The 758129-nt window shown below is 66.6% G+C and carries 690 protein-coding genes, 7 tRNA genes and 4 pseudogenes (1 of these 701 only partly in view); 361 read left to right on the top strand and 340 right to left on the bottom strand.

Going from position 1 to position 758129, the window contains the following annotated elements; translation table 11 throughout:
- Window positions 1-469: 469 nt before the first annotated feature.
- Entirely contained in the window at window positions 470-1477 is a 1008-nt protein-coding gene (gene fmt / locus E3C22_RS05120; RefSeq protein ID WP_134760825.1) for a methionyl-tRNA formyltransferase, read from the bottom strand.
- 4 nt (window positions 1478-1481) lie between these two features.
- A complete protein-coding gene (def, locus tag E3C22_RS05115) occupies window positions 1482-1997 on the bottom strand; it encodes a peptide deformylase (RefSeq protein WP_134760823.1) in 516 nt (171 codons plus the stop codon).
- 134 nt (window positions 1998-2131) lie between these two features.
- Between def and E3C22_RS05110 the strand changes: the two genes are divergently transcribed.
- Together E3C22_RS05110 and E3C22_RS05105 are read left to right on the top strand one after the other, a co-directional pair.
- On the top strand, window positions 2132-3301 hold the full coding sequence (locus E3C22_RS05110) for a DNA recombination protein RmuC (protein ID WP_134760821.1): 1170 nt from the start codon (window positions 2132-2134) through the stop codon (window positions 3299-3301).
- 336 nt (window positions 3302-3637) lie between these two features.
- Window positions 3638-5218: a serine protease gene (locus E3C22_RS05105; protein WP_134760819.1), complete on the top strand. Its 1581-nt coding sequence runs from the start codon at window positions 3638-3640 to the stop codon at window positions 5216-5218.
- Window positions 5219-5518: 300 nt separating this feature from the next.
- On the opposite strand, the gene E3C22_RS05100 is transcribed toward E3C22_RS05105, so the two are convergent.
- Entirely contained in the window at window positions 5519-6112 is a 594-nt protein-coding gene (locus tag E3C22_RS05100; protein ID WP_134760817.1) for a fused DSP-PTPase phosphatase/NAD kinase-like protein, read from the bottom strand.
- Window positions 6113-6296: 184 nt separating this feature from the next.
- On the opposite strand from E3C22_RS05100, the gene E3C22_RS24400 reads away from it, so the two are divergent.
- The gene (locus tag E3C22_RS24400) at window positions 6297-6809 is read left to right on the top strand and encodes a hypothetical protein (protein ID WP_167591637.1); all 513 of its coding nucleotides are present in this window, start codon (window positions 6297-6299) and stop codon (window positions 6807-6809) included.
- A gap of 174 nt (window positions 6810-6983) precedes the next feature.
- Here E3C22_RS24400 and E3C22_RS05090 read toward each other — a convergent pair whose 3' ends face one another.
- The gene (locus E3C22_RS05090) at window positions 6984-7697 is read right to left on the bottom strand and encodes a pyrimidine 5'-nucleotidase (RefSeq protein ID WP_134760813.1); all 714 of its coding nucleotides are present in this window, start codon (window positions 7695-7697) and stop codon (window positions 6984-6986) included.
- Window positions 7698-7790: 93 nt separating this feature from the next.
- On the opposite strand from E3C22_RS05090, the gene E3C22_RS05085 reads away from it, so the two are divergent.
- On the top strand, window positions 7791-8690 hold the full coding sequence (locus tag E3C22_RS05085) for a DMT family transporter (protein ID WP_134760811.1): 900 nt from the start codon (window positions 7791-7793) through the stop codon (window positions 8688-8690).
- 6 nt (window positions 8691-8696) lie between these two features.
- Here E3C22_RS05085 and E3C22_RS05080 read toward each other — a convergent pair whose 3' ends face one another.
- Window positions 8697-9179 carry a Pycsar system effector family protein gene (locus E3C22_RS05080; protein WP_134760809.1) on the bottom strand — a complete coding sequence of 161 codons (483 nt, stop codon included), beginning with the start codon at window positions 9177-9179 and terminating at the stop codon, window positions 8697-8699.
- Between the two features lie 201 nt (window positions 9180-9380).
- Here E3C22_RS05080 and E3C22_RS05075 point away from each other — a divergent pair, with 201 nt between their 5' ends.
- Both E3C22_RS05075 and E3C22_RS05070 read left to right on the top strand, forming a co-directional pair.
- Window positions 9381-12974 (top strand): tetratricopeptide repeat protein, encoded by a 3594-nt coding sequence (locus tag E3C22_RS05075; protein WP_134760807.1) that lies wholly within the window; start codon window positions 9381-9383, stop codon window positions 12972-12974.
- Window positions 12974-14962, top strand: a complete 1989-nt coding sequence (locus E3C22_RS05070) for a CHASE2 domain-containing protein (RefSeq protein WP_167591635.1) — start codon at window positions 12974-12976, stop codon at window positions 14960-14962. The genes E3C22_RS05075 and E3C22_RS05070 overlap by 1 nt, the downstream gene beginning before the upstream one ends.
- A 37-nt stretch (window positions 14963-14999) precedes the next feature.
- Here the strand turns inward: E3C22_RS05070 and E3C22_RS05065 are convergent, their stop codons facing one another.
- The 4 genes from E3C22_RS05065 to E3C22_RS05050 all read right to left on the bottom strand — a co-directional run bounded on the left by E3C22_RS05065 (window position 15000) and on the right by E3C22_RS05050 (window position 21037).
- A complete protein-coding gene (locus E3C22_RS05065; protein ID WP_134760803.1) occupies window positions 15000-17516 on the bottom strand; it encodes a cation:proton antiporter in 2517 nt (838 codons plus the stop codon).
- A 247-nt stretch (window positions 17517-17763) separates the two neighbouring features.
- Window positions 17764-18786, bottom strand: a complete 1023-nt coding sequence (locus E3C22_RS05060; protein WP_134760801.1) for a P1 family peptidase — start codon at window positions 18784-18786, stop codon at window positions 17764-17766.
- Window positions 18787-18937: 151 nt separating this feature from the next.
- Window positions 18938-19504: a PAN domain-containing protein gene (locus E3C22_RS05055; RefSeq protein ID WP_134760799.1), complete on the bottom strand. Its 567-nt coding sequence runs from the start codon at window positions 19502-19504 to the stop codon at window positions 18938-18940.
- Window positions 19505-19906: 402 nt separating this feature from the next.
- Window positions 19907-21037: a branched-chain amino acid ABC transporter substrate-binding protein gene (locus E3C22_RS05050; protein ID WP_134760797.1), complete on the bottom strand. Its 1131-nt coding sequence runs from the start codon at window positions 21035-21037 to the stop codon at window positions 19907-19909.
- A 206-nt stretch (window positions 21038-21243) separates the two neighbouring features.
- On the opposite strand from E3C22_RS05050, the gene E3C22_RS05045 reads away from it, so the two are divergent.
- The 9 genes from E3C22_RS05045 (at window position 21244) to E3C22_RS04995 (ending at window position 29697) form a co-directional block, all read left to right on the top strand.
- Window positions 21244-21705: a flavin reductase family protein gene (locus E3C22_RS05045; protein WP_134760950.1), complete on the top strand. Its 462-nt coding sequence runs from the start codon at window positions 21244-21246 to the stop codon at window positions 21703-21705.
- Between the two features lie 25 nt (window positions 21706-21730).
- The gene (locus E3C22_RS05040; protein WP_134760795.1) at window positions 21731-22645 is read left to right on the top strand and encodes an AAA family ATPase; all 915 of its coding nucleotides are present in this window, start codon (window positions 21731-21733) and stop codon (window positions 22643-22645) included.
- Window positions 22623-23912: a vWA domain-containing protein gene (locus tag E3C22_RS05035; RefSeq protein WP_134760793.1), complete on the top strand. Its 1290-nt coding sequence runs from the start codon at window positions 22623-22625 to the stop codon at window positions 23910-23912. The genes E3C22_RS05040 and E3C22_RS05035 overlap by 23 nt, the downstream gene beginning before the upstream one ends.
- Before the next feature lie 303 nt (window positions 23913-24215).
- Complete coding sequence (locus tag E3C22_RS05025; RefSeq protein WP_134760791.1) at window positions 24216-24545, top strand: XdhC family protein; 330 nt, start codon at window positions 24216-24218, stop codon at window positions 24543-24545.
- Window positions 24545-25261: an XdhC family protein gene (locus tag E3C22_RS05020; protein ID WP_134760789.1), complete on the top strand. Its 717-nt coding sequence runs from the start codon at window positions 24545-24547 to the stop codon at window positions 25259-25261. The genes E3C22_RS05025 and E3C22_RS05020 overlap by 1 nt, the downstream gene beginning before the upstream one ends.
- A complete protein-coding gene (locus tag E3C22_RS05015; RefSeq protein ID WP_134760787.1) occupies window positions 25258-26877 on the top strand; it encodes an NTP transferase domain-containing protein in 1620 nt (539 codons plus the stop codon). The genes E3C22_RS05020 and E3C22_RS05015 overlap by 4 nt, the downstream gene beginning before the upstream one ends.
- Window positions 26878-27305: 428 nt before the next feature.
- A complete protein-coding gene (locus tag E3C22_RS05005; protein ID WP_134760785.1) occupies window positions 27306-27944 on the top strand; it encodes a DedA family protein in 639 nt (212 codons plus the stop codon).
- Window positions 27945-28019: 75 nt separating this feature from the next.
- On the top strand, window positions 28020-28631 hold the full coding sequence (locus tag E3C22_RS05000; RefSeq protein ID WP_134760783.1) for an MOSC domain-containing protein: 612 nt from the start codon (window positions 28020-28022) through the stop codon (window positions 28629-28631).
- Window positions 28632-28758: 127 nt separating this feature from the next.
- Window positions 28759-29697, top strand: a complete 939-nt coding sequence (locus E3C22_RS04995; protein WP_134760781.1) for an FUSC family protein — start codon at window positions 28759-28761, stop codon at window positions 29695-29697.
- A gap of 373 nt (window positions 29698-30070) precedes the next feature.
- On the opposite strand, the gene E3C22_RS04990 is transcribed toward E3C22_RS04995, so the two are convergent.
- From E3C22_RS04990 to E3C22_RS04970, 5 genes are all read right to left on the bottom strand, one after another.
- Complete coding sequence (locus tag E3C22_RS04990) at window positions 30071-31600, bottom strand: malonate--CoA ligase (RefSeq protein WP_134760779.1); 1530 nt, start codon at window positions 31598-31600, stop codon at window positions 30071-30073.
- Window positions 31597-32952, bottom strand: coding sequence for a malonyl-CoA decarboxylase (locus E3C22_RS04985; RefSeq protein ID WP_134760777.1), 1356 nt, complete (start codon window positions 32950-32952; stop codon window positions 31597-31599). The genes E3C22_RS04990 and E3C22_RS04985 overlap by 4 nt, the downstream gene beginning before the upstream one ends.
- A complete protein-coding gene (locus E3C22_RS04980) occupies window positions 32949-34277 on the bottom strand; it encodes a TRAP transporter large permease (protein WP_134760775.1) in 1329 nt (442 codons plus the stop codon). Before E3C22_RS04980 ends, E3C22_RS04985 begins: the two co-directional genes overlap by 4 nt.
- Entirely contained in the window at window positions 34274-34816 is a 543-nt protein-coding gene (locus E3C22_RS04975) for a TRAP transporter small permease subunit (protein ID WP_134760773.1), read from the bottom strand. The genes E3C22_RS04980 and E3C22_RS04975 overlap by 4 nt, the downstream gene beginning before the upstream one ends.
- Window positions 34817-34931: 115 nt before the next feature.
- Window positions 34932-35921, bottom strand: coding sequence for a TRAP transporter substrate-binding protein (locus E3C22_RS04970; RefSeq protein WP_134760771.1), 990 nt, complete (start codon window positions 35919-35921; stop codon window positions 34932-34934).
- Between the two features lie 133 nt (window positions 35922-36054).
- Between E3C22_RS04970 and E3C22_RS04965 the strand changes: the two genes are divergently transcribed.
- Both E3C22_RS04965 and E3C22_RS04960 read left to right on the top strand, forming a co-directional pair.
- Window positions 36055-36795 carry a GntR family transcriptional regulator gene (locus tag E3C22_RS04965; RefSeq protein ID WP_134760768.1) on the top strand — a complete coding sequence of 247 codons (741 nt, stop codon included), beginning with the start codon at window positions 36055-36057 and terminating at the stop codon, window positions 36793-36795.
- Window positions 36796-36912: 117 nt separating this feature from the next.
- Window positions 36913-37443: a superoxide dismutase family protein gene (locus tag E3C22_RS04960; RefSeq protein WP_134760766.1), complete on the top strand. Its 531-nt coding sequence runs from the start codon at window positions 36913-36915 to the stop codon at window positions 37441-37443.
- 42 nt (window positions 37444-37485) lie between these two features.
- On the opposite strand, the gene E3C22_RS04955 is transcribed toward E3C22_RS04960, so the two are convergent.
- Together E3C22_RS04955 and E3C22_RS04950 are read right to left on the bottom strand one after the other, a co-directional pair.
- Window positions 37486-38097 carry a glutathione S-transferase family protein gene (locus E3C22_RS04955; protein WP_134760764.1) on the bottom strand — a complete coding sequence of 204 codons (612 nt, stop codon included), beginning with the start codon at window positions 38095-38097 and terminating at the stop codon, window positions 37486-37488.
- 85 nt (window positions 38098-38182) lie between these two features.
- Window positions 38183-38788, bottom strand: a complete 606-nt coding sequence (locus E3C22_RS04950) for a PilZ domain-containing protein (RefSeq protein ID WP_425364951.1) — start codon at window positions 38786-38788, stop codon at window positions 38183-38185.
- Between the two features lie 743 nt (window positions 38789-39531).
- On the opposite strand from E3C22_RS04950, the gene E3C22_RS04945 reads away from it, so the two are divergent.
- A complete protein-coding gene (locus E3C22_RS04945; protein ID WP_245514766.1) occupies window positions 39532-40275 on the top strand; it encodes a rhomboid family intramembrane serine protease in 744 nt (247 codons plus the stop codon).
- A gap of 123 nt (window positions 40276-40398) precedes the next feature.
- Window positions 40399-40830, top strand: coding sequence for a CBS domain-containing protein (locus E3C22_RS04940; protein WP_134760762.1), 432 nt, complete (start codon window positions 40399-40401; stop codon window positions 40828-40830).
- A 43-nt stretch (window positions 40831-40873) separates the two neighbouring features.
- Here the strand turns inward: E3C22_RS04940 and E3C22_RS04935 are convergent, their stop codons facing one another.
- The 3 genes from E3C22_RS04935 to folE form a co-directional block, all read right to left on the bottom strand.
- A complete protein-coding gene (locus tag E3C22_RS04935) occupies window positions 40874-41815 on the bottom strand; it encodes a patatin-like phospholipase family protein (RefSeq protein ID WP_245514793.1) in 942 nt (313 codons plus the stop codon).
- A 159-nt stretch (window positions 41816-41974) separates the two neighbouring features.
- Window positions 41975-42400 carry a phosphoribosyl-AMP cyclohydrolase gene (gene hisI, locus E3C22_RS04930; protein WP_134760758.1) on the bottom strand — a complete coding sequence of 142 codons (426 nt, stop codon included), beginning with the start codon at window positions 42398-42400 and terminating at the stop codon, window positions 41975-41977.
- Between the two features lie 18 nt (window positions 42401-42418).
- Window positions 42419-43036 carry a GTP cyclohydrolase I FolE gene (gene folE / locus E3C22_RS04925; protein WP_134760756.1) on the bottom strand — a complete coding sequence of 206 codons (618 nt, stop codon included), beginning with the start codon at window positions 43034-43036 and terminating at the stop codon, window positions 42419-42421.
- Window positions 43037-43311: 275 nt separating this feature from the next.
- Between folE and E3C22_RS04920 the strand changes: the two genes are divergently transcribed.
- The 5 genes from E3C22_RS04920 to E3C22_RS04900 all read left to right on the top strand — a co-directional run bounded on the left by E3C22_RS04920 (window position 43312) and on the right by E3C22_RS04900 (window position 45018).
- Window positions 43312-43758 carry an iron-sulfur cluster assembly scaffold protein gene (locus tag E3C22_RS04920; protein ID WP_134760754.1) on the top strand — a complete coding sequence of 149 codons (447 nt, stop codon included), beginning with the start codon at window positions 43312-43314 and terminating at the stop codon, window positions 43756-43758.
- A 91-nt stretch (window positions 43759-43849) separates the two neighbouring features.
- Window positions 43850-44140, top strand: coding sequence for a nucleotidyltransferase family protein (locus E3C22_RS04915; RefSeq protein WP_134760752.1), 291 nt, complete (start codon window positions 43850-43852; stop codon window positions 44138-44140).
- On the top strand, window positions 44137-44511 hold the full coding sequence (locus E3C22_RS04910; protein WP_134760750.1) for a HepT-like ribonuclease domain-containing protein: 375 nt from the start codon (window positions 44137-44139) through the stop codon (window positions 44509-44511). The genes E3C22_RS04915 and E3C22_RS04910 overlap by 4 nt, the downstream gene beginning before the upstream one ends.
- Window positions 44489-44755: a membrane protein insertion efficiency factor YidD gene (gene yidD, locus E3C22_RS04905; RefSeq protein ID WP_134760748.1), complete on the top strand. Its 267-nt coding sequence runs from the start codon at window positions 44489-44491 to the stop codon at window positions 44753-44755. The genes E3C22_RS04910 and yidD overlap by 23 nt, the downstream gene beginning before the upstream one ends.
- Window positions 44756-44841: 86 nt before the next feature.
- Window positions 44842-45018: a YegP family protein gene (locus tag E3C22_RS04900; RefSeq protein ID WP_134760746.1), complete on the top strand. Its 177-nt coding sequence runs from the start codon at window positions 44842-44844 to the stop codon at window positions 45016-45018.
- A gap of 157 nt (window positions 45019-45175) precedes the next feature.
- On the opposite strand, the gene E3C22_RS04895 is transcribed toward E3C22_RS04900, so the two are convergent.
- A complete protein-coding gene (locus E3C22_RS04895) occupies window positions 45176-45664 on the bottom strand; it encodes a LysM peptidoglycan-binding domain-containing protein (RefSeq protein ID WP_134760744.1) in 489 nt (162 codons plus the stop codon).
- Between the two features lie 143 nt (window positions 45665-45807).
- On the opposite strand from E3C22_RS04895, the gene thrS reads away from it, so the two are divergent.
- The 3 genes from thrS (at window position 45808) to E3C22_RS04880 (ending at window position 48595) form a co-directional block, all read left to right on the top strand.
- Window positions 45808-47826, top strand: coding sequence for a threonine--tRNA ligase (gene thrS, locus E3C22_RS04890; RefSeq protein ID WP_134760742.1), 2019 nt, complete (start codon window positions 45808-45810; stop codon window positions 47824-47826).
- 123 nt (window positions 47827-47949) lie between these two features.
- The gene (locus tag E3C22_RS04885; protein ID WP_134760740.1) at window positions 47950-48318 is read left to right on the top strand and encodes a type II toxin-antitoxin system RelE/ParE family toxin; all 369 of its coding nucleotides are present in this window, start codon (window positions 47950-47952) and stop codon (window positions 48316-48318) included.
- Window positions 48305-48595 carry a helix-turn-helix domain-containing protein gene (locus E3C22_RS04880; RefSeq protein ID WP_134760738.1) on the top strand — a complete coding sequence of 97 codons (291 nt, stop codon included), beginning with the start codon at window positions 48305-48307 and terminating at the stop codon, window positions 48593-48595. Before E3C22_RS04885 ends, E3C22_RS04880 begins: the two co-directional genes overlap by 14 nt.
- Before the next feature lie 68 nt (window positions 48596-48663).
- Here E3C22_RS04880 and E3C22_RS04875 read toward each other — a convergent pair whose 3' ends face one another.
- Window positions 48664-49935: a hypothetical protein gene (locus E3C22_RS04875; protein ID WP_206026899.1), complete on the bottom strand. Its 1272-nt coding sequence runs from the start codon at window positions 49933-49935 to the stop codon at window positions 48664-48666.
- Between the two features lie 257 nt (window positions 49936-50192).
- Between E3C22_RS04875 and E3C22_RS04870 the strand changes: the two genes are divergently transcribed.
- The 3 genes from E3C22_RS04870 (at window position 50193) to E3C22_RS04860 (ending at window position 52650) form a co-directional block, all read left to right on the top strand.
- On the top strand, window positions 50193-50777 hold the full coding sequence (locus E3C22_RS04870) for a nitroreductase family protein (RefSeq protein WP_134760736.1): 585 nt from the start codon (window positions 50193-50195) through the stop codon (window positions 50775-50777).
- 2 nt (window positions 50778-50779) lie between these two features.
- A complete protein-coding gene (locus tag E3C22_RS04865; RefSeq protein ID WP_134760946.1) occupies window positions 50780-51400 on the top strand; it encodes a flavin reductase family protein in 621 nt (206 codons plus the stop codon).
- 122 nt (window positions 51401-51522) lie between these two features.
- Window positions 51523-52650 (top strand): DUF2336 domain-containing protein, encoded by a 1128-nt coding sequence (locus tag E3C22_RS04860; RefSeq protein WP_167591634.1) that lies wholly within the window; start codon window positions 51523-51525, stop codon window positions 52648-52650.
- A gap of 18 nt (window positions 52651-52668) precedes the next feature.
- Here the strand turns inward: E3C22_RS04860 and E3C22_RS04855 are convergent, their stop codons facing one another.
- The 8 genes from E3C22_RS04855 to E3C22_RS04820 form a co-directional block, all read right to left on the bottom strand.
- Window positions 52669-53442, bottom strand: coding sequence for an NAD kinase (locus E3C22_RS04855; protein ID WP_134760733.1), 774 nt, complete (start codon window positions 53440-53442; stop codon window positions 52669-52671).
- A gap of 257 nt (window positions 53443-53699) precedes the next feature.
- Window positions 53700-54209 (bottom strand): formaldehyde-activating enzyme, encoded by a 510-nt coding sequence (gene fae, locus E3C22_RS04850; RefSeq protein ID WP_134760731.1) that lies wholly within the window; start codon window positions 54207-54209, stop codon window positions 53700-53702.
- 237 nt (window positions 54210-54446) lie between these two features.
- Window positions 54447-55328 (bottom strand): triphosphoribosyl-dephospho-CoA synthase, encoded by an 882-nt coding sequence (locus tag E3C22_RS04845; protein WP_134760729.1) that lies wholly within the window; start codon window positions 55326-55328, stop codon window positions 54447-54449.
- A complete protein-coding gene (locus E3C22_RS04840) occupies window positions 55325-56296 on the bottom strand; it encodes a RimK family alpha-L-glutamate ligase (RefSeq protein WP_134760727.1) in 972 nt (323 codons plus the stop codon). The genes E3C22_RS04845 and E3C22_RS04840 overlap by 4 nt, the downstream gene beginning before the upstream one ends.
- Window positions 56280-57254 carry a methenyltetrahydromethanopterin cyclohydrolase gene (gene mch / locus E3C22_RS04835; RefSeq protein ID WP_134760725.1) on the bottom strand — a complete coding sequence of 325 codons (975 nt, stop codon included), beginning with the start codon at window positions 57252-57254 and terminating at the stop codon, window positions 56280-56282. The genes E3C22_RS04840 and mch overlap by 17 nt, the downstream gene beginning before the upstream one ends.
- The gene (locus E3C22_RS04830; protein WP_134760723.1) at window positions 57251-58378 is read right to left on the bottom strand and encodes an ATP-grasp domain-containing protein; all 1128 of its coding nucleotides are present in this window, start codon (window positions 58376-58378) and stop codon (window positions 57251-57253) included. The genes mch and E3C22_RS04830 overlap by 4 nt, the downstream gene beginning before the upstream one ends.
- Window positions 58375-59271, bottom strand: a complete 897-nt coding sequence (locus E3C22_RS04825) for an NAD(P)-dependent methylenetetrahydromethanopterin dehydrogenase (protein ID WP_134760721.1) — start codon at window positions 59269-59271, stop codon at window positions 58375-58377. Before E3C22_RS04825 ends, E3C22_RS04830 begins: the two co-directional genes overlap by 4 nt.
- 130 nt (window positions 59272-59401) lie before the next feature.
- Window positions 59402-60385, bottom strand: coding sequence for a beta-ribofuranosylaminobenzene 5'-phosphate synthase family protein (locus tag E3C22_RS04820; protein ID WP_342635615.1), 984 nt, complete (start codon window positions 60383-60385; stop codon window positions 59402-59404).
- A 72-nt stretch (window positions 60386-60457) separates the two neighbouring features.
- Here E3C22_RS04820 and E3C22_RS04815 point away from each other — a divergent pair, with 72 nt between their 5' ends.
- The 9 genes from E3C22_RS04815 (at window position 60458) to E3C22_RS04775 (ending at window position 68059) form a co-directional block, all read left to right on the top strand.
- A complete protein-coding gene (locus E3C22_RS04815) occupies window positions 60458-60829 on the top strand; it encodes a 4a-hydroxytetrahydrobiopterin dehydratase (RefSeq protein WP_134760719.1) in 372 nt (123 codons plus the stop codon).
- A gap of 73 nt (window positions 60830-60902) precedes the next feature.
- Window positions 60903-62015 carry a molybdopterin-binding domain-containing protein gene (locus E3C22_RS04810; protein ID WP_134760717.1) on the top strand — a complete coding sequence of 371 codons (1113 nt, stop codon included), beginning with the start codon at window positions 60903-60905 and terminating at the stop codon, window positions 62013-62015.
- A 31-nt stretch (window positions 62016-62046) separates the two neighbouring features.
- On the top strand, window positions 62047-63687 hold the full coding sequence (locus E3C22_RS04805) for a formylmethanofuran dehydrogenase subunit A (RefSeq protein WP_134760715.1): 1641 nt from the start codon (window positions 62047-62049) through the stop codon (window positions 63685-63687).
- An 8-nt stretch (window positions 63688-63695) separates the two neighbouring features.
- Entirely contained in the window at window positions 63696-64595 is a 900-nt protein-coding gene (gene fhcD / locus E3C22_RS04800) for a formylmethanofuran--tetrahydromethanopterin N-formyltransferase (RefSeq protein WP_134760944.1), read from the top strand.
- Window positions 64592-65401 (top strand): formylmethanofuran dehydrogenase subunit C, encoded by an 810-nt coding sequence (locus E3C22_RS04795; RefSeq protein ID WP_134760713.1) that lies wholly within the window; start codon window positions 64592-64594, stop codon window positions 65399-65401. Before fhcD ends, E3C22_RS04795 begins: the two co-directional genes overlap by 4 nt.
- Before the next feature lie 165 nt (window positions 65402-65566).
- Window positions 65567-65773 (top strand): hypothetical protein, encoded by a 207-nt coding sequence (locus E3C22_RS04790; RefSeq protein ID WP_134760711.1) that lies wholly within the window; start codon window positions 65567-65569, stop codon window positions 65771-65773.
- 97 nt (window positions 65774-65870) lie between these two features.
- On the top strand, window positions 65871-66428 hold the full coding sequence (locus tag E3C22_RS04785) for a thioredoxin family protein (protein WP_134760709.1): 558 nt from the start codon (window positions 65871-65873) through the stop codon (window positions 66426-66428).
- Window positions 66428-67105 (top strand): phosphoglycolate phosphatase, encoded by a 678-nt coding sequence (gph, locus tag E3C22_RS04780; RefSeq protein WP_134760707.1) that lies wholly within the window; start codon window positions 66428-66430, stop codon window positions 67103-67105. Before E3C22_RS04785 ends, gph begins: the two co-directional genes overlap by 1 nt.
- 573 nt (window positions 67106-67678) lie before the next feature.
- Window positions 67679-68059 (top strand): DUF2934 domain-containing protein, encoded by a 381-nt coding sequence (locus E3C22_RS04775; RefSeq protein ID WP_167591633.1) that lies wholly within the window; start codon window positions 67679-67681, stop codon window positions 68057-68059.
- Between the two features lie 53 nt (window positions 68060-68112).
- Here E3C22_RS04775 and E3C22_RS04770 read toward each other — a convergent pair whose 3' ends face one another.
- Window positions 68113-68925, bottom strand: a complete 813-nt coding sequence (locus E3C22_RS04770; RefSeq protein ID WP_134760703.1) for a tetratricopeptide repeat protein — start codon at window positions 68923-68925, stop codon at window positions 68113-68115.
- A 254-nt stretch (window positions 68926-69179) separates the two neighbouring features.
- On the opposite strand from E3C22_RS04770, the gene E3C22_RS04765 reads away from it, so the two are divergent.
- The 3 genes from E3C22_RS04765 (at window position 69180) to E3C22_RS04755 (ending at window position 72378) form a co-directional block, all read left to right on the top strand.
- Complete coding sequence (locus tag E3C22_RS04765; RefSeq protein ID WP_134760943.1) at window positions 69180-70592, top strand: leucyl aminopeptidase family protein; 1413 nt, start codon at window positions 69180-69182, stop codon at window positions 70590-70592.
- A gap of 36 nt (window positions 70593-70628) precedes the next feature.
- Window positions 70629-71498, top strand: coding sequence for a C40 family peptidase (locus E3C22_RS04760; protein WP_134760701.1), 870 nt, complete (start codon window positions 70629-70631; stop codon window positions 71496-71498).
- A gap of 133 nt (window positions 71499-71631) precedes the next feature.
- Entirely contained in the window at window positions 71632-72378 is a 747-nt protein-coding gene (locus E3C22_RS04755) for an SDR family oxidoreductase (RefSeq protein ID WP_134760699.1), read from the top strand.
- 64 nt (window positions 72379-72442) lie between these two features.
- Here the strand turns inward: E3C22_RS04755 and E3C22_RS04750 are convergent, their stop codons facing one another.
- Both E3C22_RS04750 and E3C22_RS24875 read right to left on the bottom strand, forming a co-directional pair.
- Complete coding sequence (locus E3C22_RS04750; protein ID WP_134760698.1) at window positions 72443-72931, bottom strand: chemotaxis protein CheW; 489 nt, start codon at window positions 72929-72931, stop codon at window positions 72443-72445.
- A gap of 38 nt (window positions 72932-72969) precedes the next feature.
- Window positions 72970-74778: a methyl-accepting chemotaxis protein gene (locus E3C22_RS24875; protein WP_134760696.1), complete on the bottom strand. Its 1809-nt coding sequence runs from the start codon at window positions 74776-74778 to the stop codon at window positions 72970-72972.
- Between the two features lie 361 nt (window positions 74779-75139).
- Here E3C22_RS24875 and E3C22_RS04740 point away from each other — a divergent pair, with 361 nt between their 5' ends.
- On the top strand, window positions 75140-76291 hold the full coding sequence (locus E3C22_RS04740) for a GNAT family N-acetyltransferase/peptidase C39 family protein (protein WP_134760694.1): 1152 nt from the start codon (window positions 75140-75142) through the stop codon (window positions 76289-76291).
- Window positions 76292-76300: 9 nt separating this feature from the next.
- Entirely contained in the window at window positions 76301-77755 is a 1455-nt protein-coding gene (locus E3C22_RS04735; protein ID WP_134760693.1) for a RimK family protein, read from the top strand.
- A gap of 34 nt (window positions 77756-77789) precedes the next feature.
- Here the strand turns inward: E3C22_RS04735 and E3C22_RS04730 are convergent, their stop codons facing one another.
- From E3C22_RS04730 to E3C22_RS04670, 13 genes are all read right to left on the bottom strand, one after another.
- Entirely contained in the window at window positions 77790-79475 is a 1686-nt protein-coding gene (locus tag E3C22_RS04730; RefSeq protein ID WP_134760691.1) for a phage major tropism determinant, read from the bottom strand.
- Between the two features lie 182 nt (window positions 79476-79657).
- Window positions 79658-80377 carry an LrgB family protein gene (locus E3C22_RS04725; RefSeq protein WP_134760689.1) on the bottom strand — a complete coding sequence of 240 codons (720 nt, stop codon included), beginning with the start codon at window positions 80375-80377 and terminating at the stop codon, window positions 79658-79660.
- 4 nt (window positions 80378-80381) lie between these two features.
- The gene (locus E3C22_RS04720) at window positions 80382-80747 is read right to left on the bottom strand and encodes a CidA/LrgA family protein (protein ID WP_134760687.1); all 366 of its coding nucleotides are present in this window, start codon (window positions 80745-80747) and stop codon (window positions 80382-80384) included.
- A gap of 223 nt (window positions 80748-80970) precedes the next feature.
- Window positions 80971-81789 carry an XdhC family protein gene (locus tag E3C22_RS04715; protein ID WP_134760685.1) on the bottom strand — a complete coding sequence of 273 codons (819 nt, stop codon included), beginning with the start codon at window positions 81787-81789 and terminating at the stop codon, window positions 80971-80973.
- Window positions 81790-81800: 11 nt separating this feature from the next.
- Window positions 81801-82985 (bottom strand): vWA domain-containing protein, encoded by a 1185-nt coding sequence (locus E3C22_RS04710; protein ID WP_134760683.1) that lies wholly within the window; start codon window positions 82983-82985, stop codon window positions 81801-81803.
- Window positions 82982-83860, bottom strand: coding sequence for an AAA family ATPase (locus E3C22_RS04705; protein WP_134760681.1), 879 nt, complete (start codon window positions 83858-83860; stop codon window positions 82982-82984). The genes E3C22_RS04710 and E3C22_RS04705 overlap by 4 nt, the downstream gene beginning before the upstream one ends.
- 411 nt (window positions 83861-84271) lie before the next feature.
- On the bottom strand, window positions 84272-86695 hold the full coding sequence (locus E3C22_RS04700; RefSeq protein ID WP_134760679.1) for an aerobic carbon-monoxide dehydrogenase large subunit: 2424 nt from the start codon (window positions 86693-86695) through the stop codon (window positions 84272-84274).
- Window positions 86692-87183, bottom strand: a complete 492-nt coding sequence (locus E3C22_RS04695; RefSeq protein WP_134760677.1) for a (2Fe-2S)-binding protein — start codon at window positions 87181-87183, stop codon at window positions 86692-86694. Before E3C22_RS04695 ends, E3C22_RS04700 begins: the two co-directional genes overlap by 4 nt.
- 42 nt (window positions 87184-87225) lie before the next feature.
- On the bottom strand, window positions 87226-88080 hold the full coding sequence (locus E3C22_RS04690; RefSeq protein WP_134760675.1) for an FAD binding domain-containing protein: 855 nt from the start codon (window positions 88078-88080) through the stop codon (window positions 87226-87228).
- Between the two features lie 206 nt (window positions 88081-88286).
- Entirely contained in the window at window positions 88287-89573 is a 1287-nt protein-coding gene (locus E3C22_RS04685; RefSeq protein WP_167591632.1) for an MHYT domain-containing protein, read from the bottom strand.
- Between the two features lie 331 nt (window positions 89574-89904).
- On the bottom strand, window positions 89905-90900 hold the full coding sequence (locus tag E3C22_RS04680; RefSeq protein ID WP_134760673.1) for a BMP family lipoprotein: 996 nt from the start codon (window positions 90898-90900) through the stop codon (window positions 89905-89907).
- 224 nt (window positions 90901-91124) lie between these two features.
- On the bottom strand, window positions 91125-91796 hold the full coding sequence (gene msrA / locus E3C22_RS04675) for a peptide-methionine (S)-S-oxide reductase MsrA (RefSeq protein ID WP_134760671.1): 672 nt from the start codon (window positions 91794-91796) through the stop codon (window positions 91125-91127).
- A gap of 153 nt (window positions 91797-91949) precedes the next feature.
- Window positions 91950-92240 (bottom strand): hypothetical protein, encoded by a 291-nt coding sequence (locus tag E3C22_RS04670; protein WP_134760669.1) that lies wholly within the window; start codon window positions 92238-92240, stop codon window positions 91950-91952.
- Window positions 92241-92478: 238 nt separating this feature from the next.
- Here E3C22_RS04670 and E3C22_RS04665 point away from each other — a divergent pair, with 238 nt between their 5' ends.
- The 4 genes from E3C22_RS04665 to E3C22_RS04650 all read left to right on the top strand — a co-directional run bounded on the left by E3C22_RS04665 (window position 92479) and on the right by E3C22_RS04650 (window position 98138).
- Window positions 92479-93369, top strand: coding sequence for a universal stress protein (locus E3C22_RS04665; RefSeq protein ID WP_134760667.1), 891 nt, complete (start codon window positions 92479-92481; stop codon window positions 93367-93369).
- A 221-nt stretch (window positions 93370-93590) separates the two neighbouring features.
- Window positions 93591-96287: a bifunctional acetate--CoA ligase family protein/GNAT family N-acetyltransferase gene (locus tag E3C22_RS04660; RefSeq protein ID WP_134760665.1), complete on the top strand. Its 2697-nt coding sequence runs from the start codon at window positions 93591-93593 to the stop codon at window positions 96285-96287.
- Window positions 96288-96584: 297 nt separating this feature from the next.
- Window positions 96585-97346: a Crp/Fnr family transcriptional regulator gene (locus E3C22_RS04655; RefSeq protein ID WP_245514761.1), complete on the top strand. Its 762-nt coding sequence runs from the start codon at window positions 96585-96587 to the stop codon at window positions 97344-97346.
- Between the two features lie 132 nt (window positions 97347-97478).
- Entirely contained in the window at window positions 97479-98138 is a 660-nt protein-coding gene (locus E3C22_RS04650; RefSeq protein ID WP_134760661.1) for a response regulator transcription factor, read from the top strand.
- Between the two features lie 55 nt (window positions 98139-98193).
- On the opposite strand, the gene E3C22_RS04645 is transcribed toward E3C22_RS04650, so the two are convergent.
- Complete coding sequence (locus tag E3C22_RS04645) at window positions 98194-101652, bottom strand: hybrid sensor histidine kinase/response regulator (RefSeq protein ID WP_134760659.1); 3459 nt, start codon at window positions 101650-101652, stop codon at window positions 98194-98196.
- 181 nt (window positions 101653-101833) lie between these two features.
- On the opposite strand from E3C22_RS04645, the gene E3C22_RS04640 reads away from it, so the two are divergent.
- The 4 genes from E3C22_RS04640 (at window position 101834) to E3C22_RS04625 (ending at window position 107922) form a co-directional block, all read left to right on the top strand.
- Window positions 101834-104005, top strand: coding sequence for a malate synthase G (locus E3C22_RS04640; RefSeq protein ID WP_134760657.1), 2172 nt, complete (start codon window positions 101834-101836; stop codon window positions 104003-104005).
- Between the two features lie 787 nt (window positions 104006-104792).
- A complete protein-coding gene (locus E3C22_RS04635) occupies window positions 104793-105311 on the top strand; it encodes a MarR family winged helix-turn-helix transcriptional regulator (protein WP_134760655.1) in 519 nt (172 codons plus the stop codon).
- A gap of 180 nt (window positions 105312-105491) precedes the next feature.
- The gene (locus E3C22_RS04630) at window positions 105492-106751 is read left to right on the top strand and encodes a multidrug effflux MFS transporter (RefSeq protein WP_134760653.1); all 1260 of its coding nucleotides are present in this window, start codon (window positions 105492-105494) and stop codon (window positions 106749-106751) included.
- 76 nt (window positions 106752-106827) lie between these two features.
- The gene (locus tag E3C22_RS04625) at window positions 106828-107922 is read left to right on the top strand and encodes a D-alanine--D-alanine ligase family protein (RefSeq protein WP_134760651.1); all 1095 of its coding nucleotides are present in this window, start codon (window positions 106828-106830) and stop codon (window positions 107920-107922) included.
- A 76-nt stretch (window positions 107923-107998) separates the two neighbouring features.
- On the opposite strand, the gene speB (E3C22_RS04620) is transcribed toward E3C22_RS04625, so the two are convergent.
- The 11 genes from speB (E3C22_RS04620) to E3C22_RS04570 all read right to left on the bottom strand — a co-directional run bounded on the left by speB (E3C22_RS04620) (window position 107999) and on the right by E3C22_RS04570 (window position 120080).
- Complete coding sequence (gene speB, locus E3C22_RS04620; protein WP_134760649.1) at window positions 107999-109036, bottom strand: agmatinase; 1038 nt, start codon at window positions 109034-109036, stop codon at window positions 107999-108001.
- Window positions 109037-109077: 41 nt separating this feature from the next.
- Complete coding sequence (locus tag E3C22_RS04615; protein WP_134760647.1) at window positions 109078-110253, bottom strand: aminotransferase; 1176 nt, start codon at window positions 110251-110253, stop codon at window positions 109078-109080.
- Window positions 110254-110314: 61 nt separating this feature from the next.
- Window positions 110315-112480 (bottom strand): methylmalonyl-CoA mutase, encoded by a 2166-nt coding sequence (gene scpA, locus E3C22_RS04610; RefSeq protein WP_134760645.1) that lies wholly within the window; start codon window positions 112478-112480, stop codon window positions 110315-110317.
- Window positions 112477-114525 (bottom strand): acetyl-CoA carboxylase biotin carboxylase subunit, encoded by a 2049-nt coding sequence (locus E3C22_RS04605; protein ID WP_134760643.1) that lies wholly within the window; start codon window positions 114523-114525, stop codon window positions 112477-112479. Before E3C22_RS04605 ends, scpA begins: the two co-directional genes overlap by 4 nt.
- 394 nt (window positions 114526-114919) lie before the next feature.
- A complete protein-coding gene (locus E3C22_RS04600; RefSeq protein ID WP_167591631.1) occupies window positions 114920-115297 on the bottom strand; it encodes a hypothetical protein in 378 nt (125 codons plus the stop codon).
- Complete coding sequence (locus E3C22_RS04595) at window positions 115297-115581, bottom strand: DUF2442 domain-containing protein (protein ID WP_134760639.1); 285 nt, start codon at window positions 115579-115581, stop codon at window positions 115297-115299. The genes E3C22_RS04600 and E3C22_RS04595 overlap by 1 nt, the downstream gene beginning before the upstream one ends.
- Complete coding sequence (locus E3C22_RS04590) at window positions 115562-115798, bottom strand: DUF4160 domain-containing protein (protein ID WP_134760637.1); 237 nt, start codon at window positions 115796-115798, stop codon at window positions 115562-115564. Before E3C22_RS04590 ends, E3C22_RS04595 begins: the two co-directional genes overlap by 20 nt.
- Before the next feature lie 109 nt (window positions 115799-115907).
- Entirely contained in the window at window positions 115908-116474 is a 567-nt protein-coding gene (locus E3C22_RS04585) for an HXXEE domain-containing protein (protein WP_134760635.1), read from the bottom strand.
- Window positions 116474-117391: a glutathione-dependent disulfide-bond oxidoreductase gene (gene yghU, locus E3C22_RS04580; RefSeq protein ID WP_134760633.1), complete on the bottom strand. Its 918-nt coding sequence runs from the start codon at window positions 117389-117391 to the stop codon at window positions 116474-116476. Before yghU ends, E3C22_RS04585 begins: the two co-directional genes overlap by 1 nt.
- 128 nt (window positions 117392-117519) lie before the next feature.
- Entirely contained in the window at window positions 117520-119052 is a 1533-nt protein-coding gene (locus E3C22_RS04575; RefSeq protein WP_134760631.1) for an acyl-CoA carboxylase subunit beta, read from the bottom strand.
- 221 nt (window positions 119053-119273) lie between these two features.
- Window positions 119274-120080, bottom strand: a complete 807-nt coding sequence (locus tag E3C22_RS04570) for a DUF72 domain-containing protein (protein ID WP_134760629.1) — start codon at window positions 120078-120080, stop codon at window positions 119274-119276.
- A gap of 57 nt (window positions 120081-120137) precedes the next feature.
- Between E3C22_RS04570 and E3C22_RS04565 the strand changes: the two genes are divergently transcribed.
- Together E3C22_RS04565 and E3C22_RS04560 are read left to right on the top strand one after the other, a co-directional pair.
- Complete coding sequence (locus E3C22_RS04565; RefSeq protein ID WP_134760627.1) at window positions 120138-120410, top strand: type II toxin-antitoxin system Phd/YefM family antitoxin; 273 nt, start codon at window positions 120138-120140, stop codon at window positions 120408-120410.
- Window positions 120407-120793 (top strand): type II toxin-antitoxin system VapC family toxin, encoded by a 387-nt coding sequence (locus tag E3C22_RS04560; protein ID WP_206026898.1) that lies wholly within the window; start codon window positions 120407-120409, stop codon window positions 120791-120793. Before E3C22_RS04565 ends, E3C22_RS04560 begins: the two co-directional genes overlap by 4 nt.
- A gap of 45 nt (window positions 120794-120838) precedes the next feature.
- On the opposite strand, the gene uvrA is transcribed toward E3C22_RS04560, so the two are convergent.
- Entirely contained in the window at window positions 120839-123760 is a 2922-nt protein-coding gene (gene uvrA / locus E3C22_RS04555; RefSeq protein ID WP_134760625.1) for an excinuclease ABC subunit UvrA, read from the bottom strand.
- 351 nt (window positions 123761-124111) lie between these two features.
- Here uvrA and ssb point away from each other — a divergent pair, with 351 nt between their 5' ends.
- Entirely contained in the window at window positions 124112-124624 is a 513-nt protein-coding gene (gene ssb, locus E3C22_RS04550; protein ID WP_280987486.1) for a single-stranded DNA-binding protein, read from the top strand.
- 201 nt (window positions 124625-124825) lie between these two features.
- Here ssb and E3C22_RS04545 read toward each other — a convergent pair whose 3' ends face one another.
- Both E3C22_RS04545 and E3C22_RS04540 read right to left on the bottom strand, forming a co-directional pair.
- Window positions 124826-125821 carry a cation diffusion facilitator family transporter gene (locus tag E3C22_RS04545; protein WP_134760621.1) on the bottom strand — a complete coding sequence of 332 codons (996 nt, stop codon included), beginning with the start codon at window positions 125819-125821 and terminating at the stop codon, window positions 124826-124828.
- Window positions 125822-125893: 72 nt separating this feature from the next.
- Complete coding sequence (locus tag E3C22_RS04540; RefSeq protein ID WP_167591630.1) at window positions 125894-126574, bottom strand: MarC family protein; 681 nt, start codon at window positions 126572-126574, stop codon at window positions 125894-125896.
- Window positions 126575-126933: 359 nt separating this feature from the next.
- Between E3C22_RS04540 and gyrA the strand changes: the two genes are divergently transcribed.
- The gene (gene gyrA, locus E3C22_RS04535; protein ID WP_245514791.1) at window positions 126934-129708 is read left to right on the top strand and encodes a DNA gyrase subunit A; all 2775 of its coding nucleotides are present in this window, start codon (window positions 126934-126936) and stop codon (window positions 129706-129708) included.
- A gap of 244 nt (window positions 129709-129952) precedes the next feature.
- Here gyrA and E3C22_RS24395 read toward each other — a convergent pair whose 3' ends face one another.
- Window positions 129953-130099 carry a hypothetical protein gene (locus E3C22_RS24395; RefSeq protein ID WP_167591629.1) on the bottom strand — a complete coding sequence of 49 codons (147 nt, stop codon included), beginning with the start codon at window positions 130097-130099 and terminating at the stop codon, window positions 129953-129955.
- Window positions 130100-130302: 203 nt separating this feature from the next.
- On the opposite strand from E3C22_RS24395, the gene coaD reads away from it, so the two are divergent.
- The 4 genes from coaD to queA all read left to right on the top strand — a co-directional run bounded on the left by coaD (window position 130303) and on the right by queA (window position 133210).
- The gene (gene coaD, locus E3C22_RS04530) at window positions 130303-130797 is read left to right on the top strand and encodes a pantetheine-phosphate adenylyltransferase (protein ID WP_134760615.1); all 495 of its coding nucleotides are present in this window, start codon (window positions 130303-130305) and stop codon (window positions 130795-130797) included.
- Between the two features lie 27 nt (window positions 130798-130824).
- Window positions 130825-131415, top strand: a complete 591-nt coding sequence (locus tag E3C22_RS04525; protein WP_134760613.1) for a peptidylprolyl isomerase — start codon at window positions 130825-130827, stop codon at window positions 131413-131415.
- 117 nt (window positions 131416-131532) lie between these two features.
- The gene (locus tag E3C22_RS04520; RefSeq protein WP_134760611.1) at window positions 131533-132003 is read left to right on the top strand and encodes a peptidylprolyl isomerase; all 471 of its coding nucleotides are present in this window, start codon (window positions 131533-131535) and stop codon (window positions 132001-132003) included.
- Window positions 132004-132115: 112 nt separating this feature from the next.
- Complete coding sequence (gene queA, locus E3C22_RS04515) at window positions 132116-133210, top strand: tRNA preQ1(34) S-adenosylmethionine ribosyltransferase-isomerase QueA (RefSeq protein WP_134760609.1); 1095 nt, start codon at window positions 132116-132118, stop codon at window positions 133208-133210.
- A gap of 73 nt (window positions 133211-133283) precedes the next feature.
- Here the strand turns inward: queA and E3C22_RS04510 are convergent, their stop codons facing one another.
- Entirely contained in the window at window positions 133284-133598 is a 315-nt protein-coding gene (locus E3C22_RS04510; RefSeq protein WP_134760607.1) for a DUF1236 domain-containing protein, read from the bottom strand.
- Window positions 133599-133819: 221 nt separating this feature from the next.
- Between E3C22_RS04510 and tgt the strand changes: the two genes are divergently transcribed.
- Window positions 133820-134956 (top strand): tRNA guanosine(34) transglycosylase Tgt, encoded by a 1137-nt coding sequence (tgt, locus tag E3C22_RS04505; RefSeq protein ID WP_134760605.1) that lies wholly within the window; start codon window positions 133820-133822, stop codon window positions 134954-134956.
- A gap of 45 nt (window positions 134957-135001) precedes the next feature.
- Here the strand turns inward: tgt and E3C22_RS04500 are convergent, their stop codons facing one another.
- Both E3C22_RS04500 and E3C22_RS24390 read right to left on the bottom strand, forming a co-directional pair.
- Window positions 135002-135415 (bottom strand): DUF4864 domain-containing protein, encoded by a 414-nt coding sequence (locus E3C22_RS04500; RefSeq protein WP_134760603.1) that lies wholly within the window; start codon window positions 135413-135415, stop codon window positions 135002-135004.
- A 108-nt stretch (window positions 135416-135523) separates the two neighbouring features.
- Complete coding sequence (locus E3C22_RS24390; RefSeq protein WP_167591628.1) at window positions 135524-135805, bottom strand: hypothetical protein; 282 nt, start codon at window positions 135803-135805, stop codon at window positions 135524-135526.
- 162 nt (window positions 135806-135967) lie between these two features.
- Between E3C22_RS24390 and E3C22_RS04495 the strand changes: the two genes are divergently transcribed.
- Both E3C22_RS04495 and E3C22_RS04490 read left to right on the top strand, forming a co-directional pair.
- On the top strand, window positions 135968-138013 hold the full coding sequence (locus tag E3C22_RS04495) for a DUF4139 domain-containing protein (RefSeq protein ID WP_167591627.1): 2046 nt from the start codon (window positions 135968-135970) through the stop codon (window positions 138011-138013).
- 204 nt (window positions 138014-138217) lie between these two features.
- Window positions 138218-139813, top strand: coding sequence for a serine hydrolase (locus E3C22_RS04490; RefSeq protein WP_134760599.1), 1596 nt, complete (start codon window positions 138218-138220; stop codon window positions 139811-139813).
- 99 nt (window positions 139814-139912) lie between these two features.
- Here the strand turns inward: E3C22_RS04490 and dgcA are convergent, their stop codons facing one another.
- Window positions 139913-140893, bottom strand: coding sequence for an N-acetyl-D-Glu racemase DgcA (gene dgcA, locus E3C22_RS04485; protein WP_134760597.1), 981 nt, complete (start codon window positions 140891-140893; stop codon window positions 139913-139915).
- A 168-nt stretch (window positions 140894-141061) separates the two neighbouring features.
- On the opposite strand from dgcA, the gene E3C22_RS04480 reads away from it, so the two are divergent.
- The 5 genes from E3C22_RS04480 (at window position 141062) to E3C22_RS04460 (ending at window position 146730) form a co-directional block, all read left to right on the top strand.
- The gene (locus E3C22_RS04480) at window positions 141062-142249 is read left to right on the top strand and encodes an ABC transporter permease (protein ID WP_134760595.1); all 1188 of its coding nucleotides are present in this window, start codon (window positions 141062-141064) and stop codon (window positions 142247-142249) included.
- Window positions 142230-143123: an ABC transporter ATP-binding protein gene (locus tag E3C22_RS04475; protein ID WP_134760593.1), complete on the top strand. Its 894-nt coding sequence runs from the start codon at window positions 142230-142232 to the stop codon at window positions 143121-143123. The genes E3C22_RS04480 and E3C22_RS04475 overlap by 20 nt, the downstream gene beginning before the upstream one ends.
- Window positions 143123-145360 carry an MlaD family protein gene (locus E3C22_RS04470; RefSeq protein ID WP_134760591.1) on the top strand — a complete coding sequence of 746 codons (2238 nt, stop codon included), beginning with the start codon at window positions 143123-143125 and terminating at the stop codon, window positions 145358-145360. The genes E3C22_RS04475 and E3C22_RS04470 overlap by 1 nt, the downstream gene beginning before the upstream one ends.
- Window positions 145361-145700: 340 nt before the next feature.
- Window positions 145701-146282 carry an ABC-type transport auxiliary lipoprotein family protein gene (locus tag E3C22_RS04465; RefSeq protein ID WP_134760589.1) on the top strand — a complete coding sequence of 194 codons (582 nt, stop codon included), beginning with the start codon at window positions 145701-145703 and terminating at the stop codon, window positions 146280-146282.
- 253 nt (window positions 146283-146535) lie between these two features.
- Window positions 146536-146730 (top strand): hypothetical protein, encoded by a 195-nt coding sequence (locus E3C22_RS04460; RefSeq protein WP_134760587.1) that lies wholly within the window; start codon window positions 146536-146538, stop codon window positions 146728-146730.
- 90 nt (window positions 146731-146820) lie between these two features.
- Here E3C22_RS04460 and E3C22_RS04455 read toward each other — a convergent pair whose 3' ends face one another.
- The 4 genes from E3C22_RS04455 to ugpB form a co-directional block, all read right to left on the bottom strand.
- The gene (locus E3C22_RS04455) at window positions 146821-147897 is read right to left on the bottom strand and encodes a sn-glycerol-3-phosphate import ATP-binding protein UgpC (protein WP_134760585.1); all 1077 of its coding nucleotides are present in this window, start codon (window positions 147895-147897) and stop codon (window positions 146821-146823) included.
- Window position 147898: 1 nt separating this feature from the next.
- Window positions 147899-148747, bottom strand: a complete 849-nt coding sequence (gene ugpE, locus E3C22_RS04450; RefSeq protein WP_134760583.1) for a sn-glycerol-3-phosphate ABC transporter permease UgpE — start codon at window positions 148745-148747, stop codon at window positions 147899-147901.
- Between the two features lie 7 nt (window positions 148748-148754).
- Window positions 148755-149639, bottom strand: coding sequence for a sn-glycerol-3-phosphate ABC transporter permease UgpA (gene ugpA, locus E3C22_RS04445; protein ID WP_134760581.1), 885 nt, complete (start codon window positions 149637-149639; stop codon window positions 148755-148757).
- A gap of 79 nt (window positions 149640-149718) precedes the next feature.
- The gene (ugpB, locus tag E3C22_RS04440; protein ID WP_134760579.1) at window positions 149719-151035 is read right to left on the bottom strand and encodes a sn-glycerol-3-phosphate ABC transporter substrate-binding protein UgpB; all 1317 of its coding nucleotides are present in this window, start codon (window positions 151033-151035) and stop codon (window positions 149719-149721) included.
- A 342-nt stretch (window positions 151036-151377) separates the two neighbouring features.
- Between ugpB and E3C22_RS04435 the strand changes: the two genes are divergently transcribed.
- The gene (locus tag E3C22_RS04435) at window positions 151378-152049 is read left to right on the top strand and encodes a class II aldolase/adducin family protein (protein WP_134760577.1); all 672 of its coding nucleotides are present in this window, start codon (window positions 151378-151380) and stop codon (window positions 152047-152049) included.
- A 599-nt stretch (window positions 152050-152648) separates the two neighbouring features.
- The gene (locus E3C22_RS04430; protein ID WP_134760575.1) at window positions 152649-154199 is read left to right on the top strand and encodes a sensor histidine kinase; all 1551 of its coding nucleotides are present in this window, start codon (window positions 152649-152651) and stop codon (window positions 154197-154199) included.
- Here the strand turns inward: E3C22_RS04430 and E3C22_RS24385 are convergent.
- On the bottom strand, window positions 154147-155139 hold the full coding sequence (locus E3C22_RS24385; RefSeq protein WP_167591626.1) for a hypothetical protein: 993 nt from the start codon (window positions 155137-155139) through the stop codon (window positions 154147-154149). The genes E3C22_RS04430 and E3C22_RS24385 overlap by 53 nt on opposite strands.
- Window positions 155140-155862: 723 nt before the next feature.
- Between E3C22_RS24385 and E3C22_RS04420 the strand changes: the two genes are divergently transcribed.
- Window positions 155863-156219 (top strand): helix-turn-helix domain-containing protein, encoded by a 357-nt coding sequence (locus tag E3C22_RS04420; RefSeq protein WP_134760571.1) that lies wholly within the window; start codon window positions 155863-155865, stop codon window positions 156217-156219.
- A gap of 57 nt (window positions 156220-156276) precedes the next feature.
- Here the strand turns inward: E3C22_RS04420 and E3C22_RS04415 are convergent, their stop codons facing one another.
- The 10 genes from E3C22_RS04415 to E3C22_RS04370 all read right to left on the bottom strand — a co-directional run bounded on the left by E3C22_RS04415 (window position 156277) and on the right by E3C22_RS04370 (window position 167210).
- Window positions 156277-157671, bottom strand: a complete 1395-nt coding sequence (locus E3C22_RS04415; protein ID WP_134760569.1) for an amidase — start codon at window positions 157669-157671, stop codon at window positions 156277-156279.
- A gap of 41 nt (window positions 157672-157712) precedes the next feature.
- A complete protein-coding gene (locus E3C22_RS04410) occupies window positions 157713-159338 on the bottom strand; it encodes a GMC family oxidoreductase (RefSeq protein ID WP_245514758.1) in 1626 nt (541 codons plus the stop codon).
- Window positions 159335-159637: a putative quinol monooxygenase gene (locus tag E3C22_RS04405; protein ID WP_134760567.1), complete on the bottom strand. Its 303-nt coding sequence runs from the start codon at window positions 159635-159637 to the stop codon at window positions 159335-159337. Before E3C22_RS04405 ends, E3C22_RS04410 begins: the two co-directional genes overlap by 4 nt.
- Window positions 159637-161151, bottom strand: a complete 1515-nt coding sequence (locus E3C22_RS04400) for an amidase (protein ID WP_134760565.1) — start codon at window positions 161149-161151, stop codon at window positions 159637-159639. Before E3C22_RS04400 ends, E3C22_RS04405 begins: the two co-directional genes overlap by 1 nt.
- A gap of 92 nt (window positions 161152-161243) precedes the next feature.
- A complete protein-coding gene (locus E3C22_RS04395) occupies window positions 161244-161945 on the bottom strand; it encodes an ABC transporter ATP-binding protein (protein WP_134760563.1) in 702 nt (233 codons plus the stop codon).
- Window positions 161942-162682 (bottom strand): ATP-binding cassette domain-containing protein, encoded by a 741-nt coding sequence (locus E3C22_RS04390; RefSeq protein WP_134760561.1) that lies wholly within the window; start codon window positions 162680-162682, stop codon window positions 161942-161944. Before E3C22_RS04390 ends, E3C22_RS04395 begins: the two co-directional genes overlap by 4 nt.
- A 4-nt stretch (window positions 162683-162686) precedes the next feature.
- Complete coding sequence (locus tag E3C22_RS04385; protein ID WP_134760559.1) at window positions 162687-163766, bottom strand: ABC transporter permease subunit; 1080 nt, start codon at window positions 163764-163766, stop codon at window positions 162687-162689.
- A gap of 2 nt (window positions 163767-163768) precedes the next feature.
- Window positions 163769-164635, bottom strand: a complete 867-nt coding sequence (locus E3C22_RS04380) for a branched-chain amino acid ABC transporter permease (protein WP_134760557.1) — start codon at window positions 164633-164635, stop codon at window positions 163769-163771.
- A 176-nt stretch (window positions 164636-164811) separates the two neighbouring features.
- Complete coding sequence (locus tag E3C22_RS04375; protein ID WP_134760555.1) at window positions 164812-166053, bottom strand: urea ABC transporter substrate-binding protein; 1242 nt, start codon at window positions 166051-166053, stop codon at window positions 164812-164814.
- Window positions 166054-166172: 119 nt separating this feature from the next.
- Window positions 166173-167210: a substrate-binding domain-containing protein gene (locus E3C22_RS04370; RefSeq protein WP_134760553.1), complete on the bottom strand. Its 1038-nt coding sequence runs from the start codon at window positions 167208-167210 to the stop codon at window positions 166173-166175.
- 342 nt (window positions 167211-167552) lie between these two features.
- Here E3C22_RS04370 and E3C22_RS04365 point away from each other — a divergent pair, with 342 nt between their 5' ends.
- Entirely contained in the window at window positions 167553-167987 is a 435-nt protein-coding gene (locus tag E3C22_RS04365) for a MarR family winged helix-turn-helix transcriptional regulator (RefSeq protein ID WP_134760550.1), read from the top strand.
- A 48-nt stretch (window positions 167988-168035) separates the two neighbouring features.
- Here the strand turns inward: E3C22_RS04365 and E3C22_RS04360 are convergent, their stop codons facing one another.
- Genes E3C22_RS04360 through E3C22_RS04345 form a run of 4 tightly spaced genes read right to left on the bottom strand, consistent with a single transcriptional unit; the run spans window position 168036 to window position 171110 of the window.
- Complete coding sequence (locus E3C22_RS04360; protein ID WP_134760548.1) at window positions 168036-168779, bottom strand: SDR family NAD(P)-dependent oxidoreductase; 744 nt, start codon at window positions 168777-168779, stop codon at window positions 168036-168038.
- Window positions 168776-169426 (bottom strand): isochorismatase family protein, encoded by a 651-nt coding sequence (locus tag E3C22_RS04355; RefSeq protein ID WP_245514757.1) that lies wholly within the window; start codon window positions 169424-169426, stop codon window positions 168776-168778. Before E3C22_RS04355 ends, E3C22_RS04360 begins: the two co-directional genes overlap by 4 nt.
- A gap of 26 nt (window positions 169427-169452) precedes the next feature.
- Complete coding sequence (locus E3C22_RS04350) at window positions 169453-170334, bottom strand: isocitrate lyase/PEP mutase family protein (RefSeq protein WP_134760544.1); 882 nt, start codon at window positions 170332-170334, stop codon at window positions 169453-169455.
- Window positions 170335-170363: 29 nt separating this feature from the next.
- Window positions 170364-171110: a maleate cis-trans isomerase family protein gene (locus E3C22_RS04345; RefSeq protein WP_134760542.1), complete on the bottom strand. Its 747-nt coding sequence runs from the start codon at window positions 171108-171110 to the stop codon at window positions 170364-170366.
- A 115-nt stretch (window positions 171111-171225) separates the two neighbouring features.
- On the opposite strand from E3C22_RS04345, the gene E3C22_RS04340 reads away from it, so the two are divergent.
- Window positions 171226-172014, top strand: a complete 789-nt coding sequence (locus E3C22_RS04340) for a GntR family transcriptional regulator (RefSeq protein ID WP_134760540.1) — start codon at window positions 171226-171228, stop codon at window positions 172012-172014.
- A 6-nt stretch (window positions 172015-172020) separates the two neighbouring features.
- Here E3C22_RS04340 and E3C22_RS04335 read toward each other — a convergent pair whose 3' ends face one another.
- From E3C22_RS04335 to E3C22_RS04310, 6 genes are read right to left on the bottom strand one after another with little or no spacing between them, the layout of a single operon-like run.
- Entirely contained in the window at window positions 172021-172896 is an 876-nt protein-coding gene (locus E3C22_RS04335) for an MBL fold metallo-hydrolase (RefSeq protein WP_206026897.1), read from the bottom strand.
- Window positions 172897-172904: 8 nt separating this feature from the next.
- Entirely contained in the window at window positions 172905-173729 is an 825-nt protein-coding gene (locus E3C22_RS04330) for an SDR family NAD(P)-dependent oxidoreductase (RefSeq protein WP_134760536.1), read from the bottom strand.
- Window positions 173726-174448, bottom strand: coding sequence for a GntR family transcriptional regulator (locus tag E3C22_RS04325; protein WP_134760534.1), 723 nt, complete (start codon window positions 174446-174448; stop codon window positions 173726-173728). Before E3C22_RS04325 ends, E3C22_RS04330 begins: the two co-directional genes overlap by 4 nt.
- Window positions 174442-175389 (bottom strand): polysaccharide deacetylase family protein, encoded by a 948-nt coding sequence (locus E3C22_RS04320; RefSeq protein WP_134760532.1) that lies wholly within the window; start codon window positions 175387-175389, stop codon window positions 174442-174444. Before E3C22_RS04320 ends, E3C22_RS04325 begins: the two co-directional genes overlap by 7 nt.
- Before the next feature lie 16 nt (window positions 175390-175405).
- Window positions 175406-176152, bottom strand: coding sequence for a maleate cis-trans isomerase family protein (locus tag E3C22_RS04315; RefSeq protein ID WP_134760530.1), 747 nt, complete (start codon window positions 176150-176152; stop codon window positions 175406-175408).
- 60 nt (window positions 176153-176212) lie between these two features.
- A complete protein-coding gene (locus tag E3C22_RS04310; RefSeq protein WP_134760528.1) occupies window positions 176213-177415 on the bottom strand; it encodes an FAD-dependent oxidoreductase in 1203 nt (400 codons plus the stop codon).
- 307 nt (window positions 177416-177722) lie between these two features.
- On the opposite strand from E3C22_RS04310, the gene E3C22_RS04305 reads away from it, so the two are divergent.
- From E3C22_RS04305 to E3C22_RS04280, 6 genes are all read left to right on the top strand, one after another.
- The gene (locus tag E3C22_RS04305) at window positions 177723-178640 is read left to right on the top strand and encodes a branched-chain amino acid ABC transporter permease (protein ID WP_134760526.1); all 918 of its coding nucleotides are present in this window, start codon (window positions 177723-177725) and stop codon (window positions 178638-178640) included.
- Window positions 178640-179566: a branched-chain amino acid ABC transporter permease gene (locus E3C22_RS04300; RefSeq protein ID WP_134760524.1), complete on the top strand. Its 927-nt coding sequence runs from the start codon at window positions 178640-178642 to the stop codon at window positions 179564-179566. The genes E3C22_RS04305 and E3C22_RS04300 overlap by 1 nt, the downstream gene beginning before the upstream one ends.
- Complete coding sequence (locus E3C22_RS04295) at window positions 179563-180357, top strand: ABC transporter ATP-binding protein (RefSeq protein WP_134760522.1); 795 nt, start codon at window positions 179563-179565, stop codon at window positions 180355-180357. The genes E3C22_RS04300 and E3C22_RS04295 overlap by 4 nt, the downstream gene beginning before the upstream one ends.
- Window positions 180347-181087 (top strand): ABC transporter ATP-binding protein, encoded by a 741-nt coding sequence (locus E3C22_RS04290; protein ID WP_134760521.1) that lies wholly within the window; start codon window positions 180347-180349, stop codon window positions 181085-181087. The genes E3C22_RS04295 and E3C22_RS04290 overlap by 11 nt, the downstream gene beginning before the upstream one ends.
- A 153-nt stretch (window positions 181088-181240) precedes the next feature.
- A complete protein-coding gene (locus E3C22_RS04285; protein ID WP_134760519.1) occupies window positions 181241-182440 on the top strand; it encodes an ABC transporter substrate-binding protein in 1200 nt (399 codons plus the stop codon).
- A gap of 311 nt (window positions 182441-182751) precedes the next feature.
- Window positions 182752-184698, top strand: a complete 1947-nt coding sequence (locus tag E3C22_RS04280) for a TRAP transporter permease (RefSeq protein WP_134760517.1) — start codon at window positions 182752-182754, stop codon at window positions 184696-184698.
- Between the two features lie 307 nt (window positions 184699-185005).
- On the opposite strand, the gene E3C22_RS04275 is transcribed toward E3C22_RS04280, so the two are convergent.
- Entirely contained in the window at window positions 185006-185971 is a 966-nt protein-coding gene (locus E3C22_RS04275; RefSeq protein WP_167591625.1) for a TAXI family TRAP transporter solute-binding subunit, read from the bottom strand.
- A 270-nt stretch (window positions 185972-186241) separates the two neighbouring features.
- Between E3C22_RS04275 and E3C22_RS04270 the strand changes: the two genes are divergently transcribed.
- Window positions 186242-187951 (top strand): thiamine pyrophosphate-requiring protein, encoded by a 1710-nt coding sequence (locus E3C22_RS04270; protein ID WP_167591624.1) that lies wholly within the window; start codon window positions 186242-186244, stop codon window positions 187949-187951.
- 326 nt (window positions 187952-188277) lie between these two features.
- A tRNA-Asp gene (locus E3C22_RS04265) sits at window positions 188278-188354 on the top strand.
- A 306-nt stretch (window positions 188355-188660) separates the two neighbouring features.
- Here E3C22_RS04265 and E3C22_RS04260 read toward each other — a convergent pair.
- Window positions 188661-188975, bottom strand: a complete 315-nt coding sequence (locus E3C22_RS04260; protein ID WP_134760511.1) for a hypothetical protein — start codon at window positions 188973-188975, stop codon at window positions 188661-188663.
- A 309-nt stretch (window positions 188976-189284) separates the two neighbouring features.
- Here E3C22_RS04260 and E3C22_RS04255 point away from each other — a divergent pair, with 309 nt between their 5' ends.
- The 20 genes from E3C22_RS04255 (at window position 189285) to E3C22_RS04160 (ending at window position 208784) form a co-directional block, all read left to right on the top strand.
- Complete coding sequence (locus E3C22_RS04255; protein ID WP_134760509.1) at window positions 189285-189650, top strand: NADH-quinone oxidoreductase subunit A; 366 nt, start codon at window positions 189285-189287, stop codon at window positions 189648-189650.
- On the top strand, window positions 189641-190231 hold the full coding sequence (locus tag E3C22_RS04250) for a NuoB/complex I 20 kDa subunit family protein (RefSeq protein ID WP_245514756.1): 591 nt from the start codon (window positions 189641-189643) through the stop codon (window positions 190229-190231). The genes E3C22_RS04255 and E3C22_RS04250 overlap by 10 nt, the downstream gene beginning before the upstream one ends.
- A gap of 10 nt (window positions 190232-190241) precedes the next feature.
- On the top strand, window positions 190242-190850 hold the full coding sequence (locus E3C22_RS04245) for an NADH-quinone oxidoreductase subunit C (protein WP_134760505.1): 609 nt from the start codon (window positions 190242-190244) through the stop codon (window positions 190848-190850).
- A 23-nt stretch (window positions 190851-190873) separates the two neighbouring features.
- Complete coding sequence (locus E3C22_RS04240) at window positions 190874-191305, top strand: GFA family protein (RefSeq protein ID WP_245514755.1); 432 nt, start codon at window positions 190874-190876, stop codon at window positions 191303-191305.
- Window positions 191298-192488 carry an NADH-quinone oxidoreductase subunit D gene (locus E3C22_RS04235; RefSeq protein WP_134760501.1) on the top strand — a complete coding sequence of 397 codons (1191 nt, stop codon included), beginning with the start codon at window positions 191298-191300 and terminating at the stop codon, window positions 192486-192488. The genes E3C22_RS04240 and E3C22_RS04235 overlap by 8 nt, the downstream gene beginning before the upstream one ends.
- 37 nt (window positions 192489-192525) lie before the next feature.
- Entirely contained in the window at window positions 192526-193086 is a 561-nt protein-coding gene (locus E3C22_RS04230; RefSeq protein WP_245514754.1) for a Uma2 family endonuclease, read from the top strand.
- Window positions 193087-193210: 124 nt separating this feature from the next.
- A complete protein-coding gene (nuoE, locus tag E3C22_RS04225) occupies window positions 193211-194674 on the top strand; it encodes an NADH-quinone oxidoreductase subunit NuoE (RefSeq protein WP_134760497.1) in 1464 nt (487 codons plus the stop codon).
- Window positions 194674-195978 (top strand): NADH-quinone oxidoreductase subunit NuoF, encoded by a 1305-nt coding sequence (gene nuoF / locus E3C22_RS04220; RefSeq protein ID WP_134760495.1) that lies wholly within the window; start codon window positions 194674-194676, stop codon window positions 195976-195978. Before nuoE ends, nuoF begins: the two co-directional genes overlap by 1 nt.
- A gap of 11 nt (window positions 195979-195989) precedes the next feature.
- Entirely contained in the window at window positions 195990-196241 is a 252-nt protein-coding gene (locus tag E3C22_RS04215) for a hypothetical protein (protein ID WP_134760493.1), read from the top strand.
- Window positions 196242-196243: 2 nt separating this feature from the next.
- On the top strand, window positions 196244-198319 hold the full coding sequence (gene nuoG / locus E3C22_RS04210; protein ID WP_134760491.1) for an NADH-quinone oxidoreductase subunit NuoG: 2076 nt from the start codon (window positions 196244-196246) through the stop codon (window positions 198317-198319).
- 12 nt (window positions 198320-198331) lie between these two features.
- Window positions 198332-199387: an NADH-quinone oxidoreductase subunit NuoH gene (nuoH, locus tag E3C22_RS04205; RefSeq protein WP_134760489.1), complete on the top strand. Its 1056-nt coding sequence runs from the start codon at window positions 198332-198334 to the stop codon at window positions 199385-199387.
- Window positions 199384-199596, top strand: coding sequence for a hypothetical protein (locus tag E3C22_RS04200; RefSeq protein ID WP_134760487.1), 213 nt, complete (start codon window positions 199384-199386; stop codon window positions 199594-199596). The genes nuoH and E3C22_RS04200 overlap by 4 nt, the downstream gene beginning before the upstream one ends.
- A gap of 24 nt (window positions 199597-199620) precedes the next feature.
- The gene (nuoI, locus tag E3C22_RS04195; protein ID WP_134760485.1) at window positions 199621-200112 is read left to right on the top strand and encodes an NADH-quinone oxidoreductase subunit NuoI; all 492 of its coding nucleotides are present in this window, start codon (window positions 199621-199623) and stop codon (window positions 200110-200112) included.
- Between the two features lie 104 nt (window positions 200113-200216).
- Window positions 200217-200834 carry an NADH-quinone oxidoreductase subunit J gene (locus tag E3C22_RS04190; protein ID WP_134760483.1) on the top strand — a complete coding sequence of 206 codons (618 nt, stop codon included), beginning with the start codon at window positions 200217-200219 and terminating at the stop codon, window positions 200832-200834.
- Window positions 200835-200854: 20 nt separating this feature from the next.
- The gene (gene nuoK / locus E3C22_RS04185; protein WP_134760481.1) at window positions 200855-201163 is read left to right on the top strand and encodes an NADH-quinone oxidoreductase subunit NuoK; all 309 of its coding nucleotides are present in this window, start codon (window positions 200855-200857) and stop codon (window positions 201161-201163) included.
- A gap of 5 nt (window positions 201164-201168) precedes the next feature.
- Window positions 201169-203184, top strand: a complete 2016-nt coding sequence (gene nuoL, locus E3C22_RS04180) for an NADH-quinone oxidoreductase subunit L (RefSeq protein WP_134760479.1) — start codon at window positions 201169-201171, stop codon at window positions 203182-203184.
- A complete protein-coding gene (locus tag E3C22_RS04175) occupies window positions 203184-204698 on the top strand; it encodes an NADH-quinone oxidoreductase subunit M (RefSeq protein WP_134760477.1) in 1515 nt (504 codons plus the stop codon). Before nuoL ends, E3C22_RS04175 begins: the two co-directional genes overlap by 1 nt.
- Window positions 204699-204820: 122 nt before the next feature.
- Window positions 204821-206263: an NADH-quinone oxidoreductase subunit NuoN gene (gene nuoN / locus E3C22_RS04170; RefSeq protein ID WP_134760475.1), complete on the top strand. Its 1443-nt coding sequence runs from the start codon at window positions 204821-204823 to the stop codon at window positions 206261-206263.
- A 2-nt stretch (window positions 206264-206265) separates the two neighbouring features.
- Window positions 206266-207111 (top strand): biotin--[acetyl-CoA-carboxylase] ligase, encoded by an 846-nt coding sequence (locus tag E3C22_RS04165; protein WP_134760473.1) that lies wholly within the window; start codon window positions 206266-206268, stop codon window positions 207109-207111.
- A complete protein-coding gene (locus E3C22_RS04160) occupies window positions 207111-208784 on the top strand; it encodes a ribonuclease J (protein ID WP_134760471.1) in 1674 nt (557 codons plus the stop codon). The genes E3C22_RS04165 and E3C22_RS04160 overlap by 1 nt, the downstream gene beginning before the upstream one ends.
- Window positions 208785-208909: 125 nt before the next feature.
- Here E3C22_RS04160 and E3C22_RS04155 read toward each other — a convergent pair whose 3' ends face one another.
- From E3C22_RS04155 to E3C22_RS04125, 7 genes are all read right to left on the bottom strand, one after another.
- Complete coding sequence (locus tag E3C22_RS04155) at window positions 208910-209101, bottom strand: hypothetical protein (RefSeq protein WP_134760469.1); 192 nt, start codon at window positions 209099-209101, stop codon at window positions 208910-208912.
- A gap of 134 nt (window positions 209102-209235) precedes the next feature.
- A complete protein-coding gene (locus tag E3C22_RS04150) occupies window positions 209236-209871 on the bottom strand; it encodes a hypothetical protein (protein WP_134760467.1) in 636 nt (211 codons plus the stop codon).
- Between the two features lie 97 nt (window positions 209872-209968).
- Complete coding sequence (locus E3C22_RS04145) at window positions 209969-210745, bottom strand: hypothetical protein (protein WP_134760466.1); 777 nt, start codon at window positions 210743-210745, stop codon at window positions 209969-209971.
- A gap of 273 nt (window positions 210746-211018) precedes the next feature.
- Entirely contained in the window at window positions 211019-211990 is a 972-nt protein-coding gene (locus E3C22_RS04140) for a sensor domain-containing diguanylate cyclase (protein ID WP_134760465.1), read from the bottom strand.
- A gap of 122 nt (window positions 211991-212112) precedes the next feature.
- Window positions 212113-212895 (bottom strand): molybdopterin-dependent oxidoreductase, encoded by a 783-nt coding sequence (locus tag E3C22_RS04135; protein WP_134760464.1) that lies wholly within the window; start codon window positions 212893-212895, stop codon window positions 212113-212115.
- The gene (locus E3C22_RS04130; protein WP_134760463.1) at window positions 212892-213770 is read right to left on the bottom strand and encodes a cytochrome b/b6 domain-containing protein; all 879 of its coding nucleotides are present in this window, start codon (window positions 213768-213770) and stop codon (window positions 212892-212894) included. The genes E3C22_RS04135 and E3C22_RS04130 overlap by 4 nt, the downstream gene beginning before the upstream one ends.
- 109 nt (window positions 213771-213879) lie before the next feature.
- Entirely contained in the window at window positions 213880-214326 is a 447-nt protein-coding gene (locus E3C22_RS04125) for a YaiI/YqxD family protein (protein WP_134760462.1), read from the bottom strand.
- A 107-nt stretch (window positions 214327-214433) separates the two neighbouring features.
- Here E3C22_RS04125 and E3C22_RS04120 point away from each other — a divergent pair, with 107 nt between their 5' ends.
- Window positions 214434-215384 carry a DMT family transporter gene (locus tag E3C22_RS04120; RefSeq protein ID WP_134760461.1) on the top strand — a complete coding sequence of 317 codons (951 nt, stop codon included), beginning with the start codon at window positions 214434-214436 and terminating at the stop codon, window positions 215382-215384.
- Between the two features lie 102 nt (window positions 215385-215486).
- Window positions 215487-215765 (top strand): acylphosphatase, encoded by a 279-nt coding sequence (locus E3C22_RS04115; protein ID WP_342635614.1) that lies wholly within the window; start codon window positions 215487-215489, stop codon window positions 215763-215765.
- A 44-nt stretch (window positions 215766-215809) separates the two neighbouring features.
- Here the strand turns inward: E3C22_RS04115 and lipB are convergent, their stop codons facing one another.
- Complete coding sequence (gene lipB, locus E3C22_RS04110; RefSeq protein ID WP_134760459.1) at window positions 215810-216544, bottom strand: lipoyl(octanoyl) transferase LipB; 735 nt, start codon at window positions 216542-216544, stop codon at window positions 215810-215812.
- A 258-nt stretch (window positions 216545-216802) separates the two neighbouring features.
- Here lipB and E3C22_RS04105 point away from each other — a divergent pair.
- Window positions 216803-216887 (top strand) — tRNA-Leu (locus tag E3C22_RS04105).
- A 339-nt stretch (window positions 216888-217226) separates the two neighbouring features.
- Complete coding sequence (locus E3C22_RS04100) at window positions 217227-218186, top strand: sulfotransferase (RefSeq protein WP_134760458.1); 960 nt, start codon at window positions 217227-217229, stop codon at window positions 218184-218186.
- Between the two features lie 54 nt (window positions 218187-218240).
- On the opposite strand, the gene E3C22_RS04095 is transcribed toward E3C22_RS04100, so the two are convergent.
- Both E3C22_RS04095 and E3C22_RS04090 read right to left on the bottom strand, forming a co-directional pair.
- The gene (locus E3C22_RS04095; RefSeq protein ID WP_134760457.1) at window positions 218241-218504 is read right to left on the bottom strand and encodes a DUF2312 domain-containing protein; all 264 of its coding nucleotides are present in this window, start codon (window positions 218502-218504) and stop codon (window positions 218241-218243) included.
- 142 nt (window positions 218505-218646) lie between these two features.
- On the bottom strand, window positions 218647-218958 hold the full coding sequence (locus E3C22_RS04090; RefSeq protein WP_134760456.1) for a DUF1244 domain-containing protein: 312 nt from the start codon (window positions 218956-218958) through the stop codon (window positions 218647-218649).
- A 232-nt stretch (window positions 218959-219190) separates the two neighbouring features.
- Between E3C22_RS04090 and E3C22_RS04085 the strand changes: the two genes are divergently transcribed.
- The 4 genes from E3C22_RS04085 to E3C22_RS04070 all read left to right on the top strand — a co-directional run bounded on the left by E3C22_RS04085 (window position 219191) and on the right by E3C22_RS04070 (window position 223620).
- Window positions 219191-220222: a DMT family transporter gene (locus E3C22_RS04085; protein ID WP_134760454.1), complete on the top strand. Its 1032-nt coding sequence runs from the start codon at window positions 219191-219193 to the stop codon at window positions 220220-220222.
- Between the two features lie 89 nt (window positions 220223-220311).
- Window positions 220312-220758 carry a DUF1036 domain-containing protein gene (locus E3C22_RS04080; RefSeq protein WP_425364956.1) on the top strand — a complete coding sequence of 149 codons (447 nt, stop codon included), beginning with the start codon at window positions 220312-220314 and terminating at the stop codon, window positions 220756-220758.
- Window positions 220755-222191 (top strand): pyruvate kinase, encoded by a 1437-nt coding sequence (gene pyk / locus E3C22_RS04075; RefSeq protein ID WP_134760450.1) that lies wholly within the window; start codon window positions 220755-220757, stop codon window positions 222189-222191. Before E3C22_RS04080 ends, pyk begins: the two co-directional genes overlap by 4 nt.
- Before the next feature lie 667 nt (window positions 222192-222858).
- A complete protein-coding gene (locus E3C22_RS04070) occupies window positions 222859-223620 on the top strand; it encodes a helix-turn-helix domain-containing protein (protein ID WP_134760448.1) in 762 nt (253 codons plus the stop codon).
- 208 nt (window positions 223621-223828) lie between these two features.
- Here E3C22_RS04070 and proX read toward each other — a convergent pair whose 3' ends face one another.
- The 8 genes from proX to E3C22_RS04030 all read right to left on the bottom strand — a co-directional run bounded on the left by proX (window position 223829) and on the right by E3C22_RS04030 (window position 230871).
- Entirely contained in the window at window positions 223829-224878 is a 1050-nt protein-coding gene (gene proX / locus E3C22_RS04065) for a glycine betaine/L-proline ABC transporter substrate-binding protein ProX (RefSeq protein ID WP_134760445.1), read from the bottom strand.
- A 103-nt stretch (window positions 224879-224981) separates the two neighbouring features.
- On the bottom strand, window positions 224982-226271 hold the full coding sequence (proW, locus tag E3C22_RS04060) for a glycine betaine/L-proline ABC transporter permease ProW (RefSeq protein WP_245514753.1): 1290 nt from the start codon (window positions 226269-226271) through the stop codon (window positions 224982-224984).
- Complete coding sequence (gene proV / locus E3C22_RS04055; protein ID WP_134760443.1) at window positions 226264-227469, bottom strand: glycine betaine/L-proline ABC transporter ATP-binding protein ProV; 1206 nt, start codon at window positions 227467-227469, stop codon at window positions 226264-226266. Before proV ends, proW begins: the two co-directional genes overlap by 8 nt.
- Window positions 227470-227864: 395 nt before the next feature.
- The gene (locus tag E3C22_RS04050) at window positions 227865-228653 is read right to left on the bottom strand and encodes a tetratricopeptide repeat protein (protein WP_134760441.1); all 789 of its coding nucleotides are present in this window, start codon (window positions 228651-228653) and stop codon (window positions 227865-227867) included.
- A gap of 136 nt (window positions 228654-228789) precedes the next feature.
- Window positions 228790-228915, bottom strand: a complete 126-nt coding sequence (gene ykgO, locus E3C22_RS04045) for a type B 50S ribosomal protein L36 (protein WP_084411784.1) — start codon at window positions 228913-228915, stop codon at window positions 228790-228792.
- Between the two features lie 173 nt (window positions 228916-229088).
- On the bottom strand, window positions 229089-230177 hold the full coding sequence (locus E3C22_RS04040) for a 5-(carboxyamino)imidazole ribonucleotide synthase (RefSeq protein ID WP_280987453.1): 1089 nt from the start codon (window positions 230175-230177) through the stop codon (window positions 229089-229091).
- Window positions 230174-230665: a 5-(carboxyamino)imidazole ribonucleotide mutase gene (gene purE / locus E3C22_RS04035; RefSeq protein ID WP_134760938.1), complete on the bottom strand. Its 492-nt coding sequence runs from the start codon at window positions 230663-230665 to the stop codon at window positions 230174-230176. The genes E3C22_RS04040 and purE overlap by 4 nt, the downstream gene beginning before the upstream one ends.
- Before the next feature lie 2 nt (window positions 230666-230667).
- A complete protein-coding gene (locus E3C22_RS04030; RefSeq protein WP_134760437.1) occupies window positions 230668-230871 on the bottom strand; it encodes a YdcH family protein in 204 nt (67 codons plus the stop codon).
- 213 nt (window positions 230872-231084) lie between these two features.
- Between E3C22_RS04030 and E3C22_RS04025 the strand changes: the two genes are divergently transcribed.
- Window positions 231085-231261, top strand: a complete 177-nt coding sequence (locus tag E3C22_RS04025) for a YdcH family protein (protein WP_134760435.1) — start codon at window positions 231085-231087, stop codon at window positions 231259-231261.
- Between the two features lie 110 nt (window positions 231262-231371).
- Here E3C22_RS04025 and E3C22_RS04020 read toward each other — a convergent pair whose 3' ends face one another.
- From E3C22_RS04020 to E3C22_RS04005, 4 genes are all read right to left on the bottom strand, one after another.
- Entirely contained in the window at window positions 231372-231983 is a 612-nt protein-coding gene (locus tag E3C22_RS04020; protein ID WP_245514751.1) for a histidine phosphatase family protein, read from the bottom strand.
- 116 nt (window positions 231984-232099) lie between these two features.
- Window positions 232100-232921 (bottom strand): enoyl-ACP reductase FabI, encoded by an 822-nt coding sequence (gene fabI, locus E3C22_RS04015; protein ID WP_134760433.1) that lies wholly within the window; start codon window positions 232919-232921, stop codon window positions 232100-232102.
- A gap of 121 nt (window positions 232922-233042) precedes the next feature.
- Complete coding sequence (locus E3C22_RS04010; protein WP_134760431.1) at window positions 233043-234011, bottom strand: DnaJ C-terminal domain-containing protein; 969 nt, start codon at window positions 234009-234011, stop codon at window positions 233043-233045.
- A 158-nt stretch (window positions 234012-234169) separates the two neighbouring features.
- Window positions 234170-234589, bottom strand: coding sequence for an RT0821/Lpp0805 family surface protein (locus E3C22_RS04005; protein ID WP_167591623.1), 420 nt, complete (start codon window positions 234587-234589; stop codon window positions 234170-234172).
- A 66-nt stretch (window positions 234590-234655) separates the two neighbouring features.
- Between E3C22_RS04005 and pdxH the strand changes: the two genes are divergently transcribed.
- From pdxH to E3C22_RS03980, 5 genes are all read left to right on the top strand, one after another.
- Window positions 234656-235276 (top strand): pyridoxamine 5'-phosphate oxidase, encoded by a 621-nt coding sequence (gene pdxH, locus E3C22_RS04000; protein ID WP_134760427.1) that lies wholly within the window; start codon window positions 234656-234658, stop codon window positions 235274-235276.
- Between the two features lie 149 nt (window positions 235277-235425).
- A complete protein-coding gene (locus E3C22_RS03995) occupies window positions 235426-235626 on the top strand; it encodes an aa3-type cytochrome c oxidase subunit IV (protein ID WP_245514750.1) in 201 nt (66 codons plus the stop codon).
- Between the two features lie 73 nt (window positions 235627-235699).
- On the top strand, window positions 235700-236905 hold the full coding sequence (locus tag E3C22_RS03990; protein WP_134760423.1) for a Re/Si-specific NAD(P)(+) transhydrogenase subunit alpha: 1206 nt from the start codon (window positions 235700-235702) through the stop codon (window positions 236903-236905).
- Complete coding sequence (locus E3C22_RS03985; RefSeq protein WP_134760421.1) at window positions 236905-237333, top strand: proton-translocating transhydrogenase family protein; 429 nt, start codon at window positions 236905-236907, stop codon at window positions 237331-237333. The genes E3C22_RS03990 and E3C22_RS03985 overlap by 1 nt, the downstream gene beginning before the upstream one ends.
- Before the next feature lie 12 nt (window positions 237334-237345).
- A complete protein-coding gene (locus E3C22_RS03980; RefSeq protein WP_134760419.1) occupies window positions 237346-238746 on the top strand; it encodes an NAD(P)(+) transhydrogenase (Re/Si-specific) subunit beta in 1401 nt (466 codons plus the stop codon).
- 698 nt (window positions 238747-239444) lie between these two features.
- Here the strand turns inward: E3C22_RS03980 and E3C22_RS03975 are convergent.
- A complete protein-coding gene (locus tag E3C22_RS03975) occupies window positions 239445-242297 on the bottom strand; it encodes an Rne/Rng family ribonuclease (protein ID WP_134760417.1) in 2853 nt (950 codons plus the stop codon).
- An 860-nt stretch (window positions 242298-243157) separates the two neighbouring features.
- On the opposite strand from E3C22_RS03975, the gene E3C22_RS03970 reads away from it, so the two are divergent.
- From E3C22_RS03970 to prfB, 3 genes are all read left to right on the top strand, one after another.
- Entirely contained in the window at window positions 243158-244384 is a 1227-nt protein-coding gene (locus E3C22_RS03970; RefSeq protein WP_167591622.1) for an N-acetylmuramoyl-L-alanine amidase, read from the top strand.
- Window positions 244385-244723: 339 nt separating this feature from the next.
- Entirely contained in the window at window positions 244724-247171 is a 2448-nt protein-coding gene (locus E3C22_RS03965; RefSeq protein ID WP_134760413.1) for a penicillin-binding protein 1A, read from the top strand.
- 152 nt (window positions 247172-247323) lie between these two features.
- Window positions 247324-248452 (top strand): peptide chain release factor 2 gene (prfB, locus tag E3C22_RS03960; RefSeq protein WP_134760411.1). Its coding sequence is split into 2 segments (ribosomal slippage): window positions 247324-247392 and window positions 247394-248452, totalling 1128 coding nucleotides; the frame shifts between segments, so codons are not numbered across the junction.
- 72 nt (window positions 248453-248524) lie between these two features.
- On the opposite strand, the gene E3C22_RS03955 is transcribed toward prfB, so the two are convergent.
- The 3 genes from E3C22_RS03955 to E3C22_RS03945 form a co-directional block, all read right to left on the bottom strand.
- On the bottom strand, window positions 248525-249829 hold the full coding sequence (locus E3C22_RS03955) for a M23 family metallopeptidase (protein WP_167591621.1): 1305 nt from the start codon (window positions 249827-249829) through the stop codon (window positions 248525-248527).
- Window positions 249830-249984: 155 nt separating this feature from the next.
- Window positions 249985-250815 carry a ferritin-like domain-containing protein gene (locus tag E3C22_RS03950; protein WP_134760407.1) on the bottom strand — a complete coding sequence of 277 codons (831 nt, stop codon included), beginning with the start codon at window positions 250813-250815 and terminating at the stop codon, window positions 249985-249987.
- 5 nt (window positions 250816-250820) lie between these two features.
- Window positions 250821-251297 (bottom strand): peroxiredoxin, encoded by a 477-nt coding sequence (locus E3C22_RS03945; protein WP_134760405.1) that lies wholly within the window; start codon window positions 251295-251297, stop codon window positions 250821-250823.
- Window positions 251298-251550: 253 nt separating this feature from the next.
- On the opposite strand from E3C22_RS03945, the gene E3C22_RS03940 reads away from it, so the two are divergent.
- Window positions 251551-254751 (top strand): hypothetical protein, encoded by a 3201-nt coding sequence (locus E3C22_RS03940; RefSeq protein ID WP_134760403.1) that lies wholly within the window; start codon window positions 251551-251553, stop codon window positions 254749-254751.
- 301 nt (window positions 254752-255052) lie between these two features.
- On the opposite strand, the gene tyrS is transcribed toward E3C22_RS03940, so the two are convergent.
- The gene (gene tyrS, locus E3C22_RS03935; RefSeq protein WP_134760401.1) at window positions 255053-256303 is read right to left on the bottom strand and encodes a tyrosine--tRNA ligase; all 1251 of its coding nucleotides are present in this window, start codon (window positions 256301-256303) and stop codon (window positions 255053-255055) included.
- A gap of 93 nt (window positions 256304-256396) precedes the next feature.
- Complete coding sequence (locus tag E3C22_RS03930) at window positions 256397-257071, bottom strand: alpha/beta hydrolase (RefSeq protein ID WP_134760399.1); 675 nt, start codon at window positions 257069-257071, stop codon at window positions 256397-256399.
- Between the two features lie 343 nt (window positions 257072-257414).
- Here E3C22_RS03930 and E3C22_RS03925 point away from each other — a divergent pair, with 343 nt between their 5' ends.
- The 11 genes from E3C22_RS03925 to E3C22_RS03875 all read left to right on the top strand — a co-directional run bounded on the left by E3C22_RS03925 (window position 257415) and on the right by E3C22_RS03875 (window position 266681).
- Window positions 257415-258620: a cysteine desulfurase family protein gene (locus E3C22_RS03925; RefSeq protein ID WP_134760397.1), complete on the top strand. Its 1206-nt coding sequence runs from the start codon at window positions 257415-257417 to the stop codon at window positions 258618-258620.
- A 132-nt stretch (window positions 258621-258752) separates the two neighbouring features.
- Window positions 258753-260279 (top strand): Fe-S cluster assembly protein SufB, encoded by a 1527-nt coding sequence (gene sufB, locus E3C22_RS03920; RefSeq protein ID WP_134760395.1) that lies wholly within the window; start codon window positions 258753-258755, stop codon window positions 260277-260279.
- Window positions 260280-260493: 214 nt separating this feature from the next.
- Window positions 260494-260835: a GIY-YIG nuclease family protein gene (locus E3C22_RS03915; RefSeq protein ID WP_134760393.1), complete on the top strand. Its 342-nt coding sequence runs from the start codon at window positions 260494-260496 to the stop codon at window positions 260833-260835.
- 440 nt (window positions 260836-261275) lie between these two features.
- Window positions 261276-261479 (top strand): hypothetical protein, encoded by a 204-nt coding sequence (locus tag E3C22_RS03910; protein ID WP_134760391.1) that lies wholly within the window; start codon window positions 261276-261278, stop codon window positions 261477-261479.
- A 37-nt stretch (window positions 261480-261516) separates the two neighbouring features.
- On the top strand, window positions 261517-262272 hold the full coding sequence (sufC, locus tag E3C22_RS03905) for a Fe-S cluster assembly ATPase SufC (protein ID WP_134760389.1): 756 nt from the start codon (window positions 261517-261519) through the stop codon (window positions 262270-262272).
- A gap of 2 nt (window positions 262273-262274) precedes the next feature.
- The gene (gene sufD, locus E3C22_RS03900) at window positions 262275-263540 is read left to right on the top strand and encodes a Fe-S cluster assembly protein SufD (protein ID WP_134760387.1); all 1266 of its coding nucleotides are present in this window, start codon (window positions 262275-262277) and stop codon (window positions 263538-263540) included.
- A 10-nt stretch (window positions 263541-263550) separates the two neighbouring features.
- Window positions 263551-263937 (top strand): VOC family protein, encoded by a 387-nt coding sequence (locus E3C22_RS03895; protein WP_134760385.1) that lies wholly within the window; start codon window positions 263551-263553, stop codon window positions 263935-263937.
- On the top strand, window positions 263927-265177 hold the full coding sequence (locus tag E3C22_RS03890; RefSeq protein WP_134760383.1) for a cysteine desulfurase: 1251 nt from the start codon (window positions 263927-263929) through the stop codon (window positions 265175-265177). The genes E3C22_RS03895 and E3C22_RS03890 overlap by 11 nt, the downstream gene beginning before the upstream one ends.
- A gap of 117 nt (window positions 265178-265294) precedes the next feature.
- Window positions 265295-265651, top strand: coding sequence for an SUF system Fe-S cluster assembly protein (locus E3C22_RS03885; protein ID WP_245514785.1), 357 nt, complete (start codon window positions 265295-265297; stop codon window positions 265649-265651).
- Window positions 265652-265900: 249 nt separating this feature from the next.
- On the top strand, window positions 265901-266281 hold the full coding sequence (gene sufA, locus E3C22_RS03880; RefSeq protein ID WP_134760381.1) for a Fe-S cluster assembly scaffold SufA: 381 nt from the start codon (window positions 265901-265903) through the stop codon (window positions 266279-266281).
- A gap of 19 nt (window positions 266282-266300) precedes the next feature.
- Complete coding sequence (locus E3C22_RS03875; RefSeq protein WP_134760379.1) at window positions 266301-266681, top strand: TfoX/Sxy family protein; 381 nt, start codon at window positions 266301-266303, stop codon at window positions 266679-266681.
- Window positions 266682-266794: 113 nt separating this feature from the next.
- On the opposite strand, the gene E3C22_RS03870 is transcribed toward E3C22_RS03875, so the two are convergent.
- Window positions 266795-267070, bottom strand: coding sequence for a DUF1127 domain-containing protein (locus E3C22_RS03870; protein WP_245514748.1), 276 nt, complete (start codon window positions 267068-267070; stop codon window positions 266795-266797).
- A 106-nt stretch (window positions 267071-267176) separates the two neighbouring features.
- Between E3C22_RS03870 and E3C22_RS03865 the strand changes: the two genes are divergently transcribed.
- Window positions 267177-268595 carry an aminotransferase-like domain-containing protein gene (locus E3C22_RS03865; RefSeq protein WP_134760377.1) on the top strand — a complete coding sequence of 473 codons (1419 nt, stop codon included), beginning with the start codon at window positions 267177-267179 and terminating at the stop codon, window positions 268593-268595.
- A 131-nt stretch (window positions 268596-268726) separates the two neighbouring features.
- Window positions 268727-269782 (top strand): hypothetical protein, encoded by a 1056-nt coding sequence (locus E3C22_RS03860; RefSeq protein ID WP_134760375.1) that lies wholly within the window; start codon window positions 268727-268729, stop codon window positions 269780-269782.
- A gap of 33 nt (window positions 269783-269815) precedes the next feature.
- Here E3C22_RS03860 and E3C22_RS03855 read toward each other — a convergent pair whose 3' ends face one another.
- Window positions 269816-270418 carry a Uma2 family endonuclease gene (locus tag E3C22_RS03855; protein WP_167591620.1) on the bottom strand — a complete coding sequence of 201 codons (603 nt, stop codon included), beginning with the start codon at window positions 270416-270418 and terminating at the stop codon, window positions 269816-269818.
- Between the two features lie 160 nt (window positions 270419-270578).
- Here E3C22_RS03855 and gatB point away from each other — a divergent pair, with 160 nt between their 5' ends.
- The 6 genes from gatB to E3C22_RS03825 all read left to right on the top strand — a co-directional run bounded on the left by gatB (window position 270579) and on the right by E3C22_RS03825 (window position 275339).
- Complete coding sequence (gene gatB / locus E3C22_RS03850; RefSeq protein ID WP_134760371.1) at window positions 270579-272090, top strand: Asp-tRNA(Asn)/Glu-tRNA(Gln) amidotransferase subunit GatB; 1512 nt, start codon at window positions 270579-270581, stop codon at window positions 272088-272090.
- A gap of 185 nt (window positions 272091-272275) precedes the next feature.
- The gene (locus tag E3C22_RS03845; protein ID WP_134760369.1) at window positions 272276-273160 is read left to right on the top strand and encodes a hypothetical protein; all 885 of its coding nucleotides are present in this window, start codon (window positions 272276-272278) and stop codon (window positions 273158-273160) included.
- 31 nt (window positions 273161-273191) lie between these two features.
- Window positions 273192-273695 carry a GNAT family N-acetyltransferase gene (locus tag E3C22_RS03840; RefSeq protein ID WP_134760367.1) on the top strand — a complete coding sequence of 168 codons (504 nt, stop codon included), beginning with the start codon at window positions 273192-273194 and terminating at the stop codon, window positions 273693-273695.
- A 193-nt stretch (window positions 273696-273888) separates the two neighbouring features.
- Window positions 273889-274362 carry a phosphate-starvation-inducible PsiE family protein gene (locus E3C22_RS03835; RefSeq protein WP_245514746.1) on the top strand — a complete coding sequence of 158 codons (474 nt, stop codon included), beginning with the start codon at window positions 273889-273891 and terminating at the stop codon, window positions 274360-274362.
- Window positions 274363-274465: 103 nt separating this feature from the next.
- Window positions 274466-274849, top strand: coding sequence for an NADH:ubiquinone oxidoreductase subunit NDUFA12 (locus E3C22_RS03830; protein WP_134760363.1), 384 nt, complete (start codon window positions 274466-274468; stop codon window positions 274847-274849).
- A gap of 28 nt (window positions 274850-274877) precedes the next feature.
- Entirely contained in the window at window positions 274878-275339 is a 462-nt protein-coding gene (locus E3C22_RS03825) for a DUF2155 domain-containing protein (RefSeq protein ID WP_425364950.1), read from the top strand.
- Here E3C22_RS03825 and aat read toward each other — a convergent pair.
- The 5 genes from aat to E3C22_RS03800 form a co-directional block, all read right to left on the bottom strand.
- Entirely contained in the window at window positions 275279-275947 is a 669-nt protein-coding gene (aat, locus tag E3C22_RS03820; RefSeq protein ID WP_134760359.1) for a leucyl/phenylalanyl-tRNA--protein transferase, read from the bottom strand. The genes E3C22_RS03825 and aat overlap by 61 nt on opposite strands.
- A gap of 258 nt (window positions 275948-276205) precedes the next feature.
- Window positions 276206-277555, bottom strand: coding sequence for an acetyl-CoA carboxylase biotin carboxylase subunit (gene accC, locus E3C22_RS03815; protein WP_134760357.1), 1350 nt, complete (start codon window positions 277553-277555; stop codon window positions 276206-276208).
- Window positions 277556-277567: 12 nt separating this feature from the next.
- Window positions 277568-278050 carry an acetyl-CoA carboxylase biotin carboxyl carrier protein gene (gene accB, locus E3C22_RS03810; protein ID WP_134760355.1) on the bottom strand — a complete coding sequence of 161 codons (483 nt, stop codon included), beginning with the start codon at window positions 278048-278050 and terminating at the stop codon, window positions 277568-277570.
- A 266-nt stretch (window positions 278051-278316) separates the two neighbouring features.
- On the bottom strand, window positions 278317-279099 hold the full coding sequence (locus E3C22_RS03805; protein WP_134760353.1) for a DsbA family protein: 783 nt from the start codon (window positions 279097-279099) through the stop codon (window positions 278317-278319).
- 106 nt (window positions 279100-279205) lie between these two features.
- A complete protein-coding gene (locus E3C22_RS03800) occupies window positions 279206-280594 on the bottom strand; it encodes a M48 family metalloprotease (protein WP_245514744.1) in 1389 nt (462 codons plus the stop codon).
- Window positions 280595-280746: 152 nt separating this feature from the next.
- Here E3C22_RS03800 and E3C22_RS03795 point away from each other — a divergent pair, with 152 nt between their 5' ends.
- Window positions 280747-281907 carry a pyridoxal phosphate-dependent aminotransferase gene (locus tag E3C22_RS03795; protein ID WP_134760349.1) on the top strand — a complete coding sequence of 387 codons (1161 nt, stop codon included), beginning with the start codon at window positions 280747-280749 and terminating at the stop codon, window positions 281905-281907.
- Between the two features lie 12 nt (window positions 281908-281919).
- Here the strand turns inward: E3C22_RS03795 and E3C22_RS03790 are convergent, their stop codons facing one another.
- On the bottom strand, window positions 281920-283506 hold the full coding sequence (locus E3C22_RS03790; RefSeq protein WP_134760347.1) for a DHA2 family efflux MFS transporter permease subunit: 1587 nt from the start codon (window positions 283504-283506) through the stop codon (window positions 281920-281922).
- Window position 283507: 1 nt separating this feature from the next.
- The gene (locus E3C22_RS03785) at window positions 283508-284719 is read right to left on the bottom strand and encodes an HlyD family secretion protein (RefSeq protein WP_167591619.1); all 1212 of its coding nucleotides are present in this window, start codon (window positions 284717-284719) and stop codon (window positions 283508-283510) included.
- A gap of 340 nt (window positions 284720-285059) precedes the next feature.
- On the opposite strand from E3C22_RS03785, the gene E3C22_RS03780 reads away from it, so the two are divergent.
- Window positions 285060-286157, top strand: a complete 1098-nt coding sequence (locus E3C22_RS03780) for an AbrB family transcriptional regulator (RefSeq protein ID WP_134760343.1) — start codon at window positions 285060-285062, stop codon at window positions 286155-286157.
- Here E3C22_RS03780 and E3C22_RS03775 read toward each other — a convergent pair.
- Window positions 286154-286870 (bottom strand): GntR family transcriptional regulator, encoded by a 717-nt coding sequence (locus E3C22_RS03775; RefSeq protein WP_167591618.1) that lies wholly within the window; start codon window positions 286868-286870, stop codon window positions 286154-286156. The genes E3C22_RS03780 and E3C22_RS03775 overlap by 4 nt on opposite strands.
- A gap of 75 nt (window positions 286871-286945) precedes the next feature.
- Here E3C22_RS03775 and uxaC point away from each other — a divergent pair, with 75 nt between their 5' ends.
- From uxaC to E3C22_RS03720, 11 genes are all read left to right on the top strand, one after another.
- Complete coding sequence (gene uxaC / locus E3C22_RS03770; protein WP_134760339.1) at window positions 286946-288352, top strand: glucuronate isomerase; 1407 nt, start codon at window positions 286946-286948, stop codon at window positions 288350-288352.
- Between the two features lie 35 nt (window positions 288353-288387).
- On the top strand, window positions 288388-289377 hold the full coding sequence (locus E3C22_RS03765; RefSeq protein ID WP_134760337.1) for a TRAP transporter substrate-binding protein: 990 nt from the start codon (window positions 288388-288390) through the stop codon (window positions 289375-289377).
- Between the two features lie 70 nt (window positions 289378-289447).
- On the top strand, window positions 289448-289963 hold the full coding sequence (locus E3C22_RS03760; RefSeq protein ID WP_245514742.1) for a TRAP transporter small permease: 516 nt from the start codon (window positions 289448-289450) through the stop codon (window positions 289961-289963).
- 1 nt (window position 289964) lies between these two features.
- A complete protein-coding gene (locus tag E3C22_RS03755) occupies window positions 289965-291245 on the top strand; it encodes a TRAP transporter large permease (protein WP_134760335.1) in 1281 nt (426 codons plus the stop codon).
- Window positions 291242-292720, top strand: coding sequence for a mannitol dehydrogenase family protein (locus tag E3C22_RS03750; RefSeq protein ID WP_134760334.1), 1479 nt, complete (start codon window positions 291242-291244; stop codon window positions 292718-292720). The genes E3C22_RS03755 and E3C22_RS03750 overlap by 4 nt, the downstream gene beginning before the upstream one ends.
- 20 nt (window positions 292721-292740) lie before the next feature.
- Window positions 292741-293070: a cupin domain-containing protein gene (locus E3C22_RS03745; protein ID WP_134760332.1), complete on the top strand. Its 330-nt coding sequence runs from the start codon at window positions 292741-292743 to the stop codon at window positions 293068-293070.
- A gap of 77 nt (window positions 293071-293147) precedes the next feature.
- A complete protein-coding gene (gene kduI / locus E3C22_RS03740; RefSeq protein ID WP_134760330.1) occupies window positions 293148-293972 on the top strand; it encodes a 5-dehydro-4-deoxy-D-glucuronate isomerase in 825 nt (274 codons plus the stop codon).
- The gene (gene kduD / locus E3C22_RS03735; RefSeq protein WP_134760328.1) at window positions 293969-294727 is read left to right on the top strand and encodes a 2-dehydro-3-deoxy-D-gluconate 5-dehydrogenase KduD; all 759 of its coding nucleotides are present in this window, start codon (window positions 293969-293971) and stop codon (window positions 294725-294727) included. The genes kduI and kduD overlap by 4 nt, the downstream gene beginning before the upstream one ends.
- 148 nt (window positions 294728-294875) lie before the next feature.
- Window positions 294876-295799 (top strand): alpha/beta hydrolase, encoded by a 924-nt coding sequence (locus tag E3C22_RS03730; RefSeq protein WP_134760326.1) that lies wholly within the window; start codon window positions 294876-294878, stop codon window positions 295797-295799.
- 280 nt (window positions 295800-296079) lie between these two features.
- Window positions 296080-296664, top strand: coding sequence for a PadR family transcriptional regulator (locus tag E3C22_RS03725; protein WP_167591617.1), 585 nt, complete (start codon window positions 296080-296082; stop codon window positions 296662-296664).
- A gap of 44 nt (window positions 296665-296708) precedes the next feature.
- Window positions 296709-297479: a siderophore-interacting protein gene (locus E3C22_RS03720; protein ID WP_134760933.1), complete on the top strand. Its 771-nt coding sequence runs from the start codon at window positions 296709-296711 to the stop codon at window positions 297477-297479.
- Here the strand turns inward: E3C22_RS03720 and E3C22_RS03715 are convergent.
- Window positions 297431-298021 (bottom strand): class II aldolase/adducin family protein, encoded by a 591-nt coding sequence (locus E3C22_RS03715; protein WP_134760322.1) that lies wholly within the window; start codon window positions 298019-298021, stop codon window positions 297431-297433. The genes E3C22_RS03720 and E3C22_RS03715 overlap by 49 nt on opposite strands.
- Window positions 298022-298093: 72 nt before the next feature.
- On the opposite strand from E3C22_RS03715, the gene E3C22_RS03710 reads away from it, so the two are divergent.
- Together E3C22_RS03710 and E3C22_RS03705 are read left to right on the top strand one after the other, a co-directional pair.
- Window positions 298094-299353: a four-carbon acid sugar kinase family protein gene (locus tag E3C22_RS03710; protein ID WP_134760320.1), complete on the top strand. Its 1260-nt coding sequence runs from the start codon at window positions 298094-298096 to the stop codon at window positions 299351-299353.
- Window positions 299354-299399: 46 nt separating this feature from the next.
- Window positions 299400-300092 (top strand): TetR/AcrR family transcriptional regulator, encoded by a 693-nt coding sequence (locus E3C22_RS03705; protein ID WP_134760318.1) that lies wholly within the window; start codon window positions 299400-299402, stop codon window positions 300090-300092.
- 106 nt (window positions 300093-300198) lie between these two features.
- Here E3C22_RS03705 and E3C22_RS03700 read toward each other — a convergent pair whose 3' ends face one another.
- The 6 genes from E3C22_RS03700 to E3C22_RS03675 form a co-directional block, all read right to left on the bottom strand.
- Window positions 300199-300624, bottom strand: a complete 426-nt coding sequence (locus E3C22_RS03700) for a DUF6691 family protein (protein ID WP_134760316.1) — start codon at window positions 300622-300624, stop codon at window positions 300199-300201.
- 17 nt (window positions 300625-300641) lie between these two features.
- A complete protein-coding gene (locus tag E3C22_RS03695) occupies window positions 300642-301076 on the bottom strand; it encodes a YeeE/YedE family protein (RefSeq protein WP_206026896.1) in 435 nt (144 codons plus the stop codon).
- 27 nt (window positions 301077-301103) lie between these two features.
- A complete protein-coding gene (locus E3C22_RS03690) occupies window positions 301104-301889 on the bottom strand; it encodes a sulfite exporter TauE/SafE family protein (protein WP_134760314.1) in 786 nt (261 codons plus the stop codon).
- A gap of 56 nt (window positions 301890-301945) precedes the next feature.
- Window positions 301946-303625 (bottom strand): bifunctional protein tyrosine phosphatase family protein/NAD(P)/FAD-dependent oxidoreductase, encoded by a 1680-nt coding sequence (locus E3C22_RS03685; protein WP_134760312.1) that lies wholly within the window; start codon window positions 303623-303625, stop codon window positions 301946-301948.
- Window positions 303626-303903: 278 nt separating this feature from the next.
- Window positions 303904-304359: an ArsR/SmtB family transcription factor gene (locus E3C22_RS03680; RefSeq protein WP_134760310.1), complete on the bottom strand. Its 456-nt coding sequence runs from the start codon at window positions 304357-304359 to the stop codon at window positions 303904-303906.
- A complete protein-coding gene (locus tag E3C22_RS03675) occupies window positions 304356-304997 on the bottom strand; it encodes a peroxiredoxin (RefSeq protein WP_134760308.1) in 642 nt (213 codons plus the stop codon). Before E3C22_RS03675 ends, E3C22_RS03680 begins: the two co-directional genes overlap by 4 nt.
- A gap of 269 nt (window positions 304998-305266) precedes the next feature.
- Here E3C22_RS03675 and E3C22_RS03670 point away from each other — a divergent pair, with 269 nt between their 5' ends.
- Complete coding sequence (locus E3C22_RS03670; RefSeq protein WP_134760306.1) at window positions 305267-306151, top strand: MBL fold metallo-hydrolase; 885 nt, start codon at window positions 305267-305269, stop codon at window positions 306149-306151.
- A 119-nt stretch (window positions 306152-306270) separates the two neighbouring features.
- Here E3C22_RS03670 and E3C22_RS03665 read toward each other — a convergent pair whose 3' ends face one another.
- Both E3C22_RS03665 and E3C22_RS03660 read right to left on the bottom strand, forming a co-directional pair.
- Window positions 306271-307155, bottom strand: a complete 885-nt coding sequence (locus E3C22_RS03665) for a response regulator transcription factor (RefSeq protein WP_134760304.1) — start codon at window positions 307153-307155, stop codon at window positions 306271-306273.
- Window positions 307145-310495 (bottom strand): hybrid sensor histidine kinase/response regulator, encoded by a 3351-nt coding sequence (locus tag E3C22_RS03660; RefSeq protein ID WP_134760302.1) that lies wholly within the window; start codon window positions 310493-310495, stop codon window positions 307145-307147. Before E3C22_RS03660 ends, E3C22_RS03665 begins: the two co-directional genes overlap by 11 nt.
- Before the next feature lie 406 nt (window positions 310496-310901).
- Here E3C22_RS03660 and urtA point away from each other — a divergent pair, with 406 nt between their 5' ends.
- The 7 genes from urtA to E3C22_RS03625 all read left to right on the top strand — a co-directional run bounded on the left by urtA (window position 310902) and on the right by E3C22_RS03625 (window position 317380).
- Entirely contained in the window at window positions 310902-312089 is a 1188-nt protein-coding gene (gene urtA / locus E3C22_RS03655; protein WP_134760931.1) for an urea ABC transporter substrate-binding protein, read from the top strand.
- A 120-nt stretch (window positions 312090-312209) separates the two neighbouring features.
- A complete protein-coding gene (gene urtB / locus E3C22_RS03650) occupies window positions 312210-313136 on the top strand; it encodes an urea ABC transporter permease subunit UrtB (RefSeq protein WP_134760300.1) in 927 nt (308 codons plus the stop codon).
- Window positions 313137-313146: 10 nt separating this feature from the next.
- On the top strand, window positions 313147-314283 hold the full coding sequence (urtC, locus tag E3C22_RS03645) for an urea ABC transporter permease subunit UrtC (RefSeq protein WP_134760298.1): 1137 nt from the start codon (window positions 313147-313149) through the stop codon (window positions 314281-314283).
- Window positions 314284-314293: 10 nt separating this feature from the next.
- Complete coding sequence (gene urtD / locus E3C22_RS03640; protein ID WP_134760296.1) at window positions 314294-315040, top strand: urea ABC transporter ATP-binding protein UrtD; 747 nt, start codon at window positions 314294-314296, stop codon at window positions 315038-315040.
- A gap of 11 nt (window positions 315041-315051) precedes the next feature.
- Entirely contained in the window at window positions 315052-315741 is a 690-nt protein-coding gene (urtE, locus tag E3C22_RS03635; protein ID WP_134760294.1) for an urea ABC transporter ATP-binding subunit UrtE, read from the top strand.
- Window positions 315742-315798: 57 nt separating this feature from the next.
- On the top strand, window positions 315799-317028 hold the full coding sequence (gene fmdA / locus E3C22_RS03630; protein ID WP_134760292.1) for a formamidase: 1230 nt from the start codon (window positions 315799-315801) through the stop codon (window positions 317026-317028).
- Between the two features lie 4 nt (window positions 317029-317032).
- Window positions 317033-317380 carry a zinc ribbon domain-containing protein gene (locus tag E3C22_RS03625; RefSeq protein WP_134760290.1) on the top strand — a complete coding sequence of 116 codons (348 nt, stop codon included), beginning with the start codon at window positions 317033-317035 and terminating at the stop codon, window positions 317378-317380.
- A 134-nt stretch (window positions 317381-317514) separates the two neighbouring features.
- Here E3C22_RS03625 and E3C22_RS03620 read toward each other — a convergent pair whose 3' ends face one another.
- The 7 genes from E3C22_RS03620 to E3C22_RS03590 all read right to left on the bottom strand — a co-directional run bounded on the left by E3C22_RS03620 (window position 317515) and on the right by E3C22_RS03590 (window position 325568).
- A complete protein-coding gene (locus E3C22_RS03620; RefSeq protein WP_134760288.1) occupies window positions 317515-318363 on the bottom strand; it encodes an ABC transporter permease in 849 nt (282 codons plus the stop codon).
- A 4-nt stretch (window positions 318364-318367) separates the two neighbouring features.
- The gene (locus E3C22_RS03615; RefSeq protein ID WP_134760286.1) at window positions 318368-319234 is read right to left on the bottom strand and encodes an ABC transporter permease; all 867 of its coding nucleotides are present in this window, start codon (window positions 319232-319234) and stop codon (window positions 318368-318370) included.
- Window positions 319234-320304, bottom strand: coding sequence for an ABC transporter ATP-binding protein (locus E3C22_RS03610; protein ID WP_134760284.1), 1071 nt, complete (start codon window positions 320302-320304; stop codon window positions 319234-319236). The genes E3C22_RS03615 and E3C22_RS03610 overlap by 1 nt, the downstream gene beginning before the upstream one ends.
- An 86-nt stretch (window positions 320305-320390) precedes the next feature.
- Window positions 320391-321464, bottom strand: a complete 1074-nt coding sequence (locus E3C22_RS03605) for an extracellular solute-binding protein (protein WP_134760282.1) — start codon at window positions 321462-321464, stop codon at window positions 320391-320393.
- A 226-nt stretch (window positions 321465-321690) separates the two neighbouring features.
- Window positions 321691-322962 carry an NAD(P)/FAD-dependent oxidoreductase gene (locus E3C22_RS03600; protein WP_134760280.1) on the bottom strand — a complete coding sequence of 424 codons (1272 nt, stop codon included), beginning with the start codon at window positions 322960-322962 and terminating at the stop codon, window positions 321691-321693.
- Window positions 322963-324450 carry an aldehyde dehydrogenase family protein gene (locus tag E3C22_RS03595; RefSeq protein ID WP_134760278.1) on the bottom strand — a complete coding sequence of 496 codons (1488 nt, stop codon included), beginning with the start codon at window positions 324448-324450 and terminating at the stop codon, window positions 322963-322965.
- A complete protein-coding gene (locus tag E3C22_RS03590; protein ID WP_134760276.1) occupies window positions 324450-325568 on the bottom strand; it encodes a mandelate racemase/muconate lactonizing enzyme family protein in 1119 nt (372 codons plus the stop codon). The genes E3C22_RS03595 and E3C22_RS03590 overlap by 1 nt, the downstream gene beginning before the upstream one ends.
- A gap of 95 nt (window positions 325569-325663) precedes the next feature.
- Here E3C22_RS03590 and pdxR point away from each other — a divergent pair, with 95 nt between their 5' ends.
- Complete coding sequence (gene pdxR / locus E3C22_RS03585; protein ID WP_134760274.1) at window positions 325664-327151, top strand: MocR-like pyridoxine biosynthesis transcription factor PdxR; 1488 nt, start codon at window positions 325664-325666, stop codon at window positions 327149-327151.
- 6 nt (window positions 327152-327157) lie between these two features.
- Here pdxR and E3C22_RS03580 read toward each other — a convergent pair whose 3' ends face one another.
- Together E3C22_RS03580 and E3C22_RS03575 are read right to left on the bottom strand one after the other, a co-directional pair.
- The gene (locus E3C22_RS03580; RefSeq protein WP_134760272.1) at window positions 327158-328798 is read right to left on the bottom strand and encodes a GMC family oxidoreductase; all 1641 of its coding nucleotides are present in this window, start codon (window positions 328796-328798) and stop codon (window positions 327158-327160) included.
- Between the two features lie 188 nt (window positions 328799-328986).
- Window positions 328987-330009 (bottom strand): ABC transporter ATP-binding protein, encoded by a 1023-nt coding sequence (locus tag E3C22_RS03575; RefSeq protein ID WP_134760270.1) that lies wholly within the window; start codon window positions 330007-330009, stop codon window positions 328987-328989.
- A gap of 177 nt (window positions 330010-330186) precedes the next feature.
- Between E3C22_RS03575 and E3C22_RS03570 the strand changes: the two genes are divergently transcribed.
- Both E3C22_RS03570 and E3C22_RS03565 read left to right on the top strand, forming a co-directional pair.
- Window positions 330187-333000 carry a cation-translocating P-type ATPase gene (locus E3C22_RS03570; protein ID WP_134760268.1) on the top strand — a complete coding sequence of 938 codons (2814 nt, stop codon included), beginning with the start codon at window positions 330187-330189 and terminating at the stop codon, window positions 332998-333000.
- Window positions 333001-333038: 38 nt separating this feature from the next.
- A complete protein-coding gene (locus tag E3C22_RS03565; RefSeq protein ID WP_167591573.1) occupies window positions 333039-334874 on the top strand; it encodes a heavy metal translocating P-type ATPase in 1836 nt (611 codons plus the stop codon).
- Here E3C22_RS03565 and E3C22_RS03560 read toward each other — a convergent pair.
- Window positions 334847-335830: a zinc-dependent alcohol dehydrogenase family protein gene (locus E3C22_RS03560; protein WP_134760264.1), complete on the bottom strand. Its 984-nt coding sequence runs from the start codon at window positions 335828-335830 to the stop codon at window positions 334847-334849. The two genes, E3C22_RS03565 and E3C22_RS03560, sit on opposite strands and share 28 nt — an antisense overlap.
- Window positions 335831-336224: 394 nt before the next feature.
- Between E3C22_RS03560 and E3C22_RS03555 the strand changes: the two genes are divergently transcribed.
- Window positions 336225-336638, top strand: coding sequence for a hypothetical protein (locus tag E3C22_RS03555; protein WP_134760262.1), 414 nt, complete (start codon window positions 336225-336227; stop codon window positions 336636-336638).
- Window positions 336639-336799: 161 nt separating this feature from the next.
- Here E3C22_RS03555 and E3C22_RS03550 read toward each other — a convergent pair whose 3' ends face one another.
- The 3 genes from E3C22_RS03550 to E3C22_RS03540 form a co-directional block, all read right to left on the bottom strand.
- Window positions 336800-337138: a DUF5335 family protein gene (locus E3C22_RS03550; protein ID WP_134760260.1), complete on the bottom strand. Its 339-nt coding sequence runs from the start codon at window positions 337136-337138 to the stop codon at window positions 336800-336802.
- Between the two features lie 179 nt (window positions 337139-337317).
- Entirely contained in the window at window positions 337318-338154 is an 837-nt protein-coding gene (locus E3C22_RS03545) for a universal stress protein (RefSeq protein ID WP_134760258.1), read from the bottom strand.
- 199 nt (window positions 338155-338353) lie between these two features.
- Window positions 338354-338429, bottom strand: a tRNA-Ile gene (locus tag E3C22_RS03540).
- A 138-nt stretch (window positions 338430-338567) separates the two neighbouring features.
- Between E3C22_RS03540 and dusA the strand changes: the two genes are divergently transcribed.
- On the top strand, window positions 338568-339605 hold the full coding sequence (dusA, locus tag E3C22_RS03535; RefSeq protein WP_134760256.1) for a tRNA dihydrouridine(20/20a) synthase DusA: 1038 nt from the start codon (window positions 338568-338570) through the stop codon (window positions 339603-339605).
- 65 nt (window positions 339606-339670) lie between these two features.
- On the opposite strand, the gene E3C22_RS03530 is transcribed toward dusA, so the two are convergent.
- Window positions 339671-339868: a hypothetical protein gene (locus tag E3C22_RS03530; RefSeq protein ID WP_134760254.1), complete on the bottom strand. Its 198-nt coding sequence runs from the start codon at window positions 339866-339868 to the stop codon at window positions 339671-339673.
- Window positions 339869-340030: 162 nt separating this feature from the next.
- Window positions 340031-341566, bottom strand: a complete 1536-nt coding sequence (locus E3C22_RS03525) for an undecaprenyl-phosphate glucose phosphotransferase (RefSeq protein WP_134760252.1) — start codon at window positions 341564-341566, stop codon at window positions 340031-340033.
- A gap of 401 nt (window positions 341567-341967) precedes the next feature.
- Between E3C22_RS03525 and E3C22_RS03520 the strand changes: the two genes are divergently transcribed.
- Window positions 341968-342507 (top strand): FecR domain-containing protein, encoded by a 540-nt coding sequence (locus E3C22_RS03520; protein ID WP_167591615.1) that lies wholly within the window; start codon window positions 341968-341970, stop codon window positions 342505-342507.
- Between the two features lie 59 nt (window positions 342508-342566).
- A complete protein-coding gene (locus E3C22_RS03515; RefSeq protein ID WP_167591614.1) occupies window positions 342567-344438 on the top strand; it encodes a CHASE2 domain-containing protein in 1872 nt (623 codons plus the stop codon).
- A gap of 12 nt (window positions 344439-344450) precedes the next feature.
- Here the strand turns inward: E3C22_RS03515 and E3C22_RS03510 are convergent, their stop codons facing one another.
- The 4 genes from E3C22_RS03510 to E3C22_RS03495 all read right to left on the bottom strand — a co-directional run bounded on the left by E3C22_RS03510 (window position 344451) and on the right by E3C22_RS03495 (window position 351389).
- Window positions 344451-347777, bottom strand: coding sequence for an error-prone DNA polymerase (locus E3C22_RS03510; protein ID WP_134760247.1), 3327 nt, complete (start codon window positions 347775-347777; stop codon window positions 344451-344453).
- Window positions 347774-349324: a DUF6504 family protein gene (locus tag E3C22_RS03505; protein ID WP_134760245.1), complete on the bottom strand. Its 1551-nt coding sequence runs from the start codon at window positions 349322-349324 to the stop codon at window positions 347774-347776. Before E3C22_RS03505 ends, E3C22_RS03510 begins: the two co-directional genes overlap by 4 nt.
- Entirely contained in the window at window positions 349233-349979 is a 747-nt protein-coding gene (locus E3C22_RS03500) for an ImuA family protein (RefSeq protein WP_245514739.1), read from the bottom strand. The genes E3C22_RS03505 and E3C22_RS03500 overlap by 92 nt, the downstream gene beginning before the upstream one ends.
- Before the next feature lie 69 nt (window positions 349980-350048).
- On the bottom strand, window positions 350049-351389 hold the full coding sequence (locus E3C22_RS03495; protein ID WP_134760241.1) for an MFS transporter: 1341 nt from the start codon (window positions 351387-351389) through the stop codon (window positions 350049-350051).
- Between the two features lie 69 nt (window positions 351390-351458).
- On the opposite strand from E3C22_RS03495, the gene E3C22_RS03490 reads away from it, so the two are divergent.
- Complete coding sequence (locus E3C22_RS03490) at window positions 351459-351896, top strand: helix-turn-helix domain-containing protein (RefSeq protein ID WP_134760239.1); 438 nt, start codon at window positions 351459-351461, stop codon at window positions 351894-351896.
- A 156-nt stretch (window positions 351897-352052) separates the two neighbouring features.
- Here E3C22_RS03490 and E3C22_RS03485 read toward each other — a convergent pair.
- The 3 genes from E3C22_RS03485 to E3C22_RS03475 form a co-directional block, all read right to left on the bottom strand.
- Window positions 352053-352142: transfer RNA gene (locus E3C22_RS03485), tRNA-Ser, on the bottom strand.
- Between the two features lie 81 nt (window positions 352143-352223).
- Window positions 352224-353372, bottom strand: coding sequence for a site-specific integrase (locus E3C22_RS03480; protein WP_134760237.1), 1149 nt, complete (start codon window positions 353370-353372; stop codon window positions 352224-352226).
- Complete coding sequence (locus tag E3C22_RS03475; protein WP_134760235.1) at window positions 353369-354151, bottom strand: hypothetical protein; 783 nt, start codon at window positions 354149-354151, stop codon at window positions 353369-353371. The genes E3C22_RS03480 and E3C22_RS03475 overlap by 4 nt, the downstream gene beginning before the upstream one ends.
- Before the next feature lie 136 nt (window positions 354152-354287).
- Between E3C22_RS03475 and E3C22_RS03470 the strand changes: the two genes are divergently transcribed.
- From E3C22_RS03470 to mazG, 34 genes are all read left to right on the top strand, one after another.
- Window positions 354288-354494, top strand: coding sequence for a DNA-binding protein (locus E3C22_RS03470; protein ID WP_134760233.1), 207 nt, complete (start codon window positions 354288-354290; stop codon window positions 354492-354494).
- Window positions 354495-354575: 81 nt separating this feature from the next.
- Window positions 354576-354800, top strand: coding sequence for a hypothetical protein (locus E3C22_RS03465; protein WP_134760231.1), 225 nt, complete (start codon window positions 354576-354578; stop codon window positions 354798-354800).
- Window positions 354797-355063, top strand: coding sequence for a hypothetical protein (locus E3C22_RS03460; RefSeq protein ID WP_134760229.1), 267 nt, complete (start codon window positions 354797-354799; stop codon window positions 355061-355063). The genes E3C22_RS03465 and E3C22_RS03460 overlap by 4 nt, the downstream gene beginning before the upstream one ends.
- Window positions 355064-355073: 10 nt before the next feature.
- Window positions 355074-355535: a hypothetical protein gene (locus E3C22_RS03455; protein ID WP_134760227.1), complete on the top strand. Its 462-nt coding sequence runs from the start codon at window positions 355074-355076 to the stop codon at window positions 355533-355535.
- A gap of 190 nt (window positions 355536-355725) precedes the next feature.
- Window positions 355726-356640 carry a hypothetical protein gene (locus E3C22_RS03445; RefSeq protein ID WP_134760223.1) on the top strand — a complete coding sequence of 305 codons (915 nt, stop codon included), beginning with the start codon at window positions 355726-355728 and terminating at the stop codon, window positions 356638-356640.
- On the top strand, window positions 356637-356876 hold the full coding sequence (locus E3C22_RS03440) for a DNA-binding protein (protein ID WP_134760221.1): 240 nt from the start codon (window positions 356637-356639) through the stop codon (window positions 356874-356876). The genes E3C22_RS03445 and E3C22_RS03440 overlap by 4 nt, the downstream gene beginning before the upstream one ends.
- 4 nt (window positions 356877-356880) lie before the next feature.
- Window positions 356881-357138, top strand: a complete 258-nt coding sequence (locus E3C22_RS03435) for a helix-turn-helix domain-containing protein (RefSeq protein WP_134760219.1) — start codon at window positions 356881-356883, stop codon at window positions 357136-357138.
- Window positions 357139-357351: 213 nt separating this feature from the next.
- Entirely contained in the window at window positions 357352-358497 is a 1146-nt protein-coding gene (locus E3C22_RS03430) for a phage portal protein (RefSeq protein WP_167591613.1), read from the top strand.
- Window positions 358487-358873 (top strand): hypothetical protein, encoded by a 387-nt coding sequence (locus tag E3C22_RS03425; RefSeq protein WP_134760215.1) that lies wholly within the window; start codon window positions 358487-358489, stop codon window positions 358871-358873. Before E3C22_RS03430 ends, E3C22_RS03425 begins: the two co-directional genes overlap by 11 nt.
- Complete coding sequence (locus tag E3C22_RS03420) at window positions 358873-359385, top strand: HK97 family phage prohead protease (protein WP_134760213.1); 513 nt, start codon at window positions 358873-358875, stop codon at window positions 359383-359385. The genes E3C22_RS03425 and E3C22_RS03420 overlap by 1 nt, the downstream gene beginning before the upstream one ends.
- Window positions 359382-360533, top strand: a complete 1152-nt coding sequence (locus tag E3C22_RS03415; RefSeq protein ID WP_134760211.1) for a phage major capsid protein — start codon at window positions 359382-359384, stop codon at window positions 360531-360533. The genes E3C22_RS03420 and E3C22_RS03415 overlap by 4 nt, the downstream gene beginning before the upstream one ends.
- A complete protein-coding gene (locus tag E3C22_RS24380; RefSeq protein WP_167591612.1) occupies window positions 360530-360697 on the top strand; it encodes a hypothetical protein in 168 nt (55 codons plus the stop codon). The genes E3C22_RS03415 and E3C22_RS24380 overlap by 4 nt, the downstream gene beginning before the upstream one ends.
- Window positions 360697-361050 carry an HNH endonuclease signature motif containing protein gene (locus E3C22_RS03410; protein WP_134760209.1) on the top strand — a complete coding sequence of 118 codons (354 nt, stop codon included), beginning with the start codon at window positions 360697-360699 and terminating at the stop codon, window positions 361048-361050. The genes E3C22_RS24380 and E3C22_RS03410 overlap by 1 nt, the downstream gene beginning before the upstream one ends.
- Before the next feature lie 6 nt (window positions 361051-361056).
- A complete protein-coding gene (locus E3C22_RS03405) occupies window positions 361057-361548 on the top strand; it encodes a hypothetical protein (RefSeq protein WP_134760207.1) in 492 nt (163 codons plus the stop codon).
- A 275-nt stretch (window positions 361549-361823) separates the two neighbouring features.
- Window positions 361824-362123 carry a head-tail connector protein gene (locus E3C22_RS03400; RefSeq protein ID WP_134760205.1) on the top strand — a complete coding sequence of 100 codons (300 nt, stop codon included), beginning with the start codon at window positions 361824-361826 and terminating at the stop codon, window positions 362121-362123.
- Window positions 362116-362529, top strand: coding sequence for an HK97-gp10 family putative phage morphogenesis protein (locus E3C22_RS03395; protein ID WP_134760203.1), 414 nt, complete (start codon window positions 362116-362118; stop codon window positions 362527-362529). The genes E3C22_RS03400 and E3C22_RS03395 overlap by 8 nt, the downstream gene beginning before the upstream one ends.
- Window positions 362526-362939 (top strand): DUF3168 domain-containing protein, encoded by a 414-nt coding sequence (locus E3C22_RS03390; RefSeq protein WP_134760201.1) that lies wholly within the window; start codon window positions 362526-362528, stop codon window positions 362937-362939. The genes E3C22_RS03395 and E3C22_RS03390 overlap by 4 nt, the downstream gene beginning before the upstream one ends.
- Window positions 362936-363253 carry a phage head closure protein gene (locus E3C22_RS03385; protein WP_134760199.1) on the top strand — a complete coding sequence of 106 codons (318 nt, stop codon included), beginning with the start codon at window positions 362936-362938 and terminating at the stop codon, window positions 363251-363253. Before E3C22_RS03390 ends, E3C22_RS03385 begins: the two co-directional genes overlap by 4 nt.
- On the top strand, window positions 363250-363630 hold the full coding sequence (locus E3C22_RS03380) for a phage terminase small subunit P27 family (protein ID WP_134760197.1): 381 nt from the start codon (window positions 363250-363252) through the stop codon (window positions 363628-363630). The genes E3C22_RS03385 and E3C22_RS03380 overlap by 4 nt, the downstream gene beginning before the upstream one ends.
- Entirely contained in the window at window positions 363596-365224 is a 1629-nt protein-coding gene (locus E3C22_RS03375) for a terminase large subunit (protein WP_134760195.1), read from the top strand. The genes E3C22_RS03380 and E3C22_RS03375 overlap by 35 nt, the downstream gene beginning before the upstream one ends.
- 9 nt (window positions 365225-365233) lie before the next feature.
- Window positions 365234-367351, top strand: a complete 2118-nt coding sequence (locus tag E3C22_RS03370; protein WP_134760193.1) for a tape measure protein — start codon at window positions 365234-365236, stop codon at window positions 367349-367351.
- On the top strand, window positions 367348-367701 hold the full coding sequence (locus E3C22_RS03365; protein WP_134760191.1) for a phage tail assembly chaperone: 354 nt from the start codon (window positions 367348-367350) through the stop codon (window positions 367699-367701). Before E3C22_RS03370 ends, E3C22_RS03365 begins: the two co-directional genes overlap by 4 nt.
- A 10-nt stretch (window positions 367702-367711) precedes the next feature.
- A complete protein-coding gene (locus E3C22_RS03360) occupies window positions 367712-368362 on the top strand; it encodes a hypothetical protein (RefSeq protein ID WP_134760189.1) in 651 nt (216 codons plus the stop codon).
- A 3-nt stretch (window positions 368363-368365) separates the two neighbouring features.
- Complete coding sequence (locus E3C22_RS03355) at window positions 368366-369337, top strand: hypothetical protein (protein WP_134760187.1); 972 nt, start codon at window positions 368366-368368, stop codon at window positions 369335-369337.
- A gap of 1634 nt (window positions 369338-370971) precedes the next feature.
- Window positions 370972-372099 (top strand): septal ring lytic transglycosylase RlpA family protein, encoded by a 1128-nt coding sequence (locus E3C22_RS24870; protein WP_134760185.1) that lies wholly within the window; start codon window positions 370972-370974, stop codon window positions 372097-372099.
- Window positions 372100-372204: 105 nt separating this feature from the next.
- Window positions 372205-373416 (top strand): D-alanyl-D-alanine carboxypeptidase family protein, encoded by a 1212-nt coding sequence (locus tag E3C22_RS03345; protein ID WP_245514737.1) that lies wholly within the window; start codon window positions 372205-372207, stop codon window positions 373414-373416.
- A gap of 22 nt (window positions 373417-373438) precedes the next feature.
- A complete protein-coding gene (gene tmk, locus E3C22_RS03340; protein ID WP_134760183.1) occupies window positions 373439-374119 on the top strand; it encodes a dTMP kinase in 681 nt (226 codons plus the stop codon).
- A 5-nt stretch (window positions 374120-374124) separates the two neighbouring features.
- Window positions 374125-375186, top strand: coding sequence for a DNA polymerase III subunit delta' (locus E3C22_RS03335; protein WP_134760929.1), 1062 nt, complete (start codon window positions 374125-374127; stop codon window positions 375184-375186).
- A gap of 19 nt (window positions 375187-375205) precedes the next feature.
- On the top strand, window positions 375206-375346 hold the full coding sequence (locus E3C22_RS24375) for a hypothetical protein (protein WP_167591611.1): 141 nt from the start codon (window positions 375206-375208) through the stop codon (window positions 375344-375346).
- A 48-nt stretch (window positions 375347-375394) separates the two neighbouring features.
- Entirely contained in the window at window positions 375395-376963 is a 1569-nt protein-coding gene (metG, locus tag E3C22_RS03330) for a methionine--tRNA ligase (RefSeq protein ID WP_134760181.1), read from the top strand.
- Window positions 376960-377766 (top strand): TatD family hydrolase, encoded by an 807-nt coding sequence (locus E3C22_RS03325; protein ID WP_134760179.1) that lies wholly within the window; start codon window positions 376960-376962, stop codon window positions 377764-377766. Before metG ends, E3C22_RS03325 begins: the two co-directional genes overlap by 4 nt.
- Before the next feature lie 43 nt (window positions 377767-377809).
- Complete coding sequence (locus E3C22_RS03320; RefSeq protein WP_134760178.1) at window positions 377810-378619, top strand: MBL fold metallo-hydrolase; 810 nt, start codon at window positions 377810-377812, stop codon at window positions 378617-378619.
- The gene (locus E3C22_RS03315) at window positions 378616-379038 is read left to right on the top strand and encodes a YkvA family protein (RefSeq protein ID WP_134760176.1); all 423 of its coding nucleotides are present in this window, start codon (window positions 378616-378618) and stop codon (window positions 379036-379038) included. Before E3C22_RS03320 ends, E3C22_RS03315 begins: the two co-directional genes overlap by 4 nt.
- A gap of 561 nt (window positions 379039-379599) precedes the next feature.
- Window positions 379600-380454 (top strand): nucleoside triphosphate pyrophosphohydrolase, encoded by an 855-nt coding sequence (gene mazG, locus E3C22_RS03310; protein WP_134760174.1) that lies wholly within the window; start codon window positions 379600-379602, stop codon window positions 380452-380454.
- A 474-nt stretch (window positions 380455-380928) separates the two neighbouring features.
- Here mazG and gatA read toward each other — a convergent pair whose 3' ends face one another.
- The 4 genes from gatA to E3C22_RS03285 all read right to left on the bottom strand — a co-directional run bounded on the left by gatA (window position 380929) and on the right by E3C22_RS03285 (window position 384006).
- Complete coding sequence (gene gatA, locus E3C22_RS03300; RefSeq protein ID WP_134760170.1) at window positions 380929-382410, bottom strand: Asp-tRNA(Asn)/Glu-tRNA(Gln) amidotransferase subunit GatA; 1482 nt, start codon at window positions 382408-382410, stop codon at window positions 380929-380931.
- A 2-nt stretch (window positions 382411-382412) separates the two neighbouring features.
- Complete coding sequence (locus tag E3C22_RS03295) at window positions 382413-382877, bottom strand: GNAT family N-acetyltransferase (RefSeq protein WP_134760168.1); 465 nt, start codon at window positions 382875-382877, stop codon at window positions 382413-382415.
- Window positions 382878-382880: 3 nt separating this feature from the next.
- Window positions 382881-383168 (bottom strand): Asp-tRNA(Asn)/Glu-tRNA(Gln) amidotransferase subunit GatC, encoded by a 288-nt coding sequence (gatC, locus tag E3C22_RS03290; protein WP_134760166.1) that lies wholly within the window; start codon window positions 383166-383168, stop codon window positions 382881-382883.
- A 136-nt stretch (window positions 383169-383304) separates the two neighbouring features.
- Complete coding sequence (locus E3C22_RS03285) at window positions 383305-384006, bottom strand: metal-dependent hydrolase (protein ID WP_134760164.1); 702 nt, start codon at window positions 384004-384006, stop codon at window positions 383305-383307.
- A gap of 115 nt (window positions 384007-384121) precedes the next feature.
- Between E3C22_RS03285 and ruvX the strand changes: the two genes are divergently transcribed.
- Window positions 384122-384592 carry a Holliday junction resolvase RuvX gene (gene ruvX, locus E3C22_RS03280; protein ID WP_134760162.1) on the top strand — a complete coding sequence of 157 codons (471 nt, stop codon included), beginning with the start codon at window positions 384122-384124 and terminating at the stop codon, window positions 384590-384592.
- On the opposite strand, the gene E3C22_RS03275 is transcribed toward ruvX, so the two are convergent.
- From E3C22_RS03275 to E3C22_RS03265, 3 genes are all read right to left on the bottom strand, one after another.
- Window positions 384546-384881 carry a DUF6105 family protein gene (locus tag E3C22_RS03275; RefSeq protein WP_245514736.1) on the bottom strand — a complete coding sequence of 112 codons (336 nt, stop codon included), beginning with the start codon at window positions 384879-384881 and terminating at the stop codon, window positions 384546-384548. The genes ruvX and E3C22_RS03275 overlap by 47 nt on opposite strands.
- Window positions 384881-385435: a hypothetical protein gene (locus E3C22_RS03270; RefSeq protein WP_134760160.1), complete on the bottom strand. Its 555-nt coding sequence runs from the start codon at window positions 385433-385435 to the stop codon at window positions 384881-384883. Before E3C22_RS03270 ends, E3C22_RS03275 begins: the two co-directional genes overlap by 1 nt.
- Window positions 385436-385567: 132 nt before the next feature.
- Complete coding sequence (locus tag E3C22_RS03265; protein ID WP_134760158.1) at window positions 385568-387217, bottom strand: acyl-CoA dehydrogenase family protein; 1650 nt, start codon at window positions 387215-387217, stop codon at window positions 385568-385570.
- A gap of 97 nt (window positions 387218-387314) precedes the next feature.
- Between E3C22_RS03265 and E3C22_RS03260 the strand changes: the two genes are divergently transcribed.
- The 4 genes from E3C22_RS03260 (at window position 387315) to dprA (ending at window position 391494) form a co-directional block, all read left to right on the top strand.
- Window positions 387315-388268, top strand: a complete 954-nt coding sequence (locus tag E3C22_RS03260) for an aspartate carbamoyltransferase catalytic subunit (protein ID WP_134760156.1) — start codon at window positions 387315-387317, stop codon at window positions 388266-388268.
- Window positions 388265-389572 carry a dihydroorotase gene (locus E3C22_RS03255; RefSeq protein ID WP_134760154.1) on the top strand — a complete coding sequence of 436 codons (1308 nt, stop codon included), beginning with the start codon at window positions 388265-388267 and terminating at the stop codon, window positions 389570-389572. Before E3C22_RS03260 ends, E3C22_RS03255 begins: the two co-directional genes overlap by 4 nt.
- Before the next feature lie 106 nt (window positions 389573-389678).
- Window positions 389679-390290: a glycerol-3-phosphate 1-O-acyltransferase PlsY gene (gene plsY / locus E3C22_RS03250; RefSeq protein ID WP_134760152.1), complete on the top strand. Its 612-nt coding sequence runs from the start codon at window positions 389679-389681 to the stop codon at window positions 390288-390290.
- 70 nt (window positions 390291-390360) lie between these two features.
- Complete coding sequence (gene dprA, locus E3C22_RS03245) at window positions 390361-391494, top strand: DNA-processing protein DprA (RefSeq protein ID WP_134760150.1); 1134 nt, start codon at window positions 390361-390363, stop codon at window positions 391492-391494.
- Between the two features lie 31 nt (window positions 391495-391525).
- On the opposite strand, the gene E3C22_RS24370 is transcribed toward dprA, so the two are convergent.
- Window positions 391526-391702 carry a hypothetical protein gene (locus E3C22_RS24370; RefSeq protein ID WP_167591610.1) on the bottom strand — a complete coding sequence of 59 codons (177 nt, stop codon included), beginning with the start codon at window positions 391700-391702 and terminating at the stop codon, window positions 391526-391528.
- Between the two features lie 247 nt (window positions 391703-391949).
- Here E3C22_RS24370 and topA point away from each other — a divergent pair, with 247 nt between their 5' ends.
- The 6 genes from topA to rpmG all read left to right on the top strand — a co-directional run bounded on the left by topA (window position 391950) and on the right by rpmG (window position 399928).
- The gene (topA, locus tag E3C22_RS03240) at window positions 391950-394715 is read left to right on the top strand and encodes a type I DNA topoisomerase (protein WP_134760148.1); all 2766 of its coding nucleotides are present in this window, start codon (window positions 391950-391952) and stop codon (window positions 394713-394715) included.
- Between the two features lie 5 nt (window positions 394716-394720).
- Window positions 394721-396994, top strand: a complete 2274-nt coding sequence (rnr, locus tag E3C22_RS03235) for a ribonuclease R (protein WP_134760146.1) — start codon at window positions 394721-394723, stop codon at window positions 396992-396994.
- Window positions 396991-397434 carry a DUF983 domain-containing protein gene (locus tag E3C22_RS03230; protein ID WP_134760144.1) on the top strand — a complete coding sequence of 148 codons (444 nt, stop codon included), beginning with the start codon at window positions 396991-396993 and terminating at the stop codon, window positions 397432-397434. The genes rnr and E3C22_RS03230 overlap by 4 nt, the downstream gene beginning before the upstream one ends.
- The gene (locus tag E3C22_RS03225) at window positions 397431-398201 is read left to right on the top strand and encodes an NUDIX hydrolase (RefSeq protein ID WP_134760142.1); all 771 of its coding nucleotides are present in this window, start codon (window positions 397431-397433) and stop codon (window positions 398199-398201) included. Before E3C22_RS03230 ends, E3C22_RS03225 begins: the two co-directional genes overlap by 4 nt.
- Window positions 398202-398342: 141 nt before the next feature.
- Entirely contained in the window at window positions 398343-399542 is a 1200-nt protein-coding gene (locus tag E3C22_RS03220) for an MFS transporter (protein WP_245514734.1), read from the top strand.
- 218 nt (window positions 399543-399760) lie between these two features.
- Complete coding sequence (gene rpmG, locus E3C22_RS03215; protein ID WP_134760137.1) at window positions 399761-399928, top strand: 50S ribosomal protein L33; 168 nt, start codon at window positions 399761-399763, stop codon at window positions 399926-399928.
- Window positions 399929-400613: 685 nt separating this feature from the next.
- Here the strand turns inward: rpmG and E3C22_RS03210 are convergent.
- Window positions 400614-401489 carry an SDR family oxidoreductase gene (locus tag E3C22_RS03210; protein ID WP_134760135.1) on the bottom strand — a complete coding sequence of 292 codons (876 nt, stop codon included), beginning with the start codon at window positions 401487-401489 and terminating at the stop codon, window positions 400614-400616.
- A 153-nt stretch (window positions 401490-401642) separates the two neighbouring features.
- Here E3C22_RS03210 and speB (E3C22_RS03205) point away from each other — a divergent pair, with 153 nt between their 5' ends.
- The 3 genes from speB (E3C22_RS03205) to argC all read left to right on the top strand — a co-directional run bounded on the left by speB (E3C22_RS03205) (window position 401643) and on the right by argC (window position 405206).
- Window positions 401643-402620 (top strand): agmatinase, encoded by a 978-nt coding sequence (gene speB, locus E3C22_RS03205; protein ID WP_134760133.1) that lies wholly within the window; start codon window positions 401643-401645, stop codon window positions 402618-402620.
- Between the two features lie 133 nt (window positions 402621-402753).
- A complete protein-coding gene (locus E3C22_RS03200; protein ID WP_134760131.1) occupies window positions 402754-403893 on the top strand; it encodes a DegT/DnrJ/EryC1/StrS family aminotransferase in 1140 nt (379 codons plus the stop codon).
- A gap of 257 nt (window positions 403894-404150) precedes the next feature.
- Window positions 404151-405206: an N-acetyl-gamma-glutamyl-phosphate reductase gene (argC, locus tag E3C22_RS03195; protein WP_134760129.1), complete on the top strand. Its 1056-nt coding sequence runs from the start codon at window positions 404151-404153 to the stop codon at window positions 405204-405206.
- A gap of 67 nt (window positions 405207-405273) precedes the next feature.
- Here the strand turns inward: argC and E3C22_RS24365 are convergent, their stop codons facing one another.
- A complete protein-coding gene (locus E3C22_RS24365) occupies window positions 405274-405456 on the bottom strand; it encodes a hypothetical protein (protein ID WP_167591609.1) in 183 nt (60 codons plus the stop codon).
- A 6-nt stretch (window positions 405457-405462) separates the two neighbouring features.
- On the opposite strand from E3C22_RS24365, the gene E3C22_RS03190 reads away from it, so the two are divergent.
- Together E3C22_RS03190 and E3C22_RS03185 are read left to right on the top strand one after the other, a co-directional pair.
- Window positions 405463-405711, top strand: coding sequence for a hypothetical protein (locus tag E3C22_RS03190; RefSeq protein WP_167591608.1), 249 nt, complete (start codon window positions 405463-405465; stop codon window positions 405709-405711).
- A gap of 78 nt (window positions 405712-405789) precedes the next feature.
- Entirely contained in the window at window positions 405790-407055 is a 1266-nt protein-coding gene (locus tag E3C22_RS03185) for a hypothetical protein (RefSeq protein ID WP_134760125.1), read from the top strand.
- A 97-nt stretch (window positions 407056-407152) separates the two neighbouring features.
- On the opposite strand, the gene E3C22_RS03180 is transcribed toward E3C22_RS03185, so the two are convergent.
- Together E3C22_RS03180 and E3C22_RS03175 are read right to left on the bottom strand one after the other, a co-directional pair.
- On the bottom strand, window positions 407153-407914 hold the full coding sequence (locus E3C22_RS03180) for a dienelactone hydrolase family protein (protein WP_134760123.1): 762 nt from the start codon (window positions 407912-407914) through the stop codon (window positions 407153-407155).
- Window positions 407915-408097: 183 nt separating this feature from the next.
- Window positions 408098-409198 (bottom strand): COX15/CtaA family protein, encoded by a 1101-nt coding sequence (locus E3C22_RS03175; protein ID WP_134760121.1) that lies wholly within the window; start codon window positions 409196-409198, stop codon window positions 408098-408100.
- A gap of 98 nt (window positions 409199-409296) precedes the next feature.
- On the opposite strand from E3C22_RS03175, the gene E3C22_RS03170 reads away from it, so the two are divergent.
- Window positions 409297-409506, top strand: coding sequence for a DUF2842 domain-containing protein (locus E3C22_RS03170; protein ID WP_134760119.1), 210 nt, complete (start codon window positions 409297-409299; stop codon window positions 409504-409506).
- 27 nt (window positions 409507-409533) lie between these two features.
- On the opposite strand, the gene E3C22_RS03165 is transcribed toward E3C22_RS03170, so the two are convergent.
- A complete protein-coding gene (locus E3C22_RS03165; RefSeq protein WP_134760117.1) occupies window positions 409534-410256 on the bottom strand; it encodes a P-loop NTPase family protein in 723 nt (240 codons plus the stop codon).
- Window positions 410257-410537: 281 nt separating this feature from the next.
- Between E3C22_RS03165 and E3C22_RS03160 the strand changes: the two genes are divergently transcribed.
- Window positions 410538-411101 carry a polysaccharide biosynthesis/export family protein gene (locus E3C22_RS03160; protein WP_134760115.1) on the top strand — a complete coding sequence of 188 codons (564 nt, stop codon included), beginning with the start codon at window positions 410538-410540 and terminating at the stop codon, window positions 411099-411101.
- Between the two features lie 110 nt (window positions 411102-411211).
- Here the strand turns inward: E3C22_RS03160 and E3C22_RS03155 are convergent, their stop codons facing one another.
- The 4 genes from E3C22_RS03155 to E3C22_RS03140 all read right to left on the bottom strand — a co-directional run bounded on the left by E3C22_RS03155 (window position 411212) and on the right by E3C22_RS03140 (window position 414917).
- Complete coding sequence (locus E3C22_RS03155; protein ID WP_134760113.1) at window positions 411212-412576, bottom strand: nucleotide sugar dehydrogenase; 1365 nt, start codon at window positions 412574-412576, stop codon at window positions 411212-411214.
- A gap of 236 nt (window positions 412577-412812) precedes the next feature.
- Window positions 412813-413073, bottom strand: a complete 261-nt coding sequence (locus tag E3C22_RS24950; RefSeq protein WP_134760111.1) for a ribonuclease E inhibitor RraB — start codon at window positions 413071-413073, stop codon at window positions 412813-412815.
- A 60-nt stretch (window positions 413074-413133) separates the two neighbouring features.
- Window positions 413134-413895 carry a hydroxypyruvate isomerase family protein gene (locus tag E3C22_RS03145; RefSeq protein ID WP_134760109.1) on the bottom strand — a complete coding sequence of 254 codons (762 nt, stop codon included), beginning with the start codon at window positions 413893-413895 and terminating at the stop codon, window positions 413134-413136.
- A 257-nt stretch (window positions 413896-414152) separates the two neighbouring features.
- Window positions 414153-414917: an SGNH/GDSL hydrolase family protein gene (locus E3C22_RS03140; protein ID WP_167591606.1), complete on the bottom strand. Its 765-nt coding sequence runs from the start codon at window positions 414915-414917 to the stop codon at window positions 414153-414155.
- Window positions 414918-415195: 278 nt separating this feature from the next.
- On the opposite strand from E3C22_RS03140, the gene E3C22_RS03135 reads away from it, so the two are divergent.
- From E3C22_RS03135 to E3C22_RS03120, 4 genes are all read left to right on the top strand, one after another.
- Window positions 415196-416809, top strand: coding sequence for a GDSL-type esterase/lipase family protein (locus tag E3C22_RS03135; protein WP_134760105.1), 1614 nt, complete (start codon window positions 415196-415198; stop codon window positions 416807-416809).
- 248 nt (window positions 416810-417057) lie between these two features.
- Window positions 417058-418527, top strand: coding sequence for an MBOAT family O-acyltransferase (locus tag E3C22_RS03130; protein ID WP_134760103.1), 1470 nt, complete (start codon window positions 417058-417060; stop codon window positions 418525-418527).
- Window positions 418528-418538: 11 nt separating this feature from the next.
- The gene (locus E3C22_RS03125) at window positions 418539-418928 is read left to right on the top strand and encodes a hypothetical protein (RefSeq protein ID WP_134760101.1); all 390 of its coding nucleotides are present in this window, start codon (window positions 418539-418541) and stop codon (window positions 418926-418928) included.
- 126 nt (window positions 418929-419054) lie between these two features.
- Window positions 419055-419663 carry an LOG family protein gene (locus tag E3C22_RS03120; protein WP_134760099.1) on the top strand — a complete coding sequence of 203 codons (609 nt, stop codon included), beginning with the start codon at window positions 419055-419057 and terminating at the stop codon, window positions 419661-419663.
- A 17-nt stretch (window positions 419664-419680) separates the two neighbouring features.
- Here the strand turns inward: E3C22_RS03120 and E3C22_RS03115 are convergent, their stop codons facing one another.
- A complete protein-coding gene (locus tag E3C22_RS03115) occupies window positions 419681-420313 on the bottom strand; it encodes a YceI family protein (RefSeq protein WP_134760097.1) in 633 nt (210 codons plus the stop codon).
- Between the two features lie 278 nt (window positions 420314-420591).
- On the opposite strand from E3C22_RS03115, the gene E3C22_RS03110 reads away from it, so the two are divergent.
- Window positions 420592-422142, top strand: a complete 1551-nt coding sequence (locus E3C22_RS03110) for a bifunctional GNAT family N-acetyltransferase/carbon-nitrogen hydrolase family protein (protein WP_134760095.1) — start codon at window positions 420592-420594, stop codon at window positions 422140-422142.
- Between the two features lie 9 nt (window positions 422143-422151).
- On the opposite strand, the gene rarD is transcribed toward E3C22_RS03110, so the two are convergent.
- The gene (gene rarD / locus E3C22_RS03105) at window positions 422152-423078 is read right to left on the bottom strand and encodes an EamA family transporter RarD (RefSeq protein ID WP_134760093.1); all 927 of its coding nucleotides are present in this window, start codon (window positions 423076-423078) and stop codon (window positions 422152-422154) included.
- 244 nt (window positions 423079-423322) lie between these two features.
- Here rarD and E3C22_RS03100 point away from each other — a divergent pair, with 244 nt between their 5' ends.
- A complete protein-coding gene (locus E3C22_RS03100; protein WP_134760091.1) occupies window positions 423323-423754 on the top strand; it encodes a hypothetical protein in 432 nt (143 codons plus the stop codon).
- A 30-nt stretch (window positions 423755-423784) separates the two neighbouring features.
- Here E3C22_RS03100 and pip (E3C22_RS03095) read toward each other — a convergent pair whose 3' ends face one another.
- Together pip (E3C22_RS03095) and E3C22_RS03090 are read right to left on the bottom strand one after the other, a co-directional pair.
- Entirely contained in the window at window positions 423785-424738 is a 954-nt protein-coding gene (gene pip, locus E3C22_RS03095) for a prolyl aminopeptidase (RefSeq protein ID WP_134760089.1), read from the bottom strand.
- 96 nt (window positions 424739-424834) lie between these two features.
- On the bottom strand, window positions 424835-425290 hold the full coding sequence (locus tag E3C22_RS03090) for a GFA family protein (RefSeq protein WP_134760087.1): 456 nt from the start codon (window positions 425288-425290) through the stop codon (window positions 424835-424837).
- Window positions 425291-425549: 259 nt separating this feature from the next.
- Here E3C22_RS03090 and E3C22_RS03085 point away from each other — a divergent pair, with 259 nt between their 5' ends.
- The 3 genes from E3C22_RS03085 (at window position 425550) to E3C22_RS03075 (ending at window position 428697) form a co-directional block, all read left to right on the top strand.
- Window positions 425550-427685, top strand: coding sequence for a PatA/PatG family cyanobactin maturation protease (locus E3C22_RS03085; RefSeq protein ID WP_167591605.1), 2136 nt, complete (start codon window positions 425550-425552; stop codon window positions 427683-427685).
- A 401-nt stretch (window positions 427686-428086) separates the two neighbouring features.
- Window positions 428087-428299 (top strand): hypothetical protein, encoded by a 213-nt coding sequence (locus E3C22_RS03080; RefSeq protein ID WP_134760083.1) that lies wholly within the window; start codon window positions 428087-428089, stop codon window positions 428297-428299.
- A gap of 194 nt (window positions 428300-428493) precedes the next feature.
- Entirely contained in the window at window positions 428494-428697 is a 204-nt protein-coding gene (locus E3C22_RS03075) for a hypothetical protein (RefSeq protein WP_134760081.1), read from the top strand.
- A gap of 117 nt (window positions 428698-428814) precedes the next feature.
- On the opposite strand, the gene pip (E3C22_RS03070) is transcribed toward E3C22_RS03075, so the two are convergent.
- Together pip (E3C22_RS03070) and E3C22_RS03065 are read right to left on the bottom strand one after the other, a co-directional pair.
- Window positions 428815-429774 carry a prolyl aminopeptidase gene (gene pip / locus E3C22_RS03070; RefSeq protein WP_134760079.1) on the bottom strand — a complete coding sequence of 320 codons (960 nt, stop codon included), beginning with the start codon at window positions 429772-429774 and terminating at the stop codon, window positions 428815-428817.
- Between the two features lie 294 nt (window positions 429775-430068).
- A complete protein-coding gene (locus E3C22_RS03065) occupies window positions 430069-430281 on the bottom strand; it encodes a hypothetical protein (RefSeq protein WP_134760077.1) in 213 nt (70 codons plus the stop codon).
- 311 nt (window positions 430282-430592) lie between these two features.
- Between E3C22_RS03065 and E3C22_RS03060 the strand changes: the two genes are divergently transcribed.
- The 6 genes and pseudogenes from E3C22_RS03060 to E3C22_RS24990 all read left to right on the top strand — a co-directional run.
- Window positions 430593-431336, top strand: a complete 744-nt coding sequence (locus E3C22_RS03060; RefSeq protein WP_134760075.1) for an endonuclease/exonuclease/phosphatase family protein — start codon at window positions 430593-430595, stop codon at window positions 431334-431336.
- Between the two features lie 203 nt (window positions 431337-431539).
- Window positions 431540-432520 (top strand): sialic acid TRAP transporter substrate-binding protein SiaP, encoded by a 981-nt coding sequence (locus E3C22_RS03055; protein WP_134760074.1) that lies wholly within the window; start codon window positions 431540-431542, stop codon window positions 432518-432520.
- Between the two features lie 148 nt (window positions 432521-432668).
- Entirely contained in the window at window positions 432669-433232 is a 564-nt protein-coding gene (locus E3C22_RS03050) for a TRAP transporter small permease (RefSeq protein ID WP_134760072.1), read from the top strand.
- 16 nt (window positions 433233-433248) lie between these two features.
- Window positions 433249-434529 (top strand): TRAP transporter large permease, encoded by a 1281-nt coding sequence (locus tag E3C22_RS03045; protein WP_134760070.1) that lies wholly within the window; start codon window positions 433249-433251, stop codon window positions 434527-434529.
- A 78-nt stretch (window positions 434530-434607) separates the two neighbouring features.
- Window positions 434608-435519 (top strand): annotated as a pseudogene (locus E3C22_RS24995) (ATP-dependent helicase); the annotation flags it as partial.
- Window positions 435520-435630: 111 nt separating this feature from the next.
- Window positions 435631-437025 (top strand): annotated as a pseudogene (locus tag E3C22_RS24990) (ATP-dependent helicase); the annotation flags it as partial.
- Between the two features lie 987 nt (window positions 437026-438012).
- On the opposite strand, the gene E3C22_RS03030 reads toward E3C22_RS24990, so the two are convergent.
- Window positions 438013-439593, bottom strand: coding sequence for a hypothetical protein (locus tag E3C22_RS03030; protein WP_134760068.1), 1581 nt, complete (start codon window positions 439591-439593; stop codon window positions 438013-438015).
- Complete coding sequence (locus tag E3C22_RS03025) at window positions 439590-440252, bottom strand: hypothetical protein (RefSeq protein WP_134760066.1); 663 nt, start codon at window positions 440250-440252, stop codon at window positions 439590-439592. The genes E3C22_RS03030 and E3C22_RS03025 overlap by 4 nt, the downstream gene beginning before the upstream one ends.
- Before the next feature lie 821 nt (window positions 440253-441073).
- On the opposite strand from E3C22_RS03025, the gene E3C22_RS03020 reads away from it, so the two are divergent.
- Together E3C22_RS03020 and E3C22_RS03015 are read left to right on the top strand one after the other, a co-directional pair.
- The gene (locus E3C22_RS03020) at window positions 441074-441481 is read left to right on the top strand and encodes a hypothetical protein (protein ID WP_134760064.1); all 408 of its coding nucleotides are present in this window, start codon (window positions 441074-441076) and stop codon (window positions 441479-441481) included.
- A gap of 181 nt (window positions 441482-441662) precedes the next feature.
- Entirely contained in the window at window positions 441663-442103 is a 441-nt protein-coding gene (locus E3C22_RS03015) for a DUF805 domain-containing protein (protein ID WP_245514732.1), read from the top strand.
- Window positions 442104-442232: 129 nt separating this feature from the next.
- Here the strand turns inward: E3C22_RS03015 and dksA are convergent, their stop codons facing one another.
- Window positions 442233-442649, bottom strand: coding sequence for an RNA polymerase-binding protein DksA (gene dksA, locus E3C22_RS03010; protein WP_134760060.1), 417 nt, complete (start codon window positions 442647-442649; stop codon window positions 442233-442235).
- Window positions 442650-442939: 290 nt separating this feature from the next.
- Here dksA and E3C22_RS03005 point away from each other — a divergent pair, with 290 nt between their 5' ends.
- The 4 genes from E3C22_RS03005 (at window position 442940) to E3C22_RS02990 (ending at window position 446814) form a co-directional block, all read left to right on the top strand.
- Window positions 442940-443452, top strand: a complete 513-nt coding sequence (locus tag E3C22_RS03005) for a SixA phosphatase family protein (protein ID WP_134760058.1) — start codon at window positions 442940-442942, stop codon at window positions 443450-443452.
- A gap of 189 nt (window positions 443453-443641) precedes the next feature.
- Window positions 443642-445093: a YcjX family GTP-binding protein gene (locus tag E3C22_RS03000; RefSeq protein WP_134760056.1), complete on the top strand. Its 1452-nt coding sequence runs from the start codon at window positions 443642-443644 to the stop codon at window positions 445091-445093.
- Entirely contained in the window at window positions 445090-446181 is a 1092-nt protein-coding gene (locus tag E3C22_RS02995; protein WP_134760054.1) for a YcjF family protein, read from the top strand. Before E3C22_RS03000 ends, E3C22_RS02995 begins: the two co-directional genes overlap by 4 nt.
- An 81-nt stretch (window positions 446182-446262) precedes the next feature.
- The gene (locus E3C22_RS02990) at window positions 446263-446814 is read left to right on the top strand and encodes a hypothetical protein (RefSeq protein ID WP_425364955.1); all 552 of its coding nucleotides are present in this window, start codon (window positions 446263-446265) and stop codon (window positions 446812-446814) included.
- A gap of 59 nt (window positions 446815-446873) precedes the next feature.
- Here the strand turns inward: E3C22_RS02990 and folK are convergent, their stop codons facing one another.
- Both folK and folP read right to left on the bottom strand, forming a co-directional pair.
- Window positions 446874-447377 carry a 2-amino-4-hydroxy-6-hydroxymethyldihydropteridine diphosphokinase gene (gene folK, locus E3C22_RS02985; RefSeq protein ID WP_134760050.1) on the bottom strand — a complete coding sequence of 168 codons (504 nt, stop codon included), beginning with the start codon at window positions 447375-447377 and terminating at the stop codon, window positions 446874-446876.
- Window positions 447374-448234 carry a dihydropteroate synthase gene (gene folP / locus E3C22_RS02980; protein WP_134760048.1) on the bottom strand — a complete coding sequence of 287 codons (861 nt, stop codon included), beginning with the start codon at window positions 448232-448234 and terminating at the stop codon, window positions 447374-447376. Before folP ends, folK begins: the two co-directional genes overlap by 4 nt.
- 185 nt (window positions 448235-448419) lie before the next feature.
- Between folP and E3C22_RS02975 the strand changes: the two genes are divergently transcribed.
- The gene (locus tag E3C22_RS02975; protein WP_134760046.1) at window positions 448420-449028 is read left to right on the top strand and encodes a DUF922 domain-containing Zn-dependent protease; all 609 of its coding nucleotides are present in this window, start codon (window positions 448420-448422) and stop codon (window positions 449026-449028) included.
- 155 nt (window positions 449029-449183) lie between these two features.
- Here E3C22_RS02975 and E3C22_RS02970 read toward each other — a convergent pair whose 3' ends face one another.
- Entirely contained in the window at window positions 449184-449504 is a 321-nt protein-coding gene (locus E3C22_RS02970; protein WP_134760044.1) for a 2Fe-2S iron-sulfur cluster-binding protein, read from the bottom strand.
- A gap of 217 nt (window positions 449505-449721) precedes the next feature.
- Complete coding sequence (locus E3C22_RS02965) at window positions 449722-450090, bottom strand: Hpt domain-containing protein (protein ID WP_134760042.1); 369 nt, start codon at window positions 450088-450090, stop codon at window positions 449722-449724.
- Between the two features lie 437 nt (window positions 450091-450527).
- Here E3C22_RS02965 and E3C22_RS02960 point away from each other — a divergent pair, with 437 nt between their 5' ends.
- Window positions 450528-458456, top strand: coding sequence for an apolipoprotein A-IV repeat region-like domain-containing protein (locus E3C22_RS02960; RefSeq protein ID WP_134760040.1), 7929 nt, complete (start codon window positions 450528-450530; stop codon window positions 458454-458456).
- A gap of 374 nt (window positions 458457-458830) precedes the next feature.
- A complete protein-coding gene (locus E3C22_RS02955) occupies window positions 458831-460669 on the top strand; it encodes an extracellular solute-binding protein (RefSeq protein WP_245514730.1) in 1839 nt (612 codons plus the stop codon).
- A gap of 143 nt (window positions 460670-460812) precedes the next feature.
- Here the strand turns inward: E3C22_RS02955 and E3C22_RS02950 are convergent, their stop codons facing one another.
- A complete protein-coding gene (locus tag E3C22_RS02950; RefSeq protein ID WP_134760038.1) occupies window positions 460813-461907 on the bottom strand; it encodes a ribonuclease T2 in 1095 nt (364 codons plus the stop codon).
- Window positions 461908-462098: 191 nt separating this feature from the next.
- On the opposite strand from E3C22_RS02950, the gene E3C22_RS02945 reads away from it, so the two are divergent.
- Complete coding sequence (locus tag E3C22_RS02945) at window positions 462099-463034, top strand: alpha/beta fold hydrolase (protein ID WP_245514728.1); 936 nt, start codon at window positions 462099-462101, stop codon at window positions 463032-463034.
- 108 nt (window positions 463035-463142) lie between these two features.
- On the opposite strand, the gene E3C22_RS02940 is transcribed toward E3C22_RS02945, so the two are convergent.
- From E3C22_RS02940 to E3C22_RS02900, 9 genes are all read right to left on the bottom strand, one after another.
- Window positions 463143-463889 (bottom strand): ATP12 family chaperone protein, encoded by a 747-nt coding sequence (locus E3C22_RS02940; protein WP_134760034.1) that lies wholly within the window; start codon window positions 463887-463889, stop codon window positions 463143-463145.
- A gap of 60 nt (window positions 463890-463949) precedes the next feature.
- Complete coding sequence (locus E3C22_RS02935; protein ID WP_134760032.1) at window positions 463950-464615, bottom strand: HAD-IA family hydrolase; 666 nt, start codon at window positions 464613-464615, stop codon at window positions 463950-463952.
- Between the two features lie 8 nt (window positions 464616-464623).
- Window positions 464624-465613, bottom strand: a complete 990-nt coding sequence (locus E3C22_RS02930; protein WP_134760030.1) for an RluA family pseudouridine synthase — start codon at window positions 465611-465613, stop codon at window positions 464624-464626.
- 132 nt (window positions 465614-465745) lie between these two features.
- Window positions 465746-466036 carry a type II toxin-antitoxin system RelE/ParE family toxin gene (locus E3C22_RS02925; RefSeq protein ID WP_134760028.1) on the bottom strand — a complete coding sequence of 97 codons (291 nt, stop codon included), beginning with the start codon at window positions 466034-466036 and terminating at the stop codon, window positions 465746-465748.
- Complete coding sequence (locus tag E3C22_RS02920; RefSeq protein WP_134760026.1) at window positions 466026-466214, bottom strand: hypothetical protein; 189 nt, start codon at window positions 466212-466214, stop codon at window positions 466026-466028. Before E3C22_RS02920 ends, E3C22_RS02925 begins: the two co-directional genes overlap by 11 nt.
- A gap of 190 nt (window positions 466215-466404) precedes the next feature.
- Window positions 466405-467349, bottom strand: coding sequence for an NAD-dependent epimerase/dehydratase family protein (locus E3C22_RS02915; protein ID WP_134760024.1), 945 nt, complete (start codon window positions 467347-467349; stop codon window positions 466405-466407).
- A 31-nt stretch (window positions 467350-467380) separates the two neighbouring features.
- Window positions 467381-468214 carry an aspartyl/asparaginyl beta-hydroxylase domain-containing protein gene (locus E3C22_RS02910; protein WP_134760022.1) on the bottom strand — a complete coding sequence of 278 codons (834 nt, stop codon included), beginning with the start codon at window positions 468212-468214 and terminating at the stop codon, window positions 467381-467383.
- A gap of 138 nt (window positions 468215-468352) precedes the next feature.
- Complete coding sequence (gene crcB / locus E3C22_RS02905) at window positions 468353-468730, bottom strand: fluoride efflux transporter CrcB (RefSeq protein WP_134760020.1); 378 nt, start codon at window positions 468728-468730, stop codon at window positions 468353-468355.
- Between the two features lie 94 nt (window positions 468731-468824).
- On the bottom strand, window positions 468825-470441 hold the full coding sequence (locus E3C22_RS02900) for a BCCT family transporter (protein WP_134760018.1): 1617 nt from the start codon (window positions 470439-470441) through the stop codon (window positions 468825-468827).
- Between the two features lie 382 nt (window positions 470442-470823).
- On the opposite strand from E3C22_RS02900, the gene E3C22_RS02895 reads away from it, so the two are divergent.
- Window positions 470824-471576, top strand: a complete 753-nt coding sequence (locus E3C22_RS02895; protein ID WP_134760016.1) for an SDR family NAD(P)-dependent oxidoreductase — start codon at window positions 470824-470826, stop codon at window positions 471574-471576.
- A gap of 3 nt (window positions 471577-471579) precedes the next feature.
- On the opposite strand, the gene E3C22_RS02890 is transcribed toward E3C22_RS02895, so the two are convergent.
- From E3C22_RS02890 to E3C22_RS02855, 9 genes are all read right to left on the bottom strand, one after another.
- A complete protein-coding gene (locus E3C22_RS02890; protein WP_134760015.1) occupies window positions 471580-472947 on the bottom strand; it encodes a replication-associated recombination protein A in 1368 nt (455 codons plus the stop codon).
- Window position 472948: 1 nt separating this feature from the next.
- Window positions 472949-474532: a DegQ family serine endoprotease gene (locus E3C22_RS02885; RefSeq protein WP_134760013.1), complete on the bottom strand. Its 1584-nt coding sequence runs from the start codon at window positions 474530-474532 to the stop codon at window positions 472949-472951.
- A 220-nt stretch (window positions 474533-474752) separates the two neighbouring features.
- Window positions 474753-474881 carry a hypothetical protein gene (locus E3C22_RS24865; protein ID WP_280987443.1) on the bottom strand — a complete coding sequence of 43 codons (129 nt, stop codon included), beginning with the start codon at window positions 474879-474881 and terminating at the stop codon, window positions 474753-474755.
- 402 nt (window positions 474882-475283) lie between these two features.
- Entirely contained in the window at window positions 475284-476300 is a 1017-nt protein-coding gene (locus tag E3C22_RS02880; protein ID WP_134760011.1) for an NAD-dependent epimerase/dehydratase family protein, read from the bottom strand.
- Window positions 476301-476450: 150 nt separating this feature from the next.
- Window positions 476451-476873: a 50S ribosomal protein L17 gene (rplQ, locus tag E3C22_RS02875; protein ID WP_134760009.1), complete on the bottom strand. Its 423-nt coding sequence runs from the start codon at window positions 476871-476873 to the stop codon at window positions 476451-476453.
- A 165-nt stretch (window positions 476874-477038) separates the two neighbouring features.
- On the bottom strand, window positions 477039-478073 hold the full coding sequence (locus E3C22_RS02870) for a DNA-directed RNA polymerase subunit alpha (protein WP_134760007.1): 1035 nt from the start codon (window positions 478071-478073) through the stop codon (window positions 477039-477041).
- Between the two features lie 222 nt (window positions 478074-478295).
- Window positions 478296-478685: a 30S ribosomal protein S11 gene (gene rpsK / locus E3C22_RS02865; RefSeq protein ID WP_134760005.1), complete on the bottom strand. Its 390-nt coding sequence runs from the start codon at window positions 478683-478685 to the stop codon at window positions 478296-478298.
- 170 nt (window positions 478686-478855) lie between these two features.
- Window positions 478856-479224, bottom strand: a complete 369-nt coding sequence (rpsM, locus tag E3C22_RS02860; RefSeq protein ID WP_134760003.1) for a 30S ribosomal protein S13 — start codon at window positions 479222-479224, stop codon at window positions 478856-478858.
- A 286-nt stretch (window positions 479225-479510) separates the two neighbouring features.
- Window positions 479511-479960: a GatB/YqeY domain-containing protein gene (locus E3C22_RS02855; protein WP_134760002.1), complete on the bottom strand. Its 450-nt coding sequence runs from the start codon at window positions 479958-479960 to the stop codon at window positions 479511-479513.
- A 337-nt stretch (window positions 479961-480297) separates the two neighbouring features.
- On the opposite strand from E3C22_RS02855, the gene carA reads away from it, so the two are divergent.
- The 3 genes from carA to E3C22_RS02840 all read left to right on the top strand — a co-directional run bounded on the left by carA (window position 480298) and on the right by E3C22_RS02840 (window position 482619).
- Entirely contained in the window at window positions 480298-481494 is a 1197-nt protein-coding gene (gene carA / locus E3C22_RS02850) for a glutamine-hydrolyzing carbamoyl-phosphate synthase small subunit (RefSeq protein WP_134760001.1), read from the top strand.
- A 20-nt stretch (window positions 481495-481514) separates the two neighbouring features.
- Window positions 481515-481856: a hypothetical protein gene (locus tag E3C22_RS02845; RefSeq protein ID WP_134760000.1), complete on the top strand. Its 342-nt coding sequence runs from the start codon at window positions 481515-481517 to the stop codon at window positions 481854-481856.
- 505 nt (window positions 481857-482361) lie between these two features.
- The gene (locus E3C22_RS02840; protein WP_134759998.1) at window positions 482362-482619 is read left to right on the top strand and encodes a helix-turn-helix domain-containing protein; all 258 of its coding nucleotides are present in this window, start codon (window positions 482362-482364) and stop codon (window positions 482617-482619) included.
- A 367-nt stretch (window positions 482620-482986) separates the two neighbouring features.
- Here the strand turns inward: E3C22_RS02840 and E3C22_RS02835 are convergent, their stop codons facing one another.
- Window positions 482987-485251, bottom strand: a complete 2265-nt coding sequence (locus E3C22_RS02835; protein ID WP_167591603.1) for a pentapeptide repeat-containing protein — start codon at window positions 485249-485251, stop codon at window positions 482987-482989.
- A 285-nt stretch (window positions 485252-485536) separates the two neighbouring features.
- On the opposite strand from E3C22_RS02835, the gene carB reads away from it, so the two are divergent.
- The 5 genes from carB to E3C22_RS02810 all read left to right on the top strand — a co-directional run bounded on the left by carB (window position 485537) and on the right by E3C22_RS02810 (window position 491266).
- Window positions 485537-489031: a carbamoyl-phosphate synthase large subunit gene (gene carB, locus E3C22_RS02830; RefSeq protein WP_134759994.1), complete on the top strand. Its 3495-nt coding sequence runs from the start codon at window positions 485537-485539 to the stop codon at window positions 489029-489031.
- A gap of 215 nt (window positions 489032-489246) precedes the next feature.
- Window positions 489247-489720, top strand: coding sequence for a transcription elongation factor GreA (gene greA / locus E3C22_RS02825; protein ID WP_134759992.1), 474 nt, complete (start codon window positions 489247-489249; stop codon window positions 489718-489720).
- Between the two features lie 23 nt (window positions 489721-489743).
- A complete protein-coding gene (locus E3C22_RS02820; RefSeq protein WP_134759990.1) occupies window positions 489744-490007 on the top strand; it encodes a BrnT family toxin in 264 nt (87 codons plus the stop codon).
- The gene (gene brnA / locus E3C22_RS02815) at window positions 489994-490209 is read left to right on the top strand and encodes a type II toxin-antitoxin system BrnA family antitoxin (protein ID WP_134759988.1); all 216 of its coding nucleotides are present in this window, start codon (window positions 489994-489996) and stop codon (window positions 490207-490209) included. The genes E3C22_RS02820 and brnA overlap by 14 nt, the downstream gene beginning before the upstream one ends.
- Window positions 490210-490219: 10 nt before the next feature.
- Complete coding sequence (locus E3C22_RS02810) at window positions 490220-491266, top strand: glycosyltransferase family 4 protein (protein ID WP_134759986.1); 1047 nt, start codon at window positions 490220-490222, stop codon at window positions 491264-491266.
- On the opposite strand, the gene E3C22_RS02805 is transcribed toward E3C22_RS02810, so the two are convergent.
- Together E3C22_RS02805 and E3C22_RS02800 are read right to left on the bottom strand one after the other, a co-directional pair.
- Complete coding sequence (locus tag E3C22_RS02805) at window positions 491242-492105, bottom strand: glycosyltransferase family 25 protein (protein ID WP_134759984.1); 864 nt, start codon at window positions 492103-492105, stop codon at window positions 491242-491244. The genes E3C22_RS02810 and E3C22_RS02805 overlap by 25 nt on opposite strands.
- A gap of 8 nt (window positions 492106-492113) precedes the next feature.
- On the bottom strand, window positions 492114-493499 hold the full coding sequence (locus E3C22_RS02800; protein WP_134759982.1) for a TrkH family potassium uptake protein: 1386 nt from the start codon (window positions 493497-493499) through the stop codon (window positions 492114-492116).
- 267 nt (window positions 493500-493766) lie between these two features.
- On the opposite strand from E3C22_RS02800, the gene trxB reads away from it, so the two are divergent.
- From trxB to E3C22_RS02785, 3 genes are all read left to right on the top strand, one after another.
- Window positions 493767-494738, top strand: coding sequence for a thioredoxin-disulfide reductase (trxB, locus tag E3C22_RS02795; RefSeq protein ID WP_134759980.1), 972 nt, complete (start codon window positions 493767-493769; stop codon window positions 494736-494738).
- A gap of 63 nt (window positions 494739-494801) precedes the next feature.
- Entirely contained in the window at window positions 494802-495698 is an 897-nt protein-coding gene (locus E3C22_RS02790) for a LysR family transcriptional regulator (RefSeq protein WP_134759978.1), read from the top strand.
- 174 nt (window positions 495699-495872) lie between these two features.
- Window positions 495873-496655 carry a metallophosphoesterase gene (locus tag E3C22_RS02785; protein ID WP_167591602.1) on the top strand — a complete coding sequence of 261 codons (783 nt, stop codon included), beginning with the start codon at window positions 495873-495875 and terminating at the stop codon, window positions 496653-496655.
- A gap of 5 nt (window positions 496656-496660) precedes the next feature.
- Here the strand turns inward: E3C22_RS02785 and E3C22_RS02780 are convergent, their stop codons facing one another.
- From E3C22_RS02780 to E3C22_RS02765, 4 genes are all read right to left on the bottom strand, one after another.
- The gene (locus E3C22_RS02780; protein WP_134759974.1) at window positions 496661-498118 is read right to left on the bottom strand and encodes a B12-binding domain-containing radical SAM protein; all 1458 of its coding nucleotides are present in this window, start codon (window positions 498116-498118) and stop codon (window positions 496661-496663) included.
- A 111-nt stretch (window positions 498119-498229) separates the two neighbouring features.
- The gene (locus tag E3C22_RS02775; protein WP_134759972.1) at window positions 498230-498715 is read right to left on the bottom strand and encodes an SRPBCC family protein; all 486 of its coding nucleotides are present in this window, start codon (window positions 498713-498715) and stop codon (window positions 498230-498232) included.
- A gap of 281 nt (window positions 498716-498996) precedes the next feature.
- Window positions 498997-499278: a hypothetical protein gene (locus E3C22_RS02770; protein ID WP_134759970.1), complete on the bottom strand. Its 282-nt coding sequence runs from the start codon at window positions 499276-499278 to the stop codon at window positions 498997-498999.
- 250 nt (window positions 499279-499528) lie between these two features.
- Window positions 499529-499774, bottom strand: a complete 246-nt coding sequence (locus tag E3C22_RS02765; protein WP_134759968.1) for a hypothetical protein — start codon at window positions 499772-499774, stop codon at window positions 499529-499531.
- Between the two features lie 678 nt (window positions 499775-500452).
- On the opposite strand from E3C22_RS02765, the gene E3C22_RS02760 reads away from it, so the two are divergent.
- Window positions 500453-501472 carry an SOUL family heme-binding protein gene (locus E3C22_RS02760; RefSeq protein ID WP_134759966.1) on the top strand — a complete coding sequence of 340 codons (1020 nt, stop codon included), beginning with the start codon at window positions 500453-500455 and terminating at the stop codon, window positions 501470-501472.
- A gap of 208 nt (window positions 501473-501680) precedes the next feature.
- On the opposite strand, the gene E3C22_RS02755 is transcribed toward E3C22_RS02760, so the two are convergent.
- Both E3C22_RS02755 and rpmB read right to left on the bottom strand, forming a co-directional pair.
- Window positions 501681-502364: a queuosine precursor transporter gene (locus E3C22_RS02755; RefSeq protein WP_134759964.1), complete on the bottom strand. Its 684-nt coding sequence runs from the start codon at window positions 502362-502364 to the stop codon at window positions 501681-501683.
- Between the two features lie 150 nt (window positions 502365-502514).
- Window positions 502515-502820, bottom strand: coding sequence for a 50S ribosomal protein L28 (gene rpmB / locus E3C22_RS02750; RefSeq protein ID WP_134759962.1), 306 nt, complete (start codon window positions 502818-502820; stop codon window positions 502515-502517).
- 280 nt (window positions 502821-503100) lie between these two features.
- Here rpmB and E3C22_RS02745 point away from each other — a divergent pair, with 280 nt between their 5' ends.
- From E3C22_RS02745 to E3C22_RS02735, 3 genes are all read left to right on the top strand, one after another.
- The gene (locus E3C22_RS02745) at window positions 503101-503892 is read left to right on the top strand and encodes a DUF3108 domain-containing protein (protein WP_134759960.1); all 792 of its coding nucleotides are present in this window, start codon (window positions 503101-503103) and stop codon (window positions 503890-503892) included.
- Between the two features lie 169 nt (window positions 503893-504061).
- Window positions 504062-506296: a DUF2610 domain-containing protein gene (locus E3C22_RS02740; RefSeq protein ID WP_134759958.1), complete on the top strand. Its 2235-nt coding sequence runs from the start codon at window positions 504062-504064 to the stop codon at window positions 506294-506296.
- 122 nt (window positions 506297-506418) lie between these two features.
- A complete protein-coding gene (locus E3C22_RS02735) occupies window positions 506419-507369 on the top strand; it encodes a cyclase family protein (protein WP_134759956.1) in 951 nt (316 codons plus the stop codon).
- A 94-nt stretch (window positions 507370-507463) separates the two neighbouring features.
- Here the strand turns inward: E3C22_RS02735 and E3C22_RS02730 are convergent, their stop codons facing one another.
- The 3 genes from E3C22_RS02730 to E3C22_RS02720 form a co-directional block, all read right to left on the bottom strand.
- Window positions 507464-507895, bottom strand: coding sequence for a hypothetical protein (locus E3C22_RS02730; RefSeq protein WP_134759954.1), 432 nt, complete (start codon window positions 507893-507895; stop codon window positions 507464-507466).
- A 4-nt stretch (window positions 507896-507899) separates the two neighbouring features.
- On the bottom strand, window positions 507900-508310 hold the full coding sequence (locus E3C22_RS02725) for a hypothetical protein (protein ID WP_134759952.1): 411 nt from the start codon (window positions 508308-508310) through the stop codon (window positions 507900-507902).
- 70 nt (window positions 508311-508380) lie between these two features.
- Window positions 508381-508827, bottom strand: coding sequence for a hypothetical protein (locus E3C22_RS02720; protein WP_425364954.1), 447 nt, complete (start codon window positions 508825-508827; stop codon window positions 508381-508383).
- Window positions 508828-509623: 796 nt separating this feature from the next.
- On the opposite strand from E3C22_RS02720, the gene E3C22_RS02715 reads away from it, so the two are divergent.
- The 7 genes from E3C22_RS02715 to E3C22_RS02690 all read left to right on the top strand — a co-directional run bounded on the left by E3C22_RS02715 (window position 509624) and on the right by E3C22_RS02690 (window position 516870).
- Window positions 509624-510100 (top strand): hypothetical protein, encoded by a 477-nt coding sequence (locus E3C22_RS02715; RefSeq protein ID WP_206026894.1) that lies wholly within the window; start codon window positions 509624-509626, stop codon window positions 510098-510100.
- A gap of 26 nt (window positions 510101-510126) precedes the next feature.
- Window positions 510127-512412, top strand: a complete 2286-nt coding sequence (locus tag E3C22_RS02710) for a pyrroloquinoline quinone-dependent dehydrogenase (protein WP_134759948.1) — start codon at window positions 510127-510129, stop codon at window positions 512410-512412.
- 406 nt (window positions 512413-512818) lie between these two features.
- Entirely contained in the window at window positions 512819-514060 is a 1242-nt protein-coding gene (locus E3C22_RS02705) for a tetratricopeptide repeat protein (RefSeq protein WP_167591601.1), read from the top strand.
- Window positions 514061-514113: 53 nt separating this feature from the next.
- Window positions 514114-515199, top strand: a complete 1086-nt coding sequence (locus E3C22_RS02700) for a hypothetical protein (RefSeq protein ID WP_134759944.1) — start codon at window positions 514114-514116, stop codon at window positions 515197-515199.
- A 147-nt stretch (window positions 515200-515346) separates the two neighbouring features.
- Entirely contained in the window at window positions 515347-515472 is a 126-nt protein-coding gene (locus tag E3C22_RS24860) for a hypothetical protein (protein ID WP_280987442.1), read from the top strand.
- 112 nt (window positions 515473-515584) lie between these two features.
- Window positions 515585-516274 (top strand): hypothetical protein, encoded by a 690-nt coding sequence (locus tag E3C22_RS02695; RefSeq protein ID WP_134759942.1) that lies wholly within the window; start codon window positions 515585-515587, stop codon window positions 516272-516274.
- Window positions 516271-516870 (top strand): hypothetical protein, encoded by a 600-nt coding sequence (locus tag E3C22_RS02690; RefSeq protein WP_134759940.1) that lies wholly within the window; start codon window positions 516271-516273, stop codon window positions 516868-516870. Before E3C22_RS02695 ends, E3C22_RS02690 begins: the two co-directional genes overlap by 4 nt.
- Before the next feature lie 140 nt (window positions 516871-517010).
- On the opposite strand, the gene E3C22_RS02685 is transcribed toward E3C22_RS02690, so the two are convergent.
- From E3C22_RS02685 to E3C22_RS02675, 3 genes are read right to left on the bottom strand one after another with little or no spacing between them, the layout of a single operon-like run.
- A complete protein-coding gene (locus tag E3C22_RS02685) occupies window positions 517011-517970 on the bottom strand; it encodes an ABC transporter substrate-binding protein (RefSeq protein WP_134759938.1) in 960 nt (319 codons plus the stop codon).
- Between the two features lie 50 nt (window positions 517971-518020).
- On the bottom strand, window positions 518021-518887 hold the full coding sequence (locus E3C22_RS02680; RefSeq protein ID WP_134759936.1) for an ABC transporter permease: 867 nt from the start codon (window positions 518885-518887) through the stop codon (window positions 518021-518023).
- 21 nt (window positions 518888-518908) lie between these two features.
- The gene (locus tag E3C22_RS02675; protein WP_134759934.1) at window positions 518909-519682 is read right to left on the bottom strand and encodes an ABC transporter ATP-binding protein; all 774 of its coding nucleotides are present in this window, start codon (window positions 519680-519682) and stop codon (window positions 518909-518911) included.
- A gap of 747 nt (window positions 519683-520429) precedes the next feature.
- Here E3C22_RS02675 and uvrB point away from each other — a divergent pair.
- The 4 genes from uvrB to E3C22_RS02655 all read left to right on the top strand — a co-directional run bounded on the left by uvrB (window position 520430) and on the right by E3C22_RS02655 (window position 526345).
- Entirely contained in the window at window positions 520430-523693 is a 3264-nt protein-coding gene (gene uvrB, locus E3C22_RS02670; RefSeq protein WP_425364949.1) for an excinuclease ABC subunit UvrB, read from the top strand.
- Window positions 523694-523755: 62 nt separating this feature from the next.
- Complete coding sequence (locus E3C22_RS02665) at window positions 523756-523956, top strand: hypothetical protein (RefSeq protein WP_134759930.1); 201 nt, start codon at window positions 523756-523758, stop codon at window positions 523954-523956.
- Complete coding sequence (locus tag E3C22_RS02660; RefSeq protein WP_134759928.1) at window positions 523953-524213, top strand: hypothetical protein; 261 nt, start codon at window positions 523953-523955, stop codon at window positions 524211-524213. Before E3C22_RS02665 ends, E3C22_RS02660 begins: the two co-directional genes overlap by 4 nt.
- Window positions 524214-525706: 1493 nt before the next feature.
- Window positions 525707-526345, top strand: a complete 639-nt coding sequence (locus tag E3C22_RS02655; RefSeq protein WP_134759926.1) for a hypothetical protein — start codon at window positions 525707-525709, stop codon at window positions 526343-526345.
- A 193-nt stretch (window positions 526346-526538) separates the two neighbouring features.
- Here E3C22_RS02655 and E3C22_RS02650 read toward each other — a convergent pair whose 3' ends face one another.
- Entirely contained in the window at window positions 526539-527891 is a 1353-nt protein-coding gene (locus E3C22_RS02650) for a PleD family two-component system response regulator (protein WP_134759924.1), read from the bottom strand.
- A 9-nt stretch (window positions 527892-527900) separates the two neighbouring features.
- The gene (locus E3C22_RS02645) at window positions 527901-528272 is read right to left on the bottom strand and encodes a response regulator (RefSeq protein WP_134759922.1); all 372 of its coding nucleotides are present in this window, start codon (window positions 528270-528272) and stop codon (window positions 527901-527903) included.
- 113 nt (window positions 528273-528385) lie between these two features.
- Here E3C22_RS02645 and E3C22_RS02640 point away from each other — a divergent pair, with 113 nt between their 5' ends.
- The 3 genes from E3C22_RS02640 to E3C22_RS02630 all read left to right on the top strand — a co-directional run bounded on the left by E3C22_RS02640 (window position 528386) and on the right by E3C22_RS02630 (window position 530791).
- The gene (locus E3C22_RS02640; RefSeq protein WP_134759920.1) at window positions 528386-528685 is read left to right on the top strand and encodes a DUF3572 domain-containing protein; all 300 of its coding nucleotides are present in this window, start codon (window positions 528386-528388) and stop codon (window positions 528683-528685) included.
- Between the two features lie 112 nt (window positions 528686-528797).
- Entirely contained in the window at window positions 528798-529367 is a 570-nt protein-coding gene (locus E3C22_RS02635) for a hypothetical protein (protein ID WP_245514727.1), read from the top strand.
- Between the two features lie 95 nt (window positions 529368-529462).
- Window positions 529463-530791 (top strand): DNA polymerase IV, encoded by a 1329-nt coding sequence (locus E3C22_RS02630; RefSeq protein ID WP_134759916.1) that lies wholly within the window; start codon window positions 529463-529465, stop codon window positions 530789-530791.
- A 142-nt stretch (window positions 530792-530933) separates the two neighbouring features.
- Here E3C22_RS02630 and dnaE read toward each other — a convergent pair whose 3' ends face one another.
- The 9 genes from dnaE to E3C22_RS02585 form a co-directional block, all read right to left on the bottom strand.
- On the bottom strand, window positions 530934-534404 hold the full coding sequence (gene dnaE, locus E3C22_RS02625; RefSeq protein ID WP_134759914.1) for a DNA polymerase III subunit alpha: 3471 nt from the start codon (window positions 534402-534404) through the stop codon (window positions 530934-530936).
- A gap of 554 nt (window positions 534405-534958) precedes the next feature.
- Entirely contained in the window at window positions 534959-535651 is a 693-nt protein-coding gene (locus tag E3C22_RS02620) for an ABC transporter ATP-binding protein (RefSeq protein ID WP_134760927.1), read from the bottom strand.
- On the bottom strand, window positions 535651-536949 hold the full coding sequence (locus E3C22_RS02615; RefSeq protein ID WP_134759912.1) for a lipoprotein-releasing ABC transporter permease subunit: 1299 nt from the start codon (window positions 536947-536949) through the stop codon (window positions 535651-535653). Before E3C22_RS02615 ends, E3C22_RS02620 begins: the two co-directional genes overlap by 1 nt.
- Window positions 536946-538268, bottom strand: coding sequence for a proline--tRNA ligase (gene proS / locus E3C22_RS02610; RefSeq protein ID WP_134759910.1), 1323 nt, complete (start codon window positions 538266-538268; stop codon window positions 536946-536948). Before proS ends, E3C22_RS02615 begins: the two co-directional genes overlap by 4 nt.
- Before the next feature lie 661 nt (window positions 538269-538929).
- Complete coding sequence (locus E3C22_RS02605; RefSeq protein WP_134759908.1) at window positions 538930-539196, bottom strand: DUF1467 family protein; 267 nt, start codon at window positions 539194-539196, stop codon at window positions 538930-538932.
- Between the two features lie 215 nt (window positions 539197-539411).
- Entirely contained in the window at window positions 539412-539816 is a 405-nt protein-coding gene (gene mce / locus E3C22_RS02600; RefSeq protein ID WP_134759906.1) for a methylmalonyl-CoA epimerase, read from the bottom strand.
- A gap of 199 nt (window positions 539817-540015) precedes the next feature.
- Window positions 540016-540972 (bottom strand): COG3904 family protein, encoded by a 957-nt coding sequence (locus E3C22_RS02595; protein ID WP_134759904.1) that lies wholly within the window; start codon window positions 540970-540972, stop codon window positions 540016-540018.
- Between the two features lie 60 nt (window positions 540973-541032).
- Window positions 541033-542355, bottom strand: a complete 1323-nt coding sequence (locus tag E3C22_RS02590) for a hypothetical protein (protein WP_134759902.1) — start codon at window positions 542353-542355, stop codon at window positions 541033-541035.
- Window positions 542356-542937: 582 nt separating this feature from the next.
- Window positions 542938-544140 (bottom strand): pyridoxal phosphate-dependent aminotransferase, encoded by a 1203-nt coding sequence (locus tag E3C22_RS02585; protein ID WP_134759900.1) that lies wholly within the window; start codon window positions 544138-544140, stop codon window positions 542938-542940.
- 224 nt (window positions 544141-544364) lie between these two features.
- Between E3C22_RS02585 and E3C22_RS02580 the strand changes: the two genes are divergently transcribed.
- Window positions 544365-545441: a histone deacetylase family protein gene (locus E3C22_RS02580; RefSeq protein WP_134759898.1), complete on the top strand. Its 1077-nt coding sequence runs from the start codon at window positions 544365-544367 to the stop codon at window positions 545439-545441.
- 63 nt (window positions 545442-545504) lie between these two features.
- Here the strand turns inward: E3C22_RS02580 and E3C22_RS02575 are convergent, their stop codons facing one another.
- From E3C22_RS02575 to E3C22_RS02550, 6 genes are all read right to left on the bottom strand, one after another.
- Entirely contained in the window at window positions 545505-545840 is a 336-nt protein-coding gene (locus E3C22_RS02575) for a hypothetical protein (RefSeq protein WP_134759896.1), read from the bottom strand.
- A 143-nt stretch (window positions 545841-545983) separates the two neighbouring features.
- Entirely contained in the window at window positions 545984-546607 is a 624-nt protein-coding gene (locus E3C22_RS02570) for a GNAT family N-acetyltransferase (RefSeq protein WP_245514725.1), read from the bottom strand.
- Window positions 546604-547017, bottom strand: coding sequence for a ketosteroid isomerase-related protein (locus E3C22_RS02565; protein ID WP_134759893.1), 414 nt, complete (start codon window positions 547015-547017; stop codon window positions 546604-546606). The genes E3C22_RS02570 and E3C22_RS02565 overlap by 4 nt, the downstream gene beginning before the upstream one ends.
- 161 nt (window positions 547018-547178) lie before the next feature.
- Window positions 547179-547670 (bottom strand): hypothetical protein, encoded by a 492-nt coding sequence (locus E3C22_RS02560; RefSeq protein WP_134759891.1) that lies wholly within the window; start codon window positions 547668-547670, stop codon window positions 547179-547181.
- Window positions 547671-547825: 155 nt separating this feature from the next.
- The gene (locus tag E3C22_RS02555) at window positions 547826-549736 is read right to left on the bottom strand and encodes an ABC transporter ATP-binding protein (RefSeq protein WP_134759889.1); all 1911 of its coding nucleotides are present in this window, start codon (window positions 549734-549736) and stop codon (window positions 547826-547828) included.
- Window positions 549733-551610 (bottom strand): ABC transporter ATP-binding protein, encoded by a 1878-nt coding sequence (locus tag E3C22_RS02550; RefSeq protein ID WP_134759887.1) that lies wholly within the window; start codon window positions 551608-551610, stop codon window positions 549733-549735. The genes E3C22_RS02555 and E3C22_RS02550 overlap by 4 nt, the downstream gene beginning before the upstream one ends.
- 434 nt (window positions 551611-552044) lie before the next feature.
- Here E3C22_RS02550 and E3C22_RS02545 point away from each other — a divergent pair, with 434 nt between their 5' ends.
- The 6 genes from E3C22_RS02545 (at window position 552045) to E3C22_RS02520 (ending at window position 558343) form a co-directional block, all read left to right on the top strand.
- Window positions 552045-553631: a peptide ABC transporter substrate-binding protein gene (locus E3C22_RS02545; RefSeq protein WP_134759885.1), complete on the top strand. Its 1587-nt coding sequence runs from the start codon at window positions 552045-552047 to the stop codon at window positions 553629-553631.
- Between the two features lie 105 nt (window positions 553632-553736).
- Window positions 553737-554660, top strand: coding sequence for an ABC transporter permease subunit (locus E3C22_RS02540; RefSeq protein ID WP_134759883.1), 924 nt, complete (start codon window positions 553737-553739; stop codon window positions 554658-554660).
- On the top strand, window positions 554657-555580 hold the full coding sequence (locus tag E3C22_RS02535) for an ABC transporter permease (protein ID WP_134759881.1): 924 nt from the start codon (window positions 554657-554659) through the stop codon (window positions 555578-555580). The genes E3C22_RS02540 and E3C22_RS02535 overlap by 4 nt, the downstream gene beginning before the upstream one ends.
- A 459-nt stretch (window positions 555581-556039) precedes the next feature.
- A complete protein-coding gene (locus E3C22_RS02530; RefSeq protein ID WP_134759879.1) occupies window positions 556040-556330 on the top strand; it encodes a GIY-YIG nuclease family protein in 291 nt (96 codons plus the stop codon).
- The gene (locus E3C22_RS02525) at window positions 556324-557343 is read left to right on the top strand and encodes an ABC transporter ATP-binding protein (protein ID WP_134759877.1); all 1020 of its coding nucleotides are present in this window, start codon (window positions 556324-556326) and stop codon (window positions 557341-557343) included. Before E3C22_RS02530 ends, E3C22_RS02525 begins: the two co-directional genes overlap by 7 nt.
- Window positions 557300-558343: an ABC transporter ATP-binding protein gene (locus tag E3C22_RS02520; RefSeq protein ID WP_134759875.1), complete on the top strand. Its 1044-nt coding sequence runs from the start codon at window positions 557300-557302 to the stop codon at window positions 558341-558343. The genes E3C22_RS02525 and E3C22_RS02520 overlap by 44 nt, the downstream gene beginning before the upstream one ends.
- Window positions 558344-558353: 10 nt before the next feature.
- Here E3C22_RS02520 and E3C22_RS02515 read toward each other — a convergent pair whose 3' ends face one another.
- From E3C22_RS02515 to E3C22_RS02475, 9 genes are all read right to left on the bottom strand, one after another.
- Window positions 558354-559538, bottom strand: a complete 1185-nt coding sequence (locus E3C22_RS02515; protein ID WP_134759873.1) for an acetate/propionate family kinase — start codon at window positions 559536-559538, stop codon at window positions 558354-558356.
- Between the two features lie 33 nt (window positions 559539-559571).
- Complete coding sequence (locus E3C22_RS02510; protein ID WP_134759871.1) at window positions 559572-561887, bottom strand: phosphoketolase family protein; 2316 nt, start codon at window positions 561885-561887, stop codon at window positions 559572-559574.
- A gap of 226 nt (window positions 561888-562113) precedes the next feature.
- Window positions 562114-563673: a bifunctional aminoglycoside phosphotransferase/ATP-binding protein gene (locus E3C22_RS02505; protein WP_245514721.1), complete on the bottom strand. Its 1560-nt coding sequence runs from the start codon at window positions 563671-563673 to the stop codon at window positions 562114-562116.
- 115 nt (window positions 563674-563788) lie between these two features.
- Window positions 563789-563863: transfer RNA gene (locus tag E3C22_RS02500), tRNA-Gly, on the bottom strand.
- A 70-nt stretch (window positions 563864-563933) separates the two neighbouring features.
- Complete coding sequence (eda, locus tag E3C22_RS02495) at window positions 563934-564578, bottom strand: bifunctional 4-hydroxy-2-oxoglutarate aldolase/2-dehydro-3-deoxy-phosphogluconate aldolase (protein ID WP_134759869.1); 645 nt, start codon at window positions 564576-564578, stop codon at window positions 563934-563936.
- A 251-nt stretch (window positions 564579-564829) separates the two neighbouring features.
- A complete protein-coding gene (locus E3C22_RS24630) occupies window positions 564830-565909 on the bottom strand; it encodes a cell wall hydrolase (RefSeq protein ID WP_245514719.1) in 1080 nt (359 codons plus the stop codon).
- 197 nt (window positions 565910-566106) lie between these two features.
- Entirely contained in the window at window positions 566107-567540 is a 1434-nt protein-coding gene (gene der / locus E3C22_RS02485) for a ribosome biogenesis GTPase Der (protein ID WP_134759867.1), read from the bottom strand.
- Window positions 567541-567573: 33 nt separating this feature from the next.
- The gene (locus E3C22_RS02480) at window positions 567574-568734 is read right to left on the bottom strand and encodes a tetratricopeptide repeat protein (protein WP_167591600.1); all 1161 of its coding nucleotides are present in this window, start codon (window positions 568732-568734) and stop codon (window positions 567574-567576) included.
- A 230-nt stretch (window positions 568735-568964) separates the two neighbouring features.
- Window positions 568965-569537: an NnrU family protein gene (locus tag E3C22_RS02475; RefSeq protein ID WP_134759863.1), complete on the bottom strand. Its 573-nt coding sequence runs from the start codon at window positions 569535-569537 to the stop codon at window positions 568965-568967.
- Between the two features lie 167 nt (window positions 569538-569704).
- Between E3C22_RS02475 and E3C22_RS02470 the strand changes: the two genes are divergently transcribed.
- A complete protein-coding gene (locus E3C22_RS02470) occupies window positions 569705-570115 on the top strand; it encodes an MAPEG family protein (RefSeq protein ID WP_134759861.1) in 411 nt (136 codons plus the stop codon).
- 164 nt (window positions 570116-570279) lie between these two features.
- Here the strand turns inward: E3C22_RS02470 and E3C22_RS02465 are convergent, their stop codons facing one another.
- Together E3C22_RS02465 and E3C22_RS02460 are read right to left on the bottom strand one after the other, a co-directional pair.
- The gene (locus E3C22_RS02465; protein ID WP_134759859.1) at window positions 570280-572385 is read right to left on the bottom strand and encodes a molybdopterin oxidoreductase family protein; all 2106 of its coding nucleotides are present in this window, start codon (window positions 572383-572385) and stop codon (window positions 570280-570282) included.
- A gap of 334 nt (window positions 572386-572719) precedes the next feature.
- Window positions 572720-573838 carry an ABC transporter ATP-binding protein gene (locus tag E3C22_RS02460; protein WP_134759856.1) on the bottom strand — a complete coding sequence of 373 codons (1119 nt, stop codon included), beginning with the start codon at window positions 573836-573838 and terminating at the stop codon, window positions 572720-572722.
- A 97-nt stretch (window positions 573839-573935) separates the two neighbouring features.
- On the opposite strand from E3C22_RS02460, the gene E3C22_RS02455 reads away from it, so the two are divergent.
- The 7 genes from E3C22_RS02455 to E3C22_RS02425 all read left to right on the top strand — a co-directional run bounded on the left by E3C22_RS02455 (window position 573936) and on the right by E3C22_RS02425 (window position 580621).
- Window positions 573936-574646, top strand: a complete 711-nt coding sequence (locus E3C22_RS02455) for a GntR family transcriptional regulator (protein ID WP_134759855.1) — start codon at window positions 573936-573938, stop codon at window positions 574644-574646.
- Complete coding sequence (locus tag E3C22_RS02450) at window positions 574643-575620, top strand: alpha/beta hydrolase (protein WP_134759853.1); 978 nt, start codon at window positions 574643-574645, stop codon at window positions 575618-575620. Before E3C22_RS02455 ends, E3C22_RS02450 begins: the two co-directional genes overlap by 4 nt.
- A 25-nt stretch (window positions 575621-575645) precedes the next feature.
- A complete protein-coding gene (locus tag E3C22_RS02445) occupies window positions 575646-576851 on the top strand; it encodes an ABC transporter substrate-binding protein (RefSeq protein ID WP_134759851.1) in 1206 nt (401 codons plus the stop codon).
- A 115-nt stretch (window positions 576852-576966) separates the two neighbouring features.
- Window positions 576967-577881 carry a carbohydrate ABC transporter permease gene (locus tag E3C22_RS02440; protein ID WP_134760923.1) on the top strand — a complete coding sequence of 305 codons (915 nt, stop codon included), beginning with the start codon at window positions 576967-576969 and terminating at the stop codon, window positions 577879-577881.
- Window positions 577878-578711, top strand: a complete 834-nt coding sequence (locus E3C22_RS02435) for a carbohydrate ABC transporter permease (RefSeq protein ID WP_134759849.1) — start codon at window positions 577878-577880, stop codon at window positions 578709-578711. Before E3C22_RS02440 ends, E3C22_RS02435 begins: the two co-directional genes overlap by 4 nt.
- A gap of 36 nt (window positions 578712-578747) precedes the next feature.
- A complete protein-coding gene (locus E3C22_RS02430; RefSeq protein ID WP_134759847.1) occupies window positions 578748-579629 on the top strand; it encodes a sugar phosphate isomerase/epimerase family protein in 882 nt (293 codons plus the stop codon).
- Window positions 579626-580621 carry a Gfo/Idh/MocA family protein gene (locus E3C22_RS02425; RefSeq protein WP_134759845.1) on the top strand — a complete coding sequence of 332 codons (996 nt, stop codon included), beginning with the start codon at window positions 579626-579628 and terminating at the stop codon, window positions 580619-580621. Before E3C22_RS02430 ends, E3C22_RS02425 begins: the two co-directional genes overlap by 4 nt.
- A 125-nt stretch (window positions 580622-580746) precedes the next feature.
- Here E3C22_RS02425 and E3C22_RS02420 read toward each other — a convergent pair whose 3' ends face one another.
- Both E3C22_RS02420 and E3C22_RS02415 read right to left on the bottom strand, forming a co-directional pair.
- Window positions 580747-582912: a hypothetical protein gene (locus E3C22_RS02420; protein WP_134759843.1), complete on the bottom strand. Its 2166-nt coding sequence runs from the start codon at window positions 582910-582912 to the stop codon at window positions 580747-580749.
- A 51-nt stretch (window positions 582913-582963) separates the two neighbouring features.
- Entirely contained in the window at window positions 582964-584256 is a 1293-nt protein-coding gene (locus E3C22_RS02415) for an adenylosuccinate synthase (RefSeq protein WP_134759841.1), read from the bottom strand.
- 466 nt (window positions 584257-584722) lie between these two features.
- Between E3C22_RS02415 and E3C22_RS02410 the strand changes: the two genes are divergently transcribed.
- The gene (locus E3C22_RS02410) at window positions 584723-585631 is read left to right on the top strand and encodes a DMT family transporter (RefSeq protein ID WP_134759839.1); all 909 of its coding nucleotides are present in this window, start codon (window positions 584723-584725) and stop codon (window positions 585629-585631) included.
- A 98-nt stretch (window positions 585632-585729) separates the two neighbouring features.
- Here the strand turns inward: E3C22_RS02410 and rpmE are convergent, their stop codons facing one another.
- Window positions 585730-585951, bottom strand: a complete 222-nt coding sequence (gene rpmE / locus E3C22_RS02405) for a 50S ribosomal protein L31 (RefSeq protein ID WP_134759837.1) — start codon at window positions 585949-585951, stop codon at window positions 585730-585732.
- 135 nt (window positions 585952-586086) lie between these two features.
- Between rpmE and E3C22_RS02400 the strand changes: the two genes are divergently transcribed.
- Window positions 586087-587967 carry an ABC transporter transmembrane domain-containing protein gene (locus E3C22_RS02400; protein ID WP_134759835.1) on the top strand — a complete coding sequence of 627 codons (1881 nt, stop codon included), beginning with the start codon at window positions 586087-586089 and terminating at the stop codon, window positions 587965-587967.
- A gap of 309 nt (window positions 587968-588276) precedes the next feature.
- Here E3C22_RS02400 and E3C22_RS02395 read toward each other — a convergent pair whose 3' ends face one another.
- The 13 genes and pseudogenes from E3C22_RS02395 to E3C22_RS02335 form a co-directional block, all read right to left on the bottom strand.
- Complete coding sequence (locus tag E3C22_RS02395) at window positions 588277-589266, bottom strand: MBL fold metallo-hydrolase (protein WP_134759833.1); 990 nt, start codon at window positions 589264-589266, stop codon at window positions 588277-588279.
- Between the two features lie 178 nt (window positions 589267-589444).
- Window positions 589445-589834 carry a VOC family protein gene (locus E3C22_RS02390; RefSeq protein WP_134759831.1) on the bottom strand — a complete coding sequence of 130 codons (390 nt, stop codon included), beginning with the start codon at window positions 589832-589834 and terminating at the stop codon, window positions 589445-589447.
- Window positions 589835-589921: 87 nt separating this feature from the next.
- Window positions 589922-590602 (bottom strand): helix-turn-helix transcriptional regulator, encoded by a 681-nt coding sequence (locus E3C22_RS02385; RefSeq protein WP_134759829.1) that lies wholly within the window; start codon window positions 590600-590602, stop codon window positions 589922-589924.
- A gap of 73 nt (window positions 590603-590675) precedes the next feature.
- A complete protein-coding gene (locus tag E3C22_RS02380) occupies window positions 590676-591014 on the bottom strand; it encodes a c-type cytochrome (protein ID WP_134759827.1) in 339 nt (112 codons plus the stop codon).
- A 235-nt stretch (window positions 591015-591249) separates the two neighbouring features.
- Window positions 591250-592509, bottom strand: coding sequence for a PQQ-dependent sugar dehydrogenase (locus E3C22_RS02375; RefSeq protein WP_134759825.1), 1260 nt, complete (start codon window positions 592507-592509; stop codon window positions 591250-591252).
- A 244-nt stretch (window positions 592510-592753) separates the two neighbouring features.
- The gene (locus E3C22_RS02370) at window positions 592754-593248 is read right to left on the bottom strand and encodes a DUF427 domain-containing protein (RefSeq protein WP_134759823.1); all 495 of its coding nucleotides are present in this window, start codon (window positions 593246-593248) and stop codon (window positions 592754-592756) included.
- 109 nt (window positions 593249-593357) lie between these two features.
- A pseudogene (locus E3C22_RS24700) lies at window positions 593358-593543 on the bottom strand (DCC1-like thiol-disulfide oxidoreductase family protein); the annotation flags it as partial.
- A gap of 147 nt (window positions 593544-593690) precedes the next feature.
- The gene (locus E3C22_RS02360) at window positions 593691-594722 is read right to left on the bottom strand and encodes a peptidoglycan -binding protein (RefSeq protein WP_134759821.1); all 1032 of its coding nucleotides are present in this window, start codon (window positions 594720-594722) and stop codon (window positions 593691-593693) included.
- 6 nt (window positions 594723-594728) lie between these two features.
- Complete coding sequence (locus E3C22_RS02355; protein ID WP_134759819.1) at window positions 594729-595817, bottom strand: MotA/TolQ/ExbB proton channel family protein; 1089 nt, start codon at window positions 595815-595817, stop codon at window positions 594729-594731.
- Between the two features lie 212 nt (window positions 595818-596029).
- On the bottom strand, window positions 596030-596869 hold the full coding sequence (locus E3C22_RS02350; RefSeq protein ID WP_134759817.1) for an inositol monophosphatase family protein: 840 nt from the start codon (window positions 596867-596869) through the stop codon (window positions 596030-596032).
- A 74-nt stretch (window positions 596870-596943) separates the two neighbouring features.
- The gene (gene efp, locus E3C22_RS02345) at window positions 596944-597507 is read right to left on the bottom strand and encodes an elongation factor P (protein ID WP_134759815.1); all 564 of its coding nucleotides are present in this window, start codon (window positions 597505-597507) and stop codon (window positions 596944-596946) included.
- Between the two features lie 194 nt (window positions 597508-597701).
- On the bottom strand, window positions 597702-598748 hold the full coding sequence (locus tag E3C22_RS02340; protein WP_134759813.1) for a tetratricopeptide repeat protein: 1047 nt from the start codon (window positions 598746-598748) through the stop codon (window positions 597702-597704).
- Window positions 598738-599397 (bottom strand): thiamine phosphate synthase, encoded by a 660-nt coding sequence (locus tag E3C22_RS02335; protein WP_425364948.1) that lies wholly within the window; start codon window positions 599395-599397, stop codon window positions 598738-598740. Before E3C22_RS02335 ends, E3C22_RS02340 begins: the two co-directional genes overlap by 11 nt.
- Window positions 599398-599598: 201 nt before the next feature.
- Between E3C22_RS02335 and E3C22_RS02330 the strand changes: the two genes are divergently transcribed.
- Window positions 599599-600354: a sulfite exporter TauE/SafE family protein gene (locus E3C22_RS02330; RefSeq protein WP_134759811.1), complete on the top strand. Its 756-nt coding sequence runs from the start codon at window positions 599599-599601 to the stop codon at window positions 600352-600354.
- 62 nt (window positions 600355-600416) lie between these two features.
- Window positions 600417-602051 (top strand): acyl-CoA synthetase, encoded by a 1635-nt coding sequence (locus tag E3C22_RS02325; protein ID WP_134759809.1) that lies wholly within the window; start codon window positions 600417-600419, stop codon window positions 602049-602051.
- Between the two features lie 87 nt (window positions 602052-602138).
- Here the strand turns inward: E3C22_RS02325 and E3C22_RS02320 are convergent, their stop codons facing one another.
- The 5 genes from E3C22_RS02320 to E3C22_RS02300 form a co-directional block, all read right to left on the bottom strand.
- Window positions 602139-603371 carry an MFS transporter gene (locus E3C22_RS02320; RefSeq protein WP_134759807.1) on the bottom strand — a complete coding sequence of 411 codons (1233 nt, stop codon included), beginning with the start codon at window positions 603369-603371 and terminating at the stop codon, window positions 602139-602141.
- A gap of 316 nt (window positions 603372-603687) precedes the next feature.
- Window positions 603688-603764, bottom strand: a tRNA-Pro gene (locus tag E3C22_RS02315).
- Window positions 603765-603849: 85 nt separating this feature from the next.
- A complete protein-coding gene (locus tag E3C22_RS02310) occupies window positions 603850-604293 on the bottom strand; it encodes a Fur family transcriptional regulator (protein WP_134759805.1) in 444 nt (147 codons plus the stop codon).
- A complete protein-coding gene (locus E3C22_RS02305) occupies window positions 604290-605120 on the bottom strand; it encodes an iron chelate uptake ABC transporter family permease subunit (protein WP_134759802.1) in 831 nt (276 codons plus the stop codon). Before E3C22_RS02305 ends, E3C22_RS02310 begins: the two co-directional genes overlap by 4 nt.
- A complete protein-coding gene (locus E3C22_RS02300; protein ID WP_134759800.1) occupies window positions 605113-605985 on the bottom strand; it encodes an ATP-binding cassette domain-containing protein in 873 nt (290 codons plus the stop codon). Before E3C22_RS02300 ends, E3C22_RS02305 begins: the two co-directional genes overlap by 8 nt.
- A gap of 247 nt (window positions 605986-606232) precedes the next feature.
- On the opposite strand from E3C22_RS02300, the gene E3C22_RS02295 reads away from it, so the two are divergent.
- From E3C22_RS02295 to E3C22_RS02265, 7 genes are all read left to right on the top strand, one after another.
- Window positions 606233-607189: a zinc ABC transporter substrate-binding protein gene (locus tag E3C22_RS02295; protein WP_134760919.1), complete on the top strand. Its 957-nt coding sequence runs from the start codon at window positions 606233-606235 to the stop codon at window positions 607187-607189.
- 259 nt (window positions 607190-607448) lie between these two features.
- Complete coding sequence (locus E3C22_RS02290) at window positions 607449-608813, top strand: substrate-binding protein (RefSeq protein WP_134759798.1); 1365 nt, start codon at window positions 607449-607451, stop codon at window positions 608811-608813.
- 303 nt (window positions 608814-609116) lie between these two features.
- Complete coding sequence (locus E3C22_RS02285; protein WP_134759796.1) at window positions 609117-610130, top strand: branched-chain amino acid ABC transporter permease; 1014 nt, start codon at window positions 609117-609119, stop codon at window positions 610128-610130.
- A gap of 81 nt (window positions 610131-610211) precedes the next feature.
- Window positions 610212-611354 (top strand): branched-chain amino acid ABC transporter permease, encoded by a 1143-nt coding sequence (locus tag E3C22_RS02280; RefSeq protein ID WP_425364953.1) that lies wholly within the window; start codon window positions 610212-610214, stop codon window positions 611352-611354.
- A gap of 13 nt (window positions 611355-611367) precedes the next feature.
- A complete protein-coding gene (locus tag E3C22_RS02275; RefSeq protein WP_134759794.1) occupies window positions 611368-612129 on the top strand; it encodes an ABC transporter ATP-binding protein in 762 nt (253 codons plus the stop codon).
- Complete coding sequence (locus E3C22_RS02270) at window positions 612126-612884, top strand: ABC transporter ATP-binding protein (RefSeq protein ID WP_134759792.1); 759 nt, start codon at window positions 612126-612128, stop codon at window positions 612882-612884. The genes E3C22_RS02275 and E3C22_RS02270 overlap by 4 nt, the downstream gene beginning before the upstream one ends.
- A gap of 377 nt (window positions 612885-613261) precedes the next feature.
- Window positions 613262-614227, top strand: a complete 966-nt coding sequence (locus E3C22_RS02265) for a sugar-binding transcriptional regulator (RefSeq protein WP_134759791.1) — start codon at window positions 613262-613264, stop codon at window positions 614225-614227.
- Between the two features lie 70 nt (window positions 614228-614297).
- On the opposite strand, the gene mtnA is transcribed toward E3C22_RS02265, so the two are convergent.
- Entirely contained in the window at window positions 614298-615398 is a 1101-nt protein-coding gene (gene mtnA, locus E3C22_RS02260; protein WP_134759789.1) for an S-methyl-5-thioribose-1-phosphate isomerase, read from the bottom strand.
- Window positions 615395-616696: an S-methyl-5-thioribose kinase gene (gene mtnK, locus E3C22_RS02255; protein WP_134759787.1), complete on the bottom strand. Its 1302-nt coding sequence runs from the start codon at window positions 616694-616696 to the stop codon at window positions 615395-615397. Before mtnK ends, mtnA begins: the two co-directional genes overlap by 4 nt.
- Window positions 616697-616854: 158 nt before the next feature.
- On the opposite strand from mtnK, the gene E3C22_RS02250 reads away from it, so the two are divergent.
- The 12 genes from E3C22_RS02250 (at window position 616855) to E3C22_RS02200 (ending at window position 631913) form a co-directional block, all read left to right on the top strand.
- A complete protein-coding gene (locus E3C22_RS02250; RefSeq protein WP_134759785.1) occupies window positions 616855-618402 on the top strand; it encodes a sugar ABC transporter ATP-binding protein in 1548 nt (515 codons plus the stop codon).
- Window positions 618399-619388 (top strand): ABC transporter permease, encoded by a 990-nt coding sequence (locus E3C22_RS02245; RefSeq protein ID WP_134759784.1) that lies wholly within the window; start codon window positions 618399-618401, stop codon window positions 619386-619388. The genes E3C22_RS02250 and E3C22_RS02245 overlap by 4 nt, the downstream gene beginning before the upstream one ends.
- 68 nt (window positions 619389-619456) lie before the next feature.
- Entirely contained in the window at window positions 619457-620509 is a 1053-nt protein-coding gene (locus E3C22_RS02240) for a substrate-binding domain-containing protein (protein ID WP_134760915.1), read from the top strand.
- A gap of 324 nt (window positions 620510-620833) precedes the next feature.
- A complete protein-coding gene (locus E3C22_RS02235; RefSeq protein ID WP_134759783.1) occupies window positions 620834-621640 on the top strand; it encodes a delta-class carbonic anhydrase in 807 nt (268 codons plus the stop codon).
- A 350-nt stretch (window positions 621641-621990) separates the two neighbouring features.
- Window positions 621991-622067 (top strand) — tRNA-Met (locus E3C22_RS02230).
- An 832-nt stretch (window positions 622068-622899) separates the two neighbouring features.
- Window positions 622900-624012, top strand: coding sequence for a TRAP transporter substrate-binding protein DctP (gene dctP / locus E3C22_RS02225; RefSeq protein ID WP_245514717.1), 1113 nt, complete (start codon window positions 622900-622902; stop codon window positions 624010-624012).
- 127 nt (window positions 624013-624139) lie between these two features.
- Window positions 624140-625375 carry a TRAP transporter small permease subunit gene (locus E3C22_RS24625; RefSeq protein WP_206026890.1) on the top strand — a complete coding sequence of 412 codons (1236 nt, stop codon included), beginning with the start codon at window positions 624140-624142 and terminating at the stop codon, window positions 625373-625375.
- 3 nt (window positions 625376-625378) lie between these two features.
- On the top strand, window positions 625379-626734 hold the full coding sequence (locus E3C22_RS02220) for a TRAP transporter large permease (protein WP_206026889.1): 1356 nt from the start codon (window positions 625379-625381) through the stop codon (window positions 626732-626734).
- Window positions 626735-626922: 188 nt separating this feature from the next.
- Window positions 626923-627690: a sulfotransferase gene (locus tag E3C22_RS02215; protein WP_134759781.1), complete on the top strand. Its 768-nt coding sequence runs from the start codon at window positions 626923-626925 to the stop codon at window positions 627688-627690.
- A gap of 261 nt (window positions 627691-627951) precedes the next feature.
- A complete protein-coding gene (locus E3C22_RS02210; RefSeq protein WP_245514716.1) occupies window positions 627952-629760 on the top strand; it encodes a potassium/proton antiporter in 1809 nt (602 codons plus the stop codon).
- A 138-nt stretch (window positions 629761-629898) separates the two neighbouring features.
- Window positions 629899-631092, top strand: a complete 1194-nt coding sequence (locus tag E3C22_RS02205) for a phosphoglycerate kinase (protein ID WP_134759779.1) — start codon at window positions 629899-629901, stop codon at window positions 631090-631092.
- On the top strand, window positions 631089-631913 hold the full coding sequence (locus tag E3C22_RS02200; protein WP_245514715.1) for an SGNH/GDSL hydrolase family protein: 825 nt from the start codon (window positions 631089-631091) through the stop codon (window positions 631911-631913). The genes E3C22_RS02205 and E3C22_RS02200 overlap by 4 nt, the downstream gene beginning before the upstream one ends.
- Before the next feature lie 242 nt (window positions 631914-632155).
- On the opposite strand, the gene E3C22_RS02195 is transcribed toward E3C22_RS02200, so the two are convergent.
- The 9 genes from E3C22_RS02195 to E3C22_RS02155 form a co-directional block, all read right to left on the bottom strand.
- Window positions 632156-632548 (bottom strand): Ros/MucR family transcriptional regulator, encoded by a 393-nt coding sequence (locus tag E3C22_RS02195; RefSeq protein WP_134760909.1) that lies wholly within the window; start codon window positions 632546-632548, stop codon window positions 632156-632158.
- Between the two features lie 1032 nt (window positions 632549-633580).
- On the bottom strand, window positions 633581-635230 hold the full coding sequence (locus tag E3C22_RS02190) for a peptidoglycan L,D-endopeptidase MepK (protein ID WP_206026888.1): 1650 nt from the start codon (window positions 635228-635230) through the stop codon (window positions 633581-633583).
- A gap of 333 nt (window positions 635231-635563) precedes the next feature.
- Window positions 635564-636544, bottom strand: a complete 981-nt coding sequence (locus E3C22_RS02185; RefSeq protein ID WP_134759777.1) for an alpha/beta hydrolase — start codon at window positions 636542-636544, stop codon at window positions 635564-635566.
- A gap of 146 nt (window positions 636545-636690) precedes the next feature.
- Complete coding sequence (locus E3C22_RS02180; RefSeq protein WP_167591598.1) at window positions 636691-639498, bottom strand: SEL1-like repeat protein; 2808 nt, start codon at window positions 639496-639498, stop codon at window positions 636691-636693.
- 385 nt (window positions 639499-639883) lie between these two features.
- On the bottom strand, window positions 639884-641041 hold the full coding sequence (locus E3C22_RS02175) for a glutathionylspermidine synthase family protein (protein ID WP_134759773.1): 1158 nt from the start codon (window positions 641039-641041) through the stop codon (window positions 639884-639886).
- A gap of 69 nt (window positions 641042-641110) precedes the next feature.
- Window positions 641111-641704, bottom strand: coding sequence for a DUF1190 domain-containing protein (locus E3C22_RS02170; protein ID WP_134759771.1), 594 nt, complete (start codon window positions 641702-641704; stop codon window positions 641111-641113).
- An 11-nt stretch (window positions 641705-641715) separates the two neighbouring features.
- Window positions 641716-642117: a DUF350 domain-containing protein gene (locus tag E3C22_RS02165; protein ID WP_134759769.1), complete on the bottom strand. Its 402-nt coding sequence runs from the start codon at window positions 642115-642117 to the stop codon at window positions 641716-641718.
- 87 nt (window positions 642118-642204) lie between these two features.
- Window positions 642205-642867 (bottom strand): DUF2491 family protein, encoded by a 663-nt coding sequence (locus E3C22_RS02160; protein WP_134759767.1) that lies wholly within the window; start codon window positions 642865-642867, stop codon window positions 642205-642207.
- Window positions 642864-643922: a potassium channel family protein gene (locus E3C22_RS02155; protein WP_134759765.1), complete on the bottom strand. Its 1059-nt coding sequence runs from the start codon at window positions 643920-643922 to the stop codon at window positions 642864-642866. The genes E3C22_RS02160 and E3C22_RS02155 overlap by 4 nt, the downstream gene beginning before the upstream one ends.
- Window positions 643923-644071: 149 nt before the next feature.
- Here E3C22_RS02155 and E3C22_RS02150 point away from each other — a divergent pair, with 149 nt between their 5' ends.
- From E3C22_RS02150 to E3C22_RS02130, 5 genes are all read left to right on the top strand, one after another.
- Window positions 644072-644503: a YjfI family protein gene (locus tag E3C22_RS02150; RefSeq protein ID WP_134759764.1), complete on the top strand. Its 432-nt coding sequence runs from the start codon at window positions 644072-644074 to the stop codon at window positions 644501-644503.
- Entirely contained in the window at window positions 644500-645246 is a 747-nt protein-coding gene (locus E3C22_RS02145) for a PspA/IM30 family protein (RefSeq protein WP_134759763.1), read from the top strand. Before E3C22_RS02150 ends, E3C22_RS02145 begins: the two co-directional genes overlap by 4 nt.
- A gap of 260 nt (window positions 645247-645506) precedes the next feature.
- Window positions 645507-646364, top strand: a complete 858-nt coding sequence (locus E3C22_RS02140; protein ID WP_134759762.1) for a DMT family transporter — start codon at window positions 645507-645509, stop codon at window positions 646362-646364.
- A 161-nt stretch (window positions 646365-646525) separates the two neighbouring features.
- Window positions 646526-646804 (top strand): BrnT family toxin, encoded by a 279-nt coding sequence (locus E3C22_RS02135; protein WP_245514714.1) that lies wholly within the window; start codon window positions 646526-646528, stop codon window positions 646802-646804.
- Complete coding sequence (locus tag E3C22_RS02130) at window positions 646728-647009, top strand: BrnA antitoxin family protein (protein ID WP_134759761.1); 282 nt, start codon at window positions 646728-646730, stop codon at window positions 647007-647009. Before E3C22_RS02135 ends, E3C22_RS02130 begins: the two co-directional genes overlap by 77 nt.
- An 82-nt stretch (window positions 647010-647091) precedes the next feature.
- Here E3C22_RS02130 and glgX read toward each other — a convergent pair whose 3' ends face one another.
- The 3 genes from glgX to pcsA all read right to left on the bottom strand — a co-directional run bounded on the left by glgX (window position 647092) and on the right by pcsA (window position 651372).
- Window positions 647092-649347, bottom strand: a complete 2256-nt coding sequence (glgX, locus tag E3C22_RS02125) for a glycogen debranching protein GlgX (protein WP_134759760.1) — start codon at window positions 649345-649347, stop codon at window positions 647092-647094.
- Between the two features lie 147 nt (window positions 649348-649494).
- On the bottom strand, window positions 649495-650469 hold the full coding sequence (locus tag E3C22_RS02120) for a quinone oxidoreductase family protein (RefSeq protein WP_134759759.1): 975 nt from the start codon (window positions 650467-650469) through the stop codon (window positions 649495-649497).
- Window positions 650470-650637: 168 nt separating this feature from the next.
- A complete protein-coding gene (pcsA, locus tag E3C22_RS02115; protein WP_206026887.1) occupies window positions 650638-651372 on the bottom strand; it encodes a phosphatidylcholine synthase in 735 nt (244 codons plus the stop codon).
- A 172-nt stretch (window positions 651373-651544) separates the two neighbouring features.
- Between pcsA and E3C22_RS02110 the strand changes: the two genes are divergently transcribed.
- Window positions 651545-652792 (top strand): UbiH/UbiF family hydroxylase, encoded by a 1248-nt coding sequence (locus E3C22_RS02110; RefSeq protein ID WP_134759757.1) that lies wholly within the window; start codon window positions 651545-651547, stop codon window positions 652790-652792.
- Here the strand turns inward: E3C22_RS02110 and E3C22_RS02105 are convergent.
- Complete coding sequence (locus E3C22_RS02105; RefSeq protein WP_134759755.1) at window positions 652718-653680, bottom strand: AEC family transporter; 963 nt, start codon at window positions 653678-653680, stop codon at window positions 652718-652720. The two genes, E3C22_RS02110 and E3C22_RS02105, sit on opposite strands and share 75 nt — an antisense overlap.
- A gap of 269 nt (window positions 653681-653949) precedes the next feature.
- On the opposite strand from E3C22_RS02105, the gene hspQ reads away from it, so the two are divergent.
- Window positions 653950-654273 carry a heat shock protein HspQ gene (gene hspQ, locus E3C22_RS02100; RefSeq protein WP_134759753.1) on the top strand — a complete coding sequence of 108 codons (324 nt, stop codon included), beginning with the start codon at window positions 653950-653952 and terminating at the stop codon, window positions 654271-654273.
- 225 nt (window positions 654274-654498) lie between these two features.
- Here hspQ and E3C22_RS02095 read toward each other — a convergent pair whose 3' ends face one another.
- The 3 genes from E3C22_RS02095 to E3C22_RS02085 form a co-directional block, all read right to left on the bottom strand.
- Complete coding sequence (locus E3C22_RS02095) at window positions 654499-655146, bottom strand: invasion associated locus B family protein (protein ID WP_167591597.1); 648 nt, start codon at window positions 655144-655146, stop codon at window positions 654499-654501.
- Window positions 655147-655473: 327 nt separating this feature from the next.
- Complete coding sequence (locus E3C22_RS02090; protein ID WP_206026886.1) at window positions 655474-656124, bottom strand: phage tail protein; 651 nt, start codon at window positions 656122-656124, stop codon at window positions 655474-655476.
- A gap of 45 nt (window positions 656125-656169) precedes the next feature.
- Window positions 656170-656805 carry a phage tail protein gene (locus tag E3C22_RS02085; RefSeq protein WP_245514712.1) on the bottom strand — a complete coding sequence of 212 codons (636 nt, stop codon included), beginning with the start codon at window positions 656803-656805 and terminating at the stop codon, window positions 656170-656172.
- 353 nt (window positions 656806-657158) lie between these two features.
- Between E3C22_RS02085 and E3C22_RS02080 the strand changes: the two genes are divergently transcribed.
- Window positions 657159-658286 carry a zinc-dependent alcohol dehydrogenase family protein gene (locus tag E3C22_RS02080; RefSeq protein ID WP_245514711.1) on the top strand — a complete coding sequence of 376 codons (1128 nt, stop codon included), beginning with the start codon at window positions 657159-657161 and terminating at the stop codon, window positions 658284-658286.
- A gap of 50 nt (window positions 658287-658336) precedes the next feature.
- On the opposite strand, the gene E3C22_RS02075 is transcribed toward E3C22_RS02080, so the two are convergent.
- Entirely contained in the window at window positions 658337-659626 is a 1290-nt protein-coding gene (locus E3C22_RS02075) for an Hsp70 family protein (protein WP_134759749.1), read from the bottom strand.
- Between the two features lie 270 nt (window positions 659627-659896).
- On the opposite strand from E3C22_RS02075, the gene E3C22_RS02070 reads away from it, so the two are divergent.
- Window positions 659897-660514, top strand: a complete 618-nt coding sequence (locus tag E3C22_RS02070; RefSeq protein ID WP_134759747.1) for a GNAT family N-acetyltransferase — start codon at window positions 659897-659899, stop codon at window positions 660512-660514.
- A gap of 317 nt (window positions 660515-660831) precedes the next feature.
- Here the strand turns inward: E3C22_RS02070 and E3C22_RS02065 are convergent, their stop codons facing one another.
- The gene (locus E3C22_RS02065) at window positions 660832-662151 is read right to left on the bottom strand and encodes an MFS transporter (RefSeq protein WP_134759745.1); all 1320 of its coding nucleotides are present in this window, start codon (window positions 662149-662151) and stop codon (window positions 660832-660834) included.
- Between the two features lie 170 nt (window positions 662152-662321).
- On the opposite strand from E3C22_RS02065, the gene cyoA reads away from it, so the two are divergent.
- The 5 genes and pseudogenes from cyoA (at window position 662322) to E3C22_RS02040 (ending at window position 667545) form a co-directional block, all read left to right on the top strand.
- Complete coding sequence (gene cyoA, locus E3C22_RS02060) at window positions 662322-663473, top strand: ubiquinol oxidase subunit II (protein ID WP_134759743.1); 1152 nt, start codon at window positions 662322-662324, stop codon at window positions 663471-663473.
- Between the two features lie 55 nt (window positions 663474-663528).
- Window positions 663529-665532: a cytochrome o ubiquinol oxidase subunit I gene (gene cyoB, locus E3C22_RS02055; protein ID WP_134759741.1), complete on the top strand. Its 2004-nt coding sequence runs from the start codon at window positions 663529-663531 to the stop codon at window positions 665530-665532.
- Between the two features lie 4 nt (window positions 665533-665536).
- Entirely contained in the window at window positions 665537-666163 is a 627-nt protein-coding gene (gene cyoC / locus E3C22_RS02050) for a cytochrome o ubiquinol oxidase subunit III (protein ID WP_134759739.1), read from the top strand.
- Window positions 666163-666534 (top strand): annotated as a pseudogene (gene cyoD / locus E3C22_RS02045) (cytochrome o ubiquinol oxidase subunit IV); the annotation flags it as partial. The gene cyoC and the pseudogene cyoD, both read left to right, overlap by 1 nt.
- 204 nt (window positions 666535-666738) lie before the next feature.
- Window positions 666739-667545, top strand: coding sequence for an SURF1 family protein (locus E3C22_RS02040; protein ID WP_245514710.1), 807 nt, complete (start codon window positions 666739-666741; stop codon window positions 667543-667545).
- A gap of 70 nt (window positions 667546-667615) precedes the next feature.
- Here the strand turns inward: E3C22_RS02040 and E3C22_RS02035 are convergent, their stop codons facing one another.
- A complete protein-coding gene (locus tag E3C22_RS02035) occupies window positions 667616-668887 on the bottom strand; it encodes an adenylate/guanylate cyclase domain-containing protein (RefSeq protein ID WP_134759735.1) in 1272 nt (423 codons plus the stop codon).
- Window positions 668888-669271: 384 nt separating this feature from the next.
- Between E3C22_RS02035 and E3C22_RS02030 the strand changes: the two genes are divergently transcribed.
- Together E3C22_RS02030 and speB (E3C22_RS02025) are read left to right on the top strand one after the other, a co-directional pair.
- Window positions 669272-670435 carry an aromatic ring-hydroxylating oxygenase subunit alpha gene (locus E3C22_RS02030; RefSeq protein ID WP_134759733.1) on the top strand — a complete coding sequence of 388 codons (1164 nt, stop codon included), beginning with the start codon at window positions 669272-669274 and terminating at the stop codon, window positions 670433-670435.
- Window positions 670436-670567: 132 nt separating this feature from the next.
- Window positions 670568-671452: an agmatinase gene (gene speB, locus E3C22_RS02025; RefSeq protein WP_134760895.1), complete on the top strand. Its 885-nt coding sequence runs from the start codon at window positions 670568-670570 to the stop codon at window positions 671450-671452.
- 12 nt (window positions 671453-671464) lie between these two features.
- Here the strand turns inward: speB (E3C22_RS02025) and argE are convergent, their stop codons facing one another.
- Window positions 671465-672613 (bottom strand): acetylornithine deacetylase, encoded by a 1149-nt coding sequence (gene argE / locus E3C22_RS02020; protein ID WP_134759731.1) that lies wholly within the window; start codon window positions 672611-672613, stop codon window positions 671465-671467.
- A gap of 146 nt (window positions 672614-672759) precedes the next feature.
- Between argE and E3C22_RS02015 the strand changes: the two genes are divergently transcribed.
- The 5 genes from E3C22_RS02015 (at window position 672760) to E3C22_RS01995 (ending at window position 676761) form a co-directional block, all read left to right on the top strand.
- Window positions 672760-673089, top strand: coding sequence for an ArsR/SmtB family transcription factor (locus E3C22_RS02015; RefSeq protein ID WP_134759729.1), 330 nt, complete (start codon window positions 672760-672762; stop codon window positions 673087-673089).
- The gene (locus tag E3C22_RS02010) at window positions 673086-673547 is read left to right on the top strand and encodes an SRPBCC family protein (RefSeq protein WP_134759727.1); all 462 of its coding nucleotides are present in this window, start codon (window positions 673086-673088) and stop codon (window positions 673545-673547) included. Before E3C22_RS02015 ends, E3C22_RS02010 begins: the two co-directional genes overlap by 4 nt.
- 1 nt (window position 673548) lies before the next feature.
- Window positions 673549-674205, top strand: coding sequence for a glutathione S-transferase family protein (locus E3C22_RS02005; protein ID WP_134759724.1), 657 nt, complete (start codon window positions 673549-673551; stop codon window positions 674203-674205).
- Window positions 674206-674309: 104 nt separating this feature from the next.
- Window positions 674310-675101, top strand: coding sequence for a DUF899 domain-containing protein (locus tag E3C22_RS02000; RefSeq protein ID WP_206026885.1), 792 nt, complete (start codon window positions 674310-674312; stop codon window positions 675099-675101).
- Window positions 675102-675258: 157 nt separating this feature from the next.
- Entirely contained in the window at window positions 675259-676761 is a 1503-nt protein-coding gene (locus E3C22_RS01995; RefSeq protein ID WP_134759721.1) for an MFS transporter, read from the top strand.
- A gap of 59 nt (window positions 676762-676820) precedes the next feature.
- Here the strand turns inward: E3C22_RS01995 and hutU are convergent, their stop codons facing one another.
- Genes hutU through hutI form a run of 3 tightly spaced genes read right to left on the bottom strand, consistent with a single transcriptional unit; the run spans window position 676821 to window position 681280 of the window.
- Window positions 676821-678500: a urocanate hydratase gene (gene hutU, locus E3C22_RS01990; RefSeq protein ID WP_134759719.1), complete on the bottom strand. Its 1680-nt coding sequence runs from the start codon at window positions 678498-678500 to the stop codon at window positions 676821-676823.
- A 12-nt stretch (window positions 678501-678512) separates the two neighbouring features.
- Entirely contained in the window at window positions 678513-680051 is a 1539-nt protein-coding gene (gene hutH / locus E3C22_RS01985) for a histidine ammonia-lyase (RefSeq protein WP_134759717.1), read from the bottom strand.
- Window positions 680048-681280 (bottom strand): imidazolonepropionase, encoded by a 1233-nt coding sequence (gene hutI / locus E3C22_RS01980; RefSeq protein ID WP_134759715.1) that lies wholly within the window; start codon window positions 681278-681280, stop codon window positions 680048-680050. Before hutI ends, hutH begins: the two co-directional genes overlap by 4 nt.
- 88 nt (window positions 681281-681368) lie before the next feature.
- Here hutI and E3C22_RS01975 point away from each other — a divergent pair, with 88 nt between their 5' ends.
- The 6 genes from E3C22_RS01975 to hutC all read left to right on the top strand — a co-directional run bounded on the left by E3C22_RS01975 (window position 681369) and on the right by hutC (window position 686708).
- Window positions 681369-682727: a formimidoylglutamate deiminase gene (locus tag E3C22_RS01975; RefSeq protein WP_134759713.1), complete on the top strand. Its 1359-nt coding sequence runs from the start codon at window positions 681369-681371 to the stop codon at window positions 682725-682727.
- 184 nt (window positions 682728-682911) lie between these two features.
- Entirely contained in the window at window positions 682912-683742 is an 831-nt protein-coding gene (locus E3C22_RS01970) for a transporter substrate-binding domain-containing protein (RefSeq protein ID WP_134759711.1), read from the top strand.
- Window positions 683743-683814: 72 nt separating this feature from the next.
- A complete protein-coding gene (locus tag E3C22_RS01965; RefSeq protein WP_134759709.1) occupies window positions 683815-684456 on the top strand; it encodes an amino acid ABC transporter permease in 642 nt (213 codons plus the stop codon).
- Window positions 684453-685121 (top strand): amino acid ABC transporter permease, encoded by a 669-nt coding sequence (locus E3C22_RS01960; RefSeq protein ID WP_134759707.1) that lies wholly within the window; start codon window positions 684453-684455, stop codon window positions 685119-685121. Before E3C22_RS01965 ends, E3C22_RS01960 begins: the two co-directional genes overlap by 4 nt.
- The gene (locus E3C22_RS01955; protein ID WP_134759705.1) at window positions 685118-685939 is read left to right on the top strand and encodes an amino acid ABC transporter ATP-binding protein; all 822 of its coding nucleotides are present in this window, start codon (window positions 685118-685120) and stop codon (window positions 685937-685939) included. Before E3C22_RS01960 ends, E3C22_RS01955 begins: the two co-directional genes overlap by 4 nt.
- Before the next feature lie 79 nt (window positions 685940-686018).
- Window positions 686019-686708, top strand: a complete 690-nt coding sequence (gene hutC, locus E3C22_RS01950; RefSeq protein WP_134760891.1) for a histidine utilization transcriptional repressor HutC — start codon at window positions 686019-686021, stop codon at window positions 686706-686708.
- 47 nt (window positions 686709-686755) lie between these two features.
- On the opposite strand, the gene doeB is transcribed toward hutC, so the two are convergent.
- The 10 genes from doeB to ehuR all read right to left on the bottom strand — a co-directional run bounded on the left by doeB (window position 686756) and on the right by ehuR (window position 696765).
- A complete protein-coding gene (doeB, locus tag E3C22_RS01945; RefSeq protein WP_134759703.1) occupies window positions 686756-687781 on the bottom strand; it encodes a N(2)-acetyl-L-2,4-diaminobutanoate deacetylase DoeB in 1026 nt (341 codons plus the stop codon).
- 5 nt (window positions 687782-687786) lie between these two features.
- A complete protein-coding gene (gene doeA, locus E3C22_RS01940; RefSeq protein WP_134759701.1) occupies window positions 687787-688968 on the bottom strand; it encodes an ectoine hydrolase DoeA in 1182 nt (393 codons plus the stop codon).
- Window positions 688969-688984: 16 nt separating this feature from the next.
- Complete coding sequence (gene eutC / locus E3C22_RS01935; RefSeq protein ID WP_134759699.1) at window positions 688985-689977, bottom strand: ectoine utilization protein EutC; 993 nt, start codon at window positions 689975-689977, stop codon at window positions 688985-688987.
- Window positions 689977-690963: a hydroxyectoine utilization dehydratase EutB gene (gene eutB / locus E3C22_RS01930; RefSeq protein ID WP_134759697.1), complete on the bottom strand. Its 987-nt coding sequence runs from the start codon at window positions 690961-690963 to the stop codon at window positions 689977-689979. The genes eutC and eutB overlap by 1 nt, the downstream gene beginning before the upstream one ends.
- Before the next feature lie 7 nt (window positions 690964-690970).
- Window positions 690971-691747, bottom strand: a complete 777-nt coding sequence (eutA, locus tag E3C22_RS01925; protein WP_134759695.1) for an ectoine utilization protein EutA — start codon at window positions 691745-691747, stop codon at window positions 690971-690973.
- Window positions 691744-692421, bottom strand: coding sequence for an ectoine/hydroxyectoine ABC transporter permease subunit EhuD (gene ehuD / locus E3C22_RS01920; RefSeq protein WP_134760889.1), 678 nt, complete (start codon window positions 692419-692421; stop codon window positions 691744-691746). Before ehuD ends, eutA begins: the two co-directional genes overlap by 4 nt.
- 10 nt (window positions 692422-692431) lie before the next feature.
- Window positions 692432-693091 (bottom strand): ectoine/hydroxyectoine ABC transporter permease subunit EhuC, encoded by a 660-nt coding sequence (ehuC, locus tag E3C22_RS01915; protein ID WP_134759693.1) that lies wholly within the window; start codon window positions 693089-693091, stop codon window positions 692432-692434.
- Window positions 693092-693522: 431 nt separating this feature from the next.
- On the bottom strand, window positions 693523-694383 hold the full coding sequence (ehuB, locus tag E3C22_RS01910) for an ectoine/hydroxyectoine ABC transporter substrate-binding protein EhuB (protein WP_134759691.1): 861 nt from the start codon (window positions 694381-694383) through the stop codon (window positions 693523-693525).
- 77 nt (window positions 694384-694460) lie between these two features.
- Window positions 694461-695237, bottom strand: a complete 777-nt coding sequence (ehuA, locus tag E3C22_RS01905; protein ID WP_134759689.1) for an ectoine/hydroxyectoine ABC transporter ATP-binding protein EhuA — start codon at window positions 695235-695237, stop codon at window positions 694461-694463.
- A 145-nt stretch (window positions 695238-695382) separates the two neighbouring features.
- Entirely contained in the window at window positions 695383-696765 is a 1383-nt protein-coding gene (gene ehuR / locus E3C22_RS01900; protein ID WP_134759687.1) for a MocR-like ectoine utilization transcription factor EhuR, read from the bottom strand.
- A 36-nt stretch (window positions 696766-696801) separates the two neighbouring features.
- Between ehuR and E3C22_RS01895 the strand changes: the two genes are divergently transcribed.
- Window positions 696802-697317 (top strand): Lrp/AsnC family transcriptional regulator, encoded by a 516-nt coding sequence (locus E3C22_RS01895; RefSeq protein WP_134760887.1) that lies wholly within the window; start codon window positions 696802-696804, stop codon window positions 697315-697317.
- Window positions 697318-697506: 189 nt separating this feature from the next.
- Window positions 697507-698886 (top strand): aspartate aminotransferase family protein, encoded by a 1380-nt coding sequence (locus E3C22_RS01890; RefSeq protein WP_134759685.1) that lies wholly within the window; start codon window positions 697507-697509, stop codon window positions 698884-698886.
- A 151-nt stretch (window positions 698887-699037) separates the two neighbouring features.
- On the opposite strand, the gene E3C22_RS01885 is transcribed toward E3C22_RS01890, so the two are convergent.
- The 7 genes from E3C22_RS01885 to E3C22_RS01855 form a co-directional block, all read right to left on the bottom strand.
- On the bottom strand, window positions 699038-700261 hold the full coding sequence (locus E3C22_RS01885; RefSeq protein ID WP_134759683.1) for a pyridoxal-phosphate-dependent aminotransferase family protein: 1224 nt from the start codon (window positions 700259-700261) through the stop codon (window positions 699038-699040).
- 453 nt (window positions 700262-700714) lie between these two features.
- Window positions 700715-701992 (bottom strand): glycerate kinase type-2 family protein, encoded by a 1278-nt coding sequence (locus E3C22_RS01880; protein WP_206026884.1) that lies wholly within the window; start codon window positions 701990-701992, stop codon window positions 700715-700717.
- Window positions 701982-702950: a 2-hydroxyacid dehydrogenase gene (locus tag E3C22_RS01875; RefSeq protein ID WP_134759681.1), complete on the bottom strand. Its 969-nt coding sequence runs from the start codon at window positions 702948-702950 to the stop codon at window positions 701982-701984. Before E3C22_RS01875 ends, E3C22_RS01880 begins: the two co-directional genes overlap by 11 nt.
- A gap of 6 nt (window positions 702951-702956) precedes the next feature.
- Window positions 702957-703856 carry a succinate--CoA ligase subunit alpha gene (sucD, locus tag E3C22_RS01870; RefSeq protein WP_134759679.1) on the bottom strand — a complete coding sequence of 300 codons (900 nt, stop codon included), beginning with the start codon at window positions 703854-703856 and terminating at the stop codon, window positions 702957-702959.
- A 16-nt stretch (window positions 703857-703872) separates the two neighbouring features.
- Window positions 703873-705054 carry a malate--CoA ligase subunit beta gene (locus E3C22_RS01865; RefSeq protein ID WP_134759677.1) on the bottom strand — a complete coding sequence of 394 codons (1182 nt, stop codon included), beginning with the start codon at window positions 705052-705054 and terminating at the stop codon, window positions 703873-703875.
- Between the two features lie 74 nt (window positions 705055-705128).
- On the bottom strand, window positions 705129-706073 hold the full coding sequence (locus E3C22_RS01860) for an HpcH/HpaI aldolase/citrate lyase family protein (protein ID WP_134759674.1): 945 nt from the start codon (window positions 706071-706073) through the stop codon (window positions 705129-705131).
- Between the two features lie 364 nt (window positions 706074-706437).
- Window positions 706438-707067 (bottom strand): LuxR C-terminal-related transcriptional regulator, encoded by a 630-nt coding sequence (locus E3C22_RS01855; protein WP_134759672.1) that lies wholly within the window; start codon window positions 707065-707067, stop codon window positions 706438-706440.
- A 299-nt stretch (window positions 707068-707366) separates the two neighbouring features.
- On the opposite strand from E3C22_RS01855, the gene E3C22_RS01850 reads away from it, so the two are divergent.
- Window positions 707367-709043 (top strand): formate--tetrahydrofolate ligase, encoded by a 1677-nt coding sequence (locus E3C22_RS01850; protein ID WP_134759670.1) that lies wholly within the window; start codon window positions 707367-707369, stop codon window positions 709041-709043.
- Window positions 709043-709936 carry a bifunctional methylenetetrahydrofolate dehydrogenase/methenyltetrahydrofolate cyclohydrolase FolD gene (gene folD, locus E3C22_RS01845; protein ID WP_134759668.1) on the top strand — a complete coding sequence of 298 codons (894 nt, stop codon included), beginning with the start codon at window positions 709043-709045 and terminating at the stop codon, window positions 709934-709936. Before E3C22_RS01850 ends, folD begins: the two co-directional genes overlap by 1 nt.
- Before the next feature lie 265 nt (window positions 709937-710201).
- Here the strand turns inward: folD and glyA are convergent, their stop codons facing one another.
- From glyA to E3C22_RS01830, 3 genes are all read right to left on the bottom strand, one after another.
- A complete protein-coding gene (gene glyA / locus E3C22_RS01840) occupies window positions 710202-711500 on the bottom strand; it encodes a serine hydroxymethyltransferase (protein WP_134759666.1) in 1299 nt (432 codons plus the stop codon).
- A gap of 14 nt (window positions 711501-711514) precedes the next feature.
- Window positions 711515-714268, bottom strand: coding sequence for a phosphoenolpyruvate carboxylase (locus E3C22_RS01835; protein WP_245514709.1), 2754 nt, complete (start codon window positions 714266-714268; stop codon window positions 711515-711517).
- 228 nt (window positions 714269-714496) lie between these two features.
- On the bottom strand, window positions 714497-715582 hold the full coding sequence (locus E3C22_RS01830; RefSeq protein ID WP_134759664.1) for a tartrate dehydrogenase: 1086 nt from the start codon (window positions 715580-715582) through the stop codon (window positions 714497-714499).
- A gap of 288 nt (window positions 715583-715870) precedes the next feature.
- On the opposite strand from E3C22_RS01830, the gene E3C22_RS01825 reads away from it, so the two are divergent.
- A complete protein-coding gene (locus E3C22_RS01825; protein WP_245514708.1) occupies window positions 715871-717157 on the top strand; it encodes a ribulose-bisphosphate carboxylase large subunit family protein in 1287 nt (428 codons plus the stop codon).
- 15 nt (window positions 717158-717172) lie between these two features.
- On the opposite strand, the gene E3C22_RS01820 is transcribed toward E3C22_RS01825, so the two are convergent.
- From E3C22_RS01820 to E3C22_RS01800, 5 genes are all read right to left on the bottom strand, one after another.
- Window positions 717173-718051: an NAD(P)-dependent oxidoreductase gene (locus tag E3C22_RS01820; protein WP_134759662.1), complete on the bottom strand. Its 879-nt coding sequence runs from the start codon at window positions 718049-718051 to the stop codon at window positions 717173-717175.
- A 29-nt stretch (window positions 718052-718080) separates the two neighbouring features.
- The gene (locus E3C22_RS01815; RefSeq protein WP_134759660.1) at window positions 718081-719187 is read right to left on the bottom strand and encodes an isocitrate/isopropylmalate dehydrogenase family protein; all 1107 of its coding nucleotides are present in this window, start codon (window positions 719185-719187) and stop codon (window positions 718081-718083) included.
- 34 nt (window positions 719188-719221) lie between these two features.
- Window positions 719222-720496 carry a TRAP transporter large permease gene (locus tag E3C22_RS01810; protein WP_134759658.1) on the bottom strand — a complete coding sequence of 425 codons (1275 nt, stop codon included), beginning with the start codon at window positions 720494-720496 and terminating at the stop codon, window positions 719222-719224.
- Window positions 720493-721005: a TRAP transporter small permease gene (locus E3C22_RS01805; RefSeq protein WP_134759656.1), complete on the bottom strand. Its 513-nt coding sequence runs from the start codon at window positions 721003-721005 to the stop codon at window positions 720493-720495. The genes E3C22_RS01810 and E3C22_RS01805 overlap by 4 nt, the downstream gene beginning before the upstream one ends.
- 111 nt (window positions 721006-721116) lie before the next feature.
- Complete coding sequence (locus E3C22_RS01800; RefSeq protein ID WP_134759655.1) at window positions 721117-722109, bottom strand: TRAP transporter substrate-binding protein; 993 nt, start codon at window positions 722107-722109, stop codon at window positions 721117-721119.
- Between the two features lie 161 nt (window positions 722110-722270).
- Between E3C22_RS01800 and E3C22_RS01795 the strand changes: the two genes are divergently transcribed.
- Both E3C22_RS01795 and E3C22_RS01790 read left to right on the top strand, forming a co-directional pair.
- Window positions 722271-722975 (top strand): GntR family transcriptional regulator, encoded by a 705-nt coding sequence (locus tag E3C22_RS01795; protein WP_167591596.1) that lies wholly within the window; start codon window positions 722271-722273, stop codon window positions 722973-722975.
- Window positions 722976-723082: 107 nt separating this feature from the next.
- Window positions 723083-724543 carry an aldehyde dehydrogenase family protein gene (locus E3C22_RS01790; protein WP_206026883.1) on the top strand — a complete coding sequence of 487 codons (1461 nt, stop codon included), beginning with the start codon at window positions 723083-723085 and terminating at the stop codon, window positions 724541-724543.
- Window positions 724544-724619: 76 nt separating this feature from the next.
- Here the strand turns inward: E3C22_RS01790 and E3C22_RS01785 are convergent, their stop codons facing one another.
- Window positions 724620-725447, bottom strand: coding sequence for a phosphogluconate dehydrogenase C-terminal domain-containing protein (locus E3C22_RS01785; protein ID WP_134759651.1), 828 nt, complete (start codon window positions 725445-725447; stop codon window positions 724620-724622).
- Window positions 725448-725546: 99 nt separating this feature from the next.
- Here E3C22_RS01785 and E3C22_RS01780 point away from each other — a divergent pair, with 99 nt between their 5' ends.
- Window positions 725547-726914 (top strand): four-carbon acid sugar kinase family protein, encoded by a 1368-nt coding sequence (locus tag E3C22_RS01780; protein ID WP_167591595.1) that lies wholly within the window; start codon window positions 725547-725549, stop codon window positions 726912-726914.
- A gap of 16 nt (window positions 726915-726930) precedes the next feature.
- On the opposite strand, the gene E3C22_RS01775 is transcribed toward E3C22_RS01780, so the two are convergent.
- A complete protein-coding gene (locus E3C22_RS01775; protein WP_134759647.1) occupies window positions 726931-727821 on the bottom strand; it encodes an AraC family transcriptional regulator in 891 nt (296 codons plus the stop codon).
- Between the two features lie 106 nt (window positions 727822-727927).
- On the opposite strand from E3C22_RS01775, the gene E3C22_RS01770 reads away from it, so the two are divergent.
- A complete protein-coding gene (locus tag E3C22_RS01770) occupies window positions 727928-728662 on the top strand; it encodes an SDR family oxidoreductase (protein ID WP_134759645.1) in 735 nt (244 codons plus the stop codon).
- Window positions 728663-728713: 51 nt separating this feature from the next.
- On the opposite strand, the gene nanR is transcribed toward E3C22_RS01770, so the two are convergent.
- The 12 genes from nanR to E3C22_RS01705 form a co-directional block, all read right to left on the bottom strand.
- Window positions 728714-729460: a transcriptional regulator NanR gene (nanR, locus tag E3C22_RS01765; RefSeq protein WP_134759643.1), complete on the bottom strand. Its 747-nt coding sequence runs from the start codon at window positions 729458-729460 to the stop codon at window positions 728714-728716.
- Window positions 729461-729512: 52 nt separating this feature from the next.
- The gene (locus E3C22_RS01760) at window positions 729513-731267 is read right to left on the bottom strand and encodes a D-apionate lactonase family protein (RefSeq protein ID WP_134759641.1); all 1755 of its coding nucleotides are present in this window, start codon (window positions 731265-731267) and stop codon (window positions 729513-729515) included.
- On the bottom strand, window positions 731264-732283 hold the full coding sequence (locus E3C22_RS01755; RefSeq protein WP_134759639.1) for a Gfo/Idh/MocA family protein: 1020 nt from the start codon (window positions 732281-732283) through the stop codon (window positions 731264-731266). Before E3C22_RS01755 ends, E3C22_RS01760 begins: the two co-directional genes overlap by 4 nt.
- 12 nt (window positions 732284-732295) lie before the next feature.
- On the bottom strand, window positions 732296-733366 hold the full coding sequence (locus E3C22_RS01750; RefSeq protein ID WP_134759637.1) for an ABC transporter permease: 1071 nt from the start codon (window positions 733364-733366) through the stop codon (window positions 732296-732298).
- A complete protein-coding gene (locus tag E3C22_RS01745) occupies window positions 733366-734925 on the bottom strand; it encodes a sugar ABC transporter ATP-binding protein (RefSeq protein WP_134759635.1) in 1560 nt (519 codons plus the stop codon). The genes E3C22_RS01750 and E3C22_RS01745 overlap by 1 nt, the downstream gene beginning before the upstream one ends.
- A gap of 1 nt (window position 734926) precedes the next feature.
- On the bottom strand, window positions 734927-735574 hold the full coding sequence (locus E3C22_RS01740) for a DUF2291 family protein (RefSeq protein WP_134759633.1): 648 nt from the start codon (window positions 735572-735574) through the stop codon (window positions 734927-734929).
- A 73-nt stretch (window positions 735575-735647) separates the two neighbouring features.
- Window positions 735648-736592 (bottom strand): D-ribose ABC transporter substrate-binding protein, encoded by a 945-nt coding sequence (locus tag E3C22_RS01735; protein ID WP_134759631.1) that lies wholly within the window; start codon window positions 736590-736592, stop codon window positions 735648-735650.
- 273 nt (window positions 736593-736865) lie between these two features.
- Complete coding sequence (locus E3C22_RS01730; protein WP_134759629.1) at window positions 736866-737651, bottom strand: SDR family NAD(P)-dependent oxidoreductase; 786 nt, start codon at window positions 737649-737651, stop codon at window positions 736866-736868.
- 308 nt (window positions 737652-737959) lie between these two features.
- Entirely contained in the window at window positions 737960-738823 is an 864-nt protein-coding gene (locus tag E3C22_RS01720) for a PCC domain-containing protein (protein WP_134759627.1), read from the bottom strand.
- A complete protein-coding gene (locus E3C22_RS01715) occupies window positions 738820-740448 on the bottom strand; it encodes an acyl-CoA synthetase (protein WP_134760873.1) in 1629 nt (542 codons plus the stop codon). The genes E3C22_RS01720 and E3C22_RS01715 overlap by 4 nt, the downstream gene beginning before the upstream one ends.
- A gap of 2 nt (window positions 740449-740450) precedes the next feature.
- Window positions 740451-741620: an acetyl-CoA acetyltransferase gene (locus tag E3C22_RS01710; protein WP_134759625.1), complete on the bottom strand. Its 1170-nt coding sequence runs from the start codon at window positions 741618-741620 to the stop codon at window positions 740451-740453.
- Window positions 741617-742489, bottom strand: a complete 873-nt coding sequence (locus tag E3C22_RS01705; RefSeq protein ID WP_245514707.1) for an IclR family transcriptional regulator — start codon at window positions 742487-742489, stop codon at window positions 741617-741619. The genes E3C22_RS01710 and E3C22_RS01705 overlap by 4 nt, the downstream gene beginning before the upstream one ends.
- 188 nt (window positions 742490-742677) lie before the next feature.
- Between E3C22_RS01705 and E3C22_RS01700 the strand changes: the two genes are divergently transcribed.
- From E3C22_RS01700 to E3C22_RS01660, 9 genes are all read left to right on the top strand, one after another.
- Window positions 742678-743700: a DctP family TRAP transporter solute-binding subunit gene (locus E3C22_RS01700; protein ID WP_206026882.1), complete on the top strand. Its 1023-nt coding sequence runs from the start codon at window positions 742678-742680 to the stop codon at window positions 743698-743700.
- Between the two features lie 125 nt (window positions 743701-743825).
- Window positions 743826-744332: a TRAP transporter small permease gene (locus tag E3C22_RS01695; RefSeq protein WP_134759621.1), complete on the top strand. Its 507-nt coding sequence runs from the start codon at window positions 743826-743828 to the stop codon at window positions 744330-744332.
- 2 nt (window positions 744333-744334) lie between these two features.
- Window positions 744335-745669 (top strand): TRAP transporter large permease, encoded by a 1335-nt coding sequence (locus E3C22_RS01690; protein WP_134759619.1) that lies wholly within the window; start codon window positions 744335-744337, stop codon window positions 745667-745669.
- A gap of 361 nt (window positions 745670-746030) precedes the next feature.
- Entirely contained in the window at window positions 746031-747170 is a 1140-nt protein-coding gene (locus E3C22_RS01685; protein WP_134759617.1) for an ABC transporter ATP-binding protein, read from the top strand.
- A 53-nt stretch (window positions 747171-747223) separates the two neighbouring features.
- Entirely contained in the window at window positions 747224-748354 is a 1131-nt protein-coding gene (locus E3C22_RS01680) for an ABC transporter substrate-binding protein (protein WP_134759615.1), read from the top strand.
- A 61-nt stretch (window positions 748355-748415) separates the two neighbouring features.
- The gene (locus tag E3C22_RS01675; RefSeq protein ID WP_134759613.1) at window positions 748416-749240 is read left to right on the top strand and encodes an ABC transporter permease; all 825 of its coding nucleotides are present in this window, start codon (window positions 748416-748418) and stop codon (window positions 749238-749240) included.
- Window positions 749237-750100, top strand: a complete 864-nt coding sequence (locus tag E3C22_RS01670) for an ABC transporter permease (RefSeq protein ID WP_134759611.1) — start codon at window positions 749237-749239, stop codon at window positions 750098-750100. Before E3C22_RS01675 ends, E3C22_RS01670 begins: the two co-directional genes overlap by 4 nt.
- Before the next feature lie 90 nt (window positions 750101-750190).
- Window positions 750191-751207 carry a LacI family DNA-binding transcriptional regulator gene (locus E3C22_RS01665; protein WP_134759610.1) on the top strand — a complete coding sequence of 339 codons (1017 nt, stop codon included), beginning with the start codon at window positions 750191-750193 and terminating at the stop codon, window positions 751205-751207.
- Between the two features lie 29 nt (window positions 751208-751236).
- Entirely contained in the window at window positions 751237-752007 is a 771-nt protein-coding gene (locus E3C22_RS01660; RefSeq protein WP_134759608.1) for a phosphodiesterase, read from the top strand.
- Between the two features lie 207 nt (window positions 752008-752214).
- Here E3C22_RS01660 and ggt read toward each other — a convergent pair whose 3' ends face one another.
- Window positions 752215-753897, bottom strand: coding sequence for a gamma-glutamyltransferase (ggt, locus tag E3C22_RS01655; protein ID WP_134759606.1), 1683 nt, complete (start codon window positions 753895-753897; stop codon window positions 752215-752217).
- Between the two features lie 58 nt (window positions 753898-753955).
- On the bottom strand, window positions 753956-754624 hold the full coding sequence (locus E3C22_RS01650; protein WP_134759604.1) for a GntR family transcriptional regulator: 669 nt from the start codon (window positions 754622-754624) through the stop codon (window positions 753956-753958).
- 155 nt (window positions 754625-754779) lie between these two features.
- On the opposite strand from E3C22_RS01650, the gene E3C22_RS01645 reads away from it, so the two are divergent.
- Together E3C22_RS01645 and E3C22_RS01640 are read left to right on the top strand one after the other, a co-directional pair.
- A complete protein-coding gene (locus tag E3C22_RS01645; RefSeq protein WP_134759602.1) occupies window positions 754780-756855 on the top strand; it encodes a hydantoinase/oxoprolinase family protein in 2076 nt (691 codons plus the stop codon).
- Window positions 756852-758129, top strand: partial view of a hydantoinase B/oxoprolinase family protein gene (locus E3C22_RS01640; protein ID WP_134759600.1) — the 5' portion only. 342 nt of this gene lie beyond the right edge of the window; the window shows 1278 of its 1620 coding nt (coding positions 1-1278); its start codon is at window positions 756852-756854; its stop codon lies beyond the right edge, outside the window. The genes E3C22_RS01645 and E3C22_RS01640 overlap by 4 nt, the downstream gene beginning before the upstream one ends.

The following is a 758129-nucleotide window of genomic DNA, read 5'->3' as shown; positions in this document are numbered from 1 at the left end:
CCCAGACGACTGTTCGAGGTCGATGGATCGACGGAAGGGACACCAAGCTGAGGTCCGGGCTCTCTCGCCCGAGGATGAGACGGTGTCCCCTCCATCTCCGCACCATCAACAATACCAGATGATGCGAGGCTGGAGTTACAAGGATGAGGGGACTTCTGCGGGGCGAGCCCGTCGGCGCCGCTTTTGCATTTCGTTGCTCGCGGTCCGATGGCGCTGAGACACGACAGTGATGGAACGTGGAGCGTTAGCGCTTCGCCCTCATCCTGAGGTGCGACCCCGAGTAAAGCGAGGGGGAGCCTCGAAGGGCCAAGGCGCGGGTTGGCGCGAACCGGAAACCGGCGCGAGCGGCAGGATAGAAGACGTCGCGAGCCGTGAAGTCGGATTGGCAGAAGTCCCTCGCCCTTCGAGGTTCGCTGCGCTCGCACCTCAGGATGAGGGGACTTCTGTGGGGCGTCGGACAGGGCCATGGCTACTCGCCCCCCAGCAGCGTGCCGGCCGGAACCGGCGTGCCGCGAAGCAACTCATCGGCCGCAACGCGCCTGCCGCTGGCGCGCTGCACCTCAAGGAGCCGCACGGCGCCGGCGCCGCAGGCAACCGTCAGAGCGTCGTCCAGCGTGGTGCCCGGACGGGCGGCGTCCGGGCCCGAATCAGACTTGCCGGACAAGCCGGGGCTGTCAGCGAGATCATCGGTCGCGACCGCGCGCAGAACCTTCACCCGCTCGGACTTTCCGCCGAAGGGCATCGTCGTCCAGGCGCCGGGCATCGGCGAGAAACCGTTGATCCGGCCGGCGACGGCCTTGGCATCCGCCGTCCAGTCGATGCGCGTCTCGGCCTTGTCGATCTTCCTCGCATAGATTGGCTCGCGTCCGGTGCGCGCCGCGATCGCCGCCTGGTCCTCGAAGGCGAGGGTGCCGGCTTCGAGTTTTGCCAGCGCCTCGACCATGAGTTCGGCTGACATTGCGGACAGTCGCGCCTGCAACTCGCCGGCCGTCTCGCCGGGGGCGATGGGAGTTTCCGCGGTCAGCGCGACAGGCCCGGTGTCGAGGCCTGCCTCCATCCGCATCACCATCATGCCGGTAGCGGCGTCGCCGGCCTCGATCGCCCTCTGGATCGGCGCGGCGCCCCGCCAGCGCGGCAGCAGCGACCCATGGCCGTTGAGACAGCCGAAGCGGGGCGCGTCGAGCAGCGCCTGGGGGAGAAGCAGGCCATAGGCGACGACCACCGCGACGTCGGCTTCGAGCGCGGTGAAGGCGTCGATCTCGGCCGGATCGCGGAAGTTCAAAGGCGAGCGGACGGCAAGGCCGAGTTTTTCCGCCTCGACCTGCACCGGTGACGGCGTCAGCTGCAGGCCGCGGCGGCCGGCCTTTCGCGGCGGCTGGGTATAGACCGCCGGCACCCTGTGCCCGGCCGCGACGATGGCGGCGAGCGTCGGCACGGAGAATTCCGGCGTGCCCATGAAGACGACGGAGAGCGCCACCCGATCAGGCCGTCTTCAGGCGCGCCTGCTTGGTGAACCGCTTGATCACCATGTCGCGCTTCAGCTTCGAGATGTAGTCGATGAAGAGGACGCCGTTGAGGTGGTCGATCTCGTGCTGCAGACAGGTGGCGTAAAGGCCCTCCACCGCCTCCTCGTGCATCTCGCCGTCGAGGCCGAGAAAGCGCACCGTCACGCCCGCCGGCCGCTCGACCTCGGCGTAGTAATCCGGAATCGACAGGCAGCCTTCCTCATAGGTGCTCCGATCGTCGGCGCTGGCGACAATCTCGGGATTAAGGAAGACCTTCGGCGCCTTCTCCTCGTCCTCCTTGGAGACGTCCAGGACCAGCATGCGAAGCGGCTCGCCGACCTGGATCGCAGCGAGCCCGATGCCGGGCGCGTCATACATCGTCTCGAGCATGTCGTCGGCAAAGCGCCGGAGGGGCTCGTCGACCCGTTCGATGGGCTTCGAGACTTCGCGCAGCTTGGGATCGGGCAGGATGATGAGCGGCTTGATCGTCATTTGCGCGGAAGTAGTCGTTGGCGGGAAACTGGTCAATCCGCTTCCTGCGCAGGTCAGCCCGGCCATGCAACGCCTCTTGGATTTTTGTTCCTGCTTTGGTCCCATCATTAAGGATTGCCTGCTATCGTCATTCCATGATTCGCGATGCCACTGCCTTTCTGAACCGTTCCCTCGCCGTGATTTCCGGTATCGAGGTCAGCGGCCTTGCCCTGGTCTTCGGGGTGCTCGCAATTTTCTTCGTCCTGCTCTGGCTTCGGGCGTCGGGGCGTGCCCGCCTGGCGCAGCGGGCGCTTCAGACGGCCGAAGCGGATGCGGCAAGGCTCGACACCGTCCTCAAGGTGCAGGCGGAAATGTCCGGCCGCATGCAGACCATGGCCGAGATCATCGGCTCGCGGCAGGCGGACCTTACCCGGGCGCTGTCGGACCGTCTCGACGGCCTCACCACCCGCGTCGGCCAGTCGATCCTTTCCACCACCCGCGAGACCAAGGCCTCGCTGTCCGTGCTTGCCGAGCGCCTCGCTGTCATCGACCGGGCACAGGGCGAGATCCGCAGCCTGACCGGCGAGGTGGTAAAGTTGAAGGACGTCCTCGCCAACAAGCAGACCCGCGGCGCCTTCGGCGAGGCGCGGATGCAGGCGATCATCGCCGACGCGCTGCCGTCGTCGGTCTATGCCTTCCAGGCGACGCTTTCCAACGGCCGCCGGCCCGACTGCCTGATCCGCATGCCGAACGGGGCGCCTGGCCTCGTCGTCGATGCGAAATTTCCGCTGGAATCCTTCACGGCGCTCCAGCAGGCGGCAGACGGCGAGACGCAGGCGGCGGCTGCCACGCGGCTGCGCCGGGACATGGACGTCCACATCAAGGCGATCGCCGAGAAATACCTGATCCCCGGCGAGACCCAGGACACTGCCTTCCTCTTCGTCCCTTCCGAGACCGTCTTCGCCGCGCTGCACGAGGATTTCGACGACGTCGTCCAGAAGGCCTACCGCCTCGGCGTGGTGATCGTGTCGCCGTCGCTTCTCAACCTGTCGATCCAGGTGGTCCAGGCGGTGCTGAAGGATGCGCGTCTGCGCGCCTCGGCCGGGCGGATCCAGGCGGAGGTGCGGCTGTTCGGCGAGGACCTCGAACGGCTCGACGCCCGTGTCACCGCGCTGAAGGGCCACTTCGCCCAAGCCTCGCGGGACGTCGACCAGATTTCGGTTTCGAGCGACAAGCTGCAGCGGCGCGGCGAGCGCATCGCCGGGATCGAGATCGGCGAGGAGGCAGGGCCGTCGGAAGGGCTGAAATCCGTCGCGGGAGAGTGACTGTCGCGGCGACGGCATTGGGAGCGTTGCCACGCTAGAACGCCGTGCGTGCGATGGGACGCACGAAGGCCGCACTCACTTATCGAACCACCGCATCGGCCGGAAATCGATACCGATTGCCGGCCGGTGCCGTAGCGCCATCAAGCTGCCATCAACGCTGCGTGAAGCCCTGTACTTTCCCCAGCGTCACGCTTAACTGCGCAGCGTCGCGGGCGAAAGTGTCACGCGTCACACATAAATGAGCATGGAAACCTTAAAAAAAGATTATCCTGGACGGATCGAAAGCCGTCTGGCTGCATTGTAGAGTGGAACGTCGATCACCGTTTGGGGGATGACATGCGACGCGGTTTGGGGGTCTTCATTGCGGCTTGTGTGCTGGCGGCATCGCCGGCAGCGCTGGCCCGTGACCTCGCTTCCGACGCCATTGCTACCACGACTTCGCCGGCGGATCTGTCACTCGCTTACAACACGCAGACGGACCTCTCCTTCCGCCGTGGTCTGCAGATCCGGCTGGCCTGGACCGGCGACTATGCCGGTTCGTTCTCCGGCATGATCGAGGCGGCGACGCTCCGCGCGATCCGCGATTTCCAGGCGCGCCACGGCATGCAGGCCGATGGCGTGATCAGCGAGGCGATGCTGCAGAAGCTGGTCAGCCTGTCGGACGGCGTCCAGCAGGACCTCGGCGTGTCGATGGTCGATGACAGCGCCACCGGCGAGCGGCTGCCGCTGCCGCTGAAGCTCGTCAGCGACCGCGGGCGCACCGAGGTCGGCAATCTCTGGCGCTCCGACGACAACAGCATCGAGATCGAGACCGTGCGCATCGCCGGTACCGGCCAGACCCTGGACGGCCTTTACGGCACCCTCAGCGAGGCGACGGCCAAGCGGTCCGTCCTGTCGGCGGAGAAGGCCGACGGCTGGTTCAGCGTCGGCGGTTCGGAAGCCGGTCGCAAGTATTTCATGCGGTTCTCGGCGTCCGGCGAGGACCTTCGGGGCTTTTCGATCTCCTACCTGCCGAAGCACGAGGCGGCGGTCGAGCCTTTCGTGACGGTCGCCTCGAACCTGTTCGAGCCCTTTGCCGGCGAGCCGAACGCGCCGCTGGTCGCCTCCGCCAGACCAAATCCGTTCTCCTCCATGCTGGCTCGTCGTCGCGGTGCCTCCGAGGGCGAGGCGCGCTACGCGATGGCCGATACCGGCAAGGAGGGCGGCCGCGCCAATCTGTTCGAACTGCCGCGTGAGCGCCGCTACGGCAGCGCCGGCCTCGAGCCGGCCCAGGGCACCGCGCCGCAGCCTGGGACGCCCGCCTTCGACATGGCCGGTTCCGGCTTCGTCGTATCGAAGGGCTGGCTCCTGACCAACGCCCATGTCGTGCGCGGTTGCAAGAAGATCGAGGTCGGCTCCAACGTCCCGGCGACCGAGGTGCGGATCGACAAGGACAACGATCTGGCGCTGGTGCATGTCGCCTCCAGCCTCGGCGAGCCGCTGGCGATCTCCGCCTCCAAGCCGCGTCTCGGCGAGGACATCCTGGCTCTCGGCTTTCCCCTGCGCTCGATCCTCGCGGACTCGCTCAATGTCACCCGCGGCAACGTCTCCTCGCTGCTTGGCCTGATGAACGACCCGCGCTACCTGCAGATCTCGGCGCCTGTCCAGCCGGGCAATTCCGGCGGGCCGCTGGTCGATCTCGCCGGGCGGGTGGTCGGCGTGGTGACCGCCAAGCTCGACGCGGTGGCCGTCGCCGATGCGACGGGGGACATTCCCCAGTCGATCAACTTCGCGATCCGGCCGGATGCCGTTGCCAGGTTCCTGTACGACAACCAGATCTCCTTCCGCACCGCCGATCCGAAGTCGGCCCTGCAGAGCGTGCCGGATGCGACGGCCAGGGTGAAGGACGCGGTCTATCCCGTCGTCTGTACGGACTGATCTCCGAAGCTTGCCGCAAGACGTGTGATGCTCGCGGCGCCAGTCGGAGTGGGGACGGTTTTCGCAACTCGCGCCTTCGCTTCAGGCAGCTTTCTTGGCTCGGTCAACCGGATAAGGGTCGCGGAGGGTTGCTGAGGGTCGACGGTGGGGCAGGGCGTGTTGACCCGCCAGAGCGCCCCAAACACCATTTCCGATATCGCCCGAGCAGGACGGCGAAGTCTCACCGCAATCGGTGTTGGGCTCCGCGCGCGGGGTGGATGGCAACGCGGATATCACCCCGATCCTCGCCCCCGCGAGCCGCTACTCCGCAGCGAGACGGATCGTCTCCGCGTGATCGTTCTCCTGCCTGTAGAAGGCCGTGTAGGCCGAGAACGCCTCGTCCATCGCCACGGTGCGGCTGCCGAGCCAGGGAAAGTGCCCGTAGCGAAGCGACAGCTGCGCGTCGGCCTTCGCGACCGTCGTCCCCGCGACGGCGTAGAGATAGAGCGCTGAAGCAAGGCCGGTGCGGTCGGATCCGGACTTGCAGTGGACGAGGATCGGCCGCGGCGCGTTCTTCAGGACGAAGAGCAGATCTTCCAGCGTCCGGGGCCCGGGGATGTCCTTGGCCGAAAGGTGAAAGCTCAGGAAATCCACACCGTGTTTGGCGGCGACGGCACGTTCCGCTTCGTACCAGTCGCGGCCCTCGCCACCGCGGAGGTTGACGATGGTGCGAATGCCCTTCGTCTCGACGATGCGTTCGAGGTAGCCGGCGGACAATGTCGCCGAACGGTAGAACTGGCCGTCGTCGTCGACGGCGTGGACGTTGCCGGTCGAATGGATGAGGACGAGATTGGCGACCAGAACGCCGGTCGTCACGGCAAGAATGCCGAGGATCGTCGCAGCCAGGCGGCGCATCAGCTCCACGAACTTCCCCCTCGAAGTTGGTGGGAAGGTGATAGCCGGGACGTGTATCAGCCCCTTGGCACTGGCATCTCAGGACGACGAAGCTTCGATGGCGGTTTTTCGCGGCTGAAACGACAGGTTGATGACGTCACAAGCCCGTGATCGGCCTCGGCAATCCGGAAGGGCTGGCGCGGCGATGGCGAGCGACGTCGGCGTTCCGCCGCCGCACCATGGGCTCTATGACGCCAGGCCAGTCTCATCCGCCGTTCGGGAACTCGTGCCGGCAGTCGTCGTTTGCTCGGAAAGCCTGGCCGGATCCCCGGCGATTCGCGGCGTGTCGCTACCCGGCTCCGTCAAGGCGACGGCTGGCTGCCGGCGGCGAATGCGGCGCAGGCAGCATTCCATCCGAGAGAGGAGCGGCAACATGCCCGAGCTCGACACCGATCCGAAGATGATGCGGGCCCAGCAGGACAAGGACGCGCCCGAGGCGGTCGATCAGCCCGGTGCGAAGCGGGACGCCAGCGACAGCGATGCCAGAAGCGCCGAAGAAAGAAAGGCCGCGATCGCCGGCAAGCCGGCCGGCCAGACGACCGGTGCTAGTTTGCACCAGAACCGTCGCGGCGCGGACGAGCCGGATGGTGAGGCTGCAGAGGCGGGCGACAACCGTGGAGGACTCGCCCGGCCTGGCCGTTCGCGGCTCGGCGGCTGACATCGTTTCGTTGGCGCTGCAGTGGAAGCGTGCGGCGGCCGGTCCGACATTTGCCGGCACTGGTGCTGCAAAAGAGGTGGTTTCGGCTGATGTCCGCCGAGACGCTTATGGTCGTGGCGGTTGGCCGCCTGCAGGCCGACCTGCGATGAAGCGGGCATGCGCGCCCCGCCGAACTCAGCCGAGGCTGCGCAGGAACGCCGCCAGGTCGTCGGTGACGTAGTCGATGTGGTCGCCGTCGCGTCCCTCATGCTCCCAGACGTCGCCGAAGGTGTCCTCGAAATTGGTCGGCACGATCAGCACCGTCCTCATCCCGAGGGATTTCGGCACTTCGAGATTGCGCGCCAGATCCTCGAACATCGCGGCATGGGCCGCGTCGATGCGGTGGAGGCCGAGAAACTTGTCGTAGGTGGCGGCCGCCGGTTTCGGCACGAGGTCGGCGGCGACGAGATCGAAGATATCCTCGAAATGGTCGAGAATGCCGAGCTGGCGGGCCGCCCGCTCGGCGTGTTTGCGATCGCCATTCGTGAAGATGAACTTGCGGCCAGGCAGTGCCGCGATCACCTCGCCGAGCGCCGGATCGGGATCGATCCAGGAATAGTCGATGTCATGGACATATTCGAGGAAGGCGTCGGGATCGACGGAATGTTCCAGCATCAGGCCGCGCAGCGTCGTGCCGTGGCGGCGGTAGAAGTCCTTCTGGACAGCCCGCGCCTCGTCCCGCGGTAGCTGCAGGAAGCTCTCGACGAAGGAGGTCATCCGCTGGTCGATCTGCGAGAACAGGTTCGTGTGGCGCGGATAGAGCGTGTTGTCGAGGTCGAACACCCAGTCGCGGACGCCGGCAAAGTCCTGAGGTCTGACCTCCGGGGTCTTGCGGATACTGGATGACATTTCGGTATTTCGCCCTTCCGGCGGATTTGTCGGCTTGCGTAGCATCCGGGGATGATAGACGGCGGAGCTTGCCGAAGACAGGACGATTCGCCCGTGCCCCTCTGGATTGCGATCACGATCGCGGCCGCCTTCCTGCAAAATCTCCGCTCGGCGCTGCAGAAGCGCCTGAAGGGCCGGATGGGAACGACCGGCGCGACCTTCGTCCGCTTCGGCTTCGGGCTGCCTTTCGCGCTGCTCTATCTGACGGTCGTGGCAAAGCTCGGCGGCGAGCCGATCCCGCGGCCGGGCGTCGAAACGCTGGTCGCGGCGTTCTTCGGCGGGCTGGCGCAGATCGGCGCCACCTTCCTGCTCGTCTATCTCTTCGGCTTCCGCAACTTCATCGTCGGTACGGCCTATTCCAAGACCGAGCCCGTCCAGGCGGCGTTCTTTGGCTTCCTCATCCTCGGCGAAACGGTCTCGCCCTTTGGGCTCCTTGCGGTGGTGGCGGGAGCCGTCGGCGTCATCCTGATCTCGATCGGCAATGCCCGCTCCGGCAGCATCGTGCGGGGGCTCGCCTCCCGCGAGGCGTTGATCGGCATTGCCTCCGGCGCGCTGTTCGGCGCCTCGGCGGTGTGCTTTCGCGCCGCTGCCCTCGCTCTGCCTGAGGGATCTGCGGCGCTGCGGGCAGCCATCGTCCTCTGCATGGCGCTGGTTATCCAGACGGCGGCGATGCTCGCCTGGATGGCCGTCGCCGACAGGGACGAGCTGCGGCGCGTCGTCAAAGCCTGGGCGCCGGGGCTCCTCGTCGGGCTGGTGGGCGCCAGCGCCTCCGCCGGCTGGTTCACCGCGATGACGCTGCAGAAGGTCGCCTATGTCCGGGCGCTCGGCCAGATCGAGCTGGTCTTCACCATCGCCTCGTCGATTCTCTGGTTCCGCGAGACGGTGACGCGGCTCGAGCTGCTCGGCGCGGCAGTGATCGTCTTCGCGATTCTTGCGCTGGTGGTCGGGGCCTGAAGCCGCTCAACCGGTCATCAGCACGGCGATATAGGCGGCGAAGACGACGGACATCGCACGGAAGGCGATCGCCACGCAGCGGTATTTCGATTTGCAGATGGCCGCGAGATTTTCCGTGTCGTGCAGATAGTCCTGGTAGATGAATTCGAGATCGCCGCGTTTGCGCGCATCGGCAAGCGCCTTTCCGGCTTCGGGCCAGGCGCCCCAGAAGAAGACGCTGGTGCCGGGACGCGATCGCGGCAGGACGACGCAGACCGCCGCGACGAGGGCGGTGCCGACGGCTCCCATCAAAACGAGGCTGGCGAGGAGGTTGAAGAAGCCGGTGGTGCCGAGATGGTCGAACGAGAAGGATCGCCGGGTCTCGGCGGACCAGACGACAAGTGCGAGAATGAAGGTGAAGATGTAGGCGGCCTTCTGGTCGGCCGACCGGATCTGCTCGGCGAAATTGCGATTGGCCTCGACGAGATGGGAAAGATGTCGCGGGGACATCGGCTGCTCCGGAAGATGCGTCTTTCGAACAATCCGTTAGGCGGACAATTTGTGGCGCAACTTGGTCCGGCCGTCTGTGGCGGGGGCGACACGCGGCAGAGGATTCGATCGGGAGGGCTCGCTCAACCGTAAGTCAGGCGATTGACACCTGGCCGGACCGCATCGATTGATGCCGTTAAGTTACTTTCGAGAACACAGTCGATGGGTTGCCATTGCCGCCGGGTGACGACGCTGCTCGTCCTCCTAGCCTTTACGTCAGCCGTCAGGGCCGAGCCGGTTCCCCGCCAGGCGCCGGCGGCGGGCGCGGTGATCGCGACGCGGCTCGGCGAGGAGATCGAGCTCGTCGAGGCGCCTGCCTGGCGCGGCGTCGAGGTGCTGCAGGAAGTCAAGACCGGCGACGTCCTGCGCACCAACGCCGCCGGCCAGCTCGCCATCCTGTTCTCCGACCAGACGCAGGTGCGCGTCGGCCGCAACTCCACCCTGGTCGTCAAGCAGCGCGTCCCGGGCGGCGACACCCGGCTGCTTCTGGAGAGTGGCCAGATCTTCGGCCGCGCCGCCCGCGGCGGGTCGGGCGTCTTCGTCGAGACGGCGGCGGCGACTGCGGCGATCCGTGGCACCGACTGGACCATGCAGGCGGAGGGCGAGCGCACGACCCTGACCGTCCTCGACGGGGTGGTGGAATTCTCCAACCCACAGGGCTCTCTGACCGTGCGCCAGGGGGAGGCGGCCTCGGCAAGGCTCGGCGAGGCGCCGACGAAGCTGGTCATCGTCGCCGACGACGTGCACGAGCAGATGCTCCTGAACCTGTCGCTGCGCGACGCCTTCGAGGCGTTTCCGGCGACGTCGCTGCCGAACCGCGACATCCTCGCCGCAAGAGAGCGTTTCGCCCGGACAGCTGCCGCGGCGCTTGGTGGCGAAGATCGCGTCCTCGCCGCCGAGATCGCCGCCCAGCGCGACGGGCGCCGCGAGGCGGAGAGAGCGATCGCCGCAGCACGCGCCGGGCCGCTGACGGTCGGGCAGTCCGCCCGGCTGACGCTGCTTGAGGCCAATATTGCCGGCGGGCGGCAGGACTATCGCCGCGCCGTCGCGCTCTATGAACAGGCGCTGCCGCATCTGACCGGAGAGCAGCGGACGACGGCGGTGTATCTTCTCTATTTCGCCCGCTCGCTGGCCGACCCGACGAAGGTCTGGCCGGCGCCCCGGGCCGACCCTGACGACCGCGTCTCGGTGGTCGGCGAGGCCGTCATCGCGGCGATGCTGAAATCGCCGCGAGACTCCCTGAAGATCATGCAGGACGCCGCGCCCCGCTTTCGCGGCGACGCGCAATTCCAGGCGACGCTGTCCAAGATCGCGATGCTGGCGAGCGACTACGAGGCCGCGCGCCTCGCGGCAGAGCAGGCCTACCGGCTCGACCCGGAGGATCCCGAAGTGCTCTCGGCACGGGCGTTCTACCGCGCCAATGCGACGTCGAACCTCAAGGATGCGATCGCCGATCTCGAAAGGGGGCTGGCGGTTGCACCCGGCAATACCGGCCTCCTCAACGACTATGCGCTCGCTTTGTCGGAGCGCGGCGCCGACAAGGAAGCCGAGGCGGCACTGCTCCGCGCCATCGCCATCGACCCGGAAGATCCGGTCACCCGGGTCAATCTGGCAATCATCTACCTGTCGCAGAACCGCGTCGGCGAGGCGCGGGCGATGATCGACGCCGTCTTTGCCAGCGACCCGTCCTTTGCGCCGGGCTATCTGGTGCGGGGCACCGAGAACCTCTTCGAGGGCGACGAGGCCGCGGCGATCGACAATCTTTTGAAGTCCACCACCGCCAATCCGGCCTATGCCGACGGACTGCTCGCCCTCGGCACCGCCTATGCGGCGACCGGCGACATCGAGCACGCCAAGCAGGCCTTCGACGACGCCGATCGTCTCGATCCGAACAGCCCGACGACGGCGCAATATCTGGCGGCGCTCGCCATCGATCAGTATCAGGCCGATGCGGCGATCGAATACGCGCAGGAGGCCGTCAAGCGGATCCGCGCCAAGGGCGGCGACTATCAGTCGATCCATGCGACGCGGGATTCCGGCTCGGTGCTTGCCGGGGCCTACGACTTCCTCTCGCTCGACGCCTGGGGTGCCTATTGGAGCGACGTGGTCTTCGATCCGTTCGATTCCGCCGGCTATTTCGACCGGGCGCTGCGCGGCAGCGCATCGCCCTTCTTCCTCGATCGCGACGACGAGATTCGCGGCCCCGGTCCCACCACGGACGGACGCAGCCTCTCGTTTCTCACCAAGGGCATCCTCTCCGACGCGACGAGCCTCGCCAGCTCCGAGCTGCGCCCCTCTTTCGTCACCACGCCCTTTACCGAATTCTCCTTCACCGGCGGCGTGGTGAACCGGGCCGACCAGTGGGGCGGCGTCTACGGCGCCGGCGTGCAGTCGCTCGGCTACGATCCGCTTCCCTATTCGATGTTCCTGCAGGCGAGCGGCGAGACGGTTTCGCCGGACTATGCGACGCAGGATGACGGCGCCTATTCGCTGACCGGCGGCTTCGGTCTTCAGATCGGACCCTATGACCGCATGGCGGGGCTGTTTTCCGCGAGCCGCGCCGAGGGCAATTCGGCGCTTCGGGACAATCCGCTGACCTTCTTCAACACCGCGCGGGAAGACGGCTTCGTCGGCACGCTCGGCCTCAGCCACACATTCGGCTATCAGAACGTCCTCGACGTCGCGGTGTTCGGCGGCCGCAACGACGGCGACCAGGTGTCCGTGCCGCTCGAACTTCTCGGCCAGGGCATCCTCGGCGCCTATACCGGCCACGCCAGGCGCGATTTCATCAAGGCCAGCGCGTCGCACCGTGTCGGCTTCGAGCCCTTCACCATCGAATATGGCGGCGAATACGGCGACCTGCAGACGCGGTCGGACAGCGCGCTGTACGCGATCGTTTTCGGCACGCCGCGCCTGATCGCCGAGACCGAGGGGGAGGAGCGCACGAATTTCGGCCGCGGCTGGATCGACGCGACTTTCGAGGTGACCGACGATCTCAGCTTCGAGGCGGGCCTCTTCGGCACCACCACCGAGACCGACGGCGAGCGGGACGATCTCCTGCAGCCGCGGGCGGGCATCGCCTATATGCCCTTCGAAGGCCAGTGGCTGCGCGCCGCCTATATGCGCGAGCGCCCGGACGAAGACGCCTACACGCTGGCGCCGATCGGTGTCCTCGGGCTGCGCTCCAACGCCGTCGCCGGCGACGTCGATCATGTCGACAGCGCGATCGTCCGTCTCGACAGCGAGTGGACGCGGCAGGTCTTCACCGCCGTCGAATACCAGCACCAGGATTTTGCCGGGCTTAGCTTCGGCATTCCCGGCTATCTCGATCCGATTGCCGTGGACGACGCCCGGCTGGATCGCGTCGCCGTCACCGCCAATGCCTGGCTCGGTGGCGGCTTCGGCGCCTCGGCGAGCCTCGCCCGCAGCTGGTCGAAGGGCACGCTCGAGGACGTTTCCGGCGATATCCCCTTCGTGCCGGACTGGTCCGGGCGGCTGGCCTTCACCTATGTCGATCCGAGCCGGATCCGGGTGACCGCCCGCGAGACCTGGCTCGGCGAGCGGGCCTCGCAGCTGGCGGACGAGCGGCTGGACGACGCCTTCGTCACCGACGTCTTCGGCGGATGGGAGAGCGAGGACAGGCATCTCGCCTTCGATCTCGGCTTCTACAACGTCTTCGACGAGACGGTGGAGGTCGTGCCGCTGATCCCGACCGCCCAGCGAACCGTCCGGGCGACGCTGCAGGCGCGGTTCTGATGCTTCGCAGGAAACGGCGGCTCGCCGAAACGGTCGCCTGCGTCGCGGCGGCGATCATGCTCTGCCTCGGCCTTGCCGAGTGGCAGCCCTTCCGGACCGCCGAAGCGCGGGTCTACGACTTTCTCGCGACGCTGGCGCCACCGTCGGTGGCAGGCGTCTCCGCCGAAGACGGCGGCATCGTCGTCGTCGCGGTGGACGAGCCGTCCTTCGCCGAGGTCGGGCTGCAATGGCCCTGGCCGCGGGATCTCCATGCGAGGCTCGTCCACGCGCTGCGCGCCGCCGGCGCCAGGGCGATCGGCCTCGACTTCGTCTTCGCCGAGCCATCGAGCGAGGCGGCCGACCGCGCGCTTGCCTCGGCGCTTGGACCGGATGTCGTCCTGGCTGCCGACGAAAGCGTCATCGAGACGCCGCACATGACCCAGCTGATCCGAACCGAGCCGCTGCCGGAATTCGTTGCGGCCGGGGCGCGTGTCGGCCTCGCCTCGGTGTCGCTCGATCCGGACGGCGTGCTGCGCCGCCTGCCGGCGGCCGAGGACGGCTTCGGCCGGGAACTGCTGCTCGCGGCCGGGGCCGAAGCCGCTTCGCCGTCACCTCCGGTCGGCGCCCTGATCCGGCCGATGGGGCCGGCCCGCAGCTATCCGACGATCTCCTACTACCAGGCGCTGGACCCCGAGAACTTCCTGCCGCCGGGCATGCTGAAGGACAAGATCGTCGTCGTCGGCCGCAGCCTGCAGATGGCGATCCCTGCCGAGACCGGCGGTGCCGACAGCTTTGCGACTTCCTTCACCTCGAAGACCGGGACGCTGGTCCCCGGCGTCGAGATCCAGGCGACCATCACCGACAATCTGCGCCACGGCCTCGCCGTCGAACGCGCCGGGCTGCCGCTCGTCGGACTTGCGGTGACCGCGGCTTCGCTCCTGGCGGGCCTTGCGGCCTGGCGGCCAGCGGGTCTGACGACGATCCTTCTCGGTGCCGTTTTCGTCGGTGCCGTCCTGGCGGCGAGCCTTTGCGCCTTCTTCCTCGGCCAGATCTTCCTGCCGCCGCTGGCGCCTTCGCTCGCCGTTGCTTGCGTGCTCGCGCCGCTTGCCGCACGGGACATCACCGAAGAGCGGGCGATGCGACGGGCGGTGACGCGGGCCTTCGGCCACTATCTCGCACCGGCGCAGGTGGAGCGGCTGGCGCGCGACCCCGCCGCGTTGAAGCTCGGCGGCGAAAAGCGCGAACTGACGATCCTCTTCAGCGACATCCGCAACTTCACCAGCCTTGCCGAATCGCTGAAGGACGAGCCGGAGCGGCTCACCCATCTGATCAACCGGCTGCTGACCCCGCTTTCCGAGGCGGTGCTCGACCAGGGCGGAACGATCGACAAGTTCATTGGCGATTGCATCATGGCGTTCTGGAACGCGCCGCTCGACGATGCGGACCATGCCGTCCATGCGGTGCAGGCGGGTCTTGCGATGCTCGCCGCCGTCGAGACGCTGAATGGCGAGCTCGCTGCCGAACTCGGCGCCACGGCGCCGACGCTGTCGGTCGGCGTCGGCATCAACACCGGCACCTGCATCGTCGGCAACATGGGCTCGGCGAGCCGCTTCGACTATTCGGTGCTCGGCGATGCGGTGAACTACGCCGCCCGGCTCGAGGGCGCGTCGAAGGAATGCGGCGTGCCGCTGCTGATCGGCGCCGCGACGGCCGCGGCGGTGAAGGAGCGGCTCGGGCCGCTCCTCGTCGCCAGGATCGCCGTCAAGGGCCGCAGCGGCGTCGCGCCGGTCTATACGGTCCTGTCGGGCGAGCCGGTGGATGCCGGGCGTCGCGACGGATTCGACGCTGCGGTGGAGGCGCTTCTCGCCGGACAGCCAGGCGGGGAGGCAGCATTTGCCGGCGAGGGCGCGCTACAGGGCCTCTACGCGACCATCGCCGCGCGGGAAGCGGCCCAATCCGGCGTTGCGGGTCCCGCTGGAGCGGCGCCTGAGGCCAAGCGCGCCTCCTGATCCCCCGGGATTGCTGGCAGCGCCGCCGGTTCCTCCCTCAGGCGACGGCCTCGCTGTGGCGCTCGCCGGCCGTGGTCTCGCCGAGGTTTTCCGCCATCCGGGCCCTTGCCACCGCCTCGATCTTGGCGCGCATGCCCGGATGGCGCTGCAGGAAGCGGCTGAAGTCCTGGGCCGACAGCCGCAGCAGCGAGGAATAGGCGATGGCCCGAACGTCGGCCGAGCGCCTGACGTCGAAGATCACCGCCATCTCGCCGAAGACTTCGCCGCTGCCGAGCCGGACCTTCACCGGCGCGCGGTCGACCTCGACCGCTCCCGAGGCGATGAAATAGGCCGCGTCGCCGATCTCGCCGGCGCGGATCAGCGGCATGCCGGGCACGGCGAAATGCGGCCGCAGATGCCGGGCGAGTTCGGCCTTGTCCCTTTGCGATAGGTCGGCAAAGAGCCCGCAACGGTCGATCAGCCGCATGGTGTCGAGGCCGAGATCGAGGGGCGGGCGCCGCGTCTCCGCCGTTCGCCGGCGCTCGATCGTGTCGAGGACGCTGCGCTCGACCTCGGCATTGACCACCCCCGACTGGCGCAGCCGGGCGATCTCGATCGCCTTGAAGGCATGAATCGAGCGGGCGATGATCATTTTCTCCAGTTCCGCGACATAGCCCGGATATTGCAGGCGGATCGCCGCGATCTCGCGCTCGACGATGCTCTGGCGTTCCTTCAGCGCCGCGATGGCGTCGCTGGTGGGCGCGGTGCCGAGCACCGGCCGGAGCTCGGCCTCGGCAAAGGGGATCAGCCGGTCGATCAGCAGCGAGACCTCGGCCATCCGCTCGAAGCGGTCGGCAAGCCGCGTCGCCAAGAGACCACTATAGCCGAGCCGCCGCTGCAGCGTGGCGCTCAGCCGGTCGAGCCGGTCGAAATCGGCCTCCGAAAGGTTCGCCGCAGCGTAGCCGTCCTTGCCGGAAAGCCGGATCAGATCGTGCCGGCGGCGGGCTTCGGAGGCGAGTTCGCGGGCGATCGACGGAGCGATCTTGCCTTCGGCGAAATGCCGCAGGACGATCTCCCGCTGCCGGTCGGACAGGGTGATGAGGGCGAGCCGGAGCTTCTCGTCATGGGAAAGCCCCGCCGCCGAGACCACAGGGTCGACGACGAAGCCTTCTTCCGCCTCCTCGTCGTCGTCGTGGCGCGTGTCGGCGTTGGGTCGAAAACGCCCCTCCATGGAGCGGGCGAGCGCCTTGACCTTTTCTGCCGTCGCCGAGAGGGCGAGGTCGCGGATCGCCTTGTCGACGCCGGTCAGGACGTCGAGGCCGAGGCGCTGGATCAAGAAGCGCAGCGTCGTGCCCTGCACGAACAGGGTCATCAGCGTGTAGCCGGTGGCGATGGTCGCGACGAAGGCCGCGACGGGACGGGGAATGGCTGGGTTCTCGGTGACGGCGAGCGCCAGAGCCAGCGTCATCGAGCCGCGCAGCCCGCCCCAGATCATCACCACGGCGTAGGATTTCGACACCCCGTCATAGAGGCCGAAGCGCGACAAGAGCGGAAAGCAGCCGAAGATCACCAGTGCCCGGGCGACGAGCGTCGCGACGAAGACGACGAGAAGGAGGAGAAGGTCGTGGGGCGTCGCATCGCCGATCAGGCGCGGCACCAGGAGCGAGGTCATCACGAAGATGAGGATCGCCGACCATGAGGCGAGCTGCTCCCAGGTGTCGTTGAGATGGCGCCAGGTGTCGCCCTCGATGCGTCCGGGGGCGAAGGTCGCGAGGGTGACCCCGGCCGAGACGACGGCGATGACGCCGGAGACTTCGAGAATTTCCTCGCCGATCCAGTAGGCGAGATAGGGGACCGCCAGGCTGAGCGAGACGAAGGCGATGCGATCGTCGGCGAGCGAACGGGCGAGCAGCATGAAGGCCTGTGCGACCGCCCAGCCGAGGACGGCGCCGCCGAGCGGCATCAGGAGGAGGCTCGCGACGACGCCGAGCGCCGACAGCGAGCTTGGGGCGGCGAGCGCTGTCGTAAAGATCAGGAACAGCGAGATCGCCGCGGCATCGTTGAAGAGGCTCTCGCCCTCGACAAGGCGGGTGAGGCGCTCCGGCGCGCCGACCTCGCGGAAGATCGCGATCACCGCGACGGGGTCGGTGGTGGCGATCAGCGCCGCGACGAGCAGGCAGGCGACCAGCGGCATGCCGGCCAGCGGCCACAGCGCCAGCCCGGCGCCGAAGGTCGTGACGATGACGGCGACGAGGGCGAGGATGACGATCGGCAGGACGTCCTCGCGGATCCGCTGCATGTCGACGCCGAGCGCGCCCTGGAAGATCAGGGTCGGCAGGAAGACGTAGAGAAACAGGTGCGAGCCGACCGGCAGGTCGAGCACCTGCGCCGAAAACGCTGCCGGCAGCAGCGAGCCGGGATTGGCGAGGGAATAGAGGCAGAGGCCGCCGAGCGCCGTGCCGCCGAGCGCCAGGACGATCGAAACCGGCAGGCGCAGCCAGCGCGCGACCGGCCGCGCCAGCGAGCCGAGGGCGACGACGACGGCAACGAGAGCGACGATGGTGGTGATCGACATGGCGGGACACACGCGGCGACTGGGCAGTCTGGTTTGCCGGCAGGCGGGAGAAAAGACAAGCCTTCCTGACCATGAGGTGCCGGCCGCCGCTCCGGGGTGGCGCTGTTTGGCGGGTCGTGATCAATCGGGAAGCCTTGCCGGTCGATGCGGGGATCAGGATTGCCCGCACGGTGAGCGGCATTGTCTGGCGATGGCGTGGGGCACGACAGCTGGTCCGGAGAGGGATGAGTGCTGCCGATGGCGATCGTCAGTCGGCGTGATCGCGCCATGCGGGAAGCCGGTCGCCGGGAGCGGCGTCGGCGGCGTGAACGCCGCGGGCGATCGCCCTTGCCATGACGGCGGAGGCCGCCGCCGCGAGCGCGATCGTCTCGGCGCCGCGCAACTCGAACGTCACCCCGGAGCGTCCGGTGGCGGCGGCAAAGACGAGATCGCCATCGAAATCGGTGTGCGACGGCCAGATCGCCCGCGCGAAGCCGTCATGGGCGGCGATCGCGAGGCGTTTCATCGATGCCTTGTCGAGCACGGCGTCGGTGGCAAGGATGCCGATCGTCGTGTTGGCGCCGGGCCGCGGGTCGAATTTCGTGCGGGGGACGGCGGCGTCGGTGGGCAGCGGCGAGGGGAGCCCGAGGTCGCCGAATTCCCCGCCGATCTCGAAGGGCGCCGCCCAGAAATGCCGGCCCGCGCCGATGGTCGCCGAGCCGACGGCATTGACCGCGACCAGCGCACCCACGCTGACGCCGTTTTCGAGCCGCACCGAGGCCGAGCCGAGGCCGCCCTTGAAGGTCGCCGTCGTGCAGCCGAGGCCGGCGCCGGCACTGCCGAGGGCGAAGTCCTCCGCCGCGGCTTCTGCCGCTGCATAACCGAACTCGCGATAGGGCGGATGGAGCCCCCAGTCCTTGTCGCCACCATTGGCGAGGTCGAAGAGGATCGCCGCCGGCACCAGCGGCACGCTGAAGCCAGCCACCGAGAAGCCGCGGCCCTTCTCACGCAGCAAGGACTGGACGCCCGAGGCCGCGTCGAGGCCGAAGGCGGAGCCGCCGGAAAGCACCAGTGCGTCGATGCCCGGCACCAGGCTGTCGGGGGAAAGAAGGTCGGTCTCGCGGGTGCCCGGCGCTCCGCCGAGGATTGCGACGCCGGCGACGGCGGGACGATCGAACAGCACGGCGGTCGTCCCGCTCTTCAGCGCGCCGTCGCCGGCATTGCCAACCAGGACCCCTCCGACATCGGTGATGAGATTGCGCGGGCCCGGCCGCCAGGAACGCGTCTCCACTAGCGGCCCGATTCCGACATGAGGCACCGTTCCATGGCGATCGCTCCACAGATGCCGGCATCAAAGACCGCCAGCGGAATGCGTTGTTGCCGCGGATCTTTCGGATTTGAGCTTTGATGGGGCCGACGGCCGCGACCCCAGATTCGATCCGCTAATGCAGGATAGGCCCGAGCACGCCGCTGGTGCAACAGCCGTTGACGACGGCCGGCGGCACCGAAGTCTTCAGCCAGCATCGCGGCTGCGGTCCCTGAATGCCGGCACGCACGAAGGTCCAGGCCTTGCAGGTGCGGTTCTCGCTGTTGCAGGCGCGGCTGCAGAGATCGGCGCTGGCCGAGGGCAGATCGAAATTCTTGTAGTCGCCGCCCGGCCTGTCGAGACCCGGCTCGAGCGATCGCGCCGGCACGCCGGAGGTGCAGCAGCCGTTGGCGACCGCCCCCGGGATGGTGTTCTTCAGCCAGCAGCGGGCCTTCGGCCCTTGCACTCCCTTGCGAACGAAGGTCCAGGCACGGCAGGCGCCATCCCGCTCGCACAGCGACCGGCAATTGTCGACCGGGCCACCGAACGTCCCGGGAGCGGGATCGTTCAGCTCGACAAACGGCCTAAAATCGCCGCCCGGCCGATCGACGTTTTCCTCGAACTCCTGCGCCGCCCGTGAGACGCCGGCAGCAGTGAAGATCACAAACATCAGGGAAACAAGCGTTACGAGAATGCGGCGCATCGACCTATCCTCCGCCAAGAAGACGAGGCACGATGCTCGTCGATTGGATCATATGCTGCTATTGGTGGAGTGTCGATTGGTTGCGGTGAGCAATAATAAACTTATTTTTGCAAGGAAAGCGCGAAAACATTTCGTAACGGAAGTCGTTTGGCAACTGCGGCGATCCGAGAGCAAATCCGGTCGCCTGTCGGCTGGCCCGGGACCGCTCGAAGTCGACGCGACACAGCGAAATCGGGTCGACGCCGGAGACGCCGGTGACGCCGGAGACGCCGAAGCGGCCGTGGAGCGCCTTCGGAAATGTGACGTGGGGAGCCGTCGCCGAACCTCCGTGCGAAGACGCTTGTGGGGAAGCCAACCGCCGGATCGCCCTGTGACGGAGGTGATCCGGGGTTCAGGCGAGCCTCAGCCGCCGGTTTCGTCGACGAATTCGTCGCCGCGCCACTCGAAGACGCGAAAGAGATCGAAGTCGCTGTCGCCGTTTTCATCGAAGCGCACCGGCCCGAGGGCGGTGGCAAAGCTCTGCGACGAGAGGGCGTCCGCGACAGGCTTGTCGTTCTCGCGGCTGCCGATCACTGCATCGACACCTATCTCGGCGGCGGCGTAACCGGGTCCGAAATAGCCCTGCGGCGGCAGCGCGCCGGGGTCCTCGCTCGCAGCCGCGTCTGCCTCGCCATCTGCCCCTGCGGTTTCCTGCGGCGTCGCTCTGGTGTCGGGCGAAAGCTCGGGAAACTGCGTCTTCGGGCCGATGGCGATGATCCCCGCCGGCAGCGGCGCGTCGACGCTCGCCTCGTCGAACAGCCCTTCGGCGCCGACGATCGTCAGCTTTAGTCCACTTTCTTTTGCGTCGCGGGCGATGATCGCGATGTCCGGCCGGTCGCCGGCGATGAAGAAGCGGGTGACGCCGGTGCGTTGGAGGCGCCTCGCAAGGCCGAACTGCTTTTCCTCGGCGGGCCGGTAATTGTCGAGGGTCTGGGGCTTCAGGCCCTCGTCGCCGAGCCGGCGGCGGAGCTGATCGACGAGCCCGCGGGCGGCGATCGAGCCGTCCTCGATAAGGCCGAAGGGCTGGTCCGCCCAGCGCGCCGCGATGTAGCGCGAAACGGCCACCGCCTCCGCCTCCGAGCGCGGCGCAAGGCGATAGATCAGATAGCCGGTCTTCGGCTTGTCGTCCGTCAGCCGGTTCTCCCTGACGCCGACGTCGATGGTGGCGATGCCGGCCTCCTTGAGGATCGGCAGTGCCGCCTCGATCGCCTCGACGCAGAGAAAGCCGACGACGATGCTCGCCTTCTTCTCGACGAAACTCCTCGCCGCCGTCTCGCCGCCCTTGGCCGAGCAGGAAGTGTCGGCGACCACCGTCCGCGCCTCGCCGTTCCGGGCAGCGAGCGCCGCCTCGACGCCGGCGGTCAGCTGCCGGCCGAGGATCTCCTGGGCGTCCGACAGCGGCGCCGCGACGCCGACGACGATTGGCGCGTTCTCCTGCGCGGCGGCGGCAGCGGCCAGGGAGGCGAAGAAAGCGAGGGTTGCGAAAGCGCGCATGGGAGCGTCATAGCGGTTTCGCCGGCGCTTGGAAATCGCCGCCCCGCCGTGCCAGTGTCCGGCAGGGCGAATCCCCTGCCGTCGACGGAAGGGTGCGATCCGCCCGCGCTCACCCTATGTAATTGCGGGTGGATCAGCCTGCCGATGAACGAGGACGAAATTTGCTGCAGTCGATGCGGACAGACCCGCGGGCATTTCGCGAGACGATGACGCGCTTTGCCGCGGCGGTCCATGTCGTGACCACCGACGGGGCGTCGGGCCGGCGGGGCGTCACCGTTACCTCCGCCTGTTCGGTATCGGACGATCCGGCGACGCTGCTTGTCTGCCTCAATCTTTCCAGCCCCGACAACAGCTGGTTCGAGGAGAACGGCGCCTTTGCCGTCAACGTCCTGTCGGTCGACGACCAGGCGGTTGCCAGGGCCTTTGCCGGCGAGGGCGGGCTGAGCCAGACCGAGCGTTTCGGCCGTGGTCGATGGTCGGCCGGTGCCACCGGCGCGCCGCTTCTCGACACGGCTCTCGCGAGCTTCGACTGCCGGCTGATCGATGCGAAGGTCATCGCCACCCACAAGGTGCTGATCGGCGAGGTCGCCGATCTCAGGTCCGGCAGGCCGGCGCCCTCGCTGGTCTATCTCGGCCGGGGCTTTCGGAGCGTCGACGCGGCCGGATGAGGGACACAGCACGGAAAGGACGAATGTGAAGAACCTTCCTGCCTCGATCGACGAGACGGCGGCGCTCCTTGATCGCGCCGACTATCTGGCCGACCGGCCGCTCGCCACCGTGCTGTTCCTCGCTCTGAAGATGGGACGGCCGCTGTTCCTCGAAGGCGAGGCGGGCGTCGGCAAGACCGAGATCGCCAAGGTGCTGGCGGCCGCGCTCGACCGGCCGCTGATCCGGTTGCAATGCTACGAGGGCCTCGACGTCTCCTCGGCGCTCTACGAGTGGAACTATGCCGCCCAGATGATCGAGATCCGCCTCGCCGAGGCGAGCGGCGACACCGCGCGCGACGCCATGCGCTCGGAGATCTTCTCGGAACGCTTCTTGATCCGCCGACCGATCCTGCAGGCGCTGGAGGCCGTGCCCGGCCGCGCGCCGGTGCTCCTCATCGACGAACTCGACCGCACCGACGAGGCCTTCGAGGCGTTTCTGCTCGAGATCCTTTCCGACAATCAGGTGACGATCCCGGAACTCGGCACAATCCGGGCAGAGGAGCCGCCGATCGTCGTCATCACCACCAACCGCACCCGCGAAATCCACGACGCTTTGAAGCGCCGCTGCCTCTATCACTGGGTGGACTATCCGCAGGCCGGCCGCGAACTCGAGATCGTCCGCCGCAAGGCGCCGGGCGCCAATGCGGCGCTCGCCGCCGAGCTCGTCGGCTTCGTGCAGAAGCTGCGGCAGATCGATCTTTTCAAGGCGCCGGGCGTCGCCGAGACCATCGACTGGGCCAACGCCCTGACCGAGTTGAACGCCGTCGCCCTCGATCCCGCCCATATCTCCGATACGCTCGGCGTGCTCCTGAAATATCAGGACGACATTCAGCGGCTCGAAACCGGCGAAAGCCGCAAGATCCTCGACGAGGTGAAGCGTGAGCTCCAATCCGCCTCCTGACGGAACGGGCGAAGGCGAGGCGCCCGTCGTCCGAAAGGCCGATCCGGACGGCCGGCTTGCCGACAACATCGCCTATTTCGCCCGGGCGCTGCGACGCGCCGGCCTGAAGCTCGGCCCTGCAGCGACCCTCGACGCGATCGCCGCGGTGAAGGCGGCGGGGCTGTCGTCCCGCGACGACTTCTACTGGACGCTCCATGCGACGCTGGTCTCGCGCCGCGAGGACGAGGCCGTGTTTGCCGAGGCCTTCCGACTGTTCTGGCGCTCGCGCGAGCTGATCGAGAAGATGATCGCGATGTTCTCGCCGACTGCGCCGCCGCGGGAGACCGAGCGCGAGAAGAAGCGCGCCGGCGAGGACCGCGCGGCCGAGGGGCTGTTCGAAGGTGCCGAGGATCGCGTCACCCGGCAGGAGCGGCCGACCGTCGAGATCGACGCGAGCCTCACCGTTTCCGGCGACGAGGTGCTGCGCGCCAAGGATTTCGCCCAGATGTCCGTCTCCGAACTCGCCGAGGCGAAACGCGCCATCGCCTTGCTCCGGCTACCCGACGACGAGGTGCGAACGCGGCGCTTCCGTCCCGATGCGAGGGGCCGCAGGATCGACGCCCGCGCGACGCTGCACGGCTCGATGCGCACCGGCGGCGATCTTCTGCTGCCGAAGTTCTCCTCGCCGCGGACCCGCCATCCACCGGTGGTGGTGATCGCGGACATTTCCGGCTCGATGAGCCAGTACACCCGGATCTTCCTGCATTTCCTCCATGCGCTCACCGACGAGCGGCGGCGGGTCCACACCTTTCTCTTCGGCACGCGGCTCACCAACGTCACCCGGCAGATGCGCCGCAAGGACCCTGACGAGGCGCTGGAGGAATGCGCCGGGACGGTGAAGGACTGGTCCGGAGGGACGCGGATCGCCGAGGCGCTTGGTGCCTTCAATCGCGACTGGTCGCGCCGGGTTCTCGGTCAGGGGGCGATCTGCATCCTGATCACCGACGGGCTCGAACGCGACAGCATCGAGGACCTCGAGACGCAGATGGAGCGGCTGCATAAATCCTGCCGCAGGCTGGTCTGGCTCAACCCGTTGCTGCGCTATGACGGCTTTTCCGCCAAGGCGCGCGGGGTTCGGGCGATGCTGCCGCATGTCGACGAATTCCGCTCGGTGCATTCGCTGGACGCCATGCGCGGGCTCTGCGAGGCGCTGTCGAGCGCCCGGTCCGCGGCCGAGACCGATCCGCGGCTGTGGCTGAAGGACGAACGCATCGTCGCTGCGGCCTGACCCTTGCCGAGAGTGGTTTGGCGATCGACATAAGACGGAAACGGCGGTGACGCCGCCACCCCCCTCTGCCTGCCGGCATCTCCCCCACAAGGGGGGAGATCGATCGTCGCAAGAGCCCGCGTTTGACTTGTCGCCTGATGATTCGACGAAAGGGCGGCGAGGTTGAACGAGATCCGATCTCCCCCCTGGTGGGGGAGATGTCCGGCAGGACAGAGGGGGGCAAACTCGGCACTGCCCTTGCCGACAAATATTCGGCTCGGCGTTGCCGACAGAACCGCCCCGCCAAGATCACGAGGCTCTGACATGTCCGAAACCTTTACAGAACTCGACGTCCTCTCCACCGCCGAGCGCTGGGCCGGCGAGGGCCGTCATCTCGCGCTGGCCACCGTGGTCGAGACCTGGGGCTCGGCGCCGCGCCCGACCGGCAGCCATCTGGTCATCGACGCGGACGGCAATTTCGAAGGCTCGGTCTCCGGCGGCTGCGTCGAGGGCGCGGTCGTCTCCGAGGCGCTCGACGTCATCGATGCGGGCGAGCCGAGGATGCTGGAATTCGGCGTCGCCGACGAGACCGCCTGGCGGGTCGGGCTCTCCTGCGGCGGCCGCATCCGCGTCTATGTCGAGAAGGTGAACTGATGCACCGCGCCATTCTCGCCGCCCTCAACGAGGAACGCGCCGCCCGCCGCGCCGCGGTGGTGGTGACCGAACTTGCCACCGGCCGCCAGCGGCTGGTGCGCGAGGCCGATGCCGGCGCCGACCCGCTGGCCGGCGACATCGAGCGGGCGATCGTTTCCGGCAAGTCCGGGATCGTCGAGACCGCCGAGGGAGAAGTCTTCCTCAACGCCCATCTGCCGCCGGCGCGGATCGTCGCGATCGGCGCCGTCCATATCAGCCAGGCCCTGGCGCCGATGGCGAAGATCGCCGGCTTCGACTTCGAGATCATCGATCCACGCACGGCCTTCGCCAGCCCCGAACGCTTTCCCGGCGTGACGCTCCACGCCGAGTGGCCGGAGGACGTCCTGAAGGCGCGGCCCTTCGATCCCTACACCGCCGTCTGCGTCATCACCCATGATCCGAAGATCGACGATGTCCCGTTGATCTCGGCGCTCAACACCGGCTGTTTCTATATCGGCGCGCTCGGCAGCCGGAAGACCCATGGCCGCCGCGTCGACCGGCTGAAGGAGGCCGGCATCCCGCAATCGTCGATCGAGCGCATCGACGCGCCGATCGGCGCCGACATCGGCGCGGCCAATCCCGGCGAGATCGCCGTCGCCATCCTCGCCTCGGTGATCGAGGCGTTCCGCAAGCGCAAGATGTTTGCCGAGCGGCGCGGCGAGACCGCCGCCGCATGAGGTTCGGTGAAATTCCTGCGAGCACGGCCGAGGGCGCGCTGCTCGCCCATTCCCGCAGCGTCGCGGGCGGCAGGATCGCCAAGGGCACGCGCCTCACCGGCGACCATGTGGCAGCGCTCATCGAGGCAGGCATCGCCAGCCTCGTCGTCGCCAGCCTCGATGCCGGCGACCTGACGGAGGACGAGGCGGCCGCCCGCATCGGGGCAGGGCTTGCCGGTACGGGCCTTGCCGTCGAGGACGCTGCCACCGGCCGTGTCAACGTCTTTGCCGGGGCGGGCGGCCTGTTCGTCCCGGACCGGCAGACCGTCGATCGGGTGAATGCCGTCGATCCGGGTATCACCCTTGCCACCCTCGGTGAATTCGAGCCGGTCGCGTCGGGGCGGATGGTCGCGACGGTGAAGATCATTCCGCTCGCGGTTTCCGGCGCTTCGGTCGAGCGGGTGCTCGCCATCCTGGCCGAAAGCCCGGCCTTCCGGCTGGCACCCTTCCGGCCCCGCAAGGTGGCGCTGATCCAGACCGAACTTGCCGGCACACGCGCAAAGATGCTCGACAAGACCCGCCGCGTCACCGAGGCGAGGCTCGCGCCGTCCGGGTCGAGCGTGATCGGCGAGTGGCGCTGCCCGCATCAGGGCGAAGCGCTCGCCGCAAGCCTTTCTGCAGCCGGCGAGGCCGATCTCGTCCTGGTCTTCGGCGCCTCGGCGGTGATCGATGCCGAGGACGTCATCCCCGCGGCGATCCGCATGGCCGGCGGCACGGTGGACCATCTCGGCATGCCGGTCGATCCCGGCAACCTGTTGCTGCTTGGCCGTCTCGGCGGGCGGCCGGTGCTCGGCGCGCCGGGCTGCGCGCGCAGCCCCAAGGAAAACGGTTTCGACTGGGTGCTCAATCGCTTGCTGGCGGATATTGCGGTTTCGGGCGAGGACATTCGCAGGATGGGGGTCGGCGGTCTCCTGATGGAGATCGCGTCGCGGCCGCAGCCTCGCGAAGGGGGCAGTGCCGAGGATCGCGCCGACGAGCCCGCGGTCGACATCGTCGTCCTCGCCGCAGGCCGGTCGAGCCGCATGGGCGGCCCGAACAAGCTGCTCGCCGATTTCGGCGGCAAGCCGTTGATCCGCCGCTCAGTGGAGGCGGCGCTCGCGGCGAAGAACGCCGAGACCGTGCGCGTCGTCGTCGGCCATATGCGCGCCGAGATCCGTGCGGCGCTCGAAGGGCTCGCCATCGAGATCGTCGACAATCCGCATTTCGCCGACGGGCTTTCGACCTCGCTCAAGGCCGGGTTCCGCGCTTCCATGGACGCCGACGGCGTGATGGTGATGCTCGCCGACCAGCCGCTTCTGAGGGCCCACGACCTCGACCGGCTGATCGCCGCCTTCACCGGCCGCGGGCGAGGCGCCATCGTCGCGGCGAGCGACCGCGGCGCGCGGCGCAACCCGGTCATCCTCTCGCGGGACTTTGCTTCCGACATCGACGGCCTCACCGGCGACGTCGGCGCGGCGCGCATCATCGCCGCTCATCCCGATGCGCTGACCGAGGTCGAGATCGGCGCCGCCGCAAGCCTCGACGTCGACACGCGTGAGGCGTTGGCGGCGGCAGGGGGACGGCTGAGCGAGGGGTGAGGGATCGCCGTCGAATGCAGATGGTTGCCGGGTGGTGTCAGGATGCCTCGCCATCGAACCCCCCTCTGTCCTGCCGGACATCTCCCCCTCAAGGGGGGAGATCGACCTCGTTTTGCCTGATCTTCCATCCAGCTCAACGCCTGGGAATGCTCAAGAGTCGACCCTTATGGCTCAACGCTTGCAGACGCCGAGAGGTCGAGGCAGCGGCGGCCCGGCGGCGAAGCGTCCGATCTCCCCCCTTGAGGGGGAGATGGCTGGCAAGCCAGAGGGGGGTGAGATGCTGGGCGGAGCCGCCCCCTGAAAGAAGAGAGTGCCAGCTCCGCAGGTTCCGATTGACGCAAGGCACGGGAACATTCCGGCGCCATGCCGCCTTCCGGTCGGGCGACCTACGGGCCGTCAGAGGCCAGAAGAGACAGGAAAGCGATCTGATGGACGAATTCGTCCGATCCATCATGGAGAATTTCGGCGTTTTCGGCATCGGCATGCTGATGTTTCTGGAAAACGTCTTCCCGCCGATCCCGTCCGAGCTGATCATGCCGCTCGCCGGCTACCAGTCGGCGAAGGGCGACATGTCGATCTATGCCGTCATCGCCTCGGGCACGATCGGCTCGCTCCTCGGCGTGATCCCCTGGTACTATGCCGGCCATTATCTCGGCGAGCGGCGGATGAAGCGGCTGGCGGCGCGGCACGGCCGCTGGCTGACGCTCTCGCCGGACGACGTCGACCGGGCCAATCTGTGGTTCCGGCAGAAGGGCGCGCGCGCCGTGCTGTTCGGCCGGCTGGTGCCGGCGGTGCGCACGCTGATCTCCGTCCCGGCGGGCATCGCCCACATGCCGATGCCGCGCTTTATCGCCTATTCGGCGATCGGCGGTGCGATCTGGACGGCGTTTCTCACCGTGCTCGGCTTCCTGCTCGGCCAGAACTATGCGGTGGTCGAGGCCTATGTCGGGCCGGTATCGAACGCCATCATCGTCGTCATCCTCGCCTTCTATGTCTACCGGGTCGTCACCTTCGATCCCGGCCGCGGCGCCGGGGACGGTGAGGCGGGCGACGAAGCGCGCCGCTGAGGCCGCGCTCTCTGGACTTGTTCCAAGCGCGGCGATGGGCGACAAGACGTCCCCAGCGATTTGGAGACGACGACCATGAGCCAGGCGACATTGCCGGTGTTCCAGCTTCCCGAGATCACCCGGCCGCGCCGCCTGCCGGGGCGCGTCGCGGGGCTTTACCGGACGATGGAAGACGGCTTCGTGACGACCGCGGTCGATCGGCTGGACCTTGGCTTCGACGGGATCGAGGGCGACCGCCACGGCGGCTTCACCCGCCTCTCTGGCGGCCGCGAGCCCTGGTACGACCGCGGCACCGAGATGCGCAACGAAAGGCAGATCTCGCTCCTCTCGCCGGATGAGCTCGCCGGCGTCGCCGAGGGCCTGAAGATCGCCGAGCTGCGGCCGGAATGGATCGGCGGCAATCTTCTGGTCGAGGGCATCGCGCAGCTCTCGCTGCTGCCGCCGCGCACGCTTGTCTTCTTCGAAAATGGCGTGACGCTGAAGGTCGACGGCGACAACGGGCCGTGCCGCTTCGCCGGCCGGTCCATCGCCGAGCATGCCGGTGGCGGGATCGATGTCGAGCTCGGCTTCGTCAAGCTGGCGAAGAAGCGCCGCGGCCTCGTTGCCTGGGTCGAGAAGCCGGGAACGATCGTCGCCGGCGAAGGCTTCGAGGCGCATCTTCCCGAGCAATGGATCTATCCGGGCTGAGGGTGCGGCGGTCGGCCCGCGCCGAGAGCGCCCCTGTGAGCGGTCATAACCGACGGAGGCCGAGCTGAACCTCGCCGAACGCGCCAGGGCCTACGGCACAGACCTTGTCCGCTTTTCCGGCGAGCCGATGCCATGGACCGCCGTCGGCGCGACGCTGCTGGCCGCCGCGCTGCCGCCGGTGGTCGCCGGCTTCCTGTTCGGCAAGCTCGCCATTGCGGCGCTGGTTGCGGCGATGTCGGCGCATCTCGCCTCGAAGGACGTGCGCACCGGCACGGCCGGGTTGATCGTCTTTGCCACCGGCCTTGCCGGCTTCGTCTGTCTCGGCAAGCCGGACATGACCCTCCTCGTCGCGCCGATGGTCGCCATCGCGGCGGCGACCGCCGGCTATTACGGCTTCGCCAAGCCGGTGGTTCGCGGGCTGATCTTCTGGACGATCTTCACCAGCCCGCTGATCCCGGCCGATCAGGAGCAGGCGCTGTTCGTCGTCTACTGCCTGTCGATGGTCTGGAGCCTCGTCATCACGAGGCTCGCCGGCCTTGCGGCCACGCTGCCGCCGGAAGAGCCGACCTCGGCCCACTATGCCGCGATCTTCGGCGCGGTGTTCGCCGTCGGGCTGGCGATCTCGACCTATTTCGGCCAGCGCCATTTCGGCAATCACGGCTTCTGGTTTCCCTTGAGCTTCATCGCACTCTGCCTGCCGCCGCATGGCCAGCTGTTCTCGCGGACGCTGCAGCGCACCGTCGGCACGGTGGTCGGATCGCTTGTCCTCTTCGGCCTCGGTCTCGTCGCCACCGACCCCTGGTGGATCGCGCCGATCGGCATTGTCTCGCTGCCGCTCGGCTTCCGGATCCTGCCGATGAGCTACACCGGCTTCATCACCTGCCTGACGATCACCGTCCTCGCCTTTCTCAATGTCGCGACCGACATCGACACGCTGGCCTTCGAGCGGCTGGCGACGATGGGGCTTGCGGCGCTGATGACCGGCGCCCTGGCGGCCGTGGGCGCGCTGGTGCTGTGGTTCGTGAAGCCGGAGGCGCTGCGGGCGCTGACGCAGGATGGGGGGTGATGGGGGTGCCTGGTCTCTCGGCGTGAACGTCGACGGGAGTTGATGCGAGGCCCCTGAGTCTTCGTCATCCCGGGCTTGACCCGGGATCCATTCCTCCGCGCCGAAGCGGCTCGACGATGCAGAACGCCGATACTCTGCCGGGGCGGCGGTGTCGATGATTTGGAGTGGATCCCGGGTCAAGCCCGGGATGACGAGGTTGAGGGGATGGCGCCCGTTCCGTGAATGCTGTGGCAGGCGCGTCTTTCAAGTCTTCGGCGACTTCCGGCGACCAGAGCTTCGCCGTGGAATTCGTCACTTGGCATGCCAATGGCGCAAAATCGCGACCGTCAGGTGAACAGGCCGGGAGAGGGGCTCCAATGTGCCGCCCCGTCCCTCACACCCCGCCGAGCAGGTCCTTGTACTGCTCCCGCAGGACGTTCTTCTGAACCTTGCCCATGGTGTTTCTCGGCAGTTCGGCGACGAAGACGATGCGCTTCGGCTGCTTGAAGCGGGCGAGCTTGTCCTTCAGGGCGGCGATCACCGTCTCCTCCTCGAGCGGCTTCGAAGCGACGACGCAGCCGACGACGCCTTCGCCGAAATCGGCATGGGGCACGCCGATCACCGCGCTCTCGACGACGCCTGGAAGCTCGTCGATCGCCAGTTCGACCTCCTTGGGATAGACGTTGTAGCCGCCGGTGATGACGAGGTCCTTGCCGCGGCCGACGATGGTGACATAGCCGTCGGGGTCGACGAAGCCGAGGTCGCCGGTGATGAAGAAGCCGTCGGCGCGGAACTCCGAGGCGGTCTTTTCGGGCATCTGCCAGTAGCCGGCAAAGACGTTCGGCCCCTTCACCTCGATGACGCCGATCTCGCCCTGCGGCAGGACCTTGCCGCTCTCGGGGTCGGCGATACGCAGCTCCGTGCCCTGCAGCGGGAAGCCGACGGTGCCGGCCCGCCGCTCGCCCTCATAGGGGTTGGAGGTGTTCATGTTGGTCTCGGTCATGCCGTAGCGCTCGAGAATGCGCTGGCCGGTCCGCGCCTCGAAGGCGCGGTGCGTCTCGGCGAGCAGCGGTGCCGAGCCGGAGGTGAACAGCCGCATATGGGCGGTCGTCTCGCGGTTCAGCCGCTCGTCGGCGAGAAGCCTCGTGTAGAAGGTCGGCACGCCCATCATCGTGGTCGCCTGCGGCAGATGCTCGAACACTGCATCGGGGTCGAACTTCTGCAGGAAGATCAGCGAGCCGCCGGCGATCATCGCCGTGTTGGAGGCGACGAAAAGGCCGTGGGTGTGGAAGATAGGCAGGACGTGAAGCAGAACGTCGTTGCCGGTGAAGCCCCAGGTCTCCTCCAGCACTTCGGCATTGGAGAGGAGGTTGGCATGGGTCAGCATCGCGCCCTTGGAGCGCCCGGTCGTGCCTGACGTATAGAGGATCGCGGCAAGGTCCTCCGGCCCGCGGGCGACCGTCTCGAAGCGCTCTGGTGCCGCCAGGGCCTTGTCGCTGAGCGAGCCGGCGCTTTCGTCCGGCGAGCGCCAGACGCCGAGGGTCTCGATGGCGGCGCCGGCCTTTTCGGCGACGGGGGCCAGCGCCTCCCGCTTCTTCGGATCGCAGACGAAGACCCGCGGCCGGGCATCGCCGAGGAAATAGTCGATCTCGGCCGGCGTGTAGGCGGTGTTCAGCGGCAGGAAGACGCCGCCGGCCCGCACCGTACCGAGATAGAGCATCAGCGCCTCGATCGACTTCTCGACCTGTACGGCGACCCGGTCGCCGGGCTGCAGGCCGAGACCCGAGAGGACGTTGGCAAACCGCGCCGAGACCTTGTCGACGTCGCCGTAGGAGTAGGTCCGCCCGTCCGGCAGGAGGGCGAAGCGGCGGCTCGGATCGGCGGCTCCGGCCTTGAGCAGCCCGTCGAAAAGCGTGTTGGTCATGCGACGTCCTTCAATGTGTGTCCGCTGCGTCCGGGCAAAAGGCCGGTCACCGCGCGGCTGGCGGCGATCTCGCGCTCGGTCGCATAGGCCTCGTGGCGCTGCTCCACCCGCGGCAAATCGTAGAGATAGTTGACCATCAGCCCGTGCGCTTGGGTGAGGCCCCGCGCCGACGGATCGCCGAGATGCATGATGCGGTTGAGCATCGCGCCGTTGCCGAGATGGAAGCGCGCCACCGCGTCCTGGGGCTGTCCGTCAGATCGCTTGGCGCGCAGGAAATAGCGCGCCGCAAGCGACATGATGCCGGAGCGGATCTCGTCGACGGCCGCAGGATCGGCCTGCCAGTCCTTGCGGCCGACCACCTCGATTGCTCGCTTCTCCGCCGGCTCGAGCCGGTCGCGCAGCTCCTGCGGCAGCGCCTCGATCCAGGCGGCGAAGCCCGGCACCGGCGACAGCGTCACGAAGGTTTTCAGGTTGGCGAAATGCTCCTTCAGATCCTCGGCCACCTGCTTGATCAGGAACGAGCCGAAGGAGACGCTGGCGAGCCCCTTGTGGCAGTTGGAGATCGAATAGAAGACGGCGGTCTGGGCGTCCTCCGGGGCGATCACCGGCCGGGCCGGGTCGAGCACCGAGGCGATCGAGGCCGGGATGTCGTCGGTCAGCGCCACCTCGACGAAGATCAGCGGGTCGTCCGGGATCGACGGGTGGAAGAAGGCAAAGCAGCGCCGGTCGATCGGGGCGAGGCGCTGGCGCAGCTCGTCCCAATTGCCGATGGCGTGGACGGCCTCGTACTGGATGATCTTTTCGAGGATCGAGGCCGGCGTGTTCCAGTCGATCGGCCGCAGCATCAGGAAGCCGCGGTTGAACCAGGACTGGAACAGATGCTTGAGATCAGTGTCGACCGGCCCGAGCCGCTCCGGATCCTTGCGCACCAAAGGCAGCAAGCGTTCGCGCAGCTTGACGAGTTCGGCGGTGCCGCCGGGCGCAAGATTGAGCCGCCGGAACAGCTCCTGGCGCGGCGGCTCGGCGACATGCTGCAGCGCGGCGAGGCTGGTGGGGGTCGGCTCGGCGGCATAGGCGCCGGCCGCCTCGGCGAGTTCGACCGGATCTGGCGAGAACTCCTCGGCCAGCATGTGGAAGAAGCGCTTGATGCCCTTGTCGTCGAGGGCTCTGACGCCGTTGATGATCTCCGCCGCCATCCTGACGCCGGTTGCCTCGCCGCGCGAGGAGACAAGGCGGTGGCAGAGCGCGGCGATCTCCGGAACCTCGACGCTTGCCGGTGCCTCGTCGCCGGCAAACCAGGAGCGGGCGCCGATCGAGGCGAGCAGGTCGGAAAGAAGCGAGACGCGGCTCATTTTGCAGCCCCCATCACGTAGTCCGGTAGGAACAGCGCGATCTGCGGGAACGCGCAGAGCGCGACGATGCCGAGCACCATGCACAGCACATAGGGCAAGGACCCTCGCAATATCTGGGCGAGGGTGATGTCCGGCGCAATGCCGTTGATGACATAGAGATTGAGCCCGACCGGCGGGGTGATCAGCCCGATCTCCATGTTGATCGTCAGGATCACCGCGAACCAGTAGGGGTCGAAGCCGGCATTGGTGATGATCGGCAGAAGGATCGGCGCGGTCATCAGGATCACGCCCACCGGCGGCAGGAAGAAGCCCGCGACCAGCAGGAACAGGTTGATCACCGCCATCAGCACCCAGCGATTGACGTCCATGTCGGCGATCGCCTGGGCGACGGTCTGGGTGATGAACAGCGAGGACAGCGCGAAGGCGAAGAGCTCGGAGGCGCCGATGATCAGCATGATCATCACGCTTTCCTTCAGCGTGTCCCGGAAGATCACCCGCATCTGCGAGAACTTCCAGCTGTGCGAGAAGATGCCGTAGATCACCGCGACGAGGATCAGGCAGAACAGCGCCCCGACGCCGGAGGCCTCGGAGGGCGTCGCGTGGCCGCCGTAAAGGACGTAGAGCACGCCGGCGATGATCAGCAGGAATGGCACGACGCGGGGCAGCGCGGCGAAGCGCTCGCGCATGGTGAAGTTCTGGGTGAGGTCGGAGAGGCCGAGGCCGCGGCGACGGCAGGCGATGATCGTCCAGGCCATGAAGAATACCGTCAGCATCAGGCCCGGCAACAAACCGGCGAGGAACAGCCGGCCGATCGAGGTCTCCGTCGCGATGCCGTAGACGATCATAGTCACCGATGGCGGGATCAGGATGCCGAGGGTGCCGCCGGCGGCGATCGAACCTGCGGCGATCTCGGCCGGGTAGCCGCGCTGGCGCATCTCGGGGATGCCCATCTTGCCGATCGCCGCGCAGGTGGCGGGCGAGGAGCCCGACAGCGCCGCGAAGATCGAGCAGGCGCCGAGATTGGAGAGCACCAGCCCGCCCGGCACGCGGTTCAGCCAGCGGTCGAGCGCGGCGTAGAGATCCTTGCCGGCCGGCGAGGATGCAACCGCTGCGCCCATCAGGATGAACATCGGCACGGCGACGAGAGTGAAGGGCGAGAGATAGCCGAAGAACTGCTCGCCGACCGTCTCGAGGAAGAATCCGCCATAGACGGTGTAGAGCGCGCCCATGGCGACGAGGCCGAGCGAGAAGGCGATGGGCGTGCCGATCGCCAGAAGGGCGAGCAGCACGAGCAGCATGACCAGACCGGAGAGCAGCGGCGTCACGGGCGTGCCTCCTCGGTGCTGGCGGAAAACAGCACCGGCTGGTGCTCGACAGGATCGGCGCCGTCGAGCGCCAGGCGCATGATCTCGGCGATATATTGCAGCGCCAGCATCACGGTGCCGACCGGCATCGGCAGGAGCGGCATCCAGAGCGGCACCGCCCAGACAGTGTCGCTGGTCCAGCCGCCGGACCACGCCTCCTCGAAATAGAACCATCCGGCATAGGCGAGCATCGCCACGAAGAGCAGCGAGACGAGGGCCGAGGCGACCTGCATCGCGGTGCGCAGCGGCCGCGGCGCGGCGAGCTGCAGGATGTCGACATTGACGTGGCCGCGCTCGATCAGCACCCAGGGCGCGCCGAGAAACGTCGCCGCGACGATGGCATAGGCGGTGTATTCGGTCTGCCAGACGGTCGACCAGCCGAGTACCGAGCGCACGAAGACCATGTGGCTGACGGAAAGAACGGCCGAAAACAGCATCGCGCCGGCGAGGACGCCGAGTACGCGCGAGATCGCCGAGATGACCGTGATGTAGAGGCGCATGGGAATGTCCGGATGATACGGCATGCGGCGTCGCCGCGACGGCGGCGAGGCAGCACGGCCGAAACAGGATGACCGGAACCGCGGCAGCCCCGCGGTCCCGGCAGGCTAGCGCCGCCTATTCGACGGCCAGCGCCTCGTCGATCAGCTTCTTGCCGTTCGGAACCTTCTCCTCGAAATTCTTGTAGGAGGTTTCCTTGGCGATCTTCAGCCAGGCGTCGTAGTTTTCCTTCGACATGGTCGTCACCTCGACGCCATTGTCCTTGTAGGTCTTGACCAGCTCCTCATCGAGCTTCTCGGCCTCGCCGGCGAAGTAGTCCTCGGCGACCTTGCCGGCGGCCATCACCGCCTCCTGCTGCTTCTCGTCGAGCCGGTCGAAGGACCGTTTCGACATCAGGATCGGCTCATACATGAACCACAGGGCGTTCTCGCCGGGCGCGGTGAGGCACTTGGTGACCTCGTAGATGCGGTAGGAGACGAGCGAGCCGGACGAGGTGTTGGCGCCGGTCAGGACGTTCTGCTGCAGGCCGGTGTAGATTTCCGAGGACGGCATCGAGGAGATCGACGCGCCGGCGCCGACGAGCATTTCCTCGAACGCCGGGCCGGCGGCACGCAGCGTCTGGCCCTTGGCGCTCTCCGGCGAGGTGATGCATTTCTCCGACGAGACGAAGCCGCCGGCGAGCCAGGCATCGGAAAGGATGATCGCCCCGGCCTTTTCGACCTCGGCCTTGATGTCTTCCATGAAGGGCGAATCGTTCAGCCGCTTGGCGCGCTCGTGGCTGCCGACGAGGCCCGGCATCAGCGTCGCCGAGAAGGCCGGATGGCGGCCGGAGGCGTAGTCGAGCGGGAAGGCGGTGATGTCCACCTGGCCCTTGGTGACGGCGCCCCACTGGTCCTTCGCCTTGAACAGGGACTCGCCCGGGAAGACCTGGACCTTCAGTCCGACATCGGCCTTTTCGAGCTCCTTGCCGATCAGCTGGACCATCTCGTCGCGGACGTCGCCCTTGCCGCCCGGCCATTGATGCGAGGCGCGCAGCGTCATGTCGGCGGCAGCGGCGGTGCCGCAGAGTGCAAGGCCGCATACGGCGGTAAGCAGCAGTCTCTTCATCGGTATTCCTCCCGTGGTGAAAGCAGAAAGGCTCCTCCAAGCCTTGGACCCGAACCAACATCTCCTTGCACACGCTGTCAAGGAGATTGTATACGAGATGGGGGCACCGACACGCAGAACACCGCATTGATCCATGGACAACTCGGCCACCACCCGGATTCCCGACGACACGGCGCCCACCGCTCCTGAGCCGCCGGCAGCACGGCGGCCCGCCCCCGCGAGCCGCGGCAAGTCGGGCGAGATCCGCGACATTCTCGAACAGGAGATCGTCACCGGCGAGCGGCCGGCCGGCGAACGCCTCGACGAGCAGGCGGTGGCCAGCCGCTTCGGCGTGTCGCGTACGCCGGTTCGCGAGGCGATCAACCAGCTCGCCTCGGCGGGGCTCGTCGAGCAGATCCCCAATCGCGGCGCCTTCGTCCGGGAGACCGGCCTTGCCGACCTCGTCGAGATGTTCGAGGTGATGGCCGAACTCGAGGCGATGGCCGGGCGGCTCGCCGCGCGCCGCATCGACGCGAAGGGCCGGGCGCGGCTCCAGGCGGCGCTGGAGGCCTGCGAGAGCGCTGCCGAGCGCAACGCTCCGGACGCCTACTACTACGACAACGAGCGCTTCCACGAGGCGATCTACGATGCCTGCGGCAACGGCTTCCTCGCCAGCGAGGCGCGCCGCCTGCATCAGCGACTGAAGGCCTTCCGCCGCCTGCAGCTCCGCGTTCCCCAGCGCATCCGCCAGTCGCTCGCCGAGCACCGGCGCATCGTCGCGGCGATCGCCGCGGGGGACGGGGAGCGCGCCGAAGCCGAGCTGAAGGTGCACATCATGGTGCAGGGCGAACGCTTTGCCGACCTCGTCGCCAGCCTGAAGCCGCGCGAGGGCTGAGCCCGTCACGGCTTTTTGAGCCGCGGCAACCGGTTGGTGCGGTCCCGGGCGAAACTAGTTCCTCGCCGGACGCGTGGTCGGATCGACCGCCTGTCGCAACCATGGAGAGGACAGTCGATGAAACTGGCAACCGCCGCCGCCGCCTTGACCACCCTGTTGCTTGCAGGCCCCGTCTATGCCGAGGCAAGCGTCGACATGGCAGACGCGAAGACCGTCGACGTGAAGGAAGCCGACGGCTCCTCCATGGGGACGGTGTCCTTCGTTCCGACACCACACGGCGTGCTCATGGAAGCGGATCTGAACAACCTGCCGAACGGCACCCATGGCTTCCACATCCACGAAAAGGGTGTCTGCGAAGGCGACTTCAAGTCGGCCGGCGGGCACTACAATCCGGCAGGCGTCGACCACGGCTACATGAGCGAGAGCGGGCCGCATGCCGGCGACATGCCGAACGTCGTTGCGACCGACGGCGCGGTGAAGGTCGCGGTGTTCAATCCGAACGTCACGATGACCGACGGCGAGGCGGCGCTGAACGACGAGGACGGCTCCGCCTTGATGATCCATTCCGGCGCCGACGACTATGCCTCGCAGCCTGCAGGCGATGCCGGCAGCCGGATCGCCTGCGGGGTGATCTTTCCGGCAAAGTAACGGGCGACCTGTCAAAGGCGGCGGGATCGGGCGGGCTTTGCGTCAGGGCAGCCAGCCCATCGGCCGATAGCCGGGCAGCGCCTCGACGCGCCGCAGCCAGGCCTCGACGGACGGGAAGGCGGCAAGCTCGTAGCCGCCTTCGCCGGCGACATGGGTATAGGCATAGAGCGCGACGTCGGCGAGGCTCGCCGCACTGCCGGCAAACCATTGGCGCTCCGCCAGGTGGCGGTCCATGATCGTCAGCGCCTTGACGCCGCCTTCGAGGGTCGCGGCGAGGCGCTCGGGCGTCGCATGTGCCGCAAGCCGCGGATAGATGGTCAGCGAGCGGCGGACGGCGATCTGCGGCTCGTGACTGTATTGCTCGAAGAACATCCAAGCGAGCATCTCCGCCCGCTCGAAGGCATCGTCCGGAATGTACGGCGTTGCCTCGCCGAGATACCAGAGCATGGCGTTCGATTCCGGCAGATAGCGGCCGTCCTCGGTTTCGAGCAGCGGCACCTTGCCGTTCGGGTTCCTCGCCAGATAGTCCGCGCGCCTCGTGCCGCCGTCATTGGTCGAGACCTCGACATGGCGGAACGACCGGCCGGTCAGCGCCATCATCAGGCGCGGCTTGTAGCAGTTGCCGGAATCCGGCATGCCGTAAAGGGTCATCATAGCGCAAGCTCCCGCGTCGATCGTCGACGGTGATGCTCGCATTGTCGCGCCGGGAAGCGCCAATTCATTTCGGTGAAGTCAGCGATCAGCCGAACAGGCGCTGCAGCGCATCTTCCGTCTGAACGGCGGCGAATTCGATCGCGAAGCCGTCTTCGAGATGACGCACCACGCGGCCCTGCATCGCCCCGAGAGCGACCCGCGAATTGAGGGCAGGGCGGACCGTGCACTGCACCGCGGCGCCGGACAGCGACAGATCGATGATCTTGACGGTGTAGCGGCGACCGTCGTCGAGGACGATCTCGACGCGCGGATCCTTCGGCATCAGGCGCTGGTGGCGGCGATCCTCGGGCAGGTCGAGTTCGCCGCGATTGGCGAACCAGGTGAGCTGCGCGGCGAGCTTCTCGCGCTTGCGCTCGGAATTGACGAGGTCGACCGCAAAACCGCCCGGATAGGCTCTCGCGACGTTGCCTTCGAGGCGGCCGATATGGTCGACGTAGAAGATGATCCTCTCGCCCTCGCGCGGCTGGACCGGCGTCGCCACGGCGATGCCGCCGGGCGACATGTTCTCGACCCGGCAGGGATATTCCTGGAAGTCCTCGCACATGAAGCGGCCGAGGAGGTCGAGGTCGACGCGGCTGAAGCGGCGCCGCTCGTGGGATTCCGGCTGCGAGGGTTGAGCCATCATGTCCATCGTGTCCGCTCCCCTCCGACCGCTGGAGCGCTCCGCGTCCAGCCGGGCGCTCGTTCTACGCCCGAACTCTTTTCAATCGCTGCACGGCACCCGGGAATAGCCGGACGATTCGTCGCTCGGCGATGCCCTCGGCCCGCGGTCCGCTGTCGAAAAGCTTCGAAGGCGGCTGCCGCAACTGCAGCTAGCAGTATGATTCCAGTAGAGTTTACGGATCAGGCATCCGCTCTTCGGCAAACCACGAGGAAAACCTCGACCCGAATTCGCTCCACGGGCATCAATGTGACCAAGGGAAAGATAATCGCGTGACGGTTAAGAAAGCGTGGAAGCTTTCGAAACCATACTGTCTATCGAGCGGTTAATTTTGCCGAGCCCGCGCCGCCCGGGGCGTTAACGACTATGACCGGAAGCGATTGCCGCGGCGCCGCCCGGAGGCTAAGTGGGCGGCGTGACATCTCCGGTCCCGTAGCGCATTTTTCGTCGACGGATCGTCCGTGACGGATCTTCTTCAACCGCCTGGTCCTCTGGCCCAGGCGGTTTTTTCTTCCCGTCCAGCGGGTGGGCGTCGCTTTGCCGCCGGACGTGTCCACCCCAACACCTGCACGAAGGCGCGATCGGGCAGGCCGCCGGCAGGCTCCGGCGTTCCCACCGGGTGCCGGATATGCGAATGGCGTTGTGCCGCGGATGCCGGCGGACGATCGGCCGGCGCAGCGTCGCGCGGCAGAGCCAGTGCAGAGGGGAACGTCTTGTCCGAAGCATACCAAGAGGAAGCGCCGCAGGAGCCGCGTCGCCCGCCGCCGGCCTTCAACGTTCCCGGTGTCATTCTCGGTCTCGTCGCCTTCATGGCGCTGGTCCATGCCTATGACAGCTGGATCCTCGGCGAGATCGCGGCATCCCGCTTCATTCTCGACTTTGCCTTCATTCCCGGCTGCTACGACACGATTGACGAGCTGTGCCAGCTGAGGTCGGCGGGCGCCGATCTCTGGTCGCCGCTGACCTACGCATTCCTCCACGGCAGCTGGACCCATCTCGGCCTCAACACGGTCTGGTTCCTCGCTTTCGGGACACCGGTGGCCCGGCGCCTCGGCAATCTTCGCTTCCTCGCCTTCTGCGCCGTCGGATCTGTGGCGGGCGCGGCGGTGTTCTTTCTCGTCAATACCGGCCTCGTCGTGCCGGTGATCGGCGCCTCCGGCGCAGTTTCGGCGCTGATGGGCGGAGCCTGCCGCTTCGCTTTCGTGCGCGCCGGTCCGCGCCGCATGATGGGCGCCGGCCGGCCGCAGCCGGCGCTGACGGTGGGCGCGGCGCTGTCCGATCGGACGGTGCTCGTCTTCATCATCGCCTTCTTCGCCACCAATTTCCTCGTCGGCGCCGGCGTCGGCGGCGCTCTCACAGGCGGCGGCGAAGTCGCCTGGGAGGCGCATCTCGGCGGTTTCGTCTTCGGCTTCTTCGCCCTGCCGCTATTCGACGGTTTCACGGGGCGGCGCCAGTAGCGCCGGGCGACGTTGCGGACCACGAGACACCTCCACCGTCCGGCGACCTCAGGTCGCAGCCGGGGGCTTGCCCTTGTGCCTCGCGTGTCTCACCTTTGTTGCAGGAGACAAAGGGAGGCGAGAATGAATGTCGGTCACATACTGAAGACAAAGGGAGGAGACGTCTTCACGCTTCGGCCGGAGGTGACGATTGCCGAAGTCGTCGAAGTTCTGGCGGAGCGGCGCATCGGCGCCATCGTGCTGGTGGACGAGGGCGGCGCCGTCGCCGGCATCGTCTCGGAGCGCGACGTCGTGCGGGTGCTGGCAAAATCCGGGGCAGGCGTCCTCGACAAGCCGATCGGCGAGGCGATGACGGTCAAGGTGCAGACCTGTTCCGGCGAGACGGGAATCGACGAGGTTCTGTCGATCATGACCAACGGCCGGTTCCGCCATCTGCCGGTCATCGAGGGCGGCCGGCTCGCGGGCATCGTCTCGATCGGCGACATCGTCAAGATGAAGATCGAGGAGACCGAGCGCGAGGCCGAACAGATGCGCGAATATATCGCCGCCGGCTGATCGGGCCGTTATCGGGACATTACAGGTCGCCGGCGCGATGCGGTCAGAGCCGCATCGTCTCGGGATGGTGGCTTGCGGCAAGACGCTCGATCTCGGAGATGCGGCTCTTGGTCGCGCTGTAACCGATCTCGATCGCCTCCTCGGCGCGGAAGAACTCCCACAGGCCGATGTCGCGCACCCGCGGCTGCAGCGACAGGTCCGGCGGATCGCCGGCGAGCCTCGCCCGCGAGATCCGATCCTGGATGATGTTGAAGGCGTCGACCATGGTGCGGGTGAGGCCGAGCCCCTTGCGTCGATCGGTCGGTCCCTCGCGTTCGCTCTCATGAGGCGAGACGGCCTCGAACGCGTCGTGGGAAGCGGGCTCGGCCTCGTCGGCGCGCATCCTCAGGACGGCGGCACGGCCGAAGAGATCGTAGTGCAGGTTGACCGCCATGACGTTCTGCTCTTCGAAGACGCGGCAGACATTTGCCGGCACCGGGTTGACAAGCGCACCGTCCATCAGCCGGCGGCCGCCGCAGATCACCGGTTCGAAGACGCCGGGGAGGGCGTAGGAGGCGCGCATGGCCAGCACCAGCGAGCCGGAATCCAGCCACACTTCGTGGCCGGTCTGGGCATCCGTCGCAACGCAGATCAGCGGCCGGCTGAGATCCTCGATGCGGGTTTCGTGAAGCGCCTCGGTCAGCCGGCGCGACAGCCTGAGCCCGCCGATCAGGCCGGAGCCGCCGATGCGGAAATCGAGATAGCGGATGAGGCCGCGGCGCGTCAGCGACAGCGCGAATTCCTCGAGTTCGGGCAGCTTGCCGGCGAGATAGCAGCCGCCGACGAGGGCGCCGATCGAGGTGCCGGCGATCATCGAGATCGGGATGTCGAATTCGTCGAGGGCCTTCAGGACGCCGATATGGGCCCATCCCCGGGCAGCGCCGCCGCCGAGCGCCAGCGCGATGCCGGCCGAGGGTTTCGGCCTGGTGGTCACCTCGCGCGGCATAAGCTGCGGCTGGCTGATCGGGTCGTCGCGCCAACCGAATACACGTTCGAGCATGGCTGCCCTCTGGTTTCGGCCTTCGTGATGGAGAAGCCTAGGCCGAACTCTTGACCATCGTGTTAAAGATCGAAGGCCTAAGGAACGCGACCGGTTCATCGTCTGTCAGCTTTCCGGGTGAGGGCGGGCCGCCGGCTCCAAGGCTCGGGTGGCAGGTTCCACCACCCTGTAGAAGCACGATGTCCTGCCCGTGTGGCAGGTGTCTTCCCGCTTGTCGCAGGCGACCTTCAGCCAGACGGCGTCCTGGTCGCAGTCGACGCGGATTTCCTTGACCGTCTGCAGCGCTCCGGAACTTTCGCCCTTCTTCCAAAGCTTGCCGCGCGAGCGCGACCAGTAATGCGCGATGCCGGTCGAAATGGTTTGCTCGAGCGCCTCGGCGTTCATGTGCGCGACCATCAGCAAGTCGCCGGTGAGATGATCGGTCGCGACGGCGGTGATCAGACCGCCGGCATCGAACCGCGGGCGCAGGACGAAGCCTTCCTCCTGCTCGAACGGATCAGTGGAAGGCGCAGAGAACTTGGCGGGAGACACGGGGATCAGGGTCGAAGTTCAGCCGCCGAGGCCGACGAGCCGCAGGACGCGGTCCTGCTCGGCGACGTCGTCGGCGAAGCTGCCGCGATAGGTGCCGGTGAAGGTCGAGGAGCCGTGGCTCCTGATCCCCCGCATCGACATGCACAGATGCTCGGCCTCGAGAATCACCGCCACACCCCGCGGCTTCAGCGTGTCGTTCAGCGCGTCGGCGATCTGCGCGGTCATCGCTTCCTGAGTCTGCAGACGGCGGCCGAACATGTCGACCAGCCTGGCGATCTTCGACAGGCCCAGGACCCGACCGTCGGGAAGATAGGCGACATGGGCCTTGCCGATCACCGGCACCATGTGGTGCTCGCAGTGGGTGTGGAAGGCGATGTCCTTGACGAGGACGATGTCGTTGTAGCCGGCGACCTCCTCGAAGACCCGGCCAAGCACTTCGCCCGGCCCGTGTCCGTAGCCGGCGAAAAGCTCCTCATAGGCTTTCACGACGCGCTTCGGAGTTTCCTTCAGGCCCTCGCGCCCGGGATTTTCGCCGATCCAGCGCAGAAGGGTCTCGACGGCCGCCTCGGCCTCGGCGCGGCTCGGACGCCCGGCCTCATCCGGCTTTTCGGGGAATTTCTTGACCACTGCTTCCATGTTTCCAGGCTCCGAAGCTGTCGGTATCCGAGCTGCCACCCACAGTGAATGGATGTCGGGGGCGCCGGCCGGTCGTTCGGTTCCGGCGGCATTGGCGGGCTTCTTCAAGACGTCTCGTTCCTTGCGGCGTGAAGGCCGTTCGAAGCGACCGGTTCTGGTTCGAGGCGACCGCCGGTCCAGCGGCCTATCGAAGCGGCGACCGGGAACCTATATAATCGGCGCAAAGGCCCATTGACAGGCCACGAGGCAAAAACCTCGGTCGAAGGAAAAATACCGTGATCGACGATCTCTATAATGCGCGAATCCTGGAATTTGCCGGCAATATTCCTCGGATCGGTCGGCTGGACGAGCCGGATGCCAGCGCGACCGCGCATTCGCGGCTCTGTGGCTCGACCGTCACCATCGACGTCAAGCTCGAGGACGGCAAGGTTTCCGACTTCGCCCATGAGGTGAAGGCCTGCGCGCTCGGCCAGGCGTCGTCTTCGGTGATGGCCCGCCACATCGTCGGCACGACGCCTGAGGAGTTGCGGCAGCTGCGCGAGACGATGCGGGCGATGTTGAAGGAGAACGGCGCGCCGCCTGAGGGCCGCTTCGAGGATCTGAAATATCTGGAGCCCGTGCGCGACCACAAGGCGCGGCATGCCTCGACCATGCTGACCTTCGACGCGGTGGTCGAGGCGCTCGACAAGATCGTGGCGGAAAAGCGCGGCGAGGCGGCCTGAGCGACAGCGCGGCGAGCGCACCGGCCGGGCGGCCGAACAATAGGCGAGACAGGAAACAGGGGATTTTCCCGCCAGCGTGGACGCGAAAGCGATGAAGCCGTCTGAAGCCCTCGAAAAGCACCGCGAGACGATCCGCGAGATCCTGTCGCGCTATCCGGTGAGCAATCCTCGGATCTTCGGCTCTGTCGCCCGGGGCGAGGACACCGAGGAGAGCGATCTCGACATCATCGTGGAGCGGCACGAACCGCTGAGCTACTACGACGTTTTCAAGATGGAGGATGAAGTCGAGGCCTCGACGGGAATCCGGCTTGATCTTCGCCTGCAGGGTGAATTCGCGGAACGGCTCTTGAAACGGATTCAGGCCGATTGCAAGTCGCTATGACGTCAGGCTCGGGCGTCACTCCGTTTGACCTGCTTCGATCGATCGAAGCAGCCTGCGCGCGATGTGCTCGTGTGACGCAACGATTTAGCCTTGAGACCTTGCAAGCGGATGAGGTCGAACAACTTGCATTGTCGAAGGCGATCGAGCAGATCGGAGAACACTGCAATCGACTCTTGCAAAAATTCCCTGTTTTCAGCGGATCGTATCCGGAATTAAACCTCAACTATCCGGTGCGCATGCGCCATCGCATCGCTCATGGATATGACGACCTCGATTATCCGACACTTTGGGTGATCGCGACAACTTCGGTGCCGGAGTTGCACGCGGCAATTCGACGGATCCTCACCGATGCCGGCGAAGATCTCACGTAACTACACCGGTCCCTGGCGCAAGACCCCCGGGCGGCTCTTCGGCGTCGGCTTCGTGCGGCTCTACCAGGTGACTTTCTCGCCGCTGGTCGGCGGCCACTGCCGGCACATCCCGACCTGCTCGGAATATGCCTATGAGGCGATCGCCCGGCACGGCCTCATGCGCGGCGGCTGGCTTTCGGCAAGGCGCGTCGTCAAATGCGGTCCGTTCGGCGGCCACGGCATCGACAACGTCCCCGATCTCTGAACGCTGCTTTCCCGTGCAGTCCGATGCCGATTGACATTCGGGAGGCTTCGGCGGAGCCTTTTCCTGCCAATGGGAGGAAAGCGACGATGGCTCACAAGTTCGAGGTGTACAAGGACAAGGCCGGCGAGTTCCGGGTGCGGTTCAAGTACAACAGCGAAATCATCTTCTCGACCGAGGGCTACAGCACCAAGTCCGGGGCGCAGCGGGCGATCGAGTCGATCAAGAAGCACGTGCCCGAGGCGCCGACCGAAGTGGTCGAGTAGCTGCGTCCGCAAGGCCCCGGACAAAGCGGGCCGATCGAAGCCTCCGCGTGACCGGACCGCCGTCGTTGGCGGCGCTCGGGTCAGCTATTGGCCGCGGCTGCCATCCCGTGCGGCCGCCACTGGCGCTGCGCTGCGATATGCGCCCCTCGGTCTCGTCTCAGCCGGTCACCGGTATCCGCAGCTGCTGCCCGGGAAAGATGACGTTCGGGTTGCTGATGATATGGGCATTTGCTTCCACGATGACGGTGAAGCGGCTGGCATCGCCGTAGAACCGCCGGGCGATCGCCGACAGCGTGTCGCCGCTGCGGACCGTATAGGGTTGGAAGCCGGCATAGCCCGGCAGGATCATCGGCCCGTAGAAGACCGGCACGGTGACCATCGGCGGCGGCGCCTCGCCGCCGGCCGTATCGTCGGACACGGTGACGAACAGCCGGCTCAGCTGGAATGCCGTCGAGGCCGGAATGTCGATCGCGGACTGGAACTGCCGGATCGAGGTCGAGCCGACGGTAGTGAAGCCGGTCACCTCGTCATGCCCCTCGGAGACCGAATAGCTGAGGGTTCCCTCGAAGGCGACGGCGTTGCCCGCGATCAGGATGGGATTGCCGACGAGATCGAACGGTTTGGGCTGCAGCAGATCGATGTTCATCGAAACGCTCCTTGAGAGGTCTGCCCCTTGTCAGTATATGCCGGGGCGGCCAGGGACTCAATCGGAGACCTCGGCCTTCACATGCTGAGGTAGCAAATCACCCACCCGCGCTCGTAGGCGGGACTGGACTAGGAGAGATGACGATGGCCGAGGCCGTTTCCCTGATTTTTCCCGACGGATCCGAACGCTCCTTCGACGCCGCGACCAGCGGACTTGAGATCGCGACCGGCATTTCCAAGTCGCTCGCCAAGAAGGCGATCGCCTATGCGATCGACGGCGAAATCCGCGATCTTGCCGATCCGGTCGGCCACTCCGGCAAGCTCGAGATCCTCACCCGCGACGATCCGCGCGCGCTGGAGCTGATCCGGCACGATGCCGCCCATGTCATGGCGGAAGCCGTGCAGGAGCTCTGGCCCGGTACGCAGGTCACCATCGGCCCGGTCATCGAGAACGGCTTCTATTACGATTTTTCCAAGAACGAGCCCTTCACCACCGAGGACCTGCCGGTCATCGAGAAGAAGATGGCCGAGATCATCCGCCGCAATGCCCGCTTCACCAAGGACGTCTGGCCGCGCGAGAGGGCGAGGCAGGTGTTCCGCGACAAGGGCGAAAGCTTCAAGGTGGAGCTCGTCGACGCCATCCCTGAGGATCAGGACGTCAAGATCTACTCGCAGGGCGAGTGGTTCGACCTCTGCCGTGGCCCGCACATGGCCTCGACCGGCCAGATCGGCGACGCCTTCAAGCTGATGAAGGTCGCCGGCGCCTACTGGCGGGGCGACAGCAACAATCCGATGCTGAGCCGCATCTACGGCACCGCATGGGCGACGAAAGAGCAGCTCGCCGAATATCTCCACATGCTGGAGGAGGCGGAAAAGCGCGATCATCGCCGGCTCGGCCGCGAGATGGACCTCTTCCACTTCCAGGAGGAGGGGCCGGGCGTCGTGTTCTGGCACGGCAAGGGCTGGAAGATGTTCCAGACCCTCGTCTCCTACATGCGCCGCCGGCTGGACGGCGTCTATGACGAGGTCAATGCGCCGCAGATCCTCGACAAGTCGCTGTGGGAGACCTCCGGCCACTGGGGCTGGTACCAGGAGAACATGTTCGCGGTGAAGTCGGCCCACGCCTTTACCCATCCGGAAGACGAAGAGGCCGACCACCGGGTCTTCGCGATCAAGCCGATGAACTGCCCGGGCCATGTCCAGATCTTCAAGCATGGCCTGAAGTCCTATCGCGAACTACCTATCCGGCTTGCCGAATTCGGCAATGTGCACCGCTACGAACCATCCGGCGCGCTGCATGGGTTGATGCGGGTGCGCGGCTTTACCCAGGACGACGCGCATGTCTTCTGCACTGAGGAACAGATGGCGGCCGAGTGCCTCAGGATCAACGATCTGATCCTGTCGGTCTACGAGGATTTCGGCTTTGAGGAAGTGGTCGTGAAGCTCTCGACCCGGCCGGAGAAGCGTGTCGGCTCGGATGAGAGCTGGGACCGCGCCGAAGCGATCATGACCGATGTGCTCGAGACGATCGCCGCGCAGTCCGGTGGCAGGATCAAGACCGGCATACTGCCGGGCGAGGGGGCGTTCTACGGGCCGAAGTTCGAATATACGCTGCGGGACGCCATCGGCCGGGAATGGCAGTGCGGCACCACCCAGGTGGACTTCAACCTGCCGGAACGCTTCGGCGCCTTCTATATCGACCAGAATTCGGAGAAGCGGCAGCCGGTGATGATCCACCGGGCGATCTGCGGCTCGATGGAGCGGTTCCTCGGCATCCTGATCGAGAACTTCGCCGGGCACATGCCGCTGTGGTTCGCACCCGAACAGGTGGTGGTCGCGACGATCACCTCGGACGCCGACGACTACGCCCTGGAAGTTGTCGCGGCGCTGAAGGCGGCAGGGCTGCGCGCCAGCGTCGATCTTCGGAACGAGAAGATCAACTACAAGGTCCGCGAGCACTCCCTCGCCAAGGTGCCGGTGATGCTCGTCTGCGGCCGAAAGGAAGCCGAAGAGCGGACGGTCAACATCCGCCGCCTCGGCTCGCGCGACCAGGCTTCGCTCGGCCTCGACGAGGCGATCGCCTCGCTCACCGAGGAGGCCGTGCCGCCGGACCTGAAGCGCAAGGCGGGATTGGCCGGATCCTCCGCTGCTGCTTGGGCGTGATTTGACCTCAAAACGTGACGTCGCGCCCTGACAGGCGCGGCGCTATATTGTCGTGGCTTGAAATGTTCCAGCACATAGCGCATTTGCTCCTATACCTCGTGAGGTGTACCTTGCAAGGTCTAGATGGTCGACACTCGCAAAACCCTTCACGCGGCTTTTTACGCAAGTGCATCAGGCCGGCGACCTGTTCGCGAATGGCTGATGGATCTTCCTCCGGCCGATAGAAAGACGATTGGTGAGGATATTGCGACGCTGGAGTTCAGCTGGCCGATCGGTCGGCCGAAATGTGCGGCGATCGCGGGGCAGAAGAACATGTTTGAGGTTCGCTCGAATATCTCCTCCGGGCGGATCGCTCGGGTACTGTTCGTGATCATCGGCCACGAGATGATCCTGCTGCATGCTTTCGTGAAAAAAACGCAGCGACTGCCGGAAAAGGACCTGAGGCTCGCCATCACTCGAATGAGGGACGTCAACCGCAATGGACAGCAGTAAAAATCCTCACATCGGCGAGAGTTTCGCGAGCTTTCTGCGGGATGAGGGTATATACGAGGCCGTGACCGCCACTGCGATCAAGCGGACATTGGCACTGCAGATTGCGCATGAGATGGCCGTCCAGCATATCAGCAAGGCCGAGATGGCGCGCCGCATGAAGACGAGCGCGACCCAGCTTGGCCGGCTTCTCGACCCCGACAACGACCGCGTCCAACTTGATACCCTAATGAAGGCAGCTTCGGCCGTTGGCAGGACGCTGTCGGTAACCCTGGCGTGATGGCGGCCTGAAGCCGAGAGCATTTCCGCCAAAGTGCCGTCGTATTGCCGGGCCAGGTGCCGCCGCAATCAGTCGCCGGAGCCGCCCGCCCCATCGGCCGTGCCCGGCACAGCGTCTCCAACTCCGGGCCCATCGTCGCCGGAGCCGCCATCGGTCTCGGCCAGATCCGAGGTCATCACCTCGACGTCGGTGTTTTCGCCGGCCTCGACGGTGAAAGGCCGCTGGTAGACCCTGTCGTTGTTCTTGGCGACGATGACGTAGTCGCCCTCTGCCAGCACCATCGTCGGGAATGCCCCGACACTCTGGCGCACGAGATCGCCGGATGCGGTGGTGATCGTCCAGGCGGTATCGGCGATCGCCTCGCCGCCGTGCTCGCGCACCAGCTTCATGGTCAGGAGGGCGGCCCGCTGGGTCAGCGTCGCCTCGGTCAGCTTGCCGGCCTCGACGCGGATGTCGGCGCGCACCACCGCATTGGCCGAGCCGTAATGGGAGACGATCTGGTAGGAGCCGGCATTCAGCCGCACCACCTTTTCCGGCGAGATGTCGCTGGCGACCAGCTTGTGATCGGCATCGTCGTCGCCATCCTTGGCATAGATGTCGAAGCTGAGGCGCGAGGCCGCCGCCTTGCCCTCGTCGCCGACGACGGCGTTGAGCTTCAGCCCGCCGGCATTGAGGACGACCGTCTCCTGGATCTTGATGCCGGCAAAGTCGATGCGCTTGACGATGCCGGCCCGGCCGAAGCCCACATGCAGGATGTAGGAACCCGGTGCAACCTCGAAATCGGGTGTCGGGCTCTCCGAGGAGGCGATCAGCGACGGGCTGCCGTCGAAGGACGGGACCGCCGAAAACAGCCGCCAGATCAGCCCGTTCGGGATCTGCGGCCCGCCTTCGGAAAGCACCGCGCGCAGGGCGAGCGTGTCGCGTCGGCGGAAGATGTTCTGGTTCGGTCCGGCCTGCGGCGGCGCGTAGGCCGGCAGGCCGGGCAGGTCGATCGTCGGCGCCTGCGGCTTGCCGGGAAGATTGGGAAGGGCGATCGGCTCGAATCGGCGCAGCGGCCGCGCCAAGGGCGAGCCAACATCGCCGGCATTCGGCAACAGGTCGTTGGCCGATGGCGAGGCATAGGCGCCCGGCTTTTCGGGCGGTCCGCCGAAGATCTCGCCGAGATTGCCGAGGAAGCCGCCGCCACCACCGCCGCCGCCGCCACGATCCTGGGCAGCGGCAGGCGCGGCGAGGGCGCCGGCGAAGAAGGCCGCCGCGACGGCGCTGGCTAACAGCGGCCGGCCAGATCGCGAAGTCAGGTGCGGGAGCTTCGGAACCGACCCCGCACGGCGGGAACTCACGCCAATGCGCTCGCTGGCGGATCGGTTATCGTCCGCAAGCGTCGCTGGCCAGTCTACGTCGGGATCGCCGGCCGGATGCCGGACGGCGATCTTGGATGCTTCCCCCATGGCGATATTCTTGACCGCAAATCATCGACAAATTCAAGGCGGAGCCGGAGCCAGCCACAGCCGGGGAAAACCGCCCGTTCGTGGCCTTCTGCGATTGCCAAGTATGGCGCGGCTTCCTAGCTCTCACGCGAGATCCCGGAGACCCTGCCTTGACCGAAGCAACGACGCTGCTTTCCACCCGACGTTCGATCCCGATCCCGATGCTGGCCGAACCGGCGCCGACAGGCGATGAGCTGGAGCGCGTCCTCACCATCGCCGCCCGCGTGCCCGACCATGGCAAGCTCGCGCCCTGGCGCTTCATCCTCTATCGCGGCCCGGCAGCCGCGGCGATCGGCGAGGCACTGGCAAAGGTGGTCGCCGGACGGGAAGGGGAGCGGATGACCGAGACCCGCCGCAAGGTCGAGACCGAGCGCTTCACCCGGGCGCCCTTGGTCATCGGCGTCGTCTCGACGGCCCGCGAACACGTCAAGATCCCGATCTGGGAGCAGCAGATGTCGGCTGGCGCCGCGGCGATGAATCTCGTCCACGCCGTCCACGCTTTCGGCTATGCGGCGAACTGGGTGACCGAATGGGTCGCCTACGATGACGAGGCGAAAGCCATCCTCGGCATCTCGCCCGAAGAAAAGGTCGTCGGATTCGTCCATGTCGGAACCCCGAGCGAGCCGCCATCGGAGCGGCCGCGACCGGAACTGTCCGCCATCGTCTCCGAAGCCAGGGCGCCGGAGGCGGGTTGATGCTGTTCTACACGACCGACACCAACGACCATGGCCTGCCGCACGATCCGTTCAAGGCGATCGTCGCGCCGCGGCCGATCGGCTGGATCTCGACCCGCAACAGGGCGGGAGCCGTCAATCTCGCGCCATACAGCTTCTTCAACGCGATCAGCGACCGTCCGAAGCTGGTGATGTTCTCCTCGACCGGCATGAAGGATACGGCGAGCTTCGCCATCGAGAGCGGCGAGTTCGTCGCCAATCTCGCGACCCGAGGTCTCGCCAGGCAGCTGAACAAGAGCTCGGCAGCCGCGCCGAGCGGGGAGAGCGAGTTCGGTTTTTCCGGCCTCACCGAGGCGCCCTGCCGCATCGTCGCGGCACCGCGGGTCGCCGAAAGCCCGGCAGCGCTCGAATGCAAGGTCACCCAGTCGTTCCGCCCCGAGGGACTGAACGGCGCCGTGTCGGAAAATACCATCGTCATCGGCGAGGTGGTGGCGATCCACATCGACGAGAGCATCCTCAAAGACGGGATGATCGACATGGCGCTCGCCGCGCCGCTCGCCCGGCTCGGCTATCTCGACTATTCGGTCGCCGACGAGGTCTTCCAGATGCGTCGGCCGCGCAAGCCGGACGGGTCCGACGTCTGATTGGCACCCGCTTCGGGTCGTCGTCGCAAAGCTTGTCGTTTCGTCAACGGACATGGTGAACGAAAGCTAAACCTTTTGCCTCGATCATGGTGGGACCATGCGAATCGAAGGTGAAGGGTCCCATGATCGTCCAGCGTTTTGCCAAATGGGCCGGAGAGGCGACCACCCGGGAGCGCAGCGACGCGGCGACGATGCTCGCCGAGGCACTCGTCCATAGCGGTGCCGAGGGTGCCGACCGCGAGACCATCATCGCATCGCTGACGCTGCTTCTCGACGATCCGTCGCCTGCCGTCCGCCTCGCCATGGCAAAGGCGCTTTCGAACGGCCGCGACGTGCCGCGGTCACTGATCTTCGCGCTGGCCGCCGATGTCGACCGCGTGGCGACCGAGATCGTCCGCGGCTCGCCGTACCTGTCCGCGGCCGATCTCGTCGATCTGGCGGCGGTCGGCTCGCCGGCGGCACGTCTCGCGATCGCCGAGCGACCGGTGGTGCCGCTGCCGGTCGCTGCCGTCATCGCCGAGGGCGGCGAACCTCAGGCGGCGCTCGCCCTTTGCCGCAACGACGGCGCGGCGCTCGCCGAGCGGACGTTCAAGTGCCTGGCCGACCGCTTCGGCGGCGACGCCCCCATCCGCGAGGCGCTGCTGTCGCGCTCGGACCTGCCGCCGTCGGTGCGCCACCAGCTGATGCTGGCTGTCCGCGACGCTCTCGCCGGCTCTGCCCTCATCACCAATCTTTTCGGAAAAAAGCGCGCCGAGACGCTGGCATTCGGTGCCGCCGAACGCGGTACCAGCCTTCTCGCCGAGACGCTGTCGAGCCGCCAGACGCCGGATTTCGGCGACTATCTGCGCGGCACCGGCGCTGTCACTCCCTCGCTGCTCCTGCGGGTGGCCGCGGCCGGCAACATCGAACTCTTCACGACGCTGCTCGCCAGCCTTTCCGGCCGCTCGGAGCGCCGCGTCGCGGCGATCGTCTCCGGTGCGAGGTCCTCGGCGCTGCGGGCCCTGGTGCTCGAAGCCGGGCTTCCCGAGCCGATGGCATTCCTGTTTTCTGAGGCCGTCTCGCTGTGGCGCAGGATCGCCCGTGGCGAGGAGGCGCTGCGCCCCGCCGCAGTGCCGGCAATCCTGCTCGCCCGCGCCGCCGCCAATAATCAGGAGACCGCCGTCATGGCACAGGCGACGGCGCTCTTGCGCCGGCTCGCCGACGAGGCCCAGCGCGATGCTGCGCGCGAGGCCGCGAGGGCCGCTGCCTGAGGCCGGCAGCGGCAGCCGTCAGTAGCGGAACTGTTCGATCAGGATGCGCTCGTCCCAGGAGTGGTCCTGGTCGAAGAGGATGTAGCAGACGTCGTCGCCGGATTCGCGGATCGTCACCTCGGTGACCGACTTCACCTCGGTCGCGTCAGCAACGGCGTTCACCGGCCGCTTGGCCGCCTCGAGCGCGGTGATCCTGACTTCCTGGTGATTGCGCAACAGGGCGCCGCGCCAGCGCCGCGGCCGGAACGGGCTCACCGGCGTCAGCGCCAGAAGCGGCGCGTCGATCGGCAGGATCGGCCCCTGGGCGGAGAGATTGTAGGCGGTGGAGCCGGTGGGCGTCGCCACCATGACGCCGTCGCAGACCAACTCCTCGAGCCGCACCTTGCCGTCGATCGAGATCGCCAGCCGCGCCGCCTGATAGGATTGGCGGAAGATCGACACCTCGTTGATCGCCAGCGCCCGATGCTCGACGCCATCGGTGTCGATGGCGATCATCTCCAGCGGATGGATGGCGTTTTCCACGGCGGCAGCCAGCCGTTCGCGCAGGCCGTGCTCGCGATAGTGGTTCATCAGGAAGCCGACGGTGCCCTTGTTCATCCCGTAGATCGGCTGCGACGTATCCATGAAGCGGTGCAGCGTCTGCAGCATGAAGCCGTCGCCGCCGAGAGCGACGATGACGTCGGCGGTCTCCGTCGAGGCGTTGCCGTAGAGCGCCGAGAGCCGCCTTGCGGCCTCCTGGGCCGGCTCGGTTTCACTGGCGACGAAGGCGATGGAATGAAACGAACGGGACATCTGCAGCGGCCGTGACCATCGCTTGAGCGTCGGGTCGCCTTTGCTACAGCATCGCGCCGCAAACCGAAACCGCCCGGGGGCGACATCGCCAGACAGAGGCGGTGCGGGCGGCAAGCATGCGAAAGGGGCCTTGCGGCCCCTTCCGATCGTCTTGCGAAAAGACGCGCTCCCTACTGGAAGCCAAGCTTGGCGGCCAATCGCCGGAGAAGGCCGGCGGGCATCGCCGGCTTGTCGTCTTCCCCGGGATGGTTTCTTGTCTAGGCGCCGGCAAACGGATGCGCGGCCGAACCCTTCTTCGACACCACCTCGGCGGCGGTCGGCGTGCCCTTCACGGCGCGCTCGATGGATTCCATCGTCGCCTGGTAGTTGTAGTCGCGGATCTTGGCGTCGTCCTCGGCTTCCCAGTGGATGAAGACGCCGACGCAGATGAACAGGTCGTCGGCCTCGGCGGCCGGGATCACACCCTTCTCGACGCTGTCGGCCACGGCGCGGGCGACGGCGGTCTGGGCCGGGCCGAACATCTGGACGGCCTGCTTGGCGCCCTTGATGGTGACCTTGTTGAACATCACGGTGTTCGGCTTGCACGGCAGGTTCGGCGCAACGACCGCGAGGAGGGTGGTGAAGCCGTCCTTGTTGTTGGTCAGCGAGTTGCAGAACGCCGCCTCGGCGGCGGAGCCGCGCGGGCCGATGATGAGGTCGATATGGGCGACCTCGTTGCCTTCGCCGACGAGCGATTCGCCGACCATCACCTTGTTGATTGTCGCCATGAGCAGTTCCTCCAAACTGGCGTTGCATGCTGCGACCGGCAGGCCCGGCCGCGTGGAATTTCCGATCCGAAGGAAAGACTTGGATTCCGGGCAGGCCTTCGGCGCTGCGTCGGACGGTCCTCCTCCCGTTCGCCGGGAAAATTCCCGGCTACAAGACTATCCTTGTTCGCGGCGTCCGCTGGGGACCGGTTTGCCAGATAGCTTGGGGCGACATGGCCCCCTGCGGCGAACAGTCAATCACTCCGCGAGCGCTTCCGCAAGTTTCTTCGCCATCAGCGTCGCCACGGTGAGGTCGGCGGAGGTGCCGGGATTGAGGCCTTCCGCCTTCAGCTCAGCGTCGAACGCGCGGGCAAGGGCGAGGCGCTCGGTGTCGTCGTCGGTTGCGGCGAGAGCGTCGCTCAGGGCGGCGAATCGCCGGCGGACATCCTCAGCGACTGCGACGCCGAACTTGCGGGCGATATGGCCATCTGGAAAGCGGCTGGCGAAAGCGATGAAGGCGGTGAAGGTTGCAGCGTCGCCGAGGCTGCATTCGTCGGGGTATGCAGCTGAGTCGGCTGCCGGGAGGCCGACCTCAAAGATCTCAGAAAATCCGTTGCCGTATTGCCGCGCCACGAGATCGGCCTCCGGCGCGAGGGCCATCGCCTCGACGAGGCCGATCGTCGGAGCGTCGCGAACGTCGTGTTCGGTCCGGGCCCCCAGCCCGCCTGGGCCGGCGAGGGCGATCGCCGCGAAGGCGTCGGCGGCGTCATCCGCATCGAGATCGGCGAGAACGGCGGCGACGGCCTTTCTCAGCATACTCGCGGCGCTTTGGTGGATCAGGGGCGTCTTGAGCGTCTCCGCCGCCGCCGCCAACGGCGCGCAGAGGAGCACGATGCCGAGATTGGCATTCATGCCGACTGCTTCGAAGCTCGCTCGCGTCGCCGCGAGGATCCGCATCCCGACAGGCGTGCCGCCCCTCGCGATCTCGGGCGCTGCCACGGCGGCGGCCCTGAGGAAGGTTTCGGCCGTCATGCCGTGACCTGGGGCGAAGCGGTGGACATTGCCGGGTTTCAGCGTCTCGATCTCGGCCCGGCAGGCTGCGAGGAATGCCGCCTCGATCTTAGCCGGCCCGAGGCTCACGGCAGGACGGGGGCGAAGGCCGTCGCCATCGTGCGGTTCTCGGCCGCGGCTTGCCGCTTCTCGGCAAGGGCGGCGAGAAGGTCGCGGGCGCGCAGATCGGCGATGTCGAGGCCGCTCGCCCGCTTCAGCCCGGTCCAGGCCGGCATCGAATTGACCTCCAGCACATGCGCCCGGCCGCTCGCGTCCTTCAGGAGGTCGACGCCGCAGAAGTCGCCGCCAACGGCAGCCGTCGCGGCAACGGCAAGCTCCTCGAGCGCGCTGTCCTGCTCGACCGGGTGGGCGGCCGCGCCCTGCTTGATGTTGGTGATCCAGCAGGCCGCCTCCCGCCGCATCGCCGCGACGACGCGGCCGCGAGACACCAGGAGCCGGAAGTCCGACCAGCGCCCTCCCGTCGAATGGCCGATGAAGCGCTGGAGATAGTAGACACCGCCGGCGATCTCGTCCTGCGGCGGCAGGTCGTCGACGCTGCCGATCAGCTTCAGGCCCTTGCCCTGCGCCCCGAACAGCGGCTTCAGGACGAGGGCGTGGCTCTCCGAGGCGACGATCCGCTCGGCCTCACGGCGGGATTCCACCGTCCAGCTTCGCGGCGTCGGCAGGCCGGCCGCGGCGACGAGGAAGCTCGTCATCGCCTTGTCGACGCAGTTCTCGATCGCTCGCGCGTCGTTGGAGACGAGGACGCCGAGCTTTCCGAGCGCGTGGAGCAGCGACAGGCGCCGGGTCACCGCCTCGAAGCTGCCGCCATCCATGGTGCGCACGCAGACGGCGTCCGGCAGGGTCTCGCCGAGGGCCGGGAAGACCAGGCCATGGGCGGCCGCGGTATCGAAGCCGACATCGGCAAGGCCGCTGACGACCACCGCTGCGCCCCGCGCCTTGAAGGCCGCACGAAGCTCGCGGGCGTGGCGATCCATGCTCGCCGTGACGAGCAGGATGCGCGGCGCCGCGCCTGCTGATTCAGCCGAAGGACGCATCGATCAGCGCCGAGTCGACCTGGCCGGCCGAGAAGGTTTCGCCGCTTTCCAGCGACACGACATGCACCTCCGCCGGCGAGAACAGCATGCCGTCGATCTTGTAGAAATCGCCGTCGTAGCGGCTGAAGATCTCCTTGAACGGCTTGCCGAAGTCCGAGGATGTGCTGCTCGGCAGCTTTTCGGCTAGCTCCTTCGCCGCTGCCGCCGGGCCGGTGACGGCGAGCATCACCCGGCCGCCATAGATCACCGCGTCATTGGTGCGGCCCATGGCGGTGAGGAAGTCCGGATGCGGCGGGGCAAGCGGCGCTGTGCCGATGCCCTCGACGATCGCGCCCATGTCGAAATGCAGCTCATGGGCCTTGTGCAGCGCCACCTCGACGACGCGGCCGACGATCTGCACGCTTCCGGCCAGCGACTGGGTCGGCGTGAAGATGATCGTCAGATTTTCCGGCGCGACGTCGCAGTCTTCGGCGATGCGCCGCACCAGCGTCTCCGGCGGCGGGCTGCCGGTCTCGAGGACGAGAACCGCCGCCTCGCTCTGGTCGGCATAGGCGATGTCGCGAAACAGCGTCTCCTTGCCGGCAAGGGCGCGGGCGGGGCCGGAGCCCATGGAGAAATAGCTCTCCTCGCCCTCGGCATTGGTCAGCTGCCATCCGGCATACTGGCTGCCCATGCAGGCGACCACCGGGTTGGAAGTGCGCACCGTCAGCGCGAAGGGCCAGCGCGGCAGCCGCTCGGACGGCGCGATGGCAACGGTGCCGTAGCCGCCGAGGCAGATCTCGGTGATCAGCCGGCCGGCCTCGAGGCTGCCGGGCACGGCGGCACCGGCGTCGATCAGCGTCTCGCCGGCGGCGCCGGTGGAGACCGCCAGTTTCAGCTCCGTCGCGCGAGACCGCAATTCGGCGACGAGGGGCAGGGCGCCCTCGTTCACGGATAGGACCTTCGTGGTCTGGCTCATGCCGCCATACTCCCCAGTACTTCGGTAATCTGCCGCGTTCTAGCACGAAACAGGCTTTCCGCCGCCGCCTCGCTCGCGGCTTCGGCGACGACGGTGCAGATCGGCTCGCCGGCGGCGAAGCCGGCCGGCGGAATGGTGCGGTCGCGCGTCCAGTCCGGCCAGGAAAAGCCGGGCGGAACGGCCAGCGGACGGTCCGCCCAGGCAAGGCCGCTCGCCCGGATCGTGTTCGCTGCGCCCGGGCGGGCTTCGGGCAGTTCGCCGCGCAGCGCCGCGGCGAGGTGGAGCCCGATCAGCGGCCGGGCGGGATCGTCGAAGACGTCAAGCGTCGCGCCGGCCCGGGCATTGATCTCGAGCAGCACCGGCGGCCCGTCGCCGATGACGAAGTCGGCGCTGCAGAGGCCGGTCAGCGGCAGCGCGGCGACGAAGGCGGTCACCGCCGCAAGCATCGTCTTGTCAAGGTCATCCGGCACGTGGACCGGGCCGACGGCGCCGCCATAGCGGAACGGCTCGGCCGGGCTCGGATCGGCCCATTGCCGGGAATGGCCGAGGGGCGCGCAGCGCCCGCCGGCAGCGACGAAGGCGAGGGAAATCCGCTCCCCGGCGACGAAGCGCTGATAGTAGCGGTTTTCGGCTGGTGGTGCGTCGCCGCGACCGACATGGCTGCCGCCGCAGCCGCCGACCTGTTTCGACAGCCAGTTGCCAGGATCGGCCGGCGGCGCCCGCCGGATCTCGGGATGGGCGATGCCGGCCTCCCGGCAGATCGCCTCGAAGTCTTCCGGCTGCTTCAGTCGGCGGGCGGTCGCGGGATCGGTGCCGAGGATCGGCCATCGCACGGCGATCGCCTCGATGAGTTCCGGCCGGTCCTCGAAGCCGGCGCCATAGACGAAGCCGAGCGGCGCCTCGCCCTTTGCGAGCTCTTCCAGCTTCGTGACGAGTTCGTCGCCGGAAAAGCCGTCGGGATAGTGGCCGCGCAGCATGGCGCTTTTCTTCGCCTCGACGCGAAGGTCGAGATCGCCGAAGAAGTCGACGGCCAGGCAGTCGATCCCCGCCAGCCGGGCGCTCGCCGCGATCTGCCGGGCCGAGAAGGCGGCGGCGAGGATCGTCGGCCGTTGGCTGGGGCTCATGACGCGAGGCTGCGCGCGAGCTGGAAAGCGTCGCGGAAATCGAGATATTGCGGCTCGCCCGCCTCGATCATCCGCTTCAGCAGCCCCTGTTCGGTGTTCGACTTGATCGGCCCGACGGCGAGCGCGCCGATGCCGAGCGCATTCGTCCCCTCGATCGGCTCGCCATTCGCCATGACGTCGATGCCTTCGAGGCCGAGCGGCGGCACGGCGTTGACGTCGGCGGCGACAAGCAAGTTGCCGGCGGCCTGCAGTTGCTTGAGGCTCAGCACCTGAACGCCTGCCTTAGCGGCAGAGAAGATCACCTCGACATCGCTGATGATCGCCTGGTTCTTCTCATCGCTGGAGCCGTCGACCGCCTCCACTTCGATGCCGAAGCGCTCCTTCATCTCGTCGGCCCGATCCTGCACGCGCTTGACGCCGCTATAGCCGACGATCTTCACCTTCGCGCCTTCAAGCGCCGCGATCACCGCCGAGCAGTAGCCGACGACGCCGGTGGCGCCGAAGACGGCGATTGAGACGTCGGCGAGCGTTTTGCCCTTCTCGGCCTTCAGGGTCTTCTCGACGAGCGCGACCATCGCCGCCGCCGTGGTGAAGGAGCCTGCCGGATCGGCCATCACGTTGCAGCCGAAGGGCGGCACCATCGCGCCCTTTGCCGCGTCGATCATGTCGAGGGCAAGGACGGCGTCGTCGCCGCCGAAGAACACCGCCGAGTTCACGCCGCGGTCCGGCGGGCGCGAGAAGATCACGTCCTGGACGAGGTCCGGCACCTCGTCGATCGTCACCTCCTCATAGGGCGTGACCGAATCGTAGCCAGCATCGACGGCCATGTTCACGTCGAAGGGGCTGACATGCTTGTGGGGTGTCAGCATGTGAAGGATGTTCTTGGCTGCCATCGGGTGTTTCTCCGTCGATCTTTCGTTGTTCTGGTGCTCCGGCTTCTGGCGCCGGGATGGAAACGGGGCGGGTGGCTCGCTCGCCGGTCCGGCCGGGCGGCAAGCCCTTTGGCTCCAGCTGCGAAAGGCCTCAGCCGGTGCCGAGCCGCCGCGAGAGGCTGGCGGTGCGGCTGATCTCGATGCCGCGATTGCGGCCTTCGACGATGAGGAGGTCGAGGTCTTCGGCAAGGCCCGCTTGCGTCACGCCTTCGACCAGCTGGATCGCCTCTTCGTCGGTCGCGGCGAAGGCAAAGCCGGTCGGGCCCCAGGAACTCTGGCCGATGCCGTGGGCGCCGTTCGCCGCCAGCCATTCGCAGGCTGCCGCGACCTTGCCGCTGGTGAAGACGCCGCCCTGCGCGGAGGCGAAATGCGCGCCGACCATCTGCTGGATCTCGGTGATGGCGCCGCCGAAGGCGGAAAGGTCCTGCTCGGCGAGACCGGGCAGGGCGCGCAGCAGCACCAGCTGGCAGATCCGCGCGGCGTCCTTTTCGGCAAAGGGCGGGAGTGTGGCAAAGGCTTCGAGTTCGGCGGGGCCGTGAAAGCCTTCCTGGCGCGGGTCCATGACCAGGATGACGCGCCAGGTCTCGGGAAAGGCGAGCCGCGCGATCAGCGGCGGCGGCAGGTCGGACGTGCCCTTGCCGCCATCGACGGCGACGCCGCCGCCGGTGACGAAGGCGACGCCGAGGCCGGAGCGGTTGCCGCGGCCGAGCAGTGCGGCGTCTGCCTCGGGATCGAGTTCGAGGCCTTCGAGCCGCCTCAGGCCGCAGGCGAGCGCCAGCGCCAGCTGCGTGCCGGAGCCAAGGCCCGCATGCGCCGGCATCGCCGATTCGACGCTGATCGCATAGGCCGATTTCAAGTCGAGCGCCCCGCGCAGGCGTTCGAGATGGTCGCGAACACGGCGGGTACTGGCACCGTTTATCGTATCGCTGGCGGCGCGCCGGATGCCGACGGTCGTGCGGGGTGCGGCGAGGGCCAGCCCGATCCCGCCGAACCGGCGGCCGAGCGATCCCCCCGGGTCGAGGAAGCCCAGATGCAGGCGGGCGGGTGCCGAGACGGTGACGACGTCGTCGATCAAGAAAATATCCTGCCTTCGCGGTGCCCTGTCCTATTATTGTGGGTCACGACAGCGGGGCAAGGGAGAAATTCGATGGCTGCCAAGACCTATTCCGACGCCGAGGTCGAGGAACGCCTGAAGAGCGAGCTGCCGACATGGCGGCTCGAGGATGGCTGGATCCGCCGGACCTACAAGACCAACAGCTGGAAGGGCACGCTGATGGTGATCAACGCGGTCGGCCATCTCGCCGAGGCGGCCTTCCACCATCCCGACATCACGGCGTCCTACGCCTGGGTCGAGGTGCGGCTGATGAACCATGCGGCGAAAGGCATCACCGATTCGGACTTCGCGCTGGCCAAGAAGATCGAGGAGATGGTGATGTGGCAGCCGGGCAAGGAGGACGGCCCTTTGTCCGGAACGCCGGACGATCCGCGCTTTGCCTATATCAAATACGACAAGTCGTGAGACGCCGTAGGCGATGAATTGACCTTCCCGGCAGGGGCGGTACCTTGTCGCTGGGCACAGAAAGCGAGACGTCTTGGAGATTGCGTGGATTGACGGCAAGCCGGCGACGCGGGACGAGGCCCTGCGCGTTGCGGGTGATCTCTTCGCCAAGGCGCGCCAACCCTTCATCTGCGGGCTGCGCACCGACGTCTCCGGGCTTCGCGCAGCTCTCGCGCTGGCGCGCCAAGCCGGCGCCATCGTCGATCATGGCGCATCCTCGAGCATCTACGGCTTGATTTCCGCGGCGCGGGACGCGGGCGCCTTTCTCGCAGCGCCCGCCGAGATGCGCCGGCGCGCCGACCGGGTGCTGATCGTCGGTGACGATGCCGGGCGCGTCGGCGCCGATGTTCTGAAATTGCTTGCCGAGACGAAGCCGGACCTCGGGGTCGAAACGCGAAAGTCCGGCAGGCGCTTCCTCGCCTTGTCCCGCCAGGCCGTGGCGATCGATCCGGGCTCCGACATCAGCCATCTCGACTGCGCCAGCAAGGATGTCGTCGACGTTCTCGGCATGGTCCGGGCGAAACTCGCCGGCCGCAGGGTGGCAGAAGGTCCCGTCGGCGCCGGCGCGGTGGAGACGCTGGCCGCGTTCCTCGGCGAAGCCGGCTTTGCCGCGATCGTCTTTTCGCCGGCCGAATTCGGCGAGATCGGCACCGAAATGATCCTCGGTCTTGCAGGCGACCTCAACGACATGGCACGGGTGAGCACGCTGCCGGTGGTCGAATGGCCGGACGCGATGGGCGCAGCGCTGGTCGCCACATGGACCAGCGGCTTTCCCTTGCGGGTTTCCTTCGGACGTGGGGCGGCCGAGCACGACGCGCAGCTGTATTCGACCGAACGGCAGCTGTCCGACGAAGGGGAAGCGGATCTCGTCGTCCTCGTCGACGCGCTTGCCGGCGAGACATCTGCGGTTTCCGGTTTCGCGCGGCCGACGATCGTAATCGCTGACGATCCGGCCGGCCCGTCTGCCGCGAAGGTCGTCTTCAAGGTGGCGGCGGCTGGCCGCGACCATGACGGCGTTCTCTACGAGCCGCGGTTCGGCAGTTTCGTCGGCGTCACTGGGAAAAACCAAAGCGGGCTGCCGACGGCGGCCGAGACACTCGATGCGCTGGCAGGAACGCTCGGCGGGACTGCTGCCGAAGCGGCCTGAACCAGCGCGGCCGGGGGGAGGAACATCCGACATGCTGACACGGCTGAAGGACGGCCATGTCGTCGATCCGGCCAATGGCCGGGATGGGGAGGGCGACGTCTTCGTCGAGGACGGCGTCGTCGTCGACCCGCCTGGCGACGGACGAACGGCCGACGAAACCATCGACTGCCGTGGCCTCGTCGTCATGGCCGGGGCGATCGACATCCATTCCCACATCGCCGGCGGCCACGTGAACACCGCCCGGCTACTCTTGCCGGAATGGCACCGGGCCTTCTCCGCAAGACCCGGCGAAACGGCGCTTTCCAAGGTCGGCTGGACGACCGAGGAGACCGGGCTTCGATACGCCGAGATGGGTTTCACGACGGTGGTCGAGCCGGCGATGGCGCCATCGAGCGCGCTGCACGCCCATCTGGAACTCGCCGACACGCCGATCATCGACAAGGCGACGCTCGTCGTTCTCGGCAATGACGACCTGTTGATGTCGATGATCCGCGACGGCGAAAGCGATGCGGCTATCGCCGACTACGTCTCCTGGACCGTCGCCTCCAGCCGGGCGCTCGGCGTCAAGTGCATCAATGCCGGCGGTTCGGCGGCCTTCAAGGAGAATGTCCGGAAGTTCGACTTCGACGACGTCGTGCCGGATTATGGCGTCTCCTCGCGGCAGATCGTCAAGACGCTGCAGAAGGCGGTGAAGGCCCTCGGCATTCCGCACCCGCTGCATGTCCACTGCAACAATCTCGGCGTGCCGGGCGCCTCGTCGGATTCGATCGCCGCGACGATCCGCGCCGCCGAGGGCGACCCGATGCACCTCGCCCACATCCAGTTCTACGGCTACGGCACCGACGGCAAGCGCCGCTTCTCGTCCCAAGGGCGCGATCTTGCCGAACTCGTCAACTCCACCCCCGAAATCACCGTCGACATCGGCCAGGTGATGTTCGGCCAGACGGTGACGATCTCCTCCGACGAGCTTCGCCAGTTCGCCGGGCGCGGGCAGGCGAGCCCGAAGAAGAGCATCATCTTCGACCACGAGGCGAATGGCGGCGGCGTCGTGCCGATGGATTACCGGCAGAAGAGCTACTACAACGCTCTGCAATGGGCGATCGGGCTGGAGCTCTTCCTCCTGATCGAGGATCCTTCGCGGGTGTTCTTCACCACCGACCATCCGAACGGCGCGCCCTTCACAAGCTATCCGGATATCTTTGCGCTGCTGATGGACCGCAATGTCCGGGCGAAGTGGCTCGACGCGCTGCCGAAGGCGGCGGTGCGGATGACCTCGCTTCCCGAGATTGAGCGCGAGTACACGCTCGCCGAGATCGCCACGATGACCAGAGCCGCGCCGGCGCGGCTGCTCGGCACCGTCGATCGCGGCCATCTCGGCGCCGGCGCCGTCGCCGACATTTCGGTCTACCGGCCGGGCGAGGACAAGGCGGCGATGTTCGCCAGGGCCGCCTATGTTCTCAAGGACGGCGATGTCGTCGTGAAGGACGGCACGGTCGTCAAGCGCCGCTTCGGCCGGGCGCTGACCCTGAGGCCGGAGCCGGACAAGGCGATGAAGACGCGGCTCGACCGCTATTTCGACGACAGATACGGGCTGAAATCGCGCTGGTTCGAGGTGCCGGAGGGCGCCATCGGCCGCGAGGATCCGTTTCAGGTGGTGCCATGCCGGGCGTGAACGACACGATGGTGGTGAACGGGGTATCCATCGACGACAGCTTCGCCGAGGCCTTCCCGATGGCCGGGACGGCGATCCAGATCACCGCGATCAACGAGAAATGGGCGCTGGAAGCCGCCCGTTCGATGACGGGCTTTGCGACATCGGTGATTGCCTGCGGCTGCGAGGGCGGCGTCGACCGGTTGCTCGCACCGGACGAGACCCGCGACGGGCGGCCGGGCGTGCGCGTCCTGTTTTTCTCCTTCGACGCCGGCGGACTGGAGAAGCAGGTCACCACCCGCCTCGGCCAGTGCATCCTGACCAGCCCGACCTCGGCCTGCTATGCCGATCTCGACGCCGAGGCGACGATCGATCTCGGCTCGGCGATCCGCTACTTCGCCGATGGCTGGCAGATCTCCAAGAAGTTCGAGGACAAGCACTTCTGGCGCATGCCGGTGATGGAGGGAGAGTTCCTCTGCGAGGCGAAGACCGGGGTCACCACGGATGGCGTCGGTGGCGGCAACCTCCTGCTGATGGCCGGCACCACGGCGCAGGCGCTCGCCGCCTCGGAAGCCGCGATCGAGGCGATGCGGCGGGTGCCGGACGTCATCATGCCGTTTCCGGGCGGCATCGTGCGTTCCGGCTCGAAGGTCGGCGGCAAGTACAAGGGCATGATGGCCTCGACCAACGACGCCTACTGCCCGACGCTGAAGGGCGTCACGAAATCCGAACTCGGCCCGGAGATCGGCTCGGTGCTCGAGATCGTCATCGACGGGCTGTCCTCGGCGGCGGTCGCCGACGCCATGCGCGTCGGCATCAAGGCGGTGACGGATCTCGGGCCGCAGGAAGGCGCGCTGAGGATCGGCGCCGGCAACTATGGCGGCAATCTCGGACCCCATCACTTCCATCTGAAGGATCTCTTGCCATGACCGGGCTGACCTTCCGGAAAAAGGCCGAGCCCGAGGAGAGGCTGGATCTCTCGCCGCTCGTTCCTGCGCAGCTGGCGGGGCTCTCGGCTGCCGACATCGCCGGGCTGAAGGTCGGCACCAGCCGCCTGGGCGTCACGGTGGGCGACATCTTCGAGGTTTCCGGGGATGACCCGGCAACGATCCGCTTCGAAGGTGGATCACCGCGCTTCGACCGAATCGGCGAGGCGATGGAAGCCGGCGAGATTTTTGTCCAGGGCGATGCCGGCATGCGCCTCGGCCGCATGCTGAAGGGCGGCAGGATTGTCGTCTCCGGCTCGGCCGGCGACCATGCCGGTTCGGCGATGGAGGGCGGTGTCGTCAGGATCGCCGGGAACGCCGGCGATCGTCTCGGCGGGCCGCTCGCCGGCGAGATGATGGGGCAGAAGGGCGGCACGCTGATAGTCGGGGGCAACGCCGGGGCGCGGGCCGGGGACCGGATGCGCCGCGGCGTCATCTCGATTGCCGGCGACGCCGGGCCCGACGCCGGCAGCCGGATGATCGCCGGCACTCTCATTATTCAGGGCAGGGCGGCGGGAACCCCCGGGCGGCTGATGAAGCGCGGCACGCTGTTTCTCTGCGGCGGCGTCGAGCACCTCGCTCCGACCTTTCTCGACAATGGCCCGGCCGATATCCTCATCCTTTCCGTGATGTCCCGGACATTTGCTGCGGGCGAGGTCGGCAGCGTGCCCTTCGGGCGCCAGCCGATGCGCCGGTACGGCGGCGACACGGCAGTGCTGGGGCTCGGCGAGATCTTTCTGCCGCTCTGACCGGCCCCGAAAGAGCCGCTGCGTCAGGGCCGATGGTGACGGCGAGGGATGGCTGCGGGCCGATTTGTCGCAGGGGGCCGCCGCAGCCGGCCGGCATCCGGCGCCCTATCCTCGACGAATATCATCCGACCGCGGTGGGCACGCCCGCAGGAGAGATTCCGTCCGATGATCGATCTCGTCATGACCGTCTGCCTGATCGCCAGCCCGGCGAACTGCAAGGAAGAACGCCTGACCTATCAGGCCCGGGCCACCAGCGCGCAATGCATGATGCTGTCCTCGCCCTATGTGGCGCAATGGGCCGGCGATCACCCCAAGTGGAAGGTGACGAAATGGCGCTGTGAATGGCCGCAGCAGCGCAAGAACCCGGTCTGAGCGGAGCTGAACCGGCCAGCTGTCTCGATGCGGCTTCCCCCGCCGTCCCCAGTGCCCCATAATCGCGTCCGGTTTCGGATGAGAATGGGAGGTCACCATGGCCGCGCAACCACCCGTCTGCGCCTTCGGCTGGCCGGCCCTCGACGCCGAACTGCCGGGTGTCGACGGCAAGACCCACCGCCTTTTCGAATGCCGCGGCGACAACGGCCTGCTGATTGCTTTCATCTGCAATCACTGTCCCTATGTGAAGGCGGTGATCGGCAGGCTGGTGCGCGATGCCCGTGACCTTTCCGGAATCGGCATCGGCACGGTGGCGATCTCCTCCAACGATGCGGCGGCCTATCCGGAGGATTCCTTTCAGAACATGCAGCGTTTCGCCGAGGCCCATCGCTTTCCCTTCCCCTATCTCCACGACGAGGAGCAGACGGTCGCGCAGCACTATGGCGCCGTCTGCACGCCGGACTTCTTCGGCTTCGACCGTGATCTGAAGCTGCAATATCGCGGCCGCCTCGACGCCTCGCGCAAGAGGCAGGCATCCGAGGAAACCGAACGCGACCTCTTCGAGGCGATGCGGATGGTGGCCGAAACGGGCGAGGGGCCGCGCGAGCAGATTCCCTCGATCGGCTGTTCGATCAAATGGAAGGACGCCGCCTGATGGCTGCTGACGACTGGCCGAAGGCGGTGCTTTTCGATCTCGACGGGACGCTCGTCGATTCCGCGCCCGACCTCCACGCGGCGCTCAACGAGACCCTCGAGAGCTACGGCGAACCGCCCTTCACCCTCGAAGCGGTCACGCGGATGATCGGCGGGGGAGTGCCGAAGCTGATCGAGCGGGCCTATGCGGCCCTCGACAAGGAACTCGACCCGGCGGTGCGCGACAGGATCGTCGAGCGCTTCCTGAAGATCTACGAGCCGCGCAGCACCGAACTCACCACCCTCTATTCGCGCGCCAGCGAGGTGACCCGAAGCCTCAAGGCGGAGGGGCGGGCGATCGGTGTCGTCACTAACAAGCCCGGGGAGGCGACCGGCCAGATCCTCCGGCATTTCGGCCTCAGCGACTTGATGGACGTTGTCGTCGGCGGCGATGCCGGGCCGGCCAAGAAGCCGGAGCCGGGGCTGCTTTTCCTCGCCTGCGAAACGCTCGGGCTCGAGCCGGCCGACGTGCTCTTCGTCGGCGACAGCGAAAACGACGTGAAGGCGGCGCAGGCTGCCGGCATCAAGGTAGTCGTGGTCATCGGCGGCTACACGACGCTGTCTCCCGAGCAGCTCGGTGCGGACGGCGCTGTCGACAGCCTCTCCGGCGTCCAGGCGATGTTCGAGGCGCTGCGCTGATCGCGCCAAGTCCTGTCGATCGACAAGCATCGCCGCCGCCTCTCGCGGATATCTCCTGCGTCATCCCGCAGCGGATCGGTGCGATGCGGCGCGCAATCTCTTTGATCCGACGCATCGTGCTTTTGAGAAAATCGGTTCTGATTTTCGGGCCGGTGCTGCAGCCGTCGGCGCGGCATTTGACTTTCATTTCAATGATCTAGGTTTGTTCTTGGATGCGGCTCGACTTGTTGCCGGAAACCGGCGGGAGAACAGCCTGGAATGATGACATACCGACGGGCGGAGGACGTGATCCTGCTGGCGACGATCGGCCTGTGGGCGGTGGTCGTCGCCGCGGCCTATGCGCTGGGCGCGTGAGGCGCTGATCGCTGTCAGAGAGGCGTAGGAATGATTCGTGGCTTTCGAGGCGCAGACGCGCGTTTCGAGCAAGCGGCTTTGCCTTAAAAAATCCTTAGGTCCCCACCAAGATAAACTCAGTTCAGCCTCGTTGCGGCGCAACCAAATCGGCGCCGCGGGATTCCCTCAGATAGTCTTGATGCGGTATCCGCCGTCAGGCGGGTGATGAGGAGGAAATCGATGCCGAAGGTCGACGATGCGGCTGAAATCCGGGCTTTGGCTTATCAGATCTGGGAACAGGAAGGCTGCCCGAGCGGCCGGGAACACGAGCACTGGGCGCAGGCGAACAAGATCTATGCCGCGCTGCATCCTGCCGAGCCTCGCAACCGCGGTGTGAATGCCATCGATTCTGAGGCTTATGCGCCGGCGCTTTCGGAGGTCGAGCGGCTTCGCCAAGCGCTCTGGACCCCTGAGCCGTTTTCTGGTGAACTCTTCACCAACGAAGTTCGCGACGACCGCGCGAGGATGATGCCGCGCCGGCGTCGGACGTTCGGCGATGCGTTCAGGCCCCACGAGGCCGTAATTGCCGCCTCGCGGCTCTCCGGCTCAGGCCGGGTCTGACGCTTCTCTGAAGGCGGGGCAGGGCTCCGACGCTCGAACTGGCCGCGCGGCTTTCAGCCGCGCTTGTCCTTGTCCTTCAGCATCGACCAGGTATTTTGCTGGGACAGCATCTGCTGCAGATAGGCGACGTTCGCGCTCGCCTGGTCGGCCGGAAGTTCGGCGCTGGCGATTTGCTTCGCCTCGTCGAACCGGCCCTGCAGACCCACCACCAGCGCGAGGTTCTGACGCACACGGCTGTCGCCGCCCGGCAGCTGCGCCGCCTGCCGCAGATATTGCTCGGCAGATTTCAGGTCGTTGGTGAGAACGTAGGACATGCCGAGATTGGACAGCACGGTCGATTCGTTCGGCCGGATTTCCAGGGCCTTGCGATAGAGCACCCGGGCCTGGTCGGACTGGCCCATCTGGTCGAGGATGGCGCCCTCGGCGGAAAGGAGCCCCCAGTCGGGCTGGTCGGGGGTCTGCGCCCGGCGGACCGTCTCCAGCGCCTTCGGCAGGTTGCCGGCGGCGGCGAGGGCCTTGCCATAGGCGGAAAGGACGTCGCGGTCCTTCGGATGGGCGATGGCCACCTGCTGCATGACCGCCAGCGACTGGTCGTTCCGCCCCGCCATCTGCAGCACCGCCGCATAGGAAAGGCCGGTGGCCTTGTCCTTGGGGCTCTTCTCATAGGCCGCGCCGTAGGTACTGACCGCGCCCTGCAGCTGCGAGGCCGGCATCGCCGCGACGGTGGGGCCGCCGGCCCGCTGCACCGAACCCGTCGTCTCGCCCGAAACCGAGGCGCAGCCCTGAACGGCGAGCAGCGCGAGGATCGCGGCGCCTGCGGCGGCGCGCCTGAAATTTCGTGCCGGGCGGGCGGTGTGGGTGGCCATGGGGGAGATCTCCACCTGAAAAGAGCTGTCGTCGCGACCCCTGGCGCGGGGCGTCGTCGCGGATGAAAGTATTTCGTTAACCCTAACGCGAGGTTAATCGCGGCCTTTGGGTCGCGCGTCGAAGGCCGTCTCGAGGCCCGCGGTCGCGGGTGTCTGCCGAGGTTTTGCGCGGGCCTTTGTGTTGCCGCAGCCGGACGGCTTAAAAGAGGAGACGCCCGAAGGGCGACCGCTTGTCGCGAATCACGGAGTTCACCATGCCGATCACCCTGACGTCTCGCCCCGCTGCCGATGCGCGGCCCGTCCGCGCGGTTCATGCGAACGGCGTCGACGGTCTTGCCGGGGCGGCGCGCAAATGGGCCGAGGCGATGCGCTTTACCGGCGGCGCTGGGTCGGTGCTGGTGGTCCCGGGCCCCGAGGGCGATGCGACGGCGGCCTATCTCGGCCTCGGCTCGCGGGCAAAGAACGCCGCCCATGAGGCTGCGACGGCCCTGCAGTTCGGCGCGCTGGCCGGCAAGCTCCCGGCCGGGGCGTGGAGCATCGAGGCAGACGGCTCGGCCGGCGATGCGACGCTCCGGGCGCTCGCCATGCGCCTCGGCGGCTATCGCTTCTCGCGCTACAAGGCCGGCGGGGAGGAAAGCCCGGACGAGGCGCATGCGGAGGTCTTCGCCGGCGACGGCGCCGATATCGAGGAGGCGAACCGCATCGCTGACGCGGTGTTTCTGACGCGCGATCTCATCAACACGCCGACCAACGATCTCGGCCCCGCCGAGCTCGAGCACGCCGCGCGCGCTCTGGCCAAGGAGTTCGGCGCGGACATTTCCGTCATCACCGCTGACGATCTCCTTGAAATGAATTTTCCGATGATCCACGCCGTCGGCCGGGCCAGCGCCAGCGCGCCGCGGCTGATCGACTTTACCTGGGGCAGGGTGGACGCGCCGAAGGTGACGCTGGTCGGCAAGGGCGTCTGCTTCGACACCGGCGGCCTCGACATCAAGCCGTCCTCGTCGATGCTCCTGATGAAGAAGGACATGGGCGGCGCCGCCAACGTCCTCGGCCTTGCCCGCCTGGTCATGGCGAGCGGCCTCGCCGTCCGCCTCAGGGTACTGATCCCCGCCGTCGAGAACTCGATCTCCGCCTCCGCCTTCCGCCCCGGCGACGTGTTGCCGAGCCGCAAGGGCAAGACCGTCGAGATCGGCAATACCGACGCCGAGGGTCGTCTGGTGCTCGCCGACGCGCTGGCGCTTGCCGACGAGGAGAGCCCGGAGCTGATGGTCGACATGGCGACGCTGACCGGCGCGGCGCGCGTCGCCCTCGGGCCGGACGTGCCGCCCTTCTACACCGCCGACGCCGACTTCGCGGCGCGCCTTGCCGCGGCTTCAATCGCCGTGGCAGATCCGGTCTGGCAGCTGCCGCTCTGGCAGCCCTATGCCGAGAACCTTGCGTCCAAGATTGCCGACATCAACAACGTCACCAGCGACGGTTTCGCCGGCTCGATCACCGCTGCGCTGTTCCTCGAAGGCTTCGTCGAGAAGGCCAAAACCTGGGCGCATTTCGACGTCTATGGCTGGCGGCCGAAGCCCTCGCCGACCGGCCCGGTCGGCGGCGAGGCACAGGCGATCCGCGCGATCTACGACGTGATGAAGCAGCGTTATGGTGGCCGGTCCTGACCAGCGGCGGGTGGAGCTGATCCTGGGAGGGCCAGCATGAGCGACAGCCTTGATCCTCGGCTCAATGCGTTTCGGCCGGACCTTGCCGATGCACGGCTGAAGGGCCGGGTGGAGGCCGAGCGCTTCGTCGAAGGATCTGTCCGCCGGGTCACGACGCCGCTCGCGCCCTTGAGGCGCCGGCCGCAGACGGACGCGCCGCTCGATACGGAACTGCTCCTCGGCGAGCGTGTCCGGGTCTTCGAGGAAGGCTCCGCTGGCTGGTGCTGGGTCCAGGCCGAAGCTGATTCCTATGTCGGCTATCTTCCGGCCGAGGCGCTCGGCCCTTACGACGCTCCACCGCCGACGGCCCGTGTCTCAGCGCCGCGCACGCTGGTCTTCCCCGACCCGGATATCAAGCGGCCGCCGATCGCCGCCCTGCCGATGGGCGCGCTCGTCGCAGTGACCGGCGAGGCGAGCGACCACAACGCCCGCTATGCCGCGATCGCTTCCGGCGGCTTCGTCGTCCGCCAGCATCTGGCGCCGCTGGAGGAGCTGCAGGCGGATTTCGTCGCGGTCGCCGAACGGTTTCTCGGCGTGCCCTACCTGTGGGGCGGCAAGAGCGCGCTCGGCATCGACTGTTCCGGCCTCGTCCAACTGGCGCTCGGGATGGCCGGCATCGCCGCGCCGCGCGACACAGACTGCCAGGAGCGAGACCTCGGCACCCGGCTCGCCGGCATCGAGGGGCTGCAGCGCGGCGACCTCGTCTTCTGGAAGGGCCATGTCGGGATCATGCTCGACGGCCAGCGGCTGCTCCATGCCAACGCCCATCACATGATGACGGCGGTCGAGCCCCTGCAGGCAACGGTCGAACGGCTGTCGGCGAAGGGTGTTCAGGTGACCAGCATCCGCAGGCTGCGCGCCGGATGAGGCCCGCACGCCCGGCATCCGGCCTCTACCGGCTGGCGGGCCGGGCCGGCGTTGGCTTGTATTGGATCATCGTCTAAACCGGCCTGATGGCGCTTTCGCGTTTGTCTTTGGAGCGCCGCAGGGAGGGAAAGACATGTCTGAGAAAATCGCAGTGGTGACCGGCGGTGGAACCGGCGTCGGCAAGGCGATCACCAAGGCGCTGGTCGGCGACGGCTTTCAGGTGGTGATCACCGGCCGGCGCGAGAGCGTGCTTCAGGAATCGGCCAAGGAGATCGACGCGAATGCCGTCCATGCCGTCGCCTGCGACGTATCGGACCGGGCCGCCGTCGCCGCGCTGTTTGCCACCGTCGAGAAGACATTCGGCCGGCTCGACCTCCTCGTCAACAATGCCGGCGTGTTCTCGCCCTCGGTGCCGCTGGAGGAACTCCCCGCCGAGGAGTGGAACAAGGCCGTCGGCGCCAACCTCACCGGCTCGTTCTTCTGCATCCAGGAAGCTTTCCGCATCATGAAGGCGCAGACCCCGCGCGGCGGGCGGATCATCAACAACGGTTCGATCTCTGCGACGACGCCGCGGCCGAATTCGGCGCCCTATACCGCCACCAAGCACGCCATCACCGGGCTCACCAAGTCGGCCTCGCTGGACGGCCGGATGTTCGACATCGCCGTCGGCCAGATCGACATCGGCAATGCGGCGAGCGACATGACCGCCAAGATGTCCGGCGGCGTCACGCAGGCGGACGGATCGAAGAAGCCGGAGCCGACGATCGACGCCGGTCACATTGCCCGGGCGGTGTCCTACATGGCCAGCCTGCCGCTCGACGCCAACGTTCTGACGATGACCGTGATGGCCAACCAGATGCCCTTCGTCGGCCGCGGCTGAGCCGTCGCAACAACGACAAGGAATGCCGCGCGGCGGCACGGCATCCCCGTTCCGTTGCCGTCGATCAGGCGAAGAAGTCGCTCTTCTGCGGCTCCGGGAACATCCGTTCCAGGTTCAGGAAACAGATCATGTCGCCGTTCTGCGGGATGATCCCCTCGACGAAGCTGCGATCGAAGCCGGAGCTCATCTCGGGCACCGGCTGGATCACTTCCGACCCGACGGTGAGTATGTCGGAGACCCGGTCGACCATCAGGCCGAAGATCGTGCCGCCGAGTTCGGCAACGACGATGGCGCTGCGCTCGGTCGGCTCGGAGCGGCCGAGGCCGAGCTTGCGGGCGGTGTTGATCACCGGGATCACCGCGCCGCGCAGGTTCATCATCCCCATCACTTCGGGCGAGGCGTGCGGCAGCGGCGTCGACTTGGCGAAGCCGCGGATCTCGCGGATCGACGTGGTGCGGACGCAGAACTGCTGCTCGCCGAGATAGAAGGCGATGATCTCGATCGGATCGTGCGTCGTCTGGGCCTGGACTGCGGCTGCCTCGGCTGTGCTCATGAAATCTGTCCGTCAGATGATTGAACGATGGCCAGCGCTCAGCTCTTCGACGTGCCGAAGGCGTTGGCGACGTCGTGGATGAGATTGCGGGCAGGCGAAGTCCTAGCGCCTTTCGCTGACCCTTGGCTGGAGGCGAGGACGAGGGCGGGCCTTCCCGCTGCGGTCGGCGTGGCTGCGCTGGCATATCCGGCGGACTCGCCCGCGGCGGAAAGCCGGAACGTGCCGAGAAGCTCGCGCAGCCGGTAGGTCTCGGTGCCGAGATTGTGGCAGGCGGCGGTGGCTTCCTCGACCATCGTCGCATTCTGCTGGGTGCTGCGGTCGATGGAGCCGACCGCCCGGCTGATCTCGGCAAGGCCAGTCGCCTGCTGCCTCGCCGTCCCGACGATGGCACGGATCTTCTCGTCGATAACCTGCACCTCGCCGACGATCTCGGCGAGGGCCTCGCCGGTCTCGCCGACCAGCGCGACGCCGCCCTGCACCTGTTCGGAAGAGGCGGTGATCAGCGTCTTGATCTCCTTGGCGGCGGTGGCGGAGCGCTGGGCGAGTTCGCGCACCTCCTGGGCGACAACCGCAAAGCCCTTGCCGGCTTCCCCAGCGCGGGCTGCCTCGACGCCGGCATTGAGGGCGAGGAGGTTTGTCTGGAAGGCGATCTCGTCGATCACCGCGATGATCGAGGTGATCTGCTGCGAGGACTGCTCGATCGCGCTCATCGAGGCGATCGCCTTGCGGACGATCTCGCCGGAGCGCTCGGCCCCGACCTTGGCCTTGGTGACCACCAGCGCCGCCTCCTCGGCATTTGCCGCGGAGGACTGGACGTTGCCGGCAAGCTCTGCGACGGCTGCGGCAGTCTCTTCCACCGACGCGGCCTGGGATTCCGTGCGCTCGGCGAGTTCGTCGGAGGCCGTGCGCATCTCGTCGACCGCTGTGCCGATCGTCGCGGCACTTTCACCGACCCGCAGCAGAGCCGCTTCGAGGGTGTCGAGCGACTGGTTGAAATCGATCCGGATCGGCTCGAGGCAGGCGCCGAAGTCGTGCTCGATCCGCCGGCTGAGATCCCCCTTCGCAAGCCGGCCCAAGCCCTGGCCGATCTCGCAGACGGCGCCCACACGGTCGGTGACGTCGGTTGCGAACTTGACGATCTTCAGGACACGGCCTTCGGCATCGTGCACGGGATTGTAGGACGCCTGCATATGGACGAGCTTGCCGCCCTTGGCGATGCGTCTGAACTCGCCTGCGACGAACTCGCCCCGGCCGAGCTTCTTCCAGAACTCCTGATACTCCTCGCTGGCGGCGAGCGAGGGTTCGACGAGTTCGCGGTGGTGGCGACCGACCACCTCCGAGCGATCGTAGCCGAGAAGGTTCAGCGCATTGTCGTTGGCGTCGAGGATCATGCCGTCCGGCGAAAATTCGAGGACCGCCTGAAACCGCGAGATCGCCGCGAGCTTGCCGCTCATCTCGGCGATGCGCGACCGATTGCCGCAGCCCTCGTCGAAGATCTCGGTGAACTTGTAGAATCGGCCTCGCGCATTTCGGACCGGGTAGAAATTCGCCTGCAGCCTGACGTCCTCGCCGGACTCGCGGGTGAGGCCGACCTCCGTGCGCTGGACCTCGCCGGATCGAAGGCCTGCGAGAAAGGCCGAGAGCTTCGCTGCGTCGGCGAAGGTCTCGCGATGCAGCTCCGCAAGCGTCAGGCCGACCGTCTGCCCGTGTCCGAAACGGTCGAAGAACAGGTCATTGGCCGAAAGGACCCGGCCATCCGGGTCGAAGTCGATGACGATCGACGTCTGGCCGATGGATTTGAGCAGATCGAGCGCATCCGCCCTGCCGCCGCCGAGGAGAGATTTCATGTGGGGGACCCTGAATACTGGACTGAAAGGCCGGGTTGCTGCAAAAACGCCGCAAGAATGACGATCTGTGTGACTGATCTTCAATCCTGAACTTCGTGACACTCTCTTTCAGCGTCATGTACAATCTGCCGGTGTTTCAGTTAAAGATACGTGTATTGAAAGTAGTTCTTGCAACCGTTTCAACGGCGTGTCGCAGGGGCGAGCCGAAGGCCGCACGCTGTCCCGATCGATCGGTCGTGACGCTCGCTTGAGCGTGGCTGGTGCCGCTTTCTCGCCTTGTCGATTGCCGTCGCTTTTGGCTGCGGGCGGGTGCATAAGGATGCGCCAGTGCCGCCATTCGACATCGCGAGTTCGCGCATCCATGCCCTCAGCCGCCGCCCTGCTCAACACTGCCGAGCCGTCGGGCGGTCCGGCGCTGCGCGCCGCAAATCTCGACGATCTCGACGCGCTCGTCGCGCTCGAGGAGGCGTCCTTCGTCGCCGACCGGATCACCCGCCGCTCGTTCCGCAACTTCATCGGTTCGGCGAGCGCGCTGATCCTCGTTGCCGAAGCGGCCGGGCGGCCGGGGCTGCTCGGCTATGCGGCACTCTTGTTCAGGCGGGGCACCGCGCTGGCGAGGCTCTACTCGATCGCCGTGGCCAGTTCGGCCGCGGGGCAGGGCATCGGCCGTGCGCTTCTGAAGGCGGCCGAGACGGAAGCCTTCGACCGCGACCGGATCCTGCTGCGGCTCGAGGTGCGCGAGGACAACGATCGGGCGATCGGCCTCTACCGGTCGGAGGGCTACCGGCCGATCGGCCGCTATCTCGACTACTATGCGGACCACATGCCGGCGTTGCGTTTCGAAAAGATCCTGCGCGGCGACAAGCCCTTCGACACCGGCGTTCCCTATTACGAGCAGACCACCGATTTCACCTGCGGCTCCTGCTGCCTGATGATGGCGATGGCCCGCGACGTGAAGGGGTTCCAGCTCGATCCGGTGATGGAGATCCGGCTGTGGCGCGAAGCGACGACGATCTTCATGATGTCCGGCCCGGGCGGCTGCGACCCCTACGGCCTTGCGGTGACGGCCCACGAATTCGGCCTTGCCGCGGAGATCCACGTCTCGCAGGTCGGCGACCTGTTTCTCGACAGCGTCAGGAGCGCCGAGAAGCAGAAGGTCATGGTGCTCGCCCAGGAGGATTTTCGCCGCCGGGCGGCCGAATACGCCATCCCGACCATCGTCGAGCCGTTCACCCTCGACCTGCTGCGCGCCCATCTCGCAAAGGGCGGGACGGCGATCGTCCTCGTTTCCGGCTACCACATGTTCGCCAAGAAGGTGCCGCACTGGATCCTCGCCCATGGCGACGACGGCCGGCACATCATCGTCCACGATCCCTGGGTCGCCGACGAGCGGGGTGAATCCATCGCCGACGCGGCCTATCTGCCTCTGCCCTACGCGACCTTCGACAGGATGGCGCGCTTCGGCAAGTCCGTGCTGCGGGCTGCCGTCTTTCTCTCACCCCGACGGAGTTGATCGTCGTCCATGTCCCAATGGGTCGTCCTTTCGGGTCGGCTGTCCGACCTCGACAACAGCGCCACCCCGCACAAGGTCATGACCAGCCGCGACTATCTGGCGCGGCCGGGCCTGTTTCGCGGCCAGCGCCCGAAGATCATCAACCTGTCGCGCTCCTACGCCTATCAGAGCCGCAGCTACTACGCTTCGCTGCTCGCCGAGGCGCGAGGACACCGCGTCATCCCGTCGGTCGAGACGATGATCGACCTGTCGGAGAAGAAGCTCTACGAGAACTCCCTGCCGGAGCTCGAGGCGGCGCTGCGCAAGGCCTGCGACAAGGGCGAGCCGCCGGCCTCGCCGATCCGCATCTATTTCGGCTATGCCGGCGATCAGCGGCTGGAGCGCTTCGCTAAGCTGGTCTTCGACTGGTTCCGCGCGCCCGCCCTCGACATTCACCTCGAGCCGAAGGTCGACGCTCCGACGATCCGGCGCATTGCCTTTTCCGCCCTCGGCAAGCTCGACGACGGCGAGATGGCCCGCCTCTACGCCGCCATGGAGCGCTATACGGCGCGGGAATGGCGGACGGCGAAGACCAAGACGCCGGCGAAATACGCCTTCGCCACGCTCTATGATCCGCGCGAGGAACTGCCGCCGTCCTCCGTCGACACGCTGAAGCACTGGGCGCGGGTCGCCGCCCGGCTCGGTGTCGACGTCGAGCCGATCACCCGCAAGGACCTGCCGCGGCTCGCCAATTTCGACGCGCTGTTCATCCGCGAGACGACCTCGATCTCCAACCATACCTACCGCTTCGCGCGGCGGGCGATGCAGGAGGGCATGCCGGTCATCGACGACCCGATCTCGATGATCCGCTGCACCAACAAGGTCTATCTCAACGAGCTGATGGCGGCGAACGGCGTCGGCTGTCCGCCGAGCCTGATGGTCGCCGGCCGCGAGGATCTCAAGCGCGCCGCCGACGAGCTCGGCTTCCCGATTGTCCTGAAGGTGCCGGACGGCTCCTTCTCGCGCGGCGTCAAGAAGGTCGAGGACTTCGCGGCGCTGGAAAAGCTGGCGATGGCATGGCTGGAGGATTCCGACCTGCTGATCGCCCAGAAGTTCATGCCGACGAAGTTCGACTGGCGGATCGGCGTCCTCGGCGGCGAGGCGCTTTTCGCCGTCCAGTATCTGATGGCCAAGAGCCACTGGCAGATCATCAATCACGAGACCGGCGGCCGGCCGATGGAGGGCGGCTTCAAGACATTCGCGCTGGGAGACGCGCCGCCGCATGTCCTCGATGCTGGGCTGCGGGCGGCGCGCTGCATTGGCGACGGTCTCTATGGCGTCGACCTCAAGGAGACCGATGACGGCGTCTTCGTCATCGAGGTCAACGACAATCCGAACCTCGAACACGGCGTCGAGGACCAGGTCGAGAAGGACGAGGTCTGGACCCGGCTCACCCGCTGGTTCGTCGACCGCATCGAGCGCTGATACGCGCCCGGTCTGCGGCCGACATCGACCACTCTCAGCGCCGGCGAAGATGCTCGGCACGGCCCCGGGCCGCGAAGGGGCTGTTGGAATTCCACGGCGCGCTGTTCCAGGTGGACGCCCGCGAGCCGGCATTGACGCCGCTGCTCCAATGCGCACCGAGCAGCCCGGCATTCGGCTGCTGATAGGTCTGGCCGCGCCCCTTGGCATTGTCCGCCCAGCCGGCGGTGTAGGGGCCGCCGAAGGCATTCGCCCAGACCCACAGGCAGCCCACCGCCTGGACGATGCCCCATTTCGAGGTTAAGGCCTGATCGGCATTCGTCGCACCGGCATTGGTGGTGGCAAAGCCTGTCGTCACCGGGTCGTTGCCGCGGGAGACGCCCTCCTTCGCTCCGAAGCTGGCCACCACGAAATCCGGATAGTCGAGGAGGGTCTTGCCCACCGAGTGGAGGAGTTCGGTGGCTTCGAACCAGGTGAAGGAACCGTAGGTCGTCGTCCCGTCGCCTCCGAACATCGCCGGGACCTTGGGCGGGCTCGATCCATCGGCAATGGTCGCGCCGTAGCGTGACGACCCGTCGGCATCGACATTGACGCCGGTGAGGTAGATGTCGCACCAGAAGCGGCCCGCGACGAGGGCCATTCCCCGCGGATTGGGGCAGGCGGGGCGCCAGGCGAGATCCCACAGCGAGTAGGGGTTGATCTGCGGGGTAGCATCGCCGCCGGTGTTGTAGCCCGTCGCGTTGCCGCCGGCGGCATAATGGAAGCCGCCGATCATCCGGCTGGTCGCAGCGGTGTAGCCGGCAGGGGCGACGGGGCTCGGATCGGCGCGCAGCGCGCCGTCCGCGCAGGCATAGACGGCATAGTCCGTGCCGGCAGCGAGCGCCGGCATGGCGATGCTCGTTGCCGCCTCGAAGTGGCGCACGAGCCCGGCGACTTCGACCAGCGTCCCGGCCTTCAGCTCCAGCGCGCCCGGCGCAGTTCGCGTGAAGGCGACGCTCGCCGGATCGGCTTTGACAAACAGGCCCCGCGCCAGATGATCGACGGCCCCGGTCTGCGGAAAGGCGACCCGACCGCTCCCCCGGTCGACGACCAGCGCCTCGTGGAAGGTGCCTCCGTCGGGTGAGACCTTGATGCGAAAATCGTCGTCGCCGTAAAGGCCCATCAGCGCACGGGTCGACCAGCCGCTCTGGTAGTTGAAGCCGGCGTCCTTGCCGCTCGCCTGCTTGTTGAAGGTGCAAAGGACGCTGCCATTGCCGCTGCCGGAGACGTCGTCGTGGCTGACGAGGACGGCGGAGGACTTGACGGCAAAACGGTTGAAGTCGTCGGCGGCGGTGTTGACGCCGAGCGTCGAGAGGGCGCCGGCGCTCAAATCCTCGGCGCCGAGGGCGGCGGGCAGCCAGGTGCTGCCGTCAAAAACGAGGATCGCCGCGTCCGCGGACGACCAGGCCCGCCAGCCGGGGCGGGGTTCGAGATAGAGCCAGGCGCCGTCCTGCCAGGCGGCGATCGAGCCGGCGCGGCCCACCCAGTCGCCGGCGGGACCCGCCGCGACGATGTGGCGATCGCCCGGTGCGGGATCTGCCGGCGGCTCCGTCCGGTCGCGGTCGAGGACGGCGAGATGGACGAGGGCGTCGAGGCGCACCAGCGCGGCGTTGTGGCTGACATGCTTCTGGGCCTGGTCGGCGAGAATATAGGGAAGGGCGAGGCGGTCGGTTGAGTCGGGCATGGCGAGATCCTTGTCGCGGCGTCGCGGCAAGGATCGCCTAAATCGAATCGCCCGAAGATTTCCGAAGCGCTCATCGCTCGTCACCGGCCTCGCTCGCGGCTGTCGGCAAGGTGCTTTGGGGCATCAGGCCTGCCATCCACGCGTGCGCGATATCCCCGCCCGTACTGCCGATCTCCGGGATCTCAGGAAAACAGCGACCAGAGCAGCGGCAGGAGGATCGCGGTCGCCAGAGCGTTCAGCCCCATGGCAAGGCCGGAAAAGGCGCCGGCGACCTCGCTTTCCTGCAGCGCCCGCGCCGTGCCGATTCCGTGCGAGGCGGTGCCGAGGGCAAAACCCCTGGCGGTCGGATCGCCGATCTTCAGCCGGTCGAGCACCAGCGGCCCGAGCGCGCCGCCGAGAATGCCGGTGACGATGACGAAGACCGCCGTCAGCGAGGGCAGGCCGCCGAGCTTTTCCGCGATGCCCATGGCGACCGGGGCGGTCACCGATTTCGGCGCCAGCGAGACCAGGCTGACATGGTCGAGGCCCATGACGAAACCGATGGCGAGCGCCGTGCCCATGGCCGTCAGCGAGCCGACGAGGAGGCTCGCGAGAAGGGCGAGGGCGCTCCGCCGCACCTTGTCGAACTGCCGGTAGAGCGGGATCGCCAGCGCGACGGTCGCCGGCCCGAGCAGGAAATGGATGAACTGGGCACCCTCGAAATAGGTCTGGTAGGAGGTGCCCGTCGCGACCAGTAGCGCGACGAGGCCTGCCACGGCGACGAGCACCGGATTGAGCAGCGCCGGCCGCCCGGCGCGCTGATAGAGCCACTGCGCCGCCTGGTAGATCACCAGGGTGAGGGTCAGAGCCAGAAGCGGGCTCGCCGCGAGATAGACCCAGATGTCGGTGATTCGCTCGCCCATCGCGTCAGGCCTCCTCCGTCGTGCCGCCGTCCGGCCGGCTGCCGCCGAGCTTCGCCATGACGAAACCGGTGACCGCGATGGTGACGAGGGTCGAGACGACGATGGCGGTGACCACCGGCAGCGCCTCCGCTTCGAGCCTAGCTGCATGCTGCATGATGCCGACGCCGGCGGGAACGAAGAGCAGCGAGAGGTTCGACAGCAGCGTGTCGCCCACCGTCCCGATGTCCTTCGGCACGCCCTTGCGGATGGCAAGGACGGCAAAGAGGATCACCATGCCGATGACCGGGCCGGGAAGCGGCAGCCCGCTCGCAGCGGAGATCGTCTCGCCGGCAAGCTGGCAGAGGAGGATGGCGGTCAGGGCCTTCAGCATGGGCGACCTTCGGGGCGTGTTTTGGCTTTGCGCGGGACGACATCGGCGTAGTGACCGGCAGAGCAGCACCCGCCCAAGCCGAGGTGCCGGGCGCTGCGAACCAGCCGCGAGGTCGCCACTCTGCCCGCAGAGCCGGCGAGGGCTCAATGGCAACGATCAGTTTCCACGACGAAAGTCGGGGGTGCTGCCGGCCGGCAAAGATCGGGGGAGTGGCTGGAATGCGTCAGGCCGGGATCGCCGGGCGCTGGCGGCTCCGGCGCAGGGCGACGATCTCGGCAAGGATCGACAGGGCGATCTCGTCCGGCGTGATCGCCGAGATGTCGAGGCCGGCAGGCGACTTCACCCCATCGAGGGCCTCCGGACCGACGCCGTCGTCGATCAGACGCTGGCGCAGCGCGGCGAATTTCCGGTGGCTGCCGACGAAGGCGACATAGGCGGCCCCCGACGCGATCGCGCCGCGCAGCGCCGCCTCGTCACCCTTGCCCTGGGTCGCCACGACGACATAGCGCTCGGCCCCGAGCATCCCGTCGAAGGCAAAGTCGTCGGCCAGCCGCTCGACGGCGGGGACCTTTTCGGCGGGCAGGCCCGGCGCACGCAATGTCCGGCTGAATCCGAGATGCGCCGAGAGTTCGCACAGGGCTAGCGCCACCGGGCTCTCGCCGCAGACGACGAGTTCCGGCGGCGGCGTCACCGCCTCGACGAAGACGTCCATCGAGCCCTTCGACGGGCAGCGGCTGCGGGCATAGCGCACGCCGTCGCGCTCTTCGCCGTGGCTGGCGCCCTCGGCCTCAAGCAGTTCCTCGGGGCGCAGGCTGACGAAGCGCGGCTGGCCGTCGGACAGCGCCTCGCTCGCAGCCCTGGTGATCGCGCCGCGGGCGCAGCCGCCGCCGACCCAGCCCTCGGCGATGCTGCCGTCCTGAAGAATCAGCGCCTTGGCACCGGGCTTGGCGGAGGTGGCATCGACGGTGCGCACCACGGTGGCGATGGCGAAGGGAACGCCCGCCTGCCGCAGCGCCTCGGCCCGCTCGTCGAAGGTGGTCATTGCCGGCTTCCTCATATCCGCGACAGTTCGGCCTCAAGGCCGGCCAGCGCCGCCAGTGTGCCGGCCGGCGCGAAGAGGTCGAGATGCGGCCGTGCCGCCGCCATCGCACGCGCCACCGGCTCGTAGCCCTTCCAGCCGGCCAGCGGGTTCAGCCAGACGATCCGGCAGCCGCGGGTCTTCAGCCGCGTCAGCGCCGCGGTCATCTTGTCAGGCGGGTCGGTGTCGTAGCCGTCGGACAGGATGACGACGACGCTGCGCCCGTCGACGAACTGCCTCGCATAGGTCCGGGCAAAGCGGTCGAGATTGCCGGCGATCCTCGAGCCGCCGCCGAAACCGTCGGCCAAGAGCGTCAGCCGGTTGAGGGCGCGCAGCGGATCGTCGTCGCGCAGCGCTTCGGTGATGCGCACCAGCCGCGTATGGAAGAGATAGGCGTCGGCGGTCCTGTCGGCCCGGATCAGCCCGGCGAGGAAGGCCAGATACACCCGCGCATAGACGGTCATCGAGCCGGAGACGTCGCAGAGGAGGCTGAGGCGCACCGGCCGGTCCGGACGGCGGCGGCGCGGCAGGGCGAAGGGCTCGCCGCCGGTGGCGATGCTCTGGCGCACGAGCCGCCGGAAGTCGATGCCGGCGCCTTTGCGGGCGGCGCGGCGCCGGCGCGAGCGGCGGTCGCGGATGGCGGCGGCGAGCCGGCGCGCGAGACGCTCGGCCTCGGCAATGTCGGCCGGGTCGACGAGTTCGCGCAGATCCCGCTTCATCAGGTTGCGGGCGGTAGTGGCGACCAGCCGGCCGGTGCCCTCGGCCGAGACGTCTTCCGCCTTGCTGCCATCGTCGGGGCTGTGGATCCGCCCGCCGGACGCGGCGGATTCGCCTTCGCTCGACAGCGAGGAGCGGGAGTGGCGCTCGTTGCGCGTTGCGTCGCGCACCACCTTCTGGCGGACGCGGCCCTCGTTCAGCCAATAGGCGTCGAAGAGGTCGTCGAAGCGGGCGGCGTCGTCGGCCGAGCCGGCGCAGACCGATTTCAGCGCGAGGCGCGCCTGTCGCGGATCGATCGCGTCGATCTCGCAGAGAGCCCGCAGCGCCGTCGCCGTCTCGTGGACGCCGAGCTTGAGGCCGTTCTCCCTCAGATGCGCCATGAAGCCGACCACCCGCGCGGCCGGTCCGGGATCGCGGGCGGCAAAGCGGGTGACCCTCGTCATGATGCGGTTCCCGCCAGGCGCTGCGCCACTTCCGAGGCGATCGCCGCCCGGTCCGCCTCGGTCTTCAAGAGCGTTGCAAGGCTCGCCTGCAGCACCACCGGATCGGCGGTGAGATCGGCAAGGCCGAGGCCGGCAAGCGCCGCGGCGAAATCCAGCATCTCGGCGACGCCCGGCTTCTTTTCGAGGTCTTCCTTGCGCAGCGCCTGGACGAAGCCGACGATCTGGTGGGCAAGCCGTTCCTCGACCTGCGGGCAGCGCGCCGCGAGGATCGCCAGTTCCGCCTCCCGGGTCGGATAATCGACATGGGCGTAGATGCAGCGCCGGCGCAGGGCGTCGGAGAGGTCTCTTGTGCCGTTCGAGGTGAGGATGACATGGGGGATCGAGCGGGCGGTGATCGTGCCGAGTTCGGGTACGGTGATTTGGAAGTCAGACAAGACTTCGAGAAGATAGGCCTCGAACTCCTCGTCGGCGCGGTCGATCTCGTCGATCAGGAGGACCGGCGGCGTTTCCTGGCGGATCGCCTCCAGCAGCGGGCGCTGCAGCAGGAACTCCTCGGAAAAGATCCGGTCCTCGACGGCGCGGCCGGTCTCGCCGCCTTCGGCCGCGGCGCGGATCGACAGGAGCTGGCGCTGATAGTTCCATTCATAGATGGCGTGGGCCGCGTCGAGCCCCTCGTAGCATTGCAGCCGGATCAGGCGGGTGTCCTTGACCGCGGCGAGGGTGCGCGCGACCTCGGTCTTGCCGACGCCGGCCGCGCCTTCGAGGAGCAGCGGCCGCCCCAGGGTGAGCGCGATGTGCAGCGCCATCGTCAGCTCGGGCGAGGCGATGTAGCCTTTGCTTGCAAAGCTCTCGCCGAGGGCGGTCCAGTCGCTCATGGCGTCATGTCCGTGCCGCGTGAATTTTCGACCTTCCGGCGAGGGGATTCCCGAAGGGCCGCGCTTTTGACGCCGCTCCGAGCGCTACCCCGGTGCAGGACTTCCGGCAGCATCGAAAGTTCGTCATCCCGGCCCCCGAGCCGGGATCCATTCCAAATTGGTGCAGTCGTTGGCTCGGCAGACGCTTCCGCAATGGTTCTTCTGAGATCGAGCGGAAGCCGCTCGCTTAGAGGAATGGATCCCGGGTCAAGCCCGGGATGACGACGCTGTGAGGTGGACGCCCATTGTTTCAACGCCTCCAGCTCGACTGCCTGATCGGCTGGCACCATCTCTGCGGGAACGCGTCCTGCAACAAGAAGCGATCGCACCCCTTCCGACCGCAGGGACAAAATGGCCGGGCGAGAGGAGATCTCACCCATGCAGCCCGAGGTCGTGGGCGATCTTCCAGACCCGCCAGTGGTCGTGCGGCATGTGCGACTGCCTGAGGCCGAAGGCCCGGAAGGCGTCGTGGACGGCGTTGGAGAAGGCCGGCACGCCGCCGACATTCGGGCTTTCGCCGACGCCCTTGGCGCCGATCGGGTGATGCGGGCTCGGCGTCTCGGTGAAGTCGGTGGTGTAGTGCGGCGTCTCCCAGGCGGTCGGCAGGAAGAAGTCCATCAGCGTCGCCGTCTTGACGTTGCCGATCTCGTCATAGGCGATCTCCTGGCCCATCGCGATCGCCAGCGCCTCGGTGAGGCCGCCATGCACCTGGCCCTCGATGACCATCGGGTTGATGCGGGTGCCGCAGTCGTCGAGGGCATAGAACTGGCGCACGTCGCAGACGCCGGTGTCGACGTCGACCTCCATCACGCAGATATAGGCCCCGAAGGGATAGGTCATGTTCGGCGGGTCGTAGTAGCTGACCGCCTCGAGCCCCGGCTCGACCCCCGGGATCGCCTGGTTGTAGGAGGCGTAGGCGATGTCCTTCATGGTCTTGAAACGTTCCGGCGCGCCCTTCACGACGAAGCGATCCACGTCCCATTCGAGGTCGCCGTCATGCACCTCGAGGAGATAGGCGGCGATCATCTGCGCCTTCGCCCGGATCTTGCGGCCGGCCATTGCGGTGGCGGCGCCGGCGACCGGCGTCGAGCGCGAGCCGTAGGTGCCGAGGCCGTAGGGGGCGGTGTCGGTGTCGCCCTCCTCGACGGTGATCGAATCGGCGGGAAGGCCGATCTCGCTCGCGAGAATCTGCGCAAACGTCGTCGCGTGGCCCTGGCCCTGGCTGATCGTGCCGAGCCGCGCCACCGCCGAGCCGGTGGGATGGATGCGGATCTCGCATGAGTCGAACATGCCCATACCGAGAATGTCGCAGTTCTTCACCGGGCCGGCGCCGACGATCTCGGTGAAATGGGTGAGGCCGATGCCGAGAAGCTTGCGCGTCTCGCCGCGCCTGAAGGCTTCGACGCGATCGGCCTGCTCGCGCCTGAGGCCCTGATAGTCGATCGCCGTCAGCGCCTTGTCCCAGGCGGTGTGATAGTCGCCGGAATCATATTCCCAGCCGAGCGCCGACTGGTATGGAAACTGCTCCTTGCGGATGAAGTTGATCCGCCGCAGCTCGGCGGCGTCCATGCCGAGCTCGATCGCCAGAACCTCGATCATCCGCTCGATGAAATAGGCCGCTTCGGTGACCCGGAACGAGCAGCGATAGGCGACGCCGCCGGGCGCCTTGTTGGTGTAGACGCCATCGACACCGACATGGGCGACCGGGATGTCGTAGGAGCCGGTCATGATCGAGAAGAAGCCGGCCGGAAACTTGGTCGGGTCGGCGCAGGCGTCGAAGGCGCCGTGATCGGCGGTCACGTGGCAGGACAGGGCGGTGATCCTGCCGTCCTTCGTCGCGGCGATGCGCCCCTTCATCCAGTAGTCGCGGGCAAAGGCGGTGGCCGTCAGGTTCTCCATCCGGTCCTCGATCCACTTCACCGGCTTGCCGGTGACGATCGAGGCGACGATGGCGCAGACATAGCCCGGATAGACGCCGACCTTGTTGCCGAAGCCGCCGCCGATATCCGGCGAGACGACGCGGATCTTGTGCTCCTCGATGCCGGAGAGCAGCGAGGCGACCGTGCGCACCACATGCGGCGCCTGGAAGGTGCCGTGCACCGTCAGCTTACCGTTGACCGCATCCATCGAGGCGACGCAGCCGCAGGTCTCCAGCGGGCAGGGGTGGGTCCGGTGATAATAGACCATCTCCTCGGCGACCACCTCGGCCGAGGAGATCACCTCGTCGGTGGCGGCCTTGTCGCCGGCCTCCCAGAGGAAGATGTGGTTGTGATGACGCCGGTCGCCATGGGCGCCGGTGGTCTGCCCGTCGAGATCCTCGCGCAGCACCGGCGCGCCCGGCTCCAGCGCCTTGAACGGATCGACGACGACCGGCAGTTCCTCATAGTCGATGACGACGAGTTCGGCGGCGTCGGCCGCGACATAGCGGTCGTTGGCGACGACGAAGGCGACCTCCTGACCCTGGAAAAGCACCTTGCCGTCGGCGAGCACCATCTGCTTGTCGCCAGCAAGCGTCGGCATCCAGTGCAGGTTCAGCGGCGCCAGATCCTCGGCGGTCAGCACCGCGACGACGCCGGGCACCGCGAGGGCGGCGCTCTTGTCGACGGACTTCACCCTGGCATGGGCGTAAGGGGAGCGCACGAAGTCGCCATAGAGCATGCCGGGCAGTTTCAGGTCGTCGACATAGTTGCCGCGCCCTTGCGTGAAGCGGACGTCCTCGACGCGCTTGCGCGAACAGCCGAGCCCCTTGAGGTTTTCGACGCGCTGCTCGCGGCTGATCGGAGCCAACTCATTCATTCTGCGGCCTCCTTGACGGTGTTCATCTCGGCCGCGGCGGAAAGGATCGCCTTGACGATGTTCTGATAGCCGGTGCAGCGGCAGAGATTGCCGGCCATGCCCATGCGCACCTCCGCCTCGCTCGGCGACGGGTTTTCCTGAAGGAAGCGGTAGGCGCGAGTGATCATGCCGGGCGTGCAGAAGCCGCATTGCAGGCCGTGGTGCTCGCGAAAGGCCTCCTGCAGCGGGTGCAGCGCGCCGGGTGCGCCGATCCCCTCGATGGTGGTGATCTCGGCGCCGTTGGCCTGTGCGGCAAACACCGTGCAGGACTTCACCGAGCGGCCGTTCATGTCGACCGTGCAGGCGCCGCAATGGGACGTCTCGCAGCCGATATGCGGGCCGGTGAGGTTCAGCCGCTCACGGATGACGTGGATCAGCAGTTCGCGCGGTTCGGCGAGAAGCTCGTGGGCTTCGCCGTTCACCGTCAGCTTCAGATGCATCTTGCTCATCGATCGGATCTCCTCAAATGGGGGCGGGGCGCGGCGTGCCGCTCAGGCGCGCGCCCAGGCCTGCTCGATGGCGCGGCGGATGATGATGCCGGCGACGTGGCGCTTGAACTCGACCGGGCCGCGATTGTCGGCATTCGGCGAAATGTCGCCGAGCGCCGCCGCCACCGCGGCGTCGATGTCCGCCGCGGCGCAGGCCGTGCCGACCAGCGCATCGCCGGCGGCCTTCGACCAGACCGGCATGTCGGAGAGGTTGGTCATGGCGATCGAGGCGGCGCTGCAAGACGTGCCGTCCTTCTTCAGGATCGCGGCGGCCGCCGCCGTCGCGTAGTCGCCGATCTTGCGCTTCTGCTTCTCATAGGCCTGGCCGCCGCCGGTCGCCTCGAAGCGGATGCCGGTGAGAATCTCGTCGTCCTCGCGCAGCGTGACATAGGCCCCTTCGTAGAAGTCGCGGGCGGCCACCTCGCGGCTGCCATTCGGCCCGGCGAGGGTGAATGTGGCGTCGAGGCACTGCATCAGCGCCGGCATGTCGTTGCCGGGATCGCCATTGGCGACGTTGCCGCCGATCGTGCCGACATAGCGCACCTGCGGATCGGCGATCTGCAGCGCCGTCTCGCGCAGGATCGGCGCGGCAGCGGCCAGCCCCTGATGGCCGATCAGCTCGTGCTGGGTGGTCATCGCGCCGATCCAGACGGCCGTGCCGTCGATGCGGATGCCCTTTAGATCGGCAATGTCCTGCAGGTCGACGACGTGGCCGATCTCGGCCATGCGCAGCTTCATCATCGGGATGAGGCTGTGGCCGCCCGCGACCACCCGGGCCTCGTCGCCGAATTCGCCGAGCGTCGCCAGCGCAGCGGCGAGGTCCGTCGGGCGGTGATATTCGAATGCGGCTGGAATCATCGCGGCTCTCCTCCCTCGACAGCCGGCCTTGGGGCCGGCTGTGCCGATGGCCACCAGCCGTCACCCGAAGGCGTCAGCACCGGCAGCCGACGTCTTTGCGTCTTCCACGCAGCATAAAGAGCCGGACGTCCTGCCGCCGCCCGCCGCGAACCACCGGCGCCGAGCTTTTCACCAGCTGCGAAATGCCTGCACGAAATGCGAAGGCGTCACACGCCCAGGGCGTGGCGCACCGCCGTCAGTCGCGACCGGCTGACGGTCACCTTGCCGAGCGACAAGGTCTCCTCGAAGAAGCAGATGCCGTTGTCCTTGTGCCGCTCGAAGCCGGTCACGTGGCTGACATTGATCAGATAGCTGCGATGGGCGCGGATGAAGGTGGCGTCGGCGAGCCGCGCCTCGGCCTCGGAGATCGACCAGGGGCAGAACAGCTGCTTGCCGCCGACATAGAGGATCGAATAGTGGCCCTCGGCGCGAAGGGCGGCGATGGAGGAGCGGTCGACGAAGATGGTGCGACCGTCCTTTTCGTAGGGCACCAGAGTCGCGTGCCGGGGCGGCGGGTTGCTGGGTCCCGGGCCTTGCGGCTGGTCGTTGGCGGACGGGTGCTGAGGCAGCGATCCGGCAGCGCCCTCGTCCGGCGCGGGCGCCATGCCTGTGGATGCGCCGCCGGATGCAGCGCGGGCCTCGGGACGCGGCTCCATCAGCCGGAGCGATGCTGCTCCGATGGATGCCGCCGCGGTGGCGGGCTGCTGCTCCGGCTCGTCACCTTTCGCGCCCGGCGACCCGGCTGCGTCCTCCGGCAGGAAGGTGACCCCGGTGAGCAGGAAGGCGCCACAGATCACGAAGGCGGCGATGGTGACGATCATCGCCAGCGTGGCGTTGTCGAGCAGCGGTCCCTCGCCGACGCCGGTGGCGTCGAGGCGGAAGCCGGTGCCGCCCATGGCGATGAAATGCACGGCGAAGACCGAGAGGCCGAGGCAGAGCGTGCCGAGCACGACGTTGCGGCGGCAGCGGGCGCCGTAGATGACATGGAAGGAAAGGATGCCGAGGCCGACCGAGGCGGTCCAGGCGAGGGTGAGACCGAGGGGCGTATAGACCGCCCGGCAGAGCTGGATGCCGGACATTCCGAGATAGTGCATGGCGGCGATGCCGAGGCCGACGATGGCCCCGGCGACGGTGATGTTTGCCGGCGTGCGGACGCGAAAATGCATCATCAACAGGCCGATGCCGACCACCAGGATCGCCACCAGTGCCGAGATCAGCGTCGTCAGTGCGTCGTAGTAGAAGGAGACGGGCAGTTCGAGCCCGAGCATGGCGACGAAATGCATCGACCAGATGCCGCCGCCGAGCGCGATCGCCGCCATTGCGACGCTCGCCTTGCGTTGCGGGCCGGGCAGCCCGGAGATGCCGTAGGTGAGGGACAGGCCGGTGAAGCTCGCCATCAGCGAGACCGCCAGCGAGGCGATCACCAGAACGAAGACATGGGATTGTTCGAGCACGCCTGGTCGCTGCCTCCCGTCAGCTTCCGACCGGCGCTGCGGAGGCCTTTCAACGGGGCCGTCCTCCACGACACCCCGGCGGTTCCCGCGACCAGTCGAGAACCATTCTACATGATCGGCTGCAGAATCGGAATCGATTTTCCGCGAGTGGGGCACGCAAATTCAATGGGTTAGCGCGATGCTGAACTCAGAGGGGCGTCATCTTTCCGTGCGGCCCGCCGACCCTCTCGGCGCGCAGTCCCTCCTAAGAGGGCTGCCGCGCCTGATAACGATCCGGGCGGGAGCCCCCGTCCGGATCGTCGCTATCCTGTCGCTCGAGATCTCAGCGAACTCAGTAAGGGCAGCTCGAATCGGTGGTGTAGTCGTGCACCTCGATCTTGCCGTCGATGATGTCCTGCTTGGCCTTTTCGGCGGCTTCCTTCATCTCGGCGGTGACGAGGTCGGCATTGTTGTCGTCCATGGCATAGCCGACGCCGTCCTCCTTCAGGCCAAGGGTGACGACGCCCGAGGTCCACTTGCCGTCCTTGGCGTCGGTGAAGGCGTCGAAGATGGCGTTGTCGACGCGCTTGACCATCGAGGTCAGGACATGGCCCGGGAACAGGCCGTTCTGGTTGGAATCGACGCCGATGCCGAACTTGCCGGCATCCGCGGCCGCCTGCAGCACGCCGATGCCGGTGCCGCCGGCGGCGTGGAAGATCACGTCGGCGCCCTTGTCGATCTGCGCCTTGGCGAGCTCGCCGCCGCGCACCGGATCGTTCCAGGCCGCGCCGGTGGTGCCCGTCATGTTCTCGTAGACCGCGTCATCCTTCGAGACCGACTTGACGCCGCCCTTGTAGCCGCAGGCAAATTTCGAGATCAGCGGGATGTCCATGCCGCCAATGAATCCGACCTTGCCGTCCTTGGCCTTCATCGCCGCGAGGATGCCGACGAGGTAGGAGCCTTCCTCTTCCTTGAACAGGATCGAGCGGACATTTGGCAGGTCGACGACGGAATCGATGATTGCGAACTGGGTGTCGGGATATTCCTTGGCAACGGTTTCCAGCGCCGCGGCCTGGCTGAAGCCGACCGAGACGATCGGGCTCGCGCCGTCGCGGGCGAAACGGCGGAGCGCCTGCTCGCGCTGGGCGTCGTTGACGATCTCGAATTCGCGATACTCGGTTCCGGTCTCCTTCTTGAAGCGCTCGGCGCCGTTATAGGCAGCCTCGTTGAAGGATTTGTCGAACTTGCCGCCGAGATCGTAGAGGATCGCCGGCTTGAAGTCGGCAGCGACGGCTGCCGTCGCGGTCATCACGGTGGCGGCGAGAATGGCGGCCAGGAAATGTTTCATCGATGTCAGGATCCCTGTTGGCGAGAAGGCGGTTTTCTCTGCGGGGATCGTCGCGCCGCCCGACATTCAGACAGGGTGAAACGACGAAACCCGCACCAATCGTCAGATTGGCACGGGTCGTCGTGAGATTGAAGTCAATTCAGGCAGATCCGCTCCGCCCGTTGGTCGAAAGCCGCCGCCCGGCACCGGCCCGGCCGTCTCGGCTCGGGCCGCCAGCGTTGCGGTCATTCGGCCGGGACGTTCTCCACGCCGATCGGGCAGGAAATACCGGTGCCGCCGACACCGCAATAGCCCGCCGGGTTCTTGGCGAGATACTGCTGATGGTAGTCCTCGGCGTAGTAGAATTCCGGCGCCGGCAGGATCTCGGTGGTGATCGTGCCCTTGTGGCCCGCCCTGGTCAGCGCCTCCTGGTAACGCTGTTTCGACGCTTCCGCCGCTTCGGCCTGCGCGTCCGAAGAGGTGTAGATGCCGGAGCGGTACTGGGTGCCCATGTCGTTGCCCTGGCGCATGCCCTGCGTCGGGTCGTGGCCCTCCCAGAACAGCTTCAACAGGCCGTCATACGAGATCACCTTCGGATCGTAGACGACCAGCACCGCCTCGTTGTGGCCGGTCTGGCCGGTGCAGACCTCCTGATAGGTCGGGTTCGGGGTGGTGCCCGCGGTATAGCCGACGGCGGTGACGTAGACGCCCTCGGCCTGCCAGAACTTGCGCTCGACGCCCCAGAAGCAGCCCATGCCGAAGATCGCCGTCTCGAGGCCCTCCGGGAAGGGCGGCTTCAGCGGCCGGTGCAGGACGAAATGCTCGTCGGCCGTCGGGATCGGCTCGCTGCGCCCAGGCAGCGCCTCGCCGGCGGCGGGCAGCTTCATCTTCTTGGAAAACATGTCGAGGATGTACATGAAACCTCCTTAAAGGAGCCGTCGGGGGCGCCGTTCCGCCGCCGCTTCAGGCCTTCTGCCGTGGCCGCGCGATGCGCTCGACGGGCTCTTCCATCGCGGCCTAATGTCGGGCGCAAAGCCCTCAGATTCAAGGTGGCGGGGCGCTGCTGCCGATCACGGTATCCGGCGGATGTCGCGTGGGCGGCGCCTGCCGCGATGGCCGAGAAGCAGGAAGAGGAGACCGATCGCGCCGCAGGTGATCGCCATCGACCATGTGCCGACGACGGCGAGGGTGCTCGATCCCGGCGCGGCATCGGAAAGCGCGAATCCCATCGCGGTCAGAGCCTGGTCGATCGTCACCAGTTCGGTCGTCTCGTCGGCGAGCGAGCGGGCGATGTCGCCGACGGCATAGACGATCCCGACGGCAAGAACGACGAGACCGATGGCACGAAACAATAGATACATGAGCTTGCGGCACTCCCTGGCAGTCGTGCGAGTTTAGGAGCTGGCGGCGCCCGGCGAAAGCCGGCAGCGCGGCTTCTGCCGGATCGGCCCGTAACCCGCCCGATGCAGGGCCCGGTCCTTGCGTATCATGGACAACCTTGCGGCCGGCGTCTTGCCTTGGCGTTGACTCCGATCAAATCCGGCCGTCGCATTTCGATGCTATGAAAGGGCCGGTTCCTCGATCGAAGGAGTTCCCATCATGGCCACCGAAAATTCCGAGACGTCCGAGGCCGTCGCCCCCGCCGCGAGCGCCCCGGCCTTCATCGCCGATCTGGCGCTGTTTCTTGCCGGCACCGACGGCGACGAGGCGGCAGTCGCCTATGCCGAAACCCTGGCGACCGGCTTTGCGGCACATCTCGATTGCCATCTGATCAACCACGTGCCGGTTCCGATCCTGACCGCCGCGCCGGGGGCGGCCGCGCTGGCGGCAGAATTCGCTCAGCAGGCGGAGGAGGCGGGCCAAAAGGTCGAAGCAGCGCTCCGCACGCGCCTCGGCCGCCTCGGTGTGCCCTGGGAACTGCGCCGCTCGGACGGTACGCTCGGCGAGCTTCGCGGCGCCATCGCCCGCCAGTGCGGCCTCGTCGATGTCGTCGTCCAGTCGCAGAAGTCGGTGACCGAGGCGACCGACATGTCGCTGTTCGAGGCGATTCTCTTCGATGCGCGCGCGCCGGTCCTTCTGGTGCCGGAGGCGGCGGGCAAGGTCTCCGCCTTGCCGAAGACCGTCTTCGTCTCGTTCCTCGACACGCCGGAATGCGCAAGAGCAATCGCCGGGGCTTTGCCGTTCCTGAAGCGCGCCGATCTGGTTGTGCTTGCCAGCATTGCCGAGGACGGCGCCAGCGAGGAGCGGCGCGTCGAACCGATGAACGACATGGCCCGGCATCTCGCCCGCCATGGCGTCACCGTCGAGATCCGCGAGCTGCCGGCCTGGGACGATCCGGCCAAGGGGCTGCTGGAAGCGGCGAATGTCAGCGGTGCCGAACTCCTCGTCGCGGGCGCCTACGGCCATTCGCGGCTGCGCGAATTCCTGTTCGGCGGCGTCACCCGCTCGCTGATCCGCAACTGCCACCTGCCGATCCTGATGGCGCACTGACGCCGCGATCCCTTCTCTGATCCCCGCCAAGGACGGCGACACGCGCTGCCGTCGTCCTGCTCTCTCTCTCTCTCTCTCTCTCTCTCTCTCTCTCTCTCTCTCTCTTCACGCCCGGCACTCTCGGAAATTCCGGACTCACTTTTCCGGCGGGTGCCCTAAGCTGTGCTCCAAAGGCTTCGGGCGTCGCTCCCGATGAACCCAACAGGACGACGAGGCGGCTCATGAGCATCCGCAATTTCGACGCCTTGTTCCGGCCCCGATCAATCGCGCTGATCGGGGCGAGCAACAAGCCCCGCTCGGTCGGCAACGTCGTTGCCAGGAACCTCGCCGCCGGCGGCTTCGCCGGCCAAGTCATGCTGGTCAATCCCCATGACCGGACGATCGAGGGCCAGCAGGCCTATCGTTCCGTCGGCGCGCTGCCGGAATGCCCCGACCTCGCCGTCGTCGCGACTCCGGCGCGGACCGTGCCGGGAATCGTCGCGGAACTGGCGGAGATGGGCTGCCGCGCCGCCGTGGTCATCAGTGCCGGCCTCGGCGTGCCCGCCGAGGGCGCGGCGCCGGGCGGGCGGACGCTGCGCCAGGCGATGCTCGACGCGGCCCGGCCGCATCTGATGCGGATCGTCGGGCCGAACTGCCTCGGCCTGATCTCGACGCCCGCCGGGATCAATGCCAGCTTCTCCCATCTGATGCCGCCGAAGGGCGACATCGCCCTCGTCAGCCAGTCCGGCGCGATCGCGACGGCGATCCTCGACTGGGCGGCCAGCCGCGGCATCGGCTTCTCCCACGTCGTCTCGCTCGGCGACATGAGCGACGCCGATTTCGGCGACTTCCTCGATTTCCTGTCGACCGACCGCGAGACGCGGGCGATCCTGCTCTATGTCGAGAACGTCACCTTCGCCCAGAAATTCATGTCGGCAGCGCGGGTCGCCTCGCGCGCCAAGCCGGTGCTCGTCATCAAGTCCGGCCGCAGCGCCGAGGGCGCCCGGGCGGCCCAGTCGCACACCGGCGCCATGGCCGGCTCGGACCTCGTCTATGATGCTGCCTTCCGGCGTGCGGGCATCCTCAGGGTCGATGCGCTCGAAGAACTGTTCGAGGCCGCGGCGACGCTCGCGACCGGCATCCGCATCGGCGGCGACCGGCTGGCGATCCTGACCAATGGCGGCGGTGCCGGCGTCCTCGCCGTCGATCGGCTGGAGGCGGTCGGCGGGCGGCTCGCCGACATGACGGAGCCGTGCCTCGCGCGGCTCGACGCCGTCCTGCCGCCGACCTGGTCGCACGGCAATCCGGTCGACATCATCGGCGACGCGACGCCGAAACGCTACCGCGACGCCCTCGACATCCTCATCGACAGCCGGGTGGCCGACGCCGTCCTCGTCATCAACTGCCCGACCGCCGTCGCCGACAACCGCGAGGCGGCGGCCGCGGTCGTCGAGGTCGCCAGGGCGCGGCGGAGCTTCCCGGTCTTTGCCAACTGGCTCGGCGGCATCACCGCCGGGCCGGTCCGCCAGATGCTGGCCGACGAGCGGATCCCGAGCTTCGAGAGCCCGGAGGACGCGATCCGCGCCTTCACCTATCTCGTCGACTATCGCCGCAACCAGGCGCAGCTGATGGAGACGCCGTCTGCCGGGGTGACGATCGTGCCGGAGGACGTCGAGGCGGCGAACGCCGTCATCGCCGCCGCGGTAAGGGAGGGGCGCAGCAATCTCAACGAATGGGAGGCGAAGGAAATCCTCCGCCGCTTCGGCATTCCGACCGTTCCGACCCATTTCGTCGTAACGCCGGAGGCTGCGGCCGAACAGTTCGCAGCGATGGGCGGGCCGGCGGTTTTGAAGATCGTCTCGCCGCAGATCACCCACAAGTCGGATGTCGGCGGCGTGCGCCTCGGCATCGAGAGCCGCGAGGACATGCTCGAGGCCGCAAGGGCGATGGTCGACCGGGTGAAGGCAGACCGTCCCGACGCCGAGATCGCCGGCTTCACCGTCCAGCCGATGATCGCCCGCGGCGACGGCCACGAACTCATCGCCGGCATCGCCCGCGACCCGACCTTCGGCCCGGTCATCCTGTTCGGCCGTGGCGGCAAGGAGGCGGAAGTGGTCGGCGACAGGGCGATCGGCCTGCCACCGCTGAATTCGGTGCTTGCCCGCCAGATGATCGACAGGACCGCGATCGCCAGGCTCCTGCAGGGGTTCCGCGACGTGCCGCCGGTCGACATGGATGGGCTCGAGGGGGCGCTGGTGCGGCTGTCGGAACTCGCCGTTCTGCTGCCGGCGGTGAGCGAACTCGACATCAATCCGCTGACCGCCGACGAGACCGGCGTCATCGCCCTCGACGCCCGCATCGCCATCGCGCAAGGCCCGTCCGCAGCGGGCCTCGCCCGGCCGGCCATCCGGCCCTATCCGCGCGAATGGGAGCGCGACATCGCCATTCGCGACGACAAGGCCTTTCGGCTGCGGCCGATTCGCCCGGAGGACGAGACCGCGCTCGCCGCGATGGTCATGGCCTGCGAGCCGGAGGATCTGCGTCTGCGTTTCATGGCGGCGATGAAGTCCTTCCCGCATCAGACGGCGGCGCGCTTCACCCAGATCGACTACGACCGCGAGATGGCGCTGATCGCCGTCGATCCGGCGGCCGGCTATGGCGAGGGGCCGATCTTCGGCGTCGTGCGCATCGTCGCCGATCCGGAGAACGAAGTGGCGGAATTCGCCGTGCTGGTGCGCTCGGACATGAAGGGGCAGGGGCTCGGCTACACGCTGATGTCGAGCATCCTCGACTATGCCAGGGCGCGCGGCCTCGTCCGCGTCCATGGCGAGATCCTCAGGGAGAATGTCGGCATGCGCAATCTCGCCCGCAGCCTCGGCTTCCAGCCCGAGGCGTCGAGCGACTTTTCCGACGTGCTGCACGTCACGCTCGATCTTTGAGACGGGTGCCGTCGTTCGGCGCCGTCTTTGTCGGTCAGGCGGGGTCTGGTTACCGCGATCTCAACCAAAAGAGGGCGTTAGGCGAGGAAATACGGCGTCAAAGTGGCCGATGCGCTTCCCTTTGGTTGGTCGGTTCGCCTATGCTGGGATCGCTTCCGGCGATGCATTCGATCCTCAGATCGGCCGGCGCACCTGCCCCTTGCGCGCCTGCCTTTGCCCGGAAGAGACGAAGACGAAAAATCGATCCGACAAGGACGAGGGAGAATCCTTGCGGGTCGATCGAGCTGGAGAAAGTGTTTGGACAGGACCGCCCATAAGGTTCTCTTGAAGCGCCTGAACCTCGTCGCATCGATCGACAGCGAAGACGAAGCTGCGATCGGCGCCCTGCCTGTGACGATTCGAGAGATCGAAGCCGGCATCGACATCGTGTCGGAAGGTCAGTACGTCACGCAGTGCTGCATTCTGATCGACGGCTTCACCTACCGCTATCGCCATACGCTGGAAGGTAAGCGGCAGATCATCGCCTTCCATGTCGCCGGCGACATTCCGGATCTCCACAGCCTGCATATGAACTACATGGACCACAGCTTCGCCGCGACGACGCCGGCTCGGGTGGGATTCGTCTCCCATGAAGCGGTGTGGGACCTCTGCATGCGCCGGCCGAACGTCGCTGCGGCGATGTGGCGGGAAACGCTGATCGACGGGGCGATCTTCCGCGAATGGATCGTCGGTCTCGGCAGGCTGTCGGGGCTGAGCCGCACCGCGCATCTCCTCTGCGAACTCGCCATGCGCATGCGCGCCGTCGGGCTTGCGCCCGACTATGTCTACCGGCTGCCGCTGACCCAGCACGAACTCGCCGACGCGCTCGGCCTGACGGTCGTCACCGTCAATCGCGTCTTGAAGGATCTGCGGATCAGCGGCCTCGTCGAGCGCGAGCGCTCCCGGATGGTGATCCGCGACTGGAGCGGGCTTGCGAGGCTCGGCGAGTTCGATCCGCGCTATCTGCATTTCCGCGTGCCGATCGCCATGGCGCCGGAAGCCATGCGCGAGCGCGCCTGAAGCTCATTGCGGGCACCGTCGCCGGGCGGACACTGCGCTCCCGCAGCGCGGCCTTTGCAACAACGGCTTGGCAATGAAACCGTCGATTGGCTAAAGCAGGCGGCGATACTCGAACTATCCTCAGAGGGGGCGATGCGTCCGCTTTTCATCGTCGCAGACGATCATCCGCTATTTCGCGGGGCACTCAAGGAGATCTTGATGTCCCTGCCGAAGGGTGCGGACATCGTCGAGGCGGCCGATTTCGACGAGGCGGCGAGCGCGCTCGAACGCAACGGCGACGCCGACCTTCTGCTGCTCGACCTGTCGATGCCGGGGACCAGCGGCCTTTCCGGCCTTGCGCTTTTGAGGGCCGAGTACCCCTCGGTGCCGATCGCCATCGTCTCTGCCAGCGAGGACAGCCAGATCGTCGCCAGGGCTCTCGAACTCGGCGCTTCGGGCTTCATCCCGAAGTCGGCGGGCTTCGACGAAATCCGCGCGGCGATCGCGACGCTGCTGCAGGGTGATGTCTGGCTGCCGAAGGATATGTCGCTCGACGCGCCCGGCGATCCGGACGTCGCCGATCTGATCACCAGGGTGAAGACGCTGACGCCGCAGCAGACGCGGGTGCTGTCGATGCTCGGCCGCGGCCTTCTCAACAAGCAGATCGCCTATGAGCTCGGTGTCTCGGAGCCGACGATCAAGGCTCATGTCTCGGCGATCCTTCTGAAGCTCGGCGTCGACAGCCGCACCCAGGCGGTCATCCAGCTCGGCAAGCTTGGTATCGATCCCGAGCGCGGCCTGGTCCGGGGCTGAGCGCTCCCGAAAAGCGCTGCAGCGAGATCGTCCGGCCGGCGTGTCCTCTCGCGCCTTATTCGGCGGCTTCGCGCCGCTGCAGGACGCTCGCCATCGCCGCCCTGAGGGAGGCGGGCTTCAGCGGCTTCGTCAGCACCTGCACCCCCATCGCCAGCGCCTCTTCGCGGACCTTTGCCGAGCGGTCGGCGGTGACGAGGATCGCCAGGAGCCCGCCGCCGAACTGGCGCCGCAGCTCGGCGAAAGCGAGCAGCCCGTCGGATCCGTCGTCGAGGTGATAGTCGACGAGCGCGATCTCCGGCCGGAAGTTCGACGTCTCCAGCGCCGCGATCGCTTCCCTGGCCGATGCGAAGGCCTCGACATGGCAGCCCCAGCCGGAGAGGAGCGTGGTCATGCCGTCGCGGATGGCCGGCTCGTTGTCAATACACAGCACCGCAGCCCCTGCGACGGTCACGCCGATCAGCGACCGCGGCGCGGTGCTTGCCAGAGCTTCGCCGGCACCGGGCGCGGCGAGGGCGAGCCCGATCCGGAAGGCGGTGCCCCGACCGTGCATCGAGCGCGCCGACAGCGGGTGATCGAGCACCCTGGCGATGCGGTCGACGATCGACAGGCCGAGGCCGAGGCCGCTCGCCGTCCGCGATCCCTCGTCGAGGCGAACGAACTCGCCATAGATCGTCTGCAGCTTGTCGTCCGGAATGCCGATGCCGCTGTCGGCGACCTCGAGGTCGACGCGGCCGCCGCCTCGGCGGCGGACGCCGACGACGATCTTGCCCTTGCGGGTATATTTCACCGCATTCGAGACGAGGTTCTGGATCAGCCGGCGCAGCAGGTTTCGGTCCGAGCGCACGGCGACGGAGGTCGCGACGAAGCGCAGCGACAGGCCCTTTTCCTCTGCAAGCGGCTTCAGGTCGGTCTCGATCTGGCGCAGCAGCGGCTGCAGTGGGAATTCGCTGAGCTTTGCCTCCATGCCGCCGGCGTCGAGCCGCGAGATGTCGAGGACGGCGCCGATGATCGCCTCGACCGCCTCGAGCGATGAGCCGATATTGCCGGCGAGTTCCGCGCCGGGGGAGCGGCCCTGGCGCTGCTCCAGCGCCGAAACGTAAAGGCGCGCGGCATTGAGCGGCTGCAGAATGTCGTGGCCGGCGGCGGCGAGGAAGCGGGTCTTGCCGAGATTGGCCGCCTCCGCCGCGCGCCTTGCCTCTGCCAGGTCGCGGTTCGCCTCGGTCAGCTCGGCGGTGCGGCGGCGCACCCGCTCCTCCAGCGTCTCGTTGATCTCCCGCAGCGCCGCGGCGCGGCGCACCCGCTCGGTCATGTCGGAGACGGTGGCGACGAGGCCGCCGTCGGGCATGGTGTTGACGCGCATCTCGATGGTGCGGCCGGAGCGGGAAAGCGGGATCTGCCGCTGGGCCGGCGGGCGGGTCAGCTGGTCGAACCCCGCCGCATATTCGCCGGCATCGATCTCGCCGTCGCGCAGGAGCTGGTCGAAGACGGCGGTGAGCGGCGTTCCGACCTGGCCGAATTCGGCCGACAGCCCGACGAGGTCACGGAACTGGCGGTTCCAGAAGGTCAGGCAGAAGTCGCCATCGAAGATGGCGAGGCCCTGGTCGACCTGGTCGAGCGCGATGCGCAGGAGATCGCGATTGTATTGCAGCGCCTCGGTGGCGTCGTCGAGAAGCTGCAGCGCCGTCTGGCTGGAATCGGCATGGCGCTGGAACAGCAGCGACAGGACGAGGCGGGACGAGGCAGAGCCGATCGCCGAGGCGAGGAGCTGTTCGGAAAAGTTGATCGTCGCGCCGTCTGCCGCCGCGTCGTCGTCGAGGACGCCCTGGTGGTCGCGGCCAAAGCCGACGAAGGCCCGCTCGGTGCGCTGGGCGCCGAGATAGCGAGCGATCGTCGCCTTGAGGTCGGCGACCCGCACGGTCACCCGCATGCGCCGGCCGGGCGCCGCGGCGAAGCCCTCGCGGTCGGAGAACACCGCCGCCTGGATGCGCTCGAGCGGCCGCGGCCGCCGGCTGAGCGAGCCGATGGCAAGGCCGAGGAGATTGGCGGTCAGGCTGAGCACCACGCCGGTCAGCAGCGGATCGAAGAGGAGTGTCCCGTCGGCGCGGGCGAGCAGTGCCGGCACCGGCAGGCCGAGCGCCGGCGCCAGCAGGAGAAGGCCCCAGACGGTGATGCCGGCGGCAAGGCCCGCCATCGCGCCGCGGGCATTCGCCCGCTTCCAGTAGAGGCCGGCAAACAGCGCCGGCGCCAGCTGGGCGATCGCCGCGAAGGACAGAAGGCCGATCGAGGCGAGGCCGCCGCCATCGCCGGCAAAGCGATAATAGGCATAGCCGAAGAAGACGATGACAAGGATCGCCGAGCGGCGCACCTTGAGGATCAGCCGGGTTTCGTCGCCGGGATTGCCGGGCCGCCTGCCGCGCCGCTTCAACAGCACCGGCAGGACCAGATCATTGGAGATCATGATCGCCAGCGCGACGCTGGCGACGATGACCATGGCGGTTGCCGCCGACAGGCCGCCGATGAAGGCGACGAGGCCGAGAAGATCCGAGCCGGAGGACAGCGGCAGCGCCAGCACATAGAGATCGGCGTCGAATTGCGGCCCGAGGCGGATCAGCCCGGCAGCGGCGATCGGCGCGACGAAGAGGTTGATCAGCGCCAGATAGCTCGGAAACAGCCAGCGCGCGCGGCGGATCTCGCTGCGGGTGCGGTTCTCGACGACGGTGACGTGAAACTGCCGGGGCAACAGGAGAATCGCCAGTGCGCTGAGGCCGATGCTGGCGAAGAACGAGCCGGCGAGCGGCGTCGTGAAGGCGTTCTGCACCGCCGGGCTTTCCAGCGCCGCCTGCCAGAGCTCATGCGGCTTGAACAGGACGAAGGACGTCCAAATGCCGACGGCGAGAAAGGCGCCGAGCTTGATCAGCGATTCCATCGCCACCGCGAGGACGAGCCCGTCCTGATGCTCGGTGGCGTCGGCATGGCGTGTGCCGAACAGGATGGCGAAGAGGCCGAGCACGGTGGCGATCAGCAGCGCCAGATCGCCGAACAGCGGCGGCACGTCGAGATTCGGCCGGTAGTGGAAGACGAGGGTGGCGACGCTGGTCGAGATCGCCTTCAGCTGCAGCGAGATGTAGGGCACCGTGCCGACCAGCGCGATGATCGTGGCGAGCGCCGAGACCGCCGGGCTCTTGCCGTATCGCGAGCCGATGAAGTCGGCGACGGTGGTGATCTTCTCGGCCTTGGCGTGCCGGACGATCCGCTCGATCAGGGCAGGCGCGAAAAGAAAGACGACGATCGGCCCGAGATAGATGGCGAGGAAGGCGAAGCCGTCCCGCGCGGCGACGCCGACCGAGCCGAGAAACGTCCATGACGTGCAGTAGACGGCCAGGCTGAGCGCATAGACGGCCGGCCGGCTGGCGCCCGGCGGCCGGCGCGCCGCCCTGCGGTCGCCCCAATATGCGACGGCAAATAGCAGAAGGAGATAGACGATCGCCACCAGGGCGACGAGACCGCTGTGCAAGCCGAAGGATCCGTTGTCTGGCGCCGCCCGGAACGGGCCGGCACCGGCAGGTTGACCGAACTTCGCCACAGGCTGGCGCAGGACGCAAGGCCGGCCGCCGCGCGCGGCCGTAAGCCTTGCCCGCGATTGACTTCGGCTCCCCTATGGTCGATTTCCGAGGAAAGCACCGTTGGAGGAATGCATGCCAGAGATGATTGCGGTTGACGGCCTGAAGGTCGCGGACGAGCTGAAGCGTTTCGTCGATACCGAAGCCCTGCCGGGGACAGGCGTCGAACCGGAAGCCTTCTGGTCGGCCTTCTCGGAGATCCTCAATCAGCTGGCGCCGCAGAACCGCGCTTTGCTCGCCGAGCGCGACCGGCTGCAGTCGACCATCGACGAATGGCATCGCGGGCACCGCGGCAAGACCATCGACATGAAGGAATACCAGGCCTTCCTGCGCGAGATCGGCTATCTCACCCCGGAGGGCCCGGACTTCCGCATCGAGACCGAGAATGTCGACCCCGAGATCTCGCTGGTGCCGGGGCCGCAGCTGGTCGTGCCGCTGATGAACGCGCGCTACACGCTGAACGCCGCCAATGCCCGCTGGGGTTCGCTCTACGACGCGCTCTACGGCACCGACGCCATGGGCGACGCACCGGAGGGGTCGGGCTACGACCGAGCGCGCGGCGCGCGGGTGGTCTCCTGGGCGAAGAGCTTCCTCGACGGCGTCGCGCCGCTCGACCGGATCTCCCACATCGACGTCGAGGCCTATTCGGTCGACGGCGGCACGCTGGTCGCCGCCTATGGCGACGGCAAGAAGGCGCGGCTGAAGAACCCGCTCGCCTTTGCCGGCTATCGCGGCGAGGCGGAATCGCCTTCGGCGGTGCTGTTCAAGCACAATGGCCTGCATGTCGAGATGTCGGTCGATGCGGCCCATCGGATCGGCAAGAACGACCGCTCCCACGTCGCCGACGTCCTGATGGAATCGGCGGTGACGACGATCTGCGACTGCGAGGATTCGATCGCCGCGGTCGATGCCGAGGACAAGACCGCCGTCTACCGCAACTGGCTCGGCCTGATGAAGGGCGACCTGTCCGACACCTTCACGAAGGGCGGCGAAACGATCACCCGCCGGCTCAATCCCGACCGCGAATATCAAGGGCCCGACGGCGGCTCCTTCACCCTGCCGGGCCGCTCGCTGCTGTTGGTGCGCAATGTCGGCCACCTGATGACCAATCCGGCGATCCAGCTCTCCGACGGCAGCGATGCCCCGGAAGGCATCATGGACGCGATGATCACCGCGATGATCGCCATCCACGATCTGAAGAAGACCGGCGGCATGCGCAATTCCCGCGCCCGTTCGGTCTACATCGTCAAGCCGAAGATGCACGGGCCGGAGGAGGTCGCCTTCTCGAGCGAGATTTTCAGCCGTGTGGAAGATGCGCTCGGCCTCGACCGCAACACCCTCAAGATGGGCATCATGGACGAGGAGCGCCGCACCACGGTGAACCTCAAGGAATGCATCCGTGCCGCCAGGCAGCGGGTGTTCTTCATCAATACCGGCTTCCTCGACCGCACCGGCGACGAGATCCATACCTCGATGGAAGCCGGCCCGATCGTCCGCAAGACGGTGATGAAGGACCGCACCTGGATCAACGCCTACGAGGACTGGAACGTCGATGTCGGTCTTGCCTGCGGGTTCCGCGGCAAGGCGCAGATCGGCAAGGGCATGTGGGCGGCGCCGGCCAAGATGCACGACATGCTGGCCCAGAAGGTCGGCCATCCGCAGGCGGGCGCCAACACCGCCTGGGTACCGAGCCCGACGGCGGCGACGCTGCATGCCACCCACTACCACCGGGTCGACGTTCTCGCCTGGCAGGAATCGATCGCCGCCAAGGGCCGCCGGGCGCTGCTCGCCGATATCTTGACGATCCCGCTCGCCAACCGGGCCAACTGGCCGGAGGAGCAGATCAAGGCGGAGATCCGCAACAACGCGCAGGGCATCCTCGGCTACGTCGTGCGCTGGATCGACCAGGGCATCGGCTGTTCCACCGTGCCGGACATCAACGATGTCGGGCTGATGGAAGACCGCGCCACCTGCCGCATCTCCTCGCAGCATCTTGCCAACTGGCTGCATCACGGCGTCGTCTCGAAGGACGAGGTGATGGAAGCGATGAAGGAGATGGCCGCCAAGGTTGACGGGCAGAATGCCGGCGATCCGAACTACGAAAAGATGGCCGGCCGATTCGACGAGTCGATCGCCTTCAAGGCGGCCTGCGACCTGGTGTTCCTCGGCCGCGAGCAGCCCTCGGGCTACACCGAGCCGGTCCTGCATCGCCGCCGCCTGGAGAAGAAGGCCGAGCGGGCCGGCTGAGCGCCGATCCGGCATCGCCGCACATCGCGGCGTCCAATCTAGGCGGTGAAGCATCGAAACATCGGCCCGGAAACCGGATCACGGTTTTCGGGCCGATTGCCGTCTGGGGGCAGGGGGCGCGTGACATGCCCGCGCTTCGCTTGAAGTCTGAAGCGACGACCATATCCCGAGCGTCCTTCAGACGTGGGAAGCAGCAGTTCAGCCGCGGCGAAAAGACCGCGCAAGGTCGCCGGGGTCGTCGGCATCCGTGGCCGGACCCCTCAACTGCACGGCGTGTGTCGATCGCCTGAGCTCATTGGCGCCGAACTTAGACCGTTTCCGATTCATAAGCATCTTCAATGACATTCACCCATGTTTATCAAATTTGCGCACCCTTGCGATACTTGGCTTTTTGTATGCCAGTTATCAGTGCTCGTTAGGCGCGATAAGATTTTCATCGTTCATAGCCGGCATTGAAAATAGTGACGCCCGACGATCATCCTTTTTTGCAAGGATTGCTCTGCGGCTTCCAGTACCCTCAAACGGGGTGGCTGCTTTTTGCTTGAGCATCGGCTACGGTACTACGCGTCCACCGGCGCGCCGGACAGTCCTCGATAAAAGCTGCCCAGCAAGATCATCTTTCGTCTCCTTGGATATCGTGTGTCATAACGACGCAATAGGCGTCTGAACCGGCCTAAGAATTATGCAAGGAGAATGCTCCCGGTGTATGACCAATGAGTGTTCTCCCGGATGGGGAACAACACGTAGACGCAACGTCCCAATTCGAGCAAAGACTGAAGGTCACGAAATGCCCCAGCCCATTTCCAGCAACGCGCTCGGCTTCCTTCTCGTGGACATTGCCCGTCTATTCCGTCAGGGATTCGAACGGGCCGTGGTCGAGGCCGGGCTGTCCCTGACGCCGGGTGAAATCCGCGCTCTTGTCTATGTCTGGCGCTTCGAGGGATCCCGGCAGGCCGTTCTCGCCGAACGCATGGGTGTCGAGCCGATGACCATGTCCGCCTATCTCGACAGACTCGAGAGCCGCGGCCTCGTCGAGCGCAAGGTCGACAAGAACGATCGCCGCGCCAAGGTCGTCACCACCACTGACACGGCATCCGCGGTGTTCGAAGAGATCCGGCCGGTCGGCGAGGTGATGTATGACCGGCTCGTCAGCGGCTTCAGCGAGGAAGAGCGCGAGAGCGTTCAGGAAATGCTGATCCGGATCCGCCAGAATCTCACCTCCGATCCGCAGATCGTCGGCGAGGACACGGTCATTCCGGCGTCCCGCGCGGCCCGCAACGGCGAGGGGGTCTACCGGACCGCCTGAGCGGTCGGCAGGCCAACCTCGACTGGTGGCCTCCAGTCGGCGGCTTCTGACCGGACAGGCAAAGCGGAGCGATGCGCCGCGCTATGCGAGGCTCGCGGAAGTTTGTAAGCAAGGGTGATCAAGTCTGCCTCGCGTAACGGATTGTCCTTCTTGACTTCGTCCAATTCGAACGATCGCCGCATGTCCGAGGGGAGGACGAGCGTCATCGGTGGCTGTCTCGTCGCCATCGGTCCAATCTCCTTGGCACTCTACACCCCCGCCATGCCGACCCTCGTTGCCTCTTTCGCGACGTCGGAATCCCTGGTGAAGCTGTCGCTCGCCGTCTATTTCGCGGGTTTCGCCTTCACCCAGCTCGTCTGCGGTCCGCTTTCCGACGCCTTCGGCCGGAAGATCACCACGATCGCCTTTATGGTGATCTATCTTGCCGGCGCCATGCTGGCGGTGCTCGCCCCGACCATCGAGATCCTCATCGCCGCCCGGCTGTTGCAGGGAATCGGCGCCTCGGTCGGCGTCGCGACGGCGCGGGCGATCGTCCGCGACCAGTTCACCGGCGAGACCTCGTCGCGGATCATGAACACGATCGGCATCATCCTCGCCATCGGCCCGGCAGTTTCGCCGACCATCGGCGGCCTGATGCTCGATGTCGCCGGCTGGCACTCGCTGTTCTTCCTGATGGCGGGCTTCGGCCTTGCGGTGATCGGCGTGACCGTCGGCTTCATGCGCGAGACGATCGTCCCTGACCCGACGCGCATCCAGCCGAAGGTGATTCTCGCGGCCTATCGGGAACTTGCGACCAACCTGCACTTCCTGTCGACCAGCCTGACCGTCGCCGGGTCCGTCGGCGCGCTCTACACCCTCGCGACGGTGCTGCCCTTCGTTCTCATCGACGTCGCCCATCTGACGCCGACCCAGTACGGCATCGGCATGCTGGCCCAGTCCGGTAGTTTCTTTTCCGGCTCCGTCGCCGCCCGGTTCCTGATGGTGCGATTCGGCGCCTACCGGCTGGTTCCGATGGGCCTCGTCCTGATCGGCATCGGCGCGGTGGCGATGGTGTTCTCGATCTGGCTGTTGCCGATCAGCTATGTCTCGGTCATGGCGCCGGTCGCCTTCTATGCCTTCGGCATCGCCCTCGTCATGCCGGCAATGACCACCGCCTCGCTCGCGCCGTTCCCGCATATGGCGGGCGCGGCGGCGGCGATGATGGGCTTCATCCAGATGGGGTCGGGCCTCCTCGGCGGCGCCATCTGTGCGCTGATCGGCGAGCCGGTCCTTGCGACCCAGATCGTCATTCCCGGCCTCGGGCTGGTGGCGATCTCGTCCTATCTTGTCTATCGCAGTCACCCCCATCTCGCCGAGCCGGAGCCGCTGCCGGAAATCGCGGCGGCGCCGATGGTGCGCGAGGGCCTCGGCCGGGGGACCAAGGACGACCAGCCGCTGTGAGGCCGCGCTCGCGCTCGAGGGCATGAGCCGATAAGGTCGCGCCATCGCCAACCGGACCCACCCCGAGGAGGCTGCGATGACAGCTGCGACGAAACCCTTGCGAATCGCCGTGCTGTTCGGCGGCCGCTCGGCGGAACACGAGGTGTCGATCCGCTCGGCCGCCAATGTCATGGCGGCGCTCGACCCTCGGACATACGATCCGGTGCCGGTCTTCGTCACCCGTGACGGTCGCTGGCTTCTCAGCTGCTATCAGGACGGCCGGCTCGAAACGCCGGACACCGGCACGACGCTCTGCCTCGTTCCCGGCGGGCGGGGCGCAGCGCTGGGCATGACCGCCGATGGCAGCGCCGCGCCGCTGCCGCCGATCGATATCGTCTTCCCGGTGCTTCACGGCCTGCCGGGCGAGGACGGCGCGGCGCAGGGCCTGTGCGAGGTGGCGATGGTGCCGCTCGCCGGTTGCGGCATCCTCGGCTCGGCGACGGCACTCGACAAGGACATCGCCAAGCGCCTGCTGCGCGATGCCGGCCTTCCGGTTGCCGGCTCGCTCACGCTCCGGCGCGATGCCGCGCCGGCCTTCGACGATCTCGCCGAGCATCTTGGCCTGCCGTTCTTCGTCAAGCCGGCCCGGCAGGGCTCTTCGGTCGGGGTCAGCAAGGTCAACGCGCTCGCCGACTTCGCCGCGGCGATCGAGGAAGGCTTCCGCCATGACGGCAAGCTCCTTGCGGAAGTCTTCGTCAAAGGGCGCGAGATCGAGTTCGCTGTGCTGGAAGCGCCGGACGGCAGCCTGTTCGTCTCGCGGCCGGGCGAGATCGTCCCCGCCGAGAGCCACGGCTTCTACAGCTACGACGCCAAGTATGTCGACGAAAGCGGGGCGGCGCTGGTCGTGCCGGCGGAGCTGCCGGTCGAGGTCGAGGCGACGATGAAGGAGCTCGCCGCGAGAGCCTTCTTCACCCTCGGCTGCGATGCGATGGCGCGGGTCGACTTCTTTCTCACCGCCGAGCTGCAGCCCTTCGTCAACGAACTCAACACGATTCCCGGCTTCACCGACATCAGCATGTACGCCAAGGTGATGGAGGCGAGCGGCATTCCCTATGCGCAGGTGATCGACCGGCTGGTCGATCACGGGCTGAAGCGCGCCGCGGCCGAGTTCGGGGCGCCGCCGCAGTCGTAACCGCGCTCGCCCGCGCGAGCCGCGGCAGGGTACGCTTCCTGCCGGGAGAACTTCCGGCAGTGCTGGCGCCCAGCTCTCAATCCGGTGACAGCCGCGCCAGGCTCAGAAGCTCGAACAGCATCTGCGCCCCGGCATGGGCGGTATTGGTCGTCGCGTCATATTGCGGCGCGACCTCGACGACGTCGCCACCGACCATCGTAATCCCCGCCAGCCCGCGCAGCAGCGCCTGCGCCTCGCGGGTGCTGAGGCCGCCGATCTCCGGCGTGCCCGTGCCGGGCGCGAAGGCAGGGTCGAGGCTGTCGATGTCAAAGGAGACATAGGTCGGTCCGTCGCCGACGATCTCCCTGGCCTTCCGGACGATTGCCGGGATCCCGAGGTCGGCGATCTCCTCGGCGTGGATCACCGTCATGCCGCTCTCATAGGAGAATTCCCAGAGATATTCCGACGAGCCGCGAATACCGATCTGGATGGTGCGTTCGGGGTCGAGCACGCCGTCGAGAACCGCCTGGCGGAACGGCCCGCCGTGATGAAACTTGCAGCCGTCGAAAGGCCCCGACGTGTCGCAATGGGCGTCGACATGGATCATGCCGACCGGCCGTCCGGCGCCGAGGGCCCTCAGGATCGGCAGCGAGATCGAATGGTCGCCGCCGACGAAGAGCGGCATGACGCCGGCCGCGGCGATGGCCGCAGCCGTGCGTTCGATGTCCTCATGCGAGGTGGCAAGGTCGAAGCGCGAGCGAAACGGCACGTCGCCGATGTCTGCGACGGCGATCTCGTGGGTCGGCATGGTCTTGAGGACGTGATTGTAAGGCCCGACCCGTTCGATCGAACGGAGCGCCCGCGGCCCGAAGCGCGAGCCGTTGCGATTGGTGACGCCGAGATCCATCGGCACGCCGATCATCGCCACCTTGAGCGCGCCGAAGTCCGGCGCGTTCCAGTCGATGGCGCGATAGGGCACGTCGAGCAGCGTCGGCAGCCCGGCATAGGGCGCGACGCGGGTGCCTTTCGGATCGAACAGCCGGTCGGCGACGGCGGCAAAGCCGGGATCGTAGATCTTGCGCTCGTTGTCGCCGGCAAAGCGCTGGCGAAGGGCGGCGAGTTTTTGGTCGTCCATTGTCTGAAGAACCCGTCGGAAGAGTTTGGTTCAAAACGCGATCATGGCTCGCGCAGCGACAGGCGCCGGGCGATCTCGCGGATCTCCGCCTCGCCGACATTGGCAAAGGCGACGCGCAGGTGCTGCTCCTGGTCCGGCCCGAAGAAGGAGCCCGGCAGCGCCAGGATACCGCTGTCGCGGGCGAGTCCTTCGGCGACGAGGGCGGCCGGCCTCGTCGGGTCGGGATGTCGCAGATAGGCGAAATAAGCCCCGATCTGCTCCAGCGTCCAGCCGGGAACGCCGGCGATCGCCTCGCGGAACAGGCGGGCGCGCGAGGCGATCGCTGCGGCATTGGCGCTTCGCCACGCGGCGAGCGCCTCGATCGCCCAGGGCATCGCCGCCTGAATTGGCCGCGGCGCGCAGATCTGCATGCAGTCCATCACCTTCTCGACTTCGGCGATCATCGCTGCCCCGGCGATCATTGCGCCGAGCCGGTGGCCGGGGACGGCATAGGCCTTCGAGAACGAGTAGAGGCTGACGAGGTTGGTTTCGGCGCGGGGGTCGGCAAACAGCTGATGCGGCGCGCCGGCTTCGGGCGGCAGATAGTCGCGGTAGGTCTCGTCGAGGATGAAATGGAGGCCGCGCCTGACGCAGATCGAGAAGAGGGCCTTCAGGAGTTCGGGCGGATAGACGGCGCCGGTCGGATTGTTCGGGCTGACGACCACCAGCGCCCGCGTGCGGCTGTCGATCACCGCTTCGAATTCGTCCGGATCGGGCAGGAAGCCGGTTTCGGCCCGGGTCGGCAAGACGCGCTTTTCGATGCCGAGCATGTCGAGGGTCATCTGGTGATTGAAGTACCAGGGCGTCGGGAGGACGACGGCGTCGCCGGCGCCCGCGACCGCGATCATCGCCGCGAAGAAGGCCTGGTTGCACCCGGCGGTGATGGCGATCCGCCCCGGCTCGACGCTTGCGCCGTAGTGGCCCGAGACATGCCCGGCATAGGCCGAACGAAGGGCGGCGTCGCCGAGCACCGGGCCGTAGCGTGCCGCTGCGTCGCTTCCCGCGGCCTCGCTGAGTTTGGCTGCGAAGTCGGCGGGCGGCGGGTGGTTCGGAACCGCCTGGCTGCAGTCGATGGGTGGCCCGTGCCGCCCGTCATAGGCGGCGATCCAGCGGGCGGCAGCGGGAATCGGCGGATTGGCGACCGAGATCAGGCGCGGGTTCGGCCGGGGCGGCGTCATCGATTGTCTGCCTCGCTTCAAAAAAGGTAGCCGTATTGGGTGACTTGCGCGGCGCTGAGCCTCAGGCCGCCGGCAGACGCTCGCCGCTGCGGGTGTTGCGGCGCCGGCCTTCGAGAACGCCAAGAACCGCCAGCGCCGCCTGCAGCACGTTGGTGCCCGGACCGAAGATCTCGGCGACGCCCGCGTCGTAGAGCGCCGGATAGTCTTCCGAGGGGATGACGCCGCCGCAGATGACATGGATGTTCGGACGGTCCTTCGCCCGCAGGACGTCGATCAGCTCCGGGACGAGGGTCAGATGGCCGGCGGTGTGGGTCGAGACGCCGACGAGGTCGACGTCCTTCTCGATCGCCAGCTTCGCCACCTCTTCCGGCGTCTCGAAGAGCGGCCCGAGATGGACGTCGAAGCCGAGGTCGGAGAATGCCGTGGCGATCACCTTGGAGCCGCGGTCGTGGCCGTCCTGGCCGAGCTTGGCGACGAGGATCGCCGGGCTCTTCCCCTTGTCCTTCGCATAGTCTGCGATGCGCTGGCGGATCGTCTGAAATTCCGGGTCGTTCTCATGGGCCGAGGCGAAGACGCCGGAGATCAGCGAGGTCGAAGGCTCGTGCCTGCCGCCGAAGCCTTCCTCCATCGCCGTCGAGATCTCGCCGAGGGTGGCCCTGGCACGGGCGGCTTCGACGGCTGCTTGAAGCAGATTGCCGTCGGCTCCGGCGGCGCAACGGCGAAGATCGGCCAGCGCTTGCTCGCAGGCTTCCCTGCTGCGGGTCCGGCGCACCTCCTCGAGCCGGGCGATCTGCGACTTGCGGACGGCAGCCGTATCGATCCTCAGGATCTCGATCGGCGCTTCCTCCTCCAGCCGGAAGCGGTTGACGCCGACGACGACGTCCTCGCCCTTGTCGATTCGCGCCTGGCGCAGTGCCGCGGCCTCCTCGATCCGCCGCTTCGGCAGGCCGTCGGCGACAGCCTTGGTCATGCCGCCGGCGGCCTCGACTTCCTCGATCAGTTCCCACGCCTTGTCGCAGAGCTCCTTGGTCAGGGCTTCGACATAATAGGAGCCGCCGAGCGGATCGACGACCTTGGTGACGCCAGTCTCGTGGGAGAGGATCAGCTGGGTGTTGCGGGCGATCCGCGCCGACATGTCGGTCGGCAGCGCGATCGCCTCGTCGAAGGAGTTGGTGTGCAGCGACTGGGTGCCGCCGAGGACCGCCGACATCGCCTCATAGGCGGTGCGCACGATGTTGTTCATCGGGTCCTGCTCGGTGAGCGAGACGCCCGAGGTCTGGCAGTGGGTGCGCAGCATCTTCGAGCGGTCGTCGGTGGCGCCGAAATCCTCCATGATCTTCGCCCACATCTGCCGCGCGGCCCGGAGCTTGGCGGCCTCCATGAAGAAGTTCATGCCGATGCAGAAGAAGAAGGACAGCCGGCCGGCGAATCTGTCGACGGACAGGCCGCGCGCCATCGCCGCGCGGACATATTCCATGCCGTCGGCGAGGGTGTAGGCGAGCTCCTGGGCGAGCGTCGCCCCGGCTTCCTGCATGTGGTAGCCGGAGATCGAAATGGAATTGAACCGCGGCATCTCGCTGGCGGTGTAGCCGATGATGTCGGCGACGATCCGCATCGAGGGCTCGGGCGGATAGATATAGGTGTTGCGGACCATGAACTCCTTCAGAATGTCGTTCTGAACGGTTCCGGTCAGCTTCGCCTTGTCGACGCCCTGTTCCTCGGCCGCGACGATGAACATCGCCAGCACGGGGATGATCGCGCCGTTCATCGTCATCGAGACGCTCATCTCGTCGAGCGGGATGCCGTCGAAGAGGATCTTCATGTCCTCGACGCTGTCGATGGCGACGCCCGCCTTGCCGACGTCGCCGGCGACCCGTGGATGGTCGGAGTCATAGCCGCGGTGGGTGGCGAGGTCGAAGGCGACGGAGAGGCCCTTCTGCCCGGCCGCAAGGTTGCGCCGGTAGAAGGCGTTGGACTCTTCCGCCGTGGAGAAGCCCGCATACTGGCGGATGGTCCAGGGCTGGCCGGCATACATCGTCGCCCGCGGCCCGCGGGTAAACGGCGCAATGCCGGGCAGGGCCGTTGCCGCCTCCTCAGGCAGGTCGCCCGCCGTATAGAGCGGCTTGATGGCGATGCCCTCGGCCGTCCGCCAGGTGAGCTCTTCGACCGGGCGGCCCTTCAACTCCTTGCTCGCCAGATCGAGCCAGTCGCGGGGTGTCTCGCTCATGCCTCGAACTCCATGATCACGGCGTCGACGGCGAGGCTGTCGCCGGCCTTCACCGGAATGGCTTTCACCACGGCCTTGTGCTCGGCCTTGAGGACGTTCTCCATCTTCATCGCCTCGATCACCGCTAGGGTCTGGCCAGCCTCCACACTATCGCCTTCCGCGACCGCGAGCGAGACGACGACGCCAGGCATCGGGCAGAGGAGGAGGTTCGAGGTATCCGGCGCTTCCTTCACCGGCATCAGCGCGGCGAGCGCCGCCAGATGCGGCGGATAGACCCTGGCGTCGATCTCGATGCCGGCGAGCCGCAGCCGGAAGCCGTTGACGATCGGATCGACCCGCAGGGCGAGGCGCTCCTCACCGAAGACGACGTCGGCCAGCAGGTCGCCGCGTCGCCAGCCGGTCGAGACATGGCCGAGGCTGGTGCCGTCGACGGTGATTCCGTCCTTGCCGAGTTCCACCGTGAAACTGTCCTCGCCGATGACGACGATGCGCCGGCCGGTGTCACGGCTGAGGGAAAGGCTCTCGCCGAGGGTCGGCGCGGCACCCGACAGCCGCCTTGCCGACGCGCGGTCGAACAGCGTCGCCGCGGCTGCGAGCTTCGGCTGCAACGCCGCGTCGGCATGGGCGCCGGCAAAGCCTTCCGGATATTCCTCGGCGATGAAGCCGGTGGAGATGTCGCCCGAGCGCCAGCGCGGATGGTGCATGATCGCCGCGACGAAGGGCACGTTGTGGCCGATGCCGTCGAGGACGAAGCGGTCGAGCGCCTCAGCCATGGCATCCGTCGCCGCTTCTCGCGTCTCGCCCCATGTGCAGAGCTTGGCGATCATCGGATCGTAGAACATCGAGATTTCCGAGCCTTCCAAAACGCCGGTGTCGTTGCGGATGATTGGCGCCCCGGACGCGATGTCGCGGCCTGCCGGCCCGGTACCCGATGCCGGCGATCCGTCGAGCGGGCCTTCCTCCGGTGTGGCGTAGCGCTTCAGCCGGCCGATCGAGGGCAGGAAGCCGCGATAGGGATCCTCGGCATAGACGCGGCTCTCGATCGCCCAGCCGTCGATGGTCACGTCGTCCTGCGTAAGCGGCAGCTTCTCGCCGTCGGCGACGCGGATCATCTGCTCGACGAGATCGACGCCGGTGATCAGCTCGGTCACCGGGTGCTCGACCTGCAGGCGGGTGTTCATTTCCAGGAAGTAGAAATTCCGGTTCTTGTCGACGATGAACTCGACCGTGCCGGCGCTCTCGTAGTCGACGGCCTTGGCCAGGGCCACAGACTGCTCGCCCATGGCCTTTCGGGTCTCAGCGTCGAGAAAGGCCGAGGGGGCTTCCTCGACGACCTTCTGGTTGCGCCGCTGGATCGAGCATTCGCGCTCGTTCAGATAGACGCAAGTGCCGAAACTGTCCGCCAGCACCTGGATCTCGATGTGGCGCGGCTCCTCGACGAACTTTTCGATGAAGATCCGGTCGTCGCCGAAGGAGCTTTTGGCCTCCGAGCGCGAGCGGTCGAAGCCGTCGCGCGCCTCGGCATCGTTCCAGGCAATGCGCATGCCCTTGCCGCCGCCGCCGGCCGACGCCTTGATCATCACCGGATAGCCGACCTCCGCCGCGATCATGGCGGCATGGGACGCGTCCTCTATCAGCCCCATGAAGCCCGGGACGGTCGAAACGCCGGCTTCGGCCGCGAGCTTCTTCGAGGTGATCTTGTCGCCCATCGCCCGGATCGCCTTCGGCTTCGGGCCGATGAAGACGATGCCGGCATTTTCCAGCATCTCGCAGAAACCGGCGTTTTCGGAGAGGAAGCCGTAGCCGGGATGCACTGCCTCGGCCCCGGTCGACTTGCAGGCCGCAAGGATCTTCTCGCCGAGGAGATAGGACTGGGCGGCCTGGGGCGGGCCGAGATGCACCGCCTCGTCGGCCATGGCGACATGCATCGCGTCCCGGTCGGCATCGGAATAGACCGCCACCGTGGCGATGCCCATCTTCTTGGCGGTCTTGATGACGCGGCAGGCGATCTCGCCACGATTGGCGATGAGGATTTTCTGGAACAAACCCGTTTTCTCTCCCTTGCGGGGGACGGGCCTTGCCCCCCGAATGCGACTTCTAGCGCGTGGTCGTCCGCGCTGTCACCACGCCTGTCTCATGCTTTGCTTCGCACGAGCGACAATCGTCCCGCTGGCTCCCCGTCGGCAGAACGATGCCGTTGGTCGGCCAGCCGATGGTGCCGCGGCGTTGCCCGGAGGCTATGCGTCCATCCGAGGGGCGCCGGCATCTGAAGCATCGTCATTCTCGGGCCCCGTCCCGAGAATGACGACGCTTTCAGGCTTGACGCCTCTTTCCTCAGGATTTCACCATCTCATGGCTGCAAACCGAGGGCTTTGGACGTGCCCCTTGGGCTTGCTCGCTACACGCCGACGCTAGACCACCTGACTCGGGCCGATAGCGTCAGACCTCCAGCACCTCCTGAAACGCCTCCGGATAGCTTTTCCGCGCCACCTCCTCGTCGATCATCAGCATCGCCTCGTAGGAGGCCGGGTCGAAGGGCTTTTCAGCCGGAACGATCTCGCGGTTGAACAGCCACGAAATGCGCCCCGCATCGAGATTGCCGCGCTCGAAGGGCTCCGGGCCGAACATGTGCCAGAGCGCATGCAGGAAGGCGGCGTCGGCAAGCTTTTCCGTCGGCGTACGGTCGTTGTAGCGCTTGCGCTCGATGATCTTCGTCGCGCCCTTCGGGTTGGCCCGGCGCACGGTGAACTGGAAACCGGTGCCGGGCAGCCCGGACGGGATGCCGCGATGCTTGGTCATGTCGGGGAGCTTTGCCACTATTCCGCAGCCTCGGCGGGAGGCACGGCGCCGGGCGCTGCGCCGCCGACAATCAACGCCTTGGCGCTGATATATTCGTCGATGGCTTCCCATCCGACGGCATCGCCGAAAGGCAGGATCTGCCAATCTTGTCGCTGCTTGTCGCTCGCGGCGGCAAGCCGTGGATACCACCAGAGGGGGGCCTCGATGCGCCGTCCGTCGGCCATCACGAAAATGACTCGGTCGGCCGTCACGGACACGTCGGAGACGGTGAGCTGACGATCGTCAATTTCCAAAATGGTCATCCCAGGCCTCCAGAAACCGGTCTTGGTTATCCGCGACGATTTTCATGATCGCATTGATCTCGTGACCGGCGAAACCGGCATTGCGGGCCAGACGCAGATCCCGCAGCCAAACTTTCATTTGCTTTGCGTCCTTGAGAACGTGGATATGCGGCGGTTCGCCGATCTCCTTCGAATAGAACAGGAACCGATGGCCTCGCCATTGCAGAACCGTCGGCACCTCGTGGCCTCCGTCGTCGAACTTTCGTCGCGTATCCACGAAATGATAGCATCGCCACCGCCATTCTGCACCGCAGGCACGCGAACGAGAGTGCCGACACGCTTCGCCATCAGGCCAGCCGCCTGCGCCGCGTGACGACATAGGCGACGATGCCAGCGTGGATGGCGATCGCTACCGCCAGGCCGGCGAGGTGGTGGCCAGCACCGACGCCAGGGACCGCGCCGACAATCAGAGCTCCCGCAATGCCGACCGGCAGGAACAGGACGATGGCCGTCGCGAGGCCGGGATTGTAGGCCCGCAGCCGGATCGCCTGGCCGATGTGAGCGAGCGCATTCACGAGGGTGAGGTAGACGCCGATCAGGCCCCAGCCGATGCCGACGCCGAAGGCGAGCCAGATGGAGACGAGGTTGACGCCCCAGACGCCGGGGACGTTGATGGCGAAGACCGCGGCATCGTCGAGGACGGTCCTGCCCTTGCCGATCATGGCGTTGATGGCCGCAGCGAAGCGGCCATCGTCATGTTCCTCGAACTGGTGGACCATGTAGACGGGCAGCTGCAGGAAGACGAGCGTCAGCGCCGCCGTCCATTCCGACGCGATGATCGGCGTCAGAGCGAGGATCAGGAGCCCTGCCAGGAAGCCGCCATAGACCCAGTGCGCCACCAGACGCGCGAACATCAGCCAGCGCCGCCGATCTTGTCCTGGGTCTGCGTCTCGAAGTCGCTCGCGTCGTGGCGCTCGTGCAGTTGGGTCGACGGATCACCGGTGACCGAATTGACCATCTTGCCGCGCCGGGCGCCCGGGCGCTCGCCGATCTGCCTGCGCCAGCGCTGGAGGTTCTCGTATCCGTCGACGGCGAGGAAGGTCCCGGCGTCCTCATAGGCGTCATGGGCGGCTATGCGCCCGTACCAGGGCCAGATCGCCATGTCGGCGATCGTATACTCGGTGCCGGCGACGTACTCGTTGTCCTTCAGCTGCCTGTCGAGGACGTCGAGCTGGCGCTTCACCTCCATGGCGTAGCGGTCGATGGCATATTGTATCTTCATCGGCGCATAGGCGTAGAAATGCCCGAAGCCACCGCCGAGGAAGGGCGCCGAGCCCATCTGCCAGAACAGCCAGTTCATCGCCTCGGCACGCCCGCGGGCATCTTTCGGCAGGAAGGCGCCGAACTTGTCGGCGAGATAGGTGAGGATCGAGCCGGATTCGAACAGTCTGAGCGGTGCGCCGCCATCCTTCGGCTTGTGGTCCATCATCGCCGGGATCTTCGAGTTCGGATTGACCGACACGAAGCCCGAGCCGAACTGATCGCCTTTGTTGATGCGGATCAGCCAGGCATCGTACTCGGCTTCCGAATGGCCGGCGGCGAGCAGCTCCTCCAGCATGATCGTCACCTTGACGCCGTTCGGCGTGCCCAGCGAATAGAGCTGCAGCGGATGCGTGCCGACCGGCAGCTCCTTGTCGAACTGCGCCCCGGCGGTCGGCTTGTTGATCGAGGCGAAAGCGCCGCCGGACTGCGTGTCCGGGCTCCAGACCTTCGGCGGCACGTAGCCGGCCGGCAGGTTGCTTTCGGGCGGAAACTTGTTGTCGTCGGACATGGGAACTCGGCTTTCTCGTTGCGGAGAATCGGACGCGGCGTCTGGCGCCGGTGAAGGGAAGATATCGAGCCGCCGGACATTGGCGAGCCGTGACGCTGCGTTCGCTGATCCGCGCAGCGGCGGCAGGATCAGAGCGGGATGTTGTCGTGCTTGCGCTTCGGCGCGGCAACGTCCTTGGTCTTCAGCATCTCGAAGGCGCGGATCACCCGCCGCCGCGTCGAATGCGGCATGATCACCTCGTCGACGAAGCCGCGCTGGGCTGCGATGAAGGGGTTGGCGAAGCGGTCCTCGTATTCCCGGGTGTGCTCGGCCAGCTTCTCGGCGTCGCCGGCATCCTTGCGGTGGATGATCTCCGCTGCGCCCTTGGCGCCCATGACCGCGATCTGGGCGCTCGGCCAGGCGTAGTTCACATCGGCGCGGATGTGCTTGGACGCCATCACGTCATAGGCGCCGCCATAGGCCTTGCGGGTGATGACGGTGACCTTCGGCACCGTCGCTTCGGCATAGGCGAAGAGCAGCTTGGCGCCGTGCTTGATGATGCCGCCGAGTTCCTGGGAGACGCCGGGCAGGAAGCCCGGCACGTCGACGAGGGTCAGGATCGGAATGTTGAAGGCGTCGCAGAAGCGCACGAAGCGCGCGGCCTTCCGCGCCGCGTCGATATCGAGGCAGCCGGCGAGCACCATCGGCTGGTTCGCGACAATCCCGACGGTCGAACCGTTGAGCCGGACGAAGGCGGTGACGATGTTCGGAGCGAAGTCCTTCTGGATCTCGTAGACGTCGCCCTCGTCGGCGATCTTCTCGATCAGCTCGCCCATGTCGTAGGGCTTGTTGGCATTATCGGGAACGAGCGTGTCGAGGGATTTTTCCAGCCGGGCCGGGTCGTCATGGGTCTCGTAGACCGGCGGCTTGTCGCGGGAGGACAGCGGCAGGAAAGCGAACAGCCGTCGCATTTCGGCGAGCGCCTCGACATCGTTCTCGAAGGCGCCGTCTGCCACCGAGCTTTTTTTCGAATGGGTGCCCGCGCCGCCGAGTTCTTCCGCCGTCACCACCTCGCCGGTGACGGTCTTCACCACGTCCGGCCCGGTGACGAACATGTAGGACGTGTCGCGGACCATATAGACGAAGTCGGTCATCGCCGGGGAATAGACGGCGCCGCCAGCGCAGGGGCCCATGATGACGGAAATTTGCGGGATGACGCCCGACGCCTGGACATTTCGCCAGAACACTTCGGCATAGCCGCCGAGCGAGGCGACACCCTCCTGGATGCGCGCGCCGCCGGAATCGTTCAGCCCGATCAGCGGCACGCCGTTCTGGACGGCGAGGTCCATGATCTTGCAGATTTTTTCGGCATGGGTCTCAGAGAGCGAGCCACCGAAGACGGTGAAATCCTGGGAGAAGACATAGGTCGGGCGGCCGCTGATGGTGCCCCAGCCGGTGACGACGCCGTCGCCGGGGATTTGCTGGGCCTCCATGCCGAAGTCGGTGGAGCGGTGAGTCTTGAAGGTGTCGTATTCCTCGAAGGAGCCGGGGTCGAGCAGTGCGTCGATGCGCTCTCTGGCCGTGAGTTTGCCCTTGCCGTGCTGGGCGGCGATGCGCTTTTCGCCGCCACCGAGCCGGGCCTCCTGGCGGCGCCCTTCGAGTTGCTGGATGATGTCTAGCATTGGCCCCCCGAATCCTTCCCAATTCCGGCCATCGCCGGTGAGCGTCGCGAGGAGACTCGGATAGGCGAGACCTCGGGTAACATGCAGGCATGGGCTGCGAAGTCCAGCATCGGCGTCGCCGCCAGCGAGTTGGGAGACTGCCGAGATCACGGGTTTTGCCGGCAGCGGCGGCGTTCATTCCCAACGCACCGGCCGCCGCAATGGGGCATCGGCCTGACGTGTCAGCGAGACAGCCTGTCCATCAGCGCCATCGCGCCATGCGGGGCCCGTGGTTTGCCGGAGCGGATGAAATAGGCGAAGACGTCGCGGGGTGTCTTGTCGGGCATCCGGTCCGGATCGGCCTTGCGAAGGTCGGAAGGCTCGCCTCCTTCGGCAAACGTCCGTAGCCGGTTCGCCCAGTCGTCCAGGGCCGCGGGCGGATAGCAGGTCTCGACGGCCTCGTCCCCGCGCTGCAGCCTGAGATAGACGAAATCGGCGGTCACGTCGGCGATCTGCGGATGCTCGCCGCTGTCGGCGCAGACGATCGCGACGCCGGCCTTGCGGCAAAGATCGACGAACTCGGGAGCAACGAAGCTTTCGTGACGCGGCTCGACGACATGGCGCAGCGGCACGCCGCCGACGGATTTCGGCAGGAGGGCGAGAAACCCGTCGAAATCCTCCGGATCGAACTGCTTCGTCGCGGCGAACTGCCAGAGGATCGGGCCGAGATGGTCGCCGAGCTCGGCAATGCCGGATTGGGCGAAGCGCTCGATCGATTCGCCGCCCTCGGCGAGCACCCTGCGGTTCACCGCAAAGCGCGGCGCCTTCAGCGAGAAGACAAAACCCTCCGGCACCTCGCTCGCCCATTTGGCGAAGGTCGCCGGCGTCTGACTGCGATAGAAGGTGCCGTTGACTTCGATCGTCGAAAGCTTCGACCCGGCATATTCCAGCTGCCGCTTCTTCGGCAGGTCAGACGGATAGAAGGACTCGTTCCAGGGATCGAAGGTCCAGCCGCCGATGCCGGTTCGGATTGTGCCGGTCATGATCATCTCTCGATTGTCGGTAATGCCTACTGCAGTTATATTTCACATGCGAAGGAGAACGTCATGGCGGTGGTGAGCGTACAAAAGGCGAAATCCGATCTCGCAAACTTGCTCGAACGGGTCCAGGCCGGCGAGGAGATCGTGATTGCCCGCGGCGATGAACCGGTTGCTCGACTGGTCCGTGTCGAGGCCGATAAACCGAAGGTCCGTGGCTACGGGGCGCTGGCGCATCTTCGTGACAAGATCCCGTCCGATCTTTTTCTCCAGCCGATGTCCGAAGACGAACTCGCCGCATGGGAGGGCAAATATTCGTTCCCAGGCGACAACGGCGAGTGAGTATCCTTCTCGACTCGCACGCGTTTCTCTGGTGGCTCACTGCCGATCCGCGCCTGAGCGTGAATGCCAAGTCCGCGATCGACAACGGCGAAACCGTTCGTCATGTCAGTGCAGTCACGGCTTATGAGATCGCCAATAAGGTCCGGATCGGAAAGCTGGAACTCGCGCGTGAGATCGTCGATACGTTTGACGAGATCATCGCAGCGGGACGTTTCTCTCGCCTCGACATCACGCATGTTCATGCCCTCCTTGCCGGTCAGATGCCTGGCACACACAGAGACCCGTTCGATCGCCTTCTTGCGGCACAGGCGATCACTGGCTCGCTCGCCGTCGTCTCCTGCGACACGGCATTCGATGACTTCGGCGTCGCTCGACTCTGGTAGAGCGTGATCTCCTAGTGTCGTCTCCACGACAATGGGCGAAAAAATCTACTCCGCCGCTTCCTTCTTCACCCGCGGCCGGCGCTCCAGCAGCTCCCGCAGGAACTGCCCCGTGTAAGAACGCTTGGCCTTGACGACGTCCTCGGGCGTGCCGGTGGCGACGATCTCGCCGCCGCCGTCGCCGCCTTCGGGGCCGATGTCGATCAGCCAGTCGGCGGTCTTGATGACTTCGAGATTGTGCTCGATCACCACCACCGTATTGCCGCGGTCGACGAGGTCGTGCAGCACCTCGAGCAGCTTGGCGACGTCGTGGAAATGCAGGCCCGTCGTCGGCTCGTCGAGGATATACAGCGTCTTGCCGGTGGCCTTGCGCGACAGCTCCTTGGCGAGCTTGACGCGCTGCGCCTCGCCGCCGGACAGCGTCGTCGCCTGCTGGCCGATCTTGATGTAGCCGAGGCCGACCTCGTTCAGCGTCACCAGCTTGTCGCGCACCGCCGGCACTGCCGAGAAGAAGCTGACGCCTTCCTCCACCGTCATGTCGAGGACGTCGGCGATCGACTTCTCCTTGAAGGTCACCTCCAGAGTCTCGCGATTGTACCGTTTGCCCTTGCAGACGTCGCAGGTGACGTAGACGTCGGGCAGGAAGTGCATCTCGATCTTGATGACGCCGTCGCCCTGGCAGGCCTCGCAGCGCCCGCCCTTGACGTTGAAGGAGAAGCGGCCCGGCTGATAGCCTCTTGCCTTGGCTTCGGGCAGCGCGGCAAACCAGTCGCGGATCGGTGTGAAGGCGCCGGTATAGGTCGCCGGATTGGACCGCGGGGTGCGGCCGATCGGCGACTGGTCGATGTCGATCACCTTGTCGAGCAGCTCCAGCCCCTCGATGCGGTCGTGCTCGGCCGGAATGTCCCGGCCGTTGGCGATGCGGCGCGAGGCCGCCTTGAACAGCGTCTCGATCAGGAAGGTCGACTTGCCGCCGCCGGAGACGCCGGTGACGCAGGAGAACACGCCGAGCGGCAGCTCGGCTGTGACGTTCTTGAGGTTGTTGCCCCGCGCGCCGACCACCTTCAGCCGCTTGTTCTTCGCCGCCTTGCGTCGCTTTTCCGGAACAGGCACGCCGAGATCGCCGGAGAGATAGCGCCCGGTCAGCGATTTCGGATGCGCCATGATCTCGCCGGGCGTTCCCGAGGCGATCACCTCGCCGCCATGGACGCCGGCGGCCGGGCCGATGTCGACGACGTGGTCGGCGGAGAGGATCGCGTCCTCGTCATGCTCGACGACGATCACCGTGTTGCCGATGTCGCGCAGGTGTTTCAGCGTCTCCAGGAGCCGGGCGTTGTCGCGCTGGTGCAGGCCGATCGATGGCTCGTCGAGCACGTAGAGGACACCGGTCAGGCCGGAGCCGATCTGCGAGGCGAGCCGGATCCGCTGGCTCTCGCCGCCGGACAGGGTTCCGGAGGAGCGGGAGAGGGTCAGGTAGTCGAGACCGACGTCGTTGAGAAACTTCAGCCGCTCGCGGATCTCCTTGAGGATGCGAACGGCAATCTCGTTCTGCTTGTCGCTCATTTCGCCGGGCAGCGTCTCGAACCACTCGGCGGCATGGCGGATCGACAGTTCGGTGACTTCGCCGATATGCCGGCCGGCGATCTTCACCGCCAGCGCCTCCGGCTTCAGCCGGTAGCCGTTGCAGGCCGGGCAGGGCGTCGCCGACATGAAGCGCTCGATCTCCTCGCGCATGAAAGCCGAGTCGGTCTCCTTCCAGCGGCGCGAGAGATTGTTGACGACGCCCTCGAAGGTCTTGGTCGTCGTATAGGAGCGGATGCCGTCACGATAGCGGAACTCGATCTTCTCGCGGCCGGTGCCGTAGAGGATCGCCTCCTTGGCCTTTTCCGAAAGCTCCAACCAGCGGTCCGTCTGCTTGAAGCCATAGGCCCTGCCGAGGCCGTCGAGGGTCTGGCCGTAATAGGGCGAGGTGGATTTCGCCCAGGGCGCAATGGCGCCGGCCTTCAGCGTCAGCGCCTCGTTCGGCACGATCAGCTTGGGGTCCACAGCCTGCTGCGAGCCGAGACCGTCACAGGTCGAGCAGGCGCCGAAGGGATTGTTGAAGGAGAACAGCCGCGGCTCGATCTCGGGGATGGTGAAGCCCGAGACCGGGCAGGCGAACTTTTCCGAAAACAGCAGCCGCTCGTGGGTCTCGTTCTTGTTGCGGTTGGCACCGGCATCGGCGAGGCGGTCCTTCGGCAGCGGCTTGTCGGCGAATTCCGCGACGGCAAGGCCGTCAGCCAGGCCGAGCGCCGTCTCGATCGAATCGGCGAGGCGCGACTTCATGTCCTCGCGCACCACGATGCGGTCGACCACCACGTCGATGTCGTGCTTGTACTTCTTGTCGAGCGCCGGCGCATCGGCGATCTCGTGATACTCGCCGTCGATCTTGACCCGCTGGAAGCCCTTCTTCTGCAGCTCTGCCAGCTCCTTGCGGTACTCGCCCTTGCGGCCGCGGATCATCGGCGCGAGCAGATAAAGCCGCGTGCCTTCCTCGAGGGCCAGAACCCGGTCCACCATCTGGCTGACCGTCTGGCTCTCGATCGGCAGGCCCGTCGCCGGCGAATAGGGAATGCCGACCCGGGCGAAAAGCAGCCGCAGATAGTCGTAGATCTCGGTGACCGTGCCGACGGTCGACCGAGGGTTCTTCGACGTCGTCTTCTGTTCGATCGAGATCGCCGGCGACAGGCCGTCGATCTGATCGACATCCGGCTTCTGCATCATCTCGAGAAACTGCCGGGCATAGGCCGAAAGACTTTCGACGTAGCGGCGCTGCCCCTCCGCATAGATCGTGTCGAAGGCGAGCGACGATTTGCCCGAGCCCGAGAGGCCGGTCATGACGATGAGCTTGTCGCGGGGCAGGTCGAGATCGACGCCCTTCAGATTGTGCTCGCGCGCGCCGCGAATGGAGATCGTCTTCAATTCGGCCATGAAATCCGCCGGTCCGTCTACTGTGTCTGGCTGGGGCAGGGCACTACTTAAGACTCGCTCCGGCGGACTCCAAGCCGCTGCAGCTGCGAAAGGAAATTTGCCGACTCGCCTCTTGCGTGTTCCGCGTTTGTTCTATACGCTCGTCTGACGATTGCGCAAGGGCGTCTTTGCAGGAAGTTTCGAGCGAGCCGTAGGGGGATCCGAGAGTCGTCCGGGGATCCGCGAGCGGCGCGGGGCCGCGGGTGCGAACACTCGGTGGAAGATGGGGACGGGAGCTCCCGTCGGCTTTCGCCCGCCAGGCGGCTCGTCTAGGGTCGAGCCAAGAATTTTCGTGAATTTTGGAGTACGATGATGGCGGGAAGCGTCAACAAGGTCATCCTGGTCGGCAATCTCGGTGCCGATCCCGAAATCCGCCGGCTAAATTCCGGCGATGCCGTCGCCAATCTCAGGATCGCGACGTCCGAGAACTGGCGTGACAAGTCTTCCGGCGAGCGCCGTGAGCGCACCGAATGGCACAACGTCGTCATCTTCAACGAGAACCTCGTGAAGGTCGCCGAGCAATATCTGAAGAAAGGCTCGACGGTCTATATCGAGGGCCAGTTGCAGACCCGTTCCTGGGACGATCAGTCGGGCCAGAAGCGCTATACGACCGAGGTGGTGCTGCAGCGCTTCCGCGGTGAAATGCAGATGCTCGGCGGCCGTGGTGACAGCGGCGGCGGCGAAGGCGGCGGCGGCTACCGGGGCGGCGGCGGCGGTGGCGGTTACGATCGCGGCGCGTCAGACCGTGGTGGTGGCGGCGGCGACCGGGATCGCGACTATGGCGGCGGTCGCTCCAACGATCTCGACGACGAGATTCCGTTCTGAGGCGCCGGTAGCGCAGGGCCGGCCGTGAGGGCTTGCGTCAGTCTCAGTCGACGTCGATGCCGTCAATCCGGTTTCGCCGGGATCGCCGGCGCCCGGTCCGTCGCGGCAGCTCGGGCCTGACCGCCGGCGGCACCGCTGCCCCTCTTCGGCAGCTCTTGCGCCCCTCTGCCGCCGGCGTCGAGGATGGCTGGTCCGGCGGCGTCACTCTACCGGATGGTCGTCGGCGTCCTTCTTGGCAAGCGTCCGGTGGCCGGACTGCGACTGCACCTCGACATAGACCTTGCGCACGATCGAGAACTTTTCGCGGATCCGCCGTTCTGTCTCGCTGACGATCGCCTCGATCCGCTGGGAAACGACGTCGTCCTTGAAGTCGACGCTGAGCGTCAGAAGGACGTCCGACGGGCCGAGGTGAAGCGTCCGCATCTCGTTGATGGCGGAAATCTCGGCGTGGGAGCCAAGGTCGTCACGGACGAAGGCCTCGATCTCCGGACCCGCGGCCTCGCCGATCAAAAGGCTCTTCACCTCGATCGCAAGAAGCACGGCGGTGACGCCGAGCAGCACGCCGATCAGCAGCGACCCGATGGCGTCGAAGATGTGGATGCCCGTCGCCCAGGAGAGGCCGACGCCTGCCGCGGCGATGACGATGCCGATACAGGCGGCGGTGTCCTCGAACAAAACGACGAAGATCGACGGGTCCTTCATGTTGCGGAAATCGCGAAACAGCCCTTCGCCGCGCCGCCGGTTCTGGAATTCCCGGAACGCTACCGACCAGGAATAGCCTTCGAAACAGAAGGCGAGGAAGAGAACGCCGAGGGCGATCAGCGGCGAGGTCAGCTCGCTCTCGCCCCCGGACATCAGGCCGATGACGCCCTCATAGGTCGAGAAGCCGGCGCCCATCGCAAACAGGAAGATAGCGACGAGGAACGACCAGAAATAGACCTCGGCGCCGTAACCGAAGGGGTGCTTCTTGTCGGCGGGCTTCTTCGACCGGGAGAGGCCGATTAGCAGAAAGCCCTGATTGGCGGTGTCGATCACCGAGTGGATCCCCTCGGCGAGCATCGACGACGATCCGGTGAAGGCGGCGGCGACGAACTTGGTCACCGCGATGGCGAGATTTGCGCCGGCCGCTGCAATGACTGCGCCCTTGCTACCCTCGGAGTTGCTGGAGCTGTCAGTTTCTTGCGCGGCTTCCGACATGCAGTCTCTCCTTGTCGTGATCGGGACACAACACGGCAGGCGGCGAAATGTTTCGTCGCGGCAGCTTGCCGATTACCCGACGCTGGTGGCTGGCGCCACAAGGAAGGCGCTGGAATGGAACAGGGCTGCCGCACCGTCTGCCACGAACTGCACGGCGAGGGCGGCGAGCAGGACGCCGAGAAGCCGCGAGATGACCGCCCGGCTGGTCGGGCCGAGAAAGCGGTCGAGTTGGTGGGCGACGGCGAGGAAGGCGAATGTCGCGAGGACCGCCGCAAAGATGACGCTGATATGCGCCGCCATTCCAGCAAATCCTTGCGTGTTGCCGGAAAGGAGGATCGCCGCCGAGATGGCGCCCGGACCGGCCATCAGCGGGATCGCCAGGGGGAAGGCGGCGATGTCGCCGTCGTCCTGGTCGCCGGCGTCATGTTCTTCGGCCGCCTGGCTGGCGCTTTTGCGCTTGCGCTCCGAACGCCGCTCGAAGACGAGTTCGAAGCCGATGAAGAACAGGAAGAGTCCGCCAGCCAGCCGGAAGGCGCCGAGCGTGATGCCGAGCGCGTTGAGCACGGCAAGGCCCGTCACGGCGAAGAGGACGAGGATGGCAAGGGTCAGCAGGGAGGCGCGAAGAGCGATGGCCCGCCGTTGGGCAACGGTGTAGCCGGCCGTCAGGGCAAGGAAGATCGGCACCAGGCCGAGGGGATCGAGGATCACGAAGAGGGTGATGAAGTCGTTGAGCATGACATCGAACATCGGCAAGACCCTTGCACGGAGATGATTGCAGCTGCCTAGCAGCTTCGGGCAAAGCTGCCAGTCAGAGGATCCTCCGACAAAGCGCGCGACTGGACGATTCGGGCCTCGACCATGCCCCGATACGCGATTGCCACAAAGGGCTTTCGAAGTTTCTTTGCCGGTCCGGGTAATCCGTTGTTATCGCTGAGCAAACGGACGCCTCCCGAGGGCGCTCCGATTTGCTCTTTGGGGCCCGGCGCGCTATAGCGGAGCCGACAGAACAGGCCGATCAGGACAACTTTTTCTTGGCAGAAGAAGACGACAACACGCCGCCGCCGCCCACAGGGCCGGGCAGCGGCATCGATTCCATCTCCATCATCGACGAGATGCAGCGCAGCTATCTCGATTACGCCATGAGCGTGATCGTCAGTCGCGCGCTGCCCGACGTGCGCGACGGCCTGAAGCCGGTGCATCGGCGTATCCTCTACGCCATGCACGAGATGGGGCTGAATTCCACCAAGTCCTACCGCAAGTCGGCCGGTGTCGTCGGCGAGGTGATGGGTAAGTTCCATCCCCACGGCGATTCGGCGATCTACGATGCGCTGGTGCGCATGGCGCAGGACTGGTCGCTGCGCGCGCCGCTGATCGACGGCCAGGGCAATTTCGGTTCGATCGACGGCGATCCGCCGGCGGCGATGCGCTACACCGAGTGCCGCCTGCAGAAGATCGCCGATCCGATGCTTGAGGACATCGACAAGGAAACGGTCGATTTCCAGGAGAATTACGACGGCCGCGAGATGGAGCCGGTGGTCCTGCCGGCGCGGTTCCCCAATCTCCTCGTCAACGGCTCCGGCGGTATCGCCGTCGGCATGGCGACCAACATTCCGCCGCACAATCTCGGCGAGGTGATCGACGGCACCATCGCGATGATCGACAATCCGGCGATCACGCTGGAGGAACTGGTCGAGATCATCCCCGGCCCGGATTTCCCGACCGGCGCCCTGGTGCTCGGCCGGGCCGGCATCATGTCGGCCTATTCGACCGGGCGCGGCTCGATCCTGATGCGCGGCAAGGTGCATACGGAAACGGTGCGCGGCGAACGCGAGGCGATCATCGTCACCGAGGTTCCCTATCAGGTGAATAAGGCATCGATGATCGAGAAGATGGCCGATCTGGTGCGCGACAAGCGCATCGAGGGCATCTCCGACATCCGCGACGAGAGTGATCGCGACGGCTACCGGGTCGTCATCGAGCTGAAGCGCGACGCCTCCTCCGACGTCGTCCTCAACCAGCTGTACCGCTTCACCCCGCTGCAGACCTCCTTCGGCGCCAACATGGTGGCGCTGAACGGCGGCAAGCCGGAGCAGCTGACGCTGCCCGACATGCTGTCGGCCTTCGTCGCCTTCCGCGAGGAGGTGGTCAACCGGCGGACCAAATATCTGCTGCGCAAGGCGCGCGAGCGGGCTCACGTACTGGTCGGTCTCGCCATCGCCGTTGCCAATATCGACGCCGTGATCAAGCTGATCCGCGAGGCGCCGGACCCGGCGACGGCGCGCGAGCAGCTGATGACCCGCGAATGGGACGCCAAGGACGTCGCGCCGCTGATCCGGCTGATCGACGATCCGCGCCATCGCATTTCCGAGGAGGGCACCTATCGGCTCTCCGAAACGCAGGCCCGCGCCATCCTCGACCTCCGCCTGCAGAGGCTGACGGCGCTCGGCCGCGACGAGATCGGCGACGAGCTGAACAAGATCGGCGCCGAGATCCGCGAATATCTCGAGATCCTCTCCTCCCGCACCCGGGTCAGGGAGATCATCAAGGACGAGCTCATCGCCATCCGCGAGGAATTCGCGACGCCGCGCCGCACCGAGCTCAGCGAGGGCGCGGCCGACATGGACGACGAGGACCTGATCCCGCGCGAGGACATGGTCGTCACCGTCACCCATACCGGCTACATCAAGCGCGTGCCGCTCGCGACCTACCGGGCGCAGCGCCGCGGCGGCAAGGGCCGATCCGGCATGTCGCTGAAGAACGACGAGGATTCGGTGACGCGGCTGTTCGTCGCCAACACCCATACGCCGGTCCTGTTCTTCTCGTCACGCGGCATTGTCTACAAAGAGAAGGTCTGGCGGCTGCCGCTGGCAACGCCCCAGTCGCGCGGCAAGGCGCTGATCAACCTTTTGCCGCTGGAAAAGGACGAGCGGATCACCTCGATCCTGCCGCTGCCGAGCGATCCGGCCGCCGCCGAGCGGCTGAACGTCATGTTCGCGACTACCCGTGGCACCGTCCGGCGCAACAAGCTGTCGGATTTCGTCCAGGTGAACCGCAACGGCAAGATCGCCATGAAGCTCGACGAGGAGGGCGACGAGATTCTTGCCGTCGCCACCTGCACGGAGGACGACGACGTCCTGCTGACGGCCTCCTCGGGCCAGTGCATCCGCTTCTCGACGACGGATGTGCGCGTCTTTGCCGGGCGCAATTCCGTCGGTGTCCGGGGCATCTCGCTCGGCAAGGGCGAGACCGTCGTCTCGATGGCGATCCTGCGCCATGTCGACGCGACACCGGCCGAGCGCGCCTCTTATCTGAAGACGCGCCGTGCGGTCGAAGGCGAAGCCAACGGTGATGGTGGCGGCGATGCGCCTAGCGTCGAGGAGGAGGGCGTCGAGGACGTCGCGATCGATCCGGAGCGGTACGGCGAACTCGGAGCGAAGGAGGAGTTCATCCTCACCATTTCCGAATATGGCTACGGCAAGCGCTCATCGTCCTACGAATTCCGCACCTCCGGGCGCGGCGGCAAGGGCATCCGCGCCACCGACACCAACCGTCTAGACAAACTCGGCCAACTGGTCGCCGGCTTCCCGGTCGAGAGCGAGGATCAGCTGCTGCTGGTCACCGATCGCGGTCAGGTCATCCGCGTGCCGATCGACGGGATCGGAATGAAGGGCCGCTCTACCGGCGGCGTGACGATCTTCCGCACCGCCGAAGGCGAACGGGTCGTTTCGGTCGAGCGCATTCCAGACCAGGGCGGCGACGAGGCGGGCGAGGCCGAGGGCGATCTTTCCGATCCGTCTGATCCATCAGACCTGCCCGGCCCCGAGGGCGATGCCGGTGAGGCGCCGGACAACCCCACCGGTGACGGATCGGACGATTCCGACGACTGAGGCGACGCGCCGCAGCCGGCGAGGTCTGCCTCGCCGGACCGGGCGCACCGGCTCTCAGCTGACGCCACCGACCTGCAGACATGAAAAAGGCGAGCCCCGTGGCTCGCCTTTGTCGTTTCAATCAGCTGCCGGCCCGAATGTTCACTGCAACCCTCGGGATTCGGCCGATGCCGCGGGTCCTCCACATCGACCGGTGCAGTCGCAGCCGGCGCAAAATCTCCGTTGGAAAGCCGGCGGGCCCGCTTCAGCGGTAGTCGGAGGAAGAGCCGAAGCCGCTCCGCTTCTTCGCCAACACCTTGACCCTGGCGTCCTCGCGTTCCTCGTTGAGCGCGATCGCGGTGGCCGTCGCGAGAGTCAGGACCATGGTCATCGACAAAGCGATCATCAGCATGTGCGCATCTCCATTTTGACCCGACAACGGCATCCGATCCAATTTGTTCCAAATTCGACCGTTGGCGCCTTCGAAACTCTCATTGCATCGCGGCGCCGAATGATCATCCTGCGGGTCGATCGCGAAAAAAGTGTGTATCGGCTCGTCTCAAAGCCAATCAACTTTCGCGTGAGCGCTGAAACCGACGTGAAGAGGCGACATCCATGACCAGGCGGGCGTTCTATCCTGGGTCCTTCGATCCGCTGACCAACGGCCACCTCGCCGTGCTCGATCAGGCCATGCGGATCTTCGACGAGATCGTCGTCGGCATCGGCGTCCATCCCGCCAAGAAGCCGCTGTTCTCCTTCGAGGAGCGGGCCGAACTGATCCGCCGGGCGGTGGACGGGATTAATCAGGCGGCCGTCGTGTCGGTGGTGCCGTTCGACGGACTGGTGGTCGAGGCGGCGGGCGAAGCCGGGGCGGTGGCGCTGGTGCGGGGCGTGCGCGACGGTACCGATCTCGACTACGAAATGCAGATGGCCGGCATGAACGGCGCCATGCGGCCCGAGGTGGCGACTCTGTTTTTCCCCGCGACTCCCGAGACCAGGCCCATTACCGCCACATTGGTTCGCCAGATCGCGGCAATGGGCGGGGACGTTTCGCGTTTCGTTCCGGCTCATGTCGCTGAGGCGATCAGGGGGAAGCGCGATCCGCAATAGCGATCCGGAAAGGATTTGGGGGTCACCATGAAATTCGTTGCAATGCTCGCGTTGGCGGCCGGCATGTCCGTCTCAACACTGCCGGCCTATTCCGCGCCGAAGACCAGTCCCGACAATACGCTGGTCATCATGACAAAGGACGGCGAGATCGACATCCAGCTTCGGCCGGATCTCGCGCCGAACCATGTCGCCCGCATCAAGGAACTCGCCCGCGAGCACGCCTATGACAATGTCGTCTTCCACCGGGTGATCGACGGCTTCATGGCGCAGACCGGCGACGTCGAATTCGGCAAGGAAGGCGGCAAGGCCTTCGATCCGAGCCGCGCCGGCATGGGCGGCTCCAGCAAGCCGGACCTCAAGGCGGAGTTCTCGCAGGAGACCTTCGACCGCGGCACCGTTGGGATGGCCCGGGCGCAGGATCCGAACTCGGCCAATTCGCAGTTCTTCATCATGCTGGCCGACGGCGACTTCCTCGACGGGCAGTACACCATCGTCGGCGATGTCGTCGGCGGCATGGACGTCGTCGACAAGATCAAGAAGGGTGACGCACAGCAGAACGGTGCGGTGACCAATCCGGACAAGATGTTGAAGGTCCGGGTCGCGGCTGACGGAAAATAGCCTCGGGCGATCGGGCGGCGCGCTCTTGCGGTTTGTTTCGAAAGCGCCCAAACAACCGGAATCGATGCCGGACCGGGGCGCGGTCCGGCAAGACGACGGAAGCAAGAGGACGTCAAATTGGCTTACGACAACCCCGAAGACACGCTGGTTCTGGAAACCACCAAGGGCAAGGTGGTGATCAAGCTGCGGCCTGATCTCGCTCCCAACCACGTCGCACGGGTCAAGGAGCTCGCCCGCGAAGGCTTCTATGACGGCGTCGTCTTCCACCGGGTGATCGACGGCTTCATGGCGCAGACCGGCGATCCGACCGGCACCGGGTCGGGCGGTTCGGACAAGCCCGACCTTGCCGCCGAATTCTCCACCGAGCCGCACAAGCGCGGCACGGTCTCGGCGGCACGCACGGCCAATCCCAACTCGGCGAATTCGCAGTTCTTCATCTGCTTCGAAGAGGCCCCCTGGCTGAACAAGCAGTATTCGGTGTGGGGCGAGGTCATCGAGGGCATGGACGTGGTCGATCAGATCAAGCGCGGCGAGCCGGTGCGCGATCCCGACCAGATCACCACCATGCGGGTGGCAGCCGACCTCTGACGCCCAGGCGGGATCGTGGCGATCCCGCCTGGATCTTTCTTTCCAAGACGCATGGTCCGGAACGCCAGTTTCGGCCACCGGGCCATGCGCGAGCGGAAACGCATGCAGGACGATGCGCGTCGATCTCTTCGACTTCGATCTGCCGGAGGAGCGCATCGCCCTTCGGCCCGCCGTGCCGCGGGAAGCGGCACGGTGTCTTCATGTCGGCTCGGGCGGCCGGCTCGCCGACCACACGATCGGCGACCTGCCGGATCTGCTTGCCCCCGGCGACGTCCTCGTCTTCAACGACACCAGGGTCATTCCCGCCCGGCTCTCCGGTACCCGCCGGCGCGAGGGCGTGACCACCGGCGAGGGGATTGCCCGGGTGGAGGCGACGCTGCACATGCGGCTGGCGCAAGACTGCTGGAAGGCGTTCCTGCGACCCGCCAAGCGGGTGAAGGCCGGCGACCGGATCGTCTTCGGATCCGAGAGCGACGCCGCCTGCCTGATGGCCGGTCTCGTGGCGAGCGTCGAAGAGCGGGGCGAGGGCGGCGAGGCGACCTTGCGCTTCGAGCTTTCCGGGCCGGCGCTCGACGAGGCGATCGCCGCGATCGGCCATATCCCGCTGCCGCCTTACATCGCCTCGAAGCGCGCCGAGGACGAGGCCGACCGACGCGACTATCAGACGATTTTCGCCAAAGAGAGCGGCGCGGTGGCCGCCCCGACGGCCGGGCTGCATTTCACCCCGGAGCTGATGGAGCGCTTTGCCGCGCGGGGTGTCGCAACCGAGTTCCTCACCCTGCATGTCGGTGCCGGCACCTTCCTGCCTGTCAAGGCGGACGACACCGCCGACCACCGCATGCATGCCGAGATCGGCCATGTCGACGAGGCGACCGCTACGCGGCTCAACGCCGCGCGTGAAGCGGGCGGACGGCTCGTCGCCGTCGGCACGACATCGCTGCGGCTTCTCGAAAGCGCCGCCGGCGAGGACGGCATCGTCCGACCCTTCGCCGGCCCGACGGAGATCTTCATCACGCCGGGCTACCGATTCCGCGCCGTCGACCGGCTGGTGACCAACTTCCACCTGCCGCGCTCGACCCTGTTCATGCTCGTCTCGGCCTTTTCGGGTCTCGAGACGATGCGGGCCGCGTATGCCCACGCGATCGAGGCGGGCTATCGCTTCTATTCCTACGGCGACGCCTGCCTGCTCGACCCCCAGGATTTCTGACCGCCGATCTTCGGATACGAAAAGGGCGGGGCCTTTCGGCACCGCCCATGCGCATTCCCCTGACCGAGAAGGGTCAGTCGATGATCTTGACGATGTTGCGCTGCTCGTCGACCAGCACCGTGTGGCCGTCGACCACGGCGTACTGATAGGGGCCGACATCGTCGGGCAGGCGGTAGAGCGGCACGGGCTCAGGCAGCGGCGCGCCGGTCGTCACGGTGAAGCCGTCCGGAGCTGCAAACGACTCATGGTGCTCCTTGGTGACATAGGTGCGGATGGTGCCGTAGTCGGGCTCGGTCCGCTCGACGGTCGTCGTCGTGGTGGTCGTGGTCTGGGCAAGCGCCGCGACCGGGGCCGCGGCAATGGCGGCAGCGAGAATGAGACGTTTCATCGTTCCACTTTCTTCTGGATCGTCCTTCGGCCCAAGAACACCGGCCGCGGGCGCGGCGTTCCAAATCAACGATCGCGAATGAAATCGTCTCGAAACATCGCGTGAGCATCCCACTACCCTCAAACGCGCCGGGGTCGATGGCCCGGGTTCCGGGCCAAAGGCACGACGGTCACGCGCTTTCACGTTGCCAGCACCGTCTTGCCGCGCTACCGGAACCGCCCATGACCGAACGCTTCTCCTTCAGCCTCCTTGCGACGGATGGCCGCGCCCGCCGCGGCGAGATCGCCATGCCGCGCGGCATCGTGCGCACGCCCGCCTTCATGCCGGTCGGCACCGCCGGCACGGTGAAGGCGATGTATCTGGACCAGGTGCGCGATCTCGGCGCCGACATCATCCTCGGCAATGTCTACCACCTGATGCTGCGGCCCGGCGCCGAGCGGGTGGCGCGGCTCGGCGGCCTGCACGACTTCGCCCGCTGGCCGCACCCGATCCTGACCGATTCCGGCGGCTTCCAGGTGATGTCGCTCGCCGAGCTGAGAAAGCTCGACGAGACCGGCGTCACCTTCCGCTCGCATGTCGACGGCTCGGTGCATTCGCTGACGCCCGAACGCTCGATCGAGATCCAGGGCCTCCTCGACTCGGACATCCAGATGCAGCTCGACGAATGCATCCGTCTGCCGGCGGAACGCGCTGAGATCGAGCGGGCGATGGAGCTGTCGCTGCGCTGGGCCGAGCGCTGCAGGGTTGCTTTCGGCGATCAGCCCGGCAAGGCAATGTTCGGTATCGTCCAGGGCGGCGACCTCGCCGACCTCCGCCAGCGCTCTGCCGAGCGTCTCGCCGCGATGGACCTCAAGGGCTATGCCGTCGGCGGGCTGGCGGTCGGCGAGCCGCAGGAGGTGATGCTGGCGATCCTCGACGAGACGCTGCCGGTGCTGCCGCAGGAAAAGCCGCGCTACCTGATGGGGGTCGGCACGCCGGACGACATCATCAAGTCCGTCGCCCGGGGCATCGACATGTTCGACTGCGTGATGCCGACGCGGGCAGGGCGCCATGGCCTCGCCTATACGCGCTTCGGCAAGATTAATCTGAAGAACGCCCGCCATGCCGACGATCCCCGACCGCTGGACGAGACCTCCGACTGCCCGGCCGCGCGCGACTATTCGCGGGCCTATCTGCACCACCTCGTTAAGACCAACGAATCCCTCGGCGGCATGCTTTTGACCTGGAACAACCTTGCCTATTACCAGCAGCTGATGGCCGGCATCCGCGCCGCGATCGAAGCGAAGCGCTACGACGCCTTCTGTGCCGAGGTCACCGAGGCGTGGGCGAAGGGCGACATGCCGGCGCTCGCCGGCTGACCAGCCTGCCGAGCTTCAGCCGAGGGAGAGTCGCGGCACCAGCCGTCACACGGCGACATCGTCGCCCTTGCGCAGGGTGCAGCTGGTGATCTTCATCGAACCGTCGGCCTGGCGCTCCAGCGTGTAGCTGGCGACCCAGCTCTTGCCGCTGCGGTCGGTGATGCTGACCTCCTGGCGAAATCCTTCGCCCTCGGCCTTCAGCGGGCCGAAGGTCGGATTGCTCGAATGATAGACGGGGTCGTAGCCGGAGCGGACCATTCCCATGAAGATCTCGGGGCTCGGAAAGATCTTCTGGATGTTCGGCGCCGCGTAGGAATAGGCCCCCGCACCATCGCCGGCATTGAACGCGTCGAGCTGTGCGGTGATCGTCGCGCGGATGTCGCCGGCGTCGTCGGCGCTGGCCACCGATGGAGCAGCGAAGGCGAGCGACGTGGCGAGAAGGAAGGCGGCAGGTCTCATCGATGATCTCCCGGATGGCTGGCATTCGGGAAGAGTTACGTCGCGAGGCCGCGACGGAACCGGCCGCGCAGTCACATGCGCGTGAAGGGGCGGTCCGGGGGGACGGCCTCAGTCGTCATTCGCGGAGTTCAGATCCTCCGGGCGCCGCCCGCCCCGATGGGCCTGATGCGTCACGTCGACGACGGTGACCTCGGGGCCCGGCCGGTCGTGATGCATCGGCTCTGAATGGAGGGCTACCGACAGGGTGACGTTTTCGCGCGCCGCCTCGCGGAGCGCTTCGTTCAGGGCACGCGCGGCGGCCTTGGCCTTTTCGACGGCGGCGGGGGAAGTCTCGATCATGGTGCTCATGGTCTCAAGATTGGGATGATCCCAAGGGAAGGCAAGCCGCAAGTGCCGCCATCGATGCGCAACCGGAAGCCGCAGGCTTCGGTCGCGGCCATTCTTCAACTCGCCATGAATCGCAGGCACAAGTCGCGCGGGGCTCGGAATGTTTCGACCGGCCGGCATCGTGTCGGCCGATCAGCGTCCAGGTTCATGTCCACTGGAGATCACATGCGCAGACTTCCTCTGTTCACCGCCGCCACCCTGTCGGTGCTCATGGCGACGACGGCCCTCTCGGCCGCCCAGACGAGCAACGCAGCCGCAGCGGCGGCGACGTCCGCCGACGCCACGGCGCCCGCCCGCACCGGCGACATCCGCTCGATCGTGCTGTTCTCCGGCGGCGTCGCGGAGATCGTCCGCTCGGCGGCGGTGTCCGGTGCGGCGACGGTCGGCATGGAGGTGCCGCTCGACCAGGTGAACGACGTTCTGAAGAGCCTCGTCGTGCGCAATCCCGGCGGCGGCGTCGGCCAGGTTTCGCTGGAAGGCTCGGTCAATGCCAAGGAACTGTCGCGGGCTGCGCTGTTCCGCCCGTCGGACCTCAATTCCCTGGCGCTGCTTCTCAACAAGCTGAAGGGCGCCAAGGTGCGCATCGAGGGCGAGCGATCGGTCACCGGCACCGTACTCGGAACCTCCCAGGCAAAACCCAACGCCGCCGACGACAAGGCCGAGATGCCGGTCGCCATCGTCACCATCCTTGCCGAGACCGGCGAGGTCCGCTCGCTGCCGGTCTTTGCCGACACTTCTCTTCAAGTGCTCGACGAGGAGACCGCCGAGGAGCTGAAGAAGGCGGCCGCCTCGCTTTCCCAGAGCCTGTCGGACGATACCCGTCTCGTCTCGGTGAAGGTCGACGGCACCGGGTCGCGCGACGTCGAGTTCGACTATGTCGTCGCCGCGCCGGTCTGGAAGTCGTCGCACCGTCTCGTCCTCGGCAAGGACGGCAAGGGCCGGCTGCAGAGCTGGGCGGTGATCGAGAACGCCACCGGCGAGGACTGGGACGGGGTCAAGGTGTCGCTGTCCTCCGGCTCGCCCGTCACGCTGCGCCAGAACCTCTTCGATCCGTTTTTCAAGGAACGCCCGGAAGTCCCTGTCTTCGTTGATCGTCAGTCGATCCCCGAGGCGGACCGCGGCACCGTGCCGAGCCCGGCCCGCATGGCTCAGAAGGCGTCGCGCTCGGTCAGTGGTGCGGCGGCCTTCGCCGACAATCTGATGGCCGCGGCGCCGGTGCCGGAGGCAGCGGAGTTCTCGATCGGCGAGGCGAGCGACGTCGGCGAGGCGGTGGAGGGCGACGTCTCGGTCACCTATCCGCTGCCGAAGCCGGTCACCCTCGATGCCGGCTCGACACTTTCGGTGCCGGTCGTCGATTCCGAGGTTCCGGCCGAGCGGATCGCCGTCTTCGTGCCGGGCCGCGGCGAGATCCATCCGACCGCGGCGGTCCGTCTCGACAACGAGACCGGCTCGGCGCTGCCGGCCGGCATCGTCACCGTCTACGATCCGTCCGGCTATGTCGGTGATTCGACGCTGCTGCCAGTACCATCGGGCGACGAGCGCCAGGTGCAGTTCGCCCTCGACCGCAAGATCACCGTCAACACCACCGAGAAGCCGCAGAGCCGCGTCGCCGAAATCCGCGTCGTCGACGGCGTCCTGCGCTACAAGCAGATCGAGGAGCGCGACACGGTCTATTCCGCCGCCAATGCGGCGAGCGACGAGCGCAAGCTGTCGATTTCCCATCCGAAGCTGTCCGGCTGGGATCTGATCTCCGACGACAGGGTCGGCGAGACCGAGAACGCCTATCGGCTCGAGGCGACGATCCCGGCCGGCGGCACGGTCGATATCAAGGCCACCGCCCGCTTCGTCCGGGACGAGGGTTTTGCGCTGGTCGATGCGGCGCAGTCCGATCTCGTGCGCTTCTCCAACGAAACGACCGATCCAAAGACTGCGGAGGCGCTCCGCGAGATTGCCGAGATCCAGGGTGAGAAGACCGATCTCGACCGGCAGATCGACCGGCTGGACGGTCAGAAGTCGGATATCTACGCCGCGCAGGACCGTATCCGCGAGAACATCAAGGCGGTCGGGGCGGGCGATCTGCGCGACAGCTATCTCGACATGATGAAGAAGCAGGAGGATCAGCTCTCGTCGATCGACGGAAAGTCCGCCTCGCTGAAGGAGCAACGGGACGCGGTCGAGGCGCGTCTGCGTGCGAAGATCGCCGAGATCTGATCCAGGGACCGCACGAGGCCGCGCCCAAACTTGCCCCGCGGCGCATCCTTCTGGTTGTTGAGAAATTCTTTACTCTGTCTCCCCGGCGTCCGGCGCGCCGGGGGATTTTCGTTCGCGGCACTTGCTTCGCTGCGATAGGCTGCGGGGATAGTTTCAGGTTGAAAGCCTGCGGGCTTTCGCCGACGTAACCCGGAGCGCGTACGCATGCCACCTGAACCGGTCCGTTTCGACACCGCCAGGGTTTTGACGGCACTAGGCGTCGTTTCCCTCGCCGCGGGGCTTGCGGTTGCGACACCGGGGCCGACCCTCGCCGACACCGCGTCTGTTCACGCGACCGAGGCATCCCCAGCCGAGCGGATCGACGCCGCGATCTCCGGCCTCGACGAGATGGTCCGACGGATCATGGAGCGCAGCGAGGTTCCGGGACTGGCCATTGCCGTCGTTCGAGACGGCCGCATCGTTCATGCCAAGGGCTTCGGCATTCGGCGGGTCGGCGACGCGGCTCCTGTCACGCCGGGCACGGTGTTCCAGATCGCCTCGCTGTCGAAATCGATTGCCGCGACTGTCGTCGCACACGAGGTGGGGGAAGGGCATGTCGCCTGGGAGACCCCGATCGTGTCGCATCTGCCCTGGTTCGAACTCGTCGATCCCTGGGTCACGCGGCATGTCACCATCGCCGACATGTTCAGCCACCGTTCCGGGCTGCCGGATCATGCCGGCGATGAGCTCGAGGATCTCGGCTACGATCGCCGCACGGTGCTGGAACGGCTCCGCTTTCTGCCTCTCGACCGATTTCGCGATCACTACGCCTACACCAATTTCGGCCTGACGGCCGGGGCGGAGGCGGTCGCCGCAGCCGCCGGGAAGGATTGGGCGACGCTGTCGGAGGAGGTTCTCTACGAACCCCTTGGCATGAAGGCGACGAGCAGTCGCTATGCGGACTTCCTTGCCAGACCCGACCGGGCGACCCTGCATGCCAGGACCGCAGACGGCTACCGGCCTCTCGCCGAGCGGCTTCCCGACGCCCAGTCGCCGGCCGGCGGGGTCAGTTCGTCCGTCGAGGATCTCGCCCGGTGGATGATCATGGTGCTCGACGATGGAATGTTCGAGGGACAGCGCATCATCGCGGCGGAGCCGCTCATTGCGGCGGCACAGGCGGAAGTCGTTTCCGCTCCGGCATCGAGCCTCGACGCCCGTCCGGGCTTTTACGGCTATGGAATCGAGGTGCGGATCGATGACGCCGGCCAGGTGGTGCTGAGCCACTCCGGTGCCTTCGCGATCGGCGCCTCCACCCATTACAGCATGGTTCCGGCTCTCGACCTCGGCATCGTCGTCCTTACCAATGCGGCCCCGTCGGGTGCGGCCGAAGCCATCGCCGCGGAGTTTCTCGACCGGGTCGAGACGGGACGCTCGTCGCGCGACTGGTACGCGTTCATTGCCCCGATGATGGCGAAGCTGTCCGAGCCGATCGGCCGGAAACTGGCGGCGAACTGGCCGGCAGAGCCTCGCCCCGCCGCAGCGCTCGATGCCTATGCCGGCAGCTATGAGAACGTCTATTACGGACCCGCCGACATCGCCGTGGTCGACGGCGGCCTGACCGTCAGTCTCGGGCCGTCCGGGACGCGGCATCCGCTGACTCACCGGGACGCCAACGTCTTCTCCTTCGAGCCGCGGTCGGAAAACGAGCCGGACGGCTCCGTGGCGACACTCGCCTTCACCATGGGCGACGGCGGCCGAGCGGAAGAGATGCGGATCGACTATCTGGACATGGCGGGACTCGGGCGCTTCGTCCGCCACTGAGAGCTTCCGCTTGCCCGACAGCAGGACTTCGGTGGCCGGTCCGTCGACAGGAGCCTCGTCCGGCAGATCGCCCGTGCTGCGAGGCTCTGCGTCGGCCGATCATCCCCACAGGGCCGCGTCCGGCGGCGAGACCATCGAGCCGGAATAGCGCAAGGGATGCGGGCGGTCCTTCGCCAGGAGCAGCGGGCCGTCGAGATCGACGAACTCGGCGTCCTGCGCGATGAGGAGGGCCGGCGCCATGGCGAGCGAGCTGCCGACCATGCAGCCGATCATGATGCCGAAGCCGCGTTCGCGCGCCTGCCGGCAGAGCCGCAATGCCTCGGTGAGGCCGCCGGTCTTGTCGAGCTTGACGTTGACGTAGTCGTAGAGCCCGAGAAGCCTGTCGAGGTCGCCGCCGACATGCAGGGACTCGTCTGCGCAGATCGGGACCGGATGCGGTAGGTCTCGCAGGATCGCGTCCTCGCCGGCCGGCAGCGGCTGCTCGACGAGGACGGCCCCGGCGGCCGCGGCGGCAAGCAGGTGGTCCTTGAGGTTCTCCTCGGTCCAGCCTTCGTTGGCGTCGAGGATCAGCCGCGCGCCGCGCGCCGCCGCCTTGACGGCGCGGATACGCTCGCGGTCGTCGGCGGTGCCGAGCTTGATCTTCAGGAGATTACGGCCCGAGGCCCTGGCGGCGCTCGCCATCGCCTCGGCCGTGTCGAGACTGATCGTGTAGGCGGTCTCCACCGGGCGCGGCACCCGGCCGCAGACGATCGCCGCGACATGGCCGCCGGTGGATTTCGCCTCGAGGTCCCACAGGGCACAGTCGAGGGCATTGCGCGCAGCTCCGGGGGCGAGCTGCGCCTCGAGGCTGTCGCGCGAGCCGCCGCGCTCGATGAGCGCTCGCACGCCCTCGATCTGTTCGATGACGCTCTCGATGCTCTCGCCATAGCGCGGATAGGGGACGCATTCGGCCCAGCCGCGGCCGAACTCGTCGGCGATCTCGCAGGTGACGACGGCCGCCTCGGTCTTGGCGCCGCGGGCGATGCGGAACGGCTGGGTGAGCGGGAAACGCTCGACTGTGACCGAAAGACGACGTGGCATGGTAAATGATCTCCCCCGGGGCGGCGCCGGTTTATTCCCACGAAGGGCTGTGCCAGTGAAGTGGGCGATCGCGATTTGGATGCCGTGAATCGGTCCTGGCCTCGGATCACCGCCGCATGGCGCCGGCCGACGGCGCCAGAATCGCGATGGGTGCGGAATCGAGGGACCATGCTTCAGGCTGAGACGCCCGACAAGGCCGCGCCGGGCGGCCGCCTATCGGCAGTCAAGCCGCTTCTCGAAGGCGAGAAGGGCGATGGCGGCTTGCGTCTGATGGCGAGCGGCGACTGGCTGGCGAGGACCGTCGGCGAGATGGAGCCGGTTCTGTCGGAAACGACGCGGGCCGATCTCGGCACAAGGGTCGTCGTCGACTGCTCGAAGATTGGCCGCATCGACACTGCCGGAGCCTTCGTCCTGGAGCGGCTGTCGCGCGATCTCGGCGCCAAGGGACGCGAGGCAGAGCTTGCCGGCGTGTCGGATCGCGACGCCGCGCTGTTCAAGGCAGTGCGCGAGGCGATGGACCGTGATCCTCCCGCTGCCGGTGCCCAGCCTGACGGCCCGCTGATCGCCGTCCTCACTGCGATCGGGCGGAGCGTCTACGCCGTCCGCAACGAGGCCGTCGGCGCGCTCAACATCATCGGCGGCGCGATCTACGGCGCCGGCTACCGGCTGACGGGGCGCACCCAGCGGCGCCCGGCGGCGGTGTTCAACCAGGTCGACCAGATGGGCGTGAAGGCGATCCCCATCATCGTCCTCATCACCTTCCTGATCGGCGGGATCATCGCCCAGCAGGGCGCCTTCCAGCTCAGGCGTTTCGGCGGCGAGGTCTATGCGGTGAACCTCGTCGGCATCCTGGTGCTGCGCGAGATCGGCGTGCTCCTGACGGCGATCATGATCGCCGGCCGCTCCGGCAGCGCGATCACCGCCGAAATTGGCTCGATGAAGATGCGCGAGGAGATCGACGCGCTGCACGTCATCGGTCTCAACCCGATCGGCGTCCTCGTCTTTCCGCGGCTGGTGGCGCTGACCATCGCGCTGCCGCTCCTGACGGTGCTCGCCAATCTCGCCGCCCTTCTCGGCGGCATGCTGACGCTGAACATCTATTCCGGCATCTCCTTCTCGGCCTATCTGCAGGGCATCCAGAACAGCGTCGATTTGTTCACTGTCTTTTCCGGCCTGATCAAGGCACCCTTCATGGCGATCGTCATCGGTATCGTCGGCGCGCTGGAAGGCATGAAGGTCGGCGGCAGCGCCGAGAGCCTCGGCCTGCGGGTCACCGCCTCGGTGGTCAAGTCGATCTTCCTTGTCATCGTGATGGATGGGCTTTTCGCCATCTTCTATGCCTCGATCGGACTGTGAGACAGTGACACTCGACGCTCCGGACCAGCAATCGGCTCTGCATGCGCCGGCCGCCAAGACGGCGAGGGACAGCGACGTGGTGATCCGCGTGCGCGACGTCACCGTTGCGTTCGACGGCAAGAAGGTTCTCGACGGTCTCTCGCTGGACGTGCGACGGGGCGAAATCCTCGGCTTCGTCGGCCCGTCCGGTGCCGGCAAGTCGGTGCTCCTGCGCACGATCCTCGGCCTCAATCCGAAGCAGAGCGGCACGATCGAGGTGTTCGGCATCGACTATCACGGGGCGAGCGACCGCGAGAAGCTGTCGGTCGAGCGGCGCTGGGGGGTGCTCTTCCAGCACGGCGCGCTGTTTTCCTCGCTGACGGTGCGCGAGAACATCGAGGTTCCGATGAAGGAATATCTCGACCTCTCACCGAAGCTGATGGGCGAACTGGCGCGGCTGAAGATCGATCTCGTCGGCCTCGCGCCGGACGCCGCCGACAAGTACCCGTCCGAACTCTCCGGCGGCATGATCAAGCGCGCCGCGCTCGCCCGGGCGCTCGCCCTCGACCCGGAGATCGTCTTCCTCGACGAGCCGACCTCCGGCCTCGATCCGATCGGCGCCGCCGACTTCGACCAGCTGATCATGACCCTGCGCGATACGCTGGGTCTCAGCGTCTACATGGTGACCCACGATCTCGACAGCCTGTTTCAGGCCTGCGACCGCATCGCCGTTCTCGGCGACAAGAAGGTGCTGGTCGAAGGGCCGCTGTCGAAGATGCTGTCCTACGATCACCCCTGGGTGAAATCCTACTTCCACGGCAAGCGTGCGCGAACGGTCGTCCTGCCCGACCAGGACCCCGCGCCGTCGCCGAAAAAGACCGCTGGAGCCGCCTGATGGAAACCAAGGCCAATTACGTCCGCGTCGGCATCTTCACCCTGGTCGTGCTGGCGCTCGCCGTCGGCTTCACCTACTGGACCGTCTTCGCCTCCAGCGGCGACAGCCGGGTGCCACTGCTGGTGCGCATCGAAGGCTCGGTGACCGGCCTGCAGAGCGGCAGCCAGGTGCTGTTCAACGGCCTGCCGGTCGGCCAGGTGACGGCGCTCAGGATCGACAACAACAATCCCGGTGTCGTCATCGCCTCGACGGCGGTCGATCCGACCATCCCGATCAAGGACAACACCCAGGCCAATATCGGCTTTCAGGGCCTCACCGGTCTCGCCTTCATCGAGCTGAAGGGCGGCGACGCATCGAGCGGTAACCTCATCCAGGAGGCCCGCGACCAGGGCGTCACGCCGGTCATCCGGGCCAACCCGTCCGACGTCACCGACATCCTGGCGACCGCCCGCGACATCGCCGACCGCGCCAACAACATTCTCGGCGAGTTCGAGAGCATCGTGAAGGGCGCCGGGCCGGGCGTCCAGACCACCGTCGCCAACGTCGCCAAGACCTCTGAAAACGTCGAGACCTTCACCGCGGCGCTTGCCAAGAACACCGACAACATCGACGACTTCGTCGACTCGCTGTCGAAGCTCACGGTCAGTGCCCGCCGCGTCGCGGACGCGCTGCCGCCTACGATTGCCCGCGCGCAGGCGATCCTCGGCGCCGTCGACACAGACGAGGTCGCACAGATCGTCGACAACGTTACCCAGGTGACGGCGAATGTCCGCAACCAGTCGGACAAGCTCGGCGAGGTGATGGACTCTGTACAGTCGGCGGCGAATGGCGTCGGCCGGATCGGCGAGGTGATCAACCGCAACTCCGACGGGATCGACAGTTTCGTCAGCGCGCTCGGACCCTTCGCGACCACGGCCACCGATGTCGCCACCAAGCTCGGCACGACGCTCGAGGGCGCCGACCGGGTGATCGCCGCCGTCGATCCGGAGAAGGTCTCGACGACGCTGGACGGCGTCTCGACTACGGCGACCAACGTCGCCGATCTCAGCCAGAAGCTGAAGGACCAAGCCGGAGCCATCGACACCATCGTCCAGGGCGCGTCGAACGCCGTCTCCAACGTCGAGAGTGTGACCCAGACGGTCGCCGACCGGCGCGAGGACATCGACCGGGCGATCGCCAATATCGCGCCGCTGACAGACACCGCCAACCGCGTTGCCAACCGGCTCGACGTAACGCTGCAGAATGCCGACAGGGTGGTCGCCGCGGTCGATCCCGACAAGGTCGCCTCGGCGCTCGATTCCTTCTCCGCCGCCTCGGCCGACGTCGCCTCCATCACCGATACGGTGAACCAACAGAAAGAAGCGATCTCCTCGGCGATCAGCGGCTTTGCCAACACCGTCCAGAATGTCAACAGGATCTCGACGACGGTCGCCCAGCGTACCGACGAGATCGATCAGCTGCTGCAGCGCCTCGGGCCGATCAGTGCCAACGTCACCGACGCGTCGGCCAAGCTGAACGCCACCATCGACAGCGCCCGGGGCGTCGTCGATTCGATCGACACGGCGGCGATCAACAAGTCGATCGCCAATGTCGACGCCATCACCGGCGCGGTGCGCGAGAAGACGCCGGAGATCCAGTCGATCGTCGACCGGGTGAATTCGGCGGTGCTGACCATCGACAATGCCGTGAAGGGCTTCTCCGAGACGAGGGCGCAGATCGACACGCTGGTCGCCAGCTTTGATCCTGGCAAGGTCAACCAGGCGGTCGAGAACATCTCCTCGGCGACCGGCAACGTCGCCAATGCCGCCGATTCGATCGCCAAGGTCGCCAACGACATCGGCGAGAAGCGGCCGGAGATCGACCGCATCATCGCCAATGTCGAGACCACCAGCGAGAGCCTGAAGAGCGCCTCCACCAAGATCGACGGCGTCATCCGCTCGATCGACGAGGTCTTCGCCGGGGCCGGCAGCGGCACCAAGCTCGGCAGCGAGCTTTCCGGCGCGCTCCAGGCGGTGCGCGGCGCGGCGCAGTCGATCCAGGAGCAGGTGACGCCGATCTCGGCCAATCTGCAGCGCTTCTCCGGGCAGGGACTGCAGGAGTTCCAGACGCTGATGCGCTCGGTCAACCGGACGGTGAACCGGATCGACGACGCGGTCACCGACTTCTCCAACAATCCGAGCCGGATCATCTATGGCGGCGACGATGTGAAGCAGTTCGATGGGCGCACCCGCCGCTGAGGATCGGCTTGGCGATGCCCGGCAAGCCGCAAGCGCCCCTGGCGACTGACGGTTTGTGGCAATCCGGACCCGCGCCGAAAGTTTGTGTCGCCACCAGGGGCCGCCGGCGGGCGCTCCGATTGACAGCTTCGGTCTCGAATGCAAGCAACGGGAGAACCGGCCGCTTTGGCCGGGTTCTACTGCATCGGCCGAAAATCGAAATCGATCTTCGGAAGGCACGATGCGGTGAATCAAAGCGATAGCGCGTCCTTTGTGCGTTCCATCGGACGCACGGCGCGCTCAGGCGCAGGCGCGGCGGGGCGATCGCCGCGCGCCGCCGGACGAGGGGACGATCGCGACGATGAATGGCGTGAGGACACCGATACTGGCCATGCTGGTGGCAGGTCTGCTGGCCGGCTGCAGTTCGGTACCGCCGGACACGTTCGAGCTTTCCTCGCCTGCCAGCCTGCCTGTCCGCGGCGCCACCCGCGCGCAGATCCTGATCCCCGAGCCGACCGCCATCAAGACCCTCGACAACGACAAGATCGTCGTGAAGACGACGCCCTATTCGGTCGAGTACCTCGCCCAGAGCCAGTGGAGCGACCGGCTGCCCCGCATGGTGCAGCTGAGGCTGCTGCAGGCCTTCGAGAACACCGGCAGCATCGGCGCCGTCGGCGTGCCGGGGCAGGGGCTGGCGATCGACTACCAGCTGGTGATGGAGATCCGCCGCTTCGAAATCGACACCGAGGGCGGCAGGACGGCGAGGATCGACATTTCGGTCAAGGCGCTCAACGACCGCAACGGCACGGTGAAGCGCACCCGCATCTTCTCCGCCGCGACGCCGGTCACCGGCAGCGGCAACGGCGCCTATGTTGCGGCGCTGAACAAGGCTTTCGATCAGATCACCGGCGAGATCGTCGGCTGGACCCTCGGGCTGATCTGACGACGCGCGGACCCGCGCCGGCGCTGCCGGCCGGGCCTCATATGCCCCCCCAGACGATCAGCCGCCCGGACCTGGCGACTTGCGAGGCGTGGCGTCAGCAAGTCTTAAGTGCTCACTGGCATGATGGCGGTGTTCAGGCGAGCGGGATGCCGGCGATCGCCGCGCCGACCCGTTCGACCGTTTTGGTACGCATGATCGCTTCGAGATGCGCCAATCGACCGATCGTGCCCCGAGAAGAGGGAAGGGTCGGCCGATGCCGTTTTCGGAACAGGAGCGTCAGGAGTGGCTGGCGCAGAAGCGCCGCCGCGACAGGCCGAAGGCCTGCTTCTTCGACCAGGACCCGATCGGCGTCTGCGTCTATTGCAACGCGCCATTCGGCATGGCCGACGGCGTCGTCATCGGCGGCATCCCGATCTGCGACGACTGCGACGAGTGCGAAGGATTCTGATCTCGCCGGGATGACGACGGGGCTGCATTCGCCAGCTTCGGGCTCGGCCGGAGCACGCCCGCTCGTTTTGCCGGCTGGCAACGCGCTGCCTCAGGCTGCCTCCACCCGTCGGCCGGACGCCTGGTCAAAGCGATGAAACGCTGCCGGCGCGGCCGCAGCCCTGACCCTGGTACCCGGCTCGAGATGGCTGTAGCCGGCGACGCGGACCGCGACCTCCGGCCCGTCATCGGCCAGCGCGCCATAGACGAAGCTTTCCGCCCCGACCACTTCAACGCCGGTGACCGTGAGGTCGAAGACCGCCTCGCCATCGGCGACGGGCCGCGTCGCGTCGACCATGTGCATGTGTTCCGGCCGCACGCCGATCGTGCCTGCCGCCGGCATTGCCGCGACCAGTCCGTCCGGCGCGGTCAGGCCCGATATGCCGTTCTCGCCGAAGGGCAGGAGGTTCATCGCCGGCGAGCCGATGAAGGTCGCGACGAACAGGCTTTCCGGTCGCTCGTAGATCTCCATCGGCGAGCCGACCTGCTCGATCCGTCCGCCATTCAGCACCACCAGCTTGTCGGCGAGCGTCATCGCCTCGAGCTGGTCGTGGGTGACATAGAGGCTGGTGGTGCCGAGCCGGCGCTGCAGGCGGCGGATCTCGGCGCGCATCTGGACGCGCAGCTTGGCGTCGAGATTGGACAGAGGTTCGTCGAACAGGAAGGCGGCAGGCTCGCGCACCAGCGCCCGGCCCATGGCGACGCGCTGGCGCTGGCCGCCGGAGAGCTGGCCGGGCTTGCGGTCGAGGAGCGGCGCGATCTCCAGCATCGTCGCCGCCTCGTCCACCCGCCGGGCGATCTCGGCCGAGGCCATCTTGCGGTTCTTCAGCCCGTATTCGAGGTTTTTACGCACGCTCATATGCGGATAGAGCGCGTAGTTCTGGAACACCATGGCGATGTCGCGCTCGGCCGGCTCCAGCTCGTTGACCACCCGGTCGCCGATCTCGACGGTGCCGGAGGAGATCGTCTCGAGGCCGGCGACCATTCTGAGAAGCGTCGACTTGCCGCAACCCGACGGGCCGACGAGGACGACGAAGGCGCCGTCGGGGATCGACAGCGAGACGCCTTTCACCGCCTCGACGCCGCCGTGATAGACCTTGCGGACGTCGCTGAGTTCGATCTTCGCCACGTTACTTTTCCGATTCCACGAGGCCGCGCACGAACAGCTTCTGCATCGCCACGACGACGATGACGGGCGGCAGGATGGCAAGGACGGCCACCGCCATCACCAGGTTCCAAAGCGGTTCCTGATCGGTCGCCTGGGCGACCCGCTGAATGCCCATGACCACGGTGTAGTAGTTCGGGTCGGTGGTCACCAGAAGCGGCCAGAGATACTGGTTCCAGCCATAGATGAAGAGGATCACGAAGAGCGCCGCCGAGGAGGTGCGCGACAAGGGTATGGCGATGTCCTTCAAGAACTTGAACGGCCCGGCGCCGTCGATCCGGGCGGCTTCCGCCAGTTCGTCGGGTACCGTCAGGAAGAACTGCCGATAGAGGAAGGTCGCCGTCGCCGAGGCGATCAGCGGGATGGTGAGCCCGGCATAGGAATTCAACATGTTGAGATCGGCGATGACCTGATAGGTCGGCACGATCCTCACCTCGACCGGCAGCATCAGCGTCAGGAAGATGATCCAGAACGCCACCATCCGGAAGGGGAAGCGGAAATAGACGATGGCGAAGGCGGAGATCAGCGAGATCGCCATCTTGCCCAATGCAATGCCGAGCGCCATCACCAGGCTGTTGATCAGCATCGGCCCGACCGGCGGCAGGCCGTTGCGCACCGCGCCCGCGGAAAGCACCTGGCTGTAGTTTTCGAGGAGATGGCTCCCCGGCAGCAGCGGCACGACGCCGCTGGCAAAGGTGGTCGACGGATAGGTCGACGCGACGAAGGCGATCCACACGGGAAACAGCACGATCACGAGACCGAGAAACAGGGTCACGTGGGTGAGAACGCTCAGCCAGGGGCGATTTTCGACCATCCTTGCCTCAGTAATGGACGCGCCGCTCGACGAAGCGGAACTGGACGACGGTCAGGGCGACGACGATCCCGGTCAGCACCACCGACTGGGCGGCGGACGAGCCGAAATTCTGCGACAGGAAGCCGTCGACATAGGTCTTGTAGACGAGGGTCGTCGTCGACTGGCCGGGACCGCCGCGGGTCGTCGCGTCGATCACGCCGAAGGTCTCGAAGAAGGCGTAGACGATGTCGATGACGATCAGGAAGAACAGGGTCGGCGAGAGCAGCGGCAGGGCGATGGTGAAGAAGCGCTTGATCGGTCCGGCGCCGTCGATCGCGGCCGCCTCGATCACCGAGCGCGGGATCGACTGAAGGCCAGCGAGGAAGAAGATGAAATTGTAGGAGATCTGCCGCCAGGCCGCAGCGACGACGATGAGGATCATCGCATCGTCGCCGTCGAGAAGGTGGTTCCAGGAGACGCCGAGGGCGCGCAGTCCGTAGGCGACGATGCCGATCGAGGGATCGAACATGAACCACCAGAGCACGCCGGCGACCGCTGGTGCGATGGCGTATGGCCAGACGAGCATCGCCGTGTAGAAGCTCGTGCCGCGCAGGATGCGGTCGACGGCGGCGGCAAAGCCGAGCGAGACGACCAATGTCAGGGCGGTGACGCCGAGGGAGAAGACGACGGTCGTCCAGATCGAGGCGAGATAGCTCTGCGAGGTGAAGAGCGCGGTGTAGTTCGACACGCCGACGAAGCGCTCGCCGAAGCCGAATGCGTCGCCGCGGTAGAACGACTGGCGCACCGCCTGCAGCGCCGGCCAGACGAAGAACACGAAGGTGATCGCCAGCTGCGGCAGGAGGAGGAGCGCCGGAAACCACCAGCCGCGAAAGACGACGCGTTTTTCCGCCATCGGAACCGAATGAACTCTTCAGGAGAAAATCAGGCGGCGGCCCCGCTTTGCGGAGCCGCCGGATTGCGATGCGGAAAGCTTACTGCTGCTGGTCCTCGAAGGCGCGGAGCATCTCGTTGCCCTTGTCCTCAGCGTCCTTGACCGCCTGTTCGGCGGTCTTCGAGCCGTTCAGCGCCTGCTCCATCTCTTCCTCGAACATGTTGCGGATCTGAACGAAGTTGCCGAAGCGCAGGCCCTTGGAGTTCTCGGTCGGCTCGTTGAGATTGATTTCCTTGATGGCGACGTCCGAGCCCGGGTTCTTCTCGTAGTAGCCCTGCTTCTGGGAGAGTTCGTAGGCCGCCTTGGTGATGGGCAGATAGCCGGTGAACTGATGCCACTCCGCCTGGATCTCGGGCTTGGAGAGGAAGGTGAAGAACTGCGCCACGCCCTTGTAGTGGTCGTCCGGCTTGCCGCGCATCACCCAGAGCGAGGCACCGCCGATGATCGAGTTCTGCGGCGCGCCCTCGACGTCCTTGTAGTAGGGCATCATGCCGAAGCCGACGTTGAATTCGCTGGTCTTCAGGACGTTGGCGCGGCCGGCCGAGGATTCGAGCAGCATCGCGCAGTCGCCGGAGGTGAAGCTCGGGCCGGCGTCCGAGGCGCGACCGCGATACTGAAAGACGCCGGACTTCTGCCACTCGGCAAGATTCGCCCAGTGCTTGGCGACGAGACCCTCGTCGGCGAAGACGAACTTGGTGTCGGTGCCGGCCATGCCGTTCTGATCGGTGGCGATCGGCTTGTTGTGCCAGGCGCTGAGGTTTTCGAGATTCACCCAGGACGGCCAGGTGGTGGTGAAACCGCATTTGGCGGCGCCGCTGTCGATGATCTTCTTGGCGTCCTCGGCGACCTCGTCCCAGGTCTTCGGGGCTGCGTCGGTGGAAAGTCCGGCTTTCTCGAAGGCGTCCTTGTTGAAGTAGAGGATCGGCGTCGAGGAATTGAACGGGAAGGAGAGCAGCTCGCCCTCACCGGTCTGGTAGTAGCCGGTGACCGCCGGCAGATAGGCGCTTGCATCGAAGGTCTCGCCTTCGTCCTTCATCAGCTCCTGGACCGGATAGATGGCGTTCTTGGCGGCCATGAAGGTGCCGGTGCCGACCTCGAAGACCTGCAGGATGTCCGGCTGCTGGCCGGCGCGGAAGGCGGCGATCGCCGCCGTCATCGACTCGGCGTATTTGCCCTTGTTGACCGGCACGATCTTGTAGTCGCTCTGCGACTGATTGAACTTGTCGGCGATCTCGTTGAGCTTCTCGCCATTGGCGCCGCCCATCGAGTGCCACCACTGGATCTCGGTCTGGGCAAAAGCGGGCAGGGCGGTGGTCGCGGCGAGAACGCCGGACAGGATCAGTGCGCGGATGGACATGGGGGCTCCCTCTGGTGCGAAATCCGGTGTTTCGCTTATTGGTCAGCCTGTGCAACAGCTTGATGACAGGCCTTGCAGTGAAGTCCCGTCACCCGGCCGTTCGCCGACATGACAGTTTTATGACAGCCCGCATCCTCCCGCAAGGCGCGAGCATCGTTGGCCATTCTCACTTTGGATGAGAGATCGCGGGCAAGGGACAAGGTGTGAACGACGAGCGGCTGAAATTGCCGCGGCTCGACATCGGGGTGGCGATTTCGCCGCTGCCGAACCCGTCGCCGGCATTTGCCAGAGCCGAGCGGGCGCCATAAACAGGCAAGGGGCACCGGCAGAAGGGTTGGACGGTTGAACGACATCGAAGCCGGACTGCGCCGGAGGATCATCGAGCTTTGCCGCGAAATGAACCGCTCGGGGCTGAACCAGGGCACCTCTGGCAACATCTCCGCCCGCTTCGGCGACCGCATGCTGCTGACGCCGAGCGCCACACCCTATGATGCGATGACGCCGGAGATGATCGTCTCGATGCCCCTCGACGGCCCGGACGGCGAGTGGTCTGGGCCGCTGAAGCCGTCGACCGAATGGCGCTTCCACCGCGACATTCTGAGAAACAAGCCGGAAGCTGGCGCCGTCGTCCATGCCCATCCGACCTTTGCGACGACGCTGGCGATCACCCGTCGGTCGATTCCGGCCTGCCACTACATGGTCGCGATCTTCGGCGGCAACGACGTCCGGTGTTGCGACTATGCCCGCTACGGGACACCCGAGCTTTCCGAACTCGTCCTTCAGGCCCTGCAGGGCCGCAGCGCCTGCCTGATGGCCAATCACGGCATGGTCGCCCTCGGCGGCGACCTCGATCAGGCGATGTGGCGAGCCGTCGAACTCGAGACTCTCGCCCGGCAATATTACTACAGCCTGCAGCTCGACGGCGGCCCGGTGCTCCTCTCCGAGGCGCAAATTGCCGATGTGCTGCGGAGCTTCGCAGGCTATGGCCATCAGTCAGGAAAGACGGGGGTTTAGAGCCGAGGGCGACTTTCTTGGATGAAGATTTGCATCGCTATGGTCTAAGCGATCAAGCGTCCCATATGAAGCGATCGTCATCGACACGTCATGTCGCCGGCCATGCCGCGCCCAGCCGCTTGCATGTCCCTCTGCGACGAGTGCTGAAAGAGGGGAGCGATGGTTGAGATGACCAGCGCCTTTGTCGTCCGTCTCGGACGTGACTTGCGAGCGACGGTAAGCCATGCACCGCCAACATCACGCGGCGCGAAAAGCGACGCGACGGGATGACGACCGTCCCTCCCTTCGATCCTGACGTAAGAGGCATGGTGAAGTGCGGGGTTGAGATGAGACGTTCCGCCGATTGACGGTGGCCCACCTTCGCTCTTTACCGAAGCTAGAGCAGCCGCGGCTCCGTTTTTCAATCCAGCGGCCACGATGAATTGGGATGCAGACATGGCTTTTTCCGATCGGCGCGTCGTCTCGAATTGCGAGGGATATGCGGACGCGGTCTCGGGGGCAGTCGCCAGCCACGGGCATCCCGGCAGGGTCGCATTCCGACAACCGTGGGGGCAGGGCGTCGCGAGCGTTGCGACACCTGCCCGAGCAGAGCCGACCGAATGAACGAAACGCAAGAGACAACCACCGGTGCGGCGGATTGGGGTGAGACGATTGGCGCCCCGAGCGGCCAGAAGAACGGGGCGCTCGATTTTGCCGGCGTCTTCGATCTCGGCACCGCGCCGCAGATGATTCTCGATCGCGACCTCTGTTTCGTCGCCGTCAACAGGGCCTATGAGGCGGTGACGATGCGGGGCCGGGAGGATCTGGTCGGCAAGAACCTCTTCGAGATGTTTCCGGAAAGCAGCGAGGCGGAACAGCGGCTGAAGCTCTCGATCGAGACTGCCTTTTCGACGGCGCAGCCCGACACGATCGCTCTTATCCCGTATGAGATCAGCCGCCCACTCGATCGCGGCGGTGGTCGCGAGCTGCGCTACTGGAGTGCCAGCCACATCCCGATACTCGATGCCGAGGGAGAGGCGGTCTACGTCATCCAGACCACCAACGATGTCACCGACATCGCCCGGATGAAAACCTCCGGACCTTGGAAGGGACAGGTCGCGACCGCCGAGCTGGCGCTCTGGCGAAATGCCGAGAACGTCGAATCGGCCTATCAGCAGACCCTTGCCGAGAACGACGAGTTCCACCGCCTGTTCAGCCAGGCGCCGGGCATGATCGTGGTGTTCGAGGGCAGCGACCTGATCGCGACCTTCGTCAGCGACAGCTTCGCTCGCTTCGTCGGCGACCGGCCGATGGTGGCGAGGCCGCTCGCCGAGGCGATCCCCGAGCTCGAAGGGCAGGATTTCGCCGCGGTCCTTAGGGAGGCTATCGAGCGCGGCGAGACGACGATCCGCGAAGGCATGCCGATCATGCTGCGGCGCCCGTCCGACAATCTCGAAGTGGTGTCGCTGGTCGACATCTTCTGCAATCCCGTCCGCGACGGCGACGGCGTCGTCTACGGCGTCTTCGTCCAGGGCGTCGACCGGACCGAGGCGATGCGCGCGGCGCATCATCAGCGCATGCTGATGGACGAGCTTAATCACCGGGTGAAGAACACCCTCGCGACGATCCAGTCGATGGCCCGCCAGACCTTCCGCAACCCGGTCGATCTCGACGCCGCGCGCTACGCCTTCGAGGCGCGGATCATGGCGCTCAGCCGGGTCCACAACATCCTCGCCGAACGGCGCTGGGAGGCGGTCCCGCTGACGGCGCTGTTCTGCGGCCGATCGCAAGCGGTCGACCCGTCCCGCATCACCTATCGCGGCGACGAATATCTGCTCTCGCCGCGCACCGGCGTGGCGCTGGCGATCGTCATCCACGAGCTGTTCGCCAATGCCCGCCAGCATGGTGCATTCTCGCGGCCGGACGGCGAGGTCCAAATTTCCTGGGAGTTCGTTCGCCGTGAGGGTGACCGCCTGGCTCTGACCTGGCGGGAAACCGGCCTGTCGCTCAACGAGAGCGCGTCCGGCCTCAGGCCAGGCTTCGGCCTTAGGATCCTGCGCAGCATCATCGAGGGCGAACTCGGCGGCACCGTCGCTCTTGACCTTCCGGCCGACGGGCTCATTTGCCGTTTTGAGGTGGGAATATCCGAGGTTGCGAACGTTGGCCCCTGACGAGGTTATGCCCGAAGGCCGCATGGAGGGCCTCCGTGTTCTGATCGTGGAGGATGAAAGCCTCGTCGCGCTGCAGCTCGAGGACATGCTTCTGGAACTCGGATGCCATGTGGTCGGCCCGGCAATGCGCCTCAGGGCGGCGGGCGAACTGCTCGATGCGGGTGTCGGCATCGACTGCGCGGTGCTCGACGTCAATGTCTGCGGTGAGATGGTCTATCCGATCGCCGACCGCCTTGATCAGATGGGCATCCCCTTCATCTTCGCCACCGGCTACGGCCGCGACGGGGTCGAACCTCGTTGGACCAAGGTGCCGATCCTGCAGAAGCCATATACCTCTGAAGAGATCGGCCAGTCTCTGGCGCTCTGCCTGCCCTAGGTGCCGGATCGGCTCCCAGGGGAGGAGAGTCCGGTGACGCCTCTCGAAACAGGCGTCGCGGCCAGCGATATCGTCCCACATCCCCGCCCATGTGATCTGCGAGTGATCGTCGTCGTCTTCACTGAATGATTGCTCGTCCGTCGTTTCGACGATGGTGAGGACGGGTTCGCGCTCCGTGATCGATCGAGCGGCAACGAAGGCCGGCGGGGCTTGCTCGCGCAGTGGGTCGTGGTGCTCCGGCTTGGCAAGGATCACCACCTGAGCGCGACCCGCTCGGAGCGTCGAGTGAAGCGCTGACGAAAGAAGCCCGCCGCCATCCAGCACCAAGATGGCAAATGAGAAGGGCCGCCTCGACGCCCGGTCGAGTGCGATCGCCTGATCTGTGGCAATCGTCGCCCTTGCGCCGGCGCTTTCGAGGGCATCGGCGAGCTTCAATGCCTCACCATGGTCGGGCGAGCAGACCAGCGCCTCGCGACCATTCAGCAGGCTCGGCCAGGAATAAGCGTCGAGAGTTTCGAGGGCATGGTCGATCCGCCATCCCTTGCTCGGCTGTGTGCTCTTCAATGGGATTGTCACGACGACGGTCCGGCGGAGCCGGCATTAACTCCACACACGATTGCGCGATCACCGGGTGATCAGGCGTCGGCAAATCGGCCCGACTGATGTCCGGCGGCATCACCTCAGGAGAGCCAGGTTGCCTTGGACATGGGAGTTCGAGGCCGTTTTCAGGCGGAACGATCGTCGGCCCTTGTCGCAAGGCCGCCCGGCATCCGGCGCGACGACAGGGCGCAACGTGGCCGCGAAGAATGATCTCGACGGGAATCCGGGCCGTGGGGTAACTTCCACCGGAATAGGACTGGGCTTCGGGAAGATGGCCTGCGACGAAAGCCGGGGGGCAGGTGAGGGACTTGCAGTTTTCGGTGTCATACGTTGCAACCGCGACGATGGAAGATATATGCATGCAAGTTCGCGGGAGCGCGGGGACCGTGATGCTTCGAGTTGATGTCCGCCGCGACGGGTGGCTTGATAGCGGCGACGTTGCCTTAGCGAACGGGCAGCAGGGCGTGGATGGATTGCAGCGCCGCCGGAGGGCATGGTTGCGCCAGCCGACATCGAGGAGGCTGTCGGTCCTGCATGTGAGCCTTGGCCCCGCTCTCACTTCGCGGGAACGGCGCGCCGCGGTTGGCGGAATAGCACTGCCGCGCTCGAAGGTGGCGGCGGAGCGGCAGGTGAGGGCATGGCCGCATCAAGGTGCCGGCCGCTCTCGGATCGGTTAGGATCGTTCAGATGTCGGCCTTCACCAACCACAGAACGGATCTCGTCGTCGGGCAGCGGCTGAAGGAGCTGCGGCTTGCCGCCGGCCTGACCCAGGCGGATATCGCTTTCCTTTTGTCCTCGACCGTCGGCCAGATCGACCTCTACGAGCGCGGCGGCGCGCGCATCGGCATCGGCCGGCTGGCAGAACTGGCGGACTGCTTCGGCGTTGCCGTCTGGACCTTCTTCGAGCGCCTCGGCCAGAATTCCCAAGCCTCGGCCGCGTCGCGGCGCCCCAAAGGTTCCCGGGTCACCCGCCAGCGTGACGAGCGGGTGACGACGCTCGTCCGAAAGATCATGCGGCAGACGACGAACCGCATCGCCGACTGACGGATCTCGCGCCTCAGTTTCCACGCTAATCTGCCGGCGAGGCCGCCGCTGACAGCCTCAGGCTTCGGGGATCGCCGGCCGCCTCGCATGCCAGTCTGTCTGGGTCTGGTAGGCATGGGCGGCGCGCGCCAGCCGTCCTTCCGAGACAGGCGGCCCGGCGAGCTGCATCGACAGGGGCAGGCCGTCCGCATCGAAGCCATTGGGCATGGTGATCGTCGGAAATCCGCTGAAATCGAAGGGCGCCGTGAAGCGCAGCAGCGAGACGAGGACGGCCGGATCCTCGCCGAAGGCCGCGAGCTGTTCGAGCGTCGGAAGAAGCATCGGCATGGTCGGGATCAGCAGCAGGTCGACCTCGGTGAACAGCGCGGCGAGGGCGCCGTTGAACTTCAGCCTCTCATGCAGGATGTCGCAGAGGTCGAGCCCCCCGAGCCGGCGGCCTTCCTCGATCAGTCCGGCAAGCTCCGGGCCGTAGTCGCCGGCCCGCTCGGGATAGGTGGCGCGATGGGCGACGGCGGTCTCGACCGCGCACATCGGGATCCACATCTCGACGAGCTTTTCGTGCGGCGGGAAGCGGACCTCGCGGATCGTCGCGCCGAGCGAGCGGAACACCGCCTCGGCCTGCGACAGCGCCTCGGCGATCTGCGGATCGACATTCTCGAGGGCGTAGCTGCGGTCGATGCCGATGGTCATGCCGCGAATGCCGGCCTGAAGCTCGCCGAGATAGTCTCCGACCGGTGCGGTGAGCGTCGTCGGGTCGTTGGGGTCGAGGCCGGCGATGACGCCGAGGATCGCCGCGGCGTCCCCCGCCGAGCGGGCCATCGGCCCGACGTGATCGAGAGAATCGGCCAACGCAAACACCCCATGGCGACTGACCCGGCCCCAGCTGGGCTTGATGCCGGTGAGCGCGCAGGCGGCGGAGGGAAAGCGGATCGAGCCGCCGGTGTCCGATCCGAGCGATCCATAGGCAAGTCCCGCCGCCGGCGCCGCGCCGGATCCGCTCGACGACGAGCCGGTCCAGTGGCCGGCGCTCCACGGATTGATCGCCGGCTGCACCTCCGGATGGTGGGAGGTATAGGCGCCCTCGGTCATCGTCAGCTTGCCGAGCGTGACCGCGCCAGCGGCCTCCAGCCGGTCGACGACGGTGGCGTTGTGGTCCGGCACGAAATCCCGATAGATCTTCGTGCCGGCGGTCGTCGGCGCGTAGGTAGTGTTGCAGAGGTCCTTCACCGCGATCGGCACGCCATGCAGCGGACCGCGCCAGATCCCCTTGCCGATCTCCCTCTCGGCCTTCTCCGCCTGGGCGACGGCGCGTTCGCCGACCACCGTGACATAGCTGTGATAGTGGCCGTCGAGGCGCTCGATGCGGGCGAGCATCGCCTCGGTCAACGCGACGGGCGAGACCTCCCGGCGCCGTATCGCGTCGGAAACCTGGAGAAGCGTGTCGAATTCCATGGGCTCTGCCTTTCAGGTTGAGCGGCGGCGGCTGGCTGCCGTCAGGCGATCGTCTCCAGCCCGGGTGCGCCGAAGCGCGCCGCGGCGCGTTCGGCGACCATCACGACGGTGGCGTTGAGGTTGGCGGAGATCATTCTCGGGAACACCGAGGCATCGACCACGGCGAGACCATCGACACCGTGGACGCCGAAGGTCTCGGGGTCGGTGACGGCGAGCCCGTCCCGCCCCATGCGGCAGCTGCTCGATGGGTGATAGAGTGTCGAACAGTGGCCGCGAACATGCCGCGCGATCGCCTCGAGCGAGCGGCATTCGGCGCTCGGGCTGAGTTCGTGGGAGATCATCCCGGCCAGCGGCTCCTTGGCGGCGATGGCGCGATTGATTTCGACGCCCTCGACCAGCGTGTCGAGGTCGATCCGCGCTTCCTCGCCGAGGAAATAGCAAGGGTCGATCATCGGCGCCTCGAGCGGATCGGCCGAGCGCAGCCGGATCTCGCCGCGGCTCTTCGGCCGCTGCAGGGTGGAATGCAGGGTGAAGCCGGCGCCGGAATAGAGAAAGCGCGCATAGTCACGATGCGGGCTGACGGCGCCGTAGAGCTGCAGGTCCGGCTCTTCGGCGAAGCGGCTGCAGACATGGCCGCCGGCGGCGACGAAGGGCGAGACGCGCGGGCCCGTCCTCGCCCGCCGCCACTCTTCGAGCGATGCCGCCATGTCGGCGTCGCTCCAGGCGCCGATGCCGATCGGCTCCCGCGCGGCAAAGGAAATCTGGATGTTGATGCGATCCTGCAGGTCCTTGCCGACGCCCGGCAGGTCGGCGACCGGGGCAATGCCGATCGTCGCCAGTTCGTCGGCCGGGCCGATGCCGGAAAGAAGCAGGAGCTGCGGCGAGCCGATCGCGCCGGCCGAGACGATCACCTGCGGCGCGTCGAAGCGGACCTGCCGGCCTTCGACCAGACAGTCGATCCCCTGCGCCCGCCCCTTGTCGATGCGGATGCGCGTGGTGGTGACGCCGGTCTTGACGGTGAGGTTCGGCCGGGCGAGGGCGGGTTCGAGATAGGCGCGGAAGGTGCCCCAGCGCTCGCCGCCGCGGATGGTGAACTGGTAGGTGCCGACGCCCTCCTGCCGGGCGCCGTTGAAGTCCGGGTTGTGGGCATGGCCAGCCGCCTCGGCAGCGGCGACGAAAGCGTCCTCGCCGGGATCGAGCCAGCTGCAATCCTCGACATGCAAGGGGCCGCCGGTCCCGTGCCAGGGGTCGCCGGCAAATTTCGGATTGTCTTCGGAAAAGAGAAACGCCGGCAGGACGTCTTCGAAGGCCCAGCCGAGGCAGCCCATCGCCACCCAGCCGTCATAGTCGGAGGCGAGACCGCGCATGTAGATCATCGCGTTCATCGAGCCCGAACCGCCGAGCATGCGGCCGCGAGGCCAGAAGATCCGCCGGCCGCGGCAGCCGGGCTGCGCCTCGGTGTGAAAGCCCCAGTCGACATGGGTGTCGAACAGCGTCGGCCAGTCCGAGGGAATCGCCGCGGCCTCGGGCGGCTGGCCGCCCGCCTCGACGAGGAGGATGCGGCGGGAAGGATCGACTGAGAGCCGCCCCGCCAGCACGCATCCGGCCGAGCCTGCACCGACGATGATCGTATCGAAGGTCGGAGCGCCGGCCATCAGCCCGCTCACCCGGCCTTCGCCGAGAGTTCCCTCGCTGTGACGAGCACGACGTCGCCGTCGAGGATCGGCTTTGCCGCCGCGAAGAACGCCGCGACGACATCCGAGCCGTTGTGCCGGTCCATCGCGGACTCGTCGGCAAAGCGCTCATAGGTGGTGAAGCGCCGCGGATCGCCAGCATCCTGCGAGACGAAGAAGCCGATCGTCTCGGGCTCGTTCGCCGCGACATGCGCTGCGACCGTCAGGAGGGCGTCGCGCATGACGTCCTCCGACCCGGCCTTTGCCGTGATGACGGCGGTGATGGTGATCATCAGAAGGCCGTCCAGTCGCCCTCTGCCTCGAAGGCCGCTGCCGCCTGGTAGATCACCGCCTCGTCGTAGTCCTTGGCGACCAGCATCATGCCAACCGGCAGGTCGTCCGACAGCCCGCAGGGGATCGACATCGCCGGATGGCCGGTGACGTCGAACTGGCAGGTCGCGGCGACCATCTCGAAGGCCCGGGCGACCACTTCCTCGAGCGACGCGTCGGGTGCCGGGATCCTGGTCGCGACCATCGGCAGGGTCGGCATCAAGAGGAGGTCGTAGTCGGCGAACTGCGCGTCGTAGGCAGCCTTCATCCGGCGGGCGAGATTTTGCGCCTTGGCATAGTAGCGGCCGCGATAGTGGGAGAGGCCCCACTGGCCGACCAGCATGCAGATCTTCAGCGTCTTCGACAGATCGTCCGCCTTGCTGCGCCAGGCCGAATGGGCGTCGAACAGGCCGACATCGTACTGGCCCTTCCAGTTGAAGCCCATGCCGTTGCCGTGCATCATCTGGGCGGTGAAGCCTTCAAGCGTGATCGGATTCCACACCGCGGCCGTCAGGGGATGCTCGGGGATCGAGATCTCGCTGATCTCGGCGCCGAGCCCCGCAAGGCGCTCGGCCGCCGCCTTGACCTTGTCCTTGACGCCTTCTTCAGTGCCGGGGACCTCGAACCCTTCCTTCAGCACGCCGATCTTCAGCCCGCGGACGCCCTTGCCGAGCGCCTCGGTATAGGCGCCGACCTTCGGCGCATATTGCCGCGGATCGAGGCCGTCGGCGCCGGCCAGAACTTCCAGGAGCAGGGCGTTGTCGGCGACGGTGGCGGTCATCGGTCCGGTGTGGTCGATGGTCGTCTCGATCGGCATCACCCCGGTATAGGGGACGAGGCCGTGGGTCGCCTTCATGCCGTAGATGCCGCAATAGGCCGCCGGGATGCGGATCGAGCCGCCCTGATCGCCGCCGATCGCCATGTCGACCTCGCCGGCCGCGACCAGCGCGGCGCTGCCCGAGGACGAGCCGCCGGCCGAATAGCCCATCTTGCGGGGATTGTGGACGGGCCCGGGGTCGGAGGTGTGGCTGCCGCCGGACAGGCAGAACTGCTCGCACACCGCCTTGCCCTTGATCGTCGCCCCGGCGTCGAGCATGCGGGTGACGATGGTCGCGTCATAGGTCGGCACGAAGCCTTCCAGCGTCGAGGCGCCGTTCATCATCGGAACGCCGGCCAGCGCCACATTGTCCTTCAGGGCGACGGTCTTGCCGGCAAGCTTGCCGTCAGGCGCGCCCTTCACCTCGCTCTTGTAGTACCAGGCGCCATACTGGTTTTCCTCGCCGCTCGGCCGGTAGCCGGGCGTGCGGGGATAGGTGACCGGCGGCACCATGTCCGGCATCGCGTCGACGATGTCGTAGGCGGCAAACATGCCGTCCATGAGGGCGCGGTACTGGCCGGCCTCCTCGAGCGACATCGACAGATAGAGGTCACTTGCGAGTTCGGCGACTTCGGCCGCGGTTGGGCGGGTGATGGACATGGCTTTCCCTTTCTCGCGAACGAGCTGTGAGAGGTGTCGGATCTTGTCGTGTCGCCAGCCGGGCCTTCGGCCCCGCCGGCGGTGTTGCAGGGTCAGGCCGGGATCATGGCGACGTCCCCCGCGATCAGCCGCTCCCGGTCGACTTCGCCGGTGATCCGGCCCTTCTGGATCGACAGGACGCTGTCGGAGAGCTGGGTGATGAAGTCGAGGTTCTGCTCGACGATGATCATCGACAACGACCAGCGCCGGCGCAGCGCCTGCAGCGTCTCGATCATCTCCTCGATGATCGAGGGCTGGATGCCTTCGGTCGGCTCGTCGAGAAGGATGAGCTTCGGACGGGCGCAGAGGCAGCGGGCAAGCGCCAGAAGCTGCTGTTCGCCGCCGGAAAGGGCGCCGCCGCGCCGGTCGAGCAGGCGCACCAGCCGCGGAAAATCCTCAAGCACCTCGTCGATGAGCGCCCGGTCCTCGCGCTTCGCCGCGGCAAGGCCCATACGCAGATTCTCTTCGACGCTCAGCGTCGGAAAGATCTCCCGGCCCTGCGGCACCAGCCCGAGGCCGAGCCGCGAGCGGCGATGGGTGGCAAGTCCGGTGACATCCTCGCCGGCAAAGCGGATCGATCCGGCGGTTGCCGGGATCGAACCCATGATCGTCTTCATCAGCGTCGTCTTGCCCATGCCATTGTGGCCGAGGATGCCGAGAAACTCGCCCTCGGCCATGGCCAAGGAGATGCCGGCGAGGATCGGGACGCGGCCATAGCCGGCGCGCAGGCCAGCGACTTCCAGCAGCGGGCTCATGCCGCCACCTTCTTGCCGAGATAGACGTCGCGGACGCGGCTGTCGGCGAGCACCGCCTCGACGGTGTCCTCCATCATGATGCGGCCCTGGTGGAAGACCGTGACCTTCTTGGCGATCATCCGGATGAACTCCATGTCATGCTCGACGACGATCAGCGCCCGCGTCTTGTTGATCTCGGCGATGATCTCGGCGGTCCTGACGGTTTCCTCGTCGGTCATGCCCGCGGCCGGCTCGTCGAGGAGGATGAGTTCGGGCTCGGCGGCGAGCACCGTGCCGATCTCCACCCACTGGCGCTGGCCGTGGGAAAGCTGGCCGACGACCGCGTCGGCAAGATCGGTGAGGACGATGCGCTGGAGCACCTCGTCGACGATTTCCGCCGCGCGCTTGGCCGAGGCGTCGCGGCGGGCGGCGCGCCTTGCCGCCAGCCAGACGTTCTCGCGCACCGACAGGCCGTTGAAGACGTTGGGGATCTGCGTCTTGATGCCGATGCCGAGCCTGGCGATCTGATGGGGCAGGTTGCCGGCGATCGGATTTTCGCGGAAGCGGATGGTGCCCTCGCTCGGCGTCAGCTGGCCGGTCAGCATCTTGAAGAAGGTGCTCTTGCCGGCGCCGTTCGGGCCGATCAGGCAGCGCAGCTCCATTTCCTCGAGGGTGAAGTTGACATCGTCATTGGCGACGACGCCGCCGAAGCGCATGGTCAGATGGCTGGTCTGGAGGAGCGGCAGGATCTCGGCCATGGGGTCACTCCGCTCCTGCCGGCTGAGCACCGGCCGGGCCTTCGTCGACGATCTCGTGCCCTCGCGCAGCATCGCCTCTGCGGCTGCGTCCGGCGCCGAGGCGGCCGAGCGCCAAAAGGCCGTCGCGGATCGTCGGCACCAGACCCTTCGGCAGGAGGACGACGAAGACGACGAGGATCGCGCCGAGCACGAGGTTGGAATTGACCGCCTGCTGGGTGCCGATCTGCGAGACCAGATATTCGATCAGGAAGCAGCCGACGATCGGGCCGACCAGCGTTCCGAGCCCGCCGATGCAGATCCAGATGATGATCTCCGCCGACAGCGACAGCGCGAAGATCGTCGGGCCGACAAAGGCGCCCCAGTTGACGTAGAGCGCCCCGGCAAAGCCTGCGATGGCGCCGCCGATGACGAAGACGAGCAGCTTGACGAGGCGGGGGTCGTAGCCGAGCAGCGCCGCCCGCGTCTCGTTTTCCTTGACGGCGATCGCCACCCGCCCGAAGGGACTGCGAAGCAGGAGCCGCAGCCCGACATAGATGGCGATCAGCGCGCCGCCGGTGACGTACCAGGACTGTTCGGGGAACAGGATGTTCGACGGATCGAAGGGCATGTTGAAGGTCGGCACTGCCGGCATGCCGTTGAAGCCGCCGAGCCGCGCCGAGCCGATCGTGTAGGCGTCGCCGGCCGTCGAGTTGAAGACGTTGAAGAGGATCAGCGTGACGGTGAGGGTGATGACGCCGAGATAGACGTCGCTGATCTGGCCGTAGAAGACGAAATAGCCGAGCGCCAGGGCGAACAGCGCCGGGATCAGGATGGCGAGCCCGATCGCAGGGGTGGAATCGCCGAAATTGATCGCCGCCACCGCGTAGGAATAGGCGCCGAGGCCGAAGAAGGCGGTCTGTCCGAAGGAGAGGATGCCGCCGAAGCCCCAGATGAAGCCGAGGCTGAGCGCCAGCACCGCCATCGAGCAGAACAGCGTGTACTGCATCAGCTCGAAGAGATCGATGTAGAAGGGCAGGAGGCCGACGACGACGCAGGCGAAAAGGACGGCGACGCACTGGAGGGTCAACTTGACGGGTTCGGTCATGCTCAGATCGTCCCCCGGAAGAAGCGGCCGGAAATGCCCTGCGGCATCAGCCGGATCAGCACCGTCGCAGCGATGAAGAGAATGACTTCGCCATAGACGGGCGTCGTGAAATAGGCGCCGAGCTGGTTGACGAGGCCGAACAGCGCCGAGGCCGAGGTGGTGCCGGAGATGATCGCCGCGCCGCCGCCGACGACGGTGATGAAGGCCTTGGCGACATAGGCCCCGCCCATCACCGGAGTGATGCCGGAGACCGGCGCGAGAACGCCGCCGGCAAGCCCGGTGACGGCGGCGCCGAGGGAGAAGGTCGCCATGTAGATGCGGGCGGGATTGACGCCGAGGACGGCCGCCATCTCAGGGTTCTGCATCACCGCCCGGGCGACGAGGCCGAAGCGGGTGTAGCGCAGCACGCCGTAGATCGCGGCGAGCACCACCAGCGCCACGGCGGCGAGGAAGATCGTGTACCAGGAGGTGCGGTAGGCGCCGATCGAGAAGCCGCCGAGCGGCGTCGGCACGCCCTGCATGGTGTTGCCGAAGATCGTCGTGACGATACCGACGATCAGCAGGCTGAGCCCCCAGGTGGCAAGCATGGAATCGACCAGCCGGCCATAGAGGAAGCGGATCAGGCAGCGCTCGACGATCAGGCCGACGAGGCCGACGCAGAGCGGTGCGACGATCAGCATGGCGATATAGATGTTGACCCCGGCATTGGCCGAGATCACCGCAGCATAGGCGCCGAGCATCACGAACTCGCCATGGGCGAGATTGATGATCCGCATCATGCCGAAGATGATCGCCAGTCCGAGGCAGAGCAGGACCAGCGAGGCGGCGCCGTTGACGACGTTGAGCGCCACGAGGGCGGCGAGATCCATGTCGGTCAGCTTCCGGTCGGTGAGAGGAGGATGCGGCGGTCGGCCCGCCGCGTTCCGTCTGATGTCGTGGCCGCGCGACAGACCGGCCCGCGGCCGGGCCATGCTGCCAGCGGTTGGGCGTGACTTCGCCCTTCAGGCCCGTTCACGTCTGCATGCGATGCTTCAGGAACGCGCCGTTATGATTTGATATCGATGACGTATTGCTGATTGTCGTCCGGGTTCTCGGAGAGGTCGCAGACCATCGCCGTATCGGAGGGCGGAACGGCGTCGAAGGTCTCGAGCACGTTCCACTTGCGGTCCTTCACCTGCGCCAGATAGGCGTTGCGCACGGTGTGATGGGTGGCGGGGTCGAGCTTCACCTCGCCGCTCGGTCCCTTGAAGGACACGCCGCCCTCCAGCGCCTCGATCACCTTCATCCGGTCGATCGAGCCGGCCTTCTTGACGCCCTCGGCCCAGAGATAGAGCCCCTCGTAGGTCGCTGCGGTCAGCTCGCTGATATAGGGGATCTGCGGCCAGCGCTTCTTCAGCTTGTCGACGAAGGCGGTGCTTTCCGGCGTCTCCAGCTCCTCGTAATAGCCGTAGCAGCCGTAGATCCCTTCGCTGACCGCGGCGTCGACCGTCGACGGCTCGTTGACGAGGCCGAAGGTCGTCGAGGCGATGGGAATCTGGTCCTTCATGCCGGCGGACTGCCACTGGCGATAGAAGGAGACGTGGTTGCCGCCCACCAGCGCCGACAGGATGAGGTCGGGCTTGGCCTCCTGGATCTTCGAGATGGTTGAGCCGAAATTGGTGACGTCGAGCGGGAAGAAGTCGACGGAGAGCACCTCGCCGCCGTTGTCCTGCATGTATTTCGTCATCCACTTGGCGGTGATCTGGCCGTAGTTGTAGTCGGCGGCGAGGATGTAGGCCTTCTTGCCGCTGTTCTTCATGGCATAGGGCACGAGCTTCTCGACCGTCTGGGCCGGCGTCGTGCCGGTGCAGAAGCAATCGCGGTCGCAGACGCCGCCCTCATAAAGAACGTTGTAGAAATAAAGCACGCGGAAGCGGTCGAAGGTCGGGCGGATCGCCTCGCGCGAAGCCGAGGTGATGCCGCCATGGACGACGTCGACCCGGTCCTTCAGCGCCAACTGCTGGGCATATTGCGAATAGAGCTGGATGTTTGACTGGGTGTCGTACTGGATCAGCTGCAGCGGGCGTCCGAGCAGGCCGCCGGCCTCGTTGATCTCGGCAATGCCCTGTTCCATCGCCGTGACCATGGTGACGCCGGAAGAGGCGATCGCGCCGGACTGGTCGAGCAGGCTGCCGACCTTGATCGGATCCTCGGCGCCGAAGGCGTATCGGGTCGAGATGGCAGGAGCCGCCAGTGCCGCGGAGGCGGACATCGTCGTCTTCAGGAACTTGCGGCGAGTGAACGTCATTGCGGACCCCTTCATGACCGATCGCGGTACGGAGGATATTTGAAAACACAAATTTTGAAATTGCAAACAAAATTTTGCGCCGCAGCAGGATTGCCGCAGCGTGGTCGATAGCTGCTGCCTCAGCGCAGCAGGGTGAGGTCCATGCCGTCGACCGCCGCGACATGGATAGGCTGGCGCTCGCCGGCGACGAAGGGAGCGCTCGATCCGCGCGCGCTGTAACGCTGGCAGGTGCGGCCGAGGCGATCGACGACCGCCGGAACCGCAAGATCGCCGGCCGCCTCGGCAAGCGCCAGCAGACAGTAGATCCCCTCGTAGCAGGATTGGCCGAAGGCGTTGACCGGCGGCGGCGTCTCGCCGAAGCGGGTGTGGTAGCGCTCGAGGAAGGAGCGGTTGTTGCGGGAATCGAGGCAGGCGAAATAGCCCGAGGAGAGATAGAGGTTCTCCGTCGCGTCCGGCCCGATGCCGTAGATCACCGTCTCGTCGATCGCCGACGAGAAGCGCAGGTGCTTCGCCGCGAGGCCGACCTCGGCGAAGCTGCGGTTGAAGGACACGGCCTCGGCGCCGAGGAAATAGGGCACCACCACATCGGCCCGGCTCGCCCGGATCTCGGCGAACAGCCGGTCGTAGTCGTCATAGCCGAAGGGGACGAGCCGCTCGCCGACGATTTCGCCGCCCTTGTCGGCGACGATGCGGCTCGCCGTCGCGAAGGTCTCGCGCGGCCAGACATAGTCGTTGCCGACGAGGAAATAGCGCCGGGCGCCCTTGTTTTCCCACAGCCAGTCGATCCCCGGCTCGAGCAGCTCACGCGAGGTTTCGCCGACGGTGACGATCGCCCGGTCGCGCTCCAGCCCCTCGAATTGCGGGGTGTAGATGAAGGGGATTCGGCCGCCGACCGCCGAGGAGACGGCCGCCCGCTGGTAGCTCGGCATCATCCCAACGAGCGCGTCGATCTCGTCGATGTCGATGGAGAAGTCCACCGCCTCGGCGGCGCTTGCGGCGCTGACGCCGGCGTCCATCACGGTGAGGTCGACGTCGTGACCGAGCAGGCCGCAGACGACGTTGATCTCCTCCACGGCCAGCCGGGCGCAGGCCTGCGCCGAGGGGGCCCAGATGCCAGCCGGTCCGCTTTGTTGAATCAACAGCCCGATACGTCGCATACGCTACTCCCAGCGCCGGCGATCCGTTGGATTCCGGCTCCGTCACGACCCATTCGAACAACGCCTGCATGTCGCGTGCCAGTTGCGGCGCAAGCCGCCGGGCCGGCCGAAAGCCGCCGCCAAGGTGCTTTCACGGCTGCGGCGCCGAAGACATGCGCGAATCATGGGCATCGCTGCCAACAGGATCAGCGTCGGTCAGGACCAGATCTGAGCCGGCGGGTCGCCGACCGTGATCGGCAGCTCTCGCCTGTCATGGGGACGAAGGCCCGAGGCGAACAATTCGAAATTGCCTTTCGGGGGATCGCCGGAATATATGAAAAATCCAGTATCTCGGAGGATTCCATGAAAACCTCGCCCGACCAGGACCCTCACGGCCTCTCGGAGCTCATTGCCGGGGTCAACCGGAGGTTGGACACCGCGGTCGAGGCACGCCTCAAGCCGGCCGGGGCGCGGATCGAGCAATACCGCCTGCTGGCGAGCCTGATGCGCCAGGACGGGCAGGCGATGGGCGAGCTGGCGCCGTCGGTCTTCGTCGATCTGCCGACGCTGACCAAGATCGTCGACCGGATGGTCGCCGCCGGTCTCGTCTACCGCGCGCCGGATGCCCGCGACCGCCGCCGCGTCCTGGTCTTTCTCTCCGACAAGGGGCGGGCGCATTTCGGCGAGCTCTCGCCGCTGGTGGAGAGCGAGCGTCGGGTCGTCACGGAGGGCCTCAGCGACAGCGAGACGGCCCGGCTGAGCGAGCTGCTGCGCGGCATCCTCGCCGACCGGCAGTGAACGTTCGGATGGAAGACGGCGCGCCGCGCAGCGGTGAGGCGTCGCCCCTCACGGCATGTAGCCGCCGCCATTCACCCAGAGCACCTGGCCGGTCATGAAGCGGCTGTCTTCGCCGAGCAGGAAGCGGACCGGCCCGGTGACGTCGTCCGGCAAAGCGATCCGGCCGAGCGGCGTCATCCCGCGATAGGCGTCGAGATCGACCACGCTCGCCCCGTCCTCGTCGGACCGTCCCGTGCCGCCGCGCAGAAAGGCCGTGTCGACGAGGCCCGGCGCCACGGCATTCACCCGGACCGTCGGCGCCCATTCCAGCGCCAGCGTCTTGGTCATCGCGACAATCGCCGCTTTCGCCGCCGAATAGGCCCCGTAGCCGGGCCGCACATGAGCGGCGAGGCCGGAGGAAACCATCACCAGGCTGGCGTTGCGGCCGCGCTCGAGCAGCGGCTTTGCGGCACGTGCGGCGAGGAAGGCGCCGCGCAGATTGCCGGCGATGACGTCGTCGAAATAGCCTGTGTCCATCGCGGCGAGCGGCGTCAGCCTGGCATTGTAGCCGGCGAGATTGACGAAGCCGTCGAGCCCTTCGCCGTCGCCTGCGAGTTCCCCGAAGGCGTTTTCGATCGAGGCTTCGTCAAGAATGTCGATGGCGATGCTGCGGCCTTCCAGCCGATGCCGCTCGAGGGAGGCCGGCAGGTCGAGCGCGATCGTCTCGTGGCCGCGATCCCTGAGCTCGGAGAGAAGCCGGCGGCCGATGCCGCCGGCAGCGCCAAGGATGGCGATCGTCGAAAAGCCGCTCACGCGCGGGCCTCAGCCCGGCTGGCGGAGAGTGTCTTCAGATAAGCGAGGATCTCCGTCTCCGAGACGACGTCGGCATATTTGGCGTTCATGTCGAACAGGTTGGCCTCGTGGGGCGCCGGATGCCTGTCGCCGCAGGCATCGGCGACGACGATGGTGGTGAAGCCGTGGGACATCGCGTCGACGCAGCTCGCCCGGACGCAGCCCGATGTGGTGAGGCCTGTCAGGATGACGCTGTCATGGCCGCCGGCGGTGAGGGTGGAGGCGAGGGAGGTGCCGAAGAAGGCTGACGGATACTGCTTGGAGACGATGATCTCGTCCTCTCGCGGCACCAGCCCGTCGGCAAAGGCGGCGGTCCGCTCGCCCTTGACGAAGGCTTTCAGCGGCATCGCCTTTTCGAAGAAGCGGCCACCGTTCCTGCCGCCTTTTTGATAGGTCACCTCGGTGAGCACGACCGGCACGTGGGCGGCGTGAGCCGCCTCTCGCACCCGCAGCGCCGAGGCGAGCGCCGCGTCGACGCCGGCATAAAGATCGCAGTCCGGGTCGAAATAGGCATGGGCGAAATCGATCAGGATCAGCGCCGGGCGTTTGCCGAAGCCGGCCTTGTGGCCGTAGGCCTTCGCATAGTTCTCGGAAAGGTCGTCTGTCAAAGCGCTGGCTCCTCGTCTCTTTCGCCTCATTCGGCCGCGTTGGCGGCTTCCTGCCGGGCGTAGCGCTTCTCGAACTCCCACACTTCCGGAAAGCCGAGAAGCTCGTTGAAGCGGGAGAAGTCGTGGAGTTCGACGGCGCTCGTCGTCTCGCCATTCTCGGCAAGATCGGCATAGGCATGCTTCAGCGCAGCGCCCATCGCCAGGAAGCCGACGGCAGGGTGGATGCCGATCGCATAGCCGAGCGACTGCAGCCGCTCGGCCGAGAGCAGCGGCGTGCGCCCGCCATTGACCATGTTGGCGAGCAGCGGCGCGTCGATCGCCTCGCAGACCCGCTGCATCTCCTCTTCGCTCTCCGGCGATTCCACGAAGACGATGTCGGCGCCCGCCTTGGCGAAGGCCTTGCCGCGGCGGATCGCCTCGTCGATGCCGAGCGAGGTGCGCGAGTCGGTGCGGGCGATGATCAGGAAGTCGTCGCTCCTCCGGCTGTCGACGGCGACCTCGATCTTCTGCAGCATGTCCTTGAGCGGGATCACCCGGCGGTTCGGCGTATGGCCGCATTTCTTGGGAAATTCCTGGTCCTCCAGCTGGATCGCCGAAACGCCCGCCTGCTCGTAGCCCCGCACCGTGTGGCGGACATTGAGGAGGCCGCCATAGCCGGTGTCGGCATCGGCGATCACCGGTGTCCTCGTCCGCTCGACGATGGTGGCGATCCGCCCGAGCATGTCGGTGTAGGTGGCAAGGCCGGCATCGGGCAGGCCGAGATGCGAGGCGACCGTCCCGTAGCCGGTGACATACAGCGCCTTGAACCCCATCGTGTCGGCGATCATCGCGGAGATCAGTTCGAACACGCCGGGGGCGGTGACGAAGGTGCCGGCGGCAAGGGCTTGTTTCAGGGCTTTGTCGGCCATGGGGCGGGTCTTCTCCCTTTGTTTGAAATTCAATGCTCGGCGAGCAGCCGGCCGAAACGTTCGAAGCGGTCGTCGATCCCGGCAACGCGCAGCATCGACCAGAAGGTCGCCTGGTTGGACGTCACCACCGGAACGCCGAGTTCGGCTTCGAGCCGGGCGACGAGCGGCAGGGTGGGAAAGTCGGTGCAGGCGATCAGAAGGGCGTCGCTCTCCGGCGAGAAGGCGTTTCGCGCATGATCCGCGACGGCGTCGAGCGGCGTTCTGGCGATCCGCGGATATTCCGACGGGCCACCGGCGCCGATGCCGAGGCCGGCGATCGACAGGACGTCGAAGCCGTGAACGGCGAGGAACTCCGCCTCATGGGCATTGAGCGTTTCGGCATAGGGGGTCGCGACCGAGATGCGCCTGGCGCCGAGTGCTGAAAGCGCGGCGACGATCGCCGCCGAAGTGGTGACGCAGGGCGTTCCGGTGCGCTCGGTGAGTTCGTCCTGCAGGCTCGCTGCCGGCGTCACCATCGACCCGGCTGTGCAGGCATAGGCGACGGCATCGGCGCCGGTCTGGGCGACGAGGCCGACGGCTTCGTCGAGATCGCTCAGCAGGGCCGCCTGGCCGGCAGGGCTCGCCGTATCGGCGTGAAGCCGCACCCGATGGCTGTGGATGGTGACGCCCTCGGGCGCCATGCGGACCCATTCCGCCTCGTTGACGGTGTTGGTCGGCGGCACGATCAGCCCGAGCTTGGCGCGGGTGGAATAGGTCGATTGGTGACGCGAGGGCATTGGCTTGGACGCTGACGGTTGTTAAAGACCAGTTGCCACGCCACTTGCGTATTTGTCCAGATAAATCGTGGCGAGGCAGAGCAGGCGACAGGATGAAGGCGCGGAGAGCGAGGCGATGGCCCGGACAGTGAAACCGAGCGAACCGGCGGAAGCGGCGGCGATTTCGCCCGACGAGGCGGCGCCGCGCTATCTGCGTATCCACCGCGAACTCGCCGGCCGGATCGAGGCGGGCACCTATCCGGTCGGGGCACTGATGCCGACGGAGACCGAGCTCGGCCAGGAATTTGCCACCAGCCGCTTCACCGTGCGCGAGGCGCTGCGCTGCCTCACCGAGGACGGGTATGTCGAGCGCCGCCAGGGCATGGGGACACGGGTCGTCTCGGCGCGGCCGCAGGTGCGCTACTACCAGTCCTTCGAGTCGCTGCAGGAGCTCTTCCAGGTCGCCGTCGACACCTACATGGTGGTCCTCGGCCATCAGCCGGTGAGCCTCGACGCCGAACTGGCGGAGCGGGTCGGCGGCAGGGCCGGGGAGCGCTGGATCCGCGTCGACGGCGTCCGCTGGACGGGGCCGGGCGGGCGGCCGATCTGCTATATCGAGAGCTTCGTGCCGGAGCGTTTCGAGGCGCTGATCCCGCAGTTTTCCGACCATCAGGGGCCGTTTTTCGATCTTCTCGAGAGGCATTCGCGCGAGGCGATCGAGGAGACACAGCAGGAGATCCGCGCTTTGGTGATGCCGCAGGCGATCTCCCGCCAGCTTGGCCTCCCGAACGGCGCGTTGTCGCTGCAGCTGCTGCGCCGCTACGTCACCGCCGCCGGCGTGCTGATCGCCTCGTTCAACTGGCACTCGGCCGACCAGATGACCTACAAGATGCGCATCCGCCGCGGCCGCCAGCCGCAGGAGTGAGACCTCTCACACCATCAGCGGGCGGAAGCCATCTCTGTCCGGCACGATCCGCATGCCGCAGGCGCCGCGAAGATGGGCGGGCAGAAGGAGCGTATCGTCCTCTGCCGCGCGTTCGAGAAGGGACTGGCGCAGCCGTCCCGCAGCGGCCTTGTCGAAACAGAAGCGGCTGCTCCAGTGCGGACGGAACACCTGGACCGGCGAGTGGATCGCGTCGCCGCAGAACAGCGCGTGATGGCCGTCGCGAGAGCGAAGGTCGAGGCCGATCTGCCCCGGCGAATGGCCGGCGAGAGGCACGATCTCGGCGCCTGAAAACAGCGAGACACCGTCATCGACCCGCTCGACCAGCCCGGCCTCGATCACCGGCAGCACGCTGTCGGCAAAGGCACCATGATTGTGGCTGCCGGGCGCCTCGCGCTCGGCCGCTTCCCAGTGGTCGAGCTCGCGACGGCCGATGACATAACGGGCATTCGGAAAGGTCGGCACCCAGCGGCCGTCCTCGCGTTTTGTGTTCCAGCCGACGTGATCGGCATGAAGATGGGTGCATAGGACGATGTCGACATCGGCCGGCGTCAGCCCCGCCGCCCCGAGGCGGTCGAGATAACCGGTGCCCTTGCGTTGGTGCCAGTCGGCGCGGCGGGGGCGCGGCTTGTCCTCGCCGACGCAGCTGTCGATCAGGACGATGCGCCCGGCGATCCGAAGGACGAAGCTGTGCAGGCTAAGGAGGATTGCCGGCGCGGCGAAGTCGACATGATCTGGCGCCAGGAGATCCGCGTGGTTGGCGAGTTCTCGGAGGTCGCAGCCGGGCAACAGCAGATCGGCAGGCAGGACGAAGGGATCGATATCGACGATCTTCTCGAGGGTCGCGGCGCCGAGATTGAGCATCGTTCTCCTCACATGATCGCCGGGCGATCGACGCCGGCAATGCGGGCCGCCGCGGCGGCTTCGTCGTCCGGCAGCGCCGGGTCCCAGTTTCGCGCGATGAAGCGTGCGCCGGTGACGGCGCTCGAAGCGTCCGAGGCGAGCCAGCAGATTGCCCGCCGCATGATCGCGGCCGGCAGGAGGTTGCCGTCGGCGCCCTTCTTGCCGGGTCCGGGCGGCAACAGGTCGGTATCTGCCGCGCCGCCCGGCAGATAGACATTGACGGTGACGCCGGTGCCGGCGAGATCGGCGGCCCAGACCCGCGATGCCGCCTCGAGCGCCGCCTTGGATGGGCCGTAGGGCGAGTAGCCGCGGCGCACCATGGTGATGTCCGAGGTCGAGATATTGACGATCCTGCCGAAGCCGCGGGAGATCATCCCCGGCGTTGCGGCCCTCGCCATGTTGAAGGCGCCGTTGACATTGATGTCGACGATCGTCTTCCAGGCCTCGGGCGAGACCTCCCAGAAGTTCGTCGGCTGGCTGTTGAAGGTCTCGCTGACGAGCCGCATGCCGCGCCCGGCATTGTTGACGAGGACGTCGACCCGGCCGAAGCGCGCTTCGGCCGCCGCGACGACAGCTTCGGCGGCGGCGGGGTCGCAGACGTCGGCGGCGAGCGCCAGCGCCCGGTCCGCGCCGATCTCCTCGGCCGTGGCCGCGAGTTCCGGCGTCTCGGCGGCGCCGGTGATGACCAGCAGCGCGCCGTGACCTGCAAGCTCCAGCGCCATTTCGCGGCCGAGGCCGCGCGAGCTGCCGGTGACGACGACGACACGGCCGGCGAGCGACGGATGGCTGCTCATCGCCCGCTGCCGCCCTGCGGCTTCGGCGCCGGGCGCGTCGACAGGATATGGCCGCTCATCGCAGCTTCGGCCCAGTCGGCGTTGCGGGCCCGCAGGGCGGCGACGATGTCGCGGTGCTGGTCGTTGGACCGGGCGATGTTGACCCGCTGCTCCCAGACGAACTGCTTGATGAGTTCGAGCGGCAGGGACAGCGCCTGGGCGCTGAGCGTCTGCATCTGGGTGGAGTGTGTGGCGCCGATGATCGCGGCATGGAAGCGGGTGTTCAGCGCGACGAAGCGCTTCAGACCGGCATCGCCGGCGCCGGGGCCGATCTCGTCGATCGCATCGACGATCCGCTCCAATTGTTCGAGCTCCTCGGCAGTGACGGCGGCGGCGGCGATGCGCGCCGCGTAGCTCTCGAGCCTCGCGCGGATCTCGAAGACGATTGAGACTTCCTCGAAGGAGAAGTCAGCGACGAAGCGATGCCGCTGGTTGGCCCGGGCGAGACCCTCGCCGACCAGCCGGCGCAGCGCCTCGCGCACCGGCGTGCGGCTGGTGCCCGTCATCTTCGCCAGCGCCTCCTCGCCGAGATGCGATCCGGCCGGAAGTTCGCCGCGCAGGATCGCCCGGCGGATCCCCTGATAGGCGCGCTCGGCCGGCCGTTCGATGCCTTCGCCGTCGAGCTCCTCGGCCAGCGACCGCCGGCCGCCGGGGTCGCCCGGCTCGACCAGCCTCAGCATGAGACGCTCCCCCGGCCCGCGGCGGCCGCCTGGCCGCGCGGATCGATGTGCTCGTGATGGTGGTCGAGATACCACGCCGCGATCTCCTCCCGTGTCGCGAACCAGACGTCGTCGAACTGTTTGGCATAGCGGATGAAGTCGCGCAGCGCCCGGATCCGGAAGGGCTGGCCGATGACATGCGGATGCAGGCCGATATTCATGAATCGGCCGCTGGACCGGCTTTCCTCCCGCAGCCAGTCGAAGCCCTCCTTGAACATCTCAAGGCCGGTTTCCGCCGTCAGCCCCTGGCGCAGGAACGAGAAGTCGTTGACCTCGGAGGTATAGGAGACCGACACCATGGGTTTTCCTGAGCGCGTCTCGACCAGATAGGGCTGGTCGTCGTTGAGAAGGTCGGTGATGAACAGAAGGCCTTCCTCGGCGAGGATGTCGATGGTGTTCAGCGTCGAGCGGAGCGAGCTCGACAGCCAGCCTCTGGCCTTCCTGCCGACGCTCTCCGCGTAGATGTCGAGGGTCCGGCGGATGACGTCGCGCTCGGCCGCCTCGTCGAACATGTAGTCGGTGAGAAGCTCGTCCTGGACGTAGTTGTGGGCGACGATCTCCCAGCCCCGGTCGATTGCGGCACGGATCACCTCCGGCCGCTCGACCGCCATCTTGGCGTTCATGGTGCAGCTCGCCGGAACGTTCTCCTGGTCGAAGACGTCGAGCATCCGCCAGACGCCGACCCTTTGGCCGTATTCGCGCCAAGTGAAGTTGGGATTGTCATAGACATTGCCGGGCAGATTGCCGCCGACGATGCCGGGGCCGCCGGGATAGTAGGGCTTTTCGGAATCCTGGACCTTGTCCCAATATTCGAAATTGATCGTCAGGATGACGGCGAGCCGCTTGCCGTTCGGCCAGACGAGCGGCTTGCGGGCGGGGAAGGAGACGTAGTCGTAACGCATGGGATCTGCCCGCCGCTCAGTGATGGGTGAGGAGCGAGCCGAAGCCCTGCACCTTGTCCTCGATGCCGTTCATCCTGAGCGCATGCCAGTAGGTCGCGGTGTTGATGGCGATCACCGGCTTGTCCAGCCAGAACTCGGCGATGGCGCCGACCCGGGCCATGGCGAGATTGGTGCCGGCCTGGACGATCGCCTCCACCGACGGGTCGTTCACCGCGATGATGGCGTCGCGCAGCGTCTGCTCGGTCTCGTGGGCGATCAGCATCGGGCTCTTGCATTTCAGCCCGAGCACCTGGACGACCTCGTAGCCGCAGTCGGTAAAGAACTTGCGGACCTGTTCGTCGCCGATCGGCATGTAGGGGGTGACGACGGCGATGCGCTTGATGTCGCCGAACTTCGACAGCGCCGCCTGGCAGGCATCCGAGCCCATCGCGACGTTCATGCCGGCGCGTTCCTCCACCTGGGCCTTGAGCGTATCGGCGCGCTCCTTGCCGTCCCAGAAGGTCTCGGCCGACATGCCCATGATCATTGCGCCGGGCGAGCAGGTCTTCACCGCGTCGATCGCGTCCATGGTCGCGGCGCGGATGCGCATGACGAGTTCGTTGAAGTCCTCGTCGGAATTCACCGGATCGTCCGGGATGATGATGCGTGAGAAGTGGTTGGTGACGCCGACCGGGCGCATGGCGTCGAATTCCGGCTGCACCGAGGTGTTGGTCGAGGGCGCGATGACGCCGAATTTCATTCGATAGCCGAGGCTGTCCGTCATTGTTCAGGATCCTTCGAGACGAGGGTGGAATGAGGCCGGAGCCGGAAGACGGCCGGGCGGTCAGGCGACCTCTTCGAGCTCCTTCAGCGACTGCAGCATCGACGAGCGCATGACATAGGCCTTGTGGCGCTCAGGATCGGCGGCGATGGCGCGCAGGTCGTCGTGATGGGCCCTGCGGGCTTCCGGGTCGTTCTCGGCCATGATCGCCCGGTTGCGCAGCGACTGCGCCTGCACCGTGTCGATCGCCACCTTGCGGCGCTGGCGCTCGTAGCGGCCGAGCGTCTCCAGCGGCGCGCCGTGCCAGACGGCGGCGAGCTTGTCGGTGAGGTTCACCGCGTCGTGGATGCCGCCATTCATGCCCATGCCGCCGAGCGGATTGTTGAGATGGGCGGAATCGCCGGCAAGGAACACCCGGCCGGCGACATAGGAGGCGGCGACGCGCTGATGCACCCGGTAGGCGGTCGCATGGACGACGTCGTAGGCGCCGGGCTTGGGACAGAGCTTCTGCAGCCGGGCCTCCATCACCTCCGGGGCCTTGATCTCGGCATCGGTGAGGCCGGGATCGGTGGGCAGCAGCACCCGCCAGAGCGAGGGCGTGCGCAAGAGCACCGCCCATTCGCTCGGATCGGTGAGATAGGCGATCGGCGCGAGATCCGGGATCGCCTCGTCGAAGGCGAACTCCGTCGACATCGACAGGAAGATCTCCGGAATGGTCAGGCCATCGAAGGCAATGCCGAGGGATTTGCGGACATTGCTGCGGGCGCCGTCGCAGGCGATCAGGTAGCGCGCCTTCATCTCTCCGGTCGAGCCGTCCGGATGGCGCACGCTCAGCGTCACGCCGTCGTCGGACTGTTCGACCGACAGGCCCTCGACGCCGTAGAGCAGCTCCACCGCATCGCTCGCCTCGAACATCTCGCGCAGATGCTCGGTCAGCTTCCACTGCTCGCATTGCAGCCGGTAGGGGTGGTTGGTCTCACCTTCCAGGCGGCCGAGGTCGAATTCGGCGATGACCCCCTCCTTTCGGTCGCGGAACTGCCATTTCGGGCAGACGAGACCGCGGGCGACGAGCTTTCTCGACAGGCCGAAGCGGTCGAGCATGTCGAGCGTCGGCGGGTGGAAGGTGGAAGCGCGAAGATCCTTCGGCAGGGCGTCGCTGGTCTCGATCACGGTGACCGGGATCCCGGCGCTGCCGAGGCAGGCGGCGGCCACCAGCCCGACCGGGCCGGCGCCCACGACGATCACGCGCTCCGCATTGTCAGACATCGTCCCCGCACCTCCGGCAATCCACTTGACAAGCCACTCGATGACTCGGATTGTGTACAAAACATCCGGTCAAATCAACAAATGATTTCTGATTAGGGCTGGTCAAATAATCAGACATCCGCGCCGGATGTCGGCGATGACCCGTGATGGAGAATGTCGCTATGCCCGCGATGATAGGGGTTTTGCGTTGTCGGCGGCAAGGCCGCCTGGGGTTCGTCCCGCAGGGCTGCCAGCTTGTCCGGACCTATTGCTCAACGGCAAGGCAGTCTGATCAATTTGTGTACAATGGTACGGGCGGAACCCGCTGATGCTGCTGCTTCAGCAACTCGTCAATTCCGTCATGCTCGGCAGCGTCTATGTGACCGTTGCCGTCGCATTCACGCTGACCATCGGCATCCTGAACTTCCTCAACTTCACCATCCCGACGCTGTTCATGCTGGCCGGCATGATCGGTTGGGCGCTCGCCGAGCGCGGTCTGCCATTCGGCCTGTCCGGCCCGCTGCCCTGGCCGCTGGCCCTTCTCGTCGCGGTCGCCGTCGCGATCCTCGCCTCGCTCGTCGTCGAGCGCTTCACCTTCCGATATCTCAAGGCCCGCTACGGCGACGCGACCGAGCATGCGATCCCGCTGGTCTCCTCGCTCGGCTTTCTCCTGATCATCGAGAACCTCGTCCGCATCGCCTATGGCACCGATTCCCAGCGCTTTCCGGGTCCCGAGGCCAATCTCACCGTCGAGATCGGCGGGCTCTTCGTGCGGCTGCCGCAAATCGTCAGTCTCGTCGCGGTGCTGGCGATCGTCGCCGCGCTCAGCCTTCTCCTGAAGCGCAGCCGCATCGGCCGCGGCCTTCGGGCGATCGCGGAAAACCCCGATGCCGCCACCATTCTCGGCGTCGACGTCAACCGCATCGTACCGGTGGTCTTCGTCCTCACCGGCCTCCTCTGCGGGCTGGCCGGGGTGCTCTTCGCCATCAACTACGGCGAGGTCTCGCCGGCGATGGGCGACGATGTCGGCACCAAGGCGATCGCCGGCATGGTGGTCGGCGGCCTCGGCTCGATCTGGGGCGCGGTGGCCGGCGGGCTGATCGTCGGCCTCACCGAGACGATGACGATCAACTATTTCGGCGCCGACACCGTCCAGGTCGCCGTGTGGGGCCTGTTGCTGCTGGTCCTGTTCGTCCGTCCGCAGGGGCTTTTCGGCCATAACGCCATCGGCAAGGGGAAGCTCTGATGGGCGGCTACTGGTCGGGCATCCTGTCGATTCTGGCGATCAACGTCATCTTCGCCTATGGCATCTTCCTGCCGGTCGCGACGGGTCAGCTCAACCTCGGCGGCGCCGGCTTCCAGGCGCTCGGCGCCTATGTCGCCGCCTATCTCTCCTACAATTACGACTGGCCGGTCGGCGCGACCCTGCCGCTGGCGATTCTCGTCGCCGGTGTCGTCGGCTTTCTGGTCGCCTTTCCGATCCTCAGGCTGCGCGGCGTCTATCTCGTCCTCGGCACCTTCGCCTTTGCCGAAGTCGTCGCCGGGCTGATCCTCAATTCCGAAACCCTCGGCGGGGCGATGGGGCTGCCGGTGCCGGCCTTCGTCGACTACGGCGTGCCGATCGTCCTCGCCGCCCTCGTGACGCTCTTCGTCTTCTTTCTGATGTCGACGCGCTTCGGCCTCGTCATGCGCGCCGTCCACGACGACGAGGTGGTCTCCGATCTGATGGGCGTCGATATCCGCGGCGTGAAGGTCGCGGCCTTCGCGATCGGCGCGGGGCTCTGCGGTCTGGCCGGCGGGCTCTATGCCCACACCTTCACCTATGTCGAGATCCAGGCCTTCAACGCGCTCGTATCGATCAACGTCCTGCTCTTTGTCCTGCTCGGCGGCACCCAGACCGCCTTCGGGCCGCTCTTCGGCGCCGCCTTCTTCACGCTGTTGCCGGAGGCGCTGCGGATTCTCCTGCCGGACCTCCAGCAGGCGGTCGCAAGCCTGTTTGGGATAAAGGGCGAAGTGCGCGCGCCGGACGATTCCTGGCGCTTCGTCATCCTCGGCCTCGTCACCGTTCTGATGATGGTGTTCCGTCCGGAAGGTCTCGTCACCCGCCCCCTGACCGAGAAGCTGCGGCCGCGCCGCAGGGCACGGCTTGCGGGCGGGGAGGTGGCCGCATGACCGCGCCCATCCTTTCCCTCGACGGTGTCTCCAAGAGCTTCGGCGGGCTCGACGTCATTTCCAATGTCGGCTTCGATGTCGCCGCCGGCGGTCGCACGGCGCTGATCGGCCCGAACGGTGCCGGCAAGACGACGCTGTTCAACCTGATCTTCGGCGTCTATCGCCAGGACAGCGGCGCCATCCGCCTCGAAGGCCGGGACATTTCGACCGTGCCATCGCGACGGCGCATCGGCCTCGGCATGGCCCGCAGCTTCCAGAACATCCGGCTGATGCCGCATCTCTCGGTCATCGAGAACATCATGCTCGGCCAGCAGGCGCGGGCGAACGGCCTTGGCGCCATGCTGACGCCGCTGTCGCTGTTCGGTCGGACGAAATGGCGCGTCGAGGCCGAAGCGCTCCTCGCCAGCATGGGGCTCGGCACCTATCCCTGCGAGGTGGTGGCAACGCTGCCCTATGGCATCCGCAAGAAGATCGAGGTGGTGCGGGCGCTCGCCGCCTCGCCGAAGCTGTTGCTGCTCGACGAGCCGGCCGCCGGCCTCAACCCGTCGGAGACCGCCAATCTCAGGGATTTCCTCGTCGAGATCGCCGATGGCGGCGTCACACTGCTGGTCGTCGAGCACGATATGGGTTTCGTGCGCAGCCTCTGCGATCACGCCGTCGTCCTCAATTTCGGCCGCAAGATCTATGACGGTCCGACGGCAAGGGTGCAGGACGATCCGGACGTCCTCGAGGCTTATCTCGGTCCGCGTCATGCGCCTGCCGCTGCCGGGGAGGGCGCCCATGCTGCTTGAGGCGGAAGGCCTGTCGGTCACCTATGGGCGCACCCGCGCCGTCGCCTCGGTCGACCTTGCGGTCGGCGAGGGCGAAATCGTCACCGTCCTCGGCGCCAACGGTGCCGGCAAGACCTCGCTCCTACGCGCCTTGCAGGGAGCGGTGAAGCCGTCGCGCGGCCGGATCGTGCTCGGCGGGCGTGACGTCACCGCCCAAAGCTCTGCCGCGAGGGTGCGCGGCGGCATGGTGCTGGTTCCCGAAGGCCGGCAGATCTTCGTCTCGATGAGCGTTCACGAAAACCTTCTGATGGGCGCGTATCTGCGCCGTGACGGCTCCGCCGATGCCGACATCGCGGCGATCTACGAGCGCTTTCCCAATCTCGCCCGCCGCCGCGACATGAAGGCCAGCGTCCTGTCCGGCGGCGAGCAGCAGATGCTGGCGATCGGCCGGGCACTCGTCGCAAGACCCCGCCTGGTCATGCTGGACGAGCCGTCCCTCGGCCTCTCGCCGCTCTTCGTCGAGCAGCTGTTTTCCCTGCTGCGCGATCTCAACCGCGACGGCATCGCCATCCTGCTCGTCGAGCAGAACACCACGATGGCCCTCGAGCTTGCCTCCCGCGGCTACGTCTTCGAGCTCGGCGAAGTCGTGCTGGAGGGCTCGTCCGACAGGCTTCTCGGCGACGAGGCGCTGGTGGCCGCCTATCTCGGCGGCGCCGCGCCTTTGCCGCCGCCGAACCATCCCGGCCCGTGACGACGTCGCCGGTCCGCCACCGCTGCTACGGCATCGGCCCGAAAATCGGGACGGATTTTCGGAACGCTCGATGCGGGAGTTCAATGGGTTAGAGCGTTGTTTGTGCGTCCATTCGGACGCACGGCGCTCCAAAAGAGAGGGAATCTGCGCGCCATGACCATGACAACGCTTCGCTCCCGCCTCGCCGTCGGCCTTGCCGCCGCGACGGCGCTTCTCGTCTCGGCCGCGCCGGGCCTGGCCGAGGGGACGATCAAGATCGGCAACATCGTCGCCGCATCCGGGCCGCTGAAGGGGCCGGGCGAGCCGACGGTTGTCGCCGTCGACATCGCCGTCGACGAGATCAATGCCGAGGGCGGCATCGACGGCAAGAAGATCGAGCTGATCCGCTACGACACCGGCTCCGATCCCAAGCAGGCGTCCGTCGCGGCGCGCAAGCTGATCCAGGATGACGGCGTGCTGGCAATCGTCGGGCCGTTCTCTTCCGGCGAGGCGCGGATCGCTCTCAACGACGCCGAACGGCTGAAGACGCTGATGATGCCGACCTCCTCCTCGGCACCGGGGCTGACCGAAGGCAAGAAATACAGCTACCGCCTCACCGAGGACGAGCAGAAGCAGTTCAGCCGGCTGCTCGACACCATCAAGGCGAAGGGCATCGAGGCCAAGAGCGCCGACATCGTCTACATCTCCGACGACGTCGTCTCGAACGTCACCGGCACCAAGGTCTATCCGGCGCTTCTGGAAAAGGCCGGCATCGAGGTGAAGGATTCGATCGCCGTTCAGCTGAAGAGCTTCGACATGTCGGCCCAGGCCGCGAAGATCCTCCAGAACAAGCCGGATTTCGTCGCCATCGCGGCGCTGCCCGACCAGGCCTCGAAGGTCATCAAGGAACTGCGCCGCCAGGGCTTCGAGGGCCAGGTCATCGGCTCGCAGATCTTCGCCGATCCGAATGTCGTCGAGCTGTTCGGCCCGGCGGGTGAGGGGACGCTGGTGGTCGCGAGCTTCTGGAAGGGCCGCACGCGGCAGTCTGAGGCCTTCAACGACAAATTCGTCGCCGAGGCGAAGAAGCGCGGCATCCATAAGCTGGGCGCCCACCACTCCGACGCCCAGGCCTACGACACCGTCTATCTCATCAAGCAGGCGATGGAGAAGGCGGGCGTCACCGGCGATCCGGACAAGCTCGAGGAAGAGCGCCAGGCGATCGTCGATGGGATGGACGGGATCCGCTTCTCCGGCGTCGTCGGCGACGACGTCTGCTTTGCCGGCCACGACGCCGAGCTCCCCGCCTACATCATCCAGATCAAGAACGGCGAGTGGACGAAGTTCGGCGAGGTTCCGGCCGACAAGTGCGAGTGACCGGTTGGCGACAGACCAGCCGCACCTTGCCGATGCGTCATTTGCATCGGCTTGGCTCGCAAAAATCCGGGCGCGTGAAACGCAGTCGCCGACTACGCCGCTGGAGCCCGGCGACACCCATCGCGGTCGTCATCCCGGGCTTGACCCGGGATCCATTCCTCCGAGGGTGAAGTCCCTCTCCGCTAGAGAGAAACGGTTGCGATGGATGCCGAATTGCCCGTCGATCGGCGGTTTGGAATGGATCCCGGCTCGACGGCCGGGATGACGAGGCTTCGGGGTTTAGCCGACTGCCACATTTGGGATCGCGTCAGATGTCGAAACTCACAACCGCCTTCGCACTTCTTGGCGCCGTTCTCGCCTTCGTCGTGCCGATGACCGCGGTCGTCTGGGTGATGGCGGTTCCCCAGCGGCTCGGCCTCCTGATCTATCCCGAACAGGTCGCGGCCTTCATGCTGGGCGCCTCGCTCGCCGCCGTCTACGGCCGCGACATGGCCGGCAAGGGTCCGCTCGTTGCAACCATCGACGCGGTTTTGAGCCTCGCCTCGCTGGTGCTCGGCATCTACGTCTATCTGCGCTTTCCGGTGCTCTCGGAGGGCGCCTTCTATCATCCGACGGAATCCTCGATCCTCGGCGTCGTCGTCTCGGTCCTCGTCCTCGAAGGTCTGCGACGGGTCGTCGGCTGGACGCTGGTGGTCATCACCCTGGCGATGTTCCTCTATGCGCTCTTCGGCGACCTGGTGCCCGGGCCGCTGAGGGGCAGGGGGCTGCCCTTCGGCGACGTGATGATGTTCGTCGGCACCGATTCCTCCGCCACCTGGGGGGCCGCGCTGCAGATCGCCGCCTTCGTCGTCGTCGTCTTCGTGCTCTTCGGCGGCCTGCTTCTGGCCATCGGCGGCGGCGAGTTCTTCACCCAGCTCGCCATGCGCGTCGCCGGCTCGGGGCCCGGCAACACCGCCAAGATCGCCATCGTCGCCTCCGGCCTGTTCGGCTCGATCTCCGGCAGCGCCGTCTCCAACGTCATGTCGACCGGCGTCCTGACCATCCCGATGATGAAGCGCTCGGGCTTTCGCCCCGAGCAGGCCGGCGCCATCGAGGCCGTCGCCTCCACCGGCGGCCAGCTGGCGCCGCCGGTCATGGGCGCCGCAGCCTTCCTGATGGCCGAGATCCTGCAGATCCCCTATCGCGAGATCCTGCTCGCGGCGCTGTTTCCGGCGCTGATCTATTACCTCTCGCTCTATGCCCAGATCGACTTCATCGCCCGGCGCGAGGGGTTCGGCGCCGCCAACTGGCTGGAACGCGACACGCTTGCGGCTGTGTTCACCAAGGGCTGGCCGACCCTCGTCGCCTTTCTGGTGCTGATCGGCCTGATCTTCTTCCGCAATGCCGAGGCCGAGGTCGCGGCGATCTGGGCCCTGCTCGTCCTCGTGGTAATCGCGCTTGCGGCCTGGGCCTTTGGTCGCGGCGGCCCGCAGCTTTCCCCCCGCGAGATCGTCGCGGCGATCGCCCGGGCCGGCGGCCAGACCTGCGACATCCTGCTGATCACCGCCGCCGCCGGCATGATCATCGGCCTTCTCTCGACCACCGGGCTCGGCTTCCAGCTGTCCTTCTTCCTGATCGGCTTCGGCGGCCAGAACCTCTTCGGCCTGCTGCTGATCACGGCGGTCGTCGGCATCGTGCTCGGTCTCGGCCTGCCGACCACCGGCGTCTATCTGCTGCTCGCCTCGATGGCGGCGCCGGCGCTCGTGCAGCTCGGCATTCCGCCGCTCGCCGCCCACATGTTCGTCTTCTATTACGGCATGCTGTCGATGATCACGCCGCCGATCGCGCTCGCCGCCTTCGCCGCCGCCTCGATCGCCGAGGCGCCGCAGCTGAAGACCGGCATCCAGGCCTTCCGCTTCGGCTGGGTCGCCTATCTCCTGCCGTTCCTGTTCATCTACAAGCCGGGCCTGCTGATGGCCGGGCCGTGGTGGGAAAACCTCTATGTCTTCGCCAGCTCGCTGGTGGCGCTGATCCTGGTTGCCGGCGGCATGATCGGCCACGGGCTGACGCCGCTCGGCCTTGCCCAGCGGCTGCTCTTCGTGCTGATCGGGCTGCTGATCATTGCGCCGCTGCGCCAGTTCGGCCCACCGCTCCTGGAATTCGGCGTCTCGGCGGGGGGCATCGCGCTGCTGGTGCTTCACGGGATCGCGGCCCGCGGGGCAACGGCTCGTCCGTCGTCACAGCCCCAAACGGACGCGCCGGGCGCGACCGGAAGATAGCCATCGCGAAGCAGCGGGCGGGAAAGTCTTCATCCACACAGGACCAGCAACAACGATCGCAGACTCCAACGGCTTGGGCGACCGCTCGCAGGCAGACGCCGTGGCCGACGCCTCGACCTCCCCCCTTGCGGGGGAGATGGGTGGCAACCCAGAGGGGGGGCGACGCCGACATGGCCAAAGAGCGCGCAGCGGCGACATCGTCAGGGGTGGACGCGGCTCGCCACCCTCTGCCTCCTGAGCCTGTCGAAGGGCGGCATCTCCCCCTCAAGGGGGGAGATCACGTTGATCGCAACCCGAAGCCGCGACGTCACTCTGCGATGCCGGCTTCCTTGAAGAAGGCGATGGCGCCGGGATGATAGGGAATGTCGGCCTTCTTGCCGATTTGCTTGGGGTCGAAGTCCTTCCAGAGCGGGCCGGTGCTCTTCAGATAGTCGCCGCCCTCATAGATCGCCTTGGCGACCTTGCCGACGGTCGCATCGTCGACATCGGCATTGGCAAACAGCAGATAGTCATAGGCGAGCACCGTCGTCGGCTTGTCGAGTCCGGGCAGCTTGTCGTTGGCAGGCACGTCTTCCAGATAGGCGCCGGGCAAGGATTCCTGCACCTTGGGCAGCGCCTCCGCCGGCACCTTCAGAAACTGGATGTCGCCGACGGAAGCCTCGAGGTCGAAGGTCGGCTCGGAGCCGACCGTGGCGATCGACACGTCGATGCGGCCGTCCTTGAAGGCCTGATACTGCTGCGGAAAATTGGCGATCGGAACGCTGGTCACGTCGTCATAGGTGAGCCCGCCGGCGGCAAGGCAGGCCCGCACGACGAAGTCGCCGAGCGAGTTTTCCGGATAGCGCGGCACCTTGTGGCCCTTGATCGCGGCATAGCTGTCGATGCCGCTCTTCTCCGAGGAAACCAGGGCCGCGAGAAACGGCATCAGCGTCGCCACCAAACGGAGGTTCTTCGCCGGCCGGGTCGACATACCGGTGCCGGTCATCGCGTAATAGGTCTGCGGATAGTTGGCGATCGCGAGCTCCAGCCGGCCGGTGTCGAGCAGCGGGATATATTGCGAGGTGTTTGCGCTGACCTGGGGGATCACCTGAAGGTCCGACTTCGTCGAGATCACCTGGGCGAGCGCGGTGCCGATCTGGCCGGTCGCGCCGCCCTGGGTGGTGCCGAGACCGAGGGTCTGGGCGGCGGCGGGGCCGCTCAGGGCGAAGATCATGCCGGCGACGGCGGCAGAATTGCGCAGCAAGGCGCGTCTGGAGAAGGCGGTCCGTGTCATCGAGGGTCCTTGGGTTCCCGAAAGGCGGCCGGAGGGTCGGCCCGGATGGCGGCGATAGAGCCCGGCGCAGGAAACCACATCGCTTTTGTCATGACAAATTCTATATCGCACTTTGCGACCAGGTGAGGGACAATCCGTCGCCGTGACAGGCTGGGAGCCGACATCTGCGCTTTTTGTGTCGCAGCCGCTATGGCGACGTGATGGCTTGCCGCGGGATGATCGATCGCTCATTGTATGGACAAATTATACCAGCCCGATCGGACCCCACCCATGACTGCGAATCCCGACGACGACGGCCGCGGCGTGCTCGCTGCCGAGGCCTATCTGACGACGCTTTCGAGGGGCGGGGTCGACGCGCTCTACGCCGTCGCCGGCACCGACTTTCCGTCGATCGTCGAGGCCTACGCCGCAGCGCTCGCCGGCGGGGTGGCTTTGCCGAAGCCCTATACTGTGGCGCACGAGAATCTCGCCGTGTCGATGGCCCATGGCGACGCGCTGCGCACCGGGCGTCCGCAGGCGGCGATGGTGCATGTCAGCGTCGGCACCGCCAACATGATCTGCGGCGCCATGAACGCCTCCCGCGACGGGGTGCCGCTCGTCCTGTCGGCCGGCCGCACGCCGCTCACCGAGGACGGGCCCGAAGGCACCCGCAGCCGCTATATCCACTGGGCGCAGGAAATGTTCGACCAGGGCGGCATGATCCGCGAGGCGGTGAAGTGGGACTATGAGCTCCGCGCCGCCGAACAGGTCGAGGATGTCACGAGGCGCGCCCTCGATATCGCCGCGGCGCCGCCGCCGGGGCCGGTCTATCTGTCGCTGCCGCGCGAACTCCTGGCCAGACGGGTTCCAAAGGCGGGGCCGCCGCGCCAACGCAGCCGCGTCTCCGCACCGGCCCCCGATCCCGCCGCGATCGACCGTCTCGCCGCAGCGATCCGCGCGGCGGACTATCCGCTGATCGTCACCTCCAATGCCGGGCGCGAGCCGCGGGCGCTGGCGATCCTCACCGAGCTCTGCGAGGCATGGGCGCTGCCGGTGGCGCAGTTCAACGCCCGTTCGGTCAGCCTGCCCTTCGACCACGAGATGGCGGTCGGCTTCGACACGAGGAACGCCTTCGGCGCGGCCGACCTCGTCCTCTCGATCGCCTGCGACGTTCCCTATGTGCCGAGTGTCACCAGGCCCCGCCCGCAAGGCGCCCTCTGGGAGATCGACCACGACCCGCTCTTCTCGCGCTATCCGCTGCGCAGCTTCCCCGCCGTCGAATCGATCGTCGCCGGCCCGGCGGCTGGGCTTGCGGCGCTCGCCGAAGCGCTCGGCGCGCCAAGCCGTGACGATGCGCCGAGGATCGCGCGGCGGCGTGCCGCGGTCGCCCGCGAACGCCAGAAGCGCGCGTCCGCCGCAGCGCTCGACATGAGCCGGCTGACCGCCGAGACCGCGAGCGTCGTCATCGCCGACCGGATCCCGTCCGAAGCGGCGCTGGTGAACGAATACTCCTTCCGCACCGACTACGCCCATTTCGACCGGCCGGGGCAGTTCTACGGCATCTCGCCAGCAGGCGGCCTCGGGCTCGGCTTCGGAGCCGCCCTCGGCATCGCCGCGGCAGAGACCCGCGAGGGGAGCAACCGGCCGGTCGTCGTGACCCTCGGCGACGGCGCCTACATGTTCAACAATCCCGTCGCCTGCCATTGGGCCTCGGCGGCCCACGGGCTGCCGGTTCTGGCCATCATCTTCAACAACCGGCGCTGGGGCGCCGTGCGCAATTCGACCCTGGCGATGTATCCGCAGGGCGCTGCGGCTGCCGGCAACGGCATGATGCTCGCCGACCTGTCGCCGAGCCCCGACTATGCGGCGATCTGCCGGGCGCATGGCGGCGAGGGAATCACCGTCGCCGACATCGCCGATCTGCCGGCAGCCATCGACCGCGGCCTCGACGCGATCGGCTCGGGCAGGCAGGCCCTGCTCGACCTTGTCCTCGTCGACTGACCGGACGTCTCAGCCGAATTCGCAAGGGCCGGGTCTTTCAGGCGTTGTGCGGGCAGGGCCGCTCGGGCTGGTCTGGAGCAGGGTGGACCTCGCGCCGTGGTGCAGGGTGATTCCGTCGTCCCGCACCCGACCCATGCCTCCGCTCGCCGATCTCAGACGCCTCAATTTCGCGGCGTGCGCGGGGCGGTTTCGGGTGGCTCGGCGGTGTTTCATGATGGTTTCGTGTCAGCACGTGCTGCGCCGCGACGCGTTCGCAAATCCGGCGCTTGACACGGCCCGACCTTCTCCGTAAACGACCGCCACACAAGCCGCTGCGGCGGCGAAGCGCGGGTGTAGCTCAGTCGGTTAGAGTGCCGGCCTGTCACGCCGGAGGTCGCGGGTTCGAGCCCCGTCACTCGCGCCATTTTTCCGTTCGGTCACCAACTCGAATGTCGATGCCTGCAGCATCGGCCCGAAAATCGTCATCGATTTTCGGAAAGCACGATGCTTTGATTCAGTAAATGAGAGCGTCCCTTGTGCGTCCGTTGGGACGCAGGCGCTCTACGACAAAACTGCTCTGAGTCGGCCTTTGCCGCCAGGCCGTTGTCTCGCGTCGGATACATGCCGCTCGGCGGTGCATCGATCTCGACCGCAGTGCGATTCGCGGCAATCGGGCCCGCTGACCGGCGAACCGGTCTCAGGGACGGTTGCCGGCGCAGATCGCGACTGGTCAGATGCCTGAACCCTGCTCTTCGAAGTCGGCTTCGTCGGCGGGGGCGGGAAGGGGCGATCCTGCGCTCTCGGGCGTCGGCTCGGGCCATGGCATCCAGGCGACGAGTTCGTCCTCGTCATAGGTCACGAGCCCGTCCGGCCCCATGTCCGTCGCCATCCAGGCCTTCTCGCCCGATCCCCGCGGCGCCTGGAAACGCACGGTATCGACCTCCGCCGGCCCCTGTTCGCCGCCGCGCACCGTCACCAGGATTCGCTCGCCGTTCCGCCGGGCGTCCGCCATCGGCAGCCAGCCACCCTTTTCCGATCCCGCCATGACCGTTCCTCCCTGATCTCCGCGGTCGAACTTTTTCGCTCGTCCGGTATCCTTGCGGCGATGTGCCGCCCGTGGCAAGGCGCGCCACAAACGCCTGGCGGATACGGGCCGGTGCGCCATGTCGGCCCGAGGCTGCGAGCCTTGCGCCGAGCCCCGGTGCCTTGCAGCAGAGAACGCCTTGCACAGATTCCAAGAAGCGGATAACCCTCGCCGCATTGCGGCAAGACGGCTTTCTTCAAGCCCGCTTTGCCTTGCGGCGCGGACGCCAACGTCCGCAGCAAAGACCGTCACGCTGGATGAAATGGTCCGATGAGCGAACTCCTCGCATCCTACCTGCCGATCGTGATTTTCGTGGGCGTCGCGCTGATCCTCGGCCTGGCGCTTCTCGTTTCGCCCTTCCTGCTCGCCTTCAAGGCGCCGGACGACGAGAAGCTCTCCGCCTATGAGTGCGGCTTCGACGCCTTCGACGATTCGCGCATGAAGTTCGACGTCCGGTTCTATCTGGTCTCGATCCTCTTCATCATCTTCGACCTCGAGGTCGCCTTCCTGTTTCCCTGGGCGGCGAGCTTCGGAACCCTCGGCTGGTTCGGCTTCTGGTCGATGATGGTGTTTCTCGGCGTCCTGACGGTCGGCTTCATCTACGAATGGAAGAAAGGCGCACTGGAATGGGATTGATCATCGGCGACAAGCCCTTCGCATCGCTGGCTCCGGAAGCGGGGACGGGAGCGGCCGCCACTCCCGGCCAGCCCATCGCCCAGAGGCAGGACCCCTTCGTCACCGAAATCAACGAGGAACTCGCCGACAAGGGTTTCCTCGTCACCTCGACCGACGAGCTGATCCAGTGGGCGCGCACCGGCTCGCTCATGTGGATGACCTTCGGCCTCGCCTGCTGCGCGGTCGAGATGATGCAGGTGTCGATGCCGCGCTACGACGTCGAGCGATTCGGTTTTGCGCCGCGCGCCTCGCCGCGCCAGTCCGACGTGATGATCGTCGCCGGCACCCTGACCAACAAGATGGCTCCGGCGCTTCGCAAGGTCTACGACCAGATGCCGGAGCCGCGCTACGTCATCTCCATGGGCTCCTGCGCCAATGGCGGCGGCTACTACCACTATTCCTATGCGGTGGTGCGCGGCTGCGATCGCGTCGTGCCGGTGGACATCTACGTTCCCGGCTGCCCGCCGACCGCCGAGGCGCTGCTCTACGGCATTCTTCTCCTGCAGAAGAAGATCCGCCGCACCGGTACGATCGAACGATAGAAGGCCTGCCATGCGCGATTTCGCAACCAGGGACATGGCCGACTATCTGGCCGAAACGCTCGGCGAGCGGATCGCCTCGAGCGAGCACCGGTTTGGCGAGCTGACCCTCGTCGTCGGCGCCGAGGATATCGTCAAGGTGATGACGGTGCTGCGCGACGATCCGCAGACTCAGTTCGTCAACCTCACCGATCTTTGCGGCGTCGACTATCCGGCCCGCGAGAAGCGCTTCGAGGTCGTCTATCACCTCCTTTCGCCGCGCCAGAACCAGCGCATCCGCGTCAAGGTGCGGACTGCCGAGGACGATCCGGTGCCGTCGATCTCCGACGTCTTTCCGGCCGCCGACTGGTACGAGCGCGAGGCCTATGACTTCTACGGCATCCTGTTCACCGGCCATCCGGACCTGCGCCGCATCCTGACCGACTACGGTTTCGAGGGGCATCCGATGCGCAAGGACTTCCCGCTGACCGGCTTCGTCGAGGTCCATTACGACGAAGAGAAGAAGCAGGTGGTCTACGAGCCGGTCGAGCTTCGCCAGGAATTCCGCAATTTCGACTTCCTGTCGCCGTGGGAGGGCACCGAATACGTGCTGCCGGGCGACGAGAAGGCCAAGCGTCAGTAAGGTTCGGGGAGAGCGCCATGGCGATGAAGCGACTTCAAGCCAAGTGCCTGTGCGGCGGTGTCCGGATCGATGCCGACATCGCCGAGCAGGAGGTCGGCGTCTGTCACTGCGACATTTGCCGCCGCTGGGCGGGCGGGCCGTTCACCGCGGTCGAGGCCTCGGAAAACGTCGTCGTCGCCGGCACCGATCTCCTCGGCATCTACGGATCGTCCGAATGGGGCGAGCGCGGCTTCTGCAACGCCTGCGGATCGACGCTGTTCTGGCGCTCCAAGGACGCCGCCCACTACGCCATCTCGGCGATGGCCTTCGACGATCTCACCGAGGCCGTCCTGACCAAAGAGATTTTCATCGACTCCAAGCCCGACTGGTATTCCTTCGCCGAGCAGACGACGAAGATGACCGGGGCCGAGTTCCTCGCGCAGTTCGCCTCCGGAGAGGACAAGCCGAATGGCTGAGATCGACGTCCGCAACTTCAACATCAATTTCGGGCCGCAACATCCTGCTGCCCATGGCGTTTTGCGGCTCGTTCTCGAGCTGGACGGCGAGATCGTCGAGCGCGTCGATCCGCATATCGGCCTTCTGCATCGCGGCACCGAGAAGCTGATCGAGCACAAGACCTATCTGCAGGCGATTCCCTATTTCGACCGGCTCGACTATGTCGCGCCGATGAATCAGGAACATGCCTTCTGCATGGCGATCGAGCGCCTCGCAGGGGTCGATGTTCCGAAGCGCGGCCAGCTGATCCGCGTGCTCTATTCCGAGATCGGCCGCATCCTCTCGCATCTCCTCAACGTCACCACCCAGGCGATGGACGTCGGCGCGCTGACGCCGCCGCTCTGGGGTTTCGAGGAGCGCGAGAAGCTGATGGTCTTCTACGAGCGCGCCTCGGGCTCGCGCATGCATGCGGCCTATTTCCGGCCGGGCGGCGTCCATCAGGATCTCACCCAGAAGCTCATCGACGACATCGGCGCCTGGTGCGATCCGTTCCTCGAGGTCTGCGACGACATCGAGGGGTTGCTCACCGAGAACCGCATCTTCAAGCAGCGCAATGTCGACATCGGCGTTGTGACGCTGGAGGATGCGTGGGCGATGGGCTTTTCCGGCGTGATGGTGCGCGGCTCCGGCGCCGCCTGGGACCTGCGCAAGTCGCAGCCCTACGAATGCTACGACGAGATGGAATTCGACATTCCGATCGGCAAGAACGGCGACTGCTACGACCGCTACCTGATCCGCATGGTCGAGATGCGCGAAGCCGCCAAGATTATGAAGCAATGCATCGAGAAGCTGTCGAGCCCGGAAGGGCAGGGTCCGGTCTCGGCGACGGAAGGCAAGGTGGTGCCGCCGAAGCGCGGCCAGATGAAGCGCTCGATGGAAGCGCTCATCCATCACTTCAAGCTCTATACCGAAGGCTTCCACCTGCCCGAGGGCGAGGTCTACGCCGCGGTCGAGGCGCCGAAGGGCGAGTTCGGCGTCTATCTCGTCTCCGACGGCACCAACAAGCCGCACCGCTGCAAGATCAAGGCGCCGGGCTTTGCCCATCTGCAGGCGATGGACGTCATCTGCAAGGGCCACATGCTGGCGGACGTCTCGGCGATCCTCGGCACGCTCGACATCGTTTTCGGCGAGGTCGATCGCTGAGTTGGTCGCCGCAACCCTGAAATGCTAGACTGAGGCCATGAACACCCGAGCCCTGCCAACGGCCCCGATGAGCGTCGACGAGTTTCTGGTCTGGTCGCAAGGCCTGCCGGAAGGGGAGCGGTACGAACTGGTCGACGGCAGGATCGAGCGGATGCAGTCCGAGCGGATCATCCATGCCGAGACGAAGGCGCGGGTCTGGCTGGAACTGCGGACTGCGCTGCAGTCCGCTGGCCGTTCCGAGTGTCAGGCCTTCATCGACGGCGTCAGCGTGCGCATCGACGAGACGACACTGCGCGAGCCGGACGCCCTCATCCACTGCGGGCCCTACGACCCCGATTCCATCGTCGCGGAAAACCCCGTCGTCATCGTCGAGGTCGCCTCGCCGCAGAGCCCCGGCGTCAGGAAGTCGCTCGACTACTTCTCGCTGGAATCGGTCCAGCATTACCTGATCGTCCTGCCCGCCGAGGGCCGGGTGCTGCATCACCATCGCTCGGACTCACCGGACGAGATCACCACGCGGATCGTCGGCAGGGACGCCACGATCGACCTTTCGCCTCCCGGCATAACCCTTGCCGTCGAGGCGTTTTTCGCCGGCTGAGCCCTGCCTGACAAGGCATGTCCGCCATTCCGAAGCTGCGGTCATCGGCCACTGGCCTTTTGTCCGTCTTGTGATAGAACGCGCCGCAACATCGCGTGTTGAACCGCTCTAAGATAGAGGTCCGATGTCTGTCAGACGTCTCGCGGAAGCAACCGTCCAACCGGCCGGTTTCGCGTTTACCGAAGAGAACGCCGCTTGGGCTGAAGCGACGATCAAGAAATATCCCGAGGGCCGTCAGCAGTCCGCCGTGATCCCCCTGCTGATGCGTGCGCAGGAGCAGGACGGCTGGGTGACCAAGGCGGCCATCGAGCGTGTCGCCGACATGCTTGACATGCCGCTGATCCGGGTGCTCGAGGTCGCGACGTTCTACACGCAGTTCCAGCTCAATCCCGTCGGCACCAAGGCGCATGTCCAGGTCTGCGGCACGACGCCATGCATGCTGCGCGGCGCCGAAGACCTGAAGGCGGTCTGCCGCAAGAAGATCAATGCCGAGCAGTTCCACCGCAACGAGTCGGGAACGCTCTCCTGGGAAGAGGTCGAGTGCCTCGGCGCCTGCGTCAACGCGCCGATGGTGATGATCTTCTCCGACACCTACGAGGATCTGACGCCGGAGCGGCTGGAGGAGATCATCGATCTCTTCGATGCCGGCCGCGGCGAAGAGGTGCGGCCCGGTCCGCAGAACGGCCGGCATCAGTCGGTGCCGATCGGCGGCCTGACCTCGCTCACCGGCGACTATGACGACATCGTCACGGAGCAGGATCGCTCGTCCGGCCACGGGCCGGCGAACGGCGCCTCCTATCAGGGCATCGGTGCCGGAAAGACCGCCTCGACGCCGCCCTCGAAGGCCGGCCGTCCCGACACCGAGGCTGCCGAAAGCGATCCGTCGCTGGTTTCTCCGGGCAAGGCGGCCGACGGCAATGCCGATCAGTCGCAGGAAAAGGACGAGAGCGCACAGCTGACCGCCGAGGGCCATCGCCCCGGCTCCGGCCAGGAGGGCGGTTCGCGCCAGGGCTCGACCGACGCCGAGGTCGGCAACGTGCCGGACAAGGTCGATACGAAGACCGGCGGCGATTTCCGCAAGGCCGAAGCGGCGGCCGAGGATGCGGTGATCCCGGACGACCGCCAGCTCGACGACGGCACCGGCGGTCAACCGTCCCGACTGGCGAATGACGAGGCGGTCGGCGAGGTTCTCGCCAACCGCCAGGGCAACGATCCTGTCGAGGGCAATCGCACTGCGACGTCGGACACCCGGCCAGGACCTGCCCATGGCGATCACTTCGAGAGCAGTGCCGAGGAGACGCCCCTCGAGAGCCGGCCCGGTGACAAGCCCTCCGACCTTCTTGCCGCGCCGCAGGGCGACAAGGACGATCTGAAGCGGATCCGCGGCATCGGCCCGGTGATCGAGGGCAAGCTCAACGATCTCGGCGTCTTCCATTTCTGGCAGATCGCCAAGTGGCGCGAGACCGAGCTGATCTGGATCGACGACTTCCTGAATTTCCGCGGCCGTGCGGTGCGCGAGAAGTGGATCGAGCAGGCCGGCGAACTCCAGGCAGGCAGAGCGGTCGGCGAAGGTGAGGGAGAGGCGTGATGCTCCAGGACAAGGACCGGATCTTCACCAACATCTATGGCCTTCGCGACAAGAGTCTGAAAGCGGCGCTGAAGCGTGGCCATTTCGACGGCACCGCCGACATCATCGGCAAGGGCCGCGACTGGATCATCAACGAGATGAAGGCCTCGGGCCTGAGGGGTCGCGGCGGTGCGGGCTTCCCGACCGGTCTCAAATGGTCGTTCATGCCGAAGGAAGTCGGCGAGCGGCCGCATTTCCTCGTCATCAATGCCGACGAATCCGAACCCGGGACCTGCAAGGACCGGGAGATCATGCGCAACGACCCGTTCACGCTGATCGAAGGCTGCATCATCGCCGGTTTCTCGATGCTGGCGCATACCTGCTATATCTATGTCCGCGGCGAGTATGTCCGGGAACGCCAGGCGCTGCAGCGGGCGATCGACGAGTGCTACGAGCAGGGCTATCTCGGCGCGGGCAACAAATGCGGCTGGGACTACGACATCATCGTCCATCACGGTGCCGGCGCCTATATCTGCGGCGAGGAAACGGCACTCCTTGAAAGCCTGGAAGGCAAGAAGGGCCAGCCGCGGCTGAAGCCGCCGTTCCCGGCGAATGTCGGCCTCTATGGCTGCCCAACGACGGTCAACAACGTCGAGTCGATCGCCGTCGCTCCGACGATCCTGCGCCGCGGCGGCTCCTGGTTCGCCGGCATCGGCCGCCAGAACAACACCGGCACCAAGCTTTTCTGCGTCTCCGGCCATGTCGAGCAGCCCTGCACCGTCGAAGAGGCGATGGGCATCTCCTTCCGCGAGCTGATCGAGAAGCATTGCGGCGGCATCCGCGGCGGCTGGGACAATCTTCTCGCCGTCATCCCGGGCGGCTCCTCGGTGCCGCTGGTGCCGGGCGCCGACATCGTCGACGCGCCGATGGACTTCGATGGCCTGCGGGACATCAAGACCTCGCTCGGCACCGCGGCCGTCATCGTCATGGACAAGTCCACCGACATCGTGAAGGCGATCTCCCGCATCTCCTATTTCTACAAGCACGAGAGCTGCGGTCAGTGCACGCCCTGCCGCGAGGGCACCGGCTGGATGTGGCGCGTGATGGAGCGGATGGCCACCGGCCATGCCCAGAAGCGCGAGATCGACATGCTGCTCGACGTGACCAAGCAGGTCGAGGGCCACACGATCTGCGCCCTCGGCGACGCGGCGGCCTGGCCGATCCAGGGTCTGGTGCGGCATTTCCGCGCCGAGATCGAGCGCCGCATCGACGAATATTCGCACAACGCCCACGAGGTGCGGCCGGTGCTCGAGGCGGCGGAGTAAGGACTGTCACGATGGCGGACGAGCCGGACAATCTGGTGCTGCAGCTTTTGCGGGAGATCCGCGCGGACGTCGTCGATGTCAAGGCGACGCTGCAGAAGCACGGTGAACGGCTCGATCACATCGACCAGCGGCTCGAAGAGGTGCACGAGACGCTCTACACGGTTGCCGGTGCCGCCGTGCACGCAAATGTCCGCCACGACACGGTGGCGGAGCGGTTGAAGACGCTGGAAGAGCGCGTCTCCCGCCTGGAAGAGAAGGCTTGACGATGACGAAGCTGAAAGTCGATGGCAACGAGATCGAGGTCCCGGACCACTACACGCTGCTGCAGGCGGCGGAGGAGGCCGGTGCCGAGATTCCACGCTTCTGCTTCCACGAGCGTCTGTCGATCGCCGGCAACTGCCGCATGTGCCTGATCGAGGTGAAGGGCGGACCGCCGAAGCCCGCCGCCTCCTGCGCCATGGGCGTCCGGGATCTGCGTCCGGGGCCGGAAGGCCAGCTGCCGGAGATCTTCACCAACACGCCGATGGTGAAGAAGGCCCGCGAGGGCGTGATGGAGTTCCTGCTGATCAACCATCCGCTCGACTGCCCGATCTGCGATCAGGGCGGCGAGTGCGACCTGCAGGACCAGGCGATGGCCTATGGCGTCGACTCCTCGCGCTACAAGGAGAACAAGCGCGCCGTCGAGGACAAGTATATCGGCCCGCTGGTGAAGACGATCATGACGCGCTGCATCCACTGCACGCGCTGCGTCCGCTTCACCACCGAGGTCGCCGGCATCTCCGAGCTCGGCCTGGTCGGCCGCGGCGAGGACGCCGAGATCACTACCTTCCTCGAGCAGGCGATGACCTCCGAGCTGCAGGGCAACGTCATCGATCTCTGCCCGGTCGGCGCGCTGACGTCGCGGCCCTACGCCTTCCAGGCTCGGCCCTGGGAGCTGACCAAGACCCAGTCGATCGACGTGATGGACGCCGTCGGCTCGGCGATCCGCGTCGACACCCGCGGACGCGAGGTGCTGCGCATCCTGCCGCGGGTCAACGAGGCGGTGAACGAGGAGTGGATCTCCGACAAGACCCGCTTCGTCTGGGATGGTCTGCGCACCCAGCGCCTCGATCGTCCATATGTTCGCCGCGACGGCAAGCTGCAGCCGGCGAGCTGGCAGGAGGCCTTCGGCGCGATCAAGGCCAAGGTCGACGCGACGGCGCCCGAAAGGATCGGCGCGGTTGCCGGCGATCTCGTCGCGGTCGAGGAGATGTGGGCGCTGAAGCAGCTGATGGCCGGGCTCGGCTCGACCTCGCTCGATTGCCGTCAGGACGGCGCCATGCTCGACCCCGCCGCGGGCCGCAGCAGCTACCTCTTCAATACCACCATTGCCGGGATCGAGGAGGCCGATGCGCTGCTCATCATCGGTGCCAATCCGCGCTTCGAGGCGGCGGTGCTCAATGCCCGCATCCGTAAACGCTGGCGGATGGGCGGCTTCCCGATCGGGGTGATCGGCGAAAACGCCAACCTGCGCTACGACTACACCTATCTCGGCGCCGGCACCGACACGCTCACCGACGTCGCAAGGGCGAGCCAGGGCTTCTTCGACGCTCTGAATAACGCGGCCCGGCCGATGATCATCGTCGGCTCCGGTGCGCTCGCCGGCGACAACGGCCCCGGCGTCCTGTCGGCCGCCGCGGCGCTCGCCCGCGAGATCGGCGCCTTCGCCGAGGGCTGGAACGGTTTCAACGTCCTCCACACCGCTGCGTCCCGCGTCGGCGGTCTCGACATCGGCTTCACGCCGGGGACGAGCGGCAAGACCTTCGGCGAAATGGCCGCGGGCGGTGTCGACCTCCTGTTCAATCTCGGTGCCGACGAGGTGGAGATCGCGCCGGGCGCCTTCGTCGTCTATGTCGGCACCCATGGCGATCGCGGCGCTCACCGCGCCGACGTCATCCTGCCGGGTGCGGCCTACACCGAGAAGGACGGCACCTTCGTCAATCTCGAGGGCAGGGCGCAGGTCGCCTCGCGCGCCGCCTTCCCTCCAGGCGACGCCCGCGAGGACTGGGCGATCGTGCGGGCACTGTCGGCGGTTCTCGGCAAGACGCTGCCCTTCGACTCGCTTGCCGCACTGCGGCGCGATCTGTATCAGTCGCACCCGTGGATGCGGACCGACCGCATCGAGCCTGCCGCCCATGACGACATCCTGCGGCTGGCCGAGCGGGCCGGCTCCCTCGGCGATCTGCGTCTCGGCTCGAAGCTCGGCGACTTCTACCTGACCAACCCGATCGCCCGGGCGTCCAAGGTGATGGCGGAGTGCTCGCGCCTCGCCAGTGCCGACAAACTCGAAGCAGCGGAATAGGGACCGGCAACCGTGACGGACTTCTTCTCCACCTATGTCTGGCCGGCGCTGATCATTCTCGGCCAGAGCGTCCTGTTCCTGGTCGTTCTCCTCGTCCTGATCGCCTACATCCTGCTCGCCGACCGCAAGATCTGGGCGGCCGTGCAGCTGCGTCGCGGCCCGAATGTCGTCGGTCCCTGGGGGCTGTTCCAGTCCTTTGCCGATCTTCTGAAGTTCGTCCTGAAGGAGCCGGTCGTTCCGGCGAGTTCCGACAAAATCGTCTTCCTGCTGGCGCCGCTGATCGCCGTGACGCTGGCGCTCGCGACCTTCGCGGTGATCCCGGTCGCCAACGGCTGGGTGATCGCCGACATCAATATCGGCGTCCTCTATGTCTTCGCGATCTCCTCGCTCGAGGTCTACGGCGTCATCATGGGCGGCTGGGCGTCGAATTCGAAATACGCCTTTCTCGGCGCGCTCCGCTCGGCGGCGCAGATGGTGTCCTACGAGGTGTCGATCGGCTTCGTCATCGTCACCGTGCTGCTCTGCGTCGGCTCGCTCAACCTCACCGACATCGTGATCTCGCAGTCGGCGGGGCTCGGCACGATGATCGGCTTGCCGAACAGCTTCCTCGACTGGCACTGGCTGAGCCTCTTCCCGATGTTCATCGTGTTCTTCATCTCGGCGCTCGCCGAGACGAACCGGCCGCCCTTCGACCTGCCGGAAGCCGAGTCCGAACTCGTCGCCGGCTTCATGGTCGAATATGGCTCGACCCCGTACATGATGTTCATGCTCGGCGAATATGCGGCCATCACGCTGATGTGCTGCCTGACGACGATCCTCTTCCTCGGCGGCTGGCTGCCTCCCTTCGACTTCGTGCCCTTCACCTGGGTGCCGGGCGTCATCTGGTTCGTCCTGAAGGCCGGCCTCGTCTTCTTCATGTTCGCGATGGTGAAGGCCTTCGTGCCCCGCTACCGCTACGACCAGCTCATGCGCCTCGGCTGGAAGGTCTTCCTGCCGCTGTCGCTGGCGATGGTCGTGATCGTCGCCTTCGTCCTGCAGATCTCCGGATGGGGCGCGCCGGGCGCATGACGATCGATCCGGGTCTCCTCGGCGGTCTCGTCGGCCTTGCCATCGGCGTCTTGGACTTTTTCCTCATCGGCTACGTCATGGAGCAGATGCGGAAGGAGCGGCCGTCGGAACGGCTCGGCGCGATGGCGGCGCTGAACGTCGCCCGGATCTCGCAACTGATTCTTTTTCCGGTGATGGGCTGGTTCGTCGGCCAGACCATCGCCTCCTGAGACGACAAGGGGAGGGCAGAGCCCATGTCCCAGATTGCCCAGACCGTTCGCTCGCTGTTCCTTGTCGAGTTCGTCAAGGCGCTCGGCCTGTCGATGCGCTACTTCTTCAAGCCGAAGGCGACGGTGAACTATCCCTTCGAAAAGGGTCCGGTGTCGCCGCGCTTCCGCGGCGAGCACGCGCTGCGCCGCTATCCCAACGGCCAGGAGCGCTGCATCGCCTGCAAGCTCTGCGAGGCGATCTGCCCGGCCCAGGCGATCACCATCGAGGCCGGCCCGCGCCGCAACGACGGGACGCGCCGGACGATCCGTTACGACATCGACATGGTGAAGTGCATCTATTGCGGCTTCTGCCAGGAGGCCTGCCCGGTCGATGCCATTGTCGAGGGGCCGAATTTCGAGTTCGCCACGGAAACCCGTGAGGAACTCTACTACGACAAGGCCAAGCTGCTCGCGAACGGCGACCGCTGGGAGCGCGAGCTGGCCCGCAACATTGCGCTCGACGCGCCCTACCGCTAATCGGGCGGGCGTCGCGTCAGCCAAGGCCGCGCCGCGAGTCGGCCGGTAACGAACGAACGATGCGGCCTCGTCGCCGCTGACCGGAACACGAGGGGAGCCCGAGAATGCTCGGCCTTCAGGCACTGTTTTTCTATATCTTTGCGTTCATCGCGGTCGGCGGGGCGCTGATGGTCGTGCTGGCCCGCAACCCGGTCCACTCGGTGCTGTTCCTGATCCTCACCTTCGTGGCGGCGGCGGGCCTGTTCCTCCTCGCGGGAGCCGAGTTCCTGGCGCTGATCCTGATCGTCGTCTATGTCGGCGCCGTCGCGATCCTCTTCCTCTTCGTCGTCATGATGCTCGATCTCGATTTCGGCCAGATGAAGAAGGGAGCGCTGAAATACGCGCCCTTCGGCCTGATCATCGGTCTCGTGCTGCTCGCCGAGCTGATCATCGCCGGCACCGGCAGCGCCTATCATCCCGAGCTCGCCAAGGCGACGGCGCTGCCGATGCAGCCGCTCTACGAGATGTCCAACATCCGGGCGCTCGGCAGCGTGCTCTACACCCGCTACATCCTGTTCTTCCAGCTGGCGGGCCTGATCCTCTTCGTCGCCATGGTCGGCGCCATCGTTCTGACGCTGCGCCACAAGCAGGGGCTGAAGCGCCAGTCCATCCCCGCCCAGGTGGCGAGAAACCCCGCCACCGCCATCGAGATCCGCAAGGTCGAGAGCGGCCGAGGCATCTGAGCGACAAGGAACCGGAAACCATGGAAATCGGTCTCGGCCATTACCTGACTGTCGCCGCGATCCTCTTCGTCACGGGGGTCTTCGGCATCTTTATGAACCGCAAGAACATCATCACCATCCTGATGTCGGTGGAGCTGATCCTCCTTGCGGTGAACATCAACATGGTGGCCTTCTCGGCCTTCCTCGGCGATCTCGTCGGCCAGGTCTTCGCGCTGTTCATCCTGACGGTCGCTGCCGCCGAGGCCGCCATTGGCTTGGCGATCCTGGTCGTCTTCTTCCGCAATCGCGGCTCGATCGCCGTCGACGACGTCAACACGATGAAAGGCTGATCGCGGTGTACACGATCATCGTCCTCCTGCCGCTCGCGGGCTTCCTGATTGCCGGGCTGTTCGGCAAGTCGATCGGCGCCAAGGCCTGCGAATACACGCTGTCCGGCTTCATGGTGGTGGCCGCGATCCTGTCCTGGATCGCCTTCATCTCCTTCGGCTTCGGCGAGGGCGAGACGGTCCGCGTGCCGCTGTTCCAGTGGATGCAGTCGGGCGGGCTCGACGTCGCCTGGTCGCTGCGGATCGACCGGCTGACGCTGGTGATGCTGATCGTCGTCAACACCGTCTCCTGCCTCGTGCATGTCTATTCGATCGGCTACATGCACCACGATCCGCATCGGCCGCGCTTCTTCGCCTATCTGTCGCTGTTCACCTTCGCCATGCTGATGCTGGTGACCTCGAACAACCTCGTGCAGATGTTCTTCGGCTGGGAGGGCGTCGGCCTCGCCTCCTATCTGCTGATCGGTTTCTGGTACAAGAAGCCGTCGGCCAACGCCGCGGCGATGAAGGCCTTCATCGTCAACCGCGTCGGTGACTTCGGCTTCGCCCTCGGCATCTTCGGCGTCTTCGCGCTGTTCGGCTCGGTCAATCTCGACACGATCTTTTCCGGTGCAGCCGACGTCGCCGCGACGCTCGGCGGCGGGGCAGGGCACGACGCGGCCGCCGCCGGCGCCGAAGCCGCGACGCACGCCGCCGGCGACGTCGTCCTCAACTTCGCCGGCTACCCGCTCACCATGGCTGCGGCGCTGACGGTCGTCTGCCTGCTGCTGTTCATGGGCGCGATGGGCAAGTCGGCGCAGATCGGCCTTCACACCTGGCTTCCTGATGCCATGGAAGGACCGACCCCGGTCTCGGCGCTGATCCATGCCGCGACGATGGTGACCGCCGGCGTCTTCATGCTGGCCCGCATGTCGCCGCTGTTCGAGCTGTCGCCCTCGGCGCTGACCTTCGTCACCTTCATCGGCGCGACGACGGCGTTCTTCGCCGCGACGGTCGGCCTCGTCCAGAACGACATCAAGCGCGTCATCGCCTATTCGACCTGCTCGCAGCTCGGCTACATGTTCGTGGCGCTCGGCGTCGGCGCCTATGGCCCGGCGATCTTCCACCTGTTCACCCACGCCTTCTTCAAGGCGCTGCTGTTCCTCGGCGCCGGCTCGGTGATCCATGCGGTCTCCGACGAGCAGGACATGCGCCGCATGGGCGGGCTGAAGAACCACATCCCGAAGACCTACTGGATGATGGTGATCGGCACCCTGGCGCTGACCGGCTTTCCGTTCACCGCCGGCTATTATTCCAAGGACGCGATCATCGAGGCGGCCTTTGTCGGCCACAATTCCTTCGCCCTTTACGGCTGGGGGATGACCGTCCTCGCCGCCTGCCTGACCAGCTTCTATTCCTGGCGGCTGATCTTCATGACCTTCCACGGCAAGCCGCGGGCCTCCGCCGACGTGATGCACCACATCCACGAGTCGCCGCCGGTGATGCTGGTGCCGCTCTTCGTGCTCGCTGCCGGGGCGCTGTTAGCCGGCATCGTCTTCGAGCACTCCTTCATCGGCGAGGGCTATGACGAATTCTGGCACGCCGCGGTGTTCACCGGCGCCGAGAACCACGTCCTGCACGACATGCACGAGATCCCGTTCTGGATCGCCTTCCTGCCGACCATTGCGATGGTCCTCGGCTTTGTCGTCGCCTACATGTTCTACATCTCGCGGCCGAGCCTTCCCAAGGAGACGGCCCAGCGCAATCGCGGCCTCTACCTGTTCCTTTTGAACAAGTGGTACTTCGACGAGCTCTACGAATTCCTGTTCGTGAAGCCCGCCCAGCGGCTCGGCCGCTTCCTGTGGAAGACCGGCGACGGCAAGGTGATCGACGGGTTCGGGCCTGACGGCGTCTCGGCCCGGGTCATCGACGTCACCGGGCGCGTCGTGCGGCTACAGAGCGGATATCTCTATCACTATGCATTCGCGATGCTGATCGGCGTTGCCGCGCTGGTCACCTGGATGATGCTCGGGGGAGCGAACTGATGACCGACTGGCCGATCCTCTCGACCGTCACCTTCCTGCCGCTGGTCGGGGCGCTCCTCATCCTCTTCATCAAGGACGATACCGAGCTCGCCCGCCGCAACGTGCGCAATGTCGCGCTTCTGACGACGGCCTTCACCTTCATCGTGTCGCTGTGGATCTGGATCGACTTCGATTCCTCCAATCCCGGCTTCCAGATGGTCGAGAAGGCGGACTGGATCGGCGGCTCGATCACCTATCACATGGGCGTCGACGGCATCTCGATGCTGTTCGTCATCCTGACGACCTTCCTGATGCCCCTCTGCATCCTGGCGAGCTTCGAATCCGTCAAGATGCGGGTGAAGGACTACATGATCGCGTTCCTGCTCCTGGAAACGCTGGTCATCGGCGTCTTCTGCGCGCTCGATCTCGTCCTTTTCTACATCTTCTTCGAGGGCGGCCTCATCCCGATGTTCCTGATCATCGGCGTGTGGGGCGGCAAGCGCCGCATCTATGCGAGCTACAAGTTTTTCCTCTACACCTTCCTCGGCTCGGTGCTGATGCTGATCGCCATCATGGCGATGTACTGGAACGCCGGCACCACCTCGATCCCGGAGCTCCTGCAGCACAAGTTCCCGGCCGAGATGCAGACCTGGCTGTGGCTCGCCTTCTTCGCCTCCTTCGCGGTGAAGATGCCGATGTGGCCGGTGCATACCTGGCTGCCGGACGCCCACGTCGAAGCGCCGACCGCCGGCTCGGTGATCCTGGCGGGCATCCTCCTGAAGCTCGGCGGCTACGGCTTCCTGCGCTTCTCGCTGCCGATGTTCCCGCTCGCCTCGGCCGACTTCGCGCCCTTCGTCTTCACCCTGTCGGTCGTCGCGATCATCTACACCTCGCTGGTCGCGCTGATGCAGGAGGACATCAAGAAGCTGATCGCCTATTCCTCCGTCGCCCACATGGGCTTCGTGACCATGGGCATCTTCGCCGCCAACCAGCAGGGCGTGCAGGGCGCGATCTTCCAGATGCTCTCCCACGGCCTGGTCTCCGGCGCGCTGTTCCTCTGCGTCGGCGTCGTCTACGACCGCATGCACACCCGCGAGATCGCCGCCTATGGCGGGCTGGTCAACCGCATGCCGCACTACGCCACCGTGATGCTGATCTTCACCATGGCGAATGTCGGCCTGCCGGGCACCTCCGGCTTCGTCGGCGAGTTCCTGACGCTGCTCGCGGTCTACCAGGTCAACACCTGGGTCGCGATCTTCGCCACCACCGGCGTCATCCTCTCCGCCGGCTACGCGCTCTGGCTCTATCGCAAGGTGATCTTCGGCGCGCTGGAGAAGGAGAGCCTTCGCCAGATCCTCGATCTCACCGGCCGCGAGAAGCTGCTGCTCTACCCGCTGGTCGTCCTGGTGATCTTCTTCGGCTTCTATCCGATGCCGGTCTTCGACGTGACGGCGGCTTCGGTGGAGACGCTCGTCAACAGCTATACGGCGGCACTCGAGGCCGCCGGCCACGGTGCGGTCGCCGCGCTCCATTGAGTGTGACCGCGTAACAGGGGGCGGCGCGCGCCGCCCCGTCCGCATGATGACATTTCCAACGTCCGCCGCCGGGGATATCCCGCAAAGGGCGTTAAACTTTCAGGTTTTGAGGCCAGCCGCCCATGATGCCCGATTTGCTCTCCAGCAGCCTCGCGATCGCCGCGCCGGAACTGATCATGTCGGTGGGCGCGATGATCCTCCTGATGGTCGGCGTCTTCATCGGCGAGAAGAGCTCGCAGACGGTGACGGGACTTGCGGTGGCGGTGATCATCATCGCGGCGCTGTGGCTGACCCTGATCACGCCGCTCGGTTCTGCCTTCGGCGGCTCCTTCATCCTCGACCCCTTCGCCCGTTTCATGAAGATCCTCGTCCTCATCGGCTCGGCGGCGGCGGTGGTGATGTCGGTCGGCTTTGCCGAAAGCGAGCGGTTCAACCGCTTCGAATTCCCGGTTCTCGTTCTCCTGTCGACCACCGGCATGATGATGATGGTCTCGGCGGGCGACATGATCGCCCTCTATCTCGGCCTCGAACTGCAGTCGCTGGCGATCTACGTCCTCGCAGCGATCAACCGTGACTCGGTCCGTTCCACCGAGGCCGGCCTGAAATATTTTGTCCTCGGCGCGTTGTCCTCGGGCATGCTGCTCTACGGCGCCTCGATGGTCTACGGCTTCACCGGCCACATCGAGTTCACCGCGATCTCGGCCGTCGTCGCCGAAAGCGGCCGCTCCCTCGGCCTCGTCGTCGGCATCGTCTTCGTCCTCGCCGGTCTCGCTTTCAAGATCTCCGCAGTGCCGTTCCACATGTGGACGCCGGACGTCTACGAGGGCGCGCCGACGCCGATCACCGCCTTCCTCGCGGGGGCGCCGAAGGTCGCCGCGATGGCGCTGCTCACCCGCTTCACCGTCCAGGGCTTCGAGCCTCTGTCCGGCCAGTGGCAGCAGGTCATCGTCTTCATCTCCATCGCCTCGATGGTGTTCGGTGCGTTTGCCGCCATCGGGCAGCGCAACATCAAGCGGCTGATGGCCTATTCTTCGATCGCCCATATGGGCTACGCGCTGGTGGGCCTTGCCCCAGCAAGCGTCGAAGGCGTGCGCGGCGTCCTGATCTACATGGCGGTCTATCTCGCCATGACCCTCGGCACCTTCGCGGTGATCCTGGCGATGCGCCGCCGCGACGGCATGGTTGAGGACATCGACGATCTCGCCGGCCTGTCCCAGACCAATCCGGTGATGGCGCTGTTCCTAACGGCGATGATGCTGTCGCTCGCCGGGCTGCCGCCGCTCGTCGGCTTCATCGGCAAGTACTTCGTCTTCATGGCGGCGGTGCATGCGGGGCTCTGGCCGCTCGCCATCATCGGCGTTCTCGCCTCGGTCGTCGGCCTCTTCTACTATCTGAGGATCGTCAAGACGATGTGGTTCGACGAGCCGGCCGAGGCCTTCGTGCCGATGGCGATCGAACTGCGCGCCGTCCTGTGGATCACCGGCCTCATCGTCTTCCCGGTCTACATCTTCGTTGGAGGCCCGGTTTTCGACGCGGCCGAGGCCGCTGCCAAGACCTTCTTCTGACGGTGGCATCGGGCTTCAACCTTTCACCAACGGCAGTTGCGGACGGCTTCCGGCTCGAATCCTTCGCCGAGATCGGCTCGACCAACCAGCTGGCGCTGGAGCGCGCCAGGGCCGGCGATCCCGGCGGGCTGTGGCTCGTCACCGGCCACCAGACCGGCGGCCGCGGCAGGCGGGGCAGGGCCTGGGAAGGGCCGCCCGGCAATCTCGCGGCGACGCTTCTCCTGCAGCCGAAGGTCGAGCTCTCGGTCGCCGCCACCCTCGGATTCGTCGCCGCTTTGGCGTTGCGTGACGCGCTCCTGGCGGTGCTGCCGGAAGGCGCCATCGCCGTTGCGCCAGATGCCGGCGACCTCGCCAGAGGCGGCCGCTTCGCGCTGAAATGGCCGAACGACGTTCTTGCCGACGGTGCGAAGCTCTCCGGCATCCTGCTCGAGACCGCCGGGGCGGGAAGCGACGATCTCGCCGTTGCCATCGGCATCGGCGTCAACGTCGTCGCCCATCCGGAGGCAACGCCCTATCCCGCCACCGATCTCGGGGCGATGGGCGCCACTGCTACGGCGGCGGATCTGTTCTTCGCCCTCAGCGATGCCTTCGTCGACAATCTGCGGCTCTGGCAGGGTGGGCGCGGTCTTGCGGCGATCCGCCACAAATGGCTTGCCGGCGCGGCGGGAATCGGCTCCGAGATCGCCGTCGACACCGGCGGCACGATCGTTCGCGGCGTATTTGAAACCATCGATGCCGACTGCCATCTGGTGATCCGGGAGGGCAATGGCCAAGTGACCAGGATCGCAGCGGGCGACGTCCATTTCGGCGCTGTCGCGTCGGTCAAGAATTTTGAGGCAAGAGCTTGATGACTCACGATAAAGACGCCGAACTGCTCTTTTGCCCGTTGGGCGGCCTCGGCGAGATCGGCATGAATTTCGCCCTCTATGGCTACGGCCCGGAAGACAGCCGCGAATGGATCGTCGTCGATTGCGGCGTCTCCTTCGCCGGCCCGGAGATGCCGGGGGTCGACCTCGTCCTGCCGGACATCCGCTTCATCGAGGAACAGCGGCTGAGGCTGAAGGGCATCGTCATTACCCATGCCCATGAGGATCACTACGGCGCGTTGCTCGACCTGTGGCCGCGGCTGAAGGCGCCGGTCTATGCCACCGCCTTCACCGCATCGCTGCTCGCCGCCAAGCGCGAGGGCGAGCCGGGGGCGCCGGACATCCCGGTGACGCTGTTCAAGGCGGGCGACCGTTTTAGCGTCGGTCCCTTCGAGATCGAGGCGATCAACGTCACGCATTCGATCCCCGAGCCCGTGGCGCTCGCGATCCGCTCGCCCGCCGGCACGGTCCTCCACACCGGCGACTGGAAGATCGACGCGACGCCGGTTCTCGGCGCGCCGACTGACGAGGCGCGCCTGCGGGCGATCGGAGACGAGGGTGTGTTGGCGATGATCGCCGACTCGACCAATGCGATGCGCGACGGCATCAGCCCGTCCGAGCGCGAGGTTTCGGCGTCGCTGGCGAAGATCATCGCCGAGGCGCCGGGCCGGGTCGCCGTGACGACCTTTTCCTCCAATGTCGGCCGCATCCGCGCGGTGGCGGAGGCCGCCCGGGACGCCGGACGCCAGGTTCTCCTGATGGGCCGGTCGATGCGCCGGGTCGTCGAGGTCGCCGACGAGCTCGAATATCTGGAGGGCCTGCCGCCGTTCCTCAGCGAGCAGGACTTCGGCTACATTCCGCGCGAGAAGGCGGTGATCATCCTGACCGGCAGCCAGGGCGAGCCCCGCGCCGCGCTGGCGCGGCTGTCGCGCGACGAGCATCCGGCGGTCAGCCTGTCGAAGGGCGACATGGTGATCTTCTCCTCCCGCTCGATCCCGGGCAACGAGAAGGGCATCATCGAGATCAAGAACGCCCTCATCGATCGCGGCATCAGGGTGCTGGAAGACGGCGAGGCGCTGGTCCACGTCTCCGGCCATCCGCGCCGCCGCGAGATGAAGGAAATGTACGAGTGGGTGCGCCCCCAGATCGCGGTGCCCGCCCATGGCGAGGCGGCGCATCTCGTCGCCCATGCCGCGCTCGCCCGCGAGGCCGGGGTGAAGACGGTTCTGTCGGTGCGCAACGGTGCGATGGTGCAGCTTGCTCCCGGCCCCGCAATGGTGGTCGACGAGGTGCCGGTCGGGCGGCTGTACAAGGATGGCCGGCTGATCGGCACGCCGGAGGAAACCGGCATCGTCGAGCGCCGTCGGCTCTCCTTCGTCGGCCACATCGCCGTCCATGTCGAGATGACGGCGAAGCTGGCGCTGCGCGACGATCCGGACATGGTGATCCTCGGCCTGCCGCAGGAGGACGAGGAGGGGGACGAGATGGAGGACATCCTCATCGACGCCGCCGTCGACGCCTTCGAGAGCATTCCGCCGAAGCGGCGCGGCGACGTCGAGACCGTCCGCGAGGCGGTGCGCCGGGCCGTGCGTTTTGCCGCCGCCGACGCCTGGGGCAAGAAGCCGATCGTCACCGTCTTCGTCTCGAAGCCCTGAGGCTTCGGGGCTGAGCACGAAATCCGATATCGGGCCGGGCGGCGCTTTCGGTCATTGAATCCAGGCATCGTGCTTTTCGGAGATCGATTGCGATTTTCGGGACTATGCTGCGAGGATGCCGAGGCTCAGCGCATCAGATGGATGGCGTGGCGCGGAACCCGCTGGGTCTTCGCCCAATCGGGCCAGCCGACCGTGTTCTCGATGATGACGATGGTGGCCGAGAGCACGACCACGGCGCCGGCGGCGATCAGCCAGCGACGGCTGGGCGGACGGCGCAGCCAGTAGGCCATGCGGACGAACAGCTGGATCGGAAACATCGCCTGTTTATAGGGACGTGGCCCCGGGCTGCCAATGCGCAGCCATGGGCCGAGCTTGCTGATGGCTCAGACCGCCGTGGCTCTGCTTGCCTCCGTCTGCCACCTCAAGACCCGGCATGGCCATGCGCCGGGCCTCACTGGCGGTACTTGAACTCGTAGGTCTTGCAGTTGTCGAGGCCCGAAGGGGCGGGCTCGTGCCGATTCTCGGCTCCGACCGCGGAGCTATTGGTTCGGCGGGTGACCTGATCGACCAGAGCAAGGGTCCGCGCATACTGCTTCTGCCCCTCGAGTTCCGTCGACACCTCACCGAGGGCCCGTGTGATTTCGGCGAAATTCTCCTGATAGGACCACGGCGCGACCGTGCCGATGACGCCGACCATGTTGAAGCGGCCGTTGTCGCTGGTCTCGTCGTATTTTCCCCGCAGCGAATAGAGCGCGTCGATCGGAACGCAGATCGTCGAATTGTCGACCACTGAAGCGAGGATGATGGTGGCGTTGACGCGTAAGGCCGCGTCGTCACCGATGGCGTCCTGCGACAGGCGGCGGATGATCTCCAGGTCGTCCTGGAGGCGGAAGCTCCGGATTGCCTCGGCGCCACCATCGACGAGCCGCGCCCTGATTGCACCGGTCAGAAGGATCTTCTGCTCGATGTCGTAATCCGGATAGTCCTCCCGCAGGAGCTTGATGAGGCAGTCTATGGCGCCGTCATAAGAGAGCGTCTTGCGGTCGACGGAAGATTTGAGCGTGCCGATGCTCTCCTGGATCAGCACGCAGCGACTATCCTCTGCAGCGGCAGAGATGGCAGCCTTGGTCTGTCCACCGGCGAAAGCCAGAAGGACGAACGGCAGGGCGACGCGGAACGAACCGTCAGCTCGGCTGGAACGAGATCGAAGCTTCTGCGGGGACACTACCCGGCTGCGGCGTGTCCGGCACCACGGGAATCTGCTCATAGTCGTTTTCTCGCAGGATGCTGATGACGCCGATGTCGTCCGACTGCGGCTGATAGACGAGCGTTTCCCCACCATCGGGTGTCGAGATGCTGCTTTCGGCATGGAACGGAACGACGATCTCGTTCGGCACACCGCTCTTGATCTTCTCGGCGGAGAGCGGGTCGGTCGAGAAGAAATAGGCTTCCAGCGTCCGCGTCCCCTCGAAGGCCTGCGGAAACGGGATCAGCACCACGAAACTGTCGCCTCGCCGGAATGTCGGCAGGTCGACGCCGTTCATCCGTACGAAGCCGACGAGGTCGTCATAGGGCACCGGGCGTCCGGCCGGGTCCTTTGGCAGGATGCGGAATTCGAGATATTTCCGCTGCAGGTCGAATGCCTTGTCGATATCCGAGTAAAAGAAGATGAACAGGCCGGAGATGACGATCGACAGGGCGCCGGCGCCTCCGGCGAGATAGACCTTGGCGCTGTAGACCTCGGATTGCGTCCCGGAAAACTCGCCGAAGCTCTGGGTACCCGAGCCGTAGAGTACCAGCGCAACACCTATGACGACGAGGATGAAGGTGAGGCCGGAATGCGTGCCGAACATCGTCCGGTAGGATGCGTAAAGAAACACCGAGCCGACGAGCATGAAGAAGATGCCACTCGAGAAAAACTGCTTGATTTCTCGGTAGAAAAAGCGGCCCGTACTCCCCATCCGAAAGCCTCCGACCCAACATAACGCTATGTCTCGCCGCTGCAGCTTCAGTTTGCAGTGGCGACTGACGGGTGTCAAACGGCTTGGCCAGACAAAAGAACGGGAGCCGGCCTTTACGGAAGGACTGAGGTCGAGAAACCGTGGTGATCGTTGAGCCTCGGCCCTGAGTGCCGGCCGCTGCTACGCGGATGGGTGTTCCCGGCGGTTTCCCCCCAGCCTCTCGAATGGCACCGGCGACGCCGTGGACGACGAGGCGGTGCCGGACAGACGCGTTCAGGCCGCCATGACCTGGCGGGGCGGGTAGACCCTGGCGCGGCCGGAATCCTTGGCGGCGTAGAGCGCCGCATCCGCCGCGGCCAGGAGGTCGGTCGGCGTTTCGGGCCGGTCGACATCGTCGCAGGCGGCAACGCCGATGCTGAGCGTCAGCTTGGCACCGGCACCGAGGCCGGGATTGGGGATCTGCGCCCTTGCGACGGCCCGGGTGATGCGCCTCGCGACGGCGATCGCGCCGGCGAGGCCGGTGCGCGGCAGGATGACGGCGAATTCCTCGCCGCCGAAGCGCGCGCAGACGTCGCATTCGCGCCGCGTCTCGTCGGCGACGAGCCTGGCGATCCGCTGCAGGCACTTGTCGCCAGCCAGATGGCCGAGCGTGTCGTTGTAGGCCTTGAAGTGGTCGATATCGATCATCAGCAGCGCCAGGTCGCGCCCGGTCGCCGTGGCGATCTGCCATTCGCCTTCGAGATATTCGTCGAACAGCCGGCGGTTGGGGATGCCGGTCAAGGAATCCTGCCGGGCGAGGACCTCAAGCTTGTCCTGCGCTTCCTTCTGGACGGTGATGTCGCGCAGCGTCTCGACCACGGCGATCAGATTGCCGTCCTCGTCATGGATCGGCCCGGCGTCGATGGCGAGATAGCGAAGCCCGCCGACGCGGGGAAGATGGCACCAGTTCTCCGCCGAATAGATTCCGCGGTCGGGATCGGACGAGCAGTCGACGGTGTAGAGGCCGGAAATGTCGGCGGCGGCGTTGCGGATCACCAGGTCGGCGAGGCAGGCCCGCTCCTCGGTGTAGAAGCCCTTCCAGTGATGCTTCGTGCCGATGACGTCGTCGGCGCTGATCCCGGTCAGCCGCTCACAGGACCGGTTCCAGATCAGGACATGGCCGGTACCGTCGAGGACGAAGGTCGGCACGACCAGATGCTCCATCAGGCGGACCGCGAAATCTCGGTGTTTTCTCGTCGCTTTCATCCGGAACGGTCTCCCAACCTGTCCCGATCATCGAAGCAGACGTTCTATAAGATATACTTAATTCAAGCATCCGCTTCCGAGAGAATTGCAAGTTTGCAAGATATATCATCGTCGACGCAGGGTCAGATCCCGGCGAACCATTCGTAGCCTCTGTCCTCCCAGTAGCCGCCACTACCGGTGCCATAGCCGGAGAGGCTATCGGTCAATGTAATTGTACGGATGTATTTCGCCATCTTGTAGCCGAGCTGGCGCTCGACACGGACGCGGAGCGGTGCGCCGTTGGAGACGGGCAGGGGCTTGCCGTCGAGCCCGTAGGCGAGGATCGTCTGCGGGTGGCGGGCATCGATGAGGTCGATCGACTCGTAATACTTGACCGGACCGTCGAAGCTGTTCTCCATCGTGTCGAAGCAACCGAAGACGACGAAGCGGGCCGAGGGCTTTACCTTTGCCTCGTCGAGCAGCAGCGCCAGCGGCACGCCGGTCCACTTGGCAATGCAGCTCCACCCCTCGACGCAGTCGTGGCGGGTGATCTGGGTGCGGCTCGGCATCGCCCGGATCTCGTCCAGACTGACCTCCAGCGGCTTTTCGACGAGGCCGTCGAGTTTCAGGCGATAGGACGCAAAGTTTTCGTTCGCCAGCTGCTGGTAGTCGGCATCGCTCGGGCTCGTCGTGCCGTTCGGCCGCTGCGGCTGGCGGATCTCGCTTTCGGAATATTCCCGCGCCAGGTCGTCGCTGCCGAGCAGCATCCGCTGCACCCGGTAGGTGAGGGAATTGGTGCTCTCGAGAACGCCGCGCACCTTCGAATCGCCGTCGCCGAGCGGATCGAAGCAGCCGGCGAGAGCCGATGTCGAGGCGACGGCTGAGCCGGTCAGGAAGGAGCGGCGCGACAGGGTGAAGCGGCTCATCGGCTTTTCTCCGAAGTGCGGTACCAGCCGGTGATCATCGACCGCAGCTCGTTGAGCGGGCCGGCGAGGACGACCATCAGGATATGGACGAGGAAGAACAGGACGAGGGCGAGCATGACGACGAAGTGGATCGTCCGCGCCGTCTGGCGGCCGCCGAAGAGGTCGATCAGGAAGGGGAACTTCGCGACGACGCCCGGCGACATCGTCAGCCCGGTAAGGATCATCACCGGCAGCGCCACGAAGAGCACGCCGGCATAGGAGAGCTTCTGCAGGACGTTGTAGCGCCCGTCATGGGCAAAGCGCAGCCGCAGATGGTCGAGCACGTCGCCGGGCAGGTGCCTTAGGTCGCGGCCGGTCGGCACGAGGTCCCTCAGATGGCCGTTGACCGCGCTGGCGGCGAGCCAGACGAAAAGCGTCGTCACCAGCACCCAGGCGAAAAAGAAATGCACGATGCGACCGGTGGCAAGGTCGCGGTAGCCGGGGATCGTCAGCCAGCCGGGAAAGCTCTTCGCTGCCTGGCCGTCGCCCTGCGGCACGACGCCGAGCCAGCCGGTGGTGTCGAAGCTGTGGCCGAACACCGTGGTGACGCCGGCCATCGCGCCGTCGACCCGGCGGGCGCCGATGGAAAGCACGCTGTTGTCGAAGCCGAAGCCCGACTGCTGGCCGATATAAAGATCCGGCCGGGCCATGAAGATCTGCAGGCCGGAGAGCAGCATGAAGAACAGGCTGATCGCCCAGACCCAGTGGGTGAGCCGCGTCGCCAGCCTCTGGCGATAGACGAGGCCGGCCGTCTCGCCGCTCGCGAGTTCGTGTTCCCCGGCGGTCTCGCTGCGCGCGAGCTCCTGCCCGGGCTCGGCCCTGGTGGTCGTCGCCATGATACTCTCCGTCGAAGCGCCACTTGGCGCTGCCTGCGCCGTCACTCGCCTATTCGTCGCAGTCGCCGCGGAGGTTTCAAGCCGCTCTCCTGAACGTGAAGAAGGCCAACTAACGGCCGGTCCGGTTGAGTATGCGGTCCAGCGCCTGCAGGAAGCGCGAGCGGTCGGCGGCCGAAAAGCTGGCATTGTAGCCCTTCGATTCGCCGGTCTCGCGCAGATGCTGCTTGAAGGCGCGCATCGACAGCGCCGTGCCGATGGTCTCGGCGGTAAATTCCCGCCCTGTCGGCCCGAGCACCGCCGCGCCCTTGTCGAGCGCGCGGGCGGCCAGCGGGATGTCCGCCGTGATGACGACGTCGTCACGGGTGCAGGCCTCGACGATCCAGTCGTCGGCGGCGTCCGCCCCCTCCGGCACGACGACGATCCGCGCTTCGGGAAAGCGCGAGGGCCGCATGCCGCCGTTCGAGACCAGCACCGCCGCTGCGCCCCGCCGCACCGCGACGTCGATCGCCTCGTCCTTCACCGGGCAGGCATCGGCATCGACATAGACGGTGGTCATGGGCTTCCTCGCTTGCTTGCAGTTCGTTCGGCCGCGCTTTCCGGCCGAACGCGTCGGGCCGGGGCCACGGCGATGGCGGTTCGCGGCAAAGCGTGCCATGGAGCGGCATGGCCGAAACGACCCACACCTACGACAATACGCCCGGCGAGACGCTGAAGGGCATGGCGATCATGATCTTCGCCGCGGCCTTCATTCCGCTTCTCGACGTGTTCGGCAAGATGCTGGTCACGACCCACGAGCTGTCGCCGGGGGAGGTGGGCATGGTCCGGCTCTTCGTCCAGGCGCTGGTGACGCTGCCGATCGTCTTTCTCGTCGACGGCCGCGACGGGCTGAAGACGACGCGGCCGGGCCTCAACATCCTTCGCGGCCTGCTGCTCGCCCTTGGCAGCATTTCCTTCTTCGCGGCGCTGCGCTTCATGCCGCTCGCCGACTCCACCGCGGTCTTCCTGGTCGAGCCGCTGATCGTCACGCTGTTTTCGGCGCTGTTTTTGAAGGAGACGATCGGCTGGCGGCGCATCGCCGCGGTGGCGGTCGGCTTCGTCGGGGCGTTGATCATCATCCGTCCGAGCTACGCCGTCTTCGGCCTCGCCTCGCTCCTGCCGCTGATGGCCGCCGTCGCCGTCGCCCTCTACCTGATCCTCAGCCGCATCGTTTCGCGCGGCACCAGTTCGCTGGCGATGATGGTCCATGCCGGCTTCGTCGGTGGCATCGCGCTTGCTGCCGCGATGGCGGTCGGCCACGGCCAGGGGATTGCGGAGCTCAGCTTCGCCTGGCCGCACACCGCGACCGCCTGGGCGCTGCTCGCTCTCGCCGGTGTCGTCGGCACGGCCGGGCATCTGCTGTTCATCCTCGCCTACCGGCTGACGCCGGCCTCGATTCTGGCGCCCTTCGGCTATGTCGAGATCGTCTCGGCGATCGGCTTCGGTTACGTCTTCTTCGGCGACCTGCCGGATTTCGCCAAATGGATCGGCATGGCGATCATCGTCGGATCGGGTCTCTTCGTCTTCCTGCGCGAACGCCAGACTAAAGGCGCCAGCCGCGTCCCGCCGCCTCACTGAGCCGCGCCGGAACGCTCAGTCGCCGATTCGCAACTCCCTTCCCCTACGCTACCATCGAGGGGACAGCGGCGAGGTCTTGCCGCAGCGGAGCAGGGGATGCGCATGGCGAAAAGCGTTCACGTCGAGATCACCGGCCGCGTCCAGGGGGTCGGCTATCGTGCCTGGTGCGAGGAGGAGGCTCGAGGCCTCGGCCTGTCCGGCTGGGTGCGCAACCGGCGATCCGGCGCGGTCGAGGCGGTCTTCAGCGGCGAGCCGGAGGCGGTCGACGCGATGCTGCAAAAGGCTGAAGAAGGCCCGCCCTGCAGCCATGTCGGCAAGGTCGACATACTGGGGGAGGTGGAAAGCTACGACAGTGAGTTCGAGGTCCGGCCGACGGAGTGAAGTGCGCGAGGCAGCCGCGTCACCGCCTCGGCGCGGGCCTTTGCTCAACTGTCCCGCGTTTCGCCGAACACCGCCTCGAAATTGCGGCGAAGCAGGGCATCGACTTCCGGCATGGAAACGACGATGCCGAGATCGGCGAGGCTGGTGACGCCGTGGCCGCGGATGCCGCAGGGCACGATCCCGGAGAAATGGTCGAGATCGGGATCGACGTTGAGCGAGATCCCGTGGAAGGTCACCCAGCGGCGCACCCGAATGCCGATCGCGGCGATCTTATCCTCGGCGATGGAGCCGTCAGGCGTCGGGCTGCGCTCCGGCCGCCGCACCCAGACGCCGACCCTGTCCTCCCGCCGCTCGCCGGTCACCTGGAACTCGGCGAGAGTCGCGATGATCCAGGCCTCCAGCGCCGCGACGAAGGCGCGCACATCCTGCCGCCGGCGCTTGAGATCGAGGAGGACATAGGCCACCCGCTGGCCGGGCCCGTGATAGGTGTACTGGCCGCCGCGCCCGGCCGGAAAGACCGGAAACCGGCTGTCGAGGAGGTCTGCCTCCTTTGACCCGGTGCCTGCCGTATAGAGCGGCGGATGCTCGACGAGGAAAACCGCCTCGCGGGCCGTCCCCTCGGCGATCGCGCCGACGCGGGTCTCCATCGCTTCGAGCGCCTCCGGATAGGGTGTCAGCCCGTTGATCACCAGCCAGTCGACGGGCGGCGACCCGGCAAGCGGGCGAAAGCGGTCGGTCGCGGTGTGGAGGCGGGGGGCGGCAAGGTCCTGGATCGTCATGGCCTTGCATATAGCGATTCCAGCCTGGCCCGGAAACGGCCGCCACATGCCGCGGGGCGGGGCGTGCGACGACGGGCGCAGGAGGCGCATTTCGGCTGCTGGAGGCCATCCGCCCGTCCCTCTGCCGCGACTGCGCAGCCTCACCTGGGCACAGGCCCTGACGAATTGCGCGGCGCGGCGAAGTTTGGCCTTGTGCCGCCGGAGAAGTCTTGTTACACGCCCGCCACCGATGGCGAACGGCCCTCGGCAACACGGCGTGCGGTCGTGGCGGAATTGGTAGACGCGCAGCGTTGAGGTCGCTGTGGGGCAACCCGTGGAAGTTCGAGTCTTCTCGACCGCACCAGTCGCTTCCCGATAGCGACGCCAATCCTATCCTCACCGACATCCTGAACGATCGGCGATCGCCCTCCTGTGGGCAGGCGCAAGACATCCGCCGTGTTCATCGCCCGTCTGGTCTATCCGACCGCGCGCAGCCTCCGTGTGGCCTATAGTTTCAGCACAGCTTTGCCGGACAACGCTGCGGACGACCGTCTGACCAATCCTCGGGATGATGCTGCAGTTGTAAATCGCAAATTGTTATCCAGAATTGCAAGCGCCCGATCTACATGGCAACGTAGCAGATCTGGCGGCCCACCCATGTCGTGCGGAACCGCTGTCCGGATCGACGTCGCTGCGAGGGCACTTGCAAATCGACAGGCTGTTTCTGAGCGTTGGCGTGATGAAGGCTGGAACCACCTGGATCCACCGCATGCTCAGCCAGCACCCCCAGATCCGCTCGACGCCGGTCAAGGAGATTCATTACTTTTCGCATCTCCATCTGCCGGGTCATGCGGATCTCGCGCCCGTCCGCAAGCTCGCCACGGCGACCCCCCTGACGGCGATCGACCCGAAGAAGAACAAGCCGATGGCCGTTCGCAGCCGCCTTCTCTGGACTGCGAAGTTTCTCGCCGAGCCGACGGATGATCGCTGGTATGCGAACCTGTTCGCCCCGTGCCCGCAGGACGCCTACTGCGCCGATTTCAGCAATCTCTACTGTTTGATGGGAGCGCCCGGGTGGCACCATGTCCGCAGAATATGCGGGAAAGTACGGGTGATCTTCACCATGCGCGATCCGCGCACCCGATTGTGGTCGCATGCCCGGTTCAGCGCGCTGAAGACCGGCAGAACCGCCGAAATCGCGACGTGGACCCCCGAAACCTTTGAAACTCTGGTCAGGACGCCGTCGATCTGGATGAACGGTGAATATGGTTCCGCGGTGCGACGGCTGCGCGAATCGCTCTCGGAAGAGGAGCTGAAGATCAGCTTCTTCGAGGACATCCATCGCGATCCGGCCAGGTGGCTCCGTGAGGTGGAAGACCACCTCGGGATCAGACGCCACGACTATTCGACGGACGGATTGACCAAGCGGTTTGCTCAGTCTGTCGAAAGGCCGATGCCGGACTGGCTTCCCGAATTGTTTCAGTCAGATCTCGAGCGAGTCGTGGCGGAACTCGCCGAACAGGGCATCGAAGCGCCAAGGGAATGGCTGTCACCCCTTCCGACGAAACCGGCGGAGCATGAAAGCCCGTCAAGGGTCTCGTCGAGCGCCTGGGAGGCCATGTCGAAAGCGCGACGAACCGTCCTGTCGGCCTTTCGCGCCTGAGGCTCGGCTCCGCGCCGAGCCAGATAGTCCGGGAAATGGACCTGCGAATGCAGCCTATTCGTCCGGCATGCTCGGCGCCATGCCGAGGGCCTGGAGATAGAGGTCGAGGATCGCTTCCTGCTCCTGGCGCTCGTCGGCGTCCTGCTTGCGCAGCGAGATGACCCGGCGCAGGATCTTGGTGTCGAAACCGTTGCCCTTGGCTTCGGCATAGACGTCCTTGATGTCGTCGCCGATGGTCTTCTTTTCTTCCTCGAGCCGCTCGATCCGCTCGACGAAGGAGCGAAGCTGATCCTGCGCGACCCCGTTGGCGTCAGACATGTGGGCACTCCGTGTTCATGGGACTTCAATCGATCGCCAGCCTTTAGCGGGCTTTCCTAAGGCTTTCGTTACCATGCCGATGCACCCGCCATGTCGGCGAGCGCAAGGGCCTCCGGATGTGGAAAGCGAGGAATTCGGCGGGTCAGTGGCGGCCGCGCGTCGCCGAGGTGGCAAACGCCGCCTGCGCATCGGGCGAGGCTTCGCGCTGGTGCTTTTCCCGCCATTCGTCATAGGGCATGCCGTAGACGATCTCGCGGGATTCGTCCTTGTCGATGGCGATTCCCCGCTCTTCGGCAGCCTCGCGGTACCAGTTCGACAGGCAGTTTCTGCAGAAGCCGGCGAGATTCATCAGATCGATGTTCTGGACGTCGGTGCGCTGGCGGAGGTGATCGCGCAGCCGGCGGAAGGCCGCAGCCTCGAGGGCAATGCGCTGTTCTTCTGATAGCTCGGTCATGGTGGTTTGCCTCTGGCGCTCTTGTTCGTCGCACCGATATCGATCCTCGATGCCTCCGCATCAAGGACGCAAAGGTTCGCGGCTTCGGGCGAACCAAACGAACGGCCTCCTGGCCGCAGCGCCCGCAGACCTTTGCGCTCGGCGGCAAAGCGGCCTAAGGAGGGCTGCGCCACACCGCAGTTCCACCCGCATCTCAGGGCCTCTCGTGTCGACCGAATCCGCTGACGAAGCCATGGCCGATTCGCCGGGCGGGACCTCCCGCGACGGTGCGCCTGCCGTCGCCAGCGCGCAGGCGGCCGTCCTGCCGGCCCCGGAAGAGGTCTCGGCAAGCCGTGTCGCGATGGGCGCCGGCGTCGCCCTCGGCCTGCTGGTCCTCGGCGCCGCCGCCATGGGGATCTCGCCGATCTTCGTCAGGAACGCCGAGGTCGGGCCTTTCGCCAGCGCCTTCTGGCGGGTCTTCGCGGCGCTGCCGCTGCTCGCCGTCTGGTCGCTGGCCGAGCGCCGGCCGCAGCGACGCGGCGGCTCTGCGCGCCCGCGTGTCGACCCGCGGGCGGTGGCCCTCGCCGGGCTGTTCTTTGCCGGCGATCTTGCCTTCTGGCACCTCGCCATCATGCACACGACGATCGCCAACGCGACCTTCTTCGCCTGCCTCGCGCCGCTGTGGGTGGCGCTTCTGTCCCGCGTCACGATCGGCGAGGCGGTGGCGAAGACGACCTTCCTCGGCCTGCTCGTCTGCGTGCCCGGCGCGGCGCTGCTGATCCTTCATTCCGGCAATGGCGAAGGCTCGCCGCTCGGCGATTTCTACGGTCTCGTCACCTCGCTGTTCTTCGGCCTTTACTTCCTCGCCGTGCGCCAGGCCCGGGCAGCGCTCGGCGCCGGAACGACGACGCTCGTCTCGACCGTCGTGACGGCGGCGATCCTCCTGCCGGTCGCGATCGTCTCGGGCGAGGGGCTGCTGCCGCATTCAGCCACCGGCGCCTTCAGCATCGCCGCACTCGGCCTCGTCAGCCATGCCGGCGGGCAGGGGCTTCTGTCGGTCGCGCTCGGTGTGCTATCGGCGTCCTTCTCGTCGCTGGTGATCTTCGTCGAGGCGGTGGCGGCGGCCCTGTTCGCCTGGATCTTCGCCGGCGAGACGCCGGCCCTCGCGCAGGTCGCCGGCGGGTGCCTGATCCTCTTCGGCATCTATCTCGCCAGCCCGCGTCGCCCGATCGCGGCGTCATCGAACGGTGACGGGCACCATGCGACACTTGGTGCCGGTCGTTGACACCGCCCGGTCCAGCGCAAACACTGCGGATTCGAAATCCGTTCGAGGCAGGAAAATCCAAGATGACATTAGCAGGCGTGTTCCGGGCGATGCCGAAGACCATTCGCCTGGCCATGATGGCCGCCGGCCTCTTCGCGCTCGGCGCGCCGCTGACCGCCGTCGCGGCCCGGGCCGACTTCCGGGTGTGCAACGGCACCCAGTCGCTGGTCGGCGTCGCCATCGGCTATCGCGCTGAGTCCGGCTGGACGACGGAGGGCTGGTGGCGCATACCGGCGACCACCTGCAAGTCGATCATCGAGGGGCCTCTCTCCTCGCGCTACTACTATGTCTATGCCGAGGACGCCGACGGCCGCAGCCGCTGGGCCGGCCAGATCAACCTCTGCATCGCCGAGAACGAGTTCAAGATCACCGGCCGCAAGGACTGCCTGAAGCGCGGCTATCAGCGCATGGGGTTCCGGGAATACGACACCGGTGAACAGGCGAGCTGGATGGTGCAGCTCACCGAAGCACCCAGAAGCGAATCGGGGAAAGAATGAGACGCAACCGAAGGGTCAAGATCCTCGCGACCTTGGGGCCTGCCTCCTCGTCCGAGGAGATGATCCGCAAGCTGCACGAGGCGGGGACCGACGTCTTCCGCATCAATATGAGCCACGCCGACCACGATCTGATGCGCTCGCTGGTGCAGCGGATCCGCAAGGTCGAGGCCGATCTCGGGCGGCCGATCGGCATCCTCGCCGATCTGCAGGGCCCGAAGCTGCGCGTCGGCAAGTTTTCCGACGGCAAGGTCGATCTCGAACTCGGCCAGACCTTCACCCTCGACGACAATCCGGCGCCGGGCGACAAGACCCGCGTGCAGCTGCCGCATCCCGAGATCTTGGAGGCGGTCGAGGTCGGCCACCGGCTGCTGATTGACGACGGCCGGCTGCAGCTCGAATGCACCGCCACCGACAAGCACCATATCGAGTGCAAGGTCGTCGCCGGCAGCCGGATCTCCGACCGCAAGGGCGTATCGCTGCCCGACACGACGCTGTCCACCGGGGCGCTGACCGACAAGGACCGCGCCGATCTCGACGCGGTGCTGGCGGAAAACGTCGACTGGGTGGCGCTGTCCTTCATCCAGCGGCCGGACGATCTCGCCGAGGCGCGCAAGATCGCCCGCGGCCGCGCCTTCCTCCTGTCGAAGATCGAAAAGCCCCAGGCGGTCGAGCGGCTCGACGAGATCATCGAGCTCTCCGACGCGATCATGGTGGCGCGCGGCGATCTCGGCGTCGAACTGCCGCTGGAGGCTGTGCCCGGCATCCAGAAGCGGATCACCCGCGCCGCCCGGCGTGCCGGCAAGCCGGTGGTCGTCGCGACGCAGATGCTCGAATCGATGATCTCCGCGCCGGTCCCGACGAGAGCCGAGGTTTCCGACGTCTCGATCGCCGTCTATGAGGGCGCCGACGCGATCATGCTGTCGGCGGAATCGGCCGCCGGCCAGTATCCGATCGAATCGGTCGCGATGATGGACAGGATCGCCCAGCGGGTCGAAAAGGATCCGCTCTATCCGGGCATCATCTTCGCCCAGCGGCCGGAGCCCGAGCCGACCGGCGCCGATGCCGTCTCGCTCGCGGCAAGGCAGATGGCCGAGACGCTCGGCGTCGCGGCGATCGTCACCTACACCGCCACCGGCACCACGGGCCTTCGCACCGCCCGCGAGCGCCCGCAGACGCCGATCATCGCGCTGTCGCCGGTGCTTGCAACTGCCAGGCGGCTGTCGCTGGTCTGGGGAATGCATTGCGTTGTCACCGAGGACGCGCAGGATCTCGACGACATGGTCGACAGGGCCTGCCGCATCGCGGTGGAGGAAGGCTATGCCAAGTCCGGCGAGCGGGTCATCGTCACCGCCGGCGTGCCGCTGAGGACGCCCGGCGCGACCAACATGCTGCGGATCGCCTATATCGGCTCCGACGGCCTGTCGGCGGTATAGTCACTCCGAAAGCAGTTTCGTCACGCCAAATATTATTGGCGCCGACCGGGGAAGCCAACGGAAGTGGAGTTTCCGCCGATTGTCTTTTAGCGAAACGAAAGCTTGGACATCTGACAAACGCCCCCGGTCAGCACCAAGAAGGACGGCTACATGTAGCCGTCCTTTCGCTTCAACGATAGGTTTGAGGCAATTTTGCGATCAAACAACCGTGTAGGGTAGCCAGCCGCTCTCTGAAGGGCGGTACGGTGTACAGATCTTGTATTCGTTGTAGATATTCGTCGGATTTTTTGCGGTCGGCAAAAAAATTGGCAAAAACACTGCTGCGATCGTCGCAATATTTGCAGCGATTCCGAGCGATCTAGTCATTTCTTCCTCCACTGTCGAAGTTAGCCTTCGGTTGGCTGCCACGGGCTAACGGTTTCCCTCGTACTCGTGAGGCTAAGTCTAGAGATATTTATGACCCTCAGAGTTCACAGCGGAAAATCAGGATATTCCGTTGGAGATTTTCGGAAAATCGCCGCATAATCGAACGGCAAAATCCTTCAAACCGCCAAGAGAAAACCGGATTCGGATTTCGGCGTTGCGTTTTCGGGAAATTGTGGGAAGATAAAGTCCGAATTCTTCCGGAACGGTATAAAAAAATCCGGAATGTCCGCGGAGGCATCTCATGTTGCAACGCTCGGCAGCTCTGGAAGCGCGGCAGCGGATCGGGCTGGCCTTGGACCAAGCTCGGCGATGCAAGCGTTGGTCTCAGTCGGAACTGGCGAAGAGGACGGGATATGATGAAAAAACAATCCGTAACGTCCTGTCTGGAGCGGGTGCACGAGATCGAACAATCGGTGATATCTGCCAAGCGCTCGATGTGAATCCGGCACATTTCGACGACATGCAGCCGCTCTCGGTTTGGAATGCGGCAGATTATGGCGGCTATTCTTATCTGAGCCATGGCAACTACGCTGGATATTACCTCCTTTATCGCTTTGCGTTTCAATCCGAAGACAAGATATTTCGTACTGTCGTAAAGATTCATTGGAGCGACGCCGAAAGCTGCCTTAGGTTTTCAGAGTACTTTGACAGCGAAAAGGCGCAGAATGAGAGCTATTCTGGACCTGTTTGCTTTAGCGCTTACACGAACTTGCTTCACTTTGTAACAATATATCAAGGGTCCGTGCGACTGATCACAGGTCTTAAAATGCGCGAGGCGGAACGAATTATACGTGGATCCATACTAACTCAAAGCGATAGTGTGACCTGTTTTCTTCCTACTCATTGCCCCGTTTTTCTTCAAAAGGTTGCGGAACACAGTGACGAGTTCGACTTCAAAGACAAGATCGGATTGTTGGACGTCTGTCACGATCAGTTCGCTTTCGCTCAGGACCAACTGCAGACAATCGCAACGCGGGTGATCAAGAATATATGCGTTTCCTAGAGCCGCGAATTTATGCACGAAGTTTCAACGCGGCGCGGTCAGGTGGACAGGAAAATGAAAGTCACACCTATGCTGGTCGCGGCAGCCCGAACGCATCTATCCCGAAGCAAGGCTACTGACACCGGCGTCGCGATGTAGGCCCGCGGGTTGAAATGAAACGGGCGGCCCAAGGGCCGCCCGCTGCATTTTCAGGTCCTTGCGGCCCGCATCACTCGGCCGAGGCGCTGTCGCCGTCGGCGGCGTCGCGGGCCTGCTTCAGCCAACCATCCCAGGTGTCCTGGTGGCCCTTGATCCAGGCGTCGGCGTGCCGCTCGATGTCGGCCTCGCTGTCCTCGCCCTTCTGGATCAGAAGGTTCTCGGCGCTGATGTCGTTGGCCGGCACCTTCATGATCGAGAACAGCTCGGCGGCCGCCGGGTTGGAGTCGGTGAACTCCTTGTTGGCGGCGATCTTCTGCTCGTTGACCTGGAAGCCGTAGTTCGAGCCGTCCGGCAGCGCGGTGTCGACGTCCTTGCGCGAGCCGGGCAGGGCGGAATGCGGCACGTTCAGCCAGACCGTGTCCTTGCCCGGGACGAGCACGCCCGAAACCCAGTAGGGGGTCCAGGTGTAGTAGAGGATCGGCTTGCCTTCCTTGTAGCGCGCGATGGTGTCGGCGATGATCGCCGAATAGGAACCCTGATTGTGGGTCACCGTGTCGCGCAGGTCGAAGGCGTCGAGCTGGTGCTCGATCACCTTCTCGCAGCCCCAGCCGGGGGTGCAGCCGGCGAGATCGGCCTTGCCGTCGCCATTGGTGTCGAACAGCTTGGCGATCTTCGGATCCTTCAGCTGGCCGAGATTGGTGATGCCGTTCGCCTCGGCCGTCTTCTTGTCGATGAGATAGCCCTGCAGCGCGTTGTCGGAAAAGACGCCCTTGCGGAAGATCTTGTCCTTGCCGCCGGCTTCCTGGAAGAAGTCCTCGTGAAGCGGATCCCAGCTGTCGGCCATGAATGTGCCGTCGCCATTGGCGAGCGCGACGTAGCCCGTCGCATATTCCAGCTCCTTGATGTCCTGAACGTCGTAGCCGAGCGCCTCGAGCGCCTTCATCACCAGTTCGGTCTGGAAGGTCTCGCCGGCGAGCGAGGATTTCAGCGGCACGACGGTGACGCCTTCGCCCGGCTTGTCGGCGCTCTGGGCGCTGGCGGCGCCGCTGGCGAGCATCGCGGCGAGGCCGGCGGAGGCGGCGAGCGCCTTGAGACGGGATTTGCGGATCGGCTTGGTCATCTACGATCTCCTTGTCTGTGATGCATGTGTCCGCGGCGCCGGAACGGTCGGCCACGGTCACCTTCGATGCGCGACCGGCTGTTGTGCCGGCCGCCGTGAAGTCTCAGGCCTGCCTGGCTGCGCCGGCGGTCTTGCTGCTGCTCGCGGCGCGGCCGGTGAGCCGCTTGACGAGGCCGATCGGCCCCGTGTCGTGCCAGGCGATATTGCCGCGCTCGCGGCGCGAGACGCCCAGCGACTGCGTCATCCGGTCGATGATGATCGCCAGGATGACGATTCCGATGCCGCCGACGGTGGCGAGGCCCATGTCGAGCCGGCCGATGCCGCGCAGCACCATCTGTCCGAGGCCGCCGACGGCGATCATCGAGGCGATCACCACCATCGACAGGCCCAGCATGAGGGTCTGGTTGAGCCCTGCCATGATCGTCGGCATGGCGATCGGCAGCTGCACCTTGTAGAGCAGCTGGCGGTCCGAAGCGCCGAAGGAACGGGCCGCCTCGATGAGGTCCTTCGGCACCTGGCGGATGCCGAGATTGGTCAAGCGGACCAGCGGCGGCAGGGCGAAGATGATCGTCACCACGACGCCTGGAACGTTGCCGATGCCGAACAGCATGACGATCGGCACCAGATAGACGAAGGCCGGCGTCGTCTGCATGGCGTCGAGGATCGGCCGCACGATGCCGGCTACGCGGTCGTTCCGGGCGACCCAGATGCCGAGCGGCAGGCCGATGACGGCACAGAAGAACACCGCCGTGATCACCAGCGAAAGCGTCACCATCGCCTGGCTCCAGGCGCCGATCAGCCCAATGAACGTCATCGCCACGATCGCGCCGACGGCAAGGCGCGGACCGGCGAGCTGCCAGGCGAGTAGGCCAATGATCGCCAGCATGAGCAGCGACGGCGTACCGAGCAGGATGGAGTTGACGCCGGACAGCACCGTGTCGATCGGCCAGCGGATCGCCTGGAACAGCGGCCGGAAGTTCGTGACCACCCAGTCGAGGAGATGCTCGACCCAGCTCTGGAGCGGGATCACCGCATGATCGAACGGATGCAGCGGATGGAAATGCTGCTCCGGCGCAGGCGCGACGTTGGAGAGCCAGTCCGGCGTCGCGGCGGCATCGGCGCCCCCGCCACCCGAAGCGCCTGCCGCGTCGCCGGTGCCGCCGCCCCAAGGGTTCGATGCTGCGGCCCCGGCATCCGGCGCGCCGCCACCGGCAGCACCCGCGGCATCGGTTCCGCTCGCGGCGGACCCGGCTGCATCGCCGCCGGCGGAGCTTCCGCCATCCGACGAGCCAGAGGCCCAGGGGTTGGAGTTCTGGGCGACAAGGGTCGCGTCCTGCGCGCCCGCCGTCTCGCCCGATGGATTGAGGGTGTCGGTCATGGAGAACTCAGTCATGGGCCGTCTCCGCGCGATCCAGCGCCTGCAAAAGCAGGCTGCGCGAGACGACGCCGAGATAGCGGCCATCGTCGTCGACCACCGGCAGGCCGCATGGCGCCTCGGCCACCGGCGTTATGATCTCGCCGACCTTGGTGTCTGCCTTCAGCGGCGTCACGCCGGAGAGGAAGGCGCTCTGCATGCTCGGGGCGCTCTCGTGCAGCGCCGCCTCGAGCGATGCCGCCGAGACGACGCCGTGGAATCGCTGCTTTGCGTCGATGACATAGGCAAAATCGCGATCGGCCTCGGCGATGCGCTTCAGTGCGCCGCGCAGATTGTCGTCGCGCTCGTAGATCGTGACCTGGCGCTTCGCCGCGATATCGCCGGCGGAAAGGACGTTGGTGACGTTCACGCCGCGGAAGAACGAGCGGACATAATCGTCGGCGGGATCGTTGAGGATCTCGTCGGGTGTGCCGACCTGGACGACGCGACCGCCTTCCATGATGGCGATCCGGTCGCCGATCCGCATGGCCTCGTCGAGATCGTGGGAAATGAACACGATCGTCCGGCGCTGTTCGGCCTGAAGGGCGAGGAGTTCGTCCTGCATCTCGGTGCGGATCAGCGGGTCGAGGGCGCTGAAGGCTTCGTCCATCAGGAGGATCGACGGATCGTTGGCGAGTGCTCTGGCAAGCCCGACGCGCTGCTGCATGCCGCCGGAGAGCTCGTTCGGATAGGCGCCGCCGTAAGGTGCGAGGCCGACCTGATCGAGCGCCTCGCCGGCGCGCTTCTCGCGGGTGGGAACATCGACCCCGGAAAGCTCGAGGCCGAAGGCGGCGTTCTGCAGGACGGTCAGATGCGGCAGCAGCGCGAAGGACTGGAACACCATCGACACATGCTTGCGGCGGAACTCGATCAGCTCCTTGTCGGACATCTTCGCGATGTCCTTGTCCTTGACGAGGATCTCCCCGGAAGAGGGAGTGATCAGCCGGTTGAGCATCCGCACGAGCGTCGACTTGCCGGAGCCCGATAGGCCCATGACGACAAAGATTTCACCCTCGCGAACTGTAAAGCTGGCGTCCGATACGCCAAGCATCATCCCGGTTTCCGAGAATATCTCGTCCTTGTTCTTGCCGGAACGATAGAGTTCGATCGCTTCCTGCGGTCGCTCTCCAAACACTTTGAAGAGATTTCTTACGGTGAGCGCGTCTGTTTCACTCAAATCGAGGGCCTCGAATTCGATGACGCGCGGCGACGAAGGTCTCTGCTATCTGGGAAGATCATGCGGGGTAGCTAGCCAATTATGGCTGTTCTGTCGAGTCTCGCCAGGTTGCGGGATCGCCCTGTCGGTGACCATTTGTCCGTCGCGATTGGGCTATCCTGCCCGGATCAAACGGAAAATCCGGCGCGAAGGAAGCCGTGCCGAGGACGGGCGATCACCCATGACGAGGCCGGCCGGCACGCGAGCGGCCCTGAAGGAAAAGCGACGAAAGCCACGGCATCGGCCCGAAAATCGGAATCGATTGTCGGAGAGCACGATGCGGTGATTCAGTGAGTTGGAGGGTCCCTGATGCGTCCTGCTGGCGCCCGATGCTCCAGAGGCTCGCCGGCAGCGGTTCAGATCGCCGGGCCGGTCAGGTCGTCGGCGAGGCGCGCTGCGGCATCCTGGGCGGATTTCAGCGCCGGATAGACCGCCAGCACCTTCATGTAGGTGTCGAAGGCCTTCTGCTTCTCGTCGAGACGCTCGAGGATCATCCCGAGACCCATCAGGGCGCCCCAGTGGCGCGGCTCGCGGGCGAGGGTCTGCTCGATATCGGCCAGCGAGCGGCCCCAGCGGTCCATGGTGAAGTTCAGCGTTGCCCGGCGGTTCCAGGCCTCGGCATAGCCGGGGTCGAGGACCAGCGTCTGGTCGAGCACGTCGAGCGCCGCGGCATTGTTCTTGTCGGCCATCGCCTTGGCGGCGCGCTGCATCAGGAGATCGACGGTGGCGCTGCCGGAGCGGCGCCATTCGCGCTCGATCCGCGCGGCGATCCGGGTGGCCTTGCTGCCGTCCGCCTGCTTGCGAAGCTCGGAGAACAGCCGCTCGATCTTTTCCTCGCGAGTTTCGTCCGGCTTGTCGGCGACGGCGGGATTTTTCGGATCGGCGGGGGCTGCCTCGTCCGGCGTGTCGTCCTCGGCAAGGGGATCGCTCCCGAAGGCGTCCGGCGCCGTATCGGGCGCTTCGTCCGGCGGCGGCACGATCATCGGGGAATTGTCGTCCCGCCCCCCAGGCTCGGCCCCGGGCGCCTCCTCGTCGGCGGGTGGCCCGTCGGGCAAGGTCAGATTCGGCGTCTCCTGCGCCGCCGAAATCGCCGGCAGCGCAAAGGCGAGGGGAATCACCGAGGCGAGAAGCATCGTCAACCGCATCGGCGAAGACTCCTTCATCGCCGGGCTACTGTCAATTTGACGAATGCGTGAAACGCGAAAACCCGCCCGCAGCGGACTGCGGGCGGGTCGATGCATTGCAAGCAAGGCGCGTCCGGGCGTCGCCCGGCGCGGCGCGTCAGCCCTGGCGGGCCTTGAAGCGCGGCGCTTCCTTGTTGATGATGTAGATGCGTCCCTTGCGGCGAACCATGCGGTTGGCGCGGTGGCGGGACTTCAGAGCCTTCAGGGAATTCTTGATCTTCATGACTTCACCGGATCGATCGTCGCGACGATCGGGATCCTTCCGCTCCGCCGCACAATGAAAGGCGCACCATTTCGGGTGCGCCGGGACTGATGCCAGCCAGATAGCCAGAAGACGGATCGATGTCAATCTGCCGTCCGGCACAAAGCGGTCATCAACTGCCCGCTTAAAGCCGCTCAGGCGCCGCTCGAAAGCGGCGTCACGCGGGTGACGTGACCCATCTTGCGGCCGCGGCGCACCTCGCTCTTGCCGTAGAGATGGACGACGCTCCGCGGTGCGGCGACGAGGTCGTCGAAGCGCTCGACATCATCGCCGATGAGGTTATCCATCACGCAGTCGAAATGCCGCTCGGGGCTTGCCAGCGGCAGGCCGGCGATCGCCCGGACGTGATTCTCGAATTGCGAAGCGAGGCAGGCCGCCTCCGTCCAATGGCCGGAATTGTGCACCCGCGGCGCGATCTCGTTGACGAAGAGCGCGCCGTCCTTGCCGACGAAGAACTCGATGCCGATGACGCCGACATAGTCGAGGTGGGACAGGATCCGGCCGGCGATCTCCCGGGCCGCCCTGGCGAGTTCGCCGGTCACCCGACCGGGCACGGTCGAGGATTTCAGGATGCCGAGCGTGTGGACGTTCTCGGCCGGATCATAGGCGACGATCGCACCATCGCGACCCCTGGCTGCGATCACCGAGATCTCGAAGGCGAAGGGCACCATCTTTTCGAGTATCGCCGGGGCCTTGCCGATGCTTTCGAAAGCGTCGGTGAAGGTGGATTTGGCGTTGATGCGCGCCTGCCCCTTGCCGTCATAGCCGAAACGGCGGGTCTTCAGGATGCAGTCGCCGCCGAGATCGAGAAGCGCGTGGCCGAGCTCGTCCGGCGCGTCGATCGCCCGCCACTCGGCGGTGGCGATCCCGATGCCGTTGAGAAACGCCTTCTCGACCACCCGGTCCTGGGAGACTTCGAGTGCTTCGGCAGGCGGCGACAGCACCGTGTCGCCGAGCGCCTTGCGCAAGGGTTCGACGGCGACGTTCTCGAACTCGTAGCTGACGACGTCCGAGACCGATGCGAGCTGGGCGAGCAGGGCGCCGTCGCCATAGGGGCCGACGATCATGGTGCTGGCGACCTGGGCGGCCGGGCAGCCGGGATCGGGGTCGAGGACGGCGATCCTGTAGCCGAAGCGCGCCGCGGCAAGCGCCAGCATGCGGCCGAGCTGACCGCCGCCGACGATGCCGACGGTGGCACCGGGCCGGAGCGGGAAGCCGCTCACGATTCGTCCCTCGGGCTGGTCTCGACCGCCGCCGTCTGGGCATCGCGCCAGGCGTCGAGGCGCTCTGCGAGAGCCTCGTCCGACAGCGCGAGGACCGCCGCCGCCAGCAGCGCCGCGTTGACGGCACCGGCACGGCCGATGGCAAGAGTTCCGACCGGCACGCCGGCAGGCATCTGGACGATCGACAAAAGGCTGTCCTTGCCGGACAGAGCGCGGCTCTCGACCGGCACGCCGAACACCGGCAGCGGCGTCATCGCCGCCGTCATGCCCGGCAGATGCGCGGCACCGCCGGCACCGGCGATGATCACCTTGAACCCCTTGGCGCGCGCACCTTTGGCGAAGTCGTAGAGTCGCTCCGGCGTCCGGTGGGCCGAGACGATGCGGGCGTCATAGCCGACGCCGAGACGATCCAGCGTATCGGCGGCGTTCTTCATCACCGGCCAGTCGGACTGGCTGCCCATGATGATGGCGACGGGAGATTTCGGCATGCTCACGCGATGATGTCCGGTATGATCTGATCCTCGAGGTCCTGCAGCTTGTCCTTGATGGCGAGCTTCTTCTTCTTCATGCGCTGGACGCGCAGGCGGTCGCAGCCCATCGCCTCCATTGCCTCGACCGCCGCGTCGAAATCCGCGTGGTCCTGGCGAAGCCTCGCCACTTCCAGCCTGAGCGCCGCCTGCTCCTGTTCCCCCATCTGTACCCTTTCGAGACACTTCGCCGCGGGACCGTCAGCCGGCCACATCGAAGCTCTTGCCACACCTTCAAAATTTGTAAACCGCCCGGTCAGTTGACCCGCCGGAACCTTGTTTCGCCGTTCGACAGTACCAAGGTTTTATGACACGCTCGCCGGGTTTCAGTCACGGCTCAAGTCTGGCGTGCCGGACCCAACTCTCGAAGGGAGATGCCCATGTCCTTGAACACCCACATCACGACGCTGGAGCAGCGCCATTCTGCCCTCGATCAAGAGATTACGGCAGCCTTTGCCTCAAAGCCAGCCATGAGCGATGCGGAGATCAGGGAGATGAAGTTGAAGAAGCTGCGGCTCAAGGAAGAAATCGAGCGACTGCGGCGCGCCGAGCACTAAGTCGAATATCTAAAGCCGGGCGTGGCGCAAGCCACGTCCGGACCTGTCAGGGTCCCGCCATGGGCCCTTTTTTTGTGCGCGCTCTTGCCGTTTTTTGCATTTGCTCGGCGTCAGACCCACTCGATGCGCGACCTGGCCGCATGCAGCAGCCGGTCGTGGGGGATGCCGATGCGGGCCGCCTCCTGGCCGTCGAGGCCGGTATAGAGCGCGAGAAAGCTGCGGGCGATGCCGCCATGGGCGACGATCACCGTCGGCCGGTCGATCGCCTGAAACAAAGGCCGAACCCGCTCGGCGAGCATGGCGTAGGATTCGGCGCCGTCGCCCGGCGGCACAAATCCCCATTTGTCGGCCTTGCGTCGGCGAATGCCCTCGGCGTCGAACGTCGCGATCTCGGTCATGGTCGAGCCGCCCCAGCCGCCGAAGTCGAGCTCCATCAGCCGCGCGTCCGTCTCGAAGCCGTCCGGATCGAGGCCGAGCTCATAGCGGATGATCCGCATCGTGTGGGAGGCCCTGCCGAGCGGGCTCGCGACAAAGCGGAATTCGCTGGCGCGAGTCTTCAGGACGTTGAGGAGATAGCGCCCGTTGCGCCGCGCCTGCGCCTCGCCGAGCCGGTTGAGCGGCACCTCCACCTGGCCCTGCAGCCGGCCCTCGGCATTCCAGTCGGTCTGGCCGTGCCGGCTGATATAGAGTTCCGGCATGTGCCGCAGGGCGTCGTGTTTCATCGAGGGGTGGTGTCCACGCTGAATGGGCCGCGCCCGACCTCGGGCCAGCGCGGCGGCGGCTGTTCGATGCTTGCGATGCGGGCGCCGGACCGGTCGATCCGGCAGCTTCTGCGGAATCAGGCGTCCTTGACCACCGAGATGTCCGGGGCATCGACCGCCTTCATGCCGACCGTATGGTAGCCGCAGTCGACGTGATGCACTTCGCCGGTGACGCCGCGGGACATGTCGGAGAGGAGGTAGAGCGCCGACTGGCCGACCTCGTCGATGGTCACCGAGCGCTTCAGCGGGGCATTGTACTCGTTCCACTTCAGAATATAGCGGAAGTCGCCGATCCCGGAGGCGGCAAGCGTCTTGATCGGCCCGGCCGAGATGGCGTTGACCCGGATCGCCTGCTTGCCGAGGTCGACCGCGAGATAGCGCACGGAAGCCTCGAGCGCCGCCTTGGCGACGCCCATGACGTTGTAGTGCGGCATCACCTTCTCGGCGCCGTAATAGGTCAGCGTCAGGATCGAACCGCCCTCGTTCATCAGCTTTTCGGCCCGGGCGGTGATCGAGGTCAGCGAATAGACCGAGACGTCCATGGTCTTGCGGAAGTTCTCGCGGCTGGTCTCGACGTAGCGGCCGGTCAGTTCGTCCTTGTCGGAAAAGGCGATGGCGTGGACGACGAAGTCGATCCTGCCCCACTTCGCCTCGAGTTCGGCAAAGACGGCGTCGATCGTGGTCTCGTCGGTGACGTCGCAATGGCCGGCGACGAAGGCGCCGAGTTCCTCGGCGAGCGGCGCGACGCGCTTCTTCAGGGCGTCGCCCTGATAGGTCAGTGCCAGCTCCGCGCCGGCGTCGGCGAGAGCCTTGGCGATGCCCCAGGCGATCGATCGGTTGTTGGCGACCCCCATGACGAGACCGCGCTTGCCCTCCATCAGACCGTATGATGCAGCCATGGCGCGTGTCCCTCGATGGATTTCTGATAAATCTTTGTGCGGCGGGGGTATGGCACAGAGGGCAGGGTGCATCAAGCAGGTGCAGCACCGGCGTGGCACGCCAGTGTTGCGCCGGTGACGGTCAGCTTGCGGCGGGCTCGTTCGAGCGTTCGCGCATCAGTTCCTCGAGTTCGCGGTCGCCCTTCGGCAGGACGATCTCGGCCTTGACGTAGAGATCGCCGCGGCCGCCTTCCTTGGTGGTCAGGCCCTTGCCCTTGAAGCGGAAGGTCTTGCCGGAATTCGTCCAGGCCGGAACGTTGAGCGCCACCCGGCCGTCCAGCGTATCGACCTCCACCCGGCCGCCGAGGACGGCGGTGCGCAGCGGCACGTCGACGCCGCATCGAAGGTCGCGGCCGTCCACCCTGAAGCGGGCATGCGGGGAGAATCGGATGGTGATCAGCGCGTCGCCAGGCTCGCTGCCGGCTGCCGGCGCCGGCTGGCCCTGGCCGCGCAGCCGGATGGTCTGGCCGTCCTCGACGCCGAGCGGCAGGCGGATCGCCAGCTTCTTGCCGGAGGCGAAGGCCACCTCGACTTTTTCATTCGAGACGATGTCCTCGAGGTCGATGCTGAGATTGGCGGCGATGTCGGCGCCCTTCGAGGCGGCGCGTCGCGCGCCGGAAAAGCCGCCGCTCGCCGTCGTGCGCTTGGCACCCGCAGCACCGGCGCCGCCGAAGGCGCCTTCGAAGAGGCTGGAAAAGATGCTGTCGGCGTCGAAGTCTTCGGCCCGGGTGGACGAGCGGTATTCGAACCCGCCAGGCCTTGCCCGCTGGCCGGCAAACGGGCCGGCGCCGCCGAACGGATCGCCACCCGCAAAACCCTGGAACTTCGGCTTGCCCTCGGCGTCGATCTCGCCGCGGTCGAACTGCGCCCGCTTGTCCTTGTCGCCAAGGATCTCATAGGCCTGGTTCGCCTCGTTGAAGCGAGCGGCGGCGGTCGGATCGTTGGAATGGGCGTCCGGATGGTATTTCTTCGCCAGCTTGCGAAAGGCGGACTTGATCTCCTTTTCGCTCGCCGACTTCGCGACGCCGAGCACGGCGTAGGGATCGCGCATAGGCTGTCTGTTCCTTCACTTGGGCAGATCGGGGGAGGCGGTGCGTCCCCGCACCGTCGGAATCGTCTCCTATATGATCGCTGGTGCCGGCAAATTGAAGATCGCCGCGGCAGACAGTTGTCGTTCCGGATGTTTTTCCGTGCTGCCGACAGGCAGGATCAGCGCTTGGCGAATTCGAGCAGCGCCCATTCGCCGGCTCCGACGCTGCAGGCGCGGCCCTGATAGAGCGCGATGCCGTCGAAGCGCTGGCGGAGCGTCTCGAAGGAGCGGCAGATATTGTCGCCGTCGCGTTCCTGGCTGAGCGCCACGATGACGCCGGACGATCCGGTTTCGGGGTTCGACCAGGCATAGCGGCCGCCGCCCTTCTCGAGATCGGCAGAGGAGACGGCGTTGCGAACGATTCGCCGGTCGGAGGCGACATCGGAATCGGCTGGAAGATCGGCGGGCTTCGGCTGCGGCTCGACCGAGCCGGTGACGGTCGGATCGAGCAGCGTCTCCTCGACGCTCGGGCCGGCGACGACGCAGCCGCCGAGACTTGCCGTCAGAGCAACGAGCCAGACCGTCTTGTATCGCAGCATGGATCTCATATTTCGTTCAGCTCGGCGAAGCGAAGCCGGCCAGTCAATTCCGAGGCAGTAACACAGATGACCGAAGAACCCTTAAGACTCGATGAAACCGTCGTCGGGCCGGATCCCGTAGCGTTCTTCGACCGGTGGCTGCAGGAGGCGGGTGAGAGCGAGCCCAATGATCCGAACGCTCTCGCGCTCGCCACGGTGGACGAGGCCGGGCTGCCCGATGTGCGCATGGTGCTCCTCAAAGGCTTCGACGAGCGAGGCTTTGCCTTCTACACCAACTTCGACAGCGCCAAGGGGCAGCAGCTTCTCGCCACCCGCAAGGCGGCGATGTGCTTCCACTGGAAGAGCCGGCGCCGGCAGGTTCGCCTGCGCGGGCCGGTCGAGATCGTCGGTGAGGCCGAGGCCGACGCCTATTTCGCCAGCCGCCCGCGCGGCAGCCGCATCGGTGCCTGGGCGTCGCAGCAGTCGCGGCCGCTCGCCGATCGCGACCATCTCGTCGCCGAGGTCGAACGATTCGGCGAGACCTTCGGGGAAAAGGAGATCCCGCGGCCGCCATACTGGTCCGGCTTCCGGCTGCGGCCGCTGTCGATCGAGTTCTGGCAGGACGGCGCCTTCCGGCTGCACGACCGAATCGCCTTCACCCGGGCCGCGCTCGACCAGCCCTGGGACGTCGCCCGGCTGTTTCCCTGATCTGAACGTCCTTAGAGCATCCTTGGCGTAAGGGCAGGAAAGTCTTGCGACGAGCCGCGACTCTTCGTTGCCAGCCTCGCATGGTTTCGTGTATGCCAGAGACGGGATTTGAGTGGAGGGTGGCCATGGCCGGGGAAATCAACGTCGACATGTCGACAGCTGCTGAGATGGATTATCCGCAGCACGAAAGGACTTACGCGCTTTTCATCGGCCTGTTCAAATGGGGCACGGTCATTGTCGTGGCGCTGCTCCTCGGCATGATGGTCGGGCTGATCATGGGCAGCGGCGTCATCGCCTCGGTCCTCACCTTCATCGTCGCACTCGCTATCGGCTTCTTCGCCCTGCGCTGACCCTTGCCCGGCCCGATCCCGAACACGGGACGTCGCCGGTCGGCATGTGAGTTGGCAGGGGAGGAGCCGCGGCATGAAAATTTTCGTTCCGAAAGAGACGGCCGACGGCGAAACGCGCGTCGCAGCCTCGCCGGATACCGTCAAGAAACTGATCGGCCGGGGTGCCGCGATCGTCGTCGAGGCCGGCGCCGGCGCCAGGTCGCGCGTCACCGACGAAGCCTTCGAGGCGGCGGGTGCGACGATCGGCAGCGCGTCCGATGCGGGTACGGCGGATGTCGTCCTGAAGGTGCGCCGTCCGGCGGCTGACGAACTCTCTGCCTACAAGTCCGGCGCCGTGGTCATCGCGATCATGGACCCCTACGGCGAGGACGCGGCGCTGAAGGCGATGGCCGATGCCGGCATTCTCGCCTTCGCCATGGAGCTGATGCCCCGCATCACCCGTGCGCAGGTGATGGACGTCCTCTCCTCCCAGGCGAACCTTGCAGGTTATCGGGCGGTGATCGATGCCGCGCATGAATTCGACCGGGCCTTCCCGATGATGATGACCGCCGCGGGCACGGTTCCCGCCGCCCGCATCTTCGTCATGGGCGCCGGCGTCGCCGGCCTGCAGGCGATCGCCACCGCCCGTCGCCTCGGCGCGGTGGTGACTGCGACGGACGTCCGTCCTGCCGCCAAGGAGCAGGTCGAATCCCTCGGCGCGAAGTTCATCGCCGTCGAGGACGATGAGTTCAAGGCGGCCGAGACCGCCGGCGGCTATGCCAAGGAGATGTCGAAGGAGTATCAGGCCAAGCAGGCCGAACTCGTCGCCTCCCACATCGCCAAGCAGGACATCGTCATCACCACGGCGCTGATCCCCGGACGCCCGGCACCCAAGCTCGTCTCGGCGGAAATGGTCGCCGCGATGCGGCCCGGCTCGCTGCTGGTCGATCTCGCGGTCGAGCGCGGCGGCAATGTCGAGGGTGCGGTGGCCGGCCAGATCGCCGAGGTCGGCCCGGCGCGGATCATCGGCTATGCCAACGTTCCCGGCCGCGTCTCGGCGAGCGCTTCGCTGCTCTATGCTAAGAACCTCTCGGCCTTTCTCGAGACCATGCTCGACAAGGAAAGCAGCGCGCTGAAGATCGACTTCGACGACGAACTGGTCAAGGCGACGCTTCTGACCCGCGACGGCAAGGTGGTGCATCCGAATTTTGCAAAGGCCGCTGCCGCGCCGGGCGATAATGCCGCCGCCGCAACGGAGACGGCGACCGGAAAGACGCCGGCGGCCGGGGGAGGGAACTGATGGCTAGCGATACGGCGAGGGATACGCTGCAGCGCCTGAACGAGGCGGGGGCGGCGATCCGCGATGCCCGCACCGGCGTCGAGCGGATGATCGGCGAGGGTGTCGGCGATGCGACTGCGGCCGCGGGCCATGCCGCCACCGGCGTCGACCCGTTCGTCTTCCATTTCGCGATCTTCATCCTGGCGATCTTCGTTGGATACTATGTCGTCTGGTCGGTCACCCCGGCGCTGCACACGCCGCTGATGTCGGTGACCAACGCGATCTCCTCGGTGATCGTCGTCGGCGCGCTGCTCGCTGTCGGCCTGTCAGCCTCTGGGCTTGCCACCGGCTTCGGCTTCGTCGCGCTGATCCTCGCCTCGGTGAATATCTTCGGCGGCTTCCTCGTCACCCAGCGCATGCTGGGGATGTACAAGAAGAAGTCGAAGTGAGGCGGATGAGACATGTCTGAAAGCACCGCCGCGTTCCTTTATCTCGTCTCTGGCGTCCTGTTCATCCTGGCGCTGAGGGGCCTGTCGCATCCGACGACCAGCCGTCAGGGCAACATGATGGGCATGGTCGGCATGGCAATCGCCATCCTGACCACGCTGTTCCTCGCCGGCCCGTCCTTCGGCGGCTTCGCGCTGATCGTCGTCGGCATCGCCATCGGCGGCACCGCCGGTGCGATCATCGCTCGGCGCATCGCCATGACGGCGATGCCGCAGCTCGTCGCCGCCTTCCATTCGCTGGTCGGCCTTGCCGCCGTCATGGTCGCGGCCGCCGCTCTCTATGCGCCCGAATCCATGGGCATCGGCGCCATCGGGGCGATCCACGGCCAGGCGCTGGTCGAAATGTCGATCGGCGTTGCCATCGGTGCGATCACCTTCACCGGTTCGGTCATCGCCTTCCTGAAACTCGACGGGCGGATGAGCGGCAAGCCGATCATGCTGCCGCAGCGCCACGCCATCAACATCGCCCTCGGCGTCCTCTTGGTGGTCCTGGTGGTGTGGTTCGCCGCCACCGAGAGCCACGCGCTGTTCTGGCTGGTGGTGCTCGTCTCGCTGGCCCTTGGCGTGCTCCTGATCATCCCGATCGGCGGCGCCGACATGCCGGTCGTCGTGTCGATGCTGAACTCCTATTCCGGCTGGGCTGCCGCCGGCATCGGCTTCACACTGCAGAATCTGGCGCTGATCATCACCGGCGCGCTGGTCGGCTCGTCCGGCGCGATCCTCTCCTACATCATGTGCAAGGGCATGAACCGCTCCTTCATCTCGGTGATCCTCGGCGGCTTCGGCGGCGAGAGCGGTCCGGCGGGCGGCGAGGACATGGGCGACCGGACGATCAAGCAGGGATCTGCCGAGGACGCCGCCTATCTGATGGCGAACGCCTCCAAGGTCATCATCGTCCCCGGCTACGGCATGGCCGTCGCCCAGGCGCAGCATGCCCTGCGCGAGATGGCCGACAAGCTGAAAGAGGAGGGCGTCGAGGTGAAATACGCCATCCATCCGGTGGCGGGTCGCATGCCGGGACACATGAACGTGCTCCTTGCCGAAGCGAACGTTCCCTATGACGACGTGTTCGAGCTCGAGGACATCAATTCGGAGTTCTCGCAGTCCGACGTCGCCTTCGTCATCGGCGCCAACGACGTCACCAATCCGGCGGCGCGTGACGACAAGACCTCGCCGATCTACGGCATGCCAATCCTCAATGTCGACCAGGCGCAGACCTGCCTGTTCGTCAAGCGCTCCCTCGGCTCGGGCTATGCCGGCATCGACAACACCTTGTTCTACAAGGACAACACGATGATGCTGCTCGCCGACGCCAAGAAGATGGTCGAGGACATCGTCAAGGCGCTCGATCGCTAGGCTGCGGCGGGCTCGCTGGCAGCGAGGCTACCCAACCGGTTCGTGGGGCTGGGGATCAGCCTCGACGACGAACCGGGTCTCGTCCAGGTCCTGCCCCGCCGCAGCCCTGCCCCCAAAGGCCGGCGCAGATACGCCCGGGACTCCGGTGCGTCAGACGGCCAATGGGCGAAGCGGCGACGGGCCGAGAGATCGGTCAATCCTCACCTTCTGTCCGACTTCCCAGTCCCAGTCTCGCACCGGGAGTGAAGGGCAGGACCGTTCGTCGACAGATAGAGCGAGGGCAGAAACGGATCGTCCGCCACCATCGACCGTCACCCCGGCTCAGTCGCGATCTGGGCCAAGCCTGCGGGTCGTTTCGGCTGCGACACGGTTGCCGTGGCAATGACCGAGGACACCGGCGCATCCACTTTCACAGGAGCGTCATCCCGGCCTCGGGTTGGGCCTCACGCCAAATCGGAGACCCGTAGCGATCATCTAGGGCTCAGCCGCGCGACTGGGCTGACGGCGGGTTGCAACGCCTCGGTGGCTGATGTCGCCGTCTTACGGCAATGCCTGCGGCACTCGTGAAGTTCGTCCCGTGAGACGATTGGCCAGACCAACTCACATCACGGTGACGCCCTGAAAGGCTGCGATCCATCCGCAGCCTTCCGCCCCCAAAAACCCTTCGGGCCCGGCCTATTGGCCGAGCCCGAAGATTCTCAGAAAAAACTGCGGCGTGCCCACCAGCCGGTGCGACGCGGCTTGGCTTCCTCGGAATTCGCCTCGTCGCCGCTCGACGACGTCACCACGGGCTCGCGCGGTTCGGCTGCGGGCTCCGGCGCGTCGTCGTTGGCGGCCGGCTGGTCGGCCGTCGCCGACGGAGCGGCAGCCCCGTCGCTCGAGGCTTCGACAGTCTCCGCCTCGCCAGCGCCCGTTTCCGCATCGACGACGGCTTCCGCCGGCTCTGCAGGCGCAGCGACTTCCGTGGTCTCGGCGGTGGTCACCTCGGGGGCCGCCTCGACGGTCTCGACGGGCGGCTCGGCTACGATCTCTTCGGACGTCGCCGGCTCGGCGGAAACCAGGGTTTCCGTCACAGCTATCTCGGTCACCGGCGTTTCCGTCACCTCGACCGTCGGCGCCGCCTCGGTCGAATCGCCTCCGGCGGCAATTTCCGGCCCGTCCGCCGCTTCGACCGGCGTTCCACCGGCATCGGCTGCGGCGATTGCCTCGTCGCCAGTGCCGGTATCGTCGCCATTCTGGTCCCGATGGCGGCGCCCGCCGCGACGTCCGCGCCGACGCCGGCGCGAACCGCGATCGCCGTCGTCCGAGGCCGTCTCGTCGTCGCTGTCGTCCGAGTCGCTGTCGTCGGTATCGTCGCTCGCGTCGTCGTTCGCCTCGGAATCGGCGTCGGACCTGGCGTTCTGGCCATCGTCGCCGCCGCCGCGCCGCCGCCTGCGGCGCCGGCGCCGGCGCTTGCCGTCGCCCTCGTCCTTCTGCTCGTCGCCGGACTTTGCCTCGATCTCCTCGACGGCCTCTTCCTCGACGGTCTCAACCTCGTCCTCGGCAATGACCGATTCCGGATTGACCGCGATCTGGCGCACGACCGGCTGCTCGGCGGGTGCGCCGTGCTCGATCGTCACCGCCTGGTGGCCGGCGCTCTCGTCGGCCTCGATGATGATCTTCAGCCCGTAATGCTGCTCGAGTTCGTCGATGCGCTTGCGCTTCTCGTTGAGGACATAGAGCGCCGTCGCCGTCGGAACCTTGACGATGAGGTCGTGGCTCGCCTGCTTCTGCAGGTGTTCCTCGATGCTTCTGAGGACGTGCAGAGCCAGAGAGGAGGCCGAGCGGATATGACCGTTGCCGCCGCAGACCGGGCAGGGCTGCATGGTCGATTCGAGCACGCTGGCGCGGATGCGCTGCCGGCTCATTTCGAGAAGCCCGAAATGCGAGATCCGGCCGACTTGGATGCGGGCCCGGTCGCTCTTCAGGCAGTCCTTGATCTTCTTCTCGACGGCGCGGTTGTTGCGCTTTTCCTCCATGTCGATGAAGTCGATGACGATGAGGCCCGCCAGATCGCGCAGGCGCAACTGCCGCGCGACCTCCTCGGCTGCCTCCAGATTGGTCTGGTAGGCGGTGTCCTCGATCGAATGCTCCCGCGTCGAGCGGCCGGAATTGACGTCGATGGCGACCAGCGCCTCGGTCTGGTTGATGATGATGTAGCCGCCGGACTTCAGCGTCACATGCGGCTGCAGCATCTTGTCGAGCTGCGCCTCGATGCCCTGGCGCGCGAAGATCGGCGTCGGGTCGCGATAGGGCTGGACGACCTTGGCCTGGCTCGGCATCAGCATCCGCATGAAGTCTTTCGCTTCGCGGTAGCCTCCCTCGCCGGCGACGAGGATCTGGTCGATGTCCTTGTTGTAGAGGTCGCGGATCGATCGCTTGATCAGGCTGCCTTCCTCGTAGACGAGGGCAGGGGCGATCGAGGAGAGGGTGACGGTGCGCACCGTCTCCCACAGCCGCATCAGATATTCGTAGTCGCGCTTGACCTCCGCCTTGGTGCGGTTGGCGCCGGCGGTTCTCAGGATGATGCCCATGCCGCGCGGCACGTCGAGGTCGCGCACGACCTCCTTCAGGCGCTTGCGATCGGTGGCGTTGGTGATCTTGCGGGAAATGCCGCCGCCGCGGGCGGTGTTCGGCATCAGAACCGAATAGCGCCCGGCGAGCGAAAGATAGGTGGTCAGCGCCGCGCCCTTGTTGCCGCGCTCTTCCTTGACGACCTGGACGAGCAGGATCTGGCGGCGCTTGATGACCTCCTGGATCTTGTACTGCTTGCGCGGCCTGGCCTGGCGGACCGGCACTTCCTCCATCGCGTCCTCGGAGCCGAGGTCGTCGATCTCCTCGGGCTCGTCGCCATCGTCGTCGGAGGAATCGCCGTCGGAATCCCGGCCGCGCCCGCGGCTGCGCCGGCTGCGGCGCGGCTTGCGGCCACGGCTTTCGCCCTCGTCGGAATCGGCGGTTTCGCCGTTCTCCTCGTCGTCGGAGTCGCCCGTTTCGACGGCCTCGCCGAGGTCACCGACAGGCTCGCCGGACTCCTCGGAGCCGGGGGCGCGCGCCTCGATCGTCGCGTCATCGTCGTTCGTCTCGCCCGGCGTCCCTTCGCCGGCTTCGGTGACCGGCTCGGACACGCTGTCGGCATCGGTGCGGGCGGCAGGCTTGCTGCGCGAGCGACCACGCCCGCGGCTCGGCTTCGCCTTCGGCTCGTCGGCCTCGTCCTCCTCGTCGCTGCGCGCCAGTTCCTCGGCGATCAGCGCTTCGCGATCGGCCTTGGGAATCTGGTAGTAGTCCGGATGGATCTCGGAAAAGGCGAGGAAGCCGTGGCGGTTGCCGCCATATTCGACGAAGGCGGCCTGCAGCGAGGGTTCGACCCGCGTGACCTTGGCGAGATAGATGTTGCCCTTGAGCTGTTTCTTGTGTTCCGATTCGAAATCGAACTCTTCGATCCGGCTACCGCGGACGACGACGACGCGCGTCTCTTCCGGGTGGGACGCGTCGATCAACATTTTGTTTGCCATCAGATGACTCCCCGGCGCTCGCGCAAGGGACACGCATCCGGCAGTTGATCGCCTGGCGGTCTTTTGAAGGGCGCGAGCCCGATTGGATCGTGCTCTGGACCCGCGACTCGATGATCCCGCGCTGATGACCGGCCGCGACGAGGCGGACACTGGGCAATGATGAGCGATGAGACCTGGATGACTGCGGCAAATACACGACCTTGTAACAATCGATGACCGCTCCAGGGCGGCCGATGAAACGTTTCGGATGCGCCCCCTGCGGGACACGCAAGCCGAACGATGAAGCGTGTCGATCGCAGTGCGACTGCGGCATCGACCGAAAACCTCGACATGAGTCGGAAGTGGTAGGACGCGGCATCGCCTCTCGGGCGGGTCGGCATCCGTCACCGGCGGCAATGCGCCTGCGTTCGGGACCGAACCTCTTGCCGGCGACGCGGATTTCCCGCCACCTCACTCCTCGATCCTGCTTTTATGACGGGATATTGACCATGACAAGGGCACTGCCCGTTCGGCAGGCGTTCGCAGAGCGCATTTCTCTGGCGGCCAGCACGCTCGCCGAGTTTCGCACAAGCCTCGCGGTTCAATCGTCGTTTCAAATGGCTGCGGTCGAAGCTCGTCGCCTTGAGATCGCCTGCCTCGCCGGCGATGGCGTTGGACGAAGCGCCGATGGCAGGTCGGCCGCAGACGCGGAGCTGTGCCGCCATCGTCGTCCGCGCGTTCGCAGGGCTACGGGCTATGCCCGAGCGCTCCGACATGTGGTAAAGGCCGGCGTCTCCCGTCGATGCCCACGGCGTCGCGAAAATGGCCCCTTCCCGCCGCAGTCGCGACACGGGCAACGCGAAATAGGGAAAGAGAACCGAATGCTCGTCGGCCGCCGCATCGCCGCCTTCATCTTCGCTCTCCTCCTGTCCGTCGCCGCCTGCCTCTCTGCCGGAGCGGCGCGTGCCGGCGACGAGCGCGTCATCACCGCCATCGAACCTGCGGCCAGCGAGGCAGGGCTGTCGGTCCGCTTCACCCTCACCGGCAAGACCCGTGTGCGCAGCTTCGCGCTCGGCAATCCCGATCGCGTCGCCATCGACTTCGACGATACGGTCCCGGCCGTCGCCTTCGACACGCTGCCGGACAACCGTCTGGTCGCGGGCGTGCGGCACGGCCTCGTCACCGCCGATCGCTACCGGGTGATCTTCAGGCTGAAGGCGCCGGCGGTCGGAGCGGTGGCAGAGCGTGTCGAGGACGGCAAGGAGATCGTCGAGCTGACGTTGGCGCCGCCCGGGCAGCAAGCCCCGGCAAAGCCTGCCGCGACCGCAGCGGCCGGTGACCGCGCCAGCGAGAAGGAGGGGGCGAGGGCCGCGCCGCAGAAGGCCGGGCCGAAGCGCCTGGTGATCGTCATCGATCCCGGCCATGGCGGCGACGACAAGGGGGCGGTGTCGCCGTCCGGCACGATGGAGAAGATGGTCAATCTCGAAAACGCCCGGATGCTCCGCGACGTGCTCGAGACCTATCCGAATGTCGACGCCGAGCTCACCCGCAACGACGACACCTTCATCCCGCTCGACGACAGGGCGGCGATCGCCCGCAAGCTCGGCGCCGATCTGTTCCTGTCGATCCACGCCGATTCGATCCACTACAAGACCCTGCGCGGCGCCACCGTCTACACGCTTTCGGAAGACGCCTCGGACGAATTGTCCCAGCAGATTGCCGCCAACGAAAACGCCTCCGACCGCTTCGCGCCGAAGGGCTTCCAGCAGAGCTCGCCGGAGATCTTCGATATCCTCATCGACCTGACGCGCCGCGAGACGGTGAGCTTTTCGGAGCATTTCGCCGCGGCGCTCGTCGCCGACCTTTCCCGGCGCAACATCGAGCTGATCAAACGGCCGAAGCGCTCGGCGGGCTTCCGCGTCCTGAAGGCGCCGGACATTCCCTCGGTCCTGGTCGAGATGGGGTTTCTGTCGAACGCCAAGGACGAGCAGCTTCTCACCGATGCCGAATGGCGCAAGAAGATGACCTCGGCGATCGCCGAGTCGATCATCCGCTTCTTTCGTGGCGGCAAGGCCGAAGCGCTGAAGGCGGCCGAGGCAAAGGACTGAAAATGTCCCGCCGGCTCAGCCTCTTGCGCAGAAGGCTTGATTCGTTGCATCAGGCGTCCGTCGGGCCGACCACTGGAGAAGCTTGAGCGGCGCTTGACAGAATTGCGGTTTTCTGTGGCAATCCGGCAACTTTCACGCGCGCGAATGGCGGAAAATCCGCCACAATCCATGGGCCTGCCGCAATTTGCGGTCATGGCTGACTTGTACCCGCTGCGCTGAGCGGGGAGCTGGGACGGCTCATGCCGTTCCGAGGGGGCAGGGCGAGGCGATCGCCCTCGAGAGACCGGGCGTGGAGTTCATGGGCGCAAGACGCATGGGCAGTGTCCGGACGGAGTTTCGATGATCAGACTGATCGGCTATTTCTTCGGCATAGGGTCCGTGCTCTTCATCCTCGTTGCCGGCGCGGTCGCCTGGTATGTCGAGCGGATGGCCGAGGGGCTGCCGGACTATCAGGTGCTGGCCAAATACGAGCCGCCGGTGACCACGCGGGTCCACGCCTCGGACGGCCAGCTGATGGCCGAATACGCCACCCAGCGCCGGCTCTTCCTGCCGATCCAGGCGATCCCCGATCTCGTCAAGAACGCCTTCCTCTCCGCCGAGGACAAGAACTTCTATTCGCATCCCGGCATCGACATCGAGGGCGTCGGCCGCGCCGTCATGGTGATCGCCAAAGGCGGCCGCATGCAGGGCGCCTCGACGATCACCCAGCAGGTCGCCAAGAACTTCCTCCTGACCAACGAGCGCACCCTCGACCGCAAGATCAAGGAAGCGATCCTGTCGCTGAGGATCGAGCAGGCCTATTCGAAGGACAAGATCCTCGAGCTCTATCTCAACGAGATCTATCTCGGCATGGGGTCCTACGGCATCGCCGCCGCGGCGCTCGCCTATTTCGACAAGTCGGTGACCGAGCTCAACGTCGAAGAGGCGGCTTATCTCGCCGCGCTGCCCAAGGCGCCGGAGAACTACAATCCGTTCCGCGACTACGACCGCGCGATCGACCGCCGCAATTGGGTGATTTCCCAGATGGCTCAGAACGGCTTCATCACCGAGGAAGAGGCCGAGACCGCCCGGGAAAAGCCCATCGAGGTCAATCCGCGTCCGTCCGGCACCTATCTCGCCTCGTCGGAATATTTCACCGAGGATGTCCGCCGCGAGATCGTCCAGCGCTACGGCTCGAAGTCGCTCTATGAGGGCGGTCTGTCGGTACGCACGACGCTCGACCCCGCTCTCCAGAAGGAGGCGCGCAAGGCGCTGCAGGACGCCCTCGTTTCCTTCGACGAGAAGCGCGGCTATCGGGGCCCGGTCAGTTCAATCGACATCGGCAGCGACTGGGGCGCCGAGATCGGCAAGATCGACGCCCTGTCCGACGTTCCCGAATGGCGCCTCGCCGTCGTCCTCGAGGCGAATGCCGACAGGATCAGTGTCGGCCTGCAGCCGCACCGGGCGATCTCAGGCGCGCTCGAAAGCGAGCGCGAGATCGGCACCATCGCGTTGTCCGACATGAAGTGGGCGCTGAGACTGAATACGAAGGAGAAGAAGGGCTCGGTCCGCTCGGCCGACGACGTCCTGTCGCGCGGCGACGTCGTCTATGTCGAGAAGAAGGACGACGGCGACGGTTACAAGCTTCGCCAGCCACCGAAGGTGCAGGGCGCGCTGGTCGCCATGGAGCCGGAGACCGGCCGCGTGCGCGCCATGGTCGGCGGCTTCTCCTACGCCCAGTCGGAATTCAACCGCGCCTCGCAGGCCTATCGTCAGCCGGGCTCGTCCTTCAAGCCCTTCGTTTATTCGGCGGCCCTCGACAACGGCTACACGCCTGCCTCGGTGATCATGGACGCACCGATCTCGATCCCCAACGGCACCGGCGGCTACTGGACGCCGCAGAACTACGGCGGCAGCTATGCCGGCCCGTCGACGCTGCGCCTCGGCATCGAGAAGAGCCGCAACCTGATGACCGTAAGGCTCGCCAAGGACATGGGCATGGACCTCGTCGCCCAGTATGCCGAGCGCTTCGGCATCTACGACCATCTGAAGCCCTACCTGCCGATGGCGCTCGGTGCGGGCGAGACCACCGACCTTCGGATGGTCACCGCCTATTCGGTGATCGCCAATGGCGGCCGGTCGATCGAACCGTCCCTCATCGACCGGGTGCAGGACCGCTACGGCCGCACCATCTACAAGCACGACCAGCGCTTCTGCGCCGAGTGCAACACCCGCGAATATGACGGCCAGGCCGAGCCGCAGCTGGTCGACGAGCGCGACCAGGTGCTCGATCCGATGACCGCCTACCAGATCACCTCGATGATGGAGGGCGTCGTCCAGCGCGGTACGGCGACCCGCGTCAGGGCGCTCGGCGTTCCCGTCGCCGGCAAGACCGGCACCACCAACGACGAGAAGGACGCCTGGTTCATCGGCTTCACCCCGGACCTCGTCTGCGGCATCTATATCGGCTACGACAACCCCACCCCGATGGGGCACGGCGCCACCGGCGGCGGGCTCGCCGCGCCGGTCTTCGTCGACTTCATGAAGGAAGCTTTGAAGGGCAAGAAGCCGGTCGACTTCAAGGTTCCCGAGGGCATGGAGCTGATCGCCGTCAACCGCAAGACCGGCATGCGCGCCTCCGGCTCCGGCTCGGATGTGATCATGGAGGCGTTCAAGCCCGGCACCGGCCCGGCCGACAGCTACCAGGTCATCGGCGAGGACGAGGTCGCCGGCTTCGGTGGCGGCACCGGGCAGGTCTCCGAACAGGCCGAGCAGGCGATTTCGCAGGGCGCCGGCGGGCTCTTCTGAGCCCGTCCGCAGACTTTCGCGAAGACGTCGCAGACCCGCCATGTTGACGCGGGCAAGCGCCCCCCTTTATGACGCGGAACTTCCATCGCTGCCATGCGATGCGGGCCCGGCCGACCGGCCGGCCTCTGCAAGACATCTGAGGAGAATGCGGCATGCGTGCCGAGATCGAGACGATCGTCGACGAGACCAAGCAGGCCATAAGCCTGCTGAGGAGGCATCTTTGACTGGGACAAGTCCGTCAGACGTCTCGACCTTCTGAATCAGAAAGCCGAGGATCCCTCGATCTGGGAGGATCCGGCCGAGGCCCAGAAGCTGATGCGCGAGCGCCAGCAGCTGGAGACGTCGATCACCGCCATTCGCGGCCTGTCGCAGACCCTCGACGACAATGTCGAGCTCATCGCCATGGGCGAGGAGGAGGGTGACCAGTCGATCATCGAGGAGGCGGAGAAGGCCATCCGCGCCGTCCGCGCCGATGTCGACAAGCGGCAGATCGAATCGCTGCTCTCCGGCGAAGCCGACACCAACGACACCTATGTCGAGGTTCATTCCGGCGCCGGCGGCACCGAGAGCCAGGACTGGGCGGAGATGCTCGAGCGCATGTATATGCGCTGGGGCGAGCGCTCCGGCATGAAGGTCGAACTTCTCGAAGAGCATGCCGGCGAAGAGGCGGGCATCAAGTCCGCCACCATGCTGATCAAGGGCCACAACGCCTATGGCTGGATGAAGACCGAATCGGGCGTGCACCGGCTGGTGCGCATCTCGCCCTATGACAGTCAGGCGCGGCGGCACACCTCCTTCGCCTCGGTCTGGGTCTATCCGGTGGTCGACGACACGATCGACATCCAGGTGAACGAATCCGACTGCCGCATCGACACCTACCGCGCTTCGGGCGCTGGCGGTCAGCACGTCAACACCACCGATTCGGCCGTGCGCATCACCCATATCCCGACGGGCATCGTGGTGGCCTGCCAGCAGGAGCGCTCGCAGCACAAGAACCGGGCGACCGCCTGGAACATGCTGAAGGCGCGGCTCTACGAGGCCGAACTCGAGAAGCGCGAGGCGGCGGCGAATGCCGAAGCGGCGTCGAAGAGCGACATCGGCTGGGGCCACCAGATCCGCTCCTATGTGCTGCAGCCCTATCAGCTCGTGAAGGACCTTCGCACCGGCGTCGAACACACGACGCCGCAGGACGTGCTCGACGGCGATCTCGACCGCTTCATGGAGGCTGCGCTCGCCCAGCGCGTCCATGGCGGTAGCGTCGAGGTGGAAGACATCGACTGAGGGTCGCTATCGCGCCCGGTTAGGACTTTCGAGCAGGCCGGCATTGCCGGCCTGTTTTCGTTTTGAAGCAGGTCAGCCGAAGCCGCGGATCCGGTCGCCGATGCGGAAGAACTTTGCCGGATCCACGGCCCTGCCTTCGCGGCGCACTTCGTAGTGGAGGTGGGGCCCGGTGCTGCGGCCGGTGGAGCCGACCGCGCCGATGGTCTTGCCGCGGCTCACCTTGTCACCGACCGCGACGCTGATCTTCGACATGTGCCCGTAGCGCGTCGAGATGCCGTTGCCGTGGTCGATCTCGACCATATTGCCATAGCCGCCATAGGGGCCCGCCTTGGTCACCGTGCCGGGCGCCGTCGCCTCGATCGAGCGGCCATAGGGCTCGGCGAAGTCGATGCCGGAGTGAAAGGCGCTCCGGCCGAGAAACGGGTCGGCCCGGACGCCGAAGGTCGAGGAGATCGCGCCGGACGGCATCGGCCGTTCCAGCGGCAGCTTCCTCGCCACGCTGCTCACCCGCTGGAGCTCGTCGAGCGCCGCGTCGAGTTCGGCGACCGTCTGCTCGAAGGCGTCGCCTTCGGGCACCGGTTCGAACGGACCGCCGGTGGCCCGGCTATCGTCGTCCGCCTCGGCGACCCTGATCCCGGCAGCCGCCAGCGCCGTGGAGATCCGCACCGCCCGGCCGCGAGCCGTCGAGGCAAGGGCTTCGAGGTTTCTCAGCTGACCGAGTTCGGCGACGCTGATCGCCTCGCCGATCTTCCGCAAGCTCTCGTCGGAGATGACCGAAGCTGGGCTGGCGGCAAGGCGAGGCGACTTGCCGCCGGGCGGCGACGCCTCGGCGCGCAGCTTGCCCAGCCAGTCCGTCGCTGCAGGTTCCGCCGGAGCGAAGGCGTTCGCCGCGGGTGGCGCATCGTCGTCGATCCCGTCGCCGCTCTCGTCGTCGAAGGCGACCGAATCGGAAGCGGCGGCACCGTGATCCAGCTCGTCCTCGACCGGTTTCGGGGTGGGGACGGGCACCGGCGCTGCGAGAAGGCCGGTCGACTTCGCGCGCTCGAACAGCGGCTGCAGCTTTTCGTAGCGGGCGGCGAGCTGTTCCTGCTGGTCGAGGAGGACGTCGACCTTGCTCTCCACCATCTTCTGGGCGAGGAACTGGCGGCTCGTCGCCCGGTCGAGTTCGACCCTGAGCGTCGCGATCCGCTGCTCGTATTCGTTGCGGTTGCGCCACTGGCGCTCGGCCTCGCCGGTCGGCTGCGGCGTCGCCAGCACGTACAGAACGGGAAGGGCGGTGGCCGCCGCGACGACGAGCGCAGCGAGGGCCGAACCGACCAGAAGACGGCCATGCCCGACGGTGAAATGCCGGACATGCTCGCCTTTCGCGATGATCACGGTATGGGGCTCTTTGCGCCGGCCAAAGGTGCTCGTCAGCTTGCTCGCCTGCATCGACTTCGATCGCTTGGTGGGCGGCCCGAAAGGGCTCTCTTCGGCAGCGATTAGAAATCGTTAAGGTTAACGTTTCCTTGGCGAGGGCGGTGAAATCGCCGTCAGCGCGAGCGCGGGGACAGCGAACGGTAGAAGGTCGGCGTCAGGCCGGCTTCGGCCCTGGCGCGGTCGTTGAAGGGCGCCTTGATCTCGCCGCGAAAGCTCTGGCGGACCAGCACGCCGAAGCGTTCGGCGGCGTTGACGTTCTGGCGGGCGCAGAGGAAGCGGAACCACTTGGCGCCGATGGCGACGTGCTTCTTCTCATCGCGATAGATGATTTCGAGGATTTTTGCGGTGTCGTCGTCGCCGACGGCCAGCAGCTTGTCGATCATCGACGGCGTCACGTCGAGGCCGCGCGCCTCCAGAATCAGCGGCACCACCGCCAGACGGGCGGAGAGGTCGTGGGAGGTCTCTTCCACCGCCTGCCACAGCCCGTCATGGGCGGGCAGCGCGCCATAATGGGAGCCGAGTTCGCCAAGCCGGCGAGAGAGCAGGCCGAAATGCTTGGCTTCCTCCAGGGCCACCGTCATCCAGCCGTCGAAGAAGCTGCGCGGCATCGTCTCGCGAGCGAATCGCGCGACGATGTCGAGGGCGAGATCGATGGCATTGAGCTCGATATGGGCAAGGGCGTGGATCAGCACGATCCGCCCCTCCGGCGTATGGACGGAGCGGCGCTTCAGCTTCTTCGGCGAGACGAGCTCCGGTTCGCCCGGCCGCCCGGGCCGGCCGGGATGGGCCGGATCGGTGGCCGAGTGGAGGCCGAGGCGGCGGGCGAACCAGAGCCGGCAAGCGAGATTGGTCAGCCGCACCTTTTCGTCGAGATCGCTGGCCGCCAGCGCCCGCGTCGTCGCCTCGCGCAGCGTCGACGGCTGGCCCATGTCAGCCTCGGCCATCACGCTCAGGCCTTCGTTGCAAGCTGGCGTGCCGCTTCCAGCACTTCCGCCGCATGGCCCGGCACCTTCACCTTGGGCCAGATCCGCGCGACCTTGCCGTCGCTGCCGATCAGCGCGGTGGTGCGCTCGACGCCCATGTATTTGCGGCCATACATCGACTTCTCCACCCAGACGCCGAAGGCTTCGAGCAGCGCCTTGTCCTCGTCGGAGAGGAGACGGACCGACAGATCGTGCTTGTCGCGGAATCTTTCGTGCTTCTCAACCGGATCCGGCGAAACGCCGAAGACGGTCGTCCCCGCGGCGGCGAAATCCTCCGCGAGGCCGCTGAAGTCGATCGCTTCCCGGGTGCAACCTGAAGTGTCGTCCTTGGGGTAGAAGTACAGAACGAACGGACGGCCCTTGACGTCGGCGAGCGAGACCGATTGGCCACGGTCGTCGGGCAAGTGGAAGTCAGGGCACTCATCGCCCACGGAAATCGGCATCGCGTCATCCTTTCGACTTGAGATGATTGAAAGAGATCAGAATCGGAATGGCTGGAAAACGGCAGGGGGCCGACCGCTTCCGATTGCAGAGAGCGGCGGGCGCGGTCATCATGCCATTCCGGGACGGGTTGGGAAGCTGGTAAATGCAGGCAGGAACGGGGCTGGCAAGACCCTGGCGGGCCATGCGCGTGGCCGGCCGCGGGAAAATGTGCGGCATGGCCCGGCGGGCGGGCGCCGGCCGCCGAACGGTGGCATGAGACTGTTCGGCAAAGCCCTGACCGGCGCCTTCGCGGCCGTTCTCGTCTTCGTCATCGGTGCCGTCGCCCTTCTCGTCGCCACGCCGTTCGGTAACCGGCTCCTTCTCGATCAGAGCCAGTCGCTCGCCGCAAGCCTGCTGCCCTCCGATGTGACCATTTCCGTTCAGTCGCGGCAGATCGGGTTCAGCCCCTCCGGCGAGATCACCCTGACCTTCCACGACGTCGTGCTCGCAGATGCCGAGACACGGAAGCACGTTGCAGCCGCCGGAGACCTCGTCGTTGGCTTCAGCCTCTGGTCGGCGCTGACCGGCGACATTTCGGCCGAAAAGATCACGGCGAAGAGTCTCGGCATCGACACCGACCGGCTGTTCGGCACTGGGCCGGTGCCGGTGCCTGACGTCGAGGCGATCTATGCTGGTCTCGACCGGGCCGCCGGCAGCGTCGCGGCAATGCCGCTGAAGGCGGTCGAGATCAGCGATGTCGGGCCGCTCGGCGGCGTTGCCTCGGCGCCGCGGATCGCCCGGCTGTCGATCGAGAAGAGCCGCAGCGGCGCGGTCGATCTTCTGCTCGAAGCCGATGCCGGTGGCACGACGATCCGCGCCGAGGGCACCGCCAGCATCGCCGAAGACGCCGCGCGCCTCGAGGCGCTGTCGCTGCAGACCGACGCAGTGATGTTGCCGACCCCCGCCAAGGGAGACGCCCCACGGCCGACGCTGGCGCTCGCCCTCGATCTTACCGGCGAGGGGCGCGACAGACGTCTCAGTCTCGCCGCGACGACGATGCTGGAGCGACCGGCAGGACACACGATCGACGGCAAGCTGACCGCGGACATCAACGAAGGCGGAAAAACTGCTGATATCGCTGCCAATTTTTCCGATGGAAACGACGCTTCCGGGGATTTTGCCGGGGAGCTCGACCTTTCGGCTCCTGAGGCCGGCCTGCCGTTTCGGCTGGCCTCCAACCGTCTCGTCTCGCGCATCGCCAGCCTTGCCGCGGGTTCGCCCGTCGAGCGCGAGGCACTTTTCACCTCGAACGGCGTCATCGATCCGGGCCGGGGCAGCATCCATGTCGAGGATGCGCAGTTTTCCCTGCCTGAAGGCCGGCTGAGCGCCGTTGCCGATCTCGGCGGCTTCGGCCCGGCGGACCGGCTGACGGCAAAGATCAGCGGCGAGGCGATCGACGGGAACGACCTGATGGCTTTCTGGCCGTTCTTCCTCGCCGAAGAGCCGCGCGCCTGGGCGCTGGAGCATCTGAAGGCCGGACGGTTTGATACCGCGTCGCTCGGGCTGGACCTGACGGTGGAACGGCTTCTCGAGGTGGTCCATCCCCATACGCCGATGCGCGAGGACGAGTTCGCTCTCGATGTGACGTTCAGCGGGGGCGCCTTCAGCACCCTCGACGACATGCCCGACCTTTCCGCCGCTTCGGGGAAGGTCCGCCATCGCGGCGATCATGTCGTCATCGATCTCGAAAAGGCCGCGGTGGAGGGCAGTGCCGACGTCGCGGTGATGCCTTCGAACCTCGATTTCCAGCATGCAGGCGACGGCATGGACGCGGCTCTCTCGCTGAATGTCGAAGGCCCGGCGGCGCAGATCGTCGAACTCGCCGAGCGCCAGCCGGCAATGGCCGAGGAGGCGAAGGACTGGCGGCCGGAGGATGTCGCCGGCAAGGTGAAGATCGGCGTCGGTGTCGGCTTTCATCTTGCCGGCGCGCCGCCCGGCACGAGCAAGCCGGTGGTCAGCGGGTTGAACTGGTCGGTCATCGCCGAGCTTCACGATGTCGACGTCAAAAAGCCGATCGACGGGCGGCACTTTGCCGATCTCAACGGCACCGCGATGATCGCCGAGGGCAGCGCCATGGGCGAGTTCAGCGGCCGCATCGACGATATTCCCGCGACGGTCAACTTCACCCAGCCGATCGGCGCCGAACCGGTGGGCGACGCCTCGCTGAAGATCGACGCGCGGCTCGACGAGGCGGCGATCGCGCATCTTTCCCCGCCGCTCGCCCGCATGCTGGGCGGCGTCATCACGGTGGAGCTCCTGCGCGGCAAGGAGAGCTTCGCGGCGACGGCGGATCTGTCGAACGCCGCCATCCGCCTGCCGGCGATCGGCTGGTCGAAGAGTGCCGGCGTACCTGGGACGATGACCTTCGACGTCGTTGCCGATGGCGGCGTGACCCATGTCCGGAATGCCGTCCTCAAGGGCGAGGGCTTCTCCGCCACCGGCTCGGCGGTGCTCGACGGGGCGGGGCTGAAATCGCTGGTCCTCAATTCGCTGGCGCTCAACCGCGACGATTCGGTCTCGGCGCGGCTGACCCGGATCGACGGCGGCCTCGGCATCCGCGTCGCCGCGAACAGCATCGACGCCCGGCCGATCCTCGCAGCGCTGCAGGGCAGCCTTGCCGGCAGCCCGGATGGCGAAGCCGACGGCAAGGGACGGCTGATCGTCGAAATCTCGGCGGAGCAGCTGCGCGGCTTCGGCGACGAGGTCCTGCAGAATGCCGAGATCCGCTACGAGGCCGCCGAAGACCGCGTCCGTGCCGCCTCGCTCGATGCGACCATCCGCGGTGCAACGGTGACGATGGCGTTCCGCCCCGGAGCGACGGACGGTCCGGCCATGCGGCTCGAAACCGCCGACACCGGCGCGCTGCTGCGCTTTTCCGGGCTCTACGGCAAGATGCGCAACGGCAGGCTCAAGCTCGGCCTTGCCAGCCGCGGCGACGCCTTTGCCGGCCGCGTCTCTCTCAGCAATTTCACCCTGGTCGACGAGGAGCGGCTGCGCAGCCTCGTCGGCACCGCGCGGCAGAGCTCCGACAGCCTGGCGGCGCGGCTCGGCAAGGATCTGCCCGTCGCCAACGCCTTCTTCGACATCGCCCGGGCGAACCTGCGCTGGCAGGGCGGGCGCCTCGTCGTCGACGACGGGATCATCCGCGGCCCGGTCTTCGGTTCGAGCTTTTCGGGAACGCTGATCGATCCGTCGGGGCAGATTGACATGGCCGGATCCTTCATGCCGGCCTATGGCGTCAACCGGCTGTTCGGCGCGCTGCCCTTTGTCGGGCCGGTGCTCGGCAATGGCGGCGAGGGGGGACTGATCGGCATCACCTACCGGCTGGAGGGTACGCTCGCCAATCCCACTCTGGTGGTCAATCCGATCTCGCTGATCGCTCCCGGCATCTTCCGGCGGATTTTTGAGTATTAAGGGCTGAAGGCCAAAGGCGGGCGACCGATCTCTAACTGGAGACCCGCCGACTTCGAATGCCTTCGCAGCAGACCGAGCGAGACTTCAACGCCTCGTCATCCCGGGCTTGACCCGGGATCCAATCCAAATCGCTGGAACTGCTCCAAGAGTGCAGTTCCACACGCTTCTTCTTGCAACGAGGCAAAGCTCTGACGCTGAGGCCCGGCTCGGCGGCCGGGATGACGAAGCTGGGATGCATGCAGATCGCTTTTCGCCGTTGTCTCCGGCAACAGCCCCGCGACTTGGATGCCGCCGCGAAAACCTACTCCGGCCTTACCAGCACATGCTTCTTGCGGCCGACCGACAGCTTGACGACGCCGTCCTTCAGGTCCGCCTCGCCGATGGTGGCGCGGGGATCGGAGACCGGCTCGTCATTGACCCTGACGGCGCCGCCCTGGACATGCCTGCGGGCTTCGCCGTTGGAGCCCGCGAGCCCGGCCTGGACGACCAGCGCCAGAAGCCCCGTGCCCGCGGCAAGCTCGGAGGCGGGCACGGTGATCGTTGGCAGCGTGTCGGCGAGGGCGCCTTCCTCGAAGGTCTTGCGGGCCGTCTCGGCGGAAGCCTCGGCCGCCTCGCGGCCATGGACGATCGCCGTCGCCTCGGTGGCGAGGATCTTCTTCGCCTCGTTGATCTCCGAGCCGCCCAGCGCCTCGAGCCTGGCGATCTCGTCGAGCGGCAGCCGCGTGAAGATCTTCAGGAAGCGGCCGACATCGGCATCCTCTGTGTTCCGCCAGTACTGCCAGAAGTCATAGGCGCTGAAGACGTCCTCGTTCAGCCAGACGGCGCCGGAGGCGGTCTTGCCCATCTTGGCGCCAGAGGAGGTGGTGAGCAGCGGCGTCGTCAGCGCATAGAGCTGCGGGGTGCCCATGCGATGGCCGAGATCGACGCCGTTGATGATGTTGCCCCACTGGTCGGAGCCGCCCATCTGCAGCCGGCAGCCGTAGCGGCGGGAGAGCTCGACGAAGTCGTAGCCCTGCATGATCATGTAGTTGAATTCGAGGAATGACAGCGACTGCTCGCGGTCGAGCCGCAGCTTCACCGAATCGAAGGAAAGCATGCGGTTGACCGAGAAATGCCGGCCGACGTCGCGCAGGAACTCGACATAGTTCAGCTTCATCAGCCAGTCGGCATTGTTGACCATGATTGCATCGGTGAGCCCGTCGCCGAACTTCAGGATCCGCGCGAAGATCCGCTTGATGCTGTCGATGTTCTGGTCGATCGCCTCGGGCGTCAGCAGCTTGCGCTGCTCGTCGCGGAAGGACGGATCGCCCACCATCGAGGTACCGCCGCCCATCAGCGCGATCGGCCGGTGGCCGGTCTCCTGCAGCCAGTAGAGCATCGTCGCGGAGATCAGATTGCCGATGTGGAGGCTCGTCGCGGTGGCGTCGTAGCCGACATAGGCGGTGACCGTCTCGGTGCGGAACAGATCGTCCAGCCCGGTCTCGTCCGACACCTGGTGGATGAAGCCGCGCTCGGCAAGGGTCTTCAGAAACTCGGACTTGAAGCCGGTCATGGATGCGAGGTCCTGTGGATCGGCTCGCGGCTGGCGCCCCGCGAGCACGTTTTCGGTCGATTGCGAGCGCCCCGGCGCTGCCGGGCGCGTGTCCTAGCGCAGCCGCTTCGGCCGTGGATCGGAGAGTTCGCCGGCCAGCCGCCGGTCAAGATAGTCGGCGCATTCGCCGATCAGCTCGTCGGTCTGGTCGGTGAAGAAGTGGTTGGCCTCGTCCATCGTCTTCTGGGTGATGACGATGCCCTTCTGGGTCTTCAGCTTGTCGACGAGGGTCTGCACGTCGCGCGGCGGCGCCACCCGATCCTTGGCGCCGTGGATGATCAGGCCGGAGGACGGGCAGGGGGCGAGGAAGGAGAAGTCGTAGGAGTTCGGCTGCGGCGCGATCGACAGGAAGCCCTCGATCTCCGGGCGGCGCATCAACAGCTGCATGCCGATCCAGGAGCCGAAGGAATAGCCGGCCACCCAGGTCTGCTTGGAATCCGGGTGGAGGCTCTGCACCCAGTCGAGCGCCGAGGCCGCATCCGACAGTTCGCCGGTGCCGTGGTCGAACTCGCCCTGGCTGCGGCCGATGCCGCGGAAATTGAAGCGCAGCGTGGTGAAGCCGCGCTCCACGAACATGTAGAAGAGCTGGTAGACGATCTGGTTGTTCATCGTGCCGCCGAAGCGGGGATGAGGATGCAGCACGATCGCGATCGGGGCGTTCTTTTCCTTAGCGGCCTGATACCGGCCTTCCAGGCGCCCAGCCGGGCCGTTGAAGATCACTTCGGGCATATCATACTCTCTCTCAGCGGACGCGCCGCCTGGTCCGGTTCTGGCATTCGCGCGCCGCCACCCAGGGCTCCGCGTTGATCGGCGGAACCGTAGACGGCCGGCAGGCCTTCATTCGCGAGGCGATTTCGAGCCGCCAGCCGATCTGGCGGTTGCCGCGAACGAGTTCCACATGCCAAATTGGCTCCAACAGTGCCGCGCTTGACGAGACCAGACCCGGTCCGTAAACTTCACTTTAGAAGCATTCAAAACTGGCGATGCCATGCGAGGGCGCTTTCTAGTCCTTTTGCAGGCTGAATTTCAAGGAATTTGCGCCGGCAGGACGCGTTATTCTCAGCGAGTTGACATGAACGGCCGCGAGAGGCGGATTTATCTGGACCACAATGCGTCCGCGCCGCTGCTTCCCGAAGCCAGGGATGCGGCCGTCGCAGCGCTGGCGCTCGCCAATCCATCGTCCACCCACCGCGAGGGGCGCGACGCGCGCGGCGCGCTCGAAGAGGCGCGCCGATCGGTCGCCCGGCTCGTCGGCGGAACCGATGAAAAGGTTCCCGCCGAGGCCGTCGTGTTCACCAGCGGCGCGACGGAAGCGGCGGCGCAGCTGCTTTCGCCCCGCTGGCTGATCGACGGCGAAGCGACAAGGCTTGCCGGGCTTGCGGTCATCGAGACCGACCATCCGGCGACCCGCGAGGGCGGCAGCTTCGAGCCGGGCCGCGTCACCCGGCTGCCGGTCGACCGCGAGGGCCTTGTCCGCCTCGATGCATTGGCCGAATGGGCCGCCAAGCTCGACGATGCCGGACCGGCGCTGCTGGCGTTTTCCCGGGCGAATTCGGAGACCGGCGTCATCCAGCCCCTCGCTGCCATCCGCGAGGCGATTGCGGGAAGGCCGATCCGTCTCGTGCTCGACGCGGCGCAGGTCGCCGGGCGTCTGCCGATCGATCTTGATGCCACCGGGGCCGATGCGGTGATTCTTTCAGGGCACAAGATCGGCGCGATGAAGGGCGTTGGGGCGTTTGCGTTGAAGAGCCTTGCGACCCGGCCATACGCGCTTCTTCGTGGCGGCGGCCAGGAGCGCGGCATGCGGCCGGGTACCGAGGCGCTGCCGGCGATCGCGAGTTTCGGCGCCGCGGCCGAGGTGGTGCTGGCGCGGCTCGGCGGTGCGGTTTCGCAGCTGCAGGACCGCCGCGACTTTCTGGAGGGCCAGATCGCGGCGCGGCTGCCGGAGGCAGTCGTCCTCGGAAAGGGCGCCGAGCGGCTTCCCAACACGCTCGCCGTCGCGCATCCCGCCGTCCGGGCCGAGACGGCGCAGATCGCCCTCGATCTCGAAGGCCTTGCGGTCTCGGCCGGCTCGGCCTGCTCCTCCGGCAAGGTCGGCCAGAGCCACGTCGCTGCGGCGATGGCGGCCGCGGGCCTTGCAATCGACCCGGCGCTCGGCGCGATCCGCGTCAGTTTCGGCTCCGAAACCGACGAAGCGGCCCTCGAGCGCTTTGCCGCCGCATATGAAAGGCTGGCCCGCCGGGCCACCGCCAGGGCCGGGTCCGCGAAGGCGGCGTGAGCCCTTGCGATAATTTGGAATGGCACTAAAAACGCGGCCATTCGAGACTTATCTTGACGGTCAGGATAAAGTTTTCCAGACCGAAACCCCCGACCACCGGACCTTGAATCCGGCGAGTATGGAGCGAGAGGCATGCCTGCAGTTCAGGAGACCATCGATCAGGTCCGACAGATCGATGTCGACCAGTATAAATACGGCTTCGAGACGCTGATCGAGATGGACGTCGCCCCCAAGGGGCTGAACGAAGACATCATCAAGCTGATCTCGGCCAAGAAGGGCGAGCCGGAGTGGATGCTGGCCTGGCGCCTCGAGGCCTTCCAGCGCTGGAAGACGATGGAGACGCCCGACTGGGCGCGGGTCGACTATCCGCCGATCGACTATCAGGACATCCATTATTACGCCGCGCCGAAGTCGATGTCCGGCCCGGCCTCGCTCGACGAGGTCGATCCGGAGATTCTGCGCACCTACGAGAAGCTCGGCATCCCGCTTCGCGAGCAGGAGATCCTCGCCGGAGTCGTCAAGCCGCAGGCGGGTGACGATGGCGAGGGCGATGATGATCGCCTGTCGGCCCCGAGCTCGTCGCGCGTCGCTGTCGATGCGGTGTTCGATTCCGTCTCGGTCGCGACGACCTTCAAGAAGGAGCTGCAGAAGGCCGGCGTGATCTTCATGCCGATCTCCGAGGCGATCCGCGAGCATCCGGAGCTGGTGAAGAAGTATCTCGGCTCGGTCGTGCCGGCCTCGGACAACTTCTTTGCGACGCTCAATTCCGCGGTCTTCACCGACGGGTCCTTCGTCTACGTGCCGAAGGGCGTGCGCTGCCCGATGGAACTGTCGACCTATTTCCGCATCAACGAGCGCAATACCGGCCAGTTCGAGCGCACGCTGATCATCGCCGACGAGGGGGCCTACGTCTCCTATCTCGAAGGCTGCACGGCGCCGCAGCGTGACGAGAACCAGCTGCATGCCGCAGTCGTCGAACTCGTTGCCCTCGACGATGCCGAGATCAAATATTCCACCGTCCAGAACTGGTACCCGGGCGATAAGGAAGGCAAGGGCGGCATCTACAACTTCGTCACCAAGCGGGGCGACTGCCGCGGCAAGAACTCGCGGATTTCCTGGACGCAGGTCGAGACCGGCTCGGCGATCACCTGGAAATATCCCTCCTGCATCCTGCGCGGCGACAACTCGCGCGGCGAGTTCTATTCGATCGCGGTCTCGAACGGCCGTCAGCAGATCGATTCCGGCACCAAGATGATCCATCTCGGCAAGAACACGACGAGCCGGATCATTTCCAAGGGCATTTCGGCGGGCAATTCCAACAACACTTATCGCGGCCAGGTCTCGGCCAATCGCCGTGCCGCCAACGCCCGCAACTTCACCCAGTGCGACTCGCTCCTGATCGGCAACGACTGCGGCGCCCACACCGTGCCCTATATCGAGGCGAAGAACGCCACGGCGCAGTTCGAGCACGAGGCGACCACCTCGAAGATCTCCGACGACCAGCTGTTCTACTGTATGCAGCGCGGCATCCCCGAGGAGGAGGCGATCGCGCTGATCGTCAACGGCTTCGTCAAGGATGTCATCCAGCAGCTGCCGATGGAGTTCGCGGTGGAAGCGCAGAAGCTGATCGGGATCTCGCTGGAGGGAAGCGTGGGGTGAGGGCTACGGTTACGGCCGTCATCCTCGCCCTTGTGGCGAGGATCTAGCGAGGTTGCCGCGCTAGAAGCGTCACCGAAGGAGACGCTAGTCAAACGGTCCATCGCCTCATCGGCAGTAGATCCTCGCCACAAGGGCGAGGATGACGCCGCTGGATGCGAACTGAAGGTCTTTCGATGTCGATCGGCCTTCATGCCTGTGGCCCGGAGGTGATGTCGTGACCGGCTCGGTCTACATGATGTCGGACAAGCCGCGGGGCGTCATCTACATCGGAGTGACGAGCGACCTTCTAGGTCGCGTTTGGGAGCATAAGAACGAGGTTCAAGAGGGTTTCACGTCACGATACGAAGCGAAGAACCTCGTCTGGTTCGAGCTGCATCCGAACATCGTCCTCGCGATCCGGCGGGAAAAGTCGCTGAAGCGGTATTCGAGGGCGTGGAAAATCAATCTCATCGAGGGCCTCAATCCAACATGGCTGGACCTGTACGAGCGCATTGACGAGATCGAAAATGTCTACATGCCGCATTGCAATTCGCGGGAGTGGAGCGACTACAATTGAGGATGAATGCGTGGCCCGATCGCCCGCCGCAGGCTAGAAGTGTGGAAAAATCCGGAAACGATTTTGGCCGGTGATGGCGGTAGATCCTCGGGACAGGCCCGAGGATGACGCCGCGGTGGGTTGACGGGCGCATAGACCGTTCCGTTTCGTCATCCTCGCCCTTGTGGCGAGGATCTACTGAGGAATCAGGACCAAAATCGTTGTTCGAATTTGGTTCTTCGCACGAACGGGTGCACCAAGAGGGTAGACGGTTCTGAGCTTCGACTGCGGTAGATCCTCGGGACAGGCCCGAGGATGACGCCGCATTTAGAGAGCGACCAACTCAGGGCCGTCATCCTCGCCCTTGTGGCGAGGATCTACTGTCGGTGACGGATTCAGAAGCGTTTGCCTGGGAAACGCTGAGATGGCTGGTTGCGTAAACGAGGGAAGGCGATGACTGGATGATCACCGATTCAACACCTGACCAAACCCGCCTTCGCGCGATCGAGGACCGGATCGAACAGGCCCGCGAGGCGGTGGCAACGGCCGAGGGCTCGATGACCGACCCGGTCGTCGCCGACGAGATCGAGGCGCTGCAGGCCGAACGCCAGAGGCTCCTCGACGAGATTGAAACCGCAGGCGACGCCGATCCCGGCGCGTCCTGACGACGATACGAACGAACGCTGAAAGAACGAAGAGACGATGCTGGAAATCAAGAACCTCCACGCCCGCGTCGCCGACGAGGGCACCGAGATCCTCAAGGGTGTCGATCTGACCGTGAAGGACGGCGAGGTCGCTGCGATCATGGGGCCGAACGGCTCCGGCAAGTCGACCCTGTCCTACATCCTCGCCGGTCGTGACGACTACGAGGTCACCGACGGCGACATCGTCTACAACGGCGAGTCGATCCTCGAGATGGACCCGGCCGAGCGCGCCGCCTCCGGCGTCTTCCTCGCCTTCCAGTATCCGCTGGAAATTCCCGGCGTCGCGACGATGACCTTCCTCAAGACCGCCCTCAACGCCCAGCGCAAGGCGCGGGGCGAGGCCGAGCTGATGACGCCGGACTTCATGCGCAAGGTGAAGGCTGCGGCGGCCGAGCTGAAGATCGACGCCGAAATGCTCAAGCGGCCTTTGAACGTCGGCTTTTCCGGCGGCGAGAAGAAGCGTGCCGAGATCCTGCAGATGGCGCTGCTCGAGCCGAAGCTCTGCGTCATGGACGAGACCGATTCCGGCCTCGACATCGACGCTTTGAAGATCGTCGCCGACGGCGTCAACGCTCTCAGATCGCCGGAGCGCTCCTTCCTGGTCATCACCCACTATCAGCGGCTGCTCGACTATATCGTGCCGGACACCGTCCACGTCCTCTACAAGGGACGGATCATCAAGTCCGGCGACAAGGAACTGGCGCTGCAGCTCGAGAACGAGGGCTACAGTCAGATCATCGGCGAGGCTGCGTAATTATGAGCGTTACCGAGCTGAGACCCAGAACGCCGGCAGAGACGGCGCTCGTCCAGCTGGCGGAAGCCGCCGGCACCGATGAGGACGCACGCCGCGCCGCCATCGAGGCACTGCGCCGCGAAGGTCTGCCGCATCGCCGGATCGAGGCGTGGCACTATACCGACCTGCGCGGGCTGATGGGCCGCCGGCTCGGCCAGGGCCAGGCGGTCGAAGCCATCGCCGAGAAGGCAGCCGGGCCTGCAGAGACGGTGCTTGCGCCGCTCGTCGCCGGCTCCACCGTCGTTGATCTCGACGCGCCCGACCATGCGGTGGCGCCGGCTGGCGTCACCATTGCCGCGACGAACGACCTGTCCGACTGGCACGAGAGCCCGAACCATCTCGATCGGCCGGTGGATACTGTCCGCCTGGTGAATGCTGCTTTCGGCGCCCGCGCAGCAAAGATCGCCATTGCCGACAAGGCCGAGATCGGCTCGCCGATCGAGCTGAGGAGCGGCATCGGCACGCAGTCCCACGCCTCGGTCGAGGTGAGCGTCGGCGATCAGGCCAGTGCCGTTGTCGTCGAGCGCGTCGAGGGCGGTGGTTCGCCGGCCCCGTCGAGCCTCGTCTCGCATCTGGCGATCGGCGACGACGCCGAGGTGCTGTGGATCATCGACCAGTCGAAGGACTCGGACGCCGCCCATCTCGGCCAGCTCAATGTCACGGTCGGCGCCAACGCCACCTTCAAGCTGTTCCTCCTCAATGCCGGCGGCGCACTCGTCCGACAGGAGGTGCATGCGGTGACGAAGGGCGAAGGGTCGCAGATCATCATGCGGGGGGTGAACCTTCTGGAGAAGGACCAGCATGTCGACGTGACGACGACGTTGCGCCACACCCATCCGAACACCACGGCGACGGAGACCTTCCGCAATGTGGTGACCGGCGGCCACGGCGTTTTCCAGGGCATGATCAAGGTCGCCCGCGAGGCCCAGAAGACCGACGCCAAGATGGCCTGCAACACGCTGCTTCTGTCCGAGGATGGCGATTTCTCGGCCAAACCCGAGCTCGAGATCTTCGCCGACGACGTCCAGTGCGGCCACGGCGCGACGGCGGGCGAGATCAACCGCGACCATCTCTTCTATCTGATGTCGCGCGGCATCCCGGCGGCGCAGGCGAAAGCCCTTCTGGTCAAGGCCTTCGTCGACGAGATGGTCGAGGAGCTGGAAGTCGAGGAGGCGATCGCCGAGGCGTTGACCGGCAAGATCGAGGCGTGGCTCGAAAAGAGCCACTGAGGAAGAGACCATGGCCGCTCGCATCACCTTCGATCACTGCGTGATCCACGTGTCAGACTGGGACCGGTCGGAGGCCTTCTACCGCGACGTTCTCGGCGCCGAGGTCATCCGCGAGGCGGTCGGCTACGCGCTGCGGTTCGGCGGCCAGCAGTTGAACCTCCACGGGCCGGGCAAGCACGCCGAGCCGGTGGCGCAGGTGCCGGTCATGCCTGGCAATAGCGATCTCTGCTTCCGCTGGCACGGGCCGATCGCCGAGGCTCTATCGCATCTGAAGGCGCACGGCATCGAGGCCGAACTCGGACCGGTGACGCGGAGCGGCGCTGCCGGCACCGGCACCAGCGTCTATTTTCGCGATCCCGACGGATCGCTCATGGAGTTCATATCCTATGACGGTTGAAGCCAGACGGAGCGCTGCGACCGGCTACGACGTCGAGGCGGTTCGCGCCGACTTCCCGATCCTTGCGAAGGAAGTCTACGGCAAGCCGCTGGTCTATCTCGACAGCGGTGCCTCGGCCCAGAAGCCAAAGGCAGTGCTCGACCGGATCATGACGGCCTACGGCGAGGACTATGCCAACGTCCATCGCGGCCTGCATTACCTGTCGAACCGCTCGACCGAGGCTTTCGAGGAAGCCCGGTCGAAGGTGGCGCGATTCCTCAATGCCGCGTCGTCCGAGGAGATCGTCTTCACGCGCTCGGCGACCGAATCGATCAACCTCGTCGCCTATGGCTTCGGCATGGAGACGATCGGCGAGGGCGACGAGATCGTCGTCACCCAGATGGAGCACCACTCCAACATCGTGCCCTGGCACTTCATCCGCGAGCGCAAGGGGGCGAAGCTCGTCTTCGTGCCGGTGGAGGATGACGGCTCGATCAGCGTCGAGGCCTTCGAGAAGGCGATCACGCCGCGGACGAAGCTGATCGCGACGACCCACATGTCGAACGTTCTCGGCACCATCGTCGATGTCAAGGCTGTCTGCGCGCTCGCCCGGTCGAAGGGCATTCCGACCCTCGTCGACGGCAGCCAGGGCGCCGTGCATCTGCCGGTCGACGTGCAGGACATCGGCTGCGACTTCTATGTCTTCACTGGCCACAAGGTCTATGGGCCAACCGGCATCGGCGTTCTCTACGGCCGCCAGGCGATGCTGGAGGCGACCCGGCCGTTCAACGGCGGCGGCGAGATGATCGCCGAGGTCACCGAGGAAACCGTCACCTACAACGCTCCGCCGCATCGGTTCGAGGCGGGTACGCCGCCGATCGTCCAGGCGATCGGCCTCGGCGCGGCACTCGACTACATGGAGAGCGTCGGTCGCGAAGCCATTGCGGCACATGAGGCAACGCTCGGCCAATATGCCCACGAGCGGCTGAAGGCGATCAATTCGCTGAAGATCTACGGCGAGGCGCCAGGCAAGGGTGCGATCGTCTCCTTCGATCTCGAAGGCATCCATGCCCATGACGTCTCGATGGTGATCGATCGCGAAGGCGTTGCGGTGCGGGCTGGCACCCACTGCGCGCAGCCGCTCTTGAAGCGTTTCGGCACGACCTCCACATGCCGGGCATCGTTTGCTATGTATAACACTCTCGCCGAGGTCGACCGTCTGGCCGAAGCCCTCGAAAAGGCCCGGCGATTCTTCGCCTGAGGCGCAACACCCGAAAAGACGACAGGCATGAGCGAGGAAGTCGACACCAAGCCCGCAGCGAACGGGACCAACGAGCCGGCCATCGCGGCCCCGGCCGACGATACGGCTGCAGCCAACATGGCGATGGCCTCCGGCGGTCAGGACCCTTCGTCCATCCCGGCGGAGGAACTGTCGCGGCTCACCGACGACATCATCGGCGCGCTGAAGACGGTCTATGATCCCGAGATTCCGGCCGACATCTACGAACTCGGCCTGATCTACAAGATCGACATCGACGACGGACGCAATGTCGATGTCGAGATGACCCTGACGGCGCCCGGCTGCCCGGTCGCCGGCGAGATGCCGATCTGGGTGGAAAATGCCGTCGGATCCGTCGACGGCGTCGGTCAGGTGAAGGTCGAGATCGTCTTCGATCCTCCCTGGACGCCGGAGCGGATGAGCGAAGAGGCGCAGGTCGCGGTCGGCTGGTACTGACCGGTCACGCCGGCCCGCCGAGCCCGGACCGAAACGCGGCGCCCGCCCGGGGCCCGCTGGTTTCATCCGGTCGGACGGACGGGCGGGCTGGATCGCGGCGTCCATTGCGAATTCGGCGCCGGCTTTAACCACTGGTAAGCAATGGGTCAGCTTTGCCACTTAACATCTGTCAGTGGTAGCTTGCTTCTGTTGAAGTTGCAGCTAGCTATCTGACACAGAAACCTTTGCTGGTCTGAAAGGAGCGATCCGATGGGCCGATTTGCCGTGATGAGCCTGACAAGCACCGCCGCAGAGCGGATCAAGTCGATCCTTGCCGCAAGCGATGCCGCAGCGCATGGGATCCGCGTCGGAATCAAGAAGGGGGGATGCGCGGGGATGGAATATACCGTCGACCTCGCCGACCAGCCCGGCCAGAACGAGGACGTCATCGAGCGCGATGGCGCCAAGGTCTTCGTCGCGCCGGAGGCCGTGCTGTTCCTGCTCGGGACCGAGATGGACTATGAGGAGACCGTGCTCCGGTCGGGCTTCGTCTTTCGCAATCCGAACCAGACCTCGGCCTGCGGCTGCGGCGAATCCGTCGAACTGAAGCAGGCCGATCTCGCGGCGATGGCGGCAGCGCAACAAGCCTGAGGCGATCGGAGGGGAGGCGATGGACGAAGAGTTTCTGAGGGATCTCTTCCGTTCGCTTCCCGCCATTTCCATCCGCCGCCTGTTTGGCGGCCAGGGCATCTACAGCGACGGCCGTATCGTCGCCATCGTCATCCGCGGCAACCTCTATCTCAAGAGCGATCCCGAAAGCGAAGCCAGCTATGCCGGCGCAGGCCTCGAACGCTGGACTTATGCCCGGGCCGGCAAGGCGCCGGTGAGCATGCCCTATTGGCGATTTCCGGAAGACGGCTACGACGACCCTGACGAAGCCGAGCGCTGGATTGCCGTCGCCGATCAAGCGGCGCGAAGGGTCGATATGGCAGAGGCCGGCAAGCGTGTCGCAGCATCGAAACGGGGCAGGGCGGGCCGGAAGGCCACCTGACCCGAACGAGATCTCAACGCAAGACGGCCGGGCGGGTAAGAGAACCCGCCCGGCCGTTTTGTCATGTCAGCGGCAGCGCCGCGCTCGGCAACCGGATCAGGCGGCTGCGATGATCACTTCCAGTCGCCGCGCCATTCGATGCGCTCGGCGGCGCGCAGAGCCTCGTCTCTCGACATGCCGACATCTCGCAGCTGGTCGTCGCTCATGGAGAGAAGATCCTGGCGCATCTGCCGCCGCCTGCCGACCGCGCGGAAAGCAAACGCCAATGCCGAGCCGAGCGCGACGATTGCTTCCGACAGGGCCGGAAGCGCCTCGGCCTTGCCGCGGCTTCCCGCGCGCCGGACGGACAGATCCTCGATCTGGGCGACCCTTGCATGATGCATTGTCATGGTGACATCTCCTTCGACTGCACCATTGTCTCGTTGATCCTCTTGTACGCCGATTGAATTGGAGTACAATGACGAATGCATCAGGGTGACAAAGAGAGGTGTATGGGTGACAATACAATTTGCGATCTCCGAAGACGACGCCACGCCCTTCTACCTCCGTCTCGCCGACGCCATCGAGCGCGCGATCGTCGAAGGCGCTCTGAAACCGGGCGACAAGCTGCCGCCCCAACGCGACATCGCCTTCGATCTGAAGGTGACCGTCGGCACCATTGGCCGTGCCTATCAGATCGCCCGCGAGCGGGGCCTGACGACCGGCGAGGTCGGCCGCGGCACCTATGTCCGGCTCGCGGAAGCGCCGGAAGACAAGGCTCCTCAGCAATCCTTTCCGTCACGCTCCATCGCCGACTCGATTCCCAGTGTGCGCAGCGAGGACGTGAAGCTCGATTCGACCTCCGCGCCGATGGTCGGGCAGGCCGCCGCGGTGGCGGCGGTCTTCGCGGCGGTGCTGAAGGATTCCAGCCAGAAGGCGCTGGATTACGTGCGCGGCGTGCCGACGACCTGGCTCGATGCCGGCGCCGCTTGGCTGGCGACGGGCGGCTGGGCGCCGGAGCCTGGCAATGTCGTGCCGACCCTCGGGGTGAATGCCGCGATCCAGGGGATCATTGCGTCCGCGACCCATCCCGGCGACCGGATCGTCTTCGAGGAATTGTCCTATGCCGCCGTGGCGCGCGCTGCGACAATGATCGGCCGGATGCCGCTCACCGTCGCCGCCGACGAGGAGGGCATGCTGCCGGAGGAACTCGATCGCTGCGCCGCAAGGCAGCATCCAAGGATGATTTTCCTGATGCCGGCGGTGAACAACCCGACCGGCCGCTGCATGTCGCTGCGCCGCCGCGAGGAGATTGTGTCGGTCGCGCGCCGTCACAATCTCTTGATTGTTGAGGACAACATCTACGGCAAGATCACGCCGTCGGACATTCCGCCGATCGCTTCGCTGGCGCCCGAACGCACCTTCTTCGTCAGCGGGCTGTCGAAGAGCGTTGCCGCTGGCCTCCGGGTCGGCTGGGCGGCCTGTCCCCGCGGCCAGTCGGTCCGGGTGACGGTCGCGCACAATCATCTGACCGGCGGGCGGCCCTATCTCAATATGGAGGTCGCAGCGCGGCTGGTGCTCTCCGGCGAGGCGGAGCGGATCCGCCAGGCGGTGATCGCCGAGATCGCCGCCCGTGCGGCGCTGTTCGACGAGATCTTCGCTGTCGAGACGGTCGGCCAGGCGCGGGCCGTTCCCTACCGCTGGGTGTCGCTGCCGTCGCCCTGGACGTCGCCGGCCTTCCAGCTTGCCGCGCGCAATCACGGTATCCGCATTGACGGCGAGGACGAATATCAGAGCGTGCGCGGCGACCGCTCGCACCACTCGGTCCGGATTGGAATCTCGGCGGTCGAGGAGCGCCAGACGCTGGCGACGGCGCTTCAGACCCTCAAGGGCCTGATCGACAGCGGCAGCATCTCCTATGTGAGCGTCGCATGACGTCGTGGCGTTGCCGGCCCCGTGAAGCCGCGGGCACTGCCGCGGCACCGATCGGCGAGCCGGCTTCAAACCGGCCAAAAATTCCGTTAGGGAATCTGGATCGGCTGCAGGATCGCCGGGGAGGAACTGCGATGCGACTGGCAACCCTCGTCTCGCCACTGGCTGCCATCGGTCTCACTTTGGGCTGCCTTTCGGCAGAGCCGGCGAGCGCGGACGCCCTGTCGCCCGGGCTCGGCAAGACTGTCCGGCTGGCGGCAGGGCCGTCATCCTCGTCGACCGTCGCCGCCCCGGCACAATCCGGAAGTAGCGGTGGCGGGGTCGGATACGGTGTCCTTGCCGGCGGCGCAGGAAGCGCAACGTCCGGCCCGCCCGGTAGCGCCGTCCTCGACCTGCCGCGGCCTGACCGCAATCCCGGCCCGCAGCGCGACATCGCCTTGACGAAAATTGCTTCCGGGCCGGATCTCGCGACCGTCGCCTCGCAGATCCCGGATCTCGGATGGTACGACAAGACCATCGGCGAGCCCTGCCGGATCGACTGGATCGAGCGCTGCGCCTGGGTGTCGGAAGAACTCGGCAATACGCTCTATGATGGCCTGCGCGAGGCCGGTATCGAACCCTCTAGCCACCAGGAGCCTTATTTCTACGTCTCGCGCTTCGGTCCGGCCGACCGTCTGATCATCTCGCGCAGTGCCAGTTTCGGCGAAGGCGACGTCACCATCGTCAACCTCCTCACCGACCGCGCAGGTCGCCCCGAGGCGAGCGTTGCCATCCCGGTTTCGCGCCAGGCCCAAGGCTTCGATACCGGCGATCCAAGTGCCGGCGTCGCCGTCCTTTCGGCGGCTCAGGACGAAGAGGGCGCCATCTATCTCACCATCGACACGCCGAGCCGCTGCGGCGACCGGCCCCGCAAGGCCGGCCTTCTGGTCAAGACGGATGCAAGCGTCGAAACCATCGCCTGGGTGAGCCCCTTCAACGTGTCGGATACCAGCGTCGCAATCCGCGGCGACAAGATCTATGCGGCGAGCGGCGGCAGCTGCGAGAAGGACTATCTCTACGAACTCGACGCGGCGACCGGAAAGGTCACCGGCCGCAACGTCCTTTCCACCGCGGCGGATTTCCTCGTCGGCACACCGGAGCATCTCCTCGTCGACCTGTACGAGGGCGCGGAGGGATATGCATTTCGATAGGTTGCGATATAAGCGGCCCGACAGCCCGCGCAGTCAGTTTTCTCCCGAGGGTCCCGCATCGATGGCATCGAAGTAGATATCGTCGAGGGCCAGAGAGCATTTGAGAGACGGAAGTTCGACCGAACCGGCCTCAATGATTCTGGCCTGCTGCGGCCATGTGCCATCCTGCAGCCGCTCCCATTGCCAGATCCGGCGGATGTCCTGGTCGATCACGATGTAGCTTTCGAGCCGTTCGAGCGACTGATATTCGTGGCGCTTCGGTCCGAAATCGTCGGGTGCGGTGGAGTCCGAGAGGACCTCAACGACGACGATGGCGGATCGAGTCTTTCGGTCACCTTTTCGCCCTCCCGCCGGTTCGACCAGCACATCGGCGTAACGGATGGAGGTGGGGCCGGTCTCGATGGCAAAATCGCCTTGGTGCACCCGATGGGACGCCCGATCCAGCTGCGTCTGGAGTGCGAACGCGACATTGCCGGCGATCACCGAATGGGCGCGCTTCACATATGGCAGCATCCTCGCCGAGCCCTCCACCAGTTCGAACCGACGATCCTGACGCTCCAGCCAGTCGAAAAACGCCTCGCTCGTCAGGTCAGTCGGCAAGGCGCCGGACGTCTCGGTCTTTGTAAGGATGCTCACGCGTGGCCTCCTGATCTGGACGCAAGACGCTAGCACATCCTTGAAACGGCCGCTTGGCCAAAGACGGGCCTTTGCCCCCGCCATCTTCCATCCTCCTTGAACCCTATCGGCCTTTGCTCTAGCCACGGCATCAAAGTTCCCGAATGACCGGACGCGATCCATGACCATCGTCGACACCCGCACGCCAGACCCGAAGTCCTTCATCTCCGGCGCTACTGGCGACTGGGAAATCATCATCGGCCTCGAGGTCCACGCCCAGGTGACATCCGAGGCGAAGCTCTTCTCCGGCGCCTCGACCGGCTTCGGCGCCGAGCCGAACTCCCATGTCAGCCTGGTCGACGCGGCGATGCCCGGCATGCTGCCGGTGATCAACGAGGAATGCGTCAGGCAGGCGATCCGCACCGGCCTCGGCCTGAAGGCAGCGATCCACCACCGCTCGGTGTTCGACCGGAAGAACTATTTCTATCCGGACCTGCCGCAGGGCTATCAGATCTCCCAGTACAAGGATCCGATCGTCGGCGAGGGCACGGTCATCGTCTCAGTCGGGCCGGATTCCAAGGGCGAGTTCCAGGATGTCGAGGTGGGCGTCGAGCGGCTGCATCTCGAGCAGGACGCCGGCAAGTCGATGCATGACCAGCATCCGACAATGTCCTTCGTCGACCTCAACCGCTCGGGCGTCGCCCTGATGGAAATCGTCTCCAAGCCCGACATGCGCTCCGCTGACGAGGCCAAGGCCTATCTGACCAAGCTGAGGACGATCGTCCGCTATCTCGGCACCTGCGATGGCAACATGGACGAGGGCTCGATGCGCGCCGACGTCAACGTCTCGGTGCGCCGCCCGGGCGGGCCGTTCGGCACGCGCTGCGAGATCAAGAACGTCAACTCGATCCGCTTCGTCGGCCAGGCCATCGAATCCGAAGCACGTCGCCAGATCGCGATCATCGAGGACGGCGGCGTCATCGACCAGGAAACGCGGCTGTTCGACCCGGTGAAGGGCGAGACCCGCGCGATGCGCAGCAAGGAAGACGCCCACGACTACCGCTATTTCCCCGATCCCGATCTCCTGCCGCTGGAGTTCGACCAGGCCTATGTCGATGCGCTTCTGAAAGAGCTTCCCGAGCTCCCCGACGACAAGAAGGCGCGGCTGATCACCGACGCCGGGCTGTCGGCCTACGACGCTTCGATCCTCGTTTCCGACAAGGCGATCGCCGACTATTTCGAAAAGGTCGTCGCCGGGGGCAAGGGCGGTCGCGACGCCAAGCAGGCTGCGAACTGGGTGATCAACGATCTCCTCGGCGCGCTCAACAAGTCCGGCAAGGACATCGAGGCGACGCCGGTCTCGGCCGAACAGCTCGGCGCGATCCTCGACCTCATCCGCGAGGGCACGATCTCCGGCAAGATCGCCAAGGACCTCTTCGAGATCGTCTGGGCTGAGGGCGGCGACCCGAAGGAGATCGTCGAGAGCCGCGGCATGAAGCAGGTGACCGACACCGGCGCCATCGAAAAGGCCGTCGACGACGTCATCGCCGCCAATCCCGACAAGGTCGAGCAGGCGAAGGCCAAGCCTTCGATGGCGGGCTGGTTCGTCGGCCAGGTGATGAAGGCGACCGGCGGCAAGGCCAATCCCCAGGCGGTCAATGCGCTGGTGAAGGAGAAGCTCGGCGTCGAATGACGCCGGACCCGGCAGCAAGGCCCCTTTTCAATTTCCTTACGTTACGTTAGGCAGGGTCATCGCATGGCGCTGGATCGCTGCTTCGGGCGGCTGTTCAGGGCTGTGTGTCATGTCTGCCGCCGCCGACGCATCGGCGCGCGTCACCAGCCGGCGTCACGTCGGGCTTCGGCCCGCAGGGGGAATTCTTGAAAACGATACAGTCTCTTTCGTTCGCGCTGTTCTGCGGCGCCGCTCTCCTCGTGCCGGCTGCCGCGAGTGCCGGTCCCGCCGAGTGTCTCGTCGAGGCGGAGGGCCAGGCGATCTTCGACGGTCGCTGCGACTTCAAAAGCACCGACAAGGACGGATCCTTCGAGTTCTCCGGAGCTGGCCTGACCGGCAGCGTGTTGGTCGATCCTGGCGCCACGACAGGGATTGCCTTCTACGAGAACAAGACCGGCCGCGGCGAGAACGGCTCCTGGAGGCTTGGGGACGTCGATCGCGACGGCGCCTGCTGGAAGAACCAGTATGGCCGCATCTGCGCCTGGGCGCTCGGCACCCGGCCGGGACAGGGCGGTCGCCGGGCGGCAGCCCCGGTCAGGCCCACGCCTGTTCGACAGGCGAGCGAACAGGTGGGCGGGCGGTACAGGTTTCCCTATGCCACGCTCGGCGAGTGGGAGATCGCCCGCTACACCTTCGATCCTGCCGGGCGAGAGCTCGACTACTGCTCGGCGGTCAAGCTGACCGGCAGCGAACAGGGGCTTCGCGCCGTCTCGAACATCGAGAGCACCGGATACGGCTTCAGCGGCTACGCCTCGGTCGCTTCGTCCGGGCCCGTCCCCGTCGCCTGGTGGTTCGACAACGATCCCCGCCCGGTGCACTATGAGACGACGATGACGGTGGACCGCGATCCGGAGGGTTTCGACTGGCGGATGCTGTTCGAGACCAACGACGATCCGGGCAGCGCCGACGGATTCATGAATTCCAATGCCGTCCACTACGCCTATGTCGTCGACGGGCAGGACCATGTCGAAACCTTCTCGCTCTCGGGCAGCAACGCGGCGCTGAAGGCGATGTTCGACTGCCGCCAGTGACGGCGGGCAAGTGAAATGGAACCGGGTGAGAATGACCTTCTTCGTGCGAACGGCCGGCCGCAACGATCTCGAGGCGATCTCGATCCTTCTCGGCGAGACGTGGCACGACACCTATGACGGTATCTACGGGCCTCGGAAGGTCGCGGAGATCACCGCATCCTGGCACTCGGTCGCGGCGCTGGAGTCGCGGCTGACCCGGCCGGAGTCGGAATTCATCGTCGCCGACGACGGCGAGACCATCGGCGGCATGGCTTTCGCGGCCTCCTCCGATCCGGAGAAGAAGCTGGTGATGCTGCATCAGCTCTATGTCCGCCCGGAATGCCAGGGGCAGGGGATCGGCAGCGACCTCCTGCAGGAGATCGTCGACGCCTTTCCCAATGCCTCGACGATGCGCATCGAGGTCGAGACGGCGAACGAGAAGGCGCTGCGTTTCTACGAAAGGCACGGCTTCGCCGAGATCGGTCGCACCGACAATTGCGGCAGGGACGACAGCGGAATCCCCGCCGCGGTCTATGAGAAGCCGCTGCCCGGCTGAGCGTTGCGAGAGCCGCGCCCGGCCGCACCATTCCGGCATCGTTCCGCTCGCTCCAAGCGCTCGAGGACACCGATCGCTGACACCACACCTCGGCGCGCGCCAGTGTGCAATGCAGGATGGACGCGGCTATGCCCGGCGCCAGTTAGGGTGGATCGACACCGTCCGCCGGGCACGACCCGGGTGGGAGCGCAGGGTGCATCTGGTCAGGCTTTATTTCAGCTTCGAAAAGCTCGTCGCCAACATTCTTCTCGTCGGCATGGTGGGGGTCGTCCTCCTGTCGCTGTGGAGCTTTCTGCGGGCGACCGGCCTGTCGCTGCTCGATCTCGGCCATCCCCTCGAATATTCGGCGTTCCAGACACTGTTCGACCGGGTGCTGGCAGTGGTCATCGCGCTGGAACTCGCTCATTCGATCCACCAGATGGCGATCGGCGACCATCGCCTGGCGCAGGTGCGGACGGTGATCGTCATCGGCGTCCTCGCGGTCGTCCGGAAGCTGATCCTGCTCGAGGTCAACAACACCTCGGGCGTCTTCCTCGCCGGCCTTGCCGCGACGATGATCGCGCTTGGGCTGCTTCTCGTCATGGTCCATTTCGTCGACCGCCGCGAGCAGCAGGGCAAGACCGACACGGCGACCGGCGGCGAGCACGAGGCGCATGAGGGAGACTGAGGAAAGACGGCCTCCCGGCAAGGCGCTCTCCCGTATCGCGCCGGGTGGACATTTCCAGCCGCCGGTCGCATAAGGGGCCGACTTTCGACGGATCGGATTCCCCATGAAGGAATGGCTTCTAAAGATCTTCACCTGGTGGCAGGGTCAGACGATCGGCACGCAGTTCTACACCTGGCGCTTCGGCAAGCAGGTCGGCGAGGACGAGTTCGGCAACGTCTATTACACCAATGCCGACGGCTCGCGCCGGTGGGTGATCTACAACGGCCCGGCCGAAGCCTCGCGCATCCCGACCGGCTGGCACGGCTGGATGCATCACCGGGTCGACGTCCCGCCGAGCGAGGAGGACTATGCTCCTCGCGAGTGGCAGAAGCCCTTCCAGCCGAACCACACCGGCACGGCCAAGGCCTATCGCCCCTCCGGTTCGCTGCTGCGGCCCGGCACTGAGCGTCCGCGCGTCACCGGCGAATACGACGCCTGGACGCCCTGACGCCACCGGCCGTCGCCGCCAAACCAGCATGACGCCAATGACACCGAAACCGTTCCTTGCCCTTGCCGTCGCGCTAGTCCTGACGGCGGGGCCTGCTTTCGCGCAGGATCCCGGGCCGCAGGAGTCCCAGCCCGAGGCGCAGTTCGCGACGCCGAAGGCGCGGATCAAGAACCCTGTCGCGGTGTTCTCCGGCCTCGACAAGATCACCGGCCGGATCACCTCGTTCGACGTCTATATCGACGAGACGGTGCAGTTCGGTGCCCTGCAGGTGACGCCGAAGGCGTGCCTGACCAGCGCCGAGGGCGAGGCGGAAAAGACCGACGCCTTCGTCCAGGTCGACGAGATCACCCTCGATCGCAAGATCCAGCGGATCTTCTCCGGCTGGATGTTCGCCGATTCGCCCGGCCTCAACGCGATCGAGCATCCGGTCTATGACGTCTGGCTGAAAAGCTGCAAGACCGACTCCGACGTTCCGGCGCCCGAAGGGTAGAAGGTCGAGGCGACGGCCAGCGCCTCCTGCAGGCGCTGCTGATAGTCGTCCCTGTCGATCTCGATCGCTCCGAAGTGCGTCAGGTGACCGGTGATGAACTGCGTATCGAGCAGCAGATAGCCGCCGCGGATCAACCGCTCGCAGAGAAAGGCGAGGGCGACCTTCGAGGCATCGGTCGCGCGCGAAAACATGCTCTCGCCGAAGAACGCGCCGTTGATCGACACGCCATAGAGCCCGCCGACCAGCGTCTCGTTCTGCCAGCATTCGACGGAATGGGCAAAGCCCTCGTGGAAGAGCGCGACATAGAGGTCGCGGATCTGCCGGTTGATCCAGGTCTTGTCGCGCCCGGGCGCCGGTTCGGCGCAGCCATCGACCACCGCCGCGAAGGCCGTGTCGACCGTCACGGCGAAGCGCTTCTGGCGGATGGTCTTTCTGAGGCTTCTGGAAAGATGCAGGCCGTCCAGCGGCAGGACGCCCCGTTCGGTCGGGTCCACCCAGAAGATCTGCGGGTCGTCCGCCGCCTCGGCCATCGGGAAGATGCCCGAGGCATAGGCCTTGATCAGCAGCTCCGGCGTGATCGAAAGGGTCTTGCCGCCGCGTCCCGCCATGCTAGTGGTCCGATCCCGACATTTGGCACCGTCTTGTGGCACTCATCCAGCCAATGTCGGAATCGAGAGCCCGCGAGCCAAGTCGGATTTCTCGAATTCGACATTCGACGCGTTGCCCGTCCTTGGTCGGGACCGAATGTCACATGCGATCCACTCGCCTCAAAGGCCGGCCAGGGGCGCGATCGATCCGGTCAAATCCCTGCCGCAGCTATAGCCCGGCATCAGCGGGCCGGAAAGTCTGACCGGCCCGCCAGGCGGTCACGCCGCCGTGCCACCCGCCAGATATTTTTCCAGCCAGTGAATGTCGTAGTTGCCGGCGCCGATGTCGGGATTATCGACGAGGTCGCGGAACAGCGGCAGCGTCGTCTTGACGCCGTCGACGACGATCTCGTCCAGCGCCCGCCGCAGCCGCATCATGCATTCGGTGCGGTTGCGGCCATGGACGATCAGCTTGCCGATCAGGCTGTCGTAGAAGGGCGGGATCGAATAGCCCTGATAGACGCCGGAATCGACCCTGACGCCGAGGCCGCCCGGCGCGTGATAGTAGCTGATCTTGCCGGGCGAGGGGGCGAAGGTCCGCGGGTCCTCGGCGTTGATCCGGCACTCGATGGCGTGACCGGAAAAGACGATCTCGTCCTGCGTCGCCGACAGGCCTTCGCCGCTGGCGACGCGGATCTGCTCGTGGACGAGGTCCATGCCGGTGATCGCCTCGGTCACCGGATGCTCCACCTGCAGGCGGGTGTTCATCTCGATGAAGTAGAACTCGTCGTTCTCGTAGAGAAACTCGATCGTGCCGGCGCCGCGATAGCGCAGCTCTGCCATGGCGTTCGAGCAGATCTCGCCGATGCGGCGGCGCTGCTCGGGGCTGAGCGCTGGCGAGTTCGCCTCTTCCCAGACCTTCTGGTGGCGCCGCTGCAGCGAACAGTCACGCTCGCCGAGATGGATGGCGTTGCCGGCGCCGTCGCCGAACACCTGCACTTCGATGTGCCGGGGCTTTTCGAGATATTTCTCGATATAGACCGCGTCGTCGCCGAAGGCCGCGCCAGCCTCGGCCCGGGCGGTCTGCAGGGCGACGACGAGGTCGTCGCGGCTCCTGGCCACCTTCATGCCGCGGCCGCCGCCGCCGGCGGATGCCTTGACCAGCACCGGAAAGCCGATCTCGTCGCCGATCTTCAGCGCCTCGGCATCGTCGGTCACCGCGCCCGCCGATCCCGGCACGACGGGAATGCCGAGCCGCTTGGCTGTGCGCTTCGCCTCGATCTTGTCGCCCATGACTCGGATGTGCTCGGCGGTCGGGCCGATGAAGGTCAGGCCGTGGGCGTCCAGAATGTCGGCAAAACGGGCGTTCTCCGACAGGAAGCCGTAGCCCGGATGCACCGCATCGGCGCCGGAGATCTCGCAGGCCGCGACGATCGAGGGAATGTTGAGATAGCTGTCGCGCGAGGGCGGCGGTCCGATGCAGACGCTCTCGTCGGCAAGGCGCACATGCATGGCCGCGTTGTCGGCGGTGGAATGTACGGCGACGGTCGAAATGCCGAGTTCCTTGCATGCCCTGAGGACACGCAGGGCGATTTCGCCACGATTGGCGATGAGGACCTTCTTGACCATGAAGCGCCCCCCTTAAGCGATGACGACGAGGGCTTCGCCGTATTCGACGGGTTGGGCGTTCTCGACGAGGATCTTGGTCACCTTGCCGGCCCGCGGCGCCGGGATCTGGTTCATCGTCTTCATCGCCTCGATGATCAGCAGGGTCTCACCCTCGGAGACGCTCTGGCCGACCTCGACGAAGGGCTTGGCGCCAGGCGCTGCCGCGAGATAGACGGTGCCGACCATCGGCGAGGGGACGGAGCCGGGCTCGGGGCCGCTCGCCGGAGCCGGGCTCGCCGCGGGTGCTGCCGGCTGCTGCGGCGCCGGCGCATGGGCGACCGGCTGCTGCTGGTACTGCGCGGGCTGGAACTGCAGCGCCGCCTGCTCGTGCTTGCGGGTCACGCGGACCTTCATCGAGCCGTTCTCGACTTCGATCTCGGTCAGGTCGGTCTCTTTCAGGATCGAGGCGATTTCGCGGACGAAGCGCGGGTCGACCGTCATGTCTTCCTTGGGCATTGTGTTCCTTGGGCCGATTCGGTCTCTGGATGGACCCTGCCGGCTACGGGCCCGCGTGATTTGCCCGCCGCCGCCCGGCGCGAAAGGCGCTCAAGAGCTGGATTTTGGCGGGAAATCGCGGTGGCAGCGACGATCGGCATCGTGGCTCGGCAATCATGGGCAGGGTCTGGCGACGTCTCGCGGTCGCCGTTCAACTCAGCCGTATAGGGCGCAACGCCCCGCTCGCAAAGCCTTAAATGCGAAAACCGCCTCGAAAGAGGGGGATTTCAGCAGGACGCACTGCCGCAGCTGCGGACATTGGCGATCGCGGTTTCGAGATTGTCGAGCCCGACGGCGCCGGGCAGCACCTCGTCCTTGATGACATAGCTGGGCGTGCCGTTGACGCCGAGCGCCGTCGCCGTCTCGTTGTCGCTGGCAATGTCGGCGGCGATCTCCGGCGATGCCATCACCGGGCGCAGCGCCGCCTCGTCGACGCCGAACTCCGCAGCGACGGCGAGCGCCTTCTTCTCGTCGGCGACGCCGCGCGAGGAGAGGAGCTTGCGGTGGAACTCGCCGTAGCTCTCCGGCTTCAGCTTGCGGAAGGCGAGGCTGACCCGCGAGGCCTCGATCGACTGCGGACCGAGTACCGGGATCTCCTTCAGGACGAAGCGGACGTTGGCATCGCTCTTCAGGAGCTTGTCCATGTCGTCGAGAGCGTGTTTGCAGTAGCCGCAATTGTAGTCGAAATACTCGACAACGGTGACGTCGCCGGTTGGATTGCCGAGCGCGGTGCCCTCGGGGCTGGCGAAGATCGCGTCGGAATTTTCCGCGATCGTCTTCTTCTGCGAGGCCGCGGCATCCGCGGTGCGCTTGGCCTCGAGGGCGTTGATCGCCTCGACCAGCACTTCCGGATGGGTGACCAGATAGTTGCGGACGATCGCCTCGATGTCCCTCGTCTGTTCGGCGTCGAACTTGCCTTCCGCCCGGGCGGGCACGGCCCCGGTGCCGAGAACGCTGCCAAAGGCGAGGCTGGCGGCGAGCGCCGTCGTGGCGAAAGATTTGCGTGTCATCCGGAATGGGTCCTTCACGTCGTTCGAGCCTTCGGCCGCGGCCGGGTCGGGCCGCCAGCCATGCGGGTCATTGTGGCAATTTGGCAGGTCGCCCCGCCGGTCTTCCTCATCGCGATTTCGTCGCCAGGATGTCCTGGGCCCGGCGCCAGGCCGGGGTGCCGGGCTTCAGTTTCGCCTGGGCGCGCGCCGCGAAGACCTTCGCCTCGCTGAGCGAACCGATGTTCCAGTGGCCCTCGGCGGTGGCGAGTTCCGCCCGGCCGATGTCGCCGAGCCGGCCATAGGCCATGGCGAGATAGCGATAGGCCTGGCCGTTCATCGGATCGCTCTGCAGCCCGGCCTGGATCATCTCGACGGCCTGCTTGAGATCCGACTGGCTGCCGGACAGCACCATCGCCTGGCCGACCTCGGCACGGATCAGCCCGGATTTCGACGGGTCGAGGTTCGCTGCCCTTGAGAAAGCCGCGGCGGCCTCGCTGCCCCTGCCGGACTCCAGCAGGATCTCTCCGCGCATCTCGTGAAACCACGGATTGGAGGGCCGTGCGGCGATCAGCCCGTCCATCTTCTGCAGCGCGCTCGCCGTCGAGCCGGCGAGGAAGGTCGCGATGGCGTCGCCATAGAGCGCCGGCAGGCCGCGCGGATCCTTGGCGAACATCCGCCGCACGTCGTTCATGCCGCCGGCATAGGCCGCGATCTTGGCGCGGGCGAGATTGTGCGCCTCCACGAGGGCCGGCGGGTCCGCTTGATCGAAATGGGTCGAGCTTCGGGCGGCTTCCTCGATCGCCGAGATGCGATCGCGCGGGGCAGGGTGCGACGAGAGATAATTGCGCCCGCCGGCGCCCGAGAACATGTTGCTGCGCTCGAGATTCTCGAAGGTTTCGAGCAGGCCGCGGCCGGACTGGCCGGTCTTGGCGAGATAGTTGATGGCCGAGCGGTCGGCCGTGCTCTCCTCGCCGCGCACATAGCTGAGGATCGAGCGCTGCGCCGCCGAGCCGCCGGCCGAGAAGATGCCCGCGCCGGCTCCCACAGCGCCCCTGGCGCCGGCCGCCGTGCCGCCGATGGCGACGCCGGCGCCGAGCAGCGCCGCAGCGATCGCCATCACCTTGGCGCCCTCAAGCCTATCGCGCAGCCGCTGCTGGTGGCCGCCGGCGAGATGGCCGATCTCGTGGGCGATGATGCCGGTCAGCTGGTTGGGCGTCTCGGTCATGGTGAGGGCGCCGGTGTTGACGAAGATCCGCCGGCCGAGGACGAAGGCGTTGAAGTCCGGCGAATTGACCAGCACCGTCTCGATGCCTGCGCGCGACAGGCCAGCAGCCTTGAGCAGCGGCCTCGCATAGCCGGTGACGAGCGATTCGATCTCGGCGTCGCGCACGATCGGCAGATTGTCGCGGGAGGCGGCTGCGGCGAAGGACGGAACGCCGACGGCGGTGATCCCCACGCTTGCCGCAACGGCGAGCGCGGCCATTCGTCCGGCCAGGGAGCTGAGAAGGTTTCGCATGTTCCGTCCTTTCTCCATATCCGCTAGTGGACCGAACGGGCGTTTGGTAGCAAGCACGCGCCTTCAATCTTTCGTCAGCGCCGCGGCATCGGCAACCGCAGCGTGGAGCCGACGACACGATCGCCGACCAACCCTTTCGAGCTCTTCGCGCCATGCCAGACCTTCCCGCCTCACGCCGCTCCGACGTCCTGCCGTTCCGGGCGATGGACGTCCTTGCCGAGGCCAACCTCATGCTGGCGCGGGGCGAACCGGTGATCTCGCTCGCCGTCGGCCAGCCGGAAGCGCCGACGCCGGCGGCGGCGATCGCGGCTGCGGACGAGCATCTGAAGCGCGGCCGCGTCGCATATACCGACGCCCCCGGCCTGCCGAAACTGCGCGAGCGGATCGCCAGGCACTATCGCGAGGCCCATGACGTCGAGATCGCGCCGTCGCGGGTGATGGTGACGACCGGCTCGTCGGCGGGGTTCAACCTCGCCTTCCTCGCCGCATTCGACGCCGGCGCCCGCATCGCGCTCGCTTCGCCCGGCTATCCCGCCTACCGCAACATCCTGCGGGTGCTCGGCCTCGAGCCCGTGGAGATCCCGGTCGACGTCTCCACCGGCTACCTGCTCACCGCCGAGCATCTCGCCGAAGTCCACGCGAAGACGCCGATCGACGGCGTCCTCGTCGCCAGTCCCGCCAATCCCACCGGCACGGTGACGCCGCCGGAGGAACTGAAGCGGCTGATCGACTTCGCGGACGAGAACGGCATCCGCTTCATTTCCGACGAGATCTATCACCGGCTCGCCTATTCCGGCGGCGAGGCGACGGCGCTTTCCTTTTCCGACCGGCCCTTCGTGGTGAACTCGTTCTCGAAATACTACTGCATGACCGGCTGGCGCATCGGCTGGATCGTCCTGCCGCCGGAGATGGTGCGGGTCGCCGAACGGATCGGCCAGAGCCTCTACATCTCAGCCCCGGAACTCTCCCAGGTGGCGGCGACGGCGGTGTTCGACGCCACCGCCGAACTCGACGGCGTGCGCGAGACCTATGTGAGGAACCGCGATCTCCTGATGCGGGAACTGCCGGCGCTCGGCTTTCGCGACATCGCGCCGATCGACGGGGCGTTCTATGCTTATGCCGGAATACCCGAGGGCGAGACCAGCGCATCGGAGTTCTGTCGCCGGATCCTTTCCGAATGCCACGTGGCGATGACGCCGGGGATCGACTTCGACCTTGTCCGCGGCGAGCGCTTCGTGCGGATCTCCTATGCCTGCGGCAATGCCGCGCTCGAAGAGGCGGTCGTCCGCATGAAACGGCTGCTGACCCGGTAGCTCAACGCCGGTTCAGTGGGCGGGCGGCGCCGAGCCGGTCTGGGTCCGCGCCACCTTCAGGACGAGGATCAGCGGCAGGACGACGATCACCGCCCACATCAGGATGTGGAAGACCTCGTCATAGGAAAGCATCGCCGCCTGGCGCTGGACTTCCTGATAGAACGTCGCCAGCGCCGCCTGCTGGTCGCCGCCATGGGCCCTGGTCAGCGTCGCGATCTCCTCGGCATAGTTCGGGTTGAGGCCGCTCAGGGTCTCGGTCATCCGCGATTGGTGGAACTGTTCGCGGCGGGCGAGCAGCGTTTGGGCAAGCGAGATTCCGAAGGCGCCGCCGAGATTGCGGAAGAAGTTCAGCATCGCCGATGCCTTGTCGGCCTCGCCTGGCTTCAGGCCGACATAGGCGACAGTGGAGATCGGGATGAACAGGAATGGCAGGCCGATCGAGATGAAGAAGCGGCCCCAGGCGGCGTCGGCGAAGGTGCTGTTGACGCTGAAGCTGGAGAACAGCCAGAAGGCGTAGGCCTGCACGGCAAAGGCCGGGAAGAGCAGGACACGGGTATCCACCTTGCCGATCAGCTGACCGGAGATCGGCATGCCGATCAGCGCGATCGCCCCGCCATAGGTCAGCGCCAGACCGGCGTCATAGGCGGTGTAGCCGTAGATCTGCTGCAGCATCTGCGGCACCAGCTGGATCGTGCCGAAGACGAGGACGCCGAGCATCAGCATCAGGAGCACGGTGATCGCGAAGTTGCGGTTGGCAAGCAGCGGCAGTGGCACGATCGGGTCGTCGTGGTTGATCTCCCAGACGATCATGCCGCCGAGGCCGACCACCGCGAGAAATGCCATGGCGACGATGAGATGGCTGGAAAACCAGTCCTCGGTCTGGCCGCGGTCGAGCATGATGAGCAGGCCCGCCAGGCCGATGGCGGTCAGGAGGAAGCCCACCCAGTCGATCCTGAGGCCCCTCTCGCGGAGCGCTCGGGTCTCCTCGATCAGCGCCGGCGGCTCGCGGACGACGAAGACCGTCGCGACGAAGGCGGCGATGCCGACCGGCACGTTGATCAGGAAGATCCAGTGCCAGGAGATCGTGTCGGTGATGTAGCCGCCGATCGTCGGGCCGATGATCGGCGCGACCACCACGACGAGGCCGAAGGCGGCGAAGGCCGGTCCGCGTTTTTCAGGCGGGAAGGAGTCGGCGATCATCGACTGCTCGACCGGCGCGAGGCCGCCGCCGCCCATGCCCTGGAAGACGCGGGCTAGGATCAGCAGGCCGAGATTCGGCGCAAAGGCGCACAGCATGGAGGAGACGGTGAACAGCGCCACCGAGATCAGGAAATAGCGCTTGCGCCCGATCGCCTTCGAGAGGAACCCGGAGATCGGGATGATGATCGCATTGGCGACGAGATAGCTCGTCACCAGCCAGGTGCCCTGATCGGTCGAGACGCCGAGATTGCCGGAGATGTTGTCCAGCGCGACATTGGCGATCGAGGTGTCGAGGATCTCCATGAAGGTGGCGACCGAGACGACGGCCGTCATCAGCCACGGCCCGCCGAGGCCGGCGGCCGAGCGCGGCAGATCGCCGGAGCGGCGTTGTCCGGCCATGTCAGTCGACGTGGATGGTCGGCACGACGGACATTCCGGGGCCGATCGGATAGTCGTCGGGCGAGGGGCTGTCGATCGAGATCCGCACCGGCACGCGCTGCACCACCTTGACGAAGTTGCCGGTGGCGTTCTGCGGCGGCAGCACCTGGAAGGCCTGTCCGGCGCCACGCTGGATCGACTGCACCGTGCCGTGGAACTCGACGTCGGGAAAGGCGTCGACGGAAATGTCGACCTTCTGGCCGACCCTGATGTCGGCGAGCTGGGTCTCTTTGAAGTTTGCGGTGACGTAGAGCTGCCGCGGCACGATCGCCATCATCTGCGAGCCCGGCTCGACATAGCTGCCGAGATTGACGCTTCTCTGGACGACCTGCCCGTCGATCGACGCGGTGACGGTCAGATGGTCGACGGTCACCTGGGCATTGGCGACATTCGCCTTGGCCGCGACGACCTGCGCCTGTGCGGATTTCAGCGACGCCTCGGCGGAGGCGACGCCTGCCATGTCGCTCTCGACGGTGGTCCCTGCCGCCTCGGCGCTCGCCTCGTATTGCCGTGCCTCAGCCTCCGCGTCGTCGAGCTGCTGGGTCGAGATGGCCGCCGTGCCGGACTTGGTGACCAGTTGGCGATAGCGCTCGGCCTGCTGGCGGGCATTCTCGGCCTGGATCTTGGCGGCCTCATAAGTGCTCTGGTCGTGGGTGACGGCGGCCTTCGCCTTCTGCACATTGGCCTCGGCTTCGCCGACCGCAGCCTCCGCCTCGCTGAGATTGGCCTGTTGCAGCGCGAGTGCCGCCATCGGCCCGGCCGGGTCTATCCTGGCCAGGACGTCGCCCGGCTTGACGACGGCGTTGTTGTCGACCGGCAGCGCCACCAGGACGCCGGACTCCTGCGGCGAGACGCGAACGATGTCGCCATCGATGAAAGCGTCATCGGTCGATTCGTACTGGGCGGAATAGACGAAATAATACCAGCCGCCGGCGATCGCGGCGACGATCAGCACGACCGCCAGGAAACCGAACAGCCAAAGCCGCCGCTTGCGCGGGCTCTTGCCGCTCTTTTCCGTCTTCGGATCGGTCTCGGATGGGCGATCCGCGGCATTGCCACGATCGGTCGAGGTTTCGTCAGGAGCGTCCTCCCGGCGCCGGGCCTCAGGCGCGTCCGCTTCACCACCGTGCACAGGATCGTCGGCTTTGGTCCGCCGCTGTTCGTCGTCTGTCACTTGCCGGTCCATGGCCGCCGCCTGGTCTTTACGCTGCGTCCCTAAGCCGTCACGCCTTCAGACGTTCCCGCATCGCACAAACAGGTGATGGTGACGGACCGTCGCTCTGACGCTCCGTTGAAGCCCGGCGGCAAAGCCACATGTCTTGACATATTCCCCGCGACGGTCTCGAAACTGCCGCCAACCGGCCCTTCTTTCGCATGGGCGGTCTTTCGACGAATGATTTCCGCATGACGACGATGATACCGGCGGCCCGACCGATGGCCGCCACGACCCCGCAGCCACCGGCATTGCTGCGGCGCACCAATCCGATTTGTCCCTACGAAACCCGAGTGCGGCCATGAAGCCGCTGCCACCCAAGCCGACGCTGCGCTTTACACCCGGCGAATGGCCGGCCGGCCGTCGCTGGGCCGTGCTGATCCTCGCCTCGCTCGCCGTTGCCGGCGGTCTCGAATGCCTGGACCTTCCGGCCGCCCTGCTGCTCGGTCCGATGCTCGCGGCGATCGTCATGGCGAGCCGCAACGGCACTGTGGCGATACCGCGCATCCTGTTCCTCGGCGCGCAGGGCATCGTCGGCATCATGATCGCTGGGAACCTGCCGCTCAGCCTGTTCGGCGAGATCGCCACCGACTGGCCGATCTTCCTCGCCGGCACCGCCTCGACCTTCGCCGCCGCCTGCCTGCTCGGCTGGCTGCTCAGCCAGTCGGACACGCTTCCCGGCACCACGGCGATCTGGGGATCCTCGCCGGGCGCGGCGACGGCGATGACGCTGATGTCGGAGGACTATGGCGCCGACATGCGGCTGGTCGCCTTCATGCAGTACACCCGGGTCGCCGCCTGCGCGCTGGTGGCGACGGTGCTGGCGCGCGCCCTCGGCGCCTCGGCGCCGGGCCATGCCGCCGCCTGGATGCCCTCCGCCGCCGTCTGGCTCGGCAGTCTCCTGCCGTTCGGGCTTGCCCTTTCAGGCGCGGCCCTCGGCGTCGTCCTGAAAATCCCCGGCGGCGCCCTTTTGACGCCGATGGCGATCGGCATCGCGGCCAAGCTCGCCTTCGGCCTCGACATCGCCTTGCCGATGCCGGTCCTTGCCGTCAGCTACGCGCTGCTCGGCTGGGGCATCGGCATGCGCTTCACGGCCAAGGTGCTCGCAGACGCCAGCCGGGTCTTTGCCCGCGTGCTCCTGTCGATCGTGCTGCTATTGGCGGGATGCGCCGTGTTTGCCGGGCTGCTGGTGCTGTTTGCCGGGATCGACCCGCTCACCGCCTATCTCGCCACGAGCCCCGGCGGCGCCGATTCCGTCGCCATCATCGCCGCATCGACCAATGTCGACGTGCCCTTCATCATGGCGATGCAGGTCGCCCGCTTCCTGCTGGTCCTCGTCGCCGGGCCGCCGCTGGCGCGGCTTTTGTCGCTGCGCCAGGCCCGGATGAAGAGCGGCTAACCCTCGACGAGTGTCTCGCCGGTCTCCTCGAAATATTCGCCGAACTCCATCCGCAGCCGCTCCAGATGCCGGATGATCCGGCCGAGATGGACCCGCATCGCGGCTTCCGCTTTGGCCGGGTCACGGGCCTTCAGGGCCTCGAAGATCGCCAGATGGTCGTCATAGACGTCGGGCTGGCCGTAGGAGAGGGTGAGGAACCGCATCCGGTCGAGCTGCGCCTTCTGTTCGTCGATCAGCGCCCAGGTGAAGCCGCAGCCGGCGCCTTCCGCGATCAGCCGGTGGAACATGTCGTCGAGCCGGTGGAACTCGCGGCGATCGTCCGCCTCCTGCGCGGCGCGCTGCGCCGTGAGATTGGCCGTGAGCTGTTCGACCAGCGCTCGGGTATCGCCCTCGCAGGCCCGGCGCACCACCGCCACCTCCAGCGCCTCGCGGATGAAGCGGGCGTTCAGCACCTCCCTGACGGAGATCTTGACGATCTCGGTGCGCCGCTGCGGCTGGACGTTGAGATAGCCGATGCGTGCGAGCCGGATGAAGGCCTCGCGCACGGGCTGGCGCGACACGCCCATCTGCCGGGCGATCTCGGCTTCCGAGACCCGCATTCCCGGCTTCAGACGCAGTTCGAGAATGGCCCGGCGCAGGTCCTGATAGACCGCGTCGGCCATCGTCGATCGCGTCGGGGCAGGGGGTGGGCTGAGGTCGAGCGGGATGGTCATGAACTCCTCTTGACAGGTTTCGGATACTACCATACCAGAATTTTGGCAATCGCAACGCGTGACGGGAGGACGATCATGTCGCTGCTCGACGACAATCGGCTGTTTCCAGCCGAGCCGACGACGCGCCGTATCGCGCGCTCGCTCTATGACAGCATCCGCTCGCTGCCGATCATTTCGCCGCACGGGCACACCGAGCCGCGCTGGTTCGCCGAGAACGCCGCCTTCCCGGATCCCGCCCATCTGATCGTCGTTCCGGACCACTACATCTTCCGCATGCTGGTCTCGCAGGGGGTGAGCCTCGCGGAACTGGGAGTTCCCTCGGTCGACGGCTCGCCGGTCGAGACCGACGGGCGGAAGATCTGGCGGCGCTTTGCCGAAAACTATTATCTCTTCCGCGGCACGCCGACCCGCCTGTGGCTCGACCACACCTTCGAAAACCTCTTCGGCATCGAGACCCGGCTGTCGGCAGAGACCGCCGATGCGGCCTACGACGCCATCGCCGAAAAGCTGCGGCAGGACGACTTCCGTCCCCGCGCGCTCTACGAGCGCTTCAATGTCGAGGCGATCGCGACGACCGAAAGCGCGCTCGACGATCTCGCCTGGCATCGCCAGATCCGCGACAGCGGCTGGAAGGGGAAGGTGGTCACCACCTATCGGCCTGACGCCGTCGTCGATCCGGACTTCGCCGGATTTGCCGAAAACCTTAAACGCTTCGGCGAGATCACCGGCTGCGACACGGGGACCTTCACCGGCTATATCGATGCGCATCGCAGCCGGCGGGCGTTCTTCCGCGACCACGGCGCCACGGCGACCGACCACGGCCATCCGACGGCGCGGACGGCCAACCTGTCGCCCGCCGAGGCATCGGCACTCTACGGCCGGGTGAAGGGCGGTGCCGGTTCGCCCGAGGATCGTGAACTCTTCCGGGCCCAGATGCTGACCGAAATGGCCAGGCTCTCGGTCGAGGACGGCATGGTGATGCAGATCCATGCCGGCTCGGTCCGCAACCATTCCGCCTCGATCTTCGAGCGCTTCGGCCGCGACAAGGGTTTCGACATCCCGCAGCCGACCAATTACGTCGCCGCGCTGAAGCCGCTGCTCGACGTCTGCGGGCTGGAAAAGAGCTTCACGCTGATCCTCTTCACGCTGGACGAGACGGTCTATTCCCGCGAGCTCGCCCCGCTCGCCGGCGTCTATCCGTGCCTGCGGCTCGGCCCGCCATGGTGGTTCTTCGATTCCGCCGAGGGGATGCTGCGCTTCCGCCAGACGGCGACCGAGACCGCCGGCTTCTACAACACCGTCGGCTTCAACGACGACACCCGCGCCTTCTGCTCGATCCCCGCCCGGCACGACGTCGCGCGGCGGGTGGACTGCGCCTATCTCGCCGATCTCGTGACCACCGGCCGCCTCGAGGAGGACGAGGCGTTCGAGCTCGCGCGGGATCTGACCTATCGCCTGGCCAAGGAGGCCTACAGGCTCTGACGGGCGGCATCGCCGCCATTTTCTGGGAGGAAAACATGGGCATGATGAAAAGACTGACGGCGGCGCTCGCCGTCGCGACGGTTCTTGGCGGAGGTCTCGTCGCCGCCAATGCGCAGGAAGTCGTCCTGCGCTCGGCCGACACCCATCCGGACGGCTATCCGACCGTCGAGGCGGTCAAGTTCATGAGCGACGTCCTGAAGAAGGAGACCGACGGGCGGATCTCCATCCAGGTCTTCGATTCGCATCAGCTCGGCGAGGAAAAAGAGACGATCGAGCAGACCAAGTTCGGCGTCATTGACCTCAACCGCGTCAACTTCGCGCCGATGAACGGCATCGTTCCGGCGACGATCGTCCCCTGCATGCCCTACATCTTCACCTCCAAGGAGAACATGCGCTCGGTCATGGACGGCCCGATCGGCGAGGACATCCTCAAGGCCTTCGAGCCGGCAGGCTATGTCGGTCTTGCCGTCTACGATTCCGGTGCGCGCTCCTTCTACAATTCCAAGCATCCGATCAAGACGCTGGAGGACCTCAAGGGCCTCAAGTTCCGCGTCATCCAGTCCGACCTCTTCGTCGACATGGTCAATGCGCTTGGCGCCAATGCGACCCCGATGGCCTATGGCGAGGTCTATTCCGGTCTGCAGACCGGGCTGATCGACGGCGCCGAGAACAACTGGCCGAGCTACGAGTCCTCCAAGCACTTCGAGGTCGCGAAATACTATTCGCTCGATCAGCATTCCCAGTGCCCCGAGGTGCTGATGATGTCGAAGGTCTCCTGGGACAAGCTGTCGCCGGAGGATCAGACGGCCGTGCGCGACGCCGCCAAGCAGTCGGTGACCAAGATGCGCGAGCTCTGGGACGCCCAGGAGGAAAAGTCGCGCAAGATCGTCGAGGCCGCCGGCGTCGAGATCAACGAGGTCGACCCGGCGCCCTTCGTCAAGGCGATGGACCCGATCTACGAGAAATACGCCGACACCCCGGAACTGAAGGATCTGGTGAAGCGCATCCGCGACACCCAGAAATAGTCCCGTGTGCCAAGGCGGCTCCGCGCCCTCGCGGGGCCGCATATCCGGCGCGCTCAGAAGGAAATCCGCCTTGCGCATCGTCGCGATCTGGTTCGGCCGCCTGGCGACCGCCGCCCTGTGGCTGTCGGGGCTCGGCCTCGTCCTGATGACCGCCTTCACCGCCTGGCAGGTCTGGGGGCGCTTCGTCGTCAACGATTCCCCGAGCTGGACCGAGCCGGCCTCGGTCCTGATGATGGGCTGGTTCATCCTGCTCGGCTCGGCCGTCGGCGTGCGCGAGGGCTATCACCTCGGCTTCGACATCCTCGTCGTCGTGCTGCCCGAGACGCCGCGCCGGGTGCTGGTGACGATCAGCGACATCGCCGTGACCGGCTTCGGCGGCGCCATGGCCTGGTACGGCTACCAGCTCGCCGCAGGCACCTGGAACAACGTCTCGCCGGCGCTGAAGATTCCCGTCGGCATCAGCTACACGCCGCTGATCGTCGGCGGCGTCCTCATCGTCCTGTTCTCTCTCGAACGCATCCTGCGCCGGCTTGCCGGCCTTCCGGAACCGCATCTCGAAGCGGACCCAGCTGACTCGGTCGCCTGACATGGCTCTCACCATTCTCTTCGGCAGCTTCGTCCTGCTGCTCCTCATCGGCACGCCGATCGCCTTCTGCCTCGGCATCGCGTCGTTCCTGACGGTCGCCTATCTCGGCATCCCGCCGCTGATCGTCTTCCAGCAGATGAATGCCGGCATCTCGGTCTTCGCGCTGATGGCGATCCCGTTCTTCATCTATGCCGGCGACCTGATGGTCCGGGGCGACATCGCCGCCCGCCTCGTCGCGCTCGCGGCAAGCCTCGTCGGGCATTTCCGCGGCGGCCTCGGCCAGGTCAACATCGCCGCCTCGACGCTGTTCGGCGGCATCTCGGGTTCGGCCGTCGCCGACGCCTCGGCGATCGGCGGGCTGATGATCCCTCAGATGAGGCAACGCGGATACGACGTTGATTACGCGGTGAATATCACGGTCACCTCGTCGATCATCGCGCTGATGATCCCGCCGTCCCACAACATGATCATCTATTCGATCTCCGGTGGCGGCCAGATCTCCATCGCCGACCTCTTCACCGCCGGCATCCTGCCGGGCTTCCTGCTGGCGATGGGCCTCGCCGCGGCGGCCTGGTATGTCGCCAACAAGCGAGGCTATCCGATCACCGCCTTCGAGGGCTGGGGCAATATCGGCCGCCGGGCGCTCGGCGCGATCCCGGGTATCATCCTCATCGGCATCATCTTCGGCGGTGTCCGCTCCGGCGTCTTCACGGCGACCGAAAGCTCCTGCATCGCCATCGTCTATGCGCTGCTGATCACCCTCTTCGTCTACAAGTCGATGGGCTGGACCGACTTCGTCGCGGCGACCCTCGGCGCCGTGCGCACCACGGCGATGGTGCTCCTGATCATCGGCGCGGCGGCGGCCTTCGGCTGGCTGCTCGCCTATCTGCGGGTGCCGGCGCAGATGATCGACTTCATGCAGTCGATGACCGACTCGCCGCTGGTGATCTTCCTGCTCCTGAACGTGCTTCTGCTCTTCCTCGGCACCTTCATGGACATGTCGCCGCTGATCATCATCACCACGCCGATCTTCCTGCCGGTGGTGAAGGCCTTCGGCATGGACCCGGTGCATTTCGGCGTCATCCTCGTCCTCAATCTCGGCATCGGCCTCTGCACGCCGCCGGTCGGCGCCGTGCTCTTCGTCGGCTGCGCCGTGGCGAGAATCCGCGTCGCCGAGGCGATCAAGACGATCTGGCCGTTCTATTTCGCGGCCTTCGTCGTTCTGATGCTGGTGACCTACGTTCCGGCGATCTCCCTCTGGCTGCCGAGCGTCTTCAAATGAGTTCACCCGACCGACTGTCCCTCGAAACCCTGTCCGGTCTCCCCGAGACCGTTCAGACGCCGGCCTATGATCCGCGATCCGTCAGGCCGGGCATCGTCCATCTCGGCGTCGGCGCGTTCCATCGGGCGCATCAGGCCGTCACCCTCGACGACATCCTCGCCACCGATCCGCAATGGGGGATCGTCGGCGCCTCGCTGCGGCGGGCCGACATGCGCGACGCGCTCGCCCCGCAGGACGATCTCTACACAGTCGCGGTGCGCTCCGGCGAGGGGACGGCACTGCGCATCGTCGGCTCGATCCGGCAGATCCTCGTCGCGCCGGAGGACCCCGAGACGCTGCTCAAGGCGATGTGCGAGCCGGCGATCCGCATCGTATCGCTCACCGTCACCGAGAAGGGCTACTGCCACGATCCGGCGACCGGCGATCTCAACCCCGATCATCCCGACGTTAAAGCGGATCTCCAGAATCCGCGCGCGCCGACGTCGGCGCCGGGCCTCCTCGTCGAGGCCCTGCGCCGCCGCCGCGAGGCGAAGATCGTGCCGTTCACGGTGATGCCCTGCGACAATCTTCCGGCCAACGGTCCGACGGTGCACCGGATCATGGCGCAATATGCCGCGCTTCTCGACGACGGCCTTGCCCGCTTCGTCGAGCGCGACGTCGCGGTCGCCGGCACCATGGTCGACAGGATCGTCCCGGCGACCACCGATGCCGACACGGCCGAGATCGCCGCGGCGCTCGGCGTCGCCGATGCCTGGCCGGTTGTCACCGAGCCCTTCACCCAGTGGGTCATCGAGGATCGCTTCCCGACCGGCCGTCCGGACTTCGGCGCCTTCGGGGCGGAGATGGTCGCCGACGTCGAGCCTTACGAGCGGATGAAGCTCAGAATGCTCAACGGCTCCCATTCGACGCTCGCCTATCTCGGCTATCTCGCCGGTTACCAGACGGTTTCCGAGACGATGGCCGATCCCGCCTATGAGCGGCTGGTGAGCGACATGATGACCGACGAGATCATGCCGACGCTAGAGATGCCGGGCACCGACCTTGGCGGCTATCGCGACGCGCTCATTGCCCGCTTCCACAATCCGGCGCTGAAGCACCGCACGTGGCAGATCGCCATGGACGGTTCGCAGAAGCTGCCGCAGCGTTTTCTCGGGACGGTGCGCGACCGCCTGGCCGCGGGCCAGCCGATCGACCGTCTCGCCCTCGGGATCGCCGCCTGGATGCGTTACGTCATCGGCACCGACGAGAACGGCGCGCCGATCGACGTGAAGGATCCGCTGGCAGACCGGCTGAAAGCGATCGGCGCGGAGGCCGGCGGCGACCCGCAACGCCTTGCTGCCGCCTATCTCGGCGTCGCCGAGGTGTTCGGGCGAGACCTGAGCGGTGATCCGGCCTTCGTGGAGCCTGTGACGCGGGCGCTGGCGGCGCTGCTATCCAAGGGCGCGGCGGCCACGGTGAAGGACTTCGCGACGTGACGATGGAGAAAGGCGGGCCCATGGGCGAGACGACGGACACTGCAGGCGAATGGGTGACGGTCGATGCGCAGACGCGCCGGAGGATTCTTGCCCATACGCCGGAGATGATGGTGGTCGAGGTGGAGTTCCAGCCGGGCGGTGTCGGGGCGGAACATTCGCACCCGCACCTCCAGTCCTCCTACGTCAAATCCGGCACCTTCACCTACACGATCGCCGGCAAGACGCAGACACTCACCGAAGGCGACGGCGTCGTCGTTCCGGCGAATGCCCGCCATTCCGCCGAGACCGCCACGGGCGGCAGCCTGATCGACGTCTTTACGCCGGCCCGCGAGGACTTTCTTCCCGCCTGAGGCCGACCTTCGCCCATTAGCTGGATCGCACTTTGCCCTCCGGCAGAACCGCCACGCTCGAAACGGAGACGGATCCCATGAAGATCGAAACCCGCCAGGCGATCGACCCGCGCCACGCCAAGACCTTCGACACCGCGGCTCTGAGGGCCGAATTCCTGATGGAGGGGCTGTTCAAACCCGGCGAGGTCAGCCTCGTCTACAGCCACTACGACCGGCTGATCGTCGGCGGCGCAGTCCCCTCGAAGGGAACGCTCGAACTCTCCGCAGCCAAGGAAACCGGTACGCCCGGCTTCCTCGACCGGCGCGAGGCGGTGCTCGTCAATATCGGCGAGGCCGGCACGGTGACCACCGGCTCGGGCACTTACGACCTCGGTCATCGCGACATGCTCTATGTCGGCATGGGCGACGGACCGCTCGGCTTTTCCGGCGGCCATGCTCGCTTCTACATCCTCTCGGCGCCCGCCCACCGCAAGCTCGAAACCCGGCTGGTGACGATCGACGCGGCCAAGCGGGTCGATCTCGGCGCGGCGGAGACCTCCAACGACCGCTCGATCTTCCAGTTCGTCCATCCCGACGTCATGGAGAGCTGCCAGCTCGTCGTCGGCATGACGACGCTGCACGGCGGCTCGGTGTGGAACACCATGCCCGCCCATGTCCATGACCGTCGCTCGGAAGCCTATCTCTATATCGGCCTGCCCGAGGATGCCCGCGTCTTCCACATGATGGGCGAGCCCGGCGAGACGCGGCATCTGGTCGTCAGGAACGAGGAGGGCATCCTGTCGCCGCCCTGGTCGATCCATTGCGGCGCCGGCACCGCCTCCTACACCTTCATCTGGGCGATGGCCGGCGACAATGTCGACTACAAGGATGTCGACATGGTGGGAATGGAGGATCTCAAGTGACCTCGCCCTTCGACCTGACCGGCAAGCGGGCCTTCGTCACCGGCGCCAATACCGGCATCGGGCAGGGGATCGCCGTGTCGCTGGCCAGGGCCGGCGCATCCGTCGCCTGCGTCGGCCGCTCGTCGATGGCCGAGACCGAGGCGGCGATCGCCTCTGCGGGGGGCACGTCTTGCGAGCATCTCGTCGATCTCGCCGACAGGGACGCCGCCGTCGCGGCCTTCGAGGCGGCAGCGAAGAAACACGGGCCCTTCGACATCCTGGTCAACAATGCCGGGATCATCCGCCGGGCCGACGCCACCAACTTCAGCGAAGCCGACTGGGACGACGTCATCGACGTCAATCTGAAGACCGCGTTCTTCCTGGCGCAGGCCTTCGGCCGCTCGGCCATCGCCGACGGCCGCCACGGCTCGATCGTCAACATCGCGTCGATGCTGAGCTTCCAGGGCGGGATCCGGGTGGCGAGCTACACCGCCTCCAAGCACGGCATCGCCGGCATCACCCGGCTGCTCGCCTGCGAATGGGCGGGCCGCAACGTCAATGTCAACGCGATTGCGCCTGGCTATATCGTCACCAACAACACCGCTGCGCTGCGCGACGACGAGGACCGCTCTGCCGCGATCCTCGCCCGCATCCCGGCCGGGCGCTGGGGCGAGGCTTCCGACATCGGGGGTGCCGCGGTCTTCCTCGCCTCGGAGGCGGCGCGATACGTCCACGGCGCGGTGCTGCCGGTGGATGGCGGCTGGCTGGCGCGCTGACGGCGTGGGCCGGCGCCCGCCCGCCAGGTCTGGCGCAGAGCCTCTGGCGCCATCGTGAACGAGGCATTCCTTCGTCTATCTTGCGAATCCCCGCCGAAGCTCCCATTCATGTGGCGCCGGCGAGGCGGTGAGATCGCAAGTCCCGATGATGATCGACCGACGTTCCCTTCTGCTCCAGTCTGCAGCGACGCTGTTCGTCCCTGTCGCCCGGGCCGAGCCGCGCATCGACCGGATCGCGCTCTGGCCCGGCAAGCCGCCCGGCGGCGGCGGCCCGACCGGGCCCGAGGACGTCAGCCGGAAGGGCGCGGTCAGCAACATCTCGCAGCCGCGGCTCGACCGGGTGCTGCCCGAGCGGCCGAACGGCGCGGCGATCCTCATTGCGGCGGGCGGCGGCTACAAGCGCATCTCCATCGGCAATGAAGGCTTTCCGGCCGCCCGCTGGCTCGCTGCCCGGGGCATTACCGCCTACATCCTCACCTACCGCCTGCCCGGTGAGGGCTGGGATGTCGGGCCGCTGGCACCGCTGCAGGATGCCCAGCGCGCCATCCGGGTGATCCGCGCGGGAGCCATGGCCACCGGGATCGATCCCGAGCGGCTCGGGGTCCTCGGCTTTTCCGCTGGCGGTCACCTCCTCGGCATGGCCGCCGCCTGGTCCGGCGAAAACTCCTATCCGGCGGTCGACGCGGCCGACGAACTCTCGGCGCGGCCGGACGCCGCGGCGCTGATCTACCCCGTCATCACGCTGGAGCCGCCCTACGACCGCACCGCCACGCGGCGCTCGCTCGTCGGCGACAATCCGAGCCAGGCGGCGAGGGACCTCTGGTCGGTGGACAGTCATGTGCGGCGCGGCTGCCCGCCGATGTTCCTCCTCCAGGCGGCCGACGATCCGATCGTCGATCCGGCCAATGCGACGATCATGGCCGAGGCCTGCCGTGCTGCCGGAATTCCCGCCGAGCTGCATCTCCTGCCCGGCGGCGGCCATGGCTTCGGCATGGGCCGCGCCGGCACGCCGTCGGCCAACTGGGCCGATGGGATGACCGGCTGGCTGCGCCGCAACCGCCTCATCGCCTGACCATCCCGATTCGACGCCGGCACCGGCCTGTCGGGCGATCCCGGCAGCCCGTCGTCGCTTCCGATCACCGCTGAGTTTTCAGACAGTCGCCGCCCTGCCGTCGGTCATATCGCCGTGGCCGGAGGCCGGATCGGCGCGCGGAAAGATTTTGATACTGGCATCCGCTCGTATTCGTGTTATATCGCGACATATCGGGAATACGAAAAGGAGATGCACGATGCATCGATTTGCACGAGGATTCGGGCCCGGCGGCCCAAAGCGACCGGATGGTTTCCGGACGATGATGGAGATTGGCTGGCTGCGCGCCATGGGCGAGCACGGCCGCGGCTTCGGCCGGGAAGCCGGCCGCTTCGGCGGCCATCAGGGTGGCGAGCGGCGCGGCCGCGGCGGTGGGCGAGGGCGCCATGGCGGCCCGTTCGACTACGGCGATCTGCGGCTTCTCGTCCTCGCCATGCTGGCCGAGAAGCCGAGCCACGGCTACGAGCTGATGAAGACCATCGAGGAACGCTTCGAGGGCCGCTATTCGCCGAGTCCGGGCCTCATCTACCCGACGCTGTCCTGGCTCGAGGACATGGGCCTCATCGCGCTCTCGCCCGCCGTCGGCGGCCGCAAGAGCTACGAGATCACCGAAGCCGGGCGCGCCTTCCTTGAGGAGCAGCGCGAAAGGGTCGACGCCATCCTGCAGCGGGTCGCCAGCGGTGAGATCGGCCGCGGCGACGTTCCGGAAGAGATCGTCTCGGCGATGGGCGATCTGAAGCGCGCCCTGCGCTCCCGCCTGTCCGGCTCGCGGCCGTCGCAGGATGACATCGCGCGCTTTGCCGAGACCATCCGCAATGCCGCCCGGACGATCAGCGATCCGGAGTGAGGGGTGGCGGCGAAGGCCGCCAGACAAGGACACACGAAATGACAATGCACGATAGCGACGCCGCATTCCTGACGGATGCGGCGCCGACCCGCCGCGTCCGTCACGAGCTGAAGCGGCGCGATCTCACCGTGACTGCCATCGAGCGCCTCAGCCCGGCGATGCTGCGCATCGTCGTCGGCGGGCCGGAGCTCGACGGCTTCACCAGCCTTGGCGCCGACGACCACGTGAAGATCTTCGTGCCCGGCGAAAGCGAGCCGGAGCGGCGGGACTATACGCCCCGCCGCCACGACGCCGGGCGCAACGAACTGACGCTGGATTTTGCCGTCCACGATGCCGGCCCCGCCACTGCCTGGGCTTTGAACGCCAGGGTCGGCGACACGCTCACCCTCGGCGGTCCGCGCGGCTCGCTGGTCGTCGACCCGAGCGTGAAACGCTATTTGCTGATCGGCGACGAGACGGCCCTGCCGGCGATCGGCAGGCGCATCGAGGAAGCCGGGCCAGGCGTCGCGATCACCAGCCTCGTCGCAGTGCCGGCCAAGGCCGACGAGCAGACCTTCGAGACCAGCGCAGAGCTCGATGCCCGCTGGGTTCATCGCCCGCTCGAAGCGGCGAACGATGCCGGACCGTTGGTCGCGGCCCTTCGTGACGTCGCGATCGCGCCGGACACCTATGTCTGGATCGCCGCGGAAGCGTCTGTCGTGCGGGCGCTGCGGCAGGTGATCCTCGAGGAGCGCGGCCATCCGCGGGGCTGGTTCAAGGCTGCGGGCTACTGGGTGCGCGGCAAGGCGGATACGACGGAAAAGTTCGACGACTGACGCCGGCCCGATCGACAAGCAGCAAGGCCCGCGTCGTTTCCGGCGCGGGCCTTGCCATGTGCGGTCCCAACCGCGCCGATGTGCGCGGGGCGTTCGCTCGCCACGTCGACGAGGCTGACTTCATCGCTGTGGTCGGACTGTCTCCGTGCCCTCGCGACGGCCTCGATTTCCGGCCGGCGGCGCAGGATCTCGGCGTGAAGGCGCCATTCGCTGGAAGGCGTGCCGGGACCGTCGACCTGGCCGTCGAAATCGAGCCGGACGATCGCCTCCGGCGTCAGGCTGGCGGCCCTGCCGCCCGTCGGGGTGATCAGCAGCCCGCTTTCGCAGCGGATGCTCACATTGCCCGAACTGCCATGGTTGAAGCCCTTTTCGTCGAGAGCGCGAACCGCCTCGACGACCGAATGCCGCTTGTCCGTCTCGGTAAACATGGGCCCTGCCAACATCCTCTCGACATCACTTCTAGTGAGAAAAATTTCGATTATCAATCTGCAAAATCGATGTATGATCTGGCAGATGACGTGTTTGCTGGAATGTTCTGTCACTTGCGCAATCGATGCAGGACCATCTGTGCGTCCATCGGGACCGCGCCATTCGGCAAACAGGAAGTGAGCACCATGGATCTTGCCATCATTGCCGACGACCTGACCGGCGGCATCCTCATCGCCGCCTCGATCGAAGCCTCCGGCATCGCCTGTCCGGTGGTGCTCGGCGCGACTCTCGGCGAAAGCGATGGCGCCGCACCCGCCGTCGTCTTTGCGACGCGGACGCGCTTCGCGCCGGCGGCAGAGGCGGTCGCCACCGTCGCCGGGATCCTCGACCGGTTGGCAGAGCGTCCGCCGGTCCCGCAGGTGGCCTACAAGGTCTGCGCGAGCTTCGATTCCACCGATGAGGGCAATATCGGACCGGTCGCAGACCTCCTGCTCGAGCGTTTCGGCGATGCGCCGCTGCTGATGAGCGCCGGCTATCCGAAATACGCGACCACGGTGCATCAGGGCTATCTCTTCTATGGCGGCCGGCTGGTGTCCGAATCGACCAAGCGCCACGATCCGCTGACGCCGATGACCGATCCCGATCTCGTCCGCACCATTTCCCGTCAGACCCGGCACGCCATCGGCCTGGTGCCCCATGGCGTCCTGAAGGAAGGAGCGTCTCGCGCAGCAGAGGCCGTCGAAGCGCTTCGGGCCGAAGGCAAGGCGCTGGTGCTTTTCGACTGCTCCGACGACGACGACGCGCGGATCGGCGCCGAAGTGACCCTTCAGCGGCGCGCGACGATCGGCAGCGACGCCCATCTCATGGCCCTCGCGGATGTCAGGCTCAAGGGCGTAGCGAGACCGGCCGTGCCGCGCCCCGCCCATGCCAGAGGCCCGGCGGCGGCGATCTTCGGCAGTGTCGGGCCGGTGGCCGATGGGCAGGTCTCGGCATTCGAGCAAACCTGCCCTTTGCTGCGGATCGACCTCTTGGATCACCGTCCGGTCGAGGCGCTCGTCGTGGATGCGCTGCAATGGGCGGCAGGGCGCATCGGCGCAGCGCCCCTCGGCTTCACCACCGCCCCCGCCACCGAGGCCGGTATCACGGCCGCCCAGGCGGCCTTCGGCATTCTCGGTGCTGCCCGGCGGGCGGAAGCCATCCTCGCCGGCGTTGCATCCGGCCTCGTCGAACGGGGCGTGAGGAGGCTCGCCGTCTCCGGCGGCGAGACATCGGGCGCCGTGGCGATGGGCCTCGGCATCGCCTCGCTGCGCACGCTCCCCGACGCCGGCTTCGGCGGCGGCCTCTGCATCGCGACCGACCCGCAGCCGCTGTCCTTGTTCTTCAAGTCGGGCAAGCTCGGCGGCGAGGACGCGATGTTGCGGGCGCTGACTGCTATGTGCAACTGAGATTTGAGGGAGAGCGCTGCTCTCGACGATTTGGCGAGGCATCGGCATGGAGCAGAGAGGTCAGGGGAAGGGCGGCGGCACGAACGGCCGCCCGATGCGGCGGCGCGGGATCGAGCGCTACCAGCTGCTGCTCGATGCCACCGAGACCCTGCTGGCCGGCCATGCCGACGAGGATGTCAGCCTCGCCCAGATCGCCGCGGCCGCGAGGGTGCCGCTCGCTTCGGTCTATCACTTCTTTCCCAACCGCAACGCTGCCTTCGTCGCGCTCGCCCATCGCTTCAACGAAGAAATCTACGCGCTGTCGATCACGCCGCTTCGCGATCCCGAGCCTCAAAGCTGGCAGGAGCTCCTCGAGATGAAGCACGCCCGCGCCGCGGCCTTCCAGAATTCCCGCCCGGCGGCGCTGCGGCTGTTTCTCGGCGCCGGGGTGAGCGTCGCCGTCCGCAATGCCGATTTTTCCGGCAACGCCCGGATCGCCGCCGGCAGGGCACGGATGTTCGAAGCCTATTTTCACATGCCGCTGATCCCGGACTTCGTCACCCGGCTGGAGGTCGCCGGTGCCAGCCTCGACGGGATCTGGGCGATGTCCTACGGCAAGCACGGTCACATCACCGACGAGCTGCGGCGCGAGGCGACGGCGGCCTCGATTGCCTATCTGCGAAGGTTCCTCCCAGAGCACCTGCCGCGCAGGCCCCTCGACAGCGAAGCCCTCGACCGGATCGCCGCAGCATCGGCCTGAAAATCGGAAGCGATTTTCGGAACGCACGATGCGTAGAATGAAAGAGATAGTACGGCCCTTGTGCGTCCTATCGGACGCACGGCGTGCTACGGGGCGGCTGAGCGGGTCAGGCTCTCGCGGCGCGGAAGGCTTTCGCCCAGAGCGCGATCGCCATGCCGGCGAGCATCGACGGCAGGAAGACGAGGATGCCGGGCGTCATCAGCGGCAGCGCCGTCCAGGCCGGGCCGGGGCAGAAGCCGCCGATCCCCCAGCCGATGCCGAAGAGCGCCGCGCCGACCACCAGTTCGGCGTCGATGTCGCGCCGGCCGGGGATCTGGAAGTCCGACAGGACGAAGGGCCGCTCGCGCCGCCAGACGAGGCGGTAGCCGACGAAGGTGGTCAGCGCCGCGCCGCCCATGACGAAGGCGAGCGAGGGATCGAACGTTCCGAAGAGGTCCAGGAAGTTCAGGACCTTCGCCGGATCCGACATGCCTGCGAGGAGGAGACCGAGCCCGAAGATGAGGCCGCTGGCAAAGCCGAGGAGGATGCGCATGGGAAAGATATCCTCGATCAGAAGACGTGGCGCAGCAGGAAGACGGTGGCGAAGCCAAAGGCCATGAAGGTCAGGACGGCGACCAGCGAGCGCGGTGAAAGGCGGGCCAGGCCGCAGACGCCGTGGCCGGAGGTGCAGCCGGAGCCGGTCACCGTGCCGAGGCCGACGAGCAGGCCGGCGACCGCCATGGCCGGCAGGTTGCCCGGCACGGTCTGCAAGACCGGCGTCCCGGCGACGAGGAGAACCACGAGCGGCGCAGCGATCAGACCAAGGACGAAGGCGAGGCGCCAGTCCCAGTCGTCGAGGCGCATGGGAAAGGCGCCGGTCGTGATGCCGGAGATCCCGGCGATCCGCCCGAACAGCGCCATGACCATCACCGCGGAAAGGCCGATGAGGACACCGCCGAGGGCGGAGGCGAAGGGCGTGAAAGGGGTGATCGTGTCGAGTGGCATGGCAGGTGTCCTGATGGCGGCCGGTGGTCAGGCGAAGGCGGCGGCGCTTTTGTAGAGCATGTAGAGTGCGACGACGAAGATCAGGCCGGCAAAGGCGACATTGAGCGCGCCCTTCCTTCCCGACAGCCACCTTGCGACGACGGTACCGATCAGGCCGCCGGCAATGCCGCCGCCGACGAAGACGAAAGCCAGCGGCCAGTCGACGAAGCCGGAAAAGGCGTAGTTGAGCGCGGTCGTCAGACCGAAGGCGGCGACGGCGACAAGGGACGAGCCGATGGCGTTGATCATCGGCATGCCGGTGGATGCGACGAGACCCGGCACGATGAGAAAGCCGCCGCCGATGCCGAAAAATCCGGAGAAGATGCCGGTCAGCCCTCCGAAGCCGACCACCTTCGGGGCGTTCTCGCGATTGCACTCGGCGCCGGGATTGCCGGCCTGACGGCGGTTGCGGAACATCAGGACGCCCACGACGACCATCAGCAGTGCAAAGAGAAACAGGAGCTTCTGACCGTCGATCGCCTTGCCGAGGGTCGAGCCGAGAAACGCTCCGACGATCCCCGCGACGCTGTAGACGGCGGCGCAGCGCCATTTGACATTGCCGAGCCGCGCATGGCTGACGAGATTGGTGCCGGCATTGGCCGCGACGGCAAGAGCGCTGGTGCCGATCGCCATGTGGGCGTTCGGCACGCCGACGAGATAGACCATCAGCGGCACGGCGAGGATCGAGCCGCCGCCGCCGAAGAGGCCGAGGGTCAGCCCCACCAGCGATCCGGAAAAGGCGCCGAGCAGATACTGGAACGGGTCGAGTGTCATCGTGGAACCTCGGCGGGCGATGAAGGGGCGCGGATCACGCCGCACCCCGCAGCCACTCAGGCCGCCGTCTGGTGGTGAGGCTTGGCCATTGGTTCGCGGCCCTTCAGCATCGCCTGCCAGTAGACCGGCGGCAGGATCTTCTCCTTCAGCAGCCAGGCGGTCTTCGACGGCTTCAGATCGTCGATGAACCATTTCGGAAAGCTCGGCACGCGCCGTCCGCCATAGGCAAATTCCGCCAGCACCACCTTGCCCCGCTCGACGGTGAGCGGGCAGGAGCCGTAGCCGTCGTAGATCGCCTCGTGCGGCTCGGCGATGAGGCCGAGATCGCGAAGCAGGTTCTCGGCGACCACCGGCGCCTGCTTGCGGGCGGCCGCCGCGGTCTTGGCGTTCGGCGCGCTCATCACGTCGCCGAGGCTGTAGATGTCCGGATAGCGGACGTGCCGCAATGTCGCCTGGTCGACCTCCACCCAGCCCGCCGCGTTGGCGAGCGGCGAGACGCGGACGAAATCGGGCGCGGTCTGCGGCGGCACGACATGGATCATGTCGAACGACTTCTCGACGATCTCGCGGCCGCCATCGGCGTTTGTGCGCTCGAACCAGGCGGTCCTGGCGGGCCCGTCGATCCGTTTCAGTTCATGATGGAAGGACAGATCGATGCCGTAGCGGCCGACATATTCCATCAGCGCCGGGACATAGTCCTTGACGCCGAAGAGCACGCCGCCGGCATTGAGGAACTCGACCCGGGTGTTCTTGAGGGTACCCCGGCGCTCCCATTCGCAGCAGGAGAGATACATCGCCTTCTGGGGCGCGCCGGCGCACTTGATCGGCATCGGCGGCTGGGTGAAGAGGGCGGTCCCGCCGGACATGCCCCTGACGAGCTCCCAGGTGTAGGGGGCAAGATCGTAGCGGTAGTTGGAGGTGACGCCGTTGCGGCCGAGTGTCGCCTCGAGACCTTCGATCCCCGCCCAGTTCAGCTTCAGCCCCGGCGCGACGATCAGCTTCTTGTATTTCACCACCCGGCAGCCTTCGAGGATGACGGCCTTCGCCTCGGGCTCGAAGGCCGCGACGGCGGCGCGGATCCACCGCACGCCGCCCGGGATCTGCGAGGCCATGTCCCGGCGGGTCTCCTCCGGCGTGAAGACGCCGCCGCCGACCAGCGTCCATCCGGGCTGGTAGTAGTGGATGTCGGCCGGGTCGATGATCGCGATGTCGAGATTGCCCATCCGGGCGAGCAGGCTCGCCGCCGCGGCGATGCCGCCGGCGCCGCCACCGACGATGACGATGTCGTGGCTGATTTCCGCCTCGTCGGTCGGCACCTGGCCGCCATTGGCGATGCGCCGGGTGACGCCGGACATGTCGTAGCCGGCCGCCTTGGCACGGGCGAGAATGTCGGGCAGCGGCCGCTGGCCGGCCTGGGAGAGCGCCCAGAGCGTCGTCGATCGCATGCCGGAACGGCAGAAGGCGACGATCGGTTTCGGCAGCTCCTCCATGGCCGCGCCGAACGTCGCCGCGTCCGCGTCGCTCACCTTGCCGGTTTCGACGGGGAGATAGCGGGCCTCCATTCCAGCATCTTTTGCCGCCCGTTCGATCTCGGCGAAGGTCGGCTGGTCGGCGCCTTCGCCGTCCGGCCGGTTGACGATGATGGCGCGAAAGCCCGCCGCCCTGAGACCCGGGATCTCGTCCGGGAAAACCTGGTCGCGGACCGAGATCCGGTCGGTGAGTTGCCTGGTGTCCATTCCTTCGCTCCTCCTGTCACTACAGCATCGGCCCGAAAACCGGATTTGATTTTCGGAAAGAACGGCGTTGTGATTCAACAACTTGGAGCGTCGTTCGTGCGTCCGTTCGGAAGCATGGCGCTCTCAATGTCGGCAAGCCGGCCCGGCCGGTGGTTGGGGTACCGGATCCATAGCCGGGCCGGCCGCCCGAACGCCGCCTCGTCTGTCGGGAGCGGCACTCGATCGCTGCTGTCTGCCTTCATGTTTCGATGCGGCCGGGCGTTCCCGGGGTCTTGCGGTCAGCCGGGCGTCGCCGGCGTCCCTTCACTCGGATCGTCCCCGGCCAGCCGCGCGACCGCGCCGACGCGTGCGAACACCGCCGCGCCGTTCAGCCGGCCGAGCCCCTTGCGCGGCAGTGCCGTCACCGGAGCCGGCGTGCCGCCGGCACAGAACAAGGCGTGCAGCGTCGCGACGATGCTGGCGGCCTTCGGATCGGCGAGGCTGTACACGACGTTCTTCGCTTCCCGCCGCGGCTCGATGATGCCGCCGTTGCGCAGCTCGCCGAGCTGCTGCGAGAGCGATGGCTGACGCAGCCCGAGCTCGCTCTCCATCTCGGCCACCGACATCTCGCCCTCGATGAGCCGGCAGACGATGGCAAGTCGCATCGGATGGCCGAGGCGCTTCAGAAGCGCCACCGCATCCTCGATGACCTCCGGATCGGGCAGGGGCCGTGCGCTATGCGTTGGCATAGTCATTTCGAGGTCTCCAGCCGGCGGGTACGGTAGAGCCAGTCCGAGACGCCGAGGCCGTCTTCGCGGGCCATGTCGGCAAAGTCGATGATCTCGTCGCCTGGCTGCCAGCCCTCAGGCGTCGCCACGTCGTGGCTGTCGGAGAGCTGCAGCGCCCGGACGGTCCGCAGGATCTCGGCGACGGAACGGCCGGTCGACATCGGATAGAACGAACTCATCCGCACGATCCCCTGCGGATCGATGACGAACAGACCGCGCACCGTCGCGCTCGACCCGGCCGCCGCGTCCAGCATGCCATAGGCCGCAGCGACAACCATCGACGGGTCTTCGCAGACCGGAAAGGGCACGGTCAGATCGAAGCGCTCCTCGATCGCCCGGATCCAGGCGAGATGCGAGAACAGGCTGTCGACGGAGAGGCCAAGCAACTCGCAGCCGATTGCCTCGAACTCGCCCGCCGCCCGCGCCAGGGCGACGAACTCGGACGTGCAGACGGGCGTGAAGTCCGCCGGGTGGGAGAAGAACACCAGCCAGCGGCCGCGATAGTCGGGCAGCGAAACCTCGCCCCTGGTCGAGCGGCAGGAAAACTCCGGCGCGGTGTCGCCGATACGCGGCTGCTGGATCGAAAGCGGGGACGACTGCGACATGCGAACTCCGTGTGGTTGATTTCAAAAATATGCAAACTGCAGCCCTTGTCAATATGTGAATTAACTAATTATATAGCGAGAGGACGGAGGCACGCGGGAAGTGTCCCATGCAACGGCGCAGGCGCCTGTGTCACAGCGTTTCTGATGAATATATAGAAAGATATAAAGACTGCCCGTCGTCACTCCAGCCGACCGCTGCCGGCCTCAACCGGTCCGGCTGATGGGCGACGGCGGCTCTGAAAATCCAACGCGAAGAGGAGGAATGTCCGATGACCTACCCAGTCCATCTCGACGTCAAGCCCGCCGTGAAGGGCTTCTTCGACCCCGCCACCAACACGATCAGCTACGTCGTCAAGGACCCGGCCTCGAATGCCTGCGCCATCGTCGATTCCGTCATGGACATCGACTATGCGGCAGGCCGGATCAGCTACGGTCATGCCGACGAGATCATCGCCTATGTCGAGGCGACCGGCCTCGAGGTCGACTGGCTGATCGAGACCCATGTCCATGCCGATCATCTGTCGGCGGCGCCGTATATCCAGGGCCGCCTCGGCGGCAAGATCGGCATCGGCCGGAACATCACGGTCGTGCAGGAGACCTTCGGCAAGATCTTCAACGAGGGCACCGAATTCCAGCGCGACGGCTCGCAGTTCGACCGGCTGTTCGACGACGGCGACACCTACAAGGTCGGCGCGATGGACTGCGTCGCGATCCACACGCCGGGCCACACGCCCGCCTGCATGACCCATGTCATGGGCGATGCCGCCTTTGTCGGCGACACGCTGTTCATGCCCGACGGCGGCTCGGCCCGCGCCGACTTTCCGGGCGGCGATGCCGCGACGCTCTACGATTCGATCCAGAAGGTGCTGTCGCTGCCGGACGAGACGCGGCTTTTCATGTGCCACGACTACGGGCCGAACGGCCGCGACATCCGCTGGGAAACGACGGTCGGCGAGGAAAAGGCCCACAACATTCATGTCGGCGGCGGCAAGACGAAGGAGGAATTCGTCAGGTTCCGCACCGAGCGGGATGCCACGCTCGACATGCCGAAGCTGATCATTCCGTCGCTGCAGGTGAACATGAAGGCCGGCGCGCTGCCCGAGCCGGAGAGCGACGGCAAGCGCTACCTCAAGGTGCCGATCGACGCGATCTGAGCATCGGCCTTCCTGGGGCGTTGCGGCCGGGCGGAGGACTTTCGCCCGGCGCGTCCGGCCCTCTGTGGCTGACGGCGCTCAAACTCTGCGCCGATGCCTCGGCGGGCTCCTCGTCTTGCTCAGCCGTTGCCGGAGAGGTGGCGCACGGCGATCGCCGTCGCCGCGGCGCGGTTCTCGACGCCGAGCTTGCGGAAGATCACCTCCAGATGCTTGTTCACCGTGCGCGGGCTGAGCGCCAGGATGTCGGCGATGTCGCGATTGGCCTTGCCCTTGGCAAGCCAGAGCACGACCTCGGCTTCACGTGCCGTGAGATGGAGGCTGCGCTGCAGGCTGGCGATGTCCTCCTCCATGCTTTCGCGGGTGATGCGGATAAGGAACTCGCTCTCGTCCGGCTGGCCGACCACAGTCACCGTCAGCCCGGAGGCGAGCATCTTCGATCCGCCCGCCCTCAGCATCTCCGCCGGCACGGGAAGCAGCTTCAACGCCCGCGGATCGTCGAGTGCCAGGAGTTGCCGCGCCTGCGGCGTCGCCCAGAGAAGCGCGCCGGCGCCGTCGACCGCGAAGAGATAGCGCCCGGCGGTGTCGAGGGCCTGCTTGGCGCCGCGGCTCGCCTTGGCGATCTGGTTGTGGACGCCGATGCGGGCGACGAGTTCCTCCGGCTTGATCGGCTTCGTGACGTAGTCGACGCCGCCGGCGGCAAAGGCGCGCACAATATGTTCGGTCTCGCTGAGGCCGGTCATGAAGATGATCGGGATGTCGGCGAGCTTCTCGTTGGCCTTGATCCATTCGGTGGTCTCGAAACCGTCCTTGCCGGGCATGATCGCGTCCATCAGGATGACGTCGGGCGTCACCCTTTCGGCGATCGAGACGGCGCGCGAGCCGTCCGGTGCGACGAGCACCGTCATCCCCTCCCGCTCCAGCGCCTCGACCAGGAAGGCCGCGGCCTCGGGCGAGTCTTCCACCGCCAGGACGACGAGGCGGGCGTCGGCGGGCTTAGGAGCCATGGGGCGGCCCGTCGAGATCGCGCCGGCAGGCCTCGTAGTCGAAGCGGAGCATGTGCTGGCGAAAGCGCGCGACGACGTCCCGTGTGCCCGGTCTGCGGGCCGCAATTTCATCGAGCTTTGCATTGATCCCCCTGACATAGCCAATGTCGAGCAGCCTTGCGAGTTCGGCCCGCTCGCCGTGTGACAGCGTTTCGCCGCGGTATTCCTGGTGCCGCGCCGGGACGGTTTCGACGTCGTCGCCCTCGAACCGCCAGGTGAGGGCGAGGGCCCGGCCGATCACGTCGACCAGCGCCGCGATCGACAGCGGCTTTGCCACCCAGTCGTCGTAGAGATGCCGGTCGAGCGAGGGCGGCCTGGCACCTGCCGAGATCATCACCACCGGCGCCGCGAGGCCCTTCTTTCGCACTGTGCGGGCCACGCCCCAGCCGTCGATCCCCGGCATGTTGATGTCGAGGAGGAAGAGGTCGGGTTCGCAGAGATCGGCCATTCGCAGGCAAGTCTCGCCGCCGTCCGCGGTCAGGACGGTAAAGCCGAGGGGTCCGAGGATCTCCTCGATCAGCTGGCGATGCACCGGCTCGTCGTCGGCCGACAGGATGGTCATCCGGCGGCCTTCGTAGCCGCAGATCCGGCGCCTGGCCTCGGGCGCCGCCTTGTCCTCGGCGGTGGCAGCGAGCATCAGCCGGACATGGAAGCGGCTGCCCCGCCCGAGATCGCTCTCGACGCGGATGTCGCCGCCGAGGATCTCGCTGAACAGCTTGGTGATCGTCAGGCCGAGCCCCATGCCGGGCGCCGCCGTCGAGCCTTCCAGGCGCTCGAACGGCTCGAAGATCCGCTCCAGATTGTCCGGCGAGATGCCGGGCCCGGTATCGGAAATGGTGAAGGTGGCGATCTGGTTGCGGTAGCGGATGCGAAAGACGATGCGCCCCTTGGCGGTGAACTTGATGGCGTTGGATAGCAGGTTGATCAGGATCTGCCGGACGCGCTTCTCGTCGCCGCGCACATGCTTGGGCAGCGGGTCGTCGACCTCGTAGACGAAGGCGAGGCCGGCATTGCCCGCCTGCAGCCGGAACATCTCGACGATCTGGGTGAGCAGCGGCTCGAGCGCGAAGACGTCGTGATAGATCTCGATCTTGCCGGCCTCGATCCGCGAGATGTCGAGGAGGCCGTCGATCAGACCGGCAAGGTGCTCGCCGGAGCGGCGGATGACGCGCAGGCCCTCGCGGCGCTTCTGGTCGATGTCGCTGTCCTCGTCGAGGATCTGGGCAAAGCCGAGGATCGAGTTCAACGGGGTCCTGAGCTCGTGGCTCATGCCGACGACGAAGCGGGTCTTGGCAAGGCTCGCCGCCTCGGCCTTCTCCTTGGCGAGCTGCAGTTCGGCGTCGGTCGCCCGGTGCGCCTCGATCTCCTGGGTGAGAAGCAGCGTCTGCCGGCTGGATTCCTCCTGCGCCACCCGGCGGCTCTCATGCGCAAGCACGAGCAGCCAGGAGGCGATGCCGATCAGGATGACGAGAACGACGAAGACCTGGACGAGGACCAGCGCCGAGGTGTCCGGATCGGCGTGCCGTGACAGCCGCGTCTGGAAATGGATGAGCGACAGCGCCGCGGCGCTGAGGCCGATGAGGATCGAGAAGATCGCCAGATAATGCCCTTGCGGGGAATCGACGAAGCGGGCGAGGCGCTCGGAGATCTTGTATCGCAGGCCACCGACGATCTGCTCGCGCACCCGGCTGCCGGTCTTGCAGAGGTCGTGGCAGCGCGCGTCGAGGGAACAGCAGAGCGAACAGATCGGACCGGAATAGGCCGGGCAGAAGGCCATGTCCTCGCGCTCGAATTCGTGCTCGCAGATCGCGCAGGCGATCGTCTCGATGCCGGCCCAGTCCTGTCGCGGATGGCGCGCGATGTAGAAGCGTCCGGCGGTCAGAATGGCGATCAGCGGCGAGGCGACGAAGGCGGTGAGAAGCGCCGCATAGACTGCAAGCGCCGCCGGCACCGCGCCGAAGATCCCGGTATGCAGCGTCAGACCGACCAGGATGCCGGCCCCCATCGCGCCGAAGCCGACGGGGTTGATGTCGTAGAGATGCGCGCGCTTGAACTCGATGTGGCGGGGCGAAAGCTGCAGCGGCTTGTTGACGACGAGGTCGGCGACCAGCGGCGCCACCCATGAGACCGCGAGGATGGCGTAGAGGCCGAGGATTTCTTCGAGCGCCTGGAGGATCCCCATCTCCATGAGAAGGACGGCGATCGCGACGTTGAAGACCAGCCAGACCACCCGGCCGGGATGGCTGTGGGTGAGGCGGGAGAAGAAGTTCGACCAGGCGATCGAGCCGGCATAGGCGTTGGTGACGTTGATCTTCGTCTGGGCGATGACGACGAAGAGGCCCATCACCACGACGGCGAGCTCGGGGCTGCCGAACAGCCGCTCGTAGAGTGCCGCATACATGACCGTCGGCTGATGCGCGTCAAAGGCCGGAAAGCCATTGCCGATCAGCATCACGGCGAGCAGCGAACCGGCGAGGATCTTGATCGCGCCGATGACGATCCAGCCTGGCCCGCCGGCGATCAGCGCCGCCCACCACGAGGCGTGGTGGCCCGGCGTGCGGCGGGGCAGGAATCGCAGATAGTCCACCTGTTCGCCGATCTGCGCCATGAGGGCGAAGAGGATCGCCGAGGCGCCGCCGAACAGCAGCAGGTCGAAATGGCCGTCGCCGCGGCTGCCCTGGAACTCCGTCCACTCCGCCACCGGCAGGCCGCCCTGCGAGCCGAGGATCGCGAAGGGCAGGAAGTTGAGGGCCAGCCACAGCGGCTGCGTCCAGGCCTGGAAGCGGCTGATCAGGCCGATGCCGAGGGTGACGATCGGAATGACCATCACCGCCGACAGGATGTAGCCGATCCACAGCGGCAGGCCGAACAGCATCTTCAGCGCCATCGCCATGATCGCCGCCTCGATGGCGAGGAAGATGAAGGTGAAGCAGGCGTAGATCAGCGAGGTGACGGTGGAGCCGAGATAGCCGAAGCCGGCGCCGCGAGTGAGGAGATCGATGTCGACCCCGTATTTCGCCGCGTTGTAGCAGATCGGCAGGGCCGCGCCGAAGATCAGGATCCCGGTGACGAGAAGGGCAGGGATCATGTTGGCGAAGCCGCAGCCGAGGATCAGCGAGCCGCCGATCGCCTCGAGCGCCAGGAAGGAGATGCCGCCGAAGGCGGTGGAGGCGATCTGGAACGGCGTGAACCGCCGGGCGCGCTTGGCGGTGAAGCGCAGCGCGTAGTCCTCCAGCGTCTCGTCGGCGACCCACTGATTGTAGTTTCGCCTGACCCTGAGGATGCGCTGCGGCGCCGTCACGAGGCGGTCTCCCGCCCGGTTCCCGAGCAGAGGACGAGGCCTGGTCCGGACTGGACATCGGGGCCGCTGGATCCGGTCAAAGACTCCACCTGACTACGTTCGAACGACTGCGCGCACGCCCCTACGCCCGAGTATGCGCGGCGCGCATCCCCGGCCTTACCGTACGTGCATGCGGGAGTGTCGCCGCATTTGTGCACTGCGACCATACGCCATTTGACGTATTGTTGCCGTGCAGCATCCGCCCCCATCCTCGGCCCTGTCAATCGCCGGGCGTCGCTCGGCCGGCACCCGTCCCGGCAATCCAATTCGACAGGGGGTTTTCATGCAAACCGACAAGAATGGCGCGGCCCCGCGCTCGATGCAGCGTCGCAAACTGATGATCGGCGCCGCCGCTCTGGCGCTCGGCATGGCCGCGATGCCGCGGCTCGGCCTCGCCCAGACGCCGCCGACGAGCGAGGTCAATACCACCGGTCTCGCCGTCACCGACGACACGGTGAAGGTGGGCATCCTCCACTCGATCACCGGCACGATGGCGATCTCGGAAACCGGCTCGGTGCAGGCCGAAAAGCTCGCGATCAAGCAGATCAACGACATGGGCGGCGTCCTCGGCCGCAAGATCGAGTTCACCCAGGAAGACGGGGCGTCCGACTGGCCGACCTTCGCCGAGAAGGCCAAGAAGCTGCTCGTCGAGGACAAGGTCGCGGCGGTCTTCGGCTGCTGGACCTCGGCGTCGCGCAAGGCCGTGCTGCCGGTGTTCGAGCAGTATAACGGCATGCTCTACTACCCGACCTTCTACGAGGGCCTCGAGGAGAGCCCCAACGTCATCTATACCGGCCAGGAAGCCACCCAGCAGATCCTCGCCGGCCTCGATTGGGTGGCCAAGGAGAAGGGAGCCAAGAGCTTCTATCTGCTCGGCTCCGACTACATCTGGCCACGCACCTCCAACAAGATCGCCCGCAAGCACATCGAGGATCACCTCGGCCTGAAGGTGGTCGGCGAGGAGTACTATCCGCTCGGCCACACCCAGTTCAATTCGGTGATCAACAAGATCAAGCTGCGCAAGCCGGACGTCATCTACGCCATCGTCGTCGGCGGTTCGAACGTCGCCTTCTACAAGCAGCTGAAGGCTGCCGGCATCGACATGACGAAGGAAAAGCCGCTGCTGATGACCATCTCGGTCACCGAGGACGAGATCCGCGGCATCGGCGGCGAAAACATCGAGGGCGCCTATGCCACGATGAAGTACTTCCAGTCCCTCGACAACGACAACAACAAGGCGTTCGTCAAGGCTTTCAAGGACATGTGGGGCCAGGACATCGTCATCGGCGACGTCACCCAGGCCGCCTATCTCGGTCCCTGGCTGTGGAAGGCCGCCGTCGAGAAGGCCGGCTCTTTCGACATCGACAAGATCAAGGAAGCCTCGCCGGGCATCGAGCTGACCACCGCGCCGGAAGGCTATGTCCGCATCCACGAGAACCATCACCTCTGGTCGAAGACCCGCGTCGGCCACGCCAAGGCCGACGGCCAGTACGAGGTCGTCTACGAGACCAAGGAGCTGATGGAGCCGGATCCGTTCCCGGAAGGCTACCAATAAGCCGGCTTAATCGGGTCGCGTGTCCCTGGCGGGCGCGCGGCCAGCGCCTCCAGCCGGGGCCGGTTCGGCCGGCCCGGCGCACGTCCATCCCCGACCTTTGCTCGAATTCGGAGCCTCCCGATGTTCGCGGACTACAGTTGGAGCGAGCTCGGATCGATCTTCGCCATGCAGGGCTTCGCCGGCCTGGTGCTGTTTTCGGTCTTCGTGCTCATGGCCCTCGGCCTCGCCATCATCTTCGGCCAGATGGGCGTGATCAACATGGCGCATGGCGAGTTCATGATCCTCGGCGCCTACGTCACCTATCTGTGCTCGAACTTCTTCCAGAGCACGGCGCCGGCGCTGATGCCGATCTCCTTCTTCATCGCCATGGTGCTCGCCTTCTTCGCCTCCGGCGCCCTCGGCATGCTGGTCGAGATGGGGCTGATCCGCTTCCTCTACAAACGCCCGCTCGACACGCTGCTCGCCACCTGGGGCCTGTCTTTGATCCTGCAGCAGGCCTACCGCACGATCTTCGGCGCGCGCGAGGTGGGCGTGACCTTGCCGGAATGGATGATGGGCTCGCTGCCGCTCACCGACATCATCGAGATCCCGATCAACGGACTGATCGTCATGGCGATCACCCTTGCCATCACCCTTGCGGTCTATCTCATCATGTTCCGCTCGCGCTTCGGCGCGAAGGTGCGGGCCGTGGTGCAGAACCGCCAGATGGCGGGCGCCGTCGGCATCGACACCGAAAGGGTCGATCGCTTCACCTTCGGCCTCGGCTGCGGCATCGCCGGCGTCGCCGGCTCGGCCTTCACGATGATCGGCTCGACCGGCCCGAGTTCCGGCCAGCTCTACATCGTCGACACCTTCCTCGTCGTCGTCTTCGGCGGCGCCACCAGCCTGATCGGCACGGTCGCCTCGGCCTTCACCATCTCCCAGGCCCAGTCGACCATGGAGTTCTTCCTCTCCGGCTCGATGGCCAAGGTCCTCACGCTGCTCACCGTGGTCGGCATCCTGATGCTGCGTCCGCAGGGGCTTTTCGTCCTCAAAGTCCGCCGCTGAGGAGCCCGTCATGACACCTCTACTCAACCCTCTGAAGAAGACCGAGCTGATCGGCTTCGTCATCCTCGCCGCGATCATCGTCATCCTGTTGCCCGCGGTGACCGATGCCTTCCGCCTCAATCTCGTCGGCAAGTATCTCACCTACGCCTTCGTCGCGGTCGGCCTGGTGCTGTGCTGGGGCTCGGCAGGCATCCTCTCCCTCGGGCAGGGGATCTTCTTCGGCCTCGGCGGCTACTGCATGGCGATGTTCCTGAAGCTCGAGGCCTCGACGCCGGAGGCCACCAAGATCCAGTCGACGCCCGGCATCCCGGATTTCATGGACTGGAACCAGGTCACCGAGCTGCCCTGGTTCTGGGAGCCGTTCCACTCCTTCGCCTTCACGCTTCTCGCCGTCGTCGCGGTGCCGGCGATCCTCGCCTTCGTCATCGGCTTCGCGATGTTCACGCGAAGGGTCGGCGGCGTCTATTTCGCCATCATCACCCAGGCGATCGCGGCGATCCTGACCATCCTGATCATCGGCCAGCAGGGCTATACCGGCGGCGTCAACGGCATCACCGACCTCAGGACGCTCCACGGCTGGGACATCCGCACGGATACGGCGAAGACGATCCTCTATTTCGTCAATGCCTTCCTGCTTCTCGGCGTCATCGCCCTGTCGATGCTGGTGCGTTCGTCGAAGCTCGGCCGCATCCTCGTCGCGCTGCGCGACAAGGAGGACCGGGTCCGCTTCTCCGGCTACGACGTCGCCGCCTACAAGATCTTCGTCTTCTGCTTCGCGGCGGCGATCTCGGGCATCGGCGGCGCCATGTTCACCCTGCAGGTCGGCTTCATGTCGCCCTCCTTCGTCGGCATCGTCCCGTCGATCGAGATGGTGATCTACTGCGCCGTCGGCGGCCGCTATTCGCTGATCGGCGCGGTCTACGGCACGCTGCTCGTCAACTGGGGCAAGACGACCTTTTCCGAGAGCTTCCCGGAGCTCTGGCTGTTCGCCATGGGCGCCCTGTTCATCGCCGTGGTGATGGCGTTCCCGAACGGTCTTGCCGGCATCTACAAGTCCCACGTCCAGCCGCTGTTCAAGCGGCTCGCCACCCGGAACTCCGACCGGCGCGACGCGCCGGCCGAAGCCCCCGCCGCGATCGCCGAGTGAGGAGGACGCCATGACCCACCCGACCGACTTCCTCCTCGCCGTCGAGGCCCTGACCGTCTCTTTCGACGGCTTCAAGGCGGTGGACGATCTCTCCTTCTATGTCGATCCCGGCGAGATCCGGGTGATCATCGGCCCGAACGGCGCCGGCAAGACCACGGCCCTCGACCTGATCTGCGGCAAGACCCGCGCCACCTCCGGCTCGATCCGCTTCCGCGGCAAGGAACTGACCCAGCTGAAGGAACATCAGATCGTCCATGCCGGGGTCGGACGGAAGTTCCAGAACCCCTCGATCTACGAGGACCTGACGGTCTTCGAAAATCTGGAGATCTCCTTCCCGCGCGGCCGCAGCGTCTTCGGCGCCCTGGCCTTCAAGCGCGATGCCGAGGTGATGGAGCGCGTCGAGGAGATCGCCGAGATGATCTTCCTCTCCGATCTCCTTGGCGAGCGGGCCGAATATCTCAGCCACGGCCAGAAGCAGTGGCTGGAGATCGGCATGCTTTTGATCCAGGACCCGGAGCTGTTGATGCTCGACGAGCCGGTCGCCGGCATGAGCGTCTCGGAGCGTATCAAGACCGCCGAACTCCTGCACCGGATCATCGAAGGCCGGTCGGTCATCGTCATCGAGCACGACATGAAGTTCGTCGAGGACATCGCCCACAAGGTGACCGTGCTGCACCAGGGCAGGGTGATCTCGGAAGGGCCGATGGCCCACGTCAAGGCCGACCCGAAGGTCGTCGAAGTCTATCTCGGTCACTGAGGACAAGCGCCATGCTCAACGTCTCCGGCCTCCACGTCGCCTATGGATCGAGCGAGGTGCTGCACGGCTTCAACTTCAACGTCGCGCCGGGCGAGATCGTCGCCATCATGGGCCGCAACGGCATGGGCAAGACCACGCTGATGAAGTCGCTGATGGGGCTGGTGCCGACGAAATCCGGCCGGGTCACCGTCGACGGCGCCGATCTCACCGGGTCGAAGAGCCACGAACGGGTCAAGGGCGGTGTCGGCTACGTGCCTCAAGGGCGGATGATCTTCTCGACCATGACGGTGCGCGAGAACATCGAGACCGGGCTCACCGTCACCGGCGAGAAGTCCGTGCCCGGCGACATCTACGAACTCTTCCCGGTGCTCCTCGAAATGAGGAAGCGCCGCGGCGGCAACCTGTCGGGCGGCCAGCAGCAGCAGCTGGCGGTCGCCCGGGCGCTCGCCTCGCGGCCGAAGGTGCTGCTCCTCGACGAGCCCACCGAGGGCATCCAGCCATCGATCATCCGCGACATGGCGCGGACGCTGAAGAAGATCCGCGACGAGAAGGGCCTGTCCATCGTCGTCTCCGAACAGGTCCTGTCCTTCGCCCTCGACATCGCCGACCGGGTGCTGGTGCTCGAAAACGGCGACCTCGTCCATGACGAGCCGATCGCCGCCGTCGACGAGGCGAAGGTCGCCAAGTTCCTGTCGGTCTGAGCCGTCCTCGGCCCGACCATCCCTGCCAGATCCAAAAAGCCGAAGGAGTGAAACGGCATGACCGATACGCTGATCAAGGTCGATCTCTCGCAGTCGCCCCACGCCAACGAAATGGTCCACAATCGCTGGCATCCGGACATTCCGATGGCCTGCTGGGTCAACCCCGGGGACGACTTCAAGGTCGAGACCCACGACTGGACGGGCGGGCAGATCAAGAACGACGACAGCGCCGAGGACGTCCGCGACGTCGAATTGGAGCAGGTGCACTACCTGTCCGGCCCGATTGGGGTGAAGGGCGCCGAGCCCGGCGATCTCCTGGTGGTCGACATCCTCGACATCGGCGCCTTCGAAGACAGCCTTTGGGGCTTCAACGGCTTCTTCTCGCTGAAGAACGGCGGCGGCTTCCTCGACCAGCACTTCCCGCTGGCGCAGAAGTCGATCTGGGACTTCGAGGGCATGTTTACCAAGTCCCGCCACGTGCCCGGCGTGCGCTATGCCGGCCTGATCCATCCCGGTCTCATCGGCTGCCTGCCCGACCGCAAGATGCTCGATGCCTGGAACAGCCGTGAGAAGGCGCTGTTCGACACCGACCCCGAGCGCGTGCCGACGCTGGCGGCCCTGCCCAATACCCAGTCCGCCCATATGGGCAAGCTGAAGGGCGAGGCGAAGGAGAAGGCCGCGCTCGAGGGCGCGCGCACCGTGCCGCCGCGCGAACATGGCGGCAACTGCGACATCAAGGATCTGTCGCGCGGCTCGAAGGTCTATTTCCCGGTCTATGTCGACGGCGCCGGGCTTTCGATGGGCGACCTGCATTTCAGCCAGGGCGACGGCGAGATCACCTTCTGCGGCGCCATCGAGATGGCCGGCTGGCTGCATATCCGGGTGTCGCTCCTGAAGGGCGGCATGGCGAAATACGGGATCAAGAACCCGATCTTCAAGCCGTCGCCGATTGCCCCGAAATACGACGACTTCCTGATCTTCGAGGGCATCTCGGTCGACGAGGCCGGCAAGCAGCATTTCCTCGACGTCCATGTCGCCTATCGCCAGGCCTGCCTCAACGCCATCGAGTATCTGAAGAAGTTCGGCTATTCCGGTGCCCAGGCCTATTCGATCCTCGGCACCGCGCCGGTCCAGGGGCACATCTCGGGCGTCGTCGACGTGCCGAATGCCTGCGCGACGCTGTGGCTGCCGACCGACGTCTTCGAATTCGACATCATGCCGGGCAATGACGGGCCGACGAAGTTCCTCGACGGCTCCGTCGACATGCCGATCGCCGAGGACGTCTGATCCGATGCCCTTCTACGACTATGCCTGCAAGGATTGCGGCACCTTCACCAGCCTGCGCCCGATGGCGCAGGCTGCGGAGCCCTGCGACTGCCCGGCATGCGGCACGAGCGCCCGGCGGGTGATCCTCACCGCGCCGTGGCTCTCGACCATGGATGCCGGGCGGCGCTCGGCTTTCGCCACCAACGAGCGCAGCGCCAACGCGCCGAAGTTCGCCTCGCAAGGCCATGGCGGCAAGCACGGGGCGGGCTGCGGCTGCTGCTCGCCCTCCCGACCGAAGGCCGGCGCCGCCGCAGCGGCAGCCGGCGCCGCCAAGACTTTTCCGGGCAAGCGGCCCTGGATGATCAGTCACTGATCGATCGTCTGCCGCGCAGAACCAGAGAACCGCGGGGCGGGGAGGGAACTGGCGACAGAAGCCTGCCCTCTCCCTGTCCCGCGGCGTTTTGCCTTCGATCGCGTCGCGGCGTTGAGAGCGGCGAGGCGCCCGCGTCAGGCTTTCGGTTCGCGCTGGACCAGCACCGAGGCGAGCGCCAGCAGCCCCGATCCGAGCATCAGCACTACCGAGACCGCGTTGAGCACCGGCGTCGAGCCGGCCTTCACCATGCGGTCGTACATGGTGATGGTCAGCGGCGCGTCGGAGCCGACCAGCATCAGCGTCGTGTTGAAGTTCTCGAAAGAGACGAGAAAGGCGACGACGAAGGCCGAGAACATCGCCGGATAGAGGAAGGGCAGGGTGACCGTCGCAAGGACGCGCAGCTTTCCGGCGCCGAGATTGAGCGCGGCCTCCTCCAGCGCCATGTCGAACTTCTGCAGCCTTGCGGCGATGACCAGCGAGGTGATCGTCGTCAGGAAGGAGAACTGGCCGAGCACGATCAGCGGGATGCCCGGCCGCAGCCAGGTGATGAACAGCCCGAAGTTCAGGTCGATCCAGTTGGCGATCATCGAGGCGAGGACGAGAATCGAGATGCCGAGAATGACCCCCGGAATGACCAGCGGGATGATCAGAAGAATGTAGGCAAGGCCCTTTAACGGGAACGCCCGCCGCTCGAACAGGAAGGCGTTGCAGGTGCCGGCGGCGACCGACAGGGCGGCGACGATGACGCCGATATAGAGCGAATTCTCGAGGCCCCGCAGCAGCCTCTCGTCGTGGAACAGGCCGAGCTTCGGCTCGACCGGCGAGAAGAACCAGTCGAGGGTGAAGCCGTTCCAGGGGAGCGAGGGAAACAGCGAGTCGTTGAAGGCGAACACCCCGGCGGCAACCAGCGGCGCCACCAGGAACAGGAAGAAGACGACCATATAGGCGCGGTAGACGAGGCGAAGGCCGGTGGAGCTCTGCATCGGCTCAGTCCTTCGCCACGGTGGTCGCAAGACTCTGGCCGGTGAGCTTCAGCCCGAGCCAGACGACGAAGGAGGTGAAGACGAGCAGCGTCACGCCGAAGGTCGCGCCGGCCTCCCAATTGTAGCGGGTGATGAACTGGTTGTAGATCTGCTCGGTGAACCAGCTGGAGTTCTTGCCGCCGAGAAGCACCGGCGTCAGATAGCTGCCCGCCGTCAGCATGAAGGTGATGATGCAGCCTGACACGATGCCGGGCATCGCATAGGGCACGATGATCCGGCGAAACACGGTGAGGCGGCTGCCGCCGAGATTGTAGCCTGCCTCCAGCAGGGCATCGTCCATCCCCTGCAGCGTCGAGGTGAGCGGCACGATCATGAACAGGACGACCGTATAGACCAGCCCCATGACGACCGTCGCGTCGTTGTAGAGCATCTCGACCGGCTGGCCGATGATCCCCAGCGCGACCAGCGTCCGCGAGACGACGCCGGTCTCGCGCAGCAGAACGATCCAGCCATAGGCGCGCACGAGGTCCGACACCCAGAGCGGGATCAGGCACATCAGGAACAGCGCGGCGCGGCTCTTCTGCCGGGCGATCTTGGCGATGTAATAGGCGACCGGAAAGCCGACGACGAGGGCGAGCGCCGTCACCACGATCGACATCCAGGCGGTGCGAAACAGCGTATTGCGGTAGACCGGCTCGGAGATGAAGTCGACGTAGTTCTTCAGGCCGTAGTGGAACTCGTCGTAGCTGACCTTCTCGCGCAGCGAGACGTAGCCGATGCCGATCTGCGGCAGGATGATCAGAAGGCCGATCCACAATAGGAACGGCGTCATCAGGAGGGTCAGCGACAGCTTGCCGGCATCGCGCCCCATCAGGCGGTCCTCCGGGCGAAGGCCCGCGCCCGCGCCGGGGAAAAGCCGACGGAAACGCTCGCGCCCGGCGTGAGTTCGCCGCTCTGGCCGGGATCGGCGACCTCGACGAGCTGGCCGCGCTCGGCCTTGACGAGGATGCGGGAATTGGCGCCGTTGAAGAGGAGGCTGTCGACCGTGCCGGCGATCCGCGTTCCCTCTGCCGTCTCGCCGATCCGCATCGCCTCGGGGCGCACGAACACCTCGACCGCATCGCCCACCGCGCTGTCGTCGGCGCGGCGCGCCTCGACCGCGCCACCGCCGTCGAGTTCGACCCGGACTTCGCCGCCGCGGATCTCGGCGATCTTGCCGGCAAGGCAGTTGGCGTCGCCGACAAAGCCTGCGACGAAGCCCGAGACCGGATCGTCATAGAGCTCGCGGGGCGTTCCAATCTGCTCGAAGCGGCCGCGATTCATCACCGCCACGCGGTCGGACATCACCAGCGCCTCGGACTGGTCGTGGGTGATATAGAGAAAGGTCGTCTCGAACTGGTGCTGCAGCTGCTTCAGCTCGATCTTCATGTGCTCGCGCAGCTTCAGGTCGAGCGCGCCGAGCGGTTCGTCGAGGAGGAGGACGTCCGGCTCGAGAACCATGCAGCGGGCGATCGCGATCCGCTGGCGCTGGCCGCCGGAGAGCTGGCCGATCTGCTTTTCCTCGACCCCCGGCAGCCCGACCCGCTCGAGTACTCGGGCGACCTTCGCCGGGATCTCCGCCTTGGCGTCGCCCCGGCATCTGAGGCCGTAGGCGATGTTCTCGCCGACATTCATCATCGGGAACAGCGCCAGGTGCTGGAACACCATCTTCACATTGCGCTTGTTGGGTGGCAGCGAAAGGACGCTCTCGCCCTTGATCCTGATGTCGCCGCCGCTCGGCGTCTCGAAGCCGGCGATCATCCGCATCAGGGTGGTCTTGCCGCAGCCCGACGGCCCGAGGATGGAGAAGAACGAGCCGGACGGAATGTCGAGCGAGACCTCGTCGACGGCGACGAACTTGCCGAAGGCCTTGGTGACGCGGTCGCAGCTCAGATCGTACATGGGCGGTTCCGGTGATGGATGGGCATCCGGCCGGGGCGAGCGGGCCGCCCCGGCAACTGTCTCGTCGGGTCTGACGGAGGCGGCGGTTACTCCGAGCTCGCCGCCTTGATCCGCTCGAGCGCGATGCCTTCCATGTCTTCCAGCCCCGGAGGGATGTTCGCGAAGAACTTCAGATTGTCGAGATCGGCCTGGGTGAAGGCGGCCTTCACGGCCTTCTGCTTGTCCTCGGGCAGGAGATCGATGCCGTTCGGCACGGCGGCGATCGCGCCGGTCGATGCCGACATGATCTTTACGTTCTCGGGCTTCAGGACGAAGTTGATCCACTTGTAGGCGGCATCGTCCGCCTCGCCGCCGCGCGGGATGGCGAAGGTGTCGATCCAGGCGAGGGCGCCGGTCTTCGGCGGCACGAAGACGATGTCGGGGTTCTCGTTGTAGATCTTGTAGGCGGTGGAATCCCACGTCTCGGCGACCACCACCTCGCCGGAGAGCATCAGCGCCGAAAGATCGTCGCCACCCGTCCAGTAGGTCTTCACGATCGGCTTGCAGTCGATCAGCTTCTTGGTGACCTTGTCGAGCATGTCCTGATAGGCGGCCTTGTCGGCATAGAGCTCGAACGGGTTCATCCCCATCGAGAAGGCCGTGCCGAGGAGGATCGTGCGGCGAAGGCGCATCGAGGTGCGGCCCTTGTATTTCGGATCGCACAGATCGCCGAAGCCGGTGACGCCGGAGGTCTCCTTCATGTTGGCCATGACGCCGGACGTGCCCCACTGATGCGGCACGGCATAGACCTCGCCGTCGATCGTGGTGTTGGCCTTGACGCCTTCGAGAAGGTTCGGCGTCATCGCGTCGGTGTCGATCTTCGACAGGTCGAGCGGCTTGTAGATCCGGTATTCCTTCTGCGCGGCGAAGATCCGGTCGTGGCTCGGCTGGGCGAGATCGTAGCCGGTGCCGCCGGTGGCGCGCAGCTTGGCGATCATCTCCTCGTTGTTGGAAAGCGTCACCTCGACGTCGATGTCGGGGTTTTCGGCCTCGAACTTCTTGATCAGTTCCTCGGGCGCGTAGCCGCCCCAGGTCAGCAGCCGCAGCGTTTCCGCCTCGGCGCTGCCGATGGTCAGGGCGAGTGCCGATGCAGCAAGTAATGCGCGTAACGTCGATGCCATGATCAGTCTCCCAGGTTGAACGAAGTTCTCTTCCGAAGGTCCTTGCTTTCGGCCAATCCGCAAAATGAAGCGTCGAAACGGTCTTTCACAAAGAGCCATTTTCTGCGTTGTGGCAAACCAATCGGCATGCCGGTCCGACTTTGGCAGATCGCCGGGCGCCCGCCTATCGGATGTTCCGACCAGCCGCTTTGCTCCGGCATGCAACGCCCATCGCCGTCGCCGCCCGTCAAACGCCGAGCCGATCGAGCAGACGGTATGTCTCGACGGCAGCCGGAAGAAACCATGGCCGTCCGAGATAGAGCGGCCGGGTCGGGAAGTCGGGACGCGACAGGGCTGTCTCGCCCTCCGGACGGCCAAGGATCCGCAACCCCGCCTTGTGGCCGAGATAGGAGGCCATGCCGACGCCGGAGCCGCAATAGCCCATGGCGTGGTGGACGCGGCCGCGCTGCCCGGCATGGGCGAGGGCATCGAAGGTGTAGCCGACATAACCCATCCAGGAGTGGCTGATCTTCGCGCCCGCAAGCTCGGGAAACAGCCCGACCATGACCGATCGCAGCCGTCGTGCGGCGCTCTGCGGATCGGTCTCGCCGGCGCTCACCCGGCCGCCGAAGATCACCCGCCGACCGTCCGGCGAGGGGCGATAGTAGTAGATCACCCGGCGGCTGTCGGAGGCGATGCGCCCGGTCGGAAACAGCGGCGAGACGAGCGCCGGATCGAGCGCCTCGGTCGCAATGACGTAGCTGCCGACCGGCAGGATGCGGGCACGATGCCACGGCGAGAGCCTGCCGGAATAGCCGTTGGTCGCCAGCATCACGTCGCGCGCCGCGACATCGCCGTGCGGCGTCTTGACCGCCACCCGGTTCGGCCGCTCCTCCAGAGCCAGGGCCTCGGTATGGGGCGCGAAGGTCACCCCGGCGCCGATCAGGCGCTCGACGAGCCCGGCGTGATAGCGCCCCGGATCGAGCGCGGCGTGATCGTGGAACACTGCGCCGCCGTGATAGGCGTCGGTGCCGAGCTCCTCCCGCTGGCGATGGCGCGGGACGAGGGTGATGCGGTCGCCGTCGGCGAGCCTTGCCAGATCCTCGAAGGCGCGCGGCGTCGCAGCGGCATGGAACCGGCCGCAGGGGCGAAAATCGCAGGCGATCGCTTCGTTGTCGACAAAGCGCTCGACGAAGCCTCGCGAGGCGACGCCCTCGGCGAGGATCGCTGCTGCCGTCTCGGCGCCGTGGCGGCGGGTGAGGGTGGCGAGACCCGGCTTGATCGAATGGCTGATCTGCCCGCCATTGCGGGTGGAGCAGCCTTCGCCGATGCGGCCTTTGTCGAGCATCAGGACGCTGCGGCCGGCCCGCGCCAGCACCAGCGCAGCATGGCAGCCGGTGTAGCCGGAACCGATGACGACGGCGTCCACCTGCTTCGGCAGCGATGCCGGGCGCTCGATCGCTCGGAGCGGCGAGGCGTCCCACCAATAGGGCGTGGCGAGGGGGCCGGCAGTCTGCATCTAGCCGATCCTCGCAGCGACGCTCTTGACGCGCAGATAGTTGCGCAGCGCCGCCATGCCCTTTTCGCGGCCGAAGCCGGATTGCCTGTTGCCGCCGAAGGGCACTTCGATGCCGCCGGCGAAATACTCGTTGAGGAACACCTGTCCGGCGTCGATCTCGCGGGCGAGGCGGTGCGCCGCGCCGAAATCGCGGGTGTAGACGCCGGCGACAAGGGCGTAGTCGGTGCCGTTGGCAAGGGCGAGCGCATGGGCCTCGTCCTCGGCCAGCTGCACTGTCAGCACCGGGCCGAAGATCTCGTCCTTGACCAGAGGATCGGTCTCGGGGACCGCGTCGAAGATCGTCGCCTCGAAGAACCACCCTTTGCCGGTTTCCGGATCGGTGGCGGCCCGGCCGCCGATTGCGGGAGCCAGTCCGCGGGCCTTGGCGGCCTCGACCTTTTCAGCGACGCGGCCGAGATGGGCCTTCGAATTCAGCGGCCCGAGGGTCGGCCGGGTGAGGCCATGACTCATCTTCAGGGCCGCGGCCCTTTCGATCACCCGTTCGAGCAGGGCGTCATGGGCGCCGCGTTCGACGATCAGCCGGGAGCCTGCCGAACAGATCTGGCCGGCATTTTCGAAGATCGCACCGATCGCGCCATTCGCCGCGGCATCGAGATCGGCGTCGGCAAGGACCACCAGCGGCGACTTGCCGCCGAGTTCGAGAACGACGGTCGCAACGTTGCGGGCCGCTGCCTCCATGACGCCGATGCCGGTCGGCACCGAGCCGGTGAAGGTGACGTGGCGCACCCGCCTGTCGGCGACGAGCGGCGCGCCGGCGGCAGGTCCCGTCCCGGTCACGGCGTTGCAGACGCCGTCCGGCAGGCCGGCCCGCGACAGCAGTTCCGCGAGCATCAGCATGGTCAGCGGCGTCGTCTCTGCCGGCTTGGCGACCACCGTGCAACCCGCCGCCAGCGCCGGTGCGATGCCTCTCGCCGCCGTCGAGAGAGGATAGTTCCACGGAATGATATGGGCCGTCACGCCGACCGGTTCCGGCACCGAATAGCCGAGATGATCGGGGCCGAGAGGGAAGGTCGCACCCTCGATGGTGTTGGCGCAGGCGCCGTAATATTCCAAGGCCCGTGCCGCGCCGGAAACGTCGCCGAGCGCTTCCTGCAGAGGCTTGCCGCTGTCGAGGCTCTCGACGAAGGCGAAGCGCTCCTTCTCCGCTCTCAGAAGTCGGGCCGCCTCGGCAAGGATCGCGCCGCGGGCGGAGGGCTTCGTTCGGCCCCAGCCCGGCTGGGCAGCGTTCGCCGCCGCGACCGCCCGGTCGACATCGGCTTCGTCGCCGGCAGCGAAGGCGTGGAACGGCGCCGCGCGGCCGGCATCGAAGCTCTCCATCCGTTCGCCGGAGGAGGGCGCCGCCCAGGCGCCGGCGATGAAATGCTGCGACGGCAGGTCCGGCAGTTCGCCGCGTTCGAGATAGTTCGCGATGTCGCGGTCGAGGCTCATCAGGCTTCCACTTCGCTTGCCTTGTAGATCGACTTCGCCAGCCATTCCGGCGAGATCTCGACCCCCCAGCCGGGTGCGTCCGTCACCGTCGCCATACCGTCCTCGATCCGGTAGGGGTCGTTGGCGTAAAGGCCGGTCTGCCAGGGGTAGTAGTCCAGGCCCTCGATCGCGAATTCGAGATATTTGCCGGCGTTCGGGATGGCCCTCAGAAGATGCATGGTGAAGAGCGTCACCAGGCCGAGATTGGCGCAGTGCGGCGTCACCGGCATTCCCGCCTTTTCGGCCATCCTGGCGACTTCGAGGGTGCGGCCGATGCCACCGAGATAGAGAATGTCCGGCTGGGCGATGTCGACCGCGCGCATCTCGATCATCCGGCGCCAGACCGGCAGCCAGCAGTCCTGCTCGCCGCCGGTGACGTCGATGTCGATACCCGCCAGCGCCTCGCGGACTTCGCGGGTCTGCTCGAGTTCCCAGTAAGGGCAAGGCTCCTCGAAATGCGTCACGCCGTGGTCGGCGAGCATGCGGCCGTAATGGATCGCCGCCTCGGGTGCGTAGCAGGAATTGGCGTCGGCCAGGAGGCTGACGTCCTCGCTCTTGAAGGCATTGGTGATCGCCGGGATGATCGCCTCGGTGCGGCCCTCCCATTCGTCAAGGCCGCGGCCGCATTCGGCGCCGATCCGGTATTTGAAGGCGGTGAAGCCCTGTTCACCCCGCACCCGGCGAAACCGCTCGACCTCGTCCTCTGGGGTGATGTCCCGCTTCATCGACGAAGCATAGGCCCGCAAGGGGCCGGGCGTGCCGCCGAGAAGCACCGTCACCGGCACGCCCTCGGCCTTGCCGCGCAGGTCCCAGAGCGCCGTCTCGACACCGCCGACGGCGCGGCAGACATAGGAGCCGGGAAACTTGTGCTCGCGCTCGAAGACCCGGGCAAAGCAGTCGTCCTGGTCGATCATCTCGACACCGAGGACATGCGGCGCCACCTGCCGGTGCAGGATCTCGCAGGTGATGTCGGAGTGATAGGTCGAGACCTGGCCCCAGCCCGTGTGCCCCGCCTCGTCGGTGACGCGGACGAAACCGACGAATTCGTTGGCGAAGGTTTCGATCTTCACGAGGCGCATTGCCGTCCTCCCATCTTCTGCCGAAAAGAATGGTTGCAAACTGGTCTGTCGATAAGGTCCACTTTCCAGAGTTTCGCAGGCCAATCGGAGCGGCAATGTCGAAGTATGTCGGTGGGGCGCTGATCCCGACGCTGAAGATCGATCGCGGCGACCGCAGCAATCTCGCCTTCCAGCTGACCGTGGCGCTGCGCAACCTCATCCTGTCCGGCGATCTTGCCACCGGCACGCGGCTGCCGGCGAGCCGCACGCTCGCCCGCGACCAGGGCGTTTCCCGCACGACGGTGATCAGCGCCTTCGAGCAGCTCGCCGCCGAGGGCCTCCTCGACAGCCGCATCGGCGCCGGCACCTATGTCAGTGCCGGGCTTCGCACGCCCCGGCAGACTACGGTTGAGGAGGCGCGCCCGGTCGAGGAACTGCCGCATCTCGCAAGGCTCGGCGCCGGGGTGCGCGAGCCCTTTGCGCCGCGCCTCGGCCACCCGCCGGTGCCGCGCGCCTTCGTCACCGGCATGCCGGCCTTCGACGCCTTTCCGGTGGCGCTCTGGTCGCGGATCTCGTCGCAATACTGGCGGGAGAACCGCGCCAGCATCATGTCCTATCCCGATGCCGCCGGCCTTCACGAGCTGCGCCAGGCGATCTGTCAGCATCTCAGCGCCAATCGCGGCCTCGTCTGCGAGCCGGAGCACGTCTTCATCTTCTCCGGAGCACAGGACGCCTTCACCCAGCTCGCCCGCATGCTGGTCAATCCCGGCGACAGGGTCTGGCTGGAAAATCCCGGCGCGATCGGCGCGCGCAACGCCTTTCTGTCCTGCGGCGCCGAGCCGGTGGCCGTGCCGGTCGACGAGGAGGGGATCGATGTCGAGGCAGGCCTCTCCGCCGCGCCGGATTTCCGCATCGCCTTCGTCACCCCCGCCTATCAGCACCCGCTCGGCGTCACCATGTCGCTCGAGCGGCGGATGCAGCTTCTCGACGCCGCCGACCGGGCGGGCGCCTTCATCGTCGAAGACGACTATGTCGGCGAGTTCCATTATGGCGAGACTACCCTGCCGCCGCTGAAGACTCTCGATGGCGGCCAGCGGGTGATCTATGTCGGAACCTTCTCCAAGACGCTGTTCCCGGCCGTCAGGCTCGGTTTTGCGGTGATGCCCCCGGCGCTCGCACCGATGATCGAGCGCACGCTTGCGGCAATCGCCCATGGCGTCACCCATTCGGTCCAGGGGATCGTCGCCCGGTTCATCACCGAGGGACATTTCGCCGCCCATATCCGGCGGATGCGCGGCATCTACGCTGCACGCCGCGACGCCCTTCTTGATGCCGCCGCCCGCGACCTTGCCGGGCGGCTGGCGGTCAGGTGGACGGAGACCGGCTTCCACACCGTGGCGATGATCGCCGACGGCGGCCCGGAGGAATGGGCGCTGGCGAAGGCTGCCGGCGATGCCGGCCTCGCTCTGACGCCGCTGTCCCGCTACGCCCTGGAGCCGATCGCCCGGCGCGGCGTCGCCCTCGGTTTCAGCGCCGTGCCGCCGGTCGAGATCGAGCGGGGGGTGAAGGCGCTTGCGGCGGTGATCGACCGGCTCGCTCCCTGAGGCCCGTCAGCCGCTCTGCAGCCCTTGATCCTCGCGGATCAGGCTCGCGGCCTTTTCGCCGGTCATGATCGACGGGGCGTTGATGTTGCCGGCGGTGATCGTCGGAAAGATCGACGCGTCGGCGACCCGCAGCCCGGCGATGCCCTTGACCCGCAGCCGCGCATCGACGACGGCCTCCGGGTCCGGGCCCATCCGGCAGGTGCCGCAGGGGTGGTAGATCGAGGTCGCCCGCCGCCGGATGTCCTCGACGATCGCCTCGCGGGTGGTCGTCTCGGGGCCGGGGCGGATTTCCCGGGCGATGGCCGAGGCGATCTGCGGCTGTTCGGCGATCCGCCGGATGATGGCGGTCGCCGCCACCAGTTCGTCGAGGTCTTCGGGAGCCGACAGATAGCGGGGATGGATTTCCGGCGCCACGGTGGGGTCGGCGCTCTTCACATGCAGCCAGCCGCGGCTCTTCGGATGGCAATTGGAAACCCCGATCATGAAGCCGGAAAAGACGTCCGGCGAGAGCAGCCGGCGCTTGCCCGGCGCCGCACGGGTATAGGAGAGCGGCGAGAAATACAGCTGGATGTTCGGGCGGTCGCGATCTGGGTCTGACCTGACGAAGCCGCCGGCCTGATTGACCGACAGGCTCAGCGGCCCGTCGCGGGTCGCGAGGTAGCGAAGGCCGGCGCCGATCCGCCCCGACCACGGCCGCAGGATATCGTTCAGCGTCGGGCGGTTGGCCTCGTAGATGTAGTCGAAGCCGATATGGTCCTGGAGATTGGCGCCGACGCCGGGCCGGTCGAGAACGGCCTCGATTCCCAGCGCTGCGAGGCGCGTCGCATCGCCGATGCCGGACAGCTGCAGGATCTGCGGCGAGTTGACCGCACCGGCGGAAAGGATCACCTCGCGCCGGGCGTGGATCCGGTGGACATTGCCATGCCGGCGATATTCGACGCCGACGCAGCGCCGCCCCTCGAAGAGCAGCCGGGTGGCCAGCGCATCGGTCTCGACCCGCAGATTGCGGCGACGGCGGGCAGGGCGCAGATAGCCGGACGCCGCCGAAGAGCGCAGCCCGCCCCGGGTGGTGATCTGGAAGAACGAGACGCCCTCCTGATCGGCGCCGTTATAATCCGGATTGACGCGGTAGCCCGCAGCCGAGCCTGCGGCGAGGAAGGCGTGGGCAAGCGGATGGGCGGCGCTGTCGATGTCGCGCACGCCGATCGGCCCGCCGCGGCCGCGCCATTCGCTGGGACGGCCGACATAGTCCTCCATCTGCCGAAAGAACGGCAGCAGATCGGCGTAGGACCAGCCGGGATTGCCGGCTTCCGCCCAGCTGTCGAAATCCCCGGCCTGGCCGCGCACATAGACCATCGCGTTGATCGCGCTCGACCCGCCGAGCACCCGGCCGCGCGGCCAGTAGGCCTTGCGTCCGCCGAACCCCTCGTCAGGCTCGCTGTAGTAGCGCCAGTTGAGTTTCGGATGGTAGAACGCGCCGCCATAGCCGATCGGCATTTGCACCCACAGGCTCCGGCCGGAACCGCCGGCTTCGAGCAGTGCGACGTCGGTCGAGGGATCCTCCGTCAGCCTCGCGGCGACGACGCAGCCTGCCGATCCTGCACCGACGACGACGTAGTCGGCCTCTTTCGCTAACGCTTCGACCATCGGGATACTCTTGGCGGATCTTCGACGGCGGGTTTGTAGACGGCGCCCCGCCGCGTCGTCTCAGACCATTTTCGAGATTTTTCAGGTCCGCAACGGAGGTTCCGCCGATCTCTCTCCATCGCCATGCCTGACAGCGAGGGCTTCGAGCCGCAAACTGCCCGGTCGCCGTCTTGCAACCCTTGGCACTGTCAGGCCCGGCTGATGGCCGCCGTTGCCGGCTCGGCCGCAGGAAGCGGCTCGCTCAGCGCCGAGAGGACGCGTGTGATCATGGCGTATTTCGTCCGGGTGACCCACAGCTCGCGATACCAGTCGACGACGTCGCCCCAGGGCGAGTTGATCTGGGAGAGCCCGGAGATGAAGGCGACGACGGTGCCGATCTTGGTGTCGCCGGCGACCACGTAGAAGCCGCCGAGCGCCAGCACCGAAGCGACCCCCAGGTGATACATGAGGTTCATCAGGAAGTTCATCGAGTATTTCAGCTTGAAGACGCCCATGTTGAGCGCGAACACCGTCGCGATCTCCTGATCATAGGCGGCCTCGCCTTCGGCTCGAGGCAGCTCGACGATCTCGCTGCTGAGGTTGCGGAGCGTCGCGATGCGCCGTCTGACGCGGTTGTTGATCGCCTTCTGCAGGATCGGAACGAAGACGAATTGCGGCGACAGGACCGCGAGCGCGACCAGCGCCATCATCGGCTCCAGATAGGCGAGATAGGCGAAGGTGGAGACCAGGATGCCGCCCTGCAGCAGCGGTTCCGACAGGCTGACGCCGGCGAAGCTGCCGATCGGCTCGACTTCGCTGAGGACGAGCGACACCTCGATGCCGGGCGCGATCGACCGGGCGGCGACGCCCGCATCGTTTTCCGCCGCGTGGAGGATGGCGCCGCGCAGCCAGCGGACGGCGCTCTCGCTGACCCTGCCGCGAAAGACGTTCATGCCGAGCTTGAGCAGCCCGAGACAGACGGCAACTGCGCCATAGAGCGCCGCAAGGAGAAGGATCTCGTCCAGTGCGCTGCCCTCGGTGGCGCCGTTGACGATCCGCCGCTGCAGTTCGAGCGGTGCGAGATTGACGAGGAAGACGGCGATCGACAGGGTGACCAGCCAGAGCTGCTCGAAGCATCCGCATCGCCAGACGACGCCCCAGAGCGTCGACGGAACAGGCCATTCGATGCATCTCGCCGGTCGGGTTTTGCTGCCAGTTTGTCGCGGCTCCATGGTGCTTCGGTTTCCGGCGATCGTCTGGCCGATGGGCGGCACGCCACGCGGCCGATCCGACGATCATGGACATCCTCGACCGTCCCTTGCCTTGACAAGGATCAAGGCGCCGCGGGCCGGAACGGGTTGTCTCGAGGCTGGCGGAAAATGCCGCTCGGCGGGAAAGGTCGGCGCAGCATGCAGGACGACTTCGAGACCCGATCCTCTGGCTCTCTCGATCCGGCCGATCGGCGGCCTGCGGCCGGCGGCAGAGCGTCGCCGGTCGGTGGCGACGAGGGGGCTGCGCTGCTTTCGCCTCCCTCGGGCGGCTGGCATGCGGTCTCGCGCGACGACGCTCTCGCGCGGTTGGCGTCCTCATCCGCAGGCCTTGCCGCGGCCGAGGCCGGGCGACGGCTGGAGCTCGTCGGCCCCAACGCGCTGCCGCAGGCGCCGGGACGCTCGCTCGTCGCCATCGTGCTCGGCCAGTTGCGGAGCCCGCTGATCTATCTCCTCCTCGCCGCCGCGACCGTCGCGCTGGTCCTCGCCGAATATGACGATGCCGGCTTCATCTTCCTCGTCCTGACCATCAACACCGCCGTCGGCGCCGCGCAGGAATGGCGCGCCGAGACGAACACCGCGGCGCTGCGGTCAGCGATCGCCACCATCGTCCGGGTCGTCCGGCCGGAGGGCGTGCGTCGGCTGGACTCTGCCCGCCTCGTTCCCGGCGACGTGGTGCTGCTGGAAGGCGGCGACCGGGTTCCGGCCGACATTCGGATCCTCGATTCCACCGAGGCGCGCGCGGACGAATCCTCGCTGACCGGGGAATCGCTGCCGGTCGACAAGGCCGCCGGGGCGGCGCTGGCGATCGAAACGCCCCTTGCAGAACGGCTGACCATGCTGTTTGCGGGCTCGATGCTGCAGGGCGGACGGGTCCGGGGGCTGGTGGTGTCGACCGGCGCGGGCACCGAGCTCGGCGCGATTGCCGGGGCGCTGGGGACGCCCGCCGCTCCGCCGCCACTGACCCGGCGGCTCGACCGCTTCACCCGGCTTCTCGGCCTTGCCTCACTGGGTCTTGTCGGCGTGGTGATCCTTCTCCAGCTGGCGCTGGGCGCGCCGCTGGAAGAGACCTTCTTCGTCGCCATCGCGCTCGCCGTCTCGGTCATCCCGGAGGGCCTGCCGGTCGCCGTGACGATCGCCCTGTCGATCGCCACCCGCCGCATGGCGCAGCGCAACGTCATCGTCCGCCATCTGCCGGCGGTCGAAGGCCTCGGCGCCTGCACGGTGGTCGCCACCGACAAGACCGGCACGCTGACGATGAACCAGCTCACCGCCCGGCGTCTTTGGCTGCCGGATCACGGTTTCGTCGACATCGAGGGCGTCGGCTTCGACACCGGCGGCGCGATCCATAAGAACGGCACCGGGCTCGGCAGTGAGGCGTCTTTCGCCGCGCAGGCGCTCGCCCGGTCCGCGGCGCTCTGCAACGACGCCGATTTTGACCCCGTCGGCGGCGCCGACGGCCGCAGCGGCGACACGGTCGATCTCGCCTTCCTCGTCCTTGCCGTGAAGGCCGGTCTCGATGCCGGCACCTTGCGCAAGCAGGCGCGCAGGATCGCCGACCGGCCGTTTTCCGCCGAGCGCCGATATGCCGCGAGCCTCCACGACCACGGTGACGGGCACGTCGTTCATATCAAGGGCGCGGCGGAGGTCGTCCTGCCGCTCTGCTCGGGCGTCGACCAGGGAAGCGTCCTGACGCTTGCCGAGGGGATGGCGAGCCGCGGCTACCGGGTTCTCGCGGTCGCGGCAAAGCGTCTCGACCCGGACCGCGCGCAGCTGTCGCATCCCCTCGACGGCGAGCTTGCCGGCCTCACGCTTCTTGGGCTCGCAGGTTTCATCGATCCGCTGCGTCCGGAAGCGAAGGCCGCCGTTGCCGAGTGCCGGCGGGCAGGCGTCGCGGTGAAGATGATCACCGGCGACCATGCCGCCACCGCGCTCGCCATCGCCCGCGAACTCGGGATCGCCGACGGGCCGCAGGACGTCGTCACCGGCCGCGAGATCGCCGCGGCAGGCACCGGCCTCGCAGCGCGCATCGATGCGGCCAGCGTCTTCGCTCGGGTCGAACCGGCCCACAAGGTCCGGATCGTCGAGGCGCTGCAGCAGGCGGGGCACATCGTCGCGATGACCGGCGACGGCGTCAACGACGCGCCGGCCCTCCACCGCGCCGATCTCGGCGTTGCCATGGGCCGCGATGGCACGGACGCTGCACGCGATGCTGCCGACCTTGTGCTTACCGACGACAATTTCGCCTCGGTCGTCGCGGGGATCGACGAGGGGCGCGCCGCCTATGCGAATATCCGCAAGGTGATCTACCTGTCGGTCTCGACCGGCGCTGCCGAAGCGCTGATGTTCCTGCTGGCGCTGGCGAGCGGCCTGCCGTTGCCGCTGACCGCCGTGCAGCTGCTTTGGCTGAACCTCGTGACCAACGGCGGCCAGCACGCCGCCCTCGCTGCCGAAGCATCGGAGCCGGGGCTGCTCGCGCGCCCGCCGCGCTCGCCGAGGGAGCCGCTGATCGACGCGCTGCTGATCCGCGAGACGCTGCTCTCCGGCGCCATCATCGGCCTCGTCTCGACGGCCGTCTTCGGATACCTGATCGGCCATGGCTGGAGCGAGTTCGATGCGCGCAACACGCTGCTCTTCCTGATGGTTGCCTTCGAAAACGTCCATGTCTTCAATTGCCGCTCGGAGACGCGCTCGGCGTTCCGCATTCCGTTCTCGGCGAACTGGCCGCTGATCGTCGCGGTCTTCGCAGCCCAGGCGGTGCATGTCGGCGCGGCCTTCACGCCGGGCCTGTCCGAGCTTCTGGAAATGCGGCCGCTGCCGGTCGCCGAATGGCTGATGCTGATCCCGATCGCACTCTCGGTGCTCCTGGTGATGGAGGCGGACAAGGCGCTGCGCTCCGTGCGGGAGCGTCGGCGGAGTGTCTCGCGGGCGACGTTCTTGCGGAGCCTTGCTTGACCCCGCGGTCCCGATCCAGTCCGGCTCGCGACGATCTTGTGACGAGCCTGCCGGTCGTTGCTGCCGGCCTCGGCCTCCTCGCCGGTGCCGTCCTCTATCTTGCGGGCCATGCCGATCTTGCCCCGATCGCCTGGGCTGCCGGCGCCGTCCCTGTCCTGGTGGTTCTGGCGGCCGAGATCGTGACGCGGCTCGGGCGCGGCGAACTGGGGCTCGATCTCGTCGCCGGTCTCGCCATGCTGTCGGCGCTGGCGGTCGGCGAAACGCTCGCCGCGGCGGTCGTCGCGCTGATGTATGCCGGCGGCCGCGGGCTCGAGGCCTTCGCGGCGCACCGGGCGAGCCGCGACACCCGTGCGCTGCTCGACCGCCAGCCGCGGGATGCCCTGCGATACCGCGGCGACGCCGTCCAGACCGTCGGCATTGCCGATATCGCGGTCGGAGACCGGTTGCTGATCCGGCTCGGCGATGTCCTGCCGGTGGACGGAACGGTGCTCGGAACGGCCATCCTGGACGAGGCGCCGATCACCGGCGAGTCGCTCCCCGTGACCCGGCGGGGCGGCGAAGCGGCGATGAGCGGCTCGACCAATGTCGGCGCCGCCTTCGACCTCGTCGCGAGGGAGACGGCGGCGAGAAGCACCTATGCCGGGATCATCCGGCTGGTCGAGGAAGCGACGCGGTCGCAGGCGCCGATGACCCGTCTTGCCGATCGCTTCGCGCTGGCCTTCATGCTGGCGACGCTGCTTCTGGCGGGCCTCGCCTGGTGGCTCGCGGGCGACCCGGTCCGCGCGGTGGCCGTGCTGGTGGTCGCGACACCCTGTCCGCTGATCCTGGCGGTTCCGGTGGCGATCGTCGCGGGGATCTCCCGCGCGGCCCGGAGCGGCGTGCTTCTGAAGGGTGGCGCCGCGCTGGAGACCCTCGGGCGGATCGACACCATGGTGATCGACAAGACCGGGACGCTGACCCACGGCGTGGCCTCGGTGGTCGAGATCCTCCCGGCGCCGGGCTGGACCGGCGATGACGTGCTGCGGCTGTCGGCGAGCCTCGACCAGGCGTCGCGCCATGCGGTGGCGGCCGCGATCGTTTCGGCCGCACTCGGCCGGGGACTGCGGCTCGACGTCCCGACGGCCTCGCTCGAGGCGGCAGGCGAGGGGATCGAGGGCATGGTGGGGCGCCAGCGCGTCCGGGTCGGGGGAAAGTCCTATGTCGCGTCGGTGCTGGCGCCCGAGGAGGCCGCCCGGCTGCGGGCGGCGGTGCCGGCCGGAGCGCTCGTCGTCGCAGTGGCCGTGGATGGCGCCTTCGCCGGCCTGGTGCTGTTGCGCGACGGGCTGCGGGACGGCGCCCACCGGGCACTCTCGCGGATGCGCGAACTCGGTGTCCGGCGGATCGTGCTCGCGACGGGAGATCGTGACGACGTCGCAAGGGCCGTGACGAAGGAGGTGGAACTCGACGGCCTCGCGGCGGACCTTGGTCCCGGCGACAAGATCGCGCTGGTGCGCCGGGAGAAGCTGCAGGGCTCGGTGATGATGGTCGGCGACGGCGTCAACGACGCTCCGGCCCTCGTCGAGGCCGACCTCGGCATCGCCATGGGCGCACGCGGGACGGCAGCCGCCGCCGAGGCGGCCGACGGCATCCTGCTGCGCGACAGGCTGGACGGCTTGGCGGATGCGATGGCGATCGCCCGGCGCTCGCGCAGGATCGCCCTGCAGAGCGTCGTCGCCGGTATCGGCCTATCCGGTCTCGGAATGCTCGCCGCGGCCGCCGGCCTTTTGCCGCCGGTCGAGGGGGCGCTGGTGCAGGAGGCGATCGACGTCGCGGTGATCCTCAACGCGCTGCGGGCGCTCGGCGGCCCTCAGGGCACCAGCACGGCGGCGCCCTGAAAGCGGCCCGCCCGCAGATCGGACAGCGCCTCGTTGGCGGCGTCGAGCGGGTAGACGGTGGTGGTCGTCCTGACACCGGCTTTCGGGGCGATCGCGAGGAACTCGGTGGCGTCCTCTCGGGTGAGATTGGCGACCGAGACGATGCTCCGCTCCTCCCAGAGGATGCTGTAGGGAAACTGCGGGATGTCGCTCATGTAGATGCCGCCGCAGACCACCCGGCCGCCCTTGCGCACCGCCTTCAGCGCCGCCGGCACGAGCGCCCCGACCGGGGCGAAGAGGATGGCCGCGTCGAGCGGCGCGGGCGGCGCTTCGTTCGAGCCGCCGGCCCAGACGCAGCCGAGCGAAAGCGCATGAGCCTGCGCGGCATCGTCGCCCGCCCGTGTGAAGGCATGAACCTCGCGGCCCTGCCAGCGGCAGACCTGGGCGATGATGTGGGCCGCCGCGCCGAAGCCGTAGAGGCCGATCCGGCGGGCCTTGCCGGCCATCTTCAGGGATCGCCAGCCGATCAGGCCGGCACACATCAGCGGCGCCGCCGCGACGGGATCGGGAAAGTCCGGCATCGGAAAGGCAAAGGCGGCGTCCGCGACGACCTTTGTGGCAAAGCCGCCGTCGCGCGTATAGCCGGTGAACAATGGCCGGTCGCAGAGATTTTCCCGCCCCTCGGCGCAATAGGGACACTGGCCGCAGCTGTGTCCAAGCCAGGGGATTCCGACCCGCGTGCCGATCGCCGGCGCCTCGACACCATCACCCAGCGCGTCGACGATGCCGACGATCTCGTGGCCGGGAATGATCGGCAGTTTCGGCTCTTTCAGGTCGCCGTCGACGACGTGAAGATCGGTCCGGCAGACCGCGCAGGCCTCGACCGCCACGCGGATCTCCCCCGGTCCGGGCAGCGGGTCGGGCCGCTCCTCGCAAGCGAGGGGCTCGCCGATCTGGTGTAGGACCATCGCTTTCATGAGCCTCGCCTCCTGCCGAACGTTGGGGAAGGCCATGCCGTCCCCGACGCCGGCGAGGGTCGCACGCCGTCATCCGGCGGGAATTGATCTGCCGCAAAGCCGCGGGGCTTCCAGCTGGCTCCAAATGCCGCGCGCAGGCTCGTTGCTACAACGTCATGTTCGGTCAGAACAGCAGGTGAGAAGAAGAATAGCGGCGATGTCTAGGCGCGGTTGATCGATATCAAGGCGCAGTCACACCCCGTCATCGGATCATCGACGATGGGCAAACAAGATCCGCATTCGCAGCCCAGGATGCTGGCGACGCGCGGCAAGGCCCTGCGGCTGCCGGGCACCACCCGCCACGGCGCGCTGCAGGATCGCCCACGGCAATGTCACGATTCAGGAGGAGGCCAAGATGCAATCGACACCCACCGAGGGGCTGACCGGCGACCTGCTGCAGCCCGCCGAACTGATCTTCCTCGACTATCAGGCCTTCCACATTCCGCTGCGGCTGGCGACACTCGCCTGGCAGGGCGCGGCTGAAGTGACTGCCGGAACGTTCGGCTTCATGGCCGAGCGTTTCGCCGAGGATCAGAAGAGCCTGAACGGCCTTGCCACCTGCCGCGATGCCTCTGCGGCCGAAGCGCTGCAGCGCAGCTGGCTGGAGACCGCGATCCGGCAGTATTCCGCCTTCGGCGAAACGCTGTCTCGGCTCTCCGGCGAGGCAAGTGACCGGCTGGCCTCCGAACTCTCCGACGTCTGGACCATCCCGGCAGCGGACGAGAGCGGTGACCTTGCGGCGCTGACGCGCCCCGCCTTCCCGGGCTGAAGGCGCCGGCCCTCCGGAGCATCGCCCGTTCAACGGGATGCGCCACGGACGCTGCCGCAACTCGGACCGGCGCAACGAGCTTTCGACAATCGCGACCGATCGTCGGGCCGACGGCATTGGCGGCGCCCGCAACGAAGCCTTGAGGTCGCCGCCTTGCCGCGTCAGGGCCGGCTGGCGAGACGCAGCGGCTCGCTCAGCTGGATGAGCTGACGCTGACCCTCCGCATCGACCACCGACATTGCCTGCAGGCTGTCGGCGCTCTCCTCGACGAAGATCTCATCCGGGCCGTGGATCATGTGGTCGAGACCCTCGAGAGCGACCTCGAGAAGCCCGCTCTTCGGCTCGTAGGTGATGCCGAGAAGCGTCAGCCTGTCGGCCGCGACCTGGTTGCCGAGGCTGAGACCCGAGACTTCGATCCGCACCTGCTGGACCGAGAGATGCCGGGAGAGATGGTCGAAATAGGACTGCCATTCGGATTTCGGGAGAAGACGGGACGACATGGCGTTAAGCCTCCTTGCCTGAGCGTTGAGCCAATGCTTCGGATCGAATGTCGACGTTCTTGTAGGGCTTCTTGCCTTGCAGATCTTCGGCCGGCCTGTCGCCCCGGCGCTGCGCGGATCGCAGCGTCGAGGCGCAAAGAACCTGCCGGCGCCTTTTTGCCGCGGCTTCGTGGCCAAAGTCAGCGGGCGAGGAACAGCGGCAGCGGCGGCTTCTCGGTCATCGACTGGGTGACCCCGCCGAACAGCCACTCCCGCAGCCGCGAATGGCCGTAGGCGCCCATCACGACCATGTCGGCCGCGGCGTCGACGGCGTGCCGCCGCAGAACCTCCTCGACGGTCTTGTTGCGCTCGCTGGACAGCCTTTCGACGGTCACCTTCGCGCCGTGCCGGACGAGATAGGCGGCGACGTCGGCGCCCGGCTCGGGCCCGGCGTCCCACGACGTCGCCTGGGGATCGACGAGGACGACGTCGACCGCTTCGGCGGAGCCGAGCATTTCCGCCGCCTGACGGACCGCCCTCGATGCCTCCGGCGTCGACGACCAGGCGACCATCACCCGCTTCGGCCGCAGCGTCGGGGCGGCACCCTCGGGGAGCATCAGCACCGGGCTTTCTGCTTCGAACAGCGCGCCCTCGAGGACGACGTCCCGCAGCCGCTGGTCGGCGATCATCTTCGGCCCGACGATGACGAGGTCGACATAGCGGCCGCGCCGGCCGACCGCACCGGTGATCATCGGGCGCTCGGCATGGACGGAGTCGACGTCGGCCGACAGGTCGGCGGCGGCAATCACGGCATTGATCGCCTCGACCTCTTCGTGCAGCCGGCGCGCCGCCTTGTCCTGCTCGCGCAGCCAGACATCGGCGATCGCGGCATATTCGGCGATCGGCGGTGGCTCGGCGACCGACGTCACGAAGACCGACAGGTGAGCTCCCGTCTCCTCGCCGAGGCGTCGGGCGAGTTCGAGATCGCTTTTCCAGTGATCGACATCGACGACGCTGAGAATTGTCCGGAATTGCATGGCGACACCTCGCTTTCTGGGCTGCCGGTCGCTTGGCCGGTGAGGCCAATCTAGCCGCATCCCAAGGGCCGCCATTTGCGGTGGATCAAGTCTCGCGACGAAAGATTTGGGAAATGAACGGGGTCTCCGGGCGAGACTCCGGCCCGCGCGGCGGGCGCCAATGCCCAGCCTCGAGATTTTTTATGACTTGCCGGACAATTGGTAGGCCTGGAGGGACTCGAACCCCCAACCAAGCGGTTATGAGCCGCCGGCTCTAACCATTGAGCTACAGGCCCGCCGCAGTTCGAAGGACGCGGCGCCGCACCGACTGGTGCGCGTGGCCGATCTTGAACTGAGGACGGGGAATCGATAGCGGTTCGCGCGATGATTTGCCAGTGGAAAGCTCAGCGCAATGAAGCGCGGGCACGGGATCGATGACCAAACCGCCGTCTCAGAGTGTGGGGAACGAACCGCCGCAGCCGGCGGCGGGGTCGCGTTTTGCCGTCGCGCCGATGATCGACTGGACCGACCGCCACTGCCGGTTCTTCCACCGCCAGCTCAGCCGCCGCGCGCTGCTCTACACCGAGATGATCGTCGACGAGGCGATCCTCCACGGCGATGTCGAGCGGCTTCTCGGCTTCGACGCGGCCGAACATCCGCTCGCCTTGCAACTCGGCGGGTCGGACCCGGAAAAGCTCGCCCGCGCGACGCGGACGGCCCTCGGGTTCGGCTATGACGAGATCAACCTCAATGTCGGCTGCCCGTCGGACAGGGTGCAGTCCGGCACCTTCGGCGCCTGCCTGATGCGCGATCCGGCGCTGGTCGGCGAATGCCTCGCCGCGATGGTCGAGGCGGCGGCCGGGGTGCCGGTCACCGTCAAGTGCCGGCTCGGCGTCGACGAGCAGGACATCGAGGAAGCGCTCGACGCGCTGGCCGACGCCGCCGTCGCGGCGGGCGTCTCCGGCATCTGGGTGCATGCGAGGAAGGCCTGGCTGCAGGGGCTGAGCCCACGGGAGAACCGCGAGATCCCGCCGCTCGACTATGGCCGCGTCCACCGCCTGAAGGCCCGGCTCGGCGCAATGTTCGTCGGGCTGAATGGCGGGCTGAAGACGCTCGACCAGGCCCGCGACGAGGCCGCCGGCCTTGACGGCGTGATGCTGGGGAGGGCCGCCTATCAGACCCCGGACGTGCTGACGGGGGTCGACGCCGCCTTCTTCGGCGAGCCTGCAGAGGTCTTCGATACCGGGGCGCTGATCGAGACGATGATCGACTATGCCGCCCGCCACATCGCCTCGGGCGGCAAGCTCAACCATGTCACCCGCCACATGACCGGCCTGTTCTCGGGGCGGCCCGGGGCAAGGCGCTGGCGACAGATGCTGTCGGAGGGGGCGACGCGGGCAGGGGCCGCGCCGGAACTCATCCGCGAGGCCTATCGTCAGGTCGGGGAGGGGCCGGCGAGCGCCGCGGCCTGAGACCGCCTCGTCCTGGTCGAAAGAACCGCCGATCGATCTCGTGGAGTGGAAAGGCTGGGATCGCCTCAGGCGTTGGCGGTGACGTCGCTGCCGAAGGCTGCGACCACGCCTCTCGCCTTCGGAACGAGGGCGACGGACTTCTGCCCGGAGAGGATTTCGACGGCCCGGCGGGTTCCGCTGACGTCTTCGCCGTGGAAACCGCCGAGCTGCGCCAGCAGGAAGACCGCGAGGAAGCAGCGGTGCAGGCGGTTGCGGCGGTTCATCGCTTCGGCTCCCCGTCTTCGCGGAGGCCCGGATGGCCGCCCCTGTCATCGAAGACGTTGGGATAGTGGAACCATGAGACGCGGTTCTGCCGCTGTGCCGCGCGTCACGCCCGAATGAGGCGTGCGATCATCGCATCGCTCGGAAAAAGGACGGCCGCCGGCTCAGTAGGCCGCCTTGGTGCGGAACAGGCTGATCGGGGTCATTGCGAGGATGTAGAGGTCGAGGAGCAGCGACCAGTTCTCGATATAATAGAGGTCGAATTCGAACCGTTTGACGAGCTTTTCCGGCTCGTCGATCTCGCCCCGCCAGCCGTGGATCTGCGCCCAGCCGGTGATGCCGGGCTTCACCTTGTGGCGGCCGAAATAGCCGTCGACGATCTCGGTGAAGGTCTCGTCGCGGCTCGACTTGGCGTGGATGGCGTGGGGCCGCGGGCCGACGATCGACAGATCGCCGCGCAACACGTTGAAGAGCTGCGGCAGTTCGTCGATCGAGGTCTTCCGGATGAAGGCGCCGACGCGGGTGACGCGGCTGTCGTTGCGGGTGACGATCTGGCGGGCCTCCGGGTCGCTCATCGCATGATGGAGCGAGCGGAACTTGAAGATCTCGACCGCCTGGTTGTTGAAGCCATGGCGCTTCTGCCGAAAGATCACCGGACCCGGCGAATCGAGCTTCACGGCGATCGCCGCCGCGGCCATCAGCGGCGACAACAGGACGATCGCGGCGGAGGCGGCGGCGATGTCGAGGACGCGCTTGGCGATGGCGTCCCAGTCGGCAAGCGGCCGGTCGACGACGTCGATCAGCGGCAGCGAGCCGACATAGGAATAGGTGCGCGGGCGGAACTTCAGCTCGCCCGCATGGGCGGCGAGGCGGATGTCGAGGGGCAGCACCCAGAGCTGTTTCAGAAGTGCCAGCAGCCGCTCCTCGGCCGAGAGCGGCAGGGTGACGATCAGCATGTCGATGCGGGTGCGCCGGGCAAATTCGACGAGTTCGGCGATGGTGCCGAGCTTCGGATAGCCGGCGACCAGCGGAGGCGAGCGGCGATCGCCGCGATCGTCGAAGATGCCGCAGATGCGGATGTCGTTGCCCGGCTGCATCTCGAGGCCGCGGATCAGCGCCTCGGCATTCTTGCCGCCGCCGACGATCAGCGCCCGCCGCTCCATCCGGCCGTTGCGCGCCCAGCGGCGAAGATTGAAGCCGAGGATCAGCCGGGCCGGAAGGATGACGGCGAGGCTGGCGAGATACCAACCGGTCGCCGGAAACGGGTTCGCGCCAGCGGGCAAGATGACGTCGCAGGCGGCGGCGATCGGCAGGGTGGCGAGGCCGAGCCCTGCGACGACGCGCCAGAGCCGCAGCGCCGAGGCGCGCAGGAACGCCAGTTCGTAGGCATGGGCTGCCGTCAGGATCGCCGCGGCGATCACCGCGCCAACAAGGGCGGTGCCGATCGGCAGCAGCCACCCGCCGCCGTCCTGGCGCAAGCCCCAGACGAGGCCACCGAGGAGGAAGACCAGCGCGGCTTCGCCGAGCCGCCAGAGGCTGCACAGCATGCGCGGGCTGATGAAGTCGTTGTCGAGATGGGCGAGCGCCCTCAGCGCCTCGGCGTTGAGCGTCGCCTGCGTCGCAGACCCGGCCGGGCTCGCCCGCTCGGAGCGCCTGACCGCATCCTCGAACGGCGGACGGCTCACCTCGAAATCTTCCATAGGTCTTGCCCGTCCGTCGGCGCCGGTCCTGCCCGCGGGCGGTACGGCATTTGCTGCGATGGCCGCGCGGTTCGGCAACGCGCGAGCGCGATTGTCATGCAAAGGCGCTAAGAAAGTGTTGCATCCTAAGTCTAGGGAAGGAATTTTGGCACAAGCGCAGGAGGGGCGAATCTCCCCGTTGCCCGCAGAAACAGCGGAACGGCGTGGATCGCCCTGTGTCGCCGGTCACTTCGGGCTGCGGCAAAGCATGCGATTTGGTGGCTTCAGCAAACGCCCGGCGTTCCTTGCCGCGTGCATACCGGACTTGAAAGAAGGCGGACAAGACGATGTTTTCCAAGCGTAATCCCAAATCGAAGACGGAAGGCCACGCTCGGTCGTCCAGAGCTGCGGAAATGGCGTCCATGCGCCGCGGCACCGGCGGCCGCCGCAGGACGATCGCCGCCGCACGGGCCGGCCTCTTCGCCGCCACCTGCATGATCGTCGGCATGACGCTCGTGCCGCACGCCGTCCAGGCCCAGAGCCTGCCGGGCTGCACGGCGACCACCCTGCAGGATCCCGAGCGTCAGGTTCTCGACTGCGGCAATGGCCTCGTCATCGACAAGGAGGCCGCCGCCAGCCTGACCAGCCAGACGCCGCAGAGCTCGCTGGAGCTCGGATCGGACGCAGTCCTGATCGAGGTCTCGCCGCGCGACTCCTTCCAGGTGCTGACGCCCCATGCGATCGCGACGGTGCGCGGCACGGTCTTTGCCGTCGATACCCAGGAGGGCGTCACCTCCGTCTTCGTCGTCAAGGGCAAGGTCGAGGTGACCCGCCGCGACGGGTCGGACCCGGTGCTGCTCGGGCCGGGTGACGGCGTCGACGTGCGGGAGGGCGAGCCTTTGACCGTCCGCCAGTGGCCGCAGCCGCGGGTCGTTCAGCTGCTGGCACGCTTCGGCCGGTAATTTCCGCCGAACGACGTGGCAATGCGCCGATGGGACGGTCGAAAAATCCAGGAGTTGACATGACCTCCACATTTGGCGCTCCCCGCCCACGGCGGGCGGGGCCTGCCACGGGCAGGCGCTGGACCAGCCGGCTCTCCTGGCTGACCACCTTCGGGCTGCTGATCGTCGCCGTCGCCTGGTCCGGCTGGCTGGCGCACACCCACTTCGTCGGCGCCGGCAGCGTCATCGATCGCCTCGAGACGGCGACGCTCGACTGGCGGGTGCTGCTCGCCGGTCAGCTGCCGCCGCCGAAGGATGTGGCGGTCGTCGCCATCGACGACCCCACCGTCGACGCGGAAGGCGGCTATCCTTTAGCCAGGGACCGCGCCGCCAGGATCGTCGACGCCATCCGGCGCAGCGGCGCCAAGGCCGTCGCCATCGACATCCTCTTCGCCGACGGCGATCCGCAATCTCCGGCCGACCGGGCCCTTGCCGACGTGCTCGGGAAAATGCCCTCGGTGATCGCCGCCGCGGCGACCTTCGACAAGACCGCCTCGAGCCTCATCCCGGCGGCCGAAGGCGAACTCGCGCCGGCCGGGATGTTTGCCGCCTCGGCGCGGGTCGGGCTCGTCAACGTCTCCACCGATGCCGGCGGCACGCCGCGGCTGATGCCGCTGTTGATCCTCACCAAGGACGGCCCGCGGCCGTCGATCCTGCTCGCCGCGGCAGGCCTTGGCACAGACAGCGAGCCGGTGCTGTCGAGCGACGCCGTGCGTCTCGGCGACCGGGACCGGCATCTCGACTATGGCTGGTATCTGCCGCTGCGCTTCTACGGCCCGGCGGGGACGATCGAGACGGTCAGCGCCGAGCGGCTGATCAAGGGCGAGACCGATGAGCGGCTGAAGGGCAAGCTGGTCTTTCTCGGCGTCACCGCGACGGCGATCGGCGACAATTTCTCGAGCCTCTTCGATCCGCAGATGCCCGGCGTCGAGGTTCTCGCGACGGGCGCGGCCAACCTGATCGACGGCACCGCGCTCGTCCGCGACGTCAATGTGCGCCGGGTCGACGCCACCGCCGCGGTGCTTCTCGCGGTCGTCGCGGTGGCGCTGATCGCGCTGCTGCCGCTGCCGCTCGCCCTGTCGATCGTGGTGGTGCTGCTCCTCGGCTGGCTCGGCACCACGGTGTTCGGCGTCTTTGACGGCTACTGGCTCGCCTCGGTGCTGCCGCTCGCCGCGATGCTGCCGCCGGCGGCGCTGGCGGGCTCGGTGCGGCTCTATCAGGACCGGCGCCTGGCGCGCACGCTCGCCGCCGCCGAGGCAGCGCTGCGGCGCTTCCAGCCGCGGGCGCTCGCCGTCCACCTTGCCGAGAACCCGGATTTCCTGATGGTGCCCGAGGAGCGCCTGGTGGCGATCCTGTTCGTCGATCTCGCCGGCTTCACCGGCATGAGCGAGCGGCTCGGCGCATCGCGCACCCGCGACGTCCTGAAGGAGTTCCACACCCTCGTTGTCGAGGAGCTGGTGCCGCGCGGCGGCGTCGTTCTGAACTTCATGGGCGACGGCGCGATGGTGATCTTCGGGCTGCCGAAGGGTGGCCCGGCGGACGCCACCAATGCGGTGAGGGCGAGCCTGGCGATGATCGAGACGGTGCGCGGCTGGATCGCCGAAAAGGGCGCCGAGACGAAGCTCGGCGGCGTCCGGCTGGGAGCGCATTTCGGCCCGGTGATCATGTCGCGGCTCGGCCATGACGAGGAGCAGCACATCACCGCCACCGGCGACAGCGTCAATGTGGCGAGCCGGCTGATGGAGGTGGCGAAATCCTTCGACGCGAGCATCGCCATTTCCGAGGCGCTGTGGAAGGCCGCCGACGTCTCCGGCCTCACAGGCCCGGAGCGCTGGGAGGTGGTGGCGATCCGCGGCCGCCAGGAGGAAATGACCGTCGGGCTTTGGCGATAAGGCCTTGTTCCCTCAGCGGAAATTCCGCGGCTTCACCTTGATCGTGTCGAGATGCAGGTCGGGAATGTAGATGTCGCGGGTCCTGACCGTCTTCGGCGGCAGGTCGCGCGGGTCGGGCGAGGGCGGTCCGTGGTGGAATTCGTCGCCGCGCCCGTGCGGCAGCGGGAACGGCGTCTCGCGCTCGCCGATCCCGGCGAGGAGAGCCGAGAGGTCGGTCAGCCTGTGGACGACGAGATGCACCACCTCGCCCTCGCGCTGGACGCGGCCATGGGCGCCGAGCATCGTGGCCGTCAGGACGGTGCGGCGGAATTTCTCGAAGGTCTTCGGCCAGATGACGAGATTGGCGATGCCGCTCTCGTCCTCCATGGTGATGAACATGACGCCCTTGGCGCTGCCCGGCCGCTGACGCACCAGGACGAGCCCGGCCGCCTCCAGCCAGCGCCCGTCGCGCGCCGCCATCGCCTCGGCGCAGGGGACCGTGCGGCGCCTTGAGAGCTCAGGCCGCAGGAAGCTCACCGGGTGAGAGCGCAGCGACAGGCCGACATGGCGATAGTCGCCGACCACCTCGCCGCCCGCCGCCATCCGGCGCAGCCGCATTTCCGGCTCGACCAGCTCGGGCGGGGCAAGCGCCGCGCCTTCGCCCTCGCTGGCATTGCACGCGGCGGCAAAGAGCGGCAGCGGCTCGTCGCGCAGGCCCTTGATCGCCCACAGCGCCTCGCGGCGGGAAAGCTTGAGGCCGGGGCGGAAGGCATCCGCCTCGGCGAGCCGGGTGAGGGCGGCGACCGGCACCCCGGCCCGGCGCCAGAGATCCTCCACCGAGGCGAAGGGCGTCTCGCCCCGTGCCGCGACGATCGCCACCGCATCGCGGTTGGCGAAGCCCTTGACCATGCGAAGGCCGAGCCGCACCGCCAGATGGCCGCTCGAGGCCTCGGACCGTTCGACGGGCTCGAGGGTCGAATCCCAGCGCGAATGGGCGACCGATACCGGCCGGACCGGAACGCCGTGATCCTTCGCGTCGCGGACGATCTGGGCGGGAGCGTAGAAGCCCATCGGCTGGGCGTTCAGAAGCGCCGCGCAGAAGACGTCCGGATGCCAGCATTTCAGCCATGACGAGGCATAGGCGACAAGGGCGAAGGAGGCGGCGTGGCTCTCGGGAAAACCATAGGAGCCGAAGCCTTCGAGCTGGCGGAAGGTGCGCTCGGCGAAATCCTTCTCGTAGCCGTTGGCGATCATGCCGGCGACGAGCTTGTCCCTGAAGGCCGAGACCCCGCCGGTGAACTTGAAGGTCGCCATGGATTTGCGCAGCCTGTCGGCCTCGCCGGGGGTGAAGCCGGCGCATTCGATGGCGACGCGCATCGCCTGTTCCTGAAACAGCGGAACACCCAGGGTCTTGCCGAGCACCTTCTGAAGCTCGGGCTTGGGATAGTCGACCTTTTCCTTGCCCTCCCGCCGGCGCAGATAAGGGTGCACCATGTCGCCCTGGATCGGCCCCGGCCGGACGATCGCCACCTGGACGACGAGGTCGTAATAGGTGGTCGGTTTCAGGCGCGGCAGCATCGACATCTGGGCGCGGGATTCGATCTGGAAGGTGCCGAGCGTGTCGGCCTTGCGGATCATCGCATAGGTCTTCGGATCCTCGGCCGGGATGGTCGCAAGGTCGAGATCGACCCCCTTGTGGTCCTTCAGGAGATCGAGCCCCCGCTTCATGCAGGAGAGCATGCCGAGGGCGAGCACGTCGACCTTCATGAATTTCAGGGCGTCGATGTCGTCCTTGTCCCACTCGATCACCTGCCGCCCGTCCATCGCCGCCGGCTCGATCGGCACGAGGTCGTCGAGCCGGTGGTTGGTCAGGACGAAACCGCCGGGATGCTGCGACAGATGGCGCGGAAAGCCGCGCAGCTCCCCGGCGAGTTCCAGCGTCATCCTCAGCCGCCGGTCGGCGAGGTTGAGGTTCAGCTCCTTCAGATTGTCGGGGTCCACCGGCCCTTCCGACCAGCCCCAGACCTGGCGGGAGATCGCCCCGATCAGGTCCTCCGGCAGGCCGAGCGCCTTGCCGACGTCGCGCAGCGCGCCCTTGGTGCGATAGCGGATGACGGTCGAGCACAGCGCCGCCCGGTCGCGGCCATAGGTGTCGTAGATCCACTGGATGACGATCTCGCGCCGCTCGTGCTCGAAGTCGACGTCGATATCCGGCGGCTCGTGCCGCTCCTCCGAGACGAAGCGCTCGAAGAGGAGGTCGCAGCGGGCAGGATCGATGGCGGTGATGCCGAGGACGAAGCAGACGGCGGAGTTCGCCGCCGAGCCGCGGCCCTGGCAGAGGATGTCCTGCGACCGCGCGAAGCGGACGATGGAATTCACCGTCAGGAAATAGGGGGCGTAGTTCAGCCGGCCGATCAGCGAGAGTTCGTGGGACAGGCTCTTGCGGACCGTTTCCGGCACGCCCTGTGGATAGCGCCGCTCGGCGCCCTCCCATGTCAGCCTTTCCAGCGTCTCCTGCGGGGTGAGCGCCGGGTCGTCGCGCTCTTCCGGATACTGGTAGGCGATCTCGTCCATCGAGAAGCGGCAGCGTTCCGTGATCTCGAGGGTGCGGGCGAGGGCCTCCGGATAGCCGGCGAACAGCCGGTGCATCTCCTGCGGCGGTTTCAGATGGCGGTCGGCGTGGCGCTCGCGGCGAAAGCCGAGCTGGTCGATGGTGGTGTTGTGGCGGATGGCGGTGACGACGTCCTGCAGGATGCGCCGGCCCGGCTCGTGGTACAGCACGTCGTTGGTGACCACCGTCGCAACGCCCGTCTCGGCGGCGAGCTGCGCAAGGTCGAAGAGCCGCAGCCGGTCGCCGGGCCGGCGGTGCAGGGTGAGCGCCAGATAGGCGCGGTCGCCGAAGGTGGCGGCGAGCCGCAAGGCTTCCGAACGGCAGGCAGCGTCCGCCGAACGGGGCAGGAGCATGGCGATCAGCCCCTCCTGATAGTCGGCGAGATCGGACCATTCGAGATGGCAGGCGCCCTTGCCGGCGCGGCTCTTTCCCAGCGAGAGCAGCCGGCAGAGGCGGGAATAGGCGGCAAGGTCGGTCGGATAGACGATCACCGGCAGGCTGCCGAGAAGGTCCAGCCGGCAGCCGACGACGAGGCGGACGCCCACCGTCTTCGCCGCCTCGTGGGCGCGCACCATGCCGGCGAGCGAATTGCGGTCGGCGACGGCCAGCGCCCCGATCCCCATCATCGCGGCGGTGGCGAACAGCTCTTCAGGAGATGACGCCCCGCGCAGGAAGCTGAAATGCGTCGTCACCTGCAGTTCGGCATAGGCGGTGCCGGCTGGGCGGCGGAGCCGCGCCGCGCCGCTCATCCGAACAGCCCGTGCAGGAACCAGCGCTGCGAGCCGGTGGCCATGTCCTCGCCATTGCCGGCGCGGAAGATCCAGAAGCGCTCGCCGTCCTCCGCCTCGACCTGGAAATAGTCGCGTACAGCGGCAAGTTCGGCGTCGCGCTTCCACCATTCGCCGAAGATCCGCTCCGGCCCGTCGGCCTTGCGCACCCGCCGCCTGACGCCGCGCCAGGTGAAGGAGACGGGCGGATGGTCGGGCAGGAGCGCCATGGTCTCGATCGGCTCCGGTCGCTTGAGCAGCCGCGAGGGGCGGGGCCAGTCGAGCCGCCAGCTTTCGCCGTTCTCCGGCGCCAGCGGCGCAATCCGCCGGACCGAGCGCTCCGGCACGTCGCTTTCCACCGGGGCGAGGCGATAGAGCCGCTCGGCGCCGACCCGGTTGGCGATGGTGTCGATGAGGCTCGAGACGTCGGGAAGGATCTCCTCGGTCAGCGCTGCGAGCTTCTGATGCGGGGTGAGCGGTTCGGCGAGCGTTGCAAGGAGGGTCATCGTCTCGATGCCGAAGCCCGGCGCGATCGTCTCGATCTTGTCGCAGAGAAGCCGGGTCAGCCGGGCAATGTCGCGCACCGGCCGCGCCGTCGAGACCCGCACCGCCTCGATCCGGTCGTCCACCCGGCGGCAGAGAAGGTCGAGCCTTCGCACCCCGAGGCCGTTTTCCTCGAGATCGGCGCAGAGCGCGACGACCAGCCTGCCGACATGGCGGGCGATGGTCTCGGCAGCGCCGATCGGCTCGGCGAAATTGCGCCGCGCCGCGATGGTCTCGGCAAGCCGCAGCGGCTCGATCGGCTCGGAGCGCCGGCCGCTGGCCTGGTCGAGCCGGCGGGTCAGCGCCTCGCCGAAGCGCAGCGCCAGCGGCGCACGGGGAGCGGCGAGGAGGTCGCCGATGCTGGCAAGCCCGAGATCGCGCAGCGCCTCGACCGTCTCGGGCAAAAGCCGCAGCGCCTCGACCGGCAGCGTTGCAAGGATCGCGGCGCCGTGGCGCTTCGGCGCGACGACGACCGTATCGCCGCCATGGCGGGCCAAAGCATGGGCGGCGCCCCAGCTGTCGGCGACGGCGGCGCGGGCGGCGATCCCGGCCGCGGCGAGCCGCCCGACGAGCGCCTCCAGCATCGCCGCCTCGCCGCCATGGAGATGGTCGGCGCCGGTGGAATCGATGACGATGCCGTCGGTCCCGTCGACGGCGACGATCGGCGAGAAGCGTTCGAGCACCCAGAAGGCGAGCTTTTCCAGCGCCTCGGCGTCGGCAGCCGGGTCATGCTCCTCGGCGGCGAGCTCCGCCACCAGCGCCGTCGCCGTCGCGGCCGCCATGCCGACGCGCAGGCCGCCGGCGCGGGCGGCACCGTCGGCAGCCGTCACCACGCGGCGGTTCTTCTGCCGGCCGATCAGGACCAGCGGCAGATCGACGGTGGCCGCCGACCCGTCATGCCCGGGCTCTGCGCCTTGCCGGTTCGGCAGGCGGCGCAGCCGATCGGTCGGAAAGGTCGGAAGGAAAAGCGAGACGACCCGTCTCATCGCAGGCCTCCAGTTCGAGATCGGCGGTCTCGCCGCCACGGGATCGGATCAGTTCGACCCGCCAGCGCGCCCGCCCGACGCCGGGAACCGGCAGGGGCGCGGCGGGGAGGGCGGAGATCTTCCAGCGCGTCGCGGCGGCGGTCGGACGGCCGAAATCGGCGGCGTCGTTCGGCCGCGACCAGCGGCGCAGGAGAATGGCCAGGCAGCCGGTCTTCTCGGCAGCGAGATTGAGCCGCCGCGAGGCGGTCATCGACAGCCGCGCCGCCTCGCCGACGACCACCGTCGGGCCGCCATGGGCGAGCCCTTCCTCCATGCAGGAGAGCACGGTCTTTTCGTCCTTCGCCTCGACATAGATCACCCGGTCGGGAGGAAGGCCGACCTGGGCGAGCGCCGGGGCGAAGAGATCCGGCCGCGACAGGCACCACAGCACCTTGCCCCTGGTGCGCGCCGCGATCCCGGCGGCAAACAGCGCCGCCGCCGGGCCGTCGCCGGCGCCCGAACCGCCGCCGGCGATCTCGTGCAGAACGCCGCGCTCGAGACCGCCGCCGGGCAGCCGTCCGTCGAGCGGGCGAATCCCGAAGGCGAGCGCCGTCCTGGCGCGCCTTCGCCCGCTCTGGATCGTGTCGATCCGGGCACGCAGGGACTGGATGGCCATGGGAACGGCCATGGGGGCGGATACGGAGGACACGCGCGGCTCAAAGGCTTCGGGATGGATCACTTGTTCCTATTTTGTTCTATATCTTCCTGCAGAGTCAAGCGGCCGGATGCGCCCAGTCTCGGCTGCGTCATCCTGTAGCGCGGCAGCCCCAACGGCCCTTGCTGCGAGGGCCTTCAAGCGGTGCCGGGACCACAGCTGCGCACCGATCGCGGCAACGATCATGGCGCCGGCCAACAGAAAAGTGAGCCGCATGCCGCCGGCGATCGCCACTGGCGTCGCATGGACGAAATCCTTGCTTCCGACGCCGAAGGCGAAGACCGCGCTCATCAGCGAAGCCCCTGCGATGAGGCCGATATTGCGCGACAGGTTCAGAAGGCCGGAGATCCTGCCATGCCGCTCCTTCGGCGCCGGTTCGAGCGCGGCGGTGTTGTTGGCGGCCTGGAAGAGCTGGTAGCCCGGCGTCAGCACGGCGATCGACAGCATGTAGCCGGCAACCCCGATGGCGTTCGGCAGCAGTGCCAGCAGCACGGCGCCGCAGGCAAGGCAGGAAAGCCCGGAAAGGAGCACCCGGCGGCTGCCCTTCGCGTCGACGAGGCGTCCCGAGGGAACGCCGCTGACGATCGAGATCGCCGGCCCGATTGCCATGACGAGACCGATCGAGGCCGGCTGCAGCCCGAGGCCGAGCTGCAGGTAGAACGGCCCGACCACCAGCGTCGTCATCATCACCGCCGCGACCACGAGATTGAGGGCGAGACAGCCGGCAAGGCCGCCGGCAAGATCGCCGTTCGGGGCCTGCCACCCGCCCGGCGCCGCGGCCTTCCGCCGGGCTGCTCCTGCCGGCAGCACCGCCACCGTCAGAACCAGGGCGATCGCCGCCAGCGGCACCTGCACGAGAAACACGCCGCGCCATCCGAAGGCCGGAACCAGCAGGCCGCCCAGCGAGGGGCCGAGCGCCGTTCCCAGTGCCGAGGCGGTGCCGAGAAGGCCCATCGCTCGGCCAAGCCGCACCCCGGCGCACTGGCGCATCAGCGCCATGGAGAGCGTCATCAGGAAGGCCGCGCCGACGCCTTGGACGGCCCTTGCGCCGACCAGCAGCCACAATGTCGGCGCCGCGCCGCAGCCAAGGGACGCCGTCAGGAACAGGCAGAGCCCGGCAACCAGCCCGGGCTTCAGCCCGAGACGGTCGCCGAGCCGCCCGGCGAAAACGACCGCGACCGTCATTGCGGCGAGATAGGCGACGACGACCGCCTGGACGGTCGAGAACGGCGCCGAAAACGCCTCGGCCAGCGCCGGCAGGGCGATATTGGCGATGCTGGTTCCGAGCGATGCCAGCAGCATCGCCAGCGCCAGCGCCGCCGTCACCCATGATTGCCTGCCTCCGGATGTATTCAGTTCGACCCGATTCATCGCCTTTCCCGCTTGCCCGTTCGATCATTCGGGCGCAGGCTGCCACTTCAAGCCGACTTGAGGTCAAGCATGAAACTTCTGGACATCGGCGAGGTCGCCGCAAGAACCGGAATCAAGGCCTCGGCACTGCGCTACTACGAGGAGGCCGGGCTGATTTCCTCGGTGTCGCGCCACGGGCTGCGACGGCAGTTTCTCCCCGACGTGCTTTTGAGGCTTAGGCTGATATCGATGGGCAAGTCGGCGGGGTTCTCGCTCACAGAGATCGCCGCCATGTTCGGCAGCGACGGCGCGCCGGATCTGCCGCGCGATGTCCTTCACCAGAAGGCCGACCGGATCGACCGGCAGATCCGCGAACTTTCCGCGCTGCGCGACACGCTCCGCCATGTCGCCGACTGCCCGGCGCCGTCGCATATGGAATGCCCGAGCTTTCGCCGGCTGGTGACGCTGTCCGGCCGGCACGCCGCCAGGCGCGAAAAGACGCGGCGGGGAGGGCGGGAGTTCGGCTAGCAGGCGTTCGAGCGATAGCGCGTCGATGTTGCGGCCGTCGTGGAAGATACCGGGTCAATCCCCGGACGACACGGCCCTAAAGCCTTTCCGGCCGGCGAGCTGACGGCGAAGACAGCACGAGCGTTCGCCTACGACATCTTGGAGATGATTGATCAATGGCGGATGGGGTGGGATTCGAACCCACGGTACGCTCTCACGCACGCCGGTTTTCAAGACCGGTTCCTTAAACCACTCGGACACCCACCCGTGCCTTGATTTCGTTAGCGTTTTCGGATTTCCGCCTTGCCCGAAAAAGGCTGTTGCTACCGAATTGCTACCGAACGGCCACTAGGCAGGCTTTACCGCCCGCCGGATCGCGGCGTCAACCTGCTCGGCCGCGTCCTCCTGCATGCCCGGCATCACGTGGCTGTAAAGGTCGAGCGTGATGGCGATCGTCGAATGGCCAAGCCGTTCCTGCGCAATCTTCGGGTGGACCCCGGCAGCGAGCATCTGCGTCGCGTGGCTATGCCGCAGATCGTGAAAGCGGATGCGGGTCAGAGCAAGCTTGGCGGTGATTCGCGACCACTCATGCGTCAGAGACCGAGGCTGTACGAGACGACCGTCCACCTGGGCGTAGACGAAAGCGTCGTCGTCTAGCCTGAGACCGAGCCGCAGCTGTTCCTCGGCTTGCCTTACTCGATGAGCGCGAAGCTCTTCAACGACCGTCGAGGACAAGCTGACGACGCGAGCCAGGCCCGACTTCGTTTCCTTCAGCCTGACAACGCCGTTAATCTGCTCTGCGGTCTCGACGACGGCGATGGTTCGGCGCTCAAGGTCGATATTTCTCCAGCGCAGGGCGACAATCTCGCCTCGTCTCAGGCCACACAGGACAGCGAGGAGAACCGGGACGAAGATCCGGGTAGGCCGCACGGCCTCCAGCAGCTCGGCCGTCGTGGTGGCGCCGTATGCGCCCATCTGCTTACGCTCGACCTTCGGCGGCTTGGATGCCGTCGCCGGGTTCTTCGCGACCATCTCCCAAGTCACCGCCTGATTGAGCGCCTTGATCAGGACGCGGCGCATGTGATGCACGGTGCGGGGTGACAATCCGCCTTTGCCGTCCCGCCGGCCGCTCTCCAACGCCTTCGTCCAGGCTGCATCGATTCGCTCGGTCTTCAGCTTGGACAGGGTGACATCGCCGAGGAGGGGGACAATGTTCTTCCTGGCGATCTCGGCATAGCGCTCATGGGTCTTCGGCGAAACGCCGGTCTTCACGTGATCGAGCCAGCGATCGAGGTAAGAGGCGAGGGTGGTCTTCGTCGGCTCGGTATAGCCGCCGTGCCTGATCAGCGAGACGAGCCGCGCGCATTCCTCCTGGGCCTGCCGCTTCGTGCCGGCAAAGCTGTGCCACTTGCGGCGGCGCTTGCCGGTTTCAGGATCGGGGACGTCGAGGATGATCGCCCAACGACCGGGGGAACGCTCGCGGATGTGCCCTTTCATTTCGATCTTCCTCCGTCGCGACCAACCTCTCCATTTTCCTTCCGCTTAAATCTTTCCTGCAATCGCGTTAGCCAACCGGGCTGCTCCCAGAAAGGAGGCGCAATATCGAAGCGTTTCGCGAAATCCTCAGGATCAGCTTCCTCAAGAGCTTTGAGTTCCGCAATTCGCCCTTCCCAAAATTTATCTTTTTCCTCGTCCGAAAGCTTTTCGTATACCTCTCTCTGTTCCGAGCTTTCGTTATTAACATGAATGCTTATGTATCGATTTTCTTCACGTTCTTTTTGCTTGGCAATCGCGTTTTCTGTTGCTTCACTCGCTTCGGCGATCCGCCTTTCTGACTCGCGCATTCCATCACTGAGCGTAGCCGCATCAACAATAGAATTAATAATTCCGAATAACGTTACAAGCATAGCATGCAATCCAATCATTCCACGCTCGGCAACATCTGCGTGATCAAAAGCAAGGTCCAATATATCTATTACTTCGGATCGTCCAAATAAAACATTCTCTGTGTCAAAATTTACCAGAGATTTGTAGGCCGTAGCGATATCGGCGGACTGCTCCACAAGGGTGCTCACGCCATTGCTGGCGATGTCAACTATCTGATCGAGTTCTTGGTCAGCGACCAGACCGATCTTGCACAAGCGACGTATCGCATCGGAGCGTGTCGCAATGCGGTTTTCAAACCGCCAATCGTCGATCGCCTGCAGTTCTTCCTCTGACATCATGATCGGCACGCGATTTTCGCGCGGCTTTTTGACCATCTTATTGACCTTCACTTCAATCGTTATCCTCCACTCCATACGAAATAGGCACAACTGGCACAAGGATGGATTGACCTCGCACGGAAAATGATTAAGAATCCATTATCGGCACAAGTTGTGCTGGATCGAAGAGAACGGAGACGGAACGCAGATGACTATCGACGAGGCGTTACGGCGCCCGACAATCTCTGTCCCTGACGCAGGATCGGTGTTCTACGGATTGGGGCGGTGCGCCTCATACGAAGCGGCGAGGCGAGGGGACATTCCGACAATCAAGATCGGCGGGCGCCTGTTGGTGCCGGTCGTGTCGCTGGCCGAGAAGGTCGGGCTCAAAGCCAGGATCGGGGACGCCGCATGACGTCTTCCCCGAAAACGAAAAGGCCCGGCCAGGACCGCCATCCTGCCGAGCCTCTGACATCAACCAAATGGGGCTTAGTCAATGCACACTGACACCATTACCACCGAAGGCCAGCAGGCGTCCATTCGTAAAAGCATTCGCCACCTAATTGGTGAAGAGATCGAGCGGCTTATCGGCTTGCTCGACCTGCTTGACGGCGACGCGGACCTTGAGGACGTCGGCGACGACGAACCGGACCTCGGCGGCAGCAGCTACCCTACGGATGCCGGCTGGCAGTATGACCTCGAAATGGAGGACGAGCTGTGAGCCGCCGGAACCTCCAACTCAGCGAGCCCTTCGGCGTGTCCGACATCTACGTGTCGGGGTGCACAACGGCCGACGACCTCGGCGACGGCATGGCGCGGCTGACGTTTTACAGCGTCCAGCGGTGCCCGCACACCGGCGCTGCCGAGTATGTCGTCCAGGCGAAGATCGTCCTCTCGCGATCGGCTCTGTCCGACCTTGCGCTGACGGCTGCTGCCGGTCCCGAACCTCTCGCCCCGGCCCAAGAGCCGGCGCTGCAGCATTGAGGGGGCGGCGATGACTGACGAGATCAGCGACGAGGAACTGGAGCGGCAGCTTCGGCAGAAATGGTTCGGGGGCGATAGCGCCCCCGCCCGGGCCGTCTACAGCGACGAAGAGGCAAGGCTTGCCCGGCGATGGTTCGGAACGGACAACGCCGACCGGCTCGGCAAGGCCAGTGATGGGCAGCGGGTTCGCATTGCTCCCGTCGTCGAGAAGGTTGAATGGTGGTGGGTTCGCAGCACCGACCTCATGCCGGATGAGTGGCGGGTCCAGCGGATCGTCAATGGCCGGAAGGAAGAGTGCGAGTCCGGTCGCGATCCGCAGGTTCTGACCCGCATCCTCGCCGAGCACAGGCGCCGCAATATCCCATGTCTCAGGGTCCGCTTGGAGGCCGACAAGCTTGGAGACGCCAAGCAGGCACCCGCTCGTCGGAAATCTTTTCAGGAACGTTTCGGCAACATCGGAGGTGCCCGATGACTGACAGTCCTCTGACCCCTCCCGAGCACGAGCACAGCGCCGCGATCGACGAGGCGGCCCGCTGGCTCGCCGGTCAACAGACCCGGCCCCTTCCGATCGTTCCGGCGCTTCGGCGCCGGTTCGGTCTAACACCCGTCGAAGCATGCCAGGCCATCCGCGAGGCCGGCCTGATCAGAGCGAGGGCGATGTGATGGAAGTCAAAGGGCCGAACGAGGAACAACCAGATCGGAAGCGCGTGGACTTCGGCAAGCCCGGTGATGATCATCGCTTCCACCTGGGACGCGACGACTGGCGGCGCCGCGCATGTGCAGAAAAGAAGATGCCGAAGATTGCCATCCGAATTGCCGGCATCCTGGCGGACCATCTCAACCGCCAGGACCTCTATTGCTACCCGACCGACGAGCAACTCGCGATCAAGCTGCAAACCTCTGAGAGGAACATCGGCAAGGGTCTTCGAGCACTGGATGGTTTCGGTTACATCGAGCGCAAGACGATACCCAAGCGCGACGAAAACCGAGAAGTCATCGGCCGCGTCCGCAGCATCTATCTCACGGTGCCGGTCACATCCGCCCTGCCGATCTCTGCTCGGGAGCCGTCGCCGACCGGGATCGCGGGTCGCATTCAGTCCCTGCGCAACAGCGTCAAGACCGCTGTCGGAGGAGGTGAACGGAACACTTCCGAGGTGAACGGAACGGAAGTGAACGGAACACCCGAGGTGAACGGAACAAATCGGGCAGGTGAACGGAACGACGGGGTTCCGAATACTCCTGATAATAATACCCCTGATAATTCGAGATTCGCCACGAAAGGAAAGTCTGGCTCTTACGCACACGCACGTGCGCGAGGGAATCCGTTCCGTTCACCTGGCTCATGGGGTGATGACCTCAACTTCCTTTCTGTTTTCGATCGGTTCGTGATCGAGACGACCGGCGGGCAGGATCTGGAGGCCGGCGCGATCGAGCGAGTGACACAGGAGGCGTTCGACCGGGCGACTGACAGCGACGAGATGTTCATGCCGTGCCACTGGGCCGCCTTCCCGCACGAGCGGAAGGAGTGGTTCCGCTGGCGGGCTTCTCAGCTGGTACATCATCGGGAGGCTGCATGACCGACCGCGGCGACCTTACCCCTCGCGCCTTCGACCGGTTGACGCGGACCACCGAGACCGATTTCGTATGGACGGCGAGCGGCATCGCGCGTTTCCTCGGCTGCGGCCCGGATCTGGTGCGGTCGATGCGAGAGGCAGGCGCACCGATCCGGCAAGTCCGCAAGGGCGGGCAGATCTACGCCTCCAGGGCGGAACTTCTCGACTGGCTGAAGTCTAACGAACGGAGGGCTGGATAGAGCGATGGGACGCGGGCTTAGCCCTCTCCAGCGCAACCTTTTGGCGGCGCTGGAGCATTACTCGAACACGGGCAATCACATGCCGGCCTTTGCGCGGGCGGAAGATCTGATCAAAGCGCTGGGGCTGAAGAATACTGCATCAACGCAAGCCGCCACTTCCAGGGCCCTGCGTCGGCTCGCCGAGCGAGGCCTTATCACGATCTATGTCGCCAAAATTCACCGACAGGGCCCCGGCTACCGGTACGGTCCGCGTATCGGCTAACGTTACCGTCACGCGGATCACGCGTGACATCACGTGACAGGCCACCCGCCATCTGAGGCGGATAGTCCCACAGAAACCCACAAAACCGCAACCTTCCCAAAGGCATAGCTTCGCCCGCGCGCGTATGGTGCGGGCATGAAATGGCCCTTTGCCCGCACTGCACCGATTGAGACGAAAGCGACCCCGAGCGGCACGTCCGTCCCCGAGGACTGGATGTTCGAGCTGTTCGGCGGCGGCCTGGTCGCCGACTACGCCGTCACCGGTCGGCAGGCCTTGGAAGTGCCGGCGGTCGCAAGTGCCATTTCCCTGATCTCCGGCTCGATCGCCTCGCTTGACCTGATGGTGGAGCGGCGCGACGGCGACAGCTGGAAGGCCGCACCCCATCCCGTCGCCGATCTCCTGTCCGACCAGCCGAACGACTGGAGCGACACCTACACACTAATCCGGGATCTGGTCGCCGCGGCGCTCTGCAACAACGAAGGCGCGCTCGCCTGGGTGAACAAGACCAGCGGGCGGCCAGTCGAGATCGTCCACTACGCTTCGGGCAGCTTCACCGTCGACTATTCGACAGATGGGCGGGCGGAGCCGTCCTATCGCATCGGCAACCGCCCCGTTCCGCCGACCGATGTCATCCACATTCGCGGTCCATTCGAGAAGTGCCCGCTGCGGCTTGCTGCCGGCGCCATCGGCGTTGCGGCCAAGCTCGAAAGACATGTCGGCAGTTTCTTCTCCCGCGCGGCCCGTCCCTCCGGTGTCATCACCACGCCCAAGGCGATCGGCGACGAGGGCATCAAGCGGATGCTCAAGGGCTGGAAGGCTGCTCATGAAGGCCCGGACAGCAGCGGCAAGACCGCGGTGCTGTTCGACGGCGCGACATGGGCGCAGATGACCATGACATCGGTCGACGCGCAGATGATCGAGACATGGCAGTGGGCCATCAACGAGATCGGCCGACACTTCCGCGTCCCGCCCGGTGCCCTCTACGACTTCTCGCGTCAGACCTGGAGCAACATGGAGTCGGCGCAGAAGGAATGGCTCGCCGGCCTGGAGTTCTGGCTTCGACCCCTCGAAAGTTCGATGCGTCGCGCGCTGTTCTCGCCTGAAGAGCGGCCCGAATGGCGCGTCCGCTTCGATCGAGACGACTTCTCGGCCGTCGACCTCACTGCCCGCGCGACTGCCGTCTCCAGCCTGATCAGCGCCGAGGTGCTGAACCGCAACGAAGGTCGCGACTGGCTCGGCCTCGGCCCGCGGGAGGGCGGTGAGAGCTTCGGCAATCCGCACATCAACCCGACCACCGGCGCCCCTCAAGGCGCTGCCGGCGCTGCCGCACCGCAGGAGCCCGCGACCAATGACGCTTGACGAGATCCTGCACAACGTCGCCGACCAGGACCGCGGCAAAGAACTCGAACTCGCCGATCCGATCGACAGCAAGCCGACCGGCATCAAGCTCTGGATCGTCGGACCGGATAGCGACACGGCGAACCGGGCGCGTATCGCTTTCGCCGACGAACTCGCCGAGATGGCGGATATCGAAGGCAAGATCAGCGCGACGAACCGGGAGAAGGCGCGGCTCAACGCCCTCGCCAGGCATGTCATCCGCTGGGACATCGTCGAGGCTGGCCAGCCGGTGCCGTTCACAACGGCAAACCTCCTTCGGCTTCTCCGGGTCCATTGGGTGCAGCAGCAGGTCGACGCCTTCGCCGTTGATCGCACCGCCCATCGGGGGGATGCCTGATGGACCATCTGACGCTCACCACGAAGCAGCTCGCCGTCGAGGTGGACGGCACGATCGAGGGCATCGCCTGGCCCTACGCGACACCGGACCGTGCCGGCGACATCATCGTGAAAGGTGCGCTGCGGCTGCCGGTGGCCGAGCTGCCGATGCTCCGCAACCACGACACCGATTCCCTGATCGGGCTGTGGAACACGATCGAGGAGCGCGACGACGGGCTTCACGTCAAAGGGCGGCTCAACCTCAAGGAATCGATGCTGGCGCGCGGTGTGCGCTCGCAGATCCTGACCGGTCGCCTCAACGGCCTTTCCATCGGCTTCCGTGACCGCGGTTCGACCCGGCGCGGCCGCAACAGGGTGCTCTCGGCAATCGAGCTCGTCGAGGTGTCCATCGTCCGCGAGCCCTCGCACCCGGAAGCTCGCATCACCCACTCGAAATCCTTCGACGCGGCCCGAGCGCTCGCCGAGGCCATCAACCGCGCCACGGCGGCGCTCACCATGAGGACCAACCCATGACGCAGCACATGCCACCGATCGAGTTCAAGGGCGACGACGGCGATCCCGTCGAGATCGTCACCAAGTCGCTCGATGATCTCCAGAAGTCGGTCGACGATCGCCTGAAGGCCGTCGAGACCAAGGCCGACACCTCAAAGCTCGTCGAGCGCATCGACAAATTGGAAGCCAAGGGCAACCGCCCGATCGGCGACGGCAGGCAGGAGAAGGACGACGAGATCGAGAAGAAGGCTCTCTCGACCTTCCTGCGCTCCGGTGTCCATGCCCTCGACGACGTCGAGAAGAAGACCCTGAACCTCGGATCGAACCCCGCCGGCGGCTATGTCGTCGCGCCGGAGTTCTCGACCCGCGTTCTGCAGACGATCTCCGAACAGAGCCCGATGCGCTCTGTCGCGAACATCATGTCGATCGGCACCACCGAGGTCTACATCCCGAAGCTCATCTCGAATGTGCAGCCGGGATGGGTGACCGAGACCGGCCCACGGCCGACCTCCGAACCCGCCTTCGACCAGCAGAAGATCGAGGTCTTCGAGCAGGCCGTGATCGTCCCGGTGTCGCAGCAGCTTCTCGAAGACAGCTTCCTCGACCTGGAAGCCTTCCTGCGCAACCACATCGCCCGCGAGTTCGCCAAGATGGAGGCAGCGGCTCTCGTCAACGGCGACGGCAACGGCAAGCCGAAGGGCTTCCTCGCCGATGCGGCGTCCTACGAAGCTGTCCCGGTCAAGGATGACGGTTCCGATCTCGTCGACGCGCTGATGGCGCTCTACTACGCCCTGCCGACCGAATATGCCCGCCGGGCGACCTGGGCGCTGAACCGGAAGACTCTCGCGGCTATCCGCGGCCTGAAGGATGCCAACGGCGCCTTCATCTGGCAGCCCGGTCTCACCGAATCGGCGCCGGCTTCGCTTCTCGGCCGACCGATCGTGGAAATGGTCGACATGCCGGATCTCGCCGATGGCGCCTATCCCGTTGCGTTCGGTGACTTCCGGACCGGCTATCAGATCGTTGACCGTGTCGGCATCCAGACCATGCGCGACGACTACACCGGAGCGGACAACGGCATCGTGAAGATCCGCGCCCGTCGCCGGGTCGGTGGCGCCACCGTCATGCCCGAAGCAATCGCGGTTCTGGAAGGGGTGGCGGCAGCATGAGCACCGTGACCAAGAGCCAGTCTGAGATCGACACCTTCGTGGCTGACCTTCGCAAGACCAGGGGCGGCGTCTCCGTCACCGAGGATGATGGCGAGACCGTCATCCGCATCCGCGACGGCGACGAGCACCGTTTCAAGGTCTCCAAGTCGAGGAAGGCCGACTGATGCCCTCTCGCGCTCCCCGAGCCTGTGGTCTGTGCGGTGGCATCCATGCCTATGGGAGCCGCTGCCCGAAGGCCGTCGAGAGGCACAAGGAGCGCAAGGCGGTCTCTGACAAGAAGCGGCCGAGTTCGAAGGCCCGAGGCTACACCGCCGAATGGACCCGAGAGAGCAAGGCCTTCCTCGCCGTCTATTCCTCCTGCCGCCGATGCGGGCGACAGGCGACCCTCGTCGATCACATCAAGCCGCACAAGGGCGACAAGGCGCTGTTCTGGGACAGACGCAATTGGCAGCCCCTCTGCACCCCTTGTCATTCCGGCGCCAAGCAGAGCCAAGAGCGCCGCTCTCCCGAGAGGTAATCACCCATGGCCAACCTGTTGTTTGCCACCGCCGGATCAAAACTCGACATCGGGCCTGTGAAGGCATTCCAGGACACCGATCTCACCGCGTCCGACTTCACCACCGGATCGCCGACCTGGACAACGATCGGGGGAGCAACGAACCTCGGTTCTGCTGGTGACACGGCAAACCTCGTCACGACGGAACACATCCTCAGCGCTCGCACCCGCAAGCTGAAGGGCACGCGAAACGCTGGCTCGATGACCGTGGTCTGCGACATCGACTATTCCGACGCTGGCCAGATCGCCCTCGTCGCTGCCGAGAAGACCAGGGATGCCTATTCGTTCCGCATGACCTTCAACGATGCACCGCAGGGCGGCACGCCATCGCTGCGGTATTTCACCGCCCTCGTCATGAGCGTCGTCGAGCAGTTCGATGAGGCCAACAGCGTCATGAAGTTGAACGCCACGCTGGAGATCGACAGCAACATCGTGCGCGTCGCAGCGGCCGAAGCGTGAAGATGACTGAGGCCACTTGTCGGCGCAGCGGCTCCCCGTCCCAGCGCCAGAGAGCCGTTGCTGAAGGGACGAGGAACATCGAGCCCCCTGGCGGAGAGGCTTTCGCCTCCCGCAACGCAACATGGCAGGCTGATCCTTACAATCAACTGCTAGAGAGCGAACAATTTGATCTTCTCGTGCAGAGCGGGCCGGGGGTGGTCTGCGACTTTCGGCCATCCTCATCAACCGGCGATCGGAACACGACGCAAGCCCCTGTAAAAATGGAGTTTTGAGAAATGGCGCTCGATGCGGCCGCTCTGCGAGGACATCTGAACGGTGTTCCTGACACCGACGAGGTGCTGACGGGGCTGCTCGGCGCCGCAACGGCGCATGTCGAAGCCATGCTCGGCTACGAGATCGACGACGCAATCGAGTTCCCGGCCGGAACACCTGCCGATATCGAGCACGCCGTCCTGATGCTCGCTGCTCACTGGTACGAAAACCGGGAAGCCTCGATCGCAGGTGTGGCCATCATGGCCATCCCCTTCGGCCTGGAGGACATCATCCGCAACCATCGGAGCTACACCTATGGATGACGGTGGGCTCTCGAAACTGCAGGCGCGCTTTGCCGCGATACCGAAGGACGTCCAGGATGCTGGCGCCCGGTCGGCTCTGAAGCAGGCCGAGAAGATGGCCGCGACGATGCGGGCGCTCGCGCCGGAGGTCAGCGGCGACCTGAAGCGGTCGATCGAGGTCACGCCAGGCGGCCGGTCGACGCCAGCTTACAGCCAGCCGGGCGGCTCCTCCGTGGTGCCGACGAACGCCGCGGCGGTGACAGTTGGCAACGTAGACGTTCGCTATCCGCACCTCGTCGAATACGGCACGGTGAAAGCACCCGCGCACCCGTTTTTCTGGCCCGCCGTCCGGCTTCACAACAAGAAGGCCAGCCGTGCCATCAAGTCGGCGATCCGCCGCGCGGTGAAGAAGCGGGGCACGTCATGAGCGCCGCTCTTGCCGTTCAGAAGGCCATCCGAGGCAGACTGGCGGTTTCCGCCAGTGTGACCGACCTTGTTCCTGCCGCGAGCATCCTCGACCGCAACAGCCGGCCGGCACCGGACCCGTCCATTATTCTCGGCGAAGACCAGGAGGTCGACGAGGAGCGCATCGCCCGCAACGTGGTGCGCGTCTACTCGACCCTGCATGTCTGGAAGAAGGAAGCCGGTCTCGTCGGCGTGAAGGCCATCGCGGGGGCGATCCGGGCATCTGTTCAATCGGCGCGGTTCGCATCGATTGAAGGCTTCCATTTCGGCGACTGCCGCGTCTCCTCGACCCGTTTCATGCGGGATCCCGATGGCGAAACCGCCCACGGCGTCGTGACGATCGAGACCCTGGTGTCTGAGGTGTCGCCATGAGGGCCGGCAAGCTCGATCGCACCATCACAATCCAGGCCTTCACCAGCACTGTGGACGATTACGGAACGCCGACAGAGACATGGGCTGACGTAACAACGTTACGCGCGCAGCTGATCGAGGCCAGCACGGAGGAATATCAGCGCGCCTATGGCGAGGGCAGCAACACGGCCGTGATCTTCCGCATCCGGTGGCTGGATGGCGTCACCGTCGATCAGCGCGTGCTATACGAGGGCAAGGCGCTCAACATCCGCGAGACCAAGGAGATCGGCCGCCGCAAGGGTCTGGAACTGCGCTGTGAAGAGGTGCGGACATGAAGGGACGCAAGCCGCAGCTGATCATCGACAACGGGGGCCTGCATAAACCTGTGCAAGCCCCTCCCGACTGGATGTCGAAGGAAGCCAAGGCAGAATGGCGCCGCGTCATGCCGCTCCTCGTCGAGCGCCGCATCCTGACGGACGCCGACATGGCGAGCTTCGAAAACTACTGCATTTCGATCGGCCGCGTCCGGCAGTTGGAAACGCTCCTCGCGGCTGGCTTCGACGCTCCGACCTTCCGGGCGCAAGACAAGGCGATGGCGACGGCCCGGCTCCTCGCCGCGGAACTCGGCCTCACTCCTGTGTCGCGGTCGCGGCCAGCTATGAGGGAGGACGCGGCGGATGACGACGGTGACAACCCGCTCGACGTTTCCTGAGTGGATCTACGACGGCAGCGAGATCGACGATCCGTTGGGCTATGGCGAGCGGGCGGTCCGCTTCCTGCGGTCCCTCCGGCATCCGAAGTCCATTCTGCCGAAGCGGGCTTTCCAGCTCGACGAATGGCAGGAGCGCATCGTCCGGCGCATCTATGGCCCGCGCCACGACGATGGCACCAGGATCGTCAAGACGGTGGTGCTGTTGCTCCCCCGCGGCAACCGCAAGACCTCGATCTCGGCGGCCCTTTCCATGCTGCACACCATCGGCCCGGAGCGTGAGCCTGCCGGTGAGTGCATCTTCGCCGCGGCCGATCGCAAGCAAGCCGGCATCGCCTTCAAGGAGGCGGTGGGCATCGTCAGAGAGGACAAGCGCATCGTCGCCGCGACCCGCGTCTATGACGCTCACAACTCGGCGAAGAAGATCACCTATCCGAAAGAGGGCTCTTACCTGGAGGTCATTTCCGGCGATGCCGGGCCGCAGCACGGCCGAACGCCTGCCTTCGTCCTCGCCGATGAAATCCATATCTGGCCGAACCGCTACCTTTGGGAGGCGCTCACCACCGGCCTCGACAAGACCGACAACCCGCTGCTGATCGTCGCGACGACTGCCGGGCGCGGTGACGACAATCTGGCTTTCGAGGTGATCGACGACGCCCGCAAGGTGGCACGCGGCGAGGTCGACGATCCGTCAATCCTGCCGATCCTGTTCGAAGCCGACCGCAATGCCGACTGGCGCGACGAGGATCTTTGGCATCAGGTTAACCCCGGCCTTAAGCACGGCTATCCCAGCCTCGACGGTTTCCGGCGCCATGCCAAGCGGGCCGACCGCAGTGTCGGCGAGCGGCAGTCCCTGAAGCAGCTGAAGCTCAATATCTGGCTCGACGCCGCAGCCGATCCTTTCGTGGATATGGAGGTCTACGACGCCGGGCGCCGCGGCTACGATCTCGACGACCTCCGCGAGGAGCCCTGTTGGCTGGCGGTCGATCTCTCCTCGACCGTCGACCTTTCCGTCATCGTCGCGTGCTGGCGGACGGCAGACGGGTATTTCGTCCATCCGTGGTTCTTCTGCCCGGAGGAAACGATCGCCGAGCGCGAGGTGAAGGCGGGCGCCAACTATGGCGCGTGGGCTGAGGATGGGCACATTCTGCCCACCCCCGGCAACGTCGTCAGCTATCAGGACATCGAGAACAAGATCATCAACATCTGCGAGGACTTCGACGTTCGCGAGATCGCGTTCGATCCCTTCATGGCGCGGCAGGTCCAGCCGAAGATCATCGAGAAGGGTCTGCCGGCCGTCGACTTCCGACAGGTCCCGTCGCTCATGATGCCGGCGATCCATGAGCTTGAACGCGCCGTGCTGGGCGGCGAGTTCCACCATGGCGCCCATCCCGTCCTGCGGCACTGCTTCGCCAACGTCGTCGTCAAGCGCAACGATCAGGGGCACGTCGCCAAGTTCACCAAGTCCCGGCAGTGGCTCTCGATCGACGGCGCCGTGGCTTCGGCGATGGCCGTGTCCCGATGCGCCAGCGGCGAGAGCAACCGATCCAGCTACGACAGCGCCGACGACGATGTCGACGCCTGGGCCTATGCGTGAGGTGATCCTGTGTCGAATGTAACTGACGGCGAGCGTCTGATCGTCCTGGTGGAAGCCAGGATCAAGGACCTCGAGCGCAACATGGCCAAGGCCAGCGCGACCACCGGACGCGAGTTCGGCAAGATGCGCCGGGACAGCCGCAGCGCCACCTCGGCGATGGAGCGCGACGTTGTCCGCTCGACCTCCCGCATCAATCAGGCCCTCGCTGCAACCTCCACCCGGATCGGAGGCTACGGCAAGGCATTCGCCGCCGGTCTCGCGGCTTATGCCGGCAGCAAGGCCCTCGGCGATATCGCCCGGTTCGCTGCGCAGTATCGCGACCTGCAAAACGCCCTCAAGGTTACAGGACTCGAAGGCGAACAGCTGAAGAGCACATTCGGCAGCCTTTCACAGATTGCCATGCGGCAGGGGGCACCCCTCGACGCACTGGTGACACTCTACTCGCGCGCCTCGCAGTCTTCGAAGGAGTTGAACGCCTCGCAGGGCGACCTCCTGAAGTTCTCCGAAGGCGTGGCAACCGCTCTGAGAGTGGCAGGGACATCGGCCACCGAAGCGCAGGGCGCGCTCCTGCAGCTCTCCCAGGCTCTCGGCGGCGGTGTCATCCGGGCCGAGGAGTTCAACTCGGTCAACGAAGGCGCACGGCCGATCCTGCAGGCAGTGGCGAACGGGCTGAAGGAGGCCGGCGGTTCGGTCTCGACGCTCCGTTCTCTCGTCCTCGACGGCAAGGTGTCCTCCGAGGCGTTCTTCCGGGCCTTCCTCGCCGGATCGGAAAGTCTCGCCGAGCAAGCCGGTCGTGCCGAGGGAACAGTCTCTCAGTCGATGAGCCGGATCGGCACGGCCATGACGCTCCTGATCGGTCATCTCGACGAGGTCACCGGCGCATCGAAGAATGCCACCGAAAACCTCGACGCCGTCGCCGAGGTCATTCAGGCGATGCCGGAATATATCGATGCCGCCGCGAGAAGCTTCCAGGCTCTCGAAACCTGGCTGGACAGCGTCGGCAACTCGCCGGTCTGGCGCCGGCTCGGCGAGATGATGGGCGTCGACTACAGCGCCGAGGCGGCCCGCCGGTTCTCCCAGAGCTATGTTGGTGGCACCGGCTCCGTCGTCGACGACCGCATTGCCTCGGCTTTCGATGTCACCGCCGGCACCGGCGCCACCACGGCCGACAAGGCCGCTCGCCTCGGAAGCAAGGACGGAGGCGCCGTCAGTCTGAAGGACTTCACCCTTCCTTCGGCGAGCAAGGGCGGCAAGGGCAGCAAAACGGCAAAGGACACCGTCGACAGGTACGAACGCGAAACGCGGCAGATCGAGGAGCAGACGGCCGCGATCGAGGCAGAGACGGCAGCGCAGGCCGAACTCAATCCGCTGATCGACGACTACGGCTTCAGCCTGGAGAAGGTCCGGGCCGAGCAGGATCTTCTCACCGCGGCAAAGCGCGCCGGTGTGGAGGTAACGCCTGAGCTTCGCGAGCAGATCGAGCAGCTGGCCACGGCCTACGCCAACGCACAGGCAGAGGCGCGCAAGCTCGACGAGAAGCAGGACCTTGTCCGTGAGTCCGCCGCGGAAATGCGGGATCTCGGCAAGGACGTGATGGGCGGTTTCATCCAGGATCTGCGAAGCGGCACCTCGGCCGCTGATGCGCTGACGAACGCCCTCGGCAAGATCGCCGACAAGCTGGCGGACATGGCCCTCAACAGCCTGTTCGACCCGAAGGGCGGCGGCGGGCTCGGCGGTCTGTTCTCGGCGGTGGCGTCGCTGTTCGGTGGCGCCCGAGCGGCGGGCGGCCCGGTCAATTCCGGCAAGACCTACCTCGTCGGCGAAAAAGGCCCGGAGCTGTTCTCCCCCGGCACGTCCGGATCGATCATTCCGAATAATGCTCTGGCGCCAATCACCCCGCGCGAGACCGCCGCACCATCAGCGCAGGCGATGCCGGCGGGGCGTCAGGACGTCAATGTCATGGTCGGCGTCACCGTAGACAAAAAGGGCAACCTGCAGGCCTACGTGAAGGACGTCGCCGACGCCTCAGCCGCTACGGCGGCGAACCGGGCGGTAACGGACTTCTCCCGGCATGCTCTGGCCGACCGCGTGCAGCAAATCTCCGGTGATCCCCGGAGGCGGGGATGACGCCCGCCATGCAGAGGCTGGAGCGGCAGCTCGTCGCCGCGGTGACGCAGGACAAGCCCCGCGTGCCGGAGGCTGGCAGGCTCCTATGGTCGTGGTTCGTCGACCTTCACCAGGCCCGTCGCTACAGCATGGCCGGGCCGGACCCGATCAGCTACGCCGAGATCGAGGCCTATGCCCGGATGAACCGGCTGCCGCTGGAGCCCCGGCATGTCGCCGTCCTCCGCAAGATGGAGGACGCCTGGATGGCCCGTGCTCGCCGTCAGCAGTCCGATGGACAGCAGCCCGGCGCCGCCCCGCGGACGTCCAGCCAGCCGCTTTCACCCGCCATGTTCGACGCAGTGTTCGCATGAGGAATCCGCGATGACCCTGACCTTCCCCCTCGATCGTTCGCTTCTGTCCGACCTCCTGCCGATCGCCTCCGTGAAATGGGTGGCACAGGATAACCAGGAAATTTCGGGCATGGGCTCCGGGCAGATCCTGGCCACCGAACTGGCGCCGTCCCTGTGGACCGCGGACGTGACGACGGCCGAGCGATATCACGACGAGATCGACAGGCTGCAGGCCCGCCTCGAAAGCCTGAACGGCTCGATCAACCCCTTCTATCTCGTCGACCCGAAGCGCCGATTCCCGCAATACGATCCGGACGGGTCGAAGCTCGGCGGCGCGACCCCGACCATCAATTCGATCAGTTCCAACGGCCGCTCGATCAGCCTCACCGGCTTGCCGGGACTGTACACGCTGAGCTTTGGCGACTTCCTGTGCTTCGACTACGGCACACCGGCGCGACGGGCATTCCACCGCATTGTCGAGACGGCGATTGCCGGCAACAGCTCCGGCACGACCGCGCTCTTTGAAATCCGTCCGTTCGTCCCGCTTGGGGCGTCCGTGGGCCTTCCGGTGACACTCCTGCACCCAGCGATGAAGTGCATCCTGCGGCCCAACTCGCTCGATGCAGAGACCGTCACAGCCCTGACGAGCCGTCTGAGCTTTTCGGCGGTACAGAAGCTTTGAGCCATGACGATAGGGAAACCTCGCGGTCGCGATCATCACTTCTATAAGCACGGGCTTTTCACCGGGATGTCCAGCTTCCGGTACAGCTCCGAGACGCAGGTGACGCTGCCGGGTTCCCGTAAGACCAAGCCGATCATCAGTGGATCTCGCCGGCAAAGTCTCGTCGATCGCCTCTTTGATGGCATGACGGGATTCCATCTGACACCGTTCGAAAACGAAGGGCCGGCGCGGCACGGTGTTCGATCAGCGCTATGCATGGATGGTCACGGCTGGCGCCAAGCCGACCGCGAAGCCAAAGAGATTGTCGATGAGGCATTGAAGCGATTCGGGGTGCCGCGCCCGACCTGGGAAGAGGGGCAACCGGATTATGCGGACGGCGCCGAATATTGCGCGTGGTGCCGCGGGCCGATGGATGACGCGGGGCGGAGCAAGCGGTCGCGTTTCTGTTCAGTGGAATGCGCGAAGTCCGCACTCCTGCACCGTGATGCAAAGTCAGACGCGTATGTGGGAACCGTCCTGCGGCAGGCTTATCGGATGGTTCTGAGGGCAAAGACCCCGCCTCGGCCATGCGAATACTGTGGCAAGCCATTCCATGGCGAGCACGCAGGCTCTCGCTTCTGCTCTCCGAAATGTGTTGCCGCCCGCGTCCGGCTTCCCGAGATCACTTGCCAGCAATGTGGCAAAACCTGCAGGCCCCTGCGACGAGAGCAGACCTATTGCTCTCTTGCGTGCAAACAGCATGCCCGATGGCAGAAGACGCGCGAAAGCTTGGCGCATATCGTCAGACAGTGTGACCTCTGCGGCGAGAATTTCACGCCAAGGTCCGATCGGTCGATCTATTGCTCGCAACGCTGCATGAAGCGCATGCAAGGGAGACGATATCGGCTGCGCAAAGCCGCTGCGATGCAGCCCGGCGAGGTCATCTATCTGACGCCCCGGCTGTTCGATCAGATGGTGTGCGCCAAGGCGGCGTGAGGGCGTTGTAGATTCACGTCAGTTCTTTGTCGCGGGGCCGTCCTGGAGTATTTCACCTAGCGCTTGCTCCAGATGGCTCTGTATCGCTAGAATTCTGACAGGATCTGTCGTTGGGATTGCCACAGAGAATGATAGAACCATCGCCCCGCACGTAAATGAAAACCGAAGTCTCGCCCCGCCAAGACTATCGTGGATTCCAAATCCAAGATTTTGCGCGATTAGCGTTTGAGGCCCACCGAGCGAACTCTTTTTCTCCTGGAAGATGGAAACCAACGAAGCAAGGAAGACTGTATAGTCTTCTATAGGTATCTCTACATCCACATCTCCTTGGTCGGCAGTTCATCCTCGCAGAAGAAGAACCTTCGTTTCTGGATCGTAATCCCCGTGAGTGAGGCGCTGAATTTTCATGTCTACCTCCACTGCTCGACCGTTTTAGAGGGAAGGGCGCGTGAAACGAAGTGTCACGCTGACGGATCTAGGTCTGCATCGTCTATCGTCACATCGCATCCCATCCGTCCGGCCTGAACCTCTAGGGTTTGTCCGTCAGCAAGAATCGCGGAAACTTGGGACCCGTCTGCAAACGCTACGGATAGCCGGGTTAGGGGCACCTCGACGTGAAACGTGAACTTGGTGCCTTCCTTCACTTCGAATTTTTCACTCATAGGCATATGCACCTCCTAATGTTGCCCAACGGGAGCACCGACGCAGCGCTTCATCTTTCAGAGCACCACGTCCTTGGGCCACGAAAGCGTTGGCTTAGTCGCAGCGAGGGGCGGTCGCTCCTTGAGATGAACGATCATGGTCCCGTCCGGTCGGATCTCGACCTCCACCGCACCAGCCTGCTTCGCCGCGCGGATCGTCCGCACAACGTCGGCCTGCGTGATCGTGGCGGCTGTTCGAGGCATGTCGCATTCCATTTAGCGTGGATCTGCCGGGAACAGCCGGCGAACACCTTGCTACCATTTTGCTACCCAACTCGGTAGCACGACACGAGATTGGGCAAGACGATCAGGGATAGCAACAGCGCGAAAGCCTGATAAAGCAGGGGGTTTCGGTACACACCGCGACGGCTGAAAACGGCCGCGACCGAATTTCAAGACCGGTGCCTTCAACCGCTCGGCCACCCATCCACGTGAAGCCTGCTTACCCGGGTCGATGGCGTCCTTGCAAGGCGATCTCAGCCGAAGGCGCCAGGATTCCGGCCTTCGGCTCTTTGTAACAATTTGTGATCCCAGATTCGGACAAGCTCCTGCCGCAATCATTTGCGGCCAAAACAAGGCAACAGACGCAATTTTGCCATGATTTTTGCCGCGATCGAACCGCCTCCACAGCCGCGGCGCGCTGTCGATCGCCCTGTCGGCCAAGCGATTTCAACGCCTTCGCCGAATGGACCGGCGATCCCTCGCAAAGTCCTGCAAAAACCGGGACAATTTAACCGCCGTGACCGCCAGGCAACAGTCAATATGCGCAATCCCGTCAACGCGATCAGATGGTTAACGACCCTATGATTGCCTGATTGGGACCTTTTGTTACATCCTCGTTGCAATGACGTGATGGGTCGCAAAAGGGCGTGGGGACGCCACTTTGCTGCCGCGAAGACAACAAAACCAAGAACGAAAAATGGCGGGGGTGTCATGCTGGAGAGAGGGGGCGTCGGCCGACGGGCGGCCGGCTTGTGCGTCGTCGGTCTGACGACGCTGCTCGTGGGCTGCCAGGGCAGCGGGTCCGATGCGGAGTCGCCGCTCGAACAGCTCGCCGAGCTGTCGACCTCGGTGAAGTTCGACAGCCGCACCTTCGGGGTGCCGGCGAGCCCGCGGGTGACCAATCTGAAGCGCGTTCGAAAGGGCGGCGGTCGCGACCAGGTCGGCAAGCCCTACAAGGTGCGCGGCAAGTGGTATTATCCGAAGGAGCAGCCGGGCTATGTGAAGTCCGGCAAGGCCTCCTGGTACGGCCCGAACTTCCACGGCCGGCTCACGGCCAATGGCGAAGTCTACGACATGCACGGCCTTTCGGCCGCTCACAAGACCTTCCCGCTGCCGTCCTATGCGATGGTCACCAATCTCGACAACGGCAGCAAGCTGATGGTGCGGGTCAACGACCGCGGGCCTTACGCCCATGGCCGCGAGATCGACCTTTCCGCCGAGGCCGCCGAGCTGCTCGGCTTCCGTTCGGCCGGCACCGCCGACGTGAAGGTCGAATATGTCGGCCGCGCGCCCCTCGAAGGGGACGACACCAAGATGCTGATGGCGAGTTTCGAGCCCGGCGACGGCGGTCAGACGATGCCCGGCCACGTGCCGGACAGCGTGATGGTCGCTTCGGCCATCTCGCAGCGGCCGCTCTCGGACGGTGCCGCGATGGCCAACGCCTATGGCGACGACCTGCCGGGCGTTGCGGCGCCCGGTGCGCCGGTGCCGATGATGCGGCCTGCCTCCTCAGGCGGCAATTTCGGTGCCTCGCTGTTCCGCAACTCCTTTGCCGGGGAAACCACCGGCGGCGGCGCTGCTGAGGCTCTCGCCGGCCTTGCCGCAGCGAAGGACGCTGTCCCCGTGGACGGCGACGAGACGATTGCCCTCGGCCTCATCGACGATGCGCTGCTTGCACGGGTGAGGGCGGTCGCGACGGGCGAGGGCCTGCTCACCATCGAGCCGGTGGAGGGGGCAAATTCCGCCCGCATCGCCGTCAAGGCCGGGGTCGATACCGACATGCTGCTCGAGCGGCTGTGGAAGGTCGGCGCCAAGGATGCCTTCGTCGTCCGCGACTGATCCTTCGGCGTCGTCTGAACGATTCGACGGGAAAAGCCATCTCGTTCGCGTGAGCGATCGCCGTCGCCGCTTGCGTCGAGACGCCGCCGAAAGCTAACTGGAACGATGACGATCACGCTCATGTCCGGTTTTCGACGGCAGCTTTCGGGAGCTGCGCTCGGCGCGCTGCTTCTCGCCACGGCGCAGCTCGGCGGTGCGAGCGTCGCCGCTGCCGCGGACGAAGCGCCGGCGATGGAGACCAAGGCCGAGGAGGCGCTGCTCGTCGACGGCGAGACCGGGACGATCCTCCTCCAGAAGAATCCGGACAAGCCATTTCCGCCGGCATCGCTCGCCAAGATGATGACCATGGAAGTGGTCTTCGAGGCGGTCGATGGCGGCAAGCTCGCCCTCGACACCGAATTCCCGATTTCCGTCCATGCCTGGCGCACCGGCGGCGCGCCTTCCGGCACCTCGACGATGTTCGCCGACGTCAAGTCCAGCGTGTCGGTGGAAAACCTCATCCGCGGCGCCATCGTCCATTCGGCCAACGACGCCTGCATCGCGCTTGCCGAGGGGATGGCAGGCTCCGAGGAGGATTTTGCCGCGACGATGAACCGGCGCGCCGCCGAACTCGGGCTGACGGGGTCGCATTTCGTCAATCCCACCGGGCTTCCGGCCGACGGCCAGCACGTCACGGTGCGCGATCTCGTCACCCTCGCACGGCATATCCGCACCGCCCATCCCGAGCTCTACAAGATTTATGCGCAGCCCGACTTCAAGTGGAACAACATCTTCCAGCGCAATCGCAATCCGCTCCTGAAGATGGACATCGGCGCCGACGGCATGGAAACCGGCTACACCGAGGCGTCGGGCTATGCGCTGCTCGGTGTCACCAGCCGCAACGGCCGGATCACCTATCTCGCCTTGAGCGGGCTTGCGACCTCCAAGGACCGTTCGGAGGAAGCCCGACGGCTGCTCGACTGGTCGGACGAAAGCTTTGCAATCCGCCACCTCTATACTAAGGGTGCCGTCGTCGGATCGGCCGGCGTCTTCGGCGGCGAGACGGGAAGCGTGTCCCTCGTCGCACCGGAGGACATTTCAGCGCTGCTGCCGCGAGAGGAGGGCGAGCGGCTGTCGGCGCGGATCCGTTATGACGGGCCGCTCGCGGCGCCGGTCGAAAAGGGCGCAGAGGTCGCCAGCCTCGACGTCATGGTCGATGGCGAACCGGTGCTGACCGAGCCGCTGGCGGCCGGCAGTGCCGTCGCGGCGGGGAGCTTTTCCGATCGCGCCATGGGCGCCGTCAGCGAGCTCGCTTTCGGCTGGATAAGGCAGTTTTGAAGAAAGACGGATTGCGCTTGCGGTGACGGGCTATCTGGTGACATTCGAGGGCGGCGAGGGCAGCGGCAAGTCGACCCAGATCGCCCGGCTCGCGGCGCATCTCAGGGCGGGCGGCCACGAGGTGGTGATCACCCGTGAGCCTGGCGGCTCGCCGGGCGCCGAGGCGGTCCGCCACATCATCCTGTCCGGCCTCGCCGAGGAACTCGGGCCGGACTGGGAGGCGGTGCTCTTTGCCGCCGCCCGGGCCGACCACGTCGCCGAGCTGATCCGCCCGGCGCTCGATCGCGGCGAGGTCGTGCTTTGCGACCGCTTCCACGATTCCACGAGGGTCTACCAGTTCGCCGGCCGCGACCGCGATACCGCGCTGCTCGAACGGCTGGAGCGTGCGACGCTCGCCGGCACCTATCCCGACCTCACCATCGTCCTTGACGTGCCGGCGGAGATCGGCGGCGAACGGGCGAAGAAGCGCCGTGGCAATGCCGGTGCCGACCGCTTCGAGAAGGACGATGCCGGCATCCAGGAGGCGCGGCGGCGGGCCTTCCTGAAGATCGCCACAGACGAGCCGGAGCGCTGCGTCGTCGTCGACGGCAACCGGCCGGTGGACGAGATCGCGGCGGAGATCCGCGCCCTCGTCGAAGACCGGCTCGAGGCCAAGCGCTTCGAGGCGATCGACCGCTCGCTGAAGCTCGGCCACCAGCGTTGAGCGCCGTGCCGCTCAGCGCTGCCGGGGCGATCGAGGCCTATCCGACCCACGACGAGCTCGACGGCGTCCCGCAGCCTTTCGTCACGCACCAGCTCTTCGGTCATCGCGCGATCTTTGCCGAGATGGTCGAATCCTGGCGCTCCGGCCGCATGCACCATGCCTGGCTGCTGCAGGGTCCGGCGGGGATCGGCAAGGCGAGCGCCGCCTTTGCGTTTGCCCGGCTTCTCGCCGGCGCCGCAACGCTCGACGAGCCGGATGCCACCATCGCCTTCGCCACCAGCGATCCGGTCTATCGCCAGATCGCCATCGGGGCGATGCCGGGCCTCATCCATCTGACGCGGCCGCCGGTCGAGCGCGGCACCGGCTTTCGCACCCAGATCACCGTCGAGGAGGTGCGCCGGCTCGGCCGCTTCTTTCATGCGACGTCGTCCAGCGAAGGCTGGCGCATCGCCATCGTCGACCCGGCCGACGATCTCAACCGCAACGCCGCCAATGCGCTGTTGAAGCTCCTCGAGGAGCCGCCCGCACGCTCGCTGTTTCTGATCGTCAACCACACGCCGGGCAGGCTGCTTGCGACCATCCGCTCGCGCTGCCGGCTGGCCCGCTTCGAGCCGCTCGCCGACGATGAGATGACCCGAGCGCTCGCCGCCTTCGGCCATTCCCTCGATCCGGCGGAGGCCGAAACCATCGTCAAGGCCGCGGAAGGCAGCGTCCGGCATGCGCTGATGCTGGCGGCGAATGGCGGCGTCGAGATCGGCCGGACGCTGGACACGCTGCTTCAAGCCGGCGAGCCGGACGTCAACGCCCTGCAGGGGCTGATCGACCAGCTGACGATGAAGGGCAGGGAGGCTTCCTACGACCTGTTTCTCGCCTCGCTGCTCGCCGCCATCGCGCGGTGCAGCGAGGCCGCCGTCAGGGCCGGGGACCTTCGCGCCGCCAGCGCCTTTGCCGAACTCTGGCAGGCAGAATCGCGACGGCTGGCGGAAGCCGCGGCGTTCAATCTCGACCGCAAGCAGGCGGCGATGACGACGGTGAGCCGCTTCTTCGCCCTTAGATCCGCGCTCTGAGCCGGTCACAACACCGGACATGTCGTTCGCGGTCGTCAGCATCGAAACCGGCTGTGCCGGACTTTCGGTGTGCCATGCCCCGGCATTGCCGACCGCGTTGATTGAGCCATGGCGCCGAATGCTCTATCTGCATTTTGAGCGCGCGACGATCGCCGCATGACGGCCCTGACGCCGCGACCAGCCAGACACCCAACCCAGCGAAAGCGCCATGGCCGAACGCTATTACCTGACAACCGCGATCTCCTATCCGAACGGTCGCCCGCATATCGGCCACGCCTACGAGTTCATCGCCACCGATGCGCTGGCCCGGTTCAAGCGGCTGGACGGCTATGACGTGATGTTCCTGACCGGCACCGACGAGCACGGCATCAAGATGCTCCAGACGGCGCGCAAGGAAGGCGTTTCCCCGCGCGACTTCGCCGAGCGGAACTCGGCCGAATTCAAGAAGATGGCCGCCGCGCTCGGCGGCTCCAACGACGATTTCATCCAGACGTCCGAGCCGCGGCATTACACTGCGAGCCAGGCGATCTGGACGCTGATGGCGGATGCCGGCGACATCTACAAGGACAGCTATTCCGGCTGGTACTCGGTGCGCGACGAGGCCTATTACGGCGAGGACGAGGTCACGCTGAAGGAGGACGGCCAGCGTTACGGCCCGCAGGGAACGCCGGTCGACTGGGTCGAGGAGGAGAGCTACTTCTTCAGGCTCTCGGCCTATCAGGACCGGCTGCTCGACCTCTACGAACAGAACCCGGACTTCATCGGCCCGGCGGAGCGACGCAACGAGGTCGTCTCCTTCGTGAAGTCGGGGCTGCGCGATCTGTCGGTCTCGCGCACGACCTTCGACTGGGGCATTCCGGTGCCCGGCGACGAGAAGCACGTCATGTATGTCTGGGTCGATGCGCTCACCAACTACCTGACGGCGACGGGCTTTCCGGGCGAGGGTGAGCGTTCGGCCTTCTGGCCGGCGGATCTCCACGTCATCGGCAAGGACATCGTCCGCTTCCACACCGTCTACTGGCCAGCCTTCCTGATGTCGGCGGGGCTGCCGCTGCCGAGGCGCGTCTTTGCCCATGGCTTCCTGTTCAATCGCGGGGAGAAGATGTCGAAGTCGGTCGGCAACGTCATCGATCCCTTCGCGCTGATCGACGTCTACGGGCTCGACCGCTTGCGCTATTTCCTCCTGCGCGAGGTGCCCTTCGGCCAGGACGGCAACTATTCCCACGACGCCATCGTCAACCGGACGAATTCCGAGCTCGCCAACGACATCGGCAACCTCGCCCAGCGCTCGCTGTCGATGATCGCCAAGCATTGCGAGGCGAAGGTTCCGACGCCCGGCCCCTACACCAGCGCCGACGAGGCGGTCCTGGCGCAGTCTCACCAGCTGCTGGTCACGGCCCGCGAGGCGATCGACCGGCAGGAACTCCATGCCGTCCTCGCCGCGATCGTCGCGCTGGTCTCGGCCACCAACCGCTATTTCGCCGGCGAGGAGCCCTGGGCGCTCAGGAAGACCGATCCGGACCGCATGGCGACGGTGCTCTATGTGACGGCCGAGGTGGTGCGCCGCGCGGCGATCCTGTTGCAGCCCTTCGTGCCCGAGAGCGCAGCCAAGCTCCTCGACATTCTCGGCGTCGCGGGCGACCGGCGGACCTTCAGCGAGCTGGCGCCCGAACGGGCGCTGAGGCCCGGCAGCGACCTGCCGCCGCCGCAGCCGGTGTTTCCGCGCTTCGTCGATCAGCTCGCCGAGGAGGACGGCGCGAAGGGCGGGCCAAAATGAGCCTGTTCCTCGTCGACAGCCACTGCCACCTCGATTTTCCCGATTTCGAGGGCGAGCGGGCCGATCTCGTCGCCCGCGCGAAGGAGAACGGCATCCAGCGTTTCGTGACGATCTCCACTTTCGTTTCCAAGCTCGAGCGGCTGCTGGCGATCACGCAGGACTTCGAGGAGGTCTACGCCTCGGTCGGCACCCATCCGCACAATGCCGCGGCGGAGCCGGACGTCACCGTCGCAGAACTCGTCGAGCTCTCGGCCCGGCCGAAGATCGTCGCGATCGGCGAAGCCGGGCTCGATTATCACTACGACAAGAGCCCGCGCGACGTTCAGGCCAAGGTGTTCCGCACCCATATCGCTGCTGCCCGCGAGACCCAGCTGCCACTCGTAATTCATGCCCGACAGGCCGACGAGGACATGATCGCGATCCTTGAAGACGAGAGCGGGAAGGGGGCTTTCCCCTTCATTCTGCACTGCTTTTCCTCCGGCCGGGCGCTCGCCGAGGTCGGCCTCGCCCTCGGTGGATACGTTTCGTTCTCCGGCATCCTGACCTTCAGGAATTCCGAGGACATCCGCGCGATCGCGAAAGACGTTCCGATGGAGAGGCTGCTGGTCGAGACCGACGCGCCCTATCTCGCGCCGCCGCCGCACCGGGGAAAGCGCAACGAGCCGGCCTTCGTGCGGCTGACCGCCGAAAAACTGGCGGAAGTGAAGGGCGTCGATCTCGATACCATTGCCCGCCAGACATCAGACAATTTCTTCCGCCTTTTTACCCGCATCGAGGATCCACGGCCGTCCTCGACGCCCTGACGGTCCGATCAGTTCCCGCATTCGCTCTTTCCGAGAAAATCCGATGGCAGACCGCTTGCGCCTCACTATCCTCGGCTGCTCGTCGTCGCCTGGCGTCCCGCGCATCAACGGTGACTGGGGCGCCTGCGATCCGGACAATCCGCGCAATCGCCGGCTTCGCGCCGCCGCGCTGGTCGAGCGCATCGGCCCTGACGGCACGACTTCGGTGGCGCTCGACTGCGGCCCGGATTTTCGCGCCCAGATGCTGGCGGCAAAGGTCCAGCGCCTCGATGCGGTGCTGCTCACCCATGCCCATGCCGACCATATCCACGGCATCGACGATCTGCGAGGCTTCATGCTGGCACAGAAGACGAGGATCCCGGTGCATGCCGACGACGCCACATACGAGCGCGTATACGAGGCGTTCCGCTATTGCTTCGAGACACCGAAGGGCAGCGACTATCCGCCGATCATCCGCCGCGTCGAAATGAATGCCGGCGCGCCGTTCGACGTCGAGGGTCCGGGCGGCGCGATGCATGTTCAGCCGTATCGGCAGACGCACGGCTCGATCCATTCGCTCGGCTTCAGGATCGGCCCGCTGGTCTATGCGACCGACGTCTCGGACTTTCCGGACGCCGCGATTGAAGCGATCCGCGGCGCAGAGCACATCGTCATCGACTGCCTGCAGTACCGGCCGCATCCGAGCCATCTCAGCGTCGATCAGGCGCTCGGCTGGATCGATCGCCTCGGCGTGCCGCAGGCGACGCTGACCCACATGCACACGCCGCTCGACTACGCGACGCTGTCCGGCGAGCTGCCGGATCACGTCCGGCCGGGCTATGACGGGCTGGTCATCGAACTGCCCTTGGAATGACGGCCGGGCCGCATGGCGATCGCGCGTCGCGCGGCAAGCGCGATCGGCTCCGGCACTGGGCAAAGGCGCTCCGGCGCGATGCCGCAGCCCTGTGGCTGGCGGCTCGCGATCCGCGCACGCCGATCCTTGCCAAGCTCGTCGCCGGCGCCGTCGCATCCTATGCGCTGTCGCCGATCGATCTCATCCCGGATTTCATCCCGATCCTTGGTTTGCTCGACGATCTGCTGATCGTGCCGCTCGGCATCCTCCTGGCCATCCGGCTGATACCGCCGGCGCTCTGGACCGAGTTCCGCGCGGCAGCGCAGGCTCGGCTCGAGCGGCCGGCAGGGCGATGGGCCGCGATCGCCATCGTCGGGATCTGGATCGGGGCTGCCGCCGCCACGGTCATGCTCGCGTGGTCGAGCCTTTCCGGCCGATGATCGGCGAGCGCGGGACGCAAGGACTTCATTGACCACGATGCGAAGTCGGCGTCGCCGCGGTGGCGATGATCTGGCAGGTTACGGGACACGCCGCTCAAAGCTGCCAGGCCGGCTGCGGAGACCGCGCGTTCAGACGCAGGCAGCAGACAGACCATGGATGCGACGCTGTCCTGGCGCAGTCCGGTAGGATGGCATGTCGGACGCCCGAAACCGGGCCGCGACCTCAAGCGTTTTAGTTCCATAATCTATCTTATGCCACTTACGGACTAAAGCTTCCGACCACGTCCCCGTCCGCATGCAGCGTCAGCTGCCGAAATCGAAGCGCCCCACCCAGTGCTCCGACGGTCATCGTCCTGTTCGACACCCATCTGGTTCGCCCCAACGGGAGTGTTTGCCAGAACGGTCAATTCGGCGTCCCTCGCAAAGCCGGCAAATCCGCTCGTCAGCGCTGTCGTCACGCGCTAGAAGCCGCAGTCGGTGCTCCATCGGTCGCGGTTCGCAGCGTGACCCGGTGCGATGTGCGGCATCGGCCCGTCGATGCGTCCCAAGCGGAGTGATGCCATGAAACCCTCCCGCGCAATCTCGCGGCTCGTCGAAATCATGGCCGCGCTTCGCGACCCCGAGACCGGCTGCCCCTGGGATCTCGAACAGGATTTCGCGACCATCGCGCCCTATACGGTCGAGGAGGCCTATGAGGTCGCCGACGCGATCGAGCGGGACGACGCGGTCGATCTGAAAGAGGAGCTCGGCGATCTCCTCTTACAGGTCGTCTATCATGCGCAGCTCGCCGAGGAGCGCGGGCTGTTCGGCTTCGACGACGTCGTCGAGGCGATCACCAGGAAGATGATCCGCCGGCACCCGCATGTCTTCGGCGACGCCGAGGCGCGCTCGGCGCGAAGCGCCAAGGGCCAGTGGGAGCGGATCAAGGCCGAGGAGAAGGCCGAGCGGCAAAAGCTGCGCGAAACATCCACGACGTCGCGGCTGTCGGGCGAAGCCGACGCGTTTTTACCGGCGGAGGCGGGGCCTCGTCATCTTGACGGCGTGCCGGCCGCCCTGCCCGCTTTGACGCTCTCCCTGAAGATCCAGAAAAAGGCCGCCGCTGTCGGCTTCGACTGGGACTGCCCGGAGCCGATCCTCGCCAAGATCGAGGAAGAGCTCGGCGAATTGTCCGAGGCCGTCGCCGGCCGCGACGCCGACGCCACCGAGGCCGAGATGGGCGACCTTCTGTTCTCCGTCGTCAATCTCGCGCGCTATCACGGCGTCGATCCGGAAAAGGCGCTCCGTCGCTGCGTGCGAAAATTCCGCGACCGTTTCGGCTTCATCGAGGCCGGCCTCGCGGCGAACGGCCGGACGCTGGAAGTCGCCAGCCTCGACGAGATGGAAGCGCTGTGGGTGGCCGCGAAGACTGCCGGGTGACGACGGCGCCAGCGTGCGCGGGTTGACCGGCCGACGGGCGTCCGCACTTGCGGCCTTCGGCCTGAAGGGGCGACGAGGGCGACGAGCTGATCTCCCCCCTTGCGGGGGAGATGGGCGGCAGCCCAGAGGGGGGCGAGCCGGGCGGTAAGTTTTGATAAGCCTGCGCCGAGGCACCCCCCTCTGCCTTGCCAGGCATCTCCCCCAGAGGGGGGCGAGCCGGGCGGTGGCGCCGTACAATCTTGAGAGCTGCTGGGCGAACAGCCATGGCCGAGGACAGTCGCACGCCGCCATTCTCCGAGGCCGTCCAGAATGGCGAGCCGGCCGGTGAGTTTTGATAAGCCTGCGCCGAGGCACCCCCTCTGCCTTGCCAGGTATCTCCCCCGCAAGGGGGGAGATCGGCTTGCCGGAAGCGTCGCCGTGCCTGAAGCGATGGCCGAGGCCAGGATCTTCAGGCGAAGAGCTTGCCGCCCTCGCCTACCACCACTTCTTCGGCGAGAAATGCCCTGCCGCCTGCTCGATCACCGCGCCGAGGGAGAACAGCGTCTCCTCGTCGAAGGGCCGGCCGATGAGTTGCAGGCCGAGCGGCAGGCCGCCAGCGTCGAGACCCGCGGGAACGGCGATACCGGGCAGGCCGGCCATGTTCACCGTCACCGTGAAGATGTCGTTGAGATACATCTTCACCGGATCGGCCGCCATGTCCTGGTCGCCGATGCCGAAGGCGGCCGACGGCGTCGCCGGCGTCAGCAGCACGTCGATCCCGTCCGCATAGACCGTCTCGAAGTCGCGCTTGATCAGCGTGCGGACCTTCTGCGCCTGCAGGTAATAGGCGTCGTAATAGCCGGCCGACAGCACATAGGTGCCGATCATGATGCGCCGCTTGACCTCGCGGCCGAACCCTTCGGCGCGGGTCTTTTCGTACATGTCGACGATGTCCTTGCCAGGCACCCGGAGGCCGTAGCGTACGCCGTCGTATCTGGCGAGGTTCGACGATGCCTCCGCCGGCGCGACGATGTAATAGGCCGGCAGCGCGTATTTGGTGTGCGGCAGCGACACGTCGACGATCTCGGCCCCGGCGTCCTTCAGCCACTGGATGCCGGTCTGCCACAGGGTCTCGATCTCCTGCGGCATGCCGTCCATGCGGTATTCCTTCGGAACGCCGATCCTCAGCCCCTTCACCGAGCGGCCGACCGCCGCCTCGTAGTCCGGCACCTCGCGGTCGACGGAGGTCGTGTCCTTGGGATCGACGGATGCCATCGATTTCAGGAGGATCGCCGCATCGCGCACGTCCCGGGCGATCGGACCCGCCTGGTCGAGGGACGAGGCGAAGGCGACGATACCCCAGCGCGAACAGCGGCCATAGGTCGGCTTGATGCCGACGGTGCCCGTCAGCGCCGCCGGCTGGCGGATCGAGCCGCCGGTGTCGGTCGCCGTCGCGCCGGCACAGAGCTGCGCCGCGACGGAGGCCGCCGACCCGCCGGACGAGCCGCCCGGCACGAGGTCCATGTTGGAGCCCTCGCGGCGCCAGGGGTTCTTCACAGGGCCGTAATAGCTCGTCTCGTTGGACGAGCCCATGGCGAACTCGTCCATGTTGAGCTTGCCGAGCATCACCGCGCCGTCGGCGAAGAGGTTCGCCGTGACGGTGGATTCGTAGCGCGGCTCGAAGCCGTCGAGGATGTGCGAGGCGGCCTGGGTGTGGACGCCCTCGGTGGCGAAGAGGTCCTTGATGCCAAGCGGAATGCCTTCGAGCGGCCCCGCCTCGCCCTTGGCGATCTTCGCGTCGGAGGCCTTGGCCATCGACCGCGCCTTGTCCTCGGTCACCTTGACATAGGCGTTGATCAGCGGATTGGCGGTCTCGATCGCGGCAAGATAGGCCTCGGTCAGCTCGGCGGCGCTGGTCTCTTTCTTCGACAGCTTGCCGCGGGCCTCGGCGATGGTGAGGGCGGTGAGGTCACTCATGATCAAAGGCTCTTTTCGTAAAAGCGGCTGTATTCGGAATCGGGATAGTCGAGCACGGCCGGACAGACGGTGAAGCCGCCGCGCTCGTAGAGCGCCCAGGCAGGCTCGAATCCCGGCGTCGCACCGGTCTCGAGGACGAGACGCTGCAGTCCGGTCTCGCGCGCCCTCGCCTCGATCGCATCGAGGATCGACCGGCCGAGGCCCCTGCCCCTCAAGTCCGGCTCGCAGAACATCCGCTTGACCTCGCCGGTCGTCTCGTCATGCACCTTCAGCGACCCCATGGCGACGGCCGTGCCGGCCGCGTCCCGGGCGACGAACACCGTCGCGTCGGCGCCGGCCATCTGTTCCACCGTCAGCTGGAACTGGAACTCCGGCGGCGAGAGGGGCTTCAGATGCGCGTTCAGCTTGGCGACCATGTCGCGAATGTCGTCCTGCAATGGCGTTTCGACAGAGACCGTCAGGGCCATGGCCTATTCGACCACCTTCGGCACCATGAAGAAGTGGTCCTCGCTCGCCGGCGCGTTGGCGACGATGTCGTCGGCCTTCTCGCCGTCGGTGACGCGGTCCTCGCGCTTCTTCATCTCCATCGGGATCACCGAGGTCATCGGCTCGACCCCGGTGACGTCGACCTCCGAGAGCTGCTCGACGAAGCCGAGAATGGCGTTCAGCTCGGCTTCCATCGCCGTCACGTCGGTGTCGCTGACGGCGATGCGGGCGAGCTTGGCGACGCGGCGCACGGTGGCGGAATCGACGGACATGCTGTCTCCGGCGGCTTTGGGGCTGATGGTTTGGCGCTGCTATAACGACGCCATCCCCGGGTGGCAACGGCCGCCCGGGGATGGTTCGACAAAGGCGTCAGCTTCTCGGCGGGCCTGAGGTGCGAGGCTGTCGGCCTCACACCTCGAACGGTTCGCCGATGGCCGGTGTCACCACCTTGCCGGCATCGCCCTCCATAGCCTCCTTGAACTTTTCCGGCGAGGGATCGAGGATCGGCATCGTGCCCCAGTGCATCGGGATGATGGTGTCGAAATTGAAATAGCGCCGGCAGGCGATGGCCGCGACGGCGCCGCCCATGGTGAAGCGGTCGCCGACCGGCACCATGGCGAGCTTCGGCTGGTGCAGTTCCTCGATCAGAGCCATGTCGCCGAACATGTCGGTGTCCCCCATGTGATAGAGGGTCGGGCCGTCCTTGAAGTGGAAGACGAGGCCGTTGGGCATGCCGAGATAGACGATGCGGCCGTCCTCCTCGGTGTAGCTGGAGGAGTGGAAGGCCTGGGTGAGCGTCACCGAGAAATCGTCGAAGGCGACGGTGCCGCCGGTACCGGCAAAGGCGGCGGTCGTCACGCCCTTCTGGCTGAGCCAGGTGTAGATCTCAAAATTCGCGACGACGGTGCAGCCGGTCTCCTTGGCGATCGATATGGCGTCGCCCACGTGATCCGAGTGGCCGTGGCTGATGGCGATGTGGGTGACGCCCTTTCTGGCCTCGGCGACGTCGCCCTTGAAATGCGGGTTGCCGGTGAGAAACGGGTCGACGAGAATGACCGAGGAACCGGTCTCGATGCGGAAGGCCGAATGGCCGAAATAGGTGATCTTCATGGGTAAAGGCCCCTTGGTGGCGGAAAGAGCGATGCCGGCCCCGGCGCGCCGTGTTGCGGCCGGGCCGTCTTCGCCGGTAACTGCGCAGCCGTCCCGCCGGGTCAAGGCATAGGCGATGGCCGTCCTTGCCCTCGAGGAATTTCTCGGCGCCGTGCCCGCCGGCCTGCCGCTCGCCGGCCTCGACCTCGGCACCAAGACCATCGGCCTTGCTTTGTCGGACCGTTCCTGGCGCTTCGCGACACCGCGCCCGGTCCTTCGCCGCAAGAAGTTCACCCCCGACGCCGCCGCGCTGAAGAAGGCGCTCGACGACGAACAGGTCGTCGGCATCGTCATCGGCCTGCCGCTCAACATGGATGGCAGTGAAGGCCCCAGGGCCCAGGCGACCCGCGCCTTCATGCGCAACTATTCGGCGCTGGACGCAAGGCCGGCGATGTTCTGGGACGAGCGTCTGTCGACGGTGGCGGTGGAGCGGGCGATGATCGAAGCCGACGTGTCGCGGGCCCGGCGGGCCGAGCGCATCGATTCGGCCGCAGCGGCCTTCATCCTGCAGGGTGCGCTCGATCGTCTCGCGGCGATGCCTCGATGATGGCGCTGTCCTTCCGCCCTGCCCACCATGCGGCGATGGCCCGGCGGCGGCGATAGCCGACGATGGCGAAAAGCATGGCGCTGTCGCAGGCGATCCCCCAGGCGAAAAGCCCCGGCAACCGCTCCGGCGCGACGCCGAGGATGTGGCCGTAGATCAGGAAGATCCCCTCGTTGAGGTCGCGGCTGAGGAAGAACCCGCCGAAGCTCGACCCGACATCGGCGAGCGACAGGAAGTACCAGCCGAAGAAGGCTGCGAGCGGCGTGAACCAGAGGATCAGAAGCGCGCGCATCACTCCTCGTCGCCGTCGCGGCGCTTGCCGCTCTCGCGCTCGGCGATGGCGGCGCGCTTGGCCTCCTCGAGATGCGCCATCACCGCCTGGAAGGTCTCGTCGCCTTCGGCGTCTTCCTGGTCGGCGATCAGGTGGTCGAAGAGCAGCCCGGCAAAGCCGAGGGCGATGAAAAGGGTGACGAGCGGCCCCTTGCCGAAGAGCTCGACGGCCGGCGAGCCGGAGAGCGCCAGCGCCGCATAGAAGCCGAACAGCGCCGAGAAGGTCGCCGCCGCGAAGGGCTCGACGAGGCGTTCGGGACGTTTCATGAGCGCGATGACGCCGGCGATGCTGAGCGAGAAGGCGACGGCCAGCGCCGCGAGGATCGCGGCAAGGCCGAGAAGCTGCCGGCTGTCGACGCCGAGCGGCGAAAATTCCGCCGTGTCGAGCACACCGGTACCGAAGGATCCGAACAGCAGTTCCGACAGTCCCGCCTCATGGACGCAGCGCAGCGCCGAAACGCCGCAAAAGCCCGCCCAGCCGGAAAGCGCAAGTAGCGAAGCGACCCGATGCGTCACGCACTGGCTCCGTCGTTTAGGTTACCAATCGGTTAACGCGGAGTGTCGCCATTCGTCCCGGCGCCCGCAAGCCGATCCGGCCGACATGCTTAACGCAGCCGGCAATGCAGGCCTTTCGGCTCCCGGGACGGCTCAGCGGAGCGGCGGATAGAGGTCGTCGACGATCGCCCGGCAGTCGTGCCTGAGATCCACCATGCCGTAGGTGTGGCTGAAGACGCCGCCGAGCCGGCTTTCGGCAAAGGCCGCGGCGATTGGGCCGAGGCCGAGCCGCTTCAGCGTGCCGGCGGCTGCGGCGAGCGCCATCTGCTCGGCGAGCAGCCGGCAGGCGCCCTCGTCGGAAACGACCATCGCCACGGCGGCGCGCAGCACGTCGGGCGTGCGTCCGGCCATTTCGCCGAGATCCGCCTCGATCGTCGCGATCACCGTCTCGAAGGCGTCCGGATCGCGCTTCAGGACCCGCAGGAGATCGAGGGCAACGACATTGCCCGAGCCCTCCCAGATGGCGTTCACCGGCGCCTCGCGATAGGCCCGCGCCAGCCGCCCGTCCTCGACATAGCCGTTGCCGCCGAGGCATTCCATCGCCTCATAGGTGAAGGCCGGCGCCAGCTTGCACACCCAGTATTTCGTCACCGGCGTCATGACCCGTGCCCAGGCTCGCGCGGCTTCGTCGCCGGCGTCGCCGTCGCGGCGATCGAGCGTCTCGGCGAGGTGGAAGGCAAGGCCCGTCGCTCCCGCGGCGTCGAGGGCGAGTTCGCCGAGCACCCGCACCATCTGCGGCTGGTCGATGAGATACCGGCCGAAGACCTGGCGCTCCCTGCAGTGATGGACCGCCTCGGCCAGCGCCCCGTGCATCAGCCCGGCGGAAGCCAGCGCGCAGTCGACCCGCGTCAGCGTCACCATGTCGAGGATCGTCGCAATCCCCCTGCCCTCCTCGCCGACCAGCACCGCCTCGGCCGCGACGAACTCCACCTCGGATGACGCGTTGGAGCGGTTGCCGAGCTTGTCCTTGAGACGCTGGATGAAGAGGCCATTGAGCGAGCCGTCGGCGCGCCGGCGCGGCATCAGGAAGCAGCTCTGGCCAGCCTTTGTCTGAGCGAGCACCAGGAAGCCGTCGCACATCGGCGCCGACATGAACCATTTGTGGCCGGTGATCTCGTACCGGCCGTCGCCGACCGGTATCGCGCGGGTGGTGTTGGCCCGAACGTCGGTGCCGCCCTGTTTTTCGGTCATCCCCATGCCGAGGGTAAGGCCGGCCTTTTCCAGCGGCGGTTTCACCCCCGGATCGTACTGGCGCGAAGCGATCAGCGGCAGCCAGGCGTCCTTCAGCGCCGGCGTTGCGGCGAGCGCGGCGACCGAGGCCGAGGTCATCGTCACCGGGCAGAGATGGCCGCATTCGACCCCGGCCGTCATGAAGAACCGCGCCGCCCGGGCACGATGGCGGATCCCCGCCTCCTCCGGCGACGCGTCCCAGATCGAGGCGCTCAGGCCTTCGGCGATCGAGCGGCGCATCAGCGCGTGATAGGCCGGATGGAAGTCGACCATCTCCAGCCGGTGGCCCTTCTCGTCGAATCGCCTGAGGCTCGGCTTTTCGAGATTGGCGAGGCGGGCGAGATCGTGGGCCTCGTGCGAGCCGCAGAAGCGGCCGTGGCGGTCGAGCGTAACGATGACGTCGGCGGGAAAATCCGCCGTCAGCAGCTTCATGAGCGGGTCGGAGCGATAGGCATTGAACCCGGCAAAATCGGAGGACTGGTTGAACACCTCGTGGGTGGCGGCGTCTTCCATCTCGCGCTCCCTCTCTCCCCGGCCCCTGCGAGTTCCGGGGATTGCCGCGGCACTTTCTTGCCGCGCTTTCCACAAAGCCTTATAGCCCTCGTTCGACATGATCGCACCCGCCCAAACAACTTCGCCAGGCCGCCGACACCTTCTCGGCATTGCCGGGCTTTCGCCCCAGGACATCACCGAGCTCCTCGATCTCGCCGAGGCGGAAGTCGCCGTCTCGCGGCAGACCGAGAAGAAGAAGTCGATCCTCAAGGGCCGCACCCAGATCAATCTGTTCTTCGAGGCCTCGACCCGCACCCAGGCCTCCTTCGAACTCGCCGGCAAGCGCCTCGGCGCCGACGTGATGAACATGTCGGTGGCAAGCTCGTCGGTGAAGAAGGGCGAGACGCTGATCGACACGGCGATGACGCTCAACGCCATGCAGCCGGACATCCTCGTCGTGCGTCACCACTCGGCCGGCGCCGTCGCGCTGCTCGCCCAGAAGGTCGCCTGTTCGGTGGTCAACGCCGGCGACGGCGCTCACGAACACCCCACCCAGGCCCTCCTCGACGCCTTGACCATCCGCCGGCGCAAGGGCCGCATCGCCCGGCTGATCGTCGCGATCTGCGGCGACGTGCTGCACAGCCGGGTCGCCCGCTCCAACATCATCCTTCTCAACGCCCTCGGCGCCGAGGTCCGGGTGGTCGCGCCCTCGACGCTTTTGCCGAGCGGCATCGCCGAAATGGGCGTCAAGGTCTTCCGCCGCATGGACGAGGGGCTGAAGGGCGCCGACGTGGTGATGATGCTCAGGCTGCAGCGCGAGCGCATGGAGGGCGCCTTCGTCCCGTCGGTGCGGGAGTATTTCCGCTATTTCGGCCTCGATGCGGCCAAGCTCGACCATGCCAAGCCTGACGCTCTCGTCATGCATCCCGGCCCGATGAACCGCGGCGTCGAGATCGCCTCCGAGATCGCCGACGGGCCGAAGAGCGTCATCGAGGAACAGGTGGAGATGGGCGTTGCCGTGCGCATGGCGGTGATCGAGAAGCTCCTCGGGACGACGGGAGACGGCGCATGAACGGCTCCGACGAACGTCCGCTGGTCATCGAGGCCGCCCGCATCGTCGATCCGTCACGCTCCCTCGACGCCGTCGGCACCGTCGTCGTTTCGGATGGCCGCGTCGCCGCCGCCGGGCCCGATGCGCTGAACCAGGGCCGCCCGGACGGCGCGACGGTGATCGACGGCAAGGGCCTCACTGTCCTGCCAGGCCTCGTCGACGCCCGCGTCTTCATCGGCGAGCCGGGCGGCGAACATCGCGAGACCATCGCCTCGGCGTCGCGGGCAGCGGCGAGCGGCGGCGTCACCTCGATCCTCACCATGCCGGACACCAATCCGGTGATCGACGATGTCGCCATCGCCGAATTCGTCATGCGCACGGCCCGCGATACCGCCCTCGTCAACGTCTTTCCTGCCGCGGCCCTCACCAAGGGTCTCGCCGGCAAGGAGATGACCGAGATCGGCCTCCTCGCCGAGGCCGGCGTCAAGGCCTTCACCGAGGGCCGCAGGACGATCGCCGACCCGGCGCTGCTGCGCCGGATCATGACCTATGCGCGGGATTTTTCCGCCGTCGTCATGCACGAGACGCAGGATGCCCTGCTCGCCGGCAAGGGCGTGATGAACGAGGGGCTGTTCGCCTCCTGGCTCGGCCTTCCCGGCATTCCGGGCGAAGCGGAGATCATCCCGCTGGAGCGCGACCTCAGGCTCGCGGCGCTCACCGGCTGCCGCTACCATGCGGCGAAGATCTCGCTCGGCGAATCGGCCGCCGTCGTCGCCGCCGCCAAGCGCCGCGGCCTCGCGGTGACCGCCGGCGTGTCGATCAACCATCTGGCGCTGAACGAGAACGATGTCGGCCAGTACCGCACCTATTTCCGCCTCTCGCCGCCTTTGAGGCGCGAAGAGGACAGGCTGGCGATGGTCGAGGCGCTCGCCGACGGCACGGTCGACATCATCGTCTCGTCCCACGACCCGCAGGACACCGACGACAAGCGCCGGCCCTTCGCCGAGGCCGAAGCCGGCGCGATCGGGCTCGAGACGCTGCTGCCGGCGGCGCTTCGCCTGCATCATTCGGGCGCAGTCCCGCTGATGCGCCTTATCGAGGCGATGACCGTCGCTCCGGCAAGGCTGCTCGGCCTCGATCGCGGCACGCTCGGGCCCGGCGCGCCGGCGGATCTCGTCCTCGTCGATCTCGACCGGCCATTCGTCTTCACCGAAGAGCATATCCGCTCGCGGTCGAAGAATTCCGCCTTCGAGAACGCCCGCTTCGAAGGTCAGGTCTTGCGGACGCTCGTTGCGGGCCGCACAGTCTTCGAAGCGGCCGGATAGGCGCCGGGGCGGCAAGTCCCTGGCGCCAGCCGGCAGCTGCGCGCCGGCTCCGGTCCTTTTCGGGCGGAGGCCGCGTGCGGGTCGAGCAAACGGGAGAGAGCTCGTGTTGGACGATGCGTCCTTGAATTTCGGCTGGGCGATCGTGTGCCTCGTCAGCGGCTATGTCTGCGGGTCGATCCCGTTCGGGCTGGTCCTCGGCTACGTCTTCGGCCTCGGCGACATCCGCAAGATCGGCTCCGGCAACATCGGCGCCACCAACGCGCTGCGCACCGGCAACAAGGTGATGGCGGCGCTGACGCTTGCCGGCGACATCCTCAAGGGCACCGTGCCCGTGCTCGTCGCCCTGCTCTATCTCGGCCCGTTCTATGCCGCGGCGGCGGGCATCGGCGCCTTTCTCGGCCATCTCTTCCCGGTCTGGCTGAATTTCAAGGGCGGCAAGGGCGTCGCCACCTATCTCGGTATCCTGCTCGGCATCGCGCCGCTCGGCGTCGTCGTCTTCGCCATCGCCTGGCTCTCCGTCGCCTATCTCACCCGCTACTCCTCCCTCGCCGCCCTCGTCGCGACGCTGCTGGTGCCGATCGCCTATTATTTCCTCGGCTATCCGGCGGCGGCGATCCTCACCGCGATCCTGACGATCCTCGTCTATATCCGCCATCACGCCAATATCCGCCGTCTCGTCGGCGGCAACGAACCGAAGATCGGGGCGAACAAGGCATGACGCCGCGCCCTCGGCCTTCCACCAGCCCTGTCGCGGATGGCGGCCCGGTCCGGGGGCGGAGGGCGATGCCATGACGCTGCCCGCCGCGCCGCGGCGCGGCGTCGTCCTGACCGAGGCGATGCGTCTTGCCTGGCTGCGGCTGATCCGCAGCGAGAATGTCGGCCCGGCGACCTTCCGGGACCTCATCAACCGCTATGGCACCGCCGCGGCCGCGCTGGACGCCCTGCCCGAACTGGCCGCCCGCGGCGGCCGCCGCATCGTCGTCTGCACCGAGGCCGCCGCCGCCGAGGAGTTGGCGCGGGCGGAAAAGCTCGGCGCCCGCTTCGTCTGTCTCGGCGAGCCGGACTATCCGCAGCATCTGCGCAGCGTCGAATACGCCCCGCCGGTGCTGGCGGTAATGGGCGACGCCGCCTGTTTCGAGCGCCCGGCGCTCGCCATCGTCGGCGCCCGCAACGCTTCGCTCTCCGGCATCAAGCTGACGCGGATGTTCGCCGCCGGCGTCGGCGAGGCCGGCTATGTCGTCGTCTCCGGCCTTGCCCGCGGCATCGATGCCGCCGCCCATGACGCGGCGCTTCACACCGGCACGATCGGCGTCTTCGCCGGCGGGCTCGACCGCCCCTACCCCCAGGAAAACCGGCCGCTGATGCGCCGGATCGTCGATACCGGCGGCGCACTCGTCTCCGAAATGCCCTTCGGCTGGACGGCGCGGGCGATCGACTTTCCCCGCCGCAACCGGCTCGTCGCGGGGCTGGCGCTTGGGCTCCTGGTCGTCGAGGCGGCGCTGCGTTCCGGCTCGCTGATCAGCGCCCGCCTTGCCGGCGAACTCGGAAGGCTTGTCTTTGCCGTGCCCGGCTCGCCGCTCGATCCGCGCGCCGCCGGCGCCAACCGGCTGATCCGCGACGGCGCGATCCTCGCCTGCGATGCTTCGGACATTCTGGAAGCCCTGTCGCCACTCGCCGGACGCGACACGGCGCCGGAGGACGGTGCGCTCGACGAGCCGGCGCCCGATGGCGGTCAGGACGAGCCGAGCCGCTCCGAGCGCGAGCGGATCGTCGAATGCCTCGGGCCGACCCCCGTCGCGATCGACGAGATCATCGCCCATACCGGCGCGAGCGCCGGCGCGGTCCAGCTCGTGATCCTGGAACTCGACCTTGCCGGGCGGCTGGAGCGCCATCCGGGCGGTATGGTGTCGCTGCTGTTGTGACGACCGGCCCCGCGGAGCCCGCTGCGCGGCCCTAACCCGCGGATCTCTCGCGCAACCGGGCGATCCGCTCCTCCGCCTCCAGCTTGGCCAGATCGAGGAAATAGATCAGCATAGCCCCCGATTTTGCCCCGGAAACAACCTTTAGTTGCTCCAGCATGTCGCGGACATATTCGAGGTTCGCGCGCAATTCGCCGATGTCGCTCTTCATTCGCTTGAACTCATTGACCACCCGTGAATCCACTGCGAAAAGATGGGCGGAGCCGTCGTGATTTCAACTTGTCGAGTCGTTATAGACAGGTTCGTGCCATGGTTGCAACGGGGTGGCTCTGCGCGAGGCTCGGGCTTGACCGTTCCGGCAGGACTGTCCATCTGACGCATGCCAAACGCCGGCCTCTGAAGCGAATCGGCGTAATTTCAGCCCGTATCTGCCAAGACATTTCGCGAACAGGACACTTATGGACGTCGTCATCGTCGAATCGCCGGCCAAAGCGAAGACGATCAACAAATATCTCGGCAACGGCTACAAGGTCATTGCCTCCTACGGTCACGTTCGCGATCTGCCGCCCAAGGACGGGTCGGTGCGGCCGGACGAAGATTTCGAGATGAGCTGGGAGGTCGGCAAGCCGTCCCAGAAGCGCCTCAGCGAGATCGCCCAGGCGGTGAAGGGGGCCGACGGCCTCGTTCTCGCCACCGACCCCGACCGCGAGGGCGAGGCGATTTCCTGGCACGTGCTGGAGGTGCTGCGGCAGAAGAAGGCGCTCGGCAAGAAGCCGGTGAGCCGCGTCGTCTTCAACGCCATCACCAAGAAGGCCGTGCTCGACGCGATGGCCAATCCGCGCCAGATCGACGAGCCGCTGGTCGACGCCTATCTCGCCCGCCGGGCGCTCGACTATCTCGTCGGCTTCACGCTGTCGCCGGTCTTGTGGCGCAAGCTGCCCGGCGCCCGCTCGGCAGGCCGCGTCCAGTCGGTGGCGCTGCGCCTCGTCTGCGACCGCGAAGCCGAGATCGAGCGCTTCAAGCCGCAGGAATATTGGTCGATCGTCGCCCATCTCGCCACCATCCGGGGCGAGACCTTCGATGCGCGCCTTGCCGCCTTCGACGGCGAGAAGATCCAGCGCCTGTCGATCGACAATGGCGATATCGCCGGCACCATCAAGCGGATGCTCGACGCATCGACCTTCGCCGTCGAGAGCGTAGAAGCCAAGCCCACCCGGCGCAATCCCGGCCCGCCCTTCACCACCTCGACGCTGCAGCAGGCGGCTTCCGCCAAGCTCGGCTTCTCGGCTTCGCGGACCATGCAGGTCGCCCAGCGGCTCTACGAGGGCATCGATCTCGGCGGCGAGACCGTCGGCCTCGTCACCTATATGCGAACCGACGGCGTCCAGATGGCGCCCGAGGCGATCGACGGCGCCCGCAAGGCCATCGGCTCGGGCTTCGGCGCCCGCTACGTGCCCGACAAGCCGCGCTACTATTCGACCAAGGCGAAGAACGCCCAGGAAGCCCACGAGGCGATCCGGCCGACCGACTTCACCCGTTCGCCCCAGGAAGTGAAGCGCTTCCTCGATCCGGACCAGTTCCGGCTCTACGACCTGATCTTCAAGCGCGCCATCGCCAGCCAGATGGCCCCGGCGGAGATCGAGCGCACCACCGTCGACATCGACGCAAGGGGCGACGGCAAGACGGCGAAGCTGAGGGCCTCCGGCCAGGTCATCAAGTTCGACGGCTTCCTCGCCGCCTATGTCGACCACCGCGACGATTCCAAATCCGACTCCGACGAGGACGGCGACGACGCCCGGCTGCCGGAAATGGCGGCGAAGGAAAGCGTCGAGCGCCGCTCGATCGATGCCGACCAGCACTTCACCGAGCCGCCGCCGCGCTTTTCCGAAGCCTCGCTCATCAAGCGCATGGAAGAGCTCGGCATCGGCCGTCCGTCGACCTATGCCGCCACCCTGCAGACCCTGCAGGACCGGGAATACATCGTCGTCGACAAGCGCAAGCTCCTGCCCGAGGCGAAGGGCCGGCTGGTCACCGCCTTCCTGCACAATTTCTTCGAGCGCTACGTCGAATACGACTTCACTGCCGATCTCGAGGAGAAGCTCGACAAGATCTCGGCTGGCGAACTCTCCTGGAAGGACGTCCTGCGCGACTTCTGGCAGGATTTTTCCAGCCATGTCGAAGGCACCAAGGAACTGAGGGTTTCCGACGTTCTTGACGCACTGAACGAAGAGCTCGCGCCGCTGGTCTTCCCGCCGAAGGAGGACGGCACCGATCCGCGCGCCTGCCCGCGCTGCGGCGACGGCAAGCTGTCTTTGAAGCTCGGCAAGTTCGGCGCCTTCGTCGGCTGCTCGAACTATCCGGAATGCGGCTTCACCCGGCAGCTCGGCACCAGCTTTTCGGCCGATGCCGCCGGCGGCGAGACCGATGACGGGCCGAAGGACCTCGGCACCGATCCCGAGACCGGCGAGCCGGTGACCCTGCGCTCCGGCCGTTTCGGGCCTTACGTCCAGAGGGGCGAGGGCAAGGAGGCCAAGCGCTCGTCGCTGCCGAAGGGCTGGCAGGCCTCGGAGATCGATCTCGAAAAGGCCCTGCGGCTTCTGTCGCTGCCGCGTGAGGTTGGCGTCCATCCCGAATCCGGCAAGCCGATCCTCGCCGGCCTCGGCCGCTATGGCCCGTTCCTCCAGCATGACGGCATGTATGCCAATCTCGACACCATCGAGGATGTCTTCGAGGTCGGGCTGAACCGCGCCGTCACGGTGATCGCCGAGAAGAAGGAAAAGGGCGGCCGCGGACGCGGCAAGCCGGCGGCGCTCGCCACCCTCGGCGAGCACCCGACGCTCGGCGGCGAGATCACTGTGCGCGACGGCCGCTTCGGGCCATACGTCAACACCGGCAAGGTCAACGCGACCCTGCCGAAGGGCAAGGATCCGTCTTCGGTCACCCTCGAGGAGGCGATCCAGCTTCTCACCGAGCGGGCCGAAAAGACCGGCGCCAAGGGCACCGGCGGCAAGAAGAAGTCTGCCTCGAGCACCAGGAAGCCGGCGGCGAAGAAGGCCGCCAACGGCAAGGCCGCCGAGGACGGCAATGGCGCCGCCAAGCCGGCGAAGTCGGCCGCAAAGTCGAAGAGCGCTGCATCGAAGAAGGCGGCGACGTCGAAAGGCTCCGCAGCGAAGTCGAAGGCAGCTCCCGAGACGTCGGACAGCGTCCCCTGGGACGCGGACTGACAGCCATGGCACGACGCAACACCGGCCGGGACGAGATGCCCGCCCTCACACGCGAGGCGGTGCTGCGATTCGTCGCCGACAATCCCGGCAGGGCCTCCAAGCGGGAGATCGCCAAGGCCTTCGGCGTCAAGGGCGACGACCGCATCGCTTTGAAGATGCTGCTCGCCGAGCTCCAGTCGGAGGGCGTCATCTCCGGTGACCGCCGCCGTTTCAAGACGCCGGGCGCGCTGCCGCCGGTCGGCGTCTTCGAGATCCGACGCCGCGACGAGGAAGGCGCGCTCCTCGCCGAACCCGTCACCTGGGACCGGCTGGAGGATGGCGAGCCGCCACGCATTCCGGTGCGCGTCGAGCGCGACAAGGGCCCCGCACCCGGTGTCGGCGAAAGGGTACTCGCCCGCGTCGTCGAGGATGACGACGAGGACGGCGAACGCCATCTGAAGATCATCCGCATCCTCGAGAAGCGGCGCACCGTCGCCCTCGGCGTCTTCCGCGCGACGCCCGGCGGCGGCGGCCGGGTCGAACCTGTCGAGCGCAAGCAGCTGGAATTCACCATCCCGCCGGGCGACACCAAAGATGCCCGGGACGGCGACCTCGTCGAGGTCGAGGCGGGCCCGCGACGGCGGATCGGCCTGCCGACCGCGAGCGTCGTCGAGGTCGTGGGGTCGATCAATTCCGAGCGGGCGATCTCGTCGATCGCGCTCCACGCCCACGGCATTCCGCACGTCTTTCCGAAGGCCGTACTCGACGAGGCCGAGACCGCCGGTCCTGCGGGGATGAAGCACCGCGAGGACTGGCGCGACCTGCCGCTCGTCACCATCGACCCTGCCGATGCCAAGGATCACGACGACGCCGTCCACGCGGTGCCGGACGACGATCCCGCCAATCCCGGCGGCTTCGTCGTCACCGTCGCGATCGCCGACGTCTCCTGGTATGTCCGGCCGGGCTCGAAGCTCGACAACGAGGCGCGCATCCGCGGCAATTCGGTCTATTTCCCCGACCGCGTCGTGCCGATGCTCCCCGAACGCATCTCCAACGATCTCTGTTCGCTCCGCGAGGGCGAGGACCGCCCTGCCCTGGCCGTCCGCCTGGTGATCGGCGGCGACGGCGACAAGCGCCGCCACGAGTTCCACCGGATCATGATGAGGAGCCGCGCCAAGCTCGCCTATGAGCAGGCGCAGGCGGCGATCGACGGCGATCCGGCTTCCGTCCCCGCCGACATCCTCGACGCCGTGCTGAAGCCCCTCTGGCAGGCCTACCATCTGGTGCGGCTCGCCCGCGAGCGCCGACAGCCGCTCGATCTCGATCTCCCCGAGCGCAAGCTGAAGCTGGATGCCGCCGGACGGGTCGAGAAGGTCGTCGTCCCGATGCGGCTCGACGCCCACAAGCTGATCGAGGAGTTCATGATCCTCGCCAATGTCGCTGCCGCCGAGAGCCTCGAGAAGCAGCGCCAGCAGCTGATCTACCGTGCCCATGACGCGCCCTCGCTGTCGAAGCTCGAGGGCCTGCGCGAGTTCCTGAAGACGCTGGAGATCCCGCTGGCCCGCGCCGGCTCGCTGAGGCCGTCGCATTTCAACCAGATCCTCGACCGGGTGAAGGGCGGCGACAACGAGTCCCTCGTCAACGAGGTGGTGCTGCGCTCCCAGTCCCAGGCCGTCTACACGCCGGAGAATCTCGGCCACTTCGGCCTCAACCTCGCCCGCTACGCCCATTTCACCTCGCCGATCCGCCGCTATGCCGATCTCATCGTCCACCGCGCACTGGTGACCGCGCTCGGCCTCGGTGAAGGCGGGCTGTCGAAGGAGGACGAGGAGCTTCTCGCCGAGACGGCGGAAGAGATCTCCCGCGCCGAGCGCCGGGCGATGGCGGCCGAGCGCGACACCGTCGACCGGCTGATCGCCCATCACCTCGCCGAGCGCGTCGGCGAGACCTTCGACGGACGTGTCGCGGGCGTCACCAAGGCCGGGCTGTTCGTCCAGCTGCCGACCTACGGCGCCGACGGCTTCGTGCCGATCTCGACCCTCGGCAACGAATATTTCCACTATGACGAGGCCTCCCGCTGCCTCGTCGGCGATCGCTCCGGCCAGGGCTACAGGCTCGGCGACACCGTCGAGGTGCGCCTGATCGAGGCCCTGCCCCTCGCCGGCTCGCTGCAGTTCGAAATGCTGACCGAACCGCGCAAGCTGCCGGCGGCGACCGGCTCCTTCCACAAGACGCAGAGCCGCGGCCGCGTGAAGCGCCGCGACCGCAATGTCGCATCGAAAGTCAGGAGACGCCGATGAGCGAGACCGGCAAGGCCGCCGCGACGCCGCCGGTGGACTGGACGCCCTCTGCCGAGGAGCGGCCGCTCGGCACCGCCCTCTGGCGCGGCTTCCGGAGCCGCTGCCCGCGCTGCGGCGAGGGCCGGCTGTTCCGGTCCTTCCTGAAGTCCGTCGATGCCTGCGAGGATTGCGGGCTCGCCGTCCACCATCATCGCGCCGACGACCTGCCGCCCTATCTCACCGTCTTCATCGTCGGCCATGTCGTCGTCGCCGGCTTCATGGGGATGGAGGAGATGGTCGAGCTCACCATGTGGCAGCATCTGGCGATCTGGGTGCCTGTCACCATCGTCCTCAGCCTCGCTCTGATGCAGCCGCTCAAGGGCGCGACGATCGGCCTGCAATGGGCGCTGAAGATGGGCGGCTTTTCCGGGGCGGACGATTCCGGGGAGGAATTCGGGTGACCGGCGAAAGCCGGCTGGCGGCCCTCGAGGCCGAACGGCGCAGGCTCTCCGGCGAAGCCTTGCCGGCAGCGGGCGGTGACGTCGCGATCCGCGATGCCGCGACGCTGATCATCGTCGACGAGACCGCGGAGGCAGGCGGGCCGCGCTTTCTGATGGGGCTGCGCGGCAAGGCCCATGTCTTCATGGCCAACCGCTTCGTCTTTCCGGGCGGCCGGGTCGATCCGGCAGACCGCGAGCTTGCCGCACGCTTCAGCCTGCCCGGCGACGCCGGGGCGCGGCTCTGCGCCGCGGTTCCCGATGGCTTCACGGCCCGCGACGCCGCCGCTTTGGCGCTTGCCGCGATCCGCGAGACCTTCGAGGAGACCGGCCTCCTGATCGGCAGCCAGGCGGCCGATTCGGCCGCGTTCCCGAAGGATTTCGCCGCCTTTTCCGAGCGCGGCCTCGCGCCGGCGGTGGACTGGCTGGTGCCGATCGCCCGCGCGGTGACCCCCGAGGGGCCGCCGCGGCGTTTCGACACCCGCTTCTTCGTCATCAATGCCACACGACTCGGCGCTATCAGCGAAAACTTCGATCCGCCGACCGACGAGTTCGAGCGGATCGGCTGGGTGTCGACGGGAAGCCTCGACGACCATTCCCTCGCGCCGATCACCCGGACCATCCTCGGGGATCTGGCGGAGCGGATGGCAGAAGGCTCCTGGCTCGATGCCTCGGTCGCCATGCCCTATTACCGCACCGTTGACGGGCGCATCCGGAAAGACCTCATCTGATCATGACGATCGACAGCGACCACCCCGACCGACCGCCCCACGCCGATCGGAGCGCTGCGGCAGGGCCGTTCCCGCTCGATGCCATGGCGGCTGCCGCGACGGCGGCTCGCTCGCTGCCGCAGAGTGCTCGGGGATAGGACGGTGGAGCGATCGACTGCGGACGACATCGTCGCCGAAGCCGAAGCGGAGCTCGAATCCGTCAACTGGCTGTCGGCCGCCGCCGCCATCGCCTCGATCAGCGCAGTCGGCATTGCGCTCGGTCTCGGCCTTCCGCTGCTCAGCGTGATCCTCGAGCGTCGGGGCGTCTCTTCCTCGATGATCGGTCTCAACGCGGCGGTGGCGGGTGCCGCCTCGCTGGCCGCGGCGGCGCTGATCACGCCGATCGCCATCCGCCTCAGCGTCCGCCTGACGATGCTGATCGCGATCGTCCTCGCCAGTCTTTCCTCGGTCGGCTTCTACGTCTTCACCGAGTTCTGGATGTGGTTCCCGCTGCGGCTGGTCTTCCACTTCGCCATCACCGCACTCTTCGTCCTGTCGGAGTTCTGGATCAATGCCGCCGCGCCGCCCGGCAAGCGCGGTCTCGTCCTCGGTATCTACGCCACCGTCCTCTCCCTCGGCTTCGCCCTCGGCCCGTGGATCTTCTCGCAGGTCGGCAGCCAGGGCTTCCTGCCTTTCGGCATCGGCGCCGGGGTGATCCTCGTCTCCGCCATTCCGCTGTTTCTCGCCTGGAACAGCCAGCCGGTCATCGCGAAGGACCGCCGGCAGGGCAATTTCTGGCGCTATCTCTTCGCCGTGCCGACGGCGACCGGCGCCGTGCTGATCTTCGGCGCGGTCGAGGCCGGCGGCTTCACGCTGTTCCCGGTCTACGGCGAACGGGTCGGCTTTTCCGAGGCGGCCGCCGCCCAGCTCCTGACGGCGGTCGGCATCGGCAACGTGCTGATGCAGATCCCGATCGGGCTGATGTCCGACCGGGTGAGCGACCGGCGCAGCCTCCTGTCGATCTGCGCCGGCGTCGGCCTGATCGGCACGCTCTGTCTGCCGATGCTCGCCGAGGACTGGTGGCTGATGGCCTGCGTCCTGTTCCTTTGGGGCGGCGTCGTTGCCGGCCTCTACACCGTCGGCCTTGCCCATCTCGGCTCGCGCCTGCCGGCGGCCGATCTCGCCGACGCCAACGCCGCCTTCATCTTCTGCTATTCGCTCGGCATGCTGGTCGGACCGCAGGTCATCGGCAGCGCCATGGACCTTTTCGGGCCGAGCGGCTTTGCCTGGTCGCTGGCGCTGTTCTTCGCGATCTATCTGGCGCTGGCGCTCGGCCGGCTGTTCGCCGCCAAATCCGCCTGAGCCGGGCCATCTGGCGGGATGGGGGCCTTGACAGAACACCGCCCATGGCTATTGTCCGGCCGAATTTGCCGGCGCCGGGCGACGGGCGGACCGTCGTGTCCTCCGGGCAGCACCCGGGCCTTTGCCGGCAATGACTTTCATCGGCGCAGGCCAGCGGTCGATTGCGGTCGGGTCAACCCACCGGGATCGTTCCTGCGTAGCATCATTCGAGGAAGACCATGGCCAAGGCGACCACCATCAAGATCAAGCTCCTGTCCACCGCCGACACCGGCTTTTTCTACGTCACCCGCAAGAACTCGCGGACGATGACCGACAAGATGACCAAGACCAAGTACGACCCGATCGCGCGCAAGCACGTCGAGTTCCGCGAGACCAAGATCAAGTAATTCGGCGCCTGGCGTCTGCCCGGCCGTTTCCGATCGACGCAAGTCAGCAAGACCGCAGCGCAAGCTGCGGTCTTTTGTGTTTTGCGGCGTGGCAGTTGGAACGAAAGGGCCCCCCGGACGGAGCACTCTCATTCTGAGGTGCCGCCGCAGGCGGCCTCGAAGGGCGAGGGTGCGGGCCATGGCGGCTCAAGGCGAGGCGCCGTCCAAATGCTGCGGCGTGGCCGCGAGCCGCCCCTCGCCCTTCGAGGCTCGCCTCGCTCTGCTCGCTTCGCACCTCAGGATGAGGGGCTATGGAGAGCGGGGCGATCCGCGACATTCGTCGTTCTGGACGGCGTTTCCGGGTCTGTTTTTGACGCGTGACCGGCCGGGACACTGACGCAAGCCGGTTCGGTGCCTCGGCCGCCTTCACAACAGCCACTCGACAGCGCTGCAACCCGAGCGCCCTCATCCTGAGGTGCCGCCGCAGGCGGCCTCGAAGGGCGAGGGTGCGGGCCATGGCGGCTCAAGGCGAGGCGACGACCGTATGCTGCGGCGTGGGCGCGAACGCCCCTCGCCCGTCGAGGCTCTGCCGGACTTCGACCGGATTCACACCTCATGATGAGGGGCTGGGGAATCGCCGCGTCAGCTTTTTGCCGTCCAAGCCAGTGCCATGATTGAAGCGCGGGGATCGCGCCGGCTGCGGCTCTCAGCCCTGCGGCTGCCGCATCACCTTCGTCCGGGCCTTGGCGAAAGCCTCGTCCGGCACGAAGAAATCCGCCATCGGCTGGCCGTTCTCCGGCCCGTATCGGCCGAAATCGGCGACGCCCTCCTCCATCAGCACGAGTTCGTCGATCAGGAACCGGCCGGTGAACTCCCGCGACGGCTTGGTCAGGATCGCATGGGCAGCGTCGGCGACGATCTCCGGCGAACGGCTCATCGAGGCGAGCGGCGCCCCGCCGAGAACGTTCCTGACCGCCGCCGTGTCGATCACCGTCAGCGGCCAGAGCGAATTGGCGGCGATGCCGTCCTTCTTCAGCTCCGCGGCAAGGCCGAGGGTCACCATCGACATGCCGAACTTCGCCATCGAATAGGCGACGTGGCCGGCGAACCATTTCGCCTGCATGTCGAGCGGCGGCGACAAGGTCAGGATATGCGGGTTCTCAGCCTTCTTCAGATGCGGGATGCAGCATTTCGACACGAGGAAGGTGCCCCGCGCATTGACCCCATTCATCAGGTCGTAGCGCTTCATGTCGGTCGCCAGCGTATCGGTCAGCTGGATCGCCGAGGCGTTGTTGACGCAGATGTCGATGCCGCCGAAACGCTCCACCGCGCGCGCCACCGCCGCCGCGACCTGTTCTTCCTCGCGGATGTCGCAGACGACGGCGAGCCCCTGGCCGCCGGCCCGCTTGATCTCCTCGACGGCGGTGTGGATGGTGCCGGGAAGCTTCGGATGCGGCTGATCGGTCTTCGCCGCGATCACCACATTGGCGCCGTCCCGCGCGGCCCTGAGGGCAATCGCAAGGCCGATGCCGCGCGAGCCGCCGGACATGAAGATGGTCTTGCCGTTCAATGTTGCGGCCATGGTGTCGTCTCCTCCAATTGACGTTTACGTCAAAGTGGACCGGCGCGGCTCAAGGCGCAAGAGGTGCGTTTCGCCTCGATCCCCGGTTGTCTCCGACTTTTCGTCCGTGTGCCCTAACTTGCGGCAGGAACGGCGACGGGCGAGAGGCGCGACATGGCAGAGAAATCCATCGATCACGGTTTTGCGGCGAGCGGCAATTTCGGGGCGGCGGGCGATCCGACCTATGCCGGCGCCCTCTCCTTCATGCGCCGGCGGCTTACGAAGGACGTTTCCGGCACCGACGTCACCGTCTGGGGCGTTCCCTTCGACAGCGCGGTGTCGAACCGTCCGGGCACCCGCTTCGGCCCGCAGGCGCTGCGCCGCGCCTCGGCGATCTTCGACAACGATCCGCAATATCCCTTCGAGCGCGATCTCTTCGAGGCGCTTTCCGTCGTCGACTATGGCGACTGCCTGCTCGACTATCGCCTGCCGGAAACAGCCCACGCGAAGATCCTCTCGGAAGCCACGGACATTGTTGCGAAAACCGGGTTTCTGCTGACCCTCGGCGGCGATCATTCGATCACCTATCCGCTGCTCCAGGCCCATGTCGCGCGCCACGGCAAGCTGTCGCTTCTCCAGTTCGACGCCCATCAGGACACCTGGCCAGTGGCGGACGACGCCTCGGGCCGCCCGCGTGTCGATCACGGCTCCTTCGTTGCCCAGGCCGTTGCCGACGGCCTGATCGACCCGGCAACCTCGATCCAGGTCGGCATCCGCACCCATGCACCGGAGACCTGCGGCATCGAGATCCTTGGCGGCGAGGCGGTCGAGGAGATGAAAAGCGCCGAGATCGCCGCGACGATCTACGAGCGCACCGGCGGTACCAACGTCTATCTCAGCTTCGACATCGACTGCCTCGACGCCGCCTTCGCGCCGGGCACCGGTACGCCCGTCGCCGGCGGGCCATCGAGCGCCAGGATGCTGGCGGTGCTGCGGCATGTGAAGAACCTCGACCTCGTCGGCGCCGACGTCGTCGAGGTGTCGCCGCCCTACGACCATGCCGATATCACCGCCATCGCCGGCTCGACCGTCGCCATGTATGTCCTCGGCATCCTCGCCGGGAAGAAGGCCGGGCGACCGCAACAGGCTTGAGAGGGACGCCGATCACCATCGTAAGCTTGCGACACCAAACTTGAGTGGCGCCGCAGCATAATTTGGCTCACCTCCTCGCCTAGCAATTCCAAGCGATTCGCGTCTCTCACCTCGTTGTCCAAAGGCCTGGAGCATGCAGAGCATTCCCTTCATCGATCTCGCCAGCCAGCGTGACCGGATCCGCGACAAGGTCGACCGGCGGATGGCCGCCGTGCTCGATCATGGCGCCTTCATCATGGGGCCGGAAATCCGCGAACTCGAGGCGGCGCTCTCCAGCTTCGGCGGCATGGCCCACACGCTGTCCTGCGCCTCCGGCACGGACGCCTTGGCGCTGCCGCTGATGGCCTGGGGCATCAAGCCCGGTGACGCGGTTTTCTGCCCGAGCTTCACCTTCGCCGCGACCGCCGAGGTCGTCGCCTGGCTCGGCGCGACGCCATACTTCGTCGATGTCGACATCGAGACCTTCAACATGGATCTCGACAGCCTGAAGACGGCGATCGCCGAGGCCGAGGCGGCGCCCGGCCTGACGCCGAAGGCGATCATCGCCGTCGACCTCTTCGGCCAGCCGGCGGACTATGCGGCGATCCGAACAATCGCCGACGCTCACGGGCTGAAGCTGATTTCCGACGCGGCGCAGGGCTATGGCGGCACCATCGACGGCAAGAAATCGAGCCACTGGTCGCATGTCGTCTCGACCAGCTTCTTTCCGGCAAAGCCCCTCGGCTGCTACGGCGACGGCGGCGCCGTCCAGACCGACGACGAGGACCTCGCCGCGGTGATGACCTCGCTGCGCGTCCACGGCCAGAACCTCGACGACAAATACGACAACATCCGCATCGGCATGAACGGCCGGATGGACACGCTGCAGGCGGCGATCCTTCTGGAAAAGCTGGCGATCTTCGAGGACGAGATCGCTGCGCGCGGGCGGATCGCGGCGCGCTACAGCCAGAAGCTCTCGAACATCGCGACGCCGCAGAAGCTGTTGCGCGACGCCGTCTCGACCTGGGCACAGTACACCGTCCGCCTGCCCGAGGGCGCCGACCGCGCCACCGTGCAGACGCGGCTGCGCGAGGCAGGCGTGCCGACGGCGATCTACTATCCGCGCCCGCTGCATCGCCAGACCGCCTACGAGCATTTCCCGGTCGCCGGCGGCGAACTTGCGGCCTCCGATGCACTTTCCCGCGACGTCATCAGCCTGCCGATGCACGCCTATCTCGGCGAAGACACGCAGGACTACATCGTCGAGTTCCTGGCCGGCGCACTGGCGGGGTAGCGCTGGAGAGACCACGGCCGCGCGCCCTGCTCGCTTCCCGTCCGGTCGACCTCGAGCATTGGCATCGACACGGGGAACGATGGCGCGTCGGCTGTCACGGCCGATATCGCCATCCGCCGATCTTGCGAAAACGCCCCTCGCCCTCCATCTGCCGCTCCGGCTCTGGACGCCGGGCCCAAATGCTTTAAACCCCCGGCGACGGTGGGGCGCGGTCCGGGTGATACCCCGCCCCTCGAAACCGAGGCAAGGAGACGGCCATGGCCGAAAAACTCAGGATCGGCGTTCTCGGCGCCAGCGGCTACACCGGCGCGGACCTCGTGCGCCTTGCCGCGCGCCATCCGAACATGGAGATCGCGGTCTTGACCGCTAACAGCCATGCCGGCAAGCCGATGCGCGCCGTCTTCAAGCATTTCGCCCATATCGACCTGCCGGACCTCGTCACCGTCGAGGAAGCCGACTGGGGGTCCGTCGATGCCGTCTTCTGCGGCCTGCCCCACGGCACCACCCACAGGATCACACGCGAGATCTTCGCCACCCATCCGCATGTGAAGATCGTCGACATGTCGGCGGATTTCCGCCTGCGCGACCCGGCGATCTATCAGGACTGGTACGGTGTCGAGCACACCGCGACGGACATCCAGCCCGAAGCGGTCTACGGTCTCACTGAGGTCTATCGCGACCAGATCCGGGATGCGCGGCTGATCGCCTGCCCCGGCTGCTATCCGACGGCCGTCCTGATTTCGCTGATCCCGCTGGCGAAGGCCCGGCTGATCGATGCCGAGGACATCGTCATCGACGCGAAATCCGGCGTCTCCGGCGCCGGCCGCGGCCTGAAGGAGAACACCCTGTTCTGCGAGGCCGGCGAAGGCCTGTCGCCCTACTCCGTCGGCAAGCACCGGCACATGGCGGAGATCGAGCAGGAGGTCGGGCTCGCCGCCGGCATCGCCGATCTGCGCGTCAACTTCACCCCGCATCTCATCCCGATGAGCCGGGGCGAGCTCTGCACCAGCTACGTACGGCTTTCGGGCGGCGCCAAGCCGTCCGATCTCCGCCAGGCACTGATCGAGGCCTATGCCGACGAGCCCTTCGTCACCGTCGCCGAAGAGGGCGTCCTGCCGCAGACCCAGATGGTCCGCGGTTCGAACTACGTCGTCGTCAACGTCGTGCCGGACCGCATTCCCGGCCGGGCGATCGTCATCTCGACGCTGGACAATCTGGTGAAGGGCTCGGCCGGTCAGGCGGTGCAGAACTTCAACCTCGCCTTCGGCCTCGACGAGACCACCGGCATCGAGCAGCTGCCGCTGTTTCCCTGAGCGCGCCGAGCCCTCGACGCGCCGAGCCGAGGCGCGTTGAAGGCACCTCAGCCGGCGCCGGCTCCGGTCACGCCCTGTCGGCTGCCGGCTGGTTCACCTCCCAGCCGGCGATCCAGAGCTGGCGCAGGCGCTCGCCCTCGCCGCGAAAGAACGCGTCGGTCGCTTCGCCATCGACGATGCGCTCGCAGCGTACAGCTCCACTCGCGCGTCCTCGCTCGGACTGGCGCGCCTTCCGGCAGGGCCTCGTCACCTGGCGATGGGCGTCGTGACGGTGTCGATGAAGCTTGCCGTCTATGGCTCGCTCGCTGCGGCGGCGGGCCAGAGCCTCGGGTTCCTGACGGCCCGGCCATGGCTGACTGGCCTGATCGGCCGGGCGGCAGGAGCTCTGTTCATCGCCGTCGCCCTGTTGACGCTGTGGGAGAGCCTCATCGTCGGTGGGGGCAACCTATGCTGTGGTCTCACCGCATCGCCACCGATGCAAAAAAGCACCACATGGCTCTTTTGACGTAAAGGCATCGTAAAACTACTTGTGCACGAATTCTGAGGCGTGTTGTCTGAAAGCTCAGGTAGAGAGGATATGGCAATGCGCCTTTGGGTCGATAGCAAAGTATGCCATGGAACCACTCGCTCTTCGCGGTCGATACGCTTGTGCAGCCTGCTGCTTGCATTGGCACCGTTACTGTTAGGAAGTTGCGCTCTAGCACCAGCGGTTTCCGACAATACGATTGCCTACAACCAGGCCATCGAGCAATCAACCAACTCCCTGACTCTTCTCAATGTTTTACGTTCCGCCTATCGCATGCCAATGTACTTCACCCGTCTTGGGCAGATCCAGGGGAATGTATCGGCCGACGGTGGACTGACGACCGAGAGCAGTTTCGACTTCACGAGGTTGGTTGGGCTCAACGAATATTCGATCACTCCACGACTGAATACTTCATTCAAATCGTCACCCAGCTTCACCGTGGAGCAGCTCGATACCAAAGAATTTTATCAGGGCATACTAACCCCAACAGATCCTGAGATATTTCGATATTTTTGGGAAACCGGTTGGCCGAAATCTGTTCTCTTATTCACCTTAGTTGCACGCGTTGACCTGGAAACGAACGTCGGTACCCGTTGCTTTATCGTGAACTACGCGCCGCGTCGCGCCGAGTACGAATATTTCTCGAGTGCGATGCGGCTGTTCCTCGGGAGCGAGCCGGAAATCTCTATGACGAAGCAAGAACTCAAGGATTTCGGCCCCGAGATTCCAGTCACGAACGCCAATGCGATCCTCGGGCTGATCGAGGCCGATAAAGCCAAGTTTTCCGTCCCGTCCGGGCGTCGAGGCATCCAATTGCAGAAGAAAGATTCGGACTACAAGATTGTGGGCACAAAGCCGGAATCGAACTACGAAATCGTCCCCAATAACAGGCCATCGACGGGCGGTCGCGGTAAGCAGCACTGCAGGGAGGTTGTGCCGGATCCGGCCAATCTCAAATTGACGAAAGCTGAAATCAGATTTCGGTCGGTGCAGCAGATATTGTACGCTCTAGGCGAGATCGTGCGGGTTGAACTGGGTGTTAACGGCGACGAGCACTACCTCCCGCTCTTGCCCGAACCCACGCGCAAGTTGGGCATAGATGGCCATTGGGACGGCAGCTTTGTTTACGTGCCATTTTTCAAGGTCGTCCCGAACGGATCAGGTCCGATTTCCGTGTCGTATCGCGGCCGACGTTTTGCTATCCCTGATGGCGCCGCCGCTGGACGTTCGAACGATGTCCTCGCACTTCTCCAGCAGTTGTTTGCTCTTGCCTTGAAGGCGGACGAGCTACCTAGGGCCTCTACGGTCGTCCTTGCGAACTGACCTTTGGCTCAAGCTCTCCGATTGACAATTCAATAGCAGTTTGTGCGGAGCGCGGAAGGTCAATCCCACCGAGGCTGGACGTTTGGGGGACCTCCCCTCAGCTCTGCTTGCCGAGATACCGCCCCAAGAAGCTCTGCAGCGCGTTCCAGGACTCTTCGTCCGCGACGTCGCGGTAGCGGTCCGAATCGAAAACGGTGAAGGCGTGTGGTGCGCCGGAATAGACCTCGAGCTCGTAAGTAATGCCCTTGTCCTCCAGCGTCTTGGCCAGCGAATAGGCCTCGTCGACCGGCACCGACGTATCGGCGCCACCCTGGGCGATCAGGATCGGCGGCGTGCCGTCCGGATAGCTCTGGCCCTCGGGCGTCGCGAGCGTGCCGTGGAAGGTCGCATAGCCGGCGACGCCTTCCGCCTTGCCGGAGCGGGCAAGTTCCAGCACCCCGGCGCCGCCGAAGCAGTAGCCCATCACCACCGCCTCCTCCTTGCCGCTTTCCTTGCGCGCCTCCTCGAGCCCCGCCGCAACGCGGGTCAGCATCGCCTCGCGGTCCTTGTAGAGCTTGCCAGTCTCTTCCTTGCGGGCATCGACCGTCTCGGGCCGGTTGCCCTTGCCGAAGAGATCGAGCGCGAAGGCGTCGTAGCCGAGTTCGGCCAGCATGTCGGCGCGCTTCTTCTCGTAGTCGGTGAGCCCGTCCCAGTCGTGGATGACGAGGACGAGACCCTTCGCGTCGCCCTTTGCCGGCGCGTAATAGCCTTCGTAATCGGCGCCTGCGGCCTGATAGGTGACGCTCTCGCCGGCCATTGCCGGAGCAGCTGCGAGGGCCGCGAGCGATGTGGCAAGTCCCAGTCTGGCGATGATGGTCATGGCAGTCCCTCCGCACGGATTGTCGTCGCGCATAGGGTAAGGGCCGCAAGGCGTCGGAACAGCGACAGCCGGGCCGCTGCAGGCGGGGAACGGTTCAAAGTTTCGTGCAGAACGCCGTGATCGAAGCCCGTCGGCCCGTCCGAGGGAAACGCAAGACCGAAGACCGAGGCCGATTCGGTCTGCTCAGACGGCGACGCCCACGACTTGACCGCGCGGCGCCGGATAGCTGCCGGCAAGGCTCCTTGCATGGATCACCGTCGCCGCCAGCACGATCAGGCCGCCGGCCTGGTGCATCAGCGCCAGATCGAGCGGCACGACCATCAAAAGCGTGGTGATGCCGATCGCCGCCTGGGCGATGACGATGAGGCAGAGGATCACGGCGCCTCGGGCGTGACGCGTCGCTGGTGCCGCCCGCCACAGCAGCCCGGCATGGACCAGCGTCGCCGCGAGCAGCAGATAGGCGCCGCAGCGATGGACAAACTGCACCGTCAGGACGTTTTCGAAGACGTTCCGCCAGAGCGGCTCCATCGAAAACAGCCCGGAAGGCACCAGCGCCCCGTCCATCAGCGGCCAGGTGTTGTAGATCAGCCCGGCTCTCAGCCCCGCGACGAGGCCGCCGAGATAGATCTGCAAGAGCGCGAGGACGACGATCGCGACCGCCAGCCGCTGCGCGTTTCGCGGCGCCGCCGCGAAGTCCGCCCGGGGCTTCAGGCCGCGCGCCACCCAGAGCGTCGCGGCATAGATGATGCAGGCAATGGTCAGATGCGTCGCCAGGCGGTACTGGCTGACCTCGGTGCGCTCGGAGAGGCCCGAGGCGACCATCCACCAGCCGACCGCCCCCTGCAGGCCGCCGAGGCACAGCAGCCCGACGAGCCGCGGCTTGAGGAACAGCTCGAGCCGCCCGGTCAGCCAGAAGAAGGCGAGCGGCAGGGCAAAGACGAAGCCGACGCCACGGGCGAGCAGCCGGTGGCTCCATTCCCACCAGTAGATCGTCTTGAAGCCGCCGAGGTCCATCCCGCGGTTCATCTGCTCATATTGCGGAATGCGCTTGTAGAGGTCGAACTCCTCCTGCCATTCGGCGGCGGAAAGCGGCGGGATCACCCCGTGGATCGGCTTCCATTCCGTGATCGACAAGCCGGATTCGGTGAGCCGCGTCGCTCCGCCGACGAGGACGAGGGCGAAGAGGACGAGCGCGACGGCGTAGAGCCAGACCCGCACGGCCCTGCGGTCGCGCTCGGCCTTGGTTGCAGGGCTCGTCTCGAGACGGTAGGCAATGGTGCTCATGGGAGCCGCTTTGCACCCAAAGCGGGCGGCGATCAAGCGTCGGGCGCGGCGCTGCACCGGCACTTGCCGGCCTTGGCAGTCACGAGAGGGAGAGGGCGATGCCGGTCAGGCTGAAGAAGTTCATCGGCACCATCGCGATGATCCTCCTGGTGGTGGTCTATGCCGTCTTCGCCACCGCCTATGCCTCGCTGCACCTCGCCCAGTCGAGCGGCTGGGTGCATCTGGCCTATTTCCTGGCGACGGGCGTCCTCTGGGTCGTGCCGGCGATGCTGCTGATCCGCTGGATGGAGGCGAAGCCGAAGCGCTGACGCGTCGGCGCCGAGAGGCCGCCCTTCTCAGCGTTCGCCCTGCCGCCGCAGCATCGGCATGAAGACGATGTCGGCGATGCCGATCATCCTCAGGTCGTCGGCAACGTCGATCATCCGGTCGTCGACATGCGGCAGGCCGGCGATCACCACCGCGGTGTTCTCGTCGAGCAGCGCCGGGAGCTCGGGAATGTCCAGCGCATCGGCCTCGATGACGGTGTAGTCATAGGCTTCGGCGAAGGCGTCGAGGACATGGCCGAGATGGGCGAAGGTCGCCGCGTCGGCCTTTTCCATCTCGAAGCCGCCGGACGGCACGAAATGCGTCGCGGTATACTGGTCGCGATAGATGATGTCGGCGAGCCCTGCCCCGCCCGACAACAGATCGGCATAGCCGCTGGCATCCGGCGGCAGGCTCATGCGGGCGGCAACGGTGCCGTCCGGTGTCAGGTCGATCAGCACCGTCGCCCGACCGGCCGCCGAGAGCCGGCGCGCGAGGTCGAGACCGCCGAGGCTGCCATATTCGCGATGGGTGGAGAGGACGACGAGGCGGAAGATGTCGGTGCCCTGCACCGCCGAGGCAAGCTCGCCGGCGGTGGCGATCTGTTCGCCGCCCGAATCGCCGCCCGAATCGGCGGCTGCATCGGCCATCTCGCGCGGCCCGCTTCCGCCGCTTTCGGACTGGGCCCGGCTCGGATCGGAGAAGGCCTCGCCGTCTCTTGCGGTCTTCGATGCGGTCGACTGGTCCGTGATCATCACGTTACTCCGGCAGGCCGTGCGGAGCGACGGGACGGCACCGCCCGGCGCGCCGTCATGGCGGGACGCTTGGCCCGCCGGCCCGCCCCGACGATCCCGAGCGCGAACTCCAGACAGGCGCTTCAGGTCGGTGTCGAGACTGCACGCCAGACGTAACGGTCCGGTTAAGTTGCTTGGCGGGGTGATCTGGAAAGCTTCAGTTTACCGGCAGTTAACCCTAACAAACTAATAATGCTGGCCAGCGGACGCGAGGTTGTGGTCCGCCAACGGGCAAGCGCTTCATGAAACATCTGCGGCTGGCACTTTTCGCCCTCTCGGCCCTGACCCAGCTGTCGGCCTGTGCGTCCTATGCGCCGGCGCCCGATGCGATGCATCAGAGCCTCGAACAGCCCTACAGGCTCGACAGCGGCGACAGGCTGAAGGTCATCGTCTTCGGCGAAGAGGGCCTGACCAGCAGCTATGCTGTCGACAAGGCCGGTTTCGTGGCGCTGCCGCTGGTCGGCGACGTGCCGGCGCGCGGCCGCAACACCGAGCAGCTGCGCCAGGAGATCACCCAGCGCCTCGCCGACGGCTATCTCAACAAGCCGGACGTGACCGTCGAGGTCGAGCAGTACCGGCCGTTCTTCATCATGGGCGAGGTCACCAATGGCGGCCAGTACACCTATGTTCCCGGCATGACGGTGCAGAACGCCATCGCCGCTGCCGGCGGCTACACCCCCCGGGCCGAACAGGCGAGCGTCGACGTCACCCGCGAGAGCGGCGGCCAGGTGATGACCGGCCGCGTCGTGCCGACCGATCCGCTGATGCCCGGCGACACGGTCTATGTGCGCGAGCGGTGGTTCTAGGGCGCACGGCGCCGCCCCACAGAGGACACCAATCTCCAGCAGCAGCCCCGTCGTCGTTGTTCTCGGACGTCGATTCGCCTGCCGGCGCCGCCCCGCATGCCCCGCATCGGCTACGCCCTGACCACCCGCGCCTGCAGCTCGGCGGAAAGGCCCCGCGTCGCGCCGCGGCTGTCGACCACCAGCGGCACGGCCCGAACCAGCGTCTCGACGTCGACGCCGTCGTGGTCGGTGGCGATCAGCGCCGCGTCGTAGCCGGCGAGCCCCGCCTCGCTCCATTCCACCGACCGGCGGCCCTCGAACTCGCCATGCTTGCGGGTGCGGCGCATCACCGGCACGAACGGGTCGTAATAATCGACCACGGCGCCCCGCTCCTCGAGCATCTCCATTAGCACCAGCGACGGGCTTTCGCGCACGTCGTCGACATTCTTCTTGTAGGCGAGCCCGACGAGCAGCACCCGCGCACCGCGGATCGGCTTGCCGAGCCGGTCCGACAGCGCCTCGACGAGACGCCCGACCACCCTTTGCGGCATGGCCGAATTGATCTCGCCGGCAAGCTCGATGAAGCGGGTGTGGATGCCGTATTCGCGGGCCTTCCAGGTCAGATAGAACGGATCGACCGGGATGCAGTGGCCGCCGATCCCCGGCCCCGGATAGAAGGGCATGAAGCCGAAGGGTTTCGTCTTCGCCGCATCGATCACCTCGAAGACGTCGATGCCCATCTCGTCGAAGATCACCTTCAGCTCGTTGACGAGGGCGATGTTGACGGCGCGAAAGACGTTCTCGGTTAGCTTCACCGCCTCCGCCGTGCGCATCGACGGCACCCGCACGACCTTTCTCGCCACCGTCGCATAAAGCGCCTCGGCCATGTCGGCGGCGGCCCTCGAATCGGCGCCGACCACCTTCGGGATCGAGGTCGTGTCGAAATCCGGATTGCCGGGATCCTCGCGCTCCGGCGAATAGGCGATGGCGAAGTCGCTCCCCGCCTTCAGCCCCGAACCGCGCTCGAGGATCGCTGCCAGGAGGTCCTCCGAGGTCATCGGATAGGTGGTGGATTCCAGCGTCACCAGCTGGCCGGCCTTCAGATGCGGGGCGATCGCCTCGGCCGTCGCGGTGACGAAGCTCATGTCGGGATCGCGATAGGTGGTAAGCGGCGTCGGCACGCAGATGATGATCGCGTCGACCTCCGAGAGGCGCGAATAGTCGGTCGTCAGCACCGAACGGCCCGACCCGATGAGGCCGGCGATGCGCTCCGGGGCAATGTGGTGGATATAGGAGCGCCCGGCTTCCAGCTTGTCGATCTTCTCCGGATCGATGTCGAAACCGAAGCAGCGGAAGCCGGAGGCGTGGAAGGCAAGGAGCAGCGGCAGGCCGACATAGCCAAGGCCGATGATCCCGACGGTTGCCGTCCGATCCGCGACGCTCGCGATGAAGCCCTCGGCCATTTCGGCAAGCGGGGACTGGTCTTCACTCTGCATGGAATGCCTCGCATGTCGCTCGTCTCGGCGCCTCTGTCGCGCGATTTTCGCCCTGCGGGCAAGTGTCTTCCGACACAGCGGGCGTCATGCGGTCGGCGAGGCGAGGCCCGCCGCGACGGGGGCTTTTCCTCTCGGCCAGAGACACACAAGGCCGTGTACGCAAGTCCCGCATACGGTCAGCCGCGGAAGAAGCCCCAGCCATCTCCTCGGCCATGATGCGCTTGGGCGAGAGTTTCTTAGCGTCTCTCGGTGCCTGTGATGTTTCTGCAGGTCGGAACCATGTCCTTGGAGACTTTCACCTCCCAAGGGTCTGCGTCGCGGCCGACCTGTTCGACTGTTGCGGCGAAGCCTTCCCGTTCTGCGTCGCGGGCGAAGGCTTCGGCCGAGGCTTGATCTGAAAAGACGTGGGAGAAGTCGACCGAACGAGGCGGGCCAAGCTCGTCGCCGGCGACTGCCATGTTCCGCAGGATCGCGGCATTCTCTTCGAACAACGACATCGGCACGCAGCCCTTTACGCGATCACGGTTCCGGAATGAATATCTTGTCTTTTCAGAACTCTATCGGAACATCTTCATCCAGCTGAGGCTTGCCTCGGTGGCGCCGTCTGGCCGATATTCCGCCCCGAAGCAGCCCGCATAGCCGAGCCCGGCAAGGTTCGGCAGCAGGCGCTCATACGCGACCTCGCCGCGGTCGGGCTCGTCTCGGCCGGGAACGCCGGCGAACTGGACATGGCCGATCAGCTCGCGGTTGTCGGCGAATCGGCAGATCAGGTCGCCACCGGTGATCTGCAGGTGATAGCAGTCGAAGAGGATTTTCAGCTGCGGCCGCCCGATTTTCCGGACGATGGCGACGGCGGTTGCGAAATCACCGAGGAAATAGCCCGGCGCATCGCGCGGGTTCAAGGGCTCGATCAGCACCGTCATCGCCTTCTCTGCTGCGAGGTCGCAGGCATGGCCGAGATTTGCCTCGAAGGCCTCCGCCGCCTCCGGCCCCTCGGCCCGCCCCGCAAGGACGTGGACGAACGCCGCGCCGATTGCGGAGCCATAGGCGAAGGCCTCGTCGATCGCGGCGCGCGCCTCGTCCATCCGGTCCGGCAGGGCCGCCAGACCGAAATCATCCGGGCGGCTGCCGCGCGAGGTGTTGAGGCTGATCATCGGCAGGTTCGTCTCGGTGAGCGCGTGGCGTAACTCTGCGGCGTCGGTCTCGTAGGGCCAATGGCATTCGACCGCGTCGAAGCCAGCCCGCGCCGCGGCGCGGATGGCATCCGGCAGCGGGCGATCGGTCCAGAGAAATCCGAGATTGGCGGAAAGTCGCAGCATCCAGATCGCTCCCAGGCGAGGTTTGGCCCGAGATAGCGCCTCGGCCATGGCCGCGAAACCGCCTGGACCGCCGCCGGCGACAACTGCCGCGACGTCGTCGCCGCCGCGCGGCCGGCGCCGGACCTCCGATCAGATGCCGATCGGCCGGCCGGCGGCACTGCTATCAGCCTTCTATCAGATGAAGAATCGCAGACAAAACGTTGTTTATACGAGACACTTTTTGATCGAACAGGAGCGGCATCCCCGGTTCCTCGCGGTCAGAAATTCAGGTCCGCACGCAGCTTGTCGAGGGCGAGGCCGGCATAGACCTGATAGCCGAGCGGGGTGAAATGCACGCCGTCGCTCGCCCGGATGATCTTGCTCGTCCCGTCCTTGGTGAAGGTCGCGGAATAGTTGCCGTCCTCGTCGGCGAAGAAGCTCCAGGCGTCGATGAAGGTCGCGCCGTTCGCCTCGGCCTCTTCCTTGAAGATCTGGTTGAGATAGGCGTAGTCCTTCTGGAAGCGGTTCTTCCGGGTGATCGGCAGGCTCAGCCAGTAGACCTTGATGCCGCGGTCGCTAAACGCCTTGACGATATGGGCGACCCGGTTGCGATAGTGCTTCTCCCAGGCTTCCTGCTTGTAATAATAGGCCTTGCCGCTCTCGCGGATGGTCTGGAGATCGTTGGCGCCGAACACCAGGAGCGCCGCGTCCATCGGCCGGTCGGCGAGTTCGTCGGCCGCCTCCGGCCAGTTGTAGCGGTCGCTTCGCGCGATGCCGGTGTTGACCCGGGCATATTTCTTCACGGCGATGTTGGGCTCGTCGCGCACCAGCTGCGCCAGGCCCGCATAGACGCCCTCGCCGAGGGAATCGCCGAGAACGGCGATCCGGTAGTCGCGGGGCTTCGGCGCTTCAGCCGGGTCGGCGGCGGCCTCCCCGGCCTCGGCTCCGGCGGGAGTATTGGCGGCGACATCCACCGCGCCTGCCGGTTGCAACGTCGCCACCATGCCGGCAAACGCCAGGGCCCAGGCGGCCCCGAACGACACGGCCCGCCTGCTTCTGCTGCCCGCAAGTTTCATCGAGAGGATCTCCACAATGACCATCGATGCCCCAATGGCAGGCGACTATACAGTTCGGCCGCCACAAGATGAAGCGATCTGTCGGCAGCGTCGAAATTTTGCCTTACTCGTTGCATTTTTAGCATTGATGAAATCCGCAACGCCGTAAGGGGCGGCGTTAACGGAAAATTACCCAAAACGATCGACGGTCGAAGCGACCTGTTTTGGTGGCGTGGAGTGCGGGTAGCTACGGATTGGGGGCAATCGTGACCGAACGGAATAGTGCGGCGCTCGTCATGGGCGGCATGCGGACGTCTGTCCGCCGGCCCGGGCGGCAGATTGCAACCGTGATCGCCGCAGTGGCGCTTCTTGGCGGCTGTACCGACAAATCCATGGACGAGACCTTCCGCTCTGCCGAACTGATGACCAGCAGCCCGCGCGATGCGGCCGCGGCCAAGCCGGCGCCCGCGCCGGAAGGCCGGGTCGCTTCCGGCAAGACCTCCCGCGTCTGGCGCGAAGCGAAGGTCGCCGCGCAGACCGCCAAGGTGATGGCAGCCGTCGCGCCGCCGGCGCCGCTCCTCACCGCCAGCAACGAGGTGAAGTCGCGCATCTCCTCTGGATTTCCTGCCAAAGCCATGGCCGGCGCGCCTGAAGCGCCCGGCCAGTCGCTGCTGCTTGCCACCGCCTATGGCTCCGACGGCCTCTCCCGCGGCCTGACGCCGCCCGAGCTGCTGCCGCGCAAGGGCGACACTGCCATCGGCGACGGCCCCCTCGCCCGCTTCCATGCCAAGCTCGCTGCGCTCAAGAACGGCACGCGCAGCGAGCCGGTCACGGTGCTCCATATCGGCGATTCCCATATCGCCGCCGACTCCTTTACCCGCGGCATCCGCTCGCGCCTGCAGGACGCCTATGGCGATGCTGGCCGCGGCGCCACCATCCCGCCGAAGGTGTTTCCATATGCGGCCGCCGCGCAGGTCTCGATGAACCGTTCCGGCCCCTGGCAGGCGGCTTCCAGCCTCAAGGTCAAGTCCGGACCCTACGGCGTTTCCGGCGTTCGGCTGTCGTCGCGGGCGAAATCGGCCAGGCTGACGCTGTCGTCCGACACCGGCGGGTTCGACTATGTCGAGGTGACGATGGTCACCGGCCCGGATGCCGGCGGCGTCACCATCAGTGCAGGCGGCAAGAGCCAGAGCTTTTCGGCCCGCGCCGGCAAGGCCGGGTCGAAGACCGTCCGCCTTGAGGCGAAAGCCGACAGCGTCACCGTCTCGCCGACCGGCGACGGCACCACGACGATCCTCAACTGGGGCACCGGCCGCGAGCGCCCGGGCGTTCGCTACGTCAATTTCGGCATCGTCGGGGCCACCGTCGACGTCACCAAGCGCTGGGACGAGGATCTCGTCACCAACGACGTCAGGGCGATCAAGCCGGATCTCATCGTCTATGGCTACGGTACCAACGAGGGCTATGACGACAATCTCGATCTCGACGCCTATCGCCGGACCGCGGAGCATTTCGTCTCGGTGCTGAAGGCGGCGGCGCCCGAGGCCGACCTTGCCTTCGCCGGCGCGGCCGACGGCCTGACCAAGCGCTCGCGCCGCGGCCCGGCCTGCTCCGGCGGCTGGTATTCGCCGGTCAAGCTTTCGGGCGTCCGCGAGACGATCGAAAAGCTCGCCAAGGACGAGAATGCCGGCTTCTGGAACTGGTCCGAGGCGATGGGCGGCCGCTGCAAGATCGACCGCTGGGCGCAGCGCGGCCTCGCCGCCAAGGACCGTGTGCATCTCACTTCCAAAGGCTACGACCGCAGCGCCGAAAGCTTCGTCGGCGGGCTGCTCCTGCCGGATTCGACGGGCGATACGCCGGTCGCCTCGCTGGAGAACTGAGGCTCCCGGGATACGCCTCGGCCATAGGCTGACGATCGCCGGCTTCGGTCGGGGCGACCTGCTGCGCCATCAGGTCCAGCCTCGCTGGTCTCCGCCGCGATCCGAATGGCGGCGGCCGGTCGCGGCATCGTTAACGAAACCTGTCGATTATCCATCCGAGTTTGCGGCCCGCAACGGACTTCCGTCGCGTAATGCGCTAGACAGTCTCGACCGCACCGACTTGTCTCGCAATTCCCAGGGCCCCTCGTTTGCTGTTCCCGACGCTCGATTTCGCGGTGTTCTTCCTGGCGGTCTTCGCGCTCGCCTGGGCATTGCGTTCGAAGCCGATTGCACGCAAGGCGCTGCTGCTCTTTGCCAGCTACTTCTTCTACGGCTATTGGGACTGGCGCTTCTGCTTCCTGCTCCTCGGCGCCTCGCTCATCGCCTGGTTCGCCGGCATCGCCCTCGCCCGCACGTCGTCTGACACGCCGCGGCGCTGGATCGTCGGCATCGCCGTCGGCCTTCTCCTCGTCATCCTCGGCTTCTTCAAATATTTCGGCTTCTTTCTCGATTCCCTCGGCGACATGTTCCGCCAGCTGGGCATCGAGCGGGACCTGCCGCTGATGGTGGTGATCCTGCCGGTCGGCATCTCCTTCTTCACCTTCCAGGCGATCTCCTACGTCGTCGACGTCTATCGCGACGAGATCGAGGCCCAGCGCTCGCCGCTCGACCTTCTGCTCTATGTGTCTTTCTTCCCGCAGCTCGTCGCCGGCCCGATCGTGCGGGCCAGCGATTTCCTGCCGCAGCTTCGGGTGCGGCCGCGACTGACCCGCTTCATGCTCTCCTACGGGCTGGTGCTGGTCGTCGTCGGCCTCGTGAAGAAGATGGTCGTCGCCAACTGGCTCGCCACCCACCTCGTCGACGACGTCTTCCTGGTGCCGGACACCTACGACACGCCGACGCTGATCCTCGCCGCCTATGGCTATGCGGTGCAGATCTATTGCGATTTCTCCGGCTACAGCGACATCGCCATCGGAACCGCGGCGCTGCTCGGCTATCATTTCCGCGAGAATTTCCGCCAGCCCTACCGCGCCGCGTCGCTGCAGGAGTTCTGGCGGCGCTGGCACATCTCGCTGTCCCAGTGGCTGCGCGACTATCTCTACAAACCGCTCGGCGGCAGCCGCGGCAGCCATCTCGCCACCTATCGCAACCTCTTCCTGACGATGTTCCTCGGCGGCCTGTGGCATGGGGCGGCCTATAATTTCGTCATCTGGGGCGCGATGCACGGCGCCGCCCTCGGCGTCGAACGGGCGGTGCGAGAGCGTCTCACCCGGCGCCCCGGCGGCTCGCCCGACGCTGCCTTCAAGCGGATCGCCTGGGGCCCACGCCCCTGGCACGGCCACGGCCTCGTCAGCGTCCTCGCGGTGCTCGCCACCTTCCATTTCGTGACGCTCGCCTGGATCTTCTTCCGCTCGGAGAATTTCGAGACGGCGCTCGCCTTTCTCTCCGGCCTTGCGGCCATGACCGGCAGTTTCGAAGCCTGGACGCCCTTCCACCTCGTCCTCGTCTTCCTGCCGCTGGCTTTCCACTTCACCCCGCACGACCTCGATCTGAGGCTCGGCCGGGCGATCCGCCGCTGGCCGACCGCCGCCATCGCGCTTGCCTTCGCCGCCGGTCTGGTGATCATCCAGCTGATCGCGCCGCCGGGCACGGCGCCGTTCATCTATTTCCAGTTCTGACCGGATTGCCGATGGCCGCCGCTCCGCCCCGCTCCGCTACCCGAAATGCAGGCCCCGGCAGGCATCGCGCGCGACGACCGCACGACACGGCGGCGAATGTCCGCGCCGGTCTCGTCATCTTCCTGACCGCCTTCGCCGGGCTGGCGCTCTTTCGCTCCGGCGATCTCGTCAGCGTCACCTACGACCTGCCGCCCGGCGAAAGCAGCGAGGCGGTGGTGTCCGTCGCCGAGACCTGGGATGGCTGGATGCGGGCTCTGGGAACCGCAGAGCTCGGCGAGGCGATCGTCGAGACCGTCGGCGCCTTTGCCAGCGGCGAGATGTTTGCCCCGACCGATCCCGGCGAGGACGACGGCGACAGGCCCGGAACGAACGAGGAGTCCGCCGGTGAAGATGCCGGCTGAGATCATGGCAAGCGCTGCGTCTCCTGCCGCACATCCCGGCCCGGAACTTGCGTCCTGAATGCTTCGCACGGCTTACGGTCGCGCCGGCCGCTTGATTTCTCCGCCCTCCCGTCGGACCTTGGCTTCATGAACACGATTCGATCCGTCTGCGTCTATTGCGGTTCCTCGCCGGGGCGCAGCCCCTCCTACATCGCTGCTGCCAGGAGCCTCGGCAAAAGCCTTGGCGAGGCGGGCATGGAGCTCGTCTATGGCGGTGGCACCCGCGGCGTCATGGGCGCCGTCTCAGACGCGGTGCTTGGCGCCGGCGGCAAGGTCACCGGCATCATTCCGCAGTTCCTGATCGACATGGAAGCGACGGAGCGTGAGTTGCAGCGCCTGGACGAGCTGGTCGTCACCGCCGACATGCACGAGCGCAAGCACATCATGTTCCAGCGCTCCGACGCCTTCGTGGCGCTGCCGGGCGGCATCGGCACGCTGGAGGAGCTGGTCGAGATCATGACCTGGAGCCAGCTCGGCCGGCACGAGAAACCGGTGGTCATCGCCAATGTCGACGGCTTCTGGGATCCTCTCGCCCGGCTGTTCGAGCACATGGCCGGGGAAGGCTTTCTGCATTCGGCCGACAAGCTGAAGCCGCTGGTCATCGACAGCGTCGAGGAGATCGTGCCGGCGCTGATCCGGCATGCCGCCGACAATGACGACGATGCCGGCCGCGACGAGATCATCGCCCGGCTCTAGGCCGGGCGAAATCGTTCTTAATTGGCCTTCTTCGGCACGAACTCCGTCTCGATCTCTAGGGTCACGTCCTTGCCGACCGGGCCGGCATAGGCGTCGATGCCGTATTTCGTCCGGTCGAAGGTCAGCGTCGCGGAAAAGCCGATCGTCGGCAGCTTGGAGACCGGGTTCGGCTTCAGGACCTTGTTGAAGGTCACGTCCATCACCTCCTCGTGGGTCTCGCCGTGCAGCGTCAGCTCGCCGGTGACCCTGCCCGTCTTGTCGCCGGTCACTTCGATGCTCTTCGAGACGAATTTCGCCTCCGGAAACTTCGCGGCATCGAGGAACAGGTCGCTCTCGATCTCGTCGTCGAAGCTCTTGTCGTCGGCCGGATAGTGCGTGTCGACCGAGGCCGGATCGACGCTTGCCGTCAGCTTCGACTTCGCCACGTCCTGCGGGTCGAGGTCGAGCGTCGCGGAGATCGCGGCGAAGCGGCCGATATAGGTCGAGGTGCCGAAATGGTTGACCTTCCACATGACGTTGGTGTGCAGCGGATCGTTGACGTAGGTTCCGGCGTCGATGTCGATGGTCTGCGCGCTGGCCGGCGTCGCGATCGGTGCGCTGAGGGTGGCTGCCGTGAGGCCGAGGACGAGGGCGGGAACGAGTGACCGCATGAAGGATCCTTGTGGTGTCCGGACGGCGGGGATGCGCCGTCTCACGGCACGGGAAGCTACGCAATGGCCGGCCGAAAGATAGCCATCCGCCTGCCGCCTCGCCGTGACGGTCAGTTCACGGGCCGTCCGGATTTCGTCATCTTCCCGTCGGCCTCCCGAGGTCCGCGGCTTGCGGCCCGGCTGACGCGGCCTATCTCAGGGTCGCGGGACGGAGCCGGCTGGCTTTCGTCCCGCCTTCGTTTGCACCACCCACTTGAGAAAAGAGGCACCGCCCGCCCATGGCCGAGAAACGCTCGACCCCGAAGATCGAAGTCCGCACCGCGACGACGAAGGACGTTTCCGACATCATCGCCCTCTCGGCCAAGGTCTTCAAGGACGAGGCGCCCTACACCCGCGGCATGATCATGGGCCAGCTCTCGGCCTTTCCGGAGGGCCAGTTCGTCGTCGTCTACGAGGACGAGATCGTCGGCTATGCCGCGACGATGATCCTGCCCGAGGCCAAGGTGATGAAGCAGCACAGCTGGGCCGAGGTCACCGGCGGCGGCTATGCGGCGATGCACGACCGCAAGGGCGACTGGCTTTACGGCATCGAGGTCTGCGTCGATCCCGACCGGCGGCGCCTGAGGATCGGCAAGCGGCTCTACGACGCCCGCCGCCGGCTCTGCCAGGACATGGACCTGAAGGGCATCGCCTTCGGCGGCCGGCTGCCCGGCTTCAAGCGCAACGCCAGAAAGTACAAGACGCCGGAAGCCTATCTCGAGGCGGTGCGCAAGGCCGAACTCACCGACCCCGTCGCCTCCTTCCACCTGAAGGCGGGCTTCGAGCCGGAATTCCTCCTGAAGAACTACTATCCCCTCGATACCGCCTCTGGCGGCAACGGCGTCCTGATGGTCTGGCGCAATCCCTATTACGACCCGGCTCACATGGACCAGCCGGTCAACCGCTCGAACCCCGACGTCGTTCGCATCGTCACCGTGCAGATGGAAGCGCGCAAGATCGCCGAGCCGCAGGATTTCTACGATGCGGTCGAATATTTCGTCGAGGTGGCGGCGGAATACGAGGGCGACTTCGTGGTGTTTCCCGAGCTCTTCACTTTGATGCTGCTCTCCTGCGAGCCCGAGGAGCTGAAGCCCGAGGCGGCGATCGCGCGGCTGACCGAGCACACGCCGGATTTTACCGAGAAGATGACGGCGATGGCGATCCGCCGCAACATCAACATCATCGGCGGCAGCCACGCGACGCGCACCGACGACGGCGAGATCCAGAATGTCGGCTACGCCTTCCTGCGCGACGGCTCGGTGCATGCCCGCGAGAAGATCCACCCGACGCCGAACGAGCGCCAGTACTGGCATATCCAAGGCGGTGATCCGATCGACGTGATCGAGACCGACTGCGGCCCGGTCGGAATCATGATCTGCTACGATTCCGAATTCCCTGAGATCGCCCGCCGGCTCTGCGACCAGGGCGCACGCATCCTCTTCGTGCCGTTCAACACCGACACTCGCCACGGCTATCTGCGGGTGAAATATTGCTGCCAGGCCCGGGCGGTCGAGAACCAGTGCTACGTCGTGACGAGCGGCATGACGGGCAATCTCGCCAATGTCGACAATCTCGACATTGAATATGCCCAGTCCGGCATCTTCACCCCTTGCGACTTTCCCTTTGCCCGCGACGGCATCGCGGCGGAAACCTCGGAAAACGTCGAGATGGTGGCCGTCGCCGACCTCAACCTCTCGACCCTCTCCTGGGCCCGCTACGAGGGCTCGGTGCGCAATTTCCGCGACCGGCGGCTTGACCTTTACCGCACCCGCTGGTCGGACGGCGGGTGATCTGCGCCTTCAGGCATCAGCCCGCACGACCGGGGCACGCGTTTGGGGTGGCTGATGGTGACGCCGCGCGTGAAACAGCGACCACGTATAGATCGCCAGCGCCGACCAGATGAAGGCGAAGGCGAAGAGCTGCCAGCCGCTGAACGGCTCGTCGAACAGAAACACCGCGGTGAAGAACAACAGCGTCGGCACGATATATTGCAGGATGCCGATGGTCGTGTAGTGCAGCAGCCGCGCCCCCGCGGCGTAGAGGATCAGCGGCACCGCCGTCAGCGGTCCCGCGGCGAGCAGCAGCCCGGTCTCGAAGCCGTCCTTCAGAAAATGCGTCTGCGGCACGAAGATCGCGACGATCAGGATCGACGGCACGATGAGGATCACCACTTCCAGGAAGAAGCCCTCCGTCGCGCCGACCGGCACCATCTTGCGAAGCAGCCCGTAGCTGCCGAAGGTCATCGCCAGCACCAGCGAGATCCACGGCAGGCCGCCGGCCTTCACGGTCAGGATGGCGACGCCGATGGTCGCCAGCGCGATCGCGATTCCTTGCAGCCTGGTCGGCCGCTCGCCGAGAAAGATCGCCGCCAGAACGACGTTCAAAAGCGGGTTGATGTAGTAGCCGAGCGCCGCGTCGACCGTGTGGCCGGTGCCGATGGCAAAGACGTAGGTTCCCCAGTTCAGCGAGATCAGCGAGGCTGTCAGTGTTGCGAGCGCCATGGTGCGCGGCTCGCGCAGATGCCTCAGCGCCGGCCTGAAGGCGCCCTGCCAGGCGAGGATCAGGATCGCGAATGGCAACGCCCAGATGACCCGGTGGGCGACGACCTCCACCGGCGAGACATGGGCGAGCAGCTTCATGAAGATCGGCAGGATGAAGCCCCAGATCCCGTAGGCTCCAAGGGCATAGACGAAGCCCTGCCGGCTCTCGCCTGGCTGTGATTGCATGACTGGCACTTCTCGCAGAAGGATTCGGGCGGAGCCTTATCAGAGGCGCGCCGCCGCTTCAGCCCGTTTTCGGTAATCGCAACCATCACCGGGATTGATGGGATGTCTCCGCTGCAGGTCCGGCGAAGGTGGCTCCGGTGCAGCCTCAACCCGATTGCACATCTTCGCGAGGCGCATTTCGCCCGAGCGCATCTTCACCTAAGGGAAGTTCTGGGGCAGATGCAGCATGAAGGAAATCCACAGGATGCCAGTCAAGCGCCTCGTCTCGTTCCTCGCAGTCACGGCCATCGCCGCCCTCGCCGGGGCAGCCCCTGCCTCAGCCTTCGACCTTTACGATCACAACGGCTCGCTGATGCGGCTCGACGACAACGGCGGCAGCGTCACGATCCGATACCAGAACCCCAAGCCGAGCCTGCGCAAGCACGGCGTCCATCGCGGCACGGTCCTTTTCCGCGGCCGCTTCGAGGGCCGCGGCCTTGCCGGCGTCGCCTATGTCTTCCGTCAGGGCTGCCAGCCCGCCGCCTACAACGTCTCGGGACCAGCCAGCGGCGGCGGCCGGATCTATCTCGCCGGCGCCGCCCCGATCCGCCAGAAGGGCAGCTGCCGGGTCACCGGCTATTCGGAGCGGAGCGGCAATGCCCGGCTCGTCTTCGACGAGTTTCAGGGCGACTACTGAGCCGGCAAAGACCGTCCCGCCCCCCTCGCCTCACCCGGCGAAGCGGTCGGTTGCCCGGATCAGCCTGTCAAGGATGCCCGGCTCGCTGTAGGCGTGGCCGGCACCCTCGATGAGGTGAAGCTCGGCGTCGGGCCAGGCTTTCGCCAGCCGCCAGGCGGTGCGCGCCGGGCAAGGCATGTCGTATCGCCCATGGACGATGACGCCGGGAATGCCGGCGAGCTTGCCGGCATCGCGGATCAGCTGGTCCTCTTCGAGCCAGCCCGAATGGGTGAAATAGTGGTTCTCGATGCGTGCAAATGCGATGGCGAAGTCGTCCTCGCCAAAATCCTGAGACAGGCCGGCATCCGGAAGCAGCGTGATCGTCTCGCCCTCCCAGAGGCTCCAGGCCTTGGCGGCGCGAAGCTGCTCGGCCTTGTCGTCGCCGGTAAGACGCTCGCGATAGGCGGCGATCATGTCGCCGCGCTCGGCCTCGGGGATCGGCTCCACGAAGCGCTCCCATTTGTCGGGAAACATCTCCGAGACGCCGAACTGATAGTACCAGTCGAGTTCGCCGCGGGTCAGCGTGTAGATGCCGCGAACGATCAGCGCCGAGGTGCGGTCGGGATGGCTCTCGGCATAGGCGAGAGCCAGCGTCGATCCCCAGGAGCCGCCGAACACCACCCATGTCTCGAAACCGGCCATTTCGCGCAGCCGCTCGATGTCGGCGACGAGGTGCCAGGTGGTGTTGGCCTCGAGGCTGGCATTGGGGGTCGAACGGCCGCAGCCGCGCTGGTCGAAGAGGATCACGTCGTAGCGGGCGGGATCGAAGAGCCGCCGGTGGCTGGGTGAAAAGCCGCCGCCTGGCCCGCCATGCAGAAACACCGCAGACGTCGCGCCCTTCGTGCCGCAGCGTTCCCAGTAGATGCGGTGGCCGTCACCGACATCGAGATGGCCGCTGTCGAAGGGCTCGATTTCCGGATAGAGCCCGCGCAATTCCTCGGTCATGGTGCCTCTGCCGTAGGGGTCCGCTTTTTGGCTCCATAGGCGCGCTGGGCTCCGCAGGCCAGCGCAGCGAATTTGACGGAGTGTCTCCGCCTCGTCTTACGCTTCGTCCGGCGACGGCGCGTCGCCATGCTGGTAGCTGACGAGGGTCTCGGTCAGCTCGGCCATGTCCGGGTCGTCCTCTGTCGCCATTCCCGGCAGCGCCGCGAGACCGTCCAGATAGGCAAGCTTCGCTTCGAGGCCGAACTGCTTCAGCGGGGCGATCGCGGCAGGGTCGTCGAAGGCACCGATGGCGATCGAAACGCTGCCGTGGCTTTCATAGGTCAGCGGGGTGCCGCAGTCCGGGCAGAAACCGCGTTCGGCGTGGTTCGACGAGCGGAAGCGTTTCGGCTCGGCCTTCGTCCAGACGAGGGAGCGGGTACGCACGAGCGGCGCGAAGAACGATCCGAACGCCTTCTGGCACATCCTGCAGTGGCAGATATGGGCCGTCCCCACGTCGATCTCGCAGCGAAAGCGGACGGCACCGCACTGGCACCCGCCTGTCTGAACGCCCATCCCGCATCTCCCGTTCTTCGCAGCCGCTTTGCTTGACGTCTTGGTATAGAGCCATGCCAGCAAAAAGAAAGCCAGACTGAATGCCATGACTGCAGACGGTCGCCGAAGCAAATGACGTGTTCGCAAGGGTTATCCGGCAGTACGATTGGAAATTAAACTATTTAAATTTCTTGCTCGCTCTGGGTGTATGTGCCATTCTGTCGCAGCGTCGAAACGACGATGGCCGATCCCGATTTGCGCTCGATGCGAGACGACGGCGATGCCCAGTCATCTTCCTGAATTGGATACCCTCGGACCGGGCGATCGCGGCGTCAAGATCGGTATCGTCGACGGCACGCCGGACCTTTCGCTGGCTTCGCTGGCCGCGGCCCGGCTGGAAATCGAGACGACGATGCGGATCGCCGAGGCCCATGGGCCGGATCCGCACGGCACCGAAATCTGCAGCCTGCTCTTCGACGAGGCACACGGCCTTGCAAGCGGCTGTTCCGGGCTGGTCCTGCCGGTGTTCTTTCCGGATTCGCGGCCGTCTCACGAGGCGCCGCGGGCGACCCAGACGGATCTCGCCCGGGCGATCTACATGGCGGTCGAACGGGGCGCCCAGATCGTGAATGTCAGCGCCGGCCAGCTTTCGGCGACGACGGAGGCGTCGCGCCATCTCGAAGACGCGCTGAAGCTCTGCGAGCGGAAGGGCGTCCTCGTCGTCGCCGCGGCTGGCAACGACGGCTGCGCCTGCCTGCATGTTCCGGCGGCGGTGCACAGCGTGCTGGCGGTCGGGGCGATGGATGCCGACGGCAGGCCGCTCGCCAGTTCGAATTTCGGCGCGAGCTATGCGTTCAACGGCATTCTGGCGCCGGGCGGCAGCCTAGTCGTCACAACCATTGGTGGAGAGATCGTCGCCAGGAGCGGCTCGAGTTTTGCCACCGCCGTGGTCAGCGGCGTCGCCGCCAGAATGCTCTCGGCGGCCAGGCGCGAGGGGGCCGAGATCGGGCCTCTCGACATCCGCAAGATCCTGATCGAGACCGCCCGCCCCTGCGATCCGCAGGCCGATGGCGAATGCGCGCGGATCCTCGCAGGCCGCCTCGACCTGTCGGCGGCGATCGAACGACTGCGTCAATTTCTGGAGCCGGAGCCGGAGGGGGCTTTCTCTCTCGCGGAATCCGAGGATGACCAAGCAGGGAGCAAGCCAATGATCAGGGAACCCATGTCCGTCAGACCGTCCGCCGCGCGGATGCCGCCGATTGGCCGGTCGAACGGCGTCGGCGGCGTCGCCCAGTCCGATTGCGGCTGCGGCTGTGGCGGCAAGAAGAAGGCCAGGCAGCAGCAGGAAGAGCTCCTTGAGGAGGAGATGCCCGAAGACGAGGAGAACGGCGCCGTCGACACGATGGCGGATGGCGACGGCTTCGACGAAGTGGACGATGGCGGCGACGTTGGCGAGGACGACGAGGTCGGGCAGTCGGCCAGGCAGTCGCGGCAGCTGCGGCCTGGTCGTTTCGCCCGCCGGCGCGCTACGATGGGACGGATCGCCACCATCGCCCAGTCCGGCGTCACCCAGCAGGGCTGCGGCTGCGGCGGCCAGAAGGAGCCGCAGAAGGTCTATGCCCTCGGCTCGGTCTGGTTCGACTTCGGCAACGAGGCCCGCTACGACGCCATCGTCCAGCGCATCGGCGATCCGGTCGCGGCGAACACGCCGACGGCGCTCATCGACATGCTGTCGAACGATCTTCCCTTCGCCACCGGCATCACCTTCATCCTGATGCAGGAGCAGATCCCCATCTACGCGATCTCGCCGGCCGGGCCCTTCGCCCAGGAGGTCTATCGCGACCTGCTCGACGCCATGCGGACCAGCCTCGACGAAACCGGCGACCTGCAGCGCGTCGCCATGCCCGGCTACGTCGCCGGCTCGACCCGGCTGATGAACGGCCAGGTGCTGCCGGTGATCTATCCGGATCCCCGTGGCCTGGCGAAATGGACCGCGCCGGAACTGGTCACCGCGGCGAAGGCGGCGATCGGCGCCGAGGACATGGACAGCGGCCCGATCTTCAACTTCCTCGTCCGGGTCTATGACGAGCTGCGCAATCTCGGCATCAGCCCGGAGGAGCGGGCGATCAACTTCGCGGCGACCAACGCCTATCAGGGCGCCAGCGTCTTTGCCGACGGGCTCAACCGCGGCCTCGAGCTCTACGGCATCACCGTCGCCAGGAGCCCGATCTGCCGGCCGGATTCCGACTGCTGGGACGTGCAGGTGACGATGTTCGACGCCGAGAACGAGCGCCGCGCCGCCCGCGTCTATCGCTTCACCGTGGATGTCAGCGAGGTCCTGCCCGTCACCGTCGGCGCCGGACGCAGCTGGAGCGTGCCGCTGAGTGCGCTGGCACCGGTCGGGATGGTCGCCTGACCGCGTTCCGGTCGCACGTCTGGAGGCATCGGACGTGACGCCGGCTTCCGCCTCCTGATTGTCGTCGGGCCGCTGGCTTGGTGTCGAAGATCGGGACGTGTCGGCGGACGGACGCGGCGGCTTCCCGCCGGTTTGTCGCACAGGCCCGGCAGGTCATGCCGGATCGATGGTTTGATCAACCGAAGGAGGAGAGACGAGCAGAAACGACAGAGTTTCGCACGGCCGGTGCGGCGGCTTCCCGCCGGCATGGCTCTGGCCTTCGACCGGCGTGCGACGGTCCGCTTGCCGCGGCAGCGGGCAGAGTAGCGTTGGCGTCTGCAGCGCGTTCGTCCGTCGAGACTGCAGGCGTCTGCATGCCGATTGTCGGCCAGTGCTGAAACCGTTTCAGAAGGAGATGTCCCATGCGTTCACCGACCATTGCCGCGCCCGTGACCCGCGGCCTCGTCGTCGCGCCCGGCCAGGGTGCCGTCAGCCAGTCGTTCAGCTGGAGCTGCCTGTGGAAGTGCGGCACCAAGCTCGTCAAATGCGCGCCGCAGTGCATTCCGAACCCGCTGAACGCCGGCTGCATCAGCTGCCTCGGCTCGTCCTGGAGCACCTGCAAGAACTGCTTCTGAGGAAGCCGGTCACCGCCGCCCTCTCCAGACGGGGCGGGCGGCGGGCGACCGCCGGGAGGCGCCGGCCTTCCGGTGGCGATGCGATGCAGATCGAAAGTTCGACCGTCTGAACCAGATACCGGTCGAGACGCGGCGGCGGCGATCGTCGCCCCGCGCACGTCCGTCCGAGAACGATCGCCAGCGAGGCAAAGGCCATGGACATGCCCCGTCAGGCGAGGCCGCAGCCTCGCGAATTCATGCAGGAAATCGTCGGGCGCCAGTGGACGCCCGAGGCCGAGGTGCGAAGCGTGCCCCAGGCGATGCTCATCGAGGAGCACGAAAAGCCGAAGCGCAAGCGCAAGAAGGCGGCCTCGGAAACCCAGTGCCTGCGCCAGCTGATGACCTTCTCGGTCGGCTGACCGCCCACGACCGTCACCGCCATCCGCGAACCGGACCAGAATCCGGCCGTTTGGGCGTGTCCACATGGCGGCCCATATCGTCGGACCATCTCCCGGAACCGCCCGGAACTCCGCCGGTCAGTGATCCGTGACGAACCGGTCGGTCGCCTCCAGCAGTTCGTGGAGGATCGCCGGCTCGCCGAAGGCGTGGCCTGCCCCTTCCACCAGCCGGTAGTCGGCCTTCGGCCAGGCCTGGGCGATCTGCCATGAGGTGATCGCTGGGGTCACGACGTCGTAGCGGCCCTGAACGATGATGCCCGGCGTATCGGCGAGGCGCTCGATGTCGGCGAGAAGCTGCCCCTCCTCCAGCCAGAGTTCGTGGAAGAAGAAGTGGTTCTCGATCCTGGCAAAGGCGATCTGGCCGTCCGTCTGCGTGGCGGCCGTCGAGGGCAGCGGCGGGGTCGATGTCCGCAGCATCACCGTCGCCGCCTCCCAGGCGGTCCAGGCGCTGGCCGCCTGCGCCCGCACGGCCCGGTCCGGATCGGTCAGGCGGCGGCGATAGGCGGCGATGAGGTCGTCCTGCTCGTTAGCCGGAATGCGCGCGACGAGATTTTCCCACTGGTCGGGAAACAGCCGGTTGGCGCCCCATTCGTAGAACCAGTCGAGCTCCGAGCGCCGGCCCGAGAAGATGCCGCGCAGGATCAGCCCGAGCGCCCGCCCGGCATGGGCTTCGGCATAGGCGAGCGCCAGCGTCGCGCCCCAGGAGCCGCCAAACAGCAGCCAGCGATCGACCTTGAGGTGGCGGCGCAGCCTTTCGAGATCGTCGACGAGGTGCCAGGTGGTGTTCGCCTCGAGAGATCCGAGCGGCACCGAGCGTCCGCAGCCGCGCTGGTCGAACAGGATGATGCGATAGCGTTGCGGATCGAAGAGGCGCCGGTGATGCGCCGAAGCGCCGCTGCCCGGCCCGCCATGCAGGAAGACGACGGGCATGCCTTCCGGATTGCCGCATTCCTCGAAATAGAGTTCGTGTCCGCCGCCGACCTCGAGCCGCCCCATGCGGTAGGGCTCGATCGGCGGATAGGGTTTCCGCAATGTCATAAAGGCGCCTTACAGCCGAATTCGTCTTCGGAGCAATCGGCAATTGGCCGCATGCACCGGGACGGCTGCCCCCATGTCAGACGAGCGGCGTGGCGACGATGAGGCGGGATCCGGCGAAAACGCCTGAACCGGCGTGGCGAGACCATCGTCCCGAGCTCGCGAGGTCGTGTGGGGCGAGTTGCCTCGGCTCGGCGCAGCCGGATGAGGCGGCAAGGCGAACAGTCGCGGCGTTGCTCCCGGGACGGGTTGGATCGCCGCGCCCTCCTCCCGTGGCGGCGCGACCAGCGCCGGGCGTCAGAAGCGCGGCCGGCGATCGGCGTCCTTGTCGCGCTCGTAGTTGAAGCCTTCTTCCCAGAGGTCGTGCAGGGCGTCTGTCTCGTCGGAATAGGGGTTGAACGCGCCGAGGCCGTGCAGCTTGAAGGCCTTGCGGCCCCGCAGCCAGATCGCCTTCTCGCTCTCCGCGACGCGCATCGCGTCGGAAAGGTCCTGCGCACTCATCGCACTCATCGTCCCGCTCCCTTATCATCTTCCCCTAGGGAATGATAAATGCTCAGTCGTGCCGATGTCGAATCGATTCTGCGCCTGGCGATCGTCGCGGGGCCGGCCGATGGCTGGCGTTCGGGCGATCGCGTTGAGACCGCGGTGAATTGCCGCCCCGCTTCATCCCTCGTCAAACCGTGCTACCGGGGACATACGAAGCTGCCAAAGCATCGGCCGGAAGATCGATCCCGGTTTTCGCCAGTCACGATGCGTCGATCGAATGAGTGAGAGCATCCTCGCGCGTCCGCCTGGACCCGCGGCGCTCCGGGAGGGACCTCATGCTTCGCGTCGCGTCCTACAACATCCGCAAGAGCGTCGGCACCGACTGGCGACGGCGCCCGCTCGAGATCCTCGCCGTCCTCAACGAGATCGACGCCGATGTCGTCGCCCTGCAGGAGGTCGATCGGCGCTTCGGCACGCGCACCTCTTCGCTGCCCCAACAGGCGATCCGCGACACCACCCGCTACGTTCCCGTCGCCCTCGACACCCGCCCCGGCGGTCTCGGCTGGCATGGCAACGCCGTCCTGGTGCGCGAGGGCATCGAGGCCGAGCGGGCCGACTGCCTGACGCTGCCGGCACTGGAGCCCCGCGGCGCCGCGGTCGTCGATCTTGTCATCGGCAAGGCGCGGCTGCGGGTCGTCGCCATGCATCTCGGCCTGCTCGGCCTCTGGCGGCGGCGGCAGACCGCGGCGATCCTTTCCCATGTCGCCCGCATGGAGCCGGGCCTGCCGACGGTGATGATGGGCGACCTCAACGAATGGAACCCCGAGGGCCGCTGTTTCGGCCTGTTCGGCAGGGACCACCAGGTGGTCATGCCCGGCCGCTCCTTTCCCTCGCGCATGCCGCTCGGCGCCCTCGACCGGTTCATCCTCAGCCCGGATGTCGATCTCGTCGAGACGAAGGTCCATGTGTCGAACCGCTCGCGCAATGCTTCGGATCATCTGCCCGTCTATGCCGACGTCGCCTTTTCCGGCAGCGAGGCGGCCGGCCGGCACATTCGCCCGCTGGTTTCCCGCGCCTGATTGCTGGCCTCGTTCAGGGCCTGTGTCGGGTCATGCTTCCGGGCTCGATGCTGTCCCCGCCTGCCTCCGTCGTGGCGGGCCTCGCGCATCGGCCGCCTGCCTCCCCCCTCCAGATGTCAGCCAGCATCTGACCTTTGCCATTGCGCTCGCACCCTGAGCCAATATGATGCCTCCCGTAGCGTATACGTTAGGGAGGAAACTGAATGGCATACGCGAACAAGATGGCGGCGTTGGGAGCGGCGCTGCTGGCATCGACGGTATTCGCTGAGGCGGCCTCGGCCGAAACGGTGCTCAAATGGGCGCATGTCTACGAGGCGAACGAGCCCTACAACACCTGCGCCGTGGCTGCCTCCGACAAGCTGAAGCAGGCGACCGACGGGCGCTATGCGATCGAGGTCTATCCGGCCTCCTCGCTCGGCAAGGAGACCGACATCAACGAAGGTCTCAGCCTCGGCACGGTCGACATCATCTATACCGGTCAGCTGTTTGCCGGCAGAGCCTACGGCCCGATCGCCATCGGCGGCGCGCCCTACATGTTCCGCGACTTCGACCACTGGGAGAAGTACCGGGATTCCGATCTCTTCAAGGAACTGTCCGAGGGCTACGACGAGGCCACCGGCAACCACATCACCTCGCTCACCTATTACGGCGAGCGGCACGTCACCTCCAACAAGCCGATCGAAAAGCCCGGGGACATGGAGGGGCTGAAGATCCGCGTGCCGAACGCGCCGCTCTACGAGATGTTTCCGAAGGCTGTCGGCGCCAATCCGACGCCGATCGCTTTCGCCGAAGTATACCTTGCACTGCAGCAAGGCACCGTCGACGCCCAGGAGAACCCGCTTCCGACCATCCAGGCGAAGAAGTTCTACGAGGTCCAGAAGGACATCAACCTGACCGGCCACATCACCGACGCGCTCCTGACCATCGTCTCCGGCTCGGCCTGGGGCGGCATGGACGAGGCCGACCAGAAGGCCCTCGAAACGGTGCTGGACGAGACCGCCGAATGCGCCACCGAGCAGGTCATCAAGAACGAGAAGGACCTCGTCCAGTGGTTCAAGGACGAGGGCGTTCAGGTCAACGAGGTCGATCGCACGCCCTTCCGCGAGGCGACGGTGAAGCTTCACAACGGCCCGGACGCCACTTGGGACAAGGCGGTCTACGACCGTCTGCAGGCGATCAAGTGACCCCCGCCTGACGAAGCGACCGGACGGCGGGTGTGCCCCGCCGTCCGATGCCTTGCTCGCCCGTCCCGGCGGCGTCCTGTCGCCGTTGTCTGCCCGTCCCGGCGCCGACGGACGCTAGCGCCCGCCTCCACCTCGCGGAGTTTCAGCCATGCCGATCCAGAGCTCCCCGGCCCGCGACGCCGCGCCGGCGCCGCCGCCACCCGCAGACGACGACATCTCCGACATCCGTCTCGTCGATACCCCGGTGATCGTCGTCTTCTGGGTGCTGGCGCTGGTCGTCTTCCTGCAGTTCTTCACCCGCTATGTCCTCAACAACTCCCTCGGCTGGACCGAGGAGATCGCCCGCTACCTCCTGATCGGCGTCACCTTCATCGGTGCCGTCGCTGCGGTGCGACGCGAGAGCCACATCGCCGTCGAACTCCTCTATACCCGCCTGCCCCGCACCGCCCGCCTCGCGCTGCAGCTCTTCGTCGACGTCGTCTCCCTGGCCTTCTACGCGGCGCTCAGCTGGCTCTGCGTCCATCTCGCCCAGCGCACCTTCCAGAAGATGACCTCGATCGACGTGCCGAAGTCGCTGGTCTACTGGATCGTCGCCGCCTGCTTCGCCGCAATGGCGCTCTATCAGCTGATGGTCCTCGTCAGGCATCTCAGCCGCCGCACCAGCCGCCTCATCGATCCCGACGCCGCGACCTCCACCGGTCCGAACCTCTGACAAGGCGGATCGCCCCATGCTCCTCGCGCTGCTCTTCGTCGTCCTCTTCGCCCTGATCGTCCTCGGTGTCCCGGTCGCCATCGCGCTGGCCGGCTCGTCGCTGGTCTTTCTCCTCCTCGACGGCCACGTGCCGAGCGTCGTCGTCGCCCACCGGATGATCAACGGCGTCGATTCCTTCCCGCTGCTCGCCGTCCCCTTCTTCATCCTCGCCGGCAATCTGATGAACACCGCCGGCATCACCGAGCGGATCTTCGACTTCGCCAAGTCCATGGTCGGCTGGATGCGCGGCGGCCTCGGTCATGTGAACATCGGCGCCTCGGTGATCTTCGCCGGCATGTCCGGCGCCGCCGTCGCCGATGCCGGCGGCCTCGGCGCCATCGAGATCAAGGCGATGCGCGACGCCAAATACGATCCGGGTTTTTCCGTCGGCATCACCGCCGCCTCCTCGACCATCGGGCCGATCATCCCGCCGTCGCTGCCGATGGTGATCTATGGCGTCGTCGCTGGCGCCTCGATCGGCCAGCTGTTTGCCGCCGGCTTCCTGCCCGGCCTGTTGATGGCCCTCGCGCTGATGGTGATGGTGGCGATCTATGCCCGCCGCCGAGGCTATCCGCGCGACCAGGCGTTCAGCCTCTCCGGCTTCGGCCGCTCGTTCCTGCGCGCCTTCCTGGCGCTGCTGACCCCGGTGATCATCGTCGGAGGCATCCTCACCGGCGCCTTCACGCCGACGGAGGCAGCGATCGCCGCCTGCGCCTGGGCGATGTTCCTCGGCACTGTCGTCTATCGCACGCTCACCTGGCGGCGCTTCCTGCGGGTCTCCATGGACACCATCGAGACCACCGCCGTCGTCCTCTTCATCGTCGGCGCCGCGGCGATCTTCGCCTGGATCCTCACCTCCAACCGGGTGCCGGAGCATTTCGCCGGGTTGATCCTTTCGGTCTCGGAAAACTGGATCGTCGTCCTCCTGCTGATCAACCTCATCCTGCTGGTCGTCGGCTGCTTCATGGAAACCGTCGCGGCGATCACCATTCTCGTCCCGGTGCTTCTGCCGGTGGCGGAAAAGGTCGGCATCGATCCGGTTCATTTCGGCGTGATCCTGGTGCTTAATCTGATGATCGGGCTTCTGACACCGCCGGTCGGCATGGTGCTCTACGTCCTCTCGCGGGTCTCCAAAGTGCCCTTCGAGCGCTGCGTCACGGCGACGCTGCCTTTCCTGGTGCCCTTGTTCCTGGTGCTCGTCCTCGTCACCTTCGTCCCCGCCATCACCATGTGGCTGCCGACGCTGATCTATCGCTGAGCGCCCGGCCGCTCGCCCGGTGCTCGGAGCCGCCCGGCCGGCGTTGGTCTTCGCCGGCCGATTGCTTACATTCCGGCGATGAGCGATTTTTACGAATCAGCGCCCTCGGCACCGCGTCCCGGCGGCATCGCCGCGAGGGCCATGGCCGCCCGGGGCAGTGCCGCGCCGGACTATCTGTCGGGCCTCAATCCCGAGCAGCGCGCTGCCGTCGAGACCACCGAGGGTCCGGTGCTGGTGCTGGCCGGCGCCGGCACCGGCAAGACCCGCGTTCTGACCACCCGCATCGCCCACATCCTCGCCACCGGCAGGGCCTATCCGAGCCAGATCCTCGCCGTCACCTTCACCAACAAGGCGGCGCGCGAGATGAAGACGCGCATCGGCATGCTGGTCGGCGGCCAGGTCGAGGGCATGCCCTGGCTCGGCACCTTCCACTCGATCGGCGTCAAAATCCTGCGCCGCCATGCCGAACTCGTCGGGCTGAAGCCGAACTTCACCATCCTCGACACCGACGACCAGATCCGGCTGATCAAGCAGCTGATCCAGGCGGAAAATCTCGACGACAAGCGCTGGCCGGCCAGAACCTTCGCCAACATGCTCGACGGCTGGAAGAACAAGGGCCTGTCGCCCAAGGACATTCCCGAGGGCGACGCCCGGGCCTTCGCCGGCAAGGGCCGCCAGCTCTACGCCGCCTATCAGGCGCGGCTGATGACGCTGAACGCCTGCGACTTCGGCGACCTCCTCATGCATCCGATCGCCCTCTTCAAGGCCAATCCCGACGTCCTTGCCGAATATCACCGCCGGTTCCGCTACATCCTCGTCGACGAGTATCAGGACACCAACGTCGCCCAGTATCTCTGGCTGCGGCTTCTGGCGCAGCAGCCCTCCAGAGGGCACGGCACCTTAGCTTCGATCTCCCCCCTTGAGGGGGAGATGGGCGGCAGCCCAGAGGGGGGCGCGCAGGGCGCTGCATCCGGACAGGTCGGTGCCGGGCCACCCCCCTCTGCCTTGCCAGGCATTTCCACCTCAAGGGGGGAGATCGAGGCGTCATCCTCCGCTCCCATCCCGGCCGAAGGCCGCAAGGGCGACCGCCCGTCGGCCGGTCAGGCCGCGCAGGCCAGCGAGCGGAGCGAGCCGCGCAGCGGCGACAGCGTGAGCGCAAACCGACCCCAGCAGATCAACATCTGCTGCGTCGGCGACGACGACCAGTCGATCTATGGCTGGCGCGGCGCCGAGGTCGACAATATCCTCAGGTTCGACAAGGATTTTCCCGGCGCCACCGTCATCCGCCTCGAGCGCAACTACCGCTCCACCGGCCACATCCTCGGCGCCGCCTCCCATCTCATCGCCCATAACGAGGACCGCCTCGGCAAGACCCTCTTCACCGACACGCCCGACCCCGAAGACCCCAAGGTCGAGGTCAATGCCGGCTGGGATTCCGAGGAAGAGGCCCGCGCCATCGGCGAGGCGATCGAGGATCTGCAGCGGCGCGAGGATCACGACCTCAACGACATGGCGATCCTGGTGCGCGCCTCCTTCCAGATGCGCTCCTTCGAGGACCGCTTCGTCACCATGGGGCTGAACTACCGCGTCATCGGCGGCCCGCGCTTTTACGAGCGCATGGAGATCCGCGATGCGCTCGCCTATTTCCGCTGCGTCTGCCAGCCGGCGGACGACCTCGCCTTCGAGCGCATCGTCAACACGCCGAAGCGCGGCCTCGGCGACGCCACCGTGCGGCTTCTCCACGACTACGCCCGCGAGCGGCAGATCCCGATCATCGCCGCAGCCGGCGAGATCACCGAGACCGAGGAGCTGAAGCCCAAGCCCCGCAACACGCTGCGCGCCGTCGTCGCCGATTTCCGCCGCTGGTCCGAGCTTCTGCCGACGATGAAGCACACCGAGCTTGCCGAGCAGATCCTCGAGGAGAGCGGCTACACCGAGATGTGGCAGAACGACCGCTCGGCCGAGGCGCCAGGGCGGCTGGAAAACCTGAAAGAACTGATCCGCTCGATGGAGGAGTACGAGTCGCTCCCCTCCTTCCTCGAACATGTCGCTTTGGTCATGGACGCCGAGCAGAACGCCGATGTCGACGCCGTCTCGATCATGACGCTGCATTCGGCCAAGGGGCTGGAATTCGAGACCGTCTTCCTGCCAGGCTGGGAAGAAGGCCTGTTCCCCCATCAGCGCGCCCTCGACGAGGGCGGCCGCTCAGGGCTGGAGGAAGAGCGCCGCCTCGCCTATGTCGGCATCACAAGGGGCAAGCGCCGGGTAAAAATCTGGTTCGTCTCCAATCGCCGCATCCACGGCCTGTGGCAGTCGACCATCCCGTCGCGCTTTCTCGACGAACTCCCCGAGGCCCATGTCGAGGTGATGGAGGCGAACACCTCCTATGGCGGCTATGGTGCCGGCGGCTTCGGCGGCTACGGCGCCTCGCGCTGGGACGGCGGCAACGCCTTCAAGGAACAGGCCTATCAGACCCCCGGCTGGCGCAGGGCCCAGGCGGCCCAGGCAGGCTTTGCCTCCGGCGGCTTTGCCGAGACCGGCAGCCGCCGCGGCGGCCCCTCCAGAGGCGGCGACGGCTGGTCGGGCGGGCGCACCCGCGAGATCACCTACGACGCCGAACCCGGCTCCCGCGGCTCGGGGGGCGGCAACGGCTCGGGCTTCGCGGGACGGATCATCGGTGGCAACGCCGGCGGTATGAACGACCCTCATCCTGAGGTGCGAGCGGAGCGACATAATCCTGAGCGTGTCGAAGGGTCGAAGGGCGAGGGTTCCGCAGGCACCGGCTTCGCGGGACGGATGGGAAGCCCTCATGGTGAGCCTGTCGAACCACTCGGGCGACCCGCCGCCGCCCCCGGCCCCAATCCTGGCCGCGGCCACAATCAGCCCCCGCAAAAGGGTTTCGGCCTCTACTCCTCCGCCAGGCGCGGCGGCCCCCGCGAGATCCAGGGCGAACTCGTCGCCAAATCCGTCGCCGACACCGAAAGCCGCTTCTCACAAGGCGACCGGGTCTTCCACCTGAAATTTGGCAACGGCACCGTCGCCCTCGTCGACGGCAACAAGCTCACCATCGACTTCGACAAGGCGGGGCAGAAGCGGGTTCTGGAGGGGTTCGTCGAGGCGGTGTGACGCGCGGCCCGGAAGAAAGGGCGCCCTCTCTCCCCCTTGCGGGAGAGAAAGCGATTTCATCGGCTTAGCCGCGCAGCGGCTAAACGATTGAAATCGCAAGAGAGGGGTGTCACCGCTTGAGCTGCCGCCCATTTTTCAAACGCTGCTACGGCGCGACACCGTCACTGTTCCTGCCAACTGCCTGTCAGCTTCGCGCCCATTCCGGCCATCTGGGCATTTTGGACTACGTGCCGAAAGCGGACGGTTAGGCAACGGTGCGCGACGCAGACGCGCGGCTTCCTGACGGCAAATCAACGACCCTCCTCGCAACGCCGATCCAAGATCCCTCCTGCCACTCTGAAGCTGCCCCAACCCTTTTTAACGGAAGCTGTTGGGGTCAAAGCGTTTCAGGAGGGGCAGCCAATCGCTCCACGAGACAGTGCCGGAAAGTTCCTGTGGACCAACAGTGTTGCGGTCGGCGGCGTAGTGGAGGGTGCGGATTAGGCTGGGACGGTCCGCTGCGCCCCGTGTTCGAGCTACGATCCGGATCAGTTTCTGCGCAATCGGCGCCACCGGTGCTCCGAGCAACCACTTCGGATTCGCTTCAGAAAATGCCAGCGTTCCCGGTGTCGCGCCGAGCACGGTGGCATTGCGAGATCGCAACCACGGAAAGTCGGCCGCATAATTTTCTAGTTGTTGGACGATCGCGCGGAGGGCAGTGCCGCCGTCACCACCACCGATGTAGAGCGGTTGGCCGCCGCGTGGATCGACGATAATGCCGAGACGGTCCCGCCCAGCCGCGAACGTGCGATCGTCAAGGCATCCATCCACCAGAAGGACAAACGGGATCCCGCTTTCCGACAGACGTCTATGCATAACTCCAACGTCGAGGGTTCCGGCGTCTGGTGCCAGTTCGGCCGCCGCTTGATCCACGACCTGCATGAGCTCTGACAGGTTGCCTGCGCCTGTCGCTGGCGCGGGCGGCCGAATGCGTGGTTCGGCGGGAGCGTCCGACATGAAAACGGACAGGCCGCCAGTCCCGGAGCGGGCCTGATGGCCCACATAGTAGACGACCAGAAGAGACGCCCGCGCTTGCTTCGCCTGCCGAGCGCTGTCTGCGAGAAAGGCGAGCACTCGGTCCCGCGTCAGGCCATCACTGGGCTTGGCGTCGAGGCTCCGGACGATGACAGGCGACCACTCGCTTAGCGCATCTCGCACCAGGCGCGCATTCTCCACATTCCAGTCCTGGTTCATATCGTCAGGAAGAAAGCGGTAGACACCCGAGGCAACCGTCAGGAGCGCCCAGCGCTTCGGAGCGACGAGCCGCTCCTTCGTGCTTGCAAGTGAGATGTGACGATCATCAGCGGCGGGAAGCCAGACGAGGGGAACTTGCTGTGCCGGTTCGAGGCTGATTGTCGACACCCCGGGCTTGATGGTTTCGGACTCGTCGTTGAGCGCAGCCGTCCGCAGCGCCTGCCATCGTTCCTCGCTGAGATCAGGTCCCTTCGAAACGGAAATCACGATCCGGGCACGCCACACGGTTCCAACGCGGAACCCCTGTTGCGAAGCGGCAGGCTGGTCGCCTTCCTGTACTGTCTCGCGAACGATGTCCTTGACGGTCAGCACCAGCGAGAGATGACGCAGGTCGCCAGCTAGGAATCGCCAGGGCCATAAGGCACCAATGCCGAGCCTGTCCGGCGTGAGAGCATGGCGATCGGCAGTGGGCGCCAGCTTTTCGACCTCCGCTTGCGCTGTGCCGATCTCAATGACCTGGCTGTCAGGCCCGACCCGATCTCCCGGAGAAAGGCGAGCGACTGGCGGCCAAGCCACTCGCGCATCCGCGGGCGCTCCCACCGCCGTTCGCAAGAACTGTTCGAGGTCATCCGCATGCACCGACGATCCCACGATCACCAAAAAGGTCACCAAGAGCAAGCGCAGGCCCAGTCGGTGCGACTTCATCGTTCGAACAGGTCTTCGGGGATCGGCACGAACCTTACGTCATCCGGCCCTTTTCCGGGTCCCAGATGTGTGGTCACGTAGTTGGTCCGCACCACCTCGAACGCGAAGACGACGGGATCGTCCACGGTGATGACAACTTCATCCCCGGCACTGACATGGACGCCCGCTCTCACCTCCACAGGCTGGGCCTTGATGTTAGCCCACGCGTCTGCACTCATCCCGGCCTTGCGGGTAAGGCGCAGCGAGACCTTACCCTCGAATGCCCGCGACACCATGAACGGAGAAACTCTTCGTTCGGCCGCCGCTTTCGCGTCCGGATCCGCAAGCACACGCTTCTTCATCTCCGCCCCGAGCATCTCGACGGCGCGTGCATTCCTGAACTCCAGCTTGGCATCCGAGGCATTGGAAGCGTCAGCTTTGACGCCAAAGAATGAGGCCACGTTGGTCTGCGCCTCAGCACCAGCGTCGAACGACAGGTCAGCCGAAAAATCAAAGGCGGGACCCCGATCGAGCGCGGGGTCGTCTCGCGCGGTGCGCTTGAGGGGAATCTTCAGATCATCCGTGAATATGGAAGCTGGAAGGCAACCAGGACGAGGGGGGAAATTCAGCACGAACGAGCCGCGCTCGATGCCGAATTGATCCGCGATCGCCTGTCGCATGTCGGCTTTCGCGATCTGCGCGGTTAGAAGGATCGCGGCAAATGCCGCTGCAGCTACATTTCGCATTGCGATCTTGGCCCTACCCTCCATTAAATGTATACTATTTATTCCGTAGGGACAACATGGGTTGTTGGCTGTCCTCGGTATCGGGCGCAGGGTGCGGGGCCGACGAACTTGCCAGTAAGGCGTCTCTCAAGCCCCGACCTGTCGCAGCGTCTCGTGCGCCCCCATCGCAGCCGCAAATCTCGCGCCTGAAAAAAGATATCCCCGCCCCCGCACCCCACCCCTATCATCCACCGACCGCCGGCCCACGGAACGGGCACGAATGATCACCGGGATCATTCGGGGGCCGGCGGGCGGTGTCCGCGCCATCGTGCCCTTCCGGAGGGCAAGGCGGTCCGGACGGTTGCGAGGCGCCGCTGGCCCCTCCTCCACTACGGGAGGTGTGCGGATCGGTCCGCTTGACCGGAGGCATCCGGGAAGAGCCAGCCGCCATCGCGACGACCCGCCCCCGAACGCGGCAGCGCCGGGGTCGCCGAAAAGGCAGCGGGTCGGAGCGATGCATCGAAACCGTAACGCACCGCGCGGGATGCCGGAGGCGGACCGTACACACATAGATTTCGGAGGGTCTGCCTCCGGCATCCCGTCGCCCGCCCACTGGAGCGCGGCGGGCGAAAAGACGCCCCATCCCTTCGCGGCTTGCGCCGGCGAGGCCGTCTTTGCGCGTCCGAGCGGCGCGCCATCCCCGCTTGACCCAGATCAACGCTGCCTCGCCCGGCCGCTGCCATCCTCCCCAACGTCACCTTTGACAGGAGGATGCCATGCCGACGCTGAAGGATTATCCGAAGACCTTTCGCCATGTCCGCCTCGAGCTCGCGCGCGAAAAGCAGCATGCCGAGGCGCGCTATCTGAGGGAGGGCCAGCATGACGGCTACGACCTCGTCGTGCCGCTCGGCGAGGACGGCAGGCTCGATGCCGATGCCTGGCAGATGGCCAACGAGAAATGCCGGGTGCGCCGCTTCGACGACGACGTCACCGATGCCGTCGGCATCCTCAGCCGCGACGAGCAGGGCCACTGGATCTTCGACTACGACCGTTCGATCGACAGCGACGACGAGATCGGCTTCCGCTTTGCGGAGGAGCGCTTCGTTCCCGGCGAATACGTCTCGGTGCTGCATGGCGGGGCGGAGCACACCTACCGGGTCGCCTTCGTGCGCGAGCTCGGCTGAACAGCCCGCGGCGGCCCTGCCGAAGCGTGAGCGGCACGACCCCGCCCCTCGGCGACGGTTGCGAGGGGGTGTCAAGGCCCGTCGCCGGACCCTTTCGCTCTGCTCTTTCCACTCGCCGCCGCGGCTCTATAAGCCGATCATGCCGATGTCCCGGCATTCGAAACCCACGAGGAGACGCTTCGTGTCGATCCTGCTTGCGCCCTACCGGCGCTATTTCGAGTTCTCCGGCCGCTCGCGCCGCAAGGAGTACTGGCTCTACATCCTGACCTTCTACGTGCTGATGTTCGTCCTCGTCTTCGTCGATTCCGCCCTCGGTCTCGGCGGCACGACCGAGACGGCGCTCGACACCACCGACGGCCTTCGCGCCAGCGCCAACGCCGAGGGCGGCGTGCTGACCGCCATCTGGGGCATCGGCAACATCATCCCGCTGATTGCCTGTGCCGTGCGCCGCCTGCACGACACCGACCGCTCCGGCTGGTGGGTGCTGATTTCGCTGATCCCACTGATCGGCTCGATCTGGCTGCTGGTGCTGATGTGCCTCGACGGCACGCAAGGGTCGAACCGCTTCGGCCCCGACCCGAAGGACCGGCTCGGCCGCAGCGCCGAGGCGGTGTTCGAATAGGCGGACCGATAGGGCGACCTTCTGCCCCGAACGCAAAAATGCGGCCCGACATGTTCGGGCCGCATTCGTCTGGCGTCATGGCGATGGATCGATGACCGGCCGCCGCGAGGCAGCCCGATCGCTCGGGGATCACTCGTCGCGATAGACCTTTTCGCGCCGCTCGTGCCGTTCCTGGGCTTCCAGCGAGAGCGTCGCGATCGGCCTTGCGTCGAGGCGCTTCAGGCTGATCGGCTCGCCGGTCTCCTCGCAATAGCCGTAGGAGCCGTCCTCGATCCGCTCGAGCGCCGCGTCGATCTTGGCGATCAGCTTGCGCTGGCGGTCGCGGGCCCGGAGCTCGATCGCCCGGTCCGTCTCGGACGAGGCGCGGTCGGCGATGTCGGCGAGGTTGGAATTGTCGTTGGCGAGCGCTTCCAGCGTCTCGCGCGCTTCGCGCAGGATCTCGGACTTCCAGCCGAGCAGCTTGCGCCGGAAATACTCTTTCTGACGGTCGTTCATGAAGGGACCGTCTTCGGACAGCGTCAGATCGGCATTGAGTGTTTCGCTCATTACGCACCTCCATTCCCGCTGGCGCGCTTATAGCGGCGGTTTGGCAACCGAACAAGTTCTCTTTGCGCCACAGTCGGTTGTCGACTTTTGATTCCAACCGACGGATTTGCTTGAGGTTTCGGATAAATCGCCGAGGCCGCTGAGGATCGCCGCCCTGGCGCCTCCAGCGCCACGCAACCTTGAAACCGTTGGAAAACCGTTGAGAATCGGCGGTCGTTAACACTTCTGCGCGAAATTTCGGCCTCCGCGCAGCGATTGCCCGGCGCGCCGTTTCGGCCTATCCAGACCGGATGAGCGGAGCCTACGGCCATCACGTCCTGATCCTGCGTCACGCCCATTCGTCCTGGGCGCGGCCCGGCCAGCGCGACCATCAGCGCCCGCTCGACGCGCGCGGCGAGGAGGATGCCGCGCGGCTGGCGAAGATTCTCGTGAAGGAAAAGCTCGCCATCGACGCCGTCGTCTGCTCGACCGCGACGCGGGCCGTCGACACGCTGGCGGCGCTGGCGCCGGCGATCGGCGACGACGTGCCGACCGAATATTCCGACGATCTCTATGCCCTCGGCACGGACGCCTATTTCGCCGCGGTAAAGGCCGAGGCGAAGGCCAGGGCGCTGCTCGTCGTCGGCCACAATCCGATGATCGAGGATTTCGCCCGCTCGCTCGCCGGCAAGGGCGAGACGGCAGCGCTCGATGCGATCGCCGAGGGCTTTCCCACCTCGGCACTGGCGATCGTCGGGCTCAAAACGCCGCTTGACGAGATCGGGCCGGGCGCCGGGCGTCTCTTGCGGGTGATCCGCCCCTGACGGCGTCTTCGCGCGGGTCACCGGCACGTGACTGCTGCCCAGGCGCAAATAGCGCGGATGCCAGCCCCCCGCCGCGCCCGACATTCGGCGATTTCCCGAGACAACTCCAGCGGCTCTTAGAAGCGGCCGCCGGAGCGCCTATATGCGGCGTCGACCCGTCACACCCGCACCGAAGATCCACGCCGCCCCATGACATCGCTTGCCGACGAGGCCCGCCTCGTTCTCGACAACGTCGCCGATCGGACGACATCGATCTTCCAGCCCACTCTGCGCCTCGGCGTCACCGGCCTGTCGCGGGCCGGCAAGACGGTGTTCATCACCGCCCTCGTCCACAATCTCCTGTCCGGCGGCCGCCTGCCGCTGTTCAAGGCGCAGGCGAACGGCCGCATTCTCGGTGCCGATCTCAGGGAGCAGCCGGACGACGCCGTCCCGCGCTTCCAGTACGAGGATCATATCCGCCGCATCGTCGAGGAGCGGGTCTGGCCGGAATCGACGCGGGCGATCTCGGAGCTTCGCCTCACCATCGCCTATGAATCCGCCTCGGCCTTCCGGCGGATGCTGCCGGGCGGCCGGCTGACCGTCGACATCGTCGACTATCCGGGCGAATGGCTGCTCGACCTGCCGCTGATCGACAAGGACTTCGCCACCTTTTCGCAGGAGTCGATTTCCCGTGCCCGGCTGCCCTCTCGCCGCAGCGAGGCGGCGCCGTTTCTGGAAAAGCTCGACGCGGTCGATCTTGCCGCCCCGGCCGACGAGGTCACCGCGCGCGATCTCTCGGTCGCCTTCGCCGACTATCTGAAGGCCTGCCGGGCCGACAAGTCGGCGCTCTCCACCCTGCCGCCCGGCCGCTTCCTGATGCCGGGAGACCTCGACGGATCGCCTGCGCTGACCTTCGCGCCGCTGCCCGTCGAGCCCGGCAAGACCTATCCCAAGGGTTCGATGGCGGCGCATCTGTCCCGCCGCTACGAGGCTTACAAGAGCGTCGTGGTCAAGCCGTTCTTCCGCAACCATTTCGCAAGGCTCGACCGGCAGATTCTGCTCGTCGACGCGCTTCAGGCGATCAATGCCGGGCCGGAAGCCGTCGCCGACCTCGAAACCGCCCTCACCGACATCCTCGCCTGCTTCCGCCCCGGCCGCGCCAGCTGGCTCGGCTCCTTGCTGACCCGGCGGATCGACCGCATCCTCGTCGCAGCGACCAAGGCCGACCACCTGCACCGGGAAAGCCACCGGCGGCTGGCGGCGATCGTCCGCCGCCTCGTCGACGATGCCGTCGCGCGGGCGAAATTCTCCGGCGCCAGGACCGAGGTTCTCGCCATGGCGGCCGTCAGGGCCACACGCGAGGCGACGGTCTCCGATGGCGGCGAGGACCTGCCGGTAATCGTCGGCACACCCGCTGCCGGGGAGACGATCGGCGACAGGCACTTCGACGGCAAGACCGAGACGGCGGTGTTTCCCGGCGACCTGCCCGAGGATCCGCGCCGGCTCTTTGATCCTGCCGGCGGCGTCGAGCCGGGCTCCTTGCGCTTCGTGCGCTTCCGTCCGCCGGTGCTGCAGCAGACCGCCGAGGGCCTGTCGCTCTCGCTGCCGCACATCCGCCTCGACCGGGCGCTGGAATTCCTTCTGGGAGACAGGCTGCAATGAGCGACGAGCCGACCGGCCGCCGGCGCGCGCCCGGCGCCTTCGACCTTCCGAGCAAGACTTCGGTGCGGCCGGCGGAAGCGCCGGCAGGCGAGAGCGTCGGCGCCGCGCCGCGGATGCCGCGCTCGATCGCTGCCGTCGAGACCATCGAACTCGACCCCGAGGACGCCATCGACGCCGAGCTGCGCGGCGATGGCGAGCCGGTGATCGAGACCCGCCGGCGCTTCTCCTTCGGCAAGCTCCTCGCCACCTCGCTCGGCCTGCTTCTGTCGATCGCCGCGGGCCTCGCCGTCGATGCCATCGTCCGCGACGTCTTCGCCCGGTCCGACTGGCTCGGCTGGACCGCCCTCGCCCTCGCGGTCCTCGCCGTCGTCGCCCTCGTCGGCATCGTCGCGAGAGAGACCATCGGGATGATGCGGCTAGCCGCCGTCGACCGCGAACGCAAGCGGGCGCTCGCCGCCTATCGCGGCGATTCCCTGCCCGAGGCGAAACTCGCCGTCGCGACCCTCGAGACCCTTCTCTCCTCGCGTCCGGAGACGGCGAGAGGCCGAGCCGAGATCGCGGCGCTGAAGGACGAGGTCATCGACGGCGCCGACCTGATCGCGCTCGCCGAGGAGCATATGCTGGGGCCCCTCGACCGCAAGGCGCGGGGGCTGGTCCTTTCCTCCGCCAAGCGTGTCTCGGTAGTGACCGCGGTCAGCCCCAAGGCGATCGTCGACGTCGCCTATGTGGTCTTCGAGAACATCAAGCTGATCCGGACGATGTCGGAGCTCTACGGCGCCCGGCCGGGAACCCTCGGCCTCCTCCGGCTGGTGCGCGACGTACTCGCCCATCTCGCCGTCACCGGCTCGATCGCCGTCGGCGACAGCCTCGTCCAGCAGGTGATCGGTCACGGTCTTGCGGCCCGCCTGTCCCAGCGGCTCGGCGAAGGGGTCGTGAACGGCCTTCTGACGGCCCGCGTCGGCCTCGCCGCGATGGACCTTTGCCGGCCGCTGCCGTTCCTGCGAGCGAAGCGTCCGCGGATCGGGGCGATCCTCTCCGAACTCACCGCGGCTTCCGGGATCGCCGACGGCGCGGAGAAGCCCCGCTGAGCGCGCCGGCACGGCAATCGCTCGGATTCGAAAGGCTTGATTAACCCTTTGAAGAGACAATCGGCATGGTAAACGGTTCCCATCCAGGAAGGGTCTTCCATGTCGCGTCTGTTGACCGCCGGTGTCGCTCTCGGTCTCGCTCTGTCCGCCGCAGGCGTCGCCCCAGCCAGAGCTGACAGCGACGAGGCATTCTTCCGGAAGGTCAGCGGCCAGTGGTCCGGGCCGGGCGAGATCGTCGCCGGCAAGTACAAGGGCACCAAGTTCGTCTGCAACTTCGCCGGCAATCAGAGCCGCAAGTCCGTCGGCGTCGCGCTGGAAGGCTCCTGCCGGGTCGGCCTGTTCTCGCAGCCGATGCGGGCCGAGGTGGTGCGGGCCGGCAGCTCCTATCGCGGCGCCTTCCAGGACGGCGCCGCCGGCAAGGGCCTCGACATCGTCTCAGGCGATGTCTCGGGCAACCGCATGATCGTCGGTCTCGACCGCAAGCAGCTGAAGGGCGCGATGATCGCCCGTCTCGACGGCGACGACCAGCTCGCCGTCACCATCTCCGTCACCGTCGCCTCGCAGCTCGTCCCGGTGATCGGCATGAGCCTCAAGCGCGAGGGCGGCTCGCGCCAGAGCGCCCTGACGGACTGACCGTCGATCTCAGTCCCCGCAGTGCGGCGACGGAACGCGCAGCACGTGCCAACGCTCTGTCAGGCTTTCCACCAGCCGCCGGAATCGGTCACCGCATCGATGCCGGCGACTGTCGTTTCGGCAAGCCTCGCCGACACTGTCGCCCCGTCGATCACCAGCTCCCGTGCGACGTCGGCGAGCGGCACCAGCACGAAGGCGCGCTCGCCGATCCGCGGATGCGGCAGCGTCAGGGCGTCGTCGCTGAATGGCCGGCCATCGTAGTCGAGCACGTCGATGTCGAGGGTGCGCGGCCCCCAGCGCTCGGCCCGTACCCGCTTGAACGCCCGCTCGGTTTCGAGGCAGAGCTCCAGAAGCGCGCGCGGCGAAAGCCGGGTATCCACCGCCGCGCAGGCGTTCAAAAATTCCGGCTGGTCGGTCTTGCCCCAGGGCGGCGTGCGGTAGAGCCGCGACACCGCTACAACGCTGCAGTCCTGCCGCTGGTCGATCCGCTTCAGCGCCGCGGCCATCGTCGCGCGGGCATCGCCGACATTGCCGCCGAGGCCGAGATAGGCTCTCGCGCTCACCAGCGATCGCCCTTCAGCGCCCGGCGCATGGCGTCGGCGATGGCCAGCGCATCGCGATTGGCCGGGACGTTGTGGACGCGGATGATGTCTGCGCCGCGCTCGCGCAGGAGGACGCTGGTGGCGGCCGAGGCGATGTCCGGCTCGGGATCCTCCCGGCCGATCGCGCCGCGCACGAAGCGCTTGCGCGACGTGCCGACGAGCAGCGGATGGCCGAGCGCCATGACCTCGGCGAAACGGGCGATGAGGATGAGGTTCTCCGGCCCGTCCTTGGCGAAGCCGAAGCCGGGGTCGAGAACGATCGCCTCCTCCGGTACGCCGGCCTTGCGGGCGATTTCGAGCGAGCGCTTCAGGAACAGGAACTGGTCGTCGATGACGTCGGGAAGCGTCTCGCGCTCGCGGCCGTTGTGCATCAGCACCAGCCCTGCCCCGGTCGTCGCGGCGACCTCGGCGATCGCCGGGTCCTTCTGGGCGCCGAAGATGTCGTTGACGATGTGGGCACCGGCCCCGACCGCCATCCGGGCGGTCTCGGATCGATAGGTGTCGACGGAGATCAGGCAGTCGGAGCGCCGTGCCAGCGCCTCGATCACCGGCATGATGCGGCGCTGCTCCTCGGCGGCGTCGACGGGCGTCGCGCCCGGGCGGGTGGATTCGCCGCCAATGTCGATGATCTTCGCGCCCTGCTCGACCATCCGCAGCGACTCGTCGACCGCCGCTTCCACCGAGGCGTAGCGGCCGCCATCGGAAAAGCTGTCGGGCGTCGCATTGAGTATGCCCATGATGGTGGCGGTCTCGCCGAGTTCCAGGCTGCGGCCATGGGCCAGCTTCCAGAGACCGCCGCGCGGCGTGATCACGTCCATCCCGAACCCTCGATCGTGAACCCGGCGCGTCTCGATCCTCAAGACCGTCCTGACGCCGGGGAGCGTCACTGGCGTAACCTTGCAGAAAAGATTGCGCAATCGTGTCCCCGGATCGGCTTGCGCCGCCGCGGCGATCGGCTACCGTATCGGCATGGTCATTCGACCGCCTTCCGGGAGCCTCGAGCATGACACTGAAGTTGGGACTGTTCGTGGCGAGCCTCGCCATCCTGCTGCCGGCGGGAGCCGATGCGGCGAGCATCCGCGAGAAGACCACCTATTTCGCCGTGCGCGGCTCGACGCTCGCCGAGCTCGACCACGATCTCAACCGTCGCGGTCCCTTCGTTTCGGAGACCGGCATCCGCCATCCGGGCGCCACCGAAGTGAAGTTCGACGGTCAGGTCACCTACAAGGCGACCCCCGATGGCTGCGCCGTCGACAAGACCAATCTCAGCCTCGATCTCGAGATGACGCTGCCGCGCTGGGTGCCGCCGAAACGGGTGTCGGCGCGCACCAGGCTGATCTGGGACACGCTGGAGAAGGACATCAAGCGGCACGAGAACCATCATGCCGCCATCGCCAAGCGATGGCTGAAGCGGATGGAGATGGCGATCCGCAACCTTCGCGCCGAAAGCAGCTGCAGCCAGATGGAAGCGGTCGTGAAGAACGTCACGGCGCGTTATCTCGCCGGCCACGAGCGTGCCCAGATCGAATTCGACACGATCGAGGGCCGCGAGGTGAACATGCGGCTGCGGCGGGCGCTCGCCCGGGCGATGGACGAACAGGCCGGCGGCTGATCGCCAGGGCCACGGCGGAACTCTTTCGGGCCCGCCGGACGCAGCCGGCGCCGCGACGCGTTACCGGATGAATCGCCGGCGGACGTGTCTCGGCCCGCTCGGATGAGGCGGCAGGCGCGACCCGACCGCTGGACTCGGCCGCCCGTCCGGTCAGCTCAGCCCTGGCGCTCCGGCACGTAGAGCACCAGACCGTCGAGCTCCGGCCGCACCTTGATCTGGCAGGACAGCCGCGAATTCGGCTGCGGCTCGTGGGCGAAGTCGAGCATGTCCTCTTCCATCGGCTCGGGCTCGCCCACCGCCTCGCGCCACACCTCGTCGACATAGACGTGGCAGGTCGCGCAGGCGCAGGCGCCGCCGCATTCCGCCTCGATGCCCGGGACGTCGTTGCGCACGGCGTTTTCCATCGCCGTGGTGCCGTCGGCGGCTTCGAGGTCGTAGCGTGTCCCATCCACGGTCTGGAAGGTGATCTTGGTCATGGCGGGAAGGCCCTGGCTGGAAAATCGGGGCCGGCTCTGCGTCGCGAACGCTTTTACCGGATGTCGGAAGATGTCGTGCAGGCTGTGCTGTTAGAGAGCGAGCCTTGGCCGAGTCAATCGGACGTTGGGCGAATTGATCGGCAAGGCCGCGTTTTGCTCCTGCGCCAGCAGGCAGCGCGGAGCTGCTCGCCGGCCTGTCGCCCTGCCGCGTCTCGCTTCAGCCAGCCGTCATCTCGCGGGCGAATCGACCGGTATTTTCGAGCTCTTCAAGGAGCGCCGCCATCGCTGCCTGGTCCGCCGGCGCCTGTTCCAGATGCTCGGCGGCATCGGCGAGGCAGAAGGCCCCGAGATTGCGCGAGGCCCCCTTCAGGGCGTGGGCGAGACGTTTGCGCTCGCTCTCGCAGGCCGTCTCGATCACCGGACGCACCCGCTCGATCTGGATGACCAGAAGGCCGAGCACCTCGCTTTCCAGCGCGGTGTTGCCTGCCGTCTGCCGGCAGAGATGGACGAGGTCGATGGGCGAGCGCCGGGAAGGATGGACGCCGGCGCTGCCTTCGCCGTGCTCGCGTTCCTGAAGCCGTGCCATGCGCTAATCTCCATCGCGGGCGAGCGTGCGGAGCCTCCGCGGCGCTCGGGCGCATTCCAGTCTGCCTCCCAGCCTTGCCGTCAAGCGTCTCGCGGTTCGGTGAGCAATTGGTTAAGCCGGTGGATAAAATGCCGATTGTCCGGCGCCACGCCCGCCCGGCCACAGGCCTTCGTTCGCAAGACTTACAGCGAAAATCGTCCGATTTTTCTGGCCGTCGTTAACCTTATGTTTAAACTTGTAGGGATCGGCGGGCTTTACGGTTTCTTTCAGAACCGGGGGCCACTAACATTCCAAGGTGAGATTCCGCGGGCTTAGCGCCGGGATCCGGGCCGTTTCGGGCCGGAACAATGCGCAGCGGCCACGAGCCAGGCGAAGCGGCAAATGCCGCTCTGCCAGGCGTTTGGGGCGGATGTAGAGAGTATCGGGGCGCGACGGCCATGTCCAAGACGAAACCCTTCGATCAGCTTTCCGACGATGCGGTCCACGAGCTGGAAGAAGCGCTCGCCGATCTCGACATCGCGGAGGATGGCGGCGGACAGCAGGCGGCGGCGACCGGCAAGCTGGAAGAGCCGGCGGAAGAGGAGGCCCTCGACGTCGCCTTCTCGCTGGATGATTTCGAGCGCCAGATCAGCGAGACCGCCGGCCAGCTGCGCGACGACGAGCCCGACACCGCGGATACGCCTGACACCTTCGACACCGCCGACGAGGCCGCCTTCGCGGCAGCCGGCGGCGCAGCCGCTGCGGCCGGCATGGCCGGCGCCGCTGCGCAATCTTCGCAGACCTCGCAGGCCTCGCAGGCCAATGCGGCCGAACGCGCAACCGCCGAGGAGCGCCCGCCCTTCGCCGAGCAGCCGCGGGCCTACACCCAGGCCGCGGCCAATGACGAGGCCCGGCGCAACACCGTCTGGGCCGAGGCGCTGCTGCAGCGACGGGCCCCGCGCACCGCCTTGTGGATCGCTCTCGGCGTCTCGGTGCTCTGGGTCGGCGCCGTCGCCTTCGGCGCCTCGACGATCACCGGCACAGACTTCCAGGCGCTGGCCGACGGCGTTGCCGACCCGGCTCGCCAGGGCGAGATGCTGGCGCTGGCCGCCCTCGCCCTCATTCCGCCGATCCTGTTCTTTGCCATCGGCCTGATGGTCCGTCGCTCCGCCGATCTTCGGCTGATGAGCCGCTCCCTCGCCGAAGTGGCGATGCGTCTCGCCGAGCCCGAGAGCGTCGCCACCGAGCGGGTGATGAGCGTCGGCCAGGCGGTGCGCCGGGAGATCTCCGGCCTTGCCGAGGGCGTCGAGCGGGCGCTGTCGCGCACCTCCGATCTCGAAAGCGTCGTGCGTAACGAGGTCACCGCGCTGGAGCGCGCCTATGCGGACAACGAGGTGAAGATCCGTGCCCTCGTCCAGGACCTCGGCGACGAGCGAGAGGCGATGCTGTCGCATGCCGAGCGGCTGCGTTCGGCCGTGCTCGGTTCCCACCAGCGCCTCGTTGGCGATGTCGAGACGACGTCCGACACGGTGCTCGCCCGCATCGAGGACGCCTCGCAGCGCTTCACCGCGCTAATGGAGGAGCGCAGCGCCAGTTTCGCCCGGGAATACGAGACGCAGAACCGCGAGCTCTCCGAACTGCTGGATTCGCGCGGCCGCTCGCTCCGCGAGCAGCTCACCGCCGAGGGCGACACGCTGTTGTCGCGCCTCGACGAGGTCGCCGAAAATGCCGGCCAGAAGCTGATCGGCGTCGGCAGCAAGATCGCCGGCGACCTCGACGATCATGCCGGCCGCATCGGCGGCGAGATCGACGAGCGGATGACCCGCCTCACCAGCGACTTCGACGAACGCAGCCGTGAGCTTCTGTCGGCCTTCGACGACAAGACCGCGATCATCGTCGAGCGTGCCAACGGCGCCAACGAGCGGCTGCTGGGCGTGATCACCGAGGCCGGCGAGACGGCGGTCGGCCGCCTCGACGAGACCGGCGATGCCGTGGCGCGCAGGCTCACCGAACAGAACGCCGCCGTCAGCGAGGATTTTGCCAATCGCAGCCAGCTGCTCCTCGCCGATCTTGGCGAAAAGAGCGCCGCGCTGCAGTCGGGCGTCCGCGAGACCAGCGAGCAGATGATCGCCGGCCTGGCGCTCGGCGCAGAATCCGCCGTCGCCAGCATCGTCGAGGCCAGCGCCAACACCGAGCGCACCCTCGACGAGCGGATGGCGCTGCTGTCCGGCTCCTTCGAGAATGCCAGCCGCGATCTCGACGAGACCACCGGCCGGCTGCTCACCCGGGCGAACGACATCACCAGCGAGCTGACCTCGATCGGCACCGAGTTCGTCGGCCGCATGGTCGCCTCGGCCGATGCCGCGACCGGGCTGGTGCGGGCGCGCACCGAGATGCTCGCCGAATATGGCGACAACTTCATCCAGGGCCTTGCCGAGGCGCTCGACGACCGCGCCCTCACCATGCGGCTGCAGGGCGAGACCTTCCTGCACGGGCTCGAAGGTCTGTTCGACGAGCGGCTGGAGGCGATCGAGGCCCATGGGGCGACCTTCCAGAAGGGCGTCGCCGACCATATCGACGGCCGCCGCGAGCAGCTCGAGAATAGCGCAAGCCGCTTCCTCAAGAGCGCCGAGACCGAGCTCGGCGAGCGCGCCGCGCAGATCGAGCAGCTGCTTTCCGACAGCAACACCCAGACCCTCGGCGGTCTCGACCAGCGCATCGAGGTCATCGAAAAGGCCCTCGGCGAGCGCGGCCCGGCGCTGATCGAGGCGATCGAGAACCGCGCCAACGCCATCGAGGTCACCACCGACCGGGTCTCCACCGCCCTCGCCGACCGCTCGCGCGACTTCGCCCAGACGGTGGCCGAGCGCACCCGCGAGATCGTCGGCGCCTTCGACAAGGGCCGCTCCGACCTTTCTGAGATCACCGACACCGTCGTCGCCTCGGCCGACGAGACCTTCAGGACCCGCTCCGGCGAGCTTCGCGCACTTCTCGACAACGGCCAGAGCGGCCTCGACACGTTGTTCGGCGAGCGCACCGCCAGCCTCGCCGAGGCGCTCGACCAGCGCCTCCTCTCCTTCGACCTGACCGCCGACAGCCGCATCGAGGCGATCAACGAGCGCGCCGGCGAGGTCGGCAACAAGCTCGAAAGCGCCGCCGAGCGCATCCACGGTGTCCTCACCGAGCGCCGCGACGAGATCGAGGTCGTCATGGGCCGCGTCGCCGAGGGCTTCGAGAACAGCTTCGCCCACCGCGTCCAGACGCTGGAGACCACCATTGCCAGCCAGGGCGGCCGGTTTGCCCAGGCCCTCGACGAGGCCCAGCGCCTGCTGGCCGAGGACATGGGCGTCAGGACCGAGCGCGTCGCCGAACGCATCGAGGCGGCGCTCGGCGAGATCCGCGCCGCCGTCGGCACCACCGAGGGCCTGCTTGCCCGCGGTCTCGACGAGAAGGCCGCGACCTTCTCCGCACTCTTCGACGAACGCCGCGGGGCGATCGAAGAGCTGCTGTCGATGTCGGAGGATTCGATCGTCAATTCGCTCGACCAGCGGATCAATGCGATCGCCTCGACCCTGGCCGAGCGCGGCGCCAGCCTGCAGCAGACGCTCGGCGGCGAAAGCGCCAGCTTCATCAACGGTATCGACGAGAAATCGAAACTTCTGCTCGAAGGCCTCGATCGCCGCTCCGGCGACCTCAACACCGGCCTTGCCGACCGGCTGCACGCCAATGAGCGGCTGCTCGGCGAGGCGCAGGAGGCCCTCGTCGCGAGCTTCGACGCCCGCCAGCAGGAGCTTGCCGAAGTCCTCGATCTGCGCACGACGACGCTGAAGAGCATCAGCGACGAGATGCCGGCCCGCGTTTCCGCGGCGATCGACGAGCGCCTTCGCGGCGTCGCCACCGGCTTCGACCAGGTCGTCGCCTCGATCGTCGAAGACCTCTCGGAACGGGTGGGCTCGCTGGCGAAGTCGCTGGAGGAGACCCGCACCGCCCTCGTCGGCACCGTCGAGAGCGAGACCGGCCGCTTCCGTTCCGAACTCGACGAGCGCACCCAGGGCTTCGAGGATCATCTCTCGGTCGCCGCCGGCAGCCAGCTCGTCGCCATCGAAAGCGCCCTGTCGATGCTCGTCGAAGGCCTCGACGAGCGGCTCTCGCGGCTCACCGAAGCCGCCGAAAGCGCCAAGGGCGACATCGAGAGCGGTCTCAATGCCGAGATCGGCCAGCTGCGCCATGCCATCCAGGAAGGCATCGCCGGTCTTTCCGGCGAGCTGCGCGGCGGCGGTGAGTCCCTCGGCTCGGCCATCGAAGCCCGGATCGCCGAACTCAGGAACGTCTCGGAAACCGCCGAAGCGGGCGTGCGCGAAAGCCTCGACCAGCGCATCGGCCAGCTCGAGGCGCTGCTTTCTTCGAGCCGCGACGACGTCTCCGGCGCCCTCGACAAGGGCATCGGCGCGATCTCCGGCGACATTTCCGAGCGGGTCAGCCTGCTCGGCGAGAATCTCGATTCCCGAACCGCGACGCTGCGCGCCATCATCGAGGAGGCCCGCGCCATCCTCGTCGACGGTCTCGACGACCGCCTCGGCGCCATCCAGCGCGTCGTCGACGGCTCGGAGGGCACGCTGATCGCGGCCCTCGACGAGCGTCGCGACGCCTTCGACCGGCAGATCGAGACCGGGCGCAGCGCCATCGCCCAGTCGATCGAGGAGCGGGTTTCCGCCCTTTCCGACGCGCTGTTCGAGGCCGACCTCAAGCTCGCCACCGCCTTCGACGAGCGCCGCGACAATCTGGCTTCGCTCATCGACGGCGCGGTCAGCTCCGCTGCCGCCACCTTCGAGGACCGGGCCGACGACGTCCGGCGCACCATCGAGCAGTCGGTCGGCGAGATCTCGCAGACCATCGAGACCCGCCGCGAGGACCTGCTTGCGGCGCTGGAAGGCGGCTCGGCCAATCTGGTCGGTGCTCTCGACCAGCGGACCGAGGCGATCTCGACGGCCCTCGAGCGCGGCCTCGGCAATGTCGAGCGCACCCTCAATGCCCGCGCAGCCTCGCTCGCCGAGGCGATCCGCGGCACCGTCGGCGAGGCGACTTCCGCCATGGCGGCCGAGGCCAGCCGTGCCCGCGAGGGCCTGATGGCCGAGACCGACAAGGTCTCCGCCAGCGTCGGCGACATCGCGAAGATCTTCGACACCGCCGGCGAGGAGGCGCGCCAGCGCATCGCCGACGAGGCCGAACGCCTCACCGAGCGTCTCGGCGCCCTCGCCGCCGAGCTTTCCGAGCGCACCGAGAGCGCCGGCTCCAAGCTCGTCGGCGAAGGCGGCCGCATTGCCGAGACGATCAGCGGCTCGGCCGAGGTCATCCGCTCGCTGTCGGAGGAATCGCGCTCGCGCTTTGCCACCGAGGCCGAGGCTCTCGCCACCCAGATCGCCCAGCTCACCGGCCAGATCCGCCGCGAGGCCGATGGCGTTCGCGAACAGCTGAGCGAGCAGCGCATGGCGCTGGTCGACACGCTGTCGGGCCTGTCCGGCGTCGTTGCCGGCGAGTTCGACCGCAATACCGAGAACTTCACCCAGCGGATCGCCGTCGCAGGCGACGAGCTGCGCCGCATCGCCGAGGAGAACCGTGCGCGGTTTGCCGGCGACGGTGCCCGCATGGCCGACGACTTCGAGAAGGCCGTGGCGCGGATGAGCGAGATCGCCCGGTCCGCCGAGGGCACGCTCAGGACCACCGGCGACGACTTCTCCTCGCGGGTCGCCAGCGCCGCCGGCACCATGCGCAACGCCACCGGCGACATCGCCGAGGCGCTGGAGGCGCGTGCCAGCGCCTTCTCGACCGAACTTGAGGCGGTCACCCGCCGGCTCGGCGAGCTCCTGGCCGAAAACCCGGTCACCGGCGAGATCGATGCCTCGACCGACCGGCTCCGCTCCGAGCTCGTCGCCTCTTCCGAGGCCCTGCGCGGCGAGGTCGCCACCGTGGTCGAGCAGCTGCGCGGCGAAGTATCGACCGTCTCCGGCCGGCTCTTGCGCGACGCCGAGAGCGTCCGCGACGAGATCGCCAATCGCGGCGGCGACCTGTCGAGCCAGATCGCGGCGATCTCCGAGATCATCCGTCTGGAGACCGAGCGCGCCCGCACCACGCTGGTCGAAAGCGCCGGCTCGGTCGGCGAGGAACTCTCGGGCCGCATGAGCGACACCGAACGGGCGCTCGCCACCCGCACAAGGATGATGAGCGAGGAACTCGAGGAGAAGACCCGCAACCTCGCTTCGATGCTGTCGGCCCGCAATGCCGAGATCAGCCGCATGCTCGAGGAGGATGCAAGGCCGATCCTGTCGCAGATCGGCGACGGCGGCACCGAGCTTGCCCGGCTGCTGCAGGTCACCACCCGCGACGCCGCCGAGAAGCTCCGGGCCGAGAACGCCTCGCTTGCCGCTGCCCTCGGCCGCCGCGCCCAGGAGACGATCGCCGCCCTTGCCGAGTCCTCCGACGCCATCCTCGGCGCGCTGGACGAGCGGGCCGCGACCACCGTCGGCATGGTCGGCGAGATGCGCGAACAGCTACAGCGCGACGTCGGCTCGCTGATCGGCCGTCTCGCCCAGACGTCGAGCTCGCTGCGCGGCCTCGTCGAGGAGACCGCCAGCAATCTCGGCGCCATCGACGGCATCCTGAAGGAAAGCGGCGCCCGCTTCGTCCAGGACGCCGAGGAAGCGACCAACTCGATCTCGCTCAGCGCCCGCATGCTCGACAGCAATGTCGACAGGCTTGACAAGCTGTCGCTCGCGGCCTTCTCGAAGATCGCCTCGATGGCCGACCGCTTCCAGGAGCACGGCGCCGTCCTGTCGGAGACGGTCGGCCTCCTGGAGACCCGGGAGAACGGGCTTCGCCAGGTGCTCGACGGCGGCCATGCCGAGCTCGACGCGCTGTCCAGCAACCTGGTCACCCGCTCCGAGGAGATCGGCGGCCTGATGCGCTCCTTCGAGGAGGTGGTGAACGGCCTCTTCGACCGCACCGAGCAGCGCTCGCGGCTGATCTCCGAGCGGCTCGCGGGCGACGTCAGCGCCTCGCTCGGCGATGTCGAGGAGCAGCTGCAGGGCGCCGAACAGCGCTCGCTGCAGACCGCGAGCGCGCTGCGCGAGACGATCCAGTCGGCGCTTGAGGATGCCGGCCAGCGCTTCGAGCGCTCGACCGAGGAGATCCGCCAGGCGGCCTCCACCATCCGCGCCGAGCTGGAATCGGCTCGTGGCGAGATCAAGCGCGGCGTCTTTGAGCTTCCCGAGGAGACCCGCTCCAGCACCGAGGCGATGCGCCGGGCGGTGTCGGACCAGATCCGGGCGCTGCGCGAACTCTCGGACATCGTCTCCCATTCCGGCCGTGCCTTCGACGTCGCCGACCGCGCCAAGCCCGCTCCGGCGCGGCCGCAGCGCGAGACCCGTCCGGCCCCCGAAGCCCCGGTCGCCAAGGCGCCCGAACCGAAGAAGCCGGAGTTCGACTTCAGCGACGACGACGCCTTCGACGTCGAGCGGGAGATCGCCGCCTCCTTCATGACCGACGGTAATCTCGCCCGCGACCTCAGGGGCTCGAACTTCGAGCCGAGCCGCAGCGAGCCGCAGAAGCCGGCAACCGGAGAGGCCCGTCCCCAGGCGTCCTTCCAGGCACCGGCGGCCCAGCCGCAGGCGCCCCGCCAGGCGTCGCCTTCGACCGGCCTCAGGCCCTCGGCGCCTGCCGGCAACCCTGCCGCGTCGGCCCCCGTCGGCCGGACCGGCGGCGCCGGCGCCACGACGGGCGGCGCCGGTGCGCCCTCGCCGGCGCGGCCTGCCCGCTCCGACGAGGCGGCCCGGCCCGCTGCCGAGCGGCCCGTCGCCGAGCGTCCGGCAGGCGAGCGCCCACGCGGCGAGACCGATCGCGGTGCCGGCTGGGTCTCCAGCCTCTTGCGCCGGGCCTCCGAGGACGACGACCAGGCCGATCTCGCCAAGCCGCAGGTCCCCGCCCAGCAGCCGGGCTCGCCGGCCGCCGGACGCACCCCCGCGACGCCGGACCGTTCGCCCGACCATGTGGTGGAATCGCTCAATTCGCTGTCCATGGACATCGCCCGGGCGATCGACCACAACGCCTCGGTCGAGCTGTGGGACCGCTACCGCCGCGGCGAGCGCAATGTCTTCACCCGCCGGCTCTACACCATGCAGGGCCAGCAGACCTTCGACGACATTCGCCGGAAGTATCAGCGCGACAGCGAGTTCCGCGATGCGGTGGACCGCTACATCACCGACTTCGAGGCGCTGTTGCAGGACATCGCCCGCAACGACCCGGAAAGCCGCGTGTCGCGGAGCTATCTCTCCTCCGACACCGGCAAGGTCTATACGATGCTGGCGCACGCCTCCGGCCGCTTCGACAGTTGAGCCGAGAGCTGCGCCGACATCGGCCGAAGGACGACGAATCGAGGCCCCGGGACCCGCAGCGGTTCCGGGGCCTCGTCGTTTCCGGTCCCCGGCATCCCGCCGCCGGGCGACCCGCGGTGTTCCGACACGACATCAGCAACGGCTTTCAAGCCTTTGAAATACCAATTCTCTCTGCGCTGACGGTTTCGATCCGGCGTCCGATGGGATAGGCTCGGGACATCCAGGCGCCGCAGGCAGAAAATCGCCCGTTTCTCGTGGTCAGGCGATGGCCGCACTTACAGGCAAGGTTGCGTCTCTCTTATGGGCGGCGAAGATCGGACCCTTGGCATCAGCAGCCTTCGGTCCGGCATCCTGTCGAGATCCGGGAATTCACGATGCGACACCACGTCTTCGGCTTCTGTGCCCTGTCCCTTGCGGGCCTTGTTGCGGCGCTTCTTGCGGCGGGTGCCGCCCGCGCCGAGCCGGCCCATGCCATCGCGATGCAGGGTGAGCCGGCGCTTCCCGCCGACTTTCAGACGCTGCCCTATGCCAATCCCGACGCCCCCCAGGGCGGCACGGTGCGCTACTGCGTCTTCGGCAATTTCGACAATCTCAACCCGGTGATCGTGCGCGGCGCGCTGACCACGGCGCGGGGCATCTGGTTCGACAAGGAATTCGGCAATCTCGTCTTCGAGCCGCTGATGCAGCGCTCGCCCGACGAGCCCTTCACCATGTACGGCCTGATCGCCAAGACGATCGAGACTGACGAAAAGCGCAGCTTCGTCGAGTTCCAGCTCGATCCGGCGGCGAAATTCTCCGACGGCACGCCGATCACCCCTGAGGACATGCTGTTCACCGTCCGGATGCTGCGCGAATACGGCCGCCCGCTCTATGCCAACTGGCTGCGCCCGGCGGTGAAGATCGAAAAGGTCGGCGACCACGGCATCCGCTTCACCTTCGACGAGACCGCCGACCGCGAGACGCCGCTCCTGATTGCCGGCCTGCCGGTCCTGCCGGAACACGCCTTCGACGAGAAGACCTTCGAACAGACGACGCTGAAGCCGGTGATCGGCTCCGGCCCCTATGTCATCGCCGACGTCAGGCCGGGCCAGGAGATCACCTACGAGAAGAACCCGGACTACTGGGCCAAGGACCTGCCGATCCGAAAGGGCATGTTCAACTACGACAAGATCGTCATCGACTACTACCGGGACACCAACGCCCAGTTCGAGGCCTTCAAGAAGGGCAATTGCCACGTCTATCCAGAGGGCGACCCGAACCACTGGCGCACCGCCTACGACTTTCCGGCGGTGAGGGATGGCCGCGTAGTCAAGGAGAGCTTCGAGAGCGGCGCGCCGGCCAACATGCTCGGCTTCGTCTTCAATACCCGTCGGGAAATCTTCGCCGACCGCAAGGTGCGCAAGGCACTGTCGATGCTGTTCGACTTCGAATGGGCGAACAAGAACCTCTATTACGGCGCCTACAAGCGGACCGGCTCGTTTTTCCAAAGTTCGGAGCTGTCGGCGCTCGGGCGCCCGGCCAGCGACAAGGAGAAGGCGCTTTTGAAGCCGTTTGCCGGCGACGTCGATCCCGACGTCATGGACGGCAGCTACGCGCCGGTCGTCACCGACGGTTCGGGATCCGACCGCAAGGTGCTGCGCGCGGCGCTGAAGGCCTTTCAGGAGGCCGGTTACGAACTTAAGGGCCGCCGGCTCGTCGGGCCCGGCGGCAAGCCTTTGAGCTTCGAGATCCTCGTCCAGTCGCCCGAACAGGCCAAGATGGCCGAGGCCTACAAGAGCACGCTGTCGCGTCTCGGCATCGCGGTCGGCACCCGGCTCATCGACGACTCGCAGTACCAGGCGCGCAAGGATTCCTTCGACTTCGACATGATCATCGGCGCCTATTCGGCCTCGCTGTCGCCGGGCGCCGAGCAGGTCTATCGCTGGGGCTCGAAATCCAACGACATCAACGGCTCGTTCAACTATGCCGGAGCGTCCGATCCGGCGATCGACGCCCTGATCAATAAAATCGTCACCGCCCGCTCGCGGGAGGATTTCGTCGCCGCGGTCAGGGCCTACGACCGCGTGCTGATCTCCGGCTACTACGTCGTGCCGCTGTTCCACCTGCCGGAGCAGCGCCTCGCCCGCTGGTCCTTCATCCAGCATCCGGAGAAGACGGCGCTCTACGGCTATCAGCTGCCGGCCTTCTGGCGCGCCGATGCGGGCAAGAACTGACCGCCGCGGCCGAGAATTCCAAGTTCAGCCGAAGTCGCAGCGGTCACGCGCTTCGCACTGCCCGAGCCTTCGACCGCAGACCGGATGACACCCGATGACGGTCGATCCGCCCGCTGCCGATCGTTCAGCGGATCGCCCGGCGATCACTGGAATCCGACCTTGTCGACGATGCCGTCGCTGCAGCCGCCATCCGTCGGCTTCGCCGCGGCGATCAGCGCCGCGACGTCGGGGTCCTCGGTGATCTCGCCGACGAGGCCGATGGTCAGTTCGCCGATCAGCCGGCGATCGCCATCCCGCGAACAGGCGACACGCACCCGCTCGCCGGCTCCCGCGCCAAAAGCCTCGTCGAAGGCGGCACGGATCTCCGCCCGGGTGAGCGAACGGCCGATGGCGCCGGCAAAGAGCTCGCGGACCCTGGAAGCGTTGATCTTGCCGATCACCGCCAGCGCATCGTCGAAATAGGCGTCCTCGGCTTCCTGATAGCAGGTGCCGTGACGGGTCCATTCGTGCCGCTCGAGCATCGACTGGGTTCCCGGCATCACCTTGGAAAGCGCGGCGCGCGTCTCGTCGTCGACCGCGACCGCCGGCAGCCTGTCCCAGCGCCCGGCCTTGTCGTCGCTCTTCTGGCCCGCCGAAACGCCGCAATATTCGAGGCCCCGCGGCTGCGGCCAGAGGCCGTGCAGGGTGAAGTGGTCGGCGTCGAAGCGCGCCTCGGTCTGGGACTTGCATTCGGCCTTGCTGCCATGGGTCTCGCAGAAGGCCGGCTGCCAGCTGATCGCCAGGACGAAATTCCGCGGCGGCGATCCGGTCTGGCCGCCGCCGGAGGGCGTCCCGCCGGTCGATCCACCGCCGTCGCCGGCATCGGCCATGTCGTCGTCGACGTCAGTGTCGGTGTCGCCCGTGCCCCCGGCGCCGCCACCACCCGGGCGCTCGAAGGCCTCGCCTCGCGCGACGAGCTTTACCCAGTCGCCGCAGCTCTTGTCGATCCATCGGCGGCTCGGCTCCGCTCCCGGAACGACGACATAGTAGTGCGTGCCGTTCGTCCGGTTCTCGCCGATCAGCTGATAGGCCCGCTCGAGATCGAGGACAGTGCCGCTCTCGCTGGCCGCATTGCGGATCGAGATGGTGGCATTGCAGGCTTTGCGGGCGATGACATAGCCTTCGAGAGGCTCCTGGGCCGAGGCGGCCCCGCCAGCAAGCACCAGGCCGAGCAGCATCGCCATCCGGGTGACGCGCATTGTCGTTCCTCCCCAATCGCCTGTCGCAATCGCCGGTTCGCCGTGCCTTGGCCACGCGCCGCAACCGTGATGGATCGCAGGCTTCGGTTGCAATCTACGCGGCGGCAAAGCCGCCGTAAACTCTGCTGTCGCGACCATAGCAGCGCCCTATGTACGGGCGACGACGAAGCATTCGGGGAGCATGGCGGGCGTTGCGTTTCGACCGTGAACAATCGATCGACAGCCGGTCCGGCGCGACGCTGCATCTGAAGTCCACAGCCGCATCCGGCGAGCCGCGCGGCATCGTCCTCGTCCTTCACGGCCTTGCCGAGCATGCCGGCCGCTATGCCCGCTTCGCCCGCGAACTGTCGGAGGACGGCTTCCATGTCTTCGCCCATGACCATCGCGGCCACGGCTCGACCGTCGCGCCCGACGCGCCGCTCCGACGCTTCGCCGTCACCGGCGGCGCCGAAAAGGTGCTGCGGGACTGCCGGTCGGTGCATCTGCACGCCCTCGAGACCGTCGGCGAGCTGCCGGTCGTCGTGTTCGGCCATTCGCTCGGCGGCATCATCGCGCTGAACTACGGCGAACGCTTCGGCCGCGAACTCGACGGCCTCTGCGTCTGGAACGCCGATTTCGCCCACGGCCTCGACCGCCGGCTGGGGCGGATCGCGCTGAAGGCGGAAAAGGCGCTGAAGGGTTCGGACGTTGCCAGCGAGCTTTCCCGCCGCTTCACCTTCGATAGCTGGGCGAAGGCGATCTCGCCGCGGCGCACGCCCTACGACTGGCTGAGCCACGACGAGGCCGCCGTCGACGCCTATTCAAGCGACCCGCTTTGCGGCTTCACCCCGACCGTCTCGATGATGGAGGATATCGCGAAGCTGGTCTTCGAGGCGGGGTCGAAGGCCGGCCTGTCGCTGGTGCCGCCGGACCTGCCGGTCCATCTCCTCGGCGGCTCGGAGGATCCGGCGACCCGCGGCGGCAAGGCGATCACCGAACTTGCCGAGGCGCTGCAGGCGCTCGACTGCCACGACGTCGAAAGCCATGTGATCGCCGGCGCGCGGCACGAGACGCTGATGGAGACCCAGACCTATCGCCGGCCCGCGATGGAGAGCCTGCTGGCCTTCCTGCGCCGGATCACGGCCTGAACCGCTCATCGTCACCGTCGTCGTAACGCTTCTGCCATCTTGCAGCTGTTCGAGCCCTGACCGCCGCAGGCTTGTGGACAAACCCGCAGACCGGCTCCCGCGATGCCTTCAGCTCGCCGGGCGGTCCGGACGCGAGGCAAGCATCAGCGCCGCCGCCTGCATTTCCTCGAAGCGCCGCTCGCGCAATGCCATCGCCTCGTCGTCGGCGCCCCACTGCTCGATGTTCCAGTCCTCGTCGAGATGGGCGAGCGACCAGGCTTCCTCCAGCGTCAGCCGGCCATCGGCGAGCGCCAGCGCCAGCAGCACCGAGCCGGTGAGCGTCGTCGCCTGGTGCAGCGCCGCGACCGAGAACCCGTCCGAGAACCCTTCGAGGTGATCGCGCACCGCCGCCAGCGAATTTTCCGGCTGGGCGACATGCATCACCCCTTCTGCGAGCAGAAAACGGGCGCCGAGGCGCTCCTCGGCCCAGGCCAGAACCGGATCCCAGCGCTGGCGCTGGCGCTCGACCAGGCGCTCGGGTTCCCCGGCGCGATAGAACAGCATGTCGGTCTCGGCGAAGCGGGCGAGATCGGCGCGCACCGGCGCGGGGTTGTCGACCACCCCGTCGATGATCGTGTTGGCGAGCCGCGTCGCCGGCATCGTCGCCGGGTCGATGCGTTCGCCCTGCGCCTGCCATTCGGCGGCGATCGCCTCGGCGACGGGCTTTGCGGGCACCGTCAGCGGCCGCCTCGCCGGCGTCTTCACCGGCCGCCCGTCGAGGGTCACGGCAAGACCCGCCGGCGTCTCGGTGATCGCTACGCTCGTGTAGAAGCGCTTCGGCAGTTCCGGGCGGGCGAAAGGCGTGCTGTTCGACATGATGGCCCTGTGGATCGATTGATGACCGCCGAGGTGTCCCGAAAACTGGCGCTCTGGCCCTCAGCCGGCAAGGAATTGGTCGAGCGCGGCCGTCAGGGCCGCGACGTCGTCGGCGATCGTGTCGGCACCGGCGCGGCGCATCAGCTCGGCCGAATGGCTGCCCCAGGCAACGCCGATCGCACCAGCGCCGGCGGCCTTCGCCATCTCCATGTCGAAGGTCGTGTCGCCGACGACGACGGCACGGTCCGGCTCGAGGCCGAATTCGCCGCAGCATTCCAGCACCATCGCCGGATGCGGCTTGGAGGGGCAGTCGTCGGCGGTGCGCACCGCGTGGAAGCAGTCCGAAATGCCATGAAACTCGGTGAGCGAGGCGACGCCGCGCCGCGACTTGCCGGTGACCATGCCGACGAGGACGTCGTCGCGCGACGACAGACCGCGAACCAGCTCGGCCATGCCGGGAAACAGCGCCTCGGAAAAGTCCGGCCGCGCCCGCTCGGCGCGGTATTCGATGCGGTAGCCCTCGGCGATCTCGATCGCCGCCGCCTCGTCGAGCGAGGGGCGAAGCGCCACCACCGCCTTTTCCAGTGACAGGCCGATGATCGCCCGCGTCGCCTCCGGCGGCGGCGGCTCCAGATCGAAGCGGCAAAAGGTCCGCGTCATGATGGTGGCGATCAGCCCGGCGGAATCGGCGATCGTCCCGTCGCAGTCGAACAGAACGGCTTTCATCGCGTCGCTCAATCGTCGAGGGCGGCTTCGTCGAAACCGAAGAGGTTGAAGGTCTGCACCATGTGAGGCGGCAGCGGGGCGATCTGGTCGATCGTGCCCTTGCCGTCGGGATGCGGAATGACGATCCGCCGGGCATGCAGATGCAGCCGTTTCTGGACGCCGCCGGGAAACTCCCAGTTGGTGTCGTGCTCGAAATATTTCGGGTCGCCGAGGATCGGGTGGCCGAGATGGGCGGCATGGACGCGCAGCTGATGGGTCCGGCCGGTATGCGGCTGCATTTCCAGCCAGGCGAAGTTCTGCGCCACCTGGTCGATCACCCGGTAATAGGACAGCGCGTGGTCGGCGCCTTCGTCGCCATGCTTGGCAATGCGCATGCGGTCGCCGTCGGGCGTCTGCTCCTTGACGAGATAGGTCGAGATGCGGCCGTCGCGCGGCGCTGGCACGCCCTTGACGATCGCCCAGTAGTGCTTCTGCGTGTCGCGTTCGCGGAATGCCTTGGTGAGCTGCGTTGCCGCGCCGCGAGTCCGCGCGACGACGAGAATGCCGGAAGTGTCGCGATCGAGCCGGTGGACGAGGCGCGGCTTCTCGCCCTTCTTGTTGCGCCAGGCCTCCAGCATCTTGTCGACGTGGCGCGCGACGCCCGAGCCGCCCTGCACGGCGAGCCCCGCGGGCTTGTTGAAGACGAAGACCTTGTCGTCCTCGTAGATCAGCATCTTCGACAGGACGTCGCCGTCCTCCCGATGCCGCATGGTATTCGGCGTCAGCGGCGTGTGGTCGAGGGTCTTGGCGTCGCTGCCGACCGGCGGCACGCGGATCATCTGGCCGGGCTCGACGCGGGTGTCGGACTTCGCGCGGCCGCCGTCGACGCGGATCTGCCCGGATCTGAGGAGCTTCTGCAGGTGGCCGAAGCCGAGCCCCGGATAGTGCAGCTTGAACCAGCGGTCGAGCCGCAGCCCCGCCTCGTCCTCATCCACCCGTCGCTGCTCGACGCCTGCCAATGTCTTATGCCTTTCGATGCTCGCAGCCGGCTCGTGCCAAGGCCCCGCGTGCCCTGTCTCCTAAAGAATGCCGTGCCGTTGGGCAATGAGAACGCCGGCCGCGTTCGAAGCGGACAGACACACCAACCACGCCTAGTCTTCGTCGCTCGGATATCTCAAGCTCCCGTGCAGGACGCGTTCGACATCGAGGAAATAGGCATTCGGCAGGCTGTAGACGATGCGGTACGGCGTCCGCGGAACGGTCAACTCCCGCGTTCCGGCCACCTCTCCCTCCCTCCCCAGCAGCGGAAAGACTTCCAGCTGATCGAAGGCAGCGAAAATCGCAATCAGAATGCGCTGGTAGGCTTGCGGGCTGCGGGGGTTGAGATAGTCGCGCAGGAAGCGAAGGTCCGCTTCCGCGTCCTCTGATATCCTAAGATGCATCCAGCTTGAAAGCCCGGCGCACCTGATCGAGCGGCGCGTAATTCATCTCGCCGCGCTCTTTCTTGGCAAGCGTTTCAGCGATCTGCTCGTTCATCCAGACGCGATGATTCGACGCCACTTCGTCGTCGCGAACCGGTCTCAAGTAACCGTCCAGATCGTCTGATCGGAAGTCATCCATGCACTCATACTACCGCCAGGCGCCTCAAACGCCAATACGCTCCTGCAGGGCGATCGCTTGAGGGCAACCGCCGCCACCGACGCTTCGATCTCTTCCCTTGAGGGGGAGATCAGGCCACTCGCGAATACGGCTACCGGCTTCAGACGATCGCCCTGTGCGCTACTCCCTGAAACGCCACCTCGGCCGAAACTCAAATCTCTTTCGGCGAGACATAAGCCGGGTCGTGGTGAAACGGCATCTCGCCGCCCTCCTCCAGCGCCTGCAGAACCGCGGCGAAATCGGTGCGGCAGCGAAAGCCGAGGATCCGCTCCATGCGGCTGGCGTCGTAGACCCGGCCGATCGAGCGCGGCAGCTGCCAGCCACGCGCCGCATAAAGCTCCTCCGCCTTGGGGAAATGCCGCGCGATCACCGCCGCCGCGTCGCTCTTCAGCTCACCCGCCTCGAATCTGGCAAAGGGCGTCGGCGCCGAGACGACGAAGACCTCGAAGCCGGTTGCCCGGTCGAGCGCGGCGACATGGGCCTCGGCGGCGTCCTCGACGGTCAGCCGGCGGTTGAGGAACTCGTTGGCCTTGAGGTTCTCGCCCGGCAGATGGTCGAGCGTGTCGTCCTCCTCGGGAAAGAACCGCGCGGTTCTGAGCACCGCGACCTTCAGCCCATGCTCCAGATGGAACAGCCGGCAGAGCCCCTCCGCCGCGAGCTTGGTGGCGCCATAGACGTTGCGCGGCTGGAGCGGCCCCGCCGTCTCGTCGAGCCAGACCGCCGTCTCGCCGGCTTCCTCACGGATCGCCTGCGAGATCATCAGCGACGTCGTCGAGGTGAAGACGACGCGATCATGACCGGCCCGCACCGCGGCCTCGAGAAGGTTCAGCGTCCCGGTCACATTGACGTCGATGAAGGCCTGCCTGGGATAGCGCGCAATGTCCGGCTTGTGCAGCGCGCCGCCATGGATCACCGCCTCGATGCCGTGCTCGGCAAACACCCGGTCGATCAGGGCCCGGTCGGCGACCGAGCCGATCACGTCGGTATCGGGGCCCGGCGCGACATCGAGGCCGGTGACGGTGTCGCCCCGCGCCTTCAGCCGGGGCGCCAGGAATCGGCCGAGCCATCCGGACGAGCCGGTCAGGAGAATGCGCATTCGGCCTCCCTCGGTCGCCCCGCGATGCGACCTATTCCGCCGGTGTCGGCGCGCCGCCGCGGCGGTCGATCATCTTCCAGTTCTTGTAGAACATCGCCTTCAGCCGGTCGGCCAGCGCCGAGACGCCGATCAGCAGCGTCGAGAGCAGCCCGGGCACGGGGCTCGGCCGGATGACGTCCATGAAGACGTTGTAGCGCCGCGCGTCCACCTCGTTCACCGACTGGTGGAACAGCGTGTCGTCGAAGATGTAGAGCGGGTCGTCGCGCCACAGGTGCTTCACGCCGTTGCATTCTATGAACACCCGGTCGCTGTCGGCCGGCGCTAGGTTGAGGAGCACCCTCAGGGTCAGCCGCAGCGGGCCATAGTGCCAGGTGGTCGATTCCTTGCCGGAGAACACCGAGACCGCAATGGTCTTCACATAGCGGAAGTCGTGGTTGAATTCCGGGACGTTGTCGACGAAGCGCTTGCCGTACCACTGATAGACATACATGCCGCGTCGGCCCTCGGCGAATTGGGAGTCGATGTCGGCGATGATCTCGCTTTTCCGGGCGCGGAAGGTGTCGAGGACGGTCTCGATCTCGGCACGCCACTCGGCGGGAAAGTCCTCCAGCCGCCAGACGCCGGGATTTCTGTAGCTGACGAGGTCGATCAGGAGGTTGAACGGCGAGAGCAGCCAGGTGGGGATGCCGTTGCCTGTGAAGTAGCGGCTGTACATCAGCTGCGTCTTGCCCTTGTTGCGGCCGACATCGATCAGGCCGCAGGCGATCCAGACGATCGTGACGATCGGGATCAGCCACAGACACAGGAGGGCCAGCGGCACCGCGATGGCGATCCGCCGGATCAGTTTCTTCTGTTTGCGGGTCATGTCGTCGCCCCCGACTCGGATACTGGCGGACGGCAGCAGGCATCGGCCGCTCCGCGTCGCCGCCTTACTCCTCCCAAAAGCAACTGCGCAAGAGCCAAGGTTGCCGCTCCCGCAACGGAAGCCGGCAGCGTGAGGGGGTCAGCCGAGCGCCCGCACCACGCCGAGCCCGGCGAACAGCGCCGCGATGCCGATGACCACCGACCCGATCACATAGACCGCCGCAAGCGCCAGGTCGCCGCGCTCATAGAGAAAGGCGGTGTCGAGGGAGAAGGAGGAAAAGGTCGTGAAGCCGCCGAGAACGCCGGTGGCGACGAACAGCCGAAGTTCCGCCGAGGCGCCGAAACGCCGGGCCAAAAGCTCGATGAAGGCGCCCATGACGAAGGAGCCGACGACGTTGACGAACATCGTGCCATAGGGAAAGCCCGCACCGAGAAGCCGCATGGCGGCGATCCCGGAGAGGTGCCTGAGGGCCGCGCCGATCCCCCCGCCGAGCGCCACGAGCAGGACGTTGTACATACAGGAACACCAGTCTCGTCATCGTTGAAAGAAAAGCGGCCGGCGCCAGAAGCGCCGACCGGGTTCGCGTCGTCTTGCGGGCAAGAGCCCTGCCTCAGACCTTGTGGCCCTTGGCCTTCATCTTCTCCAGGAAGGGCTGCTTGCGCTCGTCGGCGAGCCCCTTCCAGGTCGACCAGCAGAGCAGGAGGAGCAGGATCGCGAAGGGGAACCCCGTGGCGATCGCTGCGCCCTGCAGCGCCGCGAGGCCGCCGCCGAGCAGCAGCGTGATCGCCACCAGCCCCTCGAAGCTCGCCCAGAACACACGCTGCGGCACCGGCGCGTCGATCTTGCCGCCGGCGGTGATCGTGTCGATCACCAGCGAACCGGAATCCGACGAGGTGACGAAGAACACGATGACCAGGATGATGCCGATGAAGGAAGTGATCTGCGTCAGCGGCAGCTGGCCGAGCATCTCGAACAGCTTCACCTCGAGATCGGCATCGACGATGCCCTTGAAGCCGCCGATCGTCTCGGTCAGCGCGGTGCCGCCGAACACCGTCATCCAGATGATCGAGACGATGGTCGGGATGATCAGGACGCAGGTGATGAATTCGCGCACCGTGCGGCCGCGCGACACTCTGGCGATGAACATGCCGACAAAGGGCGACCAGCTCATCCACCAGGCCCAGTAGAAGGTCGTCCAGCCGGTGCGGTAGCCGTCATCCATGCGGCCGAACGGGTTCGACAGCGGGATGAAGTCGCGGAAATAGGCCACCGTATTGCCGACGAAGCCCTGGATCAGCTGAATCGTCGGTCCGACGAAGAACACGAAGAGCAGGAGCAGCAGCGCCAGCACCATGTTGATTTCGGAAAGCCGGCGCACGCCGGCGTCGAGGCCAGCGACCACCGAGGTCAGCGCAACGCCGGTGATCAGCACGATCAGCACGATGTTGGACAGCATCGTGTCCGGCACGCCGAAGAGATAATTCAGTCCGCCGACGGCCTGTTCGGCGCCGAAGCCGAGGGAGGTGGCAAGGCCGAACAGCGTCGCGAAGACGGCAAGGATGTCGATGATGTGGCCCGGCCAGCCCCAGGCCCTGTCGCCGAGCATCGGATAGAACACCGAGCGCATGGTCAGCGGCAGGCCCCAGTTGTAGCTGAAGAAGGCCAGCGCGAGCGCCACCACGGCGTAGATCGCCCAGGGGTGCAGCGCCCAGTGATAGATGGTGGCGGCCATGCCGAGGCGGCGCGCCGCGTCGGTATCGCCGGCCGCGCCCATCAGCGGCGCATCGGCGCCGCCGGCCATGGACGAGGTGAAATGGGTGATCGGCTCGGAGACGCCGTAGAACATCAGGCCGATGCCCATGCCGGCGGCGAACAGCATGGCAAACCAGCCGAAATAGCCGAATTCCGGCTTGGCGTCCTTGCCGCCGAGGCGGATCTTGCCGAGTGGCGAGACCACCAGCACCAGGCAGAACAGGACGAAGACGTCGCCGGCCAGAAGGAACAGCCAGTCGAAGGTGGAGGTGATCGCCGGGCGCAGCCAGCCAAAGAATCCGTCTGCCAGCTCGGGGAAGAGCAGCGCGAAAGCGACGAAAGCGATGATGACGCTCGCCGAGATCGGGAAGACCGGATTGTGGATATCGAGCCCGAAACGCTGGATGTTGTCCTGGCCGACTTCGTAGTCGGTCACCGACACGTCGGGTATCTCGGTGGTCTGTTGAGATGACATCGAGACCTCGTCGTTGGAATGAAAAAAGCGCCCTTGCCAGGCGCGCGGATGGGACGAGCCGCTGGCGGCCCGCCCTCGATAGGTCAATTAGATGGCTCCGGGTCCCGTCGATCAACCCCGTTCGGACGCTTTTCTGGCCGATTTTGGCCGCATTCCCGGAAAAGCCGTGCGTTTGCCGGTTCTTGGTGCCGCCACCGACGCCAGCGGATGCGACGGTTCCGTGACAGCGATCCGGCCGTCGATCGGCGATCTTGCCCCGCCGGATCGGGTCGCTCCATACCAGGGAGTGGGCGAAGGCAGCCGTCGCGGCATATTGAACCGGCGGGCGCTCGCGAAGCGCCCCATCGACGCCGGTACCAGTGCCGACAGGAAGGTCGCAGCCATGGACGCCCCGCTCGACGGCAAGATCATCCTCGTCACCGGCGCCGCCGGCGAGATCGGCACGGCAAGCGCTGCGCTGATGGCAAGGCGCGGCGGCCGGATCGTCGCGGTCGACCGGCCGGGCCGTGATTTTTCGAGCCTGCGCCGGGCAGTCGACGGAGATCTCCTCGCCATCGAAGCCGACGTCACGGACGAAGCCAGCGTGCGCGACTATGTCGCAAGGGCCCTCGCCCTCGCCGGTCGCATCGACGTCTTCTTCAACAATGCCGGCATCGACGGTCCGATCGCCCGCATCGCCGATTACGGCATCGAGGATTTTCGTAAGGTGATGGCGGTGAATGTCGAGGGGGTGTTTCTCGGCCTCAGGCACGTCCTGCCGGTGATGCTCGGTCAGGGCTTCGGGTCGATCGTCAATTCGTCCAGCGCCTCCGGCCTGACGGGCTCGCCCGGCATGTGGGGCTACAATGCCAGCAAACACGCCGTCGTCGGGCTGACGCGGGTTGCCGCCACCGAGGCCGCGCCGCACGGCGTCAGGGTGAACTGCATCAATCCCGGCCCAATCCGAAGCCGGATGATCGGCCGGCTGGACGAGACCATCGGATCCTCGGAAGCCAAGCGCAGCCGCGGCATTCCGGCAAGGCGCTACGGCACCGTCGAAGAGGTCGCCGGCCTTGTCGCCTTCCTCGCCTCCGACGATTGCCCCTATATCAACGGCGCGGTGCATTCGATCGACGGCGGCCTCACCGCGATCTGACGCCTAGGTCTTCCCGCGTTCCTCGCGCAGCCGGGCAAGCCGCGAAAGATGCTCGCCGAGCCGGCGCTCGTCGCCCCGATCGGTCGGCTCGTAGAAGCGCTGCCTTCCCATCTCCTCGGGAAAATAGTCCTGGCCGGAAAAACCGTCCGGCTGGTCGTGGTCGTAGCGGTAGCCCGAGCCGTAGCCCTCGTCCTTCATCAGCCCGGTCGGGGCGTTGAGGATGTGTTTCGGCGGCAGCAGCGAGCCGTGCTCCTTGGCGGCCCGCACCGCCGCCTTGTAGGCGACGTAGACGGCGTTGGATTTCGGCGCGGCGGCGAGATAGGCCGTCGCCTCGGCGAGCGCCAGCTCGCCCTCCGGCGAGCCGAGATAGTCGTAGGCGTCCTTGGCCGCGAGGGCCACTGTCAGCGCGTTGGTGTCGGCAAGGCCGATGTCCTCGGACGCCATGCGGACCAGCCGGCGGCCGAGATAGAGCGGGTTCTCGCCGGCATCGAGCATGCGGGCGAGCCAGTAGAGCGAGGCGTCGACATCCGAGCCGCGCACCGACTTGTGCAGCGCCGAGATCAGATTGTAGTGGCCGTCCTGGCCCTTGTCGTAGATCGGCGCACGCCGCTGGACGACGGAGAGGAGCGTCTCGGGGTCCATGGTCTCGCCCTCGCCCGCCGCGCGCCAGACCTCTTCGGCCAGCGTCAGCACCGCCCGGCCGTCACCATCGGCAAGGCTGAGGAGAAGCCCCCGCGCGGCATCGTCGAGCGGCAGTTTCCTGCCGGTCTCCTCCTCGGCGCGGACGAGCAGCCGGCCAAGGCTGTCCGGCCCGAGCGAGCGGAAGGTCAGCACCCTTGCCCGCGACAGAAGCGCGGCGTTCAATTCGAAGGACGGATTTTCCGTCGTCGCGCCGACGAGGATGACCGTGCCGTCCTCGATGACCGGCAGGAAGGAATCCTGCTGGGCGCGGTTGAAGCGGTGGATCTCGTCGACGAAGAGCAGCGTCACCCGGCCGTTCTGGCGCCTGAGCCGGGCCGATTCGAACACCTTCTTCAGGTCCGCGACGCCGGAAAAGATCGCCGAGATCTGCTCGAAGGCGTAGTCGACCTCGCTCGCCAGCAGCCGCGCGACGGTGGTCTTGCCAGTGCCGGGCGGGCCCCAGAAGACCAGCGAGCCGAGGCTCCGGTTGGCGAGCATGCGGGTCAGCGCGCCGCCTTCGCCGGTCAGATGTTCCTGGCCGACGACTTCGGCGAGTTTCCGGGGACGCAGGCGGTCGGCAAGCGGCCGGGGCGGTTCCGGCCGGTCGTTGCGCCGCTCGCCGGCCTCGCTCCGGCCTTTCGGCTGCGGTGTTGGCCTGCGTTCCTGATCCTCGCCGAAGAGATCGCCCATGTCAGCGCACGACCTGGGTCAGCCGGCGGCCGTCGCGCTCGATGTCGAACTGCCAGCCGCGATAGTTCTCGCCGGCAATGGCATCGAGGGTCTTGGTCGAATCGACGCTCTCGCCATTCACCTCCAGCACGATGTCGCCGGCTTCAAGACCGAAGCGCGCGGCCAGCGAGCGCGGCGCCACCTTGGCGACGACGACGCCGGTCTTGTCCTGCGGCAGGCGGAACTCACCGGCGACCCGCGGCGACAGATTATAGACCGTCGCACCGGCAAAGGGGTTGCGGCCGGAGATGTCGCGGGCGTCGCGGGCCGGCTTTTCCGGCGCCTGTTCAAGTGCCAGCGACAGATGCTCGGTCTCGTCGGAGGAGAGGACGTCGAGCTTCACCGTCTTGCCGATGCCGAGGGTCGCGAAGCGGTAGTCGAGGGCGTCTGGGGTGGCGATCTCCCGGCCTTCGGCCTTCATCACCACGTCGCCGACCTTGAGCCCGGCCTTTTCCGCGGGTCCGTTCGGATAGATCGAGCGGACCAGCGCGCCGGACGGCCGGTCGAGGCCGAGGGCCTCGGCGATGTCCGGGGTGACCGGCGCGAAATCGGCGCCGACGAAGGGCCGCTCGAAGCGGCCGCCGTTCTTCGCTGCGCGCACGAAGGTCGCCACCATGTTTGAGGGAATGGCAAAACCGATGCCGTTGGAGCCGCCCGATCGCGAATAGATCGCCGAATTGACGCCGACCAGCTGGCCGGACATGTCGATCAGCGCACCGCCGGAATTGCCCGGATTGATCGCCGCGTCGGTCTGGATGAAGAAGCCGAAGTCGTTGACGCCGATATGGTTGCGCGCCAGCGCCGAGACGATGCCGTTGGTCACCGTCTGGCCGATGCCGAACGGATTGCCGATGGCGAGCACCAGATCGCCGGTCTGAAGATCGTCCGAATCGGCGATCGGAATAATCGGAAACGGCCCGTCGCCGCCCTCGATCTTGAGGACGGCGAGGTCGACGGTCGCGTCCTTCGACAGGACCTTGGTCTCGAACTCACGGCCATCGGCGAAGGCGATCTTCACCTCGTCGGCGCCCTGGACGACGTGATTGTTGGTGACCACCAACCCGGACTTGTCGACGATGACGCCGGAGCCGAGGGACTGCTCCATGCGCGGCGGCGAATCGAAGCGATTGCCGAAGAACTGGCCGAAGAACGGATCGTCCGCAAAGGGCGAGCGGCGCGAGGAGACCTGCCGGGCAGCATAGACATTGACCACCGCCGGGGCCGTCGCCTTCACCAATGGTGCAAAGGAGAGCTTGATCTCCGCCTGCGACTGCGGAACCCGGCTTTGCGCGCTCGCGCCGGTTTCGGAACCCTGCGCCGCGACCAGCGTCGGAGCCGGAGCGTCGGAGGCCTGCCAGCGCGGCTCGTCGTCGAGGCCGAGCCCTTCCCTCAGCGAATCGTCGCCGGGCGTCAGCCTCACCGGCTCCTGCGGCACGAGCGGCGCCAGCAGATGATGCAAGGGCGCATTTTCATTGATGACTGCCGGGACGGCAAAGGCCGTACCGCCGAAGAGGACTGCCGCAAGCGCCAGGAGTTTCAGCTTCATTTCGCCTCGCAGGGACTGTCGCGATCATGCGCGGACCCGCCGCCCTGCTCCCGCTGCTACGGGGAAGGCCGCGCCCGCCATCTCGAATGGCGCACCCGCCGAACGATCGACTCGCGATCGTCCCGCCGGTGGCGTCACGCCGGGATAGACCAGAGCAATGGCACGAAAAAGGGGCCTCGCGGGCCCCTTTTTACATCGAAAGCGGATTGTCGCCGGATCTTCAGTTTCCGGCCTGGCTCACGATCGCGCTGGCACCGCCTTCGGTGGGCAGCTCCGCCGTGGCGTAGCTCGCCGTCAACACGCCGAAAGCGGCGATGGCGCCAAGAAGAGTGAGGAGGGTGCGACGCATGGTACTCCGGCCAGTCGTGTTCATTGTTCTCGCATCATTCATGAAGATTGTTTCAACCGCGTAAACGCTGCCACAATGTTGTGGCGTTTTGCCCCGTTCATGACATGAAAGGATCAGAGCCGAATTTGGTTGCCTCGTTGCGGACGAAAATCGAATGTGCGGCGCATATCGCACGTCGCCCCAGGCGTGACGATATCATTTGGGCCACACTGGCCGTTTTCGCTGGGCTCAGCCTTAACACCAAAACTTACGCTGCGTAAATCACGGTGTCGCGAGGCTTTCGCGCGTTTTTCCGAGAAGGTTAAATCCGCCAGCCAACCAGTCGCAGAGCGGCTGTGTCGCCCCCAGCTGCGGCGCCTCGAACCGCCGGGCGCAGGTGCGGCGGCCAATGTCCTGGTACCGTCAGAACACCCTGCCCTGCAGGCTCAGCGCGGTCTCGGCGATCGCCTGGCGCGGGTCGGCCGGGTCGAATCCGAGAATCCGTCGCGCCGGATCGGTGACGAAGATCGAGCGGCGCCCGGGCTCCGGCAGCACGGCCCGTACCGAGGGGATCATGCGGCGGGCAAGCCGCGTGACGACATCCGGCACGACATGGCGCGGCACCTTGCCCCGGCATTCGGGCACGGCCTCGGCGATCGCCTGCCCCATTTCCATCAGGGTCAGCGGCCCCGCCGTGACCAGAAAGCGACGCCCCGCCGCCGCTTCTGCGGTCAGCGCCGCGACATGCGCCCTGGCGACGTCCCTGACGTCGACGACGCCGAAGGAGACGTTCGGCACGACCGGCAGCTTGCCTCTCATCATCATCAGGACGAGCCTCACCGAGGCACCCGGATCCTCGCCGAGAAGCGGACCTGCGACAACCGACGGGTTGATCGTCGCCATTGCGAGCCCCTCGCCCTTCGCCACCTCCCAGGCGGCCTGCTCGGCGAGGGTCTTGGAGATCGCGTAGGCGGAAATCTCGGGCGAATCGACATTCGACCAGTCGCTGTCGCAGAAGCTCTCCTTGCGTTCCCCGGCATGGCCGTAGGCCACCGCCGCGACCGAGGAGGTCAGGACAAGGCGCCTCGCGCCGGCCTTCGCCGCGGCCCGGACGACGCGCACCGTTCCGTCCCGTGCGGCCGGCAATAGCGCGTTCCGCTCTTTCGGCTGGCGGACGGGCAGCGGCGACGCGGTGTGGCAGACGAAATCACATCCCTTTGCGGCCGCGTCCCAGCCGGCATCCCGGGTGAGATCGGCCTCGGCAAGCTCGAACCGGTCGGTCGCCGCGCCTGCCGCACCGAGCAGCTTCTCGAGCCTCTCGCCCTTGTCGCGGGAGCGCACGGTGCCGCGGACGCGGTATCCCTCGGCCAAAAGAAGAAGCGCGATATGCCTTGCGATGAAGCCGCTGGCGCCCGTCAAAAGGACCCGCTCGCCCGCCATCGTCTGCCTCCACTGCCGCTCGTCACGGTTTGAAACGGTCGCCGTCCGCTGCCGTTCCGGCGCTCTCCGAGCCGTTCGCAGTCGCTCCGGGCAAAGAAAAAGGGGAGCCGAAGCCCCCCTCACGAATGCTGTCTCGAAAACGCCTCGCGCTTACGCGGCCTCGTCGGCGCCTTCGGCTTCGAGCCGGGCGCGGTCGGCGGCGCCGCGCGCTTCCGGATCGCGGTCGACGAATTCGATGACGGCGAGCGGCGCGTTGTCGCCGCGCCGGAAGCCGGCCTTGAGGACGCGGCAGTAGCCGCCCTGGCGCTCGGCATAGCGGCCGGCCAGCGTGTCGAACAGCTTGGCGGTGGCGGCCTCGTCGCGCAGGCGCGAAGCGGCCAGACGGCGCGCATGCATGTCGCCGCGCTTGCCGAGGGTGATCAGCTTCTCGACGATCGGACGCAGGTCCTTCGCCTTGGGAAGCGTGGTGACGATCTGCTCGTGCTCGATCAGCGAAGCCGCCATGTTGGCGAACATAGCCTTGCGGTGGCTGGCGGTACGGTTGAGCTTACGGCCGCGATTGGCGTGGCGCATGGTGGTGTTTCCTTGGTCTCGAAAGAGCCGGCTTTGCGCCGGAGGTCGGTATCTTTGCGTCCCCGCCGGATGACGGGCCGCCGTGCCTTTGAATGATTTGCGGCGCCACGTTCACGTCACGCCGAAGCGCCCGGCCAACCGTGAGGGTCAGCCGGGTGCGATGTCTCAGTACTGGTCTTCGTAGCGCTTGGCCAGGTCGTCGATGTTCTCCGGCGGCCAGGACGGCACTTCCATACCGAGGTGCAGGCCCATCGAGGCCAGCACTTCCTTGATCTCGTTCAGCGACTTGCGGCCGAAGTTCGGGGTGCGCAGCATCTCCGCCTCGGTCTTCTGGATGAGATCGCCGATATAGACGATGTTGTCGTTCTTCAGGCAGTTCGCCGAGCGGACCGAAAGCTCCAGCTCGTCGACCTTCTTGAGCAGCGCCGGGTTGAAGGCGAGCTCGGCGATCTGGTCGTCCGCCGCCCCCGGAGCGCCCGGACGCACGTCGCGCTGCGGCTCCTCGAAGTTGACGAAGACCGAGAGCTGGTCCTGCAGGATGCGCGCCGCATAGGCGACGGCGTCCTCGCCCGAGATCGAGCCGTCGGTCTCGATCGTCATCGTCAGCTTGTCCTTGTTGAGGTCCTGACCCTCGCGGGTGTTCTCGACCTTGTAGGACACCTTCTTGACCGGCGAGAACAGCGAATCGACCGGGATCAGCCCGATCGGCGCATCCTCGGCGCGGTTCTGGTCGGCCGGGACATAGCCCTTGCCGGTGTTGACGGTAAACTCCATGCGGATCTCGGCGCCCTCGTCGAGGGTGCAGATCTCATGCTCGGGGTTCAGGACGGAGATGTCGCCGACCGTCTGGATGTCGCCAGCGGTGACGACGCCCGGGCCCGACTTGCGCACGACCATGCGCTTCGGTCCCTCGCCCTGCATGGCGATGTTGATCTCCTTGACGTTCAGGACGATGTCGGTGACATCCTCGCGAACACCCGGGATCGAGGAGAACTCGTGCAGGACGCCGTCGATCTGGACGGCGGTCACCGAGGCGCCGCGCAGCGACGACAGCAGCACGCGACGCAGGGCATTGCCGAGCGTCAGGCCGAAACCGCGCTCGAGCGGCTCGGCGACGAGGGTCGCCTTGTTGCGGGCGTTCTCGTTCTTGAAGACAAGCTGGTTCGGCTTCGTCAGCTCTTGCCAGTTGCTGGAAATCATGGGGAATGCCTCTCAGTTTCCTCGCCACCATCCATTCGTGGCGAAAGCTCTGAAACCGGGCGGCTGCATGGCGGTGCCGCAGCCTGCCTCCGGAAACTCGAACAGCGGAGCGCCGAGCGCCCCGCCTATATGGCCGCAATCGCGGCCCCGAACTCGTCGCGGCCCCGGCCGCCGCGCTTCAGATCCAGCACGCCTTGAACGGCGCGCCGGTCGATCAAGCGGTCAGACGCGGCGCTTCTTGCGCGGCCGCACACCGTTGTGCGGGATCGGCGTGACGTCGCGGATCGAGGTGATGGTGAAGCCCGACGACTGCAAGGCGCGCAGTGCCGACTCACGCCCCGAACCCGGACCGCAGACCTCGACCTCGAGGGTCCGCATGCCGTGCTCCTGCGCCTTCTTGGCGCAATCCTCGGCGGCGATCTGCGCGGCGAAGGGAGTCGACTTGCGCGATCCCTTGAAGCCCTGCGCCCCGGCCGAGGACCAGGCAATGGCGTTGCCCTGGGCGTCGGTGATGGTGATCAGCGTGTTGTTGAAGGTCGAGTTGACATGCGCCACACCCGACGAAATGTTCTTGCGCTCGCGGCGGCGAACGCGCTGGACTTCCTTGGCCATTCAAACTTCCTGTTCGATCTCGACACCGCCGTAGTTCCGGCGGCTCCACCTGCGGCGCGAAAATCCGCGCCGACCCGCCTCGGGGCTGCAACAGCCGATGCCGGCCGCGCGATTGTCCCATCGAGGCGTCTTTCGGAACGGGCGCAGACCGCGCCCGATCGCAAAAAAACTTACTTCTTCTTGCCGGCGATCGCCTTCGCCGGACCCTTGCGGGTGCGGGCGTTGGTGTGGGTGCGCTGACCGCGCACCGGCAGGCCGCGGCGATGACGCAGGCCGCGGTAGCAGCCGAGGTCCATCAGACGCTTGATGTTCATCGCGGTCTCGCGGCGAAGGTCGCCCTCGACCTGATAGTCGCGGTCGATGATCTCGCGGATCTGCAGCACTTCGGCGTCGCTCAGCTCGTTGACGCGGCGCTCCACGGCGATGTTCGCCTTGGTCATGATCTCACGGGCAAAGGACGGGCCGATGCCGTGGATGTACTGCAGCGCGATGATCGCGCGCTTGCCGGATGGGATGTTGACGCCAGCGATACGAGCCACGTCGCTTCTCCTAAAATGTCAGGGCAGGCCATTTCGGCCCGCTTGGTCCTTGGGCGGTCGGCCCGTTCGTTCACGCGGGGGCGCATGGCCGAAAACGGCCGGCCGGTCCTCGATTCGAGCCCCGTGCCAGCCGCAGTGATCGCGAATGGGCTGGCTATAGGCAGATGTTCTGTGGAAGTCAACCGGAGCGGCGTTGCTTGCGGCGCGTCGCAAAACGGCTGCAAAGCGCCGTCCCGGACGGCATGCCGTTGCCTGCGCCGGCGCCCCGAACGGCCCGGCGGTTCCTTTAGCGCAGGAGGCCCTTCACCACGGTGGAGGCCTTGCCGAAGTCCATCTTGCCGCCGTAGCGCTGCTTCAGCATGTTCATGCAGCGACCGACATCGCGCAGCCCCTTCGAATCGGTCTGTTCGACGGCCTCGCGGCAGGCGCGCTCGATCTCGCCGCTGTCGAGCTGCGGCGGCAGAAACTCGCGGATGACGGCGATTTCCTCGCGCTCCTGCTCGGCGAGTTCGAGCCGGCCATTGTCCTCGTAGGTGCGCGCCGATTCCTCGCGCTGCCGGATCATCTTGAGAAGGATCTGCAGCACCTCCTCCTCGCTGACGGGGTCGCGACCGGCGCTGCGATTGGCGATGTCGCGATCCTTGATCGCGGCGTTGATCAGCCTGAGGGTGCTGATCCGGCGTTTGTCCTGCTGTTTGACTGCGGCGTTGAGAGCGTCGGTAAGATGCTCGCGCATGGTGCCTGACTTTCGAGTTCGATCGCGCGCCGTCCGGGCGCGCTCGCTTGAGCGTAGTGCAATACCTGTTGAGGGCCGACGTAAAGCTGAATCGCGCCGGGCGCGATCAGAATCCTGGCAGGAAAAGGCTGAATGTCGCCTGTTTGCATCGGCTCGCCGGACTACTTCCGGCGCCGGGATGCACTTGCCCGTCGGCGTCGGCTGGATGTAGAGACGTCGCGAACTTTGCGCAAGATGCCTTGCCCACGCCTGACGCGACACTGATATGACGTCTGCGCGCAGCCGCCACAGCAGGGGCAGGCCTTGCGAAGATCACAGCACGAACGGATGCACAAGGATGACGACGATGGCCGGCGAAGCCTGGACTGAGCGCAAGACCACGGCGGTGCTCGTGCTTGCCGACGGAACCGTGATCGAGGGCTACGGCGTCGGCGCCGAGGGCGCCGTCGAGGGCGAGGTGTGCTTCAACACCGCCCTCACCGGCTATCAGGAGATCCTCACCGACCCCTCCTATGCCGGCCAGATCGTCACCTTCACCTTCCCGCATATCGGCAATGTCGGCGCCAACACCGACGATCACGAGGATCTCACCCCCGCCAATTCCTTCGGCGCGGTCGGAGCGATCTTCCGGGCCGACGTCACCGCCCCGTCGAACTACCGTTCGTCCGAGGGCCTCGACGCCTGGCTGAAGGCCCGCGGCGTCGTCGGCCTGTCGGGGATCGACACGCGGGCGCTCACCGCCTTCATCCGCGACAACGGCATGCCGAACGCCGTCATCGCCCATTCCGAGGCCGGCGAATTCGACCTCGAGGCGCTGAAGGCGCGGGCGAAGGCCTGGCCCGGCCTTGTCGGTCTCGACCTCGCCAAGTCCGTTGCCGTCGGCCAGAGCGCCGTCTGGAAGGAGACGCCGTGGATCTGGGACGCCGGTTATGCCGAGATGTCCGAGCCGAAATACAAGATCGTCGCCGTCGACTACGGCACCAAGCGCAACATCCTGCGGCTGATGTCGGGGCTCGGCGCCGAGGTGATCGTCATGCCGCCGACGGCGAGCGCCGACGAAATCCTCGCCCACCAGCCTGACGGCGTCTTCCTGTCGAACGGCCCGGGCGATCCGGCGGCCACCGGCGAATATGCCGTGCCGATGATCCGCGAACTGGTCGAGGCCGGCGTGCCGCTCTTCGGCATCTGCCTCGGCCACCAGCTCCTCGCCCTCGCCCTCGGCGCGAGGACCGAGAAGATGCATCAGGGCCATCACGGCGCCAACCATCCGGTGAAGGACTTCACCACCGGCAAGGTCGAGATCGTCTCGATGAACCACGGCTTCGCCGTCGCCGCCGACACGCTTCCGGCCGGCGTCGAGGAGACCCACCGCTCGCTCTTCGACGGAACCAATTGCGGCCTGAGGCTCTCGGGCAAGCCGGTCTTCTCGGTCCAGCACCATCCCGAAGCCTCGCCCGGCCCGCAGGATTCGCACTATCTCTTCAGCCGCTTCTTCGACCTGATCGAGGAGCGCCGGGCGAAGCGGGCGGCCTGACCGGCGCCCTCTTTCTCCATATGACACTGCCGAAACGACAAGCGGCGCCGGAGTTGCCTCCGGCGCCGCTTGTCGTTTGCCGCATCGCCTCAGGCGAAGCTGAAGAGCTTCATGATCCTCTTCATGAAGGACTTGATGCCGCAGGCGAAGGTCGCATGACGATGCAGATCGTCTCGGTCACGGTCGCCGCCGCAAGAAGAGCGGCCGACCAGAATATCCGCCAACATGGCAGCTCACCCTTTCCACATTCGTTGCACTCGGATGACTTTACGGGACAAAACTTATCCGAGAATGACGCTGGAATTCCCGTACCCGCAAATATGCGCACATGGTGCGCCAACGTCAACGGAAAAACGCACTGAGTGCATGCCATATTGACGCACATCGTGCGTTTTTATATTGGCCACCTAAATGCATGCGTCCGTGACGATCTGTCCCGCGCCGCGGCACGAAGGGCGCTGCAGGCCTGTGCAGGCTGGGTCTGGAACGAGACGGAGCGACCGGGATGGTGCAACCGGGCAACGGCTGGCGAGTTCAGACGAAACAGCGCCGCATGCTGTCGGGCGAGCATGGTCGATGCCATGAGCCGAAGGGCGCCGTTCGCATCTGCCGGACGGCGCGGCGGATGGACCGGGCGGGAAATGGAACTGCCTGCCCCGCGGCGGAAGCGGTGGTGGGTCAGCGGCGCCGGCGGCGGCCGGCGTAGGGTAAACCGCGGCGCGAGCGGCGCTGGAGCAGCGGCGCCGGCCGGCGCAGGGTGAACATGGCGGCGCGGCGTCGATGGAACGGCGCCGGCGCGGCGGGATAGCGGCACAGCCGCCCGTGGCGGCCACGGCGCGCGTAGAGTTGAACGAGTTGAGAGGCGGAATGACCCCGGAAGGCTTCAAGGATTGGCGCAAGAGCCTCGGGCTCAAGCAGAAGGAGGCGGCCGACAAGCTCGGTCTCAAGAAGCGCGTCATCCAGTATTACGAAAAGGGCCATCGCGACGGCAAGTCGGTGGCGATCCCGAAGAACGTCGAGCTCGCCTGCGTGGCATTGGCGCTAGGCTATGAGGCGTATGACGGTGCGGTGATTGCGCCGCGGGGCGTGGAGGCGGAGATGGCAGACGCTTCGCAGGAGAGCTGACGCCTCCACGCATCGATTTGTAGCTTTCTCTAGGCGAGTTTTGCCAGGCATACGCCGCATCGACGACCGCCCGGAATCATCCCCGCGTCGTCATCCCGGCCCCGAGCCGGGATCCATGCCTCTGCATCAAAACGGCTCTTCGGTGCAGAATGATCCGAGTGCCGGCATGGGTCGGTTCGCCAACTTCGGCGATTTGGAATGGATCCCGGCTCGGGGGCCGGGATGACGACGTGTTGATGCCTCTGCCAATCCGTCGACGCCGATCCTGCCCGGCGCAGCGGCGCTCGGACAGGCTGTGTCAGCGCGGGCGAAGCGGAGCGCTGGGGTGGTGTCCGCGCTTCCAACGCCCGACCGATGTCGATCGGCATTACTGGGTCGCTGTCGATTTCGACAGAGTAGCATCCGCATGTGCCAAAATATCTTCGAGCCGCGCTTTCGCTTTGTCGGAGATACCCTCGGCGCCGGGACATGGCTTTCCCAAATCCCGGCCGAGCAAAACGAGGGCAGCCGATCGCGCACGTTTTGCATCGATGCTTAGTAGCCCATCGAGCACGCCATTCGTCGCGATTCCGTTCGCGGCGTGAGGAGCGCCGAAATAGTTAGTGGGCCCATTGGCCCGGCATGCTGCCGCGATGATCGCTTCAGCGTTCATTGCAGCCCAAGCGAAATCACTGGGTGCGTTGGCCTCGGCCGCAGTCCAGTAAGCGACGATCCGCTCGTCGCGATCCGGGGTCAGCGCATTTGGAGAGAGTATGGAGAGGCGCTTTTGGGCATCGACCTTTCGTTCTCCGTCGGGAATGCCGGCCGTCCATTGCCCGATCAGTTTCGTAACTGCCGGACCGTCGAGCACGACTGTTTCCTCGGAGAATGAATCCGACAATGTGACAGGAGCGACTGCGCTCTTGGCAAGCCGAAACGCTACTCCTCGTTCCTCTAGCGGAACCGTCCGCCACAGATAAGCGTTGGCAAGCGACGCCCCCTGCAGCTGCGCCCCGTCCAGCGACGTCCCCTGCAGCTGCGCCCCGTCCAGCGACGTCCCCTGCAGCTGCGCCCGGTCCAGCGACGTCCCCTGCAGCCGCGCCCCGTCCAGCGACGCCCCCTGCAGCTGCGCCCCGTCCAGCGACGCCCCCTGCAGCCGCACCCCGAACAGCGACGCCCCTTGCAGCTGCGCCCCGAGCAGCGACGTCCCCTGCAGTTGCGCCCCGAGCAGCGACGCCCCCTGCAGCTGCGCCCCAATCAGCGACGCCCCCTGCAGCCGCACCCCGAACAGCGACGCCCCCTGCAGCTGCGCCCCGTCCAGCGACGTCCCCTGCAGTTGCGCCCCGAGCAGCGACGCCCCCTGCAGCTGCGCCCCAATCAGCGACGCCCCCTGCAGCCGCGCCCCGAACAGCGACGCCCCCTGCAGCTGCGCCGCTTCGAAGCTCACGCGCCTCATGTCGATCTGGGCAAGATGAGAGCTGCGAAAAATGCGGTTTCGGAACGACCTGACCGGCTCGAGAGCCACGCCTTCTCGCGGCTTGCCGTTCTCCCTATGCTCCAGCTTCCAAAGCTCGTCGCGATCCACGACCCGATCGTCCACCGTAAGCATGATGCGGTTCGAGAAGAGGCCGGCCTGCCACCATTTGAGCGGATCGTCCAGACGGCCCGGTTCCTCCGCGCCGTGCCGAAAGGTCGTCTGATCCCAGTCGCCGACGAGCGCCTGCCGCACGGCCCAGCGTGGTCCGGTCCGGTCCGCCCACTCCCCGGGAAACACCAGGCAAAAGACCGACAGGCCGACGAGAGCCAGGCTGGAACCCCAGGCCGCGATCTTTCCGCCGGGCCGTCCCGAGCGTTTGCCGGACCGCCCGCCTGCCCAGAGCATCAAAAGCAAGGTCAAGTCGACGGCGAGCAGCCCGCGATGCGCCCAGGTGATCGGTTCGCTCTGATAGGGCAGGAAGCGGATCTGCATGAACACCAAAAGGCTGACTGGCGCGGCGACAAGCGTCAGCCAGACGATAGCGGCGAGAATGTTTCGGTACCTTCGGTCCTTTCGCGATTGCGCCGGAAGCGTGATGGCCTGGAGGACCACGTAGGGATCGAGCATCTGCCGCATCTGATGGTATCCGCCATCGCTTCGCATGAGATGCCGCGTAAGGTGCCGCCACCCGTCCGCCCGCTCGCGCAGTTCCCATAGCTGAACGAGGAGGTAGGCATGCATGACGACGAACAGCGTCGGCGCGACGAAGAAGAAGCCTGTCAGCGGCAGATCGACATCCAGAACCGGAAGCTTCACGCCCTCGTCGAGAAACATCTGGAGATGCGTCACCGAACCGGTCGAAATGACCAGATACGTCCAGAACAGAATGTAGGTAAGCCAGGTTGCGCGGACGCGGGACGCGGCTTCATTGACCGCCTTTTCGACCGTCGGGACCTGAGGCGAAATGGCCTCGGGGTCGTCCGTACCGAAGGCGCCGACGATTGCGGCGCGATCGATCTCACCGGTCCGCTCTCTTTCTCGTGCCCGGCGATGAGCGTCAAACAGATCTGCGACACAATGCTCCTCCTTGGGCAGCAGAAAACTCAGCCCCTTGGGAAGAAGCAGCGCCCGCAGCGAAATGGGGCGGACGTCCCAATCTCTGGAGCGGTGCTTCACCGAATTCGCTCTCCCCGGGAAGGTCGGCCGACCGTGATCACCCCACGGCGATCGGCCGCGCCATCCACGGCAAACATAACCCAGGGTCACTTGGCGCGATAGTCGCAACCTGCCCGTCGGCATCGCGTGGCGGCCATGCAAGGCGGAATCCTCCCCCGCCCCCTTTCGCCTTCGGCGCGGCTTCCCTATAAGCCGGCCTCAGCCTCAGGATCCCTCGCCGCACCGGCCGCCGCTTTTGTCGCGCGGCCGTTCTTGGCGCGCGCAAAAAGACCGGACGACCGCCCCATGCCCAAACGCACCGACCTCAAATCGATCCTCATCGTCGGGGCCGGCCCGATCATCATCGGCCAGGCCTGTGAATTCGACTATTCGGGGACCCAGGCCTGCAAGGCGCTGCGCGAGGAAGGTTTCCGGATCATCCTGGTCAATTCCAACCCGGCGACGATCATGACCGATCCCGATCTCGCCGATGCGACCTATATCGAGCCGATCACTCCCGAAGTCGTCGCCAAGATCATCGCCAAGGAACGGCCGGATGCGATCCTGCCGACCATGGGCGGCCAGACGGCGCTCAACACCGCTCTGTCGCTGCGCCGCATGGGCGTTCTGGAGCGCTACGGCGTCGAGATGATCGGCGCCGATGCCGATGCCATCGACAAGGCCGAGGATCGTTCGCTGTTCCGCGAGGCGATGGCGAAGATCGGCCTCGAGACGCCGAAGTCGATGCTCGCCAATGCCAGCGAGGCCAAGGCCGCCGACCGCGCCGCCCACGAGGAGCGAAGGGCCGCGATCACCCGCGAGACCACCGATCCCGCGGAGCGCGAGGCGCGGCTTGACGCGCTGGAGACCGAGTGGGAGCATGGCGAGGGCGAGCGCAAGCAGCGCTATATGGGCCGCGCGCTCGCCACTGCGGCGGCGGCGCTGGAGGAGATCGGCCTGCCGGCGATCATCCGCCCCTCCTTCACCCTCGGCGGCACCGGCGGCGGCATCGCCTACAACCGCTCGGAGTTCTTCGAGATCGTCGAGACCGGCCTCGACGCCTCGCCGACCACCGAGGTGCTGGTCGAGGAATCGGTGCTCGGCTGGAAGGAGTTCGAGATGGAGGTGGTCCGTGACAAGGCGGACAACTGCATCATCGTCTGTTCCATCGAGAACGTCGATCCGATGGGCGTCCATACCGGCGACTCGATCACCGTCGCCCCTGCCCTGACGCTCACCGACAAGGAATATCAGGTGATGCGCAACGCCTCGATCGCGGTGCTGCGCGAGATCGGCGTCGAGACCGGCGGGTCGAACGTGCAGTTCGCCGTCAATCCGGACACCGGCCGCCTCGTCGTCATCGAGATGAACCCGCGGGTGTCGCGCTCCTCGGCGCTGGCCTCCAAGGCCACCGGCTTCCCGATCGCCAAGGTCGCGGCGAAGCTTGCCGTCGGCTACACGCTGGACGAACTCGAGAACGACATCACCGGCGGCGCCACGCCGGCCTCCTTCGAGCCGAGCATCGATTATGTCGTCACCAAGATCCCGCGCTTCGCCTTCGAAAAGTTCCCCGGCGCCGAGCCGATCCTGACGACGGCGATGAAGTCCGTCGGCGAGGTCATGGCGATCGGCCGCACCTTCGCCGAATCGCTGCAGAAGGCGCTGCGGGGCCTCGAAACCGGGCTGACCGGCCTCGACGAGATCGAGATCCCGGGCCTCGGCCAGGGCGACGACAAGAACGCCATCCGCGCCGCCATCGGCACGCCCACCCCCGATCGCCTGCGCATGGTGGTCCAGGCGATGCGCCTCGGCCTGACCATCGAGGAGGTGCACGCCGCCTGCAAGATCGACCGCTGGTTCCTCGCCCAGTTGAAGGCGCTGGTCGACACCGAAAAGAAGATCGCCGCGATCGGCCTGCCCGAGGATTCCGCCAATCTCCGGCTGCTCAAATCCATGGGCTTTTCCGACGCCCGCCTCGCCAGCCTGACGAGGAAGCGGCCGAAGGAGGTCGCCGAGCTGCGCAACCGGCTGGGCGTCAGGCCGGTCTACAAGCGCATCGACACCTGCGCTGCCGAATTCGCCTCGCCCACCCCCTACATGTACTCGACCTATGAGCGGCCCTTTGCCGGCAAGCTGCGCTCCGAGGCGAGGGTTTCGGACCGCAAGAAGGTCGTCATCCTCGGCGGCGGGCCGAACCGCATCGGCCAGGGCATCGAGTTCGACTATTGCTGCTGCCACGCCGCCTTCGCCCTCAAGGATGCGGGCTTCGAGGCGATCATGATCAACTGCAATCCGGAGACGGTCTCGACCGACTACGACACCTCGGACAGGCTCTATTTCGAGCCGCTGACCGCCGAGGACGTCATCGAGATCATGAAGGCCGAGCAGGAATCCGGCGAGCTCGTCGGGGTGATCGTGCAGTATGGCGGCCAGACGCCGCTGAAGCTCGCCGAGGCGCTGGAGAAGAACGGCATCCCGATCCTCGGCACCGCGCCGGACATGATCGACCTTGCCGAAGACCGCGACCGCTTCCAGAAGCTTCTCGTCAAGCTCGACCTGAAGCAGCCGAACAACGGCATCGCGTTTTCCGTCGAGCAGGCGCGGCTCGTCGCCGCCGAGATCGGCTTCCCGCTGGTGGTGCGCCCGTCCTACGTCCTCGGCGGCCGGGCGATGCAGATCATCCATTCCGAGCAGATGCTGCAGAGCTATCTCCTCGACACCGTGCCCGGCCTCGTGCCGGAGGACATCAAGCAGCGCTATCCGAACGACAAGACCGGCCAGATCAACACCCTGCTCGGCAAGAACCCGCTGCTCTTCGACAGCTATCTGACCGACGCCATCGAGGTGGACGTCGACTGCCTCTCCGACGGGTCGCAGAGCTTCGTCGCCGGCATCATGGAGCATATCGAGGAGGCCGGCATCCATTCCGGCGATTCGGCCTGCTCGCTGCCGGTCCATTCCCTGTCGAAGGAGACGACGGACGAGCTCGCCCGGCAATCGGAGGCGCTGGCCCGCTCGCTGAATGTCGGCGGGCTGATGAACGTCCAGTTCGCCATCAAGGACGGCGAGATCTACGTCCTCGAGGTCAATCCCCGCGCCTCGCGCACCGTGCCCTTCGTCGCCAAGACGGTCGGCCGGCCGATCGCCAAGATCGCCGCCCGCGTGATGGCCGGCGAGAGCCTCGATGCCGCCTTTGCCGAATATGGTGGCCGGCCGGACACCCACAATGTCCGCCATATCGCCGTGAAGGAAGCGGTGTTCCCCTTCGCCAGGTTCCCCGGCGTCGACACGCTGCTCGGGCCGGAGATGCGCTCGACCGGCGAGGTCATGGGCCTCGACACCGACTATGCGATCGCCTTCGCCAAGGCGCAGCTCGGCGCCGGCGTCGACCTGCCGCGCGAGGGCACGGTGTTCGTTTCGGTGAAGGATTCCGACAAGGACCGCTGCCTGCCGGCGGTGCGCCGTCTCGCCGATCTCGGCTTCCAGGTCCTTGCCACCGGCGGCACCCAGCGCTTCCTGACGGCCAACGGCATCGCCGCGACGAAGATCAACAAGGTGCTGGAGGGCCGCCCGCATATCGAGGATGCGATCCGCAACCGCCAGGTCCAGCTCGTCCTCAACACCACCGAGGGTGCCAAGGCTTTGTCGGACTCGCGCTCGCTGCGCCGGGCCGCGCTGATCCACAAGGTGCCCTACTATACGACGCTCGCCGGCATGGTCGCCGCGGCGGAGGCGATCGCCGCCCTGAAAGGCGGCAATCTTGAAGTTCGGCCGCTGCAGTCGTATTTTACCGCCGCCTGACGGTGTCGGGCGCCCCTTCGAAAGGGGCGCCTCCGGCGAGCTCAGCCATTTTGAAAGTCCTGCTGGTCCGGAGCGGCGGTGCCGTTCGGGTCAGCTTTCTTATTGTGTCGAGAGCCAGTTCTCGTCACAGTGTGTGTTGATCGACTTCGCCAATGCTGCGAGGTCCTTATGAGGTCGACTTCGCGCGTCGCGCGAGGTCCGGAAAGGTGGAGGCCATGGAAAAGGTCCCGATGACGAGTCGCGGTTTCGAGGCGCTGCGGGAGGAACTGCGCCGACGCCAGCAGGAAGAGCGCCCGCGGATCATCGCGGCGATCTCCGAGGCGCGCGCTCATGGCGACCTCTCCGAAAATGCCGAATATCATGCCGCCAAGGAGGCCCAGAGCCTCAACGAGGGCCGCATCTCCGAGCTCGAGGACCTGACGGCCCGCGCCGAGGTGATCGACCTGTCGAAGATGTCCGGCGACCGCATCAAGTTCGGCGCGACGGTCAAGCTCGTCGACGAGGACACCGACGAGGAGAGGCGCTACCAGATCGTCGGCGACCAGGAAGCCGACGTGAAGGAGGGCAAGATCTCGATCTCCTCGCCGATCGCCCGCGCCCTGATCGGCAAGGCCGAGGGTGACACGGTCGAGGTCTCCGCCCCCGGCGGTGCCCGCTCCTACGAGATCCTCGAGGTCAGCTGGCAGTAGGTTGCGTTCCGGATGGGTTCTTGATGGGTTTCGAGTATGATCCAGACAAGAGCGCATCCAACAAGCGGAAGCATGGAATCGACTTCGAGGAAGCAAAAGTCCTCTTTGACGACGCGAGGCTTTTGGAATTCGATGCGCAATCGCAGGACGAAGCAAGATATATCGCGATCGGAAGGATCGGTCTCAGGCACTGGGCGGCAATCTTCACCCGCAGGGGCGGCGCCATCCGGCTCATTTCCGTGCGAAGAGCGCGAACCAATGAGGTACGGCTCTATGAAGGCTCATGAGATTGACGCCATCTTCGATGACGGTGGCTCGCTTGACGGCGTCGTCGACTGGTCGAAGGGGCGCCGGGTGAACCAGCCGTCGACCCGTCTTTCGGTCGAATTGCCGCGCCGCCTGTCAGAGGCGCTCGAGGCCGAAGCGAAGCGCGCCGGGCTGACGCCGGAAGAGGTCATCCGCGTTCTGATCTCGGACCACCTCGCGTAACGACCGCCATTTGCCCGACGTCTCGAACATCCTCGTCATCGCGCCCAACTTCAAGCGCCGCCTGTCCGGCGTCACTTCGACGATCGTCCAGCTGGTGCCGTTCCAGGCGCGAACCATCCCGATCGCGACGCTGGGCCCCGGCCTGCCCGACTCGCTGCCGCATATCCGCTGGCGAGACCTGCCGAAACTCTGGCGCCGGCCGCGCGGCAGGCCGTTCCGCATCTGGCATGCCCGCCGCAACACCGAGATGCTCGCCGGCGTGTTCCTGCGCGACGTCCTGCGCATGCCGCTGAAACTGCTCTTCACCTCCGCCGCCCAGCGTCATCATACCGGCTGGACGCGGTTCCTGATCTCCCGCATGGACGCCGTCGTCGCGACCAGCGAGCGCAGCCGATCCTATCTGAAGGCGCCGGCGCGGGTGGTCATGCATGGCATCGACGTCGAGCGCTTCTCGCCGGACGGTGAGATGCCGGCGGGCGAGGCCGCCGCCGCCCTCGCCGGCCGCAAGATCGTCGGCTGCTCGGGACGTATCCGCCACCAGAAGGGCACCGACCTCTTCGTCGAGGCGATGATCGCCCTCCTCCCGCAGCATCCGAACTGGTCCGCGGTGATCACCGGCCGGGTGACGGCGGACAATCGCGCCTTCGCGGCAGGCCTCGAGGACAGGATCGCGGCGGCCGGGCTGAACGACCGCATCCGCTTCGTCGGCGAGGTGGACGATATCGCCGCCTGGTTCCGCCGCTTCGACCTCTATGTGGCGCCGCCGCGCAACGAGGGCTTCGGCCTGACGCCTCTCGAGGCCATGGCAAGCCGCACGCCGGTCGTCGCCAGCGATGCCGGGGCCTTCGCCGAGCTGATCGTCGAGGGCGTCACCGGCCGGGTCGTCCCGACCGGCGATTCGGCGGCGCTCGCCGCCGCCATCGAGCCCTATCTCGGCGATGCCGAACTGCGCGCACGGACGGCGGATGCCGGCCTCCAGCAAGTTCGAAGTCATTTCCCGCTGCAGCGCGAAGCCGACGAACTCGCCTCCGTCTACGAAGCGCTCTGGGCTTCGTAGCTCCGCAGCTTCGCCGCGAGCGCCTTGCGCGAAACCGGCAGCACGGCCGAAAACGCTTCGTCGTCGAAGGCCGCGGGCCGGAATTCGACACCGGCGAGACGGCGCAGATGCACCGGAGCGAGCGTCAGCTGGGTTCCGAGCCGGCGCATCGCAAAAGGCAGATTGCCGAAGGTCAGCGGCAGCTTGCGGCGAGGCTGGTGGATCGACGTCTCTGTCGCCGTCCCGACATCGAAGCCGCGCTCGGCGAGAAGATGCACCTGCATGGTCGCGGCCGGTTCCACCTGGGCGATGGCGAGCCGGCAAACGCCGAACATGTAGGCATCGACCGGCGCGGTCCGCGTCTCGGCCGTGCGCAGCAACCGCGCAGCGCCCTTCTGCGACAGCCAATAGGCCCCGGCCCCGGATTTTTCCCGGGCGAGCCCGGTGAACCGGAAGGGACCACCATCCGTCGTCCGGCCCTTCCGGAAGAATTTGCGCCGGCCGACGGTCTCGAAATTGACCAGATCGAAGCCGCTCGCCGCGACTTCTTCCGCTGCAGCGACGAAATGTGTGGAAAAGATCGTGTCGTCTTCGAGGATGATCAGCCCGTTGGGGTGCTGCGCGGCCCGTTCCCAGAGCGCCCGGTGGGAGAGGAAGGCGGCGAGTTCCGGCCGCGTCATCGGCCGCTCCCACCGCGTCGCGAGGCGCCGGAAGCGCTCCTCGTCGATCGCCGCGGCCTCGCAGGCCGGGAAGCGGGCGAGCCCCAGCCCCAGCCGCTCGCCCTGCACCTCCATCAGCGCCCGGCGCTCCTTCGCCCGGTCGAGATTGATGAAGGCGATCTCAGGGATTGCGCGTTCCATCGCCGCCGTCAGTCCGCCCAGACCGACGGGAAGAACAGGATCAGCACGGTGACGAGTTCCAGCCGGCCGAGCAGCATCGCCGCCGATAGGACCCAGAGCGAAGGGTCCGGCAGCGAGGCGAAGTTGCCCGCCGGGCCGATGATCTGGCCGAAGCCCGGGCCGACATTCGCCAGCGCCGTCAGCGTGCCGGAAAAGGCGGTGATCAGGTCGAGGCCGAACACCGTCAAGAGCACTGTCCCCATCAGCAGCGTGCCGAAGAACAGGAAGAAGAAGATCGTCACCGTCTGGATGGTCTGGGCGCTGATGTCGTCATTGCCGTATTTCAGCCGGATGATCGCATGCGGGCGCACCAGCCGGCGGAAGCTCGCCCTGACCACCAGGAACAGGACGACGAGGCGGTTCGCCTTGATGCCGCCGGCCGTCGAGCCGGCGCAGCCGCCGAGGAAGGAGGCGAGGAAGAAGATGCCGATCGCCGCATTCGACCAGAGCGTATAGTCCTCGGAGGCGTAGCCCGTCGTGGTGATCACCGAGACGAGGTTGAAGGTCGAGGAGACCAGGGCCTCGCCGAAGGGCGTGTCGTTGACGATGCGGCGGGTGACGGCGATGGCGAAGCTCAGCACCAGGCAGATCACCAGGAAGACGACGATCTGCGGGTCCCGCCAGAGCTGGAAGCGCCGCGGCAGGAAGGCGCGGACATAGACGACGAAGGGCAGCGCCGCCAGCACCATGAACACCGTCGAGGCGAGCAGGATGCGGTTGTCGTCGAAATAGCCCATCGAGGCGTCGTGGGTGGAGTAGCCCCCCGTCGCCATGGTGGTCATGGCGTGGTTGGTGGCGTCGAAGAACGACATGCCGAGCGAGGTGTAGGCGATGGCGCACATCAGCGTCAGCGCCACATAGGCGGCGATCAGCCCGCCGGTCAGCTGGTTCACCCGCGGCAGCACCTTGTCCGACTTGTCGGAGCTCTCCATGTGGAACAGCGCCAGGCCGCCGGCCTGCAGCGACGGCAGGATCAAAAGCACCATGCCGATGATGCCGATGCCGCCCAGCCACTGCAGCAGCGAGCGCCACAGAAGGATGCCGCGCGGCAGGGAATCGAGGCCGGAGATCACCGTCGAGCCGGTTGTCGTGAGGCCCGACATCGATTCGAAGAAGGCGCCGGCGAAGCTGACATTCACCGAGGAGAAATAGAGCGGCAGCGCGCCGATGACGCAGGCGATGATCCAGACGGTGGTGACCAGCAGGAAGCCGAGCTTTTGGGTGAATTGCGGCCGCTCGCCCCTGGTCGCAACGGCGACCAGCGCGCAGACCACGCCGACGAGAAAGCCGGTTCCGAGGAAGACCCGGAAGTCGTCGTTCCTGTCGGTCAGATCCGTGAGCGCCGGCAGCAGCATGGCAAAGGCGAGGCCGAGACCGAAGATCGACGTGACGTGAGCGATCGTTCTGAAAATGTCTGGCTCTCCGCTGTCCGGCGCGACCGTTGCGAGGGTCGCGGACCCGCTTCTCTAGAGCTTTGCGGGCACGCCGGCAATTCGGCCGGTGGGCCGCGCCGTGCCTTACGGACAGCCTGTTGCCGCCATGTTGCAGCCCGCCACCCCCTCGTCTATTGAACGGAACCGTTCCCGTTGCCACTTGCCACACGCATTGCTTGCGAGGCTGTTATGTCCGATCGTCACGTCAATCTGCTCGTTCTCGGTTCCGGCCCTGCCGGCTACACCGCTGCCATCTACGCCGCCCGGGCGATGATGAAGCCGCTGATCGTCGCCGGTCTGCAGGAAGGCGGCCAGCTGACCATCACCACCGACGTCGAGAACTATCCGGGCTATGCCGAGCCGGTGCAGGGCCCGTGGATGATGGAGCAGATGAAGGCGCAGGCGCTGAATGTCGGCGCCGAGATCGCCAGCGACATCATCGTCTCGGCCGACCTCTCCCAGCGACCCTTCCGGCTGACCGGCGATTCCGGCACGGTCTACAGCTGCGACGCGCTGGTAATCGCCACCGGCGCCCAGGCGAAGTGGCTGGGGCTCGAGAGCGAGAACACCTTCCAGGGCTTCGGCGTCTCGGCCTGCGCCACCTGCGACGGCTTCTTCTACCGGGGCAAGGACGTGGTCGTCGTCGGCGGCGGCAACACCGCCGTCGAGGAGGCGCTCTATCTCTCCCACATCGCCGCGAAGGTGACCCTCGTCCATCGCCGCGACGAGCTGCGCGCCGAGCGGATCCTGCAGGAGCGGCTGTTCAAGTCGGAGAATGTCGAGATCCTCTGGGACACCGCGGTCGAGGAGATCGTCGGCATCGAGAAGCCGCTGAAGTCGGTCAACGGCGTCCGGCTGAAGAACATGAAGACCGGCGAGACCAGCGAGCGCACCGTCGACGGCGTCTTCGTCGCGATCGGCCATGCGCCGGCGGTCGATCTCTTCGTCGGCCAATTGAAGCAGAAGCCTTCCGGGTATCTGTGGGTCGAACCTGGGACGACGCGGACTTCGGTCGAGGGTATCTTCGCCGCCGGCGACGTCGCCGACGACGTCTATCGCCAGGCGGTCACTGCCGCCGGCATGGGCTGCATGGCGGCGCTCGAAGCCGAGAAGTGGCTTGCCGAGCAGACGCTGTTCGAAACCCGCGCCGCCGCCGAATAGGGCTCAGCGCCCACGAGGACCCCGTCCGGCGTTGCGCCGGACCGCTTGAAGGACCAACCGACCATGGCCCTCGACTGGGACAAGCTGCGGATCTTCCACGCGGCAGCCGAGGCAGGATCGTTCACCCATGCGGCGGACGCGCTCAATCTCAGCCAGTCGGCGATCAGCCGGCAGGTCGCCGCGCTCGAAAACGAGATCGGCGTGCCGCTGTTCCACCGCCATGCCCGCGGCCTGGTCCTGTCCGAACAGGGCGAGCTCCTGTTCCAGACCGCCAACGACGTCCTGAAGCGTCTCGAAATGGTGCGCATGCAGCTCACCGAGACCAAGGAGAAGCCGACCGGCAAGCTGCGCGTCACCACCACCGTCGGCCTCGGCTCCGGCTGGCTGACCGAACGCGCCCGCGAGTTCCTCGAACTCTATCCCGATCTCGAACTGCAGCTGGTCTTCGACAACGAGGAAATCGACCTCACCATGCGCAAGGCTGACGCGGCGATCCGCCTGCGTCAGCCGCAGCAGCCGGACCTCATCCAGCGGCGCCTCTTCACCGTGCATCTCCACGTCTATGCCGCGCCGAGCTACCTCACCCGCTTCGGCACCCCCGAGACCCTCGACGATCTCGACCGCCACCGGATCATCACCTTCGGGGAACCTGCGCCGAACTACCTGCGCAATCTCAACACGCTGGAGACGGTCGGCCTGCCCGAGGGCAAGTTCCGCAATCCGATCCTGCAGATCAACAATCTGATGGCGATCCGCTCGGCCATCGAAAGCGGCACCGGCATCGCGCTCCTGCCCGACTACATGATCGACAAGCATTCCAAGCTCGTGCAGGTGCTGCCGGAAATGGAAATGCCGACCTTCGACACCTATCTCTGCTACACCGAGCAGATGCGGAGCGCCGCCAAGCTGAAGGTCTTCCGCGACTTTCTGATCTCCAAGGCCCGCACCTGGGCCTATTGACCGGCCGGCAAAGCGCGCTTTCTGCCCGGCCGCCGGTGCCATTGCCCGGCTCCGGCGCGAAGATCGGAATCGGTTTTCGCAAAGCACGATGCGTAGGTCCGTTCAAGCGTCGTTGAAGCGTTCATTTCCACGCACGGCGCTCTGACGCCCAAGCAGTCCCGAAGGCAGGTCGATTTGCCCAATCCATCGCAGCCGGACGACATCGTCGCCATCGGCGACGTCCATGGCGAGAGCGGCCTCCTGAAGCGGTTCCTCGCCGGTGTCGACCGGCTCGCCGCGCGTTCGGGCATCTCCCCGGCGATCTATCTCCTCGGCGATCTCGTCGATCGCGGCGACGACAGCCGCGGCGCCCTCGACATTGCCGCCGATGTCGTCGCCGAACGGCCGGGATCGAAGCTCCTCCTCGGCAATCACGACGAATGGCTCCTGCGCTTCCTCGAACACGATCTGTCGATGGAGGAGATCCTCAACTGGCTCGGCCAGGGCGGCGCCGAGACCATCGCCTCCTACGGCCAGTCGCCGAGCGATCCGCCGGAGAAGGTCCGCCGCGCGATCGCCGAGGGCTGGCCGCAGCATCTGAAGCTGCTCCGTGAGGCTTCGGCGATCCTTCTGAAAGGCCCTTTCGCCTTCGTCCATGCCGGGGTCGATCCGTCGCGTCCCCTCACCGACCAGCGCCGCCACGACTGCGTCTGGATCCGCGCCCCGTTCATGAACCATGTCGGCCGCCTCAGCCATGTCGTCCTGCATGGCCACACGCCGCAGAAATCCGGGCTTCCCACCGTCACCGAAAACCGCCTGTCGCTCGACACCGGCGCCGTCTTCACCGGCCGGCTGACGGGTGCCTGGGTGAACACGCGCTCGGGCGGCGTCAGCTGCCTGCAGGTGAGCCACGACGAGGACTTCCACGAGGTCGCGCCGCGCCGCCTCGACCGCGGCTTCGGCACGGCGATGGACTGACGGCCTCAGGCGTTTTCCACCGGAGCGGACACCGCCGGCGGGGACACGGCCGCCCGTGAGCCGATGGTTTCGCCGAAGGACTCGCCGCTGCCATTGTCGTCCCGCGTGACCTTGGACAGCACCGCTTCGAGCATCGGCGTCATCACTCCGAGCCGCTGCGCCTTGATCACCAGGTCCCACAGCGGCTCGAACTTCTTCCACCCGGCCGCATAGAAGAAGTGCTTCGCCCGGTGTCTGGCGCCGCCATGGGCCGCCGCGGCACGGGCGATGTTCTGCCAGCCGTAGAAGTCTCGATAGGCTTTGTCATAGCCCGCCTTGAGCGCGTTCGCGGTCAGTCGCGCCGGCTCGTAGACGACGTGCCGGGTATCGTAGAGGTCCCAGTCGCGGGTGGTCAGCCGTCCGGCCGACGCCAGCGCCGCGAACAGCCGGGTTCCCGGATAGGGCGTCTGGATGTGGAAGGTCGCCGTGGTGATTCCGTGTTCGACCGCCCAGTCCACCGTCCGGTCGAAGACGTCGGCGTCGTCGGCATCCATGCCGAAGACGAACGAGCCGTTGATCATGATGCCGAGATCGCTCAGCCGCTTGGCGACGGCCGCATAGTCCTTGGCAAGGTTCTGCTTCTTGTTGCTGGCAGCGAGATTGGCCGGGTCGAAGGTCTCGAAGCCGACGAACAGGCTGCGCAGCCCCGCCTCGGCGGCGCGTTCGATGAGATCGCCTCTGAGGATGCTGTCGACGGTCGCGGCCCCCTGAAACAGCCGCCCCATGCCGCTCAGCCCGGAAAAGAGTTCGGCTGCGAAGGTCGGGCTGCCGAGCAGGTGGTCGTCGAGGAAATACAGGTGCCGGCCCGGAAGCCGCTCGATCTCCGCCAGCGCCTCCTCGACCCGCTGGGTGTAGAAGGAACGGCCGCCGCCGAAAAACGCGTCCTTGTAGCAGAAGTCGCAATGCTGCGGACAGCCGCGGGTCACGACGATGGAGTTCGGCACGAGATAGCGGTTGCGCTTGATCAGGTCGCGGCGAACCGGCGGCAGGCCTTGAATGGAGCGCTTGCCGCGCGAGACGTATCGCGGCTTTGGCGATCCTGCCCGCAGATCGGCCAGGAATTGCGGAAACGTATCCTCGCCGGGGCCTAGAAAGATGGTGTCGGCATGCTGCGCGGCTTCATCCGGCAGCGACGTCACGTGCAGTCCGCCGAGAACGACGCGGCAACCCGCCGCCCGGTAATGGTCGGCGATCGCATAAGCCCGATAGGCGTTGGTGATGTAGACCTGAATGACGACGAGATCGGGCGTGTCGTCGAGCGAAAGCACCTCGACATGATCGTCGACCAGCTCGACCACGTCGTCGTCATCGAGGAAAGCCGCGAGCGTTGCGAGGCCGAGCGGCGGGAAGAGCGAATATTTGATCGGGCGAAAAAGCGGGCTCTTGGCCTCCGTCAACGCCGGCAGGATCAATTTGACTCTCAAAAGCGGGCTCCCTTGCGCGGTCACGATAGACGACCGAAAAGCGAAGGGCCCAGCCGGAACCGGTGCACAGGCGGTTTGCGCCCGTGCACCTGATATCAGGCCAGGGTGGGTCTACATCGCCCCGGCTTTTTCCTTCAGCGACGAGAGGCCGGCGTCGTAGATGCCGGTGATCACCTCGGTTGCCTTCTCGTCGCTGGCGCCCTTGGCGTCGAAATTGCCCGACCAGCTCACCGTCGCCATGTCGCCGGAGCCGGTGACGGCGATGGTCGATTCGTAGTTCTCGACCGGCAGCGGCCCCTCGAGGATCTTGTAGGTGTAGCTCATCGCGCTCTCGTCCCGCGCGACTTCCTCCTCGACGAGTGCGGCGCCGTCCGGCAGGGTCAGCGTGCGAACGTTCTTGCCGCCGTCATCGGACAGCTCGCATTTCTTGACGGCCGGATGCCAGTTCTGGATGTCGCAGAAGGTCCCGATCATTTTCCACACGGCATCGGGCGCCGCGGCGATCTCGACCGATTTCGAAACCTCGATGGCCATCGCAGGCGTGGCAGCGACGACGCCGGCCAGCATGAGGCCGACCGCCTTCAGACGAAATGTCATTCATTCCTCCCATGCGCCGGCCGGGTTCTTCGGTCCGCCGACGCCCTCCGAGGTGCCCGCCGGCTAGCTAGCGGCCTTTGCCGCGACGGCAATTGCCCCCGACGTCGCGGCCGCGTTGGAAAGAGAAACCAACCGCCACCCTTGCGTCCCGTCCGGTGGCCGCGCGCCGCGTCCGGCGGCAACCGTGGATCGGCCCGAAACGACAACGGCGACCGCAGGAGCGATCGCCGGTCGATGTCGTCGATGCGCGGCGAGCATGCGCCGCCGCCGCTGGTCTCTCGTCAGTGGCAGACCCGCACCTTTTCGTAATACCTGCCGTAGCCGCCGTAGCGCACCACCGTCTCCCAGTGACACCTATTACGCTTCTTGTAGTACTTGACGTACGGCTTGTGATGCTTGACCCGCTTCTTGTAGTATTTGACCCGCGGTTTCGGCTTGTAGTCATAATAGTCGTAGTAGCCGACGGGCTGGACATAGGCGCTGGCCGCGCCGGCTTCGGCCGGGGCACCGAGGCCGAAACTTGCTGCGACGGCGACGGCCGTAGCGACGATCAGACTGCGCATTGCGACACCTTCCTTTCCGTTAGGTGAATCACACAACATTTCGCTCGTATTCCTTCCTGACTGAACGGAATCTGAATGACGCGCCGCCGCCGTCAAGCGACGTTTGCGTGATGTGGTTTCGAACGTAACGGCGTGGAGCCGCGGCCAGACCCTGGGATCCGGCATTGCCGCATGAAAACGGCGGCGCCGCAGATGCGACGCCGCCGGTTTCACTCAGGGATGGCGCCGATCCTGATCGGCGCCCTATTCCTCAGCGGCAGACGCGGGTCTTCTCGACGACCTTCTTGCCGTGATGATAGCGGACCACCTTCTTGGTGTAGCAGTCGTGATGCGGCCCGACCTTCTGGACGACCACCGGCCCGTGCTTCTTCACCGGATAGTGGTGCGGGGCGTGCTGGTCGCCGATGACGATCTTGACGTCAGCGGCCTGGGCGGCTGCGCCGGCGGTGACGCTGGCGCCGAGAGCGATGACGGCGGCGATGAGGAGGTTACGCATGTCATTGACCTTTCTGATATGCAGTGGCGGTTTGAACGATGGGCTGACGATATCGTTCCGCAACTGAACCCCAGCTGAATGATATGCATAACTGACGTTTAAAGCCTGTCGTTTCCCGTCATTGCGGCTCGGCTGAGGTCTCGGCGCGCGTCTCCCCCCGTGGCGTCCCACGCTCGGCAGGGCGCAGGACGGCGCTCGGACTGACGGCATCGGCGCGAACAACGAAGCCGGGCGACGGACAGCACCATGGGCCGATTGCAAAAGCGAGAGCGCGCATCGTTGCGCTCCGCTCACGTGGATGCTGCGTGCCTGCCGGAACCCGACCCGATTGTCGGGCCGGCTCTGACGCCCGGCGACACAAAAAAAGGCGGCCAGAGGCCGCCTGAAGTTTGGCTGGAGTATCAGGTCAAAAACCCGATATGCCCACAACGCTAGAACCGAAACATGGTTGCAGTTGGGCAACGCCGATTGAGAAAAATTCCTTTGCGGGAGGAATCGGCGGCCGCCGCCCCATCTTCCTGTCGGTGGCCTGCGAGACCGGTCGAAGCGGTCGGTGGCGCCGCGCAACCAATGGGCCATGCTGGCGTTATCGCCAGACAGTCGGCGACCACCGTCGACGCGTCGCCGCGCCTTGCGGCAGCGGCATGAGACACGCCGGATACGTCAGGAGTTTCGCATATGTTTCGGGACAGACCGAGCACCTATGAGCAGGTCGCCAGTGCCCTCGGCGCGCTGAGTGAGCGGATCGGGGAACTGGAAGGACAAGTGGCCGAGCGGTTCGACCCGACACCGTCTGCTAGCGAGCGCGCACGCCGGGCGATCGGCCGGGTGATCCCCGGCGTTGCCCCCGAGCCGACGGGTCTCTCGCGCTATCTTCCCCATCTCTCGGACTACTGGCCGGACGATGCCGGCCGCCGCGCCCGCCGCCAGGTGCGGGCGCTGCAGGATGCCGGCGGCGATCTCGCTCATGGCGCCGAGGACTATTTCGACAGCGCCAGGCGCCATCTCGCCGGCTGGTCGGCCCCGGCGATCGCCTCGCTGCGCAGCCGCCTGCCCGCCCGCTACCAGCCGGAGCCCGATCGCCGCAACCGCGAGCTGACCGCCCTACTGATCGCCGGCGGCGCGATCGCCGCCGTGGGTGCCGCCTATTACATCACCAAGAAGGTCAACGAGCACAGCGAGGAGCCGGACTACGAGGTCGTGCGCTCCGACGGCGCCGTCGAGATCCGCGACTATGATTCGATGATCGTCGCCGAGACCGTGAAGAGCGGCTATCACGAGAAGGCGCGCCGGCTGGGCTTCATGACCCTCGCCGACTACATCTTCGCGAAGAACCGCCCGGGCAAGCGCATCAAGATGACCACGCCGGTCCTGCAGCAGCTCGCCGAGGGCGAAGGCCGCTCCAAGGGCTGGGCCGTGCGCTTCGTGATGCCGAAGAAGTTCACGCTGGCGAGCCTGCCCGAGCCCGCCGGCCAGGACGTCCACCTGAAGGAAATCCCGGCGCGGCGGGTGGCGGCGATCCGGTTTTCCGGCAACTTCACCGCGACGCTTGCCTCCAAGCATCTGATGACGCTCTATAACTACCTCGCGGACAACAATCTGAAGCAACACGGCGACCCGGAATATGCCTTCTACAATCCGCCCTGGACGCCGGGTTTCCTGAAGCGCAACGAGATCCTCATCGAGATCGAGCGCTGATCGGAGCGCTCGCAAGACATGCAGCGGACGAATCGAAGAAGGCCGGCGAGATCCTCGCCGGCCTTCTTCTTTTGCCGGGCATCCACGCCCCTGGCGCCCGGCTGGTGCCCCGCCCGTCCGCTGCGCCGCCGGCTTGGAACGGGTGGGGAACAATCTCGGTATGTGATGCGGATGGAGGGCGCTCGCCCTCCCCGCCGCCTTGTCGAAGTCAGGCGGGTTGCGGCTGATAGGGCATGAAGCGCTGCATGATCACCCGGTAGGGAATCAGCGCGACGGCCGCGATGGCGAGTTTCACCGTGAAGTCGCCGATCGCCCAGGAGACCCAGCGCGGCGCTTCCCCCGGGAGCACGCCGAGCAGCCTGGCGCTTTCCAGCGCGAAATCGTCGTTCGATCCGATGAAGCCGAAGACCGGCGCGAAAGCGATGGTGAAGAAGGTCAGCGTGTCGAGCACCGAGCCGCTCAGCGACGAGGCCACCGGCGCCCGCCACCAGCTGTCCTGGCGAAGCCGGTTGAACACCGCGACGTCGAGGAGTTGGGCGAAGAGGAAGGCGCCGCCTGAGGCGACCGCGATGCGGAACAGCCGGTCGGCGGTGCTCGAAAAGCCGAGCAGTCCGAGATCGTAGAGAAGCGGCGGCACCACGAGCGAGCAGGCGACCGCCGCGGCAAAGCCTGCGAACACCACCCGGCGGGCAACGCGCGGGCCGTAGCGCCGATTGGTGAGGTCGGTCACCAGGAATGCGAAGGGATAGGTGAAGGCGCCCCATGTCAAAACGTCGGCGAGCTGCAGCCCGCCCACCTCCGCGAAGACGGGATATTGCACGGCGACGTTCGAGGCGAGGACGATGACCGCCATGGCGGCGACCGGAAGCGCGTAGATCTTCGAGATCGACATTTTTTTATCCTGGGTGATGGAACCAGCGGACGGATTGTCGGCGGATGATCGCATCGGCCGACGCGAACGAAAAGTGCGCCGCTCGGGCGCACCTTCGACTGCCTTGGCGGGATGGCTTGAAGACCCCTGTCCCGCGGATCGACGCGCCGATCAGGCCGCGACGGTTTCCTTGGTCTCGGCGACCTTCTTGGCGATCTGCCGCTTCAGGAGCCGGGCGCGCTGCGACAGCTCGGTCTCGCGGGCCTTCAGGAGAAAGGCGTCGAGGCCACCGCGATGCTCGACGGTGCGCAGCGCATGGGCCGAGACGCGCAGCCGGAAACGCTGGCCGAGGGCGTCGGAGATCAGCGTGACGTTGCACAGATTGGGCAGGAAACGCCGACGCGACTTGTTGTTGGCGTGGGAGACGTTGTTGCCGGTCAGGACGGCCTTGCCGGTCAGTTCGCAAGCGCGTGACATCGGATCACCTTTTTTCGCATTGGCGTCAAACCCTTCGAGCGCGCGCCGCCGGTAGGGCCGGCGCGATCATCGCTTCACGGGCATGATCGGGAAAATCCCGCGCTCTATAGTCGTGATCGTTAAAGGCGTCAAGCTCGCCGGGCCCCTGCAAAGGAACACGCGACTGTGGCTTTCGGCCAACTCGCCAAGCTCTGCCACAAGGCTGTAGAGTCGGGCAACCATCCTCCTGCCGGCAGCGTTCCGGCAGCGTCCTGCCCCTCTCGACTTGCGGCCCAGTTCCATGCGTTTCAGGCGAATCGCGATCACCATCGCCACTCTCGGCAGCCTCTGTCTGTCCGGGCCTCCGGCGGGCGCTGCCGACGGCCAGAAGGTCACCACCGAATACGGCATGGCGCTGATCGGCTTGATCATCGGCAAGGCGACCTTCGACACCGTCATCGACGACCGGCGATTCTCGGTCAGCGGCCGGATGTCCTCGGCCGGCCTCGGCTCGCTGGTGTCGAAGACCGGCGGCACCAGCGAGGTTTCGGGTTCCCTCGCCTCGCGCGGCTTTGCCGCCGAGCGCTACGGCCTCGACTACACCTCCGACGGCAAGCGCTGGACGAGCGACGTGCGCTTCCGCTCCGGCCGGGTGACGAGTTCGAATGTCAGCCCGAAGCGCTCCCGGGACGAGAAGCCGAGCTACGTCCCGGTGGAGCGCTCGCAGCTCGCCTCGGTGGTCGATCCGCTGAGCGGCCTGATGATCCGCACCCGCGATGCTTCCAGCGTCTGCCGCCGCACCCTGCCGCTCTATGACGGCTGGTCGCGGCTCGACCTGAAGCTCTCGCCCGGCGGCACCCGCGCCGTCTCCCTCGACGGCTTCAAGGGCGATGCGGCGGTCTGCAAGGTCCGTATCGCGCCGGTCAGCGGTTACGATCGCAAGTCCCGCGGGCTGAAGTTCCTGCAGAGCCAGACGATCGAGCTGTGGTTCGCGCCGATCGCCAGGCCCGACGTCTTCGTCCCCGTCTATGCCCGCATCCCAACCACCATCGGTCCGCTGACGCTGCAGGCGACCTCGGTGTCGGTGAAGTAGTTCGCCGCCGCCCGCCGCCGCGATCGCTGCAGACGGGCCATGATCTTTTTACGATGACGAGAATGTTTAGCGGTCACAGCGCCCTTCCCCAGCGATAGCGGGTGACAGCGGCCAAGCTTTGATCCATGGTTGCGCCGCATTGCTTGGACGCCATGGATCTCGCCTTCCGATGAAGCTCGTCGCCGCGCTCGTCACACTTCTGATGGCCAGCCTTTTCGCCTCTTCTTCCTTTGCGGAAAAGCGCATCGCCCTCGTCATCGGCAACGACGCCTATCAGCATCTGCGCCAGGACAACCAGCTCGAGCGCGCCGGCCAGGACGCCCGGTCGATCGGCAATGTCCTCGAGGGCATGGGCTTCACCGTGCTGCGCGGCACCAACCTGCCCCGCACGCAGATGCTGCGGATGATCCGGCAGCTGCGCGAGGAGGTCGAGCCCGGCGACATCGCGCTGTTCTTCTTCGCCGGCCATGGCGTCGCCATCGACGGCACCAACTACCTCTTGCCGACCGATATCCGCCCCGCGGGCGAAAAGCGCATCACCGAGGCGGCAATCCCCGAGACCCGGATCGAAGGCGATCTCCTCGATGCCGGCGCGCGAACCGCCATCCTGATTCTCGACGCCTGCCGCGACAACCCGTTTCCGCAGGTCGCCCAGCGTTCCACCGGCCGCGCCCGCGGCCTCGATGCCTCGCGGCCGACGCCGGGGATCTTCAAGATGTTCTCCGCCGGCACCGGACAGGCGGCGATCGAACAGCTCGGCGACGGCGACCACGATCCGAACTCGCTGTTCACCCGCGTCCTCCTCGGCGAATTGCCGAAGCCGAACCAGAGCCTCATCGACATCACCTACGCCGTGAAACGCCGTGTCCTGGCGCTCTCGGACCACCGGCAAAACCCCGCTTATTACGACGGCGGCTTCGCCAATGACGTCTATCTCGCCGGCCGCCCGCCCGAGGAGCCGGCGGCGGCCCAGCCCGTCGAGCCGGAAAAGCCTTCCTGCGCCGGCGCCTCGGCGCATTTCGCCGTCGCCCAGAAGCTCGGCACCCGCGAGGCGCTGGAGGCTCATCTCTCCTTCTACGGTCACTGCCCCTATGCGCCTTTCGCGAGAGCGCTGCTCGACGGCATGGGAGAGGAAGATGCGCCGCAGGTCGTCCTGTCGGCGCCGCCGAAGGTCGAGGGCGCGGCGGCGATGGCCGAGCTGCGCAAGGCGGTGCAGGCCTGCGACCGTCTCGCCGCCAGCGAGGCGGACAGGATGCGGCCGCGCGGCGTCTCCGGCGTGCCCTTCGACAAGATCGATGCCAAGTCGGCGGTGCCGGCCTGCCGGCAGGCCGTCGAGGCGCGGCCGGACGATGCGCGGATGCATTTCCAGCTCGGCCGGGCGCTGAAGGCTTCCGGCGGCTCCTTGAACGATGTCGTCGCCTCCTACCAGAGGGCGTCCGAGCTCGGCTCGCCGCTCGCCGATGCCAGCCTCGGCAGCATGTATGTCGCCGGCAACGGCGTTCAGCGGGACTATGCCAGGGCGCTCGCGCTGTTCCGCAGCGCCGCCGATCACGAACTGCCTGTCGCCCAGCACAATCTCGGCTCGATGTACGAAAAGGGCCTCGGCGTCGACCGCGACTTCGCCGAGGCGCTCGTCTGGTACGAGCGGGCGGCCGAAAGCGGCCACCGCGCCGCCCATGGCGCCGCGGCGCGCATCCTCACCGGTCCGGGTTACGGCAAGATCGGCCATTATGCCCGCGCCGCCGAGCACTGGCGCGCCGCCACCGAGGCCGGCGACGCCGATGCCGCGCTGAAACTCGCCATCGCCATTCGCGACGGCCAGGTCGAGCCGCGATCGCCCGAGGAGATGATGGAGAGTTTCGACGCCGCCGCGCGCACTGGCCGCGCCGACGCGCTGGTCGCCCTCGCCCAGATCCACTACGAGCGCCGGCACTATCGCGACGCCCTCGATCTCGCCTATCGGGCCTATGACATTGCCTCGGGTGCCGGGATCGACACCGAGAATGGCTGGTTGCCGCTGCAGTTCCTGTCGGCCTCGCTGGTCGTCAAGGTCGTCAGGCAGGCCCGCATGCTGCCCCGCTCGCAGGCTGAATACGAGATGTTCCGACAGGACTATCCCGCGGAAGGGTTCCGGCGCTTCACCATCCGCGTCACCTGTGGCGAGGCGGAGATTCCCTTTTCGCTCTACGCCTGGAACTGGACCCGCGACCACGACATGGTCAATCCGCAGCTCGAATGGCTGGAAAAGGCCAGGCACTGCAAGGTGCCGGCAGACATCGGCAAGAACTTCAGCAGCGCCTTCGCTGCCGCCCGCAAGCGCGACGTCGGCTTTGCCGAGCTGATCGTGACGACGCTGAAGGGCGCCCGCAAGGAGACCGCCGACCTCGCCGGCGACACCCCCTGAGATCAAAGCTGCGCCGCATCGTCCGCCGGCCGATGCCGCCATCTTGACCTCCCACTAGCCAAGCGAGCGGCTGCATCGCTAAGCTCGGCTGGTTTTTGTCGTCCATCAAAGGGGGTTGGTCCATGCAACGCGTATCGAGGCGGCTCGCGGCCGCAGCGTCTCTGGCAGGTCTCGCGGTCGGGCTCGCCGCCCTCCCGGCGCTCGCTCAGGAGACCTCCGGCAAGGGGCTCTGGTCGCTCTATGACGAGACCCTGAAGGGCGCCAAATATATCGACCTCACCCACACGATCACGCCGAAGATCCCGGTCTGGGCCGGCTTCGCCGATCCGACCTTCGCTCCCGCCAAGGCCGGCAAGGACATCGAGGGCTATGCCGCCAAGGGTGACACCTACAGCTACGAGAAGCATGGCTTCGAGGCGACCGACTATCACCTGCCGACCGATCAGCTCGGCACCCAGCTCGACCCGCCCGCCCACTGGGCGCCGGAATATCCGGCGATCGACGAGCTGCCGGCGACCTACACGCTGCGCCCGCTGGTGGTGATCTCCATCGTCGATCAGCTGAAGGACGATCCCAACTACGCGCTGAAGGTCTCCGACATCGAGGCATGGGAAAAAGAGAACGGCGAGATCCCCGATGGGTCGGTGGTCTTCGTGCGCTCCGACTGGTCGAAGAAATGGCCTGACCCTGCCCTTGCCACCCTCACAAAGTTCCCGCAGGTCGGCCTCGACGCGCTGAAGTTCCTGCACGAGAAGCGCCACATCCTGTTTCACGGCCACGAGCCGCTCGACACCGATTCGACGCCGGACCTTGAGGGCGAATACTGGCTGATGCACAATGGCTATGCCCAGGCCGAGGGTGTCGCCAATCTCGACAAGGTGCCGGCGACCGGCTGCCTCGTCTCGATCGGCTATCCGAAGTTCGGCGGCGGTCTCGGCGGCTATGCCCGCTACGTCGCGGTCTGCCCCTCCGACTGGCAGTATGGCGTCGCCATCGGGGCGAATGACGCGCCGCTGCCGAAATCCGACAAGCCGCTGCATTTCGACGAGGCCGCCGGCATGCGGGTCCGTTAAGGCAGCACGGCCTGCTGTCTCTTGCAGGCCGACACCGGCGCCGGGCGAGGTGTCGGCCGTCGCCCGGCCGGATTGTCGCCGGCGGCAGGCGGAACTATTCCGTCTTGCTTCCGTCGGAGTTCGACTTGGTGATGACCGGCTTCTCGCCGGGCTCGTGAGACATCGACATCGTCCGGCTGGTCGCGTCGTCGCCGTGGATCTTGGTCTTGGTGCGGGATTTGGAGAAGGTTCCGCCGTCCTGGGCGCTGGCCCGCGACTTCGCATCGAGCTTGTCGTCCTTGGCCTTGATCTGCGTCCGGCTGTCAGTCTTCCCCTCGACGGCGGCTGCCGAACCGCCGGAGGCGATCGACCCGGCGTAGTTGCCATCTTCGTCGGTCGATGCGCCGCCGGTCCCCAGCGTCGTTGCCGAGGTCCCGCCGGCCGACGCCGTGCCACCGCTTCCAACGACCACGGGATCGTCGGCCCGCGCAGAAATCGGCGAGGCCAGCGCGACCGCCCCCGCAAGGAGGATCGTCAGTCTGGTCATGGTTTCACTCCTCGTTTTCGATGACATAGCAGTGGCCATCCGATGCGGTGACGGTCGTCCGGCCTGACGGGCCGGTGGAGGACGCCATTGCTGCGGCGCCCGTGCCGGATGTCGTCTGCGTCGTCGTCGACCCGGCAACGCTGTTCGAAGTCGTCACCTGGCCGTTGCCGGCGGTCACGGACGTCGACATGCCGTTACCCCCGGCGGTCGTGCCGGTTGTCGTCGAACCGGTCACGGTTCCGTCGCCTGCTTCGATCTCGCTCCTGCTGCCGCTCGCCTGCATCTTGGCGGCAAGGCTCGGATTTCGCTCGAGTTCGCTTCGCTTGAGGACGGTGCAGGTTCCGGCCGACGCAGGCACGGCGCCAGCAAGGGTCGTAACCGCTGCAGCGCAGAGGATGAAGGTCATGGCACGCATGGATTTGCCTCCCATTCGTTGGAATGGCCGGCCCCCGTCGGGAGCCGGCCGTTTGTCGCGAGCCGTAGACTCAGCACTTGTCCTTCTTGGACTGTCCCGGAGGGCAGCTCTTGTTGGAATCGTCGTCCTGAGCCGCGCTCGCAGCGCTGCCGCCGGTGCCGACCGAAGACGACGTCATGCCGTCGCCGGCCGAAGTGCCACCGGTGCCCATGGTCGAGGCCGAGCCCGCCGCTGAGCCGTCACCGCTCGCGGCGGCGCTGCCGCCCGTGCCGACCGACGAGGACGACGTACCGTCCCCCGCGGACGTGCCACCGGTGCCGAGCGTCGAGGCCGAGCCCGAACCCGAGCCGTCACCGCTGCCGCTGGTCGCCGCCGAACCGCCGGTCCCGACCGACGAGGACGACATGCCGTCACCTGCGGAGGTGCCACCGGTGCCGAGCGTCGAGGCCGAGCCCGAACCCGAGCCGTCACCGCTGCCGGCCGCGCTGCCACCGGTCCCGACCGACGAGGACGACATGCCGTCGCCTGCGGAGGTGCCACCGGTGCCGAGCGTCGAGCCCGAGCCCGAGCCCGAGCCGTCACCGCTGCCGCTGGTCGCCGCCGAACCGCCGGTCCCGATCGTGCTGGACGAGGTACCGTCCTGGATCATCGTGCCGCCGGTTCCGGTCGTCGACGAGGAGGTCTGTGCATAGCCAAGCCCGACGCTGCCGGCGAGAAGGATCGTGGCAAGAGCTGTTGTCTGGAGGTATTTCATAAGTTTTCTCCCAGTGGTTACATCCGCCTCTTCAAGCGAGTGCGAACTGGCCGGGAAAAGTCCTTGGCGAACAATTGCGTTCCTTGCCAAAATGTCGCAGATTCAAATAGATAAATGCTCTGTTCATCTGCGGTTCATCTTTCCCCTAAAGGCATCAAGACGGCAGGGAGGGAAGAAAGACGCCGGTCGCGGCCATTCTCAACGGTTGCGGATCTCGGCCGGCATCGGTCGCAATGCGCCACCGGCCGCGAAATGGCCGCGTCTCAGCGGCGAAATCTTTTTTCCGTTCATCGTCTTGAGGCGGAAACCCGCGGTCATCGGCGGGCTCTCACACCGTCCCACGAACCAAACCGGGACGCGGAAGCACCATCGCGAGCGATTGCCGGCCTGACATGCTCGTGTGATCGAGCTCTCCCGCTTCTGCCTGCCGTCCTCAGCTTCGTTAGCCACCCACGCGACCTCTTGGCATTCCTTGCCTCCAACGGGTTGCGGGAGAAGGCCTCCGGGCTATGTCGAGGTAAGCAAGCCAGACAATATCGGTTGAAACGGGGGTAGCGGCATGAGCGTGACGGACGGCACGACGAGACGGGGTGCGGGTTACTGGGCGGTGGTGGTTCTCGCCGTGGTCATCGTGCTCTTCGGCCTGCCGATCTTGGGCGGCGGCGCCTATCTCGCCTGGCTCGGCGGCTCCTGGTACTACGTCTTCGCCGGCATCGGCCTCATTCTGACCGCCTGGTTCCTCGTCCAGGCCTCGATGGCGGCGGTCTGGGTCTATCTCGTCACCTGGCTCGGCACGCTTGTCTGGGCATTCTGGGAAAAGGGCTTCGACTGGTGGGCGCAGGTGCCCCGGCTGGTCGCACCGACGGTGATCCTCCTGCTCGTCCTCCTGACGATCCCGGTGCTGCGCAACGCTGCGGCCAGACGCGCTGCGCCGCGCTCCGGCACGCCCGCCCCCTCGGTGGCCGAGAGCGCGCCGCAGTCCGCGGGCGCCCGCCGACAGCGCCCGGGCGGCACCATCATTCCCACCGCCCGCTGATTGCCCGACCTGATTTGGAGTTGACGATGACCAGACGCTTTTCGCGGACCGGCCGGGCGACGGCGCTCGCCACGATCCTCACCCTTGCCGCCTCGCCCTATGGCGCCCTTGCCCAGGATGCGCCCGCAGCACCCGAGCAGGCCGCGCCCGCTGCGACGGCGCCGGATGCGGCAACGCCTGAGCAGCCGGACGCTGCGGCTCCGACCGGCGACGCCGCCCCGGCTGCCGGCCAGCCGGACGGCGCGACCACCGGCGATCCCGTTGCACAGCCCGGCGAGCCGGCTGCACAGGCCGGTCAGCCCGGCGGCGAGGCCTCCGGCGAGACGAATGGCGACGCCGCCGAAGCCTCGGGAACCGCCCTCGCCGCCCGTTCTCCGGCAACACAGCGGCAGGTCGGCTCCAACTGGCCGTTCTGGGGCGGCGGGCCGAACGCCACCCGCTTCTCCCCCCTCGACCAGATCACCCCGGACAATGTCTCCGAGCTCGAAAAGGTCTGGACCTACCGCACCGGCGACATGCCGGACGAGAAGACCGAGGGGAAATATTCGCCGGAAGGCACGCCGCTGAAGGTCGGCGGCAGCCTCTATCTCTGCTCGGCGATGAATGTCCTCGCCTCCGTCGATGCGCGCACCGGCAAGGAGAACTGGCGCTACGACCCCAAGGTCTCCGACGATGCCATCCCCTATGGCGCCACCTGCCGGGGCGTTGCCTATTACGAGGTCCCCGACGCCCCGGCCGATCAGGCCTGCGCCGCGCGGATCATCGAGGGGACCCTCGACGCCCGGCTTGTCGCCGTCGACGCCAGGACCGGCGAGCCCTGCGCCGATTTCGGCGACAACGGTTCGGTCGATCTCTGGCAGGGCATCGGCGACAAGGTGCCCGGCTGGTATGCGGTGACGGCACCGCCGGCGATCGTGCGCGGCATCGCGGTGACCGGCGCGCAGGTCAAGGACGGCCAGGCCGAGGACGCCCCCTCCGGCGTGATCCGCGGCTATGACGCGGTCACCGGCAAGCTCGCCTGGGCCTGGGATCTCGGCAATCCCGAGCTCACCGGCGCCCCGCCCGAGGGCGAGACCTACACCCGCGGCACCCCCAACATGTGGACCCAGGCGACCGCCGACGAGGAGCTCGGCCTCGTCTATCTGCCGCTCGGCAATTCCTCGGTCGACTATTACGCCGGCAACCGTTCCGACGCCGAACATCAATGGGCGAGCTCGCTGGTCGCCATCGACGTTGCCACCGGCAAGCCGGCCTGGCACTTCCAGACCGTCCACCGCGACGTCTGGGACTACGATCTCGGCAGCCAGGCGACGCTGATCGACTTCCCTAACAAGGACGGCGACGGCACCACCCCGGCGATCCTCTTGCCGTCCAAGCAGGGCGACATCTACATCCTCGACCGCGCCACCGGCGAGCCGCTGGTGCCGGTCGACGAGGTCGAGGCGCCGAAGGGCGGCGTCGAGCCGGACGTCTATTCGAAGACCCAGCCGAAATCCGGCTATCACACGCTGGCCAAGCGCGACCTCACCGAGGCCGACATGTGGGGGATCACCCCGCTCGACCAGCTGTTCTGCCGTATCGCCTTCCGCAAGGCGTCCTATGACGGCATCTACACGCCGCCCACCACCGACCGCCACTGGATCGAATATCCCGGCTACAACGGCGGCTCGGACTGGGGCAGCGTCGCCGTCGACACCGACAACGGCGTCATCGTCGCCAATTACAACGACGTGCCGAACCATAACCGGCTGATCCCCCGGAAAGAGGCCGACGAGCGCAATCTGAAGCCGATCAACGAGAAGCAGCCGGGCGACGAGGGCGGCACCAAGGCCGAAGGCGCCGGCGATCCCCAGGCCGGCGCGCCCTATGCGATCGACGTCAATGCCGGCTGGCGCGCGCCGGTCACCGGCATTCCCTGCAAGCAGCCGCCGCTCGGCGGCATCACGGCGATCGATCTTGCGACCGGCAAGACGCTGTGGGACCGCCCGCTCGGCACCGCAAGGCGCAACGGCCCCTGGGGCATCCCGTCCTTCCTGCCCTTCTCCATCGGCACGCCGAACAACGGCGGCTCGGTGGTCACCAAGGGCGGCATCATCTTCATCGCCGCCGCGACGGACAATCTGATCCGGGCGATCGACGAGAAGACCGGCGAGACCCTGTGGTCCGACGTGCTGCCCGCCGGCGGCCAGGCCAATCCGATCGTCTACGAGGAGGACGGCCGAGAATATCTGGTCATCCAGGCCGGCGGCCATCACTTCATGGAGACGCCGGTCGGCGACTACTACATCGCCTACGCCCTGCCGGAGGACTGAGGGGCGGCGGGAGGCACGTGCTCGTCGAACGGCCGGCAAGCCTCCTGCCGGCCGCTGCCGATGACGATTTCTCGCGGCGATCTTGCAATCCGCGTTGCGCAGTTTCATTGTCGGTCGGGGACTCTTCAGCGCGCTTGGCGAGACTGTGAATGCCGGCTTTTTCGCAAAGCCCAACGCGCTTTCAAGATGGGCGATAGCGTCAACTGATGCGACACTGACGCGACGCGTTGGCGTCGCTGCAGCAAGCACGGATTCTGGTGTTTTGAGCGTAAGAACCGAGCTATCTCAACACGAACAGCACCAGCATTCCGCATCCCCGGACGGGAAGCATCAAGATCTTGTTGCCAGACGGCATCGGCTCGAAAAGGCGATCGCCAAGTCGCCGCAGCCGTCGGCGGACAGACTGGTGAATCTGGCAGCGTTATGTAACCGGATGGGCGACCCCACGGCAGCGTTGAAGGCCGCCGATCAGGCGATCATTGCCGATTGCGACAATATCACCGCCCGGCGCATCGCGGGTGGCGCAGCAATAGAGCTTGGTCTCGTCGATCGAGCCGCCGAGGAGAACGATCGCATCCTGCGCGTACCGAATGCGCAATCCACCGATCAGGCTCTCGCGCTTCGGCATCTCATCAACTCCGGCAGGATCGACAATGCTCGAGGGCATCTGCTCCGAATTGCTCACGAAGGGTGCCGCGATCTTCTCGTCCTGATGTATGTGCGACAGCTGCCGGCCGATGACGAACTGAGGCGCCTTGCAGTCGACGCCGCACGGGCGGTTCCCCTCGATGCAGACCCCGCTCGGCGCCGACAGGCTGCACAGATTCTCCATCACTTCGGCGAGCCTCTTCCGGCGCATCTCGACGCACAGGCGGATTTCGTTCCCCCCGATTTGCCGCCGACGCGGCCATTGGCCGATCTCGATCGGAACGGCGCGGTCAAGATCGCCAGTGCTCGACACTCCCGCGGCACGGTCCTCGTCTTCACTGGCCTTGCAGCGAAGGCGTCGCTATCGCTTCCGGTCTTCGACCGTTACATGGCGGGGCTCGAGGTCTCCACGATCTACCTGACAGACATCAGGCGCTGGCTGTTCATGCGCGGCATCAGCGAGCTGGCGGCAGGTTATGATGAGACGCTGGAGGCGCTGCGAGAACAGATCGCTCGCCTCGGCGCAGGTCCGGTGACGACCATCGGCACATCGGCCGGGGGCTACGCCGCGATGCGTTACGGCGTGGATCTGGGAGCCGCCGCAACGTTGTGCTTCTCTCCCCCGAGCAATCTGACGGCCGAATTTCTCGCCGAGGATCGACGCGGACAGCTGGTGGCGAAGCGGCTGCAAGCGCTCGATGCCGAGATGCTCGATCTGCGCCCCCACCTCCTGGCTCGAGAAGCGGTCAATCCCATCGACATCTTCTACGGTGCGGGAATGCCGCAGGATCGCAGGCACGCCGAGCATCTGCGCGGCGTGCCGGGTGTCACCCTGCATCCCCTCGACACGATCGATATCCACGGTACGATGAAAACCATGGCCGCCGCAGGCACTTTGGCCGCGACTTTAGAGCGGCATGTCGCACGGCGCACGAGCGAATTTCCCGAGCCGGAGCCGGCCGACAGGCAATTCGTCGGCTCGGCGATACAAGGTGCCTAGTGTCGGATCCGGCGCCTGACATTTGCTTTCGTGCAGCAGCGCAGCCCGGCGCGATGGCGGAAGGCACATCGCCGGTTCGGCTGCGTCCTGCTCGCGAGGATCAGCACCCGAGGCTTCAGGCCCGCTACCGCGCCATGCGCAGCCGCATCGGGACGATCGTATCGAGCAACTACGACATCTCCGACGTCTGTAATCTGACCTGCGAGGGGTGCCTCTATTTCTCCGGCCTTGCCTACAAGGCGCGCCGCGAGGTGAAGGCGATGGAGCGATGGGACGATTTCTTCGCGAACGAGGCGGGCCGCGGCGTCAATTTCGGCTACTTCGCCGGCGCTGAGCCTTCGCTCGTGCCCGACGTCTTGCGCGCCGCACAGCGCTCTATTCCGCGCGGGGTGGTGTTTACGAACGGTATCAAGCGCCTGCCCGCCGACATCCGCTATCGGATCCATATCTCGCTCTGGGGCGACACCGCGGACGCAGCCGCGTTGCGCGGGGCATCCAATGGTGAAAAGGCGCTGCGCAACTACAGCGGCGATGCGCGGGCTCTGGCCGTCTACACGATCAACCGGACGAATATCGACTCGATCGCACCCGTAGCAGATGCCTGCGCGGCCCATGGCGTGCCGCTGACCTTCAGCTATTTCTCTCCGACCGACGACTATCTGACGCGACTTGCCATCCAGAGCACAGAGGAAAGCGACTACTTCCGGCTCGGCGCGCAAGGGGTCGGGCTCATCATGGGTCGGGAAGATTTCGAACGCGCCAGCAGAGCCATCACTGCCGCGTCGGATCGTCATCCGGATACTGTTCGCTACAACATGGCCTACGATCGGTGGGTGACGCGACCTGAAGGGCTTTACACGCTTGACGATCAAGGACTGCCTCTCGACTGCGGCAATCGTCTTACGCGCAAGCACCGTCACTACAATGTCGACCTCAGCGAAAACGACGGCAAGTGCTGCTCCCCGAACATCGATTGTCGGGAATGCCGCGCTTATGCGCAGAGCTATGCGACGATCCTGAATCGATTGAGATCGTTCACCCGAAGCGACGAATCGTTCGAGATGTGGCTGGATGTCTGGGCCTCCTGGGCCGATCTGTTCCTTCTGCCCGAACGACCCCTCACGCCGGCGTCGACATGATCATCGTTGCATGGGGCGGCGGCTCGGTATCGCCAGCGAAGATATTCCGCCTTCCGATCATGCACGGTGCGAACACACTCCTCCCGGCCCCATTTGCCGACGGTCTCGCACCGCCTGATCAATGGTTTGAAACTGACTGAGCGCGAAATGGCAGCTTTTCGATCCCGATATCAAAAAAGCCGCGAATATCTGGTCATCCAGGCCGGCGGCCATCACTTCATCGAGACGCCGGTCGGCGACTACTACATCGCCTACGCCCTGCCGGAGGATTGAGGGGGGCGGCACTCTTCGAGCGGTCGGCCGCGACCGCGCCGGTTTTCAGGGTGCAATACAGCCGGCGCCGCGCAGGAGTTGTATTTCGACTGCGTTAGTATAGGTTGACTGAATGCTCCACGCATTCAATCAGAAGAACGTCCGTCGCGTGCTTATGCACGTGAGAAGCGATCACAAGATTGGCAAGGACGAGGACGGGGTGACCTCCATGGTCTTCACCCCGCTCGCCTTCATGAGCGCGAAAGCGGCCGCAGCGGTCGCGCTCGAAATCTCGGGTCCCACTCTCGCCGATGCCTTTCAGGGCCGGACTCCCTGTGCCCACCACATCCAGCTATGGCCTGAAGGTTTGAGGGACAGATCGTGGGCCGAAACTGACCGCCAGACGCGATGCGAGCCAGACTTTTTGTTACGCTTCGACTTCGAGGCGGGCCCCCAGGTTGTGCTGGTCGGTGAGGTGAAATGGGACTGGAATGTCAGCAGCGATCACATTCAGACTGAAATCGATCGACAGCGTCGCGCAGTAGCGGCGCACTATCCCGACGCTACCGCCATGGTGATGGTTGCGATTACCAAATACCGCTTGCGTGCCACCTTGGCGAACGTCGTCGAGCGGACATGGGTGCAGCTTCATGGTGCGGCAAATGCGCTTCGAACGCGCGATCCTCAGGCAGCCGAGGGACGCTGGGGTGCGCTGGTGGGCGAATTTCTGACACGCGCCGAGCAGATCGATTTTCAGGGCTTTACGCTGACAAATGAGGTCTCAACCCCGAACGAGCCAGTCTTCTGGAGGGAGACGACATGACGAGCGACCCGATCTTCAATGCTTTTGCGACTGCCGAAATTGTGTGGGCGGAGATCGATCGATTGGTGGCTGCGCTTCCAAGTGGGTTTTCGCCGGACCTCACCCTTGGCGCTTCGACTGAAGAAAACTTGGGAGATGACTGGGCATATTCGCGGACAGGATATCACTTCAAAATTCACAAACTGGTTGGGCGGCAGCGTCTGCCAAGCCAACTTCTGTTCGTTTTCGACTTGGCACGACCTGAGATTCCGTCATCATGGGCTCATGCCCGGCGCGCCTTTCTCACTTGCGCCTACGCACCGAAGTTTGACACGGGCTGGGAAGTTGATGAGGTCGCCATCGGCATGGACGGCCGCCCGATTTCCGAGGAGAGCCGCGGTTGCACGCGTCATGCTGACGGCCGGCTGCTCGAATGGGAGAATGCCGACAAACCTTGGCTGAATCGCACTTGGTTCTTCACTGTACCCCTGATGGCAATCGACGGTCATGACGCACTTCGAAAAGAGGTCGTCGATCCGATCAAAAACCTTCTTCTTCATAACCAGTCACCAGACGATGTTTTGAGCGGCGGATCGGCAATTCGATATCAAGTATGACTACGCGCTGGTTGGACAGCACGTGCGCCACGTGCGCTATAACTGGAACAGCAGCTACTGCCGCAAGCCACGCTCCAAACAGGCAAGGCGCGCGCTCCTCGCGCACGGCCCTGCCCTCATTCCGCGATGGCTTTTAGGCCCTACTCGCCCATCGCCTTGTCGATAAAAGTCTTGTCGACGAACTTCGAAAAATCCGGCTGCGAGCCGAGATTGCCCAGCGCAATCTGCACGCCGAGGCTGGTCTCCATCGCCTCCTTGGTGATGTCGACGCTGGGCGCATAGACGCCGTCGTCGATCATCCGCTTTACCGCCGCCTCGACCACCTTCGGATCGAGGTTCGGAAACTCCTTCTGGGCGACCTTCACCGCCTCGGCCGGGTCCTTCTGGATGGTCTCCAGCGCCTTCTGCAGCCCGGCGACGAACTTCGTCGCCTTGTCCTCGTCGACGTCGCTGCGCGCCATGATGGTCGAGAAGGCGTAGGGGCCGTATTCCTTCGGGAAAGACAGGATCACCTTCTTGCCCTCGGCCACCGCCTGGTCGACGCCCGGCTCGTACATCACCGCCAGCGGCGCCTGGCCGCCGATGAAGGGGGCCGGCTCGGCGCCGATCTGCACCTGGATGGTCTTGACGCTGTCCTTGTCGACGCCCTTCTCCGACAGGAGCTTCAGGAACAGCGAGGTCGAGGTGGTCGGCATCATGCCGGCGACGACGGTCTGGCCCGAGAAGCTTTCCGGGCCCTTGTAGTCGAAATCCTCGTCGGCGAGGATCCACACGGCCGCGCCGTTGACGACATTGGCGATGGTCTTCACCGGCGCGCCCTTCTCGAAGGCGATGGCGGTCCATTCCGGGCCGTGCAGCGAGAAGTCGGCGCTGCCGGAGATCACCGAGTTCAGCGCCGTCGGGCCGGAGCCGGCGCTCTCCTTGGTGACGTTCAGCCCGGCATCGTCGAACATGCCGTCGTCGATGGCGACATAGAGCGGCAGATAGAGCAGCGACTGGAAGGCCTGGGAGATGGTGACGTCGGTCTTCTCCTGGGCAAGCGCGGGAGCGGTCAGCGAAACGAGCGCCGTCGTTGCGAGAATGGCGAGGAGTTTCTTCATGGTCCTGTTTCCTGCTGGTTTGGGAGGGGTTGGTCGGGAGACGGGCACGCTCAGGCGGCGACCTGGCGGGTGCTGAGATCCTGCTTCCAGGGCAGCACCCGGCGCTCGATGAAATTGACGATGTGATAGAGGGCGAAGCCGAGGATCATCAGCGAGAACAGCCCGACCCAGACCGTGTTGAGGTCGTAGAGGTTGGAGGCGGTGAAGACGAGGTGGCCGAGGCCGTGCTGGGAGGAGATGAACTCGCCGACCACCGCGCCGACCAGCGCGAAGCCGATATTGATCCGGAAGGTGGCGATCACCGCCGGCAGCGACGACGGCACCACCGCCTTGAAGAAGATCCGGTGCTTGTCGGCGCCCATCGAGCGCAGCAGCCGCTGCAGATCCTTGTCGGCGTCGCGGGCCGCCTGATAGGCGGTGATCAGCGCGACGATCGCCGTCATCGCGATGGCAAGGGCGATCTTCGAGGAATAGCCGGTGCCGAACCACAGGATGATCAGCGGCGCCAGCGCGATCTTCGGCACCGAGTTCATGGCGATGACGAAGGGCTCGACCAGCTTGGCGACGCCGACGGAATACCACAGCGACAGGCCGATGGCGGTGCCGGCGATGGTGCCGAGGACGAAGCCGGTGATCGCCTCGAGGGCGGTGTAGCCGGTGTCGACGAAGAGTTGGCCGTTCATGATCATCCGGCCGAAATTGGCGAAGATCCCCGAGGGCTGGCCGAACAGGAAGCCGGAAATGCCGCCGAAGCGCACGCCGAGCTCCCAGGCGACGAAGAAGGCGACGACGACCACGAGCTGCAAAAGGCCGCGGGTCAGCCCGCCGCCGAGCCCGTCGCCGGACAGCTGGAAATAGGCGCGCGGCTTCGGGCCGGCCTTGGCCACGCCGCGCTCGTTCGATGCGGTGACGCTCATGCGGACCTCACTGGGTTTGCCTCACTGGGTCTGGATGTCGAGCTCGTTGCAGAGCAGGTGAAAGTAGCGGGAGAAGTTCGGGTCGGAGCGCGACTCGATCGGCGAATGGCTGGCGAGATCGATGTCGTGGATCGCCTTCACCTTGGAGGGCCGGCCGGAGAGCACCACCACCCGCTTCGACAAGGCGACCGCCTCGTCGACGTCGTGGGTGATCAGGATCACCGTCTTGCCGGCAGTCTCCACCGCGTCGACCAGCACCCCTTCGAGATGCAGCCGCGTCTGGTAGTCGAGGGCCGAGAACGGCTCGTCGAGAAGCAGGATGTCCGGATCCATCACCAGCGTGCGGATCAGCGCGACGCGCTGGCGCTGGCCGCCGGACAGAGTGCTCGGATAGGCGTTCTCGAAGCCCTTCAGGCCGAAGGTCTCGAGATAGTCCAGCGCCTTTTCGCGGGCTTCCCTGCGGTCGACATTGCGCATTTCCAGGCCGAGCAGGCAGTTCTGCAGCACCGTGCGCCAGGGAAACAGAAGGTCCTTCTGCATCATGTAGCCGATGCGGCCGCGCAGCCCGTCCACCGGCTCGCCGCGATAGCGCATCGTCCCGGCATCGGCGTCGAGCAGCCCGGCGATCATGTTGAAGATCGTCGTCTTGCCGCAGCCCGACGGGCCGATGATCGAGACGAAGTCCTGCTCGTGGATGTCGAAGGTCAGATCGCGCACCACCGGAACGCTGCCGGTCTTGGTGGCGAAGGTCTTGGCCAGCCCGGTGATCTGGAGTTGCCTGGCTTTGTCGCTCATGCACGTGCCCCATGCTGTTGCGAACACAACGAGGCAAGCACCGTGCCAAAGCCGGCCCGCGCGCCGGCTGCGGGGTCCGCATCGCCTGTCTCGCAGCGGGTTTGGCCTGAGGTGGCGGATACCGGCGCCCTCGCTGGCCGGGTCCGCCGGCGTGTCGGTGGCCCGCCAGACGCGACGGCTTTTGTCGCAACGCACAAAATGCATGCAATCGGCAGGCCGGCTTACAATCAGGCCGTGGCATGCCAGATCACGGCCTGCCCCGGTTGCAAAGCGGTGGACGGTCCCGCCGCCACCTTCCCAGCCCACGCCATGGTCACTATATGTTCCGCCATGGCTTCCCGACCCCGCAAAGCGCCCCGCCATCCGTCATCGAGCGACGACGCCGTCTTCGATCCTTCCGCCCCGGCACGCCGCGGGCCGCTGACGGATTTTTCCGATGCGTCCGAGCGCGCCGCAGGCGGATTTGCGGAAGCGCCGCAGGCCGGTTTCGATACGGGCGAAGGCCTGTCCGGCCCGATTTCCGGCTGGGCCGATGAGATCGCCCGCAGCACCGAGACCAAAGCCGAGCGATCGGCCGATGCCGGCGACGCGCCTGAGACGGCTGCCGGGAAAACGCCGACGTCGGCTGACGACGCAGACGCCGACCCGAGCGAAGCGAGGCGAGGCCGACCGGCCGTCGGGCGGTCAGCCCGCCCAAGTGGAGCGAAGGCGCGTAGCGCCGACAGCGTGAACGCGAACAAAAAGCCGATGAAATCGGCGCGCGGCACTTCCATGGGCGGCACCACCGACCCGAAGCAGCGCGCCGCCGCCGGGCTCAACCCGGTCGCCGGCATGGATGTCAGCCTGGAGGACGCCAAGAGCCTGCCCGAGGGCGGCGTCACCGCCACGGTCGAGGCGCTGACCAAGCTGATCTCCGAGGGCAACCCGCTGATCAAGAACGGCGAGGTCTGGCTGCCGCACCGTCCGGCCCGGCCGGAAAAATCCGAGGGCGGCGTCAAATTCCGCATCGCCTCGGACTATACGCCGATGGGCGACCAGCCGACCGCCATCGCCGACCTCGTCTCCGGCATCGCCGACCACGACAAGACCCAGGTGCTGCTCGGCGTCACCGGTTCGGGCAAGACCTTCACCGTCGCCAATGTCATCGAGCGCACCCAGCGCCCGGCGCTGATCCTCGCCCCCAACAAGACGCTGGCCGCCCAGCTCTATGGCGAGTTCAAGTCCTTCTTCCCGGACAACGCGGTGGAGTATTTCGTCTCCTATTACGACTACTACCAGCCCGAGGCCTATGTCCCGCGCTCGGACACCTATATCGAGAAGGAATCCTCGATCAACGAGCAGATCGACCGGATGCGCCATGCCGCAACCCGGGCGCTGCTCGAGCGCGACGACGTCATCATCGTCGCCTCGGTCTCCTGCATCTACGGTATCGGCTCGGTCGAGACCTATACGGCGATGACCTTCCAGATGGCGATCGGCGACCGGCTCGACCAGCGCCAGCTCCTCGCCGACCTCGTCGCCCAGCAGTACAAGCGCCGCGACATGGATTTTCAGCGCGGCTCGTTCCGGGTCCGCGGCGACACCATCGAGATCTTCCCCGCCCACCTCGAGGACCGCGCCTGGCGTATCTCCCTCTTCGGCGACGAGATCGAGGCGATCCAGGAGTTCGACCCCCTCACCGGCCAGAAGACCGACGATCTGAAGTCGGTGAAGATCTACGCCAATTCCCACTACGTCACCCCCCGCCCGACACTGAACCAGGCGGTGAAATCGATCAGGGAAGAACTGAAGCACCGCCTCGCCGAGCTGGAAAAGGCCGGCCGCCTGCTCGAGGCCCAGCGGCTGGAACAGCGCACGCGTTTCGACATCGAGATGATCGAGGCGACCGGATCCTGCGCCGGCATCGAGAACTATTCGCGCTATCTCACCGGCCGCGCCCCCGGCCACCCGCCGCCGACCCTCTTCGAATATCTCCCCGACAACGCGCTGGTCTTCATCGACGAGAGCCACGTCACCGTGCCGCAGATCGGCGCCATGTATCGCGGCGACTTCCGCCGCAAGGCGACGCTCGCCGAATACGGTTTCCGCCTGCCCTCCTGCATGGACAACCGCCCCCTCCGCTTCGAGGAGTGGGACGCCATGCGCCCGCAGACGGTGGCCGTCTCCGCCACCCCCTCCTCCTGGGAGCTCGAGGAATCCGGCGGCGTCTTCGCCGAACAGGTGATCCGCCCCACCGGCCTCACCGACCCGCCCGTCGAGGTCCGCCCCGCCCGCTCCCAGGTCGACGACCTCCTCGGCGAAATCCGCGAGACCGTCGACAAGGGCTACCGCGTCCTCTGCACCGTGCTGACCAAGCGCATGGCCGAGGACCTCACCGAATATCTGCACGAGCAGGGCATTCGGGTCCGCTACATGCATTCGGACATCGACACGCTGGAGCGCATCGAGATCATCCGCGATCTCCGCCTCGGCGCCTTCGACGTGCTGGTCGGCATCAACCTCCTCCGGGAAGGCCTCGACATCCCCGAATGCGGCCTCGTGGCGATCCTCGACGCCGACAAGGAAGGTTTCCTGCGCTCGGAGACCTCCCTCGTCCAGACCATCGGCCGCGCCGCGCGAAACGTCGACGGCAAAGTGATCCTCTATGCCGACCAGGTCACCGGCTCGATGGAGCGGGCGATGGCCGAGACCACCCGCCGCCGCGAGAAGCAGGAGGCCTGGAACGCCGAGCACGGCATCACGCCGGCGAGCGTCAAGGCGAAGATCGCCGACATCCTCGACAGCTACTACGAAAAGGACCACGTCCGCGTCGATGTCGGCCCGACGGCCAAGGAAGGCGAGCTGGTCGGTAACAATCTGCGCGCCCATATCGAGCATCTCGAAAAGCAGATGCGCGAATCCGCCGCCGACCTCGACTTCGAACGCGCCGCGCGCCTGCGCGACGAGATCAAGAAACTCAACGCCAAGGAGCTCGAATTCGGCGGCGACGTCTCGCTGGATGGCGGCGCGGACGCTGGCGCCCCAACCTCCCCCTTGAGGGAGTCCGCAGGACGGGGCGAGACAGGCGGCTCGCGCCAGGGTGGGGGTTCCTCGCGCCAACCAAGCCACACGAGGGGTGGGGGTCGCGACGGTAGCTCGTCCCGCACAGGCTCCGGAAAGGTCTCCCCCCCACCCGCGCCTTCGGCGCGACCTCCCCACCAGCGGGATATCGGCGACCCCCTCGCCGACGCCGTCGCCATGGAAGAGTCCGTCATGGGCCCCTCCACCGGCCGCACCAAGCACGGCCGCAAGGCCAAGCGCGACCGCGCCCCGCAAGGCGACGAGCGCTTCGGCCCCCGCGGCGAGGTGCTCAAGGCCCCCGGCTCCGGCACGGTTTCCGCCCCCGCCTCGCTGTTCCGTAAGCCGAGCCTCGACGACATGGGCCCCGGCACCGACACGGCGGTGCCGGCGGGCCGCGCCGCCCCCACCCGTCATTCCGGGGCGCCCGACGATCGTCATTCTCGGGCCCTGTCCCGAGAAGCCAGGGACGCCGGGCGCGGCGCCTCACCCTCCCCCGACGTGGGGAGGGTCGACGCGGAGCGTCGGGGTGGGGGGAGCTACTTCCGCAAGAACACCCTCGATGAGATGACCGTCGGCCGCACCGAAAAGCCCACCGGCAAGACGCCGCCGAAAAAGCCGACGCCGTCGAATGCCGGCGCCCCGGTTTCCCCTCGCCCTTCGAGGCTCGCTCCGCTCGCACCTCAGGATGAGGGGAAACCTGCCGAGCACACGACTACTCAATCCCCTCACCCTGAAGGAAAGCCTGCCGGCCGCCCCACCTCTCAGTCCCCTCATCCTGAGGTGCCCGGAATGGGCCTCGAAGGACGAGGGGCCGCGCCCGACTCCCCCGCCCGCCCTCATGGTGAGCTTGTCGAACCACGCCGCGAACGCATCGGCCGCGGCTCCTACGAGGACCCCGGCGACCAGAAGCGCAAACGCCGGCCCAGCAAGACCGGGCGGCCGGGGCGGTGAGGCGGCTTCCGGGACCCAGATTTTGCAGCTAGCTTTAGGGCCGGAATTGCGGAGATGAAGCGATGACGCGACTGGAAAAGCTCGAAGCCGAGATCGCCGCCCTCTCCGGCGACGACCTCGTTCGCCTGCGTGCCTGGTTCGACGCCTATGATTCTGACCGCTTTGACGCCGCCATCGAAGCGGACGCGACGGCCGGCGCCCTCGACGCGCTGGCCGACGCCGCTCTCGCGGACTTCGACACCGGTCGGACGCGGCGTCTGTGATCCACCATGCGGCGCCGTCGTTTTGGAAGGCCTACGATGCCCTGCCCGCCCCGGTCCGCGCCCAGGCCGATCGCAACTTCGCCCTTCTCAAGGCCGATCCCGACCATCCGTCGCTGCGTTTCAAGCCAGTCGGACGGTTCTGGTCGGCCCGCATCGGCATACGATACCGAGCGCTCGCCGTCAGACGCGGCGAGGACTGCGTCTGGTTCTGGATCGGCAGCCACGCGGCCTACGACCACCTTTTGGGACGCAGTTGAGACGGGACGAGCGCACGACTGTGGACCACCCACGAACCCAATGAGAACGCCACCCCCAAAGCCGCGGATCTCCCCACCCCGTGGGGGAGATGTCCGGCAGGACAGAGGGGGGCGCGCAGGGCTCAGCGTCACAGGGGAAAGACGACTCCCCCGCTCGTCCTCATGGTGAGCTTCCTGAGCTCTCGTCAAAGGGCGAACCACGACGCGAACGCACCGGCCGCAGCTCCTACGAAGACCCCGGCGACCAGAAGCGCAAACGCCGGCCGACGAAGACCGGGCGGCCAGGGCGGTGAGGCCGCAAAACTGGGCGCCCCTCTCTCCCCCTTGTGGGAGAGAGTGAGGAACGGTCCGCAAAGCGGACGAAAAGCATGTCTTTTCGAGTGACGAACGCCCCAAGCGAAGCGGAGGGCCATTCCAAGGAGTTGGGCCGAGCGAAGCAAGGTCCAAACCTTGAGAATGGCAAGAGAGGGGTTTCCCCGCCAAAACCCCCGCAACCGTCGACGGAGCTGCCGCCGAAGCAGCAGCGGCCTCCTCCGCGATCGGATCTGTACCGGTGAAACCCCTCTCTTGCGATTTCTATCGCTTGGCTTCGCCAAGACGATGAAATCGCTTTCTCTCCCGCAAGGGGGAGAGAGGGCGCCTCGTTCGGCCGCCACAGATATCTCGGTCCCGGTTTCCTCCTAACCCGCTGATTTCCCTCACCCTCCTCAAAAACCTTATCCCCGCCCCTCATCACACCCCCATACTCCCCCCCATCGCCGGTCCACCCGACACCAGTCGACGGGAACCGGGCACGGGCGCTCACCGGGAGCGTTCGCGGGCCGGCGATGCGGTCTCCGCGCCGTCCTGCCTTCCGGAGGCGGGGCGTCCCGGACGGCCTCCTGGTGCCGCTGGTCCCTCGCGTAATACGGCGCGGGCGCGGATCGGTCCGCTTGAGGTCGCCGTGCTGAAAAGGCACTGGCGGGTGAAGAGCCAGCCGCCACCGGACCCCGTCGATCAGGCGGGCGACGGTCCATGGAGGCAGAAAAGAGCCGCGCGGTGCGCCGGAGGCGAGCCGGAAACGTGTGACTACCACGGAGGGCTTGCCTCCGGTGCACCGCCGCCCGAGTGCCATCGGCACGATGGGCGGCAACAGGGGCCCACCAGCGACGAGCTCTGCGAGGAGCTTAAGGGTGGGACAGACAGGGACCCGCCAGCGAGGCCGAAGGCCGAAGCTTAAGGGTGGGACAGAGAATCGGACCCGCCAGCAAGGCCGAAGGCCAAAGCTTAAGGGCGGGACAGAGAACACCCCCGGCCGTAACGCGGCGCGGGAACGCGAAACCGTGTGCCCGACACCGGCAGGAAAGAGCGCAACCCTCGCCGCTTCGTCATTCTCGGGCCCCGTCCCGAGAATCCAGGGGCGGCTGCTCCAACGCCCACCGACGGCGTGCCGTAGCCGGGAAGGCCGGGTCCCGAACAGCAGGGCCAGAAACCCGATCGAAAGAGGAGCGCCGATGCGACAGGAACCGGACATCGACCCGCCCGTCACCCCAAAAGAGCGGGCAGACAGCATGGCGATCGCCAGGACGCACATCTCCGCCTGCCGGCTGGCGCTGCTCGAGGCCGGGCTCCTGCGCGAAACGCCGAGGCGACGGCGCGGGCGCAGAAAGCCGGAGGCGGCGCCAGGCCCCGATGCGAGCGATCGGCAGACGGCCATGGCGGGGGTCATCGCCCTCGCATCCATCGCCCAGGGGCTGGTGCGGGCCTGCCGGCGCCCGGACTGCCGGCGCGCCTTCACCTGCCGCTTTACGACCCGCCGCGGTGACGAGGCGGTGCATTATCCGCCCTGCCTGCGGCAGTGGCCGCAGGAGGCGGTGGAGGCGCTGCGCCTCGGGGCGCTGCGGATGCGCGACCCGCAGCATTTTCGCGATCCGGCGGCACTGGCCGAGGAGGCGGCGGCGTTCCGCCGGCGCGAGGCGATCGCTGCGATGCGGAACAAGCCCCCCGGCGGGCGGCCTGAGACTGCAGCAAACACGATGGATGGCGGGGAGCGAATCAGTGGTCGGCCGGCAGCCGTGCGACGGTACGAGGAAACCGCCATTGCGCGGCGCCGGCCGACCCCCCACGGGACCCAGGAGATGCGGCGGACCTGAGCATTCCATGGGGTAACTGGAGGGCGTGCGACAATTCGCCGGGCCCTGCAATTCCTTGAGGGAACACTTGCCCAGAACCGACTCAATTGCAACTTCGCCGCAGCGCCGAAGGGCAAACTTTTAGCAAGAAGGTTAAGAGCGTGCCAACCGTGTCCGTAGCAGCTTCCGGCTTATCCACACCGGCGATAGGGGCTCAGGCGGCCTCGGCGGTGCCGATGCGGTTGCGGCCGGCGCGCTTGGCCTCATAGAGCGCCGCGTCGGCCCGTTTCAGGACGTCGTCGCGGCGCGTGCCGGAGGGGGCGACGGCGATGCCGGCACTGACGGTCACCGCCAGCGCCTCCCCGGCGACCGCGAAGGTCTTGGCCGAGACGGCGAGGCGGATGCGCTCGCCGACGGCGCTCGCCGTCTCGGCGTCGGCGCCGGGCATCAGGACGGCGAATTCCTCGCCGCCGAAGCGGCAGGCGAGATCGCTCGCCCGGATCTCGGCCTTCAGGCGGCGGCCGAATTCGCGCAGCACCGCGTCGCCGGCATCGTGGCCGAAGCCGTCATTGATCCGCTTGAAATGGTCGATGTCGAACAGCGCCAGGGCAAAGCCGTCGGTCCCCGCGGCGGCGCGGCCGAGATGCAAATCGAGAAAGCGCCGGTTGTGGAGGCCGGTCAGCGGGTCGGTGACGGCGAGCTCGATGGTCTGCTGCAGCGACTGGCGCAGGCCCTCGTCATAGCGTTTGCGGCGCAGCTGGGTCCTGAGCCGGGCGGCGAGCTCGTTGCGGTCGATCGGCCTTGCGACATAGTCGTTGGCGCCGAGTTCGAGGGCGCGGGCGGCCTTCGCCTCGTCGCCGGCCGCCGCGAGTGCGAGGATCGGGGCGAGCCGCGTCGCCTCGCCGGAGCGCAGCTGCGAGATCAGCCGCAGCGGGTCGCTGGCGGTGGCGGCAAGGTCGACGAGGACGACATCGGGCGCGGTCTCGGCTGCAGCCGCAAGGAACGCTGCCGGCTCGGCGGTGACGGTGAGCTCGGTCTCGTGCCGCAGCCGGCGGGCGATCGAGCGGCCCTCTTCGGCGGCCTCGACATAGGCGAGCGTGCGCGAGCCACGGGAGGCGAAGTCGCGGAGCATTTCCATCTCGCCGCCGACCAGCTGCATCGCGGTTTCGGCGCGGGCGAGGAGCTCGTCGGTGACGCGCTTCAGCCGGGTCAGGCTGCGCAGCCGCGACATCAGCGGCAGGTCCTCGACGGGCTTGGTGAGAAAGTCGTCGGCGCCCGCCTCGAGGCCGGTAATGCGGTCGGACGGCTGGTCGAGCGCGGTGATCAGCACGACGGGCACATGCATCAGCTTCGCCGTCGCCTTGATCCTGCGGCAGACCTCGAAGCCGTCGATGCCGGGCATCATCACGTCGAGGAGCACGAGATCGATCGGCTGGGAGGCGAGCACCGCAAGCGCCGCCTCGCCGCTCTCGGCGGGAACGACCTCGTAATATTCCCTCGCCAGCCGCGCCGAGAGGAGACGCAGATTCACCTCGATGTCGTCGACGACGAGGATGCGGCCGGTCACCGGCGGGCCTCAGGCGTCGTCGAGGAAGGAGCGAATCACTTCCATGAAACGGTTCACGGAGATCGGCTTGGAGATATAGGCCTCGCAGCCGCCCTGGCGGATGCGCTCCTCGTCGCCCTTCATCGCGAAGGCGGTGACCGCGACGATCGGGATCTTGAACAGTTCCGGATCGGCCTTCAGCTGGCGCGTGACGTCGAGCCCGGATATCTCCGGCAGCTGGATGTCCATCAGGATCAGGTCCGGCTTGTGGGCGCGGGCGAGATCCATCGCCTCCAGCCCGCTGCGGGTCTGCACGGTCTCGAAGCCGTGCGCGACGAGGAGATCGCGGAACAGCTTCATGTTCAGCTCGTTGTCCTCGACGATCATGACAGTCTTTGCCATCGTCGATACTCCCTGCCTCGACCGGCCCCAAAAATTCGTCTACCCAACCTTATGTAAGCGGATTTCATTAAGAATCGGGAATCGATGCGTTGCCTTTCGTTAACGACCCGCGGATGCGAAAGGCCGCAGGCGTCCAGTTGGACACCGAGGCCGCCGAAGCGCTCGCCATCAGGGCGCTCGCCTTCGTCGCCGCCGATGTCGTGCTCCTGCCCCGCTTCCTCGCCCTCACCGGCCTCGATCCCTCGCAACTGCGCCGGGCCGCTGCCGAGCCCGGCTTTCTGCCGGGCGTCCTCGATTTCCTCCTGGCGCATGGGCCGACGCTCGCGGAATTCTGCGAGGCCGAGGATGTTCCGCCCCAGCGCGTCGAGGCGGCGCGGGAGACGCTGGCCGGCCCCGAGCGGGAATTCGAATGACGTCCTTTCCCATCCGTGAACCATCGTGACCGCCCGGCACAGGACCGCAGGGCCCGAGATTGCCGCGCTTCCGCGACGAAGTAATGCACTTCTCGTTCTGGATGTCGATGAAGTGGTGCTGGAATTCATCGCGCCGTTCTGCCGGCTTCTGGAAGAGCATGGGGCAAGACTCCATCCCGAGAGCTTCCGGCTGACCGGCAATGTCCGATCGATCGCCACCGGCGCCGCGCTGCCCGGCCCACGGCTCGAGGCGATCACCGAACAGCTCTATCAGGAACAGGAGGCGCGCCAGCCGCTGGTTCCGGGCGTGCGCCCTGCCCTCGAACGTCTTTCCGAAATCGCCGACATCGTCTTCCTGACGGCGATGACACCGACCTATTACGATCTGCGTCGGCGCCACCTCGACGACAACGCGCTGACCTATCCGATGATCGCCACCGAGCGGTCGAAGGGCGCTGTCGTCGCAGAGCTCTGCGCTGCCCGGCCGGGGCCGGTCGTCTTCGTCGACGACCTGCCGCCGAACCTTGCCGTCGTCCATCGCAGCGCGCCGGAGGTGAAGATGCTGCATCTGATGGCCAACGACGCGTTTCGCCCGCACCTGCCGCCGCTTCCCGAGGCAGCGCTCGGCGCCAAGGACTGGCCTGACGCAGAGGCGATCATCCGTCGCTGGATCCTTCGCTGATCCAATCTCGCCGCCGGGCGATCAACAAGCCGCGCGCCCCTCGTTTCCGGGCCGCGGCAAGGTTATGATCGGCGCCCGAACCAAGTGCGACGACGATGGCGATTGTGAACATCACGAGTTTCTGCCGCGACTGTTTTGCGACCGAGCAGACAGGCGGTCGGCGCTGCCGTCACTGCGGCAGCCCCCGCCTCGTCAGCCATCCCGAAGCCTCGACGCTTTCGATCGCCCATCTCGACTGCGACGCCTTTTACGCCAGCATCGAGAAGCGCGACCGGCCCGAACTTGCCGACAGGCCGGTGATCATCGGCGGCGGGCGGCGCGGCGTCGTCTCGACCGCCTGCTACATTGCGCGCATCCGCGGCGTCCGCTCGGCCATGCCGATGTTCAAGGCGCTGAAGCTCTGCCCCGATGCGGTCTTGCTGCGGCCGGAGATGGAGAAATATGCCAGCGTCGGTCGGTCGGTGCGGGCGCTGATGGGCGAGATCACCCCGCTGGTCGAGCCCTTGTCGATCGACGAGGCGTTTCTCGACCTGTCCGGCACCGAGGCGCTGCACCGCGAGCCGAGCAGCCTGACGCTGGCCAAACTCGCCAAGCGGATCGAGAACGAACTCGGCATCACCGTCTCGATCGGCCTGTCCCACAACAAGTTTCTCGCCAAGATCGCCAGTGACCTCGACAAGCCGCGCGGCTTTTCCGTCATCGGCCGCAAGGAGACGACGGCATTTCTCGCGCAGCACCCGATCAGCCTCATCTGGGGTGTCGGCAAGGCCATGGAGGAGAAGCTGGCACGGGACGGCCTGTCGCGGATCGCCCAGTTGCAGACCATGGAAGAAAACGAGCTGATGAAGCGCTACGGCGATACCGGGCGGCGGCTCTTCAGGCTGTCGCGCGGCATCGACGAACGCCCGGTCAATCCGCGCGGCGAAGCGAAAAGCATCTCCGCCGAAACGACGTTCAACACCGACATTTCTTCGCTCGATGCCCTGACGCCGATTCTGCGGGATCTTGCAGAGACCGTCGCGGCGCGGCTGAAGAAGACCGATCTTGCCGCAGCGACCATCGTTCTCAAGCTGAAGACCGCAGATTTTTCGATCCGCACCCGCAACCGCAAACTCGCCGACCCGACCCGCCTTGCCGACCGGATCTTCGCCGTCGGCCGGGCACTGCTCGAAAAGGAAGCCGATGGCACGCGCTTCCGCCTGATCGGGATCGGCTGCGCCGATTTTTCCGCGGCGATCAGGGCTGACCCCGCCGATCTCGTCGATCCGGGGGCCGCCAAGCGCGCAAAGGCGGAGGCCGCCCTCGACAGCCTGAGGGGCAAGTTCGGCAAGGAGGCGATCGAGACCGGCATCACCTTCGGGCGGCTCGAAAAGCGTCGCCGCCAGCCGAGCGATGCGGAAATCTCGCGACAGCCGCCGGAGTGACCGGCGATCATCGGCCCTCGGTCGTCGGGTGAGCGCAGTCAGGCGAGACGCGGCACCGACTGCCGAAAATCGGCGGCAGTGAACGGCAGGCAGCGGCCGCTCGCATGGGTTCTCAAGTTTTCCCGACAGATACCTGATATTTCTAAAGAAGCTCGACGTCGAGAACGCCCGGCGCCGCCTTCACCGCGCTGGCCATCTGCGGAGACACGCGGTAGCGCCCCGGCAGCATGATCTCGACCTCGCGCTCGCCGCCATCGCGCACGAGTACGAGCGAAACCTCGCTGTCGCCGTCATTCGAAAGCTGGCCACGGAAGGCCGTCAGAGGCCTGGCGTCACGCATGAAGACACGCAGCGCCTTCTGGGTACGGACCGCCTCGTCTTCCAGCGACTGCACCTGCTGGGCGCGCAGAGAAATGCCTTCCGGTCGCTCCTCGGCCGAGACGGTGACGATCACCGAGGCGCCCGGCTCGAGAACGTCGCGGAAAGCGACGAGCGCTTCCGAAAACAGCACCACCTCATACTGGCCGCTCGGATCGGACAACTGGACGATGCCGATCTTGCCGCCGGTGCGGGTCTTGCGTTCCTGGCGCGAGGTCACCGTGCCGGCGAGACGGCCGGCGCTCGCCCCGCGTTTCACCGCAGTGACGACGTCGGCATGGGACTGCACCCTCAGCCGCCTCAGGACGTCCTTGTACTCGTCGAGCGGATGGGCCGAGAGATAGAAGCCGACCGCCTGAAACTCCTTCATCAGCTTTTCCGAGGCGGTCCAGAGTGGTGCCGGATTGAGCGCCAGCGGCTCCGGCGCGCCGCCCGAGGCCTGGCCGAACATGTCGTGCTGGCCGGAGGCGCGGCCCTCCGAGACGCGCAGAGCATAGGCCGACAGCCGCTCGATATTGGCGTAGAGCTGGGCGCGGTCGTGGCCGAAACAATCGAGGGCGCCGGCGGCGATCAGGAATTCGAGCGTCCGCTTGTTGACGATCTTCGGATCGATCCGGGCGCAGAAATCCTCGAGCGAGGAAAAGCGCCCCTCGCCCCGCCGCTCGACGATGTGCTCGACCGCCTGTTCGCCGACGCCCTTGATCGCCGCGAGGGCATAAAAGATCTTGTTCTCGCCGACCTCGAAGGCCTTGTAGGAGGTCTGCACCGAGGGCGGCACGACCTCGATTCCGAGGCGTCTCGCATCGGAACGGAAGTCGTTCAGCTTGTCGGTATTGCCGGTATCGAGGGTCATCGACGCGGCGAGGAACTCGACCGGGTGATTGGCCTTCAGAAAAGCCGTCTGATAGGCGACCAGCGCGTAGCAGGCGGCGTGGGACTTGTTGAAGCCGTAGTCGGCGAACTTGGCGAGGAGATCGAAGATCGTGTTCGCCTGGGTCTTGGCGATGCCGTTCTTCACCGCTCCGTCGACGAAGCGCACCCGCTGCTTGTCCATCTCGGCGCGGATCTTCTTGCCCATCGCGCGCCGCAGCAGATCCGCCTCGCCGAGCGAATAGCCCGACAGGACCTGGGCGATCTGCATCACCTGCTCCTGATAGATGATGACCCCCTGGGTCTCCTTCAGGATCGGCTCGATCATCGGATGCAGGAAGTCCGGCTCCTCCTCGCCGTGCTTGCGGGCATTGTAGGTCGGGATGTTCTCCATCGGGCCGGGGCGATAGAGGGCGACCAGCGCGATGATGTCTTCCAGACAGTCGGGCCGCATGCCGATCAGCGCCTTGCGCATGCCGACCGATTCCACCTGGAACACGCCGACCGTCTCGCCGCGCGTCAGCATCTCGTAGGTCTTCTTGTCCTCGAGCGGCAGCGCCGACAGGTCGATGTCGATGCCCTTGCGGGCAATCAGATCGACGGCCGTCTTCAGCGTCGTCAGGGTCTTCAGGCCGAGGAAGTCGAACTTCACCAGACCGGCCGGCTCCACCCATTTCATGTTGAACTGGGTGACCGGCATGTCGGAGCGCGGATCGCGATACATCGGCACCAGCTTCGACAGCGGCCGATCGCCGATGACGATGCCGGCGGCGTGGGTCGAGGCGTGGCGGTAGAGGCCCTCGAGCTTCAGCGCGATGGAGATCAGGCGGTCGACGACATCCTCGGCCTTGCGCGCCTCGGCGAGCCGCGGCTCCTCCTCCAGCGCCTGGGCAAGCGTGACCGGATTGGCCGGGTTCTGCGGCACCAGCTTGCAGAGCTTGTCGACGTGGCCGTAGGACATTTCGAGGACGCGGCCGACATCGCGCAGGACGGCGCGGGCCTGCAGCGTTCCAAAGGTGATGATCTGGCCGACCTGCTCGCGGCCGTATTTCTCCTGGACGTAGCGGATGACTTCCTCGCGCCGGTCCTGGCAGAAATCGATGTCGAAATCCGGCATCGAGACGCGCTCGGGATTGAGGAAGCGCTCGAAGAGCAGCGAAAACCGCAACGGATCGAGATCGGTGATGGTCAGCGAATAGGCGACCAGCGAGCCGGCACCGGAGCCGCGGCCGGGCCCGACCGGGATCTCATGGGCCTTCGCCCATTTGATGAAGTCCGACACGATCAGGAAGTAGCCGGGAAATTTCATCCGCTCGATGATGCCGAGCTCGAACTCCAGCCGTTCGCGATAGGCCTCCTCGGTCACGCCGGGCGCGCATCCGAGCTTGGCGAGGCGCTGCTCCAGCCCTTCGAAGGCCTGCCGGCGAAGCTCGGCCACCTCCGCCGCCTCGGCAGCGACGGGCTCTGCATCGGCACCGGCAAAACGCGGCAGGATCGGCGCCCGGGTGCGCGGGCGATAGGAGCAGCGCCGGGCGATCAGCGCGGTGTTCTCCAGCGCCTCGGGCAGATCGGCAAAGAGCGCCGCCATCTCGGCCTGGGTCTTCAGGCAGTGATCGCGGGTGAGCCGGCGCCGGTCCTCCTGGCTGACCAGCCGGTTGCCGGCGACGGCCAGCAAGGCGTCGTGGGCCTCGAAATCGTCCGGGCAGGCGAAATAGGGCTCGTTGGTGGCGACCAGCGGCAGGCCGAGCTCGTAGGCGAGCGTGACGCTCTCCGCCTCGATGCGGCGATCGTGATGCTCCTGGCGTTGCAGCTCGACATAGAGCCGGTCGCCGAACATCGCCGCCAGGCGCTCCAGCCGCTGCCGTGCGACCTGCGGCCGGTCGGCGGCGATGGCCGCACCGAGGGCTCCGAGCGGCCCGCCGCTGAGAGCGATGACACCGGCAGCCCGCGACACGATCCAGTCGAGGGTGACATGCGGGCGCTGATTGTCGGGATGGCCGAGATAGGCGAGCGAGACGATCTCGACGAGATTGGCGTAGCCTTCCTCGTTCGTGGCGATCAGCACCAGCTGACCGACGGGCGACAGACCGCGATCGCCGCGCCCCGGCCGGTTGTCGACCTCGCAGTCGGCAAAATCGACGTCGAGCTGGCAGCCGACGATCGGCTGGATCCCGGCCTTCGAGGCCTTCTCGGAGAATTCCAGCGCGCCGAAAAGATTGTTGGTGTCGGCGATGCCGATCGCCGGCGCGCCGTCACCGGCCGCGAACTTGATGATCTGGTCGAGCTTCAGCGCCCCTTCGAGCAGCGAGAAGGAGCTGTGGACGCGAAGATGGACGAAGGGCAACGCAGCGCCGGTTTGCGTCATGGCGACACCTCGAATGTCTTCCGGCGACAGAATTGCGGCAGACGCCGCCGCTAGTCGCCGGGCTGCCGGCGGACCGGCGCATGAGCCTGCCCGCAGGGGTAAGGCCAGCGAAGCGCGGCGAAAAGGACGAAGGCGGCCCCGTCCCCAGAATTCGACGCGGCGGGCCCCTGCGGAGCGCCTTGGCGCCTCCGGCGATCAGACCGCGTGGACGACGAGGCTGAGGGCGAAGATGAAGCTCGAAATGGCGGCGAGCGACAGGACGTCCTTGGCGAAAGCGATCATGGCAAGCACCTCTGTTTTCCGTGTGTATGCCATTTGTTCTTATTTTGTTCCGATTGGCAAGCAGCTTTCGGCGGCCAGGCGTGCTTTTCACGTAGCCGGCTACCAATTCTGAGGCTATCTGATTGTTATGCAAGCACAGGAGCGCGGACCGGCGGGAATGGCCCGCCGGCTGTCACGTCAGATTATCGGTCTTTTCAGATCGACACGGAGCGCCTACCGAAATCGATGCCGATTTCGAAGTCGATGCTGCTGGCCGCGGTGGGGCGGGAAGGTCAGCTCATGTCGAGGGGGACGATCTTGCCGGCTTCGAGGGTGATCGCGTGATCCATCCGCCGGGCGAGATCGTGGTTGTGGGTGGCGATCAGCGCCGCCACGCCCGACTGGCGGACCAGCGCCGTCAGAGCGTCGAAGACATAGCCCGAGGTGGTCGGGTCGAGATTGCCGGTCGGCTCGTCGGCAAGAAGCACATGCGGCGAGTTGGCAACCGCCCGGGCGATCGCGACACGCTGCTGCTCGCCGCCGGAGAGCTCGGCCGGCCGATGCTCGGAGCGGGCGCCGATGCGCATGTAGTCGAGGAGTTCCTGGGCTCTTGCCGAAGCCGCCTTGCGGTCGAGGCCGCCGATCATCTGCGGCAGCATGACGTTTTCCAGCGCCGAGAATTCCGGCAGCAGGTGGTGGAACTGGTAGACGAAGCCGATCGCCTGCCGGCGCATCGCCGTACGCGCCTCGTCGCCGAGGGTGCCAGACGCGACGCCGCCGACATAGACCTCGCCGGTATCCGGCCGGTCGAGAAGACCGGCGATGTGGAGCAGCGTCGACTTGCCGGCGCCGGAGGGCGCGACCAGCGCCACCATCTCGCCGGGCGCGAGCGTCAGCTCGGCGGCATCGAGGATGGTGAGACGGTTTTCGCCCTGCAGATATTCTTTGCCGACGGCAGCGAGCCGCAGGGCATGGTTTTCCGCCATCATTCGTACCGCAATGCCTCGACGGGATCGAGCCGCGAGGCCCGCCAGGAGGGAAGGATCGTCGCCAGGAAAGACAGGCCGATCGCCATGGCGACGACGAGGATCACCTCGCTCGGATCGACCTCGGCCGGCAACTGGCTGAGGAAATAGAACTCCGGATTGAACAGGACGACGCCGGTGATCCAGGAGAAGAACTGCCGGATGTTCTCGATGTTGATGCAGAACAAGAGGCCGAGGACGAAGCCGGCGAGCGTGCCGGAAAAGCCGATCGAGGCGCCGGTGATCAGGAAGACGCGCATCACCGCGCCCTTGGTGGCGCCCATCGTCCGCAGGATGGCGATGTCGCGGCCCTTGTCCTTCACCAGCATGAACAGGCCGGAGATGATGTTCAGCGCCGCGACGAGGACGATCAGCGTCAGGATGATGAACATGACGTTGCGCTCGACATTCAGCGCCGAGAAGAAGCTCTCGTTCTGGTTCTGCCAGGTGACGGTGTAGACCGGCCGCCCCGCCGCCGCCTCGATCTTCGGCTGCAGGCTCGCGACCTGGTCCGGATGATCGACGAAGATCTCGATCGACTGGACCCGGTCCTCCTGGTTGAAGAACAGCTGGGCCTCCGAAAGCGGCATATAGACATAGGCCGCGTCGTATTCCGACATGCCGATCTCGAAGATCGCGCTGACCGGATAGGCCTTGACCCGCGGCGTCGTGCCGAAGGCCGTGACGTCGCCGTCGGGGGAGATCAGGGTGATGTTGTCGCCGAGCCTCAGGCCGAGCGAAGAGGCGAGCCGGCTGCCGACGGCGACGCCCTCGCCGGTGTCGAAGCCTTCCAGCGTGCCGAGCTTGATGTTGCCGGAAACCGGCGCGAGCATCTTCAGATCGTTCAGCCGCACGCCGCGGATCAGCGCGCCGGTGGAGCCGGTGTTCGGCCCCTGCGCGAGTACCTGCCCCTGCACCATCGGCATGACGAACTGGACGCCGTCGACGCCCTCGATGCGTTTGGCGATCTGCTCGTAGTCGGTGAGCGGCTGGTCGATCGGATAGAGGATGACGTGGCCGTTGACGCCGAGGATGCGCATCAGGAGTTCGCCGCGAAAGCCGTTCATCACCGACATGACGATGATCAGCGCGGCGACGCCGAGCATGATGCCGACGAAGGAGAAGCCGGCGATGACGGAGACGCCGGCGTCGCGGCGGCGCGAGCGCAGATAGCGCCCGGCGATCATCCATTCGAAGCGCGAGAACGGCCGCGCCGAGCGGGAGGCATCCGCCGCGCTCACGCCTTCCGGCAGGCTCATGCGGTCACCCTGGCGACGACGGAGGCGAGCGGAATGGTCTCGCGCTCGCCGGTGGCGCGGTCCTTCACCTCGGCCTCGCCAGCCTTGGCGCCGCGCGGCCCGACGATCACCTGCAGCGGCAGGCCGATGAGGTCCATGGTCGCGAACTTGGCGCCGGCGCGGGTGTCCTGATCGTCGTAGAGCACCTCGACGCCGGCCTTTTCGAGCTCACCGTAGATGGTCTCGCAGGCGGCGTCGCAGTCGGCGTCGCCGGGCTTCATGTTGATCAGACCGACATCGAAGGGTGCCACCGACTTCGGCCAGACGATGCCGGCCTCGTCATGGGAGGCCTCGATGATCGCGGCGATCAGCCGGCTCGGGCCGATGCCGTAGGAGCCCATGTGGACGGGCGTGTCCTTGCCGTCCGGGCCGGTGACGACGGCGTTCATCGCCTCGGAATATTTGGTGCCGAAATAGAAGATGTGGCCGACCTCGATGCCCCGCGCGGCCATCCGCTCGGCATCGGGCAGCGCGTCCCAGGCGGCGGTGTCGTGCATCTCGTCCGTCGCGGCGTAGGGCATCGTCCACTCCCTGACGATCTCGGCCAGCGAGCCGGCATCGGAGAAATCGACATCCTCGCCGGGCACGCCGAGATCGAGGAAATCGCGGTGGCAGAACACCTCGCTCTCGCCGGTTGAGGCGAGGATGATGAACTCGTGGGAGAGATTGCCGCCGATCGGCCCGGTGTCGGCGCGCATCGGGATCGCCTTCAGGCCGCAGCGTGTGAAGGTCCTGAGATAGGCGACGAACATCCGGTGATAGGCGGTCTGGGCGGCGTCGAAATCAAGGTCGAAGGAATAGGCGTCCTTCATCAGGAATTCGCGCGAGCGCATGACGCCGAAGCGCGGCCGCACCTCGTCGCGGAATTTCCACTGGATGTGGTAGAGATTGAGCGGCAGATCCTTGTAGGAGCGCACCGAGGAGCGGAAGATGTCGGTCACCATCTCCTCGTTGGTCGGACCGAAGAGCAGTTCGCGCTCGTGCCGATCCTCGATCCGCAGCATCTCCTTGCCATAGGCGTCGTAGCGGCCGCTCTCGCGCCACAGATCGGCGGACTGGATCGTCGGCATCAGCAGTTCGACGGCGCCGGACCGGTCCTGCTCCTCGCGGATGATGTCGCAGACCTTGTCGAGCACCCGCTTGCCGAGGGGCAGGAAGGAATAGATCCCGGCGGCCTGCTGGCGGATCATCCCGGCCCGCAGCATCAGCCGATGGGAGACGATCTCCGCCTCCTTCGGATTCTCCTTGAGGATGGGAAGAAAATACCGCGACAGACGCATCGGTTGTCCGATCAACTCGAGAAATTTGCGTGAAGCACGCGCTGGACCGGCTCATAAACGGTCGCACCCACGATGAAAAGACGCGATTTTCGTCGAAGGCGCGGCGCATCGATCCGTCATGAATCGCCCTGCCGCGGCCGCCGCCGGAAGCGATCGCCGCGGGAGCGCCGACCGTTCGTGACGCTTCGAAACGCCGTTCTTCGCCGGTCAGCGCGAGGCTCAGTGCCCGGCAGTCCCCTGCCGTCGCTGCCGTTGCGGCCGCCTCCAAATGTGGCCGCTCTCATCACATTCGGTCATCATGGAAAATTTCACGTGACAAGTCGGAAGACGAACGGTAACGTTCGATCGCATAAAAAGCGTGCCATGAATGGCGCGAAATCAAGCGGTCTAGTCTTGGGAGGACGTGATTTCCGGCGCGGTTGCAAAGCCGCAGCCCCGGCTCAGTCCGGAGCGAAATCCAGGCGCGCGAATTGGAATGCAAGGCGAAAGCCTTGCATTTTTTTTGTGCATTTTTCCGGAACTGTTAATTTCGAGCATCGGATCGGTCTCCGATGACCGCGCCGTGGATATCCCGACCGCAGTCGTCCTTCGCCCTCGCAGAGAAGGCGCCGATTGCTGCCTCGCCCGCTCTGCCCCGATGCTTCTGGCCTGATGCTGGACGTCAGGTGCCGGGAATGACGTGCGGGAAATCGTCGGGGCTGAGCCCCCACACCTGCGTGACCAGATAGAAGATCGCGAAGACGACGGTCGCGAGAATGGTCGTCAGCACGATCTTGAAGCCCATGCGGGCATTGACCGGGGCGCTCTCGGCGGTCCCAAGGGCGCGCTCGCCGGCCTCGTGCTGGGCCTGCTGGCCGATCGGCAGGACGACGAACAAAGCCGTCCACCAGATGATGAAATAGACCGCCAGTCCCGAGACGATCCCCATATGAGCCTCCCTTCGCCGCCAGCCTTAGGCAGGTGGCTTTCACTTCGCGCGATTGGCCCCTGCATAGCGCCGTGGCGGGGTGATTTGAAGGAGCACGGCAACACGGGGCCAAGGCCCTTCGGAAGAAAGATCGCGCGACAGAGCCCGCCGAAACTCATCCTTCGGCCAAATCGGTCAAGCGCCGAAGTGAGACGACGGTCCTGTCAGCCGGCGGCTCAGACCTGTTGGAGCTCGGTCAGCGTGCCGTGGACATCGCCGGGATGCAGGAACAGCACCGGCTTTCCATGGGCGCCGATCCTCGGCTCGCCATTGCCGAGGACCCGCATGCCGGACGCGACGAGATGGTCGCGCGCCGCAACGATGTCGGCGACCTCGTAGCAGATATGATGCATGCCGCCCTTCGGATTCTTGGCGAGGAAGGCGGCGATCGGCGAGGTATCGCCGAGGGGCTCGAGAAGCTCGACCTTGGTGTTTTCGAGTTCGACGAAGACCACCGTCACGCCATGCTCCGGCAGTGCCTCGGCTTGCGAGACGCTGGCGCCGAGCGTCTCGCGGTAGGTCGCGGCGGCGGCCTCGATGTCCGGCACGGCAAGGGCGACATGGTTGAGACGGAGCAGCATTCGACCTCCTGCGGCGCCGGGCGCCCTTCCGGAATGCGCCGACCCTTCGCTTCCGTGCATCCTGCTTACCGAAGACCGATGCGATTTTCCGGTGCCGATGCTTTCTCGCCCGAGGGAGCGGGTTTGGGTTCGAACCTTTGCCCCATCCCGGACCATGGCCGCAAGGACAGAGTTTCTGACGGCGCGCCGGACCGCTTCGTCAGATCGCCGAGGAGGCGGCGGGCTGCGCGGTCGCTTCGGCGTCTCCGTTATCGGCAGCCGGCTTGGTGGAAAAAGCCGGATAGGTCGGCGCCGGCGGGCCGATAAAACGCGGGCCGTCGGGCAACGGGCGGACCATCCGGTAGGCGACGAGTTCCTCGGGCGTCAGCACGTAGAGGCTGGCGGACGGCGTCTGCATCGCCTTGATCCAGACCGCCGGGTCGGCGCCCATTTCGGCGAGCAGGCTCTGGCATTCGGCGGTCGTCGCCTGGATCTCGGCGATCGAGCGGTCGACGGCGGAGGGCAGGCCGGGCTCGGATCCGGAGACGGCATAGACCTGGTGGACGCCCACCCAGGCCCCCTCGCCGGCCCGCCGCGTCAGACCGCCGGCAAAGAGCAGCGGACAGGCCGAAGCGCAGTAGCCGTCGTCCGGCACCCGCGTCGAAATAGCCTGGCTGCGGAGATCGCGGGCCATGGCGATGGCATCCGAGACCGATCCGCCGGGCGAATGCAGGACGAGCGTCCTGACGTCCTTGGCGTCGGGCTGGCCGAGAAACTCGCGCAAGGTCTCGGCGGTCCCGAATTTGATGCGGCCGATGGCGCTCGCCTCGCCGTTCGGCCCGAGGAAGAATCGCATCGGCGCCGCCAGCGCCTCGCCCTCGACCGGCCCGTCATAGCCTGGCAGGGTCGGCTCGCCGCGATCGGGGCCGAGCGGCATCGTCTTCGGCAGATAGGGGCGGATCTGGTCGCCCGGCTGCGGCGGGCGCATCGGCAAAGGCTCGGCGCGGCTGGTGCGCTCGCGCTCGGCGGCATTCTCCGCCATGTCCTGATAGTCGAGGGTGACGATGGCGGCGGCAACGGCGAGCAGCACCATGAAGACCAGGCGCAGCACCGAGCCTTCAGGGAGCGCGAGGACGAGGCGTTCGAGCCTGCCGGGCGGCGTCTCCTCGCCGATCATCGACCGGCTACCGCCCAGCCCGGCGCAGGAACGCCGCAGCGCGGCCCTGCCATCCGGGTCTCATCGCGCCGCCGTCTTCGGAAACGGCGTCGCGCCGGCAGGCCGGTTGCGCTGGACGATGTCGTCCCCCTCGCGCGGCGGCCCGGCAATGTCCTCGCTCTCGTGATGATCGTGCGAATTGAGATCGCCCTCCTCGCCGCGCTCGGCGGCCTGCAGCCGCTTCTGGATCCTCAGCGCCCGCATCATCTCGCCGGCGCTCATGTCGCCGACCTCGAACTCCTCGCCCTCCTCGCGGCGGATGACGTCCTGGACGATGCAAAGGACGAAGATCAGCACCGCCGGCAAAAGGTCAATCGAGATCGCGCCCGCCCACGACGGCAGGAAATCACGGGCATAGCGGATCACCGCCTCGGGTGCCGAGAGCGGCGTGAAGCGCAGCGGCTCTACCTTCGGACGGGCGAGGATCTCGTCGGCGGCGCTGGCGAGCGCCTGGCTCTGCGCCTTCACCGCCGTTTCGATGGTGCCGACGACGCGGCTCTGGCGCTCGCGAAGCTCGGCGTCGCCGGCATCGGCGATCGGTGCGATGAAGGAGCGGCCGAGATCCTCCGCGGCGCGGCGCACGGCGGGGGCGACCGAAGTCTGTTCCAGCGAGGTGAGCAGGCCCGAAAGCGCCACGGCCTCTTCGCCATAGGCGTTCGACCGCTCGGCGATCGGCCCCTGCGAGGAGACCAGCTTGCGCATTGCCGCAAGATGCTGCCCGCCCTGTTCGAACAGCGTCTTCACCTGTTCGCGCGAGCCCTCGATCTCGCCCTGCAGGCCGGAGAGCTGGCTCGACATCTGGCGCAGCAGCTGCACCACCGTGCCGGAGCCGGAGGTGCCGGTGAGAACGCCGGAACGGGCCTCCTGCTCGGAAAGACCGGCGAAGCGCTGCGAGGCGAGCTGGATGTCCGGCAACAGGCTCTGGGCGGCCAGCGCGTTCTCATGCGCCTCGTTGAGCTTCTGCTGATACTCTTCGGTTGTGACGGCGAGATGCTGTTCCAGCGCGGCCGAGCCCGCCAGCGCCGCGGCATTCAGCCAGGAGGACATGGCGATGATCATCGCCGAGCCGATCAGCATGGCGAGGTAGAGCATCTTACGGCCGCTGCGCACATGCGGCATGAAACGCATGAGATAGGACCAGAAGGCGTAGATCGCGACCGAGACGGCCGAGGAATAGACGATCGCTCCAAGGAAGACGGTGGTCTCGTCGCCATCGAGGAGTTCGCGCACCCCGAGATAGGTGTACACGCCGCTCGCCAGAGCAAGGACCGACAGGGTGATGCGGGTGGTCGCGTCGAGCCGCGTGACCTGCCCCCGCAAGGTGTAAGACTGCGATGCACCCATGGAGGCGCGATCCTCTCCTCGACGGCACGACGCGCGCCACAACTCATTCTTAACGCAAGATTAAGGCTTTCCCTCGCCGAGCGGTAGGGTGGCGGAAGCGCAAGATCCGATGCCGATTGCGTGAAAGCCCGGCATGGTTAAGATATTTTCGCGGCCGCCGATGACCCTGCCCGAACCTCCGTCAAAGCTCTGCGGCAGATGCATGCCTCACTCCCTTTCGATAGAGAATTCCTATTGCGTGTTTGGCATTTCCTGTTATTGTCGTGTGACTTGATAAAAATTAGCTATCGTAAAAATGCATGGCAGTCATGCCTCGGAAGCAATTGTTCTGCAACCGTGATCTATTAGTTTGTCGGTCAGTCGGATGCATCGGCACCTCCTCCCAGTCGATCGGTCCGGCTGTTTCCTCCCATACGGTCTTTCGAGACCACGCTTTCGCCGGGTTCTTCGGAACCCGGCTTTTTCTTTTGGGCTGGGCCAGTTTGAAATTTCAGCAATGAAAAACCCGCCGCCGGCGTCCGGCAGCGGGTCGTTCAGCGTTGAATTCGCCGGGCCCGCACTGCGCTAGCTAGCGCAGGCCGATCAGTCGAGGCTGCCGCAGAAGCGCTGGATTCGCGAGCAGGCTTCTTCGAGCAGCGCTTCCGACGTCGCGTAGGAGATGCGGAAGTTCGGACCGAGGCCGAAGGCCGAGCCGTGCACCACCGCGACACCCTCGGCTTCGAGAAGCTCGGTGACAAAATCCTCGTCCGTCTCGATCACCTTGCCGCTCGGGGCGGTCTTGCCGATCAGCCCCTTGCAGGAGGGATAGACGTAGAAGGCACCTTCCGGCGACGGGCACTCGATGCCCCTCGCCTGGTTGAGCATGCCGACCACGAGGTCGCGCCGGCCCTGGAAGATCTCGCGGTTCTTCGGAATGAAGTCCTGCGGCCCGTTCAGCGCCTCGACGGCCGCCCATTGGGCGATCGAGCAGGCGCCGGAGGTCTGCTGGCCCTGGATCATGTCCATCGCCTTGATCAGCGGCAGCGGTCCGGCACCGTAGCCGATCCGCCACCCGGTCATCGCATAGGCCTTGGAGACGCCGTTCATCGTCAGCGTCCGGTCGTAGAGGGCGGGCTCGACCTGCGCCGGCGTCGTGAAGACGAAGTCGCCATAGACGAGATGCTCGTACATGTCGTCGGTCAGCACCCAGACATGCGAATGGCGCATCAGGACGTCGGCGAGCGCGCGGAGCTCGGCCTCGGTATAGGCGGCGCCCGTCGGGTTCGACGGCGAGTTGAACAGGAACCACTTGGTCTTCGGCGTGATCGCCGCTTCAAGGGCCTCAGGCGTGAGCTTGAAATTGTCGGCGATCTTCGTCTCGGCGAACACCGGGCTGCCGCCGCAGATCGCCACCATCTCCGGATAGGACACCCAGTAGGGCGCTGGGATGATCACCTCGTCGCCGGGATTGAGGGTCGCCATGAAGGCGTTGAACAGGATCTGCTTGCCGCCGGTGCCGACGATCGTCTGCTCGGGCTTGTAGTCGAGGCCGTTCTCGCGCTTGAACTTGGCGGCGATCGCCTGGCGCAGCTCCGGAATGCCGGAGACCGGCGTGTACTTGGTCTCGCCGCGGCGGATCGCGTCGATCGCCGCTTCCTTGATGTTGTCCGGCGTGTCGAAATCCGGCTCGCCGGCGCCGAGACCGATGACGTCGCGGCCTTTCGCCTTGAGGTCGCGGGCCTTCTGGGAAACGGCGATGGTCGCCGAAGGCTTCACGCGATCGAGGGCGGCGGCAAGAAACGCCATTGTCTGGTCTCCGGTGGGTTCTTGATGGTGATGGGGCGCGGACATTGAACCGCGCCTCGACAAACGGCGGGACCCTAGTCCCGGCCATCCGATGGTGCAAGCGCCAATGCGTCTCCGTCACGCCTCCCGTCGGGCCTTTGCGAAACGGGCCGGCGGACCATGGCGAAGCGCCCCGGCAATGTGCGACGGTGACCGAACGAAAGCGCCACGATCGAGTGACACCCATGCGAATCTATTTCTCGAAAACCCAGATGGACCACCGGCCGACGCAATATGGCGTCCATGGCAGGCTGGTGCGGCCTTTGGAAAATCCCGACCGGGCGGGAACGCTGCTCGAAAGCCTCGGCCGGCTGGGCCTTGCCGCGGAGGAGCCGCCGGCGGCCGGGCGGGCGGCGATCGAGCGTGTCCATCCCGGGCATTATGTCGATTTCCTCGAGGGTGCGTTCGACCGCTTCCAGGCGCTGCCGAATGCCGGGCCGGAAGTGCTGCCGAACGTTCATCCCTATTTCGCCGCGGCAACGCCCTACGGCGTCTCGCCGCTCGCAAACGGTGCAAGGCCCGAGCCGCGCACCACCGGCATCCTTGGCCAGGCCGGCTGGTATATCGGCGATCTTTCCTGCGCGATGACCGAGGGCACCGCGAGGGCTGCGCTGGCATCTGCCGCAAGCGCCGTCGCGGCGGCCCGCAGCGTCCTTGCCGGCGACGGCGAGGCCTTCGCCCTCTGTCGCCCGCCCGGCCACCATGCCTATGCCGACCGGGCCTCGGGCTTCTGCTTCCTCAACAATGCGGCGATCGCCGCAGAGACGCTGAGAGAGACGTTCGCCAGGGTGGCGATCATCGACTTCGACACCCATCACGGCGACGGCACCCAGACGATCTTCTACGCCAGGGACGACGTGTTCTTCGGCTCGGTGCACACCGATCCTTTCGCCTACTATCCGCATTTCCTCGGCCATGGCGACGAGCGCGGCACCGGCGCCGGCGACGGCTGCAATCTCAACCTGCCGCTGGCCTTCGGTTCGGGCGACGGCGAATTCCTTTCGGCGGTCGAGACGCTGGTGGGCGCGGCAACGCGCTTCGGCGCCGAGGCGCTGGTGATCTCGGCGGGCTGGGACGCCCATCGCGACGATCCTCTGTCGCGCCTCGACGTTTCCGGCGCGGCCTATCCGAAGATCGGCGAGATCCTCGGCAAGGCGGGGCTTCCGAGCGTCATCGTCCAGGAAGGCGGCTATTCGCTCGCCGCCGTTTCGGAGACGGCGCCGGCCTTCGTCGAAGCCTTTCTGGCGGCGCGGCCCGGCTGAACGACAGAACGCCCCGCGGCCGATCGGGCGCGGGGCGATTTCGTGTCGGGCCGCGGTGGCGGCTCAGCGGTAGGAGATCACCGGGCAGCCGCGCACCCGCGCAAAGCGGATCAGGGCGTGCCGGTGATGCTTGCGGCCGGCGACCAGGATCGAGCGGTGGGTGATGCGGCGCACATGGGCATGGCGCAGTCCGTAATGGCGCGCCTTGCTGACCGCCCGGCCCGGCGAGCAGTGGCCGTAATGGCGACGGTGGTGGCGGTGGCCGACGAATTCGACGCCGCCGCCGCCGATCGTGACGGTGGCACCGAAACCGGCGGCCGAGGCCGCGGTCGGGGCGGCAGCGCCGGCAGCACCGAGGGCGGCGACGACGCAGAGGGTCTTGGCGAGTTTGCGGAACATCCTGGCTCTCCTTTGGCTTCGCTGTCTCGGCGTCTTGTCCTTCGCCGATGGGGTGACGATGCCAAAGGGCGACTGAACGGCTCCGGAAGCCGGCATTCATGTCGCATTCAGGATATGACGTCGCGGAAGATTTTCCCCGAACCTCAATCTTCCCGGGCCAGCCGGCGCATCCAGAACTGCATCGGCTTGTCGCTTTCAGCCTCGTCGCCGATGTCGCGCCAGCGCATCGAGGAGACGAGGCCGTCGATCTTTTCGTAGCCGCGCTTGGTCCAGAAGCCGTCGAGCGGGACGTAGTCGTCCGGCCGGGCAGGATGATCGGCCGGGCGCATGACGCCGCAGAAGGCCGCGATCGCGTAGCCGCCTGCCCTTCCCGCCGCTTCCCGCGCGTCGAAGAAGTGATGCCCGGCGCCGCGGCCGCGATAGGCGGAAAGAAGGACGGATTCGCCGAGATAATAGACCGTCGCCGGATCGATGCCGTTGCGGCTGAAATCGGCGGCAAGCTGCGGCTGGTGATCGCCGAGCGGCGCCGCCGTCGACGCACCGACGATCTCGCCTTCGGCCGTCCGTGCCAGGGCGACGATCGCGCCGGGCGACCTGGCATAGGTCTGGAGGTAGTGCCGCTCGTAGGCCTCGTCGCCGTCATAGAGATAGGGAAAGGCGCGGAACACCACCGTGCGCAACCGCGCCAGATCACCAAGCGCAGAGGTGATCTCGTCGCCCTTCAGCACCTCGAATGAGAACTCGCCGGAATCTGCCCCGGACGTCACGACGGCGCGACCGCGGCGATCCAGGCTTTGAGGTTGTAGTAGGTCGTGACCCGGGTGATCCTGCCGTCCTCCAGCGAGAAGAACTGCCCGGCCGGGATCGAATAGGCCTGGTTCGAGGCTTCCGGCAGCCCGGGAGCGGTCTCGCGATAGCGGCCGCGCACGGTGAACTCCGCCGCCGCGCGGGTGCCGTCGGCCGAGGCGAAGACGACGATGTCGGCGAGCGTCTCGTCATAATGGCGGTGCATGGTCGCCATGAAGCGGCGGAAGCTGTCGCGGCCGATCTCCCGCCCGCCCTCGTTGACGTAATGGGCGACGTCCTCGTCGAGGAGGCCGAGCATCGTGTCGACGTCGCCGGCGTTGAAGGCGTCGAGATAGCGGCTGATCAGCGCTTCGGTTTCGGCTTGGGTCATCGGTCATCCTCCGGATTCGGGAGGGCGAATGTGTTTTGCTTCGCCCTGCCCGTCAACGGCACTCGCGCTCCGCAACCCCGCTCGGAAAGCCGCCCGGGTGCCACCCGGCTCTTCGGCGGGCAATTCCGAGGCACCCGGGACCGCGGGACCCACGTTGTTCCTCAGCTCGAGACGCCGAACACCTCGGCGCAGCGCGAGAAGCTGAAGCCCTCGCCGTCGGTGTCGCGGCTGGTGCGGATGTTGGTGATGATCCCGCCAGCGTTGGTCGAGATCTGCGCCTCGCAGCCGAGCTCTTCGCTGCGTGCCGGCGCCACCAGCACCTGACCAGGAGGTGCGGTATCGACGGACATGTTGCCGCCGCCGATATTGATGACGGTCTGCGGCGAGCGATGCTTCTCGGCGAACTCCTTTTCCTGCTTGGTCATCGAGCGATACTGGGCTGGAACGTTGCGCATCGTCTCGCCGCCGCGCCAGGTATAGACGGTGCCGCCGCTGTTCAGCGGAAACTCGCTGGCCGGCGGGCCGTATTGCGAAAAGAAGGCGTCGCTCGGCTGGCCGATCCAGCGACCCTGCATGGCCTGATTGGCCTCCTCCGTCGTCGTGCAGCCGGCAAGACCGGCCGCGACGAGGCACATCGCCATCGTCCGCTTCATCGAATGGACCCCTCCCAAACGCCCTGCCCGTTGCAAGGCTCAACGATCAAGCACAGTCACGATGGCTCGCCGCTTGTCCATGCCTCGACGTCGCGTTGCGATGGATTTTCAACATCTTTGCCGGGGGAAGGTTCTGCCCGAGAAAGACCGGCGCCTCACTCAGCGGCGGCGCTTTCCGCCTCTGCGGCAGATTCAGTAAAGAGGAAGCCGCCGGACTGGCGGCGCCAGAGGCTGGCATAGAGGCCGTTCTTCGCCAGCAGGTCCTCGTGGCTGCCCTCCTCGACGATCGCTCCCTTGTCGAGCACGATCAGCCGGTCCATCGCGGCGATGGTCGACAGGCGGTGGGCGATGGCGATGACGGTCTTGCCCTCCATCATGCGCACGAGATTCTCCTGGATCGCCGCCTCGACCTCGGAATCGAGCGCCGACGTCGCCTCGTCGAGGACGAGGATCGGGGCGTTCTTCAGAAGCACCCTGGCAATGGCGATCCGCTGGCGCTGGCCGCCGGAAAGCTTGATGCCGCGCTCGCCGACATGGGCGTCGTAGCCGGTGCGGCCCTTCGGATCGCGCAAGGAGGGGATGAAGTCCTCGGCATTCGCCCGTTCGGCGGCGAGAACAACGTCGTCCTCCTCGGCCTCCGGCTTGCCGAAGGCGATGTTGTCGCGGATCGAGCGGTGGAGAAGCGAGGTATCCTGGGTGACGACGCCGATTGCGGCGCGCAGCGAATGCTGGGTAACCCCGGCGATATCCTGCCCGTCGATCAGGATGCGGCCGCCCTCGAGATCGTAGAGCCGCAGGAGGAGGTTGACGAGGGTCGTCTTGCCGGCGCCCGAGCGGCCGACGAGGCCGACCTTCTCCCCCGGCCTGATATCCAGCGACAGGTGGTCGATGACGCCGCCGCCCTTGCCATAGTGGAAGGTGACGTCCTCGTAACGGATCGCTCCTTTGGCAGGAACGAGCGGCCTGGCATCGGGGGCATCGATCAGCGTCGGCAGCCGTGTGATCGTCGCCACCGCGTCCTGGATGGTGCCGTAGTTGCGCACGAGGCCGTTGATGTTGAACATCATCCAGCCGGACATCTGGTTGAGGCGCAGGACGAGGCCAAGCGCCGTCGCGACACCGCCGGCGGTGACCGAACCCGCCTGCCAGCCCATCACCGCGATGACCCCGACGCCGCTCATCATGAAGCCGTTGAGCAGCGCCACGACGGTGCGCACCTCGGTAATCGCGCGGGTCGAGCGACGGGTCATGTCGACGAGGTAGACGAAGCCGTCCTTGACGAAGGCGTCCTCCTGCCGCGAGGAATCGAAGAGCTTCACCGACAGGATGTTGGTGAAGCTGTCGACGACACGGCCCGACACGATCGAGCGCGCATCGGCGCTTGCCCGGCCGTATTCGCGGATCTTCGGCAGCAGATTGCGGACGATCCAGACATAGCCGGCGACCCACAGGACGAGCACCAGCGCCATGCGCCAGTCGATCGCCCCGAGGATCGTCACCGTCAGGAAGATGAAGGTGACGAAGGACCAGAAGGTCTGGAGGATCGTGGTGATGAAGTCGCCGGTCGCCATGCCGACCTGCTGGACCTTCTGGGCAAGGCGTCCGCCGAAATCGTTCTGGAAGAAGCTGTAGGCCTGCTCCATCAGACGGCGATAGCTCTGCCAACGAATCCTGTTGTAGAAGCTGGGGCTTATCACCTGTTCTTCGAGCACGGACGAAGCGAAGAGCAGCGCCGCGCGGCCGATCAGCGTGACGAAGAGCAGACCGGCGATCAGCCAGAAATGGTCCGAGACTAGGGTCTCCGGCGTCGAGTGCCCCAGCGCGTCGACCAGCCAGCCGACGCCGGTGAACAGCACCGCCTCGATGCCGCCGGTGAGACCGCCGGCGATCAGGAGCCCGATCAGCGGCCCCTTCGCCTGCAGGGCAAAATGCCAGATAAAGGCATTGGTCTCGGCCGGCAACGGCCTGAGATGGCCGGTGCGATAGACGCCGTCTTCGCCCGATCCGGCGTCGTCCTCGAACGGGTCGAGAACGTTCTCGAAACGCTGGAGGAAACGGTCCATCATTCGGCGGCTCGCATCGTGTCCGGTGCCGCCTCGAACGTGCCGTCCTCGCCGACGGCCAGGAAGCCGCCCACCTGGCGCGCCCAGAGAGAGGCGTAAAGGCCGCCACTCGCCACGAGTTCCGAATGCGTGCCCTCCTCGACGATCGCGCCCCTGTCGAGCACGACGAGCCGGTCGAGCGCGGCAATCGTCGACAATCGGTGCGCGACGGCGATGACGGTCTTGCCCTCCATCAGCCGGTAGAGGTTCTCGGCGATCGCCGCCTCGATCTCGGAATCCAGCGCCGAGGTCGCCTCGTCGAGCAGGAGGATCGGCGCGTCCTTCAGCATGACGCGGGCAATGGCGATCCGCTGGCGCTGGCCGCCGGAGAGTTTGACGCCGCGCTCGCCGACCTCGGCGTCGAGGCCGATCCGGCCGTCGCGGTCGCGCAGGTCGGCGACGAAGTCCGTGGCTTCCGCCCGCGCGACGGCGCGCATCATCTCCGCCTCGTCCGCGTCCGGCCGGCCATAGAGGACGTTGTCGCGGATCGAGCGGTGCAGAAGCGAGGTGTCCTGGGTCACCATGCCGATCTTCTCGCGCAAGGAATCCTGAGGCACGTCGCGGATGTCGGTGCCGTCGATCAGGATGCGGCCCGCCTCGACGTCGTGGAAGCGCATGAGGAGGTTGAGGATCGTCGACTTGCCGGCGCCGGAGCGGCCGACGAGACCGACCTTCTCGCCAGGCCGGATCGTCAGGTCGAAATCGCGCAGCACGCCGCCGCCCTTGCCATAGTGGAAGGAGACGTTCTCGAAGCGGATCTCGCCCTTCGGCACGGCCAGCGGCTGCGCCTTCGGCCGGTCGGTGATCGCGTGGGGGATCTGCAGTGTCGCCATGCCGTCGCGAATGGTGCCGATGTTCTCGAACAGCGCCGAGACCTCCCACATGATCCACTGCGACATGCCGTGGATCCTGAGGACGAGGCCGACCGAGGCGGCGATCGCGCCGACGGTGACGAGATCGTTGACCCAGAGGCCGATCCCGGCTGCGGCGACCGAGAACAGGAGCAGCGAGTTCAGCGTCTGCAGGCAGACGACGAATAGGGTGATCAGCCGTGCCTGGCCGTAGACCGTCTTCAGGAAGCCGCTCATCGACGAGCGGGCATAGTCGCCCTCGCGGCGGGTATGGGCGAAGAGCTTGACGGTCTGGACGTTGGCATAGGCGTCGACGATGCGCCCGGTCATCTCCGCCCGGGCGTCGGCCTGGCGCTCGGCCACCCGGTCGAGGCGGGGGATGAAGAAGCGCAGCATCACCGCATAGAGCACCAGCCAGCCGATGAAGGGCAGCGCCAGCTTCCAGTCCGACGAGGCGGCGAGCACCACGACGCCGGTGAAATAGACCGCGACATAGAGGAAGACGTCGATCGACTTGATCACCGTCTCGCGCACGGCAAGCGCCGTCTGCATCAGCTTCTGCGAGACGCGGCCGGCGAATTCGTCCTGGAAGAAGGCCAGCGAATGGCCGAGCAGCCAGCGATGCATCGAATAGCGAAAGCGCATCGGGAAATTGCCGAAGATCGCCTGGAAGTTGACGAGCCCGTCGATCAGCTGGATCCCCGGCAGGACCAAGAGGATGACGAAACCCATCAGCGCCAGCTGCCAGCCGCGCTCGGCAAGGAACCTCTCCGGCGGCGTGTCGCCGAACCAGTCGACGACATTGCCGAGGAAGCCGAACAGCGACACCTCGATGACCGAGATCGCCGCCGTCAGCACCGCCATGGCGACGAGCAGCGGCCAGACCGGCCGGGCGAAATGCCAGACGAAGGCCAGCAGCGTCTGAGGCGGCGCGGCCGGCTCCTCGTCCGGGAACGCATCGACCAGTCTCTCGAATCTCGAGAACATTCACTTTCCTGACATTGCGGCTCTGCCGACCGCGACCGACCGTGCGAGTGTCGCTGGCAGGGCGATCGGTGGCGGCGGGATCGCCGCTGATATAAGCGCCTCGCTCTGAAAAATCAGGGGGAAACGGCGGTCTGCGAACACGACAGCGGGAGCGGACCTCGCCTCCGCCGCCGGCCTGTCGAAGGGAGGCGACCGGGCAATCGCCCATCAGCTGGGAATTTGTCCACAAGGCAGACGATTTGCCGCGCGATCCCCGAGGTCGCGCGGAAGCGCCCGGCCTTCCGGGTTTTCCCTCCTCCGGACCGGTATTGCCTTCCCGTTGGGCATGTCGGATCGTTGAGCAGCCCCCCTCTGGACTCGCCGCATCGAATGAGCGCAACTGGACGTCTGGGTTGCACGTGCGGGTGCGCCATCCTCAACGACGGGGCAGACAGATGGGCTTTTCGTTCAAGACCTTCACCGGCGCGCTGGCGCTGACGACCTTCATTGCCATGGGTGCGGCCGAGGCCAAGGAAATGGTGATGTACAACGGCGGCGACGTGACGTCGCTCGATCCGCAGAAGATGTCCGGCGACTGGGAGGACCGCGTCGCCGGCGACATCTATGAGGGGCTGTTCACCGAGGACGCCGACTCCAAGCCGGTGCCGGGCGTCGCCGAGAGCCACACGACGTCGGAAGACGGGCTGACCTGGACCTTCAAGCTGCGCGACGACGCCAAATGGTCCGACGGCGAGCCGGTGACGGCGGAAGACTTCGTCTTCTCCTTCAAGCGGCTGATGGATCCCAAGACCGCCGCGGAATACGCCTATCTCCAGTATCCGATCAAGAATGCCGAGAAGATCAACAAGGGCGAGATCAAGGATCTCGACCAGCTCGGCGTCAAGGCCGTCGACGACAAGACCCTCGAGATCACGCTGGAACATCCGGTTCCCTACTATCCGAGCCTTCTCACCCACTACACCGCCTATCCGCTGCCGAAGCACCTGATCGACAAGGTCGGCGACGCCTGGGTGCAGATCGGCAACATCGTCACCGATGGCCCCTACAAGCCGGTCGAGTGGGTGCCGGGAAGCCACGTGCTGACCGCCAAGAACGACCAGTGGTACGACACCGGCAGCCTAGACATCGACGGCGTGCGGTTCCTGTCGATGGAAGACGTCTCGGCCGGCTTTCGCCGCTACCAGGCCGGCGAGATCGACCTGATGACCGACTATCCGAAGGACCAGTTCAAGTTCATCGAGGAGAACCTCAAGGGCCAGGGCCACTTCGCTCCCTTCGCCGGGCTCTACTACTACGTGATGAACTCCACCAAGCCGCCCTTCGACGACGTCAAGGTGCGCCAGGCGCTGTCGATGGCGGTCAACCGCGAGGTCATCGGCCCGAAGGTGCTCGGCTCGGGCGAGCCCGCCGCCTATGGCTGGGTGCCTCCCGGCATGAACAACTATCCCGAGGAAGGCGCCCGGGTGGCCTGGGCGAGCGAGCCCTACAAGCAGCGGGTCGAGGAGGCGAAGAAGCTGCTCGAGGAAGCCGGCTACGGCCCCGACAAGCCGCTCGACATCACGCTTTCCTACAACACCAACGACAACCACAAGCGCGTCGCCGTGGCGATCGCCGCGATGTGGAAGCCGCTCGGCATCAACGTCAAGCTGGTCAATGCCGAGGTCAAGGTGCACTACGCCAATCTGCGCCAGGGCGCCTTCGAGATCGCCCGCGCCGGCTGGCTCGCCGACTTCAACGATCCGGTGAACTTTCTCGATCTCTTGAAGTCCGGCATCGAGATGAATTACGGCCAGTGGTCGAACCAGGAATACAATTCCCTGCTCGATCAGGCCGCCAAGGAATCCGATCTCGAAAAGCGCGCCGAAATGCTGGAGAAGGCCGAAAAGATCGCCCTCGACGACAGCGCCGCCCTGCCGATCTATTTCTACCTCTCGGAGAACATCGTGTCGCCGAAGATCAAGGGCTTCAAGGACAACGTCTTCGACAAGCACCGCACGCGCTATCTGTCGATGAGCGAATAGGCAGGGTGGGAGAGGCCCGGCGCGGCCGCACCCGCAGAGCGTAGACACGTCCGCACCGGGGCCGGCGAGCGAGCCCCGGGCGTCCTAAAAGAAACGATCCCTGACATGCTGAGCTTCGTCCTGAAGCGTCTGGCCTCGACGATCCCGGTCCTTCTGATCGCGATCACCGCCTGCTTCTTCATCCTGCGGCTGGCGCCCGGCGGGCCGTTCGACCAGGAGCGGGCGCTGCCGCCGGAGGTGCTGGCCAATCTGCGCGCCTACTATCATCTCGACGATCCGCTGATCGTCCAGTATCTGCGCTATCTCGGCCGGCTCGCAGAGCTCGATCTCGGCCCGTCCTTCGTCACCAAGGACTTCACCGTCGCAAGGCAGATCGGCATCGGCCTGCCCTATACGCTGATCCTCGGCGGCTCGGCCTTCCTGCTCGCCATCTTCGGCGGCGTCGTCGCCGGCATCTATGGCGCGCTCTACCACAACCGCGCCGGCGACTGGGCGATCGCCGCCGTCGCGATGACCGGCCTCGTCGTGCCGAACTTCCTCGTCGCGCCAATCCTGCAGCTGGTCTTCGGCGTCCGGCTTGCCTGGCTGCCGGTCGGCGGCTGGGGCGACGGCTCCCTCCGCTTCCTCCTGTTGCCGGTGACGGTGCTGGCTCTGCCGCACATCGCCCGCATTTCCCGGCTGATGCGCGGCTCGCTGATCGAGACGATGAACTCGAACTTCATCAAGACCGCGACGGCCAAGGGCATCGGCCGGCGCCGGGTGGTGCTGAAACACGCGCTGCGCCCGGCTCTGACGCCGGTCGTCTCCTATCTCGGCCCGGCGGCGGGCTATCTCCTCACCGGGTCGATCGTCGTCGAGCAGATCTTCGGCATCCCCGGCATCGGCCGCTATTTCGTCAATGCGGCGCTCAACCGCGACTACGGCATGGTGCTCGGCACGGTGATCTTCTACATGGGGCTGATCGTGCTTCTGAACCTCCTCGTCGATCTCGCCTATGCCTGGCTCGATCCGAAGGTGCGGCAGCGATGACCCTTTACGCCGGCAAGCGGGAAGCGCTGGAAGACGCCTTTCTCGACCGCGACGACGAGATGCCGCGGGGCAAGCCGCGCTCGGTCACCCGCGACGCGCTGCGGCGGCTGCGGGCGAACAAGGCGGCGATGACGGCGATCGTCGTCTTCGCGATCATCGTGATCGCCGCGCTGATCGGCCCCTATCTCGTCCCCTACGACTACGAGACGCCGGACTGGGAGGCCTTCACGGCGCCGCCCTCGATCGAGAGCGGCCACTATTTCGGCACCGACCAGAACGGCCGCGACCTCCTCGCCCGCACGCTCTACGGCACCCGCGTCTCGCTGCTCGTCGCCGTCATCGCCACCACCGTCTCGGTTGTCGTCGGCGTCCTCTACGGTGCGGTGTCGGGCTTTGCCGGCGGGCGGATCGACTCGGCGATGATGCGCTTCGTCGATGTCATGTACGCCCTGCCCTACATCCTCTTCGTCATTCTCCTGATGGTGATGTTCGGCCGCGACGTCTTCCTGCTCTTTGCGGCGATCGGCCTCCTCGAATGGCTGACCATGGCGCGCATCGTCCGCGGCCAGACGCTTTCACTGAAGGAGCGCGAATTCGTCGAGGCGGCGCGGGCGGCCGGCGTCTCCTCCTTCCCGATCATCCTGCGCCACATCGTTCCGAACCTCCTCGGCCCGGTGGTCATCTACGCCTCGCTGACGGTGCCGGAGATCGTCATCACCGAGAGCTTCCTGTCCTATCTCGGCTTCGGTGTTCAGGAGCCGCTGACATCCCTCGGCACGCTGATCTCGGAAGGCACCGACGCGCTCGGTGCGGCCGACTGGCTGCTGCTGTTTCCCGGCGGCGTGCTGGTGACGATGCTGTTGTCGCTCGCCTTCATCGGCGACGGCCTGCGCGACGCCTTCGACCCGAAGGACCGGTGATGCATTTTCGGGGTTCCGCGACCAAGCGCGGTATTGCCGCTTCGTCATCCAGGCCCCCGAGCCGGGATCCACTCCAAACCGCTGACGCCGCCGGCTACCCCGACGCCGATCCGCACTCGTCCGACGATTTGGACTGGATCCCGGGTCAAGCCCGGGATGACGATCTGGAGGGCTGTCTGCGGCCTTTCCGGAAGCCACACGCCACGACCACCGTCAACGTCGACGCTTCGGCAGCGAGGCACCGCATCCCCGCTTCGTCATCCCGGCCCCTGAGCCGGGATCCACTCCAAACCGCTGACGCCGCCGGCTACCCCGACGCCGATCCGCACTCGTTAGACGATTTGGACTGGATCCCGGGTCAAGCCCGGGATGACGAAGGTGGAGAGGCTCGGTGCCGAGGTCTGAGACGTGGCGGGACAAGGGTCTGTCTCTCCGCCATGGCATGGGAGAGCGAAAACCATGGCCGGGCACGTCTACATCATGACGAACAAGAAACACGGAACGCTCTACACGGGCGTGACCAGCGACTTGTCGCAGCGTGTCTACGAACACAAGACTCACGCCTTTCCGAATGGCTTCTCGGCGAAGTTCAGTTGCACGCGCCTCGTCTGGTACGAGGAGCATTACGACATCCGCGACGCCATCATCCGGGAAAAGTCGATCAAGCGCTGGCGTCGCGAATGGAAGATCGAGTTGATCGAAACGATGAATCCTGAGTGGAACGAACTTTACCGAGGCATGGGATGGTGACACCCGACACAAGCCCCCTCCTCGCACTGTCCGACTACACGATCCGTTTTGCGACGCCGGACGGGACGGTAAAGGCGGTGAGCGGCCTCGACCTCACGGTGGCGCGCGGCGAGACGGTCGCCGTCGTCGGCGAATCGGGCTCCGGCAAGAGCCAGACCTTCAACGGCGTCTTCGGCCTTCTCGCCGGCAATGCCGAGACCGGCGGCCAGGCACTGTTCGAGGGCCGCGACCTCCTCACCCTGAAGCCGTCGCAGCTCGACGCGGTGCGCGGCGACGACATGGCGATGGTCTTCCAGGACCCGATGACCGCCCTCAACCCGGCGATGAAGATCAAGCACCAGCTCTCCGAGACGCTGACCGTCCACAAGGGGCTGAAGCGCCGCGCGGCAGAGGCCGAGGCACTGAACATGCTGAAGAAGGTCGGCATTCCGGAGGCCGAGCGGCGGATCGAGCAGTATCCGCACGAGCTCTCCGGCGGCATGCGCCAGCGCATCGTCATCGCCATGGCGCTGCTCTGCCGGCCGAAGCTGATCGTCGCCGACGAGCCGACGACGGCTCTCGACGTGACCATCCAGGCGCAAATCCTCGATCTCTTCCGCGATCTCACCGCCGATGCCGGCACGGCGCTCGTGCTGATCACCCACGACCTCGGCGTCGTCGCCGGCATCGCCGACAAGGTCGTGGTGATGTATGCCGGGCGGATCGTCGAAGAGGCGCCGGTCGACGCACTCTTCGCCAAGCCGGCGATGCCCTACACGGCAGCGCTCATCCGCTCGATCCCGCGGGTCGACCGCGATGCCGAAGCGGTGGAGCCGATCGGCGGCCGCCCGCCGGACCTCGTCAATCCGCCCGCCGGCTGCCCGTTCCATCCGCGCTGCCATTTCGCCGAGGACAAGTGCCGGCAGGAGCGGCCGCTGCTCGAAGCGGTCGGGCCGGGCCGCAGGGCCGCCTGCTGGTTCCCCTATGTCGATGCGGGCGTCACGCACCATCAAACGGAGCCGGCCAGTGCCTGAAACACTGCTTTCGGTCGAAAACCTCTCCACCGTCTTTGCGCTGCGCGGCCGGTCGCTGTTCTCGAAATCCGTCGAACTGAAGGCCGTCAGCGACGTCTCCTTCAACCTCGACGAAGGCGAGACGCTCGGCATCGTCGGGGAATCCGGCTGCGGCAAGTCGACCCTCGGACGCTCGATCCTGAGGCTGATCGAGCCGACCGGCGGACGCATCGTCTGGCAGGGCCGCAATCTTGCGGAGCTCTCCAACGGCGAAATGCGCAAGGCGCGGCGGGACCTGTCGATCATCTTCCAGGACCCGGTCGCCTCGCTCGACCCGCGGATGAATGTCGGCCAGATCATCGCCGAGCCGCTGAAGGTCGCCGAGCCGTCGCTCGGCCGCAGGGACCGGCGGCGGCGGGTCGAGACGGTGATGGAGGAGGTCGGCCTCGCACCGGAGATGATCAACCGCTACCCGCACGAATTTTCCGGCGGCCAGGCGCAGCGCATCGGCATCGCCCGGGCGATCGTGACCGAGCCGAAGCTGATCGTCTGCGACGAGCCGGTCTCGGCACTCGACGTCTCGATCCAGGCGCAGATCGTCAATCTTCTGAAGGCGCTGAAGGAGCGGATGGGGCTGACGCTGATCTTCATCAGCCACGACCTTTCCGTCGTGCGGCTGGTGTCGGACCGCATCCTCGTCCTCTATCTCGGCCGCATCGTCGAGATCGGCCCGCGCCGCGAGGTGTTCCAGAATCCCGGCCACCCCTACACCAAGGCGCTGCTCTCGGCGGCGCCGATCCCCGACCCGGCGATTGCCCGCTCGCGCGAGAAGACGGCGCTGAAGGGCGACCCGCCCTCGCCGATCAACCCGCCCTCCGGCTGCGCCTTCCGCACCCGCTGCCCGATCGCCCGCGACGTGTGCGCCGAAGAACTGCCGCCGCTCGCCGAGGTCGGCGCGGCGCATCGCGCGGCATGCCTGTTCTCGCAGGAGGTGCGAAGCGAGCCGGCGCTGCAGGGCTGACCGGCCTGCTTCAGGGCTGTACGGAGATCTCGCGCAGCGTGTGCCGCGCGATCACATGCTCCTCGTCGGTTGGCACGACGAGCACCTCGACTCGGCTGCCGGCAGCGGTGATCTTCGATGCGCCATCTTCGTTCGCATGGCTGTCGACGGCGACGCCGAGCCAGGCGAGCCGCGCGGCGATGTCGGCCCGGATTTTCGCCGAATGCTCGCCGATGCCGCCGGTGAAGACGAGAGCGTCGATCCCTTCCAGCCCATGGGCCATGGCGGCGGTTTCGCGCGCGGCGCGGAAGGCGAAGAGGTCGAGAGCCTCCCCGGCGCGCGGATCGCCGCTTTCCGAGAGCGCGCGGACATCCCCCGAGATGCCGGAGACGCCCAGCAGTCCCGACTGATGGTAGAGAAGGTCCTCCAGCCCGGCGACGTCGATGCCACCGGCACGCTGGAGATAGAGGAGGACGCCCGGATCGATGGCGCCGGAGCGGGTGCCCATCACCAGGCCGTCGAGGGCGGAAAAGCCCATCGTCGTGTCGACGCTCCTGCCGCCGCGCATGGCGCAGAGGCTGGCACCGTTGCCGAGATGGGCAACGACGGTCCTGCCCGCGGCAAGCTCCGGCGCGGTCTTTGCCAGTCTGCCGGCGACGAACTCATAGGACAGGCCGTGGAAGCCGTATTTCCTGATGCCCTGGTTTTCGAAGCAGCGCGGAATGGCATAGCGGCTGACCGGCGGCCGCAGGTGGTGGTGAAAGGCTGTGTCGAAGCAGGCGACCTGGGGCAGATCCGGCCTGATCGCCAGCATCTCGCGGATCGGCTCGAGCCCTCGCGGCTGGTGCAGCGGGGCGAGCGGGATCAGCTTGTCGAGCGCCTCGAGCACGTTTGCGTCGACCCGCACCGGCGCGCTGAAGTCCGGCCCGCCATGGACGACGCGGTGGCCGATCGCCGCGACCTCGCGGCCTTCCAGCGTCTCGTCGATCACCGTAAACAGCGTGCCGAAGAGATGCTCCAGCCGTCGGGCATCCTCGCGGGCGTCGCCAAGCTGCAGGGGACGCTCCTCGCCGCCGATCGTCAGCGAGGGCTGCTTGCCGGTGTCGTCGAGGCTACCCCTTGCGAGGCACCGCAACTCATCTGCCTCCGACGGCTCGAACAGCGCGAACTTGACGCTCGACGATCCGGCATTGAGGGCGAGGATGACAGAGGTCATCGCGCGCTCTGCTGCGGCTTTTCGGGGAACATCTCAGTCTCCGGCGCGCGCCGCCGACCCATAGGGCCAGCTCCAGTTGCGGATCTCCGGCAGATCCTCGCCATGCTCGCAGATATAGGTCCGATGTTCGGCAAGGCGCCGGCGCAGCTCGGCCACCGCCGCCTCGCCCGCCTCTCCCTGATCCGGCAGGCGGTTTATCGCCTCCAGCGCCAGGTGAAAGCGGTCGAGCTCGTTCATCACCACCATGTCGAAGGGTGTCGTCGTGGTCCCCTCCTCCTGATAGCCGCGGACATGGATGTTGCGATGGTTGGTCCGCTTGTAGGTCAGCCGGTGGATCAGCATCGGATAGCCGTGATAGGCGAAGACCACCGGCTTGTCGGTGGTGAAGAGCGCATCGAACCGGTCGTCGGCAAGGCCGTGGGGATGGTGCTCCGGCGCCTGCAGCGTCATCAGGTCGACGACGTTGACGAGCCGGGTCTTCACCTCAGGCAGCAGCTCGCGCAGGAGGCCAGCCGCAGCGACGGCCTCGAGCGTCGGCACGTCGCCCGCGCAGGCGAGGACGACGTCGGGCTCCTCGCCGTGACCGGCCGTTCCCGCCCAGTCCCAGATGCCGGCGCCGGCCTCGCAATGGGCCTTGGCATCCTCCATCGCCAGCCATTGCGGCGAGGGCTGCTTGCCGGCGACGATGACGTTGATGCGGTCGTAGGTCGCCAGGCAATGGTCGGCGACGCACAGCAGGGAATTGGCGTCGGGCGGGAAATAGATCCGCACGACGTCGGCCTTCTTGTTGGCGACATGGTCGACGAAGCCCGGATCCTGGTGGCTGAAGCCGTTGTGGTCCTGGCGCCAGACATGCGAGGTGAGAAGGTAGTTCAGCGACGAGACCGGCGCCCGCCATTTCAGCTGCCGCGTCACCTTCAGCCACTTGGCGTGCTGGTTGAACATCGAATCGACGATGTGGATGAAGGCCTCGTAGCAGGAAAAGAAGCCGTGGCGGCCGGTCAGGAGATAGCCTTCCAGCCAGCCCTGGCAGAGATGCTCGCTGAGGATCTCCATCACTCGCCCGTCCCGCGCGAGCGAAACGTCATAGGGCTCGATCTCTTCCATCCACGCCCGTCCGGTGGTGCCGAACACCGCGTCGAGACGGTTCGAGGCGGTCTCGTCCGGCCCGAAAAGGCGAACATCGACGGCGTGGGCCTCGATCGCGGGCTGTTGCAATTCCTGGCGCAGGCGCCCGCCATTGGCATGGGGGACGGCGCCCATGCGCCGCTCGCCCCTGGGCGCCAGGGCGGCGAGTTCGGGAACGAGGCGGCCGTCCGCGTCGAACAGGTCTTGCGGGCGATAGCTGCGCATCCAGTCTTCCAGGATGCGGCGATGGCTCTCGTCGCCGCGGGCATTGGAGACCGGCACCTGATGGGCGCGCCAGAAGCCCTCGACCTTCTTGCCGTCGACCTCCTTCGGCCCGGTCCAGCCCTTCGGGCTGCGCAGGATGATCATCGGCCAGCGCGGCCGGCCTGCCGCCCTTCCGGCACGGTGCTCGGCCCTGATCGCCGCGATCTCGTCGAAGGCCTCGTCGAGGGCATGAGCCATCCTGCGGTGCATCCGGGCGGGATCCTCACCCTCGACGAGGATCGGCGCATAGCCGTAGCCGGAAAAGAGGTCCGTCAGCTCCTCGTCGGAGATTCGCGCGAGGACCGTCGGATTGGCGATCTTGTAGCCGTTGAGATGGAGGATCGGCAGGACGGCGCCGTCGCGGACGGGATTGAGGAACTTGTTGGAGTGCCAGGAGGCGGCGAGCGGGCCGGTCTCCGCCTCGCCATCGCCGACGACGCAGGCGACGATGAGATCGGGATTGTCGAAGGCGGCGCCGAAGGCATGGACGAGGGCGTAGCCGAGCTCGCCGCCCTCGTGGATCGAGCCCGGCGTCTCGGGCGCTGCGTGGCTCGGTATGCCGCCCGGAAAGGAGAACTGCCGGAACAGCTTCTTCATGCCCTCGGCATCGTCGGAGATCTCCGGATAGATCTCGCTGTAGGTGCCTTCGAGCCAGGTGTTCGCCACCATGCCGGGGCCGCCGTGGCCGGGGCCGCAGACATAGAGCACCTCTGCGTCACGGGCGTTGATGATCCGGTTGAGATGGGCATAGACGAAGTTCAGCCCCGGCGTCGTGCCCCAGTGGCCGAGGAGCCGCGGCTTGACGTGTTCGGCCTTCAGCGGCTCGCGCAGGAGAGGATTGCCGAGAAGGTAGATCTGCCCGACGGAGAGATAGTTGGCAGCCCGCCAGTAGCGGTCGATCAGCGCCAGCTCCTCGTCCGAAACCTCGCTCCTTGCGGGATCGATCAGGTCGCTCATGGTCGCTTGCTCCTTGCCTCTCGCAGCAGGCTGCGGTCGGGCTCCCGGGGGCGATGCCGGCGGTAGCGCGAGAAGGCCGCGCCCGGAGATCGCCGATCCGCCCCGTCGCGGATCTTCGGCGGCATCTGGCCAGCTCTTCGCAGCCACCGCATTGACCGACGTCAAAGCACCCTTCGCGTGACCGCAGGATGACGGACGGGCGAAGGGCGCTGCCTCCGCTCGGCTGCTACGTGTCGGAGCTGGCGCCGCTTGCCTCGGCGTCAGCGCCTCCGACGATCGCCCGCGCCCGCGCCGCGACCGCCTCGGGCGTGCCGGTTCCCGGCACCGGCATCCAGGCGATGTCGCCATGGTCTTGCGCGAGCTGGCGGCGCACGACATCGGGCGTCGCATCGGAAGGATCGCCGGTCCGCGCGCCGACGCGGCGCAGGAGCTCGCCTGCCGGAACGTCGAGCCAGAGCCCGACGAACGGAACCTTCGCCTCTTGCGCCACCGCTGCGATGCGGTCGCGGTCCACCCGTCGCTCAAAGGTCGCGTCGGCAACGACCGCGTGGCCGAGGCCGAGAACGGCGGCGCTCGCGGCGCACAGCGTCTCGTAGACCGTCGCCGTCACCTCGGGCCGATAGGCGGTTGCCGGCAGGCGGGTTTCGGGGGCGACGCCAAAGAGCCGCTTGCGCAGCCTGTCGCTGGAGATCGTCCGGGCGCCCGGCGCCGGGCCGATGCCGGAGGCGACGGCGCGGGCGACCGTCGACTTGCCCGAGCCGGAGAGGCCGCCGACGGCGACGAGGACGCTTCGCCGTTCTTCGAGGAGCTCGCCGGCGAGGTCGAAATAGCGGCGGGCCTCGGCACGCTCGGTCGAGGCGCCGTCACCGCTCGCCGCCGCCGTCGCGCCGACATGCGCCCTGACGGCGGCGCGCACCGCCATGAAGAAAGGCAGTGCCGGCAGGCCCGCCTCGTCGCCGGTGAGGTCGAGATAGCGGTTCATCACCAGATTGGCGTGATCGAAGAGGCGCCGATGCCAGAGATCCATCAGGAGGAAGGCGAGATCGTAGAAGACGTCGGTGGTGCCGAGTTCCTCGTTGAATTCCAGGCAGTCGAAGAGCACCGGCCTGCCCTCGATCAGGCAGATGTTGCGAAGATGCAAGTCGCCGTGGCCGCGCCGCACCTTCCCGTCCTCCGCCCGCTGATCGAGCAGCGGCGCGAGCCGCGACAGCGCGGCGCGGAAGCGGCGGTTGAAGTCGCTCACCTCGTCGGCCGGAAAGACGTCGGTGGTGGCGAGCGCCGCCTCGTTGACGTCGAGGACGCCGGCCATGCGGGCCGCCCCGCCGGTGCGGGCGACAGGCGCAAGGCTTTGGTGAAAATCGGCGATGGCGGCCCCGAGCGGCCCCATCAGTGCGATGTCGAGCGTGCCGGCCTCGGCCTGACGGTCGAGCAGCGAGGCGTCGTCGAAGCGGTGCATCTCGACATGCGCATCGACGAGTTCGCCGTCGCCGTCGAGGGCAAACGCGCCATCGGCTTCGCGGGTGATGCGGTGGACGCCGCGATAGAGTTCCGGCGCCGTGCGCCGGTTGAGATCGACCTCACTCCTGCACGCGGCGAGCCGCAGCTCAGGCGTCGAGAAATCCGCATAGGGAAGCCTGACCGGCCGCTTCAGCTTCAGCGCCGTGTCGCCGCCGATCAGAAGCAGCGAGATATGCGTCGTCACCGTCGCGACGGCTTGGGGATCGACGCCCTTAAAGCCCTGCTCCCTCAGGAAGCGGACGACGGCCTCATCCGGCATGTCGCTCATGGCGGACCTCCCGGCAAGGATGTCAGCGAAAGGCCATCGACGCGGCCCGCCCCGGCGTGGCAGCGCGACCCTGGCCTGGTCACTGGCCGAAGGCGGGCGTCATCGTCTGAGGAACTGGAGCGGGCGATGGGGATCGAACCCACGACATCAAGCTTGGGAAGCTTGCGTTCTACCACTGAACTACACCCGCAACGGCGAGGACATTGCCGCCGCGCCGCCGGACCGTCAAGCCGAAATCGGCGGCGGCCCGAACGGTTTCGTCAGGCGGCCGCCTTCAGCCCGGCGGCCTCCCTGGCAAGCTCGGTGATGCCCGCCCAGTCGCCGGCGGCGACCTTGTCCTTCGGCGCGAGCCAAGAGCCGCCAACGCAAAGAACGTTCAGCAAGCTCAGGTAATCCTTGACGTTCTTCATCGAGACGCCGCCGGTCGGGCAGAATTTCAAGGCCGGCATCACGGGCGCGATGGACTTCAGAAGCGCCGCCCCGCCGATCTGCTCGGCCGGGAAGAACTTCAGCACCTCGTAGCCCTCCTGCAGCATCGCCATCATCTCGCTCGGCGTCGCCGACCCCGGCAGGAGCGGCACGTCGCTGCCGCGCGCCGCGTCGAGAACCTCGACGGTCGCCCCGGGCGAGACGATGAATTTCGATCCGGCCTTTTCGGCCTCGGTGAACTGTTTCGGCGTCAGGATGGTGCCGGCACCGCAGACCATGTCCGGGACTTCGCCGACGATCGCCCTGATCGCCTCGATGGCGGCGGGCGTGCGCAGCGTGACCTCGATGCAGCGGATGCCGCCGGCGACGAGCGCGCGGGCGAGCGAGACGCCCTCGCCGGCGCTCTCGACGGCGACGACCGGCACCACCGGCTGCGCCGTCAGGATCTGGAGAAGGCGTTTGGAATCCTGGCTCATGGCGATGACGCGCTCCAATGACATCAGAGCGCCCTGCGCCCGAATGGACGCGCAAAGGACGCTCTTCCTCTTTGATTCACCGCATCGTGCGGTCCGGAAATCGATTCCGATTTTCGGATCGATGCTGTATTCGCGCGAAGGCTTAGACCATCGCGCGTCATGGTGAAAAGCGTGTCGATCGAAAAAAGCGTCGGGCGAATTGGCCGGAGCGCGACGGGCCGGCCATCCGGACCCTGCCCGGAGGCGGCGGCTCAGCGGCCACCGTTGAAGGTGCGATAGAAGATGTGGCGGCCGATCTTGTCGACCTTCTCCATCGCCCGTGCCCAGCGCGGGCGAACGTAGTTGGCGTGATAATGCGTCGCCGAACCGACCTCGGCGATCCAGACCTCGCCGGTGGTCGCCTCCTTGGCGATCTCTTCGGCCTTGGCATAGGCGCCGGCGTCGCGGATGCGGTCCTTGTGGCCGTCGCAGGCGAAGGAGAACTGGCAGCGGTTGCGCCAGTTCTTGTTCTGATAGACGACGCCGCAGATCGAGTTCGGATAGGCCGGATTGCGCACGCGGTTGAGGATCACCTGGGCGACGGCCGCCTGGCCCTCTTCGCTCTCGCCGCGGGCCTCGAAATAGATGCCGTTGGCAAGGCAGGTCTGCTCGGATTCGCTGTAGGCTTCCTTCGGCAGCGGCGTCGCGGCCCAGGCGTGGTCGTCGCCGTCGACCGGCGGGATGAAGGCTTCCGGCTGGTCCTTGAGGACGCGCTCGAACATCGACGAGGCCCGGCCGGCAGTGCCGCCATCGGCCGGCGCATAGCCGAGGGCGCCGGTGTCATCGCCGGGACGCAGCGAGGCGAGCATGACCTTGTCGGCCGCCTTGCCGTCGTTCTTCTTGTCGAATTTCGGCGGGCCCATCAGCTGGAAGCTGGTCGCCAGCGCCACGGCGTCGCGGGTCGTCGGATTGACCCGGCCGAAGGCGGTGCGGATGCGCGCCTCGGCACCGGTGACGCGCGGACCGAGGAGGCCCCGGCCATCGAAGACGGAACCGGCCGCAAGGCCGAAGCGGGAAAGATCGCCGACCGGGCCGGCGACGCGGCCGGACTTGCCGGAGCGCCGGATGTGCGGCTCGTCGCCCTCTGCAACCAGCGCCATGCGCCGGGCATGGGCCTCGGCGGCCTTGCGCTCGGCGAGCATGCGGGCGCCCTCGTCCGCCGAATAGGCGAGATCGGCGGCCGACATCTGGCCGAAGCGGCCGGCCACCAGAAAGGCATGCGCCCGTCCGGCGCTATCGGCGCCGGCGACGAGTTTGGTGATGTCCTGATGATCGATCCGGGTGGCGCTCATCCCCACGAGCAACATCCCCGAACCCACGATCGCCGTGACACGCCCTGCCATTCGATAGCCACGTCGCCACGCACGGCTTTCCGCCGCCGGCCCCTCAGCCCCCATCAAGCCCCCGCTTGCCTGTTACAGATTTCCCACAGATGCTGCTAAAACATCCCCCATTAACCTTGTCTAATGGTTAACGAAATTTGGTCTTTTCAAGACGAACGTTTCTTTTTCAATGCGTAAGGGTTGCGAGGCTTGCGCAAAGCTAGCCTGATCGGAACGCCGGCGAAACCGAACTGGTCGCGCAAGCCATTGACGAGATAGCGCGTGTAGCTCGCGCCGAGCGCTTCCGGCCGGGCGGTCGAGACGACGAAGCTCGGCGGCCGCGTCTTGATCTGCGTCATATACTTGACGTTAACGCGTCGTCCAGCGACCGCCGGCGGCGGATGCTTGGCGACCGCGCGTTCCAGCCACTGATTCAGCCGCGCCGTGCTGACCCGCCGGTTCCAGATCTCGTGCGTTTCGGTCACCGCCTTCATCAGCCGGTCGATCCCCTCGCCGGTCTCGCCGGAGACCGTCACCGCCTTTATCCCGCGCAATTGCGGCAAAAGCCGTCCGGTCTTCTCGCGCAGATCGGCGAGCAGCGCCTGGCGATCCTCGACGAGATCCCATTTGTTGAAGGCAATCACAGGCGCCCGGCCTTCGCGCTCGATGAGGTCGACGATCGAGAGATCCTGCCGCTCGAAGGGGATCGTCACGTCGAAGACGATGACCACCACCTCGGCGAAACGGATGGCGCGCAGGCCGTCGGCGACGGAGAGCTTTTCCAGCTTTTCCTGGATCCGCGCCTTGCGGCGCATGCCGGCAGTGTCGAAGACCTTGATCTTCCGGCCGCGCCATTCCCATTCGACGGAGATCGAATCGCGGGTGATGCCCGCCTCGGGGCCGGTCAGCAGCCGATCCTCGCCGAGGAAGCGGTTGATCAGCGTCGACTTGCCGGCATTCGGCCGACCGACGATGGCGAGCCGCAAAGGCTTCGTCGCGTCGTAGGGCTCGATCGCCTCGTCCTCGTCGCCGGGCTCTTCATCCGCGGCGTCTTCGGTGAGCGGCTCTTCCTCGGCGGCTTTCGCCGGCTTTGCCGGGCGGAAGGCGGCGCGGCCGAGCGCCTCGACCATGGCGTCGCGCAGGTCGCCCATGCCTTCGCCATGTTCGGCCGAGATCGCCACCGGCTCGCCGAGACCGACGGAATAGGCATCGAGGAGGCCGGCCTGCGAGCCGCGGGCCTCGGCCTTGTTGGCGACGAGGATCACCTTGCGGGCCGAGCGGCGCAGCAGCTCGGCGAAATCCTGGTCCTGCGGCGTCAGACCGGCCTTCACGTCGATCATGAACAGGCAGAGATCGGCGGCGGCGATCGCCGCCTCGGTCTGCGCCCGCATACGGCCCTCGAGGGTCTCGGCGCCGGCATCCTCGAGTCCGGCGGTGTCGACGATCCCGAATTCGAGATCCATCAGCCGCGCCTCGCCCATGCGCCGGTCGCGGGTGACGCCCGGCCGATCGTCGACGAGGGCGAGACGCCGCCCGACGAGGCGGTTGAACAGCGTCGACTTCCCGACATTCGGCCGACCGATGATGGCGATGGTGACCATGTCGGGACGGTTTCCTTCTAGCTTGGCCGCGGCTCAATTGCCGGTTGCCGGCGTGTCCGAGGCGGGCGGCGGCGCATCGCCTTCGGCAGGCACGACGGTGGTGGACTCTGGCTCGATGGTGGTGGCGGAAGGCTCGGACGATGCATCCGCCGGCGCGCTCGCATCCGCCGCCGGTGCATTCGCATCCGCCGCGGGCGCGTTCTGTGGCGCCGCATTCGTGGCGGCGGGGGCAGCATCCTCAGGTGCCGACGGCTGACCCGACGTGTCGGGGCCAGCAGCGGCCGGCGCCGCGTCAGCGGGCGCAGCCTGAGCATCGGCCGGGGCGGCGGGATCGCCCGAGGCAGCGGGCGCAGCCGTGGTGCCGAGATCGGTGGTCGGCATCGTCGCCCCGCCGGGTACCGGTGCCGTAGCGTCCGCCTCGCCGGAACTGCCGGAGGTGTCGAGGAGGCCGTTGAGATCGACGCTGCCGAGGCCGTTGTCGGCGCCGGCCTCGGCCGCGGCGCTGCCGGGCTTTGCCGGCGGCAGCGCATCGGGGCCGGTGGCGCCGGAATTGATCAGGTCGAGCAGAATGCGTGCCCGGCCGGAAATGTCCCGCGGGGTGCCGGGATCGGTGACCAGCTGGTCGAGCAGCGGCTTGGCGGTCTTGGCGTCACCGGCCTTCCAGGCGGCAAGGGCGATCGCCTCGCGCGCCGGAAAGCGCAGCGGCTCGCTGTCGCCGGAGAGCCGCTCGACGCGCTGGCGAACCTCGTCGAGGCTGCCGGAATCGACCAGCACGTAGCCGGCGCGGATCGACGCCATGTCGCGCAGGCCCTTGGGCGCGTCTGCCTCGTCGGAGACCTTGTCATAGGCGGCGACGGCCTCCTTCGGGTGGCCGGCCTTGGCCTCGATGCCGCCGATCGCCATCTGCGCGAGCGCCGGATAGGCACCGACGCCCTCCTCGATCACGCCATTCAGGGCCTCGACGGCAGCGTCGCTCTTGCCGTCGTCGGCAAGCTTGACGGCGGTGGCGAAGCGGTCGCCCGCGGCGTTGGCCCGGTTCGTCTGGTAGTGCTCCCAGGCGACGTATGCGGCCGTCACGGCAACGACCGCGACGACGCCGCCGACCAGCCAGGTGCCGAACCGCGTCCAGACCGCCCTGACCTTGTCCTGGCGAAGCTCTTCGTCGACTTCCCTGAAAAAACTGTCGTCGCTCATCCGCTCGCTTTCCTTCTTTCCCACCGCCGCGACCGCCAGGCGGTCGCACAGATGGAAATCAAGGCGTCTTCTAACGATTTTTCGCGGCGACGAAAGAGCAGAGCGTGGCGGCATCGGTCGCGGCAGCCGCTTGCGCCCGGTCCGGGCGGAGCGGGAAATGCCGGAACGTCAGACCCGCTGGCCAGGTCACGATTCCGGGTGAAGCCTTTGCGTTGGCTCCACCGGCGCGCTCAGCCGAGCGGCGAGACGTCGAAGAGCCAGCGATGCAAACCGCCGAGAAACACCGCCGCGGCGACGAGCCCGGCAACGACCGCCGCGACATCGCCGATGGTGCGCGGAGTTTCGCCGGTGACCGGAGCGCTGCGGCCGAGCGAATTGAGATAGTCGACCACCGCCCAGACGAAGAAGGCGCCGAACAGGACGACGTCCGCCGTGCCGCCATTGGCAAAGAGATGGCCGAGGGCCCAGAGCGCGACGCCGAGCACCATCGGATGGCGCACCGTCGTCTTGATGCGGCCGGTCGGCGTGTAGGCAGCCGCGACGAGGACGAAAGCCACCGGCACCAGCACCAGCGCCACGTGCTTCAGCCCCGGCAGCGGATCATAGAGCATGCCCTGCCCGTCCCGTGCCCAGCCATAGCCCCAGACGGTGAGGACGAGGCCCACCAGCGAGAGGATCGAATAGGCTCCCTTGAACCGCATCTCGCCGAGCCGCCGGATCGCCGCGGCTCGCCCGGCATCGGAGACGATGCGGAAGGAGTGGATGCCGAGAAAGATGAAAAGTCCGATGATGAGTGTGATCATGTGCCCGCCCCTCTTGCGACGCGGCAGCTCTGAAAGACCACGCCCGCCATGCGCCTGCCGGCCGTCGCGCATCCCCTTGTACGGACTTCGCCGGCTCGTCGATGTCTGATACTACGTCGCCGCGACTTTAAGCGAAGCGTCATCGCGCAACGAAGGATAAAATTCGCATGAATGTCTTGGGACTTGCCGCGGTGGCGATCTATGCCGGGCTGAACAGCTTCGTCCTGATCTGGCTCGCAGTGCAGACCGGGCTGATCCGCCAGCGCGAAAAGGTCTTCATGGGCGACGGCGGCAATCCGCGGATGATCCGGGTGATGCGGGGCCATGCCAACGCCATCGAGTTCATCCCGATCACCCTGATCTCGATGACGCTTGCGGCGCTGCTCGGCACCTCGGCGCTGATCCTCCACGTCCTCGGCATCATGCTCACCCTCGGGCGGGTGCTGCATGGGCTGCACTTCACCGCCGCCGACGCGCCGGCCTGGCAGCGCTCGGCCGGCACCGGCCTGTCCTTCCTGGCAATGGTCGGTGCGGCACTCGCCGCGCTCATCCACGGGGTCATGGCGCTGGGGGTGTGACGGCGGGGCTGGCCCCTCATCCTGAGGTGCGAGCCCGTTGTCGCGTCGCATGACCTCGTTACCCGGATACCGTGATGCGGGCGAGACAGGCAGCGTGTTAGCCGTAGGCGGGGACCCGCCGAAAGCTAAGCATCACGAGCGGATTGCCGTCCGCCGCGCAAAAACTACGCCCGCAGCCACACCCGGTTGTCGTGGAACGCCGCGCCGCCGAAGGGCGCGACGGGATCGGCGCCGGTCAGCGCGTTGATGCCCTCGCCGTCGAGGAAGTCCGAATTCGCCCAGAGCCCCTCGTGGACGAGGACGCCGGGCTTCACCGTGCCGGTGATCTTCACGGCGAGCCGGACCTCGCCGCGCTGGTTGCCGATGGTGACGACCGTGCCGTCAGCCAGCCCTTCCCGGGCTGCATCCGCCGGATGGACCATCAGCTCGGGCCCGCCCTCGCGCTGGCGCGAACCGGGGGTCTCGGCAAAGGTCGAGTTCAGGAACTGGCGCGCCGGCGAGGTGGCGAGGCGATAGGGATGCGCCGGATCGGCGGCCTCGATCAGCTCGGCATGGTCGGGAAAGCCCGGCAGGTCGCGATGCGGGCCCTGCAGGCCGAGGCTCTCCGGCGGCCGGTTCGGCGCCATGGAGCCGGCCCAGTCCGGCTTGAAGCGGAACTTTCCATCCGGCCAGCCGAAGCCCTTCAGGAAATGCGCCGTCTCGAAATCCGGCTGCTTGTCGATCCAGCGGCCGGTCTTCAGCGCGTCGAAGCCGCCCGGCTCGCCGCTGACCTTCAGCATGTTGTCGATCAGCTGGCGCTCGCTCAGGCCGAAGCCCGGCCGATCGGCGACGCCGAGGCGCTTGGCCAGTTCCTCGACGACGAAGTGGTTGGTGCGAACGGTCGCCGGCGGATCGACCAGCTTCGGCCCGAGGGTGATGTGGTTCTGGCCGCCGCCGCGATAGATGTCGTCATGTTCGAGGAACATCGTCGCCGGGATGACCAGATCGGCAAGCTTTGCCGTGTCGGTCATGAACTGCTCGTGGACGACGACGAAGAGTTCGTCCCGCATCAGTCCCTGCTTCACGAGGCGCTGCTCGGGGCAGACATTGGCCGGATTGGTATTCTGGACGAGCATCGCCGTCACCGGCGGGCCGTCCGACAGCGCCGCACGGTCACCGGTCAGCACCGCACCGATGCGCGACTGGTCGAGATAGCGCACCGAGGAATCGCGATCGGCGGCCCCCATGATCTCCGACTTGTCGAGGCCGAAGATGTCGGAGTTGGAGTGGAACGCCCCGCCGCCCTTGTGGCGCCAGTGGCCAAAGACCGCCGGCACCGACATCGCCGCATGCATGGCGACGGCGCCGTTGCGTTGGCGGGTGAAGCCGTAGCCGAGGCGGAAATAGCTCCGCGGCGTGCGGCCGATCAACGCCGCGAAGGCCTCGATCTCGTCCGTCGAAAGGCCGGTGATCCCCGCCGCCCATTCCGGCGTGCGGCTTTGAAGATGGGCTTCCAGCCCGGCGGGATCGTCGGTGTAGCGGGAAAGATAGTCGCGGTCTGCGGTGCCGTCCCGGAAGGCCACATGCATCAGCGCGCAGGCGAGCGCCGCGTCGGTGCCGGGCCTGAGCTTCAAGGCGAGGTCTGCCTGCTTCATCGTCGCATTGTCGTAGATGTCGATGACGACGATCTTCGCGCCGCGCTCCTTCCGCGCCTTCGCCGCGTGGGTCATCACATTGACCTGGGTGGCGACGGCGTTGGTGCCCCAGATCACCACGCAGTCCGACTTGGCGATCTCGCGCGGGTCGGCACCGCGCATCGCGCCCGCACCGACGAACCAGCCGGTCCAAGCCATGTTGGTGCAGATCGAATCGAACTGGCCGGAATAGCGCTTGGCATGGCGCAGCCGGTGGATGCCGTCGCGCTGCACGAGCCCCATGGTACCGGCATATTGATAGGGCCAGACGGCTTCCGGACCGTAGGCGACCTCGGCGGCGAGGAACTTCTCGGCGATCAGGTCGAGGGCGTCGTCCCAGCCGATCTCGCGCCACCCACCAGATCCCTTTTCGCCAGTGCGCTGAAGAGGTTTCAGCAATCTGTTCGCGTGATGGACGCGCTCGGCATAGCGCGCCACCTTGGCGCAGATGACGCCCGCCGTATAGTCGTTCTCCGCCGCGCCGCGCAGCCGCCCGATCCGACCATCCGGCAGGATCTCGACGTCGAGCGCGCAGGTCGACGGGCAGTCGTGGGGACAGGCGCTGTGGCCGATGGCGATGGGGAGCGGCTTGTTCATCAGTCAGGTTTAGACCGGAATTGCGTTGCGCGACAGGCCCGCTGCGGTCGGCCGACGGGGTGCGGCCGCCCGGCCTTGCCGTGTCCGGTTTCGTCCCGCAGCGCTGCCATCGCCCGAAGTCAGGGGCATCCGCCGAACCTAGCCAAGCCGCCTCGCAACAGCGACGGCGAAGTTGTTGCCGCGACAGGAAATCCTGTTCCCCTGCCGATCTCCGGATCTCCATGCTGGCCGGGCGAAACACACGGGCGTCCGATCCCGAAGGCGGCCTGTCAGGGGCTCCGGAACAAAGCGGAACAAGCCAGGCGCCAGATGCGAGCGGCCTTCAACCGTCGGATCAGGCGACGCGGGCCGTTGCCGAGGACGCCTCGGGAGTCGTGTCGAGCCGCCTGCCCGTCTCCGTGTCGAACAGATGAGCATTGGCCGCCTTGCTCGCGACGCTCAGCCGATCTCCGACCCTGGCGCGGCTGTCGCGCGGCAGTTCGACGGTGATCATCTTGTCGCGGCCGATATCGAGATAGCCGAAGGTCTGGCCGCCGAGCCGCTCGACGACGCTGAGCGTCCCCGAGAACCAGGAATCCCCCTCGGACGTCGACGAAAGGTCCTCGGGCCGGATGCCGAGGGTGACGCCGTGCTGCGGGCGCTCCTTGCCGGCAAAGGGCATCGCGACCCGGCCGGACGGCAGAGCGACCTCGACCGCGTCGGGCCGGTTGGCGACCACCTCGCATTCGACGACGTTCATCGTCGGGCTGCCGATGAACTGCGCGACGAACAGCGTCGCCGGGCTGTGATAGAGCTCCAGCGGTTGGCCGACCTGCTCGACATTGCCGCCATTCATCACGACGATCCGGTCGGCGAGGGTCATCGCCTCCACCTGGTCGTGGGTGACATAGACGGTCGTCGCCTTGATCCGCCCGTGCAGCTTGGCGATCTCCAGCCGCATCTCGACGCGCAGCGCCGCGTCGAGATTGGACAGGGGCTCGTCGAAGAGGAAGGCGTCGGGATCGCGCACGATCGCCCGGCCCATCGCCACGCGCTGGCGCTGGCCGCCCGAAAGCTGGCCGGGCCGGCGGTCGAGATAGGGTTCGATCTTCAGGATCGATGCGGCATTGGCGACCCGCTCGTCGATCTCGCGCTGGGCGGTGTCGCGCATCTTCAGCCCGAAGCCCATGTTCTCCGAGACGCTCATATGCGGATAGAGCGCGTAATCCTGAAAGACCATCGCGACATTGCGCTCGGCCGGCGGCAGATGCCCGACCGGCCGCCCGCCGATGAACAATTCACCGTCGGTGATCTCCTCGAGGCCGGCGAGCATCCGCAGAAGGGTCGACTTGCCGCAGCCGGACGGGCCGACAAGGACGACGAACTCGCCGGATTCGATCGCCAGCGAGATCTCGCGGATGACGGTGATCGACCCGTAGTCCTTGCGAATGTTCCGCAGTTCGATGGCTGCCATGGATGCTTTCCTCCCACCTGTCAGCTCGTTCGCCGGCTTGACGCCTGTGTCATTATCAATAATGATAACGATATCGATTGCAAGAAGGTCATGAATTTTGGCGCCCACTGCCGCACCGACGAAGACGATCCAGACGACGGCGAGCCGGCGGCCGCGCCGGCAGGCGTCGGGCAAATCGACGGCGGCCTTCGCGGCGCTGAAGCGCGACATCATGCTCGGCGCGCTGCAGCCGGGTGACAGCCTCGTCGAACTCGAACTCGCCGAACGATTCGGCTGCAGCCAGGGCACCATCCGGGAAGCGCTGCTGCAGCTGCAGGACGAGGGTCTGGTGCTGAGGCACGGCTATCGCGGCACGCAGGTGTCCGACTGCACCGAGGACGAGGCGGTCGAGCTCTTCCGGATCCGCCAGTCGATCGAATGCCGCGGCATCGTCCGGGCGATGGAACGGCCCGGCCGGGCGCTGGTCGCCGATCTCGACGACATGGTCGGCGCGATGATCGAGGCGGCGGAAGCCGACGACGAGCTCGAACTCGCCTCCATCGACCGCGACTTCCACCAACGCCTGTTCGGCGAGGCGAGGCTGACGGCGCTGGAACCGATCCTGCGGCGCTGCCTCGTCCACAACCATCGCTACAAGATCTCCCGGTCGGCGGGGCCGCGCGACCTCGTCCAGACGGCGCGCCGGCACGAGCCGATCGTCGCGGCGATCCGCGCCGGCGATGCGGAGGCCGCCAAGACTGCGCTCTTCCACCATATCGCGACGATCGTCGACTTCGGCCCGACGGTGTTTCCGGGAGCGCCGGAATGACCGATCAACTGACCTTCTCCGCGGAACTCGCGCCGGAAATGGCTGCGCTGATCGAGCGCATGGCGAGGGAAGACGGGCCGCAGCCCGACCCGACGACGCTGCCGCCGGATGAAGGTCGCGCCCTCGCCGCGGCAGGCAATCGCCGCTGGAACGTCGCCCTGCCCGAGATGGCCTATGGCCAGGCAATTGTCGTGCCGGCAGATGCAGCTCTCGACACCCCGGCGATCCGCTGCAGGCTGCATGTGCCTTTCGAAGCGCGCCAGGGCCTGATCCTCTTCGTTCATGGCGGCGGATTTTCCTTCTGCAGCCCCGAGACCCACGAGCGCTGCGCAAGGCTCCTCGCCGCCGAGGCGGGCCTTCCGGTGCTCCTGCCCGACTACCGGCTGGCGCCGGAAGATCCCCATCCCGCCGGGCTGACGGACATCGTCGCGACGCTGCGCGCCCTGCCGGCACTGGCAGACAAAGAAGGTTTCGCGCCGGCGCCGCTGTTTCTCGCCGGCGATTCCGCCGGCGCCAATCTCGCTTTCGCCGCCTTGCTCCACGAGATACGGGCGGGTCGGCCGGTGGCGGCTGCCGGCGCCCTCCTCTTCTACGGCAATTACGACGCCGATTTCGACAGCCCGTCCTTCCGCTTCTTCGCCGATGGGCCGGGCCTGACGCGGGCGAAGATGCAGCGCTACTGGCGCTTCTATGTCGGCGATCGCGACATGCGCGGCGATGCCCTCGCCTGCCCGGTTTTTGCCACGGAGGACGAGCTGGCCGCCCTGCCGCCGCTGCATCTCATGGCGGCGGGCATCGACCCGCTGCTCTCCGACACGTTGGCCCTCGAACATCGACTCGCCGCTGCCGGCCGGAGCGAGCGGGCAGAGATCGTGCCGGGCGTCGTCCACGGTTTTCTGCAGATGACGAACGAGTTGCCGCAGGCCCGCGAGGCCATTCAACAGGCGGGACGGTTCGTTCGCGACCACAGCTGATCCATCGACAACAGGGAGGAATGAAATGTCGAAAATCACACTGAAATGCGCTGCCGCCGCCGCGGCCATCGTCGCAGGTCTCGGCTTCGCCCAGGCACAGGCCGAGACGGTGCGCTTCTGGTACCACTTCGACAATCCGGAAAATCCGATGTCGGGTCTCGTCCAGAAGTTCGAGAAGCAGAACCCCGACATCACGATCGAGGCCGACAACGTTCCCTGGAACAGCTATTACGACAATCTCTATACCGCGATCATCGGCGGCAACGCCCCCGACGCGGCGATGGTCAAGCTGTTCGCCCAGCCGCGCCTCGTCGAGATGGGCGCGCTGGAGCCGATCGGCGACCGGATCGACGCCTGGGACGGCAAGAAGGAACTGCTCGACAACCTGCTCAAGCTGAATGCGGGGCCTGACGACACCCAGTACTATCTGCCGATCCAGTATGTCGTCCTCTACCTCTATTACCGCGCGGACCTCTTCAAGGAAGCCGGGCTCGAACCGCCGAAGACCTGCGAGGAATTCCGCGAGGACGCCAAGAAGCTGACCAAGGCGCCCGATCGCTACGGCTTCGGCTTTCGCGGCGGCAAGGGCGGCTGGGACCAGTGGGGCAGCTTCGTTCTGTCCCGCGGCGCCAAGCTCGAGCCGGGTGGCCTGACGACGCCCGAGGCGATCAAGGCGAACCAGTGGCTTGTCGACATGTTCCAGACCGACAAGTCGATCCCGCCCTCGGCGCCGAACGACGGCTTCCAGGAGATCATCGGCGCCTTCAAGTCCGGCAAGACGGCGATGACCATCCATCACATCGGCTCGTCCAACGACCTCGTCGCGGCGCTCGGCGACAAGGTCTCGGCGGTGCCCGTGCCGAAATGCGACGGCAACGCCTGGACCTCCTATGGCGACGAGTCGCTGGCGCTGTTTTCGGCCTCGGAGAACAAGGATGCGGCCTGGAAATGGATGACCTTCCTCGCCGAGCCGGAGAACAACATCGAGTTCGTCAAGGCGACCGGCCAGATGCCGGTGACGAAGACCGGCTCGGAGCAATATGACGGCCATCCCAAGCGCTTCGTCGAGGCGACGGTGAACTCGCTGCCCTTCGCCCATGTGCTGCCGCAGACCTCGGCGACCGCCGATTTCGTCAACACCGAATGGCAGACGGCGATGCAGCAGGCGCTGACCGGCCAGATCACCGCCGAGGCGATGATGGAGAAGCTGCAGGGCCTCTTCACCGAGTGAGCCCTTACACCCGGGAGCGCGCCAGCCGCGCTCCCGGCCCCGCGGCGCCCGAAGTGGGTACCGCCCGACTTTCCGGCAGATCATGGGACCCGCCATGTCCAGCATCGACGACGTGATGGCGCTCGAGGCGCCGCGCCCGCCCCGGCGACGACGCCTCAGGCGCAGCGCCTTCCTGCCTTACGCGCTGCTGACACCCGCCGTCATCGTGACGCTGATCATCGTCTTCGCGCCGATGGTCGAGGCTCTGGTGACGAGCTTCTACGACTACGTCCTGTTCCGGCCGAACGCCGCCAAGTTCGTCGGCTTTGCGAATTTCGTGAAGCTCTTCAACGACCCGGTGTTCTGGACCTCGCTCTGGCAGACGGCGCTTTGGATCGGGCTGACACTGCCGCTGCAGATGAGCCTCGGCCTGATCGCGGCACTGCTCCTCAACAAGGAATTCGCCTGGCGCGGCATTGCGCGGGCGCTGGTGATCATCCCCTGGGCGCTGCCGAGCGTCGTCATCGCGCTGATGTGGCGGTGGATCTACGATCCCAATATCGGCATCCTCAACGACCTGCTCCTGCGTCTCGACATCATCCGCGCGGCGGTGCCGTGGCTGGCGAGCCCGGACGTCGCCCTCTACGCGGTCATTGCGACGCTGACCTGGCAGGGCTTTCCCTTCTTCGCCGTGATGATCCTCGCCGGATTGCAGGGCATTCCGAAGAGCCAATACGAAGCCGCGGCGATCGACGGTGCCAGCGCCTGGCGGCAGTTCCGCCACATCACCCTGCCCGGCATCGCGCCGATCCTCGCCACCGCCGGCCTCCTGCGCACCATCTGGGTGGCGAACTCGATCGACGTGATCTTCGTGATGACCGGCGGCGGCCCCGGCTATTCCACCTACACACTGCCGCTCTTCGCCTTCGTCAAGGCCAGGCAGAACCTCGATTTCGGCTATGGCTCGGCGATCGCAGTCACCTTCACGGTGATCCTCGGCGCGGTGGTCGCGGTCTACATCGCCAGGACCATGCGGGAGGTCGAACGATGAAACGCGACGGCTTTCTGAAGCGCCTCCTCACCACCCACATTCCGGTCGCCCTGGTCGTCCTGGTCGCCATCGGGCCGTTCGCCTGGATGATCCTCACCTCGCTGACACCCTCCGAGGCGATCGTCGCCAAGGGTGTCGCGTTCTCGCCGGCGGGATGGGGGGCGGACAACTACGTCCGGCTGCTTGGCCACACGGACTTTCTCGGCAATATGGGCCACAGCCTGATCGTCGCGCTCGGCACGGTGGCGCTCGGCCTCGTCGTCTCGGTGACGGCGGCCTACGCCTTTTCGCGCTTCCGCTTCTTCGGCCGGCGGGTGCTGATGCTTCAGTTCCTGCTCGTCAACATGTTCCCGATCGTGCTCCTGATCCTGCCGCTGTTCACGCTGATGCGCCGGCTCGGCCTGCTCGACACCCATCTGGCGCTGATCATCGCCAATGCGACGGTGGCGATCCCCTTCGCGGTGTGGATGCTGACGAGCTATGTCGGCGCCATCCCGAAGAGCCTCGACGAGGCGGCGATGATCGACGGCTGCTCGCGGCTGCAGGCGCTGCGGCGCGTGGTGCTGCCGCTGGCGCTGCCGGGGATCATTTCCACCGGCATCTACATCTTCATCACCTCCTGGAACGAGTATCTCTATGCGCTGACTCTCGGCGGCCGGCACGTGCGCACGGTGACCGTGGCGATCCAGACGCTAATCGGCGAATACCAGATCGAATGGGGCCTGCTCGCCGCTGGCGGCGTCGTCGGCGCCCTGCCCGTCACCATCCTCTTCCTCATCGTTCAGCGGCGCCTCGTCGGCGGCCTGACCCAGGGTGCCGTCAAGGGCTGACGGCGCCTCTCCTCCCTGATCCAGCGGACAGCCAAGATGAATCCGATCGGACTGATCTCCATGCAATACGCCCGGCCTTTCACGGCCGAGCACTTCAAGTACTTTGCCGCGATGAAGCGCCAGGGCTTCGACTTCGTCGAACTGCTGGTGCCTGAGGTCGGCGAGCTCGACCACAAGGCGACGGCGGCGGCTTTGAGCGATGCCGGCCTCGGCGTGGTGCTCGCCGCCCGCGTCAACCTGCAGCGCAACCTCGCCTCGGATGATGCCGCCGCCCACCAGGCCGGCATCGACTATCTGCGCTACACCGCCGACTGTGCGGCGGAACTCGGCGCCAGCATCGTCGGCGGGCCGCTGACCGGCAATCCGCTGGTCTTTGCCGGCAGACCGCCGGCCCCGGTGCCGGAGGAGGAGCGCCTCGCCCGCAAGGAGCGCTGCGTCGCCGGCCTCAAGGCCGCCGGCGACCACGCCAGGGCCGCCGGCATCACGCTGGCGATCGAGCCGCTCAACCGCTTCGAGAGCGACGTCCTGCAGACCACCCAGCAGGCGATCGAGCTTCTCGACGCGGTGGACCATCCGGCCGTCGCGCTGATGCTCGATACCTTCCACATGCATATGGAGGAGGCCGACATCGCCGAGGCGATCAGGCTCGGCGGGTCGAGGCTCGTCCACTTCCAGGCCAACGAGAACCACCGGGGCTTTCCCGGCACCGGCGCCACCGACTGGGTTTCGGTGTTCCGGGCGCTGCACGAGGTCGGCTATGCCGGCCCGGTGTCGCTGGAGCCGTTCCGCCGCAACGACGACCGCTTCGGCGTGCCCTTCGCCCAGTGGCGGCCGCCGCACGAGGACGAGGACTCCCGCCTCGCCGCCAGCGCCGCCTTCATCCGCTCCCACATCGAACTCACGGAATACAGACGATGACCCTGAAGATCGGCTGGATCGGCTGCGGCATCCATGCGACGCAGATGCTGCTGCCGCAGCTGGTGCGCCACGACGTCGAAATCGCCGCGCTCTGCGACATCGACGCTGAGCGGCTCGCGGTCGCCGGGCGCCAGTTCGGCGTCGTCACGCTCACCACCAGCGCCGAGGAACTGATCGCGACGCCCGGTCTCGACGCGGTCGGCATGGCTGTCGGCCCCGACCAGCACCTTGCCTTCGGCCTCGCGGCGCTCGAACGCGGCCTGCCGGTGTTCATGGAAAAGCCGCCCTCGGGGACGGCCGCCGGCGCGCGGCAGCTCTTCGAAGCGTCCGAGAAATCCGGCAAGCCGCTGCTCGTCGGCTTCATGAAGCGCTATTCGGTCGGCAACAAGATCGCCAAGAACATCCTCGCCTCGGGCCGCTTCGGCGACGTCCTCGGCCTTACCGGCTACTACATGACGGCGCCCGGCTATTTCGAGGGCAATGTCGACTATACCGGCTTCCTGCTGCACCACTGCGTCCACTACATGGACCTCGTCTCGCATCTCGTCTCGCCGGTGGTCGGCATGAATGCCCGCAAGGTCGAGAAGACGCCGGGGCGCATCCTCTTCCATGTCGGCTTCGATTTCGCATGCGGGGCGATCGGCACCATCGCCATGGGCACCGCCCAGAGCCGCGGCACGCCGGTCGAGCGGATCGAGATCATGGGTGACCACCAGCGCATCGAGGTCGAGGACGTCGTCGAGGTGCGCTGGAACCGCAACCCGCCCTTCAAGGTGGCCGATCCGGAAGCGTCGCTCCTCGATGGCGAGGACACGTTGACCTGGAAGCCGAACTTCACCGCCGCGGCGAACGAGGACTACAAGGGCTATCATGCCCTTCTCGCCGACGTCGTGCCGGCACTGAAGGGCGAGAGGACGGCCGCGCCGACCATCGCCGACGGCCTTGTCGCCATGGAGCGGCTGGAGGAAATGCGCCGGCTGCTCGGGGTGTAGTCAGCGCCAAGCCACCCGGAACGAACCAAAAGGCCGCGCGGTATCCCCGGGCGGCCTTTCGCTTGTCAGCATCGACAGGCATTCCGCTCCACGGCGACGGGCGGGCCGATCGCCAGCGGGCGCGATCAGGTCTTCGCCTGCCAGGCCTTCAGCGCGTCCTTGAAGACGCGGTCGCCGGGAATGCCCTTCTCCAGCGAGATCAGCGCACGGCGACCGGACGAATAGGCGATCGGGATGTCGATCCACTTCTGGTTTTCCAGAAGCGAAAGATTGTTCTGAACCGCCTGGTCGAGATTGTTCAGCGCGATGATGAAGTAGTTGTCGGAGATCTTGCCGGCGACGCCGATCAGCGGCTCGCCGCGGGCCTGCTCGGTCTCCTTCAGCGCCAGCCGCTGGACATTGGCGACACTGCCGCCGGTAAAATCCTGCGGGACGTCGAATTCGAGCTCGATGACGTGGCTTGCCGGCAGCGTCGGGTCGGTGTTGCGCTTGATCGTCAGCGTCAGCTTGAGCTTCTCGTCCGGCACCTCGACGACGGCCTGGATCGCCGGTTCGCCGGCCTTACCATCGGTGCCCGGCTGATCGACGAGCGACCAGACGGCGGTGCCGTTCTCCTGGGTGCCCGGCAGATCTTCGGTCTTCTCCTGATAGAACACCGCCTTCTGGCCGACCTCGAGCTGGCCGCTGTTCTCGGCGGCCGGCTGGTTCTCCGTTTCGGCCGGCGGCGTTGCATCCTGCGCCGCCTCGCCGTCAGCCGGCGGGGTGCCCGCTTCGGCCTGATCGGCATTCTCGGCGCCGACGATCGCCGGATCCTGGCCGATTTCGCTCGAGATCGTCGGCGTTGCGCCGGCAGGCGGCTGCGTCTGGTCGACATTCGTCGCCGCGGCGACGTTGGTCCCCTCGTCGAAGGCGTTCGGCGTCTTCTTCGCCGGACCTTCGTCGACTTCCGAGCCGTCCGGCAAAAGGCGCTGGGTGAAGCGGCGCGTCGATTCCGGCTCCTGCTGCTCGGCCGAGGCGACCTCGGTCTGCTTCGCGTCGTCCGACGCGGGGGCCTCGGCGGTGCCCGGCGGCGTCGTATCGGACTTCTCGGCGATCGTGCCGATATCCGCCGGATTGACGAGCAGCGCCTCGATGTCGTCGCGATAGAGCCAGCCGACGGTGCCGGCGCCGCCGAGAAGCAGCACGATCACCGCCGCTGCGGCAATCTTGCCGCCACTGCCGGAGCGCTTCGGCCGGCGGGTCGGATAGCGCGGCGCGGTGACGTCCGCCTCGGGAATGTCACCGTCGTCGACACGGATGTCGTGGGGGATCCGCTCGTCGCCCTCATAGACGTCGTCGCCGGGCTGCGGATCGTAGCCGTCGTCGTGGTGATCCGGCTGCCGCGCCTCGTAATCCTGGGCGGCACCGCCCTGCTGGCGGTCGTCGGGAACGATGAAGGGGGCGCCCAGCGCGGGCGGCAGGTCGCCAGCATCGGGCTCGGCGCTCTCGGCCGGGAAGAACGGCTGGCCCGGCCGGCCTTCCGGCTCCTGCCGATCGGCGCCGGTCGGCTGCGGCTGGCCGCCTGGCTGGCGCTGCGCCGGCATGGTCGCTGCCGGCAGGGTCGGCCGCGGCGGCTGCGTGCGCGGCGCCGGATTGGCGGAGGCGGCCGGGCGCTGCGGCTCGGCCTCGCGCTCGTCCTCACGCTCAAGATCGTGTTCGTCCGCCTGGTCGTCCATCGCCGGCATCTGGCGCGGCGGCTGGGCAGGCGCCTGTGGCGGGCGCGGCCGTTGCGGCGGGGCGGCCCTCGCCGGCTGTGGAGCGGCGTCAGGCTCGTCGGAACCGACGTTTTCCGCGGCAGGCGCTGCCGGCCTCTGCGGTGGTCTTGGGGGCGCCGGTCGCGGCGCTGTTGGCTGGGCCGGCTGGGCCGCCGGTGGCTGCGGCCTCGCGGGGCGCTGCGGCTGGCCGCTTTCCGCGGCCGGCTGCTCGGCTGCTGCGGCCGGCTGTTCCGGCGCGGCCGGACGGGGCGCCGGTGCCGTTGCGGCAGCCCGTTCCGCAGGGGCAGGCTGCGGCGCTTCGGCAGGCGCAGCGGCGCCCTCCTCCTGCCCGGCGTAATGCTCCTCGGTGCGGGCGATCGCGTCCTCGAGGGCCGCCAGCCTCGCATTCACGACCTGTTCCGCCAGAGGCGGATTGGCCGCACCAATCTGCCGCTGGATGGCGGCTCTGGCCTTCTCGTAGACCTTTTCGCGCAATTGCGGCGTTGCACGCGGGAGGCCGTCGATGGTCTTGCGAAGAACGCCGCTCAGATCCGCCATGGAATGCAGTCACTCGCTTGTCTGGTGGATTAAGTCCCTGCGATCGCGACTCTAGTCCTGAAACGGATCGCGAACAAGTATTGTGTCCTCGCGCTCGGGCGATGTCGACAGGAGCGTCACCGGCGCTTCCACCAGCTCCTCTATGTGTCTGACATATTTGATCGCCTGCGCCGGGAGATCGCTCCAGCGGCGGGCGCCGGCGGTCGTCGCCTGCCAGCCTTCGAAGCTTTCGTAGATCGGCTCGACCCGCTGTTGCTCGGATAGACTTGCGGGCAGATAGTCGATCGTGGTCCCGTCCAGCCTGTAGCCGGTGACGACCTTGATCTCCTCAAGTCCATCGAGGACATCCAGCTTGGTCAGGGCAAGGCCATGGATGCCGTTGATGGCGACGGCCTGGCGCACCAGCACCGCGTCGAACCAGCCGCAGCGTCGCTTGCGGCCGGTGACGGTGCCGAATTCCCGGCCCTTCTCGCCGAGGAACTGGCCGATCTCGTTGTCCTGCTCGCTCGGAAACGGCCCCTCGCCGACCCGGGTCGTATAGGCCTTGGTGATGCCGAGGACGAAGCCGAGGCTGCCGGGGCCAAGGCCCGAGCCCGCCGCCGCCTGGCCGGCGACGGTGTTCGACGAGGTGACGAAGGGATAGGTGCCGTGGTCGATGTCGAGCAGCGTGCCCTGCGCGCCCTCGAAGAGAATGCGGTCGCCGGCCTTGCGGCGCTCGTCGAGCAGCCGCCAGACCCTGTCCATGAAGGGCACGATCTCGCCGGCGACGGAGGTCAGTTCGTCGAGGATGGCGGCGGCGTCGATCTCGTCCTGTCCAAGGCCCCGGCGCAGCGGGTTGTGATGGGCGAGCAGCCGCTCGATGCGCTCGGGAAGGCCCTCCGGATGGGCAAGATCCATCACCCGGATCGCCCGGCGGCCGACCTTGTCCTCATAGGCCGGGCCGATGCCCCGCCCGGTGGTGCCGATCTTGGTGCCGGAATTGGAGCTCTCGCGGGTGGCGTCGAGTTCGCGATGCAGCGACAGGATCAGCGCCGCATTGTCGGCGATCCTGAGATTGCCGGGCTCGATCGAGACGCCCTGCTCGGACAGCCGCTTGCGCTCGGCGACGAAGGCGTGCGGGTCGAAGACAACGCCGTTGCCGATCACCGACAGCTTGCCCTGGCGCACGACGCCCGACGGGAGCAGCGACAGCTTGTAGGAGACGCCGTCGACGACGAGGGTGTGGCCGGCATTGTGGCCGCCCTGGAAACGCACGACGACGTCGGCCCGCTCCGAGAGCCAGTCGACGATCTTGCCCTTCCCCTCGTCACCCCACTGCGATCCGATGACGACGACGTTTGCCATTCGCTTCCTCACCAAAATCCGGCGGCCGCGCCGAAGCGCGCCCGCGTTGCGGCCGGCGATGGGCCGCCGCCGAAGTTTGAATTGCCGGACCCTATGTCAGCCTTGCGCAGCGCTCCCGGCACCCGAAAAAAGGGGTGACCGAAACCGCAAAACCCGTTGAAGACACAGACATTTTTGCGATCGCCCAATCCCGGCGGCTGCCTCTTGCGGTAGCGCGGCAAGGCGGCAGGGCCGGAATCGGACCACCGGACGATCCGATTTCCTTGCCGCGCTGTAGCGCGATGCGCCCCTCGCTGTCCATAAAGCCTCGCCATTTGCCGCAGCCGCAGCGCGTTTTCGAGGAGAGGAAGAGAGCCAAGACGATAAGCCGCTCTGGCCATTTGCGGCGATGACGCATAGAGGACGGGCCTGCCGCGACCGCACCCCGGCGATCACGAGGGTGCCGGCGACGGCGATCGGGAGACAAATGCCCCAGCAGCAAACCTCAGGACCCCGCGTCCACCCCTATGCCGTCCTCACCACGGTCGCGCTGCTGTGGGCCGGCAACGCCATCGCCGGCAAGCTCGCGGCAGGCCACATCTCGCCGATGCTGCTGACGCTAGTGCGCTGGTTCTTCGCAACGCTCGTCCTGCTGCCCTTCGCGGCACCGCATCTGCGACGGGACTGGCCGGTCGTCAGGCCGCGGCTCGTCTATCTGTCGATCCTCGGCATGGTCGGCTTCGCCTCGTTCAACGCGATCTTCTATCTCGCCGCGAACTACACGACCGCGATCAACATCACCATCGAACAGTCGGCGATGCCTCTCGTCGTCTTCGTCGCCAACTTCTTCCTGTTCCGCACCCGGGTCGCCTGGCTGCAGATCGTCGGCTTCGCGCTGACCCTCGTCGGTGTCGCGCTGACGACCTCGCGGGGCGACATCACCAGCCTCCTCGCCCTCGACCTCAATCGCGGCGACGCGCTGATGATGCTCGCCGTCCTGTTCTACGGCGGCTACACGGTGGCGCTGCGGACGAAGCCGCAGGTCCACTGGCTGACGATGATCCTCGTCCTCTCGGTGGCCTCGCTCGCCATCTCGGTCGTCTATGCCGCGATCGAGTTCTTCCTCGGCCAGACCCGGCTGCCGGATCTGCAGGGCGCCGGAGCGGCGGTCTATACGGTGATCTTCCCGTCGATCGTCGCCCAGTCGCTCTATATCCGCGGCGTCGAGATGATCGGCCCGAACCGGGCGAACCTCTTCATCAATTTCGTGCCGGTGTTCGGCGCGCTGCTGGCGGTACTGATCGTCGGCGAGGAGCTGCATCTCTACCACGTCGCGGCGCTCGCCTGCGTGCTCGGCGGAATCACCCTGGCCGAGCGCGGCGCAAGGCGGATCTGAAGACCCCTGCCGCGACACTCCCGGAAGAAAAAAGGGCCGGAAGCGACACCCGCTTCCGGCCCTTTCTTGATTCGCCCTTCGTCAGCGACGAAGCGTGATCAGATGCCGAGGCCCTCGTAGCGCTTCTTGAAGCGCGAGACGCGGCCGCCGCGATCCATCAGCTGCTGGTTGCCGCCGGTCCAGGCCGGATGGCTGGTCGGGTCGATGTCGAGGTTCAGCTTGTCGCCTTCCGACCCCCAGGTCGAGCGGGTCTGATACTCGGTGCCGTTGGTCATCACCACGGTGATGGCGTGGTACTCGGGATGGATGTCTTTCTTCATCGCGATGCTGTCCTCAGGTTTCGCCAAAAAATCCCCGACGCATCGGAAGGCCAGGATCGCGTCTCCAGGGCCTTCGTCGATGTCGCGGGGATCGTGAAGCTTCGATCGCTTCCAAAATCGGGTTCGAGCCTATACATGAGGCGCGGGGCCGGCACAAGGTCCGGACGGCCGTTCGCCTCCGGCTCCTTGAACAGGACGACGGAGTTGTTCGTGCCAGACGACCAGGCGGCCACCGCAAGCAAAGAAAAATCACGCAGGAACCTGAAGCCGCTCGGCAGTCTCGTTCCGTATCTCACCCACTACAAGGCGATGGTCGCCGGGGCCTGCTTCTTCCTGGCGCTCGCCGCGATCACCACGCTGTCGCTGCCGCTGGCGGTGCGACGGGTGATCGACCACGGCTTCATCGAATCCGACACCGGGCTGATCAACGCCTATTTCGGCATGCTGATGGTGCTGGCGGCCGTCCTCGCGCTGGCCAGCGCCGGGCGCTACTACTTCGTCATCACCCTCGGCGAGCGCGTCGTCGCGGATCTGCGCAAGGCGGTATTCTCGCATCTTACCAGACTGTCGCCGACCTTCTACGACACCGCCGAATCGGGCGAGATCGTCTCGCGGCTCGCCGCCGACACGACCCAGGTGAAATCCGCCGTCGGGGCGACCGCCTCGGTCTTCCTCAGGAACGCCATCCTGTTTCTCGGCGCGCTGGCCATGATGGTCGCGACGAGCCCGGCTTTGTCGCTCATCGTCATCGCCGCGATCCCCTTCATCGTCCTGCCGCTGGTCGCCTTCGGCAGAGGCGTCAGGCGCAAGTCCCGCCACGCCCAAGACACTTTGGCGACCGCCAATGCCTACGCCTCGGAGGCGATCGGCGCGATGCGCACGGTACAGGCCTTCACCTCCGAGCGCGCCGTCACCGGCCGGTTCGGCGGCGCCGTCGACGAGGCCTTCGGCGCGGCGCGGGCCTCGATCAAGGCGCGGGCGCTCCTGACGGCGATCGCCATCTTCCTGATCTTCGCCTCGGTGGTGGCGGTGCTTTGGATCGGCGCGGCGCGGGTCACGGCGGGCACGCTGTCGCCGGGCACCCTCAGCCAGTTCCTGCTCTATGCGGTGTTCGCGGCCGGCGCGCTCGGCCAGCTCTCCGAGGTCTGGGGCGAGCTGTCGCTGGCAGCAGGCGCTGCCGAACGCCTGACCGAACTCCTCGCCGAGGAACCGGTGATCGTCGCGCCGCCGCGCCCGGCCGCCCTGCCTGCTCCCGCCACCGGCCGGGTCACCTTCGAGGCCGTGTCCTTTTCCTATCCGAGCCGCCCGGACATGCCGACCCTCAACGGCCTCTCCTTCGACGTCGAGCCCGGCGAGACGGTGGCGATCGTCGGTCCGTCCGGCGCAGGCAAGTCGACCGTCTTTGCGCTCCTCGAGCGTTTCTACGATCCGTCCGGCGGCCGCATCCTCGTCGACGGCGTCGACCTTCGCACGACCGACCCGCTCGAGCTTCGCTCGCGCATCGCCCTCGTTCCGCAGGACACGACGATCTTCGCCGCGTCTGCCCGCGACAACATCGCCTTCGGCGATCCCTCGGCATCGAGCGAGGCGATCGCCGCGGCGGCGCGCCAGGCGCTCGCCGAGGGCTTCGTCAAGGCGCTTCCCGAGGGCTACGAGACGCTGCTCGGAGAGCGGGGCGTGACTCTTTCCGGCGGCCAGCGCCAGCGCATCGCGATTGCGAGGGCGCTGCTCCGGGATGCGCCGATCCTGCTGCTCGACGAGGCGACCTCGGCGCTCGACGCCGAGAGCGAAGTCCTCGTCCAGAAGGCGCTCGACGAGCTGATGGTCGGGCGCACCACCCTCGTCATCGCGCACCGGCTCTCGACGGTGCTGAAGGCCGACCGCATCCTCGTTCTCGACCAGGGCCGGCTGGTCGAGGAAGGCAACCACCAGAGCCTGATTTCGAAGGGCGGGATCTATGCCCGCCTCGCCAAGCTGCAGTTCGAGGCCGGACGGCTGGAGGATGCGGCGGAGTAGCGGGTGACACGCCGGCGGTTGGGCGTAGGCGCATCGCTCGCGGCTTCAAACATGCGAGCGAAGCGAAGGCATATTTGCTCATTCTGAGTGAGCGCCTCGCGCGTAGCCCGCATCATGTCGTGCGCGCATAGCGCGTAGCCCCTCATCCTGAGGTGCGAGCGAAGCGAGCCTCGAAGGGCGAGGGGCACACGCCCGTCAACCTCGGGAACGCGGCTGAACCGTTGCAGGGAAATTCCCTCGCCCTGCGAGGCTCCCCGTCGCTTCGCTCGGGTCGCACCTCAGGATGAGGGAATTTTTGCCGCCCTGCCCTCAGCAGCCGTCGGTGCAGGCGCCGCCCTGATCGAAGGTCATTGTCCGGCCGCTGAGCGGCAGATAGGCCTTCGCCTTGACCGCCTGCATGAACGCCTCGGTCTTCGAGCCGGAGACGACCTCGCCGCCCTTGGTCGCCTCTTCATTGGCGTGGGACGGGATCACCGAGGCAGGCTTGATGATCTCGTCGATGACGAAGGCTGCCTCCTTGGGGCCGGTGGTATAGACGTCGCCGATGTTCATGACGACGAGCTTGGCGCCATACTGCTTCGTCACGACGGTATCCTGCTCGGCGGTGACGCCGGTGTCGCCCGAGAGATAGGCGACGAGACCGTTGGAGAAGCTCAGCACATAGCCGGTCGGCGGGCCGACATAGGCGTTGAGCCCGGCCGCCTTGAGGTTCTCGCCGAGCGGGCCGTCGATGAAGTCGCCCGACAGGCCGTTCGAATGCACCGCCGGAACGGTGGTGATGGCGACGCCGCCGATCTTGCGGGACGCCCCGAAGCGCACGAGTTGGGCGTCGTCGGCGCTCGCTCCGAGGGCCTTGAGCTTGGTGCCGAGGAAGCTCGCCATCTCGCTGCCGACGACGATCTTGGCCCCCTTGCCGGCAGCGATTTCGGCGCTGTTGGAGTTCGGCACCGTCGAAACGCTCGTCTCCGGCTGCGCGCAGGTGCCGGCATTCACCGCCTCGATGCGCTGGTCGCCGAGGTGATCGCCATGGACGTGGCTGACGAGCACCGCGTCGATGTCGCCGAGGCGCGGATCGTCTGCGCCGGCGACAGTGCGGCCGGCATCGTAGAGGATGCGGGTTCCGTCCGGATCCTCGAAGACCATCGCCCGGTCGCGGGAGCAGAACTCGCCGTCATGGCTGCCGAGCGGCGTGACCTTGACGCCTTGCCCGCCCTCTCCGCTTGAAGACGGTTTGGCATCCTGTGCGAGCGCCGGGCCGGCAGCGGCGACCATGAGCATGGCGGCAAGTGTCTTCTGCATGAACGGATCTCCCTGAAACGTCGTCGCCATCCCCTGGATGGCATTCCGAAGCGGAAACTAGCGTTCACAGCGAGCATGCAAGCCGGATCGCCGCCAACCGGCTGGTTGCGGCGATCACGACCGATCACGTTTGCGAAGGAGGAAGCGGCGCGCCGGCGCCGTTCCCCGGATCGGTGAATCAAGCCGGGCTCGCCGATCGGGCGAAGGCCCGGATGCGGTTGCCGTCGCCGAGGGCCGCGACGAAGGTGTAGCCGAAATCCATCTGTGTCGGCTCCTGCAGGATCGTCAGCTGGGCGTCGAAGGCGCGGGCCGCCGCCGCATCGACCGCGGCCGGACCGCCCTCCAGAGACAGCGCGAATTCGCATGCGCCAGGCCGCGTCTTCGCCCGCGGCTCGACGGCATCGATCTTCCAGAGGCCAAGCTTGCCCTCGCCGAAAAAGAACAGGGCGAAGCCGGGAGTATATTCAACCGGGGCAAAGCCGAAGAAGCGCTCGAGCTTTGCGGCATTGCGGGTGACGTCGTCGGTGTAAAGCAGCGTGTAGGGCGCGCCCTTCAGGGGTTCACTCATCGTCCGTTTCCTTCGAGGTTCGAAACGGCGACAGACCTATTCCCTGCGACTGTCAGTTTGCGTCAGCAGTGTTTCCGGCTCATCGCTTCAACCGGTGTCGCGGGCTTCCCTGTAGAGCCGCCATTCGGCGAGCAACATGCGGTGACGCCGTTCCATCGGCCGGCCGGCCAGGCCGATCCGCTCGATCCGATCGAGACGGAAATGGCGAAAGTCACCCCGCATCTCGCACCAGGTCGCGACCATCTCCGCCGCATCGAAGAAGCCGACGACGATCGGCCAGACGATCCGCTCGCTCGCATCGCCGTTCCTGTCGCGATAGGCGATCACCAGCGCATCTTCCGTGCGGATCGCCTTGCGGATCGTGTCGAGTACGGCGGCCGATCCGGTGGCCGGCGCGCCGACGAGGAGATGGACGTCCGCCGCCGAGCGTCCTTTCGGCAGCACGGCCTCGATCTTGGCGAGCGCTCGTCCGGCGTCGTCCCCGAGTCCGTTCGGCAGGCGCTTCTCGACGAGCCGCAGGCCGAGCACGACGGCGTCGAGCTCGTCGACGTCGAAGTTGAGGGGCGGCAGGGTCAGCCCGGGCCCGAGCACGTAACCGACGCCGGCCTCGCCCGCGATCGGCACGCCATCGCCCTGCAGCGTCGCGACGTCGCGGTAGAGGCTGCGCAGACTGATGCCGAGTTCGGCCGCGAGCACCGTGCCCGCCACCGGCCGACGGTGGGCGCGCAAGATCTCGATCAGCTGGAGAAGGCGTGCGGAACGGGACATGGGCCATGCGGTACCGTCGAGGGCGGCGCCTTCGAGGACGGGCGCGGCGCAGTCAGTCGCCGATCCTCGCGCTTCAGTCCATTTTGGGCAAGGTCGCTTTCAGCTCGATCGCCGAATACCAGGCGGCGAGGTCGTCGATGTCTTCGTCGGAAAGGCCCTTGGCGATGATCGACATCTGCTCGTGCTGGCGCTCGCCGGCGCGGAACGCCTTCAGCTGCGCGGTGAGATAATAGGCGCTGTCGCCGGCGAGGTTCGGCGCGTCCGGCTGGACCGCGATGCCGTTCAGCCCGTGGCACGGCGTGCATTCGCCGGCCTTCTTTTTGGCGACGGCCAGATCGGCGGCCGTCGAAGGGGCTGTTGCCGCGACAAGAATGGCGAGAGCGACGATGCTCCGCGTGACGGTGACGATCATGCCTGGTCCTTCGGCGATGGTTGCGGGGGTTACGGCATCGGCCCGACAAACGGAATGAATGGTCGAAAAGCGCGATGCGTCGATTCAAAGTGGTAGAGCGTCCTCGGTGCTCTCGTCCGGACGCGCGGCGCTCCATGCTCGCGTCACGCCCCGCCAGCGGGGGTTCCGCAGGCGGGGCGTGACGCAATGGTCAGGCGATCGGCCCTGGCGGCGCCGATCGCCGGGATGCCTCTGCCTACTTCTCGTAGGAGATGCGATAGACCGCGCCGGCAAGATCGTCGGAGACGAGCAGCGAGCCGTCCTTCATCGTCTCGACGTCGACCGGACGACCGATATATTCGCCGCTTGCCGTCAGCCAGCCCTCGGCGAAGACCTCCGCCTCGCCGGCGGTGCCGTCCTCGTTGACCGGCGTGAACATGACCCGGGCGCCGACCGGCTGGGTGCGGTTCCACGAGCCGTGCTGGGCCGAGAAGACGCCGCCGCGATATTTCTGCGGGAACATCGAGCCGGTGTAGAAGTCCATGCCGAGATCGGCGGCATGGGCGGTGAACTCGACCTCCGGGAAGACGACGTCGGCCGGCGGCTCGGCGTCCTTGTATTCCTCCGTCCGGGTATGGCCGCCGCCGAACCAGGGGAAGCCGAAATTCTCCCCCGCCTTGGTCGCGCGGTTAAGCTCGCCCGGCGGGATGTCGTCGCCCATGCCGTCGACCTGGTTGTCGGTGAACCAGAGTTCGCCATTGGCGGGGTTGAACTGCATGCCGACCGAATTGCGGATGCCCGTCGCATAGACCTCGCGATTCTTGCCGTCGCGGTCCATCCGGATGATGCCGCCGATGCCTTCCTTCCTGAACAGGTCGAGCTTGCCTTCCGGCGGCACGTTGAAGGGCTGGCCGAGGGCGATATAGAGCTTGTCGTCGGGGCCGATCCTGCAGACCCGGGCGGTGTGGTTGAAGGACTCCTCCGACGCCGGGATCAGCTTGCCCTTGGGCACGACCTCGCCGACCGCGACGTCGGGGCTCTCATAGAAGAATTCCGCCGCCGGCAGGGTCAGCACGCGGTTCTGTTCGACGACGAAGAGAAAGCCGTCCTTGGAGAAGCAGACGCCGTTCGGGATGGTGAAATCGATCGACGGGGCGAGCTGCTTCACCTCGTCGGCCATCCGGTCCTTGTTGCGATCGGTGACGACCCAGACGTTCTGCTTGCGGGTTCCGACGAAGACCGCGACCCCCTGCGGGCCGACAGCCATGTGGCGGGCATCGGGCACGACCGCGAAGAGATCGATCTTGAAGCCCTCGGGCAGCTTGATCTGCTCGAGGTTCTTGCGCAGCTGGTCGGCATTGTCGCCGGTCTGCTCGATGGTCTTGAAGTCCATCGACGTGCCCGTCGACTGAAAGGCCTGCAGCTTCTTCATGTTGTCGCCGGTGTCCTGGCCGTGGGCCGTCGACGCGACGAAGAGGCCGAGCACGGCGACCGTGCTCAACAGATGACGTTTCATGGTTCCTCCCTGCCGCGTTCCGATCGCGGTCTCGCCCGGAGCTTCTGCCCCTGCGGAAGGAAGGCTGGCACTCCGAAACGGCCTCGTCAATCGCTCTCGGGATTCAAACGAAAGATTGAGACGGCGAGGACGCGCCACGGACCGCTCCCTCAGGCCGGCGGCGCCGACCGGGTGGTTTGTGACGTGGAGTGCGGGGTCCCTCGCGAGGGCAAGGTTCTCGAACCCTCCTCTCGCAAGGCCCGCCTCACCAACCCATGCTCCCCGGCACACCCTTGAACGGCCCGGCGAGATCGGAGGTGATCCATCCGCCGTAGAAGCGGCCGGGCTGGGGCACGACGGTCTCGCCGTCGACGCTGCATCGATCGAAGGGCCAGCCGTAGAAGGCGACGTGATCGCGCAGGGCCGCGAAGCCCGGCGTCGGATCGGGATAGCTCCAACCGACGCGCGGCAGGACGACATCGCCGATGACCACGTCGAAATAGCGCGCCGCCCCCTTCCATTCGCAGATCGAGCCTCCGCCCGCCGGCCGCAGCATGTCCGCGGCGATGTCGGCCCGCGGGATGTAGTAGCTCGGCGGATGGCTGGTCTCGAGCGTACGGATGCTCGCCTTCGTATCGGCGACGATGCGGCCGGCGTGCTCGATCACGACATGGGCCGAAGTGGGCTCGGCGACGGCGGGCCGCGGATAGTCCCAGACGCTCTCCTGGCCGGGATCTTTGGGCTCGGGTTTCGGCCTCATGCCGGCTCTCCCTTCGACGCAAGGCGCTGCAGCCGTGGCCGCACCCGCAGAACGACCGATAGGCCCGCTCCATAAGCGCGAGCACGACGGGCGAACGGGCGGCGAGCCCGAGCGGTCGCAGCGCCGGGATCTGACGCCACATCGCCGCGAAGGCCGCTGCACCTGACAGGAGGACGCCGTCCTCGCGGGCGTGGAATCGCGCCAAGAGATCGGCCCGATCGACCGGACAGGAGGCATCGTCGGCGCTCGCCGCATCAACGAAGCGGATGGCGCCGCGCCGGTCGAGCCGCCGCATCAGCGCGATCTCGCGGCGGCAGAGGGGGCAGGATCCGTCGTGCCAGACGATCAGTTCGCTCATGACGGCAATATGGTGGGGCGGAACGCCGACGTCAGCCGGTGCCCTTCGGCCCATTGCCGAAGATCGCATACCGCGATGCCGCCCTCACCGCTCGGTCAGCTTGAACTCGATCCGGCGGTTGCGGGCCCGCGCCTCGGGGCTGTCGCCCTCCTCCAGCGGCTGGAATTCGCCGAAGCCTGTCGCCGCCAGCCGGTTGGCCGGAACGCCCTGCTCGATCAGGAAGCGCACGACGGCGTCGGCCCGGGCGGTGGAAAGGCCCCAATTGTCCTGGAACTTGCTGGCCGAGGAGATCGGGACATTGTCGGTGTGGCCGTCGACGCGGATGATCCAGTTGATGTCGGAGGGGATCTCCTTCACCAGCTCCTTGATGGCGTCGGCGAGCTTGGCCATCTCGTCCGTGCCCGCCGGCTGCAGGACGTCGGAGCCCGAGGGAAACAGCACTTCCGACTGGAAGACGAAGCGGTCGCCGACGATGCGGATGTTCTGACGGTCGGCGAGGATCTCGCGCAACCGCCCGAAGAAGTCCGAGCGGTAGCGCGACAGTTCCTGCACGCGCTGGGCCAGAGCGACGTTCAGTCGCCTGCCGAGATCGGCGATCTTGGTCTGGCTCTGCTTGTCGCGGCTTTCGGAGGCTTCCAGCGCGTCCTCGAGGGCGGCGATCTGCTGGCGCAGCGCCGAAAGCTGCTGGTTGAGGAGCTCGATCTGCGAGCGGGCGCGCTGGGAGATCGCCTTCTGGTCGTCGAGCGCGCCTTCGAGCTCGCTCACCTGGGCATCCGCCGCGGCGGCCGATCCGGTGCCGGAATCCAGCGCCTGCTGCAGCCGGCTCCGCGCTTCCTCGGCGCTGGCGAGCGAGGCCCGCAGGGTCGCGATCTGGTCCTGATAGTCCTGGCTGGAGGACCGCTCGAGCGCCAGGAGCTGGGTCAGCTCGTTGATCTGGCTGTTCAGCCGGTCGAGGACGGCATCCTTGCCGGTGATCTCGCGGCTGAGGAGGAACTGCGCCAGCACGAAGACCGACAGCAGAAACATGATGGCGAGAAGCAGCGTCGACAGCGCGTCGACGAAGCCCGGCCAGTAGTCGATGGTCCTCTCACTGCGACGATTGCGGGACAGGGCCATGGCGCCTCAGCTCTCCCCTTCGGCCTTCGGCTCGCCGCCACCGTTCGGCGCCGGAGGCTGGTCGCTGCCGATCTGGCCCGCGAGCTTGTCGAGAACGAGGCGCATCTCGCGCTGCTCGTCGGCCTGGCTCTCGACGAAATCGCGCAAGAGCTGCTGCTCGGAGCGCATGTGCTGGACGAGCCCCTGGATGCTCTCGGCGAGATTGGCCATGGCGGCGCTGGTGCGCGGGCTGGCATTCTGGTCGCTGATCATCTTGTTCAGCCGGTCGGAGAGGAGCCGCAGTTCGTCGGTGCCGTCGCGGCCGTTGCCGACCGCGGTCGCAGCGCCCGGCAGCACCATGTCCGAGCCGACGTCGGTGACCGAGGAGAGCCAGTTTTCCAGCTCGGTATAGAAGCGGTTCTGCGCCCGGCCGATCTGCAGGTCGAGAAAGCCGAGGATCAGCGAGCCGGACAGGCCGAAGAGCGAGGAGGAGAACGCCGTGCCCATGCCGGCGAGCGGCGCCGAGAGGCCGGCCTTCAGCGAATTCAGGATCGAGTTGGTGTCGCCGGCCGTCGGATCGAGGCCCTGGATGGTCGTGCCGATCGAACCGATGGTGCGCAGGAGCCCCCAGAACGTGCCGAGAAGGCCGAGAAACACCAGGAGGCCGATGAGATAGCGGGCGATGTCGCGGGTCTCGTCGAGGCGCGTGGCGATCGAATCGAGGATCGAGCGCATCGACATGGTCGACAGCGAGATCGACCGGCGCCGGCCGATCAGCGCCCGCATAGGGGCAAGGAGCACCGGATCGCGTAGCTTGTCGAACTCCGCCGAGCCGTCGCGATAGGCGTTGACCCAGCGCACTTCCCGCGACAGCCGCCAGACCTGCACCAGAGCGAGCAGGATGCCGACCGCGAGAACGCCGACGATCAGGCCGTTGAGGCCGGGATTGGTCGAGAAGGCGCTGGAGATCTGGCGGCCGAGAATGGCCGCGACGAAACCCGCGAGAGCCAGGAACACCAGCATCGACCAGAGGAAGACGAGCGGGCTCGACAGCCGGTTCGGATCGAAATCGACCGGTCTTCCCGTCTTTTCAGTCGGCGCGTCGAAGACCTGCATCTTAAGCTTTCACTCAACTCTCTGGCCGGTCAGGCAAACTCCGTCGGCGTGCCGGCTCCGGACGTCGTCTGTCCGAGGCCCGGCCGCGACCGAGCGATTCTGACAGGCGGGCCCGTATCCAGCGAGGAAAACCATAGTAAAGATCGTCCGGAATGGAAATGTCAGCATCTGAAATGACCTAACCGCGTCGGCCCGCTCGCTGACGGATCCGCTCAGGAGCCGGGAACGGGGCCATCGGCGGCCCGCGCCGCCGCGCGCTTGCGGCCGGCCTCGGACAGAAGGCCGGTGAGCGCCTTGTGGATCTGCTCGTTGCCGCAGGCGATGTCGCCGATCATGTGGTCGAACTTGCCGCCGGTCATGTCGGTGACGAAGCCGCCGGCCTCGCGCACCAGGATGACGCCCGCCGCAAGATCCCAGGGCCGCAGGCTCTTTTCCCAGAAGCCGTCGAGCCGACCCGCGGCGACATAGGCGAGATCGAGCGAGGCCGCGCCCATCCGCCTGATGCCGGCCGATTCGGCGATGACCTGACGCAGCTCGTAGAGATAGCCGGCATGGTCGCCATGGCCGAGGAAGGGCGTCCCGGTGCCGAACAGGCATTCGGGTAGGCGCGTCCTCGCCGAGACCCGGATGCGGCGGTCGTTGACATAGGCGCCGCCGCCCTTTTCCGCGACGAAGAGCTCGTCCTGCGCCGGGTTGAAGATCACACCGGCGACGATCTGACCATCACGCTCGAGCGCGATCGAGACGGCGAAGTTCGGGATTCCGTGGAGAAAATTGGTGGTGCCGTCGAGCGGATCGACGATCCAGCGATGCTGCGGATCCTTGCCCTCGACCTCGCCGCGCTCCTCCATCAGGAATCCCCAGTCGGGACGGACGCGGGAGAGTTCCTTGAAGACGATCTCCTCCGCGCGGTGGTCAGCATTGGAGACGAAGTCGGCCGGGCCCTTCACCGAGACCTGCAGGTTCTGCACCTCGCCGAAGTCGCGGATCAGCGAGCGGCCGGCCTTCATGGCGGCCTGCGTCATGACGTTGAGCAGTGCGGAACGGGCCATTTCGACCTTTCAGGATCGTTTATCGTCTTGGCGACGCGCCGCCCGGCATGGCGACGCGCATCGCAGGAAAAGCGTCAGTCGGCGCGACGCAGATAGGTGATCTCGTTGGTGTCGACGAGGATCTTCTCGCCGGCCTCGATGAAGGGCGGCACCATGACGCGCACGCCGTTCTCCATGACCGCCGGCTTGTAGGACGACGCGGCCGTCTGGCCCTTCACCACCGGATCGGCCTCGACGATCTGCAGCACCACTTGGTCGGGGAGCTTGATGCCGATCGGCCGATCCTCGTAGCTTTCGACCGTCACCTGCATGCCGTCCTGCAGGAAGGCCGAGCGTTCGCCGACGAAATCCTGCTGCAGTTCGAGCTGCTCGAAGGTCTCGGTGTCCATGAACACCAGCATCTCGCCCTCGGCATAGAGGAACTGGTAGTCCTTCTGCTCGAGGCGCACGCGCTCGACGGTCTCGGCGGCGCGGAAACGCTCGTTCAGCTTGGTGTTGTCGATGAGATTCTTCAGTTCGACCTGGGCGAAGGCGCCGCCCTTGCCGGGCTTCACATGGGCGGTCTTCACCGCCACCCAGAGCCCGCCATTGTGCTCGATGACGTTGCCGGGGCGGATTTCGTTGCCGTTGATCTTCATTGGATTTCCCGGATTCTCTCAAAGCCTCTGCGGCCGCGCGGCAGCCGCCGGCCTCGATAAAACTGTTCGGTTTCATGCCGCTGCGGCGCGTTTGCGGCGCCCGGCCCGCGGCTTCCGGCGCGCCCTGCGGCGGGTGCGCGCTCAAGACCACAAAACAACGTCCCGTTCAAGCCGTGGCGGCAAGGACGCGAAGATCAGCCCGAGCGAAACTTGTTGGCCGCCTCCAGCGCGGTCTTCTGGGCCGCCGCGTCGAGGCCTCGGAAGAAATCGTCGAGCACCGCGTCGCTGTTCTTCATCCGCTTGGCAAGCACCGCCCATTTCGCCGCCTCGGCCGGGTCCGGCGCCGTGCCGATCCCGTCCTTGTAGAGATGGGCGACGCGGTTGACGGCGATCGGGTTGCCGAGTTCGGCGGCGTGACGAAGGAAGAGGAAGCCCTCCTCGAGCTTTGCCGGCCCGCCTTTGCCGTTGATCAGCCAGATGCCGTATTCGATCTGCGCAATGGTGAAGCCGTTGAGGGCCGAGGCATGCAGGAACGCCCGTGCCCTGGTCAGATCCTCCTTGACGCCGCGGCCGGTCGCATAGAGCTGCGACATTGCATATTGCGCTTCAGCGACGCCGGAACTGGCAGCCTTCTCGAAATAGCCGGCAGCCTCGGAGAACCCCCCGGCGGGCGAACTCTCGATCAGCATCTGGCCGTAATTGTATTCGGCGAGCGGCAGGCCGGCATCGGCGGCCGCCTTCATCAGGTCGCGCGCCTGCGCCTCGTCCTTGCTCACCGCCGATCCCTCGAGGAGGATCATCGCATAGCGGAACTGCGCCTCGGAATTGCCGGCCTTCGCCGCCGCCTGATACCAGCGGGCGGCCTCCTTCATGTTGCGACGAACGCCGAGGCCGCGCGAATAGATCTCGCCGAGGAGGGTCTGGGCCGACGGGTCGCCGAGATTGGCGAGGGGTTCGGCAAGTTCGACGGCGGTGAGGTAGTAGCCGCGCTGGAAGGCGCCATAGGCAAGATCGGCCTTGCTGGGTCCGGCGCCGGCAGTCGCACCGGGCACGGCCGCCTCGCCGCTCCCGGCAGCGGGCTTTTCGGCTTTTTCGGCGGGCTTCCGGCCATCCTTGCCGGCAGCCAAGGCGCCGACCGGCAAGGCGGCGAGAACCGCAGAAAGGCCGAGCGCCGCGAGGACATGCGAGACGGCCCGGCCGCGGCCGCCGGCGAGGCGAAGGCGCAGCGTCTCAGCTCGCATGGGACAGCCGCTCGAAGACCGCGTCGAGGGTGCGGTTTGCTTCGGCGACGACGGCAGCCGGATCGGCGCCCTCGCCGAAGACCGCCCGCGACAAAGCGACGAATTCCGCGCCCGTCGATGCCGCGACATCAAGGGTCGCGACGTCGCTTCCGCCCATCAGGATGCAGGGAACCTCGACGATCTCGGCCCACCATTCTGCCAAAGCAAGGCTCTTCTGGTGAGGTTCCGGCTCGTTGTCGCCGTCGAGACGGCCGAAGAACAGATAGTCGGGCATCCGCTCGCCGGCTTCCAGGGCCTCGTGGCGGGTGGTGAAGCCGGACCCGCCGACGATCAGCTTCGGCTGGTAGCGGGAGACCGCCTCGCCGAGCGCCTCGATATCGCCGCCGGACAGGTGCAGGCCGTCGGCGCCGCTGCGTCCGGCGACGCGGCTGTCGTCGACGACGATCGCCGCCGCGCCCGCCGCCTGGATCGCCGGCACCAGGCGCTCGGCAAAGCGCTGGAAGGCCGAAGCGTCCTGCCCGGCCGGGTCGATCAGCACGGAGGCGACGTCGCCGCCGGACAGCGCCGCGCGCATCCTGGCTTCCGCGTCGGCATCAAGGAGCGGCGTCGTGACGAGCACCAGCCGGGATCGGATCGGTTCGAAAATCATGATGGACCGTCGATACCCCAGACGCGTCGGAGTGTGAAGCGGCTCCCGGCGAGCGGCCGTAACCGGCATTGCCTTTCCGGAGCCACCACACCGGCGCTCCGAGCGCCGCACCGTTACCGCAGCGCCCCGCAAACCGGCCTCCCCTTGCTGGCGGATTGCCGCCGATTTAAGCCGGTGATCCCGAAAGGACGTCAAAGCCCCGTGATCAGCGACCCGCTCTTCTTCGCCCTCGCCATTCCGGCGGTGATCCTGATCGGCCTTTCCAAAGGCGGATTCGGCGGCACAGCCACCCTCGTCGGCGTGCCGCTGATGGCGATCGCCGTTCCCCCTGTCACCGCCGCCGGCGTCCTGTTGCCGATCCTCATCGTCATGGACGTCGTCGGCCTCTTCGCCTGGCGCGGCCGGTTCGATCGCGGAGTCGTCGCGACCATGCTGCCGGCGGCCGCCTTCGGCGTTGTCGCCGGCTATCTCACCGCGGCCTCGGTCTCGCCAGACGCCTTCCGCCTGACCATCGGGCTCCTGGCGCTGTGGTTCTTCGCCAACTGGTTCCTCGGCCAGCGGCAGGTGCGCGCGGCCAAGCCGCAACAGCCGGTGAAGGGCGTCTTCTGGGGCGCCGTCGCCGGTTTCTCGAGCTTCGTCAGCCATGCCGGCGGCCCGCCCTTTCAGGTCTATGTCGTTCCCCTGAAGATCGACCCGCCGGTCTTTGCCGGAACCTCGGTGGTGTTCTTCGCGGCGGTCAACGTGATGAAGCTGGTGCCGTATTTCCTGCTCGGCCAGTTTTCGGCGGAAAACCTCGCGACCTCAGCGGTGCTTTTGCCCCTCGCCCCGGCAGCGACGCTCGCCGGCGTCTGGCTGGTCCGGCGGACCGACCCGTCGGTGTTTTACCGCATCATCTACTGGATGCTGCTGCCGATCGGCCTGAAACTGGCCTATGATGGCCTGACGGCGCTTCTCTGAGGGCGTCCGGCATGCGATGTCGGCAGGAGACCGGCACGGCAGAGACATTCCGGGAGGACGAAATGGGCATCTACGACGACAACCTCGACAAGAATGCCGCCAACTATCAGCCGCTGACGCCGCTGAACTTCCTGTCGCGCGCGGCCAGGGTCCACCCCGAACGGATCGCCATCGTCCACGGATCGCTGCGGCGCAGCTATAAAGACTTCTACGCCCGCTCCCGGCAGCTTGCCTCGGCGCTGGCGAAGCGCGGCGTGGCGCGTGGCGAGACGGTCGCGGTGATGCTGTCGAACACCCCGGCGATGCTCGAGGCCCATCACGGCGTGCCGATGGCCGGCGCCGTGCTCCTGTCGATCAATACCCGCCTCGACGCGGAGATCATCGCCTTCCAGCTCGACCATTCCGAAGCCAAGGTGGTGATCGTCGACCGGGAGTTTTCCGGCGTCATGGCCGAGGCGCTCCAGAAGGCCGAGGTCTCGCCCCTCGTCGTCGACTATGACGACCCGGACTTTCCAGCCGACGCCCCCGCAAAGAAAGGCGAGCTCATCGGCGCGCTCGAATACGAGGCGCTCGTCGCCGAGGGCGACCGGGATTTCGCCTGGCAGATGCCGGATGACGAGTGGGACGCGATTTCGCTGAACTACACCTCCGGAACGACGGGTAATCCGAAGGGCGTCGTCTATCACCATCGCGGCGCGGCGCTGATGGGCTATGCCAACATCGTCGCTGCGGAGATGACCGGCCGGCCGGTCTATCTCTGGACGCTGCCGATGTTCCACTGCAACGGCTGGTGCTTTCCCTGGACCCTGGCGGTGCAGGCCGGCACCCATGTGTGCCTCAGATGGGTGCGGGCGAAGGCGATGTACGACGCCATCGCCGATCACGGCGTCACCCATCTCTGCGGCGCGCCGATCGTCATGGCGACGCTGATCAATGCCGATGAGGGCGACAAGCGGGAATTCGCGCAGACGGTGACCTTCAACACCGCCGCGGCGCCGCCGCCGCAATCCGTTCTTGCAGGCATGCGCGATGCCGGCTTCGAGGTCACCCATCTCTACGGCCTGACCGAGACCTACGGCCCGGCTGTGGTCAATGCCTGGAAGGAAGAGTGGGACGCCCTGGAGCGGCCCGAGCGGGCCGCCCGCAAGGCGCGCCAGGGCGTGCGCTATCCGGCGCTCGAGGATCTCGCGGTGATGGACGCCGAGACGATGGAGGCCGTGCCCTCCGACGGCGAGACGATCGGCGAGGTCATGTTCCGCGGCAACATCGTCATGCGCGGCTATCTGAAGAACCCGGACGCCTCGGCCGAAGCGTTTCGCGGCGGCTGGTTCCATTCCGGCGACCTCGGGGTGATGCACGAGGACGGCTATATCGAGCTGAAGGACCGAGCCAAGGACATCATCATTTCCGGCGGCGAGAACATCTCCTCGATCGAGGTGGAGAACGCGCTCTACCAGCATCCGGCGGTCGCGACGGCGGCCGTCGTCGCCAAGCCGGACGACAAATGGGGCGAGACGCCGCTTGCCTATGTGGAACTGAAGCCCGGCAGACAGGCGAGCGAGGACGAGCTGATCGCCCACTGCCGGGAGAAGCTCGCGCGCTTCAAGTGCCCGCGGGAGATCCGTTTTGCCGAGGTGCCGAAGACCTCGACCGGCAAGATCCAGAAATACGTCCTGCGCAAGATGATCGACGGCTGAGGCCGGCGGGCCGAGCAGACCCGCCGGATCAGATCTGTCGAGCAGCCTGTCGAAGCGGCAGGATTTGCGGCCGGTCTCATGTGTGGACTACCGAGAGGACGAGGCGCGCCTTGCGGCGATCGCCAGCGCCCCGCCGGCCACCCCGAATGCCGCGAGGAGGCCATAGCTCGCGATGTAGCTTCCCAGCACGCCATGGGCGAGCGAGAAGAGGGTCGGGCCGAAGAGAACACCGGCGAAGGTGATGAACATGGCCGTTCCGGTCACCGAGCCCGCGGCGTTGGGGGGACTGCGGCCGGCGATCTCGGAGAGATAGACGCCGTTCCAGCCGACGGCCGAGAGGCCGAGCAGCATGAAGATCGCAACGACGATCGGCAGCGGCGCGGCGGACCCGATCAGGGCGACCGCCGCAGAGCCGGCCGCCATCAGCGCCGCGAGCAGGACGAGCACCAGCGATCCGCTGCCGATCCGGTCGGCGACGAGACCCCAGACGATCCGCCCGAGCGCGCCCATCACCTGAACCGCCGCGAGGATCACGCCGGCCTCGACGAGACCGACGTCCAGATCCTCGACGAGGAGCACGACCAGAAACGCCACCAGGCAGAGCTGGATCGCCGAGAAGAAGAACGAGGTCGAGGCGAAGAGCACCAGCGATCGGTTGGAGCGGATGATCTCGAAGCCGGCGATCGAGGAGCGCAGGAAGCTCTCCGGCCTCGTCCGCTCCCCATCGAGGACACGGCGGGCCGGCTGCAGCGCCAGCATCAGAGCGAGCGCGGTTGCCGCGAGCATCCAAAGGACGGCGCTCCATCCGACCGAGACCGCCAGCCGCACGCCGACGATGCCGACGATCATTCCCCCGATGGGAACGCCCGTCTGCTTGATCGAGAAGAACAGATTGCGCCTTGCGGGCGGCGAGTGGCGCAAAAGCAGCTGCGAGGCCGAGGGATTGATCAGCCCGTAGGAAAGGCCGATGGCGAGCGAGCCGAAGATCATTCCGGCAAGGGTCGGGATGCCGACGAGCAGGGAGCCGGCGGCTACCAGCGCCATCGCGATCTGCCCTGTCCGACATGGCCCGAAAGCGGCAACGAAGGAGCCGCCCATCAGCGACGAGAGCATCGCTGCCGCGTAGACCACCGAGACCTGGTAGCCGGCATAGTTCGACGGCACGCCGAGATTTGCCGCAATCACCGGTGCGAGCGCCGGGACGATCAGCACCGCGGAGGTGCCGAGCGCCTGGATCGCCGTCGTCTCGGCGAGGAGCCATGTGAGGTTGACATGGGACGAAGCGTGATCTTTGACCGGCGCCGTCACGGTCTCGAGCATTCGCACTTGCACCAGCCGGGAGCCAGGCGGTGGTCAGGAGTCCCTCGACTGGCCGCGCGGGCCTCCTCGTCGTGTCGGTCTGTGATTCGCATTCGTCGGAAATTGCACCCCATCGTCCCCGGAAGCCAAGTGACCCGCGGGTTGAATGCGACGAGAAGTGCGATCAGTGCCGCCAAGAGCACAATGAACGTCGTCACACCGGCAGCAATCTCGCGCAGCGACGCGCAAGGCACCCCCTGAAGGGCGAAGAGGTCGTCGCCGGTGAGCAACGAAGCTGTCGCCGGAGGAATCGGGTTATCGGGAAATTCTTGATTGCTGGTCGGAGTGGCAGGATTTGAACCTGCGACCCCCTCGTCCCGAACGAGGTGCGCTACCAGGCTGCGCTACACTCCGTGACCTGCGGCGCGGTATATAACGAGCGCTTTCCCGGCACGCAAGCGCGCATCGTTCATTCCCAGCGGATTCCCAAAAAGCGTCCTCAGGCGCCGCGTTCGCCGGGCTGGCCGGGTTCGCCGGGAGCGCCGGCCTCTCGGCAGGCGGCGCAAAGGCCCGAAATTTCGATCGTCGTCGCCCGGGTCAGGAAATTCTCGGCCTTCGCCCAAGCCTCGAAGCGGTCCTCGATGGTCGAATCGGAAAACTCCCAGACCCTGGCGCAATTCTCGCAGATCGCGAAGGCGACCGTCGCCTCGCCGCCATGCTCGTGGGGATGCGCGCAGGCGACGAAGGCCTTGAGGCTGTCGAGGCGGTGGACGAGGCCGGTCTGAAGCAGCTTGTCGAGGGCGCGATAGACCTGCAGCGGAGCGCGAAACCCCTCGCCCCGCAGGCGGTCGAGGATCGCATAGGCGCTGAGCGGCTCCTCGCAGGCGGTGAGCGTCTCCAGGACCAGCGCCTGGTTGCGGGTCAGCGGGCGATGGTCGGTCACGATGTCTCTCCCTGTCGCCGGACGGCGGCGATGCGGCCTGAAATTTCCGGCAGCGGCAACAGCGCCAGAATGAACATCGCCAGAGCGACGACGACGATCGACGGTCCCGACGGCGTGTCCCAGCCGAGCGAAAGATAGAGCCCGCCGGTCGAGGCGGCCGCACCGAACAGCCCGGCAAGGAGCGCCATGACTTCCGGCGAGGTGGCGAAGCGCCGCGCCGTTGCCGCCGGGATGATCAGGAGCGCGGTGATCAACAGGATGCCGACGATCTTCATGGCAATGGCGATGACGAAGGCCATCACCAGCATGAAGGCGATCCGCGCCCGCTCCGGCGACTGGCCTTCGGCGGCGGCGATCTCGGCGTTGACGGTGCCGGCGAGCAGCGGGCGCCAGAGGAAGAGGAGCACCGCCCCGACGATGACGGCGCCGCCCCAGATCACCGCGAGATCGAATTTCGTCACCGCCAGGATGTCGCCGAAGAGATAGCCGAGGAGATCGACGCGGACCCAGGGCATGAAGGCGAGCGAGACGAGGCCGATGGCGAGGGTCGCGTGGGAGAGGATGCCGAGCAGCGAATCGGTGGAGAGCCCGCCGCGCCGCTGCAGGAGGACGAGGATCATCGAGACCAGCGCCGAGATCAGGAACACCGACATCAGCAGCGACCAGTCGAGCGCCAGCGACAGCGCGATGCCGAGCAGCGCCGAATGGGCCATGGTGTCGCCGAAATAGGCCATCCGCCGCCAGACGACGAAGCAGCCGAGCGGGCCGGCGACGACGGCGATGCCGACGCCGGCAAGGAGCGCGCGGACGAAGAAGTCGTCAAGCATGGTCGTGCTCCGCCTTGCGGCCTGCGGCCGGGGCGCCGGCTTCCTTGACCGCGGCGCCATGCGGCTCGCCGCGATGGTCGTGGCCGCAGGCGCCGTGGTCGTGGTCAGACGTGCCGGGATAGGCGATCCGCCCGTCCGGCAGATGGGTGTGGTCGTGGTGATGGCGATAGACCGCCAGCGCCTCTGCCGCCCGCGCGCCGAAGAGCTGGCGATAGGCCGGCGACGCGGCGACCGAACTCGGGCTGCCGGCACAGCAGACATGACCGTTGAGGCAGAGCACCCGGTCGGTGCGCGCCATCACCACATGGAGATCGTGCGAGATCAAAAGGACGGCGCAGCCCTCGCTGTCCCTCAGCTCGGAGATCAGCTCGTAGAGCGCCACCTCGCCGGAAAAGTCGACGCCCTGCACCGGCTCGTCGAGAACGAGGAGATCCGGCCGCCGCAGCATCGCCCGCGCCAGCAGCGCCCGCTGGAATTCGCCGCCGGAGAGGTCGTGGACCTGCGCCTTGTGAAGATGGGCGATGCCGACCCGCTCCAGCGCCGCGCCGATGGTCGACGCATCGGCCTTCGTCGTCAGCGTCATCATCCGCGTCACCGTCATCGGCAGCGACCGGTCGACGGCCAGCTTCTGGGGAACATAGCCGACGACGAGATCCGCCGCCCGCGTCACCGTTCCGGCATCCGGCCTGACGACGCCGATCGCCGCCTTCGCGGTCGTCGTCTTGCCGGAGCCGTTGGGGCCGATCAGCGTGATGATCTCGCCTCGCCCGATCTTCAGGTCGACGGCGGAGACGAGCCACCGCCCTGCCCGAAAGACGCCGACGCCGCGCATGTCGATCAGGGCGTCCGTCGATTCCTGTCTCATTGCCGTTGCCGTGTTTCGAAAAATCCGCATTGCCCGCTTGCTATCGCATACGTTATAGCATAACGCAATTAGTGTAATGATATAACATCGGAGTTGCTAGATGCCCAACACCTCAAATCCGGCCGGAGCGGCCGGCAGGGCCCCGTCCCGCAGGATCCGGACGGCCAGGACGCGCGGCGTCGCTGCCGGCAGCGCGCAGGGTTCGCCCACGCAGGCTTCGGGTCGCGGCTTCGCCCCTGCGATCGCCATGGTCGGCAGCCTGATTGCCGGTCTTGCGGCGTCCTCGCCGGCCGACGCCGCCGATGCGCCGAAGGTGGTCGCCTCGATCAAGCCGGTGGCCTCGCTGGTCTCGGCCGTCATGGAGGGCGTCGGCGAGCCCTATCTGATCGTCAAGGGCGCCGCCTCGCCGCACACCGCGGCGCTGAAGCCGTCGGATGCGACGGCGCTGTCGGAAGCGGATGCGATCTTCTGGATCGGACCGCAGCTCGAGAACTTCCTGATCAAGCCGATCGACGCCCTCGGCGGCAAGAGCGACGTCGTGCGGCTGTGGGATGCCGACGGCGTCGTTCCCTTGAAGGCGCGCGAGGGCGGCATGTTCGATTCCGACGACGACGATCACGGCAGGGCCGAGGCCCATGACGACCACGATGACGGCGATGACGGCCACGATCACGAGCACGGCGACAATCCCTATAACGAGCATGTCTGGCTCGATCCGGAAAATGCCGCCGCGATGACGAAGGCGATCGCCGCGACGCTGGAAAAGCTCGACCCCGACCACGCCGACACCTATGCGGCCAATGCGAAGGCCTATGGCGAGCGGCTGCAGAAGCTCGAGAACGAGGTATCCGCGGAACTCGGCGGCGTGCCCCACAAGCCCTTCGTCGTCTTCCACGACGCCTATCAGTATTTCGAGCATCGCTTCGACGTTCCGGCCTCGGGCTCGATCACCGTCAGCCCCGAAAAGGCGCCGGGCGCTGCCCGCATCCGCGAGATCAAGGACAAGCTGGCGAGCGTCGACGCGGCCTGCGTGTTCTCCGAGCCGGAATTCGAGCCGAGCGTCGTCGCGGCCATCACCGAGGGCACCTCGGCGACGACCGGCGTGCTCGACCCGCTCGGCGCCGACCTGCCCGACGGCCCCGACCTCTACCCGACGCTGATCAAGAACATCGCCGACGGCCTGAAGGACTGTTTTACGGACTGACCCCGCGAAGGCGCTGCGAAAATCGGCTGTTCGCTGCATTATTCGCCTGCCAACGAATAGATCATGCTGCGCCGCAGAATTTTCCTGCGGCGCACGCGTCTTTCCCGTCAAAAAGCCTGCCGAGGTCTTTAGTCCAAAGTATTATAGCTTGAAGTTTCCCTGTCGTAGACGATAGGCATGAATACGCGGTCGGCTGTCTTCGGGAGGATTCGGACGACAGCCCAGCCGCTGTTTCGGTCATCAACTCGGGAGGAGAAGAATGGCTATCGACACGACGGCATGGAGCCGCCGCAGACTGCTCAAGACCAGCGCCGCGCTGGGTGCCGGACTGGCCGTGCCGCATTTCTTCGTGCGGAACGCTTGGTCACAGGACCAGGTCTTCTGCAACAACCCCAAAGGCGGCAATGTCGTTCTCGGCTTCAACGTGCCGCAGTCCGGTCCCTATGCCGACGAGGGCGCCGACGAGCTGCGCGCCTTCAAGCTGGCGGTCGAGCATCTCAACGGCGAAGGTGACGGCGGCCTCGTCAACACGCTGAAGCCGTCGAGCCTGAAGGGCAACGGCATCCTCGGCAAGAAGGTCAGCTACGTCACCGGCGACACCCAGACCAAGTCCGACGCCGCCCGCGCCTCGGCCAAGCGGATGATCGAATCAGACAAGGTGCTGATGATCTCCGGCGGCTCGTCCTCCGGCGTCGCCGTCGCGGTGCAGTCGCTCTGCCAGGACATGGGTGTCATGTTCATGGCCGGCCTCACCCATTCCAACGACACCACCGGCAAGGACAAGCGGCGCTACGGCTTCCGCCACTTCTTCAATGCCTACATGTCCGGCCAGGCGCTCGGACCGGTGCTCGGCGAGGAATACGGCAAGGACCGCACCGCCTACCATCTCACCGCCGACTACACCTGGGGCTGGACCCAGGAGGAATCGATCAAGAACGCCACCGAGGCGCTCGGCTGGAAGACCGCGCAGACCGTCCGCACGCCGCTCGGCGCCGGCGACTTCTCGCAGTATCTGACGCCGGTTCTCAATTCCGGCGCCGACGTCCTGATCCTCAACCACTACGGCGGCGACATGGTCAATTCGCTGCGCCAGGCCGTCACCCAGTTCGACATGAAGAACAAGCAGGTGAACGGCAAGGACTTCCAGATCGTCGTGCCGCTGTTCTCCGAGCTGATGGCGCAGGGCGCCGGCGACGCGGTGAAGGGCATTCTCGGCACCGCCAACTGGGACTGGAAGCTCGACAACGAAGCGACCAAGGTGCTCGCCAAGTCCTTCGGCGAGGCCTATGGCTCGCCGCCGTCCCAGGCCGCCCAGACCTGCTACGTCCAGACGCTGCTCTATGCCAACGCGGTCGAGACCGCCGGCACCTTCTACCCGCCGGAAGTCATCAAGGCGCTCGAAGGCTTCGAGTTCGACGGCATGGGCAACGGCAAGACGCTCTACCGCGCCGAGGACCATCAGTGCTTCAAGGACGTCCTGGTCGTGCGCGGTAAGGAGAACCCGACCAACCAGTTCGACCTCATGGAGATCGTCAAGGTGGTGCCGCGTGACGAGGTCACCTACGACGCCTCGATCTTCGGCGGCGAGCTCGGGCCGGCAGACGTCAAGGGATGCGCCGCCTGACCAGCGGCAGACACAGGCTGCGGGCGGGTGGCGGAAACGCCGCCCGCCCGCTCGGTCGCGCGAATGGGTCCGCCCGGAGGCTGTAACGGCATCGGCTGGGCCGACCGTCCCGGGCGCGGCGTTACGCAGACCGGTCCCGTGTCGCAGAGGTGACGATCGCGGCTTGCCGAGACCGGCATCGCCGGAGTTTCGCCATCACCGGAGATGGAGGGCGAGCGCGTCTCGCCGGACAATACCCGACCCCACGCAACATCAAACGCCCGACACCACGCAACATCACTTGAAGGCTTTCTGGAAGGCTCGATGGACGCCATCATACTTCAGATCCTGAACGGGCTCGACAAGGGCGGCGCCTATGCGTTGATTGCCCTCGGCCTGACGCTGATCTTCGGCACCCTCGGTGTCGTCAACTTCGCCCATGGCGCGCTGTTCATGCTCGGGGCCTTCTGTTCGGTCACCTTCGCCAGGCTGCTGACGATCTCGGAGCGGGTGCGCGACGAGAGCGTCACCTTCTTCGCGGCCTACAAGGAAGTGCCCTATCTCGAGCTCTGGTACGGCGAGACCGGCAAGGCCATCGTCGAATGGGCGGTGCCGCTGTCGATCCTGCTCGCCGTCCCGGTGATGCTGCTGATCGGCTTTGCGATGGAGCGCGGGCTGATCCGCTTCTTCTACAAGCGCAGCCATGCCGAGCAGATCCTCGTCACCTTCGGCCTTGCGATCGTCCTTCAGGAGATCGTCAAATACTTCTTCGGCGCCAACCCGATCCCGCTGACGGCGCCGCCGGCGCTCGCCGGAAGCGCCGACATCGGCGCTCTGTTCGGGGCCTCCAACATCAGCTACCCGATGTGGCGGATCGTCTATTTCCTGTTCTCGCTGGCGGTGATCGCCGCGGTCTTCGCTTTCCTGCAGCTGACCACTTTCGGCATGGTGGTCCGGGCCGGCATGGCGGACCGCGAGACGGTCGGCCTTCTCGGCATCAATATCGGCCGCAAGTTCACCATCGTCTTCGGCATCGCGGCCGTCGTGGCGGGCCTTGCCGGCGTCATGTACACGCCGATCCTCGCGCCCAACTACCATCTCGGCATGGATTTCCTGGTGCTCTCCTTCGTGGTCGTCGTGGTCGGCGGCATGGGGTCGCTGGCGGGCGCGGTGGTCGCCGGCTTCCTCCTCGGCATCCTGCAGTCCCTCGCTTCGATGACCGAGGTGAAGGCGATCGTCCCCGGGATCGACCAGATCATCATCTATCTCGTCGCCGTGGTGGTTCTTCTGGTGCGCCCGCGCGGTCTGATGGGCCGCCGTGGCGTCATGGAGTCCTGACCGATGAGTGAAAGCGTCCTCAACTCCGACAAGGCGATGGGCCGCAGCCCGGCTGAAAGCCATTCGCCCAAGGGCGACGGCATGCGCGGCTTCATGAGCTCCAGCCGCAGCGACTACCTGCTTGTGGCGGTCTTTGCCGCCGCCATCCTGACCATGCCGATCTGGCTGGCGCCGATCGGTGCCGGCTATCCGGACATCCTGCAGAAATTCGCGATCTTCGGGATCTTCGCCCTCGGCTTCAACATCCTCTTCGGCTTTTCCGGCTATCTCTCCTTCGGCCACGCCGCCTTCCTCGGCACCGGCTCCTACGCCGCCGTCTGGATGTTCAAGCTCCTGTCGATGAACGCGCTGATCGCGGTCGGCTTCGCCATCATCGTCGCCGGCGTCTTCGCGCTCTTGATCGGTTATGTCAGCCTGAGGCGCTCGGGCATCTACTTCTCGATCCTGACGCTGGCTTTCGCGCAGATGTCCTACAATCTCGCCTATTCGGTGCTGACGCCGATCACCAACGGCGAGACCGGCCTGCAGATCTCCCGCTCCGACCCGCGCATCATCGACAATTTCTTCGGCGCCGATGCCCACCGGCTGCGGGTGCCGGACTTCTTCGGCATCGAGCTGCAGGGCTGGCCGGGCTTTTACTTCTGCGCCGTCCTGTTGATCCTCGCCTTCTTTCTGACGCTGAGGATCCGCAACTCGACCTTCGGCCTGATGCTCTTCGCCATCAAGTCCAACCAGAACCGGATGAACTACACCGGCTTTTCCACCCGCCCCTACCTCCTCGCCGCCTTCGTCATCTCCGGCATGTATGCCGGCCTTGCCGGCGGGCTGCTCGCGGTCACCGATCCGCTCGCCGGCGCCGACCGCATGCAGTGGACGGCCTCGGGCGAAGTGGTGCTGATGACCATTCTCGGCGGCGTCGGCACGCTGCTCGGCCCGGTGATCGGCGCGGCGGTGATGAAATATCTCGAGCAGATCTTCTCCTCCTTCAACGAGGGCGTCCTGCACCGCACCTTCGACTTCCTCACCCCGGAGCTGCAGGACATCATGGTGACCATCACCAGCCCCTTCGTCGGCGAAGGCTGGCAGCTGACGCTCGGACTGATGTTCATGCTCGTCGTCATCTTCCTGCCGGGCGGCATCATGGAGGGCATCCGGCGGATCTCCAGGGGGCTGCGGCGCGACCGGCGCGACGATGCCGCCCCGCCGGCCCATGCCGGCCACTGACGACGAGGGCGAAATGACCAGCGAAATCCTCACCATCAAGGGTGTGTCGAAGCGGTTCGGCGGCCTGCGCGCCCTCGACGACGTCAATCTCAATGTCCGTCAGGGCAGCGTCCATGCCATCATCGGGCCGAACGGCGCCGGCAAGTCGACGCTGCTCAACTGTCTCGTCGGCCGCATCATCCCCGACGAGGGATCGGTGACCTTCGACGGCGGCTCGCTGCTCGGCCACAAGCCGCACCAGATCAACCAGGCGGGGATCGCCCGCGTCTTCCAGACGCCGGAGATCTTCGGCGAGCTCTCGGTGCTCGAAAACGTCATGATCCCGGCCTTCGCCAAGCGCGACGGGGCCTTCAGGATCAATGCCTGGCGAAGGGCGCGCGAGCGCGGTGCGGTGCGCGAGGAAGCCGAGCACATCCTCGAGGACCTCAACCTCTCCGACCAGCGCGACCAGATCGTCAACTCGATGTCGCGCGGCGACAAGCGGCGGCTGGAACTGGCCATGTGCCTCGTTCAGCATCCGAAGCTCCTGCTTCTCGACGAGCCGACGGCCGGCATGTCGCGCGCCGACACCAACAACACCGTCGACCTTCTGAAGAAGATCGCTGAGCGCGGCATCACCAAGGTGATCATCGAGCACGACATGCATGTCGTCTTCTCGCTCGCCGAAACGGTCAGCGTCATGGCGCAGGGAACCGTCATCGCCGAGGGCTCGCCCGAGGAGATCAAGGCGAGCGCAAAGGTCCAGGAAGCCTATCTCGGGGGAGCCCACCTATGAGCGAGACCCTCGCCCGTCCCGCCGACGCCCCGCCCCCCGCCACGGCCGAACGGCCGTTCTTCTCGGCCAGGGACATGCACGCCTATTACGGCGAAAGCTATATCGTCCAGGGTGTCTCCTTCGACATCCGGCATGGCGAGATCCTCGCCCTTCTCGGGCGCAACGGCGCCGGCAAGACCTCGACACTGCGCACCATCGCCCGGGCCGGCTCGCCGGAGCTGAAACGCGGCGAGATCTGGCTCGACGGCCTGGCGCTCCACGAGATGCAATCCTACCAGGCGGCCCGGGCAGGCGTGCAGCTGGTGCCGGAGGACCGGCGGATCATCCCCGGCCTTACCGTCGAGGAAAACCTCAAGCTCGCCCGCATCGAACCGCCGGTCGGCTGGGAGCTCGAGCGCATCTATGGCCACTTCCCGCGGCTCGCCGAGCGGCGCAATCAGGAAGGCACAACCATGTCCGGCGGCGAGCAGCAGATGCTGGCCGTCGCCCGGGCTCTTGCCCGCGACGTCAAGCTCCTGCTCCTCGACGAGCCTTATGAGGGCCTTGCCCCGGTCATCGTCAAGGAGATCGAGAAAATCCTCGAGGAGATCAAGGATATCGGCATCACCACCATCCTGGTCGAGCAGAACGCCATCGCCGCTCTGCATCTGGCCGACCGCGCCCTCATTCTCGACATGGGCGAAGTGGTGTTCGACGGTTCGGCGCAAGAGATCATCGACAACAAAGAACTGCGGATGCAGTATCTCGCCGTCTGAGAATATATCGTATAACTTGATTTCGTCTCATTAAACGATGTCGTTCTGTGGAACGACATCGATTTTGTTTGCCCGCACCCTTGCTTCGCATCGCTTCCTATGATGCATGTGGAATCGTCCAGTCTGAGCAATGACGCTGTGTGCTGAGCCTCGCAGCTCTGCTGCGACGGGCCTGCGGCGCCTTGCTCCAGCCGCCGGCGACGGAGGAGTGGCGGCCGATGCGGGCAATGGCGAATGGCAGATCTGCGCGAGGAGCCATGGCTTCCGGTGTGCCAAGCGTTATTGTTCGAAAACTCATGATGCTGCAAACGGATAGGACGGGACCGAGGCCTTCGCATTCCGGGTGACGTGAACGTAAAAGAAATATCGTGTCGAACATGCGTGCAGTCGATGATCCGGTCCGCCGGGTCCGCAGCCGGCCCGTCGAGGACAGCGTCCTCGAGGCGGCCTGGCTCTATTATGTCGAGGAATGGAACCAGAGCCAGATCGCCGAGCGGCTCCAGGTTTCGCGGGCCACCGTCGTCAACTATCTCCAGCAGGCGCGCGAACTCGGCCATGTCGAACTGCGGGTCGACCCGGTCACCTTCAACCGCCAGCGCCTGTCGCGGGAAATGCGCGACCGCTTCGGCCTCGCATCGGCCCTCGTCGTGCCGGGCCCGTCCTATTCGCTGGCCTCGGTCGCACTGGCGGCGGCGCGCTACTGCCCCGACCTGATCGAGCCGGGCGACGTCGTCGGCATTTCCTGGGGCGAGACGATCTACGAGATGGCCGAGCGGATGCTGCCCCGGGCGATCGCCGACCTCACCGTCGTGCAGATGGTCGGGTCGATGCCGAGCCCCTACATCTTCACCTCGGAAAGCTGCTCGACCAATGTCGCGCTGAAGCTCTCGGGCCGGGTGGTCAATCTCTATGCCCCGGCCGCCCTTGCCTCCGCGGAAGCGGCAGCGCTCCTGCGGCAGGAGCCGTTGATCCGCCAGCACTTTGCGCTGCTCGACCGGATGCAGAAGGCGATCTTCGCCGTCGGCTCGATGGACGCCGACAGCCATGTCGTGAAATCCGGCATCGCGACGCCGGACGACGTCGCGGTCTATGCCGAACGCGGCGCCGTCGGCGTACTTTGCGGCCGCTTCGTCGACGGCGACGGGCGTCATGTCGTCGGGCCGGTCGACGAGCGGATGATCGGCATCACGCCTGAGAAGCTGTCCGGCCTTGCCGCCGGCATCCTCGTCGCCTCCGGCGAGAACCGCGTCCGGGCGATGCGGGGCGCCATGGTCGCCGGCTATGCCACACATCTCGTCACCGACGAGCCGACGGCGCAGGCGCTGCTCCAGCTCAACGACTGACGGCCGCTCGGGGGGACGGCGCGCAACATCTGCGCCGGCCGTCATCGGAGCAGCCTCGAATTTCCAAGCCTCAGGCGCGCTTGCGGGCAAGTTCCGGAAACAGGCCGGCCAGCCCCGCCTCGCTCGCCGCGCAGACGCCGCGCTCGGTGATCAGCCCGGTCACCAGACGCGCCGGCGTGACGTCGAAAGCGTAGTTGGCGACCGGCGTCGTCTCGGGTGCGATACGCACACGCTCCACCGTACCGCGATCGCTCATGCCGACCACGTGGGAGACCTCGTCGCCGCCGCGCTGCTCGATCGGGATCTCGGCAACGCCGTCGCGCACCCGCCAGTCGACGGTCGAGGCCGGCAGCGCGGCATAGAAGGGCACGCCGTTGTCCCTTGCCGCGAGCGCCTTCAGATAGGTGCCGATCTTGTTGCAGACGTCGCCGAGCGCCGTCGTGCGGTCCGAGCCGACGATGCAGAGATCCACCAGCCCGTGCTGCATCAGGTGGCCGCCGGCATTGTCGACGACGAGCGTATGATCGACGCCGTGATGGCCGAGCTCGAAGGCGGTCAGGCCGGCGCCCTGGTTGCGCGGCCGGGTCTCGTCGACGAAGACATGGACCGGGATGCCCTTGTCATGGGCGAGATAGACCGGCGCGGTCGCGGTTCCCCAGTCCACCGTCGCCAGCCAGCCGGCATTGCAGTGGGTGAGGACGTTCACCGCCTCACCGGGCGTCTTGGTCCGGGCGATCGCCTCGATGATGGCAAGACCGTTTTCGCCGATCCGCCGGTTGGTCGCGACGTCCTCGTCGGCGATCTCGCCGGCGAGCGTCCATGCAGCCGCGGCCCTGGCACCGGGGTCGAGCCTGCCGACCCGCTCGCGCACCGCATCGAGCGCCCAGCGCAGATTGATCGCCGTCGGCCGCGTCGCATGGAGGGTGTCATAGGCCGTGGCAAGCGAGGCGTCCGCTGGATCGGCCCGGAGCGCCAGCGCCATGCCGTAGGCTGCGGTCGCGCCGATCAGCGGCGCACCGCGCACCCACATGTCGGCAATCGCCCGGGCGGCATCCTCGAGCGTTGTCAGATGGACAATCTTCAGCTCGTGCGGCAGCTTGGTCTGGTCGATGATCGCGACCTCGTCGCCCTCCGTCCAGATCGACCGGAACGCCTGTTCGCCAATCTTCATATCGGTCTCCTTTCGCGAAGGATCGAACGGGCAAGACAGCTGAGGCCGAAGATATCGCCGAAGACGCCGCGGTTGACCAGCAGCTCCCGCCCCATGAGAAGCGCCCTCGCCTCGCAGACCGCCCGGCGGTCCGGATCGGCGATCGATTCCATGTCCTCGACATGGGCAAGGCCGACCAGCCGCCGCACCATCTTGGCGCCGGCAAAGCCGACCACGTCGCAGAACACCGCCTGCAGGAACTGGTGCATGCCCACCGTCGCACCGACTTCGTCGCCGACATCCTCGAACAGCCGCCGCGAGAACAGGATGCCGTTGCGCTCCTCGCGCCAGAGCCTCGCGAAGCTCTCGGCAAAGACCGACCAGATGCTCTCGGCGGTCTCGAGCAGCCATTCACCCTGTGCAAAACGCCCATCCGGCGTCTCGGCGTGGCCTTCCTGGGCGAAGTAGCTGAGATAGAGATTGGCAAGCAGCGCGCCGATGTCGAAGCCCATCGGGCCGTAAAAGGCAAATTCCGGATCGATGATGCGCGTGTCCTTCGCCGTCACCATGATCGAGCCGGTGTGAAGGTCGCCATGCAGCAGCGCCTCGCTCTTGGTGGTGAAGCGGTAGAGCATCTCCTGCGCGCCGACCTTCACTGCCCTGTCGGCCCGCAGAGCCAGCGCCAGACCGTCGAGCTGGGGCGTCGTCCAACGGTTCAGCGGCGCGTCGAAATAGGGCTCGGTGAAGACCAGATTCTCGCTGATGGCGCACAACGCCACATTGTCGGCGAAGAGTGCGACGTCCGCCTTCTTCTTCGCCGTATCCATGAAGAAATCGGAACTGCGGAACAGCGTCTCGGCGAGAAAGACGCCGACATGTTCGGCGAGATGCTTGAAGCGCTTGCCGGCGGTCAGCTCCTTGCGCAGGATCACGTGGGGGCTGAGATACTCCATCACGATCAGCGCATTGACGGGATCGAAATGATGCAGCGCCGGGAGCCGCTCCGGCTGCACCGCCGCCTGGCGCACCAGCGCGTTCCATTCGAAATAGGCCCGCTTCAGGGGCAGCGGCCAGGAATCACCGACCAGTCGCACATAGGGAAGCGCCTGCTTGACCACGACGGCCGAGGCCGGCCCCTCGACGATGAAGACCAGATTGAGATTGCCGTCGCCCACTTCGCGGGCCCGCAACGCCCCGGGATCCGAGGTTCCGAGCCGCCCGGCGATCTCCTCGATGCCGGCGGCATATGCCTTCACGGACTCGGCGTCCAGCGCATGATAGCCGCGCCCCCCGACCGAGCCGTCCTCACCCATTTTCATGCTCCGAAGCCTCCCGCTTCCGTCGCAATCCACACTGCGGTATCAACCCAACGGTGCGACGTCCCGTCTATAGGGCTTACGTCGCATTGCGCGATTGTCAATTGCTGTTGACATAAATCTGAAACTGGCAAAGGGTCGCGCCCGGGAGGAAGGGTGGAATGATCGACGGCGGGCCTGGCGGCCGCACCGTGCTGGAGATCGCCGGGCTCGAGCGGGCGTTCGCGTCGAACCGCGTCCTGAAGAGCGTCGATCTCGAAGTCGCTGCGGGAGAGGTCGTGGTTCTGATGGGCGCCAATGGCGCCGGCAAGTCGACGCTCGTGAAGATCGTCGCCGGCGCGCTGCGTCCCGATGCCGGCGAGATGCGGCTCGAAGGCCGCCCCTTCGCCCCGGCAAGGCCCGTCGATGCGGTGGAGAGCGGCCTCTGCGTCGTCCACCAGCAGATCAACGACGCCGTGGCGGCCGATCTCTCGGTCGCCCAGAACCTTCTTCTCGACAGGCTCTGCTCCGGCAAGGCGGGCGCCTTCCATACGCCCCGGCGCGCACGGCGCGAGGCCGATGCGATCCAGGCGATCCTCGGCCTGTCGCTGCCGCTCGACCGCCCGGCGCGGGACATCCCCCTCGCCGACCGCCAGCTCGTCGCCATCTGCCGGGCGCTTGCCGAGGAGCCGAAGATTCTCGTCCTCGACGAGCCGACGTCGTCGCTGTCGCAGCGCGAAGCCGAGCGGCTGTTCGGCATCGTCGAGATGCTGAAGGCGCGCGGCGTCGCGATCCTCTACATCACCCACCGCATGTCCGACATCCGCCGCCTCGCGGACCGCATCGTCACGCTGCGCGACGGGCGCATCACCGGCGAGTTCCGCCCGCCGCTCGACTACGAGGCAGCGGTAACGGCGATGCTCGGCGAGACCATTGCCCGCGGCGGCGCCGAGCGTCGGTTCGGCACCGAGCCGGTCTTTGCCGTCCGCGATCTGCAGCTGACCCACTGGTCGCGGCCGTTCTCCTTCGCCCTGAAGGCCGGCGAGGTCACCGCCATCACCGGCCTCGTCGGCACCGGCAAGAGCCGGCTCGCAGAGGTGATCTTCGGCGCCCGCCGGCCCGCTGCCGGCGAAATGCAGCTGACGGGGGCCCCCTACCGGCCGAAGACCAGCCGGGCGGCGATCGAGGCCGGCGTCTTCATGGCCGCCAAGGACCGCGCAACCAGTTCCTTGGTGCCGGCCTTCGACATCGCCCGCAACCTCTCTTTGCCGTTCCTGAAGCGCCGCTCGCGCGCCGGATTCATCGACCGCGCCGTGGAGCGCCGGCGGGCCCGGCGCACCATCGCCGACCTGTCGATCGTCTGCCGCGGCGAGGCCGATGCCATGGCGACGCTTTCGGGCGGCAACCAGCAGAAGGTCGTCGTCGGGCGCTGGCTGTCGCAAGCCTCGAAGCTCCTGATCCTCGACGAGCCGTTCCAGGGCGTCGACATCAGGGCGCGCGGCGACATCGCCCGGCGGCTGCGGGAGACGGCGGCGGACCGCGCCACGCTGGTGCTCGTCACCGAGATCGACGAGGCCGTCGAGGTCGCCGACCGCATCCTCGTGATGTCCGACCACACCATCGTCGGCGACCACCGCGCCGGCCGAGAGCTCGACCTTGCGCGGCTCGTCGCCGAGGTCGCCGGCGAAGCCGACCATTCCTCCACGCGTCTCGAGAGTACCGCCGGATGACCCTTGCCGTCCGTGACCTTTCCATCCGCTACGGCTTCTTCGTGCTGCTCGTCGCGCTGGCCGTGTTCTTCTATGCGGCGCAGCCGGCCTTCCTGTCGCTGCGCTCCCTCATCTTCGTCTTCCAGTCGGTCTCGATCACCGCCATCCTGGCGCTCGGCGTGACCGGCACACTCGTCGTCGGCGGCTTCGACCTGTCGATCGGCTCGGTGGCGGCTTCGTCGATGATGGCCGCCTCCTACGCCATGGTGATCTGGGGCTGGGGCACGGCCGAGACGGTGGCGCTGTGCATCGGCTTCGGCCTGCTCGCCGGGCTCTTCAACGGCGTCATCATCGTCTATGGCCGCATCCCGGACCTCCTGGCGACGCTCGGCACGATGTTCCTCCTGCTCGGCCTGCAGCTGGTGCCGACAGCGGGGCGCTCCATCGCCCGCGGCATGACGCTGCCCGACGGCACGACCGCGACGGGGAGCTTCGATCCGAGCTTCCTGTCGCTTGGCCGGGCCCGGCTGTTTGACGTCCTGCCGGTCTCGGTCGTCGTCATGCTGGCGCTCGGGGTGGCGATCTTCGTCTTTCTCGAATTCACCCGCTGGGGCCGGGTGATGTACGCCATCGGCTCGAACCAGCAGGCGAGCCGCCTCGCCGGTGCCCCGGTCGAGCGCTACAAGATCGCCGCCTACATGATCTCCGGCGGCTTCGCCTCGGTCGGCGGCATCCTGCTCGCGGCCCGGGTCGGGCGCGGCGACGTCTCCTCCGGCAACAGCCTGCTGCTCGACGCCGTCGCCGCGGCGCTGATCGGCTTTGCCGTCCTCGGGGCGGCCAAGCCGAACGCCTTCGGGACGCTGGTCGGCGCGCTGTTCGTCGGCATGCTCCTGCAGGGTCTGACGATGATGAATGCCCCCTATTACACCCAGGACGCGGTGAAGGGCGCCGTGCTCGTCGTCGCCCTGCTCTTCACATTCTCGATGACGCGCCCGGGAGAGCGCTGAACGGGATCGATCGACGTTACCCGGGCGGATTGGCCCGGCATCATTCGGGAGGAAAAGACATGGACATGATGAAACTGACGCGGCGCCGCTTCACGCGGCTCGTCATCGGCGGCGCCACGGCGCTGATGCTCGGCGGCCTGCCGGCCATGGCGGCGGACAAGCCCGCCCCCTTCGACCAGCCGGAGAAGGTCTCGATCGCCCTCGTGCGCTATCTGTCGACCGGCGACTTCTTCCAGGCCTATCTCACCGGTGCGCAGGAGCAGGCCAAGGCTCTCGGCGTCGAGCTGCGCGTCCTCGATTCCCGCCAGGACGCAGCGCTCCAGGCCGACATGGTCGATCAGGCGATCGCCCTCGGCGTCGACGGCATCGTCGTCCAGCATGGTCTGACGGAATCGATGACCGCCGCCGTCCAGCGCGCCGTCGACGCCGGCATCAAGGTCGTCGCCTTCGACGTCGACGTACAGAACGACAAGGTACCGCAGATCGAGCAGAGCGACCGCGATCTCGCCCGCCTCGCCCTCGAACAGGCGGTGAAGGACAATGGCGAGGCCTTCCAGGCCGCCTATGTCTACGTTCCGGGCATCGCCCCGCTCGACCGGCGCGACGAGACCTGGAAGACGTTCAAGGGGAAGTATTCCGGCATCGAGGAGGTGGCGCAGTTCGGCACGCTCGACAATCCGATCGCCAATTCCGTCGCCAACCAGGCCTCCGCCGTGCTGCGCGCCAATCCCGGCGTCACCGTCGTCTTCGCTCCCTATGACGAGTTCGCCAAGGGCGTGAAGATCGCCGTCGACGAGGCCGGACTGTCGTCCGACATCAAGATCTACAGCGCCGACATCTCGACCGCCGACATTCAGGCGATGCGCGAGGATCCGAGCGCCTGGGTGGCGACGGCGGCGACCAATCCGCAGCTGATCGGCGAAGTCTCGGTCAGGGCGCTGGCGATGCTGCTTGCCGGAGAGGATCCCGGCCACAATGTCGTCGTGCCGCCGACCCTGGTCACCCGTGACATGCTTCTTGAAAGCGATATCAAGAACATGGAGGAGCTTTCTCAGAAACTACCGCAGTTCGCCTCGACCGACGTCGCCAGCCCCGATTGGATGCCGAAGGTCGGCGAGTAACGCCGAGTGGGGTGCCCCGGCCCGCCGCGGCGCCGACGCCGCGGCGGGCACGCCTCAAGCCAGAAGCGGCGCGCTCACGGATGGTCGGCGGAAGCAATTTTAGCCGCCGCCAAAACAATTTTCCCGCCGCCTGCAAGATTTTTCTAATCCCGCTCACGTAGATCCTGTCTCTACCGGCCAAGACTCCGGAACAGGCGGGAGATCGATGCGTTGAAAACGACGCGATTTGCTTCAAATACGATATGCTTCGCATATCTGTTCTTCGCACCGACGCTGTCTGTCCATGCGGAGGGAGGCGGCCACGGGGCGTCCCATCCCGCACCGATGGAGACCGAGACCGTCGAGGCGGAGGCCGCGCCGGCCGGGCTCTGCAAGGGATTCGGCCCGCAGTCGCCGCGCGACATCGGCTCGCTCGAAGGCCTCAACGAGCGCATCTTCGCCCGGGCGCCGTCCACCAAGACGCTCAATCTCTGCAACATCCACACCCACACCAATGCCGAGCACAAAGGGCCGGGCTTCTCGGTCTTCGCCGGACCGGGCGACCATGGCGGCTACAAGTGCAACGACGGCGACCAGCTCACCGCCGAGGAGCTGAAGGACCCCGCCCACGGCTTCGGCGCGTTCAAGGGGGTGAAGCCCGGCGACACGATCGAGGTCCACTGGGTGTTCTCCTCCTGCGCCGTCATGCCGGGCCAGGGGCTCGGCTCCTGCCTCAGCGAGACCTGCTCCAACCCGGCGCTGCGGGTCGAGGCGCAGACCTTTCTCCTGGTCAACGATCCGGAGGCCCTCGACTTTGCCGACTTCACCTATCGCGGCCACACGAGCGAAGGCTACCATCAGCCGATGACGCTGCCGGAGGGGACCGGCGAGCCGGTCGTCTATGCCGGCTCGACCACCGGGCCGAAATACACCGAATCGATCTGCTCGCCGCTGCAGGTGACCTGGAGCGTCAGGCCGCAATGCGCCCGCCTCGACATCGCCTCGCTCTATCGCTGGGCCGAGGAGGGCAACGTCTTCAAGGAGGATCACTCCCACGGCGTTCGCCAGCTGGTGACGGCGCCGGAACTGCTCTCGCCGATCGAGAGCACCGTCATCGTCACGCGATGGGACGAGCCGCTGAAGGTGGAGTGAGGCGGCCAGCCTGGCCGTAAAAGTTGCGCGATTTGTCTTCATTGCCGACGAGCCGCCGGAATGAAGAGTTCACGGCCAGCCGGCGATTGTCTCGGGCGCGGCTCGATCGCCAGCATGTCTCCTGCGTGAAAGGCGGGGCTGCAGCCCCCGGCCGGCTGTGGCTTCGTCGTTGCGCTTCGCCGCGCCACCCTGGCGCGCCGATGGAGCCATGCCGAGGCCACGGGCGGCACTTCTGCGTGGCTGACGACCTCCCGTCCCAAAGGATGCGCGCTCGGTCGGCGCAAAGCCATTGACAGGCCGAGCATCGCCTTCGTATATCGCCGCGTCGCCGCATGCGAAGCGGCGCCGGCGGCGGAGTAGCTCAGTTGGTTAGAGCAGCGGAATCATAATCCGCGTGTCGGGGGTTCAAGTCCCTCCTCCGCTACCAAGACTCAACAAGTCTGTTGAAGCATAGAGTCACGGCGCGAAAGGTTTCGCCGCGCATTCTCCGGCCAATGCACGCGCCTATTCAGCAGCGCGGTTGATCATGAGCCCGCAACTCGGAAGAAGTCGCACTCTCGCGTCGTGTTTCGCGTCGTCGTTTGTACAACCCGCAAGATATCCGGAGTGACGATAGACCCGCTCATCGTCGTGGACCGGCCAAAGTCGAGCGTCCCATCACTCACATCGTCCGTAAACGACAGTTGTCTGGTTTCCATCTGGTTGTAAAGCGGTTCCGGACCTGCAGTATATATGCCTTTTATGATGCCGTTGCCTGCATCAGTAAGTTCGAGACGTGCGTCTCGTCGACCACGCCATTTGCAGGTCCAACTCCCGACGAATTTTTCCGTGTAGGACCCATTGGGCGCCGGCGCAGAGCCTGTTTGGCAACCTGCGAGAACCAGAACGGTCCCGATCAGCAAAAACTGTTTCATCGATCCACCAATGCTATTTAAACGGGCAAATTTACCCTATTGCGCCTTCCGGGAGAGTCAAATATTCGGCCGCAACCAAGCGCAGCGCCAGGTTCATCAGCCGGATGCAGCCGTCTCTCGCCGCTGCATGCTCGTTCAAGCGGCGGAAGCTTCACAAGAACTCCGGCAGTCAGGCTGACGTTTCCCGAGAGATCAGTCACAACAACTGACTAATTCTCCCCTGACGGTTCATTCGACAAAAGTCGAATGACGGTTGCCACCGCCGCTCCTCTCACTCTACTCTCGGGCCATCGGTGTCGAAGCCGGGAGGAAAACAGCTTCGACTCGCGACCAAGGGAGGCGATATTGAGCAATCAACGCATTGATCGAAGAGCATTTCTCGGCAAGTCAGTCGTTGCCGGTGGAACAGTTGCGGCAACGCTGGCAGCGCCGCATGTCGCTCGGGCGCAGGGCCAGACGACCACCTGGCGGGTGCAGACGTCCTGGCCGGGCGGCATCGGGCTGACCACCTTCAAGGACTGGTGCGGCTCGATCAAGGAGAAGACCGGCGGCGAATTGGAGTTCACGCCCTTCGGCGCCAACGACGTCGTCGGCGACTTCCAGCTCTTCGACGCGGTGAAGAACGGCGTGCTCGAGGCGGTAAACCCCTTCACCATCTACGCGCAAGGGATCATCCCGGCGGCGGTGTTCCTCACCTCCTATCCGCTCGGCCTCAGAAACCCGCACGAATTCGACACCTTCTATTACGGCCTCGGCGGCCTTGAGATCACCCGCGAGCTCTATGCCGAACAGGGCATGTATTTCGTCGGCCCGATCCAGCACGACGCCAACATCATCCATTCGAAGGTGCCGATCCGCTCCATCGACGACTTCCGCGACCGCAAGATGCGCCTTCCGGGCGGCATGGTCGCCGAGGTGTTCCAGGCGCTCGGCGCCAAGACCACCGTGCTGCCGGGATCGGAAATCTTCCCGGCGCTGGAGAAGGGCACCATCGACGTCGCCGACTATACCGGCCCGGCGGTGAACTACGCCCTCGGCTTCAGCCAGGTGACCAAATACATCTCCATGGGCCCTCCGGGCTTCATGTCGCTCTACCAGCCGGTCGACCTGATGGACCTGACAGTCGGCAAGGCCGCGTGGGACAAGCTGTCGCCCGAGATGAAGCAGTTCGTCGAGATGGAAGTGCATGTCTATTCCGACATGCATCACGCGGCGATCCAGAAGGCCAACCAGGAGGCCTGGAAGAAGTTCGAGGCCGACGGCACCGAGGTCACCCGCCTCACCCAGGACGACGTCGCCCTGATGACCGAGGTCGCCGTGCCGATCTGGTTCAACTGGGCGAACAAGGACAAGAACGCCGCGAAGATCTTCAAGATCCAGCTCGACTACATGACCTCGGGCTCGCTCGGCTATGTCGATCCGAGCCTGCTCGAGGGGCTGGAACTGACCAACCTCTGAGCCTCGCGCGACGCCACACGCCGGCGCCGGCCGTCCAGAGGATCCGGAACGGGCAAACACCGCTCCGGGTCTTCGGGGCGGCCGGCGCCCTCACCATGTCTTTCCTTCTCCGACCAGGACCGAACCCATGCCGAGTCTGACGTTCGTACTGCCTCACTGGCTGTACTGGACGATGCTCGCCGTCTTTCCCGTCGTCGCGATGATCATGGCGCGGCGGGGACGAAGCGGCGGCAAGCGTCTCTATTCCCTGCCGCTCGCCTATTTCGTGCTGATCACCGGCGGCATGCTCGGCCTGCACCGGTTCTATCTGAAGAGCATCTGGTGGGGGCTGATCTTCCTGCCGCTGTTCGCCGCGATCCTCTTTGCCAATGCCCATCAGCGCACGGCCCGCGCCACCTATTCCGACGCGGCCAACATCGTGCGGGTGTCGAAGGGCACGATCGAGCGGGAAGAGCCGCGCATCGCCGAGGCCGACGCAACCCTTGCCAGTCTGAAGAGCGAGGTGGATGCGGCCGAGGAAGGCTCCTTCACCAAGAAGGCGGCCGAGAGGCGCCTGCAGCGCGAGGAGCGGCGGCTCGAAAGCTCGAAAACGCGGCTCGAGGAGGCCCGCGCCGATCTTCAGGAGCAGCAGGCGATCGCCGCGAGCTCCGGCGACGACCGCCGATTCTGGGAGATCGTCGCGTTCATCGCCTTTGCCGCGATCCTCGCTCTGGTGGTGATCGACGCGATCCTGTTGCCGTTCCTGGTGCGCCGCGCCAACCGGCGCCTCATCGAAGAGGATGACGAAGACGAGGGCGAGCCTCTGCCGGCGCTGTCCGGCGAATTCACCAAGGACTACGCGACCGTCTCGTCCGGCTGGACCGGCTGGATCGACCGCCTGTCCTTTTATTCCGGCGAATTCGTCTCCTATTGGGCGGTGATCGCCGTCTTCGTCTACTACTACGAAGTCGTCGCCCGCTATGTCTTCAATTCGCCGACCAACTGGGCCCATGAGGGCATGTATCTCATGTTCGGGATGCAGTACCTGATCATGGGAGCCTATGCGATGCTCAGCGAGAGCCATGTGCGGGTCGACATCTTCTATGCGCCGCTGTCGCCACGCCGGAAAGCCCTCGCCGACATTCTCACTTCGGTGTTCTTCTTCATCTTCGCCGGGGTGCTGCTGGTCACCGGCTGGATCTTCGCCGTCGATGCGACGCGGGTGAACGAGGTCTCCTTCACCGAATGGCAGCTCACCTACTGGCCGTTCAAATGGGCGATCGTCGTCGGCGCCTTCCTTCTCATTCTCCAGGGCATCGCCAAGCTCGCGCAGGACTTCCGAACCTTCGCGACCGGCCGCCCCAGCGTTCCCGGAAAGGCCTGACCGATGGGTCTCGAAATCGACATCGGCTGGCTGACGCTGATCATGTTCGGCAGCCTGCTTCTGCTGCTGATGGCGGGCCTGCCGCTCGCCTTCGTCACCGGTGGCCTTGCCTGCGTCTTCCTGTTCGTCCTCGGCGACTGGCAGACGCTCAATATCGTGCCGTCGCGCATTTTCCCGCTGATGACCAACTATCAGCTCTCGGCGATCCCGCTGTTCATCTTCATGGCGGCGATGCTCGAACGGGCGGGCATCATCAACGACATGTTCGACGTCATCTACAAGGTGCTCGGCGGGGTGAAGGGCGGCCTTGCGGCGGCGACGATCATCGCCTCGACAATCCTTGCGGCGATGGTCGGCGTCATCGGGGCTGCAGTCGTCACCATGGGCATCATCGCCCTGCCGGCGATGCTGAAGCGGCACTACAATCCCGAGATCGCCATGGGCTCGATCATGGCCGGCGGCACGCTCGGCATCCTGATCCCGCCGTCGATCCTGGCGATCATCTACGCCGTCGTCGCCGAGCAGTCGGTGGGCGAACTCTTCATCGGCGCGGTGTTTCCGGGGCTGCTGCTTTCCGGCCTCTACGTGCTCTACGTCGTCGCCCGCTCCTACATCAATCCGGAACTCGGGCCCCCGGCCCCGATCGAGGAGCGGATCTCCTTCCGCGAGAAGGTTCGGGTGATGTCGAAGATGTCGGCGCCGATCGCCCTCATCGTCGTCGTTCTCGGCGTCATCTTCTCCGGCGTCGCAACCCCGGTGGAGGCCGCCGGCATCGGCACCTTCGGCGCCTTCATCGTCGCTGCGATCCATCGCAAGCTCGACTGGCCGACGGTCCAGGGCGCGTGTCTGACGACCCTCAAGGCCACCGCCATGGTCATCTGGATCATGTTCGGCGCGACGATCTTCGTCGGCCTCTATGTCCTCGAAGGCGGCCAGCAATTCGTTGCCGGCGCAATGCAGGGCATGGGGCTCGGACCGTGGGGGATCCTGATCTTCATGCAGCTGATCCTGATCTTCCTCGGCATGTTCCTCGACTGGGTCGGCATCCTGCTCCTCTGCGTGCCGATCTTCGTGCCGATCATCAAGGGGCTCGGGGCGGCGAGCTTCGGCCTCGAAAGCGCCGACGATCTCGTGCTGTGGTTCGGCGTCCTCTATCTCGTCAACATGCAGATGAGCTTCCTGTCGCCACCCTTCGGCTACGCGCTGTTCTACCTGCGCGGCGTCGCCCCGCCGGAAATCCCGATGACGCGGATCTTCAAGGCGGCGATCCCCTTCCTGATGATCCAGCTGATCGGGCTCGTCCTCTGCATGATCTTTCCCGAGATCATCACCTGGCTGCCGGACGCGGTCTATGGCTGAGCAGGAACGATCCGCTGCGCATGGCAGCGGATCGCGGCAGGCCGACGCACCTTCGATGGCAGGACGCGGTTTGACGGGAAAGCGGCAGCGTTGCGTAGGGCAACTGCCGCTTTCCTGCCTCGCCACTGGCCGATGATGTGCTAGCTTGCGGCACGCATTCCAGCACCCAACCGGACGCGACCAGACCGATGCCACCCGTCGCCGCCAATCTCGCCGTCACGCCCCATGGGCGGGAGAGTTTTTCCGACGACGCGCTGGTCGAGGCGTTTCACCGCGGCGACGTGCAGGAAGCCGGGCCGAAGATCTTCTGTATTGGGATGCAGCGCAGCGGCACGACCTCGACGGGCGATTTCTGCGAGAACCAGCTCGGCATGGTCCGCCGGTCGAACCGGGTCTCCCGCCGACGGGGATGGAGCCGCCTCTGGCTGACGGGCGAGATGGAAACGGTCTTCGACGATCCGGTCTTCCGGACCGGCCAGATGTTCGACGACGGGCCGTGGTGGTTTCCCGGCGTCTACCGGCTGCTCCACCAGCGGTTCCCGGATGCGCGCTTCGTCATGTTCGTTCGCGATCCGGAAAGCTGGTTCAACTCGCTCTCCGCCCATTCGCGCGGACGCTCGCCCGGCTATACCGACGTTCACGCGAGGATCTATGGCCGCGAGGAGGAGTTCGAGGAGCTGCAGCGCGCCCATGGCGGCTCGCTGGCTGCGGACCACCGCAACGGCTTCTCGCTGGAGGGGCAGGCCGAGCGCTACATGCGCGTCTATGAGGAACACGTCCGCTCGGTCGCGACGTATTTTCGCGACAACGCCCCGGACCACTTCTTCTCGGCGCCACTCGACGATCCGGAGAAGTTTCGCAAGCTGGCGGTGTTTCTCGGCTTCCCCGACCGGGAGTATGAGGACGTCAGATCCAGCGTGATCGTCGGAAGACGCCCGGAGCGCGCCGACAACTGAGACCGGCGGCCCGAGATATCGCCCCCGTTCGCTGGCATCGAGCGCGCGCAGCGCTTGGTCCTCTCCTCTCCAGGCCAGACGATGACGGGGTCGAGGGTATGAAAAGGAGGCGCCGACCTCTTTTCGTCGCGATCGGGGCTCAGACAGGCCGTCTCGACATCGCTTCACAATGGCAATCGGGGCCGACCGACCTATATGCTGCAGGGCGGAATCGTCTCCGCCCTTTTCCCGATCCGCCAGCCGAGGACACCGCCGCGAGACATGCTGGAATCCCTCTACGTCCTGATCCTCGTCGGGACCGTCCTGATCGTCGTCGCAGCCTTCTCAAGCCTCCTAGCCTTTCGTTTCGGCGCTCCGCTGCTCCTGCTCTTCCTGTCGATCGGCCTCGTCGCCGGCGTCGACGGCATCGGCATCGACTTCGACAATGCCGGCCTTGCCTATTTCGTCGGGACGATCGCGCTGGCGATCATCCTGTTCGATTCCGGCTTCGGCACCCGCATCTCGACCTTCCGCAATGCCGCCGGGCCGGCCATCACCATGGCGACGGTGGGCGTGCTGGCGACGGCGGTCCTGTTCGGCGTCGCGGCGACCTATCTCCTCGATTTGCCGCTGGTCGAGGGCCTGCTTCTTGGCGCCATCGTCGGATCGACCGATGCGGCGGCGGTGTTCTTTCTCCTGCGCGTCGGCGGGATCACGATCAGGGACAGGGTGCGCTCGCTGCTCGAGATCGAATCCGGCACCAACGACCCGATGGCGATCTTCCTGACCGTCGCTCTGGTCGAGACGATCCGGGCCGGTGCCGGCGTCGATTCCGTCGGCATCGATGTCGCTCTTGGCCTTCTCAGCCAGATGACCATCGGCCTCCTCGGCGGCTTTCTCGGCGGCATGATGATCGTCGCAGTGATCCGCCGGCTGGCGATCGACCGCGGCCTCCTGCCGATCATCACGCTCGCGCTGGCGCTGTCGGTCTTTGCCGCGGTCGGCGCCCTCGACGGCTCGGGATTCCTCGCCGTCTATGTCGCCGGGCTCTATGCCGGCAACGCCAAGCTCGCCAATGCCGCGACGATCAAGCGCTTCCAGGACGGGCTGACCTGGCTTGCCCAGATCATCATGTTCCTGATCCTCGGCCTGCTCGCGACGCCCTCGCAGTTCATGGACATCCTGTGGCCGGCGCTGGCGCTCGCCGCCTTCCTGATCTTCGTCGCAAGACCGCTGGCCGTCTGGCTCTGCCTTCTGCCCTTCGATTTCCAGCGCCGCGAGATGGCCTTCGTCTCCTGGGTGGGCCTCAGGGGCGCAGTCTCGATTTTGCTCGCCATCGTTCCGCTGATCGGCGGCCTCGACGATTCCCGGCTGTTCTTCAACACCGCCTTCATCATCGTGCTCGTTTCGCTACTCGTTCAGGGCTGGACCATCGCCAGCGTCGCGCGAAGGCTCGGCCTCGTCGTGCCGCCGCGCACCGGGGCGATCGAGAAGCACGAGTTGGAACTGCCCGGCTCGCCGGACCACGAGCTCCTCTCCTACCGCGTCGTCGAGGAGAGCCCGGTCGCAAGGGGCGAGCGCATCCCGCGCTGGGCGCGGCCCTCGCTGGTGATCCGCGACGGGCGATCGATGGCCTATCAATATGCCGGGCGGCTGAAGGCCGGCGACTACGTCTTCCTGTTCATTTCGCCACGCTATCCGCCGCTGCTCGACCGGCTGTTCGCCCGCCCCGCCGTGCTCAGCCCGGACGACACCGAATTCTTCGGCGAGTTCTCCGTCGATCCGAGCGCCAAGGCCGCCGCGCTTGCGGAGGCTTACGGGATCAGGCTGCATCCCGGCGAAGAGACGCTGTCGATCTCGCAGATGATGGTGGCGCGACTGGGCGGCGAGGCAGACTATGGCGACCGGGTGCCGGCAGCTCCCGTCGAGCTGATCGTCCGCCAGACCGGTCTTGACGGCTCGGTTGTCGCGGCGGGCCTGTCGCTGGCGCCGGAGAGCGGACGCGGCGGCGCGATCCCGCTGTTCTTCAGCCGCCGCGATCTCGTTGGCGCCCTGCGCCGGTTTCTCGGCAGGCGCAGCCAGGACGGCTAACGCTCGGGGGCCAGGGTGGGCCGATCTGGACGCTGCCTCCAGGGGGCGATACGAAGCCGGCGACGATGACACGTTTCGCGGCGAGAGCGCCGCAGAGCCCTGAGCCATGGGCTCGCCAGACCCGATGGAGGATCCCCCGTGACGATTTTCAAGACCCTCGACGACGTACAGCTTGCCGGCAAGCGGGTGCTCCTGCGCGTCGATCTCAACGTCCCGATGAAGGATGGCGCCGTCACCGACCGGACCCGCATCGAGCGCGTGCTGCCGACCATCCGCGAAATCGCCAGCAAGGGCGGCCGGGTGATCCTGCTTGCCCATTTCGGCCGCCCCAAGGGCAAGCCGAACCCCGAGATGTCGCTGGCCCCGGTCGCGCCGGTGCTTTCCGAAATGCTCGGCCAGCCGGTGGGGTTTGCCGACGACTGCATCGGCCCCGTCGCGGCCGGCGTCGTCTCCGGGCTTACCGACGGCGACGTCGTGCTTCTCGAGAACACCCGCTTCCACGAGGGCGAGGAAAAGAACGCGCCGGATTTCGTCGATGCCCTCGCCTCGCTCGGCGACGTCTTCGTCAACGAGGCCTTCTCGGCCGCGCACCGCGCCCATGCCTCGACCGAAGGGCTCTCCCATCACCTGCCCGCCTATGCCGGGCGGACGATGCAAGCCGAGCTCGAAGCGCTGGAAAAGGGCCTCGGCAAGCCGGAGCGCCCGGTCGTTGCAGTGGTCGGCGGCGCCAAGGTCTCCTCGAAGATCGATCTTCTCCAGAACCTCGTCAGCCGTGTCGATGCGCTGGTAATCGGCGGCGGCATGGCCAACACCTTCCTCGCCGCGAACGGCATTTCGGTCGGCAAGTCGCTCTGCGAGCACGATCTGGCCGACACTGCGAGGGCGATCACCAAAGCGGCAAAGGCTGCCGGCTGCGAGATCGTGCTGCCGGTGGACGCTGTTGTCGCCCGGGAGTTCAAGGCCGGCGCGCCGAGCGAGGTCGTCGCGGTCGAGGCGGTGCCTGAGGATGCGATGATCCTCGACACCGGCCCCGCGAGCGTCGAGGCAGTCAACGCCTGGCTCGACAAGGCGAAGACGCTCGTCTGGAACGGCCCGCTCGGCGCCTTCGAGATCGAACCCTTCGACAAGGCCACCGTCGCCGCGGCGCGCCATGCGGCGGAACTGACCAAGGCCGGCAGGCTGGTCTCGGTCGCCGGCGGCGGCGACACGGTCGCAGCGCTCAATCAGGCTGGCGCGGCCGCCGACTTCAGCTATGTTTCGACTGCAGGCGGCGCTTTCCTCGAATGGATGGAAGGAAAGGCCCTCCCCGGCGTCGAGGTGCTGAAGACATGATGACACCGCGGACCCAGTATTCCGGCTCGTCCGACAGCAGCTTTGGCGAGTTCAACGTCGATTTCACCCGCGATTTCGATCCGGGCGGTCTCGCCGCCTCGTTCAAGACCGGGGTGATCTCCTGGCTGCTCCTGCCGGTCTATGTCTGGCAGGGTATCCAGACCCGCCGCCGCGTCCTGCGCATGGTCCCGCCGGAAGGCTCGACCAGCGGCTTCTTCGGCACCGAGACGATCCGCGAGGCCGCCGTCAGGCTGCTCGTCATCGGCGACTCCTCTGCTGCCGGCGTCGGCGTCGACCGGATCGACGACTCGCTCGGGCCGAAGCTCGCCGAGCGGATCGCCGCACTGACCGGGCTTTCGGTGTTCTGGCGGGCGGCAGGGGCCAATTCCGCCGTCTCCGCCGAGATCCGCGACCATGTCGTGCCGAACCTTGCCCGCGAAGCCTTCACCCATATCGTCCTGATGATCGGCACCAACGACGCCAAGAACTTCCACGGCGGCCGGCGGTTCAAGAAGAGCTTCGGCAGCCTGCTCTATGCGCTGAAGGCGAAATGGCCGGAGGCGCGGATCGTCTGGTCGCCGCCGGTCGACCTCAAGCGCGTGCCGGCGCTGCCGCGCGGCCTTGCCCATGTGCTGGAACTGCGGGCCAGGATCATCCGCAAGATCGGTGCGCGGCTTTGCGCCGAGCGCGGCGCCATCGTCGCGACCACCCTGCCCCGGGTCGAGCCGGCGGGCTTTTCCCGCGACGGCTTCCACGCCTCGGTGGAAGGCTACGCCTATTACGCCAACCACCTCGTCAATTACGTGATCGGGCGGCGCTGACGCGCACACCTTCGCCGGGCCATCCCAAGGGGGGCGCGAAATTCTGTTCGAGTTTTCGCGAGAACAGGGTCGGGCACGCCTTCCCGAAGGCCTGCCACAGGTCACCGGGCGAAACCTGCACCCACTCGAAATGACAAGGCCCACGTCACCAGACGCGGGCCTGCATCATCATATTTCGACTGTCATGCGGCCGCCAGACCGCAGCGTCGGAGCTTCCTGGCCCCTTAAACCGAAGCAGCAGCTCAGCGGCCGCGGCGACGCTTGTGGCCGAGACCCATCTGCTTGGCGAGACGCGAGCGAGCCGCCGCATAGTTCGGTGCGACCATCGGATAGTCGGCCGGCAGGTCCCACTTCTCCCGGTACTCTTCCGGGGTGAGATTGTAGTGCGTCATCAGGTGACGCTTCAGCGACTTGAACTTCTTGCCATCCTCGAGACAGACGATGAAATCGTCGGTCACCGACTTCTTCACAGGGACAGCCGGCTTCGGCTTTTCTGCCAGCGGCGCTGCCGGTACGGTCGTCGTACGGCCAAGCGCACCGTAAACATCGGCAATCAAGCCGGGCAGTTCCGAAACGGGCAGGGAATTATTGCTCACATAAGCGGCGACGACCTCAGCCGTAAGCTCCATGAGCATCTCGTTGTTGTCGATTGCCTCGATCTGATCCAATTTATCACCCGATCGTTTGTATCACGGCAGTGCCACGAACTAATTAACGCGATCAGCCGGAAAGCACTGCCGACCCTCAGTGAACGCGGTTGAGCACAATAACGACTGATGTGCCTTGGCGTTCTGTATTGATGGGGTTTTACTTGCTGTCAATAGGACATTTCTGTTTTTTCAGAATTTTCCCCTAGCAAGCCTCGCAAAGGCCGCTGATCGACAAGCAAATTTTATATCCGAGGGACCATTTTCCGGGATTTACGCCGTGTCAACGCGTCGAATTGTTCGGTGAGCTAGCACAACCCAAAGATGATTTTATCCAGCCACACGAAAGATTTCTGAGGTTTGACCCTGCAGCGAGCAATGATCGGAGAGAGATCAATTACTTGTTGCATGCATCCGAGCTTCGCCCGGCCGGATCATCCACCGTCACGCTATGCTTCCAGCCACAGGACGCAGCCGGTGAAATCGTCGCCGACGACGAGTGTGCCAATGACGCTGTACGGGGCGGAAAGCCGAAGATTTCGCCTTCCGTTACCGGCCTTCACCCTGCGAGCCGATCGTCCGAAACACGACGAATAGTCACGCATGCCCAGAGCTTTATTGTCGGGCTGCCATACGGCATGGAAAGATCTGCGCCCGGCGCAAAGGTATCCCGGCCGACAACTGGCTGGTGAACGCCAATCCCCCGGATCCGACCACGAGAGAGGCGACAAGGCCCCTCCGCGACGCGGCCACCTGGCTCCGATCCAGCCTATAGCCATCTGCGCAACGTATGGACGCTTCCGGAACGCCCTTCGGCTGCCGCCCCACGGCCATCGCGTATGATTCGGAAGAAGAGCCATGGAACAGTGGCTCGCTGACGCTTCCGATCGGAAATTCCACTGCGACGCAACTGGAAGAGGCCCTCGGGGCCTCGCATGATTCGGTTCGCCAGCCCGTGCAATCAAACGCGCCTGCTGCCGGGGGATCGGCAGCGGCGCGTCAGGACCGTCGTCCGGCCGGTCAGTCGGCGTGGCGCACCTCGGTCAGAGTGAAGCCCTTGGCAAGAAGCGCCTTGCCGAGATCGCTACCAGCATGGCCGGCATCGTTGCCCGAGCCGGCACGAGAGGCAGAAGCCCGCGCGGCGAAGGCGATCCGCGAGGAGATCGAAGCTTGGCTGTCGCCGCCGCGCGAGGCGACAAGTGCCGGACGGACGACGCGGCCGCCCTTGCCGGCGAGGATTTCCGCCTCGATCGAATCGGCCTCGGCGGCGGCCGTCTCGATGGCCTCGGCGGGAGCCTGCGGCTTGAGGTTCCGCTCGCGTTTCGGCTGGGACGGCTCGCGGAAGGACGCCGCGATGAGGCCGCGCGTCTTGCCGTTCTCGGACTTGGCGTTGGCGCCGGCGCCCGGCCGCTGCTGCGGAAGCACGGCGGCGATCTCGTTCTTCTTGCCGGTGGCGAGTGCTCCGAGCGCCGCAACCGCATCGCGCTGCTGCTCGACCTTGGCGCCGCCGTTCAGCACGGCCTTGAAGTTCGGCCGGTCGGTCGGCGTCGGGACCGAATAGGCAAGCTGGCCGCTGGCGAGCGCCGGCTCGGGTGACGTCTCCTCCATCGCGGCAATCAGCGCACCGACGTCGCTCGACTGGGCCGTCTGTGAGGCGCCACGCGAGGCGAAGGTCGGCAGCGGCACCCGGGACGGTTCGATCGCGGCGACCTTGGTGTCGGCGGCTGCCGGCGCTCCGGTGTCGAAGGTGTCGGCGACCGGCACCGAAACGCCGCTCGGCAGGTCGCGGCTCGGGCGCGGCTGCGGCACGATCGCCGCCACCTGCACGCTGTCCTGGGCCGGAGCCGCGCGGGCCGGAGCCTCGGCCGGCGTTGCGACATCGGCCTCGTCCTCGGCCTCTTCGGCGGCATCGCCGCCACCGAACAGCATGGCGATCAGCGACTTGCCGCCGCCGGAGGACGACCTGCCGGCATTGGCGACCTGGATCTCCGACTGGCTGCGGCGCGACTTGTAGGAGGCGAGCGCCTGGCTGTAGCCCGGCAGCGGCTTGCCGTCGGAGGGGACGTGGACCGTGCCGCCATTCGGGAAGACGGCGAGCAGCTCGCGCCGGCTCATGCGCGGCCAGTGGCGGGCATTGCCGACGTCGAAATGAACGAAGGGCGAGCCCGAGCGCGGATAGTAGCCGACGCCGCCGACCTGCATCTTCAGGCCGATCTCGCGCATCTTCTTCAGCGGTACGTCGGGAATGTAGAAGTCGAGGGCGCGGCCGAGCGTATGCTGGCTCTTCTTGGCGACACCGGACGAGCGCGAACGCAGCATCTCGTTGGTGGCTGGCGAGCGGTAGCCGCAGATGACGTTGATGTAGCCGTTGGAGCCGGACTGGCGGTAGGCCTCCCAGATCAGGTCGAGGAGCCGCGGATCCATGGTGGTCGCCTTGGCCTTGCGCCAGTCGCGCAGGAACCAGTTGACCTTCTTGAGCTCGGACTGATCGTAGCGGCCGTTCACCTTGTAGGCAAATACCGCCTTTTCCTTGGTGTGGAGGTTATAGAGCCTCAGGGACCGCGTTTCCGCCGAAGCGCCGGATGCGAAGGTGCCGACCAGCAGTGCAGCAGCAGCCATGGCGGCGAGACGCGAGGCAAAGCGCCCAGCGCCGACAGTTCGACCGAACATGCGGCATCCCCCTACGAATGATGTCCCACGCCACCAATCCCCCAGCGGCGCCCGTTCCAGGAACGGCTCTTATCTCTGTGCGAGCTTGCCTAAAACTGCGGCATGAAAATGACAGCAGCTAGGTTTTTCTTTCCGACCCTGCCGAAAATTCTTTAATGCTGCATTAAGGATACGCCGGAGGCGAGGTCGCAGGCCATTGATTCTTTTCGGCGACTCGCCGCCCGCCAGGCATGCTTGGCGGGATCGCCCGGCATGAGTGTCATCGCGTCGCAGCCACGGATTTTCCCCGGTCTCCCCAGCAACGCCGCCACCGACGGCGAATATTCGCCGCGGTCAGGCCGGAAAGTCGATCCGCTCGCGAAGATAAGTCTCCATGCCCTCTAACGACGCCGCGCCGGCTTTGCTCGGAAAGGCCTCGAAGACATGCACGCCGCCATTGGTGAGATGCAGCTCGGCGGTATTGCCTGCTGAAACCCAGCGGGCCGCCATGAACAGGGTGTCGTCGAGAAGAAGATCGCGCGTTCCGCAGCTGAAGCGCGCCGGCGGCAGACCGTTGAGATCGGCATAGAGCGGCGAGACCTGCGGGTCCTTCAGCGAAATCTCGTCCGGTACGAAGCGCAGCACCAATTCCTTCACGTCGTCGGCGCTGATGACCAGCCGCTCCTCGCCCATCGAGCGGACGCTCGGTGTCAGCGACAGGTCGTAGCAGCCCGCGACGAGGACGGCCGCGCGGAACGGCGACAGCTTGTACTCGTCGCGCAGCCGCACGAGGGCGAGGACGGCGAGATGGGCGCCGGCCGACTCGCCGCCGATCGCAAGAAAGCCCCGCGGCGCCGGCAGATGACCGTTGGCGAGCGCCAGCGCGACGTCGACGCAATCGTCGGGTGCGGCAGGAAAGGGATGCTCCGGAGCCAGCCGGTAGTCGACCGAGACGACCGTCAGCCCGGTGGAATCGGCGAGCTGGCGCAGCCGTGGCTCGGATTCCTCGGGGGCACCGAAGACCCAGCCGCCGCCGTGGAGATGCAGGAAGCTGCCGCGGGTGGCGCCATCCGACGGGCGCAGAATGCGCATCGGGATCTCCCGCCCGGCCGAGCCGATATGGACGTAGCTTTCCGCCTGCTTGTCGCGCGGGGCATAGGGGAAGATGCCCTTGCCCTCCTTGCGCGCCTTGCGGACCTTGTCGAGGGGCAGCGACCAGGGGTCCGGCCGCTGGCGGTGTTCCTCACGCAGCCATTCGATCTGCTCAACGAGTTCGGGATCGGTGGACTCGGGATCGAAGGCCTCTGGATCGATCTCCAGTCGCGACTTTGCCATGCTCGTCATCCTGCCGATGGGTTGCCTTCACGACGGAAAGCTAGGCGATCAGTCTCACCAGTGTAGGGTCACGCGCCAGAACGACGCCGCGGACGGTCGGCCGCGCCCAAGGCAGCTGGACGTCCCATCCCGCGGCAGCCAGCGGATCAGCCGCCATTGGTGGCGGTGCGCCAGGCCTTGATCGCCTGCAGCGTCGCCGGGCCGAATACCCCGTCGCTCCTGCCGCGATAGTAGCCCTCGCCCCTCAGATAGTCCTGGAAGGCCTGACGGACCTGCGGCTCGAAGATCTGGCCGCTGTTGGTGACGATCAGCTCCTCGGCATCGGCATAGCCGCGGGCAAGCCCCTTCATCATGTTCTGCGCGGCGGCGAGCGGCGTCGCGTCCGAGGAGCCGACGCCGAAGGAGTCCATGAAGCCGACGTAGAAATAGCCGCCGGGGACGTCCTTGGCCGCCGCCTGGGTATAGAAGGCGTAGGCCTTGTCGTAGTCCTCCGGCACGCCCTGGCCGCTGTATTCCATCTTGCCGAGCTCGACGAGCGCCTCGGGCACCCCGAAGTCGACAGCCTCCTGGAACAGCTGGTAGGCGGCCGGATAGTCCTGCGGGATGTAATTGCCGTTCACCTTCTCGATGCCGAGGAAGTATTTCGAAAAGCCGTTACCGAGGGCTGCCGATTTCTGCAGCTGCTCGATCGCCTTTTGCGGGCTCTGCTCGACGCCGCGGCCGTCGTAATAGGCAAGCGCCAGCTCGTATTGAGCGACGGACTGGCCGGCATCGGCCGCCTCCCCGTAGAGCCGCGCCGCCTCCTCGTCGCGGCCGGCCGCCTGATAGGCCCGGCCGAGCTGGAAGGTGATCCGCGGATCGTCCGGCGCCAGACGGTGCGCCGCCTCGCAGGCCGGCAGCGCCGTCTTGACGTCGATGTCGCCGGGCGACTTCACCCCTTCGACGCCGGCAGGCTTCGTCGGATCGTCGGAGTCGGCGGCGAGCCGGTCGCATTCGGCCAGAACGGAGGCGGCAGCGCTGCTGCGGGCCGGCACCTCGGGCTCGACCGGCGTCGGCACCGGCGCTTCGGTGGCGCCATCCGGCGACGGCACCAGCGGCAGCGGATCGACCGGCACGACGAGCGCCTGGTCGCTGCTTCCGTCGGCCGCCGAGGGAGCCGGCTCCGCAGGCGGAGCGGCATCCGCAGGCGGAGCGGCATCGGCCGGAGGAGCTGCGTCGGCCGGTGCAGGCGGCTCCGACAGCACCAGCGGCACGGGCGGCCCGCCATTCACCGACAGGCTCGGCGACAGCATCGCAGTCGCCTGAACCGGATCGCCCGAACCGGCGATCTGGAAGGCCGAGCCGATCAGCGGCAGCGGCTGCTCGGGCTTCAGCGACAGCCGCAGCGAGCGTGGATCGTCGAGGAAGGTTCGCAGTGCCGTCGCGACGGTTTCGGCGAGCGCGGCATTGCCGGTCGAATTGCTGATCGCGTCGCGGGCGGCACTCGGGATCGCCGCCCGGAACAGCGGCGCATCGATGTTCTGCTGCCTGGCGGCGATCGCCAGCACCTTGTCGACGAGCGAGGTGTTGACGAAATTCATCTCCGCCTCGTCGAGGCTCACCTGCAGGCCGATCAGCGCCGAGGGATCGCCGGCGCCGAGCAGCAGCCTGATGTCGGCCGGGCTGAAGTTGCCGAAGGCCGTCGAGAGGGTGAGGTTCGCCTCCTTGCCGATCTCGAAGACCTCCGTCAGCTTCAGATCGCGCTTCGCCGTGTCCCGCTGCATCAGGGTGGTGAAGGTGAAGTCGAAGAAGTCCGGCCCGAGATCGGCGAGGTCGGCAGGGTTGCTCTCGGAGATCCGCGCCATCTGCTCGGGCGTGAAGAACAGGTTCTTGACGCTGAAGGTGGCCGATTGCGGCAGGCCGTCGCTGGTGCCGTTGGTAGTCAGCTGGATCGCGGCGATCTTCAAGAGTTCGCCGGCAGGATCGAAGCCGACGACGGAGCGGATGTCGATGCCCCTGACGTCGACCGCTCCGAGACTGTCGCTGGCGGGCTTGGCACCGATCGCGGCCAGGCGCGGGTCGAGGATCGAGATCGAGGAGATCGTCGCGACCCGGTCGTTCGGGCCGTTCTTCTCGGTCGCCCTGACGCTGGTCTTGGTCATGAAGATCGAGCTGGCGGTGAACGTGCCGTCCGCCTCGATCACCGGCTTCAGCACGACGGCCGAGGGGGCGACGAAGCCGCTCCATTCCGGCGTGCCGTCGTCCTTGGTAAGCCTCAGATTGGTGATGAACAGGTCGCCATTGTCGAGCACGGCGGAATCGTAGCGCACCCTCGGGCCGTTCTCGGTGGCCCCGCCCTGCAGGTCGTTCAGCCGGTCGGCCAGCGTGTCGGCGAGGAGCTTGGCTTCGTCGGTCGAGGGCTGCGGGGCGGCTGCCGGCGGCTGCGGCTCGGCGACGTCGGTGGCGGCGCCCGGCGCCTCGGAAGCGGACGGTTCGGCGGGGCTCGCAACGCCCGGATCCGGGATTGCCACCGGAGCCGGCTGGCCATCGGCGCCGGCGGCCGTGCCACCGCTGCCTGAAAACGGATCGACGGCGACATCGGGTGTCGTAGACCCGTCGCCGGCCGGCGCCTCGGCGGCGGCGGGTTGCGAAGGCTCCAGCGGGGCGCCCGGCGACATCGCGGTATCCGGCTTGGCCGCCCGGCCCTCCCCGGCCGCCGACGCGCCGCCCGCACCCTCGGCCTGGCCCTTGAGGATGCGGGCAAAGCTCGCATAGGGGCAGGCGCCGAAGGCGTCGATATGCGCCTGATAGGCTTCCGGCGTGCCGATCTGCCGGGCGATCTCGAAGTGGTCCTTCGCCTCGCGGCAATCTGCGGCCACCTGGGCGACGAGCTGATCGGCCCTGGCGGGCGCGACGGCGAGGAAGGCAGCGCCGGCAAGGAGCGCGAGCCGGCGGGAGGATCGAATGCTGGTCATCTCTCGAAGCTCTTCCAAAGCGTGGAACATCTGCCCCCTGCCCGCCATCGCCCGTCGGCCCGATGAAGGGTCGCGACCGGCAGATGCGGACCTCCTCGCAGCAGCGGGCCGACACGACGTCCAGCCCCGCCGATGCGGGAAACACAGCGAATGAGACTTCGTCGGTGCTTCTTCCGGCACCAGGCGAGGCACTGAAAGTCCCGCAAACGAACCGCCGATCAGGCTGGCTTGGCGGCGATCGTCCGACAAAGGGTGCCGCCGACGGTGATACCGCGACGGCGGGGCCGCGACAAGAAATTTCCGTTACGTCAGAAGCGACAAGGCCCGCCGCAGCGATCGTCGCTTGCCCGCCCCGCCCCGTCGCGCGGCACGGCGCCGGCGACGGTCACTCGAGGATGATGTGGGGGACAAAACGCGAGAGGTTGCGGGTGACCGGCGAGCGGTCCTCCCGCACTCCCATCCCGCAGGCCCTGTCGCCGACGATCCACGAGCCGAGCACGGCATAGGACCCGTCGGCCTCGAACAGCTGCGTCAGCGCCTGGACGACATGGCCCTCCTCGCCATATGGGCCGTCGGTGCTGTCGACGATTTCGCCGCCCTTGCGCACTTCGACGTTCTCGCCCTCGCGGGAAAACAGCGGCTTCCTGACGGCATCCTTCAGGGTCGCAGCCTGCGGATCGTCCTCGAACCAGGCAGGCAGCAGGTTGGGATGGCCCGCATGGCGGTCCCAGAGCAGCGGCAGGATGCCCTTGTTGGAAAGGATTGCCTTCCAGGGCGGCTCGACGATCGCCGCGCCTGCGGTCGAAAGATAAGCGGCGAAGGGCTCGCGCAGCATGTCCTCCCATGGATAGAGCTTGAAGAGGAGGTCGATCACCCGATCCTCGGTGTCGGTGAAGCGGCCCTCGGCGTCGACGCCGATGTCGCGGATATCGAGGAGGCTGGTGCGGTGGCCGGCCTGCACCGCACAGTCCATCAGATAGGCGGCAGTGCCGCGGTCCTCGTCGCTCTCGATCCAGGCGGCGAAGTGAAAGATCGGGTCCCTGGAGAAGGCACCGAAGGCCTCGACGAGGGATTCCTGGATCGAATTGTACTGGTCGGCATCCTCCGGCAGGACGCCCCGGGCGATATTGTCGGTCAGCCAGTTGTACTGGAAATAGGCGGATTCGAAGATCGAGGTCGGTGTGTCGGCGTTGTATTCGAGGAGCTTGGCCGGGCCGGTGCCGTCATAGGCAAAGTCGAAGCGGCCATAGAGATGCCGGTCGCCCCGCTGCCAGGATCTGGCGACGAGATCGCGCATCGCCTCGGGGATCTGCAGCCGCTCCATCGCCGCCTCGTCGCGCACGACGTCGGCGACGAGATCCAGGCACATGTCGTGCAGTTCCTGGCTCGGCGCCTCGATCGCCTCCTCGATCTCGGCGAGCGAGAAGGCATAGGCGGCGGCGTCGATCCAGTAAGGCTCGCCATACATTTCGTGAAAGCCGAAGCCGACCGCCTCCGCCGCCTCCCGCCAGTTTTCCCGCTCGGGGATCGCGATGCGCTTCATCGCCGGCGTCTCCGCGGCCGCCGGCCCCGTGACGCGGCAGCCATGATGGCCGCAGGGATGACCGGAGCGTCAGCCACCGAAGAAGCCGCCGCCGCCGCGCGACGACGACGACCAGCCGCCGAAGCCCGAGCGCGACACCGTGCGCGTGTTGACGTTGACGGGCCGGCTGACCGACTTGCCGTTGCTGATCGTCGAGGTGACGGTGTCGCCGGAGCGGGTCCGGTAGATCGGCGTCGAGGAATAGCCGGAACTGTAGCGATAGTCGCGATAGGCGGAATAGTTCGAAAGGTTCGACAGCGCCGAGGAGACAAGATAGCCGGTCATGAACGGCACGAAGAAGCCGGACCCCGAGCCGCTCGTCTGGCCGGCCGAAGTCTGGTTGCTGCTACCGCCGGCCTGGAAGCACTTGCCCTCGCCGATCGCCGCCTCGCACTCCTGCAGGCTGGCGTAATGCGGCGCCTCGGTGAGATGCTTCTGCAGCGCCTGCTGATATTCGGCCTCGCAGATCTGCGCGTCGATGCCGGCATCGGCGCATTGCTGCGGGGTGGTGAAGGCGACCTCCTTGGGGGTGTCGTCGCCGCAGCCATAGAGCACCATGCCCGTCGCCGCGATGGTGCCGAGCGTCAGCGCCGGCGGCGTTCTTCTGGTGTAACGTCTCTTCATCACCGCCTCCCTCAATAGGTCATGCAGGCGGCGTTGAGGATGCCGACCGCGAGCGCGATGCCGCCGCCCCAGAGCCCTGCCGCGATCTCGCCGTCGGTGATGCGCTGATGCAGGCCCGTCATCGTCCGCGAGGCGACGAAGAAGGCGAGGATCTGGGCGAGCAGGCCGATGATCGACCAGATGATGAAATCGATGATGCCGACCGAATTCGCCGCGGCGGAGGACAAAGGCAGCGAGAAGCCGAGGATCGCGCCCATGAAGGCGACGACGGCGGCCGTGTTGCCGGCGCGGATCAGGGTGATTTCCTTCTGCGGGGTCAGCGTGGTGTAGACCCAGGCAAACAGCCCGTAGAGCACCAGGCCGAGGATGAAATAGGCCAGGAAGGCCGGCAGGCCCGCGACGTAACCGAACATGGTAAATCCCTCTCAACTTCTGCGGAAGCAGCGTTCCGCGGGTCCTTCTCGAAGCCCCTTGCCGCCGCACCGGCGACGGTTTCGCACTCAGACGCGTCGCACGTCGGCCGGCGACAGGCCATAGCCGAGCAGGAATTCCACCGAGCCACCCTCGCGGCTGGAACGCTCGGCGATATCCCGCTCGATGTTGATCAGCAGCATCTCCTGCGCCCGGCCGAGCGGGCGGGCATAGAGCATGCAGGTCTGGTGGATCGCCCGGACGCGGCGCCCGTCGTCGACGTCCTCGACGAATTCGACGAGATCGGCACGGCCGGAGCCCTCGCCCCAGTAGCGCTCGAAGAGGATGCCGTCGGCATCGTAGCGCGGCTGGCCGATCAGCCCGGCGGGACCGGCCCAGCGGTCCCACTCGGCATGGCCCACCGGCACGACGCTGTCCCACGAGGCATAGATGCTGATGTCCTGGATGGCGTCGCCCGGCCGGCCCGTCGCCGACAGCGTCTGCAGCAGGCGGTCGTCCTCGTCATAATAGCGCGACAGCACCGTCTCGCCGTCGAGCCGGGCCTCGCCATAGGCGACGACGATGAAGTTGCCGCCGCGCGGCAGGTCCATGCCGGGAGCAGCGCCCGCGGCGTCGGCCTGAAGGCCGAGCGTGTCGATCTCGATCGCCCCGCCGATCGCGACGCCGAGCGGCCCGCGCTCGGCGGGAAGATCCGCCGTCTTGTCCTTGCCGCCGAAGATCGAGAAGATCATGCGCTGTCCTTTGCGAACGCGTCCCAGACGATGCGGCCGGGATCGAGCCGCTGATCGGCGATGTAGTAGAGCACGTCGCCGGATCGAATCTCGGTCTTTTCCTTGCAGTTCAGATCGACATTTCCGTGACGGGCCATGCCGACCAGCGTCACCGCATGGTGGCGGCGAAGGGCTGCGAGCGCGCCGTCATAGGCGAAGGGCGCGACAGTTTCCGGCACCTTCAGCGAGAAGGCAGTGTCCTCCTTGCCGGCGGACAGCAGCAGGCTCGCCACCACCGACGAGCCGGGATCGCGGGCGGCGCGCACCATCAGCTCGGACGACAGCGAGGTGACGCATTCGATGCGCGGGTTCTGCCGCATCAGGATCTCGGCCGAGGTGTCGAAATCGAAATAGGCGACGACATGGGCGCGCTCGCAGGTGGCCGAGGCGACGAGGGCGGCGGCGAGGGTCTCGTCGTCGCTGGAGCCGCGCACGATGATCGAACGGGCATTGGCAGCCCCTGCCCGCTCGAGGCCGGCGGGATCGGCCAGGCGCTCGACCCGGACATAGTCGATCTTGTCGGGCAGCGGGTTTTGTTCGAGCTCCTTGGCAATCAGCACCGTCGGCGCCTCGCCGCTGCGCCGCTCCTCGACGATGAGCGAAAGAAGCCGCTGCGTCGCCCCCTCGCGCCAGCCCATGACCACGTCATGGTCGGCGCGGTCGTTGAAATTGCCGAGCCCTTTCATGCGGCCCCTCCAGCTGTTGCTCACCGCCGAAAGGAGCTTGCCGAGCACGGCGGTGAAGATGGCGATGGCACCGGGCAGGACGATGAAGGCAGAGACGAGGCGGCCCGCCCCGGTCTGCGGGGACAGATCACCGTATCCCACCGTCGTCGCGGTGACGATGTAATAATAGACGAAGTCGACGGGTCGGGAGACGAAGTCGCTTTCGCCGGCGAGCTCCAGAAGCAGCCAGCTCGCGAGAAAATGAGCGATTGCGATGGCGAGGATGGCTCCCCATGTGAGCTCGGCGAGTGCGACGTAGAAGCGGCGCAGATATTGCGAGAACAGGGGCACGAGACATCCCGTCTGGGCGATTTCAGGCGATATGCGGCCATAAATTCCGTAAGGTCAATATTGGTCGCGGCAGGTGCGAATCCGTTTGGACACGTCTCGGCCGGTGATGTAGAACCCCGCAGCGAACCTTGGCAACCGAGGGATACCCAGTGGAACAGTGGAATCTTGCCAGCCTGACCGAGCTTTTCGCTTCCGATCCGGAGGAGTTGGGCGACGTCGACGTCAGCGTCGTCGAGACCGGCGACGTGATCCGCGTGACGCTGAAGGAAAAGGGCGACCTCGACGTGCTGGTGACTGCCAGCGGCGACCAGGTGCTCGCCAGCGTCATCCTCGCCCCGGCGGACGACATTCCACGCCGCGAGGCCTTCGAGCGGATGATCCTTTCGACCCACAAGCTGGTGCCGCTGTCGACCTTCGGCATCGTCACCGTCGGCGGCAAGGAATATTACGAGCTGTTCGGCTCGCTGTCGGCGCGCTCCAGCGCCCATGCGATGGTCGAGGAGGTCGCGGTGCTGGCCGTCAATGCCGTCGACGCGGCCAACATGATCGAGGAATGGAAGAACGGGGAATTCGACGCATGAGTGTCTGGAACAAGCTGTTTTCCGCCGTGAAGGGTGGCGTCAACGAGGCGGCCGAAGGCATCGCCGACACCCAGGCGCTGCGCATCCTCGACCAGGAGATCCGCGAGGCCGAGGCGGCGCTGCGCCGCGCCCGCTCCGACCTTGCCGGCATCATGGCCTCCAACAAGTCGCTGCAGCGCCGCGTCGACGAGGCGCGCGCCAAGGAGCAGAAGGACACCGACAGCGCCCGCGCCGCGTTGCAGGCCGGCCGCGAGGATCTCGCCCGCGGCCTTGCCGACCGGATCTCCAAGACCCGCGCGGAGGCGAGCCGCGACGAGGCCGAGCTCGAAAGGCTGTCGCAGCGCCAGCAGCAGATGATCAAGGCGGTTCAGGACACCGAGCAGCGCATCCAGCAGATGCGCCGCGAGGTCGAGAACGTGAAGGCCAACGAGTCGCTGATCAAGGCGCAGTCGGCCATCGCGACCACCCAGTCCGGCGTCAACTCCAAGCTCGGCAGCGCGATGGATTCGCTGGAGCGCATCCGCAAGAAGCAGGAGATGACCCAGGGACGTCTCGAGGCCGGCGAGGAACTGGCGGCGCTGGAATCCGGCTCCGATCTCGACCGGCAGCTGCTTGCCGCGGGGATTGGTGGCCAATCGCAGTCGGCCGACGACGTTCTCGCCCAGATCATGGGGACGAGCCCGTCCCCTTCGATCGCCGGTCCGAAGGATCCGCTCAGCCTCGACCGGCCAAAGGACTCCTGATCCCGGGCGCCCGAGGCCAGCCAATGGCGCCGGCGCGGCGCATCAGTGCGCCGTGCGTCCATTCGGACGCACGAAGGACGCTCTGAGTTAGTGAAGCACCGCAGCGAGCTTTTAGAAAATCGATCCCGATTTTCGGAGAGCACGATGCGGTAGCCCTGACGGTTCCTTTCAAGAGCCGGGTTTTCCGAACAGCTTCCACCCGTTAAGACGAGAAGGCCCCGGCGGAATACGCCGGGGCCTTCTCGTTTCGGTTTCCCGCCTTGCCCCGCTTTTCGTCGCTTCTTGCCGGCATCCTGTTGACGCTCGCCGCCGGCATCACCTTCGCCTTCCAGGATTCGATCGGAAAATATCTGACCGGCGTCATTCCGCTGGTGCAGGTGCTGTGGGGCCGCTATGTCTTCCAGACGCTGCTGATGGGGACGGCGCTCGCGGCAACGCGCGGCCCGACCTTCCTTCGCACCAGGCATCCCGTGCTGCAGATCCTGCGCGGCCTCTGCCTGCTGGCGGCGACCTCGCTGATGTATGCGGCGCTCGTCCACGTGCCGCTCGCCGACGCGACGGCGGTGATCTTCTTCGGGCCGGTCCTCGTCACCATCTTCTCGGTCATCTTCCTGAAGGAGACGATCGGCCTTCACCGGATCGGCGCGGTGATCGTTGGCTTCATCGGCATGCTGGTGATCCTGAGGCCGGGGATTGCCTCGATCGAGCCGCGGCTGTTTCTCGTCGTCCTCGCAGCGGTCTTCAACGCCACCTATTTCATGCTCACGCGCCGGCTTTCGGGCCGCGAGGATTCCGCCTCGACGATGTTCAACACCTCCGCGCCGGGCGCCGTGGTCCTGTCGGTGCTGGTCCTGCCGGCCTGGGAGACGCCGAGTGCGCTGGCGCTCGGGCTGATGGTGGCGCTTGGTTGCACTGGCTCGCTCGCCCATTTCCTCCTGGTGCGCGGCTTTTCCTACGCGCCGGCGTCGCTGCTTTCGCCGTTCCTCTACATCCAGGTGCTTGCCGCAAGCATCCTGACGGTCGTCGTCTTCGGCGATCCGCTGCATGCGACGACGGCGATCGGCGCTGCGATCCTCGTCGCGTCCGGCCTCTATATCTGGTGGCGGGAAAACCGGTGAGCGGCGCGACCGGATAATCGCGAGCAGCTTGGAAAAGTGTACACTCGGGTGTACATAATGGGTGTCAGTCTCCACCTCCGAGATTGCCGCTTCGCACGCGGCCGAAAGTTTGCCACTCTTAGCAACTGGAGCTCGAGTGGGACGAGACGAAGCGGCAAAAGGTGCTCAAAGAGCGCGGCATCGATCTGCTGTATGCAGCCGGCATCTTCGAAGGGCCAGTGGTGACCCGCGCCGATCTGCGCTCGGACTATGGTGAGGAACGCCTGGTTTCGCTCGGCATGGTCGAAGGCGAATGCTACTTGGTCGTACATACGCAACGAGGGCCCAAGACCCGATTGATTACGGCTTGGAAAGGAGGTCGCAATGAGCAAAAGTTCTATGAGGCAAGCCACCCTCGAAGAAATCACGAGGATGCGGGAGGCCGGGGAACTCCATCATGACCCGAACGCGCCCGAAGGTCCGGACCTTGGCGAAGACTTCTGGGCCGAAGCGGTCTGGGTTCCGCCCCGTTCTTTGCCCCTCAAGTCTGTCCACCTGAAGCTAGAGCCGGAAGTCTTCGAGTTCTTCAAGTCACAGGGCAAGGGCCACCTTACCCGCATGCAGCAGGTGCTGAAGGCCTATGCCGAGGCCCATCGGGGCGGATAACGGCGCTCGCGCCGTGCGTGCCGGGCGCCGCCATCTGGCAACGCCCGGGCGATGACGGCCGACGCCAGCGCCGGCCTTAAACCTACACCCGCAACCGGTCGCCTGCCGAGCGCGCAAAAGCCTCGGACACATGGGCGAAGGAACGCCGTGCGTCCTCGCTCTCGGCGGTGTCGTCCGGCTCCAGCATGAAGACCAGGAACGAGCGGCCGGTGACCATGTATTCGGTGCCGAAGTCGAAGGGCGCGAGTTCTTCGCGGATCGGCAGGTTCGTATCGATGACGCAGCGCCAGCGCTTACCGCCCGGCGCTTCCGGCAGGGTGAAGTTCACCACGTCGAAATGGGCGTTCATGACGATCAGCATCGTCGCGTCGGTGCCCGGCCGCCGGATGCCGGTTTCCTGGGCTCGCCCGTCGAGAAGGACGCCGAAGCATTTCGCCTCGGCATCCGCCCAGTCGCCATCGACGAACTCCTTGCCCTCGGGCTTCAGCCAGGCGACGTCCTTGACGCCGAGTTCCTCGTCGAACGTCCCGTGCAGAAACGTGCCGCGCCGCAGCATGGCGAGGGACTGGCGCAGGATGATCAGCTTCTGGACAAACTCCGCCAGTTCGCGGCTCTCGGGCGTGATGTTCCAGTCGACCCAGCCGATCTCGTTGTCCTGGGCGTAGGCGTTGTTGTTGCCACCCTGGGTACGGGCAAACTCGTCGCCGGCGAGGATCATCGGCGTGCCGCGAGAGAACAGCAGCGTCGCGAAGAAGTTCCGCAGCTGCCGGAAACGCGTCTCGACCATTTCCTGATCGTCGGTCGGCCCCTCGACACCGTAATTGTAGGAAAGATTGTGCGAGTGGCCGTCGCGATTGTCCTCGCCATTCGCCTCGTTGTGCTTGTCGTTGTAGCTGACGAGGTCGTGCAGGGTGAAGCCGTCATGAGCGGTGATGAAGTTGACGGACGCCCAGGGCTTCCGGCCCCGCGCGTCGAACAGATCGGCCGAGGCCGAGAACTTGCTCGCCACCGCCGGGATCATGCCGTCGTCGCCGCGCCAGAAGGAGCGGATCGTGTCGCGATAGCCGTCGTTCCACTCGGCCCAGCCGGGGGGGAAGCGGCCAACCTGATAGCCGCCCGGCCCGCAATCCCACGGCTCAGCGATCAGCTTGACCTCAGAGAGCACGGGGTCCTGCATGGTAGCGTGGAGGAAGCTCGATTCCTCCGAGAAGCCGGTCGGCTCGCGGGCGAGGATGGTCGCGAGGTCGAAGCGGAAGCCATCGACACGCATCTCGCTGGCCCAGTAGCGAAGCGAATCCGTCACAAGCTGCATCACCCGCGGATGCGAGGTGTTCACGGTGTTTCCGGTGCCGGTGTCGTTGATGTAGTAGCGCTTCTGATCGGGCAGCAGGCGATAATAGGTGGCGTTGTCGATGCCCTTGAAGGAAATCGTCGGGCCGAGTTCGTTGCCCTCGGCAGTGTGGTTGTAGACGACGTCGAGGATGACCTCGAGGCGGGCATGGTGGAAGGCCGACACCAGTTCCTTGAACTCGGCGATCGAGTTAGAAGCAAGATAGCGCGGGTCCGGGGCGAAGAAGCCGATCGAATTGTAGCCCCAATAGTTCCGGAGGCCCTTGTCGACCAGATAGCTGTCGTCGACGAAGGCGTGGATCGGCATCAGCTCGACCGACGTGACGCCGAGGCTGCGGATGTAGTCGATCACCTCGCTTGTCATCAGCCCGGCGAACTTTCCCCGATCGCGCTCTTCCACCGCCGGGTGGCGCATGGTGTAGCCCTTGACGTGGGTCTCGTAAAAGATCGTCCGATCCCAGAAGACGTTCGGCCTCCGCTCATCGCCCCAGGTAAACGCCGGATCGACGACACGGCATTTCGGCACGAAGGCGGCGCTGTCGCGCTCGTCGAAGGAGAGATCGCCGTCGTCATGGCCGATCGTGTAGCCGAACAGCGCATGGTCCCATTTCACCTCGCCGATCAGCTGCTTGGCATAGGGGTCGATCAGCAGCTTGTTCGGGTTAAAGCGATGGCCGGCATCCGGCTCGTACGGACCGTAGACTCGGTAGCCGTAGATCTGGCCGGGGCGAACGTCGCGCAGATAGCCGTGATAGATCTCGTTGGTGTATTCCGGCAGCTCGATCCGCTCGATCTCGTTCTCGCCCGCCGCGTCGAAGAGGCAGAGCTCGACCTTAGTCGCATTGGCCGAGAACAGCGCGAAATTGACGCCGATTCCGTCCCATGTCGCGCCCAGCGGAAACGGTCGCCCCTCCTGGATCCGGCGCCGTCTGACGGCGGTCGGGCCGCGATGGGTCTGTGTGGTGTTCGGGCGAAATTGGATCGTCACGAGTTGCTCCAGGAGCGAGGGGTGTGATGACGCAAACAAGGCCGGCGGGGCGGGTTGGTTCCGTTCCCACCGCGAATTGATCGCCGCCTGCCGCGCGCCTTCTCCCGGACCTGCGCCGGCCGCCGGGCGGCCGACGCCTGAGGTCGCTCAGATCGTCAGGATCGACGCGCCCGTCGTCTTGCGGCCTTCGAGGTCGATATGGGCCTTTGCCGCCTCGGCGAGCGGGTAGCGCTGACCGATGGTGATCTTCACGGCGCCGGAGGCGATGACGTCGAACAGCGCTTTCGCGGAGGCCTCGAGCTCCGCCCGGGTCGAGACGTAGCTGAAGAGTGTCGGCCGCGTGGCGTAGAGCGAGCCCTTCTGGTTGAGGATCGCGGTGTCGATCGGATCCAGCTTGCCGGAGGACTGACCGAAGGTCACCCACAGGCCGCGCGGCCGCAGGCAGTCGAGGCTGGCGGGAAAGGTGTCCTTGCCGACGGAATCGTAGACGACGTCGCATTTGCGCCCGCCGGTGATCCGCGCGACCTCCTTGACGAAATCGGCCTCGCGATAGTTGATCACGTGGTCGTAGCCGTTCTTCAGCGCGAGGTCGCATTTCTCCTTGGAGCCGGCCGTGCCGATCACCGTGGCGCCGAGATGCTTCGCCCACTGGCCGGCAATGAGCCCGACGCCGCCGGCCGCCGCGTGGAACAACAGTACGGTGTCGGAATCGACCGGATAGGTGCGGCGCAGGAGATATTCCGCGGTCATGCCCTTCAGCATCACCGCGGCCGCCGTCTCGAGCTCGATGGCGTCCGGCACCAGCACCGCCCGATCGGCGGCGATGACGATCTTCTCCGCATAGCTGCCGGAGACGCCGTTATAGGCCACCCGGTCGCCGGGCTTGAACAGCGTGACGCCCTCGCCTACCGCCTTGACGATACCGGCGCCCTCCTTGCCGGCAACGAAGGGCATCTTGTCGGACTTGTAGAGGCCGGTGCGGAAATAGACGTCGATGAAGTTGATGCCCGCGGCCTTCTGCTCGACGAGGATCTCGCCCTTGCCCGGCTCGCCGGGATCATAGTCTTCGAAGGAAAGAACCTCCGGGCCGCCGGTCTTGTTGACGATGATCGCCTTACTCATGGCGTTGTCTCCCCTGTCTTCGCGTGTCGGATCTCAAAGCGCCGCGCGTCCTTTGGGACGCGGAAAGGTCGCTCGAACTCGTTGAATCGACGCATCGTCCAGTGCGAGAATCGATCTCGGTTCCCGGGACGATGCTGTCGCCGGCGACAGCCCGCCATCCGCCCCCGATCAGCTGGCGCGGGTGCCGCGCAGCCGGTCGACGAGCTGCAGGATGCCGCCGATGGCAAGCAGATAGAGCCCCGAGGCGACAAGTCCCCACCGCACCAGTGGCGATGGCTCGAAATTCTCGATCAGGACGATCGCTCCCAGCACCGACCACAATGCGACGACCGCGAGCGTCAGCGGCCGCAGCACCCTCACCCGCACCGGATGGACGAACTTCACCGGGAAGAATGTCGCGGCGGCGCAGAGCACCACCAGCGTGAAGGCCGCCCATTCCGGCGGGCGGACGGCGAACAGCGTGAAGACGACGAAATTCCAGGCGACGGGAAAGCCGCGGAAAAAGTTGTCCGTCGTCTTCATCCGCGTGTCGGCATAGTAGATCGCGCTGGAGATGACGATCAGCGCCGCCGCGACGAAGGAGGACGGCCGGCCGATCATGCCCGACAGATACAGCGCGACGGCGGGGATCAGCGAATAGGTGGCGTAATCGATGATCGAATCGAGAAGGTCGCCGGACCAGTTCGGCAGCACGCCCTTGACGTTCACCTTGCGCGCCATCGGGCCGTCGATCCCATCGACGAACAGCGCCAGACCGAGCCACGCGAACATCGCCACCCAGCGCTGCTCGGCTGCGGCAATCAGCGACAGGAAGGCCATGAAGGCCCCGGAGGCGGTCAGGAGATGGATCGCGAAAGCGCGCCACCGGTCGGCACGATCGTATTCTTCCGTCATGTCGGACATCGGCAGACTTTCGCCTCCGGCGCCGGCCGGCGCCCTTCTTCGGTGAACATCCGCACCTCGCCATTCGTTTGGGCCATTGCCATTGGCTGTAGCGGGGGTATCTGCGAAATCCAATACGGCAGGGCGGATTCGATGCCGCCTGTGACGAAATATGTGCGCAGGGAGCAACCGAATGCAACGCAGGCAGATCATCGTCGTCGGCGGCGGGCTCGCCGGCACGGCCACGGCACTCGGTCTCGCATCGGCAGGCTTCGACACGCTGCTGGCCGCTCCGCCCGCCCCGGAGGACAAGCGCAGCTCCGCCATCCTCGGCCGCTCGCTGGCCTTCCTCGCCGATCTCGGCGTTCTCGACGCCCTCGGCGAAGCGAGGGCGCCGCTCGCGGTGATGCGCATCGTCGACGATCTCGGGCGGCTTTTCCGCGCCCCGACGGTCGAGTTCAGGGCGAGCGAGATCGGCCTGACCGCCTTCGGCATCAACACGTTGAACGCCGATCTTGCGACGGCGCTTCAGGCCTGCACGGCAAAGCGCGAAAACCTCGAGATCCTGCCGCTCGCGGCGACCGGCCTGACCCAGAGCGACGACCGGGCGATCGTGAGCTTTGCCGACGGCAGCGAGATGGGCGCCGATCTCGTCGTCGCTGCGGACGGCCGGCGCTCGGCGATGCGCGAGGCGGCCGGCATCGGCGCTCGGCAGTGGAGCTATCCGCAGACCGCCATCGTCCTCAATTTCGAGCACACGCGCGACCATGGGGCGGTCTCGACCGAATTTCACACCCGCACCGGCCCGTTCACCCAGGTGCCGCTGCCCGGCCGCCGCTCCTCGCTGGTCTGGGTGGAAGATCCGAAACTTGCCGAACTCTATGTCGAGCTGAAGCCGGAGAAGCTCGCCTCGACGATCGCCGACAAGCTGCACTGGATCCTCGGCGAGGTGACCGTCGATGGTCCGGTGGCACGCTATCCGCTCGGCGGCAGCCGCGTCGAGCGCCTGACCGGCACCCGCCTCGCCCTCGTCGGCGAGGCCGCCCACGCCTTTCCGCCGATCGGGGCGCAGGGCCTCAATCTCGGGCTGAGGGACGCCGAGGCGCTGGTCCGGCTGGCGGAGGAAAGCCGCGACGATCCCGGCTCGCGGCTGATGCTGTCGCGCTACGAGGCGGGGCGGCGCGGGGACGTCGTCTCGCGGACGGCCGGTGTCGACATCCTCAACCGGTCGCTGCTGATGGATTTCCTGCCGAGCCAGATCGCCCGCAGCGGCACGATGGCGGCGATGGGCCTCGTCGGTCCGCTGCGCCAGTTCGCCATGCGCGAGGGGCTGGTGCCGGGCGCCGGGATCGCCGGCCTGCCCCGTTCAGTGAAGAAATGGATGGGTGGGCACGAGGCCGCTCGTGACCCCGTAGAGGATGAGCGTCACGGTCGCCACTGAGATCACCGTCGTCACCAGCACCACCGCCGAGGCCCGCTCGATCCACACCTCGTATTGCTGGGCGATGACGAAGACGTTGGTGGCGGTGGGCAGGCTGGCCAGAAGCAGAGCGCTCTTCACCCAGACGTCGTCGAACGTGCCGGCAAGACCGAGCGCCAGCCAGACGACGACCGGGTGGAGCAGCAGCTTGATCGGCACGATGGTGAACAGCTCCGGCGGCACGCGCTTCAGCGGCCGCAGCGCCAGCGTGACGCCCATCGCAAAGAGCGCGCAGGGCGCCGCGGCATTGGCGAGAAGCTGCAGGAAGCGATCGATCGGGCCGGTCGGATGAATGCCGAGGATGGCGGCGCCGACGCCGACGATGGTGGCGATGATGAAGGGGTGGGTGAAGATCTTCACCAGCACCTGCCGCACCATCGCCAAGGGCGCCTGCCGATCGCCGCCGATCGCCATCATCAGCGGTGCCATGACGAAATGCAGCGTGTTGTCGAAGCAGAAGATCAGCGCGACAGGCACGCCCGCCGCGGGCCCAAGCGCGGCGAGAGCGATGCCCGGACCCATATAGCCGATATTGCCATAGGCGCCGCCGAGCCCCTGGATGGTGGCGGCGGGAATGTCGCCGCGGCTGCGGAGAAGCGCGATGGCAAAGCCAAGGACGAAGATGACGAAGGTCGCGAGCGTCGTCGCGGCGATGAAGGAAACGCTCGCCAGCTGTTCGACCGGGGTTTTCGACAGGAGCTGGAAGAACAGCGCCGGCAGGGCGATGTAGATGACGAAGACGTTCAGCCAGGCGAGGCCGCTGACCGGATGCGGCGCCAGCCGTCCCGCCAGGAAGCCGAGCGCGATCAGGCCGAAGAACGGCGATATCAGCCCGATGATCGCGATCATCGGTTCGATCCGGGGCGGCAGGGTCTCATGCTATGGAAGCGGAACCGGCATCCGCTGTGCGTGTGCGGCGTCGGCAATGCCAAAATCCAAGCTCCACTTTCGTCAGTGACTTGCCAAAGGTTCCTTGAGTCCGGCATCACCGCCGTGTCGCGGCACGCGTGTTTCGGCGGCGGCATCGGACCAACCGGTTCGGAATCTGGCGAAGGATGGGCGACGACGTCTCCAAGAGAGACGACCGAGGCCGATTTGTTAATGGAGTCATGACGGCAATGCAAACCGCCCGTTTCAACATCGGCCAGATCGTCCGGCACCGACTCTACCCGTTTCGCGGCGTCGTCTTCGACGTCGATCCGGAATTCGACAACACCGAGGAATGGTACGAGTCGATCCCCGAAACGGTGCGGCCGCGCAAGGACCAGCCGTTCTACCACCTGTTCGCCGAGAACGCCGAGACCGAATATGTCGCCTATGTCTCGGAGCAGAATCTGATGCTTGACGAGACCGGCGCGCCGGTCCGCCATCCCCAGGTGAACGAGATGTTCGACGGTCCGTTCGACGGGGTCTACCGGCTGCGGATCGAGAACCGCAACTGACGACGGCGAGGGTCACCCTGCACCGGGGACCATGCAGACAAAACGACCGGCGCCGCTTCCACGGCGCCGGTCGCTTCGTTTCGATCAGGCTACAGCATCGGCCCGAAAATCGAAATCGATTTCGGACAGCACGATGCGCAGATTCAATAACTTGGAGCGTCCTTTGTGCGTCCATTCGGACGCACGGCGCTCCAATGGGCCGTGGATCGCCCCGGGCCGTCCGGCTTACTGAGTCGAGGTCGCGCCGCTCTGCTTGGCGGCGTTCTGGGCGTCCTCGAACTTCTTGCGACGCTCCTCGGCCTGCTTCTGCAGCGCGTCGTTCAGCTCCTTCTGGCGCTGGGCGAGCGCCGACTGGTCCTTCGGCGGACCGTCATAGGCGTCGGTAAAGCCTTTCAGCGTCACCGGAATGGGGTTGGCCTGGCGCTGGAAGTTGATCGAAGTGACGACCATCTGGTTGCCCTTCTTCATGCTGGCGACGAGGGCGTCGCTCAGCTCCGCCTCGGCGATGCAGCGGTTCGGGAAGCAGACGGAATAGTTCAGCGTCAGCGGCTGGTTGCTGTCGACCTTGACCTGCACGCCGGCGGGAATGACCCGGCCGGTCGGCACCACGGCCTGGATCACCTGCTGGTTCACCTTGCCCTTGACGTTGATCAGGTTGACCGCGGTGATCAGCTGGCGGGTATCGGCGACCAGCGAATACTGGGTGTTGCAGATATCGTTTTCGCCCTGCTTGGTGCAGACCTTGAACCATTCGGTCGGCATCACCTGCGGCTTGGCATTGGCATCCTGGGCGTTGGCCAGGGGCGCACCGGCGAGCAGCGTGGCTGTACCCACGAGCACGCCCGCGAGCTTCGAAAGCGAAGCGTTCTTCATCCGGTCTTGCACGGCCTCATGTCCTTTCGGCGCGTTGATTGCACTCGACGGGGGTTCCTTAACGAGCCCGGACGTCTTTCGCAAATGAGGCCATTTGAGGGCTTGGAGATCGCCGCTGGCGACATGCCCGGAGCAGCTTTCAACGGCGGAGAATCGCGTCGGCGGCGCCTGCGGAACCGCATTCGATCCGGGCCGACCCATCGCTCCGCCGAGCTATGCCGCCCGGCCGCCGCAGGGCCCGCAAGGCTGCAGATCGCGCGCCGCCGCGACGCGCCGCCCGAATGTCGGTGATCGGCCGGCTCCGGCTCGAATCCGCTGCAGCGCCGCTCAGTTGCGGCTCGGAAAAATGCCTTGCATGACGATGCACCAGCGCATGGCAAGATAGGGGCTGTTGTGCTGGAAGGGCACGCTGCCGCCGGCATTGCCGAGAGTCACGGCCAGGCTGCTGGAGCCCATCGCCACGTCCGGCGCATTGGCGTTGTAGATGAAGACGCCGTTGGTCGGCTGCGCGAGGCTGTTTCCTCCCGGGGTATCGGCCGCGGCGGCGACATCCGACCCGAGCAACTGGCCGGTGACGAGATGGTTGTGGATCGGCATGTTGGCCTGGCCGACGGCGACGGTGGACGTGCCGCCGCGCTGCCCGAGATTGTAGTTGGGCAGACCGGAGCCCTGGCCGAACTGAAGCGTCTCGACGCCCCGCATGTCCGGCAAAGCGAAGGTGACCCGCCCGTCGCCGCCATAGGTCGTGCCGAGCAGCGAGAACAGCGCCTGATTCGAATTGATCGCAAGGAGCTGGCCCTGCGCATCGGCCGTCCCCTGGGGGCAGAACGACCCGGCGATCGGAAGGATCTGCGCGAGATAGTACTCCTGCGCGAAACCTGGCGTCGCGGTCATCGCTGCGGCGGCGCAGAGGCCGGAGGCGACGGCTGCGGCGAACCGTGTGCGGCGGCGATAGTGACGGATCGATTCTCTGGCCATGGTGCCTCTCGCATCGGTGCGGATTTGTCGGACGGCGAGCTGCGATCAGTTTCGCGGCGGAAACACGCCGACGAGCGCGATGCACCAGCGCAGGGTGAGATAGGGAGTGCGGTTGTCGATCGGCTGGCTGCCGCCGGCGTTCTGGACGGCGATGGTGACGGAGCCGGGGTTGAGCGCCTGATCCGGCGAGCCGCGCGAGCGATAGATGAACGTGCCGCCGGTCGAGGCCGCCAGACTGTTGCCGCCGGGCGATGCCGTGGTCCCGGGCTGCGCCGAGGCGCTCAGCGTGCCGGTCGCGGCATGGGTATGGGACGGCAGGTTCTGCAGTGTCAGCGTGGTCGAGACCGACCCGCCCTGTTCGCCCTGGCTATAGTCCGGCAGGCCCGGCCCCTGGCCGACCCCGATCGGAACGCGGCCGCGAAGGTCCGGAAGAGCGAAGGTCGACGTGCCGTTACCGCCATAGTTCGTGCCGAGCAGCGAGAAGAGAGCGGTGTTCTGTGCGATGGGAAGAATGGCGCCGTTCGCCTCGGTGGTACCGCGCGGGCAGAAGGTCGCGCCGGTCAGCATCACCTGCCCGACATAGGGGTCCACCTGGGCCGCAGCGGGCGTCGTGCCGATCGCGCCGAGGATCAGCAGTGCCGTTGCGGCAGCCATCCTGCGGACAAATATCCAACCTGTCATCACCATCCCCTCCCATCGCAACCCTGCAGATATATCGACTATGCCGCACTTTCTACCGTTAGGGAATTCTATCGAATTGATATTTTTCGCAACCAATATTATGCGTCCATAGATCTTATATTATTGCAGACTTACGGATTTTGACCAAGTACATCCTCCGGCCGAGCTCGGGCGCGTTGCCTTCGCTTGACCAGCCATTGCACCGGCCGATGCGGGGACCGACGCCGGCTAGGCCCTCGTGGCAGTTTGCACCTTTCGCCGAGACCCGGCCGGGGTTAGCCTCCCGGCAAACGCCCGTCCCTGTCGCCTCTTCGTGTCGCGGCGCTGGTGGGCATGACGGGAGGAGACCTGCCTTGACCACCATTCGTGCCGCCGTTCTCAACCGGTCGCCCGTCGCCGCGCCCTACGCCGAGACACGACCGCTCGCCATCGAGACGCTGGAGCTGGAGGCGCCCGGACGCGGCGAGGTGCTGGTGCGGGTCAAGGCGGCGGGCCTCTGCCACTCCGACCTCTCGGTCGTCAACGGCGCGCGCCCGCGGCCGGTGCCGATGGCACTCGGCCACGAGGCTGCGGGTGTCGTCGAGGCGCTCGGGGACGGCGTCGACGACCTTGCCGTCGGCGATCACGTCGTCATGGTCTTCGTTCCCTCCTGCGGCCATTGCGTCCCCTGCGCCGAGGGCCGCCCGGCGCTCTGCGAGCCGGGCGCCGCGGCGAACGGCGCCGGCACCCTCCTCGGCGGTGCGATCCGGCTGAAGCATCGCGGCCAGCCGGTGCATCACCACATCGGCGTCTCGGCCTTTGCCGAGGCGGCGGTGGTCTCGCGCAATTCGCTGGTGAAGATCGACAGGGACCTGCCCTTTGCCCATGCCGCCCTGTTCGGCTGCGCGGTGCTGACCGGGGTCGGCGCCGTGGTGAACACTGCGGCAATCCGGGCCGGCCAGAGCGTCGCGGTGATCGGCCTCGGCGGCGTCGGCCTTGCCGCCCTTCTCGGCGCGAAGGCCAGCGGCGCGGCGAGGCTCGTCGCGGTCGATCCGATCCCGGAGAAGCGGGCATTGGCGCTGGAACTCGGCGCGAGCGACGCGATCGATCCGCGCGAGGACGGCGCAGAGGCAAAGGTCAAGGCGCTGACCGGCGGCGGCGTCGATGCGGCGGTCGAACTCGCCGGCTCGGTCCCTGCCCTCGACTTTGCCTATCGGATCACCCGCCGCGGCGGGCTGACGGTGACCGGCGGCCTCGCCGCACCGACGGAGCGGCTGGCGCTCGCGCCGGTGACGCTCGTCGCCGAGGAGCGCACCCTCAAGGGCAGCTATATCGGCAGCTGCATCCCGAGCCGCGACATTCCCCGCTACGTCGCGCTGTTCAAGGCGGGACTGCTTCCCGTCGACCGGCTGCTCACCAGCACCGGCGGCCTCGACGACATCAATGCCGCACTCGACGCCCTCGCCGAAGGCCGAACGGTGCGCCACGTCATCGAAATGTGAGCCCGCCGGCCCGCCGAGCGGGCCAAGGCGTCGCACGTCTCTCGGCTGTCTCAGCCGAACTTGCGGGCCGCATCGATGCCGAGGCCGAGACCGACGGAGCCGAAGGCATCCGACTGGGCGATCTTGGCGCCTGGAAAGCGCGAGACGGCGGCAGCCCGCACCGCCGGCACCTGCGCGCCGCCGCCGGTGAGGATGACGGTCTCGATCGCGGTTGCGGCCACCCCCGCCTCCAGAAGCGCCCCGTCGATGGCGCCGCCGATCCTCGCGACGAGTTCGCCCGTCGCCGCCTCGAAGGCCGAACGGCTCGTCGGCGCCGCGATGGTCAGCCCCGCCTCGCGCAGCATGACCGTCGCCTCCTCGGCATCGGTCAGGGCGATCTTCGCCGTTTCCACCGCGCCGGCGAGCCGGTGGCCGGAGCGATGCTCGAGAAGATGGGCAAAGCGCGAAAGCTTCGACGGCTCGGCCGCCTCGCGCTCCAGCGCCCGGATGTCGCGCAGAACCGAGGGCGTGTAGAGCATGTTGATCCGGTGCCAGGTGGCCATGTCGTTGAAGTACCAGACCGGCAGGCGCCGCTTGCCGTCGGCGGTCGAGCTGCCGAGGCCGAAATGCGGCATCACCTCGGCGATCGACAAAAGCCGGTCGAAGTCGGTGCCGCCGACATGGACGCCGGTGAAGCTCAAAATGTCGTCGAGGCGGTCCTCGGCCATCGCCCGCCGGGGCGACAGGCGCACCACCGAGAAGTCCGAAGTGCCGCCGCCGATATCGACGACCAGCGCCAGTTCCTCCGCCGCGATCCGGCTTTCATAGTAGAGCGCCGCAGCGACGGGCTCGAACTGGAAGGCGATGTCGGAAAAGCCAACGCCGCGGGCCGCTGCTTCCAGCTGTCCTGCGGCGGCGCGGTCGGCCGCATCGTCGCCGTCGACGAAGCGGACCGGGCGGCCGAGCACGACCTTGTCGAGGGCGATCGTCCCCTCGCCGGCCGCGGCGGCGCGATCGGCCTCGCGCTCGAGAGTGCCGCGCAGATGCGCGAGGAAGCGGCCGATCAGCTCGACGAAGCCGAGGCGCTCGCGGCCGATCCGCGTCGTCTCCTCCATCAGGGAAGAGCCGAGCACCGACTTCAGCGCCCGCATGAACCGCCCTTCGGCGCCGTCGACATATTCGAAGACGGCGGCGCGGCCGAAATAGGTCCGGCCGTCCTCGAAACTGAAGAACAGCGCCGAGGGCAGCGTCGCCGCATCGCCCTCGACCGAAAGGAGCCTCGGCGCGGCGTTCGAACGGGCGGCAAGGCCGAGGGTCGAGTTGGTGGTGCCGAAGTCGAGGCCGGCGAAGAGGTCAGGCAAGGTGCTATCTCGGCTTGGGATCTGGGCGCTGCGCCCCCGCGGCGACGTTAGTCGGGCAACAGGCAGGCGCGTGAAGAGGCGGGTCGCCCGGGCCGGGCGTCCCGCGCGAAACGGCGTCTCTACCCCAAGGCGGCGACAGCTTGAAGACCGGCCCGGTGAAATTGCCGGTCGATGCGACGAAGCATTGCGCCAGCGGCGGCGGGGCTTTATCGGCCAACCCCTCACCTGCCAGATGTTCCCAGACGCCCTCCGATGCGGATCGATCGCCCGATGTCCCTTCCAGACGGATTCACCGACATTCCTCCCGGCAAGCTCGCCGCCATCGCGACCATCCTCGAGCGACGCACGCCGCCGGACGATGCGCCCTTCGCCAGCACCGGCAAGGACGACTGGCGCTTCGAGCGGGCCGAGCGCCCGGATCTCGCCTGGTACTGCGAGCTCTTGCGCCGGGTCGGATCGAACCACCTCTGGTACCAGCGACTGATACAGGAGCCGGAAGCGATCGCCGCGAAGATCGGCGATCCGGCGACGGTCATCCATGCCCTCTTCGCCGACGGGAAAGCCGAAGGCATCGCCGAGCTCGACTGCACCGAGCCGGCACGCCCGGAGCTCGTCTATTTCGGCGTCACGCCCGAGCTTGCGGGATCGGGCGCGGCGCATTTCATGATGGAGCGGCTGATCGCCTTCGCCTTTGCGCGCCCGATCGAACTGTTGTGGCTGCACACCAACACCAACGACCATCCCCGCGCGATGGGCTTCTATCGCCGCGCGGGCTTCGTGCCCGTGCGCCAGATGCTGGAGCTTGCCGACGACCCGCGACTGACCGGCCTGTTCGCGCCGGAGACGGCGCCGCAGCTGCCGATATTCCCCGGCCCCGGGCGGGACTGATCGCCGCATCGGCGGCTGGCAGTTGCACAAACTGCGACTTCGGCGATGGCGAAGCGCCGGCCGAGCGATCCCGTGGCACCGATCTGGCCGCCGATTCGTCCCGGAATTTTGATCAGAGCTGCGCGAAACACGCAAATCCGCCCTCACCAGCCGTGCAATCTCGGCATATCGAAATTGCAGATTCAGCAGGGCGGCAGCGGCGCGGCGCCGCAGCGGACGCGGCATCAACGCGCAAGCCGGTTGGAATCAAAACGGCCGGCAACCAGTGCCGGCCGTTCGATTGTGTAATGAAGTCGGCGGCGGACGCCGCCGCCGCGTCACTCCTGATATTCGAGGAGGTCGTTGTAGCGCAGTGCCAGCATGGTCGCGACGGCGCCCGACAGGAGGTAGAGACCCGCGGCGACGAGGCCGAGATGGTAGGTGAGGTACAGCGCGACGAAGGGCGCGAAGCCCGCTCCGAACAGCCAGGCAAGGTCCGAGACCACCGCCGAGCCGGTGTAGCGATAGTTGCGCGGGAAGTTCGACGCGACGACGCCCGAGCACTGGCCGAACGATACGCCGAGAAGCGCGAAGCCGAAGACCATGTAGATGATCTCGCCGGCCACGCCCTGCGCCAGCAGCGACGGCGCGAAACCGCTGAAGACGGCGATCAGCAGCGCCGTGACGCCGAGAAGATTGCGCCGGCCGTATTTGTCCGCGAGCATGCCCGAAGCGACGATGGCGAGAGCGCCGATCACCGCGCAGACCGCCTCGATGATCAGGAAGCGGGTCACCTGCTCCTTGGTGAAGAGCTCGACCCAGGACAGCGGGAACACCGTCACCATGTGGAACATGGCGAAGCTCGCCAGCGGCGCGAAGGCGCCGACGATGATGTAGCGGCCGTACTGGCGCACCGTCTTGCGCACCCGCGTCGCCTGGAGTTCGCGGCGTTCGAACTGCCGGACATATTCCGGCGTGGCGACGATCCGCAGCCTGGCAAACAGCGCCACGACGTTGATCGCGAAGGCGACGAAGAAGGGGAATTGCCAGCCCCAGGCGTCGAATTCCTCGGTCGGCAGGAAGCCGTAGAAGAAGGCAAAAAGCCCCGATGCGACAATAAGCCCGAAGGGTGCGCCGAGCTGCGGCACCATGGCCCACCAGCCGCGCTGGTTTTCCGGAGCGTTCATGGCAAGCAGCGAGGCGAGACCGTCCCAGGTGCCGCCGAGCGCGACGCCCTGGCCGATACGGAAGAGAGCCAGGAGCCAGATCGCCGCCGCACCGACGTCCTGATAGTCGGGCAGGAACGCCACGACGACGGTCGAGGTGCCGAGCAGGAACAGCGCGATCGTCAGCTTCGTCCCCTTGCCGTGCAGCCGGTCGATGGCCATGAAAAGCCAAGTGCCGAAGGGCCTTGCGATGAAGGCGAGCGCGAAGATCGCAAAGGAGTAGAGAACGCCGGTGACGGGATCGACGAAGGGGAAAACCCGCTCCGGAAACACCAGCACCGAAGCGATCGCAAAGACGAAGAAGTCGAAGAACTCGGAGGTTCGTCCGATCACGACGCCGATGGCGATCTCGGTGGGATTGACGGTGTGCCCGCGGGCACCTGGCTGCGCCGGCGAACCGGCGAAGTGGGGGGTGGCAACAGTCTCGCTCATTCTGCGATCCCAAGCACGATTGGTGGCTTGCGGCAAGCGCGCCGCAGATTAACGACCGGTAAGGTATCGCCCCTGCACAGAATGGGGGGTTGAGGCCCGGCGCGATTTGTTCAATACCAGCGCCGCGCGGCAGTCAACGTTCGGCTTCTGGCCGGCCAGCCGCCCATTTCATGTCAGAACAATACGGGGCCGCTCCATTGCGTCCGTTTCGTCTACTCGCCGTCCTGTCGCTGCCATTCGTGTTGAGCGCCTGCGACTCTCCGCTGCTGTTTCCCGGCGGCGACATCGCGGCCCGCCAGCGCGACATGCTGCTGATCGCGACCGGGCTGATGCTGATCATCATCATACCCGTCATCTTCATGTCGCTGTATTTTCCGTGGCGCTACCGGGCCACGAGCAAGACGGCGGACTACGATGCCGAGTGGGATCATTCGACCAAGCTGGAACTGGTCATCTGGACCGTCCCGCTGCTGATCATCATCTGCCTCGGCGCGGTGACATGGGTCGGAACCCACCTCCTCGATCCGTTCCGGCCGCTGGACAAGATCACCACCAGCGACAGCGTCAAGCTCGACGAGGATCCGCTCGAGGTCCAGGTCGTCGCGCTGAACTGGAAATGGCTGTTCATCTATCCCCAGTACGGCGTCGCTTCGGTGAACGAGCTCGCCGCCCCGGTGAACCGACCGATCCGCTTCGACCTGACGGCGGAATCGGTGATGAATGCCTTCTACATCCCGACGCTGGCCGGCATGATCTATTCGATGCCGGGCATGGAGACGAAGCTCCACGCGGTGATGAACGAGACCGGCGTCTATGACGGCATCGCCTCGCACTATAACGGCGCCGGCTTCTCCGACATGCAGTTCAAGTTCTACAGCCAGAAGGACGGCGACTTCGACGCCTGGATCCAGAACCTGAAGGACTCCGGCCAGGCGCTCGACACCGACAGCTATCTCGACCTCGCCAAGCCGAGCGAGGCGGTTCCGGTCGAATACTTCTCCTCGGTAGATCCCGATCTCTACAAGCGGATCCTCGGAATGTGCGTCAATCCGGGCAAGCTGTGCATGCAGCAGATCATGATGATCAACGCCGGCAAGGCCGAGCCGGGCAAGGACGTCACGATCGACCAGCTGAAATACAAGACCTACGACCTCGACGCCTTCGGTCATGGCGAGGTTGACGGCAAGGGTCAGGCCGGCGACGAGCCGCAGGGCGCCACCGCACCGGCGACGGGGCGCGAGCCGCACAGCGACACCGCCAAATCGGACGGCGATGCGACCGGCGACGACAGCGTCGCACCGCCGCAACTGAACAATGACTGACGAAAGGCCCCGGCAGCTGCCGGGGCACGCCAGCTAACAGCAAGAGACGATTTCCATGCTGGGCAATACGGATCTCACACGGCTGATCTTCGGGCGCCTGACGCTCGACTCGATCCCCTATCACGAGCCGATCCTTATCGGCACCTTCGCGGTCGTGGCAATCGGCGGCCTCGCGCTCCTCGGCGCGCTGACCTACTTCAAGCTCTGGGGCTATCTCTGGAACGAGTGGTTCACCAGCGTCGATCACAAGAAGATCGGCATCATGTACATGGTGCTCGCCATCGTCATGCTGCTGCGCGGCTTCGCCGACGCGCTGATGATGCGCGCCCAGCAGGCGATCGCCTTCAACGGCTCGGAAGGCTTCCTGCCCGCCCACCACTACGATCAGGTGTTTTCCGCCCACGGCGTCATCATGATCTTCTTCGTGGCGATGCCGCTGATCGTCGGCGTGATGAACATCGTCGTGCCGCTGCAGATCGGCGCCCGCGACGTCGCCTTTCCCTTCCTCAACAATTTCAGCTTCTGGATGACCGCCGGTGGCGTCATCATCGTCATGCTGTCGCTGTTCATCGGCGAATTCGCCCGCACCGGCTGGCTCGCCTTCCCGCCGCTCGCGGACGCCGCGAACAGTCCGGGCGTCGGCGTCGATTACTACATCTGGGGTCTGCAGATCGCCGGCGTCGGCACTCTGTTATCGGGCGTCAACTTCCTGGTGACCATCATCAAGATGCGGGCACCCGGCATGACCATGATGCGCATGCCGATCTTCACCTGGACGGCGCTCTGCACCAACATCCTGATCGTCGCCTCATTCCCGGTGCTGACCGCGGTTCTGGCCCTTCTCTCGCTCGATCGCTACGTGGGGACGCATTTCTTTACGAACGATCTCGGCGGCAATTCGATGATGTATTTCAACCTCATCTGGATCTGGGGCCATCCGGAGGTCTACATCCTCATCCTGCCGTGCTTCGGCATCTATTCGGAGGTCACCGCGACCTTCTCGGGCAAGCGGCTGTTCGGCTACACCTCGATGGTCTACGCGACGGTGGTGATCACCATCCTCGCCTATCTCGTCTGGCTCCATCACTTCTTCACCATGGGCAACGGGGCGAGCGTCAACTCATTCTTCGGCATCACCACGATGATCATCTCGATCCCGACGGGAGCGAAGATCTTCAACTGGCTGTTCACCATGTATCGCGGCCGGGTGCGCTTCGAACTGCCGATCATGTGGACGATCGCCTTCCTGGTGACCTTCACCCTCGGCGGCATGACAGGCGTCCTCCTTGCCGTGCCGCCGGTCGACTTCGTCACCCACAACTCGCTGTTCCTCGTCGCCCACTTCCACAACGTGATCATCGGCGGCGTCCTGTTCGGCATGTTCGCCGGCATCAACTACTGGTTCCCCAAGGCCTTCGGCTTCAAGCTCGACAGGTTCTGGGGCACGGTGAGCTTCTGGTTCTGGGTGGTCGGCTTCTACTTCGCCTTCATGCCGCTCTACGTGCTCGGCCTGATGGGCGTGACCCGGCGCCTGCGGGTGTTCCACGATCCGTCGCTGCACATCTGGTTCATCATCGCCGCCTTCGGCGCGGCGCTGATCGCCTGCGGCATCGCCGCCTTCCTGGTCCAGATCTTTGTCTCGATCCGCAACCGGGAGGCGCTCGCCGACACCACCGGCGATCCGTGGGACGGCCGCACCCTGGAATGGGCGACCTCCTCACCACCGCCGCACTACAACTTCGCCTTCACCCCGGTGGTGCACGGCCTCGACACCTATGCCGACATGAAGAAGCGCGGTTTTGAGCGGCCGATGGAGGGCTTCAAGCCGATCCACATGCCGAAGAACACCGGGGCTGGCGTCGTCATCGCGGCGCTGGCGACGATCTGCGGCTTCGCCCTGATCTGGTACATCTGGTGGCTCGCGGCGATCAGCTTCGTCGGCATCATCGTCGCCACGATCTGGCACACCTTCAACTACAACCGGGACTACTACATCCCGGCGGACGAGGTGGCGGCATCCGAGCGTGCCTTCGCCAATGCCGTGGCCGCACGGAGCTGATCTGATGGAAAACGTCATCGATGGCGGCGAGGCCAAGTCGCCGGTCTTCTTCGAGCTCGACGAGCACGAGCACGAGCCGGGCGGCAGCACCATGCTGGGCTTCTGGATCTACCTGATGAGCGACTGTCTCATCTTCGCGGTCCTGTTCGCCACCTACGGCGTCCTCGCCACCAACTATGCGGCGGGGCCACGCCCCGAGGAGATCTTCGAGCTGCCGCTGCTGGCGGTGAACACGGCGATGCTGCTGTTCTCCTCGATCACCTACGGCTTCTCGATGATCGCCATGCAGAACCGCAACAAGCAGGCGGTGCTGCTCTGGCTGGTCGTCACGGCGATCTTCGGCGTGCTCTTCGTCGGCATCGAGCTCTACGAGTTCGCCGGCCTGATCCACGAAGGCGCCTCGCCCCAGCGCAGCGGCTTCCTGTCGGGCTTCTTCACGCTGGTCGCCACCCACGGGCTGCACGTCTCCTTCGGCATCCTCTGGATGGTCGTCCTGATGGTGCAGGTGGCGAAACTCGGCCTGATTGAGCCGAACCGCCGGCGGCTGATGTGCCTGTCGATGTTCTGGCACTTTCTGGACGTCGTCTGGATCGGCGTCTTCACCTTCGTCTATCTCATCCGGGTGATTTGATGAGCATTGGCTCCCACACCTCCGACGCGCACCACGGCGACCACGGCGGCCACCATCCGAGCGGGGAATCCCACTCCACGATGAGCGGCTACCTGACCGGCTTCGGCCTGTCGGTGGTCCTCACGGTCATTCCCTTCTGGCTGGTCTGGGCGAGACCGATCGAGGACGGCGTCGTCACGTCCCTCCTCGTCATCCTCCTCGCCGTCGCGCAGATCATCGTCCACATGATCTACTTCCTCCACATGGACGCGAAGTCCGAGGGCGGCTGGACGATCATGGCACTGATCTTCACCGTCGTCCTCGTGGTGATCACCATCTCCGGCTCGCTGTGGGTGATGTACCACCTGAACAGCAACATGATGCCGATGGACAACAGCATGCAGATGGACGGCCTCGAGATGAAGGGCATGTCGATGGACGGCGCTTCCGACGCCGGCAAGAACGCGCCAGAGGCCGGCGCATCCACGGAAAGTGGCCATGGCGACCATGGCGGGATGACCATGGGCGGATCGCAAAATGGCAGCGGCTCCGGTCAGTAGGCTGCGTCCGGCCAGCAAGACGGCGAGGCGTTCGAGTTGGACGACGGAGCCAGGATCGACGTGAAAGACGGGACAGGGGGTCGGCGTCGCAGTGTGCTGCGGGCCGCGCTCCTCGCGCTCGTCGGCATCGCGCTGTTCTGCGGTTTCGTCGGCCTCGGCATCTGGCAGATCGAGCGGCGCAGCTGGAAGCTCGCCCTGATCGAGGCGGTGAACCAGCGCGTCGCCGCGGCCCCGGTTCCGGCCCCTGGCCCGGAGGCCTGGCCGAAGCTCTCCTTCGACGGCGACGAATACCGCCATGTCAGCGTCACCGGCCGCTACGAGGCCGGCAAGAGCGTCTTCGTCCAGGCGACCACCGACTATGGCGGCGGCTTCTGGCTGATGACGCCGCTGCGCGACAAGTGCGGCTTCACCGTGCTGGTCGATCGCGGCTTCGTCCCCTCGAAGGATTTTCTCGCCGATGCCGGGCTGACCGGCGAACCGGTCTCCGTCACCGGGCTGATGCGGCTCAGCGAGCCGGGCGGCGCCTTCCTGCGATCGAACGACCCCAAGGCCGGGCGCTGGTATTCCCGCGACGTCACGGCGATCGCCGCGGAAAAGCAGCTGGAACGGCCGGTCGCGCCCTATTTCATCGACGCCGGATCACCACTCGAACGGCCGCAACTGCCGAATGTCGAAATGGGGACGCCCGACCTTCCACCGGACGCCTATCCGATCGAGGGGCTGACGCGGGTCGCCTTCCGCAACCAGCATCTTCAATACGCCCTCACCTGGTTTGCCCTGGCGGCGCTGGTCGTCGTCGCAGCCGTCGTCGTCGTCCGCCACGGGCGACGCCGCGAGGGCTGAGCGCAGGAACGCCGCTGCCCGGCGCGCGCGCCGTTGCCTCGACGGACGGAGACGCCCGGGCCGCCCTCGCTCAGGATGCCTTGGCCGTAATCGCCTGTTCGGGCATCGATGCCCGCCAGCGATCGATCGAGAAGGAGAAGACCTCCATCTCCTCGCCGAAACCGCGCAGCGGGTAGGAGCCGAGGCTCTCCAGCGCCCTGTTGCAGCTTGCCTGCTCGGCGAAGGCCTTCGACACCAGCACCGGGCGCTTCAGCGTCTTGGTGAGGGATTCGAGCCGCGAGGCGGCGTTGACCGAAGGGCCGATGACCGTGAAGTCGAGGCGCGTGCGCGATCCGATATTGCCGTACATCACATCGCCCAGATGAATGCCGACGCCGTAGCGCAGGATCTCGTGGCCACCGCGCTCGCGCTCGGCATTCAGCGCGTCCATCGCCGCCTGCGCCTCGTCGACCGCCGACAGGAGATCGTCGCAGGCGGTGGGCCGATCGAGCGGGAAGATCGCCAAGAGGCCGTCGCCGATGAATTTCAGGATCTCGCCGCCGTGCCGCTCGATCGGCTCGCAGATCGCATCGAAATAGCCGTTGAGGATCTCGATCACGTCGTCGCGCGGCCACAGCTCGGAGATGTGGGTGAAGTCGCGCAGGTCGCAGACGATGATCGCAGCGGCGACCGTCGTGCCGCTGCCGCGGGTGATCGCGCCGGCGAGGATCTCCTCGCTGGCATGGGGACCGACATAGGTTTCGAGAAGCGTGCGGGCGAGGCGGTTCTTCAGCCGGATCTCGCTGACCAGCGCGAAATGCGGCAACAGCTCGGATAAAAACGCCCGGTCGTCGTCGGAAAATCCGTCAGCAGCGTCGCTGGCGAAGGTGATGACATGCCGGCGCCCGAGGGTGTGTTCGAGCGGCCAGGCGAAATATTCGGTCAGGCCTTCGTCACGCAGTCGCCTGAACAGCGGGTACTGATCGAGATTCTCCTCACCGTCCGAAACGCTCCAGCGCACCTCGGCATCGCCGGCATGGACCCGCGCGACGGGGCTTTCGAGATAGCCGGGCGATTCCAGGACACCGTGCTGGAAGGTCTCGATCTCGACTTCCGGCGCGCCGTCGCGCCACAGGATGCGGGCGCCGAGCCACTGCGGATGCTGGATGCGGAAATGCAGCGTCGCCCGCGCCACCGGCATGCCGGCGGCCCGCAGGCGGTCGCAGAGTTCCTGGAAGATATTGTCGACGAAGCGCTCCCGGCTCGTGTCCTTCACGAGCCAGTCGATGATTGCCTTTCGCTCGAGGAGCTGGCCGTCCGCCCGGGGCGATCGGATAAGGGGGGCAGAGCGTACGAGCTCCATGATGATGTTCCTTGTTGCGGCAGCCGCCCGAAACGCGCCCCGTCGTGGGGGCCGGCGGCTGCGCGATGGTCCCGTGGGGCCGCGCCGAGACGTCCGGGCGATGCCGGAGGAATCGCCGCTCCGTTGCCGGGACGTTTGGCTCGCGGGTATATGGGCTCTCACCCGCAGGTTTGCAAAGCATGGTCGAACGGGTGTTCGAGGCCAGCATTGCGGCAGATCGGAGGCCGCGCGGTCGTCGCAAGGGTTACGAAATGTGCACCGCACTCTCGGTGCTGGCGAAGTGCGACGAAACATCCTAGAAATTCGGGCTTGGGGGAATTCCAGCGTCCGTCGCAGGATGCCCGCGAGCCTTCCCGACCGTCCCGCCGCTTCGAGGTCCAAGCCATGAACGTCCACGATCCCAAGCTCGCCGAGTCGCCCGCAGACGAACTCGCGGCGAATGTCTCGGTGCCCTTCGAGACGGCTCTGGCGATGCCGAAATCGGTCTATACCTCGCCGAATTTCCTGCAGCAGGAACTCGAACACATCTTTGCGAGGGAATGGCTCTGCGCCGGCCGTGCCGACGCGCTGGCCGAGCCCGGCGCCTATCTCACCATGGAGATCGCCGGCGAGCCGGTGATCGTCCTGCGCGGCAAGGACGGCCAGCTTCGGGCGCTGTCGAATGTCTGCCGCCACCGGATGTCCACGATGCTTCAGGGCCGCGGCACAGTGCGCTCGATCGTCTGCCCCTACCACGCCTGGACCTACAATCTCGACGGCTCCCTGCGCGGCGCTCCGGCGATGGTCGCCAATCAGAGCTTCTGCAGGGACGAGATCGCGCTTCCCGAGATCCGCTGCGAGGAATGGCTCGGCTGGATCATGGTGACGCTGAACCCGGATGCGCCGAGCCCGGCCGAGCGGCTGAAGGACGTTGAGGCGCTGGTCGGCTATCTTGGCATGGAAAACTACACCGAGACCTTCCGCGAGGAGCATCGCTGGAACACCAACTGGAAGGTCCTCGCCGAGAACTTCATGGAGAGCTATCACCTGCCGGCCTGCCACGCCGGCACGATCGGCGGCTCGGCCGACGACCTGATGAAGATGACGCTCCCGGAAGGCACCGAGGCCTTCAACTACCACTTCATCCTGCGCAACGACGCCGTGCCGCTGGCACTTGCCCATCCGGACAACACCACGCTCACCGGCGACCAGCGGCGCACCACCTGGCTCCTGTCGGTCTATCCCGCCCTCTTCATCTCGCTGACCAACGGCTATTTCTGGTATCTCAGCCTGCATCCGGACGGCCCGGATCACGTCAAGATCCTCTATGGCGGCGGCATGTCGCCGGACTATGTCGGCGATCCGGAGGCGCGCGGGCACTTCGAGGCGGTGAAGGCGCTGCTCGACGACGTCAATGTCGAGGATCGCGGCTGCACCGAGCGCGTCTACAGGGGCCTTTGCAGCCAGCTCAGCGAGCCCGGCCCGCTGTCGCATCTCGAGCGGCCGAACTTCGAGTTCGCGCAATATATTTCGCGGCTGATCGAGGCGGGACGGGCGCGGGCCGGCTGATCCGGCCGTTACCCCGCGCGTCCACCCTGCCGATATCAATCCCCACCGGAGCTTGACGCCGTGGCCGACGATCGCCGCTTTCGCCCGCTCGATTCCGCCGAAGTGCCGCGCTTTGCCGGCCCGGCGAGCTTCATGCGCCTGCCTGTCGCGCGGCCCGACGAGGTGGACATCGCGCTCCTCGGCATTCCCTTCGACGGCGGCACCACCAACCGCACCGGCGCCCGCCACGGGCCGCGCGAGATCCGCAACCAGTCGAGCCTCGTCCGCCCGTTCCATCATACGAGCCTGACCTCGCCCTACGATCTCGCCGGGATCGCCGATTGCGGCGACGCGCCGGTGAACCCGGTCGACCCGGCCGACAGCATCGAGCGGATCACCGGCTTCTACCACGAGGTCGCGGCGGCAGGCGCCATTCCGCTGACCGCCGGCGGCGATCATCTGATCACCCTGCCGATCCTGCGCGGCCTGTTGCGCGGCGCACCCCGCGCCCTCATCCATTTCGACGCGCATTCGGATACTTACGACGAATTCTTCGGAAACCGCTACAATCACGGTACGCCGTTCCGCCGGGCCGTCGAGGAAGGCCTGCTCGACCCGAAGCGCATGGTGCAGATCGGCCTTCGGGGCGCGATCTCGGATGCGGCGAATTTCGATTTCGCCAAGGCCGAAGGCATCCGGATGATCTTCATCGAGGAACTGATGGCACGCGGCGTCGCCGACGTGATGGCCGAGGCGCGCGAGATCGCCGGTGCAGCCGAGACCTACGTCTCCTTCGACATCGACATCATCGATCCGGCCTTCGCACCCGGCACCGGCACGCCGGAGATCGGCGGCATCACCACCTTCCAGGCGCAGGCGCTGGTGCGCGGGCTTGCCGGCGTCGACATCGTCGGGGCGGACGTCGTCGAGGTCTCGCCACCGCTCGATCCGAGCGGCATCACCGCGCTCACCGGCGCGACGATGATGTTCGAGCTGCTCTGCGTCATGGCGCAGGCGACGGCGCGCAGGGGCGGATAACCCGACGATTCGTCAGAGCCCGGCCTCGAGCCGGTCGATTAGGGCGCCGAGCATGGCGTCGCAGCGGGCGAGCTGCTCCTCGCTGACGAACTCGTCCGGCCGGTGACCCTGGTTCATCGAGCCGGGCCCGCAGATCACCGTCGGGATTCCCGCCGCCTCGGAGAACAATCCGCCTTCCGTGCCGAAGGCGACCTTGATCGTGGCGTTCTCCCCGGTGAGCGAGCGGACGAAGTCGACGACGCCGGCGCCCGGCGCCGTGTCGAGGCCCGGATAGCCGCGGGTGGTCTCGATCGAAATGGCGGCGTCCCGGTCGCCGGTCTGCGAAACGATGCGGTCGGCATCGGCCTTCAGGCGGCCGATCAGCGCCTCGGGATCGGCCGCCGCCAGATAGCGGATCTCGAAATCGACCTCGGCGTGGTTCGGCACGATGTTGGGGCTCAAGCCGCCGGCGATGCGGCCGACATGCAGCGTCGTATAGGGGATGTCGTAGTCGTCGTCCTTTGCACCTGTTTCCGCCACCTCTGCCTGGAGGTCGCGCACGGCGCGGGAGAAGTCCGCGGCAAGATGGAGCGCGTTCATCGCCCTGGGGGCGAGCGCCGTGTGCCCCTCCCTGCCTTTGCAGGTGGCGCGGTAGAAGCCCTTGCCCTTGTGTCCAGTCGCGACCTTCAGCTCGGTCGGCTCGCCGACGATGCACATCAGCGGCTTCACCGGTGCCTTTGCCAGGATGTCGACGAGGTCCCGCACGCCGATGCAGCCGATCTCCTCGTCGTAGGATAGCGCCAGATGCAGCGGGGTCCTGAGGTGCCGCCTGGAGGCGCTGAGCGCCGCCGCCACCGCGGACGCGACGAAGCCCTTCATGTCGGCGGTGCCGCGGCCATAGAGCCGGCCGTCACGGCGCGTCATCGCGAAGGGATCGACCGTCCAGTCCTGCCCCTCCACCGGGACGACATCGGTGTGGCCGGAGAGCATGACGCCGGGCACGCCCTCCGGCCCGATCGTGGCGAAGAGATTGGCCCGCTCGCCGCTCTCGTGACGCACCCAGTCGATGCGCGCGCCGACGCCCAAGAGGAGCTCCGCGACATAGTCCAAGAGCGGCAGGTTCGGGGTGCGCGACAGTGTCGGAAAGGCGATCAGGCGCTCGAGGATGGAGATGGTCTGCATGCGCGGCGACTCGGCTGGGATGGAAGCACCCACCCTCGCCCGTCGCCGGCGCCGACACAAGCTGCCGGCCGAGCCGGACCGCGAATGCCGGGCGGGGTCATGCATTAGCGTTGACTCATCGATTAGAGATCGCTAATGATACTGCCATGAGCCAGACAACCTCCGTCACCACCGTGATGCGCGCCCTCGCCGATCCGACGCGGCGGGCGGTGCTGGAGCGGATCGCCCAGGCCGACGAAGTGACCGTCGTCGAACTGACCCGCGGCAGCGGCGTGACGCAGGGCGCGATCTCGCAACATCTCAAACAGCTGAAGCTTGCCGGCCTCGTCAGCGAACGCCCGGAAGGGCGGCGGGTCTTCTACCGCGCGAAGCCCGAGGGCCTCGAACCGCTGGCCGACTGGATGGACCACTACGCCGCCTTCTGGCGAGGCAGGTTCGAACGACTGGAAGTCTTGTTGAAGGAGATCGATCCATGATCGCCGTGGACCTTGCCTCGCACACCCGCGACATCGTCGTCGAGGAGACCTTTCCCCACGCGGCTGCGACCTTGTGGAAGGTGTTGACCGACCCGGATCTGATGGGCCGCTGGCTGATGAAGCCGACCGGCTTCGAGCCGGTGGTCGGCAACCGCTTCACCTTCCAGACGACGCCGGCAGGTCCGTGGGACGGCCTGATCCGATGCGAAGTCCTCGAAGTCGTCGCGAACGAGCGGCTGGCGCACAGCTGGAAGGGCGGCGACGAGGCCAACACCGAATATGGCTCGCTTCTCGACACCGTCGTCACCTGGACGCTCGCCCAGTCGGAAGCCGGCACGCGGCTTCGCCTCGTCCATTCCGGCTTCCGGCCGCAGAACGATTTCAGCTTCAGGAACATGAGCAACGGCTGGCCGAAGGTCGTCCGCAGGGTGGACGAACTCGCCGCAGAGGAGGTGTGACATGCAGGACGCAATCGTGACCGGCTTCCGCAAGGTGCCGAGTTTTGCCGAAGGGCTGGTGAGGGATCTGCGGGTGCGCTGGGCCCTCAACGAGGCGGGGATCGCCTATGAAACGGCGGCAGTCGAGGTCAGCGAGCGGCATTCGGAGAGCCACCGGCGCAGCCACCCCTTCGGCCTCGTCCCGGTCTTTGCGGCAGACGGCAGGACGATGTTCGAGTCCGGCGCGATCCTCTACAGGATCGCCGAAACCTCCCCCGCCCTGATGCCGGAGGATGCCGACGGGCGCGCCGAGACACTGACCTGGATGTTCGCCGCGCTCAACACGATGGAGCTTCCGCTGAACGAACTTTCGGTCCTCGATCTCCAGCACGCCGATCAGGACTGGGCGAAGCTGCGGCGCCCCGGCGCCGTCGAGGCCGTCAGGACACGCCTCGACGCCCTCGCGACCTGGCTCGATGGCCGGGACTACCTCACCGGTCGCTTCTCCGCCGCCGACATCCTGATGACCACCGTTCTGAGGCTCATCGGGCACACCGATCTGGTGGCGGAATACGGGCCGGTGAAGCGCTACCAGACCCGCTGCGAAGCGCGACCCGCGTTTCGGCGGGCACTCGACGAGCAGATCGCCGGCTACCGCGAGAGCGCCGTCGCCGCGTGAACGACCGGGCCGCGTCGCGGCAACCGACTGGACACGCCTGCAGACGGAGCGCCCGGCCGCGTCCGGGCGTTCGACGCAGCCGCCAGAACACGGGATGAAGACCCATGATGTCATCACAGCCGCTCGACCGCGGAAGTCGGCTTTCGCAAGAGAGACCCGCGGTCGTCTCGCGGGAGGAATGGAACGCGGCCCATGCCGCGATGCTATCGCGCGAAAAGGCCCACACCCGGGCCCGCGACGCGCTGGCGGCGGAGCGGCGCCGGATGCCATGGCTTGAAGTCGATAAGTCCTATGCCTTCGAGGGACCGGAGGGCCGCGTCGGCCTCGAAGACCTCTTCGAGGGTCGCCGCCAGCTGATCGTCTACCGCGCCTTCTTCGAGCCCGGGGTCTTCGGCTGGCCGGAGCAAGCCTGCCGGGGCTGTTCCATGGTCGCCGACCAGGTTGCCCATCTTGCCCATCTCAATGCCCGCGACACGACTCTCGCCTACGTTTCCAGAGCGCCGCAGAACGATATTGCCCGTCTCAAGACGAAAAACGGCTGGGAAATCCCCTGGTACTCGCTGACTGACGAGTTCGATCTCGATTTCGGCGTCGACCAGTGGCATGGGCACAATGTCTTCTTTCGAGAGAACGGCAGGATCTACCGGACCTACTTCATCAACAGCCGCGGCGACGAGGCGATCGGCACGACCTGGAGCTACCTCGACATGACGCCGCTCGGCCGTCAGGAAAGCTGGGAGGATTCGCCGCAAGGCTATCCGCAGACGCCGCCCTACAAATGGTGGAACTGGCACGATGGCTACGACGCGGCCGCCGCGCCCGACCAGCGCTGGGTCGAGGTCTCCGAGGCGGGCGAAGCGGCGTTCCGGAATCGCCCCGAGCCGACGGAGAGGTAAGCATCCCTGCCATGGCGACATGCCGGACGCGATCCTGGCCGGCAACGTCGAAAGACGGCTTGACGACGAGCCAAAAAGCGCGGCGATCTTCACCCCGCGGCCGGCCGACATAGGTAAGTGATGCTGCCACGTCACTCCCACCGAAGACTTCCCGCAGATGCCCCAGACCGATGCGTCGGAGCCGCCTGACGACGGCGCCCCGAACCGCTCACGCCAGAGCTTCCTCGCGCTCTTTCCCTCCATCGTCCTGCCGATGTTCCTCGCCGTCGTCGACCAGACGATCGTCGCGACGGCGCTGCCGGCCATCGCCGCCTCGCTCGGCGACGTCGACCGGCTGTCCTGGGTGGTGGTGTCCTATCTCGTCGCGACGACCATAGCCGCGCCGGTCTATGGCCGGCTCGGCGACGTCTTCGGCCGTCGGCGGCTGATGTTCGTGGCGCTGGCGATCTTCATGGGAGCATCATTGCTCTGCGCCCTCTCCCAGAGCATCCTGATGCTGACCATCGCCCGCATCCTGCAGGGCGCTGGCGGCGGCGGGCTGATGACGCTGTCGCAGGCGCTGGTCGGCGAAGCGATCCCGCCGCGCGACAGGGCGCGCTATCAGGGCTATCTCGCCGCCGTCGCGGTCTCCTCCAGCGCCTTCGGCCCGGTGGCGGGCGGCTTTCTGACCGAGCATTTCGGCTGGCCGTCGGTGTTTCTCGTCAATATTCCGATCGGTCTTGCCGCCGTGGCGATGACGATGCGGCTGCCGAACCGCCAGGGGACGGGAGAAAACTTCCGCTTCGACACGCCCGGCCTCGTGCTCTTCGCCGCCTTCATCGCATCGACGCTGATCATGCTGGAACAGGCCCAGCAGCTTGCGTCCGGCGTCGCGCTGATGCCGCTGGTGCTCGCAGTCCTCGCGGTGGTCGCCGTGGTGCTGCTCGTCCGGCGGGAAAGGCAGGCCCCCTCGCCGCTGCTGCCGATCCCGCTCCTGAAGCATCCGGCGATCTGGCGCTGCGACGGGCTCGCCGCCTGTCACGGCGCGATGCTGGTCTCGCTGATCACCTTCCTGCCGCTCTATTATCGCATGGTGCATGGCGCTTCTGCCGCCGAGACGGGCTTCCTGCTGCTGCCGATGACCATGGGGATCGGCGTCGGATCGCTCACCACCGGCCGCATCGTCGGGCGGACCGGATACACCGCCATCTTCCCGTCGGTGGGGCTGACGCTCGTGGCGATTTCGCTGCTCGCCATCACCTTCCTGGCGCCGAGCCTGAAGGTCACCAGCCTCAGCTGGGGATTCGGCCTGATCTCCATCTTCATGGGGACGGTGATGGGCGTCGTGCAGCTGACGGTGCAGCTTGCCTCGGGGCGCGAACAGCTCGGCGCCGGTGCCGCGACCGTGCAGTTCTCCCGCTCGCTCGGCGCGGCGGTGGGCACGGCGCTGGTCGCAACCGTGCTGTTCGCCACGATGACCCACGGCAATCCCGGTGCCGGAGAGGCGTTCGCGCGGATCCTGCAGGAAGGCCCGCAGGCCCTCGACAGCCTCGGCGCAGCTGAGCAGACGGCAATCGAGGGCCGTCTTCAGGACGCCTTCCGCAACGCCTTCCTCTGCATTGCCGGCTTTTCCTTCATGGCGCTGGCCCTTGCCTGGAGCCTGCCGATCCGTCGGCTGTAGCCCAGCGTGGACGGTGCCGAGGCGACGCTGCGCGCCTCTGAGGTCGCGGGAGCGATCGGTCAGCCGAGGATGCCCGGGAGGTTCAGCCCCTTATCCCGCGCGCAATCCAGCGCATCCTCATAGCCGGCATCGGCATGACGCATGACGCCGGTGGCGGGGTCGTTCCAGAGCACGCGTTCGAGCCGGCGGGCGGCGTCCTCGGTGCCGTCGGCGACGATCACCATGCCGGCATGCTGGGAAAAGCCCATGCCGACGCCGCCGCCGTGGTGCAGCGATACCCAGGTCGCGCCGGAGGCTGTGTTTAGGAGCGCATTCAGCAGCGGCCAGTCGGAGACGGCGTCGGAGCCGTCCTGCATCGCCTCGGTCTCGCGGTTCGGCGAGGCGACGGAGCCGGAATCGAGATGGTCGCGGCCGATCACCACCGGCGCCTTCAACTCGCCCGAGGCGACCATCTCGTTGAAGGCGAGGCCGAGGCGGTGACGGTCGCCGAGGCCGACCCAGCAGATCCGCGACGGAAGTCCCTGAAAGCGGATGCGCTCCTTCGCCATGTCGAGCCAGTTGTGGAGATGAGCGTTGTCCGGCAGGAGTTCCTTCACCTTGGCGTCGGTCCTGTAGATGTCCTCGGGGTCACCGGAGAGCGCCGCCCAGCGGAACGGCCCGACACCGCGGCAGAACAGCGGCCGGATATAGGCCGGCACGAAGCCCGGGAAGGCGAAGGCATCCTCGACCCCTTCCTCCAGCGCCATCTGGCGGATGTTGTTGCCGTAGTCGACGGTCGGAACGCCGGCCCTGTAGAGATCGAGCATCGCCTTCACGTGGACCGCCATCGAGGCCTTGGCGGCTTCGGTGACGGCCTTCGGATCGCGCTCGCGCCTGTCCTCCCAATCCGCCAGCGTCCAGCCGGCCGGCAGATAACCGTTGACTGGATCGTGGGCCGAGGTCTGGTCGGTGAGGATATCCGGCCTGACGCCACGCCTGACCATCTCGGGCAGGATCTCGGCGGCATTGCCGAGCAGCGCGACGGAGATCGGCCGCTTCGTCCGGGCCGCCTCCTCCATCAAAGCGATAGCCTCGTCGAGGTCCTTTGCCTGTTTGTCCACATAGCCGGTCTTCAGGCGAAAATCGATCGAGGACGGCCTGCATTCGATGGCGAGGCAGGAAGCGCCCGCCATGGTGGCCGCGAGCGTCTGGGCGCCGCCCATGCCGCCGAGCCCGGCGGTGAGGATCCAGCGGCCGGAGAGGTCGCCGCCATAATGCTGGCGGCCCATCTCGACAAAGGTTTCATACGTGCCCTGCACGATCCCCTGCGAGCCGATATAGATCCATGAGCCGGCCGTCATCTGGCCGTACATGGCGAGCCCCTTCTTATCGAGCTCGTTGAAATGGTCCCAGGTCGCCCAGTGCGGCACGAGGTTGGAATTGGCGATGAGGACGCGCGGTGCGTCCTTGTGGGTGCGGAAGACGCCGACCGGCTTGCCGGACTGGACGAGCAGCGTCTCGTCGGATTCCAGCTCGCGCAGGGCCGCGACGATGCGGTCAAAACTCTGCCAGTCCCGGGCCGCCCGGCCGATGCCGCCATAGACCACCAGCTCCTGCGGCTTTTCGGCGACCTCGGCGTCGAGATTGTTCATCAGCATGCGCAGCGGCGCTTCGGTCAGCCAGCTTTTCGCCGAGATTTCGGTGCCGCGCGGCGCGGCGATCCTGCGGGCGTTGTCGAGGCGGATCGGCGTCGTAGTCATGGAAGAGGCTCCTTAGGCGAGCGCGGGAAGGGTCAGCGGGGCGACGGCCTCGGCAAGCTCGCCGGTGGCAACGAGTTCGCAGGCGGCGAGAATGTCGGGCGAAAAGTGCCGGTCGTCGACAAGCGTCGGCACCCTGGAGCGCACCAGCCGTCGGACGGCTTCGAGCGGCTCGCTGGAGGCAAGACCGTTACCGATCAGATCGCACCCTTGCGCGGCGGCGAGGAGCTCGATGGCGACGACATTGGCAAGGTTCTGCGACATCGACAGAAGCCGTCGCGCGCCATGGGCAGCCATCGAGACGTGATCTTCCTGGTTGGCGGAGGTCGGGATGGAATCGACGCTGGCGGGCGTTGCCCGCTGCTTGTTCTCCGAGACCAGCGCCGCGGCCGTCACCTGCGGGATCATGAAGCCGGAATTCAGCCCAGGCTTCGGCGTCAGGAAGGCCGGCAGCAGCGACAGCACCGGATCGACCAGTAGCGAGATCCGCCGCTCGGCAATGGAGCCGATCTCGCAGAGAGCCAGCGCGATCATGTCGGCGGCAAAGGCGACGGGCTCGGCGTGGAAATTGCCGCCGGAGAGCGCCTCGTCGGCATCGGCGAAGATCAGCGGATTGTCGGAAACCCCGTTCGACTCGGTCGCAAGGGTCGCCGCTGCCTGGCGCAGAAGATCGAGCGCCGCGCCCATCACCTGCGGCTGGCAGCGCAGGCAGTAGGGATCCTGCACCCGCTCGTCGCCGGTGCGGTGCGAGGCCCGGATCGCCGAGCCCTCCATCAGCGCCCTGAGCGTCGCGGCCGTCTCGATCTGCCCGGTGTGGCGGCGCAGCGCATGGATGCGCGGATCGAAGGGCGTGTCGGAGCCCCGCGCGGCATCGGTCGACAGAGCGCCGGTGACGAGGGCCGACTGGAACAGCCGTTCCGCCTCGAACAGGCCCGCAAGCGCATTGGCAGTGGAGAACTGCGTGCCGTTGAGGAGCGCCAGCCCCTCCTTGGGGCCGAGGGTCAGGGGTTCGAGCCCGGCCTCGCGCAGCGCTTCCTCGGCTCCCTTCGCGACGCCGTCGACGAGGATCTCGCCGACGCCGATCATCGCGGCGGTCATGTGGGCGAGCGGCGCGAGATCGCCGGAGGCGCCGACCGAGCCCTGCGCCGGCACCACCGGCGTCAGCCCGCGCAGGAGCATCGCTTCCAGAAGCTGCACGGTCTCCAGCTGGACGCCCGACGCGCCCTGGGCCAGCGAGGCGAGCTTCAGCGCCATCATCAGCCGGGCGACATTCACAGGCATCGGCTCGCCGACGCCGGCAGCATGGGAAAGGACGATGTTGCGCTGGAGCGTCTCGAGATCGGCCTCGCCGATCCTGACGCTGGCGAGTTTGCCGAAGCCGGTATTGATCCCGTAGACCGGCTCGCCGCGAGCGAGGATGCGCCGGACGGCGGCTGCGGACTCGGCTATCGCCGGCAGGGCGGCGGGATCGAGCGAGGGCACGGCGCCGCGATAGATCGCCCGCCACGCGGCGAGCGAGACGGCGCCGGGCTCGAGAACCACGAATTCGGTCATCGGCCCCTCCAGACGCGGGCATGAAGCGGATTGAAGCCGATACGGTAGACGAGTTCTGCCGGGCTCTCGATGTCCCAGATGGCGAGATCGGCGGACTTGCCGGCTTCCAGCGTTCCGGCCTCGCCTTGGAGGCCGAGGGCGCTCGCAGCATGGCGGGTGACGCCGAGGAGGCATTCTTCCACCGTCATGCGGAACAGCGTCGCGGCCATGTTCATGGTCAGAAGCAGCGAGGTGAGCGGCGAAGTACCCGGGTTGCAGTCGGTGGCGACCGCCATCGCGACGCCATGCTTGCGGAAGGCCTCGATCGGCGGGACCTTCTTCTCGCGGATGAAATAGAAGGCGCCGGGCAGCATGACCGCGACGGTGCCGGCCTTCGCCATCGCCGCGGCGCCGGCCTCGCTGGTATATTCGAGGTGGTCGGCCGACAGCGCGCCGTAACGGGCGGCGAGCGCCGCGCCGCCGAGATCCGACAGCTGGTCGGCATGAAGCTTCACCGGCAGGCCGGCGGCCTTTGCCGCGTCGAAGACGAGGGCCATCTCTTCCGGTGAAAAGGCGATCCCCTCGCAAAAACCGTCCACCGCGTCGGCGAGCCCCTCGGCGGCGATCGCCGGCAGCATCTCACGCGCCACCTTGTCGATGAAGGCCGCCTTGTCGCCACTCGCCTCCGGCGGCAGGGCATGGGCGCCGAGAAAGGTCGTCCGCACCTTCACCGGCCGCTCGGCACCGAGCCGGCGCGCGGCTCTCAGCGCCTTCGCCTCGTTCTCGAGGTCGAGGCCGTAGCCGGACTTCACTTCGACGGTGGTGACGCCCTCGGCGATCAGATGGTCGAGCCGCGGCAGCGTCTCTGCGACGAGCCGGTCTTCGCTCGCCTCGCGCAACGACCTCACCGAGGAGACGATGCCGCCACCGGCCTTGGAGACTTCCTCGTAGCTGGCGCCTTCCAGCCGCAGTTCGAATTCCTTGGCGCGATTGCCGGCCCAGACGAGATGGGTGTGGCAGTCGATCAGGCCGGGCGTGATCCAGCGGCCCTCGCAGTCGACGGTCTCGGCATCGCCTACGAGATCCGATGGCAACTCGGCCTCAGGTCCGGCAAAGACGATGCTGCCGTCCCTGGCGAGCACCGCGCCGGCATCAACGACGCCGAGACCCGGCAGGTCCGGCCGCATTGTCGCAAGGCGCGCATTGCGCCAGAGTTTTGGAGGCGGCGTCTCGTCAGGGATCGAAGCCATGGCGCAGCTTTCTCGATGGGCTCGCTTTCTTTCATGTATAGACATAATATCCGGCCTCGCAAGCCGGATGCCGAAGCGGGAGACCGAGATGTCCACCATCCACGCCGAAAGAGCCCTCACCCCGGATGGCTGGCGGCAGAATGTCCGGCTCACCCTCGCCGACGGCCGGATCGCCTCGCTCGACGAAGGCGCGCCGGCGCCCGGCGACGAGCGCACCGCCATCTTGCTCCCGGCGATGCCGAATCTCCATAGCCATGCCTTTCAGCGGGCCATGGCGGGGCTTGCGGAGATCCGCGGCCCCGGCGTCGACACCTTCTGGGTCTGGCGGGAGACAATGTACCGCTTCGCCTTGTCGATGACGCCGGACGACGTACAGGCGGTGGCGGCGCAGCTCTATGTCGAGATGCTGGAGGCGGGCTTCGGCTCGGTCGGGGAATTCCATTATCTCCATCACGACACCGACGGCCGGCCCTATGCGGACGTCGCCGCGATGGCCTCGGCGATCGCGGCGGCGGGAAGCGAGACCGGCATCGGCCTGACGCTGATCCCGGTGCTCTACGCCCATTCGACCTTCGGCGGCGCGGCGCCCAATCCCGGCCAGCGGCGCTTCATCTCCGATCGCGACGTCTTCGCCACGCTGGTCGAGGCATCGGAATCGGCCCTCGCCCCGCTCGACGGCAGCGTGCTCGCCATCGCCGCCCACAGCCTGCGCGCCGTGACACCTGACGAACTCGCCTTCGCCGCCGCTCTGAAACCAGACGCGCCGATGCACATCCACGCCGCCGAGCAGGTGAAGGAGGTCGACGACTGCCTCGCATGGTCGGGCCAGCGACCGGTCGAGTGGCTGCTCGATAACGCCGGTCTTTCGTCCCGCTGGTGCCTGATCCACGCCACCCACATGACCGAGAGCGAGACGGAAGGGCTGGCGAGGAGCGGCGCCGTCGCCGGCCTTTGCCCGATCACCGAAGCGAGCCTCGGCGACGGCGTCTTCCCGGCCCGCGAATTCGTCGATGCCGGCGGCAGCTTCGGTATCGGCTCGGATTCGAACATCCTGATCGGCGTCGCCGACGAACTGCGGCAGCTGGAATATGCCCAGCGCCTCTCCCGCCGCAGCCGCAACGTTCTTGCCGAGCCGGGTGCCTCGACCGGCCGCGCGCTCCTCACCGCGGCGCTCGTCGGCGGCGCCACCGCGCTCGGCCGGGCGACGCCGGCGATCGCGGCCGGCGCGCCGGCGGACTTCGTTTCCCTAAACGCCGAGCATCCGGCGCTCATCGGCCGCACCGACGACGCGATCCTCGACAGCTGGATCTTCGGCGCCTCGCGCCCGGCGGTCGATTCGGTCTGGGTGCGTGGCAGGAAGCTCGTCTCGGGCGGCCACCATGGTCGTCGCGAGGCGGTGTTCGCGAAATTCCGGGCGGCGGTGGAAGGGCTGGCCGCACGGGCTTGAGGAAGGCACGCTGATCCGGAATGCTGCACCGGCTGCGACAGCGCCATCCCGGCTGACCAAAATTTTCGCTCTTTCGCTTCTGCTGAAATATTGACATGCTGAGCGGATGCGGCTTGCTTATGTATAGACTTAATCGAGCCGGCGCGTGGATGCGCCGCGGTCAAACGCTGATCGGAGACAAGGGATGAACAAACGCTTCCTGATGAAGGCCGCCCTCGGCCTATCGCTGGCGCTCGGACTGCCGCTTGCGGCCCATGCCGAGGAGACCCTCGCCAAGGTGAAGGCGGCCGGCGTCATGAAGGTCGGCACCGAGACCGCCTTCGCTCCCTTCGACTTCATCGACGAGACCGGCGCGCATGTCGGCCTCAACGTCGACATGTTCGAGGAGATCGGCAAGGAACTCGGCGTCAAGATCGAATGGGTGACGCTGCCCTGGGATGGCGTGCTGCCGGGCCTCGAGGCCGGACAGTTCGACATGGTCGCCGGCCCTGCGACGATCACCAAGGCCCGCGTCGAGCGCTATCGCTTCACCGTGCCGATCGCCGAGGCGACCGTCGCCCTCCTGAAGCAGGCGAGCGACGATTCCATCCAGAAGCCCGAGGACATCGCCGGCAAGCTGGTCGGCGCCGGCAAGGCGACCGCACAGCTCGCTCAGGTGCAGGAATACGGCAAGACGCTCGAGGGCGGCGTCGAGACCCGCGAATATGTCGGCTTCAACGAGGCCTATGCCGACCTCGCCGCGGGCCGCATCGTGGCCGTCGCCAATTCGCTGCCGAACATCGCCTATGTCGCCCAGCAGCAGCCGGACACCTTCGCAGTGGTCAAGCCCGCCTTCGGCCAGCCGAGCTATTTCGGCTTCATCGGCACCAAGAAGCCCGATGACGCCTCGCTGATGGACGCCGTCGATGCCGCGATCCTGAAGATGAAGAAGGATGGCCGTATGGAGAAGATGCAGGAGAAGTGGTTCGGCACCACCTTCGACACGCCCGACACGGTTCCCGAGCCGAAGGTCTGATCAGGGCCCGACCGATACAGCAGCCGCGCCGCTTGCGCGGCTGCACTTCATGATCCAGCACAAGGCCCGCCGATGTCGTTCAGATTGTTCGAGCTGATGCTCTGGGCGGCAGGCTATACCGTCGTCCTCAGCGCCATCTCGATCGCCATCGGCCTTATCATCGGCCTCCTCGTCTGCGCCGCCAAGCTCTCCTCGGCCCGCGCCCTGTCGCTTCCGGCGACGCTCTTCATCAGCTTCTTTCGCGGCGTCCCGCTGCTCGTCCAGCTGCTGCTCATCTACAATCTCCTGCCGGCGGTCGGCATCATGGTGCCGAGCGTCGTCGCCGCGGTTGTCGGCCTCTCCCTCTGCACCGCCGCCTATCAGGCAGAGAACCTTCGCGGCGGCTTCAACAGCGTACCGCGCGGCCTGATCGAGGCGGCCGACATGGTCGGCCTGTCGCCCTGGCAGCAGCTGACCCGCATCCGTGCCCCGATCGCCCTCAGGCTCACCCTGCCGGCCCTCGTCAACGAGGCGATCCTGATCCTCAAGGCCTCTTCGCTGGTCTCGGTCGTCGGCGTCATCGAACTGACCCGCATGGCCCAGAACCTTGCCGCCAGCACCTACAAGCCGCTGCTCTTCTACGCGGTAGCCGGAGGGTTCTATCTGGTGATCTGCTGGACGGTCGCCGGCGGCGGCGCGCTGGCCGAACGCCTGACCAAGGCAGGCCGCGCATGACCCTCGACTTCGGCCTGATGCTCGACAAGATGCCGGAGATCCTCTCCGGCCTGTGGGTGACGCTGTGGATGTGGGTGGTCTCCACCATCCTCGGTGCGGCGCTCGGCTTTCTCGTCGCGACGGCGCGGCGCTACGGCCCGGCGGCTGTGAACTGGTTCCTGAAACTCTGCGTCGAGATCCTGCGCGGCACGCCCTTTCTCGTGCAGCTATTCCTTCTGTATTTCGGTGGTCCCTTCGTCGGCCTGCGGCTGGAGCCGGTCCCCGCCGGGCTGATCGGCCTGACGATCTACGCCTCGGCCTATTTTTCCGAGATCTTCCGCGCCGGCTTCCAGGCGGTGCCGCGCGGCCATGTCGAGGCGGCCGAATGCGTCGGCCTCAGCCGCACCCAGATCCTGCGCCGCATCATCGCGCCGGAAATGACCATGCTGGTGCTGCCGCAATGCGTGAACATGGCGATCATCCTGATCAAGGAGACCGCCATCCTGTCGATCATCACCGTGCCCGAAATGACCATGGTGATCGGCGCCATCGGCTCGCAGCAATATGCCTTCGTCGACGCGATGTTCCTTCTCGCGATCTTCTACTGGGTTCTGGTCGAGATCTGCGGCTTTCTCGGCCGCCTCGCCGAAGCCCGGCTCTCCAAGTTCAGGTTCGCCGTTTCATGAGTTCGACCCGACCTTCGCCGGCAACCGACGACATTCCCGCCGTCACCGTCAAGGGCGTCACCAAGCGGTTCGGCGACACCGAGGTCCTCCAGGGGATCGACCTCTCGGTCCCCACCGGCGCCACCACCTGCCTGATCGGCCCGTCGGGCTCCGGCAAGTCGACGCTGCTTCGCTGCATCGCCTTCCTGGAAGAGGCGACCACCGGCACGATCCTCATCCACGGCGACCCGCTGGGCTTCGCGGAGGGGCCGAACGGCCAGCGCAGCCGGCTCTCGCCGCAGAAGATCCGGGCGGTGCGCTCGCGCATCGGCATGGTCTTCCAGCAGTTCAACCTGTGGCCCCACATGACGGCGCTTGGCAATGTCTGCGAGGCGCTCGTCACCGTGCGCAAGATGAAGCGCAGCGAGGCCGAAGATCTCGGCATGGCGCAGCTCTCGCGCGTCGGCCTCGAAAACCGCGCCGGCCACTACCCGTCGGAACTTTCGGGCGGCCAGCAGCAGCGCGTCGCCATCGCCAGGGCGCTCGCCCTCGACCCCGAAATCCTGCTCTTCGACGAGCCGACGGCCTCGCTCGATCCCGAGCTGACCGGCGAGGTGCTCAACGTCATGCGGGATCTCGCCGATTCCGGCATGACGCTGCTCGTCGTCACCCACGAGATCGGCTTTGCCGCGACGGTCGGCAGGCGCATCGCCTTTCTCGACCATGGCAAGCTGCTCCTCAACGGCACGCCGCAGGAGCTGTTCGGCGAGCCGCGCCATCCGCGCCTCGGCCAGTTCCTCGAGACCTATCTCGATCGCGGCGCGGCGACGCTTCTCTGAGGCAGAGGCGGACCGACCAGTGGCATCAAGAGCGATTTCGGCGGCGGCGGAGACGGGGCAGAGGCGATCGCTGCACCGGATGATCCGCGACGATCTCGAGGCGAAGATCCTCTCGCGGGAATGGCCGCCCGGAGCACAGATCCCCTTCGAGGCGGATCTTGCGACCCGCTACGGCTGCTCGCGCATGACCGTCAACAAGGTTCTGACACAGCTCGTCCAGGCCGGGCTGATCGAGCGGCGGCGCAAGGCCGGCAGCTTCGTCCGCCGGCCGCAGTCGCATTCGGCGGTGCTCGAGATCGTCGACATCCGCCGCGAGGTCGAGGCTCTCGGCCTTGCCTATCACTTCGAGATCCTGCGCAGCGAGATCCGGCCCGCTGCGGCGGACGACGCCGAACGGCTCGCCCTGCCAGCCGGCGCAACGCTGCTCGCCATCACCTGCCGACATTTCGCGGCGCGCCAGCCCTTCTGCCTCGAGGAACGGATCATCAGCCTCGATGCGGTGCCCGAGGCCGGAGAAACGGATTTTGCCGACATCTCGCCCGGCGCCTGGCTGGTCGCCCGCATCCCCTGGTCGAATGCCGAGCACAGGATCCGTGCCGCCGCGGCCGCCCCCAGCGAGGCGGCTTCACTGCTGATCGAGGCCGGCGCACCCTGCCTGGTCATCGAGCGACGGACCTGGGACCAGGCCCGGCCGATCACCCATGTCAGGCTGACCTATCCCGGCGACGGCCACGAGGTCGTCGCGCATTTCGCCCCGACCGGGGCGTGAAGGGGATAGGCGCCGAACCCCTCCATTCTCCGCCCCCGAGGCGTTTCTCAAGGCTCGTCGCCGACGACCCCGAGCACGGCGATGCAGTCGCCCGCCTTGACGAGACCGGGGAAATGCCGTGCGGCGAGGATGCCGTCCATCTTGGCGGTGTAGGTGTAGGGCTCCTGCCCCGTCCGGTCGATCGGCCAGGCGCGGCCGATCGGCTGGCCGGTCTTCACCGCATCGCCGAGATCGACCAGCGGCTCCATCAGCCCGTCGATCTCGGAGAAGGTGAAGCAACGGTCGTCCGGCATGTCGAGCCAGCGCGTGGCGCGGATCTCCGGCTCGCCCTTCAGGATCCCGGCATGGCGCAACAGGCCGGCGACGCCGCGCTTGGCGATCCCCGCCGTATGGGCGCTCGCCGTGCCGCCGCCGCCGAGTTCGGTGGTGACGAACACCTTGCCCATCGCCTCGGCCGTGGTGTCGAACATGCCGACGGCGTCGATCTCCAGCATTTTCACGGAATAGGGCGCGCCGAAGGCCCTGACGGCGGCGAAACACGCCGCCTCCTGCTGCTTGTCGTCGAGGACATGGGCGGCAGCGAAAGGCAGGAAATCGAGGGTTCTGCCGCCGGAATGAAAGTCGAGGACGATGTCGGCCATGGGCAAAAGGTGCCGGGTAACGAAATCGGCGATCTTTTCGGTCGGATTGCCGAACGGCCGGCCCGGAAAGGACCGGTTGAGATTGCCCTTGTCGATCGGCGAGGTTCGGGTACCCGCCCGGAACGCCGGATAGTTCAGCGCCGGGACGATGACGATCCGCCCGCTCACCTGAGAGAGATCGAGCGTTCGGGCGAGATCGAACAGCGCGATCGGCCCCTCATATTCGTCGCCGTGATTGCCGCCGGTGAGGAGCGCCGTCGGCCCTTCGCCGTTCTTCGCGACGGTGATCGGCGTCAGGATCGAGCCCCAGGCGCTATCGTCGCGGCTGTAGGGCATGCGCAGATAGCCGTGATGGATGCCGTCTTGGTCGAACTCTACCTTGGCGACGACGGGCGACGGCGGCAGATCGCTTGCCGGTTCCGGTCCGAACATCGGTCTCAGTCCTTGACGAAGAGCTTGCGTGGCACGTCGGCGAGAAGCTCGTAGCCGGTCTCGGTAATGGCGAGGCTCTCGGTGATTTCGAGGCCCATGTCCTCGAGCCACAGGCCGGTCATGAAGTGGAAGGTCATGCCGGGCTTCAGCACCGTCTTGTCGCCGGGGCGAAGGCTCATCGTCCGCTCGCCCCAGTCCGGCGGATAGCTGAGACCAATGGGATAGCCGGTGCGGTTGTCCTTGACGATGCCGTACTTCTTCAGGACCGCGAAGAAGGCGTTGGCGATGTCCTCGCAGCTGTTGCCGGGCTTCGCCGCTTCGAGGCCGGCCTCCATGCCTTCCAGCGTCGCCTTCTCGGCGTCGAGGAAGGCCTGGCTCGGCTTGCCGAGGAAGACGGTGCGCGACAGCGGGCAGTGGTAGCGATTGTAGCAGCCGGCGATCTCGAAGAAGGTGCCCTCGCCGATCTTCATCGGTCTGTCGTCCCAGGTGAGATGCGGCGCCGAAGCGTCGGCGCCCGACGGCAGCAGCGGCACGATCGCCGGATAGTCGCCGCCATAGCCTTCGACGCCCCGCGTGCCGGCATCGTAGATCTCGGCGACGAGATCGTTCTTGCGCATGCCGGGCTCGATCGTTTCGACGATCCGCTGATGCATCGCGCCGACGATCCGTCCGGCGATGCGCATGTAGTCGAGTTCCTGCGGGCTCTTCTCGGCCCGCTGCCAGTTGACCAGCGCGGTGGCGTCGGCAAAGCGCGCTTCGGGAAGCTCCCGGCGCAGCGTCTCGTAGGCGGCGGCGGAGAACCAGTAATTGTCCATCTCGACGCCGATGGTCAGCGCCCCGAGGCCGCGATCCCTGATCACCGCGGCGAGCGCCTGCATCGGGTGGCGCTCGGTCGACTGGACGTAGTGGTCGGCATAGCCGACGATGTTGTCGTGGCCGAGATAGCTGGTGCGCTTGGCGCCGTTCGCATCCTGGCCGCGGCCGAACCAGACCGGCTCGCCCTCCGGCGGCACCAGCACGCCCTGGTGGACGTAGAACGACCAGCCGTCATAGCCGGTGAGCCAGGCCATGTTGGACGGGTCCGAGACCCACAGGGCGTCGACGCCCTTTGCCGCCATGGCGCGGCGGGTCCTGGCGAGGCGGGTCGCATATTCCTCGCGGGTGAATTTCAGCTGGGGCACCGGCATCGGGCCGTCTTTCCTGTCAGGTTGAGAATTTCGTGCCGCGATCGTTTCGAAGCGCGCGGGCATGGGCGAGCGTCGCGATGGCGGTGTCCTGGACGCCGGTCCCGGTGAGATCGGCAATGGTGATCGCCGCTTGCGACGCCCGGCCCGCCGCCGTTCCGGCGACGATCGCGCCGAGTTCGGCAAACCCCGCATCCCCGGCGACGAGGCCGGCGGCGATCGCATGGTGCAGCTCGCCGAGGCGTCGGGTCTGCTTCAGGCTGTCGGCGACATAGAGGTCAGCGCGGACGATCGCCGCCGGCTCGATCTCGTTCTTGTGCTCGGCGTCGGAGCCCATGGCGGTGACATGCTGGCCGGGCGACAGCCAGTCGGCCATCAGGATCGGGGTTTCGGCCGGCGTCGTGGTGACGACGATGTCGGCGCCGTCGACGGCGCTCCGCGCATCCTTTGCCGCGGTGACGGAGATGCCGAGTTCTGCCGGAGCCTCCCGCGCCGCTGCCTCCGCCTTGGCCGCATCGCGGGCCCAGATCCGGGCCTGCCGGATCGGCCGCACCAATGTCAGCGCCTTCAGCTGCAGCCGCGCCTGGACGCCGGCGCCAAGGATCGCCGCGCTGGAGGCATCCTCGCGCGCCAGATGCCGCGCCGCGACGGCGCCGGCCGCGGCAGTGCGGATGTCGGTCAGGTAGCCGTTGTCGAGGAACAGCGCTTCGACGAGACCGGTCTTTGCCGAGAGCAGCATCATCAGCCCGTTGACGCTCGGCAAGCCGAGCTTCGGATTGTCGAAGAAGCCGGGGCTGACCTTGATGGCGAAGCCGGCAAGGCCGGGGACATAGGCGGTCTTCACGTCCACCTCGCCGCGATGCTCGGGAACGTCGAGCCGCATGATCGGCGGCATCGCCACCGGCTTCGTCGCCAGCGCGACAAAAGCCGCTTCGATGGCGTCGATGGTCTCGATGTCGAGGCTGATGAACTGGCGCAGCTCGGCCTCTGTGAGAATACGGATCTGCGGCATCAGGCGGCGTCCTCCAGACCGTTGGCCCCGGCGACGACGCGGGCATGGAGGTCCATGGCGATGTTCCGGCCGGAAAGGAGCGCGACGGTCGGCCCACTCGCATCGACCTTGCCGGCGAGAAGCGCCGCGATGCCGACGGCGGCGGCTCCCTCGACGATCTCGCGCTCGGCAAAATAGGCGTGGCGGATGCCCGCAGCGATTTCGGCCTCGCTCAGAAGCACCACCTCGTCGACGAGATCGCGGGTCATGGCGAATGTGAATCGATTGTCGGGCCCGATGCCGCCGCCGAGGGAGTCGGCAAGGCTCGGCAGCTCCTCGACCTCGACGGGCCGCCCGGCGGCGAGGCTCGCCTGCATCGCCGCGCCGCGCTGCATCGAGACGCCGATCACCCTCGCCCGCGGTCGCTTCGCCTTCACCGCCGCGGCGATGCCGGCGATCAGTCCGCCGCCGGAAAGCGGCACCAGCACGGTCTCGACTTCCGGGACATCCTCGACGATTTCGAGGCCGATGGTGCCCTGGCCGGCGATGATCGCGGGATGGTCGAAGGGCGGCAGCGGCACCATGCCCTCGTCGCGGGCCAGCCGGTCGACCTCGACCTGCGCGTCGTCCTGGCTGCGCCCGACAACGCGGAGTTCGGCACCGAGCGCCGTGATCGCCTCGCGCTTGTTGGCGGGAACGAGGTTCGACAGGCAGACGACGCAGCGCGCGCCCGCCTTCTTCGCGGCATGGGCGAGCGCCCGGCCGTGATTGCCGGTGGAGGCGGCGACGACGCCCCTCTCCCGCTCGGGCCCATCCAGCGACAGAACAGCGTTGGTCGCACCGCGCAGCTTGAAGGCACCGGTCTCCTGCCAGTGTTCGAGCTTCAGATGGACCGGGACGCCGCAAAGCTCAGACAGCGCCGACGAGGGGACCGTCGGCGTGCGGCGAACATGGCCGGCAATCCGGCGCGCGGCATCTTCGATGGCGGCTATCTCGACCCGTGCCATGGCAACCTCACGCCGCTCTCGGCATCGGCAGAGAAAACAGCCGGCCGAGATCCGGCCCGGCCGCCGCAACACCGCAGAGGCCGAGACACTCCCAGGCCGTCGCCTGGTTCGAGGTGACCACCGGCCGGCCGATCCGCGCCTCGATCTCGGCGACCACGGACGCTGCCCGCAGCGCCGTGCAGGAAATGAACAGCGCCTCGGCATCGTCGCTCGTCGCCGCGACGGCCTGTTCGACGAGCGCCGCCTTCGAGATGCGGGCCATCTCGCGGTCGTCGTCGAAGCCGAGGCAGGTGACGCCCGACAGCGCAAAGCCTTTTTCCTCCATGTATGCGAGGACCGGCCGCGTCGTCTCGGCGAGATAGGGCGTCAGCACCGCGATGCGGCGGGAGCCGAGGGCGTCGAGAGCCCTTGCCGCGGCGAGCGCCGGCGTGACCACCGGAACGCCCGGCTTGCCGGCGCAGATCGCCTCGGTCACGGCGTCGTCGCCGATCACCGCCGAGGCGGAGGAACAGGCAAAGCAGACCGCGTCGAGATCGGATCCCGGCAGGATCATCGCCGCCGCGGCGGCGAGCCGCGGGCGCATGGCGAGAAGGTTTTCCGGCGTCGTTGGATTGGCGTATTCCACCCGCGTCGCATAGACGCCGACATCGTCCGACGCGACGAGGCGGGCGAAATCCGTCTCCGTCGTATGGTCGGTTTCGAGCAGGATCAGTCCGATCCGCCTCGCGACCGGCCGGGCGTCGCATTCGACGGCGTCGGGGGAGATTCCGCGGATCGCCGTCATGTCGCCGCCCTGCCGCGCTTGCCATGGCTGCCGAAGCGGCGTTCGAGATATTTCACCCCCATCACGGCGATCAGGCTGATGACCAGGAAGAACACGCCGACGAGGGTGATCGGCTCGACATAGCGATAGTTGTAGTTGGCGATCGAGCGTGCCTGGTTCATCAGTTCGAGGACGGTGATCGCCGACAGCAGCGGCGTCTCCTTGAACATCGCGATCAGATAGTTCGCCAGCGCCGGGATCACCGGCATGATCGCCTGGGGCAGAACGACGTGGCGCCAGGTCTGGCGGGTGGTGAGATTGCAGGCCTTGGCCGCCTCCCACTGGCCGCGGGGCACGTTGTCGATGCCGGCTCGATAGACCTCGGAGGTGTAGGTCGCATAGTGGAGGCCGAGGCCGATGACACCGGCGACCAGCGGCGCCAGGGTGATGCCGACCTCCGGCAGGATGTAGAACAGGAAATAGAGCTGCACGAGCAGCGGCGTGCCGCGGACGAATTCGACGACGCCCGCCGTCGGCCGCGACAGCAAGCGGTTGTGTGAGCGCCGCAGGATCGCAAAGACGAGGCCGAGGGCGACGGCGAGCAGATAGCCGAGCAGCGTCGCGATGACGGTGATCTTGGCGCCCTCGAGGAGGGTCGGCAGGATCTCCCAGACGAATTGCCAGTCCCAATCCATCATCGCCCCCTTATGCCCTGACGCCGTCGAGGCCGCGGGTCAGCCGCCTCTCCAGCAACCTGACGCCGAAGGTGATCACCGAGGCGATGGCGAAATAGAGGATCAGGATGGTGATGAACGGCACCGCGGTGTTGCCGGTCTGGGCACGCACCACCTGCGCCTGGAAGGTCATGTCGGAGAGCGAGATCAGCGAGACGATCGCGGTGCCCTTCAAGAGTTCGATGGCGTTGTTGCCGAAGGTCGGCAGCATGATGACGATCGCCTGGGGCAGGATGACGTGGCGCATCGTCTGGTAGCGGGTGAGATTGACCGCGACGGCGGCCTCCTTCTGGCCGATGTCGACGGCCTGGATGGCGCTGCGCACCACCTCGGCCCCATAGGCACCGACATTGAGGCCGAGGGCGAGGACGCCCGCCTGCATCGGCGTCAGGGTGAAACCCATCAACGGCAGGACGTAGTAGATCCAGAACAGCTGGACGAAGATCGAGGTGCCCCGGAAGAACTCGATATAGCCGACCGAGAGCCAGCGCAGCGTGGCGAAACGCGAGATCCGGCCGAGACCGGCGACGATCGCGACGGCGAGCGCAAAGGCGCAGCCAAAGACGGTGAGCTGGATGGTGATCCAGGCACCGTCGAGGATCAGCCGCATATAGCCGAGCCACATCTCCATGAAGGTCGCGTTCCTCGCGGTTGGTGTTGGCGGGTTTCCCTGGAGCCCGATGGAGTCAGTGCCTGGCACCCCTCGCCCTTCGAGGCTCGCTGCGCTCGCACCTCAGGATGAGGGGCACCTTCAGCGCCGAGGCCACCCCGCAGCGGCAAAGGCGATACTCACTCCGCCGCAGCGTCTCTTCCCATCCGCGGCGTCATCCTCGGGCTTGTCCCGAGGATGACGAAGCTTCAAGTCCCGCGGCCATGCTTTGGCGAAGGCTGCCTCGTCCTTTGACGCTTGCCGGCGCCCCCCGCCCTTCGAGGCTCGCTGCGCTCGCACCTCAGGATGAGGCGCTGGTCGAGCGCGGCGCGAGGGGGCGGAAACCGGCACCTCGTAGCCGGCAATGCCGAGGCCGGCGCCGCCGTGACGAGCACCGCGGTCGCCTTGCCGGATTATTCGGCCGCGGCCGCGCAGAGCTTTTCGCGCGAGGTCTTCATCGCCGCCTTGGCCGAAAAGCCGTAGGGCTCGATGAGCTTGGCGAACTCGCCGGATTCCTTGAGTTCGGCAAGACCCTTGTCGAAGGCGTCGCGCAGGGCCGTCTGGTCCTTGCGGAAGGCCGCACCGTCGCAGGCGATCGGCGAGTCCTCGACCGGCGCCACCACCTCGACGTCGCCGCCGGCCTTTTCGGCGAGCGCATTGATCGACAGAACCGGAAGCGAATAGACGTCGATGCGACCCTGCTGCAGCATGGTCAGGCCGCTCTGGGTGTCGGGAACGACGATGACGCGGTTGCGCGGCACGCCGGCTTCCAGCGACAACCGCTCCTCGGTGCCGCCGCCGGGCGCGCCGATGGTGGCGTCGTCGCTCTCGGCGATCGACTTGAACGTCGTCAGCTTCTTCGGATTGCCCTTCTTCACCAGAAACGCCTCTGCGTCGCAGAGCACCGGCTCGGAATAGGCGACGGCGTTGCAGCGCTGGGGCTTCATGAAGAGGCCCGCCGTCACCGCGTCGAAGCGGCCGGCCTGCAGGCCGGGGATCATCGCGCCATATTCGGAGACGACCGGCTCGAGCTTGTCGATGCCGAGCTTCTTGAACACCGCGCGGGCGACGTCCGGCGCGGCGCCGGAGACCGAACCGTCGGACTTCAGCTCCGTATAGGGCGGCTCGTTGCCGATGGCGACGCGCACCGAGCCTTTCGCCTTCAGCTCTTCAAGCGCATCCTGGGCGATGGCCGGGGCGGCGCTCGCGACGGCGAGGCCGGCGATGGCGGCGCCGAGGACGGCACGGCGGGAAAGGGCAAGGAGGGTGTTCATGGCAACTCCGTTCGGTGGGTGAAAATCAGGTGGAGGCGGTCCGGGGGCACAGCGCCGGCGGGCGCTTTCCGGCCCGGCTAGTGGGCGTTCAGCACCTTGCGCAGGAAGGACTTGGTGCGCTCGTGGGTGGGGTTGGTGAAGATGTCGGAGGGCGGCCCGTCCTCGATGATGTGGCCGGAATCGAAGAACAGCACCCGGTCGGCGAAATCGCGGGCGAAGTTCATCTCGTGGGTGACGAGAAGCATCGTCATGTCGGTCTCTTCGGCGAGCCGCCGCATGACGTTCAGCACCTCTTCGACGAGTTCGGGATCGAGCGCCGAGGTCACCTCGTCGAACAGCATGATCTTCGGCCGCAGGGCCAGCGCCCGGGCGATCGCCACGCGCTGCTTCTGGCCGCCCGACAGCTGCGAGGGCATGGCGCCCGCCTTGTCGCTCAGCCCGACCATGTCGAGAAGCTCCATGGCGCGCTTCTCGGCGTCGCCCTTTCCGACGTTCTGGGTGAGGATCGGCGCGAGGGTGACGTTCTGCAGCACCGACTTGTGGGGAAACAGGTTGAAGTGCTGGAACACCATGCCGATCTTGCGGCGCATCTCGTGCAGGTGCTTCTCGCTCGCCGGGGCGAGGCCATCGCCGCGCTTGACGTGGAAGAGATAGTCGCCGTCGACGGTGATGTGTCCCTTGGAGGGATGTTCCAGCGTCATCAGCATGCGCAGGATGGTGGTCTTGCCCGATCCCGACGGTCCGATCAGCGCCAGCTTCTCGCCGGGCTTCACCTCGAAGGACAGCTCGTCCAGCACGGTGAGCGAGCCGAAGCGCTTGGTGACGGATTCGAGTTTGATGATGGGTTCGACCACAAACGCCCTCGGCTCTCGGGGGTTTCGAGAGACAAGGATGTGGCCCAGAAGAAAATCATGTCAATTGAGAAAATTAAATCATGACAATATTGTCGGGATTGCCGTTCGATCGCGCAGTTCGCCTCCTCGGTGAAAGGCAGTCTGCCTAGATCGCGAGCAGCAGCGGCTCCGGCGCCGCCTGATGCAGGCTGGCGACGATCCTGAGGCCGGAGCGCAGTTCCGTCTCGCTGGCCGCGCCGAGGGCGATGCGGACCGCCGGATGCTCGTCGCGGCCGATCTGGAAGCTGCGCCCTGGCGCGAGGGCGACGCCGCGCAGCCGCGCCTGTGAGACGAACACCTCCTCCTCGGCCCGGCTCTTCAGCGGCACCCAGACATGCAACCCCTCCGGATGGGCGCCGTATTCGACGCCGGCGAGCATGTCGCGGACGATCGCCTGGCGCACTTTCAGCGCCGCCCGCTGCCAGCGCAGAAGCTCCATCGCCGTGCCGTCGCGCACCCATCGCGAGGCGATCTCGGCAAGCAGCGGCGTCGCGATCCAGTGGCTGACGAGATGGCGGTTGGCGACCGCCGGCATCAGCCGGTCCGGCGCGACGAGATAGCCGGTGCGCAGGCCCGGCAGCACGGTCTTGGTGAAGCTGGTGACATAGAGCGTGCGCTCCGGCGCCAGCGCCGCCAGCGGCGGCGGCCGGTCCTCGATCAGCGGCCCGAGCGGGTCGTTCTCGATGATCGCCAGCGCGTTCTCGCGGGCGACCGCGATCAATGCCTCGCGCCGCTCGAGGCCCATCATCGTCGCCGAAGGGTTGATCGGCGACGGCTGCAGGAAGATCGCCCGCACGTCCTCCTGCCGGCAGAGCGCCGCCAGCGCCTCCGGCACCATGCCCTCGCCGTCGATCTCGACGCCGGCGATCTTCAGCCCGAGATAGCTCGCCAGCGGCACCAGCGTGTGGTGGCCGACGGCCTCGGTGGCGATCACCGTGCCGGTCGAGGCGGCGCTCATCATCGCCACCGTCATGCCGGCCGTCGCGCCATTGGTCAGGATGACGTTGTCGGGGGAGGTCTTCAGTCCGCAATGCCGCAGCCATTCCGATGCGACGATCCGGTGCCCGGGAAAGATGACGTTCGGCCGGAAGGACAATGCAGCGCTGGCGGGAAGGTCGGTCGCGAGTTCGGCGAGGACGGTCTTCATCCGGTCGAGATGCATCGCCTCGCAGACCGGTTTCAGGATCGACAGGTCGACGATCTCGCCAGGCCGCTCCTGCAGATAGGGCACGTCGCTCGACGGCTCCTGCCGGCGCACGAAGCTGCCGCGACCGGTCTCGCCGGACACCAGCCCCCGACGGATCAGTTCCTCATAGGCGCGGCTGACGGTCTGGACGGAAATGTCGAGGTCGTGGGCGAGGATGCGATGCGGCGGCAGCTTCACGCCATTGGCCAGCCGGCCGTCGGCGATCGCCCGGGCGATCTGGTCGGCGAGCGACTGATAGACCGGGCGGTGCAAGGTAGCGAGATCGAGGAAAGCCATTGTCATGAAAACACACTTCCGCAAATCATGTCATTCGGCAATATGGCGATCAATGCCGCCGAGGGGAATGTTTTGACCAAACCGCCGATCAAGCTCGATCCGATCGACCTGAAGCTGCTCGCCGCGATCGAGCGCGAAGGCCGCATCACCAAGCTGAAGCTGGCGGAGAAGGTCGGGCTCTCCCCGACGCCCTGCTGGAACCGGCTGAAACGGCTGGAGGAAAGCGGCATCGTCGCCGGCTATCACGCACGGATCGAATGGCGGCTGGTGGCGCCGCAGACGGCGATCCTCGTCGAGATCACCCTCGGCCAGCATCGCCAGGCGGATTTCGATCGCTTCGAGAAAGTGGTGCGCGAGGCGAAGGAGGTCGTCGCCTGCTGGTCGGTCGGTGGTGGCGTCGATTACATCCTGAAGATCGCCGCCCGCGACGTCGAGGCCTATCAGCAGCTGATCGACGGCTGGCTGGAGCGCGAGATCGGCATCGCCCGCTATTTCACCTATATCGTCACCCGGACGGTGAAGGATGGCCCCTCGCCGCCCGCCAACGACGAGGTCTGAGCGGCTGCCCCGTCGCATCGGTCGATCCGGAGAGAATCTCTCCCGAAGCGTTGCCGAAAACAGTCGATCTCTCTTCCTGTTTGACCGAGTTCGGCCCGATCCTCCGGCATACACCCGTTAGGTTGGCGACCATGCGGCCGGCCTTCGACGGTCCGGCGATCAAATTCTCTCGACACCAGGGACAGCACGATGCTCGACGCCTCGAACGAACGCGAAGCCTTCGACCGCGACCACTTCTTCCATCCCTCGACCCATATGGGCACCCACGCGCGCGGCGAGAGCCCGACCCGCGTCATCACCGGCGCCGAGGGCGTACGCATCACCGACGCTGCGGGCCGCACCCATGTCGACGCCTTTGCCGGCCTTTATTGCGTCAATGTCGGCTACGGGCGCAGCGAGATCGCCGATGCGATCTCCAAACAGGCGCATGAACTCGCCTATTATCACGCCTATGTCGGCCACGGCACCGACGCCTCGATCCAGCTGTCGAAGATGATCGTCGACCGGGCACCGGATCACATGAGCCGGGTCTATTTCGGCCTGTCGGGTTCTGACGCCAACGAGACCAACATCAAGCTGATCTGGTTCTACAACAACGCCCTCGGCCGGCCGGAGAAGAAGAAGATCATCTCGCGCTGGCGCGGCTATCACGGCTCCGGCGTGATGACCGGCTCGCTGACCGGGCTGAAGCTCTTTCACGACGCCTTCGACCTGCCCCGCGCGCCGATCCTCCACACGCTCTCGCCCTATTATTTCCGCCGAGAAGACCGCTCGATGAGCGAGGAGGAGTTTTCCCAGCACTGCGCCGACGAACTGGAAAAGCTGATCCTCGAGGAAGGGCCGGAGACCGTCGCGGCCTTCATCGGCGAGCCGGTGCTCGGCACCGGCGGCATCGTGCCGCCGCCGGCCGGCTACTGGCCGAAGATCCAGGCGGTGCTCGATAAATACGACGTCATGCTCGTCGCCGACGAGGTGGTGACAGGTTTCGGCCGTCTCGGCTCGATGTTCGGATCAGACCATTACGGCATGAAGCCTGACCTCATCACCATCGCCAAGGGCGTCACCTCGGCCTATGCGCCGCTCTCGGGCTCGATCGTCTCGAAGCGCATGTGGGACGGGCTCGTCCAGGGTGCCGACGATCTTGGCGCCTTCGGCCACGGCTGGACCTATTCGGCCCATCCGATCTGCGCGGCGGCGGGCGTCGCCAACCTCCAGCTGATCGACGATCTGAAGCTGATCAACAATATCCGCGAAGTCGGGCCGTATTTCCTGAACGGCCTGAAGAACGCGCTTGGCGATAAGGCGCAGGTCGGCGAGGTGCGCGGCGAAGGCCTGCTTGCGGCCGTCGAATTCGTCGAGGACAAGGACGACCACCGCTTCTTCGATCCGTCGCAGAAGATCGGAGCGAAGATCGCCGCCGCTCTGTTCGAGCGCGGCGTGATCGGCCGGGCGATGCCGGAAGGCGACATCCTCGGCTTTGCACCGCCCTTCTGCCTGACGAAGGAAGACGCCGATCTGATCGTCGGCAAGACGGCCGAAGCCGTCGAGGCGGTGCTGGGCAACGGGTGAAGAAGAAGACCGCTGCGGCCGGGCGCCTCTCCCGGCCGCCCGGCGCGGCTGATCCCGAAGACGCTCATGAGCGCCCCCAGGGGGCCGGTCGGTTCGGATGCCGCTACCGGCAGATCACTCGTAGACCGGTTCCGAGATGCGGTACCGTCGACTAGAGGTGCCGCTTCAGCTCCCTGACGGCGGCATTGGCATCGGCGGCGACATCGAAGCGGTTCAGCGCCGCGCCGAAGCGCTTGACGATGGCGGAAAGCTCTTCCTCGGCGAGGAGGTTGAGGATGCCGACGCGCACCTGCGTCGGCTCCGACAGCGTCGGCCAGATGCAGAAGTTCTCGGCCCGGCAGGCGTTGACGAACTCCTTCTCCCGACCCTTCAATTCGCCCGGCAGGTCGAGAACGATGAGGCTCGTCATGTTCGAGGTGACCGTGCAGCCCATGGATTCGAGCGCCGCGCGCAGCGCCTTCTCCGCGGTGCGGTAGCGCTCGGCGCGCTGCAGCAGCCCCTGCTCCAGCACCATCCGCAGCGCCTCGTGGAAGGAAGCGACGGCATAGGGCGAGTGGGTGCGGTGATAGGTGCCCTTCTCGACGTCCTCGCCGTCGATGATGCCCCAGTGGCGGGCCTCCATGATCGGATGATGGACGAAGCTGCGGGCGCCGATCGTCCTGAGCTCGGCGATGTAGCGCTCCGAGAAGCTCACCGGGGCATAGGTCAGCGGCAGCGCCATGACGCCCTTCTGCGGGCAGGAAGCCCAGCCGACGACACCCGGATAGTCGTCGATCCTCAGATCGGCGACGCCGAGCGAGGAGACGGCATCGACGAGGCCCATGACGCCGTGTTTTTCACAGGCATCGGAGAAACCCTTGATCTCGTTGATGCGGCCTGAGCCAGTTTCCCAGTGGGCCATGGCCGCCCATTTCGGCTGGTGCTCGGCGAGCGCCGCCTCGACGATCTCACCGGTCACCGACTGGCCGTGCGGCACGCGGATGGTCACGACCGAGCTTGCCTGCGGATCGAGCGGATTGGCCCGCAGCTCCTCTTCGGTCGCCGCCTTCATCCGCACCGAGAGCTCGTCGATGCCCGAGAAGGTGCCGTTGACGAACATCACGATCTTGTCGCCCGGATGGACGACCGAGAACATCGAATCGAGGCCGCTCCAGCCGGTGCCCGCAATGCCGAAGGTGTGGACGTTCTGGGTGCCCCAGATCTCGCGCAGCATCTTCTTGCACTCGATCATGCCGCGCAGGACATCCGGCTGCATGTGGTCGGCGACGCCGGGGCTCGTATAGGCGGCGAGCACGCGATCGGCGGTGTTGCCGGGACCGGGGCCTGCGGCAAGGGTATGCGGAATTTCCAGCCGCGGAAAAACGGGCGCGTTCATGGGCGGTCTCCTCCTCTTTGTCCGGGTCGCATGTCACGTGCCTTGCGCGACGCCCGCGCGCCGCCCGGCGAACGAGCCCTCTGCGTCCGTGCTCCAAGAAGAGGGCGCGACGGGCCGTCTGGCCACTCTCACGCGGGTGTTTCCTGCTGCCCCATCGGGTATCCGCGACGACCGCAACGGATAGAAACGGGCGGAGACCGAGTGAGGTCCCCTGCCCGCGCGCCACGGATCCGACGCGGCTCGGCGGCCGCACGAGCCCGTGGCATCGGGGACGATCGCCGAGGAGCGCGGGTTTCGGGCGGATTTTTCTTTGAGGGCCGGCGCGTTTCACCCCCCCCTCTGTCCTCCCGAGCCTGTCGAAGGGTGGACATCTCCACATCAAGGGGGGAGATCGAACCTCGTTCGGCGCATTGGCTCAAGCGCCTTGCCGTAGCGCGGCGGACACGCCGACACTCAGAGCATCAGCGCGATCTGCACATCCGCGACATTGGTGCCGGTGGCGCCGGTCAACAGGAGGTCGCCGGCAGCGGCGAGCGCGCGATAGGCGTCGTTGCGGGCGAGGTGATCGGTCGGATCGGCGCCCGCGGCCCTCATGCGATTGAGCGTTCCGCCGTCGACGATGCCGCCGGCGGCGTCCGTCGGTCCGTCGCGCCCATCCGTACCGCCCGAGAGAAACGCCCAGGAGCGCCCGAGCGGCCGGTCGGCCTCCGCCAGCGCGAAGCGCAGAGCAAATTCCTGATTGCGCCCGCCGAGCCCGTCGCCGACGACCTTCACGGTCGTCTCTCCGCCGGAGATCACCGCGACAGGGCCCTTTCCGTCAGCCTGCTCGTGACAGAGGGCGAACAGCTCTTCGGCGGCCTCGCCGACATCGCCGTCGAGCCAGCCCGGCCGGGTCACGACGCGAAATCCCGCGCCGGCAAGATGGTTTGCGACGGCCTCGACTGACCGTGCATTGCTGGCGACCACCTGGTTGACGACGTCGCCGAGCGGCGGCCGGGCGTCCGCGCCCTCGATCGCCGCCATGATGGCGGACGGCACCTTGTCTGTCAGACGGTGGCGCTCCAGCACATCGCGCGCCTCGGGCCGCGCGACCGTCCCCTTTTCCGCCCGGGCGGTCGGGCCGGAGGCGATCGTCGCCGGATCGTCGCCCGGAACGTCGGAGACGATCAACGACAGCACCGACGCGGGTGCTGCGGCATCCGCAAGGCCGCCGCCTTTGAGGCGCGACAGCGCCCGGCGGACGGCATTCATCTCGGTGATGTCGGCGCCCGAGCGAAGCAAGAAATCGGTGACGGCCGTCTTGTCGTCGAGGCTGAGGCCCTCGCGGGGCGCAACGCCCAGCGCCGAACCGCCGCCGGAAATCAGCGCTAGCAGGAGGTCGCCCTCCCCGGCCTCGCTCGCAAGGGCCAAGAGCGCCTCCCCGCCTTCGACGCTTCCGGCATTCGGCAAGGGGTGGCCGCCGATGATCGTCCGGCAGCCAGCAACGGGCCTCGCGCCGGCATCGGTGGTGACGACGACGCCCCCTGAGATCGGCCGCCCGAGTTCGGATATCGCCACCTCGGCCATGGCGGAGGCCGCCTTGCCGAGCGCCGCGACGAAGATGCGCGAGGCCGCATTCGTCTTGCCCCGATGCTCAGCCAATGCCGCGCGAACGGCCTCGGCCGGATCGGCCGCCGCGACGGCGACCGCGAAGGCGTCGCGCAGCGCCGGCCTCAACTCGTCAGGCGACACGATTGGGCGGCTCCTTTCCGGCAAAGAACGCGTCGAGATTGTCGGCCACCATCATTCCCATCGCTTCCCGGGTCGCCTGCGTCGCGCTGCCGAGATGCGGCAGCAGGACGGCGTTGGTTGCATAGAGCGGCTCCGGGATCACGGGCTCGCCCTCATAGACGTCGAGTCCCGCCCCGGCGATCGTGCCTCGGTTCAGCGCATCGGCCAGCGCCGCGGCGTCGACGACTTCGCCGCGCGCCGTGTTCACCAGGATAGCGGTCGGCTTCATCATCGCCAGTCTTGCGGCATCGATCAGGTGATAGTTTTCCTTGCCGCCGGGCATGTGCAGGGAAACGACGTCGGCCTCGCGCAGCACCGCTTCGATCGAGTCGCGGGCTTCGGCTTGCGTCTCCGCTGCCAGTTCCGGCTTCACCGGGAAGGCGTCGTAATAGATCACCTTCATGCCGAAGCCGTGATGGGCGCGCTTCGCCGCGGTGCGTCCGATGCGGCCGAAGCCGAGGACGCCGAAAACGGCACCGGAGACCTTGGTGCCAACCATGTGGGTCGGCCGCCAGCCGGTCCACTTGCCGGCCCGCACCTCGCGCTCGCCCTCAGAGGCGCGCCGCGCCGCCATCAGCATCAGCGTGATCGCAAGGTCAGCCGTGCATTCCGAGAGCACGTCCGGCGTGTTGGTGACCACAATGCCGGCGGCCCGGGCAGCCTCGGTGTCGATATGGCTGAAGCCGACGCCGTAATTGCCGAGGATTTTCGCCCGGGGCGTCTCGCTCGGGAAGATGCCGGCGGGGAGTTGGTCGCTCACCGTCGGACAGATCGCATCATATTCGAAGAAGGCCCGCCCGAGCGCATCGGCCGACATCGGCCTGTCGTCCTCGTTGAGGGTCGTGTCGTAGCTCGCCGACAGCCGCGCCTCGACGCTTTCCGGCCAGCGGCGGGTGATAAGAACTTTCCGTTTCGCCATCGCTGCTTACGCCGCCCTCTTCAGCTTCGTCAGAAGGTCCGCGACGGTCTCGCCGAAGGCGGAAGGGTGCGGGATGATGTGATGGCCGCAGGCGCGGATTATGTCCACCTTCTCCTGCGCGGATTCCCCCTCGCCGGAGACGATGGCGCCGGCGTGACCCATGCGCTTGCCCTTCGGGGCCGAAAGTCCAGCGATATAGGCGAGCAGCGGCTTGGAGAAGTTCTCCTGCGCCCATCTGGCGGCATCGACCTCCTGCGGACCGCCGATCTCGCCGATCATCACCACGGCGTCGGTCTCGGGATCCTTCTCGAACAGTTCGAGAAGGTCGCGGAAGGACGAGCCGTTGATCGGATCGCCGCCGATGCCGACGGAGGTGGAAATGCCGATGCCGCGGGCCTTCATCTGGCTCGCCGCCTCATAGCTCAGCGTACCGGAGCGGGCGATGACACCGATGCGGCCGGGCGAATAGATGTGGCCGGGCATGATGCCCATCATCGCCTGACCGGCGGTGATCATGCCGGCGCAGTTCGGCCCCATCAGGAGCATGCGGTCCTCGGCCCGGTAGCGGCGCATGTAGCGCTTCACCCGCATCATGTCCTGGGCTGGGATGCCGTCGGTGATGCAGACACAGGTCCGGATGCCGCTATCGGCCGCTTCCATGATCGAATCGGCGGCAAAGGGCGGCGGCACGAAGACAATGGAGGCCTCGGCGCCGGTCTCGGCGACGGCGCCCTTGACGGTCGAGAAGACCGGCACGCCGAGATGGGTGGTGCCGCCCTTGCCGGGAGTAACGCCGCCGACGACCCTGGTGCCGTAGGCCATCATCTCCTCGGCATGGAAGCTGCCGATGCGGCCGGTGATCCCCTGGACGAGGACCTTGGTCTCCTTGGTGAGCAGAATAGCCATGTGACAAGTCCTCCCGTCAGGCCGCGGCGCTGCGGCCGAGCTTCTTCCATTCGGCCACCGCCCGTTCGGCGGCCTCGGCTAGCGTATCGGCGACGATCACGTCGGGCGCCTTCTCGGCGAGGATCTTCTTGCCCTCCTCCACCTTGGTGCCGGAGAGCCGGACGATCAGCGGCAGGTCGAGACCGACCTCCTCGCGCGCCTTGACGACGCCCTCGGCCACCCAGTCGCAGCGATTGATGCCGGCGAAGATGTTGACGAGGATCACCTTGACGTTCCTGTCCTGCAGGACGGCGCGGAAGCTCTTGGCCACCCGCTCGGGGCTCGCCCCGCCGCCAATGTCGAGGAAGTTGGCGGGCTCGCCGCCTGACAGCTTGATCATGTCGAGGGTCGCCATGGCGAGGCCGGCGCCGTTGATGATGCAGCCGATCTCGCCGTCGAGGCCAACATAGCTGAGGCCGCGATCCGACGCGAAGGTCTCGCGCGGATCCTCCTGGCTCTTGTCGCGCATCTCGGAAATGTCCGGCCGGCGGAACAGCGCGTTCTCGTCGAAGCTCATCTTGCAGTCGAGGGCGACGAGTTCGCCCTTCGATACGACCAGCGGGTTGATCTCCAGCATGGTAGCGTCGAAGTCGCGGAACACCCGGTAGCAGGCGAGCAGCGTATCGGTGGCCTTGGTGGTCATCGAGCCGTCGAGGCCGAGACCGAAGGCCAGCTCGCGGGCCTGGAACTTCTGCATGCCGGCGCCCGGATCGACGGTGATCTGGATCAGGCTGTCGGGCTCCTTCTCGGCGATCTCCTCGACCTCCATGCCGCCTGACGCCGAGGCCATGATCTTGATGCGCTCGGCCTTCCGGTCGAGGACGATGCCGAGATAGAGCTCGCGCTCGATCGGCATGGTCTCCTCGATATAGAGGCGGTTGACGAGGTTGCCCTTCGGGCCGGTCTGGTTGGTGACGAGGCGGTGGCCGATGAGCCGTTCGGCGGCGTTCTCCACCTCCTCCTCGCTGCGGCAGAGGATGATGCCGCCGGCCTTGCCTCGCGCGCCGGAATGGATCTGCGCCTTGACCACCCAGGCCTCGCCGCCGATCTCGCTCGCCCGGTAGCGCGCCTGTTCGGGGCTGTAGGCGATACCGCCGCGCGGAAGCTTCACCCCGTGGGTGGCCAGAAGTTCCTTTGCCTGGAATTCGTGTATGTCCATCGAGGCCTCCTCCCTTGGACGATGATGCGGGAAGGTCTCACCCTTCCGGTCGCATCACCCGTCGGCACTATGGTTCAGTTCGCGCTGGCGCGGATGGCGTCGTCGACCGCGATGACGTTCTTCGCCATGCGCTCAGACGCCGCGTCGATCATCTTGCCGTCGAGGCTGGCGGCGCCCTTGCCGGCGGCTGCGGCCTCCTTCAGCGCCGCGAGGATACGGCGGGCCCTGTCGACCTCGCCGTCGAGGGGCGAGAATTCGTCATTGGCAAGCTTGATCTGGCTCGGATGGATCGCCCATTTGCCCTCGATGCCGAGGGCGGCGCCCCGCTTGGCGGCCGCACGGTAGCCGGCCTCGTCGGAGAAGTCGCCGAAGGGGCCGTCGATCGGCCGCAGCCCATAGGCACGACAGGCGACCGTCATGCGCGACAGTGCAAAGTGCCACTGGTCGCCGGGATAATCCGGATGCAGGCCGCCGATATTGACGGTGCGGGCCTTGTTGAAGGCGGCGTAGTCGGCGACCCCGAAATGCAGCGCCTCGAGCCGCGAGGGCATCGCCGCGATCGCCTCGACATTGGCCATTCCGAGGGGCGTCTCGATCAGCGCCTCGATGCCGACCCTGTTCTTGTAGCCCCTGGCCATCTCGATCTGGTTGAGCAGCGCCTCGACCATGTAGACGTCCGCCGGGACCCCGACCTTCGGGATCATCAGCATGTCGAGCTTGTGCCCGGCCTGCTCCATGACGTCGACGACGTCGCGATACATGTAGTGGGTGTCGAGGCCGTTGATGCGCACCGACATCGTCTTGTTCCTGGCCTTCCAGTCGATGTCGTTGAGGGCCTCGATGATGTTCCTGCGCGCCCGCTCCTTGTCGTCCGGCGCGACGGCGTCCTCGATGTCGAGGAAGATGCAGTCGGCGGCGCTGTCGGCGGCCTTCTCGATCATCGTCGGGTTCGATCCCGGCACGGCGAGCGTCGAGCGCTGGACGCGCATCTTGCGCAGATTGTGGATTGAATGGCTCATTCCTGATCCTCCCCGTCCCGTTGCGGGACCTGCCGGCACTGCCATGGGGCCGGTTGCCAGCCTCGCTGACGCCGATGTGGCCTCGAGCCTGCAGCCTTCGGGACACTCCGTCCCGGATGAGGCTGCGACCGGCGGCCGAGCGGGCCCTGGTCTCCCGGACCGGCCTGCCACGCCCTGCTCCCTGGCATTCCGACTATCGCCGCAGCGGCGGGGGACAGCCACACACAGGCGGATAGAAACTCACCGACCCGCGCTCACCTTCCCCCTACCCGTTCGTGCGACCCGGCGCCCGGATCCTACCCGCCTTTGCCAGGCGAAAGCACAGCGGACGAGCACCGTCATCCCCCACCGTCTCCGCCTCGCGTCAGTTCTGGACCTCGCGGGTCCACAGCGCGACGGCCATGGAGCGGTTACGGACGTTCAGCTTCTCATAGATGTTCTTCAGGTAATACTTCACCGTATTCTCGGACATGCCGATGCGGTTGGCGATCTGCTGGTTCGTCCAGCCGCGGGAGAGAATGTCGAGCAGCTCGCGTTCCCGCGCGTTGAGCGCTGCGAGCGGCGTGTCGTTCACCGAGGCGAGATCGATATAGGGAATGCAGATATGGCCGGCGGCGACGGCCCGTACGGTGGTGAAGAAGATGTTGATGTCGTCCTGCTGGTAGCAGTAGCCGCGGGCCCCGAGCCGTACCGCCTGACGCAGCGCGCTCGGCTCGCGATTGCTGGAGAATATCACCGACCGGATCGAGCTGTTCTTGGCTCTGAGACGCCGCAGCACGTCCACCGCCTTCATGTCGGCGAGGTCCCACGCGATGACCGCGAGATCGATGCCGTCCTCCGTCGCGGTGATCAGATCGGTCCCCCGATCGCTGATCCGCGCCAGCGACAGATCCTCCTGCTCGGCAAAGAGGCTCGTGATCGCCGAAACCACGAGCGGATTGGCCTCCAGCAGAAAGACATGCGTCGCCTGCGATCGCGGACGATCCTCCGCCATCGTACCCTCCCAGAATGTGCCCTCCTGCCTTTCGCTTATTAGACGAAAGGTTCGCGCTTGTCTTTCCTCCGATCGGGCCTCCGATCGAAGCAGAACGACGCCCGGCCCTCTCCGTCCGCCCAAGCCGGCCTACCCGAACGGGCAGATTTCTTCTGCGGTCTGGTAGTGGGCGCGGAGGCATCCTTCGCGGACTATGCGCCGGCAGGCCGTGCGCTCGGGTGGAGGATCGCGCGGCTGGCCGGCTAGCCGAGAGACAAGGCCGAGCGGCGACAAGGACGATGACAGTTCAGGGAGGAAACATGGGCCAGCCATCCGACATCGAAATCGCACGTGCGGCGACGAAGCGGCCGATCCAGGAAATCGGCGCAAAGCTCGGCATCCCCGCCGAGCAGCTCCTGCCCTATGGCCACGACAAGGCGAAGGTTTCGGCCGACTTCATCGCCGCGCAGGCGCAAAGGCCCGACGGCAAGCTCATCCTGGTGACGGCGATCAACCCGACGCCGGCCGGCGAAGGCAAGACGACGACGACCGTCGGTCTCGGCGACGGGCTGAACCGCATCGGCAAGAAGGCGGCGATCTGCATCCGCGAGGCCTCGCTCGGCCCGAATTTCGGCATGAAGGGCGGCGCTGCCGGCGGCGGCTATGCCCAGGTGGTGCCGATGGAGGAGATGAACCTCCATTTCACCGGCGACTTCCACGCCATCACCTCGGCGCACAACCTGTTGTCGGCGATGATCGACAATCACGTCTACTGGGGCAACGAGCTCGAGATCGACCTCAGACGGGTGACATGGCGCCGCGTCCTCGACATGAACGACCGGGCGCTGCGCCAGGTGGTGGCCTCGCTCGGCGGCGTCGCCAACGGCTTTCCCCGCGAGACCGGCTTCGACATCACCGTCGCCTCCGAGGTGATGGCGATCCTCTGCCTCTCAGCGGATCTGAAGGATCTGAAGCGCCGGCTCGGCGACATGATCGTCGCCTATCGCCGCGACAAGACGCCGGTGACCTGCCGCGACATCGGCGCCGACGGGGCGATGACGGTTCTCCTCAAGGACGCCATGCAGCCGAACCTCGTCCAGACGCTTGAGAACAACCCCGCCTTCGTCCATGGCGGGCCCTTCGCCAACATCGCCCATGGCTGCAACTCCGTCGTCGCCACCCGCACGGCGCTGAAGCTCGCCGACTACGTCGTCACCGAGGCAGGCTTCGGCGCCGACCTCGGGGCCGAAAAGTTCTTCGACATCAAATGCCGCAAGGCCGGGCTGAAGCCGGCGGCGGCGGTGATCGTCGCGACCTGCCGGGCGCTGAAGATGAACGGCGGCGTTGCCAAGGCCGACCTCGGCGCCGAGAGCGTCGAGGCGGTCACCAAGGGCTGCGCCAATCTCGCCCGGCACATCGAGAACGTTCAGGGCTTCGGCGTCCCGGTGATCGTCGCGATCAACCATTTCGTCACCGACACCGACGCCGAGATCCGGGCCCTCAAGGAGGGCGTCGCCAGCCTCGGCGTGGAGGCGGTGCTGTGCAAGCACTGGGCGAAGGGCAGCGCCGGCATCGAGGAACTGGCGACCCTGGTCGCCGAACTGGCGGATCGCGGCGAGGCGGACTTCTCGCCGCTCTATCCGGACGACATGCCGCTGTTCGACAAGATCGAGACGATCGCCAAGCGGATCTACCGGGCCGGCAACGTCACCGCCGACCAGAGCGTCCGCAACCAGCTCGCGGAGTGGGAAAAGGCCGGCCACGGCAAGCTGCCGGTCTGCATGGCGAAGACGCAGTATTCCTTCACCACCGACCCGAATGTCCGGGGCGCGCCGAGCGGGCATTCGCTGCCCGTGCGCGAGGTGCGGCTCTCCGCCGGCGCCGGCTTCGTGGTGGCGATCTGCGGAGAAATCATGACGATGCCCGGGCTGCCGCGCGTGCCCGCGGCCCAGTCGATCACACTCAACGAGGACGGCAACATCGAGGGACTGTTCTGATGGCGGCGAAGATCATCGACGGCAAGGCTTTTGCCGCGAATGTCCGCGAGCGCGTCAAGGCGCATGTGACGCGGCTCGTCGAGGAACACGGCGTCCGGCCGGGGCTCGCGGTGGTGCTGGTCGGCGAGAACCCAGCGAGCGAGGTCTATGTCCGCTCGAAGGGCAAGGCGACGAAGGAAGCGGGGATGAAGTCCGTCGAGCACAAGCTCGACGCCGCCACCTCCGAAGCCGACCTCCTGGCGCTGATCGACAGGCTCAACCGCGACGAGACGATCCACGGCATCCTCGTGCAATTGCCGGTGCCGGACCATATCGACGCCGACAAGGTGCTCGCGGCGATCAATCCGGCCAAGGACGTCGACGGCTTCCACATCTCCAATGTCGGGCTGCTCGGCACCGGCCAGAAGGCAATGGTGCCCTGCACGCCGCTCGGCTGCCTGATGATGCTGCGCGAAGAGCATGGCTCCCTGGCCGGCAAGGAGGCGGTGGTGATCGGCCGCTCGAACATCGTCGGCAAGCCGATGGCGCAGCTGCTTGTCAAGGACAGCTGCACCGTCACCATCGCCCATTCGCGGACGAAGGACCTGCCGGGCGTCGTCTCGCGCGCCGACATCGTCGTCGCCGCCGTCGGCCGCCCCAACATGGTGACCGCCGAATGGATCAAGCCGGGCGCGACGGTGATCGACGTCGGCATCAACCGGATCGAGAAGGAGGACGGGGGTACCCGCCTCGTCGGCGACGTCGACTTTGCGGACGTTTCGACGATCGCCGGCGCGATCACGCCGGTGCCGGGCGGCGTCGGCCCGATGACCATCGCCTGCCTCCTCGCCAATACGGTGACCGCCTGCTGCCGGATGCACGGCCTCGCCGAACCCGAGGGCCTCACGGCCTGACCAGATCGCCTCCCAAGCGATGACCGGAAGCGGGCCGGGAACGTCGAAAGCGTTCCCGGCCCGCTTCGATTGGACTTGGACAAGCGCCGACGTCCGTCCTGTCCCCTCATCCTGAGGCGCGAGCGCAGCGAGCCTCGAAGGGCGGGGGGTCTGGAGCGGCGCAACCACCTTCCAGGTTGAGTTGGGAGAACAGCAGCATTCCAAACGGAAAAGGGCGCCCTCATCTCGGGGACGCCCTTTCGATCATGCCCGACGGCGGTTCAGGTCAAGCCTGCGGATAGATCGGAAACCCGTCGAGCAGCGCCGCGACCTTCGTCTTCACCTCCGCCTCGACGGCGCCGTTGCCCTCCTCGCCGTTCTTCGACAGGCCCTCGAGGGCCTCGAGGATCAGCTGGCTCACCGTGCGGATCTCCGCCTCGCCAAGGCCGCGTGTGGTCACGGCCGGCGTGCCGAGACGGATGCCGGAGGTCACCATCGGCTTTTCCGGATCGAAGGGAATGCCGTTCTTGTTGCAGGTGATGTGGGCACGGCCGAGCGAGGCTTCCGCCGCCTTGCCGGTGAGCTTCTTCGGCCTGAGATCGACGAGCATGAGATGCGAATCGGTGCCGCCCGAGACGATGTCGACGCCGCCGTCCTTCAGGGTCGACGCCATGGTCTTGGCGTTGGCCACGACGGCGGCGATGTAGTCCCGGTAGTCGGAGGTCAGAGCCTCGCCGAAGGCGACCGCCTTCGCCGCGATCACATGCATCAGCGGGCCGCCCTGCAGCCCTGGGAACACCGCCGAATCGAGCTTCTTGCCGAGGTCCTCGTCATTCGACAGGATGATGCCGCCGCGGGGACCGCGCAGGGTCTTGTGGGTAGTCGAGGTCACCACATGGGCGTGGGGCAGCGGGCTCGGATGGGCGCCGCCGGCGACGAGGCCAGCGAAATGCGCCATGTCGACCATCAGCTTGGCGCCCACCTTGTCGGCGATCTCGCGGAAGCGCTTGAAATCGGGAAAGCGCGAATAGGCCGAATGGCCGGCGACGATGAGCGTCGGCTTGGTTTCCTCGGCGAGCCGCTCCACCGCATCCATGTCGATGAGGCCGGTCTGCTCGTCGACGCCGTAGTGAACGGCGTTGAACCACTTGCCGGACATGTTGACCTTGGCGCCGTGGGTCAGATGCCCGCCGGCGGCCAGATTCAGGCCGAGAAAGGTGTCGCCGGGCTTCATCAGCGTCAGGAACACCGCCTGGTTGGCCTGGCTGCCGGAATTCGGCTGGACGTTCACCCAGGCGCAGTCGAACAGCTTCTTCAGCCGCTCGCGGGCGATCTCCTCCGCCTGGTCGACATACTGGCAGCCGCCATAGTAGCGCCGGCCGGGATAGCCCTCGGCATATTTGTTGGTCATCACCGAGCCCTGCGCGTCCATCACGGCGCGGCTGGCGATGTTTTCGGAGGCGATCAGTTCGATCTCGTCGCGCTGGCGGCCGAACTCGCGTTCGATCGTTCCCCAGACCTCCGGGTCCCGGTCCTCAATCCGATCGGTGAAAAAGCGCGTCAGCGCCGGCACTCTTGCGTCCATTTTTGTCTCCTCCGTTATCCTGTCCATCCGAGACCGCCGGAAATGACGTGGATGGTCATCAAGAGCGCGTCGATGTCCTCCGGCCGCGCTTCGTTGGTCCCCCTGCCCGCCCGGACCTTTCGCAAAAGATCCACCTGCAGGCGGTGCAGGCCCTCCATCTGCGCCCGCATGCCTTCGGCACGGGCACGGAATTCCGGAAAGCGCAGGGCAAGGCTCCTCTCCTCGGTGAGGAAGAGGATCATTTCCTCGGTCAGCTTCGCCTCCGCCTCGATCGCCCTGAAGACGTTCGCCGCGGCCACCGGATCGCCGACGAGGTCGGCGTAGAGCCGGGCGATCGAGAGATCGGCCTGGAAGAGCAGCTTTTCCGCCTCGTCGATCACCAGACGAAACAGCGGCGAGGTGTCGTACATCTTCTGCAGCAGCGCCCGGCCGGGCTCGCCGCGAACGCCGGTAAACGAGCTGAGCGCCGTGCCGATGCCGTACCAGCCGGTCAGCATGTGGCGGTTCTGGCTCCAGGCGAAGACCCAGGGGATCGCCCGAAGGTCGCCGAGATTCTGCGGCGCCGAGCCGAAGCGGCGGGCGGGCCGCGAGCCGATCTTGAGGAGCCCCAACTCCTCGACCGGGCTCGCCTCGTTGAAATAGTCGATGAAGCCCGGCATGCGGACGAGATCGAGATACTTCACCTGGCTGAGGCCGGAGAGTGCCTCGAAGGCTTCCTTGTATTCGCCGATCTCATCGGGCCGGGCGGTATCCGGCGGCTGCAGCGTATGGTCGAGCACGGCGCCGACGAGCCGCTCCAGCATCGTCAGCGCGGTGCCGCGATTGGCGAATTTCGCCGAGACGATCTCGCCCTGCTCGGTGACCCGCAGACGGCCGTCGACGGTGCCGATCGGCTGCGCCGCGATCGCCCGGCCGGCAGGCGCGCCGCCGCGACTGACCGAGCCGCCGCGGCCGTGGAAGAAGGAGACTTCCACCCGGTGCCGGTGGCCGACCCGCTTCAGCGCCACCTGCGCCTTCGCCAGTTCCCAGTTGGAGGTGAAGAAGCCGCCGTCCTTGTTGCTGTCGGAATAGCCGAGCATCACCTCCTGGCGGTCGCCGGCCTCGCGCAACAGCCGGCGCACGGCGCGATTGGAAAAGATCGTGTCGAGGATCTCATGGGAGGCGCGCAGGTCCTCGATCGTCTCGAAGAGCGGAACGATCGGCAAGGGCGCGACGATGCCGGAGGCGCCGCCCGAACACCATTGCGACAGGACATAGACCGCGATCAGATCCTCCGCCGAGGTGGTCATCGACAGGATGAAGGCGCCGATGGCCGCCGGATCCCGCCGCCGTGCCTCGGCCAGAAGCTCGAACAGCGCAACGAGATCGCGGGTTTCGTCGGAAAGTTCGAGGCCAGAGAGGTCCGGCGCCTCGTCGCGGAGCGCGCTTGCGAGCCGCTCCGGCCAGGCGGGATCCTCCGGCCCGGCAATCGCCCTGCCGTCGACGGCCGAGAGGATTTCGGCGAGGCTGCGATTCACCACCGTCGCATTCTGGCGGATGTCGAGGGCGACGGTGTGGAAGCCGAAGAGGCGCAGACGGCGCTCCAGCGGCAGCACCTTGCGCTCTGCGGCCGCCGGCGCGCCGGTCTCGCGAAGCGCCTCGCGAAGGGTCTGGACGAGCCGCAGAAACTCGGCCGGGCGGGCGAAAGGCGTCGCGACGGGCGCCGCGCCGCGGTCGGCCTCGGCCGTCGCCTCGAGGCGGCAGGCGAGCGCTGCGGCATACTGGCGGAAATGCTCGCCGGCATTGCGCTTCTCGATCCCGACCCGTTCCGAACCGCATTGCGCCAGAAGGCCGTCGAGGGCGCTGCGGAATTCAGGGGAGAACGACACGACGCTGACGCCGATCGACAGGTCGGCAGCGAGCCTGCCGAGAATGGCGCGATAGGAGCCGATCGCCGTCTCGCGATAGCGCGCCAGAGCCTGGCGGGTGACGTCCGCGGTGACAAACGGGTTGCCGTCGCGATCGCCGCCGATCCAGGAGGCGAAGTGCAGGCAGGTCTCGGGAGCCTTGAGGTCGCAGGCCTGCGACAGCGCATGGTCGAGACTGTCGACGACCGAGGGCAGCGCCTCGAACAGCACCTCGTCGAAGAAGTGAATCCCCCAGTCGACCTCCTGTGCGACCGACGGCTTTTCGAGCCGCAGCTCGCCGGTCAGCCACAGCACCTCGACCTCGGCCCTGAGGGCCGCCTTCAGCGTCGCGACCTCATGGGGCGTCCAGTCGCGGGTCAGAAGTTCGGTGAGCCGACGATAGATCCGCCGGTGGATCTCCAGCACCGTCACCCGCTTGGTCTCGGTCGGGTGGGCGGTCATGGTCGGCTGGACCTTCAGCCGCGAGAGCGCGGCGCCGATGGCCTCCCGGTCGACGCCGTTTTCCCGGGCGCGTTCGAGGACGTCGGCGAAGGTGCCGATCATAGCCCGCCCGGCGCGTTCCTCGCGCCGGCGATACTGGGCGCCTTCATATTCCATGGCGATGGCGATCAGCTGATGCCAGACGCCGAAGCTTTGCAGAGCGAGGAAGCGGCGCGCCTCGGGCACTTCGCCAACGGAGATCCTGCCGGCGAGAAGATCGTCGATCTCCGGCAAGAGGTTCGAACCGACGTCGATCAGCATCGACCGCAACAGGTCGAGAACGTCCTTCGCCATGGAGAAAGTATCGGGCCGCGGCAGCGGCGGCTCTTCGCGCATCGCAGGGTTCAACGGCGGCGCGGCGGCCAGTGTTGCATGTGACATGGTCTCTCAGCCTCCCGATTTCGGAGGATAGCCGGGAGGCGCTCGCGAGCCAGCGCTGAACGCATGGAAATTGGTGCCCGAAAGGCTGAGCCTTGCTACTCCTTCGGACAAGGCGGCGGGCGGACGGGTGCCGACTGCTCGGGACAACCAAAAGCGAGAGGATCTTCCCTTACCCGCCTGCCCCGCGTCTCACGCAGCCCCACGTCGCCCTTCCGGTGGCCGCCGGCTTTATCCCGGCAGCGCAGCGAGCGCCTCGGCGACACACTCTCCGCATTCAGAGGTCGTCGCGGTGCCGCCGAGATCACCCGTGCGCCCGGCGGGATCGGCGAGCGAGGCTTCGATGGCAGCGAGGATGGCGGCGCCGGCATCGGCATGGCCGAAATGATCGAGCATCATCGCGCCCGCCCAGATCTGGCCGATGGGATTGGCGATCCCCTTGCCGGCAATGTCCGGCGCCGAGCCGTGCACCGGCTCGAACAGCGAGGGAAAGGTCTTCTCGGGATTGATGTTGCCGGAGGGCGCGATGCCGATCGTGCCGGTGCAGGCGGGACCGAGGTCGGAGAGTATGTCGCCGAAGAGGTTGGAGGCGACGACGACGTCGAAGCGGTCCGGATTGAGCACGAAATGGGCGGTCAGGATGTCGATGTGGTACTTGTCGGTGGCGATCTGCGGATAGGCCTTCGTCATCTCGGCGAAGCGCGAATCCCAGTAGGGCATGGTGATCGAGATGCCGTTGGACTTGGTCGCCGAAGTCAGCCTGCGCCGCGGCCGCTTCATTGCCAGCTCGAAGGCGTAGCGCAGGATGCGGTCGACGCCGGTGCGGGTCATCACCGTCTCCTGGACGACAAACTCGCGCTCGGTGCCCGGAAACATCGTGCCGCCGATCGAGGAATATTCGCCCTCGGTGTTCTCGCGCACGACGTAGAAGTCGATGTCGCCGGGCTGGCGTCCGGCGAGCGGCGATTTCACGCCCGGCATCAGCCGCGCCGGCCGCAGGTTCACATACTGGTCGAACTCGCGGCGGAACTGGATGAGCGATCCCCAGAGCGAGATGTGATCGGGCACGGTGTCCGGCCAGCCGACGGCACCGAAGAAGATCGCGTCATGGCCGCCGATCTGCGCCTTCCAGTCGTCGGGCATCATCTGCCCGTGCGCCGCGTAATAGTCGCAGCTGGCGAAGTCGAAGCTGTCGAACTGCAGGTCGATGTCGAAGCGGCGGGCGGCGGCCCGAAGGACCTTCACGCCCTCAGGAACGACTTCTTTGCCAATGCCGTCTCCGGCGATCACGGCAATACGATACGATGATTTTGTCATGGAACTTCTGACCTCCTCTCAGGGTATGGGCAGTTGCGCTGCCGGACGAATTGCCACCGCCATGGAACGGCGTTGAAGTGCAGACATGGCGCCGAAGCCCGCGCCGTCGATCGATTGCAGTCGGATCCGGATCGCCGGGGCGTTCGCGCGCCGTCCGCCGCTCCTCTGCACGACCACGGGGCACAAGCCTGATACCGCGCTTTCCCGCCTGAACGACGCCCCGCATCGCCTTGTGCGCATTCTACAACTGGTATAATGACATAATGAGATTGCGGGAGGGGAGACGCCATGACTGCGCAAGGAGACGCCGGGTCGCACCGCATGGGCGATCGGTTCGAGGCCGACTATCTCCTCGAGAGCCCGATTTCCATCGAGGCGGCCGCCGAGGCCATTGCGGGCGAGCAGTCGAGCGGGACCTTCCTGCCGGTTCCCGGCGAGACGCCGGAACTCAAGGCCCGCTCGGCAGCCCGAGTCGAGGCGATCCGCGAATGCGATCCCGCCGCCGCGCCGGCGCTGCCGGGGGCGGCCACCCCCTCGACGCCCGGGACCTTTCGCCGCGCCGTCGTGACGATCTCCTGGCCGCTCGCCAATATCGGCCCGTCGCTGCCGAACCTCCTTGCCACCGTCGCCGGCAATCTCTTCGAGCTGAAGCAGGTCTCCGGCCTGCGCCTCCTCGATATCCGCCTGCCGCGAGCCTTCGCCGACGCCTATGCCGGCCCGCGGTTCGGGATCGAGGGCACCAGGCGGCTCGCCGGCGTCAACGGTCGGCCGCTGATCGGGACGATCATCAAGCCGAGCATCGGCCTGACGCCGGAGGCGACTGCCGAGGCGGTGGATACGCTCGCCGGCGCCGGCATCGATTTCATCAAGGACGACGAACTCCAGTCGGACGGTCCCGGCTGCCCCTTCGAGGCCCGCGCGCGCGCCGTCATGGACGTCATCGAGAGGCATGCCCAGCGCAGCGGCATGAAGGTGATGTTCGCCTTCAACCTCACCGGCGATCTCGACGAGATGCGGCGGCGGCACGATCTCGTCCGCGATCTCGGCGGCACCTGCGTGATGGCGAGCCTCAACTCCGTCGGGCTCGTCGGCATGATCGAATTTGCCCGCCACAGCGAGCTGCCGGTCCACGCCCACCGCAACGGCTGGGGATATCTCTCGCGCCATCCGCTGCTCGGCTGGTCCTACACCGCCTGGCAGAAGATCTGGCGGCTGGTCGGCTGCGACCACATGCATGTGAACGGCCTTGCCAACAAGTTCTCGGAAGACGACGACAGCGTCATCGCGGCGGCGCGGGCCTGTCTGACGCCGATGTTCGACGACAAGCCATGCGTCATTATGCCGGTATTCTCGTCGGGCCAGACCGCCCGCCAGGCACCGGAGACATTCGCGCGGCTGGGGTCGGCCGACCTCATCCATGCCGCCGGCGGCGGCATCATGGCGCATCCGGCAGGTCCCGCTGGCGGCGTCACCAGCATGCGCGAGGCTTGGGAGGCGGCGATGGCTGGAACGCCGCTTGCCGCCTATGCCGAGACCCGCCCGGCGCTCCGGCAAGCCCTCGAGACGTTCCGGTAGCAGCCCTCGCAAGGCTCATGTCTTCTGCCGGAAGGCCTTTGCCGCTTCAGGCACCATCGCCGCACCGAAGCCGTTGTCGTTCAGCCAGCCGAAAGCCGACAGAACGCCGTCGGCGATGTTGCGCCCGGTTCCGGTCGCTCCGGCGAGTTCGCTGTAATAGCCGACGTCCTTCAGGGCGTTGGCGTTGGTAAAGCGCATCTGGCCGGTCTCGCCTTCGAGCAGGAAGGGCGCGACCCGCTCAAGCGCGGCGCCGTGGCCGCCGCCACGCCGCAGGCAGTCGACGAGGATCTCCGCCGAAATGCCGTTCTCGGCGGCGCAGGCCGCGGCCTCGCCGATCAGCGCGGCGCTGCCGAGCGAGACGAAATTGTGGATGAGCTTCAGCATCTGCCCGGCGCCGACCGGCCCGGCATGGAAGCGGTTCTCCGAAAACAGTTCGAACAGCGGCGTCAGCTCGGCGACCGTCTCGTCGCCGCCGCCGATCAGGAGGTTGAGGCGTCCCTCCTCCGCCTCCTTCGGCGTACGGGTCATCGCGGCGTCGCAGAACCGGCCCCCCGCCGCCTCGACCCGTTTCGCGGCCCGCCGGGTGACGGCCGGGATGCCGGTCGAGCAGTCGACGACGATGGTGCCGGGGCGCAGGGCATCGACGAAGCCGTCGTCGGCAAGGACGATCTCCTCGATCTGCGAACTGCCGGTGACGACGAGGATGACGACGTCGCTCTGCTCGACGACATCCGGAAGCGTGCCAAGGCGTGTTGCGCCGGCCGAGTCGAGATCGTCCGTCGGCTGGTTGCCGGGGTGGTCGAGATAGGCGAGCGGCCAGCCGGCAAGGGCGATGTTCCTGGCGATGCCGTGGCCCATCATGCCGACGCCGATGATGCCGATCTTCTTGCTCATGGGATTGATCCGTTGTTCCGCAGATGTGTTCAGGCGAGCGCGCCGAGGATCGCTTGCGTCATCTCGCTGCAACGCGTTTTGCCGCCGAGGTCGGTGGGCACGAAGTCGCCGGCCTCGAGGACGGACTCGACCGCCCGTTCGACGCGATCCGCATCCTTGCCGAGCGCCGGGTCGCCGTGGCGGTCCGCCAGCCAGCGCAGCATCATCACCCCGGAGAGGATCGCCGCGACGGGGCTGGCGAGATCCCGGCCCGCAATATCCGGCGCCGAACCGTGGGCGCCCTGGAACAGACCATGGCCGTCGCCGATCTCGCCGGAGGGCGAAATGCCCATGCCGCCGACGGTGGCCGCACCGAGGTCGGAGATGATGTCGCCGAACATGTTTTCCGCGACGATGACGTCGTAGAAATCCGGCCGCTTGAGGAGGTGGACGGTGATCGCGTCCGCATAGGCGTAGTCGATCTCGACGCCGGGAAACTCCGCGTGCACCTCCTCGCAGACCGAGCGGAAGAAGGCGTAGCTTCTCAGGATGTTGGCCTTGTCGCAGACGGTCATCCGCTGCTTGCCGTCGGAAAGCGCGCCGCCACGCTTGCTGGCAAGGTCGAAGGCGAAGCGGGCGACCCGGCTCGTCCCCTTGCGGGTGACGACGAGGCTGTCTGAGGCGACCTCGCCGCGCAGAAGCACTCCCGCCCCGCGGCTGGCATAGAGCCCCTCGGTGTTTTCCCGCACGATGACGTAGTCGATGCCGCGACCCGCATTACCCGCATCGAAGTCCCGCAGCGGCGAGCGGACGCCTTTCAGGAGCTTGATCGGCCGCACATTGGCGTAGAGGTCGAGCTTGAAGCGCAGCTGCAGATGCAGCTCGTTGCCGACCTCGGTCCCGTCCGGATAGGTGGCGCCCGGCAGGCCGGCGGCGCCGTGCAGCGTCGCGTCGAGCTCGCGGCAGGCCTTCAGCGTTTCCTCCGGCAGCACCTCGCCGGACGCCTGGTAGTGGCCAGCGCCGCCAGGCACCATCACGAAGTCGAGCCGACCGGCACCGCAGGCTTCGGCAAGCACCGCCATTGCCGAGCGGGTAACCTCCGGCCCGATGCCGTCGCCTTCGATCGTCGCGATGCGATAGCTGGGATGTCCGCTCATGTCTGTCTTGCCTCCGGTGGGGAGCCTGTTGCCGTCAGGTGAAGAGGTCGCGCAGGAACAGCGAGATCTGCGGCACGTAGGTGATGAGAAGGAGCGTCGTGAAGACCACCGCGACCGGGATGACCAGCGAGGTGAACATGCGCTGCACCGGGATCTTCGCCACCTGGGCCGCCGCGAAGAGATTGACGCCGAGCGGCGGGGTGATCATCCCGAGGGCGAGATTGACGATGACGACGATGCCGAAATGCACCGGATCGATCCCGAAGCCGATGGCGATCGGCGTCAGGATCGGCGCCAGGACGAGGATCGCCGCCGAGGTCTCGACGAACATGCCGACGACGAGCAGCAACAGGTTGACGAACAGCAGGAAGCCGATGGCGCTGTCGAAATTCGCCTTCGCCCAGCCGCCGATCAGGGTCGGCAGGCCGGAGAGGCTGATCAGGAAGGAAAACAGCCCGGCCGTCGCGATGATCAGCATGATCGCCCCGGTCGAGACGGCGGCGGAACGGAAGATCTGCGGCAGATCGGCGATGGCCATCTCGCGGTAGACGAACAGGCCGACGACGAGCGCGTAGACGACGGAGACCGCCGCCGCCTCGGTGGGGGTGAAGACGCCGCCATAGATACCGCCGAGAATGATGACGGGCAGCATCAACGCCCAGAAGGCGTCGACGAAGCTCTTCAGGATCGGCTCGCTCTCGTCGCCGTCCTCCTTGCCGATGCCTTTCATCCGGCACCAGACCTGGGTCATCAGGACGAGTGCGGCCGCGACGAGCAGGCCGGGGCCGATGCCGGCCATGAACAGCTGGGTCACCGAGGTCTCGGTGGCGACGCCGAAGATGATCATCGGCACCGAGGGCGGGATGATGACGCCGAGTTCGGCGGAGGTCGCCTGGATCGTCGCCGCCATCGGCAGCGGATAGTTGTGCCGCGCCATGGCCGGCACCAGGATCGCGCCGATGGCAAATGTCGTCGCCACCGACGAACCCGAGATCGCCGCGAAGATCATGCAGGTGACGACGCAGGTCGAGGCGAGCCCGCCCTGAACCCCGCCGACCATCGACTTGGCGAAGCCGACCAGCCGGCGCGAGACGCCGCCATGGGTCATCAGATTGCCGGCGAGGATGAAGAAGGGCACGGCAAGCAGCGGAAAGCTGTCAAGGGAAGTGAAGATCTTCTGCGGGATGACGAGCAGCGGCAGCGGCGAGAAGAAGCCGACGCCGACGATGGCGGCAAGTCCGATCGCCACTCCGACCGGGACCGACAGGATGAAGAAGACCAGCAGTGCGGTGACGAGGGCGGTGTTCATTCGAACGCCTCGTCCCGGGCGGCCGTCTCGTCGCGCAACTCGTCGATCGGCCGGAAGAATTCGAGGAGGACGCCCGGCACCGCCAGCGCCGCGCCGAGGGGGATCGCCGCATAGAACCACGAGATCGGCACACCGAGCATCGCGACCTGCTGGGTCGAGACGCGGATCGCCATCGCCGTGCCGAACCAGATCAGCACGCCGAGAAAGGCGAGGACCAGCACCATCACCACGAAGCCGACGATACGCTGGAGATTGTCCGGCAGGACGCTGCGGACGAATTCCAGCGGGATCATCGCGCTGAGGCGGAAACCGGCGCCGGAGACGAGGAACACCATCCAGATGACGATGCCGCGGGCCAGAACCTCCGACCATGCGGCGGCATCGCCGAGGATGAAGCGGGTGACGACCTGCCAGAACACCAGCAGCGCCGCCACCGCCAGGAGGATGGCCGCAAGATTGTGGGTGAGCGAGATGAGCCGCTCGGCGGCATTGAGGGCGATCTTCCGCATCGGCGGGACCTCGAGGAGGGTTTTGTGGCGGCTTCGTCCCCTCGCCCGACATGCTTGCCCGGCCGCCTGGCCGGGCAAGCATCCGTCGCGGGAGGACGACGGCAGCGGCGCCTATTTCTGGGCGTCGCGGATCCGCTGGATCATCTGCTCGCCATATTCCTTGCCGTAGCGCTCGTAGGTCGGCTCGACGGCGTCCTGGAAGGCGGCCTTGTCGACGTCCTCGATGACCTCCATGCCATGCTCGCGCATGGTCTTCACGCCGTCGGCCTCGTTCTGGTCGACGACCTTGCGGGTCGCCGCGACGGCCGCCTTGGACGCCTCGCGGATCCAGCCCTTCTCCTCGTCGGAGAGCTGGTCCCAGTGGATCTTCGACATGGTGATCACCGCCGGCGAATAGACGTGGCCGGTGAGCGTCACGTATTTCTGCATGTCCCACATGTTGTTCGAGACGATGATCGGGATCGGATTTTCCTGCCCGTCGATGGTGCCCTGCTGCAGCGAGGTCAGGACCTCCGTCCAGCTCATCGGCGTCGGCGATGCGCCGAGTTCCTTGAAGGCGTCGATGTGGACCTGGTTTTCCATCGTGCGCAGCTTCAGGCCCTGGAGATCGGCAGGCGTCTTCACCGGATGGACCGAATTGGTCACGTGGCGAAAGCCGTTCTCAGACCAGGCGAGGCCGATCATCCCCTTGTCCTCGAACTTCGAAAGCAGCTCGTCGCCGATCTCACCATCGAGGATCTTGCGGGCGCTGGCGTAGTCCTTGAACAGGAAGGGGAAGTCGAGCGCGTAGATTTCCGGCGCGAAGGAGCCGACCGGTCCGGTCGAGGTCATCGCCAGCTCGATCGTCCCGATCTGCTCGCCCTCAAGGATTTCGCGCTCGCCGCCGAGCGACCCGCCGGCCTTGACGTTGACGACGAAATCGCCGCCCGACAGCTCTTTCATCTTTTCGGCGAAGGCCTTGGCGCCCTGGCCATAGTGGCCCTCCGGCGGCGTCACGATGGCGAAGTTCATCTCCTTCGCCTCGACGGCCGTGATCGCGATCCCGGTGGTCGCGATGGCACTCGTCGCCAGCAAAAGGCCGGCGAGCATCGATCTGTAATTCATCTCTATTCCTCCCTTGGGCAGGGTCGCAGAACGCGCTGCACGTCTCCCTCGTGCGGCGCCGACCCGATCGGCTCAGTGTTTACACCAGATATCCGATACGATATTCGTACGGGACCTTTTCCGCTCGGTCAAGGATGCAGGCTTTGGTCGCGGAGGATTGCGTGTCCGGCTACCATCTCGAGGAACACGAAGCTCCGCCGCGGGACGCGATCCTGCAGCGCCCTTCGCTCGGCGACGAGATCTATCAGCGCCTCGTCGACGACCTGATCTCGCTGCGCATCCCCGCCGGTGCGCGGCTCTCCATCGACGGCCTCGCGCGCCGCTTCGGCGTCTCGCAGACGCCGACGCGGGCGGCGCTGATCCGGCTCGAGGCGGAGGGGCTGGTCGTCAAGAAGCAGTATTCCGGCTGGAGCGTCACACCGCTCCCCTCGCCCGAGCAGTTCGCCAAGATCTTCGAGCTCCGCTGCCTCATCGAGCCGGCGAGCGCCGCCGGCGCGGCACGGCTGGCATCGCCCGAGGCGCTCGCCGAGCTCCGCGCGATCGTCGACGAGATGCGCGCCATGGCCGCCGAGGACATCGCCGGCAACCGGGCGAAACTCGTCGTCCTCGACAGTCGCTTTCACGGCGCCATCGCCGCCGCCTGCGGCAACGAGCTGATCGAGGACGCGCTCGGCCGGCTGTTCACCCAGATGCACATCTTCCGCCTGCGCTACCATTCCGACGTCGCCCGGGCTGTCATCGACGAGCACATCGCCATCCTCGATGCCATCGGCGCGCGCGACCCGGACCGGGCCGAAAGGACGATGCGGGGCCATATCGAGGCCGGCCGCGAGAGGATCGGGGCGCATCTCAACGCCGCCGGCTGACCGGCGCGGATCGTCTGTGCTTTCGCAGTGACGCGAGGCGCAGTTCTTCGGCAATGGCAGGCGGCTCTGGCCCTGCCGCTTAGTACAAGGTTTCATGGGAGGGACGAATGGAGATGAACACCAAGCTGTGGTTCGATCCGGCAAAGCTTCTCGTCGGAGGCGCCTGGCGCGAGGCGGAGGGCGGCGGAGCGATCCCGGTCGAAAACCCGTCGACCGGCGAGACCATCGCCTCCATCGCCGCCGGCACGGCAGGTGACGTCGAGGCGGCCGTCAGCGCTGCCGAGGCCGCGCTCGATGGCGAATGGGGAGCAATGACCGCGACCGAGCGGGGCCGCGTCCTGCTGCGCTGGGCACGCCTCGTCGAGGAGCGGGCCGAGACCCTGGCCTTTCTGGAATCGACCGATGTCGGCAAGCCGATCGCCCAGGCCCGCAACGACGCGACCGCCCTTTCCCGCTATTTTGAATTCTACGGCGGTGCGGCCGACAAGGTGATGGGGGAGACGATCCCCTACCAGGCCGGGACGACGGTCCTCACGCTGCGCGAGCCGCATGGCGTGACCGCCCACATCATCCCCTGGAACTATCCGATGCAGATCCTCGGCCGCTCGATCGGAGCCGCCCTCGCCATGGGCAACGCCTGCGTGCTCAAACCGGCCGAGGACGCCTCGCTGAGCGCGCTTGCGGTGGCCGCGCTCGCCGAGGAGGCTGGCCTGCCGGCCGGCGCGCTCAACGTCGTCACCGGCTACGGCCACGAGGTGGGCGCAGCGCTGTCGGCGCATCCACGCGTCCACCACGTCTCGTTCACCGGTTCGGTCGGCACCGGCCGACGCATCCAGTCGGCCGCGGCGGAGAACGTCGTGCCGGTGACGCTGGAACTCGGCGGCAAGAGCCCGCACATCGTCTTCGACGACTGCCATCTCGAGGCGGCGCTGCCGACGCTCGTCGGCGCCTGCATTCAGGCCGCCGGCCAGACCTGCTCGGCCGCCTCGCGGGTTCTCGTCCAGCGGGGGATCTACGAGGAGGTGAAGGCGAAGATGGCCGCCGTCTATAACGGGCTGGTCGCCGGCCCCGCTTCCGGCGGCTTCGACCTCGGCCCGCTGGTCTCGGGCAAGCAGAAGGCGATCGTCACCCGCTACATCGCCAAGGGCCGCGACGAGTTGACGATCGCCGGCGAAGGGCGCATCGACGACAGCGCGCCGGCGAAGGGCCACTATGTCGCGCCGGTGCTCTTCGCCGACGTGCCTGCCGACCACGCCCTGGCGCAGGAGGAGATCTTCGGCCCCGTCCAGGTGATGATCCCGTTCGAGGACGAGGCAGACGCGATCCGCATCGCCAACGGCACCGATTACGGCCTCGTCGCCGGCGTCTGGACGGAGAATGGCGCAAGGCAGATGCGGCTTGCCCGCAGGCTCCATTGCGGCCAGGTCTTCATCAACAATTACGGCGCCGGCGGCGGCGTCGAATTGCCCTTCGGCGGCACAGGCAAGTCCGGCCACGGCCGCGAAAAGGGTTTCGAGGCGCTCTACGGCTTCTCGCGGCTGAAAACCGTGTCGATCAAACACGGCTAGGATCCGGCCACATCGACACAACGAAGCCGGCGCGATCGTCTCGCGCCGGCTTCGTCAGATTGCGCAGAAGTGACGCTCAGGTGATGCGGCGGATGCTCGCCGCGATCTCGTCTGGCTCGAAGACCTTCTTCCAGTCGTCCCGCATCAGCATCGGCTTGCCGAACTCGATCGCCTTGTTGCAGGCGTCGGAGAACACCCCGTCGACCTCCTCGAAGATCACCGCGCCGAGAATGTTCATGTGGCCGAGCAGGAAGTCGCGGGCGCAATCCCGGGAGACACCCGTCTTGATGACCTCCTCCATCGCCTCGCGCATCACCACGAGGAGCGAGGCGCAGACGGTCTCCGACAGGCCGGGCTCCAGATAGGCCATCTGCTCGACGCTGACCCGGTGCGTCCGGTTGACCGGCGCATAGATCGCCCGCGCGACGCTGTCGCCGATGGCATAGTGCTCGTCAGGCCCCTGCATCAGGGCATTGACCACCGCCTGCTCGGCGGCGATGCCGCCGAAATGGTCGTTGCGGCCCGCCTCGGTGGTCTCCTTGGTGAAGATCGTCGGGTGGCAGGGATGGGTGACGAAATAGGTGATGTCCGCGCGTTCCGGCAGATGGCCGGCAAAAGGCGCGGCGGCATCGAGAATGACGACGATGGTTCCCGGCGCGACCTTCGGCACCACCATGCCGGCGACCTTGCCGATCGCCGTGTCCGGGACGGCGAGGACGACGACGTCGGCACCGTCGATCGCCACATCCGGCTCGATGCAGCTGGCACCCACGGCCTCCTTCAGCCGGACCTGACCCTCGGGCATCACCTCGACATGGCGAACGTCGAAATCCGTCTTCGCCAGATTGCGCGACAGCCGAACGCCCATCTTTCCGCCGGCACCGAACAACGCAATGCTCGTCATCGCTATCCCCTCCCTCTGAGCCCATGAGGCTTTCTTCAACTGGTATGATGAGATAACGATCGGCAGGCGAATGTCAATTCCAACACGATGCGAGGTCCCATGCCCGGACGAGCTGAAGTCGCGCTGCTGATCGCCTGGTACGGCGACGATTTCACCGGCTCCGCGGCAGTGATGGAGGCGCTGGCCTTCGCAGGCGTCGATGCGGTGCTGTTCACCGGCATTCCCGACGTCGCGACCATCGCCCGCTTTTCCGGATGCCAGGCGGTCGGCATCGCCTCGACGGCGCGCAGCCACGGCCCACAGTGGATGGAGGAGAACCTCGAAGAACCGCTGCGCTCGCTCGACCGGCTCGGCGCGCCGCTCCTGCACTACAAGATCTGCTCGACCTTCGATTCGGCGGCGGACGTCGGCTCGGTCGGCAAGGCGATCGAGATCGGGCTCGAGGTCCGCCCGGCAACTGCCGTGCCGCTGCTCACCGCGGCGCCGCAGATGCGCCGCTACCAGGCCTTCGGCCATCTCTTCGCCGGCACCTATGACGGCGTCTTCCGCCTCGATCGGCATCCGGTGATGGCGAGCCATCCGGTGACGCCGATGAACGAGGCCGATCTATTGAAACATCTCGTAGGGCAGACTTCCCTTCCCTCGGCGCTAATCGATCTCGAGGCGCTGTGGTCCGACCCGCAGCCGCGGCTCGACGCGGCGATCGGCGCCGGCGCGAAAATCCTCTCGATCGATTCGATGGAGGAGACGAGCGAGCGGGCCGCCGGCCGACTGATCTGGGAAAACCGCGACAGGCTCGGCTTCGTGGTCGGCAGCCAGGGGATCGAATATGCGCTGCTGCGCCACTGGCAGGCGACCGGCCTGATCGCCCCACCCGAAGCGACGCCCTCCGCCGGGGCGGTCGACCGGATTGCGGTGATCTCCGGATCGGTCTCGCCGATGACGGCCGCGCAGCTCAGATGGGCGGGAGCGAACGGCTTCGCCCTCACCGCCTTCGATGCAGCCGCAGTCTGCGGCAACGACGACTCGCTTTCGACAGAGGAAAGCCGTGTCGCCGCCCTAGCCTGCGAGGCAGCTGGACGAGGCCTGAGCCCGCTCGTTCATTCGGCGATGGGCACCGAAGGCGAAGCGGTCTCGGCCTTCCGGGCGGCGCTCGGGCAAAGCGGCATGGCGCCGGAGACCGCCAACCGGCGCATCGGCGAGGCGCTCGGCCGCATTCTCGATCGGATTCTCATCGAAACCGGCATCCGCCGGGCGGTGATCTCCGGCGGCGACACCTCCGGCCACGGCATGCGCCAGCTGAAGCTCGACGCGCTCACTGCGCTCAGCCCGACGATCCCCGGCGCGTCGCTCTGCACGGCCTATGGCAACGGGCCCCATGACGGCCTGCAGATCGCCCTCAAGGGCGGGCAGATGGGCTCGGAGGACTTCTTCGGCTGGATTCGCGACGGCGGCGGGGCAAGGTGAGGCTGCCGCAGCGGCGTCATCGACGGCGACGCGGGGTTTGGCCTGTCATGCGCTTGAAGGCATGGGCAAACGCGCTCTGCGATCTGTAGCCGACATCCGTGGCGACTGTCGCCACGGCCTCCCCCGTCGCCAGCTTTCGCTGCGCCAGCATCATCCGCCAGTGCGTCAGATACTCCATCGGCGGCCGACCGACCCGCCGGGCGAAGCGCTCGGTCAGCGCCGAACGGGACATGCCGGTCTCGCGCGCCAGCATCGGAACCGTCCATCTTCGGGCGACGTCCCCGTGCATCAGTGAAATGGCGCGGGCGATGCGGCGATCCGCCAGCGCGGTGATCCATCCGACGCTTTCGGCAGAACTCGCCGCGACGTGCGCCCTCACCGCTTCGACCACCAGGATTTCGGCGAGCCGCTCGGAAACCAGCGGGCCGCCGACCGCCCCCAGGCGAACCTCGTCCTGCAGCGCCTCCAGAGTCCGGGCGACTGCCGCGGCGCCGGGCGACGTTTGCTCGACACGAAGAAACGCCGGCAAAGCGTCCAGCACGAACGAGCCGCATCCATCGGCAAATCCACTGCCGCCGCCGATCATCACCGTGTCGCATGCCTCGCCGAGCCGGACCGTGTCGCGGCCCGGGCCCTCGTAGAGGCGCATTCCGTCGACGGCCTCGACGGCCGGATCGCTGGCGACGGTGTAGCGGATGTTGCTGAGGAGGAGGACGTCGCCCGCGCAGAGACGCTCCGGCTCCTGGCCAGCCAGCAACAGCCAGCAGCAGCCCTTCACGACCGCGACGAACTTCAGCCGCCCGCGGCCGTCGAAGGACAGCGCCCAGTCTCCCGCCGCCTCCAGACGAGTCCCGCGGACGCTCTGCGTTCCGAGGGCGGCAAGAACGTCAGAAAACGGGTCGGACATGCGTCATCCTGGCTGATCGCGACAAACATATGGCCGTTCGAGCATAGAAGAACCGGCCGCGCCGGAATAGCTCTCGATCGTCTTCTCATCCCGCAACGGAGACTTCATGCCGATCGAGAACAAAACCATCGTCATCACCGGCGCCGGACGCGGCATCGGACGGGCGACCGCCATCCATCTCGCCGCTCGCGGTGCCCGCCTCGTCCTCGGAGCCAGAAGCGAAGCGGAACTGGCCGCCGTTGCAGCTGAAATCACATCTGCCGGCGGCAAGGTTGCGTTCCGGGTCACCGATGTCACTTGCCGGCAGGACCTTAAGAGACTGATCGAACTCGCCCAAGAACGCTTCGGGCGTTTGGACGTCCTCGTCAACAATGCCGGGATCGGACCGATCTCGCGATTCGATGCCCTCCGCGTCGAGGACTGGGACGCGATGATCGACGTCAACCTCCGGGGCGCGCTCTACGGCATCGCCGCAGCGCTTCCTGCCTTCGGCGCCGGGACCGGCCATATCGTCAATGTCGTCTCCACCGCCGGCCTGAAGATCGTTCCGACGATGGGCGTCTATGCCGCGACCAAGAACGCCCTGCGCACGGCGACGGAAGCGCTGCGCCAGGAATCCGGGGCGGGCCTGCGGGTGACCGAGGTTTCGCCCGGCTTCATCGACACATCCTTCGCCGAATCCGCCATTTCCGATCCGGATATCCGGGCGGCGATCGCCAAACGAAAGAGCGAACTCGCGATCCCGCCGGATGCGATCGCCCGCGCCATCGCCTTCGCCATCGAACAGCCGGACGACGTCGAGATCGGCAGCATCGTCGTGCGGCCGACAGCGCAGGACTGAGACGAAGGTCTGCGTCGAAGGCCTGGGACGATCGACGCTCCCTATACGATCCTATGGTCGGGCCGCGCCCTCGCTGCGGGCATAAAGCTCCAGCGAGCGGTCGAGATGGGCCTGCATCATGGCGACCGCGCCTTCGGGATCACGCGCCTCGATCAGGTCGACGATCCGCTCGTGTTCGGTGAGCGTCACCTCCTCCTTGCCCGACCAGTGGAGGAGCGCGGTGTGATATTCGAACAGCCAGCGCAGCATTGCCACGGAGACCGCGGCGATGATCGGATTGTCGACGATCTCGGCAATCCGGGCATGAAACGCCATGTCGGTCTCGATGAAGGGCAGCGCGTCTTTCCCGAGCAGCGAGCGCTGGCGGGCGACGAGGTCTCGCAGTTCGGCGACGTCGTCTGAACTCGCCTTCTCGGCGGCGATCCGCACGATGCCGAGTTCGAACATCCGCCGCGCCTGCTTCAGATGTTCGAGATTGGACGGCACGGCGTCGAGCAGCAGGCGGGCGATCTCGTCGGAGCGGTCGAGGACGGTACCGGCGGTGATCTCGTTCACCCGGCTGCGCTCGCCGTGATTGATGGTGATCAGCCCGGAATTGTGCAGCGACTGCAGCGCCTCGCGGACCGCCGGGCGGCCGACGCCGAAGCGCTCCATCAGGGCGCGCTCCGAAGGCATCGCGTCGCCGGGCCTTAGTTCGCCACCGCGGATCATCTCGCGCAGCCGGTCGAGGACCTGCTCCGACAGTTTCCGGCGGACGATCTTGTCCCCTTCAGGACCTGCGGAGAGTTGCGATGCCACGGGCTTTCCTCGAATGCGATGAACCGGCCGGACGGCGCGGCTCTCTCTTCAGCTAGGTTCCCTCCCCGGACCAGCCATAGGGTTCCAATCCACGAAGCGCGGCATCGGTCAAGTTCGCGGTGAAGCGGCGCTCGCCGAGCACCAGCTTCGCGAGGCCTTCGCCCACCGTCGCCTGCGCCACGGAAACGCCCGCACAGGCGGCCAGTGCCGCGACGACATGGGTCAGCGGATGCCAGCCTCCGTCATCGCGGACGAGGCCGCGCGGCCCGTAAAGCTCGCCGGGCGTCCAGACGGCGATTCCTTCCGGCGCCAGCGCCGCCGCGAGGCCGAGGACATAGGCGGCGCCGAAGCGCGCGCGGTGGCGGGGATCGTCGTCGGCCATCGGGACGCGGCGGCCCTCGGGGTTCGGGATGGTTCGCGCGCCGTAAGGGTTCTGCCGCATGGCGATGGTGGCAGGACCGATCCGATAGGGACGCTCGCCGATGATCGCCCGGGCCGATCGGGCGATCTGCGGCACGGCCTCCAGCGTCTCCATCACCGCAAGGTCGCCGGCATCGTGGACGATCGGGCAGAGCGAATGGGAGACGAAATCGAGGTGTGTGACCGGCGGGCGCTTGCGATTGAATTCGGGGAAGAAGCTCGCCATGCCGCCGCCCATCAGAGGCGCGCCGAACGCCTTACGCGCCGCCGCATGGATCAGATCGAGCGGCGGGCAGGCCGGCCAGGCCGATCCGGGCGGCGTCGACTGGCGATCGACCGAGGGACAGACCATGACGCTCGCCGGCCGCAGGCCCGCATCGCGCATGGCACTGGCATAGGCGCGGAGCGGGCCCGCCGGGTCGGCATCGGGATCGTCGCCGAAATCCGCGATCATCTCGAGGTCGTAGAGATAGCCCGGCGCGGCATCCTGCAGCTTCGCCAAGGCTGCGAACTGTCCGGCAAGGTCACCGCGCGAAGCGTCGACATGGCAGAGCAGCCGCTGCGGCCCGATCGCCCGGATCTCATCGAGGCGCTCGATCGCCCGGCGGGCATGCGCCGGCGTGACGAGGATCGCGGTTTCGGGAAAGCCGGCGTCGGCCATCGCTGGCGAAGAACGCACGGTCGTCGGCGCCCGCTTCTCTTCTTGCCACGAGAGGCGCACCGCCTGACGGATCGTCTCTCCGTCTCCGATCCGGTAGGGCCAGGGCAGCGCCAGCGGCCGGTTGTAGGTCTTGAAGGACGCGTCGCCCCACTGGCGCTGGTCCTCCATCTCGAAGACGTCGCCCTCCAGCCGGCAGGTACAGGAGAGGCCACCGACATGATGGGTGATCGCGGCGATGTCCATGAAGGGCTGCCAGGGCGCGATGGCCTCCGGGAAGGTCCCCTCCTCGGCTACGCCGTCGCTGTGGACGACCGTGACCGGAGCGCCTGCCTGGCCAGTGATCGGATGGAGGATCGTGAAGCCGGCGCGGTTGGTCTCGAAGTCGCCCGTCGCGATGCCCTCGGCCTCGAAATCGAGACCCTCCGGGCGAAGCGTCAGCGTCAGCCGCGTATCGAGCCCGGCATCGCCGTTCTCGAACCGCATCGAGATGGCGAGCCGCAGACGTTTCTTGTCGGCGTCCTCCTCGACCGGCCCGAGCGTCGGAGCCAGCGTTCCCCAGTCGCGGTCGCGGGCGAGGAAGGCGATGCGGCGGACGAGCTCGTTTCCGTTCACCGAAAGATACCGGACTGCCCCGCCGCAAAGCTCGAAGGAGACCGGCCCAAGCTGATAGCGCCGGCGGTCCTCCGGCGGCTCGTCGGTGCCGTAAAGAGCGGCAAGCCCGCTCACAGTTCCCCCGGCCGGACCGTTTCGCCGGTTGCCGCAGAGCGATAGGCGGCCTCGACGAGCGCCAGGGTCTTCAGATTGTCGCGGCCGGAGGTTTCGGGCTCCTGGCCCTCGGCGATGCAGTTGGCGAAATGCTGCTGGATCGTCCGGACGCTTTCCTGGATGTTGTGCCAGGGGCGCTCGGCCCAGGAGAGCAGCGGTGGGGAGACGTCGACGACGCTCTCCTCGCCCTTCGCCTGGATCGTCAGGCGATAGCCGGCGTCGAGCCGCAGCGTGCCCTCGGTGCCGTCGATCTCGACGAGCGACTGCGGAAAGGTCTCCGGCTCGCGCTTCGTCGCATAGGAGCAGTCGATGACGCTGGTGACGCCGCTCGCATGGGACAGGAGCATCGTCGCGACGTCCTCGCCGCGGATCTTCGGGTTGACCCGCCGCGTCGTCGCCGCCAGCCGGTCGACGTCGCCGAAGAAGGCCCGGGCGATGTCGAGGATGTGGATGCCGAGATCCTCGATGATGAAGCGCTCGCCCTCGGCGAGATAGGGCTGGCCGGAAAAGACGTCGTAGCCGGAGCGGAAGGAGACCCTGCCGAAGAAGGGCTCGCCGATCGCCCCGCCGCGCACCATGTCGATTGCCCGGCGCACCGGCGACTGCCAGCGGAAATTCTCGTGCACCATCACGACGCGCCCGGCGTCGTCGACCGCCGCGACCATGGCGCGGGCGTCTTCCATCGTCTCGGCGAAGGGCTTCTGGCAGATGACGTGCAGGCTCTTCTTTGCCGCCATTTCGACCAGCGGCCGATGGCTCGGAGCCGTCGTCGCGATGTCGACGAAGTCGAGGGCCTCGGCATCGAGCATCGCTGCGGCGTCGCGATAGGTTCGCTCGATGCCGAAACGCCGGGCGGTATCCGACAGCCGCGCCTCGTCGGTGTCGCAGAGGGCGACGATCCCGGCGCCTTCGATCTCGGCCCAGGCGTGGAGCTGGTTCTGGGCAAAGAAGCCGCAGCCGATCAATGCGCCCTTCATACGGGGGCCTCCTTACTTGCCGAGCGCGGCCTGGGCCTGCAGCGCCAGGCGGCTCTCGAAGCGCTGCTGGGCCTGGTCGATCACCACGGCCGCGATGATGACGACGCCCTTGATCACCGTCTGCCAGAAGGCCGAGACGCCCATCATCACGAGACCGTCGGAGAGGATGCCGATGACGAAGGCGCCGACGATGGTGCCGGCGATCCGCCCGCGACCGCCGGACATCGAGGTGCCGCCGAGGACCGCGGCGGCGATGGCGTTCAGCTCGAAGGTCTCGCCCGTCGCAGGGTGCGAGGCGACCAGCTGCGAGGCGATGATGATGCCGACCAGCGCCGCGCAGAAGCCGGAGAACATGTAGACGAAGTACTTGACCCGGTTGACCCTCACACCCGAGAGGCCGGCCGCCTTCTCGTTGCCGCCGACGGCGTAGATGTAGCGCCCGAGCGGCGTGCGGCGGGCGATGTAGGCGGCGGCCAGCCCGACGACGATCAGCATCCAGATCGAGATCGGCACGCCGAGGAAATCCCCCGCCCCGATCAGGCGGAACGTCGCAGAGCCATAGGCGGCGTTGCCGTTGAGATTGGGAAAGGTCTCGCCGTTGGAGGAAAGCATGGCGGCGCCGCGCGCGACATAGAGCGTGCCGAGCGTGGCGATGAAGGGCGCGACATTGAGCCGGGTGATCAGGAAGGCGTTGAGGGCGCCGACGGTGATGCCCACGAGAATGACCAGGAAGCAGATCTCGAAGGTATTGAACTGGATGGTGAAGCCGAGGCCGAGATCGATGCCGTTGAGGATCAGCCATCCGGCGACCATGCCGCAGAGGCCGACGATCGATCCGACCGAGAGGTCGATCCCGCCCGAGACGATGACGAAGGTCATGCCGATGGCGAGGAAGGCGTTCAGCGCGACGTGCTTCGACATGATCACCATGTTCGCCACCGACAAAAAGTTCGGGGCGGCGAAGGCGAAGAAGGCGAAGACGAGGATCAGCGCGATGAAGGTGCGCGCCTTGAGAAGCACGAGCAGCGCGGCATTCACGTCGAAGCCTGTCGCCGCCGGTCGGGCAAGGGTCTGTTCGGACATCACGATGCTTCCCTGAAATGGCCGGCACGACCGGCATCCGGCCCGTGGCCGAGGCTGGAGGCTTCGACGAGCGCGGTCTCGGTGGCGTCGGCGCGGTCAAATTCCCCGGTGACGCGCCCGTTCGACATCACCAGGATCCGGTCCGAAAGCGCCATCACCTCGTCGAGATCGGAGGTGACGAAGACGATGCCGAGGCCGTCGGCGGCGAGCCTTCGCATCACCCGGAACACCTCGGCCTTGGCGCCGATGTCGATGCCGCGCGATGGCTCGTCCATCAACAGGATCTTCGGCCTGGTCATCAGCGCCTTGGCGATGACGACCTTCTGCTGGTTGCCGCCGGACAGCGAGGAGACCTCGTGTTCGCTCGAGGCCACCTTGACGGTCATCCGCCTGATGAAGTCGGCGACGCTCAGCGCCTCCTGCTTCAGGGAAAGATGGATGCCGGTGGCGAAGGCTTTCAGGCTCGAAAGGGTCATGTTCTCCCGGATCGACAGGATCTGGACGAGGCCGTCCTGTTTGCGATCCTCCGGGATGAGCGCGATGCCTCGGGCGATCCGCCCCGAGACGCTGCGCTCGGCCATCGGCTTTCCCTCGACGAAGAGGCGGCCGCCATAATGCGTGACGCCGCCGATGATGCATTCGAGCAGTTCCGAGCGCCCGGCGCCCATCAAGCCGTAGATGCCGAGGATCTCGCCGGCGCGCAGGGAAAACGAAACGTGATCGACGGCCAGGCCGCCGCGGCTCGACGGCAAGGTGATCTCCTCGGCGCGGAAGACCTCCGGGCCGAAGGCGTGGTCGACGTCCTTGGCGAAGTCCTTCGAGGCGTCGCCGATCATGTTGCGGACGATCCAGGCGAGATCGACGCCCTCCATCGGCCGGGCACCGGTGATCTGGCCGTCCCGCAGGACGGTGATGTAGTCGCCGATCCGGAGGAGCTCCTCCAGCCGGTGGGAGATGTAGACGATGCCGACGCCGTCCTTGCGCAGCTCGTCGATGACCCGGAAGAGGATCTCCACCTCGGCCGAGGACAGCGCCGAGGTCGGCTCGTCGAGGATCAGGATCCTGGCGTTCTGGGAGAGGCTCTTGGCGATCTCGACGATCTGCTGCTGGCCGACCTTGAGGTCGCCGACCAGCGTGTCCGGGTCGATGTCGTGCTCGAGGCGGCGCATCAGCCGGCGCGCCTCCTCGCGCTGGGCGCCGCTGTCGATGTCGATGCCGGCCCGGGTCCTTTCCCTGGCCATGAAGATGTTGTCGGCGACGGACAGGTTCGGAAAGAGGTTCAGCTCCTGGAAGACTATGCCGATGCCGTGCCTGGCCGCATCGTCGGTCGTCCGGAAGACGACCTCTTCGCCGTCCATGAGGATCCGCCCCTCGGTGAGCTGCTCGACGCCGGCGATGACCTTCATCATCGTCGACTTGCCCGCGCCGTTCTCCCCGACGAGGACGTTGACTGCCCCCATCCTGAGATCGAAGTCCGCAGATTTGAGCGCCACGGTCCCCGGATAGACCTTGGTGCCGCCGCGGATCGACAGGCCGACGGGATGATCGATCGTCGTCATCTCAGCCGCCGATCGACAGCTTGGTGGGAACGAGCTCGATCGTCCCGGCATCGCCGCGCAGGGTGAAGACGCCCTCGAAACGCGCTGTCTGGCCGGTCGGATCGCTTTCCGGCAGGCTGAGATGCGCATGAGCGACGTCGTTTAGGGCGTTGGCCAGCTTGGCGAATTCGATCTGGTCGCGAAAATCGGTGAAGTCGATGAACGGCATCGCGTCCCGCAGCGCCGTGCCGCGGATGACCGGTCCGAGCTGGATCGTCACGTCGCCCTTGCCGTCATCGTCGGTATCGACCTCGAGCTTGGCCGCGCGGCTCTTCAGTTTCGCCTTGACGATCTTTCCCTCGCCGGAGACCGCGAAATTCCAGGGATTGGCTTCGCCCTCGGGCCGGAGCCCGTAGGCTGCTCCCGCCTTGTCGGCGCCGCCGGCGAGCTCGCCGCGCAGCTTGGCCAGCGGCACGAGGTGAGCCTCGATCACCGGCACGACCTTGTCCTGCCAGTTGGCGTCCGCATAGGCGGCCATGCGCGCCTCGTCGGTCTGGGGAGCGGCCTTGCTTCCGGCTTCCGAAGCCGGCTTGTCCCAGACGATGGTGAAGCCCGAAAGGCTGAAGACGACAATGGCGGCGAGGATCGGTCGCGAGACCTGACGCAACATGAATGCCCTCCCGTGAGCATCGAGACGCCCGGCGCAAAGAACGCCGGGCGAAATGGCATGTCGAAGGACGATCTCACTCCGAAAGGGCGAAAGTCTCCAGGGCTTTCGCATTGGACTCGTCGATCAGGACGCAGTCCATCAGCTGCTTTTCCTGCTGCCCGGTCGAGCCGCTCGTCAGGTACTGGTCGGCCTGCTCGACCGCCAGCTGGGCCTGCCGGTATGCCGGCTGCAGGACGGTCGCCTTGATGCCGCCCTTGACGATCGAGTCGCGCACGTCGTTCGAGCCGTCGAAGCCGACCAGGATGACATCGGTGCGCCCCGCCGCCTCGAGCGCCGCCCAGGCGCCCATGGCCATGGTGTCGTTGCCGGAGATGACGCCCTTGATCTTCGGATTGGCCTGGAGAATGCTCTCCATCTTCTCGTAGGCTTCCGTCTGCGACCAGTTGGCGGACTGCTGGGCCACCATCTTCATGTCGGGATACTGGTCGATGATGTCGTGATAGCCGGCGGACCGGATGCCGGCATTGGTGTCGGCCTCGCGGCCCACCAGCTCGACATAGGGGCCTTCCTCGCCCATCAGCTCGACGAACTTCTCGGCCCCGAGCTGGGCGCCCTGATAGTTGTTGGAAACGATCTGGCTGACGGCGATGCCGCTTTCCTTGATCTCGCGGTCGATCAGGAAGGACGGGATGCCGGCGTCCTTCGCCCGCTGCACCGGCGCGACGGAAGCGTCTGCTCCGGCATTGTCGAGGATGATCGCCTTGGCGCCGCGGGCGATCGCCGTGTCGAACATTTCCGACTGCTTGTTGGGATCGTCGTCATGGACGAGGACGATGGTGTCGTAGCCGAGGTCCTTCGCCCGCTTCTCGGCGCCGACAGCCTCGGCCTTGAAGAAGGGATTGTCGTGGCTCGGCGTGATGATCGCCATCAGGCCCTTGTCCTCAGCGAGCGCAGGGCTCGCCAGGAGACAGGCAGCGACGGCGAAAGCCGATACGAAATTGCGGCGTGTCATGGTCATGAATGGTCCTCCCGATCAGCCCGCGTCCTCCTCGACGCAGGTTCCCCTGATTGGTCGCAGCCTCGCCACTTCCCGCTCGGATGTCAACAGGTATGATGAGTATCTGAGCTTTTGAGTTAGCGGCCAGGCTGAATCGGCTACCATGCAGACAATACGGAATGCCGTATGAACGCGCGGTCCATCGATCCCTGCGATCTCACCAGGGACGCGACAGGCCGACGCCGCCACCGCAAGGCGACGACGATCTGTGGTCCTGTCAGAAGAGCGCCCGTCTCAGCGGCCTGGCAGCGATCGCCGCAGGGTCGGCAGGCCGATCCCCGTCGCCTCGAAGCCGCCATCGACGCCGAGCACCTGCCCGGTGACATAGCTCGACCGCTCCGAACAGAGATAGAAGATCGCGTCGGCGAGTTCTTCCTCGAGGCCGTAGCGCTCCAGCGGGATCGCGTCCCGGTAGTCGGCGCGGATCTCCGGGCTGTGGACGGCCTTCGCCATCGCCGTGTCCACCGGACCGGGTGCAACGGCATTGACCCTGATCCCGAGATGGGCGAGCTCGACCGCCTGCTGCTTGGTCAGATGCGCCAGCGCGGCTTTGGACGTGCCGTAGGCGACGCGCAGGGTGGAGGCGCGCAGGCCCGAAATCGAGGTGATGTTGACGACCGCGCCGCCGCCGGTTTCCGCCATCACCGGGGCGGCGAGATTGGTCAGAAGGAAAGGTCCGCCGAGATTGACGGCGAGCACCCGCTGCCACTCGTCGTGGCTGGTCTCGAGCAGCGGCTTGAACACCGCCGTGCCGGCATTGTTGACGAGGGCGTCGATCCGGCCGAAACGCTCCGCCAGCAATTGCACCGCTCCGGCGACGGCCTGCGGATCGGCGACGTCGGCGGTGATCGCGAGGGTCGCATCCGGTTTGGCGATCGCGGCCACGGCGGCCTTCTGCGCCGGCCCGTCGATGTCGAGCAGCGCGACGCGCCAGCCCTCCTGCAGAAAGCGTTTCGCGGTCGCAAGGCCGATGCCCCGCGCCGCGCCGGTGACAAGCGCCACCTTGGTCGTGTCGGTCATGTCTTTGTCCTCCCTCTGATTTTGGACGTCGTGGCAGCCGTCCATTTTTGCCGTCATGGCAGCCGTGGCTTGCGTCGCGCCCGGTTACCCCCCTCTGCCTGCCGGCATCTCCCCCTCAAGGGGGGAGATCGAAAGCGTCCGACGGCTTCGCCTCTGCGAAAAAGCGTAATGCCGCTCGACCGTCAGGCCCATAGGGGCCGCCCTCGCAGCCGCCGATCTCCCCCCTTGAGGGGGAGATGTCCGGCAGGACAGAGGGGGGCGCGCAGGGCGCGAACCGGTCAGAACGACGGCACCCCCACTTCCCCCATTCACCCTTCCGGCACGATCACCAGTTCGAAGGTCACGCAGACCGGATTGTCGCCACGCGAGAGCACGCCCTCGAAGATCGTCCCGTCCATGGCGACCACCGCGACGTCGAGCCGGGCGCGGCCCTCGGCCAGGCGACCTCGCCGGATGAGAAGCTCCGAGGCGTAGGAGTCCATCGGCGGTCCCTCCTCGAAACGGGCGCCGTTGAGGCTGCCGATGCCGTAAATGCGAGCGGTCGCGATGCCCTCCTCGGCGCAGATCGCCTCGATCGCCAAGCTGACGTCCTGGTTCGGGCGCAGCGTCAGAGCGAGCGCGGCGGGACCCGCCGGACGAAGCCCGGAAGCGGCCGAAGCGACTTCCGCCGCAAACAGCCGAAAATTGGTCTCCGCGTCCTGCCTTGCCTCGAAGACGGCGCCGCGAAGCCCGGTGCCGGTGACGCGCAAGGGCTCGGCGGCCCGGCTTTCGGCCGGCAGCATGTGTCCCATGGCGACCCGCTCGCCCTCCGCATGCCAGAGCCCGTGGCAATGGACGAAGGGCGCGCCGTCCCGCCGGCCGACGATGGCGCCCGCCTCCCGCACCGTGACGACCCCGTCGGGCGCAAAGGTGTCCGAATACCAGGCGGCATGGTCAGGGCCGGGAGAGCCGGCGGGCATGACGAAGCGGAACGGCGACAGACGGGCGCCGTCGACGGCGACATAGGCCGCATCGCAGCCGGCGTCCGCGACGCCCCGGCCGAGGCCGGCTTCCATCGTCTCGCCGGGCGCGACGGTGAAGTCGAGCGGCACCGCCTCGCCCCACGCTTTGGCGTAGCGGACGAACGCAACCGGGCCGGGATGCCGGATCTGGCGCAGCGCCGCCATGGTCACGCCGCGGCCTCGCCGGCGAGGATGCCGCGCTCCTCGAGGGCCTCGCGCACCAGCTTCTTGGTGATCTTGCCATAGGCCGACTTCGGCATTTCCTCGAAGAAGACGAAGCGCTTCGGCATCTTGTAGCGGGCGATCTTCTCGGCGAGGAAGGCGCCGATCTCGGCCTCGGACACCGTCTCGCCGGCGACGGCGACCAGTACCGCGATGCCGACCTCGCCCCAGTCCGGGTCGGGGACGCCGACGACGGCGGCCTCGGAGATCTTCGGATGGGCGAGGATCTTCTCCTCGATCTCGCGCGGATAGATGTTCGAGCCGCCCGAGATGTACATGTCGGAGGCGCGGCCGGTGATGTAGAGATAGCCGGCCTCATCCTGGTGGCCGAGATCACCGGTCCGGAACCAGCCGTTCCGGAAGGCCTTGGCGTTGGCGTCCGGGTTGTCGTAATAGCCGGCGAAGACCGCCGGGCCGGCGACGCAGATCTCGCCGCTCGTCCCGGGCGGCAGTTCCTGGCCGGCCTCGTCCTGGATCGAAATCTCCATGCCGGTGCGCTCGAAACCGCAGGTCCCGACCCGCGCGACCTCGTCATCGAGACTGTGCTCGGCCGGCGGCAGGACGGTGATGTTGCCGGTCACCTCGCCGAGGCCGAAATACTGGACGAGCACCGGCCCGAGCTTTTCAAGCGCCCGCTTCTGGTCCGCCCGGTACATCGGCGCGCCGGCATAGATCACGTATCTGAGCGAGGAATGGTCGAAGTCGTCGACGGCAGGATGCTCGACCAGCCGCTTCACGATGGTCGGCACCGTGAACATGTTGCTGATCCGGTATCGCTCGACGAGGCTCCAGGCCTCGGCGACGTCGAAGCGCTCCGACGGCATCAGCACCGTCGTCGCGCCGGCCGCCACCTGCGCCAGCTGATGGACGCCGGCCCCGTGAGAAAGGGGCGCGACGACCAGCGAGGCGTCCGCCGCTCCAGTGCCGGGCATCAGGTCGTTGAGATGATTGGTGGCGACGAAGGCCATCTGGCCGTGGGTGAGGACGGCCGCCTTCGGCCGGCCTGTGGTACCCGACGTGAAGAAGAACCAGCAGGGGTCGTCGCGGTCGACCGGCGTGTTCGGCACGCTCTCGCCGAGATGGGCGTCGACCAGCGCGTCGTAATCCTCGCCGAAGGCCGCCTCGCCGATCGCGAGGACGAAGCGCGGCGGCTTGGCGGACGCATTGCAGGCCTCGGCATGGGCCGGGAAGCTCGCATTGCAGATGACCCCGGCAGCGCCGCCCGCCTCCTGCAGCCAGGCGACCTCGGCCGGGGTCTGGCGATAGTTGGTCGGCACATACACCGCGCCGAGCCGGAAACAGGCGAACATCGCCTCGAACATCTGATTGCAGTTCTGCGACTGGACGAGGATTCGGTCGCCCTTGGTCACGCCGAAGCGCCCGGCGAGGCATGCCGCCATGGCGTCGATCCGCGCGTCGAATTCGCGCCAGCTCCACGACCGCTCGCCCCAGACGAGCGCCGGCCGGTCCGCCAGCCGGCGGGCCGACCGGGTGACGAAGTGTGCGAGATTGGCAACGCGCGTCGATTGCGGAGCGACGCCTCCCTTCGGATCGCCTCCCGCCGGCCCGGCCAGCGTCACTTCACGCGCTCCATGATCGAGACGTAGTTGGCGACAGCGGCGCCGCCCATGTTGAAGACGCCGGCCGTCTTGGCACCCGGGATCTGCATGTCGCCGGCCTCGCCCATCAGCTGCATCGCCGCCATCACATGCATCGAGACACCGGTGGCGCCGATGGGATGGCCCTTGGACTTCAGCCCGCCCGAGGGATTGACCGGCAGCCTGCCGTCCTTCCGCGTGATGCCGTCCCGCACCACCTTGTAGCCCTCGCCGCGTTTCGCGAGGCCCATCGCCTCGTATTCGATCATCTCGGCAATGGTGAAGCAGTCGTGGGTCTCGACGAGATCGAGGTCGTCGAGGGTCAGCCCCGCCTCTTCCAGCGCCTTCGCCCAGGCGGTGCGGGCGCCGGCGAACTCCGTCGCGTCGCGGCGCGAGATGGCGAGGACGTCGTTGGCGTGCTGGCGGGCCTTGAAGGCGATCGCCCGCTCCAGCGTCTCGGCAGTTTCCTCGTCGGCGAGGACGATCGCCGCCGCGCCGTCGGAGACCAGCGAGCAGTCGGTGCGCCGAAGCGGCCCCGCGACATAGGGGTTCTTGTCGGAAACGGTGTTGCAGAAGTCGAAGCCGAAATCCTTGCGCATATGGGCGTAAGGGTTGGCCATGCCGTTGGAATGGTTCTTGGCGGCGATCATCGCCAGTTCTTCCGAGCGGTCGCCGTATTTCTGGAAATAGGTCTGCGCGATGCGGCCGAAGATGCCGGCAAAGCCGCCCTCGACCTCGGCTTCCTCTTCGCGGTAGCTGGCCCCCAACAGGATGTCGCCGACTTCCACCGTCGGGATCGCCGTCATCTTCTCGGCGCCGACGACAACGGCGATCCGGCCCCGGCCGGATTCGATGAAGTCCATCGCCGTATAGAGGGCGGCAGAGCCGGTGGCGCAGGCGTTTTCCAGCCGAACCGCAGGAACCTGGCCAAGGCCGTCATGGGCCATGCCGACGAGCGCGCCCTGGAAGTCCTGCTTGGAAAAGCCGTTGTTCATGACGCCGACGAAGACGCCGTCGACGTCGGCGGTCTCGATGCCGGCGTGCTCGATGGCGGGGCCAACGACCTCGCGCATCAGCGCCTCGGTCGACGGCGCCTCGACCTTGCCGAAATGGCTGTGCGACCAGCCGACGATCCTTGCCCTGCTCATGCTCCGATACCTCCCGTGGAAACCATTTCGACGTCGCCGCGACCGGCCGTCGGCCCGCTGGCCTTCGCCGGCGCGTCGAAGCGCCTGGCGAGCCGCTCCTCCACGGCCCGCACCTCGCGCGACAGATGCGCCGCGAGGTCGCCCTGGCGGGCCTCGTTCATGCGGCTGTCGATCGCCGCGATCGACAGGGCGCCGGCGATGCGCCCGTCGGGATAGCGGACGGCCATGCCGATCGCCCAGGAATTCTGCAGTACCCGGCCGGGATTGAGGGCAAAGCCGCGCCGGCGCGCAAGCGCGATATCGGCGCGGATCGCCTCCTGCGTATAGGCCGGATAGTGCTCGGCAAGGAGCGCCGCGTTTGCAGCGAGAACCCTGGCGATCTCGGCGTCGCTCGAAGCCGCGAGCATCGCCATGGCGCCGGCGCCCACCCCCAGCGGATGCCGGTTGCCCGGCAGGAGCGCGTGGGTGCGGATCGGAAAGGCGCCCTCCTCGCGGTGCAGGCAGACCGAGAAGTCGCCGCGACGGATCGAAGCGAAGCTGGTGTCGCCGCTCTCCCTGGAAAGGTTGGCGAGGCTCTCGAGCGCACAGTCGAGAAAGCCGAATCGATGCGAGGCAAAGACGCCGAGGACATAGGCTTCCTCGCCGAGGAAATAGCGGCGGCTTTCCGGCTCCTGCTCGACGAGCCGCGAGCGCATCAGCGCAAGCAGTAGGCGACGCGCCGTCGGGCGGTTCAGCCCGCTTTCGGCGACGATCGCGGCGAGCGAAATGCCGCTTTCACAGTGCCGGCCGATCAGCGAGAGCAGCGTCAGCGCCCGGCCGACGCTCTGCGCTCCCCCGTTTTCCGTCACCGGCCGTTCCAGCGTATCCAACTGCCCTGCCCTATCCAGATTGTGGACGTCGCCTGTCTGGCGTTCATTGTCATGGATCGGAAATAATCTTGCAAGAGCCGGCTTCGAATGGCAGTTTGCAGCCAATCGGCGTCTGGACACGTCCACCATGTGGACACCTTGGGAGAGGGTCCTGACGCCGGCATGTTTCATTTCTGGGAGGAGACACGATGAAACTGAAGCACATGGCCGCTGCGGCCGCCCTCGTCGTCGCATTCGCGGCGACCGCGATGACGCCGGCAGACGCCAAGACCTTCCGCCTGTCGCACAACACCAACGACACCACGACCTGGCAGAAGGGCGCCGAGAAGTTCAACGAGCTTCTCAAGGAAAAGTCCGGCGGCGAGATGGACGTGCGCATCTTCCCGATGGCGCAGCTGACCGGCGGCGACCAGATGAAGCAGGCCGAGATGGTCGGCCGCGGCGCCCTCGACTTCGTCGTCACCTCGGCGATCAACGTCACCCCACTGGTGCCGGAAATGGCGGTGTTCTCGCTCCCCTATCTCTATTCCGACTATGACGACGTCGATGCGACGACGGCCGGTGCGCCGGGCGAGCGGATGACCGAGATCATGGCCAAGCACGGCATCGTCGTGCTCGCCTGGGGAGAGAACGGCTTTCGCGAGGTCACCAACAACGTCCGCGAGATCAAGTCGCCGGCCGACATGAAGGGCCTGAAGATGCGCGTCGCGGGCCCGATGTATATCGACGTGATGAACGCGCTCGGCGCCAACCCGCAGCAGATGCAGTGGACCGAGACCTTCTCGGCGCTGCAGCAGGGCGTCGTCGACGGCCAGGAAAATCCGATCGGCGCGGTGATCATTCCGCAGCGGGTCTACGAGGTGCAGAAGTACCTCACCACCTGGCACTATTCCTACGACCCGATCTTCGTCGGCGTGTCCGAGAAGCTGTGGAACTCCTGGGACGACAAGACCAGGGAAATGGTGAAGTCCGCCGCCGAGGAGGCGATGGATTACCAGAAGACCATCACCCGCGAGGATACCGCCAAGGGCGTCGACTTCCTGAAGGACAAGGGCATGGAGATCTACGAGCCGAGCGGCGAGGAGATCGACGCGTTCCGAAAGGCGACCAAGCCGGCCTTCGACACCTGGGCGAAGAAGGTCGGTCCCGACCTCGTCTCGCTCTACCAGCAGACGATCGACGGCGGCGGCAAGAAGGCCGAAGCCAAGTAATTCGAGACGGGAGCGGGCCGCCCCGGCTGCCCGCTCTTCGCCGGTCGCGGCGCGGTTCGCCCCAACCGCCGGTCGCGGCCGGCGCCATCTGGCCACAACCCGTTCCTGCCTTCACGAGACCCCCGATGCGTCACCTCCTCGACGAGGCGGAAAAGATCGTCTGCGCCGTCATCTTCCTCACCATGACCGCGCTCGGCTTCGTCAACGTCGTGGTGCGCTATCTCACCAGCTATTCCTTCGCCGCGACGCAGGAACTCCTGCTCGACGGCTTCCTGCTTTTGACCGTCTTCGGCGCCGCGATCGCCGCCCGCCGCGGCGAGCATCTCGCCGTCACGCTGTTCACCGACTTCCTGCCCGGCCCTGCCCGGCGCCTCGCCGTCGCGCTCTCGGCGGCGCTGTCGATCCTGCTCCTGGCGCTCTCGGCCTGGTACGCCTATGGCCTCGTCCTCAACCAGTATCAGAGCGGCGTCACCTCGTCGGGCATGCAGATCCCCGAATGGTATGCCACCGTCGGCCTGCCGGTCGGCTTCGCGCTGATCGCCATCCGCCTGCTTCAGGCGGGATTTTCCGAGTGGCGGCAGGCCGGCGCCGACGGGCTGTATGGCCGCGGTGACGGCAAGGGAGAGATCTGACGATGTTCGATCTCGATCCCGGCACGGCGATGGTGATCCTGTTCTTCGTGCTCCTCGCACTGCGCGTTCCGGTCGCTTTCGCGCTCGGCCTCTCCTCGCTCTACGCCATGTGGCAGCTCGGCTTCGGCCTCGATCTCGTCGGTGACCTTCTGTCGAGCGGCATCGCCAAGTTCTCGCTCCTGGCGATCCCCTTCTTCATCCTCGCCGGCGTCCTGATGGGCACCGTCGGCATCGCCGAACGGATGATCCGCTTCTTTCGGGTGCTGGTCGGCAGCCTGCCGGGCGGCATGGGCGTCGTCGGCACCGTCGTCTGCCTGTTCTGGGGTGCGGTGTCCGGCTCCGGCCCCGCCTCGGTCGCGGCGATCGGCCCCTTGATCATCCGCGGCATGGAGGAGGACGGCTATCCGCGGCCCTTCGCGGCCGCCCTCGTCTGCACGGGTGCCGCGCTGTCGATCGTCATCCCGCCGTCGATCGGCCTCGTCATCTACGGCGTCATCGCCGAGACTTCGATCGCCCAGCTGTTCATCGCCGCGGTCGTCCCCGGGCTGTTCATGGGCGTGCTGATGATCCTGACGCTGCCCTTCGCCGGCAAGGCCCGCCATGCCGCGCGCGGGGCCGCGTCGGGCACCGGCCTCGACGCCATCGCACCGGCGCCCTATCGGGACATGCCATATGTCAGACGGCTCGGCCACGCCTTCGTCGAGGCCTTCTGGGGCCTGATGACGCCGGTGGTCATCCTCGGCGGCATCTATGGCGGGGTCTTCACCCCGACCGAAGCGGCGATCGTCGCGACGGTCTATGCGCTGTTCGTCGGCCTGTTCATCTACCGCACGCTCTCTTTCGCCACGCTCTACGCGTCTCTCGTCGAGGCCAGCGCCTCTTCGGCCGTCGTCATGCTGGTCGTCACCTTCGCCAGCCTGTTCGGCTGGGTGGTCACCGTCGACGACCTCGTCGGCAAATATTCCGGCGCGCTCTTGGCCGTCAGCGACAATCAATGGGTGATCCTGGCGATCATCATGATCGTCGTGCTGATCGCCGGCATGTTCATGGATGCGATCACCATCATGTTCATCGCCCTGCCGATCTTCCTGCCGGTGGTCCACCAACTCGGTTGGGATCCGGTGTGGTTCGGCGTCGCGCTGATGGTCAATCTCGCCATCGGCCTGTTCACCCCGCCGGTCGGCATCAACCTCTTCGTCGCGGCGAACATCACCCGGATGTCCCTGGAGCGGATTGCGCTGGGCGCAGTGCCGTTCCTGATCACCAGCCTGATCGGCCTCGCCATCATCGCCGCGTTCCCGGAAATGTCGCAGTTCCTGTCCGCCTGGATGCAGTGAGGATCGGGCAAAAGGTCTGACGCGCAGCAGGCCGGGTGGCCGGTAGGCTGATGCCGAAGCGGTAGCGCGGCCGCACCGATCTGCGACGCTCTGCCGATCGGAGGGTTATCACCGCCACGTCCTGCCTCGCCTCGCCGGCGGTCCTGCAGCCTCGCTCCCGCGCGGCACGCTCCCGCGCGGCGTGCGCCGGCATGGCTGCCCGACCGCTTTTGCGGCCACGGCCGCCCGCGCCGAATGCCGCCGAGGGCGGCAGGAAACGACCCCGTCCGGAACCGTCATACAGACGTATCACATCGCCGCTATTCCCCCGACACGATCTTTCCCGCTGTGCTTTGCACAGCTGTGCATCAGGGATCTCGGAATGGCAGGCGCGGCATTTCTTTCCGCCTCGGACATCACCGTCGGCTATGGCGGCGGCACCGTGCTCGACCGCCTGTCGCTCAAAGTCGAGCGGGGTGAGTTCGTGGCGCTGCTGGGCTCATCCGGCTGCGGCAAGACCACCCTCCTGCGCACCATCGCCGGCTTCAACCGGCCGCGTTCCGGCCAAATCTCCCTCGCCGGCCGCGACATCACCACCGCGTCGCCCGACAGGCGCAACATGGCGATGGTGTTCCAGTCCTACGCGCTCTGGCCGCATATGAGCGTCGCCCAGAACATCGGCTACGGCCTGAAGCTCCGGAAGACGCCGCGGGAGGCGATTGCCGCAAGGGTCGGAGAGATCGCCGCGATGCTCGGCCTTACCGGGCTCGAGGCCCGCAAGCCGGGCCAGCTCTCCGGCGGCCAGCGTCAGCGCGTCGCGCTCGGCCGTGCGCTCGCCGTCGAGCCCGACGTCCTGCTCCTCGACGAGCCGCTGTCGAACCTCGATGCCCGCGTGCGGCTGAGCTTGCGCCACGAGATCCGCGCCCTGCAGAAGCGCCTCGCCATCACCGCCATCCACGTCACTCACGACCGCGAGGAGGCGATGGTGATGGCCGATCGCATCGTCATCCTCGACAGCGGCCGGACCGCCCAGGACGGCACGCCGGAAGAGGTCTACAACCGGCCGCGCTCGGCCTTCGTCGCCGCCTTCATGGGAGCGGAGAACGTCGTCGCCCTTAAAGGCGCCGCCGACGGCGAGCGGATCGCGATCGCCGCAGGGCCGCACAACAACGCCGCGGCCATCGCCCGCAACGGCCGCGCGCTCACCTCCGGCAGCTTCCAGGCCCGGTTCCGGGCCGAGGCGGCCAGTCTCTCGCCCGTCTTGCCATCCGCGGCCATCCCGTCCTCCGCGACGACCGGCGAAGACGCGCTCGAACTCCTCGGGACGGTCCGCCAGACCAGCTATCCCGGCGGCTGCTGGCGCCACGTCGTCGCGGTCGGCGAGACGGAGGTCTCCGTCGACGCCGCCCGACCGGTCGAGCCCGGAACTTCCGTCATCCTCAGCGTGCCCTCGGCCGCACTTTTCCTGTTCGACGCGCCGCAGGACGGCGCCGCAGCGGTTTCGCATGCCGTCGCCGCCTGACGGCGGGGCACTGCGGGAATGAAGCCCATGTCAAACTTCCGGAGCGAACACTCATGAAGACGTTTCTCAGTGCAGCCGCCCTCCTCGCCACCGTCGCCTCGCCGGCGTCAGCCGCAGAGCTGTCGGTGATCACCGCCGGCGACCAGAACATGGTCGACTACATCAACGAATATCTCGCGCCGATCTTCGAGAAGGAGAACCCGGGCGACACCATCCGCGCCGTCGGCACCGGCCCCGGCGATGCCGGCTCGCAGAAGATCCTCGAACGCTTCGAGGCCCAGGCCGGCAGCGAGGAATCCGACACCGACGTCGCCGTGGTCCACGAGAAGTTCGTCGGCCCGATGGTCGAGAAGGGCTTCCTGAAAAAGTATCGCGGCGACATCGCCACCGGCGATCTCGTCACCAGCGACAAGGCCAAGATGGCGCTCGGCACCGATGTCGACGGCTATGTCATGCCGATGTTCTCCAGCCAGACCGCCATCGCCTACAACCCGGCGCTGGTCGAGAACCCGCCGAAGTCCTACGAGGCGATCGCCGACTGGGCCAAGGCCCATCCCCAGCAGTTCGGCTATAACGGCATCAAGGGCGGCGCCTCGGGCGTCTCCTTCGTCATGGGCTGGGTCTACGCCTTTGGCGACGGCGATGCCGACAAGCTGATGAACGGCCCCTTCGAGGACGGCGAGACGAGGAAGTGGGACGCGGCCCTCGAAAAGCTGAAGTCCTTCAACGAGGTCGCGACGCTTACCCCGGGCAATGCCGGGACGCTCGACATGCTCGGCCGCGGCGAGATCGCCATGGGCCCGGTCTGGGTCGACATGTTTTATTCCTGGCAGGCCGACGGCAAGCTGCCGCCGGACATGAAGCTCGTTCTGCCGGCCCCGGGCATGCCCGGCCAGCCGATGCATTACGTGATCCCGGAAAAGGCGCCGCATCCCGAACTCGCAGAAAAGTTCGTCGAATTCGCCACTTCGCCGAAGATCCAGGCGGAAGGCATCGTCAAGCGCTTCAACTGGTATCCGGGCATCGACGCCCAGCATGTGAAGGCAGAGCTCGACCAGGCCTCCTGGGACAAGCTGTTCAAGGACGTCACCCCGGACGATCTGGCGAACTACGCCAAGCCCTTCCCGATCGCCCCCTACAACAACGCGATCCTCGAAGCCTATGAGCGCCAGGTCGCCAACTGACCTTCGATGAACCTCGCATCGCCCGGCGCCCGGCCGGGCGATGCCTTCAGGACCGTCCACCATGCGCGATCGATCGATCGGCCTTCTGCTGGCATTGCCGGCCATCGCGACCATCGCGCTGCTCTATCTGATGCCGCTGATGGCCTCGGCGACGGGCGCCTTCGCGACGGAAGCCGGCTTCGGCATCGGCAATTTCGTCAAGACCTATGAGCTCTACACCACCGACATCCTCTACACGCTGGTGATCGTCTCCCTCTCGACGGTGATCATCGCCGCCCTTGCGGTCGCCATCGCCGGCTATCTGACACTCGGGGAAAATCCTGCCGCCGTCGAAGTGCTGCGCTGGCTCTATCGCTGGCCGTTGTTCATCCCCTTCATCGTCGTCGGCCAGGTGCTGCGCACCTTCCTCGCCAAGAACGGCCTGATGAACAATCTCCTCGTCGCCGCCGGCATTCTGACGCCCCTGCAGACCATGTCCTTTCTCGACTGGCGCGGCATCGTCATCGCCTTCGTCTGGAAGCAGACGCCCTTCGTCACGCTGCTTCTCGCCGGTGCGATGGCGGCGCTCGATCGCGGCACCATCGAGGCTGCCCGCAATCTCGGCGCCTCCCGGCTGCGGATCCTGTTCGAGATCGTCGTGCCGCAGGTCCGCACGACCCTCTTCGTCGCCATGGTGCTCTCCTTCGTCACCATGATGTCGGTCCTCTCGGTGCCGCTGATGATCAGCGCCCAGAGCCCGACGATGATCACCGCCGACATCTCTTTCCGCATCAACGCCTATGGCGACTACGGCGTCGCCAACGCGCTCGGCATGATCTCGCTCGCAATGACCATGGCGGTGGCCGTCTTCTATCTGCGCCAGAACCTCAAGGAGAAGGCGCGATGAGCGCGCTGTCGCTGGGCGGCAAGGATGCGGCCTCGCAGGCGGCGGGGCGCAGGCTCGCCATCGACCTGAAATGGCTGCCACGGACGCTGGTGCTGGGGCTGATCGCCTTCGCGATCTTCGGCCCGCTCGCCAATCTCCTGCTCTGGACCGTCGCCGAGCGCTGGTATTTTCCCCACACGCTGCCGCTGGAATACGGCTTCACCTATTGGGCGAAGGTATTCTCGCCCCGCGGCGTCGCCTGGGAATCCCTTGCCACCAGCATCGTCGTCGCGCTTTTGACGGTGATCTGTTCGCTCGCCCTCGCCATTCCGGCAGGCTACGCGCTCGGTCGGCTGAAGCTGCCGGCCCGCAGCCTCATCCTGCTGGTGTTCCTGATCCCGCAGGCCTTTCCGAACCTGCCGGTCTACGTCAACATCGCCCGCTTCTTCTACGATGTCGGGCTGAACGGCACGATCGCCGGCGTCGTCCTCGTCCACGTCACCCACGGGCTGGTCTTCGCCGTCTGGATCGCCACCGCCTCCTTCGCCGCCGTCGATGCGGAACTCGAAGAGGCTGCCCGCTCGATGGGGGCCGGCGCCTTCCGGGCGTTCTTCGACGTGACGCTGCCGCTTGCCCTGCCCGGCCTGATGGCAAGCGGGATCTTCGTGTTCCTGGAATCCCTCGACGAATTCACCGGCAGCTTCTTTGTCGGCGCCCCGGACATCAGCACCCTGCCGCTGCTTCTCTACACGGCGGGGGCCGGCGGCAACTACCAGGTCGCCTCGATCACCGCTCTCCTGCTGCTCGTCCCGTCGATCGCCTTCATGCTGGTGGTCGAGCGCTTCCTGAGGGCCGACGTGCTGGCGCGGATCGGGCACTAGCATGGGGATCCGGACCGGGCGGTCGCGCAGGCGGCGAGCGGACGCGCGCGTCCGACCTCACAAACATCGTGCGGAAAAGAACGGGCAGCGATGACGGATGAGCCGAAACGGCCGCCTACCGGGCCGAACTTCGTCAGCGCCCAGCAGGTCGCCGACCATGCCGGTGTCTCCCGCTCGGCGGTGTCGCGCAGCTTCACGCCCGGCGCGAGTATCGGACCCGAAACGCGCAAGAAGGTGATGAAGGCCGCCGCCGAGCTCGGCTACCAGGTCAACGATCTGGCGCGGGGGCTGATCGCCCGGCAGAGCCGCCTCGTCGGGATGATCGGGACGCGGCCGGAGGTCGGCTTCCGCGCCCACCTCGTTGCGGCGCTGTCCAAGGCGCTGATCGCCAGGGGAAGCCTGCCGGTTCTCCTCAACACCGGCGACACCGACGTGGAAATGCAGGCGACCCAGAACATGCTCCTCGGCTACCGGGCCGAGGCGACCATCGTCCTCTCCGGGTCACCGCCGCGCACAATTCTGGAAGGGGCCCGGCGCACCGGCCAACCGCTGGTGCTGATCGGACGCTCGGAACCCGGCACCGACAGCCTGCTTGCCGACAATGCCACCGCCGCCGAAACGGCCGCGCAGCGTCTGATCGCGCGGGGCGCCAGGCGGATCGCGCTTCTCGGTGCGCAGATCGCCACCCAGACGATCGTCGAGCGCGAACAGGCGTTTCTCGCCGCAATCCGCCGGCTGGGCGCCGAGCCCCGCATCGTGCGCGGCGCCGACGCCGACTATGCCGGCGGCGAGACGGCTTCTCGGGAGCTCCTCGGCGACGGTGAGCCGCCGGATGCGGTGTTCTGCGTCAACGATCTTCTGGCGATGGGCCTGATCGACAACGCTCGCTGCGCCGGGTGGCGGGTTCCAGAGGACATGGCAGTCATCGGTTTCGACGACCTGCCGGAGGCCTCCCGCGCGCCCTACCGGCTGACGACGTTCTTCCAGGATCCGGCAAAGGTCGCGGCCAGGGCGATCGAACTCCTCGACCGGCGCCAGGCCGATCCGGATGCGCCCCCGGCCCTCGTCCGCCTGCCGGTCGAGCTGGTGGCCCGCACCAGCGGCTGAACCGGAAGCCTTTCGAAGGGAGTAGCGCCGTGAAGCTCGTCCATATCACCGACATCCATCTCGTGACGCCCGGCGAGAGGCTGTTCGGTCTCGACCCGCTGGCACGGCTCGATGCCTGCCTCGCCGATGTCGAGCGCCATCACGCAGACGCCCATGCCATCGTCATCACCGGCGACCTCACCCATGACGGCGACGTGGCGGCCTACGAGGCTCTGGCAGAGCGGATTGCCGGCATGACGGCGCCGGTGCATCTCATGCTCGGCAATCACGACCGGCGCGAGACGTTTCATGCCGTCTTCGGCGAAACCCGCTTCGGCGAGGGGTTCGTCCAGAAGAGCGTCGATCCTCCGGGCGGCCGCCTGGTGCTGCTCGACACGCTGAAGCAAGGCGCCGTCGAGGGCGAACTCTGCCCCCGGCGCCTCGCCTGGCTGAAGGCGCAGCTCGCCGGTGCGGGGAAGAAAGGCGCCCTCGTCTTTGCCCATCATCCGCCCTTCAGGCTGCATATGCCGGCTCTCGACCGCGTCCGGCTGGCCGACGCCGAGGCCTTTGCGGCGATCACGCTCGAGGCCGGAAACGTCCGCCATGTTTTTGCCGGCCACGTCCACCGGCCGGTCGCTGGCAGCTGGCGGGGAATTCCCTTCACCACGCTGCGGGGCACCAACCAGCAGACGGCGCTGGTCTTCGAGGACCGCTTCGTCACCAGCCACGAGCCGCCCGCCTATGGCGTGATCCTCGTCGAGCCCGAGGGCGTCGTCGTGCATTTTCACGACTTTCTGGACCGGACCGCCGGAACGGTCTGATCCGCGGCGGGTGGCACCGCCGAGGACCAGCCAAGACGGCCGGTGACTTCATCCCACAGCGGGAGCTCCTGGCAGGCCTTTTTCTCTGGACGATGCATTACTCACTTGTTTCAGCGTATTATGCACTGTCTCTCACATAATAGTTGAGGTGACGGACGCGGCCAGTTACAGCTCTCCGACCGCTATGCCACTGTCTGCAGCGCGCGGTCAGCTCTGGGCCGGCGGCGTGCGATCCGGCCAGAAGCGGATGCCGGCCTTTGCAAGCCCGCCACCCAGCGCCGCGACGGTGCCGTCGGCCCGCCAGCAGGCCGCGCCGGTCATCGACCCGTCTTCGGCAAATGCGATGGCGTTCATCCCGCCGCCGACATGCGGCACCGGCTTAACCACGTGGCCACGCCCGGCAAGCGCGGCCTCGAGCGGGCGCAGCGCCGGCTCGATCTCCAACTCCTGACCCTCGGTCCAGATCCGTGGCGCCTCGATGGCGCTCTGGAGGTTCATGCCGTGATCGATGAGATTGACGATCGCCTGGAAGGCGGAGGGAAAGATCCTGAGGCCGCCGGGCAGGCCGAGCGCCCAGCGCAGCCGGCCCTCCTTCAGGATCATCATCGGCGCCATCGAGGTCGGCACGCGTTTTCCCGGCATCACCGACAGGGCCTTGCCGGGGTGCGGATCGAAATTCATCATGTAGTTATTCGGGATGATACCGGTGCCCGGCACCACGAACTTGGCGCCGAACAGCCCGTTGATCGTGTGGGTGGCGCTGACGACGAAACCGTCCCTGTCGGCGACGGTGACATGGGTGGTGTCGGCGGATTCGCGGCCCGCGCCAGGCGCTGCCACAGGTCCGCCCTGCTGGCGCAGCCGCGCCTGACAGAGCCCCGCATAGTCCTTGGAGACCAGCTTTTCGACGTCGATCTCGACGAAGTCCGGATCGCCGCTCGCCGCCCGCCGATCCTCGAAGCCGATACGGATCGCCTCGGCGATCAGATGCAGGCTTTCCAGCGAACCGAAGCCCATCCCCGCGACGTCGTGCGGTTCGATGATGTTGAGCATCTCGGCGATGTGGACGCCGGAGGAGGCCGGCGGCGGCGGCCCGACGATCTCATAGCCGCGATAGTCGCCGGTGATCGCCTCGCGCTCCCGCGGCCGATAGTTCAGGAGATCATCGAGGGTGAGCCAGCCGGCATCCTCGCCGCCGGTGGCGATGCGGTCGGCGAGCGCCGCGCCGAGCGCGCCGCCATGCAGCGCCGCCGCGCCCTCTTTCGCAACGAGCTTCAGCGTTTCGGCAAAGTCGCCCTGCACCAGCCGCTCGCCGGGAGCCAAGGGCTCGCCGTCCGGCATCAGCAGCGCGGCGATCGGCCTGTCGAGCGACAGGTCGACGGCGTTTTCGGCGATCGCTCCGGCAAGATAGTGGGTGATGGCAAAGCCCCGCTCGGCAAGGCGGATCGCCGGCGCGACGACGTCGGCGAGCGGCAGCCGGCCGAAGCGGCGATGCGCCTCGCACCAGCCGGCGAGATTGCCCGGCGCCGCCACCGCCGAAGGGCCGAGGGCGCTCCGCCTGTCCTTCGTTTCCATGTAGTCCGGCGGCGTGTCGGAGACCGGAGTGTAGATCTCGGGATGGGCTGCGGCGGGGGCATGGGCGAGCGCGTCGATGACGTGGTGGCGCCCTTCCGGATCGCGCAGATGCATGATGCCGCCGCCGGCGATGCCGACCATCATCGGCTCGGCGACGCAGAGCGCGAAGAGCGCGCCGACCGCCGCGTCGACGGCGGTGCCGCCGGCGGCGAGGATCTCGAAGCCCGCCGCCGTGCCGAGCGGATGGTTGGTGACGACCATGCCGCCCGATCCCGTTGCGGGCGTCTTGCTGGTCGAAAACAGACGATCACTCATGGTCGGCGAACCTTCGATGGGAGGACGGGAGAACAGGTTCAGGCGGGCGTTGGCGCCATCACGACGGCAGCGCCGCCATCAGCTGCGGGATCGGCCGCAGATGCCGCTGCAGGATGGCCAGCGCCTCATCCGCATCATGGGCAGAGAGCGCGTCGAGCAGCTCGCGGTGCTCCCGGTCGATCAGGTCGGAATCGCCGAACTTCATCTGCAGCGACAGCATGCTGGCGCGGCCGAGGCTGGCATGCAGCCCCTCATAGGCCTTGGTGAGGACGCTGTTGCCGGCGGTCTCGACGATGCCGTGGTGGAACTGCGTGTTGATCTCGACATTCGACAGAAGGTCGTCGGGCCTCGCCGCCTCGCGAGTCTCGCAGATCGCATAGAGCCGGCCGGGGATCGCCCGCCGGTCCTCGCAGATGCGCCGGATGGCATGGCTCTCGATCATCCAGCGGACCTCCAGGAGATCGCGCAGCTCCGAGCCGAGCAACGGCCGCACCATGGCACCGCGGCGGGGATGGATCTCCACGAAGCCTTCCGCCGCGAGCCGGGTCAACGCTTCGCGCACCGGGGTGCGGGAGACGCCGGTCAGATCGCAGGCCTGCCCTTCCTCGATGAAGCCGCCCGGCGGAAAGTCGCCGCCTAAAATTCCGGCGCGGATCGCCAGATAGGCGCGCTGGCCGGCGGGTTTGGCAGCCTGTTCTCCCCTGCTGTCGCCCTGCCTTGCCGCCATCGTGGCCCTTTCCTCCGCTTGTGTCGCCATGTCGACCAATTGCTCATTCGTTGGTCAGCTGCCCACCTTGCCCAGATTTTATCGCATGGGGGATTGCGGAGAGACCCTGACTGATGTGTTATACGCCAAGTATACACGATTGGGGCAAGACACAAATGGGCGAGGCGAGCTGGCGTATCGGCGTCGATTCCGGCGGCACCTTCACCGATGTGTGCCTGTTCGACGAGGTCTCCGGCGCGGTGCATGTCTGGAAGGTCTCCTCGACGCCGGACGATCCCAGCCGCGGCATCTTCGAGGGCGTCAGCCAGGGAATCGCGGAATCGTCGGGCAAGGTGGGCTCGTCTGCCGGGGAGATCGCCTATCTCGGCCACGGCACGACGGTCGCCACCAACGCACTGATTACCCATCGCGGCGCCAGAGTCGGCCTGATCACCACCGGCGGCTTTCGCGACCTTCTGGAGATCGGCCGCCAGAAGCGGCCGGACCTCTACGACCTCTTCGCCGAAAAGCCGCCGGTGCTGGTGCCGCGGTTCCTGCGCCGCGAGGTTTCGGAACGCATCCTCCACACCGGCGCTGTCGAGACCCCGCTCGACGAGGCGGCGGTGCGCCGAGCCGCCAAAGCCTTCGCGCAGGAGGGCGTCACCGCGGTCGCCATCGCCTTTCTCTACGCCTTCGCCAACCCCGAGCACGAAAAAGCGGCCAAGGCGATCGTCGCCGAGGAACTGCCGGACGCCTTCATCTGCGCGAGCCACGAGATCGCCCCGGAATTCCGCGAGTTCGAGCGGCTCTCGACGGCGACGGTCAACGCCTATCTCGGCCCGATCATGCAGCGCTACATCCGCCGGCTGACGACCCGGCTCGCCGAGCTCGGTCTTGCCGTCGCGCCGCATCTCACCCAGTCGAACGGCGGCGTCGTCGGCTTCGAGGCGGCGGCCGAGACACCGGTGCGCGCGGTGCTCTCCGGCCCTTCCACCGGCGTCGTCGCCGCCGAGGCGATCGGCAGCCGTTCGGGCCATCCGGACATCATCACCTTCGACATGGGCGGCACCTCCACCGATGTCGCGCTGATGACCGGCGGCAAGATCGCCGAGACCAACGAGAGCGTCGTCCACGGCTATCCGATCAAGGCGCCGATGCTCGACATCCACACCGTCGGAGCCGGTGGCGGGTCGATCGCGGCGATCGACAGCGGCGGCCTCCTGAAGGTCGGGCCGCAGAGCGCCGGCGCCGATCCGGGGCCTGTCTGCTACGGCCGCGGCGCCACCGAGCCGACCGTCACCGACGCCAACATCGTCCTCAAGGTGCTGAACCCCACCCACCTCCTCGACGGGCGGATGGCGGTGCGGCGCGACCTCGCCCTCGAAGCCATCGGGACGCTGGCGAAAAGCCTCGGCCTCGAGGTGATGGAAACCGCCCAGGGGATCATCTCCGTCGTCACCGCCAACATGGCCCGGGCGATCAGGGTGATCTCCGTCCAGAAGGGCTACGACCCGCGCGACTATTCGCTGATGGCCTTCGGCGGCGCCGGCCCGCTGCATGCGGTGCGCCTCGCCGAAGAGCTCGACATCGCCAGGGTCATCGTGCCGCGCAATCCCGGAATCCTCTGCGCCATGGGACTGCTGCTGACCGACCTTCGCGCCGATTTCTCGACCACCCGGCTGGTGCCGCTCGACGTGGCGGAGATCGATGCGATCCGGGAGGCCGCCGCGGCGGTCGGGGCCGAAACCGGGCGCTGGTTCGAGGCCGAGAAGATCGCCCCAGAGGCCCGCCGCGCCACCCGCAGCGTCGATCTGCGTTACGAGGGCCAGAACTACGAACTGACCGTGCCGCTGCCTGCCGGCGAGATCACCGCGGCGAGCCTCGACACGCTCAAAGAGGAGTTCACTGCCGCCCATATCCGCATGTACGGCTTTGCGGCCGAGGGCGAGCGCATCCTCTGCGTCACCTTCCGGGCCGAGGCGCTGGGCCTCGTCCCCAAGGCCGAACTGCCGGTCCGCCCGCTTGGCCCCGCCGACGCCTCTGGCGCGATCACCGGGCGTCGCGAGATCTGGTTCCCGGAAGTCGGCGGCTTCATCGACAGCGCGATCTACGCCCGCACGGCACTCCGCCCCGGCATGGCGTTCTCAGGGCCGGCGATCGTCGAGCAGATGGACACCACCACGCTGGTGCCGCCCGGGGTAAGCGTCACCGTCGACGGTCTCGAAAACCTCATCCTGGAGCTGCCGCGATGACGCGCGACGTCGAAGCCGTCGATCCGATCACCGTCGAGGTGATCGGCGCAGCGCTCTCCTCGATCGTCGAGGAGACCGGCGAGGCGCTGGTACGCGCCTCCTATTCGACCAACATCAAGGAGCGGCGCGACTGTTCGACCGCGCTGTTCGACCGCGACGGCAGGACCCTCTGCCAGGCCGAGCACATCCCGGTCCATCTCGGCAGCTTCCTCGACTTCATCCCGATGGTGCTCGCCGAACATTCGCCCGCCGAGATGCGGCCGGGCGACGTCTTCGTCGGCAACGACGCCTACAAGGGCGGCGGCACCCATCTGCCGGACATCGTCCTTGCCGAACCGATTTTCATCGACGGCAATCTCGTGGCCTGGACGGTGAACCTCGCCCACCACTCGGACTTCGTCGACCGCGCCCATGCGCACATCTACCAGGAGGGCCTGCGCATCCCGCCGATCCGACTCTACCGGGCGGGCCAACTCCAGAAGGACGTGCAGGACCTGATCCTCCTGAACTGCCAGGTGCCCCGGGAAAGATTGTCGGACCTGCGCGCCCAGATGGCGGCCAACCGGGTCGGCGTCAGGCGCTTCACCGAGCTCTGCGTGAAGCACGGCGTGTCGACGGTGCTGGAATCCGGCAAGGCACTGCTCGACTATGCCGAGCGCAAGATGCGGGCGGGCATCGCCGCTCTGCCCGACGGTTCCTGGCGCTTCGAGGACGTCTTCGATACCCTCGACTTCGACGATCCGATCCCCCTCGCGGTGACCGTGACCATCGCCGGCGACGAGATTGCCCTTGCCTTCGAGGCGCCGCCGCAGGTGCGCTCCGGCATCAACATGACCCGCACCGCGCTGCTCGCGACGGTCTACTACATCGTCAAATCGGTGGTCGATCCGACCGTCCTGCCGAATGCCGGTCTCGCCCGGCCGATCCGGGTCGAGGCACCGGCCGGCAGCCTCCTCAACTGCAGCCATCCGGCGGCGGTCAACGGCCGCGTCCAGACCTGCCAGCGGGTCGCCGACCTGATCCTCGGGGCATTGGCCCAGGCGGCGCCGAGAAAGGTCTCGGCCTGCACCAATTCGGCCTGCTCGGTCGCGACGTTTTCCGGCACCCGCCAGAGTGGGCCGGAGGCCGGCCATTACTGGGTCTATCTCGAGACTATCGGCGGCGGCGGCGGCGCCCGCCCTGATGCCGACGGCCTCGACGGCATCCACGTCCACGCGACCAACACCTCCAACCTTCCGGTCGAAGCGCTGGAGGTCGAATATCCGCTGATCCTC

Source organism: Jiella endophytica, assembly GCF_004519335.1.
Lineage (GTDB): Bacteria > Pseudomonadota > Alphaproteobacteria > Rhizobiales > Rhizobiaceae > Jiella > Jiella endophytica.
This window is presented reverse-complemented; position numbering and strand designations above follow the sequence as displayed.

Excerpts from the sequence above, each read along its gene's own strand:
- E3C22_RS03725 (WP_167591617.1), top strand. The coding sequence starts at position 296,080 with ATGATGGAGATTGGCTGGCTGCGCGCCATGGGCGAGCACGGCCGCGGC.
- E3C22_RS01835 (WP_245514709.1), bottom strand. The coding sequence starts at position 714,268 with ATGTCACATGCAACACTGGCCGCCGCGCCGCCGTTGAACCCTGCGATG.
- E3C22_RS02590 (WP_134759902.1), bottom strand. The coding sequence starts at position 542,355 with ATGGGTGCATCGCAGTCTTACACCTTGCGGGGGCAGGTCACGCGGCTC.
- tyrS (WP_134760401.1), bottom strand. The coding sequence starts at position 256,303 with ATGACCGGCTTCAAGTCCGAGTTTCTGAAGACCCTTGCCGAGCGCGGC.
- E3C22_RS04050 (WP_134760441.1), bottom strand. The coding sequence starts at position 228,653 with ATGCGGTTGACGATGCTTCTCGCCTCGGTGATTCCCCTCGCCTTTGCG.
- E3C22_RS01700 (WP_206026882.1), top strand. The coding sequence starts at position 742,678 with ATGAAACTGAAGCACATGGCCGCTGCGGCCGCCCTCGTCGTCGCATTC.
- E3C22_RS01690 (WP_134759619.1), top strand. The coding sequence starts at position 744,335 with ATGTTCGATCTCGATCCCGGCACGGCGATGGTGATCCTGTTCTTCGTG.
- E3C22_RS04625 (WP_134760651.1), top strand. The coding sequence starts at position 106,828 with ATGACAGCTGCGACGAAACCCTTGCGAATCGCCGTGCTGTTCGGCGGC.
- E3C22_RS02725 (WP_134759952.1), bottom strand. The coding sequence starts at position 508,310 with ATGCGTGCCATGACCTTCATCCTCTGCGCTGCAGCGGTTACGACCCTT.
- E3C22_RS05020 (WP_134760789.1), top strand. The coding sequence starts at position 24,545 with ATGCACCGCGCCATTCTCGCCGCCCTCAACGAGGAACGCGCCGCCCGC.
- E3C22_RS03990 (WP_134760423.1), top strand. The coding sequence starts at position 235,700 with ATGAAAATTTTCGTTCCGAAAGAGACGGCCGACGGCGAAACGCGCGTC.
- E3C22_RS03410 (WP_134760209.1), top strand. The coding sequence starts at position 360,697 with ATGCCCTCTCGCGCTCCCCGAGCCTGTGGTCTGTGCGGTGGCATCCAT.
- E3C22_RS04290 (WP_134760521.1), top strand. The coding sequence starts at position 180,347 with ATGCTGCTTGAGGCGGAAGGCCTGTCGGTCACCTATGGGCGCACCCGC.
- hutU (WP_134759719.1), bottom strand. The coding sequence starts at position 678,500 with ATGACTACGACGCCGATCCGCCTCGACAACGCCCGCAGGATCGCCGCG.
- E3C22_RS03435 (WP_134760219.1), top strand. The coding sequence starts at position 356,881 with ATGGGACGCGGGCTTAGCCCTCTCCAGCGCAACCTTTTGGCGGCGCTG.
- E3C22_RS04480 (WP_134760595.1), top strand. The coding sequence starts at position 141,062 with ATGCTTCAGGCTGAGACGCCCGACAAGGCCGCGCCGGGCGGCCGCCTA.
- E3C22_RS02640 (WP_134759920.1), top strand. The coding sequence starts at position 528,386 with ATGCGAAAGGCCGCAGGCGTCCAGTTGGACACCGAGGCCGCCGAAGCG.
- E3C22_RS02010 (WP_134759727.1), top strand. The coding sequence starts at position 673,086 with ATGATCGCCGTGGACCTTGCCTCGCACACCCGCGACATCGTCGTCGAG.
- E3C22_RS02430 (WP_134759847.1), top strand. The coding sequence starts at position 578,748 with ATGAATCCGATCGGACTGATCTCCATGCAATACGCCCGGCCTTTCACG.
- ugpB (WP_134760579.1), bottom strand. The coding sequence starts at position 151,035 with ATGTCCATCCGCGCACTGATCCTGTCCGGCGTTCTCGCCGCGACCACC.
- E3C22_RS02510 (WP_134759871.1), bottom strand. The coding sequence starts at position 561,887 with ATGAGCGACCTGATCGATCCCGCAAGGAGCGAGGTTTCGGACGAGGAG.
- E3C22_RS01815 (WP_134759660.1), bottom strand. The coding sequence starts at position 719,187 with ATGAGCGGACATCCCAGCTATCGCATCGCGACGATCGAAGGCGACGGC.
- E3C22_RS04970 (WP_134760771.1), bottom strand. The coding sequence starts at position 35,921 with ATGAAGAGACTGCTGCTTACCGCCGTATGCGGCCTTGCACTCTGCGGC.
- E3C22_RS02840 (WP_134759998.1), top strand. The coding sequence starts at position 482,362 with ATGACCCCGGAAGGCTTCAAGGATTGGCGCAAGAGCCTCGGGCTCAAG.
- E3C22_RS04805 (WP_134760715.1), top strand. The coding sequence starts at position 62,047 with ATGCTGACACGGCTGAAGGACGGCCATGTCGTCGATCCGGCCAATGGC.
- E3C22_RS02000 (WP_206026885.1), top strand. The coding sequence starts at position 674,310 with ATGATGTCATCACAGCCGCTCGACCGCGGAAGTCGGCTTTCGCAAGAG.
- E3C22_RS24375 (WP_167591611.1), top strand. The coding sequence starts at position 375,206 with ATGTCGTTCGCGGTCGTCAGCATCGAAACCGGCTGTGCCGGACTTTCG.
- urtA (WP_134760931.1), top strand. The coding sequence starts at position 310,902 with ATGGCCGCGATGCCGCGGCTCGGCCTCGCCCAGACGCCGCCGACGAGC.
- gyrA (WP_245514791.1), top strand. The coding sequence starts at position 126,934 with ATGCAGCGCAGCTATCTCGATTACGCCATGAGCGTGATCGTCAGTCGC.
- E3C22_RS04880 (WP_134760738.1), top strand. The coding sequence starts at position 48,305 with ATGGACAGCAGTAAAAATCCTCACATCGGCGAGAGTTTCGCGAGCTTT.
- E3C22_RS03180 (WP_134760123.1), bottom strand. The coding sequence starts at position 407,914 with ATGACCATCATCGCCAGACTGGGACTTGCCACATCGCTCGCGGCCCTC.
- E3C22_RS02190 (WP_206026888.1), bottom strand. The coding sequence starts at position 635,230 with ATGTTCGGTCGAACTGTCGGCGCTGGGCGCTTTGCCTCGCGTCTCGCC.
- E3C22_RS01735 (WP_134759631.1), bottom strand. The coding sequence starts at position 736,592 with ATGACCATGACACGCCGCAATTTCGTATCGGCTTTCGCCGTCGCTGCC.
- E3C22_RS01855 (WP_134759672.1), bottom strand. The coding sequence starts at position 707,067 with ATGGCGGAGGATCGTCCGCGATCGCAGGCGACGCATGTCTTTCTGCTG.
- E3C22_RS03405 (WP_134760207.1), top strand. The coding sequence starts at position 361,057 with ATGGCCAACCTGTTGTTTGCCACCGCCGGATCAAAACTCGACATCGGG.
- E3C22_RS04700 (WP_134760679.1), bottom strand. The coding sequence starts at position 86,695 with ATGAATGAGTTGGCTCCGATCAGCCGCGAGCAGCGCGTCGAAAACCTC.
- E3C22_RS05045 (WP_134760950.1), top strand. The coding sequence starts at position 21,244 with ATGACGCGCTTTGCCGCGGCGGTCCATGTCGTGACCACCGACGGGGCG.
- E3C22_RS01820 (WP_134759662.1), bottom strand. The coding sequence starts at position 718,051 with ATGAGCAAGAAGATCGGCATCATCGGCGTCGGCATGATGGGCCACGGC.
- cyoC (WP_134759739.1), top strand. The coding sequence starts at position 665,537 with ATGGAAAACGTCATCGATGGCGGCGAGGCCAAGTCGCCGGTCTTCTTC.
- E3C22_RS02290 (WP_134759798.1), top strand. The coding sequence starts at position 607,449 with ATGGCTATCGACACGACGGCATGGAGCCGCCGCAGACTGCTCAAGACC.
- E3C22_RS04710 (WP_134760683.1), bottom strand. The coding sequence starts at position 82,985 with ATGACGAGGGTCACCCGCTTTGCCGCCCGCGATCCCGGACCGGCCGCG.
- E3C22_RS02525 (WP_134759877.1), top strand. The coding sequence starts at position 556,324 with ATGGTGACACCCGACACAAGCCCCCTCCTCGCACTGTCCGACTACACG.
- argE (WP_134759731.1), bottom strand. The coding sequence starts at position 672,613 with ATGCAGACCATCTCCATCCTCGAGCGCCTGATCGCCTTTCCGACACTG.
- E3C22_RS03805 (WP_134760353.1), bottom strand. The coding sequence starts at position 279,099 with ATGACACGCAAATCTTTCGCCACGACGGCGCTCGCCGCCAGCCTCGCC.
- ugpA (WP_134760581.1), bottom strand. The coding sequence starts at position 149,639 with ATGGCGGAAAAACGCGTCGTCTTTCGCGGCTGGTGGTTTCCGGCGCTC.
- E3C22_RS02560 (WP_134759891.1), bottom strand. The coding sequence starts at position 547,670 with ATGAAGCGGACGATGGCGATGTGCCTCGTCGCGGCCGGTCTTGCCGGC.
- argC (WP_134760129.1), top strand. The coding sequence starts at position 404,151 with ATGGCCGAAAAACTCAGGATCGGCGTTCTCGGCGCCAGCGGCTACACC.
- E3C22_RS02855 (WP_134760002.1), bottom strand. The coding sequence starts at position 479,960 with ATGCGCGAGCATCTTACCGACGCTCTCAACGCCGCAGTCAAACAGCAG.
- E3C22_RS01680 (WP_134759615.1), top strand. The coding sequence starts at position 747,224 with ATGAAGACGTTTCTCAGTGCAGCCGCCCTCCTCGCCACCGTCGCCTCG.
- E3C22_RS04935 (WP_245514793.1), bottom strand. The coding sequence starts at position 41,815 with ATGCCGCGCGAGGTGACCACCAGGCCGAAACCCTCGGCCGGCATCGCG.
- E3C22_RS02800 (WP_134759982.1), bottom strand. The coding sequence starts at position 493,499 with ATGCTGCTGCCGGCGCTCACGGATCTGACCGACAGGAACGACGACTTC.
- E3C22_RS04025 (WP_134760435.1), top strand. The coding sequence starts at position 231,085 with ATGTCCTTGAACACCCACATCACGACGCTGGAGCAGCGCCATTCTGCC.
- rpmG (WP_134760137.1), top strand. The coding sequence starts at position 399,761 with ATGGCCAAGGCGACCACCATCAAGATCAAGCTCCTGTCCACCGCCGAC.
- queA (WP_134760609.1), top strand. The coding sequence starts at position 132,116 with ATGCGCGTCGATCTCTTCGACTTCGATCTGCCGGAGGAGCGCATCGCC.
- E3C22_RS02605 (WP_134759908.1), bottom strand. The coding sequence starts at position 539,196 with ATGGGGATCGTCTCGGGACTGGCGGTCTATTTCATCATCTGGTGGACG.
- E3C22_RS02410 (WP_134759839.1), top strand. The coding sequence starts at position 584,723 with ATGCCCCAGCAGCAAACCTCAGGACCCCGCGTCCACCCCTATGCCGTC.
- E3C22_RS02195 (WP_134760909.1), bottom strand. The coding sequence starts at position 632,548 with ATGCTCATGGAGCTTACGGCTGAGGTCGTCGCCGCTTATGTGAGCAAT.
- E3C22_RS04240 (WP_245514755.1), top strand. The coding sequence starts at position 190,874 with ATGAAGCGACTTCAAGCCAAGTGCCTGTGCGGCGGTGTCCGGATCGAT.
- E3C22_RS03625 (WP_134760290.1), top strand. The coding sequence starts at position 317,033 with ATGCCCTTCTACGACTATGCCTGCAAGGATTGCGGCACCTTCACCAGC.
- E3C22_RS04775 (WP_167591633.1), top strand. The coding sequence starts at position 67,679 with ATGCCGAAGGTCGACGATGCGGCTGAAATCCGGGCTTTGGCTTATCAG.
- E3C22_RS03705 (WP_134760318.1), top strand. The coding sequence starts at position 299,400 with ATGGAGCAGAGAGGTCAGGGGAAGGGCGGCGGCACGAACGGCCGCCCG.
- E3C22_RS04215 (WP_134760493.1), top strand. The coding sequence starts at position 195,990 with ATGGCGGACGAGCCGGACAATCTGGTGCTGCAGCTTTTGCGGGAGATC.
- E3C22_RS01645 (WP_134759602.1), top strand. The coding sequence starts at position 754,780 with ATGGGCGAGGCGAGCTGGCGTATCGGCGTCGATTCCGGCGGCACCTTC.
- E3C22_RS02730 (WP_134759954.1), bottom strand. The coding sequence starts at position 507,895 with ATGACCAGACTGACGATCCTCCTTGCGGGGGCGGTCGCGCTGGCCTCG.
- E3C22_RS04630 (WP_134760653.1), top strand. The coding sequence starts at position 105,492 with ATGTCCGAGGGGAGGACGAGCGTCATCGGTGGCTGTCTCGTCGCCATC.
- E3C22_RS04585 (WP_134760635.1), bottom strand. The coding sequence starts at position 116,474 with ATGTTCGCGCGTCTGGTGGCGCACTGGGTCTATGGCGGCTTCCTGGCA.
- eutA (WP_134759695.1), bottom strand. The coding sequence starts at position 691,747 with ATGACGGCGATCCGCGGAATCTCCCCCGACGCCGTCGAATGCGACGCC.
- E3C22_RS02690 (WP_134759940.1), top strand. The coding sequence starts at position 516,271 with ATGACGAGCGACCCGATCTTCAATGCTTTTGCGACTGCCGAAATTGTG.
- eda (WP_134759869.1), bottom strand. The coding sequence starts at position 564,578 with ATGAGCCAGGATTCCAAACGCCTTCTCCAGATCCTGACGGCGCAGCCG.
- gatB (WP_134760371.1), top strand. The coding sequence starts at position 270,579 with ATGACCATCGTCGACACCCGCACGCCAGACCCGAAGTCCTTCATCTCC.
- E3C22_RS03575 (WP_134760270.1), bottom strand. The coding sequence starts at position 330,009 with ATGGAGCCGCGACAAACTGGCAGCAAAACCCGACCGGCGAGATGCATC.
- E3C22_RS04855 (WP_134760733.1), bottom strand. The coding sequence starts at position 53,442 with ATGTCCCGTTCGTTTCATTCCATCGCCTTCGTCGCCAGTGAAACCGAG.
- E3C22_RS04095 (WP_134760457.1), bottom strand. The coding sequence starts at position 218,504 with ATGTCTGACGCCAACGGGGTCGCGCAGGATCAGCTTCGCTCCTTCGTC.
- E3C22_RS03995 (WP_245514750.1), top strand. The coding sequence starts at position 235,426 with ATGTCGACAGCTGCTGAGATGGATTATCCGCAGCACGAAAGGACTTAC.
- trxB (WP_134759980.1), top strand. The coding sequence starts at position 493,767 with ATGTCCGATCGTCACGTCAATCTGCTCGTTCTCGGTTCCGGCCCTGCC.
- E3C22_RS03445 (WP_134760223.1), top strand. The coding sequence starts at position 355,726 with ATGGAAGTCAAAGGGCCGAACGAGGAACAACCAGATCGGAAGCGCGTG.
- E3C22_RS02375 (WP_134759825.1), bottom strand. The coding sequence starts at position 592,509 with ATGAAACGTCATCTGTTGAGCACGGTCGCCGTGCTCGGCCTCTTCGTC.
- E3C22_RS04940 (WP_134760762.1), top strand. The coding sequence starts at position 40,399 with ATGAATGTCGGTCACATACTGAAGACAAAGGGAGGAGACGTCTTCACG.
- E3C22_RS02250 (WP_134759785.1), top strand. The coding sequence starts at position 616,855 with ATGATCGACGGCGGGCCTGGCGGCCGCACCGTGCTGGAGATCGCCGGG.
- E3C22_RS02270 (WP_134759792.1), top strand. The coding sequence starts at position 612,126 with ATGAGCGAGACCCTCGCCCGTCCCGCCGACGCCCCGCCCCCCGCCACG.
- E3C22_RS05110 (WP_134760821.1), top strand. The coding sequence starts at position 2,132 with ATGATTCGCGATGCCACTGCCTTTCTGAACCGTTCCCTCGCCGTGATT.
- E3C22_RS02380 (WP_134759827.1), bottom strand. The coding sequence starts at position 591,014 with ATGATCGTCACCGTCACGCGGAGCATCGTCGCTCTCGCCATTCTTGTC.
- E3C22_RS02790 (WP_134759978.1), top strand. The coding sequence starts at position 494,802 with ATGGCCCTCGACTGGGACAAGCTGCGGATCTTCCACGCGGCAGCCGAG.
- E3C22_RS04140 (WP_134760465.1), bottom strand. The coding sequence starts at position 211,990 with ATGAAAGCGACGAGAAAACACCGAGATTTCGCGGTCCGCCTGATGGAG.
- E3C22_RS04325 (WP_134760534.1), bottom strand. The coding sequence starts at position 174,448 with ATGCTGAGGCTGGTCGAGCCGGGCGACCCCGGCGGCCGGCGGTCGCTG.
- mazG (WP_134760174.1), top strand. The coding sequence starts at position 379,600 with ATGAAACCCTCCCGCGCAATCTCGCGGCTCGTCGAAATCATGGCCGCG.
- E3C22_RS03500 (WP_245514739.1), bottom strand. The coding sequence starts at position 349,979 with ATGGCCATCCAGTCCCTGCGTGCCCGGATCGACACGATCCAGAGCGGG.
- E3C22_RS04815 (WP_134760719.1), top strand. The coding sequence starts at position 60,458 with ATGGCTGCCAAGACCTATTCCGACGCCGAGGTCGAGGAACGCCTGAAG.
- E3C22_RS03950 (WP_134760407.1), bottom strand. The coding sequence starts at position 250,815 with ATGGCCGAGGCTGACATGGGCCAGCCGTCGACGCTGCGCGAGGCGACG.
- E3C22_RS04740 (WP_134760694.1), top strand. The coding sequence starts at position 75,140 with ATGCCCTCAGCCGCCGCCCTGCTCAACACTGCCGAGCCGTCGGGCGGT.
- E3C22_RS02370 (WP_134759823.1), bottom strand. The coding sequence starts at position 593,248 with ATGAGGCCGAAACCCGAGCCCAAAGATCCCGGCCAGGAGAGCGTCTGG.
- E3C22_RS04545 (WP_134760621.1), bottom strand. The coding sequence starts at position 125,821 with ATGTCGGAAGCCGCGCAAGAAACTGACAGCTCCAGCAACTCCGAGGGT.
- E3C22_RS04665 (WP_134760667.1), top strand. The coding sequence starts at position 92,479 with ATGGCCACCGAAAATTCCGAGACGTCCGAGGCCGTCGCCCCCGCCGCG.
- urtE (WP_134760294.1), top strand. The coding sequence starts at position 315,052 with ATGCTCAACGTCTCCGGCCTCCACGTCGCCTATGGATCGAGCGAGGTG.
- pip (WP_134760079.1), bottom strand. The coding sequence starts at position 429,774 with ATGACATTGCGGAAACCCTATCCGCCGATCGAGCCCTACCGCATGGGG.
- E3C22_RS02530 (WP_134759879.1), top strand. The coding sequence starts at position 556,040 with ATGGCCGGGCACGTCTACATCATGACGAACAAGAAACACGGAACGCTC.
- E3C22_RS04565 (WP_134760627.1), top strand. The coding sequence starts at position 120,138 with ATGGCGGTGGTGAGCGTACAAAAGGCGAAATCCGATCTCGCAAACTTG.
- E3C22_RS03830 (WP_134760363.1), top strand. The coding sequence starts at position 274,466 with ATGAAGGAATGGCTTCTAAAGATCTTCACCTGGTGGCAGGGTCAGACG.
- E3C22_RS02095 (WP_167591597.1), bottom strand. The coding sequence starts at position 655,146 with ATGAAGAACGCTTCGCTTTCGAAGCTCGCGGGCGTGCTCGTGGGTACA.
- E3C22_RS02480 (WP_167591600.1), bottom strand. The coding sequence starts at position 568,734 with ATGAGCGACGACAGTTTTTTCAGGGAAGTCGACGAAGAGCTTCGCCAG.
- E3C22_RS03490 (WP_134760239.1), top strand. The coding sequence starts at position 351,459 with ATGAAACTTCTGGACATCGGCGAGGTCGCCGCAAGAACCGGAATCAAG.
- E3C22_RS03780 (WP_134760343.1), top strand. The coding sequence starts at position 285,060 with ATGAAGCCGCTGCCACCCAAGCCGACGCTGCGCTTTACACCCGGCGAA.
- E3C22_RS04405 (WP_134760567.1), bottom strand. The coding sequence starts at position 159,637 with ATGATCACCATCACCGCCGTCATCACGGCAAAGGCCGGGTCGGAGGAC.
- E3C22_RS02300 (WP_134759800.1), bottom strand. The coding sequence starts at position 605,985 with ATGAGACAGGAATCGACGGACGCCCTGATCGACATGCGCGGCGTCGGC.
- E3C22_RS04175 (WP_134760477.1), top strand. The coding sequence starts at position 203,184 with ATGACCGACTGGCCGATCCTCTCGACCGTCACCTTCCTGCCGCTGGTC.
- E3C22_RS03380 (WP_134760197.1), top strand. The coding sequence starts at position 363,250 with ATGAAGGGACGCAAGCCGCAGCTGATCATCGACAACGGGGGCCTGCAT.
- E3C22_RS01955 (WP_134759705.1), top strand. The coding sequence starts at position 685,118 with ATGAGTTCGACCCGACCTTCGCCGGCAACCGACGACATTCCCGCCGTC.
- E3C22_RS01695 (WP_134759621.1), top strand. The coding sequence starts at position 743,826 with ATGCGTCACCTCCTCGACGAGGCGGAAAAGATCGTCTGCGCCGTCATC.
- E3C22_RS03145 (WP_134760109.1), bottom strand. The coding sequence starts at position 413,895 with ATGCTGCGACTTTCCGCCAATCTCGGATTTCTCTGGACCGATCGCCCG.
- E3C22_RS03670 (WP_134760306.1), top strand. The coding sequence starts at position 305,267 with ATGACCTACCCAGTCCATCTCGACGTCAAGCCCGCCGTGAAGGGCTTC.
- E3C22_RS02165 (WP_134759769.1), bottom strand. The coding sequence starts at position 642,117 with ATGTTCGGTTACGTCGCGGGCCTGCCGGCCTTCCTGGCCTATTTCATC.
- E3C22_RS24395 (WP_167591629.1), bottom strand. The coding sequence starts at position 130,099 with ATGCTGATGATCGCTTTGTCGATGACCATGGTCCTGACTCTCGCGACG.
- E3C22_RS04010 (WP_134760431.1), bottom strand. The coding sequence starts at position 234,011 with ATGCGCGATCCCTACGCCGTGCTCGGCGTCGCGAAGTCGGCGAGCGAA.
- E3C22_RS02350 (WP_134759817.1), bottom strand. The coding sequence starts at position 596,869 with ATGGCCCGTTCCGCACTGCTCAACGTCATGACGCAGGCCGCCATGAAG.
- ssb (WP_280987486.1), top strand. The coding sequence starts at position 124,112 with ATGGCGGGAAGCGTCAACAAGGTCATCCTGGTCGGCAATCTCGGTGCC.
- E3C22_RS02900 (WP_134760018.1), bottom strand. The coding sequence starts at position 470,441 with ATGTCATCTCAACAGACCACCGAGATACCCGACGTGTCGGTGACCGAC.
- E3C22_RS03395 (WP_134760203.1), top strand. The coding sequence starts at position 362,116 with ATGGATGACGGTGGGCTCTCGAAACTGCAGGCGCGCTTTGCCGCGATA.
- E3C22_RS03100 (WP_134760091.1), top strand. The coding sequence starts at position 423,323 with ATGCCAGTCAAGCGCCTCGTCTCGTTCCTCGCAGTCACGGCCATCGCC.
- metG (WP_134760181.1), top strand. The coding sequence starts at position 375,395 with ATGGCCGAACGCTATTACCTGACAACCGCGATCTCCTATCCGAACGGT.
- E3C22_RS02340 (WP_134759813.1), bottom strand. The coding sequence starts at position 598,748 with ATGCGAGCTGAGACGCTGCGCCTTCGCCTCGCCGGCGGCCGCGGCCGG.
- E3C22_RS02655 (WP_134759926.1), top strand. The coding sequence starts at position 525,707 with ATGCGACAGGAACCGGACATCGACCCGCCCGTCACCCCAAAAGAGCGG.
- E3C22_RS02630 (WP_134759916.1), top strand. The coding sequence starts at position 529,463 with ATGGCGATTGTGAACATCACGAGTTTCTGCCGCGACTGTTTTGCGACC.
- E3C22_RS03110 (WP_134760095.1), top strand. The coding sequence starts at position 420,592 with ATGGCCGAGAAACGCTCGACCCCGAAGATCGAAGTCCGCACCGCGACG.
- E3C22_RS03580 (WP_134760272.1), bottom strand. The coding sequence starts at position 328,798 with ATGGTCGAAGCGTTAGCGAAAGAGGCCGACTACGTCGTCGTCGGTGCA.
- E3C22_RS04115 (WP_342635614.1), top strand. The coding sequence starts at position 215,487 with ATGGCGAAAAGCGTTCACGTCGAGATCACCGGCCGCGTCCAGGGGGTC.
- E3C22_RS24865 (WP_280987443.1), bottom strand. The coding sequence starts at position 474,881 with ATGCGTCGCACCCTCCTCACTCTTCTTGGCGCCATCGCCGCTTTCGGC.
- E3C22_RS02880 (WP_134760011.1), bottom strand. The coding sequence starts at position 476,300 with ATGGCGGGCGAGCGGGTCCTTTTGACGGGCGCCAGCGGCTTCATCGCA.
- ggt (WP_134759606.1), bottom strand. The coding sequence starts at position 753,897 with ATGAGTGATCGTCTGTTTTCGACCAGCAAGACGCCCGCAACGGGATCG.
- E3C22_RS04260 (WP_134760511.1), bottom strand. The coding sequence starts at position 188,975 with ATGGCGGGATCGGAAAAGGGTGGCTGGCTGCCGATGGCGGACGCCCGG.
- E3C22_RS01975 (WP_134759713.1), top strand. The coding sequence starts at position 681,369 with ATGTCCACCATCCACGCCGAAAGAGCCCTCACCCCGGATGGCTGGCGG.
- E3C22_RS03165 (WP_134760117.1), bottom strand. The coding sequence starts at position 410,256 with ATGATCACGGACCAGTCGACCGCATCGAAGACCGCAAGAGACGGCGAG.
- E3C22_RS03795 (WP_134760349.1), top strand. The coding sequence starts at position 280,747 with ATGCCAGACCTTCCCGCCTCACGCCGCTCCGACGTCCTGCCGTTCCGG.
- E3C22_RS02895 (WP_134760016.1), top strand. The coding sequence starts at position 470,824 with ATGGACGCCCCGCTCGACGGCAAGATCATCCTCGTCACCGGCGCCGCC.
- E3C22_RS04765 (WP_134760943.1), top strand. The coding sequence starts at position 69,180 with ATGCCGATCACCCTGACGTCTCGCCCCGCTGCCGATGCGCGGCCCGTC.
- E3C22_RS01675 (WP_134759613.1), top strand. The coding sequence starts at position 748,416 with ATGCGCGATCGATCGATCGGCCTTCTGCTGGCATTGCCGGCCATCGCG.
- E3C22_RS04650 (WP_134760661.1), top strand. The coding sequence starts at position 97,479 with ATGCGTCCGCTTTTCATCGTCGCAGACGATCATCCGCTATTTCGCGGG.
- E3C22_RS01965 (WP_134759709.1), top strand. The coding sequence starts at position 683,815 with ATGTCGTTCAGATTGTTCGAGCTGATGCTCTGGGCGGCAGGCTATACC.
- E3C22_RS02105 (WP_134759755.1), bottom strand. The coding sequence starts at position 653,680 with ATGATCGCGATCATCGGGCTGATATCGCCGTTCTTCGGCCTGATCGCG.
- E3C22_RS04730 (WP_134760691.1), bottom strand. The coding sequence starts at position 79,475 with ATGCCCGACTCAACCGACCGCCTCGCCCTTCCCTATATTCTCGCCGAC.
- E3C22_RS04695 (WP_134760677.1), bottom strand. The coding sequence starts at position 87,183 with ATGAGCAAGATGCATCTGAAGCTGACGGTGAACGGCGAAGCCCACGAG.
- E3C22_RS03315 (WP_134760176.1), top strand. The coding sequence starts at position 378,616 with ATGACGGCCGGGCCGCATGGCGATCGCGCGTCGCGCGGCAAGCGCGAT.
- E3C22_RS02925 (WP_134760028.1), bottom strand. The coding sequence starts at position 466,036 with ATGCATCTTAGGATATCAGAGGACGCGGAAGCGGACCTTCGCTTCCTG.
- speB (WP_134760649.1), bottom strand. The coding sequence starts at position 109,036 with ATGGACGACCAAAAACTCGCCGCCCTTCGCCAGCGCTTTGCCGGCGAC.
- E3C22_RS03870 (WP_245514748.1), bottom strand. The coding sequence starts at position 267,070 with ATGACAATGCATCATGCAAGGGTCGCCCAGATCGAGGATCTGTCCGTC.
- E3C22_RS02200 (WP_245514715.1), top strand. The coding sequence starts at position 631,089 with ATGATGACACCGCGGACCCAGTATTCCGGCTCGTCCGACAGCAGCTTT.
- E3C22_RS01755 (WP_134759639.1), bottom strand. The coding sequence starts at position 732,283 with ATGAAGGGCGCATTGATCGGCTGCGGCTTCTTTGCCCAGAACCAGCTC.
- E3C22_RS03480 (WP_134760237.1), bottom strand. The coding sequence starts at position 353,372 with ATGAAAGGGCACATCCGCGAGCGTTCCCCCGGTCGTTGGGCGATCATC.
- E3C22_RS04375 (WP_134760555.1), bottom strand. The coding sequence starts at position 166,053 with ATGACGTTCACTCGCCGCAAGTTCCTGAAGACGACGATGTCCGCCTCC.
- E3C22_RS02755 (WP_134759964.1), bottom strand. The coding sequence starts at position 502,364 with ATGTCGATCTCGAAGATCTACGCGCTTCCGGTCGCCGCCATGGCGGTC.
- E3C22_RS04950 (WP_425364951.1), bottom strand. The coding sequence starts at position 38,788 with ATGGACATGATGGCTCAACCCTCGCAGCCGGAATCCCACGAGCGGCGC.
- E3C22_RS03510 (WP_134760247.1), bottom strand. The coding sequence starts at position 347,777 with ATGAGCGGCGCGGCGCGGCTCCGCCGCCCAGCCGGCACCGCCTATGCC.
- E3C22_RS03545 (WP_134760258.1), bottom strand. The coding sequence starts at position 338,154 with ATGCAATTCCGGACAATTCTCAGCGTCGTCGATGTCGATCACTGGAAA.
- doeB (WP_134759703.1), bottom strand. The coding sequence starts at position 687,781 with ATGTTCGGACCGGAACCGGCAAGCGATCTGCCGCCGTCGCCCGTCGTC.
- E3C22_RS02470 (WP_134759861.1), top strand. The coding sequence starts at position 569,705 with ATGAATGTCTTGGGACTTGCCGCGGTGGCGATCTATGCCGGGCTGAAC.
- E3C22_RS02555 (WP_134759889.1), bottom strand. The coding sequence starts at position 549,736 with ATGATGGACCGTTTCCTCCAGCGTTTCGAGAACGTTCTCGACCCGTTC.
- E3C22_RS04575 (WP_134760631.1), bottom strand. The coding sequence starts at position 119,052 with ATGCTAGACATCATCCAGCAACTCGAAGGGCGCCGCCAGGAGGCCCGG.
- E3C22_RS01805 (WP_134759656.1), bottom strand. The coding sequence starts at position 721,005 with ATGCGGAAGATCGCCCTCAATGCCGCCGAGCGGCTCATCTCGCTCACC.
- E3C22_RS03875 (WP_134760379.1), top strand. The coding sequence starts at position 266,301 with ATGGACGAAGAGTTTCTGAGGGATCTCTTCCGTTCGCTTCCCGCCATT.
- E3C22_RS02760 (WP_134759966.1), top strand. The coding sequence starts at position 500,453 with ATGTTTCGGGACAGACCGAGCACCTATGAGCAGGTCGCCAGTGCCCTC.
- E3C22_RS03525 (WP_134760252.1), bottom strand. The coding sequence starts at position 341,566 with ATGGAAGATTTCGAGGTGAGCCGTCCGCCGTTCGAGGATGCGGTCAGG.
- E3C22_RS02765 (WP_134759968.1), bottom strand. The coding sequence starts at position 499,774 with ATGCGTAACCTCCTCATCGCCGCCGTCATCGCTCTCGGCGCCAGCGTC.
- E3C22_RS04330 (WP_134760536.1), bottom strand. The coding sequence starts at position 173,729 with ATGAGCAGCCATCCGTCGCTCGCCGGCCGTGTCGTCGTCGTCACCGGC.
- E3C22_RS03590 (WP_134760276.1), bottom strand. The coding sequence starts at position 325,568 with ATGCGCCTCGTGAAGATCGAAACCTTCGCCAACGAATTCGTCGGTTTC.
- thrS (WP_134760742.1), top strand. The coding sequence starts at position 45,808 with ATGGCCGAGGCCGTTTCCCTGATTTTTCCCGACGGATCCGAACGCTCC.
- E3C22_RS03860 (WP_134760375.1), top strand. The coding sequence starts at position 268,727 with ATGCGACTGGCAACCCTCGTCTCGCCACTGGCTGCCATCGGTCTCACT.
- E3C22_RS01865 (WP_134759677.1), bottom strand. The coding sequence starts at position 705,054 with ATGGACATACACGAATTCCAGGCAAAGGAACTTCTGGCCACCCACGGG.
- pdxH (WP_134760427.1), top strand. The coding sequence starts at position 234,656 with ATGACCGAAGAACCCTTAAGACTCGATGAAACCGTCGTCGGGCCGGAT.
- E3C22_RS02645 (WP_134759922.1), bottom strand. The coding sequence starts at position 528,272 with ATGGCAAAGACTGTCATGATCGTCGAGGACAACGAGCTGAACATGAAG.
- speB (WP_134760133.1), top strand. The coding sequence starts at position 401,643 with ATGGCAGAGAAATCCATCGATCACGGTTTTGCGGCGAGCGGCAATTTC.
- E3C22_RS04490 (WP_134760599.1), top strand. The coding sequence starts at position 138,218 with ATGCCACCTGAACCGGTCCGTTTCGACACCGCCAGGGTTTTGACGGCA.
- hutH (WP_134759717.1), bottom strand. The coding sequence starts at position 680,051 with ATGACCGAATTCGTGGTTCTCGAGCCCGGCGCCGTCTCGCTCGCCGCG.
- E3C22_RS03425 (WP_134760215.1), top strand. The coding sequence starts at position 358,487 with ATGACGCTTGACGAGATCCTGCACAACGTCGCCGACCAGGACCGCGGC.
- E3C22_RS01875 (WP_134759681.1), bottom strand. The coding sequence starts at position 702,950 with ATGGCGAAACGGAAAGTTCTTATCACCCGCCGCTGGCCGGAAAGCGTC.
- E3C22_RS02910 (WP_134760022.1), bottom strand. The coding sequence starts at position 468,214 with ATGACCCGCAAACAGAAGAAACTGATCCGGCGGATCGCCATCGCGGTG.
- E3C22_RS03560 (WP_134760264.1), bottom strand. The coding sequence starts at position 335,830 with ATGAAAGCGATGGTCCTACACCAGATCGGCGAGCCCCTCGCTTGCGAG.
- E3C22_RS04230 (WP_245514754.1), top strand. The coding sequence starts at position 192,526 with ATGAACACCCGAGCCCTGCCAACGGCCCCGATGAGCGTCGACGAGTTT.
- E3C22_RS02295 (WP_134760919.1), top strand. The coding sequence starts at position 606,233 with ATGGTCGGCAGCCTGATTGCCGGTCTTGCGGCGTCCTCGCCGGCCGAC.
- E3C22_RS04860 (WP_167591634.1), top strand. The coding sequence starts at position 51,523 with ATGATCGTCCAGCGTTTTGCCAAATGGGCCGGAGAGGCGACCACCCGG.
- E3C22_RS02005 (WP_134759724.1), top strand. The coding sequence starts at position 673,549 with ATGCAGGACGCAATCGTGACCGGCTTCCGCAAGGTGCCGAGTTTTGCC.
- accC (WP_134760357.1), bottom strand. The coding sequence starts at position 277,555 with ATGGTCAAGAAGGTCCTCATCGCCAATCGTGGCGAAATCGCCCTGCGT.
- urtD (WP_134760296.1), top strand. The coding sequence starts at position 314,294 with ATGACCCACCCGACCGACTTCCTCCTCGCCGTCGAGGCCCTGACCGTC.
- hutC (WP_134760891.1), top strand. The coding sequence starts at position 686,019 with ATGATCCGCGACGATCTCGAGGCGAAGATCCTCTCGCGGGAATGGCCG.
- E3C22_RS04975 (WP_134760773.1), bottom strand. The coding sequence starts at position 34,816 with ATGCGCCTCTACATCACGGTCATCTCGGCGATCTCGCGCGTACTCGGC.
- E3C22_RS04275 (WP_167591625.1), bottom strand. The coding sequence starts at position 185,971 with ATGACACGGACCGCCTTCTCCAGACGCGCCTTGCTGCGCAATTCTGCC.
- E3C22_RS05070 (WP_167591635.1), top strand. The coding sequence starts at position 12,974 with ATGCTTCGCAGGAAACGGCGGCTCGCCGAAACGGTCGCCTGCGTCGCG.
- E3C22_RS04885 (WP_134760740.1), top strand. The coding sequence starts at position 47,950 with ATGGTCGACACTCGCAAAACCCTTCACGCGGCTTTTTACGCAAGTGCA.
- E3C22_RS04345 (WP_134760542.1), bottom strand. The coding sequence starts at position 171,110 with ATGCCCTCGCGTCACCAATCGACCTATTCCACCCGCGCCAAGCTCGGG.
- E3C22_RS02565 (WP_134759893.1), bottom strand. The coding sequence starts at position 547,017 with ATGACCCAAGCCGAAACCGAAGCGCTGATCAGCCGCTATCTCGACGCC.
- E3C22_RS03610 (WP_134760284.1), bottom strand. The coding sequence starts at position 320,304 with ATGTACGATCTGAGCTGCGACCGCGTCACCAAGGCCTTCGGCAAGTTC.
- E3C22_RS02615 (WP_134759912.1), bottom strand. The coding sequence starts at position 536,949 with ATGAGCCTGCCGGAAGGCGTGAGCGCGGCGGATGCCTCCCGCTCGGCG.
- E3C22_RS04135 (WP_134760464.1), bottom strand. The coding sequence starts at position 212,895 with ATGAGCCGCTTCACCCTGTCGCGCCGCTCCTTCCTGACCGGCTCAGCC.
- mce (WP_134759906.1), bottom strand. The coding sequence starts at position 539,816 with ATGCTGCTCCGTCTCAACCATGTCGCCCTTGCCGTGCCGGACATCGAG.
- E3C22_RS04840 (WP_134760727.1), bottom strand. The coding sequence starts at position 56,296 with ATGCGTCCTTCGGCTGAATCAGCAGGCGCGGCGCCGCGCATCCTGCTC.
- E3C22_RS03970 (WP_167591622.1), top strand. The coding sequence starts at position 243,158 with ATGCTCGTCGGCCGCCGCATCGCCGCCTTCATCTTCGCTCTCCTCCTG.
- carB (WP_134759994.1), top strand. The coding sequence starts at position 485,537 with ATGCCCAAACGCACCGACCTCAAATCGATCCTCATCGTCGGGGCCGGC.
- E3C22_RS03680 (WP_134760310.1), bottom strand. The coding sequence starts at position 304,359 with ATGACTATGCCAACGCATAGCGCACGGCCCCTGCCCGATCCGGAGGTC.
- E3C22_RS03390 (WP_134760201.1), top strand. The coding sequence starts at position 362,526 with ATGAGCGCCGCTCTTGCCGTTCAGAAGGCCATCCGAGGCAGACTGGCG.
- E3C22_RS02440 (WP_134760923.1), top strand. The coding sequence starts at position 576,967 with ATGGCGCTCGAGGCGCCGCGCCCGCCCCGGCGACGACGCCTCAGGCGC.
- gph (WP_134760707.1), top strand. The coding sequence starts at position 66,428 with ATGGCTGCTGACGACTGGCCGAAGGCGGTGCTTTTCGATCTCGACGGG.
- aat (WP_134760359.1), bottom strand. The coding sequence starts at position 275,947 with ATGGCGGGACGCGGCGGCAAGACCCTTTCGATCACGCCGGAGCTGCTG.
- E3C22_RS04270 (WP_167591624.1), top strand. The coding sequence starts at position 186,242 with ATGACTGCGAATCCCGACGACGACGGCCGCGGCGTGCTCGCTGCCGAG.
- E3C22_RS02325 (WP_134759809.1), top strand. The coding sequence starts at position 600,417 with ATGGGCATCTACGACGACAACCTCGACAAGAATGCCGCCAACTATCAG.
- folE (WP_134760756.1), bottom strand. The coding sequence starts at position 43,036 with ATGGAAGCAGTGGTCAAGAAATTCCCCGAAAAGCCGGATGAGGCCGGG.
- proS (WP_134759910.1), bottom strand. The coding sequence starts at position 538,268 with ATGCGTCTGTCGCGGTATTTTCTTCCCATCCTCAAGGAGAATCCGAAG.
- crcB (WP_134760020.1), bottom strand. The coding sequence starts at position 468,730 with ATGTACAACGTCCTGCTCGTGGCGCTCGGCGGGGGGATCGGCGCGGCC.
- E3C22_RS03520 (WP_167591615.1), top strand. The coding sequence starts at position 341,968 with ATGCGCCGCGGCACCGGCGGCCGCCGCAGGACGATCGCCGCCGCACGG.
- E3C22_RS04750 (WP_134760698.1), bottom strand. The coding sequence starts at position 72,931 with ATGAGCACAGCCGAGGCAGCCGCAGTCCAGGCCCAGACGACGCACGAT.
- E3C22_RS04895 (WP_134760744.1), bottom strand. The coding sequence starts at position 45,664 with ATGAACATCGATCTGCTGCAGCCCAAACCGTTCGATCTCGTCGGCAAT.
- E3C22_RS02175 (WP_134759773.1), bottom strand. The coding sequence starts at position 641,041 with ATGAAGCGCATCGCGATCCCCGAGCGGGAAAACTGGCGGGAGGCGGCG.
- E3C22_RS01670 (WP_134759611.1), top strand. The coding sequence starts at position 749,237 with ATGAGCGCGCTGTCGCTGGGCGGCAAGGATGCGGCCTCGCAGGCGGCG.
- E3C22_RS04245 (WP_134760505.1), top strand. The coding sequence starts at position 190,242 with ATGCGCGATTTCGCAACCAGGGACATGGCCGACTATCTGGCCGAAACG.
- E3C22_RS01830 (WP_134759664.1), bottom strand. The coding sequence starts at position 715,582 with ATGACAAAATCATCGTATCGTATTGCCGTGATCGCCGGAGACGGCATT.
- E3C22_RS02355 (WP_134759819.1), bottom strand. The coding sequence starts at position 595,817 with ATGCAGGTCTTCGACGCGCCGACTGAAAAGACGGGAAGACCGGTCGAT.
- efp (WP_134759815.1), bottom strand. The coding sequence starts at position 597,507 with ATGAAGATCAACGGCAACGAAATCCGCCCCGGCAACGTCATCGAGCAC.
- ehuC (WP_134759693.1), bottom strand. The coding sequence starts at position 693,091 with ATGGAGATGTGGCTCGGCTATATGCGGCTGATCCTCGACGGTGCCTGG.
- E3C22_RS03275 (WP_245514736.1), bottom strand. The coding sequence starts at position 384,881 with ATGCGCGCGCTTCTGATCCTCTGGTTCACGCCGCTCGCAGCCTTCTTC.
- E3C22_RS03890 (WP_134760383.1), top strand. The coding sequence starts at position 263,927 with ATGACGGTTGAAGCCAGACGGAGCGCTGCGACCGGCTACGACGTCGAG.
- sufD (WP_134760387.1), top strand. The coding sequence starts at position 262,275 with ATGAGCGTTACCGAGCTGAGACCCAGAACGCCGGCAGAGACGGCGCTC.
- E3C22_RS04725 (WP_134760689.1), bottom strand. The coding sequence starts at position 80,377 with ATGGGCGAGCGAATCACCGACATCTGGGTCTATCTCGCGGCGAGCCCG.
- mch (WP_134760725.1), bottom strand. The coding sequence starts at position 57,254 with ATGAGCCAGACCACGAAGGTCCTATCCGTGAACGAGGGCGCCCTGCCC.
- dgcA (WP_134760597.1), bottom strand. The coding sequence starts at position 140,893 with ATGCCACGTCGTCTTTCGGTCACAGTCGAGCGTTTCCCGCTCACCCAG.
- E3C22_RS05075 (WP_134760807.1), top strand. The coding sequence starts at position 9,381 with ATGGGTTGCCATTGCCGCCGGGTGACGACGCTGCTCGTCCTCCTAGCC.
- lipB (WP_134760459.1), bottom strand. The coding sequence starts at position 216,544 with ATGACGATCCAGGACCTTGCCGCCCCCCGCCTCCACACCGCGACCGAC.
- pcsA (WP_206026887.1), bottom strand. The coding sequence starts at position 651,372 with ATGTCCGACATGACGGAAGAATACGATCGTGCCGACCGGTGGCGCGCT.
- E3C22_RS02215 (WP_134759781.1), top strand. The coding sequence starts at position 626,923 with ATGCCACCCGTCGCCGCCAATCTCGCCGTCACGCCCCATGGGCGGGAG.
- E3C22_RS02170 (WP_134759771.1), bottom strand. The coding sequence starts at position 641,704 with ATGAAGAGACGTTACACCAGAAGAACGCCGCCGGCGCTGACGCTCGGC.
- E3C22_RS04280 (WP_134760517.1), top strand. The coding sequence starts at position 182,752 with ATGTCGAAACTCACAACCGCCTTCGCACTTCTTGGCGCCGTTCTCGCC.
- E3C22_RS03730 (WP_134760326.1), top strand. The coding sequence starts at position 294,876 with ATGATCGACCGACGTTCCCTTCTGCTCCAGTCTGCAGCGACGCTGTTC.
- E3C22_RS03675 (WP_134760308.1), bottom strand. The coding sequence starts at position 304,997 with ATGTCGCAGTCGTCCCCGCTTTCGATCCAGCAGCCGCGTATCGGCGAC.
- E3C22_RS04570 (WP_134760629.1), bottom strand. The coding sequence starts at position 120,080 with ATGATCATGACCGGCACAATCCGAACCGGCATCGGCGGCTGGACCTTC.
- E3C22_RS24630 (WP_245514719.1), bottom strand. The coding sequence starts at position 565,909 with ATGAGCGCCACCCGGATCGATCATCAGGACATCACCAAACTCGTCGCC.
- E3C22_RS03055 (WP_134760074.1), top strand. The coding sequence starts at position 431,540 with ATGGCATACGCGAACAAGATGGCGGCGTTGGGAGCGGCGCTGCTGGCA.
- E3C22_RS03470 (WP_134760233.1), top strand. The coding sequence starts at position 354,288 with ATGACTATCGACGAGGCGTTACGGCGCCCGACAATCTCTGTCCCTGAC.
- ehuR (WP_134759687.1), bottom strand. The coding sequence starts at position 696,765 with ATGACAATGGCTTTCCTCGATCTCGCTACCTTGCACCGCCCGGTCTAT.
- glyA (WP_134759666.1), bottom strand. The coding sequence starts at position 711,500 with ATGGACGCAAGAGTGCCGGCGCTGACGCGCTTTTTCACCGATCGGATT.
- eutB (WP_134759697.1), bottom strand. The coding sequence starts at position 690,963 with ATGGCACGGGTCGAGATAGCCGCCATCGAAGATGCCGCGCGCCGGATT.
- sufC (WP_134760389.1), top strand. The coding sequence starts at position 261,517 with ATGCTGGAAATCAAGAACCTCCACGCCCGCGTCGCCGACGAGGGCACC.
- E3C22_RS04795 (WP_134760713.1), top strand. The coding sequence starts at position 64,592 with ATGACCGGGCTGACCTTCCGGAAAAAGGCCGAGCCCGAGGAGAGGCTG.
- E3C22_RS04670 (WP_134760669.1), bottom strand. The coding sequence starts at position 92,240 with ATGTATCTATTGTTTCGTGCCATCGGTCTCGTCGTTCTTGCCGTCGGG.
- der (WP_134759867.1), bottom strand. The coding sequence starts at position 567,540 with ATGGTCACCATCGCCATCATCGGTCGGCCGAATGTCGGGAAGTCGACG.
- dusA (WP_134760256.1), top strand. The coding sequence starts at position 338,568 with ATGACCAAACCGCCGTCTCAGAGTGTGGGGAACGAACCGCCGCAGCCG.
- E3C22_RS04395 (WP_134760563.1), bottom strand. The coding sequence starts at position 161,945 with ATGAGCCCGCTGCTGGAAGTCGCTGGCCTGCGCGCCGGCTATGGCCGC.
- E3C22_RS01960 (WP_134759707.1), top strand. The coding sequence starts at position 684,453 with ATGACCCTCGACTTCGGCCTGATGCTCGACAAGATGCCGGAGATCCTC.
- E3C22_RS02950 (WP_134760038.1), bottom strand. The coding sequence starts at position 461,907 with ATGCGCGTCACCCGGATGGCGATGCTGCTCGGCCTGGTGCTTGCTGGC.
- E3C22_RS05050 (WP_134760797.1), bottom strand. The coding sequence starts at position 21,037 with ATGCGCGCTTTCGCAACCCTCGCTTTCTTCGCCTCCCTGGCCGCTGCC.
- E3C22_RS02955 (WP_245514730.1), top strand. The coding sequence starts at position 458,831 with ATGCGACACCACGTCTTCGGCTTCTGTGCCCTGTCCCTTGCGGGCCTT.
- brnA (WP_134759988.1), top strand. The coding sequence starts at position 489,994 with ATGAAGGCTCATGAGATTGACGCCATCTTCGATGACGGTGGCTCGCTT.
- E3C22_RS02820 (WP_134759990.1), top strand. The coding sequence starts at position 489,744 with ATGGGTTTCGAGTATGATCCAGACAAGAGCGCATCCAACAAGCGGAAG.
- E3C22_RS04770 (WP_134760703.1), bottom strand. The coding sequence starts at position 68,925 with ATGGCCACCCACACCGCCCGCCCGGCACGAAATTTCAGGCGCGCCGCC.
- E3C22_RS03030 (WP_134760068.1), bottom strand. The coding sequence starts at position 439,593 with ATGAAGTCGCACCGACTGGGCCTGCGCTTGCTCTTGGTGACCTTTTTG.
- ruvX (WP_134760162.1), top strand. The coding sequence starts at position 384,122 with ATGGCCGTCCTTGCCCTCGAGGAATTTCTCGGCGCCGTGCCCGCCGGC.
- E3C22_RS03230 (WP_134760144.1), top strand. The coding sequence starts at position 396,991 with ATGAGCGAGACCGGCAAGGCCGCCGCGACGCCGCCGGTGGACTGGACG.
- fmdA (WP_134760292.1), top strand. The coding sequence starts at position 315,799 with ATGACCGATACGCTGATCAAGGTCGATCTCTCGCAGTCGCCCCACGCC.
- E3C22_RS04460 (WP_134760587.1), top strand. The coding sequence starts at position 146,536 with ATGCCGTTTTCGGAACAGGAGCGTCAGGAGTGGCTGGCGCAGAAGCGC.
- E3C22_RS02280 (WP_425364953.1), top strand. The coding sequence starts at position 610,212 with ATGCGCGGCTTCATGAGCTCCAGCCGCAGCGACTACCTGCTTGTGGCG.
- E3C22_RS04525 (WP_134760613.1), top strand. The coding sequence starts at position 130,825 with ATGAAATTCGTTGCAATGCTCGCGTTGGCGGCCGGCATGTCCGTCTCA.
- E3C22_RS03700 (WP_134760316.1), bottom strand. The coding sequence starts at position 300,624 with ATGCGCATCCTCCTCGGCTTTGCCAGCGGCCTCATCTTCGGGCTCGGT.
- E3C22_RS02920 (WP_134760026.1), bottom strand. The coding sequence starts at position 466,214 with ATGGATGACTTCCGATCAGACGATCTGGACGGTTACTTGAGACCGGTT.
- E3C22_RS04470 (WP_134760591.1), top strand. The coding sequence starts at position 143,123 with ATGGAAACCAAGGCCAATTACGTCCGCGTCGGCATCTTCACCCTGGTC.
- E3C22_RS01970 (WP_134759711.1), top strand. The coding sequence starts at position 682,912 with ATGAACAAACGCTTCCTGATGAAGGCCGCCCTCGGCCTATCGCTGGCG.
- folP (WP_134760048.1), bottom strand. The coding sequence starts at position 448,234 with ATGGACGTGATCACGCCGCGCGGCGGTCTCTGGAAGCTGGCCCATGGC.
- E3C22_RS04190 (WP_134760483.1), top strand. The coding sequence starts at position 200,217 with ATGCTCGGCCTTCAGGCACTGTTTTTCTATATCTTTGCGTTCATCGCG.
- fae (WP_134760731.1), bottom strand. The coding sequence starts at position 54,209 with ATGGCGACAATCAACAAGGTGATGGTCGGCGAATCGCTCGTCGGCGAA.
- E3C22_RS02035 (WP_134759735.1), bottom strand. The coding sequence starts at position 668,887 with ATGGAGCTCGTACGCTCTGCCCCCCTTATCCGATCGCCCCGGGCGGAC.
- E3C22_RS03825 (WP_425364950.1), top strand. The coding sequence starts at position 274,878 with ATGACGCCAATGACACCGAAACCGTTCCTTGCCCTTGCCGTCGCGCTA.
- E3C22_RS01685 (WP_134759617.1), top strand. The coding sequence starts at position 746,031 with ATGGCAGGCGCGGCATTTCTTTCCGCCTCGGACATCACCGTCGGCTAT.
- kduI (WP_134760330.1), top strand. The coding sequence starts at position 293,148 with ATGAAGATCGAAACCCGCCAGGCGATCGACCCGCGCCACGCCAAGACC.
- E3C22_RS05025 (WP_134760791.1), top strand. The coding sequence starts at position 24,216 with ATGTCCGAAACCTTTACAGAACTCGACGTCCTCTCCACCGCCGAGCGC.
- E3C22_RS05015 (WP_134760787.1), top strand. The coding sequence starts at position 25,258 with ATGAGGTTCGGTGAAATTCCTGCGAGCACGGCCGAGGGCGCGCTGCTC.
- E3C22_RS02015 (WP_134759729.1), top strand. The coding sequence starts at position 672,760 with ATGAGCCAGACAACCTCCGTCACCACCGTGATGCGCGCCCTCGCCGAT.
- E3C22_RS04960 (WP_134760766.1), top strand. The coding sequence starts at position 36,913 with ATGAAACTGGCAACCGCCGCCGCCGCCTTGACCACCCTGTTGCTTGCA.
- E3C22_RS03800 (WP_245514744.1), bottom strand. The coding sequence starts at position 280,594 with ATGCGAAACCTTCTCAGCTCCCTGGCCGGACGAATGGCCGCGCTCGCC.
- E3C22_RS03495 (WP_134760241.1), bottom strand. The coding sequence starts at position 351,389 with ATGAATCGGGTCGAACTGAATACATCCGGAGGCAGGCAATCATGGGTG.
- E3C22_RS04130 (WP_134760463.1), bottom strand. The coding sequence starts at position 213,770 with ATGGCGACGACCACCAGGGCCGAGCCCGGGCAGGAGCTCGCGCGCAGC.
- E3C22_RS03175 (WP_134760121.1), bottom strand. The coding sequence starts at position 409,198 with ATGAGCACCATTGCCTACCGTCTCGAGACGAGCCCTGCAACCAAGGCC.
- uvrB (WP_425364949.1), top strand. The coding sequence starts at position 520,430 with ATGAAATCGGCGCGCGGCACTTCCATGGGCGGCACCACCGACCCGAAG.
- E3C22_RS05005 (WP_134760785.1), top strand. The coding sequence starts at position 27,306 with ATGGACGAATTCGTCCGATCCATCATGGAGAATTTCGGCGTTTTCGGC.
- mtnA (WP_134759789.1), bottom strand. The coding sequence starts at position 615,398 with ATGAAGATTGGCGAACAGGCGTTCCGGTCGATCTGGACGGAGGGCGAC.
- E3C22_RS03790 (WP_134760347.1), bottom strand. The coding sequence starts at position 283,506 with ATGGCCGGACAACGCCGCTCCGGCGATCTGCCGCGCTCGGCCGCCGGC.
- hspQ (WP_134759753.1), top strand. The coding sequence starts at position 653,950 with ATGCAAACCGCCCGTTTCAACATCGGCCAGATCGTCCGGCACCGACTC.
- greA (WP_134759992.1), top strand. The coding sequence starts at position 489,247 with ATGGAAAAGGTCCCGATGACGAGTCGCGGTTTCGAGGCGCTGCGGGAG.
- sucD (WP_134759679.1), bottom strand. The coding sequence starts at position 703,856 with ATGGCTATTCTGCTCACCAAGGAGACCAAGGTCCTCGTCCAGGGGATC.
- E3C22_RS03885 (WP_245514785.1), top strand. The coding sequence starts at position 265,295 with ATGGCGATGGCCTCCGGCGGTCAGGACCCTTCGTCCATCCCGGCGGAG.
- E3C22_RS05105 (WP_134760819.1), top strand. The coding sequence starts at position 3,638 with ATGCGACGCGGTTTGGGGGTCTTCATTGCGGCTTGTGTGCTGGCGGCA.
- E3C22_RS04680 (WP_134760673.1), bottom strand. The coding sequence starts at position 90,900 with ATGAAACATTTCCTGGCCGCCATTCTCGCCGCCACCGTGATGACCGCG.
- rarD (WP_134760093.1), bottom strand. The coding sequence starts at position 423,078 with ATGCAATCACAGCCAGGCGAGAGCCGGCAGGGCTTCGTCTATGCCCTT.
- E3C22_RS01745 (WP_134759635.1), bottom strand. The coding sequence starts at position 734,925 with ATGACGACGATCGATCATCCCGTCGGCCTGTCGATCCGCGGCGGCACC.
- E3C22_RS03465 (WP_134760231.1), top strand. The coding sequence starts at position 354,576 with ATGCACACTGACACCATTACCACCGAAGGCCAGCAGGCGTCCATTCGT.
- E3C22_RS02475 (WP_134759863.1), bottom strand. The coding sequence starts at position 569,537 with ATGATCACACTCATCATCGGACTTTTCATCTTTCTCGGCATCCACTCC.
- E3C22_RS03620 (WP_134760288.1), bottom strand. The coding sequence starts at position 318,363 with ATGCAGAGCTCCACCGGCCTTCGCCTCGTCTACCGCGCCTATATGGTC.
- E3C22_RS03975 (WP_134760417.1), bottom strand. The coding sequence starts at position 242,297 with ATGGCAAACAAAATGTTGATCGACGCGTCCCACCCGGAAGAGACGCGC.
- E3C22_RS03750 (WP_134760334.1), top strand. The coding sequence starts at position 291,242 with ATGAGTTCACCCGACCGACTGTCCCTCGAAACCCTGTCCGGTCTCCCC.
- E3C22_RS02120 (WP_134759759.1), bottom strand. The coding sequence starts at position 650,469 with ATGAGTAAGGCGATCATCGTCAACAAGACCGGCGGCCCGGAGGTTCTT.
- E3C22_RS04120 (WP_134760461.1), top strand. The coding sequence starts at position 214,434 with ATGGCCGAAACGACCCACACCTACGACAATACGCCCGGCGAGACGCTG.
- E3C22_RS03430 (WP_167591613.1), top strand. The coding sequence starts at position 357,352 with ATGTTCGAGCTGTTCGGCGGCGGCCTGGTCGCCGACTACGCCGTCACC.
- eutC (WP_134759699.1), bottom strand. The coding sequence starts at position 689,977 with ATGCCGCAGATCCGTATTCTCACAGAGGCCGAGCTGCGCCAGTTCATC.
- E3C22_RS02160 (WP_134759767.1), bottom strand. The coding sequence starts at position 642,867 with ATGATCTTCTCGATCTTCGGCGGCAAGGACAAGACGGCGGATCTTCCC.
- E3C22_RS03260 (WP_134760156.1), top strand. The coding sequence starts at position 387,315 with ATGATCGCACCCGCCCAAACAACTTCGCCAGGCCGCCGACACCTTCTC.
- E3C22_RS04640 (WP_134760657.1), top strand. The coding sequence starts at position 101,834 with ATGCCAGAGATGATTGCGGTTGACGGCCTGAAGGTCGCGGACGAGCTG.
- carA (WP_134760001.1), top strand. The coding sequence starts at position 480,298 with ATGACGACGATGGCCGGCGAAGCCTGGACTGAGCGCAAGACCACGGCG.
- E3C22_RS03265 (WP_134760158.1), bottom strand. The coding sequence starts at position 387,217 with ATGGAAGACGCCGCCACCCACGAGGTGTTCAACCAGTCCTCCGATTTT.
- E3C22_RS04285 (WP_134760519.1), top strand. The coding sequence starts at position 181,241 with ATGACCATGACAACGCTTCGCTCCCGCCTCGCCGTCGGCCTTGCCGCC.
- E3C22_RS01730 (WP_134759629.1), bottom strand. The coding sequence starts at position 737,651 with ATGACCGACACGACCAAGGTGGCGCTTGTCACCGGCGCGGCGCGGGGC.
- E3C22_RS03050 (WP_134760072.1), top strand. The coding sequence starts at position 432,669 with ATGCCGATCCAGAGCTCCCCGGCCCGCGACGCCGCGCCGGCGCCGCCG.
- E3C22_RS04510 (WP_134760607.1), bottom strand. The coding sequence starts at position 133,598 with ATGAAACGTCTCATTCTCGCTGCCGCCATTGCCGCGGCCCCGGTCGCG.
- E3C22_RS02550 (WP_134759887.1), bottom strand. The coding sequence starts at position 551,610 with ATGTTCTCGAGATTCGAGAGACTGGTCGATGCGTTCCCGGACGAGGAG.
- E3C22_RS04250 (WP_245514756.1), top strand. The coding sequence starts at position 189,641 with ATGGGATTGATCATCGGCGACAAGCCCTTCGCATCGCTGGCTCCGGAA.
- E3C22_RS02770 (WP_134759970.1), bottom strand. The coding sequence starts at position 499,278 with ATGCGCAGTCTGATCGTCGCTACGGCCGTCGCCGTCGCAGCAAGTTTC.
- E3C22_RS03455 (WP_134760227.1), top strand. The coding sequence starts at position 355,074 with ATGACTGACGAGATCAGCGACGAGGAACTGGAGCGGCAGCTTCGGCAG.
- E3C22_RS03615 (WP_134760286.1), bottom strand. The coding sequence starts at position 319,234 with ATGGGGCGCGATGCCGGCAAGCTGTCGCTGACCCTCCTGATGACGCCG.
- def (WP_134760823.1), bottom strand. The coding sequence starts at position 1,997 with ATGACGATCAAGCCGCTCATCATCCTGCCCGATCCCAAGCTGCGCGAA.
- E3C22_RS02620 (WP_134760927.1), bottom strand. The coding sequence starts at position 535,651 with ATGGCGGAAAACCATGCCCTGCGGCTCGCTGCCGTCGGCAAAGAATAT.
- E3C22_RS03690 (WP_134760314.1), bottom strand. The coding sequence starts at position 301,889 with ATGACACTCGACCCGTTCCAGTATCTGCTCGGCGCCTTTTCCGGATCG.
- proX (WP_134760445.1), bottom strand. The coding sequence starts at position 224,878 with ATGACCAAGCCGATCCGCAAATCCCGTCTCAAGGCGCTCGCCGCCTCC.
- E3C22_RS02970 (WP_134760044.1), bottom strand. The coding sequence starts at position 449,504 with ATGACCAAGATCACCTTCCAGACCGTGGATGGGACACGCTACGACCTC.
- E3C22_RS03090 (WP_134760087.1), bottom strand. The coding sequence starts at position 425,290 with ATGGGCGTTCAGACAGGCGGGTGCCAGTGCGGTGCCGTCCGCTTTCGC.
- E3C22_RS04340 (WP_134760540.1), top strand. The coding sequence starts at position 171,226 with ATGGCCCGGACAGTGAAACCGAGCGAACCGGCGGAAGCGGCGGCGATT.
- E3C22_RS02110 (WP_134759757.1), top strand. The coding sequence starts at position 651,545 with ATGCAACGCAGGCAGATCATCGTCGTCGGCGGCGGGCTCGCCGGCACG.
- E3C22_RS01740 (WP_134759633.1), bottom strand. The coding sequence starts at position 735,574 with ATGTTGCGTCAGGTCTCGCGACCGATCCTCGCCGCCATTGTCGTCTTC.
- rpmE (WP_134759837.1), bottom strand. The coding sequence starts at position 585,951 with ATGAAGAAAGACATCCATCCCGAGTACCACGCCATCACCGTGGTGATG.
- E3C22_RS03365 (WP_134760191.1), top strand. The coding sequence starts at position 367,348 with ATGACGCCCGCCATGCAGAGGCTGGAGCGGCAGCTCGTCGCCGCGGTG.
- E3C22_RS02695 (WP_134759942.1), top strand. The coding sequence starts at position 515,585 with ATGCTCCACGCATTCAATCAGAAGAACGTCCGTCGCGTGCTTATGCAC.
- nuoF (WP_134760495.1), top strand. The coding sequence starts at position 194,674 with ATGCTCCAGGACAAGGACCGGATCTTCACCAACATCTATGGCCTTCGC.
- E3C22_RS04755 (WP_134760699.1), top strand. The coding sequence starts at position 71,632 with ATGTCTGAGAAAATCGCAGTGGTGACCGGCGGTGGAACCGGCGTCGGC.
- E3C22_RS02235 (WP_134759783.1), top strand. The coding sequence starts at position 620,834 with ATGGAGACCGAGACCGTCGAGGCGGAGGCCGCGCCGGCCGGGCTCTGC.
- E3C22_RS02665 (WP_134759930.1), top strand. The coding sequence starts at position 523,756 with ATGACGCGACTGGAAAAGCTCGAAGCCGAGATCGCCGCCCTCTCCGGC.
- nuoK (WP_134760481.1), top strand. The coding sequence starts at position 200,855 with ATGGAAATCGGTCTCGGCCATTACCTGACTGTCGCCGCGATCCTCTTC.
- E3C22_RS02680 (WP_134759936.1), bottom strand. The coding sequence starts at position 518,887 with ATGAGCGTCACCGCATCGAACGAGCGCGGCGTGGCCAAGGCCGGCCCG.
- E3C22_RS04365 (WP_134760550.1), top strand. The coding sequence starts at position 167,553 with ATGAAAACCTCGCCCGACCAGGACCCTCACGGCCTCTCGGAGCTCATT.
- E3C22_RS02540 (WP_134759883.1), top strand. The coding sequence starts at position 553,737 with ATGCTGAGCTTCGTCCTGAAGCGTCTGGCCTCGACGATCCCGGTCCTT.
- speB (WP_134760895.1), top strand. The coding sequence starts at position 670,568 with ATGCGCCTGCCTGTCGCGCGGCCCGACGAGGTGGACATCGCGCTCCTC.
- E3C22_RS04320 (WP_134760532.1), bottom strand. The coding sequence starts at position 175,389 with ATGCGTTACGACTACGTCTCCTTCCCCGCCCGCAAGCCGCTCGTCTGG.
- E3C22_RS02425 (WP_134759845.1), top strand. The coding sequence starts at position 579,626 with ATGACCCTGAAGATCGGCTGGATCGGCTGCGGCATCCATGCGACGCAG.
- urtC (WP_134760298.1), top strand. The coding sequence starts at position 313,147 with ATGACACCTCTACTCAACCCTCTGAAGAAGACCGAGCTGATCGGCTTC.
- E3C22_RS05080 (WP_134760809.1), bottom strand. The coding sequence starts at position 9,179 with ATGTCCCCGCGACATCTTTCCCATCTCGTCGAGGCCAATCGCAATTTC.
- E3C22_RS03765 (WP_134760337.1), top strand. The coding sequence starts at position 288,388 with ATGGGCATGATGAAAAGACTGACGGCGGCGCTCGCCGTCGCGACGGTT.
- E3C22_RS01650 (WP_134759604.1), bottom strand. The coding sequence starts at position 754,624 with ATGGCGGCAAGGCAGGGCGACAGCAGGGGAGAACAGGCTGCCAAACCC.
- E3C22_RS03360 (WP_134760189.1), top strand. The coding sequence starts at position 367,712 with ATGACCCTGACCTTCCCCCTCGATCGTTCGCTTCTGTCCGACCTCCTG.
- E3C22_RS04080 (WP_425364956.1), top strand. The coding sequence starts at position 220,312 with ATGCCGAAGACCATTCGCCTGGCCATGATGGCCGCCGGCCTCTTCGCG.
- E3C22_RS04715 (WP_134760685.1), bottom strand. The coding sequence starts at position 81,789 with ATGACCACCTTCGACGAGCGGGCCGAGGCGCTGCGGCAGGCGGGCGTT.
- E3C22_RS04495 (WP_167591627.1), top strand. The coding sequence starts at position 135,968 with ATGCGCAGACTTCCTCTGTTCACCGCCGCCACCCTGTCGGTGCTCATG.
- E3C22_RS03355 (WP_134760187.1), top strand. The coding sequence starts at position 368,366 with ATGACGATAGGGAAACCTCGCGGTCGCGATCATCACTTCTATAAGCAC.
- E3C22_RS03320 (WP_134760178.1), top strand. The coding sequence starts at position 377,810 with ATGGCAGACCGCTTGCGCCTCACTATCCTCGGCTGCTCGTCGTCGCCT.
- proW (WP_245514753.1), bottom strand. The coding sequence starts at position 226,271 with ATGACTGAGTTCTCCATGACCGACACCCTCAATCCATCGGGCGAGACG.
- E3C22_RS03080 (WP_134760083.1), top strand. The coding sequence starts at position 428,087 with ATGCGTTCACCGACCATTGCCGCGCCCGTGACCCGCGGCCTCGTCGTC.
- E3C22_RS04070 (WP_134760448.1), top strand. The coding sequence starts at position 222,859 with ATGTTGCAACGCTCGGCAGCTCTGGAAGCGCGGCAGCGGATCGGGCTG.
- E3C22_RS03840 (WP_134760367.1), top strand. The coding sequence starts at position 273,192 with ATGACCTTCTTCGTGCGAACGGCCGGCCGCAACGATCTCGAGGCGATC.
- E3C22_RS04155 (WP_134760469.1), bottom strand. The coding sequence starts at position 209,101 with ATGTTTCCGATCCAGCTGTTCGTCCGCATGGCCTACTGGCTGCGCCGT.
- E3C22_RS02065 (WP_134759745.1), bottom strand. The coding sequence starts at position 662,151 with ATGAGCGAGACTGTTGCCACCCCCCACTTCGCCGGTTCGCCGGCGCAG.
- rplQ (WP_134760009.1), bottom strand. The coding sequence starts at position 476,873 with ATGCGCCACGCCAATCGCGGCCGTAAGCTCAACCGTACCGCCAGCCAC.
- nuoE (WP_134760497.1), top strand. The coding sequence starts at position 193,211 with ATGTCTGTCAGACGTCTCGCGGAAGCAACCGTCCAACCGGCCGGTTTC.
- E3C22_RS02465 (WP_134759859.1), bottom strand. The coding sequence starts at position 572,385 with ATGAACAAGCCGCTCCCCATCGCCATCGGCCACAGCGCCTGTCCCCAC.
- E3C22_RS04500 (WP_134760603.1), bottom strand. The coding sequence starts at position 135,415 with ATGAGACCTGCCGCCTTCCTTCTCGCCACGTCGCTCGCCTTCGCTGCT.
- E3C22_RS04030 (WP_134760437.1), bottom strand. The coding sequence starts at position 230,871 with ATGGGGGAACAGGAGCAGGCGGCGCTCAGGCTGGAAGTGGCGAGGCTT.
- E3C22_RS04760 (WP_134760701.1), top strand. The coding sequence starts at position 70,629 with ATGAGCGACAGCCTTGATCCTCGGCTCAATGCGTTTCGGCCGGACCTT.
- E3C22_RS02130 (WP_134759761.1), top strand. The coding sequence starts at position 646,728 with ATGAGCAAAAGTTCTATGAGGCAAGCCACCCTCGAAGAAATCACGAGG.
- E3C22_RS04235 (WP_134760501.1), top strand. The coding sequence starts at position 191,298 with ATGGCTGAGATCGACGTCCGCAACTTCAACATCAATTTCGGGCCGCAA.
- nuoI (WP_134760485.1), top strand. The coding sequence starts at position 199,621 with ATGTCCCAGATTGCCCAGACCGTTCGCTCGCTGTTCCTTGTCGAGTTC.
- E3C22_RS04995 (WP_134760781.1), top strand. The coding sequence starts at position 28,759 with ATGCCATGGACCGCCGTCGGCGCGACGCTGCTGGCCGCCGCGCTGCCG.
- ehuD (WP_134760889.1), bottom strand. The coding sequence starts at position 692,421 with ATGGATTGGGACTGGCAATTCGTCTGGGAGATCCTGCCGACCCTCCTC.
- E3C22_RS04595 (WP_134760639.1), bottom strand. The coding sequence starts at position 115,581 with ATGACCATTTTGGAAATTGACGATCGTCAGCTCACCGTCTCCGACGTG.
- rpmB (WP_134759962.1), bottom strand. The coding sequence starts at position 502,820 with ATGTCACGCGCTTGCGAACTGACCGGCAAGGCCGTCCTGACCGGCAAC.
- E3C22_RS24950 (WP_134760111.1), bottom strand. The coding sequence starts at position 413,073 with ATGTCGTTGTTCGAAGAGAATGCCGCGATCCTGCGGAACATGGCAGTC.
- E3C22_RS03605 (WP_134760282.1), bottom strand. The coding sequence starts at position 321,464 with ATGGCATCGACGTTACGCGCATTACTTGCTGCATCGGCACTCGCCCTG.
- E3C22_RS03570 (WP_134760268.1), top strand. The coding sequence starts at position 330,187 with ATGCAGGACGACTTCGAGACCCGATCCTCTGGCTCTCTCGATCCGGCC.
- cyoB (WP_134759741.1), top strand. The coding sequence starts at position 663,529 with ATGCTGGGCAATACGGATCTCACACGGCTGATCTTCGGGCGCCTGACG.
- yghU (WP_134760633.1), bottom strand. The coding sequence starts at position 117,391 with ATGTCCGACGACAACAAGTTTCCGCCCGAAAGCAACCTGCCGGCCGGC.
- E3C22_RS03065 (WP_134760077.1), bottom strand. The coding sequence starts at position 430,281 with ATGAGTGCGATGAGTGCGCAGGACCTTTCCGACGCGATGCGCGTCGCG.
- E3C22_RS02240 (WP_134760915.1), top strand. The coding sequence starts at position 619,457 with ATGAAACTGACGCGGCGCCGCTTCACGCGGCTCGTCATCGGCGGCGCC.
- E3C22_RS03720 (WP_134760933.1), top strand. The coding sequence starts at position 296,709 with ATGCACGATAGCGACGCCGCATTCCTGACGGATGCGGCGCCGACCCGC.
- E3C22_RS04735 (WP_134760693.1), top strand. The coding sequence starts at position 76,301 with ATGTCCCAATGGGTCGTCCTTTCGGGTCGGCTGTCCGACCTCGACAAC.
- E3C22_RS03400 (WP_134760205.1), top strand. The coding sequence starts at position 361,824 with ATGGCGCTCGATGCGGCCGCTCTGCGAGGACATCTGAACGGTGTTCCT.
- E3C22_RS04350 (WP_134760544.1), bottom strand. The coding sequence starts at position 170,334 with ATGGCCGACAAAGCCCTGAAACAAGCCCTTGCCGCCGGCACCTTCGTC.
- E3C22_RS02265 (WP_134759791.1), top strand. The coding sequence starts at position 613,262 with ATGCGTGCAGTCGATGATCCGGTCCGCCGGGTCCGCAGCCGGCCCGTC.
- E3C22_RS02740 (WP_134759958.1), top strand. The coding sequence starts at position 504,062 with ATGAAGCTCGTCGCCGCGCTCGTCACACTTCTGATGGCCAGCCTTTTC.
- E3C22_RS03115 (WP_134760097.1), bottom strand. The coding sequence starts at position 420,313 with ATGCGGTCACTCGTTCCCGCCCTCGTCCTCGGCCTCACGGCAGCCACC.
- E3C22_RS02445 (WP_134759851.1), top strand. The coding sequence starts at position 575,646 with ATGTCGAAAATCACACTGAAATGCGCTGCCGCCGCCGCGGCCATCGTC.
- E3C22_RS02870 (WP_134760007.1), bottom strand. The coding sequence starts at position 478,073 with ATGATTTCCAGCAACTGGCAAGAGCTGACGAAGCCGAACCAGCTTGTC.
- nuoG (WP_134760491.1), top strand. The coding sequence starts at position 196,244 with ATGACGAAGCTGAAAGTCGATGGCAACGAGATCGAGGTCCCGGACCAC.
- E3C22_RS02385 (WP_134759829.1), bottom strand. The coding sequence starts at position 590,602 with ATGTCCCGTTCCGCACGCCTTCTCCAGCTGATCGAGATCTTGCGCGCC.
- E3C22_RS04475 (WP_134760593.1), top strand. The coding sequence starts at position 142,230 with ATGCCTCGATCGGACTGTGAGACAGTGACACTCGACGCTCCGGACCAG.
- E3C22_RS03120 (WP_134760099.1), top strand. The coding sequence starts at position 419,055 with ATGAACACGATTCGATCCGTCTGCGTCTATTGCGGTTCCTCGCCGGGG.
- E3C22_RS02965 (WP_134760042.1), bottom strand. The coding sequence starts at position 450,090 with ATGGCACGGCTTCAGGAACGCGAGCACGGCGAAGGCAGCGCCGGCGTC.
- E3C22_RS05090 (WP_134760813.1), bottom strand. The coding sequence starts at position 7,697 with ATGTCATCCAGTATCCGCAAGACCCCGGAGGTCAGACCTCAGGACTTT.
- rnr (WP_134760146.1), top strand. The coding sequence starts at position 394,721 with ATGGCACGACGCAACACCGGCCGGGACGAGATGCCCGCCCTCACACGC.
- E3C22_RS04430 (WP_134760575.1), top strand. The coding sequence starts at position 152,649 with ATGAACGAAACGCAAGAGACAACCACCGGTGCGGCGGATTGGGGTGAG.
- E3C22_RS04965 (WP_134760768.1), top strand. The coding sequence starts at position 36,055 with ATGGACAACTCGGCCACCACCCGGATTCCCGACGACACGGCGCCCACC.
- E3C22_RS02520 (WP_134759875.1), top strand. The coding sequence starts at position 557,300 with ATGCGGGCGTCACGCACCATCAAACGGAGCCGGCCAGTGCCTGAAACA.
- ehuB (WP_134759691.1), bottom strand. The coding sequence starts at position 694,383 with ATGAACACCCTCCTTGCCCTTTCCCGCCGTGCCGTCCTCGGCGCCGCC.
- E3C22_RS01995 (WP_134759721.1), top strand. The coding sequence starts at position 675,259 with ATGCCCCAGACCGATGCGTCGGAGCCGCCTGACGACGGCGCCCCGAAC.
- sufA (WP_134760381.1), top strand. The coding sequence starts at position 265,901 with ATGGGCCGATTTGCCGTGATGAGCCTGACAAGCACCGCCGCAGAGCGG.
- E3C22_RS02745 (WP_134759960.1), top strand. The coding sequence starts at position 503,101 with ATGCGTTTCAGGCGAATCGCGATCACCATCGCCACTCTCGGCAGCCTC.
- E3C22_RS04145 (WP_134760466.1), bottom strand. The coding sequence starts at position 210,745 with ATGGGGAGTACGGGCCGCTTTTTCTACCGAGAAATCAAGCAGTTTTTC.
- E3C22_RS01895 (WP_134760887.1), top strand. The coding sequence starts at position 696,802 with ATGGCGATCAATGCCGCCGAGGGGAATGTTTTGACCAAACCGCCGATC.
- hutI (WP_134759715.1), bottom strand. The coding sequence starts at position 681,280 with ATGGCTTCGATCCCTGACGAGACGCCGCCTCCAAAACTCTGGCGCAAT.
- E3C22_RS02960 (WP_134760040.1), top strand. The coding sequence starts at position 450,528 with ATGTCCAAGACGAAACCCTTCGATCAGCTTTCCGACGATGCGGTCCAC.
- E3C22_RS04415 (WP_134760569.1), bottom strand. The coding sequence starts at position 157,671 with ATGGAATTCGACACGCTTCTCCAGGTTTCCGACGCGATACGGCGCCGG.
- E3C22_RS02320 (WP_134759807.1), bottom strand. The coding sequence starts at position 603,371 with ATGCTCGAGACCGTGACGGCGCCGGTCAAAGATCACGCTTCGTCCCAT.
- E3C22_RS03925 (WP_134760397.1), top strand. The coding sequence starts at position 257,415 with ATGAACGGCCGCGAGAGGCGGATTTATCTGGACCACAATGCGTCCGCG.
- E3C22_RS03600 (WP_134760280.1), bottom strand. The coding sequence starts at position 322,962 with ATGCAGACTGCCGGCCCCCTCGCCACGCCCTATTGGTGGGACGCCTCG.
- E3C22_RS02775 (WP_134759972.1), bottom strand. The coding sequence starts at position 498,715 with ATGACATTTCGTCTGAAGGCGGTCGGCCTCATGCTGGCCGGCGTCGTC.
- E3C22_RS03980 (WP_134760419.1), top strand. The coding sequence starts at position 237,346 with ATGTCTGAAAGCACCGCCGCGTTCCTTTATCTCGTCTCTGGCGTCCTG.
- E3C22_RS03255 (WP_134760154.1), top strand. The coding sequence starts at position 388,265 with ATGAACGGCTCCGACGAACGTCCGCTGGTCATCGAGGCCGCCCGCATC.
- E3C22_RS02360 (WP_134759821.1), bottom strand. The coding sequence starts at position 594,722 with ATGGCCCTGTCCCGCAATCGTCGCAGTGAGAGGACCATCGACTACTGG.
- E3C22_RS02415 (WP_134759841.1), bottom strand. The coding sequence starts at position 584,256 with ATGGCAAACGTCGTCGTCATCGGATCGCAGTGGGGTGACGAGGGGAAG.
- E3C22_RS03155 (WP_134760113.1), bottom strand. The coding sequence starts at position 412,576 with ATGCAGAGTGAAGACCAGTCCCCGCTTGCCGAAATGGCCGAGGGCTTC.
- E3C22_RS02305 (WP_134759802.1), bottom strand. The coding sequence starts at position 605,120 with ATGCTTGACGACTTCTTCGTCCGCGCGCTCCTTGCCGGCGTCGGCATC.
- E3C22_RS02400 (WP_134759835.1), top strand. The coding sequence starts at position 586,087 with ATGAGGCGCGGGGCCGGCACAAGGTCCGGACGGCCGTTCGCCTCCGGC.
- E3C22_RS03505 (WP_134760245.1), bottom strand. The coding sequence starts at position 349,324 with ATGAGACGGGTCGTCTCGCTTTTCCTTCCGACCTTTCCGACCGATCGG.
- E3C22_RS03440 (WP_134760221.1), top strand. The coding sequence starts at position 356,637 with ATGACCGACCGCGGCGACCTTACCCCTCGCGCCTTCGACCGGTTGACG.
- E3C22_RS04420 (WP_134760571.1), top strand. The coding sequence starts at position 155,863 with ATGTCGGCCTTCACCAACCACAGAACGGATCTCGTCGTCGGGCAGCGG.
- E3C22_RS04380 (WP_134760557.1), bottom strand. The coding sequence starts at position 164,635 with ATGGATCTCGCCGCCCTCGTGGCGCTCAACGTCGTCAACGGCGCCGCC.
- cyoA (WP_134759743.1), top strand. The coding sequence starts at position 662,322 with ATGTCAGAACAATACGGGGCCGCTCCATTGCGTCCGTTTCGTCTACTC.
- scpA (WP_134760645.1), bottom strand. The coding sequence starts at position 112,480 with ATGAGCGAGACACCCCGCGACTGGCTCGATCTGGCGAGCAAGGAGTTG.
- ykgO (WP_084411784.1), bottom strand. The coding sequence starts at position 228,915 with ATGAAGATCAAGAATTCCCTGAAGGCTCTGAAGTCCCGCCACCGCGCC.
- E3C22_RS04705 (WP_134760681.1), bottom strand. The coding sequence starts at position 83,860 with ATGAGCGACTGGACCGCCCTCGGCGAGAGCTTTGCAAGCAAAGGCTAC.
- E3C22_RS02805 (WP_134759984.1), bottom strand. The coding sequence starts at position 492,105 with ATGGAACGCGCAATCCCTGAGATCGCCTTCATCAATCTCGACCGGGCG.
- E3C22_RS03665 (WP_134760304.1), bottom strand. The coding sequence starts at position 307,155 with ATGGCTCCTAAGCCCGCCGACGCCCGCCTCGTCGTCCTGGCGGTGGAA.
- E3C22_RS02180 (WP_167591598.1), bottom strand. The coding sequence starts at position 639,498 with ATGACCAGCATTCGATCCTCCCGCCGGCTCGCGCTCCTTGCCGGCGCT.
- E3C22_RS02450 (WP_134759853.1), top strand. The coding sequence starts at position 574,643 with ATGACCGATCAACTGACCTTCTCCGCGGAACTCGCGCCGGAAATGGCT.
- dksA (WP_134760060.1), bottom strand. The coding sequence starts at position 442,649 with ATGAGCGAAACACTCAATGCCGATCTGACGCTGTCCGAAGACGGTCCC.
- E3C22_RS02535 (WP_134759881.1), top strand. The coding sequence starts at position 554,657 with ATGACCCTTTACGCCGGCAAGCGGGAAGCGCTGGAAGACGCCTTTCTC.
- E3C22_RS03185 (WP_134760125.1), top strand. The coding sequence starts at position 405,790 with ATGCGCCTTTGGGTCGATAGCAAAGTATGCCATGGAACCACTCGCTCT.
- E3C22_RS04300 (WP_134760524.1), top strand. The coding sequence starts at position 178,640 with ATGGGCGGCTACTGGTCGGGCATCCTGTCGATTCTGGCGATCAACGTC.
- E3C22_RS04690 (WP_134760675.1), bottom strand. The coding sequence starts at position 88,080 with ATGATTCCAGCCGCATTCGAATATCACCGCCCGACGGACCTCGCCGCT.
- dprA (WP_134760150.1), top strand. The coding sequence starts at position 390,361 with ATGACGCTGCCCGCCGCGCCGCGGCGCGGCGTCGTCCTGACCGAGGCG.
- E3C22_RS02995 (WP_134760054.1), top strand. The coding sequence starts at position 445,090 with ATGAGCGACGAGCCGACCGGCCGCCGGCGCGCGCCCGGCGCCTTCGAC.
- uxaC (WP_134760339.1), top strand. The coding sequence starts at position 286,946 with ATGTCGCTGCTCGACGACAATCGGCTGTTTCCAGCCGAGCCGACGACG.
- E3C22_RS01665 (WP_134759610.1), top strand. The coding sequence starts at position 750,191 with ATGACGGATGAGCCGAAACGGCCGCCTACCGGGCCGAACTTCGTCAGC.
- E3C22_RS01825 (WP_245514708.1), top strand. The coding sequence starts at position 715,871 with ATGACTGCGCAAGGAGACGCCGGGTCGCACCGCATGGGCGATCGGTTC.
- E3C22_RS04310 (WP_134760528.1), bottom strand. The coding sequence starts at position 177,415 with ATGTCTGACAATGCGGAGCGCGTGATCGTCGTGGGCGCCGGCCCGGTC.
- E3C22_RS01850 (WP_134759670.1), top strand. The coding sequence starts at position 707,367 with ATGGGCCAGCCATCCGACATCGAAATCGCACGTGCGGCGACGAAGCGG.
- gatC (WP_134760166.1), bottom strand. The coding sequence starts at position 383,168 with ATGTCCGTCGATTCCGCCACCGTGCGCCGCGTCGCCAAGCTCGCCCGC.
- E3C22_RS04020 (WP_245514751.1), bottom strand. The coding sequence starts at position 231,983 with ATGAAACACGACGCCCTGCGGCACATGCCGGAACTCTATATCAGCCGG.
- E3C22_RS03695 (WP_206026896.1), bottom strand. The coding sequence starts at position 301,076 with ATGCCACTCGACACGATCACCCCTTTCACGCCCTTCGCCTCCGCCCTC.
- ugpE (WP_134760583.1), bottom strand. The coding sequence starts at position 148,747 with ATGGTCGAAAATCGCCCCTGGCTGAGCGTTCTCACCCACGTGACCCTG.
- E3C22_RS02420 (WP_134759843.1), bottom strand. The coding sequence starts at position 582,912 with ATGGCGGATCTGAGCGGCGTTCTTCGCAAGACCATCGACGGCCTCCCG.
- fabI (WP_134760433.1), bottom strand. The coding sequence starts at position 232,921 with ATGGCTGCATCATACGGTCTGATGGAGGGCAAGCGCGGTCTCGTCATG.
- E3C22_RS03550 (WP_134760260.1), bottom strand. The coding sequence starts at position 337,138 with ATGTCGTCCCGTCTTCTCCCGAAATCCGAATGGCAGTCCTATTTCGAC.
- urtB (WP_134760300.1), top strand. The coding sequence starts at position 312,210 with ATGTTCGCGGACTACAGTTGGAGCGAGCTCGGATCGATCTTCGCCATG.
- E3C22_RS02700 (WP_134759944.1), top strand. The coding sequence starts at position 514,114 with ATGGCGGAAGGCACATCGCCGGTTCGGCTGCGTCCTGCTCGCGAGGAT.
- E3C22_RS04915 (WP_134760752.1), top strand. The coding sequence starts at position 43,850 with ATGAAGCCGTCTGAAGCCCTCGAAAAGCACCGCGAGACGATCCGCGAG.
- E3C22_RS03515 (WP_167591614.1), top strand. The coding sequence starts at position 342,567 with ATGACCTCCACATTTGGCGCTCCCCGCCCACGGCGGGCGGGGCCTGCC.
- E3C22_RS02505 (WP_245514721.1), bottom strand. The coding sequence starts at position 563,673 with ATGAGCGACATGCCGGATGAGGCCGTCGTCCGCTTCCTGAGGGAGCAG.
- E3C22_RS02070 (WP_134759747.1), top strand. The coding sequence starts at position 659,897 with ATGTCCCTTCCAGACGGATTCACCGACATTCCTCCCGGCAAGCTCGCC.
- E3C22_RS02090 (WP_206026886.1), bottom strand. The coding sequence starts at position 656,124 with ATGGCCAGAGAATCGATCCGTCACTATCGCCGCCGCACACGGTTCGCC.
- E3C22_RS04295 (WP_134760522.1), top strand. The coding sequence starts at position 179,563 with ATGACCGCGCCCATCCTTTCCCTCGACGGTGTCTCCAAGAGCTTCGGC.
- E3C22_RS02515 (WP_134759873.1), bottom strand. The coding sequence starts at position 559,538 with ATGACCTCTGTCATCCTCGCCCTCAATGCCGGATCGTCGAGCGTCAAG.
- yidD (WP_134760748.1), top strand. The coding sequence starts at position 44,489 with ATGCCGGCGAAGATCTCACGTAACTACACCGGTCCCTGGCGCAAGACC.
- E3C22_RS04825 (WP_134760721.1), bottom strand. The coding sequence starts at position 59,271 with ATGGCAGCCAAGAACATCCTTCACATGCTGACACCCCACAAGCATGTC.
- E3C22_RS01810 (WP_134759658.1), bottom strand. The coding sequence starts at position 720,496 with ATGAACACCGCCCTCGTCACCGCACTGCTGGTCTTCTTCATCCTGTCG.
- E3C22_RS24625 (WP_206026890.1), top strand. The coding sequence starts at position 624,140 with ATGCCGAGTCTGACGTTCGTACTGCCTCACTGGCTGTACTGGACGATG.
- E3C22_RS04955 (WP_134760764.1), bottom strand. The coding sequence starts at position 38,097 with ATGATGACCCTTTACGGCATGCCGGATTCCGGCAACTGCTACAAGCCG.
- E3C22_RS04005 (WP_167591623.1), bottom strand. The coding sequence starts at position 234,589 with ATGCTGCGATACAAGACGGTCTGGCTCGTTGCTCTGACGGCAAGTCTC.
- E3C22_RS03125 (WP_134760101.1), top strand. The coding sequence starts at position 418,539 with ATGGCCGCCGCTCCGCCCCGCTCCGCTACCCGAAATGCAGGCCCCGGC.
- E3C22_RS02390 (WP_134759831.1), bottom strand. The coding sequence starts at position 589,834 with ATGAGTGAACCCCTGAAGGGCGCGCCCTACACGCTGCTTTACACCGAC.
- E3C22_RS02545 (WP_134759885.1), top strand. The coding sequence starts at position 552,045 with ATGGGCTTTTCGTTCAAGACCTTCACCGGCGCGCTGGCGCTGACGACC.
- E3C22_RS04720 (WP_134760687.1), bottom strand. The coding sequence starts at position 80,747 with ATGCTGAAGGCCCTGACCGCCATCCTCCTCTGCCAGCTTGCCGGCGAG.
- E3C22_RS24380 (WP_167591612.1), top strand. The coding sequence starts at position 360,530 with ATGAGCACCGTGACCAAGAGCCAGTCTGAGATCGACACCTTCGTGGCT.
- E3C22_RS02085 (WP_245514712.1), bottom strand. The coding sequence starts at position 656,805 with ATGACAGGTTGGATATTTGTCCGCAGGATGGCTGCCGCAACGGCACTG.
- pip (WP_134760089.1), bottom strand. The coding sequence starts at position 424,738 with ATGACCGAGGAATTGCGCGGGCTCTATCCGGAAATCGAGCCCTTCGAC.
- E3C22_RS03910 (WP_134760391.1), top strand. The coding sequence starts at position 261,276 with ATGATCACCGATTCAACACCTGACCAAACCCGCCTTCGCGCGATCGAG.
- E3C22_RS03420 (WP_134760213.1), top strand. The coding sequence starts at position 358,873 with ATGGACCATCTGACGCTCACCACGAAGCAGCTCGCCGTCGAGGTGGAC.
- E3C22_RS03075 (WP_134760081.1), top strand. The coding sequence starts at position 428,494 with ATGGACATGCCCCGTCAGGCGAGGCCGCAGCCTCGCGAATTCATGCAG.
- E3C22_RS03170 (WP_134760119.1), top strand. The coding sequence starts at position 409,297 with ATGCCGGTCAGGCTGAAGAAGTTCATCGGCACCATCGCGATGATCCTC.
- E3C22_RS04910 (WP_134760750.1), top strand. The coding sequence starts at position 44,137 with ATGACGTCAGGCTCGGGCGTCACTCCGTTTGACCTGCTTCGATCGATC.
- E3C22_RS04090 (WP_134760456.1), bottom strand. The coding sequence starts at position 218,958 with ATGACCGAGCTATCAGAAGAACAGCGCATTGCCCTCGAGGCTGCGGCC.
- E3C22_RS01890 (WP_134759685.1), top strand. The coding sequence starts at position 697,507 with ATGCTCGACGCCTCGAACGAACGCGAAGCCTTCGACCGCGACCACTTC.
- E3C22_RS02460 (WP_134759856.1), bottom strand. The coding sequence starts at position 573,838 with ATGGCAGCCATCGAACTGCGGAACATTCGCAAGGACTACGGGTCGATC.
- E3C22_RS04390 (WP_134760561.1), bottom strand. The coding sequence starts at position 162,682 with ATGGCCGAGATCCTGCCGCTCCTCCAGACCAGCCATCTGACCATGCGC.
- E3C22_RS02975 (WP_134760046.1), top strand. The coding sequence starts at position 448,420 with ATGACACTGAAGTTGGGACTGTTCGTGGCGAGCCTCGCCATCCTGCTG.
- E3C22_RS04305 (WP_134760526.1), top strand. The coding sequence starts at position 177,723 with ATGCTGCTGCTTCAGCAACTCGTCAATTCCGTCATGCTCGGCAGCGTC.
- mtnK (WP_134759787.1), bottom strand. The coding sequence starts at position 616,696 with ATGAAAATGGGTGAGGACGGCTCGGTCGGGGGGCGCGGCTATCATGCG.
- E3C22_RS03415 (WP_134760211.1), top strand. The coding sequence starts at position 359,382 with ATGACGCAGCACATGCCACCGATCGAGTTCAAGGGCGACGACGGCGAT.
- nuoN (WP_134760475.1), top strand. The coding sequence starts at position 204,821 with ATGATGCCCGATTTGCTCTCCAGCAGCCTCGCGATCGCCGCGCCGGAA.
- topA (WP_134760148.1), top strand. The coding sequence starts at position 391,950 with ATGGACGTCGTCATCGTCGAATCGCCGGCCAAAGCGAAGACGATCAAC.
- E3C22_RS04830 (WP_134760723.1), bottom strand. The coding sequence starts at position 58,378 with ATGAGCCCCAGCCAACGGCCGACGATCCTCGCCGCCGCCTTCTCGGCC.
- E3C22_RS05000 (WP_134760783.1), top strand. The coding sequence starts at position 28,020 with ATGAGCCAGGCGACATTGCCGGTGTTCCAGCTTCCCGAGATCACCCGG.
- rpsK (WP_134760005.1), bottom strand. The coding sequence starts at position 478,685 with ATGGCCAAGGAAGTCCAGCGCGTTCGCCGCCGCGAGCGCAAGAACATT.
- E3C22_RS04160 (WP_134760471.1), top strand. The coding sequence starts at position 207,111 with ATGACTCACGATAAAGACGCCGAACTGCTCTTTTGCCCGTTGGGCGGC.
- E3C22_RS02885 (WP_134760013.1), bottom strand. The coding sequence starts at position 474,532 with ATGAAGCTGAAACTCCTGGCGCTTGCGGCAGTCCTCTTCGGCGGTACG.
- doeA (WP_134759701.1), bottom strand. The coding sequence starts at position 688,968 with ATGCCGGTGCCCCAGCTGAAATTCACCCGCGAGGAATATGCGACCCGC.
- E3C22_RS24870 (WP_134760185.1), top strand. The coding sequence starts at position 370,972 with ATGCTGGAGAGAGGGGGCGTCGGCCGACGGGCGGCCGGCTTGTGCGTC.
- E3C22_RS24370 (WP_167591610.1), bottom strand. The coding sequence starts at position 391,702 with ATGAAGAGCGACATCGGCGAATTGCGCGCGAACCTCGAATATGTCCGC.
- E3C22_RS04465 (WP_134760589.1), top strand. The coding sequence starts at position 145,701 with ATGAATGGCGTGAGGACACCGATACTGGCCATGCTGGTGGCAGGTCTG.
- E3C22_RS03685 (WP_134760312.1), bottom strand. The coding sequence starts at position 303,625 with ATGGACACCAGGCAACTCACCGACCGGATCTCGGTCCGCGACCAGGTT.
- E3C22_RS03005 (WP_134760058.1), top strand. The coding sequence starts at position 442,940 with ATGAGCGGAGCCTACGGCCATCACGTCCTGATCCTGCGTCACGCCCAT.
- E3C22_RS04400 (WP_134760565.1), bottom strand. The coding sequence starts at position 161,151 with ATGTCCATCACCCGCCCAACCGCGGCCGAAGTCGCCGAACTCGCAAGT.
- E3C22_RS24875 (WP_134760696.1), bottom strand. The coding sequence starts at position 74,778 with ATGAAATCTCTCCTCGGCGGCGGCAGGGCGGATGCGCTCGATCTGCTC.
- E3C22_RS02395 (WP_134759833.1), bottom strand. The coding sequence starts at position 589,266 with ATGCAGAAGACACTTGCCGCCATGCTCATGGTCGCCGCTGCCGGCCCG.
- E3C22_RS03285 (WP_134760164.1), bottom strand. The coding sequence starts at position 384,006 with ATGAAGATCACCTATTTCGGCCATTCGGCCTTCCGCATCGAGACCGGT.
- E3C22_RS02145 (WP_134759763.1), top strand. The coding sequence starts at position 644,500 with ATGAGTGTCTGGAACAAGCTGTTTTCCGCCGTGAAGGGTGGCGTCAAC.
- E3C22_RS03530 (WP_134760254.1), bottom strand. The coding sequence starts at position 339,868 with ATGAACCGCCGCAACCGCCTGCACCGCTGCTTCCTCGCGGTCTTCCTG.
- E3C22_RS01775 (WP_134759647.1), bottom strand. The coding sequence starts at position 727,821 with ATGTCCGACCCGTTTTCTGACGTTCTTGCCGCCCTCGGAACGCAGAGC.
- coaD (WP_134760615.1), top strand. The coding sequence starts at position 130,303 with ATGACCAGGCGGGCGTTCTATCCTGGGTCCTTCGATCCGCTGACCAAC.
- E3C22_RS02715 (WP_206026894.1), top strand. The coding sequence starts at position 509,624 with ATGAGCGTGACGGACGGCACGACGAGACGGGGTGCGGGTTACTGGGCG.
- E3C22_RS02435 (WP_134759849.1), top strand. The coding sequence starts at position 577,878 with ATGAAACGCGACGGCTTTCTGAAGCGCCTCCTCACCACCCACATTCCG.
- E3C22_RS03020 (WP_134760064.1), top strand. The coding sequence starts at position 441,074 with ATGCCGACGCTGAAGGATTATCCGAAGACCTTTCGCCATGTCCGCCTC.
- E3C22_RS01785 (WP_134759651.1), bottom strand. The coding sequence starts at position 725,447 with ATGACGAGCATTGCGTTGTTCGGTGCCGGCGGAAAGATGGGCGTTCGG.
- E3C22_RS05065 (WP_134760803.1), bottom strand. The coding sequence starts at position 17,516 with ATGTCGATCACCACCATCGTCGCTCTCGTTGCCGTCGTCGTCGCCCTC.
- E3C22_RS04335 (WP_206026897.1), bottom strand. The coding sequence starts at position 172,896 with ATGCTCAATCTCGGCGCCGCGACCCTCGAGAAGATCGTCGATATCGAT.
- E3C22_RS04315 (WP_134760530.1), bottom strand. The coding sequence starts at position 176,152 with ATGACGGACAGCCTCGGCTATCGAATGAAATTCGGCGTCATCGCGCCC.
- E3C22_RS04635 (WP_134760655.1), top strand. The coding sequence starts at position 104,793 with ATGCCCCAGCCCATTTCCAGCAACGCGCTCGGCTTCCTTCTCGTGGAC.
- dnaE (WP_134759914.1), bottom strand. The coding sequence starts at position 534,404 with ATGACGCAAACCGGCGCTGCGTTGCCCTTCGTCCATCTTCGCGTCCAC.
- E3C22_RS02030 (WP_134759733.1), top strand. The coding sequence starts at position 669,272 with ATGAACGTCCACGATCCCAAGCTCGCCGAGTCGCCCGCAGACGAACTC.
- E3C22_RS04660 (WP_134760665.1), top strand. The coding sequence starts at position 93,591 with ATGAGCATCCGCAATTTCGACGCCTTGTTCCGGCCCCGATCAATCGCG.
- pdxR (WP_134760274.1), top strand. The coding sequence starts at position 325,664 with ATGTCGAAGTATGTCGGTGGGGCGCTGATCCCGACGCTGAAGATCGAT.
- gatA (WP_134760170.1), bottom strand. The coding sequence starts at position 382,410 with ATGAGTGACCTCACCGCCCTCACCATCGCCGAGGCCCGCGGCAAGCTG.
- E3C22_RS03160 (WP_134760115.1), top strand. The coding sequence starts at position 410,538 with ATGAAACATCTGCGGCTGGCACTTTTCGCCCTCTCGGCCCTGACCCAG.
- E3C22_RS03085 (WP_167591605.1), top strand. The coding sequence starts at position 425,550 with ATGCCCAGTCATCTTCCTGAATTGGATACCCTCGGACCGGGCGATCGC.
- E3C22_RS02685 (WP_134759938.1), bottom strand. The coding sequence starts at position 517,970 with ATGAAGAAACTCCTCGCCATTCTCGCAACGACGGCGCTCGTTTCGCTG.
- E3C22_RS04990 (WP_134760779.1), bottom strand. The coding sequence starts at position 31,600 with ATGACCAACACGCTTTTCGACGGGCTGCTCAAGGCCGGAGCCGCCGAT.
- E3C22_RS02580 (WP_134759898.1), top strand. The coding sequence starts at position 544,365 with ATGCGAATCTATTTCTCGAAAACCCAGATGGACCACCGGCCGACGCAA.
- E3C22_RS01860 (WP_134759674.1), bottom strand. The coding sequence starts at position 706,073 with ATGAGCCATTCAATCCACAATCTGCGCAAGATGCGCGTCCAGCGCTCG.
- E3C22_RS02595 (WP_134759904.1), bottom strand. The coding sequence starts at position 540,972 with ATGATCGGCGAGGAGACGCCGCCCGGCAGGCTCGAACGCCTCGTCCTC.
- E3C22_RS02710 (WP_134759948.1), top strand. The coding sequence starts at position 510,127 with ATGACCAGACGCTTTTCGCGGACCGGCCGGGCGACGGCGCTCGCCACG.
- E3C22_RS05100 (WP_134760817.1), bottom strand. The coding sequence starts at position 6,112 with ATGCGCCGCCTGGCTGCGACGATCCTCGGCATTCTTGCCGTGACGACC.
- E3C22_RS03295 (WP_134760168.1), bottom strand. The coding sequence starts at position 382,877 with ATGGCCCTGACGGTCTCTGTCGAAACGCCATTGCAGGACGACATTCGC.
- folD (WP_134759668.1), top strand. The coding sequence starts at position 709,043 with ATGGCGGCGAAGATCATCGACGGCAAGGCTTTTGCCGCGAATGTCCGC.
- E3C22_RS03325 (WP_134760179.1), top strand. The coding sequence starts at position 376,960 with ATGAGCCTGTTCCTCGTCGACAGCCACTGCCACCTCGATTTTCCCGAT.
- accB (WP_134760355.1), bottom strand. The coding sequence starts at position 278,050 with ATGCCCAAGGAAGACATGACGGTCGACCCGCGCTTCGTCCGCGAAATC.
- E3C22_RS24860 (WP_280987442.1), top strand. The coding sequence starts at position 515,347 with ATGGCAGCTTTTCGATCCCGATATCAAAAAAGCCGCGAATATCTGGTC.
- E3C22_RS04385 (WP_134760559.1), bottom strand. The coding sequence starts at position 163,766 with ATGACCGAACCCGTCAAGTTGACCCTCCAGTGCGTCGCCGTCCTTTTC.
- E3C22_RS02335 (WP_425364948.1), bottom strand. The coding sequence starts at position 599,397 with ATGATTTTCGAACCGATCCGATCCCGGCTGGTGCTCGTCACGACGCCG.
- E3C22_RS03210 (WP_134760135.1), bottom strand. The coding sequence starts at position 401,489 with ATGGCCGCAACATTGAACGGCAAGACCATCTTCATGTCCGGCGGCTCG.
- E3C22_RS02245 (WP_134759784.1), top strand. The coding sequence starts at position 618,399 with ATGACCCTTGCCGTCCGTGACCTTTCCATCCGCTACGGCTTCTTCGTG.
- E3C22_RS03940 (WP_134760403.1), top strand. The coding sequence starts at position 251,551 with ATGAGACTGTTCGGCAAAGCCCTGACCGGCGCCTTCGCGGCCGTTCTC.
- E3C22_RS02275 (WP_134759794.1), top strand. The coding sequence starts at position 611,368 with ATGACCAGCGAAATCCTCACCATCAAGGGTGTGTCGAAGCGGTTCGGC.
- E3C22_RS01710 (WP_134759625.1), bottom strand. The coding sequence starts at position 741,620 with ATGAGCAGGGCAAGGATCGTCGGCTGGTCGCACAGCCATTTCGGCAAG.
- E3C22_RS03000 (WP_134760056.1), top strand. The coding sequence starts at position 443,642 with ATGACATCGCTTGCCGACGAGGCCCGCCTCGTTCTCGACAACGTCGCC.
- E3C22_RS04985 (WP_134760777.1), bottom strand. The coding sequence starts at position 32,952 with ATGAGCCGCGTCTCGCTTCTTTCCGACCTGCTCGCCTCGATCGGCGCC.
- E3C22_RS03200 (WP_134760131.1), top strand. The coding sequence starts at position 402,754 with ATGCAGAGCATTCCCTTCATCGATCTCGCCAGCCAGCGTGACCGGATC.
- E3C22_RS03895 (WP_134760385.1), top strand. The coding sequence starts at position 263,551 with ATGGCCGCTCGCATCACCTTCGATCACTGCGTGATCCACGTGTCAGAC.
- E3C22_RS01770 (WP_134759645.1), top strand. The coding sequence starts at position 727,928 with ATGCCGATCGAGAACAAAACCATCGTCATCACCGGCGCCGGACGCGGC.
- E3C22_RS03190 (WP_167591608.1), top strand. The coding sequence starts at position 405,463 with ATGGGCGTCGTGACGGTGTCGATGAAGCTTGCCGTCTATGGCTCGCTC.
- E3C22_RS24400 (WP_167591637.1), top strand. The coding sequence starts at position 6,297 with ATGGCGAGCGACGTCGGCGTTCCGCCGCCGCACCATGGGCTCTATGAC.
- E3C22_RS03745 (WP_134760332.1), top strand. The coding sequence starts at position 292,741 with ATGGGCGAGACGACGGACACTGCAGGCGAATGGGTGACGGTCGATGCG.
- E3C22_RS01885 (WP_134759683.1), bottom strand. The coding sequence starts at position 700,261 with ATGAACGCGCCCGTTTTTCCGCGGCTGGAAATTCCGCATACCCTTGCC.
- pyk (WP_134760450.1), top strand. The coding sequence starts at position 220,755 with ATGAGACGCAACCGAAGGGTCAAGATCCTCGCGACCTTGGGGCCTGCC.
- E3C22_RS04615 (WP_134760647.1), bottom strand. The coding sequence starts at position 110,253 with ATGACGCCGCCCCGGCCGAACCCGCGCCTGATCTCGGTCGCCAATCCG.
- E3C22_RS02210 (WP_245514716.1), top strand. The coding sequence starts at position 627,952 with ATGCTGGAATCCCTCTACGTCCTGATCCTCGTCGGGACCGTCCTGATC.
- E3C22_RS03945 (WP_134760405.1), bottom strand. The coding sequence starts at position 251,297 with ATGCCGATTTCCGTGGGCGATGAGTGCCCTGACTTCCACTTGCCCGAC.
- E3C22_RS03965 (WP_134760413.1), top strand. The coding sequence starts at position 244,724 with ATGATCAGACTGATCGGCTATTTCTTCGGCATAGGGTCCGTGCTCTTC.
- E3C22_RS03345 (WP_245514737.1), top strand. The coding sequence starts at position 372,205 with ATGACGATCACGCTCATGTCCGGTTTTCGACGGCAGCTTTCGGGAGCT.
- E3C22_RS01750 (WP_134759637.1), bottom strand. The coding sequence starts at position 733,366 with ATGTCCGAACAGACCCTTGCCCGACCGGCGGCGACAGGCTTCGACGTG.
- E3C22_RS05055 (WP_134760799.1), bottom strand. The coding sequence starts at position 19,504 with ATGCGCCGCATTCTCGTAACGCTTGTTTCCCTGATGTTTGTGATCTTC.
- E3C22_RS02585 (WP_134759900.1), bottom strand. The coding sequence starts at position 544,140 with ATGGCGTTTCTTGCCGCCGCCCTCGATCGCGTGAAGCCTTCGGCGACC.
- uvrA (WP_134760625.1), bottom strand. The coding sequence starts at position 123,760 with ATGGCCGAATTGAAGACGATCTCCATTCGCGGCGCGCGCGAGCACAAT.
- E3C22_RS03045 (WP_134760070.1), top strand. The coding sequence starts at position 433,249 with ATGCTCCTCGCGCTGCTCTTCGTCGTCCTCTTCGCCCTGATCGTCCTC.
- E3C22_RS04785 (WP_134760709.1), top strand. The coding sequence starts at position 65,871 with ATGGCCGCGCAACCACCCGTCTGCGCCTTCGGCTGGCCGGCCCTCGAC.
- sufB (WP_134760395.1), top strand. The coding sequence starts at position 258,753 with ATGCCTGCAGTTCAGGAGACCATCGATCAGGTCCGACAGATCGATGTC.
- msrA (WP_134760671.1), bottom strand. The coding sequence starts at position 91,796 with ATGTACATCCTCGACATGTTTTCCAAGAAGATGAAGCTGCCCGCCGCC.
- E3C22_RS03375 (WP_134760195.1), top strand. The coding sequence starts at position 363,596 with ATGACGACGGTGACAACCCGCTCGACGTTTCCTGAGTGGATCTACGAC.
- E3C22_RS04790 (WP_134760711.1), top strand. The coding sequence starts at position 65,567 with ATGATCGATCTCGTCATGACCGTCTGCCTGATCGCCAGCCCGGCGAAC.
- tgt (WP_134760605.1), top strand. The coding sequence starts at position 133,820 with ATGACCGAACGCTTCTCCTTCAGCCTCCTTGCGACGGATGGCCGCGCC.
- purE (WP_134760938.1), bottom strand. The coding sequence starts at position 230,665 with ATGCCGAAATCTCCCGTCGCCATCATCATGGGCAGCCAGTCCGACTGG.
- E3C22_RS02675 (WP_134759934.1), bottom strand. The coding sequence starts at position 519,682 with ATGAGCGACAAAGCCAGGCAACTCCAGATCACCGGGCTGGCCAAGACC.
- E3C22_RS02285 (WP_134759796.1), top strand. The coding sequence starts at position 609,117 with ATGGACGCCATCATACTTCAGATCCTGAACGGGCTCGACAAGGGCGGC.
- E3C22_RS03710 (WP_134760320.1), top strand. The coding sequence starts at position 298,094 with ATGGATCTTGCCATCATTGCCGACGACCTGACCGGCGGCATCCTCATC.
- E3C22_RS01800 (WP_134759655.1), bottom strand. The coding sequence starts at position 722,109 with ATGAATTACAGATCGATGCTCGCCGGCCTTTTGCTGGCGACGAGTGCC.
- E3C22_RS02575 (WP_134759896.1), bottom strand. The coding sequence starts at position 545,840 with ATGTTCCGCAAACTCGCCAAGACCCTCTGCGTCGTCGCCGCCCTCGGT.
- E3C22_RS03930 (WP_134760399.1), bottom strand. The coding sequence starts at position 257,071 with ATGCCCGAAGTGATCTTCAACGGCCCGGCTGGGCGCCTGGAAGGCCGG.
- E3C22_RS03385 (WP_134760199.1), top strand. The coding sequence starts at position 362,936 with ATGAGGGCCGGCAAGCTCGATCGCACCATCACAATCCAGGCCTTCACC.
- E3C22_RS03755 (WP_134760335.1), top strand. The coding sequence starts at position 289,965 with ATGGCTCTCACCATTCTCTTCGGCAGCTTCGTCCTGCTGCTCCTCATC.
- E3C22_RS04255 (WP_134760509.1), top strand. The coding sequence starts at position 189,285 with ATGAGCGAACTCCTCGCATCCTACCTGCCGATCGTGATTTTCGTGGGC.
- E3C22_RS03555 (WP_134760262.1), top strand. The coding sequence starts at position 336,225 with ATGCAATCGACACCCACCGAGGGGCTGACCGGCGACCTGCTGCAGCCC.
- E3C22_RS04085 (WP_134760454.1), top strand. The coding sequence starts at position 219,191 with ATGGCCGATTCGCCGGGCGGGACCTCCCGCGACGGTGCGCCTGCCGTC.
- E3C22_RS03060 (WP_134760075.1), top strand. The coding sequence starts at position 430,593 with ATGCTTCGCGTCGCGTCCTACAACATCCGCAAGAGCGTCGGCACCGAC.
- E3C22_RS02915 (WP_134760024.1), bottom strand. The coding sequence starts at position 467,349 with ATGCGCATTCTCCTGACCGGCTCGTCCGGATGGCTCGGCCGATTCCTG.
- E3C22_RS02935 (WP_134760032.1), bottom strand. The coding sequence starts at position 464,615 with ATGAAAGCCGTTCTGTTCGACTGCGACGGGACGATCGCCGATTCCGCC.
- E3C22_RS04125 (WP_134760462.1), bottom strand. The coding sequence starts at position 214,326 with ATGACCACCGTCTATGTCGATGCCGATGCCTGCCCGGTGAAGGACGAG.
- E3C22_RS03025 (WP_134760066.1), bottom strand. The coding sequence starts at position 440,252 with ATGCGACAGGCGATCGCGGATCAATTCGGCATCGAGCGCGGCTCGTTC.
- E3C22_RS02220 (WP_206026889.1), top strand. The coding sequence starts at position 625,379 with ATGGGTCTCGAAATCGACATCGGCTGGCTGACGCTGATCATGTTCGGC.
- E3C22_RS02720 (WP_425364954.1), bottom strand. The coding sequence starts at position 508,827 with ATGTCGTCCTCGTCGGTCGGGACCGGTGGCAGCGCGGCCGGCAGCGGT.
- E3C22_RS04370 (WP_134760553.1), bottom strand. The coding sequence starts at position 167,210 with ATGCGACGTATCGGGCTGTTGATTCAACAAAGCGGACCGGCTGGCATC.
- E3C22_RS04200 (WP_134760487.1), top strand. The coding sequence starts at position 199,384 with ATGACGATCGATCCGGGTCTCCTCGGCGGTCTCGTCGGCCTTGCCATC.
- E3C22_RS03985 (WP_134760421.1), top strand. The coding sequence starts at position 236,905 with ATGGCTAGCGATACGGCGAGGGATACGCTGCAGCGCCTGAACGAGGCG.
- E3C22_RS02940 (WP_134760034.1), bottom strand. The coding sequence starts at position 463,889 with ATGTCGAACAGCACGCCTTTCGCCCGCCCGGAACTGCCGAAGCGCTTC.
- E3C22_RS03595 (WP_134760278.1), bottom strand. The coding sequence starts at position 324,450 with ATGAGCCTCGACCGCGACATCGCGAACTATCTCGAACGCGGCGAACTG.
- E3C22_RS02890 (WP_134760015.1), bottom strand. The coding sequence starts at position 472,947 with ATGGGCGATCTCTTCGGCGAGGATCAGGAACGCAGGCCAACACCGCAG.
- fhcD (WP_134760944.1), top strand. The coding sequence starts at position 63,696 with ATGGTGGTGAACGGGGTATCCATCGACGACAGCTTCGCCGAGGCCTTC.
- E3C22_RS02845 (WP_134760000.1), top strand. The coding sequence starts at position 481,515 with ATGACACTGCCGAAACGACAAGCGGCGCCGGAGTTGCCTCCGGCGCCG.
- E3C22_RS04900 (WP_134760746.1), top strand. The coding sequence starts at position 44,842 with ATGGCTCACAAGTTCGAGGTGTACAAGGACAAGGCCGGCGAGTTCCGG.
- E3C22_RS01790 (WP_206026883.1), top strand. The coding sequence starts at position 723,083 with ATGGAGATGAACACCAAGCTGTGGTTCGATCCGGCAAAGCTTCTCGTC.
- E3C22_RS02185 (WP_134759777.1), bottom strand. The coding sequence starts at position 636,544 with ATGGCAAAGTCGCGACTGGAGATCGATCCAGAGGCCTTCGATCCCGAG.
- E3C22_RS03775 (WP_167591618.1), bottom strand. The coding sequence starts at position 286,870 with ATGACCATCCCGCTCGACCTCAGCCCACCCCCTGCCCCGACGCGATCG.
- E3C22_RS01780 (WP_167591595.1), top strand. The coding sequence starts at position 725,547 with ATGCCCGGACGAGCTGAAGTCGCGCTGCTGATCGCCTGGTACGGCGAC.
- E3C22_RS02735 (WP_134759956.1), top strand. The coding sequence starts at position 506,419 with ATGCAACGCGTATCGAGGCGGCTCGCGGCCGCAGCGTCTCTGGCAGGT.